We start from the raw sequence: 749,410 nt of genomic DNA, 5'->3' as shown, positions 1-749,410 counted from the left end.
ATTCCTTTGAGTTTCAGCCTTGCGGCCGTACTCCCCAGGCGGAGTGCTTAATGCGTTAGCTGCAGCACTAAAGGGCGGAAACCCTCTAACACTTAGCACTCATCGTTTACGGCGTGGACTACCAGGGTATCTAATCCTGTTTGCTCCCCACGCTTTCGCGCCTCAGTGTCAGTTACAGACCAGAAAGTCGCCTTCGCCACTGGTGTTCCTCCAAATCTCTACGCATTTCACCGCTACACTTGGAATTCCACTTTCCTCTTCTGCACTCAAGTTCCCCAGTTTCCAATGACCCTCCACGGTTGAGCCGTGGGCTTTCACATCAGACTTAAGGAACCACCTGCGCGCGCTTTACGCCCAATAATTCCGGACAACGCTTGCCACCTACGTATTACCGCGGCTGCTGGCACGTAGTTAGCCGTGGCTTTCTGGTTAGGTACCGTCAAGGTACCAGCAGTTACTCTGGTACTTGTTCTTCCCTAACAACAGAACTTTACGACCCGAAGGCCTTCTTCGTTCACGCGGCGTTGCTCCGTCAGACTTTCGTCCATTGCGGAAGATTCCCTACTGCTGCCTCCCGTAGGAGTCTGGGCCGTGTCTCAGTCCCAGTGTGGCCGATCACCCTCTCAGGTCGGCTACGCATCGTCGCCTTGGTGAGCCATTACCTCACCAACTAGCTAATGCGCCGCGGGCCCATCTATAAGTGACAGCGTAAACCGTCTTTCCATCTTCTCTCATGCGAGAAAAGAACGTATCCGGTATTAGCTCCGGTTTCCCGAAGTTATCCCAGTCTTATAGGCAGGTTGCCCACGTGTTACTCACCCGTCCGCCGCTAATCTCAGGGAGCAAGCTCCCATCGATTCGCTCGACTTGCATGTATTAGGCACGCCGCCAGCGTTCGTCCTGAGCCAGGATCAAACTCTCCGAAGAAATGTTTGACTTGCTCATTTGCTTTTTTGATAGTGTGTGCTCACTTAAAATTTAACGTTGGCGCTTTGTTCTGTTCAGTTTTCAAAGAGCGATTTATCGTCGTTACTTCGTAAGCGACTTTAATAATATATCATCTATATTATTTCTTGTCAACGACTTTATTCTTTCGCTGTCGACTTAGTTATTATATCTAGTATCAGGAATAAAAGCAATAGTTATTTTAAAATAAATAATATACATCCATTCATAGATTTCAAATACTATGATTTACCCCTGATCAAGAAGAAAAAGCTTACATTTCAAGAGTGGAATTCTTCTTTAAACATTATAGTATTTCTTCTATATATGATTCACGATTAATCCCTAAATTGATAATTTGCCCACTATCCATCACCTTTACGACCGGTCTTGTTTGCGAGCCGGCATCAATGAAAATGATTTCAGCGATGAATCCATTGTTCAGTTTGACCCGGCTTCCTATGGAAAAATTAGTGAGCTTGATAACAAGGTTTTAACTACCGCAATATCAAATTTACCAAAGTCATCATGGAAGATCATTTCCAATACCTTAAACGGTGACTGTTTCTTTCTATATGCCCTTTCGGAAGTCATGGCGTGAAATACATCTGCAACAGCAATGATTTTTGTAAATAAGTTCATGGGCTTTGTTTTCAATCTTTTGGGATAACCCGTTCCATCTAACCTTCCATGATGCTCTAGAACGGCTACCTTCACACTATCCTTAATGATGGAACTATCCTTTATCATCTTGTAGCTGAAAATGGGATGGGCATGTATCTCCTTATAATAATCTGCCGTCAGGCTTTCCCTTTTATTTAATAAACTTGGTGGCAGTTTTGCCATCCCGCAATCTGCCAGACATCCGCCAATTGCAGCTTGATAGACATCAGCCCTATTGCATTTCATTTTAAATGCAATAGGGCTGATGTCTATCAATCCAATGGAAATAGCATGATGAAATACATATTCTTCTTTATTTGCAATAGTGGTGCAGCATCAAAATGTTTTCTGGTTCCTCTAAAGCCTTGTCCATAAGGGGGATTAGGAAATCACTTCGAAACAAACGAGTCTTTTTACCCAAACCCGAACACTCTGATATCACTTTGAAACCGAGCTAATGCAAAAAAGACCCAGCTTTATTGCTGGGTCTACAGTTTTTTTACGGTTTATACAAATTGAGCGTTGCCTACGGATACTCCCGCTTTCTCATTGTTTTAAAAATAATCAAAGGGAATTTCAAAAGGGGTTCGGAATTTTAATTCCGAACCCCTTTTTCAGGAAAAGATTATTCTTCCGTATCTTTTTCAGTTTCTTCATTTTCTTCATTTACAGTAGGTTCAGGATCAGAATCCGGATCTAGAGTTGTTACAGCCTCTATATCCATGTCTTTTTCTTCTTCTTCTTCCCTTCCTACGATGGCCACCGTAGAAACATATTCATTATCTGCGGATTCGAGTCGGATGAGCTTAACACCCTGTGTATTACGGCCCGTTTTAGAAATGCCTTCGACTTCCATTCGGATCAATACACCAGCTGCTGTTATCAGCATCAAATCTTCATCTTCACCCGTAACTGTTTTCACGGCTATAAGTTCACCATTTTTCTCAGTGACATTACATGTTTTTATTCCTTTGCCTCCACGGCTTTGAATACGGTATTCTTCCGCAGAGGTCCTTTTTCCATAACCGTTTTTCGTAACGATCAGGACTTCTTCATCATCTTCAAGAATTTCCATTCCGACAACTTCATCATTCGTCCCTAAGGAAATCCCTTTTACTCCTGCTGCAGTACGTCCCATTGTCCGTACATCCGTCTCAGGGAAACGAATCATCATTCCGGACTTCGTTCCAATTATGATCTGTTTCTCTCCATTCGTAAGTCGGACAGAGATCAATTCATCATCTTCACGTAAACCTAGGGCAATTAAACCGTTATTACGGATATTTGCAAAAGACGATAAAGGTGTACGCTTTGATATACCATGTCTGGTCGTGAAGAATAAATACCAATCGTCCGCAAATTCCTTCACAGGTATGATTGCGTTGACCCACTCGCCTTTATCGACTTCCAACAGGTTGATAAGCGGCAATCCTTTTGCCGTCCTGCCATATTCAGGTATTTCATATCCTTTTGAACGATAGACTTTACCTTTGTTGGTGAAGAATAATAGAGTGTCATGAGTCGAAGTGGTTAACAAGTGACCGACAAAGTCATCTGTATTCGTTCCCATACCCTGTATTCCGCGCCCCCCGCGTTTTTGACTGCGGTATGTGGTTGCAGGCAAGCGTTTAATATAACCGTTATGCGTAAGTGTCACGATTATATTTTCCTCTGGTATTAAATCTTCATCTTCCAGGCTTTCAAAGCCGGCTAATGTGATTTCAGTTCTCCGTTTATCATCAAAACGTTCTTTAATTTCAAGAAGCTCTTCACGGATAATTTCAAGAACCTTTTCCTCATCAGCAAGAATCGCTTTATATTCTGCAATTATAGCCATTAATGCCTGATATTCATCTTCGATTTTTTCACGTTCCAGACCTGTCAAGCGCTGTAAACGCATATCCAGGATAGCTTGCGCCTGTTTTTCGGAAAGTGAGAATTGTGTCATTAAGCCTTCACGGGCAATATCTGTCGTTTGGGAACTGCGGATCAACGAAATGACTGCATCCAAATTATCAAGTGCAATACGCAAACCTTCTAAAATATGGGCACGTGCCTCCGCTTTCCGCAGTTCAAATTCAGTCCTGCGCCGTATGACTACCTGCTGATGCTCCAAGTAGTAGCGCAGGCATTGTTTTAAATTCAGCACCTTTGGCTGACCGTCCACCAAAGCAAGCAGATTGATTCCGAAGGTGGTCTGCATCGCGGTATGCTTATACAGGTTGTTTAAAAGGACATTCGCATTAACATCCTTTCGAAGCTCCATGACAATACGCATGCCATTGCGATCCGATTCATCCCGTAAGTCGGTGATGCCTTCGATTTTCTTATCTCGGGCAAGTTCTGCAATTTTTTCAATCAATCTTGCTTTATTCACTTGATAAGGGATTTCCTTAACAAGGATTACCTGTTTACCATTCGGTTTCTCTTCAATCTCGACTTTCGCCCGTTGAATGATTGACCCTTTACCGGTTTCATAGGCCTTTCTGATTCCGCTTCTCCCTAAAATCAAACCGGCTGTCGGAAAGTCCGGACCAGGAATATATTCCATCAACTCTGGAATTGTAATTTCAGGATTCTTGCTTAAAGCCAATACGCCGTCAATTACCTCACCTAATTGATGGGGCGGAATATTGGTTGCCATTCCTACCGCTATTCCTGATGAACCATTCACCAACAAGTTCGGGAAACGGGCAGGCATGACGGCTGGTTCTCTTTCTGAACCATCGTAGTTATCCTGGAAATTGACCGTATCTTTATTTAAGTCCCGGAGTAACTCCATCGAGATTTTCGACATTCTCGCTTCGGTGTACCTCATTGCGGCAGCTTGGTCACCATCGACCGAACCGAAATTCCCATGTCCATCCACAAGCATATAGCGATAGTTAAAAGGTTGCGCCATCCGTACCATCGTTTCATATACTGCCGAATCACCATGCGGGTGATATTTACCGATAACTTCCCCGACAATACGGGCTGATTTCTTAAATGGTTTATCCGAAGTCATTCCAAGATCGTTCATTGCATAAAGAATTCTTCGGTGTACCGGTTTCAAACCGTCCCTTACATCAGGCAAAGCCCGCGACACGATAACGCTCATCGCATAATCCAAAAACGATGTCCGCATCTCGGTACTTATATTTATTTCTTTAACACCTGATCTTTCATTTTCTGACATGGAGCCAACCTCCTATTAAAAGCTTATATCTCATTTAAGTTTAACTGTTCGTGCACTATGTAAAGAACAGGATGTAAAAAGCATCCTGTCAAAAATCAGATATCAAGATTTTTTACATAAATTGCATTTTCTTCAATGAAGTTACGTCGCGGTTCCACCTTGTCGCCCATCAGCATCTCGAAAGTTTCATCAGCCTCGGCGGCATCTTTCAAACTGACTTGAAGCAGCGTTCTCGTTTCTGGGTTCATGGTCGTTTCCCACAATTGCTCCGGATTCATTTCCCCCAGCCCTTTATAACGCTGCAGGTTAGGCTTTGGAGTACTTGGCAAACTTGCCATGATTTCTTCAAGCTCGCGGTCATTATAAGCATAATCCACTTTTTTCCCTTGCTGAATCTTGAAAAGTGGCGGCTGAGCAATATATATATATCCATACTCGATGATTTTTCGCATATACCGGTAGAAGAATGTCAACATCAGTGTTCTGATATGGGCACCATCCACATCCGCATCGGTCATGATAACTATTTTATGGTATCTAGCTTTTTCAGTATTGAATTCATCACCAATCCCTGTACCAAGTGCTGTGATGATCGTACCTATTTCTTCATTATGCAGGATTCTGTCCAAACGCGCTTTTTCAACATTAAGGATTTTACCCCTTAGCGGCAAGATAGCTTGGAAATGGCGGTCCCGCCCTTGTTTTGCCGATCCTCCCGCAGAGTTTCCTTCAACGATGTATAATTCGCTGATACTCGGGTCCTTAGAAGAACAATCTGCCAATTTACCTGGTAGATTGGATACTTCCAAAGCACTTTTCCTCCGGGTCAATTCACGTGCTTTCTTCGCTGCCAATCGGGCTCTCGCTGCCATTTGCCCTTTATCTACAATTTTTCGGGCCACGGCAGGATTTTCGTATAAGAAGGCATCAAGTCGTTCCGAAAGAATGGAATCAGTAACCGTTCTTACCTCAGAGTTTCCGAGTTTGGTTTTCGTCTGACCTTCAAATTGTGGATCAGGATGCTTAATCGAAATGATTGCCGTTAAGCCTTCCCGGACATCTTCACCTGAGAAATTGGCATCAGCTTCTTTTAAAAGACCATTTTTCCGTGCATAATCATTGATGACACGGGTCAAAGCAGTCTTGAATCCTGATTCATGTGTACCGCCTTCATAGGTATGGATATTATTAGCAAAAGAAAAGACATTACTGATATAACTGTCATTATATTGCAAAGCCAATTCAACGGAAATTCCATCTTTCTCGCCTTCCATGAAAATCGGTTCCTCATGCAATACCTCTTTAGAACGGTTCAAATGCTCAACATAAGATTTGATACCGCCCTCATAGTGGAACTCCCTGATTTTTTCTTCTTCTTCACGTTTATCTTCAATGATCAGCTTCAACCCTTTATTCAGGAATGCAAGCTCACGGATTCGTGTGGCTAATGTATCGAAGTCATATTCCAGGGTATCCGTGAAGATTTCACCATCAGGAATGAAGTGTACAGTCGTTCCGGTATGATCGGTTTCCCCGATGATTTTCAAATCTTCTTTTGGGATACCGCGGTTAAATTGCTGATAATGGATTTTACCTTCACGATGAACGTAAACTTCCAATACCGTGGATAAGGCATTAACTACTGATGCCCCCACACCATGCAGACCGCCGGAGACCTTATAACCTCCGCCGCCAAATTTACCGCCCGCATGAAGGACCGTCATGATTACTTCTACAGCTGGGCGTCCCATTTTTTCATGGATCCCCACAGGAATTCCCCGACCATTATCGACTACGGTTATGCTATTGTCTTCTTCGATCGTCACTTTGATTTCCGTACAGAAACCGGCTAGTGCCTCATCAATACTATTATCGACAATTTCCCAAACAAGATGGTGAAGTCCTTTTGCAGAGGTAGTGCCGATATACATCCCCGGACGTTTACGAACTGCTTCTAAGCCTTCTAAAACCTGTATCTGATTCTCATCGTATGCCTGAGCTTGTACTTCTTTTTGTTCCATTGTCATACGTATCACCTACACTTTTCTTTTGGCATTATCAATTTTAAGGAGTAATTATAACGTTTAGCTACAATTCAAAGAATATCTATATCATCGATTAAGAGCGATGGCTGCAGTGAACGCTTTTTCAAAGTGGACGACGCAAGCGGTGAATAATATACCTGTTTGTCCGTCACTACAATCGATTTAACCGAGTTTTTTGCTAAATGGGAAGTTACATCAGATTTTTTCTCCAAAAATTCACTCATGATTGGAGAGGCCTGGAGCAGCTTCTTATCTAAAATGGCTATGACATCGTCCGTTTTCACAAGAATGTCTTCACCAATATGGAGATACATACATTCACCTCATCATTTAACCTTTTTTATACTTCCTTGACTAACATAAAAGGTGGACGCTTCTCTTAGGGTTTGATGATCGATTCCATCAACGGAGGGTGTCGTCACGAATGTTTGCACTTTCCCTTGTATCGTATTCAGTAAATGGGATTGACGGAAATCGTCAAGTTCCGATAACACATCATCCAATAATAAAATGGGATACTCGCCGATTTCTTCATGGATCAGCTCAATTTCGGCAAGTTTCAAAGACAGGGCCGTTGTGCGCTGTTGTCCTTGTGAACCGTATGTCTGGACATCACGGTCATTCACAAAAAAAACCAGGTCGTCACGATGAGGACCTACCAGTGTTACACCCCGTTCAATTTCCCTTGTTTTTATTTTATCAAATTTTTCTGTGTATACTTCTATCATTTTCGTCAAATCCATAGATTCTGATACATCAAGCGACGGTTTATATTGGATTTTCAATACTTCTAGATTTCTGGAGATCCCCGAATGAATCGGCTCTGCCCATTGCTGGAGCTTTAAAAGAAACTCGTATCTTCTTTCGACAATTTTCGCTGCATACTGAATAAATTGGTCGGTCAGCACGTCAAGCATCGTCGTATCCGTTTGTTTCCGGGTCTGCAGAAGCTTTAAGTAATGATTTCTTTGTTGAAGTATTTTATGATATTGGCTCATATCATGAAGGTATACGGGAGAAACCTGGCCAATTTCCATATCTATAAAACGGCGTCTGACTAGAGGACTTCCCTTTACAAGGTTTAGATCCTCAGGCGCAAACATGACCACATTCATATTTCCGACATATTGACTCAACTTTCTTTGTTCAATATGGTTGCACTTCGCCTTTTTCCCTTTTTTTGAAATGGTCAGCTCAAGTGGTATTGAGGTATTTCTCTTTCTAACTCTTCCCTCTATTTTAGCATACTCTTCATCCCAGCGAATAAGTTCTTTATCATTTGAGGTGCGATGAGATTTTGCCATTGCTAAAACGAAAATCGATTCCATGACGTTTGTTTTTCCTTGAGCATTTTCGCCGAGGATTACATTGACTTTATTCTCAAAAGTCAGATTCAATTCGGTATAGTTGCGGTAATTTTTCAAACTTATATTTTCAATATACATATTCCGCTCTTCCCTTATGTTTTAGCTTGTAATTGTGTAGGTGCCAAATCCAGGAATCTCTATTTTATCACCTGATCTTAATTTTCTGCCTCTTCTCACGTCTAATTCGCCATTAATGTAAACCTCGTATTCACTTAAGAACCATTTCGCCATTCCGCCGCTTTGGATTAAATCGGCCAATTTCAGGAATTGTCCAAGCGTAATATATTCAGTATTGATTTTTATGGAGTCCATTTCATGCCTCACTCATTTCTAAGTAGTCTTTAATATTTCATTTTACTAAATTAATCCCATTAAGACAAAGTATAGCTTTTTCAGTTCTTATTTTTAGCGATTAAGCGTTCCGTACAGCATTTAAAAAACGCCAAAAACCCTTTGGAAATCTATCTATATAAAAAAATTAAAGACCTGCTACACAAGCCTTTAATTTTTTTGAAATATTATTTTAGCTTAGTAAGTTCTTACCGGGAGAATTAATTGCAGCATGGAATCGTCATGTAGCGGACGAATGACAAACGGACGCATTGCACCTGTGAAATTAATCTTTATATCGGAACCTTCCAATGCCTTTAGAGCATCCATTACAAATTTGGCACTGAATGAGATCTTCAGGTCTTCACCTTCAATGGCTTCTGCCTGAACTTCCTCAATTACTTTACCAATTTCAGGAGTATTGGAAGAGACTTCGATTATACGGCCTTCCAGGGTTGTCAATTTAACGACATTATTTCTTCCTTCTCTGGCCAATAAAGAAGCCCTGTCGATCGCTTGAAGGAAATCCTTGGTGTGAACAGTCACATCGGTTTTGCTATCTGATGGAATCAATCGTGATGTATCGGGATAATTGCCTTCAAGAAGTCTTGAGAAGAATAATAAATTTTCAGCTTTGAAAAGTACTTGGTTTTCGGTAATGACGATTTCAATGAGTTCGTTTGTATCATCAAGGATTTTACTTAACTCATTCAGACTTTTACCTGGGATGACAACGCTATAGGTCCCGTTAATTTTATTTTCTATTTTGGCTGTTCTCATTGCAAGCCTATGACTATCTGTTGCAATACAGGTCAATTCGTCATCTTGAACCTTCAAGTTTACACCTGTTAAGATAGGGCGTGTTTCTGACGTGGACACTGCAAAGCCAGTTTGGCGGATAAGGGTCTTTAAAAGGTCCGTTGGAAGTTTGAAAATATTTTCTTCTGCAATGATCGGAAGATGCGGATATTCCTCAGGATCCAGTCCATTTAGATTAAATTCAGCTTTTCCCGAGCGAATAATCGTTTGAAAGTTATTCTCCACTTCAATTTCTACAGTATCCATCGGCAGCTTTTTGACAATTTCACTGAAAAAACGGGCATTCAGGACAATACCGCCGCTGCTTTTAACTTCAACAATCTCATCACCGTCAACCTCAGCGGGAATGAATGATTGGATGGAAATATCTGAATCACTGCCTGTTAGAGTGACCCCCTCACTAGTAACGCTTATCTTTATCCCTGTTAGGATCGGAATTGTCGTTCTTGATGTGACTGCTTTCATTACTTCTTGGACACTATGAACTAATCGATCTCTTTGGATTATAAATCTCATGTTTCATCCTCCAATTTTTTTATTGCCGAATAGGCATATTTATTAATAATTTTTATTAAAAAAGATAGTAGTAATAGTAGTAGGTCCTGTTGATATGTGGATAAGTCCACTCAACCTAAGGAAAAACAGTCTATCCACATGTGGACAGACTGTGTGTAAGTAGTCGCCAGTTATTCACATTATCCAGAATCCATTATACCCTCAGCTGGTCCTGGATTTCTTTAACCTGACGTTGAAGCTGGGTGTCCGTTTGCATGAGTTTAGAGATTTTTTCATGCGCATGGATGACGGTCGTATGATCGCGGCCTCCAAATTCATCACCTATCTTGGGCAGGGAAGAGTCCGTCAATTCCCTGGAAAGATACATGGCAATCTGTCTTGGAAAGGCCACGGATTTAGTCCGTTTTTTCGCCTTGAAATCCTCAAGTTTGACACTATAATGTTCACCGACCGTCTTCTGGATTTCCAAGATGGTGATTATTTTAGGTTTTGAGCTAGGAATGATGTCTTTTAATGCTTCAGCTGCCAAATCGGCATTTATATCTTTATTGATCAATGAAGAATAAGCGACGACACGAATAAGTGCACCCTCAAGCTCACGAATATTGGAATCGATTTGGTTGGCTATATAGAGCATGACTTCGTTCGGGATATCAAGACCCTCAGCTTTTGCCTTTTTACGCAATATGGCAATCCGCGTTTCCAGATCAGGCGGCGTGATATCCGTGATCAAGCCCCACTCAAACCTTGAACGGAGGCGATCCTCTAGTGTAGGTATCTCTTTTGGCGGGCGGTCACTCGAGATGACGATCTGTTTGCTTTCTTCATGCAGCGCATTGAATGTATGGAAAAACTCTTCTTGAGTTTGTTCTTTTCCCGCAAGAAATTGAATATCATCAATTAATAAAACATCCACGCTTCGGTATCTATCACGGAATTCCCCAGCTTTATTGTCCCGGATCGAGTTGATGAATTCATTCGTGAACTTTTCAGACGATAAATAAACGACCTTCGCATTCGGATTATGCTCTAGAACATAATGCCCGATTGCATGCATTAAATGAGTTTTTCCAAGGCCGACGCCCCCGTATATGAATAAGGGATTATAGGCTTTGGCCGGAGCTTCTGCGACAGCGAGAGACGCGGCATGGGCAAAACGATTGCCGGAGCCGATGACAAATGTATCGAATGTATTTTTCGCATTAAGCATATGCTGTGGAAATGCAGCATGCTCTTTATCCTGTTTTTTTATCTTTTTAGGCTGAACAGGAACGGCAAAATCATCATCTTCTTGATTGGGGGGAATGATGAATTTTGCTTCCAATTCCTCACCAGTAAGTTCAAACAATACATCGGAAATAAGGTGGGAATAGCGTTCTTCAAGCCAATCCCTGGCAAATTCATTGGGAGCGGTGACTGTTAATGTATCACCTTGCAGTAAATAAGCCTTGGTTGATTTAAGCCAAGTTTCAAAGCTTGGCTTACTGATTTTCTTTTCGATTTTTCCGAGCGCCTGGTTCCAGAGGCTATCGATGTTATCCAAACTTATCCCTCCTTTGCAAAAAAAATTTTAATCATTTTATTTAAATGTATAGGCACAAATAAACTCATCGATTGCCGTCTTCATATTAATTTTGACAGCAAAGGTTCGGTGAGCTGTATTAAGGAATTTTTGTGTTGTGTAATGTGAAGTGCCCAAAACTATATCTTGCGCTGTACAACCTTTGTACAGACTACATCTGGTGAGCCAGTGTAGATTTGAATGTTAATTCATCAACAGGTATTTTAAGAAATATATAATAAAGAAGAAAAAAGGGTTTTCGACAATATCCACCATCTGTGGACAGATTAATATACACAGGTCGGATAAACTATCCACAAGTTATTCACAGTCTGTGGATAAACGTTACCTGTTGATAAAGTTATTCAGAGTGAAAACACAAATATAATATCAGAAATTCAGGCGTCTTGCAATGGGTTAGAAAACTTTATCCACAACTTACCGAGCTTGTGGGAAAAACTTTTCCACAGGCCATTGTTATGTGCAAAAGTCTCTAAAATGGGATGTGGATAGAAAAAAACATGTCGAATTTTATCCACAGACGGTGATTATAGGCTCGAATTAATTTGATATGAACCAGGTGTTCAAGCGGAAGACCTCCATGGGGAAAGATCGAAAGTGATTCAGGTTCATTCTTATAATTTGTCGAATGTTGTGTCGGAAAGGAGGATACTTGCGAATTTCATATTCGTGCTAAAGGATAAAATGATGGAAATTTCCCTTTCCCCAAAAATTTCTATATCAGTTCGGGGCAAAATCATTTACAATAGGCTAGGTAGTAAAAAAAGGCCTACTGGACATTGAGCATTAAAAAAAGAAATTTTTTATGGATGAGGTTGACAAGTAGAAACCTCCATCTATATAATTGTAAAGACTGTCTTTAACTGTTATTCCTCAGGGAGGTGTCATATAATGAAAAGAACTTATCAACCGAATAACCGCAAACATAGTAAAGTTCACGGTTTCCGTGCACGTATGAGCACGAAAAACGGACGTAGAGTAATCGCTGCACGTCGCCGTAAGGGCAGAAAAGTATTATCTGCATAGACCACTGAAAAGTCTCAGTGGTCTTTTTTCGCAAAATAAGGGATTTACTGAGACTCAATTCATGTAATGAAGGTGTAAAAATGAAAAAAAAGTTAAGGATTAAGAAAGAGGATGAATTTCAGCTTGTGTTTAAAAAAGGTGAATCTTCTGCTAATCGGCAATTCGTTGTCTATGTCCTTGAAAAGCCGGGTCAGGATCATTTTAGGATCGGCCTTTCTGTCAGTAAAAAAATCGGGAACGCCGTTGTAAGGAACCAAATCAAAAGATACATACGGCAAGCGTTTTTGGAATTGAAAGAAGATATAGAAGAGGGTAAGGATTATATTGTGATTGCTCGAAAACCAGCGGCGGAGATGGACTTTTTCCAGGTGAAAAGCAGCTTGATACATGTCCTGAAGCGTTCTAAATCACTAAACTTTAAAATGAAAAAACAATAAAGTCCCCTTAATATCGAATAAGCACTCCTCGTATCATATGGTTACTTGAGTAAGATGACATAGAAAATTCCGATTGTAACTGTGGTAAAAGTGGATTACTTTTCCTTGAAATCTTCTAATAAACAGTTCACAATTGTTTCAAAAAAGATTGATTGCAGTTAGGAGGAAATTACGGTTGAAAAAACGAATATTACTCATTATTGGACTAGCCTCGATAATGATGCTGTTGGCAGGGTGTACGGAAATTAAAGAACCTATTACTGCGGATAGTGAAGGTTTTTGGAATTCATACATTGTCTATCCATTATCAGCCCTGATCATCTGGCTTTCTGAAGCATTCGGCGAGAACTATGGTTTGGGAATCATCGGCGTTACACTAATCATTCGCCTGGCATTACTTCCATTAATGATCAAACAGGTGAAAAGCTCGAAAGCCATGCAGGCCATTCAGCCTGAAATGAAAGAACTTCAAGCTAAATACAGCTCAAAAGATGCTGCCACACAACAAAAACTACAGCAAGAAACAATGGCTCTATTTTCGAAATATAATGTGAATCCATTGGCGGGATGTTTGCCGATATTGGTGCAAATGCCGATTTTGATCGGATTTTACCATGCAATCAGCCGTACGGAAGAAATTGCTTTACATAGTTTTCTTTGGTTTGATTTAGGTTCCCCGGATCCTTATTATATTTTACCGGTCGTTGCAGGTATCACGACTTTCATCCAGCAAAAGATGTCCATGGTTGGAATGAACTCCAACCCACAAATGGCTGCACAAATGACGATGATGCTTTACATCATGCCAATCATGATTGTTGTATTTGCTATTAATTTCCCCGCTGCTCTTTCTCTTTACTGGGTAGTTGGTAACATCTTTGGGATCGTGCAAACATATTTCATCAAAGGTCCGGATCTTAGAAAAGCAGCTGCGGAAAACGCGGGAGGGGCAAAGAAAAAGTGAAAAAAGTGACTGCTACAGGACAATCTGTCGAAGAAGCAGTAAATTTAGCTTTAGCTCAATTGAACAGCACGAAGGATCGCGTGGAAATTGAAGTAGAAGATGAAGGCAAAAAAGGGTTTTTTGGTTTATTTGGTGCAAGGAAGGCAATCGTCCATGTTACATTGCCTCCGGATCCCATTGAAGAGACACTTGGATTTTTGAAGAATGTCTGCGTCGAAATGGAAGTCAATGCACAAATAGATGTCACCCGTAAAGGTAAGAACGTAACATTCCATTTATCAGGTGATAAAATTGCATTATTGATTGGAAAAAGGGGTCAAACACTAAATTCACTTCAGTATTTAGCACAGCTGGTAGCTAATCGATATTCGAAGCAGTTTTTGAATATTACCGTAGATGCAGAAGATTATCGAAGCCGCCGCAATGACACCTTAATCCAATTGGCTGAAAGAATGGCAAATAAAGCCACGAAAACAGGTAAAGCTGTTTCATTGGAGCCGATGCCATCCTATGAACGTAAGGTCATCCATAATGCTCTCCTGGATTATCCAAAAATAAAAACAACCTCAAGTGGGACGGAGCCATATCGTCACTTGGTCATTACTCCACTTAAATGAACCTTCTGCTTTTAAGCAGGGGTTCTTTTTTTTAGCCATTGTATGTCGAATATTTTTTTTGCGAATTTTCCATTCAACAATAAGTGACAAACTTTTTATATTTTCTTGATCCGTAAAGGGGATGGAAGAAAATGAAGCGGGCGATATTTGTTATTCACATGTGGATAAGTTAAAATGGTTGTTACAGAATATGGATTAATGGCGTGTGGATAACTCTTGGAAGGAAGGAGTATCTACTTTTTTTCATGAATATACTGTGGTATTGTAGTAATTTAGGGATTCGACGATTTTATTATCAGAAAAAAATAGAACCATCAATATATAAGAGGTGAAAGCATGGAATTCGATACAATCACCGCTATCTCTACTCCCTTAGGGGAAGGGGCAATCGCCATCGTTAGAATCAGCGGTGATGAGGCCATAGAAATAGCCGATAGGATCTTTAAAGGACCAGGTGGAAAAGGATTGCTTGAAGTGAAATCACATACGATTCATTATGGCCACCTTATCCAGCCTAAAACAGGTGAAATCATAGAGGAAGTCATGGTTTCGGTCATGATGGGTCCAAAGACATTTACAAGGGAAGATGTAGTTGAAATAAATTGTCACGGTGGAATCGTTTCGGTCAATCGGGTACTGCAGCTTATTCTCTCACAAGGTGCTCGTTTAGCGGAACCTGGTGAATTTACGAAACGGGCCTTTTTGAATGGCAGGATCGATCTTTCCCAAGCTGAGGCCGTTATGGATTTAATCCGTGCCAAAACGGATAAAGCCATGAATGTTGCATTAGGTCAAATGGAAGGCCGGCTTTCGAAATTAATCCAAAATCTGCGTCAGGAAATTTTACAGACCCTCGCTCAAGTCGAGGTAAATATAGATTATCCGGAATATGATGATGTCGAAGAAATGACGCATCGTTTATTTTTGGAAAAAGGCAGTTATGTGAAGAATGAAATAGAGAAACTGCTTCATACGGCCCAACAGGGGAAAATCCTTCGGGATGGGCTTGCGACCGTTATCATAGGTCGTCCTAATGTCGGAAAATCTTCATTGCTTAACAGCTTAGTTCATGAAAACAAAGCGATCGTCACTGATATTCCAGGTACAACACGTGATGTTATTGAAGAGTATGTCAATGTTCGCGGTGTACCGCTTAAACTTGTCGATACAGCAGGAATTCGCGAAACGGAAGATATCGTTGAACGAATTGGAGTTGAACGGTCTCGTGCAGTATTAAAAGAAGCGGATTTAATATTGCTTGTATTGAACTATTCCGATGATTTCACTACTGAAGATGAGAAACTATTCCAAGCGGTTGAAGGAATGGATGTTATCGTTATCATCAATAAAACAGACCTTCCACAAAAAATCGATATGGCAAAGGTTAAGGAAAAGGCGACATCCCATAAAGTTGTTACGACTTCATTACTGGAAGATCGAGGGGTCGATGAATTGGAAGAAGCGATCGCTTCTTTATTTTTCGAAGGTTCTTTAGAAACGGGAGACCTGACCTATGTTTCCAATGCAAGGCATATAGCTTTGCTGGGACAGGCATTACAGGCAATCGAAGATGCAATTGATGCTATTGAAATGGGTACACCGGTTGATTTGGTTCAAATCGATTTCACGAAAGCATGGGAGTTACTTGGAGAAATCATTGGCGAAAGCGTTCAGGATAATTTGATCAACCAATTGTTCTCTCAATTTTGTTTAGGAAAATAATCGTAAAAGGAGGAAAAGGATATGCAATACGAAGCAGGTAGCTATGATGTCATTGTTATTGGTGCCGGGCATGCTGGCAGTGAAGCAGGCCTTGCAGCTGCAAGAGTCGGAGCTAAAACGTTGATGATCACCATTAACTTGGATATGGTCGCCTTTATGCCATGCAATCCCTCCGTCGGCGGGCCGGCAAAAGGGATAGTCGTTAGGGAAATTGACGCTTTAGGCGGGGAAATGGGAAGAAATATCGACAAGACCCATATTCAAATGAGGATGCTCAATACGGCAAAAGGTCCGGCCGTTCGTGCTCTGCGGGCGCAGGCAGATAAATTTCTTTATCAGCAAGAAATGAAAAAGACGATAGAAGACCAAGAAAATTTGACATTGATTCAAGGAATGGTAGAGGAATTAATTGTTGAAAACGACGTATGTACGGGTGTCATCACTAAAACAGGTGCAGTGTACCGTGCGAAAACTGTCGTAATCACGACGGGAACATATTTACGCGGTGAAATCATTTTAGGGGAACTGAAATATTCAAGCGGCCCTAATAATCAGCAGCCTTCCATCAGGCTTTCCGAACACTTGGAGCAGTTAGGATTTGATTTGGTCCGTTTTAAAACAGGAACTCCTCCACGTGTGAATAGTTCTTCTATAGACTACAGCAAAACGGAAATTCAGCCTGGCGATGAAGTGCCTCGTGCCTTTTCTTATGAAACAACAAAGTTCATAACGGATCAATTGCCATGCTGGTTAACGTATACGAATGAGGGTACACATCAGCTCATTGATGAGAATCTACACCGTTCACCAATGTATTCCGGAATGATTAAAGGAACCGGACCGCGTTATTGTCCATCTATAGAAGATAAAGTCGTTCGTTTTAATGATAAACCACGGCATCAAATCTTCTTGGAACCTGAAGGTCGCAATACAAAGGAAGTTTATGTGCAAGGTTTATCCACCAGTCTGCCTGAAGATGTGCAAGTGAAAATCCTGCAAACAATTCCGGGACTTGAAAAAGCGGAAATGATGCGTGCTGGATATGCAATTGAATATGATGCCATCGTTCCTACGCAGCTATGGCCTACACTTGAAACGAAGAAAATCAAAAATCTATATACTGCTGGCCAAATTAACGGGACATCCGGCTATGAAGAAGCAGCAGGACAAGGATTGATGGCCGGTATTAATGCAGGATTGAATGCAATGGGTAAGGAAGAACTGATTTTAAGCCGTTCGGATGCCTATATTGGTGTTCTCATTGATGACCTTGTAACGAAAGGCACGAATGAACCATACCGATTGCTGACTTCACGTGCAGAATATCGTTTATTATTGCGTCATGATAATGCCGATCTACGCTTAACGGAAATTGGATTCAATATCGGAATGATCAAAGAAGAACGCTACAAACGTTTCCTTATGAAAAAAGAAGCGGTTGAAATGGAAAAGGAACGATTGAAATCAAACTTCATCAAACCGACCAAAGAGGTGCAAGAAGTCATTACTGCAAGTGGCGGCAGTGAGTTAAAGGATGGAATCCGTGCATCCGATTTATTGAAAAGGCCTGAAATGGATTATTCCCATATTCAGAAGTTGGCGCCAAGTGATGTCGAACTGAGTGAAGAAGTGACGGAACAGGTCGAAATCCAGATCAAGTATGAAGGATATATCGAAAAATCCTTGCAGCAAGTCGATCGCCTGAAAAAAATGGAGAACAAAAAGATTCCAGAGAATATCGATTATGATGCAATTTCTGGTCTTGCAACGGAAGCACGTCAAAAATTAAAGCAGGTCCACCCGCTATCAGTAGCTCAGGCTTCAAGAATTTCCGGTGTGAATCCCGCTGATGTTTCCATTCTGCTTGTTTATTTGGAACAAGGTAAGATTGCCAGAGTGTCTCAGTAACGGAAATACCCGAAAAGGATTGAAAAAATATGAATATTGAACAGTTCCAACAAGCACTGCTGGAGAAAGGGATCGAGCTTTCTCCTCAACAGCTTGATCAGTTTGACACATATTATCGATTATTGGTGGAATGGAACGAAAAGATGAACTTAACAGCCATCACAGATAAAGAAGAAGTTTATCTTAAGCATTTTTATGATTCAATCAGTGCAGCCTTCTATTTTGACTTTAACGAATCCTATCGAATTTGCGATGTTGGGGCTGGAGCTGGATTTCCGAGTATTCCATTGAAGATTTGTTTCCCTGATATCCACGTCTCGATTGTGGATTCCTTGAATAAGCGAATTTCTTTTTTGAATCACCTTGCGGATTCATTGCAATTAAAGGGAGTATCTTTTTATCATGACCGGGCGGAAACCTTCGCCCAAAAACCCGAGCATCGCGAATCCTATGATATTGTCATGGCGAGGGCGGTAGCCAGGATGTCGGTTTTAAGTGAACTATGTTTGCCGCTTGTTAAACTGGATGGGACGTTCATTGCCATGAAAGCGGCTAGTGCACAAGATGAAATGGACACAGGGAAGAAGGCCATTTTTACATTAGGCGGAGAAATCGAAGAAATTCATCCTTTCACATTGCCAGAGGAAAATAGTGAAAGAAACATCATTACTGTAAAAAAAGTGAAGAAGACTCCTAAAAAATACCCAAGAAAACCAGGGACACCGAATAAGCAGCCTATTGAATAACCTCTGTACGATGAGTATGATTTCATAGTAAGAGCAGAGGATTCAGATATATATGGCTGGTACTTGCCCTTATTTTCTTTTACTATAAATGTATGACCTTATTATTTTCACTTAATACTGCATTTGCCAACAAGAAGGCATTTTCGGTACAGGTTAAGATGTTTGCCCTTAGCTGGCTGATTCAGGGAAATAATTTTGGGAATGCCGGCCGATATTTATAAAAACTGGCCGTCGACCCTCATTATTGCCTTGATGGTGCCAGTCGACATGTTTTTTACAGTGAAGGGCCATATGTATAACCATGTCGGGAAATGTATGCAGGACTTGTCCTTTAAATAGAGAATATGTTATTTGGGAGTTTTAAAAGGTGGTGTAGGAAGATGAAGCATCCTTTTTCGCGGTTCTTTGGGTTTGGCGAAAAAGAAGAAGAGCAACTAGAGATGGAGACACCTAGCAATAATAATGAAGAAATAAGAAAAATTTCCATTTCTGACATTGTGCCTAATCGATTTCAACCAAGGACCGTTTTTAATGACGATAAAATTGCCGAATTGGCTCAAACGATCCATACACATGGGATCATTCAACCAATTGTAGTAAGGGCTTATGGTCAGGGAAAATATGAAATCATTGCAGGTGAGCGTCGTTTCCGGGCCATGCAAAAGCTTGGCTGGGAATTGGCACCTGCTATAATCAAAGATTTCACCGATACAGAAACGGCTTCGGTTGCGCTGATAGAAAACCTTCAGCGTGAAGAACTGACACCGATTGAAGAAGCTTTGGCTTACGGAAAACTATTGGAGCTGCATAGTTTAACCCAAGAAGCCCTGGCACAAAGACTGGGAATCGGTCAATCTACCGTGGCGAATAAGCTGCGGCTGCTTAAGCTGCCGCAGGAGGTTCAGGATGCACTTCTTCAAAAGCAAATTACGGAACGCCATGCCCGCTCGTTGATACCGTTAAAGAGTCCTGAAAAGCAGTTAAAACTGCTTTTGGAAATCATCGAAAAAGGGTTAAACGTCAAGCAGACCGAAGAGCAGGTCGTCAAGCTCTTAACGGGTACTGTGCAGAAGCCGAAACCTAAGCGAAAAGCGTTTAGTAAAGACATGAGGATTGCCGTGAATACCATCCGCCAATCACTCAGTATGGTTACAGACAATGGAATAAATCTGGATGCAGAGGAAGAAGAATTCGAGGAGTATTATCAGTTCACGATTAAAATACCCAAGAAAAAAACTTGATTCCCCATCCTTAGCCCGCTTGGTAGTCTCCGATTACCAAGCTTTTTTTATTTTCTCTCCAAAACTGGCATTTTCCACTTTTAAAACATTCAACTTTTCCTGGATTTTTACTGCTTTTAGATGTATTTCAAATTTTAAGAGGAATTTCAGAAAACGATTTCTTCCAGTAACATTCATGATAAAATAGAAAGAAATAATTGGATTCACGGTAAAAATCAATAGATATAGCGTCATGAAGATAGTTGAAAGCGGGTGAATTCGTGGGTAAGATTCTCGCCATTGCCAATCAAAAGGGCGGTGTTGGAAAAACGACAACTTCTGTCAGTTTAAGTGCTTGTCTTGCATACATTGGACAGAAAGTCTTAATGGTCGATATTGACCCGCAGGGAAATGCGACAAGCGGTGCAGGTATTGACAAAGCAGATGTGGAACAATGTATTTATGATGTATTGGTTGATGATGTTGAGGCCAGTACCGTTATCATGGAAACAAAGGTAGAAAACCTATATGCTATACCTGCGACAATTCAACTTGCGGGTGCAGAAATTGAACTTGTTCCAACCATCTCAAGGGAAGTCCGATTAAAAAGGGCGTTAGAAGAGGTGCAAAGCCAGTATGATTACATTGTGATTGACTGCCCTCCATCATTGGGTTTGCTGACGCTTAATGCCTTAACGGCCGCCGATGCTGTTTTGATCCCGGTACAATGTGAATATTATGCATTGGAGGGTTTGAGTCAACTATTGAATACGGTCCGCCTCGTCCAAAAGCATTTGAACCATGATTTGAAAATCGAGGGTGTGCTATTGACGATGTTGGACGCAAGAACAAATTTAGGTCTCCAGGTCATAGAAGAAGTCAAAAAATACTTTCAGGATAAAGTCTACCAAACCATCATTCCCCGCAATGTCCGTTTGAGTGAAGCACCGAGCCATGGAGAACCGATAATTATATATGATCCAAAGTCACGAGGGGCGGAGGTCTATCTAGAATTGGCAAAGGAAGTGGTATCAAATGGCTAAAGGGCTTGGCAAAGGACTTAACGCACTACTTTTCAACAGTGGGGAGATCAGTAAAGATGAAATCGTGCGCGAAATCAAATTAAGGGAATTAAGGCCAAATCCTTATCAGCCCCGAAAGAGCTTTCGGCTAGAAGCTATAGAGGAATTAAAGCAATCCATCATGGAGCATGGGATATTACAGCCGATTATTGCCCGGAAAAGTATTAAGGGATATGAAATCGTGGCTGGGGAAAGGCGTTATCGTGCTGCCAAGGAAGCTGGCTTAGAGACAGTTCCAGTCGTTGTGAGGGAATTGAGTGAACAGCAGATGATGGAACTGGCCATTTTGGAAAACCTGCAACGGGAAGATTTGAATCCGATCGAGGAGGCTGCCGCTTATCAAACGCTTCTTGAAAAATTGGAATTCACCCAGGAGCAGCTGGCCAACCGGCTGGGAAAAAGCCGACCCCATATTGCCAACCATGTTAGATTACTATCTTTGCCTGAAGGAATTAGGAGATATATCTCCGATGGGGAAATTTCCATGGGACATGGCCGGGCATTGCTGGGTTTAAAGAAAAAAGAGATGCTCAAGCCGGTAGCGGATAAAATCCTCAAGGAAGGTATGAATGTCAGACAGCTAGAGCAGTATATACATCAATTGAATGATACCGTTTCACGTGAAACCAAACCTAAGAAACAAGAGAAAAAAGATATCTTCATAAAGCAAAGGGAGACAAGTCTGCGTGAAAGACTAGGAACGAGCGTAACGATAAAACAAAGCAAGAAAAAAGGAAAAATAGAAATAGAATTCTTTTCAAAAGAAGATTTAGAGAGAATTTTGAACTTGATCGATCAAGAGAACCTTTCCTCTTAGATCCCCTTATGAAAAGATCATGAAGACTTATGCAGAAAATTAGGTGGATGAGATGGTATTATTAGGGGCTTTGGTGAATGGTGCCTGCATTTTAATCGGCTCGATTTTAGGAAGGTTTTTACAACGTATACCTGAAAAGATTAAAGAAACGGTCATGAGCGGTATCGGTTTAGCCGTGATGGTTTTAGGTTTGCAGATGGGGTTTAAAAGTGATAATTTCCTTGTTGTCATTTTAAGTATTGTCGGCGGGGCGGTCCTCGGTGAATGGATGAATCTTGAGGGCAGGCTTAATTCTTTAGGCAATTGGATTGAACGCAGGATGAAAGCGAAGGAAGGAACCTCGATATCTCAGGGGTTTGTAACGGCTACGCTCATATTTGGGATTGGGGCGATGGCCATTATCGGTGCCCTGGATAGCGGTATCCGGAATGATCATGACGTTTTGATAACAAAAGCGATAATCGATGGATTCACAGCACTTGTCCTCGCCAGCACGCTAGGCATAGGGGTACTTTTTTCAGCATTTCCGATCATTCTTTATGAGGGATTCCTGGCGGTTTTTTCAAGGCAGATCAATACGATGATCCCATCTGCATTAATGGATTCCTTCATATTGGAAATGACGGCAACTGGTGGAGTCATGATTTTGGCGATTGGTTTGAATATTATCGGTGTCACCAAAATCAGGGTGGCGAATCTGCTTCCGGGCATAATGGTCACTGCCATTCTGGTTACTTTCATGTATTATGTATAAAAAAGAAGGAAGGGGCTGGCCCCTTCCTTCTTTTTTATGAAAAAACCGATCAAAGGGTTTTTTCTTGCTTGAATGACCATGTGAAAGGAGTGATGGAAGGTTTTATTGGATAATGATTTTGTGCTTCATAAATCCCCTCGGCAATTGTTTTGGCCATTTTTAGCACAAGATTAAGACGCGTGTTCTGCAAGACCATGAACTCCATGAATCCACTTACATTCACGATTCCTGTAATATGGGCATTTCCGACGGAAGGAAGATCTTTATTGACCCCGGCACCCGGCTTAACTGGTCCCTGGCCGATCTGAACGATGCCGACGCTTTTCATTTTCCCCAAGCAAGCATCGATTCCGACTATAAAGGCATTGGCATGCAGCTTTTTAATTTCATTTAATTTTTCCTGTAAATTCATCGCATGTATAGGGTCATCCAGAGTACCATAAACATGGAATGAAGAAGAACTGCTTTCAGCCTTTTCACTAAGCAGAGTGCCGACAAGTGGTCCGAGTGAATCGCCTGTGGAACGGTCTGTGCCTATGCAGACGATGACGATTGGTTGAAGCTTTCCTGTTGGGAGGAGGTTGATTAATTCCTGGGAAATTTGTTTGGATGCATCCGTATCTTCATGCAGGATGCGACTTAATCTATTTTTATTATTATTAAATAGACTAGAATTCAGATTCATCGGCTCAACTCCTTTACTTTATTTGGTATTACAGTATACGGATAAAAAGAGGAAAATATACGGTATTTAACATGATGGGTGAGGGAATTTTTTGCAAAACATGCAAACAGGTGAAGGGGATATGAATCGACGTTATCCTCTACCAATTGCTTTCATCTATACTTTCTAGTAAATAATCATTTGAATGTTCGGGAAAAAATTTCTAAATTCTATTAACTATATACCCATAATTTTTTTGTACAGAAACCATTATTTATTGATAAAATAGAAAAAATCTCTCTATTTCATGGTTACCTCCATGCATGGAGGGTAGAGGAATACGTCGAAGATATAATAGTTTTGCTGTTATTTGCATTAGGCAGGAGGAAAATATGGATCGCATTTATGATAACGTTGCAAAAGAGATATTGGATGAAAAGATATGGCTGCTGATGGGCGAGGGCATTATTAAAATCTTCCTTGTTCTGCTGTTATCGCGTATTATTATTACAATAGGAAAGACTATTCTGAATAAATTTTTCAAAGCACGTTTAAGAAGTCCCATTCGTGTAACGGAACGCAGGGAAGCGACACTCATTAAATTGCTGGAAAATATCATTACCTATGTCATCAATTTCATTGCCTTGTTGATGATTCTGGAGATTCTTGGTCTTCATGTAATGCCATTACTCGCTGGTGCCGGTGTTCTCGGTTTGGCCATTGGATTTGGCGCACAAAGTTTGGTCAAGGATATAATTACCGGGTTTTTCGTTATCTTTGAAGATCAGTTCTCGGTTGGGGATTATATTAAAATCAATACTTTTGAAGGGGAAGTCATTGAAATCGGGCTTCGTACGACGAAAATTAAAAGCGGTGCAGGTGAATTGCACTTCATACCCAACGGCAGCATCATCCAGGTTACGAATTATTCCATTTTAAATAGTGTGGCAATAGTTGATGTGACCATACCTAACGATGGATCGACCGAGCGTGCTGAGAAGGTGCTGATTGATCTTTTAAACAGTATGGAAGGCAAATACGAAGCCTTGATCAAAGCTCCTGAATTTTTGGGAATTGAAAAAATCAGTCCTGAAGAAATCGTCTTTCGGATTAAAGCGGAAACAAAGCCGATGCATCACATTGAAATCAGTAGGATATTAAGAAAAGAAATAAGTGCTGCGCTTGATGCAAGTGGGATTAAATCTACGTACAATGGCAGCGAGTCATAGGAATTGGGGGCCCATGATTATGGAAGAAAAGGAATTTGCACTTAAGGATATTGTGGAAATGAAGAAACCACATCCCTGTGGAGTGAATAAGTGGAGAATTATACGGCTCGGAATGGATATCCGGATAAAATGTGAAGGATGCGGTCATAGCGTGATGCTGCCTCGACGTGAATTCGCGAAGAAAATGAAAAAAGTTCTGCAAAAGCATGAGGGGTGATCATGCTTTTTTTTTTGGGGAGTGAAAGTAGTCCGGCGTTTCTCATGATTTACTTGTCTTTTTAGGAAGCGAAATCTATAATTGGGAAAGGTTTAGGTAATTGGATGGTCTTTATAGAAGATCAGTCCTTTTCCCATTTGTACGAATCATCTTGAAGGAGTGAAATATAAATGGCTTTAACAGCTGGTATAGTCGGTTTGCCTAACGTAGGTAAATCCACTTTATTTAATGCAATAACTCAGGCAGGTGCGGAATCTGCCAACTATCCTTTCTGTACGATCGACCCGAATGTAGGGATTGTGGAAGTGCCAGATCACCGTCTGCAAAAATTGACTGAATTGGTAAAACCGAAAAAAACGGTTCCGACAGCATTTGAATTCACTGATATCGCCGGGATCGTAAAAGGAGCAAGTAAAGGAGAAGGATTAGGTAATAAATTCCTTTCTCATATACGTCAAGTGGATGCAATTTGTCAAGTCGTCCGTTGCTTTGCAGACGATAACATTACCCATGTTTCCGGAAAAGTAAATCCAATCGATGATATCGAGGTCATCAATCTTGAATTGATCCTTGCCGATTTGGAATCTGTTGTCAAACGCATCGACCGTGTCGGAAAAATGGCCAAGCAAAAAGATAAAGCCGCTGTAGCAGAACATGAAATCCTTGTGGCTTTAAAAGAAGCATTGGAAGATGAAAAGCCTGCACGTTCCGTCGAGTTTACCGAAGAACAGCAAAAAATTGTGAAGGGCATGCATTTACTTACAGCTAAGCCGACGCTTTACGTGGCGAACGTGAGCGAAGATGAAGTGGCGAATGCTGACGATAATGAATATGTACAGCAAGTTCGTGAATATGCCGCTAAGGAAAATGCCGAAGTAATCGTGATTTGTGCCAAAATCGAAGAAGAAATTGCAGAGCTTGAAGGTGAAGAAAAGGAAATGTTCCTATCTGAACTTGGCATCGAGGAGTCAGGTCTAGATCAGTTGATCCGTGCTTCTTATAATCTGCTTGGATTGGCAACATACTTTACAGCTGGTGTACAGGAAGTGCGGGCTTGGACATTCCGCAAAGGAATGAAAGCCCCTCAATGTGCCGGCGTCATTCACACGGACTTCGAACGCGGTTTCATCCGTGCCGAAACGGTATCTTATACCGATTTACTTGAAGCGGGCAGTCATGGTGCCGCAAAAGAAGCGGGTAAAGTTCGTTTGGAAGGAAAAGAATACATCGTTAACGATGGCGATGTCATCCATTTCCGTTTCAACGTATAAGAATCAAAGACCCTACCATTCCATATGTAGGGTCTTTTTTTAAGACTTAAACCATTAGATTACATTTAATTGTAATAAGTCGAACCGTTCGTTGCAAAGCCTCTTTAACTATGCTATAATTTTATCTTGTGAGTAATTATAAATAATTGCTCCTTGCCCAATTGGGCCGCTTAGACCAAAAGGAGGTGACAGTGATGAGAAAATACGAAATTATGTATATCATCCGTCCAAACATTGAGGAAGAAGCTAAAAAAGCTTTAGTTGAACGTTTCAACACAATCCTTTCTGATAATGGTGCGGAAGTAGAAGCAAAAGAATGGGGTAAACGCCGTCTTGCATATGAAATCAATGATTTCCGTGATGGTTACTACATGCTTCTTAAAGTTAACGCTGAAAGTGCTGCGATTCAAGAATTCGATCGTCTAGCTAAAATCAGTGAAGACATTATTCGCCACATGGCTACTAGAGAAGAAGTATAATTCGATATTTAATATAAATTCTAATCTTGTTTCACATGAAACAAGCTTGAAACCTAGGGGTTGATTCTGATGATGAATCGCGTAGTTTTGGTAGGACGCTTAACTAAAGATCCTGAATTACGATATACACCTAATGGAGTTCCCGTAGCTACCTTTACTTTAGCTGTGAACCGTAGTTTTACGAATCAGCAAGGTGAACGTGAAGCGGATTTCATTAACTGTGTAGTTTGGCGTAAACCGGCAGAAAATGTAGCTAACTTCTTGAAAAAGGGCAGTTTAGCTGGCGTGGATGGACGTGTCCAAACACGTAATTATGAAGGACAAGACGGCAAACGCGTATATGTGACGGAGATTCTGGCTGAGAGCGTTCAATTCCTTGAACCACGAAGCAGTTCAGCGGGTGAAAGAAATGAAGGCGGTTCTTACGGTGGGGGTCAAAGAAGTTATGGCAATAATAACGGAAATGACAACAATTCGTATGGACAAAATCCTAATCAGAATCAACGGAGCAATAACAACTACACTCGTGTAGATGATGATCCATTTGCAAATGACGGTAAGACAATCGACATTTCAGATGACGATCTTCCATTTTAAACAGCCGTTTGAAATGAAAATTCAAAATGCAGGGAGGGAAATTTATTATGGCAATGGGTGGACGTAAAGGACGCGGTAAGCGTAAAAAGGTTTGTTATTTCACATCTAACGGAATCACTAAAATTGATTACAAAGATGTAGATCTTCTTAAAAAATTCGTCTCAGAACGCGGTAAAATTTTACCACGTCGTGTAACTGGCACAAGCGCTAAATATCAACGTAAATTAACGATTGCTATTAAACGCTCACGTACTATGGCATTACTACCATATGTATCTGGTGAATAATAAATTGGCACATTGAGGAGCAATCCTTAATGTGCCTTTTTTAATAAGTTGTCACTTATGCCTGTAAACCGCTGAATGGCGTTTTTTTTATTTCAGAAGAAATTTATCCGGGTGTTTTCCTCAGAAAAAAAAATCATATCCCAAAAAAGACTGTGATGTTTGAAATATCCTGGCCGTAACGGATACAATATAAAGATGGAGATAAGACATCGATCATAACAGGGGGTGAAATAAAGATGAATAGCGGGAGACGAATTGCCGAGGGCGGAGCACTTCTGGCACTATATTGCATTTTATTGTTCATCACCATTCAAATCCCACTATTGGGTATTTTCACTACTTTCTTTTTACCCATTCCATTCATACTGGTCACAATCAAACAAAAGTTATCGTGGAGCCTTGGTTACTTATTTGTAGCCTCGTTATTGTCGATCCTCATCGGGACGATATTGTCTGTTCCGCTGACCTTGCTCATGGGGGCAACGGGAATTGCGATCGGCTATTTTTTGAAAAAGGACAAACCGATGGCACCTATGTTCATAAGCGCAGTCCTTGTCTTCCTGGGAGGCATTTTATTAATATATGCAGCTTCAGTGTTGATAACGGATGTTAATTACATAGAGGAATCGATGAACATGGCCGAGGAGTCCCTTGAAAATACAATCGGCATCATGGATTCTTTTGGACAGGCACCGACGGAACAAGTCCAAAAGCGGATGTATGAATCAATCGATATGATGAACACGCTGATGCCAAGTTTGTTCGTCTTGATGTCCGTCATCATGGTTTTATTGATTTTCTTTGCAGCGCATCCCATTGTGAAGAGGTTCAGTGATAAGGCGTTAAAATGGCCTCATTTTCGGGATCTGCGACTCCCGAAAAGCCTTTTATGGTATTATTTAATTACGATGCTTCTTGCTCTTTTTGTGAATACGGACAAGAACAGTTTTGTATATATGGCCATAACGAACCTATTTTTCATACTGCAGTTCTTCATTTTATTACAAGGATATTCCCTGATATTCTATATCGCTCATGTTAAGTCATGGGTTAAGGCGATACCTGTTTTAATTGTGGTTTTTTCTTTGCTTCTGCCGATTCCGATTATAACGACGGCCGTCCGATTTTTAGGTATAATAGATTTAGGCTTTCCTTTTAGGGAGACAATCAAGAAAAAGGAATAGAAGACTTTTTTGTAAAACAGATGCTTTTAGGAGCTGAAACTATGCCATCTTATTTGAAAGAATACTCGATTAAGTCCCCATTGTATGGGGTGCTGGCCGCAGTCGTTTTACTTTTGGGCGTACTGGCTTATTATAATTGGGTTATTGCACTTGTTGGACTTTTGATTCTTGCTGGTTTATTTTATTTAACATTAAGAATGGTAGAAAAAAAGCAACGGAAGACAGAAGAGTATATAACGACTTTATCCTACCGTTTAAAGAAGGTGGGCGAGGAAGCGTTATTGGAAATGCCGATTGGGATCATGCTCTTTAATGAGGATTATTACATTGAATGGACCAATCCATTCCTGGCTTCTTGTTTTAGTGAAGACTCCTTGGCAGGAAGATCGCTATACGATGTTGCGGACTCGATAGTACCGTTAATCAAGCAAGAGATCGAGACAGAGACACTTACGCTCCACGATCGGAAATTCAAGGTGGTCCATAAGCGTGATGAAAGGCTTCTTTACTTTTTTGATGTGACGGAGCAAGTGGAAATTGAGAAATTATATGAAGATGAGCGAACGGCAATTGCGATCATTCTTCTTGATAATTATGATGATTTGACACAGGGTATGGATGATCAGCGTAAAAGCAGCATTAATAGCTTGGTTACCTCACTTCTCGATAAGTGGGCAAGGGATAATGGCGTTTTCTTTAAGCGGGTTTCCTCGGAACGATTCATCGCTGTCTTTAATGAGCATATCCTTCAGCAGCTTGAAAAGGGCAAATTCTCGATTTTGGATGAAATCAGGGAAACGACGGCCAAGCAAAATGTACCACTTACCTTGAGCATCGGGGTCGGCTCGGCCGTGTCATCCTTGCCGGAACTAGGTACGCTTGCCCAGTCCAGCTTGGATCTCGCTTTAGGGCGGGGCGGTGACCAGGTGGCCATAAAGCAAGCGAATGGAAAAGTGAAATTCTATGGCGGCAAAACCAATCCGATGGAAAAACGCACGAGAGTCCGTGCCCGTGTGATTTCCCATGCATTGAAGGATATAGTCCTTGATAGCGATAAAGTCATTGTCATGGGCCATAAAAACCCGGATATGGACGCAATCGGTTCAGCGATCGGCATCTTGAAAGTTGCCCAAATGAATGAACGTGAAGGCTATATTGTCATAAACACCCAGCAGCTCGACAGCAGTGTCCTTCGTTTAATGGAAGAGATCAAAAATAAAGAAGAGCTGTATGCCCGGTTCATAACACCTGATGATGCATTAGAAATGATTACGGATGAGACCTTGCTGGTTGTGGTCGATACCCATAAACCTTCCATGGTGATTGAAGAGCGGTTATTGAATAGAATCGATAAGGTTGTGGTCATCGACCATCATCGGCGGGGTGAGGAGTTCATCAAGAACTCATTGCTCGTCTATATGGAGCCATATGCATCTTCAACGGCAGAACTTGTGACGGAACTGCTTGAATATCAGCCGAAACGCTCAAAAATTGATATGCTGGAGTCGACGGCGCTTCTTGCAGGTATCATCGTCGATACGAAAAGCTTCACCTTAAGAACAGGATCACGTACTTTCGATGCTGCCTCTTATCTAAGGGCGCATGGAGCTGATACGGTACTTGTCCAGAAATTCTTAAAAGAAGACGTGGACACCTATATCAAACGTTCGAAGCTCATTGAAGAAGTCATCTTTTATAAAAAGGGAATTGCCATTGCCGCGGCAAAAACCGATCAGGTTCATAATCAGGTGCTCATTGCTCAGGCTGCGGACACCCTATTGACGATGGATGGCGTTGTCGCTTCCTTTGTAATGGCTAAGCGGTCTGATGATACGGTGGGCATAAGTGCGCGTTCTCTTGGTGATATCAATGTACAGGTGATCATGGAAATGCTGAATGGAGGCGGACATCTAACGAATGCCGCCACTCAACAGGTATGCTCCATTGATGAAGCCGAAAGTCGATTGAAAGCAGCTATTGATGAATATTTAGAAGGGGGATATAAAGAATGAAAGTGATATTTCTTAAAGACGTTAAAGGTAAAGGGAAAAAAGGGGAAGTTAAAAATGTTGCGGATGGTTATGCACATAATTTCCTGCTTAAACAAGGATTGGCCGTTGAAGCAAATAATTCAAACGTGAAAACTTTGGAAGCACAGAAAAATAAAGAAGAATCACTTGCAGCAGAAGAGCTGCAGCAGGCTGAAGAATTGAAAGTGCAGCTGGAGAAATTAACGGTTGAACTATCTGCCAAAGCCGGTGAGGGCGGGCGTTTATTCGGTTCCATCACGACTAAACAAATTGCATCTGAGCTTCAGAAAAAACACGGTATCAAGGTTGATAAACGTAAAATGGAGCTTGCTGAAGGCATCCGCACTTTAGGGCATACAAAGCTTCCAGTCAAGCTTCATCCTGAAGTCACTGCGACACTGACTGTGCATGTGAAAGAAATTAACTAATTTTAGCTGTTTCATATCTGTGAAAAATTGATAAAATAGAGATAGACGAAAAATGTGATTGGGCACGTTGTCCTTTCACTTTTTTCTTTTTTACTAGAAACATATAAAAGGTATCCTCTTAGAATGGGAGGTTTTAAGATATGATAGAACAATTTCAGGATAGGATTCCACCTCAAAATATAGAAGCCGAACAGGCTGTGCTTGGAGCCATTTTTCTTGAGCCCTCTTCATTGACCGTTACATCGGAAGTTTTGATTCCAGAGGATTTTTATAGAAGCTCTCATCAAAAAATCTTTAATGTGATGCTTAAATTGAATGACGAAGGAAAAGCTGTCGATTTGATTACGGTGACGGAGGAATTGGCTGCGACAAAAAACCTTGAAGAAGTTGGCGGGGTTTCTTATTTAAGTGAATTGGCCGGATCGGTGCCTACCGCGGCCAATATTGAATATTATGCCCGCATCGTCGAGGAGAAGTCATTGCTGCGCCGTTTGATCCGGACTGCGACGAACATCGCTCAGGAAGGCTACAGTCGCGAGGATGAGGTCGAGGAGCTGCTCGGTGAAGCAGAAAAAACGATCATGGAAGTGGCCCAGCGTAAGAATTCCGGGTCTTTTCAAAATATTAAGGATGTATTGGTTGCGACTTACGATAACATAGAAATTTTGACTACCCGTAAAGGGGATGTCACGGGAATACCGACAGGGTTTGCTGAACTGGATCGAATGACAGCGGGGTTCCAACGTAATGACCTCATCATAGTTGGTGCCCGTCCTTCGGTTGGTAAAACCGCTTTTGCATTGAACATCGCTCAAAACGTTGCGACCAAAACGGAGGAGAATGTAGCGATTTTCAGTCTTGAAATGGGTGCAGAGCAGCTCGTTATGCGTATGCTCTGTGCTGAAGGGAATATCAACGCCCAGAATTTACGGACAGGTTCCTTAACTGATGAGGATTGGCGTAAACTGACGATGGCGATGGGAAGCTTGTCGAATGCCGGCATTTATATCGATGATACGCCAGGTGTCAGGATTGGTGAAATCCGTTCAAAATGCCGTCGTTTGAAGCAGGAACATGGCCTTGGCATGATATTGATCGATTACCTGCAGTTAATTCAAGGCGATGGCCGTTCAGGCGACAACCGTCAGCAAGAGGTATCCGAGATTTCACGTTCACTCAAAGCGCTGGCTCGTGAACTTAAAGTGCCCGTCATCGCCCTATCCCAGCTATCGCGGGGAGTGGAGCAGCGTCAGGATAAGCGCCCGATGATGTCTGATATCCGGGAATCCGGGAGTATCGAGCAAGATGCTGATATCGTCGCCTTCTTATACCGTGATGATTATTATGATAAAGAATCCGAGAATAAAAATATCATTGAAATCATTATAGCGAAACAGCGTAATGGTCCGGTGGGCACGGTTTCGCTTGCATTCGTAAAAGAGTATAATAAATTCGTTAATCTCGAACGCCGCTTCGATGATGATTCGATGTCTCCCGGCGCATAGGGGACTGCCTGCCATTCATGCAATGGCGGGCTTTCTCTGTTTCAGGAAAAAGAAAGGCCCTAATGATAATAGAAAAAGAAATCAGAGGGTACAATAATGTTTGACAATCCTAAAAAAACCGGAAAGAAATTTCTCATATTTACGAACAAAGAATTTTTTAAAAAGTGTATTGTTCGGATTTTGTATTGACTTCCAGTTTGGATTATTGATAAAATAGGTTTGTTTGATAAGAACCGGTTAATGATCGGTATTACGTGAACCTTTGGAGGTGCTTTATTCAGATGTCATCAGTTGTAGTAGTCGGTACACAATGGGGAGACGAAGGTAAAGGTAAAATAACAGATTTTCTATCCCAGAATGCGGAAGCCATCGCTCGTTATCAAGGTGGGAATAATGCAGGGCATACAATTAAATTTAACGGCGTTACCTATAAACTGCATTTAATTCCGTCAGGGATTTTTTATAGTGATAAGATTTGTGTCATTGGAAACGGTATGGTAGTTGATCCAAAAGCTCTTGTAGAGGAGCTTGCTTATTTACATAGCCATGGGGTGAGTACGGATAATCTTCGTATCTCGAATCGTGCACATGTCATTCTTCCTTACCATATCAAATTGGATGAAGTCGAAGAAGACCGTAAAGGCGCCAACAAAATTGGAACGACTAAAAAGGGAATCGGCCCTGCATATATGGACAAAGCTGCTCGTAACGGAATCCGCATGGCAGACCTTTTGGACCGTGAAATTTTCGAGGAAAAATTGTCTCAAAATCTTGTCGAAAAAAACCGTATGTTCGAACGCTTCTATGAAACGGAAGGTTTCAAAATCGAAGATATCTTGGAAGAATACTATGAGTACGGACAACAAGTGCAGAAATATGTTTGTGATACATCCGTTGTATTGAATGACGCACTTGATGAAGGAAAACGGGTATTATTCGAAGGGGCACAAGGTGTCATGCTTGATATCGATCAAGGAACATACCCATTCGTCACTTCTTCCAACCCGGTTGCAGGTGGAGTTACAATCGGTTCGGGTGTAGGTCCTACGAAGATCAACCATGTGGTTGGAGTATGTAAAGCATACACAAGCCGTGTGGGCGATGGTCCTTTCCCTACAGAATTGCATGATGAAGTCGGTAACCAAATCCGGGAAATTGGCCGTGAATATGGTACAACTACAGGCAGACCGCGCCGTGTAGGCTGGTTTGACGCTGTTGTCGTTCGCCATGCTCGCCGTGTCAGCGGGATTACCGATTTATCATTGAACTCGATTGACGTATTATCAGGTCTTGATACGGTCAAAATTTGTGTGGCCTATGAATACAAAGGCGAAATCATTCATGAGGTACCAGCGACTTTGAAAGCGATTGGTGAATGTAAACCAGTCTATGAAGAGCTGCCAGGCTGGTCAGAAGACATCACAGGCTGCAAATCATTGGATGAGCTTCCAGAGAACGCTCGCCACTATGTAGAGCGCGTATCTCAATTGGTAGGCATTCCTTTGACCACTTTCTCTGTCGGTCCTGACCGTAACCAAACAAATGTCGTGAGAAGCCCTTGGCGTCTAGCGTAATTCATGAAAAAGGAGCTGGCTTTTTTTGCCGGCTCTTCTTTCATTTTTAAGATCGATGCATTATGTCACGTTCGGAGGTCCGGGATACCGAGTGAATGTGGATGAAAACTATAGGGAAAATAAAAAAAATAAGAAAAAAATAATTTTATTTCTAAAAACTATTGCCTAAACTATAAGAACCATGATATTATCAAAAGCGTCGTCACAATAGAACAAGCCATTAACAAGCTGCAGATGGTAAGTTAACATCCAGCAAAGAAACATTTCATTAGAACGAGCCATTAGCTCAGTTGGTAGAGCATCTGACTTTTAATCAGAGGGTCGAAGGTTCGAATCCTTCATGGCTCACCATTTTTTTCGGCCCATTGGTCAAGCGGTTAAGACACCGCCCTTTCACGGCGGTAACACGGGTTCGAATCCCGTATGGGTCACTTCTTTATATATATGCTTTACTGGTCCCGTGGTGTAGCGGTTAACATGCCTGCCTGTCACGCAGGAGATCGCGGGTTCGATTCCCGTCGGGACCGCCATTTTATTTTTATTCTAAAATAGAATATTTGGCTCAGTAGCTCAGTCGGTAGAGCAAAGGACTGAAAATCCTTGTGTCGGCGGTTCGATTCCGTCCTGAGCCATCCTTGTATAAACGCCTTTCCTTTAGGGCGTTTTTTTGTTATGTGCCCAGAGGATTCTGAATGAAATCTTGTAATAGATTGTTAACGTTTTGTAACATACCATTTTCGGCCAATTCGGGATATAACCCTCTTTTACCCTTGCTGGGCTTAGGCCCACTCCTTTTTCCGCAGTTTATTGAACTGTCCCCATTACCATATCTATTGGTACAAGTTGTCACCATTTATACAGTTCTATTACATTATGAAGTCGGTTTCTTGTTTTTTTTCTTAATATGGTAGAGTTATGAGTGATAAAAATCATTATAGAAATCAGTCATAAGTATCAGGATATTTAAATTGGACTAATAAATCTCAAATAAATTTGATTAGTTTCTTAATTGGTGACTGAGCCGTTAAGGAGGAAAATATATGTTTAGCTCAAAAGGAAAGGGAATCATCCTGTTGATGGTTTCCGTCATTTTGGTGCTTGCGGGCAATCGGGTAACTGCTGCTGGGATACCGGAAACTACAACCATACAGCATGTTTATCTTAATGATGAGTTCGTAGGCAGTGTGACGGATGAAACGGAAATCGAAAACATCGTAGCCGATAAGGTAGAAGAAGCACAGGAAGATTATCCTGACTTTACATTCGATAAGGAGACACAGCTGAAGTTCGTACCTGAAGAGGTATTCGATGAGGATGTTAAAGAGGATCAGGCTGTTAAGGGAATTCAGGATCAGTTGAATGTGAAGGCCGAGGCGTATGAAATCGACATAGATAACCAGGCGGTCGCTTATGTTGCGTCAAAGGAAGATGCAGAGGACGTTCTGGAGAAAATCACTTTATTATATGTAAATGAAGAGGAATACGCTGAATACGAATCAGGTAAAAAAGAAAGTGAAAAAGATGCCGATTCGTTAAAAGAGCCAGGAAGCAGAATTCTGGACATCGAATTTTCACTTCCCGTTACGTTTAAAGAGACAATGGTATATCCAGACGAAATCAAGAGTGTCGATAAAACCCTTTCCATGATAGAAGAAGGAAAGGAAGAAACGACGATCTATGAGGCTAAGGAAGAAGAAGATCTTGAAGCCATTGCCACTAGCCATGATATGGACCTGGATCAACTGCTGGAGCTGAATCCGGGACAGGGTGAGGATAAAGGTGTTAAAGAGGGCGAGCGTCTCTATGTGACCCAGCGTACCCCCTATGTGAACGTAATGGTAGAAAGAGAAGTATTAAAGGAAGAGAGAATTCCTTTTGAAAAGGAAGTGAAGGAGGATGACGAACTTCCAAAGGGCGAACTCATTACTGAACAAATGGGGAATGAGGGGATTCTTGCGTTCACCTATAATGTATCTGAAACAAATGGAAAGAAAATCAGTGAATCGATCGTAAAAAAAGAAGTCACGGAAGAAGCTAAAACGGAAATCACCAGAAAAGGCACCAAGGTCATACCTTCACAGGGCAGCGGTACATATTCATGGCCTGCAGATGGGGGCTATATTTCCAGTAAGCAGGGCCAGCGCTGGGGGAAACTTCATAAAGGTATCGATATTGCACGGCCAGCCACCAGGACCATAAAGGCAGCAGATCATGGGATAATCGAAACTGCCGGGAATTCCGGAGGATATGGAAATAAGATAACGATCAATCATAATAATGGGTATAAGACAGTGTATGCCCATTTGGATTCAATAGATGTAATAGCGGGACAAAAGATTGAAAAAGGCATGAAAATTGGCATGATGGGTTCAACAGGTCACTCGACCGGTGTCCACCTCCATTTTGAAATATATAAAAACGGGTCTCTCGTTAATCCGCTAAACTATATAAGTCAGTAATCGCTGGAAGTCTTCGAAAATTATTCGAAGACTTCTTCTGCTTCATTAATAGATGAGAATAATAGGAAAAAGGTGATTTAATGCCTATAAAATGATAAAGTAGAATAGAGACAATTTGCTTTCATTCCGGTGTTCAGCCCCTTTTATTGGGTATATATATGTAACTTTGCTGAAACTAGGTTGCGAAGCTTTGTGCAAGCAGAAGGAAAAGTGAATAAGGTCCCGGATAAGGACACGGTTTTTAATAGATTCAGTTCAGTTATTAAAAAGGAGATAAGTACATGGATAAAAAGATTCTGGTAGTGGATGACGAAAAGCCAATTGCTGATATATTACAATTCAATCTAAAAAAAGAAGGCTACGAGGTTTTTTGTGCTTATGATGGCAATGAAGCCCTCAAAATGGTGGAAGAACGGCAACCTGATTTGATTTTACTTGATATCATGCTGCCGCAGCGCGATGGGATGGAAGTATGCAGGGAAGTAAGGAAGAAGTATGAAACCCCGATCATCATGCTAACGGCAAAAGACTCGGAGATAGATAAGGTGTTAGGATTGGAGCTTGGTGCAGATGACTATGTGACAAAGCCATTTAGTACCCGGGAAATAATTGCCCGCGTTAAGGCGAACCTTAGACGTCAGCAAGCTGTTCCGGTTCCCGATCAAGAAAATGAACCGAAGGAAATTACGATAGGCACGCTCACTATCCATCCGGATGCCTATGTGGTATCCAAGCGTGGCGATACGATAGAATTGACGCATCGTGAATTTGAGTTGCTTCATTACTTAGCGAAGCACATCGGTCAGGTCATGACAAGGGAGCACTTATTACAAACCGTGTGGGGCTATGATTATTTTGGTGATGTGCGGACGGTCGATGTAACGGTCAGACGTCTTCGTGAGAAGATTGAAGACAATCCAAGCCATCCTGGCTGGATTGTAACTAGAAGAGGGGTCGGTTATTACCTGCGTAACCCTGAACAGGAGTAGTTTCTATGAAAAAGGTTGGTTTTTTCCGCTCAATTCATTTTAAATTTGTTCTGATTTATGTATTGCTCATTTTCGTGGCGATGCAAATAATCGGGGTATATTTTGTTGGGGAATTGGAAGAAAATCTTGTCGGGAACTTTACGAAATCAATAAAAGGTCACGTTAACCTGCTTACCTACAGTATTGGTGAAGAAATGGAAAAAGAGAGGGGAGAGGAAGATCCAACCCTCGAAGAAGCGATTGATGCGATATTGAAAGACCGGGATAATTCATCGAATGATATTTCGGAAGTACGTGTCATTGACACCCGCAGCAGACGCGTGATCGGAACTTCAGCCCCAGGTAACCAGGATATTGTAGGGAAGAAGACGACAGAGGTCCTCATTAAGAATACGCTCACTTTTGGAAAAGAAGATAGTGATGTATTTCGCGATAAGAAAACAGGCAGGCGGCTCTGGGTCCTTTCGACACCCGTTGAAGCAAATGGGGAGGTCATTGGCGCCGTCTATGTAATAGCCGAGATGGAGAATGTCTTTGAGCAGATGGATGAAATCAATAGCATCTTCATGACGGGTACGGCCATCGCTTTGGTCATTACGGCCATCTTGGGGATCCTGCTCGCACGAACGATCACCAGACCCATGTCTGATATGAGAAAACAGGCCCTGGTGATGGCAAAAGGGAATTTTTCCAGAAAAGTCAGGGTATATGGCGATGATGAAATTGGCCAGCTTGCCGTCACTTTCAATAATTTGACCAAAAAACTCCAAGAGTCGCAATCAAGCACAGAAGGAGAGCGGCGTAAGCTTTCATCTGTCCTTGCCAATATGACGGATGGCGTAATTTCAACGGACAGGCGCGGTCGGGTGAACTTGATTAATGAACCGGCGGCACAATTATTGAATGTTTCGAGTGAAACCGTCATGAACCAACCGATCATTGAGGTTTTGGGTCTTGAAGAAGAATATAAATTTGAGGATTTACTGGAAGAGCGAGAGTCCATTATCCTTGATTACAGCAAAAAAAATCGGCCTTTCATTTTGAGGGGGAATTTTTCGGTCATTCAAAAGGAAACGGGATTCGTTAATGGTTTGATCACTGTTTTGCATGATATAACAGAGCAGGAAAAAATCGAGAGTGAACGCAGGGAATTCGTTGCCAATGTATCACATGAACTGCGAACTCCGCTAACGACGATGAGAAGTTACCTGGAGGCATTGGCTGAAGGTGCATGGAAGGACGAGGAAATCGCTCCATCGTTTTTAAGTGTGACCCAAAATGAAACGGAGCGAATGATCAGGCTTGTTAATGATCTGTTACAGCTTTCGAAAATGGACAGTAAAGATTACAGGCTTAAAACCGGCTGGGTGAATTTTAATAAATTCTACGACCACATCATCGATCGTTTTGAAATGTCGAAAAATGATGACATCACGTTTAAGCGTGATTTGCCGAAGGAAGCTTATTTTGTGGATATTGATGAAGATAAAATCACCCAAGTTCTCTATAATGTAATCTCCAACTCATTAAAGTACTCACCTGAAGGGGGTCAAGTGACTTTCCGCGTCAGGGCATCTGATGGCTTTATCATTGTGAGCATTACAGATCAAGGCGTGGGTATCCCGAAAAACGTCATTGATAAAATATTCGACCGCTTCTACCGTGTGGATAAAGCAAGGGCCCGTAACTTAGGCGGGACAGGGCTTGGTTTAGCGATTGCAAAAGAGATGGTCGTGGCGCATGGCGGGAAAATATGGGCGGAAAGTGTGGATGGAAAAGGAACTACCGTGTTCTTTACACTTCCTTACGAACAGGAAGAAGAGGATGATTGGTCATGAATTTTGAACGTGCAAAAAGTATCATACTGATTATTTTGGTTGGGACAAGCATATTTTTGACATGGAGCATTTGGACGTACGAGCCTGAGTATGATCCATTTGAACAATCGTCGGAATTTATAAAGATTAAAAGCGATGTCCAGATTGTCAGTGATGTCATTAAACCAGTCAGTATCCTTTTCCATGGCAATGGGCAGCATTTCCAGAGTTCCAGCCCGGCAGAAATCAATGAAATGGAAAATGAATTTTTACAATGGCGTTTCAGAGGTTTAAAAGAGGTATCCGTAAAAAGGCTGCAAAGGAAATTTGACGATTTTGTCCATGAAGATGGGTCGATTGAAATCGTATTCTCCGATGATATCCCCATCTCTCTTTATAAAACGGTATTGAATATAAGGGATAAGGAAGTGCCTGAATTTTCGTTTGATCGAATCATCATTAAACAAAAGGATATCAGCGGTAATGAATCTGCCGTTTATTTTGTTTCCTACGATCAAGAGGAGATTTATCAAGGTTTGGTCGATTCTAAAAAGCTAAGGAATTTCATGGATTCATTTTATAGGGGTTCCTATGATAAGCATCCTGAATACATTGCCGAAACGATAAACAGCAAAAGGACGCTGTTCGTCCCGGAAAACCCAGTGGAAATCAACAAACTTGAATATTATATTGACTATTTGGATATTGGAAACTTGAAAAATGCGTTATTTAGTTTTCCGAAGTTCGTTCGCCAGGAATCGGTTTCGGTCGGTGAGGAATATACGGATGGAACAAGACTTATGACGGTCAATAAAGAGAATTACTTAATTTCTTATATCAATCCGGCACAAAAGAGAAAGTTATTTGACAGTTCCAGTGACCTTTTGCAAAAAAGCATCGATTTCATCAATGATCATGCCGGTTGGGAAAATAACAATTACCGCTTTGCCTATATGTCGGAGAATGAACAACGAGTGGTATTCCGCTTATTCGTAAATGGTTATCCGACCTTCAATGAATCTGGAATGACAGAAATCGAGCAAATTTGGGGGAAAGAAGAAATTTATAGCTATGACCGCCCATACTTTTCACTTGACTCAGTCCTCCCGTCAGAAGGATCGCCAAAGACTTTACAAAGCGGCAAAGAAGTAATTAATCAGCTGAAATCGAAAGATAATATCGATTTCAAAAGCGTGGAGGACATCTCGATTGGCTATAAACTGAATAAATCCCTGGATTCCAAACTTGTAACTCTAGTTACACTCGAGCCCACTTGGTATTATTGTATCGGCGATAAATGGTTTATTGTGCCTTTTGATGAAGATACGGGAGGCGATCAAAGTGGATTGGAATAATACAAAGTCGATTTTCATCATGGTTTTCTTCGTTTTGAATATTTTTCTTCTTTATCAATTCCTGGAAAAGATTAATGACTCCCAATATGAAAGTTTCACGGAGTCATCAACGGAAGAACTGTTGAAAGAAGATGAGATTTCAATAGAAACCCCACTTCCGAAACAAAAGTCGGATCAATTCCTGATTGCCCAAAGCAAGACTTTCGAGAAGAAAGATATACAGTACCTGAAAAATCAAAAAGCAAAAATCATCGATGATAAGAAGCTTGTGGGTACATTTAAGATACCGGTTGGCATGAAAGCGGAAATTAATGCTGCAGACCTTGATATATTCCTGAAGGAGTATATATTAAAAGGAAATGAGTATCATTTTTGGAGCTATGATGAAATAAGCCAGACCATCACCTGCTATCAAGTGGCAGATAAAAAGATGTTTTATAATAATAGTAAAGGGAAGGTCACTTTATATCTGAACAAGAAGGGTGAAATCGTTTCCTATGAACAGATGTATTTAGAGGGGATCAAAAAATTCAATAAACCTAAAGTATTGACATCTGCTTTAAATGCTATCGGAGCATTGTATCAGAATGGTGATATTGATCCCAAAAGCGACGTCACGAATGTAAAATTGGGGTATTACAATTCGCTGCAGACGACATCTGTGTCACATTTACTTGTGCCAACATGGTGGGTGGTCATTGATGACGAAACGGATCTCTTCGTGAATGCTTTTGATGGAGAGGTCATTGAATTGAATACAGAAGAAAAAATACTGGAGTGAGTATAGATGACAATGCATTTTAGTGTTCTCGCAAGCGGGAGTACAGGAAATGCCTTTTTCGTGGAAACGGAGGATCAATCATTCCTCGTCGATGCCGGCTTAAGCGGTAAAGCCCTGGAAGCATTGTTTCAGGATATAGGCCGTGATATGTCGAAGCTATCCGGTATCCTTGTTACCCATGAACACAGCGACCATATTAAAGGTCTTGGCGTGGTTGCCAGAAAACATAAACTCCCGATATATGCGAATGCAAAAACATGGAATGCCATGGAGCGAACGATCGGTGAAATTGCAACCGAACAAAAATTCACATTTGAAATGGAACAGGTCAAAACGTTCGGCAGCCTTGATATAGAATCTTTCGGCGTTTCACATGATGCGGCAGAGCCAATGTTTTACGTCTTTCATCATGAAGATAAGAAACTTGTGGTCATTACCGATACAGGGTACGTAAGCGATCGGATGAAAGGAATCATCTCAAATGCCGATGCTTATGTATTCGAAAGTAACCATGATGTGTCCATGCTGAGGATGGGGAAATATCCATGGAGCATCAAGCGCCGGATTTTAAGTGATGTCGGACATGTTTGTAATGAAGACGCTGCCCTTGCAATGAGCGAAGTGGCCGGTGATAAGACCAAGCGGATTTACTTGGCCCACTTAAGCCTTGATAACAATATGAAGGATCTAGCAAGAATGTCGGTGGAACAGACGTTAAAGACAAAGGGGATCATCGTGGGTGAACAATTTTCCTTATATGATACTGATCCGAAAAGACCAACGGAACTTGTTACATTATAAATGAAAGGAATGGATAAGGGATACCTTGTTCATTCCTTTTTTTATTTTTAAAAATTTCGATTCGTAAGTTACGAATCGGATTAAAAGGGGTATCGTTTGGTTAGAACTGTATAGGTAAAAGGAAAATGGCTGATACTAGTCAATTTTATGTTGCCCCTTAAATTAAATTAAGCATGCATTTTTTTAGAAAAAATTCGGTAATTGAGTATAATTGAGGGAGGATACCAAACAATAGAATTGCTATAATACATTCCTAAAATGAGAGGATGAGGCGGTCTTGGGTTATTATGATCAGAATGATGAGAACCAAAATAAACGAAAAAAAAGCCATACGAGCTATTTTCTAGCAGGCTTGGGGGGCGCCATCATCGGGGCCTTACTTATTTTATTAGCCTTTCCGGGAAGCGGACTGTTAAATAACGATGAAAACGAAATAACAACGGAAAAATCAACGGAGAGAAAGACCACGGAGCAGTCCCAGCAAAACCTTACTCTTGATGTAACAAGTGCCGTCACCAATGCCGTTGATAAAGCCAGCGACGCAGTGGTCGGCATCACTAACATTCAGGAAACGAACTTCTGGGGTCCAGGGAGCAACGCCGAGGACAGTTCGGCAGAAGCCGGCACAGGATCTGGAGTCGTCTACAAGAAAGATGGGGGCAAGGCCTATATCGTCACGAATAATCACGTCATTGAAGGAGCTAATGAACTTGAAGTGACATTAAGTGATGGCACTAAATTGCCAGCTGAACTACAAGGCAGTGACCCATGGACAGATTTAGCCGTCATTGTCGTTAATGGTGAAAAAATCAAAACCATAGCTGAATTCGGAAACTCCGGCAAATTGAAACCTGGTGAGCCCGTCATTGCCATTGGTAATCCATTAGGCCTTCAATTCTCCGGGTCGATCACACAAGGGATCATCTCCGGTTTGGAGCGCACGATAGAAGTGGATATCAATGAGGACGGACAAGTGGATTGGAATGCAGAGGTCATCCAGACCGATGCGGCGATTAATCCAGGTAACAGCGGAGGGGCACTCGTTAATATGTCAGGGCAGGTCATCGGAATAAATTCGATGAAGATTGCAGAAAATGCAGTGGAAGGAATCGGTCTTTCCATTCCGATCGATTCAGTGATCCCGATTATTAATGATATAGAGGAATTTGGTGAAGTGAAACGTGCTTTCTTGGGTGTTAACCTGGCATCTGTAGAAGAAATTTCCCAATATCATCAACAAAATACATTAAAGCTGCCAAGGAAAGTTACTTCTGGCGTTGCGATAACAGGCGTTCAAAGCAATTCTCCAGCATCCAAAGCAGGATTGAAGGAATTTGACGTCGTAGTTGGAATGGATAACGAAAAAATCCATGATGTCGTGGAATTAAGAAAATACCTTTACAATGAAAAACAAGTCGGTGATAAAGTAAAAATCATTTATTACCGTGACGGAAAGAAAGAAACAACGGAAGTCACGCTTTCAAGCAGCGAAATTTAAAGCACAAAAGGACAGGGGGCAGAAAATGCCTCCTGTCCTTTCTATTTCCTTGCGCTTTTCTTATTTTTTGTTACGATTACCTGTGGATATATACTGAAATTAAAGATCTCAAGTGACTTGTGGATAATTGGGAATGGAAGTACTGGGAATAATGAATGGGAAAGGAGATATGAAAGATGAAATTATATTGCTGTCAGGAACATGTGGACATGGCGCTGGATGAAGTGGTATACGAATGTGAAACCTATCCTGTTTTAACGCTTGTTCCCGAAGAAAATCAGTTATCAACAACCTGTGAATATTGTCGAAACGTGGCAATATATCTAGTAGGGAACTAATATTCCCATACAAGATGTGGATAGATTTTGTGGATATGTGGATAACTTTTGTGGATAACATGTTTGTAACCTGTTCTTAACCTGTTCTTAACATTTTCCGAAGATTAAAGCGGCGGGTGGAATGGTTTAGATCCAAGCATTTGGTAGTACGAATAATCAAGATAATTGTTCGGATTGGAACTAAGTCCAGCCGAATTCTTCAATAATGAAAGTTACCGTTGCCGCTTTCAGGGGCAGCGGTTTTTATTATAAAAGCATTAAAAATTGGAAAGGATATGCTTGTTTTGCTTATAGGTCACTGTAAGGTATGATAATAGGTAGGCAAATCCAACAATTGATAGTAAAAACATAATGAAAGCTAGAGGATATATATGAAAATAACGATTATTACTGTTGGCAAGCTAAAGGAAAAATACTTAAAGCAAGGAATTGCTGAATATACAAAAAGGTTAAGCGCCTATGCTAATATAGAACTTGTGGAAGTACCGGATGAAAAGGCTCCGGAGAACCTGAGTACAGCGGACATGGACATTGTAAAGCAAAAGGAGGGTGAACGAATCCTGGCCAAAGTCAGCCCGGACACCTACGTAATAACGCTTGAGATCAATGGAAAACAGCTTACTTCAGAACAGCTGGCCACTCATATGGATCAGCTCGCCACCTATGGAAAGAGCAAAATTGCCTTTATTATTGGCGGGTCGCTTGGACTTGGCACAGAGGTGTTATCAAGAAGCGATTATGCCCTTTCCTTCTCGAAAATGACCTTTCCGCATCAATTAATGAAATTGGTTCTTGTGGAGCAAATATATCGGGCTTTTCGGATAAATAGAAATGAACCATATCATAAATGATAGAGACTGATTCCGGGGGAGTTCCCCTTAATGTAATGGGTTAAAGTATTAAATCTTACTGTAATGAAAAGAGGGTAACGAATGAATAAAGCGTCCATTTATGGTTTAACATTCGAACAATTGACAGCGTGGCTTTCGGACCATGGCCATAAAAAATTCAGAGCTTCCCAAGTCTGGGAGTGGCTTTATAGAACACGTGTGACGAGTTTCTCTGAAATGACGGATGTTAATAAAGAGTGCATAAAATTACTTGAAGAGCACTTTGTCATCCAGACTTTGACTGAGCACGTAAAGCAAGAAGCAGCGGATGGTACGATCAAGTTTCTGTTTAAATTACAGGATGGCAACCTTATCGAAACGGTTATGATGAGACATAAATACGGAATTTCGGTCTGTGTCACCACCCAAGTGGGCTGTAATATTGGCTGCAGTTTCTGTGCCAGTGGATTATTGGCCAAAAGCCGTGATTTATCCAGCGGGGAGATAGTGGAACAAATCATGAACGTTCAACTGCATCTGGATAAATTGGAACAAGGTGAGGTTGTAAGCCATGTTGTTGTAATGGGCATTGGCGAACCTTTCGATAACTTTGAAAATATGTTAGACTTTTTGAAAGTGCTTATGGACCATAAGGGTCTTGCTATCGCGGGCAGGCGCATTACTGTTTCGACAAGCGGCCTTGCCCATAAGATCTATGAATTCACCGATACTCAATTACAGGTGAATCTGGCCATCTCATTGCATGCGCCGAATAATGAGCTCAGGACACAAATCATGAAGATAAACCGAGGCATCCCCATAGAAAAATTGATGAAATCTCTTGATTATTATTTAGAGAAAACGAATAGGAGAATTACGATCGAATATATCCTATTGAAAGATGTCAATGACCATCAAGAAGAAGCCGAGCAACTTGCCGATCTACTTGATGACAAAAAACATCGTCTCTATGTCAACCTGATCCCATATAATCCAGTAGATGAGCATAGCCAATACCAAAGAAGTGATAAAGAGTCCGTTCTCTCGTTTTATGATACGCTGAAAAAGAGAGGCATCAATTGTAAAATCCGCCAAGAACATGGAACGGATATTGATGCGGCTTGCGGTCAGCTTAGAAGTAAACAAATCAAAAAAGCCGAAGCTAAGTAAATTCATTAAGAAAAAACAAAAAGAGGACGCATATTTTGCGGCCTCTTTTTTGTATGATTTCATTATTTAGCTATTTCCTTTACCGAGGCGACTTCATACGTTGTAAGCTCGCTGCCTAGAATTGGAGATTCTTTTTTTGCTTCGCCGGAACCTGATTCAGGCCGTTTATGTGCAGCTTTGAATGCATCGCTATTTCTCCAAGCCGTAAAGTTATCAAGGTTTTCCCAGTACATATTAACGCTCAGTTCATCGTGATCCGTCAAATTCTGCGTTAATAATACTTCAACTTTTACGAAGCCTTCCATCGTATCAAGTGGTCCTGGTGCAGTAAATCCTGGGGCCATGACTGCACCCATCCCTTTTTTGACTCTGATTCTATTCGTTACGATTATCATAAATGAGTCCTCCTTTTGTCCATCGGTTTGGAATATACGCCCTTTATTTCCGCAATTTCATACATATTTTAGCATATTGGAAGAAGCAGGGTCCATTTTGATTAACTTCAATCATGGGGCCCTGAAGACATTGTTTCAATGAAGACGGACGTTTCATTATATAGAAATAGAACAATTGAATTTGGATATTACAAGGTTTATCGATGCATATCGCGTATAATAGAACTCTGTATAAGGAAATTACGATTATGGGAACAATAAAGCAACATACTAAACAACAAAAGAGGCTGTTATATGAATGAATTGAATTTTACTGATTATACATTAAGCGATGAAATTGTTAGGGCATTAGAAAGCTTGGGATATCAACGTCCAACCGAAGTACAGCGTGAAGTGATTCCAGTGGCGCTGAAAAAGCGGGATCTTGTCGTTAAATCGCAAACAGGAAGCGGCAAGACCGCTTCATTCGGCATACCGATCTGCGAAATGGTCGATTGGGAAGAGAATAAGCCTCAGGCGCTTATTTTAACACCGACACGTGAGCTCGCCGTGCAGGTAAAAGAGGATATTACGAATATTGGCAGATTTAAGAGGATAAAGGCTACTGCCGTTTATGGAAAGCATCCATTCGCACTGCAAAAAGCGGAATTGAAACAAAAAAGCCATGTAGTCGTCGGAACCCCGGGGCGTGTTCTGGATCATATCGAGAAAGGGACATTCGCCTTGGAACGCTTAACTCATTTAGTTATTGATGAAGCGGATGAAATGCTGAATATGGGCTTCATCGAACAAGTAGAAGCCATTATTAAGGAGCTTCCGAAAGATAGAGTAACCATGCTGTTCTCTGCCACATTACCTGAGAGTATAAAAAAACTATGCAAGCAATATATGAAAGATCCTTTGGATATTGAAATCAAAGCAAAGGGTTTAACGACGGAGAAAATTGAACATGCCCTTATAGAAGTGAAAGAAGATGATAAGTTTTCCCTGCTTAGAGACGTAACCATCACGGAAAACCCCGATAGCTGCATCATTTTTTGCCGGACGAAAGATAGGGTGGATCAAGTATGTGAACAGCTGCTGGAACTGGAATATCCGTGTGATATGATTCACGGCGGCATGCTTCAGGAGGATCGCCTTGCAGTGATGAATGAATTCAGAAGAGGTGAATTCCGCTATTTGGTTGCAACAGATGTTGCTGCCCGTGGAATTGACATCGACAATATAACCCATGTAATTAACTATGACCTGCCATTGGAAAAGGAAAGTTACGTACATCGAACGGGAAGAACGGGCCGTGCCGGTAAAAAAGGAAAAGCCATTACTTTTGTGACGCCGTACGAAGACAAATTCCTTACCGAGATCCAAGAATATATCGGTTTTGAAATCCCTAAGATGACTGCTCCATCTAAAGAGGAAGTTTCCGATAAAAAAATGGAATTCGAAGCCAAACTGGAAGCCCGTCCAAAAATCAAAAAAGATAAAAGTGAACAATTGAATAAACAAATCATGAAGCTGTATTTTAATGGCGGCAAGAAAAAGAAACTCAGGGCCGTGGATTTTGTCGGAACCATCGCAAAGATTGATGGAGTGAATGCCGAGGACATCGGGATCATTACGATCCAGGATAATGTTTCTTATGTGGAAATATTGAATGAAAAGGGACCGCTTGTCTTGAAAGTGATGAAAAATACGAAAGTGAAAGGCAAGCTTTTGAAGGTTTCAGAGGCCTTTAAGAACTAAAGATGTCGAATGAAAGAAGCGGGAAGACCGAAAATCGGTCTTCCCGCTTCTTTTTTATATGACTTGGGACAGGAACTTTTCGACCCATACACAGATGATTCGACCCAACTAGGGAAAATTCGACCTATTCACAGATGATCCGTCCTCACTGAAATAGTAGATTTTTTGTTTATGAGGAGGTTAAGATTCTTTCTCCAAATTCTGTTTAACCGTCAAAACAGAGTGGTATATGAGGAAGGATAATGCAATTATTTCGAAACAATAAATACATCTGTTTGTAGAAAAAAGGGATTTATCCAATTTTAAAACAAAGTTGATTGGAACGTAAGGTGCGGGACTCCTGCGGGAAAAGCGAGTCCAGGGGAGAGCCCGCAGGCGCAAAGGCGCCGAGGAGGCACACGGACCGCCCGCGGAAAGCGAGTGCCTGAAGTGGAAGTCAACGATCCTGTAGACAATAAACAACACAATTTAATCTGAATTCTTAGACATGGAGGGATTGAGTGGGATGACGAAAGCAAATGAAAGCGGAAGAATCGATGAGCAAAGTAAGCAGCGGCAGCTGGATCAATATCGAGTGGACGATAATGGGAAAAAGATGACGACTAACCAGGGTTTGCGAGTTTCTGAGGATGAGCATTCTTTGAAAGCGGGAACCCGTGGTCCAACTTTGATGGAGGATTTTCATTTTCGTGAAAAAATGACTCATTTTGACCATGAGCGTATTCCTGAGCGGATTGTCCATGCGCGTGGATCAGGGGCACATGGATATTTTCAGGTATATGAACCGATGACCGAATATACAAAAGCCAAGTTTCTTCAAGACCCTTCAGTGAAGACACCAGTATTCGTTCGTTACTCCACTGTGGCGGGTTCCCGCGGGTCGGCAGACTCAGTCCGAGATGTAAGGGGATTTTCCACAAAGTTTTATACGGAGGAAGGAAACTATGATTTGGTCGGAAATAATATTCCGGTATTTTTTATCCAGGATGCCATTAAGTTCCCTGATTTAATTCATGCGGTTAAACCGGAGCCTCATAACGAAATACCTCAGGCGGCATCTGCCCATGATACGTTTTGGGATTTCGTCGCCAACAATGAAGAAACGGCACATATGGTCATGTGGCACCTATCTGATAGGGCCATACCTAGAAGCTTCCGGATGATGGAAGGGTTTGGTGTCCATACATTCCGTTTTGTAAATGAACAAGGCGTGGCCCACTTCGTTAAATTCCATTGGAAGCCTGTACTGGGAGTAAAATCCCTTGTCTGGGATGAGGCACAGAAAATTGCAGGGAAGAATCCCGATTTTCACCGCCAAGATCTATGGGAAGCGATAGATACCGGGAATTATCCTGAATTTGAATTTGGCGTCCAAATGATTAAGGAGGAAGATGAATTCAAATTCGACTTTGATATCCTTGATCCTACTAAACTATGGCCGGAAGAACAAATCCCGGTTAAAATAATCGGAAAAATGGTTTTGAACCAAAATACGGATAACTTTTTTGCAGAGACGGAACAGATAGCTTTCCATCCGGGGCATGTTGTACCGGGTATTGATTTTTCAAATGATCCGCTGCTTCAGGGACGTTTATTCTCATACACCGATACCCAGCTATCCAGATTGGGAGGACCGAACTTCCATGAGCTACCGATTAATAGGACGGTTGCCCCCGTTCATAATAATCAGCGCGATGGCATGCACCGGATGTCAATAAATCCAGGGCCGGTCAGCTACCACAAAAATTCCCTTGCAGGCAACTCTCCTGAACCTGCTGCGGAAGGGGAAGGCGGCTATGCACATTATCAGGAGAAGGTCGATGGCAGGAAGGTCCGGCAGCGCAGTGAAAGCTTCAAGGATCATTACAGCCAGGCTAAACTATTTTGGAATAGCATGACGGAAGTGGAGAAGGAGCATATTATTCAGGCTTTCCACTTTGAAGTGGGAAAAGTGAAAAGTAAGGATGTTCAGCAGCAAATTGTCGAGATGTTCAGCAATGTGGATGTTGAACTGGCCAAAACGATCGCCATGGGAGTGGGCGTGAATCCTCCAGCCAACAAAAGTGAGGTTCAAATGGACTTGGCTTCTCCGGCTTTAAGCCAGGAGCAAATGAAAGTGAACACGGCCGCAACAAGAAAAGTGGCTATCTTGGCTGCAGATGGTTTCAACGGTTCAGAGGTTAATCAAGTCTTGGAATCATTTAAATCGGCAGGTATAACGGCTGAATTCATCAGTCATAATCGTGGAGTGGTTACAAGTTCTGAAGGGCAGCAGGTCGAGGTGAACCAGACATTCCTGACAGCCGATTCGGTACTTTTCGATGCTGTATATGTGGCAGGGGGGCAGGGGAGTGTCGATGCTTTAATGGCATCCAAGGAACCCATTTACTTTGTTGATGAAGCCTACAATCATTTCAAAGCGATTGGTGTGGGAAAAGAAGGGGCCGAGATCTTATCGAAGGCAGGCATCATTTCCAATGATCCAGCTTCAGGCATTGTAGCTGTTACGGATAAAAATAGCGGTTCTGCCTTTATCGAGGCAATTGCCAAGCACCGTCACTGGAAACGCGCTTAATATCTATTGAAAACCCCCAGACTTGAAGTCTGGGGGTTTATTCAATAGATATTTCGTATCAAGCTATATTGCTTTTTCTTCAAAAAGTGATGCAATGCCAACGATCACCTTAGTGGCCAATATCATATTATCAACGGAAATAAATTCATATTTTCCATGAAAGTTCTCCCCGCCCGTAAAGATGTTGGGTGTTGGCAGGCCCATATACGATAATTGAGATCCGTCCGTACCACCGCGTATTGGCGAGATTTGCGGTTTTATATCAAGTTTTTCCATTGCTTCATGGGCGATATCCACGATTTCCTTCACGGGCTCAATTTTTTCCTTCATGTTGAAGTATTGGTCGTGTAATTCGAGCTGGATTCGGTTTTGCCCATATTTTTCTTTTAAATCCTCGATTACTTTTGTTATATATTCCTTGCGTTCATTGAATTTTTGGCGGTCGAAATCCCTGATGATGTAAGAAAGTTTGGTCTCTTCCACATCACCATGAAAGGAAAGCAGATGATAAAAGCCTTCGTAACCCTCCGTATATTCCGGTGCTTCTGCCGCTGGGAGCCCATTATGGAATTCCATGGCGATTTTTGCTGAATTTACCATTTTTCCTTTAGCCGTTCCAGGATGAATATTCGTCCCTTTGATCAGGATTTTGGCCGATGCTGCATTGAAGCTCTCATATTCAAGTTCTCCAAGCGGGCCACCGTCCACGGTGTAGGCAAATTGGGCATCAAAGGCATCTACATCAAACTTATGGGGTCCCCTGCCGATTTCCTCATCGGGAGTAAAGGCAACACGGATTTTTCCATGCTTGATTTCCGGATGCTGGATCAAATAATCCATGGCAGTCATGATTTCGGCAATTCCAGCCTTATTATCTGCACCCAACAGGGTTGTCCCATCCGTTGTAATCAAGGTATGCCCTATATAGTTCTTAAGCGAAGGAAAATCATCAGGTGAAAGAATGACATCCAATTTTTCATGTAAAGTAAGATCTTTACCATCATAGTTGTCAACGATTTGCGGTTTTACATCTTTTCCGGTGAAATCCGTTGCTGTATCGACATGGGCCAAGAAACCGATTGTCGGGACATCCTTATTTGAATTGGCTGGCAAGGTTGCCATGACATAGCCGTTCTGATCCATTGTCACTTCCTTCATCCCAATGGATTGAAGTTCCTTGACCAATGCATTTGCCAATGTCAGCTGTCCGGGTGTAGAGGGGCATGAGGGATTTTCCTCATTTGATTGGGTATCCACTTTCACATAAGAAGTGAATCTTTCAATGATTTCATTTTTCACTTTTCCTTCAACTCCTTTCTCCCTTATCTTACCATGATTAATTAAAATGGAAAAATTATCTTTATTTCAAATCTTCAAGGGCGGTGTCACCAGCAAAGAACGGCATATCTGAAAGCGACATGCCGTTCTTTGCCATCCCTTTTTAGAGTGGATTATTCAAGGCCCATACGGAAACGCTTTTCCCATGAACGGGGAAGGTAGCGAAACCATCATCTTCAATGGTAATGTGGTCATCTTTATGACAAGTTAAATCAATCCAGATTTCACCAGCACGATGTTCACCGACGAACATCCTTTTTTCACTGTTGTGATCTCCATTGGAGATAATGACGGCACACCCCGAGCCTTCTAGTTCATCAACTCCGTGCCGGACCCATCCTATCGTATTTGGATCATCAAAGTAGTCGGTCTGTTCTCCGTAAGCTTTTTCATACCTGGCATATAGTAGGCGATCCAGGATATCCTTTTTCCCAGGCACGGGAGAAGGTCCGCCGATTCCATAATAGTCCCCGTAAAAGACACACGGATAACCGCAAAGTCTAAGCAGGGTAAGTGCATATGCCGATGGTTTGAACCAGTCCTTTACCCAAGATTCCAGTGATTCATGAGGCTGGGAGTCATGGTTGTCGACAAAAGTGACGGCCTGTGCCGGATTGGTTTGGACGAGGGTATCATCAAAGATGGTTGAGAGGTCGAAGTCTGCTCCTGCTTTTGAGGCCTCATGAAATTTATAATGCAGGGAAACATCGAACAAGTTGAGGTCATGATTGGTTTGCTCCAAGTAAGTTTGACAAGCTTTAACATCCGCCTTCCAAAATTCGCCGACCATGAAGAAATGTTCCTTTGTATATGGAATGAGTTCTTGGAGAAATTCATTGATGAATTCATAATCGATATGCTTAACGGCGTCCAAACGAAAACCATCACACTTTAACGTATCAACCATCCATTTTCCCCAGCTAATCATTTCCTGACGAACTTCCGGCAGGCTGTAATCGATGTTGGCAAACATTAAATAATCATAGTTTCCGAATTCATCGATGACATGCGGATTCCAGTGCTTATTTTCGCCTGTGATTCGAAATACACCCATTTTGTCGTTTTCGGCATCATAGTCTGTACCATTAAAATGAGTATGGTTCCACTTAAAGTCAGAGTATTTATTTTTACGGCCCGGAAAATCGAATTTTGTCCAGCCTTCCATTTCAAATGGTTCTGAGATATCTTCCATCCGGTTGTTTGGATTGACTTCAATCACTTCAAATTTTTCGGTTCCATCAGCTCCTGCTTTATGGTTCATGACTAAATCAATATAAACGCAAAGTCCGTAGTTATGGCAAGTGGCTATTGCTTGCAGCAATTCATCTTTGGTCCCGTATTTGGTACGAACTGTTCCTTTTTGGTCAAATTCGCCCAAATCGTAACCGTCATATATTCCATATCCATTATCCCCAACGGATTGCCCTTTGGTAACTGGCGGAAGCCAAACGCAGTCAATTCCTATATCCTTTAACTTGGAGGCTGCGTATTTCAATCTGTCCCAATGAGAACCATCTGCCTCAAGATGCCACTCAAAAAATTGCATCATCGTATGATTTCTTTTCATCCGTTTCCCCCCTGACACCGACCCGATTTTAAAAAAAGTGAAACTAATGCAATCGGATAAAGTAATAATGGAATTCTTTACCCACTAAAATCAAATGATAAACAAGTGAATAACCCTCTTGATTGAGGTTCATTTACCTCTCTATTTTACTATTTTATACCAAATAAGGGTATTTTATATTGATTAGCAGTTAAAAATTAATCAAATGTGGAGGAATAACCCGAAAAAGGCTATACGCCAATTCAAAAAAGGCATCCCGAATTTTGGGATACCTCAATTTTTCGTAAGTCTACTATCCTTTTTTACCTCTTCGTTTAAAGAAGTGGGCGAAAGCCATTGCACCGATTAATAAGAGTAGGAGCACGGAAGATAGAATGATCGTATCTTTGGAGGAGCTGCTGTTGCCTGCCCCCTTTTGGCTCATGTTCCCGTCTATACCAGGAGGTGCACCATTCCCGCCGCGGTCCATGTCAGGGGGCTGCATGGCAGCCCCATTTTCGCCGCCGCCCATGTTTGGTTGCTGCTCATGGCCTGCATTTGCATCATCGCCGATAGTAGGAGCCCCGCCGCCCATACTGCTTTCTGTCTCGGCCTCCACAACCAGGTCTCCAGAAAGCTGCGCCAAGATCGATTCAGCACGTTGGACAGCGAAGTCAACCAAAGTTTCCTTGCCTGACGTTGCTTCTGTATACTCGTCCATTGTATAAAACTTGGTCGGGTCCTTTTTCACATAAGGTGTGATTAATGTTGAAATTTCAGTGGTCATTGCTGTCATATTTTCTTCAGCGAAAAAATCTGTGGCAATGTCATTTAGATAATCATAATATTTTTCACGGTACTCGTCGTTGGAAAGCAGGGCATTCAATAAAGGGCGCTCTTCAAGGGCCGTACCTGAAACAGGCTCGGTAATGCTGAAGTTGATATTACTTTCATTCATGAAATTTGAACTCATATCCATCATTCCGCCACCGTTCATATTCGGTGCCCCTCCAAGGACTTCCTTGTCATCCTGCTTAGTGTCATCGTCGTTACCCTCAACCGCCGTTCCATCATTTTGGTCAGCGGTTTCTTGGTCAGATGCGCCGGCCCGTCGCCCGCCGCCTCCGGAATAACCGCCAAATGACATATTATAGTCCCAAGGCAATATCGAAAAGACTCCGTTCTCTTCATATAGGTAGTAGTTGTGCTTTTTATCTCCCTGATAGTGATCGAGGTTGACAAGGGCAGTATTGGCTGCGAAATAGCGCAGCATTTCATCGACATCCAGGACTTCCTCCAGATTTCCACCATTATTGATGCTATCAAGCAATTTGATCATGGCGGATTGGTCCGAATTATCGTTTGTTTTCAAGTTTAATCCCGTGTAGTCACCAATGTCTTCGCTGATCCACTTTAAATCGCTTCCCGTACCATCCGGATAATAGAGATCGCCTGTGCCATCAGTGAAGTTGGTGTTTAGAAAGGTTTCTTCTATAGCTTCCACCCCTAGATAAAGGCCCCATTCCTTTCCGTTGATGGTCACGTACATATAGGAATGTCCGGGAGTCGCTATGCCCATCTTGTCCATTAATTCATAGGAAAGGTATTCTCTCATATAAGTTGGGTCACTGTAATTATTGTTAAGGGCCAACTTTTTCAGGCCGTGTAAATCTTGATCTTCCTGATAATAATCAAAGTCTATCTTCCAGCTGTAACGATCGGAATCTCCCATTTGAACAACGGAATTCAAGGAAAGGTTTCCCTTGGTGCGAAATCCCACATTTTTAACCGTCTCCCCATCTATCGTCACATCGGCATTAACGATTTCCTTTTCAGAGGGGTTATCCAGGATGGAATCCAAATCCTCATCAGCCAATGTTATATCAACGGTTGTCACCTTACTTTGGTCAAATACAGATTCTGTATAAGTGTTCCCTTTAGTGGCTTTTTCAACTTGAAGATTGGGAAGGAAGAACAGCACTGCTATAAAAATCATTATCAATAATCCAATGGTCGCTGCAACATATCTTGTTTTTAACATGCCAGGGCTCCTTCCTCAGGTAGTCTATATAGAGGGGTGGGCATGGATATTCATGTCCGCCATCTCTCTTAAGCTGTGAAGTTGCCATCATAACTTAACATGATGGCTGAGTGAACGCTGTTCATGTCCTTGACTTGATTAATGAATTCCGCATCATTATCCTTTAACCGAATTTCATATGTCACTTCGAGGTTATTATCGGCAATGACTGATTTCGATTTGACGGAATGCCTTTTCACCCTATTGGATATCATTTCTTCCAACGTTTTTTCAATGGATGCATCTGAATATTTAACGATTAATAAAAATGGATTTTCAACTGTGATCCGGTTGGCAAATATGAGCATCACAATACCTATTAAAATGGCACCGATGATAACCAGTGGAATTAAGCCTGCCCCGCATAAAATCCCGGAGGCTGCTGCCCAGAATAGGAAGACCAAGTCCATGGGATCTTTGATAGGCGTTCTGAACCGTACGATGGAGAGGGCACCGACCATACCAAGGGAGATAACGATATTAGTTGATATGCCCATGATGATCAAAGCAGTGGCCATTGTCATGATGATCAGGGAAATATTGAAGTTATGTGAGTACATCACGCCGGAAAAGGTCTTCTTATAAATGACGTAAATGAACAATCCGATGGCAAATGCCAACAGTAATCCAATTAGGGAGTCAATGATTGAAAAGCTCTCGGTCTTGTCCAAAAAGCTTGATTTGAAAATATCATTAAAAGTGGTGCTAGTTGTCGTCGTATCCATTTACTATTCCTCCAAATATTATGTGTTTGCTGCAATCAGCCGTATCTTCTGCTTAATTGGTATTTTGAAAAAGCTGTTTTTCTAGTATCGATGATGGATAACAATTGTTTGATGATATCCGGAAGAAATTCGTCGAACTTTATTTCCAGGATGACACAATCTGGGTCTAAAGCATCAACCATGATTAATTCGGGATTCAGGAAGTCCGTATCCCTATAGCTCGTTTTCACATTACTGTCAAAGGTGACCCGCACATTTCCATATTCATAGATGAATACCTCCCTTTCATAGTCAACGACGGTTGTCGGCTTGATTTGGAAAAGGGTCATTTGAACATATAAGTCCCTAAGGATATCCCTTGAATCCCCGGACATCCAATGTATATCCCCTGAACGAATCCGTTCGTATTCTCTAGCAGAAAGCCTGCACTTCTGTTTATAGGTAAGGTTATTCCGCTTACTCTTCTTTTCTAGATTGATGAAATCGGTATCAAGATCATAAAGTCTAGCCCGGAACTTATCCCTGTGATAAAATCCCTCTGTTTTTTGCCGCAGGATTTTATTGTCAAAGTTATCGAAATAGACACTTCGAATTAAATATTTCCCATCCAGCCCATGCGGATCAAGCCTCATGAAGTTTTGCAGGTTTTTTCTTAATAAATGACAATCAGCTTTGGTGATTGCATGTTTGAGTTCCCGCCTTCCCTTTAAACCATTCATTGTTGTTCCTCCTTTTCCTTGATTTTTGACTGCATTCAGCTTATAAACAGAATCTTAATAAAACCTTAACAACAATTTTATGTTCAATAGATTAATAGAGAGTAGGCCCCAGTTTTAACCTTTTCTTAATTTTATTGGAATTTACTAGAAGAAAAATGAGTGAATTTACTCATTGAGAATAATTATCATTATCATTAGAATAGGTTACACGATAATGATAATTATTCTCAATTAATTCAATACATGGAGGTTCACTATGATAACGAACACGCTTACGAAAAATGACCAACTACTGGAACAACAAAATACAAGGGAATCAAATGCCCGATCTTATCCTAGAAGATTACCCATGGCGATCGATCAGGCGGAGGGAATTTACCTGACAGACATGGATGGAAAACGATATATTGATTTTCTTGCCGGGGCTGGAACATTAGCACTCGGACACAATCATCCGGCAGTGCTTGAAGCGATGGAAAAAGTTATTAAGGATAAACGTCCTTTACATACATTGGACTTTACGACGCCGATCAAAGAACAATTCGTCGATGAAATTTTTGAATGCCTGCCAGAGGAATTCAGAAAAAATGCAAAAATTCAATTCTGCGGCCCTACTGGCGGAGATGCCATCGAGGCAGCACTTAAACTAGTTAAGACAGCGACAGGCAACAGAAGCATTTTATCTTTCCAGGGAGCTTACCATGGGGCAACGCATGCAACGATGTCAATCAGCGGCAATACAAAACCAAAGGAAAAAATCCAAGGGTTAATGCCAGATGTGCAATTCCTTCCGTATCCCTATCAATATCGCTGTCCCTTCGGAGTAGGGGGAGAAGAAAGCCATAAAATCAGCAGCCAGTATATCGAAAATCTATTGAATGATCCCGAATCAGGATTATTGGCACCTGCAGGGATGATTTTGGAGGCAGTACAAGGCGAGGGAGGTTCCATACCAGCTCCAATTCCATGGCTTAAGGAAATCAGAAGAATAACGAAAGAGAAGGGCATTCCACTTATTATCGACGAAGTTCAATCAGGTATCGGCCGTACAGGGAAGATGTTTGCCTTTGAACATGCAGGAATCGTCCCGGACGTTCTTGTCCTATCCAAAGCAATAGGCGGAAGTCTTCCATTATCGGTGGTGATTTATAACAAAGAGCTGGACCTATGGTCACCAGGTGCACATATCGGTACGTTCCGCGGAAATCAAATGGCGATGGCAGCAGGAACAGCGACTTTAAAATTCATGAAAGAGACGAATCTTGTGGAGCATGCCGCTAAAATGGGAGAACTCTTAAAGGATATTCTTAAAGATTTGCAAAAAGATATTAAGCAGATCGGCGATGTCAGGGGCCGGGGATTAATGGTCGGAGTAGAAATGATCAATCATGAAGAACCGCAAAATGCGAATGGAAGCCATCCTGCTGATTCGCAACTTGCCAGTGCCATTCAACAGGAATGTTTTCAAAGAGGGTTGATTCTGGAAGTTGGCGGCAGACATGGAAGTGTAGTGAGGTTCTTGCCTCCATTGATCGTAACTGAATCCCAGCTTCGCGAGGCCACTGCAATTTTTGAACAAGCTGTTCGTGCAGCTGTTGCAAGAGGGTGAATGATCAATGATCAAAACGATAAATAAAACGGACTTTGCTTATTCCCGGATGTTCTTGAATAACGAAGAAGGCTTCAATAACTACAGCCAGTCATTGAAAATCATTGAAAAAAAGCTGACCAACTTTTTAAAAGGGAATCATTCACCATACTCTGGGAAAAAACCGTATGAAATCGAAGCAAGATTAAGCGGGCGGTCCCCCGCTTCCCTAAAAGGGGAGACACTGGAAGCAGTGGCGGATGAGCTGGCAGAGTTTGTTATTAACGACAGCATCAATGTACACAGCCCTGCTTGTATCGGACATTTGCATTGCCCGACATTAATACCTGCCGTTGCTGCCGAAATGGTTATCGGTACGTTGAATCAATCCATGGATTCATGGGACCAAAGCTCGTCGGCAACCTTCGTTGAAGAGCGTTTAATAGATTGGCTTTGCAGCCAGGTAGGGTTACCGGAACAAGCGGATGGGATTTTCACAAGCGGTGGAACCCAATCTAATTATATGGGCCTGCTATTGGCTAGGGACGCATATTGTAAGAAATTCTGGGGTGTTGACGTACAACAGCATGGCTTGCCGGTCGAGGCGAGTAAATTGCGGATCTTATGCTCAGAGGCTGCCCACTTTACGGTTCGGAAGTCAGCGGCACAGCTGGGGCTTGGAGAACAGGCTGTAATCACGATCAAAACGGATGCAAATCACCGTTTGTCCATAGACGAATTAAATCATCAATTGCTGCTTTTGGAGAAACAGGGATTACTGCCATTTGCCATCGTTGCAACTTGCGGAACAACGGATTTTGGTTCAATCGATCCATTACATGAGTTGTCCGAAGCTGCAAGGAAGAATGGGATATGGCTGCATGTGGACGCTGCATATGGAGGCGCGATGATTTTAAGTAAGGATTACAAAGACTTAATCAGCGGTATTGAACGGGCCGACTCGATTACGGTTGATTTTCACAAATTATTCTATCAACCCATCAGCTGTGGTGCTTTTCTTGTCTCTGACAGCAACTCATTTCAATATATCCAGCATCACGCAGATTACTTGAATCCACAGGAAGATGAAGCGGAGGGCATGGTTCACTTAGTCAATAAATCGGTTCAAACGACGAGAAGGTTCGACGCACTGAAGCTCTGGATGTCATTGAAGGTCGTTGGACTGGATACCTTTGCCGAAATGATCGATTATACTTGTCACCTTGCACGTGAGGTGGCTGTGAAGATCGATAAAGAGGAAGGATTCACAGTATTGAATAAAGCCCCTGAATTGAATGCGGTTGTATTCCGTTATAATCCCGAAGGAGAAAGCGATCAGTTAGTCAATCTATTAAATAAACAGATTCAGCAGGAATTACTGAAAAGCGGACGGGCATTTTTAGCAAAAACACGTTTTGAAGGACAGGTATATTTAAAAATGACACTATTGAACCCAATGACAAGGCTTGAACACATAGAGGACATTTTAGACGAAATACGAGTATTAGGTGAAATGTTCAAGATGATGGAGGAATGAAGATGAATGGTAAGCAAATAGCTGAAAGGGCGACGATGCAAAGCTTTCTGAATTGCTATTTCCGGGAAACCGGAAATTGCAGGTTAGAAGAAACGAAAAACTGGCCGAATTTGGAGGGGTCCATTCCGGATTCATTAATGGTCAGTAAGCTCACATCCCAAGACATTGCATTGCTTGTTCCGCTTAAATATTGGTCGGAAACGGGGCGTCATATTTTCCACTTCCCGGTTTACTATCAAACGGGATCCAAACAAGTGCATGAATTAGATTACGTGACAATGGTCTCAATTGTTTCTAAAGAATTATTGAATGAGCAGGGCCGGACGGATAGTGAAGATGAATTGATGCTGCGTGTCATCCTAAGCAGCCAAAATATTCAACGGTATGTCGAAGCCAGGACCGAAGACGCTGATGCCCTTCAAAGTCCCGATTTCACCTATATCGAAGCAGAACAGTCGCTTTTATTCGGGCACCTGTTCCATCCGACACCGAAAAGCAAGCAAGGCATTTCGGAAAAAGATGAATGGATCTATTCACCCGAATTAAAAGGGCAGTTTCAGCTCCACTACTTCCTGGCAGATCCTTCGATTGTCATCCAGGATTCCAGTGAAGACCGATCGGCAAGTGAGATCATCAAACAGGAATTAGCCGGTGACTTGGAGATATCCAGTGAATTCCGTCGAACGTATTGCCAAGAGGAAAGCCGATATACCATCATCCCGGCACACCCGCTCCAGGCAAAAGCCCTTATCGAAAAAGAAGAGTTCAAAAAGCTAATCGAGCAAGGGACACTAGTTTATGCAGGGCCGCTCGGGAAAAAATTCACGGCCACTTCTTCATTTAGAACGGTATATAGTCCCACATCAAGATATATGTACAAATTTTCCGTTCCGGTTAAAATCACGAATTCCTTACGTGCTAATCTGCAAAAAGAATTAGATCGCGGTGTCGAAATTGCAAAATTAATGGATTCTAAAGTGGGAGACGATCTAAAAGAACGGCACCCCTCCTTCCGTATCATCAAGGATCCTGCTTACTTAACGATCAAAACGACCGAGCAAGAATCGGGATTCGATGTTGATATCCGGGAAAATCCTTTTTATGAAAACGATAAACAAGCAAGCCTGATTGCCGGCTTATGTCAGGATAATGCTTATGGTGCACCATCAAGGCTTGGAGCGATCATCCGCAAATTATCAGCTGAAGAAGACCGCAGTACCGAAGAAGTAAGTAAGGATTGGTTCAAAACCTATCTGTCCATGACATTGAAACCGATGCTTTGGCTATTTGAAGAGTATGGAATCGTTTTGGAAGCCCATCAACAAAATTCCATCATTCAACTTCAAGATGGGTATCCAGCCGCTTTTTATTATCGTGATAATCAAGGGTATTACTATTGTGAGTCCAAAGTGGACAGGCTGCAGAAGATCATGCCGGAACTAAGTGAAAAAAGCTTCACGATTTGTTCTGATGAAGTCGCTGAAGAAAGACTGCAATACTATTTCTTTTTTAATCACTTATTAGGCTTAATCAATAATTTTGGAACAGAAGGATTAGTATCAGAGAACAAACTTTTACAGCTCGTTCAGGAACAACTGGAAACATGCAGCAGGGATAGCGAAGATGAAGGGGTGAATCGAGTTGTCTCAAAGTTGCTTCATGCCGGGGAATTATCTTGTAAGGCTAATTTACTGACACGATTCCATGATATGGATGAGCTTGTCGGTTCACTTGAGACACAATCCGTTTATACAACGATTGATAATCCGTTCGCGCAGGGGGTTATGGCCGTCCATGAAAAATAGTTATGAAGAAATGCTCAAGGACTGCAATAAACAGCTTTCATTTGTCAAAGTTGAATTTGAGAGGGATTTGGATACACTGCATGAATGGATGCATGAAGATCATGTGATACCCTACTGGAATTTGAATTTCACAAAAGAAAAATTCGCTGTTCATTTAAAAAAGGCATTGGCTGATACACACCAAACACTCTATTTAGGCTGTTTGGACTCCATTCCCATGAGCTATTGGGAATCGTATTGGGTAAAAGGCGATATCATCGAAGATTATTATGAATCCGAAGAGGGAGATCAAGGCATTCACTTACTCATTGGTGATCCGGATTACCTGGGAAAAGGACTGGCTTTGCCGTTTTTACGGGCAATGGTGAAATTCCAACTACTGACTTCAACAACAAACAAAGTGATGGCTGAACCGGATATCAGGAATGCAAAGATGATTCATTTATTCGAAAAATGCGGGTTTACCCCAATTAAAGAGATAGAACTCCCTGACAAAACAGCATTGCTTATGTCATGCACACGGGGGAATTTCGAGAGGAAGTGGAACTATGGAGAAGCAACAATCTATCTATGACCTGGTAGGGATAGGGATTGGTCCATTTAACCTTGGACTTGCGGCCCTTTTGGAGAAAACCCCGGAGTTGAATGCCGTCTTTTTTGAGAAAAAGGGGGAATTTAATTGGCATGAAGGGATGCTGCTGGAAGGGACAACGCTGCAAGTGCCGTTCTTTGCCGATCTGGTTAGCATGGCAGATGTGACAAGCCCATATAGCTACCTGAATTATTTACAGCAGCATGATCGGCTTTATCATTTCTACTTCCTGGAAAAATTCCTGATTCCACGAAAAGAATATAACGACTATTGCCGCTGGGCTGCCCATCAACTTGATAGCTGCCGTTTCGGCAAAGCGGTGGAGGCGGTTGAATATATAGGAGATCAAGGTGAACCCTGCTATCAAATCAGTGTAAGGGATGTACAAACACAAAAGATCGAAGTCTATTATAGCCGCCATGTAGTCATGGGAATTGGCAGTTCCCCGACTGTTCCATCGGCCTTTCAGCCCTATATGGGAGAGAGCATCCTGCATTCGGCCGATTATTTACGGAATAAAGAAAACGTCTTAAAGAAAAAATCCGTAACGGTAGTCGGATCTGGACAGAGTGCAGCCGAGGTCTTTCTGGATTTGCTTAATGAGCAGGAGGAATATGGCTACCAGCTAAACTGGTATACAAGATCCAAGGGATTTTTCCCTATGGAATATTCAAAACTCGGGTTGGAATACTTCACTCCAGATTACCTTGATTTCTTTTATCGGCTGCCGCAGGAAAAGAAGGATGAAATCCTGCCGAAACAGGATTTATTGTATAAAGGGATTAGCGCTACCACCATTGCAGCAATTTTTGACAAGATGTATGAGAAATCGATTGGAAATGCCGAACTTGCCATTGAACTTCGGGCCATGACGGAAGTTGCGGCAGTTACACCCGCCGAAAATGGCTGGCAATTGAAATGCCGACAGTGGGTTGAAGATAGCGAATTTGATGTGGACACAGAGGCGATTGTGTTTGGGACGGGATATAAATCAACCCTTCCGGCATTCCTTGAAACGATGGAAGACCATTTAGTCCGCGATGACTTGGGGCGTCTTGCAATAACGAAAGACTATAAGGTAGGGACGGCCATCTCTACACCGAATCACCTATTTATTCAAAATGGCGAGATACATACACATGGTGTGGGTGCTCCGGATCTAGGCCTGGGGGCATTCCGAAACTCGATTATCATCAATCAATTGGCAGGTAAAGAAGTTTATCCATCGAAGCCAAAGGGTGCATTTCAGTCATTCCGTGTAAAAACACCCGTCATGGCTTACTAAGAAAAGGGAAGGGAGAATTATATGCAGTTCATAAATGAAGTGGAACAGGCAGTTTCAGAAAAAAATTGGTCGATAGTAAACCAAAACCTGCTGGCCAAGATGATTTCTGAGTATATGTATGAAGATATGATCCATCCAGCTGTCCTGAACGAAAACGCAGCAGGAAATCTATATGAGTTAAAGATAAATGAGGGGAAATCTTATCGATTTTTAGCGTCGCCCCGTCTTTTTGACAGCTATGAAGTACAGGCCGAGTCGATCCAGGTATGTGAAACGGAAGGTTTTACACAGGCTAAAGATGCTATTCAATTCATTTTGGACATCCAGCCATTAATTGGGATGACTGCAGAAACAACAGGACATTTAATCAAAGAATTCCATCATACGCTGCTTGCGGATCTCCAACTGCTATCAAAACCTGAACAAGATGCGGATGATTTAGTCGAACTGGATTATGCATTACTTGAAGGCGAAATGAGCGGTCACCCTTGGATTGCTTATAACAAGGGAAGAATCGGTTTCGGTTATGATGATTATTTGAAGTTCGCCCCAGAAAACCAGAAGGAAGTTCAGTTATCCTGGATTGCCGTCCATAAAACCAGGGGTGAGTTCAATTCAGTCGAAACGTTATCCTATAAGCAATTGATGGAGAATGAACTGGATGGGGAAACCCAAAAATCATTTGCAAAGACATTGACAGAAAAAGGGCTGAACGCAGAAAACTATTACTACCTCCCAGTTCATGAATGGCAGTGGAAGAATGTAATCATCCAGAACTTTACCGATGACTTGGCTAAAGGGCTGATCGTAGCTTTGGGAAATGGTCCTGATAAATATTTGCCGCAACAATCCATCCGGACATTTGTTAATGTATCGAATAAGGATAAACACCACGTCAAGCTGCCGATGAGCATTTTAAATACGCTAGTATACCGTGGATTGCCAGCTGAACGCACGGTCATTGCCCCAAAAATCACAACGTATATAAAGAATATTTATGAAAATGATTCATTCTTGAAAGAACAATGCAAAGTAGTGCTTCCTGGTGAAGTGGCCAGTTTAAATGTTGATCACCCGTATTATTCCAAGCTAGAGAATGTACCGTATCAATATTTGGAGATGCTGGGGGGGATTTGGAGAGAAAGCATTTACAGTTATATGGAAGAAGGAGAAAAGCCCATTACGCTTGCGTCCCTTTTACATGCCGACAGCAAAGGTAAACCATATGTGGAAAGTCTTATTGAAAAATCGGGATTGACTGCAGAAGCCTGGACAGCTCAATTATTTGACGTCATCCTATCACCATTACTGCATTTCATCTATCAATATGGATTGGTCTTCTCGCCGCATGGTCAAAATACCATTTTAGTTTTGAAGGATTACAAACCTCACCGTTTGGCCATCAAGGATTTTGTAGATGATGTAAACGTAAGTGATCAGCCGCTTCCTGAATTAAGCAGCCTGCCTGATGATTTAAGGAAAGTACTAAGAAGTGAGACTCCGGAGGGGCTGGTTCAATTCATTTTCACGGGACTATTCATCTGTCATTTCCGATACTTGTCAACACTTCTGATGAAGAGGTCCCTTTTGGATGAGAATGCTTTTTGGGAAGGCGTCGCTCGAACAATCCTTACACATCAGAAAAAATTCCCTATGTTACAGGATCGTTTCGATACGTTCAATTTCTTTGCGCCAAAATTAACAAAGCTCTGCCTGAATAGAAATCGGATGCTTCAATATGGGTATAGCGATGGTGAAGACCGTCCGCATGCATCTGAGTTTGGGCATGTGAATAATGCCCTTTATGAAAAGTTATCTGCAAAAACGCTATAAAGTTAAACTGGCTCAGACTTTTGAGCCAGTTTTCTTATGGTTTTACAATTTGACCGTTGATTTCCGCTCCAATCAACTTAGTTTTAACGGTAAGGTAGAACTGATGTTGTCTACAGTCTTTTATGATTTAAATAGATTAAATCTTGAGGTAATGTGGGTGTTAAACCTATAAAAGGGAAAATCAAAGAGACGAAATGTACGCATAAAAGACGGATTGTGTTATCCTCTTTGGGTCAAATTCACTAAAAATTATCTTTGAGATAGGGCTTGCCGTTCATTTAAATTGGTGATAAGCTATGTGTAAACGGTTACACAAAAGCGTAGAGGGTGATATTTTGGCAACTATTCGGGATGTGGCAAAGGAAGCTGGAGTTTCTGTGGCAACGGTTTCCAGAGTTATGAATGGCAGTGGTTATGCACATGAGGACACAAAAAAGGTGGTCATGGCAGCTGTTGAAAAATTAAATTATAAACCGAATGAAGTGGCAAGATCCCTCTACAATCGTAAATCCAAATTGGTTGGTTTGATTTTGCCGGACATTACGAATCCCTTCTTCCCAGAAATGGCAAGAGGTGTCGAGGATTATCTGCAGCAGTTTGGTTATCGGTTGATTTTTGGAAATAGTGATGAAAAGCGAGATAAAGAAATAGAATATATTGACACTTTCCTGCAAAACAATGTAGTGGGCATGATTGCTTCAACTAGTGAAGAAGCCAATGAGAATTTCGATAATCTGGATATTCCAGTTGTCCTTCTCGACCGTACAGCAGAGAAATTACCAGCTGTTTATTCCGATCAAAGGACAGGCGGTAAGCTGGCAGCACGCGTATTGCTGGATAGAGGCAGTACGAATATCGTCCTCATTAGGGGGCCAGTGGAAATAAAGCCTGTATATGAACGGTATATGGCAGCATTGGAAGAATTGAAACAAGCAAAAGTGAACGTGCAAGTCATGGATTCATCCCTGACTCTTCAGGGCGGCCAAACATGCGTCAAGCAGCTTTTCGAGCAATATCCGGAAACGGATGGAATCATTGCTTGTAATGATATTGTTGCAGCCGCCGCACTTCAAGAGATTTTAAAACGGGGAATACGGATACCGGAAGACATACAATTGATCGGCTATGATGATATCTCCTTCACAGCGTTATTGCACCCACCGTTATCGACCATTCGGCAGCCAGCCTATGAGATGGGGGCACATGCGGCGGAAATGCTAATTAAAAGGATCAATCAAGAAAAAATGGAAGTAACACATAAAAAGCTCCCTGTTTCTTTTGTGGAGAGACAAACAACGAGAAGGAAGGCGGAGAAGACATGATTAGAATTGCAGTAGTGGGAAGCTCGTCTATGGACTTAGTGGTGACATCAGCTAAACGGCCAATGGCGGGGGAAACGGTTTTAGGAGAGTCCTTTATCACGGTTCCTGGAGGAAAGGGAGCCAATCAGGCTGTTGCAGCGGCACGTCTTGGTGCAGAAGTGTCAATGGTTGGATGTGTGGGAGATGATGTCTATGGAGAGATCATCTTAGAAAATCTGAAAAAGAATCATGTAAACACGCAGTATGTGGAACCGGTTACAGGTTCTGCTTCCGGGACAGCACACATTACCCTTTCGGAAGGTGATAACAGCATTATAGTCGTAAAAGGTGCAAATGATTTCATTACTCCTGAATATGTAGAAAAGGCGAAAAAGGTGATAGAGGAATCGGATATCGTGATGGTTCAGCAGGAAATACCTGAGGAAACTGTGGAGTATCTGGCTGACTTGTGCAACATGCTTCAAAAGAGATTACTATTGAATCCAGCTCCCGCCCGCAAGCTAAGCGAGGCTGTCATTCAACAGGCATCCTTCCTTACTCCGAATGAACATGAATTCGAGATACTATTCGATGGGAGAGATAGAACGGAAGTCTTGACTGAGTATCCAAATAAATTATTCATTACCGAAGGAAAAAATGGCGTCCGTTACTTTGATGGACATGAAGAAAAGATTGTTCCAAGCTTTGAAGTGGAAGCGGTGGATACAACAGGTGCAGGGGATACATTCAATGCTGCCTTTGCGGTGGCTGTTGCAGAAGGAAAAAGTTTTGGCGAAAGTTTGTTGTTCGCGAACCGGGCAGCTTCCATTTCCGTGACGAAATTAGGCGCTCAAGGCGGCATGCCGCAAAGGGTAGAGGTCGAGAGGGGCTTTGAAGCATGAAACGTCAAGGAATCATCAATAGTTCAATAGCCAAGGTCCTGGTTGACCTTGGTCATACCGATTATATTGTCGTAGGTGATGCCGGGCTGCCGGTGCCGCCCGGAGTTTGCAAGATAGATTTGGCATTGACCCCTGGGACGCCATCATTTCAAGATGTCGTCCGGGCGGTTCACGAAGATATGGTTGTTGAAAAAGTTATCGCTGCCACAGAAGTGAAGGTTAAAAACCCGGAACAACATCAATACATGGAGCAGCAATTCGGAGCAGCGATTGAATATGTTTCCCATGAGGATTTTAAAAGGCTGACAAGTAACGCGAAAGCCATTATCCGGACCGGGGAGACGACGCCATATTCAAATTGCATATTGCAGTCTGGAGTATTCTTTTAAAGAAATGAGATGATGAGCATGCAAATCGAAATGCACAATATTTATAAAGCATTTGGTCAAAACAAGGTATTGGAAGGTGTTCATTTTTCTTTAGAGGCTGGGGAAGTGCATGCACTAATGGGGGAAAATGGAGCGGGGAAATCAACCTTGATGAACATTTTGACCGGGCTGCATAAACAAGATCAAGGAACGATCGAGATTAACGGTAAAGAAACCTCCTTCAAGGATTCAAAGGAAGCCGAAGAGGCGGGAATGGCCTTTATCCGTCAGGAATTGAATATTTGGCCCGAAATGACCGTGCTGGAGAATCTATTTATCGGCAGGGAAATGGTGAATGCCTTCGGTGTCCTGAAGACGAAACAAATGAAAGCGCGTGCAAAAGAGATTTTTAAAACACTTAATATTTCCCTTCCTTTTGATAAGGAAGCCGGATTCTGTTCTGTCGGTGAACAGCAAATGATTGAAATTGCCAAGGCGCTCATGACGGATGCCGAAGTCATCATCATGGACGAGCCAACGGCCGCTTTGACTGATAGGGAAATAGAGAAGCTCTTTGAAGTGATGAGGGGGCTTACCAAAAAGGGTGTATCGCTTGTTTATATTTCTCACCGAATGGAAGAAATATTCGCCATTTGTGACAGGATCACCGTAATGCGTGACGGAAAGACAGTCGATACGAAAAGAATTGCAGATACAAATTTCGATGAAGTCGTTCAGAAAATGGTCGGGCGGGAGCTGGAGGACCGTTTTCCTCATCGTGAAGCGAATCCTGGCGACATAGTCCTTGATGTGAAAGGTTTAACCAGAAAGGGGCTTTTTGAAGATATCCATTTCGCGGTTCGGCAAGGTGAGATTGTCGGTGTAGCCGGATTAATGGGAGCAGGCAGAACGGAAATAATGCGCGCCCTTTTTGGTGTCGACCAAATAGACAGCGGTGAAATCACCATTGAAGGCAAGAAAGTTTCCATACGAAAACCAACGGATGCAGTTCGACACGGCCTGGCTTTCATTACGGAAAATCGTAAAGAAGAGGGATTGATCCTCGACTTTTCTGTAAGGGAAAATATCGGCTTGCCGAATCTCAAGAGTTTTGCTCCTAGCGGTATCGTGAAAACGGAAGATGAGATGAACTTTGCCGAAATGATGATTAAGCGCCTTCACGTGAAGACATCTTCTACTGAAACGATCATCGGCAACCTATCCGGAGGAAATCAACAGAAGGTGGTAATCGCCAAATGGATCGGCACTTCCCCTAAAGTTTTAATTATGGATGAACCGACCCGGGGCATAGATGTTGGTGCAAAACGTGAAATTTACGAATTGATGAATGAATTGACGGAACGAGGCATCGCCATCATCATGGTTTCCTCGGAACTTCCGGAAATCATTGGAATGAGCGATAGAATCCTTGTGGTTCACGAAGGTGGGATTGCTGGGGAATTGTTAAAGCAGGAAGCGACGCAAGAAAAAATAATGGCATTGGCGACAGGAGGGAACTAGGATGAAACTTGAGGCTACAGGGAAAAGCGGGATTTGGCAAAAATTTGGTCCGTTACTCGCCCTGGTACTTTTATTTATCGTAATAACCGTTTTAAATCCATCATTCATGGAACCGAATAATATTTTGAATTTATTGCGTCAAACCTCCATCAATGCACTTATTGCATTTGGAATGACCTTTATCATATTGACAGGCGGCATCGACTTGTCCGTCGGTTCCATTTTAGCTCTATCCAGCGCACTCATGGCTGGTATGATGGTCTCGGGATTAGATCCGATCTTGGCCATATTGGTGGGCATTCTACTAGGTGCAATAATGGGTGTAATCAATGGGATTCTCGTTTCAAAGGGTAAGATGGCCCCTTTCATCGTGACACTGGCCACCATGACGATTTTCCGGGGATTAACGCTTGTGTACACGGATGGAAAGCCGATTACTGGAATTGGCGATTCCGTTATGTTTCAGATGCTTGGGAGAGGTTACTTCCTGGGCGTGCCGGTACCGGCCGTTGTGATGATCATCGCTTTCATGATCCTATGGTTCCTGCTTCATAAAACATCCTTTGGCCGTAAAACATATGCCATCGGCGGAAATGAAAGGGCTTCCCGGATTTCGGGGATTAAAGTTGACCGGGTCAAGGTGGCCATATATGGTCTGGCTGGTACGATGGCGGCAATCGCCGGTGCCATTTTAACATCGCGTCTGAATTCGGCACAGCCGACGGCAGGACAATCCTATGAAATGGATGCCATCGCAGCCGTGGTGCTGGGCGGAACGAGCCTTTCAGGCGGTAAAGGGCGGTTGTTCGGTACGCTGGTGGGTGTCCTGATCATCGGTACCTTGAATAACGGCATGAACTTACTTGGTGTATCCTCCTTCTACCAGCAAGTGGTAAAAGGTGCAGTTATATTAATCGCGGTCTTACTTGACCGTAAAAAATCATAAGAAGAGGTGTAATCAATGAAAAAAATAGTAACGATCATCATGGTTCTTTCTTTAATGGTCTTGGCTGCCTGTTCAATGGATTCTGGTCTAACAGATGATAAAAAGGAAAAGAAAGACTCGATGAAAGACGTGAAAGTCGGGGTCAGCATCTCTACTTTAAACAACCCATTCTTCGTTTCCTTAAAAGATGGTATTGAAAAAGAGGCAAAAGAAAAGGGCATGAAAGTCACAGTTGTTGACGCCCAGGATGATACGGCAAAGCAAATCAGCGGAATTGAAGATTTAATCCTTCAAAAGGTTGATGTCCTTCTTGTGAATCCAACTGACTCTGCGGCAATATCTTCAGCCGTTAAAGATGCAAATGATGCGGGCATTCCCGTTATCACGATTGACCGCTCTTCAGACGAAGGCGACATTGAAACGTTCATCGCTTCCGATAATGTGGCTGGCGGGGAAATGGCTGCAGAATATCTAGTTAAAGAGCTTGGCGAAAAAGCGAAAGTAGTGGAACTTGAAGGGGTATCCGGAGCATCAGCAACTCGTGAACGCGGGAAAGGTTTCCATAATATTGCGGACAAGCAGTTAGAGGTCCTGACAAGTCAAACGGCGGAATTCGACCGGACAAAAGGGCTTAACGTAATGGAAAATATCCTGCAAGGCAATAAAGACATCCAAGCGGTATTCGCCCATAATGATGAAATGGCACTAGGAGCCATTGAAGCAATCAAGGCGGCAGGCAAAGACATCATCGTCGTTGGCTTTGACGGAAATGATGATGCTTTGAAAGCAGTTGAAAACGGTGAACTAAAAGCAACAATCGCCCAACAACCGGCACTTATCGGTGAAGAAGCGGTTAATGCGGCTGAAAAGATCTTAAAAGGCGACAAAGTGGATGACACAATATCCGTTCCATTGAAATTGGTCACCAAAGAGTGATTGTCTCCCAAACAAAAAGAGTGCCGGAAATCTTCCGGCACTCTTTTTGTAGTGTTTTGATCTCATTGATGTGATTTTAGTGTGGATATTCAGCTTGAAATGATATCAATAAGAGGGAGATAGAAAAGTGAGTTCATTTTTTTAGGCGGCCCCGTGTCGGAACCGCCCATTACATCTATTGATTGCTAGAGTACACCTTGAGTCAGCATCGCATCCGCCACTTTAAGGAATCCGGCAATATTGGCCCCGACAACTAAATTGCCAGGCGCACCATATGCTTCGGCGGCCTCTATGCTGTTTTTATAGATATTTTTCATGATCTCATGCAGCTTGGCATCGACTTCTTCGAAAGTCCAAGGCATCCTGGCACTGTTTTGGGCCATTTCGAGTGCAGACACGGCTACGCCGCCTGCATTGGCTGCTTTTGCTGGTCCAAAAAGGATGCCGTTATTAAGGAATACATCAATGGCCTCAAGGGTTGAAGGCATATTAGCGCCCTCACCGACTGCCTTCACATTATTTTTGACCAGTAATTTTGCTGCTTCTTCATCGATTTCATTTTGTGTGGCACAAGGCAGGGCGATGTCGCATGGTACAGACCAGATGCCGTAGCTTCCTTCATGGTATACAGCCTCCGGGTGCGCATCGACATACTCGCTTAAACGTTTTCGTTCCACTTCTTTTAGACGTCTAACTGTATCAAGATTCAGGCCATTTTCATCATATATGTAGCCATTGGAGTCGCTGCATGCAACAACTTTAGCGCCTAGCTGTGTAGCTTTTTCAATGGCATAAATGGATACATTGCCAGACCCTGAGATAACGACAGTGCTGCCATGGAATTGTAACCCTTTGTCTTTTAGCATTTCTTCGACAAAGTAAACCGTTCCATATCCAGTCGCCTCTGTACGGGCCAAGCTTCCGCCGTAACTTATGCCTTTACCGGTTAAAACACCGGCATGGTAGCTGCCTTGCATCTTTTTATACTGACCGAACAAGTAACCGATCTCCCTTGCACCGACTCCGATATCACCAGCCGGTACGTCTGTATCAGGGCCGATATAACGAGATAGTTCCGACATGAAGCTTTGGCAAAAACGCATGATTTCCGCATCCGATTTTCCTTTTGGATCGAAGTCCGACCCGCCTTTACCCCCACCGATCGGCTGGCCAGTAAGCGAGTTTTTAAAGATTTGCTCGAAACCAAGAAACTTTATGATGCTGGAATTGACAGTGGGGTGGAAACGGAGACCGCCTTTGAATGGTCCGATTGCACTGTTGAATTGCACACGAAAACCACGGTTGACTTGAACATTTCCCAGGTCATCAACCCAAGAGACACGGAAGGTGATCATTCTTTCGGGTTCTACCAGCCTCTCCAATATCCCGCTTTTCATATATTCTGGATGTTTTGCAAAAACCGGGACCAATGAAAGGAATATCTCCTTTACGGCTTGATGGAATTCACTTTCGTGAGGATTACGTTCCTTTACCTGTGCGTATACTTGACTTACGAACTCTCTGGCAACCTGCAATTCCTCATGTTCGACTTCCTGTGAAGTGGTCATTGTTTTCTCTCCTTTAGTTAAAGTCATAAAATATTAAATAGGGTAAGTCTATCGGTTTTTATATGATACTTTCATGATATAATTTAAAAATGAAACGAACAATCTGAATATTAGATAAATAACATGCTGTTTTGATATGAAAGAGGGAGCTTAGATTGGAATTAAGGCAAATTGAATATTTCATTGAAGTGGCAAAGCGTGAACATATGACGGAAGCAGCAGTGGATTTGCATGTTGCCCAGTCTGCTGTCAGTCGCCAAATATACAATTTAGAAGAAGAGCTGGGTGTGCCCTTATTTATCAGGGAAGGCCGAAAGATTAGATTGACGCCTATAGGCCATACATTTTTATCTCATATGGAACAAGCTATGGATATAATCAATCGTGCCAAGCGTGAGATGGCCGAAAGTCTGGATCCGGAAAAAGGGACAATCCGCATTGGGTTTCCCAGCAGTTTGGCTTCTTATGTATTGCCAAGGGTCATTTCCGACTTCAGGGAAAGTTACCCCCAGGCGAAATTTACATTGAAACAAGGTTCCTATCGCTACCTGATAGATTCTGTGATTAAAGGAAACATTAACATGGCCTTGATTGGCCCCCTGCCGGTGAATGAAAAGAAAATTAAAGGGGAAACGCTGTTTATTGAGAACTTAGTTGCCCTTCTGCCAGAAAGCCATCCTTTGGCCCTGAAGAAATCACTATCCTTGAATGAGCTTCAAGGAAATCCGTTCATCTTATCTCCAAAGGGTTATGTTTTAAGGGATCTCGTTATGAAAGCTTGCAAATTGCATGGTTTTGAACCGGAGGTGGCATTTGAAGGGAAAGATACTGATGCCATAAAAGGCCTGGTGGCGGCAGGTCTGGGTATAACTTTGATACCTGAGATTTCCTTGATTGATAGCTTGCCGCGTTTTACGGTTAAACTGCCGCTGGAGAATCCATCTGTAACCAGGGCTGTAGGGGTCATCGTTCCGACTGATAGGGAACTGATGCCAACGGAGAAATTGTTTTACCAATACTTGAAGGACACTTTTGCCAAATTGGAAGGATTTCAAAAATAGGATGATATCTATTAGAAAAGGCATAAATACAATGAGAGAATCCTTAATCGGGTTCTTTTTTTTGTCGCAAATGTACCTAAGTATTCCATGTAGGCATCCTTAAAAGGGGATAACTTATTTTGAGATAATGAGTTATTGATTTTTATTGAACAGTAATGTGTTAAACCTTTATTTTTGAAAGCGCTTTTATTTTTTTAGAATAAAAATATCACTTACATTATCAGAAAATTCATGTTATTATACGAACAGACATTAACAGACATTCAGGTAGTGGTACGATATACTTAATAGGCTTTTTAAATGAAGACCTTTATTTTTTTTTTTGATTTTCCTAAATTGAATATTCAGATAATTAACGAGGAGTGGAGATAAAGTGAGCAGGAAAGAATACATCAGCGATCGAATGTACAAGGCATCAACAGGGATAGCCAACGCTGTTTTGGTTACATTAGGGATCGGGTTATTGTTTGAATCCATAGGGGGATATTTAGGTTGGGAGGTCTTTCTGGCAATAGGCGGGGCCGCGAAGGTCTTGCTGGCACCAGCTTTAGGAGCAGGAATCGCCTATCAGCTAGGAGGAAATTCATTAATTATCTTTAGCGCCATGGCTTCAAGTGCTGTTGGAGGTGCTGCCATTCACAAAACGGCTGAGGGTGCCTTCACGATTGTTACGGGCCAGCCGCTAAGTGCTGTCTTGGCAGCGGTGATTGCAACATATATAGGTAAGCGCATAATCGGCAAAACGAAGTTGGACATCATGGCCATCCCAATGGGTGCCGTTCTTGTCGGTGGAGTTTCGGGATATGGCCTAGCTCTTGTCACCACTCCGCTCCTAACATGGATAAGCAGTCAAACTACCGCTGCGGTCGAGGGTTCCCCATTAATCGGTTCCATGGTCATAGCCTTGGTATGGAGCATTTTATTGATGACACCGGCGTCTTCCGCCGCATTGGCGATCGCCCTGCAATTAGATCCCGTTTCCAGTGCTGCGGCCCTAATCGGATGTACGGTTCAGTTTGTCGGGTTCACTGTCATGTCTTATAAAGATAATGATATGGGCGGGTTTCTGGCACAGATGGTCGTTACGCCAAAAGTTCAATTTCCTAACCTGATCAAAAAACCATTATATGTAGTTCCGCCTTTTGTGGCGGCAATCATCTGTGCGCCTATCGCTACCTTGGCATTCGATTTTCAAGTGCCGTATGAGCTTGGAGGCATGGGGTTAAGTTCAATGATTGCCCCGATTGCGATCATAACCGGTCAGGGGCTATACACGTTCTTGGTTTATGTGGCAGTGGGGATGGTATTGCCAGCTGTGATCACGCTTGCCTTACATCGCGTATTGAAGATGATGGGTAAAGTTAAGCCAGGCGATCTTCATTTAGAAGTTTCATAATCAAAGTTTTCTTGGAAACCAGCCAGGTTAAGGAACCGGGCTGGTTTTTATTTATAAGGGGATTAGGGTAAAATGGGGAGGAAAGCATTTGCAAAGATAGGATGATATAGATGGGAAAAGAAATCGATATAAAAGTGAAAGCTAAGTTCGTGAGTAAAATCAGCAAGGGTTTTCCCTTGATTGTTAAAGAGTCGATAGCCAATCTTAATGACCTTCAGGAAGAGGGATCCTTGGTGCGCTTGGTGGATGAGAACAACCGCTTTCTGGCAAAAGGATATTATGGCATACAGAATAAGGGCTATGGCTGGATATTGACCCGGAGAGAGAATGAAAAGATCGATCAATCCTTCTTTAACGGAAAAATCCAGGCTGCATATGAATTCCGAAAGTCTTTTTTTGAAGATGGGGAGACTACAGCTTTCCGCTTGTTTAATGGGGAAGGTGATGGAATTGGCGGTTTAATCATTGATCATTATGATGGTCACTATGTCATTAGCTGGTATAGCAAAGGAATATATTCCTTTAAGGACTACATCCTTAAGGCATTGCAGGAAACGGTCGAGGTCAAATCGATTTATCAGAAGAAACGCTTTGATACAAAGGGGCAGTACGTGGAAGAAGACGATTTTGTCATGGGCGAACAGCCGGAATTTCCGCTTCTTGTAAAGGAAAATGGAGTCCATTTTGCTGTTTATCTGAATGATGGGGCAATGGTCGGTGTCTTCCTTGATCAACGCGATGTCAGAAGGAAAATCCGCGATGAATACGCAAAAGGGAAAACGGTGTTGAATATGTTCTCCTATACGGGGGCATTCTCCGTGTTTGCCGCTTTAGGCGGTGCTGTTAAAACAACGAGTGTCGACCTGGCGAATAGAAGTTTACCAAAGACGATCGAGCAGTTCAGTGTGAATGGCATAGATCCTGAAGCTCACAATATCGTGGTGATGGATGTTTTCAAGTATTTTAAATATGCGGTGAAGAAAGCCTTGAAATTTGAAATGGTCATCCTTGATCCGCCTAGCTTTGCCAAATCGAAGAAGTTTACTTTCAGTGCCGGAAAAGACTATACGAATCTACTGAAGGATACCATTTCCATTACGGAAGACAATGGGGTCATTATCGCCTCAACTAATTGCAGTACGTTCGACATGAAAAAATTCAAGAACTTCATTGATGTTGCTTTCAAGGAAATGAATGGAAAGTACGAGATCATGGAACAATTCTCATTGCCGGCTGATTTTAAAACAATTCCTGAGTATAAGGAAGGGAATTATTTAAAAGTAGTCTTCATTAAGAAAATTAAAGGATAAGAAAAGGCGTCCACAGTTCAAGCAGAACTGTGAATGCCTTTTTTATAATGAAAATGTTTCATGTGGAACGATTGGACATTAGATTCACTGGATAGGCCGTTCACTTTTCAAACCTTTCGATACATGAAAGGTAGGTTTCCTGAGAATGCTGTTAGCGATGCAAAACTGGGCTGTATAGTAGGTAAGCATGATCAGTGGACCTGAAAAGGCAACATCATCGATAAATTTGTTCCAAGATAAAATGGAGTCTGAAATCATGAAGAGGACCCCGCCGATGATTGCGGCGGCATTTCCGGTCATAAATGCTGCCCAGCCCATAAGGGAGATGACCGTTACATAGCAGATCACAGGGATGATTAGGTTATGTTCACCTTTTTCGATTAATGAATGTACAATTTCACGGCTAATCCAAGTGGAGTAAATGCTAATCGGAACAATCGTCGCAAATCGGAGCCATGAAAAGTTCCATTGTCCAAAGAATGCCGAAATATAGAAAAGGTGGCCGATCAAGAAGGCGGAAAGCCCGATGACGAACCAAATCAACAAACCATCTCCAAGCATGCAAAAGAATAAACCAAAAAGGATTAAGGATTGGTAACGACCCCGTCTTCCCACATTAGTGCGGGCGTAGAGCAAAATCAATAACATGGGGAGTACCTTGAACAGTATTTTGATGATCAAAGGCTCCTCCGGTATAAGAAAAATATAGTATAGTCCCGTGATAAGGATTGCCCCAGGTAAGCATTTCATTAACATTCCATTCCCTCCTTCAATCTTTAATTCTATGCAAGGGGATGGAACCCCTTGTCAATGAAAGAACTGTTTGAAAGAAAGTCGTGAAAATGAAAAAACTGACCCCTGTTTTAACCAGGAGCCAGTCAGTCATAAGAATCATACGGCTGATTTTTCTTTAACGAAAGCTTGTTTTAACCAGTTTTTTCCCTCAACAAGCCTTGTGACAAGCATGGCACAAACCGTGTTTCCTGTTGAGTTAAGCAATGTAGCGGGAGCATCGATGATCGTGGAGATAACGGCAATGATAGGCAGGACTTCCACAGGGAAGCCGAATACGCTAAGAATCAACATTTCCCCAATCATGCCGCCCCCAGGAATGGCACCCATAACAGCTCCTACCAAAAAGGCAACAGCTAGTATACTTAAAATGCTTGAAATGCTTGTCATATCCTTTCCAAATAAGCTGAATAGGAAAACGATTTTCAATACACCGCCGAATACCGAACCATCTTTATGAGTGTTGGCTCCGAGTGGGATGACAGTCTCCGCTATATCCTTAGGCACGCCCATTTTCTTGACTGATTCCAGGTTGACTGGAATGGATGCTGCACTTGAACAAGTTGCGATGGCTGTAATGGATGGTGTCAGGGCATTTTTCCAAAATAGTTTAACTCCATCTTTCCCGCCGGCAATAAAGGCATACAAAGTGAAGAAGCCGAAATAATAAATCAAGGCCAAGACTAGATAAAGAATGAAAGTGCGAGCATATCCTTCTAAAATCTGCGGCCCAAGCTGCCCGATAATCGCCGCAAAATAAGCACCAAGTCCAATTGGCGCATAGTACATGACGATTTTGACGACCTTCATCATGACAGCTGTACCTGCTGTCAAAAACTCAGTAATCGGTCTTGCTTTCTCACCGACCAGTGCAGTGGAAAGTCCAATTAATACGGAGAAAACGATAAGCTGAAGCATATTGCTTCTGGAAAACAGTTCTGGAAAGTCGGAAACGGTTACAGTGCTGACCAGTTGACTGAAGAAGGAAACTTCTTCGATGGTCTCTTCAGGGGAACTGTTTTCCATCAGTTCTTTAATGGCTGTCGTATCTGTACCCTCCAACGGATTGACGATGGTTGTCCCAATAAATCCAATGACGGCAGCTAAAGCAGCCGTTGTCAGGAAAACGAGAACGATACTTCCCATAATTTTTCCGAGACGCTTCATTCCGCTCATATTGGCAATCGCTGAAGCAATGCTGAAAAATACCAATGGCACGATGATCGTGAACATCAGATTTAAGAATAAGTCCCCTAGCGGCTGTATGATCGAGGTTTTCTCCCCGAAAACCACGCCCGCTATCCCACCGATAATGATGGCAGTGAGCAGTATTAAAGAGGATCGATAGTTTTTGATAAAGCTCTTCATTTAAATTCAGTCCTTTCAGGATGAAGATATCAATAAAAATATACTTCATTATCAACTCTAAAATCGGGTTTGACAATATTTTTTTATAGGAAGGAATGTTAAAGGAATAAATGCAATAAATAATAATGGGGAATGGATGGTGAAAATATCGAGAAGGAGGGATAGAATGGCATTTGTTGAGGTGGAAGAAGGCGTTCGGTTGTTTTATGAGGAAAAGGGCCAGGGGAGACCGATTATCTTTATCCATGGTGTGTGGATGAGCAGCCGGTTCTTTAAAAGGCAGCTGCCGTACTTTTCAGAAAAATATAGAACGATATTGCTTGATTTAAGAAGTCATGGCCAGTCAAATCATGTACATTATGGAAATACGGTATCCGTTTATGCAAAAGATCTTCATGCGTTCATAGGTGAACTGGGATTAAAGGATGTCATACTTGTAGGCTGGTCGATGGGGGCATTTGTCGTTTGGGATTATCTTAAGCAATTCGGTGAGGGAAATATTCATTCAACTGTGATCGTGGATGAATTGGCCTCTGATTTTAAGTGGCCCGATTTTCATATCGGTGCATTTGATATGGAAACGTTGATTGCCTTCATGACAGAAATTCAAACGAATCGTACCCCATTTTTGCAAAAATTCCTTACTTCCATGTTCAACAATGAATTATCTGCAGAGGATGCAGGCTGGATGCTTGGGGAAGTGACCAAAATGCCGGAATCCATTGCTGGCAGCATTCTATTTGACCAATCGATTGTGGACTATCGTTCCTTCTTGCCGGCAATCAATGTACCCACACTTCTCTGTTTTGGAAGACATGAAAAAGTCATTCCTGTAGCAGCTGGAGAACATTTGCATGAAAACATTCCGAATTCCAAACTAGTAATCTTTGAAGATAGTTGCCATTGTCCGTTCATGGAAGAAAGCGAGTTGTTTAATGAAACCGTGAATGGCTTCATTCAAAAGGGTGTATAGTCGTACAGGATAGGGAAAAGGGATGCAGGGTTCGTGCCCGCATTCCTTTTATTCATGGTTATAAATCAAATTTTTCTGTTAACTAAACGGTTTCGGCAAGAAATAAGGGGAATACTGGTACTAAGGACGTCATTGGTGCAGGGTTAATGGAATTGTTAAATTAAATGGGTAATATTTTTATATCCTTTTCACAGGAATTGGGCTATTATGAGGTGGATTTAAGTTGGTGTGATCGTTTATCTGTTATTGAGAGAAACTCATGCAGGAAGTGATGGTGAGGATAAAATGGATGATCGTTTACCATACAATGAAATTATAGATGTATGTTTACTTGCGGGAAAAATCATGCTTCAGAACGGAGCGGAAACATCAAGGGTGGAAGATACGATGGTTAGGATCGCTGCAGCGTTTGGGTGCGGTGAATCACACAGTTTTTCGACCCCTACTGGAATTATTTTTTCGCTGGATGGCATGCACCCAGCGTCAAAATTGATCCGGGTTTCCCAACGATCTACAGATTTACATAAGGTGACGCTGGTTAATAGTATATCCCGAAGCATTTCCAGCAAGGAAATGACACCGGAGGAAGCATATTTACGGTTAAAACAAATCGAAAAGGCCGGGATGGGGTATCCAATGTGGGTGCAGGTCTTTGCTGCATTTATAGCGAGCGGCTGCTTTTTAATCATGTTCCAAGGACAGTGGAGTGATTTCATCTGGTCCTGTATAGCTGGAGCAATGGGGTTCTCATGCCTGCTTTATTTGCACTGGTTACTGGAAGTCCGTTTTTTTGCTGAGTTCATCGCCTCTTTAGTCGTAGGATTAGTAGCTTTGCTCTTTGTCCAGATTGGTGTTGGAAGTCATTTGGATACGATAATCATTGGAGCGGTGATGCCGCTTGTGCCAGGGCTGTTAATTACGAATGCAGCCAGGGATTTAATTGCAGGGCATTTGGTTTCGGGTCTATCCAAGGGTGCGGATGCAGGTTTGACTGCTTTAGCCATTGGGGCAGGAATATCGGCCGCGTTTGTTTTCTTATGATTTTAGGGGAGGAAGAATGATGGTTGCACAGCTTATTACAAGTTTCATTGCCTCAGCCGCCTTTGGAGTCATCTTCAATGTACCAAAAAATTCATTGTTTCAATGTGGTTTCGTAGGGATGTTGGGGTGGATCTTATACTTTGCTCTGGTTGAAAATGAGATAAACAGCATCATTGCAACATTAGCGTCTGCATTTATCGTTGCGGTCATCAGCCAGTATTTTGCTAAAAGGTATAAAAGGCCGATCACGATTTTCAATGTATCGGGAATCATCCCCCTCGTGCCTGGAGGTTTGTCGTATGATGCGATGAAGCATTTTGTCGGAAATGATTTTTATGTCGCCGTTCAGCTGGCAGCCAAGGTTTTCATGCTGGCTGGTGCCATTGCGATGGGGCTGATCTTTGCCGAAGTCATGAACCAGTTAGTAACTAAGTACAATAGAAGGAAGGTAAGATTGAGAAGTTAGCGGGAATCTTCCTGATGAATATGTTCTGAAAAAAGAGAAAGGAGAGCAGGCCGAAGCCTGCTCTCCTTTCTCTTTTTAATATTTTAAAATAATAATGAATCTAGTTTATATAGGATCTTTCATCCCAGTGTTGGCAGTAACCAAAATTTCGTCGAATTTTTTGGCCTCAGCTTTTTTGCTTGACAGAAGTGTTCCGGCGATGGCTGCGATAAAACCAATCGGGATGGAGATGATGCCTGGGTTGGCAAGTGGGAATAATGGTTCCCCAACGAATATTGCCGCTCCCTCCACTGGTGACCAGACATTGGGACTTAGGAATACAAGCAATAAAGAACTGACCAGTCCAACTAACATGCCCGTTACAGCCCCAGCCGTGTTAAAACGCTTCCAGAATACCGTGAAGACAATGATGGGCAGATTGGCACTGGCAGCGACGGCAAAGGCAAGTGAAACAAGGAAGGCGACATTCATGTTTTGGGCAAATAAGGCCAGGATGATGGAAAGGATGGATACTCCGATGGATGCCCAACGGGCAGCAACGACTTGTTCTTTGTCGGTGGCTTGACCTTTCCGGATGATGTGGCCATAGAAGTCATGGGCAAAAGCAGATGCTGCCGATAGAACGAGACCTGCGACAACCGCTAAAATGGTAGCGAAAGCAACTGCAGAGACAAAGGCGAACAGGAAGTCGCCCCCAATGGCTTCGGCAAGCAGCGGAGCAGCCATATTTCCGGCCGCATTCGCGGCTATTATTTTGTCGTAACCGACAAAGGCTGCCGCTCCAAAGCCGAGGAAAATGGTCATTATATAAAAGATGCCAATGATCCAAGTGGCATATACTACTGACTTTCGGGCTGTGATGGCGTCTTTCACCGTAAAGAAACGGATAAGAATGTGAGGTAGTCCAGCCGTACCGAGTACAAGCGCTAAATTAAGGGATAAAGTATCCAAAGGATCCTTAAATTTGTTACCGGGGTTAAGGAAATCCCCGCCCAAAGGAGTGGCTGTTTTCATCTGCCTGAACATCTCGATCACGCTAAAGTCAAATTTCGCCAACACGATGATGGAGATGATGAATGTTCCTGCCATCAATAAAACGGCTTTAACGATTTGGACCCAACTGGTGGCCGTCATACCGCCGAAAACGACGTATACGGTCATTAAAACACCTACAATGATGACGGAGTAAAGATAATCAATTCCAAGTAAGAGCTTTATAAGGGCACCTGCACCGACTAATTGGGCGATCATATAAAAGGTTGAAATCGAAATGGTGTTAAGGGCAGCAACCCCGCGTACTTTCTTTTCATTGAAACGGGCAGCGATCATATCCGCCAATGTATACTTGCCAAGGTTACGAAGCGGTTCGGCCACAATATAAAGAACGACCAGATACGCAACCAGAAAACCTATGCTATAGAAAAAACCGTCAAATCCAGAGAGTGCGACCATGCCGGCTATTCCCAAAAATGAGGCGGCGGACATATAATCTCCCGCAATGGCCCAGCCATTCTGCCAGCCAGTGAGGCTGCTGTCAGCCGTATAAAAGTCCGCGGTCGTTTTGGTGCGCCGTGAAGCAAAATAGGTAATGACCAATGTTAGTCCGACAATGATAAGAAATAATATAAAAGCAAGAATATTCATTGTGAATTCACCTTTTATCCTTTCGCTTCTTTAACGATTTTTTCTACTAATTTGTCAAATGTCGCCGCTTTTCTGGAATAGAGGATGCATAATGTCCAGGTCATGATAAATTGGGCGAAGGCAAAAATCCAGGCCCAGCTGATTGCCCCGAAAGCATAGGAGTTAAGAACTTTAGAATAGGAAGTTAGTATGGGTAGGGTGAAATAAAAGACCATGAAAAAGATAGATAGCGGGACGATGAAGTTGCGTTTTTTCCTTAAGAGTTCTTGAAAAGATTGTGATTGGACGATCTTGGTGTAGTCCGTGGAAGCGCTTACCTCGGTTTCCTTAGCGATTGAATCGTTTGATGCCAAGTTGGTTCCCCCTTCATCATTATTGATTTTGTTTTCGTTACCATTTTCCGATAACAGTATCAGTATATATTTTTCAGAATATATTGTAAATTCAAATGCTGGAATTAAAGTTTTTTTCGTTCGACATAGTTTTTTCTTTTTACGCACAAGCAAAACCATTAAGGAAAAGTTAAGCTTCTTTCACGATACTGGTTTCAACGAAGGAAACCTGAAAGGAGAAAAGTGATGAAAAAGTTGATAACGATAGGTACCGTTTTAGTGCTGGCGATTGGGGGGAGCGTTTGGTTTTTCATGAAGGACAATGCTGAGCCTGCCATTGCGAAATCGGTGACGGCTACAGTAGAAAAGGGAGATCTTGAAGTTCAAATAAGCGGTTCCGGATCGGTCGCCGCAATCAATAGTGAGGACATTACATCTTCCATAACGGGTGAAGTGGACGAAGTTCTGGTAGAGAAGAATGAATTGGTTGAGAAAGGTGATGAACTTATTACCTTCACGGATGGAAGTGACCCGATAACGGCCCCATTCGATGGTACCGTTACAACAATGGATGTTGAAGAAGGTGATCGTGTATCAAGCAGTGAAGTGTTGGCACATGTTACGGATTATAAAAAATTGAAAACCACGATCAGTGTTGATGAATTGGATGTTCCAAGTGTTAAAAAAGGACAAACGGTTGAAATTAAAGCCAGTGCTTTTGAAGATGAAACGTTTACGGGGGAAGTGACCAGTGTAGCAAAGGAAGGTACATATGAGAATGGAGTTTCTTCATTCGATGTCACTATCAAAATTGACAAACCCGGCGATATAAAAATTGGGATGTCGACTGAGGTGAGCATTTTGACGACTAGTGTAAAGGATGCTTTATATGTTCCGATTGAAGCAGTCCAAATCGACGGGGAAGAGAAATATGTGAATATACAACAATCCGATACAACTGAAGGAGCTGCCAGTACAAAGAAAGTGGTTGAGACTGGAATCAGCAACGATAGGTATATTGAAATAACTTCAGGGCTTGAAGAGGGACAGTTTGTTTCCTTGCCTATCACCATCAATGAAAGCTCCACTGGCAGCGGCGTCGAAGGAATGAGGGGAGGCCAAGGAGGCGAGGTAAGAATGCAGAGCGGCAGCGGAATGCCAAGCGGCGGGATGCCAAACGGTGGCGGAATGCCGAGTGGAAAGGGAGGTCAGTAAAATGGCGAAACCCATCATAAAAATTAAGAACATGTCCAAGTCTTATGAATTAGGCGGTGAAACGGTCAAGGCACTTCAGGATGTCTGTCTTACAATCGATAAAGGCGATTTCATTTCGATCATCGGTCCTTCTGGGTCAGGGAAATCGACGTTCATGAATATGATTGGCTGCCTTGACAAGCCTGACATAGGTGAATATCTTCTTGATGGTAAAGAAGTGGAGAAGATGAAGGATAATGAGTTAGCTGCCATCCGTAATATTAAAATAGGATTCATCTTTCAAAATTTCAACCTGTTGGCAAAACTGACAGCATTGGAGAATGTCGAACTTCCCCTGGTTTATAGAGGGGCAGGCGTGAGGGAAAGAAGAGAAGTGGCCAATGCGTGCCTTGATATGGTGGGCCTTGGTGACCGGAAGAATCATCTGCCTACCCAACTGTCGGGTGGACAGCAGCAAAGAGTTGCGATTGCAAGGGCACTTGCCGGTAATCCTCCCGTTTTATTGGCGGATGAGCCGACGGGGGCGCTTGATAGTAAAACGAGTAAAGAAGTGCTGCAGATGCTGAAAGAATTGAACGGAAAGGGACAAACAATCATTCTTATAACCCATGACTTGGAAGTGGCTAAGGAAGCGACTCGTGTCGTCCGGATACAGGATGGTCAGCTATTTGAAAACGGAGGTGATTGGATTGAACCTGAGCGAATCAATGAAGATGGCTATACGCAGTATCAAAACCAATAAAGTCAGAGCATTTTTAACCATGCTTGGGATCATAATTGGAGTTGCCTCCGTAATCGTCCTGGTTTCGATTGGGAAGGGTTCCTCACAGTCCGTTCAGGATGAGATCAATAGCCTGGGAACGAACCTGATAACGGTAAGTGTCACGGATACCGACTCCGTGGAGCTGACGGATGATACAATTGAACAGTTTAAAGAGCTGAGCGGGATATCGGAAGTGGCGCCTGTGGTCACTGGACGCGTTTATGCCAAGAACGGAGAAGCTACGGTGCAGGTTTCAATGACCGGTGCAACTTCATCCTACTTATCAGTTAGGGATCTAGAGCTCAGTCAAGGCCGGTTTTTGACGGATATGGAAACGGAATTACGCTCCAAGGTCGTTGTCCTGGGGTCGGATACAGCCACCACGCTTTTTGAAAATCAAAAAGCCGTGGACCAGAACGTGCTTATCGGCGGTGTTTCCTATCGCGTGATCGGTGTCCTGAAATCGGTAGGCACCTCAATGGGATCGAGCGGGGATGATGTCATCATTGCACCTATCACCACTGTCGAAAGGGCTACAGGCAGCACGACAATCGGAACCGTCTATTTAAAAGCGGAGAACGAGAATATCATGGATAGGGCAATGTACCAGGTACAAGGTGCGATGACCACATCATTCCCAGAACAGAGTGATAACTACTCGGTTTCCAATCAAGAAGATCTGATGGATACAATGAGCTCTGTATCGGACACGTTCACACTCATGCTTGGCGGTATTGCCAGTATTTCGTTACTGGTAGGCGGAATCGGGATCATGAATATCATGTTGGTTTCCGTCTCGGAGAGGACAAAGGAAATCGGGATTAGAAAAGCAATTGGGGCAAATCGGAAATCGATTCTTCTTCAGTTTTTAATTGAAGCGATGGTCCTGAGCTGCTTTGGGGGACTGTTGGGAGTTGGAATTGGCTTGGGAATCGCAAAATTGATTTCAGCTTTTTCAAGTTTAACGATTAGTTATTCATGGACGGTGACATTGTTTGCCTTTTTATTCTCCATTTTAATCGGGATAATGTTTGGTGTATTTCCTGCCAATAAGGCATCCAAATTAAATCCAATCCAGGCACTGCGTCACGAATGAACATACCATTTTGAAAGAAAGCAGGCATTAAAAGCCCGCTTTCTTTTGCATATGAAAAAGGATAAAATCAACATATATCACAATTGAGGCGGTTGGGAGGTACCCTGAATGAAGGTTTTGGTGGTAGAAGATAATGTTTCATTATTAGAGTCGATCCGACAGATTTTGACGGATGAATATGAAGTCGATACAGCGGATAATGGGGAAGATGGGCTATTCATGGCTCAACAAAGTATTTACGATATCATCATTTTGGATGTAATGCTTCCGGGAATCGATGGATTTGAAATCGTACGGAAAATCAGGGAAGCAAAAATAGATACAAGTGTCTTGTTTTTGACGGCAAAAGATGCACTTGAGGATCGTGTCAAAGGGTTGGAAATGGGTGGCGATGATTATTTGGTCAAGCCGTTTCAGGCACCGGAACTTAAGGCCAGGATTCGTGCCCTGCTTCGAAGGAGTGGCATTATTTCGCTAGAACAGCATGTGAAATACCGTAATATTGAACTGTTGGAAAAAGAAAAGGATATTTTGGTTGATGGAAAGGTCATTAAAATGACCTTGAAACAGTTTGAATTACTGGAATACCTGATTCAAAATAATGGGAAAATATTGACCCGTGAGCAGATTTTCGACCGCATTTGGGGGTTTGATTCAGATACGACGATTGCCATTGTGGAAGTGTTCATCCATCACCTTAGAAAAAAATTGGAACCTTTCAATTATCATAAAGATATTCAAACCGTTCGGGGTATTGGTTATATGCTAAAACAACCATAAGGGGATCATTATGTTCCAAAAAACAAGGCTTCAACTAACAATATTGAATTCTATCGTCTTTATTGTCTTAATAGCCATATTAAGCAGAACGATTTATTTCTATACGGAAGACCAGATCTATAAGGATGTCAATGATTCACTTATAAAGGATTACCGGGATTTCAATAATGGCGGCATGCCAGGCGGACGTCCGCAAGGTGAGTTTCTCTTAGGACCGGGGCCAAGCGTCATCGTTTGGGGACCGGATGATACGATCATTGAGCCAAGACTGAGTGTAGATAATTTTTTTAAGGTCAATGAACAAAAATTTTTCCCTAAAACTTTTGATGACATTGAAGAAATATCAGTGAATGGATACACGTATCGGGCCCTTTCCACCCAGGTCGATACGGGGTATGGACAGATGGCCGTACAATTCATCAGGAATGTGGATACAGAAAAGGAAATGCTCGATCGCTTGCTGCTCATATTGTTTGTTGGTGGAGGAATTGGAAGTCTCGTGGCGGTGGGCGCTGGCTATCTTCTGGCAGGACGGGCCTTGATCCCGGTCAAGAAATCCTGGGATCAGCAGCAGCAGTTTGTCTCGGATGCTTCGCATGAAATTCGAACGCCGCTTGCTGTTATTCAATCGCGGGCTGATTTGCTGTTTCAATCACCTAACGCGACAATCGAGGAAAAAGCCGTTGATATATCCATCATTTCGAAAGAAGTCCGCCGATTGAATAAGCTTGTTAACGGACTTTTAACCTTGACCAGAACCGATTCGAATCAAATGGAGGTTAAGAAATCGAACTTTTTCCTTGATGACCTACTTATGGATATCGTGGAACAGTATACGGATATAGCATCTTTTCAAGAGAAATCAATCATTAGCCATGCTCCCGGACAGGTAGTGTTTCATGGGGATAAAGAGAGAATTCATCAGCTATTGGTGATCTTGGTGGATAATGCCATGAAATTCACCGAGGAAGGCGGGGAAATTTCCCTATCCTGCATCAAGAATGCTTCATCCATCATACTTACTGTAGAAGATAATGGAATAGGCATTCCACAGGAAGAACTCCCCTTGATTTTTAACCGTTTTTACCAAGTGGAGCAATCCCGTTCGGCAAATGAAGGCTCTGGCTTAGGACTATCCATAGCCAAATGGATTGTAAACACACATCAAGGGAACATCAAGGTTACAAGTGAGCAGAATGAACGGACCCGTTTTGAAATCACTTTTCCGAGAAATCAAAGGAAAAACTAGCTGCCAGCCAATATGAAAAAGACCCTTACTTTCTTCCTTGCTGCTTAAGGAAAAATTAAGGGTCTTTTTAGATAATCATCTTATAAATACATTTATTTTCGGAGGAGAATCATTGATGAAAAGACTTGGTAGGTTACACTTTTTGGTTGGAATATTGGTTTCGGTCCTCTTAATGGTCCAAGCAGTCATCGGGATCATGATGTATGTGGATGGCAGCGGCAATGAGCCAATGAATCGACAGGCGGTGATGGGTCAGCCTGCCGACCGCAGCAATACAACAGATTCGGATGATACGGAAAAATCGGCTAATAGCAGTACGGCGACAGATGATTCATCGACGGAAACGGCAACTAATGATGCGCAGGGCACTCCACAAGGGGGGCCTAATGGTTCCGGGACTCCAGGAGAAATGCCAAGCGGCGGCGGTTTCCAAGGCAGAGACTCTTTTGCTGGGAAATTCATCGACTTTTATCAAGGGGCAGGTGGCTTGGCCGCATCCATCATCATCTTTGTAATTGGAGGGGCAGGATTAGCGACAACGGTGATTACAAGAAAAACAGCTGCCTGAATAGTGGATATTATTTGAGGCAAGAGAAGGTTCCTTTCGAAGGGGAGCCTTCTTTTTTTATTCACGGAACCCATTATTGTCACTAATTGTTATTTTAAAAAGGGAAATAATAATTGCACTAAAAAAAATATTAGTTTAATATAGACTTCTGGAGAGGTACGTACATGTATTTTGGATGAAAGAGAAAACGTTTGCATAAATTATTTGAGGGTATCCTACTATTAATGCACGAACCTTAAATTCACCCTTAGTGGAGGCAGAATATATGAAATTTCTGATTGCAATTTTAGGACTGCTTATCGTTTTTGGACTAGCTATCTTAGTCAGCAGTGACCGGAAGAAAGTTAAAATTAAACCGATCATCCTCATGGTGGTCATTCAGCTTGTTTTAACTTATTTATTATTAAACACGAAGTTTGGCTTAGTGATCATCAATTCAATTGCCGATGGTTTCGGAAAACTTTTGGAATGGGCAAATGAAGGGATCACCTTTGTATTTGGCGGGATTGTAAACGAAGGAGCATCGCCCTTCTTTTTAAATGTCCTTCTTCCTATCGTATTCATCTCCGCATTAATCGGGATTTTACAGCACTTCAAGATCCTTCCGTTCATCATGAAGTGGATTGGATTCGTTCTAAGTAAGGTGAATGGGATGGGTAAATTGGAATCTTACAATGCGGTTGCATCAGCAATAGTAGGCCAATCCGAGGTTTTCATAACCTTGAAAAAACAACTCGGTGCCATTCCGCCATCTCGGATGTATACGCTTTGTGCATCAGCCATGTCAACTGTATCGATGTCGATTGTCGGTGCTTATATGACAATGATTGAACCAAAGTACGTTGTGACGGCCATTGTTATTAACATGTTTGGTGGATTTATCATCGCATCCATTATCAACCCTTATACAGTAACGGATGCAGAGGATATTCTCCCTGTTGAAGAAGGGGCAGAGAAGCAGTCTTTCTTCGAAATGCTTGGGGAATATATAATGGATGGGTTCAAGGTTGCCATCACTGTAGCGGCGATGTTAATTGGTTTCGTTGCTTTAATCGCCGGGATCAACAGTATATTCGACATGATTTTCGGTATCAGCTTCCAAGACATCATGGGGTATATCTTTGCACCGTTTGCGTTTATCATGGGTATACCGATTTCAGAAACCGTGACTGCTGGCGGAATCATGGCGACGAAACTGGTAACCAATGAATTCGTTGCCATGCTGAGCTTAGGGGAAGCATCAGCTGCCTTGAGCGAAAGGACGATAGGGATCGTTTCGGTTTTCTTGGTTTCCTTCGCCAATTTCTCATCAATTGGTATCATTGCCGGTGCAGTCAAAGGACTTCATGAAAAACAGGGGAATGTTGTAGCCCGTTTTGGTTTGAAGCTGCTATATGGTGCGACTCTTGTCAGCATCCTATCAGCGATCATTGTAAGTGTGATACTTTAAATAACGGATTTAACATAAAAGGGCACTTGGGTTTACTCCTAAGTGCCTCTTTTATGTTTGTTACGCAAAGGTAGAATTTTTGAATTTGAAGGTGCTTGGCTTGCTGGTATATAATACATAAAATGACAGGCGTGAAAGGGGAGTTTTAGGATGACGATGGATGGAAAAGAAACAGCTATCTTTGCAGGAGGCTGCTTTTGGTGCATGGTTGCTCCCTTTGATGAAATGGATGGTATCATTTCAGTGACATCAGGTTATACAGGCGGTGAATTTGCCGCTCCAAGTTATAAACAAGTGATTACCGGTGCGACTGATCATGTCGAAGCGGTTCAAGTGGTATTCGACCCATCAATCATTTCCTATAAAACGTTATTAGAGATATTCTGGCAGCAAATCGATCCTACGGATGACGATGGACAGTTCTCGGATAGGGGAAAGCAATACAAGGCAGCCATTTTCTATCTTAATGAACGTCAGAAACGGGAAGCAGAACAATCGAAGGAAGATTTAATGATGAGCGGGCGGTTTAAGAAACCTATTGTTACGGGTATTCTACCCTCGGGGCAATTTTACGCCGCTGAGGAGTATCATCAAGAATTCTATCGGAAAAATCAATTTCGCTATGCATTGTACCGTAAAGGCTCAGGCCGGGATGCTTTCATTAAAGAAAATTGGCCTAAGGATCATGCACACCTTAGAAAGACCTTAACGGAGAGCCAGTTTCATGTCACCCAGGAAAATGGCACGGAGCCGCCTTTCGATAATGCCTATTGGGATCACTTTGAAGAAGGCATTTATGTGGATGTCGTTTCCGGGGAGCCCCTATTCAGTTCGCGGGATAAATATAATAGCGGTTGTGGGTGGCCAAGCTTCACGAAGCCCATCATGTCGGCAAGCGTCAATGAAAAAATGGACCTCAGCCACCGAATGACCCGGACCGAGGTGCGCAGCAGGGATGCCGATTCACACCTTGGACATGTTTTTCCCGATGGCCCAAGTCCTAAAGGCACGAGATATTGCATAAACTCTGCGGCCCTTCGATTCATCCCCAGAAATGAAATGGAGAAAGCGGGATATGGAGATTTATTAATACTATTCAAAATGAAATAACTAGGGAGATAGGGGAACACAAATGGATAAAATAGATGAAAATTTATATCGATATATTCTTGATAACTCGCCGAAGATTACGGAAAATTGGCTGGCTTTAAGGGAAAAGCAGTCTGGGTCCATCTATTCAATAGATTCTAATGAGGAAATCGAAAAGCTGCTTAGGGAACAGAATACTTTGACTATCAAGACAGTGACAAGTGCTCTACTTGAAGATAAAACTGCTTTTATTGAAACGATGGAGGAGTGGGCCACACTTGTCGCGAAGAGCAGGGTTGAATCGGACACCCCCATTTACGAAGTGTTGGAAGCGCTTAATAAGGTGCGTGAAACATATTGGGCATTCATCACTGATTATATGCTCATGGATACGAAGATAACGAAAGAAATAATCATCCGGTGGAGCCGGCTTATTAATCATGCCTTCGATCAATTGAACCGTGAGTTCACCGAGCAGTATTACCTTTTGACAAAACAACGTTTGTCAGCTCAACAGGAGCTGATTAATGAACTGGGCGCACCTGTCATTCCCATTGTTGATGCCATTGCGGTATTGCCGTTAATCGGTGAAATCGATACCTATCGGGCAAAGGAAATTTTGAATGGGACTCCAAGCAAATGCATTAGTAAAAATATCACCCACTTATTCATCGATTTATCGGGAGTCTCCCTTTTGGATACGATGGTTGCCCAACAAATCTATCAATTGATAAGTACCCTGAACCTGTTAGGCATTCAATCGACCATTTCCGGGATTCGACCTGAAGTGGCCCAGACATCGATTCAGTTAGGTCTTGATTTTAGTCAGGTTTCGACACATAGTACTCTTAAACAAGCCCTTTCCAAGCAAGGGATCAAGCTATACGAGAAAAAATGATATAAGGGTGCAGTAAATGAAAAAAACCAGATCCGCTAGGAATCTGGTTCTTTTTCGTGATTCTATAACTTGAATGAACTTTTCAACCCGACGATTTGGTTGAAGACCAAGTGATCGGCCGCAGTAAGTTTTGAATCAACATTATAATAGCCATGCCTGAAGAATTGGAATTTATCCTGAGGTTTAGCATCTTTCATGTTAGGCTCGACAAATCCTTGTAGAATTTCGATAGAATCAGGGTTTACCCGGTCCAGGAATGATTTTTCTTCCTCTTCATCATTTTCCTTATCCAAGATTAACGGCTGAAAGTTGCGGAATTCTGCTGAAACCGCTTGTGAAGCTTCGACCCAGTGCAATGTACCTTTTACTTTACGGCCAGTGAAGCCCGATCCGCTTTTCGTTTCAATATCGTATGTGCAGCGAAGTTCAATGACATTACCGGCGTCGTCCTTTATCACTTCTTCACATTTAATGAAATAAGCATGTTTCAAACGGACTTCATTGCCCGGGAAAAGTCGGAAATACTTTTTCGGCGGGTTTTCCATGAAATCGTCCTGTTCGATATATATTTCACGTGAAAACGGGATTTGGCGTGTACCCATTTCCGGTACTTCCGGATTGACCTCAGCATCCAGCCACTCTATCTCGCCTTCAGGATAGTTGGTGATGACCACTTTAAGGGGGTTCAGGATGGCCATAGTCCGTGGAGCCTTCAGCTTTAAGTCTTCCCGCACGAAATGATCAAGCATTTGAGAGTCTACGATACCGCTTGTTTTGGCGACACCTATCTCTTGGCAGAATGCACGAATCGCTTCGGGTGTATACCCGCGTCTCCGCAAGCCTGAAACGGTAGGCATCCGAGGGTCGTCCCAGCCGTCCACGAAGCCCTCATCGACAAGCTGCTTCAGTTTTCGCTTGCTCATTACTGTATTGGTCAGGTTAAGACGGCCAAATTCATATTGCTTTGGTTTGCTTTCCATTTCACAATTCTCAACGATCCAGTCATAAAGAGGGCGTTGATCTTCGAACTCAAGCGTACAAATGGAGTGCGTGACTCCCTCGATGGCATCTTCAATCGGGTGGGCAAAGGCATACATTGGGTAGATGCACCATTTGTTGCCGGTATTATGGTGTTCAGTATGGGAGATACGGTATATGACGGGATCACGCAAATTAATGTTGGGTGAGCTCATATCGATTTTTGCACGCAATACTTTTGCGCCGTTTTCAAATTCGCCGCTGCGCATCTTTTCAAATAGTTCAAGGTTTTCCTCAACGGTTCTATTGCGGTAGGGGCTGTCTTTCCCTGGTTCTGTCAGCGTTCCGCGATATTCACGGATTTGGTCGGCATTAAGGTCGTCCACATATGCCAGTCCTTTGTTGATGAGCAGCACAGCTCTTTTATACATTTCATCAAAATAGTCGGAAGCGAAGAAAAGGTTATCCCAGTCGTAGCCGAGCCATTTTACATCTTCCTTAATGGAGTTTACAAACTCAATATCCTCTTTCAATGGATTCGTATCATCGAAACGAAGGTTGGTTTTCCCATTGAAATCATCAGCCACCCCAAAATTCAAAATGATGGATTTGGCATGCCCGATATGTAAATATCCGTTCGGCTCAGGAGGGAAGCGGGTGATGACATGATCATGTTTTCCGGACTCTAGGTCATCTTTTATAATATTTTTAATAAAATTCGAAGAGTTATTTTCCAACTGAATTCGACCTCTTTCATTTATATACTTCTTTTAATTTTACCTGTATATATACCATAAATACAGATATTTTTCCATGTTCGAGCCGGAATCACGGTTTATCTGAAACAATTCATCAAGTATTTAGTTTGTACAATCCGAGCGGAAATATCCCTGAAACTTTAATCATGTAATTTAGGTAACGACCTAACTGGACATTAAAGAAACAAATTAAACCTTTTTCATCTAAAAAAAGCAATACAGGGATTCACGCCTGTATTGCTTATAATCGCGCTAGCAGACAGGACTTAGAATTAAAATTAAAAGACTGTCGTTTGCAAAAATTCTTTTGTACGTTCTTCTTTTGGATGGGTGAAGAATTCTTTTGGCGGTCCGCTTTCGACAACCCTCCCATTATGCATGAAGACAATCCAATCCCCGACCTCACGTGCAAAGCTCATTTCATGTGTAACGACTACCATTGTCATCCCTTCCAAGGCAAGCTCCTTCATCGTGGCAAGAACTTCACCGACAAGTTCGGGATCCAGAGCCGAGGTGGGCTCATCAAAGAGCAGGATATCAGGTTTCATGGCAAGGGCGCGGGCGATGGCAACACGCTGTTTCTGCCCGCCTGAGAGCTTGCTTGGATAGACATCCGCTTTATCCGATAAACCGACTTTGGCAAGCAATGCCTTTGCTTCTTCAATCGCTTGGGCCTTAGGGACTTTTTTGACGTGTGTCGGTGCTTCGATCACATTTTCCAGTACGGTCATATGAGGAAAGAGGTAGAAATGCTGAAATACCATTCCGACTTTCTCGCGGATTTTATTAATATCATGGGTACCAGGATTGATTTCCGTTCCTTCAATGAGGATTTGGCCGCTGTCTTTCTTCTCTAAATAATTCAAACAGCGGAGCAGGGTGCTTTTTCCGGAACCGCTTGGTCCGATCAGACAGACAACATCGCTATCGAGTACCTTCATATCGATATCTTTAAGTACATGCAGGTTTCCATACGATTTATTTAAATTCCTAATGCGAATCATTTCTTTTTGTTCCATTTCAATTCCCCCTATCGATCACTAATGGACAGTTTCTTTTCGAATAAATTGACGATAATGGTCAGGAAAGCCACTAGAATCAAGTAGTAGACGGCTACAATCAATAAATAAGTCATTTCATCGAAATTATTCGAGCCCAACGTAGTGGCTACATTAAACAGCTCATTCATGGATATGAAGGCCGCCAGTGATGAATCCTTCAGTCCGATGATGAATTGGTTGCCAAGCGGCGGCAATGCGCGGCGGAAGGCTTGAGGCAAGATGATTCTCCTTAAGGTGAGCGAATTGCTCATGCCAAGGGAGCGTCCGGCCTCCATTTGGCCTTTGTCGATGGATTGAATCGTACCACGTAAAATCTCTGAGATATAAGCTCCATTATGGAAAGCCAGGGCAAGTGACGCCGCCCAGAAGTCCGGCAGCAAGAAGAGATTGCTGATACCGAAATAGAGTATGAATATCTGTACGATTAAAGGCGTTCCCCGTACCAGGAATACATATGTATCTGAAATCCATGCAAGAATTTTTATATTGGATATTTTTAAAAGTGCAAATAGCAAACCGATGACGATACCCACCAATATGGAGACTACCGTCAGTTCCAATGTGAGGAGCATGGCCCGGATGAATACGTCCGAGGAGCTAAATAATGTATCAAAAAAATGTGAAAAACTTGGCAATGTAATGACTCCCTTTCTATCAATCTTTATTCAGGCTTAGTTGTGATGTCTTCACCAAAATACTTTTTGCTGATTTCAGCAAGCGTTCCATCTTCACGGAGGTTTTCAAGAGCTTCGTTGATGCGTGCAAGCAGCTGAGGGTTGTCGTCAGGCAGTACGATGGCCTGCTCGCTCCGTTCGATCAATTGCCTTCCTTCGATGTCGAAACCTTCCTTGGTCGCTTCCTTACCGGTTACGAAGTCGGTGATGACGGCATCATGACGCCCTCCGCTCAATGCCTTCAGGGCGGTGATATCACTGTCATAGGTTTTTACATTGGTTGTATATTTTTCTGCCGTCGTTGCGTACGTGGAGCCTTTAGAAGCCGCAACTTCCTTACCCTTTAAATCTTCAACCGTTTTAATATCACTATCCGGGCGGACGAAAATTTGAGGACCTGAATAGTAATAAGGGGTCGAGAAGGCAACATGTTTACTTCTTTGTTCATTGATTGTATGACTGGCAACCGCAGCATCTGCCCGACCGGTTTTAACACCTTCCACGATACCTTTGAACTTTATCCGTTTAGGCACAGGTTCTAGGTCGAGTTCCTTTGCAATTGCATCGCCAACTTCAATATCGAATCCGGTCACGGTCATGTCATCATTGACATAACTGAATGGCTTGAATTCACCTGAAGCAGCGAAAACAAACTGGTCATCATTGATCAGCTTACTCCCGTCCTCCAGCTGGTCCTTTTCGGCACAGCCGGACAGAAGACCAAGAACAACCAGAATGGATACAATGAATGTAACGGATGATTTCATGATAATTTCATTTCCCCCTTTTAAAAAAACTAATAGAATGGTCTATACCCTTATGAGGCAGTGAATAACCTTATTAACTATGGAAAATAAAACTGAAACCAAAAAGGTTATCCAGAACATACCGACATTTCATCCAATAATCCCCCTTCACTATGGGTTCTCGGCCTTTGCCTTCATTTCCTTCCAAATTACCTGTAATTTCCTGAAAAAATGACAAAAATTATTTAATAGGAGAAGAATTTTAGGATAGATTGAGCTCTAGAGATAAATTTGAAACAATTCAGGCTGATGATTTATCTATCGAAAATCTAATGAATGGGATGGGATAAAACTGTGGAGTATTTTAGGCAATGTTGATTTTGTCTATCAACAAAATCCCGAATTGGTTGACTGACTTTAATTTTGCCCATGAATTGAAGTATAATATAGCAAAATAGAAGAAGGGCAGTTGGGAAAATGGTGAGCAACTTTGTGCAAGAGCAGTTACAGGAATTTCGCGAAAGAAATCAAGATAGAGGCCGTTTAATTATAAAATGTCCGGACCAGCCGGGAATTGTTTCGACAGTTACGGCTTTTCTTAAAGAATATGATGCAAATATTGTTGAATTGAGTCAGTATTCGATGAATCCTGAGGGCGGTACCTTTTTCACCAGGATCGAGTTCGATTGTCCAGGATTGAATGACAAGGCAGCGGATATGCAACTGGCATTCCAGGAAGTTTCGACAGTATTCTCGATGCAATGGACATTTAATCATGTGAGTGATCTGAAGAGGACGGCAATCTTCGTTTCGAAGGAACCTCATTGCCTTCTGGAATTGCTATGGGAGTGGCAAAGCGGGGATTTATTGGCTGATATTGCGCTGGTCATCAGCAATCATGAAGATACGAGGGAAATTGTCGAATCGATGGGCATCCCGTTTTATTACATTCCTGCCAATAAGGATATACGTAAGGAAGTGGAGACTAAACAGCTTGGACTTCTGGAAGAATTCAAAGTGGACCTTATTGTTTTAGCCAGGTATATGCAGATATTGACGCCGGATTTCGTAGCGGCCCATCCGAACAGGATCATCAATATCCATCATTCATTTTTACCTGCCTTCATTGGAGCACGGCCTTATGAACGAGCTTATGACAGAGGTGTTAAGCTGATTGGGGCGACTTCCCATTATGTGACGAATGATTTGGATGAAGGTCCAATCATCGAGCAGGATATCGAACGGGTGGACCATCGTGATTCTGCCGGGGATATGAAGAAAATCGGTCGTTCAGCTGAACGCAGGGTGCTGGCACGTGCCGTTAAATGGCATTTGGAGGACCGCGTCATTGTTCATGAAAATAAAACGGTAGTCTTTTAAAATGAAAAACCCCCTTTGGATTGCCAAGGGGGTTACGTTTGCGACAAAAGGAGGTTCGGATTGCTCCCATCCTAGAACCATGATTTTAGTGGAATACTGAATGATCCTGCATGTTTTTTAACTGGATTATAGGAATGAAACCCTTACTAGATTGAAGAAATTTGCGACACTCCTGCCGAATAACTGGCTAGCCGAGACCCCGGAGACGCTTGCCGGCGAGGAGGCTTGGCAGACAGTCGGCGGAAAGGGAGCGGATTTCTGAAATCATGAACCTTTTTAAACGAATTGAAAGTAAATTAGTTCTTCTCTAATTTGTCCACAGTCTGAATCCCCCTTTAGGTTGCCAAGGGGGATTTTTAGGATGGAATTTAGTGAGTGCTAGTACGTGTATTCCACCCTTACCGAGGCAGTTATGTTCAATTCACCAGGCTGAATCGGGGTAGTCGCCATTTTTGAAAGGGTACTTGTTTGAAAAAGCATTGGAGTTGCCGTTTCAGATAGTTCTTCAACCCTATTAGGGACTGGGTTCAATGAGATTCCTAGCGTTCGGGCCATGGAGAGTGCTTTTTCGTATGCATTTTTTAAAGCTAGAGAAAGTGCCTGGTTATAGTATGCATCTGGATTGGATAAAGAGAAGCGGATGCTGGTGATTGAATTGGCGCCGCTTCTGACGGCCGTATCGATTATGCTGCCTATTTTCTCGATGTCGGTCGTCTGGGCTTGTATGATGTGCTGGACTTTGTAGTTCTTGAACAATTCCTTTCCGTCAATATAATCATATTGTGGATCGATCCTGTAATCACTCGTTTTCAATTGCTCTTCGGGAATGCCTGCGGATTTAAGTGATGCGATGACATTTGCGATTGCTTGGGAATTGGCTTGCTGGGCCTTTTGCGGGTCCTCATCCTCTGTTATGACTCCAAGGGTGATCGTGGCTTGATCCGGAGCAGCAGATAGCGTCTCTGAGCCGGAAACTTTCAATATATGTTCATCGTTGCGGTAATAATCCCTAACGGGGGCATTGTATTCTTGATTCATTTTGACACCAGCCTTTTTATAGAGATAATCTCACCCCTATTGTACGAATTATGAATGGGAAACATGATTGAAATATCCACCTTTGTCATTAATTCATCGAACAATCACAAAAAAACACTCGGCCTGGACCGAGTGCACATCACTTATGAATGACTTGAACCCTGCCCACCTGGCCATCAGTCAATCTTACTTTAATTCCATGAGGGTGGGTGCTGGAGTTGGTTAAAATATCCTTTACAGTGCCGCTTGTCAGTTTTCCGGTGCGTTGATCTGCTTTAAGTACAATGTCCACAGAGGCACCTGGGGTAATATCTTTCCGGTTTTTACCGTTCATGTTCGATTCATTCCTTTTCAGAGTTATTTGCAGCCATTCAACCATGCAGTAACTTCAGTATAAGGAAAACGGCGGGCCCAGTCGACTATTAGATAAAATCACAAATTGGCAGTCAGCGAATTTTCTTCAATGGTTCGACAGCAGGGCCATTCAACACTTCACCAGCGATGGAGTAGCGGGAGCCATGGCATGGGCAATCCCAAGTACGGTCTCCGCTATTCCAGGCAACTTCACACCCCATGTGTGTACATGTGGAATCAACAATATGAAGCTGGCCATCATGGTCACGGTAACACCCAGCTTTGTCTCCATCCACCTTCACGATTGCTCCTTCATCAATTCCTATGTCTTCCGGCGTTTTATGATTGACAGCCAATTTGCCTTTGATGAGATGCTTCGCCACATCAGCATTATCTTGGAGAATATTCTTCACGCCTTTTAAACGGGCAGGATCATACAATTCCGCATACCGGTTATCTTTTTGCAAAATCCGGTCAGTTAAGATCCTGGCGGCAATCGATCCATTCGTCATTCCCCATTTCGCATAGCCGGTAGCTATCAGGACGTTTTGTTGGTTGGATGTCACTGGACCGACGAAGGGGATATTATCCGGTGTCACGATATCCTGTGCCGACCAGCGGTAGGGAATGTCTTTTACATCAAAATACTGGGCACTGAAGTCCTTCAGTGCTTCATAATGCTCGATCGTCGAGATTCCCTGGCCTGTTTTATGGCCATCTCCGCCAACAAGTATAAGTTTTTCCCCATTGTCCAATTCCGTATAGCGAAGGGAGCGGCTAGGGCTGTCTGCACTGTAATACATCCCGCCTGGATACTCCTGTTCAGTCCTGATGCCAAGCACATAGGACCTACTTACATGAACACGGGCAAAGTATAAGCCCTTTTCATCATTGAAAGGGAAGTGGGAGGCCACGATAACCTGATTGCTTTTGATGGAATGTCCCGTATCCGTCAGAACGGTTGGTGGATCGCCGTCTTCAATCTTCATTGCCGTTGTCCGTTCATAGATTGTGCCTCCTGCATCGATAATTGTCGAAATGAGGGACGTTAAATATTTTAATGGGTGAAACTGTGCTTGATCTTTCATTATCACAGCAGCTTTACATGGAATGGAGAAAGGGATATTCTCCGCATAATCCCCCCGAATGCCAAGTTTTTGATAGGCTCTCAGTTCTTTTTGGATTTTGCTTATATATTCGTCCGTATTTGCGTACACATAGGCATCCTGTGCAGTCAAATTACATTCAATGGAATGTTCTTCTACCAACTCTTTAATCAGCTTCATTCCATCTGTATTGGCTTCATAATAAAGCTTGGCATTCTCTTCGCCATGGTCAGTGATCAACTGGTCGTAAATCAGGCCATGCTGGGCCGTGATTTTTGCTGTAGTGTGTCCCGTCGTTCCGGTAAGGATTTGGCCTGTTTCAATCAGTGTGACTTTAACACCTTGTTTAGCAAGTAGATAAGCAGATGTGATTCCGGTAATTCCGCCGCCTACTATTAAGACATCAGTGGTTATGTCTGTATCTAGTTTAGAAAAAGAAGGGAATGTCAACGCACTGCGCCAATAAGGTTCAGGAAATCGGGGAAGGTCTGTATTTTTTTCAGTCATTTGAATACCTCCATACAGTTCATTAGTGAATCGTCCATTTATTACCATACCCAAATCCGCTATTTATACGCTTATTTTTGTAAGAAGAAAGACTAAAAAAAATACATTATTTGGTTTGTTTGCAATTTTGTATACATGTAAACAAAAATAGTTAGTTTGTAAGCAAATATGTATACATGTTTACAAACACGTACACATGGCTATATATAAGGTGTATACATATTTGTTCCTAATGTATACAAAAATGAATACAATTCGACAAATGAAAATAAAGCTACAGCTAATGAAGCATCGACTAATATAGAAATCTCTTCTATCGAGAGTGCTCCACCTAATTTTTTTCTATGAAAAAGGGGGGATGTTTTTAGATGAGTTCTAGAATCGCAGCAGTAGATGTAGGAAATGATGTTAAAACTATTTTTGGAAGGCTAGAGCTTACAACAATATATACCAAATGTCATTGCAAAAGACATGAAGATCGGCCAGTCATAGGAATCGAAGAACTCGATGTAAAAAAAACTTGGAAGGGATACATGTTAGAGTCCATTCACCAGCCTTGCAAGACAATAATGCCATTAATCGTGTCGGAAATTTAGCGACAAAAAGTTAACCCAACAGAACTAGATTTGGGGAGCAGTAAATCAGAGGAGGAACAAACATTAGTATTTGCGTATACGCATCTTGTACATTCAATAGAATGTTCTTCTATCAATCCTTTGATAGCTCCGTTCCTTCAGTGTTGGCCTCATATAGTATAGTCTGGCCTATTCCTCACTGTGATCAGTAATAAATTGGTCGTAAATCAAGCCGTGCTGGACCGTGATTTTTGCGGTTGTGTGCCTGTTGTTCCATTAAGGGTCTAATCTGCCTCAATGAATGCGTCTTTCACACCTTGCTTGGCTAATAGATAAGCTGAAGTGATACCCGTAATTCCGCCACCAACAATTAAGACATCAGTTGTTATATCTGTTTCTAGCTTAGAAAACGAAGGAAGGATAAAGTGCTGAGCCAATATGGCTACGGATATTGAGGAAGTTCTGTATTTTTTCGGTGATTTTAATATCTTCATACGTTTCATTAGTGGCTTGTCTAATTTATTACAATGACCAAATTCTCCTTTTTTACACTTTCTTTTATATGAAGAAGATTATTAAAAGTTAGTTTTTTTGTTTGTTTGCAATATTGTATGCATGTAAACAAAAATAGTTGGTTTGTACACAAAAAAGTAAACACGTTTACAAATGAGTACACATGGCTATATATAACGTGTGTACATATTTGTTCCTAATGTGTACACAAATGAATACAATTCGACAAATAAAGCTACAACTTATGAAGCATTGACTAATATAGAAACCTTTTCTATGCTTAATAGAGTGCTCCACCTAAATTTTTTATGAAAAAGGGGATGTTTTTAGATGAGTTCTAGAATCGCAGCAATAGACGTAGGAAATGATGCAATTAAAGCTATTTTTGGAAAGCTAGAGTCTGAACTATATATACCAAATGTCATTGCAAAAGACATTGAAGATCGTCCGGTCATAGGAATCGAAGAACTCGATGAAAAAAACCCATTGGAAGGGTTACATATTAGAGTCCATTCACCAGCCTTGCAAGACAATAATGCCATTTATCGTGTCGGAAATTTAGCGACAAAAAGTGATAACCCAACAGAACTAGATTTGGGGAGCAGTAAATCAGAGGAAGACCAAACATTAGTCATGCTTTTTGCGGCTATTGCATTGGATGCTGCCAAGCAAGGGAATAATGATAAGTTCAAAAAAGTAAATAACGTTGTCGAAGCGAATTATACGCTTGGAACAGGTCTACCTCTTCGGGAAGTTAAGGAAGGGAAAGATGTTGGGTACCGTTCGAAGCTACTGGGATCCGTTCACCAAGTAGAATTTTTAATTACACCTAAATACCAAGGTATTAAGGTTAATATCAAATTTGATGAAGTGAAAGTCTATCCAGAGGGCTTCGCCGCATACATTAATTTAGTCATGGACAATGATTTGAATATCATTAACCGTGAATTAATAGATAGAAGAATTCTCATTCAAGATATTGGCGGACTATCGACAGATATCGCGGTCATTAAAAACCGTAAAGTTGACGATGATAAGGCGCAAGGATTCAATCTAGGAGTAGCTGAGGCCCTAGAATCTATTCGTGAAGAAATCAGAAAAAAACACGGTGTCGAGCTGGATAGCAGACGAGATGTCGTTGAAATCATCACGAAGAAAAACGATCGTAACCATATTATGGTTCGCGGAAGCCGGACAAGCGTCCATGATATCGTTGACCGGATTTTAGGAGAACTTGCGAAAAAGCAATATCGCCATCTGCGCAACGTATGGCAGAAAAACTCGCAAACGGAAATCTGCTATTTTGTTGGCGGAGGTTCGATTGTCTTGAAAGATTACCTGAAAACGCTCAATCAGAATTTTGATGGCTACAATATCGACTTTTTTGAAGATGAACGGGAAAGCGTTTGGATGATGGCCAACGCCTATTATAAATTGATTTCGGATTTTAATCGCCGGAATTCAAAGGAACAGCAGCAATCCCACCAAAAGAAGAAAGAACAAAGATCAGGTGCTGTTAAATAGGTGAGAGAATGAAAAAAACAGCTTCTTCTGAAATCAAAAGAGGACAAGCCATCACTTTTCGTATCCCTTCAGATGTATCAGATTATACGTTAAGGCAGCTGCAGAAATTGAAAGAAACGGAAAGAAGGAATTTTTCCAGTAAAATTGCCGAGTATGTTCTCGATGGAATCGGACAATCGACCCATCAGGAACGGGAAATGATTGCCCTGCCCATGCCGAACAAGCTTAGCAAATCTCAGCGTGACTGGCTCAAGCATTCCCACTCAGAAGCTATGCTTGGAACGATTATGTACCATCTTTTATCCGATCCTTTACGCGCAACAGCCTTGCTAGCCTCATTAGACAGCAATGTAATTAATGAGGAGATTTATTTGCAGGATGAGCCCGAGGAACAGGATAATGAAGTGGTGCAGGCAGAAATATCTAAGAAAGATTTGGATGACTTTGATTGGAGTTTGGAAAAAACCACACAACAAGTGGAGGAACCAGAACCTGAAGAGGAAAATCTTGACGATCTCCTGGGTGATTTTCTTGATCAAATGAACCAATGAACATATAGGAGGATATCCGGCGACAAGTTGGATATCCTCCTTTTTCTTTGTGGGGGCTAAAAAAAGAGGAACCACAAGGGATTCCTCTTAAGATGATCAAGCCAGGAAAATCAGTTGGTAAAGGAATAAAACGGCAAACATGTACACGAACGGATGCACTTCACGGAATTTGCCTCTTGCCATTTTTAAAATGGGGTAGGCGATGAATCCGAGTGCTATCCCGTTGGCGATGCTTGATGTCAAAGGCATGGCGACAATGACCAAAAAGGCTGGAAATGATTCATCAAAGTGTGTCCAGTCAATTTCATTAATGCTCTTAATCATCATGCTTCCGACGATGATCAAGCTAGGTGCCGTGATTGCCGCTACATTTGAGACAGCTCCTATCAGCGGGCTGAAGAAGGCGGTGATTAGGAATAGGATGGCCACCACCAAAGCGGTTAAACCTGTCTTGCCCCCCGCTCCTACACCAGCTGATGATTCAACCGAGGCAGCGGTCGGGCTTGTACCGAACATGGCGCCGACAGTAGTGCCGACGGAATCTGCAAAGAAGGCACTGCCGGATTTTTCAAGCTTATTCTCCTTCAGCAATCCAGCTTGACGGACAATTCCCAATAAAGCACCGGTCGTATCGAAAAGCATGACAAGCAAAATGGAGAAGACGACGCCATATAGCCCGTAGTTAATGACATCGGCGATAGATGTGATGGGATTGGCGACTATAATCCCTTCAGGTAAGGAAGGAGTGGAAACCAAACCGCTAATTTCCAATTGTCCTGTAAAGAAAGCGATTATGGCAGTCACGATCATTCCGATGAATATCGCTCCCTGCACATTGCGAACGATCAGTACGATCGTTATGACCAAACCAACCAATGTAAGCGCCACGCTGGGATCCCTGAAGCTTCCAAGGGTAACCAGGTTGGATTCATGCTGTGTGACGACACCTGACAAACGCAGTCCGATGAAGGTGATGAAAAGCCCGATTCCGGCACTGATAGCATGCTTCAGGTTATTAGGGATGGCCTCGATCAATTTTGAGCGGAAAGAGGTTAGGGATAAAAGGATAAAGATGATACCGGTAACAAAGACTGCAGAGAAAGCAACTGTGTATGAGATATCATGGGTTCCCAATACCGAGTATGCAAAATAAGCATTCAAGCCCATTGCCGGTGCTATGACAATTGGGTAATTGGCTAAAAGGGCCATGCATAGGGTACCGACTATTATTGCGATTATGGTTGCTGTGAATGCCTGGTCGAATGGAACACCGGCATCAGAAAGGATCATGGGGTTTACAACGATGATATAAGCCAGTGTTAAAAAGGTTGTAAGCCCCGCAAGTACTTCTGTCTTAATATTTGAATTCCGTTCTTTTAATTTAAACATGCGGTCACTCCTTTTTTCTATGCAAAAAATCCTTGCAAAAATCTACAAGGAGGAGATGCTTACCCTTTTTCAAGTAAGTAGCTCGATGATAATAAATCTTATAAATTATATTAGAAAAATAACTAAAGTACAATAGCACGAAAAATTTTAAGGTACAGGTTTTCTCGAAAATAGATAATGATATACTAACAAATAGCTTAGACTAAGGATAATGACATGAAGTGAACGAACCTGTTACCATTAAAGTGGATTTATCAGTCAATTAAATGAAGAAATTCAGAAAGTAGGCCCATACATGACAGAATTCATCGACCTTGGCGTCAGCCCGGCGATTAATAAGATATTAAAGCAAATAGGAATATCCGCCCCTACCCCGATTCAGGAGAAATCGATACCAGATATCCTTGCTGGAAGGGATGTCATCGCGAAGGCGCAGACGGGAACGGGGAAGACTTTGGCCTTTTTGCTGCCAATCCTGGAAAAAGTCGATCCCGCCGCATCCCACATACAATCATTGATCGTAACGCCAACCAGGGAATTGGCTTTGCAAATCACTGCTGAATTGAAAAAATTCGCTAATGAAATCGAAGGGCTTCAAGTGCTTGCAGTTTATGGCGGACAGGATGTCGAGCAGCAAATGAAAAAGCTGACAAGAAACATCTCCGTGGTGGTAGCCACGCCAGGCAGGTTATTAGATCATTTACGAAGAGGCACCATCGATCTCTCACAAACTGGAACACTTGTGCTTGATGAAGCTGATCAAATGCTTCATATTGGGTTTTTACCAGAAGTGGAAGAGATCATGGGACAGCTTCCAGAGGAGCGCCAAACGCTGCTCTTTTCAGCGACGATGCCTGAACAGGTGCATCAATTGGCTAAACGCTACATGACTAAACCATTAACAGCAGCTGTGAAGGCTGAGCAAGTAACGGTCGAGAAAATCAGGCAGCTTGTCATCGAGACGACCGATCGTGCCAAACAATCTTCATTAATCAACATGATCAAAGAAGAACAGCCATACCTTGCAATCATATTTTGCCGTACAAAACGTCGCGTTTCGGTATTGAATGATGCCCTGAAGGCAGCTGGATTCAATTCTGAAGAGCTTCATGGTGACCTTTCACAGGCAAAGCGGGAACGTGTCATGAAAAACTTCAGAGACGCAAAACTTCAATATTTAGTGGCGACGGATGTTGCTGCACGAGGGCTTGATGTAGAAGGCGTGACCCATGTGTTTAATTACGATGTTCCCGAGGATGCAGAAAGTTACATCCACCGAATCGGCCGGACGGGCCGCGCGGGTGAGAATGGCTTGGCTGTCACCTTCATAGCAACGAAGGATCTTCAGCTTTTAAGCGATATTGAAAAAGGGATCTCCATGAAAATCGAAAGAAGGACGATTGAGGGAGTGAAAATGTTCCAACCCGATGAGGTGAGGCAAAAAAGGAAGCGTCATGATGACACTTCTGATGAGGGTACCCGCCGACCGCGTTCGGGAGGGGGAAGGAAACATCGGGAACGGATCGATACGAGAGGACCGAATCGAGGCAGTCACCGTTCTGTAAACCAAGCGGACAATCGTGAAGTCGAGAGGGAGAAACCACGTGGAGGCCGGATGGAAACCAGCCGCGGACCCAAACGTGATGATTCACGGGGAGTCCGTTCGGAAACCAGCCGCGGGCCAAGGCGAGAGAATCCGCGAAGTGGCCGCTCGGAAGACAGCCGTGGACCAAAGCGTGACAATCCACGAGGAGGTCAAAGAGACAGCCGTAGATCAACTAGTACACAAGGGGCGAGTAATCGCAGAGGTGGATCTGGCAGCAGCCCCAATAGAGGGAGAAACCGGTAAAAGGGGGAGACGGGAGTGAACAAGCCTTGGTTGGCAGAATATCCAGTTTCTCTGGAGCTGGCAGGGAAATTGATCATGCTGCAGTTTCCGGAAATTGAGTTGAAAGAGATCAAGCAACTTGGGGAGGGTTTCGATAATACGGTCATACAAATCAATGGGCAATTTGTATTCCGTTTTCCCCGCCGCCCTATTGCAGTTACGTTGATTCAAGTGGAAAATCAGCTTTTGCCTTCCATTGCAGGCACTTTTCCGCTTGCTATCCCTGAACCCATTTTTTTTGGGAAACCAAGCACTTTGTATCCTTATCCTTTTACCGGTTATAAAATGGTGAAGGGACACTTGCCTGTAGAAGGAACAAAAGCAAATAAGTTTGAATCGGCAAAAAGATTTGCCCGCTTTTTAAAGGTTCTTCACAGTTTCCCTGTCGAAAGGGCTATGTGTTTGGGTGTGCAGCCTGATGGGATGATGAGGCTTGATGTTCCCTATCGAAAGAAATCACTTATGGAAAATATCTCGAATCTAATAAAGCTAGGATACTTTGAACAGGCGCATGCAGTGAAGGATTTTGTTGAAACCTTAGGTGAATTGGATGTTCCGCACCCGATTTCACTCGTTCACGGAGATATTCATATCCGGAATGTTTTACTTGATGACGAAGGCGTTCTCGCAGGTGTCATTGATTGGGGAGATGTCCATATCGGGAATCCAGCCATTGATTTCTCTTTTTTATACAGTTATTTCCCAAAAGAGGTGCGCAGGGCTTTTTTCGAAATCTATGGTGAAATCGAAAAGGAAACAGAGAGCCTAGCCCGGTTCAGAGCGATATATATGCTTGTTACATTACTCGTTTATGGCATAGATCGCCACGATGAAGAGCTGATTGCCATTACGAGTACCGGTTTGGAATTTGTTATGGAAGAATAATTGTCATGCTCTTTTGATGTTTAGGAGGTACATATGAAGGCAAGTTATTATCAAATAATCACATTAATGGCGAACATATTGGATCACGCTAATATTCCCTACCAATATACAGGTCGATCTGCTCTTTTCGTACAAGGAGTGGATATCGATGAATATAAGAAAATCGACATGGATGTACAATGGGATGTCTTTAATGAGGCTTTGGATCTTTTTTCCGAATACGCGCCAACAAAGCCTGAAAGAAGTCCTGAGACTGCATTCTTTCTAATGGATGTCGAGGAGATATCTGTCACTGTTCGCTGCCGGTTTAACACGACCATTAAAACGGACCCTTATCGTTTATCCATAAAGATGGGGGATATGGAGGTTTGGTGCAGGTCGTTATACAGTTATTTATACGAAGAAGAAATGAGAAAGTTCAGTGCCGAGATTCATGCTTACTTATCAGCCGAGCAGAAGGGGTTCACAGCGGAAAATGAACAGGCCTGGAACCAGAATAATTATTTAGCGCTTGTCAATCGTTATGGAGATCCCGTTGAATTGGCATCAAAAATCAAACAAAACCCAAAATGGAGACTGCACCCTTTTTATAAATATATGGGGGAAATATCCGGCAAAAAAATCACTCATTTGATGGGATCGAACGGTGTTAAGGCAGTTGCACTGGCCATATTGGGAGCAGAAGTGAAAGTCGTTGATTTTTCCCAGGAAAACGCAATGTTTGCAAATGAGCTGGCAAGTGGCGCCAATGTCTCCATCGAGTATATCGTTTCGGATGTCCTTTCGCTATCATCCGAGCATGAATCAGGGAATCAGGATTTGGTTTTAATGGAGCTCGGTGTCCTTCATTACTTAATAGATCTGCAGCCGTTATTTGAAAAAATTAAAAAGATGCTGAAACCCGGAGGCCGATTCGTACTGCATGAATTTCATCCGATTTCAACAAAGCTCATTACTTCAAATGGTAAAAAACATAAAATGACAGGCAACTATTTCGCTCCGGCAATCGAAAACAATGAGGTCGCATTTTCGAAGCATTTGCCGGATGAGGAAAAAGGGAGCCTTTCAAGAGTTGTACAGCGTAAGTGGACAATCGGGGAACTTATAACGTCAATAGGTCAATCAGGACTCGTTATTAAAGTGCTCGAGGAAGAACCGAATCATAAAATCCATGATATTGGGCTTCCGAAAACATATACCTTGGTGGCGGAACGAGTTTAAGCTGCATGATGAGGAAATGAAAGCTGACTGAAGGAGCCTTTTCAGTCAGCTTTTTTATTTATTCCTTAATAAAGGGGATGCCGCTTCTGCGACATCCCCGAAAAAAATTAATTTTGTGCCGACCATTCCTCTACATCCCATACTTTGGTTACCCAATCTTCATAAAAATCAGGTTCATGGCATACGAGGACAATCGTTCCTTTATACTCTTTCAATGCTCGTTTCAGTTCTTCTTTTGCAACGACATCCAAATGGTTCGTCGGTTCATCGAATAACAGCCAATTGCTTTCGGTAAGCATGAGTTTACATAGGCGCACTTTAGCTTGTTCTCCACCGCTTAAATGGCTCATCGGACGTGTAATGTGCTCGTTTTTCAAACCGACACGGGCAAGAATAGCACGTACCTGCGGTTGGTCCAGATGCGGAAATGCATTCCATACTTCATCGATCGGCGTCGTATCGCCTGCTTTCACTTCTTGTTCAAAATACGAAGAAAAAAGGAAATCGCCAAGTGATCTTTTACCGCCTAGAGGATCGATTTTACCCAAAATCGTTTTTAATAGAGTGGATTTACCAACTCCGTTACAGCCGACCACGGCAATTTTTTCTCCCCGCTCGATGGTCATGGACAACTTCGGAAGCAATGGGCGGTCATATCCGATTTCCAGATCTTCACCTTCAAAGACATAACGGCTGCTCGCACGTGACTCTTTAAAGTCAAAGGTAGGTTTCATTGCAGTTTCCGGACGATCGATGCGTTCCATGCGATTCAATTGTTTTTGACGGCTCTTTGCCCGTCCGGTCGTTGAATAGCGTGCTTTATTCTTTGCAATGAAATCTTCCTGCTTTTTAATGAATTCGCGCTGTTTTTCATAGGCGTTAATATGTTGGTTTTTATTCAATTCAGCCAGCTCAAGGAACTTTTCATAAGTTGCCGTATAACGGGTCAATTTAGAAAATTCAAGATGGAAGATGACGTCGACGACGCCGTTCATGAACTCGGTATCATGCGAAATCAATAGAAATGCATGTGGATATTCCTTTAAGTAGCTGCTCAGCCAGCGGATATGCTCCACATCCAAGTAGTTCGTCGGTTCATCAAGAAGCAGTACTTCAGGCTGTTCCAAAAGTAGCTTGGCTAGTAAAACCTTTGTCCGTTGTCCGCCGCTTAAGGCAGAGACATCACGGTCCAAACCGATTGCATCCAACCCTAAACCGCGGGCCGCTTCTTCAATTTTAATATCCAGATTGTAAAAACCGCCGGCTTCCAGCCTGTCCTGGATTTCACCCATTTGTTCCAAGAGTTCTTCAAGTTCCTCCGGAGTGGCCGTACCCATTTTCTCTGTAACTTCATTCAGTGCTTTTTCCTGCTCGAATAAAGGCAAGTAGGCATCCCGTAAGACGTCGCGAATCGATTTACCTTTTGATAGTATAGTATGTTGATCAAGATAGCCATATTCGACACCAGGTGTCCATTCGACCCGGCCATCATCATGGATGAGTTGTCCTGTAATGATATTCATCATCGTTGACTTCCCGACACCGTTCGCCCCGACCAGGCCAACATGTTCACCGGCCATCAGGCGGAAGGAAACATCCTTGAATAAGGTACGGTCACCAAAGCTGTGTGCTAATTTATCTATAGAAAGTAAGCTCATTTATATTGAACCTCCCAATTAATTTGAAAAAATCCCTACGTTTCATCATACTAAAATCTGCACGGGAATGCTATCTAATCTATTAATTTACATATATGTGGGTACGGGAAATCCTTAAAGTGAGCCAATCGATCCAATGCCATGGTGCATTATCGCCCTGTCATAAATTATATGAGATAATAGAGGAACCAGTTTAAAAGCGAAAGGATGTTATTATGAGTAAAACAGTCGTACTGGCCGAGAAACCCTCGGTCGGCAGAGATATAGCAAAAGTGCTGAATTGTGGGAAAAAGGGGAATGGCTTTTTTGAAGGCGATCAGTATATTGTCACTTGGGCACTGGGTCATTTGGTTACCCATGCAGATCCGGAATCTTATGATGAAAAATATAAAACGTGGCGCCTTGAGGACCTGCCCATGCTGCCGCCTACTTTGAAATTGGTCGTGATCAAGCAATCAGGCAAACAGTTTCAATCGGTTAAAACACAATTGAATCGCAATGATGTCAAGGATGTCATCATTGCAACGGATGCAGGCCGTGAGGGGGAACTTGTTGCACGCTGGATTCTCGAAAAAGCGAATGTGAAGAAGCCGGTCAAGCGGCTTTGGATTTCCTCTGTAACGGATAAAGCGATCAAAGATGGATTTAAAAATCTGAAGGATGGCAAGGAGTATGAAAACCTATTTGCCTCTGCTGTCGCAAGGGCGGAAGCGGACTGGATCGTTGGGATGAACGCGACACGTGCCCTAACGACCAAGCACAATGCCCAGTTATCCTGCGGGAGGGTCCAAACGCCGACACTTGCGATGATTGCAAAAAAAGAAGAGGAAATAAAACAATTCCAGCCTAAGAAATATTATGGCGTTTCGGCAGTTGCAGAACCCAATTTGCGCCTCGTCTGGCAAGATGCCCAATCAAAAGATATCCGTACATTTGATAAAAACAAGGCAGAAAAGGTTCTGGCAGCCGTTAAGGGGAAAAGTGCAGAAGTGGTTGAAGTGAACAAGTCCCATAAGAAAAGTTTTGCCCCTTCTTTATATGATTTAACAGAACTCCAACGGGACGCCAATAAGAAATTCGGCTATTCGGCGAAAGAGACGTTATCAATCATGCAGCGATTATATGAAAGCCATAAGGTCTTGACTTATCCAAGGACGGATTCACGCTTTTTATCAACGGATTTGGTTGATACGCTAAAAGAAAGATTACAGGCTGTAAGCATTAAACCATATGCCCAGTATGCATCGAGGATCCTGCGCAGCCCGATTAAAACCAATAAATCGTTCGTGGATGATAGCAAAGTTTCTGATCACCATGCAATCATCCCCACCGAGCAAACGCCGCTGCCGGGAAAACTGAGCGACAAAGAATCGAAAATCTATGATTTGGTCGTTAAAAGGTTCCTTGCTGTATTGATGCCGCCTTTTGAATATGAACAAACGACCATCACCGCAAAAATGGGGCAGGAGACGTTCATGGCAAAAGGGAAGGTCGTCCTGAAGTCAGGCTGGAAGGAAGTTTATGATCACCAATTCGATGAGGAAGAAGCTAAAGATGGCCTTGCTGAACAACTGCTTCCGAACGTTCAAAAAGGTGACAGTTTAACCATTTCGACTGTGAAACAAACAGAGGGTGAAACGAAACCGCCAGAACCATTCAATGAGGGGTCTCTTCTTTCGGCAATGGAGAATCCTGCTCGTTTCATGGCAGGGGAAAGTAAAGAGCTCATCAAGACCCTTGGTGAAACTGGCGGGATTGGAACTGTTGCAACACGTGCGGATGTCATTGAAAAACTGTTCAATAGCTTCCTGATCGAGAAGAGAGGAAAGGGCCTTCATGTCACCTCGAAAGGAAAACAACTTCTTCAATTGGCACCTGAAGATTTGCGTTCTCCAGCTTTGACAGCTCAATGGGAGCAAAAGTTAACGGCGATAGCAAAAGGAAAGCTGCCAAAACAGGCTTTCATCGGCGATATGCGCTCCTACGCCAAAAATATCGTCCATGAAATCAAAAATAGTGACCAAAAATTCAAGCATGATAACGTATCAGGAACGAAATGTCCTGATTGCGGCAAGCTGATGCTGGAAGTGAATAGCAAAAAGGGAAAAATGCTAGTCTGCCAAGATCGTGAATGCGGGCATAAAAAAAGTGTTTCACGTGTAACAAATGCCAGATGTCCCCAATGTCATAAAAAGATGGAAATGCGCGGTCAAGGAGAAGCACAGACATTCACCTGTAAATGCGGTTTTCACGAAAAACTATCTTCTTACAATAAACGAAGAGGGCAAAATAAAAATCAAAAAGTATCCAAAAATGAAGTATCCAATTATATGAAAAAGCAAAATAAAGAAGAGCCGATCAATACTGCATTGGCAGATGCCTTGGCGAAACTGAAATTCGATAAATAAAAGAAAAAGGATGGAGCAATCGCTCCATCCTTTTTCGGTATATTCCTGCTTCGACTAAATTTCATTCAGTACGGTGCCATGTAATTCATATTCAAGTGTTTTGTCAGTGTGTGTGTGTTTATCCGAATCTACTCGTTTGAGCGTACTGAATGGCTTCTGATCACCCGGACTGAAAATTGCTTCATCATTCTCTGGATTCCATAGGCTGTAAATACTCATGATCGTATCCTCCTCCTTTGGATGAGAAGACTAGTAATTCCCATGTTTGATTATCATCCAACTCTTCAATTGACTCTAACGCTGATCACCGGGACTAAACACCGCTGCGTCATTCTCTTTGTTCCATTGGCTTCTGATTGTACTCATCATGCACTATCATCTCCTTTGGTGAGAATGTCTTACAGTATTTGTATACCCGGATTGGACAGGTTAAAACATATATTATAAAAAAACATGATTATATCCAGAAATCAGTATTTTTTTGATATTTATATGGCTTGATGAACCATTGGTTACTTAAAGCCTTGTGGTTCTGCATAAATACCCATTTGGGTATCTTAACTTGGAAACTTCGGATTTCCTATAGCGATTACCATTTATCTATTCCTACGGTTTGAAAAGAAAATAGAAAAATTAGTCCTTGATAGTCATTTGTAAAATGAAGGCCCCCGATTACATTGCCACTTAGATGTAACTCATCTACCCCGGTGTCAAGCACTGATACAACTACATTTTTTCCCGTAATATTTTGATCCCACTTTTGATCAGCTCCAATTTGAATAATATTAGGTAGATATATATCTTCTTTAAAGCCCGCCTTTTTATTTACTGAATATAAGGCAACCATATTATTCATGCGAATCCCTGCTTCATATATAAAGGGTAATAAATCATGGGAATTACAACCCAAAAAAACGCATGAATAATTCATACGCCAATAATAAAAAGATGGAGAAGGGGACATATATCAAAAGAAAAAACGGTAGTTTTTAATGACTACCGTTTTTTCATTTCACTTTCTTTTCTTTTCTAAAAAATAAAAGGGTACTTAAGGCAATAAGTAAAATCAATCCCCCTAGAGCAGCAGGGATCATACCAAATCTGTCGTTTAAATAAATAAAGGTAAATACGGGAAACACAAAAACCAAAACCATTTTTAAAACATACACATTTTTTGTCATAATATCCCTCCTAATACAGACTATCACAATTTATGTTTAACCCACTGTCCTATTTTGGACATTCTGGTGACTAAATAAAATCTAGGAGGGTGCCGAACATGTTTAAATTAGGGAAGCCGAAGAGTAAATTCGGAAGGTATATAGATCAACATGAAATTTCACAACAAGAACTTGTAGAAGAGAGCAAAGTTAATAAAGCAACAATTAGTCGGATTTGCCAGGGAGATGCTTTTCAACCATCAATGAAGAATGCAGGGAAGCTGATTAAAACATTGAGAAAACTTACTGGGGAACACGTCGACTACGATGACTTTTGGAATATGTAAATAATAATACTCTTCAAATAGAAAGCACTCAGTTTGTAGTACACCAATCAAATTAATAACATAGGTTTGTGAGTTTAGGTAAGACTTTGATCGAAGTCACTTATATAATTTATTTATAGTGAAAATGACCTATTTTTTATATATTACATGTCTAACATGTGTTACTATGTTCGGGTTTAGAAAAATATTCAAGGAGTGTTAAAATTGAAAAAAACATGAAAAAAATGTATATTGTCATGTTAATCTCAATAATAGGGATTACTGGACTATTTACATTTACACCAAGTGCATCAGCAGCATCAGGTTGTTCTGATATTTCAACTGGAAGTGAATTTCAAAGAACTTTCAAAGTATGTGGAAAAGATTCCGGATCCGATGTTGTAGGAACAATAACGTTATCTGGCTATCAATCTATTAGTAAAACCTATTGGAAAATGGATCTACAAAGATCTGTTAATGGAAGTTATACAACAATCGGAACAAGGACAGGTTACATAGATTTTGGAAGCCCTTCAAGTAGAACGTTCACAGGCGTAGCTGAAAAGAATGCGAAAACTAGAATTAAGGTAACGTTTTATACTAGTTCGTCTTATTCAACAGTAAGCGGTACTGTTTATTCAGGATACTGGTATAGATAACATCACGATGTCATTGTCGATTACAAACACAAAAAAGCTCTCTCCTCAAAGGTTAGTGCTTTTTTGTGAATTATTAGATTATACAGCTCAAAAGAAGTTGATGTCCTTCAAAATAAAAGACACCCAATGAATGGATGCCTTTTTTATATGTTCAAGGAGTTTAAGCCTCTTTTTTATTCAAATCAAATTGTTCCTGAATTCTTATTAATTCTTTCGGTATTACATAAACATAATCCAAAATAATTCTTGTGAATCGGATTAAATCATTAATTATGTGGATATCGAATTCTACATTCTCTTCATGAGCAGCTGCATTTCCCAAGTCTCTAATTAAATGTGATACTTTATCCAAAACTTTAGGAATTATTGCCTTGTCTGATAAATCAACTAACTTTTTATATAATGTTTTCCCCTCAGCTTTCTGATCATAGCAAAGCATTTCTAAAGTTCTCCTTAGCCCAATGGCACACATTACTCTATCTACATTTTTAGTTTTAAGCGCTGATTCAAATGCACCCTTTATCCTTTCAGGAACGTACTTCAAGTCTCCTGTTTGTATTGGGTAGAGAATATTCTCTGTTTCAATAACCCGTCCTTTATGGTCCTTTATCCCATCAAATGATTCTATAGATTTAAGAGTAACCTTTGAACACACAGGACATTTATATAATGTATACGAGGTATCATATACTGCCCAAGGAACTTCCTCATTATATTCTGGGTGGAAAGTGTATTCAAATTCTTGGTCATTGTGTTTTGCAACAATTTGCATAATGGTTTCGTTTCCACAATGAAGACAAAGAAACGGTTTGGGTGAGTAATTAGTATTTGTCATTTAGTTCTCCCTTTATGTCGATAAATTAGAAATTCGACAAAGGGAGAGAAATTCCTTTAAAATTAAAGCACCCATGACCGGGCGCTTTAATTAATGAAATACTCATTTTCGGCAAAATAAACTGTTATATAAAACATTTGAAATCATATAAAACAGAAAACCCCTTAATATATAAGGGGTTTTTACTGTCTGTATTAGCGTCCCAGATAGGAATCGAACCTACGACCTACAGCTTAGGAGGCTGTCGCTCTATCCTGCTGAGCTACTGGGACATATATTAAAGTCGACGACTTATTTATTATATTTCTTATAGGCAAACTTTTCAAGCTAATAGCACATACTTATGAAAAAAAATCCTCATAAATGTTTAGCGCATCGCTAAGCTCGCGTTTTTCCTCTTTTTTCATCAAATGGAATACTTTATTGTTCATTGGTTTTCTGGTACTATTATACTATAAAAAAATCAGGAGAATGATAGGGGAAAAATATAGAGTTTTAAAGGATGGCGGCATTGCTGGGGATTTTGATTTTACCTGGAAGCACACAAGGGGTTTTAGAGGGGATAGGCAAAAAGACGGCTGCACCGATTGCGGAAGATGACATTGAAGTGGCCGAAGCGGCTGAGAATGGGACCGGGCAGGATCCGGAGGGACAAATCGATACGGGAGACTGGATAACGGCCGAGTCCCCGGTCCAGCTTCCGATATTGATGTGTCACAGCATTTCCCAAGGTAATGGCCTTCGGGTTCCAAGGGAGGAATTTCGATCACAAATGGCTTGGCTTCGGGAGAATGGTTACTATACATTATCCCCTGAAGAAGCATTCCTCGTTTTAACCGAGAATCGGATGCCAAGTGAGAAGTGCGTCTGGCTTACTTTTGATGATGGCTATACAGATAACTACACGGAGGCTTTCCCGATATTAAAAGAAAATGATATGAAAGCAACTGTCTTCATGATCGGGAAGTCCATAGATAAAGGTCATCACCTGACTGAAAATCAAATGTTGGAGATGAGCAGGGATGGGATTTCAATCGAAAGCCATACCATCAACCATTTGGAGCTGACCCGCATGACGGCAGAGCAGCAAGAAGCGGAAATGGTTCAGTCGAAGGTGCTGTTCGACCGTATCCTCGACCAGGACACGACAGTGCTTTCCTATCCGGTTGGCCGGTATAACGAAGAGAGTCTCAAGCTGTCAGAAGAAGCTGGATACAAAATGGCAGTCACTACCGAACCTGGGGGAGCTTCAAGCGACCAAGGGATGCATGCTCTGCATAGAGTTCGGATTTCACCGGGGTTATCGATCAATGGGTTTGCGTCGCTGATTGAACATGCTTCAAAGCATTGAAGGCGGAAGGGTCATTTCGCACTTGTTCAGAAAAATCATATAATAATCGATTCTTACATGGTGTATAATGAAGGCAGTGAAAATTATATACATATGAACGATTTGGTGTCTTAATGACTTAAAAGGGAAGTTGGTGAAATGCCAACGCGGTCCCGCCACTGTATATGGGAGCTGACGGCTGTGTACCACTGTATGAGATATGGGAAGGTGCCGTTGACGATGACCATGAGCCAGGAGACCTGCCAGAATTCGTACACCTGTAACCTACGCGGATGGGAAGGTGTGTGGCAGACCCTAAGATAGAGTCCGTATTGATATTGTTGCCATGCAAGCATCTTCCGTTTAACGGGAGATGCTTTTTGTTTTGGGGGCATCTTCCAGGATTGGTTTTCTCTGTTAGGTATGAAGAAATTAAATAAAAAGATTGTGGGGAATGAAAATGAAGAAGATTTTTGGTCTGATACTGTTAATGTTACTGACTGCAGGCATGATGGTTGGCTGCGGTGGTGCTGCTGATGAAGGAAAAGAAAAGGAGCAAACGAATCATGCTCAACACGAAGCTTTCCCGATTACGATTAAAGATGCAAGTGGGGAAAAAGTAACGATAGAAAAACAACCGAAGAAAATAGTTTCGTTGATACCAAGTAATACGGAAGTGGTCTTTGCACTTGGTTTGGGTAAAAAGGTCGTTGGTGTTTCCGACAATGATAATTACCCGGAGGAAACGAAAGAAATTCAAAAAGTTGGCGGAATGGAAATGAACACGGAGCTGATTGTCTCGATGAAGCCTGACCTTGTTCTTGCGCATGCATCAAGTGCCCATAATTCGAATGAGGGTTTACAGCAGCTTAAGGATGCTGGAATAGATGTCCTCGTAGTCAATGATGCACAAAGCTTTGACCAAGTCTATGATTCTATTGAAATGATTGGACAGGCAACGGGTGAACATGACAAGGCAAACGAAATCGTTGCGGGTATGAAAACGAAGCTAAAGGATATCGAGGAAAAAGCCAAATCCGTAAAGGAAGAGGATAGGAAGACCGTTTTAGTGGAAGTTTCGCCTTCACCGGAAATATACACACCGGGAAAAAATACTTTCATGAATGAGATGCTTACTATTATTTCAGCGGATAATGCTGCTGCCGACTTGGACGGTTGGGCAAAGATTGATGAAGAGTCGATGATTGCTGCAAATCCTGATGTCATCATTACAACGTATGGTTATTATACGAAAGATGCAGTAAGTGAAGTGAAGGGCCGAAAAGGATGGCAAGACGTAAATGCTGTTAAGAATGGCCAAGTCTTTGATGTCCATTCTGACTTGGTGACCCGTTCCGGTCCACGCTTGATAGAGGGAGTAGAGGAACTTGCCAAATCAGTCTATCCGAATCAATTTAACAACTAAATGGGCGTTTGCTTATTTGATTGCGTTGTTCATTTTGTTATTCGCAATGACGATAGGCATTTCCTTTGGTTCGGTGCCAGTACCGATTCCCGTACTTATACAAATAATCGGCAAGGAGATTTTACACTTGCCGATTTCTGCCGATCCGGATTTGATGCTAACGAATATCGTGATGAACATCCGCTTGCCGCGGGTGCTGCTCGCTGGTTTGGTTGGGGCATCACTTGCGATTGCGGGTGCGGCTTTTCAGGGACTGCTCCGGAACCCGCTCGCTGATCCTTACACATTAGGTATTTCATCAGGAGCATCGGTCGGAGCCGTTTTGACAATATTCTTGAATATATCACTGCCATTCATCGGTTTATATACCCTTCCGGCATTGAGTATCTTATGTTCAGTGCTCACGATGCTCTGCGTACTGACTTTTGCAAAAAAAATGGATCGATCGATGAAAGTGGAAACGATCATTTTAACGGGAATCATTTTCAGCTCGTTTTTAAGTGCCTTCATTTCATTGATGATTGCGCTGACGGGTGATGAATTAAGACAAATCATCGGCTGGCTGATGGGAAGCGTCTCAATGCGCGGATGGAATTATATCGTAATCATTTTGCCGTTTTTTATCATTGGTTCGTTGACCTTGATCATGAATACAAGTGAATTGAATGCGATGACTTTCGGGGAAGACCGGGCAAAACACTTAGGTGTGAATGTCAAGCGGCGGAAAATGTGGATCTTGATAGCCGGTTCGACATTGACAGGGGCAGCCGTTGCCGTTTCAGGGGCGATTGGTTTTGTAGGATTGGTCATTCCTCATTTTGTCCGAAAGATTTGGGGACCTGACCATAAACATTTGCTTCCGTTGTCATTGTTGATAGGAGGCGGATTCTTGATATTGGCCGATTTTGTAGCACGAACGATCATTGCCCCATCGGAACTGCCGATCGGGGTGATCACCTCACTTATCGGGGCACCTGCATTTGCGCTGATTTTATTAAAGAGACGGAGAGAAGGGTAAAACGGATGCTTGAAGTAAAAGGGTTAACAGGTGGATATCACAACAAAGCTGTTTTGGACTCTGTCTCTTTTGATGTACATAAGGGGGAATTATTCGGGATTCTTGGTCCTAATGGCAGCGGGAAAACGACGCTTTTAAGTATGCTTAGCGGGGTGCTCGATTATAAAGGCGGAAGCGTACGGATAAGCGGCAGGGATTTGAAGGATTATTCGTCAAAGCAACTTGCACAGGTCATTGCCGTGCTCCCTCAGCATTCCTCATTAGCTTTCTCCTATACAGTAAAAGAGACGGTCTCACTTGGGCGATATGCCCATCAATCAGGTTGGTTCCATAGTTGGTCCGCAGAAGATGAATCGATTGTCCAGCGGGTGATGGAACAAACGGGAGTAGCTGATTTTCAGGATCTTCATTTTGATCGATTATCAGGAGGGGAAAGACAGAGGGTCCTGCTGGCACAGGCCCTTGCCCAAGAGCCGGAAATCCTTTTTTTGGATGAACCTACGAACCATTTGGATCTTTCCTATCAAAAAGATCTTCTTGATCTAATGAGGAAAATGGCAAAAGAGCAGAAGTTGACCGTTATTTCAATTTTTCATGATTTGAATTTGGCTGGATTATATTGTGATCGGCTTATGCTGCTTGAGAAAGGGCGGATTCAGGTTGTTGATGTGCCGAATGAAGTGCTTCAACAGGAACGGATTCAGGGTGTATATCATACGACAATCGAAAAACACCCACATCCCGCCCTTCCGAAACCGCAAATGTTCATCGTTCCGGAAAAGCATGGCCAGGATACTATCCCGTTGGAAATTGATGATTCTTATTTGACAGTCGGATTTGAGATGATTCAATTGAAGTCTCCGATCCCGCTTAGAACGATGTCTTCTGGAGTGACTGGTTCGGGGACGGGCTGGCATAAGTATTTTGTGAATAGGCACGTCCATCATGGTTATGATTGCGAGGATCATCATGTTGAAATGGCCGACTATTTAACAACTCATGGTTTTGAGCCACAGGAAACGGTAGGGATGATGACAGCTGTCTTTCTCGATACGGTCGCAAGCAAGCTATTAAGAGCTGAAGATTTCTCGGTTTTTATCATTGTGACGGCCGGTGTAGGGAATGCCATCGACGCTTCATTAGCTGACCGGCATTCTTGGAGTTCCGCACCAGGAACGATAAATACATGGATATTCGTAAATGGGCATTTGGCAGAAGAGGCATATATCCACAGTATAGTGACTGCGACCGAGGCAAAAGTAAAAGCGCTTCATGATTTGCATGTCATGGATAAGGTGACAAATACTTGTGCAACAGGAACATCGACAGACAGCATGTTGATTGCGGCAACTCAAAGAGGGGCAAAGCTTCAATATGCAGGCACCATCACTCCGTTAGGGAAGCTGATCAGTCGCGGTGTATATGATTGTACAGTGGAAGCCTTAACGAATAATCGGAAACGGATTGAGGAATTATGATTTATCATCATCTTTTTGCGGTTACGCTGGCGTTCTTCCTTGATTTATTAATTGGAGATCCGCCAAGTTGGCCGCATCCAGTCAAATGGATAGGAACGATGATTAGCAAGTTGGATCTGGCATTAAATAAAGGGGAATATAAGAAACGGAAAGGGCTCTTCATGTTGATCATCGTCCTATCGGCGGTGTTATTGATTACAGTTCTTACCGTTTATTTGGCTTATCTAATCCATCCGCTTGCAGGTATCCTATGGGAAGCTTTTGTCATTTCCACAACGATAGCTCAGAAGGGCTTGAAGCAAGCTGGGATGGATGTTTGCCTTCCGCTTAATGAACGGGATTTCCCTGAAGCGAGGGTAAAGCTTTCCTATATCGTTGGCCGTGATACGGCTGAGCTTGATGAACCAGAAATCGTCAGGGGCACCGTGGAAACCGTAGCGGAAAATACCAGTGATGGGATTACAGCGCCATTATTTTGGGCAGCTATCGGCGGTGCGCCGCTCGCGATGGTGTACAGGGCGATTAATACCTGCGATTCCATGGTAGGGTACAAGAATGATAAATATGGGCAATTCGGCTGGGCTTCAGCCAAGCTCGATGATATCGTCAACTGGATACCCAGCCGCCTCACCGGCTTCCTGATGTTGCTGAGCTCGAAATCCGGCTATCATGGCTTCGGCGTCAGGTGGAAGATATTATTCAATGACGCAAAAAAACATCCAAGCCCGAATAGCGGGTGGTGTGAAGCAGGCGTTGCGGCCATTTTGGGAATCCAGCTTGGAGGCCGGAACATGTACAAAGGAATTGTTTCCGACCGTGCGAGGATGGGAGTTCCGCTTGTTCGATTGGAAGCAAAACATATACCACAAACGATTACCATCATGCATCGGTCATCTTTTCTATTTCTGCTGATGCTATGGCTAGGGGGACTTATTCTTGACATTACCTTCTCATGGCTCTAATCCTCATTATCTTTATGAAGCGCTGGAAATCGAAATGCCTGAATCGGTTCTCGACTTCAGTGCTAACATCAACCCATTGGGTCCGCCTTTACGCATAAAGGAACAGTGGTCTGGGTTTTTCGAAGGGATCCTTCAATATCCAGATCCGCATGCCATTGAACTGACAAAATCAATTGCAAAAAAAGAAGCACTTCCTGAGCAATCCGTTTTGATGGGGAACGGTGGTGCTGAAATCATCATGCTGGTAGCGAACGGATTAGCCAATCAAAGGGTGCTGATCATACAGCCGGCATTTGCGGAATATGCTGAAGCTTGTTTGGCAGCAGGCTGTAAGGTCGATTTTCACCAGCTTGATGCTCCTGGGTGGCAATTGGACCTGGAACGATTGATTCCGCGATTACCCGAATATGATGCCATTTTCTTATGTACGCCTAATAATCCGACGGGAGTTTCATTTAAGCGGGATACAGTTAGGGAATTGATCATTGAATGCCAAAAAGCGAATTGCCTGGTTGTCCTGGATGAGGCTTTTTATGATTTCACGGAGGATGCCTTTAGTTATGCTTGTTTAATCAATGCATTTCCACATTTACTCATACTAAGATCAATGACTAAAATCTTTGCGATCCCCGGTTTGAGACTAGGCTATTTGCTTGCGTCACCTGACATCATAAAACGGGTAAGAAATTATAAACCGCATTGGAGCGTCAACCATGTGGCACTTGAAGTAGGGAAAATCTGTCTTGCAGAAGATGCCTATATGAGAAAAACAAGAGACTATATTGTATGGCAAAAGCAAAAACTATTCCGATTTTATGAGAAGCAGGGGTTGGATGTCTCCGATAGCACAGTTAATTTTTATTTGGTGAAAGATGAATCTTTATCCCTTTTCCCCTTTTTGCTGAAAAAAGGAATCGTACCGCGCCATACCTATAATTTTCCGGGTTTGGATGGAAGGTGGCTTCGGTTTGCAGTGAAGAGTGAACATGATAACGAAGCACTGATGGAGGGGGTAAGACAGTGGAGAAAGCAAGGCTCTGTTTTATAAGCGGGGGTGTCCGTTCTGGAAAAAGCAGCTTTGCGGAAAGAAAAGCCCTGGAGTATGCACTCCAGATGGATGGGAACTTGCATTACCTCGCCTGTGGCCGAGTCAGTGACGCTGAGATGGGTGAACGCATCCTTAGGCACCGGAAAGATAGGGAAAGCAGCCCGATTGCGTGGAAGACCTCCGAATACGCAACGGATATTACAAGAATAGGGGCGGATATTGATCAGGATTCCATAATTCTGCTTGATTGTCTGACAACCCTGCTTGATAACGAACTATTTGGCCCTGGCCTTCCGCTTGAAGAAGAATTCTTAAATAGCGTTTTTTCAAAAATAATAACCGGAATCAATGAGATAAAAAAACAATCCAATTGTTTAATTGTCGTGAGCAATGAATTGGTGCAGGAACCGATTTTCCAGGATGATTTCCTTCATATATACGGAAAAACACTGGGGTTGCTTCATCAAACGATCGTCGGGCTGGCCGATGAAGCCTATCTAGTGGAAGCGGGAATTCCATTGCGGAAGAAAGGGGGCATGCAGGAATGAGCGGAGTGATCGGATTTTTAATTAACCTGCAGTTCTTTACGGTCTTTCCAATAAAGAAGCAGCTTCCGATGGAGAAGAAATATATTCACCGTGCCATTCAAACCTTTCCATTAGTAGGTCTTTTGCTAGGCTTGATATTGGGCGGCGTTTTGTATGCACTTGTGGAATGGACCCCATTGTCATCGCTTTCGATTGCCTTTTTCCTTTGGTTTTTGACCATGGCATTAACGGGAGGCTTGCATCTCGATGGCTGGATCGATGCAAGTGATGCTTTTTTTTCCTATCAGGATAAAGAGCGGCGATTGGAAATCATGAAGGATTCCAGGACAGGTGCATTCGGTGTCATCTCCGTCATAGTCCTATTGGCCGCCCGGTTTCTATTTATCTATGAAATTGTTGAAAGGGTAAATGAATGGACATACTTCTTGATCATTGCCCTTCCGCTCTTAAGCAAATGTGTGATGGGTTATTTACTCATCCGGATGCCGCTCGCTAAAAAAGAGGGGCTAGGTGCTTTTTTTCAAAGTGCAGTGATGAAAAGCAGTTTGCCCATTTATTGGCTGTACCTCCTTGTAAGTCTGGCGTTTGCCTGGATCATCGATTTTAAGCTTGTCCCCTTATTTTTCATCATGTGTCTGGCTGCCGTGTTTTTCCTGGTATATATGAAACGTAAAATCCTCAGTTGGTTCGGTGGGATAACGGGGGATGTACTGGGGGCATCCGTGGAAGGGGTTGAGCTTTGGTTATGGCTGATATTGTGGCTATTACACTACTTCGCCATGGGCTGACAGTAGCTAATGAACGAAAGGCCTATTTAGGCTGGACGGATTCTCCATTAAGTACCGAAGGAGAAAAGGAAATACTGGACTTAAGGGGCTCGTACCCACAGTATGAAAAAATTTTCAGCAGTGATTTGTCCCGATGTGTGGAAACTGCACGCCTGCTGTTTCCAGATGCAGTTCCGATCAAAAACCCTTTGTTCCGTGAGATGAACTTCGGCAGTTGGGAAGGGCGGACGTATCATGAGTTGAAGACAGATGGAGATTATCTTAATTGGCTGGAACGTCCCATGGAGGCACTGGTGCCTGGGGGTGAAAGTTATCCGGCATTTTCCGAACGTGTGAATAATGGCTGGAAACAATTGATTGCCTGTAAGGAGAACCGATTTGCCCTAATGACGCATGGAGGGGTAATTCGTGATTTATTGGTCCGCTATGCCCCGAAGGAAAAGTCTTTTTTTGATTGGGGAATTTCCCATGGCAGGGGATATGAGCTGATATGGGAAGACCGGAACAGCTTAAGGAGGGGAGAACGCTGCACTTTGTTACAGGAGGCGCCTATAATGGGAAAACTAAGTGGGTAAAGCAATTGTATGGTTTGGAAAATGATGTCCTTTGGTTATCCGGTTATCGACAAGAACAGCCGGAATTGATTGATTTCCAAGGCAGGGCAGTTGTATTGCAAGGTTTGGATGCATGGATTCAGCAAGATGCAGAAAAGATGGATTCAGATTCGATTCGAAGAAGATGGAAGGAAATCATGGCTGATTGGCGAATATGGGAGAATGAAAGGGATGAACACAGCTGCATTGTGATCGGTTCTGATATTTCCAAGGGAATTGTCCCGATTGAAGCAAGAGACCGCAGATGGCGCGATGCCTGCGGATGGGTCTATCAAGATGTAGCATCCATATCAAAGCGCGTTGATATCATCTGGTATGGAATTAACCAGCGAATAAAGTAGAGGAGGTAATTGGGATGAAAATCTATACACGTACAGGGGATAAGGGACAAACCAGCGTAATCGGAGGTCGGCTTGACAAGGATGACATTCGTGTTGAATCTTATGGAACGGTGGATGAAGTGAATAGCTATATCGGTCTTGCGGTGACAGAATTGGATCCTGCGATATTTACGGATGTACTGGCCGATCTAGAAAAAATCCAGCATGAGTTGTTTGACTGCGGAGGAGATTTGGCAACCGTTTCCGAGAAAGCCCCGCAAAAGCTGACGGATGAGACCATTACCTATTTGGAAGAACGGATAGATGCCTTCATACTTGAAGCGCCGGAACTGGAAAAGTTTATCCTGCCTGGCGGCTCAAAAGCGGCTGCAACGATTCACATTGCCCGAACCGTGACAAGAAGGGCAGAACGGCTGGTCGTTTCATTGATCAAGTCGGGTGCGGCCGTTTCACCATTATCACTTCAATATTTAAATCGTTTGTCGGATTACTTCTTTGCTGTTGCACGTGTGATCAATTTCCGTCTTGGTGTAAAAGATGTGGAATATATCCGCAGCGCAAATGTGTTCCGAGGAGGGAAAAGAAAGGAAAAAGAGTAAACATGGATGTAAGAAAAATTAGTGCAATTGCTATATTCATCGCCTTATCGGCGGTAGGGGCAATGATTAAAATCCCTTCACCGATCGGAAGCATCGCTTTGGATAGTTTTCCGGCCCTTTTGGCGGCTGTCATACTTGGCCCGGTATCGGGGGCTATAGTTGCTGGGCTTGGTCATATCATTTCAGCGTTCATCGGCGGCATGACACTTGGGCCATTCCACTTTTTGATCATGGTCGAAATGGCTGTCCTGACATGGATGTTTAGCATTTTATATATAAACGGAAAAAAAGTAGGCGCATTTTTCCTCTTTTTTATCAGTAATGCCTTCGTTTTGGCCCTGCCTTTCGCATTTCTGATCAGCCCTGGCTTTTACACGTTATTGGTTCCGGGCTTAACGGTGGCGACGGCGGTAAATGTAGTATTGGCAGTCCTTTTATTGCCGCGCTTGGAACCTGTTTTGAAAAAAATCATTTTTAAAGATGGATTAGCAGAATGAGTGATTCATTGATTTTGCCATTTTCCGAATCAGATTCATTGATCGTCTCAAGTGACAATAGCGGCGGGATCGGGCTGAAGGAAAAAGATCTTGTCCATGTCCCTTATGAGGTCGTTGGATATTATTCCTTTCGGGTTGCCGTCATGGAATGCCTGGGCGTCGGCGGAAGACCCGTATCCGTCGTTCTAAATAATTTCTGCGGTGATGAAGCCTGGGAGGACTTGACCATGGGTGTCAGGAAGGGGCTGAATGAATTGGGAATGGAGGACCTTCCCATTACTGGCAGCACAGAAAGTAACATGCCGCTTCTTCAGTCAGCACTTGGTCTTATGGTGATTGGTAAACGAGTGAATGAACGTGTTAAAAAGCAACAGCCCTTACGGAAAATCGCTCTGATCGGCAGGCCACTCGTTGGAGAGGAAGTTATGGAACAGCAAGAGTGGGTCGCACCATTATCTTTATATAAAAGCTTATGTGAAATGGAAGGTGTTCAGGCACTTCCAGTCGGCTCAAAAGGGATAGCGTATGAATGGGGACATCTGGATCAAAGTGGTGAAGGTGTTTCTCTGCCTATAAGTGATAAAGTCGATATTGAAAAATCATCAGGACCATCCACCTGCTTCCTCATTGCCTATCCTGAACAACTGGAGGAAGAAATCAAGCAAAGATCCGGTCCTCTTTTTATTGGCGGTTGATCGGTCCATGACTGAATCAGGCATCGAGTTTAGTTCATGATGAACGGGTTCGATGCTTTTTTCATTGAGATCTTACCTTGATGGATCCCTTTCCTATTTAGAGTGAATGCTTGAATAAGATGTTTGGTTTATTTGGATAGGTGGGCTTGTTGCCCGATTTTATCATGCCAAAGTAAAATGAAACCCATTTATTGCATTACTGCTCGCTTCCGCCATTTTATGGATCACCACAGGTATGGATATTCGGGATGTTGCAGATGCTGTTCAGACAGGGGTAGGTAATACTCTTGGTAATGTTGATCTGAGCTTTGGTGAAGATTCAACATGGAATGATGGGTTGATTTCATTGGAAAACCAATCATTGCGCCTCATGGTTTCATACTTTACATTAGGTTGCGCTAGAGGTTTTAATAAAGGGGAGCAAAACCCGCTGCCTCCATCATCTTGATTATTGGAGCGGGCGGTGCATTTAAAAATGTATTGAGCTGCCTGCCGATCATATCTGCTGTCCTGGCGTTATAGTAAATTGCCGGTCCTTACTCCATCACATGTGAATGGGGCAGATTTTGGATGGTCAGCAGTCGCACAGGCGATAAGGTCTTGAACGGTTATGGAAATGATTATATCAGTCGTTTCACTTATCCTAATCTTACTATTGAATTCAATTGTTTAAGAGAAAGGAGCATGATGTATATATGAAACATTCAGGTTATATGATGGGGATCGATATTGGCACGACGAGTACGAAAGTTGTTCTTTTTTCAAAAGGGGGGGAGGTTGTCCAATCTTGTTCGAGGGGATATCCTCTGCACAGTCCAACTCCTTCCGTGGCGGAACAAGATCCCGAAGAAATTTATAAAGCGGTCATCATTGCTATAGGCGAGGTCATGATTGCAAGCGGAATAGAAAAGCAAGAACTGGGCTTGATATCGTTCAGTTCGGCGATGCATAGCTTGATCACCATGGGTAAGGACGGCAACCCGCTTACGAATAGCATTACATGGGCGGATAATCGAAGTGTTGCCTATGCGAGGAAACTGAAGGCTTCGGAACAGGGGATGCAATTGTATCACAGGACCGGAACGCCTGTTCACCCGATGTCCCCAATCACGAAAGTAATGTGGTTAAGAAATGAGCACCCCGGGATTTTTAACGAAACGGACAAATTTATAGGAATTAAAGAATACATCATCTATAAATTTTTCAATGAGTATGTAATGGATTATTCACTCGCTTCTGCAACGGGCATGTTCAACATGAATGAACTGAAGTGGGATGAAGAGGCACTCACCATTGCTGGAATTGGGGCTGATAAGCTGCCGATGCTTGTCCCTACAACGCATATCCTCTCAGGCTTAAGTGAGGAATTAGCTGCAAAAATGAACATTCATGCTGGTACACCGTTTGTAATTGGAGCGAGTGATGGCGTGCTTGCCAACTTAGGTCAAAACGCAATCAAGCCAGGCGTTCTGGCAGTGACAATCGGAACGAGCGGTGCGGTAAGAACCGTCAGTGACAGGCCGCTTACCGATCCCAAAGGCCGGACATTCTGCTATGCCCTTACTGAGAATCATTGGGTAATCGGCGGACCGGTCAACAATGGGGGAATCACCTTCCGATGGGCACGCGATCAATTGGGCCGTGTGGAAATCGAAAAAGCGAAGGCTTCGGGACAGGACTCCTATGAGATTCTGACGGATATGGCTTCTAATATTGCACCTGGTTCTGATGGGTTGATATTCCATCCGTATATGGCAGGGGAACGGGCACCATTATGGAGTGCCGATGCAAGGGGCTCCTTCTTTGGACTGGCGCTTCATCACACTCGTGACCATATGGTCCGGGCAGTACTGGAGGGTGTAATGTATAACCTGTACAGTGTCCTTATAGCCGTAAAGGAATTGACTGGTGCTCCCGAGAAGATTCATGCAAGCGGCGGATTTGTCCGTTCGAAGCTCTGGCGCCAAATCATGGCTGATATATTCAATCAAAACGTGACAATTCCAGAAAGCTTTGAGAGTTCGAGCTTAGGTGCCGCCGTTCTTGGATTATATGCTTTAGGCGAAATCGAAAGCCTTGATGAGGTTGAGGGTATGGTTGGTGAAACGAATGAACTTGTCCCGATCAAAGAGAATGTTAAAGTGTATGAAGAATTGATGTCGATTTATTTATCCGTAAGCAGGCAATTGGAAGGCGACTACAAGAGGATAGCGGATTTCCAAAGACGCCATTTAGAATGACTCTTAGGATGAATGAGCACTGTGCTTCAATTTGTCGAAAAGGGAGCGGACTTCAGAAAAAAACTGGAACTTTTTTTAATAAAAACTGAGGAAAACAGACTTTTCCTCGAATTTGTCTATAGTCTAAAAGCACAGATGCATAAGCACTGTGCTTTTCTTTTTGCCTGGTAATTAAAATGGTAAGATGGAAGAAAACGATAAGGGGAATTTTCTTATAGGAGCCAGTAAAACGAATGCAATGCGAATTCTTGATAACAAACGTATAGAGTATGGCATGATGAGTTATGATGCCCGCGATGGAAAAATTGATGGGATCACTGTTGCGGATAAGATTGGAAAAGCGCCAGAAACCGTTTTTAAAACGCTTGTCACCCATAACGGACCCCAGCAGCTTTACGTATTTGTCATTCCTGTAGCCACCGAACTAGACTTGAAAAAAGCAGCGAAGGCCGCAGGTGCAAAAAAAATTGAAATGCTTGCGGTTAAAGATCTGCAAAAATACACAGGGTACATTCGGGGAGGCTGTTCCCCGATCGGAATGAAAAAACAATACCCGACCTTTATCGATGAAAGTGCAGCAAACCTGACTGAAATCATCGTAAGTGGAGGGAAAATCGGTACACAGATCGTTTTAAAACCGTCAGAATTCCTGGAAGTCACACAAGCGGAATCTGCAGCCTTAATAAAATAAATTGTTTACCTTTAGGTATTCACCTATTAGGCCCTTTTTTCATACGCTGTCTTGAAGATCACATCTTTATTGTGAGGGAGAGTGTGAAAGTGACAGGAAGAGTGATGAATTATTTTGCTGGAGGCAATACGGCTAAAGGTTTTTATAGTTTATATGATTCAAATTTAAAAGGTCTGGAAAGATTATTCATATTAAAAGGCGGACCTGGTTCCGGTAAATCGACCATTATGAAAAAAATCGGCCAAGAATGGCTGGATAAAGACTATGACATCGAGTATTTACATTGTTCGTCCGATAATGATTCCATTGATGGAGTAATCATACCGGCTTTGAAAATCGGTATCGTGGATGGGACTGCGCCGCATGTGATTGAGCCGAAGGCACCAGGGGCGATTGAGGAATATGTGAATCTTGGGGCTGCCTGGGATTCCCAGCAGCTGGCTTCTGAAAGAGCGGCCATCATAAAGTTGACGAATGCGAGAAGCAAGAGTTTCGAGAAAGCATATGCCCTATTCGCTGAAGCATTAAAGATACATGATGAATGGGAAGACATTTACAAGTCAAATATTGATTTTGCAAAATTGAATGGGTTGACCAATAAATTGATTGAAAGCTTTTATAGAGATATCGTCCTTAATAAGAAGTCGGATGTTCGTCACCGATTCTTAGGTGCAGCTACACCAACGGGTGCAGTTGATTTCATCCCCAATATTACTGAGGGAATACAAAAACGGTACTTTTTAAAGGGTCGTCCAGGTTCCGGGAAATCAACGATGCTGAAGAAGATTGCAAAGGCTGCGGAGCAAAGGGGCTTTGATGTGGAAATATATCATTGTGGCTTCGATCCGCATAGCTTGGACATGGTAATCGTCCGGGAGGTGGGGATCGCCATTTTTGACAGCACATCGCCTCATGAATATTTCCCGAGTTGTGGGGGGGACGAAATCATTGATATATATAAAACGGCCATTTTGCCAGGAACAGATGAAATATATGCAGATCAATTAAAGGATGTTTCCACCAGGTATCGGACGAAAATGAATGAAGCGACAGCAAATCTGGCTAAGGCAAAAGAGCTGCATGACGAACTCGAAAAGATTTATGTGAAAGCAATGGATTTTACAGCCATCGATGATATTCAAAAGGACATCAATGAACAGATTAATGAACGGGCACAAGATGCCGATAGAAAAACGATTCTACATTAAGAAAATAAACTGCGCCTACCTTAATTAGGTGCAGTTTATTTATATACAAAAAAGGATTTTTTAACCCCTGAAGCCACAACAAGAATATATACGGGTTTGTTAAACGTGTTTATCCACGCCCTTTCGGTTAAAATAGGGATTATATTGAAAAAAGGGGCCGATTGAATTGATAAAGACGATTGCGATTGATATGGACGGAACATTGCTAAACAAAATGCAAAAGGTCAGTGAGGAAAATAAACAAGCAATCCTGAGGGCGCAAAGCGAGGGAGTGGAAGTGATCATTGCTACTGGAAGATCTTATGTGGAAGCAAGGTTCGCTTTAGATGAAGCAGGCATCGTTTGCCCTGTCATCTGTGTAAATGGTGCGGCCCTCTTCACGGAGGAAGGGGAGATTGCCGCTTCCAATCCAATGTCAGCAGCCACTGCTAAAATGGTTGCTGGATTCCTCGAAGAACAAGGGATTTATTTCGAAATATATACGAGTCAGGGGATTTATTCCAAAGACTATGAAAACGCAATATCTGTTTTGGTTGATGTATTCGTTACAGCCAATCCCGACATTGACCCTGAGGGTATGCGAAAATTTGCAGAGCAGCGTTTACAGCTGGGACAGGTAACTTCCATTTCCGATTATTCCGAGTTATTCAGCCGCTCGAATGAGGAATATTATAAAATTCTCAGCTTCTCAAAGGATTTAAGTTTATTAAATCAAATTGCTTCGAAATTGGAAGGACAAGGAGTTACAGTCACTTCATCAGGACGTGAAAATGTAGAAATCATGAGTGAAACGGCTCAAAAAGGTACGGCGCTTGAAACATATGTGAATGGAAAATCCGGCTCGATGCAGGAAACCATGGCTATTGGAGATAATTATAATGATGTATCCATGTTTGAACGGGTTGGTTTGTCTGTCGCAATGGGAAATGCTCCGCTCGAAATTAAAAATATGTGTGATGAAGTAACAGGCAAGAATGATGAATCAGGCGTCGCGGAGGCCATTTTAAAGGTACTTAAACAGTCAGCCTATTAAACTCAAGAATCAAAGGGGGAAAAGACTTTGAAAAAATTGCTCTTATTTTTCCTTATGGCTACATTGTTTTTAACTGGTTGCAACATGAATGATGACGAAAGCAAAAACCAGCCGAATCCTGACAAAGAAGTGACAGGCACTTTAGGGGAAAATCCGGATGTGTTGGTAACGAACCTGCAGGCCCCGTGGTCGATTCAGAAGAATGGGGACACAATGTATGTGTCAGAGCGGACCGGAACCATCGTCGAATGGGACAAGGATAAGATGACACGGCAAAAGGTCAATCTTAAAAAGACATTGTCAGCTAAAGCGGAAGCTGGATTGCTTGGATTTTTGCTAGCTCCCGACTTCTCTAAGAGCGGGCAAGCTTTCGCCTATTATACTTATGAAGAGGGCGGGAATTCCATCAATCGCATCGTCATTTTAGAAAAAAATGATGATATATGGCAGGAGATGGAGACCTTAATCGACGGAATACCAAGCGGGGACTTCCACCATGGCGGCAGGATCAAGATTGGACCGGATGATAAGCTATATGCAACAACAGGTGATGCAAGAAAGTCTGAAATCGCACAGGACATAGAATCTTTAGGCGGAAAAATTCTGCGCTTGAACCTGGATGGCACCATTCCTAAAGATAATCCTTTCGGGAATTCATATGTCTATTCATACGGTCACCGCAATCCACAAGGTCTGGCTTGGGATGAAGCAGGACAGTTGTATGAAAGTGAGCACGGAGATTCGGCCCACGATGAATTAAATAAAATTGACGCCGGTAAGAACTATGGCTGGCCAGAGATACAGGGCGATGAGCAAAAACCGGATATGATAAAACCATTGATTCATTCCGGTGAAAATACATGGGCTCCTTCAGGCATGGCCTATTTTGACGGAAAGCTTTATTTTGCAGCCTTAAGGGGCGAAGCGCTAAAGAGTTACGATGTAAAGAGCGGAAAACTGACCAATATCATAACGGGCTCAGGAAGGATACGTGATGTATTCGTTGATGAAGAATTCATATATTTCATAAGCAACAATACGGACGGCAGAGGAAATCCTGATGAAAAGGATGATAAGCTATATCGTTTGCCGCTATCTCGGTTAAATATGCCTTGATGTTATCAATGAGCTGAAAAGAAGCATATATTTGGGAAACCTCGCCAATAGCGGGGTTTCCTTTTTGTGTATGGCACCAAATTCACGAGTAAAAGCGCGAAATTGACTAGTAACGCCCAAACTCACGAGTAAAAGCATGAAAATCACGAGTAAAAGCGTGAAACTCACGAGTCAAAGCGTGAAATTCACGAGTAACGCCCAAACTCAAGAGTAAAAGCATGAAACTCACGAGAAAAGGTGTGAAACTCACGAGTAAAAGCATGAAATTGACTAGTAAAAGTGTGAAATTCACGAGTAAAAGTGTGAAACTCACGAGTAAAAGCATGAAAATCACGAGTAAAAGCATGAAATTGACGAGTAAAAGTGTGAAACTCACGGGTAACGCCTAAATTCACGAGTAAAAGCGTGAAATTCACGAGTAACGCCCAAAGAGTAAAAGCATGAAACTCACGAGTAAAAGCGCGAATCTCTTGAAAAGGGATTTTTTTGTCTCGGAAGTGGTGGAGAAGCTGAGGATACAGTGTCCCTACGATTGTTTTCGTTCTTCCTGAGGGCTAGACATTTTTAATGAATAGGTGTATAGTTACCTAGGTAACTACTTTACAGGAGGAATACCTTTGTCCTTTCAAAATGGTTTTTTTCATCATAACTTACAATTTTCAAGGTCATTTACGAAAAAGTTAAATGAACAATTGGCCAAGGTTGATCTTTATCATTCCCAATGGTCGATTGTATATTATCTGAGTCAGTTTGGCTGTTCTACGCTTGTTGAAATAAGCACTTATTTAGATGTGGAGAAACCGACGGTAACCAGGACGGTAAACCGGCTGGAAGAGCTTGAGTTGATTGAACAAGTTCCAGGAAAAGATAAACGGGAACGGAGAATACAGTTAACGGAGTCAGGTTTAAGGACTTATCAAGAGGCCAAAAAGGTAGTTGAGGAATTTGAACTTCAATTAATGAGCGGTTTGGCTGAAGAAGACCGGGAGGCAACGTTACGAACGTTGACTTTCCTGAAGGAAAAATTAAAACAATAGTAAGGAAGAAGGATTGAAATGAATCACAAACCGAAATTGTGGACGAAAGACTTTCTGATTGTTTCGTCTGCGAACTTTTTTCTATTTTTAACTTTTTATGTCCTGATGGTGACATTGACCATTTATACGATGGATAATTTTCATGCTTCGCAAGCACAAGCAGGGCTTGCTTCAAGTATTTTTGTTCTTGGGGCTGTGCTTGTCAGGCCGATTGCAGGGAAAAAAATTGACAAGATTGGCCGCAGAAAGATGTTGCTTGGCTCGTTGGTTCTATTCCTGATCGCATCCATCGGCTATTTCCTGGTGAATAGTTTATCCCTCTTATTGATCGATCGGCTTATTCACGGTTTTGCTTTTGGACTTGCCACTACGGCAACTGGAACGATTGCTGCAGATATCATTCCGAATGAAAGGCGCGGTGAAGGTACAGGTTACTTTGCCATGAGTACAAACTTGGCAATGGCATTCGGACCGTTCATTGGCTTGCTGATTACACAGCATTTCAGTTATTCCATCATTTTCTATGCAGCCTCCTTATTTGCCGCATTTTCTTTAGTTGCATCATTATTCATGAATGTGCCTGAAGGGGATAAGGGCGGAGCTTCGCCACAAAAAGGATTTAAGATCAGCGACTATTTTGAAAAAAGGGCACTGCCCATTTCCATTTTTATCGGGTTTGCCGGATTTACCTATTCGAGCATCTTGTCCTATTTAACGTCTTTTGCAAAGGAAATGGATTTAATGGATGCGGCGAGCTTTTTCTTTGTCGTTTTTGCCGTTTTCCTTTTGGCGTCCCGTCCGTTTACGGGGCGGATGTTTGATGTGAAGGGGGAAAATGCAGTTATTTACCCATCGCTCTTACTATTTGCCGTCGGAATGGTCATTCTGAGCCAATCCCATCATGGTATTACGCTTCTGATTGCCGGCGCCTTTATCGGAGTGGGGTATGGTACGTTCCAATCAAGCAGTCAAGCGATTTCCATCAAGGAAGCCCCATCAAATCGAATGGGATTAGCCACATCCACGTTTTTTACAATGTATGACTTCGGTATTGGTGTGGGCCCATTCCTATTGGGATTCCTTATTCCATTTACAGGGTTCAAAGGGTTATTCATAGGAATGTCGGTTTTTGCATTCGTACTTATTGGCATTTATTACTTGGCACATGGAAAAAAAGCCTCGGCAAGAGTGAAAATGCAGCATGAGGAACGCTTGTCTGCCTAAATTTTTTCAATAGGATTGTATAAAAAGAAGAATTTTGGGGATGCTTATATTATGATTGATTTTCCAAAGTATCCCCCTTTTCACCGCCTGTAATCCACAGGCGTTTTTTTAATGCCTAAACAACAAAGAAAACCGCCTTATTGGCGGTTTCCTTAAAATTTATAGGTCCATAATCTTTCTTTGCGGATCCAGTCTAGGAAATCTGCATCCTGATTTTCGAATTTCTCTTTCCAATCGATAACCATTGCTTCCGTTTGCGAACGGTGGGCAGTGAATGTGGCTACCTTTTTTTCTTCGACGGCAGTGATATCATGGACGATGTCGGGCTGCCCCAATTCGTCAATGCAGTTATTCGAGAAGGCGACACAATGAAGTTTAGGTCTCTCTTTATCTTCCATTCTTTCCACGGCCCGAACTACAGCCCGTGCTGTCGCTTCATGGTCCGGATGGACACTGTATCCTGGGTAAAACGTAATGATCAATGAAGGATTCAATTCATTGATGGCATCGGTAAATAATGAAGTCAGCTTTTCATCATCTTCGAATTCAATTGTCTTATCACGCAATCCAAGCATGCGTAAATCTTGGATGCCAATCGCATTTGCTGCATCGATTAATTCCTTTTTCCGAATTTTGGGAAGCGATTCCCTTGTTGCGAATGGAGGGTTTCCTAAATTACGTCCCATTTCTCCTAAAGTTAAGCATAAATAGGTGACAGGAGTGCCCGCTTCTCTATGAAGGGCAAGCGTTCCGGAGACCGAGAAGGCTTCATCATCTGGGTGTGGGAATATAACTAATACATGGCGTTCTTTTTCCAAGGTATATTTCTCCTTCCGTTCTACTTACAGTAAGTATGTTTATCGGTGAATGGGAGTTTTCATCGGAATCATCATATGATATATATGAAGCAAGTTGTCATCATTCAAAGGGAGTGGGACTGAGCTGCATGGAGACAGCAAGCTTTCCGGAAAAATCAAGGCCTGCCAATAGCAATCTCCCCTGTTCATCCATTTCGAAGTGGTTAACGCCTTCTGCATATACCCAGCCAATATTGAGCTTCAAGCCGACGCGATAGGGTCCATCCCCAACTATCTTGCCATGTTCAAACTGTATAAATGCGTTACGAATATAAGCACCTGCCGAGAAGAAAGCTTCATCTACATGAGTGGCATAGGCGCCATTTGTCGTTTCAAGGTGAAGATATACATCTTGTCCGGCGAAAGAATCAATGGCATTTTGCACCTCTGTACGGTCTATTGGTTTCATTCGATAATTTCCTCCTTAACTGGGCGGCTAGATAAGCTTTTCCTTCTTTCTATTTTACTAAATAAAAACAAAAAAAGCGAAAAAGGCCGCTCGATGAATTTGAGCGGCCATTAAACTTGATGTTTTATTTTTGTGTTTTTTCAGCGATTCCATATTTATGGTATGCACCATGATTGACAGGTCCGACATAGTCATTCATCTTCCAAGAATGGCGAACTGCCTCGGTGATGAAGTCTTTAGCAATGAGGATAGCCTCACGCGGGCTTTTCCCTTCAGCCAATTGAGCTGCAATGGCTGCTGAAGATGAACAGCCGGCACCATGTGTATTGGTCGTTTCGATTTTTTCCGATTCAAGGATTTCAAATTCAGTTCCATCATATAAAAGGTCGATGGCTTTATCATGATCCAGCTTATTACCGCCTTTGATCAAGACATATTTTGCACCAAGTGCATGAATCTTTTCAGCTGCAGCCCTCATATCATCAATCGTCTTGATAGGAGCAGTTCCCGCTAACTGAGCGGCCTCGAACAGGTTAGGCGTGACTACAGTTGCACGTGGAACAAGCAGTTCGCGCAGAGCTACAGCCGTTTCAGGGTGCAATACTTCATCTTCACCTTTACATACCATAACTGGATCGATTACGACTTTGTCCAGCTTCAACTCATCTATTTTACGGGCAACAAGTTCAATGATTTCCACTGATCCAAGCATTCCCGTTTTCATGGCATCAATGCCGATTGATAGAATCGTTTCGATTTGGGCTTCCAGGACTTCGACCGGTGTAGGGAATACGTTATGGGCCCAGCCATTCTTCGGATCCATCGTTACGATTGTCGTTAAAGCGGACATACCGTAAACGCCGAATTCTTGGAATGTCTTTAAATCTGCTTGAAGACCCGCGCCGCCGCTCGAATCAGATCCGGCAACTGTCATAGCTCTTTTCATAGTCATTATGTGACCTCCTCAGGAGAATTAGATATCGATATTATCAGCATACCAGTTAATATCCTATTTTTAGAATATACCAAAATTTCTTTTATGTAAAACTTAGTTTTCAGCCTAATATGAGTGTCTTTTCGAAGGAAGGGCAATCGCCTCGCATAAGTCATTTTTCGAACCTGTAATTAAAGAAATTGGATGGATGTGCAGCATGCACTTTTAGCTTTGGACCCTACTTCCATCTTTTGATGGACAAAGCAAAGGTTGTGAAAGTGTCATTATTTTCAAAGTTGATTTAAAATATTTAAATATAGTGGAGACACATTAGTATAGCTTTTCCGTTCGATGCTGGATTAAACCCAAAAAAGGGAGGTTGATTTCTATGGAATGGACCATGTTGCTTTTAGCTGGCGGGAAATCAAGCCGTATGGGAGTGAATAAGGCACTTTTGACCGTAGGCGGCGTTGTGAACATTTCAAGAGTGGCATCCGAATTGAAAAAGGTGTCAGAAAACATTATGGTCATTACGAATACATTTGAAGAATATCATTTTCTGCAACTTCCGCTCATTCCGGATTTACATAAAGATCAAGGACCTCTTGGCGGATTGCATGCAGGGCTGACCTCATCGAAAACGGAGCTTCAGTTCCTTGTAGCGTGCGATATGCCGTTTGTGAGTGCAGATGCCATAAAGGATATCATTGCCCATTATGAACCTGGATTCGATGCTGTCATTCCAGAAATAAATGGCAGGCTCCAGCCGCTTTTTGCTGTTTACCATAAAAGGTGTCTTCCTGTACTGACGGAGTGTTTATTAAAACATGAATTAAAAATGAGTCTATTCTTGGAAAAAATCTCGGTGAAAGTCATGAAAGAAACCGACTTTACGTTATATCGCGAGAATCCTGAACATTTTCACTACCTTTTTTTCAATATGAATACGAGGGAAGATTATCAAGAGGCAGATTATATTGATCAAACTGAATTATATATAAAGGATGGTAGACATGAATTATAATATTTCAAAAGAGCCGATTGTCATCCAGGAAGTGATTGATAAAGTAGTCAGTCGAAATGCAGGTGCCGTCACGACCTTTATTGGTACGGTGAGGGAAATGACGAAAGGAAAAAAGACTCTCTTCTTAGTATACGAAGCGTATGAACCGATGGCCATCAAGAAATTGGAGCAAATCGGATCTGAGATCAAGGAGCGTTGGCCTGATGCAGAAACGGCGATCACCCATCGTGTAGGTAAACTTGAAATCACGGATATCGCAGTGGTTATTGCCGTTAGTACGCCCCACCGAAATGATGCATATGAGGCGAACAGGTATGCGATCGAAAGAATTAAAGAAATCGTCCCGATTTGGAAAAAAGAACACTGGGAAGATGGGGAGACATGGGTAGGAAACCAGTTGGAAACCGTTCCATATCCATCAGGGAAACCGGAAGAGGGGGATATTGATGATTAATGTACTTTTATTTGCCCAATTGAAAGATGAGCTAGGCAAAGAGACTGTTTCAATAGAAGGAAATGGAATGAGTGTTGCCCAGCTAAAAGGAAAGATGAAGGTGGATTTTCAATTGGAAGGTCTTGAAACCGTGATGACAGCGGTCAATGAGGAATTTGCCGATGATGACACGATTTTATCTGATGGAGATACAGTTGCTTTCATTCCGCCAGTAAGTGGAGGGTGAAGCGTCCGGAAGGGAGGGATCACGGTGAAAGAGCGATATTCAAGGCAGACTTTATTCGCCCCCGTTGGTGAAGGGGGCCAATTGAAAATTATGAAGAAGCATGTCTTGCTTCTTGGTGCAGGGGCTTTGGGATCTGCTAATGCCGAGGCCCTTACTCGTGCAGGAGTAGGGAAGCTTACCATTGTCGACAGGGATTATGTCGAGACCAGTAATTTACAGCGCCAACAAATGTATACGGAACGGGATGTCGAGGAGAAACTGCCAAAAGCAGAGGCGGCAAAGCGTCATTTATTGGATATCAACCATGAAGTTGAAGTGAATGCCATCATCATGGACGCAACTGCCCAGAATCTCGAACAGCTGCTTGGTGATGTTGATTTGATATTGGATGCAACCGACAATTTTGAGACACGGATGATTATTAATGATTTATCACAAAAGCTTCATATACCGTGGATTTATGGGGCATGTGTGGGGAGCGTGGGCATGACTTTGACGATCCTTCCCGGGCAGACTCCATGTTTGCACTGTTTGCTTAAAGCGATCCCGATACAAGGAATGACCTGTGACACAGGAGGGATCATATCACCAGCTGTTACGATGGTCGTGGCACACCAAACTGCCGAGGCTTTGAAAATCCTTGTTGAAGATTGGGAATCGGTGCGGCCTGCACTTGTTTCTTTTGATCTGTGGAGAAATCAATACCAAACCGTTAAATTGACAAAAGCGAAAAAGAAAGATTGTCTCTCATGCGGAGAGCAGAGGACATACCCCTTTTTAACAATGGAAAATGCAACGAAAACGGCTGTTCTTTGCGGGAGGGACACTGTACAGGTAAGACCGCCAAAACCTCTGGAACTGCAACTCGAAAAATTAGCCAAAGATCTGGACGGCAGCGGTTATTTGGTGAAATTCAATCCATTTCTTCTCTCCTGTGAAAAAGCTGGGGAACGTATCGTCATTTTCAAGGATGGCCGGGCGTTGATCCACGGTACGAAGGATATGGTCCATGCAAAGGCCGCGTACCAAAGCATCCTGGGATAATGATCATAAAAAAACGAGGCCCCAAGTTTTGGGGCCTCGTTTTTTATGAATCCATATAGGGTAATGGGGTATGGGTTTTAGTGTGTGACCCCGTCTTTATTATCTTGTTTGGAAGCAACGATGACTACTTTTCCTTCGTCAAGAACTTCCTCGTAACGTTCTGCCTCCATATCACTAAGGCCAAGGTTGCTCATTCGATTACGAAGTTCATCTCCGCGAGATTTAAAGAGATTTCCGACGGTATCAAGGAAACCTTGTTCCTTCATGCCTACACCTTCTGTATTTGTATTCTCGGTAAGGTGTTTAGAACGGGTTTTATCATGGGCAAACAAATATACATCATCTTTCGTATAACCTGATATAACTAATTCATCGATTTTTTCCTTTGCTTGTAAACCGTTTTCTACTACATGTACTTGATACATATAAACTCCTCCTTGAATTTCATTAAGGTTCTCTTGGAAATAGGTAAATGGAATCTTGCTTATTACAGTTTCTGATTGGCTATAGTAGTATATAACCTCATTTGGGCCCTGTTAAACATTTATCTCAAAGAATATTTAGTAAGTGGTGAAGCGGAATACCTTCTGTATGCGGTAGGTCAAGTATTTGAAGACAGGCAATTTCTTTTGGTATTCACTGTAATCCACCGTGTATGTTCCGTTTTGATTTGTCCAGAGTCTATGGAAATAGCTGTCGACATCCTTGGAAACGTCCGCATCATTTGGAGCATGGATTTCAACATTCGCTTCAAGGTTATAGTCATCTAGATTTCGTGAAGTATAATTAGCCGATCCTCCAAGAATGACCGTTTCATCAGCCTTTTGGATCATCATCAATTTTGTATGGAACTGTTCTTTATCTGTTTTATACCAGCGGATCGAGATGTTTTCATCCCCCAGTTTTTCGAATTCGGCGGCAACCGGAAGATTGGGCAGCCCGATTTTTTCACTTCCGAATGCGTTTTGATTCGGATCCAATATCATTTCAATCTTCACACCCCGTTTAGCTGCATCCGTTAATGCCTCGACAACCTCGCGATCGGCAATGTAGAACATGGCAAGATGGATCTTGTCACCATTTTCAGCATCCTTAATTGCCTTTAGGACATGTTTATTGATTTTTCCTTCCGTTAGCAGTTGTACCGATATCTGCCCTTTATCTGCTGATTTCTCCTTGAACTCAGGAAATGACTTTGGACCTCCCGAGAATTTCGAAGCGGCTTCTTCGGCTTTAACGAAATCGCCGATGATATTCCCGTCCATCTGGAAGGCAATATTGGAATGGAAGCCACTTGCGTCATGAGGATTGGCAGATGAGATGATGGCCGTTTTTTCAGTCGCGACCACTTTTCTGTGATTGGCTTTGATATTCATCAGTCTAAGATAAGAACGCAAGGTGACCTTTGGTGCGCTTTTAGCCATTGGATTGACAATCCAGCCTTTCCCGCTTTCACCGAACCATTGGAAAAAGGTCCGATACACACTTGAATAGAGAGGATTCGGATCCCGGAGGCGGTCTAAGTTGGTAACAATGACATCAATTCCATTTTTCTTCATCGTTTCCAATGCCTCTAACTGGTAGGCATTATAGGAAGTATTCACTTCATCAGTAATGAATATAATCTGGAGGTCAGGTTTCTTTTTCTTCTGTTCAACCAGATTATCCTTCAGCGTCTCGGTTAACTTCGGGAAGTTTATCTTTTCATCATAAAAAGCATTAAACAAAAACATATCGATTACGATATAAGAATCAGCCTCTTCTATGGCTTGATTTATGGTTTGGAAAATTCGCTGTTCATGTTGCAGATTCCCTTGTTCATCGTGATAGGAAAGGTCATAGATGAAATCGATATCCTCGACATGATGAACCTTCCCTTCATAAGAAATGCCATCGGGAAGTGGCTTGTAGCTGTTATAGGCAATGACGATTGCAATGACGATCAAAATGCTGACAAGCAGATAAAATCGTTTTCTTTTGTACCACTTTTTCATAGGAAAGCCTCCAACATGGTTAAATTGCTTGCTAACTTTCTATTTTCCCCGTTTTGGGGTATATAGAAACATAAATCGTAATCTATGGAAAAAGGCAAGGCGATGAAGTTTGATATAATATAGTTTCAAAAAGCGGAGAGGGGCTGTGGCAAATGGAAAAGCAGTTTTTAACAAATGATTGGTGGCCTCTATTGAAAGAGGAATTCAAAAAAGAATATTACCAGGAGCTATGGGGATTTATAAAGCAAGAGTACAGTCAGCAAGTCATTCATCCGGATCAGGACGATATTTTCAACGCGCTTCATTATACTCCTTTTGAAGATGTAAAGGTTGTCATCCTTGGACAGGACCCTTACCATGGCCAGGGTCAGGCGCATGGCCTTAGTTTTTCAGTCAAGCCGGAGGTTCGCATCCCGCCCTCTTTAAGAAATATCTTTAAAGAGTTACACACCGATCTTGGCTATGAGGTTCCGGATAATGGTTACCTGGTCGAATGGGCAAAACAGGGAGTGCTTCTATTGAATACCGTCTTGACTGTCCGTGAGGGAGAGGCGCACTCACACCGCGGAAAAGGATGGGAAATCTTTACGAATCAAGTTATTCGCCTAATGAATGAGCGTTCGAAACCGGTTGTATTCATCCTGTGGGGGAAACCCGCTCAAACCAAAATCCCTTTGATTGATGAAGCCCGCCATAAAATCATTAAGTCCGTACATCCAAGTCCGCTGTCGGCGTCCCGTGGTTTCTTTGGCACCAAACCATTTTCCAAAACAAATCAATTGCTGATGGAAATGGGGGAATCTCCAATTGATTGGAAAATCCCAAACCGATGATATCAGCAAGAAAACGAAACGGGTGAATTGTATGGCGTGCCGTCATTTCTATATAACTTGGGATCTCAGTTTTCCAAAAGGCTGCCGTGCTTTTCAATTCAAAACATCAAACCAGCCTTCTCTTGATGTCTTTCATTCTTCAGGGGAGCCATGCTTGAAATTTCAAGCCAAGCCAATTAAAAGGTAGGAAATATGCAAGGTGTTTTCTTCTCTGATTTTTGCTATGCTAGTTATGATAGTTTTGACCTGTATATAGACGAGGTGGTAAATTTGGAAATTTCATCAAGACAAATGTTAGATAAAATCGAAGAGCTTGTTTTAAAAGCGAAACAGGTAAATTCAGAGGATAAGGTGCAAGGGTATGTAATGGCCATAAAATCCCTTTGTGAAGTGATGGTTGATGAAAAAGCTTCGAACATCAGCATACAGAAGCCAATCACATTGACCCAGCCCGTCATGTCGGCTACACCGAATGTAGAACCGGTTAAAATGGATGAGGCCAATGGGGAGTCCTTGTTCGATTTTTAAATTAGGGAAGGGGAGCGAAATAATTGAAACTATTCATCATTTTAGGTGCATTGAATGGGTTTATTGCTGTGGCACTTGGTGCATTCGGTGCCCACGGACTGGAAGGAAAAATTCCTGATAAATATTTGGAAACTTGGCAAACCGCTGTTCAATATCAAATGTTCCATGCGGTGGGTTTATTGGTACTCGGTTTATTGGCTGGGAAAATTTCCAGTCCGCTGATCAACTGGTCCGGCTGGCTTATGCTAATAGGAATTATCCTGTTTTCCGGAAGCCTATTCATTCTAAGCGTTACCCAAATCAAAGTCCTTGGTGCCATCACACCGCTTGGCGGAGTTTCTTTCTTGGTTGCTTGGGTCTTAATGATCATTGCTGCGTATAAATACTTGTAAGGTCAGCTGAGGCTGTAGACAAATTCGAAGAAATCGAGTTTGCCTGCAGTTTTTTTATGGATTGTACAATTTGGACGTACATTACCGCTGTAGGCACTTGCTTATCCAGAGGCGGGCCCGCACCTTTTTCTCCAATCAACTTTGTTGTTACATATAGATAGAAACCCTACCTGATGAGTTGATGGTGGAATGTTTTCCGAACCTCTTTTGTCTACAAACTGAGCTGATCTTTTTAGGTCAGCTTTTTTTGGAGAAAAGTCATCCCAATATAAGAAGAGCCTCAAAATCAAATGGATTCTGAGGCTCTTTTCTTTATTGGATTTTTTACCTTGGCGAATAGGTGGTAAGCCCAGCGCCTCCAAATGGATAGTCATATTCGATTTCTTCATCAAACGTTATATAATCTAAGTATACCATCGGGATTAAGTATCGTTTTCCCGTTTGAGGATCGCTTATGATTAGATGATCGCGTCCTGCAGCCTCGATGATTCCTTTGAAGATCATGGCATTCCATTCCTGGTTGTTTTCAAACGTGGTATAAACAGTGGCTAACTTCCCTTTATTCAAACGCAAGATGTTCTCGATATACGACGCTTCGACCGGAAGCATCCCAGGTATCTGTGGTCCGGAAGGGGGTTGACCCATCGTCACCGGCATTTGTTGTGGCGTGCCTGCCATAGTGGGCTGTTGTGGCTGGTATGATGGCTGTTGGTATCCTTGCTGCGGGTAACCTTGCTGTTGGTATCCTTGCTGCGGGTTAGGATTCTGCTGCCTTAGTTCAGGCTCGTTATTCTCATAGGGATAATAGGGGCTTCCTCCGTACGGGTAATTACCATAAGGATTATTTTGTGACATTGCATTCCCTCCTGAATTCAAGGTTTAGTTGATACTGTGGAATTTGGACAATCCGAGAGTGTGGACTGGGAGAAACAGTGCGATTTATAGCGACCGGTAGTATTGTGTATGTTCTGGACAATCCCCGGGTGGCTTAAAAAACCACAATGAATGTTAAGCGATGCATAACGGCTGCTGCCGTTCATGATATAAGCCATATCCTCTTGCCGGCTAATGAATAGAAGTAACGTTCCTTCACCTCGCTGGAGTCAGGAATTGCCTTGATCAATTTTCCTGAAGCTGAATGGGACTGTGAAAAAATAAATTCATCACTATTGAAAATGTATGGGATGTGGATTGGATTTATTCCTCAGCCGGGGAAAAATAAAAAGGAGCGGACGCAAAAAAAGCTTCCGGAAACCGGAAGCCATTCGTCTTAAACGTATAGGAATGAAGATACATTTTCTTCAGGCAGGATATTTCCCACAAAGAAAGAACCAAATGCAGCGTAACGTGCACTCACTTCATCAAAACGCATTTCATAGATTAATTTTTTGAACTGAAGGACATCATCTGCGAATAGAGTCACGCCCCATTCATAATCGTCAAATCCGACAGAACCCGAAATGATTTGTTTTACTTTACCGGCATAACTGCGGCCAATCAAGCCGTGGGAACGCATTAAGCCTTTGCGCTCTTCCATGGAAAGCATATACCAGTTATCATCGCCATCACGACGCTTGTCCATAGGGTAGAAGCATACATGTTTCGCTTTTGGCAGTATTGGATACAGTCTGGAACGAACATGAGGGTTCTGGTATGGGTCCTCACCATCTCCGCTAGCTAAGTAATTGCTTAATTCCACGACGGAAACGTATGAATAAGCGGGAATTGTATATTCGGCAAGCTTCGTTTTGTTGAATTCATTTTCGATTGCATTCAATTCTTCCATGGTTGGGCGGGCAAACATAAGCATGAAGTCCGCTTTCTGACCAACGATGGAATATAGGGCATGGCTGCCTTCATTGTCGCTTTGTGTCATATTCCATTTATCCAGTAAACCTTGGAATTCCGAGATGGCCAATTGGCGTTCGTCACTTGATAACGTTTTCCAAGAAGCCCAGTCGATCAGGCGGAAATCATGTAAACAATACCAGCCGTCCAATGTTTGTGCTGCTTCACTCATTACAATCACTCCTAAGTCTTATTATAACTTTAATATAGCATAGTTTCAGTATAAGGAAATTTATATCAACCCGCAAACACCATCACTGTTTTTCGGTGTTTCTGAAATTTTCAAATTTGCGGATGGCTGGAATTTACCTGGCTGCTGGAGTATTCTTAAAAGAAGACGACAATGGATTTTACCGGATGGTTAAATATAGAAAAAATGGGGGAAACGTATCTAAAGAGGAGGAAGAGCCAATGAGTGATTTATTTGAAATATTGGAATCGAAAATTATGGGGCATAATTTAAAGATCGTTTTTCCGGAAGGGTTGGATGAACGGATTTTGGGAGCTGCAGGCAGGCTTGCCCAAGCTAAACTGGTGACACCGGTATTGATCGGGGATATCGGATTGATACAAGAGAAGGCAAAAGACTTAAAAATCTCCCTTGATGCAATCGAAATATATGACCCGAAGAATTATATCATGATGGATGAAATGGTTGAAGCGTTCGTGAAGGTCCGTGATGGTAAAGCGACCGATCTGCAAGCACGTGAAATCTTAACGGATGAGAACTATTTTGGAACCATGCTCGTCCATATGAAACTGGCACATGGAATGGTTAGTGGCGCAACGCATTCGACTGCCGATACGGTTCGTCCAGCCTTAAAGATCATTAAAACAAAGCCGGGCGTCCAAAAAACCTCGGGAGTGTTCATCATGGTCCGGGAGGAAGAGAAATATGTATTCGCGGATTGTGCAATCAATATAAACCCCAGTTCCCAGGACCTGGCTGAAATTGCTATAGAAAGTGCGAAGACTGCATTAATGTTCGATATCGAACCGCGTGTGGCGATGCTGAGCTTTTCGACAAAGGGATCGGCAACATCCCCCGAGACCTTAAAAGTGGTTGATGCGGTCGATTTGGCAAAAGAAATGGACCCTGAAGTCATTCTTGATGGGGAATTTCAGTTTGACGCGGCCTTCGTTCCTTCTGTGGCAAGGAAAAAAGCACCGGATTCCCTTATTCAGGGGGATGCGAATGTTTTTATTTTCCCAAGTCTCGAAGCAGGGAACATTAGCTATAAGATGGTCCAGCGCTTGGGTGGCTTCGAAGCGGTCGGTCCGATCCTTCAGGGGCTGAATCGTCCGGTGAATGACCTTTCGAGGGGATGCAGTGAAGAGGATGTGTATAAACTGGCTGTCATTACAGCGGCACAGGGGTTTGTGGCGCAGTATCAATAGGCAGCTTGAGGATTAAATGTAGAGGGAGATTCGTATGGGTGAGACAGATTCATTATTAATGCAGCAAGAGTGGAGGGTTATTGATCAATCTTCCGTTGGACCTCAGTTTCCTGCTCTGGAGTCCTTTGCGATGGATGATACATTTTGCGCTTCCGTTGGGTCAGGTAAATCAGCGGCCGTAGCCAGGGCGTGGGTACACCACCGAACCATCGTCATGGGTATACAGGATACGAAGTTGCCTTTTCTTAAAAAGGGTTTGGACCATTTGGAAGAACATGGTTTCCGGGCCATCGTGAGGAATTCGGGAGGGCTGGCAGTCGTCCTGGATGAGGGGGTCCTTAATTTTTCGCTCATTTTTCCTGAAAACGAGCAGAAAATTGAAATCAATCGTGGATATGATGCGATGTGGAAGCTTGTCCAATTGATGTTTTCCGATTTCCCAGTCAAGCTGGAGGCGCGGGAAATCGTCGGTTCCTATTGTCCTGGCAGTTATGATTTAAGTATAAATGGGCAAAAGTTTGCGGGTATATCCCAACGCAGGATCCGCAATGGCGTAGCGGTGCAAATCTATTTGTGTGTTAATGGAAGCGGGTCTGAACGTGCCAGTCTCGTGAAGGGTTTTTATGATGCAGCTAAAGGAAATGCAGAAACCAAATTCGCTTATCCTGATATCGTCCCTTCGGTAATGGCGTCCCTAACCGAATTGTTGGGTGTGCAATTGAGTGTTCAAGACGTGATGCTCAGATTCCTTCAAGTATTGAAGGAACATAGCGAAAAGATATTCTCTGACACACTTTCCGCTGAGGAATGGCCGCTGTATGAGGCGTACTTGACGAGAGTGGTCGAACGCAATGATAAAGTATTCGATGCATTAAAGGATTGATATGAAAGAGGTCGTTCCATTAAGTCAGGAATGGCTTCTTTCATTTAATACGACTTTAGCATTCACTGAAACTGTAAAAGGACTGTATGATAGGCGGAGATAGTATTCCTTCTTTCTTGAAACAATGAAAAAAAGAGCCTTGTTGGCTCCCTTTTTCGGATAAATAGGGGTGAAACGGCCTCTGGCATGTGGTTGATCTATATAACAGAACCCCACATTATCTTATTACTCGGCCATTTTTTCCAAATTGCCATTCCGGTCCATCTTGAACTTAGTTGCCGGACGTTCCTCTTCCTCTAACAAGACCAGCTTTCTTGCTCGATTCATGATATTCATCAAAGTTTCATAATCTTCCTGCATCAACCCGCTGTTTTGTTCTAGGTGGCTGATTTTATTCTCCAAATCTTCGTTTCGCTTTTTCAGCCCTTTAATTTCAAGCTTCAATCTTTCATTTTCGGTTTTTAATACTTCGGCTTGAAGCATGCGGCCGTTCATGGATTCCAAATAGGCGATGACGGCATCAAGGCTCATGGCCGTTTCCAAAGTAACTGGTGTGTGCTGTGCCTTAGGAGCGAGGGATTCTGCCACAACGAATTCCTCTGCTGCTTCATAATTGGTAGTATCGACTTCGGATTTCAACTCTAGTTCCTCTTCTTGTACATGGGGAACCATTATGTCGGAAATCGTTGGGGACGGCGGTGTATAAAGAAGCCGTTTTTTTCCTCCTTGATCTTTTCCAAGGATCCTTTGCCGCTGCTTACGCTGTTTCTTGGCAAGGGATAGCGCTTTATCATAATTATGGCGGACGACTGCATTCCAGCGGAATCCGCATGCTGCAGAGGTGCGATTCAACTTATCTCCTACCTCTTCAAAAGCATTAAGCTGAGTGCTGCCTTCCCGTACATGGCGCAATACCGTTTCTGCCAAAAGCAAATCATCTTCTTCTGTCCAGGCGTCTTGACGAACCTTCATTTCTACATACTCCCTTTCTGGTAACTTTTAAAATAAATAACTATATAAAATATCGTGTGGCAGTGATTTATGGAGTGTTCTACTAGCATTTTGGACAAAATATGGATTTTTTATACAAAAAGGTTAAAAGGATACTAGTTTTTTGATTAATTACATCATTTTTCACATCATTCAGCCCTCTTGATATTCATAAGTAGAAACGGTAAAATACCCTTTAGTCATATAAATGGATGAAATACAGTTTGTCATGGAAAGGATGGTGACCGGAGGATGTCCAATGAATTCAGAGTGTGCGATGACTGCTTGGCGGTAAACATAAAAACTTTGATCCCGCGTCTTGAAAAGCTTGATCCCGACGCGAAAATTGAAGTGGGCTGCCAATCCTACTGCGGTCCTGGCAGAAAGAAGTCTTTTGCCTTTGTCAATAACCGTCCGGTTGCTGCACCGACAGAAGACGAGTTACTAGATAAAATCAATAAAAAACTAAAGTAGGATCCATGATATATAGGTAGAGTGGATTATTTCTTAATGATATATGGAACCAGTAATCATCACCCAGATTCGACACACTGCGGTGATTTTTTATTTCCTTATTTTCGAGACAAAACCAGACTGAAACTTCCGCTTTCTTACAAAATGCCCCCTCTTACTAGCAAGGTGGAAGTTAGGGTTTTTTGTCAAAACACGCTATAATGAGTGCATCGAGATTATGAAAAAGAGGGTAGTTCATGGGATATTCCGGCGAAAAATTACAAGAAGAAAAAGTATTCAAGGATCCGGTGCACCGATATATACATGTTCGTGACCGGGTTATATGGGATTTAATAGGGACGAAGGAATTCCAGCGGCTTCGTAGGATCAAACAGCTGGGAACGACTTATTTAACCTTTCATGGTGCGGAACATAGTCGGCTTAGCCATTCGCTTGGAGTATACGAGATTGTCCGGAGAATCGTGGATGATGTTTTCGAGGGCAGACCGGAATGGAAACCAGAGGAGCGGTTACTATCCTTGTGCTCAGCCCTCCTGCATGATTTGGGTCATGGTCCTTTCTCTCATTCTTTTGAAAAAGTGTTTGATCTGGATCATGAGCAATTCACGCAGCAGATTATCGTCGGCGATACGGAAGTGAATAAGATCCTCCTTAGAGTTGGACGTGATTTTCCAAAAAAAGTGGCAGAAGTCATCGCGAAAACCTATAAAGGCAAATTAGTAGTCAGCCTGATTTCAAGTCAGATCGATGCTGATAGAATGGACTATTTACAGCGTGATGCTTATTTCACTGGCGTGAGTTATGGACATTTCGATATGGAAAGGCTTTTGCGTGTGATGAGGCCAAGGGAAGAACATGCCGTCATAAAGCAGAGCGGGATGCATGCGGTTGAGGATTATATCATGAGTCGCTACCAAATGTATTGGCAGGTTTATTTCCATCCAGTTACGAGAAGTGCGGAGGTCATACTTACCAAGATCCTACATAGGGCGAAACATTTATATGAATCCGGTTATGAGTTTGCTCAAGAACCGCACCATTTTTATTCATTGTTCAAGGGAGAAGTGACTTTAACGGACTATTTGAAAATGGATGAATCGGTGATGCTCTATTATTTCGAAGCATGGGAAGAGGAAAACGATGCGATTTTAAAAGATTTATGCACTCGCTTCGTTAACCGTAAACTATTTAAATATGTGGAATTCCATCCGTCGAACAGTCAAATGAACAGATTGATGGAATTAAGGACGCTATTCAAGAAGGCAGGCATCGATCCCGATTATTATCTTGTCGTCGATTCCTCATCAGATCTGCCGTATGATTTTTACCGGCCAGGTGAGGAAGAGGAGAGACTTCCGATTCACTTGCTTAAAAATAATGGCGAAATTCGTGAATTATCACGTGAATCCGAAATTGTCGATGCAATTTCAGGGAAAAGAAGAACGGATCATAAGTTGTATTATCCAGCGGATTTATTGCGTGATGAATCTACGAAGAAAAATATTAAAAAACAGATCCGCAAGCTTTTGGAGCTATCGGATTAAAGTGGTACATTTTTGGTGAGGAGTGACGAGCCTTGTTTAAGGATCATGCAAACATTATCAATGCAATTTCTACTGCCGGTGAAATCTCGGGTCGGAAAAAATTACAAAAAATCGTTTATATCGCGAAGAAGCTGTCCTTCCCATTTCATGAAAAGTTTCAGTTTCACTTTTATGGACCGTATTCGGAGGAGTTGACCTTACGGATTGAAGAGCTCTGCGAAATGGGCTACTTGAATGAAGTAAGGGAAAAAAAAGCAGGCTATTATCAATATTGTTATTCGATAACGGATGCCGGCCAGGATTTCCTATCCATACAGGAAGTGGAGATGCCGGCACTTGAGGCATGCTTACAGGATATGAACGAACAGAATGCCAGGTTTTTGGAGCTGGTTTCAACGGTGCTATACTTCGACACGCTTGAAAAAGAGGAAGTCACCGAGAAAATTTTTACGCTGAAAAGCAAACAAAAATATACCCTTGAAGAAATTGATGAGGCATATGAATATATTGAGCAGTTAAAAACAAAAGCTAAGCCGAATTGATGGCTTAGCTTTTCCCCATTATGTAAATCTTATAGATCGCTTTTACGGACACCGGCTACTGCTAAATGATTTTTTGACATTTCTTCAATGAAAATCGTCACGGCTTCAGCTGGTGCTCCAGTTGTTTCCGTCACGGCTGCAGTCACCTTTTCGACTAAAGCCCTTTTTTGTTCGTCTGTACGGCCTTCAAGCATTTTGACTGTTACATATGGCATCTCTTTTCCCCCCCTTCCTCTCTTATCTTGTAGTGTTTCACAATGGAAAAAGAATTGCAAGACACGGAAGTCAGAGTTTTTTCACTTCTTGAGTTTTTGATGTATACTAACGGTAATAAACATTGGGGGAGAAGCTATCGATGGAATTCATTGATCAAATAGAACGGTTTTTGGTTTATCCTTTGGAAAAGCTTCCATATGTCATTGTGTCACTGTTGATCGCATTTACGGTTCATGAATTTTCCCATGCTTATGTGGCCTATAAGTTCGGTGACCCGACTGCCAAGAATGAAGGAAGAGTCACATTGAATCCGATTTCTCATTTGGATCCGATCGGAACTCTGTTGATATTAATAGCCGGATTTGGTTGGGCGAGACCTGTTCCGGTCAATCGTTTTCATTTCAAGAATCCAAAATTGGCAGGAGTGCTCGTCTCTTTTGCCGGTCCGTTCAGTAATTTGCTTGTTGCAATTTTGGGGTACTTGATTTTTTACGGATTGATTGCCGCAGGCGTTGGACCTGATTTACCGTTTTTCGTCGAGCCTTTCTTAAGTATACTCATAAATTTAAATGTCCTTTTATTTGTATTTAATCTGTTACCGCTGCCGCCTCTCGATGGTTATAGGATCGTTCAGGATCTTGTTTCCGCAGACTTGCGGGCAAAAATGACCCAGTATGAACAATATGGTTCCCTTATTTTTTTGATCCTGATCATCACACCGCTGAGTCAATATACAATTAGACCGGTTTTGGATACTGGTACCAAGTTTGTGGGAGACACCTTGAGTCAATTTTTTTCACTTTTGTTTTTTTAACCAATAATAAGGAATGACAAACGATAGGGGGATATGAACATGGAAGAACAACCAAAGAAAAAGGTAGGCTTCAATATTATAAAAAACGACCCAACAGAAGGTCATGGCGGATATGGGGCAGGGGTATTGACGCTCGATAATATTTCCCCGGTCATCATCGATGTGGATGCGGGTGAAGCAGAGGTCGATATCGGAGCGATGCATGCAAGGAGTGCAGTGGAAAAAGGGATCAAGTTTTTAAAGACTAAAGAGGAAGTCCCGAATGCCAAACCTTACTGGCTTGTTTGGGTGACCATTGAAGCCACTCAAAATGGTCCGCACTATGCAGGTGTGACAGCATGTGAAATGATGGTCGACAGGTCAATTAGACGCGGTTACAAATCGCTCCCGGAGCATGTTAACCGGATGGATAAATCGCTAAAACGAAAAATCATCGTTGAGGACATGGACGATAAATCAAAACGTGTGCTTGCAGACTTCCTGAAAAATCATGATGCGGGAATGTGGGAGCGTTCTTCAGATCAGCTGAAGGAGTCATTGACGGTTTGAATCTCGTTTGATGGATGAAATGTTAAGTTTAGTGAAAAATGCACTTGTAGGAAAGCGATAAAATCAGTAAACTTAAAGACAGCAGTTTAGTCACTGTGGAACTAGGACAGAAAAACCCCCGAAGCCGCTGCAGGCTTCGGGGGTTTTTCGTTATCCCCAAGGTTTTAAGACTTTCTTGTACCACGGGGCCTTTTTATGTTCTTCTTCTTTTGGGGCATGTTTCGGATTCTCACCCTTAAAGTGCTCGGCACAGTATTCGACAGGCTCGGTTCCTTTAACATAATAAGTCATTCTTGAGACGGGACAATCCTTTGTGGCCAATTTTCCGCTTACGGGATTCACGTTTACCCCGATTACGTTTTCGGTTTCCTTAAATGATTTTGCCGGTTTACCTTTTAGCCCCTTTTCCATATAGGAAGCCCAGATTTTCTTTGCATAGCCTTTTTCAGCAGGGATCTCAATCTTTTTGCCTTGGTCATATCCAGTCCATACTCCTGCTACAAGCTCCGGTGTATAACCGATCATCCAGCTATCCGTCGGGGTGGATCCTGATTTTCCGGCATATGGGCGGGTCAGCCGGGAACTGATGGTGCTGCCGGTCACTTTCGTATAGCCATTTAACGTTTCATCGAAAACACCTGTAAGCATCTGGGTCATGACAAATGCCTTGTCCTTATCCAGAATCTGTTCCGGTTTCTCCTTTTCATCAAAAATCACTTCACCTTTTTGATTTTCCACCTTTTTGATAAACACGGGTTCAACCTTCTTGCCGCCGTTAGCCAGAATGCTGTATGCGTTCACCATTTCAATCGCCCTAACACCTGACGTACCGAGTGCCAGGGAAGGGACCGCATCCATCTTTGCCGTGATTCCGAATCGACGCGCCGTATCGACCAATGACTGTTCCCCAAGGAACAAATGTGTTTTTACGGCGAAGATATTATCGGAAAGAGCAATGGCCTGAGCCATCGTGATTTCGCCTTCCGCATATTGATGGTTGTAATTATGCGGTGTGTAAGATGAGTGACCATCATCGAAAGAAAATGTAGTTGTCTCGCTTTTCAAGGTGGTGGACGGTGTGAAACCATTCTCCAGCGCTGAATAGTATAGCAATGGCTTCATGGTTGAACCAGGCTGGCGAACGGCCTGTGTGGCCCGATTGAATGGAGACTCGGAATAATCTTTACCGCCGACCAGCGCACGGACCTCCCCGGTATCCGGATCCATTGCCACTATCGAGGCTTGAATGCCTGAAGACTTGGGTATGGTATTGGAAAGGACCTCTTCAGCAGCATCCTGCTGGGTTTCGTCCAGTGTCGTATACACCTTAAGGCCGCCGAGCTCGATCGTCCGGTCATCTAAATGAAGCTGGGATTTTAAAGCCTGCTTGACGGCATCCTGGAAATAAGGAGCGGTCTTCTTGGTGACCGTTCCGTGTTCCCCTTTTAATGTAAGGGATGTTCGCAGCGCTTCCGCGATATCCTTTTCTGAAACGTAGTTTTTGCTTTTCATGGATTGCAGGACAACTTTCTGCCTTGATTTCGCTTTTTCAAAGTTATCCAATGGAGAATAGTTTGACGGCCCTTTTGGTATTCCGGCCAGCATGCTCGCTTCAGGAAGAGTCAAATCCTTGGCATCCTTGCCAAAGTAATATTGACTTGCAGCTTGGGCTCCATATGCACCATGGCCATAGTAAATCGTATTTAAATAGCCTTCTAGAATTTCCTTTTTGGAGTAGTTCATTTCTAAACGTATCGTATAAAAGGCCTCATTAAGTTTACGCGACCACGTTTTGTCATGCCCAAGAAACAGGTTCCGGGCATACTGCTGGGTAATGGTGCTTGCACCCTGGACCTTGGACATTGCCTTAATATCGGCAAGGATGGCACCGCCGATCCGCTTTATATCAAATCCATAATGAGTGTAAAATTGGCGGTCCTCAACGGCGACAGTCGCTTTGATGAGCTGTGGTGAAATCGACTCCATTCCGGCCCAATAACGCTTCTGGCCATTATCTGTTTCACCGATCACATTTCCATCATCACTGTAATAGAGAGTGGACTGCGGCACGACCAAAGGAGGCGGACCTAATATTTTTGCATAAATCAGTAAAGAGAGAAGCAATACAAAGAGTATTGTCAGCCAGATTGTGGCAAGGATGATGAAGGCCCGTACATATTTAGTTGTCCTTTTAAATCGTTCGCTTGGAATCAATTCCATTGCTTTCACCTCTCTTATCAGGTAAGAATCTAGTATCTATTACTATTATGGAAAAAAAAGAAAATTTTAAACATAAGAACTGCATTTAAGAAATTTATCTTGCAATTCTGCTAGATTCGTCTATAATTTTTCTAGCTAATGACTATACCGATTTTGGGGAACCTATAAGGTGACTGACAATATGAAATGGAAAAGGAGCGTTAATAAATGAGCATTTGGTTTACTGAAAAACAAACAGAGAACTTTGGTATTACGATGAAAGTGAATCGTACTTTACATACGGAGCAAACTGAGTTTCAAAAGCTTGATATGATTGAAACGGAAGAGTGGGGCAATATGCTATTGCTGGATGACATGGTAATGACTTCACAGCGCGATGAATTCGTTTACCATGAAATGGTAGCCCATGTTCCTTTATTTACCCATCCTAATCCAGAAAACGTTTTGGTTGTAGGTGGAGGGGACGGAGGAGTTATCCGTGAAATCCTTAAACACCCAAGCGTAAAAAAAGCTACATTGGTGGATATCGATGGGAAAGTCATCGAATACTCAAAGAAATACCTGCCGGAAATTGCTGGCATGCTTGAAGATCCGCGTGTAGACGTACAAGTTGGGGATGGCTTCATGCACATCGCCAAAAGTGAAAATGAATATGACGTGATCATGGTTGACTCAACTGAACCTGTCGGACCTGCTGTCAATTTATTCACAAAAGGTTTTTATGCCGGGATTTCCAAGGCTTTGAAAGAAGACGGGATTTTTGTGGCACAATCCGACAACCCTTGGTTTAAAGCGGACTTAATTCGCGATGTACAACGTGATGTGAAAGAGATATTCCCAATCACGAGCCTGTATTTAGCGAATATCCCGACGTATCCAAGCGGCCTTTGGGCGTTCACGATCGGATCGAAAAAATATAATCCATTAGAAGTGACTGAAGATCGTTTCCATGAAATGGAAACGAAATATTATACAAAAGAACTTCATAAAGCAGCATTCGTTCTGCCTAAATTCGTTCAAGATTTAGTGAAATAAGGGAGGCATGGACCATGAAATTCGATGAAGCCTATTCAGGCAATGTATTCATTAAAAGCCACCCTGTTTTTGAGGAATCTGAAGCTGTGCTATACGGCATGCCGATGGACTGGACGGTAAGTTTCCGTCCGGGTTCCCGCTTCGGCCCTACCCGGATTCGTGAAGTTTCGATTGGTTTGGAAGAGTACAGCCCGTATTTAGATCGTGAATTAGAGGAAGTTAAATTCTTTGATGCCGGGGATATTCCATTACCATTCGGCAATCCGCAGCGCAGTATCGATATGATTGAAAACTTTGTCGACAGCTTGTTGGATGCAGGTAAGTTCCCAATGGGTATGGGAGGGGAACATCTTGTCACATGGCCTGTCATCAAAGCCATGTTCAAAAAGTATCCCGATATGGCCATCATCCATATGGATGCCCATACAGATTTACGTGAGGATTATGAGGGAGAGCCGCTTTCCCATGCGTCCATCATCCGTAAATCCGCAGAACTTATCGGCCCGAAAAATGTATACTCTTTCGGCATTCGTTCAGGTTTGAAGGAAGAGTTCCAATGGGCAAGAGAAAATGGCATGCACATCTCTAAATTTGAAGTTCTTGAACCTTTGAAAGAAGTATTGCCGCAGTTAGCTGGCCGTCCTGTATATGTGACGATCGACATCGATGTTCTTGACCCTGCGCACGCGCCGGGTACAGGCACCGTAGATTGTGGAGGCATCACTTCCAAAGAGCTTTTAGCTTCGATTCATGAGATAGCACGGTCTGAAATTAATGTGGTCGGCTGCGATTTAGTAGAAGTGGCACCGATCTATGATCCATCCGAGCAAACTGCGAATACGGCGAGCAAGCTGATTCGCGAAATGATTCTAGGATGGGTTCAAAAAGGTTAATGATGGAAGACATGACTGTTCCTGTTTTTGTAGCGGGAATGGTCTTTTTTTATCCATGGATAAGAATTAATGGCTCTTTTTGAATAATTCCGCCCAATGAGTCATTATTGCGTTAATATCAAATGGATTGCAACAACATGATTTCGACAGTTTATCCTCACACTTTTGGATTAACACATTATTTTCCGCTCCAAGTTGAAACTTCCTTGAAGAATATTTATACTTATAAAGTTAAGAACGACATGATGAAGGAAGTGTAGCTTTGACTCTTCATGATATAGATAAGCATGCTATTAAAGTGACTTTACAGACAAAAATCAAGCACGGTTCAGAAACGGAAACGTATGAGCTGGTCACATTTGGTACAAAAATGTATAAAGGTGCAGATTTATATTTGCAATATAAAGAGGAAAATGAAACCGGTCAAACACAAACGACCATCAAACACAAACCGGATGAAACGATCCTGCTTAGAAATGGTGCCATTAAAATGAGGCAGCTTTTCCGCCTGCAGGAAGCGACAAATGGGCATTACGAAAGTATATATGGCAGGTTAGGATTACGGACGACCGCGAAGAAGATCCATCATCAATGGGATGAGCAGGCCAAGCAAGGGAAACTTGTCCTTAAATATACGTTACATATGCAGGGAAGCGAACCTGGTCAATATGAGATGACGATTTCCTACAAGGAGGAAGCATAACGCATGAATATAGTAAAAGAGGTACAGGAAAAACTGAAAGAAGAGATTAAAGCGGCAGTCATTAAAGCTGGTTTAGCAACGGAAGAGCAAATTCCAAATGTTGTATTGGAACTGCCAAGAGATAAGACACACGGAGATTATTCCACGAATATGGCCATGCAATTAACGAAGATTGCAAAGAAAGCGCCAAAGGTGATAGCAGAGGCAATCATCGAAAACTTTGACAACTCAAAAGCATCCATCGAAAAAATTGAAATAGCAGGACCGGGTTTCATCAACTTCTACATGAATAATGCTTATTTGACAGAATTGGTTCCTGTCATTTTGAAAGTGGATGAAGCATATGGGGAAAGTGACTTTGGTAAAGGCGAAAAAATCCAAGTGGAGTTCGTTTCCGCAAACCCGACCGGTGATCTCCATCTTGGTCATGCCCGTGGTGCAGCAGTAGGTGATACGTTATGTAATATCCTCTCTAAAGCCGGTTACGATGTTTCACGTGAATACTATATCAATGATGCCGGAAATCAAATCAATAATTTGGCCATTTCCATAGAAGCCCGTTATTTCCAGGCACTTGGCCTCGAAAAGGATATGCCTGAGGGCGGTTATCATGGCGAAGATATCATTGGCATCGGTAAGACACTTGCAAGTGAGTATGGGGATAAATATGTAAATGTCGATGAGAAGGAACGTTTTGAATTTTTCCGTGAGTACGGCTTGAAATATGAAATGGAAAAACTGAAAACGGACTTGGGTAATTTCCGTGTCGGATTTGATGTATGGTACTCCGAAACATCCCTTTATCAAGACGGTAAAATTGATGAAGCACTTAAAGTGTTGAGGGAAAGGGGCCATGTTTACGAGGAAGATGGGGCTACATGGTTCCGCTCTACGGAATTAGGCGATGATAAAGACCGGGTGCTTATTAAGCAGGATGGGTCTTACACATATTTGACACCGGATATTGCCTATCACCGTAATAAATTGGAGCGCGGCTTTGAAACGCTGATCAATATCTGGGGTGCAGACCACCACGGGTATATACCGCGCATGAAAGCGGCGATCGAAGCATTAGGGTACAACCGCGAGCAGCTTGAAGTGGAAATCATCCAGCTTGTTCACCTGTACAAGGATGGCGAGAAAATGAAGATGAGTAAACGTACCGGTAAAGCAGTTACGATGCGTGACCTGATTGATGAAGTGGGTCTGGATGCAACACGTTATTTCTTTGCAATGAGAAGTGCGGATACTCATATGGATTTCGATTTGGATCTTGCAGTATCACAGTCCAATGAAAACCCGGTTTATTATGCACAGTATGCCCACGCCCGTATTTCCAGCATTTTACGCCAAGGTGTGGAACAAGGGATCAGCTATGAAGGAGTCAATGATTTCTCTGCCCTATCTACTGAAAAAGAAGTGGAGCTTTTGAAGAAATTAGGAGAATTCCCGCAGGCAATAGCGGAAGCAGCCGAAAAACGGATGCCTCACCGTATGACGAACTATATATTCGACCTGGCCTCTACATTCCACAGTTTCTACAATGCAGATAAGGTTCTGGATGTGGAAGAAATGGAAAGAAGTAAGGCGCGTCTTGGACTGGTCAAATCCGTCCAAATTACGTTAAAGAATGCATTGGCCATCATCGGGGTTTCGGCACCGGAAAAAATGTAATGGAAAAAGCGGCTGTTTCGAGCGAAACAGCCGTTTTTTTAGGTTATTTAGCACTCAATGGCTCCGCCGCTCACCCTTTTTACACCTCGAATCTTAGCCATATCTTCAATCAGCTGTAACATTGCCCGATCCTTCATCTTGGCCTCGATCATGAAATCCGCGTCCTGTCCAAGATCCTTAAGCACTTTAAAAAGGGGCATGATGAAGTCCAAATCGATATAATCTGCATGCGAGCGAAATTCACCTGCCGATTTTGGGGATGAAATATGGACCTTTGGTACCGCCCCTGCTTGATTCCAAGTGGTGAACACCTCGGTGAGCAGCTCGTTAAGCGGCTCATCCGAAAGGTTTGCGAGATGATGGTGATAATCGAATACAAGCGGGATGCCCTCCCTTTTACATACGCCGAGGGTTTCAGATGCTGTATAGGTTTTATCATCATTCTCCAAAGTCATTCTTTCCTTGATGTGCATAGGCAGCGATTTAAGGTTGTCATGAACCCTTACAAGGGCGGACTCTTTATCACCATAGGCCCCACCGACATGGATATTGATGAAAGAGGTGTCCGCAATGCCCATTGCATCAAGCATTTTATAATGGAACTCCATATCTTTCACTGCATTTTGTGTGATCTCGGGCTTAGGGCTGGTGAACAGCGTAAACTGATTGGGATGAAAGCTGAGCCTCATCTTTTGTGCAGTGGCCCAATCGCCAAGCTGTTTCCACTCTTTCTTAAAAGGAGTAACGAAATCCCATTCTATCTCGGGATGTGTGGCTAAAGGAACAATGGAACTGGACATCCGGTATACTTCTATTTGGTGTGCCGTGTTATATTGAAGGACCCTTAAGGTATTTTCAATGTTCTGCCTTGTCACATCCAGGAGCTTTTCCATTCCTTTTTCTGCGCCAAGTGTGCTATATCGCTTGAAAGTAAGTGTCTTAGCCGGAGAAGCCTCCCATAAACAGGTGGCATTGGATACGAACCCAAATCTTATTTTCATTATATTTTTCTCCTTGAGCAAAGGGTTGTCAAAGAAAAGGAGAAAGGATGGAAGCCAGCGATTCTTTTGCTGAACGGACTACATTCATACTGGAAAGTGCGTCCCCGTTCAGCGGCTTGGATTCGGCCAGGTCCACTGCCAATTCCTTTTCTACATCTTTTATAAATGTCCGGTCAAATACGATGCAGTTCATTTCACTATTTAAAAAACAACTGCGTTTATCAAAATTAGCCGTACCGATATCACACATTATATCATCGATCAATATCACTTTAGAATGGTAGAACCCTCTTTGAAATTGCATGATTTCCGCCCCGTCTTTTATTAGTACCCGAAAATAGGGAAAAGAAGCTTCCTTTACAAGGGCGTGGTCTGAAATTTCAGGTACGATGACCGTGACGGAAACATTGCGTGCAAGGGCATCCCTTAATTCCTGAAATAAAGTTTCACTGGGAATGAAGTATGGAGTCCCGATAATGATTTTTTTAGTCGCTTGACGAATCATGTGTGTCAGTGACTGTTCAAGATCACTGCCATTCGTGACGACAAACTGATGGGCCTGCGTCCCGGGAGTCAATGTCGGAAAATAGGCAGGCGTTCCTCTGTAATCCTCGTTTGTATCATAGAACCAATCCGAGAGGAAGGCTTCCTGAAGGTCCTTTACACCTTCCCCGGTCATTTTTAAATGGTAATCCCTCCATGGGTTCAGCTTCTCCCCTTGGTTTATATACTCCTTACCGATATTAAAGCCGCCAAGATAGCCGATTTTTCCATCTATCACCGAGATCTTACGGTGATTTCTTTTTTGTATGGTATAGAAAAGGAAGGGGAGTTTCGGTTTAAAGCTGAAAGAAAAATGAACGCCGCTTTCAGTCAGCTCCTGAATGGTTTGGCGGGACATCTTTTTACTCCCTATCCAATCGACTAAAAGCCGCACTTCCACGCCCTCTTCCGCTTTTGACTGCAGTAACTTCAAAAAGTCCTTGCTGAATTTATCATTTTTTACTATATAAAAAAGGATATGGATGGAATCCTGAGCTTGCCTGACTTCCTTGATATAATCTTCAAACAGGATTTTCCCTGATGTGAATACAGTCATTTCGCTATTCCGAGGCGGATATTTAATGTTGGTTGCGTGCTTCAAATAACGCTTATGCCCTACCCTAAGATCAACCCAGCACCAAGAGAAGATCAATAAAAATATAGAGGCAATCGTAGTGATTATCTTCAAAAAAAATCCCCCCTAAATGATTATATTTAGTTTGGCTCTAATTCCCTGTCAGTAACCATTAAAAAGGGGGAAAGGGTCTTCATTTTTTTTGAATGCAGAAGGGTAATGCATGGATTTGTCGAATTATATAATTAAGGGGCAGAAAAATTAAATGGTTTTTAAAAGAAAAAAGTTGACTGAATGCTCATTCATTATATAATGGAATTAATCAAATTTCAGAAAAATGCCAAATTTCCCATAATGGTACCTGGCATTTTGCAATTTACTAAAGAGGGGGAAAGACTGCATGGAAATGAATGGTTTACTGTGGATCAACTTAGTTGCATTCCTGCTTGTAACCGCTTACGCCGCCGGTTTGTTTGTCTATTTGATAAAGACTCGTATTGCTTATATAAAACTTGGCAAAAAAGTGGAATTCGATAACCGTGTGAAAGACCGTCTTGTCAAAATAGGGATTTATGTATTTGGACAGAAGAAACTCTTTAAAGATAAAAAGAGCGGGATCATTCATGCCTTGTTATTTTATGGTTTCATATTAGTGCAATTTGGCGCACTTGATTTTTTCGTTAAAGGCTTAAGGCCGGGGTGGCATTTACCGTTCGGCCCTGTTTATCCGGCCTTTACTTTCTTCCAGGAAATTGTGACGCTTACCGTTCTTGTTGCAATCCTATGGGCGGCATACCGCCGTTATGTCGAAAAGCTCGTTCGCTTGAAAAGGGATTTCAAAGCAGGTTTGGTTGTCATCTTCATTACCGGTATCATGATCACCGTATTACTGGGGAATGGTATGGGAATGATCTGGCATGGACACGATGCAACCTGGTCAGAGCCAGTCGCATCGAGCATCGCATTTCTATTCGGCTGGATGGGGACAACAGCGGCAACCGTCGTTTTTTATGTAGCTTGGTGGCTGCATTTACTGATCATATTATCTTTCCTTGTTTATATCCCGCAATCTAAGCACGCTCATTTGATTGCCGGTCCGATAAATGTATTCCTTAATCGCCTGGACAATCCGGGGAAATTGAAACCGGTTGATTTGGAAGAAGAGATTCTCGACAAAGAAGGCAATCAATATTACGGTGCCAAATATATCGAGGACTTGACGCAATATCAAATGGTGGACCTCTATGCCTGTGTGGAGTGCGGTCGCTGTACGAATATGTGCCCGGCTACAGGTACCGGGAAAATGCTGTCCCCGATGGATATCATAATCAAGATGCGTGACCATTTAACAAATACAGGCGCTGCCGTTACAACGAAGCAGCCATGGGTTCCATCTTTTGTTTTTGGAAATACGAAGGGAAATAAGATCGCTTTGGCTGGTGCCGCGCAGGGGGCGCAGGAATCAGCTGCAGCAACAGAAGCATACAGTCCGAGCCTGATTGGCGAAGTCATTACGGAAGAAGAACTTTGGGCTTGCACCACATGCCGGAACTGTGAAGATCAATGCCCGGTAATGAATGAACATGTCGACAAAATCATTGATATGCGCCGTTATCTAGTGCTTACTGAGGGCAGACTTGATCCCGATGCACAGCGTGCCATGACCAATATCGAGCGTCAAGGGAACCCGTGGGGATTGAATCGTAAAGAGAGAGAAGATTGGCGAAGCCTTCGGGAAGATGTCAGCGTCCCAACCGTGAAGGAATTAAAAAAGGCAGACGAAGAATTCGAGTATTTATTTTGGGTGGGGTCAATGGGGTCGTACGATAACCGAAGCCAGAAGATTGCCCTTTCCTTTGCTAAATTATTGAATGAAGCGGGCGTCACATTTGCAATTCTCGGAAATAAGGAGAAAAACTCAGGGGATACTCCACGTCGATTGGGTAATGAGTTTGTTTTTCAGGAACTTGCCATGAAAAATATAGAAGAATTCCAGAAGAATGAAATAACGAAAATCGTGACGATCGATCCGCATGCATACAATATCTTTAAGAATGAATATCCGGATTTTGGCTTGGAAGCGGAAGTGTATCACCATACTGAGCTGTTGGCAAAACTTGTCAGTGAAGGCAGGCTGGTACCGCAGTATCCGGTGAATGAGACGATTACATTCCACGATTCCTGTTACTTGGGAAGGTACAATGAGGTTTACAGCCCGCCGCGTGAAATCTTACAATCCATTGATGGAGTGAAACTTATTGAGATGGAGCGTAACCGTGAGAAGGGTATGTGCTGCGGGGCTGGAGGCGGTTTGATGTGGATGGAAGAAGAAACTGGAAACCGCATTAATGTGGCCCGTACCGAACAAGCGCTGGCCGTCAGTCCAACAGTGATCAGCTCAGGATGTCCTTATTGCCTGACCATGCTATCTGATGGGACGAAAGCAAAAGAAGTTGAGGAAAATGTTAAAACGTATGATGTAGCTGAACTACTCGAAAAAGCGGTCATTGGGGAAAATAAATCGATTGCCTCATAATTTTAAATGGAATAGCCTGCTTCCTCTAAATGAGATTCAAATGGGAGCAGGCAATATTTTCAATATTTATAAACTAAATATTTTCATTTTTGAGAAAAATGTGTAATATAATATAATATTAAGCGCTTACAACACTATTTTTTTAACTCCAAATTGAGCGAGCGTTCAATCAATGTTACTTATAGGGGGAAATAATGATGGCGAAAACAGTGATTATTAGCGGTGTGAGAACACCTTTTGGTAAATTCGGCGGTGGTCTTAGCAGTTTGACGGCATCACAACTTGGTGGAATAGCAATCAAAGAGGCACTTGTTCGGGCAGGGATTGAAGGAAGCCAAGTGGACGAGGTCATCATGGGGAATGTGCTTCAAGCAGGCCAAGGCCAAATACCGTCCCGCCAGGCAGCCCGTCATGCTGGATTGCCTTGGGAAGTGAAAACGGAAACCATTAATAAAGTATGCGCATCAGGACTTCGCAGTGTCACATTGGCTGATCAGATCATTCGCTTAGGTGAAGAAGAAATCATTGTTGCCGGCGGAATGGAATCGATGAGCAATGCACCTTATATCCTTCCGAAAGCAAGGTGGGGCCTAAGGATGGGTGATGGGGAACTGAAGGATACGATGATATCGGATGGACTTAGCTGCAGTTTTACGGGCGTCCATATGGGGACTTACGGTAACAGTACAGCCGAGGATCTTGAAATCACCCGTGAGGCACAAGATAACTGGGCTTATGAGAGTCACCAAAAAGCGATAAAAGCAATCGATGGCGGAATTCTTGCAGAAGAAATCATTTCCGTACAGGTGCCGGTCCGAAAAGGCGAACCAATTACCATCGAACATGATGAAGCCCCAAGAAAAGATACATCTGCCGGAAAGTTGGCTAAACTAGGTCCAGCTTTCAATAATGAGGGGACCATCACGGCTGGTAATGCACCCGGTGTCAATGACGGGGCAGGTGCACTCGTATTGATGAGTGAGGAACGTGCTGAAAAAGAAGGGAAAACGCCTTTTGCCTATATTTTAGCTCATGCAGAAGTGGCAGTGGAAGCAAGGGACTTCCCTAAAACGCCAGGTCTGGTCATAAATGAACTTCTGAAGAAGACAGGTAAATCGATAGAGGAAATTGATTTATTTGAAGTGAATGAAGCATTTGCTGCGGTTGCATTGGCCAGCGGGAAAATTGCCAACATCGAGGCGGGAAAAGTGAATGTAAACGGAGGGGCTGTAGCATTAGGTCACCCGATCGGGGCAAGTGGTGCCCGCATCATCATTACGCTGATGCATGAACTGAAACGCCGCGGAGGGGGATTGGGCATCGCAGCGATCTGCAGTGGCGGCGGTCAGGGAGATGCCATTTTAATAGAAGTGCCTAAGCAAGGATAATAGTTTCATAGATAAATGAGGAGGGATATTCCCATGGGCATTCAAAAAGTGATGGTCATTGGTGCGGGACAGATGGGATCTGGCATTGCCCAGGTCTGTGCAATGAGCGGTTATGAAGTTCTTTTACACGATTTAAAAGATGAGTATGTAGAAAAGGGTTTAGGGACTATTGCCAAAAACCTATCGCGGCAGGTTGAAAAAGGGAAAATGGAATCCGAGGAGAAGGATGCAATCCTTTCCCGGCTTACTTCCTCAACGAATTTGAAAAATGCAGCTGCAGTAGATTTGGTGATTGAAGCGGCAGTGGAAAACATGGAAATAAAAACAAGAATATTCGCCGAGTTGGATGAAATCACGCCCCGGCACGTCATTCTTGCATCCAATACTTCTTCGCTACCGATTACCGAGATAGCCGCTGCCACGAAAAGGCCGGAAAAGGTAATTGGCATGCACTTTATGAACCCGGTTCCAGTCATGAAGCTGGTTGAGGTCATCCGCGGCCTTGCTACAGCGGATGAAGTTTATCAAGAGGTTGAAAAGATGGCTGAATCCTTGAATAAGGTACCGGTGGAAGTCAATGATTTTCCAGGTTTTGTAGCGAATCGGATCTTGATGCCGATGATCAATGAGGCCATCTATACACTTTATGAGGGCGTCGCTACTAAAGAAGCGATCGATGACGTAATGAAACTGGGCATGAACCATCCGATGGGCCCGCTTACGCTAGCTGACTTCATCGGCCTGGATACATGCTTGTATATAATGGAAACCCTTCACCAAGGACTGGGAGACGATAAATACCGACCGTGTCCGCTGTTAAGGAAATATGTAAAGGCTGGGTGGTTAGGCAAGAAATCAGGACGGGGCTTTTATGAATATAACTAATCATAGAAAGATGTGCAGCCAGGGGGGATGAAGGATGGATTTCAAGTTTACCGAAGAACATGAAATGATGCGGAAAATGGTAAGCGCTTTTGCGGAGAAAGAGATCACTCCTCATATCGAGGCAATGGAAACAGGCGTGTTTCCAAAAACGATTCTTCAAAAAATGGGTGAGCTTGGTTTGATGGGAATTCCGATTTCAGAAGAATACGGTGGCGCGGGTATGGACTTCATGTCTTATATCATTGCCATCAATGAGATTTCCAAAGTAAGTCCCACTCTCGGTGTCATACTGTCCGTTCATACATCTGTTGGCACAAATCCAATCGTTTATTTTGGAACGGAAGAGCAGAAGCGAAAGTATGTGCCTAAGTTAGCCGCTGGTAAAAATTTAGGGGCCTTTTGTTTGACTGAGCAAAGCTCAGGTTCTGATGCTGCGAGTTTGAAATCGAAGGCAGTGGCAGTAAAGGAAGGCGGACAATATCGAATAAATGGGTCCAAGGTTTTTATCACCAATGGCGGGGAAGCGGATGTGTTCATTGTTTTTGCCTCGACCGACCCTCAAAAGGGAAGCAAGGGAATCTCTGCTTTTGTCGTGGAAAAAGGGACGCCAGGTTTAATCATCGGAAAAGACGAACGTAAAATGGGCCTTCATGGCTCGAGCACCGTGCAGGTAACATTCGAGGATATGAAAGTCCCTGCAGCCAATCTCCTTGGCAAAGAAGGTGAAGGCTTTAAGATCGCCATGGCCAACTTGGATGCTGGAAGGATCGGGATTGCCGCTCAAGCGCTGGGAATTGCTGAGGGTGCCATGGAACATGCTGTCCGATATGCAAAAAGCAGGGAGCAATTCGGAAAACCCATTGCAGAACAGCAAGGGATTGGTTTCAAACTGGCCGAAATGGCAACGGGCATAGAAGCTTCGAGGCTACTCGTCTATCGGGCGGCATATTTACGCTCGCAGGGGTTGAATTGCGGTAAAGAGGCTGCAATGGCTAAGCTATTCGCTTCGAGGACGGCCGTTGAGGTGGCGATAGAAGCAGTCCAGGTGTTCGGAGGCTATGGATATACAACGGATTATCCGGTCGAACGATATTTCAGGGATGCGAAGGTAACTGAAATTTATGAGGGTACAAGCGAAATACAGAGAATGGTCATCAGTAAAAATCTATAATTACGAGATATTTAGGAGGCATTGTCATGCAATTTAAACTAACGGAAGAACATGAAATGATCAGGAAAATGGTGCGCGACTTTGCCCAGAATGAAGTGGCTCCGACTGCTGCCGAGAGGGATGAAGAAGAACGATTCGACCGTGAAATCTTCGATAAAATGGCTGAACTTGGATTGACAGGGATTCCGTGGCCTGAGGAATACGGCGGAATCGGAAGTGATTACTTAGCGTATTGCATAGCGATTGAGGAACTTTCCCGCGTTTGCGCTTCTACTGGGGTGACATTATCAGCCCATACTTCACTCGCAGGATGGCCAATATATAAGTTTGGCACTGAAGAACAAAAACAAAAATACCTTCGCCCGATGGCACAGGGTGAAAAAATCGGTGCATATGGCCTGACTGAGCCTAGCTCAGGCTCAGACGCTGGCGGGATGAGAACGACTGCAAAGCTTGTGGGTGATGAATATGTTATCAGCGGTTCCAAAATCTTCATTACGAACGGCGGGATTGCGGATACATATGTCGTCTTTGCCTTGACAGATCCTGAATCGAAGCAAAAAGGAACGAGTGCTTTTATCATTGAAAAGGACTTCCCGGGCTTCAGTGTTGGTAAAAAAGAGAAGAAGCTTGGAATCCGTTCATCACCGACTACGGAAATCATCTTTGATGAGTGCCGTGTTCCTAAAGAAAATCTCCTTGGAAAAGAAGGGGAAGGCTTTAAAATCGCGATGATGACGCTTGATGGCGGCCGTAATGGAATTGCAGCCCAGGCTGTAGGGATAGCCCAAGGTGCATTGGATGCCGCGGTTGATTATGCAAAAGAGCGCGTCCAATTCGGCAAGCCAATTTCTGCACAGCAAGGAATCGGTTTTAAATTGGCGGATATGGCAACGGGTGTCGAGGCTTCAAGGCTATTAACCTATCAGGCTGCCTGGTTGGAATCAGTGGGCCTTCCTTATGGGAAAGAGTCGGCCATGTCCAAACTCTTTGCTGGAGATACAGCAATGAAAGTGACGACGGAGGCCGTGCAGGTTTTCGGGGGCTATGGATATACAAAAGATTATCCAGTGGAGCGGTATATGCGCGATGCGAAAATAACCCAGATTTACGAAGGTACACAGGAAATTCAAAAGCTGGTCATCTCACGGATGGTTACTAAATAGGGTTGAAACTGCGGTTTTCCGATGAGGCTCTGCCTTTACCGGAATTCCCTTTTCAATTTCTTCAGAATGTCTTTGATTAATGAATAATGGGCTTTCAAAAGGAGTTTGGAAATGGAAAAAAGAGAGGTTCTTGCATCTGTAAAGGATGAGCGGCTGGTTGAAAAAAGGCGTAAGCAAATGATTAAAGGAGCTGTAACCCTTTTTAAAGAAAAGGGATTTCATCGTACGACTACCAGGGAAATTGCCAAAGCTGCAGGCTTTAGCATCGGCACATTATATGAGTATATCCGGACCAAGGAAGATATATTATATCTCGTTTGTGACTTTATCTATGATGAAGTCCAGGAAAAGCTTCAGAAGGAAATAGAACAGAGTGATGGGACACTTGAAAGCTTGAAGCTGACGATCGCCTATTTTTATAAAGTGATGGATGATATGCAGGACGAAGTGCTTGTCATGTATCAGGAAGTGAAGGCCCTGACGAAAGATGCTTTACCATATGTTCTGAATAAAGAACTTCGGATGGTGGGCATGTTCGAAAAAGTGATAACGAAATGTGTTGAGAATGGGGAGCTATCATTAACGGAAAAACAAATAAGCCTTGTTTCACATAACATTTTCGTACAGGGACAGATGTGGAGTTTTAGAAGATGGGCTTTGCATAAACAGTACACGCTTCAAGAGTATGTTGAACTGCAGACGCAATTATTGATTCAAAATGTATCGGGTTCCAAAGTGCACTGATATAAATAAGTTTCAATAAGGGGGAGCTACATGAGTACAGTTGAGGTGTATAAACCGAAGAACCATATTAGATTCGTTACAGCTTCGAGTTTATTTGATGGACATGATGCATCCATCAATATAATGAGGAGAATCCTTCAGTCCAGCGGGGCGGAAGTTATTCACCTAGGTCATAATCGTTCGGTGGAAGAAATCGTGAATGCGGCCATCCAGGAAGATGTCCAAGGCATAGCCATGTCATCTTACCAAGGCGGACATGTGGAATATTTTAAATATATGTATGACCTGCTGATGGAAAAGGGAGCCGGGCACATTCGGATTTTTGCCGGCGGTGGCGGGGTCATCATCCCTAGGGAAATTAAAGAACTCCATGATTATGGAATTGCCCGTATCTTTTCGCCTGATGAAGGGAGGGAATATGGGCTTCAAGGAATGATAAACGTTTTGATGGAGGAGTGTGATTTCTCGACAGTCAAACCATCTTTACAGGAACGTTTTGATGAATTGATTGCCGGGGGAACGAATGCCATTGCCCAATTCATTACCTTTGCCGAAAATAGACTCGATGTTTCACAGGAATCAGCGGCAGCGGTGGAGAGTCTTTTTGAGCAGATCAAGACTTCCGAAAAGAAGGTTCCTGTTCTGGGAATCACGGGGACTGGCGGAGCTGGAAAAAGTTCATTGACTGATGAATTGATACGAAGGTTCATTAACGAAATTCCGGATGAGAGAGTCGCCATTCTATCTGTAGACCCGACCAAACAGAAAACGGGCGGTGCCCTTCTTGGTGACAGGATCAGAATGAACTCGATCTTTTCAGATCGTGTTTATATGCGGAGCCTAGCCACGCGCCATTCAAAAAGTGAGCTGTCTTTGGCGATAAAGGATGCCATTTCCGTCGTGAAGGCAGCAGGCTTCGATTTAATCATCGTTGAAACGAGCGGGATCGGTCAGGGTGATGCAGAAATTGCCGAAATATGCGATGTTTCCATGTATGTGATGACGAGTGAATTCGGTGCTCCTTCGCAACTTGAAAAAATCGATATGATTGATTATGCAGACTTGATAGTCATTAACAAATACGAGCGCAAAGGTTCCGAGGATGCAAAAAACCAAGTTCAAAAGCAATACCAAAGAAGCCGTACGCTTTTTGATCAAGATCCATCTGAAATGCCAGTATACGGTACAATCGCTTCCCAATTCAATGACCCAGGCACCAATGCATTATTTGCCGCACTGATTGAAAAGCTTAATGAAAAATCAGGAACGGCTTGGAGTACGGCCTTTTCGAAAGAAGCGGATGTTTACAAACAAAATGTCATCATTCCCACTGACCGCCGGTATTATTTACGTGAAATCAGTGATACGGTCAGATCGTATCATAAGCGTGCCGCTGAACAAGTGCGTATTGCCCGGAGGCTTTTCCAGCTTGAAGGAGCCATTGATGCAGTTAAGGAACATGATAACGATGGCGATATGGTGGCTTCTTTAGAAAAACTGAAAAAGGAAACCGCTTCGAATTTATCACCTGAATCTAAAAAAATCCTTTCTGGATGGATGGATTTAAAAGAAAAGTATGCAGGAGAGCAGTTTGTAACGAAAGTCAGGGATAAAGAAATCGTCACAAAGCTGAAAACGAAAAGTTTATCAGGTTTAATGATCCCGAGAGTATCACTGCCGAAATATGTGGATTATGGAGAGATTTTGGGATGGGTATTCCGTGAGAACGTTCCGGGCTTCTTTCCTTACACAGCGGGAGTTTTTCCGTTCAAGCGTGAAGGGGAAGACCCGAAGCGGCAATTTGCCGGTGAAGGATCGCCCGACCGTACCAACAGGCGTTTTCATTATTTATCAAAGGATGATACTGCTAAACGGCTTAGCACGGCTTTCGACTCTGTAACTTTATATGGCGAGGACCCTGATCACCGGCCTGATATCTATGGAAAGGTAGGGGAAAGCGGAGTCAGCATCTGCACGTTGGATGACATGAAAAAGCTGTATGCAGGTTTTGATCTTTGCCACCCCTCAACCTCTGTATCCATGACCATCAATGGACCGGCACCAATCATTTTGGCCATGTATATGAATACGGCAGTCGATCAGCAGATTCAACGGAAAGAAGAAGAGCTAGGCCGTCCCCTTACAGATGCCGAAGCTGAAGAAGTGCAAGCTTATACGCTTCAGACGGTACGCGGTACTGTTCAGGCGGATATTCTGAAAGAGGACCAAGGCCAGAATACATGCATCTTCTCTACGGAATTTGCTTTAAGGTTAATGGGCGACATTCAAGCCTATTTCATCGATCGCAAAGTCAGGAACTATTACTCTGTATCCATTTCTGGCTATCACATTGCAGAAGCGGGTGCCAACCCAATTTCACAGCTGGCTTTTACATTAGCGAATGGCTTTACTTACATCGAATATTATTTAAGCCGCGGAATGAATATTGATGACTTTGCCCCGAATTTGTCGTTCTTCTTCTCAAATGGGCTCGACCCGGAATATACGGTGATCGGGAGGGTGGCAAGAAGGATCTGGGCGACAGTCATGCGGGATAAATATGGTGCGAACGACCGCAGCCAGAAGCTCAAATATCATATACAGACCTCCGGGCGCTCGCTTCATGCCCAAGAAATTGATTTTAATGATATCAGAACGACACTTCAAGCTTTAATGGCACTGCAGGACAACTGTAATTCCCTGCATACTAATGCGTATGATGAAGCCATCACGACGCCTACTGAAGAATCCGTTCGCCGGGCAATGGCCATCCAAATGATCATTACGAAGGAACATGGTCTCTCAAAAAATGAAAACCCGATGCAAGGTGCCTTCATCGTGGAGGAATTGACGGATCTGGTCGAAGAGGCCGTCCTGCAGGAGTTCGATCGCATCAATGATCGAGGCGGTGTGCTGGGTGCAATGGAGACGCAGTATCAGCGCGGGAAAATCCAGGATGAATCGATGCATTACGAAATGAAAAAGCATACGGGAGAATTGCCGATCATCGGTGTCAATACGTATATGAATCCAAATCCTCCTTCCGAAGAAGCGGTGAACAGCATGGAAATTGCCCGTGCAACCAAGGAAGAAAAGGAAGGGCAAATCATAAATCTCCGGGCATTCCAGGAAAGAAATAAGGAGTTCACGGATGAAGCGTTAACTAAACTGAAATTGGCAGCCATGAATGGGGAAAATATCTTTGCTGAGCTCATGAACTGCGTGAGGGTGGCCAGTCTGGGTCAGATAACGAGGGCGTTATATGATGTCGGCGGTCAATACCGAAGAAATATGTAAACTAAAGAAGGGGGCTCCGAACGTTTAGGGGCCCTTTTTTTAAATAATTCCCGTCTTTTTTAACAAAATGAAGATTTTACCTTATAATTATTTGGAAAAGGGGCAAAAATGAAGAATCAGCCCTATTGGAGTTGAGAAAATGAACCTGAAAATGATTGGGTTGATCATAGGTTACATTCTTGCCATCATTTTTTTATTTGAGCTGTATGAGCATCAACTGGGTGCCATTTCTTTTTTTATCCTGACTGTTGTCTTTTTTACGGCAGCCTATCGTCAGAAATCGAAAAAGAAAAAAAAGGAATGATCTTTAGCTTTTGGTTTCCTGTGAATGATAGACAATAAGGTAAATCTGTGAAAGTATCATATAGAACTAGCATAAACCCATTTAGATTGTTTATAATGGAGTATATGTCTAGCAGGAATTGTCGTTATTTTATCGAACTACTGTTTTAGATTATTTTTTTATGTGAAAAAACACGGAATTCAGTGTTTGAATAGAGAAGGGAAGTGCGGAATTTGAGTTTAAAACAATACTCAAAAGAGCAATTATTGGAAATGTCCTTAATAGAGATGGCATATGATTTGTTAGTTGAAAGAAATGAACCGATTCCATTTAAAGACTTAATTAGTGAATTAGCTTCGCTGCACCATTTATCCAAAGCGGAAGTGGAAAAGAAAATTGCCCAATTCTATACGGATTTAAATGTGGATGGCCGTTTCACTTCACTTGGAGACAACCGCTGGGGATTGAAAACTTGGTACCCGGTTGACCAAATCGAGGAAGAAGTCGTACATGTTGTAAAACCTAAAAAGAAAAAGAAAGCCAAAAAGGCTGCTGTCGTCATCGATGATTTCGATGAACTTGAAGACGAAGACCTTGACTTTGAAGAAGATATCGATGATCTGGACGAGGATGAAGATGACGACGATGATGATATTCTAGGTACTCCAGTCATCGACGAAGTGCTTTTGGATGATGACGTGGATGATGACGACGATCTGGAAGAAGAAATAATCGAAGATGATGCATTTGTCCTGGAAGATGATGAGGACGAAGATGAAGACGAAGATGACTTGGATGACTTGAATGAAGAGGATGAGAAATAAATAATCGCCCTTGACTTTTTAAGGCGAAATTTGTAGAATCATTTTTGGGCTCCTTAAAAAAGGACACAATGATTAAATTATATCGCTCCCTTACTTTTTTGTAAGCGGAGCGTTTTTGTTTTTAATGATGGAATGAATAAATGACATCATTTTTTTATTTTTAAAAATGATTTCTCGTAGAATTGTAAAAACTATAGAGAACATATTTATGTTAACTGTCATTTAAGGAAATTTATTCTTGTTCATGTATCCTGCATGACTCTCACTAAAGACCTTTAAGTGATTAATGGTTTGTACTGGTTACGGTTTTTAGCTTTTAACCGCCCTTTTGGCGGAAGATTTGATTCAGGTTCCGATCTAATGATGGGAAGAACTGAATTGGAAGAAATCATTCTATTAGGAGGATATAAGATGACAAAATATATTTTTGTGACAGGTGGAGTAGTTTCTTCCTTGGGAAAAGGGATTACGGCCGCTTCTTTAGGAAGATTATTAAAAAATAGGGGATTGAATGTTACGATCCAGAAGTTTGACCCTTATATCAACTTGGATCCTGGTACGATGAGTCCATATCAACATGGTGAAGTGTTTGTAACGGATGATGGTGCTGAAACGGATTTGGATTTGGGGCACTATGAGCGTTTCATCGATATCAACCTTGGTAAACACAGCAATGTGACTACAGGCAGAATTTATTCAACCGTCCTGAGAAAAGAACGCCGCGGCGATTATCTAGGTGGAACGGTTCAAGTCATTCCCCATATCACGAATGAAATTAAAGAACGGGTTTTCCGTTCAGGCAATGAAACGAATGCCGACATAGTCATCACTGAAATTGGCGGTACTGTAGGGGATATCGAGTCTCTTCCATTCCTTGAAGCGATTCGCCAAATCAAGAGTGATATCGGCATCAATAATGTTATGTATATCCACTGTACATTGGTTCCTTACATCAAAGCTGCAGGTGAAATGAAAACAAAACCGACACAGCATAGTGTAAAAGAATTACGCAGTCTTGGCATTCAGCCAAATATCATCGTTGCACGTACAGAAAGCCCGATTTCACAAGATATGAAGGATAAAATCGCTTTATTCTGCGATATCGATAAAAATTCTGTTATCGAATGTCTTGATGCGGATACACTTTACTCGATCCCTCTAGCGCTTCAAGCACAAAATATGGACCAAATCGTTTGTGATCACTTGCAATTGGACTGTGGCGAAGCGGATATGGAAGATTGGAAGGAACTAGTCAAAAAGGTTACTTCTTTATCAAAGAAAACGAAAATCGCCTTAGTCGGAAAATATGTTGAATTGCAAGATGCTTATCTTTCTGTAGTGGAAGCACTTAAGCATGCTGGTTACGCATTTGATGCAGATGTTGAAATCGACTGGGTGAATTCCGAAGATGTAACTAAAGAAAATGTTGCAGAACTTCTTCAAGATGCAGATGGAATCCTTGTACCTGGAGGTTTTGGAGATCGTGGAATCGAAGGGAAAATTGCAGCGACTGAATTTGCCCGCACGACAAAAAAACCTTTCTTCGGAATTTGCTTAGGCATGCAGTTGGCGTCCATTGAGTATGCACGCAACGTCCTGGGATTGCCAGAAGCACATTCAGCTGAAATTAAGGAGGATACTCCTGATCCAATCATCGATCTTCTTCCTGAGCAGAAGGATGTAGAAGATTTGGGCGGAACACTGCGTCTTGGTCTGTATCCATGTAAGCTTATCGAAGGTACTAAAGCATACGAAGCTTATAATGACGAGGTTGTTTATGAACGTCACCGTCACCGTTATGAATTCAATAACCACTACCGTCAAGCTATGGAAGAGGCAGGATTCGTGTTCTCCGGTACAAGTCCAGATGGCCGTCTAGTCGAAATCATTGAACTGAAAGATCATCCTTGGTTTGTGGCTTCCCAATTCCATCCGGAATTCACGTCACGTCCTAACCGTCCACAGCCGCTATTCCGCGACTTTGTCGGTATGTCATTAAAGAACGGCGAAAATCGTTAATAAACAAAAAAACAGCCCCTGTGGCTGTTTCAGACTGTAGGCAAACTTGAAGAAAATCGAGTTTGCCTACAGTTTTTTTTGTGGTTTGTACTTTGGGAGGTTGATGGCCACTCCAAGCACCTCTTAGACGCGCTTTCCCGCATGAGTCCCGCACACCCGCTCCAATCAAGTTTGTTTTAACATTTAGAGAGTGGTCAGTGGGTTCGGGAACATCATTTGATGAAAGATATATTTTTCCGAACCTTTTTTAGATGAATTCATCATTCTTCATCTTCATATTCTTTTATGATTTCTTCAAGAGTGAATTTAATTCCATGATAAGCGAAAAGAGCGGTAAGGAGGGTAGGGTACCCATATCGATTTCCGGTTTCATCGGGAATCAATCCCCGTTGGATGCGTAAATCAATATGTACGTCAGCCAACTCCAAAAGAGAATCTTCTTCGGAAGGGACGGATGTAGAAACCGCAACAAATGGGATATCCTTTTCCTTGAGTTGTCTTGCCAGCATCAATGCTTCTGAATCGTCCGAATGGCGGCTGAATATAAGAAATCGATCTTCCTTGGAAATTGTTTCACTTAAATCATAGCTTTTTGCCTTAGGAAAGGGTTCTTCCCCATTCAATGCCTCGGCAGTGACGCCCTGCATTTCACCAAAACCGTGAATGAACACAGAACCGTCCCCAACCACAGCCTGAGCCAGCAGGCGTCCGGCATCCTCCATTTCAAAGGCTTCATTTTCAATCATTTTTTTAAATAAACCGCTTATCTGTGTCGAGAAAATTTTTAACATGATCAGGGACTCCTTTAAAAAATAATATACTTATTATAAAGGACTTTCCTTTGCATTGACAGGTTTCAGGGTTTTTGGTCCAAAGGGCTGAATTGACTAAATCGGTCGAAAAAACAAAAAAATTAAAATTCCTTTTAGCCATACAGCAGGAATTTTGTTACAATTATCGAATATGAACATAGATATCATGAATGAATAAATGCGTTGCTCAAGTAATTTAACGCAATCTATGTAACTACCCTTTTTCGGGTAATAGGCCGAATAGGCTAATATATTTAATGGATGAATCGGGAAGGGGAGAGGTGATAAAATGCCAGGGAAAATATTGATTGTTGATGATCAATTCGGGATTCGTATTTTATTGAACGAGGTGTTACATAAAGAAGGGTATGAAACATTTCAAGCAGCTAATGGCATTCAAGCCTTGGAAGTGCTAAATAATCATTCACCCGATCTTGTATTGCTGGATATGAAAATTCCGGGAATGGATGGCATTGAGATCTTGAAAAGGATGAAAGTCGTCGATCCGGACATCCGGGTCATAATCATGACGGCATATGGTGAACTTGATATGATTCAAGAAGCAAAGGATTTAGGGGCAATGACACACTTTGCAAAGCCGTTTGATATTGATGATATTAGAAAAGCCGTTCGTGAATACTTGCCGATTCAATCGAGTTAACGGTCTTGAAAATTTAATATTATTGACGGGGAAATTGCCGCGGCTATCTTTTTTTAGATGGGCCGTGTTTTTTTGGAATAAAATTTGAGACATGGTACAGTTGTAATTGTTGCTGTTTTTTTGATGTATTGATATGCTAAAAGAGGAGAGATATTCTGATTTATAAAGCGTATGCTACTTTGGTTTTAGGGAATATCTAGAAAGAATTAACTTTAAAAATAAACATCCACTAGTAGGAGGAAATCAAATGCCTTTAGTTTCTATGAAAGATATGCTGAATAAAGCCCTTGATGAAAAATATGCAGTAGGTCAATTCAATATCAATAACCTTGAATGGACTCAAGCTATCCTAGCTGCTGCTGAACAAGAAAAATCTCCAGTCATCCTTGGTGTTTCCGAAGGTGCTGCCCGTCATATGGGTGGTTTTAAAACAACTGTCATGATGGTTCAAGGTTTGTTGGAAGACATGAAAATCACTGTTCCTGTGGCCATTCACCTTGACCATGGTTCAAGTTATGATAAATGTAAGGAAGCCATCGAAGCGGGATTCACTTCAGTAATGATCGATGCTTCACATCATCCAATTGAAGAAAATATCGAAACAACCAAGAAGGTTGTCGAATTCGCTCATGCACGGAATGTTTCGGTTGAAGCGGAAGTGGGCACGGTTGGCGGACAAGAAGATGATATAATCGCTGATGGAGTCGTATATGCAGACCCTCAAGAATGTGAACAGTTGGTTAAAGAAACGAATGTCGACTGTTTTGCTCCAGCTTTGGGATCCGTTCACGGACCATACAAAGGTGAACCTAACCTAGGCTATAAAGAAATGGAAGAAGTACGGGATTTAACGAACAAACCTCTTGTTCTTCATGGCGGTACAGGCATCCCTACGAAAGATATCCAAAAAGCGATTTCTCTTGGAACATCAAAAATCAATGTGAATACGGAAAATCAAATTGTGTTCACAAAAGCGGTTCGTGAAATCCTGAATAACGATTCTGAAGTGTACGATCCTCGTAAATACATGGTTCCTGGCCGTGAAGCTATCAAAGAAACGGTCATCGGCAAAATTCGTGAATTCGGTTCAAACGGCAAAGCATAATTTCAAAAGGGTTCCATCCCTTTAAATGTAAGGCAATATTCCCATTGGGGGGCTCCCCCCTAATGGTTTCTTTTAGATGCAGGCTTAATCCGATCTCTATTTTTCGAACAATTAGAATTCAATAGAGAAATAAAAAATCGATTACATACGGAGGATATTTTATGAAATTCTTTATAGATACAGCAAATATGGAAGAAATCAAACAAGCGCACGAACTTGGCGTACTAGCAGGTGTTACGACTAACCCATCACTTGTTGCCAGGGAAAAGGGAGTTTCTTTCCATGACCGGCTAAAAGAAATCACAAGCCTTGTTAAGGAATCCGTTTCTGCTGAAGTCATTGCGCTTGATTTTGAAGGAATGATGGCAGAAGCCAAGGAGCTTGTTGCGATTGCACCTAATATCACGATCAAAGTGCCAATGACTCCAGATGGCTTGAAGGCTGTTTCAGCACTTACAAAACAAGGTGTCAAAACAAATGTCACGCTTATTTTCAGTGCCAACCAAGCATTATTGGCAGCTAGGGCAGGAGCAACTTATGTATCGCCATTTTTAGGACGCTTGGACGATATCGGCCAAAATGGTTTGGATTTAATTTCGGATATTGCTGACATATTTGCAATCCATGATATCAATGCTGAGATCATTGCAGCTTCCATCCGCCATCCGATGCATATTACAGAAGCGGCTCTTAAAGGAGCACATATTGCAACGATCCCTTATAAAGTTTTAATGCAATTATTCCACCACCCATTAACGGATAAAGGGATTGAAGCTTTCTTGAATGATTGGAATTCACGTACAGAAGCATAATGCCTTGCCGCTAAGTCGCTATAGATTGCACTGTTTTAATAAAATTAACATAAATTAGAAATTTTTATCTTTTTTTACATGAATTTTCTACTTTTGTGTAAACTAAAGAACTAGATAGTAAATGTTGTCGGATTATGCAATTTTCTTGTGGTAAAATATTACTTTTTGGAAGTAGCTTCTAAGTGCTTAGCGTGGAAGGGAGTATATTATGGAAAAACTTAAAATTGCCGGTGGCTATCCTCTAAAGGGAAGCATTCGTGTCAGCGGAGCAAAAAATAGTGCGGTTGCCCTTATTCCGGCAACAATTTTAGCGGACTCTCCCGTAACGATTGAAGGCCTGCCGGATATCTCGGATGTACAGATGCTGAAAGAGTTAATGGAGGAAATCGGCGGTGAGGTGTCCTTTGATGAAGGGCAGATGACAGTCAACCCCAGCAGGATGATTTCAATGCCTCTTCCGAATGGCAGGGTCAAGAAGTTACGTGCTTCGTATTATTTAATGGGGGCAATGCTTGGTAAATTCAAAAAGGCAGTGATCGGCTTGCCTGGAGGCTGCCATTTGGGACCCCGTCCGATAGATCAGCATATTAAGGGGTTCGAAGCACTTGGCGCACAAGTGACGAATGAACAAGGAGCCATTTACCTTAGGGCGGACGAGCTCCGGGGAGCACGCATATATTTGGATGTCGTTAGTGTAGGGGCAACGATCAACATCATGCTTGCCGCTGTTTTGGCCAAAGGCCGCACTGTGATTGAAAACGCTGCGAAAGAACCGGAAATCATCGATGTCGCCACATTGTTGACCAATATGGGAGCAAAAATCAAGGGTGCTGGAACGGATATCATTCGTATTGATGGTGTGGAAAGTTTGCATGGTTGCAAGCATACGATCATACCGGATCGGATTGAAGCCGGTACTTTCATGATTTTAGCCGCTGCTGTCGGTGAAGGGATTCTGATCGATAATGTCATTCCCCAGCATTTGGAGTCATTGACTTCCAAATTAAGGGAAATGGGGATTAATATTGAAGCGGGTGATGACCAGATATTTGTCTCACCGGGAGAAAATTATAAATCCGTTGATATCAAGACGTTGGTTTACCCTGGATTCCCAACAGATCTTCAGCAACCTTTCACTTCCCTTTTAACAAAAGCAAGCGGTTCTAGCATGGTGACCGATACGATATACGGGGCACGATTTAAGCATATTGATGAACTGCGACGCATGAATGCGAAGATCAAAGTCGAGGGCAGAGCAGGCATCGTCGATGGTCCTGTCCAACTTCACGGGGCAAAAGTGAAGGCAAGCGATTTACGTGCCGGAGCAGCTCTGGTAATTGCCGGTTTAATGGCTGAAGGGATTACAGAAGTGACCGGGCTTGAACATATAGATCGCGGATATAGCCATCTTGTTGAAAAACTTTCAGGTTTGGGAGCGACGATTTGGCGTGAAGAAATGACGCAAGAAGAAGTGGAGCAGCTTAAAAGCTGATCCCTTTTCTTGTTACCTCATTGTGTTACTATATATGATATAATGTGTTATACTAATATATAAATAAATCATGCTAGTGTACATGAGGGGGAACCGGAAATGGAAAGAAGTTTATCGATGGAGCTAGTCCGCGTAACAGAGGCGGCGGCCCTAAATTCAGCTCGTTGGATGGGAAGAGGAAAGAAAGACGAAGCGGATGATGCAGCTACAACTGCGATGCGGGATGTTTTCAATACCATTCCCATGCAAGGAACGGTTGTAATCGGTGAAGGGGAAATGGATGAGGCGCCAATGCTTTATATTGGCGAAAAACTTGGCACTGGTCTTGGGCCGCTAGTGGATGTTGCGGTTGATCCATTAGAAGGAACGAACATCGTTGCATCTGGCGGCTGGAATGCATTGGCTGTATTGGCGATAGCCGATAAGGGGAACTTGCTTCATGCCCCGGATATGTATATGGATAAAATAGCTGTCGGACCCGAGGCGGTTGGTCAGATTGATATCAATGCTTCCGTGTTGGACAACCTGAAAGCGGTAGCCAAGGCAAAAAATAAAGATATCCAAGACGTGGTTGCAACAGTATTGAACCGCGATCGTCATTCGAAGATCATTCATGAACTTCGTGAGGCAGGGGCACGTATCAAATTGATCAACGATGGAGATGTCGCAGGAGCGATAAATACGGCCTTCGATCTTACCGGTGTTGACATCTTATTCGGATCTGGCGGAGCTCCAGAGGGAGTCATTGCAGCCGTTGCCTTGAAATGCCTTGGAGGGGAAATTCAAGGTAAGCTCGTTCCTCATACTGATGAAGAAGTGGAACGGTGTGGGAAAATGGGCCTTGAATTAGGAAAAGTCCTCAGAATGGAAGATCTTGTTCGCGGAGATGACGCAATTTTTGCTGCAACAGGTGTGACTGACGGAGAACTTTTACGCGGTGTACAATTTAAAGGGCATTACGGCGAAACGCAATCCGTAGTCATGCGTGCTAAATCTGGTACCGTTCGATTCATTGATGGGCGTCACAGTCTTAAGATTAAACCGAATGGTTTGATTGACTGATAGCGTTTTTTAGAAAAATCACTTTTAAAAAGCGAGCGGTTTCATCGCTCGCTTTCTCTTTAAAAAAATTTAAGTTGAATAATTAAAATAAAAAAAGTAAAATAAAGCTTGGTCTACTATTAATAATTTAAAATCTGCCCTTTCACTCCAAACTTCAAGAAGCCTTCAAATAATTTTCTTCTTTACATGTAAAAATGTATCATCCTTTCTAAGAAAACTCTGGTCGGGTACATGGATTGCGGTTTTTCTTCCATCTAACAAACCAATTCTTTTTCAGTATGGGTGAAAACGTTTAATTAATAAAAGTGTGGTGTCATAATGAATTTAACTATTTCTAATTTAGAAAACATGAAACTTAAGGATCTCTATGAGCACGCTCGTGAATATAAAGTTTCCTATTACAGCAAACTTTCCAAAAAGGAACTTATTTTCGCTATCCTGAAAGCGCAAGCTGAGCAGGATGGTCTCCTATTCATGGAGGGCGTTTTAGAGATCATCCCTTCCGAGGGCTTCGGTTTCCTGCGTCCAATTAATTATTCTCCAAGCTCGGAGGATATTTATATTTCGGCTTCACAGATCCGCAGATTCGATTTGCGAAATGGAGATAAAGTGTCCGGTAAGGTAAGGCCTCCAAAAGAAAACGAGCGCTATTATGGATTGCTGCATGTTGAAGCGGTCAATGGCGATAATCCGGAATCAGCTAAAGAGCGTGTCCACTTTCCAGGTTTAACACCGCTGTATCCTAACAGGCAAATTAAACTGGAAACGACACCGAAGAACTTATCGACCAGGATTATGGATGTCCTGGCACCGGTCGGTTTCGGACAGCGTGGTCTGATTGTTGCACCGCCAAAAGCCGGTAAAACGATGCTCATCAAGGAAATTGCCAATGCGATAACCACAAACCATCCCGAATCGGAATTGATTGTACTGTTGATCGATGAACGCCCGGAAGAAGTGACAGACATTGAACGTTCCGTCGCAGGAGACGTGGTAAGTTCAACTTTCGATGAAGTGCCGGAAAACCATATCAAGGTGGCTGAGCTGGTGTTAGAACGAGCCATGCGACTTGTGGAGCATAAACGGGATGTCATCATTTTAATGGACAGCATCACTCGCCTAGCCCGTGCTTACAACCTTGTCATTCCGCCGAGCGGGCGTACACTATCAGGGGGGATTGACCCTGCTGCATTCCATCGTCCGAAACGCTTTTTCGGTGCGGCGAGGAATATCGAGGAAGGCGGCAGCCTGACGATCCTTGCTACAGCCTTGGTAGATACTGGTTCAAGAATGGACGATGTCATTTATGAAGAATTTAAAGGTACGGGCAATATGGAGCTGCATCTAGATCGTGCCCTTGCCGAAAGACGGATCTTCCCGGCAATCGATATTCGTCGCTCAGGTACACGTAAAGAAGAATTGCTAATTCCGAAAGATCGCCTGGATAAACTATGGGCCATTAGGAAAACGATGTCAGATTCGCCTGATTTCTCGGAGAAATTCCTTCGCCGTCTAAAACAGACAAAAGGCAATGAAGAATTTTTCAGTAAGCTGGATGAAGAGATGTCAGAAATGAAAAAGGGTCCAGCGAGCGTAAAACGTTCTTAAACCCTGTAAGAAACAAACAGTTGCACAACTAGTTTTAAGTTGTTATAATGAGTTCATGTGTTTTTACAATAAATGTGAGGGTGCTTTTCCCTCAACTTGAAGTATATAACTCTGTTTCGAATGATTCAGGGCATAAGGAGCTGAAAAGAATGAAAACTGGAATTCATCCAAATTATAAGCTTTCAAAAGTAATTTGCTCTTGCGGAAACACTTTTGAAACTGGTTCAGTTAAAGAAGAGATCAAAGTTGAGACTTGTTCAGAGTGCCATCCATTCTATACTGGTCGTCAAAAATTCGCTGAAGCTGGCGGACGTGTTGATCGTTTCAACAAAAAATACGGTATTAAATAAGCCGGACTTTTTAAAAAACAGGCAAGTATTTTTCTTGCCTGTTTTTTCTTTTCCATAAACAAGTAAGAATTTATACAAAGCCAGGTCGACTTCAATTATGGCCAATGGATCGACAGGTGGAAGGGAGTAGCTGTTTCCATGTATGTAATGAAACAAACAGGCTGGATCGAGCTTATTTGCGGAAGCATGTTTTCAGGTAAATCTGAAGAATTGATTAAACGAGTCAGCCGTGCTCAATTTGCTAAAGAGCAGATAGCTGTATTTAAACCAGCTATTGATAATCGCTATGCGGAAGAGGCTGTCGTATCACACAATGGCTCTTCTGTGATGGCAAAACCGATTGCCCATTCAACGGATATTTTTAAGTATTTGGACAAGCCCCTGGATATCATTGCAATAGATGAAGTGCAATTTTTTGATCATGAAATTATCGGGGTTGCCCAGCATCTTGCGGACAGCGGTTATCGAGTGATTATGGCTGGACTCGATCAAGATTTCAGAGGTGAACCATTCGGTCCTATGCCTGTTCTATTATCGCTTGCAGAATCGGTGACTAAGCTGCAGGCAGTGTGTGAAGTATGCGGATCACCTGCGAGCAGGACACAGCGCTTGATAGATGGAGAGCCGGCCTCCTATGATGAGCCGATCATCCTTGTGGGTGCATCGGAATCGTACGAGCCCCGCTGCCGCCATCATCACGAAGTTCCGGGTAAGCAGGCTGTCGGGATTAAAGAACATATTTGAATGATGGTGCCCTATGATCCAATGAGATCACTGGGTGCTTTTTTTATGCGGAAAAGTGGAAAAGACTATCGAGTTATTAGGTGGCCTGACCAATACATGGAAGGGAAATAAAAGATAAATATTGCCCCATTTTGGGTAGGCTAACGAGGAAATGTTCTTCTTAACCAGTCAAAATGGAGGGAAAAAATATGAAATCAAAACTGCTTATTATGACGGCCTTTTTGCTTGCTTCACTAACGGCATGCGGTCAAAATGACAATGCAATAAATAATGATTCGGAATATGGGGATCAATCCCGGGATGGCAGGGTTGGCAATGGTTTAAATCAAGTATCCAATAATGATTGGGATAATGAAGCGGAACGACCATCAGATCAGGTTCTCAACACACCGCATCATACATCCAATAATTCTCCATCCATGGGGCAGCAAATTGATGAAATCCGCGGGGTGATCGAATCGGAAACTGATTATGAGGCCGGTTCCGTTTGGTTTAATGGAAATACCATACACGTTACGGTCCATGATAAAGGCAAAATCAAGACCGAAAAAGAAAGAAATAAGGAAATGCAGCGAATACAAGGCATGATAAACAGGGTTGTGCCTCAATATAATGTAGATGTCGAATTAAACAAGTAACGGCACGACATTTTTGAATCTCTTTGACGTTGATTATTCACCTATACTATAATTAACCTAGAAGTGAACTGAGCTGGGGCACTGAGCTACTTATTTATAGTAATAAAAGATGGATTACTTCCAATTCGTTTCAGATGTTTTGGAAAATTTATGAGGTGAATAATTTGTTTGATCGTTTGCAAGCAGTAGAAGATAGATATGAAAGATTGAATGAACTATTAAGTGACCCGGAGATCATTAATGACTCCAAGAAGCTAAGGGAATATTCCAAGGAGCAATCCAGCATTCAAGAGACCGCATCGACTTATAAAGAATATAAAGCGGTTCGTGAGCAACTTCAGGAAGCGAAGGCGATGCTGGAGGAGAAACTTGATGCGGAAATGCGTGAAATGGTAAAAGAAGAGATCAATGAACTTGATGAGACCATACAAGGACTTGAGGATAAGCTGAAAATATTGCTTATTCCGAAAGACCCCAACGATGATAAAAACGTAATCATGGAGATCCGCGGAGCGGCTGGCGGAGATGAGGCGGCCTTATTTGCAGGCAGTCTATACCGGATGTATAGCCGTTTTGCCGAGGTGCAGGGCTGGCGGACTGAAGTAATTGAAGCTAATCCTACTGGTCTTGGCGGCTACAAGGAAATCATATTCATGATTAATGGCAATGGCGCTTATTCAAAGTTGAAATTCGAAAATGGAGCTCATCGCGTTCAGCGAGTACCTGAAACGGAATCAGGCGGGCGGATTCATACATCCACAGCCACGGTTGCCGTTTTACCTGAAGCTGAGGAAGTGGAAGTTGAAATCCATGATAAGGATATTCGTGTCGATACCTTTGCATCAAGCGGTCCTGGAGGGCAAAGTGTCAATACGACAATGTCAGCGGTGCGCTTGACTCATATTCCGACTAATACGGTTGTATCCTGTCAAGATGAAAAATCACAAATCAAGAACAAAGAAAAAGCAATGAAGGTTTTGCGTGCCAGGGTGTTCGATAAAATCAATCGCGAAATACAGGCGGAATATGATCAAAATAGGAAGCTGGCCGTTGGAACGGGCGATCGATCTGAAAGGATTCGCACTTATAACTTCCCGCAAAACCGCGTTACCGACCACCGCATTGGTTTAACGATTCAAAAACTGGATCAAATCATGGAAGGTAAACTGGATGAAGTCGTTGATGCATTAATCATGGAAGACCAATCTTCAAGGCTGGAAAATGCAGATGAGTAATTCTGCCGTGAAAGTGTTTGAAGCCCTTAAATGGGCTTCTTCTTTTTTAAAGGAAAATGATCGTGATGCCAATGCTGGGGAAATCCTGTTACAGCACTTTTTAAAACAAACTCGCTCCCAAATGCTGGCCAACCTCCATGATGAGCTTAGTGATGCGGATTTTGGGCAATTTAAGGACGCTATTGAGCTGCATGCTGAGGGGACGCCCATCCAATATATAATCGGCAGTGAAGAATTTTATGGACGGACCTTTTTTGTGAATGAAGAAGTGCTCATACCGAGACCGGAAACAGAAGAATTGATTTATTATACATTACGTAAACTCCCGGCCATTTTTATGGAGGGACAGAAGCTCCGTTTAGCTGATATTGGGACTGGCAGCGGCGCAATTGCCATAACGATGAAACTTGAAAAATCAAACCTGATGGTGACGGCCACGGACATAGCGGAACCATCGCTTGAGGTGGCGAGGAAAAATGCCGAATCACTTGGTGCCGAAGTGGAGTTCATGCAAGGTGATTTGCTTTCGCCGTTCATGAATATGAACGAGAAGGTGGACATTCTTTTATCAAATCCGCCATATATACCAGAAGATGATCATAAATCCATGTCAGTGGTCGTGACTGGTCATGAACCACATCGTGCGTTGTTTGCCGGTATCGATGGACTGGATTTTTACCGCCGCTTTATGGAACAGTTACCTTTGGTCATGAAGGTGCCTGGACTGATCGGTTTTGAAGTGGGTGCAGGACAGGGTGCGGCGGTTGCCGATTTATTGAAGCGAACCTTTCCTGCCGCGGAAGTATCCATCATAAATGACATTAATGAAAAAGATCGAATGGTCTTTGCTGAATTAAAATGATCCGTCTCCCTTATGTGAGACGGTTTTTTTTTTTTGGACAACACCCTCATTAATCCTTTGGAATCTATATTTCCAGCTATCAACTTTTTTTGTTTTTACTAGTTTAAGATAGCTGGAAAATGGTGAGACTAATTCATGTGAGGGGGCGAAGGCGATGAAAACTAAACATTTAGCCATTATTTATCTATTAATCTTAACTATAGGAACGATCGTAAGTATATATATGCCTAAAGCGGAGATGGTCGGTGCAGAAGATACGAAGGTAATCCCGGATGAGGCGATTCGGCTGCGGATACTCGCCAATAGTGATGCAGAAGAGGATCAAGCGGTTAAACGGCTGATTAGGGATCAGGTAAATGAAGATATCACAAAGTGGGTCGCTGAGCTTACTTCTTTGGATGAAGCGAGGGATGTGATCACCTCGCATCTGCCGGATATCCAGGCGACGGCTGAGGCGGTAATAAAGGAACAAGGTTTGGAGCAGTCGGTGAAAGTGGATTTTGGACAAGCTGAATTTCCGACAAAACTGTACGGGCAGTATTTATATCCGGCAGGGGAATATGAAGCAGTGATTATCACGCTTGGTGAAGGGGACGGCGCTAATTGGTGGTGTGTGTTATTTCCCCCATTGTGTTTCTTGGATTTTTCAAATGGGACGGCTGTAAGTCAAAGTCCGATTGTCGAGGATGAAGGGGAAGGGTCATTGACTTCGGAAGGAAAGGCGTATGCTGCAACGAATGAAGAGAGTGAACCTGTTGCGGAGGAAGTGGTTGAAGAAGAAGGGCTGGCTGAAAAGGAAAAAGGGCCGGAAGAAGTAGTTGAAGAAGAGGTAATCGTGGAGAGCGTAAAAGAGGAAGCACCGGAAGTAACGGTAAAAGAAGAGGTTGTAGAGCCAGAGGTAAAAGAAGAAGTGGCGGTAGTGAAAGATAAGGAACAGGTGACAGAGGAAGTCATTGAAGGGAAAGTTGAAGAAAACAAGGTTGAACTTGCGGCATCCAATGAAAAAGGTCAACAATTATATGAAGGGGAAAAGGAGCCCGAGGTGGAAGTGAAGTCCTTGTTTGCAGAAATCTTCAATAATCTATTTTAAGGAGGGGGCTGAGTCCCTCTTCTTTAAATTCAGATAATTTTAAAAACTTATCCACAGGGTTATTAACAAAAAATCAAAAAAGTCTGTCATTAATTATTAATATCCACAAACTTATCCACGGATTCGATGTGGTTATCCCCAATTTGTGGATAACACTTGAATTATGTGTATACTTCTTTTATACTTTCAAAGTATCTTTTAAGCGGAATTCGTACGTTAAGTTGAAAATACCGTTCATATTAAAGCGATTATATAAAATAAGAAATGTTAAAAGGCGATGGTGTTCAAAATGAAAACGAAAATTTGGTCAGTGGATAAAAATGTGGATAATTTACAAAGTTATCCCCAGATTACACAATCAGCTGAATTATTAAAGGCTAATCAAGTGGTTGCTTTTCCTACGGAGACCGTTTATGGACTCGGCGCGAATGCCAAAAATGACGAGGCGGTCAAAAAAGTGTTCGAAGCAAAGGGGCGTCCGAGTGATAATCCTTTAATCGTTCATATAGCCTCGGATGACCAGTTGTCAGGTATTGTAGAAGAGATTCCGGAACAGGCCCGGAAGCTAATGGCAGAATTTTGGCCGGGTCCTTTGACTTTGATCATGAAACGAAAACCGGGCCAGCTATCGAATCTTGTGACAGCTGGATTGGACACGGTGGCTGTCAGGATGCCGGATCACCAGGTTGCCCTTGGCCTTATTCGTGCGAGTGATTTGCCCATTGCGGCTCCAAGTGCAAATACTTCCGGTAAACCAAGCCCCACTTCAGCAAAACATGTTGAAGATGACTTGATGGGCCGGATTGCAGGTATAGTCGATGGCGGGAATACAGGTGTGGGCGTGGAATCCACAGTACTGGATTGCACTGTGGAAGTCCCAGTTATTTTAAGGCCTGGCGGGGTGACCCTGGAACAGCTGGAAGCGGTAATAGGGGAAGTCAGGCAAGATGTCGCTTTGAAGAATCAGGAAACGGCGCCAAAAGCCCCGGGCATGAAATATACCCACTATGCACCGAAGGCCCCTCTATTTTTAGTCAAGGGCAATCAAGCTTTCCTTCAGAAGCTTGTGGATGAAAAAAGAAGTGACGGGTTAAAGGTGGGCATCATTACGGCTTATGAACATCAACAGGATTATAAGGCGGATTATGTGGTTGTCCCAGGTTCATTAGCCGATTTACATACAGTTGCGACAGGCTTATATGATGCCTTAAGACAGTTTGACGAGCTGGAGGTCGATGTCATTTTTAGTGAAATGTTTCCTGACCATGGAATAGGGGCTGCGGTCATGAACCGGCTTGAGAAGGCTGCAGGTCATCAAATCATCAAGCAACATGTGTAATAAGGACTGATTTATCCTTCTATTTCTTTTCGGACATGCATAACATGTAGTAGGCACGTCCGAGGGGGATTGGAATGAATACATTTGCTGGAGAAATCATCACCTTATTGCTAATGGCCTTCGCTTTGGGAATGGATGCCTTTTCAGTGGGCCTTGGAATGGGAATGTTTAAGCTAAGGTTGAGGCAAATTCTGTTTATAGGTTTGACAGTAGGCATTTTTCATATTTGGATGCCCTTGCTTGGAATGGGGGCAGGCCGTTTCATTTCAGAAAAATTCGGGACCTTCGCTACATACGCCGGCGGTCTCTTGTTGATCATTCTTGGTATACAGATGTTTATTCCTGGTAAAAAGGATGGAGCTGGTGCCATGCAAAATAAGATGCTGGCTCCTGTCGGGAAAGGTTTAATCATTTTTGCTTTAGGGGTAAGCCTGGATAGCTTCTCGGTAGGGTTGACTCTGGGGATTTACGGTGCCAAAACGATTTTAACCGTTCTTTGTTTTGGGTTTGCCGCCACTCTATTAACGTGGGCGGGGCTTTTACTGGGTAGAAAAATGCAGGGTTTGCTTGGCGTGTATAGTGAGATTCTAGGCGGAAGCATCCTGTGTGCGTTTGGATTGAAATTATTGTTCTCTTTTTGATCCGCCTGAATTCATATCATTCCTTCCTCAACTGTTCCGATTAACGGGGCGGTTTTTATTTTTCTTCGGCCACAATGACAGTGATTTTTTGACTATAATAAACGGGCGATAGCTTATAATGAATAAAAAGGAGGCGTTAAAATGATCCGAGTATTATTTGTATGTACAGGTAACACATGCCGAAGCCCGATGGCAGAAGCGATATTGAAAAACAAGAATATTGCGGGTGTTGAAGTGAAGTCCGCAGGCGTGTATGCTTCGACAGGTCAGGATGCTTCGATGCATGCTAAAAATGTATTGGTTGAAAATGACATAGTGCATAATCATCATTCAACGCCTTTATCCGCGAAGGAAATGGAGTGGGCAACTCATATCTTCACCATGACGGAAGGGCATAAATCGGCCATTACCCGTTCATACCCCCAAATGATCGATAAGACCTTTACTTTAAAAGAATTCATTCTCGGCGATAAATATGATAGAGACATAATGGATCCGTTCGGCGGTTCTGAAGGCATTTATCGGGAAACGTTCAGGGAGCTGCAGGAATTGATAGATGAATTAGTCAAAAGGCTTAAAAATTGAACTGGGGTACATAATGTGGTCGCTGGAGTAAAAGATATTACTAAGCTTGGTATAGGATCAAGGCGGCCCCAAGAAGTGGCTGCTATTGCAGAATAAGCATCTGCTGGAGCGGAAGAAGTGACGGCTGTCACAAACGAACAAGGGATAGTCATGGGAAATGTCGGAAAATCGGCAATGGAACTTAAAGTGAAAGCGGAAAAGTTGAACAGGACCATTACCCGCTAGCAGGAAACCAGAGTTGGTTTCCTGCTTCTTTGCGGGGAAGTGATGGACATCCTTTATCTTTTCATAATTTTGTGACACAATAAAATCAAATGAAAAAGCTAGAGGAGGATTATGATGAAAGTTGCGATTGCTTCGGATCATGGTGGTATACATATCCGTGAAGAAATAAAGAATTTATTGAATGAGTTACAGATTCCATTTGAGGACTTTGGCTGTGAATGCAGTACGTCGGTCGATTATCCTGATTATGCCTTGCCGGTTGCTGAAAAAGTGGCACGGGGTGAGTTCGATCGGGGCATTTTAATCTGTGGAACTGGAATCGGAATGAGCATTGCTGCCAATAAGGTCAAAGGAATACGATGTGCATTGGTTCATGATGTCTATAGTGCGAAATTGACCCGTCAGCATAATGATACCAATATGTTAGCGATGGGGGAACGTGTCATTGGTCCGGGTCTTGCCAGGGAAATTGCCCAAACATGGCTGACTTCGGAATTTGAGGGCGGGCGCCATCAAAACAGGATCGGTAAGATTGCGGAGTACGAAGGTAAGCACAGCTAATTCTTATGGTTTTTGGAGAGTTCCGATAGCAAGTTTTCTTATTGAAAGGATGCGTTTTCATGACAAGTTATGCTACATTTTCAAATGAGCTTGAGATATGGGAAAACCAGTTTCGGGAACTTTTATATGAGTTCCAAGAACAGACGGCTTTAAAAGAGAAACAGCTACTGGTTATCGGCTGCAGTACAAGTGAAGTGATCGGGAAAAGGATCGGTACTGACGGGACGCTCGATGTTGCTGGGATGATTTTTTCCGTTGTGAGGGATTTTCAAGGAAAAACGGGTGTTCAGGTTGCATTTCAATGTTGTGAGCATCTAAACAGGGCCTTGGTTTTACAAAGGGAAACCGCGATTCGTTTTGGTTATGAAGAAGTTTCGGTCGTTCCTGTAAGAACAGCTGGGGGATCGATGGCGACGTACGCCTATCAGCAATGGAAAGATGCAGTCGTCGTTGAACATATCAAAGCGGATGCGGGGATAGATATTGGAGACACATTCATTGGTATGCATTTGAAGCATGTTGCGGTTCCGATCCGCTCTGCCATTAAAGAAATAGGACATGCACATGTGACCATGGCAAAAACCCGTCCGAAACTGATTGGCGGGGAGCGTGCAGTTTATCGGGACCTCTCTGAAAACAAGAGTTGTACTTAATGGGTAAGTAAGACAGCATTTCTCGGATGGGGAATGCTGTTTTTTAATTGAGGCGGGCAAAATCGTAAAGCTCAAGGTATGGCTTAGAAGAAAAAACTTTCTTTAATAGTGCTAATAGAATGGTGATTTCGCTCATGGAATATAGGGTGAAAGAGCTATTTATCACAATTTCGATGTTAAATACGAACATTTTTAAATGAAAAAACATTTAATGTTCGATAAAATTAGACTATCACTTCTAAATTAGACATGTTAAAATGGAGTAGAATTTTCTAATAATTATTGGTAAGGCTTTTTCATGCTTTTTGAAGGCATGTTGCACATAAATACTAAAAAGCGAATCACGCACAATTTGAGGAGGAATTACGGAATGAATCGTTTAGCAAAGCAAGATGAGCAAGTGTTTAACGCAATTCAACTGGAATTAGGGCGTCAAAGAAGTAAAATTGAGCTTATTGCTTCTGAAAACTTCGTGAGTGAAGCTGTCATGGAAGCGCAAGGGTCGGTCTTGACTAATAAGTATGCAGAAGGATACCCTGGAAAACGTTACTATGGCGGATGTGAGTATGTAGACATCGTTGAAGATCTAGCACGTGAGCGTGCGAAAGAAATTTTCGGAGGCGAGTATGTGAACGTACAGCCTCACTCTGGAGCACAAGCCAATATGGCCGTTTACTTTACAGTGCTTCAAACTGGCGACACAGTGCTTGGGATGAACCTTTCGCATGGTGGTCACTTAACACATGGAAGTCCAGTAAACTTCAGTGGTGTTAACTACAATTTTGTTGAATATGGTGTAGACGAAAAAGATCACCGTATCGATTACAATGATGTATTGGAAAAAGCGCGTCAACACAAACCTAAATTGATCGTAGCGGGTGCAAGTGCATATCCACGGGAAATCGACTTCAAGCGATTCCGTGAAATTGCGGATGAAGTCGGGGCATATTTAATGGTCGACATGGCGCATATTGCAGGTTTAGTTGCGGCTGGATTACATCAAAGTCCAATTCCTTATGCTGACTTTGTAACGACAACTACTCATAAAACACTTCGCGGACCACGCGGTGGGATGATCATCTGTAAAGAGGAATTCGGTAAGAAGATCGATAAATCCATCTTTCCTGGAATTCAAGGCGGTCCTTTGATGCATGTTATATCAGCTAAGGCTGTTGCATTCGGCGAAGCGCTTCAAGATGATTTTAAAGTATATGCCAAACAAATCATCGACAATGCTAAACGTTTGGGTGAAGGTTTGAAGAAAGAAGGGTTCACTCTTGTTTCTGATGGAACGGACAATCACTTGATTCTTCTGGATGTGCGCTCTACAGGATTAACGGGAAAAATCGCAGAGCATGTTTTGGATGAAATCGGTATTACCGTGAACAAAAATGCGATTCCTTATGACCCGGAAAAACCTTTCGTTACCAGCGGTATACGTATTGGGACTGCGGCAGTGACATCACGTGGCTTCGGATTGGAAGACATGGATGAAATAGCTGCTATCATCGGACTTGTATTGAAAAATAATGAAGACGCAGCTAAGCTTGAAGAAGCAAAACAGCGTGTTGAATCATTAGCGAACAAATTTGAATTATATCCTTCATTGTAATATAGGAGCCGCTCCCTTTAAAGGGAGCGGTTTTTTTGCATTTATGGAAGGTCAGTGTGTTAGAAGAATCCGAATAGTGAAAATAGGTCTGACATCTAAACCTTTATTGAAGATTGAAACATTTTTCTGTAAAATAGGTTGAAGTGAATTTTAAAAGACACGAAAATTTTTCTATTCGATTAGGGAAATCATAAAAAAGCGCAAAACTAAGCAATGGAATTGGAGAGATGCCAAATGGGAAAAGTTTATGTTTTCGATCACCCGTTAATTCAACACAAATTAGCCTATATACGTGATATAAATACAGGAACAAAAGAATTCCGTGAACTAGTGGATGAAGTTGCATCATTGATGGCATTTGAAATCACGAGGGATATGCCGCTGGAAGAAGTGGAAATCCAAACGCCTGTAAGCACAGCGAAAGTGAAAATGCTTTCTGGTAAAAAAGTGGGGATCGTCCCGATTTTACGTGCAGGCATAGGGATGGTGGACGGAATCATTAAGCTGATTCCTGCTGCAAAGGTTGGACATGTTGGACTTTACCGTGATCCTGAAACATTGAAACCGGTTGAATATTATGCGAAGATGCCAAGTGACTTGGCAGAAAGGGAATGCATTGTCGTTGACCCGATGCTAGCCACTGGCGGATCAGCCATCGAAGCGATCCATTCCATTAAAAAGCGCGGTGCGGTCAATATTAAATTCATGTGTTTGATTGCAGCTCCAGAAGGTGTAGAAGCTTTAAAAGAAGCTCATCCTGATGTTGATATCTATATTGCGGGTCTTGACGAAAAACTGAATGAACATGGTTATATCGTTCCAGGTCTTGGAGACGCAGGAGATCGTTTATTCGGCACAAAATAAGGAAAGAAACTGAGGTGTCACGAATGAACAAACCGATTAAAGTCATGACCATTTTCGGGACGAGACCAGAAGCTGTCAAAATGGCTCCCTTAGTACTCGAATTTCAAAAACACCCAGAATATTTCAAGCCGATCGTTGCTGTTACTGCTCAGCATCGCCAAATGTTAGATCAAGTTCTCGAACTATTTTCCATACAGCCGGACTATGACTTGGACATAATGAAGGAAAGGCAAACGCTTGCTGACATTACAACAAGAGCATTAAATGGTCTTGATTCCGTAATGAAGGAAGCTAAACCAGATATTGTTCTCGTTCATGGTGATACAACCACAACGTTTGTCGCCAGTCTGGCAGCTTTTTATAATCAAATTGTCATTGGGCATGTAGAAGCGGGGCTGCGCACATGGAATAAGTATTCCCCCTATCCCGAAGAGATGAATCGACAGCTTACGGGTACGATGGCGGATTTGCATTTTGCGCCGACTTCGAAAGCCGAGGAGAATCTGCTGAACGAAAACAAGAAGGATAATATCTTCGTGACGGGAAATACGGCAACGGATGCTTTAAAAACGACTGTAAGGCCGACATATTCCCATCCGGTTTTAAATGGCCTTGGAGAAGACAGGCTCATTTTGCTTACCGCCCATCGGAGGGAAAATCTAGGGGAACCCATGAGGAATATCTTCAGGGCCGTTAAGAGAATCATTGTTGAGCATGATGATGTTCAAGTGGTATATCCTGTTCATTTAAATCCGCTTGTTCAAGAATTGGCAAACGAAGTTCTCGGGGACGATCCGCGGGTTCATTTGATCGAACCGCTGGATGTATTGGATTTCCATAACTTCGCTTCTAGAGCCTATCTGATTTTGACTGATTCTGGAGGAATCCAGGAAGAGGCACCGTCACTTGGTGTACCCGTCCTGGTTTTAAGGGATACGACCGAACGTCCTGAGGGGATTGCGGCCGGAACCTTAAGATTGGCTGGTACTGATGAACAAACCATATATGATTTGGCACATGAATTGCTCACCGATCAAGAGGTGCACGAAAAAATGTCCAAAGCTTCAAATCCATATGGGGACGGAAATGCTTCGGTCCGCATAGCTGAAGCGATCCGGTACTATTTTAAGCAAGTGAATATGCCGCCAACTAGATTTGAACCATAAAAAAGGAAAAGCTATGCGCTTTTCCTTTTTTTTATTTGCATACTCCAAGGTTGTTGAGAAAAGATAACTGCTAAGGGGATGATTATGTTGGGAAAGAAAACGTTCATAGTGTTTGTTTTCCTTTTTATATTTATTTATCAAAATGAAAAGGGCTTCGCAAAAGTCATTTTGCCGCCTTTACCAAAACTATCTGAATCTAAGGAAGTAACGGTTGTTGTCACGATGGATAAGGCGTTTAATCGAAAAAAGATCGAAAAACTGCTTGAAAAATATCCATCTCTTCAATTACGGAATGTTTATTCGGTTGCCCTGGATGGATTTTCCCTTCACGGGAAAATGAAAGAAATAGAACAACTTAAAAAGGAGGGGGGAATTCAGGCCGTAACGGAAATATCCGTTTATCAAGCCGTGTTGGATGAAAGTGTCCCATACATAGGAGGAGACAGGGTCAGGGGTTTCTTTGATAAGGAGAATCACCGGATCACCGGGAAAGGGATAAAGGTAGGGATAATCGATACTGGCATCGATTATACACATCCCGATTTGCAACGAGCTTATAAAGGAGGTAAGGATCTGGTTGACGGTGATGCAGATCCGATGGAAACCAAAAATCAAGGCGACCTGGATACATTGCATGGCACTCATGTGGCAGGCATCATTGCAGCCAATGGAAAACTGAAAGGCGTCGCACCTGAAGCGGAGATTTACGCTTATCGAGCTTTGGGGCCAGGCGGTTCTGGAGATACAGATCAAGTATTGACGGCCATTGAGACAGCCATGAAGGATAAGGTGGATGTATTGAACCTCTCTCTAGGCAATAACGTCAATGGTCCTGATTTACCCATCTCCCTTGCGTTGAATAAGGCTGTGGAAAGCGGCATCGTTGCCGTGACATCAAACGGGAATTCCGGTCCGGCTGTATGGACCGTCGGTTCACCCGGTACAGCGGAAAAAGCGATTTCCGTTGGGGCCTCGACTCCCCCCTTAAGGGTTCCGTATTTGATTTACGGACTTGGATCAAAAAAGCATCAATCGCATTTAACCTTGTTTCAAGGCTCTAAAAAATGGAACCTGACGTTTTCCGAGGATGTCATATATGGGGGACTGGGTAATGAAAAGGACCTGAAGAATGTTCGGGATAAGATTGTATTGATGGAACGTGGTACACTTACCTTCCAGCAGAAAGTATCCAATGCAGAAAAGGCAGGTGCCAAGGGGGTAATTGTTTTTAATAATACGAGCGGGAGCTTTACTGGAAGCTTGGAAAAAGAAATGAACATCCCAGCTGCTTCTATTAATAGAAGAGATGGATTGCAGCTCAAGCAAATCATGGAGCAGGGGCAGAGCAAAACCGTTCAATTTGTTTATAAGAACGAGCAGGATAGGCTCGCGGATTTTAGCTCCAGGGGACCGGTAACCGTATCATGGGGAATAAAGCCTGACGTATTGGCACCGGGAGTGGAAATTGAAAGCACCATTCCTAAAGGATATATGTCCCTGGATGGAACAAGTATGTCCGCACCGCATGTTGCAGGTGCATGCGCCTTAATCCTGCAAAAACACCCGGAATGGACTCCTGACCAAGTGAAATCTGCATTGATGAGCACTTCCAAGCCATTGAGGAAAACAGCGTATCAATTGTATCACACATATGAACAGGGAGCTGGACGCATCCAGGTCGACGAAGCTTTAAAAGCGGACACGCTCTTGAATCCAAGCTCATTGTCCTTTGGGATGTATACAAAAAAAGAGGGAATTGAAGAGCATCATGAAACGATAGTCATAGAAAATACCGGAACGGAAATGAGGAAGTACTCATTCATGGTCCCATTAAAAGAGACGGGGCTTACTTGGGAATTGCCGAAGTCCCTAACTTTGAAACCGAAGGAAAAGAAACGGATAAAAGTCGGATTGCAGGTCAACCCAGCCGAGCTTAAAAAGGGAGTCTTTGATGGATACCTCATTATAATGGAAGGAACCAAAAGAATATCCCTTCCTTATTTATATGTAAAAGAAGAGCCTGATTATCCAAGGATAATGGGATTTGATTTTGGTCAAGGGGACCAGGAAGGCACATATCGATACGAAATGTATCTTCCGCGCGGGGCTGAAGAATTCGGTATTGCCCTTTATGAGGAAGATAGCTTGAAATTCGCTGGATATTTGGATTGGTCCAGATCGGCTCCTTCCGGTTTGATCAAAAAAGATGTATTGAAAGAGGACTTGCCGCCTAAAGGAATATATAAGGCGATAATCTTTGCAAGAAGGGGCGGAAGGGAAGATCGGATAGAAAAGACGTTACTTATCGAGTGAAGAGAGGACAATAAGTAAAATAAAATGGATGTCAATAGTATAAAAAAGATAATTTGTGAACAATTCGTTAATAATTACAAACCTGTGACAAATTTCACTAACCACTCATTGACAATGATTCTAGCCTATTGTATGCTAACAAAGGATGTAAAATGAGAGGGTTTTCAGGAGCCCGGCATGCAGATTTTTACAGCATGAAATGTTTTCTATCCTCCACCAAATTCAACCGCGAGGATGCAACTTGCGTCAAATGATCGCCGTCTAAAATGGCTATGACTTTGATGTCAGCGATTCTTTCTCAAATAGTCGGATCAGTTTTGTTCGGTATCTTCTTTTACTCGTCAGAACCTAAGATTCGAACCGCTGCTATTAGTAATTGGCCTTCTTTGTGGACTTGCTAGGTTTACAAGCAATGCTTCATTCAGTACGAAAATATTTCTCAGGAGATTAAATGAAAAATGCCAGAAATGAAAATCATGTTCAACAGGCAGAGTAAATATATAATTTTTCTTCTGGCGGTTTATGTTGTTGGATGGGGACTTACGAGTTATCAAGCCGTTTTTGCTGGGCTTATACTGGGTACGAGTTTGAGTTTATACAATTTATGGCTGATCAATCAGAAAATGAAAAAGTTCAGTCAGGCGCTCGATGAAGGAAAGAAAACGAAATCTCTTGGGACGATGACACGAATGGCATCCGCAGGTCTAGCGGTACTCATTGCATTGGAATTTCCGGAGCATTTTCATCTGATAAGTGTTGTATGGGGATTAATGACAGCTTATATTGTCATTTTTATAGATTTTTTCATCCAATTAATACGTCGATAGCGGGGAAGAGAGGTGAATATAGTTGAATCATGAAGCACCCTTACAAGAATTTATGGGTCTTACCTTTAACTTGAGTAACGTCCTAATGATTACAGTTGCCAGTCTAGTTGTGTTCATACTTGCTGTGCTTGGTACACGTAAGCTTGCCATGAAGCCAACCGGCATGCAGAATTTCATGGAATGGATTATGGATTTCGTTAAGGGTATTATTAATAGTAACATGGACTGGAGAACAGGTGGTCAGTTTCAACTGCTTGGTATGACTTTGCTAATGTACATTTTTGTGTCCAATATGCTAGGTCTTCCGTTTGCAATTAGTTACGATGGAGTGCTTTGGTGGAAATCACCAACAGCCGACCCAGTTATCACATTGACTCTTGCAGTCATGGTTTTAGGTTTAACGCATTATTATGCTATAAAAATGAAAGGCGCCAAGGGTTACTTTAAAGCTTATAAAAACCCAATGACACTTGTAGAGGAATTTACAAACTCCTTGACACTTGGTCTGCGTCTATATGGTAACATTTATGCTGGTGAAGTTTTGCTGAGTCTATTAGCGGGCACCCTGGCATTTAGTGGAGCTGCCGGATTTATTGGTGCAATTGTGCCTACATTAGTATGGCAAGGCTATAGTATTTTCGTCGGTAGTATCCAAGCGTTTATCTTTGTCACGTTAACAATGGTTTATCTGTCTCATAAAGTCAGTGACGACCATTAATTATAAGTTCATTTAGAACTAAAAAAATAATAAATTTTGATACAATCTAAGGAGGATATTTATAATGACAGGTTCAGTAGGTCTTCTTGCAGCAGCAATTGCAATTGGTTTAGCAGCACTAGGTGCAGGTATTGGTAATGGTCTTATCGTTTCAAGAACAGTAGAAGGTATCGCTCGTCAACCAGAAGCTCGCGGTATGCTTCAAACAACAATGTTCATCGGGGTAGGTTTAGTTGAGGCGATGCCTATCATCGCGGTAGTAATTGCGTTTATGGTATATGGTGGTTAATAGAACCTTCAAAAAGTTCAAAAATGGCGAAGTTCGTTCCATGTGAACCTTCGCCTTTCCTTTATGTCCACAATCCTGTTTTTATACAGTTTAAGAGCATAGTTTTCTAAAGTTCATATAATGAACGCTTTAAGAAGTGAAACTCGTGAAGGGAGTGAACCAAGCGTGTTAACAAGCAGCTTTGTACTTGGGTCAACGTCTCATGGCTTTAATGGCGGAGACATGTTATACCAATTAGTAATGTTTATCATTTTGTTAGCGTTGCTGAAGAAATTTGCATGGGGTCCTCTAATGGGCATCATGACTCAACGTGAAGAACATGTTGCAAATGAAATTCAAGCAGCTGAAGCTAGCAGACAAGAAGCACTTAAATATTTAGAAGAACAACGTGAAATCGTAAAACAATCTCGCACTGAAGCGGGACAACTTATAGAAAACGCAAAACTTCAAGGTGAAGCACAGCGTGAAGAGATCGTGAATCAAGCACGTCTTGAAGCTGAACGCGTCAAAGAAACAGCTAAGCGTGAAATCGTACAGGAAAAAGAAAAAGCCATTACGGCATTACGCGAGCAAGTGGCATCTTTATCCGTACTTATTGCTTCTAAAGTAATTGAAAAAGAACTATCCGAAGCAGATCAAGAGCAATTGATTAATGACTACATTCAAGAGGCAGGAGAAGGGAAATGAGCGATATAACAGTAGCAAAGCGTTATGCCGTTGCCCTTTTCCAAATTGCGAAAGAGCAAAATCTCATTAACCAACTTGAAGAAGAGCTTCGCATAGTGAATGAAGTTTTTACAAAAGATGATGAGCTATTAAGCTTCCTGGCTCATCCTAAAATGACTAAAGATGCAAAAGGCGCTTTGATTGCAAATGCATTTGCAAGCCTTTCTTCTTCCGTTCAAAACACTGTGATGCTGATGGTGGAGCGTCATCGTACAGATGAAGTGACAGCAATGGCACAAGAGTTCATTGAACTTGCGAATGAAGAAAACTCAGTAGCTGATGCAACGGTCTATACAGTACGTCCATTGACTGAAACGGAAGTGGAAGCTGTGTCTTCATCTTTTGCAGCAAAAATCGGCAAAAGAAATTTACGCATCACTAATATTACGGATAGCAATATCCTTGGCGGCATCAAATTACAAATCGGTAACCGCATTTATGACGGGACGATTAGCGGTAAGTTAGATCGCCTTAGCAAACAACTATTAGGTTAATATTCACAGATAGGGGTGAAATTCATGAGCATCAAAGCTGAAGAAATCAGTGCGCTGATTAAAAAGCAGATTGAAAACTATCAGTCGGAAATTAAAGTAAGCGATGTTGGTACGGTTATCACTGTTGGTGATGGTATCGCACGCGTTCATGGTTTAGATAATGCAATGTCTGGGGAGCTCTTAGAATTTTCCAATGGGTCAATGGGATTAGCACAAAACCTAGAGCAAAATAACGTAGGTGTTGTTATTCTTGGACCATTCAGAGACATTAAAGAAGGCAGTGAAGTACGCCGTACTGGCCGTATCATGGAAGTGCCAGTTGGAGAAGAATTAATCGGACGTGTCGTGAATCCGCTTGGGCAACCATTAGATGGCCTTGGCCCGATCGCTACGACAAAAACTCGTCCAATAGAAAGCCCTGCAACAGGTGTAATGGACCGTAAATCAGTACATGAACCTTTACAAACAGGTATTAAAGCAATCGATGCATTGGTTCCAATCGGTCGTGGACAACGTGAGTTAATCATCGGTGACCGTCAAACTGGTAAAACATCAGTTGCAATCGATACAATTCTTAACCAAGCTGACCAAGATATGATCTGTATCTATGTCGCTATCGGTCAAAAAGAATCAACGGTTCGTGGAACTGTTGAAACACTACGTAAAAATGGTGCTTTGGATTACACAATCGTTGTATCTGCATCAGCTTCTCAACCAGCACCACTTTTATACCTAGCTCCATATGCTGGTGTGACTATGGGTGAAGAGTTCATGTTCGCCGGCAAGCACGTTCTTGTGGTTTATGATGATCTTTCTAAACAAGCATCTGCATACCGTGAACTTTCCTTGCTACTTCGCCGTCCTCCAGGTCGTGAAGCATTCCCAGGGGATGTATTCTACTTGCACTCCCGTTTACTTGAGCGTGCAGCAAAATTGAATGACACTTTAGGTGCCGGTTCAATCACTGCGCTTCCATTTGTTGAAACACAAGCAGGCGACATCTCTGCTTACATTCCAACAAACGTAATTTCCATCACAGATGGACAAATCTTCTTACAATCCGATTTGTTCTTCTCAGGTGTACGTCCTGCGATTAACGCTGGTCTATCCGTATCCCGTGTTGGTGGATCTGCACAAATTAAAGCGATGAAAAAAGTTGCCGGTACATTACGTCTTGACTTGGCTTCATACCGTGAATTGGAAGCATTCTCTCAATTCGGTTCTGACCTTGATGCTGCTACACAAGCAAAACTTAACCGTGGTGCTCGTACAGTTGAAGTCCTTAAGCAAGATCTAAACAAACCGATCAAAGTAGAAAAACAAGTCATGATTTTCTATGCATTGACTAAAGGTCATTTAGATGATATTCCAGTATCGGATATCCTTCGTTTTGAAGAAGAGTACTATGTGTTCCTAGATCGTTCTCATCCGGAATTATTAGATCACATTCGCACAACAAAAGGTCTTCCTGAAGACGCTGCTATCGTTGCTGCAATTAACGAATTCAAAAAGAACTTCGTTATTTCCGAATAATAAGGTCTAACTAATTTATAAAGGGTGGTGAGAATGAATGGCCTCTTTACGCGATATTAAGTCTCGGATTACTTCAACGAAAAAGACGAGTCAAATTACAAAAGCGATGCAGATGGTATCTGCTTCTAAAATGAACCGTGCGGAAGCTAATGCTAAAGCATATGTTCCATATATGGAAAAAATTCAAGAAGTGGTATCCAGTATTGCGAACGGAAGCACGGATGCATCGCATCCAATGCTTACTTCACGTCCAGTTAAGAAAACCGGTTACTTGGTAATCACATCGGACCGTGGATTGGCTGGGGCATACAATAGTAGTATACTTCGCCACGTTCATAAAACCATTCTTGAACGCCATAAATCCAATGATGAGTTCGTCATTATCGCAATCGGAAGGGTTGGCCGTGATTTCTTTGTCAGCCGTAACATGAACGTAGAGCTTGAAGTAATTGGGGTTCCTGATCAGCCGTCTTTCGCTGACATTAGCTCCCTTGCAAAATCGACAGTGAATTTATATCTGAATGAGCTGTGTGATGAGCTTTATATGTACTATAACCATTATGTCAGCCCAATCCAGCAGGAGGTAACGGAAAAGCAAGTCCTTCCGTTAGCTGACTTCAATACTTCCAATGCAACATTGACTTCTTATGAATTTGAACCGAATGCAGAAGAAATCCTTGAGGTATTACTGCCTCAATACGCAGAAAGTTTGATTTATGGTGCTTTATTAGATGGTAAAGCAAGTGAGCACTCTGCACGTATGACTGCAATGAAAAATGCGACCGATAATGCAAAAGAGTTGATCGACTCACTTTCATTACAATATAACCGTGCACGTCAGGCAGCGATCACTCAAGAAATTACAGAGATTGTCGGCGGTGCAGCAGCTTTAGAATAAAATCATTAAAGGAGCGGTCGGCCCGGACGAAGCTTGGCCGTTCCATAAACTCGATAGTCGTTATAAGCAACGTTAGGAGGGAAAACGATGAATATAGGACGCGTTACTCAAGTTATGGGTCCGGTTGTTGACGTGAAATTCGAAGACGGACAACTTCCTAAGATCTATAACGCGTTAAGAATCGAAAATACAGCGTCTGGTACAGGACTAACTCTTGAAGTGGCCCTTCAACTAGGTGATAATACAGTTCGTACTGTAGCAATGTCTTCCACTGATGGTTTAACCCGTGGTGCAGAGACTGTTGATACAGGAGCTCCAATTTCAGTACCTGTAGGTGAAGTTACTCTAGGTCGTGTTTTCAACGTATTAGGGGAAAACATTGACCTATTCGAACCACTTACAGCAGAGGTGCGTCGTGATCCAATTCACAGACAAGCACCAACATTCGAGGAATTATCAACATCTGTTGAAATCCTTGAAACAGGTATTAAAGTAGTAGATTTACTTGCTCCTTACATCAAAGGTGGTAAAATCGGTCTCTTCGGTGGAGCCGGTGTTGGTAAAACTGTACTTATCCAAGAACTTATCAATAACATCGCACAAGAGCACGGCGGTATCTCGGTATTCGCTGGTGTAGGTGAGCGTACTCGTGAAGGTAATGACCTTTTCTACGAGATGACTGATTCTGGTGTTATTAAGAAAACAGCGATGGTATTCGGACAAATGAACGAGCCGCCAGGTGCACGTATGCGTGTTGCCCTAAGCGGTTTGACAATGGCTGAATATTTCCGTGACGAACAAGGACAAGACGTTCTTTTCTTCATCGATAACATCTTCCGTTTCACACAAGCAGGTTCTGAGGTTTCCGCCCTACTAGGACGTATGCCTTCAGCGGTTGGTTACCAACCAACTCTTGCTACTGAAATGGGTCAATTGCAAGAACGTATCACTTCAACAAATAAAGGTTCAGTTACATCCATTCAAGCGATCTATGTACCTGCCGATGACTATACGGATCCGGCTCCAGCTACAACTTTCGCTCACTTGGATGCAACAACTAACCTTGAGCGTAAACTTTCTGAAATGGGTATCTACCCTGCAGTTGATCCATTGGCGTCTTCTTCTCGTGCCCTTAGCCCAGAAATCGTTGGGGCTGAGCACTATAAAGTGGCTCGTCAAGTGCAATCGACTTTACAGAAATATAAAGAACTTCAAGATATTATTGCCATCTTGGGTATGGACGAATTAAGCGAAGACGAAAAAGTAATCGTTCAACGTGCTCGTAGAATTCAAAACTTCTTGTCACAAAACTTCCACGTGGCTGAACAATTCACTGGTCAAAAGGGATCTTATGTACCAGTTAAAGAAACAGTCCAAGGATTCAAAGATATCCTAGCTGGAAAATATGACGAACTTCCAGAAGATGCTTTCCGTCTAGTTGGCCGCATCGAAGAAGTTGTTGCTAAAGCAAAAGAAATGGCTTAATTAAAGGGACCTAGGAGGGAATGAAATGAAGACCATTAAAGTCAATGTTGTTACTCCCGATGGCCCAGTATATGATGCAGAAGTTGAAATGGTAAGCACTAAAGCTAAAAGCGGTGAGCTGGGAATCATGGCTGGACACGTTCCAACTGTAGCCCCGCTTACCATTGGTGCTGTCCGTCTTAAAAATGGAAGCAACACAGACTATGTAGCTGTAAATGGTGGCTTCTTAGAAGTTCGCCCTGATGTGGTAACCATTTTAGCTCAATCTGCTGAAAGAGCTGAAACTATCGATCTTGCACGTGCTCAAGCAGCAAAAGCCCGTGCTGAACAAAGATTGCAGAACAATGATGGATCAAATGATGCCAAAAGAGCTAATTTAGCGCTTAAACGTGCCATTAACCGAATCCAAATTGCAGAAATGCGATAACTTTAATTGTTGAAAACACCTGATCAAGCCATTCGTGGTAAGATCAGGTGTTTTTTTATCCTGAAGGTTTTTGAGGATCATTGACATGGAATATCGGAATTAGGAAAAAAAGGTCGAATTATAGGGTAAAGTATTTTCCATTTTAAACCCTAACTCGTCGACATGTTTTTATCCTAATGTTATAATGTATACGCTTACATTTATTGCTTCATACCCCCTCCTATCACGTAGCTTCTAAAAGATTGTTACCCTGCATAATATTTTATTACAGTATCCAAAAAGAAGACAGGCAAATTTAACTTCTATCCAGTTAACATGATTTATCCATAAAGGGAGATGAACATGGGACAGCTGCATATTTACCAAAATAATTATTTAATTGTATTTGTTTTCCTTTGTCTCGGTATTTTATTACCTGTGATCGCTTTATTTCTTGGTAGACTGCTAAGGCCTTATAAACCGACAGATATGAAATATACGACTTATGAAAGCGGAATCGATCCTTTTCAGGATTCAAGGGTTCAATTCAATGTCAGGTATTATCTATTCGGATTGATGTTCGTCATATTTGATGTAGAAACGGTTTTTCTTTACCCATGGGCGGTTGCCTATGATGAACTCGGACTGTTTGCATTGATTGAAATGCTGTTTTTTGTCGTGATCCTTATGCTAGGACTAATCTATGCTTGGAAAAAGAAGGTGTTAAAGTGGAATTGAAGTTGGATGAACTTACCCCTAAAGAAATGGAAGAAATGCGCCACAGTATTTTCTTATCCACACTTGAACAAATAAAAGGCTGGGCTAGAAGTAACTCACTCTGGCCAATGACTTTCGGTTTGGCATGTTGTGCAATTGAAATGATGGGTGTCGGCTCCTCTCATTATGATTTGGACCGATTTGGTTCTTTTTTTCGGACATCCCCCAGACAATCGGATGTCATGATTGTTTCAGGAACGGTAACGAAAAAAATGGCTCCAATAATAAGTAGATTATACGAACAAATGCCAGAACCGAAATGGGTTATTGCAATGGGCTCCTGTGCAACTGCTGGCGGGCCTTATGTTCACTCTTACTCAGTGGTCAAAGGGGTAGATCAAATTGTACCTGTCGATGTATATATACCGGGTTGTCCCCCAAACCCAGCTGCACTTATTTACGGGATCAATAAATTAAAAGAAAAAATCCGTTATGAGGCGAAAACCGGAAAGCGGGTGATATAGATGAGTGAAAAGGAAGACTTAGCGAAGCAAAAGGCAGAGGCCGCGGCCAAGGCAAAGGCCGTAGCACTGGCCCGAAAACAGGCGAAAGAAGAAGCGGCAGAAAAGCCGGAAGGTGAAATGGATATAGCGAAGGAAAAGGCGGCCGCCGCGGCCAAGGCGAAGGCAGCCGCATTGGCCAAAAAACAGGCGAAAGAAGAAGCGGCAGAAAAGCCGGAAGGTGAAATGGATATAGCGAAGCAAAAAGCAGAGGCAGCGGCCAAGGCGAAGGCAGCCGCATTGGCCCGGAAACAGGCGAAAGAAGAAACGGCAGAAAAGCCGGAAGGTGAAATGGATATAGCGAAGGAAAAGGCGGCGGCAGCGGCCAAGGCGAAGGCAGCGGCATTGGCCCGGAAACAGGCGAAAGCAGAAGCGGCAGAAAAGCCGGAAGGCGAAATGGATGCAGCGAAGCAAAAGGCGGCGGCAGCGGCAAAGGCGAAAGCAGCGGCATTGGCCCGAAAACAGGCGAAAGCAGAAGCGGCAGAAAAGCCGGAAGGCGAAATGGATGCAGCGAAGGAAAAGGCGGCGGCAGCGGCAAAGGCGAAAGCAGCGGCATTGGCCCGAAAACAAGCGAAAGCAGAAGCGGCAGAAAAGCCGGAGAGTGAATTGGATATAGCGAACGAAAAGGCGGCGGCAGCGGCCAAGGCGAAGGCAGCAGCCGCTGCCAAAGCGAAAGCGGCTGCTGCTGCGAAGAACAGGGCTGCTGTACAGGAAAGCGAGGAAGTTGACACCCCTAGCGAAATTTCCCCAAATCAGTCGAAACTTGATCAAATTGTTTCTGCTATTGAAAGCCATGTAGGACAAGGGGCATTATTAGAGAACTATATTAATAGACTATCAAAAGATGTACCCACTTTAGTGGCCAATCCGGATACATATTTTTCAATAGCCAAATTTCTGCGGTACGATGAACAGCTTGATTTTTCGTATTTATCGGAACTTCATGGTACGGATTTTGAATCCCATATGGAAATCTATGTACATTTACACTCATTCAAAATGAACCAATCAGTTGCCTTGAAGGTGAAGCTTGATAGGGATACTCCCGTTATCCCATCATTGGTCCCATTATGGTCAGGTGCCAATTGGCCAGAATGTGAGGCGTATGATTTATTGGGCATTAACTTTTATGAACACCCTGATTTAAAGCGGATTTTACTTGGGGAAGATTGGAAAGGGTATCCCCTTAGAAAAGATTATGAGCCTTATGATGTGGAGGTATAAGCCCTATGTTAAGGACGGAAGAAATGCTTCTCAATGTCGGGCCGCAGCATCCGAGTACACATGGTGTTTTTCGGCTTGTCATCAAGATTGACGGTGAGATTATCAAAGAGGCTACACCTGTCATTGGGTATCTGCATCGCGGTACGGAAAAACTAGCGGAAAATCTGCAATATACACAAATAATCCCATATACCGACCGGCTCGATTATCTGGCGGCAATGACAAATAATTATGTGCTTTGCCATGCTGTTGAGACGATGATGGGGGTGGAGATCCCTGAAAGGGCAGAATATTTGCGGGTCATCGCAATGGAATTGGGCAGAGTTGCAAGCCACCTCGTCTGGTGGGGTACATACTTGCTGGATATAGGTGCGACGAGTCCTTTCCTTTACGCATTCCGAGAACGTGAAATGATCGTTAATTTATTGACTGAATTGTCAGGGGCACGCCTAACATTCAATTATATGCGTGTCGGAGGTGTGAAATGGGATGCTCCTGAAGACTGGATTGCGAAGGTTGCCGAGTTTGTCCCTTATATGAGGGAGCAGCTTGCCGGTTACCATGAGCTTGTGACAGGGAATGAAATCTTTGTTAATCGGGTTAAAGGGGTGGGCATCTATACGAAGGAAGAAGCCTTGCAGTATTCGCTTAGCGGTGCCAACTTAAGGTGTACAGGTGTGAAGTGGGATTTACGGAAAAATGAACCATATTCCATTTATGACAGGTTCACATTCGATGTTCCTACAAGGGAAGAGGGTGATGCCTTTTCACGCTATCATTGTAGAATGGAAGAAATCGAAGAGTCACTGAAAATCATCGAGCAGGCGGTTGAGCAATTTCCAGAAGGGCCGGTCCTTGCTAAGGTCCCTAAAATAATAAAGGTTCCTAAGGGTGAGGCATTTGTCCGAATTGAATCACCAAGAGGGGAAATAGGCTGTTATATCGCGAGTGAAGGGAAAAAGGAGCCATACCGCTTGAAATTTCGCAGACCTTCGTTTTATAATCTGCAAATTCTTCCGAAATTATTGGAGGGGGAAAATATGGCGAACTTGATAACGATTTTAGGTGCAATCGATATCGTGTTAGGGGAGGTGGATGGATAAATGATCAAGGATCTTCTCCACTCCGCTCCAAGCCTACTGAATTTTGGCATTTTTTTTGGTTTGGCAGTCCTGCTCCTGTTTGTCGTATTAGGGTTTGTAACCTATGGAATCCTTTCAGAGCGTAAAATCATGGGATTCATGCAGATGCGTGTCGGCCCAAACCAAATTGGAGGGAAATGGGGTCTCTTGCAGACCGTTGCTGATGTTTTGAAACTTCTGATCAAGGAAGATACGATACCCAAGAAAGCTGATAAGCCGTTATATATTTTAGCTCCGGTAATTGCTTTTGCTCCCGCTTTCATGGTCCTTGCCACCTTGCCGTTCACCGATGCCTTCCAATTTGCTGATATAGGTGTCGGACTGCTTTATTATATGGCGATTTCCGGCATATCTACCATCGGCATCGTCACTGCAGGTTGGGCATCCAATAATAAGTATTCTTTGATTGGCGGAATGAGGGCAGCCGCGCAAATGATATCTTATGAGATCCCTTTGGTGATGTCGCTAGTGGGCATCGTCCTCATAACAGGCAGTTTAAACTTGAATGATATAGTTGCAGCCCAGGAAAAGGTTTGGTTCATTTTTCTTCAGCCGGTTGCGTTCATCGTGTTTTTCATTGCATCGGTTGCCGAGTTGAACAGGGTTCCTTTTGACCTTCCGGAAGCGGAATCCGAACTTGTTGCAGGCTATCATGTTGAATACTCTGGATTTCGCTGGGCCTTCTTTATGTTATCCGAATATGTGTATATGTTTGCAATGGCAACGCTAACCACTGTATTATTTTTAGGAGGATGGAATTCTATTCCGTTTTTGGATTTTATTCCGGCGGCCATCTGGTTTGGTCTGAAGTTCAGTGCCGTATTCTATATATTGGTCTGGATCCGTGTAACCTTTCCTCGTATAAGGGCTGATCAATTGATGGAATTCGGATGGAAAGTGCTGCTCCCGGTTGCATTGGCAAATATATTTTTGACGGCACTAATAAAAGAATTGCTTAACCTTTTTTAGAAACTTAAGCTGGTCGGAAAGCGAGGGATTTATATGCTTGGTTTAGCAAAAGGTTTAACCTATACATTAAAGAACTTGACGAGGAAAAAAGTGACCTATGACTACCCGAATGAGCCGCTTCCGCTCCCTGACCGATTTCGCGGAATCCAAAAATTCTATCCTGAAAAGTGTATAGTATGCAATCAATGCGTGACGATTTGTCCAACGGATTGTATTCAATTAACTGGTAAGAAACATCCGGACCCGTCGAAAAAAGGGAAAATCATCGATACGTATGACATCAATTTCGAGATTTGCATTTTATGTGATTTATGTACGGAGGTCTGCCCTACAGAAGCGATCGTGATGACGAATCAATTCGAGCTGGCCGAGTATAGCCGTGATCATCTATTTAAAAACCTGGAGTGGCTGGATGAAAATGATGAAAATATCCGGAAGGTGAATAAAGTATGAGTTTGTCGGGTGAATTAATTGCCTTTATTGGTTTGGCACTTGTCGCGATAGTTGGCGGGGTGTTGCTGATTACCTTAACAAAAGTGGTGCACATGGTTATCGCACTTGTTTTTACTTTCTTGGGCATTGCAGGCATTTATATGTTGCTTTCGGCAGAGTTTGTCGCCATTGTCCAAATCCTTATTTATTCAGGGGCAATTACGATCGTGATGCTATTCGGGATTATGCTGACAAAACACCAGGAAAATGATGCACCGGCTAAAGGGGGCTGGGGGAATTTCTCCTTGCTGGCAGCGATTGCAGGATTTGCCGTAGCGGTGTATCTTGGGATTTATAATCTGGATATACCTGTACAGCCAACGGCGTTGCATGAGGAAAATACAAAGCAAATAGGAATCGAACTTTTTTCAAAATATGTAATTCCATTTGAAGTGATGTCGGTACTCCTGCTTGTTGCTTTAGTCGGTGCCATCGTATTGGCTAAAAAAGATGATGAGGAGGGAGATCGATCATGACGGGAGTCCCTTTGTCGGCTTACCTTGTATTGGCACTCGTTTTGTTTTGTATAGGGCTGTATGGTGCCTTGACGAAAAGAAATGCGGTCATTGTTTTGATTTCAATCGAGCTGATGCTGAACGCTGCAAATATCAATTTAGTGGCCTTCAGTAAATTCGGGGTAACGCCATCCATAACGGGTCAAGTTTTTTCCTTATTCACGATTACGATCGCTGCAGCCGAGGCGGCTGTAGGGCTGGCCATACTAATGTCCCTTTATCGCAATCGTAAGACGGTCAATGTCGATGAAATGGAAATGATGAAGAATTGAAGGTTTATATAATTGAAGAAGGGGATTTGATACGATGATGGAGCACGCATGGCTCATACCGATCTTTCCACTCGTCACGTTTCTGGTTCTGCTTCTATCAGGCGGGCGGTTGCGGGAACGAGGGGCTTTTATAGGAATAATATGTACAGTGGCTTCGTTCGTTTTATCGTTGCTTGTCCTGATCGAGCGATTTAAAGAACCTACTTATAATATATCGATAGATTGGCTTTCCTTCGGAGGGACGCAACTTTCAGCTGGATTCGAAATCAATCAGCTCAATGCCTTGATGCTTGTGGTCGTTTCCCTTGTCAGCCTGCTTGTCCAGATATATTCGAAGGGGTATATGAAGGGTGAAGTGCGATTCTCCATTTTTTATGCTTATCTGGGCTTCTTCACCTTTGCCATGCTTGGACTAGTCATGGCACCCAATTTATTACAACTTTATATCTTCTGGGAATTGGTCGGGGTGGGGTCTTTCCTGCTCATTGGTTTTTACTTTTATAAATTGGAAGCTAAGGCTGCGGCGAAGAAGGCATTCATCATGACCAGGATTGGGGATGTAGGGCTATTAATCGGCATCATTCTTCTATTCTGGGAAACAGGCAGCTTTGAATATGGCGAGATCTTTAAAGCCGTTCAGTCGGGCGTGATATCAAGTGAAAAACTGACATTAATCGCTATTTTGATTTTTATCGGTGCGGTTGGGAAGTCTGGACAATTTCCACTTCACACATGGCTTCCGGATGCAATGGAAGGCCCGACTCCGGTTTCCGCATTGATACACGCAGCAACCATGGTTGCTGCAGGGGTATACCTGGTGGCGGCCATGTTTCCGTTATTCATGGCTAGTTCTGCTGCGATGCAGGTAGTGGCCATAACAGGTGGGATTACAGCCATATTTGCCGCAAGCATTGCCATAGTGCAAAAGGATGTTAAGCGTGTATTGGCCTATTCGACCATCTCTCAGCTTGGTTTTATGATGCTTGCTTTGGGTACTTCGGGATATGTGGCCGGGGTGTTTCATTTAATGACCCATGCCTTTTTTAAAGCTTTGCTGTTTTTGGCAGCAGGCAGTGTTATTCACGCTATACATACACAGGATATGGAAAAAATGGGCGGATTATGGCGTAAGTTGAATTGGACCGGTCCGCTGTTCTTGACTGGCACGTTGGCGATATCGGGGTTTCCGTTGCTCTCGGGCTTTTTCAGTAAAGATGAAATTCTAATGGCAGCTTGGGAGAATGGTAGTTATATATTGTTTGGTCTAGCGGTGGTTACCTCCTTTTTAACTGCGTTTTATATGTTCCGGCTGTTTTTCATGATGTTTGCAGGCGATTCACGCAGTCAAGCAGAACAGGTCAAGGAATCACCTTTCATCATGCTAATTCCCATGCTTGCATTGGCTTTGCTTGCTGTAATCGGTGGGTATATCCAAACACCGTGGTTTGGAACTTTTCTTGGGGAGTGGCTTGTGGAGGGAAATGAAGCTCTTCTAGGCGCCAGCCATAGTGAGGGGCCCGTTTGGATAATGTTGATGGCCGTGCTTGTGTCGCTGGCCGGGATTTACCTTGCTTATATGATATACGTTAAAAAGAAGTTATCTCGGGAATGGCTTGTCAAAGAAAACTCCGAGGTATATAGGATTTTGGAAAATAAGTATTACATTGATGAGATTTATCATTTTACTGCAGGCTATGCAATCAAAGGCTTTAGTATATTCCTATCTTATATTGAAAGGTTCATTGTCGGTGGCCTTGTTTCCACTGTAACAAGTTCAATAGAAGGATTGGGGAAAATAGGGTCTAAACTGCAAACGGGACAGGTACAGCAATATGGCATGATAGCCTTTCTGGGACTTGCGGTACTGTTGGTGATTTTTGCAGTAACTGGGGGGTATCTAAGATGAATGTCTATTTGCTCTCGCTTTTAGTGTTTTCACCGCTGCTGGGCATCGTGATGGTTGCCCTCATGCCGAAAAAAGAGGAAAGGACGATTAAACAATTTGGTTTTTTCGGAACACTGCCTCCCCTTTTCCTATCATTCTTTCTTTGCAGCCAATATTATTCGGATGTGGCCCTATCCATATTTGACATTAAGTTGAATTGGATCAGGTTTGGAAATTTGGAGATGTATGATCCCAAGCTCTTCACGGTTGATTTTGAGTTGGGGCTGGATGGCTTAAGTCTCATCTTCATATTACTGACAACAATCATTTCATCACTGGCCGCAATCGCATCCATTTATATAAAAAAAGAATGGAAAGGGTATTATTTATTATTTTTGATCCTGGAGATGGGAATGCTCGGTGTCTTCACGGCAGAAAATTTGATCCTTTTTTTCATCTTTTTCGAAATGACTTTGATTTCTGCTTTCTTTTTAATTGGCAGATGGGGCTTTCTGGAGAGGGAGAAAGCTTCTTATAGTTTTCTGATCTATAATGGCATTGGTTCGGCTGTTTTATTGGTGGCCATTTTGATTTTGTTTGCCAGGACAGGTACGACCAACATTGCAGCATTGACACAGATGATGACAATGGGCGGCGTTTCGCTTTTTGCACCCATATCCGGTTCGATGAAATATGGTTTATGTCTTGCATTTCTCGTGGCATTTGCGATAAAGCTGCCGGTCTTTCCCTTTCATAGCTGGATGGTGCGGGTCCATGCAGAAGCACCCCCATCCATAGTCATGATACATGCCGGTGTCTTATTGAAAATTGGGGCGTACGGAATCATCCGGTTTGGAATGGGGATATTTCCTGAACAATATAAAAGCTTGGCCTTTACCATTGTCCTATTTGGGGTCCTCAGTTTTTTATATGGTGCTTTTCTGGCATTGGTACAAACGGATTTCAAGCTTGTTTTAGCCTACTCATCAATCTCGCATATGGGTATCGTCATGATGGGGCTGGGAGCCTTGAATGAAGCGGGCATTCAGGGAGCTATTTTTCAAGTCATCTCACACGGGCTAATTGCTGCTTTGTTGTTTTTCTTGGTGGGAGTGTTGTATGAACGTACAGGAACCACGATGCTTCCTAAGCTTGGAGGGCTGGCCAAGTCGATGCCGATTTTTTCAGGGTTTATGTTAGCTTGCGGAATGGCTTCACTCGGTTTGCCTGGCATGTCCGGCTTCATCAGTGAATTCATGGTATTTCTTGGCTTATTCAAGAGTCAGCCGATGCTTGCGGCAATAGGGGTGATCGGGCTGGTATTAACCGCTGTTTATGTACTGAGGGCGGTCATGCTTATGACTTTCGGGAAAAATGATAGCTTGATAGAAAAAGAGAAATGGGACATAAGGGGCTGGGAGTTTTTTCCGGCGTTGGTTCTTCTCAGTTTGATAATATCTGTTGGGGTATACCCAAATTTGTTAGGCGGGCCTCTTCAAGGAACGATTGAAGCCATGATGCTTGCTCTAGGGGGGCGATGAAGGATGGATTGGAACACGATGCTTTCTTATGATTGGGGAGCGATGATGCCTGAATTCATCATTCTTGGAACGACCATGATTCTTTCGATACTGGATTTATTCTGGCCGAAGCACTTTAATCGGAGAAAACTGGCATGGCTCGCGCTAACCGGAATCATTTTGGCATGTTTGTCACTGATTAGCCTGCTATCCTTTGAGACAGTCAGTATCTTATCCGATACGTTTCGTTTAGATTCATTTGCAAAAGCTTTTAAGCTGCTACTCTTATTCGGAGCGGCCCTGATCATCCTTCTGGCTGAAGGATATGAACCGAAAGAGGGGCTGCGGGAGCACCGGGGGGAATTTTATTATCTGTTCCTGACCGCTTTGCTTGGAGCGATGGTCATGTCCTCAAGCGGTGATTTGATCACGCTGTTCGTTGGACTGGAACTTCTTTCACTTTCATCTTATATATTAGTCGGAATGCGCAAGCATGATCGGAAGTCCAACGAAGCGTCCATGAAGTATGTGATAAACGGAGGCATTTCCACAGCAATCACTTTATTCGGGATGAGCTATTTATATGGAGTGACCGGTTCCGTCAATCTAGGCGAAATGAGCAGGACGATGGCTGCGATGACGGACGGGCAGCTGCAATACATCATGGGGCTCGCTTTCTTCATGGTATTTGTCGGTGTATCCTTCAAGATAGCTGCCGCACCGTTTCATATGTGGGCGCCGGATGTCTATGAAGGGGCACCGACACCGGTCGCAGCCTTCTTGAGCGTAATTTCGAAAATGGCGGGTTTCGTCATCATCCTGCGCCTTTTTCTTTCGTTGTTCCTAACAGCTTCCGGTGATACGTTCGGGGCGCTCGATTTTTTGGATAAAAATAATATTTATATAGCTTCATTGGCGGGGCTGACGATCATCATTGGAAATGTGGTTGCGTTAAGGCAGCAAAATTTAAAACGAATGTTTGCCTATTCAAGCATCGCCCATGCGGGTTACCTGCTTGTGGCGGTGGCAACATTGGGCGGGGGATATTTCCTCCTGGATACTGTCTGGTTTTACCTAACGGCTTATGTATTAATGAATATCGGTGTATTTGCAGTCATTCAGCTGCTTTCCAGTCAAAGTGGGTCCGAAGATATCAGCATTCTTGCAGGACTGGGGAGGAAATCCCCGTATCTTGCCATGGCATTCACCGTATTCATCCTGTCGCTTGCTGGAATTCCCGGGACGACAGGTTTCATAGGCAAGCTCAATATTTTTCTTGGGACATTCATAACGGAGCCTGGACATTTCGTCCTTGCGGGAATCATGATTGCAGGTACCATTGTGTCCTATGTGTATTATTTCGGATTATTGGTGCAGGTCTTTTTCCGACCGATTCATTCAGAGAAGGTCATTAAAATCCGTCCGGGTCTTTACGCCGTGTTGATCATATGCGTAATAGGCACCATACTTTTCGGGGTGGCGCCCAATATTGCCTTTGATTTTATTCATGATCAATTTGGTGATTTTACAGACTTTATTTCGAGTAAATGATATAATGCCTGTATCAGAGGCTTGTTCCATTGGATCAAGCCTCTATTTACAGTTTTAAAAAGATATTTTGCAATTCTTCCTTTTTAATTCCAAATATGAAGGGGTTTTGTGTTAGAATAGAATTCGGGTGTCTTTTAGGAGGTATGTACATGTTTTCAGCAATGGGACAGCAGGCTTTAACAGGAATAATTGCACACTTGTTTTTCATTGCAGTTACCTGGTGGGCTTTACAGGCATTACATTTTGATAAAATGTTAAGATCCAATTCGGTCATCAAGGCCAGGGTATTATATATTTTATTAACGGTTGCCATCGGTTCAGTTGTAAGTAATTTCTTCCTCGACTACCTGGGATTTGCAAACCAACTTCCGTATATGTTTAGTAATGACTGATATGCTGTAAGACTTTTCTTATAGCAAAATATGATTCTACTCTTGCATTCGCTATTGCTTCCTTCAAGTTTAAGGGGAAGGTGTCACCAATTGTCGGAAAAATCGAAGTATGATCTCTCTCCTTATGGAAAGAATGTGTAAAAGGGGAGGGATTTAACATGTATTTTTTAAATAAAAAAATGTTAACATACATAGTATTTCTCGGTTTGATGGTGATTTTAATTGGGAATAGTACGATTGTGGCAGAAAGTAAACCAGATATAGTTAAAATGGTGGGACTGTTACAGGAAGATAAAGATTTAGACATAGGGGATTGGTCTGTACTCACTAGAGAAATAAATAAAGAGATTACAACTAAACAAGAGTTTGAAAGCGAAGTTACAGCTTTAAAACGAAAATACCCTCAATTTCAATGGCACCGGAAAGATGATGCTTCCGGCTGGAAGGCTGAGGCGTTAACTTACAATGTCGATTCAGGTCTGACCGAGTCTATCAAAATAATGACAACGGAAGAGAAATTTGATAAAGTTACCTATGTTATTTACGAAGTGAAGGGGAAAAAGTGGAAGAAAGCCAATAATGCCTTTTTTACCGCTACGTTCCAAAACAGGGTGAATGACCTATTTATAGGAACTCCTTCAATTTTTTCTTGTATTAAAGGGTCTATCAATGATAATATGGATTCGGTTTTAAACTCTAAAACTGAAGACCTGTTAGATATGTTCCAAGCAAGGGAAATTGAGAGTGTGCACGAAACAAACTTTACATCTATATCTGCACATTCAACTTTGTTTAAACAACCTTTGACAAAAGAAAAATTAAATTTGCAGTTTGGGCTACGGACAGAAGGATTGGGTGACCGAACGAACTTTGTAGTTGGCACACCAATCATAACGTTTGAATATTAATATAGAGAAAATGGACGCGGAGGGGAATACTTTTGGAAAAAATCATCGTCCGCGGCGGAAAAAGGCTTAGCGGGACAGTTAAAGTAGAAGGTGCTAAAAACGCCGTTTTGCCAGTTATCGCTGCAACATTATTAGCAAGTGATGGGAAAAGTATCATTAAAGATGTTCCTACGCTCTCCGATGTATATACAATCAATGAAGTATTGCGCAACTTAAATGCAGATGTTGCCTTTCATGACAATCAAGTAACTGTAGATGCATCAAGAGAGTTATTAGAAGAAGCACCATTTGAATATGTACGTAAAATGAGAGCTTCCGTTTTAGTGATGGGCTCATTACTGGCAAGGAATGGCCGGGCCCGCGTTGCTCTTCCTGGTGGCTGTGCCATCGGATCACGTCCTATCGACCAGCATTTAAAGGGCTTTGAAGCGATGGGAGCAAAAGTGAAGGTCGGCAATGGTTTCATTGATGCCGAGGTAGAAGGCAGACTTAAGGGTGCAAGAGTGTATCTTGACTTCCCAAGTGTTGGTGCCACCGAAAACATCATGATGGCTGCTACGCTTGCTGAAGGTATTACGATTCTTGAAAATGTGGCCAAAGAGCCTGAAATTGTAGATCTTGCGAATCTCCTTAATAAAATGGGTGCCAAAGTCAGAGGTGCCGGTACTGGTACGATGAGAATCGAAGGTGTCGATAAATTATATGGCACTGAACATACGATTATACCTGACCGTATCGAAGCTGGTACATTCATGACAGCGGCCGCTCTTACTGGCGGCAATGTTCTTGTTCAAGGAGCTGTACCTGAACACCTTACTTCCCTTATTGCTAAAATGGAGGAAATGGGCGTTAAAATTCTTGAAGAAGAAGATGGATTACGCGTTATCGGTCCAAAAACCTTGAAGGCCATTGACATCAAAACAATGCCGCATCCTGGTTTCCCGACTGATATGCAATCGCAAATGATGGCATTATTACTGCGTGCTGAAGGAACAAGTATGATTACGGAGACCGTTTTCGAAAACCGTTTCATGCATGTTGAAGAATTCCGTCGCATGAATGCCAATATAAAAATAGAAGGCCGTTCCGTTATCGTTAATGGTCCAACTAACATTCAAGGTGCTGAAGTAGCTGCAACAGATTTACGTGCCGCGGCAGCGCTCATCCTGACTGGATTGGTTGCAGATGGCATTACACGTGTTACAGAATTGAAGCATCTTGACAGAGGTTACGTGAATTTCCATGGTAAATTGGCATCTCTAGGTGCTGATGTGGAACGTATTAACGAAGATGTGCCTGCTGAAACAAAAAAAATTGCAGATTTAAACGCATAAGTAGCTTATAAAACCATTCACGTTCGAGTCTCCGAACCGTGAATGGTTTTTTTTATCATGTTCCGGATTCTTGGTCGACAGTTAAATAGTTGTCGTTTTTCTATTCATAAATGCTTGTCCTTCGACATACATTTGTTATGTAAAGATACCTGCTGGATACGATTATACGGCAGAGAAAACAAGTGTAGGGAGGCTCAGGAATTTGAAAGCAATCAAACCGATGGTCGTACTATTCATAGCAGTAGCATTCGTAATTATCATGATTCCGGCAGTGCTTGTGCTTCCATTTTCAAATGATAAGACAAGTGGGCAGTTGACCGAGCAATTGGAAAGTAAAGGCAAGAATGAGGGCAAAGAGGTAGCAGCAAATGAAATGAGTTCCGTAGAAGTTGCCGTTTACCGCACATCTGCAAAAAAGATTGAAAAACTGCCGATTGAATCGTACTTGAGTGGTGTGGTTGCAGCTGAAATGCCAGCAGATTTTGAAGAAGAAGCGCTGAAAGCACAAGCGTTGACGGCGAGAACCTATATTGTCAATCAGCTCATAAGCGAAAGTCGATTAGGCTTGCCGGATGGTGCCGATGTAAGCGATACGGTCATGCACCAAGTTTATAAGAATAATGATGAGCTGAAAAAACAGTGGGGCTCTGATTATAAATGGAAAATGCAAAAAATTAACAAGGCCATAAAAGAAACGGCGGGTCAAATCTTAACCTATGAAGGAAAACCGATTACTGCCACTTTTTTTTCGACAAGCAATGGCTATACGGAGAATTCCGAGGACTATTGGCAAGCTGAATTTCCCTATTTAAAAAGTGTATCCAGTCCATGGGATAAAGAAGAATCACCAAAGTTTTATAATAAAGTAGTAGTCGACTCTGCAGATTTTGAAAATAAATTGGGTGTAAGTCTTTCTTCGGGAGCATCCATAGGAACTGTCATTGAAAGAACATCAGGTAATCGCGTAGGTGTAGTGGATATCGGAGGAAAGAAAATGACAGGAAAACAGATTCGTGAGAAGCTCGGGCTGACATCTTCCGATTTTGACTGGGAGCGTCAAGGCAACCAGATTGTGATCACGACAAAAGGATCTGGACACGGAGTTGGAATGAGCCAATACGGTGCTAACGGCATGGCCAGGGAAGGGAAAACCTATGAAGACATCGTGAAATATTATTATAAAGGCGTCAAAGTCCAGTCTTCAAGTAAGTGGCTGAATACGATGACGGCAAAAAAATGAGAGATGGGAATTCCCATCTCTCATTTCTTTTCGTTTAATTTTTCTATCAAGGTCAAAAAGCCCCGTTTACGCTTGAAATAATGATATTGGACATGAAAATAAACTGCAGCTACTCCAATGATATCTTTAATGACATCTATTAAGCTAGAGGAGCGGTACGGGACGAAAGATTGATGGTATTCATCAATCACTCCATAAAGGCAAGCTAGAAGGGCAGCCAACAGGCTTAAACCAGGTCTCAGTTTTTGGTGTGCAGCAAGTGCCGAAACAAATAATATATACAAAAGGGCAAATTCGACCAGATGAAGTGCCTCTTTGATAAATCGGTCAAATGAGGATGAGGGAAGATCAAGAATCATATCATCGGGGTTGCTCGACATTATCCAAACGGCAATCATATATAGAAAAGGCAATGACGTTAACACAAGTTTAAAAGCTTTTTTCATGATTTAAACATCCTTCAACAGTAAGATACCAAACATTTTACCATTCTACGAATAAAATCGGTTTCATTTCCACAAAATAAATCCAAAAAAAATTTTTTCCTGAATGTATATAATTTTAACAAAATGTTCAGAATGATTGCTGAGGTGATTAATATGAGAGAGGAAGAAAAGAAATCAACTTCCACAATCCGACGTATACTAAAACAACGTTGGGCATTATCAGCAATCTATATCGCAAGTGCAGCCATAATCTTAGCCGCGGCCTTCTTATTACAAAATAGTTTTGATGATTCAGCTAAAGATGGCAAAGAGGAATCGGCTGAAACAGGAAAAAACTATGGTGAGCCTTCTGTAGAGGTTAATAGCAATCTTGAGACAATCAAGATGCCTGTAGCCGATGCAGACAAATCGGTTATCAAGAAACAGTTTTATGATGTGAATGCGGATGAAAAGGCACAAGAAGAAGCATTGGTTTTCTACAACAATAGATATGAGCAAAACAAAGGTATAGACATTGCAATGGAAGATGGAAAGTCTTTCGATGTAAAAGCTTCCTTAAGTGGAAATGTAACGAAAGTCCAAGACGATGCGTTACTTGGAAATTTAGTTGAAGTAGAGCATGAAGATGGCGTCGTTACTCGTTATCAATCTGTTAAAGACATTAAGGTTGCAGTCGGTGACAAAGTGAAACAAGGACAAGCAATAGCTACAGCCGGAAAAAGCCAAATCAATGAAGAGGCTGGCGTACATGTCCACTTCGAAATCAGAAAAGATAACATTGCGTTAAACCCACTTGATTTTGTTGATAAACAAGCTTCTGCGATCCAATCTGCAACTGATGCCGAAGCTGATAAAGAAGAAACACCTGCAGTCGAAGGATCTGAAGCTGACAAAGAAGAAACGCCTGCAGTCGAAGGGTCTGAAGCTGACAAAGAAACACCTGCAGTCGAAGGATCTGAAGCTGACAAAGAAGAAACGCCTGCAGTTGACGAAACTGACGAGAGCACTGATTTAGAGAGTGGCACTGATGAGGAAGGCTCTGTCCCTGGTGAAGATACAACTGAAGAAAGCGATTCCTTAAAAGATTCGTTAAATCAATCTAATTAAGATTAAGATTTTTAATAAAATCAAAACAAAAACCTAGAGCGTTACGAATGACAACAACTGAAAATTTGGTAAAAGGAGGCCGTTCACTTAGAACGGCTTCTTTTTTTCTTTCGTGGAAATATTGGCCAATATGCTGAAACCTTTGAATTTCTGACAAATTTCTCGGGAAATAATATACGTTTAATGAAAATAAACAGATGAAAATCAGAAATATATCCAAACCTCCTGTCCCATTAGGCATATATTCTTAACCAAGCTAATAAGATGTTATAAACCATGCAAAGAGAGTGTTTGAGGTGAGGAATCGTTTATTACAAATTATCTAATAGGTGAATAATTCTATCTTTCATTGTTTATAGGGCAGCGGTATTCGATTCGAAAAATACGAATCTCATTTCACACTTCTCACATCCAATTTGGGGAGGTCGAGTGGTGTGCACGATTACATCAAAGAAAGAACTATCAAGATAGGAAAGTATATCGTGGAAACTAGAAAAACAGTCCGCGTCATTGCAAAAGAGTTCGGAGTCTCTAAAAGCACAGTGCATAAAGACTTAACTGAGAGGCTGCCAGAAATTAATCCTGATTTGGCTAACGAAGTGAAGGATATATTGGATTATCATAAATCCATTCGTCACCTTAGAGGTGGAGAAGCGACAAAATTAAAATACAAACGTTCTGAAAGAGAAGAAGAAATCGTTAAATGATACTTGAATCATTCCGGCAATTGGGAAGTAATCGGGCTATCGGGGAATGAATAAGGGGACATGAAAGTGAGTGTCAGCTTTTTCTTAACCTTGATTGCGGTTCCATGCCGGAATTTTTTTTATGGGAAAATACGGTAAGGTAGTACATTGGGCATTGATTTTTTTTACATATTGTCAAAATAGGAAATAATAGTCTGTATTAGTGTTTATTTATAATTCATACTTACTTGTGTCAATGCAATATGGTAAAATAAACAATTAGGACAGAAGTAGGTTATATGTGAGGATATTCAAGGAGGATTTAAGAAATGTTTGCTAGAGATATTGGGATAGATCTTGGAACAGCCAATGTTCTTATACATGTCAAAGGTAAAGGAATTGTGTTAAATGAGCCTTCGGTAGTGGCGATTGATAAGAATACGAACCGTGTTCTTGCCGTCGGGGAAGAAGCTCGAAAAATGGTAGGCCGTACTCCAGGAAACATCATCGCAATCCGTCCTTTAAAAGACGGTGTCATTGCAGATTTCGATGTAACAGAATCGATGCTTAAGCATTTTATCAATACATTGAATGTGAAAGGCTTCCTTTCAAAGCCTAGAATTTTAATTTGCTGCCCGACCAACATAACAAGTGTCGAACAAAAGGCGATTAAAGAAGCTGCCGAAAAAAGCGGCGGGAAGAAAGTATACCTTGAAGAAGAGCCGAAAGTGGCTGCTATCGGTGCCGGTATGGATATTTTTCAGCCAAGCGGCAATATGGTCGTGGACATTGGCGGGGGTACAACGGATATTGCCGTTCTTTCAATGGGGGATATCGTTACATCTTCATCCATTAAAATGGCCGGTGACAAATTCGATAATGAAATATTACATTATATCAAGCGGAAGTATAAGCTCCTGATTGGTGAACGTACAGCGGAGAACATTAAAATCCAGGTTGCAACCGTCTTCCCTGGATCTCGTAATGAAGTCATCGATATCCGTGGGCGTGATATGGTATCGGGATTGCCTAGAACCATTTCGGTCAATTCTGAAGAAATTGAGGAGGCTCTTCGCGAGCAGGTTTCCATCATTGTACAAGCTGCAAAAAGCGTACTTGAGCGGACGCCGCCAGAACTTTCTGCTGATATCATCGACCGCGGCGTCATTTTAACCGGCGGGGGAGCCTTGCTTCACGGGATTGATTTACTTCTTGCTGAAGAACTTAAGGTCCCGGTGCTCGTTGCCGAGCAGCCGATGGATTGTGTAGCAATCGGAACCGGTATCATGCTTGATAATATGGATAAATTGCCACGGCACAAATTCAACTAAAAAGCGGGTGGAAATCCGCATCATAAGATAGGGGTCTAAGGTTCAGACAAACGTGAGGCATAGTGAAAGTGCGTGCAGTTCCAGTACTGATGAGCAATAGGCCCTCTTCTTTTAGTCGAGAATTTGACACCATTCCTTTAAATTTGACCTAGCCTACGATATGACAAATTCTTCTGCCTAATGCTTCGCCTTTTCCTTAAGATACTGAAGTTCATGACCGATAAGATAGATATGAGATATTGAACGGATAAGTTATGTAGATTGGGGAGTGAAGAAGATGTTAAGAGGTTTTTATACGGCTGCTTCCGGGATGCTTGCACAGCAAAGGCGCACGGAATTACTCACAAACAATATGTCCAATGCGAATACAACAGGGTATAAAGCTGATCAATTGAGTGTAAGGTCTTTTCCTGAAATGCTCATAAGCAGCATGGGTGGTGAAACGGTTCCCACGGAGAGCAAATTGAGCATGTCTAACTTTTTCCAGGTTGGGGGGCTCAGTACGGGTGTTTACGTACAGGAGGCGAATCCTTTATTTACACAGGGCACATTGGAGGAAACCCAGCTTAATACGGATATTTCCCTTGTTGATGAAAACCTACCGATCAATGAGGAAACGGGTCGGCAAGGCTCGGTGTTTTTTACTGTCCAGGATGGCGATGGTGCTATCCGTTATACGCGTAACGGCAGTTTCACCCTGGATGGGCAAGGTTATCTGACTGCGCCGTCCGGTCATTATGTATTGAACGAAAATAATGAAAAGATCCAGCTTGATAGCGATCGATTCACAGTAGTGGAAAACGGTGTTATTTTAGAAGGAAATGTTCAAACCGCACGTTTGGGGATCGGTTATTCGGATGATCCGTCATTACAGCTCATGAAAGATGGCGAAGGCCTATATAAGGCTGTGAATGATGGGGATTTACCTAGCGCATACGCGGCTGCGGATGTCAGTTTTTCCACTGAGCAGGGCTTTCTGGAAGGCTCCAATGTTGACCAATCGAGAACGATGACAGAAATGATGTCGGCATACCGCTCTTTTGAAGCGAGTCAGAAGGTGCTTCAAGCCTATGATAAAAGTTTGGATAAAGCGGTCAATGAAGTTGGCAGGCTTTAATTGAGCAGTAGGTGAAATTCGGAAATTTGAACTGCAAGGGGAAAAACCATGAACCGGACGATGATGACGGCGACGAATACGCTGAACCAGCTTCAAAGTAAAATCGATCAAATAAGTAATGATATCGCGAATGTGGACACGACAGCCTACAAAAAGACCCAAACGAGCTTCAATGACTTATTGACACAGAGTTTCAATAATCAACCGAGTGAGACAAAGGAAAAAGGAAGGTTGACCGCACCTCGCATCCGGCAGGGAACAGGTGCTATGATAAGCCAATCTCAATTGGTGCTTTCACAGGGTGCCTTAAAGACGACGGACCGCAACCTTGATGCCGCATTCACCCGGGATGACCAATTCTTCACCGTAAGCGTTCAGGACGATAATGGGGTCAATACAAGGCTTACAAGGGATGGTGCCTTTTATTTATCCCCCAATGCTAACGACCAAATGATGCTTGTCACCTCTGCTGGACATAAAGTACTTGATGAAAATGGTGAACCGATCCTCATAGAGGGAAATATTAAAGACATTAAGATTTTGGAAAATGGCTTATTGATAGTGGATACGGAAGAAAATGGCGAAAAGAGTTTTGGGCTCGGAATAGTCTCGGTAAAGAAACTGCAATTTCTTGACCGGCTAGGCGGGAATTTACTTGGCCTGCCCAAAAACTTCACTGCCTTGGGTGTTACGGAAGACGATATCATGACTGCATTAACAGGGGATTCCCGCAACCAGGCAGCAGTCCGTCAAGGTACTCTGGAGTCCTCAAATGTCGATCTTTCCAAAGAAATGACGGATTTAATCAATGTTCAGCGCTCTTACCAATTTCAATCCCGGGCGGTAACGATGGCTGATCAAATGAGCGGATTAGTCAATGGAATCCGTTAAGGTAACTGGTAAATAAAATGTCTCCCTGCGGAATTAGAGCAAATCGGTTATAATGAATTCATAACAAGAGAAATCATTCGTGCCGACCATTTTGCATAGCTGCTGAATTTCTGGCGTATCGGGGAAATCAGTCGGCGAGTTTTCTTAAAAGGAGCTTTCACATTCTATATGGAACAAAATCGTGTAATGAGACAACAAATTGAAGAAGAGATAAAGGAAGTTGAGGCGAAACCGAATCGTAGGATCAAGGTCCGTCTTTTGCCAATTTGGCTTCGTTTACTCATTGTTATCGGATTGATTTTCATTGCTGTATTATCCGGGGCACTATTAGGATATAGTGTGATTGGCGGAGGACATGCAATGGATGTTTTCCAAAAATCCACATGGACCCATATTTTTGATATAGTGAACAAGGGCGCGTAGTTCCATGTTTTTTGAAGTAGTTGCTGTCGTTAACGGATTTATATTTCATGGCAACTACGCCTCTGTCTAGATGACAGGGGCGAGTTTACGTTATGTTTGAAATATTTAAGTCATAGGAGGAACAAGTATGCTTGATATCACACAAATAAAGGAAATTATTCCGCATCGTTACCCATTCTTATTAGTCGATCGGATCATAGAAATTGATGAAGGGAAAAGAGCGGTTGGATTGAAGAATGTCTCGGCAAATGAAGAATTCTTTAATGGCCATTTCCCCGATTATCCAGTTATGCCTGGAGTTTTAATTGTAGAGGCCTTAGCGCAGGTTGGCGCTGTAGCCGTCTTGAAACAAGAAGAATATAAAGGCCGGCTTGCATTTTTCGCTGGGATTGATAATTGCCGCTTTAAAAAGCAAGTTAAACCAGGTGATCAGCTGCGTCTGGAAGTGGAAATAGTGCGTATGAGAGGGTCAATGGGTAAAGGGAAAGCGGTGGCAACGGTTGATGGGGAAACAGCATGTGAGGCCGATATCATGTTTGCCTTTGGTGACAAATAAGATTCTTTTCCCGTGATGGGAATGGAATGTTTTAACTATTTTTCAAAAAGTGGTTTAAGGAATCGTGAAGCGGTGTATATAAAAAGCACTGCATTGCTTTTTTAAAGCAAGAGCGGTTTTTAGATCTTTCTATTCTCCCTTTGAATGCCGGACATTATTATGTCCGGTATTTTTTAATGTTTAATTCCAAAAAGCAGATTTTCTTTTTAAATTTAAAATAGGACGCAAGTTATTTTCACATTCGGGCAAAATACCTAATGATAAAGAAAGAAGGGAGGTTGCCAAAAATGATGAAGAAAATTTTTGCACTACTTGGGGGATCTTTATTATCTATTATGTTCCTTGCTGGATGTGGAACGGATAATGATGACAACAACAATCCCGCACCAGAAGAAGATAACAACATCATAGAAGATGATAACAATGGCGTGAATGATAACAACGGTACAGATGATAACAATGGTACGGATGATAACGGCATGAACGGTAATGATGATGGATTGCTTGAAAACGACGATAATAACGTCGATAATGATGCCGATGACTTGATTGAAGACCCTGATAAAAATGACGACAAAAATAAGTAATTAGCACAGAATGAGAAAGACTGCTTAGGCAAAAGAGGATTAATATCCTTATCCGTCTAAGTCAGTCTTTTTTATGTGCATTCGATTAGGGGATGGAAATTAAGGGAAGGTTTTTTATTTATTAGTTGCTAATTTAGGCTTTGAGCGGATTTTTTGCTTGAACTCTTTTATAAGTTCATCGCCGACGAGACCCTTTTGGACCAAATCTTCTAGAAGGAGTTCTGCATATTTGCTCCGTGTTTTTTGGATATGACCAACGAATAAAAGGCTATAGTGATTGCCCACTTTTCTTATTGTACGTAAGACAGTTTGAAACAAAGCCGGTTCATTGTCCTTTTTGGTAATGACTGCCTGGATATACACCTCTCCATCTATATCGGGAAGTGAGGGTTCAAGCTCTTTGAAATGTTTTTCTTCGACAAAGGCTTCCAGTAACCATGATCTAGCGTCGTTTTCTTTATTTATAATCAATCCATCTGTTAATGCAATATCAATCAAGTTTAAATTTTCAGTAACAATTTGCAACGAGATCAATTTGAATGATTTCATCTAATTCCTCCGTTTCTTGCAAGAAAGAGCGGCGATTACCTCTCTTAAACGTAAATTTTGAAAGGGTACATATCGATTAATCCTTTTAAAGGTAATTATATCATACTAAAAAAAAGTCCCTTAATGAAATGAAAACCCAACATTTGTCTAAATTATGAAGGATGGAATAAAAATTTGCAAAATATTTAATTTTGTTAACTATTCGTTTTTTACCTGATTTTAATCACTAAAAAATGTTTTTGCACCAATCCAAACGTTTTTTTATAAAGAAAAATGGTGTAATAAGAACATTTCCTCCATTTTTTAATCGATGGAAGAAAGCGTATGATTAAAGCAATTAAAGAGGAAGGAGTGAAAAAATGATTAATCAAGTTACCCTCGTCGGCAGGCTTACGAAGGATCCAGAATTAAGATACACACCCGATGGCAAGGCTGTTTCGAATATCACATTAGCAGTCAACCGGAACTTCCGTAATACTGTCGGTAACTATGAGGCAGACTTTGTACAGTGTATCATATGGAAAAAGTCGGCTGAAAATACTGCTCAATATTGTAAAAAAGGAGCCATAATCGGTATAACTGGCAGAATACAAACAAGAAGATACGAAAATCAGGAGGGTAAATATGTATATGTAACTGAAGTGGTCGCCGAGAGGGTTCAATTCATCGGAACTAAACAACATGATGGTAAGCCCAAAGATTTTGAACATATTGGTTTATAGTGTTACGTGAAGGTTGGGCATGCAAGCTTGCTTAACAATGTTTTTAAGAAAAGGTAGAGTTAAATTTGAAACACAAAAAAGTATTTATATGACCATAATGAATAACCAGTGCATAGAATTACAGGAATATTTTATGAAACTCGGCAGTAGTAGATAGAATTACTTTTCATCCATTCATTCCCCAAAGCTAATATAGCTTCTTCTCCGCTGGAAACCCCGATTTACCCTCAAAAAAATCGAGTTATATGATTTCCTCCTTGTAAAGACTGCAAATAAGCAGTCTTTTTTTTGTGCCAAAATGTGTGTAAATAGAAAAAAATAAAAAATAATTCTGTTAAATTAGAATTTTTAGAAAATATATTGTAATATTTTAATTTTGATGCAATAATAAACCCAATAATATAATGGAAAATAAGTTATATATAGGAAGTGATTTGATGGACGAACCAATTATTAAGGTTAATGGGCTTCGAACCAGTTTTCGTACGGACGATGGGGTAATCCCTGTCGTGAATTCAATCGATTTTCATGTCAATCCTGGTGAGGTTTTAGGGATTGTAGGAGAATCGGGATGCGGAAAAAGCGTAACTTCTCTGTCCATCATGGGTTTGGTTTCTTCACCGGCTGGTAAGGTGGAGGGGGAAATCCTTTTTAAAGGAGAAAACATCGCAAATGCCTCTGAAGCGAAAATGAGAAAAATTCGCGGGAATGATATAGCGATGATATTTCAGGAACCGATGACAAGCTTGAATCCCGTATTCACTATTGGCGAGCAGTTGGTCGAGACGCTTCGGATACATAAAAAATGGAATAAAAAGCAGGCACGAAATAGAGCTGTGGAAATGTTGAAGCTGGTTGGGCTTGGCCGTGCCGAGGAATTGCTCAAAGAGTATCCGCATCAGCTTTCTGGCGGAATGAGACAAAGGGTCATGATAGCGATGGCCATGATTTGTGAGCCTAAACTCCTTATAGCCGATGAACCGACAACGGCATTGGATGTGACGATCCAGGCACAAATCCTGGAGTTAATGAAGAATTTAAATAAAGAAACAGACACGGCAATCATGATGATTACCCATGATCTTGGGGTAGTGGCGCAAATGTGTGAACGTGTCATTGTCATGTATGCCGGCAAGGTGATTGAGGAAGGAAATGTGCAAACGATTTTCCAAAACCCTAAGCATCCTTATACGGTTGGTTTACTTCAGTCGATTCCCGATATGCGAATAAAGAAAGAGCGCCTTTACTCGATACCGGGTAATGTGCCAAAGCCTGGGACAAGCAACCTCGGGTGCCAGTTTGCACCCCGCTGCTCCCATGCCATGGAGCAATGTATGAATGAGACCCCGTCTCTATTGGAATTCGATGAGGGCCAGCATGTTCGCTGCTGGCTGTATGAAGATGGGAAAGGAGCTTCCTTGCATGAATCAAACATTGGTTAAGGTAGAAAACCTAAAGAAGCATTTTCCGATAAAAGGAGGGGTTCTGGGAAAGACCATTGGCGAGGTTAAGGCAGTCGATGGTTTGTCTTTTTCCATTTATAAAGGGGAAACCTTGGGACTTGTCGGTGAAAGCGGTTGCGGAAAGTCTACGACGGGAAGGTTATTGCTTCGATTGCTTGAGCCGAGCGAGGGCAATGTTTATTTCGAAGGAAAGGACCTGACAGCTTTATCTTCCAGTGAAATGAGAAAGATGCGCCGTGAAATGCAGATGGTCTTCCAGGACCCATTCGCCTCCCTCAATCCCAGGCATACTATTGAAAAAATTTTGGAAGAACCGCTCATCGTCCACGGGGTTAAAGATAAAAAAGCCCGAAAGGCCCGTGTACAGGAACTTCTTAAGGTCGTTGGCCTAAGCAGTTACCATGCTAAAAGGTATCCGCATCAATTCAGCGGGGGCCAGCGGCAGCGTATTGGCATCGCGAGGGCACTTGCAGTCAACCCCAAACTGATCATTGCCGATGAGCCGGTATCTGCACTGGATGTGTCGATTCAAGCCCAGGTCTTGAATCTGTTGCAGGATTTGCAGGAAGATTTTGATTTGACCTACTTGTTCATTGCTCATGATCTTGGAGTGGTAAGGCATATCTCCGACCGTGTCGGTGTCATGTATCTTGGACATATTGTTGAATTGACGGAAAGTGAAGGGCTTTATGAAAATCCGCTTCACCCATATACGCAGGCTTTATTATCGGCCGTGCCCATTCCGGATGTGGAATATAAGGGGGATAGGGTAATCCTGCAGGGAGATGTTCCAAGCCCATCAAACCCGCCCAGCGGCTGTCCATTCCATACGAGATGTCCGAAGGCGATGGCAGAATGCAATACGGACAAGCCAATCCTGACTGAACATAAACCTGGTCACTACGTTGCTTGTCATTTATACAATTGACACGACGTATACATAAATTCGCAAATAATAAGGGGGAAGAATATGAAGAAAACATTGGCATTGTTGCTGACTGGTATCCTGGCTCTTTCGCTAGCGCTTGCGGGATGCTCCTCGTCTACATCAAAAGAGAAAGATGATGGTAAAGGGGGATCTAGTGAAGCGAAGGGCGGCGTATTGATATACGGTAAAGGCGGAGATGCTGTCGGTCTTGACCCAGCAATCGTAACCGATGGGGAATCATTCATCGTCACTCAGCAGATTTTTGAAACGCTTGTGAAATATGGGGAAGATGATACGGAAATCAAATCGGGTCTTGCAAAGTCATGGGAAGTGTCAGATGACGCGAAAACATACACATTCAAATTGGAAACCGGAATCAAGTTCCATGATGGTACGGATTTCAATGCAGATGCGGTCGTAAAAAACTTTCAACGATGGGCACAAAGTAAGGATGAAGGGAAATTTGCGTACTATGCCTCCATGTTCGGAGGATTTGAAGGTGATGAGGGTCATGTTATCAAAGAAGTAAAAGCGATCGATGCCAGCACGGTGGAATTCACTTTGAACCGTCCGCAGGCGCCGTTCCTGAAAAACCTTGCCATGCCTACATTTGCCATAGCCAGTCCTGATGGAATTGAAAAAGAGGGTGACGACTTCACTAAAAACCCATCTGGTACAGGTCCTTTCAAGTTCAAATCATGGAAACCTGGCGATACGATTGAAGTGGTGAAAAACGATGATTATTGGCAAGATGGACTGCCTAAACTTGATGGAGTCACGTTTAAGGTCATTAAAGATAACTCTGCACGTTTAAATGCTGCAATCAAGGGTGAAATAGACCTGATGGACGGGTTGAACCCAAGTGATATCAGTAAGGTTACAGGAGATGAAAAACTGCAAATATTCGAACGTGCATCCATGAACGTCGGGTACTTTGCTTTCAATGTTGAGAAAGCACCATTCGACAAGAAAGAAGTGCGACAAGCCATCTCGCATTTGATCAACAAAAAGGAAATCATTGATAATTTTTATGAAGGCACAGCAGAGCCTGCCAAGAATCCTATGCCTCCATCCGTTTCTGGCTACAATGACAAAATTGAAGACTATGATTACGATGTAGAAAAAGCGAAAGAACTGCTGAAAAAAGCTGGACTTGAAGACGGATTTAAAATGGATCTATGGGCAATGCCGGTACCGCGTCCATATATGCCGGATGGTCAAAAAGTGGCTGAAGCCATTCAAGCAAGCCTAAAACAAGTCGGCATCGAAGCGAATATCGTTTCGTACGAATGGGCTGCATATTTAGAGAAAGTGCAGGCTGGTGAAGCCCAATCCTTCATGATGGGCTGGACAGGCGATAATGGAGATGCGGATAACTTCCTTTATACATTATTGGATAAAGATAATATCGGCTCCAACAACTATGCCCGTTACGCAAACGATGAAGTCCATGAATTGCTGATCGAAGCCCAGTCCACGGCAGATGAAGCCAAGCGTAATGAGTTGTATGGAAAAGCCCAGGAAATCATCCATGATGAAGCTCCATGGGTTCCGCTTGTACACTCTTTACCGCAGTTAGCCGGATCTAAGACGGTCAAAGGGTTTGTTCCACATCCAACTGGTTCACAATCCCTTGTTAATGTTTCTCTAGAAAATTAACCGTACGAACCGGGTAGTATGGAGTCTTGCATGCTTCCCGGTTTTGTTATGGAATGCATTTCAAAATGATCGAGGGCGCTTCGAAGGCCCCTTATTTAAAAGGCGGGTGATTGTTTTGTTTTCCTATACCGTACGACGTTTAGGATCTCTCATTCCGGTGTTACTCGGAATGGCGTTTATTGTGTTCATGATGATACGGGCGATTCCTGGAAATCCAGCACAGGTGATTTTAGGGCAGCAAGCAACGGAAGAGGCAGTCGCTGCGATGACAAAGGAACTTGGCCTGGATAAACCTTGGTTCATTCAATTTTGGGATTACTTATCAGGCCTGTTAAAGGGGGACCTGGGAGTTTCGTTAAAAACGAATAGTCCGGTTTCTGAAGAAATTGGACCATACTTAATGGCCACGATAGAATTGGCCTTGATCGCGATGATCATCGCCGTGATCATAGGCGTGAATGCAGGGATAGTATCAGCTTGGTTTCAAAACTCATGGTTTGATTATGTCGCCATGGTGATTGCGTTGATTGGTTTGTCCATGCCTATTTTCTGGCTGGGATTAATGGAGCAATACATCATTTCAATTCAGTGGGATTTACTTCCGACGACAGGGCGGGACAATATCAGGGATCCCGTTGAGGCCATAACCGGCCTTTATTTGATAGATACACTCATGGCTGGCAGGGTTGATCAGTTTTTCGAGGTGATCAAGCATCTCATTTTGCCAGGGTTAGCGCTTGCTACCATTCCGATGGCGATTATTGCAAGGATGACACGTTCGTCCATGCTGGAAGTCATGAGATCGGATTTCATTCGTACGGCTCGTGCTAAAGGAATGAAAATGTTTTGGGTTGTTTACAAGCATTCCTTTAAGAATGCCTTGATTCCAGTGGTGACGGTTATCGGTCTGCAGACAGGATTACTTTTAGGCGGCGCCATATTAACGGAAAACATTTTTGGATGGCCAGGTATCGGTACATATATTTATGATGCAATCCTATCTCGGGATTATCCGGTGATACAGTCCGGAATTCTCGTCATCGCCTTTTTGTTTGTCATGATTAATCTAGTTGTGGACTTGTTGTACGCAGCGATCGATCCTAGGATTAAGTATAAATAGGGAGGGAAACTCATGCCTGAAATAGCAACGAATACTCCGCCAATCCTTCCTCCAAAAGAGGCAGAGGAAAAAGTCATCTCTCCCTGGAAGGAAGGCTGGAAAAGCTTTAGGAAAAACAAGGTAGCGATCGTGGGTCTGGGGATTGTTTCATTTTTCATCTTAATCGCCATCTTCGCGCCCGTTATAGCACCTTATTCATTTGATGGGCAAAAGCTAAGTGATAAACATTTGGCCCCGTCTGCGGAGCATTGGTTCGGAACGGATGAATTTGGCCGGGATATTTTGAGCAGGGTCATTTATGGCTCGCGCATTTCAATAGGGGTCGGCTTCTTATCTGTTGCCGGATCTGTTGTGGTTGGGTCTTTTTTGGGGATCATTGCCGGTTATTACGGCAGGTGGATAGATACGATCATATCGAGGATCTTTGATATTATTCTGGCCTTTCCTAGTATCTTGCTTGCCATTGCTGTCGTTGCCGTTTTGGGGCCCTCCCTTCGCAACGCACTTATTGCCATCGCCATCGTCAATGTCCCGATATTCGGCCGGCTTTTACGGTCACGGGTCTTAACGGTGAAAGAAGAGGAATATGTAACGGCTGCAAAGGCAATTGGAATGGGTGATGGCCGCATTCTCCTTCACCACGTCCTTCCGAATAGCCTTGCACCGATTATCGTTCAAGGTACCTTGGCGATTGCAACTGCCATCATTGAGTGTGCAGCGCTCGGCTTTCTCGGTCTCGGTGCACAGCCGCCAGCACCAGAGTGGGGAAAAATGCTCGCCGATTCCAGGGCGTTCATCATTCAAGCACCATGGACGGTTCTCTTCCCTGGGCTTGCGATCATGCTTACGGTACTCGGCTTTAACCTAATGGGGGATGGACTGCGCGATGCCTTGGATCCAAGAATGAAAAACTAGAAGTAAAAGGGTGATGTTAGTTTAACATCACCATCTTTTTGCCGTTTATCTTGTAAATCTAGCAAAATATGAAAAATAATAAAAAAATCCTAGTTCTAAATAGGAAAATAGTGACTATTACCCCTTAAAATCACCCCAAAAGTTGTGATACTTTTATACTCAGTAAGAATATTCCAAAAATTGCTTATTTTAGAGGAGGAAAGTTCATTGATCAAACGTAGCTTGTCCATTCTAGCAATCTTTCTATTAGTATTTACTGCAAGCGTTTCCGCAGCCAAGCTCCCAGATCCCCCGACAGGCTCGGGCGGTGCAGGTAAGAAGAATCAGGAGAGTATTATAAAGCTGAAGAAAAATGACTTGGGGAAGAAATACAAAAGCAATGAGAAGGTCAGGGTCATCGTAGAGATGAAGGAAGCCCCGGCAATAGAAACCGCTTCGAAAGAAGGGAAGCTTTTTAAACAATTATCGAAAAATAAGAAACAACAATTAAAGTCTGAAAAGCTAGCTACTCAGAAGAAATTGAAAAAAAAGGTGAAAGAGAAAAAAATAGCTTTCAAGGAACTTGAAAGTTTTACGACAGTCGTCAATGGATTCAGCGGTGAACTTCAGTATGGTGAGATCAAAAAGGTGGAAGCCATGCCTGAAGTTGCTGAAGTACATATAGCGAATGAATATGAACGTCCTGCAGAAAAACCCGAAATGCTATATAGCAAAGAGCTTGTCCAAGCCCAGGAAGCATGGCGGGAATATGGATATAAAGGGGAAGGGATGGTCGTCGGGATTATTGATACTGGAATCGACCCATCTCACCGTGATATGGTCCTGAACGACGAGAATAAGGCTGAACTGACTGAAAGTGAAATCAGCGCGATGAAGGAATCCAGCCATCTATTAGGCAATTACTATACGGCCAAGGTTCCTTATGGATACAATTACATGGATGAAAATGAAGAAATCCTTGACCTTGGTGAAGAGGCCTCCATGCATGGAATGCATGTGGCAGGTACGGCCGGAGCCAATGGAGATGAAGAGAATGGCGGCATTAAAGGCGTTGCTCCTGAAGCCCAGCTGCTTGCATTAAAGGTCTTCGGAAATGATCCCGACATGCAGACAACATGGGGCGATATATATATTAAGGCGATTGACGATGCCATCATTCTTGGGGCGGATGTGCTGAATATGAGCCTTGGCTCCACTGCAGGCTTTGTATCGGCAGAAGATCCGGAGCAGCAGGCTGTATCCAGAGCTGTTGATAATGGGATCCTCATGTCGATTTCAGCAGGAAACTCGGCACACTTTGGAAATGGATTTGCCAACCCATCAGCCTCGAACCCGGATATTGGCGTTTCAGGTTCACCTGGACTTGCTTACGATTCTGTACAAGTGGCATCGATAGAGAATAACTATATGGATTTGGATGCAGCGACTTATGAAATAAACGGTCAAGCAGGAAAAGCTCCGTTCATGTCGGCTTCAAGCGTACATCCCAATGCCTTGAAGGATAAAACACATGAATTGGTGGCTGCTGGTCTTGGGACGCCAGAGGAGCTTTCCAAAGTGGATGTTAAAGGCAAGTTCGCCCTCATCGAGCGCGGCACGCTTTCTTTTATAGAAAAGGCGCAAAATGCCCAGGCAGCAGGAGCGACAGGAGTCATAATTTACAATAATGCTGACGGATATATTTCCATGGCTACAGATCCAAGCATAACCATTCCCCAGCTGTTCATGTTGAAATCGGATGGTGCAAAGCTGAAAGCGGCCTTAGCGGATGGGGAAAAGGTGACGATTACCTTTAATGGTGATAAAACAAAAGCTGTAAATCCAGAAGCGGGGAAAATGAGCTCATTCAGTTCATGGGGAGTCGCGCCGAACTTGGATTTCAAACCGGAAATCACCGCTCCGGGCGGACAAATTTATTCAACGATGAACAATGATGAATATGGAATGATGAGCGGTACTTCAATGGCGGCGCCGCATGTTTCCGGCGGCTCGGCACTGGTTCTTGAAAGAGTGGATAAAGACTTTAAATTAGAAGGATCGGCCCGGGCTAATTTAGCGAAGAACCTAATGATGAATACATCAAAACCATTAACGGATCAGGGGGTCGTCAATAAAGCCCTTGACTGGAAAAACCCTTATTCGCCTCGCAGGCAGGGAGCCGGGGTCATGCAGCTGCAATCCGCATTGTCCACACCTGCTGTCGTGACCGAGGCATTCACGAAAGAATCGAAGGTTGCCATGAAGGAGGTCGGCAATAAGTTCGCCTTTACTTTAAAGGTTGAAAACTTCAGCAACAAAGCAGTCAAGTATGATGTAAAAGGAAATATCCAAACAGACTATGCAATCCAGGGACAGCTGGGCTATACCGCTAACGAGCTGGAAGCACAGGAAATTAAGAACGCTTCGATTAAAATCAATAATAAAAATACAAATAAGATTACCGTTCCTGCAAAAAAATCGATTACATTCGAAGTGAAAGTGGACATATCCGATGCAAAGGTACTTGGAGATGACCTTCAGACTCTTGTAGATATTGACAAGGTGTTTCCAAACGGCTATTTTGTTGAAGGGTTCATTTCATTGAAGGATCCAGCCGATACGAATCCGGAACTGAATGTACCGTATGTAGGATTTAAAGGGGAGTGGGACAAAGCCCCAATCCTGGATGGCACTAAATATGACAAAGAATCTTTCTATGGCATGGCAGGAGGAGTATCTACAGCAGGTGAAGATTTCACGTATCTTGGCTATGACCCTGCGGGGAAAACATTCAATGGCAAAAATATCGCGATTTCCCCAAATGGCGATGGTGCACAGGATGACTTCGTGCCTGTCCTATCATTCTTAAGGAATGCGAAAAAGGTAGAGTACAATATATTGAATGGTGATAACAATTCAGTCCGGAAACTTCGCACAGAGAATAATGTACGCAAGGACTATTATGATGGCGGACTAGGGACCGCATACACGCTGGATCCGGCCCGTAAATGGGACGGTAAAATCAATAATGCACTCGCTAAGGATGGGGTCTATTATTTTGAAATCAAAGCGATGATAGATTACGAGGGTGCAAAATGGCAGACGGTTAAAATGCCAATCAAAATCGATACGGTAAAGCCGACGGTCAAGATTTCGAAAAAAGGTAATGTATTAACCATCCAAGGTAAGGATAATTTGAATGGTTCAGGGCTTGCTTATTACGATGTACAAGTCGATGGAGCATCCATCATGGAAGAGCCGCTCCCGGCGAATGCTAAACAATTCACCCTGCCTGATGTAAAAGGGGAAAAGGTTCAGGTTGTGGCAATCGACTATGCAGGTAATGAGAAAACGGCTGAAACCGAATTGGCCGGTGATTCGGCTCCAATCGATAATCATGCACCAGCTGTAAAGATCAAGAGTCCTGAAGCCTTGAGCGTGAACAATAAAAATAAAATCAAAATAACAGGAGAAATTGAAGAAGCGTCGGAAATAAAGGAATTTAAAATCGACAATAAAACGGTACCTGCAACGTATAACAAAACGAATAAAAAATATGAATTCTCATATGAAAAGAAATTCGAAGATGGTGTCCAAAGCTTCACGGTTAAAGCAACCGATAAATGGGATAACACGGTTTCCTTTAAAAGGACGATAATGGTCGATGCAACAAAGCCAGGTTTAAAAGTTAAAGGCGTACCGGAAACTGTGGGGTTCAAAGGCAAGAATCCAAAAGTGGACGTGACGGTAGAAGATAATTTCGATGAAATCCGCCTTTACCTGAACGGAAGTGAAATATTCTATCATGAATTCAAGGAACCATACAAAATGCGTTCCTATAAGAAAAAGATAGAGGATTTGGAACTGCCGCTTAAGACTGGCAACAACAAGATTGAATTTAAGGTGACCGATCTTGCAGGAAATGAATCGAAGAAATCCTTTAACATCAATAAAGCAAAAAAATAAACGTAAGGCAGCCCTCTTATCCAAGAGGGTTGTTTTTTGTGGACATAATTGATTTTACCTGCATCTTTTGAGGGTTAGTACAATGCTAACGTTGATTGGAATGTATAGGATAGGGCACTCGCCTTCCGCGTGAGGTCCGGGAAGCCTTCTCGGCGCTCCTTTGCGCCTGTGGGGTCTCCCTTTCACACTCTATTCCCGTAGGAGTAAACTTTAAGAAAACTCGCTTTTCCTTATACAAGATGGGGTTAGGAATGGACCCTCCGAGATTATAAAAAGAAATCTTGGTTATCCTTCATGAATTTTTACCTTTTTATAAGGAATGAAACCTCATTAAATTGAAGAAATTTGCGACACTCCTGCCGAATAACTGGCTAGCCGAGACCCCACAGACGCTTGCGTCGAGGAGGCTTGGCAGACAGTCGGCGGAAAGGGAGCGGATTTCTGAAATAAGCCGGAACGTTTTCAAAGAAAAAAACTGTAGGCATACTCGCTTTCTTCAACTACAGTATGGGCCCTCTTATCCAAGTGGGCTGCTTTTGCGCACTAAGATTTCCTGATTTTGAATTCTTTCGTGCTGATTTTGGAAATGGTTTGCTTCGTTTTCACCGTGCTAATATGGAAATCTATTAGTGAGGAAGTATTTTCATTATCTGGCAGGTAAATGGTATAGGGGAAAAGAATTAGGTATAAAGAACCTAATAAAAGGAGGGTATCCATGAATTATAAGAAGAAATCCAGCAATAAAGTAAGTAGTTTTGGAATTACAGTGAAATTCGAAAGGAGAGGAAGCGAAAGGTCATATCTTACAAAACCGAGTTTCTTTGATGCACTTCAGCACGTCCATTCTCCCTTTGAAAAGGATCCCCGCTCAGATTCACCCTATCAGGATTTTCCTCTATGTCAGGAGGTAACCCTTTCTTTTTTTGAAAGAGGTGCTAAAACATCTATTAATTATGACCCCCACCAAGAAAAAATCATCATTGAGGAAAGTTCAGAGACTTATCAGGCGAATAAGGGGGAGGCGCTTACTGCAATCCTAGATCATATCATGATCAATCATGGCTATCACCATTCTTTTTTCATCATTCAGCAAAAAGAGCGGAACGTGAAAATTAAAGCTGCCAATAAGTGATATGGATGGAGCTGCCACGGCAGCTCCATTAATGTTTCGCCATGATGAGCGTTTCCTATCCTTGGAGATGTCAAACCAACCGCCGAATGATCTTTGAAAGGGTTTGGATGCCATAAGCTAATTGTTCCTCCGTTGCGTATGAATATGATAGCCGTATATGTGTATGGTTATTTGGTTCGTATATGTATCCCGGATTAAGAAGTATGTTTTCCTTTATCGCTTGCTTGAAAAGGTTTGGATTCACGATGGGTTTACATAATTTTAGCCATATATAAAATCCGCCTTGAGGTATTTGCCATTCGGCCAGTCCCTTAAAATATTGATTGAGAAGAGTTAATGTAAAATCCCTGCGTTCCATCAGTTCTTGCCTTAGCCATTCTAAATGCTTTGAATATTGACCAGTTGCTAACCATTCTGCCACAAGGTGTTGGGAAAGTGCACTGGAACCGTAATCCATTTGCATTTTAATGTCCGCTAAACGTTCAATCACAGTTATGGGGCCAGCAATCCAGCCGATGCGCAATCCTGGGCTTAAAGTTTTGGACATGCTGCCAATGTGCAATACAAGGCCATCTGCATCAAGGGATTTTAATGGCGGCGGCGGTTCCGAATCAAACCACAAATCACTATATACGTCATCTTCAATAATCGGGATCTGTTCTTTTTTGCATAGTGATAGAAGGTTAAGTCTTTCTTCTTTTGACCATGTAGTATTCGTTGGATTGTTAAACGTTGGGACAGTATAAAACAGTGACGCTTTCTTCCTCCCATTGATGCGCTTCATTTGTGTCGGGATACTTTCATGTCCTTGTTTTGATAAACCTACTAAATGCATGCCCGCAGATTGAAAAGGGTGGACGGAATTTAAATAGGAAGGGGACTCATGTAAAATCATCGATCCCTTTTGAAGTAAACCAACTGAAATCAACTGGAGTGCCTGGAGCCCGCCAGAAACGACCATGAGGGAGCTGGGACTTGCGTTGATCCCTTTTGTTTCTAAATAAACACTTATACATTGGCGAAGTCTCTTGTCACCCTTGGGTTCGGAATATCCTAATGAGTGCGCATCAAAGAAAGTGGATCGCAACGTCTTTTCGATTTGCTTTGTAGGCAACAGAGCTGGAGATAATTCACCTGTGCCTAATCTGATGATGGCAGTGTCCGTTTCATACTGATTAATATCCTGAATCGTTTTTAAATTAGGTTCATGAAGGCCATTCCGGACGTAGTTTTTCCAGTCGGGCTGTTTGCTGGAGACGAGCACATTCCATGTATTATTGGAAACGAAAGTGCCAGACCCAAGCTTAGTTTCCAATAATCCGTCTGCAATCAACTCATCTATGGCTGTGATGATAGTACTTCGGTTTACGCAAAATGAGTCGGCCAATGAGCGTTGAGATGGAAGCTTAGTGTCAACTGGCCATTCCCCCCGTGTAATTTGTTGTTTGATCCAATCTACTATTTGTTGGTGAAGTGATTGCGCGGAAGACCGGTTTGGTCTCCATTCGATAAACATACGAAAACCACTCCTTTCATGTTCTATATTCTTTTAAATTGGTTGGTTTGAAGACCAACCAATTGGAGGGTCAATTCCTTTGTTTTACTCAGTATACTGAATATGAGGGAAGGGGGTATTCATATGGGGCCATTTTTTCATGGATTATTATTGGCATTCGGGCTGATACTTCCATTGGGAGTGCAAAATGTTTTCATTTTTAATCAAGGAGCAATCCAACCTACAATAAAAAAAGCATTGCCAGCAACGATCACGGCTGCAATTTGCGATACGGTGCTCATTCTGTTAGCTATTTTAGGTGTTTCGTTGATTGTCATGCAATACGATTGGTTGCGACTTACATTAATCATAATCGGCGTTATATTTTTATTGTATATGGGCTTTCAGATTTGGTTTGCCAAATCAAACTCACAGTCAGGTGTCCAATCCATGCAGATGTCGACAAAAAAACAAATTGTATTTGCTCTATCCGTATCATTACTGAATCCGCATGCAATCCTGGATACGATAGGTGTAATCGGTTCGAGCTCACTTGTTTATTCAGGAAAAGATAAAATGATTTTCACCATGACGTGCATCTTTGTGTCATGGTGCTGGTTCCACGGATTATGTCTTGCGGGACGATTGCTGAAAAAGGTTGATACATCTGGAAAATTCCTTGGAATATTAAATAAAATATCTGCAATCATCATTTGGATCACAGCCCTCTATATGGTGAAGTCGCTATTTTGAATCAATAAACGTTTTCGAACCAAACGATGCCATGTATAACAGGACGCCTATGTAAAAAAAAGGGGAATGCATTGCACATAACCCTGTCAAGTAGACAATAAAAAAAGAGTATTTTTTAAGCTGCGGCCTTTTCTCGATATTCAATTGGGGAAAGGCCGTTAAATTTCTCTTGAAAGCGAGCCGTATTGTAAAACTCTATATACTCTTGAATAGCTAGATAAGCTTGCTCTGCATTTTTTGGACATTTTAAATATAACTTTTCTGTTTTTAAATGTGAGAAGAAGCTTTCTATACACGCGTTGTCGTGACAATTGCCACGACGAGAGTGGCTTCCTCGAATGCCGAGTTCCTTCACCTGATTTTCATATGATTTCGTCGTATATTGGAATCCTTGATCTGAGTGTAGGAGAGCCCCTTTGCTAAACGGCTTGTCCCTTAGCTGGTTTAGCGTATTATGAACCAATTCAAGATCATTTCGTGTAGAAACTTCCCATGCAACAATTTCATTATTATACAAATCTAAAACGGCAGAAAGGTAGGCAAACGTGTCTCCAATCCGTACATAGGTTATATCTGTTACTAACTTATGAAACCTCATCTCTGCGTAGAATTCACGATTTAAGACATTATGAAATACAACTGACCCTCTTCGACCGTAGAAAGGGCGTTTCTTCCGAATGACAGATTGGACCCCCAACTCTCTCATCAATCGACGAACACGCTTGTGGTTTACAACGATTCCTTCTCTGGACAAAGCTCCAGTCATCCGTTTATATCCGTAGTAGGGGTGTAGCTTATGGATGGCTAAAATATGTTCTTTTATCCATAGATTTTTCTCAAGTCGCAAAGAACGAGCAGAATGTGTCTTCCGCCATTTGTAGTATCCAGCCTTTGAAACTTCAGCGATTTTTAATAGCCACGAAAGTGGGTGCGTTTTCCTCAATCCATCGATTATTTGAAACCTTTCGGTTTTCAGGACCATTCCTTCCCATGTAGATTTGGATTGCGCTTTTTTAAATAATCCACCTGCGCTTTTAGATAGGCATTTTCCTCTTCGACACTAGAAAAATTCTTACGGTTCCATACACCACGTTGATCTTCAAAAGACTCGTTATTCTGCACTTTCTTCACCCAACTCGCTATCTGTGCATCACTTTTAATACCAAAACGCTCACGAATCTGGCGATATGACCAACCTTCCTCCACCTTCAGACGAACTACTTCTCTCTTTAATTCTTCTGTATATGCTTGAAACGTTTGCCCCTTTTTTGCCATACAAAAAATCCCCTCCAGATTGACAGTTAAGAACATTTTATCATGTTCTCTTTTTTCTCTGTCTACCTGAAGGGGATAATACCACATATCTATATGCATTCCCCTTTTTTTGTCCTCAATCATCTTCATATGTGAAATCAGGTTATTGAAGAGCGACCAAGTCCTTGATTTCCTCTGTGGAAAGTTCGGTGATCCAGTTATCACTGCTGATGATTTCGTCGTTCAAGGCTTGCTTTTTATCAAGCATCTGGTCGATTTTTTCTTCCAGGGTCCCTGTGCAGATTAGCTTATGAACGTGAACGAAACGCTGTTGACCAATTCGGTAAGCACGGTCGGTGGCTTGATTTTCAACAGCTGGGTTCCACCAGCGATCATAGTGAATCACGTGGTTTGCTTCTGTAAGATTAAGACCCGTGCCGCCTGCTTTCAATGAGAGTATGAAAATAGGGAATTCCCCATCTTGGAATCGGGTGATCATTTCATCACGCTGCTTCTTGTTCGCACTCCCATTCAGGAATGGCACTTCAAAGCCATATCGTTTTTCCAGCAATTCTTTAATCATATTGCCCATCCCGATATATTGTGTGAAAATGAGACAGCTTTCATCCTGTTCGCGGACCGCATCGATAAGCTCGGTCAGCTTCTCGAGTTTGCCTGATCGGTTAGGTGCCTTCATGATGTTTTCCTTTTCCGTCTCTTTTAAGTAAAGAGCTGGATGGTTGCAAAGTTGCTTTAGCTTATTCAGCATCTGGAGGATGATTCCTTTTCTTTCAAAGGCAGACAGTTGTTCGATATCAGTGAATGTATCTTTAATCAGTTGTTCATACAACGATGCTTGCTCGGTGGTAAGCGGTACGAATTCCTTTTGTTCTTGCTTATCCGGAAGATTAAGAGCGACTTCTTTATCGCGTTTTGTACGGCGAAGCAAAAATGGCTGTATCAAACGCTGTAATTCCTTGATTTTATCCTTCTGTTCATCACGCTCAATGGTCGCCACATATTTCTCCTGAAACTGACCTAGCGTTCCGAGATAACCTTTGTTGATGAAGTCGAAAATCGCCCATAGCTCACTTAAACGGTTTTCCATCGGCGTACCCGATAAGGCGATATGATGTCTGCCATTTAGCTTTCGCACCGCCTTGGATTGCTTCGTTTGGGCATTCTTGATGTTTTGTGCTTCATCAAGGATAACGCTGCTCCAATGGATCGAGGTCAGTTCAGCCACATCTTGGTGTGTCAGTCCATATGATGTTAAGACAATATCATGATCGGATGCCAGTTTAGTAAATGCTTCACCTTTAGCACGATTCGATCCATAGTGAAGGTGAACTTTAAGTGAAGGTGCGAATTTTTCCAATTCCTTTTGCCAGTTGCCAAGGACCGATGTCGGGCAGACGATTAGCGCCGATTGAACAGAGACGGATTCGGGGGCAGTGGCAATGGCCTCAGCCTCATCACTGCTCTCTGTGCCGCTATCCTCTTCGACGATGATCGGTTCACTCTTTTGTTCGTCCCTGGGCGCAGTGGGCAGCTCTTCACCAGCTCCTTCTTTGCCTTTCACATGAAGCAGGTAGGCAATCATCTGGACTGTTTTTCCAAGTCCCATATCGTCGGCTAGACAAGCACCAAAACCATGCTCCCTTAAAAAAAGGAGCCAGCTCATGCCCAGTTTTTGATAAGGGCGTAAATCTCCTTGAAGTGCATTAGGGACGGGCAGGACGGATATGTTCTTGGTTTCCCTGAGCCTTCCCACCATTTTACGGAGCTCCTGGTTCAATTCAAACTGAATCCGAAGCATTTCATCGTTTTCAGAATCGTCATCGCCATCTTCATTTATGCCATTCAACAGTTCCTGCTGCAGCAAGTCAGTCAGTTGGATGCCTTTTTCATTGGCTGTTTCCATCAGCTCCTGAATTTGTTTAATGAAAGCTGGGTCAAGCTTGACCCATTGGCCGCGGATGAAGACAAGCCGCCTTTTTTCATTGACGAGCTCCTCGAACTCCGCCTCAGTGAGCTCTTTGCCATTTAATGAGAATCGCCAATCAAAGTCCATCAAAGCTTTTAACCCTACATAAGACGGGCCGCGATTCGATTGGCTCTTCACTTTCGCCTTGACCTTCAATGAGGATTCCTTCAAGGCAAGCCACCACGATGGAAGGAGAATTTCGACGCCAAGAAACAGGAGTTTTTCGCTTGCATCGGTCAAGAACTCCCATGCGTCCGTTTCTGAAATCTCCCTTTTCAGACGGCCATTCTCCCCAAGCCATGGCACGACGAGTTGCCAGCGTTTCGTGGCACGCACCACATCACTTGCATACTTGTTCCAGCCGCGCGGCAGTTTTTTTCCTGTATATGTTTCAATGATATTCTCATCCCTTTTGGAACGAAGGGTAACATCGAGTATCCAAGGCCCATTACCCTCAGGTGGCTCAGTTAAACGGAGACCTATAGTGAATGGTTTTGGGTCGGGCAGGGTACCGAGCCATTCCTGCCAGCTATCTTTGTCAAAAAAGGCCTGTAATTCTTCGGGGGAAAGTCGAGTATCCTTTAATGCCCCGACGGCTTCACTCCATTTATGCTGCATGGGTGAATAGTTTTTTAAATACATGTTAGCGGCACCGTTATACCACTTTTCGATAAAAGTTCGGTTGGTTTCCGGTTCAGGTGAAGGAAGATCCAAAGATATTTCTTCTTCCCAAAAGGACGGGACGAATTCCTCTTCCACTTCTTCAGGCAGTTTCCAGCCGATGGAGTCCAATTGAAGATTAGTGAAATCCGGTACGGGGATTCCAGCTTCTATGGATTCATGAAGAACGGGCGCTGCTGACAGGCAAAGGGAGGATATTTCGGACCATTCCCATTCTATGAAGGAGTTAAAGCTTTCCCTCGCAAAAAAGTTGAGAAGTCCCCAAGCGTCAAGAATGAATACTTGATTTCCATCCACTATATCCGTAGTCATTTTAGTTCCATAAAAGCTTGCGTCATCCCAGTTGAATAACAGCCTGCGAATATGATTCGTGGTGAGGAAGGTATTCTCTTCATTGACGACACCAAGGGCGTAAGTTCCGTTTTCGAGAGCGGCTATTTTGATTTTTAATTTCCCTGGATTAAACATCGATAAGCTTACCCCTTTTTAGTTCTTCTTGGAAAGCGCGAAGCCGTTTGGTCGAATCTGCTACATAAAGTATATACCGTTCGAATACGTCTTCCTTTTTGCTCTTTTTATAGATGGTGCGCATCCTTTTCAAATAACGGACAGCTTGCTTATAAGCAGGCCGGTTTTTCAAAGAAACTTTTTCCTGGACCGCATGATAATAAAGGGGCAGGATTAGTTCCGGTTCTTTTGATACCACTTCTTTAATGGATTCACTGCTGATTAAGTCAATGCTGATTTCCGAGTAAATATGCATCTCCACCCATTTTTTGTATTGTCCTTGTTCAAAAAGGAAATTTGCATAGTTCCAATAGCTGTGCGGAAGGGTGGCCCTGTAAAATTTCTCAAGCAAATCGGTCCGTTTTAATTTATAACAGCAACTGTTAATTAAAGTCGTAAAGGTCCGGACGAAATCTACCCGTTTATAATAATCGGATAGACCGGCAAGGAATTCCTGGACATTATTATTGATGAATTCAATGAAAGGGATGGCCCGTGCCCGGTTTTCAGATTCAGCCAGGAGATTCAGCCAATAAAAAATGTATGGACAGGCATCCTTCTTCAATTCATGGAGAAGCTCAATCGCTTGTTTATCATGGTTTTCCAAAAGGGATAGGTGAATGGCTGCGAGGATATAGGACGTCCTCTCAGTGGTGCCCATATACTTCTCGGGAAGTTCTTTATTGATTCGTTCAAGTTCCTCTTTACGCCATGAGGAGTTGGAGAATAAGTAGCTCCATATCTCCCGGTACAGGTCGATCTTTTCATATTCGAGGCCTTCACCTCCATCCAGCAGTCTAGCTACATCTTCCTTGATGCTGAAAACGAAGGGATCAAAGGCGAAAGGCCGCGCTTGCCTGCTTAGCGGCTGTACCGTTTCATGCAGCTCTTCTGCCAGGTCGACGGCAAGTGCATAAAAGACCCTGATCGTTTGCGTCTCACTTTTATGCAGCTGAATCATTCTCAGTGTCTGCTGCATTGTGCAAAATTGCGTAACGAAATGATAAAGCAACTTCCATTCCCTTTCCATTGGAGCTTTTGAGCTAAGGCGTTTAAAGTAAGTTTGTATATGATTTTCAATCATGTAAGTAGCCTCGCCTATATGGGGCTCGACATGTTCCGCAAAGGCATCATTCACGAATTGCTTCCATGATGGATAGCTTTTATCTAAGGTGATGGATCTCCCGGCCGCCTGTTTAAGTAATTCACTTGCCGGTTTCACCTGCTGCAGTGCTTGGGCGGCTGAGGCGTTTTTAGGTGCTTTCCAATCGCCCAGCCATTCGGAAACACTAGCGTGTTCGGAATATGCAGAAAAGAAAACGGCCATTTGATGCCGGCAAATGAACCTTGAATCACATGTACAGCTTCCATCTTGTGGGGAGAGCAGATTCAGCCTGGCCTTAAATCGTGTCTCTTCCTGTACCTCAGCCGCAATCGTATCCACCGCTTCTTCTTTAATATCAACGAGCCCCTGACGGTATAACTGGAGCCCTTGATTCACCACATCCGAATCTTCCGGATCCCCGGCCTCCAAAAATTCCGCCAGCCGCTCCCCAACTAACAACAACTCCCGCTCCATACTCTCCTCCTTCAGGGACCAGCCCTAGTTATATATTTTTGTATGATCATGAACCATCAGTTCTTAACTTTTCGTAATCCCGTCTCGGCTTTGTGTATATATGATCGAATGCCGGAACATGGCCGTTCTCTTTACGTTCTATTCGATTTAATCACTGCTTCTTGCCGTTATATTCATAAATACCCTGTAAAAGTCAATATCGTCAAAAATCCGCTTGAATATAAGCGGTTCGGATATAAACAGGAATAACCGGCATTCACGATGAACATGCAAGGAATCCTTCATCCTCATTAGCTTCACAAAACTAAGTGATGAGGGGCCGGAACCCTTTTTTAATGTGCGTTTTTTGAAGCATCTCTTTATTATACTTCATTTTGGCTTGGAATTTAAAATGTAGAATAGAGGTTTTGAAAATGATGAGTGTGAGATTATACATATTCTTGTTAATGGGAAGAGCCATTCCCGCAGGAATGGCTCTAAAATATGAAATTAGTTAATTTTCATTTCATTCTTCCAACTGTCCAACTTTTTGTTGATGAATGTAACAAAGGTATGATTTTTTTGTAAATTGAATAGAAACGCTGACTTTTCCAAGTACTCTTTTGCCTCTTCAAAGTTACCTACTAGTTCAAAATTATACCCTAAATGGTAATGTAAATCCGCTAAAGCATATAATTGGTCATGTTCGAGGCACCACTTTATGGCATCTTGGCAGCAGGCAATGGACTCTTCGTATCGGACCAGGCGTGTTAACACTCTGCCGAAATTATAGGATAGACGTGTCTTAAGCGTTTTATCCGTCAAAAAGGGCAGGGCTTTTAAGTGATCTAAAGCTTTCCGTAACAAGGCGAATGCATTTTCGTACTGTTCTTCGGCTACATACATTACACCAAGGCTGCTTAAGATTTCAAGCTCCCGTTCCGAATAAATTTTGTCTGTCGTATGGGTAATGGCTATGGCCTGATTAATGAAATCGATGGCTTTATCTAAATCTTTATTTTTTTCATATTCGTATATTCCCTTGTGCCAAAGAATCAATTGATGATTCTTTTTATTCTGAAGAAAGAGGGGACTGTTTTCCTCAGCCTTTACAATTTGCTGCATTTCCTCATAATTTCGGGTTCTTCTGGCTATTTTTAATTGATAAATCACTTCTTCCACGTAATCCAGCCTAGGGGTCATTCCAATATCGAAAAAATAGTTTACATCAACGCCTAAACGTTGGGAAATTAAATAGAGAGTGGATGCGTATGGATAGACATCGCCCTTTTCAATCTTACTGATCTGTGCTTGTGTACAAATACCGGTTGCCAACTCTTCCTGGGAAAGCCCGATTTGTTTACGTAGTTCTTTGATCTTTTGTCCAACTGCAAAAAAATCCATTTTGATTCTCCTTAAAATATGCCTAGAGTTATATTTTGTTATGAAAAATCGGTGAAAGCGGTATGTACAGGTCCTGAACGGTTTAAATAGATTCTTTAGTCGAAATATATGGTTTTAAGAAGTGTGGTTAAATATAACTATAGAATTTATTTCTATTTTAACCAATATTTTTTTAAAAGAAAAGGAGGAATGACCTATGAAAAAAAGTACTAAAGCATTAGTCGTATCTTTTCTTATCATCGCTGCTTTTGTTATTGTCCCAAGCGAATTACCAGGCCTTTACGCAGAACTTCCAGGTTTATATAAATAAGTAAATGAAGCTTACTATAACTGATTCAAGCATCTTCAATTGAAGATGTTTTTTTATTATCATTTTTGGTTGATTATTCTTTTGCGCATATTCCTGTAGTTATAATTATCTATGAATGGGGAGTGTAAGGTTCATTTGGTAGGCGTGGAAGAAACGTGAGGGTAGTTTGTAACGCCTATTTCCTTTTAATGATTTTGTTATAGTGTAAATAACAAAATGGAGAGAGGTGTAAGGTTAATGATTGATATTAATATGAAAGTTCAACCCTCTTTTTACGATGATGAATGTGCCATTGTGTTTTCTTTTTATTTTGATAAGGCAACAAGGAATATTGGCGAAGCTGTGGTGTACACATGCCAAAAATCAGATGAAAAAGAATACAGCCAAGATCATATAGATACAGATGTACAAGAAAAAATCGCCTATATTAAAGAGTTTTCCATTGCGGATGAATATCAGGCAACCTCAATGAAGAAAATTAAACACTTTTTGAATGTAATCGGTATCAAAAAATGTGTGAAGCACAACCTTCAGGGAAATGAAATCGCATTTTAAACGATAAAAACTCATGACATCCCATATGTCATGAGTTTTTACCATTTAAATGAGAGTTTTGAGCATTCATTTTCTTTTTGATGAAATCGCTCAATTGTTTCCTTTCACTTGGTTTAGCGTTATTTGTTCTTTCAAAAAATTTAAAGTGTTGTTTATTTCTATCGGATTTCATGATGTCTCTCCTTTGCATTTTTTATTTACCCATTTTTTTTTAATTAAAACGTGATTTCCTCATAAAGGGAATAATGAACAAAAAGATAACGTAATTATTCCTAGAGTTATATTTTCATCTGTCTATCCCTGCATATAAGGATTAATTAGATGATAATAAGTGGTAAAGCCTAAATATGGAGGAATTTCGTGTTTTATCATACTTTAAAAAAATGCTAAAATGGTCCGAATATCGGATTTTTCATTAGAAACATCAGTTTCTAGTACCCTAAAGTGAAGAGGGTTGAAGAACTCTTTTCGATGGCCCCCGAGCACTTGCTGCTTGGGGGATCTTTTTGTTTTTTTGGATAATTTGTCCACTTTATTTCTATATTATGTTTCGTTTTGTTTGTATATACATGGGTAAATATAAGAAATAAGATGAATTAAACCTGTGTTTATAGCAGTTTAATCGGAGGAATATATTTTATGGATGTGAAAGTGAAGAATGATCCCACGAAGCGAACTTTCCAGCAGTTCATTTTTCCCTTTACACTTGAAGGAAAAATGATTGAAAAGTTTGTTGAAAAATTGCTTGAGGACAATTTCGTTTTTTTGAACTTGAAAGATATGGAACAACAAAATCAATTTTACGGCGGCCATAAAGTTTCACACCGTAAATTGGAAAAGTACTTCATGCCATACATCGAGCCGATTTTATTTCCGGGTCATGCAAAACAGAAGGAAGGCTTGCGGCGTTTCACGAAAAAATTGGATATTGATTGTACCTTCGAATCACCCTATCTAAATACCCCATTTATTATTAACTCTATAGATATCTTCATATGCCCATTTCATATCGGCATGATGAATCTTCGTGTTACTTTACCTGAAGGGCTTTCACATAATGATGTGCTCTATTTTGGTGATACATTTAGAATCCTCGAACCGATTGCTGATGATGAAGAAAAAACGAAAGTTGGCTGCCGGGAAAATCAGTATGAACAAGTGAAGGATTTCATCTTCAATGAACTGTTGCCGCCTATTGAGGAATATATGGATGAAGAACAAGCGGATCCGACCTATTTTGGGAGTTTGCCCTTTTTCATTGATGAAAGAATGTATGTGATCAGTTATACGGCATTCCCTGATAATCGTGATATTTCTAAAAATGATTTATTCCGGATCAGTGAGCTGAACGGGTATGACAATGATGGTGAGCCATATATAGGCGCATTAAACCCTGATTATATAGAAAAGTATTATCAAGAAAGGGTATATGACAGGTGGGGCAAGGAAACCTATTATGTAACTAGCATGTATCATTTCGCGTGTGTCACGAAAGCGACAGGTAAACTGGAACAAGAACTGGCAAGCGAAATGTACGGCCAGCATTTTTATACATTGTTGCTTTTCTTCTATTATAAGATCGTACTGCTTAAATTGGCTCATGAACATTCCCAGATTGATGTGGAAAAAGATCAATCGGATACAGAACAGCTGATTTTCATGATCACTCAGTTTTCTGCAAAGTACTTATTCACTGAAGTGAATAGTACGGCAATCGGTAAAGAGCTTTTCAAAAAAACGGATGAAACCTTCAGGATTGCCCCTCTCTACAGTGAAGTGAAGGAAACACTTTCCTACCTTTATCAAAATCAGGATAAACTGTCTGGGAAAAGAAGTAATTATCTTTTGCAGATACTAACGATTTATACGGTGATCTCCGGGATATTCGGAATGAATCTATATATTGAAGATTGGAAAGGGAAATTGCCATGGAAAGCGTATATGGATTACAGCTTATACGAATGGGTAGCTGTCATTGTAACGACAAGCGGACTCATCATTTCGGCCATCCTCGGCTTCATCTTCCTGAAAAAATGGCTGCAAGAGAAAAAAAGCCGAAAAAAAAGAATGCTTTAAAGTAAAGTCCTGTACGCGATGTACGGGACTTTTGTTTTAGAAAAAACATGGTTAATTAGAAATGTGAAGAAATTCAGCATGCAAAATCCCCCATTTCCCTAATATTTTGCTAAACTATAGGTATATCATTCTAACTATTCTTTAGGAGGAAATCATGAAGAAACTAGCTTTATTTTCCAGCTTATTGTTGATGAGCGTATTGTTCCTGGCCGCTTGCTCGGATGAGCCAAGTCCGGAAGAGCGCTTTGCGGCATACACAAAGCTTTGGAATAAACAAGATTTTGCGAAGATGTACGAGTATCTGTCACCTGAGACAAGGAAAGAAATCAGTGCGGATGAATTTGAGAAGCGTTATGAAAAAATCTATACGGGCATTGAAGCCGACCAATTAAAGGTGGACTATAAACAGCCAAAAGAAGAAAAAGATCATAAAGATGGAGAAAAGGTAAGCCTTGCATATACCGTTGATATGTCCACTATGGCGGGCGCTGTCAGCTCTGAACATAAAGCGACACTTGTCAAGGAAGGGGAAGGCGAGGAAGAAAATTGGTACATCAAGTGGGATGAGAGCTACATATTCCCTCAATTGGAAGCTGGTGAGAAGGTATCGGTTGAAACGTATCCAGCCATTCGCGGGGAAATTGTCGATCGAAATGAACGCGGCCTCGCCATGAATGGAACGGTGGCAGAAGTGGGAATCGTGCCAGAGAAAATGGCCAACGAATCCGAAACGGTTAAAAAGGTCGCTGGAATCCTCAACATGTCCACTGACGAAGTGAATCAGAAATTAAAACAAACATGGGTAAAGCCAAGCTATTTCGTGCCCATCAAGAAAATGTCAAATGATAATAGCGCAACTTTGGAAAAGCTATTGAGCATTGCCGGGGTATCTGTCAATAATACGGAAGAGCGCATATATCCGTATAAAGAGGCCACTGCCCATCTAATCGGATATGTCGGTGAGGCATCGGCCGAGGATCTGGAGAAATTGAAAGGAAAAGGATATACCGCAAGTGATGTTATTGGCAAGCGAGGTCTTGAGGAAGTGTTGGAAGCGCGGCTTAAAGGCAAACCTGGCGGTAAAATCTTCATTAAAACCGAAGATGGCGAAGAAAAGGTGATTGCTGAAAAGCCTGCTGAAGAGGGAGAAACAATTACATTGACCATCGACGCCGAGCTTCAAAAGGATATTTTCAAGCAATATAAGAACGAAGTTGGATCGGCATCGGCAATTGATCCGAAGACAGGCGAAACGCTTGCGCTAGTTTCAAGTCCGTCATTCGATCCTAATAAATATATTTTCGGAATAACGAAAGCAGAACAAAAAGCGCTTGAAGAAGACCCGAAAAAACCACTTCTGAACCGTTTCAGTTCGACGTATGCACCTGGTTCAACCATTAAGGCCCTCACTGCGTCGATCGCCTTGAAAAATGGTGTGGATCCGAAAGGGTCGATCAATATCCAAGGGAAAACGTGGGCCAAATCGACATGGAAAGATCATTCCATTACAAGGGTTTCGGACCCTGGTGTTCCGATCGATATGGAAAAGGCATTAATTTATTCAGATAACATTTACTTTGCCCAAAAAGCTCTCGGGCTTGGAAAGGAAAAATTCACGAATGGACTCAAGGCTTTCGGATTTGATGAGTCTTTGAATTATGATTATCCGATCAAAGCATCGAGCATCGGCAAGATCGACAGTGAGGGGAGATTGGCAGATGCTGGATATGGTCAAGCGCAAGTTCAAATGAGCACGCTCCACCTCGCCATGACCTATTCAGCCTTCTTGAATGAAGGAAACATTCCTGCACCTTTCTTAATAACAGGAGATAAAATAGAAAAGAAAATATGGAAAGAAAATGCGATATCTGCAGACCAGGCGAATCAGGTCACCAAGATGCTGACACAAGTAGTGGAGCATCCTAAGGGAAGCGGACATGGAATAGCTGATCTTGGCATCAAAATCGCTGCCAAAACGGGAACTGCTGAAATCAAGGCATCCAAAAACGCGGACGGAACAGAAAACGGCTGGTTTGTTGCCATGGACACAGAAGACCCGGAACTTCTCATGGCATGGATGACGGAAGATGTAAAAGGACGAGGCGGCAGCCATGTCGTTGTCGATCAAATGAAACCGGTGTTGAAGAAGTATTTGAAGTAAAGAAAAAAGTCACCCACCTTAAACTGGGCAAGCATTTAACATTAAAAAGCAGGACATTGGCTTCTTCCATGTCCTGCTTTATTTTGGTTGTGGATTCTAATTTGTGGCGGCAATGAAGCTGGATTTGAAGGAGAATGAGTCGTGCATACAGAATGTAAAAAGGGAGTTCAATAACTTGCTAGTATACTAGGGACGTCCTGAAATCATGATGTTTACAGAGTGACATCATACATGCCGTTATGTTACCACATGCCGATGGATTGAATAGGATTAATTCAAAAATCCTTGAAAGATGAATAGAATGGGAATGAGGATGAAAAGGAATGAAAAGATTAAAGTATTTGTTTATCGCTTTCTTTATCACATTTTTTGCATTTCCTTCTCATGAAGCGACGGCAGCAGAAGAAAATTCAACGATGGAAGTGAAACTGAAGAATTATTTGGGCAATAGAACCAGCGCCGAAATAACGGCAACTGGTGACTACCGTACATCAGGGGGAGAGATATTCATAAAGGCGGGGGAAAATCTAACTTTGAAAGTGGAGTCGGCTAAACTTGCCGTATACAAAGGATCTAAGAAAAAGGGATCTTATGCTTCTTTTAAGGTAATACCAGTTAAACCTGATTCTTCATTATCCATAAACGGCCGTCCGTATCAAGGCTCATTTTCATTTAAAGCGGAGGACGGTTACATCCGGCCGATCAATACTGTTTATATGGAAGATTATCTAAAGGGCGTCGTCCCGCTGGAGATGCCTGCACTATGGCATGCCGAAGCCTTAAAAGCACAGGCGATTGCCGCCCGGACCTATGCACTTCGCCATCAATCCACAATAATTGATGATACGGTTTCTTACCAAGTATATGGCGGGGCTGCCGGTCACTATCGAACTAATTCAGCCATTGAGCAGACGAAGGGCATGGTAATCAAGCATGATGGCGAAATAATCGAAGCGTTCTTTTCCTCAAGCAATGGAGGGATGACCGAATCGAATTCAAATGTTTGGTCAAGTGGCAACCCCCTTGCATATTTATCTATAAAAGAAGATTTCTATGATCCGAAAACCAGTTGGGAGATAACGCTGGACAAGCAGCAAATCGACCTTTCAAAAATGGACTTATCTAAACCGGAAGAATGGTGGACAAGTGTAGAGGAAAAAGATAAAACGGTTGTGCCGAAGCTTAAGGCTTGGCTGAAGAATAATGGATATGCGCAGAAAGATATTAAAATAACGGAGATTCCCTTGTTAACATTTTCAGATGAGAAAACGGGAGGCCGTGTAACGAAAGGCTCCATCCAATTGAATTTCTATGTAAGGGATCTCGTTGATGACGGGGGAAAGCTTTTGCCGCAAACGGTTAAGCTTACTAATGTATCAGCTTCCAAAATCAGGGGCATGGTGGGGCAAGAGGTGATGAAAAGCTATCTGGTTGACCATTCATCCTCCGATCACCCCAAAATTTCTATTAAAGGATCAGGATATGGGCATGGTGTCGGGCTAAGTCAGTTTGGGGCGAAAAACAGAGCGGAAGCAGGACACTCCTATCTAGATATTTTGGGATTTTATTATCCTGACACAACTATAGAAAGGGAATATGGACCAGGCGCTGGATTTAAAACGGATCTTGTCGCTAAGGCAGAACCGAATCCAGTAAGCATGGAAGCGCAAACGGATCATGTCAATGATGAGGTTGGAATCACATACTCCCTAAAAGAAGATACTGTGGTAACACTTACGATTAAAGATGGTAAAGGGAAATCTATAGCTACCCCAGTCCGTGACCAAACAATGAAAAAGGGTACCCATTCAGCAATCTGGAACACAACAGCGGTGAGTAACGGTACATATGAAGCAGAAATATCAGCAATGGACCGCAACGGGAATGAAGGTTTGGCAACAATGCCGATTAAGATCAGTAAAGATACGTCGGCACCGAAAATCACCGAAGTCAAAACATCGGGTGACTATAGTACCGAGCAAGCGAACATAACATATATAATTAATGAAAACGCCAATGTAACAGTGGAAATTAAGAACAGTAAAGGGAAGGTTGTCGGTATCCTTTCTGAAAGGCCGTTCAGTAAAGGCAGGCAATCCGCAACATGGGATTTCAAAAATATGTCCAGCGGCATATTTACGGTGACAATCTCAGCTAAGGATAAGAGTGACAATCAGAAAACCATTTCTACGAAAATCTCGATAAGGAAGACGACGGGAATAGTGACAGCAAGCGAATTATATATTAAAGAAAATAGAAATGCATCTTCTGAAACGGTTGGGAATCTATACAGGGACCAATCTGTAACGATCCTGGCTCAACAAGATGAGTGGTACAAAGTGAAAAAGGGAAGCCAAATTGGGTATGTATTAAAAAAACATATAAAAAAATGAATGAGCAGGACGTCAATAATGACGTCCTTTTTTGCTCTATTTTATTATGGCATCAAGACTCTTCATCAAATTCACGAGTAAATGCTGCAAATTCACGAGTAAAAGGCGAAAACTCACGAGTATACGCACTAAATTCACGAGTAATGTATGGATTCACGAGTAAATACTGCAAACTCGCGAGTAAAATGGATTAATTCACGAGTAAAAGTCGGAAACTCACGAGTATACGCACCAAATTCACGAGTAAAGCACGGATTCACGAGTAAATGCTGCAAACTCGCGAGTAAAATGCATTAATTCACGAGTAAAAGGCGGATTCGCGAGTAAATGCACCAAATTCACGAGTAAAAGGCGTAAACTCACGAGTATACGCACTAAATTCACGAGTAAATGCTGCAAACTCGCGAGTAAAATGCAATAATTCACGAATAAAAGGCGGAAACTCACGAGTAAATGCTGCAAATTCACGAGTAAAAGGCGAAAACTCACGAGTAAATGCACTAAACTCAAGAGTAAAGGATGGATTCACGAGAGTAAATGCCTCAAACTAGCGAGTAATGCCCCAAACTTCGTCATAACTTGAGTTATCTGACCTCAATAAAAATGACATTCGATTCGATGTAATGCAGTTAATGAGTAATCTTAAAAGAGGAATGAATGCATTCATTCCTCTTTTGTTTTATGCTGACCGGGTGTGAACGGAACGCCGGCGGCTTTTGTGATGATTTTTGAGATATCGGTATTTTCAATGACTCCATCAAAGGCTTCACTGCCTGGACCGGAGGCGAAAACGGGAATCATATTGGCTGTGTGTCCTCCTGTGGAACTGGCCGCCCGTATGCTTCGATCAGCTACGCCCGCCTTATGGTGCCTGGCGATGGTGCTACCGATTTCCCAATCGATTTGATGCTTTGGATAGACAAGCGTTTTATTCTTTTTTACGTTATCGATGAATTGATCGACTTCTTGATCCGTAAGGGATATATGTGCATACTTCTTGAATGTGGAAACGACACTTTCTGGATTGATTTCATTATTTTTATCGAATGTAAGCTGTTTGGACATATATTCAGATGAAACCCTGATTTTTTTCAATGCCGTGATATCCATTGTTTCAGAAGCGGAGGTCCCCATTGTTTCGTGGTCTGCAAGTACAACGATCAACGTATCATTTCGATTTTTTGACCAATCTACAACCTCTTTTACGGTTTGGTCAAATTCGATGGTTTCTTTCCATATTCCAGTGATGTCGGCTGCATGCTCCATATGGTCAATACGCGCACCTTCGGCCATCAAGAAGAATCCCTTATCACCCCGGGATAAAATATCCAATGCTTTGGATGTCATTTCGGGGAGGGATGGCTCTTGGGAATGTAATACTTCTTTATCCAGTTTAAAATTCATATAGGTAGGGTGAAATAATCCTAAAAGTTTTGCCGGATTATTAATGGAACTAAGTTCTTCTTTAGTCGTCGTAATCCCATAGCCAGCTTGTTTAAATTTGGCGATTAAATCCTCGCCATTCTGCTTATCCGCCTCGAAATAGCTGGCACCACCGCCAAGAGTGACGTCAATCCTGTTATCAAAGAGCTGCCTCGCGATATTTGCGCCACCTGTCCAGCGGTTAGGCACACTTGCACCAAAGGCAGCGGGTGTGGCATCGACAACCATATTGGTTGAGATGATCCCGACTTTTTTGCCATTGTTCTGAAAGGCATCCAATACACTATCCACCTCGGAACCATTGGCATCGACACCGATTGATTCATTGTTGGTTTTTATACCAGTGGCAATCGCCGACCCTCCTGCCGCCGAGTCAGTGACGTAATTATTGGCGGAATAGGTGCGCATCAGGGCGACATGCTCCAGTTTTTCCATATGTAGTACACCTGTCTTTCCATATTCCAATTGCCGGGCAATTTCTATTGCTCCTAGCCCCATGCCGTCGCCAATCAGCAATATGACATTCTTGGGGGTGTTTCTAGTTTCTGCTTGAACAGGGGAGCTCATGCTAATAAAGAAAATTATAAGAACGAATAATCCAAAGCGATGCGGCTGTACGAGTTTATATCTGGATGTCTTATTCATCTGAAATCCTCCATTGGGTGAAAGTCTTCCTATTATTTGTTTAAATCGATAAAAAAACCCCTCCCTGATATTAAGGATGAGCTAATCTTTTTAGCATGGTTAGCGGCATCGAGTCGGTTTTTGTATAATTTGTCTTTCAAAAAAATAAAGAATTTCTATATAATTACAATATGAAGGCGATAATTTATAAACAGTAAATACATAACTGATATAATTTCACTAAAAGTCAATTGAATTAATAGGAGAGAAAACCCTATGCTATCCAGTATGAAAAAGTTCTTCAAAGAAGGTTCTAAAGACTTGAAGAGAATTTATAAGTTGGTAGAAGAAGTGAATCGGCTAGAGGGTAAATATGAAAAATACTCAGATCTGGAATTAAGCGGAATGAAGAATAGATTTAAAAGCATTTTGGATGCTGGTGATAATATTTTGGATATACAAGCCGAAGCATTTGCGGTCGTGAGGGAGGCTTCCAAGCGAGTATTGAATCTTAGGCACCATGATGTTCAGCTTGCAGGCGGTTTTGTCCTGAGTGAAGGGGGCATTGCCCAAATGAATACGGGCGAGGGGAAGACGCTTGTCTCTACATTGCCTAGTTATTTACATGCACTGTTCGGTAACGGTGTCCATATTATTACGGCCAATGAATATTTGGCCAAACGTGATAAAGAGTTAATGGGACAAATTCATGAATTTCTAGGTTTGACGGTCGGTTTGAACATTTCCCAAATGGGACCTTCCTCGAAGCGTGAAGCATATGCGGCAGATATCACGTATGGGACGGCAACAGAGTTCGGTTTTGATTATTTGCGTGATAATCTGGTTTTTCGAAGGGAAGACAAGGTTCAAAGAGGACACCGATTTGCCATTGTCGATGAGGTTGACAGCATCTTGATTGATGAAGCGAGGACACCATTAATCATTGCGGGCAGGGCAAACGACGGAACCGAGCTTCACCAGATCACGTCGCAAATCATGAAGACATTTATAGAAAAGGATGATTACGAGATTTCCATCGAGTCAAGGTCCGCCTTCTTCACGGATCAAGGTGCTTCCAAGATTGAAGAGGCCTTTGGCATCGACAATCTGTATGGAATGGAGCATCAAGAGTTATTACATAATGTTACACAGGCGCTGAAAGCGCAGGCAATCATGAAATTGGATGTGGACTACATTGTCTTCGATGGAAAGATTGCAATCATCGATAAATTCACAGGCAGGGTGATGGAAGGGCGAAGCTTCAGTGACGGGCTACATCAAGCCATTGAGGCAAAGGAGGGATTGGAGATTTCCGAAGAGAATGAAACACAGGCTATGATTTCCGTCCAAAATTATTTTCGATTATATCATTCAATGTCTGGGATGACAGGGAGTGCCATGCCATCAAAGTCTGAATTCCAGGAAATATATCAGCTCCCCGTCATTGAAATTCCAACTAATGAGCCTATTATTCGAGTGGATGAGATTGATTTGCTTTATAAAGATGAAACAAGCAAAATCAACAAAATCGTCACGGAAGTAAAAAGGATCCATGATGGAGGCAGACCTATCCTGATCGGGACGACCTCCATTGAGCAATCTGATAAAATTTCGGTTCAACTGGATAATCGAAAAATTAAACATCAAATCCTTAATGCGAAGACGGAAGAGGATGAAGCGGAGATCATTGCGAAGGCCGGGCAAAAAAAACAAGTGATGCTGGCTACGAACATGGCTGGGAGAGGAACGGATATATTACTTGGGAATGATGTCAAGGAATTGGGCGGCCTTCATATTATCGGGACGGAGCGACACGAAAGCCGTCGGATCGATATGCAGTTAAGAGGACGTTCCGGGCGGCAGGGTGATCCTGGTTCAACACAATTCATCATTTCTTTGGAAGATGATTTGTTTAATTACTATGATGAAGAAGAAATGGGACGTTATATCAAGAAAATCAAAACGGATGAAAATGGGTTGGTGCTGGGCCCTGCACCCGATAAATTCGTTAAAATGGTTCAGGAAACGGTAGAGCAGATGCATCAATCAAGCCGATATCACTTATTGAAGTTGGAACATGCATTAAATGAGCAGAGTAAAATCATCTATGCAATGAGAGATCGGATTCTTGATATGGAGCCTGAACGGATGTCGGCCATTTTACTTGACTACATCGTAAAATACATTACTCGGCTCACAGTGAAATATGACTGTGAACATATAGCGGAGCCTGACTCCTCTGCCTTAATTGAAGAGCTAACCTTTGTTTTGCTGTCGTTAGGTTGGCAGGAAAGTGATTTGAAGGATATAGAAGGCCAAATTGGAGGAAGGGTGTTGGAGGCTTTAGCTGAATGGGAATCGAGACTGGTGATCTTTCAAGACGATGCAGAATGGGGAAACCAGTTGCGCGCTTTCATGCTACAGCACATCGATACAAATTGGATGAACCATTTAGATGAAATGAACAGTTTGAAGGAAGGCATTGGTTTAAGTGAATATGGTCAGCAGGACCCATATGCGTTGTTTGAAAAAGCAGCTCTCAGTCAATTCAACCTTCTATTAAGTAAAATTGAGGCGGAGATAAGCATCCGTTTTATGGAATATATGAAAAGCAATCAGCAAGATGCAGCTTCTTTGGAGGGGGAGGAACGATGAGTTTATTTGGAAAAAGGGATAATGCAGCTTCAGATGTACCTAAGTTAGCAAATCATGATGACACCGTTCATACTGTCCTGATGTTTCACAGGGGGTGGGATATTTCCAAGCAAGAGGAATATGTATATAAATTCCACCATCAAAGGCTGCCTGCATTAAAACCGAACCAAATTTCAATATCCGGCATCAAGCTGACTAGGGTGGAAGATGATGTCATCATAGAGGCTTTTCTGCGAAGTTCAATAGAGAAAGCTGTCAGTTTTGATATCGTGGATTTACTGTTAGTTGATGGAGATGGAAAATTCCTCGCAAAAAAGACATTCGATCTTGCAGAGCTTGGTGAGCTTCCAGCACTTTCATGCATGCCATGGCGTTTCTTGTTCGAGGAAGGGGATATGTTGGCGGAATCGATTCCTGATGAAGGTTGGAAGATTGCTTTTGAATGGAAGAGAAAGTAGAAAAACAACTGCATGAGTCTAGCGGCAATCGGCAGCTTTTTGCCGGAGTGCCAAAGCAAAGCCCTCATCCTTTTAGTGATGAAGGTTTTTTGTTTATAAGGGAAGTCAGTAGCACCAAATATTTATGCCATTTTCTGTGTGCAATTTCTCATAAATGGCAACGCTAAGTAATATTTATAAGTAATCTTCCGCAATCTAGCCTAACCAAGGCTTGGAAATATTGAAGAGGAAAGTGGCAGGAGCATGAAGAATAACTGTAATCAACGCTTGAAGGAGAGGCTATTTGAGTTATTGTCATTCTTAATCGTGGCCATACTTTTCATTTATACGAATGATAGGATGGGTAACGATCTTTCTATTGGGATCATTACGATAATCATCGGTGTTGCCGGTTTTATTGTTTATCTGAAGGAATGGATATCGAATCGAATCATAAAGGGCATCATTTTTTCAGTTTTCCTTCTTTCAATCATGGTCTTTTTCCTTGGGGACATCTGGTTTTATCGTTATTATTCGACACCTATAACATCCTATATGTGGATGCAAAAAAGCAATCTGAATGGGCTAGGTGAAAGTATATTCAGTATGATGGAAATCAAGGATGCAATCTTTCTTCTGGCAGGCATTCCAATTGCTGAATCTTTTGTGAAGAAAAAATACCCCCTCAAGCATATGGCACTTGTGCCGGCCGTAATATTCCTGATGATAGCAGGATTAAAACCGGTCAAGAATATCTTTATCGACAAAGTCGATATAACCCGTCGTTATGAGGCAAATACCTTTTTGCGAAACTGGGGTCCTATCGGTCATCACGCATTGGATGCGTATGCCTATTTTAATGACTCGGGAAGGGATGAAATGTCTTCGGAAGAAAAGAAGGCCGTTTCTGATTACTTCAATAAAAAGAAAAGAAAGGAAAATGCCCATTCAGGATCCTTGGAGGGGAAGAATCTCATTATCATCCAGGTGGAATCTTTACAGGCGTTTCCGCTCTTTCAAACCAGTGCCGGGCAGGAGGTCACGCCATTCATGAATGAACTGGCGAAAGGGGGATTGTATTTCCCGCATGTATATCCGCAGACGGTATTTGGAAATTCATCTGATGGAGAGCTTATCGTGAATACCGGACTATTTCCTTTAAAGCAAGGTGCGACCTTTTTTCGGTTCCCTTATAATGATTTTCCTGGTCTTGCCAAGGAATTAAAGAAGTCGGATTATCAAAGTTTTGCTTTCCACGGAGATGAAGAAGACTTTTGGAATAGGCAGCATGCATATCCCTCGCTAGGTTTTGATGACTATCTTTCCATAGAGGATATGAAGCAGGATGAGATGATTTCGATGGGCTTGGGAGACCGCAGTTTCTTTAATCAAAGCTATGATTTCTTAAAAGATAAACAAAACCCCTATTACGCTTTTTTCGTTACTTTGACCAGCCATGTACCTTTTTCGCTGCCGAAGGAACAGATAACAATAAAGCCTGAAGTTGGAAAAGAAAATAGTTACCTGACTAAATATTTCGAAGCCATTCATTATACAGATTCAGCTATCGGGGATTTCGTTAAGAAGTTGAAGGATGACGGGAAATTGAAAGACAGCGTAATTGTCATTTACGGAGATCATGATGGGCTATTCTTAAAAGATAAACACGAGGTTGAAGCGTATTACGGTAGTAAAATTAGCGATGAAGAGTGGATCGAAAAATATATGCCCATTCCCGTGATCATTTATCAGGAGGATATGGAAGGAAGAACGATAGATAAGGTGGCGGGCCAAATCGATATTCTGCCCACTCTATATGATCTGTTCAATATAAAGAGTTCTTCATACTTTGGAGAGAGCATGCTGGATGGGGAAGAGGGTGATGCCTTGATATTAAAAGGGGATTATGGTTCTCAAATGAAAATAAATGGGGAAGGCAAGGTCGAAGGATTTTCACCAAAAGATCAAAAGGAGATTGATCTGAGTGATCAGGTGATACGTTCCGATTACTTTAAAAAAATTGAGAAAGAAGTAAAAAAAGAGGATGACCGATAAAAGTCATCCTCCTTCCATTATAATCCCAAATGTGCTTTAACACGATTTTGGGCTGCAAGCTTTGTATCTTCTGGAACGATGTTGTACCAAACGCCATCTACCCGTTGATTGTCACCTTCAAGTGTATATTGTTCAATATTTTTGAGGGATGATTTGTAGTTATTTTGAATGCTCAACATTTGATTGAAACTTAAATTGGTTTCCACATTTTTACCTAAAGCTTCGAATATATCGTCATAATTGGTAAGTGTTGATAGGCTTGCCCCTTTTTTCATGACAGCTTGGATAACTTGGCGTTGCCGCATTTGCCGTCCATAATCCCCGCGGGGATCTTCTTTACGGATTCGGGAATAGATCAAGGCCTCTTTACCATTTAAGTCGATTGTACCTTTGTTGAAGGTATATCCTTTATAGGCAAGGTCCATATCATTATCGACTTTGACACCACCAACGGCATTCACAATATCCTGAAAGCCTTCCATATTCATTTTGACGTAATAGTCAATCGGGATATCCAAATAGGATTCCACTGTATTTATCGACATGGCCACTCCGCCATATGCATAGGCATGGTTCATTTTATCATTTATACCTTTACCGACGATCTCTGTACGCGTATCTCTCGGTAAACTCAATAACTCAATCGACTCTTTTTTAGGATTAACGGTCATGACAATCATCGTATCTGATCGACCTGAGTCATTTTTTCTTTCATCCACACCAAGAATCAGTAATGAAAATGGATCTTGGCTTTTGAACTTGATGTCCTCTACACGTTTATCCGTTTTATGGGCTGTGCCCTGCATAGTGCTGATCGCACCGGCTAATGATTGATATACTGAAGCGCCATAAACACCTGCGCCAATGATAAGGATAAGAAGGGTGAAGCCGATTATTTTAAACGTTTTGCGTTTCTTTTTCTTTTTTTTATGTTCGGATCTCATTTAATATTCCTCCCTTAACCATCCCACAAAATGGAAGGTGTGAAAAAGTACCTAGTCGGTATTTTTAACTATACCTTTTTTTTGTCAAAATTAGAATAGTTTCTTTTTGTAGGTAGAGTGCATATTTACCTTTTTTCATTCAAAAAAACGAAGGATTCTGAATTCCTTCGTTTGCACAGCATTCAATTGTTTTCCCAAATTGTATAGAAGAGTTAAAGAAGTTATGATTCTTTCCATAAATTTGCCAGACTTTAAGAGAAAGTCTGGCAAGTAAATCTTATAAACTTCTATAACCCATGATTTTACTTTTGAAATAAGAGTTTGAAGTGGTACTGATCGTTACTCCCTTACTTGATGAGGCATGAATGAATTCCCCGCCGCCCAAGTAAATTCCCATATGGCTTATGACTGATTTATTGGAACCCGTTGCAAAGAAGATAAGATCGCCGCTTTTCGGTGAAGTAACTTTTTTGCCCATATCATAATAGGTGGATGATGAAAGCCTTGGAACATCATACCCAGCCTTCTTGAACGTATAGTAGATGAATCCGCTGCAATCGAATCCTGATGGGGAGGAACCCGCCCACGAATAAGGTGTGCCGATCAATTTCTTTGCTTCGGAAACGAGCTTGGCCACTTTGTTTCCTGAACTTGGGGCTTCCACTTTTCCACCATCGTTTTTATCTGCAGGGGCAGTGCTTGCCGATTTACTTAATTTCAGTTTTTGCCCCACTCTGATTAAATCGGACTTTAACGAGTTGATTGATTTAAGCTGGGCTACAGTCAAGTTTGTTTTTCTGGAAATATTGGAAAGAGTATCACCTTTTACCACAATGTATGTAGACGAATTGGCTGGGGTCTGTGTACCACTGGATGGTTTGGAGCTGCCGGGTAAATCAATGGTAGTGGTGGTGGTTGATTTGGATACGATAAGTTTGGCGCCTGCATAAATTCTATCGGATTTTAAGTTATTCATTTTCATCAATTCAGCAAGTGTAAGGTTATGCTTGTTTGCTATCCTGGTTAAGGTATCACCTGAAACAATGGTATATGTGGTTTTCTTTGTTGTTTTCATGGAAACTGAAGAAGCATTTGATGTTGTTTTGGAGATGGGTGTAATTAATTTTTGATTGATTCTCAAGAAGTCTGATTTTAAGTTATTAAGCTGTTTTAAGTCTTTTACCGTCGTATTATGCTTCTGGGCAATTTTACTTAGGTTATCACCGCTTTTGACTGTATATGTACCGGCAAGGGCAGGAGAAACAAAAGTCGAAGATAAAATGGCTAATGTCGAAAATGCGACAACACTTTTTTTCACGGTTTTCCACCTCAAATATGTCTTTTTCCCTATTCTAACAAAATAAATGGGTTTAAACATATTACATTTTTGTTACAAGGGGAAAATAGTAGTATTTTACTGGTTTATATTGGTGGCGATTGAGTATTGTAATCTACAATATTTTCTATATTGTGAGTCTTTTTTCACATTTTGGAGTTTCGCCTTTCTCTTTGTCATTTGCTGTAAAAATGCACCTTTTTTTGGGATATGCATTCCCGCTCAGTGTTTATGGAAAAATAGAAAACCCACTTCGTTTTACGAAGTGGGTGGTTTTATTTAAAAAGGAAATCAACTAAATTCCTGCTTGATTTTCCCGTGGAGTATTCATTCCATTTTTGGTTAAAGGAAGCGATCTTCATTAATGAATGATCGGCGGTACGGATTTTCCTCAAGAGCTCTTCTGTGGTGGATACCACGGGTCCGGGCATGGAAGAAGAGTAATCCTCCCAGAATCCCCGTTCCTGCACATACTTTTCTAAGTCATATGCAAAGAATATCATGGGTCTTCCCAAAAAAGAGAATTCAAATGGAATCGATGAGTAATCGGTTATTAAAAGATCCGTACTGATCAGCAGTTGATTAACGTGAAAGTCACTATTGACAGGGAAAATGAATCCCGGGAATTTATCTTGTAAATCATGCTCTGCTTTTACAGCTGGATGCAGCTTTAGTAATAACGCATAATTTTCGCCCTTAAGTTCCTTGTAGAGCAATTCCAAATCAAGAGCAATCTTTCCGTTGTTCAAGCCGTCATTACGAAATGTAGGGGCATATAACATGATTTTCTTATGCTCAAGTTCTGGGTACTTGGCCAGCAAAGCATTACGGGCAGTCCTTTTTGATTCATCATTAAAAAAGAAATCGGTCCGAGGTATCCCGGTCCTTAGGATATGGGATGCCGGCAGTTGGAAACTTTCTTGATAAATCTCGGCCATTCTCTCTGAACCTGCCGTAACATAATCGAATTTATCATATACCTCAAAAAATCTTTTCCTTGCACCGGCTGAACGGTTTTTAATGGAAGGGTCTTTTGCTCCGAATTGCTTTACGGCACCGGCCGCATGCCACACTTGCACGCATGTCACTTGCTTTTTGAATGAAATGGCTGAAAGAAAGCCAAAATAATTATCGATGATAATCCATTTTGAAGTAGCCAGATGATAAATCGATCGGATCATGGCACTGATATTTTTTGATTCAAACGGAAGGACGATGGTTTCCCCATCGTCCTTAACTTGTATAGAGCTGCTTGATTTCATTAAAAATACTTTTTGAACGGAAATGTCCTGCTTGTCCATTTCATCTGCGATATATTGGCAATTGTCCCCGAATGATGTGACAAAGGTCGTTTTGTCATATAAAGGGAAAAGTTTAAAGATAGAGAATAAAACTTTGAAACAAAAAAGATAAACCCCTATCGCGAATTCTTTAGCCATTAGTAACTTGTAGAAGGTCATCTTTAATTTGGGAAGTAGAAATGCCGATTGTCCTTGGAAGGTAGACCACTTCACAAACTTCGGATAATTCATCGAATTGGCCTTTCCAGTCATCACCCATTACAAAGATATCCACACCTTCACGAACGATGTCTTCCTTCTTTTGTTCCCAATTGTCTTCAGGTATGACTTCATCCACATAACGAATTGATTCCAGGATCATTTTTCGGTTTTCAAAGCTGTGATAAGCTTTTTTATCTTTTAAAGCATTGAATTCATCCGTAGAAATGGCAACGATCAGATAATCCCCTAAATCTTTAGCACGTTTTAATAGATTGATATGACCCCAATGAAGCAAATCAAAGGTTCCGTAAGTGATTACTTTTTTCATTTTTATTCCTCCTTTAAGACTCTTGAACTGTTATTCAATCAAATTAATATATATTTGGTCTATTAGAATATGAAATGGAACAATAAAACAGGCAACCAGCATTTTAATTCTGCTAGTTGTATTCCTATATATTTAGGCAATGGCATTCTCTAACTAATTATAACTTAATAGCTTTACAAATAAACCACAATTTTTTTACAAATAAACCACAATTTTTTACATTGATGATTCTTGTAAATATTAATTTTTAAGTTAAAATTAAATGTTGACTAATTTGTATGGCACTAAAGGGCATAATAAAGTGTCTATAATTAATGTAAGGATTTATACTAAATGATATTTAAAAATAATTTCCCTCACATTAATGAATGAAGAAAGATTTCATCATTCTTGCTGCAATCAGAAAAGCCACTCACAATTTTACCACGTTTAAGAGAGAACAACTAGAGGGGCTTAATAAATCCCTGTTTTCTAATAGTGAAAGGTAAAGGACAGAGGATGGTATCTATCGGCCATAAATCTATCGCTTAACTTTTATGGATCCATTTAATGAGGGGAAAATATAAACGGTTGACCTGTTTTGAAAGCGTTCACTTTGATAGTAAGAAGACTTCTTTGTAATTGAAAGACATGTTTTTGCTATTCCCTTTCCATTCTGGCAACATGGAAGGACATGCATATGATTTTTGCGGTTTTTTTGTTTCAATACGACAATGAATCACCTGGTTTTTTTCTTTTTTGTTCATAAGAGGAATTGAAGGGAAAATACAGGAAATCTACCTGTCTGTTTAATGATATTGAGGAAAAACCAAAAAAAGTTTATGATTTTAAAGTACAATGAATGATTCATTTTTATTTAAATAAATAATTTGTTATAGGTGGTCTAAAATGATTAAAAAGCTTCTTGGAAAAGGGAAAGCAAAAAAAACGCCTAAAATTAAGCTGAAACAAGTTCTGACCATTGCGCAAGAAGAAAATATGCTATTGATTAAAGGAGAATTCTCAATAGAACATTATTGCGCAAAAGAACTATGGCTACATTCTAGGGAAAATGAAGATCAAAAAATAAAAATAGCTGAATCAGTGAGCTCGTCTAAATTTGATTTTAAAGTAGATATGAAAGATTTAATGAGGAAATTAGCAGATGATGAACCGACTGTTTATGACTGTTATATAAAGGTAGCCGTTCCGATTGAAAAGCTGAGTAAGAAAACAATACTTAATATCGAACATAAAGCTGAATATGTAGAAGAGAACGAACAGGTTCATATTGAATTTCCAATTCGTCTAGGGCGTTTTCAGGAGACGTACACGAACAATTTAAGTATTTTCACCTATGAAGATAAACAAAGTATATTCTCGATAACGAATAAAGGAAATATATCTCTTTACATCAATAAAACCCCTAAAATTCAGATTAAGTCTCAAATTGAAAAAATCAAAAACAATTCGAAGACCATGCAGGTTAATGGTCAAATCTTCACCAAGCATTCCGCGATCATAAAAGGTGAGGGCCTAGTTAGAGGAAGACAAAGTGGCAAAGAATATCAGGCCAATCTATCTTTTATTCATAATAAGGAAATGAATATTAAGAAATTTGGACTGAATCGTTATATATATGATTTGAAATTGGATTTAGAACAATTAGTCAGTGTGGATTTGGAAGATGATGTCTATGATATTTACATGAAATTACATTTACATGATCAGGAAGAGCCGAAAATGGTACGCGTCGGAAGACCAACCACGAGAACTAAATTATTTACAAAAAAGACCGATGTGAGCTCGAATAATGGAGTGGCCATCATCAATCCATATTATACCTTTAAAGCATCCAATTTATCTTTGGAAGTGTTTAACTTCTCTACGGAAAGTTATCGATATTTAAAAAAGATGATGGGATGGAGGCGTTTCCTGGCCCTATTTAAAAAGAAAAAGGATGTTTGGCTAATTGGTGAAAGAACTTATAAAGCCCAAGATACCGGATATCACTTTTTTAAATATATGAGGGAAAACCACCCTGAAAAAGAAGTGTATTATGTAATAGAAGAAAATTCCGTGGAAGCCAAGAACGTCGAGCCCTTTGGAAATATCCTTTATTTCAAGTCAAAGGACCATATAAAAAAGACAATGGAATCGACACGTATCATTTCATCACATCATCCGGATTATTTATATCCTTTAAGAACATCTGAATTTAAAAATCGTGTTAAGGGAGTTAAAGTATTTCTTCAACATGGTGTAATGGGCACTAAGAACATGGTTGCAAACTACGGCAAAAATGCATCCTCCGGTTTTAGTACGGATGTTTTTCTAGTTAGTTCAGACTTCGAAAAGGATATGATCGTAACGGATTTTGGATACAACGAGAAGGAAGTATTCACGACCGGACTTTCTAGGTTCGACTCACTATTTAAGGATGATGTTTTAACAAAGCGGCAATTACTGATCATTCCGACATGGCGAGATTGGATTACATCCGATGAAATATTTTTGGAAAGCGAGTATTTCGAAAGGTATCAGAACTTGGTGAATCACCCGGTTTTACATGAGTTATCTAAAAATAATGGGTTTGAAATCATTTTTTGCCTTCACCCTAATATGCAGAAATTCACGTCTTATTTTAAAGATGCCCCTGTTCGGGTGATTAGTCAGGGTGAAGTGGATGTCCAAAGGTTAATTAAGGAAAGTGCGATTATGATCACGGACTATTCAAGTGTTGCTTTCGACTTTAGTTTCCTGCATAAACCGGTTATTTACTATCAATTTGATAGAGATCGTTTCATAGGGAAAAGACCGTCACATTTGGATTTGGATAACGATCTTCCGGGTGAAATCGTTGATGAATTGGATGGATTGTTAGGTGTATTAGCCGAATACGCCAACACTGATTTTGTCATGAAGAAAAAGTATATCGATAAGGCCAACCGTTTTATTAAATATCGGGATGTCCATTCTAATTCAAGGATATTCGAAGTGATTAAACATGCAGAAAAAGATCAGAATTCACTTATTAAATTATATAACCACCCGATATCAAAACTCATTATGAATCGATTTAGGAAAAGTGAACAGTATTTCCCTGTCATGAAAAAAGTTTATAAAATCATGTCCAGGGTCATACCGGTTGACCGGAACCTTATTCTTTTTGAAAGTGGGATAGGGAAGCAATTCTCCGATAGCCCCAAATATATTTATGAAGAACTGGTCAAAAGGGATAATAAATATAAAAAAGTTTGGGTGTATAATGGTAATTTACCGATAAAAGGAAAGAATACGAAGCTGATCAAACGCCTAAGCCCGGAATATTATTATTATTTAGCCAAAGCAGGTTATTGGATAAATAATCAAAACTTCCCTACTTATTTAAGCAAAAGGAAGGAAACGACATATATTCAGACTTGGCATGGAACCCCTTTGAAAAAAATGCTGTTTGATATCGATAATATTCAAGGAAGAGACGAGGGGTACTTGAATCGGGTGCATGGTGCAACGAGAACTTGGGATTATTTAATATCACCAAGTCCATACGCATCCAAAGCCTTCAGAAGTGCTTTCAAATATGAAGGGGAAATATTGGAAACGGGATATCCGAGAAATGATTTGTTTTACAAGGAAGATGCTTCAATGGTTGCCGACTCAGTGATGGAAAAACTGAAGATACCAAAAGGAAAAAAAGTCATCTTATATGCTCCTACATTCCGGGATAATCAAACTTCGAAAAATAATAAATTCATTTTCGAGCTGAAATTTGATTTGGAAAGAATGAAGGAAGAACTAGGGGATGAATATATCCTGTTGTTAAGGATGCATGTTGTTATAAGTAATAATCTGAGCATTCCGAGCGAATTCGAGGATTTCGTGATAAATGTATCCAATTATTCAGATATCCAGGAACTTTACCTGATTTCTGATATATTGATTACGGATTATTCTTCCGTAATGTTCGATTTTGCTAATACTGCCCGGCCGATTTTGTACTACACGTATGACTTGGAAGATTACAGAGATAACATCCGCGGATTCTATATGGACTTTGAAAAGGAAGCACCAGGTCCATTTTTAAAAACGACTGAGGAGATTATCGATACTATTACCAATATTGATGAAATAAACATGCAATACAAAGAGAGATATGGTTTATTTAGAGAGAAGTATTGTGGAATAGAGGATGGTAAAGCTACACAGAGAATCGTGGATAAATTTTTTAATGATTGATTCCTTAAATAAAGGGTATTGTTGCTTTTAAGTAACTGGTAACTGGCTGCCTGATAGAAACATCTATGTTACCTCTACTTAAAAGGAGGGAATCGTATGAATTTCTTGGTACGTCAAAAGGCGAGGGAACTTTTAAAGAGCGGTAATATTTCAATAAAAAATAACCCTGTTGGCTTAAGGAATAAATTTTTAGGAAAAGAAAAAAGGGTCACTGTAGTCACGGCTGCTTATAATGCTGAAAAATTCATCAGAAAAACGATTGAATCAGTAATAAATCAGACAATGGGTATAGATCAGATTGAATATATCATTATTGACGATTGTTCGACTGATGCTACCAATAAAATCATTCAGGAGTATACAGCTAAATATAAAAATATCTGTTCAGTTACTCTTCAAGAAAATAATGGGTCACCTGGGACCCCCAGAAACATTGGAATAGAGTTGGGAACATCCAAATATATAACTTTTTTAGACGCGGATGACTGGCTTGCCCATGATGGACTGGAAAGCCTCTATAACATCCTGGAGGAAACCGGTGATGATTATGTAGTGGGCAAAACGGTAAAAGTCGAATCTGAGGCAGAGAGTGTCATCGGTGAGTTTGCTTCCATTAAAGAAAGAAGAAGCATCACCCCAATGGATGTTCCGCACTTTTTTTATCATATGGGTCCAACGGCCAGGATGATGAATCTGCCTATGATTAAAGAAAATGAAATTGGTTTTCCGAATATGAAATTCGGTGAAGATAAATGGTTCTTTACTGATGTTTTCTTTAAAGTCAGAGCAGTATCAACTACTAAAAAGCCTATTTATTATGTCAATAGGACTTCAGAAAATCCCTCTTCTTTAACACGTGTTACGAATGTGCTGGAAAAAAGAAAAGCGGATATCGACATAATAAAGTATATTCAATCCAAGGACATTGCCATCGAATTGAAAAAGGTGGCCCTTAACCGGATTTATGAGTACGATATTGTAAAAACGTTCGACAGCCAAACTTTTGTGAAATCCAAGAATAAAGAAGATTTTATAGAAATATTAAGGGAAGCTGTCGAAACTGCGAAAAACCTGTCATATGACTTTAAGGATGAATTTAAGGTGCCTGTTTATAAATTGGCTCTTGAATTATTCATGGGCGATCGCATTGAGGATTTCGTGAAGTTATTTGAATGGTTAAAGCGAGATTCCAATAAAAAGTATCATATTAAAGATGGTTTACCATATTATGAACTTCCATTTCTGGAAGACGAATATCGCTTTGTCAGGATACCGATGCTTGCCCGTGCAATGGATTCCTTTATCATGGATAATGTCTATCACCAAAGTTTTGAGATTTATGGTGATGATATAAACAACATAGATTCTGTATTGATACGTGATCGAAAAAGAATGGACAATGAAATCAATTGCGAAGTTCAAATAGACGGTAATATAGGTCAGTTTACTGTTTCTTTAGAAGAAATTGATAAATTGGAAATGTCATTATTTACAGTGTTCATTCGCTACAATGATTATCAATTGATGAATATTAAAAGGATCCTGAAAAATAAGATGACGTATAATAAGAAAAATGTGGAGTTTTATACAACAGTGGCAAATAATTTGGGACTGGCAATTAAGTCTTTGGAGTAGCTGTAGAAGTACGCCAAAAATAAGCTCTCCCTTTTATTGGGTGAGCTTATTTTTGGTTTGAAATTAGCATGGTTCAATGATCATTAATCAATAAAAAGGGAGATCGGATATGTCAAATGAAAAAGTACAAACCTCAAAGAGACCTTCCTTTCTATCGCTAGTTAAAAATAAGGCTAAAGCAATTATTTTAAGAGGATATAAAATGGCTTTTGCATTTGCTGGCACAGTGTTGCCAGTGGACCAGAAGCTTGTCATTTTTGAGAGCTTTTTGGGCAAGCAGTATAGCTGTAATCCCCGGGCGATTTATGAATACTTGCAGAGTAACCATCCTGAATATAAAATGTATTGGAGCGTAGATAAAAAGTATGCAGCTCTTTTCGAAGAGGCAGGCATTCCATATCTCGATCGTTTTTCATTCAGTTGGCTGCTCAAAATGACAAGGGCCCGTTATTGGGTGACGAACAGCAGGCTCCCGCTTTGGATTCCGAAGCCGAAGCACACGATCTATTTGCAAACGTGGCATGGTACTCCACTAAAGAAACTTGCGGCGGATATGAATGAAGTTCATATGCCTGGAACGACGACGGATAAATATAAAGAAAATTTCCATGCCGAATCAAGTAAATGGGATTATTTAATTTCACCGAATGCTTATTCAAGTGAAATCTTTGCCCGGGCCTTCAATGTCGATACCTCTAAAATTCTGGAAACAGGTTATCCTCGTAATGATATCCTTTACAACGGGAATAATCGTGATACAATCGACTCATTGAAACAGAAGTTGGGTATACCAATAGAGAAAAAGATCGTTTTATATGCCCCGACTTGGAGAGATGATGAGTTTTATAGCAAGGGAAAATATAAGTTCGAAATAAAACTGGATCTGGATCGAATGAAACGGGAATTGGGGGAGGAGTATGTCATTTTGCTCCGTCTTCATTATTTGGTTTCTGAGAACTTGGATTTATCGGCGTATCAAGGATTCGCCTATGATTTATCCAGTTACGAAGATATTAGTCATTTGTATCTTATTTCGGATTTATTAATAACCGATTATTCATCCGTATTCTTTGATTACGCAAATTTACAGCGTCCGATGCTTTTCTATGTATATGATATTGAAAATTACAGGGATAAGCTTCGCGGATTTTACTTTGATTTCGAAAAGAATGCACCAGGTTTGTTAGTCAAAACATCTGATGCGGTCATTGATAGTATCAAGACGATGAAATATGAAAATACCAATGATATCAATCATTTTCACGAGCGGTTTTGTGCACTCGAGGATGGCCAGGCTTCACGCCGTGTCGTAGAAAAAGTGTTTTTAGGAAGGTCTGTGTAATTTATGAGTTCAGCTTTGACCGTTTTAAAAGAACAAATCAAACATTTTTATTTGGTAAGGCGTTTATCTGTTTATGAGGTGAAAAGTGCCAACAGCAGTAACTACCTGGGAGTCCTATGGGAAATCATCAATCCGATGATACAGATTGCGATTTATTGGTTTGTATTTGGATTTATCATCTTAAATCGCGGGGATGATTTCCTTCCATGGCTGATGGCAGGGATCGTTGTCTGGTTCTTTGTGAACCCGGCCATAACCCAAACGTCCAAATCCGTCTATTCCCGAATGAATATGGTATCCAAGATGAGCTTTCCGATGAGTGTGATTCCATCGTATGTCATCTTTGCTAAGTTGTATCAGCATCTCATGCTGCTGGGAGTCATCATCATCCTATTAGGGTTTACAGGTTACCTCCCTACACTCTACATCTTGCAACTGCCGTATTATGTTGCAGCGACGGTCTTGCTGTTATTTTCATTGGGTTTAATCACTTCAACATTATCAACCATCATTCGTGACGTTCATAATATCATCGTGTCCTTAATGAAAGTCATGTTTTATTTAACACCAATCCTTTGGGTAATGGATGCTAAGGAACACCCTACCATAGTCAACATCATGAAGCTGAATCCACTATATTATATTGTGGAAGGGTATCGAGCTTCGTTGTTGGGGGAATCATGGTATCTGATAGCGCATTGGGAGTATACGCTTTATTTCTGGGCAGTCGTTATCATCTTGTTTATGATAGGTTCCTCGCTGCATGTCAGGTTCAGAGATCGCTTTGTTGACTTTAAGTAAACTGGAAGTGAGAAAATTTGGAAAAATCGGTAATAGTCAAAGATATAACGAAAAAATATAAATTATATAATAAAAACTCGGAAAAATTATTGGATCTCCTTTTGCCTAAAAGCTATGGGGAAGAGTACTTCGCTCTGAGGAATGTTAGTTTTGAAGCAGAAAAGGGCGATGTAATAGGTTTTGTCGGGGTCAACGGATCAGGTAAATCCACATTGTCCAATATTATTGCAGGCATTGTCCCGCCTACGGACGGAAATGTCCAAACTAATGGGAAAACGGCTTTGATTGCCGTTTCATCGGGCCTGAATAATCAGTTGACGGGCCGGGAAAACATCGAACTGAAAATGCTGATGCTCGGATTCGATAAAAATCGGATCAAAGAACTTGAGCCTGAGATCATTGAGTTTTCGGAACTTGGTAAGTTCATTGACCAACCGGTGAAATCCTACTCAAGCGGCATGAAGTCCAGGCTTGGTTTTTCCATTTCCGTGCATATCGATCCAGATATCCTGATTATTGATGAAGCCTTATCAGTCGGGGATAAAAACTTTGCTGAAAAGTGTTTAGAGAAAATGAACGAATTTAAGGCAAAGGGCAAAACGATGTTCTTTGTCAGCCATTCAATCGGTCAGATGAAGAAATTTTGCCAAAAGGCATTATGGCTTGAATATGGAGAGTTAAAGGCATACGGTGCCATGAAGGAAGTAATGCCGCAATATGAGGCATTCTTAAAAGAATATAACGCCATGTCTAAACAAGAACAGAAAAAATACCGTGAAGAGCAAATGAAAAGGCGTAGTTCCGCACTGGTATGAAAGTGAAAAGCAGACCCGGGCTTTGGGTCTGCTTTTTTTTAGTTAAGCACTTCAACATAAGCTTTCTCAAACCGCTCGGCCGCTGAAAGGTGGGAGTATTCACTTTCCATTTTACACCTTGCTTTCGAAGCTAACTTTGCTGCATATTCAGGGTCTTTAAGCAGAAGGGAGATGGCTTGTGCAAGTGCTTCTTTATTTTTTTCCTCTACTAAAAGGCCATCTTCGCCATCAATGAGAATCTCCTTTAAACCTCCGATTGCGCTTGCAATGACGGGTGAGCGGCAACTCATCGCTTCTAAAGCGGAAATGGAAGTCGCTTCTTCCACCCCGTGGGAATGAACGCTAGGGATGAGTACGATGTCCGATGCTTCATAGAGGTTATGCATTTTCTCGAACGGCACAGAACCCAGGAAAAGTACGGAAGCGGATATATTGAGACTGGCTGCGGTTTCCTCTAGCCGGCTTCGCTGTTCCCCTGTACCTGCATAGACCAAAACCGTTTCAGGATGGTTTTCCAGCACCTCCGGCAAAGCAAGGAGCGGGTAGATGACACCGTTCTTTTCCGTCATTCTTCTCGGAACGAAAAGCATCTTTTTATGTAGCGGTATTTGAAAGTCCCGGCGAGTTTGCTCCCGCTTTGCCATCTCCGGTTTAAAAGCAGACACGTCAATGAAGTTCTTGATCGTATCCGCCTCTATATGTGCCAAATGATTTATATAGTCTTTGATCCTTTGATCGACCGTCACAACTTTTGCAGCGGACTGATAAGCTTTTTTTTCTAGCTCGCGAATGATCAAATCTTCTTCACTGTCCGGAAGAAGGGCGCCCCTGCTGACTGCCTCGAATGAATAATACCCATGGACGGTTTGCACCGTTGGTATCCCGGATTCGATGGAAGCGAGCGTTGCGAAAATGTCTTGGGCATTAATGACATCATAGTTCTTTTTCAAGGCATTAATAGATGAAGCCAATAATTTTTGGCGTTGCCGATCATTGAAAAGCTGGCCGCTCCCCTGTTTTACTTTATTTAATAAAAATCCTGGAGCCTGGGCGAGCATCTTCCTCTTGAAAGCTGGTAATTGAGAAAAAGATAATATATCCACATTATGGCCCCGTGTCATTAAACCCTTTTTTAACGTAGTGATATGGCTCGATAGCCCTCCTTCATGAGGGTAGTTGAAAATGGTTGTGATTAAAATGTTCATAATGGCACTCCTTCTTCTAATGTATTACTTTGATGATCTGATCCTTTTCATCCCTTGCAGACTGCTTACTTTAAAAAGAATGGATAGTGAGAGATATAATCCGAATACCAGCAGCGTGATGATCACCAATTCCATGATGATGGGCAACGATAGGGTAAGCGGATGGATCCAGAGAGCGATTCCGTAAATGATGGCTCCGATGATGGTAAGCTTGCCGATTTCCTGAAAAACATCCCTGAAAGCAGCCTTGTCCGTTCTTCCTGTCTTCAGCCACAGGTAGCTGAAAAGGTAGAGGGATTGCAGGAGCATGGAAATCCCCGATGCTAAAGCAATTCCACCGACGCCGAGATAACGTGATAGAACCCAGCTGAGCAGCACGTTAAGCAAAACGGCAATCAGGCAGGAATACATGGCCACTTTCGTTTTCTTCAAGGCGTAAAAGGCGTTCATCAAATAATCCCTCAGTGCAAAAAACGGGAGACAAGCTGAATAAAAGAAGAATGCCCTATAAGTCATGTCGGTTGCTGAAGCATCGAAAGCCCCGCGTTGGAAAGCCAGAGTGATTAAGCTGTTTCCGCTGATTAACATGACGACCATGAACGGAATCGCTAAAAATAACAACGATTTCAACCCTTTTAAGGTTAAATTAAGGAAAGATTGATAGCCTATAAGCGCGCGCTCGACGATTGAAGGGTACAATACGGTAATCAGCGGCGTGAGGACAATGCTCAATGGCAGCCACAGCAGCCGATTCGCATAGTTCAGGGCCGATACGCTTCCAGTTTCGAGCGAAGTCGCAATAATTCGATCGACGACACTATTCAACTGGATCGCCAAAGCTGCGATAATGATTGGATAAAAGGTGAACAGTGTTTGTGCAATCTGCCTTTTATGGGGCAGGAAAGAGACGATGGGCCGGATTCCGTATTTCTTCAATGATGGGTATTGAATAAGGAACTGGCTTGCTGCACCGAACACAAACCCCCAAGCAAGTCCTTCAATCCCAAAGGGAGCAGCGAACAATACGGTGGCTGCTATAATGACCGTGTTTTGTGCAGTTGAAGTGAGTGCCGGCAGAATAAAGCGCTTATTCGCATTCAGGACCCCCGTCGCCATGTATGAAAGCGTGAAAAATAGTAAACTGGGCAGCATGATCCGGGTCAGTGACTCCGTCAGGGCAAGCTCTGAATCGGAGAAACCCGGGGCTGTCATCATGACGAGCGGCTTTATGAAAATCATGCAGGCAATGGTCAGGACTCCGGCAACCAGCATGAAGAAAGAACCTAAAACACTGATGAATTCATCAGCTTTCTTCGGGTTATCCGCTTTCTTTTCCAAGTAAATAGGAATAACGCCGGCCTGAAGACCGCTGCCGAGAGCCGTAAATAGAATGGTTGGTATGAGACTTGCCACGAAAAAAACATCCGCCATGGATGATGCCCCGAAATAGGCGGCTATGATCGATTCCCGCCCGAACCCGAGGACTTTTCCAATGGCTGCAATAATGGTGACGAGCCCGACCGATTTAATGACATTTGAAAGAGTAGGCATATTTTCAATCCTTTAAAATGATGTCCTTCTGTAAACAGAATCCCAAACAACTATAAAATATCAGCGTAAATGTTTTATCTTCGAGAATATTGTAGAAAAGTCCTGCTAATAGTGCGGCCAACATCAGGCAGATGGTGAACGCCGCAAATGTGCCTTTTCCCGATTTCAGGATTTTCCGGCAGGTGAAAAGGATGAATGCAAGAACCGCAAGGAAGCCGAGCGCACCAGTTTGGACCAGGATCTGGATATATTGATTATCGGTATACATCCTTTCACCAATTTGGTATTCCTGATAGATTGGTGAGGAAAAGGAAAGTGTGGCAGAATCCCCGAAGGTGGCTAGACCGGTGCCGATTATCGGGTGATCTTTGAAAATTTCAATTCCCTTGATTAGGACATATAACCGGCCCCATTCCGTACTTTGGTGCAGGGTCTTATCAGAGAACATTTCTGAAAAACGATTGGAGAGGGCATGTTCGTGTTCGGAAGAGGGGGTGCTGCCGATTACCACATTTTCCATGGGAATCGATGCGGATACCTCCACTTTACTTGATGCAAATAAAACTGGGTAATAAATAAGAAGCAGCCCGAGACAAAATGCTCCTACAGTATATTTGAGAAATGGTTTATTTCTAGTCCAAATTATAAAGACAAGCGCAGCGAACCCGAATGCAATCATCGTGCCCCGCGAATAGGTAAGCAGTAACGTTCCGGAAATCAGGATGGCAGCCAGAAAGACGATCCATTTATATTTTTTCAGCGACTGAAATAGAAAGAAACCAAGGAATAACTGGATGCTTAAGAATAAGGCAAATACATTAGGATTGGCTGGTGCTCCATAAATCCTCATCCGGTTTGTTGGGGAAAGATTCCACAATTCCCATGCGCGGGGAAGCAGGATCGTACGTGAAAAGATTTTCTCCACTATGCCATGCAGGCAAAGTAAGATAGTAAATATTAGGATTACCTTCAAAAAGCGAAAGATATCCTTTCTTTCTAGATTTAATTCACCGATAATGTAAAGAAGCAAGAATGTAATAAGCAATGCACGGAGTTCAAACAAGATGGGGAGGATTCCCACCCCGTTTATGAGTGCAGCACCGGCACCGATTAAACAAAACAACCAAAATGGCGCAGTGAAATGATATTTCGAAAATGGCCATTCGTTCTTTTTGAATTTTTCAATTAGCAAAGAAATGAATAAGGTGAGGATGATCAGGTCACCTGTATAAGTTAAGCCGCTATTCAGTTCCATCAATATGGGACGGGCAGGGAAATAAATGAATAGAATTAATAACAGGTTTTTTTTATTTATACCGATAAAAACGAGCATCAACGCCGTTGCTATGTAACCGGCGATAGGGTGAGGCACTGCCGATGGGATGAGCAGGCACAGAAATAGAATGGGTAACGATTGTTTTTCTATAAACTTCAATTGATTAACCACCTTTGAATCAAAAATCATGTTCTATGATGTGTATGAAAAAATTTCTTGAATAATACCCCACCCTTTAGATGTATAGTACATATGAAAGGCTGAAGTGAAATGACAGAGAAGTTTGTTGAGATACTAACCATTCCATTCATTGATAGCAATATGGATGAGTTCATGAATGGAATGATTTATCCTAGATTGATGAATCAGGAAAAAACGTTTGTCGTTACGGCAAATCCGGAAATAGTCGAGTATGCAAATGAACATCAGGATTATAAAGACATCATTATATCGGCTGATTACATCACTCCGGATGGCGTTGGTATTATTATGGCCTCTAAATGGCTAAATCAACCTTTACAAGAGCGGATTACAGGATTCGACTTGATGAATGAATTATTTCGGGTCGCTGATGAAAAAGCGTTGAAGGTTTATCTGCTTGGAGCGGAGGAAAACGTGATTGAAGCAGCGGCCCTGAAAGTGAAAGAATTATATCCGGGTCTCGAGTTGGTGGGATACAACCATGGTTACATTGATATCAAGGATGATACCCTGCCGAAGTCAATAGCGGAACTGGAACCTGACATCATATTGACTGCATTAGGGTTCCCCAGGCAGGAGAAATGGGTTTCCAGACATTATGCGTTATTCAATAAAGGGTTATTCATGGGGGTAGGGGGAAGCTTTGATGTCCTTGCGGGAAAGGTGAACCGCGCCCCGGTTTTCTGGCAAAAAATGCGTCTTGAATGGTTGTACCGACTGATCCAGCAACCTTCACGGTGGAAACGGATGCTTGCGCTGCCAAGATTCGTATTAAAGGTTAGGCGGTTAAGGAAAACGGTGCAGCGTTCCTGAACATAAGGAGTGGACTGGATGAGAATCTTGCACTTAAACGCTGGTAATGAAACCGGCGGCGGTATGTTTCATATTATGTCCTTACTGAACCAATTGAATAAAGAGGAGTGTTTGCTTGGTGTATTTGAAAATGGTGAACTATACCGGCGGGCCATGTCCTCCGGGATACAAACTGAACTTTTCAAGCAACATTCCAAATATGATCTTTCAATTTTGAAACCTTTAAGGGACTTTATCCGTCTAAATAATATAGACATCATCCATACACATGGTCCGCGGGCTAATATATATGGTGCTTTTATAAAGCGCCTCATTAAATGTCCATGGCTCCTTACTGTTCACAGTTCGCCACATCATGATTTTTTAGGGCAGGGTGTAAAAGGGAAATTGTTTACGGGCCTTCATGTAAGGTCATTTCAATATGCCGATCATATACTGGCGGTTTCCGACCGCTTTAAGCAGGACTTGATTGACCAAGGAATCCATTCGACCAAAATAACGAAGATCCTGAACGGAATTGACTTTGAAAAGGAACTGCCTTTCCCGTTTCGAAGAGAAGATTTCGGGTTCGGGAAAGATGATTTCATCATCATCATGCCTGCAAGGCTTGAACCGGTGAAAGGTCATGAATTTGCTTTAGCGGCATTAAGTGAAGTGGTATCGGAATTTCCCCATGTGAAGCTGATCCTTGCAGGGGACGGGAGCAGGAGATCCGCTCTGGAAGAGATGGTCTCGGAAAAGGGATTATCCGATCACGTGTACTTTTTAGGGTATCGTGAAGATTTAGATCGAATCTACCCGTTGGGGGACATCACATTATTGACTTCCTTAAGCGAAAGTTTTCCACTCGTTTTACTTGAAGGAGCAAGATCGGGTCTTCCGGCAATCACTAGTGATGTCGGCGGTGTACAGGAATTGATTCCCGATCGGAGCAAGGGCTGGATAACGGATATCGGCAATGTCGAACAGCTGAAACTGGCCATCTGCAATGCTTTGGAATTTAAAAAATCCGGGGACTTGACAAAGATAGGGTTGAATTTACAAAAATTTGCAAAAAACAACTTTTCTATAGAGATTTTAGCCAATAACGTATATAATGTTTATTTGAGGATGAAAAATTAAATAAGCATTTATATATAGGTTTTCTTATAGATCGTAACGGGTATTAGATTTTTAGTTGAATTGAGGTGGTTCTTGATGTTAATAGGGGCCTTGTTGGTAGCCTTTTTATTATCCATTTTTTTGACTCCTTTTGTCGGAAAGCTGGCCTTTAAATTAGGAGCTACCGATAAACCGAATGAGCGAAAAGTGCATAGTAAAATTATGCCGCGCATGGGCGGTTTAGCTATATTTTTGAGTTTTTTCATTACCTTCTTGCTCTTCTCGCCTTTCATGGATGATTTTGGGGAGCAGCTGCCCCTTCTGGTGGGAGCCCTTGTCATCATATTGATCGGGATGGCTGATGATATTTTTGAATTAAGGGCTGCACCCAAATTCCTGGGTCAGGTTTTGGCTGCCCTCATTATCGTATTATGGGGCGGTCTTGAAGTGGAATTCATCAATTTGCCGTTCTTTACCGATACACTTGAATTTGGTGTTTTCAGTATACCGATCACCATTTTGTGGATCGTCAGCATCATTAATGCAATCAACCTAATAGATGGACTGGATGGTCTTGCAGGCGGTGTCTCAACAATCGCATTAGTGACAATTGCAACTATGGCCCTTATTAAAGGGGACCTATTTGTTGCCATGGTCGCATTGATCGTGATTGGAAGCACTCTTGGCTTCTTGAAATATAACTTCCATCCGGCAAAGATTTTCATGGGAGATACAGGTGCCTTATTCTTAGGTTACATCATTGCCGTTCTGTCCCTGCTAGGGTTTAAAAACGTAACGATGATTTCATTGATCGTACCGATCATCATTTTGGGTGTTCCCATTTCGGATACATTTTTCGCGATTATCCGCAGGGTCGTCAATAAACAGCCGATTTCGGCTGCTGATAAATCACATTTACATCACTGTTTGATAAACTTGGGATTCACACATAAGCAAACTGTCTTGCTCATTTATGCTTTAGCTGCTTGCTTTGGTTTAGCGGCCATAATCTTTTCATTTGCAACGATGTGGGGGGCTTTGATCCTTGTAACGGGGCTTCTGCTGATCATAGAGATTTTTGTGGAGAAAATTGGTTTGGTCAATTCAAACTACCAGCCGTTGCTCAAGATGCTCAACTTTAAAAACAAGCCATGATCATTTTGGAATAGATTACTAGATTCGCTAGTTTTATCGGAAAGCCACCAATCGTTTGAAGTAACGGTTGGTGGCTTTTTTGTACTAGATTTTATTTACGGCCATTCTTTGTAATGCATCAAAAACCCCCCACTCAAGACGAGTGGGGGGTTCGCTTTATTCTTGTATTTGTGATTGAACTGCTTCAGTTTGATTGCCTTCAGCTGGTCCCAGGTTCAAGTGGGATTGAAGCAACAGCTTAGTGTTCGCTAATGATGTATCGTTCAGCTGATAATAATAGGTTCCGTTAATGGTGGAATCCTGTCCTTCAAGTTTGATGGTTTCAAGATTGATGCCTTTATCGGTAGTCACATATTTTATGAAACCTCTCATTTGCGAGAATTTAAGGTTCGTTGTCATATTGTCGCCGACAGCTTCCATTACGTCTGTATATTTCGTTAGTGATCCAGCAGAGGTTGCTTTGGCAATGATGGCTTTCAGGACTTCCTGCTGACGCTCGCCGCGTTGGATATCACTGTCCTTTTTACGTGTCCGTGCAAATGCTAATGCTTCTTCACCATCAACGGTCTGTAATCCTTCTTCGAGGTGGATGGCATTCTTTTTGTCATGTGAATCGATTTCATACATTTCATAAGGGACGTCGACTTCGATGCCATCCAATGAATCTACGACATCGATGAAAGCATTGAAGTTCATGCGAACATAATAATCGACAGGGACATCGAGTAACTCCTCTACGGTGTCCATCGTCGCTTTCGGTCCGCCGGCTGCATGGGCCGCGTTGATTTTCGTGGTTACGCCTTTAGCTGGCACGTACACATATGAATCACGCGGAATGCTTAATAGTTTTATAGACTTTTGATCTTTATTGAATGTGGCCAGCATTAAAGCATCCGACCGGGAATTTCCTTTTAAGTCACGGTCCTTGCTATCATCGATTCCTATGAAAAGGATCGAGAAATTATCTTCGAGCGGGTCGATTGCTGCACTTCGCTTTGCTGAAGCTTCCACAGGGTCATAGGAATCATTGAATACATTCTGGGCTTTCATATACAGGGTTGCAGCATACGTAGAAGCCCCCAGACCAAGTACCAGCAGGGGAACAAGCAATAACCAAAGCCTCTTTCGCCTTTTTTTCTTTGTTTTTTTAATTTTATAAACACGCCTAGTAGTAGACATCTTTTTCTTCTCCTTTTAAATAACGAACATCAGACATATATCGCTATTTTTCGAATCCAGCAGTTTATATTTCGTCATATATTACACCTAATTTTACAATGATTTAATAATTTCGTAAAATAAATATTTCTTTTCAATTATATTACAGCATAAAAAAGGAAAAATATGCAGGAGTATATCAGGAGAATTCCTCTTCCAAATAAAGCATTTCTTCCTCAGTGATGTGGCCTTGACCATTTGTCAGCTCTGTAATCCAAGCGGTATATGTCTCTTTTTGTGTTTCCTCCACATATACAAGGATATTGACCTGATCGAGGTATTGAATTTCCTTTATTTGGTAAATGGAAGAGCGCAATTCGTTTTCCAATTTTCCAAGCCAGGTATAGTCGACGGTTGTCGAAATGACCCGCATTAGTTTCCTAATGACGACACCAGTGGTATTTATCCCTTCTGAAGTCGCTTTGCTGTAAGCGCGAATGAGGCCGCCAGCACCAAGTTTGATGCCGCCAAAATACCGTGTGACCACAACAGCGGTGTCTTTCAGTTCTTTTTTCTTAAGCACTTCTAGGATAGGGACGCCTGCCGTTCCGCTCGGCTCCCCGTCGTCGAGGGCTTTTTGGATTTGATTTTGTTCCCCTATCATATAAGCTGAACAATTATGTGTAGCATCTTTGTGCTTTTTCTTGATTTCCTGGATAAAGGCCTGTGCGGCATCTTCGGTTTCGACCCGGGCGATGTGGGAAATAAAACGGGATTTTTCAATGACGATTTCATGGTCGCCGCGACCTGCCACCGTTAAATATTGAGTGAGCATTATTATTCCACCTTCGTGCTTCCTATTAGTTGATTTATTATAAGGCTTTGCGGAAAAAGTGGCAATCACGATTCATTTACATACTGCATGTGTAAAGAAACTTTAATATAAGATAAAGCTGTACGTGTTATAATTAATTTCATTGCCTGTTATTGTTATTAGCTGGTCATATATGCTTAAAAGAATAACATTGTAGGAAAAACATGAGTTCTGTGCCATTATCCTGGCTTTACCTTAACGTGTCCTCTCATTTCAAGGATTTTGCCATTTAATAAATGCATCTGTTTCATATGATAATCAATGAAGCGGAATATCCCATTTGATTGAAAAGGATATTTTGTATCAGGAAAATAGATATGGCTTTCTGCCTTTAATAGGCAGACTTAATGGCCGGGTTATGAGATGTATAGTAAATATGTACATTTTATGGAAATCACAAAAGGAAATTAACGTATTTTTAATCTTTTTTTGGTACAATATGTTCATGAAGGTTACTTCATACAAAAGTTTCCTGAAATTTAACCATTCATGAAAAAGGGAAAGAACTTTTTTCCATATACATAGTCTTTAAGACAATAAATTGTTTAATTCTTTTGATTTAAGTGGAGGGATCTTAATGTCCATTAAAAAGGTTGATGCTAAAGCATTGGACAAGATCTTAGAAACAATGGTGAGCACTGTTAGTGAAAGTAAGGATGAAGTCTTTGATATCGGCGAACAATGCCGAAAGGATTTCGAGACATTATCAAAAGAGCTTGATGATGTGAAAATCAGGGTTGCCATTGTGATAACCGACAGCGATGCACTGGATTCAAAAGCCAGGTTTGCTCGAAAAAGGCTTTCAGAAGTCAGTATGCACTTCAACCATTTTTCTGAAGAACAGGTGCGCGATGCTTATGAAAGGGCACATAAGCTGCAAGTCGATTTACAAATTAACCGGCAATTGGAGAAAGAGCTCCGTAATCGCCGGGATGAGCTTGAGTTAAGGTTAAGGGGTTTGCAGCAGACGATCGATAAAGCGGTGCATCTCGTCTCGCAAATATCGGTAGTGCAGAACTATTTGACACAGGATCTTAAATTTGTGGGGGAAGCCCTTCAAGAAGCGAAACGCAAACAGGACTTCGGTCTGAAAATAATCGAAGCCCAGGAGCAGGAACGTAAAAAGCTCTCACGTGAAATCCATGATGGTCCGGCGCAAATGCTGGCAAACGTCATGATGCGCTCAGACCTGATAGAACGAGTGCAGCGGGAGAGAGGTCCTGATGAAGCGTTAGTGGAAATCCGCAGTTTAAAGGTCATGGTAAGGAATGCTTTATATGAAGTGCGAAGAATCATCTATGACCTTCGACCTATGGCGCTTGATGATTTAGGACTTGTTCCTACCCTCAGAAAGTACCTGCAAACGACCGAAGACTATAATAATGGCGTAAATCTGAATTTCGTCAACCTTGGGCAGGTCAAAAGGCTCCCTTCCGATATGGAGGTCGCATTATTCAGGCTGGTTCAAGAGGCTGTACAAAATTCATTGAAGCACGCGGACCCAAAACAGATTCAAGTTAAACTGTCCATTTCCAAGGAGATGGTGACCGTCGTCGTTAAAGATGATGGAAAGGGGTTTGACTCTTCGATTCAAAAAGAAGGTTCATTTGGCTTGGTGGGAATGAGAGAAAGGATCGAGCTGCTGGAAGGTGAAATGACGATTGATTCACAACCGGGGGCAGGCACTTTGGTATTTATCCAAATTCCCTACCATTTAAATAATAGAGAATAGACATATTAATTTAGAAACTAGGAGGAAGAAGCCGTTGAAGACTAGTATCGTCATAATCGATGACCATCAGCTTTTCCGTGAAGGCGTAAAGCGCATATTAGATTTTGAATCATCCTTTGATGTTGTTGCCGAGGGTGATGACGGAAGCGAAGCTATGGATCTTGTTGAAACACATAAACCTGATGTTGTTATCATGGATATCAACATGCCGAACATGAATGGGGTCGAAGCTACAAAAATGCTCGTGAGCCGTTATCCTGAAACAAAAGTCATCATCCTTTCCATCCATGATGATGAAAACTACGTGCAGCACGCATTGAAAACAGGAGCACAAGGTTATCTGTTGAAAGAGATGGACGCAGACGCGTTGATCGATGCTGTGCGTGTAGTCGCTGAAGGCGGCTCATACCTTCATCCGAAGGTCACCCATAACTTAGTTAAAGAATATCGCCGCTTAGCAGCTGAAGAGGGTGCTGATCGTGATTCCGTACATACGATAGAAATCAGGAGGCCGCTTCACCTATTGACTCGACGCGAATGTGAAGTGCTTCAGCTTTTAGCTGACGGGAAAAGCAACCGGGCCATCGGCGAAACTCTATATATCAGTGAAAAAACAGTCAAGAACCATGTGAGTAACATTCTTCAGAAGATGAATGTGAATGACCGTACACAAGCGGTTGTCCTAGCTATTAAAAACGGCTGGGTAGAAGTTAAGTAATTAAAGCGTTCGATAAGTCCGGCTCTTCAGATTCCGCAATGCGTGCTGAAGGGCTGGATTTTTTTTGATGTGATTACATTCAAATTTTTGGTAATTCAAAAAGCTATTTAATGCAAATAAAGGCATTTTCAGATAGAATGTTGAATATGATACGAAGTAAATTTTTATAAGGATGGTACTATTATGAAAACCGCAGTCGTAACAGATAGCACTGCATATATACCAAAGGAAATGCGTGATCGTTTACATATACATATGATGCCGCTTAATGTCATTTTTTCCAATGAAGCTTACCGGGAGGAAATTGATATTACTGCGGATGAGTTTTATGAGGAAGTAAAGAGGCAGGAGAAATTACCGACCACTTCACAGCCCCCAATCGGGAAGTTTGTCGAGAAGTTCGAGGAACTCCAAAAAGAATATGATGATGTTATTTCCATTCATTTATCGAGCGGCATCAGCGGAACGTATCAAGGAGCGGTATCTGCAGGTGAAATGGTCGAGGGAATCAGGGTTCATGCCTTTGATTCGGAAATCAGCTGCATGGTACAGGGGTTTTACGTGATCGAGGCGGCAAAGATGGCACTTGATGGCAAAGGTGCAGAAGAAATCATGGCCAGGCTTGAAGAAATGAAACCATCGGTCAAGGCATGCTTCATGGCAGATGACCTCTCCCATCTCCAGCGCGGCGGCCGCTTAAGCAGTGCCCAAGCTTTGATCGGCAGTCTGCTTCAAGTGAAGCCGGTGCTCCATTTTGTTGATAAAGTCATCGTCCCATTCGAAAAAATCCGTACAAGGAAAAAAGCGATGAAACGGATTGCTGATTTACTTGGAGAAGACGCGGCTAGCGGCGAGAAATATAAAGCCGTCATCATTCATGCAAAACGGGAAAGTGAAGCTAAAGAGTGGAAAGCGGAACTTGAAGCCCGGTTCCCGAATGTCGAATTCGACATCAGCTACTTCGGTCCAGTAATCGGAACGCATCTGGGCGAAGGCTCGATGGGGATGGGCTGGTATAAAATTTAAGCTGTGACGCCTTTACTAAGTGAAAGGCGTTTTTTTTATGAACAAAAAGGAATCCGGGAGTTAAAAGCGAATGATAAGGGGGAGTGTAATTTATCAAGAAATGGAGGTTGCAGTTTGAAAAAAATGAGTATTTCCCCGCCTTATTCCCCTGAACTTCAGAACCATCTCACCGGTAAACATCTTTTGGACTTCGAAATCCCCTTCTCCCAAGAAATCCTCACAGAGCACCTCAAGAATGGGTATGTCTCGGAAACTTGCGGCGTGCAATCCGGGAACGGCAGTTATCACTGTGTACGCTGCGGTAACGAAGATCAAACCTTGTTTTATACTTTCCCTTGCAAGATTTGCAATCAAGATTGCACTTACTGCCGCTCATGCATCATGATGGGACGGGTCAGTGAATGTGCAAAGCTTTATAGGTGGACAGGTCCCGGCATTCAATATACGATTCCTGACAATGTGATGAGGTGGACAGGCACTTTATCGGCAGGTCAACAGAATGCGTCCGACTGTGTCGTTGAAGCCGTAAACGGAAAAGATGAATTCCTGGTATGGGCTGTATGCGGGGCAGGGAAGACAGAGGTATTATTTCCAGCGATTGAGGCAGCCTTGCTTGCCGGGAAACGGATTTGTTTGGCAACACCGCGGACCGATGTCGTTCTCGAACTCTCCCCAAGGTTAAAAAAAGCTTTTCCTGCCATTGAAGTCACGACCCTCCATGCCGGCAGTGAAGATCGACATGGTTTTTCGCCACTGACCGTTTCCACGACCCATCAGCTTTTCCGTTTTATTGAAGCTTTCGATGTCATCATCGTTGATGAAGTCGATGCGTTTCCTTACTCAATGGATGATTCGCTGGATTATGCGGTTAATAAATCGAAAAAGGTATCCGCGGCAACCATCTACTTGACCGCCACACCTTCGAAGAGGATGCAGCGGCTATACCGAAGCGGCAAATTGAAAGCCTTCATAATCCCGGCCCGTTATCATCGCCAGCCAATCCCCGTTCCTGAAATGAAGTGGAGCGGCAATTGGCAAAAACTATTCCTTCAACAAAAGATTCCATCGAAAATCAACGCATGGGTAAGTGAGCGCCTTAACCAGAATATCCCCTTCCTATTGTTTTTTCCAAGCATCAGAGTGATGGAGCAAGTCCTTCCGCTGTTTCAAAGGCTGTCCCCTGAATTATCGATTGTCCACTCCCGGCACCCTGATCGAAAGGAAAAAGTAATGGCCTTAAGGAATGGACTCGTTCCGGGATTACTGACCACGACCATCCTGGAACGGGGCGTGACAATCGAGCGGTTGGAAGTAGCCGTGATCGGTGCTGAACATGAAGTGTTTTCTGATAGTGCTCTCGTTCAGATTGCCGGCAGGGTAGGGAGAAGCTTTGCGAACCCTTCCGGGACGGTCACCTTTTTTCATTACGGTAAAAGTGAAGCGATGGCCGAGGCGGTCCACCATATACAAATGATGAATAAAAATGCCATGAAAAGGGGGCTGCTGGATGAATAGATGTCTAGTTTGTGATGAAGGAATGAAGCAAGACTTGACATGGAGGAGCCTGCTTAAACAGGCCGAGGCAAGGGCAATCTGTGAAGGATGTGAGGGGAAACTTAATAGGATAACCGGAGAAACATGTACAATGTGCTCAAGGGAGCTGGGAGGGGATCATATGACAGGTGGCCTTTGTCTCGATTGTTCAAGATGGGAAAGGAATAGGGAATGGGGAGGCTATTTGTCGAAGAACATAGCGCTATTTCATTATAATGAATACTTAAAAGACCTGATTGCTAAATATAAGTACCGGGGTGATTATGCGTTAGCTGAGGTTTTCGTCCCTTTTTTGAAAGAAAGGTTAAAGGACATGGAGTTTGACCTGGTAACGGCCATCCCGCTTAGCGATGAACGGCTTAAGGAGCGGGGATTCAACCAGGGACAGGCTTTGGCAGATCTAGTTGGACTTCATACGGTTGAGACCTTGACAAGAATCCATACCGAAAAACAATCAAAAAAATCTCGTCAAGAGAGAATGTCATTACCGCAGGTTTTTCAGGTCATGCAATCTGATTTGCTGGAGCATAAATCCATTTTGATCATCGATGACATTTACACAACAGGAACAACTCTCAGGCATGCAGCAAAGGCATTGATAACGGCTGGGGCCAAAGAAGTATCATCCATCACCCTGGCTAGGTGAAAAAGCTTATTTTAATAAAAGTTCCTAAAGTATCGCCGGGATTATTCGATATATACAGTACTGAAGAATAATCGCCGTGATGGTGAAGGAGGGGCCTCGATGGATGTATTCAACTGTCCAAACTGTAATTCGTTATTCGTTATGATAAAGTTCCGTGATGTGTGCGATGCCTGTTATAAAGAAGAAGAAGCCCAATATGATAAAGTGTATGCATATATTCGCAAGAAAACAAATAGAACGGCGTCCATGATGCAGGTGGTTATGGAAACCGGCGTTGAAGAAAGGTTAATTATTAAATTTATTAGAACCGGAAAGCTGAGAATTTCACAGTTTCCCAATCTCGGAATTCCTTGTGGAAAGTGCGGCGCCAACATCAAGAGCGGAAGGTTATGCGACAAATGCGGCGATTCGCTGCGTACGGATTTGCAGGCATTCGAAAATGAAGAAAAGCGCCTGACTGAAATTCAAGGAAATGATAAAAAAAATACGTACTACATGAAGGATGAGCAAAAAGGGTAATTCATGGAAACATGATGCCGTTTTTGTTAAAATATTCGATATTGAGAACAATATTCGACAATGGGTGTCGAAGGAAAGATTACAGCAAACAATTAATGAAATCCGTTCCTTGTCGATAATAAAGATAGGGAGAATAACACAATCCAGAGCCATTTTCATGTGTTAAGGAATCGAAACATAATGGGATTTATTAAATCGACCGAAGGAGAGGATCTGGAATATGAAAATCAATAACGTCGGTATGACGGGTGTTAACCCTTATAATCTTCAAACCAATAAAACGGGGAATATCAAAGAATCCAAGGTCAAATCCTCGGATAAAGTTGAAATTTCTTCATCGGCAAAAGAAATGCAGCAATCATCTCCGATTCTTGCTGCAAGACAAGCAAAAGTGGATGAACTGAAAATCCAGGTTGAAAAAGGTAATTATAAATTGAATGCACAAGCAACGGCTAAGGGTCTCATCGATTTTTACCGGAAATGAATTTTCCATGAAAAAGAAGCTTGAATGAAGTGGACGGAGCCAGTTTCCGTCCTTCATTTATGAGCGGAGGAGGCAGCGAAATGACTGCACGGAACATCATCGGATCGCTTGAAAAATTGATCAAGCTGCATAAAAGCTTCAATCAATTGGCGATAAGAAAAACGGCCATTTTGAAAGTAAATGATACCGAGGCGATTACTGCCCTGCTGATTTCGGAACAAAAGCATATTAAAGCGATCAGTCAGACGGATAAGGAGAGAGAAAGGGCAGTCGAGGAGTTTCTTGCAGCCAATGGAACGGCGGGACAGCCTGCCACCATCCAGACCGTGACGGAACTGACAGGACCAGAAGAAACGGAAGTCCTTGAAATGCTAAAAGCGGCATTGATCGATGAAGTGGCAAAGCTGAAGGAGCGGAACGGTTTAAATCAGCAATTGATCTATCAGTCCCTTCAATTCATCAATGTCTCTTTGGATATGCTGAGACCTCAGCACCAGAACCTGAATTATGGGGATTCGATTGGGAAAACGACGAAAATCGGCATGGGAATGTTCGATTCCAAAGCATAAGAAACAGAAAAAAGATGGAGGTGCGAGCAATTGATTTCAACCTTTATGGGTCTTGAGACCGCCAAACGCGGATTATCCGCCTCTCAAGGGGCCTTGTATACAACAGGAAATAACGTGGCCAATGCCAATACTTTAGGATATTCAAGGCAGCGGGTCAACCTGGTCCAGACGTCGGGCTTTCCTACTGTCGGTTTGAACAGCCCGCGCGTTGCCGGCCAAATCGGGACAGGGGTTGCAGCTGAAACGGTTCAACGGATCCGGGACAGTTTCCTGGACGCACAATACAGGACACAAAGTAATAAAATCGGTTATTACGGGGCCATGAGCGAATCCCTGACGAAAATGGAAGGCGTCATGAATGAACCGACCGACAGCGGGTTGGCCGCCACGATGGAGAAGTTCTGGAATTCGCTGCAGGGGCTGACGGCGAATACGGAAAACTCCGGGGCGCGTGAAGTCGCTGCCTCGACGGGCGTCATGGTCGCGGAAACCCTAAACTACTACTATAACTCGCTAACGAACGTTCAAACGGATATCGGAAATCAAATAAACGTCAAAGCGAACGAAATCAATACGCTCATCAGCAGTATTGATCAGCTTAACCAACAGATCAGCAAAGTGGAGCCGCATGGTTATATCCCCAATGACCTTTATGATAAACGTGATGTGCTCGTGGACAATCTCTCACAGCTTGTCAGCATTAAAGTGAATAACGTCATTCCGACGGATTACGGCAGAGCCAGCGATGTAGCCACAGGGCTATACAACATCGAATTGATGCAAGAAGACGGTTCGTCTTTTGTGCCGCCCATCAATCTGGTCAGTGTTAACCAAACCGGGATGGTGGGAACTTCGAAAGTTGAAGTTAGCCATGATAAAACGACAGGCATGGTGGACGGATTGAAGTTTGGTTCGAAAACATTGACCGATTACAATTTCTCGGGGGAACTGTCCGGTTTGATCAAAAGCTTCGGCTATAAGAAGGCTGATGGCACGACCGGCGGCGCTTATCCTGATATGCTGAAAAAGCTCGATAATATGACGGCCGCTTTCGTGAATGAGTTCAATGCCATCCATAAACAAGGGTATGCCTTAGGTGATGGCAACACTTCAACTTTGAACTTCTTTGAACTTGAACCTGGTAAGAGTGCCGCCCAAAGCATCAAGGTGAATGGTGAAATCGTTAAGGATCCCACAAAAATTGCCGCAGGCGGAAAAAGCGGAGGGGCATCCGGGGATAATGAAAATGCCAAACTCCTGGCTGACCTGAAAAAGAAGGCGTTCAGTGAATACTCGACTAAAGACCAAAACTCTGACGAATTGACGGGAAGCTTCGACACCTATTATTCCGGTATCATCGGAAAGCTTGGTGTGGATTCCCAAAGCGCCCAAAAGAACCTTTCCAACTCTGTCGTCCTTGCTGCATCGGTTAACCAAAATAGGGATTCCATCAGTTCCGTATCCCTTGATGAAGAAATGACGGACATGATCAAATTCCAGCAGGCATACAACGCATCTGCAAGGATGATGACGATGATGGATGAAATGCTGGACAAAATCATAAACGGAATGGGTACAGCAGGCCGATGATAGGAGGGGACGAATATGCGGGTAACGCAATCGATGCTAACCAATAATATGCTGAGCAATTTAAGCAGCAGTTACGAAAAGATGTCCAAGCTGCAAGAACAGGTCTCTTCTCAAAAGAAGTTCTCCAAGCCATCCGATAACCCTGTTGCGGCCATGATGGGAATGGGGTACCGGACAAACCTCAATCAAATAGGGCAGTATCAAAGTAACATTGCCGAAGCGACCAATTGGATCGACAGCACGGATGATGCCATTACTGAAAGTGTTTCCGCCATGCAGCGGATTCGTGAATTAACCGTTCAAGGCAGCAATGGCACGTATGAAGGGGAACAACTGAAAACCATTACAGAAGAAATTAAACAATTAAAAGAACATCTCATAACTCTTGGCGACACACAGATTGGCGGGAAGTATATTTTCAACGGCCAGGATACGAATGTGAGACCATCGTCCGTTAAAGATGGCAATGGAAATACCGTGTATGGCACAGGGGACATAAACCTTGAAGTGTTTTCCGGGATATCCCTTAAAATCAATACGGACGGTTCCAAGATTTTTGGTGATGCACTAGCTGCCGGCGGAAGCATCGACCAGACAATCGAGGCACTGGAAAACGGCGGCGACGTGACTGGCACGCTGGAAGGGCTTGACGCAACGATAAATACCTTCTTAGGCATGCAGGCACAGGTTGGCGCAAGGCAAAATCGGATTGAGCTGATGACGGACCGTCTCAAGCAGCAGGAGGTATTTGCCACTGAAATCCTTTCGAAAAATGAGGATGTCGATATCGAAAAGGCGATCATGGATTTGACGACCCAGGAAAGTGTCCATAGTGCGGCATTAAGTATCGGCGCAAAAATCATGCAGCCGAGTTTATTGGATTTTCTTCGCTAAGCTATTCTTAAATGGATAGCTTTTTTCTATAAGGAGTGTTGATGATGCAGATTCCGCAAATTAGATTGCAAACCAACCCAATGAAGATTGGATTGAATATAGAGCAACCTGTACAGCAAATCGAACAGAAGGCGGCTGTCCAATCCATTCAACAGCCGCAAGCGATCCTGGAGATTCAAACGACCCCAGGCAAGCTGACGATCGATCAGTCACAAGCAAGGGAAGACATGGATTTGAAAAGCCTCTCAAGAAGAGTCGATGAATTTGCGCAGCAGGGATATCAAGATTGGCTGGCGGGTATGGCAAGACGTGCGCAGCAGGGGACGGAGCTGAGGCATATTGAAAAAGGCGGTAATGCACTCGCTGAACAGGCCAGGCAAAACAGCAAAGGACCTGAGAAGCAGTTCAATCTCGGCTGGATTCCCTCTCCATTCAGCGTGAAGCTTGGCTACCAGCCAGCGGAAGTGAAGATTGAAGCAACCGCCCAAAAACCGATCATTGATGCTCAAATCAATAGGGTGAACCATACATACACACAAGGCAGTGTGAATGTCGAAATTCTACAAAAAAATGCGCTGGATATAGATTTCATCAATTTATATGCGGATGAGAAAGGAAAGTGAAAACATAGATGATCCTACAAACAAAATTTCATGGCGAACTCGAATTGGCAGAGAAAGAGATTTATTTATTTGAAAGCGGGATACCAGGATTTTTAGAAGAAAAAAAGTTTTGCTTACTAGCTTTGGATGACACACCCTTTTTCGTCCTGCAATCGATAGAAACAAAAGAGCTTGCCTTCATTGTGACCGATCCTTTTAAAGTGTTTCATGATTACGAAGTGAAGCTTACGGATGAGGTGTTATCTTCTTTACAAATAGAAACGGAACGGGAAGTCATCACTTTCGTCATCTTGACGATCCAGGACCCCTTCAATGAAACGACGGCGAATCTCCAGGCCCCAATCATCATAAACGGCCCTAAAAAAGTCGGAAAGCAATTCATCATGAACGCTAGTGAATACCGTACAAAGCACAAACTGTTTGAACCTCCAGCAGAACAGGAGGGGAAATGATGCTCGTATTGACCAGAAAACCGAATGAAGCGATCATGATTGGCGATGATATCGAAATTACGATCGTGTCCATTGAAGGGGATCAGATCAAACTCGGTATCAATGCCCCGAAAAACGTCGATATCCATAGGAAGGAAATCTATCTTTCCATTCAGCAGGAAAATAGAAAAGCCTCCAAAACAGAAACTAATTTTCTGGAAGGCATAAATGAGTATTTCAAGAAAAAATCGTAAAATCCGCTAAATATGTTTCCAAGCAGGTCGATATTAAGTATACAACGATGAGCAGTAAATAGGCGGCCGACTTATTCACAGCCCATCGTAAACAACCACATGGACGTGGGGACTTAAGACTCAAGGAGGAAACAAAAATGATCATCAATCACAATATCTCAGCTCTAAACACGCACCGTCAATTATCAAGTGCAACGAATGCACAATCAAAATCAATGGAGAAACTGGCTTCAGGCATGCGCATCAACCGTGCAGGCGATGACGCTGCCGGTCTTGCAATCTCTGAAAAAATGCGTGGACAAATCCGCGGATTGGATCAAGCTTCCCGTAACTCACAAGATGCTATCTCTTTAATCCAAACTGCTGAAGGTGCATTAAACGAAACGACTGACATCCTTCAACGCATGCGTGAACTTGCTACACAAGCAGCAACGGACACAAATACAACAAACGACCGTGGAGAAATCCAAAAAGAAATGGATTCATTAACATCTGAAATCAACCGTATCGGTAATACTACTGAATTCAATACGCAGAAATTATTGAATGGTTCTAAGGATTCAGCAACTGTAGCTCAAGCTGCAGTACCAGCTTCTCCTGCTAAGGCCGGAAGCGTAACATCAACAGGTACATTAAGTACAAATATAGGTGACACAGTAGTAGTAGATGGCAAAACCTTTACAGTTGCCGCAGCTAATGATGCCGCTGCTGGAGAGTTCACTGATCTTGATGGATTAATTGCTGCTATTGGTGCAGATGCTGAATTAAGCGCTAAGTACACTGCAACTAAAGATGGCGGACAACTTAAACTAGAACAAAAGCCTGGAACTGAATCTGCAACTGCAGCAACTATCACTGGAACTGGCGGTCTATCTGTAGATGCTGCTGAAACTGTAGTGGGATCTGCTGAAGTAAAAGCTAAAGAAGCTGTTGAAGCTGGTTCAGGACTTCAATTCCAAATCGGTGCTAACGAAAACCAAAGCCTGACACTTGAAATTGGTGATATGCGTGCAAGTGCCCTTAAATTAACGGGAATTGGTGATGGCTTTACAGCTAAGGCTAATGTGAGCAATGGTACAGATTCTACAGGCGTTGAAAAAGGTCTGGATGTTTCTAATGCTAAAAACGCATCAGCTGCTATCACAAAAATCCAAACTGCAATTGATACTGTATCAGCTGAACGGTCTAAACTAGGTGCTAACCAAAACCGTTTAGAGCATACGATCAACAACTTAGGTACTTCTTCTGAAAACCTGACAGCTGCTGAATCACGTGTTCGCGATACTGATATGGCTAAAACTATGATGGAGCAAACTAAAAACTCTATCTTGGCGCAAGCATCTCAAGCAATGCTAGCTCAAGCCAATCAGCAACCGCAGGGCGTTCTTCAGTTACTTCGTTAATTGAATAGTTAGCCTAACAAGAAGGGTCTGACACTTGTGTCAGGCTCTTTTTTTGTACTGATTGAAGGGTGTAAGGAACACTGCGATGTAGAAAAAAAGAGATTACTGCCCCTTAAAAAGGAAGGGAACATTCGTTTATGTCACCAAGGAACCCTATGGCTACAACCCTAATAGAGTATGATGGTACTGCAAAATACATAGATGAAGACGTCTGGTGAAACAGCTATCAATCACCGATTCCTATTATGTTCGCTGATTCATTTGAATAAAAAGGGAAGTCCTAAACAAGATTGTAGGTAAAAAGCTTTCTATCTAAATATTAAAACAAAGTTGATTGGAACGGAAGGTACGAGACTCCTGCGGGAGATACGTGTCCAAGGAAGACCCCGCAGGCGCAAATGCGCCGAGGAGGCTCCCGGACCGCCCGCGGAAAGCGAGTGCCTGGAGAGGAAATCAACGGTCACAGTATAAAATCCTCAAAACGTGTGGGCAATCGGGTTTCCATCTTAGATTTCATGGAGATCTGATAGGGACGGAAGGTACGAGACTCCTGCGGGAATACGCGTCCAAGGGAGACCCCGCAGGCGCAAAGCGCCGAGGAGGCTCCCCGGACCGCCGCGGAAAGCGCCTGGAGAGGAAATCAACGGTCACAGTATAAAATCCTCAAAACGTGTGGGCAATCGGGTTTCCATCCTAGATTTCATGGAGATCTGATTGGAACGGAAGGTACGAGACTCCTGCGGGAATACGCGTCCAAGGGAGACCCCGCAGGCGCAAAGCGCCGAGGAGGCTCCCCGGACCGCCCGCGGAAAGCAAGTGCCTGGAGTGGAAGTCAACGGTCACAGTATAAAATCCTCAAAACGTGTGGGCAATCGGGTTTCCATCTTAGATTTCATGGAGATCTGATTGGAACGGAAGGTACGAGACTCCTGCGGGAATACGCGTCCACGGGAGACCCCGCAGGCGCAAAGCGCCGAGGAGGCTCCCCGGACCGCCCGCGGAAAGCGAGTGCCTGGAGAGGAAATCAACGGTCAAATTTTAAACCTAAAACAACTGTTGACTCCAAATATTTTTCTGGAGTTTTTTTATAGACTCTCTAGTCTGAAGTTGAAACCAAACTCAAACCTTCGCACTAAATATAAAACTCTAAGAACCGATATAAAAAGTAAAGAAATCATATTGGGGGCCATTTAGATGCTGGAGAGTTTGTCCACGAATATTCTTTCCTCACAACTTAGAACAGCAATCTCGGAAGGAATCAGTTCTTATTATCAGCGTGAAATGAATACACTTGCCTATTCGGAACAAAGAGTGGAATCTACTGTTGAGCCTTCACAAGAAAAGGTGCGGGAAATGGTGGATAGTTTGAACACCTTCCTGAATCCGACACATACGGCCGTTCGTTTTGAATATCATGAGAAGCTGAATGAGTACTATGTCAAGGTAGTGGATGACGTGACGGATGAGACGATCAGGGAAATTCCCCCGAAGAAGTTATTGGATTTCTATGCGGCAATGACAGAGTTTGTCGGCATAATGGTGGATGAAAAAATATAAGCGGGTGATCAATTTTGGTACGAATCAGTGGTTTAGCAAGCGGGATGGACATTGATGAATTAGTTAAGAGCATGATGCAGGCAGAACGGGTGCCGTTGGATAAACTGACACAGAAAAAGCAGTATTCCGAGTGGCAGCGGGATGATTACCGTTCGATGAATACAGCTTTATCAGAATTGGATACGCTTATTCGTGATGGTATTGGAAAGCAGTCTTCCTTCATTAAAAAGAAGGTGACGGTATCGAATCCAGATGCTGTATCAGTGAAAAATGTGAATTCGACCAGTGATTTTTCCGGGAATATAAAAGTGAATGGACTTGCCAAGGCGGCAACCATGACAAGTACGGAAAAATCAGCTGTTACCGACCCCAAAAAGAAACTATCGGAATTGGGTATCACGACTCCCCAAGATATTACGATACTGACCATCAATAAGGATGGCGGTTTTGATACGGAAGTAAAAGATGGAGCAACAGTGGAAAAACCGTATACACTTACCCTTAATGCGGACGATACGTTAGAAAGTGTCATAAATAAAATTAATGCTAACTCGGGAGTGACTCTATTTTTCGATGAGACGTACCAGAAATTTTCCATCACTGCTAAAAATACCGGTGATGCAAAAGATCGGCCTGAAATTGAGTTAGGGGGTACTGGAGATTTCTTCAATGTGCTAAAAATGAGCAGTAACAATGAAGGGGCTGGCGGCTCAAAAGGGGAAAATGCGTCCATTGTTTATAATGGACTGGAAATTTCCCGGCCTTCGAATACGTTTCAGATTAATGGAGCGGAAATAACGGTAAAGCAAAAAACGACGGATACAGTCACATTCTCATCAACAGCTGATGTCGATGCTATCCTGGACACGATCACTCAGTTTGTGAATAAATACAATGAAGCCATTAAAAAGGTTCAAGATAAAACGGGTGAAGCGAAATATCGCTCCTTTACCCCGCTTACCTCTGAGCAAAAAAAGGCAATGACAGAGGATGAAGTGAAGCTGTGGGAAGAAAAAGCGAAGAGCGGAACGTTAAAAAGCGATTCGACCTTAAAAAGTCTCCTGACCACAATGAGGTCATCCCTATACACTTCGGTGGATGGAATCACTGGAAAAAACAATCTCAGCAGTTTGGGAATCACCACCACCAAGAATTATTTGGAAGGCGGTAAATTAACGATTGATGAGGACAAGCTCCGGGCAGCCATTAGTGAGGATCCGAATGCGATCTATGATATGTTCATGGCCAATGGGGCGGAAAAGAGCGACAAAGGACTCGCACGCCGGTTAAGGGATGATATAGAATCATCCATGAAGGCGATTACTGAAAAAGCCGGGAAGGCCGGATATGTTAATAACAATTTTACAATCGGAAAATTGGTTGATGGACTGGATAAGAAGATTTCAACATTTGAAGCCAAGTTAACGAAATTGGAATCGCGCTATTACAACCAGTTCACGGCGATGGAAAAAGCGATTCAAAAGGCAAACAGCCAAAGTGCATCGTTAGCTTCTTATTTTAGTTAAGGTATGTCGGAAAGGAAGTTCAATATGGCAATGAATAATCCATATCAATCGTATCAGCAAAATTCAGTCAATACAGCATCACCGGGAGAGCTTACATTAATGCTTTATAATGGCTGTTTGAAGTTCATCATGCTTGGGAAGAAAGCCATTGAAGCAGGAAATATCGAGGTGAAGAATACGAACATCATCAAGGCGCAAACTATTATCCGTGAATTGATGGTGACGCTGAATATGGATGCGGATGTATCCAAAGATATGATGAGTCTGTATGATTTCATGAACCGGCGTCTGATCGAAGCGAATCTGAAAAATGACGTTTCTGCTTTGGAAGAAGTGGAAGGACTTGTTACGGAGTTCCGGAATACGTGGAAGGAAGTAATCCAGATCAACCGGAAAAAACAATTCACCCAAAGCGGTCAAGTGTAATGGTGACTAGAGCCTTTCATGATTTGACTGCTGAATTACTTGCCGTACTGGAAGATCGCACGATTACAGAGCGTGATGTTAAAATAGAAAGGGTTACAAAGCTGATTGATCAGCGGGATGGACTCCTTTCTCAAATCAAACCTCCTTTTACTGCTGAAGAGCAGCAGCTGGGACGTGCAGTCCTGTTGCTCAACCAACAGGTCGATCACTTGCTGAAGCTCCAAAAGCAGGAGATAAAGCGAGATATCCAGGAAATGAATAAGAAGAAAAAATCTTCCAATAAATACACGAATCCGTATGAAAGTCTATCAGTGGATGGCGTGTTCTATGATAAAAGAAATTGATTTCCTTACCTTTTGGAGTCCAAACGGTTTTTATGTTAAATATTTTTAAATTTTCTGTAAATAAAATAGGCTTAATTTTTTCTTTCTAGCATAGCATTTGATATAATGAAGCTAGGGCAGACATCAACCCTTTTCAAACCTTCCGACAATTGTTTCATTATTTCGACATATTTCATGATGTGTTTCTAAAAGGAACCGGAGGGGTATTGTAGAATCTAACTGTATAGTCTTAATTTAAGGAGGACTCACTTTATGAATTACAACGTACGCGGTGAAAACATTGAGGTAACTCCAGCAATTCGAGAATACGTCGAAAAGAAAATTGGCAAGTTAGAACGATATTTTAACAATACACCAGATGCAAATGTGTTAGTCAATTTAAAAGTGAACAATAATACATCAAAGGTCGAAGTGACGATTCCCATGCAGAATTTGGTTCTTCGCGCTGAAGAGGAAAATGCGGATATGTATGCTGCCATTGACTTGATCAATGATAAGCTTGAACGCCAAATTCGTAAACATAAAACGAAGGTCAATCGGAAGTTCCGAAACAATCTATCGACTACACCCGATGCATTCGCCTTCAATACGGAAGCTGACGAAGTGGTGGATGAATTCGAAGACGATAATGATATTGAAGTGGTCCGCAATAAACGCTTTGATTTAAAGCCAATGGACAGTGAAGAAGCGATTTTACAAATGAATATGCTTGGTCACAGTTTCTTCGTTTACACGAATGCGGATACTAATACAACAAACGTAGTGTACCGCCGAAAAGATGGACGCTATGGATTGATTGAACCTAGTTAATTATAATTCTAAGATTAAAAGCACAGCCCAGCCTCTGGGTTGTGCTTTTTTGCATGTTGATAGAATCCGTTTGAAACGTAAAAAATGATTGCTTCTTTTGTTCTCTAAAACACACGAAAGTTCACTTAAGAGAGCACTATTTGTTCTTCATTAAGATAAATAGTTAATTTTACCTATCCAAATACCCCTATCTTTTGCACTACACTATACTCGAATTGTTAGTTCTTTAAAAAGAACAACCAGTGTAGAAAACAATTTGATCAAGTTGCAGAGGGGGTTGGATTATTTGTATCGAAAGAATTGCCATACATGCCATAGGGCTTCTTTTAGCAGTGCGGAATATGGAAAGTGGCTTTGCCCGACCTGCGGTGAGGATTTAACTGCGCAAAAAGCCCACGATGCACATACAATCGAGAGAATCAATACACCCCAACGAAATTTTAAGCAGAGTAATATTTACTATTATACAAGAAAACGAAATTGAATTAGTCTATGAAAAATCACCTGAACTTAAAATTTTCTTAATATTGTAATATTTTGTCGGATGAAAGTTTTTGCATTTATGTGGATTACCGACATAAAATAGCAATATATGGAGTACGTATCCGTTATAATATGATTATAGGTAATGTATTTGGTAATAAATACCACGACAAAGGCAAACTCCTTGAAAAATGAGGGCGCAAAGGCACAGGTCTAAGGTCCTTGTGACTATGATGGCTGGTCTGCCTGAAATACAAGAGTATTTTAGGAGGTAGAAGAGGTGGCTAATGTGGAAATGGATCAAGAGTGGGTGAAATTGATTTCTGAAGCAAGAAGCTTGGGTTTCAAAAAAGAGGAAATCATTGCTTTTTTAAAACGGGAAAGTCTTGAGGCAACATTTGAGGAGAACGATGGAAAATAGGTTCCGAACAAATTCAAGAACATCCCTATAAACAGTGGTTCGATTCATTAACTGTTTATAGGGTTTATTCTTCCTTGGGATTCTTGAGAGTTTAGCTTATTCAAACTGTATTCTTCAGGCTTATGTAGGTAAACTAGTGCACTACCACTCTACTCTTCTTTATCTTTTCTCCATTTATTAAACTCGATGAATTCCCTGAATTGTTGTTTTGAGACACCCGAATTCATGGCTTCCTCAACGATTTTCATCCAGTCATTGTCCAAGGTTTCCTTATTTGGTGCATCGTAAAGCAGGGCATCAACAGGGATGTTAAGTACGGAGGAGATTTTTTCAAGAAATTGAATAGAAGGATTCGTTTGTAAGTTCCGCTCGAGCGAACTTAAATAAGACTTTGCAACACCTGCTTTATCGGCAAGTTCAGTCATCGACATTTTCTTTTCTTCTCGCAGTTTTTTTACACGTTCACCAATCATCAATACCACCTCGAAACATGTTCTATTTATCTTCCGCTAATAAGTTTCGGCAGCCCACCTTATCATTCAAAACATGACGCCTGTAAGGTTGGATTACCTTGACATGCTATCTCTAGAGAGGACACAGCATCTAGTGATGGAAGGTTGTGGATAATTCACATTTGCATATGGAATAGTGGGGAGTTTGCAACATATTTTTTATACTTCCTTCTATTTTAACAGTTTTACTCCTCATTTATCCATTGTTTTTCGCAAGAATTGCATTCAGGTCTATACCAGGGAAGTGACATGAAGTTGTACCTCTATGACAGAAGTGGTAAAATTAAGCGTGCATTAGTAATAATAGAAGGTGTGTTTCTTCTTACTTATATGAATTTTGTCATTGAACGATCATTACCATAATAGAGGAGCGTTATTGAATGCTTAATATATTAAATAAAGTTTTTGATCCGAATAAGCGAGAAATCAAACGTTTAGAAAAAATCGCCGATCAGGTCGAAGCGCTGGCTGATGAGACTGCTGCGCTATCGGATGAACAGTTGCGTTCCAAAACGGATGAGTTTAAAGAGCGTTATCAAAATGGGGAAACCGTTGATGATTTGCTTGTAGAGGCTTTTGCGGTTGCGCGTGAAGGGGCAAAGCGTGCTCTGGGCTTATATCCTTACCGTGTTCAGATCATGGGTGGGGCATCCCTTCATGATGGAAATATCTCCGAGATGAAAACAGGGGAAGGTAAAACCTTAACATCCACGATGCCGGTTTATTTAAACGCGCTTACCGGTAAAGGTGTACATGTCGTTACTGTCAATGAATACTTGGCACACCGTGATGCCACCGAAATGGGTGTATTGTATGATTTCCTCGGTTTGACCGTCGGGTTGAATTTGAACAGTCATTCTAAAGAAGAAAAGCAGGCAGCGTATAATGCCGACATTACGTACAGTACGAATAATGAGTTAGGTTTTGATTATCTTCGTGACAATATGGTGTTATATAAAGAACAAATGGTACAGCGTCCGCTGCACTTCGCTGTCATCGATGAGGTCGATTCGATTTTGATTGATGAGGCGAGAACGCCATTGATCATTTCCGGTTCGGCACAGAAATCGGCTCAGCTTTATATCCAGGCCAATGCGTTTGTTAGAACCTTAAAGAAAGATACGGACTACACATATGATGAGAAGACAAAAGGTGTTCAGCTGACGGAAGATGGGATGAATCGAGCTGAAAAAGCGTTTAATATCGATAATTTATTCGATATTAGTCACGTTACTTTGAATCATCATATCAATCAGGCTTTAAAGGCTCATGTTTCCATGCATTTGGATGTGGATTATGTCGTCCAGGAAGGCGAGATAGTCATCGTTGACCAATTCACTGGCCGTTTAATGAAAGGCCGCCGTTACAGTGAAGGTCTCCACCAGGCGATCGAAGCGAAAGAAGGACTTGAAATCCAAAATGAAAGCATGACTCTTGCGACGATTACATTCCAGAACTATTTCAGGATGTATGAAAAGCTTTCAGGTATGACCGGTACAGCCAAAACGGAAGAAGAGGAATTCCGCAATATTTATAATATGAATGTCATAGCGATCCCGACAAACAGGAATATCATCAGGGATGACAGGGCAGATCTCATATATGCGACAACTGATGGGAAATTCAAGGCTGTTGTGGAAGACATCGCCGAACGTTATACAAAGGGTCAGCCTGTGCTTGTCGGTACGGTTGCCATCGAAACATCTGAGGTCATTTCTGCCTATTTATCCAAAAAAGGAATCCCTCACGATGTTTTGAATGCCAAGAACCATGAGCGTGAAGCGGAAATCATTGCGAATGCAGGTAATCAAGGCTCAGTAACGATCGCTACGAACATGGCAGGGCGCGGTACGGATATCAAGCTTGGTGAAGGTGTCAAGGAGCTTGGGGGCCTTGCTGTCATCGGCACGGAACGTCATGAAAGCAGGCGTATAGATAACCAGCTGCGTGGCCGGTCCGGCCGTCAGGGAGATCCAGGGGTCACTCAATTCTATTTATCAATGGAAGATGAATTGATGCGCCGCTTCGGTTCGGATAACATGAAAAACATGATGGCACGCCTAGGTATGGATGATTCCCAGCCAATTCAAAGTAAAATGGTGACAAGGGCCGTTGAATCCGCACAGAAACGGGTCGAAGGCAATAACTTCGATTCACGTAAGCAATTACTGCAGTATGATGATGTTCTCCGTCAACAACGGGAAATTATCTATAAACAGCGTTTCGATGTCATGGAAAGTGAAAACTTACGTGAAATCGTCGAAACGATGATCACGGCATCCATCCAGCGAAATGTTGTCGCGTTTGCACCAATGGGCGATGAGGAAGGCTGGAATTTACAAGGCCTTGTCGATTACCTGAATGGTAACCTATTCAATGAAGGTTCAATCACTGTGGCTGATTTGGAAGGGAAAAACGAATCGGAATTGGTTGAGTTCATTTTAGCCAAAGTGAAAGAAGGCTATGACCAAAAAGAAGAAGAGCTATCTGAAGAACAAATGCGTGAATTCGAAAAAGTAATCGTTCTTCGTGCAGTCGATAGTAAGTGGATGGACCATATTGATGCAATGGAGCAACTGCGCCAAGGGATCCACCTTCGTGCTTATGGCCAGATCGATCCTTTACGTGAATATCAATCTGAAGGTTTTGCGATGTTTGAAGCCATGATTGCTTCAATGGAAGATGAAGTCGCGAAATACATCATGAAGGCTGAAATTCGCAACAATTTGGAACGCACGGAAGTCATAAAAGGACAAGCGGTCAATCCGAAGGAAGAAGACGGGGGAAAAGTTAAAAAAGCCCCTGCCCGTAAAAAGGAAGACGTTGGCAGAAACGCGTTATGCCCATGCGGCAGCGGTAAAAAATATAAGAATTGCCATGGCAATTTAGGCTAAAGTTAGGTGTATAATGAAGATGAGACGGTTAAGTCCAAGGCTAGCCGCCTCTTTTCATGTTTAGTTTGCATATAGTTTGAAGAGGTTTATTTGTAATGAAGGGAATCCCTCTTCAGGGATTTTTTTTAACATACTTAATGAGGTGAAGAGAAATGGAATTAGCAGAAATAAGAAATGAACTTGAACGGACAGCGCAACGATTAACGGACTTTAGGGGGTCTCTTTGACTTAGATGAAAAAGAGGCACGAATCGCACAGCTGGAAAATGAGATGACACATCCCGATTTTTGGAATGATCAGCAAAAAGCACAAACTGTCATCAATGAAACGAATGCTTTGAAAGAACAAGTCAATCAATTGTCCGACCTGAATGAATCATATGAAAATCTGGATTTGACATATGAATTAGTGAAAGAGGAGAATGATCAAGAACTTTTAGCGGAGCTGGAAGAAGAAATCACGGTTCTTGCACAAAAGATGAATGACTTTGAACTTCAACTTTTATTAAGTGAAGAATATGACTCGAAAAATGCCATTCTTGAACTGCATCCCGGTGCAGGCGGTACGGAGTCCCAGGATTGGGGTTCCATGCTGTTGCGCATGTATACAAGATGGGGTGAAAAAAGAGGCTTTAAAGTGGAAACCCTTGATTACCTTCCAGGTGATGAAGCTGGGATCAAGAGTGTCACTTTAATTTTCAAAGGCCATAACGCCTATGGTTATTTGAAAGCGGAAAAAGGGGTACACCGTCTTGTCCGTATTTCTCCTTTCGATTCCTCAGGACGACGCCACACTTCATTCGTTTCATGTGAAGTCATGCCGGAATTCGATGAGACGATCAATATAGAAGTACGTACGGAAGATTTGAAAATTGATACGTACCGGGCAAGTGGTGCAGGTGGTCAGCATATCAATACAACGGACTCAGCGGTCCGGATCACCCATTTACCTACGAACACCGTGGTAACGTGCCAAAACGAGAGATCTCAAATCAAAAACAAGGCCCAGGCCATGAATATGCTGAAAGCCAAATTGTATCAACGTGAAATTGAACAGCAACAAGCGGAATTGGATGAAATCCGCGGGGAGCAAAAGGAAATTGGCTGGGGAAGCCAAATTCGTTCTTATGTTTTCCATCCGTATTCCATGGTTAAAGATCACCGTACCAGTGCAGAGACCGGAAACTTGGGAGCTGTCATGGATGGGGATATCGATATGTTCATTGATGCGTACTTGCGCTCAAAATTATAAGATCAGCCAGTCGGACCGGTCTCTCCGGTCCGGCTTTTTTTATGATTTCCTATTTAACGAATCTTCTGGCTGACATTTACAGGATTATAAAGGGATGCTCTACCTCGTTCGGCCAATACTAGATATAATGATGGTTCGAGGAGACTTATGCAAAATGAAGAGAAGATACCGGGAGCAGAGGCACCCTTTCATTCAAAAGTTAACGGAGTATGGATTGGTGATTGTCGGTTCGTCCATAATTGCCATTGGTTTTAATGTGTTTTTACTGCCTAACCAGGTCGCATCCGGAGGGGTCAGCGGGATTAGCACGATTCTCGATTCAACTCTCGGTTGGGAGCCGGCTTATGTTCTTTGGGGTTTAATATCCCTTTGTTCATCGCGGGGCTTATTGTCCTCGGAAGGCATTTCGGAGCCAAAAGCCTGATTGGAACCTTGTTTCTGCCTTTAGTGGTATTTCTGACAAAGGATTGGGAGGCATGGACGAATGATGCATTGCTTGGTTCTATTTGCGGGGGGATGATGGTCGGGCTTGGGCTGGGGATCGTCTTTCGCGGCAAGGGTTCCACAGGGGGGACCGATTTGGCGGCACAGATTTTCCATAAGTATACCCATCTGTCATTGGGGACCTGTGTGGCTGTCATTGATGGAATCATCGTTTTAAGTGCTGCCATCGTTTTTGATATTGAAAAAGGCCTTTATGCATTGATTGGACTATATGTGACAAGCAAGACGATCGACCTCGTCCAGATTGGATTGAACCGTTCGAAGATGTCACTGATCATCACGAATAAAGAAATGGAAGTAAGGGATGCTATCATACATGAGCTGGACCGGGGTGTAACAGGCATCTCCGGGTATGGCGGCTATACGGATGATACTCGACCAATTTTGATGTGCGTAATAGACAAGTCGGAATTCACCAAATTGAAACAATTGGTGAAACTCGTTGACCCTAAAGCGTTTGTAATTGTAATGGACGCATCGGAGGTACTTGGGGAGGGTTTTAAACTGGATTGAAATTGGTATAATGTTCTTGTGCTGGTATAAATCAGAGGGGGTAAGTTCAATGAAAATGAAGTGGTTAGCTTTAGTTCTGGGTACTTCTTTGGCCTTGGCTGCATGCGGTGGGAACGATGATGCTGCAGATAAAGAGCCTGCAAGTGAAAATAACGAAACGACTACGGCAGGTGCCGGTGATGCCGCAAAAATTTATGAAAACAAATGTTCAAGCTGCCATGCAGTGAATCTTGAAGGCGGCGTGGGACCGAACTTGACGAAGGTAGGCTCCAAGCTATCAAAAGAAGACATTGAAAAAGTCATTGCCAATGGTCAAGGCGGAATGCCAAAAGGTATAATCAAGGGCAAGGAAGCGAGCATGGTCGCTGAATGGCTTGCTGAACATAAATAATGATTAATGAACGTTCTGCTTAGCGGGACGTTTCATTTAGCCTCCATTAAACCCTCGAAACAACTCACGATCAACCCCTTATCAAGCAATCAAAATCCTGGAATTATTACATAGATGTTGATATATGTCTAACTGAAATGAAACTGTAATATTTTTTATGCTTAATTTGACAAAATATGATGTTATAATGTTTCTGTGCTCAAGTAAGAGAGATTCCTGTCAGATTTCAGTGAAAATTGTCGAAAAGCTGTAGATACATAGTGATAATCCAAGCAAATTAGGTGGTTTTAGAATGATAGAAATGATAGATGTGAAAAAGACATATCCAAATGGCGTAATTGCCATTAATGGTATCAATGTGAAAATAAAGCCAGGCGAATTCGTTTATGTAGTGGGTCCGAGCGGTGCCGGAAAATCGACCTTCATCAAAATGATGTATAGGGAAGAAAAGCCTACAAGCGGTAATATCTTGGTCAATGGAGTAAGCCTGCCAAGTATCCGCAATTCGAAAGTTCCTCTATTCCGCCGTAATATCGGTATGGTATTCCAAGATTTTAAACTCCTTCAAACATTCACTGCATATGAAAATGTTGCTTTTGCCATGGAAGTTATTGAAAAGGAACCAGAAGAAATCAAAAAGAGAGTCATGGAAGTTCTTGATCTGGTTGGCATTAAACATAAAGCGAGAATGCTTCCTTCCGAGTTATCTGGTGGGGAACAGCAAAGGGTTGCAATAGCCCGTTCGATCGTCAATGATCCCAAGGTAGTCATAGCCGACGAGCCTACAGGTAATCTTGATCCCGAAACATCATGGGAAATCATGAACATATTCGAAGAAATTAATAAACGCGGAACTACACTGGTCATGGCCACACATAATAGGGACATCGTCAACAATATTAAACGACGTGTCATTGCCATTGAAAGTGGAAAAATAGTTCGCGATGAACATCGAGGTGATTACGGATATGAAATTTAGAACATTGCTCCGTCACTTCCGTGAAAGTTTTAAAAATATTGGCCGTAATGGATGGATGACGTTTGCTTCAGTCAGTGCAGTAACGGTCACTCTAACTTTGGTTGGCGTCTTTTTAGTGCTCATGATGAATTTAAATCATATCGCGGGAAATGTGGAGAAAGATGTCGAAGTTCGTGCACATATTGATAATGCGGCGAATGATGACGATATAAAAGCTATAGGTAAGCAAATTACGGAGATAAACGGCATCGAATCAGTGATTTTCTCTCCAAAGGATGAAGAGCTTACTAATTTAATAGATGATTTAGGAGATAATGGTGAGGCTTTTAAACCATTTGAACAGGATAACCCATTAAGGGACGTTTATGTTATCAAAACGAAATCTCCGCAAGATGTCATCAAGGTGGCAAAAAAGATCGAAGGTATGGAATATATCCAAAGTGTTAAATATGGACAAGGCTACGTCGAGAAACTATTCAGCTTTGTTAATATTGCTAGAAACATAGGGATCGTTCTTATTGTAGGATTACTATTTACTGCAATGTTCCTGATTTCGAATACGATTAAAATTACCATTGTAGCCAGAAGAAAAGAAATTGAGATCATGAGATTGGTAGGAGCGACGAATACATTCATCCGTTGGCCATTCTTCTTGGAAGGACTTTGGCTGGGAGTCCTCGGTTCCATCATTCCGATAGGACTGATTGCAGTACTCTACTATAATCTTTATAAATATGCAGCACCGCAGATTACGTTCAAATTCATAGATTTCTTGCCTGCAAATCCGTTTATTTATCAAGTATCGGCCATCCTCATCGTAATTGGTGCGGTTATCGGAATATGGGGCAGCTTGATGTCCGTCAGGAAGTTCTTGAAAGTATAAAAGTGTATCTTTACTCGAAAGCCAAAAGTAGCCAGACATAAATAGAGAGACGTTACAAGGCTAGGATGTAACGGGTTGAAAGGGGAAATGAAACGTGAAAAAAAATATCATTGCCATGAATGCCTCCATCATGATCGGGTTGGGAAGCATTCTAGCGGCACCTTCGGTTTATGCTGAGTCTATTTCGGATTTAGAAAAACAGAAAGAATCCATCCAGGAAAAACGTTCAGGTGTTGAATCGAATATTTCCGACACGGAAAAGAAAATCGATAGCCTGCAGGATAAGCAAATGACAGCAGAAGACCAAATCGCTGCCATTGAAGCGAAAATCGCAGAGTCCGCAAAAAAAATCGATGCTAAAAATGCTGAAATTACACAAACGAAAAAAGAAATCGAGGCATTGAAAGAAGAGATTAAAATATTAAAAGAGCGAATCGCCAAACGTAATGAAGTATTGAAGGAAAGGGCACTTTCTTTCCAGGAGACTGGCGGGGACGTGAACTACCTTGAAGTATTATTCGGATCATCCAGTTTTGGGGATTTAGTTGACCGTGTCGGAGCTGTAGCGACAATCGCTGAAGCCGACCGCGATATTTTAAAGCAGCATGAGCTGGATAAAAAGGATCTGGAAGAAAAGCAAAAAGCTGTTGAAACGAAGCTTGCCAGTTTAGAAGTGGCAAAAGCTGAACTATTGGAAATTCAAAAGCAACAAAAACAGCAGAAGCAAGAAAAGGATGCATTGGTTAAAAAATTAAAGCAACAAACCGAAAAGCATGAACATGAGAAGATGGGTCTAGAGGAAGAAAAAGCGAATCTTGCCGCTCAAGAAAAAGCCATCAAATCAGCCATCAGCTTGGAACATCAACGTCTTGCCGAATTGGAAGCAGCTCGTAAAAAAGCGGCAGCCGAAGCGAAAAAACGTGCAGAGCAAGAAGCGGCACAAGCGGCTGCACAAGCAGCATCACAAGCAGCATCACAAGCATCTGAATCAAAAAAACAATCCACTTCTTCAGGATATAGTGCAAAAAGCAACAGTTCATCATCATCTTCACCGGCTTCGTCTAATGTAAGTCAAGCGCCAGCCGTATCATCGGGTACTTTCACTAGACCTAGTGCAGGATATGTATCTTCAACAATGGGTGAACGTTGGAATAAACAGCATGCCGGCATCGATATCGCTGCTAGCGGAACGGTTCCAATTGTAGCTGCAGCCGACGGAGTCGTAAGCCGTTCTTACTTCTCAAGTTCATACGGTAACGTCATCTTCGTTACCCATTCGATCGGCGGTCAGCAATGGACTACTGTGTATGCACACTTAAGTTCTAGACAAGCAAGCGAAGGTGCTGTAGTTGCCAAAGGTCAACAAATTGGCATCATGGGTAACACAGGACATTCATATGGTCAGCATTTACACTTTGAACTACATAAAGGACCATGGAATTATAGCAAGTCAAATGCTGTTAATCCATTAAACTATATACCTAATTAATACCCAATATATCAAATGAAAAACAGACCAGGATAAATTCCTGGTCTGTTTTTTTATGTGGTTTTCTATAAGCATATTCTTTCCATTACGCTCATATAGTGAAATACATATCAGGTCAGAAATGGGGATAAATATGGTCAAAAAATGGGTGCTTCCTCTAGTAATCATCATGTCACTTGCCATTGGAGCAGTCGGGGGCATATATTGGACAAGCCTTCCGGCCAAGAATGAAGCAAAGGATGAAAGCCAAGAAATACCGAAGGATAAGGAATGGGCAAAAGTGGAACAAGCTTACGGCTTGATCGTAAGTCAGTATGTAGAACAGGTGGACGGCTCCAACCTGGTGGAGGGTGCCATCCAAGGCATGCTGTCAGCGCTGAAAGATCCTTATTCCGTATATATGGACAAGGAGACCGCTAAGCAATTCAATGAAACCCTGGACTCCTCTTTTGAAGGGATCGGGACTGAAATCGGAATGGAAGATGGTAAGGTCATAATTGTTTCTCCTTACAAAGACTCGCCTGCTGAAAAAGCTGGATTAAAGCCGAAAGATCAAATCCTCAAGGTGAATGGTGAAAGTGTAGAAGGGTTGGATCTGTATGAAACACGCCTGAAAATCCGCGGCGAAAAAGGGTCACCCGTCAAAATGGAAATAAAGCGGGCAGGGATTGATAATCCACTTGAATTCAATATGGTGCGTGCCGAAATTCCATTGGATACCGTATTTTCATCAATTAAGGAAGTCGGCGGAGAACAAATCGGTTATATCGAGTTGACCACATTCTCGGAAAATACTGCAAGTGATTTCAAAAAGCAGATGAAGAAGCTGGAAAAGACGGGAATCAAGGGCTTGGTCATAGATGTACGCGGCAATCCAGGCGGCCTTCTTTCCAGTGTGGAAACGATTCTTGGCGAGTTCATCACAAAAGACAAGCCCTATTTGCAAATTGCAGAAAGAACGGGGGAAACACAATCGTTTTTCACAAGTCTAAAGAAAGCAAAAAGTTATCCCATTGCCGTCTTGACGGATAAAGGCAGCGCCTCAGCCTCGGAAATCCTGGCTGGCGCCATGCAAGAGGCGGGAGGCTATCCATTGGTTGGCGAGAAGACCTTCGGGAAAGGCACAGTACAGCAAGCTGTACCAATGGGTGATGGCAGTAAGATTAAACTTACGTTATATAAGTGGCTGACTCCATCAGGGAACTGGATCCACAAAAAAGGGATCGAACCGACGATCAAAGTCAAACAACCGGAGTATTTTGATGCCCATCAGCTGGCCATTGAGAAGGTGTTGGAGCGGGATATGAATGATGAACAAATCCAGTATGCCCAAAGCATTCTGAAAGGACTCGGATTTGAACCGGGGCGTGAGGATGGATATTTTGATTGGAGTACAGAAATCGCAGTAAAGGCATTCCAGAAACAATTCGGCCTGGATGTGACCGGTAAGCTGGATGCTAAAACCGCAGCGCAACTGGAATCCGCCATTCTGGAAAAGATCCAGGATGAAGATAATGATATTCAGTTACGCACGGCTTTGAATTATTTAGTGAAGTAAACTTGTTGGCATCGTTCCCCTTGGAGCGGTGCCTCTTTTGCATTTAATCGTTCCTTGCCTGCTAACTTGAGATAAACCTAATTTTTCTGCAATTAATAGGCATGGAGGCTACATTTTTGATAGAATAGGAGGTAACTGACCAGAACGAAATATGACAAAATTTTGATTACTTTTGAGGATGGTGGAAAGAAATTGACAACGGATTGGCTGATTGCATGCTTAATGGGATTAGGGAAACTTTTCCTTCACCCCTTGCTTTATGTTTCGATTGCCTATTGCTTATTCATCGGCTATCTTCGCGTTAAACGGGAACGACATGATTTTACTACGAAGATCTACAGTTTTTCCATGGAGCTGCGTTCCATGCTGCCTCAAGGATTGATAGGGGGATTGATCCTTTCCTTCCTCACGCTGGCAACCGGACTCGCCATTCCTTTGGCGGCAATGCCCATCATGGCAGTGGTTACGGTATTGGCCATGCTATCCATGAAAAAGAGGTTTGTTTCCCCTGTTTATACAATGGGGCTCACATTCTTTATCCTGTTCTTTTTATATGATAGAGATATCGAGCTGACGTTATTTCAGGATGCCCTTAATCAACTGGATCGGTCCGTTTATCCGACACTTGTTATTTTAATGGGGTTATTACTGATTGCTGAAGGGTTTTTGATTGTTGCTAATGGAAGTAAAAAGGTCTCTCCTCACTTGGAGGTATCCAAGAGGGGGCAGCCGATAGGTGTGTATGTTTCACAGAGAGTCTGGCTAATTCCCATGTTCGTTATGATTCCTGGAGGACAACTTCCAGCGCCTTTCGAATGGTATCCGGTTTTTACAATAGGGGACATGTCCCTGTCGCCGATCGTACTGCCCATTTTAATCGGCTTTAAGCAAAAAGTTCATGGGACGCTCCCTGAACTGGCCATTAAGGCGCAAGGCAAAAAGGTAGGGGCATTGGGAATTGTGATTACGGTATTGGCGACAGTTGGTTACTGGTACCCTCCATTGGCAATCATAACGGTTGTCTTGGCAATCCTTGGCCGTGAATTCCTGCATCATTCCCAAAAGGCAATGGATCGAAAGCTTCCTTTTTATTTTTCGAAAAGTAAGCTGGGTGTCCAGATCTTAGGCGTTATCCCTCAATCTCCGGCAGATAAAATGGGGTTGCAAAAAGGCGAGGTCATTTCGAAAATAAATGGGGTCGTCGTCAGGGAAGAAGAAGAGTTATACAGGGCGCTACAAATAAACCGGGCACATTGCAAGCTCGAGGTCATCGATAATAATGAACAGATTCGTTTTGTGCAAAGAGCTCTATTTGACGGGGAGCATTACGAACTGGGCCTCTTGTTCGTTGACGATCAATTGAAGGAAAGCGGACAAGTGGGTTAATGACATAAAATAAAAAGGCCTTTCTCGAATTATATCGGGAAAGGCCTTTTTCAATGGAAACGTGTTATTACTTTTCAAGCATGATTTTTTCTATATCTTCCAGCATTTTATTGGCTGCAATTACTCCGCCAGCTGTATTCCATGTTGCGTCGCTAACCTCATGGGCATTTCCGTTTTTGACTGCATCAAGGTTTTTCCAAAGTGGATCATTCGTCCATTCTTTTGCTGTGCTTAGGGCTTGTTTGTCGCCTTCAGGAGCGTAAGTGAAGTAGAAGAGAATATCTCCATCCATTTTAGGGATGACTTCTTTTCCAACCTCAATGGCAAGGTTGCCTAATTTATTATCTGCAGTGAAAAGTTCCTTCTGTTGTTCTGCACGTTTAAATCCTAATTGATCGAAAATCACTCCAGAGAATGAATCTGTGTAATAAATACGAGTAGTTCCAGCCATGAAACGAACAATGGAAACTTCTTGATTTACTTTATCACCCAATTTAGCTTTAAGATCTTCAGTGTTTTTATCGAATTCCGCAATTACATCGTTACCTTTTTCTTCAAGGTTCAAGGCTTTTGCATATAGTTTAAAGTTTTCTTTCCAATCTCCTCTTAGCGTTTCCGAGAAAACGGTAGGGGCGATTGCATTTAATTTATCATAAACAGCTTCTTGGCGTATCTTGCTTCCGATAATCAAGTCAGGCTTCAGTGATGCGATTTTCTCTAAGTTAACTTCATGTTCAACACCAACAACTTCGACCCCATCCATATCATCTTTAATATGGTCGTACCAAGGGTCACCAAGCCATGATTGAACGGCACCAACAGGTTTAATTCCTAAAGCGATCAATGCTTCAGTACCTTCATTTGTTAAAACGACGACTCTTTTAGGCGTTTCTTTCAACTCGGCAGTGCCCATGGCATGCTCAACTTTGTAGCTTTTCTCATCTTTCTTGTCTTCAGCTTTATTTCCATCGGCCTTTTCATCCGAATTCCCGCAAGCTGCTAGAAGGAAGACTGCAAATATTGTAAAAATGGTTAATAAAGACTTAAATCTAAACATCTATGTATCCCTCCCAATTTGTCAGCAAATGATAATCATTCGCACTTAACAGCATCATCATAAAATGAATATACTTTTCTGTCAATATATAATTGAAAATGATTCTCAAATTCGTTGACATAATCCTGTTAACGCCAGTACAATTGAATTAAATACTGATATATAAACGTGATTGGAAAGGTAACTGGATATGTTATTAAAAAATTCATGGCAGAAATGGATGGGGCTGTTTATTACCATTCTTTTGCTGCTATTTTTACTGTGCTCAAGCATTGTATACGGTTATACGGATACAACATGGAAAATGGCCATCGATGCTTTTACCGATTTCAATGGGACGAATGAACACATTGTCATTCAATCAGTCAGACTTCCGCGTGCCCTGATCGCTTCGGCCATCGGTGCAAGTTTAGCCATCTCCGGGGTTTTGATGCAAACGCTAACTAAAAACCCCCTCGCCTCTCCAGATATATTCGGGGTCAACGCCGGGGCGGGATTGGCGGTGGTCACTGGTGTCACCGTTTTTGGGGTAAGCAATCTTCAAGTATTCACATGGCTGTCATTCCTAGGGGCCGCCATCGCCGCGATAAGCATATTTATGATTGGAAGCATGGGACGCGGCGGCTTGACACCGATGAAGCTGACATTGGCAGGTGCAGCCATGACGGCGATGGTAGCCTCCCTTACACAAGGTCTTCTTGTTTCTAATGAGGCTCTTTTAGAGCAAGTCCTATTCTGGCTTGCCGGATCCGTTTCCGGTAGAAGTCTGGACAATTTAGTTGCCGTCCTGCCTTATCTTGTCGTAGGCTGGGCCCTTGCCTTGATCATGTCCGGTAAAATGAATGTGTTATCCATGGGTGAAGATGTTGCAAAAGGTCTTGGACTGAATATAGCATTCCTTAAACTGGTCCTGGGGCTGGCAATCATCCTGCTCTCTGGCGGATCAGTAGCGGTTGCGGGTCCGATTGGCTTTATAGGAATCGTCGTTCCGCATCTTACCCGTTCTATAGTTGGCATCGATCATCGCTGGTTGATTCCCTTCTCTGGACTTTTCGGGGCGGTGCTTTTGATTGCAGCCGATGTCATATCCAGGTATATCCTGATGCCTCGAGAAGTTCCGGTTGGAGTCATGACAGCCATTATCGGGACCCCATTCTTTATTTATATAGCTAGAAAGGGGTTCAGCGGTCGATGAAGTCATATAAGAGCTTTCGTTTGTTTAATGAAAAAATATCATTCTTGATGGATAAAAAAGCCATGATCGTGATTTTCATATTATTTTTAGTCACTTCACTAGTGTTTGTAGTCAGTACTGGAGTGGGTGAAATGAATATAAATCCGCTAAGTGTTCTCCAGGTCTTCATCGGAGGGGGGACGGAGAGTGACCGGCTTATTATCCAATCTTTCCGCCTGCCTAGAATAATTGTTGCCCTGTTGGTAGGGATGGGCCTTGCTGTAGCTGGGGGAATCCTTCAAGGGATGATTCGAAATCCACTTGCTTCGCCAGATATCTTGGGGATAACGGGAGGAGCGACTGTAGCGGTCGTTGGATTCTTGGCCATTTTTAGCGATAAGAACCATTCATTAACGGTGAGCATCAATTGGCTGCCGTTAGCTGCCTTCATTGGGGCGACAGTCGTGGCCTTACTCGTTTATTCATTAGCCTGGAAAAATGGGGTTCCCCCGATCAGGCTTGTGTTGATCGGGATTGGGGTGATGGCTTTAATGAAGGCGCTCACTACGATGATGATGATTCTTGGCCCCGTCTATCAAGCGAGCCAGGCAAACCTTTGGATCACCGGGTCAGTGTCCACCTCCACCTGGAATAATATCGCTGTACTGGCACCATGGACGATTCTATTCCTGTTAATCGCCTTCCTGTATGCCAGGAATATTAATTTACAGGAGCTGGGGGATGACCTGGCAACGGGACTTGGGGGACATGTCCAAAAACAGCGGTTTACATTATTGATGATCAGTACGGCCTTGATTGGCGGTTCCACAGCTTTTGCTGGGGGAATAGGATTTGTGGGATTAATGGCACCGCACATGGCCAGAAGGCTGGTTGGTTCTAGTTTTGGAGTGTTACTGCCCACCTCGGCCTTGCTTGGCGGCATCCTGGTTATGGTGGCGGATTTGATTGGACGGACCTTATTCTCACCTTTGGAAATACCGGCTGGTGTCTTCACAGCGAGCATCGGGGCACCTTACTTCATTTATTTACTATATAAAACGAGGAATTCGTAATTCCGGTACATGCAAAAAAAAAGCAGCCATCCTAGGGATGGCTGCTTCTTTATTTCTTTAAGCTTCTTTAGCTGCTTCGATTTCGATGGTAAGCGTGATTTGATCGCCGATCAGTACGCCGCCTGTTTCTAATGCCGCGTTATATGTTAGACCATAATCACTGCGTTTGACTTTCCCTTTTCCGCTGAAGCCTGCTTTTTCATTTCCCCATGGATCTTTCCCTTGGCCTTCAAAGGTGATGTTGAAAGTTTCTTCTTGTGTGACTCCGTTAAGAGTCACATTTCCAGTTACATCGTATTCATCTTCATCCGTTTTCACGATTTTTGTTGATTTGAATGTTAATGTAGGGTTTTTTTCTACATCAAAGAAGTCAGCGGAACGCAAGTGATTGTCCCTGTCTGCATTGCGTGTGTCGATACTCGCCACATCAACGGTAAAATCAATCTCTGCAGTCGTTAGATCCGATGGGTTTGCTAGAATGCTTGCCTCGAACTTATTAAAACTTCCTTTTACTTTAGCGATCATCATATGTTTTACGGAAAATTCAATAGCGCTGTGAGTCGGGTCGACTATCCATTTTGTATTTGTCATATTTATTCCTCCTGATTATTAATCTTGAATTTATATATCTTTAATTTGAGATATCTTAACTTAATGTAATTATAAGAGCTGAAAGCAATAGTGTCAACTGAAAGTTTTCCTAAATTTTGAAAAGATGAAAAACCCTGTGCATTTATGGGGCACAAGGTCTTCAGACTGTAGACAAACTTGATGAAAATCTAGTTTATCTCAGTTTTTATGAAGGTTTATAAAACTCGAAGAATGATGATTTCAACTCCAGGCACTCGCTTTCCGCGGGCGGTCCGGAAGCCTCCTCGCCGCGCTTTTCCCGCAGGAGTCTCGCACCTTCCGTTACAATCGGCTTTGTTTTGAAATTTTAGGTAAAAACCCTTTTGTCTACAAACTCAAACCCTATGCATTTATGGGGCACAGGGTTTTTAATGAAGAAGGGTAAAGCGGACAACTTTATTAATTGGCCTGTTCTTTCTCTTCTTGGTTGGTCACTTTCCCCGGCCAAAAGGCACGGCGGCCAAGGAGGGAGGTGATTGCAGGAACAAGGAACGGGCGCACAATGAATGTGTCCATTAACACACCAAGGGCGGTAATGAGCCCGAATTGGACCAATACTTGAATCGGAAGTGTGGCTAGAACGGAAAAAGTGGCTGCCAAGATTATTCCGGCGGAGGTTATGACACCGCTAGTTTCGGCAACGCCCTTTCTGATGGCCTGCTTGATTGGCATCGTTTCTTTCTTACGCCAAATGCTTGAAACCATGAAAATGTTATAATCTTCTCCAAGTGCGACAAGGAATACGAAAGAATAAAGTGGAATTGTCCCCTCTATCGCATCGACACCCATGAAATAGTGCAGGATTATCCAACCTAAGCCCATAGCTGCAAAGAATGAGAGAATGACTGTCCCCATTAAATACACCATGGCTGTCACAGATCGCAAGTAAGCTAAAAGGAGCAAGGAAATCAGGACGATGATGATCGGGATGATCATGAATTCATCGGATTTGACGGTATCCCTTTTATCGAATTGAGTCGCAGTCTGCCCGCCAACCCAAACCTTTTCATCAACGGAAGATATATTGGCGGCCTTCAATTCTTTCTCCGCCATTGTGCGGATTTCCGGAATGGAATCTATGGCCTCGATATCATATGGGTTGATGTTGAATGTGACCTCATAGGATTGCAGATCTTTATTCGATTTACTTGTGACTGGATCGGCAACAGTTTCAACAATATCCATCCCTTTTAATGCCGGTGCTAAATCAATTTCTTCACCATCCGTATCGACAACCACTGTCGCCGGTGCCAGTTCGCCCGGTGAGTACGAGTCGGAAATGACAGAATAGCCTTCACGGGAGTTCATATCTTCAGGGAAGGAAGAGAGAATATCATATGAATATTTTATTTGTGAAGAATATCCAGCTAAAACACTGAAGATGATCAGGCATGTAAGAATGACCGTCCATGGCTTGGTTGTGACGATATGGCCAATCCAGTTACCGATGTGGCCTTCTTTATGCTTTTTGACGGCTTTTCCCTTTTTCTTGGCCCATGCTTCTTCCATTTCAGGTGTACGCGGGACGATTGGGAAGAAGGAAGCCCTTCCGAATACAGAAAGCAATGCCGGTACAAGTGTTAAAGCTGCCACCATCATGATTAAAATCGACAAGCTGAATGGTACAGCGAAACGGTGGTAGGCTCCGTATTTGGCTACAAGCAAAGTTAGCAGGGAGATAACGATCGTTAGCCCGCTCATCGCAATGGCGCCTGATGAATCTTTAAATGCGGCGATCATGGCTTTCCGTTTGCTTTCATGATTCCTTAATTCACTTCTATAGTGAGAAATTAAAAATAGACAATAATCCGTCCCGGCACCGAATAATAATACGGTCATGATTGAAATGGCCTGTGAATCGACTGTAATCCAACCATGATCTGCCATGAAGCCAAGGATCGGGCTTGTGACAATATAGGAGAAGCCTACTCCGATTAAAGGAATTATGGCTAAAAGCGGAGAGCGGTAAATGAGTAATAATACGACAAGTACAAGTATTACTGTCGCTAAAAGCAATTTGAAATCAGCACCTGAAAATAAACCCGTTGCATCGACTGATATCCCTACAGGGCCTGTCACTCGAAGGGATAATTCATCTGAATCGGTCGGGACATTGAATGGGTCCGTTCCAATGCGCTCCGTTACTGCTTCATTAATGCTTTCAAGATTTTTTTCGAGAATTTCAGTCTCGGTATTTTCTTTAAAGAAAAGCGGCTGTACGAAAGTCGTTCCATCTTCTGAAACCGATCCTTTAAGAGCAGGCAACGGAATTTCATGAAGCGGCGGTAAGAAAGATTGCTGTGTCAATGGATTATCTGTCAGTTCCTTGGAAAGATACTGGATTTCAGCCAAGTCGGCCTCTGTCAGTCCACCTTCCCGATGCCATGTAAGCAGGGCAGGTATTCCAGAGGAATTTGGAAACTCTTCTTTAATAAGTTCATCAGCCACGACAGAAGGCGAGTCTTCAGGCAAGTCTGAGGCATTATTTGCTGTTCGATCATTAACGGCAGGCAATGTAAAGGTTAATGCGATTGCTGCAATTATCCATGCGGCAATGACAACCCAACGACTGGTTTTTCCGGTCATCATCCTGCCAAGTCTTCCTATTATTGATTCGTCCAATGAAGGCACCCCGCTTTTTAAATTTTTTATCCTCATTTCATTATAGTGGTGTGATGTTGACTTATACAAAAATGGGTATGCTCACTCCGACTACTAAATGCTTCAAGTCGTTAATGGCATGAAAATAGGCTCATCTATATATAGGGGAAAAGTACTTATTTACCTAATTTCAATTAAATTTTGAAGATTGAAGAGTTAAATATAGGGAATGGGGGAAAGTATAGTAGTATTGTGGCTTTTATTAACAAAGGAGGGATTTTTTTGTCTGATAAATCCAAAAAAACAAATGATGAAACGAATGAAACATTAACGAACAGGCAAGGACACCCGGTAACGAATAACCAGAGTCTGAGAACTGTAGGGAACAGAGGTCCTAGTACACTTGAGAACTATGATTTTTTGGAAAAGATCAGCCACTTCGATAGGGAGCGCATCCCTGAACGGGTTGTACATGCCCGCGGTGCAGGTGCGCATGGTTATTTCGTTCCGACCGGTAAAGCGGGGGACGAGCCGATTTCAAAATATACGAGAGCGAAGGTTTTTCAGGAAGAAGGTAAAAAAACCCCGGTATTCGTGAGATTTTCATCTGTTATTCATGGAGGGACGTCCCCGGAAACGTTACGTGACCCAAGGGGATTTGCCGTTAAATTTTATACGGAAGATGGAAACTGGGATCTTGTAGGCAATAACCTGAAAATTTTCTTTATCCGTGATGCCATGAAATTCCCGGATTTGATTCATGCCTTCAAACCGGATCCGGTCACGAATATTCAGGACGGCAGGAGGATTTTCGATTTTTGCTCAAGTTCGCCTGAAACATTCCATATGGTTACCTTTGTGTTTTCCCCATGGGGCATCCCAGCTAACTACCGCATGATGCAAGGATCAGGGGTCAATACTTATAAATGGGTGAATGAGGAAGGGAAAGCAGTGCTCGTCAAGTATCATTGGGAACCGAAACAAGGGATCAAGAACCTGACGCAGCAAGAGGCCAATGAAATTCAAGCTACGAATTTCAATCATGCCACACAGGATCTATATGAAGCGATTGAACGCGGGGACTATCCTGAATGGGATCTCAACGTACAGATCATGAGTGATGATGATCATCCTGAGTTGGATTTCGATCCGCTGGATGATACGAAGATCTGGCCGAAAGATGAGTTCCCATGGCTGCATGTCGGTACGATGGTATTGAATAAAAACCCTGAAGACTATTTCACTGAAGTCGAACAGGCTGCATTCGGTACCGGTGTCCTAGTTGATGGACTGGATTTTTCTGATGACAAGATGTTACAGGGACGTACATTCTCTTATTCCGATACACAGCGTCACCGTGTTGGCGCGAATTATTTGCAACTGCCGATCAATGCTCCAAAGAAACGAACTGCCACGAATCAGACTGGCGGACAGATGCAATATGAAGTTGGCAGAGGCAGCCAAAGCCCCCACATCAACTACGAACCATCCACTGTTGGCGGCTTGAAGGAAGCCAATCAAACGGGTAAAGAGTATACACCTATGGTGGAAGGGAAACTTGTCCGTGAGACAATCGATCGCCAAAACAATACGAAACAGGCCGGGGAAACGTTCCGGGAATTCGAGGATTGGGAAAAAGACGATTTAATTTCCAATTTAGTGGCGGCATTGGCTCCTGCCGACAAGCGCATTCAGGAAAAAATGATAGCACTTGCCGAAGAGGCCGATGAAGAGTATGGCCGCAGGTTGAAAGAGGGACTGTCCGCGGCATCTGAACATACGGAATCTTCAAAACCACTGGGTGGGACGGATAACCCTGAGGACGCCGTTAGAAAAGGGCATGAAGCGGATCCATATTGATTGAACTGAAAAGAAGCAAACTTCCTTATAAAGGGGTTTGCCTCTTTTTTTTATTGGGCATAATTGATGGATGTGTGATACTCTTCCAAGGATGCCTTGAAAATCAAGCAGGAAATTGATTGGCAAAAAACTTCATAATCATTTAAACTGAAACTACTCTATTTTTCTCTTATAAAGGAGATGAAAAAATGATTAAAATTCTTTCTGCCCTTTTCCTTCCTTGTCTACTTGTCATGCTATTTTCAAGAGTCACCTATAACAATGTCGTAGGCCTTGTTTTAACTGTTGCCTTGATTACAGCTTCCGCATATAAAGGTTATACGCATACAAACTTATTGATCATCGTCGATGCCTTATCCCTGACAGTGGGTTTTTGGTTATCAAAAAGAATGATGAAACGTACATCTAAGAGCGCCTGACATCAAAGGTGCTTTTTTTGTACTCAAACTTGTCATTCCCCTCAACACATCATGAAGTTCATTAAAACAAAAAAACGAATGGATGTTCGCTTATTGCTGGTTTGTTTTCAGGCTATTGTGGTAGAATGTGTATATATGCTTTATTAAGCCGGAATAAATAGAAGGGATATAGGCATGTCCCGTTTTCATATAAAAATATTTCAATAGGAGGCCATGCTTGGTGAAGGATAAGTTTGAGTTAGTCTCAAAATACTCTCCTCAAGGAGATCAGCCGGCAGCAATTGAAATGCTGGTCGAAGGGATTAAGGAAGGCAAGGAAATGCAGACGCTATTGGGGGCAACGGGTACAGGAAAAACGTTCACCGTTTCCAATGTGATCCAAAAGATCAATAAACCGACTCTTGTCATTGCCCACAATAAAACGTTGGCAGGGCAGCTTTACAGTGAGTTCAAAGAGTTCTTCCCTAATAATGCGGTCGAATACTTCGTTAGCTATTATGATTACTACCAGCCAGAGGCTTATGTTCCATCCACGGATACATTCATCGAAAAAGATGCAAGCATCAATGATGAAATCGATAAACTGCGTCACTCGGCCACATCATCTTTGTTCGAAAGGAAAGATGTCATCATCATTGCCAGTGTTTCGTGCATATATGGACTCGGTTCTCCTGAAGAGTACCGGGAGATGGTCGTTTCCCTCCGAACAGGCATGGAAATAGACCGGAATGCCTTGCTGCACAGACTCGTGGACATTCAATATGAGAGGAATGATATTGCTTTCCAACGGGGGACCTTCCGCGTTCGCGGCGACGTCGTCGAAATTTTCCCGGCCTCCCGTGATGAACATTGTGTACGGGTCGAGTTTTTCGGGGATGAGATTGACCGTATCCGTGAAGTCGATGCCCTGACCGGTGAAATTACCGGTGAACGGGAACATATTGCCATTTTCCCGGCTTCCCACTTCGTAACCCGCGAAGAGAAAATGCGGATAGCCATTCAAAATATCGAAACGGAACTGGAAGAGAGACTGAAGGAATTAAGGGAAGATGAAAAGCTTCTTGAAGCACAGCGCTTGGAGCAGCGGACCCGCTATGATTTGGAAATGATGCGGGAAATGGGCTTTTGTTCAGGGATAGAGAACTATTCCCGCCATTTAACCCTTCGTCCCTCAGGTGCGACACCATACACTTTAATGGACTACTTTCCAGAGGACTTCCTATTGGTCGTGGATGAATCACATGTAACCCTTTCGCAAATCCGCGGAATGTTCAATGGAGATCAGGCGCGAAAGCAAGTGCTCGTCGACCATGGCTTCCGTCTGCCGTCTGCGAAAGATAACCGCCCGCTAAGATTTGAAGAATTTGAAAAAAAGGTCCATCAATCCATATTCGTTTCGGCAACTCCGGGACCATATGAACTCGAACATACGCCAGAAATGGTTCAGCAAATCATCCGTCCTACCGGATTGCTGGATCCGACGGTAGAAGTGCGGCCGATTGAAGGGCAGATAGATGACCTGATCGGTGAAATACAGGAGCGCGTCAAAAAGAACGAGCGTGTGCTCATAACGACCTTGACGAAAAAGATGTCTGAAGATTTAACTGATTATTTAAAGGAAATCGGCATCAAGGTCCAATATCTTCATTCGGAAGTGAAGACCTTGGAAAGGATAGAAATCATCCGGGAACTCCGAATGGGCAAATATGATGTACTCGTTGGAATCAACCTTTTACGGGAAGGCCTGGATATTCCGGAAGTGTCGTTGGTGACCATTCTGGATGCCGATAAGGAAGGGTTCCTTCGCTCGGAACGTTCGCTTATTCAAACGATGGGCCGTGCAGCCCGTAATGCCAACGGCCATGTCATCATGTATGCAGACCGCATCACGAATTCGATGGAACTTGCCATCAATGAAACGAGGCGGCGCCGTGAAATCCAGGAGAAGTATAATGAAGAGCATGGAATAATGCCTCAAACCATTCAAAAGGATATCCGTGACTCCATAAGGGCGACGCATGTAGCCGAAGAAGGCGAAGAGTATAAGGAAGATCTTGCACCAAGCCTTGCTAAGCTCCCTAAAAAAGAGCGTTTAAAAGTGATGGCAAGCATGGAAAAAGAAATGAAGGAAGCGGCAAAGGCACTGGACTTCGAGCGAGCTGCCGAGCTGCGTGATTTATTACTAGAGTTAAAAGCGGAAGGGTGACGAAACATGGCAATGGATAAAATTGTGATAAAAGGCGCCAGGGCCAACAATTTAAAGAATATTGATATCACGATACCGAGAGACAAACTTGTTGTGCTGACCGGATTATCCGGATCTGGAAAGTCTTCCTTGGCTTTTGATACGATTTATGCAGAAGGGCAAAGACGTTATGTAGAATCACTGTCCGCTTATGCTCGTCAATTCTTAGGCCAAGTGGATAAACCGGATGTCGATGCGATCGAAGGTTTGTCACCAGCCATTTCCATAGACCAGAAAACGACCAGTCGGAATCCTCGTTCAACCGTAGGGACTGTTACGGAGATCTATGATTATTTAAGGCTGTTATTTGCACGGGTCGGCAGGCCGACCTGTCCGATCCATAATATTGAAATCACCTCACAAACGATCGAACAAATGGTGGACCGCATTCTTGATTACCCTGAGAGAACCAAGCTTCAGGTATTGGCACCGCTCGTCTCAGGCAGAAAAGGGACACATGCGAAAGTTTTGGAGGATGTTAAGAAACAAGGTTATGTCCGCATTCGTGTGAACGGGGAAATGCATGATCTCAGTGAGGAAATCACTCTCGAAAAAAATAAGAAACATTCGATTGAAGTCATCATTGACCGGATCGTCATTAAAGAGGGGATCATGGCCAGGCTTGCAGATTCATTGGAAAGTGCTTTGCAGCTTGGCGAAGGCAAAGTCATCATTGACGTAATGGGTGAGGAAGAGCTGCTTTTCAGTGAACATCATGCTTGTCCATACTGCGGATTTTCGATTGAAGAGTTAGAGCCGAGGATGTTTTCCTTCAATAGCCCGTTCGGGGCCTGCCCGGATTGTGATGGCTTGGGGGCGAGGCTTGAGGTGGACCGTGATCTGGTCATCCCGAATAACGAATTAAGCCTCCGTCAACATGCGATTGCGCCATGGGAGCCGACGAGTTCTCAATATTATCCTCAGCTCCTTGAAGCGGTGGCCAACCATTATGGAATAGATATGGATGTGCCCGTTAAAGATTTACCGGAAGAGAAGATGGATAAGGTCTTGCTTGGTTCAGGTAAAGATAAGATATATTTCCGTTATAAAAATGATTTTGGAAGAGTGCAAGAAGGATATATTCCTTTTGAAGGAGTTTTAAGAAACATCGAAAGGCGCTTCAAGGAGACGAGTTCAGACTATATTCGTGAGCAAATGCAGAAATACATGTCAGAACATCACTGTCCAACCTGTAAGGGTCATCGATTGAAGAAAGAGAGTCTTTCCGTGCTCATTCAAGGGGTCCATATAAGTCAAACGACAGCTTTATCAGTGGAAGATGCGTTGGTATTTTTCGATGAGCTTGATTTGACTGAAAAGGAAGCGGCAATTGCGAGATTGATTTTACGTGAAATTCGTGAGCGGCTCGGTTTCCTGGCCAATGTAGGTTTGGAATATTTGACGTTGAGCAGGGCAGCGGGAACATTATCCGGCGGTGAAGCGCAGCGTATAAGATTGGCGACGCAGATCGGTTCCCGTTTAACGGGAGTCCTCTATATTTTGGATGAACCTTCAATAGGGCTGCATCAGAGGGATAACGATCGATTGATCGAAACATTGAAGAATATGCGAGAAATCGGGAACACCCTGATTGTTGTCGAGCATGATGAAGATACGATGATTGCTGCGGATTATTTAATCGATGTTGGTCCAGGAGCTGGAGCGCATGGAGGAGAAATAGTGGCCGCTGGTACTCCGGAAGAGGTCATGAATGATCCTAAATCCTTAACGGGTCAATATTTGGCAGGGAAGAAATTCATTCCATTGCCATTGGAACGCCGGAAAAATGATGGCCGTGTCATTGAGATAAAAGGTGCCAAGGAAAATAATCTGAAAAACGTTAATGTCAAATTCCCGCTTGGGGTCTTCACAGCCGTTACAGGAGTCTCCGGTTCAGGGAAAAGTACTTTAGTGAATGAGATCCTCCATAAATCTTTGGCTCAAAAGCTGAATCGGGCAAAAGCCAGACCAGGCGATTTCCGCGAGATTAAGGGAGTTGAGCATTTAGATAAGGTCATTGATATTGACCAATCACCAATTGGCAGGACCCCACGATCGAATCCAGCTACCTATACGGGTGTATTCGATGATGTTCGTGACGTATTTGCCTCGACTAATGAAGCGAAGATACGCGGTTATAAAAAGGGCAGGTTCAGTTTCAATGTGAAGGGCGGCCGCTGTGAAGCATGCCGTGGTGATGGCATTATCAAGATTGAAATGCATTTTCTCCCAGACGTATATGTCCCATGTGAAATCTGTCATGGTAAGCGTTATAACCGGGAAACACTTGAAGTGAAATATAAAGGGAAAAACATATCCGACATCCTCGATATGACAGTCGAGGAAGGCGTTAGTTTCTTTGAAAATATCCCAAAAATCAAACGGAAGCTACAAACGATTTATGACGTTGGTTTGGGTTACATCAAGCTTGGACAGCCTGCCACGACTTTATCAGGCGGTGAAGCGCAAAGGGTGAAACTCGCTTCTGAATTGCATCGCCGTTCCACTGGGCGCTCATTTTATATCTTGGATGAACCGACGACCGGACTTCATGTCCACGATATAGCAAGGCTGCTCCAGGTGCTGCAGCGGCTGGTTGACAATGGGGATACAGTTTTGGTGATCGAGCATAATCTGGATGTCATCAAGACGGCGGACCATATTATTGACCTGGGACCGGAAGGCGGAGATAAGGGCGGTACGATCGTCACTTATGGAACACCTGAAAAAATATGTGAAGTTTCTGAATCGTATACGGGAAAATACTTAAAACCTGTACTTACCCGTGATCAAATTCGTATGGAAAATTGGATTGAAGAAAAAGAAACAGAGCATGAACATGCTTAAAAGAACAAGCCATCAGGCTTGTTTCAGTTTGTAGACAAAAGGGGTTCGGAATTAAAAAATTCTGAACCCCTTTTGAAATTCCCTTTGAATTTTCGCCTAAAGTTTAGAGATTGGGGCTCTACGAGCCCACTATGTTAGGCCATTTTTGGACCTTGCCATGTCCAATTGGCCATCTTCTTTAAATTAATGGCAGCGAAAGTAAGCATCGCCTGCATCGACAATTTTTTAAGTCCCCTTAAAGTAGTCCAACGCATACCATGCTTTTCTTTTGCATCTGCGAATACACGCTCAATCGTTTCTTTACGTTTTGCATATATAGGTTTTACATCTTGATGATGACGCAGATGATCTGCTTCTTCCACATGTGTTTGCCAGATATGCCGTGTCACCACTTTTTGACAGTCTTTGCTTTCTGTACACCGAGATAAAAATGAGCATGTTGTACAAATTTGTTTTGGCGATTTGTACTCGCGATAGCCCTCTTTATTTGTTGTTGAGTACTTTAAAGTTTCGCCCGAAGGGCAAAGGTAACAATCAAAATGTTCATCGTATACATAGTCCTGTTTGCGGAAAAATCCTTCTTTGGTGCGAGGACGTGTATAAGGTAAAGCCGGTATGATTTCTTTGTTAAATAGGTAGCTTGTAATCGCTGGTGTTTTATAAGCTGCATCTGCGGCAACGGCTTCCGGTTTTCCAACTTTCTCAATCACTTGTTCAACTAGTGGCTCTAAGATCTGACTGTCATGTGTATTTCCAGGTGTTACAATCGTTCCCAATACAAAACCGTTGCGGTCTGCGGCCGCGTGGAATGAATAGGCAAACTGTTTTGTTCGTTCATCTTTCACATAGTAGCCACTCTCAGAATCCGTTGTACTTTCTTTAATCTCTTTGGTCTCTTCTTTATCAAATTTATCTGGTGGAAAAGGCTTTTTTCCATGGTTTTCACGATCTTGATTGATTTCTTCTTGAAGACGTCCTTGATACGCTCGTGTTTCTTTACGAACGATTTTCTTTTCAAATTTCCGTTTATTCGCACTGGCTTTCACATGTGTGGAATCCACGAAAACGTGTTCAGCACTTATTAACTTTTTATTAGCAGCTGTCATTAAAATGCGATAGAAAATCTGTTCAAACAGATCTGTATCTTTGAAGCGTCGCTCATAATTTTTCCCGAACGTAGAGAAATGAGGTACTTTATCATGGAAACCATAGCCTAAGAACCAACGGTAAGCCATATTGGTTTCAACTTCTTCAATCGTTTTACGCATGGAACGAATACCGAAGGTATATTGAATGAAAGTCAGTTTAACTAAAATAACTGGATCAATACTTGGGCGTCCTACCTCTGAATACATATCTTTCACCAAGTCATAAATGAAAGTGAAGTCAATGGCAGCCTCCATTTTACGAACCAAATGGTTCGGTGGCACCAATTGATCTAAAGTAATCATTTCAAGTTGATCTCGCTGAATAGAATCATGTTTAGAAAGCATCCTCATCACCTCAAGTTTTAATACTTCTATTTTAAAACAAACATGACTCCAGGCAAAAGTGTTCTATCTAAAAGGTAAGACAAAGTTGATTGGAACGGAAGGTACGAGACTCCTGCGGGAAAAGCGCGTCTAGGGGAGACCCCGCAGGCGAAAGCCGAGGAGGCTCCCCGACCGCCCGCGGAAAGCGAGTGCCTGGAGTGGAAATCAACGTCCAAATTGTACAAGCCATAAAAATAGACAAACTCGATTTTCATCGAGTTTGTCTACAGTCTGGAACAAGCCATCAGGCTTGTTTTTTTGTAGAAAAATGACGGTGTGCATTTAATCAATCATTTGATTAAAGAATGGGAAAACAAGATATTTCCGGGGAAATCAAACATCTTCCTTTTCGGAAATTGTCATTTTCGTTTGTCGAATGATGGGAAAAACGGTATTTATGAAACTTTTTAGATATCTAGGCGTATGTATGAATAAAATGATAGAAGAAAGCGAGGAATGTTCATGCAGGAGGAAAGAAAGAGAATTTTAGAAATGATTCAGGATGGAAAGTTATCAGCGGAAGAAGCCATGGGCCTATTGGAAGAATTAGATAAAGCCAGTCAGGAAAGTGAAGCTAAAGAGCAGAAATTGCAAAATGAATTATCGACGGTAGTCGTGGATAAGAAAAGCGAAGGAAGCAATCAGGATACGTTTAAGAAGAATATCCAGTCATCGAAAGAAAAGATTATGGATTTCGTTGAAAGTGCTTTTAAGAAAATCAAAGAAACGGATCTTGATTTCAATTTCGGGAAATCTGTGGAGGTCAGTCATATTTTCCAGCATGATCAAGATTTCCTGAATGTAGTTGATGTAGATATAGCGAATGGGAAAATGAAAATCGCCGCATGGGACCATGATGATGTCCGGGTGGAATGCCAAGCTAAGGTATACCGTGTGGAAGATATAGAAGAAGCCAGGAAAAACTTTTTGGAAGAAGTCGATTTCACGATTGAAAATGGAAAATTGAAGTTCATGGTTCGTGAAAAATCCATAAAGGTTGATACGACCATGTACATTCCAAGAAAAGAATATGAGGACATTCATGTAAGGATGTTCAATGGCGCAATCACGGCTGAATCATTGAAATCAGAGAACTTTAAAGCGAAAACGGCGAATGGTGCCATTCATATCATGCAGGGTACGGGTGATTCCTGTGAGCTTGAAACTGGTAACGGGATGATCACCATTTCAGATACAAATTTTAATGACTTGGAAGCCGAGACCCTGAATGGAGCGATTAATGCCGATGGGTACTTCAAGAAATTGGATGTTCAAACGTTCAATGGTGAAGTCATCTGTACGAATTCAGGGATGGATTGCGATTCGATCCATGCTAAGTCAGTCACTGGAAAAGTCCAGCTGACCCTGCCTCCAGGTAAGGCGATCGAAGGAGAGTTGAAATCCAATTTAGGAAGCTTTAATGTAACTTTGGAAGGGATGACCATCATCGAAGAGAAAAGTGATGTGGTTCAGAAGGTCCTTAAGTTCAAGACAGTTAAAGAAGAGGTTCCTGTGCTTCATGTTTTTGCAGAAACGAAGACTGCAGCAATAACGGTTTCCTGAAAAGGGAAAGTTCACTGGCGGCGCAAAATGCATGCAAACTCTCTGAAAATGAGTTTGCCTGCATTTTTTTTTGGATTGTACAATTTGGATGTTGATTTCCGCTCCAGCCACTCGCTTATCCAGAGGCGGTCGTGGAGTCTCCTCGGCTTGCGCCTGTGGGGTCTCCCCTAGACGCGCTTTGCCCGCAGGAGTCTCGTACCTTCCTCTCCAATCAAATTTGTTATTAAATTTAGATAGAAACCATATTTAAGGAGTTGAAGGTTTTGCGTTGGAGTTGGTTCAGGAACATTATTCTCCCTCTTTTGTCTACTAAGAGAGCCCGCCAATATAAACTGCCGGGCTTGCTTTTATTTTGGTGTAAGGATTCATGTATGTCCCTCTCCTCTCTTTACTGGTTATGGGGCCATCCCGCTGCCATCATCCGTGCGGAGTGAATAAAAAAACGATAAATCGATAATGCATTGTTTGGTTATTAACAGAAAAATGCTAAAATAGAAAAAGTATCTCAAAAAATAGCATCGCTCCAAAAGGAGGAAAGATATATGGCAAAAGTCCGTACAAAGGATATAGTAGAAGCGTTCGGTCTAGAACTTATCAGTGGGGAAGAAGGAATTAACCGACCGATCGTCACGAGTGATTTATCTCGTCCCGGACTTGAAATAGCCGGTTTTTTTGATTATTATCCCGCAGATCGAGTACAGCTGTTAGGTATGACGGAGATGTCCTTTTTTAATCGGTTGAATGAACCGGATCGAATACAGAGGATGGAAGAGTTGTGCCGGGACTTTACTCCAGGCATCATCATTACGCGTGGTCAGGAAGTGCCGTTAGAATTGATCGAAGCTTCTGAGCGGGAATCCGTTCCTGTGATGAGATCCAATATGAAGACGACAAGGTTATACAGCCGTCTGACAAATTTCCTTGAAAGCAGGTTGGCACCAACCACTGCCGTTCATGGTGTATTGGTGGATATCTATGGTTTAGGTGTGTTGATCACCGGTAAAAGCGGAGTCGGTAAAAGTGAGACAGCCCTGGAATTAGTGAAACGGGGTCATCGCCTCGTAGCCGATGACTGTGTCGAAATCAGGCAGGAAGATCAAGATACGCTAGTCGGGAATGCCCCGGATTTAATTGAACATCTTCTTGAAATTAGGGGATTGGGAATCATAAATGTAATGACACTTTTTGGAGCTGGTGCAGTCCGCAGCAATAAAAAGATCTCAATCGTCATCAATCTGGAACTATGGGAAAAAAATAAGCAGTATGACCGGGTTGGCCTTGATGAAGAGAAAATGAAAATCATCGATACGGAAGTGACGAAAATTACCGTACCTGTCCGTCCAGGGCGAAATTTAGCTGTTATCATTGAAGTGGCAGCCATGAATTACCGCCTGAAACGAATGGGAGTAAATGCTGCAGAACAGTTTTCAGATCGCTTGAACCATGCCATTGCAGATCCGGAACATGATGAATTTTAAAAGGTTATAGGAAAAGAGGGGACAAAATGGAACAAGGAATACAGCCGCTGAATCCGATAGCGATTGATCTAGGTCCCATTCAGGTACATTGGTATGGGCTAATCATCGGTTTCGGTGTGTTATTGGGTCTTATTATCGCATTAAGGGAGTCGGAGCGAAGAGGTCTTGATAAGGAAATATTTACTGATTTGATTTTGTTTGCTGTCCCGATCGCGATCATTAGTGCCCGTATTTATTATGTGATCTTCCAATGGGAGTACTATTCACAAAACCCGGGGGATATCATAAAAATATGGAATGGCGGAATTGCCATACATGGTGCGTTGATCGGATCGGTGCTGACTGCAATCGTTTTTGCAAAGGTCAAGAAGGTCTCATTTTGGAAGCTGGTGGATATTGCTGCACCGAGCTTATTGTTGGGGCAGGCGATTGGCCGTTGGGGTAATTTCATGAATCAGGAAGCGCATGGGGGAGAAGTAACACGGTCATTCCTTGAAAATATGCATTTGCCTGAATTCATCATAAATCAAATGTACATAAACGGTACGTATTATCACCCAACCTTCTTGTATGAATCGATTTGGAATATCCTCGGAGTCATAATTCTCTTAAGTTTACGGAAAGTGAACTTGCGCAGGGGGGAACTGTTTTTAACCTATGTAATATGGTATTCCATCGGACGTTATTTCATCGAAGGATTGCGGACGGACAGTTTGATGCTGACGGAGTCACTGCGTATCGCACAAGTGATTTCGATAGTGTTGATAGCTGTAGCCATTGCTTTAGTGGTCTATAGAAGGGTCCGCGGGCATGCAGACAAAAGATATTTAGATGCATAGGTAATATGTGAAAAGGGAGAGGGCATAGTGATAGTGGATTCGGTTAAAAAGGGACTTCTTTCAGGCTTGAATACAACCTGGTCTTTGGGGAAAGTGATATTTCCGGTTACTCTGATCGTCACTGTGCTTCAATATACGCCTGTATTGCCGTTCATCATCAACTTGATAGCGCCTTTGATGAATCTCATCGGTCTTCCAGGGGATGCTGCAATTCCGCTTGTATTAGGGAATTTCCTGAATTTATACGCAGCGATTGCAGGCATATTAACGCTTGATTTGACTGTGAAAGAAGTTTTTATCATCGCTATGATGCTATCTTTTTCACATAATTTATTGATCGAGTCAGGTGTGGCGATGAAAACCGGTGTCAAGCTGTGGGTCATCCTAACAGTACGGATCGGGCTTGCGCTTTTGTCCGCTGTCGTCATCAATCTTGTTTGGCAGGGCGGATCTGAAATGGCCCAAGGAACGGCTATCGGGCAGGCTGCAGAGATTAACGGAACGGGAGCAATCCTTTTCCATGGGGTCATCCAGGCCCTTTCAGGCATTGGCCAGCTGGCGGTCATCGTTATTCCGCTCATGGTTGCGGTTCAAATCATGAAGGATTTAAAGTGGCTGGAAGCCTTCTCGAAAGCCGTTGCCCCTTTCATGAAGGTCCTGGGGATGAAGCCGAATGCTTCCATGCCTTTCGTTACAGGCCTGACTCTCGGTTTGGCATATGGTGCAGGCGTGATGATTCAAGCGGCTAAAGAGGATAATGTTTCGAAGAAGGATATGACGATTGCATTCATCTTTTTAGTTGCCTGCCATGCTGTTGTAGAAGACACACTGATTTTTATTCCGCTGGGGATTCCGGTCTTGCCGTTGTTACTTATTCGGCTGCTCACTGCCATTGTTTTAACGATGGTCGTTGCGTATATATGGAATCGGACTGATAGGGTACAGAGAAAGGAAGCTGTATATGAACAGTAACATAACTACATTATTATTTGATCTTGATGGTACGTTGATCAATACAAATGAATTGATCATCGCCTCTTTTACAGAAACTTTAAACCACTTTTGTCCTGGAAAGTACAATCGGGAAGATATCATTCCATTTATCGGACCGACTTTGGTCGATACGTTTTCTTCCATCGATCCAAAACGTGTGGATGAAATGATCGCATACTATCGGGAGCATAATTGGAGGAACCATGATTTGCTTGTCACACAATTTGACGGGGTGTTCGAAACCGTTCAAACGCTGAAGCAGAGCGGTTATAAATTGGCAGTCGTAACGACAAAGAAGCGCGATGTCGTCGAAAAGGGCCTGCGTTTAAGCAATCTGGATCAGTTCTTTGAAGTGGTGGTCACACTGGATGAGGTGGAAAAGGCAAAGCCGGACCCAGAGCCTTTGGTAAAAGCTTTACATCAGCTCGGTTCGGTTCCTGAAGAAGCGATCATGATTGGCGACAGTTATCATGATATCATGGGCGGGAAAAATACAGGTACAAAAACGGCAGGGGTCTCCTGGTCCATTAAAGGCCGTGAATTACTGGAAAGCTATCACCCTGATTATATGCTTGAGCAGATGGCGGATTTATTGAGTATCGTTGAGGTTGAAAAACTCACGGAGGCTAGAAAAAAATGAGACGCACGTCCCGCTATCCAGTTGAAGGGGCCAATTCACTATGGCATGTATATAAGACCGTTCCATTCTGGAAAGTCGTCAAGAATTTTGTGGTGATACAGCTAGCGCGTTACACGCCTTTTCTGGGCATGAAGAATTGGCTATACAGGACTTTTTTACATATGAAGGTCGGGAAGCATACTTCGTTTGCCTTGATGGTCATGCCGGATGTGATGTTTCCGGAAAAAATAACGGTCGGAATAAATACTGTCATTGGCTATAATACGACGATCCTTGCTCATGAATATTTGATTCATGAATATCGTTTAGGAGAAGTGGTCATTGGCGATGAAGTATTGATTGGCGCGAATTCGACCATTCTTCCAGGACTTTCAATTGGTAATGGGGCGATTGTCTCTGCGGGGACGCTTGTCCATAAGGATGTTCCGGAGGGAGCTTTCGTTGGCGGGAATCCAATGAAAATCATATATACCAAAGAGGAAATGCTTGAGAGAGAGCAGCAAACCTCCTTATGAAAAAAGGGACTTGCCCCTATATGCGGCAGGTCCTTTTTTAATGGCATTTTGGGTATAACGGAGTCAGTTCATTCTTTAGACGCTCTATCACTTCGTTGATTGATACATTTTCCTGGTTCACCGTCGCTTCATACGTTTCTTTTAAAATTTGAAAAAACCTTTCCTGTGCCTGTTTTTCCATATTGAGCTTGTCCTCCTATCATCTAGTAAAGATTTATGAAGAGGGAGCTGAACGACTTCAGCCCCGCATCTCATTTATCTATTCCGATTTCAATAAATCGGCAACCAATACGTACCGTTCCGGTGCACTACCAATATATGAAAACGGGTAGCAGGTTGTTACTGTAAGTGTGGCTTTAGGCTTGGGAACGATCACGGTACGGTCATCTGCATCGACGATACGGACCTTCCTCACTTTATATGTAAACGTACCTGCTTCTGTCTTGGCAATCAGCAAGTCACCCTCGCCGACTTCACCTAGATCTCTGAAAATTGTATCTCGATGACCGGATAAAACGGAATTATCCTTTTCACCGGGAAGGACGGACCACGCATAATGGCCGACGCCCTTTTCGAGCTCATCTTCGTACGTTCCGTGATAAATCGGGAGTGTTGCTTCGATTTTTGGAATATATAGCTCACCCATCAAATCACCGGTTTCCGGTCGTTCTTCATATAGTTCAATGCCATCAGGATTATCTGCTTTCGTCTTCGGTTCGGGGAGCTTAGCCGTTGCTTCCGTCGTGTCAGAATTATTCCATTTATATAGGGCATAGCCTTTTAACAGCGTATAAGCGTTTGTCGTTGTAAAATAAAAACCTAAGGTCAAAAAGCATACAGCAGTGATAAGCAACGATTTTTTCTTATGCCTGGATTGCCTTTTTTTGCTCATCTTAATTAGTGAGTCTCGCTTTTCTAATTAATCCGAAAGCGATACCCATCAACACTAAACCGAATAAAGCACCGAATAAATAATTACCTGCCGTTTTAGGAAGCACTCCGCCTTTTTCCGTTTTATGCTCAGGTTTTGCCGGTTTCTTCTTTTCTTTTTTTACCTCAGCCACTTTAGAAATGACCTCAGTGGACTGTTTCATGTCATTGCCGGTTTCTTTCACTAAATCGGAACCGATCATTTCACCGGTCAATGTAAAATCGAGCAGGAACTTGCCGTTTAAATCATAAATGGAAACTAGTAAACTAGCATTCGTCAATTCCTTAAGCTGGAATAATGCATCAAGGGAAAGGTTTGTCTTGGCACCATCCTGAATTAAAGCGAATTTGAATTGAATTTGCAGCAAGCTTTGAAGATCATTATATATCGAAAGCAATTCTGCCACTTGTTCTGCAGATAATTCATCAATTGTTTCAAAATACTCTAGTTGATTCATCCTATCGGAGATCGCCATTAAACGAGATTCAAAAGAAGGGTCTTCGACGATAGGCAAAAGGTGGTTCATGAATCTGTCGAGCTCTTCGTCCGTAAGGCCGATCTCAGTAAAGAGACCATCCATTAAATCGCTGATCTCTTCTTCATCATATTCCATCTCTTCCTCATCATAATTCATTTCTAAATCGATGATATCCTCAATGTCGTAAATGAAATGGAAGGTATCGATGATGGAATCCCCCTCTTCCAGTTCGCCGTATTCCATTAGTAATTCAGTAAGTTCAGCTTCTGTCATTTCATATTGTTTAAGTAGATTCTGTAAGGTCTCAGGAGTGACGGCAGGTCCTAATGTTTCACGCAACTCTTCTGCCGATTTCAATTCATTCAATGTTAAGTCGTAATAGGATAAATACTCTTCCAATTCTTCTTGCGTCATTCTAACTTCAGAAAGGTATGCATTAAGCTCATCCTGGTTGATCTTAGTTGCCGCAAAACCCTTCGTTCCGCTTGAACCCAGTGAAAAAAGAACGATAAGTGCCACAAAAAACGAAAAATATTTCTTCATTCCCATATCCCCCTAAATTTCTCTAATATTGCCAAACCCCTATGTATTATAAAACAGCTAAACCAAAAGGTACACATTAATAACAATGAATGGCTAAAGATAGGAGGAATTGTCTGGGGAAAAGGGCTTAAACCGATCGTGAAGAATATTCAAGACCGACGTGGTATGGAAGGAATGGGATTAGGCATATTTTCCTTGACGTGAGGTGGGGGCGGGGGTAAACTATTAATAACTTCAACCTGCTACCATATTAGCGAACTAAAGTAATTTAATAGATTATTGCGATTATTTATATGATTATGTCATTTAATTTGATACTATTTTTATATGTTATCCGAAAATTGGATTTAAGCGTGAAAACCTTGGAAAGATAAAGGGATAAACAAAATAGGGAATGGGTGCATCGGTTTTTGCCTAAGGCGGACCGATTGGATATAGATAGTAATCAATATTGCAAAAGGATGTGCAGTCGTGACAAAGCCATTTATGTTTGAAAAACCATTAGGCATGAGAGATACATTGCCGGTGCTGTATGAAACGAAAGTGTCGGCCAGAAATAAAATGAGTGATGAAATCAAGAAGTGGGGCTATCAATTTATTGAAACGCCAGCTTTGGAATATTATGAAACAATTGGCGAGGCTTCAGCAATATTGGATCAACAGTTGTTTAAACTTCTTGATTCCCAGGGGCATACGCTCGTACTTCGTCCCGAGATGACAGCGCCCATTGCACGGGTCGCAGCATCCAAGCTGCTAAAACAGCAAATTCCGCTTCGCCTGGCCTATTCCGCGAATGTATACCGGGCACAGCAGCGTGAAGGAGGCAGGCCGGCAGAATTCGAACAGATTGGCATTGAATGTATCGGAAATAAGTCAATAAGTGCCGATGCTGAAATGATTGCCCTGCTTGCGGATGCTCTAAAGGCTGCAGGGCTTCAGGAATTTAAAATTTCCATTGGACATATCGGATTTCTGCAAGAGTTTTTCTTGAGTATTCTAGGTACGGAGGAAAGGGCCTCTATATTAAGGAAGTTTTTGTATGAAAAAAATTATGTTGGTTATCGCGAGCATGTTAAATCACTGCCGCTTTCATCCATTGATAAACAACGGCTTATCGAATTTACCTCCTTACGTGGCAGTGAAGGAACCGTGGAAAAGGCGCTAGGGTTGGTTGAAAATAATAAAGGGCAAGATTCTTTGGCTGAACTGAAGGAATTGTCTGCGCAGCTAAAAGAATTTGACGTTGAACAATATGTGAGCTTCGACCTAACATTGGTCAGTCATATGAGTTATTACACGGGAACTTTATTTGAAGTGTATGCCGGACAAGTCGGTTCTCCAATCGGCAATGGTGGCCGGTATGATAATCTGCTTGAGAAGTTCGGCTGGAATGCTTCGGCCACAGGTTTTGCAATCCGGGTGGATCGTCTTGCAGAAGCTCTTGGGGAGCCGATTCAGCCTGTCGCGCCAGAATGTATTTTATTCAGTCCCGAACGAAGATTGGAAGCGATCGGTTTTGCAAGGGAAAAACGCTCCGTAGGGAAATTGGTAACGATTCAGGATATTACAGTCGTCCAAAATGTCGATGCTTTTACACGGACATTTTCTGAAGTTTATTTATTCGTGGGGAACGGGGGGAATGGAAAAGATGAATAATAGCTTTTTAACGATTGCCATGCCGAAAGGGAGAATATTTGAAGAAGCGGCAGAGCTATTAAGAAGGGCCGGTTTTCGTCTCCCTCCCGAGTTTGATGATTCCCGGAAATTGATCCTTGAGGTGGAAGAAGAGAATCTGCGGTTCATTTTAGCTAAACCGATGGATGTCGTAACCTATGTGGAACACGGCGTCGCTGACATTGGAATTGCAGGGAAGGATGTCATGCTTGAGGAAGAACGTGATGTCTATGAGTTACTTGATTTGAAAATCAGTGCCTGCTACTTGGCTGTAGCTGGACTGCCAGGTACGAAAATAAGTGACATCGCCCCCAAAATAGCCAGTAAATACCCGAATGTTGCTTCCAGTTATTTTCGCGAGCAGGGGGAGCAAGTCGAGATTATAAAGTTGAATGGGTCTATTGAGTTAGCACCGTTAATTGGTTTAGCTGAACGAATCGTCGATATCGTTTCAACCGGGCGGACATTGAAGGAAAACGGTCTTGTGGAATATGCGAAAATCGCCAATGTGACTTCGAGGCTGGTAGCAAACCCTGTCAGCTATCGAATTAAAGAAGCAAGGATTACCGAAATCGTGGAACGGCTAGCAGAAATTATTGAATAGTAAAGAATCGCTAATGAGGTGAAGGTATGAAAATAGAACGGTTTGCTGAAGGGATTTCCCTGAAACGCTCGGTTGAAGCAGGTACTGCCGATCAAAGAAAAGCGGTTCAGGATATTATTTATGATGTCAGGAAAAGCGGAAACGCGGCTTTACATACCTATACCGAACGTTTCGATGGTGTCAGTCCAGGGGAATTGCTTGTATCGGAGCTGGAAATGGAAGAAGCGACAGCGGCATTGACTGCTGAGCAGCTTGAGATTATTCAAGAAGCTGCGAATAATATCCGAATGTTTCACGAGAAACAAATTCGAAATTCATGGTTTACGACTGATGATACGGGAACGATGCTAGGACAAAAATTGACACCTCTTGATGCTGTAGGTGTTTATGTACCTGGAGGCACAGCGGCCTATCCTTCGTCAGTATTGATGAATGCACTGCCTGCGAAGGCCGCGGGGGTGGAACGGATCGTTATGGTATCTCCTCCAGGGAAAGATGGGAAATTATCGCCAGCGGTTTTGGCAGCCGCTAAAATTGCCGGAGTTAAGGAAATCTATAAAGTTGGCGGGGCCCAGGCCATAGCTGCCCTCGCTTATGGGACGGAAACAATTAAGAAAGTGGATAAAATAGTGGGTCCGGGAAATATATATGTGGCGTTAGCGAAGCGCGAAGTATTCGGGGATGTCGCCATTGATATGATAGCAGGTCCAAGTGAAATAGCGGTATTGGCGGACGAAACGGCCATCGCTGCAGAAGTAGCGGCAGACTTGTTATCACAGGCGGAGCATGATGCCCGGGCTTGCAGTGTTTTGGTCACGACTTCTACGTCTCTTGCAGAAGAAGTGGCTGAAGAAGTGACCAAGCAGGTGGCGTTGCTTCCACGTCATGATATTGCTGCAGCCTCGATAAGGGATTATGGAAGAATCGTTGTATGCGGGAATATGGCAGAAGCTGTTGAAGCGATTAATGAACTTGCACCGGAACATTTGGAAATTGTGACCACAGATGCACTTGAAATCATGGCTAAAATCCGCCATGCCGGTGCAATCTTCATTGGCCGCTATAGCTCGGAGCCCGTCGGGGATTACTTTGCAGGCCCCAATCATGTGTTGCCTACCAATGGAACCGCCCGTTTTTCCAGCCCGCTGAATGTGGATGATTTCCAAAAGAAATCGAGCATCATCATGTATAGTGAAAAAGCCTTCCGCAAAAATGCAGAAAAAATCGCAGCATTTGCCCGAATGGAAGGATTGGAGGCCCATGCCCGTGCCATCGAATCACGTGGTGTGAATGAATCGGGAAAAGGTCCTGAATGATTAAATAAGTGAAATCAGTGATATAAAAACTTTAGACATGCTTTTACATCTTAGGAAAAGGGGTCGTACCCCGTTGAGGAGGAGCTGTAATGGAACGTTTTGCTAGTGTGGAGCGAAAGACGAATGAGACGGAAATAAGTTTGAAATTTGATGTGGATGGGGAAGGTAATTCCTCCATTAAGACCGGCGTTCCGTTTATGACGCATATGCTGGATTTGTTCACGAAACACGGGAAGTTTGATTTGACAGTAGATGCAAATGGGGATACGGACGTGGATGATCACCATACAACTGAAGATATTGGCATTTGCTTGGGTCAGACGTTATTGGAGGCCCTTGGAGACAAGCGCGGGATAAAGCGTTACGGAAATGCTTTCGTACCTATGGATGAAGCACTCGCCCAGGTTGTCATCGATTTAAGCAATCGTCCGCATCTTGAGTTCCGGGCTGAGTTTCCTTCGCAAAAGGTCGGTACTTTCGATACTGAACTGGTGCACGAGTTTCTTTGGAAATTCGCACTTGAAGCCAGGATGAACCTTCATGTAGTCGTTCATTACGGTCACAACACACATCATATGATCGAAGCAATATTCAAAGCGCTTGGACGTGCATTGGATGAAGCTACGACAATCGATCCACGTGTCAAAGGCATCCCTTCGACGAAAGGAATGTTGTAAATGATCGGGATCGTCGATTATGGCATGGGGAATTTATTTTCTGTAAGTAAAGGGCTTGAGCGCCTTGGTGCCGATTCATTCATTTCCGATGACCCAAAAGAACTTTCAAAGGCGAAAGGGATCATACTTCCCGGCGTTGGCTCTTTCAGGGATGCCATGAGTCTCTTGGAAAAACAAAAGCTGGATGAATTTCTGCGGGGATATGTAGCGGATGGGGGGTATCTATTAGGCATCTGCCTTGGTATGCAGCTTCTCTTTGATGAAAGTGAGGAAAATGGACCGGCAAAAGGATTATCCCTCATCCCGGGAAAAGTCGTTCGTTTTAAGGGAGTGGATACGAATGACCAGGTTTATAAAGTGCCGCACATGGGCTGGAATCGACTTGAATTCAAACACGCATCACCAGTGAATGAGGGGCTGGAAGAGGAACATGTTTATTTCGTCCATTCATACTACGTCGATACAGATGAATCATTCGTTACCGCTTCGGCGACGTATGATGTGGAAGTGCCGGCGATCGTTGGTAAAGGGAATGTATTCGGCATGCAGTTCCATCCGGAAAAAAGCGGGAATATGGGTATGTCACTCTTGAGAAATTATCTGTCATTAGTAGAAGGGAAGGAAGAAGCATGAGCAACTTTACTATTTACCCGGCGATTGATATGCGCGGAGGCAAATGCGTCCGCTTAATCCAGGGAGATTACAATCAGGAAACCGTTTATGGTGATTCCCCCTTCGATATGGCTAAAAGCTTTGCGGACCAAGGAGCCGGTTGGATACATATGGTCGACCTTGACGGAGCTAAAGAGGGAGTAAGAATCAATGATTCATACGTAATTAAAGCGGCAAGTGAGTTAGGCGCCCGCATTCAAATCGGCGGCGGAATCCGAACGGAACGGGATATAGCCCATTATCTGGATAATGGAGTGGAACGTGTCATTCTAGGCAGCTCGGCCGTTTCAGACCCTGATTTCACTAAAGATATGATTAGGAAATATGGAAGCCATATCGCTATCGGGATCGATGCGAAGGATGGCAAGGTTGCCACTCATGGCTGGCTTCAAACGTCTGGAACCCTTGCGGTAGATCTTGGCAAACTACTGGCCGATGCTGGTGCCGAGACCTTTATCGTGACTGATATCGCGACGGATGGCATGCTTTCAGGGCCGAATGTGAAAGGTATATTGGCCATGGCGGAGGCAACTGGTAAAAACGTGATTGCTTCAGGAGGGATTAGTTCACTCGAAGACCTTATCACCCTCAAGGAGTATGAAGCCCAAGGAATTGCAGGGGCTATCATTGGCAAGGCACTTTATACCAACCGCTTTACTGTAGAAGATGCACTAGAAAAGGTGCGTGGTTAAATGCTCACTAAACGAATTATTCCATGTCTCGATGTAAAAGATGGGCGTGTAGTCAAGGGCATACAATTTGTTTCCCTTAGGGATGCTGGAGATCCGGTCGAACTTGCAGCCTTTTACGACCAAGAAGGTGCCGATGAGCTTGTCTTCCTGGATATTTCCGCATCACATGAAGGCAGGGAAACGATCGTCGACGTCGTTCAAGCGGTAGCGGGCAGCTTGGCAATCCCGTTCACGGTGGGCGGCGGCATTAATTCATTGGCGGATATGAAGAAGATCCTGCGGGCCGGTGCCGATAAAGTATCCTTAAATACAGCAGCCATCCTCCGTCCTGATTTAATTAATGAAGGTGCTGATTATTTTGGTTCCCAATGTATCGTGGTTGCCATAGACGCCCGATATGATGAAGGGCTTGGGTCTTGGCGCGTATATACCCACGGCGGCCGGAAACCGACTGAATGGGAAGTGACCGAGTGGGCGAAGGAAGCCGTATCCCGCGGTGCTGGGGAAATTTTATTGACAAGCATGGATTGTGACGGCGAGAAACAAGGGTTTAATATCGCTTTGACAAAAACGGTATCTGAAGCCGTTTCAGTTCCGGTCATCGCCTCTGGCGGGGCAGGCAACGCTGAACATTTCCAGGAAGCCTTCCAAGAAGGTAAAGCCGACGCAGCATTGGCGGCATCTATTTTTCATTATAAAGAAACATCCGTTAAAGAAGTCAAAGCGTTTCTCAAACAACAAGGAGTGGTTGTACGATGAATCTTGAAACTATTAAATACGATGAAAAAGGTTTGGTACCGGCAATTATTCAAGATGCAGGAACAGGCGAAGTGCTGACACTTGCTTACATGAATCAAGAATCTCTGCAATTGTCGATTGAAAAAGGGGAAACGGTTTTCTTCAGCCGTTCGCGCAATGAATTATGGCATAAAGGAGCAACCAGCGGCAATATCCAGAAAATCACCGAAATGAAGTATGACTGCGATCAAGATGCATTGGTCGTTCGGGTCGTTCCTGCAGGTCCTGCGTGCCATACAGGGGCAACAAGCTGTTTTAGCGAAACGATTTACCAAAATGGTGAAGCCGGACAACACGTGAAGGCGGATGTGACTTTCTTGACGGAATTGGAAAGATTGATTGAAAAAAGAAAGTCGGAAATGCCTGAAGGTTCATATACGACCTACCTATTCGATAAGGGCGTGGATAAGATCCTGAAGAAAGTCGGTGAAGAAGCGGCAGAAGTGATCATTGCTGCTAAGAACCGTGATGCAGAGGAACTTTCGATGGAAAGTGCCGATCTCCTCTATCACTTATTCGTTCTTCTTCAAGAGCAGGAGCTGCCTTTCCAAGCGGTGCTTGATGTATTGAAGGCTAGACATGCCGATAAGGACGAACCGAAAGAAACCGAATGAATGTGATTGCCCTCCGTCAATAGGAGGGCTTTTGTGTGTATTTGCGATGGCGAGCAGCGATCTTGAATCCCCATATGACAAGGAAAATGCTTCGATTTTTCTTGAAGAAAGCTTGATGATTCCCGTTTTCCATTTTCTTGAATTGTTCGGCAAATTTTCTCCAATATGTTATAATACTATGGTTAATCAACTTGTAGATGGAGGATTACATGAGTAAAGACTCTAAATTTGGCCAACAGGCAAAAATTCTAACCTTTCACCCAACAGGTGAGTATTATTTCACCAAGGGTTTAAAAGCTTATCATAGACGGGAATTACCTAAATCAAAGAAATACCTGGAACGTGCGCTGGAACTTGAACCTGCTGAACCGATGATAGCTTGTCAATTGGCAATCACTTGCTCGGAAATCGGTGAATATAATTATTCAAACAACCTTTTGGAAAACATCTTGGATGTGATGGATCCCTATATGTCGGAATGTCATTACTTCCTGGCGAATAATTATGCCCACTTAGGCATGTTCAAGGAGGCTTATCGTCACGCCAGTGCTTATCTTGATAAAGAAGAAGACGGGGAGTTCAGCGATGACGCAGAGGATCTGCTTGAATTGATAACTTTTGAGTCGGATGAGTCAGAAGAAAATCCCTTTAAGCATGATGGGCTCATTACCAAACAGGAACAAGCCCGTGAGTACCTGGAATCAGGCAATTTCCCGAAGGCGATCGAAGTGCTGAAAGAAACGATTGCCGAGTACGAGGATTACTGGTCCGCTTATAATAACCTGGCACTTGCCTATTTCTATCTTGGTCAAGTGAATGAAGCTTTTGCGACACTTGATGAGGTACTGGAAAAAAGTCCGGGAAACCTGCATGCGCTTTGTAACCTTGTTGTATTTCATCATTATCAACAGGATGAGGCAAAGGTTGAAGAGCTCATACAGATGCTGGAGAAAATTAGGCCGATGCTATCCGAACATCGTTTCAAGCTTGGAGCGACCTTCGCTCTGATCGGAAATTATGATTCTGCATATAATTGGCTTAAAGGACTTCAAAAGCAAGGGTTCGAAGGAGATGGAACCTTCTACTATTGGCTTACCATTTCCGCTTACCACTTAGGCCACGAACAGGCTGCTAAAAAGGCATGGAAAAAGGTCGTGGAAATGAACCCGGAAAAGGAAGGCATGGAGCCTTGGGGAGATATGAATGCAACTTCAGATGGTTTTGAACATCATTTTCCTTCTATTATAAAAAGGCTGGAAAGTGAATTCATCGAAGAAAGGCTTTTTGCCATTTTCCTTCTGAAACATTCGGTTCATAAACAGAAGCTATTGAAAAACCAGGTCCTCAACCTAAACCAGAATTTCACTGACTTGGAACGTGATTATGCCGAACTTGTTCAAGGTCCTGCTAAAGATCGCCAATTAACACCGATTGATTTTGCCGATCGCACAGCTGAGTTATTATATCAGCATTTCCAACCGATACAATTAAATGAAGCCGGGCTCTATTTAATGTGGTTTTCCGTTTTCATCGAAGCGGTGAAATCCGAGCAGAAGCTAAATAATCCTGCAGGATGGGCATCTGCGGTGGAGTACGTGTGGATTCAGCTTAAAAGTGAGAAGGCGAGCAAACAGGCAATCGCAGACAAACATTTCATTTCGGTGTCCACCTTATCGAAGTACGTGAAGTTGGTTCAAAACTTAATCGGATGAGCAGATATTTGGACGAAAAATTATTTGTTATATAGGATAATAGGTAGGGAACACTAACCGTAGTGAAGGTTCCATTTGTAATGGAATATGGAGGAGTGAAAACATGTCTGAAAAAATTTATGACGTTGTTATTATTGGAGCTGGTCCTGCAGGGATGACGGCGGCTGTCTATACATCACGTGCGAACCTTTCAACATTGATGTTAGAACGCGGAGTACCAGGCGGGCAAATGGCCAATACGGAGGAAGTTGAAAATTATCCTGGGTTCGACACTATACTCGGACCTGAACTTTCAACGAAAATGTTTGACCATGCAAAGAAATTCGGTGCGGAGTATGCCTATGGGGATGTTAAGGAAATCATCGACGGTGAAGAGTATAAAACGATCAAAGCCGGTTCAAAGGAATTCAAAGCACGTTCAATCATCATTTCATCTGGTGCCGAATACAAGAAAATCGGCGTTCCTGGCGAAAAAGAATTGGGCGGCCGCGGTGTATCGTATTGTGCAGTTTGTGATGGTGCATTCTTCAAGCAAAAAGAACTGTTCGTTATCGGCGGCGGAGACTCTGCTGTTGAAGAGGGTGTGTACTTAACCCGCTTTGCTTCAAAAGTGACGATCGTTCACAGACGTGACGAACTTCGTGCTCAAAAGATTCTTCAAGATCGTGCATTTGCCAATGAGAAAATTAACTTCATCTGGAATCACACTTTGAAGGAAATCAATGAAAAAGGCGGCAAGGTCGGCGGTGTCACACTAGTTTCCACTGAAAACGGAGAAGAGACAGTGATGGACGCAGACGGTGTATTCATTTATATCGGAATGCTTCCGCTAACGAAACCATTTGAAAACTTGGGCATCTTGAACTCAACAGGCTATATTGAAACGAATGATCGGATGGAAACACGTGTACCTGGTATTTTTGCTGCAGGTGATGTTCGTGAAAAAACATTGCGCCAAATCGTTACAGCTACAGGCGATGGAAGCATTGCCGCCCAATCCGCTCAGCATTTTGTTGAGGAACTTCAAGAAAAATTGCAGCCAAAGGCTTGATATCACAAGAATATACAATCGTAATTCCGTTTTAACGATGTTGTAACACGCGTGAAATAATGATTCGGTATAGTAGGGGATAGAAGTTGACCCCCTTTAATTATAAACGTTTAAGGACACAGAATAAGTTTCTGTGTCTTTTTTTTGTTTTCCTGCTTTGAGACTATATCTTTAGTTCCAATTTTTAGGATGTTCCCGAGCGGTTTTTAATGTGAAGTAAGCCTTTCCTTTGCATTTAGGAAGCGAAAGTGGAGAAGAATAGGAGTTAAGCAGGATAAAGGCTTACCTATGTGATTCCTTGCGAATGAAGATTCCCCCAATGCAGGAAGTTTACTTTATTGTTTGCTCATTTTAAAAATAGTATAATGATAAGATATACTAAACATATATATATCTTTCATAATGGTAAGAAGATGAAAAATACAACTTGTTTGAACTATTAGCATTTGTAAATCGCCAAATGGATATCTAGCGGCGGTTTAAGGATATAAACTGAATCTCTTCAACACGGGGGGTGAAGGTTTCTATAGTCGAGCAGAGCCAATCGAGGTGAAGAACGTGCAACGTGTCACAAACTGTGTATTGATCAGAGATAATCAAATCCTCTTATTGAAAAAGCCTAGACGCGGATGGTGGGTAGCTCCCGGCGGCAAGATGGAACCTGGGGAGTCTGTACGCGATGCTTGCATTAGGGAATATCGCGAAGAAACGGGCGTTTATTTAAAAAACCCTTCCATCAAAGGTATTTTCACCTTCATCATGAAGGACGGAGATAAAGTTTTATCAGAATGGATGATGTTCACTTTCTTTGCAACGGATTCCGATGGTGTAAATGTGGATGTTTGTGAAGAAGGGGAACTTAGCTGGCATCCGGTTGAAGATGTTAAAAAGCTGATGATGGCTGAAGGTGATTTTCACATCCTGGATTATATGGTTCATGGCAGTGGGATCATCTATGGAACCTTTACCTATACGCCAGAGTTCAAGCTGCTTTCTTACCGGTTGGATCCAGGTTAATTTTTAGATATAAAAAAGATTGCTATACATGGGGGCGGAGAAACTATGAGTACAGGGCAGATGAGTGAAACGCAATTGGTCATCATTACCGGTATGTCCGGAGCAGGCAAGACAGTGGCGGTTCAAAGTTTTGAAGACCTCGGCTTTTTTTGCGTCGATAATTTGCCGCCCACGCTGTTGCCAAAGTTTTTGGAGTTAATGAAGGACTCCGGGAATAAGATGAATAAAGTGGCTCTTGTCATGGATTTAAGGGGAAGGGAATTTTTTGATTCCTTATTTCTTGCACTGGATAATTTAACGGATGCAGCTGCAGTATCACCAAGAATCCTTTTTCTTGAAGCGGATGATGATTCCTTGGTACGCAGATATAAGGAAACGAGAAGGACCCATCCCCTTGCTCCATTAGGTCGGCCATTGGAAGGCATTAAAATGGAACGGGAACTTTTGGACGAATTGAAGGGAAGGGCCCAGCTGATCTTTAATACTTCCCAACTGAAGCCGCGCGAATTGAGGGAGAAAATCGCTTCGGAGTTTTCTGCCGATAAAAGTGTCGGTTTTACAGTCAATGTCATGTCGTTCGGGTTCAAGCATGGTCTGCCCATAGATGCCGACCTTGTGTTTGATGTACGGTTCCTGCCAAATCCATATTATATTGATCATATGAGGCCAAGGACTGGTTTGGAACAGGAAGTGTCGAGTTACGTTTTAAAATGGAGTGAGACGCAAAAATTCTTGGAAAAAGTGACCGATCTGCTCGCTTTCATGCTTCCATATTATAAACGTGAAGGGAAAGCACAGCTTGTTGTTGCGATTGGGTGTACAGGCGGTCAGCACCGTTCTGTAGCTTTGACGGAGTATATTTCAAACCACTTCAAAAAGGATTACAGGGTTCAAGTATCACATCGCGATATCGAAAAAAGTAAGGGGAAAGCAGATGTTAGATAAAAAGAAACAGCCTAAGGTTGTGATCATCGGAGGGGGAACCGGCCTTCCTGTTTTGTTGAGAGGGTTAAAGAAGCATCCGGTGGATATAACGGCAATCGTAACGGTTGCTGATGATGGTGGAAGTTCAGGCCGCCTTCGCGAGGATATGGATATTCCCGCTCCGGGTGATATTCGTAACGTGCTGGCTGCGTTATCGGATGTAGAGCCCCTTGTTGAACAAATGTTTCAGCATCGCTTTCAGAGTAAAAATGAGTTGTCAGGGCATTCGCTTGGGAATTTGATACTGGCGGCAATGACTTCGCTGACCGGGGATTTCGTCCATGCGATCCAGGAAATGAGTAAATTCCTTAATGTCCGCGGTAAAGTGCTTCCGGCTGCCAACCAAAGTGTGGTTCTCCATGCAGAGATGGATGACGAAACGATTGTTACAGGAGAATCCAAGATTCCCTTCTCAGGAAAGAAAATAAAAAAAGTATTCCTGTCTCCTCGTCATATAAAGCCGCTTAGTGAAACTCTCCAGGAAATCAAGCAGGCAGATCTTATAGTCATAGGTCCAGGAAGCCTATATACTAGCATTCTGCCTAACTTACTTGTCCCTGGTTTAGGAGAAGAGGTAGCCCGTTCCAAGGCTAAGAAGGTGTACATTTGCAATTTGATGACACAAGCCGGCGAGACTCTGGATTATAGCGCGAGTGATCATATAAAAGCGATATATGACCATATGGGAAATGCATATATTGACAGGATACTTGTTAATAATGAGGAAATACCAACCGAGATTCAGCAGCGCTATCAAGCTGAATATGCAAAACCGGTCATGTATGATGTGGAAAGCTTAAAAATGATGGGTCTTGAAATCATACAAGAACGCATTTTCAGCTATGAAGGGAATGTAATACGCCATGATACGAAAAAAGTGGCGGATTTGCTTTATAATATGCTTGTAAATGAAACAAAAAGCCACATAGTACCGTAGATATAAGCGGGGACGGTTTTTTGATTGATAAAAATAGATTACCTGCGTTCGATTGGGGGTGAAATGGATGTCTTTTGCTTCAGAAACAAAAAAAGAGCTTACAACATTAGAGGGGAAGGATTGCTGCGGTAAAGCGGAATTGTGTGCGCTTATCCGGATGAACGGATCCCTTTCATTTTCTAATCGGAAGCTTGTTGTGGATATTCAAACTGAGAATGCTGCGATTGCCAGAAGGATTTATACGCTGCTGAAAAAAAGTTATGAGGTCCAGGTCGAGCTGTTGGTCCGTAAAAAGATGAAGCTTAAAAAGAACAATGTATATATTGTCAGGATGTCATCCGGAGGGCAGCGGGTTTTAACCGATTTGGAAATTTTAGGCGATGGCTTTGAAATTCTCCATGATATATCCGATACTATTGTTGGGAAGAAATGCTGTAAGCGTTCTTATCTAAGAGGTGCATTTCTTGCAGGGGGTTCGGTTAACAATCCGGAAACGTCTTCCTATCACCTTGAGATTTTCTCACTTTATAAAGAGCACAATGATGCCCTTTGTGAGCTAATGAATAAGTTTGGCTTGAAGGCCAAGACACTTGAACGCAAGAAGGGGTACATCATTTATTTGAAAGAAGCCGAAAAGATTGCCGAGTTTTTAAGTATAGTTGGCGCCCATTCAGCTTTATTAAGGTTCGAGGATGTACGGATTGTCCGTGATATGCGTAATTCAGTGAATCGGCTTGTGAATTGTGAAACAGCCAATTTGAACAAAACGATCGGGGCATCATTGCGCCAGGTTGAAAATATCCATTATATCGAGGATACGGTAGGACTTGGCATTTTACCGGATAAGCTTCGGGAAATTGCGGAGCTTAGGATAGCGTTTCAGGATATAACCTTAAAGGAACTTGGGGAAATGGTATCCGGGGGAACCATCAGTAAGTCCGGGATTAATCACCGATTGCGAAAGATTGATGAAATAGCTGACAGGCTCCGTGGGGGAGAGGCTATTGCTGCGAAAAAATAAAGCTAACAGGGGAGATCAAGATGGTGGAGAAACAAGTTGAGGTAAAATTGAAAACGGGTTTGCAAGCTCGGCCGGCGGCTCTTTTTGTACAAGAAGCTAACCGCTTTCATTCAGATGTTTTTCTTGAAAAAGAAGGAAAGAAAGTGAATGCAAAAAGTATAATGGGATTAATGAGCCTAGCCATCAGTTCTGGCGTGTGCGTGAAGTTAATCGTCGAAGGACGCGATGAAAAAGAAGCGTTAGAAGCATTGGAAGAGTTCGTTCAGCAAGAGGGTTAAAAAAGGGGGTGCCTAAATGTGCATCCTTTTCTTTTATCATGAAAAAAAGGCTCCGGAAGTCGCTTATGGCGATCTCCGGAGCCTTTCTTTTGTTGCAGGATTACTTAGAGTTTTTATCATCAAGAACGCTGCGCGTGATGACTTTGTCAATCAAGCCATATTCAAGAGCTCTTTCGGAAGTCATGAAGTTATCACGTTCCGTATCTCTTTGAAGGACTTCGATAGGTTGTCCCGTACGTTCTGCCAAGATTTGGTTCAGCTTATCTTTCAAGTGAAGGATACGGCGGGCAGCAATTTCAATTTCCGTAGCTTGACCTTGAGCTCCTCCAAGTGGTTGGTGAATCATGACTTCACTGTTTGGCAACGCATAACGTTTGCCTTTTTCGCCAGCGGCCAATAGGAAAGCACCCATGGAAGCGGCCATACCGATGCATACTGTCGATACATTAGGTTTGATATATTGCATAGTATCGTAAATGGCCATACCGGAAGTGATGCTTCCGCCAGGGCTGTTGATGTATAGAGTGATATCTTTTTCAGGATTTTCCGCTTCTAAAAATAGTAATTGAGCAACAATGGAGTTGGAAACATTATCGTCAATTGCACTTCCTAGCATAATGATCCGGTCTTTTAATAAACGGGAGTAAATATCGTAGGCACGCTCCCCACGACTTGTTTGTTCGATAACTGTAGGAATTAAATTCATGTTCATTTCCTCCTTCGATTAAGAGAATCATTTAAATTCTTTATGTATGTATGATACACTTTTTGGTCAATTTAGGTCAAACAAAACAAACCCTATTATGGATAATTTGTTCGACAATTTTCTGGCTAAGGCTCCTTCCTGATAGATTATTTTATATATTATGCCGCACAGGGATGAATTTCCACATTACCCATAATACCCAAATGATAAAGTTTTAAACCTGATAACCCTTGCAAAGGAGGGGATTCTATCATATAATGAAGTCTGTTGAAAAAATATTTTCTATTACGCCCTCGTAGTGCAACGGATAGAACGCAAGCCTCCGAAGCTTGAAATGCAGGTTCGATTCCTGCCGAGGGCATTACCAATCTTCTGCTTAATAAAGTGGGGGATTTTTTATTTGTCATTTTTAGGAGAGTTGAAATTTTTGCTGAATTTGCTCGTTTTCCGTAATATTCCATCGAATCCTGTAATGTCGGTCCTGTCTTGAAAATATTCGCCCACACTATTGAAAAATGGTGATTTTTCAATAAAAGTAGTTGTTAAATTTGCGTTTCTAACATATAGTATTTAAAACAAATAAACTATTCAGAAAAAAATCGTAAGCGTTTTCATGGGTTTTTGTGTAGAATTTTCTCCTGATAATGTAAAATGGAGTGGGGGAGGGATGAATCGATGAGTATGAATATGAAAGCAGGACTTTTTCAACAGCAAACATTAAAGATGGCAATGACCCAGGAGCTCATGCAAGCTATTACATTGCTGCAATACTCCTCGCAGGAGCTATCGGCTTTTTTAGAAAATAAAATGGTGGAGAACCCATTACTGTCCATAGATCAGCCAACATCTTCTTTATTTCAGCCAACTTTTGACCGCAAAAAAGGTAAACGGACTCTTAAAAATACGTATGATGCCAACTATTGGATTGAACAGATCAGTGAAGATACCATATCGCTTGAACAGCATATCATGTCCCAGGTGAATCACCAGCAGTTTTCCGGTGAGCAGCAAAAGGCAATGCTTCTATTAATTCATAATCTTGATGAAAACGGTTACTTAAGGACTCAGCTGGATGATATATGCATCCCAGGCATATCTCCGGCCGTTTTGGAAGAGAGTCTCTCGATTTTACAGGAACTTGAACCGCATGGTATTGGAGCGAGGAATCTTCAAGAGTGCCTTTTGCTTCAAGTGAAAGCAGAAGGGGAGAATCTTCTGGCAGAATCGATCATAGAAAACCATTTCCTCGATTTTGCTGAAAAGCGCTGGAAAGACCTAAGTAAGAAAATCGGTGTTACTCTGAAGGAGATTCAAGAAGTCTTTGATTATGTCCAGACGTTGAACCCGCGTCCGGCATCACTCTTTTTTCAGGAAAAACCTTCTTATATAGTGCCGGATGTAGTCGTGGAAGTTCGGGATGGCATGCTGCTTGTCGGGAATTATGATGGTAACACACCCAATCTTAATGTGGATAAAGGATATTTAAACCGAATGAAGAGCCATAAGGATCAGGGAGTTCAGCGGTTTATCCAGGATAAGTGGCAGGAATACCAATGGATCTCCAGAGGAATCCAACAGAGAAAAGAAACGATATTGAAGGTTATTCAGTGCATCGTCGAAAAACAGCCGGCGTGCTTTCATCATGGCCTGAACTATTTGAAGCCGATGACGATGAAAGAAATCGCAGACGAACTTGGCATACATGAGTCCACAGTAAGCCGGGCGGTTAAAGGGAAGTACGTACAGACACCATTTGGCACGATAGAGATGCGGATATTTTTCACTACTTCTTTACAGTCGGTCGGCCTTGATGAGGATATGTCGGGCATGCAGGCGAAAAAGAGCCTCCAGGCAGCCATCAATGGGGAAAATAAACAAAAGCCGCTTTCGGATCAAGACTTGGCGGAACGGCTGAAAGAAGAGCATGGAATTATCCTGGCACGCCGAACCGTTGCCAAGTACCGGGAACAATTAGGGATCCCTTCTTCATCTAAACGAAAAAGATATGATTGAAAAGGATGAGTGGTTTTGGAATCGAATGCGTTTGTTTTATATAGTAGGGATAAATGCCCGTTATGTGATAAAGCCAAGCAGGTACTCGAAGAAGTGAAAGTGGAGTCAGGCATAGGCTATAAGGAAATCGATATCCATACCGATGATGATTTGCTTGGGAGATTCGGGCTGATAATCCCTGTCGTTGAATGGAAAGATGAAATCGTTCAGTTCGGAAACGTTGATAAATCAGCTCTAAATAGGCTTTTGGAAAAATAATTTTTCAAATCATTTGAAGAAACATTCCGTTCCTGCTAGAATAAAATATGTAGCAGGAATATTTTTTTGTTTTAAGTGGGACAGAAAATGACTACGCGGGACGTTAAATGTCCAACTTAACTTTTTAGGAGTTTTAAATATGCGTACATTACTCGAGGTACAAAGAAAATTATTGCCCGATTTCCTTATGGTTATGCAAAAAAGATATGATATCCTGCGTTATATCAAAATGATGCAGCCGGTTGGAAGGCGCAGTCTGTCCGTGAGCCTTAATTTGACAGAGCGGACGCTTAGAGGCGAGGTTGATTTTCTGAAAAGTCAGAACCTGGTTAACATCTTCAGCTCTGGCATGACGCTGACTGATGAAGGGATTGAAATCCTGGATAAGTTAGAAGGAATAATGCGTGAAGTAATGGGTATAGACATAATGGAAAAGCAATTGCAGGATTTGTTACAAGTGGATGAAGTCATAATTGTCTCAGGAAATTGTGATGAAACCCCATGGGTGAAAAAAGAATTGGGCAAAGCTTGTGCAAACCGTATGAAACGAGAATGGAACTCAAAGAATATCATTGCGGTTACTGGCGGATCGACAATGGCCGAAGTGGCTAATTCGTTGTCACCTGATGAAGCATCCAGGAAATTGACATTTGTCCCAGCCCGCGGGGGAATTGGTGAAGCGGTGCAGAATCAGGCCAATACGATTGTCGAAAAAATGGCACAGAAGGCTCAAGCCTCATACAGAGTGTTATATGTACCCGATCAATTAAGCGGTGAGGTTTATGCATCATTTCAGAAGGAACCTGCAATTAAAGAAGTGATTTCCCAAATCAAGTCTGCCGATATGATCATTCATGGAATCGGTGATGCCATGGCGATGGCAGAGAGAAGAAATTCTTCGCCAGAAATGTTAAAGAAGCTGTTAGATGGAAATGCTGTAGGAGAGGCATTCGGTTATTATTACGATGAAAACGGCAAAGTTGTTCATAAAGTTTTGACAGTCGGCATCCAGTTAGATGATCTTAGCCCTGAAAAGCGAGTGATAACTGTGGCAGGTGGCAAAACTAAAGCAAAGGCTATCCGTTCCTACATGAAAGGCGCACCTTCATCAACCGTTTTGATCACGGATGAAGCTGCGGCACAAGAGTTAATTCAGGGGAATTACACCCCTTAATATATTTGCGAACTTAAAAGGAGGAATTTTTCATGGCAGTAAAAGTTGGTATTAATGGTTTTGGACGTATTGGACGTAATGTATTTCGTGCAGCATTGAGTAATCCTGGGGTAGAGATCGTTGCTATTAACGACTTAACGGATGCTAATATGTTAGCGCACCTTCTTCAATACGATACAATTCATGGATCTCTTAATGAAAAAGTAGCAGTTGATGGGGATTACCTTGTTGTTGATGGTCACAAAGTAAAAGTATTGGCTGAACGTGATCCTGCACAATTAGCATGGGGTGAACTGGGAGTAGAAGTAGTTGTGGAATCTACAGGACGTTTCACAAAACGTGCGGATGCAGCTAAGCATTTAGAAGCTGGCGCGAAAAAAGTAATCATCTCTGCTCCTGCATCTGATGAAGATATCACGATCGTCATGGGTGTAAACGAAGACAAATATGATGCAGCAAACCACCATGTAATCTCTAATGCTTCTTGTACAACGAACTGCTTAGCTCCATTTGCTAAAGTGCTTCATGAACAATTCGGAATCAAACGCGGTATGATGACTACTGTTCACTCTTATACAAATGATCAGCAAATCCTTGATTTGCCTCATAAAGATTACCGTCGTGCACGTGCAGCTGCCGAGAATATCATTCCTACAACAACTGGGGCAGCAAAAGCTGTTGCACTTGTCCTTCCTGAACTTAAAGGGAAATTGAATGGTATGGCAATGCGCGTACCTACTCCAAACGTGTCTGTTGTCGACCTTGTTGCAGAACTTGAAAAAGACACAACAGTTGAAGAAGTTAATGCAGCATTCAAAAAGGCTTCTGAAGGTGAATTAAAAGGAATCCTTGAGTACAGCGAACTTCCGCTAGTATCAACTGACTATAACGGTAACCCATCATCATCTACAATCGATGCCCTTTCCACAATGGTAATGGAAGGAAACATGGTTAAAGTATTATCTTGGTATGATAATGAAACAGGATATTCAAGCCGTGTTGTTGATTTGATCGACTATTTGGCTAAAAAAGGATTGTAATTAGAATAATAAAAAACCTCACCAAGGTGAGGTTTTTTTTATCACAGCCCTAAAAAAACTTGGCAGAAGATGATATTATTAGTAAGTCATTAATCAGTCAAGCGTTTACATTTCTTGTTTTTGGATAATTTCCTGGAAACCGACTATAATGAAAAAGAGAAAAGGGGAGTTGGGAAATTTACCCTCTCCCTTTTTGGCTAAAAGAATCAAAAATATGATAACAATATCTAAGGAGGTTCTTGGATTATGAATAAAAAGTCGATTAAAGATATTGAATTAAAGGGGAAACGCGTATTTTGCCGTGTTGATTTCAACGTGCCGATGCAGGACGGAAAGATTTCGGATGATACGAGAATCAAGGCTGCACTGCCGACGATTTCCTATTTGACAGAACAAGGCGCAAAAGTCATCTTAGCCAGCCATCTTGGGCGTCCTAAAGGACAAGTCGTAGAAGAATTGCGTTTAGCACCTGTTGCGGAAAGACTAAGCGAACTTAGCGGCAAAGATGTGCAAAAGGCAGAAGAAGCATACGGCGAGACCGTTCAATCCATCATTGATAACATGCAAAATGGCGAGATCCTGTTGTTGGAAAACGTTCGTTTCTATCCAGGAGAAGAGAAGAACGATCAAGAATTGGCGAAGTCATTTGCAGCACTGGCTGATGTTTATGTTAACGATGCATTCGGAGCTGCGCACCGTGCACATGCTTCAACTGAAGGAATAGCTCACCATCTCCCAGCCGTTGCTGGATTGCTGATGGAAAAAGAGCTTTCTGTACTTGGAAAAGCCCTATCCAACCCAGAACGTCCTTTTACAGCTATAATTGGCGGAGCAAAAGTAAAGGATAAGATAGGCGTTATCGAAAACCTTTTGGAAAAAGTCGATCACTTGATCATTGGTGGTGGATTGGGTTACACATTCATTAAAGCGCAAGGTCATGAAATCGGTAATTCTTTATTGGAAGAAGACAAAATAGAATTGGCCAAATCTTTCATCGAAAGTGCAAAAGAAAAAGGCGTAAAACTTCATTTGCCTATCGATGCAGTCATAACTGCTGAATTTTCACCTGATGCAGAGACGGATAATGTCGATATCGATGCTATTCCAAATGATAAAATGGCTCTTGATATCGGACCAAAAACAAGTGAATTATTTGCGGATGTAATCAAAAGTTCCAAGCTTGTCATTTGGAATGGACCAATGGGTGTATTCGAGTTCGATAAATTTGCGAATGGAACGAGAACCGTTGCTCAAGCCTTGGCGGAAGCAAATGATACGTACAGCATTGTTGGCGGAGGGGATTCGGCCGCAGCTGCAGAAAAGTTTGGCCTGGCAGAAAAGATGTCCCATATTTCAACTGGCGGCGGTGCATCTCTTGAGTTCATGGAAGGCAAAGAGTTGCCTGGCGTTGTAGCCTTGAACGATAAATAAGATTAAACCGTTACATATTTAAACATTAGAAGGGATGAGAAACCAAATGCGTAAACCGATTATTGCAGGAAACTGGAAAATGAATAAAACACTATCTGAAGCGACTGCCTTTTTAGAAGAAGTGAGCAATTTGATTCCGAAGCAAGATGTAATCGATACGGTTGTATGTGCTCCAGCTTTATTTTTGGATCAGCTCGTTCAAGCAGCGAAAGGAACCGATGTGAAAATCGGGGCACAGAACATGCACTTTGAAGAAAGCGGTGCTTTCACAGGAGAAATCAGCCCAATCGCATTGGCTGATCTTGGGGTATCCTACGTTATACTTGGTCATTCTGAACGCAGGGAAATGTTCAACGAAACGGATGAAGCCGTTAATAAAAAAGCTCATGCCGCTTTTGCCCACCAGTTGACCCCGATCGTTTGCTGCGGTGAAACACTTGAGCAAAGGGAAGCTGGTGAAACGAATGATTTCGTAGGCAGCCAGATTGAAAAGGGCCTAGCAGGATTATCTGACGATCAATTGAAACAAGCCGTTATTGCTTATGAGCCGATTTGGGCGATTGGAACAGGAAAATCGTCATCTGCTCAAGATGCTAATGAAGTTTGTGCGCATATCCGCTCAGTTGTTGCCGACAAATTTTCAAATGAAGCAGCTGCAGCCATCCGCATTCAGTACGGTGGCAGTGTAAAACCTGAGAATATTAAAGAGTACATGGCACAACCTGATATAGACGGTGCGTTGGTTGGCGGTGCTAGCTTGAAATCCGATTCATTTTTACAATTGCTGGAGGCTGGTCACTATGAGTAAGTCGCCTGTGGCACTTATCATCTTAGACGGTTTTGGCTGCCGTAACGAAGAAAAGGGTAATGCTGTTTTTCATGCGAAAAAACCGAACTTCGACCGTTATTGGGATCAGTATCCGCATTCCCATTTAACTGCAAGCGGAGAAGCGGTCGGCTTGCCTGCCGGTCAAATGGGGAACTCGGAAGTGGGCCATTTGAATATCGGGGCAGGACGGATCGTTTATCAAAGCCTGACCCGTGTGAACCTGGCAATCCGTGAAGGTGAGTTTGCACAAAACCCAACTTTGGTCGATGCCATGAGCCATACCAAGAAAAAAGGCACGGACCTACATCTTTTCGGTCTTCTTTCAGATGGCGGGGTGCATAGTCATATTGATCATATGTATGCCCTTTTGAAATTGGCCGCTAAAGAAGGAGTTAAAAATGTATATGTACATGCATTTTTAGATGGCCGTGATGTCGGACCGAAAACGGCACAGGGTTATATTAAGGAAGCGGAAGCGAAAATGAAGGAAATCGGTGTTGGTCAGTTTGCGACCATATCCGGAAGATATTATTCGATGGACCGTGATAAGCGCTGGGAACGTGTGGAGAAATCCTACCGTTCGATGGTGTATGGTGATGGCCCTGCTTACTCTTCTGCGATGGAATGTGTCGAGGATTCGTACGAACATGGAATTTTCGACGAGTTCGTGATACCTTCAGTCATAACGGCGGAAGACGGTAAACCGGTGGCAACGATTAAAGATGATGATGCCGTAATCTTTTATAACTTCCGTCCAGACCGGGCGATCCAGATTTCCAATACGTTCACGAATGAGGATTTTCGCTCATTTGACCGCGGTCCTGGACATCCGAAGCATCTCCATTTTGTCTGCTTGACACATTTTTCAGAAACAGTTGACGGATATGTTGCATTTAATCCGACAAATCTTGATAATACATTAGGGGAAGTACTTTCCCAAAACCAGCTTACCCAGCTTCGCATCGCTGAAACCGAAAAATATCCGCATGTGACGTTTTTCATGAGCGGCGGACGTGAAGAGAAGTTTCCTGGTGAAGAGAGGATTTTAATAAATTCTCCGAAAGTCGCTACATATGATTTACAACCGGAAATGAGTGCTTATGAAGTGACGGATGCATTGGTGGAACAAATTGAGGCTGACCGCTTTGATGCCATTCTCTTGAATTTTGCCAACCCGGACATGGTTGGTCATTCAGGGATGCTTGAGCCTACCATTAAAGCGATTGAAACAGTGGATGAATGCCTAGGCAGGATTGTCGATTTAATCGTCTCAAAAGGCGGTACAGCGATCATCACCGCTGACCATGGGAATGCTGACGAAGTGGTAACGCTAGAAGGCAACCCGATGACAGCCCATACTACGAATCCCGTTCCTGTCATTATCACTAAAAATCAGGTAACATTAAGAACAGGTGGTATCTTAGGCGATTTAGCTCCAACGATGCTTGATTTGCTTGGAGTCGAAAAACCTGTTGAAATGACAGGGAAATCCCTATTATCTAAATAAAATTTTGAATAGGAAAAGGAGAGATTTATAATGCCGTACATCGAACATGTATATGCACGCGAAGTGCTAGATTCACGTGGTAACCCAACAATAGAAGTAGAAATCCAAACAGAGTCCGGATACTTCGGACGTGCAATCGTACCATCAGGTGCTTCAACAGGAGAACACGAAGCGGTTGAGCTTCGTGACGGGGATAAATCTCGCTACCTGGGTAAAGGGGTACAAAAAGCAGTCGATAATGTAAATGATATCATTGCTGAAGCTGTCATCGGTTTGGATGTAACGAACCAAGCAGGCCTTGACCTTACTATGATTGAATTGGATGGCACTGAAAACAAAGGAAACTTGGGAGCTAATGCAATCCTTGGCGTCTCAATGGCTGCTGCCCATGCCGCTGCGGAATTTTCTGGATTACCATTGTATCGTTACCTTGGTGGGTTCAATGCGAAACAACTTCCGACTCCAATGATGAATATCATTAACGGCGGATCACATGCCGATAACAATGTTGACTTCCAGGAATTCATGATCCTTCCTGTAGGAGCTCCTAGCTTCAAAGAAGCAGTTCGTATGGGTGCAGAAGTATTCCATGCCTTGAAATCTGTCCTTTCTGCCAAAGGCTTGAATACGGCAGTCGGCGATGAAGGCGGCTTTGCGCCAAACCTTGGTTCAAACCGTGAAGCGCTTCAAGTCATCATCGAGGCAATTGAAAAAGCTGGCTACAAAGCAGGCGAAGATATCTACCTTGGCATGGACGTGGCTTCATCTGAATTCTATAACAAAGAAACAGGCAAATATGATCTTGCAGGCGAAGGCCGCAATGGTGTTACATCCGAAGAAATGGTTGCTTTCTATGAAGAGCTAGTGAATGAATTCCCTATTATCTCCATCGAAGACGGCCTGGATGAAAATGACTGGGATGGCCACAAGCTTCTAACGGAACGCATCGGTTCTAAAGTTCAGCTTGTTGGTGACGATCTTTTCGTAACGAACACGAAAAAATTGGCTGAAGGCATCGAAAAAGGCATCGGTAACTCCATCCTGATCAAAGTGAACCAAATTGGTACACTGACTGAAACGTTTGATGCAATCGAAATGGCTAAACGCGCAGGCTACACTGCAGTCGTTTCCCACCGTTCAGGTGAAACGGAAGATGCAACGATCGCTGATATCGCCGTTGCAACAAACGCAGGACAAATCAAAACCGGTTCCATGTCCCGTACGGACCGTATCGCTAAATACAACCAACTTCTTCGCATCGAAGACCAGCTTGGTGACTTGGCTGTATATGGCGGCTTGAAATCTTTCTATAACTTGAAGAAGTAATTATCAAGCATAAAATACGTCCGAATTTTGTCATACAAGGCACTCTTGGACACTTTGAGTTATGTAGTACATCAACTCGAACTTAGCAATACAAATGTTTAGTATCAACCCCTGATTTATAAGTGAGTGAAATCGCTTATGAATTGGGGGTTTTTGCGTGCTAATACAGGACTTGTTGAAAGAGTTTTCATTTGACTTACAAATTAAAAATTATTCCAAGCGAACTATCGAGACCTACAATTAAAAAATGGTATGGCCCATTGGATATTGATATTTGCTAAAGATATTGACGATAGGGTCAACTTGTTAAAAGAGGAATTGGGGATTGGATATCCAAAAAAAGGCAATCATCCAAACTCCAAGGAGTTTATAAAAAAACACAAGGAAATCCACGCATACTATGGCATTCGCTTTAAATATAATGCTTACTGTGCTTATTTAACGAAAACTGAAAGTAAAGTTCGTGAAAGCCTAGAGCTGCCTAAAACTCAAGATGATGCAAAACTTGTGTTCGATATTGTGGCTAGAAAATATAATTTGCAATTAGCAGAAAGGCGACAAATCACGGTTTCGGTAAAGTGGACAGAGCAATACATCAAGCAAAGATAGATGGAAAGTATGTCCCACAAGCCAAGCTTGTTTATGATTACATGGTAGATGGTCATGAGCTGGATGTTAAAAATACAGACGAAAAATCTTATATGCCAAACTTTTAGACCGTTCCAATAGGAATGGTCTTTTTTGGATTGACAGCATAATTTTGGTACTTCATACTTCTATAGCAATAGATGTAACGGAATATTTAGTTAATTAGGAGGACGAAAGCCATGAAACCAGAAATCTTATCAACAGCCATCGAAACGCTAACAGGATTGTTTTTCCGTAACAATAATGAAGGAACTGACTTTCTTGCCAAACGCACATTGGACCATTATATAAATGACCTTGATTTGCTTGGTTATATCAACTCTGTAGCTGTGGAAATTGATAAACAGCGAGAGTGGGCTCTCATTCCCAAGCTACGATTATTTGACAGCAAGAGCGCTGATGAAATCGAAGTTGCTCTAGGTGGGTTGGGATATACCGATGCTGAAATTATTGCCAGTGACATAGTATTTGAGGAGTGGAAAAAATCTCAAAAGCACTGCCAATGATTTTAAAAGGAGGAATACCGATGTGGGGACGATACCTTTGGAAACTCCGATTGTTATTGACCATTCCATATTTGTTATTTGCGATATTAATGTTTTCGCCCATTGGCAACGATAAAGAGTATGGTTATTATTGGATGGCGTTTGTGGTCTATGCGATTGTTTCCAATATCATCCTTCATAAAATGGAAAAGAAAGAAAAGATGGAAAAGGAATGAATTTAAGGAGGTAAGCATTTTACCTCCTTTGCCAATTTCATAAATGGGAGGTGGATATTATGGGGCTCAAGAACATTTACAAAAAATCATTGTCTATGGCTCTGGTACGGGCTGGACATGACATTCATCATACTATGCCCAATCGAAACAAAAAAAAATACCAAGTGTTTGTTTTCATCCATACCGATGAATTAATAATACTGGAGTTAACCAAACGGGAGGTGAGACAATGACTGAACGTTTTTCTATCGCTATTATAATCTCCTGTGTAGCTGTAGTAATGGGCATACTGATTGATTTAGGAATGCTGTATATTGCATTTATACTTCTTGTAATTTGTTTATTGGCTGTTCTTCCCGTCAAGTTGTTTCGTGATTGGTTTTGGAGTGACTAAAATATGCTGGTTGTACATCAATTGAATATGAAAATTCAAAAATTGGGAGGTATGTCACCAATGAAAAAATACATAAATATAGTTGGAGCATTGGGCTTAATCGTTTTGATTATGGCAATGCCATTTTTCTACACAACCATTTTTTTGGGTAGTTTTATCTTGGACCCAACACCGCATACGAATCCTCAGCCTGGCCATGAAGACCACAATGCAACAAAAATTTGGGAGGGTATGTCAAAAGAGGAATATCAGATAATTAAATACGTAGAAGAACATAAATATAAATATGAAAATGAAGAACCTGCATTCAACCCAGATGAATCATCAAGTTTCAACCTAGTTGCAGTTGAAAATAAAAACGATAAATATTGAAGGACCCCGCCAATTATGCGGAGTCCTTTTTTCGTTGCTTAAATATGCAATGCTCCAAAATTAGGTTTCGTTCTTTCAGTCGTTGAAATCCATTTACCCAATTACTTTGGGATTCTGCTTCTGACGAGAAGATGGATTCTGCACAGTAATTTCTTTTCACCTCCCATACAATGTGAGAATACACATTGTATGGGAGGTTTTTTGCTTATAAAGTTAGCCGTCCATTCACTGATTCCGCCTTGGTTCAGGGCTGATAAAAGGATTTAATCAAACGTTTGATTAATAAAAAAAGGTGCCGCTCCGGGCACCTTTTTTTAATTATCCGATACAGCTTCCACTGGTACGGCATTATAGTATTCTTCTAATGTAATCTTCGCTTCAAAGATTTCAGTTGCGGCATCGACACCAACATAGCGGATATGCCATGGTTCGTATTTATAACCTGTGATGTTTTCCTTGCCTTCAGGGTAGCGGATGATAAATCCGTATTCATGTGCATGTTCAGCAAGCCAGGCGGCTTCTTTAGTATCACCGAAGCAGTCTTGGGCAGCACATGCCCCATCGTGAGTCGTGACATCAATCGCGAGTCCCGTTTCATGCTCGCTTGTCCCAGGCATTGCACTGTAGGTTTTCGCTTTTTCTTCCCCGTCCTTAGCCACATAGTTATTAAAGACCTCGATCTGTCTTTGGTGAGAGCGATAAGCGGAAACTCCGGCAAAGTGCATATTGTCTTTTTCGGCAGCTTGGAACATTAATTCAAGAGCCTTTCCCGCTTCTTCTCGCATCATTCTTTTTTCGATTTTATCTTCAAAGATGAAATCCACATTTGGGTAGATAAGGTCAGCAGGTTTGTAATCTTCAGGCAGGCTGTATTGTTTATTGACAAGTACAGGTATGCTTTCCGGATGGGCCAACGTCTGAAGGCCAGCCTGTCCGGGTTTAGCCGCTTCATCAACCTCCACCTGGCGCTGGGCCGATTCTTTTGAATCATTATTCTTGTCGGTCTCAGTCTCTTTCTCAGTCTCCTGGGAGCTCTGCTGTTCTTCTTTTTGCTCTTTTTCATGCTCGCTGGTCAGGTCGGATGAACAGCCAGCCATCAGAATGAAAGATGATAGAGCGGTTGCTGCAAATATAGGTTTTAACATATGAAAGGCCCCTTGCTTTTAATATAAGATTTCCAATAAAAGTAGTTTTGAAAAATTATCGTGATAAGTAATCCCTAGTTAATTCACTTTGATATTTATCAAGAAATAAGCCAATCCAGACGACCATCAATAAAAATGGATAATCGTTACGGATTGCGGTTTCCACGACGGGATCAGACCAAAAGCTCGAAAGGAAACCAGATGACATCCTGATTGTCTCGAATGTGACAAGGGCGTGAAGCGATAACCAAAGAATCGTAAGGGTATTGGTCCCGAACCCAATGACCGCCGCTATGACGCTCAGCAAGGCGGCTGCTGCCCCGATCAGGAGGACATTGAAGCTTGATTGGAAAAAGTCGATACCGCTATTGGAAAGTCCATTATAAATGATAGCAGTAAAATAAACGGTTGTAGTGATATATGCAGCAAATAATAAGTATCGATTTCCGTGATACTTTGCCAGCAGCAATAAAAGCGGTGATAGGATGATTAATAGGACGCTGATGAAATTGCTTCCGCCTGTCCATAAAGAATAGCCGGCAACCGCCGAGAATAGGATGGTCAGGAGATCAAGAATCCGTAGTATGGACTTAAACATGTTGACACCTCTTTCTCTATTTATGCAAATTATCTCAAACTTTGATTCAAAAAGAAATAAATGACTATGGGTTTTTAGGAATTCTTACCATCATAGTATAACAAAGATTGTGGATATTTATTGGGTGTGGTAAAGTTAAAGTAATTGTTTATTGGTTCTTCAGGAGGTGTAATTGCATGCATGCATTTCTCATAACGCTTTTAGTGATTGTCAGTATAGCCCTCATTGTGACGGTATTGCTTCAATCAGGTAAGAGTGCAGGTTTATCAGGTGCGATTGCCGGCGGTGCTGAGCAGTTATTCGGAAAGCAAAAGGCACGCGGTTTGGACCTGGTTTTACATCGTGCGACAATAGTATTGGCGATTCTATTCTTTGCTTTAACTTTACTTGTTGCATACTTTGATGTGTAATGGATCAAAAATGAGTCTAGCTAAATAGCTAGGCTTTTTTCTTTGCACAATAGTTGCATGAATAGATATAGTGATTTTAGTACTTAATTATAGGATAGGGATTTTTAAAAATTCTATTTACTGATAAAGGAGTTTAAGGTCATGAAAATCAAGCTGCAGCAGCCCTTTACTTTTGAAGGCGGAAAAAGGGCTGTCTTACTTTTACATGGATTCACGGGGAATTCAGCGGATGTACGGATGCTGGGCCGTTACTTGGAGAAACAGGGGTACACCTGCCATGCCCCGCACTATGAAGGGCATGGCGTTCCCCCAGAGGAGCTGGTGAAAACAGGTCCGGAAGATTGGTGGAAAGATGTCATGATGGGCTACGATTTCCTGAAAAGCAAAGGCCATGAAGAAATTGCTGTTGCCGGACTCTCATTAGGAGGCGTATTTTCTCTTAAATTAGGTTACACTGTACCTATAAAGGGTATCGTATCAATGTGTGCGCCTATGTATATCAAAAGTGAAGAAATGATGTTTAAAGGAGTATTGGAGTACGCCAGAGAATTTAAGAAGTATGAAGGAAAAACTCAAGAGCAAATAGAGCTTGAAATGGACCTCCTTGCCGATAAACCGATGAATACATTGAAAGCCCTTCAGGAATTGATAACGGATGTACGGGAGCACGTCGATCTTATTTACGCTCCGACATTTGTCGTGCAGGGCCGGCATGATGATGTTATCAATCCAAAAAGTGCCGATATTATTATTGATTCCATTGAATCACCGGTCAAAAAAATCAAGTGGTATGAAGAATCCGGTCATGTCATAACCCTTGATAAAGAAAAAGACGAGCTGCATGAAGATGTATTGGAATTTTTAGAAAGTCTGGATTGGTCCGAATAACAAAAATATACCCTGAATAGGAGGGTTTTCATGGAAGATAACATTCAAGAACATATTAATAAGCTTCTGACATACATGACGGATGAAGCGTATAAGCCGTTAACGGTACAAGAACTGGAAGAGGCTTTGAAAATCGAAGACTCGGCAGATTTCAAGAATTTCGTTAAGGCTTTAGTAAAGATGGAAGAAAAGGGATTGGTGGTCAGAACGAGGAGCAATCGTTACGGCCTGCCGCAAAAAATGAATTTGTTCCGCGGTAAATTAACGGGGCACGCAAAGGGGTTTGCCTTTGTCACACCTGAAGACAACCCGGGAATGGATGATATTTTCATTCCGCCAAATGAAACGGGCACAGCTATGCATGGAGATGTCGTCATGGTACGGGTATCTTCGGAAACATCGGGCTCAAGGCAAGAAGGCACGGTCATCAGAATACTTGAACGCGGAATTACACAAGTGGTCGGTACATACTCCGAAAGTAAAAGTTTTGGTTTCGTCATCCCTGATGATAAAAAGATCGCAAACGATATCTTCATTCCACAGCATGCTTCACATGGAGCGGTAGAGGGACATAAGGTTGTCGTCAAGCTTACATCTTATCCTGAAGGACGCATAAGTGCCGAAGGTGAAGTCATTGAGATTCTTGGCCATAAAAATGATCCTGGTGTGGATATTCTTTCCGTGATCCATAAGTATGGTTTGCCGATGGAGTTCCCGGATGACGTCATGGAGCAGGCCAATGCCGTTTCCGATACCATTCAGGAAAGTGAAATTGGCAACCGCAGGGACTTGCGTAATGATGTTTTGGTCACGATTGATGGAGCGGATGCAAAGGATCTGGATGATGCCGTCACTGTTTCCAAGCTTGAAAATGGCAATTACAAGCTGGGCGTTCATATTGCTGATGTCAGTCATTACGTGAAGGAAGGCTCTCCAATCGATAAGGAAGCCCTGGAAAGAGGGACGAGCGTGTATTTGGTGGACAGGGTCATCCCGATGATCCCGCATCGTTTATCGAATGGCATTTGTTCCTTGAACCCACAAGTCGATCGTTTTACACTCTCATGTGAAATGGAAATCACGCCGGATGGCAAAGTCGTCAACCATGATATTTTTGAAAGTGTCATTAAAACGACGGAACGTATGACATATGGCAATGTGAACAAAATCCTTGTCGATAAAGATGAAGAACAGCTTGAACGCTATGAAGCGTTGGTGCCGATGTTCCAGGACATGGAAAAGCTAGCGGCCATCCTTCGCAAGAACCGGATGAACCGCGGTGCGATCGACTTTGATTTCAATGAAGCGAGAGTAATCGTTGATGAAGAGGGCCATCCGACTGATGTGGTTTTACGTGAAAGGTCGGTTGCGGAAAAGCTGATTGAAGAGTTCATGCTTGCTGCTAATGAAACCGTTGCTGAGCATTTCCACCGTCTTGACGTGCCGTTCATTTATCGTATTCATGAAGATCCCAAGCCGGAAAAACTGCAGCGTTTCTTTGAATTCATTACGAACTTCGGATACATTGTAAGGGGATCGGCCAATGACGTCCATCCTAAGGCGTTACAGGAAATCATTGAGGCGGTTGCCGGTAAACCGGAAGAAACGGTCATATCCACCGTCATGCTTCGTTCCATGCAACAGGCGAAATATGATCCGGAGAGCTTAGGCCACTTTGGTTTATCTGCTGAGTTTTATACACATTTCACATCGCCGATTCGCCGTTACCCGGATTTGATCGTGCACAGGTTGATCAGGACCTACTTGGTGGAAGGTAAAATGGATGAAGCTACGAAGGAGAAATGGAATGCCAATTTACCTGAGATTGCCGATCATACATCGAAACGTGAACGTCGCTCAGTCGATGCCGAGCGGGAAACGGATGATCTGAAAAAAGCGGAATACATGCTGGATAAAATCGGCGAAGAATATACCGGGATCATTGGTTCAGTCACGAATTTCGGGATGTTCGTCGAGTTGCCGAACACGATTGAAGGACTTGTCCATGTCAGCTTCATGACGGATGATTATTATCGCTTCGATGAGCGTCAGCTAGCAATGATCGGGGAACGTACCGGTAATGTATTCCGGATTGGCGATGAAATCGACGTTCGTGTTTCCAACGTCAATAAAGAGGAACGCGCCATCGATTTTGAAATTATCGGCATGAAGGTAAGCCGTCCGCGTCCATCCGGCGAGAAGAAAATATTCAAAGCCAATTCAGGTGAACGCAAACGCGGCCGAGGCGGCAATGGAGGACGTAATGAAGGAAAAGGCGGCGGCCGTAATGGGGATTCGCCTTCTACTGGAAGAAAACCGAAAAAGAAGAAAAAATTCTTTGAAAATGCGCCAGCTGCCAAGCGCAAGAGAAAACCTAAAAAGAGATAAAGATTGAGGCGGGGGGATGATTCTTTCATCCTCTTGCCGCGATTGGATGTAAAAGGGGAGAGTTAGATGCCAAAAGGCTCAGGTAAACAACTAGCACAAAATAAAAAAGCATATCATGATTTCTTTATTGAACAAACGTTTGAAGCGGGAATCGTTTTAAAAGGGACCGAAATCAAAGCAATCCGTGCGGCCCGAGTGAATTTGAAGGATGCCTTCGCTAAAATAGAAAATGGCGAAATTTATCTTCATAATATGCACGTCAGCCCTTATGAGCAGGGAAACCAGTTTAACCATGACCCGTTGCGGACACGGAAACTTCTTTTGCATAAAAAAGAAATCAGTAAACTGATCGGTGTGACAAAGGAAACAGGTTACACCATTGTCCCGTTGAAAATGTATTTAAAGAATGGCTTTGCCAAAGTTTTAATCGGACTGGGTAAAGGGAAGAAACAATATGACAAGCGTGATGACCTGAAGAAGAAGGAAGCGAAGCGTGATATTGAACGTGCTTTCCGTGAACGTCAGAAGATGTAGAACTGCCAAGACCTTACAATTGATTTTTTGAACCAATCTGTTATAATTAATCCTGTACCGATGACAATTGAATATCAGCCAACTTGCTGACTATTCTTCTCTCGTACGCTCCATTTATATCATGGGGACGTTACGGATTCGACAGGGATAGTTCGAGCTTAAGTTGCGAGTCGAGGGGATCGGCCTCGTTAAAACGTCAACGCCTATAACTGGCAAACAAAACAACAACCTAGCTTTCGCTGCTTAATAACAGTCGATAGCTGTTCCTCCCTCCATGGCCCACGTGGTAGGGTAAGGGACTCACTCTAAGTGGGATACGCCGGAATCCACCGTCTGAGGATGAAGGAAGAGACCAATCAGACTAGCTGCTCTGCCGCCTGTCGATAGGCTAATGAGTTCGCGAAATGCGAATATATCGACTACACTCGTAGAAGCTTAAGTGCCGTTATGTCTGGACGTGGGTTCGACTCCCACCGTCTCCACCAATACATATATTGGTGGTTTTTTATTTGTTTTTTTTTCGTCGTTTTTGTCGAAAAATCGATAAATCGTATAATTCGCAGATATATCAGGATTTTTCGTTGATATATCTCCAATTTCGAAGATATATTCCCGATTTCGCAGATAAACTGTACAATTTCCATCATTTGCTGTAGAATCCTTTTGAAGAAAATAGGATTGGAGCGATGAAATTGATTGTAAAAAAACGAAAAGTTCCTCTTGCCGTCCGCAAATTACGTGCATTAGCGTGCAGGCTTCCTCCGAATCACCCTAAAGTTCCCATAATCATGAACGATCTCAAAAAAAGGGAAGCGGGCTATAAAGGGGAATGTTCCATTGATTTTCCATTAAGCTTTCTTGAACCGAAAAGCTATTTCATCTTCCACGATTTAAGGCTTCAGGATCAATCCCGATTTTTTCAACTGGATACCTTATTAATCTCCAAGAAATATGCGCTTATCATTGAAGTGAAGAACATTGCAGGGTCGATCTATTTTGATCCGCATTTCAATCAGCTCATTCGAACGATAGAAGGAAAAGAAACGGCCTTTCCAGATCCCGTCACACAAGTCAGCCGACAGGAATCACAATTGACCAATTGGTTCTTGAAAAACGGTTTTCCCTCACTGCCCATCCTTTCATTGATTGTCATCAGTAATCCCCAAACAATCATCCGTACAGCTCTTGAAAACCATGAACTCCACTATAAAGTTATCCATCGCGATGCACTTCCCGCTAAAATTAATCAAATGGAGCATTCCATAACAGAATCCAGTTTTAGTGAGAAAAATTTGAAGAAAGCAATTCGCGTAATGAATAATCACCACATCGATGCGGACTTTTCTATTCTGGAACGATACAATCTTACCGAAAAGGACCTAATTAAAGGAGTGATTTGTGAGAATTGTAAGGGCAATAAATTATTTAGAAGGCATGGCACATGGCTTTGCAATCAATGCCAACTCTCCAGTAAAAAAGCACATATCCCGGCTTTACGAGATTATTATTATCTATTAGGCTCGACCATAACGAATCGGCAGTTGAGGAACTTTTTAAACATTTCCTCTTCATCCAGTGCAACGAGGATCTTGCAATCATTGAATCTGACAAGCAGTGGTGCGAATAAGGGGAGGGTGTACAGCCTGTATTTTGATGAGTGATTTCTGGGTGATCTTGCTCTGTAAAGCCATGTGATAATAACTCATAATACCTAGACTTTAAATTCGGGGCCATATTATCATGTAATTTAAAAAATGCATGCTTCAATAAAAACAATTCGTAGCCTAATTTCTTAATTTTCTCTTCTTGATTCATTAAATATCCACTCCAATGCAACGCTGCGCGTTCAGCAGTTTTGCAGCAACTAAGCCCTATGATAAAAAAAGACTCAAAAGAAGCTTCTCTTGAGTCTTTGTTCCGTTTCTATTCTTTTAATTCCCTGCCCATTCCCTTGAGAAAGTGAACGCCAAAGCCGATTGCCCGGTTTATGTCTGGATCATTCAATGTTTTCATTAATTCCAGAACGCCGATCTTCTTTTCGGCCTGAAGGAATTTGTTTCCTTCATCGATTCCTGCAAGTGCACTGTTCAGCAGTTTCGTGGATTGTGCAGCATCGGCGTTCATCAAGGCTCCTGTTGCACCCATAAGGGTATTGATCAGGTTTGTTACAGGTTGCCTTGTGATTTGTTGAAGTGCGATTTTAGCAATTTGTTCTTTTCCTTGAAGCATGGAGGTCGCGGCTTCGAATACTCCCGAGTCATTCAGTTCATTGACGATTTTAAACATATTGTTCAAGGCATCTTCATTATCGGTGATCAGCGTTTTCAGTTCTTCCAGTTTTTGTAGCTTTATTTCTTCCTCAGTAATGGAATTATGGATTTCCGTTATAGGAGCTGCCATGATCTTCACCCTCCTTGTTTATTTATCCGTTAAGTGAACATACCCTGGACGGGCCCATTTACGTTCAACCTCGACACCATTTTGAGGATGACGTTTTTTGTTCCGTGGATTGGTACCCGGTAATGGAATGTCTCCGTTTGCGCTTAATACTTCCATGCGGACCATCGTCTGTTTGTAAGCAGGCGTGCTTGTACGGCGATCATAGATGGGACCGGTCAGGAAGTTAATGGCAGAGTCTTTATCGACGGAGTTCATCGGTAAAAATAGCTCATTATTTTTAACACGGTCTGTGATCAATGCTTTTAACTTAACGGCCCCGAATGGAGACACTAAGCGAACGAGTCCGCCATCACTGACTTTGCGTTCTTTGGCAAGTTCTGGTGAAACCTCGACGAAAATATCAGGTACTTTCGATTGGATTCCATTGGATTTGTTCGTCATATTGCCTTCATGGAAATGCTCCAGCATGCGTCCATTATTGATATGAAGGTCATATTCTTCCGGGAATTTATGAGGTTCCACCCAGTCAGCCAGTGCAAAGCGCGCTTTTTTATCAGGGAAGTTGAAGCCATCCACATAAAGAAGCGGCGTGCTTGATCCATCATGGCTCCCCCAGAGGAAGCTGTTCCATCCTTCCAGCACTTCGTAATTCGCTTGGCTGAATATCGGTGACAGGCTTGCCATTTCGTCATAGATTTCACTAGGGTGAGAGTAGTTCCAATTCGCACCTAAGCGGTTGGCGATCTCTTGGGTGATTTCCCAGTCCGCTTTAGAATCTCCCATAGTGGGAAGGGCTTTATATAATCGCTGTACACGGCGCTCCGTATTGGTGAACGTTCCGTCTTTTTCAAGAGATGGAGCTCCGGGCAATACCACGTCGGCATATTGGGCTGTCCTTGAAAGGAAAATATCCTGGACAACAAAGAAGTCCAATCCGGATAACACTTTATCAACATGGTTGGCATCCGCGTCAACAAGTGCCATATCTTCACCTACAAGATACATCGCCTTCATGTCGCCTTTTTCTATCGCTTTAAGCATTTCAATATTGTTCAAGCCTGGTTGGCCATCGATTTTCACTCCATAAGCTTTTTCGAATTTAGCACGTGCCACGTCATCGGTAACATGCTGATATCCTGGAAGCCATGTTGGAAGTGTACCCATATCGCAAGCGCCCTGTACATTGTTATGGCCGCGAAGCGGATAGGCTCCCGCTCCTGGACGACGGTAGTTACCCGTAGCCAATAGCAGGTTGGAAATTGCCGCCGAAGTATCGGAAGCACCGGTGTTTTGTGTAACGCCCATTCCCCAAAGAATGCATGTTCCGTCTGCATCGCGAATGGTCTCAGCTATTTGGATCAATGTTTCTCTTGAAATGCCTGAGTGTGTTTCTGCATATTCCAGGGTATATTTTTCAAGTACTTCTTTATAATCGTCGAAGAAGTTAACATTTTCATTGATGAATTCTTGATCATGCCAGCCGTGATCGATCATATATTTTGTAACCGCCATCAACCAAACTTGATCCGTTCCTTGTTTTGGGCTGATATGGATGTCGGAACGTTCGGCCATTTCGTTTTTACGGATGTCAGCTACAATCAGTTTTTGTCCGTGAAGCTTATGTGCCCGTTTAACGCGAGTCGCCAGTACGGGATGGCCTTCTGCCGGGTTGGCACCAACGATGATGACAAGTCCTGCTGCGGCGATATCCTTGATCGTACCAGCATCTCCGCCCATGCCAACTGTACGGAACAGTCCGTCTGTTGCCGGAGATTGACAGTAACGCGAGCAGTTGTCGACGTTATTCGTTTCGAACATTTGCCGTGCCAGTTTTTGAATGACATAGTTTTCTTCATTCGTAATCTTGGATGAGGAAATGAAGCCTACTGAATTTCCGCCGTATTGCTGTTTGATCGAAGCCAGTCTGGACGCAACCAAATCAAGTGCTTCATCCCAGCTTGATTCAACGAATCTTCCGTTTTTCCGAATCAGGGGCTTTGTCAAACGTTCTTCCGAGTTTACGAAGTCCCAACCGAATTTCCCTTTGACACATGTGGATATCGCATTGACGGGTGCTTCATGAGTAGGTTGGACTTTAAGGATTTTACGGCCTTTTGTCCAGACTTCGAATGTGCATCCAACCCCACAGAACGTACAGACCGTTTTTGTCTTCTTTGTCCGTGTCTCTCGCATTGCCGCTTCAATCTCCGAAATGGCAAAAATCCCGCTGTATCCAGGCTCCACTTCTTTGACAAGGTCTATCATTGGTTCCAGCATATCGTTTTTCAAGCCTGACATGAAACCAGCTTCGCCAAGCATCGATTTTTCCATTAATGCATTACATGGACAAATCGTTACACACTGTCCACAGCCTACACAAGATGAGTTATTGATTTCCGTTCCTTCATCCCAGATTACCCGAGGGCGTTCTGCTTCCCAGTCGATGGACAGCGTCTCGTTGACCTGAAGGTTTTGGCACACTTCAACACATTGCCCGCATGCGATGCATTGATTGGCATCATAGCGGTAAAATGGATGGGACATATCGACGGCACCCAATTCCACTTTCGGTGTATAAGGATATTTTTGGTGTTCAATTTCCATTAATTCTGCTGTGTTATGTAGTTTGCAATTTCCGTTATTATTATCACATACAGTACAGTATAAAGAATGGTTTTCCAGTATCCGGTCCATGGCCTCGGTTTGGGCTTCTTTTGCCTTGCTTGAGTCCAAGGCTATATCCATGCCGCTCACTGCTTTTGTCGAACATGACCGGACGAGTTTCCCATTAACTTCGACGATGCATGTGTCGCATGTTTGGATCGGATCCACCTCGGGAACATAACAAATCTGTGGGTGAGCCATCTCATTTTGGTTGATGACCTCCAGTATTGTCGCACCTTCATTAGCGGTATAAGCCTTCCCGTTGATTGTGATGGTGATGTTTGAAACGCTCATTATATTTCCCCCTTTTATAGCCAAAAAGACGCAAAAAAACCACCATGATTACACCTCCGTCTCTGAACGGAAATGTAGGTCATGGTGGAATAGTTTAATAGCAAAGCTTGCCAATATACCAATCCATACCATAATGGATAATTTTAAAAAAGATAGGACACAACAGTACACTATCATGCTCCCAACTTTCATCATTGATATTATACCTTTTATTATGAAAAGAAACAATCCTGGAAAGAGGGTATCATTCCCAAATCCCTTTCGTTTTTCTTCGCGTTGATTTATGATAAGAAAATTGAGAACTTAATTTTTCTTGAAATGGAGTGACGCAACGGTGTCAAAAGTTATCCATGAATTCAATGATATGATTCGTAAGCTGCGCAAGGAACTATTCGGTAAAGGACCAGAACGCATACACACGGTTTTCGTGGAAAATATGGCCGTTTCTACGTTATATGGGAATTTGACTCCTACGGAAATGTTCATATCAAGATCGGAGGAAGGAAGGGATATGGTCCATTCTGCACGAACCAAAATGGTTCAGGATGTGTATTCGGAGAGTCCTCCTGATGGAATGGAAGATCTGGTTGGAGCTAAACTGCTCCATTTGTTTTCGGACATCAAAATCAAAGAGAATATAGCGATTTCCGTATTCGTATTTGATAAGAATATAGCGGACAAACTCAACGGGCATTGACCATGCTCCTACATATTGGTCAATTGGCTCCTGGATAGTAAAAGGAGTGGGAACATGAAAGCGATTGAAATCAAGAGGGACATCATCCGGATAACCAAAGGTAACATCGAGCGGACGGAAGATGCGATCGTAACGGAGCATCCCGTTACTGTCAAAATAAATGGCCAGGAATTCGTCACGATGGTTTGTACACCTGAATACATCGAGGATATGGTGATTGGTTATTTGGCTTCGGAAGGAATCATCAAAAAATATGATGAGATAAAAGAAATCTGGGTCCAGGAAAAAGAAGGCTTTGTTCATGTGAAGACGGATAAAGTGAATCCCTACTTCCAGGACTTTCAAAATAAGCGGTATATTACATCATGCTGCGGAATGAGCAGACAAGGTTTCGTCTTTGTAAATGATGCATTGACTGCCAAGAAAATGGATGATGTTTCGGTGAAACTGACTCCTGATGACTGCTTCCGCTTGATGAAGGATTTACAAAATTCTGCTGTCACCTTCCAGAACACGGGCGGAGTCCACAATGCCGCTTTATGTGATGCCAATGGCCTCGTATTAAGCAGGATGGACATCGGAAGGCATAATGCCTTGGACAAAATATACGGGCATTGCTTGAAAAATGGCATTTCGATGGAAGGGAAGGCTATCGTGTTCAGCGGCCGGATTTCATCGGAAATTCTCTTGAAAGTGGCGAAAATCGGCTGTGAACTGATACTCTCGAAATCCGCTCCAACCGAATTGGCTTTGGAGTTGGCTGAAGGATTGGGAATCACGACGGTCGGGTTCATTCGCAATGATTCACTGAATATCTACACATGTCCTGAAAGAATTCTATTGAATGACTGAGCATCCTTCGCTGGAAGGATGCTTATCGGAAAGTCCTGCCGGTTTGGCCTGGGCTTTTTTGTCTTTGTAAAAGGATATATCCAACAGGCCATTTATGGTACAGTTTTTATAAAACATTCAAGGGAATTCGTATCGGGGGAAGGGTTATGAACGAAAGGGATTGGCATATTTTAAAGGTGTTGCATGAACACAGGAATATTACTAAAACGGCGCAAAGTTTATATATCTCGCAACCTTCTTTAACGAAACGGATTCAACAAATGGAGAAGGAATTCAATCTGAAGATTGTGGAGCGGGGAACTAGGGGAGTGCAGTTCACCCCTCAAGGTGAATATTTGGCCATCTGTGCAGATGAGATGCTGATCAGGCTCCGGCAGATAAAAGAGACAGCATCCAATATGGGTCAGGAGATCAGTGGAACATTACGGCTGGGTGTTTCCAACTATATTACGCTGCATAAGTTGCCAGGCCTGCTGAAAATATTTCGTGAGCGATTTCCTAAAGTGGATTTCCATGTGACAACTGGCTGGAGTAAAGAAGTGCTGGACCTCATTTATAAGGAAGAAGTGCATGTCGGGATTGTTCGGGGGGACTATCAATGGTCAGGATCAAGGCATCATCTTTTTGAGGAAACCATTTGTATTGCTTCCAAGGAAGAAATCGATGTCCGGAACCTGCCTTTCCTGCCGAGGATCGATTATGGGACAGATGCCCTTTTGAAAACAATGATCGATAATTGGTGGAGAGACAATTTTTCCGGACCTCCTTTGGTGGGTATGGAAGTGGACAAAGGGGATACATGCAAGGAAATGGTCAGGAATGGCCTGGGATATGGCATCCTCCCCAGTGTTTTATTGGAGAAAGACCAAAACCTCCGTCAAATGGACCTTAAGGACAAGCAAGGTAATCCCCTTATCAGGAATACGTGGATGTTATATCATGGAAAGTCGCTGGAATTAAAACTGGTCAAAGAGTTTGTCGAATTTGTCAAAGGCGTCGATTTCATGAGGGATATTTAACGGGAAGCGCAGAAATGCTTTTTTATCATTCCTTTTTTGAATGGATAACGATAATTTATTGGTATTTTAATTATGGTCATCCCGGCATTATGATAGATGGGAGATGTAAATCATCAGGAATTTGCCTAAGGAATGGAGAGGAAGTCAAGTGAGTGTCCTGTTTCTGATCGTATTGAATGTCATTGTACCGGTTTTTTTCCTTATAGGGGCGGGGGCCATTCTGCATCGTAAATTCAAGTTGGATATGAATACGCTGTCTAAATTGAATCACTTCCTGCTCATGCCCGCCATTAGCTTTGTCAATATCTATCAAAGCAAATTGGGCGGGGGGATGATCGTCCAGATATTCAGCTTCCTTGCTCTTCAAGCAGTAAGTCTCATCATCGTGAGTACAGTGGTAGCAAAACTAGCCAGGTTTGATCAAAGTCTTTCGGCCACGTTTAAAAATAGTGTAGTCCTGAATAACTCGGCCAATTTCGGGTTACCTGTCAGTCAGATGGTTTTTAATGGAAACCCCCTTGGCCTGTCGATCCAAGTCATCGTGATCATTTTTCAAAACCTGTTGACCTATACCTATGGATTGATGAATTCTGTTTCCGTCCATACAAAAAGTGCGAAGGGTGCCATTCGCGAGTTCTTGAAGAACCCCGTCATTTATGCTTTATTGCTTGGTTTAATATTACATTCCGTTTCTTTCGAAATCCCTCTGTTCTTATGGACCCCGATTGATAATATCGCGAGTGCCTTCATAGCCATTGCATTGATTACATTAGGTGCACAGAGTGCCTATTTGAAAATAACGCATTTCCCGCTTCCGCTTATCCTTAGCTTGGCGGGGCGTTTAATACTCTCACCATCCATCGCCTTCCTGATCATTCTCATGCTGGGCTTGGAAGGGACTGTCGCCCAAGGGTTGTTTATCGCAAGCTCATTTCCCACATCCAGAAACAGCGCATTATTCGCTTTGGAATATGACAACCATCCGGAGTATGCGGCACAGGCGGTTTTGATGTCGACTTTATTCAGCAGCATAACGGTAACGATGGTCGTGTATCTATCAAAAATACTATTCTAGCAGGGCTGCTCAAAAGTTTGTCTGCAGTTTGAAGTATTTGTAAAATCGAACCGCGCTTTCCGCGGCGTTCTTTACGCCTGCGGGGTCTCCCTTGGACACGCTTTTACCGCAGGAGTCTCAATCACTTTATTTCATTTAGATAGAACCCCTTTTGTCTGCAAACTGGGACTGCTCTGAAGGAGCAGTCTTTTCCCCTTTTCCTGCGATAAAACTTTATGAACAATATGAAGGTTTTGGAATTTATGCATTTTAGTTGGGCAATCATTGAAAGCGAAGATATTTTTGTAGAATTAAGAAAACGCTTTCAAAAGGGGGATTACTATGTTTTCTCGTAAAAAGATATCAGCGGTACTATTGGCAGGTTCGTTAGCATTAAGTTTAGGTGCATGCAGCAGTTCGGGGACATCAGGAGAAAAGAAAGAAGATACAGGTTATCCGAAAAAAGCGATAACGGTCGTTGCTCCTTCGGGTGCAGGCGGGGGATGGGATTTAACGGCCCGTTCATTTACAAAGGTCTTGGGTGAGACGAAATTGGTGAACCAGCCATTGACCGTAGAAAACAAACCCGGCGGCGGGGGCGCTGTCTTCATGGCGGATTATGCAACACAGCAAGCGGATAATAATGACATGCTGTTCGTTAATTCACCGCCTGTCATCATCAATAACCTTAAAAAAGAAGGCAACAGTCCTTATGGATATAAAAATACGACTCCTTTGGCGCAGCTGACAAAGGATTATGGGGCGATAGTGGTAAAGGCGGATTCTGAATTCAAGGATTTGAAATCAGTGCTTGAAGCGGTGAAGAAAGATCCGCGTAAGCTGACCTTTGCAGGGGGATCGGCACCGGGATCCATGGATCATTTGATTTCCATTCTTCCAGCCTATGAATATGGCTTGAATCCAACCGAACTTAAATACGTTTCTTACGACGGTGGCGGGGAAGCGATTACGGCATTGCTTGGCGGAAATGCGGATGTGATCGGAACGGATGCATCCAGTGTCAGGGAATTTTTAAAAGCAGGAAAGATTAGAGTGTTGGCCGTAACCTCGAATGAACGTTTAGGTGGGGATCTTAAAGACATACCGACAGCAAAGGAACAAGGGGTCGATGCTGAATTCACGATTTGGAGAGGCGTTTTTGGACCTCAGAATATGTCTGGTGAAGCGAAAACCTTTTGGGACGGAACCATTGAGAAGCTAGTTGAAACTTCTGAATGGAAAAAGGAAGTGGAAGTGCAGGGATGGGAACAAGAATATAAAAATAGTGAAGAATTCAGCAAGTTTTTAGTAGAACAGGAGAAACAGGTGCAGCAATTATTGAAAGCTTTAGGCATGGAAAAATAATCGGGAAGAAGGGGGTGCTTTCACCTTCTTCTTATTTTCTGAAATGGGGGGATTGTGATGGATGTTAAATTTGATCGCTTTGCTTCTGCAGCCTTTCTGGCTGTCGGAGTGCTGTTTATGATAGGAAGCAGGAAACTGGCCAGTTCTTCTTATGGAAGTTCGGTAGGACCGGACATTTTCCCTTTTGTATTGGGGCTCGTTCTTTCTCTTTTAAGTATTCGCCTGTTCTATGAGGCATTTCGGGGCAAGGGGCAGGAATCACGTAAGGAAAAGCTGCAATATAAGCCTTTTATCATCATTCTGCTCTCCACCTTGATTTATGTTTTGACGTTGGAAACGATAGGATATGTCATTACGACCTTTCTGTTTTTGTTTGTTTGCTTTCAAACGATGGAACGGAATAAGTGGGTGACATCGCTGATCATTTCCGCAGGTTTTTCCGGAATCATCTATTATTTATTCGTGAATGTGTTAAAGGGAACACTGCCGGGTTGGCCAATCTGGTTTTCATAAAAGGAAGGGGGATGTGAAGTGGGCACTTTTGATTATTTAATGCATGGATTTGAAACGGCACTAACTTGGTATAACATACTATTTGCATTTGTCGGAGTATTGATCGGTACGGCGGTCGGCGTTTTGCCGGGGATCGGGCCGATGAGCGGTGTGGCTCTTTTAATTCCGGTAACCGCTTCAATTACAGGTGGACTTCCTCCAGAGCAAGCGGCAACAAGCGCCATTATATTACTTGCAGGTGTTTATTATGGAGCGATGTATGGAGGATCGACAACTTCAATCCTATTGAATACACCTGGCGAATCTTCTTCTGTCGTCACCACATTGGATGGCTACCAAATGGCCAAGAAGGGAAGAGCCGGGAGTGCTTTATCCATTTCGGCGATCGGTTCCTTCGTCGGAGGGATCGTCACCCTTATCGCCATGATTGCCTTGGCTCAGCCATTATCGACGATTGCCATTAAATTCGGTCCGGCGGAGTATTTTTCACTCATGCTTCTAGGGTTGGCGGCAGTCAGCGGCCTTGCGGGAAAATCCGTAACCAAGGCACTGATCATGACGGTTTGCGGTTTGTTGATCGGGACGATAGGCATTGATAATGTTTCCGGGATCGCCCGTTTTACATTCGACATTCCTTGGCTGTATCAAGGGGTCGAATTCCTGACGATCGCTGTTGGTCTATTCGCCCTTGGGGAAGTATTCAAGACAATCTTGGAAAAGGACGAGGATGATGGGGAAATTGCAAAGATCAATAATTTGATTCCTTCCAAAGAAGAATTCAAGGAATCTGCGGGGCCGATTGCGAGGGGATCGCTCTTAGGTTTCTTTGTAGGAATCCTGCCGGGTGCAGGGGCCACTCTTGCTTCCTTCTTCTCATACCTTATGGAAAAACGGATTTCAAAAAAACCTGGTAGATTCGGTACAGGGGCGATCGCTGGTGTGGCTGGTCCTGAAACGGCCAATAACGCGGCTTCTGGCGGAGCGATGATACCATTATTGACGCTGGGAATTCCGGGTTCCGGTACGACGGCGATTTTAATGGGGGCGCTCATGATGTACAATGTTCAGCCAGGTCCATTATTATTCGAGGACCATCCCCAGGTGGCTTGGGGACTTATCGCCAGTATGTTCATCGGGAATCTGATGCTCCTCATCCTTAATCTCCCGCTCGTTAAGGTGTTTGCGAAAATCATTGAAACGCCAAAGAAATATTTGATTCCGATCATTATCGCGATTTCCATTTTTGGTGTTTACGCGGTACAAGTATCGACTTATGATTTAATGCTATTACTAGGGTGCGGGGTCTTGGGATACTTCTTAAGTAAAAATGATTATCCAATCGCCCCGTTGGTATTAGGCCTGGTTTTAGGGCCGATGATAGAAAACAATATGCGCAGGGCACTGACGATATCCGATGGGGATTACAGTTTGTTTTTCACTCGGCCGCTTTCGCTGACCTTCCTGATTGTAACGGCATTATGGCTGCTCATTCCGGTTTTACTTAAGAAGAGAGGGAAGGATGTTGTCATCAATATTGAAGGTTAATCGATATTTTCTGAATGTTGCGAAATAACCCCTTTTTTAAAGGGGTTATTTTTTATATGATGTAAGTAGAGGTGATTGAATGCGTTTACACACCAAGTTGATGCTGGGCATCTGTACGTTAATCATCTTAATGGGTGGAATCTTTGAAGTTATTTTCATAAATATCCTGGAAAATAACCTGAAGCAGGAAACAGGGGAAAAAGCATTGTCAGTTGCCCAGACCATTTCTTTGCTGCCTGAAATTAAACAAGCTTTTCGAACGGATCATCCTTCTGTAATCATCCAGCCCATCGCGGAAAGAATTCGCAGGCAGATCGATGCGGAATTCATAGTAATAGGAGATGAGAATGAAACACGGCTGTCCCATCCAAATCCCGACTTGATCGGAAAGAAAATGGTTGGGGGAGATAACGCCGAGGTTTGGGATGGGAAATCCATCATCACGGAGTCCACTGGCACATTGGGACCTTCCATAAGGGGGAAATCCCCGATAATCGCCAATGAAAAGGTCATTGGTGTCGTCTCCGTTGGCTACCTACAGGATGATATTGAAAAAGAAGTGTCCAGTATACAAAGAAAGATCGTCTTGATCATCTCTTTTATATTAATCGGCGGTTTGTTGGTGGCCTTTTTCATTTCATTCAATATAAAAAAGGCGATATTGGGTCTGGAGCCGAAAGAGATCGCCTGGATGTTTCAAGAGAAGCATGCCATTTTGGAATCCATTCATGAAGGCATCATTGCCATTGATGTTCATGGGAAAATCACGGTCGTCAATGAAACGGCGCATAAAATCCTTCATATTCCTAAAGACGTCATGCTTCGCGGACAAAAAATCGAAGAAGTCATAACGCATACACATTTACTTGATGTAGTAAGCACGGCACGGGCCGAATATGATCAGGAATTCATGATTGACGGTGAAGTTTTTTTGGCAAGCCGGATCCCCATTTTGAATGGACAGGGGGAAATCATCGGTGCCGTTGCAAGTTTGAGAAATAAATCGGAGCTATCCAATCTCCTTCAAGAACTGTCACATGTAAAGGCGTATGCAGAAGGGCTTAGGGCCCAGACACATGAATATTCCAATCGGCTTTATACACTGCTGGGCTTGATTCAACTTGGTTCATATAAAGAAGCGATGGATTTCATATCGAAGGAAGTCGATGTGACCCAGGGCTTCCTTCACTTTCTGATGAAGGAAGTGCCCGATCCGATCATTGCGGGGTTCATCTTAGGGAAGGTAAGTTTAGCCAGCGAACTGAAAATTGATTTTACCATCGATAGAGAAAGCAGTTTTAAAGATATTCCGTCCGAAATAGATCGGGATTTATTAGTGACGATCATCGGCAATCTCATCAATAATGCCTTCGAAGCTGTACGGGAAAACGAAAGGGAGGAAAAAAGGGTATCGTTGTTCGTCACGGACTTGGGTAAAGAGTTGATCATAGAGGTAGAAGATAATGGAAAAGGGATGAGCTCAGAGGTTACCGAACTGATTTTCCGGAACGGTTTTACGACGAAAAGCCATCAAACCAATTCAGGTATAGGTTTGAGCCTTGTTCAGGAAGCAATTGATGGTTTAGGGGGTTATATCACTTTTTCGACGAAAGAAGGGGAATATACGATCTTTACCGTAGCTATACCAAAAGACAGAGGGGGATTAAATGATGGGCCATCGCGCTATAGAAGTTCTGATCGTCGAGGATGACCTGCGGATTGCCGAGATACAAAAGCTATTCATCGAAAAGCTTGAGGGGTTTCAAACGATCGGGATCGCTTCAAGCTATGACGAGGCTAAAAGCTTCATTGAAATCATGCAGCCGGATCTATTGCTGCTCGATATGTATTTTCCGGATATGAATGGGCTCGATATCCTGAAAGAAATCAAGCAGCAAAGCAAACAAATGGATGTCATCATGATAACGGCGGCTAAAGAAATCGAAAAAGTCCAGGAAGCCATCAAGATCGGCATATTTGATTATATAATCAAGCCTGTTGCATTTGAACGTTTCAAGCAGTCGTTACACAGGTATCAAGAGTATCACATTAAACTGTCTGAATTGGAAAAGGGCAATTTTCCCGTAACGCAGCAACAGGTGGACAAGCTTTTGCGAAAGGAAATGAAAGAAAAAGAGAGGGAACAAACTTCACTGCCAAAAGGAATCGATCGGATGACTTTGGAGAAGGTGATGGTTGTGTTGGGGAAATCTTCCCCGGGGTTAACTGCGGAAATAGTGGCGAAGGAAATCGGGGTGAGCAGGACAACGGCAAGGCGGTATCTGGAGCACTTGATGTCAGAGGAAAAAATTGATGCCGATTTAACATATGGCACGGTAGGACGACCTGAACGGGTTTATGCCATCAAGATATAATGGGTTCGCCAAAGGCGGATCTTTTTTTATTTGATCGCATAAATGCAGGCGATTTCTTGGAATCGGATTGATGGGAAATTCACGTTTTTTTGCAGTTTAAAAATGATGAATGAGGAAAAAATACGTGTGAAAAGTTTTGATGCAGACAAGTATATGACAAGTGTCATGGCAGGTATTTGACGTTTATGACTATAGAAAGTCGATTATTAATCCTATACTTAAAGCAGAGATGCCGACATATTTTTTCGAATTAATGCATTCAAACACTCCATATATTTTAAGAGGAGGAAACCATGAGTAACCATAATCAAAGACAATTGAGAAAAGATATTGCCCCTTTTGAAAAATCCAGTACTAAATCAAGCGTGAAACAGCTCATAAATACATTTCCGCCATTTTTCCTGTTATGGTTTTTAGCTTATCAAAGCTTAACCATTTCATACTGGCTGACACTTGCATTGGCCGTCCTTGCTTCTGGATTCGTAGTCAGGATTTTCATCATTTTCCATGATTGCTGCCATCAATCGTTTTTCAAAAGCAGGAAAGCGAATAGCGTCCTGGGTACAATCAGTGGGATCGTTACATTATTTCCGTATGAGCAATGGAAGCATAGCCACTCCATACATCATGCAACAAGCAGTAATTTAAACAAACGCGGTACAGGGGATATTTGGATCATGACCGTTGATGAATATATCGCCGCTTCATTCTGGGGGCGTCTTGCTTACCGTTTATATAGAAATCCGATCGTCATGTTTGGATTGGGTCCATTTTATCTATTTCTTGTATCCAACCGTCTGAATAAAAAGGGCGCTAAAAAGAAAGAACGGATGAATACGTATTTGACAAATGCTGCAATCGTGGCAATTTATGGTCTTTTATGCTTGGCTATCGGATGGCAGGCATTCCTGATGATTCAGGTACCGATGCTTTTTGTAACGGGATCACTGGGCATCTGGCTGTTTTATGTACAGCATCAGTTCGAAGATTCTTATTTTGAAGAGGAATCTGAATGGGATTACGTGAAGGCTGCCATTGATGGAAGTTCTTATTATAAACTTCCAAAGGTTTTGCAATGGGTAACCGGTAATATCGGTTTCCACCACGTGCATCACCTTAGTCCAAGAGTGCCAAACTATAACTTGGAAAAAGTCCATGATTCCACCCTGCCATTGCAGCAGGCAACGACAATCACCCTTAGTTCAAGTTTAAAATCGCTTCGCTTTCGCCTTTATGATGGGGAAAACAAGACGTTTGTAAGTTTTAAAGAGATTAAGGAACGTCTAAATGAAACAAAGTCTAAGATGGAAACCAATAATAAACGTCCAAGTCTGCAAGAAAAATAAATAGTTCATCAAAAAACCATTCGATTCCCATTGGATGGTTTTTTGATGAAACTCCTTAGTATATACTAGGGTAAAAAGAAATAGAGGCGGCGCCATGCAAAGTTGGTATCATATCTTTCCGAAAAACACAGGGCTGAGCCCTTATGTCTGGATCATTTTTTGTATCCTTCCTTTTTATTTCATCTTCAAATCCTCTTCGATGTTGGAGATAGTCTTTGGAATCGTCATGATCATTTTGTTTTTCATATCATATGGTCTCTCATTCGTTTCGAAGGGATGGCCCGTATACGTGTGGACGGCGATACAAATAATCATTTCCATATCGATGACCATATTTTTCAGCTACATTTACTTTTCACTCTTTTTGGCATTCTTTATTGGGAATGTTCAAAATAAGGTTGGCTTTTTCGTATTATATTCAATCCAGCTATTGGCAACCATCGTGTCTGTCAATATTGGCTTCATCATGAAAGACCCTACCTTCTTTTCGCAATTTCCCTTTATGCTCATTTGTGTCGTAGGCGTGATCCTTCTCCCTTTCAACACGTATAATCGGAACAAACGGGGTATGCTGGAAGAACAATTGGAGGACGCCCATAAACGAATATCAGAGCTTGGCAAAATGGAAGAACGTCAGCGGATTGCCCGTGACTTACATGATACACTTGGACAAAAGCTGTCTTTGATTGGCTTGAAAAGTGACCTTGCAGGGAAATTGATCGATTTGAATCCGGAGACAGCCAAGAAGGAAATCAAGGATATTCGTCAAACGGCGAGGACGGCACTCAAGGAAGTACGTGAAATGGTGTCGGAAATGCGTGGGGCGAAGCTAAGCGATGAAATCATCCGGGTCAAGCAAATATTGAAAGCCGCAGAGATAGAATTCAATTTGGAAGGCACCACGGAATTGAGAGATACCCCATTGCTTGTTGAAACGGTTTTGAGCATGTGCTTGAAGGAAGCTGTGACCAATATCGTCAAGCATAGCGGTGCGGACTGCTGTAATATCGTCATCGAAGAATTACAAACAGGGGTGACGATCACAGTACAGGATAATGGAGTGGGACTTTCACATCGATCAGAGTATATTAAAGGAAATGGACTTCAAGGAATGAAAGAAAGGCTCGAATTCGTTAATGGCAGCCTGGATATTAGATCAACAGATGGAACGACACTGTATATAAGGGTTCCGAATGCTATAAAAAATAATGGATAGGTGGGATTAACCTTGATTCGAATCGTAATTGCCGAAGATCAGCGGATGCTGCTTGGTGCGCTAGGTTCCATCCTTGATTTGGAAAGTGACATGGAAGTTGTCGGAAAAGCGAGCAATGGGGAAGAAGCAATGAATCTCGTCAATCAATTAAAACCGGATATCTGCATAACCGATATTGAAATGCCAGTTAAAACCGGGCTTGATGTAGCGGAGGAGATCAAGGATCAGGGCCACCAATGCAAAGTCATCATTTTGACCACCTTTGCACGTCCTGGGTATTTTGAAAGAGCAAGAAAGGCCGAGGTAGGCGGATATCTTCTCAAGGATAGCCCTAGTGAGGAACTGGCGAACTCGATCCGTGTCATCATGGATGGGCGGCGCATTTATGCTCCCGAGCTGGTGGATATGGCTTTCGAAGAAGAAAACCCTTTGACTGAAAGAGAGAGCCAGGTGCTTAAATTGATCGCAGATGGTAAGACCACAAAGGAAATCGCAAGCCAGCTTTATCTGACCAATGGAACGGTCCGTAATTATATATCAGTCATCCTTGATAAATTGGATGTAAGCAACCGCGTTGAAGCGATCGTAAGATTCAAGGAAAAGGGCTGGTCAAAAGATTGAACAAAGCGTAAATCCCTGGAGGTTTTGCAAATCAAAAAAGCACAGTGTCAGGATTGAAATATGGTATATTAATTTCTATTACATAAGGAAAGAGGATGACCATTATGCAAAAGGCTACATTTGCTGGAGGCTGTTTCTGGTGCATGGTGACACCATTTGAAGAACAACCGGGGATTGGGGGAATCATATCCGGTTATACGGGAGGACATGTTGAAAACCCGACTTACGAGGAAGTGAAGACGGGAACTACGGGGCATTATGAAGTCGTGGAAATCACTTTCGATCCTCAGTTATTTCCTTATGAAAGATTGCTGGAATTATATTGGCAGCAAATCGATCCAACCGACGATGGCGGTCAATTCCATGACAGAGGAAGCCAATATCGGACGGCCATCTTCTATCATGATGAAGCTCAAGAAAAACTGGCCCTTGAAGCGAAAGAAAAGGTAGCAGCCAGCGGGAAGTTCCAAAAACCAATCGTAACGGAAATCCTTCCGGCCCAAACCTTTTACCCTGCCGAAGAATACCATCAAGGCTATCATAAAAAAAACAAAGATGATTATAAAGCGGACCGTGCGAAATCGGGACGCGATGAATTCATTGGCCAGCATTGGAACGGTGAATGAAATGGATCGGGTGTGTTATCACATCCGGTTCTTTTTATTGTCCTTTTAAAGGTACAAAAATTAAATTCATTATTTTATGCGGAGGGGTCAATTTCTCATGATATTTTCATATTTCTTCAGTACACTAAGGGGTAGGTGGTGATGATCATGAATAAGAGAATTTTAATAATAGAAGATGAAGAAAAAATAGCGAGGGTCCTTCAGCTGGAACTTAATCATGAGGGTTATCAAACAGAATCGGCTTTTACGGGAAAGGCAGGTCTGGAAAGGGCGGAAGCCGAAGAGTGGGATTTAATCTTATTGGATGTAATGCTGCCCGAGTTGAATGGCATAGAGGTACTAAGGCGTTACCGGAAAAAGAATGGATCGACACCGGTCATCCTTCTGACCGCAAGGGATGCTGTGCCAGACAAGGTGAACGGCCTGGACCATGGCGCGAATGATTATGTAACGAAGCCGTTTGAAATTGAAGAGCTGCTGGCACGGATCCGTGCTTGTTTTCGTACCCATGTAAGGGAGAGTCAATCAGAAGGGGAAGCGGATGAATTAAAGATCCATGATCTGAAGCTGAACCTTGGTACTAGGGACATTCACAGGCAAGGCAATAGGATTGAGCTGACTTCACGTGAATTCGATTTGCTGGTTTATCTTTTGCAAAATAAAAATCAAGTACTTTCAAGGGAGCAAATCCTCACACATGTATGGGGATATGACTTTGCAGGGGATACGAATGTGGTTGATGTGTATATCCGTTATTTGCGCAAAAAGATAGATTATCCCTTTGAGCTGCAGCTCATCCATACTTACCGCGGGGTGGGTTACAGCCTGAAGGAGCCCGTATGAAGATTCGGACGAAAATCCAATCGTATTCCAGTCTTTTTTTAAGCGTCATGCTCATATTGTTGAGTATCATCGTTTTAATCGCCTTCCTTTGGATATCGTTAGAGAGGGAACGGGATCTGCTTGAAGATCAAGCTTCATTAATCGAAGAAAATATCCTGACGAAAGATTTGATTTCCGGTGATTCCGATTTAATGGAGCCGTATATCCCGGACGATGGAATGGTGCGGATATTCGACATGGATGGAAGGCTGGTAAAATCATTTACGGATGAAGAGGACCTCAAGGGGCTTGCGGTTAAATCCATTAACGAGAAAGGATATGATTTTGCCAAAGCTGACGGTGAATATGTATTGACCTACCGTTATCCTTATCCTGATGAGGGGAAGAAACTGGGGATGATCGAGGTCACACAGCCGCAGGATACCCTTCTTGATAATTTATCGACGCTTGCCCTCGTTTTGGGCGGTGCATCCCTTTTTGTCATTCTGTTATCGATACTTGCCGGTAAGTGGCTGGCCAACCTGATCCTCAAACCGATATCGGTCATGAGCGGAACGATGAAGGATATTGAGAAAAGCGGGGAATTCAAACGGATACCGCTATCGGATCAATCAAAGGACGAGCTGCAGGTGATGGGAGCGGCATTCAACAGGATGATGGAAAGGCTGGAGCGGAATTATAACCAACAGCAGCAATTCCTTTCAGATGCCTCACATGAATTGAAAACACCGATTACGGTAATCGAAAGCTACTCCTCTCTATTGAAACGCTGGGGAATGAAGGATCAGGCTATTCAGGAAGAGGCAGTGGAGGCAATCCATCATGAAGCCGTCCGGATGAAAAAGCTGACGGAACATCTTCTGCAGTCAGCTTCCCAAACGGAACCTTCAGAAGATGTGGAAGGAAAAATAGAACTCATTTCGTTTTGTGAAGGGATTGCCCAAACATTCAGAAGGACGGGAAATCGTGAAATAACGATAGAGTCAGAGTTTAAGGAAATCTATGCAATGACCATTTCCAGTAAGCTTGAACAGGTAATTGTCATCCTATTGGACAATGCAATGAAATATAGTGAATCAAGTATACAGATCATGATAAAACGGCAGGATAATGAAATTGTCATCGGTGTGAAAGATCACGGCGGAGGGATATCACCAGAACATCTCCCACATGTATTTGACCGTTTTTATCGCGTTGATTCATCAAGGGCAAGGAAAACGGGAGGCAATGGGCTCGGGCTATCCATTGCCCGGACGCTTGTAGAGTCATTCGACGGTAAATTGGAGATTCAAAGCGAGGTGGGAGAGGGAACGTTGGTGACTCTTACTCTTTCTCATCAAATTCTAATCTAACGCTCATGTTCATTTCATGAAGGGTGCTTATTATAAAGGTAACAACTTAAAGGAGGAATCATTCATGAAAAAACAGTGGAGTACGATTAAAGAAGGTATCATTCAAAGGAAAAAGGTAATCATGACAGTGTCCATAGCGTCTGTATTGCTTTTCGGCGGTGCTGCTGGAACGGCGGTATATGCAGTCAATAAGGGGAACCTATCCGAGGATGAGGCTGTCAAAATGATTTCAGAAAAACTAGGCGGGGAAGTTACTCAATTTGAAAAGGATTGGGACCAGCCGATGACCTATGAGATGACCGTAAAAACGAAAGAAGGCTATCAGGACGTTGACGTTGATGCTGAAAAAGGAGAGATTCTTTCTCAGGAGATGGAAGACGGTGATGATGAGGATATGAGCACACAACAAGCCGTGGAAACTGCAAAAGTCAGCAGTGATCAAGCTGAAAAGATTGCCTTGAAAGCGGTGGATGGTCAAGTAACGGATATGGAGCTGGATTCAGAGAATGGCACCCTTGTGTACGAGCTGGAAATAAAACAAGGACTAAAGGAATATGATGTGGTGGTGGATGCCACCACGGGAAAAGTATTGAAAAACCAATTGGATGATTAATCATATGTCATGTCGATAGTAATCCATGATATAAGGAGATTGAAGTGTATGAAAGGATTTGCCGGGTGGCAGATCCTTTTTTTATTTGCCAAGCCAGTGGGGAAGTGAAGCTCCCGCTTCCTTAACGATCATATTAGTTCCTGGCTTCAGCATTGTTGAAAGATGGGCTGTTTATATATATAAGAAGGAATTGAAAAGAAGAATCGCGAATAGGGGCATTAAGGAATCATATACAATGGAGGAATGTTTATGGGGAATTTGGAAAGGGCCCTGTACTTAAGGGAAAAGAAAGAATTCGAAAAATCCAATCGTTTATTGATGGATCTGGCAAAACAAAACCCTGGCGATGCAGTCATACAGTATCAGTGTGCCTGGAGTTTGGATATTCTCGGACTTGAGGTAACGGCGGTCCCCTATTATGAAGCGGCACTCGAATTAGGTTTGCCGGAGGACGATGCAAAAGGGGCCTACCTCGGGTTGGGGAGCACATATCGCACAATAGGGGAATATGAAAAATCAAGATGGACATTTGAATCCGGGCTGGCGAAGTTTCCTGGGGATAAGGCTTTATTGGTATTCAGGGCCATGGCATTTTATAATTTGGGCCAACATGATCTTGCGATGGAATCTCTTTTGAAGATCATTGCCGAAACGTCGAGGGATCGAGAAATACAATCTTATGCTAAGGCGATAGAATTTTATAGTGATAAACTGGATAAAGTTTTCACATAATCGTAATCATCCCCAAACTATCCACAAAACCTGTATAAACAAGTCATTTTTACATAGCAGAAATGAATGAATCAACAAATTTGATGGGAAAATTCTTGCTTTTGCCACTTTTACGGATAAATGAATGTGGATAACCTCGGATTGTGGATAACTTTCCGGTGTTATTCACTACTTTTCCACAGATAATCCACATATTCACTTTTAATATGAAAAAACACTGGCGATTAAGTCTCCAGGAATTTTTTATTGTAATGACTTAAGGCTAAAAGGGGATAAATATAACGATAGCTATGATAATGGATATACAAAAAATCTGCCATTCCCTGGCCTGCAGGATAATCATTGGTCCAGCTTTCTTGTTGACCTGCACGGATGAGATAGGCAATGCCTTTTTCAATCTCGGCTGTCGGCTTTTCTGATGCCGATATCAACGCATCCACAGCCCAGGCTGTATGTGTCAGTGTGCTAGTTCCGAGGGGGATATATCGTTGCTTGATATCACTGTAACAAGATTCACCCCAGCCGCCATCTTCATTTTGAATTTTCTTCAACCAAGTTAAGGCTTTTTGGATGGATGGATGTCCAGTGGCTTGCCCTGCTGCCTTCATGCCGGTCAGTGCAGACCAAGTGCCATATAGATAGCAGATGCCCCAGCGCCCATACCAGGAGCCATCACGCTTCTGGTCTTCCAATAGCCAATCCACCGCTCTTTTACTGACTTCTTCCGGCTTTTTCATATTTGTATAGTTCCCCAGGAATTCCAGCGTCCTTCCTGTCAGATCAGCGGTGGAAGGGTCGGTCAGGAGATATTTAGAACCCTCTATTGGAAGAAGCTGCAGCCATTTATGGTCGTTATTCCGTTCGAAGGCTGGAAATCCACCGTCATCATTTTGCATGGAGATCGTGAAGGCGACACCGCGCTGCCAGCTGTCCCAATTATCCGGTTTCGCTTGCAATTGCTTAGCCAGCGCCCGCAGTGAGGCGGTCGTATCATCGACATCCGGATTCATGGTATTCAAATCCGAGAACCCCCAGCCGCCAGGAATTGCGTCAGGATTATGGATCAGCCAATCTCCATACATATAATGCTGGCGTGACAGCAAGTACTGATTGGCCGCCTTGACCGCTTTGTCTTTGAAAGGCATTCCCGCTTCTTGAAGGGCGTAGCTTATTAAGGAGGTATTCCAAACATGGGGCGTCGTGAACTGGATATGTGTATGTCCCTCAATGGAGCAGGCCATCCCCTTCAGACCGGCAATGGCCTTTAGAATCACTGGATCTCTTTTCGAATATCCAATTGAAAGGAGGGCAAAGATCATGAAAAAGGTGGAGCCGAAATAATTGTACAGTGTCCCGTCTGGTTCCAGCCTGTCGAGCATGAACCTTTTCGTTGAATCCAGGGCCAAGGAATGCAAATAATCCGGATATCCAATCAAGGTTTTGACGCCTGTTTGAAGTTTGGAGAAGAAGGAACGATATTCTTCGGTACGGTATTCTTCCCACACTTGCTCTTCGGAACTGTCCTCCCTTGTTTGAAATAAATCTTTTAAACTTGGCGTGTCCGGGGTCGTGATCTGAAACTTTTTATGGCCAAGCAATAGCAATGGAATCATGTTGACCCGCCCATATACGGAAAGATCATAAATGCTGACGAAAAAGGTCGGAGGCAGTAAGACCACTTCGAGAGGAATGGGGAATAGGCGCGGCCATTGATATTGTCCGGTGACGGTAAGCATCATTTTCGTTAACATTTTGGCCTGTTTGATGCCGCCCTTGGAAAGAATGAATTGTTTGGCTTTCCTCATATGGGGATGATTCTTATTGCGGAGTCCGCTAAAAAGAAGGCCATAGTAAGCCTCGATCGTAACCGTAACATTGCCGTCCTTCTCATCTTGGAAAAGTTTCCATGACCCGTTTTCCGTTTGCTTGCTTTCGATTCTTTTTACTAAAGCCTCTATAAGAGGGGTATCTTCCATATCTAGAATTTTCAATAATATGATCATATAGGCATCTGCTGTTATCCCGGTGTCAAAGGGATAATTCCACGAACCATCAGCGGATTGGTCTTGTTTCAAGCGATGAACAAGGCGATTGATTTCCGATTGTACATGTTGGTTCAATGTCTTTCCTCCTCAAAAAACACATTTTCCGTTTATATGTATATTCAAAACTTGTCGTTGCATTCAAGAAATCATGTCAGGCGCATCGTCCCACATGAATAGAGGAGGGGTGGAACTAAAAACGCTTTGGCAATGAAAGCTGCCAAAGCGTCATTTAGATCCCATGCATCATTTAACTGGTAAGGAAGATGACCGCATATAGCGGTAAATCGGCAGTTCTTTTCCTTTGGCAGCCGGGATGAAATTGAATGTCACGTAGCTGTCTATGCCTTCAGGTTCGAGGGCAAGGGAGATGAAGTTGGCATCAGGCTGAGCCATGTCGAAAACATAGCTTCCTTTTGGGAAATCCCGAGTTTTTGAAGTGACGTTGGTCGTGGCTTCCCTTGTGGAATGTCCGCTTTCCAGTTCAGCGGAAACTTTTATATCATTGACCCTATAGCTTTCAACAGCTACCTTCATGGGTTTTTTTAATCTTTTCACTTCTACTCCCAATAGCTGAAGTTTTTCAGCGATATTTTTATATTCGGGCGGAAGGATATAGGCTGTCGGACGATCTCTGACAAGGGTAGGGTAGGCATCGGTTGAATCCAGCCAATCGATGGAGGCATCGACCATTTTCGCTTTCGCTAAATCGACTACCGTCAATTTTTGATCCTTAACCAATTTATTTTCGCTGGTGATGACGATTTTATCGTTATCATTTGCTCTTCGCCCTTTTTGCACGATTTCCGTATCTGCCTGTTTAACGGCCTTTTTAACTTTACTTGCCTGTTCGGCTGTCGTTTTGATGAAGGCTGCCTGTGCTGTAGCTTGTGCAAAAACACGTCGTTTAAAATCGGTACGGCCGATATTGATTCCCCTTGTTTCGATTAAATAGGTCATAGTATTTTTCAAACCAAAGGCGTTTCGGCCAATCCGGGCTTCGGTGCTTCCTTCTGTGGCGGTAAGGACCCCATCATCAGAAGTGGCCAGTGTATAGTAATCGTGATAGGAAAGCTTTTCTTTTTCCAATGTTTTAAAAACATTGGGTAAAAGCAGTTGATCGGATGCTTTTCGAAGCTGTTCGGGAATATTTAAATTCTTGGCTGAGGAGATGAGTAAATCATAGGAAGCGATCGATCCATTTGCTCCGACCTTTTTCAGGGGGGCGGGATTCACTGTATATTCATGTACATCCAGAATGACTTCCGGTTCATAATCATCGATTGATTGATGAATCGTCTGTACTTCAGGATATTCCACTTTTAAGTAGTCCCTATTCGCATCCATGTCATTTGCGGTAAATCGTTTGAAATAATAAGAGCCATCGGGATTGACCCGTGGAACGATGGCAACATTGACTTTATCGAGGACATCACCAAGCTTGCCTTCAGCCAGCCATTGTGCAAGGACTAATGTTGATTCACCAGATGCGGGTTCATTGCCATGGATCTGGCCTTGAATCCAAATCAATGGTTTATGGGAACCCTTAATCGGTCTTTTTGAATCCTTGCTGAAAAGAAGCATCGGGATGTCGCGTCCTTCTGTGGATTTACCTATCGTCTTGACCTGGATGTTCTTGTTTTTATGGGCGAGGGACTTGATATGATCGAACATTTCTTCCTGGCTCGTAAAGGCGATCTTGTTTTGTTTAAAGGCAGGGGTCTTGAAAGAAACATTAGGGTCAGGGAAAAGGTGGGAGAGGTTATCTGGTTGAATGTAGCTTGGACCATTTCCATAATAAGGGGTGAATTCTTCGGCTTCGGCTAAGGGGCCAGGCAATCCAGTGACGAGACCTAGTGTTACGACTGATACAATGGTAGGAATGATTTTTTTCATGGACGTCCTCCTGTCTATCTTTTTCCATAAATTATCATATATTAAACTATTTATACAGTGAAAACATATGAAATAGTGAAAAACAGGAAGTAACGACTAGATTAATGATTCCATGGTAAAATTCGCAATCCTTTTAATAGATGTTCATCACCTGTATTCTGTATAATTACAGGTGGAAAGTCAAAATGATACAGATCAAGCTATTTGCTTGGCCCGTATCATTTCAATTCATCATATAACTTATTTAAAAGATCCTGTGAATCTTCGCCGCTCATTATCTGGCCGTTCACTTTCGCATAGGGGGTTTTCTTACAAAGTTTACACTCACTCAAACATTCATATTCCTTATATTGAATCCTTGGATTCTCTAAGAACTTACCATAATCGGCAATTGTTTGTTCATTAAGGAAGCGGTCAAGATTATTTTGGCAAAATTCAATTTGGATTTTCGCCTTTTTTGAGAACACTTTGGATAACAAGTTTTTCATCATATCGCTTCTTTCATTGGAAGAGTAAATATTTGTTATTTTGATTTTATCACTTCCTGAAACGAAATGCATGGTTGATTCATCCGAATCCATTACAATTTGACTATCGGGAGAATATCAAGTATTTCCCTTGTATATATTGACACATGTCCAAGAAATGATAGAATAAGAATGGATGATAATGAATCTCATTATCACGAATGGAATATCCTTGTAACTATAGCAACTTAATGAGTCCCATTTCAATAGGTGACTTAATGATAGTCTTTATTCAAATATATTTAATTAAAAATATTATCGCTGTATTAAAGTGAGATAGGAAGAGTAGGAAATGTAGATGAAGATAAGATATTTAGTCATGGCGTTAATTGTTCTATCATTTACGTCATTATTCATTGGTGTAAAAGATATTACCCCCCTGGATTTATTGAATCTCAGTGATGATAAAGTGCAAATCATGCTGCAAAGCCGTTTCCCCAGAATGGTGACCATAGTCATTGCCGGTATTGTGATGAGTATAAGCGGTCTGATCATGCAGCAATTGAGCCGCAATAAATTTGTATCCCCGACGACTGCCGGTACCATGGACTCTGCAAGGCTGGGACTTCTTCTTGCCATTATCATTTTTCCATCGGCAGCACTTATTGAGAAAATGGCATTCGCTTTCATATTCGCTTTGGCAGGTACATTCTTGTTCATGAAAATTCTTGATCAAGTGAAATATAAGGATACGATCTTCATTCCATTGGTTGGTTTGATGTTTGGTAATATCGTAGGATCGATCTCGACTTTCTTTGCCTATAAATATGATTTGATTCAAAGCCTCAACACATGGATGAATGGTGATTTCTCGATGATCATGTCGGGAAGGTACGAGCTTATATATCTAAGTATCCCGCTAGTCATTCTCGCATACTTCTTTGCCAATAAATTCACTGTGGCAGGGATGGGTGAGGAGTTTGCTATCAATCTAGGACTCAATTATAAGCTTATAGTCAATTTTGGATTGATCATCGTGGCATTATCCTCCACTGTCGTTTTGTTAACGGTGGGAACGATTCCTTTCATAGGATTGATCGTACCGAATATTGTATCCCTTTACCTTGGTGACAATTTGAAAAAGAGTCTTTCTCATACAGCATTGCTAGGGGCAGTCTTCCTATTGATCTGCGATATTCTGGGCAGGATCCTCATATATCCATTTGAAATCCCGATCGGACTCGTGGTTGGTGTGATAGGAAGCGCCGTATTTATCTATCTGATACTGAGGAGAAAGGCATATGAATAATAAAAGTAGGATCATTATATTGGCTGTTCTTGCAGCTGCTTTAACGGCAGGTTATATCTTTTGGGACCTTGGCCCGAATTGGGACTATGCACTGCCGAGAAGGGTCATAAAAATCATCGCCATCATCGTGGTTGGCTGTGCAATTGCTTTTTCAACAGTAATTTTCCAGACGGTCACGAATAATAAAATCCTGACGCCAAGCATTTTAGGGTTGGACTCCATGTATATGCTGATTCAAACGGGAGTGATTTTCATCTTCGGTTCAACGCATATCATGATCATGAATAAAAATCTCAATTTCCTGATTACACTTGCGGCCATGCTCATTTTTGCAAGCCTGCTGTTCAAGTTCATGTTCAAGAAAAACCGCAATATTTACTTCCTATTGCTGATCGGTATCATCTTCGGAACCTTATTCGGCAGCATGTCTTCATTCATGCAGGTATTGATTGACCCGAATGAATTCCAAATCATTCAAAATAAAATGTTCGCCAGCTTCAATAATGTCAACACGGACCTGTTAACGTTAGCCATTATCCTCATGATTGCGGCAATGATATATTTCATGAGATTTCTGAAGTATTTAGATGTCATGTCCCTAGGGAGGGATCAAGCCATAAACTTGGGTGTGGATTATGATTTTGTCACGAAGAGGGTTTTAATCGTCGTTACGGTTTTAATTTCCATTTCGACTGCCTTGATCGGTCCGATCACGTTCCTTGGATTGCTTGTTGCAAATGTGGCTTATCAATTCATTAAGTCCTATCAGCATAAACATATCCTCCCGGGTGCAATGCTGATCAGTGTGATTGCCTTGGTCGGCGGCCAATTCATTGTAGAGAGGATCTTCACGTTTTCCACGACCTTAAGTGTCATCATCAACTTTGTCGGCGGTGTCTATTTCATCTATCTTCTATTAAAGGAGAATAAATCATGGTAGAAGTGAAAAATTTATTCAAAAAATATAATAATAAAACGGTTGTCGAGGATGTTTCCATCGAAATAATGAAAGGGAAAATCACATCCTTCATCGGTCCCAATGGAGCGGGTAAAAGTACCGTCCTTTCGATGATCAGCCGTCTCATTACCCGGGATTCAGGAGAAGTCCTTATCGAGGGTAAGGATATGGGGAAATTCAATAGCAATGAACTTGCGAAAAAGATTGCCATCTTAAAGCAGGCTAACCACATCAATATCCGTTTAACGATTCGTGAACTGGTCGCCTTTGGCCGTTTTCCTTATTCACAAGGTAAGCTGACGAAAGAGGATTGGAAATACGTCGATGAAGCGATTGAATATATGGAACTTGCTGACATGCAGGATAAGTTTCTTGACCAGCTTAGCGGCGGCCAGCAACAGCGGGCCTTCATTGCCATGGTCATTGCTCAGAACACGGAGTATGTGCTTCTTGATGAACCCCTGAACAATCTTGATATGAAGCATTCCGTCCAAATCATGAAGGTATTGAGGAGATTGGCCGATGAATTGGGGAAAACGGTCATCATCGTCATTCATGACATTAATTTTGCATCCTGTTATTCCGACTACATCGTCGCATTGAAGGATGGCAAGGTTGTTCATAATGGACCTACCGAACAAGTCATCAATTCCAATGTATTAAAGGAAATTTATGATATGGATATTGAAATCCAAAGTATCAATGACAATAAGATCTGTGTGTACTTCACATAAGGCAATTCCAAAATTGGTTTTAAATTACTTCAGTATTCATAGCCGTCCAGAAGTCACACTATACGCTTCTTAGCAGTTAAGAGTTGGCGGGCGCCCAAGACTTTAGCCGCCTCCTGTTTCATCTGGCAGGAAAAGTGTTGAAGTGAACTCTGTGATGGTGAGGATTCAATATGTAATTTTAAATAAAAAAATTTTTCGAGGTGACCATAATGATTAAGAAATTATCCTTACTGCTTTTGGTTGCAATGCTGGCTGTAGTGGCTGTAGCTTGTGGATCAGATAAGGAAAAAGAAGAATCAAGCACGAAAAAAGAAAGTGCTAAAAGTGAAGGAATTACGGTTAAGCACCAACTAGGCGAAACGAAAGTGAAAACAAACCCTGAAAAAGTCGTTGTATTCGATATGGGGGCTCTTGATACTCTTGATAAATTAGGTGTGGAAGTAGCAGCTGTCCCTCATGATGGACTTCCGAAATACCTTTCTAAATATGAAGGTACAACTGAGAATGCCGGTGGATTAAAAGAGCCTGACTTCGAGAAAATCAACGAAATTGCTCCAGACTTAATCCTTATTTCTGGCCGTCAATCTGAAGCCTATAAAGAATTAAGCAAAATTGCCCCTACTGTTTTTGTGGGTGTGGATACAACAAAGTATATGGAATCGTTTGAAGAAAACGTGACACTTTTGGGTAAAATCTTCGATAAAAAAGACGAAGCAGCTAAAGAATTGGCAAGTGTTGAAGAAAACATTAACGCTTTGAAAGAAAAAGCCCCGACTGACAAGACTGGTTTAATCGTTCTTGCCAGCGGCGGAAAAGTAAGTGCTTACGGACCGGATTCAAGATTTGGAATCATCCATGATGTATTCGGAGTACCTGCAGTGGATGATAAATTGGAAGTATCGACACATGGTCAAAGTATTTCTTTCGAATACATTGCTGAAAAAAATCCTGACTACCTATTCGTTGTAGATAGAGATGCGGTTGCCGGTGATGGAGCTGCAGCAAAAGAAACGATTGAAAATGACATTGTAAAAAATACAAAGGCATTTAAAGAAGGTAACATCATTTATCTAGACCCTAACTACTGGTACTTATCAGGCGGCGGTTTAGAATCTGTTGACGCTATGGTTAAAGAAGTTTCAGAAGGCATCAAGTAATATAAATATGATTAAAGATAATCCTGTCCTCGATCGAGGGGCAGGATTTTTTATTTTTTATAATAAACCTGGATGAAACAAATATACTAACAAAGGGGAAGAAAAGAATTCCTGCAAAACACAGGTAAGCTTATAATAAGGCGCCCACAACCCAATCAAGGGGAGTGGGAAAGGACAAGGTCTATATTCCGCCTGTTGCTGCCGCTATGGCTTATATGGGCTGCAATCGTAAGAATATGACCCTCCAGCCAAAATGGAAAATTCAGTTTCTTCCTATTATATTGTCTTTTGCATCCTTTCCGGTTTTGAAATCGTAATTTATGTTAAATTTGGGAAATTTCATCTATTATGGATGATAAAAATAATATGATCTCCACTTCAAATTATCGGGGAGAATTCGGTGGATTAATATTTTTCAGGAAAAATTATTTGAAAAAAGCTGAATAAAAAAGCCGGAGGGGAATGATGTCGATACTTCGTGTAATCCATTTGTTATTTTATGGGATTTAATGGTGGCAGGACGCAATATTGAACGGGTCAAACTTTTACAGGCACGGGGTTTCAAAAGTGCGGATGAGAAAAGCATCCATGTAACCGGCAATCCATTTTCAAATGTCGAATTATCGGGAAAAAAATCCTGGGATATAACCATAGCTTTCAATAATTGAAGGTTTATATCTTTACATATTTTGTAATGTGCTGGTTTTTTTATAAAGACTCGTTTATAATGGTAAAAGCCTGAAGGACGTTAAAATATTTAGTGACTGTCATCCGCAGTCACACCAAAAAATTACGGTAATATTTATTGGATTAAGACATGTACTTCCTATATATTTGTTATAGGTGCGCTGAACATTCGAGACGGGCGAAACTCTGTTATTTTTTCAAAGGCTTGTTCATAAGCTAAAGAAGTATTCTGGATATAAGAGTTATGGATGTGACAAAAGGTGGTTTTCACAATCTTGACTATCCAAGTGAAAGAATGCTATTATAAGGTTTCTGATTTTCCGTCTTTTGTAAGTTTGTAAAAATTTATATAAATAAACCACTAGATTAATAGAGGTGAAAGCATGAATAATTTTCTTAAAAAAAGCCGGCATTTATTTGCAGATAACATACTAGGCTTTTTCTTTATTGCGGTAGTCTTGTTTTGGATAAAAACTTATATTGGATATCGAATTGAATTTAACTTAGGTCTTGAAAATGGCCTGCAACAGTTCTTACTGTTTATAAATCCGATTAGTTCAGCCATTTTATTCTTTGGCTTGGCACTATTGGCTAGAGGCAAAAAATCGTTTAAATGGATCATCAGGTTGAACCTATTGATGTCCTTATGGTTATTCTTCAATATTGTATATTACCGGTCATTTACCGATTTCATTACATTGCCAACCTTGACGCAAGTGCAAAATGCCGGGGATTTGGGACCGAGTATTTTAGAATTATTTAAAGGCCATGATGTATTTTATTTCCTTGATACGATACTTTTGATCGTGTTGTACAGATTCAAAGACTTTAAAGCGGAAGACTTCAAAGTCAAACGCCGTACAGTTGGAATGGTTTACCTAGCGGGACTAGCAATTTTTGCCATCAATTTGGGACTTGCTGAAAAGGATCGCCCGCAATTGTTATCAAGAACATTCGACCGGAACTATATCGTCAAATACTTGGGCATGTTCAACTATACGGTTTATGACGCCGTTCAGAATACTAAAACATACGCCCAGCGTGCGACTGCAAACAGCACGGATATCGCCGAAGTCGTCAACTATACGAAGGCAACAAGCGCTGAGCCGAATCCTAAGTATTTTGGGGCAGCCAAAGGCAAGAATGTCATCTACCTACATTTGGAATCGATGCAGAATTTCCTTATCGATTATAAGTTGAATGGGGAAGAAGTAACTCCATTTTTGAACTCACTTGCACATGATAAATCAGATTTCATGCACTTTGATAATTTCTTCCATCAAGTAGGCCAAGGGAAAACGGCGGATGCCGAATTCATGCTTGAAAATTCCCTGTTCGGCTTACCACAGGGGGCAGCATTCACAAACCGTTCCCAAAATACGTATCAAGCAGCACCAGCTATTTTAGGACAACAAGGATACACATCTGCTGTGTTCCATGGTAATTACAAATCCTTCTGGAACCGGGATAATATGTATAAGTCTCTTGGTTTTAATCAGTTCTTCGATGCAAACCATTATAATATGGAAAATAAAGAGGAAGTACTAAGTTATGGATTAATGGATAAGCCGTTCTTTAAGGAATCGATTCCAATGTTAGAAACGCTTAAACAGCCTTTCTATACAAAATTCATAACGGTATCCCATCATTTCCCATATGCGATGGACCAGGAAAAAGCAACAATCGGCAAGCATACGACAGGTGATGCTTCCGTTGATAGTTACTTCCAAACTGCACGCTATGCCGATGAGGCGCTTAAAGAGTTTTTCGATTATCTGAAGGAATCCGGTCTATATGATAACTCGGTAATCGTTATGTATGGTGATCATTATGGTATTTCCGAAAACCATAAAGAAGCCATGTCAAAAGTTCTTGGCGAGGATGTTGGCGCATTTGAGAATGCCCAATTGCAACGTGTACCATTATTGATCCATGTTCCAGGTGTTGAAGGCGGGGAAATGCACCAATACGGAGGACAGATTGACCTTCTCCCGACTTTATTGCATCTGTTAGGAATTGAATCTAAAGATTATGTACAATTCGGTTCCGATTTATTGTCAAAAGATCATAATGAAGTGGTACCTTTCAGGAATGGTGATTTTGTAACACCGGAGGTCACTTCCATTAAAGGGAAATACTACGATACTAAAACGGGAGAATTGGTCGAGGAAAATGATGCCATCCTCAATTATAAAACGAGAGCTGAAACGATGCTCAATTTATCCGACCAAGTAGTGAACGGCGACTTACTCCGTTTCTATACTCCAAACGGCTTTAAACCGATTGATCCTGCTGATTATGATTACACATATGATGAAGAAGGTTCTAAGGAAGAAAAGACCGATAAATAAGGCTAATGAAAGAACAGGCAGGAAGCAATCGCTTCCTGCCTGTTTTTTTATGCGTCATCCTTTATTGGTCATCATGGCAATATACTTTCTGATTTCATCAGGCTTCCCGGCATATTTTTCAGCACGCTGTTCGTCTTTGGTGATTTTATCCTTTGCTTTGACCAGGATTTCTTCACCCTTATCTTTGGGCACGACCACGACTCCATCTATGTCCCCTATGATGATGTCCCCTGGATATACGGTGACACCTCCACAGGATATGGGCACATTGGTTTCGCCTACACCTGCCTTGCCGCTAGAGGCAACCGTCGTCCCTTTGCTGAAAACAGGGAAATTCAATTGTTTAATGGCTTCAAGGTCGCGAATGACCCCATCGACTACGAGGCCGCCAATTTCCATGGTCTGCATCATGCCGACAACAAAGTCTCCTGCTATAGCCCGGTATGTATCACCCTTGCTGTCAACGACAATTATATCCCCAGGCTTGGCTTCACCGATTGCTTTTAACACGGCAGAATTATCACCGACGGGGATCTGTACGGTCAAAGCCCGTCCGGCCATCCGGAATTCTTCCTTTAAGGGTTTTATTGCCGAATCCAGATTGCTCAACCCATCCATTGCATCTGAAATCGCCGTGGTGGGCAAATTCCTGAACTGTTGAATAAGATTATCCATGACTATGATTCCTCCTTAAAAGTTAATGAATATAGCCTAATTATACACAAACTTCGTAATTTTCTGATAGTTTTCAGCTTGATAAAATGGTAAGTGGTGTTCTGTCTGTTAGGCCGGTTCATAACCGAACTGCGAATTTTTAAGAAATAAACCGCCCATTTTTTCATTTTTAATAGGATGTGCTTGAAGGAGTGATGACTATGCCATGGCAACAAAAAATTAGCTATTTAATAGGTCAGCCTGTTGGGATTTCATTAACGAATGGACAAGGGACGTCAGGTGTTTTGTGTGGTACTTCAGGTTATAGATAAACTCGATGAAAATCGAATTTGTCTAAAGTTTTTTTACGGTTTGTACAATTTGAAAGTTACTCCTCCGGTAGCCTCTCTGCGGCTTCTGGGCCTGTGGGTTCTTTTTTCTGGACGCGCATTTCCGCAGGAGTCTCGCACACCTGCTCCAATTGTTTAACTCTTAGGTAGAACCCTTTTGCCTACATTCTTCATTGTTTGTTTATAACTTAAGGTGATTGCTCAACCCTTCCATTGCATCTGAAATCGCCGTGGTGGGCAAAATTCTGAACTGTTGAGTAAACTAATAGTTTTCCGTTTGATAGTATGGTAAATGAGTGTAATCAATATCTGAAGGGGGAGGGAAGCTCAGCTGTCACAAGGGGGTTGAAGTCCAATTCCGTTTTAATCAAACGATTGATTAAACTGTATAGATCATCGCTATGAAGATTGAAATCCTGCATAGATACAGTCCTAGCAATAGTAATGGTCGGGTCTCCATGGCAGTTTGATCCGTACAGGAACATTCTTCCGAAGCAAGGGTAGAATGCTGGTGCATATCCTCGGTATTTTTTACTGATCTGGATGGGGGTGTCAGCGAAGAAATCCATAACACAGCCAGTGTGCAGGGATACTTACAATCTTCAAAGCAGGAGCAGAATCAAGACGGATGTTGCCAATGTAAGCCAAAGGGGGCTGAAAACTTCTGGATGAATGATTAAAAAAATGATTCCTGCAATCGTGGCGGCCTGCTGTATGGTCATATGTCTAATGAAGTGGATTCCAGCTTTAAAACAGGCTTTAAGAAGAGGCATTTGATTCATTTTCATTCCTCCTTTTACTTTCAATAATATGACCAGGCATAAAAGAAAATACATGGGGATTCGTTTTCTGCTCAATTATTACGGGTATAGTAAAGGTAAAATAAAAGGAGGAATCTAGGTGATCATTGTATATATTAGTCTTGCCCTCTTTATCGGATCGATTATGTATTTAGCGTTTTTTGCTTTTAAAACATTTAAGGATACCAAACCGACAATTGAAAATGTGAATCAAACCGTTACACGCATCCAGGCCAAAACGGATCAGATTAAATCGGAAACGGACCAACTCGCCATGACCCAGCAAGAAATCACTGAAGATGTTGAATATAAAAAAGAGGCTGTCCAATATACGGTTGAGGCGGCTAAAGAAATACCTGAACCCTTTAAGAATATTTGGTTTTCAATAAAAGGTGACAAGTGGAAGCTTAGAAACAGAAGCGATGCATAAGTGTTTGACCGATCTGAAATGTACATGATATAGTATGGAAATACTATGTTTCTAGGGTTCCTCGGTTGAATGTTACCGGAATGGTCCAAGAGAAACGCGCAGTAATCTGCGTACACGGAGGGAAAAAAGCCCGGGAGGTTATGAAAGATGACCTCCCGGGCTTTTTCTGTAATTGGAGGCGGAAAAGATGGCATGGATTCAATTGGTGATTGCAGGATTATTTGAAGTGGTATGGGCGACAAGTCTAAAGTATACCGAGGGTTTTACGAAATTATTACCTTCTATCATAACGATTGCTGGCATGGTTATTAGTTTTTATTTTTTGTCATCGGCGATAAAAACTCTGCCTATGGGAACAGCGTATGCAATCTGGACTGGAATAGGGGCTCTTGGGGCATTTCTGGTAGGCATCATCGTTTTTAACGAGCCTAAGGATGCGATGCGATTGGTATTCGCCGGTTTTATTTTGGTTGGAATTATCGGCTTGAAGGTCACTTCTTCTGAATAATCTGCCCACTCCTCGCAAATAGTAATGTTAAATGATTTTTGAGGAGTGAAGAATATGAACTATAAAGCGATAGTATCAAGTGCAATGATGGCTTTAGTGATTACAGGTTGTGCAACGAATGATAACGAAGATGCCAGTGAAAATCTTGGCCTGAATCGTACTCATCAGGATAATTTGGATAATCCGATGAATGTAGGCGACACAAGGCAAAATGTTAATAATGTCAATAATGATAATAATATCAATAATGATAATAATGATAATGGCGTAAACGGTATGAGGGTCTCAGAGGATATCTCAAATCGAGTCGAAGCTTTGAAGGAAGTAAGTAACGCAAATGTCATCGTGACTGAAAATAATGCCTATGTAGGCGCAGTATTAAAAGACGGCGGGGAAAAGGATATCTCGAATGACCTTAAAGAAAGGGTTGCTGATGCAGTAAGGGCAGCAGATCCATCTGTAGACCAAGTTTATGTGTCGGCAAATCCGGACTTTGTTCAAAGAATGGATGGGTATGCGAATGATATCGAGAATGGAAAACCCGTTGAAGGATTTGCTGAAGAGTTCCGTGAACTTGTAACACGGATCTTTCCAAGTCCAAGATAATTGGAAAATTAAGAAGTAAAGACCTATCCGGTGGATTCCGGATAGGTCTTTTCCTATTTTAAAGATGTGGAACATGACTAACTTTAAATAGGGTGGTTACAATAATCGAATGAACGAAAAACTTTGTATTGGGGGTGGGATGGTGAGGTTTTTTAAGGACAAGAGGGAAACGGATTCAGCATCCTTTCAGGTTACTTCCAAGGATTTTCAGGAACTCCTTAAAAAGTTTAAAGCATCTAATGATTTTCTTACCTTCCAATTCCCGAATGATGATGGCTATATCATCTCCTACTTCAATTCACTGGTCAGTGTTCAACAGCTCCACGAACAAGTATTGGCGGTCATGTCGAATCAACCAAAGAAGGTCCTTAAGCAACTAAAAGGCGATATTCCGATGGAAGATATGAAATTGACGGCTGATTTAAAAGACATTCAAAGATTGGTTTTGGACGGATCGATCATGATTCAATACAAGCAAGATGATGAAATGTGTTTGCTCATTCCGTGTGTTCACAGTGTGAAAAGGCAAATTTCAACACCTGAGTCGGAGTATACGGTCGTTGGATCCAAGGAGGCGTTTGTTGAATCGCTTGATTCGAATTTGAATCTGATCCGTAACAGATTGCCCACTCCTGAATTGCAGTCCAAGGAATTTAGGGTCGGGAGCATCTCGCAAACAAGGATAGCGGTACTCTACATAGATGGGGTGGTAAATCAACAGATCATCAAGACGGTCATACAGAGAATAGAAGATATAGAATATGATACGATCGTCGATATTTCGTTCGTAAGCCAGATGATCACGGATAATCGGAATTCGATGTTCCCGCAATTGATTGATACGGAGCGGCCTGATCATCTGGCCAGTGTATTATCGGAAGGGAAAATAGGGATCATGCTGGATGGATCTCCTCATGCATTGGTTGGTCCCAATACCATCATTTCATTCTTCTCGTCATTTGAAGATTATTTTCAAATTTGGAATCTCGGTACTTCATTCCGTTTGATTCGGCTTTTCGCCGTGCTGTTTTCCGTTTTGTCATCACCTCTGTATGTGGCCGTTTTAACCTATCATTATCAAGTGATCCCAACGGATTTGCTGCCAATCTTAATATCATCCAGGGGAGTGATCCCTTTTCCGCCGATCTTGGAAGCGATCGTGCTGGAAGGCACGATCGAATTGCTGAGGGAAGCGGCGGTCAGGCTGCCTGCCAAGGTTGGCTCGACCATCGGCATTGTTGGCGGTATAGTCATCGGTTCAGCCGCTGTGGAAGCGGGATTTGTCAGTAATGTCTTGTTGATGCTTGTCGCTTTGGCTGCCTTGGCTTCATTTACGGTGCCGATTTACCAAATCAGCAATACGATTCGCCTTATCCGCTTTCCCTTTCTAATTGCTGCCCAGTTATACGGGCTGTTTGGAATAGCTTTATGCAGTGCATTCATTTTAAGTCATTTATTGAAATTGACTTCGCTTGGCAGTCCTTATTTAGACCCGCTTTACCCGTTAAGAATTCATGACTTTAAAGATAGTCTGATTCGCCTCCCTTTTTCAAAGCAGAAAAAACGCCCGCAGTTTCTGCGGACGGAAAATCCACTAAGGATAAGGAAAGAGGCGGAAAAACGAAACACCCGTAATGATATCGATGAATAAGGAAGTAGAAAGCGGTGAGAAGGAATGGAAGTCAAACCAAATGAAACAAAACAAATATCTCCATTTTTTGTTTTTTTCCTCATGCCCGGCATGCAGATTGGAGTAGGGATATTGGGGTTTGAACGGATCATAGCGAAAGAGGCTGGCCAAGACGCATGGATATCGGTCCTGATATCAGGGTTGATCATAAATGTTCTGCTTTGGATGTGTTTCAAGCTTTTGGGCAGGGGCCCCCAAACACTTGATTTGGTTGCCATCCACAAGGATTTGTTTGGTAAATGGGTCGGAAATGCTTTCAATATATTATTCATCCTCTACTTCATAATGATTTCCATCATTCTTATCAGGACTTATTTAGAAGTCATTCAGGTTTGGATGTTCCCAGGTGTCAATGTCCTGATGCTGATAACCATCATTCTAATTCTCGTATATCGCTTTGTGGAGGGAGGTTTCAGGGTCATTACCGGTTTTTGCATAATCGGCCTTATGATCGGATCGCCATTATTCCTTTTGAATTATTTCCCTTTGAAGTACGCCCACTTTGAAAATTTGGGTCCTTTTCTTGATCATTCCTTTTTGGAAATCATGAAGGCCTGTAAGAAGATGACCCTGAATTACCTTGGTTTTGAATTAATCCTCATTTATTATCCTTTCATTAAAAATCGTGAAAAATCTCAAAAGTGGGCCCACTTAGGGGCGTTGTTCACTATGGTGATCTATGTAGTATCCATACTTGTTACATTAGCCTACTATCATCAAGATCAGCTGAAAGATGTAATTTGGGCAACTTTGACGTTATGGAAAATTGTAGACCTTCCATTCATTGAAAGGTTCGAATACATAGGGATTTCCGTTTGGCTGTTCATGGTGCTGCCGAATGTTTGCCTAGGGGTTTGGGCAGCAAGCAGGACAGCGAAAAGAGTATTCGGATTTAGACAAAAAAAGATGTTGGTTCTCATTCTGATCATCATTTTGGCTTCCTGCATTTTTTTGGATAACCGCTATAGAATCGATAAGTTTAACACGATCAGTTCGCAAATTGGTTTTTATATCGTTTATTTGTATCTTCCTCTCTTATTCATATGGCAGTCGATCGTCTATAAATTCAGGGGGCATAAATCATGAAAATCAAACTTCTCTTGATAACATTAGCAAGCTTTTTGATGACGGCGTGCGGCGTGGAAAAGCAAATATTAGAAGATATATTAATTGCTGAAGTCGTAGGTTATGATGATGCCGGAGACAAGAAAATCAAAGGAACGGTCGTTGTCAGCGTTCCTCAGCCTGGGGAGGAAGCAGATCTGGGTAAAGAAGTATATGAAGCGGACTCCCATGATATAAAGGCGGCCCGCCAGCAGGAAAATGCAAAAACACCATACCCGATTGTCGGCGGGAGACTGACAGTCACTCTATATGGTGAAGAATTGGCAAGTAAGGGATTGAATGATTATGTCGATACATATAGGCGTGACCCAATGGTGGGAAGGGATTTGTATTTAGCGGTCGTTCATGGCAAAGCGGAGGATGTAGTTAAAATGGAGCCGAAGTTGATTAAAACGCCAGGGGTTCAAGTGAAGGAGCTGATCGAACAGAATATAAGGACTAATTTGCCTGATGTAGATCTTCACAGGTATTTATATGCGTGTCATGGTAAAGGGATCGATCCGGTCTTGCCCTTATTGGAAACAACAGGAGACCAAATACGGGTAAGGGGGATCGCCTTGTTTAAAACGGATCGTTATATTGGTAAATATATACCTTATGAAGACGGCTTTTTATATAAGGTCCTTAGTGAAAATTTTAAGCTGGGGAGTTATGAAATTAAATGGAAGGAAAATGACTTTACCGATATCAATAACGTGGAGTCACGTGTCCATTATCATATTTCGAATGCCAATCAAGACCCAAAGGTCAGGATTGAAGTGAAAATGAAAGCGAGTCTGCTAGAGGTCCAAGGCTACGACTTGGGCAAAGCGGTCGACCTGAATAAAATAGAGGCCAGGGCCGAGCAGGTCATTGGCAAAAAATTAAATGAGATGGTAACCATGTTTCAGGAGAACCATATAGATCCGCTTGCACTCGGTGATCATGCTAAAAGTAAAACAAGAAATTTTGATCAAAAACATTGGGAGGAGACATATCCCGATATTCCAATCGAGGTCGATCTGGATATTGAAATGATTCAAACGGGAATAGCTGAATAAAAGTAGAATATTCTGGAGTTTTCCCCTTTATAATAGGGTATTGGTGTAAGGATTGTGTCAATGCGGCTAAAAAAGGGGGAAAAGCATGGACAAAGCATGGTGGAAAGAGGCAGTTGTGTATCAAGTGTATCCAAGGAGTTTTATGGATAGTGATGGCGATGGTATTGGTGATATAAACGGGATTTTGATGAAGCTAGATTATTTACAAGAGCTGGGTGTGAACGTGATATGGCTATCCCCAGTTTATCAATCTCCCAATGATGACAATGGGTACGATATCAGTGATTATAAAGCAATCATGACTGAATTCGGGACCATGGCCGATTTCGATAGGTTGTTGAAGGCCGTTCATGAACGTGGAATGAAGATCATGATGGATCTGGTGGTCAATCATTCTTCAGATGAACATCCATGGTTCGAGGAATCCCGTTCCTCAAAAGACAATCCGAAACGTGATTACTATATTTGGAAACCTGGCAGGAATGGGAAAGAGCCAAATAATTGGGAGTCGATTTTTAAAGGTTCAGCATGGGCATATGATGAAAGAACCGATGAATATTATTTACATTTATTCAGCAGGAAACAACCGGATTTAAACTGGGAGAACCCTAAGCTCCGTGAAGAAGTTTACAGCATCATGACTTGGTGGCTGGATAAGGGTGTCGATGGCTTCCGGATGGATGTCATCAACTTCCTTTCAAAAGATCAAAGCTATTCAGATGGAGCCGTTCATCATGAGAAGCAGTATGGTGATGGAAGCCCCTTTTTCCTGAATGGACCGCGCATACATGAGTTTCTGCAGGAAATCAATCAACGGGCACTTTCTGGGCATGACGTGATTACGGTTGGGGAAATGCCAGGCGTCACACCGGAGGAAGCGCAATTGTTCACAGGTAAAGATCGTGGTGAGCTACATATGGTCTTTCAATTCGAACATATGGATTTGGGGAGGGGACCAGAAGGGAAATGGAGTAACGATAAATGGAAGCTAACCGATTTAAAGCGAATCCTCTCTAAGTGGCAGACTGGTTTGGAGGGGGATGGCTGGAACAGTTTATACTGGAACAACCATGATCAGCCCCGGGTTGTCTCAAGGTTTGGTAATGATGGAAAGTATCGTATTGAAAGCGCAAAGATGCTTGCCGCTTGTCTTCATATGCTGCAAGGTACACCTTATATATATCAAGGGGAAGAGCTGGGAATGACCAATGTTGCATTTGAAAATATCGATGAATACCGGGATATCGAAACATTGAATTCATATGACGAACTCGTCCATTCTCATGGCTGGTCAAAAGAGCGGATGATGTCAGCCATCCACGCCCGCAGCCGGGATAATGCGAGGACACCTATTCAGTGGAATGACTCCCGGAACGCAGGATTCACGAAAGGGACCCCTTGGATTAAGGTTAATCCCAATTATCCCGAGATTAATGCAGAAAAGGCTTACAATGATCCGAATTCCATTTTTCATTTTTATAAAAAGCTTATCCAACTGCGCAAGGAACATGATATCGTCGTTTATGGCCGTTTTGAACTGCTGTTGCCGGATGATGAACGAATATTTGCCTACACGAGATCGTTTGAGGAAGAAAAGCTGTTGGTGCTGTGCAACTTTAAAGAAGAGCAGGCCTCTTATACTTTGCCTGAAGAGCTGCATGCATATTCTGCCACAAAGCTGATCGGCAATTATGATCAGGAGGAAGAAGGAATCTCCAGCAAACCCCTGCAACCATATGAATGCCGTGTTTATCATTTGAAATGAAAAAAGGACCTGTTCTTCTCCGGTTAGGGAAGAACAGGTCCTTTGCGTATTATTTTGATTTAAGGTCACATTCCTCAAGCGGAATGATTTTCGTTTTATGCTTAATTTTATAGCCGAACCATAGAACGAAAAATAGAATCAAGCCAATGTAGGAAACGAACATTGAATTCCAGTCGATCCCATCGCTGCTGAAAGCCTGATAGCCTTGTCCGATGATAATGATAATACAAAGGACAAGTGCGAATATAGGTCCGAATGGGAAGCCTTTTGCCCGGAATGGTAAAGCATTCATATCAAGGCCTTGAGCGGCGTAAGCTTTGCGGAACCGATAATGGGCAATCGCAATCCCTACCCAGGTGACGAATCCTGCCATGCCTGAAGCGTTCAATAACCAGATATAAACGACGCCATCCCCGAAAAATGAAGCTAAGAATGCAACGCAGCCAACTAAAGAAGTCACGATAAGTGCATTCACGGGCACTCCTCTTTTATCTAACTTACCTAGGAATTTCGGTGCTTTCCCATCACGTGCCAAGTCCCATAACATACGGGTTGAAGCGTACATGCCAGAGTTACCGGCAGAGAGTACGGATGATAAAATGATCGCGTTCATGATGGATGCAGCAAATGCAAGGCCGGCCCGTTCAAATACAAGCGTGAATGGACTTACGGCAACATCTTGACTCAATAAACGTGAATCCGTAAACGGAATGATCATTCCAATAACGAAAATTGCAAGGATATAGAACAAGAGGATGCGCCAGAAAACGGATCTGATCGCTTTTGGGATATTTTTTTCTGGATCTTCACTTTCACCAGCAGTCACTCCAAGCAATTCCGTTCCTTGGAAAGAAAAGCCGGCAGCCATGAATACGCCTAGAATCGTGAAGAACCCTCCGTTAAAGGGACCTTCGCCCATTGTGAAATTGGAAAAACCGATTGGGTCATTCCCACCCATGATTCCGAGAATGATCAGAACACCCGTAATCAAGAAAATGACGACTGTCACGACCTTGATCATGGCAAACCAGAATTCTGTTTCCCCGAAACCTTTAACTGACATGTAATTGATAAGAAACATAGTGATTAACGCAATGGCACTCCAGATAAATGAAGGGCTATCCGGGAACCAGAACTTCATAATTAAGACAACGGCTGCCAATTCGGCGGCAATGGTGATTGCCCAGTTATACCAGTAGTTCCAACCAATCGCAAAACCGAAGGACGGATCGACGAATTTGGATGCATAGACACGGAACGAACCGGCCACTGGCATGAACGCTGCCATTTCTGCAAGACTTGTCATTAAGTAATAAACCATGATGCCGATGACCGCGTATGCCACCAAGGCACCGCCGGGACCGGCTGAATGAATGGCACCGCCACTTGCTAAAAATAAACCTGTTCCTATCGTTCCACCTAATGAAATCATCATTAAATGACGCGCTTTCAGGCTCCTTTTCAATTCAGTAGGGCTTGAAGGTGATTGTGAATTTGACAATTGATGTTACACTCCTTTTTATTGGAAGGGAACGAAAAATAAAAAAACAGCAGTCGAAAAAGATCGACGGCTGTTTATAATAAACCCGTTTATCCTTCCGAAGATAGCTCCCCACGCTTTTAAAAAAAACGTGACAGTGGTGTTCCTATTCGGTTACACCGCCAGCAAGAATATACATGGAATATACCCTAACTTCGGCAACTTATCCTTTCAAACGGAGTCTTTAATTTTCCAGAATCTCGTCCGTTTTACTTTTATAAGCTGCAGCCTCTAACTCATCGGTAAATGAGGAAGTATTCAATTTTCTAAAATCGTTGGCGTCAGTTTGTAGGTGACAGGTGACGTCGGACGATTTTACTCATGAAATTCATGCAATCGCTAATAGATTGCTAGTAATTGAGTAAACTTTACTATATCAAAATTATAAAATAACTTCTGGGATATCGCAATGATTATTTTATGTGGTTATTTTTTCCTAGTTAATGAATGAAGGCAGGAAGGAAGAATCAAGTGACGATATACTAAAATATAGCACATCCTGATAACTAAACGGTTTTCCGTTTTATTAGGGCATAGTCCAGTTTTACATGTTTGACCTCTTCAGGATTCTCAAAGAGATCCACTGCCATTTTCCCGATCCATTCCAGCGGTAAGGAAATGGTCGTGATGTCGAGCATTTCGCCAAGGCTATCATTATTGAAGCCGAGAATGGCCACATCTTCCGGTACCCTTATACCCGATTTCCTAGCGGTAAGAATGAAGCCCGCCGCCGTGTCATCATTCGTGATGATGATGGCTTCAGGTTTATCCATCATCGAATTCCATTCCTGAAACAATTGTTCACCGTCTTTGATGTGATAACTGCCTTCAAACAGCCATGCTTCATTGTTTATCAGTTGATGTTTACTCATGATATCGTTAAAGGCCTTTGTACGATGGGAACTATTTCTGCTCTTTTTACGGCCGAGGCTGTATCCGATTTTCTTATATCCTTTAGCAATCACGTACTCAAGGGCACAGGAGAAAGCTGCATAATGATCAATGCTGATGGATGAGAATTCAGCCTGGGCGGTATCTTCACATAAAATAATCGGTCCGTATTTTTGATAATCCAAGAGGATTTTCATTTCCGAAATCCTTGAACAAACGATAATGCCATCGAGCTGCTTCATTTGCAGCATATTAAAAGCCTGGATCTCTTTCTCCCTGTCATAATTTGTTTGAAAGATGACGATATGACAGCCAATTGCATTTGCCTGTTTTGTGATTCCGTTAACGATTGCCCCGTAATATGGGTGATTGTTGAAGGGGATGATGACGCCGATAAGGTTGGTTTTCCCTTTTGAAAGATGAATGGCGTTGATGTTTCTCGTATAATTCAAACGATTGATCGCTTCTAAGACGCTCTTTCTTTTATCGGGGCTTACATATGGATGATCATTCAATACACGAGACACTGTTGAGACAGATACACCAGCACATTGAGCTATTTCTTTAATATTTGTCATGGTATCACCGTTTTTCTTTTTTTATATTGTACAGTATGAAACCCATTTCAGGGCAAGGGAACAGTGTGGGACTGCTGAAGATTTCTTCAAATAAGGTCTTGTTATGGTATTGGTTTCATCCTTTAAGATTGGTCTAAGTCTTAGAGGAGGAGGAAATCATGATGTTCCAAACTTTAATCACCTTGTTTGTGCTTTGCGGAATCGAATTGGGATTTGCGTACTTGGCCATTTCCTTGAAACAGGAGAAATGAGTGGCAATGCCCGTCAAGAAGTCCGCGGCTTTATGCGCGGAAACCGCGTTTACTCGTGAATTTCACGTCGTCCAGAAATAGCTCCTCTAGTTATGTTCACCAGTAAAACTCCACAATATAAATATAATTTCATCATACGGAATGACTGACTGTCAGGAAGCTGCCTAGTGGAGCTTCCTGACAGTTTTTGCTGTATGTAAAAGTCATTTGCCTTTTTGAAATGTTTAAAAATAGTTGCACTTTTTTTGTATATTTGTGTATAGTATAAAATAAGTTGTGTAGAGGAAACTTTTTAGCATTTACGACAATGTAAAAAAATTTACACTTAGTTTTGCACATGGCAAACTATTTTAGAAAGATGAAAAAGGGAGGGAATATGGATGGGTTTTCTTAAATCTATTGGAGGCGTGCTTGCTGCATTGCTGGTTTTAACGGGGTGCGGCAATGATACGGCCGAAAGCGATAATGGCAATGGCAAGCTGGATGTCGTTACAACAACGGGAATGATTGGGGATTTGGTTGAGAATATCGGCGGTAAACATGTCGAGGTCTCAAGTTTAATGGGACCGGGAGTCGACCCCCATCTATATAAAGCGACGCAGGGTGATGTGAAGACACTGGATTCGGCTGATATGATTTTTTATAACGGATTGCATCTTGAAGGGAAAATGACGGATATATTTGAAATGATGAGCAAGGATAAACCGACGATTGCCGTAACGGAAGACTTCAAGGAGAACCAACTTCGCAAAGTGGGTGCAACGGAGCATGATCCCCACGTTTGGTTTGATGTAAAGCTTTGGATCGTTGCGGCGGAGGCAGTTAAGAAAGAATTGATTGCCAAGGACCCGGACCATGAAGCGGAGTATCGTGAAAATTATGAGGAGTACGTTCTGCAATTGGAGGAACTTGATAAATATGTCCATGAGGAAATCAATAAAGTGCCTGAAGATCAACGGGTGCTCGTTACGGCACATGATGCTTTTGGATACTACGGGCAGTCATATGGCCTGGACGTAAGAGGGCTCCAGGGGATCAATACATTATCGGAATATGGATCAAAAGATGTGACGGATATGCGGAACTATCTTGTGGAGAACAAAATAAAAGCGATTTTCATAGAGTCAAGCGTACCGAGGAAGGCTATCGAGGCTGTCATTCAAGGAGCAGGTAAGCAGGGCCATAAAGTGGAAATCGGCGGTGAATTGTTCTCGGATGCCATGGGTGAAAGAGGGACGGAAGAAGGAACGTATATCGGAATGGTCCGTCATAATACGGACACCATCGTCCGTGCTTTGAAATAGGGGGGAGAAACTATGAATCAAGCAGCTTTGAAGGTCGAGAATTTAACGATTGCTTATCATAAGAAGCCGGTTGTCGAAGATGTCTCATTTGAGGTGCCGGAAGGGAATTTAATCGGAATCATAGGCCCCAATGGAGCAGGGAAGTCCACTTTGATAAAGGGGATACTCGAATTGATCCCAAAAATATCGGGGCACATTACGATAAAGGGCTCTACTTATAAATCGATGAGGAAGAGTATCGGCTATGTACCACAGCGGGAGTCAGTGGATTGGGATTTTCCGACCAACGCACTTGATGTCGTGATGATGGGCAGATATGGTCATCTTGGATGGCTGAGGCGACCTGGGAAGTCCGAAAGGCAGAAGGGGATGGAGTGCCTGGAGAAGGTGGGGATGGCTGAATACGCAAACCGCCAGATCAGCCAGCTATCAGGCGGACAGCAGCAACGGATATTCCTGGCCCGTGCATTGGCACAGGAAGCGGATATTTATTTTATGGATGAACCGTTCGTAGGGGTGGATGCCGCAACAGAGAAAGCGATCATACAATTGCTGATGGAATTGAAGGAAAAAGGCAAAACCGTTCTGGTTGTGCACCATGACCTATCCACCGTGAAGGAATATTTCGACTGGACGATGTTATTGAATAAGAAGGTGATGAAAATAGGTCCGACAGATGAAGTGTTCATTCCCGAATACCTACAGGCAACATATGGAGGCCGCCTAGCGATACTATCAGACACAAAGTCCGGCCTTTTATTAAAATGAGGTGTACACGATGAATATAATGGACATTATCACCGATCCAAATACAAGGTGGATATTGCTTGGCACGATGTTCCTCGGATTAAGCAGCGGGGTCATCGGCAGCTTTGCCTACCTCAGAAAGCAGTCTTTGCTTGGCGACACGCTCGCACATGCAGCGTTACCCGGTATCTGTGTCGCCTTCATGTTAACTGGAGTGAAATCCACTTCCTACTTTTTGATAGGTGCCGCCCTGGCTGGCTTAGTCGCTGTCTTCTTGATCAGTGTGCTTACGAGATACAGTAAGATCAAGCAGGATGCGGCCTTGGGAATCGTCTTATCCTCTTTCTTTGGTTTCGGAATTGTGATGCTTACGCAAATCCAGCAGAGCGAGTATGGAAACCAAAGCGGATTGGATACCTTTTTATTCGGACAGACGGCGTCAATGGTCATGTCCGATGTATATATGATGATGACGGTTTCCTTTATTCTCATTTTCACTTGTACCGTATTTTTTAAAGAATTCAAATTACTGTCCTTTGATCCCGGGTTTGCTAAGGGGATGGGATTGCCGGTTGTTTTTCTGGATTATTTCATCATGATGCTGATCGTGGCAGCTGTAGTGATCGGTATCCAGGCAGTAGGCGTCGTATTGATGGCATCTTTACTGATAACACCTGCGGTATCCGCGAGATATTGGACGGAGCGCCTGCATATCATGGTCATCCTGTCTGGTATATTCGGAATGTTGAGCGGTGTGTCTGGAACGTTGATCAGTACCTCTGTCAATGATTTGCCGACAGGACCGTTAATTGTCTTATCCGCGACGGTATGGTTTTTCTTTTCCATGCTTTTTGCACCTAAACGCGGAGTGCTTTCATCTATATGGAGAAGGGTTTCGACGAAAAAGAAATATTCTCTCGAAAAGGATAGAAGGAAAGGGAGCCACTCATCATGAATGATTTTTGGATTATCTTAGTCGGAGCATTAGTGGCGGGTTCTTGTAGTGTATTAGGGTGTTTTTTGATAGTCAGGAAAATGACGTTGATTGGGGATGCAATCAGTCATTCCGTTTTGCCGGGAATCGTATTGGCATTTTTAATAACCGGAACCCGGGATTCGGTTCCAATGCTGATCGGGGCTGCTGCGCTCGGCTTGCTTACCGTATTCTTGATCCAGCTTTTCCAATCGTCGGGCGTTCAATCCGACGCTGCGATCGGGATTGTATTCACTTCCCTCTTTGCAACGGGGATCGTACTTGTGAGCTTGTACACGCAACAAATAGATTTTGACCTGGAACATGTCCTTTATGGGGAAATAGCCTATACTCCGTGGAACACGATGACAATCGCTGGAATCGAGGCTGGACCAAAAGCTGTTTGGATAGTCGGCAGTTGTTTTATCCTGAACCTCTTACTGATTTTCCTTTTCTTCAAACAGTTTAAACTCGTTTCATTTGATCCATCACTTGCTGCCGCGATGGGAATTCCTGTACTGTTCTTTCATTACTTATTGATGAGCCTCATTTCACTGACAACTGTTGCTTCTTTTGATAGTGTAGGTTCCATTTTAGTAGTTGGGATGCTCATCATACCTGCGGCAACGGCCTATCTGCTGTCAGACCGTTTAAGCCGCATGATATTGGTCAGTATCGGGGTTGGGGTGCTAAGTTCCGTCATCGGCTACTATTCAGCCACCATTTTGGATGCCTCGATATCAGGTTGCATGGTGGGTTCGGCCGCCATATTATTCGGATTGGCCTTTCTCTTCTCCCCTGGCAATGGATTGGTCAGCCTATTGCTGAAACGGAGAAAATCAAAGGAATCACATGCATAGCTCTCCATGCCTGCAGGCTTCATGGAAATAACTCCATGAGGCCTGTAAACTATTCTTCGATATAGTTGTGATTTTATTTGTTTAAAGTATAATGAATAAGTGTATTTATAGAGTATCGCAGGAGCCTTTTTAAGGGAGAGTTTAGTATGGAAGAACAAAATAAATTTTCATCTCGAATAGATTTTTCTTTGGTCACAATATTGCTGTTATTATGCGTTGGAAGTTGCCTGGCAATCTATAGTGCCCAAACGACTGGACAGTACGCTGAAAACTTCTTAATAAAACAAATTTTTTGGTATATAGTGGGGATTGGAATCGTATTAGGGTTCATCACACTGGATTCGGACCAGTTGAAAAAAATCTCATGGTACGCTTATGGCTTCGGATTATTTTTACTTTTTTTGCTGATCATTATGCCGGAAAGCATCGTTCCTGTCCGGAATGGTGCGAAAAGTTGGTTCATCATTCCGGGAATCGGTTCGATTCAGCCATCGGAATTCATGAAGGTTTTCCTGATCCTGGCTTTAGCGAATGTCATATCGAACCATCATCTCAAAAACACGCTGAAAACGATTCAAACGGATATCTGGCTGCTTATTAAAATCGGTCTTGTGACCGGTGCCCCTTTATTGTTAATCATGCAACAGCCGGATTTGGGCACCTCGCTTGTCATCATGTCAATCATGCTCGGAATGATTTTCATATCAGGGGTAACATGGAAGATCCTGCTGCCGATCGTTTCGGGAGGAATTGTCGTCGCGTCCACGGTCCTGTACTTTGTACTTTGGAAGCCGGAAATCCTGGAAAAATACCTAGGGGTAAAATCTTATCAATTCGGCCGTATCTATTCTTGGCTGGATCCATATAATTATGCCAGCTCCGAAGGGTATCACTTAACCAAATCCTTACTGGCCATAGGCTCCGGCCAGACTACAGGCAAGGGAATCGGTTCAAGGGAAGTGTATTTGCCCGAGAGTCATTCGGATTTCATTTTCAGCATCATCGGTGAAGAATTCGGCTTCATCGGATCAAGCATCATCATTTCCTTGTTTTTCCTATTGATTTACCACATAACAAAAACGGGAATGGACACGAAAAATAACTTCTATACATATATCTGTGTGGGCGTTATAAGCATGTTGACGTTCCACGTTTTTCAAAATATCGGCATGACTGTAGGCCTTTTGCCGATTACGGGGATTCCGCTTCCATTTGTCAGTTATGGAGGAAGCTCGCTCATGGGGAACATGATGGCGATGGGCTTAATATTCAGCATTCGGTATCACTATAAGAAGTATATGTTTTCTACGGATATCTAATAATAAAGCCGGCCCCCGATGGGCCGGCTTTATTTGTAGCAAAAAACAAAAGGAGCAGAATCCACCCCCCTGAATGTTTGTTTATTGAATGTTCGTTCCAGATGGAAATTGATTTTTATAACCGGAAAATTGTTGATACGATTGGCCTAAGCTGGTAGCTTGCGCCTTTTCTAAACTATACCAGCCTTTTTCGAACATAAGGTTATAGAGTTCACGCTGCATCTCCTGATTTTCTTTGGAAATGGAGAAAATGTCTTGGAATAATGCTTGATTGCTCATTTCATGCAGGGCAACGGAAAGGGAGTTACAAAAGTACTTTTCAGTTGTGAGCATATCATTTATAAAATCCCTGTCATTCATTTGCGGTGTTTTTGCCACGGGAGATTCAGGGTTTTGGACTTTGTTTTCATTGGGCATCAAGAACCCTCCTTTATTGATATTGTTGTTGACTCTGGTTTTGGTCCGGGTTCAAATGTTTCAAAATGGTATCGTAATGGCGTTGATGCATGAGTCCGCACCGATTTAACGCATCAATGATTTGCGGGTCCTTACATTGTGTGGCAAAAAAATGTGCTTTTTTAACCGCATTCAGATTCCATGCAAGCATATCGGTTAAGTATAAGCTATCTTTCACCGAAACCATTTCCGGTGGCTGTTTCATGAAGCCGGTCGACTGCTGTTGGCTATTAAACGAATTTTGCTGTTCCATCATTCTACCTCCTTATGTGTTCTTTAATCGGGCTTAATTTTCCCTTCATGAAATTTTTTATTCTTGATTCTAAATATCTGAAAAATGAATTAAATGTTAAAATAATAGGTGCATCTATTTTCCAAAATGATTTGGAGGGGAATGCAGATGGAAAGGATTTTGAAAAATCTGTTCCTTTTTTTATCAAAGAATAAAGCTATGACACAGGCAGCGAAAAAATACGGGCTGCGGTTTGGTGCATCTCGCTTCGTGGCAGGAGAATCCTTGGATATGGCATGTGATGTGATTGCTGACCTTAACCGGAAGGGGCTTGCTGTCACCATTGATTATTTGGGTGAATTCATTGAAGATGAACAAGAAGCAGGGAAGATGGCAGAAGAGTGCATTGAAGCCATCCGGATGATTGGCACAAATGAACTCGATTCACAGTTATCCCTGAAGCTGACCTCGATGGGCTTGGATGTGTCCGAACAAGTCGTAATGAATAACATGCGGAGAATCTTGGATGAAGCTAGAGACCATCGTGTTTTCGTGACGCTTGATATGGAAGATTTTCCGCGCTGCCAGCCGACTTTGGATGTATTCAAAACCTTGAAGTCTGAATATAATGAATTGGGGACTGTCATTCAAGCTTATCTGTATCGGACTGAGAGGGATATTGAAGAGCTGGATGCATACCATCCGAATTTAAGACTTGTTAAAGGGGCTTATAAAGAACCAAGGGAAGTGGCTTTTCCCGAAAAAAAAGATGTGGATGAGAATTTCAAGAAAATCATCAAGAAGCATATGCAAAATGGAAATTACACAGCCGTTGCCACACATGATGATAGTATCATTGATTATACGAGGGACTTGGTCAAAGATCAGGGAATATCCCGGGATTCATTTGAATTTCAAATGTTATATGGAATCCGCACTGAAAAGCAGCTTGAACTTGCTAAAGAAGGATATAAGGTAAGGGTGTATGTTCCTTATGGTACGGATTGGTATGGATATTTCATGCGCCGCCTTGCGGAGAGGCCGGCCAATATTGCTTTCGTTTTAAAAGGCCTATTCAAGAAATAGGAAGCGAGAGCCGCCCTGGAAAAGGGACGGCTGCTCAAATCAAGAAGGATTATCTTTTGAACTGATTGTTTTGGCTGTTCACTTTATTGATTCCATGTTGACGTTCAGCGCCAGGGCCGGCATTGCCTTTAACACTTGCTGCGCTCACGGCTGCTTTAGAAGGATTATCTTTACGCTTCATTATATAAGTCACCTCCTGCCCGGTTATTTTTTACTGAACGGAGGAGAAATAACCGGAAGAACGCGGAGAAAAAAATATATTTTTTCCTGTTTAATCATTGCGGAATTTCCAAATATATTCTATATTAGTAATAAGAAAAAATATTCAAAATTTTTTTGAATTAAAAATGAATGAACATTCATTCAATAAATTGTGTAAGGGGGATATAAACTTGGTTCGACAAATACGAAAGGCTGCTGTTCTAGGGTCAGGAGTTATGGGATCAGGGATTGCTGCACACCTTGCTAACATCGGCATTCCGACTTTATTATTGGATATTGTACCTCGTGAACTCACTGAGGATGAAAAGAAAAAGGGACTGACATTAGATAATAAACAAGTGCGTAACCGCATCAGCCAAACGGCGATTACGAAACTTTTAAAACAGAAACCAGCTCCGCTTTCGGCTAAGGGAAACATCGCGTTGATCGAGGCTGGAAACCTGGAAGATGATATAAGTCGTTTAAAGGATGTCGATTGGATCATCGAAGTGGTCGTTGAGAAGCTTGAGGTTAAGCAAAGTGTGTTCGCCCAGGTTGATCAGCATCGTAAACCAGGAAGCATCGTTTCTTCGAATACATCCGGAATTTCAATCGAAGCGATGGCAGAAGGACGTTCGGAGGACTTTCAAAAGCACTTTCTGGGAACTCACTTCTTCAATCCGCCGCGTTATCTTAAATTGTTGGAGATCATCCCTACTAAGGCAACTTCATCAGAAGTGCTCGAATATATGAAGCGATTTGGCGAAGATGTACTTGGAAAAGGTGTTGTCGAAGCCAAGGATACCCCCAACTTCATCGCAAACCGCATTGGAACTTATGGTTTATTGGTCACTTTGCGGGAAATGCAAAAAGGCGGATACAGTGTCGGTGAGGTCGATTCGGTTACAGGTCCGTTGATTGGAAGGGCAACTAGCGCCACTTTCCGGACACTTGATGTCGTTGGATTGGATACCTTTGCACATGTTGCCAGAAACGTTTATGACCAGGTGGACGGAGAAGAAAAAGAAGTTTTCAAGATACCTGATTTCATGAATGAAATGCTTAAGAATGGGTGGCTTGGAAGCAAGTCAGGACAGGGATTCTTCTTGAAAAAAGGCAAGGAAATCCTTGAACTGAATCCTGAAACCCTTGAATATGCCGCACGAAAAAGATTAAAAACGCCTTCCATCGAAATGGCTAAACAGGCCAAGGGCTTGGATAATAAAATGAAAGCGCTTGTTTATAGCGAAGACCGTGCCGGCCAATTACTATGGAATGTCCTGAATCCGGCGCTTGTGTATTCTGCCCAGCTGCTTGGGGACATCGCGGATGACATCGTGGCGATCGATCAAGCGATGAAATGGGGATTTGGATGGTCCACAGGCCCATTTGAAACCTGGGATGCGATAGGTGTAGAAAAATCGGCAGCCCGAATGGAAGCGGAAGGCATAACCGTCCCGCAATGGGTGAAGGATATGCTCGCTAAAGGCATCAAGTCATTCTATAAAGAAGAAAATGGCATAGTTCACTATTATGATAATGGTGAATATAAAGAGCTTGTCGAAAATCCTAAAGTGATCAATCTTAAAGCGATCAAGAAGCAAAAAGGCGTAATCAAGAAAAACAGTGGTGCAAGCTTGATCGATATCGGCGATGGAGTGGCTCTGCTTGAATTCACTTCGCCGAATAATGCAATCGGTCTGGATATCATACAAATGATCAATGCCGCGGTTGACGAAGCGGAAGCGAATTTTAAAGGCCTGGTCATCGGAAACCAAGGAAAGAATTTCTGTGTCGGCGCTAATATTGCAATGATGCTGATGGAAGCGCAGGATGACAATATTTTTGAACTCGATATGGTCATCAGCCAATTCCAACAGGCGATGCTTAAAATTAAGTACAGTGCAGTTCCTGTAGTGGTTGCCCCGTTTAATATGACACTAGGCGGGGGTGCTGAAGTGTCCCTTCCGGCAGCGCGCATCCAGGCAACGACTGAAACGTATATGGGACTAGTGGAACCTGGTGTCGGCTTGATCCCAGGCGGCGGCGGGACTAAAGAACTTTATGTGAAGACGTTGAGGAATATGCCGAAGGGCGTTGACTTCGACTTACAGAAAGTGGCCAACCAAGTATTTGAAACGGTCGCCATGGCAAAAGTTTCGACCTCAGCCGAGGAAGCGAGGGGGAATAATTTCCTTAATTCAGCTGATGGAATAAGCGTGAATGCGGATCATCAGCTATATGATGCGAAACAGGCGGTACTATCCATGCATGAACAAGGCTATACCGCTCCAGCCCGCACAAAGATCCCTGTCGTAGGTGAAACTGGATATGCCGCACTGCTATTAGGGGCGGAATCCATGCGCCTTTCAGGATTCTTATCAGAACATGACCTTGTCATAGCCAAAGAGCTGGCATACGTCCTGGCAGGAGGAAAACTCCCATTTGGCACGGAAGTTGATGAACAGTATATCTTGAACCTGGAAAAACAGGCATTCCTAAAACTGATTTCGACTCCGAAATCCCAGGCAAGGATGCAGCACATGCTCGTTAAAGGTAAACCACTCCGTAATTGATGAATAGATGAAGAGATGGCCAAAACGAGATCGATAGATTGATAGCTTAAAAATGAGTAAGGGGGATCCTCATGAAAGAAGCGGTAATAGTAGCTGGAGCAAGGACTCCGGTAGGAAGAGCGAAAAAAGGTTCTCTTGCTAGTGTACGCCCTGATGATTTAGGGGCTCTTGTCGTAAAGGAAACGTTAAAGCGTGCAGGGAATTATGAAGGAACGATAGATGACCTGATTATCGGTTGTGCAATGCCTGAAGCGGAACAAGGATTGAACATGGCGCGTAACATTGGAGCATTGGCAGGATTGCCTTATACAGTACCGGCCATAACGATTAATCGTTACTGTTCAAGCGGTCTGCAAAGTATTGCATATGGAGCGGAAAGGATCATGCTCGGCCAAAGTGATACAGTCATTGCAGGCGGAGCGGAATCCATGAGCCTTTTGCCAATGATGGGCCATGTAACACGTCCGAACGCGAGACTTGCGGAAACGGCACCGGAATATTATATGGGTATGGGTCACACTGCTGAAGCAGTTGCAAAAAAATACGGCATTTCCCGTGACGATCAAGATGCATTTTCTGTTAGAAGTCATCAGAAGGCGGCTAAGGCCATTGCAGAAGGAAAGTTTTCCGATGAAATCGTACCGGTTGACGTTACCCTTCGTTCAGTGGGACCAGATCTTAAGTTAAAGGAAAAATCATTTACTTTTACACAGGATGAGGGCGTTCGTCCAGGAACGACTGCTGAAGTGCTGAAAAAACTAAGACCTGCATTCTCCGTTACAGGATCCGTAACAGCAGGGAATTCATCACAGACGAGTGATGGTGCAGCCGCGGTCATGGTCATGGACGGGGAAAAGGCTTCTTCCTTGGGGATGAAACCGATGGGTAAGTTCCGTTCCTTTGCTGTAGCAGGAGTACCGCCTGAAATTATGGGCATCGGACCGATTGCAGCCATACCTAAAGCTTTGAAGCTAGCGGGTCTTGAATTATCGGATATTGGTTTATTTGAATTGAATGAAGCCTTTGCTTCCCAATCCATTCAAATCATTCGTGAGCTTGGATTGAATGAAGAGATTGTCAATGTAAATGGAGGAGCCATCGCTTTAGGCCATCCACTTGGATGTTCGGGAGCAAAATTGACATTAAGCCTGCTTCATGAAATGAAGCGCAGAAACCAACAGTTCGGAGTCGTGACAATGTGTATCGGCGGCGGGATGGGTGCTGCCGGAGTGTTTGAATTAATGGCGTAATCCGACCCCTTCCGGAAGCTGTCATGCTTCTGGCGGGATCACTATCTTAAACACATAGGAGGAAATAACATGTCCAATCAAACTACAGATAACCTCATTAAAGGCGGGGCCTTTTTAATAGAAGATATTACGTATGATCAAGTGTTTACACCGGAAGATTATTCTGATGAGCACAAAATGATTGCCAAAACTTCCGAGGAATTCGTAGTGAATGAAATTCTGCCGCAGGTTGAACATTTAGAAAACCATGAGTTTGACCGTTCCGTTAAATTATTGAAGCATGCAGGTGAAATCGGTTTACTTGGTGCTGATGTTCCTGAGGAATACAGCGGATTGGGTCTTGATAAAATCAGTTCGGCATTGATTACGGAAAAAATGGCACTTGCAGGCGGCTTCGGAATTACGCATGGTGCACATGTAGGTATCGGCTCTTTGCCAATCGTATTATTCGGGAATGAAGACCAAAAGAAAAAATACCTTCCTTTACTGGCAACGGGTGAGAAGATTGCTGCGTATGCCTTAACGGAACCAAGCTCAGGTTCTGATGCCTTGGGAGCAAAAACGACAGCGAAATTGAATGCAGAAGGAACACACTATATTTTAAATGGTGAAAAACAATGGATTACAAATGCAGGTTTTGCAGATGTCTTCTGTGTATACGCCAAAATCGACGGTGAACAATTCTCCGCTTTCATTGTGGAACGTGATTATAAAGGCGTATCAACTGGGGCAGAAGAAAAGAAAATGGGGATCAAAAGCTCATCTACACGCACTTTAATCCTCGAAGATGTTCATGTACCAGTCGAAAACCTTTTGGGTGTAGCCGGAAAAGGGCATGTCATCGCTTTCAATATCCTGAATATCGGCCGCTATAAATTAGGCGTCGGTGCTGTCGGCGGATCTAAACGTGCCCTTGAGATTACAGCTGCTTATACGAATCAACGTCAACAGTTCAAAACGAAAATTTCCGATTTTAACTTGACGAAAGAAAAACTTGCAACAATGGCAGCGAAAATTTATGCGGCAGAAAGCTCTGTATATCGTACGGTTGGACTTTATGATCAAAGACAAAGCAAATTGACGGATGAGCAAGTGAAAGATGGGAAATCAATGGCGGCTGCAATCGCTGAATATGCCATTGAATGTTCATTGAATAAATTCTTTGCTTCCGAAGTATTGGATTACGTTACGGACGAAGGCGTACAGCTTCATGGCGGTTATGGTTTCATGCAGGAGTATGAAATTGAAAAAGCATATCGCGATTCCCGTATTAACCGGATCTTTGAAGGTACAAATGAAATCAATAGATTGCTTGTCCCGGGAACATTCCTGAAGAAAGCACTTAAAGGGGAATTGCCGCTGCTTCAAAAAGCTCAAGGCCTGCAAGAGGAATTGATGATGATGATGCCGGAAGAACCTGGCGATGAGCCACTGGCACAAGAAAAAATGCTTGTTAGGAATGCTAAGAAAATCGGTATTCTGGCAGCTGGGCTTGCGGCACAGAAATACGGCAAAAATCTTGATCAAGAACAAGAAATCCTCTCCAACATTGCTGATATCACATCCCTTGCCTATGCAGCTGAATCCGTGGTATTGCGTACGGAAAAAGCAATTGCAGCTACAGGTCTGGAGAAGAACAAACAAAAAGTGCTATACACTGAAATCTTCGTTCAGGAAGCTTTCAATGAAATAGAACAGCATGCTAAGGAAACGTTAATTGCGGTGGAAACAGGCGATACTCTTCGCATCATGCTTTCGTCGCTCCGTAAGCTGACTAGACACACTCCGATCAATGTCATTGCGAAAAAACGCGAAGCATCCGTCAAAGTAATCGAAACGGAAAAATATGCTCTTTAAGCAATGAGTCAGAATCCGTAAAGGGAATGCCCATAAAGGCATTCCCTTTATTTCCTTTGATGAAATCGCATTGGAAATTCAAAAGACATTTCGTTGTATTGCGTGGTAAAAACGGGTATTCTATTGATAGGTGGTGAAATGATGGGCTTAACATTATATTGGTACCCAAAATGCGGTACATGCCGTAATGCGAAGAAGTGGCTGGATAATCATGAACTGCAATATGAAGCGATCCATATAGCGGATAATCCCCCTTCGCGGACTGAAATAGAACAATTATATAAAAACAGCAATTTGGAGTTGAAGAAGTTTTTCAATACTAGCGGTCAAAAATATCGGGAGCTGGGCTTAAAGGATAAGCTGAAAGAGGCTTCTGAAGCAGAGATGCTTGATATATTGTCCACAGATGGCATGCTTCTGAAAAGGCCGATTGTTACGGATGGCACCAAAGTGACGGTAGGTTTCAAAGAAGAGCAATTCGAACAGGTTTGGAACTGAAATTTCACAAAATATTTGGTTAATTCCTTACTTAAACAAACAATCTACCTTATAATGGAATAGATAAAATAAGATGTACATATGGAGGGTTAATTATGACAACAACACCAAAAGAACTTCGTTACACTAAAGAACATGAATGGGTCAAAACGGAAGATGGAACAGTGCGCATTGGAATTACGGCATTCGCACAGTCCGAGCTTGGGGACATCGTATTCGTTGAGCTTCCGGAAATCGGCGATGAATTGAAAGCGAACGAACCATTTGGAAGTGTTGAATCCGTTAAGACCGTTTCTGAGCTTTATGCACCTATCAGTGGCAAGGTTGTTGAAGTGAACGAAGATTTAAGTGACAACCCTGAATATGTAAATGAGTCTCCTTATGAAAAGGCTTGGATGGTCGTGCTTGAACCATCTAATAGCAGTGATATTGAAAACTTGATGAGCGCTGAAGAGTATGAGAGTTTAATCAACGGTTAAAAAGAAAGGAGAGGGGGGACTGAAAAGGCCTGCTCTCTTTTTCATTTGTACAGTGGGTGAGTTGCGCACATAATTCGTGAGATGGAGTGATGACATGGAGTGGGGCGAATTCGATAAAGTGATCATTGTAGAAGGCAGTTCCGATAGAAGAAAAGTTGCCTCCGTTTTAAATGAAGATGTGGAAATAAGATGTACGAATGGGACCATATCATTAACTAAGCTGGATGAATTAGTGGATGAATTGATGGACCGTGATGTTTATCTCCTTTTTGACGCAGATGAATCAGGAGAAAAGCTGCGGAAGCAGTTCCGAAGGGAAATGCCGGAAGCGAACCACCTATATATTAATAAAATGTACAAAGAAGTGGAGAGCTCACCCGAACATCATATCGCAACTGTGCTCCTATCTGCCAATATGAATGTGAAAATGAAATTTTTAAGTCAAAGGGTGAACGACTAATTGATGCAGGAATGGAAAGAAGAAGAGTGTAAGCTTGCTGTTGAAAATGGGGAAACCTTTTGCTTATATTTATATACACCTTTATGCGGCACCTGTCAGGTGGCCTCCAAGATGCTGACGATATCCTTGGAGCTTTTTCCGGGATTGAAGGCAGGCAAAATGAATATGAACTATGTCCAAGCAATTGCCGAATCATATGAAATCGAAAGTGTTCCTTGCTTATTGCTTTTCAAAGAAGGGCAGCTGCACCAAAAAATATATGCCTTTCAATCCGTTCCTTATTTGTACGGATTGCTTAAGGAAATCAGCTAGGAAACCAATCAGGACCGCGGTTGGTTTTCTTTGTTGCTGACATTTGAATGAGAGAAGGGAATAAACAAAGAATATTCTAACAATTCATTGACTGATTTAATCTAAAATGCTATATTTTGAAATAAGTATGGCAGAATTTAATAGTTCTTATCAAGAGTGGCGGAGGGACTGGCCCGACGAAGCCCGGCAACCGGTATAAATTTTTATATACGGTGCTAATTCCAGCAGAGTGTTGGCTCTGGTAGATGAGGTGTGTTCTGGAAACCTCTTCTTAGAAGTGGTTTTTTTGTTTATAAAAAAGCCGGATTTCATATAATTCCAACTAAATCCATAGAAAAAGGTGAATTCATATGTCAGAGAAAAAGTTGCGCTTCGAAACATTGAGTGTTCATGGCGGTCTGCAAGCTGATGAAACAGGTGCCCGTGCCGTTCCTATCTACCAAAGCAATGCATACTTGTTCAAAGACACCGACCATGCAGCGAATTTATTTGGCCTAAAGGAGAATGGCTATATATATACACGGCTTCATAATCCCACGGTCAGTGTTTTTGAGGAAAGGATGGCCTTATTGGAAGGCGGTATCGGCGGATTGGCAACGGCAAGCGGAATGGCCGCCATCTCACTTTCAATCCTGAATATCGCCGCTGCAGGGGATGAGATTGTTTCTGCCTCTACATTATATGGCGGTACGTATAACCTTTTTGAAAACACTCTTCCTAAATATGGGATCAAAGTGAAGTTCGTTTCTCCCGATGATCCCGAAAACTTCAAAAGGGCGATTACGCCAAGAACTAAAGCCATTTTTGCTGAAACGATCGGAAATCCAAGTTTGAGGGTACTTGATATTGAAGCGGTAGCGGAAATCGCCCATGAAGCCGGCATACCTTTAATCATTGATAATACCTTCGCGACACCGTATCTTTGCAGACCAATTGACTTTGGAGCGGATATTGTCATCCATTCCGCTACAAAATGGCTTCTTGGAAATGGAACCACGCTAGGCGGTGTCATAGTGGATGGAGGGAAATTCGATTGGAACTCGCCAAACTACCCAGGCTTCACGGAGCCTGACCCAAGTTACGACGGTCTGGTATACGCAGAGGCAGTTGGACCTGCCGCATTCATAACGAAAGCCCGAGTTCAGTTACTCCGTGATTTGGGCCCTGCGCTAAGTGCCCAAAGTGCATTCCAGTTTACGCTTGGACTTGAAACGCTGCATGTAAGGATGAAAGAGCATCTATCAAACACCAAGTCTGTCATAAACTATTTAAAAAACCATCCAGCCGTGACCTGGGTTTCACATCCTGGTGATGAGGATCATCCCGATAAAGCCCTTGCGGATAAATATTTGCCAAAGGGAGCTGGATCTGTCGTGACATTTGGGATTCAAGGTAATCGCGAAGCTGGGGCAAAACTTATCAATTCGGTGGAATTATGGTCCCATGTGGCGAATGTAGGGGATGCGAAGAGCTTGATCATCCACCCAGCCAGTACAACCCATCAACAATTGAATGAGGCGGGTCTTGAGAAAGCGGGTGTAAGTGCCGATCAAGTCCGATTATCGATTGGGATTGAAAATGTAGAGGACTTAATAGAAGATTTGGAGCAGGCAATTGAAAAGGCGACGAACATCGTCTCCTTGACTTCCAAATCGGTTTAAGTAAAGTTCCTGTTCATTCTTGTACTAGAAATAATATACATTGCGCTCTTTTTTTATCTATGATAAAATTTCAGCATACTAAAGAACTTAATGATATTTAAATATTCTATATATTAGCTCTTATCAAGAGAGGTGGAGGGATGTGCCCGATGAAACCCGGCAACCGACAAGGAGATTTCCTTGGAAAGGTGCCAATTCACACAAAGTTTAATCACTTTGGAAGATGAGAGGAAGGCCTGTTTCTTCACCTGCCTTTCTGCTCATGCAGAAAGGTTTTTTCTATTTATTAATGGAGAAAACTTTTACATGATAGGAGAAACAGACTAATAATGTAGAGAAATCAACTAAGTTCATAGGTTTTATTGGATAAAAGAGGTGAGGGTTAATGATTACATTGACGAAAGTCAGTAAGCTGTTCCGAACAGGAAAAGGAAACAGTGAGACGATAAAGGCTGTAAATAATGTGAATGTTGAAATAAATAAAGGCGAGATTTTCGGGATCATCGGTTACAGTGGAGCGGGGAAAAGTACTTTGATCAGAATGCTCAATGGATTGGAAACACCTACAGAGGGATCCGTCGTGGTGGCTGAAAAGGAAATTTCAAAAATTAAAGGGGCTCAGCTCCGTAAGGCCCGTCAAGAAATCAGCATGATTTTCCAACATTTCAATCTATTATGGTCAAGGACCGTTCAGGAGAATATATCTTTTCCATTGGAAATTGCAGGAGTTTCTAAACCTGAACGCACCAAGCGTGTGAACGAATTGATCAAGTTAGTCGGACTTGAAGGCAGGGAAAAGGCCTATCCTTCGCAATTAAGCGGAGGGCAAAAGCAAAGGGTGGGAATAGCCAGGGCACTGGCAAATGACCCTAAAGTGCTGCTGTGTGATGAAGCGACTTCTGCTTTGGATCCGCAGACTACCGACTCCATACTCGAATTGCTTGTTGACATCAATCAGCGTTTGGGATTGACGATCGTCTTGATTACGCATGAAATGCATGTAATACGTAAAATCTGCCATCGTGTCGCCGTGATGGAAAGCGGGCAGGTTGTTGAACAGGGTCCTGTCCTGGATGTCTTCAAGAATCCTAAAGAACAAATGACGAAGCGTTTCGTGCAACAGGTAACGGAACCGGAAGAAACGAAAGAAACGATGGACCATTTGCTCGAACGCTATCCAGCAGGCAAAGTGATTCAATTGACCTTTGTAGGCGATCATGCAGAAAGCCCATTGATCACCAAACTTGTACGTAACTTCGAGTTGGATGTCAATATCGTTCAAGGTAAGATATCCCAAACAAGAAGCGGTTCATATGGCACATTGTTTATCCATCTAGATGGCAAAGAGGATGAAATGCTCCGCGCAATCGAATTCATTAAAGCACAGCAGGTAGGCGTGGAGGTGATTACTCATGCTTGAAGAATTATTGCCGAATGTTGATTGGGAAGACATCATTGAAGCTACGAAAGAAACGCTTTACATGACAAGCGTCTCTGTAGTGGCAACCTTTTTTATAGGCATAATACTAGGATTGATCCTTTTCCTGACAGGAAAGGGTAATATGTGGCAAAACCAGGCAGTCAACGGAGTCATGAGTGCTATCGTCAATATATTCCGTTCGATTCCATTTCTTATTTTGATCGTGCTGCTCATTCCTTTCACTAAAGCGCTTGTCGGTTCCATGATCGGTGAGAACGCTGCACTGCCGGCACTTATTATCGGTGCGGCCCCATTTTATGCGCGTATGGTTGAAATCGGCCTTCGTGAAATCGATAAAGGTGTAATTGAAGCCGCTAAATCGATGGGGGCAAAAACGAGCACGATCATTTGGAAGGTCCTTCTTCCAGAGTCGATGCCTGCCCTTATTTCCGGGATTACGGTAACATCGATTGCCTTGGTTGGATATACCGCGATGGCCGGGGTCATCGGCGCAGGCGGGCTTGGTAATCTAGCCTATTTGGACGGCTATCAAAGAAATCAAAATGACGTTACGCTTGTAGCGACGATCGTTATTCTAATTATCGTCTTCATAATTCAGATTATTGGAGATGTGATTACATCTAAATTGGACAAAAGATAAAGGGAGATGAATAGGATGAAAAAGTTTTTAGGATTTGCATTAATCTTAGTGTTATCTATCGCTTTGGCTGCTTGTGGAAGTGAAAAGGATAAAAGCGGCAGCGATACGGAAAAAGAATCTAAGAAAATAGTTGTAGGGGCATCCAATGTTCCTCATGCAGAAATCCTTGAGGAAGCCAAACCGCTTCTTGAAGAAAAAGGAATCGAATTGGAAATCGAAACATTCCAGGACTATATTTTACCGAATAAGGCGCTGAATGATAAGGAATTGGATGCTAACTACTTTCAACACATTCCATATTTAGAGGGGCAAATTAAAGAAAATGGATATGACTTCGTCAATGCTGGCGGAATCCATATCGAGCCGATTGCTCTATATTCACAAAAATATAAAAGCATTGATAAACTTCCGGAAGGTGCAACAATCATTATGAGCAGCTCTGTTGCTGATCATGGACGCGCTTTATCCCTTTTGGAAAAGAATGGCCTGATCACCTTGAAAGAAGGCATCGATAAAACGACGGCTACAACGAAAGACATCGTAGAAAATAAGAAAAACCTTAAATTCGATGCAGATTATGAAGCGGCCCTGCTTCCTAAGATTTATGAGAGCGGTGAAGGCGATGCAGTCTTGATCAACTCCAACTATGCAATTGACGCCGGTTTGAACCCGCTTGAAGATTCGATTGCGATTGAAGATTCCGAATCACCTTATGTGAATGTCATTGCCGTAAACAAAGGTGACGAAAATAAAGAAGCAATCAAAGCGCTTGTAGAAGTATTGCATTCTAAAGAAATTCAAGATTTCATTCTTAAAGAATACAAAGGTGCAGTTGTACCTGCGGATAAATAATTCGAGAATGGCGGCCTGATTTAATTCAGGTCGCAGTTTAAAAAGGTTTCGGGATGGTCTCATTCCGAAACCTTTTTGTTTTTATAATGGATTTGAATCGATAATAGCTATTGAGTGCCGATGGGCATAGATAACAACCAAAACGCTCATATTAAACATAAGCATGGTTGCGGAATCTGCGTCAACAGCTTCAGGTTTTACAGCTTTCTTAATCACTTGTTCAATCAGAGGCTCTTAATACGAGTATTTCCGGGTATTACTATCGTCCCAGCACAAAACCGTTACGGTCTGCTGGCGCATAAATAAATAAATAAATAAATAAGCGAGCTGGTTTGTCCGTTCAGCTTTCACATAGTGCGTCGCTTCTGATTTTTAGTTTGTCTACAGTTTTTTAGATTTTTAGGTTTTCAAAATTTGAACGTTACTTTCCACTTCAGGCACTCGCTTTCCGCGGGCGGTCCGCCCTCGGCGCTTTTGCGCCTGCGGTCCGCCCTCGGCGCTTTTGCGCCTGCGGGGTCTCCCTTGGCTCGCTTTTCCCGCAGGAGTCTCGAACACCCGCTCCAATCCACTAAGACTAAACAATCAGATAGAATCACTTTCACCTACATTCTGTATTCCGTTCAATGCTGGTTAGGATTTCCATAATAAAGTGCCTCACTTCTCTAAGTTCGGATAATGATGATCCAGGTTGTTTCGGTCTGCGGCTTAATTTAATTCCTTTTATGTTTAATCAGGAAAGGAAAGGGTATAGAGATAATGAAGGAAAAAAATGATACACAAATTTGAAAGGATGGTTCACTATCAATACTCTGGATCTAAATGTAACAAGCGAAATGGAAAAGGCGATGCAGTCTTCACATGGGATTGGCTACAGTGAGTACAGTAGAAACTTAGACCTCCGTATCGAGGTTGAGAAAGAACGGGATAGGGAACATGTAAAGTGCAACAAAATGGTCCAGGACCTACAACGCAAAATTCACGGCTAAGCATATAAAAGTAGTTCTTTAAAAGATCGGTCTGTAGAGGTAAAATGGAAAGTGGTCCATAAAATAAGGGTTTCCTTATTGGATAAACTTACATAATACCTGACAGTCCGATTTTTTTCTTTTTAAAGCGGAACGTTCATACCTTGCAATCGAATTCTTTGAACATATAGTAATAAGGACGAAGATTTGCCGAATAATAAGATAATTTTAACAAAAGCTAAAATAAGTATGAATATGCAGTAAACAGGCCATATCTGTTAGTATTGTATGAATTGGACAGGTTTTTAACATGGCAGAAGTGGAAACCCCTATCTATTTAGTTGATTCCAAATTGGATTTGTTATAAAATTGGAATGAGAATAAAGTGAGAATGCTTTTACGCAAATTATAGTAATGAAAGTAATCTTTACTTTCTGGTAATAAAATTGGAATTAGTTCACGGAGGTATTATTATGTCAGCTTCTACATTAACGGTTAAAGATCTTCACGTATCAATTGAAGGCAAAGAGATTTTAAAAGGGGTAAACCTTGAAGTCAAAGGTGGAGAAATCCATGCGATCATGGGACCAAATGGAACTGGTAAATCCACTTTATCATCAGCAATCATGGGTCACCCTAAATATGAGGTAACTAGCGGAAGCATCACATTCGATGGTGAAGATGTATTGGAGATGGAAGTAGACGAGCGCGCTCGTGTCGGTCTATTCCTAGCTATGCAATATCCAAGTGAAATCAGCGGTGTTACAAACGCAGACTTCTTACGTTCTTCCATTAACGCACGCCGTGAAGAAGGCGATGAAATTTCATTGATGAAATTCATCCGTCAAATGGACCAAAAAATGGAATTCCTTGAAATGGATGAAGATATGGCGCAACGCTATTTGAATGAAGGTTTCTCAGGCGGAGAGAAAAAACGCAACGAGATTCTTCAATTAATGATGATCCAACCTAAAATTGCAATCTTGGATGAGATTGATTCAGGTCTAGATATCGATGCACTTAAAGTCGTTTCAAAAGGAATCAACGAAATGCGCGGAGAAGACTTTGGATGCTTGATCATCACTCACTACCAACGTCTATTAAATTACATCACTCCTGATTTTGTACATGTAATGATGCAAGGGCGTGTCGTAAAATCAGGCGGTCCTGAACTTGCTGCCCGCTTGGAAGCGGAAGGTTATGACTGGATTAAACAAGAATTGGGCATTGAAGACGAAACTGTTGGCGAAGAAGCGTAAGTAGGAGGATTTGCAATGACTACAGAAACGAAATTACCGTTTGAACAAGAGGATATAAGCTCCTATTCAACTAAAAATAATGATCCAGCTTGGCTATCCGAGCTTCGGATTCAAGCGTTTTCTGAATTAGAAAAGCTCCCGATGCCAAAGCCGGATAAAACGAAAATCGATAAATGGAATTTCACTTCTTTCCAAACTCATACGGTTGAGAGTGAAGCTTTTGCCTCTTTAGAGGAGCTTCCGGAAGAAATTAAGTCCATCATTGAAGAAAATGAAAACTTATACATCCAACGCAATAATACGCCGGCACATATCAATCTGTCAGCAAATGTGAAAGAACAAGGCGTCATTTTTACGGATATTTTATCAGCGGCTCGTGATCATGCTGAGCTCGTGCAAAAATATTTCATGAAAGACGGCGTTAAAATAGATGAGCATCGTTTAACAGCACTTCATGCTGCATTGGTTAATGGGGGAGCATTCCTTTATGTTCCGAAAAATGTAGAAATCAAAGAGCCGATTCAATCGGTATTCCTTTTGGATAATCCAGATACTACACTTTTCAACCACGTCTTGATCGTAGCTGAAGATAATAGCTCTGTAACATATGTAGAGAACTATTTCTCAACCGTTGAGTCTAACGAAGGTGTTGCCAACATCGTAACTGAAGTATTTGCAAATGCGAATGCCAAAGTCCAATATGGTGCGGTCGATACCCTTTCAAAAGGCTTCACGACATATGTTAACCGCCGTGGAGTGGCAGGACGTGACGCACGCATTGAGTGGGCGCTTGGCCTGATGAACGACGGAAATACGATTTCAGATAATACAACATATCTAATGGGCGATGGCTCCCACGGTGATACAAAAACCGTTGTAGTCGGGCGCGGGGAACAAAAGCAGAACTTCACGACTGCCATCATTCATTATGGCAAACGCTCTGAGGGTTATATCCTTAAGCACGGTGTCATGAAAGAATCAGCATCCTCCATTTTTAATGGAATTGGGAAAATAGAGTATGGTGCTACAAAGGCCAATGCCGAACAAGAGTCACGCGTATTGATGTTAAGTGAAAAAGCACGCGGAGACGCCAATCCGATCCTCTTGATCGATGAAGATGATGTAACGGCTGGTCATGCTGCTTCCGTCGGCCGTGTCGATCCGCTTCAACTGTATTATTTAATGAGCCGTGGTATTACAAAGAAAGAAGCAGAAAGACTTGTCATTCACGGATTCTTGGCCCCTGTTGTTAACGAGCTTCCAATTGAGGGAGTCAAAAAACAATTAGTAGCGGTCATTGAAAGGAAAGTACAGTAATGAACCCATACGAAATTCGTAAGCTTTTTCCAATATTAGATCAAGAAGTCAATGGTCAGCCATTAGTATATTTAGATAGTGCTGCAACCTCTCAAAAACCGGCTGCAGTGATTGAAGCGATTGAGCAATATTACCGCGGCTACAACTCGAATGTTCACCGCGGGGTGCATACACTAGGAACAAAAGCTACGGATGCGTATGAAGGTGCTCGTGAAAAGGTACGTAAATTCATTAATGCTTCTTCTACAGAAGAAATCATCTTTACCAGAGGCACAACGACTGCTTTGAATACTGTAGCAAGAAGTTACGGTGGCGCAAATATTAAAGAGGGTGACGAAATCGTCATCTCTTACATGGAGCATCACAGTAATATCATTCCGTGGCAGCAGCTTGCCAAAGAAAAAGGCGCTGTATTGAAGTATATTCCGCTTCAGGAGGATGGCACGATTTCCGTTGACGATGCGAGGGCTACAATTACGGAAGCAACGAAAATCGTGTCCATCATGCAGGTTTCGAATGTGCTTGGCGTTATCAATCCTGTGAAGGAAATCGCCCAAATTGCCCATGATCACAATGCTGTAATGGTAGTCGACGGGGCACAAAGCACGCCGCATCTAAAAGTGGATGTCCGTGATTTGGATTGTGATTTCTTTGCCTTCTCAGGTCATAAAATGGTCGGTCCAACAGGCATCGGCGCATTATATGGCAAGAAAGATCTTCTAGAAAAAATGGAACCGATCGAATTCGGCGGAGAGATGATTGATTTTGTAGGTTTGTATGAGTCTACATGGAAAGAACTCCCGTGGAAATTCGAAGGCGGTACCCCAATCATCGCCGGCGCCATCGGCATGGGGGCTGCCATTGATTTCTTGGAAGAAATCGGTTTGGATAATATTGAACGGCATGAACATAAGCTTGCCGCTTATGCAATGGAAAAAATGTCAGCAGTTGAAGGGCTGACCATTTACGGTCCTAAAGATGCAGAAAAACGTGCTGGTGTAATTACCTTCAATATTGATGACGTACATCCACATGATGTCGCTACCGTTCTTGATGCAGATGGAATTGCTGTCCGTGCCGGTCACCACTGCGCACAGCCATTAATGAAATGGCTTGACGTATCAGCGACAGCAAGAGCAAGTTTCTATCTATATAACACGGAAGAAGATATTGATAAGCTTGTGTCCGGGCTTGTTAAAACGAAGGAGTATTTCAGTAATGTCTTTTGATAACCTTGATACACTTTACCGTCAAGTCATTATGGATCACTATAAGAAACCTCGTAATAAGGGCATGCTAGAAGATGGAAGCATGACAATCGATATGAATAATCCAACTTGCGGCGATCGGATTCGTTTAACGATGAAGATTGAAGATGGCAAGGTCAGCGATGTTAAATTCGATGGTGATGGTTGTTCGATATCCATGAGTTCGGCTTCCATGATGACGCAAGCCATTAAGGGCAAAGACGTTGATACTGCCCTAGCGATGTCCGAGACTTTTTCCTTAATGATTCAGGGAAAAGAATACGACGATGAGATGGACCTTGGGGATATTGAAGCCCTTCAGGGTGTTTCTAAATTTCCTGCCCGAATCAAGTGTGCTACCCTAGCTTGGAAAGCCATGGAAAAGGGATTGAAGGAATAATTAAATTAAAATGAGCTGTTGTAATTCAGCCATTTGAAATGGAGGAATACGAGCTATGGCAAAGAAAATGCCTGATATCGGCGATTATAAATATGGCTTTGCGGATAAAGATGTTTCCATCTTCCGTTCAAAGCGTGGTCTGACAAAAGAAATCGTGGAAGAGATTTCTCGAATGAAGGATGAACCGCAATGGATGCTTGATTTCCGTTTGAAATCATTGGAGCATTTTTACAACATGCCAATGCCTCAATGGGGCGGCGACATGCAGAGCCTGAACTTTGATGAAATCACATACTATGTTAAGCCATCAGAGAAATCAGAGAAGTCTTGGGATGAAGTTCCTGATGAAATCAAACAGACTTTTGATAAATTGGGAATTCCTGAAGCCGAACAAAAATACCTTGCCGGTGTATCTGCCCAATATGAATCTGAAGTGGTTTACCATAGCATGAAAGAAGAATTGGAAGACTTGGGTATCGTGTTTAAAGATACGGACTCAGCACTTCGTGAAAATGAAGATATCTTCCGTGAGCATTTCGGGAAAACGATCCCGCCTACTGACAATAAATTCTCTGCATTGAACTCGGCAGTTTGGTCAGGTGGATCATTCATCTATGTACCAAAAGGCGTTAAAGTGGATACTCCGCTTCAAGCTTATTTCCGGATCAACTCTGAAAACATGGGGCAATTCGAACGTACGCTAATCATTGTTGATGAAGGCGCATCCGTTCACTATGTAGAAGGTTGTACAGCTCCTGTTTATACAACTAACTCCCTTCATAGTGCGGTTGTTGAAATTGTCATCAAGAAAGATGCTTACTGCCGTTATACGACGATCCAAAACTGGGCAAACAACGTGTTTAACCTGGTTACGAAACGTGCGGTTTGTGACGCTAATGCAACAATGGAATGGATTGATGGTAACATCGGTTCCAAATTGACAATGAAATATCCTGCTGTCATCTTAAAAGGTGAAGGCGCTCGCGGTATGACATTATCGATTGCCATTGCAGGAAAAGGCCAACACCAAGACGCTGGAGCGAAAATGATTCACCTAGCGCCAAATACATCTTCAACGATTGTATCAAAATCAATTTCTAAACAGGGCGGTAAAGTAACATACCGTGGTATCGTTCATTTTGGACGTAAAGCGGATGGAGCCCGTTCCAACATTGAATGTGATACATTAATCATGGATAATCAGTCTACATCTGATACGATCCCTTACAATGAAATCTTGAATGATAACATTTCCCTTGAACACGAAGCGAAGGTTTCCAAAGTATCTGAAGAACAATTGTTCTACTTGATGAGCCGCGGAATTTCTGAGCAAGAAGCAACGGAAATGATCGTAATGGGCTTCATCGAACCATTTACAAAAGAACTTCCAATGGAATATGCGGTTGAAATGAACCGTCTGATCAAGTTCGAAATGGAAGGCTCCATCGGATAATGACCGACTGGCCTGCCTGTAAGGCGATTTAGAATAACCATTCATACAAAAGCCTGCCGGGTCTGACTGGCAGGCTTTTTGTTTTGATATTTGGCACCCTTATACCAAAGATTAGATATGGCTCAATAAGGGTAAAAAATAATAAACGGAGAAGTCAGGAAATGGTCCTGTCCCAAAGGAGTGATGATGCAGATGATTTATGTTGGTGTAACCGGTTGGGGTGATCATGATAGTTTATATGGCGGTGTGTCCCAACGTGATAAACTCAAAGAGTACGGGGCTCATTTTCCCATTGTGGAGGTGGATGCCTCATTCTATGCAGTCCAGCCAAAGAGGAACAGTGAAAAGTGGGTATCCGAGACGCCAGCATCCTTCCAGTTTGTCGTTAAAGCCTACCAAGGGATGACAGGACATCAACGTGGGGAAATCCCATTTGAAAGTAAGAAGGAGATGTTCAAGGCGTTTTGCGACTCACTGGAAGCATATCGGAAGTCCGGCAAGCTCGCGATGGTCTTATTTCAGTTTCCGCCATGGTTTGATTGTAAACGTGAAAATGTGAATTACCTGCGATGGTGCAAAGCTGAAATGGGCGATATCCCAGTTGCCATAGAGTTCCGGAATCAAAGCTGGTACAGGCCCAACGTAGTCCAGCAAACTTTGGATTTTATCGAAAAGGAAGGCTGGATCCATACTGTATGCGATGAGCCGCAGGCTGGAGAGGGATCCATTCCTGTCGTTCTGCATGCCACCGATAAAGATAAAACCCTGGTGCGCTTTCATGGCCGTAACCTGCATGGTTGGCAAAGGCCTGCTTCGGGGGATGATTGGCGTGAGGTCAGGTACCTATATCGATATAATCATCAGGAATTGACTGAATGGGTGGAGAAAATCAGGATATTGGAAAAGGAATCCAAGGAGTTATATGTCCTGTTCAATAATAACTCAGGCGGGGATGCCGCTGATAATGCCAAACAAATGATTGAGTTGCTCGGTATAGAATATGAAGGGCTGGCTCCTAAGCAGCTTGGTTTGTTTTAAGAGGAATTATATAATGAATAATGAAATGATGTGACAAGCTAGTAGAGGCATATCCTCACAAACAGGTAAAGGCGGATTTTTTCATGGTATGGTTAGTATTAGTGGGTATTGGATTATTAGCGGGATCAATCGGCGCTCTTGTCGGTCTGGGCGGGGGCATCATCATCGTGCCTTCCCTTTTATATTTAGGTACATCTACAAATATTATCGATGAGCTGACTCCACAGGTCGCCGTTGGTGTTTCAACCGTAATCATGATTTTTACCGGCCTATCTTCCACTCTATCTTATTTAAAACATAAGGTGGTGGATTATAAGGCCGGCTTAATCTTTTTTATTGGCAGTGCACCTGGTGGAATAATGGGGGCCTATGTGAATAAAAACCTTAACGCCGAAGCTTTTTCATTGTACTTTGGAATTTTCATGGTTTTCATGGCCATCGTGTTATTAGTGAAAAATCGTTTGAAGCCCATGCTTTTCAAGCCTGGAAAAGGGAAAATAGTGAAAACGTATAAAACCGAAAATGGACATTCATTTTCCTATGGTTACCACCCCCTGTTAGCTGTATTGATTTCTTTTGTCGTGGGATTCAGCTCCGGGTTATTTGGAATTGGCGGCGGAGCCTTAATGGTACCCGTCATGATGCTTCTTTTCTTCTTCCCTCCGCATATGGCTGTAGCGACTTCGATGTTCATGGTATTTCTATCTTCCATCACTAATTCGATTACGCATATTTCCCTTGGAAATGTAAATTGGCCATATGCTTTTGCCCTGATTCCAGGTGCGTGGTTCGGTGCTAAATTGGGTGCATTCATAAATACGCGCCTAAAGAGTGCGTCGCTGGAAAATATGTTGAAAATAGTGCTGATAATCATTGGTTTACGTCTTATATACCAAGGCATTACAGGATAAACGAGGAGGAAAAATGATGTCAGAAATCATTCATTTATATCACACCAATGATCTCCATAGTCATTTTGAGAATTGGCCTCGTATTGATAAGTTTCTTAAAGAAAGAAGACAACTTCATCAAGAAACGGGAGAAGAAGCGATCATACTGGATATAGGCGATCATGTGGACCGCTGGCATCCATATACAGAAGGTACGTTGGGTAAAGGAAATATTGAACTGCTTAATGAAGCGGGCTACCAATATGTGACCATCGGCAATAATGAAGGGATCACTTTACCTCATGATGCGTTGGACTCCTTATATGATCATGCAAGGTTCAAGGTCTTGGCAGCCAATATTTATTACGGTGATAATGAAAGGCCGGAATGGGCGCTTCCATTTTGGATACATACAACGGTAAAAGGCACCAAAATCGCGATGATAGGTTTGACAGCCTTTTTTCAAAAGTTTTATTCTGCGATGGGCTGGGAAATAACGGAACCATTCATGGAGTTAAAGGCACAGCTTGAAAGGGTCAAAACAGAGGCGGATGTAATCATTATCCTTTCCCACCTGGGCATCCATGATGATGAGAGGATGGCAAGGGACTTTCCGGAGATTGACATTATACTTGGCGCGCATACCCACCACATCCTCCACCAAGGTAAATTGATCAATGACACACTCCTTTGCGGGGCAGGGAAATATGGTTTTTTTGTTGGACAGGTGGAAATGACCGTCAATCAGGAAAAGAAAATTAGCCAGAAGAGAGCCATTCTTTATGATACCAATGATTTTTTGGAATTGGAGAATGAACGGTCATGGATTGAAGAGATATACCAGGCCGGAGGGAAAACGCTAAAACAGGTTGCTGTGGACTTACCGATTGCACTGGATAATGATTGGTTCAAACGAAGTCCTTTGACGGAAATCCTTGGGGAGGCCCTAAGGGAGTGGAGTCAGGCGGATTGTTCCTTTTTGAATGCAGGTCTTCTCCTCGAAGGGCTTCCGAAGGGACCTGTCACAAAAGGGGATATTCACAGAATCTGCCCACATCCGATCAATCCTTGCGTCGTTGAAGTCGATGGGAATGAATTAAAGGAAATCTTAATGCAATCAAGAAATGAAGAGTGGCCTCATATTCAGGTGAAAGGTTTCGGTTTCCGCGGAAAAATCATGGGAGTCATGCATTATGATCAAATTGAATTTAACGAAATGGAGAATGGAATCGTAAAAGGGATCCTTATAAAAGGAGAGAAACTGCAGGCGGATAAGTCCTATAAATTGGCAATACCTGATATGTTCACGTTCGGGCACTTCTTTCCAAGTATCCATCGCTCCAATCGCAAGGAATACTTACTGCCGGAATTCTTACGGGATATCCTTTTATGGAAGCTGAAAAAAATATACACTAACCCCTGATACGAAATCACGGTTTTGCCCTTTTTTTCATAAAGTATGGGGAAGGAAGGGGCGAAACCAATTGATTAACATGATCCCAATAATTCTTGATAATCATACATTCCTAGCCATTTCTGTCCGACTGCCGAAAACGAATTTGCTTGCTGTCGCGTCTGAAAAAGGGTATATAATGTGCGGTGCGTTGGATGTTGGACTGCTGAACGATAAATTGAGAGATCGTAAAATCCTTGCAGGGAGGGCCACAGGAGTTAAATCGATTGAAGAGTTATTGGAAGCGCCGCTTGAATCAGTTACCTGGGAGGCTGTGGAAAAGGGCATACATCCAGGAATGATTGGTAAAGAGGCATTAATCAAAATGATTTGAAAAGGCGGGCTTTCTTTCTTCCGGAGGGGGCCTTATTTTTTTATCAAAGTAAATGCTGATATTTTTTCAATAAATATGTTCTAACAGATTCATTTATCAAAATATGTTCCGATAAAGCTTATAAAGGAAAGAATCGGTTTGAATTACAAATATTATGGGGAAACGGAGTACAAGTATGAGGCTAGCTATTACAAAGTCCCTAAGCCCTGGAGCAAGGCTCGGTAAAAACATCTATAATGAGCGGGGCCATATCCTATTGTGCGAGGGTCTTACATTAACGCAAAAGATGATCAATCGACTGGTTTCCCTTAATATTCCCTTTGTTTACATTCAAGATTCCAGGACGTATGACATTATTCCGAAGCCCCCAGTTTCCGGGAAACTTAGAAGAGAAGCCATTAATACGATTGAAACCACTTTCCTGGACATGAAAAATAAAATGAACCTGGATGGATCAATCACGATAGAGCAGGCTAACGTCAAATTAACTCAAATAGTCCGGAACATCATGGGCGAGCTGAAAAGGAATAAAGAGCTAATGACTTTATTGGCCGACGTTTATACATACGATGACTATATCTTCACACATTCCTTCAATGTGACCTTATATACCTTGGCGATCGGGTTGGAATTGAATATCAAAAATAAGAATCTCGAAATTCTTGGGCTTGGAGCGATTTTACATGATGTCGGCAAAATGCTCGTGCCTTTGGAAGTCCTCCGGAAACCCGGTAAGCTGACGGAAAAGGAGTTTGAACAAATCCAAAAACATGCCGATTACGGATTTCATCTAATTAAAAATGTTCATACCGTTTCACTTTTAGTTGCGAATTGTGCCTATCAGCATCATGAAAGGTTAGATGGATCTGGATATCCCCGTGGGATAAAAGGGGATGAAATCCATTATTTCGGCAAGATCATTGCCGTTGCCGATGTGTTTGATGCCGTTACTTCCAATCGGGTTTACCGTAAGGCCATGCTGCCGAATCAGGGATTGGAAGTCCTTTATGCCGGAGTCGGGAAAAAGTTCGACAATACGATCATCGAGGCTTTCCGGAGGGCGGTTGCCATTTATCCCAATGGTCTTTCCGTCGAATTGAATGATGGGAGGAAAGGGGTAGTATCCTCTCAAAATGAAGGGATAGGAGACCGCTCCATGATAAGGATACTTGAAGAAGATGGCGAGCAGATAAAAGAGCCCTACGAAGTGGACTTGAATAAAAACCTGCATTTGCTCATCATGAAATGTCTCGATATACAAGAACCAGCCTAACCTCAAGGATAAGCTGGTTTTTTCATTCCTTGTTTTCCTTCATGATGGCAGGTGCAACCGAACCATTTCCGTTACTGAAATAACTTGGAACATCACCTTCGATCAGCAGGCTTCCGACTGTCACTTCCTGACTCACCTTTGTCTCCTTTGTGAAAGAGGGGATGACGATTTGAATATTGACATCAAAGTCCACAATCAATTCATAATAAACATTATTGATGCCTGCGTTTGTCAGTTTTGTCCTCAAATCCGATTCAACATTCCCGATGACTGACATTTTCACTGGGATTTCAGGTCCGTAATTGGAAAGGAGGTTATTCCCGGTTACGACACCAAATGGTATATAATACACCACACTTTTATATTGTTCATCATTTATTTTGGCTGAACCTGTTTTAAAAGGGTTTCCCTGTTTGATGCCAAGCTTCTTTTGAATATCCTTCGTGATGTTAGCCCGCAATTCACTATATATGACTGGATTGAAGCTATAGGAAGAACTGGAGTCATCACCACCCTTGGTGTTGGTGATGATTTTGTTCATGTCAACCTTGGCTATATTCTCATCAACCGATTCATGAATCGTTTCGGTTGCAATCCGTTTGATTTCATATTCCGCTACACTCATGATCACGGGTTCGATCGATTTGTCCACGTACCAAAGAGTCATGATGCTTGATATGATGAACAGGATAAATGAATAGAGAAATACTTTTCGGGTGGGAAGAGGCCCCTTTTTTCGGAATTTCTTCGTTCGAAATCTTTTTCGGAACACGCTTTAGCCCCCTTTACTAATAACTATGCATCAAGTTCAGGGGTTTATGTTCGAATCAAAAAAAAGCAGCGTAAAATTCACGCCGCTCACTATTTCTTTTTGGCCAGATCTTTCCTTTCCCACAATTTTAAATAGGGGTAAGGGTCAAAGCTCCATTCTGTGATTCCGTTGTCTTTGTACATTCCGTAATGAAGGTGAGGAGGGAATTTTCCGGAAGTTCCTGGAGGGCCATAGCCTGTACTGCCGACACCCCCGATGACTTGTCCGGGCTCAACGATTTGTCCGACTTTCAACCCTTTGGCGAAGCCGCTTAAATGGGCAAAGTAATGATAGGTATTATTTAAATCCCGTATCCCGATCCTCCAACCTCCAAATTTATTCCAGCCTTTCATTTCAATGATTCCATAGCTCGTGGAACGAACGGGAAGGCTATAATCCGCAAAAATATCAGTGCCTTCATGGATTCTCCTTCCGCCCCATCCGCGAGCGCTTCCCCATGTATTCAAGTACGTATAATGAGTCCGTACTGGAACCGGGAAGGCCTTTTCATGCAGGTCCAACCGGCCGTATTTCTTATAAATCTCGGCATTGCCGATAATGATGCTGACGGCTTTATCGCGTTTATAATAATCCCACAAGCCGATCCGGATATTATCTTCATCTGCACCATATGCCTGGAGATGCTTCGAAAAAGCATACAATCGATCGGTATCATTAGTGATATCCGCTTTGCCATCACCATTGCCATCCTGGCCCAACCCATCAAAAAATGTGATCGTAAGCGGGTTCACATCGTTTAAGTCAGGATTGAGAGCTCCGCTCCATTTTGAAGGCTCGATGTGGATGCCTATAAAACCTTTTGACGGCTCTAAATCCCTTCGTGCAGCCCTTAGGCTGTGCTCATATTGATCTGCTCCAGCAAGGTAATACCACGGGATTTGGAGGGCAGCCTCCATATTTTTATATAGTGCCATTCTCCCGGCATAAACATCAGGGGCATCGGCAGCATTGGCGACTTGGCCTGGTGCCAAGATAAACAAACAAGTTATCGTTAGAAGGAATAATTTTTTCAACGGGGCAGGCTCCTTTCATGATATTCTCCGTTATTAAAAGACATCAGTCCATCCATCTTTTATAGTTTTGCTGATTTGGCAATAAACATGAAAAATAAATAATGGGAAACCAACTATAACTTGTATAAATGCTTTTTTATTGTTAAAGTAGGGTGTGTTAATTTCTATAGAATGGAGTGGCATTTTCATGTCTTCTACAAATAAAGAAATTCTTCGAAAACCAGATTGGTTGAAAATAAAGCTTAATACTAACGAAAATTACCTCGGTTTAAAAAATATGATGCGCGAGAAAAATCTTCATACTGTCTGTGAAGAGGCAAAATGTCCGAATATTCACGAATGCTGGGCAGTGAGAAGGACGGCTACTTTCATGATTCTAGGTGAAATCTGTACAAGGGCTTGCCGTTTCTGTGCAGTAACAACCGGACGTCCGAATGAATTGGACTGGGCTGAGCCGGAGCGTGTTGCCGATTCCGTTGTTTTGATGAATTTAAAGCATGTCGTCATTACAGCTGTTGCCCGTGATGATTTAAAGGATGGAGGCGCTGAAGTTTTCGCTGAAACGGTCCGTGCCATCCGCCGCAAAAATCCATTTACATCAATTGAAGTATTGCCGTCTGATATGGGCGGGGTGTTTGAAAATATCAAGACTTTGATGGATGCTAAACCGGATATCCTGAACCATAATATAGAGACTGTCAGAAGTTTATCGGACCGTGTACGGGCTCAGGCCAAGTATGATCGTTCATTGGAGCTTTTAAGAAGAGCCAAGGAACTGTATCCGGAAATACCGACTAAGTCCAGTTTAATGGTAGGTCTGGGTGAAACGCGGGAGGAAATCCTTGAGACCATGGATGACCTAAGGGCCAATAATGTGGATATCATGACGATCGGTCAGTATTTGCAGCCGACTAAAAAGCATTTAAAAGTGCTGAAATACTACACGCCTGAAGAATTTGCCGAACTGAAAGAACGTGCATTGGAAAAAGGATTCAGCCATTGTGAATCAGGTCCGCTTGTCCGTTCATCTTACCATGCGGATGAACAGGTTAATGCTGCGGCAAAACATAAGCAAAACAAAGGTGAAGAATTATTGAAATAGAGTGAAATAAAGGACCGAAAAAATTCGGTCCTTTTGTATTCAACGGTTATCCATTTTTTGATGGATGTTATCATGATGATCTCTTTTATCGTTGACCATTTCACCGTTTTCATTTTCTTCGCCACTCATTTTGTATCCTTGAGGCGACTTCAGCATTCTCTTGATGGTTTGTTCAATCGTATAGTCAATCCCTCTGCTGCCGGATTTCACTGTAGCGAAATTCTCGACATCCTGGGCAAGGTTTTGATAATCATCACTGACATAGACATGATAGTAGCGAGGCACGACGGACATGGCAGTCCGTTTAACTTGGTCTGCGGTTTCCGTCCGATCCTTGTTATTGGTATCATATACGACAAGAACTTCCTCATCAGTAACGAGGGTAGCGGCATCATTGACATTTGGAATCTGAACACTCAGTTTAGAAATGACATCAGAAAGTTGTTCACGGTCAATGGAAGCCGCTTTGTTTGAAATGTTACGGCCGTCAATGGTTGCACTATTTGTGCGGGTAAAACCGAAATCATCACTTTTATTGTCATTATTACGATAATCCTCATCATAATATTGAGTTGGATTATTTACGTTTGTTGGGTTACCGGCATTGTTTTTTGCACCTAGCCCCTGATCTTCTTCTTTATCAGCACATCCGGTTAGTGCAATAATCGAGCTTAAACCTATCGTTATTATCGTTTTTTTCATCAATAACACCCCCATAACTTTAGGATGAACATATTTCTCTATTTTTCGCTTAGTAATTGATGGGGAATCAGTTATAATTTAAAGAAGGAATGTATATATGAGAGGTGAAAACAATGATTAACATCAATAACATGACCTATGAAATAATCGAGGATGAAAGGGAAGGCTATAACGAAGAAGCCTTTAAAGCCAGATACAGCGAGATTTTAACGAAGTATGATTATATAGTGGGGGATTGGGGTTATGGGCAATTGAGGCTGCGTGGATTTTTTGATGATTCCAATCAGAAAGCGACCTTTGATACGAAAATAAGCACGCTTAGTGAATATTTATATGAATACTGTAATTTTGGCTGCCCTTATTTCGTCGTGAAGAAAATAAAGAAATAAAAAGGCCAGAATTCACTCTGGCCTTCCATGTTAAGAGTTACCATATCCTTTATATGGAGGCTGTTCGTCTTTTTCTGAATCATCATGTGTCGGATGAGCCCCAGGATATTGTCGAGGTATACCCTCATGTAACGATTTATTTTCATAATTAAAGGCACTTTGATATCGTTGCCCTTCCTGCCACGGGGTATTTTTATTCTGAACGGGTTCATCTTTTGCTATGGCTGATCCAAAAGGTCCTTCGGGAAATTCTTCAGGAATTAAATAATCCCTCTGTTTTTCGACATTGGAAAAATCGTGGTATTCTTCTTTGTCCAAGATAATCCCCCCTCATATAATCGTCTTACACTCAGTAGGTTTCCCGTTTAAGCTAAAAAACTTCAGCACTCAGACGATTTCCATTAAAAAGTGACGAAGTTCTTCGGCTTCCGCTTCCGACAATTGAAAGGCATGCTCAAGATAGCCTTCCTCTTCCAAATCATCAGGCCCAATAATCGCGAATCGGTTACTCTGCATATTTAAAACAAGCTTCTTTCCATAGAAACGATCGGTTGCCGTAATGGCCAGATCGAATCTTGATTCCTCTCCCATGAAGCTTATGAACCGGGTTTTTGAATCAACGACGTCATTGTATAAATAAAAGCGATCTTCCATAGTATCATTCCCTTCGTATCTTCACATTTATATTTCCATCATAACAAAGTGACTTCAATAGGGGAACATACATTTTTCGGGGCTACAGGCTGAAGAACTTCATCGATTAAATGAAAATGGCAAGAATATAAATGGAATCGGGGAGTGTACGTCTGCAAATGCACCCCCGTAGAAAAGGCAATGTGTGGTTGAAGGAATTGAGGGTAAGGGAGAAGCTATGGTATTATCAAGGAATAAGGTTGGTTCGGTACAGCGTTTTTGACTATGCCGCTCATTCAACCAATGATTCCCTATATCATCTTAGATCAGAAAGGATCTGGAAAAAATGTACTTTGTAGACCGCCAAAAGATTGAACAAATATTAGGTTTTCTTGAAAAGCAGCTTGGACTTTTCGAGGGGCAGGATAATTGGGATGGAGACCATTCGGAACTTATCGCTGAAAGGCTTATACAAACTTCCATCGATTCCGTGTTGGATGTAGGAAATGCGGTAATTGATGGTTTCATTATGCGTGATCCAGGAAGTTATGAGGATATTATCGATATCCTTCAAGATGAAAAAGTGATTTCAGAAGAAAAAGCGATGCAATTCAAAAAGGTTTTGCCATTAAGGAAAATGCTGGTACAAGACTTCATTGAAGTGGATCACAAAGAACTGCATGCCGTATTTTCGGAAAATATCGAGGCATTCAAGCAATTCCCTGATTTGGTGAGGAACTATTTAACGAATGAATTGGGACCTGTTTCAGCTTTTAAAAACTAGCAGCGTTAGGAAGGCGAATTTCAAATGAAGTCGTATAAAGGATATTTAATTGACTTAGATGGCACCATGTATCGCGGAACGGAACAAATTGCGGAAGCGGCAGGGTTTATTAATGACTTAAGGAAAAGGGATATCCCTTATTTGTTCGTCACCAATAATTCATCCCGGACTCCGGCACAGGTAGCGGATAAATTGAGAAGCATCGGCATATCGACGGAGGATGACCAGGTTTTCACGACAAGCATGGCCACTGCCAATTACATAGCTGAACAAAAGAAAGGTGCATCGGTCTATGTGGTGGGTGAAGAAGGCATCATCGAGGCTCTTAAGGAAAAGGGAATGAAGCTTGTGGAAGAGCATCCCGATTATCTGGTCATGGGCATCGACCGCGGCGTCAATTATGAAAAGTTGTCAAAAGCCTGTCTTGCTGTAAGAAATGGCGCTGTTTTCATTTCGACCAATGGTGATATTGCCATTCCTACCGAGCAAGGCCTTTTGCCGGGGAATGGTTCCTTGACCTCCGTTGTTTCCGTTTCGACCCAGGTACAGCCGATTTTCATTGGCAAGCCAGAATCCGTCATAGTGGAGCAAGCCCTAAGAGTATTGGGGGTTCCTAAAGAAGAGACAATCATGGTTGGAGATAACTATGATACGGATATCCTTGCCGGCATTAATGCTGGGATCGATACACTGCTTGTACATACTGGCGTAACGACAAAAGAACGTTTAAAGCAATATAAGGAGCAGCCTACGCATGTGGTGGACACCCTTGACTTATGGCGCTTTGAATGAAAAAAACCAGGTCTGCGAATTGAAATGTACCCTTTGTAAAGGACAGTTTAAAAAAAGCCTAGGCAGCTTGAAAAAGATGATTTCTGTATTGAACAGGAGTCATCTTTTTTAAATTCCATTGGTATCTGTAGTGATTGTAATACGTCATATATTGCTTAATTTCTTTTTTTAATTCATCTAAAGTTGAACATGCTTTAATAGAGGCTTCATCTTTAAAATGGCCAAAAAAAGATTCTTGAGGTGCATTATCCCAGCAGTTCCCGCGCCTTGACATCGACTGGCCTAATCCCAGTTTTTTTACTAATTTCTGAAAGTCCGGATGGGTATAATGAGTTCCCTGATCAGAGTGGATAAAGGCATTCTTTGCTTTGTGAAATCTTCGATTTTTCTTTAACTTGAGGAGGGTTTCCGTAGCCAGGTCCATGGTAATGCGATCTGATACATGGTAAGCCACAATTTCATTGGTCGAAGCATCCTTAATCGTTGATAGATAAGCTTTCTTTCCTTGGCCATAGAACAAATATGTGATATCTGTCAGTAGTATTTTACCTGGAACTTCCTGTTTGAATTCCCTCTTCAAAAGATTCGGCACCACACGGTGCTCGTGAGTGGCTTTCATCATTCGTCTGTACGGATTTGCCTTCCGAATAGGGCATATAATGCTGTACTTCTTCATGATTCGCCGGATACGCTTCAAATTATAGACAACATTAAATTGACCCGCCAAAGTCATTTTGATCTGACGAGCCCCTTTCTTACGATTTTTGAAATGGAATGCTTTTATGATGATTTCTTTCACTACCTCATCCTTTTCATCTTTTCGAATTCTTTTTTCCTGTGATTTCACTGAGAAGTAATTATAATAACCACTTCTTGAAACACCGACTATTTTACAAAGGTATTTCACCATATGTTTTAGTTGATATTTTTCAATCACGGAGCGAATTAGGATATATTTTTGGAAAGGAGGAAGAACTACTTCTTCATCCCCCTTTCTGCAAAACGAATCTTTTTTAACAGTTCGTTTTCTGCCTTTAGTAAGTTGATTTGTGCTTCTAAGCGAGCATTTTTCTCCTCTAGGGTAAGTTTTCTTTCCTTTTGGCGCCCTGAATTTCCTGCTCTAGTGTCACATAAACCAATAATCCCGTTCTTCTCGTAAACTGCTTGCCATCTCTTACTCGCTGATTTAATTCTTTCCGTCCCCAAAACCTCTACATCAAACCCAAATTCTTCAAATATTTGCCTTACGAACTTGCCTTTCTGTTTTTCCGCTATAAATATATGCTTAAATTCATCAGTATAAGTAATTCCTTTTGAACTTACAGATTTAACATAATTATTAGATGATAGTAGTTTGATTTCTTTCTCTGTAAAAAGCTTTTTACTCATAACCTTCTCCAGTCCCATGTTGTGTTTTCTCGTTGTGTTTCTTAATTATACAAAAAAGTACCCTATAGGAGACTTTTTTAGGTGTCTACTCTATAGGGTACAGTTTAAATGCAGCCCTGGTTTTTTTCATGTCGTGAATATCATTCGTTTATTATTCCGCATTTTCGGTTCTATGGGCAAGCCTGCTTGAAGCGGCAGCGGCAATTGCCCCAACGATATCATCTAAAAAGGTGTTCACCTTACCTGTGCTTTTATCATTTAAATATTTTAAGATACCCGGCTTTTGTTTATCGATGAAACCATAATTGGTAAAGCCGATGGACCCATAAACATTCACAATTGAAAAAGCCAATATTTCATCGACCCCATATAGGCCTTCATCTATTTCAATGATGCTCAGCAAAGGCTCCTCGAGCAGTTTTTTCTCAGCAAGAATATCCAACTGTATGCCGGTAAGGATGGCATTTTGGACCTCGCGTTTTGAAAGGACCCGTTCGACATTGTGAAGGCAATCTGACATTTGGAGGTTTTCATGGTAGCCGGATTGTAAATACATGACAAGCTCAGCGATATCCTCCAATTTCACTCCTCGTTCAATTAGCCATTTCCGAGCCGTTTTTTCAGACATTGATTGTTCAATATTAGCCATTTCATCACCCATTTCTCTATATTTTAAAGGGATATTTCTAATGCAGGTAGTTTGATTTGATTAAACTGAAAACCTATGGAAGATGTTTTGATTGGAATTTCTAAATAAGGTTTCGATAATCATTCAGAAAACGGGTTATTCCACATATATATAAGTATATGATGTCCAATATTTCTATTATATCCATTTGATGAAGGAGGCCATTCCATGATAGAAGAAATCATTTTTAATAATTATGGCATACAGGTGGAGCTTGAAGAAGCCAATGTCAGGTTTCCAAGCTTCCGTTCAGGAAATATGGTGTACAGTATCGTTCCTATTGAAAATATGGAGCAGGAGGAATTAGTGGAACGGTATAAAATGTCTCAACATCTGATTTCACAAGGTGATCGTCACGTATCCGCCTTTGTCCTTGCCAATCATGGAAGTTATGTTTCGGAAGCGGATGAACAATTATTCATCCTTCTCGCCAATCAGGCATTGGAAGGTCCGAGAAATTTCAACCCGGGGAGACGTCTGGCAAGATTCCATCAGCGTGGTCGAACGATTAATGAAACGATTCGAACATGTTCAAGGATCGGTAAATGGAAAGAGCTCTGGGAACAAAGGATCGATCAGTTAGAAAAGATTTGGCGGGATAAGCTCAACGCCCATCCTGATAACCAGTTTGAAAAATTATTTATAGAAACCTTTCCCTATTATATGGTCCTGGGTGAAAATGCGATTCAATATTTAGTCGACACGGAAATAGATGATACCCCGCAAATTGTCGATAGCGGAACGGTATGTTATGAACGTTTTTTACATGATACCTGGAAAAGCAATAAGTGGATGAAAAATCCGTTCGATTGGGTATTCGACCACGGAACCAGGGATGTCGCGGAATGGGTGAGGGAACATTATTTTCAAAATGTGCATACCCATCAGCGGGGCATTGGCCATTTCTTTCACGAATATCAGTCCATAGAACCCTTCTCCAGTTTTTCAGCCCGGTTGTTATATTCGAGGATGCTGTTTCCCATTCATTATTTTGAAACGGTGGAAGAGTATTTTTCAAAAACGACGGAATCAAGGTCGAATGAATTGGAGGATAAAATAGCTTCGATCACGAAATCCTCCCAACAATATGAGTTCTTCCTCAAACATTTTTATGAATTGGCAGAGGTCCCTGCCAAGCAATATGATTTGCCTAAAATTGACTGGATTTAGATAAAAACGGGAAAGAAATATGATTCATTCTTACTTACTATGTTATGATGATAACAAGATTTTTTAGAATAATTAGATATTTAATCAATGCGGAAGGATGGGATCATGAAAAGATTGATGATGGCCGCCCTTATAGCCTTTTTAATCATCCAAACGGCGAATCTTGCGAAAGCTGAATCGAAAACAAGTTGCGAATCGACTCAATTCAAGATTGTCATGAAGTCTGAAGCGGATGTGAAAGAAAAGGCGTCGGCTGCCAGTAAAACGTTAAATACGTATAAGAAAAATAAAGAATTATCGGCAAAGGGGAGAACTGGAAACTGGTATAAAATCTGTCACGCAAATAAGGCCGCATATATCAATATGGCAGATGTAAAAGAGGTTTTCAGTGCTGATGAAAAAGCTCTTCTGAAGAAATTCGATAGGAGGAAAGGCGTTAACCAAGTTGTATCGGCGACAGGTAAATCGATGAGTGATACGAAGGTCACGATCCAAACTTATGAGAAGAAACAAGGGGAATGGCGCCGGGCATTGAAGAAGATGGAGGGTGTCATTGGGAAGAACGGCTTCACGAAGAGCAAAAAAGAGGGGGATGGGAAATCCCCGGTTGGAATTTATTCCTTTGGTACGGCCTTTGGGAGCGAAACGAAGCCGGCCGGAATGAAAATGAGTTATAAGAAAACGACCAAATATGACTACTGGATTGATGATCAGACATCCAGGGATTATAACAAGTGGAAAACCTATAAAGGAAATCCTTCGGTTAAATGGAAGTCTTTTGAAAGGATGAATCATGAACTCTATAGGTATGGAGCGGTCATCAATTATAATACGGATCCCATCATAAAAGGAAAAGGCAGTGCAATCTTTCTCCATATATGGAGAGGGGATACAAAACCGACGGCGGGATGTACAGCCACGGCCGAAAGGAATGTCCTCAGTTTATTGAAGTGGATGGATCCCGTACAAAAGCCGCATATTGTAATGGGTACAAATGATTCATTGAAGAGCGTTAAGTAATAATCATAATAATCATCAAAATGGTTTTCCCATAAAAAAATTAACGTTACCCGTTCTTACTCGTTCAAGGGATGGACGAAAAAAGTTCGTGCATCCACCTTTTCTAACTATTGATAATTATGTGAATTAAACTTATAATGTCTACTATACAAATACAAATGTTTTCTACAGGCAAACAGTTTTTAAGGGGGAACCAAAATATGAAAGCCATCTCGATCGGTTTATTAGGGTTAGGTACAGTCGGATCAGGAGTCGTACAAATCATTGAAAGCCACCAGGACAAGCTCATGCATCAAGTGGGCTGTTCCATATCCATTAAGAAGATACTAGTGAAAGACACGACGAAGGAGCGGCTTGTCGCGGTCGAAAAAGGAATGTTAACGGACAATCCTGAGGATATCCTTTCGAATCCCGAGATTGATGTTGTAATAGAAGTGATGGGCGGAATTGAAGAAACACGCGGCTATCTAATAGAAGCGATAAAAAATAAAAAGCATATCGTTACGGCCAACAAAGACCTAATGGCTTTACATGGACCGGAACTGTTGGAATTGGCCACCGATAATCAATGTGATTTGTTCTATGAAGCAAGTGTTGCAGGGGGAATTCCGATTTTACGCGGTCTTGTCGATGGGTTATCTTCTGACCGCATCACGAAAATGATGGGAATCGTCAATGGAACGACAAACTTCATTTTAACGAAAATGAGCAAGGAAGGCAGAGCTTATGATGACGTATTGAAGGAAGCCCAGGAGCTGGGATTTGCTGAAGCCGATCCGACAGCCGATGTAGGCGGATTGGATGCGGCCCGTAAAATGGCGATCCTATCAACACTCGGGTTCTCAATGAACATTGGCTTGAATGATGTTGAGGTACAGGGCATTACCGAGATATCCGAAGAGGATTTGAGATATAGCAAGAAGCTTGGTTATACAATGAAATTGATCGGGGTCGCTTCCAGGGCAGGGGATAGGGTCGACGTAAGTGTCCAGCCTGCACTTCTTCCGGAAGCACATCCGTTGGCATCGGTAAATAATGAGTATAATGCTGTATACGTTTATGGGGAAGCCGTAGGGGAAACGATGTTTTACGGACCGGGGGCTGGCAGTCTTCCTACTGCGACTGCAGTCGTTTCGGATATGGTGACGGTCATCAAGAATATGAGGCTGGGCGTAAATGGCCGCAGTGCCGTTGCACCCCAGTACCCGAAACAATTAAAAGATGCCACTGAGATTTTCGCTAAATTCTTCATTCGGTTACATGTTCAGGATGAAGTTGGCGTTTTAGCCAAAATCACGAATTTATTTGCCGAGCACGGGGTAGGATTCGATAAAATCCTTCAATTGCCTCTGGATGAAAAGGAATCTTCCGAAATTGTATTAGTTACGCATACTGCCACAAAGGCTGCATTTGAGCAAATAATACAGAAATTAAATGATTACAATATGGTAAGAGAAGTGAAAAGCACATATAGAGTTGAAGGAGAGGACATCAAATGAGCTGGCAAGGACTTATAAGCACGTATAAAGATTTTTTACCCGTCAATGAAAACACGCCTGCACTAACCCTTTTGGAGGGCAATACACCTTTAATCAGACTGAATCGATTATCCGAAGAGTGGGGAATCGACTTACATGTAAAATATGAAGGGGCAAATCCAACTGGGTCATTTAAGGACCGCGGAATGGTCATGGCCGTCGCCAAAGCGATAGAAGAGGGCAGCGACACGATCATCTGCGCTTCCACAGGGAATACATCAGCAGCTGCAGCAGCTTATGCGGCCCGTGCCAACCTGCGTTGTATCGTCGTCATCCCGGAAGGTAAAATAGCGATGGGCAAGCTTGCCCAAGCCGTTATGTATGGAGCGGAAATCATCTCGATCGAAGGGAACTTCGACCAAGCTTTAAAAATCGTCCGTTCACTTAGTGAGAGTTCACCGATAACTCTTGTGAATTCGGTCAACCCATACCGGATTGAAGGGCAGAAGACAGCAGCTTTCGAAATTTGTGATTCTCTTGGCTCCGCACCGGATATTTTGGCGCTGCCAGTCGGGAATGCAGGGAATATAACGGCTTACTGGAAAGGCTTTAAGGAATATAACGAAGCGAAACAAACGGGCCTTCCTGAAATGAGAGGGTTCGAAGCTGAAGGATCGGCTGCAATTGTCCGGGACAGCATTATTGAAAATCCAGAAACGATTGCAACGGCCATCAGGATTGGAAATCCTGCAAGTTGGAAGTTTGCTGTGGAAGCGGCTAATGAATCCAAAGGCAAAATTGATGAGGTGACAGACGAAGAAATTCTGGAAGCCTATCATTTCCTTGCTAAAAAAGAAGGGGTATTTGCAGAGCCGGCATCATGTGCTTCCATTGCAGGTATCTATAAACAATTAAAAAGCGGTGAAATCAAAAAAGGAAGTAAGATTGTTGCTGTATTGACTGGAAATGGATTGAAGGATCCGAATGTGGCAGTCAATACAAGTACGATTCAACCTACATTGCTGCCAATGGATGAAGAAGTCATTTTAGAACATCTGCAGGGTGTGAAACAGGCATGAGTGCAGAATCAGAGATGTTCTTGATCCGTGTACCAGCAAGTACGGCCAACCTAGGCCCAGGATTCGATTCCATCGGCTTGGCGTTAGGGCTTTACTTGGAAATACACGGATCTTCATCAGATCATTGGGAAGTCGTCCCGCTTTCAGAGGAAATGTCTGTTTTTCCAAGGGATGATCGTAATTATATCGTCCAAATTGCCAAGGAAACGGCGGCTTCCTATGGAAAGGAACTATCCCCATGCCGGCTTTTCGTCTCTAGCGAAATTCCACTGGCGCGGGGGCTTGGAAGCAGTGCCTCTGCCATTGTGGCGGGAATTGAATTGGCGAACATCGTTGGTGAGCTTCATTTATCAAATGAGGAGAAGAATAGGCATGCTTCCCTCTTTGAAGGGCATCCCGATAATGCGGGGGCATCTGTGTATGGTGGATTGGTTGTGGGCCTTCATACGGAGGAAAGAACGGATGTCGTGTCGTTTCCAATCGAGGGAGTTAAGGTGATCGCTGTCATTCCCAATTTTGAATTGCTTACTGAGGATTCAAGAAATGTCCTTCCGAATTCGCTTTCCTATAAAGATGCGATAAGCGGGAGCGCAGCCGCAAATGTAATGCTTGCAGGAGTTCTATCGAAAGATTGGAAACTTGTTGGTGAAATGATGCAAAGTGATCGTTTCCATCAGCCATATCGAGCGGAGTTGGTCCCCCATTTAGCGCTTATAGAAGAAGTTGTCCTAAATGAAGGCGGATTTGGTGCGGCACTAAGCGGAGCGGGTCCAACTGTTTTATGCTTGGCATCTCAAGAAAAAAGTGAAGGTTTGCTCACTGGATTGAAGAATAGATTTCCGGAATTCCTTGTGAAGGAATTGGAAATCGATAATGATGGAAGTTATACGGCAATCCTTTCTGAACAGGAAAAAAAGGAATTGAAGTTTTTGAAATCATGAGCCGTGTTCATTTGCCGTCCATATAAAAAAGCTGACCCGTGTCAAGCCGTATCAATTCATTTGATAGGGCAAAAGCCGAGTCAGCTTTATTTTTATTACAGTCCGCAAAAAGATTCCGGCCTGCATGAAAAAAGGTTGAACGTGTATAGATGAAGTGATCCTTCATCCATACGCTGCATGTTATTTAAAGGGCTATTAGAAAACTTGTTCAACTTCCACTACACCAGGAACTTCTTCAAGTAGGGCACGCTCAATCCCAGCTTTTAGCGTAATGGTCGAACTAGGACAGCTTCCGCAAGCTCCTAGTAATCGTAATTTTACAATCCCATCTTCTACGTCAACTAGTTCACAGTCACCGCCATCACGAAGAAGAAACGGACGAAGCTTATCTAGGACTTCTTGAACTTGAACTTCCATTGTTTGTTCAGACATTGCAATCGACTCCTTTCCTAATCATATTATAATGCGAAGGTAATAAAAAATCCAACTGTAACTTTGCGGAAATATAATCTATATTATTCTGGTATGATGGAAACAGGTGAAGTTTTAAACATTATTCAAATGAAGCAACTATAATAAACTGAAGGAGGAAGAGTATGGTAAGGAAAGATATTGAGATAGAAGTGTATGGAGCGGAGCAAATTTGCGCGAGTTGTGTGAATCTCCCCTCTTCGAAAGATACCTGCGAGTGGCTTGAAGCCGCTTTAACGAGAAAGTTTCCTGAGCAGCCATTTAAAATATCCTATATAGATATGTATAACCCACCAGAAACATTGAAGCAAAAGAGCTTTGCCGAGAAGATGATCGAGGAAGATTTATTTTATCCACTGGTCCTCATCGAAGGTGAAATCATTGCGGAAGGAAATGTCCGTCTCAAAAAAGTGGTGGAAACGATGGAGAAATATGGATACTCGGTGCGAGTATGATATATAATGGAAGAAATAAGAAAAACTGACCCATGAATGGGCTGCATGCAGCTCATTGGGCCAGTTTATGAATCAACCGTTATGGTATTTATACATCCAGAGAATGCCTGATTTCATTAGGCGTGCCACTCTGCCGGTGATTGGGCGATTTGCAACAAGACCAAAACCTTGTTTCTTCCCAAGGGAACCTAATGTTCCTTTTAATTTCATGGTAGGGAAGCTTTCCGGAAGTGGTTCATTTGCCCATTTCTTCACAAGGACTTGGACGATTTGCTCAGCTTGGGACTCCGCTAATTGAGCACTAGGTGCATGAGGAAGGCTCGCGCAGTCGCCGACTACAAAGATGCTGTCATCATTAGGAAGGAAATGCTGAGGAGTCAGAACGGCTCTTCCTTGACGGTCTTTTTCAATATCCATATCGCGGATGATCTTGCTTGGCTGAATTCCAGCTGTCCATACGATGACGTCGCTTTGAACGGCTTCGTCGCCATTATAAAGAAGATTTGGTTCAACTTTCGTAATATTTGAATGATGTACGATTTCGATGGTATGTTTATCGAACCATGATTCGACAAAAGTACTTAATCTTTCTGGGAAAGCAGATAGAATATGCGGTCCACGGTCAAATAGCTTAACGTTTAAATCTGAACGGCTTTCAATCAATTCACTTGCAAGCTCAACACCGCTCAGTCCGCCACCAACGATAGAAACGGTTGCACCGGCACCTAAATTATTCAAAGCAGAATATGTGCGGCGTGATTTATCGATTGTTTGGATACTGTAAGTGTGTATGTCTGCACCAGGAATATCGTGGTATTTATCTTCGCAGCCAAGGCCAATGACTAAATCATCATAAACGACAGGATCTTGATTTTCTATAATGACCTGTTTATTTTCCATATCGATGGAAAGTACTTCTCCGTATACGTTCTTCAAGCGAGGATGTTCAGGAAATGCAACACGGATGTGCTGATCTGGAATGGTACCTGCTGCTAAAGCATAATATTCCGTTTTTAAGCAGTGATAAGGATTACGGTCGATAAGCGTGATGCTCACATTTTCAGGAAGCTGATTAGGCAGCAATCTTTGCAACATGCGCATACCACCATACCCGCCACCAAGTATGACTAGATTCTTCATATGATTTTTTCCCCTTTATTTGATCTCTTGAAAAATTTGATTAGCACTTAACTATAGGATTCCCCCAAATGGTCCCCTTAAAAGTTTAATTAAATATATATACCCCAATTTGTAGTAAGAATAAAAAATTAGATAATTTTCTTTTTTTACGTACCCCGACAAAAGTATAACGAATATAAAAGGAAATCACAACCGATATCTTGAAATAGGCTTATTTTTTATGCGTAAATATTGACTGTTAATGGGAAAAGTAATAAGATGGGTTGTTAGTAACTGTGAGGTGAAACAATGTACCCGATTATTGAATTTTGCGTAAGCAATCTAGCCAGTGGGGCTCAGGAGGCCCTAGAAAGATTGGAGCGGGATCCGAATTTGGATATCATAGAATATGGTTGCCTGGGATATTGCGGCAGATGCTCCAGTAACTTATATGCACTTGTAAACGGTGAAGTGGTTTTTGGTGACACAACGGATGAATTGGTAGATAAAATATATAAGTACATTGATGAATTTGAAATGTCTTAATCATCAACGGCGGATAAAGGCTGTTCCTGGAAGGGACAGCCCCCTTTTTTATCAGTGCTGCAGCAAAGGGTGGGTTGTTTCCTAGGTCCGTTTGAGTTCCTGAAAGCGGTCCCTGGCCATCTGGATGATGGAGGCTTCCCGGGCATTTTTTTGTCTTTCGAACACGAATGAAAAATACTTGATGGCTGCCTTTTCTTTGCCTATCCTTCTTGAGATTTCTCCAGCGAGATAAAGGATCCGGGCTTCGGATGCCTGGGTGCTGCTGAAGTCCCCTGTTGAATACGATGCTTCATATTCCTATAGGGCGAACTTCAAAAATCTTTCTTATTGTTCCTTGTTTTGTTTGATCCTATATAACGAGGCTATCCGTAAACAGATTCTAGCAAGGATTATATGTTTTTCCTTTTTTAAAGCTCCGCAATAACTCGCCAGCTTGTATGTATTGATCGCGTCTTTAATGGATCTTTCCTTGCTAAAATGATGGGGAACCCACTGGGAGCTGAATTTTTCCAAAATGATTTCCATTGTAGTGGGGGGAAGTACCGCGAAAAATCCTCGGAATAAGAAAAGCCGCAGTGAGGGCACACAAAAATATTATAGTAAAGTGGGTTTACGGTTGAATCAGCATGAACGGGACAAAAGTCCGTGTTGTATTTAGCAACCTTTACAAAACGTGACTGTACCTTTTTAGTGGTCGACTTTGGTTTGCATAAAAGGCATTCCATGCTTTTGTCATATAGAGGATGTATACTTTCGATGGTGATTACCCCCTTATTGTAAATTAGGATCGGGTTCAACGGATTAGTCCATTATACCTATCCCTATTATTATAGACGAATGTTAGTTGGTAAAATAGGTGGGGGAATATGAATTTTTCCAAGCTGGAAAATTGAGCGCGGGAATTTCTTTGGTATATACTATAAAGAGAAATGGTTCTATCTCACATATTCAGAAGAAGGAGGGATTTATTGTGAGTGATGTTGTTCAAATAACGGAAGCTGCCGCTTTTCAGATAAAAGAAATGATGAAACATAATGGTGAAGAGGGTTCCTTTTTAAGAGTGGCCGTTAAAGGCGGAGGCTGCAGTGGATTATCCTACGGAATGGGCTTTGAACAAGAGCCCGGAGAAAAAGATAGCCAGCTGGAACAGTTTGAAATTAAGATCCTTGTCAATGCCGAGGATGCAGATATATTGAATGGAACGGTAATTGATTATAAACAAACGATGATGGGTGGAGGCTTTACGATCGAAAACCCAAATGCCATCGCTTCATGCGGTTGCGGGTCTTCCTTCAAAACGGCAAAAAACGCCGGCACGCCGGAGAACTGCTAAGTAAACTCCAATACTTCGGAAAAAGGGGGCACTTTAATAAGTGCCTCCTTTAGTTTGTTTTGACAAAAGGGATTCAGGATGGTCTCATCCTAACACGAGACTAGATTATCATTACGTTTTTTATTGTAAACCTTATTGGATTTCTGAAATCAACTACAACGTTTTTTAGAAAAAACAGTAGGCAAACATGCTTTTCTTTGAATGTTTCTACAGTCTAGTCCAGGTGGGAATTTAACAACTGCCCCTTTTTCATGCTGGCTTACATATTGTTCAGGGCCTCCTTGATTGGGAGGGTGCCGCTGAATATCTCGAATGTTTTATTGAACGTTTTTTCCTCTGTGACAGATTGGGCAAGAACGGAGGCGACATCGGCGACTTTCTCATCCGCAAAGATTTTTCCGATCGCTTGTTCATTTGTCAAAGCAACCGGCCGGACTATCGTGTATGTCAGCCCGCTTGCTTTTAAATGTTCATCGGCATCATGTTTTGCTTCAAGATAATGGCGCATTTCTTCTTGGGCTTGTTCCGGATTATCAGAACCGACAGAGCTTAACATGACAAAACGTTCGATCCCTTTCTTTTTGGCGGCATCAACCAGTTTAATGGCTCCATTCTTATCCACAGCTGTTGTTTTATCCGGCCCTGTTTTGGGTCCAGGTCCGGCGGCAAAAATGATGGCTTCCATGTTATCCACTGCTTTATCCACATTTCCCTCTAAATCTGCAAGGATTGGATGCCCGCCGAGTTCTTTTATCGTTTGAGCCTGTTCCTCTTTCCTGATCATCCCGTATACGGTCATTTGCGGATTTTTTGATAATTCCCAATGATCTGCTTTCCGGTCGTTCCGTTGGCCCCTGCAATTAAAATATTCATGGATGCATTCCCCCTTTATAGCTTCTTCTACTCTTTACCCATAGAATGAAAAGGGTAAGCACTGTGGATAACTAATTGAAAAAACTTATCCACAATCATCGAATTGGGGACAAAAAAAACCGGCCATGAAAGCCGGTTTTTGCGTAATATAATTAAAACATGGAAGAACTGTGCATCGGCTGAACTTTTGCTTTTGGGTCAATATATTGTTTGGCGTGATTGACGGCAGTGGGTGCCTCACCAAACCCACTGGCAATCAATTTTACTTTGCCATCATAGGTTGCAATATCGCCTGCTGCATAAATCCCCGGGATATTCGTTTCCATTCTGGAATTCACCAAAATGCTGTTCTTCTGGATATCAAGTCCCCATTCCTTAATGGGACCAAGAGAAGAAACGAAGCCGTAATTGACGATGACTGCATCTACATCCATGGTCTCTGTATCGTCACCATTTGTATCCTTGATGACAATTGTATGGATACGTCCGTCTGTACCAATCAACTCTGCAGGTATGTATGGAGTCTTTATTTCCACTTTTGAATTTTTAAGTGTTTCTACACTATGTTCGTGGGCACGGAACTTATCTCTTCTGTGAATGATGCTCACTTTCTCGGCAATCGGCTCCAGCATTAAGGCCCAGTCCACTGCTGAATCCCCACCGCCGAAGACCACCACTTTTTTGCCGGCAAAATGATTGAGGTCATCGATGAAATAGTGAAGGTTGCCGTTTTCATATTTTTTTGCATCCTCAATTTCGATGCGGCGGGGTTGGAAAGCCCCATTTCCAGCTGTGATGATAATCGTTTTGGAGTAATGGATTTCTTTATCAGTCGTTAACTTGAAAACTCCATCGGCTTGCTTTTCCACTTCTTGAACGGCTTGCTCCAGGACGACATCCTGTTCGAACTTTGCCATTTGTTCTTTCAAATTATTCACTAGCTCCTGAGCTCGCACTTTGGGGAAACCAGCGATATCATAGATGTATTTCTCAGGATAAAGGGCCGACAATTGTCCGCCTAATTGTGGCAGGCTCTCGATGATTTTTACGGATGCCTGTCTCATCCCTCCATAAAATGCAGTGAATAATCCAACCGGGCCTCCGCCAATGATTGTAATATCATAAACTTTTTCATTAACTTCCAACGTTATCCCTCCGATATACTAGGTTTGCTGAAATTTATTCTCTTATTTTAACATAGATGATCTTTTAAAAAACGGAGAAAGTTAGAAAAGTGAGAAAGTTTTGACTACATTTGTGCGGTTTCGTGATGAATGTTTTGTATCCGCTTTCAAATCTAGGTGAAATTACCCTTTGCCAATGTTGAGCATATCGTATAAATATGGTCGCAATTGAGTGAAAAGTAATGTTTTTCGGCTATATTTCAACCCGAAAAAGTTCGGTTTGTTACTTGAAAAAGGTAAGGAAAAAGACTAAAATTTACTTAGATATCATTTGGTGAATTTTTTATGAATTTTTTATGACATTTATGAAGTGTTACGTGAAATACGTCACAAATGTATAAGAGTGCTTTTTATAATGGAAATTATAAAGATAGACAATATATTTTAGTTATGGAAAGCATCACAAGAAAATATCGTAAAGGTGGAAGAATACTTTTGAAAAAGCCAACAATCGTTGTTTTAGGAGCAGGTTATGGTGGATTGATGACTGTTACTCGCTTACAGAAGGCATTAGGTCAAAATGAAGCAGAAATCGTATTAGTTAACAAAAATGATTACCACTATGAAACAACATGGCTGCATGAAGCATCCGCTGGAACGCTTCATCATGATCGTGTGCGCTATCCAATCAAAAGTGTCATTAACAGCAAAGTTAAATTCATCCAGGATTCCGTTTTGGAAGTGAAAACGGAGAACAAAAAAGTCATCCTTGAAAACGGCGAAATTTCTTATGATTATTTAGTGATTGGTCTTGGACCTGAATCGGAAACATTCGGAATCCAGGGGCTAAAAGAATATGCTTTCTCTATCTCTAACGTGAACACGGCACGTAAAATCCGTGACCATATCCAATTGCAATTCGCGACGTACAGTACTGAGGTCGAAAAGAATGAAGACCGCTTGACGATCGTTGTTGGAGGAGCAGGATTTACGGGTATCGAATTCCTTGGCGAATTGGCTAACCGTGTCCCTGAACTTTGTAAAGAATACGACATCGATTTCCAAAAGGTCCGCATGTACTGTGTGGAGGCAGCCCCAGCCGTCCTCCCTGGCTTCGATCCGGAATTGGTGGATTATGCAGTATCTTACCTTGAGAAAAAAGGTGTGGAATTCAAAATCGGCACACCGATCAAGGGGGCGACTCCTGAAGGCATCATCGTGGCAAAAGGTGAAGATGAAGTGGAAGAAATCAAAGCGGGCACCGTTGTATGGGCAGCTGGCGTACGTGGAAACTCCGTGATAGAGGCTTCCGGTTTTGAAGCTATGCGCGGACGTATTAAAGTGAATCTTGACATGCGGGCACCGGGGCATGACGATATCTTCATCGTAGGGGATTGCGCTTTGATCATCAACGAGGAAATTAATCGTCCATATCCACCTACTGCACAAATAGCGATGCAGCAAGGTGAGGTCATTGCGAAGAACCTGACTAAATTGGTTCGTAACGAAAGCGACCTGGAAACGTTCACTTTCGAAAACAAAGGAACGGTATGTTCACTCGGTGAAGATAATGCGATTGGTGTTGTCTTCGGCAAAAAAGTTACAGGTAAGACTGCATCATTCATGAAGAAAATGGTTGATAACAGGGCATTGTTAATGATTGGCGGAGCCTCACTTGTTGCTAAAAAGGGTAAATTCAACGTCCTTTAATTTTTTTCGATAGATCAAAAATGGCCATTTGGGGATTGTCCCTGAATGGCTTTTTCATTGGCAACCCATCCATCGATGAGTGTGTCATAGCGGAGTATGCAATTTTTTTGTGTGGAATATAATGGGGATGACGAAGTTTGATCAAGGAAATTATCTTTGGCATCATCTAATGTAGGGGAAGTGGGTTTTGGTGGAACGTTGCAAAAATGTTTGGTTGGCAGTGTCCGGCCTTGTGATATCCGATAAAGGTGAGTGGCTTGTCGTGAACAAAAGGTATGGCGGATTGAAAGGGCAATGGTCGCTTCCGGCAGGTTTTGTCAAAAATGATGAAACCGTCGATGAAGCTGTCGTAAGGGAAGTGTTGGAGGAGACGGGCATTCATACAGAAATCGAAGGCATCGTAGGAGTTAGAAGCGGAGTCATCAAAGGGGATATAAGTGATAATATGTTGATATTTTTACTTAAACCGCTCAGTTTTAAAGTAAATGCTCAATTGGATGAATTATATGAAGCTAAATTTCATCACCCTGATTTACTCATGAAGGAGGGGAAGCAATCGTTACTATTGGAACAGCTTTTAGCTTTTAAAAAGGAAAGAATGCAGACGATGCTTGACGGGTTGAATCCGGGAGATCAATTTGGATATACATCATATAAACTATTCTTGTAATTTGGGTAATTATCTTTTCTTCGGTATTATTTGGTATAAGTCGTTGACGCAGCAATTATGTTTTCAGTAAACTAAAGGTGTCGCTTTTAAGGAGGGTCAAGAATAACATGCCATTGCCTGTTTTAATTATCTCAATACTCTTATTTTTCATATTGTTTTTCGGAATTGGCTTTTTGCTGAATATGCTCTTCCGTTCTTCGTGGATCATGGTCTTCTTATTTCCAATCGTCTTCATCATCATTGTCAATGAAACAAAGCTAATAGAATATTTTAGGAATCCGGGAATATCTTTTTCCAATCTTGGTACGAACCTTACATCCCTGCATACGGCAGACATCATTATTTTATCAAGCGGCCTGCTTGGCGCGGTTTTAGCTGGTGTGGTGATCAGGATTCTGAGGAATAAAGGATATCAAATGTTTTAATAAGGGAAGGGCCGTCATTTATGGACGGTCCTTTTTGTTTTCGCATACTTTGTTGCTATTTACTAAGTAGTGCGGTGTGGATGGTTTCCCCTCCAGATGCTCGCTTTCCGCTGGGCGGACGGTGAGCCTCCTCGGCGTAAACGCCTGTGGGGTCTCACCTGTCCCGCTGCTCCCGCAGGAGTCTCGCACTTCAGCTCCAATCAACCTTAAATAGTTTCGTTTTAATAACAACAATCTTTACGAAAAGAGCCTTTTTTGTAAGAATAATTGGTTCTTTCCAGGCTTTATGAATACTTTCACTCCGTAAAGGGAACAAATATCCTTGTGAGAGGAGTGGAATTGATACATATGAAGATTGTAAAGGCATTATTTTTGAGGGTTGCTATTATCATATTATTTATCTTGGCCATCGAATCGACCTTGAATCATGTTTTTGGGGCTGTGCCTGAAGATCATCCTTTTGAAGAAGCGATGAGACAACATCGAATGCTTGGTCTCGAATATAAAGCGATTCATAGTGGAGGGCAAGTGGCAACGCTAATGGCATCGGCATCCGCGAGCAATGGTCCCACGACGATAGCGGAGGCAATCGAGCTCTCGAAATATCCGAAGCATGAAGTTTTGGCTACAGGATATACAGCAGGGTATGAATCAACCGGAAAGTACCCGGAAAGCCCATCCTATGGTATCACGTATTCAGGGGTGAAGGTGAAAAGGGATCTGTTTTCCACCATTGCCGCCGATCTTGCCATATTCCCTCTCGGAACCATCCTTTGGATTCCGGGCTATGGATATGGGGTTGTAGCGGACAAGGGTGGTGCGATCAAAGGGAATCACCTGGACCTATACTACGAAACGGTACAGGATGTGTACGAGAACTGGGGAAAGAAAACCCTTGAAGTATATGTTGTCCAAAAAGGGAACGGCGAGTTATCCGAACAACAGTTAAGCAGGTTGAATGAAACCAAGATCAAGCAGGTATTCAAGCCGAAAATCGCTGAGAAAACATTGAATGAGAATGTAGCTTCCTTTGCTTTTTAAAAAGGAAAGTGAAAGGCTGCCTCAATTGAGGCAGCCTTTTCTGTTTCATTTAGGACGCCCTTAGGGCATGCCTTTGTAGGCTTCAGGATGCAGAGTCTTTGCCAATATGGACAGCCCATCCAGTAAACGCGGGGAAGGCCGGCAGAATAAAGGTTCTTCCATGATGTGAATATGGTTATTCCGGACGGCCTTCATATCAGTCCACCCTTGCCGTTTCTTGACAAGCGCCGGGTTTACTTTTCGTAAAGGGACACCGACCCAAGCTAAGCAAATATGGTCGGGATCCTTTTTTTGGACCTCTTCGGAAGTAACTTGAATGCTTGCCATGTCGATATCTTCGAAAAGGTTATATCCTCCCGCAAGCGTACTGATCTCGGATAACCAATTAACTCCCCCGGGGCTGAATAAGGGATTGGGCCACCATTCCCAATACAGGGACGGCTTTGTTTCGATTTTGTCTGCGATGTTTTTATATTGAAGGATGGCATCACGGAATTTGGCAGCCTGTTCCTCTGCTTTTTCCTTAAGATCCATCGCCTTGCCCAAGGTCAGTAAATCTTTTGCGATATCTTCAAGAGATTGCGGGTTGAAGATGATATGGGGGATGTTCCGTTCCTTTAGCCCCTCAATGTTTTTTTCCATGCCCGGTACACTCAGTGAAGCCAGCACCAAATCGGGTTTTAGTGATTCCACATGATCGATATCGATCGATAAGTCGGGCCCCACTTTAGGAAGATGCTGTATGGTTTCAGGCCAATCAGAGTAGTCATCGATGGCGATCAGCCGATCTTCGATTCCTAGATATGTGCATAGTTCCGTATTGCTGGGGCAAAGAGAGATTATTTTCAAATTGAACACCTACCCTTGAAAGATGAAAAAGTGAAGTGCCAATGCAATGAATACTCCGGTCAAGGCTCCGAAAAATACCTCGATTGGCTTATGGCCCAACAGTTCCTTTAATTGCTGCTGTTTCTGTTTATCTGCTTTTTTCTGCCAGTTCTTTGCTTGCTCGACAAAGGTATTGAAGTCGGTAACGAGCTGGTTCAAGACGGCTGCCTGTTCTCCTGCCTGCCGTCTCACTCCTGTCGCGTCGAACATCGTGATGATTGCAAAGATCGCGGCAACGGCAAATACAGGGGAATCCATTCCGGTTTCGATCCCTACCGCTACGGTCAGGGCTGACACGGCCGCAGAGTGGGAGCTTGGCATACCGCCTGTGGAGTTAATGAGTGACCAGTTGACTTTACGAAATGCTATGAAGTGGATGGGCACTTTAATGAATTGAGCAAAGAAAATGGCAATCAATGCTGCGATTAAAGGGAAGTTGAGTAATAATTCCAAGAGTATCAGCCTTCTTTCTAGTTATAAGTAAAGATGAAATCCATATATGGGTAAATTACATCCTGTTCGGAATAAGGCCCTTATTATTAGTTCCATTAAGTCCTGTCTATTCCCTGCTGGTAATAGTATAATTATGATCTTTCTTATACTATTACTCTAAAGTCACCCATTCTAAACAATATACCTTGTTATTATTATTTTCGCGGACCTTATTCGAAAATTTTTGAAGATTTCGTTATAATGAATGTAATAGAATGGAGGAGGTAGCAGAATGTTCACAGTAAAAAATTCCTTAAATATAGATTTGATTGATGAATGCCTGATTCTAGGCGTATTTGACAGACCCGTAAAGTATACAGGGATAGGAAAAGAAGCGGATGAACGATTGGATGGCCAGCTGACAGAGTTAGTGAAAGCCGGGGAAATCTCTTCCAAGAAAAAATCAGTGGTCAAAATACATACATTAGGTAAATTAAGCGTAAAGAGATTGATTTTTGTAGGATTGGGCAAGGAAAAGGAGCTATCTTTTGAAACGCTCCGCGAAGCGTTGGGAAAAGCGCGTAAGACGATTAATGAATCCAAGATTACGACACTTTCGATCGCGTTGGATACATTCACGACTGAAAATCTGGATGCATTGGACGCAGCGCACGCTTGTTCCGAGGCTTTTGAACTTGCTTCCTATAAGTTTGACGGATACAAGCAAAAATCGAACCAGGTCGAAAAAAGCCTTGAATCGATTACGGTTTACAGTGAATTTGATCAAGAAGAGGTCGGTGCCGCGCTTCATGTAGGGAGGATTTTCGGAAGGGCGACGAACTCAGCGAGAACTTTGGTCAATACACCAGGCAATTTGCTGACTTCCACGGATTTGGCGAATTATTCATCTGCCTTGGGCGAACGTTATGGTTTTGAAGTGGAGATCCTCGAGAAGGAAGACATGCTCAAGTTGGGAATGGGCGCACTCCTTGCTGTCAATAAAGGTTCGGTCGAGCCTCCGAAAATGATCGTCCTGAAGTATCAAGGTAAGGATGAATGGAAGGATGTTATCGGGTTGGTCGGTAAAGGGATCACATTCGATACGGGTGGATACTCATTGAAAACGAAGGCTGGTATCGTTGGAATGAAGACGGATATGGGCGGTGCGGCAGCCGTTTTAGGTGCAATGGAAATCATCGGCGAATTGGGACCCGACCAAAATGTCGTGGCGGTCATTCCTTCCACCGATAACATGATCAGCGGCGATGCATTCAAGCCCGATGACGTGATCACTGCCATGAGCGGCAAGACGATAGAGGTATTGAACACGGATGCGGAAGGCCGTCTGGTTTTGGCGGATGCCATGACTTACGCTAAACATCATGGTGCTGACTATCTTATTGACGTTGCCACATTAACGGGTGGTGTCATAACGGCGCTAGGCATGGATATGACGGGTGCAATGACAAATGACACGGAGTTCTATGAACAAGTGGTCAAAGCCTCAGAGGAGGCAGGGGAGCCCATTTGGAGATTGCCGATTACGGAAAAGGATAAAGAGCGGGTACGCAATAGTAAAATGGCGGATTTGAATAATTCACCTGGAGGGGCGGGACATGCGATCATGGGCGGCGCCTTCATCGGTGAATTTGCCGAAGACACTCCGTGGGTCCATCTGGATATTGCCGGAACTTCCACAACCTCGAGCAACTCAGAATTGTGCACATCGGGGGCTACCGGTGTCATGGCACGCACGCTTGCACTATTGGTTGAAACCTTTGAAACGAAGACTAGATGAACCCAAATATCCGAAGCCGAAAATAGGCTTCGGTTTTTTTACAAAAAAGGTGTTGGATGGTCGTTATGCATCCCTCCATTTCAAGCTGACGATGATATGGCAATTTTCTTCCCCTTCTTTAGGATAGAAATCAAAACGGATCCCATCGGGGTTATACGTGATATCAGGTTCGTTCTTAATTCCTATCTTTCGGATCATATCGATCACGACATTTTTTTGCGATGCTTGGGCAGCAGTCATCAACCGGTTCGAGAAAGGCTTGGATGTGGCTATGGTATCCATGACTTTTTTAACATCAAGCATCAAAGATTGCGAGGTCTTTGCCGATTTGACTAGCAGATCTGGATTGGGTGCCGAGTAGGGACGCAATGGCCGATTCCTGGCGTGAGGCGGAAATAAGATAGGATCATATAAAAAATAAGGGAAATCCTCCAAAAGGTTTCCTTCCTTTCCTTAGGTCTGTCTATAGACAGGTTTTCGTTATACGTTAAAATATGTATAAAGGCCAGCCGATATGATAGTGGTTTGTGAATGACCTTTTTCTGCAAAAAAACTTCTTGAAAATTATGATCAAAGACACACTATTATTTGTAAACTGCTTCATTGACAGGTATAGTGTATAGTAATATACTTACTTACCTAAAGTAAGGAGAAGACACACTATAAATTATAAAATAGGTGATGTTAACATGAAAATAACCCAGGAAACAAAAGACCTTTTAATAGATAAAATGAATATCATCAAAACCCCCGGTAAAGCTGATATATGCCTTGTGGGACCTGTGAACCTGCCGGTTGAACAAGGAGATTTCTCAACGGTTTTCCAATGGTATACATGGCTTCAGCTTGAAGGCGCGGATAATGACAAGGATACGGTGCTTGATTCGCTTTCGGAAGCGAACCTCGCTTTTGGACAGCAATCCTCCGTATTGGTTTATGGTGATTTTAAAAAGTCGGAGGATGCACTTGTCCGGATGCATAGCATCTGCCACACAGGTGATATCTTCGGCAGTAAACGCTGTGATTGCGGCTACCAGCTCCACCAATCGATGAAGATGATAGCCGAGCATGGGTGCGGGGCCATTTTTTACCTTGCGGACCATGAAGGAAGAGGGATTGGCCTGTTTTCCAAATCCCTTGCCTATTTGCTTCAGCAGGAAGGTTATGACACGGTCGAGGCGAATGAGGCTTTAGGATTCGAAGACGATACGCGATCTTACGAGGGAGCCATTCGCGTATTGAGGGAACTGCGTAAGGATCCGGTGACTTTAATCACGAACAACCCCAAAAAGCTGGATGCCCTCATGAAGCATGGACTTGCGGCAAAGGACCATATTCCGCTTTGGGGCGGTTTGACGGAGGATAATAGTTTCTATCTCGATACAAAGGTTAAGAAGTCTGGACATATTCCCAAAAAGAAGCCAACTTTGATTGTATAAGGAGAGCTATAGAATGAATGATGATCAATATTACATGAAGCTGGCACTGGATTTGGCAGCCAGTGCTAAAGGAAAGACGAATCCAAATCCAGTGGTCGGGGCAGTCATAGTGAAAGACGGTGTGATAGCCGGGACAGGGATTCACCGTAAAGCGGGTGAACCGCATGCGGAAGTACATGCTTTCAAAATGGCGGGTGAGTATGCAGAAGGTGCAACGCTTTATGTGACTCTTGAGCCTTGTTCCCATTATGGAAAGACGCCTCCTTGTGCAAATTTGGTGAGAGAATCAGGTGTCCGGCGAGTGGTGGTTGCGACTCAAGATCCGAATCCGGAAGTGGCCGGCAGAGGGATATCTATCATAAAGGATGCAGGCATTGAAGTCGAAGTCGGCGTCCTGGAAAAGGAAGCTCAAAGGCTGAATGAGCGTTTCATTCACAATATGCTGACGGATCGTCCATTTGTCATATCGAAGTATGCGATGACACTCGATGGAAAACTTGCAACCCACACAGGCCATTCAAAGTGGATAACAGGAGAAGACTCACGTCATTCCGTTCATTTGCTTCGTGATGAGGTGGATGCCATCCTAGTTGGTATCGGGACTGTGTTGGCCGATGATCCATCACTGACGACCAGACTTCCGGAGGGCGGAGGGAAAAATCCGATCCGGATCATTTTAGACAGTGAATTACGGGTTCCATTGGATGCCAAAGTTGTACAAGTATCAGATGCGAAGACCTTGATCGTAACGCAGGAAAATGCACCTGCGGATAAAATGGACCTTTTACGTGAAAAAGGGATTGAATTCATTTTCGTCCCCAAAAACGAGACTGGACTGAATCTAAAGGCATTAATGGAAGAGCTGTATAAAAAGGGGATTACGGATGTCTTGCTGGAAGGCGGAAGCGAAGTGAATGCCTCATTCCTTAGGGAAGGGCTCATCGATAAATACTTGATTTATATAGCCCCTAAACTATTGGGCGGTAGAAACTCACTAACACCGTATACTGGCATGAATGTGGATACGATGGATGAAGCGATGGATGTTTCCTTCTCTGGCGTGGAAACGTTTGGTGAGGACATACGCATCACGGCTTATCCTAAATAAAAATAGACAACAGGTGAAGAGGCATGAAGGTTAAATCAGATGTATGCATAGTCGGTTCAGGTCCTGGAGGTGCCCTGCTGGCTTACCTATTGGCCAAGCAGGACATTTCAGTCGTATTGCTTGAAAGGCATCCTGAATTTTCAAGGGAGTTCAGGGGCGAGTTCTTGAACGATGAAGGAGAGGGCATTCTTAAAAAGCACGGTTTATTCAATAGTGTGGAAAAACTTGGCTTGCTTAGGATGGAACAAATTGAATATTGGCATGACGGCCAAATATTCAAAACCATTTTCCCAGAATGGCCTGTCGATCATGTTGGGATACATGTCCCTCAAAACCATCTGCTTACAGCCATATTGAATGAGGCCGAAAAGCTGGATTCCTTTCAATTGATGATGAATACAAGGGTTACCGGCTTGATGCAGAATGAAATGGGCCGTTTTACGGGTGTCAAGGCCCGTAATGGCGGGAATGATCTTGAAGTGCAAAGTCCATTGATAATCGGAGCGGACGGCAGGTTTTCCATCGTTCGAAAAAAAGCGGGAATACCAGTCGAGATTAAAGATCATGGCTATGATTTACTGTGGGCAAAAATTCCTGCTCCGGAGGGGTGGAGGCCTTCGATCAAGATGGCATTGGTCAATGGCTCCCAGGTTGCCATCTTCACCCAGGCCGGAGGTTTCATCCAAATTGGCTGGAATATAGAGCATGGTTCATTTCCCCATTTGCGAAAACAGCATTTTGAACCGTTCATTGAAGATTTGCTTCTTGCCTTTCCTGAATTAAAAAAGGTTGTGTGTGAAAATATCCGCTCTTGGCAGGACTTCATTTTATTGGATGTTTACAGCAGCTATTGTGAAACGTGGACAAAGGATGGCGTTGCTTTATTAGGTGATGCAGCCCATACGATGACGCCTACAGGTGCGTTCGGACTCAATTGTGCCATGAAGGATGCTGATATATTGGCCGAGCTTATTTCTGGATGCATCCTGCAGGGGGATACTGGCTTCCTTGGACTTAAAATGGCTGAGCCAAAAAGAAAAGCCGAGATTGAAAGATTACAGGCCGTTCAGGTGGACAAGGAGATGTCCTTCGCATCAAAGTTTGCCGCCGCTTATGTTTGAATAGGAGTGAAGGATATGAAATTCGGTTTTGATATTGACGATACCCTTATTAACTTGAGGGAGTTCGCGTTCCATCTTTATAATGAAAAGCTTAATACGAACATAGAGTTAACGAAATTCAGGGCTTTAAAGACGTTGGAGATCCATGAAGCTTTCGGACTTGATAAAGAGGCTGGGGGCAAGATGTGGAACAGCCTGGCCGATGAAGTGTATTATTCATCCTGTCCAGCCTTCGAGGGCGCAGTGGAAACGCTGCAGGAGCTTGAACGCGATGGCCATGAAATCTATTACATCACCGCCAGAAAAGCGGAACATGGTGAACGGACGAAAAAATGGCTGATCGAAAACGGCTTTCCGGTTAAGGATGACCATTTTTACTGCGGGATGAAGGATCATGAAAAAATTGATACGATCCGCAAATTGGAATTGGATTATTATTTTGATGATAAACCGGCGGTGCTGGAAACGTTATTGGATATTCCAACGAAAGTGTATGCAATGGATAACTCCTATAACAGGGAATTGGATATTCCTAGACTGACAAGCTGGTTTGAATTAAAAGAAATCCTCTCCAAATAATACATTTACATGATTGACGGATGACTTGATAGACTTGGGTCATCCTTTTTTTGTATACTAATATGAATAACGGTTCATTTTTTGCAAAAAAAACAAGAGAGTCGGGGGTAATGGGATGGAGAGAAATATTGAAAAGTCATTGATAGGCACGCTGGGGATTGAAATGAAAGAAGTCGGCGAGGGGAAAGTCATTGCGACGATGCCTGTGGATGAACGTACTAGGCAGCCGTATGGTTTATTGCATGGTGGAGCGTCCGTTGCGCTTGCGGAATCCGTTGCAAGCTTTGGAGGGATGATGCTGGTAGATAGTACAAAACAAGCTGTCGTCGGCCTTGAAATCAATGCCAATCATGTTAGAGGCGTCCGTTCAGGTGTTGTTACCGCAGAGGGGAACATCATCCATCGCGGGAAGACGACGATGGTGTGGGACGTGAAGATCCGTGATGAAGAGGATCATCTTATCTGCATTTCACGCTGTACATTGGCCGTTATCGACTTACCGAAGTCAAAGTGAATCAAAAGAACAACGTAAATTGGCGCAATGATTCTACATTATCCGGTTTACGTATAATATCGCAGTAGACTATTGTATGAAAAGAGGTTTTTTTTATGCTGGTGGGTCATATACAAGAAATCACCCGTCATCCTGTAAAATCATTCACTGGTGAACAGGTACAGAAAACGAAGGTGATGGATTATGGACTATATGGAGATCGCAGCCATGCCTTTAAAGGCAAAAATGGGAAGTTCCTGACGATAACCCAGGTCCCGGAAATGGTCCGTTATCAAGCTGCTTTTTCTGGCGAGGAAGCACTTGACCAATATCCGGAAATCCAAGTGAAGACACCTTCAGGAAACGTTTTGACATGGGGAGAGGGAGCCTTTCAGGAGGAAATGGAACGGTTGTTGAAACAGGAGGCAGAACCAGTTGTTTATCATCCTGCACATATTCCGTTAGGTGCGATTGAAGAAGAAAACATCCTGCTTGTCAGTGATGCCTCGATTGGCGAATTGACTAAGCTTTGGGGAAAAGAACTGGATGGCAGGAGATTCAGGCAAAATTTGATTATATCCTTAGTGAATAAAACCCCCTGTTTAGAAGAGCAATGGTTCGGAAAAAGGATTCTAATCGGAAATGAAGTGGAATTGGAGATCAAAAGGCATTGTGAGCGCTGTATGATCATAACTGTCGATCCAAGCGATTCACATAGAGATCCATCACTGCTGAAAACTGTCGTCAAGGAAAGGGAAAATCATTTTGGCGTATATGCCTCGGTCATGCAAACAGGTGAAATCAGAGTGGGCGACCAAGTATTTTTAAAAGATTGAAACAGAAAAGAGCTGCTCCTGTAATCAGGGCAGCTCTTTTGCGATGGCAGGGATCACCGGGTTTTCTTTAAATCATCCTGGACACTCCGATCCCACATTTTTACGCCAGTATGATAAGCCGAGCGCATGATTAAATGTCCGGCAACAGGACTGGTCATGAAGATGAAGATGATCGCGAGCACGACCCGGAAATCGAAATGGCTATGTTTATAATAAAAATATAACAAGGTGCCGATCAGGATGAACATGATTCCAAGTGTCGAGCTTTTTGAGGCAGCGTGATTTCTTGTATAGACGTCGGGCAGCCGGATGATGCCGAAAGCCGAGACTAAAAAGAGAAAGACTCCCATTAATAGGAATAGGGCCGATAGGATTTCAACGATTGCGGTCATCTTCGATTATCTCCCCTTTCTCAAGGAATTTGGCGAAAGCGACCGTACCGATGAAAGATAGGATTCCGAGCAGAAGAATGGCTTCCAGATATGCACTTGTATCCATGACAATGGAGGCAAGTGCAACGATTGCGATAAGATTTATTCCCATTGCATCGAGTGCGATGACCCGATCCGGCACGGAAGGCCCTTTGATTAAACGGTATAAGAATCCAATCATGGAAAGCGAAACACCGAGCAACGCAATTTTAAGCATTAGATCGAACATTATTTGCCCACCTCCATAATCGCTTTTTCAAATGTATTTTTAATGCTGTCAACAGCCTCTTCCTTGTCGGCAATATCCATCGCGTGGATATAAAGAATCCGATTATCTTCCGATACCTCAACGACTAATGTTCCTGGTGTAAGTGTAATTAAATTCGATAGTATCGTAATTTCCCAATCCTTGGTCAGCACGGTTTCAAATGCGAATATGCCAGGCCTCATATCCAGGCTCGGTTTAAGCACGGCCTTAAGGACGCTAATGTTGGAAAGTATGAGTTCCCTTGCGAATATGAGCAGCAATAGAACGACGGCATTCACCCTTTTCAAGTAAAAACGATCATTGAAAAAATGACGGAAGACGAACATGATGCCGAGCCCCAATATATATCCGATGATAAAAGTGCTCCCGTTAAACTCATTTTTTAAAAACATCCAGATAAACGCAAGGAACACATTCAGTAAAATTTGGAATGACATCAGGCACTACTCCTTTAAAACCGCTTTGTTATAGATTTCGGGATTCATTAATGAATCTACAGCTTGTGTAATGTATGGGTAAACCGATTCTGTCCCTATTCCGAATAAAACGGAAATGATGACGAGGAGGACTGCCGGAACCAACATTTTATTAACCTTTCCATTAGTTAAGGCATAATCAGCTTTTGGAGTTCCCCAAAAGCCATGCATGAATATTTTCATGACGGAATACAGGACCATCAAGCTTGATATTAAGACAACGGCCATTCCCAAGTATGCCCCTTTTTCTGCAGCTCCCTGAAGAATAAGGAGCTTGCCGGCAAAACCGCTGAACGGCGGGATTCCAGCCAAAGATATGGCCGCTATGAAGAAGGTCCATGCAACGGCAGGGTATTGCTTGATCAAACCGCCCATGTCCCGTAAATCATCCGATCCGCTGATTTTGATCATGATGCCAACCAGCAGGAAGAGTGCAGCCTTGATCAGCATGTCATGAATGATATATAGAATGGAACCCGATAAGGCCTGTTCATTCATGACGGAGATGCCGAATAGAATAACCCCGACGGCGATGATGATATTGTAAATGATGATTTTTTTTACATCCCAATAAGCTATAGCACCAATGACACCGATGATGATGGTCAAGATTGCAAGTATCGCAAGGAATGTATGGGTGAAATCCTGGTCATGATAAAACAGCAGTGTATAGGTCCGGAAAATGGAATAGATCCCGACCTTTGTCAGCAATGCCCCGAATAGAGCCATCACTGGAATGGGCGGAGCGTAATAAGACCCAGGCAGCCATTGGAAAAGCGGGAAAATGGCTCCCTTCAAACCGAAGACGATCAGAAAGCCAATCGCTATCACCGAGATGATTCCGGGCTGGTTGACTTCCGTTATCCTTTGGCTGATGTCCGCCATGTTCAATGTTCCTACGACTGAATAAAGATACGCCACCATGATGACGAAAAAGGAAGAGGATAGTACATTGACGATGATATACTTTAATGATTCCCTCAGCTGGATTTTCGTACCTCCCAGTACAAGCAGCACGTAGGAAGCCATCAGCATGACTTCGAAGAATACGAATAGATTGAAAAGATCCCCCGTTAGGAAGGCACCGTTTACCCCGATCAGTAAAAATTGGAATACAGGATAGTAATAATGTCTTTCCCGTTCTTCCCCTATGGAGTAAAACGAATAAAGCAGTATGGCCAATCCAATGATATTCGTGGTCAGTACGAGCAGCGAAGAAAGCATATCTGCGACGATCACGATCCCGAATGGCGCATCCCAGCTACCGACGCCTAAAGTCAAGATCCCTTGAGTACGGACCGTAAACACTAGATAAAGGGAAATTACAATTCCGATAAAAGAGGAAAAAAGCGATATCCCTCTTTGCAGCTTGATTTTTTTTGCAAAGAAAATGAGCAGGATGCCTGTGAAAAGCGGCCATAAAACAGGCATGAAAGTAAGATTATTCATTCGTTTCCGTACCTCTCATTTCTTCCATGTCATCCGTACCGAGTTCCTGGTAGGTCCGATAAGCAAGTACCAGCAGAAATGATGTGACTCCAAAACTGATGACGATCGCCGTCAAGATAAGCGCTTGCGGAAGCGGATCGACATAGGATGCAGCTTCATCACTCAGCAATGGGACGGAACCGCCTTTCAAACCGCCCATCGTCAAAATCAAAAGGTGGGCGCCGTGACTGAGCAGCCCAGTACCGATTATGATTCTTAAAATGCTTTTGGAAAGCATTAAATAGGTCGCACACATAAATAGTATTCCAATGACAAATGCCATTAAAAGTTCCATTATTCACTCTCCCCTATCGTTTGAATAATGGTCATCGTTACACCAACAACCACAAGATAAACACCCAGATCAAAAAGTACCGCGGTATGAAGCGAGATGTGCCCAAGAAGCGGTAAATCAACATATTGATAAACATGTGTCATGAGGGGCACCCCGAACACCAGCCCACCGGCCACGGTCAGGCTTGATATGAACAGGCCTGAACCGATCATTAACTTATAGTCAATCGGCAAAATGCCGGTGACGGTTTTAATGTCGAAAGCGAGCAACAGCAGGACTATGGCGGCTGAAGTCATTAAACCGCCGACAAACCCGCCGCCTGGCGAATAATGCCCGCCTAAAAAGATGGCCACTGCAAACAGCAAGATAACAAAGGCGGCGACTTTCGTAACCGTTTGGAGAATCAGGTCATTTTGCTTCATGATTTATCTTTCCCCCCTGTCAAACGCAATTTGATCATCGCGAATATTCCGAGCGCAGCGATGGAAAGGACAGTGATTTCAAACATCGTATCAAGTCCGCGGAAGTCAACGAGAATGACATTTACGACGTTTTTCCCGCCTGCTTCCTTATAAGCATTTTCAAGATAGTAACTGGATATGGAATCAAATAGTTTATTGCTATGTGCCGATAAGGCAATCAATGTGACGATGACTCCTACACCAATGGATATCATGGCATTATTCAACTTGAACGTCATCCGTTCTTCCTTTCTGCTTGCCATTAACGGAAGGTGGAAGAAACAGAGCAAAAACAGCGATACCGAAATCGTTTCGATGACTAGTTGAGTCAAGGCTAAATCCGGTGCCCGCAGCAAAACGAAAAATAGGGAAATCGTATAACCGACTGCTCCTAAGATGATAATGGAAGTTAAACGGGATCTTGCAAACAGAATGGCGACCGAGCCAATCACGATGATTCCGGCTAATACCAATTCATATATGCCGATCGGGGCAAAATCCCCTGCATCCAATTTAAATGCATCCTTCCAATAGAGCGTAAAGCCCAAGGAAAGAATGAAGAAAAGGAAGATTGAAAGCAGATATGTCCGAATCGAACCTGTCATTAATACTTTCATGACGAAGGAAGCTGAACGTTCGAGCCCTCTTACCCCGTTATCATACAAAGTATTCAGGGAGATGCGTTCAGGAATCCACTGAGTGACTTTCTGCCACTTCGGAAGCGTTTTATATAATAGAAATCCAAAAGCTATGATGCCGATGGTCATCCATACTTCAGGTTTGAATCCATGCCAGAAGGCGATATGGACTTGGAAATCCGGTCCAGCCAAGCTTGGCTGGATGCCGGCTACCGCAGGTTTAATGATGGATGAAGACAGCAAGTTTGGAAAAATACCGAAAACGATGACCAACGAAGCAAGGATGATCGGGGATATCAGCATCCCGACCGGTGCCTCGTGGGGCTTTTTTTCCAAAAGTTGTAACTGAAGTTTGCCTGTAAAGGGTTTGAGCACGACAATCATGCTGTAAATAAAAGTGAATACACTGGCTACCCATGCAACCACAGGAAACAGGACCCCCCATGTCTCCATATTGAAGATATTCAATTCCAATACATTCACCATGCTGGCCAGGAACATTTCCTTGCTCAAAAAACCATTGAAGGGCGGAAGTCCAGCCATTGAAAAAGCACCTATCACAGCGACGGTGAAAGTGATCGGCATCAACTGCATCAATCCGCCAAGCTTTCTGATATCACGCGTACCGGTTTCATGATCAATGATGCCTGCAACCATGAATAGGCTCCCTTTAAAGGTCGCATGATTAATCAAGTGGAATACTGCTGCAACCGTGGCTGCCAAGTATATATTTTCCCCCAACGTTTCATAGTGGAGTGCCGCAGCACCAAGTCCTAAAAGCGACATGATCAATCCGAGCTGACTGATGGTGGAAAAAGCGAGAATCCCCTTCAAATCAGTCTGCTTGATTGCAGAGAATGAGCCCCAGAACAGGGTGATCAATCCGGCGATCGAAACGAGCCAGAACCATAATCCTGATTCTGCAAAAACAGGGCTTAATCGGGCAACCAAATAAATGCCAGCCTTGACCATTGTGGCGGAATGAAGGTAAGCACTGACCGGAGTAGGGGCTTCCATCGCGTCAGGAAGCCAGATATGGAACGGGAACTGTGCGGATTTAGTGAACGCGCCAAGCAGCACAAGCAAAAGTGCAGGAACGAAGAGCGAGTGGTCCATAAGTTCCCCGCTTTGGGCAATCAATTCACGTATGCTGAATGTGTTCCCCATAATGGAAAGGAGAATGATGCCTCCAAGCATGCTTAAGCCTCCAAGCACAGTGATCAGCAGCGATTTCTGCGCCCCATAACGTGAACGCTCCCTCTCATTCCAATATCCTATCAATAGAAAAGATGATAAACTCGTGAATTCCCAAAACGAATAAAGGACTATTAGATTATCGGAAAGGACGACACCAAGCATCGCCCCCATGAAAAGCAAAAGGAAGACGTAAAATTGGTTCAGCTTTTCTTTCTCCTTCGATAAATAGAAAATTGAATAAAGAACGACGAGTGAACCAATACCTGTAATGAGCAAGGCAAATAAAAGCCCTAGTCCATCGACATAGAAATCAACATCTATTCCGAGAGAAGGAATCCATGTTGCGCTTTCCATGACGATATCCCCTTGTTTGGTCAAGGAAATGAACCTTGAAAAATAGGTGAAAAGGAGAATCGGTAAAATCAATACAAACCATCCTGTGTGGATTTGTCGAAATAGTTTGTACAATATCGGTACAATAAGTGCTAATAGAAACGGTGATAATACCGCCCAATGAAGTAAAGACATAAACTCCCCCCTTTTTTTAAAAACGAAGTCAGTCGTCTTATTATGCTTTTTTCACGCAATCCTAGACGTTAGGAAATCTTCGTTGAATATGTATTTTTTTATCGAATGCTTGCCTCGCTTAAAAGTATAACGCAATTTATGTGGGTTTGCATGGCTTTAAAAACGGTGAAGGCCAACTTGAATGATGTTTTATATATAGGTAGAAAAGGAGGGGGAACCGTCCTGAAAAATTTATTAAAAAAGTTTTTCAACGGTGAATGAGTAGAGTATCCATTGTGAAATCGTGGATTATCTTGCATAATATAGGATAAAAGACACATGGATGGAGAAATCATGAAAAACACGTATTTATTTAGCTATTTACCAATCATTTCAATCCTATTATTCAGCCTCTCCTTTGCCATTTATGGGGAAATGCAAATGCTCAAGTTATTTGGGAATTTGGGAATCTACCAAGGGATGCTGGAATTCTTTTCTGAAGCCGGCATCAAGCTGGCGCTGCTGATCGTATTGCTCCTTTTATTCTTCATGGTTTTTGCTGCATTGAAGCTGATCTCCGATACGATATTGGAGCTGTCTTTATTATTCTTTTCCAAGGATTCGGAGGGTAAAGCCCTGAACAGTGTAAGAAAGGGGTCTGTCATTTATGTGATTGGCGGTGCCTGTTCATTGTTCAGCGTTCAATTCATCTTCGGGCTTGGGTCGATCTATATCGCGACGAATGTCGTGGCTTTAATTTATTTTGTCAATAAGTTGAGCCCGAGCCTGAATTTGTCGAGGTTAGTGGGATTGGTCTTCTTTCCAATCTTCGTTTGGACGGCACTGATTTCAATAGTCGCTTATGCGGGATTGAAGCTCTATAACAGCGTCATTGCAAGTCTTCCCATATAGCGAAAAAGAAGGTGCCATTGCGGCACCTTACAGAATGTAGACAATAATGAGTTGCCTACAGTTTTTTTGAGGAAATGTAAGAAGGTTGATTTCCACTCCAGGCACTGCTTTCCGCGGGCGGTCCGCCCTCGGCGCCAGCGCCTGCGGGGTCTCCCTTTGACGCGCTTTTCCCGCAGGAGTCTCGAACACCCGCTCCAATCAACTTTGTTTTAACATTTAGATGGAACTTCTTTTGTCGACAACAGGAAGGTGCCATCAGACTGTAGACAAACTCGATAATATCAAAGCAAGCGGCTAGCATTGTCTTGGCTAGCTGGTTATTCGCCAGGAGTGTCGCGAATTTTTTCAATCTATTGAGGTTTCATCCCCTGTAAAACAAATCATGGAGTAGACCATGTCTTGTTTTAAAATCATGGTAATAATTCCATGATCAAATCGTGTCAGGGATTGAGACCATTCCGAACCTCATTTTATTGACAAACTAAGAAGGTGCCATTGCGGCACCTTCTTTTTTCACTCGGCAGTCTGGCTGATATCTTTCCAAATCAATAGATGGGGTGAATGTGAATAAATGGATTGTAGATTGGATGGCTTGTCCCTTCCAATCCAAACCCCTGTTGTATAGTTTGCTGTCAGACCGACAAACCACATGTCTTTGACATCATTGGTCGTACCGGTTTTACCGCCGACATAATCTGTAGGAAAGTAGGCTTTGCGTGCTGTTCCGGATAGGGTTGTTTCATGGAGCAGCTGCCGCATCTTGGCTACGGTGCGTTTGTTCCATATCTCCTTGGAGCGGTCTTTCCATTTATAAAGGACTTTACCTTCTTGGTCGGTGACTTTTGTAATGACACGCGCTGGCTGATAGTTTCCGTCATGGAAGGAAGTATAGGCATTTGTGAGTTCAAGGGGACTCATGCCATATTCGAATCCGCCTATTGCCGAACTCGTATGGTGGTCTTTTTTGCTCACCTTTTTAAAGTCGAAAGCATCCAGGTACTTGAAACTCGTTTCCATCCCCGTCTTTTCAAAGAGTCTTATGGCGGGTGTGTTATAGGACTGAGCGAAGGCAGTTCTAAGTTTGACCATCCCATAGCTGTTGCCGCTATAATTCTTTGGACAATAGCTATTGCTGCAATAGCTTGCTCCGCTTACGAGCTGATTGATGTCAGCATCCGTTTCTTCTAAATAGGGAGCATAATCGAGAAGCGGCTTAATCGCTGACCCTGGCTGCCTATAGCTTTGGTATGCACGGTTGAAAGAATTTTTTTTATAATCTTTTCCCCCAATCAAAGAGACAAGCTCGTGCGTATGATGCTGTATAACCACTAAAGCTCCCTCGATATCATTGACACCGATTTTTGATTGTACAGCAGTCTTTGATTGTGTTTGCAGTTTAGTATCGAGTGCGGTATGGATGGTTACACCGGAATTCAAAAGCTTTTTGACCTTTTTATCCAACTCGGCTTCCGCGTTCTTAAGTATAGCGACATCTGTGCTTTGCAGAGATTTGTCGAGACCCTCGGAGGATGCCACCAGGTTTTTCAATTCCTGATGAACATATGTCACGTAATCGGGATGTAAGTCGACCGGGGTGGACAAGTCTAATTTAATCGTACTTTTGATAAGCTTTTCGTACTCGGCCTGTTCTAAAGCACCATTGGCAACCATTTGTTCCAGCATTCTCTCCTGACGCTTTTTCGTCGCATCGAAATGTTCAAGGGGATTATAGTATTCCGGATTATTAGGGATTGCGGCAAGGAAGGCAAGTTCCGCCTTGGTTAACTCTTCAGTCGGTTTACTGAAATAATATTGGGAAGCAGCTTCGATTCCATAAGCTCCATTACTGAAATAGATGGCATTCAAATACAGCTCCATGATTTCCGGTTTTGATTTTTTTCGCTCTATCTGATAGGCATAAATGAGTTCGCTGAGTTTTCGGTTATATGTCCTATCATGTGATAGATAAACATTCCTGGCCAGTTGCTGGGTAATGGTACTGCCGCCTTGTTCGATTGTTTTATTTTGTGAATTGATAAGAAGCGCCCTGCTTATGCCGGATAGGTCGATTCCTGCATGATCATAAAATTTCTGGTCCTCTGTAACGATGAACAGATTTTCCAGGAAAAGGGGGATGTCTTCAAGTTTTAAGTAAGTCCGTTTCTCACCAGTGGAAATTTCACTGATGACCTTTCCATTTGCGGCCTTCATGTAACTATTCTGAGCCAGTTCTATCGATTCAACAGGAATCCGCTCGTCGAGTACATGATAGGGAGATTGCGCTAAGGACCACTCCTGATGGGAAAGGAAAATGAAAAGGATCAATACGGGAACTAAGAGGGAAATCGTGATATAGCCAAGATACGTGCGCATAGTTCAACTTCCTAACTAATATATTTTTAGTATGTCCTTGGAATGAAGGAATGAAAAAATGGTACTTTTGGCTCATTCATCCATCATAATCCAAAAGAGGTAGACAATAAAGAGTTTTGGGTAAATTAGGTATGACGGCGAGCGCGGTATCCGAATGGCAAAGAAATAACTTTCTAAATCTTCTGTTATAATAATCTCGTGAGAAAAAACCATGTTTGTTTATATGTTGATGTCAGGAATATGAAGGGGGTCATAAAAATGGAGGAACAACAGCAATATGTATTCATAGATTTTGAATTTACGATGCCGGAAGGAAAAGCCAATCCAACGGGGTTTTATCCGGAAATCATTGAGGTTGGTTTAGTCACCGTCATTAATGAGACCATTGAGGAACAATTCTCATCTTTTGTTAACCCATTGAAATTTCCAGTTTTAACGGGAAGATGCAAGAAGTTCTTGAACATTACCCAGGATCAGGTGGACCGGGGGATTTCATTTGAAGAGCTGGTTGCGTTATTGAAGAAAATAGATGAACAGCACCCGACGACGATTGTTACTTGGGGAAATATGGACATGAAGGTGCTTCGCCAGAATTGTCAGAAGGCAGGATTGGATTTCCCTTTTTCAGGTAAGGAAAATGATCTATGCCTGGAGTATAAACGCTTTTTCGGGGATCAAAATCAAACCGGACTTTGGAAAGCTGTACAGGCCTATGGCAAAGAAGGGACAGGCAAGCATCATAGGGCGCTCGATGATGCGATTACGACATATAATATCTTTAAGTTAGTGGAGAAAGATAAAAGTTATATGAAAAATCATGAACCGACGACAATTGGCGACCGCATTGATTTATCAAAGGTATTGAATCATTTAGCGTTATAAAAGCCAAATCATATACTACTGATTTGGCTTTTAAGCTTTATTTGAAATAATCCGCCGCTAGATCTTCAAGCAACTGTAAGCTTTTATCATTCCACTCTGTTTGGGCTTCGCTTAAAGTGCCTTTCATTTTATCAACAGCTTCTCTTAAGGATTCCTTATACTCCGGAATCTCCTCATCGAAAGTCTTTACCATATTTTTTGGTACATTGGTTTGTTCCCGGAATGCAAGAGCACGCCGCTGATGGAACATGGACACTTCCGTTTGCTTCGGGTTATGAAGATCTCCTTGCATGGGGTGCTTCAAAACAGCCAACACTTTAACAAGATATGCAGCAGGTCTGATATCGGTGACTTCCCCGATGTATTTTCCAGTTTTATATATGGCGGTAACCTTATCGCCGATTTTAAAATCCTGTTCTGACATTTCCCTACCACCTTTCTTTTAACTTCCTTCATGATACATAAGAACAACGATTTTTTACAGCGAATTTGTTCAATTTCGTAAAGATGCTTTTTTTATGAAAATCGTGTAAAGTGTACAAATGAAGATGGAAAATGGTGTTTCATGCCATTTTATTTTAAAAAGAAAGAGGTTATGTACAATGACAAACTTTCCGCAATTAACAAGTGAAGTTTTGGAAAATGAAAAAGCGGTCATCATGCAAACGACGATGGGCGATATTAAAATTAAACTATTCCCTGAACTGGCTCCAAAGACAGTGGAGAATTTCTTGACACATGCTGAAAACGGTTATTACGAAGGAATCATCTTCCACCGTGTCATCAAGGATTTCATGCTTCAAGGCGGAGATCCTACAGGGACTGGAATGGGTGGAGAAAGTATTTGGGGAGCTCCATTTGAGGACGAGTTCTCCATGCAATTATTCAATTTGCGCGGAGCTCTTTCCATGGCTAATGCAGGCCCGGGAACAAACGGCAGCCAATTCTTCGTCGTACAAGCCCAGCACGTGGACAGCAGGATGGGTGAGCAAATGAAGCAAGCCGGTTATCCGGAAGAAATCATCAGTGCTTATATGGAACAAGGAGGCACACCATGGCTGGATCATAAACACTCTGTTTTTGGACAAGTGGTCGAAGGCATGGACGTTGTTGATACGATTGCTAACGTAGAGACAGTTGCGGGAGACAAGCCAGCAGTGGACGTTGTCATTAAAGGGATCACCATTTTATAAATAAAAGATAAGCGAGGGGCTCAGTGCCTCTCGTTTTTTATGTTTTAGTGGATTAGGCCCACTAGTGGATTGTTCTGGTAATTGATATAATGAGAGAATGCAGTTTAATTCCCTATCAGGAAGGATGTAACGGATGGACTTTCTCAATCATGCTTTACTAGGTTTGTTTCTTTACTTTCCGGAAGACAAGACTGAATATATCTCGGCTGGTATAACTTGCTTCATTTTTTTAGTGGCGGCCGTTTTTACGATGAGGGCGATTATAAGATATTCAAAGAAGGAAGAATTGAAAACGAAGCAATTCGAAGATGAGGTCACCAGAAGGAACCAGCGTATAAAGGATGATACCATTTCCTGATCCCGGAAGGATGCCTGCATCGCGAGCCCCGTTTTTTGATATTGATTATCTGAATATGAATGGTATTATGTTTTGTTAGAAGGTCGTAAAGAATTAAATGTTCCCTTCTTAGCATAAGCATTTTATACTATAAGCATAGAGATAGAAACTTTGGGGGCGTAATTGGTTATGCAAATCGTAGCTAAAAGAATGATTGCGGCAGATACGGTCAAGGACTTTTTCATTCAGCACTGGGAGACGACTCAAGTCGTTTTTTCAAGAGGCTTGTTTCATTATGCGGAACTTGAGGGTTTTGGGGTGATGGACGAGAATGGAAAAATCACGGGATTGGGAACATACAAATTATCCGACCATGTATGTCAGATCATCTCTTTGAACAGTGAGCATGAGAATCAAGGTGTGGGCTCATCATTGCTTTATGTGATGGAAAATATCGCTAAGGAAAAAAAGTGCCATACTATTAAAGCGATTACAACGAACGATAATCTACAGGCGTTGAAGTTTTTTCAAAAGCGTGGTTATGTCATTTCGGAAATCGTTAAAAATGCCGTGGAAGAATCACGGAAAATCAAGCCGGAAATACCATTTTACAGTTTTGATGGAATTCCGATCCGAGACGAGATCATACTGGAGAAATGCTTATAATAAGGTGAAATTCACCTGGATATTGATAGGGGGAATGGTTATGTTTAAGAAAATGGCGGCTGATGCCCTTGGTCTTAGTGATATTGGAAGTGTGATTAGTCCTGCAGATTATGACAAGGTGGATGCAGATGATTATATCATGCATGAAGATGGGGAAAAAATTTATTTCCTGATTAAATCGAAAACCGATGAGTACTGTTTCACGAATCAAGCGTTCATACATTTGGACGGCACAAGTGCGATTAGCAAAAAGCGAACACTTACAAGATATAGCTACAGCCAGTATACGATTTCCAATGCCACGCTTGAAACCGCAGGGACAGTGGATTTGGATGCAGAAATTAAATTTTCGATCGGTGCAAAGACTTTCTCCATTGATGTCCATAAGAAATTCATTGAAGAATTAAAAGACTTGTTCAAATCACTCGTGAAAATATCGGAAATTTGCCATGAGAATGAATTTGCCCTTCAATATGCCCAGCAAAGCGTAAACCTTGCTTCTTCCACTTTGAACCAGGTTCGAACTGATGGAAGCCAAATGGCTGCAAGTTTCAAGGAAATTAATTCGGCCGCTTTCGAATGGTTGATGGAGAGCCGGAAAAAGTACCATGTGAAAGATTTTGGCTTTGTTTTTGAGAAATATATCAATAATTAAAAAAGAAGGCGAACACAGAATGCTGTGTCCGCCTTCTTTTTTAATTATTCAAATCACTCAATCCCGGGCTATGCTCATTTGGCATATCCGGCATTTCAGGGACCGGGAATCCTTTTGGCGGCTCGGTAACAGCAAGGTTTCCGCCATTTCGGCTCGGTGTCTCCCCTTGGAAAATCTGGCTGATCCGTGTTTGATCCATCCTGAAATTGAATTGGGCATTATGGTAGCCTAAATCCACATATTTGCGGCATTCAGGATATTTATTCAAATCATAATTAGGGACAGGGAAGATTTTCCCCCAGTCGACCCCAAGCGTTTCCAATGCCTTGGCAAATGCATTTTGGTGGGCATTGTCGCGAACCATTAAAAATGCCAGTGTTTCACGCATTGTTTTATTGGAACTCATTTCATAAATCCTGGACTTTTGCAGGACTCCCGTAGATTCAAGCATGACATTATTCAAAAGGTTGGCCACAAGATTACCGTGATCATAAACCCATGATCCGTTCCATGGATTGCCGCCAGCATCAACGGGCAGGGATGCTTTCGCACCGATGATGAAATGGTGAGGGTTTGCGCCGCCTTTGATGACTTCATCCAATGGAGCGTCATCGATACCGGAATCTCCAGGCATATCCCCGCCAGCATCATTCAGCAGCTGATTGATGGTAGATTGGACAAGTTCAACGTGGCTCAATTCCTCCAAGAAAACTCCACGAATTAAATCACGATATTGTTTTGCCTTGCCACGGAAGTTGGCGCTTTGGAAAGAATATTGCATCATCGTCCGCATTTCACCGAATTGCCCTCCAAGCGTTTCCTGGAGCACTTTTGCAGCATTTGGATCAGGCTTATCGGGAACGATCATATTGATTAAGTCTTCTTTATAGAAATACAAATGGAAGCCCTCCTTAAAATTAATATTTCTAAGTTAGCTTCTGTTATCTGAATTAATTTATTCCTAAGGTAAAAAGTACCTTTATGGAATGACGGGAAGAGAGAAATACTAGAGGGAAGAACGATTTTGAAAGGATGTTGCACATGCTATCCAATCAGCAGCTAAAAGAATTTCAACAGCAATTGCAGCAAACGAAGCAAGAGTTGGAAGAACGATTAAGTGATTCAGGCAACCACGATTTAAGAAGAAGCATGGAGGATTCGACTGGTGAGTTATCGAGTTACGATAATCATCCCGGAGATGAAGGAACCGAGCTATATGAACGGGAAAAGGATTTGGCCCTTACCGAGCATGATCGGGATGAAATAAGGGATATTGAACGAGCACTTTCTGCCATCGAGGCAGGTGAGTATGGCAAATGCGAGGTTTGTTCAAAGGAAATACCTCTTGAACGTTTGAAAGCAATCCCTACAACGACTTATTGTGTCGAGCATACTCCCTCACAGGAAACTTCGGACAATCGGCCGGTGGAAGAGGAAGTGCTCGGACCCCCATTCGGGAGGTTTGATTATGATGACCGGCATGAATCGGTTGCCTACGATGCGGAAGATTCTTGGCAGGATGTTGCCAGTTATGGAACATCTGAATCGCCTTCCGATTTCGTAAATCCGCCAAACGATTACGAAGATATGTATGTCGAGTCCGAAGAAAATGTCGGCTATGTCGAAAATTATGAAAATTTCGTTGGTGTGGATATGTACGGGAAAGAGGTAACGGTTTATCCAAACTCCCAATATGAAGAATTGAAGGAAGAACTTTTTGAAGAAAATATTCAAACCCCGTTTGGGGATTTGCCCCGATATGAGCATGATCCTTATGTGGATGAAGAAAAAGATTAAAATGAAGAACCAGGATTCTAAGCCTGGTTCTTTTTTCATTTAAGAAAAAGCCAATTTCAACCGGTTTAGCCCATCCATCATGACGCTGCGTGAACAACCGAGATTCATTCGGACGAAACCTTCTCCGCCAGGTCCGTATTTAGAACCAGGCTCCAATGCGAGCTTCCCTTGATGGATCAGTCGATCCTTTATTTCCTTGTCGTTCAATCCAAGGTCACGGCAGTCAATCCATAAAAGGTAAGAGGCTTCCGGATGCATGACATGCAGTGAAGGGATTTCGGCTGCAATGAATTCCTCTGCCACTTTTATATTCTCCTCAATGTAGCCTATCATGTCTTCAAGCCATTCCAAGCCCTCCCGATACGCGGCTTCCATTGCTGTTAAGGCAAAGATGTTAAGACCATGGAAGGCCAGTTTCGTTTGCGCCATTTGCAGTTGCTTCTGCAATCTTTCATTACTGGTGATCAGGAATGAGGCCTGAAGGCCGGCAATATTGAATGTTTTGCTTGGCGCCATCAATGTAACGGTCCTATCCGCTAATTTTTCTGAAAGGGAGCCAATCGGATAATGCTTGGATGTTGTATGGAATAAGTCAGCGTGTATCTCATCACTGACGATGACTACATCATATTTTTCACATAGCTCCCCGATCCGTAGGAGTTCATCCTTTGTCCAAACGCGTCCGCCAGGGTTATGCGGACTGCAAAAAAGGAATAGTTTCACTCCGCTTTTCAGCTTGTCCTCAAAATCGTTGAAATCAATCTCGAAGCGGTCCTTTTCTATGATAAGGGGACTATTGACCACTTCCCGGTCATTATTTTTGATCATATCAAAAAATGGGGTATAGACGGGAGATTGTAACAGTATTTTATCGCCCGGGTTCGTGAATGCCTGGATCGTTGTACCGATTGCGGAAACGACGCCGGAGCTGAATGAAATCCACTTCTTATCGATTTGCCAGGAGTGACGGTCTTTAAGCCAGCTTTGAATTTCAGTGAAGACCGTTTCAGAAGGGACGGTATAGCCGAAAATCGGATGATTCAAGCGTTCCATCAATGCCTTTTGAATGCCCTTAGGAGATGGGAAGTCCATATCGGCAACCCACATTGGCAGAACATCCTCGCGCCCATATAAGGATGTGAGGGAGTTTTTATCCCATTTTGCAGACCCTGAATTTTCCCTGCTGATTTGTTCTTCAAAAATTGATTTGTTCAAAATATCCACCACCGAATAAAAATTTGTCGTCTTCGCGAAAAGCCTGTTGTTATGATACTATGATATCATGTTCTTTGAAAATATTGAGCAGGTGATAAATTAGATGGATACACAGCAAATGAATTTAGCGTTGGTTGCCGTTTTACAAGAATGGGACCCTTTCAAGATAGGTTGGGATCTATATGAGCCGGAAATTGCAGATACGGTCGTAGCAATCCGGGATATAGATGACCCGAAGGAACTGGCGGAAAAAATAAAATCCATTTACGAGTTCGCATTCGATGAATCCATTCAGATGGAAAAGTGCCTGGACGTTGCACGAAAGCTGCTCATCATAAAAAATGATGCCAGCTGTTCGATATAAAGTTGAAAAAGGTGTACCCGGAAATCAGGGGCACCTTTTTTACGTAGTTTTTTGCTCTTACCCATAGTTTGTTCAGTTAACTGATGGTTTGTGCAGTATACTCGTGAAATTCAGTGATTTACTCGTGAGATTCGTCGATTTACTGGTGAAATTCAGTGATTTACTCGTGAGTTTCGGTGATTTACTCGTGAATTTCAGTGATTTACTCGTGAGTTTCGGTGATTTACTCGTGAGTTTCGGTTATTTACTCGTGAATTGTGTGCTTTTACTCGCGAATTACAGCATCGTGAGTTTACGTTGGGGTGGCTACTCCAATAAACCCCTTAATTAGTTGATACACTTCTTCAGGTTTCTCCTCTGGAAGAAGGTGCCCGGAATCCTCAATGACAACAAGCTCGGAATTAGGCAGGTCTTCATGGAGCCTTTCGCCGATATTCAATGGCACCACTCGATCATGTCTTCCCCAAATAAGCAGGCATGGTGTATGAATATCACTAAGGTCCTCCTTCAGCAAATCGATTTCCTTATCTCGAAGCATTCTTCCCAATGCCCGGAAAATATCATGCTTCTTTATGAATGGCCCTAGATATCCCTGCCGCATTTCATCGTCAATCATCGCCGGGTCATGGACGACATTTTTCAAGTTCTTTTCGATACCTGATTTTTGAAGATACCGTTTTATCCCGTATGAAAAGAAAGGCAGGTAACTGACCATCTTCATTTTTTCCGAATAGCCGGGCTGATAGCCTGAGCCGGCAAGCAGAATGGCATGGTCGACAAGATCAGGATATGACTTGATGAGCTGCAGGGAAATCTGTCCGCCCATGGAATGGCCGATGATACTGAATTTCCTGATGCCTTTTCCCTCCAGGAACATAACGACGGATTTAGCGATGTTTCGGAATGAATATGTATATCGATAATCTTTTCCGCTTTGCCCGAATGGCGGGAGGTCTATGGAGATCACATTGTATTCCTTGATTAAATGGGGGACTAATTTACGGAAACTGAAGCTCGATGACAAAAATCCGTGAAGCAGGACAAGGGTGGGGAGAGAATCATCGATTCGGTCATATTCAAAATAGATTTCGATATTCCCTACCCGTTCGAGACCTTTGATTGTATGACTTTCCATATAAGCTCCTCCTCCGTTATTGTTCCATGATAAAAACCCATGTTACCCTGAATATTCCAAAAAAGGTCCTATAATACTGTTGCATAACAGTAATTGTAATAATAACAATGAAAAAACACAATTACTATAACAGGTCACCAGCCAATTTTGATATAATAGTGTAAGTTTATCCTGACAGCATAGGACTTATTAAATTATATTGTCATATAGGATTTTTAAAAAGTCTAATAAGGTAATTCGTGAGACTATCTGCCAGCCAAACCATCACAGCAAATTAGTGAATTCCAAAAGGGGGGTTTTCCAATGCACTTGAATGAAGAGGAATTGGAAGTCTTGAGAATCATTGAAAATAACAGCCGGATTGATCTGAAGGATTTGGCTAAAATGACCGATCAATCAGATTCGGACATTGAAATAACATTGAAGAAACTGGAAGATATGCGGGTCATTGTACGTTACTTAACAGTCATTAACTGGGCTAAAGTGGATGAATACCATGGTGTCACAGCGATGATCGATGTAAAGGTCACTCCAAAACGCGGCGTCGGTTTCGATGATGTTGCAAAAAGGATTTACAAATTCAAGGAAGTCGAGTCCGTTTATTTAATGTCTGGGGCTTATGATCTTTCAGTCATTGTCGAAGGGCGTTCGATGAACGAAGTGGCAAGCTTTGTTTCGGAAAAACTTTCGACACTGGATTCTGTCATTTCTACGACGACTCACTTCATAATGAAAAAATACAAGCATGATGGCACCATTTTTGATCAAACTGAAGAAGATAAGCGGATAGTGGTGTCACCATGATTAAAACGAGTTATGTTTCAAAAACGATTGCAGAGCTTAAGCCATCAGGCATCCGCCGCTTTTTCGACTTGGCTGCCAATTTGGAAGGGGTCGTCTCGCTTGGTGTAGGTGAACCGGATTTCGTTACATCTTGGGCGGTAAGGGAAGCGGCGATCAACTCCCTGGAGGAAGGATATACCTCATATACGGCCAATGCCGGATTATTTGAATTAAGGTCGGAAATCAGCCGGTATATGGAGAAGCAGTTCCATGTTTCGTATAGACCGGATGATCAAATCATTGTCACGGTCGGAGCAAGCCAGGCCCTCGATATTGCCCTGAGGACCATCTTGAATCCAGGTGAAGAAGTCATTGTCGTCGAACCTTGTTTCGTCGCCTATGCACCGCTTGTGACCATGGCAGGGGGAATACCGGTCACGGTCCAAACATCCAAGGAAGAAGACTTTAAGCTGACTCCCCAACAACTCGAAGCGGCGATCACGCCTAAAACCAAGGCCGTTTTAATCTGTTCACCGAATAACCCGACGGGAACCCAGCTTGGGCAGGAAGAATTAGTGATGCTTGCTGACATCGTTAAAAAGCATGACTTGCTGGTCATTTCCGATGAAGTCTATGCCGAACTTGCTTATGATGAGGAATTCACTTCTTTTGCTGCCGTTGACGGCATGCTTGAGCGGACAATTGTCATCAATGGGTTTTCGAAAGGGTTTGCGATGACTGGATGGCGTCTTGGGTTCGTTTGTGCACCTAAGGAAATTTCCGAAGCGATGCTTAAGCTTCACCAATATGCGATGATGTGCGCGCCGACCGTTGCCCAGCATGCTGCATTGGAGGCTTTAAAGAACGGGATGCAGGATGTGGAAGAAATGCGTCGGAGTTATCGGAGAAGACGAAATTATATCGTGAAATCATTTAACGAAATGGGTCTGGATTGCCATAATCCCGGCGGGGCTTTTTATGCTTTTCCATCAATCGAAAGAACGGGGATGACTTCGATGGAATTTGCTGAAAAACTTTTGACGGAAGAACTTGTTGCGGTTGTACCGGGAGATGTGTTCGGGGAAAGCGGTGAAGGTCATATCCGCTGTTCTTATGCATCCTCCATGGAACAGCTTCAGGAGGCGCTCAGAAGGATGGAACGTTTCATGAAGAACCATTGCCAATAAAAGCAAAAAAATAGGGATCCGGCCATTAGCTGCCGGATCCCTTTCCATAGGGGGAATTAGAAAAAAGAGTTAATCTAATGGATTAACATAGAAAGTGTTAATCATAGTATATCCAGTACCCAGAAAAAAAATACACATACTATGACCCATTTTTTGAATTAAGCTTGTGTATTATATAAAGTATGCATAACTTTCAGAATTTGTTCTTCGCTAAAGTCCTTGGCTGTTCTTAAAAGGAGCTCCGCTTTTTTGGTTCCGATTTCTTCAATCAATTTTTTTATGTCCTCGTCGATACCAGCGGCGTTACCGGTCTGGGCATCCTTCAGGAATTCTGAAGCCGGAATGTCAAGAACGGTGGAAAGCCGTAAAATGGTTTGTGTATCAGGAACCGATTCACCCGATTCATACTTTTCGATTTTCTTCGTGCCGATTCGTAATTTTAAAGCCAGTTCCTGCTGAGTTAGGTTGTGATCTTCTCGGTATTGACGGATATTCTTCGCGATATTTGACATGGTCAGACACTCCTTTTTCAGGAAATATATTTTTATTATGTAATTATTTTACCATATTATTACTTAAGTGAAGGAACGGAATATGTAGGTTTTGTGAAAAAAATGCCGCATCGGGATTAACGAAACGGCACGTTGATTGTTAAATGAGATTAGTTGACTTAAGGAATACGAGTATGATCATGATCGGCACGATGTAGCGAATCAGGAAGTGCCAAAGTTTAAAAAGTGATCGGCCGGGATCAGCCCCAGTTTCGAACTCCTTTTGTACCTCGATCCTTTTCATTTGATATCCGATGAAAAGGGATATGAACAAGGCGCCGACTGGCAGCGCGATATTGCTTGTCAGATAATCAGCGAAATCGAATATGGATAAATTGAAAATCTTCACATCCGAAAGCACCCCAAAGGATAATGCGCTTGGAATTCCAATCAGGAAAACGGTGATACCAGCAATCCAAGAAGCCTTCTTCCGTTTTGCGGAATCCCCCTTGATCATGGCTGCAACGACGATTTCGAGAATGGAGAATGCCGTCGTAAGGGTGGCAAATAATAATAATATGAAGAAAATGAACATGAAGATCCCGCCAAGCGCCATTTCATTGAAGACGGCAGGCAACACGACAAATACCAATCCAGGACCGCTTGAAGGGCTGAAACCCAGTGCGAAAACAGCCGGGAAAATGACCAAACCTGCCAGCAAGGAAATGAAGATATTCAGTCCAACTACCGAAAAGGCCGATTTTGTAATATCTTCTTTTTTACTTAAATAGGATGCGTAGGTTACCATTACGGAAACACCGACACTTAGTGCAAAGAAGGATTGGCCGAGTGCCAATAGGATCGTTTCCCCTGTTAATGCGGAAAAGTCCGGTTTCAAGAAGAATTTAACACCTTCCATCGCTCCATCCAGAGTCAAGGATCGGATAAGAAGGATGATGAAAAGAATGAACAATGAAGGCATCATATATTTATTAGCCTTTTCAATTCCCTTGGAAACGCCGCCTTGCACGACCCAAATGGTAAAGACCATGAATAATAACTGAGCGATGACCGTTTCATAAGGATTACTGATTATCGTATTGAAGAAGTTCCCATATTCCTCTTGCGTCAAGTTTGAGAGGGAACCTGTAAAGCTCCTTGCTAAATAGGAGATGATCCAGCCTCCAACAACACTGAAGAAGGAAAGAAGAATGATTGAAGCTACGACACCGCCATATCCAATCAATGCCCAAGGCTTTCCAGGGGCGATATGTTTATATGCGCTAATGGCATCTTTCTGTGCATTGCGGCCAATCGTGAATTCCGCTATTAATATCGGTGCCCCGATAAGCAGGGTGAATATAATGAAGAGCAGGAAGAAGACCCCACCGCCATTTTCCCCAGTCATATACGGGAGCTTCCAGATGGCGCCCAATCCAATAGCGGATCCCGCGGCTGCCAGGATGAACCCAAGTTTTGAAGTCCATTGATCTTGTTTTGACATGATGGAAAAACTCCTTTAGATGTAAAGAATATCTAGCTGTATATTTTTTTAAAACATTTTCTCATCTTACTATGATTAGGGGCAATTGGATAGGTTTAATATTACAATCTTTAGAAAAATGAATAAATATCTTAAGGGAAATAGAGGTTATTTGCAAATTTTTAGGTTAAGTTATATACAAAGATCTTATAATATTTATTATTTCCAAAAAACAAACATTTTTAATGAGTAAAATCCCAAAAAGTATGGTATACTTAACTTTGATTATTTTCCAATTATGTGATATAATTTTTTATTGCGTGAAAAGACGAAAAAATATATATAAAATAGGAGTGTTACCATGTCTGAAAAATTCGAAATTGGTGCGGTAGTTGCTGGTAAAGTTACTGGTATTCAACCATACGGTGCATTTGTTGCTCTAGATGAATCAACTCAAGGTTTAGTTCATATTTCTGAAATCACTCACGGCTTCGTTAAAGATATCAACGAACATTTAAAAGTGGGCGATGAAGTGAAAGTTAAAGTTCTTTCCATCGATTCAGCTGCTGGAAAAATCGGCTTATCGATCCGCGCTACAGAAGAAGCTCCTGAGCGTACTGAAGCTCCGAAAAAAGCTCCGAAAAAACGCCAAGCATCTGTTAAAGCGACATCTCACATCGAATCTACTGAAGGTTTCAACACATTGAAAGACAAACTTCAAGAGTGGATTGAACAATCTCAACGCGAAGACTTAATCAAAAAATAATTTTTTAGAACCGGCAGATCCTCGATCAGCCGGTTTTTTTTGTCCAGGGGGCATATGAATGAAATAAAGCCGGGTCATGTGTTTATCCATGGTCCGGCTTTATTTTATAGAACATAACATTGTCCATGATCAAGATCTCAACGAGTCGGTTTGGTTTCAGGCTCCCTGGAAATTTCAGGACTTGGTTTAAAGAGAAGACCAAGATTAATGAGACCGGCAATTCCAACCAATCCATAAACGATACGGGCCATTCCAGCATCTTGCCCTCCGAAAATCGAAGCGACCAAGTCAAATTGGAAAAACCCTATTAATCCCCAATTGATTGCCCCGATTATTGTAAGAACAAGTGCAATTCTTTGTATTCCACTCATTGTACAGCCTCCTTTTTTTGAAAAAATCAGTTCTTTACTTATCATGCATTTTCAGCATGTAAATATACATCCACTCAAAAGTTCCGGGCGGATATTTTGTATTTAAATGGAACATTGGTCATAATGAATAAAAGAAAAACTAGCACTTGGCCCTGTCATTCATTCGAAAACGGAGTCCATGTGGCATTAAAGGAGAGATACCATTGGAAAATTTCACATATAAAAATCCTACTAAAATAATTTTCGGGAAAGGTCAGCTTGAAAGCTTAAAAACTGAAATTCCCGCCTATGGCGATAAAGTTTTACTTGTATATGGCGGGGGAAGCATAAAGAAAAATGGCTTATATGAAAAAGTGATCAATGCCTTGAAAGAGATCGATGCAGAGGTGCACGAACTTTCCGGAGTTGAACCGAACCCACGCATCTCAACAGTCCGGAAGGGTGTTGACCTTTGTAAAGAACATGGGATCGACTTTGTCCTTGCGGTTGGAGGGGGAAGCGTTATAGACGCTACAAAGGCCATCGTTGCAGGTGCTAAATATGAGGGGGATCCATGGGATCTTGTCATTAAGAAGGCACCAGTCGAAGAGGCCCTTCCATTCGGAACGGTGCTGACTTTAGCTGCAACAGGCTCTGAGGCGAATTCGGGATCTGTCATAACAAACTGGGAAACGAAAGAGAAATATGGATGGGGAAGTCCATTGGTATTTCCGCAATTCTCCATTTTGGACCCTGAAAATACTTTTTCAGTACCAAAAGACCAGACGGTATACGGAATGGTCGATATGATGTCACATGTATTCGAAACGTACTTCCACCCGGAAACGCATGCACCGCTGCAAGACCGTTTTTGTGAATCGCTGTTATCGACGGTGATTGAAACGGCACCTAAACTATTGGAAGACCTGGAGGATTATGAGCATCGGGCCACTATCCTGTATGCCGGAAACCTAGCCTTGAATGGGTCGCTTGGGGTTGGTTACAGCGGTGATTGGGCAACGCATAACATTGAACATGCCGTTTCAGCTGTTTATGATATCCCGCATGCTGGAGGATTGGCCATCTTATTCCCAAATTGGATGAAGCATGTGCTCCATGAAAATGTCGCACGCTTTAAAAAAGTTGCAGTCCGTGTATTCCATGTAGATCCGGAAGGTAAAACGGATGAGGAAGCGGCCCTTGAAGGCATTGAAAGACTTAGGTCATTTTGGAGCAGCTTAGGGGCGCCGACCAATCTTTCGGATTATGGCATCGATGACTCACAATTGGAAGTCATGGCTGATAAAGCGATGAGCAGAGGGGAATTTGGACGATTCAAAGTCCTCAACCGTGAAGATGTCCTTGCCATTTTACGGGCTTCCTTATAAACAAGTGATATGATCCGCTCTCCCGCCCTTGCCAGGTGGGAGATTGCTTTATATGCATAATTCGTTATTTACTTGATCGATTTCTTGATTATGAGAATTACATCAGATAAAGTGAAAGGGAAACTAAAGAATTCAAGGAGGAATTTGAATGGCCCATATTCGTTTCGATTATTCAAAAGCCCTGCCGTTTTTCGGGGAGCATGAAATTACCTATCTACAGGATGCTGTAAAAGTGGCACACCATTCCCTGCATGAGCAGACAGGGGCAGGCAATGAATATCTTGGCTGGCTTGATTTACCCGCCAATTATGATAAAGAAGAGTTCTCAAGAATCAAAAAAGCGGCCGCGAAAATAAAAGAAGATTCAGAAGTGCTGCTGGTTATCGGAATCGGTGGATCATATCTGGGAGCACGGGCAGCAGTTGAGATGCTTCAACATAGTTTTTATAACATTCTACCTTCGGATAAAAGGAAAGCACCGCAAATTTTATTTGTCGGTAATAATATAAGCTCTACATATATGCAGGATGTGATGGACCTATTGGAAAATAGGGATTTCTCGATCAACGTCATCTCTAAATCCGGTACGACCACGGAGCCTGCACTGGCCTTCAGGATTTTCAGGAAACTGCTTGAACAAAAATACGGCGTTGAAGAAGCTAAGAGCCGCATTTATGCTACGACTGATAAAGAGAAGGGCGCATTAAAAACGGTAGCAACGGAGGAAGGCTTCCAAACTTTCGTCATTCCTGATGATGTTGGCGGACGTTACTCGGTCTTAACGGCTGTAGGGCTGCTTCCGATTGCTGTCAGCGGGGCGGATATCGATCAAATCATGGAGGGAGCCGAGCGTGCCAGGGCCGACTTCAGTTCTTCCGAGCTAGGGGAGAATCAGGCATACCAATATGCGGCGGTTCGGAATATCCTTTACAATAAAGGGAAAACGATTGAAATGCTGATAAACTATGAGCCTGGACTTCAATACTTCTCTGAGTGGTGGAAACAGTTATTTGGAGAAAGTGAAGGAAAGGATCAAAAAGGGATATTCCCTTCATCGGCTAACTTCTCGACTGACCTGCATTCATTAGGGCAGTATGTCCAGGAAGGACGGCGTGATCTTTTTGAAACGGTCATCAAAGTGGATAAGGCCCGTCATGAAATCGTGATTGAAGAAGCGGCCAATGACTTGGACGGCCTGAATTACCTAGCAGGTGAAACGGTGCAATTCGTCAATAATAAAGCATTTGAGGGTACGCTGTTAGCCCATACGGACGGTGGCGTTCCCAACCTGATCGTAACGGTTCCTCAGCTCGATGCTTATACTTTTGGATACCTTGTATATTTCTTCGAGAAAGCTTGTGCAATGAGCGGTTACTTACTGGGTGTAAATCCATTTGATCAGCCTGGAGTGGAAGCCTATAAGGTGAACATGTTTGCTCTTTTAGGCAAGCCGGGTTATGAAAAGAAAAAAGCGGAGCTCGAACAGCGCTTATAATATAAAAGGCATCAAGCTGGAATAACATCCGGCTTGATGCCTTTTTTTGTTAAAGAAGGAAACGGCGGCTTGGAAGCCAAGTTCCTTATGCCTTTCGAGGGGACAATAGAGTCATTCCAGGTTTTTTTTTAGGCGCTTTGGTTAAGCTAATAGAAAATTAGCGAAAGAGGTTTTATACAATGATTAAAATTTCTTCTCAGTTGGAAGGGAAAACATTCGGGTTGTTTGATCTGGAGACAAAGTTAAAACCGGAAGGATATGCGATAGGCGGAGGATGGGATTATGACCACGGGTCTTTTGATTATAAGATTGATGACAGTGATGGCTACCAATTCTTGCGGGTCCCTTTCAAGGCTGTTGATGGTTCACTCGATCAGGACGGGGTAATGGTCGAACTCTTACAACCGTTTTTGTTATCTCATAAGTACGAGGACGGGATTGACGATGAAGGAAATATCGGAAACCTCTCCGCTTCCTTCAATCAGTTTGCCGAGCCTGAAAATCCGGATGCCGAATTTCCGGAAAACTATATCTCATTAGGAAAAACGCTTGTCCGGGATCTGGAAAAGCTTTTATTACATTAATCATCAATGATGAGTAGAGTGTCATCACGATGGATGACTACATCTCCGGGGGGCTTGATTAAGGTCTTGCCTCCTGAAATGATGCCGACCAATAAAATGTCTTGATCGAATAGCTTAACGTTCAGCTGTTTGAACGTCAATTCCACCCAGTCATCCTGGATGGGCAGCTGTTTGAGGCTCAATCCATCCCGCTCATTTTGTTCCCTGGCTTCCGTTATGATCCCCTTCGATAAGCAATCCTGCATATATTCACTCGCGAATTTATTCGTTTCGACTATGCCGTCCGCCCCAGCCCGTAACGCATTTTCCTTTTGTTCATGCGTCAAAATTTCCACAAGGCAATACACATGCGGATTCAGCCCTTTGACGGCCAGTAACGTTAAAATCGAGAACATATCCGTTTGCAGCTCGTCCTGCTTAAGGTCAGCCGTAATAAGGACGCGTATGGCTTGTTTAATATTGGCTTTCTGCAAAACGGAATCCAAGGTAGCTTTTCCTTGGATAAAGTGGATATTCGTTCGTGGAAGCGGGTGCTTTTGCAGTGTATCATCGATAAGGACAATGGATTGATGGTGCTTGCGCTCATGAATGTTTTGGATGATTCTCTTGGAACGGCCATTCCAGCCCACAATGATAATATGTCCGCCGCCGCCGAATACTTTCTTTCCTGTTAGAAATTGCTGTTCATTGGATATGGAAATTTTAGCGATGTACGCAAAATAAGAAGTAATCAGGCCGGCCCCTGACAAAATGAGGACCATCCCAATGATTTTGCCAAGATTGGTCACGGGAGTGAAGTCTCCATAGCCGACCGTTGACATCGTCACGATTGCCCACCAGATGCCATCAAGTAAGGTGGGGAATCTCTCCGGCTCCACAATGTGGATCAAGACCCCGAATGAAAGTAAAAATAATGCGATGATGGAAAGCAATCTGATGAAACGCGGAAATCTGGGAACGGTACTGATGTATGGACCGATTCTAATCATTTTTTCACACCCTTTGAGCTGTTCCTTATAGTATGGTCAAAAAAGGCATGGCTCATAAGGGTCCGGACTGACAAACTTTGAATGATGAATATTGGCATATTGCCTGATCGAATTTCGATAAATGATAAAAGCCCTCCGGAAGATGTCGGAAGGCTTTTAGTGCTGAGTCACGTATCCTGAATGGACTTCATGCTCGATGTTTGATTATATGCCCATTTCAGCTTCGGTATTCCTATATCTTTTGTTAAACCCTTCTCCGTACGTTGAAGTTATCACTGATGAGCAGCCAGTTTTGGGGGAAGGCTAAGCCGAGCTTCCAATAACTCATTCCCCTTAAGTTCAATTCTTTGAGTAAATCGAATTTTGCCTGAATCGATCTGGCATCTTCAAACCACACCTCATGCTGCCTATCCTCAATATCGGTATAATTGAAGTGAGGGGCCTGTGCGGTTTCGTCATACTCGATGGAAACATCATTGTCCGCCGCAATTTGGATGGCCTGCTGCGGACTCACGGCCCTGGCAGTGGATCCCTGTACAAAAGGCAGGGTCCAATCATAGCCATATAGGTTTTGCCCCATCAGGATCTTGTTGGAAGGAATATCGGTGACGGCATATTCGAGGACATCCCGAACAGGTCCGATAGGTGACACTGCCATTGGCGGTCCGCCGCTATATCCCCATTCATATGTCATGATGATGACGAAGTCGACGATTTCACCATGTGCTTTATAGTCATGGGCCTCATACCAACGGCCTTTTTGCTCAGCACTTGTTTTAGGGGCCAGTGCCGTGGAAATGAACCATCCTTCCTTCTTGAAGCGATCCCTGGCTTTTCGGAGAAATTGATTATAGGCTTCTCTGTCGGCCGGCCGTAAATACTCAAAGTCAAAGTGGATATCCCGGAAACCATATTTCTTTGCCGTTGTAACGATATTGTTCAGGAACTTATTCTGAACGGAAGTATTCGTTAAGATGATTCGCCCGAGCTCATCGCTGAATTGGTCATTCTCCTGATTTGTGATCACCATCATCAGGACATTTTTATTTTCCCTGGCGATGGCAGGGAAGTCATTGAGCAATGGCTCTTTTAATGAGCCGTCTCGCTGCGCCTGGAAGCTGAAAGGGGCTAAGTAGGTTAAATAGGGCGCAGCTTCCCTGGCGGCCGTCTCAAGGGCCGGTGCAACCGTCGTGCCCCTCGGCTCGACATAGCCGTTGAATTCGGCAGTCCTTTTCCTCCGTGCCGGAATATAAAGCCGGTATCCAACGGATAGGATTTGATTTTCGGAAATGCCATTTATATTTGCCAATTCTTGAACAGGGACATCAACCCTTTGGGAAATGGAATAAAGACTATCACCTGGTTGAACGAAATAATAACTGCCGACGATTGGAATGACAAGGGCCTGCCCCGAAACAAGATTATTTGGGTTAGGGATCTTATTTGATTCAACGAGCCTGTCGACGGTTACGCTGTACGTCTGGGCGATGCCATATAACGTCTGGCCTGGCCTAACCACATGTATTTGCAATTCTTTTCCCTCCTACTGAAAGTTTCCTAACAGTTTATGAGCATAAAAAGAATTTCATGATAAAGAGCTTAGGATCGAGAGAAACGCAAACAAAAAAATACAATAAATTGGCAATAATAATTTAAGCTTAAAATGCTAATTAATATTAGTAGGAGGTGAAAACACATGGCAAACAACAATAACAGCAATCAACTTCTAGTATCTGGTGCAGAACAAGCTCTACAACAAATGAAAAATGAAATCGCTAGTGAATTTGGTGTAAACCTAGGTGCTGACACTACTTCTCGCGCTAACGGATCTGTTGGTGGGGAAATCACAAAACGTTTGGTTCAAATGGCTGAACAACAACTAGGCGGTTCAAACTTTTCTCGTTAATTAATTGAATAAATATGGATTTGAAAGAGAAGGAGCATTGCTCCTTCTCTTTCGCATGGTTTAGCCATGTGACTGCCAAGCTTTTAAAATCTTGATTGCCCTTTCAGGGAAATCGGTCATGATGACGTCGACTCCCAACTCTGCCAGCCTGACGATGTCGGTTTCATCATTGGCGACCCAAGGCCGGATTTTATATCCAAGTTTTTTCGCTTTTTCTTTAACCGCAGGAGTCAGGCTGTTTTTATCTGGATGAAAACCCGATTCTTTTTTATCACGTAAGATTTCTTCGAAGTTTTCAGGAAGCCCCTCGAACAATAATGCCCGTTCAAGATCTGGGGCAAGCATCTTCACTTTTTCAATGGATTGATGGTTGAAGGAAGAGAGGATCACCCGGTTTTCCATTCCATATTGACGAATTGAATCAATGATCTTCTGTTCGATTCCTTCATAAGCGAGTTTATCCGTCTTGATTTCGACATTCATCAATAAAGCATTTCCCTTAGCCCAGTCGAATACATCCACTAAAAAAGGAATCCGCTCCCCAAGGAATTCATTGGAAAATTTGCTGCCGGCATCAGCCGTTTTCAGTTTTTGTGCCGAATGATCTTTTACATAACCGGTAAGGGTGGTCGTTCGATCAAGTGTTTCGTCATGGATGATGACCAGTTCCCCGTCAGAACTGAGGTGGACATCGAACTCGATCCCCTCGGCCCCGATTTCTGCCGCCTTTTGAAAGGCTGCCATGGTATTTTCAGGATGCGTCCCCTTGGACCCTCTATGGGCGAAAATCAGTATGTTTTGCAAAATCATCACTTCCCCTTTAAACTTTATCTTGAACCCTATCATACATGTACGCTTGAATTGTTTCAGCAATGTTTAATAGACAATATTTTAAACAACGAGTAAAATACATATGATATTTCCATAAATAGGTGTTCGAAATATGAGGTGAATAAAATGAATATGTGGGAAATTTTTGTTGCAGTCATCCTTGGTCTTGTAGAAGGATTAACTGAATTTGCTCCTGTATCGTCAACAGGGCATATGATTATCGTTGATGATTTATGGCTGAATTCGAAAGAACTTTTCGGGAGTGAAGTGGCCAATGCCTTCAAGGTGGTCATCCAGCTTGGATCGATACTCGCCGTTGTCGTGCTCTTCTGGGGGCGATTCATGGACTTGCTTGGTTTAAGGAAGCTGAAAGGCACATCCGCTGTGAACGGCCAAAAGCTTAACCTATTGCAGATCATTGTCGGATTGTTGCCGGCGGGCGTTTTAGGTCTATTATTCGAAGATTATATTGATGATCATTTATTTACGATGAAGACGGTTATCGTCGGATTGTTCCTTGGCGCGTTTTTGATGATTGCTGCGGATAAATTCCGTCCAAAGCTGACTGCAGAGACGGTTGACCAAATCACTTATAAACAAGCCTTTGGTGTAGGGTTAATTCAATGTTTGTCACTATGGCCGGGATTTTCCCGTTCAGGTTCAACGATATCAGGCGGTGTGCTATTAGGGATGAGCTACCGGGCTGCTTCCGATTTCACGTTCATCATGGCAGTGCCGATCATGGCTGGTGCCAGTTTGTTGAAAATCGTGAAGTACTGGGATAGCTTCACGCCTGAAGTTCTGCCATTCTTTATTGCAGGTTTCATCAGCGCATTTATCTTTGCGTTATTCTGTATCCGCTTTTTCTTGATTTTAATCAATAAAGTTAAATTGACTCCTTTTGCCATTTACCGGATCGTCTTGGCGGTTGTGCTTCTATTCATTATTTGGTAATACGAAATGAAGCTTGAAAGAGGAGATGGACCACCCCGTTGATTCGGGGTGGTTTTTTTGTGTGTCCGAAAATAAGCGGGATTCCCATAAAATTCTTTACGAATGATAATTGAGTTTCGGTGTTTTTAATTCGTTATTATTGAGTAAAAATACAATAAATCTTTTTATAACAAAAAAATATTCGGTTTTTAGTGCAGTTCCAGTCATAATTAGTAAAAAAAATATAAATGAAATAAAGCTGCCTGAGCGTAATGATACCAACGTGTTTGGGTATTTTCCGGAATATTCAAATGATTACATAAACTATTTCCATATAATTTATATGATATAATTTTAGTATAAATAAAGTACATGTGTACACCTGGGGAGGACAACATGGGAAATGACCAATTGAAGAAAACGATTGGCTTTTGGGTAGGAACATCTATTGTAGTTGGTACAGTTATCGGTTCTGGTATTTTCATGAGACCTGGTGACGTGCTTGAATTGAGCGGTAATTCAACCATGGCCTTGTTAGCTTGGCTGATAGGCGGTCTCATTACCCTTGCAAGCGGGTTGACGATTGCGGAAGTGAGTACACGAATTCCTAAAACGGGCGGCTTATATGTCTATATGGAAGAAGTGTACGGTAAAGCATGGGGATTCCTATGCGGCTGGGTTCAGACATTGGTATACGGACCTGCAGTCATGGGCGCCCTCAGTTTATACTTCGGGTTATTGGTTGCAGGAATATTTAAGATCGCTTCAAGCTACTCTTTGGCGATAGGGATTCTTACGATTGTATTCATAGCAGGCATGAATTTGCTGGGGACAAAATACGGCGGTATCATCCAAACCTTATCGACCGTTGCTAAATTGATTCCGATCATTTTCATATCGGTGTTCGGTATCGCTCAAGGTGATATGCCTGTATTCAATATCGATAGCGAAAGTTCAATGAAAATCAGTATGGCCGGTGCGATTTTGGCTACGCTCTGGGCATATGATGGCTGGATGAATGTCGGCTTCATGGCAGGGGAAATGAAAAATCCGCAGAAAACGCTGCCGCGGGCAATCATAACGGGATTGGTCGTGGTCATGGTCGCTTACTTGGGTGTGAATCTTGCCATGCTTCATGTATTGGGTGCGGAGGGAGTCATAGCCCATGGTACGAATGCAGCGAATGTTGCAGCAACGCTTTTATTCGGAGAGTTGGGCGGGAAATTGATATCGATCGGAATTGCGATTTCTATCTTCGGTTGCTTGAACGGAAAGCTTTTGACCTTTCCGCGCATTACCTTGGCGATGGCGACTGATAAAATGATGCCAGGCCATAAACAAATCGGAAAAATATCGCCAAAGTTCAAAACGCCTATAAATGCCACGTTATTGCAAGTGATCATTGCAATCATCATGATGGTTGCAACAGACCCTGACAAACTTACCAATATGGCTGTATTCTCTGTCTTCTGCTTTTATGGATTAGCCTTCTTTGCGGTCTTCATCTTACGCAGAAAAGATCCGGATGCAAAAACGTATAAAGTGCCGTTTTACCCATTCATCCCCATTGTGGCGATTGCTGGTGCAATATATATTGTTTTAAGCACATTAATCCAAACACCTTTAAATGCCTTGTACTCAGTGATCATCCTCATTATCGGTATGCCAGTGTACTGGCTCCTTAAGAAAAATGAGCGGGATGGTAAACGTTCAAATTAATGAAAAAACCTTCACTGCATGCAGTGAAGGTTTCAGTTTGTAGACAAAAGGGGTTCGGAATTAAAAAATTCTGAACCCCTTTTGAAATTCCCTTTGAATTTTCGCCTAAAGTTTAGAGATTGGGGCTCTACGAGCCCACTATGTTAGGCCATTTTTGGACCTTGCCATGTCCAATTGGCCATCTTCTTTAAATTAATGGCAGCGAAAGTAAGCATCGCCTGCATCGACAATTTTTTAAGTCCCCTTAAAGTAGTCCAACGCATACCATGCTTTTCTTTTGCATCTGCGAATACACGCTCAATCGTTTCTTTACGTTTTGCATATATAGGTTTTACATCTTGATGATGACGCAGATGATCTGCTTCTTCCACATGTGTTTGCCAGATATGCCGTGTCACCACTTTTTGACAGTCTTTGCTTTCTGTACACCGAGATAAAAATGAGCATGTTGTACAAATTTGTTTTGGCGATTTGTACTCGCGATAGCCCTCTTTATTTGTTGTTGAGTACTTTAAAGTTTCGCCCGAAGGGCAAAGGTAACAATCAAAATGTTCATCGTATACATAGTCCTGTTTGCGGAAAAATCCTTCTTTGGTGCGAGGACGTGTATAAGGTAAAGCCGGTATGATTTCTTTGTTAAATAGGTAGCTTGTAATCGCTGGTGTTTTATAAGCTGCATCTGCGGCAACGGCTTCCGGTTTTCCAACTTTCTCAATCACTTGTTCAACTAGTGGCTCTAAGATCTGACTGTCATGTGTATTTCCAGGTGTTACAATCGTTCCCAATACAAAACCGTTGCGGTCTGCGGCCGCGTGGAATGAATAGGCAAACTGTTTTGTTCGTTCATCTTTCACATAGTAGCCACTCTCAGAATCCGTTGTACTTTCTTTAATCTCTTTGGTCTCTTCTTTATCAAATTTATCTGGTGGAAAAGGCTTTTTTCCATGGTTTTCACGATCTTGATTGATTTCTTCTTGAAGACGTCCTTGATACGCTCGTGTTTCTTTACGAACGATTTTCTTTTCAAATTTCCGTTTATTCGCACTGGCTTTCACATGTGTGGAATCCACGAAAACGTGTTCAGCACTTATTAACTTTTTATTAGCAGCTGTCATTAAAATGCGATAGAAAATCTGTTCAAACAGATCTGTATCTTTGAAGCGTCGCTCATAATTTTTCCCGAACGTAGAGAAATGAGGTACTTTATCATGGAAACCATAGCCTAAGAACCAACGGTAAGCCATATTGGTTTCAACTTCTTCAATCGTTTTACGCATGGAACGAATACCGAAGGTATATTGAATGAAAGTCAGTTTAACTAAAATAACTGGATCAATACTTGGGCGTCCTACCTCTGAATACATATCTTTCACCAAGTCATAAATGAAAGTGAAGTCAATGGCAGCCTCCATTTTACGAACCAAATGGTTCGGTGGCACCAATTGATCTAAAGTAATCATTTCAAGTTGATCTCGCTGAATAGAATCATGTTTAGAAAGCATCCTCATCACCTCAAGTTTTAATACTTCTATTTTAAAACAAACATGACTCCAGGCAAAAGTGTTCTATCTAAAAGGTAAGACAAAGTTGATTGGAACGGAAGGTACGAGACTCCTGCGGGAAAAGCGCGTCTAGGGGAGACCCCGCAGGCGAAAGCCGAGGAGGCTCCCCGACCGCCCGCGGAAAGCGAGTGCCTGGAGTGGAAATCAACGTCCAAATTGTACAAGCCATAAAAATAGACAAACTCGATTTTCATCGAGTTTGTCTACAGTCTGAAACCTTCACTGCATGCAGTGAAGGTTTTTTTAGTTGCTGGAATGAAATTTTCCCGTTTGACAAAAGTGGTGAAATAGACAACTCGGGAAGTTCGTATTAACATAGGGGGAAAGTTAAATAGTGAAGGGTCTGAACAAAAGTGAATTATATCGAGCCTGCTGGTAAATCATTCAGGAAAACGATCTTGGCTTTATTTCTTGGTAGCTTTGTAACGTTTGCGGATCTGTATAGTACCCAACCGGTCATTCCGGTTTTCGCCAAGCAATTCGGAGTCTCTCCTGCAATGGCAAGCCTTACATTATCTTTCGCAACTGGAATGCTTGCACTCTGTTTATTGCTTGTTTCTTTTTTCTCAGAAAATATCGATAGGAAAAAAATAATGGGGACGGCGCTCACTCTGTCTGCATTGTTATCCATATGTGTCAGCTTCATCCAGGATGATCTATACATCCTGATTGCAATACGGGCGATTCAAGGTGCGGTGCTTGCAGGTTTCCCGGCCATTGCGATGGCCTATATCAATGAAGAGTTTCATCCGAAAAGCCTTGGCTATGTGATGGGGATCTATGTGAGCGGTTCGAGTATCGGCGGATTGGCTGGCAGGCTGATTGTCGGGGTGCTGACCGACCATTTCTCATGGAACATAGCGATTGGAAGCCTTGGAGCTTTAAGTTTGATCATCAGTCTGGCTTTTTGGTGGATGCTTCCGCCTTCGCAGCATGCTGTCCGCGTACGGGTCTCATTATCAAGGATCAAAACATCCCTTATCAATAACTTAAGGAATAACAGACTAGTACTTCTATTCGGCATGGCCTTCCTATTAATGGGCTCGTTCGTTACCGTTTATAACTTTGTGGGTATTCCTTTAATGGGACCGCCATATCATTTATCACAGACATTGATTGGCTTCATATTCATAATCTATCTTGTGGGGACGTTTAGTTCAACATGGATGGGGAAGCTTGCCGATCAATATAGTCGGAGGGTTGTACTTCTTATCGGCATCGCAATCATGCTGATGGGCGCCCTGTTAACCTTATTGGACCCGCTTTTGCTGAAAATAATGGGGCTTGCCCTGTTTACATTTGGCTTTTTTGGAGCTCATTCCATTGCGAGCAGCTGGGTCGGCAGTTTGGCAGATAAGAGTGAAAAGGCACAAGCATCCGCACTATATCTCCTGTTTTACTATGCAGGATCAAGTATAGTGGGGGCATCTGGCGGTTTATTCCTGATGAAGTTCGGCTGGGGAGGGGTCATCTCGGCTGTATCCATTCTGATCCTCCTTGCTGCCGCTTGTGCGATGATGGTTGAAAAAGTGAAAATCATTAAATAAAATGATCTTTTCTATCATGTTTTTCCGGAATCCTGAATATAATCTAGTGAAAATGGATATTGAATAATAGATTGATAAGAGAAGAGGGTATTAGATAGAGTGAAACGAAAAGCAGTAATTCTCATTGGGTTAATAGCCGTTTTAATTATATTATTCGTTGTATACTTAACAAGTCCTGGCAGATTGCAAAAGGTGCAGATTGTTGAAAAATACTATCCGCATTTCTCCGATGGCAAGGCAGTCGGTTTTAAGACGAACGAAGTCATTGATGTGACGGAAACCGAAGAGGGATCCAATTGCGCAATGAAATTCGACAATGGGAAAACGTTTGAAATTGATTGTGACCGTTATTTAACATACAAAATTGATGAAACAGTCTATATTACTACTGAAGGGAACCATGTTGAGGAGATCCGGAGAAAAAGGTAGTGGCTTATCGATTTTTAATGACGAAAGAGCTGGGTTTGCTTAATGAACAGCTCAGCTCTTTTATTTGATCCCATTCAAAAAACCCAGGCCATTTTGGACTGGGCTTTTTCATTTTTTATCTTTGCCTTTACTTTTATCCTTTTTATTACGCCGAAGTACATTCAAGATTCTGCGGCTGTTATTTTTACTGTTTATGAGCTCGACTAAATCGCTCATGTTTTCAGATTCGAAGTCTTGTTGATCTTTTTTCATGTTCATCCCTCCAAGTCATATATCATAATACCCTTATCAAGAAAAGGGTAAACGTCTATTAGCATATTGGTAATAGAAGGATTTTATATCCTTACCCCTCGATTATTTGCTAAAATATGATAAAAGCCCTGTATGGGAGGTCCATATGGAAGAATTAAGAATGATTGGCGAAAAAATTGAAAAATTTAAATATATCTTAGTGGAGCATATCGAGTTGTTTGAAGAAGAGGAACCGCTCTATGATTTAGAAACCAGTAAAGAGGTACGGTCAAAACTTATTCAAATTCATGCAGATGCCTTGATTCATGGAAAGGCACAAGCGATGGAAAGCATGAAAATAACGGGTATGGAAATAGGTAAGCGCATCGTGGATATGGGCATTCCTTTAGATAAGAATATTGAGGAAGCGCAGCTTGTGCGTAACCTTTTCTGGAGTTTCATTGAAGAAGAGGTGAGCAACCGATATTACTCCATTGAAATTCTGTTAAAGGCAAGCTCAATAATTGATGCAATCCTGGACCAGTTCATACACTGTGTGAGTATCAGTTACGTGAATCATTATAAAGAAATGGCGAGAATGGCAAACGATTCGTTGCAGAAGATAAAAGAAAACCAAGAAGTCATGGAAGAATTGTCCACCCCGATTGTTCAGACCGTATTAAAGGATGTGCTGCTCTTACCTTTGATCGGACGCATTGACGATTGGAGAATGGAGTCGATTCAATCGACGGTGCTGCAAAAATGTGCAGATCTGCATGCGGAAGTATTGATCATGGATTTCTCGGGAATTACCTTTACGAAGGAAAGCGATATGCTCTCCCTGCTGGATCAATTAGTGGGGGCATTGGCCTTGATGGGAACGGAAACGATGTTTGTCGGTTTTACCCCTGATGTCGTGAAAGAGATCGTCAAACTTGATTTTGCAAATCAGGTAAAAGCCTTTCTATCGTTCAGGCAGGCCCTTGAATATCTGTTTAATCAAAGAGGGCTGGCTCTTCAGCCAGTATGATGGAGGTATCCTTTTTTAGGGTATCTTTTTTTCTATGTCAGGCTAACATTCCTGCTGCTCCCATATTTAATCGCCCATCGATATTTCTCCATGTTATAGTGAAGTGACGTGGACGGACATGTTGTTTTTGATTTAAATTAAATAGGACATGCTAAGCGTGTAAGGAAGGTGGTTGAATAGTGTTTTTCAAGAAAAATGAAGAACCTGAACATTACGAAAAATGGTATTGTGTAGGAATCATGACGGATAATGGGCTGGAGGATGAAGAATATGATGTTCTATCCAAACGCATCCTCGACTCGGTCCAAAATGTCTCGGTCATATCGGACTTGGTAAGGGTGGAATGGGATCGGGACAAATTGCGAGCCTTGAATGAACGTTTTGGGGACCCCTCATTTGCCGACCCATGGTTTATCATTAATGAATTCATACCAGAGGATATAAAAAAGGAAAGAAAACTTCTGGAGAAAACTCATAAATGGAAGAGGATCTTTGGTCTCCTTTCCCCGATAGAATATATGGAAGCCGAGACGAAGGCGGCCCATGACTTTGATAAAGCTCTCTTTTATACAGACGATGCAGATAAAGTGATTGAATACATTATTGCAAATAGCTAACATTCCCTGCCACATCGATACATTGTATCGGTGTTTTTGCATTTGATTTACTGTTTATCGGAGTAATTTCACGGTAAAAATTCGACCTTGAGCGAGTTGATTCGACCTTGTGTGTAATAATTCGACGTTGCTCGATATAATCCGTACTTGCACCTTTCTTCCTTCTTGAAATAAAAAGAGAGAATGTGAGGAGGGTGGTAGGAAAGATGGAGTTAAACGCGGAATATCTTAAATAGAAAGAAAGAGAGTTTTAAGGGGAGAGGAAGATGAATCGATGGAAGTTGCCGTACCTCAGCAAAAGCCAAAACGGAAGTGGAGAAAGCGGGCGCTATGGAGTTTTGGAATCCTGATCATACTTTCGCTGTCAGTCTTGATTGCCGCAAATGTATTTCTTTCAAGATCCTTGCCGGAAACAAAGGGGGAAATATCGCTTCCAGGTCTTTTGAAACCGGTTACGGTGGTGAGGGATTCAAGTGGGGTCCCGCATATCAGCGCAGCGAGTGAGCATGATTTGTATTTAGCCCAAGGATATATCCAAGCCCAGGACCGTTTATTTCAAATGGATTTAAGCAGGCGTCAGGCGTCAGGTAGATTGAGTGAAGTGATTGGTGAGAAAACCGTCAAAAATGATAAGTATTTCCGCACACTTGGTTTGAGGAGGGCGGCCGAAGCCTCTTATGCTGCATATTCAAGTGACGGAAAAGAAGCCTTGGATATGTTTGCCGAGGGTGTAAATCTTTATATCGATGAATTGAAGGAGAATGGGAAATGGCCGGCGGAGTTCACTCTGCTTGGATACGAACCGGAGCCTTGGACACCCGTCGATTCGCTGACCATCGGTAAATATATGGCCTTTGATTTAGGAGGGAACTGGGAAGATCAGGCGTTTAGGCAGTATTTGCTGCAAACGTTCCCCAAGGAAAAGGCATATGATTTATTTCCTGATTATCCAAAGAACGCTCCATATATCATCAGCAAGGAAGAACTGGATATTGAAAAAAGTTTTGCAGGGGCCGTTATTCCTTATGAATTCAACGGCAGCAATAACTGGGTCGTTTCAGGCAAGAAAACGCAATCCGGTCAGCCGTTATTGGCGGATGATCCCCATCTGGGATTGGCTACACCGTCGGTTTGGTATCAAATGCATTTGGAGGCCCCGTCAGTCAATGTGAGCGGTGTTATTTTTGCCGGGATTCCGGGAATCATACTAGGTCATAACGAAAAGGTCGCTTGGGGTGTGACCAATACCGGTCCGGATGTTCAGGATCTGTATATTGAGAGGAGAAACCCGGAAAACGAGAAAGAATTCTCCTACAAAGGTAAATGGGAAAAAGCTGAAATCTTGGACGAACCCATCAAGGTGAAGGATGGGAAAACACTTGACTATCAAGTGACGGTTACCCGCCATGGACCCGTTGTCTCCGAGTTTGCCGGAAAAAGCGGAAAAGATACCGTGCTTGCCTTAAGGTGGACGGCACTTGATCCATCTGCCGAGCTTGAAGCGGTACTGAATATGAATAAGGCGGGAAGCTGGAAAGAATTCGAAAAGGCCCTCTTGAAATTCGAAACGCCGGCACAGAATTTCGTCTTTGCCTCAGCCGATGGGACCATTGCATACAAGGCGAATGGGAAAATCCCAATCCGGAAAAAAGGTGATAGTATGCTGCCTGTACCTGGATGGACGGATGAATTTGAGTGGAAAGGCTATATTCCCTTTGATGAACTTCCAAAAACGGTGAATCCAAAAGAGGGATTCATTTCGACAGCGAATAATAAAGTCATATCAGATGATTACCCTTACCATATCAGCAATAACTGGGCACAGCCATACCGCCAGATGAGGATACAGGAGTTTTTAAAGGCGAATAAAAAGCTTACGGCCGAGGATATGCAAAGCCTGCAGATGGATAAAGTGAATTTGCAAGCTAAGGAGTTTGTTCCTCGATTCGTGGAGGTATTGAAAGGTCCATCTGGGAAACAGGAAGCCCAGGCACTGACGATTCTGAAGAAATGGAATCATATCGATTCCGCTGATGAAGCGGCACCGATGATTTTTAATGTCTGGATGCGAAATATAGGGGATGTTCTGCTAAAAGAAGAAATACCGGAAGAAACCCTCAACCTTTTTAATGGAAGGCGTTCGGCCGTTGATGAACTGCTAAGGCGGGCACTGGATGGTAAGCCGGGCCCTTGGATTGAAGATGCAGGCGGACTTGAGCAGGTGCTTGCCAAGTCGTTACAGGTGACGTTAACGGAACTGGCAGAATCACAAGGTGACGATATAGCAGATTGGGAATGGGGAGACTATCATCAGGTCAGGTTTAACCACCCGCTATCAAGTGTTGCCCCGTTACATTATTTATTTAACGGCGGCGGCATTCCGGTAGGCGGCAGCAGTGTCACCGTACAGGCGGCGGCATTTTTAGATGATGGAACCGTTAATCACGGTGGCTCCTGGCGATTCGTCATCGACCTAGCGGACATGAATCAAGGATATCACCTTGTTGGTCCGGGTCAATCAGGTAACGTTAAAAGTGAGTGGTATCACGATCAGCTTGATGATTGGGCAGAGGGTACTTATCACAAAACCACGATGGACGATCCAAAAGGGGATAAGCTGACATTGAAACCATCATACTGAGATTCAAAAAAAGTACCAAGTCCAGCATCTTTCTCTGGACTTGGTACTTTTTCATTGTTTTTGCTTAGTCAGGAATTCTGCAAGGAACTCCTCAAAATTTGGGGCTTCGATTGCTGCGATTTTTTCATATGATTCAATGATCTTGAGTTTAATTTCTTGTTCCAGATCATTCCGGTCTTGATAGTTCGTGTTTTTTAATGATTTTTTTATTTTAGGATTCAAAGAGTCGATTAGGTCCAACAATTCTTCTTTTGACAGTTTTTTATCCACAATGGCTTTTCTCCTTTCTAACATATACCTCATCCATATAGTGCTTTCGAAGTTTTTTTAGAGCTTGTTTACGGATGCTTGAGATATTCTGTGGCGACTCCTGGAAATAGGCAGCGATTTCCTTGTTGGATAGGCCGTAGGAAAAGATCATGGTCAGCACCAGGCTTTGTTTGGCTGTTAACTTCTTCAAGGCTTTTATCATCTCTTCATCACTTATGTGTGAAGCGAGTTCATTCGATTCCCCCATCTTTTCAAGTTGAACATCCAAGGTGCCGATTCGATCGATCAATCCGCCAGTATCCCTTGGTGTCGCATCAAGTACCATTCGATAGCGTTCCCGCTGCTTCCGTGCCCTTTTATCAAAATCAACAGAGAAAAAGTAAATTAAGGAGCACATGTATTTGTATACTTTAGCCCGGTAATAGAAAATTTTGAAAGTCTCGTTGAGATGATCGATGTTGTGGGAAGAAGGGGAATCAAGAGTTTCAGTGAAAATCTTTAGATGCTCTGGGTTCTGTAAGAATAATTGAATGATCGGTTGTGCAAAGAAAGATGAGTACTGTTGCTGCAGAAACTCCAATGAATGAGAAAAAAAATGAGAAGTTAATTGGTTCATTGTTATCCCTCCTTTTATTAATAAAGTGATAGACAAGGGGAATAAATCAATTATATAGGAACATTCGTTCTTTTTTCCATAAATCAATAGTGCTAGATTGATTTTTTTTGACAAGTTTCACTTTAGATATCAGATACAAGAAAAGGGGTGAAGAGGATGATGATTGAGGATGCTACTATGTGGGTTTCATTAGTTAGCGAATTTGGCTATCCATTCGTCGTTTCTATGTTTTTGCTCTTCCGCTTCGGTAAACAATTAAAAGAACTGACAACGGACGTAGAGAACTTAAAAAAGTCCGCTCATAAAACGAAAAAACGATAACCTCAGGACGTAAGTGCCGGATGGTAAACACCGAATTTCGGATTCTATTCTAAAAAGGGTCCGGAATTCGGGTATAAAGAAATGGGTACTATCTGAATTCAAGATTTTGTTAAATCCCTCCCTTAACCTAAAATAAAATAATGATAAACCATTATTTGGAATATAGCACAAAATAGGTAAAAAATAATCGTCATTTGGAATCATTTTACTGCTATAATTCATCCGTCAATGGAATTAGATAGGAAATCCTCCCCTCGTAGGATTTTAGTTTTATGGATTAAAGTGAAAATACTTTTAAAAAAACAACATTCATCAATAAACTTATGCGGCACCCAAGTAAATGGGTGCTGCTTTTCTTATTTTTTGGTAATAAACTGATAATATGGAAAAGGGGTGGCAAATTTGAAGAATGAACAGCTGGAAGATATTCGGATCCTGCAGCAAGAATGTGAACGGGAAGGTTTTACGTTAAAACTGAATTGGGAAACGCTTCGCAGTCGAAATGGTGTTAATAAGAATGATTTTCTCCACTATGATGGATTGAAGCTTGTTGGTTTTCTTGGTCTTTACGATTTTGGAAACAAAGCGGAGATGTGCGGGATGGTGCACCCTGACTACCGGAGGCAAGGCATTTTTACTAAGCTGCTGGAAGAGGCGATAAGGAGTGCCGTGGAGCGCAACTATAAGGTGATTCTCTTGAACTCACCTGCTCAATCCCACTCAGGGACAGAATTTTTGAAACAGCTCCCATGTGAGTTTGCTTTCTCAGAGTTTCAAATGAAGTGGTCCGAAACGGAGCTTGGTGATTATGATGATGCAGTCGTTCGCCCTTCACGGAGAGATGATGAGGAAACGGAAATTCAGCTGGATATTCAATGTTTCCATTTTACGAAACAAGAGGCGAAGGATTATTATCAGCGCATCCTATATGAGGATACTCTGAAAACCATGATGATTGAAAAGGGCGGCCGCGCAGTCGGTAAGATCCGGGTTGATCACTCAGGCCGGGAAGCGTGGATTTATGGATTTTCCATTTTGCCAAAATACCAGGGAAAAGGACTTGGAAGAAAGGCATTGAAAAAGGTTGTAGCCGAACAAGGCCAGCTGGGATATGAAATTTTTCTCGAGGTCGAGGCGACTAATGAGCATGCGTTAAGACTCTATGAATCTTGTGGCTTCAAAACGATTCAAAGACAGGATTATTATCAATACAAAGGCTGAAGGGGATTTGACGACAAAGAGTGTTAGGGGGCTGGGATGGATGTTGACATTATTCAATTATAACTGGCAGGTGAGAAGGGAATGGTTCAAGTGGTGCCGATCCTTACCGAATGAGGAGCTGAAACGGCAGCGTACGGGAGGGCTGGGCAATATATTGCGGACACTTGCCCATATTATCGATGTCGAATGCAGCTGGATCAGGGCCATACAAGGGAGGCCTGATGTCGCGATCGATTTGGACGCTTATGATACGATCGGAAAAGTGGAGGATTTATCTAACCAATATCACTCAGAGGTCATGGACTATTTGAACTCGCATGCAATTGAAGAAGAGAATGGAATGGTTCAGCCATCCTGGATGGATGGGACATATGAAAAAGGCAGGATACTGCGCCATCTCATAGCGCACGAAATTCACCATATAGGTCAGCTGTCCATCTGGTCGAGGGAGATGGACATCGAACCGGTATCCGCCAGTTTAATAGATCGGGATATATAGGTTCGCCGTTTTCAAAGGGTTTCCCTGAAAAAAGAGCGTAAGGAACGATCTTTAAAATCCATACGATGTTAGCAGGCTGGTTCATTTTCATGGGCCAGCTTTCTCTATCAGGGGACATTATCCCTAAGGATTCAAAGGGACTCTATGATGATTCATTTACATGATTGAAGGTATATCGAGCTAGGCGCTTTGGATGGGAATGAGTAAAAAGTACCATTTATTCAAAATTCGTAATATTACGGTAAATTTTGGCGATAATTCGACAAAATCATGATATATTATTCTAGCATTTTACAAAACTAGAAGGGTTGTGAAGTATGTCGTACAAGATTCATGTTAAGAAGATGCTCGCCCCGATTCTTGCTGTGAGTTTGATTACAGCGCCATTTACCGTACCGGGGGAGGCATCCGCCAAAGAGTCTAATAAGAAACCGGCCACGACTGAACCATTTATCATTTCAGCTCCTACTGTTCATTACTCAAAAGGCACCAAAGCGACTGTAACGGTCACACCGAAAAAGGGGAACAAAGGAAATGAAACCGTTGTCTTTCAATTAATGAATGGGACGAAGGTCATTTCACAATCAGCCGTTGAGGCGGATATTAAATCGGCCCAAAAGTTCTCGGCGTACTTCAACTCGTACAAATCGGGTTATTGGGTTAACGTATCGGTTGTCTCCAATTATAACGGCCATACGAGTGACTTCGGCAAAAGCCTGGCAGCCTCCGTTTCGGATGCCCCATTTGAACTAAGGGTCATGGAAACGACTGATATACACACTAATCTGGTGAGCTATGATTATTATAAGGATGCCGTATCGGACTCCGTCGGCTTTTCCCGCACGGCATCTTTAATCAAACAGGCACGAAAAGAAGTGAAAAATAGCGTTTTAGTGGATAACGGCGACCTTATTCAAGGGACCCCCCTAGGTACGTACAAAGCAAAAATAGTGCCACTGAAAAAGGGTGAAGTCCATCCCGTTTATAAAGCGATGAACTTGCTTGACTATGATGTGGCCACATTCGGCAATCATGAATTCAATTATGGTTTATCTTATTTGGACGAGGCCATCAACGATGCGAACTTCCCTTACGTCAATGCCAATGTTTATAAAAAGGATAAAGACAATAATCCAAAGAATGATAAAAATAAATATGCTCCTTATAAAATCGTCACGAAGAAAGTGAAGGACATCAATGGAAAAGAAAAATCAGTAAAAATAGGATACATTGGATTTGCCCCTCCGCAAATCATGGATTGGGATAAAGCGAATCTAGACGGTAAGGTCATGACAAAGGAAATCGTCACGACTGCAAAAAAATATGTACCTGAAATGAAGAAAAAAGGCGCGGATGTCATCGTGGCCCTCACGCATTCCGGGTTTAATGGCGATACCAAGAATACCGAGGATGTCATCTATTCATTAAGCAAGGTATCCGGCATCGATGCCATCACGTTCTCACACACACATAAAGTCTTCCCGGCACAAGATGAGGCTTCTTTAGACAGCCTATTCAAAGATAGCCAAGGAAAAGTCCTTGAAGGCGTGGATAATAAAAAGGGTACCATCAATGGTGTACCAGCCGTTCAAGCAGGATATGGCGGCAGTAATCTCGGGATCATCGATCTTGATATCCAAAATATCAAGGGAAAATGGAAAGTCGTCAATTCCGATTCATCAACACGGGCAATCAACGACAAAATAACAGGAAAAAAAGCGGCTGAAGATGCAGCTGTCGTCAAAGCCGTGAAGAAGGATCACGAAGGAACGATCAAGTATGTTAACACGCCAATCGGAACGACTACAGCTCCAATTCATAGTTATTTCGCCCTTGTTCAAGACGATCCTTCCGTACAGGTCGTGACGAGCGCACAGAAATGGTATGTAGAAAAATACATTCAAAGCAACCGCCCTGAATACAAAGACTTGCCCATCCTCTCTGTAGGAGCCCCATTCAAAGCGGGTCGCAATGGCGTCGAGGAATTCACGGAAATCAAGGAAGGCGGACTGACCATTCGCAGCGCCGGTGATTTATATTTATACGATAATACCTTGAAGGCAATCAAGATCAAAGGGTCCGTGGTTAAAGAGTGGCTTGAGATGTCTGCCGGGAAATATAATACGATCGATCCTGCCAAGTCTGAGGAACAGGAGCTGCTTAATGGAAAGTTTGCCGTCTATAATTTCGATGTGATTGACGGTGTCACGTACCAAATCGATGTCACCAAGGCTCCGCGCTATGATGAAAAAGGGATAAAAGTGTCGGATTCAAGCAGGATTGCAGATTTGAAATATAATGGTGAACCAGTGGACCCGAATCAAGATTTCATCGTCGTGACGAATAATTACCGTGCTTCGGGCGGGGGGAACTTCCCGGGAGTCAAGGGCAGCGAATATGTGGTTGACTCTGCGGATGAAAATCGCCAGATCTTGATGGATTACATCACACAAGAGGGTGAGATCAATCCAACCGCTGATAATAACTGGTCGATAGCCCCGATTTCAGGCAAGGTGAACGTTACTTTCACCTCATCGCCAAAAGGTGCGGAATATTTAAAGGAAGACAGCCCGATTTCCTATACAGGCAAAAAGGATGATAAAGGCTTTGGCATTTACAAATACAATTTGGGCAAAGAAAACGTTAAGGTGCAACTGCTCGGGATCAATGATCTTCACGGCCAGCTTGATACCACCTCCGATTTCGGCGGCATCAAACAAGGGCGTGCCGATTATTTAGCCGCACACTTGAAGCAGCGGAAAGCTGAAAACCCTGAAAATACACTTTTACTTTCGGCAGGGGATGCTGTTGGGGCAAGTGCACCCGTTTCTTCTTTGATCCAGGATAAACCGACGCTTCAGTTTTTGAATAATATGAAATTCGATGTCGGGACTGTCGGTAACCATGAGTTCGACAAAGGGGTAGAAACCTTGATGGCTCAGATCAATGGCGGAAAGTCGCCAACATCCGATGTGGTATTCGATAAATTGAACTTTCCATATATAGTGGCCAATGTCGTATATAAAGACACGAAAAAACCGATTCTGGACCCTTACGTCATAAAAAAGGTCGGCGGGGTTGATATTGGGTTCATAGGTGTAGTCACGAATGCCACATCTCAAAAAGTAAGTCCGGATGGCATTAAGAATGTGGAATTCATAGAACAGGCACCTGCCGTAAATAAGGCGGTAAATGAGTTGAAAGGTAAAGGCGTCAAATCGATCGTGATCATCTCACATGACCCAGGCACGGAAAAGGAAGGGGTCATCACAGGCGAAGTGGCTGATCTTGCTAATGCCGTGGATGATGAAGTGGATGTGATCTTAGCAGGAGATAATCATGCAAAGGTCAATAACTATGTCGATAATAAATTGATCGTACAAGCTTACTCTTATGGAACGGCTTTTGAAGATGTGGATTTGGAAATCGATCCAAGCACAAAGGATATTGTTAAAAAGTCAGCTGAGATTGTTACGGTTACACAAGATGGCATCACACCGGATGCCGGGACGACGAAATTCATCAACGACTACCTGGACATGTTCCCCGAGCTGAAAGCTCCGCTTGGGACAACGGATGAGAAAATTTTAAGAAACAATGCCTATACGCAGGAAACGGGCCTTGGGAATTTAATTGCCGATTCAATGAAGGCCGATTTGAACTCCGATTTTGCCTTCATGAATCCAGGCGGAATCCGTGCAGATATTCCCAAGGGGGAAGTCACTTTTTCCGATTTAGCTAAAATCCAGCCGTTCGGAAACGTATTGGTTAAGCTGGAACTGACTGGAGCGGAAGTGAAAACGCTGCTCCAACAGCAATGGATCGTGGAAGGATCTCCGAAAACTTTGCAAATTTCTGGACTGAGCTATACAGCCGACTTCAGTAAGCCTGTCACGGAACGTGTCACCTTATTGAAGAAAGCGGACGGAACACCGATCAAGGATACCGAAACATACACGGTGGCCGTCAATGATTTCATGGCAAGCGGCGGTGATAACTATACCGTCCTGAAAGGAAAAGAACGTGTGTTTGGACATGCAGACCTGGAAGCATTCGTTAACTATGTGAAAGAAACCTTTAAAGGCGGAAAGATCACGGCAGAAATTGAAGGCAGAATTACGAATATCAATAATTAGTTGGGTTTACTCGTGAAAATTGAGCAATTGCTCGTGAGTTTAGCGGGTTTACTCGTAAAATTGGGCATTTACTCGTGAGTTTAGCGGGTTTACTCGTGAAAATTGAGCAATTACTCGTGAGTTCAGAGGGTTTACTCGTAAAATTGGGCATTTACTCGTGAGTTTAGCAGGTTTACTCGTAAAATTGGGCATTTGCTCGTGAGTTTAGCAGGTTTACTCGTGAAATTGGGCATTTGCTCGTGAGTTTAGCAGGTTTACTCGTGAAATTGGGCATTTACTCGTGAGTTTAGCGGGTTTACTCGTGAAAATAGCACATTTACTCGTGAGTTTAGCAGATTTACTCGTGAAAAATGCACATTTACTCGTGAGTTTTCAACTTTTACTCGTGAAACTCAAAAAGGGAGCGCTCCTTAATATAAGGTGCGCTCTTTTTTGTGATTAATTGTTTCTGAAGCTAAACCTGATGTACGGTCTATTTTATAAAACTCGAATGCCGTCAATGTAATCAAGGTCAGCAGTGCAGCCATTTCAATAAAGGCTGTTCCGCGCAAGCCCCATTTGAAGAATAAAAAAGACCATAAGAAATTCAACCCTAGTTGAGTATCATAGAGGAGTTCAGCGGACTTCGATTCTTTTTCTTTGGATGCAATGCGATATTTCGCTATTCCCATAATCGTATAAAGGCTGGTCCAAGCAACGGGGAAAGTCCAGGAAGGAGGAGCAAAAGCAGGTTTCTTGAGTTTGTCATAAATTCCTTTTGAATCTCCTTGTGGCGAATATCCCCACAAGTGAACCACCAACGACAGGTACCAATACACTTTTAGCCAATTTTCCGTAGTTCATAATGCAATCCTCTTCTTTCTTCATTATTTGTATGTTCTTATACCTTTACCTTCGCACCTGAAAATAAAACATCCCCTTTATTCAAGAAGTGTAACTTTCTTCCAAACTTTACGTCGGTACTAGTAAGAAAAGGGGGGAATAGCGATGAACCATAAAACAATGATGCTCATGTTCAGTTTGTTCCTTTTACTTGCTGGATGCAGCAGTAACGAAAAAGATGATTCAGCATCGGAATCACAGGATGAAAAGGCGGAAAGTAAAATGGACGCTTCCATTTCCGGGAATAAGGTGCAGGAAGAAGCAGCGGAAAAGGAAGGGATGACGGATGAAAGAAAGGTCATCCATCAGGCCCAGCTTGAGTTGAAGGTGAAGAACCTTGAAAAGGCACAAATGAAGATTGAGAATAAGGTGGCTGAATATGGCGGATATGTTGTTGAGTCCAATGTATACAGGGAAGATGAAGAACTGGTGGAAGGAACGATCACTGTTCGGGTCCCTGAAGCCCATTTTCAGGATTTTCTAACCGATAGCGAGGGCGAGGCTTCAGAAGTGGTCGGAAGGAATGTGACAGGACAGGATGTAACGGAGCAATATGTGGATTTAAAAGCAAGGTTAAAGTCAAAGAGGGCAGTGGAGGAAAGGTTGCTTGCATTCATGAAGGATGCTGAGAAGACGGAAGATCTGCTGAAAATATCAGCCGATCTTGCCGTGGTGCAAGAAGAAATAGAGCAGCTGACCGGGCAAATCAAGTATCTTGAAAACCAGACTTCGTATTCGACCGTCACCATCACGTTATCACAGGATAGGATAGTTGTGCCGGGCATTGATAATAAGGAATTGAATACATGGGAGAGGACGAAGAAACAACTTGCAACGAGTGCGAATCTATTACTTAAAGCGGGTTCAGGAATCATTGTTTTTATAATAGGAAACTTGCCGATCCTCATTATTTTAGGAGGAGCTGGTGCGGTGGTCCATTGGGTGATCAAAAAGAAGGGGTAAAAGGTGAAGGAATGAAATAGAGGGTGCCAATTAGACTGGGCACCCTCTGCTATTTATCTTTTCCGTTTATGCAAGCCGGTCACATAATACAGGGCTACCAACAGTAGGATCCAAATCGGACCAACGATTAGAGCGATTCTTGTATCTGCTGAAAAACCGAGTACTATCATTACAAATACCAAAAAGGCTAAAGTGAAATAAGAAGTGAATGGGAAAAGAGGCATTTTGTAAGATAAGCCTTGTTTTTCTCCCTGACTCATTTTTCGTCTAGACATAATCTGTGTGACAAGTATCGTTCCCCATGTCCAGAGGGCGCCGAATGTAGCGACACTTGTGACGTAAGTGAAAACTTTATCGGCTTCCATGTAGTTAAGGTAAACGCCGAAAAGAAGTACGATAGCCGAAACGATAATGGCAACGCCAGGAACGCCTGACTTTGTTGTACGTTCGAAACTTTTTGGTGATTCACCTTGCTGTGCCAGGTTGAATAACATTCTTCCTGTACTGAAGATCCCGCTGTTACAAGATGAAAGGGCTGCTGTCAGTACGACAAACTGAATGATTCCGGCTGCGCCTGGTATACCGATTTTATCAAACATCATAACGAATGGGCTGTTTTCTCCATTCATTTCATCCCATGGAGTGATCGATAAAATGACCGTCAGAGCTAAAACGTAAAAAAGTAAAATCCGATAAAAAACGGTATCGATGGCTCTTTTTAAAGATTTTTCAGGGTTTTTAACTTCACCTGCGGTTACACCGAGCATTTCAATTCCCAAATAGGCGAACATGACCATTTGGAACGAGAGGATGACTCCAGAAATCCCATTAGGGAAAAATCCGCCATTTTCAACAAGGTTGCCGAAACCTACCGCGATTCCGCCGTTCCCCAAACCAAAAATGATCATTCCGAAGCCAAGGACAATCATCAGGATGATCGTTACGATTTTAATAAGGGCGAACCAGAACTCCAATTCACCGTAAGCCTTTACAGCAAGAAAGTTAATCGTTGTCATGATGGCAAGTGCGGCTAATGCCCAAGCCCATTGCGGAGTATCAGGGAACCAAAATTGCATGTAGATTCCGACTGCCGTAATTTCAGCCATACAGGTGGCGATCCAAACGAACCAGTAATTCCATCCGGTTATATATCCGGCTAGAGGACCGACAAATTCGCTTGCGTAACGGCTGAAGGAGCCTGCGACTGGATTTTTTATTGCCATTTCACCTAGTGCACGCATGATAAGATAGATCATAAGTCCGCCAATGGCATAAGAAATGATGATTGCTGGACCGGCTAATTTAATCGCAGATGCCGAGCCGAGAAATAAACCGACTCCAATGGCTGCGCCAAGAGACATTAATGCGATATGTCTTTCTTCCAAACCTCTATGTAGTTGAGATTCTTTGGAGTTTTGCATAATTTTCCCCTTTTCTATGTTGGAGTTTAATTTTCTCTATCTAGCATTTTATCACTAGTAGAGGTGAATACATATTATTTATTGATTTTTCACATAATATTACAATTAAATAATATATTTTAATAGTTAGAATGTAAAGAAAAATATGAAAACGCTTACTAAGAAAGTGTTCCTAAGGTTTTTAATCGTAATATAATCTTTCGAAACTAATTATAATGCTATACAAACAAAATATAATTATGTGATTTTTCTAAAAATTTAGACATTTAAAAGTGAAAAAAAGCTGTCCGAAGATAAGCAACAGCTTGATTCGTTTCATCATTGCCAGATGGCGGAGGCCCATTCAGGATGATCAATGAAAGGGTTGCGATTATGCTGATATTGATTATAAATGATCTCATTTCGGTTACGCTCGAAGGCATCTACAGGATCCTGTTCATTCCACTCCAGTAAGACAGCCAATTTACCATGATAAGGGGCTGTACCATTATTCACTTGATTATTCAGCTCTAAATTGACTTCCCCTGCATCACCCTCGTAACGAACCGCCATATAAAACAGCATCCGGGCGACATCACCTTTGACGCTATCGCGAGGTTCCCACGAATCAGAATCATAGTAATTTCCTGTCGCCTCGGTATGTTCAGTACCTCCATTATCAAAGTCCAGGTTGTTTCTTGTACTGTTGACGGAGGCATCAGTAGGCCGAAGGTGATGCAGGTCGGTGCCGGGTCCTAAAGTGGTACCAAAATCACCATGTGATTTTGCCCATACATGCTCACGATTCCAATCATTAACACCTGATCCGTTCAGCGTTTTTCCTTGGGAACGCCCTGTATAAAGTAGAATGACATTATTGGCGTTATTCGGGTCCTCATCGGTTATCCGTAAAGCTTCCCAGACATTTGAATACGATATTTCCTTATGGTCATCGATGATTTCATGGAGGGCTTTCTTTAATGACGCCCCTGATTTGCCGCTGGCTGAATCATAGTATGAGCCAACCCCCGGTGTCTCCTGTTCTGGTGAATCATTCCCTGAAAACATGGCAGATACATCTTTTAAGCCTGGATGGGTGAAATAGGCACTCAGTGTACCGGTGATGGTGACTTTTTTCCCTTTTATTGCAGGATTTGTTTTTAACCCAAATTCTGAGCGGAAGGAGGATGGAATCTGAACATAAACCATATTGGCAATGTTTGTTTCCGATGAGCTGTCTGCAAGTGCTATGGCATAATCATTCGGATAGCTGCTCGTAATGACGGTATTGACTGACGTGGGCTGTCCTACCACATATCCACTGACCGTTTTAATCGTGCTGTCTTGATTCGTAATGGCTTGGGAAACGGAGTAAGGAGATGACGAGCTGCCATCGCCAGCTGTGGCTAGTGATGGAGTGATGAAAAGAGCGGGAATAAGGAAAGCGAGCACGAGTACAATGGACAGGGCAAATCTTGATTCATGTTTTGTGAACATGTGATTCCTCCATAATTCGATTCATACCCATTTCCAGAGATATTGGCATGTATATGTAAAGTTATGGATATTAGCCGCTTTTTCCTTCTGGATTGTCAAAAATGAGAGAAAACAGCTAGAGATGCTTAGCGGAATTTAGTGAAATAGCCCGGGAAATATCGAAGGCTGTCATGGAAATGACATGAAAAACCGTCAGCATGCTACTGACGGTTTTTTTTACTCTGTTTTATAAGAAGACTTTGAATGAAACTCAATAACAATGATCCGATTAAAGCCCCCCAAAAAGAATCTATTACAAAGCCACTGACAACATAGGAAGTGATTTGGAATGTGAAGGCATTGATAATGAAAGAAAACAACCCGAACGTCAGGATGGTGATCGGCAATGTGATAAGTTGGAGGATGGGTCTAACCAGCAAGTTCATGATCGATAATATAAAAACCGCCAGCAAGGCAGTTCCGTAAGATTTGATCGTGATGGAGTCGAGAAGCCAGTCAATAACGAGCAATACCAGCCCGTTGATAAGAAAACGCATGATTATGTTCATGAAAAACTCCTCCTGAAGTCACTTTCTACAAGTCATTATACTAAAATTTGATGAATTTCAGTTATATGTTTGCAGAATTGTCACAAAAAAAGAGGATACGATATGCATTCCCCAGAATGGAAAGAACCCTTTTAAGGGTCATAAAAGAGTTCTTCTTTAAAAAACAGTCCAGTTGATTGGAACGGAAGGTGCGAGACTCCTGCGGGAAAAGCGCGTACGGGAGACCCCACAGGCGCTTGCGCCGAGGAGGCTCCCGGACCGCCCGCGGAAAGCGAGTGCCTGTAGTGGAAATCAACGTTTCTTTTTACAAACCCTCAAAAAGGACGTTTCAGCTAGTTTTCTTCAATCCGTTGCGGATTGAAGAAAACAGTAAAAAACCATGAAGGATAACTTGGTTTTTTTTATAAAATTATGGTTGGCGATAAGGCCAGTCCGAACCCCAAATGTCTACAAAATGGGATTCATTAGGTTCTCTTTAGTTGTTGGCAATGATCTTTTCGAATTCACTTAATTCCAAAGTGTTTTTTAATTTGGGATTGGTGTTTAAGGAAAGAAGGGCACTTTCAATAAGAAAGGTTCGCGGTTCAACGTTTTGTAATAATTCCTCTTGGATAAAGTGAATCAATTTTAAGTTTTTAACCCGTTCCGCTTCATCATCTTGGCAAAGCCTCAAGATCATCTTTTTTAGGTCATTTGCAGAGTGCAGGAGTGCTGTATGAAAATCCTGCTGGTTATGGAAGCACTCAGGCAGCCATTGCTTGATGAGATCGGGTTCCAAAAGCTGTGCATTTGACTTGCTGACATCTTCGAAAATCGATTTAATCCTATCGACACAATAACGGATAATTTCAGTAGGGTTGAACTCGGGCTCTTTAGCCAAGGCATTAAAATGAATCGTTTGATGCATCATTCCCGAGTAAAGAATGGCACAGTCCAAAATATAAGGTTTTTTATCAGCACCGAAAATGTCCAGAAACCGTTTTGATAACCAATGGATATGCTGGAATTTAGCATGTGTTATGAAGTTCTTAAGTTCGCTATCATTTGAAATCATTACTTCTTCATATAAGAAAAAGATTTTGTTGTTTTTGTTTGAGTGCATTTGTAATTCTGATTGTTTGATGAATATTTCAATATCTGCAAGGTTTTGCCCAATCAGCAATTCATTCCGCTCTTTTTCGAATTTTTCTTGCGAAGTTAGGAAGACTGCCTTAAGCAATTCGCTTTTAGAAGAAAAATAGTTATAAAATGTTCCTTTTGAAATGCCGCTATAATCTAAAATATCCTGAATGGAAGTTGCTTGGTAACCCTTTTCAATAAATAATTGGTGCGCATATTTAACTACCAGTTGTTTGCGCTCATTCATATATATCACCCTTACTCTTATTGGACGGTCATTTTAACGTAATAGTATCTTATTTTCTATATGAACACAAACCGGTATGTTTACAAATTCTCTAGCAAAATAAGGGGGATGGCCATTTGTTTCAGCGGATTCAGGAAGGGTTCTGCTGAAAGATAGGGTTCACAAAAGCAATGAAAAATTCAGTTTCTATGCATCCGGCTATTCGCCATTCTGTAAATAAAGGCTGACGAAGTGAACAAAGTCACAGGAGAACACTTCGGTTTGTTATAAGATGAATAGAAGAAAAGGGTGAAGTAGCGCAAAGTATCTATGATTATTCGTTAACCATTCTCGATTGCTATCCCATTGGTAGGAGAAATGATAAAATCACTCGTCATGAAGGAAAATCGCCTATAAGGGTCGTATACCATTATTAGGAATGTAATTATGTGAATAGGCTGTTCCATCAGCGTTTGTACCTTTTGAACTATCCATATTATGGATGTGTTTGGAGTTATATCAGCAGCGAGTGAATAATGAATTGATTATTATATTAAAATTATTATAAATAAGTATTGATTTTTTTCTGAGAAGCTTTATCATTATATACATAAATAATAATGAAAAGGTGGTTCAATTATGTCGAATAAGAAAAACCTTACTACAAGCTGGGGAGCCCCAGTTGGAGACAATCAAAACTCTATCACTGCCGGCGAACGCGGCCCTGTGCTCATTCAAGATGTACACTTATTGGAAAAGCTAGCTCACTTCAACCGTGAACGTGTCCCTGAACGTGTGGTTCATGCGAAGGGTGCCGGTGCATACGGTACTTTCGAAGTAACGAACGACCTTTCTCAGTACACGAAAGCTAAGCTTTTCAATGGTGTGGGCAAGAAGACAGATCTTTTTATCCGTTTCTCCACAGTTGCAGGTGAATTGGGTTCTGCAGATACAGTCCGTGACCCGCGTGGATTTGCCGTTAAATTCTACACCGAAGAAGGAAACTACGATATCGTCGGTAATAATACACCAGTATTCTTTATTCGCGATGCGATTAAATTCCCCGACTTCATCCATACACAAAAGAGAGATCCTAAAACACATTTGAAAAACCCTACGGCTGTTTGGGATTTCTGGTCACATTCACCGGAATCTCTGCACCAAGTGACGATCCTGATGTCCGATCGGGGCATTCCTGCTACACTTCGTCATACACATGGTTTCGGTAGCCACACATTTAAATGGGTGAATGCTGAAGGAAAAGGCGTTTGGGTGAAATACCACTTCAAAACAGAACAGGGCATCAAAAACCTTGATGTGGATCTTGCTGCAAAACTAGCAGGTGAAAACCCTGATTACCATACGGAAGATCTTTTCAATGCGATTGAAAAAGGGGACTTCCCTGCCTGGAAATTATATGTTCAAATCATGCCTCTGGAAGATGCGGATACATACCGTTTCGATCCATTCGATGTGACGAAGGTATGGTCTCAAAAAGATTATCCGCTGATTGAGCTTGGCCGTATGGAATTGAACAGAAATCCTGAAAACTACTTTGCTGAAGTAGAGCAAGCCACATTCTCACCGGGAACATTCGTACCGGGAATTGAGGCTTCCCCGGACAAGATGCTTCAAGGTCGTCTATTCGCATACGGAGATGCACACCGTTACCGTGTGGGCTCGAATCATAACCAGCTTCCGGTTAACCGTCCGAAAGTGGAAGCGAACAATTATCAGCGTGACGGCTTCATGCGTGCAGATGACAATGGCAAGGGATCTGTTTATTATGAGCCGAATAGTTTTGGCGGCCCTGCCGAATCAGAGGAAAATAAAGTCACTCCTTTCGAGGTGACCGGGAAAGCTGCACAAGTTGGTCATAATAGTGATGATCACTACACTCAAGCAGGCGACTTATACCGTCTATTGAGTGCCGAAGAGAAAACGCGCCTTGTTGACACGATCGTGGGCGCAATGAAACCTGTGGAATTAGAGGAAATCAAGCTTCGTCAAATTGGTCATTTTTATAAAGCCGATCCGGAATACGGAACGCGCATAGCCGAAGGTTTAGGTTTATCTGTACCGCAAGAAGTGTAAAATATGAAACTCCCAATCTAGTAAATGCAAACAGGCATCCATTCATGAATGGATGCCTGTTTTGTGTACACAGGACGCCGTTTTTAAATGACACCCGACAAGTTCGGTAAGAATATTTAGTTATAAATGTCTTCAGGGAAAGTCTTGCAGTCAGATTAATTGGGGGCCAGTCAAGATTAACAGTAAAGGGTGGTATTAATGACCAGTAAAAAGGTTCGGGTGTTAGTGGGCAGTCCAATTTACCAAAAACCACATATTTTACAAAAGTTCTCTGCTTTCACTCAAACGGTTGGATGCGGAGGGGAAGGAACTTGCCTATTTCTTCATTGATGACAATGAAGATGAGCGATCAAGCAAGATGCTCGAAGATTTCAGTCAGGAGCAGAACAATGTCAAATTACTGGCATCCAATCAAAGCGATATTTATGTGTGTAATGGCACTACCCATTATGAAAATCTGGTATGGAAGGTCGCGGATTTCAAAAAGATGAAGCCGTGATTATTGATGACGGCAGCACGGACAATTCCGCAGAGGTTTGTTTAGAGGTTTTGAATGGGATGCCGGTGCGTATCATCAGGAATGCTATCTCCAAGTTCTCCAATGAAATTGAACTTCGTAAAATGCAATGGAAAGAGACGGTGAAGTCAAATCCCGAGTGGATATTAAATCTTGACGCCGATGAAGTGTTTAAAAATAGATTCAAAGAGGAAGTCAGGCAGCTGATAAGCGATCAAGAAGTGGATGTATATTGCTTCCGGTTATATGACTTTTGGAATGAAACCCATTACAGGGAGGATGAACACTGGTTCGCTCACCAGTATTGCCGGCCGTTCCTGGTCAGATATCGGGAGGGGTTTGAATGCAAATGGAACGATAGGCCGCAGCATTGCGGTAGATTTGCAGAAAATGTCTTTGAATTGCCTCACAAGTTATCCGACATACGATTGAAGCATCTGGGCTGGGTCAAAAAAGAAGATCGGATGGCGAAATTCAAAAGATATCGGGAATTAGACCCTGATGGTACGTATGGAAGTAATGAGCAATATCAAAGCATTCTGGATGAAAAACCCAATTTGATTTGTTTTGAGGTGTGACTTTTGCTTTGGCAATAATTGAATCGAATCTGCATACATTTGGTTAAGAGGAGGTGCAGTATGGACGTTTTTGTGCGGCAAAATGATTCCTTGTGGTATTATAGCCAATTATTCAAGGTGAATTACCAACTTATCATTGATTCCAATAGTGGGATTGATCCACTTGCACTTATGATTGGCCAACAAATCAAAATACCTGGCTTTACGACGACCGGCTATAGTATAAAGCAAGGTGATTCGTTATGGGCAATTGCCAGGTCACGCAATCTTTCATTGGATGCCTTATTTTTAGTTAATCCCAATCTCAACCCGAATGCCTTGCAATCCGGTCAGACAATTTCTGTGCCATTAAGGATTACGTGGAGGCTCATTCAAGGAAATCGGGAATATGATTATGGGACGATGATGACCGATGTTAGACGTTTGAAAACAATCTATCCATTTATAAAAACCTCCCCCATCGGGGACTCCGTGCTTGAAAGGGATATCCCCGAAGTTCTGATTGGAAATGGCAACAAACGAGTTCACTATAATGGTTCCTTTCATGCGAATGAGTGGATAACGACGCCTGTGATCATGACCTTTTTAAATGATTATTTACTCGCAATCACGAATCAGGCTGACATCCGCGGTCTAGATATGTTTCCCTTTTATCAACAGACGATGCTGTCGATCGTCCCAATGGTGAATCCGGACGGAGTGGAGTTGGTTTTGAAAGGACCGCCTGCAGATGAGTCTTTGAGAGGACGGCTCATCGAATGGAATAATGGCAGCGAAGACTTCTCTGGCTGGAAAGCCAATATCAATGGTGTGGATCTGAATGATCAATTTCCCGCCGAATGGGAACTGGAGCAAGCCCGTAATAATGTAACGGAGCCAGGTCCGGCTAATTATCCAGGGGAAGGGCCGCTTACACAGCCAGAGGCCATTGCAATGTCAGAGTTGACAAAAAAACGTGATTTTGACAAAGTCCTTGCGTTCCACACCCAAGGAGAGGTGATTTTTTGGGGGTTTGAAGGTTTGGAACCACCCGAGTCGGAAACGATAGTCAATGAGTTTGCGAGGGTCAGTGGATATGAGCCTGTCAAATCCGCCAATAGTTATGCAGGGTATAAGGATTGGTTCATTCAGGATTGGCGCAGGCCGGGATTTACCGTGGAGCTGGGCAAAGGAACGAATCCCCTTCCCATATCACAGTTCGATGAGATTTATCAGAAGTCGCTTGGGATTTTCTTGGCAGGGTTATATATGTGAAATCTGACCAAATGAAAAAGCTCAACTCCGTTTCCATGGGGTAGAGCTTTTTAGTCTTATAAACTATCAGACTTGAAACGATGAGGGCTGCTGCAAAAAATAAGTAAAGTTATGCTTTACTTATCGATTGCATGATTAACTCGCTTTTTAGCTTGAAATGAACGGACATTTTCCATGCCCCGGTGATTTTGCAGCCCCTACCAAAAGGAAATCTAATAGTATTACGGTAAAGAAGTTTACCTTCCTTAGCGCTAGTATTGGCCCCACCTACGCCAGATACTGTGACGGCCACGCATGCCATCCAACCTAATTTCATTATAATAGAAAGCGCTTACATTTTCAAAAGTAATCGTATTGCAAATTTCGACATTCGTATAAGTGTCCCTTACCAGTAGGTGGAGAATGGGCATATTACTGATAAGGGCCCTATAAGATTCAGGTTAATCTGCAATGAATTCCTGTAGCTTTTGCCTTAGGCCACCATTGCCGAATTTAATGAACTTTGTCTTTCCGGCTTCCTGTTCCGAGGTAGAAGCGAAATCCAAAAAGGCTAAAAGGTTGATCCGGCGGTGAAGAATATGGACAATGCCGTATTCATAGAACCAATGATCGATCGTGTTGTAAACCCCTCTATTCAGTCGATATTTCTGCTGGCACCAGTGGAAAAATAGTCTGTCAGGAAGATTAAGGTACTCCATGTCTTCTAAGCCCCCATTTTTCTTCTCATTCATGACAGGGGAAATGGTCCTTAGCAATTCCTTTTGCATAGTAAACTCCTCCCTCATTGATAAAAACGAAAAAACCCCCTATTCCTGTTGAATAGAGAGCCTCCAGTAGACTAGTCAGCTTATATATATTCCTTATATAAAAGCAGTATAAAGTGTATTAATCCTATTTGTCAAGTTGGTATTTGATAACGGGAAATAAATATATTCATTTCCTGTTTTCAGTGTGATTTTAAATGAAAATACGAATAAATATTTATGTTTATTCGTTTATAGTTCGTATATAATGTTTTTGAGGAATTAAGGAGGAGAGACTGAATGTATAAATCGAAAAAGATTTTATTATTGGGCTCGGGTGAATTGGGGAAAGAGGTCATACTTGAAGCTCAGCGACTTGGTGTGGAGACCGTTGCTGTAGACCGCTATGAACATGCCCCTGCCATGCAAGTCGCTCATCGCAGTTATGTGATCGATATGCTGGATGCGGAACAACTAAGGGGAGTTGTAGAGAAAGAACAACCCGATTTGATTGTACCGGAGATAGAAGCCATCGCCACATCCGAATTAGTCAAGTTGGAAGAGGAAGGCTTTCAAATCATTCCGACAGCAAGAGCCGCTAAATTGACGATGGATCGTGAAGGGATCCGGAGGCTGGCTTCTGAAACGCTGGAGATTCCGACAGCAGCCTACAAATTCGCAAACACCTATGAAGAATTTGTCCAAGCTGCCAAGGAAGTTGGGTTTCCCAATGTCGTCAAACCTCTGATGAGTTCTTCAGGTAAAGGGCAAAGTGTGTGCCACACGGAAGGTGACCTGGAGGATTGCTGGAAAATCGCGATGGAAGGCGGCCGGGTTCAAAATGGACGGGTGATCATTGAAGAATTTATCCGTTTTGATTCGGAAATCACGCTGCTTACTGTCCGGACCGTAAATGGTACCATGTTTTGTGCTCCCATCGGTCACATTCAGCAGGGCGGGGATTATATTGAATCCTGGCAGCCGCATAATATGACAGAAGCACAAATAATGGAAGCGAAAAGAATTGCCCATGCCATTACGGATGAACTTGGCGGGTACGGATTATTCGGGGTAGAGCTTTTCCTCTCAGGGGATAAAGTCTATTTCAGTGAAGTTTCCCCACGTCCGCACGATACGGGGCTAGTGACATTGGTGACTCAGAATTTGTCCGAGTTTGCCCTTCATATTCGGGCGATTCTAGGATTCCCCATCCCGGAAATCAAGCTGATCAGTCCGGGTGCCAGCCGTCCATTAAAAGCGCAAGATGAGTTATCGGAATATTCAATAGTCGGTGTTGAACAGGCCTTGGCTTTACCTAATACACAAGTGCGTCTTTTCGGAAAACCTGTTACAAAGGCAGGTAGAAGGGTTGCGGTCGCCCTGTCGTCTGCCGATTCCATCGAGGTGGCGAGAGTGAATGCGGCCCGTGCTTTGGAATGTTTAGTTGTAGAGAAAGAATAGTGAAAAAAGCGCTCTTTGAATGGAGCGCTTCAGCTTGCCGACAAGAGGGAGCGGATTTCTTAAATCAAATGGAACATGATCTTCACTCCAGGTACTCGCTTTCCGCGGGCGGTCCGGAAGCCTCCTCGGCGCCATTTGCGCCTGTGGGGTCTCCCTTGGACACGTTTTTCCCGCAGGAGTCTCGTACCTTCCATTCCAATCAACTGGAATGGTTTTTAAAGTAAAACGTAGGCTGGTCTCATCCCGAACGGTTTAAGAATAGTTTGTGCTTCATGATTTTCCTGCCGAATAACTGGCTAGCCGAAACTCCGCTAGATGCTTGCGAAAGGAGGTTTGACAGTCAGTCGGCGAAAAAAAGCGGATTTTCGAAAAAAATGTAACGTTTCTCAAAGATGACTTTGTCTGCTGTTCTACTCTAAAGCATCCTTATTCGGATGCTTTATTTTTTTTCTCCATTAATAGCACATTAAACTCCTAAAAACCACCCGATTTGAAGACGTTGAATGGCCTGTAATATACCCCAGCTACTGATGATTTCCCTGAATAACCAATTCCGCATGCTGTCTTTACTTTGTCTTAACAATTATCCTGTCGCTTTTTTACATAGCCTTGACATTGAGTTCATTTTCTTCACCTATAGTTAAATTAAATAGATAACATTACGGGAGGTCATTCATTTGAATCGCACTTGGAGGAAAAAGGTCTTACCCATCACGCTCGTTTCTGCATTGGCATTTGGAAGTTTATCATGGTCTGGTGCGGATCGTGTTTCGGCAAAGGGGAACCCAAATAAAGAACCGGAAATCAAGAACGTTATTTTCCTGATCGGTGACGGCATGGGTGTTTCCTATACCTCCGCTTACCGGTATTTAAAAGATAATCCTGGTACGAAGGTGGCAGAGCGGACAGAGTTTGATAAATACTTGGTTGGCCAGCAGATGACTTACCCAGAAGACTCTGCACAAAATATAACGGATTCAGCTTCAGCCGCTACGGCAATGTCTGCAGGAGTGAAGACTTATAACGCTGCCATTGCAGTGGATAATGATAAATCCGAAGTCAAAACCGTATTGGAAGCAGCAAAGGAAAAAGGAAAAGCGACGGGATTGGTTGCCACTTCGGAAATCACACATGCTACGCCTGCATCTTTTGGCGCCCATGATGAAAATCGGAAAAACATGAATTCAATCGCAGACGATTATTATAACGAATTAATCAAAGGCAAACATAAAATTGACGTCCTATTGGGCGGTGGGAAGTCCAATTTTGTCCGGCCTGATGTCAATTTGGCGAAAGCCTTCGAAAAAGATGGTTACAGTTATGTGACGGATAAAAATCAAATGTTTAAGGACAAAAATGAACAGGTCCTTGGTTTATTCGCTTCTGAAGGACTTCCGAAAATGATTGACCGCCCAAGTGAAACGCCTTCTTTGGCAGACATGACAAGTTCGGCGATCCAGCGCTTGAATAAAGATAAAGATGGATTCTTCCTTATGGTCGAGGGAAGCCAGGTCGATTGGGCAGGACATGATAATGATATCGTAGGTGCAATGAGTGAAATGGAAGACTTTGAAAAAGCATACAAAGCGGCCATGGAATTTGCGAAGAAAGACAAACATACCTTAGTGGTGGCTACGGCGGATCACTCTACAGGAGGATTCTCGATCGGAGCAAAAGGAATATATAACTGGTACGGTGAGCCAATCAAGGCAGCCAAACGCACTCCTGACTTCATGGCGGATGCCATCGTCAAAGGCGCTGATGTTGAAAAGACGTTAAAGCAGTATATTAACCAAAATGTAGTGAAGCTAACTGACGGTGAAATCAAAACGGTAACTGAAGCTGCCAAATCAAAAAATGTGACGAATGTCGATAATGCCATCGAATCCATATTCGATGACCGTACCAATACTGCCTGGACTACTGGGGGACATACGGGTGAAGATGTTCCGGTCTACGCATACGGGCCATATAAAGAACGTTTTGCCGGGCAAGTCGATAACACGGATCAAGCCAAAATCATTTTTGAGCTATTAAAGAAATAATGACTTCAGGGAGGGATTCAATGAACAGACTGATGATCGGTGCCCTGTTATTAACGGCATTTGGTGCTCTTAATACCCAACCAGCTTACGAAGAAGAAACAACAGCTAAAGAAAAAACAGAGGAAATTGCACGACCACTGGAAAAAAAGGATGTCTATGTTCCGAATCCGCAGCTTCCTGATGATATAAACTTGAACCAAATCGGTCAGAATGTTTCCGATGCCAAAGGCGAATTAACTTTGAAGGCCTATAAAAAAGTGAATGAAACGTTGAATGTTGGCCCGATCGAGGTTAAAGTCAAGGAAATGAAAGTGATGCATGCCACTCCGGATTACAGCATGATCGATTTCTTCCACGGCTATACGCATGATGAAGATTTCGATATCGTAAAAGTGAACGTGGAAATCAAAAACAATTCGGATAAAAAAATTAAGTTTTCGCCAGTTGCTTTCCTTGAAACGGACAGAGGAGAACATCTGACATGGGAAGATGAGATCTATTTGGAAGAACTTACTGGTGAAATAGAAGGAAACGGTTCAAAAAGCGGAAACATTGGTTTCATTCTAAATGATGGAAACATAAAAGGCATATCCGTCATGTCAAGTGATGCGGTGGATGACGAAGGGAAAGTCCTTGCAAAAGGCAAGTCAGCTGAATTCGCTTTTTAAAGAATATGTATAAATGGCTTGGAAAAATAAAATACTAGAACAAGTGATGGGGATTACTATCACTGAACGGAATATCCAAATCCTAATGATGAGGTGACACAGAATGAGCTATAAAGATCAATTAGATCCACATTCTCAAAAGTTTCACCATAATTGGACAAGACCTAAGCGTTCAAAATCTCAAGTTAATGGCCACACGCAAGAATCACAAACAAACATTATACTAAGAAGCAATGCAAAGGCTCACAGGTGGTAACGGATATTTCCGATAAAGAAGGAGGCTCCCAGCGAGTCTTCTTCTTTATATTTAGAATCATCTTAAACCAATCAAGGCATACATGGCTTTTCATTCATAATTATGATACCATTTACCTTTAAGATTGAAGTGATTGGCTTGGCGTGAAACCGTATTTTGATTCCGATTGAAAGTTTCACTTTATACAAATAGAGGACGTGAATAGTAATGATTAAAATTGAAATCCCTGCAGCGGATATAAGCATCAAACAAAGAAAGCAAGTTATAGAAGGAGACGAAGCTGTCATTCCTGAAATTTACGGGTTTATCGATTTTCATTTGATTCCCCGTGATAAAGGCGGCATCATCTTGTTTTACAATGAGAATGATGAACTGATTTTTGTCGGTAAAGCCCGTAAATTAAGACCAAGGGTCAAGAAGCACTTTGAGGATAATGTTTCTCCGATTAAAGAGCATCGTAATGAAGTCAAGAAAATTGACATTCTTTTAGTCGAAGACGCTATGGAACGTGAAATCTATGAAACGTATATGATCAATAAGCTTCATGCTAAATACAACGTCGATAAAGTGTTCTATAAATAAGAAACACCTATGAAAAGCTGACTGCATATGCACTCAGCTTTTTTGTGTTTATATATGTACAGAAATAATTTCGTACATTTACAGCAGCTACATGTTAGGTTAACAATGTTGGTTTATATTTAGAGTATTCCAATACATTCTCAGGAGGAAGCTATTGAAGAAAATACTTTGTAAAAAGGTGTTAGTTATCTCGATCGGGACAGTGATTGCCTTTGGGAATTTAACGTGGTCCGTATCACAAGCTTCTAAACTGGCGAAACAGAGAGAGATTGAAACTTTTGAACAAAAGACAGTAACATCTTCAGGGTGGGAAATGGCGGAATAAGCACAATGGCCAATAATTTTTTTCTCGATTTGCAACAAAGAAAAAGAAAAATGTATTGGATAATGAAACTTTGTTAATGATCAGCTGCTTGTAAATATAGAAGTACATTAAAATGATAAAGCTGCAATGGAGGTTCCATACACATGATGTAATGTGTGATTGGGCTTCCATTTAATTTTTTTGGTTTAATGTCAGCCCCTTTCATTTATCCGTGTGTCGGAGCAAGCGTGGAGAAGTATTCGGAGGAAATTTTGAAAAAAACTTGCAAATAGTAATGATTACGTTTTATTATTAGAGAGTGTTTTACATGGGTGATGGCTTCGGTTTTTAAATCGTAATGATTTTGATTTACTTGCAGTAAAGAAATCAGGTAAAGGAGTGGTAAGGGATGGAGATGAAGAAAATTCCGGTTACGGTACTGAGTGGATACCTTGGTGCGGGAAAGACGACGCTTTTGAATCATATTCTTGAAAATCGGGATGATCTGAAGGTTGCCGTCATCGTTAATGATATGAGTGAAATCAATATTGATGCTTCGCTGGTCAAACAGGGAGGGTTTACCCGGACGGATGAAAAACTGGTGGAAATGCAGAATGGCTGCATTTGCTGTACGCTTCGTGAGGATTTGATGATTGAAGTGGAGAAATTGGCGAAACAAGGGGACATCGATTATATCGTGATTGAATCGACTGGGATAAGCGAACCGGTACCTGTAGCCCAAACCTTCTCCTATGTTGATGAAAGCATGGGAATTGATTTATCGGAATCTTGCCGGCTTGATACGATGGTCACCGTTGTTGATGGGTATAATTTTTGGCAAGACTTCACTTCCGGAGAAACGCTTATTGACAGGATGCAGGCATCTGATGCTGCGGATGGCAGGGAAGTGGTCGATCTACTAATAGATCAGATAGAGTTCGCCAATGTCATCCTGTTAAATAAAATCGATCTGATGGATGCTGATGCCGTTGCGGAATTGAAGGCGGTTCTTCATAAAGTGAATGCCGATGCGAGAATTATCGAAACAAACCATTCCAAGGTGCCGCTAAAGGATGTATTGAATACACATTTATTTGATTTTGAAGAGGCAAGCCAAGGAGCGGGCTGGATAAAGGAATTGAATGAAGAGCATATCCCGGAGACCTTGGAGTATGGGATTTCTTCCTTCGTTTACAGGAGGGGGGTACCCTTTCATCCCGAACGGCTGATGGAGTGGTTGGAAAACTGGCCCGTACAAGTGGTGAGGGCGAAGGGATTCCTTTGGCTGGCATCGAGAAATGATACGGCAGGCTTGCTTTCACAGGCAGGACCGTCATTGACTTTACAAGCAGCCGGTAAATGGATTGCAGCTTACCCTGAAGAAGAACAGCGCCAAATTTTAAAGGAAGCACCTGAATTATTGGAACGGTGGAATGCGGTATACGGTGACAGGATGACGGAGCTTGTGATGATTGGCATTCAAATGGATCAACAGGAAATCGAAACTGAATTAGATCAATGCTTATTGACGGAAATGGAGATGCAGCAGGATTGGTCTCTTTATGAAGATCGATTGCCTGCATTTACGGAAATCGTTCATTAAAAAACTTTAGGAGGAAATAAAAATGAGAGTAAACATTACGTTAGCATGCACAGAGTCAGGGGACCGAAATTATATTACAACGAAAAACAAGCGGAATAACCCGGACAGGATCGAATTGAAAAAGTACTGCCCGCGATTGAAGAAACACACGCTTCACCGTGAAACGAAGTAGTTTTAAGGTTTAAATCGTAATGATTATGTTTTATCGAAGAGAATGGATGTAAAAGGAGGGAAGTTCATGTTGGAATGGATCATTGTTGGCGGAGGCATTCAAGGTATGACGATGGCTGCATTTTTACTTAAGTCAGGAAAAACGACGGTGGACCAGCCGGCGATTGTCGATAGAAATGAAGAACCATTGGCAAGATGGAAGCAGTGTACGGAAGTCATTTCAATGCCATATTTACGTTCTCCATCCGTACACCATCTGGATGTGAATCCCTTCAGCCTGCAGAAATATGTGGAGAAGGCAGACTGGAAAAATAACTTTTACGGCCAATATAAGCGGCCATCCCTACAATCTTTCAATGAACATTGTGTTCACTTGGCTGATGATTTAACCATTAAGCAGGCATGGGTGCAAGGGGAAGTCATCTCTGCATGCAAAACGGGACAGGGCTGGGAAATCCAATTGCAAAACAAGCGACGGCTTGAGGGGCAAAAACTTGTGATTTCAATTGGTATTGGCGAACAGCCTTATTGGCCTGAATGGGCACGGCAATTCAAACAAGAGCATGGGGGTCCCGTTTACCACATATTCGATGAAAATATTCCGGAGCTGACACAATTACAAGGACCCATCACGATCATTGGGGGCGGCATATCTTCTGTCCATCTCGCTTTAAAGCTGAGTAATATCTATCCACATGATGTGACGGTCCTGAAGCGGCATCCTTTTAGAATTCATGATTTCGACAGTGATCCCGGTTGGTTGGGGCCGAAAAAACAGCGACCTTTCCGTGCTATATCCAGCTTTCAAAAAAGACGCGAGACCATTATCCAGGCCCGTAATAAGGGATCCATCCCACCTGACTTACATAAAGCGCTGATGAATCAGGTTAAACAGGGATTATTGCGTGTCATGGATGTTGAGGTGAAAAGCGCTGTGTGGAAGGATGGGCATATCAGCCTCAGGGATAAAAACGAAAAGGTCATTCAACAAACAGGGACGATTCTTTTAGCGACCGGCTTTAAGTCAACATTGCCAGGGAAGGATTGGCTGACGCCAGTCATCCGGTCGCATGATTTACGCTGCGCGGAATGTGGTTATCCAATTGTATCGCAGTCGTTGCAGTGGGGACCTGGCTTATATGTCACGGGTGCACTGGCTGAACTTGAAATGGGACCGATATCCAGGAATATATCGGGAGCAAGACAGGCAGCGGAACGAATTGTGAATAGTTTATAGATTTTTCATACATTCAAGATCTTAAAAAAGGAGAATATAAATGGCGAAAAAATCCAAGGTGATAAAAGCGCAAAAACAGTTGGCAATGGTCGAAAAGTATGCAGAACTTAGAAAGGAATTGAAGGAGAAAGGGGATTATGCCGCATTGGCCAAACTCCCTCGTGATTCCTCGCCGACAAGGGTTCACAATCGTTGTGGAGTAACGGGGAGGCCCCGTGGATATATGCGCAAATTCAACATGTCGCGTATCGTTTTTAGGGAACTTGCTCATAAAGGGCAACTGCCGGGTGTCAAAAAGTCAAGCTGGTGAAGCGGGGAGTTCTAGATCATTCATAAGAAAAGGAGCCCTTGTTAAAGAAGGGCTCCTCAGTTTGTAGACAAAAGGGGTTCGGAATTAAAAAATTCTGAACCCCTTTTGAAATTCCCTTTGAATTTTCGCCTAAAGTTTAGAGATTGGGGCTCTACGAGCCCACTATGTTAGGCCATTTTTGGACCTTGCCATGTCCAATTGGCCATCTTCTTTAAATTAATGGCAGCGAAAGTAAGCATCGCCTGCATCGACAATTTTTTAAGTCCCCTTAAAGTAGTCCAACGCATACCATGCTTTTCTTTTGCATCTGCGAATACACGCTCAATCGTTTCTTTACGTTTTGCATATATAGGTTTTACATCTTGATGATGACGCAGATGATCTGCTTCTTCCACATGTGTTTGCCAGATATGCCGTGTCACCACTTTTTGACAGTCTTTGCTTTCTGTACACCGAGATAAAAATGAGCATGTTGTACAAATTTGTTTTGGCGATTTGTACTCGCGATAGCCCTCTTTATTTGTTGTTGAGTACTTTAAAGTTTCGCCCGAAGGGCAAAGGTAACAATCAAAATGTTCATCGTATACATAGTCCTGTTTGCGGAAAAATCCTTCTTTGGTGCGAGGACGTGTATAAGGTAAAGCCGGTATGATTTCTTTGTTAAATAGGTAGCTTGTAATCGCTGGTGTTTTATAAGCTGCATCTGCGGCAACGGCTTCCGGTTTTCCAACTTTCTCAATCACTTGTTCAACTAGTGGCTCTAAGATCTGACTGTCATGTGTATTTCCAGGTGTTACAATCGTTCCCAATACAAAACCGTTGCGGTCTGCGGCCGCGTGGAATGAATAGGCAAACTGTTTTGTTCGTTCATCTTTCACATAGTAGCCACTCTCAGAATCCGTTGTACTTTCTTTAATCTCTTTGGTCTCTTCTTTATCAAATTTATCTGGTGGAAAAGGCTTTTTTCCATGGTTTTCACGATCTTGATTGATTTCTTCTTGAAGACGTCCTTGATACGCTCGTGTTTCTTTACGAACGATTTTCTTTTCAAATTTCCGTTTATTCGCACTGGCTTTCACATGTGTGGAATCCACGAAAACGTGTTCAGCACTTATTAACTTTTTATTAGCAGCTGTCATTAAAATGCGATAGAAAATCTGTTCAAACAGATCTGTATCTTTGAAGCGTCGCTCATAATTTTTCCCGAACGTAGAGAAATGAGGTACTTTATCATGGAAACCATAGCCTAAGAACCAACGGTAAGCCATATTGGTTTCAACTTCTTCAATCGTTTTACGCATGGAACGAATACCGAAGGTATATTGAATGAAAGTCAGTTTAACTAAAATAACTGGATCAATACTTGGGCGTCCTACCTCTGAATACATATCTTTCACCAAGTCATAAATGAAAGTGAAGTCAATGGCAGCCTCCATTTTACGAACCAAATGGTTCGGTGGCACCAATTGATCTAAAGTAATCATTTCAAGTTGATCTCGCTGAATAGAATCATGTTTAGAAAGCATCCTCATCACCTCAAGTTTTAATACTTCTATTTTAAAACAAACATGACTCCAGGCAAAAGTGTTCTATCTAAAAGGTAAGACAAAGTTGATTGGAACGGAAGGTACGAGACTCCTGCGGGAAAAGCGCGTCTAGGGGAGACCCCGCAGGCGAAAGCCGAGGAGGCTCCCCGACCGCCCGCGGAAAGCGAGTGCCTGGAGTGGAAATCAACGTCCAAATTGTACAAGCCATAAAAATAGACAAACTCGATTTTCATCGAGTTTGTCTACAGTCTGAGGAGCCCTTGTTAAAGAAGGTCTCCTCAGTTTGGCGACAAAAGGGGATGGAGTCCGAATAAAGGGCAGTGTAGTGCTTGTTTATACGGACGAAACCTCATTAGATTGAAGAAAATTGCGACACTCCTGCCGAAAAACTGGCTAGCCGAGAACCCACAGCCGCTTGCGGTGAGGAGGCTTGGCAGACAGTCGGCGGAAAGGGAGCGGATTTCTGAAATCAACTGGGACAATAATTAATTTGTTTACAGTCTGAGGAGCCCTTGTTAAAAACAAGGGCTCCTTCCCATTCAATAGTGTTGCTTACTTGACTGCCTTTAATGCTTGTTCGGATATATAAAAGTCTTTTCCGTTGTAAACGGTAATCGCATTAATTTCTTTTTGTTTAGTGGATTTAGGAGTCTTGCTGATAACGATATTCTTATTTGCAGGCAACTCCACTTTTTGCTGCCCCTTTTTCGCTACGAAAACCGGGTTATTCGGGTCTGTAACATCAATGCGGGTTGAATATCCTTTTTTCTCAAAGGAATCTTTAGCATTCATGTATAGTTTGTTCGATAATTTTTGTAAATCAAAGCCCATGAATTCGGCCATTTTTTTAGCGAGGTCTGTATTCTCCACTAATCCAGTCGGTTTTGAAGGGCCATAAGAATACAGGAATACGTCTTCACCTGTATGACCGCCAGTTGTAAAGCCAATGTTGGCACGGTTAGCAAGCAGCTTTGTCATTTCAGCACCTACGTTTTTAGTAGAGGTAAGTTTTGCTGTTTCTTCAGAAGTCAGATTATCCAGTCCATACAGTGCTGCAACTTCTTTCAGATTGGAATGATCTGGTTTTAGTTTACTTAAGGCCCCTTCAACAGTCATCTTCGCTTTCTTTAATGGATCGATATAAGCTGATACGGGTGTTTCCGGGTAGGAGGAGTTCGTGTTTACGTTACCCATTGTAATTCCGCTGTTCCCGTGGTCCGTTACAGCAATGACCATCGTGTTTCCGTCATTTTTTGCAAACGTAAGGGCTTCGTTCACGGCATCATCAAAAGCTAAAGTATCACTAATCATTCCGATCGTGTCGTTTCCGTGAGCAGCCCAGTCAATCTTGCTTCCTTCAACAAATAAGAAGAAGCCATCTTTATCTTTTTTCAAGGTTTTAAGGGCTTTATTGGTCATTTCAGCTAAAGTGGGTTCACTTGGCTTTGTTGTTTTACGATCTAAATCATATGCCAGGGCGCTTGGTGCAAAGCTTCCCCAAATTTTATTCGATTTGGAGTTTAACAGCTCGTCACGGGTTTCAACAAAATCATATTTGTCATCATCGAGCACTTCCAAAAGGTTTTCTCCATCAATTCTTGCATTTTTTGTTTTACCTGGTAAAAGGGATTCCTTGCCCCCTCCCAAAACGACGTCAATTCCCTGATAAACCTGCTGTTCCGCAATATCACCATAATTGCTTCGATGTGTCACGTGAGCGGAGAAGCCTGCGGGTGTAGCATGCTGGATTTCAGATGTAGAAATGATGCCAGTAGCCTTTCCAGCTTGTTTTGCACCCTCCAAAACGTTAGCGACTGGTTTATGGGCATTTTTCGGATTAACCGGATCGAGCCCTGGAGAATTAACGATGGTTGGCAGGACACCGACAAATTTATCATTTGATTTATTTCCTGTCGCAAGCGCTGTTGCTGCAGGAGCTGAGTCGGTAATGGCCGATTCAGCCGAATATGTACGCATGCCGCCAGACAGCATTTCGTCCATGGCTAGATTATCGCCTTTATACCACCTTGAAAGGGTTGTGGCTCCTGTGCTTGTTCCATCCATCACCATCATGATGACGTTGGTTGGTTCTTTTTTCTTGTCTTTAGCCTGGACATCTTCCTTCATTGTTGAAATACCAAGTGATGATATGGCCACCGCACCAGCTAAAGTAATTCCTGCTACCTTTTTGCTCATTTTCCCCAAAATGCATACCTCCAAAAATATGATTACTTTTAGGATAAATACAGTATATTAAGAAATTACTTCAAGTAAGTTAAGAAAGGTTTTTTATCTGTAAATTTTGTTTGAAGAATAGAGAGAACGAAAAAAAAGCAGAAGTCTATAAGACTCTGCCTTTTTAGGATGGTTTTTACCTTTGGAAAAATTCAATCCACTCTTTTTCCGGTCCATATACGTAGAAATAGCGATAACCATTCGGAAGGGTGACGATCTCTTCATCAATCAGTTCGGTGTTATCCAAGCTTTTGATCCGGTCATATTCTTCTTCGATATCATCCACGGTAATGGCAAAATGGTGGATCGTTGCTTCGGAGGGAAGTGTGTCGCTATATCCCTGAATCAATTCTATTTCTGTTTCGTCCGACTCTTCGTAACCGAGGAATGCCAGTTCGATCACTCCATTAGTATGAGTCATGCGTGCCTTTAATTTTAAATCCAGCACATCTTGATAAAAGGCGATGGATTTTTCAAGATCTTTTACAACAACGCCAATGTGATCGACCCTTTTTACAGCCAAGAAATCTTCCTCCTTCATTAAATCCGTATGCAACTTGCTAATAGTAGTATATATAAGATTATTCGGAATTAAATTACTTTTTTATAGCCGTTTTTAGATAATTTTTAAAATGATGTTAATAAAGGGAAAGTATTGGTGAATAATGAAAAATGACAAATGGCTTATGGGATAATACTTTTCTTCCATAGTATCTCTTGATAGATTATTTTCTTGGAAAGAAATGTATTCATCATTTTCCAGGGCAAAAATTTGTTTCTAAATGGAATAGTCGATATACTATGGAAACAACTCCATTATTAATGGATAGGAGAGGAGAGGTAGTATGGGAAAAATTCGTGAAGGTGAAGTTTTCACTCTTACTGATGACAGTGATGAAGGCCATGAAGTTGAGGTTTTAGGTTCATTGGATGTAGAAGGAACGGAATATGTTGCAGTAGGCTTGCTTGAAGATATTGAAGAGGATACGGATGAAGATATCGATATTTTCTTTTTCAGGGTCGAAGGCGAAGGTGAACTGCTCGATATCGAATCGGATGAAGAATTCGAAAAGGTATCATTGGCGTTTGAAGCGGCATTTGAAGCGAAAGAATGACAAGATAAAAGACGGCACAATGTGCCGTCTCAGTTTGTAGACAAAAGGGGTTCGGAATTAAAAAATTCTGAATCCCTTTTGAAATTCCCTTTGAATTTTCGCCTGAAGTTTAGAGATTGGGGCTCTACGAGCCCACTATGTTAGGCCATTTTTGGACCTTGCCATGTCCAATTGGCCATCTTCTTTAAATTAATGGCAGCGAAAGTAAGCATCGCCTGCATCGACAATTTTTTAAGTCCCCTTAAAGTAGTCCAACGCATACCATGCTTTTCTTTTGCATCTGCGAATACACGCTCAATCGTTTCTTTACGTTTTGCATATATAGGTTTTACATCTTGATGATGACGCAGATGATCTGCTTCTTCCACATGTGTTTGCCAGATATGCCGTGTCACCACTTTTTGACAGTCTTTGCTTTCTGTACACCGAGATAAAAATGAGCATGTTGTACAAATTTGTTTTGGCGATTTGTACTCGCGATAGCCCTCTTTATTTGTTGTTGAGTACTTTAAAGTTTCGCCCGAAGGGCAAAGGTAACAATCAAAATGTTCATCGTATACATAGTCCTGTTTGCGGAAAAATCCTTCTTTGGTGCGAGGACGTGTATAAGGTAAAGCCGGTATGATTTCTTTGTTAAATAGGTAGCTTGTAATCGCTGGTGTTTTATAAGCTGCATCTGCGGCAACGGCTTCCGGTTTTCCAACTTTCTCAATCACTTGTTCAACTAGTGGCTCTAAGATCTGACTGTCATGTGTATTTCCAGGTGTTACAATCGTTCCCAATACAAAACCGTTGCGGTCTGCGGCCGCGTGGAATGAATAGGCAAACTGTTTTGTTCGTTCATCTTTCACATAGTAGCCACTCTCAGAATCCGTTGTACTTTCTTTAATCTCTTTGGTCTCTTCTTTATCAAATTTATCTGGTGGAAAAGGCTTTTTTCCATGGTTTTCACGATCTTGATTGATTTCTTCTTGAAGACGTCCTTGATACGCTCGTGTTTCTTTACGAACGATTTTCTTTTCAAATTTCCGTTTATTCGCACTGGCTTTCACATGTGTGGAATCCACGAAAACGTGTTCAGCACTTATTAACTTTTTATTAGCAGCTGTCATTAAAATGCGATAGAAAATCTGTTCAAACAGATCTGTATCTTTGAAGCGTCGCTCATAATTTTTCCCGAACGTAGAGAAATGAGGTACTTTATCATGGAAACCATAGCCTAAGAACCAACGGTAAGCCATATTGGTTTCAACTTCTTCAATCGTTTTACGCATGGAACGAATACCGAAGGTATATTGAATGAAAGTCAGTTTAACTAAAATAACTGGATCAATACTTGGGCGTCCTACCTCTGAATACATATCTTTCACCAAGTCATAAATGAAAGTGAAGTCAATGGCAGCCTCCATTTTACGAACCAAATGGTTCGGTGGCACCAATTGATCTAAAGTAATCATTTCAAGTTGATCTCGCTGAATAGAATCATGTTTAGAAAGCATCCTCATCACCTCAAGTTTTAATACTTCTATTTTAAAACAAACATGACTCCAGGCAAAAGTGTTCTATCTAAAAGGTAAGACAAAGTTGATTGGAACGGAAGGTACGAGACTCCTGCGGGAAAAGCGCGTCTAGGGGAGACCCCGCAGGCGAAAGCCGAGGAGGCTCCCCGACCGCCCGCGGAAAGCGAGTGCCTGGAGTGGAAATCAACGTCCAAATTGTACAAGCCATAAAAATAGACAAACTCGATTTTCATCGAGTTTGTCTACAGTCTGAGACGGCACAATGTGCCGTCTTTTTTATATGTATAAGGAAAGTATCGGCCCCGCCTTCGCCAAATACCATGATAGCCACGCGTGCTATCCAGCCTTACTTAAGTATAGGGTTGTATTATTGATAGGACGTGTACTCCATATGAAGGTTTTGTTAATAAACGGAGTATTTTTCCATATCAAAGGCATAGGATTAAAAAGTGGAGGTGATGGGATGGCCGTTGTAAAGCACACTGATGCCGATATTGCCTTATTGGCTAGATTGCTTAGGGCGGAAGGCGAGGGTGAAGGTGATCAAGGCATGCTGATGATCGGTAATGTAGGGGTCAATCGGATTAGGTCGAATTGTTCCGATTTCAAAGGGTTGAGGACGATTCCAGACATGATTTATCAGGAGCATGCCTTTGAGGCTGTACAGAAGGGGTATTTTTATCAGCGGGCAAGAGACAGGGAAAAGAGGCTTGCACGCCGCAGCGTAAGCGGCGAAAGGCTATGGCCTTCGAAATTTAGCCTATGGTACTTCAGGCCACCGGGAGATTGCCCGGCAACCTGGTATAATCAGCCCCTTGTTGGGCGTTTCAAGCTCCATTGCTTTTATGAACCAACAGGTACAGAATGTCCCAATATTTATAATACATTTTAAGGAAATGGCTGAACCTTATGGGGGTTTGGCCTCTTTGTGCATCAATCCTTAACTTGGAAAAAACATATGATAAAACTGGCAAATGATTTACTGATACTGTAAAATTGAGACTGTAAATTTCCGGATAAGAAAGGAATAAAAAATTGATGAGTAAAAGGCTTATTGATTATGGACAAGGGCAAATGGGAGAACAGCCGGAGGATAGTACCGAGAAATTCAAGTCTTTCATGGAGAACAACCCGGACGCCATTTCCATTGTTGATCTGGAAGGAAAGACCCTTCAGGTGAACGCAGCTTTTGAAGAGTTTTTCGGATGGACGAATGAGGAGCTCATTGGCATGCCGTTTCCAATTATTCCTGATTTCTTGAAGGAGTCAGTCAATGAATTGCATGACCAAATTAAGGCAGGGGTACAAAAGAAAGGCTTTGAAACGGTCAGGTTAAGGAAGGATGGCCAGTTAATAGATGTAAGCATCTCCCTGTTTAATATCCGCGATAATGAAAATGAGCCGTGCGCATTGGTTTTCGTTTATCGGGATATTACGAATCAAAAACTTGCTGAAGCTGCCTTGAAGGAAAGTGAACAAAGGTATCGCAGTTTAGTGGAGGTGTCACCTGAAGCGATTTTTGTACATCGCAATGGGATCATCGAGTATATGAATCCCATGGGGGCAAAAATGCTTGGGATGGATAGTGTGGAAGATATTATCGGTAAATCGGTTTTTCAGTTCGTCCAACTGGAGTCCCGGGAAAGTGTACAAAGAAGAATCGAAATCATGAGGGACGATCATCAGGCGGTTGGTTTACTGGAACAAAAGTTCATTCGGCTTGACGGACAAGAATTTTATGGAGAAACACTCGGTCTTCCGATTATTTATAAAGGGCAACCAGCAATACAGGTATTCTGTAGGGATATTACGGAGCGTAAAAAGACCGAAGAGCTGCTCTGTAAATCCAATATGTTATCGGCGGTAGGACAGATGGCTGCAGGCATCGCACATGAAATAAGAAATCCATTAACTACGGTCAAAGGGTTTTTGCAATTATTAAGGGAAGACCCTGAGCAAAAGGACTATCTTGAAATGACGGTCAGCGAAGTTAAAAAAATCGAAATCCTGGCCAATGAGTTTTTAAGTTTAGCAGAGCCTGAAGCGAAGGTTTGTGAACTCATTCAGCTTAACGAGATATTGGACAGTGTGATTACGTTAGCCGAGTTTCAAGCGATATTGAATGATGTCGAAATCATCAAGGAATATAATACGGATTCGGCATCTGTCTTTGGCGAACCGAATCAGTTAAAACAAGTATTCACGAATGTCGTCAATAATGCGATAGAAGCCATGCCGAATGGCGGCAAACTTCATATACAGTTAAACCATGAAGGTGAATCTGCGATGATCCGGTTCATTGATCAAGGCTGCGGAATCTCAAATGAGCGCATGAAGCATCTAGGGCAGCCTTTTTATAGTACATCTGAAAAAGGAACAGGGTTTGGGCTCATGGTCAGCACCAAAATCATCCATGAGCATAATGGGGAAATTCATTTCAGCAGCGAAGTGGGAGAAGGGACGATTGTCGATATCAGTCTCCCTATCTATGAAAGTTCACAATGAAAAGTGACGAGAAGCAATGCTCTCGTCACTTTTTGGTTCATAGTTTAACGATCGTCCTGCCTCTTGCTTCCCCTTTTAATAGGGTAGGAAGGACGTCAGGCAATTCCTTAAGTGTAATTTCCTGTTGAACGAGCTGTTCCAAATCCTCTAGTTTAAAGTCGGTGGCAAGGCGGTGCCAAACTTTCAATCTTGTATCCATCGGGCAATTGACCGAATCGATCCCAAGTAGATTAACACCTCTTAGGATGAATGGAAAGACGGTGGCAGGAAGGCTTGTCCCAGCTGTCAATCCGCTTACCGCCACAGCTCCGCCATACTTGATTTGGCTAAGGACCGAAGCTAACGGTTCACCGCCGACGGGATCTACCGCCCCGCTCCACTTCTGTTTGCCCAGAGCCCGAAGCTTGCCATCATATACATCTTCACGGGATACAATGGTCGACGCACCGATTGCCTTCAAATATCCATGTTCCGATTCCTTTCCAGTACTCGCCTCAACGGAATAGCCAAGTTTGGAAAGGATCGAGACGGCAAAACTGCCGACCCCGCCAGTTGCACCAGTGACAAGAACGCTCCCTTGCTCAGGTGTGAGGTTATTTTCTTCCAGCCGCAGTACCGATAGTGCTGCAGTGAAACCGGCCGTTCCGATGATCATCGCCTCTTTCATTGTTAGGCCATCAGGAAGCGGGACGATCCACTCGGCAGGAACACGGGCAAATTGACTATAGCCCCCTGATTGGGAAACGCCAATTCCGTAGGAGGTCGCAATGACTTCGTCTCCTTCTTTAAAGCGGGAATCCTCAGATGAAACGACAACACCAGCCATATCAATTCCAGGAACGATCGGATAGCTGCTGACAATGTTTCCATTTGGAATGGCTGCAAGGCTATCTTTATAGTTCACACCGGAATAATGAACACGGATGAGCACTTCGCCTTGAGGTAGATCATCAAGTGATAGCTGCTGAATGTTAACGGTGAATTGATCATCTTGCTTATTCACGACTAATGCATCAAATTGCTGTATCATGGTTCGTTCCCCCTTATAATAATGAATCTATCCCATTATAAAAGAAAAAATAGAGGAATGTATAATGATACAATTCGAAATAAGTAGCGCTTCCTTTTCTTTCTGCTACTAAAAATGGTACTATTAGATTTGATTCAATTCATATTAAAGGAGATGTTTAACATGGCTAAAAAAGGATACATACTTATGGAAAATGGAGAAAAAATCGAATTCGACCTTTTCCCGAACGAAGCACCTAACACAGTGGCTAACTTCGAAAACTTGGCAAACACAGGATTTTATAATGGCGTAGTCTTTCACCGTGTAATCCCTGGTTTCGTAAGCCAAGGCGGAGATCCAACAGGTACAGGCGCAGGCGGAAGCGGCACACAAATCAAATGTGAAACAGAAGGAAACCCTCATAAACATGAGGCAGGAAGCCTATCTATGGCACATGCTGGAAAAGACACAGGCTCAAGCCAATTCTTTATCGTGCATGAACCACAACCGCATCTTAACGGTGTTCACACAGTATTCGGTAAAGTGACTTCTGGACTTGAAACAGCCAAAGCCATGAAAAATGGCGACAAAATGGAAAAAGTCGAAGTTTTTGACGCTGAATGATGGAAGCGAAAAGAGGGGGCATTATGCTCCCTCTTTCTTTTTGCACTGTTCATGAGCGAAGACAGGGAAATATAGAGTCATTTTGGCGTCATGCTTTCAGTGAAACGATATTTGACCTCTGTCAAGGTTTCTGAAATATCCCATAATCTTTTCGACGTTTCTTCATTATATAAGGTGTCGATGATCTCGTCTTTTCTGGGAAAGCCTTTTCTGCTCTTCTTTCCATCGGGTCCGATATACTCCCCGCCTGTCAATGCAGGTTCCGTTGCGGCATAAAGGGTAGGCAATGCCCCCATACTTGCCGGCTGGGTGATGGTTTTGGAAAGAAAGTGCACGAATCTATTTATGGGTTTGCCAGAACCGCGTGACATGAGATTAGTATGGGAAAGGCCCGGATGACAGGCAACACTGATTGGGGTTGCGCCATGCTGGTTGAATTTATTCTGTAATTCGCGGGCGAAGAGTAGATTGGCCAGCTTGCTTTGCCCATAGTATTTCATTGGTTTGTAACCGTTTTCACCATTTAGATTTTCGAAGTCTATATATCCATTGATGGCGGCCAAGCTGCTCAATGTGACCACACGCGATTTTGGCGTAGAAAGGATACGCGGAAGAAGGAGGCCGGTCAAAGCAAAATGACCGAGGTGATTGCTGCCGAATTGCAGCTCGAAGCCATCCTTCGTCCTACTGTACGGCGGAATCATCACACCTGCGTTATTGATGAGGACGGAGAGAGATTCATAGTTTTCCTGAAAGGAAGCGGCAAAATGCCGAATGCTGCTCAAATCACTTAAATCCAGCTCCATCACACGTACATTTGCCTTTGGATGGACCGATAAGATTCTATCGACCGCCTTTTCACCCTTTGAAGCATTCCGGACCGCAAGGATGATCTCTGCCCCCTTACCGGCCAGAGCAAAAGCCGTTTCGAAGCCAAGCCCGCTATTTGCACCAGTAATCACAATGGTTTGCCCCGATACATCTGCCATTTCTTCGCCATTCCACTTTCCAACCATCCAATCACACCTTTCCACACAGTCTTTACCTATCATATACCCAAATAATTCCTATATGTCAAATTCTGTGCGGGGAACGTTGTGCTGTCGTCTATTTTTTTAAAAGATTAGCCGCCCATTATATAATCCAATATATTTTTCATGATCAGAATGACGGTTACGATGATAAATAATACTCTTACATATGCCACTCCCTTCTTAATGGCAAATTTAGAACCGGCCAACGCTCCTGCTATCATGGAGATCCCCATTGGAATTCCATAGGAAAAGTTGACGGTATCAAGGAATATGAACATGATCAGTGCCGCCAAATTACTTCCGAAGTTCAAAAATTTGGCATTTCCTGCAGAGTTCAAAAAATCAAAGCCAATCATTAAAAAGGCAAACAAAATGAAGGATCCCGTTCCAGCGCCGAAAAAGCCATCATAAAAACCAATGGCAAATATAGCGAACGCAAATAGTCCAGCCTTTTGCCATGTGAGTGTATGGTAAGTCGATTTCTGGCCCCAGTCCTTTTTAAAAAAGGTATAGATGGCAATAGCTATTAATAAAACCAAGATCATTGGCTTTAATAATTCAGGCGAGACGAAATTGACAACCCAAGCTCCTAGCAGGGAACTTATGAAAATCAATGGGAAAAGTTTTGAAACCAATTTGAAATCAACCTTACCTGAGCGAATGAATGCAATGGTGCTTGTTAAGGACCCCATGGAACTTGCTAACTTATTCGTAGCGATCGCTGCTGACGGGGAAAGTCCTGAAAATAATAAAGCGGGTATCGAAATCAGGCCGCCGCCGCCGACCACGGAATCAATGAATGCTGCCAAAAATCCGAAAAACATCAGCAGCAAAAGTGTTGAAATTTGTATATCTTCCATCCAAGAAGCCTCCGTATCAGTGGTATTATGGCTGAAATGCTTGTTTTGCTGGAGCCATAATCCACGCGTTCATATTAGTCACTATTTAGATAGTAACTAATATGAACCGTCCTGTAAATAAGAATATTTGAGCCATACTGTTTGAAATCGAATAGATTTCGATAAGAGATTTGGTATGATAGGCATATAACTTACCAAAGCACTAGGAGGTACTATGCAAGATATCATTCAAAAACTACAGTCTCTCGGGTTTAGTCAATATGAAGCAAAGGCTTATGTTTCTTTGGTTCGCCAAGGCCCAACCAGTGCCTATCAAGTAAGCAAGGAGTCAGGAATTCCAAGGGCCCGCATCTATGAAATATTAAATGGACTGCAAGAAGAAGGAATCGTCTTAAAAGAGGAAATCAATGACTCGATAAAATATTCACCGCTGCCAGTCGATGTTTTTTTGGAATCGGTTCAGTCAAAATGGAACAATACCTATCAATCCATCAGCCATACATTAAAGCAATTCGAGAAAAACGAACCGATGTCCGACAATCGTGTAATGACGCTTAAAGGTGAAGGGCACATCCTATCCTTCTGCCGTACCTTGATTCAAAAAGCCGAGAAAAGGGTGGTGGTTTCCCTATGGGACGAGATGTATGGAAAACTTGAACAAGAGCTAATAGGGGCCGCTGCGCATTGCACGCTCAAGGGGATTGCATTTCAGGTTGAAAACCCATTATCGGGTATAGATATACATCGCCAAACAAGCTATGTGGAAAATATCGGGGAAAACAAATGGTTCATCTTATCCATTGATGGCAAGGAGACGATTTACGGCCCTTCGCCCGAAACGAGAGAAACGGCGTTCTACACAGATGATCCCATTCATATCAATTTTCTCGAAAATTACATTTGGCATGATATCCTCGTTAACCGCTTGGTTAAAAAGGATGAAGAAGATGCCGAGAAATGGATTTCAAGTGAAAGAGACCGTTTTTTTTCCCTATAAGATTTGAAAAAAAGCTGATAACCCCATATGCAGGGGATATCAGCTTTTTTATTTTTGTACCAGAGTCATTCGGATAAAAGGGTTTTAGGAAATTTAATGGCCGTGGGCAAGCTGGATTTATCTCGATAAGACCTGTAAGACACAATCGTATGATTATGCGCTTGAACATCCAACTGGAGAACCTGTGAGCTTTTCATTTCCAAATAGTACGTAACGTCTTCCATTTGTAAATGATAAAAGGAAAAAGGTATCCCTAAAAGGTCTTTCCTGATTAGTTTTGTTTCGGGCTGATTGATGATATGCTCACTCAATTCCGCTATCGTAACAGAAGTTGTTCCTGTAATGGCTGTTATTTTTTCTTTTGCATAATCGACTGCATGACCGAAAGTGACGGCAATGTTCTTCAAGATTCCGTTCATGGGTGCATCTCCTTTGGAATTAGGCTATGTATGTAGTATTAGACGCGGCTAATGGTTTATGCAAAAAAATCCGCAATGATGATATAGAATCGTTACTTTATGAACATGATTAAGAAGTGTGCAACAAAATCAATAAAAGGGCAAACAAGAAAGGACAGAAGGTCAAAATATGAGGAATAAAAAAATATTTATGGGCCTGCTTTTCATCGCAATCCTCGCTTTTTCAGCCGTGTTCATTCAGTTGAATATGGATGTCGATTCCAGAGCGGAAAAAGGGAAAGACGACGATGCAGCTAATCATGAGAGAATAGAGAAATTACTGAATAAAATGACGCTTGAAGAAAAAATCGGACAGCTTATGATGGTCGGTTTCAAGGGGACTGAAAAGAGCGATGAAATTACGGAGCTCATCGAACAAAAACATATAGGAGGCGTCATTTATTTTGACCGGAATATGAAATCACCTAAACAAGTGGCCAGGTTATCCAACTCGCTTCAGCAAACGGCCAATCAAAGTGCACATTCGCTTCCGTTGATGGTGGCCATCGATCAGGAAGGCGGGGACATCATCAGGATGAAGGAAAGGGTATCGCCCCTCCCTGCGCAACAGGATCTTGGAAAAAATGCCTCTATTGAAGACATGTACAAGGTGGCCAAATTGAATGGGACAGAACTGGGCACCATGGGGATTAACATTAATTTTGCCCCTGTACTTGATCTATCGAAAACGGATAAACGTTCATTGGGGCAAGATCCGGAAAAGGTCTATCAATACGGAAAGAAAGCCATTCAAGGCTTGAATGATGTATCGATAACTGGTGCATTGAAGCACTTTCCCGGAAACGGACGCAGCGAAATCGATCCGCATGTCGAAACATCTTCCGTGGAGGCAAACCAACTTGATCTGGAAAATTCGGATATCTATCCCTTCAAGCAAATCATAAGTGAAATGGATAACCAAAAGTTTTTCGTGATGGTGACCCACATTAAATATCCAGCCTATGATAAAGAAAAACCAGCAAGCCTTTCTAAAATCATCATAGAAGACCTGCTTCGGGGGAAACTCAAATATGAGGGACTTGTCGTTACCGACGATTTGGAAATGGGGGCTGTGAACAAGTATTTCTCCTATGATGAGATGGGGAAGCAGGCAATCCTCGCAGGAGCCGACTTATTACTTGTCTGTCATGAATATTCCCATGAGCTTGAGGTATATAACGGTTTACTGCAAGCAGTAAAAGCAGGGGAAGTTCCAATGGATAGAATTAACGAGTCAGTGAAAAGAGTGCTGACATATAAACTTAACAACATGAAGCAAACGAAAGCTGACCCGGATCAAGCGGAAAAAGTCGTGAAAAATCCCGAAAGCATAAAGTACATCGAAAGCCTGAGCGAGGATGAATAAAAGCGAAACCGCTCTCTCGAAAGGATGCTTTGTTTAAATCAGCTGATAGAGGGAACACTATATAGGACTAACTTGAAGGAGGAAACTACATGCCATCAAACAAAATGCTTGGAACCGTCCTGATAGGAGCAGCCGCATTTTTAATGCGCAATAAGAAAACCCGTGAAAAAACCATGAGTCAAATAAGATCTCTAGCCACCCCAGAAACCATTGACAAGGTGAAGAGCCAATTCCAATCAATAACCAAAACAAAATCAAGTAACCCATCCGTACGTTAAGGTGAATTGACCCCATTAAGTTAATCTTAATGGGGTCAAACTGTAAACAAAATAGAGAAGAACCAGTTTTTTTAAAAAGTTCCCGCTGATTGAAGAAATCCGCTCCCTTTCCGCCGACTGTCTGCCAAGCCTCCTCGACGCAAGCGTCTTTGGGGTCTCGTCTAGCCAGTTATTCGGCAGGAGTGTCGCAAATTTCTTCAATTTAGAGAGGGTTCCATTCGTATAATCAACAGATAATCAAGTTTAAAATCATGGTTCGGGGTGCGAGCATTCCGAAATCCAAATACCCCTTTAAGTTTTTCTTATTGGGGCTTTTTTATTGCTTAATATTCTCATAGTAAACAACTAAAACGATTTAAAATCACCGTGAAATCTTCAAGCAGGTGAAAGGAAAAATGAAAAGCACTCGTTTCTTTCGAAGGCCATGGACAGGCATTCAAAAGTACAAGTGCTTTCATGAAGGATCAATGATCATTCAGCTTCATCTTCGCCGTCATTTTCTTTATTGAACCAAAGCGGATCCTCATTATCGACTTCACCATTATAATTAATCAGGATTTCCTCTCCTGCTTTTATGTCGGTGTAAGCAAAGAAATCAAACGTATGATTCTTGAAGTTTATGTCATACGTAGCGTTGGGTGTATAAGAATGATTAAACAGCATGCCATAGCCTAAAAGCATGGCAGTATGGTTAATTCCATATTCAAACGCATAATCAGCCAGCAATGTCTTCTCAATGAAAACATGCTCCTCGTTCGGATATGCAATGACAGGTGCCTCATGCAAAAGCTCACCTTTTTTAATATCTCGTGTTGCGAATACGCCTCTATTGAACTCGCCATCACTGAGTGTGGAAGTTTTAACTTCAATCATGTTCGTCACCTACTTGTTCTATTCAATATAGTCCAGATCATCTAAGCTTGACAGTTAATAAGAAGAAAAGCAACTATTTTACGGAATTAATCATTTTTAGTAAACGACTCAGTTTGTTTTTATTGAGGCCCCGCCTGTACCGTAGGACGGAATTCTTCACATCAAGGACGAAAAAAGGGAACGAACGGCCGAAATGATCCTCGCAAGGTAGACCGATACGAAAAAACACCTCCGCTAAAAGGGAAGCTAGGGAGGTGTTTGATATATGGGTAAATCTGTTAATTCACACCGACAGCTGTAAAGGCATTTTTGACAGCCGTGACTTCTGCACTGCTTGAACCGTATAAATCAGAGGCCGATTGTATGACGGCCGCTCTGGCTTGTGAAAAAGTAGACGACGAAGTTAAATATGTTGTGTTTGCCCGATAAAAGATGGTTCCTAGTTTATCGATGCCGATTCCGGAAACACTCACGCCATGGTGGGTTCCGCCTGCAGAGATTAAATAAGCTGCCTTATTAATAATTCCGCTGTTCGTGTGGACTCCGCCATTATCACCCGTTCCTGTATAACGGTTCGAATAATGGTCAGGGTCCCCATTCAATGTTGGATTAGCCATCGAGCGGAGTGCATCACCGGAAATGTTAGGTGTGTAAATATCTTCCCCGACCAAATAATCGGCTTTGGCACTTTGATTCTTAAATTCTACGACAGTGCCAAAAATATCAGATATCGCTTCATTCAAAGCACCGGATTCATATTGATAGGTAAGGTTCGATTCCGAGGAAGTGACGGCATGCGTCAATTCATGCGCAACGACATCGAGCCCGCCGGACAATGGGATGAACGTCGTGCCATCTCCATCACCGTAAACCATTTGGGTGCCATCCCAAAAAGCATTATTGTATCTTGAGCCATAATGGACGGTTGATTTCAGGATGGTTCCATTACCATCATAGGAGTTCCGGCCAAATGTGGATTTGTAATAATCATAGGTTTTACCCGCATAATAATGGGCATCCACCGCAGCTTTATCGGCAGAAGCAGTAAAAGCATTTGTTGTGTTGGAAAAGAGTGTACCAGGCAATCTTGAACGGTTATTGGCGTTATACGTGTAGATGCCTTTACCGCGTGTATTGTCTTGTAAGTAGTATTGACCGTTGGATAAGGTAGTGTTCAGCGACACCGTATTGTTTAAGACGCCAGTGCCCGTTCCGACGGAGTTGGTCCCCGTCACTTCATCCAATGTATTATATTTATTCAGGATTTTACCCGTTTTGACTGAAATGAAATAATTATGATTTCCTGGTTCCGGACTTAAGAATTTCAAATTGACTTTATATACATAATCGGCCTTGCCTTCATTTGCGTATACATATAGGTCGGATTCAGGTGATTGCTCGTAGGCAGGTGTGAACCCCAGATCCGCTTCAGCTATCTTGATAGCTTCGGATTCACTGATGCCTTTTTTAGCCTTTTTCCCTAATTTCGTGTTTAGATTGGCTTCAACCGTACCGGACACGACGGTCAATACACCTTTAGCGTCAATCAATACGGCTTGTGTGGAATTCCATACTGGTACGCCTTTATAGGTTTGTTGCAATTTAAGGACGGTATTGCCCAGTTCATCCTTGCTTTCTTTCTCGATCGTGAAGGAGTCCTTCGCCTTTTGCTTTTCTAGCTTGTAAGACTTTTTGTTTTGATCAAAAAAGGTAAGAATGATATCTTCTGCCGTTTGCTTTGAGGGGTCCGTAAGCTTCCCAGACTTGTATTCTAGCGAATCCCTATGCTTATTGTACTTTTCAACACTTAACACATTTTTTGCCGCTAAAGCTTCTTGATGGGGAATAGCAGAAAATAATAGACCGATTGATAGTGCAGTTCCTAAAAATACCTTACCTTTCATAACATTCAACTCCTTCATGAGAATACCTCATTTTTACATCGTTTCATAATTATTATCAAATGGAGAAAACTCGCAAAAAATATGACATTTAAAGGAATAAAATGGAGAAAAATGGATTTTAATAGAAATATTCTTTGAATATATTCTTTTAGTAATATTTGGAATGTATTTAAATTAAACCAAATGAATAAATGTGCAAAAAAACATGGCATAATGTGCAAAAAAACATGGCGTAAAGTGCAAAGAAATTTGTCTATTGAAGGCATTTTTTTGGATAATCTGTTGAATATTGCGCTTTGTAAACTTGGCATGAAAATTGCATATATTCAGAAAAGGAATTCGAATTGTAAATTAGGTCTATTTGAGAGTCTATGAAATAGGAAAATTTATTAAATGATTTCCCCATATATGAAAGCGCTTATATAGAAAGGGATGAAAAATTATGATACCAAAACAAGAAAATGACATCTTGCATCCTCCAAAGCAAGAAGAACAAGGGTTAAAGCGCGGTTTGAAATCCCGCCATTTAACGATGATTTCCATTGGCGGGGCTATTGGTACCGGGCTGTTCCTCAGCAGCGGGGCAGCCATTCATACAGCTGGGCCAGGCGGGGCATTACTTGCTTATGCCTTAGTTGGGGCAATGGTGTACTTTGTGATGACGAGCTTAGGGGAATTGGCAGCCTTTATGCCGACAAGCGGCTCTTTCAGTACCTATGGATCGAAATTCGTCGATCCGGCATTTGGTTTTGCCTTGGGATGGACGTATTGGTTCAATTGGTCGATGACGATAGCTGCAGAGTTGGCAGCCTCGACAATGATCATGAAATTCTGGTTTCCGAATAGTCCATCATTGTTATGGAGTTCATCATTCTTGGTGCTCATTTTCCTATTGAACTATTTATCCGTTAAAGGATATGGTGAAGGGGAATACTGGTTTTCCTTCATAAAAGTAACCGCCATCGTTATTTTTATTATCGTCGGGCTGCTAATGATCGTCGGCATTATGGGCGGCGAAGCCGTAGGATTTAAAAACTTCACCGTCGATGACGCTCCTTTCCCGGGCGGGTTCATGGGTGTCTTCATCGTTTTCATAGCGGCTGGCTTTTCTTTTCAAGGTACCGAAATTGTCGGTGTGGCTGCCGGGGAAAGTGAAGATCCTGCACGGAATATACCGAAGGCCATTAAAAGTGTCTTCTGGAGGATCTTGCTCTTTTACGTATTGGCAATCTTCGTAATTGGACTGCTTATCCCTTATACGAACTCGAGTTTGCAAGGTGATAACGTCATGGTAAGCCCATTCACGCTCATTTTTGAAAAAGCTGGAGTGGCCTTTGCCGCTTCGCTTATGAATGCCGTCATTTTAACAGCGGTATTATCTGCTGGTAACTCTAGTCTATATGCATCTACGCGCATGTTATATTCAATGGCAAAAGATGGGCAAGCACCGCGTATTTTTGCAAAACTTAATAAACGCGGCGTACCGGTTGCAGGCATGATTTTGACATGCTCCATCGGCATGCTGGCCTTTTTAGCCTCCATATTCGGCGATGGTAAAGTGTATATTTGGTTAATGAATGCCATTGGAATTACAGGATTCATCTTTTGGCTCGGCATTTCCATCAGCCATTACCGTTTCCGGAAAGCGTTCATCGCTCAAGGCCATTCATTGGAAAAGCTGCCATATAAGGCATTATGGTTCCCGATCGGACCGATCTTTGCCATTTTAATCGGCATGATCGTCATCCTGTCCCAAAATATCCAAGCCTTTTTCTCAGACCATATCGATTGGGGCAGTGTTGTAGCTGCATACCTGGGAATCCCGCTTTTCCTTGGTCTATGGCTTGGCTATAAATTTGTAAGAAAAACTAAATTCGTTAAACTTGATGAAGTCGAATTTGACTTTGACAAAAAATATGAATGAACAAGCTTAAAGTAAAAGCAGCCGGACAATGCAGTTTTAAATTGTCCGGCTTTTACTTGTTTTCTATAGGCTCATTATAAAAAGCCAGGAAGCTGATTCCTGGCTTTTTATTTTTATTAAATGGAAATTTATACAAATGTTATGGGAGGTGTTATATGATAATCGTAAACTCGGCTTTATTGCATGTACAGAACGACTGGAGGGCTTTTACTATTTTCAAGGGAAAGGGAAGGTGCACGGCTGATGACCTTATTGACTCATTTAAAAGTATTGGACTTTTCAACGTTACTGCCAGGCCCATTTGCCACTTTGATGCTAGCGGATTTAGGAGCGGATGTTTTGAAGGTGGAGAGGCCGGGGACAAAGGATTCATGGGGTGTAAACCAATATCTTAACAGATCGAAGAAGTCGATCACATTGGATTTAAAGCAATCCGAGTCTATCGAATCCGTAAGAAACCTAGTGACGGAATACGATATCGTCATTGAACAATTCCGTCCAGGTGTCATGGAACGTCTGGGACTGGGGTATGAGGCATTAAAATCGATCAACCCGAAGCTGATATACTGTTCCATCACGGGCTACGGCCAGACTGGCCCCTATAAAGACCGACCGGGACATGATATCAATTATATTTCGATTGCTGGCTTATCAGGATATTCCGGTACGAAAAAGGACGGCCCGGCAAAAAACGGAACCCAAATAGCAGATCTTGCCGGAGGCTCACTGCATGCTGTCATCGGAATATTATCTGCAGTCATTCACAGGGAAAGAACAGGATTCGGCCAAGCCATCGACATCAGCATGACCGACTGCAGTTTTGCCTTGAATGCCATATCCGCACCTCGGAATTTACAAAGGGGCCTTGAACTTGAACCAGAAAAACTGATGCTGAACGGAGGGTCTTTTTATGACTTTTACGAAACGAAAGATGGACGCTATTTTTCGGTAGGCAGCCTTGAGCCCCCTTTTCGAAAAGCATTATGTGAAGCGATCGGTGCACCCGAATTATATGAGCTGAGCATGAAAAGCGATGAAGAAAGCGGAATCAGGTTTAAAACGGCCGTCCGGCTGGCTTTCCGCGAGAGAGATTTTCATGAATGGCAGGAGATATTCGCTGAATTCGAGGCCTGCGCAGAACCAGTGCTGACTTTCACCGAAGCGGCCGAGCATCCCCAATTGAAGGGGAGGGGAATGATCGTCGAGGTACCTGACGGAAAAGGGAATGTCCAGAGGCAAATCGCCTGCCCGATCAAAACATCGGTTTTCACCCCTGAATATAAACATGCAGGCTTGGAGCCAGGACAAAACAACGCAGAAATCCTTCGCACCCCCAATCGCTAAATAAAAATGTAAAGGCTATCACTTTTCCGGTTTTTTTGGAAGGTGATAGCCTGTTTTTTTTTGAATGCCGGAAAAAGCAGGGGGAGGGTCGATATGATCGTTCGAAGTTCGAAGTGAAGCGGGAGGAGAACAATTATCCTCTTATCATTTGTGGAAAGCAACATATTCCCACTGTGAAAATTTACTAGTTATAACCAGTGTGGGCAGGGTATCAGAGTAGCATCCTGGTAAGGAAATCGCTGGTAAGGAGGGTTAGTTAAATATGTTTGGTCTCTCTGATATCATTAAATTTCTATTTTCCTTTTTTTTGATCATGCCGATCGTTACACTGATACATTTGAGCGGGCATATTTTCTTTGTTACGATCTTTGGGGGATCAGAAAAGAAGATCTTGATCGGGTGTGGGAATAAGCTTTTCGCCTTTCGGAACATAGAAGTGAGGAAATATTATTTTTGGAATGGTACTTGTGAGTTCAAGGGATTGAAACATGATAATCGATTGACGAATACCCTGATCTATTTAGGGGGGGCCATCTTCAATTTGATCAGCATGCTGATCATATATAGCTTAGTGTATCAGAATATCCTGGACAGCTCGGTAATCTGGTATCAATTTATCTATTTTTCTTTTTATATTATGTTTTTCTCCCTGTTTCCGATGTATTTCTCGGACGGATCGCCTAGTGATGGGAAGGCTGCGGAATTAGCCTTGAGGAATAAGCTGGAAGATAGGGTGACGGATGATATATTCATGAAGAAAATGGAGGATGAAGATGATAGCTGCAAGTAAAAAGGGAACGTGCAGATGGCCGTTCTTTTTTTTGCCTTTCCTTAGTACGCAATTACTGAAAAAAGGCATCTGTATACATCCTAAAAGGTTGTATCAGATGCCCGATGAATTAATGGTTAAAATGGATATTCGCGATAGTGAGTTTGAAGGGAAATCCATTTCGTAACAGTGAATTCTTCGACAATCCATGGGCTTCCGAATCTGCCTAAACCACTCATTTTGTTCCCGCCGAATGGTATGTTCGTTCCATCATTAACGGTTTGATCATTGATGTGTGTCATTCCGCTGTCGATTTGTAACCCTAAGCGTTCGCCCTTTTCCAGATCAGAAGTGAAGATAGCCGAACTTAAACCATAAATGGTGTCATTGGCGATATCAATGGCTTCTTCATCCGTTTCTGTTCGAATGATGGACACGACAGGAGAAAACATTTCTGTTTGTGCGATTTTATCCGAGTTCTGTACATCCCGGAAAATAGTTGGTGTCAGCACATTGCTAATGCGTTTTCCCTCAAGTGCAACATTGACCCCGGCAGCTTTAGTTTCCTCGATGATTTGTTGTACTTTTTCTAATTGACGCTCGTTGACAAGTGGTCCAATGATTGTTTTAGGATCTAATTGGTCACCAAATGGAAGAGCTTTTGCACGTTCAACGAATTTTGCAGTAAAGTCTTCGTAAAGGTCTTTATGCACGATTATGCGGTTAATGCACATGCAAATCTGTCCTTGGTGAATGTACTTCCCGAAGATTGCAGCATCAACGGCACGGTCCACATCTGCATCAGATAATACAATGAAAGGATTATTACCGCCGAGCTCCAGCGCAACTCGTTTTAGGTTTTTCCCTGCAATGGCCCCGATGTGCTGTCCTACAGGAGTAGAGCCTGTGAAGCTGATTAATTTAGGAATCGGGTTTGTCAGCATGCCATCACCGATTTCTTCCAGGTCAGTAAGGATCATATTAAAGACCCCTTTTGGAAGACCGGCATATTCAAATGCTGCAGCGATGATGATTCCTCCAGTAAATCCAACTTGAACGTCCGGTTTATGAACGACTGCATTTCCTAATGCAATGGCTGGTGCGATGGTTCTCATTGACAAGTTCATCGGAAAGTTAAACGGAGATATTGAAGAGATAACTCCTAGTGGCAGACGATGTATATGATTGACTTTATGCTCTATAGCTGACGGAACTTCATGCATTTGATATATTTCATCCACCATGTTAGTAGATTCTCCGACTATTTCCATAGTAAGCTGAAATTCAACGTTTGCTTTAATAAGCGATCCACCTGTTTCACGGGAAATCATTTCAACGATTTCATTCCGGTTTTCCTGCAGGAATTCACCAACTTTAAGCAGGACCTGACGACGTTTTTCGGCTGATGTTTTTGCCCAACCTTTTTGAGCATTCTTTGCTATTTCAAATGATTCTTCGAGCTGTTTTGATGTAGCCAAGCTCACATTTGAAATCACGGCATTATTGTATGGGTTTAAAATATTATATCTGCGTTGACTTAAGCCTTCCATCCATTCCCCATTGATGAAGCTTTTGTTTAAATCCTTGAATTTCTCCATTTTGAACACCCCTTTATGTTGTAAACAAATATATTTTACTGCTGTTTGTATCATATTTAAAATATCTATATAATTAAGTTTATATACGATATACATATATATCAGAGGTGCCAATATGGATATTAGACAATTACGATATTTTCTCATTCTTGCAGAAGAAGGCCAGGTTTCCCGTGCAGCCAAAAAGTTGAATATGTCACAGCCGCCATTAAGCCAGCAGCTCCGCCTTATGGAAGAAGAATTAGGGACTACTTTACTTGAGCGAAAAAGGAACGGTAAAAGTATGGAGTTGACCGAAGCTGGGAGGGTACTTTACGAGAAGGCTAAGGATATGCTGCAATATTTCGAGGACTCCTTGCTCGAAGTGAAGGAAACGGGTGAGGGAATTAAAGGTACACTTTCAGTAGGTTCCGTACTTGCGTATATGTCTTATTTACCTGATAAAATTAATAGTTTCAAGAAAAAATATCCTTCCGTTTCCTTTAAAATATTCGCAGGAGATCCATATGAAATAAGTAATTATTTGGAGAATCAGGATATCGAACTTGCCATTGTTCATTTACCTGTCGAGATGAAGGGTCTTTCCAGTTTGAACTTAGGACAAGTGCCGAATGTTTTTGTTGTACCTGAGGATTGGGACAGCTTCACTTCGAAGGATAGGGTTCATTTAAAGGATATTGAAAACATCCCATTGCTTTTAGTGCATAGGGAAAAAGGACCAGGGATTTACGAGGAAATTATCGAGGAATTTAAAAAGCGGGAAATACAGCTAAATATTTTATGCGAATGCCATGATGTAAATGTTCTGCTTTCTCTGGTTGCAGCTGGAGTTGGGGCGAGTATTGTTCCGAAATCAGCTGTTTCACCCCATATTTTAAAAGGAGTGAAAGTGCTGGATATTATCGATTCTTCAATTCAATCGAATATAGCCTTGGTTTTTAGACAAGATCGTTATCTTTCCAAAACGGCAAAACATTTTATTGAGTTGTTTTGAAGAAAAGCTAGGCCTTCCTAATGCCTAGCTTTTACTTTACATTTAAGGATGAATCATTCCCATACTTCTTTTGCTAAATCAACGACGAATTTCAGTTTTTCCCATTGCTGTGCTTCGGTTAGCTTGTTGCCGTGATGTGTGGAGGCGAAGCCGCATTGGGGGCTTAAGCATAATTGTTCGAGCGGAACGAAGTGTGAGGCTTCTTTAATGCGTGCCTTAACAGCTTCCTTGTCCTCGATTTCCCCATTTTTTGAAGTGACGACACCCAGTACGACCCGTGCACCGCCATTTGGAATGTATTTCAAGGGTTTGAAATCCCCTGAGCGTTGATCATCATATTCCAAGAAGAATCCATCCACTTTTTCTTTTGCCAATAAAGTTGGGGCGATACGGGCATAGCTTCCTTCAAACGCCCATGTCGACTGGTAGTTTCCGCGACATAGGTGGGTAGTGACGATAAGGTCTTCTGGTTTGCCTTCCAATGCGCCATTAATGACCCGAAGTGCAAGATCAATTAATTGTTCCCTCGTATATTTTCCATCCTTGAACTGGAAATCCGGAGCTGAAAGTCTGGCAATATATACATCATCCAATTGAAGATAACGCACACCTGCTTCATAAAAGGCTTTCAAAGCATGCTGATAGGCTTTGATGATATCATTTGCATAGTCTTCGATATCAGGGTAGACGTCTTCATTATGAATGCCTGCAGCAAATAATTGATTCGGACTGGGAATGGTTTGCTTGGCAACGGCACGTCCGTTCACGATTTTATTCAATTCAATGAAATCACGAATGAAGGGATGTTCAGGGTTGAATGAAACCTTCCCGGTATTGCGAACATTATATCTCTCTGTTTCGGCACCATCGAATGTGAGGCCTTTTTCAGTTACATATCCCTCGATGCCATTTAAATGTTCGAGGAAGTCAAAGTGCCACCATGTTCGTCTGAACTCACCGTCCGTAACGGACTCTAAACCAACTTCAATTTGTTTATCGACGATCCGTTTGATTTCTTCGGTTTCAATTTCACGAAGCCGCTCAGCTGAAATGGTACCTTCCTTAAAGTCCTTTCTGGCAATATGTAAACGTTCCGGTCTTAATAAACTTCCGACGTGGTCCGCCCTGAATGGTGCTTTCGTTAATGTGATTGACATGTTGATTCCTTCTTTCCTTTTAAAAATAAAAAACCTCTTCTTAAAAATAAGAAGAGGTGTTGGCAATAAAGCTATATACTCTTCTTATCTTCAAGTTTTTACACTCCTGGAATTAGCACAGTACAAGATCAGTCTGTTGCTGAGGCATCAAAGGGCCAGTCCCTCCACCTCTCTGGATAAGAGTTGTCTATTAAATTAACTATGACTATACAGGTAGTTTTTATGAAGGTCAAGGGGTGGAGGTGGAATATTTCGAATATACCGTTTATTAACCCGGGCTGAAATGTTAACGGCATCAGGGAATCCGGCATATGCTTTGAGTGTGGAGGGGATGCAAGGATGAGTCCATTCAAAAATGGCATACCGTTTACGGTAACTGAAGCCATGATAGAGAGAATCATAAAAATGAAATCATCTGGTCAGGATATTAAAGTCGAGATTACGCCAAGGCATATTGTGCTTTCCGGTACGATGGAAGTGAAAAAAATGATGTTTAAGAAAAACGTGGCTTTCCGGATTACATTAAAACCGGTTCATGTGGAAAAAAGAACGATTTCATTCGAATTAGTGGAAATGGAACCCATTGACAGGAATTTCATCAACCAAAGGATATTTAACAGACCGCCATTTTTTGAATATGAAAAAAGAGCAATCAAAATGAATGTTAATGCTTGGAGCATCGTGAGGAAAATTCCGATTGGCACAATTAAATCGTATGAACTCGCCGAAGGTGCATTGAAAATGAAACTTTCTATATGATTTAAGGGGATATTTTACATATATCCTTAGCCGTAACCTATAAAGGGTTTGCCAGGTATGATAGTGTTAAGATGACATGGTTCATGAAAAAATGTGTTTGATAAATCAAGCTCTTTAAAATATACTAAATGACTTGAAGTTTTGAGTTTTTCTGGGAATGAGGAGGATAATGATGGATCAGAAGATTTTGCCTGCTTCAGCAAGCATGAAGGATTTCGAAAGATTTCTAGAAAGTTCCTATGAAATAGGTGTGTTTCTTGATTTGCATATCTCACAATTGAAAAATGTAAGTATGATGGCAAAGCAGCATAATAAGAAAATGATTTATCATGTCGATTTGATCCATGGCATAAGAAGTGATGAGTACGCGACGGAATTCATTTGTCAGGAATATAACCCCTATGGGCTGATTTCGACTAAATCAAGCGTTATATTGAAGGCGAAGCAAAAGGGGGTCATTGCCATCCAGCGAATCTTTTTAATAGACTCACATGCGCTTGAGAAAAGTTATAAGCTGGTGCAGAAAACAAAGCCGGATTATATCGAAGTATTGCCGGGCGCCATGCCATGGATGATAAAAGAAGTGAAGGAACGATTGCAGACACCGATTTTTGCAGGCGGCCTCATACGTACTTCGGATGAAGTCCTGAATGCCCTTGATGCAGGGGCATCGTCAATCACCACTTCAAAAACGGAATTATGGGATATCGTCTAATAGGGAAAAATTGAAAAAAATTACAGAAAAATAGATTAATTTCTCACAAATTATTGACAGCGTTTTCATAACCTAGTATATTTTACAGTACAAGTTAATATATGTGACGGAGACTAGGAGATTCACAACAGATCTATTCATAATTTTTTTATGAAGATAGTTCTGCTGTGGATCTCCTTTTATTTGTTGGCAAGGTTTAAAAAATTATCAGGGGAGGGTTTTATCATGACTCCATTTTGGGGAGAAGTGTTAGGCACGATGATTTTAGTTTTATTCGGAGCAGGTATTGGGGCAGGTTCATCCTTAAAGGGTTCCTATGCAAAAGATGCCGGCTGGATCGTTATCACGATTGCATGGGGATTGGCTGTTACCATGGGTGTTTTTGCAGTGGGGTCCATAAGCGGGGCGCATTTAAACCCGGCGGTCACAGTTGGGTTTGCCATTATTGGAGAATTTCCATGGAGTGATGTGCCCGGTTACATCGTTGCCCAGATGATTGGCGCGATACTCGGCGCAACTCTAGTATTCCTGCACTATTTGCCACACTGGAAAGCTACGGATGATCCAGGGGCGAAGCTTGGTGTGTTCGCGACTTCACCTGCAATCCCGCACACATTTTCAAATCTACTAAGTGAGATGATTGGAACTTTCATCCTTATTCTTGGTCTATTATTTATAGGGGCCAATGATTTTACAGAGGGTCTAAACCCATTCGCAGTAGGGTTATTGATTGTCGTGATCGGGATGTCACTTGGGGGAACGACAGGATACGCCATTAACCCGGCCCGCGACCTGGGGCCGCGCATCGCTCACTTTTTGCTGCCGATACCTGGTAAAGGCAATTCCAACTGGGGCTATTCATGGATTCCGGTCGTTGGACCGATTGTAGGGGGTTCACTTGGTGCCGTTTGTTATAAAGCATTTTTTATGGGGGAAATAACGGCAGGATTTTGGTCTGTTATGGGTGCAAGCCTGGTACTATTGATAGTAGCCTATGCTTTTGGTAAAAAACAGTCAAATGAAATGGATAGCAGAAATATCGCTAGTTAATTAAAAGGGGGCATACACAATGGAAAAATACATTTTATCATTAGATCAAGGAACAACAAGTTCTAGGGCGATTTTATTTAATGAAAAGGGGGAAATCGTCCATTCCTCCCAAAAGGAATTCACACAGCATTTCCCTAAACCAGGCTGGGTCGAGCATAACGCCAATGAGATTTGGGGATCGATCCTGGCGGTGATTGCCGGTGTACTATCTGAATCCGGTGTAAAACCAGAGCAAATTGCCGGTATCGGGATCACCAATCAGCGTGAAACGGCAGTCGTTTGGGATAAGGAAACAGGTACACCTGTCTATAATGCGATTGTATGGCAGTCCAGGCAAACAAGTGGAATCTGTGATGAGTTGAAGGAAAAGGGACTTAATGATTTATTCCGGGATAAAACGGGATTGTTGATAGATGCCTATTTTTCCGGAACGAAAGTGAAATGGATCCTCGATAATGTGGAAGGGGCAAGGCAAAAGGCAGATGAAGGCAAGCTGTTATTCGGTACCATCGATACTTGGCTGATCTGGAAGCTATCAGGAGGCAAGGCTCATGTAACGGACTATTCCAATGCATCCCGGACATTGATGTACAATATCCATGAACTGAAATGGGATGAAGAACTGCTTGAGATATTGACTGTACCAAAGTCGATGCTGCCGGAAGTGAGGCCTTCCTCAGAGGAATATGCACGTACGATCGACTATCATTTCTTCGGCCAATCGATTCCGATCGCCGGGGCAGCCGGTGATCAGCAGGCAGCATTATTCGGCCAAGCCTGCTTTAATGAAGGAATGGCTAAAAATACGTATGGAACAGGCTGTTTCATGCTCATGAATACAGGAACCAAGGCTGTCAGCTCCGAACACGGACTATTGACGACCCTTGCTTGGGGCTTGAATGGGAAGGTCGAATATGCACTTGAAGGCAGTATATTCGTAGCTGGCTCCGCCATCCAATGGCTCCGCGATGGCCTGCGGATGCTGCATGATGCCAAGGACAGCGAGGCCTATGCAAAACGGGTGGAAAGTACGGATGGAGTATATGTGGTACCAGCTTTCGTAGGACTTGGAACTCCATATTGGGACAGCGAAGTGCGGGGAGCCGTTTTTGGTTTGACGCGCGGCACATCAAAAGAACATTTCATTCGTGCCACACTTGAATCACTTGCGTATCAAACGAAGGATGTCCTTGATGCAATGGAGGCAGATTCAGGAATCGAGCTGCAAACATTAAGAGTGGATGGCGGGGCAGTCAAGAATGACTTCTTGATGCAATTCCAGGGCGACTTATTACGTGTGCCCGTCGAGAGGCCGACCATAAACGAAACCACTGCATTAGGTGCTGCATACTTAGCAGGCCTTGCTGTCGGGTATTGGAAGGATCAAGAAGAAATCTCCCGGCAATGGGCGGTGGATAAAACCTTTGAACCATCCATGGAAGAGCAAGAAAGTGAAAAATTATATGAAGGCTGGAAGAAAGCCGTACATGCCGCTATGGCGTTTAAATAAAAAACAACATGTATCCTTTCTCAAATGAGCTGGAGTATGCTATAATGAAATCAAGTTAATAACTCGGCCGGAGAACAGGAGAGACCATGAATGCGTTATCGTTAATTCGATAATGTGCATTTATGGTCTCTTTTTTTGTTTTTAACGGCAGATTAGGGATATTAATATCTATATAACTTATGCGAACAAATGAACCAATTGAATATAATGACCGAATTCACGAGTAAATCGTGTGAATTCACGAGTAAACCGTGCGAATTCACGAGTAAAAGTGCAGAATTCACGAGTAAATCATACGAATTCACGAGTAAAAGTGCAGAATTCACGAGTGAACAGCGCCAATTCATACAAAAAACAATAGAATGCAATACTTAAAGGAGGAGTCAGGCATGAGGTTTTCAAATATATATCGGGAAGAAACGGTCGAAACTCTGAAAAAAGAGAAATATGATGTGGTTGTCATTGGTGGGGGAATTACCGGTGCAGGGATCGCCCTGGATGCAACGACCCGTGGAATGAAAGTGGCTTTGGTTGAAATGCAGGACTTTGCAGCAGGTACTTCAAGCCGCTCGACAAAACTTGTTCATGGCGGGTTGCGGTATTTGAAGCAATTTGAAATAAAAATGGTTGCCGAGGTTGGTAAAGAGCGAGAAATCGTTTATGAAAATGGGCCGCATGTGACCACGCCGGAATGGATGCTGTTACCGATGCACAAAGGAGGAACCTTCGGGAAATTCAGTACCTCCATTGGACTTCGGGTATATGATTTCCTTGCGGGTGTTAAAAAAGCCGAACGCAGGAAAATGCTTTCGGCAGATGAAACACTAAAGCGGGAGCCTCTCGTTAAGAAAGAGGGACTGAAGGGCGGAGGCTACTATGTTGAATACCGGACAGATGATGCACGTCTTACTATTGAAGTCATGAAGGCGGCTGTCGATAAAGGTGCAACACCGATAAATTATACAAAAGTAGATAAATTGTTATATGAAAATGGAAAGGTGAACGGCGTCCAAGTTGCCGATTTACTTTCAGGTGATTCTTTTGAAATATACGCAGACAAAGTTATTAATGCAGCAGGTCCGTGGGTGGATTCCATTCGTGAGAAGGACCAATCGAAAAAAGGGAAGACGCTGAAGTTATCCAAGGGTGTTCACGTGGTCATCGACCAATCGAAATTCCCGTTGAAGCAGGCGCTTTATTTTGATACGCCTGATGGCCGGATGATTTTTGCCATCCCGAGAGCCGGTAAAGCTTATGTAGGGACTACGGATACTTTTTATGATGGTGATCCTGCAGTGCCGACCGTTACTTCCGAAGACCGTGCCTATCTATTAAAGTCCATACATTATATGTTTCCAGAAGTGAACATTACGGATGATGATATCGAATCCAGCTGGGCTGGGGTAAGGCCGTTGATTCTTGAAGAAGGGAAAGATCCTTCTGAGATATCAAGGAAAGATGAAATCTGGGAGTCCGATTCTGGCCTTATCACGATTGCGGGTGGGAAATTGACCGGTTATCGCAAAATGGCAAAAACGACGGTCGACCTTTTGGCAGGGAAGCTTGCCCAGCAATCCAATAAAACTTACCCAGCCAGCACCACTAAAAGAATGCCGATTTCCGGAGGGGATGTCGGGGGATCAAGCAACTTCTCCGATTATATCAAGCAACATATTCAAAGGGGAGTTGACTCAGGACTCACTGTTAAGGACTCCGAAGAGATATTGGCCATGTACGGGTCCAACGCACCTGTGTTATTCGATTTCGCAAAACGCGAAGGAGACGGAGGAGCAAGCAGTGACCTTCCAAAGAAATTGTTCGTACAGCTGAAATACGCACTAGATCATGAAATGGCCGCAACTCCAGTGGACTTCTTCTTCCGCAGGACCGGGACCCTGTTATTCGATATCGATTTAGTCCAAGCGCATAAACGTGCAGTGATCGATTATATGGCTGTGTATTTCGGATGGATGGAATCAACAAAAATGGAGAGAACCAATCAATTGGAACAGGAAATACTAGGTGCAATCAGCGTATCTTGACCTATATGCAAAAACATGACGCCGGCGGAATCGCTGGCGTTTTTTTTGAATTCGGAATGTGATTATTGGGACATTTGCAAGTGGAAAAATAAAAATGTCCATGTTAGGTTTCCTGACGTAAAAACTATTGTTTAATCCATTAAGATGAAATATAATCAATAAAAGATAAGTTTGAATTTTCTAAATTCGATTAAAGGGGGAGCTTGATTGTCTGATTTTATTACGGCTTTAAATGGGGTTTTATGGAGTACGCCAGTCATTTATATTTTATTGGGAGTAGGTTTATTATTCTCTATTTTAACCCGGTTTCTGCAAGTGAGGCATATTAAGGAAATGGTCGTTTTGATGTTCCAAGGCAAAAGTTCGGAAGCGGGCGTTTCCTCATTCCAGGCTTTATCCATAGCCCTTTCGGGTCGGGTCGGTACAGGTAACATTGCAGGAGTGGCGACGGCCATCGCTTTTGGCGGTCCTGGTGCTGTTTTTTGGATGTGGGCAATTGCCTTCATTGGAGCATCAAGTGCATTTGTGGAATCCACTTTAGCTCAAATATATAAAGTCAAACAAGACGGTCAATATCGAGGGGGCCCTGCCTATTATATTGAAAAAGGAATGGGCGTGAAGTGGTTTGCTGTCCTTTTTGCGTTCGCTGCCCTTATAGCCATGGCTGTACTGATGCCTGGTGTTCAGGCCAATTCAATCGCTGCCGGTATGGAGAATGCATTTGGAATTCAACCTGCAATCACGGGTATAGCTGTCATTCTATTACTTGGTTTCATTATATTCGGCGGTGTAAAAAGGATAGCTAATGCTGCACAAATAATCGTTCCATTCATGGCCCTGGGCTATATATTGCTATCCGTTGTCATCGTCCTAATGAACATTACAGAATTACCAGGTGTCATTTCATTAATATTCAGAAGTGCCTTCGGGATGGATTCTGCATTTGGCGGGCTAATCGGGATGGCGATAGCTTGGGGAGTGAAACGCGGCGTTTATTCGAATGAGGCGGGACAAGGCACAGGTCCTCACCCGGCTGCCGCCGCAGAAGTATCGCACCCGGCAAAACAGGGCCTTGTCCAAGCATTCTCGGTTTATATCGACACATTGTTCGTTTGCTCCGCTACGGCCTTCATGATTTTATTTACAGGCATGTATAATACACAAGCGGAAAATGGTTCATATATCGTCAATAATTTGGGAGAAGTAACACCTGGTCCAGGGTATACACAAGCGGCAATCGATAGTGTAATCCCAGGTTTTGGTGCTGGCTTTATTGCAATAGCCCTTTTCTTCTTCGCCTTTACGACGATCATGGCCTACTATTATATTGCAGAAACCAATATTGCCTATTTAATGCGTAAGCGGAACAGTAAGTGGGCCATGCTGGCATTGAAACTTATCATACTTGCGGCAAGTTTCTATGGAACCATTCGTACTGCAGAGATGGCTTGGGCATTAGGTGATGCTGGATTAGGAATTATGGTATGGCTCAATGTCATTGCCATTTTAATTCTGGCTAAACCGGCGCTCATTACGTTAAAGGATTACGAAAAGCAAAAGAAAGCAGGAATCGATCCGGTTTTCAATCCAAAAGCTTTAGGCATAAAAAACGCCGATTTTTGGGAGCGTGAATACACCGGCGACAAGGAAAACGTTTCTTGAGGGAAAATGCCCTTGAATTCTTTTAATAGAAGAAGATACATGAAAAACCAGCTCAAGTTATTTACGAGCTGGTTTTTCATGGTGTTGATAACCAGGGGGGATGATATGTTAGCGAAACTAGCCCAAGAAATTGCGAACATAACCAGTGAAGTAATCGGCCATGATGTGCTTACTACGGATAAAGACGGAATGGTGCTTGGTTCAAGCGATAAATCGAGAATCGGCAAAGTGGAAGAACCATTGAAACGTTAGGTCTCAGCAAACTATCGAAAGAGGAAATCATGGAGTTCATTCGTACTGGGACGCATAAAGTTCCGTATAAGGTGAGTACAGTAAAATCGTAACAAAACGAAACTCTAAACCTTTTGAAAATAGGTGAAACATGTATAAGGAGAGAGGAATACGGCAGACCTAGCCGCGTTTTCTTCTCTCCTTAGCTTATTGAATCTCCCGAACTCAAAAACCGGACGCTCTTTAAGATCTCTGTTTTATAAGCTGTAAATCGATGTATAGTTGCATTCTCGAATGAAAGTCATCAAAATCGATTGAGGTGAGATCGGTTATTTGATTCAATCTATATTTCAATGTGTTGGTATGAATGTATAGCTGTTCAGCTGTCGGTTTGATCCGGCAATTGTTAAACAGATATATTTCCAGTGTTTGAAGGAGTTTGGTTTGGCTTTCCTGGTCCTTCTTTTGAAGAATCGCTAAATCCATATTGATATAATTCGTTTTAATATGATGATTGGAGATCATATCGAGGTAACGGAAAATCCCGAGCTTGCTATATTGGAAAGGAAGCTGTTCAGGTTTACCGATGAACTTCGCTGCATTGATTACTTCCAGGGCTTCGAGGTAGGATTTTCTTAATTGAAGAATCGAAGAATATTCATTTCCGATTCCAGGGAATACCTTTTTGTCATTGAATTGGGATAGAACCGTATTCGTTAAATCATTGGCGCTTTCAGAAAGGAGTTCTTTCCCTTTTCCGTTGCTGCCAATCAAGACGATGATCTTCAATTGGTTAGTGAATACATGGGAAAAATGATTCAATGCATTGGCGAATAGACTGACTGTATCCGTTAATTCATCGAAATGTTCCGCATCGGATTGAGCGATTGTAAAGACATTTACAAGGAAAGTTTCCGGAATGAGGAGATTCATATTGGCAGCTTCCCATTTTATTTGGTTTTCCGTTTGATAGACTTCATCTATGACCTTTTGATAAAACTCATTTTTTTCTTCATCTTTTTTTATGTTTATCTGTTTTTTCTGATAAAGGAGCTTGCCGATATGATGGGAAACTTCATGTAAAAATTCCAAATCGGAATCAGTCATCATTTCCGTTTCTTGGACCCAAATGAATCCGAAGACCTGTCCTTTGTGAACGGCGCTCACAACGACTCTTTGATTTAATCCGATTTCCTCAATTTGTTTCACCCTAAATGGATGATCCACCGTTTTAAGCTGTTCGACAATGCCCTCATCCATGAATTTCTCCAAAATTGGAATCGGCCAATGCTTTGTGAAGATGGTTTGCCGATTGGCTTGGTCGAAGTGTTCGATATAATATGAACTATATGCCAGCAATAAAAATTGGTCATTTTCGATGACGACTGGTTTTTTTAAATAAGTGCTGACCATATCCGTTATATCGTTGATGTTTGTAAGAGTCAGGATTTTTTCTAATGACATATATGGCCCCCTGTTATTTTTTGAAGTGTATGACAACTTAGTTTAATAATACTTTTAAACGGATGGCGTGTATAGGGGCAAGCACAAAGAAGGAACGGTATATGAAAAAATACCGTTCCTTTTAGGGGATTTATTATTGTTTTAATATTCTTTCGAATTCTTCAAATTGATCTTCTACTTCTTTTGATGGTTTCGCTGTAAGAAGACTGACCACGATGATGGCGATCAAGCTTCCGCCAAAACCAGGAATCATTTCATAAAGCGTATCTGATAATCCTGCCATGGACCAGAAAATTACAGTACCGGCACCGACTATCATCCCTGCTAAAGCACCCCACTTTGTCATGCGTTTCCAGCACAGACTAAGCAGAATCAATGGACCGAATGCAGAACCGAATCCTGCCCATGCATATCCGACAAGTCCAAGAATCGTGTCATTCTGCTCCCAAGATAGGATGAGCGCGATAATGGATATGATCAGCACGGATAATCTGCCGAGAAAGACAAGCTCTTTATCAGAAGCTGAACGCCGGAAGAAGGTTTTGTAAATATCCTCCGTTAAAGAACTGGCTGTTACTAAAAGCTGTGAAGCTATCGTACTCATAACGGCTGCAAGTATTGCAGAAATCAAGAAGCCGGTAATGAATGGGTGAAATAATATTTCTCCTAAAACCATGAAGACGGTTTCAGGATCATCTAATTTCAGGTCGTTTTGAGAAAAATAAGTGATTCCGATGAACCCTGTCAGCATGGCACCGATACTGGCGAAAATCATCCAGCCCATCCCGATATTTCGAGCCTTCTTAATTTCCTTAATAGAACTGATTGCCATAAAGCGGACAATGATATGAGGCTGTCCGAAGTATCCCAGTCCCCATGCAAACAATGAGATGATTCCTAAAAAGCTCGTTCCAGTGAAAATATTCAATAGAGCTGGATCAATGGAGCGTGCCGTGTCGATGGAAGGACCGAAACCTCCCACGTGGAATAGGGTGACAATTGGTACAAGGATCAAGGCGACGAACATGATGATTCCTTGAACGAAGTCCGTCCAGCTAACTGCCAGGAATCCGCCGAACAAGGTATATGCCACAACAACTCCTGTTAAGATCCATAAGCCTGTATGGTATTCCAGGCCGAATGTACTCCGGAATAGGACCCCGCCGGATACCATTCCTGATGAAACGTAAAAGGTGAAGAATACCAGGATAACCAAAGCCGAAATGAACCTTAGGATTCTTGAACCCTCACCAAAACGATTTTCCAGGAAAGCGGGGATCGTGATGGAGTTACTGGCGACTTCCGTATAGGTTCTCAATCTTGGTGCAACATAAAGCCAGTTCGCATAGGCACCCAGTGTCAGGCCAAATACGATCCACATTGAACTTAATCCTGTTGCAAACATGGCACCAGGCAGCCCCATTAAAAGCCAACCGCTCATATCCGCAGCCCCGGCACTTAATGCAGTGACTGCTGCACCAAGACCCCGGTCGCCAAGCATGTAGTCATTTAGATTAGAGGTCCTTTTGTAGGCGAAATATCCGATTAGCAACATGCCAGCCATGTAAATGCTGATTGAAATTATTAATGCGTAATCCATAAAAGACTCCCTTCAGGTTGAAATTTATAATTTTTTGTTTTAAAAGAGGAAGCAACCTATTTGTCACTTCCTCCATTTAACCTCATTTTGGTTTTCGTATCCAGTATGGAAGATACGAAAACCATAGGGGTTTCAAATCATCTTCAAATTGCTTGATCGAATAACATTATCAGTACGTTTCTGATGTTGTTTTGGCTTGCATATGAAGCTGCAAGTAGTCCGGTCCGCCTGCCTTGGAATCGGTTCCTGACATGTTGAACCCGCCGAATGGCTGATAGCCTACGATTGCACCAGTACAGCCGCGGTTGAAATACAAGTTCCCTACATGGAATTCTTCGCGTGCTTTTTCCATGTTAAGGCGATTTGTCGTAATGACAGCCCCAGTCAAACCATATTCAGTGTTATTGGCAATCTCAAGAGCTTCGTTAAAGTCCTTCGCTTTAGTGAAGGCAACGACTGGTCCGAAGATTTCTTCTTGCATCAAGCGGGCTTGCGGATCTACATCAGCAACGATTGTCGGTTGAACGAAGTAGCCTTTAGAGCTATCTCCTTCTCCTCCAGTCATAATGCGTCCTTCTTGGTTCCCGATTTCAATATAGCTCATGATTTTGTCAAAAGCTGCTTGATCGATAACCGGTCCCATGAAATGATTTTCTACAGGATTACCAACTGTAAGTTGTTTTGTTAACTCTACAGCGCGATCTAAAACTTGATCGTATACATCTTCTACGATGACAGCACGGGAGCAAGCAGAACATTTTTGTCCCGAGAATCCAAATGCAGATTTCACGATCGATTGAGCGGCCAATTCAAGATCTGCCTCTTTGTCGACGACCATCGTATCTTTTCCGCCCATTTCAGCAATGACACGCTTCAGCCAAATTTGGCCTTCGTTCACTTCAGAAGCACGTTTGTAAATGCGCAGACCTACATCACGTGAACCTGTGAAGGAAATGAAACGTGTTTTTGGATGATCGACCAGGTAGTCGCCCACTTCGGCTCCGCTTCCTGGAACGAAATTCAACACACCTGCTGGAAGGCCGGCTTCAAGCATCACTTCAACGAATTTCGCAGCAACAATAGGAGTAGTCGAAGCTGGTTTCAATAGGATTGTGTTACCAGTAACGATAGCGGCAACAGCTGTACCTGCCATGATGGCAAATGGGAAGTTCCAAGGAGAAATGATGATGCCTACCCCTAATGGAATGTAATCATAGCGGTTAAATTCTCCCGGACGGCTTTGAACAGGCACACCATCTTTAAGCGTCAGCATTTGACGGGCGTAGAATTCAAGGAAATCGATCGCTTCCGCTGTATCAGCATCAGCCTCATTCCAAGGTTTTCCCGCTTCTTTCGTCAATAACGCAGAGAATTCATGCTTGCGTCTGCGAATGATGGCTGCCGCTTTGAATAAAACGTCAGCGCGGATTTCCGGCTTCACTTTTTTCCAGCTTTCAAAAGCGGTAACAGCTTCCTGCATGGCTTTTTCAGCAAGATCCCTATTAGCTTTCGATACGCGGCCGATGATTTCTTGCTTATCTGCAGGGTTATATGAAACGATTTTCTCATCAGTCGTCACTTGCTCTGCCCCGATATAAAGAGGGTAGTCTTGGCCTAAGTAGCCCTCAACAGTTTGAAGTGCTTCCTGATATGCTTTTTTGTTTTCCTCGTTTTTAAAATCAACAAATGGTTCGTGTTTATATGAAATCATTGATAATCACACCTTTTAATAGATTTTTTGTAACAATTAATAATGTTGAAAGTATATTTAGCTTCTGACCATCCCTTTGAAGGCAAAGGCAATATTGGATGGCCTTTCTGCAAGCCTTCTCATGAAGTATCCATACCAATCCAGACCGTATGGTACATAGACGCGCATTTTGTAACCTTGCTTGACCAATTCGTATTGAGTCTTGTTCCTCATGCCATAAAGCATTTGGAATTCGAATTGTGTATTTGGGATGTCATATTTCTTGGCTAGCTCTTTTGTATATTCGATGATTTTGTCATCATGTGAGGCAATGGCCGTATAATTTCCGTTAAGAAGACTTTGCTTAATCAACTTTTTATAGTTTTCGTCTACATCATCCTTTTCGGGAAAAGCCACCTCTGGAGATTCCTTATAGGCACCCTTTACAAGACGCAGGAATGGCTTATATTGGCCAAGGTCCTCCAGATCTTTCTCTGTGCGGAATAAATATGCTTGTAGAACAGTACTTATGCAGTTGTATTTTTCTTTGAACTGTCTAAAGATATCGATTGTTGCCTGACAGCGAACTTCATCTTCCATATCGATCGTGACCATGACTTTATGTTTTTCGGCTGTATCAAGAATTTTCGTCATATTCTCAATCACTAGTTTATGATCGATATCAAGACCCAAAGAAGTCATTTTCAGAGAAACCTGTGAATCAAGTTTTTCCCTGCTGATCATTTCGATGGTTTCGATGCATTCTGCCGTCCGTTCCAGAGTCACTTCCTTGGAATCAACGAATTCCCCAAGATGGTCGACTGTAACCGACAAGCCGCTATTATTAAGTTGTTTAATGAATTTAATGGAACTTTGGAAATCGGTTCCCCCAATGATCTTTCCAGCAGCAAAATTTCCTCCGCTTTTTTTAGCAATATTATTAAGCAGGTTATTCTTAGATAAAAATAAGAAAAAGTCCCTTGTAATGGCTTCCATATAAAGCGCACCCCCTAAGAAGATGTATTTCTTAAATTAAGCTTAAGGTTTTTCGACAATATTCTCAATGTTCTCAAAAAACAATAATTCTGTCATTTGTTTGTCGGTTTTGGACAAATGAAAAGGTTTACATTTCTGCAGTTGTAACGAAGGTTTATCTTTTGACTTAAAGAGAAACGCTAGAGTAAAGCCTTTATTAGTGATTAGGACTTCTATGGATGCGTTTAAAAGTGGCAGCTCGACCATAATCATCCAATACGTTATAATGAACCTTATTTAACAGAATCGGTCAATGTTCGAAGAAAAAACGATAAATGGAGCTTTCATACGTAAAATCGGTGAAAAACCGTAAAAATAAGTGCATCGGCAAGCCGGGGAGGATAATGAATGGATGCTGTACTTGAAGAACTTAGAGAAACATCGGGATTGATAGTAGGATTAATAATGGCCCTGGTAATTATGGGGCTGATCGGTTATGCGCTTACGAATGTACATGAATCCATCGTGTCACCTGTGGTTCAGTTCATAAAGAAAATGGTCGGTCGAAAATAGCTCAAGCGGAATACATGACCTTTTGTCCCTAATCGATAACTGGCCCTTGTTAATGAAACCCCTGCAAGGTTTGTCTAAAAGGGACAAAGAGCCCCAAATATATACATATCACCCGTGAATGAAGAAAATCCCCCGCTCCTAATGGAAGTGGGGGATTTTTATTCAGGGGATGTCGTTGAATCTGATATGAACTTTTTCACCTGGAATTTGAAAAGATGAGGCCGTTGGAATGAAGGTTATTTCTGAAAGTAAAGCTTGGATTTTAGGAGCCTGGATAGGAGAGTATGAACAAGAATTGAATAATACATTTAGGCCCGGCCATAAGCGAGGGCCTTTTTGTTTACAAATTAAAGTAGTCATCTGCCTTAGCTCCTGCATCTATACTTCGAACCGCCTTCATGATTTTCTTTAAAACCCCGGCTGACGGCACATACTTGGGATCACTGCAAACTCTGCTTATCGTATTGCGTGAAATTCCTGACGCACTTACAAACTCCTCTTGTGTATATCCGTGTTTATCGATTAATTTACCGACCTTGCTTCGCGCTTTTCTCTTCCCGAATCTAAACATTTGATAACCTCCTAGAATGATTTACTAGCAGTCTCGTCCAGCTTTCACAAAAATATACACATAGTTTCGCAAATGTTTGGGATGCAAAATTGAAAAGCGGTTCCCGGGTTGGTTGTATGATGAAGTTTCAATTAATTTGAATTTATTTCCATTTAAATTATAATACTAAATAGACAGCGAACACAGACTGAATAATGTAAGTGAATGGCTAATTCATATGTACCTTAGGAGGAAATCATGGGAAGAATAGTTCATTTCGAAATTCATGTGAATGACATGGAACGGGCAAAGACGTTTTATGGAGAGGTGTTCGGATGGTCATTTCAAGACTGGAGTGATTATGCAGGGATGCCTTACTTTGGAGCAGTGACTGGCAATGAGAATGAACATGGTATCGATGGTGCTTTGATGCAGCGTCCTAGTGCTCCGCCGGAAACACACCAAGCGTTAAATGCATTTGCGTGTACCATTGGCGTGGGAAATTACGATTTAACGGAAGCTAAAATCATTGAGAATGGCGGCAAGCTCGCAATGCCCAAATTTGCCCTGCCCGGAATGGCTTGGCAAGGATACTATATCGATCCCGAAGGCAATACTTTTGGAATTCATCAACCCGATGTGAATGCAAAATAGAGTGGATAATAGGTGAATTGAAACATGGAATCACGAGACACGGAAGCGATGCTTGATATTATACGCAATATCTGTCTTGCACTGCCGGAAGCTAATGAACATATTGATGGTTTCGGTCACAATACTTTTAAAATCAATGGAAAATCCTTCGTGATTACTGGTGAAAGCGAGGAAGGATTCAGCTTGTCGTTCAAGTCAGATCGAGAAACTCAAGAATTATTGCTGCAGAAAGAGAAATATTTCAAAACCCCATATATAGGTCGTCACGGTTGGGTTTCCATTCAAAATCCGGATAGGGAAGACTGGGATGAATTGACCTATCTAATTCAAGAAGGCTATTTACGTGCGGCACCGAAGCGTATGGTAAAGAAATGGAATGAGTTGAATAAAAAGTGAAGAAAGGCGGACGATCTGCCTTTCTTTATTTTTTACGTGTAAGAAGGACTCCGGAATTTGGAAAATATAAAGAGGGGGATTGTTGTCTCTCATCAGAAGAACGTTTAAAATTAATAGTAGGTTATGATTTGTATCTTAAAATAAGCAGCTAACTTTAAAGATTGCGAGAATCAATCAAGATTTGGTTGAAGGAAAGGTGTTTGGTTGAAGTGAAAGTTGAATCTTTTTTTTCTGAGAACATTAAAGCGGCACTTAAGAATGATCCGCCCGGTGCATGGATGCCAGATCTGCCAGATGGTTGTATTCGCTTGAGTTCAGGCTATCCTGATCCTGCTCTCGTTCCTGCTGAGGAGCTCAAGGTAGCTGTAGCCAGACTTCTTGATGAGGAGCAGGATTTGCCGCTCCATTATCTCGGAAGTCCGCGAATTCCAAGACTAAAGCAGCAAATCCAGAAAAGGTTGGAAGAGCGTGGAATTTGCGTTTTGGAAGAACAGCTTTTGATTACATCAGGAGCTTGCCAGGGGATTGATCTTATTGCCCGCGTTCTTCTTGATGATAAAGCGGTTGTAGCGGTAGAGTCTCCCACCTACATGGAGGCTTTGGAGGTTTTTCAAAACTATACGAAACGGATTATTAGTATACCTATAGATGAACAGGGACTCCAAACATACCGATTAAAGGAAATGCTGGATGAAAGGAAACGCACAGGTCAAACCCTCCCGCGTTTTGTATATACAATCCCAACTTTTCAAAATCCAACTGGAACGACTATGACAATTGAGCGCCGGAAGCATTTATTGGAGCTTTCCATCGAGTATGATTTCCTCATTCTGGAGGATGATGCATACGGGGAATTATCCTTCGATAAAAATCCGGTCCCGATAAAATCTATTGATACATGCGGGCGAGTCCTCCAAGTCGGGTCATTATCCAAGGTTGTTGCGCCAGGAATGAGGATTGGATGGATAGCGGGAGAAAGTGAATTCATCAAGGCTTTTGAGTGGTTTAAAAAAGATTTAGACCATCCATTTGCTCAAAGTTCAATGGCTGTATACTTAGAAAACACCGATTTTGAGAAACGGCTCGACCTTCTAAAAGATACGTATCGTTCTAAATGCACTGCGTTAATCCATTCTATGGAACAATTCCTTCCAGAATCCGTTTCCTGGTATGTTCCAGATGGCGGTTACTTTGTATGGGTGAGAATTCCAGGAGTGGATACATCGCAGTTATTATCACAGGCTCTGGCTGAGGGTGTTTCATATGTTCCAGGGAAATACTTTTTCTTGGATCAAAACGATGGAGCCGAGTTTCTCCGGCTCTCGTTCAGTTTTGCCAATGAGAAAGAAATGATCGAGGGAATACGAAGACTAGGACAGCTTATCGCATCTAGTTTGTCCTGAAGGATTGTTAGTTTGTTAATCTATAAGTTATTTCGCTGTTTTTTTACGCCTACTTCCTTAAAGGGGGTAGGTTTTTTATTCTTTATATCGAGTTAATAAGCAAAATATTTTCTTCCGACCATGAGAGAGGAAAAGGCTCATACATTACGTTTAAAAAAGCATGAAAATTTTATCGCAGTGATTGAAGAAATATTAGGGGGCAGTGGTGGACAAATTGACAAAAAGAAAAAACCCTTGATATATCAAGGGTTTTCGGAAATGGAGCATAGCGGGATCGAACCGCTGACCTCTACGCTGCCAGCGTAGCGCTCTCCCAGCTGAGCTAATGCCCCGAAATGAGGTACAATAATTATTTTATCGGATTTTGGTGAAAAGTCAATATAAAATATGAGATTTTTGCAAAAATGATAAAAAACCCGTTTGAGTGTAGTCAAACGGATCAGACTATAGACGCGATGAATCACGTAAACCTACAGCTTTTTTGTTTATACGATTGGGATGTAAAAGACCTGCCGCAAAAGATTTCATGTTAATCCATCTCTGGGTTTATTTTTTCATTTATCACGTGCTTCATCAGATTCCAGTATTTAAGCTTATATTTTTTTACTCATCCTGAATTATATCCGTGATGGTGTATGTTTTAACATCAACACGGGCAATGGAGAGATCACGGTTTAATACATAAGCCTGATCCCTATCCTGGCTAAAGACGATTGCTTGCCTTGGTTCTTTGAACCCCCCCGATTGTTTTAACTATGCGGTGATCAGCGACATTTATCACGTCAATCGTATGATCAGCTTTGTTGCTTGCGAAAAGGAGTTTATCATCAGGCGATAGAGCAGCGCCATATGGCTCGCATCCCACTTTGATTTCACCCTTTATATTACCGTCTAGCGTATCAATTGCGGAAATGCTGTTGCGTCCGCTGTTGGCGGCATATAATGTTTTTCCATCAGCGGTAATCGAGATTCCGCGTATACTGGAGAACCCAGTTATTTCACGAATGATTTTTTTGGTGGTGGCATCAACGATAGACACTTTATCTCCTTGAAAGTTCGTGACAAAGATATATTTTCCGTCCGAAGAGACTTTGATGCCCTGCCTTGGTTGGGCGAAACCGGTAATGACGTCAATCGGTTTTCGTTTTTCCAGATCCACGACCGTGACTGAATTGTGTGCTTGATTGTTCACATACAATGTCTTGCCATCCGGGCTGACAGCAGTCCCAAATGCACCCGGACCAACGACAACTTCATCTTTCAAGGTGAAATTTTTTAAGCTGTAAAAACGAATCGTACCGAGCGTACTGTCAGAGACGACAAACTCTGAGCCGCCATCAATAAACACGATGTTTCTCGGTGAACCGAAGCCGTCGATCTTTTTACGCAACTTGCCTTTGGTAAGATCATAGACCAGGATGGATTGTTCACGGCTATCCGAGACAATCGCTATTTGTTCATCCGGACTTACGGCGAGGGAATTGTTGGTGATGTGGGTGTCAAAGCCTGTCGCCAACTCTGGGCTTTTACTTTTAATAGAAGAAGCACCTATTATATTTGGTATGAAAAACACAAATAGTAAGGGTATAATCCATATACTTTTTACCTTCATTTTTTTTAACATCACTCACCTCGGGAAATTATTTTCTTGATAATTTTTTATATCCCTGTCAATATCATGCTGGTTGTCCTGACCACCTTCCTTTAAAATTTTTAATCAAGCCGGAGTTCTTCCTTTCACTATATATAAACGTATAGAGCAGGATATCGGTTTGGTCATTTTGCAAATTTATAATAAATGTATAGAGTGGACCCCATAGATGAATAAGGCCGCAGTGAAGTAACGTAACACCAGACTTCCTCACTGACAGGTGGATGATAGTAAATGTCCATATATAGGTGTTAGATTCTGATGCTGGAGATAAAAACTGATGATTGTGGAAGTTTCGATTGGTTTATGCAGGCAAGACTTAGCCGTTAATTGATGCCTAAATGGACTTGCCAAGGGGTCAAAAATGGTTTAACAGAGTGGACTCGTATAGGTATGGAGGAAAGTTAAGGAGAATTTCAAAAGGGGTTCGGAATGTTTAATTCCCAACCCTTTTATCTAGTGAACCGTTTGAGTGCAGTCAAACGGCCCTTTTATTATACATTTTCGATTTCCACCCGTGCAATTTCCTTAAGATTGGAGACGGTGTAATACACTTCCGATGTTCTGACTTTGTGATCGACCAGAACTTTAAGGGTCAAAAGGTGGTTGTCATTTGCCACATCTTTGATTCTGAGATTTTTGATGAATATTTTTTCTTCTTTGATTTTTTTCAGTACGATTGCAATGTCATCTTTATTTTGTACGACCAGCTGCAGGAAGATTTCTTTTTGCCGTAACTTCATCGGTCCGAGCCAGGTGACGATTGCGGGCACCAATTCCACACTAATGATCAATAAGATGACGCCGGCTATGGCCTCGAGAAAAAAACCAGCTCCAACGGCAATCCCGATTCCCGCCGCTCCCCAGATGATGGCGGCTGTCGTTAAACCGGATATGCTGTTGTTGTCACGCCGGAGAATGACGCCAGCACCTATAAAACCGACGCCGGAAACGATCTGGGCCGCAAGACGCAAGGGATCCATTGTGATATTAACGTCGTCGCTACCCGGGAATTTATAAGCGGATTCCATGGAAACGATCGTTAATAAACAGCTGACGATTGAAATGACCAGGCTTGTTTTTAATCCAACGGGTTTTCGTTTCATTTCTCGCTCTAGGCCGATAATTAGTCCAAGGAGAGCAGAAATCCCCAATTTGATAAGGATTTGCAGTTCCGATTGAGGGTCGAATGTCCATTCCATTTTGTTTCACCACTTCCGAATTATTATCGAAGAATAAAATCGTCTGTTGCCATATACCCGTTTTTCAAAAAAAACTACCCTAATAATTTTAACATAGTAGAATAGAGTTCTATGTAACGTAATTCCGTTGAAAGGAGGAATCTAAGTGCAAATGCCAAAAGTGAATCCCTATGTAGCGTTGGCGATCGGTGTGGCATCCGTATCTTTTTCGGCCATCCTTGTTAAACTGGCGACCGCTCCATCGGGTGTTATCGCCTTTTACCGATTATTATTTACCGTCCTTCTTATGTTGCCGGTTTTCATGGTGAAATACCGTCATGAACTTAAATTCATTGAAAAAAAGGATTGGCTGTATTCGATTGCGGCAGGAGTGTTTTTGGCTTTTCATTTTATTTTATGGTTTGAATCGCTTAATTACACATCGGTCGCAAGTTCAACCGTCCTTGTAACCCTCCAGCCTTTATTCGCTTTTGCCGGAGCCTACCTGTTTTTTAAAGAAAGATTTTCAATGAAGGCAATATTGAGCGGCATCATTGCGATAGCAGGCAGCCTTGTCATTAGCTGGGGTGATTTGAGAATCAGCGGCATGGCGCTTTGGGGAGATATTCTTTCTCTTATCGCATGTGCGCTCGTAACCGGATATTTACTGTTTGGTCAAAATGTCCGAAAACGCATCTCTTCTATAACATATACATTTGTCGTGTATGCAATCAGCGCCGTCGCCTTGTTTTTCTATGTGATCTTCAAGGGAGAGGCATTGGCGCCTTATCCTGCTTCCGATTGGATCTATTTCGTTTTGCTTGCCATTTTCCCGACTTTATTAGGACATTCTTTATTCAATTGGTCACTAAAATGGTTAAGCACATCGACGCTTTCGATGGGAATATTGCTTGAACCGGTGGGAGCGACAATTCTGGCTTATTTCATATTAGATGAACCGATACTCTGGACGCAGGTCCTTGGAGGTACCATCATATTGGGTGGTTTGATGATGTTCTTAAAGGATGAAAAGAAAAGCAAGGAACATAAAGAGGCGCAAGTCTCCGTATAAAAGCAGTAAGTCTCCCGACTTACTGCTTTTAGCTAATATGGGTGAAACAAATAGGTGATCCGTGTGAAAATCAAAGCGAAAGTAAAGCTGAATAAAAACGTCGTACCATTCACCTTGCCTTTTTCTCTGCTGAACTTGATGGCTTCATAAAAAGCGGTACTGAATAAGTAAAGGGCCATACTGTAAGAAATGAGTAATCCGATTAATGGCAGATTCATTGCTTCACCTCATGGAAAAAAGATATCTATATATGACTATTTGTGTTTCTTTGGAAATATGCTTCGTTTATTCATAAAACATGGGCATGGCCTGGATGTCAGGGGAGAGGTGTGATAAAGAATATATAGAGGGAAATAGGTGAAAATGTTTTTTTTGAAAAAGTTTTAAAAAACGTATTGCAAACATTTTTAGTACATGGTATATTATTTCTTGTCGCTAAGACAGCAACTTAAACAGCTAACAAGTTGTTAAAAAGAATTTAAAAAAGTTGTTGACGAAACGTGACGGAATGTGTTACATTATAGAGGTCGCTTCTGAGAGAGACGACATCGAAATTGCTCTTTGAAAACTGAACAAAACAAAGCGCCAACGTTAAATTTTAAGTGAGCACACACTATCAAAAAGCAAATGAGCAAGTCAAACATTTCTTCGGAGAGTTTGATCCTGGCTCAGGACGAACGCTGGCGGCGTGCCTAATACATGCAAGTCGAGCGAATCGATGGGAGCTTGCTCCCTGAGATTAGCGGCGGACGGGTGAGTAACACGTGGGCAACCTGCCTATAAGACTGGGATAACTTCGGGAAACCGGAGCTAATACCGGATACGTTCTTTTCTCGCATGAGAGAAGATGGAAAGACGGTTTACGCTGTCACTTATAGATGGGCCCGCGGCGCATTAGCTAGTTGGTGAGGTAATGGCTCACCAAGGCGACGATGCGTAGCCGACCTGAGAGGGTGATCGGCCACACTGGGACTGAGACACGGCCCAGACTCCTACGGGAGGCAGCAGTAGGGAATCTTCCGCAATGGACGAAAGTCTGACGGAGCAACGCCGCGTGAACGAAGAAGGCCTTCGGGTCGTAAAGTTCTGTTGTTAGGGAAGAACAAGTACCAGAGTAACTGCTGGTACCTTGACGGTACCTAACCAGAAAGCCACGGCTAACTACGTGCCAGCAGCCGCGGTAATACGTAGGTGGCAAGCGTTGTCCGGAATTATTGGGCGTAAAGCGCGCGCAGGTGGTTCCTTAAGTCTGATGTGAAAGCCCACGGCTCAACCGTGGAGGGTCATTGGAAACTGGGGAACTTGAGTGCAGAAGAGGAAAGTGGAATTCCAAGTGTAGCGGTGAAATGCGTAGAGATTTGGAGGAACACCAGTGGCGAAGGCGACTTTCTGGTCTGTAACTGACACTGAGGCGCGAAAGCGTGGGGAGCAAACAGGATTAGATACCCTGGTAGTCCACGCCGTAAACGATGAGTGCTAAGTGTTAGAGGGTTTCCGCCCTTTAGTGCTGCAGCTAACGCATTAAGCACTCCGCCTGGGGAGTACGGCCGCAAGGCTGAAACTCAAAGGAATTGACGGGGGCCCGCACAAGCGGTGGAGCATGTGGTTTAATTCGAAGCAACGCGAAGAACCTTACCAGGTCTTGACATCCTCTGACAACCCTAGAGATAGGGCTTTCCCCTTCGGGGGACAGAGTGACAGGTGGTGCATGGTTGTCGTCAGCTCGTGTCGTGAGATGTTGGGTTAAGTCCCGCAACGAGCGCAACCCTTGATCTTAGTTGCCAGCATTCAGTTGGGCACTCTAAGGTGACTGCCGGTGACAAACCGGAGGAAGGTGGGGATGACGTCAAATCATCATGCCCCTTATGACCTGGGCTACACACGTGCTACAATGGATGGTACAAAGGGCTGCAAACCTGCGAAGGTAAGCGAATCCCATAAAGCCATTCTCAGTTCGGATTGCAGGCTGCAACTCGCCTGCATGAAGCCGGAATCGCTAGTAATCGCGGATCAGCATGCCGCGGTGAATACGTTCCCGGGCCTTGTACACACCGCCCGTCACACCACGAGAGTTTGTAACACCCGAAGTCGGTGAGGTAACCTTCATGGAGCCAGCCGCCTAAGGTGGGACAGATGATTGGGGTGAAGTCGTAACAAGGTAGCCGTATCGGAAGGTGCGGCTGGATCACCTCCTTTCTAAGGATAATTACGAGAGCGCTTTTGTTTTGTTCAGTTTTGAATGAGTAATTCATTCAAATAGGAAAGACAGTCATCACGATGTGATGGATTCTTTCTGCTTTGTTCCTTGAAAACTAGATAATAGATAGAAGGCAATTAATTTTTTTCAAAGCATCTGTAAGATCTTTTTTAACGGTTAAGTTAGAAAGGGCGCACGGTGGATGCCTTGGCACTAGGAGCCGATGAAGGACGGGACTAACACCGATATGCTTCGGGGAGCTGTAAGTAAGCTTTGATCCGGAGATTTCCGAATGGGGAAACCCACTGTTCGTAATGGAACAGTATCTTTACCTGAATACATAGGGTACTGAAGGCAGACCCGGGGAACTGAAACATCTAAGTACCCGGAGGAAGAGAAAGCAAACGCGATTTCCTGAGTAGCGGCGAGCGAAACGGAATTAGCCCAAACCAAGAGGCTTGCCTCTTGGGGTTGTAGGACACTCAACATGGAGTTACAAAGGAACGGGGTAAATGAAGCGACCTGGAAAGGTCCGTCGAAGAAGGTAAAAACCCTGTAGTTGAAACTTCGTTCCCTCCTGAGTGGATCCTGAGTACGGCGGGACACGAGAAATCCCGTCGGAAGCAGGGAGGACCATCTCCCAAGGCTAAATACTCCCTAGTGACCGATAGTGAACCAGTACCGTGAGGGAAAGGTGAAAAGCACCCCGGAAGGGGAGTGAAATAGATCCTGAAACCGTGTGCCTACAAGTAGTCAAAGCCCGTTAATGGGTAATGGCGTGCCTTTTGTAGAATGAACCGGCGAGTTACGATTTCATGCGAGGTTAAGTTGATGAGACGGAGCCGCAGCGAAAGCGAGTCTGAATAGGGCGAATGAGTATGAGGTCGTAGACCCGAAACCAGGTGATCTACCCATGTCCAGGGTGAAGTTCAGGTAACACTGAATGGAGGCCCGAACCCACGCACGTTGAAAAGTGCGGGGATGAGGTGTGGGTAGCGGAGAAATTCCAATCGAACCTGGAGATAGCTGGTTCTCTCCGAAATAGCTTTAGGGCTAGCCTCAAGATGAGAGTATTGGAGGTAGAGCACTGATTGGACTAGGGGCCCCCAACGGGTTACCGAATTCAGTCAAACTCCGAATGCCAAATACTTATTCTTGGGAGTCAGACTGCGAGTGATAAGATCCGTAGTCGAAAGGGAAACAGCCCAGACCACCAGCTAAGGTCCCAAAGTATACGTTAAGTGGAAAAGGATGTGGAGTTGCTTAGACAACCAGGATGTTGGCTTAGAAGCAGCCACCATTTAAAGAGTGCGTAATAGCTCACTGGTCGAGTGACTCCGCGCCGAAAATGTACCGGGGCTAAACGTATCACCGAAGCTGTGGATTGACACCGTATGGTGTCGATGGTAGGAGAGCGTTCTAAGGGCGTTGAAGTCAGACCGGAAGGACTGGTGGAGCGCTTAGAAGTGAGAATGCCGGTATGAGTAGCGAAAGAAGGGTGAGAATCCCTTCCACCGAATGCCTAAGGTTTCCTGAGGAAGGCTCGTCCGCTCAGGGTTAGTCGGGACCTAAGCCGAGGCCGAAAGGCGTAGGCGATGGACAACAGGTTGATATTCCTGTACCACCTATACATCGTTTGAACGATGGGGGGACGCAGAAGGATAGGGTAAGCGCGCTGTTGGATATGCGCGTCCAAGCAGTTAGGCCGGAAACGAGGCAAATCCCGTTTCCATTAAGGCGGAGCTGTGATGGCGAGGGAAATATAGTACCGAAGTTCCTGATTCCACGCTGCCAAGAAAAGCCTCTAGTGAGATGTAAGGTGCCCGTACCGCAAACCGACACAGGTAGGCGAGGAGAGAATCCTAAGGTGTGCGAGAGAACTCTCGTTAAGGAACTCGGCAAAATGACCCCGTAACTTCGGGAGAAGGGGTGCTTTTTAGGGTGAATAGCCCAGAAAAGCCGCAGTGAATAGGCCCAGGCGACTGTTTAGCAAAAACACAGGTCTCTGCGAAGCCGCAAGGCGAAGTATAGGGGCTGACACCTGCCCGGTGCTGGAAGGTTAAGGGGAGAGGTTAGCGCAAGCGAAGCTTTGAACCGAAGCCCCAGTAAACGGCGGCCGTAACTATAACGGTCCTAAGGTAGCGAAATTCCTTGTCGGGTAAGTTCCGACCCGCACGAAAGGTGTAACGATCTGGGCACTGTCTCAACGAGAGACTCGGTGAAATTATAGTACCTGTGAAGATGCAGGTTACCCGCGACAGGACGGAAAGACCCCGTGGAGCTTTACTGCAGCCTGATATTGAATTTTGGTACAGCTTGTACAGGATAGGTAGGAGCCTGAGAAGCCGGAGCGCCAGCTTCGGTGGAGGCGTTGGTGGGATACTACCCTGGCTGTATTGAAATTCTAACCCGCGCCCCTTATCGGGGTGGGAGACAGTGTCAGGTGGGCAGTTTGACTGGGGCGGTCGCCTCCTAAAGAGTAACGGAGGCGCCCAAAGGTTCCCTCAGAATGGTTGGAAATCATTCGTAGAGTGTAAAGGCACAAGGGAGCTTGACTGCGAGACCTACAAGTCGAGCAGGGACGAAAGTCGGGCTTAGTGATCCGGTGGTTCCGCATGGAAGGGCCATCGCTCAACGGATAAAAGCTACCCCGGGGATAACAGGCTTATCTCCCCCAAGAGTCCACATCGACGGGGAGGTTTGGCACCTCGATGTCGGCTCATCGCATCCTGGGGCTGTAGTCGGTCCCAAGGGTTGGGCTGTTCGCCCATTAAAGCGGTACGCGAGCTGGGTTCAGAACGTCGTGAGACAGTTCGGTCCCTATCCGTCGCGGGCGCAGGAAATTTGAGAGGAGCTGTCCTTAGTACGAGAGGACCGGGATGGACGCACCGCTGGTGTACCAGTTGTCTTGCCAAAGGCATAGCTGGGTAGCTACGTGCGGACGGGATAAGTGCTGAAAGCATCTAAGCATGAAGCCCCCCTCAAGATGAGATTTCCCATGGCGCAAGCTAGTAAGATCCCTGAAAGATGATCAGGTTGATAGGTCAGAGGTGGAAGCATGGTGACATGTGGAGCTGACTGATACTAATAGATCGAGGACTTAACCAACGCTTTTTAAAAAATGAAATACCTTCTTATTATCTAGTTTTGAAGGAATGAAAATTTCTTCTTGCATTTTCTCAAAAAGACGTTATAATAATATATGTCTTGAAAAAATGTTAACATTGTTTGGTGACGATAGCGAAGAGGTCACACCCGTTCCCATTCCGAACACGGCAGTTAAGCTCTTCAGCGCCGATGGTAGTTGGGGGTTTCCCCCTGTGAGAGTAGGACGTCGCCAAGCAGGTTTCATATGGAGGATTAGCTCAGCTGGGAGAGCATCTGCCTTACAAGCAGAGGGTCGGCGGTTCGATCCCGTCATCCTCCACCATTTTACACCTGCCGGTGTAGCTCAACTGGTAGAGCAACTGACTTGTAATCAGTAGGTTGGGGGTTCAAGTCCTCTTGCCGGCACCATTTTTTAAGATAGTACAAGCACGAGCCATTAGCTCAGTTGGTAGAGCATCTGACTTTTAATCAGAGGGTCGAAGGTTCGAATCCTTCATGGCTCACCATTTATATGCGGGTGTGGCGGAATTGGCAGACGCACCAGACTTAGGATCTGGCGCCGCAAGGCGTGGGGGTTCAAGTCCCTTCACCCGCATCTTTCATGCGGAAGTAGTTCAGTGGTAGAATACAACCTTGCCAAGGTTGGGGTCGCGGGTTCGAATCCCGTCTTCCGCTCCACTTTTCGTATGTGCCGGGGTGGCGGAACTGGCAGACGCACAGGACTTAAAATCCTGCGGTAGGTGACTACCGTACCGGTTCGATTCCGGTCCTCGGCACCATCATAAATATGCGCCCGTAGCTCAATTGGATAGAGCATCTGACTACGAATCAGAAGGTTGTAGGTTCGACTCCCGCCGGGCGCACCATGTTTTTATTGCGGGAAGTAGCTCAGCTTGGTAGAGCACTTGGTTTGGGACCAAGGGGTCGCAGGTTCGAATCCTGTCTTCCCGACCACGTGATTTTTAATGAATGGGGCCTTAGCTCAGCTGGGAGAGCGCCTGCCTTGCACGCAGGAGGTCAGCGGTTCGATCCCGCTAGGCTCCACCATTTTTCAATCAGAAACTTATATTATATTGGCGGTGTAGCTCAGCTGGCTAGAGCGTACGGTTCATACCCGTGAGGTCGGGGGTTCGATCCCCTCCGCCGCTACCAATAAATATAAGGACCTTTAGCTCAGCTGGTTAGAGCAGACGGCTCATAACCGTCCGGTCGTAGGTTCGAGTCCTACAAGGTCCACCATATTCATTTTTTTAAGCCGTGGAGGTATACCCAAGTTCGGCTGAAGGGATCGGTCTTGAAAACCGACAGGGGAGTCAAATCCCGCGGGGGTTCGAATCCCTCTACCTCCTCCATTTTTTCTAAAAGCAGCAAGTTGTTTTAAAACAACCTTACATAAAGGATGCGGACGAAACAATATTCACGAAAGCTTGATGCTAATCGTTTCATTATTACCGTCGCGGGGTGGAGCAGTCCGGTAGCTCGTCGGGCTCATAACCCGAAGGTCGCAGGTTCAAATCCTGTCCCCGCAATTATTAGGTCCCGTGGTGTAGCGGTTAACATGCCTGCCTGTCACGCAGGAGATCGCGGGTTCGATTCCCGTCGGGACCGCCATTATTTAAATTGAATACATATGTGGCTCAGTAGCTCAGTCGGTAGAGCAAAGGACTGAAAATCCTTGTGTCGGCGGTTCGATTCCGTCCTGAGCCACCATATCTTACAAAATTACGGCGATTGTGGCGAAGTGGTTAACGCACCTGATTGTGGTTCAGGCATTCGTGGGTTCGATTCCCATCAGTCGCCCCATTTCGCGGGTGTAGTTTAGTGGTAAAACCTCAGCCTTCCAAGCTGATGATGAGGGTTCGATTCCCTTCACCCGCTCCAAATATGGGCCTATAGCTCAGCTGGTTAGAGCGCACGCCTGATAAGCGTGAGGTCGATGGTTCGAGTCCATTTAGGCCCACCATATTCATATTGTTCCGCAGTAGCTCAGTGGTAGAGCATTCGGCTGTTAACCGAACGGTCGTAGGTTCGAGTCCTACCTGCGGAGCCATGGGGAAGTACTCAAGAGGCTGAAGAGGCGCCCCTGCTAAGGGTGTAGGTCGCGCGAGCGGCGCGAGGGTTCAAATCCCTCCTTCTCCGCCAGTTGGCCCGTTGGTCAAGCGGTTAAGACACCGCCCTTTCACGGCGGTAACACGGGTTCGAATCCCGTACGGGTCATAACAAAAAGGGAAGCATACATTCATGTATGCTTCTTTTTTTCATTTGTTTTCCTTGATATAACCATCTTTTTGTTTATAGGGAATGTCTCCAAGTTGGGATTCTATATTTTCTTCTTTCAAGGTATCTTCATATTCCTTTTGCTTTTTGTTCGGTATATCCACTCTCGTTTTTCCTTCGATATCATTTGCGGCATATCCTTCATAGTCTTCAGGAAATCCATCCGTTTCATCCTCGTTTTTATAAAGATCATTGTAATTGTCATGATCCCCGGTATAATCAGATGGCGTTTCTGATGTACCGAATTTGGCCACTTCACCAAAGCTATCTTCTTTAGCCGCCATTTCGACTCCATGACGATTTTCAAAATGATCACCCTTGGATGGAATCAGTATATCCTCTTCCACTGGCCTGTCTTGTGAAAGCGTTCGTTCTGGGGCATGCTCGACACAGTAGAGGGTGCTTGGGATCGCTTCAAGCCTCTCGATGGGGATTTCCTTATTGCAGGTTTTACAATGGCCATACGCCCCTTCTTCCATGGCTTTCAAAGCTTCATCTATTTTCTCGATTTCGGATTGTGCATGCTCATCGAGTGCTTGATTCCGTTCCATCTCGAATAATTCGGTCCCTAGGTCTGCAGGATGATTATCATAGGATGATAATTCACCTACGGATTCCGTCTGGCTTTTATCCAGAACGGATTGTTCATCATTTTGAATTCTATTACATAGCTCATTTTTTTCCTGAAGCAGTTCTTTTTTGAATTTTTGCGTTTGTTGTTTCGTTGCCATATCCAATTCACTCCTTCTAAAGTCCAAATCTCTTTTTATATTGGTAAGGTGGTTGTATTATCTATTACCCGAATCGGAGTATAGGAAAACAATATGGAACGGAAGATAGAAAAAAGGACTGAGCGGATGGGCTCAGTCCCCGGAGATTATATAAGATAGCTGATGAATAATCCAATGGCCATGAGTAAGCCAAAGAAGGTGTTCGTTTGGGCAGTGGCTTTCATTGCCGGCACCATCGTGATCGGCTGTGTTTTACCCACGAAGCCTTTTATTGCGGCCATGGCCTTCGGTATGCTAAGGAAGGCAAGGAGAATCCAAGCCGTAACGCTTCCGGTAAGAACGAGTCCAACAAGCCATAGATAAGAGAAAGCGAACATGATTGCCATGAATGTCAGGGCGTTTTTCCTGCCCATCACGACTGGCATCGTTTTGCGGCCATGTGCCTTATCCCCATCATGATCACGGAGGTTATTGGATAGGTTGATCAGCCCTACCAGTATCCCACTTGGAATGGCAATTAAGATGGCTGTTGAAGAAACATCACCGGTTTGAATGAAAAAGGCGATCAGGATTATCAAAAAGCCCATGAACAATCCAGAAAAAAGTTCCCCGAACGGTGTATATGAAATGGGCAGGGGACCGCCTGTATAAAGATAGCCGACAAGCATGCAAACGAGGCCTACTGCAGCTAGCCACCAAGACGATGCGGCACAGATATAGATTCCAATGATCAAGGCGATGGCATACATGCCAAGGGCCAAGTTCATGATTAGTCTGGGGGTCATCCCATGACGGACGATCCCGCCGCCGATGCCTACGGATTCCTCCGTATCCAGGCCTCTCTTGAAATCATAGTATTCATTGAATAAATTGGTTGCAGCTTGAATCAGGATACTTGCAATCATCATGGCAGCGAATAGTAACCAATTCACTCCATCTTCCAAAAGTGCAATCATAGTTCCAAGTAAGACTGGGACAAAAGCTGCGGTTAGTGTATGTGGACGAATTAACTCCCACCAAATCTTCCAGGTCCGTTTAAGGGGAAGTCCGTCGTATTCTGTTTGCATTATTTCTCTCCTCAAAATCATTATTGGTTCTCTCGAAATTATAACAAATATTGAAATGTTGCACAAAAGGTTATCCTAATAAATGCAGGAAAAGTGGTTAAGGGTGATAATTGAAATTCATGGGTGATGCATTTCCAAAATCAAGGGTATTTCTCTACATTCGCTAAGATTCATATAATAAGGAAAAAAGCAGGGAAGAATCGTTCGGTAAAGGGGCGTTTTATTGACATGAGGTTCAAGGGAGGTGTATCTTTAAATAGGTTAAATAGCTTTTAAAATGTACATTTGGGGGGATTTTTTTGGCTATCTCAGAGGAAACTGAACAGTTTCAGGGACTGGCTTCAGCTATACAAAAGGCGAAGGACTTGAATGATCAAGTTCTATTCAGTCATATTAAGAAGATTAAATGCAACAACCCCCTTTCATTTTATCAAGCTGGAAGAGAACGGTATGCGGGTGAACGCTTTTTCTGGGAGGACCCTGCAAAGGAAATAACCATCACCGGTTTAGGCAATGTTAAGAAACTCAAAGCGGCATCAAATGCCGAACGTTATAGAGAAGTCGAAAAGAGCTGGATCAAACTGCAGAATGATGCTGTCAAAACAGGAGTGACCGATATAGAAGCGACAGGTCCTTTACTGTATGGGGGCTTTTCTTTTGATTATGAAACTGACAGTACGCTCCTTTGGAATCAGTTCGGGGACAACCTGTTTTATATACCTGCCTTCATGCTTTCAATAGTGGGGAAACAAGCTTACTTAACGACAAACTTACTTTGTTCGCCTGATGATTCAGAAAAACTCTTCATAGATATGATAAATGAACGGGAAGCTTTCCTCTTCGAAAGCTTGGATGGCAATGAATTGGGTGCAAATTCCCTTGTTATGCAGAGGGAAGTCGAACCTGAGGAATGGAAGAGGACGGTCGCAGAGGCTGTTCAGGAAATCAAGACGACAGATCTCGACAAGATTGTTTTGGCAAGGGAGCTTCGACTTGGTTTTGAACGTTCCATCGATTCAGGGAAAGTGCTTGAACAATTGATTGCTGAGCAGCCATTGAGTTATATTTTCAGTTTGGAGGCTGGTGGTGACTGTTTTGTCGGTGCCACTCCCGAACGTTTGATTAAGAAACAGGGAAATGAAGTTTTTTCTACCTGTCTTGCCGGATCGATGCGGCGAGGGAAAGATGAGCAAGAAGATGTTTGTCTTGGTGAAGAATTGCTTCATGACCAAAAGAATTTACAAGAGCATCAATATGTCGTGTCGATGATATCCAATGCTTTTGATTCTGTATGCGAAAAGGTGATGGTCCCGGCCGGACCGACACTTATGAAAAACCGTCATATCCAGCATTTGTACACACCGGTTCGCGGTATATCCAAGGAAGGTGTCACGATTTTTGAATTCGTCGAGAACCTCCATCCCACACCTGCCATGGGAGGACTTCCAAAAGAAAAGGCTGTTGTCCGAATTCGGGAATTGGAAGGTCTGGAACGCGGATTTTATGCGGGTCCTTTAGGCTGGGTGGATACGTATGGGAACGGGGAATTCGCTGTAGGGATACGTTCTGCCCTGATACAGAACAATGAGGCATCGCTCTTTGCCGGATGCGGAGTAGTGGAAGAATCGACACCCGAAAGTGAATTCCGGGAAACGGGGATTAAATTCAATCCGATGTTAAGTGCTTTAGGAGGAAATCTTAATGAATGACCGAGATGCATTGACAGCGTATGCTGCTTCATTCGTCGATGAGCTGGCACAAAATGAGGTGAAGCATGTGGTGGTGAGCCCAGGTTCACGATCCACGCCCCTGGCTTTGCTGCTAGTGGAACATCCTGATATCGAAATTCATATTAATGTGGATGAGCGTTCGGCTGCTTTTTTTGCCCTTGGTTTGGCTAAGGCCTTAAAAGAACCTGTCGGACTTCTTTGTACGTCCGGTACAGCCGCTGCAAACTATTATCCAGCCGTCATCGAGGCTTTCTATTCAAGAGTGCCGCTTATTGTACTTACCGCTGACCGTCCGCATGAATTGCGTGATGTCGGAGCCCCGCAGGCGATCGATCAAATACACCTCTACGGAAGACATGTAAAATGGTTTGTCGAAATGGCACTTCCTGAAAGCACGGATGGGATGATGCGGTATGCCAGAACGGTCGGTGCAAGGGCAGTGGCTACAGCGGCCGCTGAACCGGCAGGGCCTGTACATTTGAATTTCCCGCTTCGAGAACCATTGATTCCGGACCTGGACCAAGCAAAGGAGTACCGGCAAAATAAAAGGAAGCCTGCAGTGTTGATTGACAGTGGAGAACGGTCATTGTCCGCATCACAATTAGAAGCGGTTGCAACTACATTGTCAAAAGCTAAGCAAGGTATCATTGTATGTGGCGAATTACCGCATCCAGAGATGAAGGAAGCCATTGTCGCATTAGCGAAAAAACTTGCTTTTCCGGTACTGGCTGATCCCCTTTCACAGTTAAGGAGCGGAAGTCATGATAAAGCCGTCATCATTGATGCGTACGATACGTTTCTGCGCGATGAAACGGCAAAAGCGGCGTTCAGGCCGGAAGTGATCTTGCGATTCGGGGCAATGCCTGTTTCTAAACCGTTATTGTTATTCATGAAAAAACAAAAACAGGCGATTACTTTGGTCGTCGATGGCGGAGCAGGCTGGCGCGAACCAGCCGGTTTGGCAACTAATATGGTTTACAGCGAAGAGAAAGATTTTTGTCTGCGAATAGCTGAAGGCATTACTTCTTCCCCTGATGATGAATGGCTTCGCTTATGGCAAACCGTCAACGGAGCGACGAAGGATGCCTTAGCCTCCGTCAGGGATGAAGCGGAGTTAAGCGAAGGCAAGCTGTTCGCCTTGCTTGCTGATATGATGCCATTGGAGTCGACGTTATTTGTCGGGAATAGTATGCCTATACGTGATTTGGATACTTTCTTTTTGAATAATGAAAAAGGAATCCAAACCATTGCCAATCGCGGGGCGAATGGCATCGATGGTGTCGTTTCCACTGCACTTGGCGTGAGCACGGTATCGAAAAATACAGTGCTGGCAATCGGGGATTTAAGCTTTTTCCATGATATGAATGGCTTGCTTGCAGCAAAACTTCAAAAACAAAATATCACGATTTTGCTGGTTAATAATGATGGCGGCGGCATTTTTTCCTTCTTGCCGCAGGCAAATGAGAGGGAACATTTCGAAACGCTATTCGGCACGCCTCATGGGCTTGATTTTTCACATACTGCCCAGCTTTATGGCGGTAAATACAACAAGGTGCAAAATTGGGATGAGTTCGAGAAGGTATTTACAGAGTCGTTCGAAATTCAAGGTCTGAAAATCATCGAAGTACCGACAGAAAGAGAGTCCAATCTACAAAAGCATCGAAATTTGTGGAGCTTTGTTTCCCAGGAAATAAAAATGGTGTTAGACAGGGAAATATCATGAATATTGTCAGCAAGGATGTCAATTATGCTGTTGAAATAACGGGAAATGGAGATCCTCTTGTACTATTGCATGGATTTACGGGAAATCGGGATACATGGAAATTTCTCATCCCGCTACTGAGTGACAGGTATACGCTGATCATGGTCGACATCATCGGACATGGCATGTCTGCGACACCAGCCGATCATCGAAGGTATGAGCTGGAAAATGTGGCTGAGGATATCAAGTATATTTTGGATGTGTTACATTTCCCGAAAGCCCATATCCTTGGATACTCGATGGGCGGAAGGCTCGGATTGGGATTTGCCTGTTTGTATCCTGAATATGTTGATACATTGATACTGGAGAGTGCTTCACCAGGTCTTTTAACAGAAGAGGAACGGGAAATCAGAAGGGGAAATGATCGGAAGCTTGCCGAACGGATTCTTGCAAATGGCATGGAAGCGTTTGTGGATCAATGGGAAAACATCCCGCTGTTTGAAAGCCAAAAACGGTTGTCGGCCAAAACCAGGTCGGCCATTCGGGAGCAGCGGCTGGCAAATGACCCTGCCGGCCTTTCCAATAGCCTTCTCGGCATGGGGACCGGCAGCCAGGCTTCTTACTGGGAACAACTGCAAACCCTTGATTTCCCGGTACTCCTTGTAACCGGTGAACTTGACCATAAGTTTTGTCGAATAGCGGACTCGATGAAAAAAAAGCTGAAGCGCGCCGAATGGAAAATAATAAATGATGCGGGACATGCGATTCATGTGGAAGTTGGAGAAAAGTTTGGTAAAATAATAAGTGAGTTTTTAAAGCGAAATAGAAGGAGGAATTAAGGTGACGATTCAATGGGAAACAATACGTGAATATGATGAGATTTTGTATGAAAAATATAACGGGATTGCGAAAGTGTCCATCAATCGACCGCATGTACATAATGCATTCACGCCAAAAACGACTGCTGAGATGATTGATGCATTCGCGAGGGCGCGTGATGATTCCAGCATTGGTGTCATTATTTTAACAGGTGTAGGCGGCAAAGCATTCTGTTCAGGCGGAGACCAAAAAGTCCGCGGAAATGGCGGATATGTGGGTGAAGATAACATTCCGCGTCTAAATGTTCTTGATTTGCAGCGTTTGATCCGCGTCATTCCAAAACCGGTTGTAGCCATGGTGGCAGGATATGCAATTGGCGGAGGTAATGTCTTGAACGTGGTATGTGACTTGACGATTGCTGCTGACAATGCAATTTTCGGACAAACTGGACCGAATGTAGGAAGCTTTGATGCTGGTTATGGTTCTGGCTACCTTGCACGTATCGTGGGTCATAAAAAGGCACGTGAAATCTGGTACCTATGCCGTCAATACAATGCACAGGAAGCATTGGATATGGGATTGGTCAACACGGTCGTGCCATTAGACCAATTAGAAGCGGAAACGGTTAAATGGTGTGAAGAAATGCTTGAGAAGAGCCCGACTGCACTTCGTTTCTTGAAAGCGGCAATGAACGCTGATACGGATGGCCTTGCAGGTCTTCAGCAATTGGCTGGTGACGCTACACTTTTATACTATACAACAGAAGAAGCAAAAGAAGGCCGCGATGCATTCAAAGAAAAACGCACTCCGGACTTTGGGCAATTCCCTCGTTTCCCTTAATGAAACGCGTGAATCGATGAGACTGACAGCTTGGCGGAAAATCGCCGGGCTGTTTTCTATATCAAAAAGGAAGAGGGGAAGCAGCAATGGCAGAAGAAAAGTTGCCGAACTGGCTGAAAAATCGGGCGCATCTTTCACCGGATCGTCCGGCAATTGAGTTTGAAGGTCATACGTATAGCTTTCTTGAACTGTATACTTTATCGGAGAAGATGGCTGGAAGGCTTTCAAGCATTGGTCTGGGCGCTGGCGATTCATGTGCGGTTTTGCTCCGTAACCATATTGATGGTGTTGTCGTTATCCATGCATTATTTCATCTCGGTGTGAAGATTGTGATGCTGAATAATAAGCTAACGGCAAAAGAGCTGTCCTGGCAGATCAAGGACAGCAAAACAGCCTATCTGGTTTCGGAAGGGTCCTTCTCCGGCAAACTAGCTGATATTGGTGAGATTCTCCCAGATTTGAAGCTTCACTTAATGGAAGAATTGCCGGAGGAGGGCACAGCAGGGGTACTTCAAGAGTTTTACCTTGAGGATACCGCTACGATCATGTATACATCTGGTACGACAGGAAATCCAAAAGGGGTCATCCAAACATTCGGCAACCATTGGTGGAGTGCCGTTGGGTCTGTTCTGAACCTTGGATTGCATGAAGAGGATTCTTGGTATTGTGCGGTTCCGATCTTTCATATTAGCGGTTTATCCATCTTGATGAAAAATGTGATTTATGGCATGAAAGTCGTTTTGGCGGAACGTTTCGATGAACGGGAAGCAAACCGGAGCATCCAGGAAAATGGCGTGACGATCATTTCGGTCGTGACGGCGATGCTGAATAGGATGGTGCAGGATATGAAGGGAACAAGCTATCCCAAAACCTTCCGCTGTTTCCTGTTGGGCGGCGGCCCTGCACCCGTCCATTTGCTTGAGGTATGTAAGGAGAAAGGGATTCCCGTCTATCAAACATATGGGATGACCGAAACGTCTTCACAGATTGTGACGCTGGCACCGGAATATAGCATGGCAAAAATCGGCTCTGCGGGAAAGCCTTTGTTTCCTTCGCAGTTACGGATTGAGAAAGACGGCACGATGTGTGAACCGGGTGCAGTGGGGGAAATCGTGGTTTCAGGTCCGAATGTGACGAAAGGCTATTTTAATCGGATGGATGCTACACAGCAGGCCATTACCGATGGGTGGCTTTATACTGGGGACCTTGGTTATCTCGATGAGGAAGGTTTTTTATATGTGCTTGACCGACGCTCGGATTTAATCATTTCCGGCGGTGAAAATGTCTACCCGGCCGAGATTGAAAATGTCCTTAGTACGCACCCCGATGTATTCGAAGCGGGAGTGACGGGGACAGAAGATGAAAAATGGGGACAGGTCCCGCTTGCTTTTGTTGTCCTGCATCAAGGTGCAGAGCTAGGTGAGAGTGAACTGCTCGAATATTGCAAGGAGTATTTGGCATCCTATAAGCTTCCCCGGAACGTGATATTTTGTAAGGAGCTTCCCCGGAATGGAGCAAGCAAGCTTCTTAGACGGGAACTGAAGAAGGAGATGGGGGAATGGCGATGAAGTTATCCTCCATTTCCCTAAAGCTCATTAAGGCCCCTTTAAAGCGGCCATTCAAGACGCATCTCGGAACGGTAAGCGACCGGGAAGTGATAATTGTCGAAGCCATGGATGAAGACGGATTGGTTGGATACGGGGAAGCTGTGCCTTTTACAAGTCCTTGGTATACCGAGGAAACGACCAAAACATGCTTTCATATGTTGGATGACTTCTTAATCCCGCTGACATTGGCCAGTCAGATCGGGCATCCTGATGAACTGCCGAACTTATGGAGCGGAATCAGGCGGAATGCAATGGCGAAGTCGGCTTTAGAGCAGGCAATCCTCGATTTGTATGCGAAGCAGAAAGGAGTCTACCTTGGACGGCTGTTTGGCGGCGAGCGAAGTGAAGTGGCCGCTGGCGTAGTCATTGCATCGAATGATATAGAAGATGCAATGCGCCAGATCGAGGATTTTTCCGGTTCCGGTTATCAGCGATATAAAATAAAAATAAATCCTCAAAATGATTTGGATTTTTTAGCGGAAATCCGTCGGGCCTATCCCGATATCCCGCTAATGGCAGATGCCAATTCAGCGTACACTCTTGATGACATCCCGCATCTGCAGAAGCTTGATGACTTTAAGCTGATGATGATTGAGCAGCCGCTGGGGCATGACGACATTGTGGAACATTCATTTTTGCAGAAACAGCTGCAGACACCCATTTGCCTTGATGAAAGCATAAATTCATTTCATGATGCAAAAAGTGCACTGTCGCTCCAGAGCTGTGGGGTCATCAACATTAAGATGGCTAAAGTCGGCGGCTGGATGGAAGCGGTAAGAATCCATGATCTATGCCTGGGAAATGATGTGCCCGTTTGGTGCGGCGGTATGATTGAGTTTGGCATTTCACGTGCACATAATATTGCACTTGCCTCATTAAAAGGGTTCACGATTCCCGGGGATATATCATCTTCATCCCGTTATTGGGATGGAGATATAATCGATCCTGAAGTCATCGTCGAAAATGGCATGATCCAAGTTCCCGATAAAGCTGGAATCGGTTTTGCCATCAATGAAAAGCGGCTAAAGGAATTGACTACATATAGTAAACTGTACAAATGAAACATCAAAGGAGGTGCACGCCCACCTCTTTTGATCAAATATTGATCCCATCTCCTTTTACTCCCACGATCTATGTAACTTACCCAATTAGTACTTTATTGGACGGAAACCCCACCCTTTTGGAACATGATTTTAATAGGATACTAACAGTCGGAGGAAAGTACGGCTGATTGAAATAAACCTGAACATTTTTTATTTGTCTGCAGATTTATTGGAAAAACCATTTAAATGGCCCGATAAACCATAATTTTTTCGGAAATGGGGCTTTGTCTATTTTTCCTTTATTGGATTATTTTGTATAATGAATGAAAAGAAGGGCAATCAAAGGGAAAAGGAGGGGAGAGTGTATGAAAAAACCGTACCTAATTGCGGAAATTCTACTAAGAAGGGGCATGCCTGACTATGTCATAAAAGAAGTGACGGCTTTGAAGGAGTGCGAGCTGTTTCTTTTGAAGAGAAAGTGGGGCCTCTATGACCGGAAGACAGGTGCGTAAAGAATAAAAGTAAAAAGGGAACCGTTCGAGCCGGTCCCCATGCGTTTAAGGTTTTTTTAGCCGGTACCTATTGACTGGACGGCCTATGCTGCCATATTGTACGTCAAGCTGAAGGACTTCTTCGCCATGCAAGTATTCAAGATAGCGCCTAGCTGTAACTCTGGCGATTCCAATTCCATCAGCCACTTCTTCTGCCGATAGTGACCCAGGCTGGGTCTTTATGAACTTCGTCACTTGCTCAAGAGTCGCGCCATTCAATCCTTTCGGAACATCATATTTCGGACGCGCTTCAGAATGTGTCTTATTTTGAAAGAGGATTCGGTCGAGCTGATTTTGGGAAATTTGATGATCAGGTTCAACCTCCATCCGAAAAGCATAATATTGTTCCAGCGTATGTTTTAGCCTATCGAATTTAAATGGCTTGATTAAATAGTCAAAAGCCCCGTTCTGTATCATTTTTCGAATCGTTTTCTGATCATTTGCCGCTGAAATGATGATGACATCCACATCAATTTGCTCTTTTCTAATTTGATAAAGTGTATCAACCCCGTTTAAAGATGGCATGAAGATGTCCAAAATGACCAGGTCGGGTTTAGACTGCCTGATTTTTTCCAGACCTTCAAGCCCATTTGAAGCTGTATCAACGACTTTAAAGGCAGGCAGGCGCTCGATGAACTGTTTGTTGACCTCTTGGACCATTGGATCATCTTCAATTAAAAGTACACGAATTTCGTTAGTCATTTTGGTTCTCCTCTATATCATGCATCGGAAAAGAAAGAAAAAAGCTTGTTCCCTCATTAGGGCGTGTCGTGAATTTCATTTCGCCGTTCGCTTTTTTTACAATTTGGTCTATTAAATAAAGACCAATTCCTGATCCTTCCGCACCTTTTGTTGTAAAACCATACTCGAATATATCTTTATGAATGTCCTCGGGAATGCCGGGTCCATTATCCTCAAGCACGATTTGACAATGACGTTCATCCTGGTAGATGGATAGATAAACCTGTTTGGTTTCCTCTGAGCAATGCTTTAGCGCTGCGAATGAGTTTTCGATCAGGTTTCCGATTATCAAAACAAAATCGTGATGGTCCAAACCAGCGGGGAAGCGGTCCAATTTTGTGTGTTTGTCCATGATGAGCTCGATCCCGAGTTCCCGTCCCAAGGAGATCTTACTTAATATCAGCCCCACTAAATTATCATCGTGAATGTGCTTCGTCAAAAACCTGGTCAATTCCTCTTGTTCTTCCGTGATCTGAAAAATGTAATGCAGCGCTTCGTCAAGATTACCTAGCTGGATCAATCCTGCTATCGTATGAAGTTTGTTCATATGTTCATGGTTTTGAACGCGCAGGGCTTCAACGAATACTTTGACACTGGTCAACTCTTCAGCTAGCTTCGTCACATCGGTGCGATCCTGGAAAATGGCCACGGCACCGATCGTTTTATCCGCAATCTTTATCGGTACCCGGTTGCTTACAATATTCCTGTTTTGAACGGAGATTTCCTGATTGAAGATGGGAGATGTCCGATCGAGCACTTCCGGGAGACGGGTATCATGTATGATATCATTGATATCCTTGCCTATGACCGCACCTTCGATCTTGAATATCTGCTTAGCCTTTTCATTGAAAATCGTGATGGCCTGATTATTATCTATGGCGATGACCCCTTCATGCATGGCATTGAAAGCGGCTGTCCTTTCAACCAACATCCGTGAAATTTCATGGGGTTCCAGTTGGAAGGTTTCTTTTTTTATCCTTTTTGCCATGAGCCAAGAGCCGCAAACACCGAATAGAAGGGTTAGGACCAGGATAATCGCGATTTCGCCTTTCAGGTCCTTTATTAATTCCGGTATCGTAGGCAAGATATTCCCGACCAGCACGACGCCGATTTGCTCTCTATCTCCATCGAGGATCGGGACAAAGGCGCGGATTGAAATGCCAAGTTCGCCAGCAGCCTTTGAAAGGTATTCGTGTTCAGCGAACGCAGCGCTTTCATCACTGCTGCTAGACGGGGTCCCCAATTGACTGAACACCGGGTGGGAATAGCGTATATGCTGATTGTTGAGTACAACTATATAATCCGCTTGATGGATTTTCCTTAAGTTTTCAATAATCGGATTAAGCTGCGTCCATCCTTCAGGCTCACGGACCAATTTCTGTACTTCAGGGAGTTCGGCAATGGTATGGGCTGTGATCATGGATCGTTTGCCGATTTCATCTTCCCTGACCGAAACGATATTTCCGAATATAAAAATCCCGCCTATTAGTATCGAAAAAGCGACGATTACGAATGATAGCAGGGTGATTTTAATTTGAATGGGCATATGAAAGGATTTATCCATTGGTTTTCCTCCATTACTTCTATACTTAATAGTAACAGAATTTCTATCACTTTTCGCTATTTTTCGCGCAGTGTATTACGACAGTAAAAAGCTGTGATAGAATAGTGATAATGTGAAGTGAGCGGTGAGGAGTTGTCGGTATGCGTGCATTATGGGGGTATTTCTTATTAATTGGCTTGGGGCTGTTGATAGCCGTGTATATATCGTTTCAATCATTCTTTACAAGCTTCGGTTTCAATTTGCCGAAGGATGAGGAGCAGGTCGGGATGAAGGATCAAATCGTGATTAAGTTCAGTCATGTCGTTGCCGAAAATACACCTAAAGGGCTAGCTGCGAACCGATTTGCCCAACTTGTCGATGAATATACAGACCATCGTGTCAAAATAGAAGTTTATCCTAATCAGTCATTATATAGTGATCAGGAAGAAATTGAGGCATTACAAGAAAACAAGGTGCAGATGATTGCACCGACTGCATCTAAAATTACGAGCATATCAAAGAAATGGATGCTATTGGACCTCCCTTACGTCTTTCCAACGGATGCGGCCTTGCAGGAAGCGTTGAATGGGGAAGTGGGGGAAGAGCTGCTTAAGCAGCTGAATAGCATTGATATCGAAGGACTCGCATTTTGGTCGAATAACTATAAACAGATTACAAGCAGTAAACCGGTACGGCATCCAAGTGACTTTGCAGGAAAGCATTTCAGAATCATGCCAAGTGCAGTCCTGGAAAGCCAATTCAAGCAGTTTGGGGCTTCAACTTCTGTCCTGGAGTTTAATGAAACGTTCAAAAGCCTTGAAATCAAAGAAACGGACAGCCAGGAAAATACGATTTCGAATATCTATTCCAAGAAATTATATGAGGTGCAAAAGTATTTAACGATCAGTGATCATGGCTATTTAGGGTATGTAGTCATGATAAACGAGCAGTTTTGGAACAAACTCCCGTTGGATATTCAGCAGCAAATCCAACAGGCGATGGATGATACAACGAAATGGCTATGGATCAAATCAAATGAATTAAACCAGGAACAGCTAAGGGAAATCCAGCAAAAATCGAATATTGACATCTATACACTGTCAGAAGAGGAAAAGAAAGAATGGATGGATGAGATGACCGTCATCTATCCGGAATTCGAATCCACGATTGGAACCGAATTGATGACGAAAATGGAAAAAATCCGTGAGAAGTATTTAAAGGAATAACTAACGTAAGGGAATCCTATTAAAAGGGGTTCCCTTCTTCTTTATCGTTCCCGATGGAATTAATCTTCTGGATTTTGTAAAAAATCAATCATCTCTTTATAATCATATGTTTTTAAAACCAAACCATTTTCATCAAACACGATGAATGCAGGTTCTTTCTGTAATTCAAGTTTTGGATATTGCTCATTCATTGACTTGTAAGATGCTTCATTTCTAATTGGGCCCACATTGGTTATATTGTTCTCTTCCAGTAAATCAAATGTAATTTCTTTACCAACGGCTTGGAGCGAATACGTATGACCCTCACTAGGCAAAAGATTCGAATGAATTCTAGCGTAATCATCTTTTTCATCCGTGCAAGCAACTAGCATCGATAGGAGTAGAAACGTTATACTTCCATTTATGACCTTTTTCATATTTTCCCCTCTCTAAGCTTACATTTGGACATTCCATAAATTGTAATATTTTAAGCTTATCATAGTTGCTTAAGAACAGGAGGCTATCATGCTTTGTCAGGAATCGAAACTCCCACTCAATTAAGCTGATAAAAGAGGTACAAAAAAGAAGCGGATCCAAAGGGAGCCGCTTCTTTCTCATCTATTGCAAGGCAGTTTGCAGTGTCTTGATGTTTTTTTCCATTAAACTGAAGTAATCTTCGCCAGCTTCGATATCTTTATCCGTCAACACGGAAAGGTTATGGAGTTCAAGTGATTTCGCTCCCATTTCCTTTTGGATGATTTCGGTAAGTTTAGAACTGATATTCTGCTCAAAGATGACGTAGTTCAAGTCTTCTTTTTCAGCCATGGTTACGATTTTCCCCAGTTCCTTTTGAGAAGGTTCGTTTGAAGAAGTTAGTCCTGTGACACCAATTTGTTCCAATCCGTAGCGCTCCTCCCAATATCCATATGCAGCATGGGAAACGATGATCTTATTGGTACGGCCCGACTCGATCGTCGTCGCGAATTTTCCATCAAGTGCCTCAAGCTTTTCGGAAAGCTCATTGAAGTGGCTGTTGAAATATTCTTCCTGTTCCGGCATTTTTTTTGTTAATTCGTCCTTGATGGTTTTAGCCATGTCAATGGAATAGACGGGATCTAACCACAAATGAGGATTAACGCCCCCATGGTCATGGCCGTCTTCTTCTTCATGTGCATGTTCCTCTTCATGTGCATGCTCCTCTTCATCAAGATGAACCGTTTCGCCCACCGCAATTGTGCTGACGCCTTCTTTGCTTAGAATTGGTTCAGCCTTGGTTACAAAGCCTTCAAGATTATAGCCAATATAGAAAAACAGGTCTGACTCAGCCATTTTCACAATATCTTTTTGAGAGGGTTCGAATGAGTGTTCATCCGTTCCTGGAGGATAAACCGTCTCGACATTCACGTACTCCCCGCCAATGGCCTCAGTGAAGTATTGTAAAGGGTAAACCGTCGTATATATATCCAAGGCATCCTTGGTTTCTTTATTACTCGATTCTCCCTTTGAGTTGCCGCAGGCTGACAGAAATACCGCAGTAACAAGGAAAAGGGAGAGCAATGCTCGAATTTTCATATGATATGCTCCTTTATAATTCGTATTGATTACGATTTGGATTTTATATGGTAAAAACGAAATGATTACGATTTGACTTCTGTATGATACAAAAGATTGCAAAGGAAAGCAAGGTTTTTTTTCTATTGGTCCTCACTTTTTTCTTTTTTTTCGGGAACAAGGTCAATGCCCCCTGGATGAAACGGATGACATTTAAGAATCCGGATGAGTGCTAACCAGCTTCCTTTTATAGGTCCGAAACGATTTACCGCTTCCAAACCATAATGGGAACAAGTTGGATAAAAACGGCAGGTGGGCGGTTTTAATGGAGAGATGGCAACTTGGTAAAAACGGATGATTCCCATTACTATTTTTTTCAACACGATGCTTTCAGCTCTTTTCGAGTAAATTGACTACCCTCCATTATAGCATATTTTCTAAATTTCCAAAAAGGGTAAAAAAGGAATGAGCCTATTGGTAATCCGATTGATATAATAAGAATTAATTTTAAAGGATGAAATATATTGTTATTCAAGGTAAAATAGAGATGACATACAATTAAGGAGTGAATTAAATGCCTTCAGTTGAAAGCTTTGAATTAGATCATAACGCTGTTAAAGCCCCATATGTTAGACATTGCGGTGTCCATAAGGTAGGAACAGACGGTGTTGTTAATAAATTTGATATCCGTTTTTGCCAGCCGAATAAACAAGCGATGAAGCCGGACACGATCCATACCCTGGAACATTTGCTTGCATTCAATATCCGTAAGCATTCCGAGCGCTTCGATCACTTTGATATTATCGACATTTCGCCAATGGGATGTCAAACAGGATATTACCTTGTGGTCAGCGGCGAGCCGACAGTGACGGAAATCATCGATGTTCTTGAAGACACATTCAAGGATGCTGTTACAATTACCGAAATTCCTGCTGCAAACGAAAAACAATGCGGCCAAGCAAAATTGCATGATCTTGAAGGAGCTAAGAAATTAATGAATTTCTGGCTTGCACAAGATAAAGAAGATCTTCATAAAGTTTTCGGTTAATAAAAAAGTTCCTGTCCATTTGTGACAGGAACTTTTTTCATTTTTCGGGTTCTTCTTTTTTTCCCTCATCCTCTGGCAAAGGTTTGACCGGATCCACTGTATGCTTGTAGCTGTAACCTTTTCCGATTGTTAAGACCGATAGTGCCAATACAATCAGAATCACAATAATGGAGATAACTAAAACCGTAATCATACTTTACAGCTCCTAACGTTCACAATTTAGATTCATTTTAGCATAAGAACCGAGTCGGATAATGTTTCAATTTTCGAATAGAGGGAATTATAAAGGTATAACCAACTTACGGAGGTAGATATTTATGGCTCAGAAAAAATTAGGAACTTTAGTGAATAAGGAAATTGCAAACTTCAGTGTTCTTTATACGAAAATTCATAATTACCATTGGTTCGTGAATGGACCGCACTTCTTTGAACTGCACCAAAAATTGGAAGAGTTATATAAAGAAGTGACATCCAACTATGACGAATTGGCTGAAAGACTATTGGCCATTGGTGAAAAGCCGGTTGCTACCCTTAAAGAGTACATGGAATTAACGACGATCGAAGAAGCGACAGGTAATGAAAATACAGAAGATATGGTCCAAAGCGTCATCAGTGATTTTGAAAAGCTTTCCGAAGAGTTCCTGGAAATCATCGAAGTTGCCGAACAAGAAGATCCGGTTACGGCCGATATGCTGACAGGCATGAAGAAAAGCTTAAACAAACATGCTTGGATGCTGCGTGCGTATTTAGGACATTAAGATTTAGGAAAAGCCCTGCTTCGGCAGGGTTTTTTTATGGTTAAACCTATAAAAAAGGCATCCATCAAAAGAGGGACACCTGACATGGTATGTATTTAATGAATGTTCCTAGGCGGAAAATGTGTAGGTTTCGTGTCGCTCATACTATTTTGAGCAAACTTCCCTTTTAACGTTTCAATAATGTAAAGGCCCATTAAATTGGTTAGTTCCTGATCATCCATCTCTTGAAGCAATTCGAAAATTTCCTTGCGGTCAAGCTGTTCCAGAACCGCAAACGTAAGCATATCAATATCCTCTTCATCACCAGTCATCTTATCACGGTACATATTGTATAATTCTTCAATTAACTTCAAAACTTTCACCTCACATTTATTAGAAATCCGTTATCTCTTTATATGTAGGTTATCAAAAAAACCTCTGGGTGCATATAAAAATCTTAAGGGATGCTTGGGCTTATTATATGTTTTACCCTTTGAAAGATACTTTAATCTATTATTTAACATCTTTGTCCTTCTGTAAACAAAATTTTCCATTGTATGAAGTGGGGAAATACGTGAAAAATAAGCGTAGGATATATGGAAAGGGTGGATGAATGTGTCTGAAGACAGGAAAAAATATTACATTTGGCTTCCGAATGGACAGATAACACAAGATAGGGAAAGTTCTCCATGGAACTTCGAAATCGAGGCGACAGATAATGAAATCATCAAATTACGTGAATTATTTGATTACAATTATTCAATAGGGGAAGAAAATTTTTACCGGGCACATGTCCCATACCTTCAATATCATTTTGACCGTGAAAATGATAAGCAGGATATCACCCTTCAAAAAATTTACGAAATGATTTACGCCCTGGGTACTGAAGAAGGAAGACGGCATATAGAAAGCATGGGGATACTACAGGCAAAACCAACAGACGATGGCCTCGAATATTGAGGGTCCATCGTTTTTTTGATGTAATGCAGATTCCCGCTGGATAGTGATTTTTTTTACCCATATAATGAAACAAGGGGCATGGCACCATTTCTTATACGGAGAGAAGGGGAAAAATGAAACGATTTCTTGATAAGAACGGATATAAGGTCGAATTCTCCGAGAATCCTGTCTTTGGAGAGCCTTGGCATGTTTTTGTGCTAAGCCGATATAAGGGCAGGTGGGTATTGACCAAACACAGAGAAAGGGGATTCGAGTTCCCTGGCGGTAAACGGGAAGCAGGGGAATCCATTGAAGAAACGGCCATACGGGAAGTGTATGAAGAAACAGGAGGCTTGGTGGGCCAGCTGCAATTTTTGGGACAATATATAGTGCATGATCCAGTGAAGCCATTCGTTAAATCAATATACTATGCCGAATTGCGTGAAATAGAGAAGAAACAAAATTACCTGGAAACGGAAGGCCCGATCTTTATGGAATCATTGCCGGATGTACTCGGTGAGGAGTTTAGCTTCATCATGAAAGATGAGATTGTACCGCTGAGCATATCGAGACTGGATGATGGCATTTTGCAAAGAAACGAGTGAATGGCAGGAACTCACGAGTAAACCGGTGGAACTCACGAGTAAATGGATGAAACTCACGAGTAAATGTCCGAAACTCACGAGTAAATGTCCGAAACTCACGAGTAAACCGCCGGAACTCACGAGTAAATGTCCGGAACTCACGAGTAAACCGGCGGAATTCACGAGTAAATCGATGAAACTCACGAGTAAAGGTCCGATTCACGGGTAAATCGTCAAAATTTACGAGTAAACTCACGAGTAAACCTGCAGGAACGTAACTAAATTCATGTTTTAACTCAGCATGAGTGAAAAACTGCCGAGGGTTATCGGCAGTTTGGTCAGTCTTTGATTAATTTTCGCTCGAGCAGTTCGACTAGTTGATACATGATTGTGGCAAAGACGGCAATGATCATCAAGGCAAGCATTACGAGGGTGAAGTTGAAGACTTGAAAGCCATAAATGATTAGGTAGCCGAGTCCTTTGGCCGAAACAAGGAATTCCCCTACGATGACGCCGACCCAGGAGAGGCCGACATTCACTTTCAATGTCGAGATGATCGTTGGGAAGGATGCGGGTAATATGGCTTCCCGAAAAGCTTGTGTTCTTGTGGCGCCAAAAGTTTGGAGTACTTTCAGGTAGTTCGGGTCCACTTCGCGAAATGCGGTGTAGACGACGATGGTGGTGATGATGATGGAGATGATCGCCCCCATCGAGATGATGGATGGAAATCCAGGGCCGAATGCTACGATGATGATGGGGCCGAGTGCCACTTTCGGCATCGCATTTAAAATGACGAGATAAGGGTCAAGTGTTTTGGATAATCTTGGCGACCACCAAAGCAGGGATGCCAGGATCGTTCCAAGCAGTGTCCCTATGATAAAGCCGAGAACGGTCTCGAATAGCGTCACTCCGGAATGGGATAGCAGGGTTCCATCACCCAATTTCTGTATGAAAAGATGCCACACTTTAGTCGGGGAGCTGAAGATGAGCGGATCGATCAGTTCCTTCCTGGATAAAAATTCCCAACTGCTGAAAAAAACGATGAAAATCAGGATCTGATAAAAGCGAATGAGCCTGTTTTCTTTTTTTAATGAGGTTTTATATTGGTTATGAAGCTGTTCAATATTCAAGGCTCTCAAGCTCCTTCCAGATCGTTTGGAACAGCATCGGATACTGCGGATGGTTGCGTGCATGGAAAGGCGTGAGTTCACGCAATTCATCGGGCACCTTGAAGGTTTTGTGCACGCTTCCCGGGTTCGCGGAAAACAGAAAGATGCGGTCACTCATTGCAATGGCTTCACCGATATCATGGGTGACGAGGACGGCTGTCTTTCCGAAGGATTTCAGGGTTTCAAAAACAAGGTCTTCCAGCTTCAACTTGGTTTGGTAATCAAGAGCTGAAAACGGTTCATCAAGCAAAAGGATTTTTGGATCCACTGCAAGTGTCCGTGCCAGTGCAGCCCTTTGCCTCATTCCTCCCGATAGTTCGCGCGGATATAATTTTCCGGTGTCTCCCAATCCAACGTCACTTAAAAGTTTAAGCGTTTTTATTTTCTCGAGTCCTTCATCTTTTTTTATCAGTTTCAATCCTAATAATATATTTTCTTCTATCGTCTTCCATGGAAATAGATAATCCTGCTGCAGCATATAGCCGATTGAAAGGTCGCTGTTGGCTTTCAGCGGTTTGTTTTCGAGCAGGATCTTTCCTGAAGTGGGCGGAAAGAGCCCGGCGATGATGGAAAGCAGGGTGGTTTTTCCGCAGCCGCTCGGACCTAGAAAAGAGACGAATTCACCTTTTTCAATGTCGAGGGAAATGTCCGCAAGTGCGGTCGCTGCCGTCTGATTTGAAAAATAAGTATGGTGAATGTCTTGGATTTTTAAAAAGCTCATCGGACATCCTCCTTACCTTTTGCTATGTTATTTTGTGACTTCTTCAGCAAAGTCGGTATTGACCAGCTCTTCATGGCTAATACGTGTTGGAAGCTCGCCTGCTTCATCCATGATGTTTTGCAGATTGTTCCATTCTTCTTCGTCAAGAATGGGGTCGGTGGCAAAGGTTCCTTGTTCTTTGTAGCGGTTGATAACAGTTTCCATCGTCTCGAGATTTGTATCTTCAAAATACGGCTGAATGACTTCGGCAATTTCGGCAGCATCGTTTTCCTGAACCCAATCTTGTGCTTTCTTCAAGGCCCTCGTGAATTTTTCGACAGTCTCTTTGTCTTCTTTCAAATAGCTTTCTTTGGCCATATAAACTGTATATGGAAGATGACCGGACTCGGTGCCGAAAGAAGCGACGATAAAGCCTTTTCCTTCTTTTTCAAACACACTGGCCGTTGGTTCGAACAGTTGAACGAAATCGCCGGTTCCGGAAGCGAAGGCAGTTGCGACATTCGCAAAATCAATGTTCTGGATGAGGTTCAAATCTTTTTTCGGGTCTATGTTATGTTTTTTCAATACGAACTCGCCGGCCATCTGCGGCATCCCGCCCTTGCGCTGGCCAAGGAATGTAGAGTTTTTCAGCATATCCCAATTGAAGTTGTCAATTTTTTCACGTGAAACAAGGAACGTTCCATCCGTCTGTGTTAATTGAGCGAAGTTGATGACGGGGTCATTCGAGCCTTGTGCCTGAACGTAAATCGATGTTTCGGAGCCAACGAGAGCAATATCCGCGCCATCGGAAAGAAGCGTGGTCATCGTCTTGTCGCCGCCTGCAGTCGTTTTCAAATCAATGCTGAGGCCCTCATCTTTAAAAAAACCTTTTTCGATCGCCACATATTGCGGTGTATAGAAAAGGGAGCGGGTTACTTCGGCAACCCTGACCTTCGTTGTTTCCTGTTCTTTGTTGCCGCATGCGCCAAGCGGGATCACCAGCACGCACAGAAGTAAAAATACGACACCTGCTTTACACCATTTTTTCAAAATTCCTTCCTCCTTGATATATGGGTATTTTGCCTACATTATCGTATGAACGGATGAAAAAAATGTGAATGCCTCTCAGGGGATAAAAACAAGCGGATGTTTTACAATAAGAATAAAGAGAAAGGAGAGTGGAACTTGGAGAACGGAACGATTATTTCAAAACAGCGGTTTCCATCACCGCATCCACGAATCCATCTTTATTCAGTTACGTACATATCACAAGGCCTGAAGGTAAAGGGTTTGCTGGCTGAACCGGTTGATGGCGAAATACATGACGCCTTCTTATATTTACGCGGCGGGATTAAAAATGTCGGGAAGGTGAGGCCTGCAAGGATCGTGCAGTATGCTGTAGAAGGTTTCATCGTTTTTGCTCCTTTTTACCGTGGAAATCAAGGCGGGGAGGGAGATGAGGATTTTGGAGGCGAAGATCGATTCGATGCGATATCAGGATTCAATCTTCTTGAACGGCATCCCCGAGTGAACAAGGATCACATTCATATCCTCGGGTTTTCCCGTGGCGGCATCATGGCCCTTTGGACTGGGATATATTGCAGGAACGCAGCGTCGATCGTCACATGGGGAGGTGTGTCGGATATGTTTTTAACATATGTCGAACGGGTCGATATGCGTCGGATGATGAAGCGTGTCATCGGCGGAACACCTAAAAAATGCCCGGATCAATATGAATACCGTACTCCATTGTTTGCGATTGAAGATTTGAATGTACCCGTCCTGATCATACACGGTGAAAAAGATGACAATGTCGCCATAGAACACGCATACCGGCTGGAAAAAAGGTTGAAAATGCATGACAAAGAGGTCGAAAGTTGGTATTTCCCTCAATTCACGCATTACTTCCCGCCTGCCGTGAACAGAAAAGTAGTCGAAGATTTAACATCTTGGATGAAAAGTAAAACCGAATAATGATAGAATGAAGGATATACTAAGTATATTGGCAAGAGGAGGAGATACACATGGGCATGCCTATGGAGCTAAATACCATGATCGTTACAAAAGGGAACGAAACCCGTGAAGAAGAAAACACTTTTCGGCTGGCGAAAGCTGGTTACAGGTTATACCCTATCGATATTCCAATCGATGTCCGCAAAACGATCCAATCTGATTCAAGCGGAACAGCCGTTATCCAAAAAATTGAATGGACCAGTGAAAAGACCATCATTACGTACCAACTGCTATCACTGAATTCAACTAACTAAATAGACAAGCGCTTGCCGGGAATCGCCTTCGCTGCAAGCGCTTTTTTTGTTTTTGCAGAATTCGACAGATGCGCGGATAATTCGGCCTGTGGGGAAAAAATTCGACCCAAGCAAAACGGGATTCTATCAGCGTAGAATCCCTGGTGGATATTCAATCTTCGAAATGATTGACACGAAAAGAGTGGTAAAATGGTGTAAAGTGCATGAGGCGGGGTGGTTTGATGATTTTGGTGAGTTCTTGTTTAGCGGGCCTTGAGGTAAGATACAATGGTACTCACAGCTTGGATGATGGAATTATGGCATTGATGAGGGAGAAAAAGGCTATAGCTGTTTGTCCTGAGTTGCTTGGCGGTTTTTCGACCCCGAGGGAACCTGCTGAGATAGTTGGCGGTGAAGGTGGGGATGTCCTTGATGGAAAAGCGAAGATCATCGAAAAGTCGGGCAGGGATGTAACGGAACTGTACATAAAGGGAGCGAATCTTACGTTATTGAAAGCCCGGGAGGTAGGGGCGACGTTAGTCGTTTTAAAAGAAAACAGTCCATCCTGCGGGAGTGCCACGATTTATAATGGGGAATTCAAGGGGAAGAAGAAGGTCGGGAATGGAGTGACCGCGGCTTTGCTTAGGAGGCATGGGTTCACGGTCATTTCAGAAGAAAGGTTATTCGATTACCTGGGTGAAAAATGAGTAATGGCATTAGATTTTGAAAGAAGGGGAATACATGGAGGATATCAATCTCTATACTTTGCTATTTTTAGTACTTGCGGGTTTTATTGCCGCATTCATCGATTCCGTAGTGGGCGGGGGAGGGTTAATTTCCATTCCTGCTTTATTGTTCACGGGGATATCGCCTTCAGCGGCACTTGCCACTAACAAGCTGGCGGGTACCATGGGGTCTTTAACGAGTACGATTTCATTCATTCGGGCTGGAAAAGTGGATTTCAAATTCGTCATCAAGCTGTTTCCGATCACCGTGATTGGAGCGGCGTTAGGAGCATACGTTGTACATTTCGTTTCAGCAGAGATATTGAAGCCCCTCATTTTGATCTTGCTGGTCATTGTCGCGTTTTATACGTTGGTAAAAAAGGATTGGGGTAAAGATGCAAAGTATAAAGGGCTGACAAGGAAGAAAATGATTCTCTTGATAGTCATAATATTTGCGATTGGTTTTTATGATGGTTTTCTTGGACCAGGCACAGGTTCCTTTTTATTATTTTCATTTCTGATCATTGGGTTTGATTTTGTCCAGGCTGCCGGGAATGCAAGAATATTGAATTTTGGAAGCAATATTGCCGCACTTATCATTTTTTTATCTATGGGGACCGTCAATTTTGCCTATGGAATCCCGATGGGTCTTGCAATGGTCGCGGGAGCATTGGCAGGAACGAACTTCGCCATTAAGAAAGGTGCTTCCTATGTCCGTATATTATTCATTTGCGTCACGATTTTATTGATTGGGAAAAATATCCTTAATTATTTTCATATTTTTTGATGGAGTGTTCAGCGAATGAATGCCTATTAAAAATGGCCGGGGAGACAAGGCGTATTTTCGGCCATTTTTAAACAAGGTCATTCGCTTCTTCAGGTGTTGGGAAATCAGCTTCCCCGTAGATTTGCAGTTGACCATGAAATACTTCTGTATAAAAGGCCAATGGGTCTATAGCTGTCCATCAAAAATTAAATAGAGGGTAACTTGATTTTTCATACTAATCCTCCTGTTTCGTGTTGACTATCCATTCGACAGAATTAAATTTTCTTATCAAAACAAGCTTCGCAGATGAAACTTCCTTCATTTTTTAAATATGCTTTTATTTTCAGTCATCCCTTTACGCTTCGGATAACGCATTTTCACAAGAACGACTTCGTCCCCCTTAATTTCTTTACCACATTTAACACAATTGGGATCTTTCCCGAACACCTCCAAGGTAATACGATTGACTTCAATGAAACTTTAAATCTCCCCAAACTATCACATATGTATTTTACATTTACAAAGCTAAATTGGACTTTGCTTTAATCCTTCGCTAAATGAAAATGAAAGCAGCCGTTTCATAATCTGGCTGAATAGAAAAAGCCTGCCGCTTACGTGACAGGCTTTTCTCTCTATTTTATTTTTTATAATGGAAGGGGTGATTTCACTTCGCAATGCGTTAATAGGATATCGACAATCCGCTTTGAAGCGAATCCATCTCCATATGGGTTGGAAGCTGTCGCCATTTTTTTATAGGTTTCTTCATTTGTAAGTAATTCTGAGGCTAATTGATAAATTCGTTCTTCCTCGATTCCTGCCAATAAAAGGGTACCGGCCTCGATTCCTTCCGGACGTTCTGTTGTATCGCGTAACACAAGGACAGGAACTCCAAGTGAGGGAGCTTCTTCTTGCACCCCTCCGGAATCTGTCAATATGAGATGGGCGTGCGCCGCAAAGTTATGGAAATCAAGCACCTCAAGCGGCTCTATTAAGTGAAGCCTTTCCGTTTCACCGAAAATCCGGTAAGCAATTTCACGGACAACCGGGTTTTTATGAAGCGGGAAAACAACTTGGATATCCGTGTAATCTTCAAGCAGCCGTTTGACGGAACGGAATATCTCTTCCATTGGTTTTCCGATATTTTCCCGTCTGTGCGCTGTCATCAATAACATGCGATCTCCATTCAAACCAGATAGAATCGGATGTTCATAGTCTTTACGTACTGTTGTTTTCAAAGCATCGATAGCCGTATTGCCAGTAATATGGATACAATCACTCTTTTTATTTTCCAAAATTAGATTCTCTGCCGCCTGATTTGTAGGGGCAAAGTGCAAATCAGCCATGACGCCTGTCAGCTGCCTATTCATCTCTTCAGGATATGGAGAATACTTATTACCAGTCCGCAGACCAGCTTCAACGTGACCAATCTGTATCTTATTATAGAAAGCTGCCAGGCTGGCGATGAAAGTTGTCGTTGTATCCCCATGTACGAGGACGATATCCGGTTTTATATCTTTCATGAGCGAACTCAATTTTTCAAGCCCTCGAGTTGTAATCTCTTCTAATGTTTGTCTATCCTTCATCATATCCAAATCGTGATCTGGATTTATTTGAAAACATTGCAAGACTTGGTCGAGCATTTCCCTATGCTGGGCGGTGACCACCACGATGGTTTCTATTTCTTCTGGATGCTTTTTCAGTTCCAAAACGACTGGTGCCATTTTGATAGCCTCTGGTCTTGTACCAAATACGGTCATGACCTTAATACGTTGTTTAGGCATGCTCATTTCCTCCCCTTCTGAATGTCTCCCCCATTATAACGGGAAGTTCAGGGGAAATATAAAAACGAAACAATTATTAACAGAATTTTTACAATATTAATAATGACTTTATACTTCTTTAACCTTAAGTTAATATCTGGCATTTACAATATAAAGCAGGAAGTAAGCTAAGCAGAATAGAGGTGATAGGCGAATATGAAAAGCGTCCTGATGATCGTGCAAAACTTTTATCCGGAAATCGGAAGTGCGGGAAATAGAATGAAAAATATATATCTCCATTTGAAAAGAAACGGATTCGAGGTAACGGTCATCACATTGAAGCCGAGTTATCCTAATCAAAGTTTATATCAAGATACAAAGTTTTGGGATGAAGATAGCATTGAAGAAGATGTCATCAGGATTAAGCCGGACAAAGTGAAGAGGTATACAAGCAATATGGGGAAGCGGTTGCTTCATTATCTTGAAGCGATGTGGCTTTTCATCTATACAATCATCCGTCTCGAAAAAAAATATGATTATGTGTTTGCCACGACCCCGCCGATCTTCCCTACATTGGCAGCATTGATCGCCAAGAAAAAGATGAAGGCGAAACTCATTACCGATGTCAGGGATTTATGGCCGGAATCGTTGATAGGTGTAGGCGTATTTAATAATAAGTGGGTTTTGAAAATCGCTTTCTTCCTGGAAAGGAAGCTATATAGGCATTCAGATTTTATTATCATCAATAGTCCCGGTTTCAGGGATTATATCGTTGCAAAGGGAGTCAAGGAAGAGGCCATCCAATTCATCCCCAATTCGCTTACAGCGGATGAGCTGACGTTAAAGAACTTGCTTACACCCATATCGGAAAAGGTAATCAAGGTCGTTTATGCGGGGAATATCGGACTGGCCCAGGACTTGAAAAAACTGATAGCCGTCGCTGAAAAGCTAAGGGAACATAAACAAATCGAGTTCTCGATGATTGGATATGGATACCGGATATCCGAAGTGGAGAAGGAGATAAGCTCTAGAGGGCTGACTAATATTAAGATGATTAATGCGATGAATCGAAGAGTGACTCTTCATGAAGTTTCAACGTCTCATATTGCCTATGTGAGCTTGGTTGAAAAAGAAGTCTTCAACAAGGTCCTGCCCGGTAAAATCATCGATTATATGTGTGTCGGAAAACCAATTGTCGGTGATGTGGACGGCAGGGCCAAGAAGATGCTCATGGAGGCGAAATGCGGGTTGGTGGCAGAGAGCAGAAATGTTGATGAAATCTGTCAGCATATATTGACAATGGCCTCAGATCCGGCCCTTCGTGAAGAACTGGGAGAAAACGGTCATCGGTATGCTAAACAACATTTTCAGTGGTCTAAAAATATTAAAGGTCTCATCAACGTGATGGAAGCGTCAGGCTGAAAAATCCGGAAGTGGAGGACAACATGGCGAAGAAAGTATGTATGTTCGTGTGGAATCACTTTACGAACGATGCGAGGGTTCTAAGAGAATGCACAGCACTTACAGAAGCGGGTTATGAAGTCGATTTAATTGCCATTCATAACTGGAAAATCGAAGGTTTGGCCAAAAAGGAGAAACACCAAAATGGTTTCTCGGTCACTAGGGTGAATAACCGCTGGGAGGCGCTTAATAAGATTCTCAGGATCGTAGGCAAATTGAAGAAAAAGAAGTTTGAAATCGTTCTATTTGCCTTATTGATCTGGAATACGCTGTGGAATTTGAACTTGATCAACGGCTGGGTGGGATCGGGAATACTGTTCGGTGCATTTGCACTCCTTGCGCTGGGCACCCTGTTCATCACTAAAACGAAGCTGCCGACACTATTAACGAGGAGCTACATTTTTGGTCAAATGATCTATCATGGCCGGAAAAGGAAATATGATTTCTATCATTCAAATGACTTGAATACGCTCATGCAGGGAGCGATCAGCAGTAAATGGCTGAGAAGGAAAAAGCTGATTTATGACTCGCATGAAGTACAAACGAGCAGAACGGGATATAATAGCCGAATTTACGGGATGATGGAGAAATTCCTATTAATGTTCGTCGATGAAATGATTGCTGAAAACCATACGAGAGCTAAGTATAACGAAGACTTATATGGTCTGTATCCCAAGGTGGTCCATAACTATCCGATTCCAACCAATCCGGAGGAAAGTACGGCCGTGAATTTGCATGAGCTGCTCGATTTGCCAGAGAATGAACCGATATTGTTATACCAAGGCGGCGTTCAAATGGGAAGAGGGTTAGAGCAATTGGTTGATGCTGTACCGATGATCGAGGGCGGAACGGTAGTTTTTATCGGGGATGGAAGGATCAAGGATGAATTAATGAAGAAAGTAAGCGACATGAATCTGGAGCATCGTGTGAAGTTCCTGCCGAAGGTTCCGGTCGACGAGCTGCTCCATTATACAAAAAATGCGTATTTAGGTTTTCAGATATTGAATAATGTCTGCTTTAATCACTACTCCGCTTCTTCAAATAAATTGTTTGAATACATGATGAGCGGTGTGCCAGTGGTTGCCTGCAGCTTTCCTGAAATTCAAAAGGTTGTCGATACGGAAAAAATCGGTGTGTGTGTCGATTCGCATGATCCAAAATCAATTGCAGAAGGTGTCAATTACTTATTGAAGCACCCTGAAAAAAGGGCGGAAATGAGCCAAAACTGCCTGAAGGCGCGACAAAAATACAATTGGAAACAAGAGAAGGAAATCTTTATCGAAATCTATCAAACAGCCTAACAAATTTGAGTGCAGCAGAAAAATAGATAGGAGTGGTTTATATGAAACTTTGTACAATCGGACTTGGTTATATCGGACTTCCAACTTCTTTAATGTTTGCGAAATACGGTGTCGATGTTGTCGGCGTGGATATCCATCCTGAAATTATTTCCAATTTGAATAGCGGCAGGCTCCATATCGAAGAACCTGGATTGGATGAGGTATTAGAAGAAGTGATTGCTTCCAATAAGTTCCGAGCTGCGTTAAGCCCGGAACATGCGGATGTTTTCATCATCGCGGTGCCTACACCAAATAAAAAGGACATGCACCAATCCTGTGATTTAACACATGTCATGGATGCAACCTCAAACATTCTTCCTTTTATCAAAAAAGGGAATGTCATCATTATCGAATCGACGATAGCGCCAAGAAGCATGGATGATCATATTAAACCGATGATCGAGAGGACGGGCCTTACCATCGGAAAAGACATTTTCCTCGTACATTGTCCGGAACGCGTTTTACCTGGAAGGATTCTTGAAGAGTTGGTTCATAATAACCGTATCGTCGGGGGCATCACCGAAACATGCTCATATAAAGGAAGTCTTGTTTACAAAACCTTCGTTCAAGGGGAGATCATTCAGACCGATGCGAAAACGGCTGAAATGTCCAAACTGATGGAAAACACCTTCAGGGATGTCAATATCGCCCTTGCGAATGAGCTGACGAAAATCTGTTTCGAGCTGGACATCAATGTTTTGGATGTCATATCGATGGCAAACAAACACCCTCGTGTCAATATACACCAACCAGGACCAGGAGTTGGCGGCCATTGTTTAGCGGTCGATCCGTATTTCGTCGTTGCAAAGGCACCGGAGTATGCGAGAATCATTAAATTGGCCCGTGATACCAACGTATCGATGCCTTATTACATCGTTAATTCCGTAAGGATGATGCTAGAGGGGATCCGGAAGCCAAAAGTAGCTGTTTTCGGTCTAGCATACAAAGGAAATGTAGATGATATTCGTGAAAGTCCCGCCATTGATGTCGTCAATATCTTGATGGGAATGGAAAACATGGATGTAGCCTTGCATGACCCGCATGTCAAATCTGGAAAGATGCCAGTCGTATCAGTGGAAGACGCTGTAAATGATGCCGACTTGATACTTATCCTGACTGACCATGATGAATTTAAACAGATGGATTATGATAAGCTATCGAATCTCATGAGCAATAAATTGATTCTGGATACACGCAATTGCATTGATGCAACTAAAACAGATGTCCCGGTGGCCAACCTGGGTAATATATATCAATACAAAACGGTGTCCATGAAAAAAGACAGGAATAAAGCGATCATCTAAAAATTTGGACAACATCGATAACGGAATAACGATTAAGGGGGCACTGACTATCACAGTGCCCCTTTTTCCAATGAAAAAAAGGACCATGCAAGAAAGTGGTCCTTTCAGAACGTGGAAACGATCCAGTTGGTTTCAGATCCGCTTCCTGTACGTCAAGCCTCCTCACCGCAAGCATCCTAGCAGAGTCTCGGCTAGCCAATTATTCGAGCGCAGCCGTCATATTTCGGGTTATAAGGCAGTATTCGAGCGCAGCCGCCGTGTTTCGTGCTGCAAGGGGTGAGAATTCGAGCGCAGCCGCCGTATTTCGGGCTTGCAAGGCAGTGAATTCGTCAGCAGATGGCATATTTCGAGCTGTATGGCAGTGAATTCGACAGTAGACGTGTATTCGGGTAAGGAGTAATTTCGACCACAGATGGCGTATTTCGAGCTGTATGGCAGTGAATTCGACAGTAGACTTGTATTCCGGGTGCAAGGCAGTAAATTCGAGCGCAGCCGCCATATTTCGGGCTGTATGGCAGTAAGTTCGAGCGAAGATGCCGTATTTCGGGCTAATGGTAGTTACTTCGACCGTAGCCGCCGTATTTCGGGTTACTTGGTACTTCTTCGACAGTAGATGAGGTATTTCCCCTTCCATGGCACTTAATAAAGTAATCCATAATCATGGTTCGGGATGTGACATTTCTTGCCGACAAACTGAAAGGACCAAGCAAGAGCTTGGTCCTTTTGTGTACAATTTATTAAGCTGTCGGGCCGCCAAGTTCTTCGATTTCACTTGGAACGCTTTTGAATTTCTTGAAGTTTGCACGGAATTGTGCGGCAAGGTCTGTTGCTGCTTCTTTATAAGCGGCAGGATCTGCCCAAGTCTTGATTGGTTGAAGCACTTCATCAGGAACACCAGGAACATGAAGCGGGATATCCAAACCGAAGATATCATCTTTGATCGTTTCGATGTTCGCTAATTCACCTTCAAGCGCCGCTTGTACCATTGCACGGGTGTAAGCAAGTTTCATACGGCTTCCAGTTCCGTATGCACCGCCAGTCCATCCTGTGTTGACAAGATATACCTTTGCATTGTGCTCGTCAATTTTATCACCAAGCATCTCAGCATAGCGTGTAGCTGGAAGCGGTAAGAATGGTGAACCGAAGCAAGTGGAGAATGTAGCTTCCGGAGAAGTTACGCCTCTTTCAGTACCAGCCAATTTACTAGTGTATCCGCTTAGGAAGTGGAACATTGCCTGTTCTTTGGAAAGCTTGCTGATTGGAGGCAGAACGCCTGAAGCATCAGCTGTTAAGAAAATGATTGTATTTGGATGTCCTGCAATACTTGGGTTCACGATGTTATCGATCGCTTGCATTTGGTAAGCAGCACGAGTGTTTTCAGTCAATGAACTGTCATCATAGTTCGCTACACGCGTATCCGGATCGACAACAACATTTTCCAATACAGCACCAAAACGGATTGCATCGAAAATTTGCGGTTCTTTTTCACGTGAAAGGTTGATCGTTTTCGCATAGCAGCCGCCTTCGATGTTGAATACGCCGTTAGAAGACCAGCCGTGCTCGTCATCGCCAATCAATTTACGGCTAGTGTCTGCTGATAAAGTTGTTTTGCCTGTACCGGACAGTCCGAAGAATAAAGCGACGTCCCCTTCACGTCCTACGTTAGCAGAGCAATGCATTGGAAGGATTCCAGCCTCTGGAAGTAAGTAGTTCATGATCGAGAAGATCGATTTTTTCATTTCTCCTGCATATTCCGTTCCGCCGATCAGGATCGTACGGCGTTCAAAAGAAACGATGATGAACGTTTCGGATGTAGTTCCGTCCACTTCTGGGTCCGCTTTGAAGTTAGGTGCAGAAAGGATCGTGAATTCAGCTTCGTGACCTCTCAGTTCCTCTTCGTTTGGACGGATGAACAAAGTATGGGCGAAAAGGTTATGCCAAGCATATTCATTAACAACACGGATGGGAAGACGTGATGATTCGTCTGCACCAGCGAAACCTTTAAAAACAAAAATCTCTTCTTTTGCTTTTAGGTAGTCAACTACTTTATTATATAGTTTATTGAACACATCTTCGGAAATCGGTCGGTTCACGGGACCCCAATCGATTTTATCTTTAACTGATGCTTCTTCCACGATATATTTATCTTTAGGTGAACGACCGGTATATTTGCCAGTTTCAGCTTTTACCGCGCCGGTTGATGTTAAAACGCCTTCATTTCTGCTAAGTACTTTTTCGACCAATTGAGGAACTGATAGTTGAGTTTGCACATTGTTTCCTGTTAATAATTGGTGTAACTCATTAGAAACATCTACAGAATTCATATATGAGGTACCTTCCTTTGTTTGAGTTTTTAGATTACAATTAGTATAACACATTCATTTAATTAGTCTATACTATTTCTTTTAATTTGTGATTATTTTCAGCTAGCCGCATTAATCATTTTAATCCGGCAGGAACCGAGTCAGGATAATCGCATATACTTTCATGAAGAAAAATTTATTTAAATAGGAAGTTAGTAAGCAATATATGTCTAATGGGAAAGTCAGGATGTCGTTCCTTTTCGATGTTCAATACTTTATTATTAATGGCAATTTACAACATTTCTATTCGTATTTTGCGTTGTAAACCCCTCTAGGACGTTGTATCAACATGTTTTTTCAAATGAACGCCATTCTGGGTGGAAATGTTCTTTTTAGAAAAGCATTGACAAATTCCAGCCAGATACGATAATATCTTAAATTGTACGGATTCTCTTATCCCGAGTTGGTGGAGGGACAGGCCCTTTGAAACCCAGCAACCTGCCATATTGAACTTGACTCCAAGATCGATCGCCGAAAATAAAGCGAAGGTCTTCAAGGAATAGTGGTGATGGTGCTAACCTGAGCAAGGTAAAAAACCCTTGAACGATAAGAGTGAAAGGATAGAAGACAGAATTTTAAACCTTTCCTCATTTGCCAGGGAAGGTTTTTGTGTTTTTTATAAGTAATTCTGTGTCTATAGTTGAAACTAATGAGGGAAACGAGTTCCGTAAAAATCAGGCTTATGCCTACAACATACTAACTTCCAAGGAGGAAATATGATGTCAAAGAAACGTCTATTTACTTCTGAATCTGTTACAGAGGGCCATCCGGACAAAATTTGTGATCAGATTTCAGATTCCATTTTAGATGCTATCCTAGCTAAGGATGCAAATGCACGTGTTGCGTGTGAAACTAGTGTAACTACAGGTCTTGTACTTGTTGCTGGTGAAATTACAACGTCCGCTTACGTGGATATCCCGCGTATCGTTCGTGATACGGTTAAAGGAATTGGCTACACACGTGCGAAATACGGTTTCGATGCTGAAACTTGTGCCGTTTTGAGTTCCATTGATGAGCAGTCTGCCGATATCGCAGCTGGTGTCGATAAAGCATTGGAAGCTCGTGAAGGAAACATGTCAGATGAAGAAATCGATGCAATCGGTGCAGGGGACCAAGGTCTTATGTTCGGATTCGCTTGTAATGAAACAGAAGAGCTTATGCCGCTTCCGATTTCATTGGCGCATAAACTTTCATTCCGCTTGACTCAAGTTCGTAAAGATGAAACTCTTGCTTACCTACGCCCTGATGGTAAAACACAGGTAACCGTGGAATATGATGAGAATAACCGTCCTGTACGTGTAGATACAATCGTCATCTCTACACAGCATGATGCAGAAATTACGCTTGAACAAATTCAAGCCGATCTAAAAGAACATGTGATCAAAGCTGTCGTTCCAGCCGAGTTGATCGATGCAGATACTAAGTACTTCATCAACCCGACTGGCCGTTTCGTAATCGGCGGACCTCAAGGGGATGCTGGTCTTACTGGACGTAAAATCATCGTTGATACTTACGGCGGATACGCTCGTCACGGCGGCGGTGCATTCTCTGGTAAGGATGCAACTAAAGTTGACCGTTCTGCTGCATACGCTGCACGTTACGTTGCGAAAAACATCGTGGCAGCAGGCCTTGCCGACAAAGCGGAAGTTCAATTGGCATACGCAATTGGTGTGGCAGAGCCTGTATCGATCTCTATTGATACGTTCGGAACTGGTACAGTTAGCGAAGAAGTCCTTGTTGACCTAGTTCGCGCAAACTTCGACCTTCGTCCAGCTGGTATAATCAAAATGCTTGACCTTCGTCGCCCAATCTACAAACAAACAGCTGCATACGGACACTTCGGCCGTACAGATGTCGATCTTCCATGGGAACGCACGGACAAAGCAGAAACATTAAAAGCACAAGCGTAATTCATATAAAAAAAGGTGTCCCGCTATTAGCGGGGCACCTTTTTTATGGATTAACTTAGCCGTCTGCGGGAATAATTCAAGAAATCCCAAAGAAATTCAACTTTAAGGGCCATACTCGTGAGTTAGAGCAATATACTCGTGAATTTGGAGCAAATACTCGTGAGTTTGGAGCAAATACTCGTGAGTTTCAGCAATTTACTCGTGAATTTGGAGAAATACTCGTGAGTTTCAGAATTTACTCGGAAGTTGGTGCAATGCTGAGTTTCAGTATTTACTCGTGAGTTTGGAGCAAATACTCGTAATTTTCAGTCAAGTGCTCGTGCATTACTTTATTCGTTCCGCCGTTTTATAGTATTGGCCTTTTTCGGCGTATTCGCGTACGATGCGTTCCATATCCTGTCGATCTTCTTCGTTGATTTCGCGGATGACTTTAGCTGGACGTCCGAATGCCAACATGTTCGGTGGAATGACTTTGCCTTGGGGAACGAGACTGCCGGCACCGATGAAAGCCCCTTCGCCGATTTCGGCTTCATCAAGTACGATCGATCCCATGCCGATTAAAGCTCCTTTGCGGATTTTACAGCTATGTAATATGACCTGATGGCCAATGGTTACTTCATCCTCGATGATCAATGGATTATTTGGGCTTTGGTGCAGGATGCTGTTATCCTGTATACTGACTTTTTTTCCGATGATGGTTGGGGATACATCACCGCGAATGACGGAATTGAACCAGATTGATGTTTCGTCGCCAATTTTGACATCACCTGTGACGACAGCATTTTCAGCAATATAAGCGCTTTCAGCAATTTCAGGTTCTTTGCCTTTATACGGATAAATAATCATTTTCAATCATTTCCTTTCCGAAGTGAATGTTTTTATGTATTATTTTAATATACCGTATGCAAATACACTTGGCTATTTATAATAGCAATGTACAACTTGTTAGATTTCTTTTTTGTCGAAAATCACGAATATGGTTATAATTTATATATATTATTTCAACTATCATGGATCGTACACAACAAGTGAAAATGAAAGGGGGATTTCGAATGTGGAAATGGGAGACAGAAGGAGACGCAAAGGGCGTCATTGTCATCATTCATGGGGCAATGGAACATCATGGACGTTATAAGTGGGTAACACAAATGTGGCTTTCAGCTGGATACCATGTCGTCATGGGCGACCTTCCTGGGCAGGGTATGACTACTCGCGCCTACCGGGGACATATCGATTCCTTTGATGAGTATTTGGACGAAGTGAAAAGCTGGATAGAAGAGGCTTATGAATATTCGTTGCCGGTCTTTTTACTTGGACACAGCATGGGCGGTTTGATTTCGATACGCCTTCTTCAGGAAGAGGAATGGGACATTGCAGGAGTGATTCTTTCTTCTCCTTGCTTGGGCCTCGTGACGAAGCCGCGGAAGTTCCTTACAATGCTCTCGCATGGTTTGAACATCGTTATGCCTCAGTTCAGGGTGGATTCCGGATTGACACCTGAAATGGCGACGAGAAGTGCGGAAATTCGTGAATCCGATAGAAACGATACATTATATATCACAAAGGTTTCGGTTCGCTGGTATCGCGAGCTTGCACAGGCTATGAAGGATGCTTTTGAAGAGATTCCTGAATTTCAGGATGTGCCGCTTTTGGTGATGCAGGGCGGAGATGACCGAATCGTGAACAAGAAGGCGGTTCGTGAGTGGTTCAATTATAATTTGGCCAGTGAAAAGCAATATAAGGAATGGCCGAAGCTTTATCATGAAATCTTCAATGAACCAGAGCGTGATGATGTATTTCAATATGCGCTGAGTTTTGTTGAAAACCGTTTAAAGATATTAGGGTATGTCGTTTGATCCGTACATACTTCAGGATAAATGAAATGATCTGACCCAATAAAGTTAGACATATAATTTAAGCAGCTTCTAAGACCTGAGTTCGGTATTCTATCGGACTCAGGTCTTTTAATTTTACCTTCATTCGTTTGTGGTTATAGTAATGAATATAATCATCTAATTCCTTTTCAAAGTGCTCCATACTTTCAAACTCTTGGAGATAAAGCAATTCAGACTTTAACAAGCCAAAAAAGTTTTCCATGACTGCGTTATCTAAACAATTTCCCTTACGGGACATGCTTTGTATAATGCGGGAATCTTTTAAGGTTTTTTGATACTTCTTCATTTGATAATGCCACCCTTGATCCGAATGGAGGATGACCGTATCTTCTGGTTTTAGGTGTTTAATCGCCTCATCTAACATATCTCCAACAAGTTTATAAACAGGCCGTTTCATCACTTTGTAGGCAATAATTTCACCATTACATAAATCAAGGATAGGGGATAAGTAACGTTTCTCCCCAAATAAATGAAATTCCGTTACGTCTGTTACCCATTTTTGATTCATTTTCTCGGCTTGAAAATCACGTTGTAAAATATGGGGGGCAATTCGACCAACACGCCCCTTATACGAACGATACTTTTTCATACGGACTAAACATTTTACGCCCATTTCATTCATGAGGCGGTTGATGGTCTTTGGATTGTGAGAAAACCCATATTTTTTTAACTCTTTTGTGATACGACGATAACCGTAACGTCCTTTATGTTCATGATAGATAGACTGAATAGTGGCTTTTACCTTCGAATACTTATCTTCTCGATTCAAGCGTTTTTCCCAATAATAGTACGTGCTACGTGGAATATCAGCGACTTTAATTAAGGCCACAACCTCATAAATGGACTTTAGTTCATAAATTACTTGCGCTTTGATTTTGGTTGTAATTTTTCCTGCATTTGAACTAAAGTATTTAACTTTTTTAAATACGCATTCTCCATTTCCAGTTGTTTAATTCGTTCTTCAAGCTCTTTAACCGAACCTTCAATTTGTTTGGATGGATTGATATCTTTTTTCATGGATGGTCTCCCCTTTTTCTTAGAAATTAGGGCATCTAATCCATAGGCATTAACATTTATTCTCCACGTCCGAATTAGCGCTGGAGATGAAATATTAAACCTTGCGGCTGCGTCGTAAGAAGATATACCCGTTTCATTCATATAATTAAGTACATCCATTTTAAACTCCGTAGAATAACTTGTATAGGATTTCTTAAATCCATCGGCTCCTTGAATTTGGTATAAACGAACCCATCCTTGAATCATTTGATAAGAAACTTCAAATATTTTCTGAAGATCCATATAGCTGTGCTTTCCTTCAAGGTAAAGTCGTACAATGAATATTTTCTGTTGGGCAGAAAAATTAGCCATAAAAAACACCCCGTAAATGTTAGTTTGGTGTCTAACATTTACGGGGCAGTTCATTAGACTTCGGCAGCTTTTTTGGATCAGCCTGCGTTTTTAAGCAATTCGTTCGACTTGATGACCGGTGCCCAGAAAGTAACCGGATACATAAATTGGTTCAAATGAGTAAGTTCCTTTTTGTTGGATAATGCAGTGGATAGGAGATAAATGGATTTGAAGGTCAAGTCATTGGCGAATAGGTCCAAAAGCGTCGCTTTCATATTCATGATCGCTTCATGGTTTTGGGTGGAAATCATTAAATCGAGCTGTGGCAGGAACTTATCAAAATGATGGTCAAATTGTTTGAGGTCCTCCATGGTTTTTTGTTCTTCTGTCAACGAGTTGAGCGAGTTGACAAAATCCCCGTATTGCTCACTTGAATCCCTTTTGATTTTTTCAGTCAATATATCCGTCAGTAATGAAGTAGGCAAATGTTCCATTTTCTGCACCCTCTTATCTATTTTCTATCATTATAATCATTATAGACGAAAAATTCAAAAAGTTATGATTGGTAATTCTGCTGCCTGCGAGCTGGGATGGAAAAAACACCGTTCGTATAGAACGGTGTCGGATTTATCATCTCTTTTCAATCGCGACAATGAATGGCGGATTGTTTGCTTGGTTGATGAACCCGTATCTCAGGATATGGGCTTTCTGTTGAGGGAAGTTCTCTACATAATCCATCAATGCATCCCGTTCTGCCGATCCCCCTGGATGACCATGGTATATGACGAGGATGATGATGCCTTCAGGCGCCAGCAGTTCGAACAGCTGTTCAATGGCTGATATCGTCGTCTCGGCTTGGGTGATGATTGATTTGTCTCCGCCAGGTAGGTAGCCCAGGTTGAAGATGGCACCTGTGACCTTTCCGGAATGTTCTTTCCTGATATATTTGCTTAAATGTTCATGCCCAGCGTGAATGAGGGTACAGCGCTCTTGTAAATTCTCGGCGTTCAGTTTTGCCGCTGTGGCTTCGATCGCTTCTTTCTGAATATCAAAACTATAGACATGTCCGTCTGCACCTGTAAGTCCTGCAAGAAAGACGGTATCAAAGCCATTGCCCATCGTGCCATCTATGGTTATATCCCCGGGGCGGACCGCTTTTTCCAGCAGAATCCTGGCAAAAGGCAAAATTCGATCTAGCTTCATGATTGTACCTCCATGTGATGATTTTTCCCCTGCCAGCTGTTGCGGCGTTTCAGTTCGGCGTCAATGGCATTCAGGACATCCCATTTATTTACGCTCCACATTGAACCGATCATCAAATCGATCGGACCGTCCCCCGTAATGCGATGAACGATCATTTCTGGAGGGATTATTTCCAGCTGGTCACATACAAGGCTGACATAATCGTCACGGTCAAGAAACTCGAGCAGGCCCTTTTCATATTGTTTGACCATCGGTGTCCCTTTTAATAGATGAAGTAAATGGATCTTTATCCCCTGCACATCGAGTTTGGCGACTTCACGGGCTGTTTCCATCATCATGCCGTAATCTTCCTGAGGAAGGCCATTGATGATATGGGAGCAGACGCGGATGCCATGTTTGCGCAGTTTATCGACACCTTCTTTGTAGCAATCGAAGTCATGGGCGCGGTTGATCATCGTTGCGGTCTTTTCATGGACCGTCTGAAGACCCAACTCGACCCAAAGGTAAGTGCGTTCGTTCAAATCCGCTAAATACTCGACTACATCATCTGGAAGGCAATCCGGGCGTGTCGCGATGGAGAGTCCGACGACACCTTCCTGGGTCAATACACTTTCATATTTCTCGCGAAGCTCTGCCACGGGTGCATGTGTATTCGTGAATGCTTGGAAATAGGCCATATATTTTCCATCTTTCCATTTATGGTGCATCCGTTCGCTGATTTTCTTAAACTGGACGTCCAAGGGTTCAACCCTGCTGCCAGCGAAGTCACCAGAGCCTGAGGCACTGCAGAAGGTACAGCCGCCATGTGCGACGGTGCCATCACGGTTCGGACAGTCAAAACCGCCATCCAGGGCAACTTTAAAGACCTTGTGTCCAAAATGTTCTCTCAGGTGGTAATTCCATGTATGATATCGTTTGTTGTCCGTTGCATATATAAACGGGTTTGCTTGATTCAAATCAGCAACCTCCTAAATAAAATAAAGCGCAACATATATTATACAACATTCTCGCAGCTAGGTCTTTTTTTGAAAAATAAGCGTATACTGTATACTTGAAGGCTAAATATTTTGCTGCTATTTCCAGTTTATCTTTGAATGACTATATCCAATCGGGAGCTGATGGACATGACCGGTCAAGTTGAAGAAGCGATCAAACAAATGAAAAAGAAATTAGCCGAAAATAATCAGGTGATCGAAGTAAATGAAGATGGGTTCACATACAAAGCCACTTGCACCTTCAATTCACCTGCTTCGGATGAACAAATTCATTCCTTTGAAAAGAAAACCGGACTGCTTCTGCCTGATGATTATAAGGAGTTTTTAAAAATAACCAATGGATGCCGTCTGTTCGATAATGTGGAATCAGGCGGGGAAAACGATTTATACAGCTTGGATGATATTATTAATTACACATATGAAAATTCCTACGAGGGATGCTATAAAGTGGCCTGCATTTATCAAGATAATATTGTGATCGATGGGGAAGCCGTCGCCAAAGGCGATAAGGAGTATTTAATGGTAAAAGGCCATATCGATGATTTTGAAGAAGGCGAGAAGCTCCATATGGGCTTTGCCGAATGGATCGAGCAGTTCATTTCCCATCAAGGTGAGAAGTTTTGGGATAAAGGTTGATTGCTCAAAAAAAAATGATAATCCTCCCGTTATTTGCTCAAACTAGAAAAGATGATTCCGAATCATCCAAATGAGACGCGAAGGAGAGGGTTTGAAATGGCAACCAGACAATCCGTCGATCATTTTTTAGAGCAATGTGAAGGGGCTCTCCATTTTGCAGAGTTTGAATTTAACGAGGCCTCACGGCAGGAGCATTATGATGATGAACAATTTCAAAATTCGCAAAGGTATATCGAAGAGGCTTTGACGGATATGGAACGATTGTATGCCAGTTCGAATGACCAGCAACGGGAAATGCTTTCGCGGATGAAGCAGCAGTTGAACGAATTGAGGAATGAAATGATTTTACTGCGACATTAAATGAGCGGGGGAGCTATGAATGAATAGCTCCCTTTTTTGCACGAATTTTCCTGAATTCGCATATATAATGAAAAACCTGTCGATAATGTTTATGTACGGCTATTGCAATTATCGGTGAAATTGACTAGAATGAAATAAAATCAATATTCTCATAAAGACTATGATGAGGAATAGTAGCGGTTTAAACCAGTAAAGAGAGTTGACGGATGGTGCAAGTCAACCTGGGACGGTCGCGAACTCGCCTTGGAGTCCCGGGTGTGAATGAATAAGTAATGCCTGGCGTTTTAATCCATGTTACGGATGTTTTAAGCTGGGCGGATTTTAGCTATCGCCAATGTGGGTGGTACCGCGGGAAGATATACATAATCCTCTCGTCCCTATTTTGGGATGAGGGGTTTTTTATTGTTTTTTATACGGAAATTAGGAGGAAATCATATGAGTTTTGACCATAGAAGCATAGAAACGAAATGGCAAAAGTATTGGGAAGGCAATAAGACATTCAAAACGGGTGAAGAAAGCGGCAAACGCAAATTCTACGCGCTGGATATGTTCCCATATCCTTCAGGGGCTGGTCTTCATGTGGGGCACCCAGAAGGTTATACGGCAAGCGACATCCTGGCACGGATGAAACGGGCACAGGGGTATAATGTATTGCATCCGATCGGCTGGGACGCTTTTGGACTTCCGGCAGAGCAATATGCGATCGATACGGGAAATGATCCAGCTGAATTCACGGAGCACAACATCAATACGTTCCGCCGCCAAATCAAAGCCCTTGGTTTTTCTTATGATTGGGATCGTGAAATAAACACGACAGATCCCGACTATTACAAATGGACGCAATGGATCTTCTTGAAATTATATGAAAAGGGCCTTGCCTATATTGATGAAGTGGCCGTTAACTGGTGTCCTGCACTTGGTACGGTATTGGCGAATGAAGAAGTAATCGATGGGAAAAGTGAGCGTGGAGGCCATCCTGTTGAGCGCCGCCCAATGAAACAGTGGATGCTTCGCATCACGGCGTATGCTGATCGTTTAATCGACGATCTGAATGATGTGGATTGGCCGGAAAACATCAAGGATATGCAGCGTAACTGGATTGGCCGTTCCGAGGGAGCGGAGGTTACATTCAATATCGATGGCTTTGATGAAACATTCACGGTGTTCACGACTCGTCCGGATACGTTATTCGGTGCAACATATGCCGTATTGGCACCTGAACATCCGTTTGTCGATAAAATTACGACAGCTGATCAAAGTGCGGCAGTTGAGGCCTATTTAGATGAAGTGAAACATAAAAGCGACTTGGAAAGAACAGACTTGGCAAAGGATAAATCAGGCGTGTTCACGGGGGCTTATGCGATTAACCCGGTAAACGGCGAAAAAATGCCGATCTGGATTGCCGATTATGTGTTGATCAGCTACGGAACAGGAGCAATCATGGCCGTTCCTGCCCATGATGAGCGAGATTATGAATTCGCAGTAAAGTTCGACTTGCCGATCAAGGAAGTCGTAGCTGGCGGAGATGTGACAAGTGAAGCATATACAGGCGATGGACTTCATGTGAATTCGGAATTCCTTGATGGGTTGAATAAGGAAGAAGCCATTTCGACCATGATCAAATGGCTGGAAGAAAAAGAAATCGGCACGAAAAAAATAACATACCGCCTTCGCGACTGGTTATTCAGCCGTCAGCGTTACTGGGGTGAACCGATTCCAATCATCCATTGGGAAGACGGCACGATGTCTCCAGTGAAGGAAGAAGAACTTCCATTGATTTTACCGAAAACTACGGACATTAAGCCTTCGGGTACAGGTGAATCACCACTTGCGAACATATCGGAATGGGTGAATGTAACGGATGAAAACGGACGAAAAGGACGCCGTGAGACGAACACGATGCCACAGTGGGCAGGAAGCAGCTGGTACTTCCTTCGTTATATCGATCCGGATAACAAAGAAGCACTTGCCGATCCGGAAAAATTAAAAGAATGGATGCCGGTCGACATTTATATTGGCGGCGCTGAGCATGCGGTGCTTCACTTGCTTTACGCTCGTTTCTGGCATAAATTCCTGTACGATATCGGTGTCGTGCCAACGAAGGAACCGTTCCAGAACCTATTTAACCAAGGAATGATCCTTGGTGAGAATAATGAAAAAATGAGTAAATCCAAAGGGAACGTCGTGAATCCGGATGATATCGTGGAAAGCCATGGTGCCGATACACTTCGCATGTACGAAATGTTCATGGGGCCATTGGATGCTTCGATTGCCTGGTCCACAAACGGATTGGACGGTTCTCGCAGATTCCTTGACCGTATCTGGCGTTTATTAGTCAACGATGACGGGACGATCACAGATAAGATGACAGAGACGGATGACACGGGCAAGCTCGAAAAAGTCTATCATCAAACGGTTAAAAAAGTGACCGAGAACTATGAGGAATTGAAATTCAATACGGCGATTTCACAATTGATGGTATTCATTAATGATGCTTATAAAGCGGATTCGCTTCCTAAGGTGTATATCGAAGGCTTCGTAAAGCTGCTTGCACCAGTTGCACCTCATATCGCCGAGGAGCTTTGGTCTAAACTGGGCCATTCCGAGAGCATCACGTACGGAACATGGCCGGCTTTCGACGAAGCGAAGTTAGTGGATAACGAAGTCGAAATCGTCATCCAAATCAACGGAAAAGTCAAAGCGAAATTAATGGTGCCGACTGACACTACGAGAGAAAAACTGGAAGAAATCGCGATGGGTGATGATTCCATCAAAGAACAAATCGATGGGAAAACCGTTCGTAAAGTGATTTCCGTACCAGGTAAATTAGTCAATATCGTCGCAAACTAAATAAAAATGATTGGAAGCTGTCCCGCATATTTTTACTGCTGGGACAGCTTTTTTTCGTGGCATTGGCTGACCATGGGAAAAAGGTCATGTTAGGATACTCACCGATTTGACTCTATTAGCATCCAATCTGCCAAATGGACATCTACTATCGTCATGAGAGGAAATCGGAACGCAAATATCTTGCTTAATTGGTTCGTGCGAATCATTTTTCAGCTCTATGGCCAAATAAATCAAGCATTTGACATAAAAAAGGGAAAAAATTGGTTGATAAAATTTTACAGTGTGATAGTTTGGTATAGTACTGTTATTTTTTAACCAATTATTGGAGGGAAAACCGTGAAATTTAAGAATGTGAGTCGAATTACGGCGTGTGCACTAATTTTTGCACTGATTTTCAGCTTGATGGTTCCACTGAATTCTCAAGCAGCAGCTGCAGCACCCGTTGAAAATGTAAAAACGATTAAAAATGGGGACACTCTGGACGGAAAGTTTGAAAAACCGGATGTTCAATGGTACCAAATCAGTCCCACAACAGAAGAAGTACAAAAGTTCTCCCATATTGAGTTCGAAGTCAATTCGGACAAAATCTTGAATATCTCCGTATATCAAGATAAAGAAAAAGCAGAAAAAGATGAGAGCAATTATATTGTCTCTTCTTATCCTGATGAAAAAGCTGTAGTCGATTTCCCATATGCTTGGGAAGGCACATATTATGTTAAAGTTGAATATTTCGGCGATACGGATGATGAGGGAAATCCCATTCCGGATGCGGAAAATGTAGCTGAATACTCCATCAATGCGCATTCAGTGACATTGCCGCCATCTGCCGGGGACGAAGGGGAGGAGCTTGAATCTTGCCCGGTTGAAGTGAGTGTAAACGATAAGAAAACGGGAGAATCCATGTTGAAAACACTCCGCGTGTTTAGAGATGAAGTTCTCACGAAGTCATCTGAGGGACGTACCCTTTCCTCTTTATACTATAAAGCTTCGCCATTCCTGGCCCTCCATCTGGCTGGTAATAAAACGGCAAGGGAAGCCGTTTATAATCACTTAGTCGAGATTAAGCCCCTTATCGAGGATCTTAATGAAAATGGAGCAAGCAGTACGGCAGTCATTAGCAACAAGCAGCAAGAAGCGATCAAGGCCTTATTCAAAAAGTCGGCAGATGTTGCTCCGGCCGGATTGAAAAAGGATATGGACGCCATTGCAAAGAAAATCAATCTTGATAAGCTTGCAGGTGAGAGGATCGTCGATATCGCAAGCAAAGCGGGAATCGAACTTCCTGCTTCGAAAAATGTAAAGAACAAATATATCGTCAAACTTAAACCAGGGAAGTCATTAAGCGCTGTCCAATCCAAGATAAGCGGAAAAGGATATGGAACATTATCGGCACCTAAGCAACAAGAGGTTCTGTATGATGATATGTATGTCGTCGAGTTAAAGAACCAAGCTAAAATGAGCACAGCAGCTCTTTCCGGTATCGAAAAACTTCCAGAAGTGGAATATATCGAAGCGGTAAAAACGTACAAAGCACTTTCTGCCGACATTCAATCACCGTATCAATGGTCTTTGAATAACGCCGGCGGGGAAGAAGGCGTAAAGGGAGCGGACATCGATAACGAAAAACTGCAGAACCTTATTAAGAAACGTAATTTAAAAGATACGTTGGTAGCGGTTATCGACACAGGTGTCGATGATTCACTTGCGGATCTACAGAGTGTCGTTGAAATGGAGTCAGGTAAGAATTTCATCGATAAGAAAGAAAAAGCAATCGATGACAATGGCCATGGTACACATGTATCCGGAATCATCGCTGCCAAAGCAGATAACGGTTATTCCATGCAAGGAATCAATCCGGCAGCTAAAATCATGCCTGTGAAGGTCTTGGACTCTTCAGGATTTGGAGACAATGAGAAAATTGCACTAGGCATTAAATATGCCGTGGATCATGGTGCAAAGGTCATAAACCTTAGCTTGGGCGGAGAATATAGCAGGACGATCGAATATGCCTTGAAACATGCCGCTGCCAAGAATGTAATGGTTGTCGTGGCAAGCGGTAATGATGGGATGGAAGGTCTTTCTTATCCTGCATCATCAAAATACGCCATATCCGTCGGTGCAACCAATGCCCTTGATTTAGTATCCGATTATTCCAATTATGGATCGAAGTTGGACATGGTCGCACCAGGGACAGCCATCCCAAGCCTTGTGCCTAACGGGAATGTTACTTACATGGATGGTACATCAATGGCAGCTCCCCATGTTGCGGCAGCTACAGCCTTATTATTATCCGGAAACCCTGGGTTGAAAGTGAATGAAGTAAGGGAAATCCTTCATGAGACATCGGAATATGTCGCTTTTGAAGAAGAAGATAATGTAGACCCTTATGAGGACTATGTACCGGAAGATGGCGAAATCATCATACCGGAAGAAGAACTTCCTGTCGGAAAAGATTTAGTCTCTGGATACGGAAGATTGAATGCGTACAGTGCACTTAGTGCAGTGGACTTGAATGCTAAAGTCAATCTTGTGATGGATACGCAAACAAAACTGACTGGTTCAGCTAAAAAAGGGTCAGTGATCGAAGTGAAAAGCGGAAGCAAAACGCTCGGTAAAGGAACGGCGTCAGCCAACGGAACGTTCAGCGTTACGATTCCGGTCCAAAAAGCTGCGCAGCTGCTTACTGTGAATATCTCTGATTCTTCCAAACTAGCAGTATCTTCAATCAAAGTATTCGTGAATAAGGGTGCAACCCCTAACAAGCCAACTGTCAAAGCTTTAAGTGACAAAGATACGTATGTAACGGGTCAATCGCAAGCGGACATGAAAATCTCGATCAAAAATAGTGCAAAAAAAGTGATTGGTTCAGGTAACACGGACAGCAAAGGGAATTTCAAAGTGAAAATCAGCAAGCAAAAGGCCGGAACTAAACTTTCAGTCACGGCTACAGACTTAGCAAAACGTGAAAGCAAGGCGGCAAGCGTCACGGTTCTTGATAAAACCGCCCCAGATGCACCGAAAGTGAAAGAAGTAAGCGATAAAGCTACTTCAGTAACTGGTAAAGCGGAAATCGGTTCAACCGTTACCGTGAAGCACAGCAATAAAAACATCGGAACGGCAAAAGCTGATAGTAAGGGGAACTTCTCCATTAAAATCAGCAAGAAAAAAGCTGGCTCCGCATTATACGTCTCAGCAAAAGACAAAGCGGGCAATACAGGAAAAGCAGCAAAAGTAACGGTTAAAGATAAAACCGCTCCAGGTACACCTAAAGTGAATGAAGTAAACGATAAAGCAACAAAAGTAACTGGTAAAGCGGAAATAGGTTCAACCGTTACCGTGAAGTACAGCAATAAAAACATCGGAACGGCAAAAGCTGATAGTAAGGGGAACTTCTCCGTCAAAATCAGCAAGAAAAAAGCAGGGTCCGCATTATACGTCTCAGCAAAAGACAAAGCGGGCAATACAGGGAAAGCAACAAAAGTAACCGTAAAGAAAGCTAAATAGCAACAGGGGAAGGCCGTTTAACTACATGTTAAACGGCCTTTTTTTGTTAAGATGTCCTTTAGTTGTGTAGATGCCAGTTTCCCAGTCCCAACAGCCGATTTGTTGTAGCTTAAGATAAGATGATAAGGATGAGATGTTTGATATCTTAATTAAAATGGGTGAGGATTCCGACATTTTTGTGCGACTATTTTTGACTTGCCAATGGTCATTTAAAGTCTTGATTTATAAAAAACCACTATTAGGAAACACAGTATAATTAAGGTTATATTTATATTTTTTTACAAAATAGTTCTTTTTTATCATAAAAAATTGGCAATGTAGGTATAAAGTTGTATTATTAACCTGTAAAGTAAATTTTCAGGAGGGGATAATATGAAAAAAGTAAGAGTAATAGCATTAGGGACTATTTTAGCTTGCTCAATTGGGTTAGGAACGCTTTCAGTTGAAGCTGGAAATGACAATTTGGGATATTCATTTACGATTAAGAAAGAGCAAGCTAACTCGTACACAGGTACAGAGTATCGCCAAACGACTACGGAACGGAATACATGGAAAGTGAGAATGTATAAATCTACAGAAGGAACTAATACTTTAACTACTTATTGGTTAGAAAAAAGCAATGGTACAAATGTATCCCCTGCAGTGAAAGTTAAAGCTGGTAGCGGCGGTGAAAATAGTGGGCGCAACCATTATATTAAAGGCAATTCAGGAGCTAATGCCGCTAATGTAAGATTAACAGCAGAAAATAATAATTATAGTTCTAACAGCTATTCGGTAAAAGGGTACTGGGATGAGGAGACGGGGAGAATATTACCTTCACAATATAATACTTATTACACCACTGAGTATAATAAATAAAATAATGATGATCATTGTGAAGCCATCTTGGATGGCTCTTTATTCAAGATGGTTTTATAAAGGGAGAAAAAATGAATAGTTATTATTATAGATTAACAAAATATAGAAAAACAAAGTTCATAGTGTTATGTATATTGGCAATTGTAATTATTGATATCTTTATTCTGATGGGGAATTTTTCATCAACACTGTATTCATCAGAATCGTTAGCACCCCATTTAGCCACTTTTTTAGCGGGAAGTTCATTAGGCCATATGATGCAAATAATCCTAATATGGTTTTTGCCCATTTTTCTATTAATTATGTGTGCTGATAGTTATATCCAAGACTACAGAACAGGCTACCGATATATCGTAGCGACTAAAAAAGGGCGATTCTCTTATTATAAGACCATGTTATTCGGAAATATGTCATTTTCCTTTTTAGTCATTGTTTGTTGCTTGTTATTCAACATGTTTATTACATACTTGGTGTTTATGAATGGTGAATTTGACCAGGGTTTGTCACCAGACCTGTTCCCTGAAAATCCTTTATATATCCTTGTTAATTCAATGCCTACTATTAGTAATGTCATTTATATAATCATTTTTGGTTTTTTCACTAGTTTATGCGCAGGGATGGCTACCGTCCTTAGTTGGTGTTTTACTGATATGAAGTATACGTATCCATTAAGCTTTGTTATTTGGTTCTCGCAAATTTTGGGATTACATCATTCATTAGCATTGATTATCCAACCTTTTAACGAAGTGAACTTAGAAGATTTCATTTTCATTTTCTTTAAATCTACAATCCTTTTTTTAGCGATAATCACGATTGGGTTCATTTATAAGGTGAAAAGTGATGAAGTCTAATCAAAAAAAAGTATATTTATCCATGCTGTTTTTACTTTTATTTGGATGTTTATGGATGATCTATAATATTCATTATCTAAAAATAAAGCAAGCGGACCCATCGTATCCATTAATCATTGATGTAAGTGGAAGTGTAGATGGCTATCTCTCAATTAAAAATTTGCTGGTGACTTATATTATTCCCTTATTATTATTTTATCGTTTTTTTATTGAAGATGAGCATCCACAAACAATTGTTAGATTAAAATCAAGAATGCATTTATACCGGAGAAGGACAATCCAAGTTTTTAAAAGTTCATTTATATATTCATTTTGCATTTTAACGATTAATTTTGCAGGTGTTTTCATATTCGATAGATTTCATTTTCTCTCCTCGAATTATTGGAACATATGCCTTCTTAATCTAGCTCTGTTAACATGTATTTATTTCTCGGCTGGAATGCTTTATTACTTCATTTTTGATTTTTCCAATTCAATCATAGCGATGGCAGGGACCTTTTGTATATGTTTTCTCTTATATTTGTTGAATAGTTATCTGAATGTTCCTTGGACACCAGCCAGTGCATTAAATATTATAGATCCTTTTCTAAGCAGCGGAATATCAGGGCATCAGTCATTGATCATGATTGGAAAAGAATTATTGCTATCTATTGTAATGATATTAATTGGGCAATTTGCCATCGAGAAAAAAGATTTCATTATTGAGGTATCAAATGACTAAACGAATCTTCTTAACCATGTTGTTGGTAATCAGTTTGCAAATTTTTTTATTTAATCATTTTGATGGCTCTAAAGCCGATCTTACAGGATTTCTGATCGTTAGCGGAGTTCCGATTAATAATGAATTTGTTTTATTGGGAACATGGTATATGTTCTTTTCCGGATTGAGTTTTTTATCATTAGGATATTTGCGGCAGTATATTTCCGGTTATGGGGTATACCTGATGATCAGGGAAAAAAGCAGGGTGAAACTTGGCATTAGCAGAATCATTAAGTTAATGATCCTTATATCAGGATTATCTTTGATCCAAGTTCTTGCCTCTATCATATTCGCTTATCTAACTAATGAGGATCATGCCTTTTTTTATCATGATCTTCAATCATTTATTTGTATTACAGGTCTATATATTATGACCAATTTTGTCCTTATTTTTATTCAAATGGCACTCGAGCTTTACCTAACGGAACAAGTATCTTTATTGGTGATAAATGTTTATGTGCTTTTTTCAGTTACTTTAGGGGGAGTTATTTTATCAGTACAAAAGCTGACGTGGATATTATATTTTTTAATTCCCAATTTCGGAATGTATGTAAGGGTGGATTTACCTGAATCAGCTGGATTATCGCCGGTCATTGCTTATATGATTTTAACCGTAATATCAATCATTATATGTGCTATATCATATACACGATTAAAGAAAATGGATTTAACCTAATTGAGGTGCACAATGACAAAAATACGAATTAGCTCTTTAAATAAACAGATGAAGAAAAAGTCTCTCTTACATGATATTAATTATGAGTTTAGCGGCGGAAAAATATATGGTTTATATGGAAGGAATGGCTCAGGTAAAACAATGCTGCTTAGAGCGATTGCAGGATTAATCATGCCGAGCTCCGGAGAAATTTCGATAGATGAAAAAATACTTCATAAGGATATCTCATTTCCTTCTAATATTAGTGTCATTATTGAAAACACTTCCCTGCTGCACCAGTACGATGCCTATACAAATCTAAAAATATTATCAAAAATCAGGAAAATCGCCACTGATGGGGATATTACATTGGCTATAAAAAAAGTCGGTCTTGATCCCGATTCAAAAATGAAGGTAGGAAAGTTTTCGTTAGGAATGAAACAACGTTTAAGTGTCGCCCAAGCTATATTTGAAAAACCGGATATTTTATTATTGGATGAACCAACAAATGCAATCGATGAAGAAGGTGTACTTCAAGTTTATCAAATCTTGAAAGAAGAAAAGGAGCGCGGCGCACTCATCATTTTGACAAGCCATCATAAACAGGATTTAGAAGCATTAGCAGATGAATATATAAAGATGGATAATGGAGGAATCGTACTTGACTCTAAATAAAAGAATGGCAGCGTTAAGCTTACTAGTATTAGTAGGCGGATTCCTTATATATAAATTGTACTTTGCTTCTTCATCCGATAGTGAAGATGCCAGAAATGCTGAAAATAATACTGCTTCCTATAAGGTGTTACAATCACAAAAAATCATTGTCGGTAAAGATATCGATCCAGGCTATTATGATATTAAAGCCCTCGATAATGAAGCGGAATTTTTTGGTGACAAAATGCATAAAAATGATATTTTTCATGCGGTGCCTTTTCATATGAATGGTAATATCTCGCTTAAAGGGAAAATTGAATTCAGGCCATCTACATTTAAAAATGCAGCGAAAATTGGTCAAAAAATCATCCTTAAAGATCCTGGTCATTATGTGGTAGGTACAGAAATACAAGCAGGGAATTATGTACTATCAAGGACAAATGACAAAATCCGAGTGTTTGTCGATATAAAGGATGAAACGGAAACCGAAAGTTTGCAAACGATTCAATTGGAAATCGACGAAAAAGTGAAAAAACCAATCGAAATCGAACTGAAAAAAGGCTATAACGTGTATATCGATAAAGCAGGAAAAGATGGATATATATCAAATAAGGGTGATCTGATCTTGGAGAGAAATAATGAGGATACTGAGTAATTTAAGGAAATTAATATTTATTTACTCCCGAAATGATAAGGAATCAAGCGCAAAAGCGGATTCCTTATTTCAAATGTATATACCGAGGGCGGGATTTTCGAGGGTCCATATATCCGCCGGTTATTTGATGTCCGAGAGAGCTCGCAATGACTACTGCTGCAAAGAGGAGGATGATTTTCTTCAAATTAATGATCTTCTTTCGGTTTTATTATTTTTAAAGATTACACCCAAATACCTCTTCCTTCAACCCCTTTTTTAAATCTAGAAAATTTACTTCCATCCTATAACTTGGACTTACTCATCTCAAATGAGCAAAATCGGTCATCCAATGGTTTTTTCATCATCAACCATTAGATGACAAACCTTTTTTGACTCTTCAAATGCCTCATTTACTTTCTCGAATTCATAGAGTTTAACGTTCAACTTTTGCAATAGTATCGTGTTAAAACAAACTTGCCCCTGCATTTGTCAGCTCATTTAGTAAATTCACTTCTTAGAAGGTAGACCACATCGTATTCCTTCAACTCGTCCATATGGCTATCACTATCGTCATGAAAATCAGTGGAAAGTGAATGTATGCCTTCCTGATTGCTTGAATAACAAATGCTCGCCAATACTGGCTTGTTATCTTTCTTTATAACGATTTTATCTGGACTGCCCGATACGCTGGCATCCTTCTTTTCGATTTTTTCAGGATAAGTAAACGTATCCGTACCATCATCGTTTTGAATGCTGACGTTGAACATCGATCGTTTTTGATCATCATCCGTTTTCGATGTCGTAAAGATGATTGTCCCATTCTTTTCAATCCCCGTTGTCATGCGTCCCATTTCAGGTTCGACAAGTTTGCCAAATTCATATTTTTCGACCCAGACGGACATCTCCTTGTATGTATCATCAACACTGAAATCGATAAGAAAGGAATGTTCACTTGAATTCTCGAGGATGGCTTTCTCCCTTGCTGTCAGCTCTGGAACTGAAAGGTTATTCTCGGATTTTTGATCATCGGCCTTACAAGCAACTAAAGAAAAGGAGAGCAGGGATAGGATGATGGATAAATAGATCTTTTTCATGATTTTCACCCCTTGAATACTAATAACCTAATTAAATCCAATTCTTATATATTATAACATTATAATGAAAAACGGAATCGGAACGCGGCAAAAAAGGCAAGCGATCGGTATGCTTGCCTTTTTTCGCATTTAGAAAGGTTGGGAAAGAGCCTTATTGGCAACATCGACGTCATTTTGAAGCAATTGGTTCAAATCGTAAGCAGGATAGAGGTTTCTTTCATAAAGGTAGTTGAATATCTTGGCATGGGTATCGATGGCTCCATTTAAATGTTTCTTAAATACCTTTCGAAGGGAAGGGGTGGCTGTTTCCGTAATCGCCATTGCGTAATTTTTGATCGATGATTTGGCAAAGCCCAGCAATTCCCCGGCAGCGGCGGCCGATGCGTCATCCCTTGATACATCGTCGTCCCTGCCCGTTTTAGGCGTCAACGGGTAAAATTGCAGCAGCTCCATGATGTTTTGGGTAAGGGTGTCGATCGTTTGCTTATATATCGTTTTTAGAATGGGGTCTTTTATTTTTGGATAGGCTTTTTTAAATTTCATAAGGGCATTGGACTGGGCGGCGACCAACTCATGAAGCTCGAGTGTTTCATGCCAAGCAAGATGTGAATGGGTGGGTTGCATGTAAATTCCTCCTGAACGAATAATCTTGATACATTATTCGTTCAGTGGGCTATAGGTAAGTTGTCTAGTGAAATATTTATGGGAAGATCTGTCCCATCTTCAATTTCCATTAACAGTTTTGAAGGCCATGTTTTATTGATATTGTTCGAGAACAGAGAAGAACTTTTTGGCAAATTGGTAAAATAGTTTTTCTGATGGAGCCAAGTCCCTGTTTTTAGGAGTGATGATGCCGACCGTCCGTTTGACTTCGGGTGTATCGATCGGGATCTTGACAGTGAGTCTTGGAATGACTTCATAAAAGGTACTGTCAGGGAGCAGACTGACTCCGATTCCGGCAGAAACGAGCCCTTTTATGGAATCCATGTCTTCACCTTCCGAGGCGATGTTCGGTGTGAAACCGGCTGCTTTGCACGCTTCGAGAGCGATAGTGTGAAAGATATATCCTTTTGGAAACAAGACGAAGGGATCATTTCTTAAATCACTTAGGCGCACACTCTTCCTATCGGCCAATGGGTGAGTGATTGGCAGTAAGGCGGATATGTTTTCCGTGAATAGGATATGACCCTCGATATCTGGATCGTTTGTCGGGATCGGTCCAAGGAAGGCTAATCCGATTTCGCGATTTTTGACAGCTTCCTTTAAAGAGGAATAAGATCCCTGTCTTAAGTGGAAGCCGATATTCGGCTGCTCATCTTTAAAAGCGGAAATGACGGTAGGCAGTAAATGGGTGGAGAGGCTGGTCGGGAACCCGATTTTAATGCTTCCGTGTTCAGGGTCCAAAAACTCCTCAATTTGATATTTGGCATATTCAATCGCCTGTATCGCCGTTTTGGCATGAATCAAGAAAATTTTACCAATTGGGGTTAACTGGATATTCCGGCCGACTTTCTCGAATAAAAGTACGCCAAGCTCATCTTCCAGTCTGGAGATTTGCCGGCTGATTGCTGATTGTGCGATATGCAGGTGTTCTGCGGCTTCTGAGACATGTTCCCTCTCGGCGACTTCAACAAAATAACGTAATTGTCGTAGTTCCATTTATTCATCCTCCTGCCATTCATCTCAAATTGAGATGGATTCTACTAGAATTATATATTGTTTATATCGATTTGAAAACCTAGAATAAATGTAAGTGACATAACGGTGTAAGAATACGATGGGGGCGATTAATATGACATACAATCAAATACCAAAAGCACAAGGGCTCTACCATCCTGAATTTGAACATGATGCATGTGGGATCGGTTTATACGCTCATTTAAAAGGGCTTGCTACACATGACATCGTCAAACAAGGACTGAATATGCTGTGCCAATTAGATCATCGCGGCGGACAAGGCAGCGATCCCCTTACAGGAGATGGCGCAGGATTAATGGTACAGATTCCTGATGAATATTTCAGGCTGGCATGCCCGGAAATGAATTTGCCGGCAAAAGGACGCTATGGTGTAGGCATGCTCTTTTTCTCTAACGATGATGATGAACGGAATAAAATCGAAGCTCGTTTGAATGCATTTATCGAACAAGAGGGCCAAACGTTATTAGGCTGGAGAACGGTTCCTGTTGATGCAACGAAAATCGGGGAGGTCGGCAAGGAGACATGTCCGACGATCCGCCAAGTATTCATCGGGGCAAGCGTAGAGATGACCGATGATTTAGCTTTTGAGCGTAAATTGTTCGTTATCAGAAAACAAGCTGAAAACTGGGCCCGGGAACGCGGCAATCGTTTTTATTTTGCCAGCCTTTCAAGTGCTACGATCGTATACAAAGGATTGTTGACGCCAGAGCAGGTGGATGCTTTTTATCTTGATCTCCAACAGGAGTCTTTCGTTTCCGCTTTCGCTTTAGTGCATTCCCGCTTCAGTACGAATACTTTTCCTAGCTGGGAACGGGCACATCCAAACCGTTACCTGATCCATAATGGTGAAATCAATACGCTTAGAGGTAATGTGAATTGGATGAAAGCGCGTGAGCAGCAGTTTGTTTCGGAAGCATTCGGGGATGACCTGCAAAAGGTCCTGCCTATTCTGGATATAGACGGCAGTGATTCCTCGATTCTTGATAATGCACTTGAATTCTTCGTGCTTGCCGGGCGTAAACCGGCACATGCGGCGATGATGCTCATTCCTGAACCGTGGACGGAAAATCCGCATATGACGAAGGAAAAGAAAGCATTTTACGAATATCATAGCATGCTCATGGAGCCATGGGATGGACCGACGGCCATATCCTTTACGAATGGCAAGCAAATCGGTGCCATCCTTGATCGAAATGGTTTAAGGCCGGCAAGGTATTATGTAACAAAAGATGATTACATCATTTTCTCCTCTGAAGTCGGCGTGATCGATGTGGAGCCGGAGAATGTATTATATAAAGATCGTTTAAGCCCAGGCAGAATGCTTTTAATAGATTTAGAGGAAGGCCGTATTGTTTCCGATGAAGAGATCAAGTCGGAAATGGCACAGGAAAATCCATACCAGCAATGGCTGGACGAACAGCTTGTTCAATTAAGTGACGAAGAACCTGTCCTCGAAGGGGAGCCTTTGAGTGATTTATTATTCAGGCAAAAAGCGTTCGGATACACGTATGAAGATGTCCAAAAGTATTTACTGCCGGTCATTAACGAAGGCAAAGATCCACTGGGCAGCATGGGCAATGACATTCCGTTAGCGGTCTTATCAGATCGCCCGCAATCGCTTTTCAACTATTTCAAACAATCTTTTGCACAGGTAACCAACCCGCCGATCGATTCGCTGCGTGAACAGATCGTCACGTCAACGATGACATTTCTCGGTGCGGAAGGAGATTTGCTGAAGCCGGATGAAACGAACAGCCGCCGCATTCAATTGGATTCACCTGTTTTGACGCCAGGTCAAATGCAGCAGTTGAAAGAAAATGCCTATCCTGAATTCAGGAGCAAAGTCATTCACACTTTATTTTCAGAAGATTTAGAGAGTGAACTCGATCGCATCTGCCGTGAAGCGGAACAAGCGATCGCTGATGGTGTCAGCCTTTTGATATTATCTGACAAGGATATGAGCAAAGAAAAAGCTGCGATTCCTTCCCTGCTGGCTTCGAGCGCCCTTCATCAAGAGCTGATCCGCCATGGTAACCGTACGAAGGTGAGCATTATCGTTGAATCGGGGGAAGCAAGGGAAGTCCATCATTATGCATCCCTAATCGGGTATGGCGTGGATGCGATTTACCCATATCTTGCTTATGAAACATATAAGCAGGCGGTATTGGAAGGCAGTTTGGCCACCAGCTACGAAGAAACGGTAAGGAAATATGTAAGCTCTGTGACAGAAGGCATCGTAAAAGTGATGTCGAAAATGGGGATTTCAACGATTCAAAGTTATCGCGGCGCACAAATTTTCGAAGCGGTCGGAATCGGTGCTGATGTGATCGAACGCTATTTCAGCGGTACGGCATCGCAGCTTAGTGGGATCGATTTGGTAACGATCGCAGATGAAGCGTTGATTCGCCATAGGAAAGCTGCAGCCGATTCCCTTGATGAAACACTTGAAAGCGGAAGTGACTTTCAATGGAGAAAAACAGGGGAACATCATGCTTTCAATCCTAAAACGATCCATACATTGCAATGGGCGTGCCGGAAAGGCGATTATAATTTATTTAAGCAATATTCAAACTTGGCGAATGAAGAGAGACTCGGGTTTTTACGGAATTTATTCTCGTTCGATCAAAAACGCCAAAGCATTTCAATAGATGAAGTGGAATCCGTGGAATCCATCGTCAGCCGATTCAAAACGGGTGCGATGTCATTCGGTTCATTGAGTCAGGAAGCACATGAAACATTAGCGATCGCGATGAACCGTATAGGCGGAAAAAGCAATAGCGGTGAAGGCGGGGAGCACCCTAGCCGTTACCAACTGGATGAAAACGGCGATAATCGCCGCAGCGGCATTAAACAAATTGCGTCCGGCCGTTTTGGAGTGAAAAGCCATTACCTTGTTAATGCCGATGAACTTCAAATCAAAATGGCGCAAGGTGCTAAGCCGGGTGAAGGCGGCCAGCTGCCCGGAAACAAAGTATATCCTTGGGTTGCAGAGGTCCGCGGTTCCACACCGGGTGTCGGCCTGATTTCACCGCCTCCGCATCACGATATTTATTCGATTGAAGATTTGGCACAGCTGATCCATGATTTGAAAAATGCGAACCGTGATGCCAGGATCAGCGTCAAGCTTGTGTCAAAAGCAGGTGTAGGCACGATCGCAGCCGGCGTGGCCAAAGGAGCCGCAGATGTCATCGTTATCAGCGGGTATGATGGCGGTACGGGTGCATCACCAAAAACGAGTATCAAACATACTGGTCTTCCTTGGGAGCTGGGTCTTGCCGAAGCACACCAAACACTGATGCTGAATGGCTTGCGCAGCCGTGTTGTCCTTGAAACGGATGGGAAGTTAATGACGGGACGCGATGTGGTCATGGCAGCTATCCTTGGAGCGGAAGAATTCGGCTTTGCTACAGCACCGCTTGTGGTCCTAGGCTGTGTCATGATGCGTGCTTGCCATTTGGATACATGTCCTGTCGGGGTAGCTACCCAAAACCCTGAACTTCGCAGCAAATTCACTGGAGATGCGGATCATGTCGTGAATTTCATGCGCTTCATCGCTGAGGAAGTCCGGGAAACGATGGCTGAGCTTGGCTTTAGAACACTTGAAGAGATGGTAGGCCGCACTGATGTTTTACAAGTGAGCGAGCGGGCGCAAAACCATTGGAAAGCGAAGCATCTGGACTTGACGACACTTCTTTTCCAACCGGAGGGGATTCGTACGTATCAACTTCCTCAAAACCATAAAATAGAAGAATCTTTGGATATCCGTGAGATTTTACCTGTTGTGGAGCCTGCTTTAAATGACCAAACCCAGGTGGATGTCAGCTTCCCGATTACCAACGTGAACCGTGTGGTCGGAACGATTGTCGGCAGTGAAGTATCCAAACGCTACGGTGAGGAAGGGTTGCCTGAAGATACGATCACACTTCGTTTTACAGGATCGGCGGGCCAGAGCTTTGGTGCGTTCATTCCAAAAGGGATGTCGATGTATTTGACTGGTGATGTGAATGACTATGTTGGGAAAGGCTTATCTGGCGGGAAGATCATTGTCACGGCACCTTCTGGCAATCAGATCGAGGCCGGGGACAATGTAATTGCCGGAAATATCGCCTTATATGGTGCAACAAGCGGCGAGGCCTACATTAATGGCCGTGCGGGAGAACGATTTGCCGTACGGAACAGTGGAGTCAATGTCGTCGTTGAAGGGATAGGAGACCATGGCTGTGAGTATATGACAGGCGGACGCGTGGTCATTCTGGGTGACGTCGGCAAAAACTTTGCGGCAGGCATGTCAGGCGGCATCGCTTATGTACTTGCTGATGATGCAGAAGAATTCAAGGCATTATGCAATGGTGAAATGATAGAATTCGAAACGCTTGATGATATGGGTGATGCCAACGAGGTAAAAGAAATGCTTTACAGCCACCTTCATTATACAGAAAGTGCCAAAGCATCGTATGTACTGGAGAACTGGGAGGATTTCGCCAAGAAATTCGTAAAAGTCATTCCGAAAGATTACAAACGGATGATCAAAAGCATCAATGAGCAGAAGCGTGCAGGGCTAACGGATGAAGAAGCGATCATGAGTGCATTCCAAGCAAATGCCGTTCAAGATAAAAAAATCACTAAACAAGCTGTGATGCAGTAAGAAAGGGGAGAGAAAGATGGGAAAAGCAACAGGATTTATGGATTATCCGCGAGAAAAACCAAAAGACCGGAATCCTCTCACTCGTTTAAACGACTGGAGAGAGTATACAGCTCCTTTCTCTGATGAAAAGTTAAGTACACAGGGAGCGCGGTGTATGGACTGCGCCACCCCTTTCTGCCATATGGGCATGGAATTGAACCGAGTCACTACGGGCTGTCCGATTCATAATCTTATTCCGGAGTGGAATGATTTGGTGTACCGCGGCAGATGGAAAGAAGCATTGGACCGTTTATCGAAAACGAATAATTTCCCTGAATTCACCGGGCGCGTCTGCCCGGCCCCATGTGAAGGGTCTTGTACGGTAGCGATAAGCGATCCTGCCGTTACCATCAAGAACATAGAACGGACCATCATCGATAAAGGATTTGAAAATGGCTGGATAACGCCTCGCATCCCTGAAAGCAGGACCGGCAAGAAAATTGCCATCATCGGTTCAGGCCCGGCAGGATTGGCGAGTGCCGACCTGTTGAATCAAGCAGGTCATTCGGTCACGGTTTATGAGCGCTCAGACCGTGCAGGCGGGCTGTTGACATACGGAATCCCGAACATGAAACTTGAAAAGGATATCGTTGCACGCCGAATCAAATTATTGACCCAGGAAGGCATCGATTTCATTACCAATACAGAAGTAGGCAAAGATATAACAGCCGAAGAACTGAAAGATCAGTATGATGCAGTCATCCTTTGCACAGGTGCCCAAAAGCAGCGTGACCTGGTAATTGAAGGACGCGGGGCATCAGGCATTCACCTTGCAATGGATTACTTGACTACATCGACTAAAAGCCTGCTGGATTCCAATTTTGAAGACGGCAAGTTTATAGACACGAAGGGGAAGGACGTCATCGTAATCGGCGGCGGGGATACAGGAGCTGACTGTGTCGCAACTGCCCTTCGCCAGGGATGTAAGAGCGTCGTACAATTCGGGAAGCATCCGATCCTTCCGACAGCCCGTACATCTGATAATATGTGGCCAGCCTACCCGAATGTCTTTTCCCTTGATTATGCGTATGAAGAAGCGGAAGCGAAATTTGGTGCAGATCCGCGTCAATATTCAATCCAAACAAAAAAAATCGTCGCCGATGAAAATGGCAACGTTAAAGAACTGCACACAATCTCCATGGAAAAAATCAAAGGCGATGACGGAATGTACATTTTCAGGGAAGTTCCTGGAACTGAAAAAGTATGGCCTGCACAATTCGTTTTCATCGCAATCGGATTTGAAGGAACGGAAATGCCGCTCTTAACTCAATTTGGCGTAGAAACAGTCAATCAAAAAATTGATGCCGTCTATGGCGAATACAGAACGAATGTCGAAGGGGTTTTCGCTGCCGGAGATGCAAGAAGAGGGCAAAGCCTCATCGTTTGGGCAATCAATGAAGGCCGAGAAGTGGCAAGAGAAGTGGACCGCTACTTGATGGGCGCAACCGTATTGCCTTAATTTCAAAAAAGAAGTGCCATTATGGCGCTTCTTTTTTTTTTCTGTGGTGGGAAATATGTGCCCGAGAGTATATGCCCCGAATTCTCGAGTAAAACGCCGAACTCACGAGTAAAATGCAGAAACTCACGAGTAAATGTACAAAACTCACGAGTAAAGCTCATAACTAACAATATTCCGGCTTAAATATACAAGGAATTCACAACAAGTGGTCGGTAATCATTAAAATGCAACGGAAAAAACACGCTTAGGGGAATTCCTATGCGTGTAAGTGTATTATTTCAAACTAGATGGCAAGTATTGTTCACAGATGATGATATCATCGTCTTTTAGAACATAAGGATGTGTTTCCAGCAGGATGGTTTTCAGGTAGTCTGGCATCCTCTCACCTTTGTACGCACAAATTAATGGAAATGACAGCACATTTACAGCTTTGTCTACTGTTCTCTCAAACTCCTCTATGATATGCAGGGGCTCTTCCAAGGTTGCCCATTCCACATGTGCCCATGATCGGAAAGAGATTTTATTTTCGACATAGGGATGTACCGTTTTATTAAAGTATTCTTCGATTGCAGGAGGATGATAACTGCCGCTTGAGCAATAGAAATCGAAGTTGTTCACAAAGTGAAGGAGCTCCATTTGATCTTTCGTTAACCGAGTGCTTAGTTCTTTATGAATAAGGGGGTAAATACGGTCATTTTCAACAAGAATGACGTAATCTCCCGCCATGATGCCATCTTGGATATAACTTAAAACTTGTTTAATGTAATTTTCCATTTCATTATAGGAATACAGCACATGAATATTTTTTTGGTCTTCGAACAACTGATTCATTTTGCTTTTCAATATATCAATCCTTCTTTCATGTATCGCTTCCATTATACTAGAATTCGATAGGCAGGAAAAAATGAGAATTTTTAACAAGGACAAAAAGCAATCCTTCTCCATTGAAGGATTGCTTTTCCGTTTTATTTCAGCCGTTCGATCAGGTCGGTCATTTTATCCAAAGTGGTTATGTTCTGGTTGCATTTCATGCTGTCCAGACAAATATAATTCCCTTTTTTAATGAATGTCCCTTGGACGGTTCCTTTTGTTTCAGACATGAACATCCCTACTTCTTCAAAGCGGCTGCATATGGCACAGATCCCTTTTTTGTTGGCAGGTTTAATGGTTCCATGCAATCCGGTGAGTTTATGATGATGGGGGGCAATGATGAATTTCTTTCCGGATCCGACATCATCCCATCCCAGGTATGAAATCTCTCTCAAATCGATGTTTTCCAACAAAGGGGTCTTTAATTTCTTTGCTTTAGGAAATAGTTTTTTTATCGTTTTTTCGGTTACTTCTTTAAATGGGATCACAAATGGCTTCACCTGTAAGAGAAAGGCTTCGGCTTGTGCGGGATCTTTGATGGTATCCACTGGGTCCAGCAGTTGTTTTTGCTCTTCGCTCAAGTCACTGAATAAGCTTAGTACCCTTTCTTTGGCGACTGTTTTCAGGGTGTTGATCACATCCTTATCGTTGGCAGTCGCGTGTCCATTTATGAGAATTTGTGTTTGGGATTTTATGAAGTTATACTGCTCGCTCCTGATAAAAGGTTCCATTTTCTTCACTCCTGTTTCTGCAAGTGTACCGTTTCTCTTTACTTTACATAAATTGCATCTGCTTTAAAAGGGGGAAAACGATTAAGAAACATACTCGGCATACAAATAGCACTGATATCATTATCAGTGCTACCCGTGTAAACCTATTTAGAATAAACGATTTTCTTGATGGTTTCCGCGGAGAGAAAATGTTCCTCGGCTAATTGATGGATGGAATGCCCGTCTTTGAATGCGTATTTTATAGAGGCATTTCGGTCATCGATCAATTCCCGTGATCCCGAACGGGTTCCCCATTTGTGATGGGCTTTTTCGGGTTTAGGGATATATATGGTTTCACCTTGCACATACTTTTGAATTTCAACGATCAGCTTTTCAGGTAAAACGGCCGTCGCTTTTACATACTTCATTTCTGCCAGCCCCTTATTCTTTATTAAGAATGAAATAAGGTGCAAAGCCGAATATTAGAAATGATAAGGCGGGCGATTAAATTTAGCTTAATTCAACCCCATGCAAAGTATCGCCTCCAATACTAGGCTTTGCATGAGACGCTGCAGAAGGTGGCATTAACATTCGTATTGCCATCTTTACACCTCCCCTTTGTGTTTCTGAAGAACACGTGTTGTTTTTATTATAAAATAGATTAGGGTGTGTTGCCAAACTTTTTCCAATGTAAAAGCTGAATCGGCGGGCTGATTGTTTGATAATGTTCTGAGTCCATGAAATAATTTGGGGGGAAACCAAACTAACCATTATGGGAGCTGACTTTATGAAAGTATTCGTAGTTGGGGCAAATGGGCAGATCGGTAAACATCTTGTAGATTTATTAAAAGACAGCCCGGATCATAGTGTACGGGCGATGGTTCGCAAAGAAGAACAAAGTGAGCATTTAAAGAAAAATGGAATTGAATCCGCAGTCGTCAGTTTAACTGGATCAGTGGATGAGATTGCGAATGCGGCAAAAGGCTGCGATGCCATCGTATTCACAGCAGGGTCCGGAGGTAGCACCGGTGCTGATCAAACGCTGTTGATTGATCTGGATGGTGCAGTCAAAACGATTGAAGCGGCAGAAAACCTGGGAATCGACCGATTCATCATGGTAAGTGCTTTTCAGGCCAATAATCGTGAAAACTGGAATGAAGCCATCAAACCGTATTATGTGGCCAAGCACTATGCGGATAGGGCATTGTTACAAAGCGATTTAAATTATACGATCATTCGGCCCGGCGGTCTGGTTAATGAACCGGGAACGGGCAAAGTGACCGCCGCCGAGGAATTGGAAAGAGGCTCGATTGCCCGTGAAGATGTGGCTCGAACGATTCTTGCTTCATTGACCGATGAAAATACCTATAAGCGTTCATTTGATTTAATCTCCGGCGATACTGCAATCGCGGAAGCCTTGAGGGAAATTTAACGTAAAACAGGGGCAGAGCCACTCAGGGGGAGTGGACTCTGCTTATTTAATTCCTTCGATATGCTTGATGACCTTCGCTGGGTTTCCACCGACAACAACGCCTTCAGGAACATCCTTTGTTACGACGGCCCCTGAGGCGACGACGGAATGACTCCCTATTGTAACGCCAGGATTGATGATGGCCCTTCCGCCAATCCATACATGATCACCTATCGTAACCGGTTTTCCGTATTCCACTCCAGAACTGCGTTCAAAGGGATCCAGCGGATGTGTAGCTGTATAGATATGCACTCCGGGAGCCAACATGCAGTCCCTGCCAATTTTCACTTCACAAACATCCAAAATGACACAATCAAAATTAGCATAAAAGTTTTCCCCGACAGAAATATTGTATCCATAGTCACAACGGAGGGTGGGTTCAATATATACATTTAGTCCAGTGGAACCTAAAAGCCGTTTCAGCAATGCAGTCCGTTCATCTCCTTCGCTTTCCGTTGTCTGATTGTATAACCGGGTCAACCTTCTGGCATTTTCCCTATCTCTGATTAATTCCGGATCAGCGGCGATGTAAGGTTTCCCGCTCACCATCTTTTCTTTTTCAGTATTCATGTGTGCGCCTCCTGTTTCTTTTTTTATATAGTTTGGAAAAAAATATCTGAATATTAAAACATTTTTCCCGCAAAATAAATTGCAGTACTTTTTACTCAAATTTTCTGTTGAATCTAAATACCTCTCTAGTTTTCTTAAAAAGAAGTAAGAAAAGAAAGATTTTTCCGAATAATGAATGAAATAGCTTTGACAAACGTTCCGCCGGATTTTATAGTAAGAAGAGTTATGGATGATTCATAGTTTCTGAAGGTCCATTTTAACAGATAAGTAGAATGGTTCGAAGTTATGTCATTTTTTTCGGAAATTGTGGACAACTTTTTCCTTCGTTAAGATAATCACAAAACAATGGGGGGCTCTATATGTCACAGAAAGCACCGCTGTCTTTTGTCATTGTAACAGGATTAATGCTTTTTGCTTTATTTTTTGGTGCAGGAAACTTAATTTTCCCTGCCATGCTCGGTCAATCCGCGGGGACCAATTTATGGTCGGCCAGTTTAGGGTTCATCATTACTGGTGTTGGACTGCCATTCATTACAATATTGGCCTTTGGTTTTTCAGGCAAAAATGATGTTCAATCGCTTGCAAGCAGGGCACACCCGTTATTCGGGATCATTTTCACAGTCGTTCTTTATTTATCTTTGGGACCGCTGTTCGCGCTTCCCAGAACGGGGAGTGTATCCTACGAAATAGGGATTAAACCTTTCCTATCTAATGATGTCGGTTTTTTACCATTGCTGATATTCACGATCATATACTTTGGGATTGCCTGTTTATTATCCATCAATCCATCAAAAATGCTCGATATCGTCGGAAAAATATTAACACCTTTATTATTGATTTTCATCGGGATCCTCATTGTGGTCGCAATTATTAATCCAATGGGTGAAATCCAACCGCCAGTGGCAGATTATTCAGATAATTCTTTCTTCAAGGGATTTAAAGAAGGATATTTGACCATGGATACGCTGGCCGGATTTGCATTTGGGATCATCGTCATCAATGCGATCAAAGATAGAGGGATAACATCAAGAAAAGAAGTGTTGGGCTTCTGTCTGAAAGCCGGCTTAATAGCTGCCACCTTGTTGGTGATCGTTTATGCGTCTATAACTTATGTAGGTGCAACAAGTGTGGAAAAACTCGGTCAACTGGGTAATGGCGGGGACGTTTTGGCTCAAGCCTCGAACCACTTTTTCGGATCGGCTGGTGCCGTGTTGTTAGGGTTGATTGTGATCGCTGCTTGCCTGACTACAAGCATAGGTTTGATAACGGCTTGTGCTACGTATTTCAATAAAATACTGCCTGCCGTATCGTATAAATCATGTGTCGTCATCTTCTCCGTTTTCAGTGCGGCAGTTGCCAATGTAGGTTTGACCAAGCTGATTTCCATTACAGTGCCTGTGTTAACGGCGCTTTATCCCGTGGCGATCGTTTTGATTGTTCTTACTTTCTTCCATTCCTTATTCAAAGGGAAATCGGAGGTATATTTAGGAAGCTTATTGTTAACGGCCATCATCAGCATAATGGATGGATTAGTGGCATCAGGCATTAAATTGGATGCCGTTTCGGACCTTTTCACTCAATACCTTCCACTATATAGTGTTGGGGTGGGCTGGGTGATTCCCGCCATCATCGGCGGTGTATTGGGCTATATGGTATACCTATTGAAAGGTGATCCCAAGGAAGCCTATTAAGGGATATCAGAATGAATCCCTAATAACGTTGATTTCCACTCCAGGCACTCGCTTTCCGCGGGCGGTCCGGGAGCCTCCTCGGCGCTCTTTGCGCCTGTGGGGTCTCCCGGACCGCGCTTTTCCGCAGGAGTCTCGTACCTTCCGTTCCAATCAACTGGATTGTCTTTAAAGAAAAAACTGTAGTCGGTTTCATCTTTAAGCTTGATTAAGACAGGGTTACACTTTCGGTTTTTTATTGTTTTTATGAACTCTTATTGGATTGAAGAAATTGGCATCGGAGTAAGGGAGCGGATTTCAGAATGAAAAACTGCAGGGGAAACTCGCTTTATTCCGAGTTTGTCTACAGTCGGGGAGCTGTCTTGATGACAGCTCCTTTTCTTAGTGTTTGTTTTTAATGGGAAAGAGCCTTAAAATGTTCAGAAAGGGGTGTAGGAACATAATGATCAATCGATTACCAACAGAAATAGCAAATATATTACAAACAAGCAAAAAGAATCCTGCTCAATTTGAGGAATTGATCAGGAGCGGCGGATATCTGCCTCCCGAGATGGAGTTGATGGTGGATGCCATCACGGCCTTGAGCATGGGGAAGAATATCCTTTTGAAGGGTCCGACAGGGGCTGGAAAGACAAAGTTTGCCGAGACTTTATCGAACTTATTCAATCAGCCGATGTTCAGCGTCAACTGCTCAGTCGACTTGGATGCAGAAAGCTTATTGGGCTTCAAGACGCTGGCTTACAAAGAGGAAAAACAAGTGATAGAATTCGTACCTGGACCAGTGACCAATTCGATGATTCACGGTCACTTCTTATATATAGATGAAATCAACATGGCAAAACCGGAAACTCTGCCGCTTATCAATGGTGTGCTTGATTACAGAAGGACGATAACGAATCCGTTCACGAATGAAGTGATAACGGCAAAAGAAGGCTTTAATGTGATTGCTGCAATCAACGAAGGGTATGTTGGGACAGTACCGCTGAATGAAGCGCTAAAAAATAGGTTTGTCGTCATTGAAGTTCCTTATATCGAAGGGGAGCAGTTAAAGCAATTGATAGAAACCAATACAAAGCTGAAGGATCCAAGAAGTATTGATTTGTTCGTTAAACTGTCGAGTGATTTGATAAATGCCGTGAATCAAGGGAAGGTGGCTGAAGATGCGGCGTCGATCAGGGCTTTGCTTGATGCTTGCGATCTGAGTGTGTTGATCCCGCCGAAACGGGCGATTCTTCGTTCCATTGTGGATAAGTTGGACGAGGAAAGGGAGCGTGAGTTCGTGAAGAACTTGGCTGACACATTATTCTAACTAGGAGAATGCCTCATGAAGTATATCCGGTTCAATGATTCAATAATAGATACGGCACTTTTTTTACAGCTTCAGGATCTCTCGACTGTTTTATCCGGCATTCCTGAGCTGGAATTCGAATACAATTATGGCTCCTTCATTGATCTGATCGAGAATAAGGTCACTGCCAGCCACTTTTGGGAAAATGGCAATAAGGAAGTGAAGGAAGCAGGGCTGAAAACGGACGTGCTTCTTAGAACGATAGGCACGCTGCATCATACAACAATCCAGAGCATGAAGGAGTACCAGGACAGCATCGGGGAAAGTTCGCTTCCGAAGTTTGCAGCCCAATTATTCGCTTTGCTGGAAGATTTGCGATTGGAAGAATTGGTGAAGAAAGAAAGACCAGGCACGAAGAAATGGTTTTCGGTAAGGGGGGCTTACCTTAAACAATATTTCGAAAGCCAATTGGCGACGAATGTCACCAGAAGTTTTGCACTGGATGAATTATATTGCCTCATATATTTACTGCTTCAATCTGACAGGCCGGATCCGATTTTTCCGAGAGCTAATGAAAGGCAGCTGGAAGAACTGGAGAAACTCAAACCGTTCATCCATGCGGTCTTTGATGCCACTAAAACCAGTGATATCACGAGAATTTGTGAGCAAATCGTTTTCCGTGTGAACGATGGGTACGAAGATACTATGAATGAATATTTCATTTTCCCCATTGCAAGTGTGGAAAAGTATAAAGCAAATACCTTATTTGATGAACTGACTAGAAATGATGAACTGTTGAACGATGATACAGATGATGCAGACGAAGAAAAAAGTGAGTTCATTGATGAAAAATTCTCGACTTGGCATCGGGAGAACAAGAACAGCGAAAGTAATTCGACGTTTCTCCAATTTGAGTTGGAGCAGGGAACGAAAACAAGCCTGATGGGCGGAGGTGCCCGGGAAGCAGAAGATGCCGACCAAGCACTGGCTTCGATCCAGGGTTCATCAGGGGAAAGTCAACAAAAGGAATACAATCAGCAAGAAACGCTGGAGAAGAAACAAACCAATATGGGCAAAAGCGGTGAACATCCATTTGGTGAAGAAAATAAAGACGTCGTTCAGGTAATCAAAGAAGCCAAAGTACCAACACTTACGGAAGAGAAACGCTACCGAGAGTTTGTTGCGGATATCGAACCGTTCAAGAGGAAACTCTCCAGTACCATTGAAAAGACGCTGGAAAATAAAAAGAACGCACCAAGAAAAGATTTGGTTTTTGGCCGTTTATCAAAGAAATTACTGCCGCTTGTATTTGAAGAAAATCCAAGGGTCTTTTATAAAAAGAACCAGGATTCTAATGAAATGGATGCCGTATTCACATTGCTTATCGATTGCTCGGCTTCCATGCATAACAAAATGGATGAAACGAAACGGGGGGTCGTCCTGTTTCATGAAGTGCTGAAGAAATTAAGGATCCCCCACTCGATCGTGGGTTTCTGGGAAGATGCCAATGAAGTGAGGGAAGGATATCAGCCGAACTACTTCCATGTGATCCAGTCCCATTCCGATTCTCTTTATCTAAACTCAGGAGCTAAAATCATGCAGCTTGAGCCAGAGGAAGACAACCGCGACGGATACAGTATCAGGGTTGCCACAATGGAATTGGAGAAAAGGCGCGAAAAAAACCGTTTCTTGCTCGTATTTTCCGATGGTGAGCCGGCGGCAAGCGATTATGATCAAAATGGCATTGTCGATACACACCTTGCTGTTTCGGAAGCCAGGAAAAAGGGCATCGAAGTCATCGGCCTGTTTTTAGCGGATGGAGGTATCGATGAGAGTGAAGAGATGACGATGAAAAACATCTATGGCAAAGAACGCCTGATGATTCCGAGTGTAGCTGAATTGCCAGAGCAATTTACACCGCTGTTAAAAAAATTGCTGCTGAAATCCATTTAAGAAATATATAGATAAAAACACAGTAGGATTCAAGTTTTGGATCTTACTGTTTTTTTTGGCTTTGTCAACTATTGGTGGAAACTTAAAATGAACTCCGAATGGGATTTCTTTTGTCGTGATTGGGGTAAACCATAGATGAGGAAGTGATCATTTTGATGAATGTACTTTTTATGCTGCTTTATTTTATAATCATTGTTCTTGTAATTGAAATATCGGTAACCTTGATGAAATTGACTGGATTAAAAAGCACAGTGGCAAGATTTCAGGTTATTTCCATGCTGACGGGCACTGGTTTTACAACTGACGAGTCAAAATCCATTATCGATCATCCCATTCGAAGGAAAATAAGCATGTTCTTAATTTTATTTGGTGCATTCTCGCTTGCTGTCATCATTTCATCGATCAGTACATTGCTTACAGATGATCTGCGTTTGATGGAGTTAAGCATCATTATTGGAATCCTGCTGGTTTTAACCGTTTTGGTGAAGGTTCCATTCCTGAATAATAGATTATCGAATAAGATGAAAAGTGAAATGTACAATCATTATGAATTATGGGAACACCCGATAGAAGAGGTCTTATTTTTAGAAGATGAAGACGTGGTCATGGAAATCGATATTTATGAGGACTCGGAGTTCATCGATGTCAAAGCCTTTGATGTCATTTCACATGGAGCCGACATCAATATTTTATTTATTGAAAGCGGAGAGGTGAAAATCAGAAAAGAGCTATACGAGTATAAAATCAAATTAGGGGATAATCTCTTTTTATATGGAAATAAAAAAGAGATAGAAGAAACATTCTCAAAAGAAATCGAAGAGATGAAGAAGAAAAGTGCATCAGACTGAAAAGATCCCAGCCTATATTATGGCTGGGATCTTTTGAAGATTGTCTTCATTAGTGTTTTTTATTCGGTAATTTCTGAGCGGGATTCCCATTACCTTGACGGCGCATATTGCCTTCTTCCTTTTTTTGCTGCTCTTGAATGCTTTCAACAAACTCCTTTGAACTTTTCATGGAATGTACCTCCTCCGTTATTTTCTTTTTTACTATAACCAGAAGAGGTGGAATTCATGAGTATGGGAGATAAAGGGCGACTCTAGGCAGATGGTAAAGGGAGAAAGGTGGTAAAATATGGACTGGAAGGATGTTTATTAAATCCTATCATGAAAAGAAAGAAGGGAAATGAGTGGAAAATCGGTTGGATGGAAAAGTTGCCTTGGTTACAGGTTCATCAAGAGGTATTGGTCGTGCTATAGCGGAACAGCTTGCTGATTTGGGTGCAAAAGTGGTGATCAACTATTCAGGCAGTTCTCAAAAGGCATATGAAGCGGTTGAAGGTATAAAGAAGAACGGCGGGGATGCGGTAGCTATCCAAGCAGATATTAGCCAAGTTTCCCAAATTATAAATCTCTTCGAAGAAACGCTCCAAGCGTTCGGGAAAATCAATATTTTAGTGAACAATGCGGGACTGATGATAAATAAACCACTTTCCGAAGCAACGGAAGAAGACTTTGATAAACAGTTTGCAGTGAACGCCAAGGGGACATTCTTTGCTTGCCAACAAGCTTTGAAAAATATGGAGACGGAAGGCAGGATCGTCAATATTTCAACCTCCGTAATAGGCCAGATGTTTCCTTCGTATAGTATGTATGCCGGTACAAAAGGGGCAGTTGAACAGTTCACAAGACATTTGGCAAAAGAGTTCGGCCCAAAAGGGATTACGATCAATGCAATTGCTCCAGGACCGGTTAACACAGAGCTGTTTAATGTAGGGAAATCGGAGCAGCAAATCGAAGGGATGAAAAAAATGAATGCCTTCGGACGTTTAGGTGAAACGGATGATATTGCCAATGTAGTTTCGTTTTTAGTAAGTGAACAAGCGCAGTGGGTTACGGGTCAGACGATTAGGGTCAATGGCGGATTCATTTAATTTAATTGCTTGTAATTCAACTAAAGCAACGTAATAATCCAACGTTGCTTTAGTATTTTGTAATATCTTTAATTTGAATTTAACCATTCCAGTGAATTGTTTGAGCGATGATCAAGAAAGCGCCCGATAAGATGAACCAGATAAAAAACAAGGGCAGGTAAAAGCGAACCCATTTTTGCCAGGCGACTCCTGCTAAGGCAAGGGTGGCCATGAAATAGCCAGATGTTGGATATAATATATTACCGATCCCGTCTGCCAGCTGAAAAGCTAACACGGCTGTTTGTCTTGTAACACCGATGATGTCGGCCAATGGAGCCATGATGGGCATGGTAACTAAGGCCTGACCGCTGCCGGAGGGAATTAAAAGACTACATAACATTTGTACAATGAACATGCCAAGAGCGCTAAATACAGCGGGGAAGTCGCCGACAAGATTACCTAGACTATGAACGATCGTGTCCATCACTTGACCATCCTCCATAACAACAGCGACAGCTCTTGCAACACCCACAATCATGGCACCAACCAAAACTTCTCGAAATCCGTCATTAAATCCTTCGCAAATTTCCGATAAGTTTAACCCGGCAACTAAACCGACAACGATTCCCATTATAATGAAGAGACCTGCCATTTCCAACATAAACCAACCTTTTGCTAAAACGCCATATACGAGTAGGAACAAGAAACCGACCGTTAAAATTAATGCAATTTTCTGTTTCTTATTCACCTTATATATTTCAGATCCAGGCTTATTTAAGTATAGCGTCCGTTTGGCTTGATCCTCATCAAATACAAAACTACACTTTGGATTATTTTTAACCTTTTTAGCATACCGCATAATGTAAGCCATCCCTGCAGTAACAAAAATGATAAAAGCGATAATCCTTAGCTCGATACCGGAATATAGGGGAAGACCTGCGATTTTTTGACCTAGCCCGGTGTTAATGGGGTTAAGAAAGCCTGTCATGAACCCAGCGGTAGTTGCGACTAAAGCTACAGATACGGCAACCATGGAATCAAATCCTAAGGCAATCATTAGGGGGAGGATGACAGGTACATACACTAAACTTAATTCCTGTGTTCCAATCAAACTGCAAATAATAGCAAATACTACTGTGAGGATAGGAATTAACATCATGCTTTTTGTAGAAAATCGCCTTGCTAATCTATCCACTCCTATTTCAATAAGTCCTGTTTTCCGTAGTACTGAAAATATTCCTCCGATGATGAATGTGAAAAAAACGATCTCCCCTGCAGCTACCAAGCCTTTTGGTATAGCTGTCATGAAGTCTACTGGAGTAATAGGTGTTTGTTCAACGAGTCGATAGGAATTTGGATCAATCGTCAATCGATCCTCAGGACCTGGAATTCGCTCATAAACACCAGCAGGAACGAAATAAGTTGCGAGTGCTGCAAGGAAGATAAATACGAATAATATGACATAAATATGAGGCATATTAACCTTCTTTTTTTTGAATTTAGTCACTTCATCGATACTGAGAATTTTTTTCGAATCATTTTCTAATGCCATTATTTTTCCCCCTTCATCTTTAGTTTATTAGCATGCTTGTGCAGATGTTATGTTAAGTGACATCTTATGTATCTATTTATTACATATTAATTTAATGATTATGGATTGTCATTGTTCATATTCACTAAAAATAATTTGATAAATTAGATAATATGAATAATTCGAAAATATTAGGAGATGGAAAATAATTTGTTGAACAGAAATACAAATTAGATAAAAGGGCTAATTTAGGGATGTTTTTTTATAGGGGAATACTATTTAAATATCGCTATCTAATGTTAGAATACATTACATTAGAATATTTTGAATATTGACAAAAATAGGGGCGATATCTATAATAATCAATAATAATATCCATGAATAAACGTTTATTGGGGTTTTGCCTATGGAACGGACAATGACCGTCCGGGATTTATGTGCGTTGCATACTCAGTTATTGGACAGTGATATTCAAATTCTTGAAAACCTATCAACGAATTTACCGTTGATAGCCGATTTGAATAAAGCGAATGTGTTTATTGATTGTCCGGTGCGTGAAGGGAAGCATGCCATTGTCGTTGCAGAGGCATGCGGACATTCCGTGAAATCGGTTTACGATCATCCGGTTGTCGGGAAATTTGCTTATGAGGCATTCGAACCGGCCGTATTTTATGTATTGCGCACAGGAAAGGACATGTTCGTGAATCGGGCATTGACTCAAGAGGGAGCGATTGTCCAGCAAAGTGTCGTTCCAATCAAGGGGGAATGCAATCGGGTCATCGCCGTTTTGATCATGGAAAAGGTGATTCATGAAGAACCTGTATCTTTCAATCAGTTTGATAGGCAAGATCAACAAAATTCCTTAGTTCCTGAATTTATCGAAGAGTCCATTTTCCTGATTAATAACCAAAACCGACTTGTTTATACGAATCCTGCTGCCATTAATTTAGTATCGGAAATATGTTTGACGGAATGTGTTTTAGGTGAATCGATTTTCGATTACTTTCCTGGCTTTGCGGATGTTCTTGCTTCAAAAGAGGACATTTTGATGAAGGAAATGAACATTGGTAAAAAGATTATCCAACTAAAGAAGTTCCATTTGGGCAACAAGAATTCCAATGAAACGTTCATCATCATCCGGGACCTGACTGAACTGCGGGATAAAGAGAGGGAGCTGATCAGCAAGTCAGTAGCGATTCGTGAAATTCATCATAGGGTGAAGAATAATTTGCAGACAGTGGCCAGTTTGCTTCGGCTGCAAATGAGGTTAGGAGCCCCTGAAGAAAGCAAGCCCCATTTATTGGTCAGTTTGAACCGGGTTTTAAGCATATCGTCGGTTTATGAAATCATTTTGGCAAGCAGTCAGGTCGATCATGTGGATCTGCTGGAGCTTATTAGAAAAATAGGCGATATGATCGTTCATACGGAGGGGCAAGCCCGACAATGCCTAAGAATTGAATATAGTGGTGAGCTTCATCATTCGATTGATTCCGACATTGGCATTTCGGTCGCGCTGGTGGTGAATGAGCTCATTCATAATTGTGTGAAACATGCTTTCAAGGAAGGGACGGAAGGGAACATAACCGTATGCTTGCAAAAGGATGGCCCTGAATTGGAACTTCAAGTAAGAGATGATGGCATCGGATATTCACCTGCAGTGAAACCTTCTTTGGGGCTGGATATCATCCGCATGACGGTGGAAAATGATTTGGATGGGGAGTTTTCGGTTCAGCGGATTAAAGAAGGTACCCTGGCTTCTGTAAGATTTCCATACAAGAGGTAGGTGGGAGAAGTGGTCAAGAGGATTTTGGTCGTGGAGGATGAATCGATTGTTCTGCTTGATATAACGATCATGCTCAAGGATGCAGGCTTCGATGTGGTTGGACATGCCCGTAATGGGGAGAAGGCGATTGAATTGGCACATGCACTGCAGCCGGATCTCGTTTTGATGGATATCAAAATGCCGAAAATGAATGGGCTTAAGGCTAGCGATGTGATATCCAATACCTTTCAGATTCCTGTCCTGCTTTTAACTGCATTCAGCCAGCGTGAATATATCGACGAGGCGAAGCGAGCGAACATCGTCGGATATCTTGTAAAGCCAATTACGGAGGCCAATCTGATTCCGGCAGTGGAGATAGCTTTGCTGCAAGCAGCCAATACAAAGAAGTATCAGGAACGAAATGCTCAATTGGATGAAACGCTCACAAATCGCAAAGTCATTGAAAAGGCAAAAGGAATCATCATGAAAAGGAAGAATGTTACCGAAGAAATCGCTTACAATAAGCTGAGAAGGCTTAGTATGGATAAGCAGCTTTCCATGGAGACGGTGGCACGTCGAATCATTGCAAATGATCAAAAACAAGTAAATAGATGAAGCAATGGCGCTTTGATGGACCAAATTGGTTGTAGGCAGGCATTTCTGCCGAAAAACCTAAGTTTGGGCTATAAGAGGCGTCTTTTTTTATACCTTTTTTTAAGTCGATAGGCCAAATCAAATCGGAATTCAGGGGGAATATGTATGGAGATGGTAGGTAAATTCGTTATTTATATCATTATGGTGTGTGCCGTTGTCGGTGCTATTGCATCGATTAAAGACAGTGAGCAGGGCTTGGGGAAACAGTTCATGGAAGGTTTGCATACCGTTGGCCATATATTTATCCCGGCAGCTGGAATCATGGCCTCGATCCCTTATTTATCTTGGTTCATCAATACAGTATGCGGCCCGGTTTTCGCTGCGATCGGTGCAGATCCAGCCCTCGCCGCAACAACGATTTTGGCGACGGATATGGGGGGTTACCAATTAGCGGCCGAGCTGAAGGAATCCTATGAAGGCTGGATCATGGCGATGATTGTCGGCTTTATGTCCGGGGCAACGATTGTATTCTCGATTCCAATGGGGCTTGCGATGCTGGAGAAGCGTGATCATAAATACATGGCACTTGGTGTCATGTCAGGAATCCTGACGATTCCGATTGGCGCTTTTATCTCAAGCGCGCTGGTGGTGGCGACGAATTCGAAAATCCGCGAAGTGATTTCCACGAATGCGGATTCTACATACGAATTCGCGTTGAGCTATTTGAAAATTGCCCTGAACCTTTCCCCGCTTCTTATTTTTGTGGTCTTGCTCGCGTTAGGTCTTTATTTCCTGCCGGATTTGATGATCAAAGGTTTCATGTGGTTTGGAAAAATATTGGATGCTGCGATTAAACTTGTACTCGTGTTTTCGATCGTGGAAATTTTCACAGGATTGTTTTCCAAAGTATTTGGTGCTTGGGGTTTCCATCCGATCATGGCCGATAAGGCAGACCAATTCCGTGCCCTGGAAACGGCGGGGTATATCGGGATAATGCTGGCAGGTGCATTTCCAATGATTTACCTGATTCAAAAATATGCAGGCAAGCCATTGGAAGCGATGGGCGGGAAAATCGGGTTGAGCAAAGCCGGGAGTGCAGGAATATTAGCCACGGTAGCCAATATATTAGCAATGTTCAAGCTTGTTAAAGAAATGCCGCCGAAGGATAAGGTCATAAACATTTCCTTCGCTGTGTGTGCGGCCTTCCTATTGGGTGATCATTTATCATTCGCAGCCAACTTTCAGCCTTCCTTAATATTACCGATCATTGTCGGTAAGCTATCTGCCGGAGCGATTGGAATCGGTCTTGCTTACTGGCTGTCCGTTCCGAAAGCTTTGGAATTAGAAGAAAAGGATCGTGCAGCAGGAGTTATCGGCATAAATGAATATAAAACGAAAAACGAGGAAGAAAACAGCAATGAAATCCAAGTGGTGTAAAACTGGGGTGTGATTTTAATGAATGAACAGGTGGAACGAATCATCAGTGCAGGAATTGATATTGGCACCAGTACGACGAAGCTTGTTATCAGCGAGCTTTCGCTTAGGAATGTGGCGGGTGGCGGACAGGTGCCAAAAATCGAAATTACCGATAAGGAAATTCTGTATCGAAGTCCCATTTTCAGGACCCCGCTTGTATCCGAGACGGTAATTGACATACCTGCTGTTCAAAGAATGGTGGAAAGTGAATACCAAAAAGCAGGAATCACGATCGAAAGCATACAAACAGGGGCTGTCATCATCACTGGGGAAACGGCAACCAAACAAAATGCAGAAGAAATGGTGTACCGGTTATCTAAAGCGGCGGGGGAATTCCTTGTAGCGGCAGCCGGTCCGGATTTGGAGGGGATCATTGCCGCCAAGGGGTCCGGCGCCTATCAGCATTCCATCAAGACAAGAAAGACTGTAGCGAACATAGACATTGGCGGGGGGACCGCGAATATTGCCGTATACCGTTCAGGCATGCTTTGCGGAACCTGCACACTGCATATAGGAGGCCGTTTGGTGGAGTGGGAAGGAGCTAGGGTGAGGGTTGCTCCTTCAATAGGAAAATGGCTGAAATCAAAAGGGCACTCTCCTTTGAATGGTGAAGGGGCAATCATCGCAAATGAAATGGCGAAGGTGCTTTCGAGGTTTTTGGCTGGCTCCTTCACAAAAGAAGATGAACTCCTATTAGTTGGGAAGGAGCCATCTTGGACAGGACGAATAGACGTGTTGATGTTCTCGGGCGGTGTCAGTGATTGCATCTATCATGAAGAACGGAAGGACGAAAGCTTCCGGGATATCGGCATGATGCTTGCCGCCTCTATCAAAGAAAGTGAAGAATTGGCTGCATGGGAGTGGGAACATCCCGTTGAAACGGTTCGGGCGACTGTACTTGGAGCAGGCGCACATACAACTGAAATCAGCGGAGCAACCATCGAAGTGAATGATTCTCATCTGCCAGTCCGTAATATTCCAGTCTATCGGGTCGATTTTCATGGCGTGCTTGATGATGTAACCGCGAAAATGGCACAAGCTGTTCAGCATGCGATCACAATATATGACGCTTTGCAGGAGGGGCTGAATTTTGCCTTTTATTTAACGAATTTACCTTATCAATCATTTCGGGACATTCACCGGCTCGCAGTCGCTTTTACCGAGGCACTGAAGCAAAAACCGAATCGGCAGCAGCCTCTGATCATTGTCATGGATAGTGATTACGGAAAGGCACTTGGTCAAACCATTCTAGCGAATCAACCAGATTTGCCGGTCATCTGCATTGATCAGACAGAAGTGGAACATGGTGATTATTTAGATATAGGAAGGCTGCTGCGGACAGGGGTCGTTCCGGTTGTAGTAAAAACGCTAACCTTCCACAGTTAGGAAAAGGAGGATCATACGATGAAATTATCCACTCAATATTTTGGGGAAATCCATCAATTCAAATCGTTGAAAGAAGTCCTGGCCAAAGCGAATGAAGAGAAATCAGGAGATAGGCTTGCGGGAATTGCAGCACATTCCGTTCAAGAACGGATTGCTGCGAAAGCGGTGCTTAGCGAATTGACTTTGGCGGACATCAGGAACTATCCCCTGCTCTCCCCGGAAGAGGATGAGGTGTCGCGGATCATAGACGGTCTAATCAATGGAACCATCTATCAATCTGTGAAGAATTGGAGCGTTGCCGAACTGCGTGAATATATTTTGAGTGACGAAACGACAGGCGAGGACTTAAAGCGATTAAGCAGGGGCTTGAATAGTGAAATGATTGCAGCGGCAGCCAAGTTGATGTCGAACCTCGACCTTATCCATGCAGCCAATAAAATCGAAGTGCTCACCAAGAATAATAGCACGATCGGATACAAAGGAACGATTGCTTCGCGCCTTCAGCCTAACCACCCGACAGACAATGTCGATGGCATGCTGGCTTCTTTAAAAGAAGGCCTCTCCTATGGAATCGGGGATGCACTCATTGGAATCAACCCTGTCGATGATTCGGTCGAAAGCGTAAAGCGGCTGCTTCATGCAACACAGGATGTCATCCAGAAATGGAACATCCCGACCCAAAATTGTGTGCTTGCGCATGTGACCACGCAAATGAAGGCCGTTCAGCAGGGGGCGCCTGCTGATATGATCTTTCAAAGCATAGCCGGAACGGAAACGGCCAATCGCTCTTTTGGAATTAACGTACAATTGCTCGAAGAAGCCAATGAGATCGCAAAGGCCTATGGCACCGGCACAGGCCCGCAGCATCTTTATTTTGAAACGGGGCAAGGCTCCGAGTTATCGGCCGAAGCGCATTTCGGTATCGATCAGGTGACGCTTGAAGCCAGGAACTATGGATTTGCCCGTTATTTTGACCCGTACATTGTCAATACGGTCGTCGGATTCATCGGACCTGAATATCTATATAACAGCAAGCAGGTCATCCGGGCCGGGTTAGAAGATCATTTCATGGGGAAAATGCATGGACTGCCGATGGGGGTGGATATTTGCTATACGAATCATATGAAGGCGGATCAAAATGATATCGAGGACTTGGGTGTACTTTTAACGGCGGCTGGTGTGAATTTCATCATCGCAACTCCGATGGGGGATGACTGCATGTTAAACTATCAGTCTTTGAGTTATCACGATATAGCGACTTTGAGACAAACGATGGATAAGCGGCCTGCCCCATTATATGAAGCATGGCTGGAGAAGATGGGGATTATGGAGAACGGAAAATTAACGAAGCGTGCCGGTGATCCAACTATATTTAACCATTAGGAGTGGATGATATGGGAATGAATAATAAGGATGATTTGGATGCCATGATAGCGAAAACCCCTGCGAGGATAGGGGTAGGCAGGTCAGGGACCCGGCCGAAAACGGATTCTTGGCTGAAATTCCGTTTTGACCATGCCGCGGCCGTCGATGCTGTATATGGTGAAGTCAGTGATTTTCTTTTGAAGCGCTTGGATTTATTCAAGGTGAAAACGAAGGCCGATGATAAGGAAGTCTATTTACGGCGTCCGGATTATGGCAGGAAGCTTTCGGATGAAGCAAAGAGGGTCATAGAAGCCAAATGCATAAAGGCCCCAACGGTCCAAATCATCATTTCCGATGGCTTAAGTGCCAAGGCGATCGAAGAAAATGTCGAGGACGTCTATTTATCTTTCAAACAATCTTTGGCAGTGGCAGGTCTGGATACGGGTACACCTTTTTATATTGAAAAGGGCCGGGTTGCCGTGATGGATGATATCGGTGAAATCCTTGGACCTGAGGTCATTGTCCTGTTGATCGGTGAACGCCCCGGTCTTGTCAGTGCTGAATCATTGAGCGCTTACATTTGCTATAAACCACGTTTGGGCACCATTGAAGCGGAGAGGATGGTCATTTCCAACATCCATAAAGGAGGGATCCCCCCTGTTGAAGCTGGAGCGCATCTAGGCACGGTCATTCAAAAGATCCTCAAATACCAAGCGAGCGGCATGTCCCTCGTGAAGAAGGAACATGCAGAAGAAAAACGTGAAAAACTCGGTTGAACCCCTAGTGTCTAAAAAAGGAAGTTCGGAGGGTCTCATTCCTGACGATCATTAAGACTAGGTCGTTGATTTCCGAAATCGACTGGAATACTTTTAAAATAAAAAAACTGCAGGCACTAGCTTTATTTGCCTGCAGTCAGGGGGGAGCGGATCGCTCCCCTATTTACTTGTCCCTAAATTCCATAACCCAAACGGGTTGTAGAAGGGATGGTCTTCTTCATATCTAAAGTCCTGAAGGCCCGTCAATATAAAGTCGGGTGCATCTTGCTGAATGCTAAAGGTTTCGCCATTCTTAAAGAGAGGCCGTTCACCTACATGGTAATAATTGAATGTGTTAAGCAGGGCAGCCGCCTCTTTCGGACTCATTGTGTTAAGTGTCACGGCATCCGGGAGACCAAAGGCTTTCATTCCGAAAGAACAATAATAGTCTTCCTCTCCGATGATCGTGACAAAATGGGCATATACCGAGAGAATATCCGGGCTATGATGTAGATGCTGCCAATCTTCCTTTGAATGGGCAATTCCAGCCGTTTCTATTTTCACTGCCATTCCGCCTGCCTTGAGGATCGCTGCCCCGGCATCGATCAAATCGATAACAGTTCCGGTATCGGATACATCGGCTATTATATAAACGGTAAAGGTATGGCCATTGATTTCCTCTAATGCATTCTCTGAAAAGGCGTCTTTACTGGCGTAAGAAAAGCTCTCTTTTAAAGTGGGTTCATAATCATGGATCTCCGCCTGAAACGTAATGTTCTTATCACTGTTATGAAAAACATTCCTGGCTAACAGATACCCTTCGCTTTGGGAAGCGACCGTTTGAATCAATTCTGTCCGGTCCTTCCATTTACCGGGTATCCCGATGATGATTTGGTTGTCCTTCATGGATCATCTCTCCTTTCCGATCACTTCATACTATACCACTACTGATGTTTTCCATAGCATTTCATGAAAAATGGCGCAAAGTACCGATAAATGCCAGTGAGGGATGTGCAGGACTTTTTCAAAATTATACAATTGATGTATAATATAATCTAGTAAACGTATAGCCTATCTTCAAAGGAATTCCCCTTGTGGGTTTTCTCATAGGGCCGTATCTTAATTATCTATTCGTATATATCAATGATGAAAGAGAGTGGAATATAATGGGTCGTAAGTGGAATAACATTAAAGAAAAAAAAGCGTCAAAAGATGCTAATACTAGTCGGATTTATGCTAAGTTCGGACGGGAAATATATGTAGTGGCAAAACAAGGCGAACCAGATCCAGAATCCAATCAGGCATTAAGGGTCGTACTTGAGCGTGCGAAAACGTACAATGTTCCAAGAGCGATCATTGACCGTGCGATTGAAAAAGCCAAAGGCGGTTCGGAAGAAAACTATGACGAACTTCGTTATGAAGGATTCGGTCCCAATGGTTCAATGGTCATCGTGGATGCATTGACAAACAACGTGAACCGGACGGCTTCCGATGTACGTGCCGCATTCGGGAAAAATGGCGGGAATATGGGTGTCAGCGGATCTGTTGCTTATATGTTCGATGCAACGGCTGTCATCGGGATTGAAGGTAAAACGGCTGATGATGTTCTTGAACTGTTAATGGAAGCGGATGTTGATGTTGATGTACGTGACATCATTGAAGAAGAAGAAAGTGTCATCGTTTATGCCGAGCCTGAACAATTCCATGCTGTACAACAAGCATTCAAGGATGCAGGAATCAGCGATTTTACAGTGGCAGAGCTGACGATGCTTGCACAAAATGACTTAACCCTTCCGGAAGATGCACAAGCACAATTCGAAAAAATGATTGATGCATTGGAAGATCTGGAAGATGTTCAACAAGTTTATCATAATGTAGATCTTGGGTGAATGATGAAATGAGCAGGCCTTTGCTATATGATCAAAGGTCTGCTTATTTCATTTAAAAGGAAAGAGCCTGTTCCGAATCACGAAACAGGCTCTTTCCTTTTGATTATTCACTTATGGTGATTCCGGAAAGTTCACGGTCTTTCTTTACCTTTTCCAATTCGGAAATAGTGACAAGTTGATAACCTTGGTCATGCAGTTGTTTAATGATTTTTCCTGCAGCCTGGGCGCTAGTTTGATAGATATCATGCATTAATATGACTCTGCCATCTTTGGCTTTGCTCATCACTTTGTTTACGATTTTCTTTTCATTGCGTTCTTTCCAATCCTCTGGATCGACATCCCAAAGGGAGACTTTCATATCCTCCATGAATTCCCGAACATTATGGTTAATCGCTCCATATGGGGGACGGACGAGATTCGGCTCAGTACCTGTAGCTTTTTTTACAGCGTCTTGGGTCTTTTCGATTTGATCTTCGATTTTGTTCTTGCTTAAGCGCGTCAGCTGCGGATGATCCCATGAATGGTTGCCGATCTCATTTCCTTCCTGCAGCATTTTTTGCAGAACTTCCGGATAATGCTGTACGCGGCTTCCAAGTACGAAAAACGTCGCGTGACCATCAAATTTTTTCAGGTCTTCCAGAATGGACATGGTATGACTTGGATGCGGCCCGTCATCGAACGTCAAGGCAATGACCTTTTTAGAAGGGTCGATCCATTCATTTTGCACGGGCAGTTTGGCGACGATATGTTTCGGCTGCCATTCCTTTACACGATCCTCATTCAAATCTTGACTTTGATATGAATCTAGCAAACTATCTTTAAAAAGATCCTTCTTGATGGCTATTGTATGGGTCTTGGTTGAATCATCAGTCTTAACGTAGAAAATGAGCGTATTTTTAAAGACTGAAAAAGAATTGAAGTTGGCTGCCTTCAGTTTGTTTTCCTTTTTAATGAGACTGTTTGAAATGCCTTCTTCTTCCTTCTGCGTTAACTCTTCAAAAACAATATCGGATAAAACGGATAAATAATCAGTATCCGTGGCAAAGATGTCTTCTATAGAGAGCTTTTGCTGAGATGGAATATCATAAGTGAAGATCTGGGTTCCAGACTGCTTCTTTCCTTCCACTTGCTCATATTTATCGAAGGAAATCGTAATGGTCTGTTGGCTGAAATGGAGGATCGTATAGGTGAGGTTAAGCTCGGAAGCTTTTCCGTCGGATGCTTTCCATTTCTTTTCATAATCCTTAATTTCTTTCTTTATGTAGGCTTCTAGCTGCTTGTCGATATTTTCTAAATGCAGAACAGGCCTGCTTGCTGAATACCCGCCTTTCGTATTATCTTTCACATACGTTTGAATATCGGCTTCTGGGTAATTTTTATCAGTTGTATAGGCCGAAACGGTTCTCTTCTTATCAAAAGCAAGGCTTTTAATGGCTAACCCCAGCGTTCCTACAGCAGCTGTTAGACATAATAGAAAAATAAAGACTTTTTTATAATTTAATTTCCTCATGATGCACTCCACCTCGATAATCATTCTACTATATAGACGCGCCAAAAGCCTTAAAAGTTTGTAAAAAATTTCATTTTTTTATATTTATATTTTTCCTTGCTCATTTTCAAACTTTTATGGCTGCACCAACGTCTATTCTTTGTACCTAGGATACGTAATTTAAATGTAAGGAGCTCTAACATGTAATGAAAAACCCAGATATGAATCAATTAATCGCGGCCCGGATAACCGAAAGGCAAGAGAATTTGTACAGACTTGCTTTTTACTATGTCAAAAACCAAGAGGATGCCCTGGATATCGTGCAGGAATCAATCAGGAAAGCGCTAGCCTCCAGCAGCAAAATCAAAGACGCCGCTTCTATAGATAGTTGGTTATATAAGATCATCGTCCGAACGGCACTGGATGTTTTGCGGAAGAATAAGAAACTGACCGTCGCCGATGATGAAACAATAGAATACTTGCGCCGCGGTGAGGAGGATCACTATCCTGACCTGGATTTGCAAAAGGCCCTGGAAGGACTTTCAGTCAAGTACAAAACGGTAGTCGTCCTCCGTTTCTTTGAGGACCTGAAGCTGGACGAGATAGCGGAAGTGCTGGAAGAAAACGTAAGCACGATTAAAACGAGATTATATAAAGCGCTGCAACTATTGCGGATCAACATGACTGAACGGGAGGAAACGAAAAGATGGAAAAAAAATTAAAAGATCTGCGGGAAGAATATCTTAAAATACCGATACCAAAGGAATTAAATGATGTCGTTCAAGCAGCCTTGAATGAAAAGCCAAGGAAGAAGCCGAGGGTTGGCAGGAATATCCTCGTGTCAGCGGCTGCAGCGCTCCTGATTCTGACAGCTTCCGTAAACATCAGTCCGGCAGCGGCGAAAGCCATGAGTGATATACCGATAGTCGAGAAGGTCATCAAAGTGATTACCTTCGTCGAATGGAAAGAAGAAGCGAATAATTCTTCGGCAGTAATCAAAACGCCTGTAATATCCGGTCTCGAGAATAAACAGCTCGAAGATAGCTTGAATGATAAATACTTATCGGAAAGCAAGCAGCTTTATAAGGAATTCACGGATTCCATGTCAAAACTGAAGGAAGGGGAAAAGGGCAATATCTCGGTGGAAAGCGGATATGTGATATTGACGGATAATGAAACGATATTATCCGTACAGCGTTATACGGATACGATTCAGGCGTCCAGTTCTACAGAAAGTCAATTCGATACAGTCGACAAGAAAAACGAAGTGCTGTTAACGCTAAATAGCTTATTTAAAAATGATCGCTATCTTCAGGTGATCAGCGAGAACATCAAGGAACAGATGAAGCGGCAGATGGCTGAAGACCCGGAAAAGATATATTGGGTGGAAGATGATGATTTTACTGCTTTTAAAGGCATCGATGAAAACCAAAACTTTTATATAAATGAAGATGGCAAGCTAGTCATCGCCTTTAACAGCTATGAAGCTGCGCCGGGGTACATGGGGGCCGTCGAGTTCATCATCCCGACAAAGGTGCTGTCAGACCTTCTTGTTGGCGATCAATATATCCATTAAAACGGCCCTATTGTAATTCTTATGACGGGCGGAAGGTTTTTAAAACGGCACAAAAAAGACGAACCACGTTACTTACTTACAGTAACCTTGGTTCGTCTCTTTTTTGTTCGAATTTCATCTGGTCCAGTTCCAGCCTCATTTTTTCCGTCTCCATAAGGAAGTTTTCATGTTTAAGTTTTTCAAGCTCCAGTTCAACTTGCAGCATCTTGTGTTTGGTTTTTGACTGTTTTTCGAAATGGCTTGTCAGTATGGCGATTATAGGGATGGAAAAAATCATCACCACGGTTATGATCCCGAACATTATGGTGCCTCCTCTTTTTTTATATCTATTATACGGTGAATAGAACGGTTGTGGTGGGGTTATTTCAAAACTTTCCATTTACTATACTCATTAATAAGTGCATGGCAACCAAAGTGATATTAAACGTAATACCATGGGGAAAGTTAGGGCAATATATCATTGATGACCGCTTTCTATTAGATTATATGGACTGTTTTTTAGTGCGAAATCCGGACTTTTGCTTGCATGGTGGAAAGTCACTTCTATTTATATTGAAATTAATTATTTAAATATACTAAATATTTGTTTACAATAGTGAAAATTAAAGTTATTATACAATAATAAAAGGAGGGCTAGGTATGGCAACGATAAATAAACAGAAAATTGTGGATAGTGTACCTCAAAAAGGTTTTTTTGGAAACCCTAAAGGATTATTCACCCTTTTCTTTACTGAGTTCTGGGAGCGTTTCTCCTATTATGGCATGAAGGCCATTCTTGTTTACTATATGTATTACGAAGTTTCTAAAGGGGGACTAGGCCTTGATGAAACGACGGCCCTTGCCCTTGTATCCATCTATGGATCTTTAGTATATATGTCAGGTATTATTGGCGGATGGCTCGCCGATAGGATTTTCGGGACTTCAAAAGCCGTATTTTACGGTGGTATCTTGATCATGCTCGGGCATATTGTCCTTGCTGTACCAGGCAGTCTTTCCATGTTCTTTGTTTCCATGGTACTCATTGTTCTGGGTACTGGTTTATTAAAACCGAATGTTTCCAGCATTGTTGGGGAAATTTACGCAGAAAATGATGAACGCCGGGATTCCGGTTTCAGTATATTCTATATGGGTATCAACATGGGTGCATTCCTTTCGCCGTTTGTTGTCGGTACAGTCGGAATGGACTACAGCTTCCATCTTGGATTTGGACTTGCAGCAATTGGTATGTTGATTGGACTCATCGTCTTTGTTACAACAAAGAAAAAGAACCTGGGCTTGGCTGGAACTCTTCCTGCTAATCCATTATCACAGAATGAAAAGAAAAAAGTATTCACTAAATTGGGGATAGCCGCACTTATCATAGCTGCCATCATCGGCATCACTGCTTCTGCAGGCATCTTAACAATTGAAACTTTTATTAATCTTGTAGGTATTCTAGGAATCGTAATTCCGACCCTTTATTTCATTTTCATGTATCGCAGCCCGAAAACGACTTCTGTTGAACGTTCACGCTTGATTGCCTATATTCCTTTGTTTATAGCAGCTGTCATGTTCTGGGCGATTCAAGAGCAAGGTGCTACAATATTGGCAAGCTATGCAGACAAACGGACACAGTTGAACTTTGCAGGATTGGAAATAAACCCGGCATGGTTCCAATCTTTGAACCCTTTGTTCATCATTACCCTTGCACCAGTATTCGCATGGTTATGGATTAAATTAGGAAAGCGTCAGCCGACCATTCCTCAAAAATTCTCAATAGGTCTACTGTTCGCCGGTTTATCATTCCTGGTGATCCTGCTTCCTGTTTATTTCGGTGGATCAGACGCATTAGTCAATCCGCTATGGCTAGTACTTAGCTATTTCCTTGTAGTGCTTGGAGAACTTTGTTTATCTCCTGTCGGACTTTCAGCAACTACAAAATTGGCTCCAGCCGCATTCTCGGCACAAACGATGAGTCTATGGTTCCTGGCAAGTGCAGCAGCACAAGCACTGAACGCACAAATCGTCAGATTCTACACACCTCAAACCGAAATGGCCTATTTTGGAGTGATCGGTGTTGCTTCTATAGTCCTTGGACTGGCTCTGATGGCCTTATCACCAAAGATTCAAGGTTACATGAAAGGCATTCGCTAACCCATTAAAAAAGATGACCTCCGAAATAACGGGGTCATCTTTTTTTCGTTTTTCGTGCCCTCGAAAATTCTCGAATGGGTGCTATATCGATTTTTATTTGAGGTCGTGATTCAAACCTTTAACTTTTTTTTAATAGGATCCACAGTGAACACTAAGACAAAAAATAAAATAATCTTGGGAATGGGCTCGATATCGAAGATAAAAAAATACAATATCCTAAAATGAAATATATCGAAAATAGAATACCTAAGTACAATTTATTTTTCATTTGAACCCTCCTAATATCTTGCTATGGAACGAGCTGAGTATCCATTCCAATTCCGCTTAACGCAATGGTCTTGCTTAGCTTTTTTTCCAGCTGCAGCGGCATTATTCCATTTAGAAGTTGAAATACCTAGTCCTATTGCGAAAACACCCATACCTGTACCTATATACTTATTAAACCAACCAACAGCAAGAGTTAATCCATTAACTTTGTTAGAAAATGAAGACATTTGAGCAGCTGCTTGAACATTTGGTACAATCATACTGAAAAATAAAGAAATACCCAAAAGAATAATTAATGCAGGGTTTACGAACATCTTATACCTTTTTATCATTACCTCCTCACTATATATCTAGTGATTCCGTAATAAACTAATTTTCAACTTGATAGATTCCAAAAGAGAGAAGTGGAATTTCAGAAATGATACGGTTACCATAAAGAACTAAGCGAATATGAAAAAAAAGAGCATCCTTTATAGGATTGCTCTTTTTTCCGGTTGTAAGAACCTTTTCCTCTTTTGTTTTTAACAATACGGGTGGAGGGGTCAAACGCCCAGCGCATTCGGCTATTTGCCATTTCACCAATGGTTTTCTTATTGGTTTTATTTGTTTTAGTCATTGAATATATTCCTGCTTTCATAGTATTTGAACTGAATTTTAGCTTTGTACACCTTTGTTTTTGCTCGCAATAATTGAAGCCGCAATTGCAAAGGGAAGTAAAAAGAAAGCCAATATTCCATATCCAGCTCCTTCAAACCCTCTGATGTTCACAAAACCGATGTAAAACAAAATAATTGAAGTTATAAAGGTTAATATGCCTGGTAAAAGCCTAACAAATAAAGATAAATGTAATTTCCTAAACCACCACGCTAAAAGTATTACTAGCATTCCAGGGACGCAAGCAACCAGGAGGGGGACTCCCAACATCATTTTGTAACCTCCTCAAATTCATTAAGTGAATAATACCATAATAAGTAAATTTCCTCTTGTATATTAGAATGAAAAGACTGCCGGCAGTGGCCATTTTCTTGGATGCGTGCGTGAAGAAAACAAAAGTCGAACGTAAAGGTGAGGTAAATTAAAATTTTAATATTGTTGGATAGGGGTTCTATCTAAATTCTAAAACCAAGTTGATTGGAACAGGTGTACGAGACCCCTGCGGGAAAAGCGCGCCTAAGGGAAACCACGCAGGCGCAAGGCGCCGAGGAGGCTTCCCGACCGCCCGCGGAAAGCGAGTGCATGGAGTGGAAATCAACGCTCATTGTACAAGCCCTAATAAAACTGTAGAACAAAAGGGGTTTACCTAAAATTACAAAACAAAGTTGATTGGAGTGAAAGGTACGAGACCCCTGTGGGAAAAGCGCGCCTAAGGGAGACCCCGCAGGCGCATACCGCCGAGGAGGCTTTCCGACCGCCCGCGGAAAGTGAGTACATGGAGTGGAAATCAACGTTCTTTGTACAAGTTCCAATATACTGTAGACAAAAAGGGTTTACCTAAAATTTCAAAACAAAGTTGATTGGAACGAAAGGGACGAGACTCCTGCGGGAAAAGCGCGTCAAGGGGAGACCCCGCAGGCGCAAGGCGCCGAGGAGGCTCCCCGACCGCCCGCGGAAAGCGAGTACCTGAAGCGGAAATCAACATCCAAATCGTACAAGCGATTAGAAAAGCTGGGGCAAAATGGGGGTCCACCTCTGTCCTTTATTTCACTTAATTTCTTTCTAGGATTCAACATCTGCCTCTTCATGAATAGCCAAAGATGTGTGATATCTTCGGTATAATTCATATGTTAATGAAGCTAAGAAAGGAAAGGACCGGATGAGCGCTACTCTTCCGGTTCTTTGTGTATCAGTTTGCTGCTGGGATCAATCCTTTATGAATGGAGACTTCCTGAATGGCATGGTAGACGGTTTCGACCATGAAATCGAGTTCCTTTTCTGACATGGAAAGGATCGGCATCATCGTGATGACTGGACCAAGTTCCCGGATGATCAGGCCATTTTCCCGTGCTGTATGGATGATTCCGGAAACGACATTCTCTTGGAGGGTGAACGTTTCTTTTGTTTGGCGGTCTTTAACGATTTCCACTCCAATCATGAAGCCGCGCTGGCGGATATCGCCGACTATCGGAAGTTCGTATAGCGCTTGCAGTCTTTGTGATAGGTATTTTGATTTTTTCTGGATGTCTTTAATGAGATTGCGGCTTTCCATTAGCTCAATATTCTTCAGGGCCAGGGCACAGGCAAGCTGATTTCCTGTATAGGTGTGACCATGATAGAAGGTTTTATGTTCTTCCCGTTCTCCCAAGAAGGATTGAAAGATCTGCTCGTTCATGATGGTGGCGGCGAGTGGCATATATCCCCCAGTGATCCCTTTACCCATACACATGATATCGGGTACGACGTCTTCCTGTTCGCAGGCAAACATCGTACCGGTGCGACCGAACCCTACAGCCACCTCATCACAAATTAAGAGGATATTGTACTTTTTGCATAATTGCCCGACCTCTTTCAAAAAGCCAAGGGGATGGGTAATGATACCTGCTGCTCCCTGCACGAGCGGCTCAATGATCAATCCTGCAATTTCCTCGGATTGTTTCTGCAGTAACTTCTCCAGTTCCTTCAAGCAATGGTTTTTCACGGCTTCTGGATCTCCATATTCAGTCATGTGATAGGCATATGGTGAAGGGGCTGAAATCCGTTGAAATAAGAGGGGCTTAAAGATTCTATGGAATAGATCCATTCCGCCCACACTCACGGCACCGACAGTATCACCGTGGTATGCTTCGTCAAGGGAGACGAATTTGTTTTTATTCCGATGCTTGACGGGATCGATATTCTGCCAATATTGATAAGCGACTTTAAGGGCGATTTCCACAGCGGCTGATCCCGTGTCGGAGTAAAAGACTTTCGATAAAGAACCAGGAGTGATCTCTGCCAGTTTTTTCGCCAGTAAGATCGATGGTACATTCGCAGATCCGAGCAGCGTCGAGTGCGCGACTTTATTCACTTGCTCAATTAGGGCGCCATTTAATTCCGGCTCGTTATGCCCGTGCACATTCACCCATAATGAAGCATAACCATCGAGGTAGCGTTTGCCATCCACATCAATCAGGTAGCTGCCTTCGCCGCGTTCGATGATAAGCGGTTTACTTTCCCGATACGTTTTCATTTGTGTGAACGGATGCCATACATATTCCTTATCCCATTGTTCTAAATCTTGACTGTTCATGCTTCGAACACCTCTTTCAGTTGTTGGGTATATTCTTGATCACCAAGCAAATCAAGGATGCAGATCCTCAAGTCTTTTCTAACATCGGCCAGTGTTGGGATGCAGGCGAGGCCATTCAGCCCAGTCAGTTTTTCAATGGTTTCGATATTGTCTTGATGAATCCGATCTTCTGGCCGGTAATGATTATACAAAATGGTTTTCACGTTTATATCATGGACTTGAGCATAAGAATGGGTCGTCACGACATCATGAATCGCCCCTAAACCGCTTGTGGATACGAAGAGGACAGGCATCCCGCAATCCCTTATGAAATCCGCCGTCATATAGAAACCTTCCGTTCGTTCAATAAGCGGCACAGCCAATCCTCCAGCGCCCTCGACTAATACGATGTCATACATTTCCTCAAGTTCATGAACCCTTTCCACGACTTTCTTCTCATCGATGAGACTGCCGGTTAATTTAATCGCCAAATGTGGGGAGGTTTCGGGTTCCAGTGTGTAAAACCCCGATTCCTTCACACCGAGTTCCTGCTCAAACCAAGATATATCTGGGTATGTATGATTTTCCTCATTGATTCCAGTTTGAAATGGTTTGAATATCGTGACGCTTTTTCCCAATGTTTGAAGAGACAGATAGAGTGCACTCGTGACGATGGTCTTTCCAATATCCGTGCCAGTTCCGGTTATAAAGTAGGCTTGGCCCATGGATGATTCAGCTCCTTTACGTTTATATATCTTGCAATGCGCGGGCGTACTTGCTGAATGATGACAGCACATAGAATGCATAGCATTAAATCACCGGGTACAGGTAACAAGAAGCCGTAAAGAATCGTTTGGTTGATGGAAAGCGGCGTTTCCACAATCCACTTCATCGCACCATACAGCCAGATGCAGCCGAAAAGGTAAACGGTCAGCAAAGTGGCGGCATTAGCAAAGAATATGGAACGAATCGTGGCGAGGGAAAACCGGTTGATCAGCCATCCATTTACATAGGCTCCCAGTATATATCCGAGCAAATAGCCGAAAGTGGGTTTGAATATATAGCCGAATCCCCCGCCTTCAGCAAACACGGGCACCCCGATAAGTCCGATCAAGACGTAGCATAACTGACTGAGCATTCCAAGCCGGGGCCCCAACAATGCGCCTGCCAAATAGACTGCCAGAATTTGCAGCGTGAATGGTATGTAAGGGATAGGTATCTTAATAAAGGCGCCAATGGCAGTTAACGCGGTAAAAAGGGCCACATAAGAAATCGTCCTTGCTTTCAAGTTTTTAACCCCCTTTTTTGAAAGTGCTGGCAGAATGCCCACTATTAGTTTGCCTGATTCCTATTTTATATGTCAACTAATTTGTTATTTGGTTAACATATAAAATGCCAGTTTTCTTAGGATTTATAGGACAACTAGGAAAATATTGAAAAAAGGCCATTGAATAATATTTTGTTTGTATGTTATTATTCTAACGATATGTTAACTTAATATATTTTAGGTTAACAAATATTATCACTCCATTGATACTGCTAAATGTTAATTGCCCATTGAGGCTGATGGTGCACATGCAACCGGTTGGTTGGAGGGAAAAGTGGTTTAGGTAAACTCGCGGCTGGAGCAGCAGGTTGCAGGAAGCGGGTCTATTACTGGATATCTTCCGTTTTATGTGCGGAGAACCGGAACAGGATATGTTCCTTTTCAAGGAATGGCGATTCGGCACACAATAAAAGAAAAGAGGGATAGGTTTGGAAACATTGGTAAGGGATTGGAAGATGTTAGCGGAGAACGTTATCAAAGGATATAAAGTGACGGAGGAAGAGGCATTATCCATCGTCCAAGCCCCAGACGAAGAGGTTTTGGAAATTCTGAATGCAGCCTATCTCATACGTAAACATCATTATGGGAAAAAGGTAAAATTGAATATGATCATCAATACGAAATCAGGATTATGTCCCGAGGATTGCGGCTACTGCTCGCAGTCGATCGTGTCGGAAGCCCCAATCGATAAATATGCTTGGCTGACTAAAGAAAAGATTGTCGAGGGAGCGCAAGAATCCATTCGCCGGAAAGCGGGTACTTATTGCATCGTTGCTTCTGGCCGTCGTCCGACCAACAGGGAAATCGATCATGTCATTGATGCAGTAAAAGAAATCCGCGAAACAACGGATCTTAAAATCTGCTGCTGTTTAGGTTTCCTGAATGAGGAACATGCCGGTAAACTAGCGGAAGCAGGCGTTCATCGCTATAACCACAACTTGAATACATCACAGGAAAACTACAGTAAAATTACATCGACACATACATATGAAGACCGGGTAGATACAGTGGAAGCTGTGAAAGAAGCCGGAATGTCCCCATGCTCTGGAGCCATTTTCGGAATGGGCGAATCTGAGGCGGAAGCGGTGGAAATCGCTCTATCCTTACGCAGCCTTGATGCAGATTCCATTCCTTGTAATTTTCTCAATGCAATTGACGGAACGCCGCTTGAGGGAACTTCCGAGCTGACCCCCACTAAATGCCTGAAATTGATTTCGATGATGAGATTCGTTAATCCAAGTAAGGAAATCCGCCTGGCCGGCGGCCGGGAGGTCAATCTCCGTTCCATGCAGCCCATGGCACTTTATGCAGCCAATTCCATCTTCGTTGGCGACTATTTAACGACAGCTGGTCAAGAACCCACAGCGGACTGGGGAATCATCGAAGACCTGGGATTTGAAATTGAAGAATGTGCCCTTTAATTGATAAAGAAGATTATTGAGAGAAACTAAAAAAACACCCTTAGGGTGTTTTTTTTCAGTTTGTCGACTAAAGGGGTGGTTTGGTCCCACCCCGAACCATAATCTTAAACATAACTAGTTTATCCTTCAGAGTTTTTTACAGTAATCCTTAAAGGATGGAAGAAATTTGCGGGACTCCTGCCGAATAACTGGGTAGCCGAGCCCCCGCAAGCGCTTATGCCAAGGAGGCTCGGCAGGCAGTCGGCGGAAAGGGAGCGGATTTCCGAAAGTGGGTATGTGTAATGATTTCCACTCCAGGCACTCGCTTTCCGCGGGCGGTCCAGGGAGCCTCCTCGGCGTTCGCCTGCGGGGTCTCCCTTGGCCACGCTTTTCCCGCAGGAGTCTCGTACCTTACGTTCCAATCAGCTGGAACTTCTTTTTTTAGAGATATTGTAGGAAACTGGCTCTTCTTCTCCAATTCGTCTACAGTCTGGCGGTCCATCAATTTTCCGGCAAAAGGAGTTTCGAATGCTCTCGCCCCGAACCATAATTTTAAACAAGACTAGTTTATCCTTCATGTTTTTTTACAGTACCCCTTAATGGATGGAAGAAATGAGCGACACTCCTGCCGAATAACTGGGTAGCCAAGACTCCACAGCCGCCTACGGTGAAGAGGCTTGGCAGACAGTCGGCGGAAAGGGAGCGGATTTCTGGAATCAACTGGAATGTAATTTCAAGAAAAAACTGTAAGCTTGGACACATCCCGAAGCAAGTTTATGATAGGGGATCCTTCATGTTTTTACAGTAATCCTTAAAGGATGGAAGAAATTAGCGACACTCCTGCCGAATAACTGGCTAGTCGAGACCCCATAGGCGCTTGCTTTGATGCGGCTTGGCAGACAGTCGGCGGAAAGGGAGCGGATTTCTGGAATCAACTGCAACATCTTTTAAATAAAAAAATGCAGACATTGCTGTAATAGAACTAATGTCCTTCAACCTTTACAAAAATAAAAAAATAATGATAAGTGAAAATAATGAAAAAAAAATGCTAAATTGTAAGGAGAGGTTTTATAATGAATTACCTGAATACAATAACATTTGCTGCATTGTAGTAAATGATTATGATATAGGGAAAGGATCAGTATTGGTAATATCAATAATGAGAGGATAGTTTTGTGTGATGCATATATGGCTGATTAGTTTTATTATTTTATTATTGCTATTAATATTTTATACTATTATCCCAACGGTGCTTATTCGTGTATGCAGCCTGGGAATAACCAAAAAAATCAATTCGAATAATGGGATTGCGCTAACTTTCGATGATGGCCCAAACCCTGAATATACGATAAAATTACTTGATCTTTTAAAGGAATATGAGATAAAGGCCACATTTTTTGTTGTGGGCAGTAAAGTGAAAAGTAATCCTGGGATTATTAAAAGAATGCATGAAGAGGGACATACGATAGGTATCCATCATTTTCATCATGTTTCAAGTTGGGTCCTATCACCAATTCATCTGCGAAAACAGTTGGAAATGACTGAAAAGGCGATAACGGAATGCACGAATGAAAAGGTGGTTTATTATAGACCGCCATGGGGCCATTTCAATATCTTCACCCCACTTTTCAGTAAGAAATATAAAGTAATTATGTGGTCCGGCATCTTCGGGGATTGGAAAGTCGAAAATTGCAAAAGTACTCTGCTTGATCAGCTTCGAAGCACTTCGACAGAAGGTTCCATCCTGTTGCTTCATGACTGTGGCGAAACCTTGGGTGCGGATAAAGAGGCGCCAGGCTATATGATTGAAATGTTGAAAATTTACCTGCAGGAGAGTAAGGAAAAAGGAACACACTTTATTTCTTTAAAAGACTTATAACTAATTCTGGGGGTATTATGGATATAGATACGCTTTTACATTTTATTGATTCATATGGATACCTGATCATTTTTCTTTTTTTATTCTTCGGCATCGTGGGCGTGCCTGCTCCAGAAGAATCACTTCTATTTCTTATTGGGGTGCTGGTTGTCCAAGGTAAGCTCTCTATGGGTTTAGCTATGCTGTGTGCAATTCTCGGCGCCTTTATCGGAATGCTTGCAGCTTATGCATGCGGAAAATATGTGGGGTATCCATTTATAAATAAATATGGAAGATTCATTGGGATTACGGCTGAACGCTGGGAGAAAGCAAAGAAAAACTATACGGATAATGCACGAAAAACCTTAGTATTGGGATTTTACATTCCGGGGATGAGGCAAATAAGTCCATATTTTGCAGGAATCTCTTCTATACCCTTTCGGAAATACTTCCTCTTTTCCCTATTAGGCACTATAATATGGACCGTCCCTTTTATAGTGGCCGGTTATTATGTCGGGGATGCTTTTAATGTTAATCCCAAATATGTTCCATATTTAGGTGTTGTATTTTTAGTTATTTTTGTCCTATATGTTACTATCAAATACATTAAAAAGAGAAAACAAAGATCCAAAAGTTGAGTCGGCTCCTTATTATAAAACGTCGGAAATAAAAAATCGATTTAAGGAATGTGTTCAACGATATTGTAAGAGGAAGATATCATGAACTATATATTTTGTATTTTCAGAATGATTTCTTAGGAGATGACACATATGAAGAAGATTTTGTTTTTACCTCTCTTTCGAATGCAGTCGGGACATCATCAAGTTGCAGAGGCATTGATGGATATGTTAAAAAAGCATTCAAATGGGATTACTTATAAAAAAATCGATCTAATCAGTTATACCAATACCTCTCTAGAAAAATTCATTGCAAATAGTTATCTGACATGGATCCGTTATGCTCCGGAAACCTATAATCTTGCCTATAAGAACCTGTTTTATGTTCACTCGCCAAAGGAAAGTGTATGTAAATGGTATCAGCAATTATTCATGAATAAGATGGAACGATTGATAGCGGAAGAAAAGCCTGATTTAATTGTGTGTACACACGGTTTCCCTTCATATCTTTTGAGTCAGTTAAAGATGAAAGGGAAGTGCAGCACACCGGTAATAAACGTGTACACGGACTTTTTTATTAATAATGTGTGGGGAAGCGAAGGGATAGATGCCCATTTTCTTCCTAGTCAAGAAGTGAAAGAAAAGCTGATGAGTAAGCGTCAAATACCAAAACAAACGATGATGGTCACTGGCATTCCCGTGCACGAGGAAATCACAAAAAATTCCCGTGTCCAAAGAAACTCAGAACGGCCAAAAATTTTGATATCCGGAGGAAATAGCGGTCTGGGGGGGATTTTGAACTTAGGTGATGAGTTAAAGAATTCAACCGACTTTGATTATTTAGTTCTTTGCGGAAATAACAACAAGCTTTATGAAGAAATCAATACATGGAACTTACCTCATATCAAACCATTGCCCTATATCTCATCAAGGTCTGAAATGAATAAGCTATATGAAGAAGTGGACGCAATCGTTACGAAACCGGGCGGTGTCACGATCAGTGAATCATTGCGAAAAAAGCTTCCGATTTTTGTTCATTCCAGACTTCCGGGGCAGGAGGAAATCAATCTGCAGTATCTAAAACAGCAAGGCCTTGTATTTAAACTTAATCAGAAAACGCCTTTTGAAAAACAATTGCTGAGTATATTGAAGGATCAGAGTAAAATGAAAAAATGGAACACATCCATAGAGTCCTATCATAAGGAAATAGAGTTGGAGAAACCTGAGGGAATAGTGGAGGTCATGAAATTGATCCTTAATCTTAATCAAAATGGTACGCCTTCCTATCTAGCCCGACAGCCCAAACTTCTTTATAGCTAAATGCTTGGTGTTCCCGCTGGTGAACCTAAAAGGAAGAATGAATACGGAAGGCTGCTGAATTAGCAGCCATCCTATAATGAAAGGCCGGAAGGAAGAGTGACTTTGAAAAAAACATATCTTATGATTTTTTTGATGATGATGCTTGTGATGGCGGGGGCAGGGTGTTCAAGTGGTGAAACGGAAATGAAGGCGCAATCCGGAGGAAAAGTGGAATTGACGGTTTCCGCAGCTGTAAGTTTGCAAGATGCCTTGAATGATATAAAGAAGTCTTTTGAAAAAGAGAATGCAAATGTGGAAGTTCATTATAACTTTGGAGCCTCTGGAGCTCTTCAGCAACAGATATCCCAAGGTGCACCTGTTGACCTGTTTTTCTCAGCAGCAGAAGATAAATTTGATAAATTAGTAGAGGAAGATCTTATTGAAGAGAAGAATGGAATCGATTTAGTCGGCAATGACCTGGTGCTGGTGGTGCCAAAGGCTTCCAAAAAGGAAATCGGATCGTTGGAAGACCTCACAAAGGCCGCTAAAATTTCGATTGGGACTCCAGAGTCTGTACCGGCAGGGCAATATGCGAAACAAACTTTGGAAAACATGAACCTTTTCAAAGAGATGGAAGATCGATTGGTATATGCCAAGGATGTCCGGCAAGTGCTTACATATGTGGAAACGGGAAATGTGGACGCAGGTCTCGTTTATAAAACGGATGCGCTCAACTCATCAAAAGTTGAAATCATTGCAGCAGCCCAGGGAGATTTACATGATCCGATCATATATCCCGTGGGAATGATCAATAACCTGGATCATGCCAAGGAAGCCAAGCTATTCTATGACTATCTCCAAACGGAAGCCTCCATGAAAATCTTTGAAAAATACGGATTTAAGAATTTGAAATAACCGCCAATCCGGTGGCCTCAGTTTGTAGACAAAAGGGGTTCGGAAAATATATTTCATCAAATGAAGTTCCCAAGCTAACACCCTCAACTCATCAGGTATGGTTTCTAACTAAATGTTATAACAAAGTTGATTGGAGAGAAAGGTGCGAGACTCCTGCGGGAAAAGCGTGTCTAGGGAGACCCCGCAGGCGCAAGCCGAGGAGGCTCCCTGACCGCCCGCGGAAAGCGAGTGCCTGTAGCGGAAATCGACGTTCATTGTACAAGCCATAAAAAAATGTAGGCAAACTCGATTTGTTCGAATTTGTCTACAAACTCCAACCACCAATCTGGTGGTCTTTTTTTTATTCATCCCAGTAATATTAGGTATATTTCCCTTTATATTGAAACTTCTTCTCGCTTTACACGTAAGAATAAGGACATGCATGCATTCGTCTTTCAATCGCTGCGTAAAGAGGTTTTTGTGACAAAAGAAGGACAGCAAATTACTGTCCTTTGGTTTGACTGCGAATGGTACCATTCTTTTTGAACACGATGTAAAACAATTTAATAGGCAGGTATCCTATAACCCCGCCGAGAGTATTCAGGATCAAATCATCGGTATCAAAACTTCCTAATTCAAATAAAAGCTGAAGAATCTCATAGGTGAAACTAAGACAGAATGTTGCAATCAAGATCGATTTTAGTTGGGAAAACCTTTTTGACAGTAAGGGAAGCATCAAGCCGAACGGTACAAAGCCGATGATATTCCGCGCTATATTTTCAATCCGGATCAATGGGTTAACATCCGCTAAGAACAGGTAATGGGCAATGGTTTTAAAAGGGATGAAGTTATGGGACCCCCAATAGCGGCCATGGGAAAAACTTATATGACCATTCATTTCGGTTATCGAGAAGGTTTTAAATAAAATGAGTTTTGTAAGGATTAATAGATACAGAACCATAAATAACGTTAATACTATTTTCATAAATATTTTCAAGATACAACTCCAATATTAAAGTGGGAAATATTTATCATTTTATCATCAATGGTATATGATGAGTTTAATGTAATAATTTACTATATTTTAGTTCGAATTACCAAGGAGGGGTAAACAGTGGAGGAAGCAATAATTGATTTTGTCATTGCGGTCATATTAATTATTGGTTTCGCATACGGTCTCATTAGGCAATTTAGACATTGTGTCAGTATCAGGAAGGGAAATAAGTCGGAGTATGTACATTACAAGAGGGCATTGATTGGAAACTATCTGGTTTGCCTATCCTATTCAGGGTTTCTATTTTCTTATATTTTGAATTCATTATTGGGATCCCAAATTATACAGGCTTCATTTATTACAAGCGATAATACGAGTTTTTGCAGTTTCAGTTTTCTTGCCATTCTATTAATCGCCAAATTTGGGATTATTCCTAAGGAAAATGAACAAGTCGGATTACAAGAATACATAGTTGAGAAAGAGGAAATATGAAGAAAATTTCGCTTATCATATTAATCGCATGTATTTCGATCACCTTTCTATTAAATGTTGCCATGCCTGAACTTGCTGGCAAAATGAAACATAATATAAGTTCCATGAATATCCTTTATTCATACAGTGTCACAAAAACATTCTCGGATCAAACCCATGATACGATCGAAATGGCATCCGTTCCTTCAGGGAAAACAGAGACCAGGGTTGCCGATTTCCGAAGTGATGTCAAGCTTGAAGGCACGCAGCTGAATATTAAAAGTGTAGTGAAAGAGCACTTGAATAAACCTCAAGTGTATAAAACTAAAGAAAAGTTAACCGGGCCCGAAAAAGGGTTTTCATACCGGACATATCATCTTACCAAAAATTATGATAAAGGAAGATATACAGTCATCCGAACGAATAAAATAACGGGAAAAGAAAAGGTGTATGCCGGAACTTACTATGAGCCGAGCAGCCAAGATCCGTTCGTAAAATGGTCACGTGATGAAAAATGATGGCTGACTATACGATTTCATGTAAAGTTGAGTGATTATATGGAAAAAACAGTGAAGATCGAGGAATATAACCCTGATTGGGTCGGTGAATTTCAACAGGAAAAAGCGAGGATAATGGAGGTTTTAAAGAACGATTCCCTTTGTGTCGAGCATATTGGAAGTACATCCGTCATGGGGTTGGGGGCAAAACCGATTTTGGACATCATGGCTGGCGTCCAACATTTAGCTGAAGTTGACATGTTCATTGAACCATTGAAATCGATTGGGTATGAATTTGTCCCGCATAAGGAGTTTCCTGAAAGGCGTTTCTTTAGAAAAGGCCAATGGAGAGCGGGGACACACCATTTGCATATCTATAGATTCGGAAGTGAACAGTGGAAGGATCAACTTTCATTCAGGGACTATTTAAGAAGCCATCCTGACGTACGGAAACAATACCAGCAATTAAAAATGTCCTTAGCAGAAAAGCATCCTGCAGATATAGTGGGGTACACAAAAGCGAAAGCGCCATTTATCTTAAATGTCATGGAATCAGCAAAAGGCGGTTGACTTCCAAGGTGAAGTTTTGAATTACTTGAAAAATGGTAACGGCAGTGGTTTAAACTGCCGTTTTTGTATGACAATTAGCATGAACTTCGAACGATGAGTTCGGGGGCAAACCGATAAGTAATGTACGGGGCCTGATCCGAATTGGTTATCCGATTCAATAGTAACTCAGCTGTTTTAATTCCCATTTGCTGTATGGGCTGTCCAATTGTCGTGATGGATGGTTCATAAAACTCCGTATAAGCGACATCATCAATGCTGACAATCGCCACTTCCCCGGGAATCGAGATTTTTTGCTTTTTTAAATAGCTAAGGATTTCACGTAATACTAAATCATTTCCTGCCACAATGGCTGTCGGTGGTTTTTCTGCATCGAATATCCGGGCCAGTTTTTCTTGAATTTGGTTTCTGGGTAAAGAATGAATATCATCCTCCCTTACTTCCAATTTATGAGATGCCATCGCTTTTTTAAATCCTTCGATCCTCTCCAGCCTTGGTGTGATCGGGATATCAATCGGTAAGGTTAAAAATGCAATGTTTTCGTGTCCTTTTTCAGCCAGCATGGAAACGGCTAAAAAGATTGCAGCATGATTATCTAAAAGAACGGAATCGGAAGTTACGCCATCAACTAATCGATCGACGAATACCATTGGAATGGAATGATCGATCAAGTAATTATAGACTTTAAAATCATTTCCAACCGGAAAGATGATGATTCCATCCACTTGAGTAGAAACGAGCAAATCAAGGTATTCTTTTTCTTTCTCTGGATCATCGGCAGAGTCACATATGAATACTTTCATGCCGTGATGCTGAAGCTGTTCTTCTACGGTACGAATGATTTCAGTGGATAAAGTATGTAAAATATTAGCTACGAGTATGCCAATGACCTTTGTTTTTTTCACTTTTAAATTCCGGGCATTATCATTGGGACGAAAGTCAAGTTCTTGGATGACTTGCTCGATTCTGTCCTTTGTTTCAGCACTCATATAACGAAAACGCTGGTTAATATATTGAGAAACCGTACTTTTGGAAACACCGGCCTTCTCAGCAACATCTGATATGGTAGTTTTCTTTTTTTTCATGATGTTCTCCTAAAGGATATTATTTCTTGAACTAGAACGGGATACCTTCATCATAACAAAGGAGCATGATGATTCCAACGCCAGTTAGCAAAGAAACAGGAGGAAAGAGGCATTCCGCAGCGAAGGGGCATGAAACCAACTATTTTGAAAGATCAAAATGTGGCTTCCATACAAAAAGCGAAGTAAAACAAATGAAATGTAAGCGTTATCCAAAAAGCAACTGGGGTTATTATCCCGGCTGCTTTTTTGTGATGCATGCACATTGGTGTTAAAATAAGGAAACAGTAAAAAAGGAATGTAAACGCGAATTCCTATCAAGGAGGCTTCATGAGAAAGGTAGAGGTCGTACCATATAAGAAAGAATGGTCCAAGCTATTTCATGATGAATGCCAAAAATTAGAGGATATTTTCGGGCCTGAAATGTTGAATGTATACCATATTGGCAGTACGGCCATTCCGGCCATCCATGCCAAGCCTGTAATAGATATTTTGGCAGTGGTGAAAGATGTGGAATGTGTCGCTGACTTTAATAAAGAGATGGAAGAGATGGGGTATGATTTCAAGGGGGAGAACGGAATCGCTGGCCGACGTTTTTTTCGTAAAGGCGGGGATGAGAGGACGCACCATATTCACATGTTTCAAAAAGGACATGAAGAAATTGCCCGACACCTCGCTTTTCGGGATTATTTGCGGGCACACCCTGATGAAGCACAAGAGTATAGTAGGCTGAAGCAGCGCTTGGCAGCGGAATTTCCAATTGATATCAATGGTTATGTAAACGGGAAAAATGATTTTATCAAAAAGGTCGATGAAAAAGCGAAACATTGGGCGAAGCGTGAGGATCATCATGCTAATGAAGTGGATTAAATGCCAAGTGAATGAGGAAAACAAGCGTTCATTTTCAAAAGCACAAGAGGGATGGGGACAGTTGCGCCATTGTGCTGGCTTCATCGGTCAAATCGGAGGGTGGAATAGAAATGAACCCTGTGAAGCAGGCATTCTCTCCGTTTGGAAAGATCTCCTTTGTCATCAACGTTTCATGCAGCATCAGCATGATGAAATTTTCGCCAAGAGTGACCAGGGAAGTACGTATACAAATATTTCTGTCGATATATTCGAGAGCATATCCAATATAGGAACAACGGACATTACGGGTTTTGTTGATAAGGGAAAATTACTTCGAGTGGCTGAATGTTCTGTTGAAAATGTTAAACGAGCCCGTTTTGAGCAGGTGCTAAAAGAGGCAGGGAACAGGGGGATGATACCGGGCATGCTGTCAGGCGCATTCGGTAAAAGGCAAGACGGCAGATATCTGGCCTCATCATTATGGGATAATGAAGATTTACATCAACGGTTTGCGGATAAGGAATTGCCTGCACTGATAAACGAATCGGGAGTGAAAGATTCGACCCAGCGCATTTCAGTAAGTTTAATTGAATTGCATCCAAAGTGGGCGGTCATTTAGTAATAAACATTATCAATCTATCAATTTGAACAATCAATGGCGTATTGGATTGTTGCAGTCTTAATGGAATGGCTCTAAGAACATATTCTGCAGAAGGGTGATAACAAATGAAACTAGATTATGATTCACAGTATATCAGGGGCATCTACCTCAATAGAGACCGAATATCTTCGTATGACCATTTCCCTCTTGATCTTCCGGTTATCAAGCACCTTCAGTAAGTTGCTTTTCATCCCAGTGTTACCTATGTCATCGGGGAAAATGGAATGGGGAAGTCCACCTTGCTTGAAGGGATTGCGATTGCGTATGGCTTCAATCCAGAAGGAGGAACGTTGAATTTCAATTTTTCCAATTATGATTCACATTCCAATTTGGACGAATACCTCCGTTTGAAAAAAGGCGTATACAAACCGAAGGATCATTTTTTCTTTAGGGCGGAAACCTTTTATAATTTAGCTACGAATATAGAGGAATTGGACAGGGAGTCATCGTTTGGGTCGAAAATCATCGATTCCTTCGGTGGAAAATCGCTGCACCAGCAATCTCATGGGGAATCGTTTTTTTCTGCTTTTGTAAAACGATTTCAAGGCGATGGATTGTATATCCTCGATGAGCCTGAAGCTGCTTTGTCCCCATTGAGACAAATATCGATGCTGGCCAGGATAAATGAGCTTGTTCAACAAGGATCCCAATTCATCATTTCCACCCATTCCCCGATCATCATGGCCTATCCGGATGCTAAAATCCTCCAAATTTCCGATGAGGGAATGGGTGAGGTGACGTTAGAGGAGTCCAATCACTATTTGTTAATGAAACAGTTTTTTGAAGATAAAGATCGGCTGCTTCATCATCTATTTCAATGAGATTTTAGCATCTCCTTGAAAGGCAACTAAGGAAAAACCCCGTCTGCACTGCGCATACGGGGTTTTCATTTTTTTGGAATTCCTTGTTGACAGCTTAGGTGTATTACGGGTATAGTACATCTATAAGGTGTATGAACCACTTAGTACATACACGCATATCAGGCTTTTTTTAATAAATAGGGGGTGGTTTTAATGAACGTAAATACCCGGGAACCGGTATATCTGCAAGTCGTTAGGCATTTCAAAGAACAAATAGCCATTGGTAATTTCGTGGCGGGGCAGGAAATTCCCTCACGAAGAGAACTGGCGGCTTCACTCAATATAAATCCCAATACCGCTCAAAAAGCGTATAAAGAAATGGAGGAACAGGGCTTGATTCATACAGAACGAAATTTCCCCAGTCAAATCACAACGAATGAAACGATTTTACAGGCTGTAAGGCAGGAATTGATTTTGGCGGCCGTCGATACATTTGTCGATGCGATTCGTCCGATTAATGTACCGGTTGATGAACTGCTTCGTGTGGTTAAAGAAAAATACTCGGAAGAAATAAGGGAGGAGGAAGAACAATGATAGAAGTAAAAAAGATCTCCAAGAATTATGGACGGAAAAAGATCTTGGATGATGTTTCATTTACAGCCAATAAAGGGGAAGTCACTTGTCTGATCGGGATAAATGGTGTCGGTAAAACGACTACACTCAAAGCGATCATGGGCTTGACGCCATATAAAGGTGAAATCCTTATCGATGATCAAAAGATGACAAAGGACAGTTATGAAAAAATCACCTTCATTCCGGACGCACCAACCATGCTTCCGCAAATGACCATTAAACAGGCCATGGTTTTCATGTCGGATTTCTATACGTCCTGGAATCCGGAAAGAGCTAACCAATTAATGGGTTTTTTCAAGCTTAAAGAGGAGAATCGCATTTCGGAATTGTCAAAAGGGAATACAGCTAAGCTCAACCTGATGCTTGGTTTGTCCCTTGACGTCGATTATGTACTGATGGACGAACCATTTTCGGGAATCGATATGTTTAGCCGCGAGCAAATTGCCGATGTCTTTGCGAGCCACCTGATTGAAGATAGAGGAGTCATCATCACGACCCATGAAATCGGTGATATTGAACATTTGATCGATAAGGTCATTTTATTGGATAACGGTACAGTGCTTAAAGAGTTCAATACAGAAGAAATGCGGGAAGAGGAAGGAAAGTCGGTAGTCGATGTAATGAGAGAGGTGTATCAATCATGATGCGATATATAAAACTAGTGAACTTTGAAATCAACCGTTTCAGTAAAATCTATCTTAGCTTATTGTTGATCACCTTGGTTTCGCAATTTGCGGGAGTGATCATCGTAACGAAGAGCCTTCTTAAAGATGCCAGGGATATCATGAAAGAAGAAAGACTATCTGAAGCCGCTTATATTACCAATTATGGAGGCATTGATTTTAACCATATTGCCAATACCCTCTTGTTTGTAGGACCGATAGCGCTGAGTGCGGTTGCCCTTATTTTTTACATTTTCCTTATTTGGTATCGTGATTGGTTTGGAAAGAATACGTTCATTTATCGTCTATTGATGTTACCGACATCCAGATTATCGATCTACCTTTCAAAAGCTACGGCCATCTTCCTGATGGTATTAGGGTTGATTGCTTTCCAAATCATCATTTTACCTATGGAAAATGCCCTATTTAATTCGAATGTGCCGGAAGCGCTCTTGAATGAAATGTCAATTTCTACTATCACGATAGCCAATCCGATTTTATCATTGATCATTCCAAGCACGTTCACGCAATTCCTGCTTTCTTATGGCATCGGTCTTATGATCATGTCGATATTATTCACGGCGATCATGTTTGAAAGAAGTTTCCGCATAAAAGGAATCATAATGGGCTTGTTATATTGCGGAATCGCTGCGGTGTTGTTTTTAGCTCCATTTTTCGTAATGGAGTTTGGGAATTTCTATTTTTATCCTAATGAATTATTTGGCCTGCTGCTCGCATTAGGAATCATTTTGACAGGATTATCGGTTTGGCTTGGTGCTTGGTTATTGAAAAATCGCGTTACCGTATAACAACTTTAAAGGAGAGTGAACAAGGTGAAACGTTATTTATGCAGCATCATTATTGGAATGGTTGTCATCTTAAGCATCGGGACCTATTATGTCAAAGTAGCTTCCTCCGCTTCCAGCCTTCCAAAGTATACGTTCAAGACACTGGAAGGGAGCGATAAAGAGCTTGATCCGGTGATCATAAATGCTTCGCTTCAAAATGGCAGTAATTTTTATGAACCATTAACAATTGAATCCAATACAACGACATATGCCAGCGAAAGGTCTTACTTGGAGAACTTAACTGGAAGACAAGGTCATGAAATTGAAAGATTGGTAAAAGAACATCGTTCATTTATGCGTGGCAGAGATTCCATTAGTTCTTTATATGAAGACGATGATTTCCTCGCTTACGCTCGGGTGAATAGCGAATATACAAAGAGTGGGAATATGGAAGCGGAGTTTGATATCGGTTTACTGGAGAAGAAGGACGAAGAGGAAACTTCATTCCAAATTGAACTTCCGAATCAAGGGAGAATCATGAATGCTGATGTCAGGGATGTGCAGTTGGTCCATTCAAAACTACAGGTTTTAACGATGAATGATGTGAATTCCAACAATGAGAAGCAGACAAAAGAAGTTCATCTGTATACGATCGATGTAGCCAATAAAAAAGTCTTGAGCGATAAAACCCTTGTATCTGAAACCTTTACTGACCCAGAACAAGTTGATTTTGAGATGCCAATCGATCTTGCTCCCTCACAGCCAAATAACATGGTATTCATTTCGTTAATTAAAGGGGTAAATCATGAGGATGGCTTTGAGGAAAAACTAAAGGAAAGCAAGCTTTTATCTTATAATTATGAAACGGAAAAATTAGAAACGGTTAAAAAAGGATCACTTAGCCTGGAAATGGCTAGATCAGGATATACAGACGGAAAAAACCTTTATACAGTTGAAATGAAATCAGGTAAATATCGCATTAAAACGTTTGACCTCAGCAGTCAATCGTTAACGAATGACACCGAGCTGGATATAGCTGCTAATAAAGAAGAGCAATATACCGCTGCCTTTAAGAACGGGCGTGTGTACTTCCTATTGAACGGAATGAATCAAGTGGGGAAAACAAACAAGCCTGCCAAACTTCTGATTGCAGATATAAAGACTGGAAAGACTTTATATAAAGGTGAAACAATCATAAATAAAAAGAACAGCAAAAGTTTTGAACTTTATATCGATGACCTGGAAATAAAATAAGGACCAACTAAGCTTTTGAATAAAAAGGGATATCCTCCAATGGGATATCCCTTTTTCATTTAAATGGAAGCCAAGTTCGTTCTGGCTGTACGTTCCTTCTTGCCGTGCAAGAAGTAGTAAAGGACGGAGGTTAAGATGACCACAACGCCCAAGATGACATAAAGTGTGCTGTAACCTGTTACCGGAATGATGAATCCCAGAATATAAGGGCCGAAGCCAAGTCCTGCATCAAGCATGATAAAGAAGGTGGATGTTGCCATCCCCATTCGGTGAGGCGGTGTCAGTTTAACGGCAATCGCCTGCGAGCTTGATTGCATATTACCGAATCCGAGGCCAATGAGGAAACCAGCTGCCAGTAAAGTGAAACTATTGGTTGTCATACTTAGAAGCAGCAAGCCGACTCCGAAAATAATGAAAGCCGGATACATAATGAAGTTCGATCCTTTCCGGTCCATCAATGGTCCTGAGAAAGGACGTGATAACAATACGGCTACTGCGTACACTACAAAGAAGAAGCTTGCCGTATTGACCAGATTGATTTCAATGGCATAGAAACTGATGAAAGAAAGGACACTGGAATAACAGAAAGCCAATAACAGAGTGATGATGGAAATGGGCAGTGCCTTAGGTTCAATGAAATTGGAAAGCTTGAATCCTTTGCTTTCCGTAACTTTTGCCGTCACTTTCAATGCCGGGACATACAGGAAGAATGCTGTAATAAGGGAGAGCACACCTAAAGCCAGGCAGAAACTGAAAATGACTTGGAAGCTTGTATTTTGAGCCATGAACAGACCGATGAAAGGACCGATAGCCGTCGCAAGTGTTGCGCTCATGCTGTAATAGCCGATGCCTTCACCCTTTCGTGTCGGCGGAATGATCTGCGCGACGATCGTACCTGTCGCAGTACTTGCCATCCCCATTGCCATCCCATGGATCAGGCGGTTAACAAGCAGGAAGCCGATTCCAAGGTCCACAAAATAGAGAAGTGTTGTCAAAGTGAAAAAGATCAAACCTATGAATAATGTTTTCTTGCGGCCGATTGAATCAATGAAACGGCCGATGAACAGACGTCCGATCAACGTCCCGATAATAAAAATTCCCGATATGAGTCCGGCTTCGCTTGTAGAAGCATCCAATTCATTAACAGCATAGATGGCAAGTGTCACCATCAGTAAATAAAAGATTAATGTTATGAAAAAATTGATGGACGAAACGATGACAAAGTCCTTCGTCCACAGTCTGGTTCTGGATTGATCCATGTTATTATCTCCTTACTTTATAATGTTATTTCTAATTTCGCCCATGATGCGTATGGCAGCGAGTTGTTCCTCTTCCGTGATCCCTTTCAAGATTTCCTGTTCATATTGATCGATTGTCACGCGGACTTCGCTGTAGACCTTTTTGCCAAGCTCCGTAAGCCGCATCCTTTTCTCGCGTTTATCTTTGCTTGGCACATGCTCGACATACCCCAGCTCTTCCAAGCGGGCAATGGTCCTCGTAATCGTGGGTTTCTCCACGCTTTGGTAATTGGCAAGCTCTACAAGCGTCGCCGAACCATAATTGTTCAAGTAATACAAAATGGACCATTGCGCCCTGTGTAAATCATGCTTATTCAGCTGGATATTAAGATTATTTTCAAACGGCCGGTACAGCAGCAATAATTGCTGAAAGAATTTTTGGAAAGTCTTTATCAGAAACACCTCTTATCAATATATAGTTATCGTGAGTAATCGTTACCCTGAGTAACTATAATAACAAGATAAATCCATTCTGTCCACTCGGATTTGTATTGTTTAGTTAAATCAGGTTTTTAGTTAAAATGAATGGGAATATAGGAATAGGAGATGATGTGAAGCATGAATAAATCTATGATCGCGTTAATTGCCGCAGCAACAATGCTAACTGCTTGCAATAATGACAAAGCGGATGAAAACAGGGGGAAGTCTGTCCAAACAACCGAAGAAAATCAAACCCAAACTGAAAATGAACAACAAAAACAACCCTCGAAAACAGAAACTCAAACAAGTCCTAAACATGAGAAGTGGTCTTCTCTGCCCGAATATGACAAAATCATCGAGCAAATCGGCAACGAAGACTATACTTTCAATAAGGAAACGGATAACGATGGTAAGCGAGTATTCCTTATTGAATTGAACGGTGAAAAACAATATAAAACCGTTTTCGTCAAAAATACCAATCGCCTGAAAATTATCAAAATAAATGGCGGCGGAGAGATTTATAACGGAATCATAAAATAAGTGGATCTGCGCACGTTGGTTTTTGATAAAGGGGGCGGGGAAATGGCTGCATTACCTCTCGGAGGGGGAGTGGCCGGTCCGGCAACAAGTTGGCGAGATCGCCAGAAAGTTAAAGGGTTCCATCCTTTATGCCGACAAGCATCCTTTTGCCGGCGAGAAGGATCATTATGCGGTATATTTCGAAGATCCCGATCGGATGAAGGTCGAACTCGTGGCCCCTTAGCGATAGTTGGCATAGCTATAATGGCGGTTATGTCCATCTTTCCCTTTCTCAGGTTCGGGTTCTGGGTCAAGTGAAAAGGCCTCGATCAATATAAATGCACCGAAAACTTGGGTCCAGCTGCCTAGTAAAAGAATATGTTCTCCCAACCGTACTTTTTCATTTAAAATGAAAATATTTCCCACGGATTCCAAAAATGAACCGGCTGAAATGAGGCCATTTCCCTTGATCTCAAAAGAGCGTGAAATGGTCTCCTCAGTCAGCGATGCCCCGAATGCTTCAATAGCTGCGCCCAGGCCTTGGATTCCACTGCCGATTGCATCGGTTCTAATGCCCTCCTCCACTGAACCACTCAACTGCATACCTATTCCAACTGCATCTGCGATATTGCCAATGGCCTCAAGCCAAGAACCGAATATGAAATAGGTTTCCGTACGTTCATTTTCCGGATTCAGCATTTTCGAACGGCCGATTGCTTGCAGCGAATTTCCAACGGCTTCAATGCCATTCCCTTTGAGGACGAGATCTTTTCCGAGGTCAGTGCTCGTTAAAGTTTGCCGGGTTTGCCCGATTGCACCTACAAGTGTACCGATGCCGAGTAACCATGCTCCTGAAATAAGGAGGTCATCTCCATGAGTGATCATATCTCAAACGCTCCTTAAAAGTGGTTAGATTATATTATTCAGGAAACAGTGTTTGTTTACATATTGCTTTATCACTTAGGGCTCCTGTTGAAAATCACCCATTTATTGGTATAATGACAGCTGGAGGAGATTTCTGATAGGCGGAATGATAGCGATAATGGCTGCAGCTCTATATTATTACCGGATACCAAGAGGATTCAATACGTTCATGAATTAAGCAAGCTGCCGATGAGGCAGCTTTTTTTGTGCAAAATGTTGACACAAAATAACGAAAAATAATAGTCATTTTCGCGAAATTCTTAGATTGAACTTCACTGTAATGTAGTTTATAGTTAAGTCGAAATTTAGTGGACCAGTTGCTATATTACCGGCGATGAAACCCTATCGATTGGATAATCCAGTGATTGAGGAATAAAGCGAAAAGGTGATAATATGTCAGGCAAAATCAAAATTGAACAGCCAAAGATCCCCCAAGACCTAACACAAGCGAACTTTCAGGAAATATATTATCAAGATGAGCCTTATCTTGAGTCCCGTATCATAACCAACTGCACGATCGATAGAGAAAAAATGGACAAAATCGTATTATCCCAGATTGTTTTTAAAAATGTGACATTCAGTGATGTATCATTCAGGAATATCGAGCTGACGGATGTCATCTTTGATCATTGCGATTTAACGAATGCCGATTTCATGGGCGGCTCGATTCATCGTGTGGAATTCAAAGAGTCCAAACTTTTAGGCATTAACCTGTCTGACGCAAGCTTAGGGAATGTCTTCTTTGAGAATTGCAACCTGAATTTAAGTGCCTTTGGTTATTCCAGTTTAAAGCAAGTGAGGTTCGATCATTGCTCATTGGAAAGTGCTGACTATTATGAGTGTAAATTCATTAAAGTGAAGTTCGAAACATGCAGATTAAATGAAGTGAACTTTTCCCGGACACCGCTCAAGGGAATTGATATTAGCAGTTCTACATTTCAAAGGATTACCGTATCCCCGGAAGATTTAAAAGGCTGCGAAGTTTCCCCGGACCAAGCGATAGTCTTTGCAGCCATGCTTGGACTGAAAATTAAAGAGTGAACCTTTCAATAAGGCTGAAACGAGGGACCACCGAATTTGGCGGTCCTTTTTGAGTTATTTGTAGTGAAAATAGGCACAGTGAATAGAATTATATAGATTTTGAAAAGTACGGAATCTTTGCACAAATGCAGTATTGCTTTACAATATTTGTTAAGTGGAAGGGAGATTGGTCGTTGAATATCTATAAGGTCACTTTGTATAGTCATGCCTGGAATGAAATGCGGAATTTCTATGTTGATGTGTTAGGATTTGAGCTACTATCGCAAACGGTTGATGGTTTTGAAATTAAGGCAGGTGAAAGTGTACTTGAAATCAAAAAATATCATCACAAAGAAAAGCCTTTTTACCATTTTGCCATGAACATTCCGACCAATTTATTTGCTTCGGCAAAAGCATGGGCGAAATCAAAAGTGGAATTGACCAGGGAAGAGGATGATGACGAAGTTTATTTCAGCTTTTTAGACGCACAGTCTTTTTATTTTTTAGACCCTTCAGGCAACATTGTCGAGTTCATATCGAGATATTCCGTATCGCCCAAATCCGGGGCTGAGTCTTTTTCGGCTCAAAGTGTCCTGTGCATCAGTGAAATAAACATTACGACAGATGAAGTCAGGACTTTGGGAAATCGGTTGATCAGCAATGGTGTGCCTGTAAGGAATGGTGAAACGATAAGAGAAGATGGATTGAATTTCATGGGTGAACATGAAGCAGGTTCGTTTTTACTTTTAGGTCCAAGGAAACGGCGTTGGATTTTCTCGGATAAAGAGTCGGAAACCTTTCCGCTTTCGCTAGTCATAAATCAGCATCTGGAAATTTCATTGGATGGCGAAGGATGTATGGAATTGAAAAAGGTGGAATGATGTAGATTTATATTTTGGCAATCAAGCAGAAGCGGGGCTGCCTCTCATTGATGCATTTCCAAACCAGCATCTATTCTCTTCAATGATGCCAGTCTTCTGCTTACAAATATCGATTAGCTGTATATATTTATATTTATATTATTACTTAATAAAATCTCTAAAATTATCAATATAGAAAGCCTCATAACCGCAATTTGGGCATACAGATGCTTTAGGGTTTGAAGAAACACTATTGAAAAGTCCTTTCTTTTGGCTAATCTTAATTCCATTCATTCCGCCTTGTACATTTACTTTGCAATCATCTATCATTTCAGTTTGGCACTGATTACAAATTTTTCTCATTAAAAAACACTCCTTTTTCATTTAAAAACAACTTAAGTAGAAACACTCACAATTCGATTTATTTTAACATAAATATCCAAAATTCATTATGACATTTTGAATTATATAACCCAAGGAGCAAAGCCATGAAAAAAAGAAGTTTATTGATAGCGGTGGGCGTGATCGTTTTTGGGATCATTGCCTCGATAGCATTTGTTTCTCAAACCAAAAAGAAAGAGATTGCCGGTAAAAGGGCATTTCCCCAGCATACAGTCTATCAAGCGGGGACGATAAAACCTGACAATCTGTCACAGGAGGAAATGGATGCTGCCGTGGCGAATTTTTATGAAACCTGGAAAAATGAATACCTTAAGCAGCCTGCCCATAAAAATGATGAATATTATATTTTTTACAATGATAAAGGATATGCTGAGCCCAAGAATGCAGTGACCGTTTCTGAAGCGCATGGTTATGGGATGATGATAACGGCAATCATGGCAGGCAGCCAGGATAAGCAGTACTTCGATGGGCTTTACCGTTTTTATAAAGCGCATGGAAGTGATAATGACCCTACATTAATGGCATGGCAGCAAGTAAAGGATAAATCGGGTAAAATCATCAATACGCCAGGGGATGCCGATTCAGCAACTGATGGCGATATGGATATCGCCTATTCGTTATTATTGGCTCACCGCCAGTGGGGAAGTGAAGGGGAAATCGACTATCTTGCGAGTGCAAAGGACATCTTGGATGCGATCATGTCGAATGAAATAAATCGGTCGCAGTCCCTTGTTAAACTAGGGGACTGGGCGGAAGATGAAGATGACGTATACGGACAATCGACTCGCTCCTCTGACCTTCTTCTTAATCATTTTAAGACATTTGAGGCGGCGACTGGTAATGATGAATGGATAGTTGTAAGAGATAAGGCGTATAAGGTCATTCAATCTATTTATAAGGAGAAAAGCGGCAATACGGGCTCATCCCGGACTTCATTGTACAATCCAAGGGAGAATATCACCCGGCAGAAGCGGGCTTTTTAGAAGGGGAGAATGACGGCAATTATAGCTGGAACAGCAGCAGGACCCCTTGGCGCTATACGCTCGATTACTTACTGACTGGTGATGAAAGAGCGCTGCCGCAATTAAAGAAGATGAATGATTGGATTAAAGCGGAAACGGATGGCAACCCTGAAAATATCCAATCCGGTTATACGCTAAGCGGAAAAGCCGTGGAAGAAGGTAATAGTACAAGCTTCGTCGCTCCATTCATGGTGAGTGCCATGGTTGATTCCTCCAACCAGCAATGGATTAATCGCTTATGGAATCGGACGATACAGGAACAAGATGATGATGACTATTTTGCCAATACGATAAAATTACAGACAATGATTGTGGCTTCAGGTAACTGGTGGGCGCCATGATTCAATGGAAGAAACTAAGTAAAGGTGAAAAGGAGTTTGATGAGAATGATGAAGGTCACACCTTTCTTGATGTTCGAAGGGTATGCGGAGGAAGCGATGAATTATTACACATCTTTAATCGAAGGATCGAAAATAACCAGCATTGTTCGGTATGGTGCAAATGAATCTGGTACAAAAGGAAGTGTCATGCAGGCTACCTTTACCTTGAAGGATCAGGAATTTATGTGCATCGATAGCAATGTTAAGCATCAATTTACATTTACACCATCGTTTTCAATATTCCTTACATGTGATAGTGAAGAGGAAATTGACAGGCTTTATTCGAGCTTAACTGATGGCGGACAAGTGATGATGCCATTGGGTGACTATTTCTTTAGTAAGAAGTTCGGCTGGGTATCCGATAAGTTTGGTGTTTCCTGGCAGCTTACTCTCCCAATATGAATGAAATGAAAAGGCCACTGGATAGTGGCTTTTTTCAGTTTGTTGACCAATGGGGATTCGTAAGTGGGGATTCATGGAGAAAGAAGCCAGTCTGTTTCGTCATTCATGGAGGACCCGGGGGCGAGCACATTGGATTTAAACCGTTCCTGACGCCGTTTTCGGCTGCCCTTCTTCTGATCGCCACATCGCCGAAAAGATTCCTGACAGTGAATTGATCATTTTTGAAAAAAGCTGTCACAATCTTTTCATTGATGAAAATTGGAATTCATTTTCGAGGATTTCTTCTTTCTTAAACGAGAGATTTGGACACAAAGAAAAGCGGGCATAGAGCAAAGCATAACCGGGCAAGAGTTAGATGTTTGTACTGTGAAGGAATTAATTATATATTAATCCATAAGTACATTAATTCATGGATTAAAGTATGATGATAAGAAAAGCCCGGAGGAGACAATCATGAAAAATATCAATACAGAACAAGAATATCGTGAACAAATCAACCAAGAGGGACTGACGGTCGGGATTTTTACGACTACATGGTGCCCGGACTGCAAACGTTTAGATATGTTCATCGATGAGATCACTCAAGAACATCAAGACAAACAGTGGTTTACAATCGATCGTGACGAGTTCCCTGAGATTTCCGAAGAGCAAACGGTAATGGGAATTCCATCACTTTTAGTATTTAAAAATGGGGAAAAGGTTGCGCACCTGCACAGTGCAAATGCTAAAACTCCAGAGGCGGTCAATGAATTTCTAAATGACCTATAAAAGAAAAGGTGAACCCCAGGGTGCTGTAATGAGGGTTCATCTTTTTTTAAGGAATTTTTTCTAGAAATGACTTGATTTCTAAGGTGAAACGGGTTTTAATTATAGATACCGAATATCCATTATGGATATACGATATCCACATACATGCTAAAAGAGGTGAAATGATTTGCAATTAACAAAAGGGGTCGAGCAAGCTATATGCATCATCGTTATACTCTCTACCCAGGATAAAAATGTCCCGCTTTCGTCAAATGAGATCAGCAGGCGATTAGAGGTGTCTCCTTCTTATTTGAAAAAAATCATAAGGAAATTGGTCGTAAAGCAGATAATCACTTCCGTTCCTGGTAATAACGGCGGCCTTACTCTTGCCAAAAGTGTAGATAAGATTAAAAACCTTGAAATTATTGAGGCGATGGAAGGTCCCATTTCGATGTTTCCGGATACAGGACTTATAGAAAAAGCGTTTAAAGATGGAGAGTATGCAGAGAAGGGAATGGACGTCCTTCGTCGGATGTTTTCCCGGGCGGATCAACTTTTAATAGAGTTCTTTTCCAGCCAAACAGTGGCGGATTTGCTTAAAGAAAGCTTTGGCACCACGGACATCCCGACTCTTAATTGGAATACCGCGTCTTTGAGTGATGTACTGCGTGAAAAGAAAGGTGAAAAGAAGTGAATATGCTTAAACAAGAATGGAAGCTTTTCCTTACGAATCGAAAATTGGTCGGTGTCGCAATCGTTTTACTGTTCGTCCCGATTATTTATGGGGGGTTATTCCTTAGTTCCGCTTGGAATCCATACGGAAATACAGGCAAATTGCCTGTTGCGGTCGTGAATAAGGATGTAAAGGCGGAATATGAGGGGAAAACCTTAACAGTCGGTAATGAGCTAGTCGAGCAATTAAAGGACAATGATGATTTAGAATGGCATTTCGTAACGGAAAAAGCGGCGAAAAAAGGGTTCGATGATGGTACATATTATATGGTCGTCACCATTCCGGAGGACTTTTCAAAAAATGCTTCTACCGTCATGGATGATGAGCCTAAAAAAATGAATCTGACGTATGATGTGAATCCTGGACGCAGTTTCGTTTCTGAAACGGTCGGGAAACAGGCAACGAATAATTTGAAAACGGAAATTGCCGAAAGTGTCACAAAAGAATATGCGGAAGCGATCTTCTCCCAACTGGATGAAATCGGGGAAGGATTCGGCGATGCGGCAGATGGTGCATCAAAGCTGGATGACGGTGCAAAAAAACTGCATGATGGAAACAAAGAAGTGACGGAAAATCTGACTAAGTTAGCTTCGAGCACATTAACTTTTAAAGATGGAGCGAATAAACTCCAAATTGGCGTTGGCGAGTTTTTGGAAGGAGCCAACAAGCTTGAAAGTGGCGCGTCGGAATTGAATAAGGGTATTTCACAATATACCTCCGGTGTCGGTCAGTTGCAAAAGGGTGCGAACGAACTCGCATCAGGCACAGGGGAATTAACTAATAATAGTGAAGCACTTATACAAGGTTCTTCCCAGCTTTCCACTGGGCTGGCCAAAGTGGTTCCAGGAGCGCAAACTTTAAATACTGGATTGGTACAAGCGCAAACAGGCAGTGCGAATTTGAATGATGGGTTGAATCAATTATCACAAAATGCAAGCCAGCTGACGGATCAATCGACAGGAATTCCAAAATTGGCAGCAGGTCAGCAGAGTTTAAATGAGGGAATCAATAAACTGGCAGGAGGAAGCCAGGCGCTAAATGACGGCCTGAAAAAAATGGATGGCCAATTGCCCGCAGAAGAACAGCTGAATCAGCTTAAGCAAGGACTGACAAGCATTCAAAGCGGTGTAAATCAATTGCAAGAAGCGGTTCCAGCAGGAAGCAGCGCGTCCGGTACCGTATCCGGCATTACCGAAGACCTCAATAACAGTCAAGCGGCGTTAACGGAACTTCAATCAACGATTGCGAATAATGGTCAGAGCACGATCAATGCCGTTCAAAACACGGAAGCCTTCAAAAGCATGACCAGTGAACAGCAATCAGAAGTAATCGGAGCCATTCAAAATGAACTTCAAAGCCAGGCGGAGGCACAAAAACGAATCGCATCGACTCTTGCTGCAAGTGTTTCAGACTTATCAACACAATTAACGGATAAGGTAATGCCTGTATTGAATGGATTAGGCCAGCTTCCGGAACAAGTGGCCAATTTAAATAATGCGGTGAATAAAGTCAATCCAAACGCCGTTTCAGCGTTAAACGGATATACGGCAATAAGGAACGCACTGGAAGAACAATTGATTCCTGGTGCGACCCAATTAAATGGCGGCTTGAATGAAGCTGTAGAAGGCAGCAATCAATTAACGGCGGCAACGCAAAGTTTAAATGAACGGACACCAGAATTAGTGAAGGGGATCAACCAGTTAGCACAAGGCGGTTCCTCGTTAAATAATGGCCTTTCAAAACTAACTGAGGGATCTGGTCAGTTGGTTGATGGAGTTTCACAACTGCAAGCAGGTTCATCCTCCTTTGGGAATGGTCTTGAGAAGTACGCATTCGGTGTTAGCCAAGTTGGCGAAGGGGCAAGTAAACTGGCTAATGGGGCCAATCAACTGGATGCCAACTCAGTGGCCTTGAACGAGGGCTCATCAGCACTTGTTAAAGGCACTGAACAATTGGCAGGCAATCTGCCTACTTTGAGCAATGGGGTCATCCAGCTTGCTGATGGCGCGGGTAAGATCAATGAAGGTTCATCAGCCCTTGCTGAAGGTTCAGGTAAATTGGGTGAGGGAATCTCCTCACTTCAAGTTGGAACGGTCGAGCTTTCGGAAAAACTCAGTGAGGGTGCAGATGAAATTAGTGAAAATAAAACAACCGATGATAATTACAGCATGATTGCTGAACCGACACAGGTCAAAGAACAAAAAAGCAGTGACGTGCCGAATTATGGTCATGCACTGGCTCCTTATGTATTGTCTCTTGGGTTATTTGTTGGAGCCATTGCCTTCAATATGGGATTCCCGACAGGCTTGCCTTCAACTAGGCCTACATCAGGAGTGGCATGGTGGTTCAGTAAATTTACGGTCCTATTCATCCAAGCGACGCTTTCTGCATTAGTGTTGGATGCGATCATGATTTGGGGAATGGATTTACAGGTCGAGAATATGGGGCAATTCATTGGGGTTTCCATCCTGACTTCCCTTACGTTCATGTTCATCGTTACCTTCTTGACCGTAGGATTTGGAAATCCAGGTCGTTTATTGGCGATGATATTCCTTGTATTACAGCTAGGTGCAAGCGGAGGAATGTTCCCTGTGGAACTGACCAATAACTTCTTCAGTCATGTTCACCCGTTCATTCCGATGACATACTCTGTCATGGGCTTCCGCCAGGCGATGAGTACGAGCCTTGGAGCGGATGCATTGACAGCAAGTATAGTGTTCCTTACTGGATGCATCATTGTCTTTAATCTGCTGCTATTGCTAACGATGGTCATCAAGAAGCGAAAAGCACATAATATTGAGATGAATGCATAAACAAAAACCCCCGGTGCAATGCGCCGGGGGTTTTCTCATTATGATGGTTCATTCGTGTCCTTTTCTTTTTCGATGACTTTCAATCCATTTTCCCCTGAATTTTCAATCACATGTTTAAGGATGGATAATTTGTTATCCCAGAATTGATCGTAAAAAGAGAGCCACTGTTTCAATTCCGCTAAAGGTTCCGGCTGAAGCCGAAAGCGTTTCTCTCTTCCTACCTTCCGGCCACTGACCAATTCAGCTTCAGAAAGAATATGAAGATGCTTGGCAATTGCCGTGCGGCTCATGGAAAAGTGAGAAGTGATTTCTGAAATGGGTAAATCCCCTTCAGCAAGCAATTGCAGGACCTTTCGGCGGGTTGGGTCGGCGATAGCCTGAAATACATCATGTTTTTCTGATGCAGACACTTAGCCCTCAACAGCCTTTTTAAGACCTTGATTAACGATTTGTTCCCAGCCATGATTCATTCTATCGCGAATCACTGAGCTTTTTTCGTTCGGTTTCGTAAGAATCGTATCAGGCTCTTTCCAGCCGCCATGAATAAGGGTGAACTCCGTTTTGCCATCCACTTCTTTTAAAAGGAAGGAAATGAACCAACCGTCCGTATCCCAACTGAATGAAAGGCGATGAGGAGCATCTAACTCCGTTACCTTACAAGGAGATGGGCCGAAGGGTGATTGCACATGGAACTCATGTCCCACTTTCGGTTGAAAATCATTTGGCATGAACCATGAAGCTATGCCCTCTGCAGTGGAAACTGTATCCCAAACTTTTTGGATAGGTGCTTCAAGAATAACCGTCTTCTTGATATCCTGTAATGTATTTTCCATACTGATTCTCCTTTGTAATTGAGAATATGAAACCAATTGGTTTTGCTTTGTTGATTATATAAAACCTTTTGGTTTCATGTCAATAATTTGTTTCAAGCGATTCCTTTTTATTCATTGCAGGAGGCTTAATTTCCCAACTCTTCGATTTGTTTTGCCAATCCCGTTATATTATCGATTGATTTCATTATCTCTGAATCTTCCAATGCCTTAGGATCAATTTGGCCCTTTTCAATATTATTCAGATATAATTCAATTCCATCTGAAAGCTGTTGATTTGAGCTGACGATCTTCTCATGGATGCCTTCAGCGATTTTGGGTGGTTCAGTTGCATTGAATTCTTCAATCTCCGTTTTCATCAATTCCAGTTCTTTTTCAAGATTTGCTCTTGTTTCGGCATTCGTGATGGCGTCCTGTGACATGGCGGGAACCTCATTGGCAAAATCCTGAACGGTATTTACATACTCCGTCGCATCATCTGCATACTCCAATGATGAATTGACTTCTTCTAATGCTGAACATCCGCTTAATGTAAGGATGGACAGCAGAGCAATGGTCATTATTTTTTTCATATGTGCCTCCAATGTGATTTTTTATAGTAAGGATCAGATGGGCAGAAATCTTTTTTTATAAATTGCTGCAATGGAATTCAGTATGAAGCTGGGAATCTTCTTCGGAAAAAACGACTTCGAATAGAAAAGGTGAAAAGCACTTTTCAAGTCGTGCCACTGATTGCAGGATTTCACTTGCTTAAACCTTGCAACGTCAATGATCTTCACCTTTTTTTCAGAAGTGATGAAGATGTTTCGCAAGTGGATATCCGAAGGATTCAATCCCTCTTTCCTTGCCAATTGCAGCGCATGGTCTATCTCCGCAATGTTTTCTTCCGTAATCGGGATCCCCAATGTTAAACATTCAAAAAGAGTGTAGCCTTCAATGTGATCTATAACCAGGTAATTTACCCCCGCATCATAAAGGGTTGGATAGTATTCGATGGATTGGACGGTTTTGTATATTTCAGCTTCAACTTTAGCTGTGTGAGTATGATCCGGGAAAAACACTTTTAGTGCCTTTTTGGTGGAATGTATTCGGAAAACATATGCGCTTCGGCCTTTTCCGATCAGTGATAAAGATGGGTCGGCATCGAGCAATACATGCTTTTTATCATCGGAAATCTTAACGCTTTGAGCTAATTCATTATAGTTCTGCATACTTTTCACCTCTATTGTGCAATTTTTCGAATCAAAAAAGACGGTATAACCGATTATTGGTCATACCGTCTTAAATTAAAAGACCTCACCAAATAATCGGCAAGGTCTTGCAAACAACTAAAATCAGTTGCCAATAAAGCCGAGGATTCAATCCTGTACTGACGACTTTATTGTATAGCTACTCCCCTTAACAGAAGGATTGTTATAAGTTATATACAGTAATTATATAGGTTATTGCCTCGATCCGTCAAATATAAGGATCGTGTGCCTACCCTTTATATATATTCGATTCAGGCAGAAAGATGCTCGTCTCATTAGCAATAATTTGAGTGGCGAGTAATTATATCAATATACTTAATGGTCATCATTTGCCTGTCGCATAAGCTTCATTGCAGATGTTTCTATATAATTACTTAAATGTCTATTATTTTACTATTGTGTTACAATCGCTTTTATCTCCCTATAGATCTAAAGGAATATGTTATATTTTAGACGAATGAGCATATTTGCCTATATTACCATACTAATTTTAACCGATATTTAAATAAATGTTAAAAATATAATTCTTTAGTAGGGAGAATGAGATGAAGAAATTAATTATACCAACTTTCTGTTTTGCAGTGTTGTCTACAGTTGCTTTCGAAGAAAAAATATCTGCAGCTCCACTACATGCCGAACAGGCCAATATTGAAGACGTCATGTTTGTGCAGGTGAATTCCGGATCGCTCAATATGAGAAAAAACGGGGCGGAAGGTGCGAGCATAGTCGCAAAGCTCGCAAATGGCACACAAGTGACGGTGTATTCGGAATCCAAAGGCTGGGCGAAGATCAAAGCCAATGGAAAAGAAGGATATGTCAGTACCAAGTATTTATCGGCAACGAAGCCAGGGACTTTAACGAAAACTGCAGTGACCATTAAAACGACAACGAAATATGTGAATGTGAGCACAGGTTCACTTAATATGCGAAAAAGCGGGAGTGATAGTGCCAGCATAGTCGCAAAGCTGACAAGGGGCACACAGGTGACGGTGTATTCGGAATCCAAAGGCTGGGCTAAGGTCAAGGCCAATGGAAAAGAAGGATATGTCAGCACGAAGTATCTATCGGCAACGAAGCCTGGAACAGTGACCAAAGCTGCGGCAACGGTTAAAACGATAACGAAATATGTGAATGTGAGCACAGGTTCACTTAATATGCGAAAAAGCGGGAGTGATAGTGCCAGCATAGTCGCAAAGCTGACAAGAGGCACACAGGTAACGGTCTATTCGGAATCCAAAGGCTGGGCGAAAATCAAAGCCAATGGAAAGGATGGATATGTCAGCACGAAGTATCTATCGGCCACGAAGCCTGGAACAGTGACCAAAGCTGCGGCAACGGGTAAAACGACAACGAAATATGTGAATGTGAGCACGGGATCACTCAATATGCGAAAAAGTGGAAAAGCTACCGCAAGCATAGTGGCCATCCTTTCAAAAGGGACGAAAGTGACGGTGTACTCGGAATCAAATGGCTGGGCGAAAATCAAAGCCAATGGAAAGGATGGATATGTCAACACCAAATATCTGTCTGCTTCTAAGCCGGGATCGGGATCAACGGCAGCCACACCTGTAAAAACGACGACGAAATATGTAAACGTGAGCACGGGATCACTCAATATGCGAAAAAGTGGAAAAGCTACCGCAAGCATAGTCGCCATCCTTTCAAAAGGAACGAAAGTGACGGTGTATTCGGAATCCAATGGCTGGGCGAAAGTCAAAGCCAATGGAAAGGACGGATATGTCAGCACGAAATATCTATCTGCTACAAAGCCAGGAACGGGATCAACGGCAGTCACGCCTGAAAAAACGACGACGAAATATGTAAACGTGAGCTCTGGAACGCTCAATATGAGAAAAAGCGGATCGGAAAGCGCGAGCATAGTCGCAAAGCTGTCAAAAGGAACGAAAGTGACGGTGTATTCGGAATCCAAAGGCTGGGCGAAGATCAAAGCCAATGGAAAAGACGGCCATGTCAGTACCAAATATCTATCGACATCAAAACCAGGAACGGGATCAGTCACGCCTGAAAAAACGACGACGAAATATGTAAACGTAAGCTCTGGAACGCTCAATATGAGAAAAAGCGGATCGGAAAGCGCGAGCATAGTCGCAAAGCTGTCAAAAGGAACGGAAGTGACGGTCTATTCGGAATCCAAAGGCTGGGCGAAAATCAAGGCAAATGGGAAGGATGGGTATGTCAGTACTGACTATCTAACGACGATAAAGCCTGGAACGAACTCCAAACCATCCATATCTGAAAAAACGACAACCAAATATGTAAATGTCAGCTCGGGTTCACTGAATATGCGGAATAAGCCGTCGGATAGTGCTTCCGTCATTGTGAAACTGGCAAGGGGTGTAGAGGTGGAAGTCATCTCGGAATCAAATGGCTGGTCAAAAATTAAAGCGTATGGCGGAGAAGGTTATGTCAGTACGAAATATCTATCAGCAACGAAGCCAGGTTCTGTACCGGGACTGAATCCAGATGGAGAAGCAAACACATTATTTAAATATGTAAATGTAAGTGATGGCTCGAGTCTGAATATGCGGTCTGCGGCATCGGCTACCGCTTCAATTATAGCCAAGCTTGTAAATAATACGGCCGTAACGGTGTATTCAGAGTCTAATGGCTGGTCAAGAGTCACGGCCAATGGAAAAACCGGATATGTCAGTACGCAATATTTAACGGCCAAAGCACCGGAAGGTCCGGGAAGCTCGAATGGATCGGTAATCAGGATCGATAAAGAGTATAATCTTACGATGGAAAAGATGGTTGAAGTTCAAATGGCCGTAAACGGGCAGACGGATAAGAAGTATAAAACCTACATACGTGAAGATGGATTAACTTTAATCAATTCAACAAAAGGCACCGTTAGAGGAACTGGATGGCGTGTCAGGGGCGGAGCTGGATCGAATTATTGGGCAGTCGGTCCTGTAAGCAATAATCAATCATTGACTATTAAATCAAAAGTAAGGGGCTCTGACGGATACTATTGGTATGAGGTGGACTATAACAAGACATGGGTAAATGCCAGTCCCGAAGATATGGAATATAATCTTAACCCAAATAATTTCGTGAATGATCCAGTCCGTTCATTCCAATTCGTCAAGCTCTCCCAAGTCACTAACATGAACGTTTCTGAGGTGAATAATAGAATCCTTTCAGGCAAAGGGATACTGCAAGGCAAAGCGGCAACCTTCACTGCGGCAGGGGAAAAATACGGGGTCAATGAAATCTACCTGATTTCACATGCTTTGCTGGAGACCGGGAATGGCACTTCACCATTAGCGACTGGCGTAAAGGTGAACGGGAAAACGGTCTATAATATGTATGGAGTCGGGGCGTTTGACGGAACGGCGCTAAGCAGCGGCGCTCAATACGCCTATAATGCAGGCTGGTTCACCCCGGAAGCGGCCATCATAGGCGGTGCTGAATTCATCGCCAAAGGATATATCTCTGCTGGACAGGACACGCTTTATAAAATGAGGTGGAACCCTACAGCTGCAGAGAAATATGGATATGCATCACACCAGTATGCGACTGATATTGGCTGGGCAACAAAACAAGTGAAGCAGATTTATAATTTATATAGTTTATTAGATTCGTATAAATTGACGATTGAGGTTCCTAAGTATAAATAAAGGAACAGGAAAAAACACATGAGTCCGGCTCATGTGTTTTTTTTGCTACTCAGTTTTATCCTTTTCCAGAATCCCCTTGACGACATCCTCGATCGTCACCACTCCCAACGCCTTTTCCAAGGCAAGTTCAGCAACTGAAAAGATGGGCTCTATTGTATCTTGTATATTTCTTCCAACAGTGCATGCTGGATTAGGATTTTCATGAATTCCAAATAATTCTTTATCGGAGACAACGTTGACAGCGTGATAAACATCGAGCAAAGTGATATCCGACAATTCCTTGGCCAATGTCGCTCCGGCGATACCCGGCCGAACATTCACTAAACCTGCATTCTTCAGCATGCCAGTGATTTTTCTGATTAAGGCTGGGTTGGTGTTTACACTTTTGGCAATAAAATCGGAAGTGTTAACGCCTTCTTTGTTTATTTCTAAAAGAGATAATATATGGATTCCTACGGAAAAGCGGGTACTGATGGACATCTCTTTTTTCTCTCCTTTAAAATCTCTATTCCTATATAGTATAAATTATTTAACATGTAATTCAAGTGGTTACAAGTTATAATGACCTGCAAGAATAATATTTATCCATTAACCGTTTCCTTGTCAAGTCACGCCGTTGCTGCAAAGGCAAAAATAAAAGGTATGTGTAATTGACAAACAAGCATGGTGAAACTTATATTATAACGTGTAAATGAATCAGTTACAGGTGAAAGGTGCAGGAAGGGGGAACTGAAATCGGCCGCCATGGCTGGATAAGAAATATCGACACAACTACAAGTGATGGAGGTATATGATGGCTAATAAAAAAAAGGGTAATCAAAAACAATCTTCAGCATTCACGTTTTGGATCATCGGGTTAATCGCTGTAATCATTATTGGCTTTATATTTTTAGCAAATGGGAAAAAAGACGAAGATACAGCCGTTAATGAAATCGATTATAAATCACAACCTTATTTGGGAGAAAAATCGGCTCCTGTCCAAATAGTGGAATTTGGGGATTATAAATGTCCAGTCTGTAAGACATTCGAGGAGCAATTCTTCCCTTCTATACAAAGTGAATTGATTGATACAGGAAAAGCGCAATTTTATTTCATGAATTATTCGTTCATTAACGTCGATTCAACCAGATCCGCTAAATTCGCGGAAAGTGTTTATCAGGAATTAGGCAATGAGACTTTTTGGGAATTTCATGAGCTTTTGTTCGATAAGCAGCCAGCTGACCTGAAATATGAAAAGCAAGATGTCTTTACGGACAAATTCTTAGAAGAAACATTGAAAGAAATCGCAAATGACAAAGAAGTTAAAAAAGTCGTTACCTCTTTTAAAGCCAAAAAGTCCGAGGACCAATGGAACAAGGATATGGAGTTGGCCGACGAATTAGGTGTTACTGGAACACCTTCCTTATTCGTCAATGGCAAGAAGTTTGAAGGAAATACAATCGATGATTTAGTGAAAATGGTTGATGATGCAGCGAAGGAGAAATAGTGATGAACAAGCCACTATTACTTTCTTGGATCCTGTCCATCATCGCCACTGCCGGAAGTCTCTACTTTAGTGAGATTCTCCATTATGTACCCTGCACCTTTTGTTGGTACCAAAGGATCCTGATGTACCCGCTCGTCATCTTATTGGGCCGGGCCTTTTATGAACAGGACCTGAAAATCTATCGATACATCCTCCCATTATCGATTTTGGGCATGGCGGTGTCAGGGTATCACTATAGTCTGCAAAAAATTCCAGCACTACAGCATTTCGAAATGTGCCAAAGCGGGGTTCCCTGCTCAGGTGAGTATATAAATTGGCTAGGATTCATCACGATCCCGTTTTTGTCCTTCATCGCCTTTACGCTCATCACAATCTGCATGGCACTGCTAATGAAAAAGAAAATCAGCATGTAATCAAGCGCACCATTCTAAAAGGAATGGTGCGTTTTTATATATATCGGATGAAAAATCAGGATATAACATCAAAAATCGGACTATATCGACGAAAATCAGCAATATATCATCAAAAATCGGATTATATCGGCGAAAAACAGGATATATCATCGAAAATCGGATTATATCTGCGAAAAACAGCAATATATCAGCGAAATCTGAATTATATCGACGAAACACCTCTAAATAATAAAGTTTGACAAAACGTTAACTTGTAACTTATATTGTTACATGTAAGTAATTTAGTTACAACTAATATTTCAAAACAATATATAGGAGGAATGTAAAATGAAAATCGGTATTATTGGTGCGAGCGGAAAAGCTGGAAGTCTGATTTTAAAGGAAGCATTGACTAGGGGACATGAAGTTACGGCCATTGTCAGGGATGAAGCTAAAGTCCAAATTCAAGGAGCTTCCGTACTGGAAAAAGACGTATTCGATTTGAAAGCAGAAGATATTAAAGAATTCGATGTTGTAGTGAATGCGTTTGGCGCTGCTCCGGGGAAAGAACATCTGCATGTGGATGCAGGAAAAAACTTGATTGAAGCAATGAAAGGGGCTCCACAAACGAAACTGATCGTTGTTGGAGGAGCTGGAAGTCTTTTTGTTGACGAAGCAAAAACGATCCGTGTCCTGGATACGCCTGATTTTCCTAAAGAATATTTTGCAACAGCGTATAATCAATCCAAGAACCTTGGAGATCTGCAAAACTCCACTGATATCCAATGGACGTTCATCAGTCCTTCCGCCTTCTTTGATCCGGAAGGAAATAGAACAGGTGGGTATAAACTGGGTAAAGACAACCTTCTTGTAAACTCAAAGGGCGAAAGCTATGTAAGTTATGCCGATTTTGCCCTTGCAGTACTTGATGAAATTGAAAATCCGCAGCACATCAACCAGCGCTTTACCGTTGTTGCCGAAGCTGAATAATTTAGTGACGTCTCTCCTCTGGGGTGACGTTTTTTTACGATAGAAACTTCTGAATCGGCGCAGACTCGCCAAGGAAGACCGTTGATGTATATTTCATCGCTGATGAGGATAAAAGAGCCGACGGTGGGCACCGATAGGGAAGAAGCCGAGTAATAGAAATTGAAGCAGGTGAGATGATCAATAATTGATAAGTCTTTAGATCTATTAGCTGTGAGTAAGAAAATAAGGCCTTTTCCTTAAGAATCGGGGAAAGGCCTTAAATATTTTGGTTGCGCTTACAAATGAAGGAATTTTTTCTGTTAATATATTTACAAAAAACGAGTCTATGTTACTATGAAAAGGATGATTCAGAAAAAATTGGGGAGTTTTGTTGATTTATCCTAATATGAAGGAGTTACAAAGAATGAAAAAAGTTAAAAAGGCCATTATACCTGCAGCGGGATTGGGAACCAGATTCTTGCCCGCAACGAAGGCTATGCCTAAAGAAATGCTGCCAATAGTCGATAAACCAACTATACAATATATTATAGAAGAAGCCGTGAAAGCGGGTATTGAAGATATAATCATTGTCACAGGAAAGAATAAACGAGCGATAGAAGATCATTTTGATAATGCGTACGAACTAGAGAATAACTTGATTGAAAAAGGGAAATTCGATTTATTGGAGAAGGTGAGATACCCATCCAATTTGGCTAATATCCATTACATTAGGCAAAAAGAACCGAGAGGCCTCGGACATGCTGTTTGGTGTGCACGTAACTTTATTGGTGATGAGCCATTTGCCGTCCTTTTAGGCGATGATATCGTGGAAAGCGATGTGCCCTCCCTGCGTCAATTGATCAACGAATATGATGCGACAGGTTCGTCCATCATTGGTGTGCAGCCGGTGAATGAGAGTGAAACACATAGATATGGCATCATCGACCCGCTTACGCAAGAGGGCAGGAGATACGAAGTGAACCGTTTCGTCGAAAAACCAAAACAAGGAACGGCACCATCCAACTTAGCCATAATGGGAAGATACATACTGACTCCGGAAATATTCGACTTCCTGGCCAAGCAGGAAACAGGGGCTGGCGGTGAAATCCAGTTAACGGATGCCATCCAAAAACTGAATGAAATCCAAAGTGTCTTCGCTTATGATTTTGAAGGAAAACGCTATGATGTCGGAGTTGTCGATGGCTTTGTGAAAACGACAATTGAATTTGCCCTGCAACGTCCCGATTTAAGAGACGACATTTTAAAAGTAATGGAAAATATCCTCGAAATGCACAAGGCAGTGGATAAGTGATCTTTTAATCTAATAGAGTAATTAGTTTAGAAAAAATCTCCAACTATTGATCATTCATAGTTGTTATTTTTGGTTACTGAAATGCAAACATAATTTTGAATGGTGAATATAAATCCATAAAAGGGGATGCCTATTTAGTGAATAAGAAGGTAATAAAAAGAAAAGTCGATTTCCTTAAACAACCTATCGTTAATTTCCTATTAAAGGAAAATCATCAGCGTGTAAATAGATATGCAAAGTATTATGAGAAATTAAGCATTCAAAAAAACACCATTCTATATGAGAGCCGTGATGGAAACAGTATGACCGACAGTCCATACGCGATGTTTAAATATATGCTGGAAAATCAGGACTACCAAGATTTTATGCACATTTGGTCAATCCAGGATTTCAGTGTCCTCTCAGGTGTAATGGCGAAGTATAAGGATATGCCGAATGTTCAATTTGTTCAACGTAATTCAAAGGAATATTTAAAGTGGTTGGCAACAAGTGAGTATTTAATCAATAATTCCACATTCCAGTCTTTCTTCATCCCTAAAAGCGATCAGATTTACATCAATACCTGGCATGGTACGCCCCTTAAGAATATGGGCTTTGATATACCCGGTAACCCTTCGGTCTCTCAAAACGTTGTCAGGAACTTCTTGAGTGCAGATTTCATTTTGAGCCCTAATGCCCATACTACCAACATATTTACACATAGCTATAAGTTAAATGGATTGTATAAAGGTGAAATAATAGAAGAAGGATATCCGAGGATCGATTTGACTCTGAATACGAATCCGGGGGAGTATAAGGATTATTTAAGGACCCTGGGTTTGAATATCAGTGATGCTAAGGAAAATATTTTATATGCCCCGACTTGGAAGGGGACGAACCTTGCCAAGGTGGATAATGATCTTCTTCAAATCATTGCTGATATTCATTATTTACAAAGTCAAATCGGTGAACAATATAACCTATTAATTAAGGTGCATCCATTTCTATATAAAGAAGCGGCCAAGCATTCGGAAATCAAGGATCGGCTAATACCAGACCATGTGGATACAAATGAATTGCTTGCTGCAGTCGATTTGCTTATCACGGATTATTCCAGCATTTTCTTTGATTACCTTGTTACCGATAAGCCCATTCTATTTTACACTTGGGATACGGACGTTTATGCAGAGCAAAGGGGACAATATCTCCAAAATGACGAACTTCCGGGACCCATGCTTTTTAACTCAAAAGAATTGGCGCTAGCCATTAAAGATATTAAAGATGTGGAATTGAGATATTCCGATAAATATAAAAAAATGCAGGAAAAGTTCACGAACCATGAGGATGGAAAAGTAACAGAGAGAATAGTCAAAAATATATTCAATAAGTCTACGAAACAACTAAACACAATTACCGGGCTGGATTCGGCAAAGGAAAAAATATTAATTTATCCGGGCGGTTTGAGGGATAACGGGATTACATCTTCTTTCCTTAACTTAATGAATAATATTGATTATGATAAATATGATGTCAGCTGTTTCACGGCCACTCCTCACTCATACGAGGTTTTGAAAAATATGGGCAAGGTTAATAAGAATGTGCGTTTTCTATTCAAACCTGGCTTGCCTGTTTATAACATATTGGAAGTCTATAAAGATAAATTCATCCATAACAGAGGGGAAAGAGGTTTCTTAGGGAAGAAGCTTTACCCGGAAAATGCCTATATTAGAGAGCATGCACGTTTATTCGGCAAAACAAAGTTTGATTTTGTTATCGATTTTAGCGGTTATAGCCATTATTGGGCTAAATATCTGCTGGCGGCGGATGCAAAAAAGAAAGTTTGTTATATGCATAATGATTTGCTTTCTGATAGTGAACGCATCATTAACGGAAAGAGACCTCACCGGATTAATCTAAGAGGGATTTTTTCGGTATACAATCGATTTGATAAACTGGTAAGCGTGTCTGAGGGAACGATGGAATTAAACCGAAATAATCTATTGGAGTATGCAGACTTCGATAAATTTGATTATGTAATGAATTCCATCAACCCAGATAAAATCCTTCAATTCGAGTCAAATGAGCCTGAAGGTAGTGAAAATGATGAAAAGGCGATGATCACAGAAAACTTCAAAGCGAGGGCGATTTTAAGGGATGTCAAGGATAATCCTGTTTGGAATACCCTTCCGGGACTTTCGAATGCCGCTCAATTTCCATTGGAAGAACGATTTGAAGGTGCTGAAATCGTGATTTCGAGGAAAGCCTATGCTGATCAAAAGACTTTTTATAAATTCAGTCATGACAATCAAATAATAGGCTGGATTAGTGAAGAAGCTGTGGAGCTTCTGCCAGACAGCATTATTTATGAAAAAGAAGTGGATAAAATTGCAAGGTTAGTAAGACCACGATCGAACTATATTTGGTCCTTGCCGTATAAAGTTGAAGGAACGTACAAAGTTTCCGGCAGTCATGATTTTAAAGGGATCATTGTAAAAGTCGATAGGGAAGCAAAAACCCAGCATTCGATTTATAGCAGAATATCAGTAAAAGACAAGATCATAGGCTGGATAGATAATTCTGCTTTATCCGTGCTTGAACATTGTACAATCAATGAAGACATGAGCTATAATGACAAGCTGCAAATCATGATGAAAAGAAAATATATAATATCGAGAAACTATAAAAACAATAAAAAGTTCATCGATAAGATCGAGAATAGAACGCTGAAGGAAATAAACACCGGTAATCAGAAGTACGGTAAAATAACCAACCCGGAAGATCATACAATCTGGACGAAGGCATATCCGAACTACAAGGCTAAAAGAGTGAGCAAGGCAATCGATTTTGAAGGGCAAATCGTCAGAATCATCAAGTATAATAGAACAAACAAAGGCGGATATTACCTTTTCGAAATCGATAATAAGAAAATAGGCTGGTTAAATACGGGGGCATTCGAAATCATAGAAGAGCCAATCCTGTTAAAAGAACGGGAAGTGCGCGGCACTGCCGAAATTAACTTAGGCGATTATCATATATGGGATAAGCCTTATGGGCTACAAGATGCCATGGTCTTGGAAAATGGGCCAACCTTTAATGGCCGGATCGTTGAATTCGATAAAGAAGCGGTAACTCAACTTGGTACGTATGCCCATATATCATTGGATGGGGTATCTATAGGCTGGATCGATAAACAGGCGTTAATCGTACAAGAGGTCCTTGGGTTGGAAGTGAATGATCAATTCGTTCCATATCCTGATAAAAATGATTTTAACTTTGTCAATATGGGAAGGTTATCACCTGAAAAAGGGCAAGATAATTTGATTCGTGCATTCGCAGGCTTTCATGGGAAACACAAAAATAGTAAACTGTATATTTTAGGACAAGGACCTTTAAAGGAAGATTTGCAGGCAATCATTGATGAACTGGACTTAAATCATTCCATTCATCTTTTGGGTCAGCTTGAAAATCCATTTTCGTTCATGGAAAAATGTGATTGCTTCGTTCTTTCCTCACATTATGAAGGCCAGCCTATGGTATTATTGGAGGCAATGACCTTAGGAATGAAAATCATGGCTACTGATATAGTGGCTAACCGGACCGTTTTGGAAAACGGTAAATATGGTTTGCTTGTCGAAAATAGCATAGATGGACTGGAAAAGGGCTTATCTACCATGGTTAGTGATGATAATCCTAAACTAGCGAAGTTTGATTACACCCAATATAATGGATTGGCCATGGAAACCTTCAATAAATGCTTATAAAACGAGGGAGGTCCTTATAATCAGACCTCCCACTAATGACATATGCGAGATTTAAAGATTCATTCAAGCTTAAAGTAAAAGGGGTAATACTATATGATTTTGGTCGTTGGCGGTGCAGGATATATTGGAAGTCATCTTGTAAAAGAGTTAGTGAAAACTGAAGAGGTTGTCATTCTGGATAATCTCTCAACTGGATTTCGTTCGCTGGTTGATTCGAAGGCCACCTTGGTGGAAGGGAATTTAGGGGACGAAGCGGTCTTGAATGAAATTTTCCTTAAGTATCCGATTAAAGCGGTCATGCACTTTGCCGCTAATAGCTTGGTCGGGGAGTCTGTTCAAGATCCTTATAAATACTATGATAATAATGTAGGTGCAACTCTTACATTATTGAATACCATGCTCAAGCATGATGTTAAGAATTTCATTTTTTCATCAACGGCAGCTACGTACGGGATACCAAATGTGGATATGATTGATGAAGATCAGCCAACGAATCCGATTAACCCATATGGCCGCTCGAAATTGATGGTGGAACAGATCTTAGGGGACTTTGCAAAGGCATATGGACTTCATTATGTCGTCTTGCGTTACTTCAATGCGGCTGGAGCACATGCGTCAGCAGAAATCGGTGAAAGCCATGATCCGGAAACACACCTGATTCCAATCATTTTACAGCATTTATTAGGTCAACGTGAGAAGATTTCCGTGTTTGGTACGGACTATGACACAGAAGATGGCACATGCATTCGTGATTATATCCATGTAACGGATTTAGCCCAAGCTCATATAATCGCGCTTCAAGCCCTATTATCCGGGAAGAAAGATACGGCCATCTACAACCTTGGGAATGGAAAAGGATTTTCGGTTAAGGATGTAATCGACACTTGCGAAAAAGTCACAGGAGTTAAACCGACAGTTGAGTATGCAGACCGTCGCCCTGGAGATCCAGCCCGCCTGGTTGCTTCGGCCAATAAGATATATGAAGAACTTGGTTGGAAAGCATCGATAAATTTGGAAGAAATCATTGAAAGTGCGTGGAAATGGCATAAATCTCAAATGAATTAATGGTCCCTTGGGACTCGATAGTCATTTCAGGCTGTAGACAAACTCGAAGGAAAACGAGTTTGCCTGCAGTTTTTTTATTTGAAGAAGTTGCAGGTGATTGGAACGTAGGTACGAGACTCCTGCGAGAAAAGTGTGGCCGAGTAATTGTATAATAGTCAGAAAATAAAATCAATGGTTGTTTCACTTACTATAGGACGAAAAAGGGATATGGATAGAGATATAGAATTACTATTAAATAGAAGCACCATTCATTTAATAGGAGATGTTAGATTTGAAAACGGTAAGGGTTTTTCATTACGATGCGTTCAGCAGTAAACCGAATAAAGGAAATCCGGCAGGTGTGGTTTTAGATGCGGATGGACTGACCGAAAAGGAAATGCAGGATATAGCGATGAAGGTGGGGTTCAATGAAACCTCTTTTCCAATGGATTCCGATATTGCCGATCTTAGAATCCGTTATTTTACACCGGGACACGAAATGAATCTTTGCGGACACGCGACAATGGCTACCATCCATGCACTGAAGACCAGGGGATTATTGGATAAAGATGAGCTGATGATTGAAACAGGAGCGGGAATATTGCCAATCAAGATCCATACGACGGCGGGTCCTGATATATATATTACGATGAAGCAGGCCGCGCCGCAGTTTGAAGCGTTTAACGGAGATAAAGGTGGCTTAGCCAGTTCCCTCGGCCTTGATATAGAAGATCTGGAAAGTGAATTACCTATTGTTTATGGAAGTACAGGTTTATGGACTTTACTGGTTCCGGTAAAAGAAAGAAGTTCATTTAAAAGGATGAAGGCCAACAATAGCCTGTTTCCGCAATTATTAAAGGAAATGCCAAGAGCTTCCGTTCATCCCTTTTGCCTGGAAACGTACGATAGTGATGCCCATATGCATGCCCGGCATTTTTCCTCGCCCTATTCAGGTACGCTTGAAGACCCGGTTACAGGAACGGCTTCAGGTGTGATGGGCGCTTATTATGCAAAATACATAAAGGATGATCTTGAAGATGAGGTGCATTTGTTAATCGAACAGGGGCATGAAATCGGAAAGGATGGCAGAGTTCGCGTTACAGCTACCAAGAACGATGGCACATATGATATTGAAATCACCGGCAATGCTGTCTACGTTAAAGAATTTGAAGTGGAAGTCTAAAGGTTCATACTGAGATATAAGTCTGAAAAAGTATATGGAAAAAACCCTGTGCTAAGACGTTACGTGTCTTAGCACAGGGTTCTTGTAAATCTGAAAAACGGGGTGGATGCGACAATCGCTGTCCTTTAGATGAGGGTCACGCCGCTAAGATCAACCTTTGCTCCATGTAAAAAGTTGTAAGTGAGTTTATCCATCGAAGCTCCAGTAAAGTCGATTTTCTTTAAATCGGACATCCGAAATTGAACATTGATGAGGGTGGTATCGCGGAATGATGCCTTTCTCAATGAAGAGCCTTCGAAAATGGTTTGTTTGAAAGTTTCCCCATTGAATATAAGACCAGATAAATTACAGCTTTTAAAATGGGTTTTATTATAAATGCTGTTCTTGAAAGTTACGCCTTTTAAATTGGCACTTTTAAATAAGGTGCCAGTTAAATTGGCGTTTTCGAAGATGCAATGATCTAAGTTACTGTTTTTAAATGTGCTGTTCGTCAGGTCGGAATGACTGAAGTCAGAACGGCTTAAATCGCAGGAATTGAACTTCCCATCATGGACCGAAACCGAGCGGAAGTCGGAATCCAATAAGCGATGCCTGGAATAGTCCATGCTTATCGCCTGCTCAAGTACATTGTATTGTAAGTTGAGGGATTCCATGAGCTCTGATACCTCCCCAATCGAATCAACAGTCTGCTGGAACGCTTCCTGTTCACTGGCACCATTCCTTCTATGGTCATCGTATTTTTCCAGTAAGTTTTGCAGCAGTTCTTCTTCCAATTCCGTTGCTGTTTTTGCACTTTTGTACGGGGCAAAAATGCCATGAACATGTGCATTCAGTTTTTCAATCAAATTTCATCTTCCCTTCTTAGAGAAGGCGCTCAAGTATTCGCTTGGCCTGCTCCCAGTCATTTTTATTTTGGATATATGTGTTTTCCCCGATTGTGGTGATTTTGTAATATTTCCTTCTTCCGCCTTGTGTGGCATCTCCCCAATAAGAGATGATGCATCCATCCTTTTCCAGCCGTTTCAGGCTGGAATACATCGTCGCTTCCTTAATTTCATATTGCTCATTGGAATTCGTATATATCAGTTTGCTGATTTCATAACCATATTTATCGCCACTTTGCAGGAGTTTTAGAATCATCGTATCTACATGTCCGCGAAGCAAGTCAGAGGATAGTTGTCGTTGAACCAAATCCTCACCTCCTTTGGTATATCTTATAGTATATTACTATGACAGTCAATGTAGTTTGGTTACTATGGATCATACAGATTTGGAGGGTTTATGAAAAGAAACATGCCAATTTTAGTGAATTACTGCATCGCATATACTTTTTAATTGTACTAATTTTCCAGAGATAATAACCGCTTGGAAGGAATTTATCATGTTTCATGGAAGATGTATGTAAGGGGGTGGGGATGTTGAATAATTCGTGGAATAAAGTGATTTATAAATTTTGGTCGCCGGTTTATGACAAAATCTTCAACTCTCATCTCTTTTTAGATGCCAGGAAAAGACTGTTTGAAGAGCTGGATTTTCATGATCATGCAAAGGTCCTGTTTGTGGGAGTAGGTACGGGGGCCGATTTGGAGTTGATCAAAAACCTTGACCTTGAGATAACGGCAATAGACCTGTCGGCGGATATGCTAAAAAAAGCGATGGGGAAATTTGATGATGCATCGATCAGTTTCCTCGAGATGGATGCACAGCACATGGAATTCGCTAATGAATCGTTTGACTATGTAGTGGGAAGTTTGGTTCTTTCCGTCGTTTCTGATGCCAATGAATGTCTTCGGGAAATGATCAGGGTTTTAAAAGGCGAGGGGAAAATAATACTATTCGATAAGTTTATTTCTAAAGATGAACGGCTTTCAGTGCCCAAAAAGCTTCTGAGGCCGATTATTCGATTTTTAGGAACGGATATTGGCTTGAGGTTTGAAGACTTGTTCAGTGGACATGAGAAGAATATGGAAATTGAAGAAGATCGGCCGATCATGCTGAATGGAATGTATAGAAAGATAATCATCAGTAAACGGTTGTGAGGACATCAGGATACCACATAGAGCTGAGTTTTATTTTTTTGAAGCTAAACCGGATACGCTGTAAAGAACATGTAATATTTGACATGCATGTATAAAACCCATGTCTTCCCTAACATGGTTAATGAGCTGATCATCCGGTTATTGAGTAAGAATGGATCATATCATCAGAAGGCAGTTTGCATGCATCATTGATACCTTTAAATTCCAGTGAGCATTATATAACAACAAGGTCCACTGGTGTCTGAACGTCATATGTAACGCATTTTTGATGCGACTGTTACAGAGGCACTGGGCGAAATGAGTATAATTAAATGGTGGGATAAAAATGGAAGAGGTGATGGTTTTGTCGGAGACGATTACAACCTATGAAGATCTGTTGAACATGCTGGACTCATTATTGCGTGAACCAACTGGATTCTGGAATGGTTTTTATGAAGATCGCACAAAAGGGGTTCCCTTTTTCGGAAATTTCCCTGATGAGAATTTGGTTTCATATATTGATGGTGGGTTAATTGGGCCAGGGAAGGTTCTTGAGCTTGGATGCGGACCTGGCAGAAATGCCATTTACCTTGTTCAAAAGGGCTGTTCCGTTGATGCGGTGGACCTTTCGAAGGAAGCCCTTGAATGGGGAAAAGAACGGGCAGGAGATAAAAATGTCCAAGTGAACTTCATTCAAGGGAATATATTTGATTTGGATATTGCAAAAGGACAATATGACTTCGTATATGATTCAGGTTGTTTTCACCATATTGCTCCACATCGAAGGATGAAATATTTGGAGATGGTGAAAAAGGCGTTAAGGCCTAAGGGGTTGTATTCGATCACTTGTTTTGTCGAAGGCGGCATATTGGGTGGTTCAGATATTTCAGATTGGGAAGTATATAGGCAAAGAAGCCTTAAAGGCGGTTTAGGTTTTACCGAAGAAAAACTCAGAATGATCTTCAAGGAATTCGAAGTGGTGGAAATACGGAAAATGAAGAAAATGGAACAATCGGATGAAACCTTTGGGGTGCAAGGTTTATGGACGGCTTTATTTAGGAAATGAGAAGGCGAAATGGTTTTAAACGGAGGATCTGGGATCAGGTCCTTTTTTGTGTGGGAATTGTTAACAAAAAATAAAAATGGTAAACTATAACAAAACTATGAAGTTTTAGGAACGCAGATTTACCAGAATGATAGATGAAGGCTTTTGCTGATCTTTTTTTAAAAAACATGGTTTCAAAAACAGCTGGGAAGGTATATGGAAAGAGGGGGCCATCAGGCATCAGAGAGCATAAGGTTTTAAGTATGGAAGTTGTCTTCGATGCTTGCTTTGTTGATAATATTTCAATTCCCTGACAATGCCGTTTTCAGCGCTAGATTTATCGATTGCTTTTTATAAAAACTAAATAGGAGGAGTTTATGCACGTAAATAAAGAATTATATTCCTTTTTATTGGGTGTGGCAGCACAATTGACTGAGGATTGGTACGCATCATTGAATAAGAGTGATATTGCGGGTGTATATAGCTCAACCGATCCCAAAGTGATTAAAAAACTTAAGCAGCAAAATAATGAATTCCATTTACGTTTCTTTCAGGTTTTTGATACAGAGGAGAGGGAATTCTTTAAGCAGCTTGGTGATTGGATTGAAGAAATCGGTCAGGATGAGCAGCATTTAAACACACCCATTTATTTTATATTGAGGGAGTTTTTCCGTACGCAAGAGCAATACCTGGATTATATTGACCGGTTTGTGAAATTGCATGGAGATCAATATACACAGGAGGAAATAAACTCCTGGTATCGGATAGTGGTGAAGGTATTCAGTGAAGTGATGGAGAGGTTTACGGAAGCGAATCATAGGTATGCCAATAAAATCATGAAAGCCCAACAGGCAACGATCGATGAATTGAGCACACCCATCATTTCCCTTAAAGATAACACGGCATTGCTTCCCCTGATAGGCGATATTGACACGACGAGGGGCATGTCCTTGCTTGAAAACACCTTACAAAAGTGCGCTGAAAAAAATGTCACCAGACTTTTCATTGACCTATCCGGCGTTCATGCAATAGATAGCGGATCCGCACACAAGCTGTCTCAATTGATTGAATCCTTGCATTTGATCGGAATTCAAACAACCCTTTCAGGACTTCGGCCGGAAATAGCCATGACTGCCGTTAAGCTTCAACTTCCTTTTGATAAAGTGACGATAAAGTCCACTCTTGCCCAAGCGATCAGTACGATAAAATAATACATACATATCCAGGGCACGGGCATGTTCGTTATAAATTTCATCGAGAAGACCTCCATATGGCGGTCTTCTCGTATGTATTAGCCTCAAAATAGGAGCAAGGGCCGGAACCTGCCGGATTTTATTCAATATTGGCAAAGACGGCCAGATCTTCTTTATTGCCAACCACTAAAAGCATATCTTTTTCATGGATATCCTGATCCGGTGACGGTGCTATGATAATTTCTCCATTACTCACGATGGCAATGACGCTGATATTATATTTTGCCCGTAAATCAAGCTCCCTGAGGCTTTTTCCCTTCATGCTCATGGGGAGGATGATTTCCTCGATATTGTATTCTTTAGAAAGCTCTATATAGTTCAGCATGTTAGGGGAAAGGAGCTGATTCGCGACCCGTTCCCCCATATCCCTCTCAGGATAGATGACCCAGTCGGCACCGACTTTTGTGAGCACCTGACCGTGATTTTTATTAAGTGCTTTGGCAATGACCTTTTTGATCCCAAGCTCTTTTAAAAGCAAGGTAGTTAAAATGCTCGATTGCATGTCATTTCCGATGGCTACGATGACACAATCGAAATTACGGATTCCGATTGCTTTCAATGTCTCTTCTTCGGTCGTATCCGCCATGACTGCATGGGTAACGTTCAGTTCCGCATTCTCGACTCTTTCCTCGTTCACATCAATACCCAAAACCTCTTGGCCTGCCGTATATAATCTATGGGCCACACTGGTTCCAAATCTGCCTAAACCTATCACGGCGTATTGTCGTTTTCCCATCTTTTACACTCCTTCATTGATTATTAACCAATCATGATTTTCCCTTTTGGACGTCGGAACGGATCTGGCTTGCGCCTCATGGCGATAGCAAAGGCCAAAGTCAAAGGGCCAACACGGCCTGCAAACATCGTGAAAATGATGAGCAGCCGGCCAACCGGTGATAATTCTGGGGTCAAACCCATTGAAAGCCCCACGGTGGCAAAAGCTGAAGTGGCTTCGAACAAAATCATCAAAAAGTCAGTTCCGCTTTCAGTGATTGTCAGCAGAATGGAGATGATTGAAACCATGAATACACCAATGAACGTAACGGATAATGCTTTAAAGATCGTTTCACTCACGATGCGGTGGCGGAACAAGACCACATCACCCTTTCCCTTGATCTGTGACCAAACCGTTCCGACAAGCGTGGCCAATGTAGTCGTTTTAATCCCGCCGCCAGTCGATCCGGGTGAAGCCCCAACGAACATCAAGAAGATGATGAGCAGTAATGTAGGCTGGGTCAAATCAGGGATATTCAACGTATTGGAGCCTGCCGTCCTTGGTGAAACCGATTGAAATAAAGACGATAACGTTTTACCCATGAAAGATAAAGGCTGCAATGTCTTGGCGTTACCGAACTCGAATAAAAAGATTAAAATTGCACCTGTGATTGTAAGGATCAAGCTAGTCATCAGAACCACCTTCGTATGTACGGATAAACGATGGGTGTCACGATATTCGTATAGTTCATTCATCACGATAAAGCCTATCCCGCCAAACGTGATGAGGAAGACGACGGTAAGGGTTACGAAGGGATCGGATACATATGGGGTCAAGCTCCTGAATTCACCCATTAAATCAAAGCCGGCATTATTGAAATTCGAGATGGAATGAAAAACCCCGTAATAGATCGCTTTGCCGGTTGGCATGTCAAAAGAAAAGCGAATCGATAAGATAAGGGCACCCACACCTTCAATGATGGCCGTGAAAATTAAAAGCCGTTTCACTAATCTGACTACACCCGCCATGGATAGATTATTTAAGGACTCCTGCAAGAGTAACCTGCCTTTTAAGGAAATCTTTTTGCCTAGAAGGAAAAAGAAAAACGTCGCAAATGACATGAACCCTAATCCGCCTATCTGAATCAGTGTTAAGATGACCAACTCACCAAAAGTGGTGAAAGTCGATCCCGTATCCACTACGACAAGCCCTGTTACACAAGTAGCGGATGTTGCGGTGAATAAAGCATCCAGAAAAGAAAGACCATTCCCACTTTCAGTGGAAATCGGCAGGGTCAATAAATAGGACCCGATAAGTATCAGGATGACAAAGCCGAGTACAAGTATTTTTGGCGGATCTAACAAATTTTTTGCTTTTATCAAATTGATCATCCCTACTGTATGACTTTTAATCAACCATCTGCTTTTCGAATCTTTTTAAAAGCATAATAAAAAGACCTGCGAAAACATCGTATAGCTGTATTGCCACAAAAAGCGTGCAAAAAAAGCTTCCGAAATAGGCGGTCTTATGACCTCCTTCGCTTTAGCCGACGAAGTTAGCTGACGGGTAGGATGGCGAAAGAGCTGATCTCATCCCTTCTGCAAGGCAGAATTAACCCCAAATGATTGGGTCCTCCGTACTCATTTACCATGAGTTTTGGCCGAAATGCATTAAATTGATAAACGTATTCTACTCCCATCATTTAGCAGTTGTAAACCCCTAAATCATAAAAATATATTTCTTTAACAAAACTGAAAATTTACGTTTTATTTACATTTAGAAAACGTATTGACAAATATTAGTTAGCACATTATGATAGGTTCGATTAATCCAATTATGATAACCGGCATCGATGTACTTTATTCAATAATTTCAAGCAGAACATGCTATTGCCAATCAAAATTTGTAGTAGATATATTATGTTTCTTTTGTAAAAGATAAAGAAAAAAGCAGTACATTATTAGTTAAATTCAATACATTTTATTAAAAAGGCGGGCAATTATGGAGAAGACGTTCAATAGATATGTTATTAATGCTACAGGCAAGGGTGGCCAAACATATTTAACACAATGCCAGGATAAAGATGCACTAAGGAAATGGATAGCCGATCATGAGGATCAAATCATCATGAATGAATTAAGGATAACGGATAAGAAAAAGAATCCGTTTTTAAAATTGTTTTCCCCAAGGTAAATCAACTGATTCCAACATTCATTTGCGGTATTCAATTATTGTAATTCCCTGTGTTCTATCCAGGAACGCTGAGCGAAAAATCCATATCTTGTTTGCTTTTAAACTCATTTATTTTGAATGAGTTTTTTTGCGTTATATACAGTTTCGGTCCGAAAATGTTAAAATTTAGTAATACCAATATGGACGTAGAGAAGAGAAAAGTAAAATGAAATGATCACTTTCCGAGAGCAGCCGAGGATTGTTGGGGATGTATGGTGACACATGAAGGTGGCATCAAATTGATCCGTCCCGAGACGGATTGCTTGGGGACGGGGTTTTATATGTACGGACAAAGGGGGAGAAGCGATGACATTAAGAAATGCATTGGTATCCTGGAAATACCCTTCCATTCTTTTGTGCGGAATAGGTATCTCCAACTTCGGTTCTTGGGTTTATTTCATTGCCCTTAATTTAATCGTTCTGGATATGACTGATTCAGCCTTGGCGGTAGCTGGACTTTATATCGTTAAACCGATGGCTGCCATATTTACGAATGTGTGGGCAGGGAGCGTGATCGACCGGATAAATAAGCGGAACCTGATGGCGGCACTTGACCTATTTCGCACGGTATTCATAGTCTTGCTGCCTTTGACTTCTTCTATTTGGGTCATGTATTCCCTTGTCTTCGTGATCAATATGGCAGGGGCCATGTTCGGAACAGCATCTAGGTCATATATAACAAAATTAATACCCATTGAACAGAGGAAACGATTTAATTCATTACGAAGCTTAATGGATTCTGGAGCTTTTTTGATTGGACCGGCGCTAGCGGGTATCCTTTTCTTGATCGGTACGCCCGTTTTAGCGATTTATATTAACGCGGCTGCCTTATTGTTATCCGGTATCATCACTCTATTCATGCCTAATCTTGAAAAGGATCATCGCCTTGAACAATCCAATCATTACCTGTCTTGGGCCATCATGAAAAAGGATTGGGGCATCGTTCTGGACTTCAGCCGGAAATCTTCCTATATCATGCTCATTTATTTCTTATTCAGCTGCATGGTGGTGATGGAAACGGCCATCGATTCCCAAGA

The 749,410-nt window shown here is 42.4% G+C and carries 703 protein-coding genes, 28 tRNA genes, 4 rRNA genes, 1 other RNA gene, 8 pseudogenes, 9 riboswitches and 1 other annotated feature (2 of these 754 only partly in view); of the genes and pseudogenes, 534 read left to right on the top strand and 210 right to left on the bottom strand.

Features of this window, described 5'->3' with window-relative positions; all coding sequences use genetic code 11:
- The 9 genes from MHB45_RS24575 to dnaA form a co-directional block, all read right to left on the bottom strand.
- Window positions 1-927 (bottom strand): 16S ribosomal RNA (locus MHB45_RS24575) (it extends 624 nt beyond the left edge of the window).
- A gap of 477 nt (window positions 928-1,404) precedes the next feature.
- Entirely contained in the window at window positions 1,405-1,854 is a 450-nt protein-coding gene (locus MHB45_RS24570; RefSeq protein ID WP_142398533.1) for an HD-GYP domain-containing protein, read from the bottom strand.
- Window positions 1,855-2,233: 379 nt separating this feature from the next.
- Window positions 2,234-4,786, bottom strand: a complete 2,553-nt coding sequence (gyrA, locus tag MHB45_RS24565; protein WP_048687939.1) for a DNA gyrase subunit A — start codon at window positions 4,784-4,786, stop codon at window positions 2,234-2,236.
- Between the two features lie 95 nt (window positions 4,787-4,881).
- Window positions 4,882-6,807 (bottom strand): DNA topoisomerase (ATP-hydrolyzing) subunit B, encoded by a 1,926-nt coding sequence (gene gyrB / locus MHB45_RS24560; protein ID WP_034316251.1) that lies wholly within the window; start codon window positions 6,805-6,807, stop codon window positions 4,882-4,884.
- Between the two features lie 74 nt (window positions 6,808-6,881).
- On the bottom strand, window positions 6,882-7,145 hold the full coding sequence (gene remB, locus MHB45_RS24555; protein WP_034316197.1) for an extracellular matrix regulator RemB: 264 nt from the start codon (window positions 7,143-7,145) through the stop codon (window positions 6,882-6,884).
- A 12-nt stretch (window positions 7,146-7,157) separates the two neighbouring features.
- Window positions 7,158-8,276 (bottom strand): DNA replication/repair protein RecF, encoded by a 1,119-nt coding sequence (recF, locus tag MHB45_RS24550; RefSeq protein WP_048687943.1) that lies wholly within the window; start codon window positions 8,274-8,276, stop codon window positions 7,158-7,160.
- 21 nt (window positions 8,277-8,297) lie between these two features.
- Window positions 8,298-8,510: a S4 domain-containing protein YaaA gene (gene yaaA, locus MHB45_RS24545; RefSeq protein WP_034316192.1), complete on the bottom strand. Its 213-nt coding sequence runs from the start codon at window positions 8,508-8,510 to the stop codon at window positions 8,298-8,300.
- 216 nt (window positions 8,511-8,726) lie between these two features.
- The gene (gene dnaN / locus MHB45_RS24540; RefSeq protein ID WP_054398443.1) at window positions 8,727-9,863 is read right to left on the bottom strand and encodes a DNA polymerase III subunit beta; all 1,137 of its coding nucleotides are present in this window, start codon (window positions 9,861-9,863) and stop codon (window positions 8,727-8,729) included.
- Between the two features lie 193 nt (window positions 9,864-10,056).
- Window positions 10,057-11,406 carry a chromosomal replication initiator protein DnaA gene (dnaA, locus tag MHB45_RS24535; RefSeq protein WP_034316187.1) on the bottom strand — a complete coding sequence of 450 codons (1,350 nt, stop codon included), beginning with the start codon at window positions 11,404-11,406 and terminating at the stop codon, window positions 10,057-10,059.
- Between the two features lie 930 nt (window positions 11,407-12,336).
- On the opposite strand from dnaA, the gene rpmH reads away from it, so the two are divergent.
- From rpmH to MHB45_RS24480, 11 genes are all read left to right on the top strand, one after another.
- Window positions 12,337-12,471, top strand: coding sequence for a 50S ribosomal protein L34 (gene rpmH / locus MHB45_RS24530; RefSeq protein ID WP_034316183.1), 135 nt, complete (start codon window positions 12,337-12,339; stop codon window positions 12,469-12,471).
- Window positions 12,472-12,551: 80 nt separating this feature from the next.
- The gene (gene rnpA, locus MHB45_RS24525) at window positions 12,552-12,908 is read left to right on the top strand and encodes a ribonuclease P protein component (protein ID WP_048687950.1); all 357 of its coding nucleotides are present in this window, start codon (window positions 12,552-12,554) and stop codon (window positions 12,906-12,908) included.
- Between the two features lie 175 nt (window positions 12,909-13,083).
- Window positions 13,084-13,872: a YidC family membrane integrase SpoIIIJ gene (spoIIIJ, locus tag MHB45_RS24520; protein WP_048687953.1), complete on the top strand. Its 789-nt coding sequence runs from the start codon at window positions 13,084-13,086 to the stop codon at window positions 13,870-13,872.
- The gene (gene jag / locus MHB45_RS24515) at window positions 13,869-14,489 is read left to right on the top strand and encodes an RNA-binding cell elongation regulator Jag/EloR (protein WP_048687956.1); all 621 of its coding nucleotides are present in this window, start codon (window positions 13,869-13,871) and stop codon (window positions 14,487-14,489) included. Before spoIIIJ ends, jag begins: the two co-directional genes overlap by 4 nt.
- A 336-nt stretch (window positions 14,490-14,825) precedes the next feature.
- The gene (mnmE, locus tag MHB45_RS24510; protein ID WP_048687958.1) at window positions 14,826-16,211 is read left to right on the top strand and encodes a tRNA uridine-5-carboxymethylaminomethyl(34) synthesis GTPase MnmE; all 1,386 of its coding nucleotides are present in this window, start codon (window positions 14,826-14,828) and stop codon (window positions 16,209-16,211) included.
- Between the two features lie 21 nt (window positions 16,212-16,232).
- The gene (mnmG, locus tag MHB45_RS24505; RefSeq protein ID WP_034316172.1) at window positions 16,233-18,119 is read left to right on the top strand and encodes a tRNA uridine-5-carboxymethylaminomethyl(34) synthesis enzyme MnmG; all 1,887 of its coding nucleotides are present in this window, start codon (window positions 16,233-16,235) and stop codon (window positions 18,117-18,119) included.
- A 29-nt stretch (window positions 18,120-18,148) separates the two neighbouring features.
- Window positions 18,149-18,865: a 16S rRNA (guanine(527)-N(7))-methyltransferase RsmG gene (rsmG, locus tag MHB45_RS24500; protein ID WP_034316171.1), complete on the top strand. Its 717-nt coding sequence runs from the start codon at window positions 18,149-18,151 to the stop codon at window positions 18,863-18,865.
- Between the two features lie 380 nt (window positions 18,866-19,245).
- Window positions 19,246-20,106 carry a nucleoid occlusion protein gene (gene noc / locus MHB45_RS24495; RefSeq protein WP_034316169.1) on the top strand — a complete coding sequence of 287 codons (861 nt, stop codon included), beginning with the start codon at window positions 19,246-19,248 and terminating at the stop codon, window positions 20,104-20,106.
- A 260-nt stretch (window positions 20,107-20,366) separates the two neighbouring features.
- Window positions 20,367-21,128, top strand: coding sequence for a ParA family protein (locus tag MHB45_RS24490; protein ID WP_034316249.1), 762 nt, complete (start codon window positions 20,367-20,369; stop codon window positions 21,126-21,128).
- Window positions 21,121-21,984 carry a ParB/RepB/Spo0J family partition protein gene (locus MHB45_RS24485; protein WP_048687966.1) on the top strand — a complete coding sequence of 288 codons (864 nt, stop codon included), beginning with the start codon at window positions 21,121-21,123 and terminating at the stop codon, window positions 21,982-21,984. Before MHB45_RS24490 ends, MHB45_RS24485 begins: the two co-directional genes overlap by 8 nt.
- A gap of 52 nt (window positions 21,985-22,036) precedes the next feature.
- Window positions 22,037-22,738 (top strand): DUF554 domain-containing protein, encoded by a 702-nt coding sequence (locus MHB45_RS24480; protein WP_072272172.1) that lies wholly within the window; start codon window positions 22,037-22,039, stop codon window positions 22,736-22,738.
- A 49-nt stretch (window positions 22,739-22,787) separates the two neighbouring features.
- Here MHB45_RS24480 and yyaC read toward each other — a convergent pair whose 3' ends face one another.
- Entirely contained in the window at window positions 22,788-23,423 is a 636-nt protein-coding gene (yyaC, locus tag MHB45_RS24475; protein ID WP_048687971.1) for a spore protease YyaC, read from the bottom strand.
- 371 nt (window positions 23,424-23,794) lie between these two features.
- Here yyaC and MHB45_RS24470 point away from each other — a divergent pair, with 371 nt between their 5' ends.
- The 25 genes from MHB45_RS24470 to rlmN all read left to right on the top strand — a co-directional run bounded on the left by MHB45_RS24470 (window position 23,795) and on the right by rlmN (window position 46,241).
- The gene (locus tag MHB45_RS24470) at window positions 23,795-24,631 is read left to right on the top strand and encodes a mechanosensitive ion channel family protein (protein WP_048687973.1); all 837 of its coding nucleotides are present in this window, start codon (window positions 23,795-23,797) and stop codon (window positions 24,629-24,631) included.
- A 19-nt stretch (window positions 24,632-24,650) separates the two neighbouring features.
- A complete protein-coding gene (locus MHB45_RS24465) occupies window positions 24,651-24,848 on the top strand; it encodes a DUF951 domain-containing protein (RefSeq protein ID WP_048687975.1) in 198 nt (65 codons plus the stop codon).
- A gap of 170 nt (window positions 24,849-25,018) precedes the next feature.
- A complete protein-coding gene (gene ychF / locus MHB45_RS24460; protein WP_034316156.1) occupies window positions 25,019-26,119 on the top strand; it encodes a redox-regulated ATPase YchF in 1,101 nt (366 codons plus the stop codon).
- A 194-nt stretch (window positions 26,120-26,313) separates the two neighbouring features.
- The gene (gene rpsF, locus MHB45_RS24455) at window positions 26,314-26,598 is read left to right on the top strand and encodes a 30S ribosomal protein S6 (RefSeq protein ID WP_034316153.1); all 285 of its coding nucleotides are present in this window, start codon (window positions 26,314-26,316) and stop codon (window positions 26,596-26,598) included.
- 69 nt (window positions 26,599-26,667) lie between these two features.
- Window positions 26,668-27,195, top strand: a complete 528-nt coding sequence (gene ssb, locus MHB45_RS24450; RefSeq protein ID WP_034316149.1) for a single-stranded DNA-binding protein — start codon at window positions 26,668-26,670, stop codon at window positions 27,193-27,195.
- 47 nt (window positions 27,196-27,242) lie between these two features.
- Window positions 27,243-27,482, top strand: coding sequence for a 30S ribosomal protein S18 (gene rpsR / locus MHB45_RS24445; protein WP_034316147.1), 240 nt, complete (start codon window positions 27,243-27,245; stop codon window positions 27,480-27,482).
- Between the two features lie 236 nt (window positions 27,483-27,718).
- The gene (locus tag MHB45_RS24440; protein WP_048687977.1) at window positions 27,719-28,666 is read left to right on the top strand and encodes a YybS family protein; all 948 of its coding nucleotides are present in this window, start codon (window positions 27,719-27,721) and stop codon (window positions 28,664-28,666) included.
- 41 nt (window positions 28,667-28,707) lie between these two features.
- Entirely contained in the window at window positions 28,708-30,678 is a 1,971-nt protein-coding gene (locus MHB45_RS24435; protein ID WP_034316142.1) for a DHH family phosphoesterase, read from the top strand.
- Window positions 30,675-31,124, top strand: coding sequence for a 50S ribosomal protein L9 (gene rplI / locus MHB45_RS24430; RefSeq protein WP_034316140.1), 450 nt, complete (start codon window positions 30,675-30,677; stop codon window positions 31,122-31,124). Before MHB45_RS24435 ends, rplI begins: the two co-directional genes overlap by 4 nt.
- A 140-nt stretch (window positions 31,125-31,264) precedes the next feature.
- The gene (gene dnaB, locus MHB45_RS24425; RefSeq protein WP_034316139.1) at window positions 31,265-32,629 is read left to right on the top strand and encodes a replicative DNA helicase; all 1,365 of its coding nucleotides are present in this window, start codon (window positions 31,265-31,267) and stop codon (window positions 32,627-32,629) included.
- A 281-nt stretch (window positions 32,630-32,910) separates the two neighbouring features.
- Complete coding sequence (locus MHB45_RS24420; RefSeq protein ID WP_034316136.1) at window positions 32,911-34,203, top strand: adenylosuccinate synthase; 1,293 nt, start codon at window positions 32,911-32,913, stop codon at window positions 34,201-34,203.
- 275 nt (window positions 34,204-34,478) lie between these two features.
- Window positions 34,479-34,554, top strand: a tRNA-Lys gene (locus MHB45_RS24415).
- Between the two features lie 8 nt (window positions 34,555-34,562).
- Window positions 34,563-34,634: transfer RNA gene (locus tag MHB45_RS24410), tRNA-Glu, on the top strand.
- Between the two features lie 23 nt (window positions 34,635-34,657).
- Window positions 34,658-34,733 (top strand) — tRNA-Asp (locus MHB45_RS24405).
- Between the two features lie 29 nt (window positions 34,734-34,762).
- A tRNA-Phe gene (locus tag MHB45_RS24400) sits at window positions 34,763-34,835 on the top strand.
- Between the two features lie 408 nt (window positions 34,836-35,243).
- The gene (locus tag MHB45_RS24395; protein WP_072272174.1) at window positions 35,244-36,662 is read left to right on the top strand and encodes a peptidoglycan DD-metalloendopeptidase family protein; all 1,419 of its coding nucleotides are present in this window, start codon (window positions 35,244-35,246) and stop codon (window positions 36,660-36,662) included.
- 281 nt (window positions 36,663-36,943) lie between these two features.
- Complete coding sequence (yycF, locus tag MHB45_RS24390) at window positions 36,944-37,651, top strand: response regulator YycF (RefSeq protein WP_034316131.1); 708 nt, start codon at window positions 36,944-36,946, stop codon at window positions 37,649-37,651.
- A gap of 5 nt (window positions 37,652-37,656) precedes the next feature.
- Window positions 37,657-39,489 (top strand): cell wall metabolism sensor histidine kinase WalK, encoded by a 1,833-nt coding sequence (gene walK / locus MHB45_RS24385; RefSeq protein ID WP_048685611.1) that lies wholly within the window; start codon window positions 37,657-37,659, stop codon window positions 39,487-39,489.
- On the top strand, window positions 39,486-40,823 hold the full coding sequence (locus MHB45_RS24380; RefSeq protein ID WP_340908130.1) for a YycH family regulatory protein: 1,338 nt from the start codon (window positions 39,486-39,488) through the stop codon (window positions 40,821-40,823). The genes walK and MHB45_RS24380 overlap by 4 nt, the downstream gene beginning before the upstream one ends.
- Window positions 40,810-41,604: a two-component system regulatory protein YycI gene (locus tag MHB45_RS24375; protein ID WP_048685613.1), complete on the top strand. Its 795-nt coding sequence runs from the start codon at window positions 40,810-40,812 to the stop codon at window positions 41,602-41,604. The genes MHB45_RS24380 and MHB45_RS24375 overlap by 14 nt, the downstream gene beginning before the upstream one ends.
- Window positions 41,605-41,610: 6 nt before the next feature.
- Window positions 41,611-42,405 carry an MBL fold metallo-hydrolase gene (locus tag MHB45_RS24370; RefSeq protein WP_340908129.1) on the top strand — a complete coding sequence of 265 codons (795 nt, stop codon included), beginning with the start codon at window positions 41,611-41,613 and terminating at the stop codon, window positions 42,403-42,405.
- 277 nt (window positions 42,406-42,682) lie between these two features.
- Complete coding sequence (locus tag MHB45_RS24365) at window positions 42,683-43,903, top strand: S1C family serine protease (RefSeq protein ID WP_340908128.1); 1,221 nt, start codon at window positions 42,683-42,685, stop codon at window positions 43,901-43,903.
- A gap of 176 nt (window positions 43,904-44,079) precedes the next feature.
- Window positions 44,080-44,241, top strand: coding sequence for a CxxH/CxxC protein (locus tag MHB45_RS24360; protein WP_065310847.1), 162 nt, complete (start codon window positions 44,080-44,082; stop codon window positions 44,239-44,241).
- Window positions 44,242-44,612: 371 nt separating this feature from the next.
- Window positions 44,613-45,092 (top strand): 23S rRNA (pseudouridine(1915)-N(3))-methyltransferase RlmH, encoded by a 480-nt coding sequence (rlmH, locus tag MHB45_RS24355; RefSeq protein ID WP_034316119.1) that lies wholly within the window; start codon window positions 44,613-44,615, stop codon window positions 45,090-45,092.
- A gap of 81 nt (window positions 45,093-45,173) precedes the next feature.
- Window positions 45,174-46,241, top strand: a complete 1,068-nt coding sequence (gene rlmN / locus MHB45_RS24350) for a 23S rRNA (adenine(2503)-C(2))-methyltransferase RlmN (RefSeq protein ID WP_340908127.1) — start codon at window positions 45,174-45,176, stop codon at window positions 46,239-46,241.
- 62 nt (window positions 46,242-46,303) lie between these two features.
- On the opposite strand, the gene MHB45_RS24345 is transcribed toward rlmN, so the two are convergent.
- Window positions 46,304-46,636 carry a heme oxygenase gene (locus MHB45_RS24345; protein ID WP_048685616.1) on the bottom strand — a complete coding sequence of 111 codons (333 nt, stop codon included), beginning with the start codon at window positions 46,634-46,636 and terminating at the stop codon, window positions 46,304-46,306.
- 294 nt (window positions 46,637-46,930) lie between these two features.
- Between MHB45_RS24345 and MHB45_RS24340 the strand changes: the two genes are divergently transcribed.
- Together MHB45_RS24340 and MHB45_RS24335 are read left to right on the top strand one after the other, a co-directional pair.
- The gene (locus MHB45_RS24340) at window positions 46,931-48,379 is read left to right on the top strand and encodes a DEAD/DEAH box helicase (RefSeq protein ID WP_340908126.1); all 1,449 of its coding nucleotides are present in this window, start codon (window positions 46,931-46,933) and stop codon (window positions 48,377-48,379) included.
- A gap of 505 nt (window positions 48,380-48,884) precedes the next feature.
- Window positions 48,885-50,954: a catalase gene (locus MHB45_RS24335; RefSeq protein WP_048685619.1), complete on the top strand. Its 2,070-nt coding sequence runs from the start codon at window positions 48,885-48,887 to the stop codon at window positions 50,952-50,954.
- Between the two features lie 63 nt (window positions 50,955-51,017).
- Here the strand turns inward: MHB45_RS24335 and pepT are convergent, their stop codons facing one another.
- The 5 genes from pepT to MHB45_RS24310 all read right to left on the bottom strand — a co-directional run bounded on the left by pepT (window position 51,018) and on the right by MHB45_RS24310 (window position 57,362).
- A complete protein-coding gene (gene pepT, locus MHB45_RS24330) occupies window positions 51,018-52,253 on the bottom strand; it encodes a peptidase T (protein WP_340908125.1) in 1,236 nt (411 codons plus the stop codon).
- A gap of 142 nt (window positions 52,254-52,395) precedes the next feature.
- Window positions 52,396-53,859, bottom strand: a complete 1,464-nt coding sequence (locus MHB45_RS24325) for an alpha-amylase (protein WP_340908124.1) — start codon at window positions 53,857-53,859, stop codon at window positions 52,396-52,398.
- Window positions 53,860-54,151: 292 nt separating this feature from the next.
- A complete protein-coding gene (locus MHB45_RS24320; RefSeq protein ID WP_048685625.1) occupies window positions 54,152-55,879 on the bottom strand; it encodes a CotH kinase family protein in 1,728 nt (575 codons plus the stop codon).
- Between the two features lie 68 nt (window positions 55,880-55,947).
- Window positions 55,948-56,643 carry a DUF4956 domain-containing protein gene (locus MHB45_RS24315; protein WP_340908123.1) on the bottom strand — a complete coding sequence of 232 codons (696 nt, stop codon included), beginning with the start codon at window positions 56,641-56,643 and terminating at the stop codon, window positions 55,948-55,950.
- A 35-nt stretch (window positions 56,644-56,678) separates the two neighbouring features.
- On the bottom strand, window positions 56,679-57,362 hold the full coding sequence (locus tag MHB45_RS24310; protein ID WP_048685629.1) for a polyphosphate polymerase domain-containing protein: 684 nt from the start codon (window positions 57,360-57,362) through the stop codon (window positions 56,679-56,681).
- Window positions 57,363-57,618: 256 nt separating this feature from the next.
- Here MHB45_RS24310 and MHB45_RS24305 point away from each other — a divergent pair, with 256 nt between their 5' ends.
- The 12 genes from MHB45_RS24305 to rbsB all read left to right on the top strand — a co-directional run bounded on the left by MHB45_RS24305 (window position 57,619) and on the right by rbsB (window position 71,976).
- Window positions 57,619-58,971, top strand: a complete 1,353-nt coding sequence (locus MHB45_RS24305; protein ID WP_048685631.1) for an aspartate aminotransferase family protein — start codon at window positions 57,619-57,621, stop codon at window positions 58,969-58,971.
- Between the two features lie 7 nt (window positions 58,972-58,978).
- Complete coding sequence (locus MHB45_RS24300; protein ID WP_340908122.1) at window positions 58,979-60,487, top strand: pyridoxal phosphate-dependent decarboxylase family protein; 1,509 nt, start codon at window positions 58,979-58,981, stop codon at window positions 60,485-60,487.
- Window positions 60,488-60,489: 2 nt separating this feature from the next.
- Complete coding sequence (locus MHB45_RS24295) at window positions 60,490-62,292, top strand: IucA/IucC family protein (protein WP_161922053.1); 1,803 nt, start codon at window positions 60,490-60,492, stop codon at window positions 62,290-62,292.
- Window positions 62,282-62,866 (top strand): GNAT family N-acetyltransferase, encoded by a 585-nt coding sequence (locus tag MHB45_RS24290; RefSeq protein WP_048685635.1) that lies wholly within the window; start codon window positions 62,282-62,284, stop codon window positions 62,864-62,866. Before MHB45_RS24295 ends, MHB45_RS24290 begins: the two co-directional genes overlap by 11 nt.
- A complete protein-coding gene (locus MHB45_RS24285) occupies window positions 62,841-64,169 on the top strand; it encodes a lysine N(6)-hydroxylase/L-ornithine N(5)-oxygenase family protein (RefSeq protein ID WP_048685636.1) in 1,329 nt (442 codons plus the stop codon). The genes MHB45_RS24290 and MHB45_RS24285 overlap by 26 nt, the downstream gene beginning before the upstream one ends.
- 21 nt (window positions 64,170-64,190) lie before the next feature.
- Window positions 64,191-66,002, top strand: coding sequence for an IucA/IucC family protein (locus tag MHB45_RS24280; RefSeq protein ID WP_072272183.1), 1,812 nt, complete (start codon window positions 64,191-64,193; stop codon window positions 66,000-66,002).
- Between the two features lie 335 nt (window positions 66,003-66,337).
- On the top strand, window positions 66,338-67,324 hold the full coding sequence (locus MHB45_RS24275; RefSeq protein WP_048685640.1) for a LacI family DNA-binding transcriptional regulator: 987 nt from the start codon (window positions 66,338-66,340) through the stop codon (window positions 67,322-67,324).
- Window positions 67,321-68,205: a ribokinase gene (gene rbsK, locus MHB45_RS24270; protein WP_063595563.1), complete on the top strand. Its 885-nt coding sequence runs from the start codon at window positions 67,321-67,323 to the stop codon at window positions 68,203-68,205. Before MHB45_RS24275 ends, rbsK begins: the two co-directional genes overlap by 4 nt.
- A complete protein-coding gene (rbsD, locus tag MHB45_RS24265; RefSeq protein ID WP_034316088.1) occupies window positions 68,202-68,594 on the top strand; it encodes a D-ribose pyranase in 393 nt (130 codons plus the stop codon). Before rbsK ends, rbsD begins: the two co-directional genes overlap by 4 nt.
- 18 nt (window positions 68,595-68,612) lie before the next feature.
- The gene (locus tag MHB45_RS24260) at window positions 68,613-70,094 is read left to right on the top strand and encodes a sugar ABC transporter ATP-binding protein (RefSeq protein ID WP_048685643.1); all 1,482 of its coding nucleotides are present in this window, start codon (window positions 68,613-68,615) and stop codon (window positions 70,092-70,094) included.
- 1 nt (window position 70,095) lies between these two features.
- On the top strand, window positions 70,096-71,040 hold the full coding sequence (locus MHB45_RS24255; RefSeq protein ID WP_034316083.1) for an ABC transporter permease: 945 nt from the start codon (window positions 70,096-70,098) through the stop codon (window positions 71,038-71,040).
- Window positions 71,041-71,055: 15 nt separating this feature from the next.
- Window positions 71,056-71,976, top strand: a complete 921-nt coding sequence (gene rbsB / locus MHB45_RS24250) for a ribose ABC transporter substrate-binding protein RbsB (protein WP_048685645.1) — start codon at window positions 71,056-71,058, stop codon at window positions 71,974-71,976.
- Window positions 71,977-72,161: 185 nt separating this feature from the next.
- Here rbsB and gdhA read toward each other — a convergent pair whose 3' ends face one another.
- The gene (gene gdhA, locus MHB45_RS24245) at window positions 72,162-73,544 is read right to left on the bottom strand and encodes an NADP-specific glutamate dehydrogenase (protein WP_053536971.1); all 1,383 of its coding nucleotides are present in this window, start codon (window positions 73,542-73,544) and stop codon (window positions 72,162-72,164) included.
- A gap of 155 nt (window positions 73,545-73,699) precedes the next feature.
- Here gdhA and MHB45_RS24240 point away from each other — a divergent pair, with 155 nt between their 5' ends.
- The 3 genes from MHB45_RS24240 to MHB45_RS24230 all read left to right on the top strand — a co-directional run bounded on the left by MHB45_RS24240 (window position 73,700) and on the right by MHB45_RS24230 (window position 77,311).
- Window positions 73,700-74,605, top strand: a complete 906-nt coding sequence (locus MHB45_RS24240) for a LysR family transcriptional regulator (protein WP_048685649.1) — start codon at window positions 73,700-73,702, stop codon at window positions 74,603-74,605.
- 403 nt (window positions 74,606-75,008) lie between these two features.
- Window positions 75,009-76,001 carry a PTS transporter subunit IIC gene (locus MHB45_RS24235; protein ID WP_048685684.1) on the top strand — a complete coding sequence of 331 codons (993 nt, stop codon included), beginning with the start codon at window positions 75,009-75,011 and terminating at the stop codon, window positions 75,999-76,001.
- A 110-nt stretch (window positions 76,002-76,111) separates the two neighbouring features.
- Window positions 76,112-77,311: a class I SAM-dependent rRNA methyltransferase gene (locus tag MHB45_RS24230; protein ID WP_340908121.1), complete on the top strand. Its 1,200-nt coding sequence runs from the start codon at window positions 76,112-76,114 to the stop codon at window positions 77,309-77,311.
- Window positions 77,312-77,395: 84 nt separating this feature from the next.
- Here MHB45_RS24230 and MHB45_RS24225 read toward each other — a convergent pair whose 3' ends face one another.
- Both MHB45_RS24225 and MHB45_RS24220 read right to left on the bottom strand, forming a co-directional pair.
- Window positions 77,396-78,067, bottom strand: a complete 672-nt coding sequence (locus MHB45_RS24225) for a lysoplasmalogenase (RefSeq protein WP_161922054.1) — start codon at window positions 78,065-78,067, stop codon at window positions 77,396-77,398.
- A gap of 135 nt (window positions 78,068-78,202) precedes the next feature.
- Window positions 78,203-79,471, bottom strand: coding sequence for a dicarboxylate/amino acid:cation symporter (locus tag MHB45_RS24220; RefSeq protein WP_048685655.1), 1,269 nt, complete (start codon window positions 79,469-79,471; stop codon window positions 78,203-78,205).
- 166 nt (window positions 79,472-79,637) lie between these two features.
- Here MHB45_RS24220 and MHB45_RS24215 point away from each other — a divergent pair, with 166 nt between their 5' ends.
- The 3 genes from MHB45_RS24215 to MHB45_RS24205 all read left to right on the top strand — a co-directional run bounded on the left by MHB45_RS24215 (window position 79,638) and on the right by MHB45_RS24205 (window position 81,951).
- Window positions 79,638-80,444, top strand: coding sequence for an alpha/beta fold hydrolase (locus MHB45_RS24215; protein WP_048685656.1), 807 nt, complete (start codon window positions 79,638-79,640; stop codon window positions 80,442-80,444).
- A 285-nt stretch (window positions 80,445-80,729) separates the two neighbouring features.
- Window positions 80,730-81,485, top strand: coding sequence for a threonine/serine exporter family protein (locus MHB45_RS24210; protein ID WP_048685686.1), 756 nt, complete (start codon window positions 80,730-80,732; stop codon window positions 81,483-81,485).
- 16 nt (window positions 81,486-81,501) lie between these two features.
- Window positions 81,502-81,951, top strand: coding sequence for a threonine/serine exporter family protein (locus tag MHB45_RS24205; RefSeq protein WP_176702809.1), 450 nt, complete (start codon window positions 81,502-81,504; stop codon window positions 81,949-81,951).
- A 105-nt stretch (window positions 81,952-82,056) separates the two neighbouring features.
- Here MHB45_RS24205 and MHB45_RS24200 read toward each other — a convergent pair whose 3' ends face one another.
- Both MHB45_RS24200 and MHB45_RS24195 read right to left on the bottom strand, forming a co-directional pair.
- Window positions 82,057-83,595 carry a solute symporter family protein gene (locus tag MHB45_RS24200; RefSeq protein ID WP_260088788.1) on the bottom strand — a complete coding sequence of 513 codons (1,539 nt, stop codon included), beginning with the start codon at window positions 83,593-83,595 and terminating at the stop codon, window positions 82,057-82,059.
- A 14-nt stretch (window positions 83,596-83,609) separates the two neighbouring features.
- The gene (locus MHB45_RS24195; RefSeq protein ID WP_373689814.1) at window positions 83,610-83,930 is read right to left on the bottom strand and encodes a DUF485 domain-containing protein; all 321 of its coding nucleotides are present in this window, start codon (window positions 83,928-83,930) and stop codon (window positions 83,610-83,612) included.
- Between the two features lie 243 nt (window positions 83,931-84,173).
- Between MHB45_RS24195 and MHB45_RS24190 the strand changes: the two genes are divergently transcribed.
- The 9 genes from MHB45_RS24190 (at window position 84,174) to MHB45_RS24150 (ending at window position 93,035) form a co-directional block, all read left to right on the top strand.
- The gene (locus tag MHB45_RS24190; RefSeq protein WP_048685662.1) at window positions 84,174-85,142 is read left to right on the top strand and encodes an efflux RND transporter periplasmic adaptor subunit; all 969 of its coding nucleotides are present in this window, start codon (window positions 84,174-84,176) and stop codon (window positions 85,140-85,142) included.
- A 1-nt stretch (window position 85,143) separates the two neighbouring features.
- Entirely contained in the window at window positions 85,144-85,884 is a 741-nt protein-coding gene (locus MHB45_RS24185) for an ABC transporter ATP-binding protein (protein ID WP_048685665.1), read from the top strand.
- A complete protein-coding gene (locus tag MHB45_RS24180) occupies window positions 85,832-87,001 on the top strand; it encodes an ABC transporter permease (protein WP_284706186.1) in 1,170 nt (389 codons plus the stop codon). The genes MHB45_RS24185 and MHB45_RS24180 overlap by 53 nt, the downstream gene beginning before the upstream one ends.
- A gap of 108 nt (window positions 87,002-87,109) precedes the next feature.
- Window positions 87,110-87,781, top strand: coding sequence for a response regulator transcription factor (locus tag MHB45_RS24175; RefSeq protein ID WP_048685667.1), 672 nt, complete (start codon window positions 87,110-87,112; stop codon window positions 87,779-87,781).
- Window positions 87,782-87,791: 10 nt separating this feature from the next.
- A complete protein-coding gene (locus MHB45_RS24170) occupies window positions 87,792-89,030 on the top strand; it encodes a sensor histidine kinase (RefSeq protein WP_048685669.1) in 1,239 nt (412 codons plus the stop codon).
- 115 nt (window positions 89,031-89,145) lie between these two features.
- Window positions 89,146-89,598, top strand: a complete 453-nt coding sequence (locus MHB45_RS24165; protein WP_048685671.1) for a hypothetical protein — start codon at window positions 89,146-89,148, stop codon at window positions 89,596-89,598.
- Window positions 89,599-89,863: 265 nt separating this feature from the next.
- Entirely contained in the window at window positions 89,864-91,048 is a 1,185-nt protein-coding gene (locus tag MHB45_RS24160; protein ID WP_048685673.1) for a NupC/NupG family nucleoside CNT transporter, read from the top strand.
- A gap of 150 nt (window positions 91,049-91,198) precedes the next feature.
- Entirely contained in the window at window positions 91,199-92,158 is a 960-nt protein-coding gene (msrB, locus tag MHB45_RS24155; RefSeq protein WP_048685675.1) for a peptide-methionine (R)-S-oxide reductase MsrB, read from the top strand.
- 22 nt (window positions 92,159-92,180) lie between these two features.
- Window positions 92,181-93,035: an STAS domain-containing protein gene (locus MHB45_RS24150; RefSeq protein ID WP_072272186.1), complete on the top strand. Its 855-nt coding sequence runs from the start codon at window positions 92,181-92,183 to the stop codon at window positions 93,033-93,035.
- Between the two features lie 62 nt (window positions 93,036-93,097).
- On the opposite strand, the gene MHB45_RS24145 is transcribed toward MHB45_RS24150, so the two are convergent.
- From MHB45_RS24145 to MHB45_RS24130, 4 genes are all read right to left on the bottom strand, one after another.
- A complete protein-coding gene (locus MHB45_RS24145) occupies window positions 93,098-94,750 on the bottom strand; it encodes a glutamine--tRNA ligase/YqeY domain fusion protein (RefSeq protein ID WP_048685677.1) in 1,653 nt (550 codons plus the stop codon).
- Between the two features lie 299 nt (window positions 94,751-95,049).
- The gene (locus MHB45_RS24140; RefSeq protein ID WP_048685679.1) at window positions 95,050-95,790 is read right to left on the bottom strand and encodes an amino acid ABC transporter ATP-binding protein; all 741 of its coding nucleotides are present in this window, start codon (window positions 95,788-95,790) and stop codon (window positions 95,050-95,052) included.
- An 11-nt stretch (window positions 95,791-95,801) separates the two neighbouring features.
- Window positions 95,802-96,467 (bottom strand): amino acid ABC transporter permease, encoded by a 666-nt coding sequence (locus MHB45_RS24135; RefSeq protein WP_048685680.1) that lies wholly within the window; start codon window positions 96,465-96,467, stop codon window positions 95,802-95,804.
- A 26-nt stretch (window positions 96,468-96,493) separates the two neighbouring features.
- Window positions 96,494-97,273, bottom strand: coding sequence for a transporter substrate-binding domain-containing protein (locus MHB45_RS24130; protein ID WP_072272187.1), 780 nt, complete (start codon window positions 97,271-97,273; stop codon window positions 96,494-96,496).
- A 459-nt stretch (window positions 97,274-97,732) separates the two neighbouring features.
- Between MHB45_RS24130 and purU the strand changes: the two genes are divergently transcribed.
- Window positions 97,733-98,632 (top strand): formyltetrahydrofolate deformylase, encoded by a 900-nt coding sequence (gene purU / locus MHB45_RS24125; RefSeq protein ID WP_048685691.1) that lies wholly within the window; start codon window positions 97,733-97,735, stop codon window positions 98,630-98,632.
- 378 nt (window positions 98,633-99,010) lie between these two features.
- Here the strand turns inward: purU and MHB45_RS24120 are convergent, their stop codons facing one another.
- The 3 genes from MHB45_RS24120 to MHB45_RS24110 all read right to left on the bottom strand — a co-directional run bounded on the left by MHB45_RS24120 (window position 99,011) and on the right by MHB45_RS24110 (window position 101,637).
- Window positions 99,011-99,670 carry an SIMPL domain-containing protein gene (locus MHB45_RS24120; protein WP_048680521.1) on the bottom strand — a complete coding sequence of 220 codons (660 nt, stop codon included), beginning with the start codon at window positions 99,668-99,670 and terminating at the stop codon, window positions 99,011-99,013.
- Between the two features lie 139 nt (window positions 99,671-99,809).
- Window positions 99,810-100,004: a YwbE family protein gene (locus MHB45_RS24115; RefSeq protein WP_034316239.1), complete on the bottom strand. Its 195-nt coding sequence runs from the start codon at window positions 100,002-100,004 to the stop codon at window positions 99,810-99,812.
- 112 nt (window positions 100,005-100,116) lie between these two features.
- Window positions 100,117-101,637, bottom strand: coding sequence for an FAD-dependent oxidoreductase (locus MHB45_RS24110; protein WP_072272188.1), 1,521 nt, complete (start codon window positions 101,635-101,637; stop codon window positions 100,117-100,119).
- 368 nt (window positions 101,638-102,005) lie between these two features.
- Between MHB45_RS24110 and MHB45_RS24105 the strand changes: the two are divergent.
- Window positions 102,006-102,320 (top strand): annotated as a pseudogene (locus MHB45_RS24105) (ParM/StbA family protein); the annotation flags it as partial.
- Between the two features lie 176 nt (window positions 102,321-102,496).
- On the opposite strand, the gene MHB45_RS24100 reads toward MHB45_RS24105, so the two are convergent.
- Entirely contained in the window at window positions 102,497-102,706 is a 210-nt protein-coding gene (locus MHB45_RS24100; RefSeq protein WP_373689813.1) for an FAD-dependent monooxygenase, read from the bottom strand.
- 349 nt (window positions 102,707-103,055) lie between these two features.
- Between MHB45_RS24100 and MHB45_RS24095 the strand changes: the two genes are divergently transcribed.
- Together MHB45_RS24095 and MHB45_RS24090 are read left to right on the top strand one after the other, a co-directional pair.
- Window positions 103,056-104,249: a ParM/StbA family protein gene (locus MHB45_RS24095; protein ID WP_048680510.1), complete on the top strand. Its 1,194-nt coding sequence runs from the start codon at window positions 103,056-103,058 to the stop codon at window positions 104,247-104,249.
- A gap of 8 nt (window positions 104,250-104,257) precedes the next feature.
- Window positions 104,258-104,800: a hypothetical protein gene (locus tag MHB45_RS24090; RefSeq protein WP_048680506.1), complete on the top strand. Its 543-nt coding sequence runs from the start codon at window positions 104,258-104,260 to the stop codon at window positions 104,798-104,800.
- A gap of 96 nt (window positions 104,801-104,896) precedes the next feature.
- On the opposite strand, the gene MHB45_RS24085 is transcribed toward MHB45_RS24090, so the two are convergent.
- Window positions 104,897-106,189 (bottom strand): NCS2 family permease, encoded by a 1,293-nt coding sequence (locus tag MHB45_RS24085; RefSeq protein ID WP_048680503.1) that lies wholly within the window; start codon window positions 106,187-106,189, stop codon window positions 104,897-104,899.
- 295 nt (window positions 106,190-106,484) lie between these two features.
- On the opposite strand from MHB45_RS24085, the gene MHB45_RS24080 reads away from it, so the two are divergent.
- From MHB45_RS24080 to MHB45_RS24070, 3 genes are read left to right on the top strand one after another with little or no spacing between them, the layout of a single operon-like run.
- Entirely contained in the window at window positions 106,485-108,038 is a 1,554-nt protein-coding gene (locus MHB45_RS24080) for a DEAD/DEAH box helicase (RefSeq protein WP_072272189.1), read from the top strand.
- Between the two features lie 15 nt (window positions 108,039-108,053).
- Window positions 108,054-108,962: a phosphotransferase gene (locus MHB45_RS24075; RefSeq protein WP_161922058.1), complete on the top strand. Its 909-nt coding sequence runs from the start codon at window positions 108,054-108,056 to the stop codon at window positions 108,960-108,962.
- A 33-nt stretch (window positions 108,963-108,995) separates the two neighbouring features.
- The gene (locus MHB45_RS24070) at window positions 108,996-110,183 is read left to right on the top strand and encodes a class I SAM-dependent methyltransferase (RefSeq protein WP_226990424.1); all 1,188 of its coding nucleotides are present in this window, start codon (window positions 108,996-108,998) and stop codon (window positions 110,181-110,183) included.
- A 107-nt stretch (window positions 110,184-110,290) separates the two neighbouring features.
- Here MHB45_RS24070 and MHB45_RS24065 read toward each other — a convergent pair whose 3' ends face one another.
- A complete protein-coding gene (locus MHB45_RS24065) occupies window positions 110,291-111,841 on the bottom strand; it encodes an ABC-F family ATP-binding cassette domain-containing protein (protein ID WP_161922060.1) in 1,551 nt (516 codons plus the stop codon).
- A 215-nt stretch (window positions 111,842-112,056) separates the two neighbouring features.
- Here MHB45_RS24065 and MHB45_RS24060 point away from each other — a divergent pair, with 215 nt between their 5' ends.
- Window positions 112,057-114,249 carry a DNA topoisomerase III gene (locus MHB45_RS24060; protein WP_161922061.1) on the top strand — a complete coding sequence of 731 codons (2,193 nt, stop codon included), beginning with the start codon at window positions 112,057-112,059 and terminating at the stop codon, window positions 114,247-114,249.
- A gap of 54 nt (window positions 114,250-114,303) precedes the next feature.
- Here MHB45_RS24060 and MHB45_RS24055 read toward each other — a convergent pair whose 3' ends face one another.
- Complete coding sequence (locus MHB45_RS24055; protein ID WP_153246099.1) at window positions 114,304-114,468, bottom strand: hypothetical protein; 165 nt, start codon at window positions 114,466-114,468, stop codon at window positions 114,304-114,306.
- 321 nt (window positions 114,469-114,789) lie between these two features.
- On the opposite strand from MHB45_RS24055, the pseudogene MHB45_RS24050 reads away from it, so the two are divergent.
- A pseudogene (locus MHB45_RS24050) lies at window positions 114,790-114,906 on the top strand (YvrJ family protein).
- A 350-nt stretch (window positions 114,907-115,256) separates the two neighbouring features.
- On the opposite strand, the gene MHB45_RS24045 reads toward MHB45_RS24050, so the two are convergent.
- Window positions 115,257-115,430, bottom strand: a complete 174-nt coding sequence (locus MHB45_RS24045) for a hypothetical protein (RefSeq protein ID WP_153246098.1) — start codon at window positions 115,428-115,430, stop codon at window positions 115,257-115,259.
- Between the two features lie 98 nt (window positions 115,431-115,528).
- Here MHB45_RS24045 and MHB45_RS24040 point away from each other — a divergent pair, with 98 nt between their 5' ends.
- A complete protein-coding gene (locus tag MHB45_RS24040) occupies window positions 115,529-115,756 on the top strand; it encodes a helix-turn-helix domain-containing protein (RefSeq protein ID WP_048680485.1) in 228 nt (75 codons plus the stop codon).
- Between the two features lie 215 nt (window positions 115,757-115,971).
- Complete coding sequence (locus tag MHB45_RS24035) at window positions 115,972-116,394, top strand: hypothetical protein (RefSeq protein ID WP_142398476.1); 423 nt, start codon at window positions 115,972-115,974, stop codon at window positions 116,392-116,394.
- 160 nt (window positions 116,395-116,554) lie between these two features.
- Here MHB45_RS24035 and MHB45_RS24030 read toward each other — a convergent pair whose 3' ends face one another.
- On the bottom strand, window positions 116,555-117,229 hold the full coding sequence (locus tag MHB45_RS24030; protein WP_161922062.1) for a DUF4145 domain-containing protein: 675 nt from the start codon (window positions 117,227-117,229) through the stop codon (window positions 116,555-116,557).
- A 198-nt stretch (window positions 117,230-117,427) separates the two neighbouring features.
- Window positions 117,428-117,501 (bottom strand) — tRNA-Arg (locus MHB45_RS24025).
- Window positions 117,502-117,731: 230 nt separating this feature from the next.
- Between MHB45_RS24025 and MHB45_RS24020 the strand changes: the two genes are divergently transcribed.
- The 20 genes from MHB45_RS24020 (at window position 117,732) to MHB45_RS23930 (ending at window position 134,861) form a co-directional block, all read left to right on the top strand.
- Window positions 117,732-118,580: a polysaccharide deacetylase family protein gene (locus MHB45_RS24020; RefSeq protein ID WP_161922063.1), complete on the top strand. Its 849-nt coding sequence runs from the start codon at window positions 117,732-117,734 to the stop codon at window positions 118,578-118,580.
- Between the two features lie 86 nt (window positions 118,581-118,666).
- A riboswitch (cobalamin riboswitch) is annotated at window positions 118,667-118,841 on the top strand.
- Window positions 118,842-119,013: 172 nt separating this feature from the next.
- Window positions 119,014-119,985 carry an ABC transporter substrate-binding protein gene (locus MHB45_RS24015; RefSeq protein WP_253350156.1) on the top strand — a complete coding sequence of 324 codons (972 nt, stop codon included), beginning with the start codon at window positions 119,014-119,016 and terminating at the stop codon, window positions 119,983-119,985.
- On the top strand, window positions 119,948-121,003 hold the full coding sequence (locus MHB45_RS24010; RefSeq protein WP_048688571.1) for a FecCD family ABC transporter permease: 1,056 nt from the start codon (window positions 119,948-119,950) through the stop codon (window positions 121,001-121,003). Before MHB45_RS24015 ends, MHB45_RS24010 begins: the two co-directional genes overlap by 38 nt.
- Window positions 121,004-121,008: 5 nt before the next feature.
- Window positions 121,009-122,481 (top strand): heme ABC transporter ATP-binding protein, encoded by a 1,473-nt coding sequence (locus tag MHB45_RS24005; protein WP_202186241.1) that lies wholly within the window; start codon window positions 121,009-121,011, stop codon window positions 122,479-122,481.
- Entirely contained in the window at window positions 122,478-123,443 is a 966-nt protein-coding gene (cbiB, locus tag MHB45_RS24000; protein WP_340908120.1) for an adenosylcobinamide-phosphate synthase CbiB, read from the top strand. The genes MHB45_RS24005 and cbiB overlap by 4 nt, the downstream gene beginning before the upstream one ends.
- A complete protein-coding gene (gene cobD / locus MHB45_RS23995; protein WP_338566839.1) occupies window positions 123,418-124,491 on the top strand; it encodes a threonine-phosphate decarboxylase CobD in 1,074 nt (357 codons plus the stop codon). Before cbiB ends, cobD begins: the two co-directional genes overlap by 26 nt.
- Complete coding sequence (locus MHB45_RS23990) at window positions 124,464-125,039, top strand: bifunctional adenosylcobinamide kinase/adenosylcobinamide-phosphate guanylyltransferase (protein ID WP_048688561.1); 576 nt, start codon at window positions 124,464-124,466, stop codon at window positions 125,037-125,039. Before cobD ends, MHB45_RS23990 begins: the two co-directional genes overlap by 28 nt.
- Window positions 125,036-125,827, top strand: a complete 792-nt coding sequence (cobS, locus tag MHB45_RS23985; RefSeq protein WP_048688558.1) for an adenosylcobinamide-GDP ribazoletransferase — start codon at window positions 125,036-125,038, stop codon at window positions 125,825-125,827. Before MHB45_RS23990 ends, cobS begins: the two co-directional genes overlap by 4 nt.
- Entirely contained in the window at window positions 125,785-126,402 is a 618-nt protein-coding gene (locus MHB45_RS23980) for a histidine phosphatase family protein (RefSeq protein WP_048688555.1), read from the top strand. Before cobS ends, MHB45_RS23980 begins: the two co-directional genes overlap by 43 nt.
- Window positions 126,318-126,782 carry a bifunctional adenosylcobinamide kinase/adenosylcobinamide-phosphate guanylyltransferase gene (locus MHB45_RS23975; RefSeq protein WP_226990541.1) on the top strand — a complete coding sequence of 155 codons (465 nt, stop codon included), beginning with the start codon at window positions 126,318-126,320 and terminating at the stop codon, window positions 126,780-126,782. Before MHB45_RS23980 ends, MHB45_RS23975 begins: the two co-directional genes overlap by 85 nt.
- A 14-nt stretch (window positions 126,783-126,796) precedes the next feature.
- Window positions 126,797-127,381, top strand: coding sequence for a cob(I)yrinic acid a,c-diamide adenosyltransferase (locus tag MHB45_RS23970; RefSeq protein ID WP_048688549.1), 585 nt, complete (start codon window positions 126,797-126,799; stop codon window positions 127,379-127,381).
- Between the two features lie 2 nt (window positions 127,382-127,383).
- On the top strand, window positions 127,384-127,878 hold the full coding sequence (locus MHB45_RS23965) for an ECF transporter S component (protein WP_048688544.1): 495 nt from the start codon (window positions 127,384-127,386) through the stop codon (window positions 127,876-127,878).
- Entirely contained in the window at window positions 127,875-128,573 is a 699-nt protein-coding gene (locus tag MHB45_RS23960) for a hypothetical protein (RefSeq protein ID WP_072272211.1), read from the top strand. Before MHB45_RS23965 ends, MHB45_RS23960 begins: the two co-directional genes overlap by 4 nt.
- Before the next feature lie 190 nt (window positions 128,574-128,763).
- A complete protein-coding gene (locus tag MHB45_RS23955) occupies window positions 128,764-129,021 on the top strand; it encodes a GntT/GntP/DsdX family permease (RefSeq protein WP_142953040.1) in 258 nt (85 codons plus the stop codon).
- Complete coding sequence (locus MHB45_RS28395) at window positions 129,018-129,095, top strand: hypothetical protein (protein WP_375541190.1); 78 nt, start codon at window positions 129,018-129,020, stop codon at window positions 129,093-129,095. The genes MHB45_RS23955 and MHB45_RS28395 overlap by 4 nt, the downstream gene beginning before the upstream one ends.
- Window positions 129,096-129,268: 173 nt before the next feature.
- Window positions 129,269-130,813 carry a gluconokinase gene (gene gntK, locus MHB45_RS23950; RefSeq protein ID WP_072272213.1) on the top strand — a complete coding sequence of 515 codons (1,545 nt, stop codon included), beginning with the start codon at window positions 129,269-129,271 and terminating at the stop codon, window positions 130,811-130,813.
- A gap of 214 nt (window positions 130,814-131,027) precedes the next feature.
- Window positions 131,028-131,504, top strand: coding sequence for a Cys-tRNA(Pro) deacylase (ybaK, locus tag MHB45_RS23945; RefSeq protein ID WP_034315977.1), 477 nt, complete (start codon window positions 131,028-131,030; stop codon window positions 131,502-131,504).
- A gap of 89 nt (window positions 131,505-131,593) precedes the next feature.
- Window positions 131,594-132,712, top strand: coding sequence for a PRK06851 family protein (locus tag MHB45_RS23940; protein ID WP_161922066.1), 1,119 nt, complete (start codon window positions 131,594-131,596; stop codon window positions 132,710-132,712).
- Between the two features lie 166 nt (window positions 132,713-132,878).
- Window positions 132,879-133,745, top strand: coding sequence for a Cof-type HAD-IIB family hydrolase (locus MHB45_RS23935; RefSeq protein ID WP_048688530.1), 867 nt, complete (start codon window positions 132,879-132,881; stop codon window positions 133,743-133,745).
- 27 nt (window positions 133,746-133,772) lie between these two features.
- Window positions 133,773-134,861, top strand: a complete 1,089-nt coding sequence (locus MHB45_RS23930) for a PQQ-dependent sugar dehydrogenase (RefSeq protein ID WP_048688527.1) — start codon at window positions 133,773-133,775, stop codon at window positions 134,859-134,861.
- A 106-nt stretch (window positions 134,862-134,967) separates the two neighbouring features.
- Here MHB45_RS23930 and MHB45_RS23925 read toward each other — a convergent pair whose 3' ends face one another.
- Window positions 134,968-135,237 (bottom strand): hypothetical protein, encoded by a 270-nt coding sequence (locus MHB45_RS23925; RefSeq protein ID WP_338566831.1) that lies wholly within the window; start codon window positions 135,235-135,237, stop codon window positions 134,968-134,970.
- Window positions 135,238-135,478: 241 nt separating this feature from the next.
- Between MHB45_RS23925 and MHB45_RS23920 the strand changes: the two genes are divergently transcribed.
- Both MHB45_RS23920 and MHB45_RS23915 read left to right on the top strand, forming a co-directional pair.
- Entirely contained in the window at window positions 135,479-135,898 is a 420-nt protein-coding gene (locus tag MHB45_RS23920; protein ID WP_048683621.1) for a MarR family winged helix-turn-helix transcriptional regulator, read from the top strand.
- An 18-nt stretch (window positions 135,899-135,916) separates the two neighbouring features.
- Entirely contained in the window at window positions 135,917-137,122 is a 1,206-nt protein-coding gene (locus MHB45_RS23915) for an MFS transporter (protein WP_063595686.1), read from the top strand.
- 152 nt (window positions 137,123-137,274) lie between these two features.
- On the opposite strand, the gene bshB2 is transcribed toward MHB45_RS23915, so the two are convergent.
- The 3 genes from bshB2 to pdxK form a co-directional block, all read right to left on the bottom strand.
- Window positions 137,275-137,940, bottom strand: a complete 666-nt coding sequence (gene bshB2 / locus MHB45_RS23910) for a bacillithiol biosynthesis deacetylase BshB2 (RefSeq protein WP_048683614.1) — start codon at window positions 137,938-137,940, stop codon at window positions 137,275-137,277.
- A gap of 100 nt (window positions 137,941-138,040) precedes the next feature.
- Window positions 138,041-138,388, bottom strand: coding sequence for a YojF family protein (locus MHB45_RS23905; protein ID WP_072272216.1), 348 nt, complete (start codon window positions 138,386-138,388; stop codon window positions 138,041-138,043).
- A 124-nt stretch (window positions 138,389-138,512) separates the two neighbouring features.
- On the bottom strand, window positions 138,513-139,340 hold the full coding sequence (pdxK, locus tag MHB45_RS23900) for a pyridoxine/pyridoxal/pyridoxamine kinase (RefSeq protein ID WP_176702811.1): 828 nt from the start codon (window positions 139,338-139,340) through the stop codon (window positions 138,513-138,515).
- 370 nt (window positions 139,341-139,710) lie between these two features.
- Between pdxK and mobA the strand changes: the two genes are divergently transcribed.
- The 4 genes from mobA to MHB45_RS23880 are packed head-to-tail and all read left to right on the top strand — an operon-like array spanning window position 139,711 to window position 142,070.
- Window positions 139,711-140,346, top strand: a complete 636-nt coding sequence (gene mobA, locus MHB45_RS23895) for a molybdenum cofactor guanylyltransferase (RefSeq protein WP_048683609.1) — start codon at window positions 139,711-139,713, stop codon at window positions 140,344-140,346.
- Window positions 140,336-140,800 (top strand): molybdenum cofactor biosynthesis protein MoaE, encoded by a 465-nt coding sequence (locus MHB45_RS23890; protein WP_048683606.1) that lies wholly within the window; start codon window positions 140,336-140,338, stop codon window positions 140,798-140,800. Before mobA ends, MHB45_RS23890 begins: the two co-directional genes overlap by 11 nt.
- Window positions 140,793-141,026: a molybdopterin converting factor subunit 1 gene (moaD, locus tag MHB45_RS23885; RefSeq protein WP_034315925.1), complete on the top strand. Its 234-nt coding sequence runs from the start codon at window positions 140,793-140,795 to the stop codon at window positions 141,024-141,026. Before MHB45_RS23890 ends, moaD begins: the two co-directional genes overlap by 8 nt.
- 24 nt (window positions 141,027-141,050) lie before the next feature.
- Window positions 141,051-142,070: a MoeB/ThiF family adenylyltransferase gene (locus MHB45_RS23880; protein ID WP_048683603.1), complete on the top strand. Its 1,020-nt coding sequence runs from the start codon at window positions 141,051-141,053 to the stop codon at window positions 142,068-142,070.
- Between the two features lie 77 nt (window positions 142,071-142,147).
- On the opposite strand, the gene MHB45_RS23875 is transcribed toward MHB45_RS23880, so the two are convergent.
- Both MHB45_RS23875 and MHB45_RS23870 read right to left on the bottom strand, forming a co-directional pair.
- On the bottom strand, window positions 142,148-142,495 hold the full coding sequence (locus tag MHB45_RS23875; RefSeq protein ID WP_048683600.1) for a general stress protein: 348 nt from the start codon (window positions 142,493-142,495) through the stop codon (window positions 142,148-142,150).
- A 135-nt stretch (window positions 142,496-142,630) separates the two neighbouring features.
- Window positions 142,631-144,064, bottom strand: coding sequence for a phospholipase D family protein (locus tag MHB45_RS23870; protein ID WP_340908119.1), 1,434 nt, complete (start codon window positions 144,062-144,064; stop codon window positions 142,631-142,633).
- Between the two features lie 152 nt (window positions 144,065-144,216).
- On the opposite strand from MHB45_RS23870, the gene MHB45_RS23865 reads away from it, so the two are divergent.
- From MHB45_RS23865 to MHB45_RS23855, 3 genes are all read left to right on the top strand, one after another.
- A complete protein-coding gene (locus MHB45_RS23865) occupies window positions 144,217-144,897 on the top strand; it encodes a uracil-DNA glycosylase (RefSeq protein WP_048683594.1) in 681 nt (226 codons plus the stop codon).
- A gap of 270 nt (window positions 144,898-145,167) precedes the next feature.
- The gene (locus MHB45_RS23860; protein WP_048683586.1) at window positions 145,168-145,425 is read left to right on the top strand and encodes a YwdI family protein; all 258 of its coding nucleotides are present in this window, start codon (window positions 145,168-145,170) and stop codon (window positions 145,423-145,425) included.
- 23 nt (window positions 145,426-145,448) lie between these two features.
- Window positions 145,449-145,817 carry a DUF423 domain-containing protein gene (locus tag MHB45_RS23855; protein ID WP_048683583.1) on the top strand — a complete coding sequence of 123 codons (369 nt, stop codon included), beginning with the start codon at window positions 145,449-145,451 and terminating at the stop codon, window positions 145,815-145,817.
- 324 nt (window positions 145,818-146,141) lie between these two features.
- Here MHB45_RS23855 and gerQ read toward each other — a convergent pair whose 3' ends face one another.
- Complete coding sequence (gene gerQ / locus MHB45_RS23850; protein WP_048683581.1) at window positions 146,142-146,672, bottom strand: spore coat protein GerQ; 531 nt, start codon at window positions 146,670-146,672, stop codon at window positions 146,142-146,144.
- 415 nt (window positions 146,673-147,087) lie between these two features.
- Complete coding sequence (gene hemQ, locus MHB45_RS23845; RefSeq protein ID WP_048683578.1) at window positions 147,088-147,837, bottom strand: hydrogen peroxide-dependent heme synthase; 750 nt, start codon at window positions 147,835-147,837, stop codon at window positions 147,088-147,090.
- Window positions 147,838-148,076: 239 nt separating this feature from the next.
- Here hemQ and pta point away from each other — a divergent pair, with 239 nt between their 5' ends.
- The gene (gene pta, locus MHB45_RS23840; RefSeq protein WP_048683577.1) at window positions 148,077-149,063 is read left to right on the top strand and encodes a phosphate acetyltransferase; all 987 of its coding nucleotides are present in this window, start codon (window positions 148,077-148,079) and stop codon (window positions 149,061-149,063) included.
- 34 nt (window positions 149,064-149,097) lie between these two features.
- Entirely contained in the window at window positions 149,098-149,946 is an 849-nt protein-coding gene (locus tag MHB45_RS23835) for a lipoate--protein ligase family protein (RefSeq protein WP_048683573.1), read from the top strand.
- A 225-nt stretch (window positions 149,947-150,171) separates the two neighbouring features.
- Here the strand turns inward: MHB45_RS23835 and MHB45_RS23830 are convergent, their stop codons facing one another.
- Window positions 150,172-150,918: an RsfA family transcriptional regulator gene (locus tag MHB45_RS23830; RefSeq protein WP_048683569.1), complete on the bottom strand. Its 747-nt coding sequence runs from the start codon at window positions 150,916-150,918 to the stop codon at window positions 150,172-150,174.
- 270 nt (window positions 150,919-151,188) lie between these two features.
- Between MHB45_RS23830 and MHB45_RS23825 the strand changes: the two genes are divergently transcribed.
- The 3 genes from MHB45_RS23825 (at window position 151,189) to MHB45_RS23815 (ending at window position 153,496) form a co-directional block, all read left to right on the top strand.
- Entirely contained in the window at window positions 151,189-151,410 is a 222-nt protein-coding gene (locus tag MHB45_RS23825; protein ID WP_048683566.1) for a DUF1450 domain-containing protein, read from the top strand.
- A gap of 236 nt (window positions 151,411-151,646) precedes the next feature.
- A complete protein-coding gene (locus tag MHB45_RS23820; RefSeq protein ID WP_161922070.1) occupies window positions 151,647-152,954 on the top strand; it encodes an HD domain-containing protein in 1,308 nt (435 codons plus the stop codon).
- A gap of 32 nt (window positions 152,955-152,986) precedes the next feature.
- A complete protein-coding gene (locus tag MHB45_RS23815) occupies window positions 152,987-153,496 on the top strand; it encodes a YwgA family protein (RefSeq protein WP_034315899.1) in 510 nt (169 codons plus the stop codon).
- A 29-nt stretch (window positions 153,497-153,525) separates the two neighbouring features.
- Here MHB45_RS23815 and MHB45_RS23810 read toward each other — a convergent pair whose 3' ends face one another.
- Window positions 153,526-153,711, bottom strand: a complete 186-nt coding sequence (locus tag MHB45_RS23810; protein ID WP_048683562.1) for a 2-hydroxymuconate tautomerase — start codon at window positions 153,709-153,711, stop codon at window positions 153,526-153,528.
- 158 nt (window positions 153,712-153,869) lie between these two features.
- Between MHB45_RS23810 and MHB45_RS23805 the strand changes: the two genes are divergently transcribed.
- Together MHB45_RS23805 and MHB45_RS23800 are read left to right on the top strand one after the other, a co-directional pair.
- The gene (locus tag MHB45_RS23805) at window positions 153,870-154,526 is read left to right on the top strand and encodes a site-2 protease family protein (RefSeq protein ID WP_048683633.1); all 657 of its coding nucleotides are present in this window, start codon (window positions 153,870-153,872) and stop codon (window positions 154,524-154,526) included.
- A 39-nt stretch (window positions 154,527-154,565) separates the two neighbouring features.
- On the top strand, window positions 154,566-155,075 hold the full coding sequence (locus tag MHB45_RS23800) for a YwhD family protein (protein WP_063589657.1): 510 nt from the start codon (window positions 154,566-154,568) through the stop codon (window positions 155,073-155,075).
- A gap of 150 nt (window positions 155,076-155,225) precedes the next feature.
- Here the strand turns inward: MHB45_RS23800 and MHB45_RS23795 are convergent, their stop codons facing one another.
- Entirely contained in the window at window positions 155,226-157,295 is a 2,070-nt protein-coding gene (locus tag MHB45_RS23795) for a transglycosylase domain-containing protein (RefSeq protein WP_048683558.1), read from the bottom strand.
- Window positions 157,296-157,502: 207 nt separating this feature from the next.
- Between MHB45_RS23795 and speE the strand changes: the two genes are divergently transcribed.
- From speE to argS, 4 genes are all read left to right on the top strand, one after another.
- A complete protein-coding gene (speE, locus tag MHB45_RS23790; RefSeq protein ID WP_034315891.1) occupies window positions 157,503-158,330 on the top strand; it encodes a spermidine synthase in 828 nt (275 codons plus the stop codon).
- Window positions 158,331-158,344: 14 nt separating this feature from the next.
- On the top strand, window positions 158,345-159,223 hold the full coding sequence (gene speB, locus MHB45_RS23785; protein WP_048683555.1) for an agmatinase: 879 nt from the start codon (window positions 158,345-158,347) through the stop codon (window positions 159,221-159,223).
- Between the two features lie 262 nt (window positions 159,224-159,485).
- Window positions 159,486-159,926, top strand: coding sequence for a DUF1934 domain-containing protein (locus MHB45_RS23780; RefSeq protein ID WP_048683553.1), 441 nt, complete (start codon window positions 159,486-159,488; stop codon window positions 159,924-159,926).
- A gap of 3 nt (window positions 159,927-159,929) precedes the next feature.
- A complete protein-coding gene (argS, locus tag MHB45_RS23775; RefSeq protein ID WP_048683550.1) occupies window positions 159,930-161,600 on the top strand; it encodes an arginine--tRNA ligase in 1,671 nt (556 codons plus the stop codon).
- 47 nt (window positions 161,601-161,647) lie between these two features.
- Here the strand turns inward: argS and uvsE are convergent, their stop codons facing one another.
- Window positions 161,648-162,601 carry a UV DNA damage repair endonuclease UvsE gene (gene uvsE, locus MHB45_RS23770; RefSeq protein ID WP_253350151.1) on the bottom strand — a complete coding sequence of 318 codons (954 nt, stop codon included), beginning with the start codon at window positions 162,599-162,601 and terminating at the stop codon, window positions 161,648-161,650.
- A gap of 28 nt (window positions 162,602-162,629) precedes the next feature.
- On the bottom strand, window positions 162,630-163,832 hold the full coding sequence (gene cls / locus MHB45_RS23765; protein WP_260088776.1) for a cardiolipin synthase: 1,203 nt from the start codon (window positions 163,830-163,832) through the stop codon (window positions 162,630-162,632).
- A 292-nt stretch (window positions 163,833-164,124) separates the two neighbouring features.
- On the opposite strand from cls, the gene MHB45_RS23760 reads away from it, so the two are divergent.
- The 10 genes from MHB45_RS23760 to MHB45_RS23715 all read left to right on the top strand — a co-directional run bounded on the left by MHB45_RS23760 (window position 164,125) and on the right by MHB45_RS23715 (window position 178,031).
- Entirely contained in the window at window positions 164,125-166,254 is a 2,130-nt protein-coding gene (locus tag MHB45_RS23760; protein WP_048683627.1) for a heterodisulfide reductase-related iron-sulfur binding cluster, read from the top strand.
- Window positions 166,255-166,451: 197 nt separating this feature from the next.
- Window positions 166,452-167,642, top strand: coding sequence for an acetyl-CoA C-acetyltransferase (locus MHB45_RS23755; RefSeq protein WP_340908118.1), 1,191 nt, complete (start codon window positions 166,452-166,454; stop codon window positions 167,640-167,642).
- Window positions 167,643-167,675: 33 nt separating this feature from the next.
- Entirely contained in the window at window positions 167,676-168,527 is an 852-nt protein-coding gene (locus tag MHB45_RS23750; protein ID WP_048683542.1) for a 3-hydroxybutyryl-CoA dehydrogenase, read from the top strand.
- A gap of 34 nt (window positions 168,528-168,561) precedes the next feature.
- Window positions 168,562-169,698 (top strand): acyl-CoA dehydrogenase, encoded by a 1,137-nt coding sequence (locus tag MHB45_RS23745; RefSeq protein ID WP_048683539.1) that lies wholly within the window; start codon window positions 168,562-168,564, stop codon window positions 169,696-169,698.
- 26 nt (window positions 169,699-169,724) lie between these two features.
- Window positions 169,725-170,864, top strand: coding sequence for an acyl-CoA dehydrogenase (locus MHB45_RS23740; RefSeq protein ID WP_048683536.1), 1,140 nt, complete (start codon window positions 169,725-169,727; stop codon window positions 170,862-170,864).
- 111 nt (window positions 170,865-170,975) lie between these two features.
- A complete protein-coding gene (locus MHB45_RS23735) occupies window positions 170,976-171,608 on the top strand; it encodes a TetR/AcrR family transcriptional regulator (RefSeq protein ID WP_161922071.1) in 633 nt (210 codons plus the stop codon).
- A gap of 30 nt (window positions 171,609-171,638) precedes the next feature.
- A complete protein-coding gene (gene icmF / locus MHB45_RS23730; RefSeq protein ID WP_161922072.1) occupies window positions 171,639-174,905 on the top strand; it encodes a fused isobutyryl-CoA mutase/GTPase IcmF in 3,267 nt (1,088 codons plus the stop codon).
- Between the two features lie 139 nt (window positions 174,906-175,044).
- Entirely contained in the window at window positions 175,045-175,209 is a 165-nt protein-coding gene (locus tag MHB45_RS23725) for a hypothetical protein (RefSeq protein WP_153246117.1), read from the top strand.
- A 212-nt stretch (window positions 175,210-175,421) separates the two neighbouring features.
- On the top strand, window positions 175,422-176,012 hold the full coding sequence (rpoE, locus tag MHB45_RS23720; protein ID WP_048683530.1) for a DNA-directed RNA polymerase subunit delta: 591 nt from the start codon (window positions 175,422-175,424) through the stop codon (window positions 176,010-176,012).
- 411 nt (window positions 176,013-176,423) lie between these two features.
- A complete protein-coding gene (locus tag MHB45_RS23715; RefSeq protein ID WP_048683527.1) occupies window positions 176,424-178,031 on the top strand; it encodes a CTP synthase in 1,608 nt (535 codons plus the stop codon).
- 260 nt (window positions 178,032-178,291) lie between these two features.
- On the opposite strand, the gene MHB45_RS23710 is transcribed toward MHB45_RS23715, so the two are convergent.
- On the bottom strand, window positions 178,292-178,822 hold the full coding sequence (locus MHB45_RS23710; protein WP_048683523.1) for a DUF2529 domain-containing protein: 531 nt from the start codon (window positions 178,820-178,822) through the stop codon (window positions 178,292-178,294).
- Window positions 178,823-179,132: 310 nt separating this feature from the next.
- Here MHB45_RS23710 and MHB45_RS23705 point away from each other — a divergent pair, with 310 nt between their 5' ends.
- From MHB45_RS23705 to spoIID, 45 genes are all read left to right on the top strand, one after another.
- Window positions 179,133-179,504: a response regulator gene (locus MHB45_RS23705; RefSeq protein ID WP_034315860.1), complete on the top strand. Its 372-nt coding sequence runs from the start codon at window positions 179,133-179,135 to the stop codon at window positions 179,502-179,504.
- A gap of 247 nt (window positions 179,505-179,751) precedes the next feature.
- Complete coding sequence (locus MHB45_RS23700; RefSeq protein ID WP_048683519.1) at window positions 179,752-180,609, top strand: class II fructose-bisphosphate aldolase; 858 nt, start codon at window positions 179,752-179,754, stop codon at window positions 180,607-180,609.
- 161 nt (window positions 180,610-180,770) lie between these two features.
- A complete protein-coding gene (fsa, locus tag MHB45_RS23695) occupies window positions 180,771-181,421 on the top strand; it encodes a fructose-6-phosphate aldolase (RefSeq protein ID WP_034315855.1) in 651 nt (216 codons plus the stop codon).
- Between the two features lie 208 nt (window positions 181,422-181,629).
- Complete coding sequence (locus MHB45_RS23690; RefSeq protein ID WP_048683515.1) at window positions 181,630-182,913, top strand: UDP-N-acetylglucosamine 1-carboxyvinyltransferase; 1,284 nt, start codon at window positions 181,630-181,632, stop codon at window positions 182,911-182,913.
- 99 nt (window positions 182,914-183,012) lie between these two features.
- Window positions 183,013-183,975, top strand: coding sequence for a class II fructose-bisphosphatase (glpX, locus tag MHB45_RS23685; protein ID WP_034315852.1), 963 nt, complete (start codon window positions 183,013-183,015; stop codon window positions 183,973-183,975).
- Between the two features lie 318 nt (window positions 183,976-184,293).
- A complete protein-coding gene (gene rho / locus MHB45_RS23680; RefSeq protein WP_034315849.1) occupies window positions 184,294-185,583 on the top strand; it encodes a transcription termination factor Rho in 1,290 nt (429 codons plus the stop codon).
- 149 nt (window positions 185,584-185,732) lie between these two features.
- Entirely contained in the window at window positions 185,733-185,933 is a 201-nt protein-coding gene (gene rpmE / locus MHB45_RS23675) for a 50S ribosomal protein L31 (RefSeq protein ID WP_034315847.1), read from the top strand.
- A 138-nt stretch (window positions 185,934-186,071) separates the two neighbouring features.
- The gene (locus MHB45_RS23670) at window positions 186,072-186,677 is read left to right on the top strand and encodes a thymidine kinase (protein ID WP_034315845.1); all 606 of its coding nucleotides are present in this window, start codon (window positions 186,072-186,074) and stop codon (window positions 186,675-186,677) included.
- A 188-nt stretch (window positions 186,678-186,865) separates the two neighbouring features.
- Entirely contained in the window at window positions 186,866-187,315 is a 450-nt protein-coding gene (locus MHB45_RS23665) for a hypothetical protein (RefSeq protein WP_048683510.1), read from the top strand.
- Between the two features lie 164 nt (window positions 187,316-187,479).
- Window positions 187,480-188,550 (top strand): peptide chain release factor 1, encoded by a 1,071-nt coding sequence (gene prfA, locus MHB45_RS23660; RefSeq protein ID WP_048683507.1) that lies wholly within the window; start codon window positions 187,480-187,482, stop codon window positions 188,548-188,550.
- Window positions 188,543-189,412, top strand: coding sequence for a peptide chain release factor N(5)-glutamine methyltransferase (prmC, locus tag MHB45_RS23655; protein ID WP_207117660.1), 870 nt, complete (start codon window positions 188,543-188,545; stop codon window positions 189,410-189,412). Before prfA ends, prmC begins: the two co-directional genes overlap by 8 nt.
- A gap of 154 nt (window positions 189,413-189,566) precedes the next feature.
- Window positions 189,567-190,502: a stage II sporulation protein R gene (gene spoIIR / locus MHB45_RS23650; RefSeq protein WP_065421169.1), complete on the top strand. Its 936-nt coding sequence runs from the start codon at window positions 189,567-189,569 to the stop codon at window positions 190,500-190,502.
- A gap of 289 nt (window positions 190,503-190,791) precedes the next feature.
- Window positions 190,792-191,841, top strand: a complete 1,050-nt coding sequence (locus MHB45_RS23645; RefSeq protein ID WP_048685872.1) for an L-threonylcarbamoyladenylate synthase — start codon at window positions 190,792-190,794, stop codon at window positions 191,839-191,841.
- A 74-nt stretch (window positions 191,842-191,915) separates the two neighbouring features.
- The gene (locus MHB45_RS23640; RefSeq protein ID WP_048685870.1) at window positions 191,916-192,482 is read left to right on the top strand and encodes a manganese efflux pump MntP; all 567 of its coding nucleotides are present in this window, start codon (window positions 191,916-191,918) and stop codon (window positions 192,480-192,482) included.
- Between the two features lie 141 nt (window positions 192,483-192,623).
- A complete protein-coding gene (locus tag MHB45_RS23635; protein WP_048685867.1) occupies window positions 192,624-193,067 on the top strand; it encodes a low molecular weight protein arginine phosphatase in 444 nt (147 codons plus the stop codon).
- Between the two features lie 339 nt (window positions 193,068-193,406).
- Window positions 193,407-193,853 (top strand): ribose 5-phosphate isomerase B, encoded by a 447-nt coding sequence (gene rpiB, locus MHB45_RS23630; RefSeq protein WP_034315832.1) that lies wholly within the window; start codon window positions 193,407-193,409, stop codon window positions 193,851-193,853.
- Between the two features lie 59 nt (window positions 193,854-193,912).
- Window positions 193,913-194,506 (top strand): TIGR01440 family protein, encoded by a 594-nt coding sequence (locus MHB45_RS23625; RefSeq protein WP_048685865.1) that lies wholly within the window; start codon window positions 193,913-193,915, stop codon window positions 194,504-194,506.
- A gap of 370 nt (window positions 194,507-194,876) precedes the next feature.
- Window positions 194,877-196,118 (top strand): serine hydroxymethyltransferase, encoded by a 1,242-nt coding sequence (gene glyA / locus MHB45_RS23620; protein WP_048685863.1) that lies wholly within the window; start codon window positions 194,877-194,879, stop codon window positions 196,116-196,118.
- A gap of 234 nt (window positions 196,119-196,352) precedes the next feature.
- Complete coding sequence (upp, locus tag MHB45_RS23615; RefSeq protein ID WP_034315825.1) at window positions 196,353-196,982, top strand: uracil phosphoribosyltransferase; 630 nt, start codon at window positions 196,353-196,355, stop codon at window positions 196,980-196,982.
- Between the two features lie 23 nt (window positions 196,983-197,005).
- Window positions 197,006-198,148 carry a non-hydrolyzing UDP-N-acetylglucosamine 2-epimerase gene (gene wecB, locus MHB45_RS23610; protein WP_048685862.1) on the top strand — a complete coding sequence of 381 codons (1,143 nt, stop codon included), beginning with the start codon at window positions 197,006-197,008 and terminating at the stop codon, window positions 198,146-198,148.
- A gap of 87 nt (window positions 198,149-198,235) precedes the next feature.
- Entirely contained in the window at window positions 198,236-200,461 is a 2,226-nt protein-coding gene (locus tag MHB45_RS23605) for a S8 family serine peptidase (RefSeq protein WP_311199164.1), read from the top strand.
- 458 nt (window positions 200,462-200,919) lie between these two features.
- Window positions 200,920-201,288 carry an ATP synthase subunit I gene (locus MHB45_RS23600; protein WP_048685860.1) on the top strand — a complete coding sequence of 123 codons (369 nt, stop codon included), beginning with the start codon at window positions 200,920-200,922 and terminating at the stop codon, window positions 201,286-201,288.
- A gap of 22 nt (window positions 201,289-201,310) precedes the next feature.
- Window positions 201,311-202,006 carry a F0F1 ATP synthase subunit A gene (atpB, locus tag MHB45_RS23595; protein WP_048685858.1) on the top strand — a complete coding sequence of 232 codons (696 nt, stop codon included), beginning with the start codon at window positions 201,311-201,313 and terminating at the stop codon, window positions 202,004-202,006.
- A 64-nt stretch (window positions 202,007-202,070) separates the two neighbouring features.
- The gene (atpE, locus tag MHB45_RS23590; RefSeq protein WP_048685857.1) at window positions 202,071-202,295 is read left to right on the top strand and encodes a F0F1 ATP synthase subunit C; all 225 of its coding nucleotides are present in this window, start codon (window positions 202,071-202,073) and stop codon (window positions 202,293-202,295) included.
- Window positions 202,296-202,460: 165 nt separating this feature from the next.
- Window positions 202,461-202,982 (top strand): F0F1 ATP synthase subunit B, encoded by a 522-nt coding sequence (atpF, locus tag MHB45_RS23585; RefSeq protein ID WP_048685855.1) that lies wholly within the window; start codon window positions 202,461-202,463, stop codon window positions 202,980-202,982.
- Window positions 202,979-203,515: a F0F1 ATP synthase subunit delta gene (locus MHB45_RS23580; RefSeq protein ID WP_072272231.1), complete on the top strand. Its 537-nt coding sequence runs from the start codon at window positions 202,979-202,981 to the stop codon at window positions 203,513-203,515. Before atpF ends, MHB45_RS23580 begins: the two co-directional genes overlap by 4 nt.
- A gap of 24 nt (window positions 203,516-203,539) precedes the next feature.
- A complete protein-coding gene (gene atpA, locus MHB45_RS23575; protein ID WP_048685849.1) occupies window positions 203,540-205,048 on the top strand; it encodes a F0F1 ATP synthase subunit alpha in 1,509 nt (502 codons plus the stop codon).
- 37 nt (window positions 205,049-205,085) lie between these two features.
- On the top strand, window positions 205,086-205,946 hold the full coding sequence (locus tag MHB45_RS23570; RefSeq protein WP_340908117.1) for a F0F1 ATP synthase subunit gamma: 861 nt from the start codon (window positions 205,086-205,088) through the stop codon (window positions 205,944-205,946).
- Window positions 205,947-206,033: 87 nt separating this feature from the next.
- A complete protein-coding gene (gene atpD, locus MHB45_RS23565) occupies window positions 206,034-207,431 on the top strand; it encodes a F0F1 ATP synthase subunit beta (protein WP_048685843.1) in 1,398 nt (465 codons plus the stop codon).
- 25 nt (window positions 207,432-207,456) lie between these two features.
- A complete protein-coding gene (locus MHB45_RS23560) occupies window positions 207,457-207,858 on the top strand; it encodes a F0F1 ATP synthase subunit epsilon (RefSeq protein WP_048685840.1) in 402 nt (133 codons plus the stop codon).
- A 342-nt stretch (window positions 207,859-208,200) separates the two neighbouring features.
- Entirely contained in the window at window positions 208,201-208,575 is a 375-nt protein-coding gene (locus MHB45_RS23555; RefSeq protein ID WP_048685838.1) for an NADH-quinone oxidoreductase subunit A, read from the top strand.
- A gap of 26 nt (window positions 208,576-208,601) precedes the next feature.
- Complete coding sequence (locus MHB45_RS23550) at window positions 208,602-209,078, top strand: NuoB/complex I 20 kDa subunit family protein (protein WP_170946902.1); 477 nt, start codon at window positions 208,602-208,604, stop codon at window positions 209,076-209,078.
- The gene (locus MHB45_RS23545) at window positions 209,079-210,338 is read left to right on the top strand and encodes an NADH-quinone oxidoreductase subunit C (protein ID WP_072272232.1); all 1,260 of its coding nucleotides are present in this window, start codon (window positions 209,079-209,081) and stop codon (window positions 210,336-210,338) included. It abuts the gene before it with no gap.
- 5 nt (window positions 210,339-210,343) lie between these two features.
- On the top strand, window positions 210,344-211,441 hold the full coding sequence (locus tag MHB45_RS23540) for an NADH-quinone oxidoreductase subunit D (RefSeq protein WP_048685832.1): 1,098 nt from the start codon (window positions 210,344-210,346) through the stop codon (window positions 211,439-211,441).
- Window positions 211,442-212,449: an NADH-quinone oxidoreductase subunit NuoH gene (gene nuoH, locus MHB45_RS23535; protein WP_048685830.1), complete on the top strand. Its 1,008-nt coding sequence runs from the start codon at window positions 211,442-211,444 to the stop codon at window positions 212,447-212,449.
- A 33-nt stretch (window positions 212,450-212,482) separates the two neighbouring features.
- The gene (gene nuoI / locus MHB45_RS23530) at window positions 212,483-212,902 is read left to right on the top strand and encodes an NADH-quinone oxidoreductase subunit NuoI (protein ID WP_048685828.1); all 420 of its coding nucleotides are present in this window, start codon (window positions 212,483-212,485) and stop codon (window positions 212,900-212,902) included.
- The gene (locus MHB45_RS23525; RefSeq protein ID WP_048685826.1) at window positions 212,899-213,417 is read left to right on the top strand and encodes an NADH-quinone oxidoreductase subunit J; all 519 of its coding nucleotides are present in this window, start codon (window positions 212,899-212,901) and stop codon (window positions 213,415-213,417) included. Before nuoI ends, MHB45_RS23525 begins: the two co-directional genes overlap by 4 nt.
- Entirely contained in the window at window positions 213,414-213,728 is a 315-nt protein-coding gene (gene nuoK / locus MHB45_RS23520; RefSeq protein ID WP_034315785.1) for an NADH-quinone oxidoreductase subunit NuoK, read from the top strand. The genes MHB45_RS23525 and nuoK overlap by 4 nt, the downstream gene beginning before the upstream one ends.
- A gap of 34 nt (window positions 213,729-213,762) precedes the next feature.
- The gene (nuoL, locus tag MHB45_RS23515) at window positions 213,763-215,634 is read left to right on the top strand and encodes an NADH-quinone oxidoreductase subunit L (protein WP_072272233.1); all 1,872 of its coding nucleotides are present in this window, start codon (window positions 213,763-213,765) and stop codon (window positions 215,632-215,634) included.
- Window positions 215,631-217,154, top strand: a complete 1,524-nt coding sequence (locus MHB45_RS23510; RefSeq protein ID WP_072272234.1) for a complex I subunit 4 family protein — start codon at window positions 215,631-215,633, stop codon at window positions 217,152-217,154. Before nuoL ends, MHB45_RS23510 begins: the two co-directional genes overlap by 4 nt.
- A gap of 3 nt (window positions 217,155-217,157) precedes the next feature.
- Window positions 217,158-218,684 (top strand): NADH-quinone oxidoreductase subunit NuoN, encoded by a 1,527-nt coding sequence (gene nuoN / locus MHB45_RS23505; RefSeq protein ID WP_340908116.1) that lies wholly within the window; start codon window positions 217,158-217,160, stop codon window positions 218,682-218,684.
- 149 nt (window positions 218,685-218,833) lie between these two features.
- The gene (locus MHB45_RS23500; RefSeq protein WP_034315776.1) at window positions 218,834-219,076 is read left to right on the top strand and encodes a DUF1146 family protein; all 243 of its coding nucleotides are present in this window, start codon (window positions 218,834-218,836) and stop codon (window positions 219,074-219,076) included.
- A gap of 158 nt (window positions 219,077-219,234) precedes the next feature.
- Window positions 219,235-219,984: a YwmB family TATA-box binding protein gene (locus MHB45_RS23495; protein WP_048685820.1), complete on the top strand. Its 750-nt coding sequence runs from the start codon at window positions 219,235-219,237 to the stop codon at window positions 219,982-219,984.
- A 32-nt stretch (window positions 219,985-220,016) separates the two neighbouring features.
- Complete coding sequence (gene murA / locus MHB45_RS23490; protein ID WP_034315774.1) at window positions 220,017-221,318, top strand: UDP-N-acetylglucosamine 1-carboxyvinyltransferase; 1,302 nt, start codon at window positions 220,017-220,019, stop codon at window positions 221,316-221,318.
- Window positions 221,319-221,520: 202 nt separating this feature from the next.
- Complete coding sequence (gene spoIID, locus MHB45_RS23485) at window positions 221,521-222,558, top strand: stage II sporulation protein D (RefSeq protein WP_237766575.1); 1,038 nt, start codon at window positions 221,521-221,523, stop codon at window positions 222,556-222,558.
- Between the two features lie 20 nt (window positions 222,559-222,578).
- Here spoIID and MHB45_RS23480 read toward each other — a convergent pair whose 3' ends face one another.
- A complete protein-coding gene (locus tag MHB45_RS23480; protein WP_048685818.1) occupies window positions 222,579-223,004 on the bottom strand; it encodes a VanZ family protein in 426 nt (141 codons plus the stop codon).
- 153 nt (window positions 223,005-223,157) lie between these two features.
- Between MHB45_RS23480 and MHB45_RS23475 the strand changes: the two genes are divergently transcribed.
- From MHB45_RS23475 to MHB45_RS23440, 8 genes are all read left to right on the top strand, one after another.
- Complete coding sequence (locus tag MHB45_RS23475) at window positions 223,158-224,111, top strand: peptidoglycan DD-metalloendopeptidase family protein (protein WP_253350145.1); 954 nt, start codon at window positions 223,158-223,160, stop codon at window positions 224,109-224,111.
- Between the two features lie 434 nt (window positions 224,112-224,545).
- Window positions 224,546-224,818 carry a sporulation transcriptional regulator SpoIIID gene (gene spoIIID, locus MHB45_RS23470; protein WP_034315767.1) on the top strand — a complete coding sequence of 91 codons (273 nt, stop codon included), beginning with the start codon at window positions 224,546-224,548 and terminating at the stop codon, window positions 224,816-224,818.
- Window positions 224,819-225,126: 308 nt separating this feature from the next.
- Window positions 225,127-226,128: a rod shape-determining protein gene (locus MHB45_RS23465; RefSeq protein WP_048685812.1), complete on the top strand. Its 1,002-nt coding sequence runs from the start codon at window positions 225,127-225,129 to the stop codon at window positions 226,126-226,128.
- Between the two features lie 277 nt (window positions 226,129-226,405).
- Window positions 226,406-227,245 (top strand): flagellar hook-basal body protein, encoded by an 840-nt coding sequence (locus MHB45_RS23460; protein WP_048685810.1) that lies wholly within the window; start codon window positions 226,406-226,408, stop codon window positions 227,243-227,245.
- Between the two features lie 48 nt (window positions 227,246-227,293).
- Window positions 227,294-228,136: a flagellar hook-basal body protein gene (locus tag MHB45_RS23455; RefSeq protein WP_072272237.1), complete on the top strand. Its 843-nt coding sequence runs from the start codon at window positions 227,294-227,296 to the stop codon at window positions 228,134-228,136.
- A 168-nt stretch (window positions 228,137-228,304) separates the two neighbouring features.
- Complete coding sequence (locus tag MHB45_RS23450; RefSeq protein WP_053087418.1) at window positions 228,305-228,559, top strand: DNA-directed RNA polymerase subunit beta; 255 nt, start codon at window positions 228,305-228,307, stop codon at window positions 228,557-228,559.
- 127 nt (window positions 228,560-228,686) lie between these two features.
- Window positions 228,687-229,115, top strand: coding sequence for a 3-hydroxyacyl-ACP dehydratase FabZ (gene fabZ, locus MHB45_RS23445; protein WP_034315755.1), 429 nt, complete (start codon window positions 228,687-228,689; stop codon window positions 229,113-229,115).
- Window positions 229,116-229,402: 287 nt separating this feature from the next.
- The gene (locus tag MHB45_RS23440; protein ID WP_048685804.1) at window positions 229,403-229,702 is read left to right on the top strand and encodes a hypothetical protein; all 300 of its coding nucleotides are present in this window, start codon (window positions 229,403-229,405) and stop codon (window positions 229,700-229,702) included.
- A 114-nt stretch (window positions 229,703-229,816) separates the two neighbouring features.
- On the opposite strand, the gene MHB45_RS23435 is transcribed toward MHB45_RS23440, so the two are convergent.
- Window positions 229,817-230,251, bottom strand: a complete 435-nt coding sequence (locus MHB45_RS23435) for a YwpF family protein (protein WP_034315749.1) — start codon at window positions 230,249-230,251, stop codon at window positions 229,817-229,819.
- Window positions 230,252-230,610: 359 nt separating this feature from the next.
- Here MHB45_RS23435 and ssb (MHB45_RS23430) point away from each other — a divergent pair, with 359 nt between their 5' ends.
- The 8 genes from ssb (MHB45_RS23430) to MHB45_RS23395 all read left to right on the top strand — a co-directional run bounded on the left by ssb (MHB45_RS23430) (window position 230,611) and on the right by MHB45_RS23395 (window position 242,135).
- Complete coding sequence (ssb, locus tag MHB45_RS23430) at window positions 230,611-230,973, top strand: single-stranded DNA-binding protein (protein ID WP_048685802.1); 363 nt, start codon at window positions 230,611-230,613, stop codon at window positions 230,971-230,973.
- 437 nt (window positions 230,974-231,410) lie between these two features.
- A complete protein-coding gene (locus MHB45_RS23425; RefSeq protein ID WP_152908346.1) occupies window positions 231,411-232,415 on the top strand; it encodes an ABC transporter ATP-binding protein in 1,005 nt (334 codons plus the stop codon).
- Window positions 232,396-233,364, top strand: a complete 969-nt coding sequence (locus tag MHB45_RS23420) for an ABC transporter ATP-binding protein (protein WP_057278171.1) — start codon at window positions 232,396-232,398, stop codon at window positions 233,362-233,364. Before MHB45_RS23425 ends, MHB45_RS23420 begins: the two co-directional genes overlap by 20 nt.
- Before the next feature lie 42 nt (window positions 233,365-233,406).
- Window positions 233,407-235,023 carry an ABC transporter substrate-binding protein gene (locus MHB45_RS23415; RefSeq protein ID WP_072272238.1) on the top strand — a complete coding sequence of 539 codons (1,617 nt, stop codon included), beginning with the start codon at window positions 233,407-233,409 and terminating at the stop codon, window positions 235,021-235,023.
- A gap of 115 nt (window positions 235,024-235,138) precedes the next feature.
- A complete protein-coding gene (locus MHB45_RS23410) occupies window positions 235,139-236,143 on the top strand; it encodes an ABC transporter permease (protein ID WP_072273716.1) in 1,005 nt (334 codons plus the stop codon).
- Between the two features lie 12 nt (window positions 236,144-236,155).
- The gene (locus MHB45_RS23405) at window positions 236,156-237,058 is read left to right on the top strand and encodes an ABC transporter permease (RefSeq protein WP_048685793.1); all 903 of its coding nucleotides are present in this window, start codon (window positions 236,156-236,158) and stop codon (window positions 237,056-237,058) included.
- A 207-nt stretch (window positions 237,059-237,265) separates the two neighbouring features.
- On the top strand, window positions 237,266-241,003 hold the full coding sequence (locus tag MHB45_RS23400) for a S8 family serine peptidase (RefSeq protein ID WP_253350143.1): 3,738 nt from the start codon (window positions 237,266-237,268) through the stop codon (window positions 241,001-241,003).
- A gap of 715 nt (window positions 241,004-241,718) precedes the next feature.
- Entirely contained in the window at window positions 241,719-242,135 is a 417-nt protein-coding gene (locus MHB45_RS23395) for a hypothetical protein (protein WP_048681449.1), read from the top strand.
- A 70-nt stretch (window positions 242,136-242,205) separates the two neighbouring features.
- Here MHB45_RS23395 and MHB45_RS23390 read toward each other — a convergent pair whose 3' ends face one another.
- Complete coding sequence (locus tag MHB45_RS23390; protein ID WP_253350141.1) at window positions 242,206-243,651, bottom strand: aminotransferase-like domain-containing protein; 1,446 nt, start codon at window positions 243,649-243,651, stop codon at window positions 242,206-242,208.
- 123 nt (window positions 243,652-243,774) lie between these two features.
- Between MHB45_RS23390 and MHB45_RS23385 the strand changes: the two genes are divergently transcribed.
- Window positions 243,775-244,383 (top strand): LysE/ArgO family amino acid transporter, encoded by a 609-nt coding sequence (locus MHB45_RS23385; RefSeq protein WP_048681456.1) that lies wholly within the window; start codon window positions 243,775-243,777, stop codon window positions 244,381-244,383.
- 115 nt (window positions 244,384-244,498) lie between these two features.
- On the opposite strand, the gene MHB45_RS23380 is transcribed toward MHB45_RS23385, so the two are convergent.
- From MHB45_RS23380 to MHB45_RS23365, 4 genes are all read right to left on the bottom strand, one after another.
- Window positions 244,499-245,658, bottom strand: a protein-coding gene (locus tag MHB45_RS23380) for an IS3 family transposase (RefSeq protein WP_142953046.1) whose coding sequence is annotated in 2 segments (ribosomal slippage) — window positions 244,499-245,400 and window positions 245,400-245,658 — 1,161 coding nt in all. Because the reading frame shifts where the segments join, the coding sequence is not laid out codon by codon here.
- 142 nt (window positions 245,659-245,800) lie between these two features.
- The gene (locus MHB45_RS23375) at window positions 245,801-248,773 is read right to left on the bottom strand and encodes a DEAD/DEAH box helicase (RefSeq protein ID WP_048681460.1); all 2,973 of its coding nucleotides are present in this window, start codon (window positions 248,771-248,773) and stop codon (window positions 245,801-245,803) included.
- Window positions 248,766-250,391, bottom strand: a complete 1,626-nt coding sequence (locus tag MHB45_RS23370; RefSeq protein ID WP_048681461.1) for a hypothetical protein — start codon at window positions 250,389-250,391, stop codon at window positions 248,766-248,768. Before MHB45_RS23370 ends, MHB45_RS23375 begins: the two co-directional genes overlap by 8 nt.
- 489 nt (window positions 250,392-250,880) lie before the next feature.
- On the bottom strand, window positions 250,881-251,774 hold the full coding sequence (locus MHB45_RS23365; protein ID WP_048681463.1) for a helix-turn-helix domain-containing protein: 894 nt from the start codon (window positions 251,772-251,774) through the stop codon (window positions 250,881-250,883).
- Window positions 251,775-252,321: 547 nt separating this feature from the next.
- Here MHB45_RS23365 and MHB45_RS23360 point away from each other — a divergent pair.
- A complete protein-coding gene (locus MHB45_RS23360) occupies window positions 252,322-252,639 on the top strand; it encodes a hypothetical protein (RefSeq protein ID WP_034315725.1) in 318 nt (105 codons plus the stop codon).
- Between the two features lie 28 nt (window positions 252,640-252,667).
- On the opposite strand, the gene MHB45_RS23355 is transcribed toward MHB45_RS23360, so the two are convergent.
- Entirely contained in the window at window positions 252,668-252,811 is a 144-nt protein-coding gene (locus tag MHB45_RS23355; RefSeq protein ID WP_153246105.1) for a hypothetical protein, read from the bottom strand.
- Between the two features lie 467 nt (window positions 252,812-253,278).
- Here MHB45_RS23355 and MHB45_RS23350 point away from each other — a divergent pair, with 467 nt between their 5' ends.
- From MHB45_RS23350 to MHB45_RS23340, 3 genes are all read left to right on the top strand, one after another.
- The gene (locus tag MHB45_RS23350; RefSeq protein WP_048681468.1) at window positions 253,279-254,715 is read left to right on the top strand and encodes a hypothetical protein; all 1,437 of its coding nucleotides are present in this window, start codon (window positions 253,279-253,281) and stop codon (window positions 254,713-254,715) included.
- Between the two features lie 154 nt (window positions 254,716-254,869).
- Window positions 254,870-256,876, top strand: a complete 2,007-nt coding sequence (locus MHB45_RS23345) for a penicillin-binding transpeptidase domain-containing protein (RefSeq protein WP_048681470.1) — start codon at window positions 254,870-254,872, stop codon at window positions 256,874-256,876.
- Between the two features lie 323 nt (window positions 256,877-257,199).
- Window positions 257,200-259,269, top strand: a complete 2,070-nt coding sequence (locus MHB45_RS23340; protein ID WP_323066471.1) for a SpoIID/LytB domain-containing protein — start codon at window positions 257,200-257,202, stop codon at window positions 259,267-259,269.
- Between the two features lie 298 nt (window positions 259,270-259,567).
- On the opposite strand, the gene MHB45_RS23335 is transcribed toward MHB45_RS23340, so the two are convergent.
- Entirely contained in the window at window positions 259,568-259,798 is a 231-nt protein-coding gene (locus tag MHB45_RS23335) for a hypothetical protein (RefSeq protein WP_142398480.1), read from the bottom strand.
- A 134-nt stretch (window positions 259,799-259,932) separates the two neighbouring features.
- The gene (locus MHB45_RS23330) at window positions 259,933-261,357 is read right to left on the bottom strand and encodes an alkaline phosphatase (RefSeq protein WP_081088486.1); all 1,425 of its coding nucleotides are present in this window, start codon (window positions 261,355-261,357) and stop codon (window positions 259,933-259,935) included.
- Window positions 261,358-261,612: 255 nt separating this feature from the next.
- Here MHB45_RS23330 and secA (MHB45_RS23325) point away from each other — a divergent pair, with 255 nt between their 5' ends.
- From secA (MHB45_RS23325) to MHB45_RS23310, 4 genes are all read left to right on the top strand, one after another.
- Window positions 261,613-263,991 carry a preprotein translocase subunit SecA gene (gene secA, locus MHB45_RS23325; RefSeq protein ID WP_323066472.1) on the top strand — a complete coding sequence of 793 codons (2,379 nt, stop codon included), beginning with the start codon at window positions 261,613-261,615 and terminating at the stop codon, window positions 263,989-263,991.
- Window positions 263,988-264,449, top strand: coding sequence for an SLAP domain-containing protein (locus MHB45_RS23320; protein ID WP_048687877.1), 462 nt, complete (start codon window positions 263,988-263,990; stop codon window positions 264,447-264,449). The genes secA (MHB45_RS23325) and MHB45_RS23320 overlap by 4 nt, the downstream gene beginning before the upstream one ends.
- Entirely contained in the window at window positions 264,434-264,616 is a 183-nt protein-coding gene (locus tag MHB45_RS23315) for a hypothetical protein (RefSeq protein ID WP_142398479.1), read from the top strand. Before MHB45_RS23320 ends, MHB45_RS23315 begins: the two co-directional genes overlap by 16 nt.
- Before the next feature lie 76 nt (window positions 264,617-264,692).
- Complete coding sequence (locus tag MHB45_RS23310; RefSeq protein WP_072272245.1) at window positions 264,693-266,483, top strand: LTA synthase family protein; 1,791 nt, start codon at window positions 264,693-264,695, stop codon at window positions 266,481-266,483.
- A 17-nt stretch (window positions 266,484-266,500) separates the two neighbouring features.
- Here the strand turns inward: MHB45_RS23310 and MHB45_RS23305 are convergent, their stop codons facing one another.
- From MHB45_RS23305 to tagD, 4 genes are all read right to left on the bottom strand, one after another.
- The gene (locus tag MHB45_RS23305) at window positions 266,501-267,427 is read right to left on the bottom strand and encodes an LCP family glycopolymer transferase (RefSeq protein WP_048687829.1); all 927 of its coding nucleotides are present in this window, start codon (window positions 267,425-267,427) and stop codon (window positions 266,501-266,503) included.
- A 277-nt stretch (window positions 267,428-267,704) separates the two neighbouring features.
- Window positions 267,705-268,745 carry a C40 family peptidase gene (locus MHB45_RS23300; RefSeq protein ID WP_340908115.1) on the bottom strand — a complete coding sequence of 347 codons (1,041 nt, stop codon included), beginning with the start codon at window positions 268,743-268,745 and terminating at the stop codon, window positions 267,705-267,707.
- Window positions 268,746-269,038: 293 nt separating this feature from the next.
- On the bottom strand, window positions 269,039-270,202 hold the full coding sequence (locus tag MHB45_RS23295; RefSeq protein WP_048687833.1) for a CDP-glycerol glycerophosphotransferase family protein: 1,164 nt from the start codon (window positions 270,200-270,202) through the stop codon (window positions 269,039-269,041).
- Window positions 270,195-270,593: a glycerol-3-phosphate cytidylyltransferase gene (gene tagD / locus MHB45_RS23290; protein WP_034315711.1), complete on the bottom strand. Its 399-nt coding sequence runs from the start codon at window positions 270,591-270,593 to the stop codon at window positions 270,195-270,197. Before tagD ends, MHB45_RS23295 begins: the two co-directional genes overlap by 8 nt.
- Window positions 270,594-271,481: 888 nt before the next feature.
- Here tagD and MHB45_RS23285 point away from each other — a divergent pair.
- From MHB45_RS23285 to tagH, 5 genes and pseudogenes are all read left to right on the top strand, one after another.
- Window positions 271,482-274,811: a CDP-glycerol glycerophosphotransferase family protein gene (locus tag MHB45_RS23285; RefSeq protein ID WP_161922085.1), complete on the top strand. Its 3,330-nt coding sequence runs from the start codon at window positions 271,482-271,484 to the stop codon at window positions 274,809-274,811.
- Window positions 274,812-274,907: 96 nt separating this feature from the next.
- Window positions 274,908-276,446: a glycosyltransferase family 2 protein gene (locus MHB45_RS23280; protein ID WP_072272246.1), complete on the top strand. Its 1,539-nt coding sequence runs from the start codon at window positions 274,908-274,910 to the stop codon at window positions 276,444-276,446.
- Window positions 276,447-276,582: 136 nt separating this feature from the next.
- A pseudogene (locus tag MHB45_RS23275) lies at window positions 276,583-277,788 on the top strand (CDP-glycerol glycerophosphotransferase family protein); the annotation flags it as partial.
- 3 nt (window positions 277,789-277,791) lie between these two features.
- Window positions 277,792-278,589, top strand: a complete 798-nt coding sequence (locus MHB45_RS23270; RefSeq protein WP_034315708.1) for an ABC transporter permease — start codon at window positions 277,792-277,794, stop codon at window positions 278,587-278,589.
- A 17-nt stretch (window positions 278,590-278,606) separates the two neighbouring features.
- Window positions 278,607-279,404 carry a teichoic acids export ABC transporter ATP-binding subunit TagH gene (gene tagH / locus MHB45_RS23265; protein ID WP_034315705.1) on the top strand — a complete coding sequence of 266 codons (798 nt, stop codon included), beginning with the start codon at window positions 278,607-278,609 and terminating at the stop codon, window positions 279,402-279,404.
- A gap of 38 nt (window positions 279,405-279,442) precedes the next feature.
- Here tagH and MHB45_RS23260 read toward each other — a convergent pair whose 3' ends face one another.
- From MHB45_RS23260 to MHB45_RS23250, 3 genes are read right to left on the bottom strand one after another with little or no spacing between them, the layout of a single operon-like run.
- Window positions 279,443-280,609, bottom strand: coding sequence for a glycosyltransferase (locus tag MHB45_RS23260; RefSeq protein ID WP_161922086.1), 1,167 nt, complete (start codon window positions 280,607-280,609; stop codon window positions 279,443-279,445).
- A gap of 24 nt (window positions 280,610-280,633) precedes the next feature.
- Window positions 280,634-282,160, bottom strand: a complete 1,527-nt coding sequence (murJ, locus tag MHB45_RS23255; protein ID WP_048687841.1) for a murein biosynthesis integral membrane protein MurJ — start codon at window positions 282,158-282,160, stop codon at window positions 280,634-280,636.
- Between the two features lie 4 nt (window positions 282,161-282,164).
- On the bottom strand, window positions 282,165-283,595 hold the full coding sequence (locus tag MHB45_RS23250; protein ID WP_323066690.1) for an O-antigen ligase family protein: 1,431 nt from the start codon (window positions 283,593-283,595) through the stop codon (window positions 282,165-282,167).
- Window positions 283,596-283,706: 111 nt separating this feature from the next.
- On the opposite strand from MHB45_RS23250, the gene MHB45_RS23245 reads away from it, so the two are divergent.
- From MHB45_RS23245 to MHB45_RS23235, 3 genes are all read left to right on the top strand, one after another.
- Window positions 283,707-284,450 carry a WecB/TagA/CpsF family glycosyltransferase gene (locus MHB45_RS23245; protein WP_048687845.1) on the top strand — a complete coding sequence of 248 codons (744 nt, stop codon included), beginning with the start codon at window positions 283,707-283,709 and terminating at the stop codon, window positions 284,448-284,450.
- Window positions 284,451-284,468: 18 nt separating this feature from the next.
- A complete protein-coding gene (locus MHB45_RS23240; RefSeq protein WP_048687846.1) occupies window positions 284,469-285,572 on the top strand; it encodes a glycosyltransferase family 4 protein in 1,104 nt (367 codons plus the stop codon).
- A 75-nt stretch (window positions 285,573-285,647) separates the two neighbouring features.
- Window positions 285,648-286,706 carry a glycosyltransferase family 4 protein gene (locus MHB45_RS23235; protein ID WP_048687848.1) on the top strand — a complete coding sequence of 353 codons (1,059 nt, stop codon included), beginning with the start codon at window positions 285,648-285,650 and terminating at the stop codon, window positions 286,704-286,706.
- Window positions 286,707-286,862: 156 nt separating this feature from the next.
- On the opposite strand, the gene MHB45_RS23230 is transcribed toward MHB45_RS23235, so the two are convergent.
- Both MHB45_RS23230 and MHB45_RS23225 read right to left on the bottom strand, forming a co-directional pair.
- On the bottom strand, window positions 286,863-287,885 hold the full coding sequence (locus MHB45_RS23230) for an LCP family protein (RefSeq protein WP_048687852.1): 1,023 nt from the start codon (window positions 287,883-287,885) through the stop codon (window positions 286,863-286,865).
- A gap of 178 nt (window positions 287,886-288,063) precedes the next feature.
- Complete coding sequence (locus MHB45_RS23225) at window positions 288,064-288,699, bottom strand: YigZ family protein (protein WP_048687853.1); 636 nt, start codon at window positions 288,697-288,699, stop codon at window positions 288,064-288,066.
- A 616-nt stretch (window positions 288,700-289,315) separates the two neighbouring features.
- On the opposite strand from MHB45_RS23225, the gene MHB45_RS23220 reads away from it, so the two are divergent.
- The 20 genes from MHB45_RS23220 to sinI all read left to right on the top strand — a co-directional run bounded on the left by MHB45_RS23220 (window position 289,316) and on the right by sinI (window position 306,748).
- Entirely contained in the window at window positions 289,316-290,470 is a 1,155-nt protein-coding gene (locus tag MHB45_RS23220; protein WP_161922088.1) for a histidine kinase, read from the top strand.
- 34 nt (window positions 290,471-290,504) lie between these two features.
- Entirely contained in the window at window positions 290,505-291,188 is a 684-nt protein-coding gene (locus MHB45_RS23215) for a response regulator (protein ID WP_048687855.1), read from the top strand.
- A gap of 183 nt (window positions 291,189-291,371) precedes the next feature.
- Window positions 291,372-292,214 (top strand): DegV family protein, encoded by an 843-nt coding sequence (locus MHB45_RS23210; protein ID WP_338566777.1) that lies wholly within the window; start codon window positions 291,372-291,374, stop codon window positions 292,212-292,214.
- Window positions 292,215-292,337: 123 nt separating this feature from the next.
- Complete coding sequence (locus MHB45_RS23205; RefSeq protein ID WP_048687879.1) at window positions 292,338-293,729, top strand: DEAD/DEAH box helicase; 1,392 nt, start codon at window positions 292,338-292,340, stop codon at window positions 293,727-293,729.
- A complete protein-coding gene (locus tag MHB45_RS23200; protein ID WP_048687859.1) occupies window positions 293,722-294,414 on the top strand; it encodes a ComF family protein in 693 nt (230 codons plus the stop codon). Before MHB45_RS23205 ends, MHB45_RS23200 begins: the two co-directional genes overlap by 8 nt.
- Window positions 294,415-294,513: 99 nt before the next feature.
- Window positions 294,514-294,933, top strand: a complete 420-nt coding sequence (locus MHB45_RS23195; RefSeq protein WP_048687860.1) for a TIGR03826 family flagellar region protein — start codon at window positions 294,514-294,516, stop codon at window positions 294,931-294,933.
- 220 nt (window positions 294,934-295,153) lie between these two features.
- Window positions 295,154-295,417 carry a flagellar biosynthesis anti-sigma factor FlgM gene (gene flgM / locus MHB45_RS23190; RefSeq protein ID WP_048687862.1) on the top strand — a complete coding sequence of 88 codons (264 nt, stop codon included), beginning with the start codon at window positions 295,154-295,156 and terminating at the stop codon, window positions 295,415-295,417.
- 80 nt (window positions 295,418-295,497) lie between these two features.
- Complete coding sequence (locus MHB45_RS23185; RefSeq protein ID WP_048687863.1) at window positions 295,498-295,986, top strand: flagellar protein FlgN; 489 nt, start codon at window positions 295,498-295,500, stop codon at window positions 295,984-295,986.
- A gap of 30 nt (window positions 295,987-296,016) precedes the next feature.
- Window positions 296,017-297,576 carry a flagellar hook-associated protein FlgK gene (gene flgK / locus MHB45_RS23180; RefSeq protein WP_072272251.1) on the top strand — a complete coding sequence of 520 codons (1,560 nt, stop codon included), beginning with the start codon at window positions 296,017-296,019 and terminating at the stop codon, window positions 297,574-297,576.
- 15 nt (window positions 297,577-297,591) lie between these two features.
- Window positions 297,592-298,470: a flagellar hook-associated protein FlgL gene (gene flgL / locus MHB45_RS23175; protein WP_048687867.1), complete on the top strand. Its 879-nt coding sequence runs from the start codon at window positions 297,592-297,594 to the stop codon at window positions 298,468-298,470.
- Window positions 298,471-298,514: 44 nt separating this feature from the next.
- Window positions 298,515-299,093, top strand: coding sequence for a DUF6470 family protein (locus tag MHB45_RS23170; RefSeq protein WP_072272253.1), 579 nt, complete (start codon window positions 298,515-298,517; stop codon window positions 299,091-299,093).
- An 8-nt stretch (window positions 299,094-299,101) separates the two neighbouring features.
- Window positions 299,102-299,545 (top strand): flagellar assembly protein FliW, encoded by a 444-nt coding sequence (gene fliW, locus MHB45_RS23165; protein ID WP_340908114.1) that lies wholly within the window; start codon window positions 299,102-299,104, stop codon window positions 299,543-299,545.
- Complete coding sequence (csrA, locus tag MHB45_RS23160) at window positions 299,545-299,778, top strand: carbon storage regulator CsrA (protein ID WP_048687872.1); 234 nt, start codon at window positions 299,545-299,547, stop codon at window positions 299,776-299,778. The genes fliW and csrA overlap by 1 nt, the downstream gene beginning before the upstream one ends.
- Window positions 299,779-299,915: 137 nt before the next feature.
- Window positions 299,916-301,181, top strand: a complete 1,266-nt coding sequence (locus tag MHB45_RS23155) for a flagellin N-terminal helical domain-containing protein (protein ID WP_161922089.1) — start codon at window positions 299,916-299,918, stop codon at window positions 301,179-301,181.
- A gap of 1,194 nt (window positions 301,182-302,375) precedes the next feature.
- Window positions 302,376-302,738 (top strand): flagellar protein FlaG, encoded by a 363-nt coding sequence (gene flaG, locus MHB45_RS23150; RefSeq protein ID WP_053087395.1) that lies wholly within the window; start codon window positions 302,376-302,378, stop codon window positions 302,736-302,738.
- A 14-nt stretch (window positions 302,739-302,752) separates the two neighbouring features.
- On the top strand, window positions 302,753-304,264 hold the full coding sequence (locus MHB45_RS23145; protein ID WP_081088490.1) for a flagellar hook-associated protein 2: 1,512 nt from the start codon (window positions 302,753-302,755) through the stop codon (window positions 304,262-304,264).
- A 24-nt stretch (window positions 304,265-304,288) separates the two neighbouring features.
- Window positions 304,289-304,690 carry a flagellar export chaperone FliS gene (gene fliS / locus MHB45_RS23140; protein WP_048684011.1) on the top strand — a complete coding sequence of 134 codons (402 nt, stop codon included), beginning with the start codon at window positions 304,289-304,291 and terminating at the stop codon, window positions 304,688-304,690.
- Window positions 304,690-305,034, top strand: coding sequence for a hypothetical protein (locus MHB45_RS23135; RefSeq protein WP_048684015.1), 345 nt, complete (start codon window positions 304,690-304,692; stop codon window positions 305,032-305,034). Before fliS ends, MHB45_RS23135 begins: the two co-directional genes overlap by 1 nt.
- A gap of 252 nt (window positions 305,035-305,286) precedes the next feature.
- The gene (hpf, locus tag MHB45_RS23130) at window positions 305,287-305,844 is read left to right on the top strand and encodes a ribosome hibernation-promoting factor, HPF/YfiA family (RefSeq protein ID WP_048684017.1); all 558 of its coding nucleotides are present in this window, start codon (window positions 305,287-305,289) and stop codon (window positions 305,842-305,844) included.
- Between the two features lie 647 nt (window positions 305,845-306,491).
- Window positions 306,492-306,577, top strand: a riboswitch (cyclic di-GMP riboswitch).
- Between the two features lie 30 nt (window positions 306,578-306,607).
- Window positions 306,608-306,748, top strand: coding sequence for a DNA-binding anti-repressor SinI (sinI, locus tag MHB45_RS23125; RefSeq protein ID WP_081088491.1), 141 nt, complete (start codon window positions 306,608-306,610; stop codon window positions 306,746-306,748).
- Between the two features lie 149 nt (window positions 306,749-306,897).
- Here sinI and MHB45_RS23120 read toward each other — a convergent pair whose 3' ends face one another.
- Window positions 306,898-307,221 (bottom strand): helix-turn-helix domain-containing protein, encoded by a 324-nt coding sequence (locus MHB45_RS23120; protein WP_048684020.1) that lies wholly within the window; start codon window positions 307,219-307,221, stop codon window positions 306,898-306,900.
- Window positions 307,222-307,640: 419 nt separating this feature from the next.
- On the opposite strand from MHB45_RS23120, the gene secA (MHB45_RS23115) reads away from it, so the two are divergent.
- The 9 genes and pseudogenes from secA (MHB45_RS23115) (at window position 307,641) to MHB45_RS23075 (ending at window position 319,108) form a co-directional block, all read left to right on the top strand.
- Window positions 307,641-310,154 carry a preprotein translocase subunit SecA gene (gene secA, locus MHB45_RS23115; protein WP_048684024.1) on the top strand — a complete coding sequence of 838 codons (2,514 nt, stop codon included), beginning with the start codon at window positions 307,641-307,643 and terminating at the stop codon, window positions 310,152-310,154.
- A 152-nt stretch (window positions 310,155-310,306) separates the two neighbouring features.
- A protein-coding gene (gene prfB, locus MHB45_RS23110; RefSeq protein WP_223255851.1) for a peptide chain release factor 2 occupies window positions 310,307-311,405 on the top strand; the annotation gives its coding sequence in 2 pieces (ribosomal slippage) (window positions 310,307-310,369 and window positions 310,371-311,405; 1,098 coding nt in all).
- 154 nt (window positions 311,406-311,559) lie between these two features.
- Window positions 311,560-312,422: pseudogene (locus tag MHB45_RS23105) on the top strand (YitT family protein).
- Window positions 312,423-312,471: 49 nt separating this feature from the next.
- Window positions 312,472-312,813, top strand: coding sequence for a cytochrome c551 (gene cccB, locus MHB45_RS23100; RefSeq protein ID WP_048684058.1), 342 nt, complete (start codon window positions 312,472-312,474; stop codon window positions 312,811-312,813).
- Window positions 312,814-313,105: 292 nt separating this feature from the next.
- The gene (gene ftsE / locus MHB45_RS23095; protein WP_034309898.1) at window positions 313,106-313,792 is read left to right on the top strand and encodes a cell division ATP-binding protein FtsE; all 687 of its coding nucleotides are present in this window, start codon (window positions 313,106-313,108) and stop codon (window positions 313,790-313,792) included.
- A complete protein-coding gene (ftsX, locus tag MHB45_RS23090) occupies window positions 313,782-314,675 on the top strand; it encodes a permease-like cell division protein FtsX (protein ID WP_034309901.1) in 894 nt (297 codons plus the stop codon). Before ftsE ends, ftsX begins: the two co-directional genes overlap by 11 nt.
- A 94-nt stretch (window positions 314,676-314,769) precedes the next feature.
- Window positions 314,770-316,164 carry a murein hydrolase activator EnvC family protein gene (locus MHB45_RS23085; RefSeq protein WP_053087396.1) on the top strand — a complete coding sequence of 465 codons (1,395 nt, stop codon included), beginning with the start codon at window positions 314,770-314,772 and terminating at the stop codon, window positions 316,162-316,164.
- A gap of 133 nt (window positions 316,165-316,297) precedes the next feature.
- Window positions 316,298-317,722, top strand: coding sequence for a S41 family peptidase (locus tag MHB45_RS23080; RefSeq protein ID WP_072272257.1), 1,425 nt, complete (start codon window positions 316,298-316,300; stop codon window positions 317,720-317,722).
- Between the two features lie 192 nt (window positions 317,723-317,914).
- On the top strand, window positions 317,915-319,108 hold the full coding sequence (locus MHB45_RS23075; protein WP_338566763.1) for a PDZ domain-containing protein: 1,194 nt from the start codon (window positions 317,915-317,917) through the stop codon (window positions 319,106-319,108).
- A gap of 67 nt (window positions 319,109-319,175) precedes the next feature.
- On the opposite strand, the gene MHB45_RS23070 is transcribed toward MHB45_RS23075, so the two are convergent.
- Window positions 319,176-320,165: an ABC transporter substrate-binding protein gene (locus tag MHB45_RS23070; RefSeq protein WP_161922094.1), complete on the bottom strand. Its 990-nt coding sequence runs from the start codon at window positions 320,163-320,165 to the stop codon at window positions 319,176-319,178.
- A gap of 190 nt (window positions 320,166-320,355) precedes the next feature.
- Between MHB45_RS23070 and MHB45_RS23065 the strand changes: the two genes are divergently transcribed.
- Both MHB45_RS23065 and MHB45_RS23060 read left to right on the top strand, forming a co-directional pair.
- The gene (locus MHB45_RS23065) at window positions 320,356-321,360 is read left to right on the top strand and encodes a FecCD family ABC transporter permease (protein ID WP_338566760.1); all 1,005 of its coding nucleotides are present in this window, start codon (window positions 320,356-320,358) and stop codon (window positions 321,358-321,360) included.
- Entirely contained in the window at window positions 321,357-322,412 is a 1,056-nt protein-coding gene (locus MHB45_RS23060) for a FecCD family ABC transporter permease (RefSeq protein ID WP_048684072.1), read from the top strand. Before MHB45_RS23065 ends, MHB45_RS23060 begins: the two co-directional genes overlap by 4 nt.
- A gap of 57 nt (window positions 322,413-322,469) precedes the next feature.
- On the opposite strand, the gene MHB45_RS23055 is transcribed toward MHB45_RS23060, so the two are convergent.
- Together MHB45_RS23055 and MHB45_RS23050 are read right to left on the bottom strand one after the other, a co-directional pair.
- A complete protein-coding gene (locus MHB45_RS23055) occupies window positions 322,470-323,003 on the bottom strand; it encodes a YceI family protein (protein WP_048684074.1) in 534 nt (177 codons plus the stop codon).
- A 438-nt stretch (window positions 323,004-323,441) separates the two neighbouring features.
- A complete protein-coding gene (locus tag MHB45_RS23050; protein ID WP_161922818.1) occupies window positions 323,442-325,700 on the bottom strand; it encodes an MMPL family transporter in 2,259 nt (752 codons plus the stop codon).
- Between the two features lie 219 nt (window positions 325,701-325,919).
- On the opposite strand from MHB45_RS23050, the gene MHB45_RS23045 reads away from it, so the two are divergent.
- The 4 genes from MHB45_RS23045 to uvrA all read left to right on the top strand — a co-directional run bounded on the left by MHB45_RS23045 (window position 325,920) and on the right by uvrA (window position 333,014).
- Window positions 325,920-327,503: a catalase gene (locus MHB45_RS23045; protein WP_105718808.1), complete on the top strand. Its 1,584-nt coding sequence runs from the start codon at window positions 325,920-325,922 to the stop codon at window positions 327,501-327,503.
- Between the two features lie 188 nt (window positions 327,504-327,691).
- Window positions 327,692-327,922 carry a CsbA family protein gene (locus MHB45_RS23040; protein ID WP_034309928.1) on the top strand — a complete coding sequence of 77 codons (231 nt, stop codon included), beginning with the start codon at window positions 327,692-327,694 and terminating at the stop codon, window positions 327,920-327,922.
- A 220-nt stretch (window positions 327,923-328,142) separates the two neighbouring features.
- Window positions 328,143-330,128 carry an excinuclease ABC subunit UvrB gene (gene uvrB, locus MHB45_RS23035; protein WP_048684098.1) on the top strand — a complete coding sequence of 662 codons (1,986 nt, stop codon included), beginning with the start codon at window positions 328,143-328,145 and terminating at the stop codon, window positions 330,126-330,128.
- A 6-nt stretch (window positions 330,129-330,134) separates the two neighbouring features.
- Complete coding sequence (gene uvrA, locus MHB45_RS23030) at window positions 330,135-333,014, top strand: excinuclease ABC subunit UvrA (protein WP_048684084.1); 2,880 nt, start codon at window positions 330,135-330,137, stop codon at window positions 333,012-333,014.
- 134 nt (window positions 333,015-333,148) lie between these two features.
- Here the strand turns inward: uvrA and MHB45_RS23025 are convergent, their stop codons facing one another.
- On the bottom strand, window positions 333,149-334,507 hold the full coding sequence (locus MHB45_RS23025) for an IS1182 family transposase (RefSeq protein WP_072272405.1): 1,359 nt from the start codon (window positions 334,505-334,507) through the stop codon (window positions 333,149-333,151).
- Between the two features lie 501 nt (window positions 334,508-335,008).
- Here MHB45_RS23025 and MHB45_RS23020 point away from each other — a divergent pair.
- The 6 genes from MHB45_RS23020 (at window position 335,009) to MHB45_RS22995 (ending at window position 340,574) form a co-directional block, all read left to right on the top strand.
- Window positions 335,009-336,109 (top strand): DUF4097 family beta strand repeat-containing protein, encoded by a 1,101-nt coding sequence (locus MHB45_RS23020; protein WP_072273722.1) that lies wholly within the window; start codon window positions 335,009-335,011, stop codon window positions 336,107-336,109.
- Between the two features lie 542 nt (window positions 336,110-336,651).
- Window positions 336,652-337,587 carry an HPr(Ser) kinase/phosphatase gene (gene hprK / locus MHB45_RS23015; RefSeq protein WP_048687982.1) on the top strand — a complete coding sequence of 312 codons (936 nt, stop codon included), beginning with the start codon at window positions 336,652-336,654 and terminating at the stop codon, window positions 337,585-337,587.
- A gap of 26 nt (window positions 337,588-337,613) precedes the next feature.
- Window positions 337,614-338,426, top strand: a complete 813-nt coding sequence (gene lgt, locus MHB45_RS23010; RefSeq protein ID WP_034309934.1) for a prolipoprotein diacylglyceryl transferase — start codon at window positions 337,614-337,616, stop codon at window positions 338,424-338,426.
- Window positions 338,427-338,453: 27 nt separating this feature from the next.
- The gene (locus MHB45_RS23005) at window positions 338,454-339,398 is read left to right on the top strand and encodes a nucleoside recognition domain-containing protein (protein WP_340908113.1); all 945 of its coding nucleotides are present in this window, start codon (window positions 338,454-338,456) and stop codon (window positions 339,396-339,398) included.
- Window positions 339,388-340,059 (top strand): pyrophosphatase PpaX, encoded by a 672-nt coding sequence (gene ppaX / locus MHB45_RS23000; protein WP_048687991.1) that lies wholly within the window; start codon window positions 339,388-339,390, stop codon window positions 340,057-340,059. Before MHB45_RS23005 ends, ppaX begins: the two co-directional genes overlap by 11 nt.
- Window positions 340,056-340,574 (top strand): acyltransferase, encoded by a 519-nt coding sequence (locus tag MHB45_RS22995; protein WP_048687993.1) that lies wholly within the window; start codon window positions 340,056-340,058, stop codon window positions 340,572-340,574. Before ppaX ends, MHB45_RS22995 begins: the two co-directional genes overlap by 4 nt.
- Window positions 340,575-340,611: 37 nt before the next feature.
- Here MHB45_RS22995 and MHB45_RS22990 read toward each other — a convergent pair whose 3' ends face one another.
- The 3 genes from MHB45_RS22990 to MHB45_RS22980 all read right to left on the bottom strand — a co-directional run bounded on the left by MHB45_RS22990 (window position 340,612) and on the right by MHB45_RS22980 (window position 342,526).
- Window positions 340,612-340,755: a hypothetical protein gene (locus MHB45_RS22990; protein WP_153246169.1), complete on the bottom strand. Its 144-nt coding sequence runs from the start codon at window positions 340,753-340,755 to the stop codon at window positions 340,612-340,614.
- A 78-nt stretch (window positions 340,756-340,833) separates the two neighbouring features.
- Window positions 340,834-341,466, bottom strand: a complete 633-nt coding sequence (locus MHB45_RS22985; protein WP_176702812.1) for a class D sortase — start codon at window positions 341,464-341,466, stop codon at window positions 340,834-340,836.
- Between the two features lies 1 nt (window position 341,467).
- Window positions 341,468-342,526, bottom strand: a complete 1,059-nt coding sequence (locus tag MHB45_RS22980; RefSeq protein ID WP_048687997.1) for a processed acidic surface protein — start codon at window positions 342,524-342,526, stop codon at window positions 341,468-341,470.
- 471 nt (window positions 342,527-342,997) lie between these two features.
- Between MHB45_RS22980 and MHB45_RS22975 the strand changes: the two genes are divergently transcribed.
- From MHB45_RS22975 to MHB45_RS22905, 15 genes are all read left to right on the top strand, one after another.
- Window positions 342,998-344,182: an ATP phosphoribosyltransferase regulatory subunit gene (locus MHB45_RS22975; RefSeq protein WP_072272263.1), complete on the top strand. Its 1,185-nt coding sequence runs from the start codon at window positions 342,998-343,000 to the stop codon at window positions 344,180-344,182.
- Window positions 344,175-344,804 (top strand): ATP phosphoribosyltransferase, encoded by a 630-nt coding sequence (gene hisG, locus MHB45_RS22970; protein ID WP_034311625.1) that lies wholly within the window; start codon window positions 344,175-344,177, stop codon window positions 344,802-344,804. The genes MHB45_RS22975 and hisG overlap by 8 nt, the downstream gene beginning before the upstream one ends.
- A gap of 26 nt (window positions 344,805-344,830) precedes the next feature.
- Entirely contained in the window at window positions 344,831-346,120 is a 1,290-nt protein-coding gene (hisD, locus tag MHB45_RS22965) for a histidinol dehydrogenase (RefSeq protein WP_048688002.1), read from the top strand.
- A gap of 89 nt (window positions 346,121-346,209) precedes the next feature.
- Window positions 346,210-346,797, top strand: coding sequence for an imidazoleglycerol-phosphate dehydratase HisB (hisB, locus tag MHB45_RS22960; RefSeq protein WP_048688005.1), 588 nt, complete (start codon window positions 346,210-346,212; stop codon window positions 346,795-346,797).
- On the top strand, window positions 346,798-347,430 hold the full coding sequence (gene hisH / locus MHB45_RS22955; RefSeq protein WP_048688008.1) for an imidazole glycerol phosphate synthase subunit HisH: 633 nt from the start codon (window positions 346,798-346,800) through the stop codon (window positions 347,428-347,430).
- Window positions 347,427-348,161 carry a 1-(5-phosphoribosyl)-5-[(5-phosphoribosylamino)methylideneamino]imidazole-4-carboxamide isomerase gene (hisA, locus tag MHB45_RS22950; RefSeq protein ID WP_048688010.1) on the top strand — a complete coding sequence of 245 codons (735 nt, stop codon included), beginning with the start codon at window positions 347,427-347,429 and terminating at the stop codon, window positions 348,159-348,161. Before hisH ends, hisA begins: the two co-directional genes overlap by 4 nt.
- Window positions 348,162-348,920 (top strand): imidazole glycerol phosphate synthase subunit HisF, encoded by a 759-nt coding sequence (gene hisF / locus MHB45_RS22945; protein ID WP_063595784.1) that lies wholly within the window; start codon window positions 348,162-348,164, stop codon window positions 348,918-348,920.
- Window positions 348,917-349,573 carry a bifunctional phosphoribosyl-AMP cyclohydrolase/phosphoribosyl-ATP diphosphatase HisIE gene (gene hisIE / locus MHB45_RS22940; protein ID WP_048688014.1) on the top strand — a complete coding sequence of 219 codons (657 nt, stop codon included), beginning with the start codon at window positions 348,917-348,919 and terminating at the stop codon, window positions 349,571-349,573. The genes hisF and hisIE overlap by 4 nt, the downstream gene beginning before the upstream one ends.
- Window positions 349,574-349,782: 209 nt before the next feature.
- Window positions 349,783-351,285, top strand: a complete 1,503-nt coding sequence (locus MHB45_RS22935; protein ID WP_048688018.1) for a tetratricopeptide repeat protein — start codon at window positions 349,783-349,785, stop codon at window positions 351,283-351,285.
- Window positions 351,286-351,388: 103 nt separating this feature from the next.
- The gene (gene trxB / locus MHB45_RS22930) at window positions 351,389-352,336 is read left to right on the top strand and encodes a thioredoxin-disulfide reductase (RefSeq protein WP_034309960.1); all 948 of its coding nucleotides are present in this window, start codon (window positions 351,389-351,391) and stop codon (window positions 352,334-352,336) included.
- A 558-nt stretch (window positions 352,337-352,894) separates the two neighbouring features.
- A complete protein-coding gene (locus MHB45_RS22925; RefSeq protein WP_034309963.1) occupies window positions 352,895-353,353 on the top strand; it encodes an NUDIX hydrolase in 459 nt (152 codons plus the stop codon).
- A 45-nt stretch (window positions 353,354-353,398) separates the two neighbouring features.
- A complete protein-coding gene (gene rapZ / locus MHB45_RS22920; protein ID WP_048688021.1) occupies window positions 353,399-354,298 on the top strand; it encodes an RNase adapter RapZ in 900 nt (299 codons plus the stop codon).
- Window positions 354,288-355,274: a gluconeogenesis factor YvcK family protein gene (locus MHB45_RS22915; RefSeq protein WP_048688023.1), complete on the top strand. Its 987-nt coding sequence runs from the start codon at window positions 354,288-354,290 to the stop codon at window positions 355,272-355,274. Before rapZ ends, MHB45_RS22915 begins: the two co-directional genes overlap by 11 nt.
- Before the next feature lie 67 nt (window positions 355,275-355,341).
- The gene (gene whiA, locus MHB45_RS22910; RefSeq protein ID WP_048688026.1) at window positions 355,342-356,295 is read left to right on the top strand and encodes a DNA-binding protein WhiA; all 954 of its coding nucleotides are present in this window, start codon (window positions 355,342-355,344) and stop codon (window positions 356,293-356,295) included.
- A 20-nt stretch (window positions 356,296-356,315) separates the two neighbouring features.
- Window positions 356,316-356,573 carry an HPr family phosphocarrier protein gene (locus MHB45_RS22905; protein ID WP_072272264.1) on the top strand — a complete coding sequence of 86 codons (258 nt, stop codon included), beginning with the start codon at window positions 356,316-356,318 and terminating at the stop codon, window positions 356,571-356,573.
- A 100-nt stretch (window positions 356,574-356,673) separates the two neighbouring features.
- On the opposite strand, the gene clpP is transcribed toward MHB45_RS22905, so the two are convergent.
- Window positions 356,674-357,279 (bottom strand): ATP-dependent Clp endopeptidase proteolytic subunit ClpP, encoded by a 606-nt coding sequence (gene clpP / locus MHB45_RS22900; protein ID WP_034309977.1) that lies wholly within the window; start codon window positions 357,277-357,279, stop codon window positions 356,674-356,676.
- 289 nt (window positions 357,280-357,568) lie between these two features.
- Here clpP and MHB45_RS22895 point away from each other — a divergent pair.
- From MHB45_RS22895 to MHB45_RS22830, 14 genes are all read left to right on the top strand, one after another.
- Window positions 357,569-357,640 (top strand) — tRNA-Arg (locus MHB45_RS22895).
- Window positions 357,641-357,954: 314 nt separating this feature from the next.
- Entirely contained in the window at window positions 357,955-359,292 is a 1,338-nt protein-coding gene (gene rpoN / locus MHB45_RS22890; RefSeq protein ID WP_309076871.1) for an RNA polymerase factor sigma-54, read from the top strand.
- Window positions 359,293-359,301: 9 nt separating this feature from the next.
- Complete coding sequence (locus MHB45_RS22885; RefSeq protein ID WP_397330421.1) at window positions 359,302-359,550, top strand: glutaredoxin family protein; 249 nt, start codon at window positions 359,302-359,304, stop codon at window positions 359,548-359,550.
- Window positions 359,551-359,689: 139 nt separating this feature from the next.
- Entirely contained in the window at window positions 359,690-360,724 is a 1,035-nt protein-coding gene (locus tag MHB45_RS22880) for a sugar-binding transcriptional regulator (protein ID WP_048688036.1), read from the top strand.
- Window positions 360,725-360,756: 32 nt separating this feature from the next.
- Complete coding sequence (gene gap / locus MHB45_RS22875; RefSeq protein ID WP_034309982.1) at window positions 360,757-361,764, top strand: type I glyceraldehyde-3-phosphate dehydrogenase; 1,008 nt, start codon at window positions 360,757-360,759, stop codon at window positions 361,762-361,764.
- A 246-nt stretch (window positions 361,765-362,010) separates the two neighbouring features.
- On the top strand, window positions 362,011-363,195 hold the full coding sequence (locus tag MHB45_RS22870; protein WP_048688039.1) for a phosphoglycerate kinase: 1,185 nt from the start codon (window positions 362,011-362,013) through the stop codon (window positions 363,193-363,195).
- 46 nt (window positions 363,196-363,241) lie between these two features.
- Window positions 363,242-364,003 (top strand): triose-phosphate isomerase, encoded by a 762-nt coding sequence (gene tpiA, locus MHB45_RS22865; RefSeq protein WP_048688041.1) that lies wholly within the window; start codon window positions 363,242-363,244, stop codon window positions 364,001-364,003.
- Window positions 363,996-365,531 carry a 2,3-bisphosphoglycerate-independent phosphoglycerate mutase gene (gene gpmI, locus MHB45_RS22860; protein ID WP_048688044.1) on the top strand — a complete coding sequence of 512 codons (1,536 nt, stop codon included), beginning with the start codon at window positions 363,996-363,998 and terminating at the stop codon, window positions 365,529-365,531. Before tpiA ends, gpmI begins: the two co-directional genes overlap by 8 nt.
- Window positions 365,532-365,561: 30 nt before the next feature.
- Window positions 365,562-366,857, top strand: coding sequence for a phosphopyruvate hydratase (gene eno, locus MHB45_RS22855; protein WP_034309992.1), 1,296 nt, complete (start codon window positions 365,562-365,564; stop codon window positions 366,855-366,857).
- Between the two features lie 303 nt (window positions 366,858-367,160).
- Entirely contained in the window at window positions 367,161-367,466 is a 306-nt protein-coding gene (locus MHB45_RS22850) for a hypothetical protein (protein WP_142398485.1), read from the top strand.
- A 218-nt stretch (window positions 367,467-367,684) separates the two neighbouring features.
- Window positions 367,685-368,011 (top strand): hypothetical protein, encoded by a 327-nt coding sequence (locus MHB45_RS22845; protein ID WP_072272266.1) that lies wholly within the window; start codon window positions 367,685-367,687, stop codon window positions 368,009-368,011.
- A 20-nt stretch (window positions 368,012-368,031) separates the two neighbouring features.
- Complete coding sequence (locus tag MHB45_RS22840; protein ID WP_048688057.1) at window positions 368,032-368,226, top strand: hypothetical protein; 195 nt, start codon at window positions 368,032-368,034, stop codon at window positions 368,224-368,226.
- A gap of 229 nt (window positions 368,227-368,455) precedes the next feature.
- Window positions 368,456-368,620 carry a hypothetical protein gene (locus MHB45_RS22835; protein WP_153246170.1) on the top strand — a complete coding sequence of 55 codons (165 nt, stop codon included), beginning with the start codon at window positions 368,456-368,458 and terminating at the stop codon, window positions 368,618-368,620.
- Window positions 368,621-368,680: 60 nt separating this feature from the next.
- On the top strand, window positions 368,681-368,992 hold the full coding sequence (locus tag MHB45_RS22830; protein ID WP_142398484.1) for a hypothetical protein: 312 nt from the start codon (window positions 368,681-368,683) through the stop codon (window positions 368,990-368,992).
- A 314-nt stretch (window positions 368,993-369,306) separates the two neighbouring features.
- Here the strand turns inward: MHB45_RS22830 and MHB45_RS22825 are convergent, their stop codons facing one another.
- Together MHB45_RS22825 and MHB45_RS22820 are read right to left on the bottom strand one after the other, a co-directional pair.
- Window positions 369,307-370,137: a M15 family metallopeptidase gene (locus tag MHB45_RS22825; RefSeq protein ID WP_048688066.1), complete on the bottom strand. Its 831-nt coding sequence runs from the start codon at window positions 370,135-370,137 to the stop codon at window positions 369,307-369,309.
- A 55-nt stretch (window positions 370,138-370,192) separates the two neighbouring features.
- Window positions 370,193-370,735 carry a hypothetical protein gene (locus MHB45_RS22820; protein WP_048688068.1) on the bottom strand — a complete coding sequence of 181 codons (543 nt, stop codon included), beginning with the start codon at window positions 370,733-370,735 and terminating at the stop codon, window positions 370,193-370,195.
- A 176-nt stretch (window positions 370,736-370,911) separates the two neighbouring features.
- Between MHB45_RS22820 and secG the strand changes: the two genes are divergently transcribed.
- From secG to MHB45_RS22790, 6 genes are all read left to right on the top strand, one after another.
- Window positions 370,912-371,145 carry a preprotein translocase subunit SecG gene (secG, locus tag MHB45_RS22815; protein ID WP_034309999.1) on the top strand — a complete coding sequence of 78 codons (234 nt, stop codon included), beginning with the start codon at window positions 370,912-370,914 and terminating at the stop codon, window positions 371,143-371,145.
- Window positions 371,146-371,286: 141 nt separating this feature from the next.
- A complete protein-coding gene (locus MHB45_RS22810; RefSeq protein WP_048688071.1) occupies window positions 371,287-372,033 on the top strand; it encodes an alpha/beta hydrolase in 747 nt (248 codons plus the stop codon).
- 30 nt (window positions 372,034-372,063) lie between these two features.
- Entirely contained in the window at window positions 372,064-374,421 is a 2,358-nt protein-coding gene (gene rnr, locus MHB45_RS22805) for a ribonuclease R (protein WP_048688073.1), read from the top strand.
- Between the two features lie 66 nt (window positions 374,422-374,487).
- The gene (gene smpB / locus MHB45_RS22800) at window positions 374,488-374,955 is read left to right on the top strand and encodes an SsrA-binding protein SmpB (RefSeq protein ID WP_048688075.1); all 468 of its coding nucleotides are present in this window, start codon (window positions 374,488-374,490) and stop codon (window positions 374,953-374,955) included.
- A gap of 123 nt (window positions 374,956-375,078) precedes the next feature.
- Window positions 375,079-375,440: a transfer-messenger RNA gene (gene ssrA, locus MHB45_RS22795) on the top strand.
- A 201-nt stretch (window positions 375,441-375,641) separates the two neighbouring features.
- Window positions 375,642-376,616 carry a nuclease-related domain-containing protein gene (locus MHB45_RS22790; protein ID WP_237766576.1) on the top strand — a complete coding sequence of 325 codons (975 nt, stop codon included), beginning with the start codon at window positions 375,642-375,644 and terminating at the stop codon, window positions 376,614-376,616.
- Between the two features lie 262 nt (window positions 376,617-376,878).
- On the opposite strand, the gene MHB45_RS22785 is transcribed toward MHB45_RS22790, so the two are convergent.
- Complete coding sequence (locus MHB45_RS22785; protein WP_048688078.1) at window positions 376,879-377,355, bottom strand: DUF1641 domain-containing protein; 477 nt, start codon at window positions 377,353-377,355, stop codon at window positions 376,879-376,881.
- Between the two features lie 18 nt (window positions 377,356-377,373).
- A complete protein-coding gene (gene fdhF / locus MHB45_RS22780; RefSeq protein WP_340908112.1) occupies window positions 377,374-380,313 on the bottom strand; it encodes a formate dehydrogenase subunit alpha in 2,940 nt (979 codons plus the stop codon).
- Window positions 380,314-380,647: 334 nt separating this feature from the next.
- On the opposite strand from fdhF, the gene MHB45_RS22775 reads away from it, so the two are divergent.
- The 17 genes from MHB45_RS22775 (at window position 380,648) to MHB45_RS22695 (ending at window position 397,082) form a co-directional block, all read left to right on the top strand.
- Window positions 380,648-381,010, top strand: a complete 363-nt coding sequence (locus MHB45_RS22775; RefSeq protein ID WP_048688083.1) for a DUF2294 domain-containing protein — start codon at window positions 380,648-380,650, stop codon at window positions 381,008-381,010.
- Between the two features lie 54 nt (window positions 381,011-381,064).
- A complete protein-coding gene (fdhD, locus tag MHB45_RS22770) occupies window positions 381,065-381,862 on the top strand; it encodes a formate dehydrogenase accessory sulfurtransferase FdhD (protein WP_048688085.1) in 798 nt (265 codons plus the stop codon).
- A 146-nt stretch (window positions 381,863-382,008) separates the two neighbouring features.
- On the top strand, window positions 382,009-382,881 hold the full coding sequence (locus MHB45_RS22765) for a LysR family transcriptional regulator (RefSeq protein ID WP_048688088.1): 873 nt from the start codon (window positions 382,009-382,011) through the stop codon (window positions 382,879-382,881).
- Window positions 382,882-383,029: 148 nt separating this feature from the next.
- Window positions 383,030-383,956 carry an AEC family transporter gene (locus MHB45_RS22760; RefSeq protein WP_034310023.1) on the top strand — a complete coding sequence of 309 codons (927 nt, stop codon included), beginning with the start codon at window positions 383,030-383,032 and terminating at the stop codon, window positions 383,954-383,956.
- A 321-nt stretch (window positions 383,957-384,277) separates the two neighbouring features.
- Window positions 384,278-385,300, top strand: a complete 1,023-nt coding sequence (locus MHB45_RS22755) for a tripartite tricarboxylate transporter substrate binding protein (RefSeq protein WP_034310025.1) — start codon at window positions 384,278-384,280, stop codon at window positions 385,298-385,300.
- A gap of 57 nt (window positions 385,301-385,357) precedes the next feature.
- Complete coding sequence (locus MHB45_RS22750; RefSeq protein WP_048688092.1) at window positions 385,358-385,813, top strand: tripartite tricarboxylate transporter TctB family protein; 456 nt, start codon at window positions 385,358-385,360, stop codon at window positions 385,811-385,813.
- Window positions 385,814-385,831: 18 nt separating this feature from the next.
- Entirely contained in the window at window positions 385,832-387,358 is a 1,527-nt protein-coding gene (locus MHB45_RS22745; RefSeq protein WP_202186168.1) for a tripartite tricarboxylate transporter permease, read from the top strand.
- A gap of 79 nt (window positions 387,359-387,437) precedes the next feature.
- Window positions 387,438-389,069 carry an ATP-binding protein gene (locus MHB45_RS22740; protein ID WP_048688096.1) on the top strand — a complete coding sequence of 544 codons (1,632 nt, stop codon included), beginning with the start codon at window positions 387,438-387,440 and terminating at the stop codon, window positions 389,067-389,069.
- Window positions 389,026-389,733 carry a response regulator gene (locus tag MHB45_RS22735; protein WP_072272272.1) on the top strand — a complete coding sequence of 236 codons (708 nt, stop codon included), beginning with the start codon at window positions 389,026-389,028 and terminating at the stop codon, window positions 389,731-389,733. Before MHB45_RS22740 ends, MHB45_RS22735 begins: the two co-directional genes overlap by 44 nt.
- Window positions 389,734-390,026: 293 nt before the next feature.
- The gene (locus MHB45_RS22730) at window positions 390,027-391,079 is read left to right on the top strand and encodes a fatty acid desaturase (protein WP_340908111.1); all 1,053 of its coding nucleotides are present in this window, start codon (window positions 390,027-390,029) and stop codon (window positions 391,077-391,079) included.
- A gap of 94 nt (window positions 391,080-391,173) precedes the next feature.
- Window positions 391,174-392,295 (top strand): sensor histidine kinase, encoded by a 1,122-nt coding sequence (locus MHB45_RS22725; RefSeq protein WP_048688106.1) that lies wholly within the window; start codon window positions 391,174-391,176, stop codon window positions 392,293-392,295.
- A gap of 12 nt (window positions 392,296-392,307) precedes the next feature.
- Complete coding sequence (locus MHB45_RS22720) at window positions 392,308-392,916, top strand: response regulator transcription factor (protein WP_034310044.1); 609 nt, start codon at window positions 392,308-392,310, stop codon at window positions 392,914-392,916.
- A gap of 104 nt (window positions 392,917-393,020) precedes the next feature.
- On the top strand, window positions 393,021-393,542 hold the full coding sequence (gene msrA, locus MHB45_RS22715) for a peptide-methionine (S)-S-oxide reductase MsrA (protein ID WP_048688109.1): 522 nt from the start codon (window positions 393,021-393,023) through the stop codon (window positions 393,540-393,542).
- Window positions 393,543-393,689: 147 nt separating this feature from the next.
- Window positions 393,690-394,385 carry a response regulator transcription factor gene (locus tag MHB45_RS22710; RefSeq protein ID WP_048688273.1) on the top strand — a complete coding sequence of 232 codons (696 nt, stop codon included), beginning with the start codon at window positions 393,690-393,692 and terminating at the stop codon, window positions 394,383-394,385.
- A complete protein-coding gene (locus tag MHB45_RS22705) occupies window positions 394,382-395,737 on the top strand; it encodes a sensor histidine kinase (RefSeq protein WP_048688112.1) in 1,356 nt (451 codons plus the stop codon). The genes MHB45_RS22710 and MHB45_RS22705 overlap by 4 nt, the downstream gene beginning before the upstream one ends.
- Window positions 395,738-395,801: 64 nt before the next feature.
- Window positions 395,802-396,350: a PepSY domain-containing protein gene (locus tag MHB45_RS22700; RefSeq protein ID WP_048688116.1), complete on the top strand. Its 549-nt coding sequence runs from the start codon at window positions 395,802-395,804 to the stop codon at window positions 396,348-396,350.
- A gap of 249 nt (window positions 396,351-396,599) precedes the next feature.
- The gene (locus MHB45_RS22695; RefSeq protein WP_176702813.1) at window positions 396,600-397,082 is read left to right on the top strand and encodes a tetratricopeptide repeat protein; all 483 of its coding nucleotides are present in this window, start codon (window positions 396,600-396,602) and stop codon (window positions 397,080-397,082) included.
- Between the two features lie 224 nt (window positions 397,083-397,306).
- Here the strand turns inward: MHB45_RS22695 and shc are convergent, their stop codons facing one another.
- The 3 genes from shc to MHB45_RS22680 all read right to left on the bottom strand — a co-directional run bounded on the left by shc (window position 397,307) and on the right by MHB45_RS22680 (window position 401,580).
- Entirely contained in the window at window positions 397,307-399,202 is a 1,896-nt protein-coding gene (gene shc, locus MHB45_RS22690; RefSeq protein ID WP_340908110.1) for a squalene--hopene cyclase, read from the bottom strand.
- Between the two features lie 168 nt (window positions 399,203-399,370).
- Complete coding sequence (locus MHB45_RS22685; RefSeq protein WP_340908109.1) at window positions 399,371-401,020, bottom strand: M14 family metallopeptidase; 1,650 nt, start codon at window positions 401,018-401,020, stop codon at window positions 399,371-399,373.
- A gap of 218 nt (window positions 401,021-401,238) precedes the next feature.
- Window positions 401,239-401,580 carry a DUF1450 domain-containing protein gene (locus MHB45_RS22680; protein ID WP_226990537.1) on the bottom strand — a complete coding sequence of 114 codons (342 nt, stop codon included), beginning with the start codon at window positions 401,578-401,580 and terminating at the stop codon, window positions 401,239-401,241.
- A gap of 265 nt (window positions 401,581-401,845) precedes the next feature.
- Here MHB45_RS22680 and MHB45_RS22675 point away from each other — a divergent pair, with 265 nt between their 5' ends.
- From MHB45_RS22675 to MHB45_RS22655, 5 genes are all read left to right on the top strand, one after another.
- Window positions 401,846-402,796, top strand: a complete 951-nt coding sequence (locus MHB45_RS22675; RefSeq protein ID WP_048688135.1) for an ABC transporter permease — start codon at window positions 401,846-401,848, stop codon at window positions 402,794-402,796.
- Complete coding sequence (locus tag MHB45_RS22670) at window positions 402,789-403,736, top strand: iron chelate uptake ABC transporter family permease subunit (RefSeq protein WP_048688138.1); 948 nt, start codon at window positions 402,789-402,791, stop codon at window positions 403,734-403,736. The genes MHB45_RS22675 and MHB45_RS22670 overlap by 8 nt, the downstream gene beginning before the upstream one ends.
- Entirely contained in the window at window positions 403,730-404,488 is a 759-nt protein-coding gene (locus MHB45_RS22665) for an iron ABC transporter ATP-binding protein (protein ID WP_034310071.1), read from the top strand. Before MHB45_RS22670 ends, MHB45_RS22665 begins: the two co-directional genes overlap by 7 nt.
- Window positions 404,489-404,700: 212 nt before the next feature.
- Window positions 404,701-405,645 carry a siderophore ABC transporter substrate-binding protein gene (locus MHB45_RS22660; RefSeq protein ID WP_424765123.1) on the top strand — a complete coding sequence of 315 codons (945 nt, stop codon included), beginning with the start codon at window positions 404,701-404,703 and terminating at the stop codon, window positions 405,643-405,645.
- A 1,070-nt stretch (window positions 405,646-406,715) separates the two neighbouring features.
- Window positions 406,716-408,683: an LTA synthase family protein gene (locus tag MHB45_RS22655; RefSeq protein ID WP_048688142.1), complete on the top strand. Its 1,968-nt coding sequence runs from the start codon at window positions 406,716-406,718 to the stop codon at window positions 408,681-408,683.
- A gap of 54 nt (window positions 408,684-408,737) precedes the next feature.
- Here the strand turns inward: MHB45_RS22655 and MHB45_RS22650 are convergent, their stop codons facing one another.
- Together MHB45_RS22650 and MHB45_RS22645 are read right to left on the bottom strand one after the other, a co-directional pair.
- A complete protein-coding gene (locus tag MHB45_RS22650) occupies window positions 408,738-409,358 on the bottom strand; it encodes an RraA family protein (RefSeq protein ID WP_161922100.1) in 621 nt (206 codons plus the stop codon).
- 931 nt (window positions 409,359-410,289) lie between these two features.
- Window positions 410,290-410,469, bottom strand: a complete 180-nt coding sequence (locus MHB45_RS22645) for a hypothetical protein (RefSeq protein ID WP_034310080.1) — start codon at window positions 410,467-410,469, stop codon at window positions 410,290-410,292.
- 118 nt (window positions 410,470-410,587) lie between these two features.
- On the opposite strand from MHB45_RS22645, the gene MHB45_RS22640 reads away from it, so the two are divergent.
- From MHB45_RS22640 to MHB45_RS22610, 7 genes are all read left to right on the top strand, one after another.
- Window positions 410,588-410,917 (top strand): DUF948 domain-containing protein, encoded by a 330-nt coding sequence (locus MHB45_RS22640; RefSeq protein WP_161922102.1) that lies wholly within the window; start codon window positions 410,588-410,590, stop codon window positions 410,915-410,917.
- Window positions 410,918-410,957: 40 nt separating this feature from the next.
- A riboswitch (guanidine-I (ykkC/yxkD leader) is annotated at window positions 410,958-411,056 on the top strand.
- A gap of 48 nt (window positions 411,057-411,104) precedes the next feature.
- Complete coding sequence (sugE, locus tag MHB45_RS22635) at window positions 411,105-411,425, top strand: quaternary ammonium compound efflux SMR transporter SugE (protein WP_072272280.1); 321 nt, start codon at window positions 411,105-411,107, stop codon at window positions 411,423-411,425.
- A 54-nt stretch (window positions 411,426-411,479) separates the two neighbouring features.
- Window positions 411,480-412,031: a YhcN/YlaJ family sporulation lipoprotein gene (locus MHB45_RS22630; protein ID WP_048688153.1), complete on the top strand. Its 552-nt coding sequence runs from the start codon at window positions 411,480-411,482 to the stop codon at window positions 412,029-412,031.
- A gap of 139 nt (window positions 412,032-412,170) precedes the next feature.
- Window positions 412,171-413,682 (top strand): spore germination protein, encoded by a 1,512-nt coding sequence (locus tag MHB45_RS22625; RefSeq protein ID WP_072272281.1) that lies wholly within the window; start codon window positions 412,171-412,173, stop codon window positions 413,680-413,682.
- 24 nt (window positions 413,683-413,706) lie between these two features.
- Window positions 413,707-414,807 (top strand): GerAB/ArcD/ProY family transporter, encoded by a 1,101-nt coding sequence (locus MHB45_RS22620; protein WP_048688158.1) that lies wholly within the window; start codon window positions 413,707-413,709, stop codon window positions 414,805-414,807.
- Entirely contained in the window at window positions 414,804-415,886 is a 1,083-nt protein-coding gene (locus MHB45_RS22615; RefSeq protein ID WP_072272282.1) for a Ger(x)C family spore germination protein, read from the top strand. Before MHB45_RS22620 ends, MHB45_RS22615 begins: the two co-directional genes overlap by 4 nt.
- 85 nt (window positions 415,887-415,971) lie before the next feature.
- A complete protein-coding gene (locus tag MHB45_RS22610) occupies window positions 415,972-417,651 on the top strand; it encodes a glycoside hydrolase family 13 protein (RefSeq protein ID WP_072272283.1) in 1,680 nt (559 codons plus the stop codon).
- Window positions 417,652-417,700: 49 nt separating this feature from the next.
- On the opposite strand, the gene MHB45_RS22605 is transcribed toward MHB45_RS22610, so the two are convergent.
- On the bottom strand, window positions 417,701-419,152 hold the full coding sequence (locus MHB45_RS22605) for an amino acid permease (RefSeq protein ID WP_048688168.1): 1,452 nt from the start codon (window positions 419,150-419,152) through the stop codon (window positions 417,701-417,703).
- Window positions 419,153-419,248: 96 nt separating this feature from the next.
- A riboswitch (Lysine riboswitch) is annotated at window positions 419,249-419,433 on the bottom strand.
- Between the two features lie 264 nt (window positions 419,434-419,697).
- Complete coding sequence (locus tag MHB45_RS22600; protein ID WP_048688169.1) at window positions 419,698-420,660, bottom strand: LacI family DNA-binding transcriptional regulator; 963 nt, start codon at window positions 420,658-420,660, stop codon at window positions 419,698-419,700.
- A 631-nt stretch (window positions 420,661-421,291) separates the two neighbouring features.
- Between MHB45_RS22600 and MHB45_RS22595 the strand changes: the two genes are divergently transcribed.
- The 5 genes from MHB45_RS22595 to MHB45_RS22575 all read left to right on the top strand — a co-directional run bounded on the left by MHB45_RS22595 (window position 421,292) and on the right by MHB45_RS22575 (window position 426,114).
- The gene (locus MHB45_RS22595) at window positions 421,292-422,215 is read left to right on the top strand and encodes a metal ABC transporter solute-binding protein, Zn/Mn family (protein ID WP_048688172.1); all 924 of its coding nucleotides are present in this window, start codon (window positions 421,292-421,294) and stop codon (window positions 422,213-422,215) included.
- 12 nt (window positions 422,216-422,227) lie between these two features.
- Window positions 422,228-422,983, top strand: coding sequence for a metal ABC transporter ATP-binding protein (locus MHB45_RS22590; RefSeq protein WP_048688176.1), 756 nt, complete (start codon window positions 422,228-422,230; stop codon window positions 422,981-422,983).
- Between the two features lie 10 nt (window positions 422,984-422,993).
- Window positions 422,994-423,917 (top strand): metal ABC transporter permease, encoded by a 924-nt coding sequence (locus MHB45_RS22585; RefSeq protein ID WP_048688180.1) that lies wholly within the window; start codon window positions 422,994-422,996, stop codon window positions 423,915-423,917.
- The gene (locus tag MHB45_RS22580; RefSeq protein WP_048688183.1) at window positions 423,914-424,795 is read left to right on the top strand and encodes a metal ABC transporter permease; all 882 of its coding nucleotides are present in this window, start codon (window positions 423,914-423,916) and stop codon (window positions 424,793-424,795) included. The genes MHB45_RS22585 and MHB45_RS22580 overlap by 4 nt, the downstream gene beginning before the upstream one ends.
- A 146-nt stretch (window positions 424,796-424,941) precedes the next feature.
- Window positions 424,942-426,114: an FtsW/RodA/SpoVE family cell cycle protein gene (locus MHB45_RS22575; RefSeq protein ID WP_048688186.1), complete on the top strand. Its 1,173-nt coding sequence runs from the start codon at window positions 424,942-424,944 to the stop codon at window positions 426,112-426,114.
- An 81-nt stretch (window positions 426,115-426,195) separates the two neighbouring features.
- On the opposite strand, the gene MHB45_RS22570 is transcribed toward MHB45_RS22575, so the two are convergent.
- Together MHB45_RS22570 and MHB45_RS22565 are read right to left on the bottom strand one after the other, a co-directional pair.
- Window positions 426,196-426,531, bottom strand: a complete 336-nt coding sequence (locus MHB45_RS22570) for a spore coat protein (RefSeq protein ID WP_048688189.1) — start codon at window positions 426,529-426,531, stop codon at window positions 426,196-426,198.
- Between the two features lie 13 nt (window positions 426,532-426,544).
- Window positions 426,545-426,823: a hypothetical protein gene (locus MHB45_RS22565; RefSeq protein WP_034310108.1), complete on the bottom strand. Its 279-nt coding sequence runs from the start codon at window positions 426,821-426,823 to the stop codon at window positions 426,545-426,547.
- Window positions 426,824-426,970: 147 nt separating this feature from the next.
- On the opposite strand from MHB45_RS22565, the gene MHB45_RS22560 reads away from it, so the two are divergent.
- Entirely contained in the window at window positions 426,971-427,888 is a 918-nt protein-coding gene (locus MHB45_RS22560; protein ID WP_048688192.1) for a proline dehydrogenase family protein, read from the top strand.
- Window positions 427,889-427,937: 49 nt separating this feature from the next.
- Here MHB45_RS22560 and MHB45_RS22555 read toward each other — a convergent pair whose 3' ends face one another.
- Complete coding sequence (locus MHB45_RS22555; RefSeq protein WP_072273724.1) at window positions 427,938-428,072, bottom strand: YuzL family protein; 135 nt, start codon at window positions 428,070-428,072, stop codon at window positions 427,938-427,940.
- Window positions 428,073-428,280: 208 nt separating this feature from the next.
- Between MHB45_RS22555 and MHB45_RS22550 the strand changes: the two genes are divergently transcribed.
- From MHB45_RS22550 to MHB45_RS22450, 21 genes are all read left to right on the top strand, one after another.
- Window positions 428,281-430,665, top strand: a complete 2,385-nt coding sequence (locus MHB45_RS22550; RefSeq protein ID WP_072272285.1) for a 3-hydroxyacyl-CoA dehydrogenase/enoyl-CoA hydratase family protein — start codon at window positions 428,281-428,283, stop codon at window positions 430,663-430,665.
- A gap of 71 nt (window positions 430,666-430,736) precedes the next feature.
- On the top strand, window positions 430,737-431,915 hold the full coding sequence (locus MHB45_RS22545) for an acetyl-CoA C-acetyltransferase (RefSeq protein WP_048688201.1): 1,179 nt from the start codon (window positions 430,737-430,739) through the stop codon (window positions 431,913-431,915).
- Window positions 431,916-431,984: 69 nt separating this feature from the next.
- The gene (locus tag MHB45_RS22540) at window positions 431,985-433,772 is read left to right on the top strand and encodes an acyl-CoA dehydrogenase family protein (RefSeq protein ID WP_053536760.1); all 1,788 of its coding nucleotides are present in this window, start codon (window positions 431,985-431,987) and stop codon (window positions 433,770-433,772) included.
- Window positions 433,773-433,913: 141 nt separating this feature from the next.
- Window positions 433,914-434,270, top strand: coding sequence for an arsenate reductase family protein (locus tag MHB45_RS22535; protein WP_034310119.1), 357 nt, complete (start codon window positions 433,914-433,916; stop codon window positions 434,268-434,270).
- A 95-nt stretch (window positions 434,271-434,365) separates the two neighbouring features.
- On the top strand, window positions 434,366-434,749 hold the full coding sequence (gene gcvH, locus MHB45_RS22530; RefSeq protein ID WP_034310122.1) for a glycine cleavage system protein GcvH: 384 nt from the start codon (window positions 434,366-434,368) through the stop codon (window positions 434,747-434,749).
- A gap of 94 nt (window positions 434,750-434,843) precedes the next feature.
- Complete coding sequence (locus MHB45_RS22525) at window positions 434,844-435,209, top strand: toprim domain-containing protein (protein ID WP_048688210.1); 366 nt, start codon at window positions 434,844-434,846, stop codon at window positions 435,207-435,209.
- Window positions 435,210-435,212: 3 nt separating this feature from the next.
- On the top strand, window positions 435,213-435,521 hold the full coding sequence (locus MHB45_RS22520; RefSeq protein ID WP_072273725.1) for a thioredoxin family protein: 309 nt from the start codon (window positions 435,213-435,215) through the stop codon (window positions 435,519-435,521).
- A gap of 144 nt (window positions 435,522-435,665) precedes the next feature.
- Window positions 435,666-435,773: riboswitch (SAM riboswitch) on the top strand.
- Window positions 435,774-435,871: 98 nt separating this feature from the next.
- Window positions 435,872-437,182, top strand: coding sequence for an O-acetylhomoserine aminocarboxypropyltransferase/cysteine synthase family protein (locus tag MHB45_RS22515; RefSeq protein WP_176702814.1), 1,311 nt, complete (start codon window positions 435,872-435,874; stop codon window positions 437,180-437,182).
- 117 nt (window positions 437,183-437,299) lie between these two features.
- A riboswitch (SAM riboswitch) is annotated at window positions 437,300-437,412 on the top strand.
- A 155-nt stretch (window positions 437,413-437,567) separates the two neighbouring features.
- On the top strand, window positions 437,568-438,602 hold the full coding sequence (locus MHB45_RS22510; protein WP_048688213.1) for a methionine ABC transporter ATP-binding protein: 1,035 nt from the start codon (window positions 437,568-437,570) through the stop codon (window positions 438,600-438,602).
- Entirely contained in the window at window positions 438,595-439,263 is a 669-nt protein-coding gene (locus MHB45_RS22505) for a methionine ABC transporter permease (RefSeq protein WP_048688217.1), read from the top strand. The genes MHB45_RS22510 and MHB45_RS22505 overlap by 8 nt, the downstream gene beginning before the upstream one ends.
- A gap of 15 nt (window positions 439,264-439,278) precedes the next feature.
- A complete protein-coding gene (locus MHB45_RS22500; RefSeq protein ID WP_048688220.1) occupies window positions 439,279-440,115 on the top strand; it encodes a MetQ/NlpA family ABC transporter substrate-binding protein in 837 nt (278 codons plus the stop codon).
- Window positions 440,116-441,553: 1,438 nt separating this feature from the next.
- Window positions 441,554-442,339 (top strand): Fe-S cluster assembly ATPase SufC, encoded by a 786-nt coding sequence (sufC, locus tag MHB45_RS22495; protein ID WP_034310141.1) that lies wholly within the window; start codon window positions 441,554-441,556, stop codon window positions 442,337-442,339.
- A gap of 15 nt (window positions 442,340-442,354) precedes the next feature.
- Entirely contained in the window at window positions 442,355-443,656 is a 1,302-nt protein-coding gene (sufD, locus tag MHB45_RS22490) for a Fe-S cluster assembly protein SufD (RefSeq protein WP_034310144.1), read from the top strand.
- Window positions 443,656-444,885 carry a cysteine desulfurase gene (locus MHB45_RS22485; RefSeq protein ID WP_048688225.1) on the top strand — a complete coding sequence of 410 codons (1,230 nt, stop codon included), beginning with the start codon at window positions 443,656-443,658 and terminating at the stop codon, window positions 444,883-444,885. The genes sufD and MHB45_RS22485 overlap by 1 nt, the downstream gene beginning before the upstream one ends.
- Window positions 444,875-445,303, top strand: a complete 429-nt coding sequence (sufU, locus tag MHB45_RS22480; RefSeq protein ID WP_034310148.1) for a Fe-S cluster assembly sulfur transfer protein SufU — start codon at window positions 444,875-444,877, stop codon at window positions 445,301-445,303. Before MHB45_RS22485 ends, sufU begins: the two co-directional genes overlap by 11 nt.
- 55 nt (window positions 445,304-445,358) lie before the next feature.
- A complete protein-coding gene (gene sufB / locus MHB45_RS22475) occupies window positions 445,359-446,756 on the top strand; it encodes a Fe-S cluster assembly protein SufB (RefSeq protein WP_034310152.1) in 1,398 nt (465 codons plus the stop codon).
- Between the two features lie 192 nt (window positions 446,757-446,948).
- Entirely contained in the window at window positions 446,949-447,794 is an 846-nt protein-coding gene (locus MHB45_RS22470) for a DUF72 domain-containing protein (protein WP_048688228.1), read from the top strand.
- Window positions 447,795-447,877: 83 nt separating this feature from the next.
- Window positions 447,878-448,705: a sulfite exporter TauE/SafE family protein gene (locus MHB45_RS22465; RefSeq protein WP_048688231.1), complete on the top strand. Its 828-nt coding sequence runs from the start codon at window positions 447,878-447,880 to the stop codon at window positions 448,703-448,705.
- 16 nt (window positions 448,706-448,721) lie between these two features.
- Window positions 448,722-450,107 (top strand): bifunctional metallophosphatase/5'-nucleotidase, encoded by a 1,386-nt coding sequence (locus tag MHB45_RS22460; RefSeq protein WP_048688234.1) that lies wholly within the window; start codon window positions 448,722-448,724, stop codon window positions 450,105-450,107.
- Window positions 450,108-450,168: 61 nt separating this feature from the next.
- Entirely contained in the window at window positions 450,169-450,471 is a 303-nt protein-coding gene (locus MHB45_RS22455) for a YunC family protein (protein WP_034310161.1), read from the top strand.
- A 175-nt stretch (window positions 450,472-450,646) separates the two neighbouring features.
- On the top strand, window positions 450,647-451,744 hold the full coding sequence (locus MHB45_RS22450) for an HD-GYP domain-containing protein (RefSeq protein ID WP_048688238.1): 1,098 nt from the start codon (window positions 450,647-450,649) through the stop codon (window positions 451,742-451,744).
- Between the two features lie 22 nt (window positions 451,745-451,766).
- On the opposite strand, the gene yunB is transcribed toward MHB45_RS22450, so the two are convergent.
- Both yunB and MHB45_RS22440 read right to left on the bottom strand, forming a co-directional pair.
- Complete coding sequence (gene yunB, locus MHB45_RS22445; RefSeq protein WP_048688241.1) at window positions 451,767-452,516, bottom strand: sporulation protein YunB; 750 nt, start codon at window positions 452,514-452,516, stop codon at window positions 451,767-451,769.
- Between the two features lie 89 nt (window positions 452,517-452,605).
- Entirely contained in the window at window positions 452,606-453,589 is a 984-nt protein-coding gene (locus MHB45_RS22440; RefSeq protein ID WP_048688244.1) for a M23 family metallopeptidase, read from the bottom strand.
- Between the two features lie 187 nt (window positions 453,590-453,776).
- On the opposite strand from MHB45_RS22440, the gene lipA reads away from it, so the two are divergent.
- Window positions 453,777-454,691, top strand: a complete 915-nt coding sequence (gene lipA, locus MHB45_RS22435) for a lipoyl synthase (protein WP_048688246.1) — start codon at window positions 453,777-453,779, stop codon at window positions 454,689-454,691.
- Between the two features lie 39 nt (window positions 454,692-454,730).
- On the opposite strand, the gene MHB45_RS22430 is transcribed toward lipA, so the two are convergent.
- Window positions 454,731-455,393, bottom strand: a complete 663-nt coding sequence (locus tag MHB45_RS22430) for a YhcN/YlaJ family sporulation lipoprotein (protein WP_048688249.1) — start codon at window positions 455,391-455,393, stop codon at window positions 454,731-454,733.
- A gap of 113 nt (window positions 455,394-455,506) precedes the next feature.
- Between MHB45_RS22430 and MHB45_RS22425 the strand changes: the two genes are divergently transcribed.
- Window positions 455,507-455,782 carry a YutD family protein gene (locus tag MHB45_RS22425; RefSeq protein WP_034310177.1) on the top strand — a complete coding sequence of 92 codons (276 nt, stop codon included), beginning with the start codon at window positions 455,507-455,509 and terminating at the stop codon, window positions 455,780-455,782.
- A gap of 30 nt (window positions 455,783-455,812) precedes the next feature.
- On the opposite strand, the gene MHB45_RS22420 is transcribed toward MHB45_RS22425, so the two are convergent.
- Together MHB45_RS22420 and MHB45_RS22415 are read right to left on the bottom strand one after the other, a co-directional pair.
- On the bottom strand, window positions 455,813-456,100 hold the full coding sequence (locus MHB45_RS22420; RefSeq protein WP_134782572.1) for a cytosolic protein: 288 nt from the start codon (window positions 456,098-456,100) through the stop codon (window positions 455,813-455,815).
- 69 nt (window positions 456,101-456,169) lie between these two features.
- A complete protein-coding gene (locus tag MHB45_RS22415) occupies window positions 456,170-456,436 on the bottom strand; it encodes a DUF3055 domain-containing protein (protein ID WP_034310182.1) in 267 nt (88 codons plus the stop codon).
- A gap of 325 nt (window positions 456,437-456,761) precedes the next feature.
- Between MHB45_RS22415 and MHB45_RS22410 the strand changes: the two genes are divergently transcribed.
- Window positions 456,762-457,199 carry a DUF86 domain-containing protein gene (locus MHB45_RS22410; RefSeq protein ID WP_048688255.1) on the top strand — a complete coding sequence of 146 codons (438 nt, stop codon included), beginning with the start codon at window positions 456,762-456,764 and terminating at the stop codon, window positions 457,197-457,199.
- A gap of 24 nt (window positions 457,200-457,223) precedes the next feature.
- Window positions 457,224-457,991 carry a TIGR01457 family HAD-type hydrolase gene (locus MHB45_RS22405; RefSeq protein ID WP_048688258.1) on the top strand — a complete coding sequence of 256 codons (768 nt, stop codon included), beginning with the start codon at window positions 457,224-457,226 and terminating at the stop codon, window positions 457,989-457,991.
- A 58-nt stretch (window positions 457,992-458,049) separates the two neighbouring features.
- On the opposite strand, the gene MHB45_RS22400 is transcribed toward MHB45_RS22405, so the two are convergent.
- Together MHB45_RS22400 and MHB45_RS22395 are read right to left on the bottom strand one after the other, a co-directional pair.
- A protein-coding gene (locus MHB45_RS22400) for an IS3 family transposase (RefSeq protein WP_226990452.1) occupies window positions 458,050-459,380 on the bottom strand; the annotation gives its coding sequence in 2 pieces (ribosomal slippage) (window positions 458,050-459,008 and window positions 459,008-459,380; 1,332 coding nt in all).
- 151 nt (window positions 459,381-459,531) lie between these two features.
- A complete protein-coding gene (locus MHB45_RS22395) occupies window positions 459,532-460,029 on the bottom strand; it encodes a phosphatidylglycerophosphatase A family protein (protein ID WP_034311650.1) in 498 nt (165 codons plus the stop codon).
- A 207-nt stretch (window positions 460,030-460,236) separates the two neighbouring features.
- On the opposite strand from MHB45_RS22395, the gene yutH reads away from it, so the two are divergent.
- The 5 genes from yutH to thrB all read left to right on the top strand — a co-directional run bounded on the left by yutH (window position 460,237) and on the right by thrB (window position 465,756).
- Window positions 460,237-461,238, top strand: coding sequence for a spore coat putative kinase YutH (yutH, locus tag MHB45_RS22390; RefSeq protein ID WP_048687329.1), 1,002 nt, complete (start codon window positions 460,237-460,239; stop codon window positions 461,236-461,238).
- Window positions 461,239-461,343: 105 nt separating this feature from the next.
- Entirely contained in the window at window positions 461,344-462,258 is a 915-nt protein-coding gene (locus tag MHB45_RS22385; protein ID WP_226990518.1) for a L,D-transpeptidase family protein, read from the top strand.
- Between the two features lie 200 nt (window positions 462,259-462,458).
- Window positions 462,459-463,757 carry a homoserine dehydrogenase gene (locus MHB45_RS22380; RefSeq protein ID WP_048687328.1) on the top strand — a complete coding sequence of 433 codons (1,299 nt, stop codon included), beginning with the start codon at window positions 462,459-462,461 and terminating at the stop codon, window positions 463,755-463,757.
- Window positions 463,754-464,815: a threonine synthase gene (gene thrC, locus MHB45_RS22375; RefSeq protein WP_048687326.1), complete on the top strand. Its 1,062-nt coding sequence runs from the start codon at window positions 463,754-463,756 to the stop codon at window positions 464,813-464,815. Before MHB45_RS22380 ends, thrC begins: the two co-directional genes overlap by 4 nt.
- Window positions 464,812-465,756: a homoserine kinase gene (gene thrB, locus MHB45_RS22370; protein ID WP_048687324.1), complete on the top strand. Its 945-nt coding sequence runs from the start codon at window positions 464,812-464,814 to the stop codon at window positions 465,754-465,756. Before thrC ends, thrB begins: the two co-directional genes overlap by 4 nt.
- A gap of 195 nt (window positions 465,757-465,951) precedes the next feature.
- Here thrB and MHB45_RS22365 read toward each other — a convergent pair whose 3' ends face one another.
- Entirely contained in the window at window positions 465,952-466,188 is a 237-nt protein-coding gene (locus tag MHB45_RS22365; protein ID WP_034310199.1) for a NifU family protein, read from the bottom strand.
- A 164-nt stretch (window positions 466,189-466,352) separates the two neighbouring features.
- On the opposite strand from MHB45_RS22365, the gene MHB45_RS22360 reads away from it, so the two are divergent.
- On the top strand, window positions 466,353-466,682 hold the full coding sequence (locus MHB45_RS22360; protein ID WP_034310202.1) for a YuzD family protein: 330 nt from the start codon (window positions 466,353-466,355) through the stop codon (window positions 466,680-466,682).
- 72 nt (window positions 466,683-466,754) lie between these two features.
- Here the strand turns inward: MHB45_RS22360 and MHB45_RS22355 are convergent, their stop codons facing one another.
- Window positions 466,755-467,822, bottom strand: coding sequence for an NAD(P)/FAD-dependent oxidoreductase (locus MHB45_RS22355; RefSeq protein WP_048687320.1), 1,068 nt, complete (start codon window positions 467,820-467,822; stop codon window positions 466,755-466,757).
- A gap of 288 nt (window positions 467,823-468,110) precedes the next feature.
- On the opposite strand from MHB45_RS22355, the gene MHB45_RS22350 reads away from it, so the two are divergent.
- Window positions 468,111-468,347: a YuzB family protein gene (locus MHB45_RS22350; RefSeq protein ID WP_034310204.1), complete on the top strand. Its 237-nt coding sequence runs from the start codon at window positions 468,111-468,113 to the stop codon at window positions 468,345-468,347.
- Window positions 468,348-468,428: 81 nt separating this feature from the next.
- On the opposite strand, the pseudogene MHB45_RS28390 reads toward MHB45_RS22350, so the two are convergent.
- Window positions 468,429-469,144: pseudogene (locus MHB45_RS28390) on the bottom strand (DUF2225 domain-containing protein).
- A gap of 173 nt (window positions 469,145-469,317) precedes the next feature.
- On the opposite strand from MHB45_RS28390, the gene MHB45_RS22345 reads away from it, so the two are divergent.
- Window positions 469,318-469,680, top strand: a complete 363-nt coding sequence (locus tag MHB45_RS22345) for a HesB/IscA family protein (protein WP_048687318.1) — start codon at window positions 469,318-469,320, stop codon at window positions 469,678-469,680.
- Between the two features lie 259 nt (window positions 469,681-469,939).
- Here the strand turns inward: MHB45_RS22345 and MHB45_RS22340 are convergent, their stop codons facing one another.
- On the bottom strand, window positions 469,940-470,464 hold the full coding sequence (locus MHB45_RS22340) for an SDR family oxidoreductase (RefSeq protein WP_318260454.1): 525 nt from the start codon (window positions 470,462-470,464) through the stop codon (window positions 469,940-469,942).
- A 241-nt stretch (window positions 470,465-470,705) separates the two neighbouring features.
- Window positions 470,706-471,698 carry an NAD(P)/FAD-dependent oxidoreductase gene (locus MHB45_RS22335; protein ID WP_034310210.1) on the bottom strand — a complete coding sequence of 331 codons (993 nt, stop codon included), beginning with the start codon at window positions 471,696-471,698 and terminating at the stop codon, window positions 470,706-470,708.
- Window positions 471,699-472,172: 474 nt separating this feature from the next.
- Between MHB45_RS22335 and MHB45_RS22330 the strand changes: the two genes are divergently transcribed.
- The 4 genes from MHB45_RS22330 to MHB45_RS22315 all read left to right on the top strand — a co-directional run bounded on the left by MHB45_RS22330 (window position 472,173) and on the right by MHB45_RS22315 (window position 475,523).
- Window positions 472,173-473,387, top strand: coding sequence for an NAD(P)/FAD-dependent oxidoreductase (locus MHB45_RS22330; protein ID WP_034310214.1), 1,215 nt, complete (start codon window positions 472,173-472,175; stop codon window positions 473,385-473,387).
- Between the two features lie 190 nt (window positions 473,388-473,577).
- Window positions 473,578-474,057, top strand: a complete 480-nt coding sequence (locus MHB45_RS22325) for an NUDIX domain-containing protein (protein WP_161922821.1) — start codon at window positions 473,578-473,580, stop codon at window positions 474,055-474,057.
- Window positions 474,058-474,164: 107 nt separating this feature from the next.
- Window positions 474,165-474,482: a YuiB family protein gene (locus MHB45_RS22320; protein WP_034310217.1), complete on the top strand. Its 318-nt coding sequence runs from the start codon at window positions 474,165-474,167 to the stop codon at window positions 474,480-474,482.
- Window positions 474,483-474,830: 348 nt separating this feature from the next.
- Window positions 474,831-475,523, top strand: coding sequence for a 3D domain-containing protein (locus MHB45_RS22315; RefSeq protein ID WP_048687644.1), 693 nt, complete (start codon window positions 474,831-474,833; stop codon window positions 475,521-475,523).
- Window positions 475,524-475,583: 60 nt separating this feature from the next.
- Here MHB45_RS22315 and MHB45_RS22310 read toward each other — a convergent pair whose 3' ends face one another.
- Window positions 475,584-476,372, bottom strand: a complete 789-nt coding sequence (locus tag MHB45_RS22310) for a cobalamin-binding protein (protein ID WP_338566696.1) — start codon at window positions 476,370-476,372, stop codon at window positions 475,584-475,586.
- A gap of 9 nt (window positions 476,373-476,381) precedes the next feature.
- Window positions 476,382-476,864, bottom strand: a complete 483-nt coding sequence (locus MHB45_RS22305) for a divergent PAP2 family protein (protein WP_034310222.1) — start codon at window positions 476,862-476,864, stop codon at window positions 476,382-476,384.
- A gap of 271 nt (window positions 476,865-477,135) precedes the next feature.
- Between MHB45_RS22305 and MHB45_RS22300 the strand changes: the two genes are divergently transcribed.
- Window positions 477,136-478,641 (top strand): leucyl aminopeptidase, encoded by a 1,506-nt coding sequence (locus MHB45_RS22300; RefSeq protein WP_340908107.1) that lies wholly within the window; start codon window positions 477,136-477,138, stop codon window positions 478,639-478,641.
- Window positions 478,642-478,704: 63 nt separating this feature from the next.
- On the opposite strand, the gene MHB45_RS22295 is transcribed toward MHB45_RS22300, so the two are convergent.
- Complete coding sequence (locus MHB45_RS22295) at window positions 478,705-479,076, bottom strand: hypothetical protein (protein WP_048687647.1); 372 nt, start codon at window positions 479,074-479,076, stop codon at window positions 478,705-478,707.
- Between the two features lie 254 nt (window positions 479,077-479,330).
- On the opposite strand from MHB45_RS22295, the gene MHB45_RS22290 reads away from it, so the two are divergent.
- The 6 genes from MHB45_RS22290 (at window position 479,331) to MHB45_RS22265 (ending at window position 484,217) form a co-directional block, all read left to right on the top strand.
- Window positions 479,331-480,080: a GTP cyclohydrolase II gene (locus tag MHB45_RS22290; RefSeq protein WP_048687648.1), complete on the top strand. Its 750-nt coding sequence runs from the start codon at window positions 479,331-479,333 to the stop codon at window positions 480,078-480,080.
- A 13-nt stretch (window positions 480,081-480,093) separates the two neighbouring features.
- Window positions 480,094-481,188 (top strand): bifunctional diaminohydroxyphosphoribosylaminopyrimidine deaminase/5-amino-6-(5-phosphoribosylamino)uracil reductase RibD, encoded by a 1,095-nt coding sequence (ribD, locus tag MHB45_RS22285; RefSeq protein WP_063595848.1) that lies wholly within the window; start codon window positions 480,094-480,096, stop codon window positions 481,186-481,188.
- 23 nt (window positions 481,189-481,211) lie between these two features.
- Window positions 481,212-482,309, top strand: coding sequence for an FAD-dependent monooxygenase (locus MHB45_RS22280; protein ID WP_202186173.1), 1,098 nt, complete (start codon window positions 481,212-481,214; stop codon window positions 482,307-482,309).
- A gap of 15 nt (window positions 482,310-482,324) precedes the next feature.
- Window positions 482,325-482,888 (top strand): 5' nucleotidase, NT5C type, encoded by a 564-nt coding sequence (locus MHB45_RS22275; RefSeq protein ID WP_034310235.1) that lies wholly within the window; start codon window positions 482,325-482,327, stop codon window positions 482,886-482,888.
- A gap of 115 nt (window positions 482,889-483,003) precedes the next feature.
- Window positions 483,004-483,402, top strand: coding sequence for a hotdog fold thioesterase (locus MHB45_RS22270; RefSeq protein ID WP_048687651.1), 399 nt, complete (start codon window positions 483,004-483,006; stop codon window positions 483,400-483,402).
- A 95-nt stretch (window positions 483,403-483,497) separates the two neighbouring features.
- The gene (locus MHB45_RS22265; protein ID WP_338566694.1) at window positions 483,498-484,217 is read left to right on the top strand and encodes an MOSC domain-containing protein; all 720 of its coding nucleotides are present in this window, start codon (window positions 483,498-483,500) and stop codon (window positions 484,215-484,217) included.
- 53 nt (window positions 484,218-484,270) lie between these two features.
- On the opposite strand, the gene mnhG is transcribed toward MHB45_RS22265, so the two are convergent.
- The 7 genes from mnhG to MHB45_RS22230 are packed head-to-tail and all read right to left on the bottom strand — an operon-like array spanning window position 484,271 to window position 489,999.
- Entirely contained in the window at window positions 484,271-484,609 is a 339-nt protein-coding gene (mnhG, locus tag MHB45_RS22260; protein ID WP_048687653.1) for a monovalent cation/H(+) antiporter subunit G, read from the bottom strand.
- On the bottom strand, window positions 484,593-484,865 hold the full coding sequence (locus MHB45_RS22255; protein WP_370023645.1) for a Na(+)/H(+) antiporter subunit F1: 273 nt from the start codon (window positions 484,863-484,865) through the stop codon (window positions 484,593-484,595). Before MHB45_RS22255 ends, mnhG begins: the two co-directional genes overlap by 17 nt.
- Window positions 484,866-484,876: 11 nt before the next feature.
- The gene (locus tag MHB45_RS22250; protein ID WP_063595851.1) at window positions 484,877-485,353 is read right to left on the bottom strand and encodes a Na+/H+ antiporter subunit E; all 477 of its coding nucleotides are present in this window, start codon (window positions 485,351-485,353) and stop codon (window positions 484,877-484,879) included.
- A 6-nt stretch (window positions 485,354-485,359) separates the two neighbouring features.
- The gene (locus tag MHB45_RS22245; RefSeq protein ID WP_072272292.1) at window positions 485,360-486,841 is read right to left on the bottom strand and encodes a Na+/H+ antiporter subunit D; all 1,482 of its coding nucleotides are present in this window, start codon (window positions 486,839-486,841) and stop codon (window positions 485,360-485,362) included.
- Window positions 486,834-487,175, bottom strand: a complete 342-nt coding sequence (locus MHB45_RS22240; RefSeq protein ID WP_048687657.1) for a Na(+)/H(+) antiporter subunit C — start codon at window positions 487,173-487,175, stop codon at window positions 486,834-486,836. Before MHB45_RS22240 ends, MHB45_RS22245 begins: the two co-directional genes overlap by 8 nt.
- Window positions 487,175-487,597, bottom strand: coding sequence for a Na(+)/H(+) antiporter subunit B (locus MHB45_RS22235; RefSeq protein WP_034310256.1), 423 nt, complete (start codon window positions 487,595-487,597; stop codon window positions 487,175-487,177). The genes MHB45_RS22240 and MHB45_RS22235 overlap by 1 nt, the downstream gene beginning before the upstream one ends.
- The gene (locus MHB45_RS22230) at window positions 487,594-489,999 is read right to left on the bottom strand and encodes a Na+/H+ antiporter subunit A (RefSeq protein WP_202186174.1); all 2,406 of its coding nucleotides are present in this window, start codon (window positions 489,997-489,999) and stop codon (window positions 487,594-487,596) included. The genes MHB45_RS22235 and MHB45_RS22230 overlap by 4 nt, the downstream gene beginning before the upstream one ends.
- Window positions 490,000-490,317: 318 nt before the next feature.
- Between MHB45_RS22230 and MHB45_RS22225 the strand changes: the two genes are divergently transcribed.
- Window positions 490,318-490,890: a DUF5366 family protein gene (locus MHB45_RS22225; protein WP_253350035.1), complete on the top strand. Its 573-nt coding sequence runs from the start codon at window positions 490,318-490,320 to the stop codon at window positions 490,888-490,890.
- A gap of 513 nt (window positions 490,891-491,403) precedes the next feature.
- On the opposite strand, the gene MHB45_RS22220 is transcribed toward MHB45_RS22225, so the two are convergent.
- On the bottom strand, window positions 491,404-493,263 hold the full coding sequence (locus tag MHB45_RS22220) for a transglycosylase domain-containing protein (protein ID WP_072272295.1): 1,860 nt from the start codon (window positions 493,261-493,263) through the stop codon (window positions 491,404-491,406).
- Between the two features lie 258 nt (window positions 493,264-493,521).
- Here MHB45_RS22220 and kapD point away from each other — a divergent pair, with 258 nt between their 5' ends.
- On the top strand, window positions 493,522-494,145 hold the full coding sequence (gene kapD, locus MHB45_RS22215) for a 3'-5' exonuclease KapD (RefSeq protein WP_034310264.1): 624 nt from the start codon (window positions 493,522-493,524) through the stop codon (window positions 494,143-494,145).
- A 37-nt stretch (window positions 494,146-494,182) separates the two neighbouring features.
- Here the strand turns inward: kapD and MHB45_RS22210 are convergent, their stop codons facing one another.
- Window positions 494,183-494,569, bottom strand: coding sequence for a kinase-associated lipoprotein B (locus tag MHB45_RS22210; protein ID WP_340908106.1), 387 nt, complete (start codon window positions 494,567-494,569; stop codon window positions 494,183-494,185).
- A 178-nt stretch (window positions 494,570-494,747) separates the two neighbouring features.
- Between MHB45_RS22210 and MHB45_RS22205 the strand changes: the two genes are divergently transcribed.
- From MHB45_RS22205 to MHB45_RS22190, 4 genes are all read left to right on the top strand, one after another.
- The gene (locus MHB45_RS22205) at window positions 494,748-495,338 is read left to right on the top strand and encodes a peptidylprolyl isomerase (RefSeq protein ID WP_034310270.1); all 591 of its coding nucleotides are present in this window, start codon (window positions 494,748-494,750) and stop codon (window positions 495,336-495,338) included.
- A 133-nt stretch (window positions 495,339-495,471) separates the two neighbouring features.
- Complete coding sequence (locus MHB45_RS22200) at window positions 495,472-495,696, top strand: hypothetical protein (protein WP_034310272.1); 225 nt, start codon at window positions 495,472-495,474, stop codon at window positions 495,694-495,696.
- Window positions 495,697-495,864: 168 nt separating this feature from the next.
- On the top strand, window positions 495,865-496,341 hold the full coding sequence (locus MHB45_RS22195; protein WP_048687661.1) for a GNAT family N-acetyltransferase: 477 nt from the start codon (window positions 495,865-495,867) through the stop codon (window positions 496,339-496,341).
- Between the two features lie 40 nt (window positions 496,342-496,381).
- Window positions 496,382-496,996, top strand: a complete 615-nt coding sequence (locus tag MHB45_RS22190) for a PH domain-containing protein (RefSeq protein ID WP_072272296.1) — start codon at window positions 496,382-496,384, stop codon at window positions 496,994-496,996.
- A gap of 40 nt (window positions 496,997-497,036) precedes the next feature.
- Here the strand turns inward: MHB45_RS22190 and MHB45_RS22185 are convergent, their stop codons facing one another.
- Window positions 497,037-497,894: a manganese catalase family protein gene (locus MHB45_RS22185; protein ID WP_048687663.1), complete on the bottom strand. Its 858-nt coding sequence runs from the start codon at window positions 497,892-497,894 to the stop codon at window positions 497,037-497,039.
- Window positions 497,895-498,037: 143 nt separating this feature from the next.
- On the opposite strand from MHB45_RS22185, the gene MHB45_RS22180 reads away from it, so the two are divergent.
- On the top strand, window positions 498,038-498,793 hold the full coding sequence (locus tag MHB45_RS22180; protein ID WP_048687664.1) for a TraR/DksA C4-type zinc finger protein: 756 nt from the start codon (window positions 498,038-498,040) through the stop codon (window positions 498,791-498,793).
- Between the two features lie 39 nt (window positions 498,794-498,832).
- Here the strand turns inward: MHB45_RS22180 and MHB45_RS22175 are convergent, their stop codons facing one another.
- Complete coding sequence (locus MHB45_RS22175) at window positions 498,833-500,017, bottom strand: MalY/PatB family protein (RefSeq protein ID WP_311765546.1); 1,185 nt, start codon at window positions 500,015-500,017, stop codon at window positions 498,833-498,835.
- Window positions 500,018-500,111: 94 nt separating this feature from the next.
- Here MHB45_RS22175 and MHB45_RS22170 point away from each other — a divergent pair, with 94 nt between their 5' ends.
- Window positions 500,112-500,372, top strand: a complete 261-nt coding sequence (locus MHB45_RS22170; RefSeq protein WP_048882924.1) for a DUF1871 family protein — start codon at window positions 500,112-500,114, stop codon at window positions 500,370-500,372.
- Between the two features lie 103 nt (window positions 500,373-500,475).
- Window positions 500,476-500,703 (top strand): hypothetical protein, encoded by a 228-nt coding sequence (locus MHB45_RS22165; protein ID WP_340908105.1) that lies wholly within the window; start codon window positions 500,476-500,478, stop codon window positions 500,701-500,703.
- Here MHB45_RS22165 and MHB45_RS22160 read toward each other — a convergent pair.
- Window positions 500,665-501,507: an alpha/beta fold hydrolase gene (locus MHB45_RS22160; RefSeq protein ID WP_048678023.1), complete on the bottom strand. Its 843-nt coding sequence runs from the start codon at window positions 501,505-501,507 to the stop codon at window positions 500,665-500,667. The two genes, MHB45_RS22165 and MHB45_RS22160, sit on opposite strands and share 39 nt — an antisense overlap.
- Window positions 501,508-501,810: 303 nt before the next feature.
- On the opposite strand from MHB45_RS22160, the gene MHB45_RS22155 reads away from it, so the two are divergent.
- The gene (locus tag MHB45_RS22155) at window positions 501,811-502,311 is read left to right on the top strand and encodes an Lrp/AsnC family transcriptional regulator (RefSeq protein WP_034310292.1); all 501 of its coding nucleotides are present in this window, start codon (window positions 501,811-501,813) and stop codon (window positions 502,309-502,311) included.
- Window positions 502,308-503,477: an aminotransferase gene (locus tag MHB45_RS22150; RefSeq protein WP_340908104.1), complete on the top strand. Its 1,170-nt coding sequence runs from the start codon at window positions 502,308-502,310 to the stop codon at window positions 503,475-503,477. The genes MHB45_RS22155 and MHB45_RS22150 overlap by 4 nt, the downstream gene beginning before the upstream one ends.
- A 158-nt stretch (window positions 503,478-503,635) precedes the next feature.
- Here the strand turns inward: MHB45_RS22150 and MHB45_RS22145 are convergent, their stop codons facing one another.
- Both MHB45_RS22145 and MHB45_RS22140 read right to left on the bottom strand, forming a co-directional pair.
- Window positions 503,636-503,989 (bottom strand): helix-turn-helix domain-containing protein, encoded by a 354-nt coding sequence (locus MHB45_RS22145; protein WP_048678021.1) that lies wholly within the window; start codon window positions 503,987-503,989, stop codon window positions 503,636-503,638.
- 139 nt (window positions 503,990-504,128) lie between these two features.
- On the bottom strand, window positions 504,129-505,472 hold the full coding sequence (locus tag MHB45_RS22140) for a sodium-dependent transporter (RefSeq protein ID WP_072272298.1): 1,344 nt from the start codon (window positions 505,470-505,472) through the stop codon (window positions 504,129-504,131).
- Between the two features lie 340 nt (window positions 505,473-505,812).
- Between MHB45_RS22140 and yugI the strand changes: the two genes are divergently transcribed.
- Window positions 505,813-506,217, top strand: a complete 405-nt coding sequence (yugI, locus tag MHB45_RS22135) for a S1 domain-containing post-transcriptional regulator GSP13 (RefSeq protein WP_034310304.1) — start codon at window positions 505,813-505,815, stop codon at window positions 506,215-506,217.
- A 137-nt stretch (window positions 506,218-506,354) separates the two neighbouring features.
- Here the strand turns inward: yugI and MHB45_RS22130 are convergent, their stop codons facing one another.
- Window positions 506,355-506,588, bottom strand: coding sequence for a DUF378 domain-containing protein (locus tag MHB45_RS22130; protein ID WP_034310308.1), 234 nt, complete (start codon window positions 506,586-506,588; stop codon window positions 506,355-506,357).
- 203 nt (window positions 506,589-506,791) lie between these two features.
- Here MHB45_RS22130 and MHB45_RS22125 point away from each other — a divergent pair, with 203 nt between their 5' ends.
- The 3 genes from MHB45_RS22125 (at window position 506,792) to MHB45_RS22115 (ending at window position 510,034) form a co-directional block, all read left to right on the top strand.
- Window positions 506,792-507,955 (top strand): iron-containing alcohol dehydrogenase, encoded by a 1,164-nt coding sequence (locus MHB45_RS22125; RefSeq protein ID WP_048678019.1) that lies wholly within the window; start codon window positions 506,792-506,794, stop codon window positions 507,953-507,955.
- Between the two features lie 148 nt (window positions 507,956-508,103).
- Window positions 508,104-509,450, top strand: a complete 1,347-nt coding sequence (locus tag MHB45_RS22120) for a glucose-6-phosphate isomerase (RefSeq protein WP_048678018.1) — start codon at window positions 508,104-508,106, stop codon at window positions 509,448-509,450.
- Between the two features lie 179 nt (window positions 509,451-509,629).
- Window positions 509,630-510,034 carry a YugN-like family protein gene (locus tag MHB45_RS22115; protein ID WP_048678017.1) on the top strand — a complete coding sequence of 135 codons (405 nt, stop codon included), beginning with the start codon at window positions 509,630-509,632 and terminating at the stop codon, window positions 510,032-510,034.
- Here MHB45_RS22115 and MHB45_RS22110 read toward each other — a convergent pair.
- Both MHB45_RS22110 and MHB45_RS22105 read right to left on the bottom strand, forming a co-directional pair.
- Window positions 510,031-511,023 carry a potassium channel family protein gene (locus MHB45_RS22110; protein ID WP_048678016.1) on the bottom strand — a complete coding sequence of 331 codons (993 nt, stop codon included), beginning with the start codon at window positions 511,021-511,023 and terminating at the stop codon, window positions 510,031-510,033. The two genes, MHB45_RS22115 and MHB45_RS22110, sit on opposite strands and share 4 nt — an antisense overlap.
- 244 nt (window positions 511,024-511,267) lie before the next feature.
- Window positions 511,268-512,554, bottom strand: coding sequence for a glycosyl hydrolase family 18 protein (locus tag MHB45_RS22105; RefSeq protein ID WP_048678015.1), 1,287 nt, complete (start codon window positions 512,552-512,554; stop codon window positions 511,268-511,270).
- A 165-nt stretch (window positions 512,555-512,719) separates the two neighbouring features.
- Between MHB45_RS22105 and MHB45_RS22100 the strand changes: the two genes are divergently transcribed.
- A complete protein-coding gene (locus tag MHB45_RS22100) occupies window positions 512,720-512,929 on the top strand; it encodes an alpha/beta-type small acid-soluble spore protein (RefSeq protein WP_034310322.1) in 210 nt (69 codons plus the stop codon).
- Window positions 512,930-512,989: 60 nt separating this feature from the next.
- On the opposite strand, the gene MHB45_RS22095 is transcribed toward MHB45_RS22100, so the two are convergent.
- Entirely contained in the window at window positions 512,990-513,739 is a 750-nt protein-coding gene (locus MHB45_RS22095) for a glycerophosphodiester phosphodiesterase (RefSeq protein WP_048678014.1), read from the bottom strand.
- A gap of 147 nt (window positions 513,740-513,886) precedes the next feature.
- Here MHB45_RS22095 and MHB45_RS22090 point away from each other — a divergent pair, with 147 nt between their 5' ends.
- Together MHB45_RS22090 and MHB45_RS22085 are read left to right on the top strand one after the other, a co-directional pair.
- Entirely contained in the window at window positions 513,887-514,714 is an 828-nt protein-coding gene (locus tag MHB45_RS22090) for an undecaprenyl-diphosphate phosphatase (protein ID WP_275452462.1), read from the top strand.
- 375 nt (window positions 514,715-515,089) lie between these two features.
- Entirely contained in the window at window positions 515,090-516,412 is a 1,323-nt protein-coding gene (locus tag MHB45_RS22085) for an APC family permease (RefSeq protein WP_048678013.1), read from the top strand.
- A 143-nt stretch (window positions 516,413-516,555) separates the two neighbouring features.
- Here MHB45_RS22085 and MHB45_RS22080 read toward each other — a convergent pair whose 3' ends face one another.
- Window positions 516,556-517,914: an IS1182 family transposase gene (locus MHB45_RS22080; protein ID WP_072272405.1), complete on the bottom strand. Its 1,359-nt coding sequence runs from the start codon at window positions 517,912-517,914 to the stop codon at window positions 516,556-516,558.
- A 413-nt stretch (window positions 517,915-518,327) separates the two neighbouring features.
- On the opposite strand from MHB45_RS22080, the gene MHB45_RS22075 reads away from it, so the two are divergent.
- On the top strand, window positions 518,328-519,521 hold the full coding sequence (locus tag MHB45_RS22075; protein ID WP_340908103.1) for an MFS transporter: 1,194 nt from the start codon (window positions 518,328-518,330) through the stop codon (window positions 519,519-519,521).
- A 99-nt stretch (window positions 519,522-519,620) separates the two neighbouring features.
- A complete protein-coding gene (locus tag MHB45_RS22070; protein WP_048678011.1) occupies window positions 519,621-519,950 on the top strand; it encodes a hypothetical protein in 330 nt (109 codons plus the stop codon).
- Between the two features lie 108 nt (window positions 519,951-520,058).
- Here the strand turns inward: MHB45_RS22070 and MHB45_RS22065 are convergent, their stop codons facing one another.
- The gene (locus tag MHB45_RS22065) at window positions 520,059-520,202 is read right to left on the bottom strand and encodes a hypothetical protein (RefSeq protein WP_153246076.1); all 144 of its coding nucleotides are present in this window, start codon (window positions 520,200-520,202) and stop codon (window positions 520,059-520,061) included.
- A 145-nt stretch (window positions 520,203-520,347) separates the two neighbouring features.
- Here MHB45_RS22065 and MHB45_RS22060 point away from each other — a divergent pair, with 145 nt between their 5' ends.
- The 3 genes from MHB45_RS22060 to MHB45_RS22050 all read left to right on the top strand — a co-directional run bounded on the left by MHB45_RS22060 (window position 520,348) and on the right by MHB45_RS22050 (window position 524,469).
- Entirely contained in the window at window positions 520,348-521,211 is an 864-nt protein-coding gene (locus MHB45_RS22060) for an STAS domain-containing protein (RefSeq protein ID WP_048678010.1), read from the top strand.
- Window positions 521,212-521,390: 179 nt separating this feature from the next.
- Window positions 521,391-521,828, top strand: a complete 438-nt coding sequence (locus tag MHB45_RS22055) for a hypothetical protein (protein ID WP_072272303.1) — start codon at window positions 521,391-521,393, stop codon at window positions 521,826-521,828.
- A 274-nt stretch (window positions 521,829-522,102) separates the two neighbouring features.
- On the top strand, window positions 522,103-524,469 hold the full coding sequence (locus tag MHB45_RS22050; protein ID WP_072272304.1) for a penicillin acylase family protein: 2,367 nt from the start codon (window positions 522,103-522,105) through the stop codon (window positions 524,467-524,469).
- Window positions 524,470-524,520: 51 nt separating this feature from the next.
- On the opposite strand, the gene MHB45_RS22045 is transcribed toward MHB45_RS22050, so the two are convergent.
- Both MHB45_RS22045 and MHB45_RS22040 read right to left on the bottom strand, forming a co-directional pair.
- Window positions 524,521-524,739: a hypothetical protein gene (locus tag MHB45_RS22045; protein WP_048678007.1), complete on the bottom strand. Its 219-nt coding sequence runs from the start codon at window positions 524,737-524,739 to the stop codon at window positions 524,521-524,523.
- Window positions 524,732-525,355 (bottom strand): sigma-70 family RNA polymerase sigma factor, encoded by a 624-nt coding sequence (locus MHB45_RS22040; RefSeq protein ID WP_048678006.1) that lies wholly within the window; start codon window positions 525,353-525,355, stop codon window positions 524,732-524,734. Before MHB45_RS22040 ends, MHB45_RS22045 begins: the two co-directional genes overlap by 8 nt.
- Window positions 525,356-525,511: 156 nt before the next feature.
- Here MHB45_RS22040 and MHB45_RS22035 point away from each other — a divergent pair, with 156 nt between their 5' ends.
- From MHB45_RS22035 to MHB45_RS22020, 4 genes are all read left to right on the top strand, one after another.
- Window positions 525,512-525,676 (top strand): YvrJ family protein, encoded by a 165-nt coding sequence (locus MHB45_RS22035; protein WP_081088496.1) that lies wholly within the window; start codon window positions 525,512-525,514, stop codon window positions 525,674-525,676.
- 402 nt (window positions 525,677-526,078) lie between these two features.
- Entirely contained in the window at window positions 526,079-526,897 is an 819-nt protein-coding gene (locus MHB45_RS22030) for a GNAT family N-acetyltransferase (protein ID WP_202186178.1), read from the top strand.
- Between the two features lie 40 nt (window positions 526,898-526,937).
- Window positions 526,938-527,396: a DinB family protein gene (locus MHB45_RS22025; RefSeq protein WP_202186179.1), complete on the top strand. Its 459-nt coding sequence runs from the start codon at window positions 526,938-526,940 to the stop codon at window positions 527,394-527,396.
- Between the two features lie 317 nt (window positions 527,397-527,713).
- The gene (locus MHB45_RS22020) at window positions 527,714-531,532 is read left to right on the top strand and encodes a bifunctional 2',3'-cyclic-nucleotide 2'-phosphodiesterase/3'-nucleotidase (protein WP_340908102.1); all 3,819 of its coding nucleotides are present in this window, start codon (window positions 527,714-527,716) and stop codon (window positions 531,530-531,532) included.
- Between the two features lie 410 nt (window positions 531,533-531,942).
- Here the strand turns inward: MHB45_RS22020 and MHB45_RS22015 are convergent, their stop codons facing one another.
- Entirely contained in the window at window positions 531,943-532,350 is a 408-nt protein-coding gene (locus tag MHB45_RS22015; protein ID WP_226990475.1) for a TspO/MBR family protein, read from the bottom strand.
- Window positions 532,351-532,519: 169 nt separating this feature from the next.
- Here MHB45_RS22015 and MHB45_RS22010 point away from each other — a divergent pair, with 169 nt between their 5' ends.
- A complete protein-coding gene (locus MHB45_RS22010; RefSeq protein WP_048685269.1) occupies window positions 532,520-533,377 on the top strand; it encodes a DUF4349 domain-containing protein in 858 nt (285 codons plus the stop codon).
- Window positions 533,378-533,430: 53 nt separating this feature from the next.
- Here MHB45_RS22010 and MHB45_RS22005 read toward each other — a convergent pair whose 3' ends face one another.
- The 4 genes from MHB45_RS22005 to MHB45_RS21990 form a co-directional block, all read right to left on the bottom strand.
- Window positions 533,431-534,798 (bottom strand): amino acid permease, encoded by a 1,368-nt coding sequence (locus MHB45_RS22005; protein ID WP_048685272.1) that lies wholly within the window; start codon window positions 534,796-534,798, stop codon window positions 533,431-533,433.
- A 318-nt stretch (window positions 534,799-535,116) separates the two neighbouring features.
- On the bottom strand, window positions 535,117-536,274 hold the full coding sequence (locus MHB45_RS22000) for an endonuclease (RefSeq protein WP_072272308.1): 1,158 nt from the start codon (window positions 536,272-536,274) through the stop codon (window positions 535,117-535,119).
- A gap of 200 nt (window positions 536,275-536,474) precedes the next feature.
- Window positions 536,475-536,822, bottom strand: a complete 348-nt coding sequence (locus tag MHB45_RS21995; protein WP_048685276.1) for a phage holin family protein — start codon at window positions 536,820-536,822, stop codon at window positions 536,475-536,477.
- 475 nt (window positions 536,823-537,297) lie between these two features.
- Complete coding sequence (locus MHB45_RS21990) at window positions 537,298-538,188, bottom strand: TetR/AcrR family transcriptional regulator (protein WP_048685277.1); 891 nt, start codon at window positions 538,186-538,188, stop codon at window positions 537,298-537,300.
- A gap of 618 nt (window positions 538,189-538,806) precedes the next feature.
- On the opposite strand from MHB45_RS21990, the gene katA reads away from it, so the two are divergent.
- From katA to MHB45_RS21975, 3 genes are all read left to right on the top strand, one after another.
- Window positions 538,807-540,261 (top strand): catalase KatA, encoded by a 1,455-nt coding sequence (gene katA / locus MHB45_RS21985; RefSeq protein ID WP_048685282.1) that lies wholly within the window; start codon window positions 538,807-538,809, stop codon window positions 540,259-540,261.
- Between the two features lie 462 nt (window positions 540,262-540,723).
- On the top strand, window positions 540,724-541,356 hold the full coding sequence (locus MHB45_RS21980; RefSeq protein ID WP_072272309.1) for a glycosyltransferase: 633 nt from the start codon (window positions 540,724-540,726) through the stop codon (window positions 541,354-541,356).
- 60 nt (window positions 541,357-541,416) lie between these two features.
- Window positions 541,417-542,610, top strand: coding sequence for a M14 family metallopeptidase (locus tag MHB45_RS21975; protein WP_072272310.1), 1,194 nt, complete (start codon window positions 541,417-541,419; stop codon window positions 542,608-542,610).
- A gap of 440 nt (window positions 542,611-543,050) precedes the next feature.
- On the opposite strand, the gene MHB45_RS21970 is transcribed toward MHB45_RS21975, so the two are convergent.
- Complete coding sequence (locus tag MHB45_RS21970; RefSeq protein WP_226990476.1) at window positions 543,051-543,377, bottom strand: hypothetical protein; 327 nt, start codon at window positions 543,375-543,377, stop codon at window positions 543,051-543,053.
- Window positions 543,378-543,653: 276 nt separating this feature from the next.
- Here MHB45_RS21970 and purT point away from each other — a divergent pair, with 276 nt between their 5' ends.
- From purT to rpsN, 10 genes are all read left to right on the top strand, one after another.
- Entirely contained in the window at window positions 543,654-544,814 is a 1,161-nt protein-coding gene (gene purT / locus MHB45_RS21965) for a phosphoribosylglycinamide formyltransferase 2 (RefSeq protein WP_048685295.1), read from the top strand.
- Between the two features lie 677 nt (window positions 544,815-545,491).
- On the top strand, window positions 545,492-546,859 hold the full coding sequence (locus tag MHB45_RS21960) for an alkaline phosphatase (RefSeq protein ID WP_055348219.1): 1,368 nt from the start codon (window positions 545,492-545,494) through the stop codon (window positions 546,857-546,859).
- A 20-nt stretch (window positions 546,860-546,879) separates the two neighbouring features.
- Entirely contained in the window at window positions 546,880-547,527 is a 648-nt protein-coding gene (locus tag MHB45_RS21955) for a DUF4352 domain-containing protein (RefSeq protein ID WP_048685302.1), read from the top strand.
- Window positions 547,528-547,630: 103 nt separating this feature from the next.
- Window positions 547,631-547,783: a YpzG family protein gene (locus tag MHB45_RS21950; protein WP_072272311.1), complete on the top strand. Its 153-nt coding sequence runs from the start codon at window positions 547,631-547,633 to the stop codon at window positions 547,781-547,783.
- Between the two features lie 201 nt (window positions 547,784-547,984).
- Window positions 547,985-548,365: a nucleotide excision repair endonuclease gene (locus MHB45_RS21945; protein WP_170946990.1), complete on the top strand. Its 381-nt coding sequence runs from the start codon at window positions 547,985-547,987 to the stop codon at window positions 548,363-548,365.
- 154 nt (window positions 548,366-548,519) lie between these two features.
- Window positions 548,520-548,690: a hypothetical protein gene (locus MHB45_RS21940; RefSeq protein WP_153246133.1), complete on the top strand. Its 171-nt coding sequence runs from the start codon at window positions 548,520-548,522 to the stop codon at window positions 548,688-548,690.
- A gap of 388 nt (window positions 548,691-549,078) precedes the next feature.
- Entirely contained in the window at window positions 549,079-550,272 is a 1,194-nt protein-coding gene (locus MHB45_RS21935; RefSeq protein WP_055348221.1) for a GTP-binding protein, read from the top strand.
- 22 nt (window positions 550,273-550,294) lie between these two features.
- Window positions 550,295-550,444 (top strand): 50S ribosomal protein L33, encoded by a 150-nt coding sequence (rpmG, locus tag MHB45_RS21930; protein WP_034310390.1) that lies wholly within the window; start codon window positions 550,295-550,297, stop codon window positions 550,442-550,444.
- A 66-nt stretch (window positions 550,445-550,510) separates the two neighbouring features.
- Window positions 550,511-551,680, top strand: coding sequence for an FAD/NAD(P)-binding protein (locus MHB45_RS21925; protein ID WP_072272312.1), 1,170 nt, complete (start codon window positions 550,511-550,513; stop codon window positions 551,678-551,680).
- A gap of 40 nt (window positions 551,681-551,720) precedes the next feature.
- Window positions 551,721-551,990 (top strand): 30S ribosomal protein S14, encoded by a 270-nt coding sequence (gene rpsN, locus MHB45_RS21920; protein ID WP_034310392.1) that lies wholly within the window; start codon window positions 551,721-551,723, stop codon window positions 551,988-551,990.
- A gap of 167 nt (window positions 551,991-552,157) precedes the next feature.
- On the opposite strand, the gene MHB45_RS21915 is transcribed toward rpsN, so the two are convergent.
- From MHB45_RS21915 to MHB45_RS21905, 3 genes are all read right to left on the bottom strand, one after another.
- Window positions 552,158-553,516, bottom strand: a complete 1,359-nt coding sequence (locus MHB45_RS21915; protein WP_072272405.1) for an IS1182 family transposase — start codon at window positions 553,514-553,516, stop codon at window positions 552,158-552,160.
- A 573-nt stretch (window positions 553,517-554,089) separates the two neighbouring features.
- The gene (locus MHB45_RS21910) at window positions 554,090-555,733 is read right to left on the bottom strand and encodes an alkaline phosphatase (protein WP_082162839.1); all 1,644 of its coding nucleotides are present in this window, start codon (window positions 555,731-555,733) and stop codon (window positions 554,090-554,092) included.
- Window positions 555,734-555,908: 175 nt separating this feature from the next.
- Window positions 555,909-556,313: a VOC family protein gene (locus MHB45_RS21905; RefSeq protein ID WP_048683234.1), complete on the bottom strand. Its 405-nt coding sequence runs from the start codon at window positions 556,311-556,313 to the stop codon at window positions 555,909-555,911.
- 304 nt (window positions 556,314-556,617) lie between these two features.
- Between MHB45_RS21905 and MHB45_RS21900 the strand changes: the two genes are divergently transcribed.
- Entirely contained in the window at window positions 556,618-556,887 is a 270-nt protein-coding gene (locus MHB45_RS21900; protein WP_034310405.1) for a DUF1292 domain-containing protein, read from the top strand.
- A 140-nt stretch (window positions 556,888-557,027) separates the two neighbouring features.
- On the opposite strand, the gene MHB45_RS21895 is transcribed toward MHB45_RS21900, so the two are convergent.
- The gene (locus MHB45_RS21895) at window positions 557,028-558,386 is read right to left on the bottom strand and encodes an IS1182 family transposase (protein ID WP_072272405.1); all 1,359 of its coding nucleotides are present in this window, start codon (window positions 558,384-558,386) and stop codon (window positions 557,028-557,030) included.
- A gap of 484 nt (window positions 558,387-558,870) precedes the next feature.
- Here MHB45_RS21895 and MHB45_RS21890 point away from each other — a divergent pair, with 484 nt between their 5' ends.
- Together MHB45_RS21890 and MHB45_RS21885 are read left to right on the top strand one after the other, a co-directional pair.
- Window positions 558,871-559,299 carry a cell wall hydrolase gene (locus MHB45_RS21890; protein WP_034310408.1) on the top strand — a complete coding sequence of 143 codons (429 nt, stop codon included), beginning with the start codon at window positions 558,871-558,873 and terminating at the stop codon, window positions 559,297-559,299.
- A gap of 146 nt (window positions 559,300-559,445) precedes the next feature.
- Window positions 559,446-560,912: a PAS domain-containing sensor histidine kinase gene (locus MHB45_RS21885; protein ID WP_072272313.1), complete on the top strand. Its 1,467-nt coding sequence runs from the start codon at window positions 559,446-559,448 to the stop codon at window positions 560,910-560,912.
- 37 nt (window positions 560,913-560,949) lie between these two features.
- Here the strand turns inward: MHB45_RS21885 and MHB45_RS21880 are convergent, their stop codons facing one another.
- Window positions 560,950-561,942, bottom strand: coding sequence for an NADPH:quinone oxidoreductase family protein (locus MHB45_RS21880; protein WP_048683242.1), 993 nt, complete (start codon window positions 561,940-561,942; stop codon window positions 560,950-560,952).
- A gap of 162 nt (window positions 561,943-562,104) precedes the next feature.
- Here MHB45_RS21880 and MHB45_RS21875 point away from each other — a divergent pair, with 162 nt between their 5' ends.
- Entirely contained in the window at window positions 562,105-562,545 is a 441-nt protein-coding gene (locus tag MHB45_RS21875; RefSeq protein ID WP_034310415.1) for a peptidylprolyl isomerase, read from the top strand.
- A 77-nt stretch (window positions 562,546-562,622) separates the two neighbouring features.
- Here MHB45_RS21875 and MHB45_RS21870 read toward each other — a convergent pair whose 3' ends face one another.
- Complete coding sequence (locus tag MHB45_RS21870) at window positions 562,623-563,561, bottom strand: oxidoreductase (RefSeq protein WP_072272314.1); 939 nt, start codon at window positions 563,559-563,561, stop codon at window positions 562,623-562,625.
- A 107-nt stretch (window positions 563,562-563,668) separates the two neighbouring features.
- Window positions 563,669-564,439: a TSUP family transporter gene (locus MHB45_RS21865; protein WP_340908101.1), complete on the bottom strand. Its 771-nt coding sequence runs from the start codon at window positions 564,437-564,439 to the stop codon at window positions 563,669-563,671.
- 214 nt (window positions 564,440-564,653) lie between these two features.
- Between MHB45_RS21865 and MHB45_RS21860 the strand changes: the two genes are divergently transcribed.
- Window positions 564,654-565,436: a TrmB family transcriptional regulator gene (locus tag MHB45_RS21860; RefSeq protein ID WP_034310422.1), complete on the top strand. Its 783-nt coding sequence runs from the start codon at window positions 564,654-564,656 to the stop codon at window positions 565,434-565,436.
- A 65-nt stretch (window positions 565,437-565,501) separates the two neighbouring features.
- On the opposite strand, the gene MHB45_RS21855 is transcribed toward MHB45_RS21860, so the two are convergent.
- Window positions 565,502-565,855 carry a hypothetical protein gene (locus tag MHB45_RS21855; RefSeq protein WP_048683253.1) on the bottom strand — a complete coding sequence of 118 codons (354 nt, stop codon included), beginning with the start codon at window positions 565,853-565,855 and terminating at the stop codon, window positions 565,502-565,504.
- A 169-nt stretch (window positions 565,856-566,024) separates the two neighbouring features.
- Here MHB45_RS21855 and nagZ point away from each other — a divergent pair, with 169 nt between their 5' ends.
- Window positions 566,025-567,260: a beta-N-acetylhexosaminidase gene (nagZ, locus tag MHB45_RS21850; protein WP_081088497.1), complete on the top strand. Its 1,236-nt coding sequence runs from the start codon at window positions 566,025-566,027 to the stop codon at window positions 567,258-567,260.
- A gap of 89 nt (window positions 567,261-567,349) precedes the next feature.
- Window positions 567,350-567,538 (top strand): hypothetical protein, encoded by a 189-nt coding sequence (locus MHB45_RS21845; protein WP_034310424.1) that lies wholly within the window; start codon window positions 567,350-567,352, stop codon window positions 567,536-567,538.
- Window positions 567,539-568,009: 471 nt separating this feature from the next.
- Here the strand turns inward: MHB45_RS21845 and MHB45_RS21840 are convergent, their stop codons facing one another.
- Both MHB45_RS21840 and MHB45_RS21835 read right to left on the bottom strand, forming a co-directional pair.
- Window positions 568,010-568,411, bottom strand: coding sequence for an SET domain-containing protein (locus tag MHB45_RS21840; protein ID WP_034310428.1), 402 nt, complete (start codon window positions 568,409-568,411; stop codon window positions 568,010-568,012).
- A 278-nt stretch (window positions 568,412-568,689) separates the two neighbouring features.
- The gene (locus MHB45_RS21835) at window positions 568,690-570,315 is read right to left on the bottom strand and encodes a M4 family metallopeptidase (protein ID WP_048683339.1); all 1,626 of its coding nucleotides are present in this window, start codon (window positions 570,313-570,315) and stop codon (window positions 568,690-568,692) included.
- Between the two features lie 442 nt (window positions 570,316-570,757).
- Here MHB45_RS21835 and MHB45_RS21830 point away from each other — a divergent pair, with 442 nt between their 5' ends.
- From MHB45_RS21830 to MHB45_RS21820, 3 genes are all read left to right on the top strand, one after another.
- Window positions 570,758-572,239 (top strand): amino acid permease, encoded by a 1,482-nt coding sequence (locus tag MHB45_RS21830; protein ID WP_048683255.1) that lies wholly within the window; start codon window positions 570,758-570,760, stop codon window positions 572,237-572,239.
- 243 nt (window positions 572,240-572,482) lie between these two features.
- Window positions 572,483-573,583 (top strand): CaiB/BaiF CoA transferase family protein, encoded by a 1,101-nt coding sequence (locus MHB45_RS21825; RefSeq protein WP_048683341.1) that lies wholly within the window; start codon window positions 572,483-572,485, stop codon window positions 573,581-573,583.
- 262 nt (window positions 573,584-573,845) lie between these two features.
- Window positions 573,846-574,373 carry a membrane protein gene (locus MHB45_RS21820; RefSeq protein ID WP_048683261.1) on the top strand — a complete coding sequence of 176 codons (528 nt, stop codon included), beginning with the start codon at window positions 573,846-573,848 and terminating at the stop codon, window positions 574,371-574,373.
- 116 nt (window positions 574,374-574,489) lie between these two features.
- Here MHB45_RS21820 and MHB45_RS21815 read toward each other — a convergent pair whose 3' ends face one another.
- Window positions 574,490-575,950 carry an aldehyde dehydrogenase family protein gene (locus MHB45_RS21815; protein ID WP_048683264.1) on the bottom strand — a complete coding sequence of 487 codons (1,461 nt, stop codon included), beginning with the start codon at window positions 575,948-575,950 and terminating at the stop codon, window positions 574,490-574,492.
- Between the two features lie 115 nt (window positions 575,951-576,065).
- Between MHB45_RS21815 and MHB45_RS21810 the strand changes: the two genes are divergently transcribed.
- Window positions 576,066-576,944, top strand: coding sequence for a LysR family transcriptional regulator (locus MHB45_RS21810; RefSeq protein WP_048683267.1), 879 nt, complete (start codon window positions 576,066-576,068; stop codon window positions 576,942-576,944).
- Between the two features lie 53 nt (window positions 576,945-576,997).
- Here MHB45_RS21810 and MHB45_RS21805 read toward each other — a convergent pair whose 3' ends face one another.
- Window positions 576,998-578,101, bottom strand: coding sequence for a 5-methyltetrahydropteroyltriglutamate--homocysteine S-methyltransferase (locus MHB45_RS21805; protein WP_048683270.1), 1,104 nt, complete (start codon window positions 578,099-578,101; stop codon window positions 576,998-577,000).
- An 81-nt stretch (window positions 578,102-578,182) separates the two neighbouring features.
- Window positions 578,183-578,284: riboswitch (SAM riboswitch) on the bottom strand.
- Window positions 578,285-578,440: 156 nt separating this feature from the next.
- On the opposite strand from MHB45_RS21805, the gene MHB45_RS21800 reads away from it, so the two are divergent.
- From MHB45_RS21800 to glpK, 4 genes are all read left to right on the top strand, one after another.
- Window positions 578,441-578,860 carry a hypothetical protein gene (locus tag MHB45_RS21800; RefSeq protein ID WP_048683271.1) on the top strand — a complete coding sequence of 140 codons (420 nt, stop codon included), beginning with the start codon at window positions 578,441-578,443 and terminating at the stop codon, window positions 578,858-578,860.
- Window positions 578,861-579,032: 172 nt separating this feature from the next.
- A complete protein-coding gene (locus MHB45_RS21795) occupies window positions 579,033-579,575 on the top strand; it encodes a glycerol-3-phosphate responsive antiterminator (protein ID WP_048683275.1) in 543 nt (180 codons plus the stop codon).
- A gap of 225 nt (window positions 579,576-579,800) precedes the next feature.
- Window positions 579,801-580,625, top strand: a complete 825-nt coding sequence (locus MHB45_RS21790; RefSeq protein ID WP_048683279.1) for an MIP/aquaporin family protein — start codon at window positions 579,801-579,803, stop codon at window positions 580,623-580,625.
- Between the two features lie 19 nt (window positions 580,626-580,644).
- A complete protein-coding gene (gene glpK, locus MHB45_RS21785) occupies window positions 580,645-582,135 on the top strand; it encodes a glycerol kinase GlpK (protein WP_048683285.1) in 1,491 nt (496 codons plus the stop codon).
- A 161-nt stretch (window positions 582,136-582,296) separates the two neighbouring features.
- Here glpK and MHB45_RS21780 read toward each other — a convergent pair whose 3' ends face one another.
- Window positions 582,297-582,461 (bottom strand): hypothetical protein, encoded by a 165-nt coding sequence (locus tag MHB45_RS21780; RefSeq protein ID WP_161922118.1) that lies wholly within the window; start codon window positions 582,459-582,461, stop codon window positions 582,297-582,299.
- Window positions 582,462-582,524: 63 nt separating this feature from the next.
- Between MHB45_RS21780 and MHB45_RS21775 the strand changes: the two genes are divergently transcribed.
- The 3 genes from MHB45_RS21775 (at window position 582,525) to MHB45_RS21765 (ending at window position 586,091) form a co-directional block, all read left to right on the top strand.
- On the top strand, window positions 582,525-584,177 hold the full coding sequence (locus MHB45_RS21775) for a glycerol-3-phosphate dehydrogenase/oxidase (RefSeq protein ID WP_048683287.1): 1,653 nt from the start codon (window positions 582,525-582,527) through the stop codon (window positions 584,175-584,177).
- A 207-nt stretch (window positions 584,178-584,384) separates the two neighbouring features.
- Window positions 584,385-585,839, top strand: a complete 1,455-nt coding sequence (locus tag MHB45_RS21770; protein ID WP_048683290.1) for an alanine/glycine:cation symporter family protein — start codon at window positions 584,385-584,387, stop codon at window positions 585,837-585,839.
- Between the two features lie 105 nt (window positions 585,840-585,944).
- Window positions 585,945-586,091, top strand: a complete 147-nt coding sequence (locus tag MHB45_RS21765) for a sugar diacid recognition domain-containing protein (protein ID WP_105718875.1) — start codon at window positions 585,945-585,947, stop codon at window positions 586,089-586,091.
- A 222-nt stretch (window positions 586,092-586,313) separates the two neighbouring features.
- Here the strand turns inward: MHB45_RS21765 and MHB45_RS21760 are convergent, their stop codons facing one another.
- The 4 genes from MHB45_RS21760 to MHB45_RS21745 all read right to left on the bottom strand — a co-directional run bounded on the left by MHB45_RS21760 (window position 586,314) and on the right by MHB45_RS21745 (window position 591,820).
- The gene (locus MHB45_RS21760; RefSeq protein WP_048683291.1) at window positions 586,314-587,534 is read right to left on the bottom strand and encodes a PucR family transcriptional regulator; all 1,221 of its coding nucleotides are present in this window, start codon (window positions 587,532-587,534) and stop codon (window positions 586,314-586,316) included.
- A 133-nt stretch (window positions 587,535-587,667) separates the two neighbouring features.
- Complete coding sequence (putP, locus tag MHB45_RS21755; protein ID WP_048683294.1) at window positions 587,668-589,134, bottom strand: sodium/proline symporter PutP; 1,467 nt, start codon at window positions 589,132-589,134, stop codon at window positions 587,668-587,670.
- Window positions 589,135-589,303: 169 nt separating this feature from the next.
- Window positions 589,304-590,845 (bottom strand): L-glutamate gamma-semialdehyde dehydrogenase, encoded by a 1,542-nt coding sequence (gene pruA / locus MHB45_RS21750; RefSeq protein ID WP_048683297.1) that lies wholly within the window; start codon window positions 590,843-590,845, stop codon window positions 589,304-589,306.
- 57 nt (window positions 590,846-590,902) lie between these two features.
- The gene (locus tag MHB45_RS21745) at window positions 590,903-591,820 is read right to left on the bottom strand and encodes a proline dehydrogenase family protein (RefSeq protein WP_048683301.1); all 918 of its coding nucleotides are present in this window, start codon (window positions 591,818-591,820) and stop codon (window positions 590,903-590,905) included.
- A 387-nt stretch (window positions 591,821-592,207) separates the two neighbouring features.
- On the opposite strand from MHB45_RS21745, the gene MHB45_RS21740 reads away from it, so the two are divergent.
- A complete protein-coding gene (locus MHB45_RS21740; RefSeq protein WP_153246116.1) occupies window positions 592,208-592,372 on the top strand; it encodes a hypothetical protein in 165 nt (54 codons plus the stop codon).
- A gap of 340 nt (window positions 592,373-592,712) precedes the next feature.
- Here the strand turns inward: MHB45_RS21740 and MHB45_RS21735 are convergent, their stop codons facing one another.
- Complete coding sequence (locus MHB45_RS21735) at window positions 592,713-592,943, bottom strand: helix-turn-helix domain-containing protein (protein ID WP_048683312.1); 231 nt, start codon at window positions 592,941-592,943, stop codon at window positions 592,713-592,715.
- Window positions 592,944-593,180: 237 nt separating this feature from the next.
- On the opposite strand from MHB45_RS21735, the gene MHB45_RS21730 reads away from it, so the two are divergent.
- From MHB45_RS21730 to MHB45_RS21720, 3 genes are all read left to right on the top strand, one after another.
- Window positions 593,181-593,576 (top strand): VOC family protein, encoded by a 396-nt coding sequence (locus MHB45_RS21730; RefSeq protein ID WP_048683314.1) that lies wholly within the window; start codon window positions 593,181-593,183, stop codon window positions 593,574-593,576.
- Between the two features lie 24 nt (window positions 593,577-593,600).
- The gene (locus MHB45_RS21725) at window positions 593,601-593,972 is read left to right on the top strand and encodes an MmcQ/YjbR family DNA-binding protein (RefSeq protein ID WP_048683320.1); all 372 of its coding nucleotides are present in this window, start codon (window positions 593,601-593,603) and stop codon (window positions 593,970-593,972) included.
- Between the two features lie 209 nt (window positions 593,973-594,181).
- Entirely contained in the window at window positions 594,182-595,375 is a 1,194-nt protein-coding gene (locus tag MHB45_RS21720) for an aminotransferase-like domain-containing protein (protein WP_048683344.1), read from the top strand.
- Between the two features lie 259 nt (window positions 595,376-595,634).
- On the opposite strand, the gene MHB45_RS21715 is transcribed toward MHB45_RS21720, so the two are convergent.
- From MHB45_RS21715 to MHB45_RS21705, 3 genes are all read right to left on the bottom strand, one after another.
- Window positions 595,635-595,707: transfer RNA gene (locus MHB45_RS21715), tRNA-Ala, on the bottom strand.
- 371 nt (window positions 595,708-596,078) lie between these two features.
- A complete protein-coding gene (locus MHB45_RS21710; RefSeq protein WP_226990449.1) occupies window positions 596,079-596,999 on the bottom strand; it encodes a beta-propeller fold lactonase family protein in 921 nt (306 codons plus the stop codon).
- Between the two features lie 521 nt (window positions 597,000-597,520).
- A complete protein-coding gene (locus MHB45_RS21705) occupies window positions 597,521-598,228 on the bottom strand; it encodes an MgtC/SapB family protein (protein ID WP_048683326.1) in 708 nt (235 codons plus the stop codon).
- A 151-nt stretch (window positions 598,229-598,379) separates the two neighbouring features.
- Here MHB45_RS21705 and MHB45_RS21700 point away from each other — a divergent pair, with 151 nt between their 5' ends.
- Complete coding sequence (locus tag MHB45_RS21700; RefSeq protein WP_048683347.1) at window positions 598,380-599,279, top strand: DMT family transporter; 900 nt, start codon at window positions 598,380-598,382, stop codon at window positions 599,277-599,279.
- A gap of 32 nt (window positions 599,280-599,311) precedes the next feature.
- Here the strand turns inward: MHB45_RS21700 and MHB45_RS21695 are convergent, their stop codons facing one another.
- Window positions 599,312-599,497: a hypothetical protein gene (locus tag MHB45_RS21695; RefSeq protein ID WP_034310479.1), complete on the bottom strand. Its 186-nt coding sequence runs from the start codon at window positions 599,495-599,497 to the stop codon at window positions 599,312-599,314.
- 427 nt (window positions 599,498-599,924) lie between these two features.
- Between MHB45_RS21695 and MHB45_RS21690 the strand changes: the two genes are divergently transcribed.
- The 24 genes from MHB45_RS21690 to MHB45_RS21575 all read left to right on the top strand — a co-directional run bounded on the left by MHB45_RS21690 (window position 599,925) and on the right by MHB45_RS21575 (window position 606,801).
- A 16S ribosomal RNA gene (locus MHB45_RS21690) occupies window positions 599,925-601,475 on the top strand.
- Between the two features lie 176 nt (window positions 601,476-601,651).
- Window positions 601,652-604,584 (top strand): 23S ribosomal RNA (locus MHB45_RS21685).
- 119 nt (window positions 604,585-604,703) lie between these two features.
- Window positions 604,704-604,819, top strand: a 5S ribosomal RNA gene (gene rrf / locus MHB45_RS21680).
- A gap of 11 nt (window positions 604,820-604,830) precedes the next feature.
- Window positions 604,831-604,906 (top strand) — tRNA-Val (locus MHB45_RS21675).
- Between the two features lie 10 nt (window positions 604,907-604,916).
- Window positions 604,917-604,992, top strand: a tRNA-Thr gene (locus MHB45_RS21670).
- Between the two features lie 22 nt (window positions 604,993-605,014).
- Window positions 605,015-605,090 (top strand) — tRNA-Lys (locus tag MHB45_RS21665).
- A 7-nt stretch (window positions 605,091-605,097) separates the two neighbouring features.
- Window positions 605,098-605,179 (top strand) — tRNA-Leu (locus MHB45_RS21660).
- Between the two features lie 8 nt (window positions 605,180-605,187).
- Window positions 605,188-605,262, top strand: a tRNA-Gly gene (locus MHB45_RS21655).
- A gap of 12 nt (window positions 605,263-605,274) precedes the next feature.
- Window positions 605,275-605,363, top strand: a tRNA-Leu gene (locus tag MHB45_RS21650).
- A 10-nt stretch (window positions 605,364-605,373) separates the two neighbouring features.
- Window positions 605,374-605,450 (top strand) — tRNA-Arg (locus MHB45_RS21645).
- A gap of 11 nt (window positions 605,451-605,461) precedes the next feature.
- Window positions 605,462-605,538 (top strand) — tRNA-Pro (locus MHB45_RS21640).
- A gap of 17 nt (window positions 605,539-605,555) precedes the next feature.
- Window positions 605,556-605,631, top strand: a tRNA-Ala gene (locus MHB45_RS21635).
- A 28-nt stretch (window positions 605,632-605,659) separates the two neighbouring features.
- Window positions 605,660-605,736: transfer RNA gene (locus MHB45_RS21630), tRNA-Met, on the top strand.
- A gap of 10 nt (window positions 605,737-605,746) precedes the next feature.
- Window positions 605,747-605,823, top strand: a tRNA-Ile gene (locus MHB45_RS21625).
- 20 nt (window positions 605,824-605,843) lie between these two features.
- A tRNA-Ser gene (locus MHB45_RS21620) sits at window positions 605,844-605,936 on the top strand.
- A gap of 103 nt (window positions 605,937-606,039) precedes the next feature.
- Window positions 606,040-606,113, top strand: a tRNA-Met gene (locus tag MHB45_RS21615).
- Window positions 606,114-606,119: 6 nt separating this feature from the next.
- Window positions 606,120-606,195 (top strand) — tRNA-Asp (locus MHB45_RS21610).
- Between the two features lie 23 nt (window positions 606,196-606,218).
- Window positions 606,219-606,294 (top strand) — tRNA-Phe (locus tag MHB45_RS21605).
- A gap of 17 nt (window positions 606,295-606,311) precedes the next feature.
- Window positions 606,312-606,387 (top strand) — tRNA-His (locus MHB45_RS21600).
- Between the two features lie 4 nt (window positions 606,388-606,391).
- Window positions 606,392-606,465: transfer RNA gene (locus MHB45_RS21595), tRNA-Gly, on the top strand.
- A 5-nt stretch (window positions 606,466-606,470) separates the two neighbouring features.
- A tRNA-Ile gene (locus tag MHB45_RS21590) sits at window positions 606,471-606,547 on the top strand.
- A gap of 12 nt (window positions 606,548-606,559) precedes the next feature.
- Window positions 606,560-606,634, top strand: a tRNA-Asn gene (locus MHB45_RS21585).
- 1 nt (window position 606,635) lies between these two features.
- Window positions 606,636-606,726 (top strand) — tRNA-Ser (locus MHB45_RS21580).
- Between the two features lie 3 nt (window positions 606,727-606,729).
- A tRNA-Glu gene (locus MHB45_RS21575) sits at window positions 606,730-606,801 on the top strand.
- A gap of 41 nt (window positions 606,802-606,842) precedes the next feature.
- Here MHB45_RS21575 and MHB45_RS21570 read toward each other — a convergent pair.
- Complete coding sequence (locus MHB45_RS21570) at window positions 606,843-607,592, bottom strand: TraR/DksA C4-type zinc finger protein (RefSeq protein WP_048686527.1); 750 nt, start codon at window positions 607,590-607,592, stop codon at window positions 606,843-606,845.
- A gap of 146 nt (window positions 607,593-607,738) precedes the next feature.
- Complete coding sequence (locus MHB45_RS21565; RefSeq protein WP_048686526.1) at window positions 607,739-608,659, bottom strand: 1,4-dihydroxy-2-naphthoate polyprenyltransferase; 921 nt, start codon at window positions 608,657-608,659, stop codon at window positions 607,739-607,741.
- A 299-nt stretch (window positions 608,660-608,958) separates the two neighbouring features.
- Here MHB45_RS21565 and MHB45_RS21560 point away from each other — a divergent pair, with 299 nt between their 5' ends.
- The 7 genes from MHB45_RS21560 (at window position 608,959) to MHB45_RS21530 (ending at window position 616,912) form a co-directional block, all read left to right on the top strand.
- A complete protein-coding gene (locus MHB45_RS21560) occupies window positions 608,959-610,368 on the top strand; it encodes an isochorismate synthase (RefSeq protein WP_048686524.1) in 1,410 nt (469 codons plus the stop codon).
- Entirely contained in the window at window positions 610,361-612,112 is a 1,752-nt protein-coding gene (gene menD / locus MHB45_RS21555; protein WP_340908100.1) for a 2-succinyl-5-enolpyruvyl-6-hydroxy-3-cyclohexene-1-carboxylic-acid synthase, read from the top strand. The genes MHB45_RS21560 and menD overlap by 8 nt, the downstream gene beginning before the upstream one ends.
- Window positions 612,109-612,930, top strand: a complete 822-nt coding sequence (gene menH / locus MHB45_RS21550; RefSeq protein WP_048686521.1) for a 2-succinyl-6-hydroxy-2,4-cyclohexadiene-1-carboxylate synthase — start codon at window positions 612,109-612,111, stop codon at window positions 612,928-612,930. The genes menD and menH overlap by 4 nt, the downstream gene beginning before the upstream one ends.
- A gap of 7 nt (window positions 612,931-612,937) precedes the next feature.
- Window positions 612,938-613,750: a 1,4-dihydroxy-2-naphthoyl-CoA synthase gene (menB, locus tag MHB45_RS21545; protein WP_370029151.1), complete on the top strand. Its 813-nt coding sequence runs from the start codon at window positions 612,938-612,940 to the stop codon at window positions 613,748-613,750.
- Window positions 613,751-613,836: 86 nt separating this feature from the next.
- A complete protein-coding gene (locus MHB45_RS21540; RefSeq protein ID WP_048686519.1) occupies window positions 613,837-615,318 on the top strand; it encodes an o-succinylbenzoate--CoA ligase in 1,482 nt (493 codons plus the stop codon).
- Window positions 615,315-616,418 carry an o-succinylbenzoate synthase gene (gene menC, locus MHB45_RS21535; protein WP_048686528.1) on the top strand — a complete coding sequence of 368 codons (1,104 nt, stop codon included), beginning with the start codon at window positions 615,315-615,317 and terminating at the stop codon, window positions 616,416-616,418. The genes MHB45_RS21540 and menC overlap by 4 nt, the downstream gene beginning before the upstream one ends.
- A gap of 347 nt (window positions 616,419-616,765) precedes the next feature.
- Window positions 616,766-616,912 carry a hypothetical protein gene (locus tag MHB45_RS21530; protein ID WP_153246142.1) on the top strand — a complete coding sequence of 49 codons (147 nt, stop codon included), beginning with the start codon at window positions 616,766-616,768 and terminating at the stop codon, window positions 616,910-616,912.
- 45 nt (window positions 616,913-616,957) lie between these two features.
- Here MHB45_RS21530 and MHB45_RS21525 read toward each other — a convergent pair whose 3' ends face one another.
- On the bottom strand, window positions 616,958-617,653 hold the full coding sequence (locus tag MHB45_RS21525; protein WP_048686517.1) for a response regulator: 696 nt from the start codon (window positions 617,651-617,653) through the stop codon (window positions 616,958-616,960).
- A complete protein-coding gene (locus MHB45_RS21520) occupies window positions 617,646-619,256 on the bottom strand; it encodes a sensor histidine kinase (RefSeq protein ID WP_340908099.1) in 1,611 nt (536 codons plus the stop codon). The genes MHB45_RS21525 and MHB45_RS21520 overlap by 8 nt, the downstream gene beginning before the upstream one ends.
- 140 nt (window positions 619,257-619,396) lie before the next feature.
- Between MHB45_RS21520 and MHB45_RS21515 the strand changes: the two genes are divergently transcribed.
- The gene (locus MHB45_RS21515; RefSeq protein ID WP_072273707.1) at window positions 619,397-620,461 is read left to right on the top strand and encodes a DctP family TRAP transporter solute-binding subunit; all 1,065 of its coding nucleotides are present in this window, start codon (window positions 619,397-619,399) and stop codon (window positions 620,459-620,461) included.
- 59 nt (window positions 620,462-620,520) lie between these two features.
- On the opposite strand, the gene MHB45_RS21510 is transcribed toward MHB45_RS21515, so the two are convergent.
- From MHB45_RS21510 to yidD, 3 genes are all read right to left on the bottom strand, one after another.
- Window positions 620,521-620,877 (bottom strand): hypothetical protein, encoded by a 357-nt coding sequence (locus tag MHB45_RS21510; protein WP_048686509.1) that lies wholly within the window; start codon window positions 620,875-620,877, stop codon window positions 620,521-620,523.
- A gap of 181 nt (window positions 620,878-621,058) precedes the next feature.
- Entirely contained in the window at window positions 621,059-622,012 is a 954-nt protein-coding gene (locus MHB45_RS21505) for a metal ABC transporter solute-binding protein, Zn/Mn family (protein ID WP_048686506.1), read from the bottom strand.
- 122 nt (window positions 622,013-622,134) lie between these two features.
- Window positions 622,135-622,356, bottom strand: a complete 222-nt coding sequence (yidD, locus tag MHB45_RS21500) for a membrane protein insertion efficiency factor YidD (protein ID WP_207118056.1) — start codon at window positions 622,354-622,356, stop codon at window positions 622,135-622,137.
- A 209-nt stretch (window positions 622,357-622,565) separates the two neighbouring features.
- Here yidD and MHB45_RS21495 point away from each other — a divergent pair, with 209 nt between their 5' ends.
- Entirely contained in the window at window positions 622,566-623,039 is a 474-nt protein-coding gene (locus MHB45_RS21495) for an S-ribosylhomocysteine lyase (protein ID WP_034310515.1), read from the top strand.
- 37 nt (window positions 623,040-623,076) lie between these two features.
- On the opposite strand, the gene ytzI is transcribed toward MHB45_RS21495, so the two are convergent.
- Window positions 623,077-623,232 carry a YtzI protein gene (gene ytzI / locus MHB45_RS21490; protein ID WP_034310518.1) on the bottom strand — a complete coding sequence of 52 codons (156 nt, stop codon included), beginning with the start codon at window positions 623,230-623,232 and terminating at the stop codon, window positions 623,077-623,079.
- A gap of 124 nt (window positions 623,233-623,356) precedes the next feature.
- On the opposite strand from ytzI, the gene MHB45_RS21485 reads away from it, so the two are divergent.
- Entirely contained in the window at window positions 623,357-623,797 is a 441-nt protein-coding gene (locus tag MHB45_RS21485) for a Dps family protein (RefSeq protein WP_048686502.1), read from the top strand.
- A gap of 95 nt (window positions 623,798-623,892) precedes the next feature.
- Here the strand turns inward: MHB45_RS21485 and MHB45_RS21480 are convergent, their stop codons facing one another.
- Window positions 623,893-624,159 carry a DUF6154 family protein gene (locus tag MHB45_RS21480; RefSeq protein ID WP_370020242.1) on the bottom strand — a complete coding sequence of 89 codons (267 nt, stop codon included), beginning with the start codon at window positions 624,157-624,159 and terminating at the stop codon, window positions 623,893-623,895.
- A gap of 226 nt (window positions 624,160-624,385) precedes the next feature.
- Here MHB45_RS21480 and MHB45_RS21475 point away from each other — a divergent pair, with 226 nt between their 5' ends.
- Complete coding sequence (locus MHB45_RS21475) at window positions 624,386-624,736, top strand: hypothetical protein (RefSeq protein WP_048686500.1); 351 nt, start codon at window positions 624,386-624,388, stop codon at window positions 624,734-624,736.
- A gap of 113 nt (window positions 624,737-624,849) precedes the next feature.
- Window positions 624,850-625,320: an RNA deprotection pyrophosphohydrolase gene (gene ytkD, locus MHB45_RS21470; RefSeq protein WP_048686496.1), complete on the top strand. Its 471-nt coding sequence runs from the start codon at window positions 624,850-624,852 to the stop codon at window positions 625,318-625,320.
- On the opposite strand, the gene MHB45_RS21465 is transcribed toward ytkD, so the two are convergent.
- The 4 genes from MHB45_RS21465 to MHB45_RS21450 form a co-directional block, all read right to left on the bottom strand.
- Window positions 625,250-625,555 (bottom strand): hypothetical protein, encoded by a 306-nt coding sequence (locus tag MHB45_RS21465; RefSeq protein ID WP_202187030.1) that lies wholly within the window; start codon window positions 625,553-625,555, stop codon window positions 625,250-625,252. The two genes, ytkD and MHB45_RS21465, sit on opposite strands and share 71 nt — an antisense overlap.
- Window positions 625,556-625,637: 82 nt before the next feature.
- Window positions 625,638-626,429 (bottom strand): ABC transporter permease, encoded by a 792-nt coding sequence (locus tag MHB45_RS21460; protein ID WP_222620005.1) that lies wholly within the window; start codon window positions 626,427-626,429, stop codon window positions 625,638-625,640.
- A complete protein-coding gene (locus MHB45_RS21455; RefSeq protein WP_048686490.1) occupies window positions 626,419-627,189 on the bottom strand; it encodes an ABC transporter ATP-binding protein in 771 nt (256 codons plus the stop codon). The genes MHB45_RS21460 and MHB45_RS21455 overlap by 11 nt, the downstream gene beginning before the upstream one ends.
- Before the next feature lie 27 nt (window positions 627,190-627,216).
- The gene (locus MHB45_RS21450; protein ID WP_161922122.1) at window positions 627,217-628,218 is read right to left on the bottom strand and encodes an ABC transporter substrate-binding protein; all 1,002 of its coding nucleotides are present in this window, start codon (window positions 628,216-628,218) and stop codon (window positions 627,217-627,219) included.
- A 135-nt stretch (window positions 628,219-628,353) separates the two neighbouring features.
- On the opposite strand from MHB45_RS21450, the gene MHB45_RS21445 reads away from it, so the two are divergent.
- From MHB45_RS21445 to MHB45_RS21430, 4 genes are all read left to right on the top strand, one after another.
- Entirely contained in the window at window positions 628,354-629,142 is a 789-nt protein-coding gene (locus MHB45_RS21445) for an alpha/beta hydrolase family protein (RefSeq protein ID WP_253350003.1), read from the top strand.
- A 50-nt stretch (window positions 629,143-629,192) separates the two neighbouring features.
- Window positions 629,193-629,435: a DUF2584 domain-containing protein gene (locus tag MHB45_RS21440; protein WP_048686484.1), complete on the top strand. Its 243-nt coding sequence runs from the start codon at window positions 629,193-629,195 to the stop codon at window positions 629,433-629,435.
- Window positions 629,436-629,656: 221 nt separating this feature from the next.
- On the top strand, window positions 629,657-630,121 hold the full coding sequence (locus tag MHB45_RS21435) for a DUF523 domain-containing protein (RefSeq protein WP_048686482.1): 465 nt from the start codon (window positions 629,657-629,659) through the stop codon (window positions 630,119-630,121).
- 34 nt (window positions 630,122-630,155) lie between these two features.
- The gene (locus MHB45_RS21430) at window positions 630,156-630,926 is read left to right on the top strand and encodes a TSUP family transporter (RefSeq protein ID WP_161922124.1); all 771 of its coding nucleotides are present in this window, start codon (window positions 630,156-630,158) and stop codon (window positions 630,924-630,926) included.
- Between the two features lie 254 nt (window positions 630,927-631,180).
- On the opposite strand, the pseudogene MHB45_RS21425 reads toward MHB45_RS21430, so the two are convergent.
- Together MHB45_RS21425 and wecB (MHB45_RS21420) are read right to left on the bottom strand one after the other, a co-directional pair.
- A pseudogene (locus MHB45_RS21425) lies at window positions 631,181-631,352 on the bottom strand (Fe3+ hydroxamate ABC transporter substrate-binding protein).
- 197 nt (window positions 631,353-631,549) lie between these two features.
- Entirely contained in the window at window positions 631,550-632,686 is a 1,137-nt protein-coding gene (gene wecB / locus MHB45_RS21420) for a non-hydrolyzing UDP-N-acetylglucosamine 2-epimerase (RefSeq protein ID WP_253349999.1), read from the bottom strand.
- Between the two features lie 195 nt (window positions 632,687-632,881).
- On the opposite strand from wecB (MHB45_RS21420), the gene MHB45_RS21415 reads away from it, so the two are divergent.
- From MHB45_RS21415 to MHB45_RS21405, 3 genes are read left to right on the top strand one after another with little or no spacing between them, the layout of a single operon-like run.
- On the top strand, window positions 632,882-634,087 hold the full coding sequence (locus MHB45_RS21415) for a glycosyltransferase family 4 protein (RefSeq protein WP_065421186.1): 1,206 nt from the start codon (window positions 632,882-632,884) through the stop codon (window positions 634,085-634,087).
- Between the two features lie 23 nt (window positions 634,088-634,110).
- Entirely contained in the window at window positions 634,111-635,427 is a 1,317-nt protein-coding gene (locus tag MHB45_RS21410) for a glycosyltransferase (RefSeq protein ID WP_063595929.1), read from the top strand.
- Between the two features lie 41 nt (window positions 635,428-635,468).
- Window positions 635,469-636,770, top strand: coding sequence for a nucleotide sugar dehydrogenase (locus tag MHB45_RS21405; protein WP_048686473.1), 1,302 nt, complete (start codon window positions 635,469-635,471; stop codon window positions 636,768-636,770).
- Between the two features lie 737 nt (window positions 636,771-637,507).
- On the opposite strand, the gene pckA is transcribed toward MHB45_RS21405, so the two are convergent.
- On the bottom strand, window positions 637,508-639,094 hold the full coding sequence (gene pckA / locus MHB45_RS21400; protein WP_048686469.1) for a phosphoenolpyruvate carboxykinase (ATP): 1,587 nt from the start codon (window positions 639,092-639,094) through the stop codon (window positions 637,508-637,510).
- Between the two features lie 429 nt (window positions 639,095-639,523).
- Window positions 639,524-639,686, top strand: a riboswitch (SAM riboswitch).
- Between the two features lie 163 nt (window positions 639,687-639,849).
- On the opposite strand from pckA, the gene metK reads away from it, so the two are divergent.
- Window positions 639,850-641,043 (top strand): methionine adenosyltransferase, encoded by a 1,194-nt coding sequence (metK, locus tag MHB45_RS21395; protein WP_048686467.1) that lies wholly within the window; start codon window positions 639,850-639,852, stop codon window positions 641,041-641,043.
- A gap of 324 nt (window positions 641,044-641,367) precedes the next feature.
- On the opposite strand, the gene MHB45_RS21390 is transcribed toward metK, so the two are convergent.
- On the bottom strand, window positions 641,368-641,886 hold the full coding sequence (locus MHB45_RS21390; protein WP_053537396.1) for a gamma carbonic anhydrase: 519 nt from the start codon (window positions 641,884-641,886) through the stop codon (window positions 641,368-641,370).
- Window positions 641,887-642,095: 209 nt separating this feature from the next.
- Between MHB45_RS21390 and MHB45_RS21385 the strand changes: the two genes are divergently transcribed.
- On the top strand, window positions 642,096-642,899 hold the full coding sequence (locus tag MHB45_RS21385) for an alpha/beta hydrolase (RefSeq protein WP_034310569.1): 804 nt from the start codon (window positions 642,096-642,098) through the stop codon (window positions 642,897-642,899).
- 58 nt (window positions 642,900-642,957) lie between these two features.
- Here the strand turns inward: MHB45_RS21385 and MHB45_RS21380 are convergent.
- The 4 genes from MHB45_RS21380 to MHB45_RS21365 form a co-directional block, all read right to left on the bottom strand.
- Window positions 642,958-644,306 (bottom strand): IS3 family transposase gene (locus tag MHB45_RS21380; RefSeq protein WP_114238069.1). Its coding sequence is split into 2 segments (ribosomal slippage): window positions 642,958-643,847 and window positions 643,847-644,306, totalling 1,350 coding nucleotides; the frame shifts between segments, so codons are not numbered across the junction.
- A 77-nt stretch (window positions 644,307-644,383) separates the two neighbouring features.
- A complete protein-coding gene (locus MHB45_RS21375; protein WP_048686314.1) occupies window positions 644,384-644,779 on the bottom strand; it encodes a hypothetical protein in 396 nt (131 codons plus the stop codon).
- Between the two features lie 136 nt (window positions 644,780-644,915).
- Window positions 644,916-645,488, bottom strand: a complete 573-nt coding sequence (locus MHB45_RS21370; protein ID WP_048686312.1) for a class I SAM-dependent methyltransferase — start codon at window positions 645,486-645,488, stop codon at window positions 644,916-644,918.
- Entirely contained in the window at window positions 645,485-646,444 is a 960-nt protein-coding gene (locus MHB45_RS21365; protein WP_340908098.1) for a TIGR01212 family radical SAM protein, read from the bottom strand. The genes MHB45_RS21370 and MHB45_RS21365 overlap by 4 nt, the downstream gene beginning before the upstream one ends.
- A gap of 168 nt (window positions 646,445-646,612) precedes the next feature.
- Between MHB45_RS21365 and MHB45_RS21360 the strand changes: the two genes are divergently transcribed.
- The 10 genes from MHB45_RS21360 to MHB45_RS21315 all read left to right on the top strand — a co-directional run bounded on the left by MHB45_RS21360 (window position 646,613) and on the right by MHB45_RS21315 (window position 658,266).
- Window positions 646,613-647,119, top strand: a complete 507-nt coding sequence (locus MHB45_RS21360; protein ID WP_340908097.1) for an SMI1/KNR4 family protein — start codon at window positions 646,613-646,615, stop codon at window positions 647,117-647,119.
- A gap of 96 nt (window positions 647,120-647,215) precedes the next feature.
- Window positions 647,216-647,479 carry a DUF2524 family protein gene (locus MHB45_RS21355; protein WP_034310579.1) on the top strand — a complete coding sequence of 88 codons (264 nt, stop codon included), beginning with the start codon at window positions 647,216-647,218 and terminating at the stop codon, window positions 647,477-647,479.
- Window positions 647,480-647,630: 151 nt separating this feature from the next.
- Window positions 647,631-647,861: a binding site (T-box leader), on the top strand.
- Between the two features lie 53 nt (window positions 647,862-647,914).
- Window positions 647,915-650,329 (top strand): leucine--tRNA ligase, encoded by a 2,415-nt coding sequence (gene leuS, locus MHB45_RS21350; protein ID WP_340908096.1) that lies wholly within the window; start codon window positions 647,915-647,917, stop codon window positions 650,327-650,329.
- Between the two features lie 336 nt (window positions 650,330-650,665).
- Window positions 650,666-653,833 (top strand): Ig-like domain-containing protein, encoded by a 3,168-nt coding sequence (locus MHB45_RS21345; protein WP_340908095.1) that lies wholly within the window; start codon window positions 650,666-650,668, stop codon window positions 653,831-653,833.
- Between the two features lie 372 nt (window positions 653,834-654,205).
- Complete coding sequence (locus MHB45_RS21340; protein WP_072273692.1) at window positions 654,206-654,691, top strand: DUF2712 domain-containing protein; 486 nt, start codon at window positions 654,206-654,208, stop codon at window positions 654,689-654,691.
- A gap of 71 nt (window positions 654,692-654,762) precedes the next feature.
- Window positions 654,763-655,542 carry a hypothetical protein gene (locus tag MHB45_RS21335; RefSeq protein WP_072273691.1) on the top strand — a complete coding sequence of 260 codons (780 nt, stop codon included), beginning with the start codon at window positions 654,763-654,765 and terminating at the stop codon, window positions 655,540-655,542.
- Window positions 655,532-656,263 (top strand): WxPxxD family membrane protein, encoded by a 732-nt coding sequence (locus MHB45_RS21330; RefSeq protein WP_048686299.1) that lies wholly within the window; start codon window positions 655,532-655,534, stop codon window positions 656,261-656,263. Before MHB45_RS21335 ends, MHB45_RS21330 begins: the two co-directional genes overlap by 11 nt.
- Complete coding sequence (locus tag MHB45_RS21325) at window positions 656,256-656,978, top strand: DUF2705 family protein (protein ID WP_048686297.1); 723 nt, start codon at window positions 656,256-656,258, stop codon at window positions 656,976-656,978. The genes MHB45_RS21330 and MHB45_RS21325 overlap by 8 nt, the downstream gene beginning before the upstream one ends.
- A 12-nt stretch (window positions 656,979-656,990) precedes the next feature.
- A complete protein-coding gene (locus MHB45_RS21320; RefSeq protein ID WP_072273689.1) occupies window positions 656,991-657,632 on the top strand; it encodes an ATP-binding cassette domain-containing protein in 642 nt (213 codons plus the stop codon).
- Window positions 657,619-658,266: a hypothetical protein gene (locus MHB45_RS21315; RefSeq protein WP_048686293.1), complete on the top strand. Its 648-nt coding sequence runs from the start codon at window positions 657,619-657,621 to the stop codon at window positions 658,264-658,266. The genes MHB45_RS21320 and MHB45_RS21315 overlap by 14 nt, the downstream gene beginning before the upstream one ends.
- 473 nt (window positions 658,267-658,739) lie before the next feature.
- On the opposite strand, the gene MHB45_RS21310 is transcribed toward MHB45_RS21315, so the two are convergent.
- From MHB45_RS21310 to MHB45_RS21300, 3 genes are all read right to left on the bottom strand, one after another.
- Window positions 658,740-659,339, bottom strand: coding sequence for a hypothetical protein (locus MHB45_RS21310; RefSeq protein WP_340908094.1), 600 nt, complete (start codon window positions 659,337-659,339; stop codon window positions 658,740-658,742).
- Window positions 659,340-659,468: 129 nt separating this feature from the next.
- Window positions 659,469-659,963, bottom strand: a complete 495-nt coding sequence (locus MHB45_RS21305; RefSeq protein ID WP_048686288.1) for a spore coat protein — start codon at window positions 659,961-659,963, stop codon at window positions 659,469-659,471.
- Between the two features lie 132 nt (window positions 659,964-660,095).
- Window positions 660,096-660,998, bottom strand: coding sequence for a LysR family transcriptional regulator (locus tag MHB45_RS21300; RefSeq protein WP_048686286.1), 903 nt, complete (start codon window positions 660,996-660,998; stop codon window positions 660,096-660,098).
- Between the two features lie 133 nt (window positions 660,999-661,131).
- On the opposite strand from MHB45_RS21300, the gene gltB reads away from it, so the two are divergent.
- Window positions 661,132-665,682: a glutamate synthase large subunit gene (gene gltB / locus MHB45_RS21295; protein WP_340908093.1), complete on the top strand. Its 4,551-nt coding sequence runs from the start codon at window positions 661,132-661,134 to the stop codon at window positions 665,680-665,682.
- A 16-nt stretch (window positions 665,683-665,698) separates the two neighbouring features.
- Window positions 665,699-667,180, top strand: coding sequence for a glutamate synthase small subunit (gltD, locus tag MHB45_RS21290; protein WP_340908092.1), 1,482 nt, complete (start codon window positions 665,699-665,701; stop codon window positions 667,178-667,180).
- Window positions 667,181-667,453: 273 nt separating this feature from the next.
- On the opposite strand, the gene MHB45_RS21285 is transcribed toward gltD, so the two are convergent.
- The 3 genes from MHB45_RS21285 to MHB45_RS21275 form a co-directional block, all read right to left on the bottom strand.
- Window positions 667,454-668,023 carry an MEDS domain-containing protein gene (locus MHB45_RS21285; RefSeq protein WP_048686327.1) on the bottom strand — a complete coding sequence of 190 codons (570 nt, stop codon included), beginning with the start codon at window positions 668,021-668,023 and terminating at the stop codon, window positions 667,454-667,456.
- Window positions 668,024-668,145: 122 nt separating this feature from the next.
- Window positions 668,146-668,781, bottom strand: a complete 636-nt coding sequence (locus tag MHB45_RS21280) for a FusB/FusC family EF-G-binding protein (protein WP_034310600.1) — start codon at window positions 668,779-668,781, stop codon at window positions 668,146-668,148.
- Between the two features lie 143 nt (window positions 668,782-668,924).
- Window positions 668,925-669,188 (bottom strand): CD3324 family protein, encoded by a 264-nt coding sequence (locus MHB45_RS21275; protein ID WP_034310602.1) that lies wholly within the window; start codon window positions 669,186-669,188, stop codon window positions 668,925-668,927.
- A 359-nt stretch (window positions 669,189-669,547) separates the two neighbouring features.
- Between MHB45_RS21275 and MHB45_RS21270 the strand changes: the two genes are divergently transcribed.
- Window positions 669,548-670,192: an SDR family oxidoreductase gene (locus MHB45_RS21270; protein ID WP_048686325.1), complete on the top strand. Its 645-nt coding sequence runs from the start codon at window positions 669,548-669,550 to the stop codon at window positions 670,190-670,192.
- Window positions 670,193-670,234: 42 nt separating this feature from the next.
- Here the strand turns inward: MHB45_RS21270 and MHB45_RS21265 are convergent, their stop codons facing one another.
- Window positions 670,235-670,801, bottom strand: a complete 567-nt coding sequence (locus tag MHB45_RS21265; RefSeq protein WP_161922128.1) for a maltose acetyltransferase domain-containing protein — start codon at window positions 670,799-670,801, stop codon at window positions 670,235-670,237.
- 359 nt (window positions 670,802-671,160) lie between these two features.
- On the opposite strand from MHB45_RS21265, the gene brnQ reads away from it, so the two are divergent.
- From brnQ to MHB45_RS21245, 4 genes are all read left to right on the top strand, one after another.
- Window positions 671,161-672,492, top strand: coding sequence for a branched-chain amino acid transport system II carrier protein (brnQ, locus tag MHB45_RS21260; protein WP_161922129.1), 1,332 nt, complete (start codon window positions 671,161-671,163; stop codon window positions 672,490-672,492).
- Window positions 672,493-672,931: 439 nt separating this feature from the next.
- Entirely contained in the window at window positions 672,932-673,798 is an 867-nt protein-coding gene (locus MHB45_RS21255; protein WP_082162866.1) for an ATP-binding protein, read from the top strand.
- Between the two features lie 15 nt (window positions 673,799-673,813).
- A complete protein-coding gene (locus tag MHB45_RS21250; protein WP_048686278.1) occupies window positions 673,814-675,730 on the top strand; it encodes a vWA domain-containing protein in 1,917 nt (638 codons plus the stop codon).
- A gap of 155 nt (window positions 675,731-675,885) precedes the next feature.
- On the top strand, window positions 675,886-676,578 hold the full coding sequence (locus MHB45_RS21245) for a hypothetical protein (RefSeq protein ID WP_048686322.1): 693 nt from the start codon (window positions 675,886-675,888) through the stop codon (window positions 676,576-676,578).
- A 49-nt stretch (window positions 676,579-676,627) separates the two neighbouring features.
- On the opposite strand, the gene MHB45_RS21240 is transcribed toward MHB45_RS21245, so the two are convergent.
- Window positions 676,628-676,747, bottom strand: a complete 120-nt coding sequence (locus tag MHB45_RS21240; RefSeq protein ID WP_048686276.1) for a DUF4023 family protein — start codon at window positions 676,745-676,747, stop codon at window positions 676,628-676,630.
- 172 nt (window positions 676,748-676,919) lie between these two features.
- On the opposite strand from MHB45_RS21240, the gene MHB45_RS21235 reads away from it, so the two are divergent.
- Complete coding sequence (locus MHB45_RS21235; RefSeq protein ID WP_048686273.1) at window positions 676,920-677,663, top strand: SDR family oxidoreductase; 744 nt, start codon at window positions 676,920-676,922, stop codon at window positions 677,661-677,663.
- Window positions 677,664-677,742: 79 nt separating this feature from the next.
- On the opposite strand, the gene MHB45_RS21230 is transcribed toward MHB45_RS21235, so the two are convergent.
- The gene (locus tag MHB45_RS21230) at window positions 677,743-679,194 is read right to left on the bottom strand and encodes a YfcC family protein (RefSeq protein WP_072273685.1); all 1,452 of its coding nucleotides are present in this window, start codon (window positions 679,192-679,194) and stop codon (window positions 677,743-677,745) included.
- 385 nt (window positions 679,195-679,579) lie between these two features.
- Between MHB45_RS21230 and MHB45_RS21225 the strand changes: the two genes are divergently transcribed.
- The 6 genes from MHB45_RS21225 to eutC all read left to right on the top strand — a co-directional run bounded on the left by MHB45_RS21225 (window position 679,580) and on the right by eutC (window position 686,532).
- Window positions 679,580-680,956, top strand: coding sequence for a histidine kinase N-terminal domain-containing protein (locus tag MHB45_RS21225; RefSeq protein ID WP_161922130.1), 1,377 nt, complete (start codon window positions 679,580-679,582; stop codon window positions 680,954-680,956).
- Window positions 680,957-680,965: 9 nt separating this feature from the next.
- Entirely contained in the window at window positions 680,966-681,550 is a 585-nt protein-coding gene (locus MHB45_RS21220; RefSeq protein ID WP_048686321.1) for an ANTAR domain-containing response regulator, read from the top strand.
- A gap of 144 nt (window positions 681,551-681,694) precedes the next feature.
- Window positions 681,695-682,966 (top strand): ethanolamine utilization protein EutH, encoded by a 1,272-nt coding sequence (gene eutH / locus MHB45_RS21215; protein ID WP_072273683.1) that lies wholly within the window; start codon window positions 681,695-681,697, stop codon window positions 682,964-682,966.
- 18 nt (window positions 682,967-682,984) lie between these two features.
- Window positions 682,985-684,391 carry an ethanolamine ammonia-lyase reactivating factor EutA gene (locus MHB45_RS21210; RefSeq protein ID WP_072273682.1) on the top strand — a complete coding sequence of 469 codons (1,407 nt, stop codon included), beginning with the start codon at window positions 682,985-682,987 and terminating at the stop codon, window positions 684,389-684,391.
- Between the two features lie 18 nt (window positions 684,392-684,409).
- On the top strand, window positions 684,410-685,774 hold the full coding sequence (locus MHB45_RS21205) for an ethanolamine ammonia-lyase subunit EutB (protein ID WP_048686266.1): 1,365 nt from the start codon (window positions 684,410-684,412) through the stop codon (window positions 685,772-685,774).
- A gap of 11 nt (window positions 685,775-685,785) precedes the next feature.
- Window positions 685,786-686,532 carry an ethanolamine ammonia-lyase subunit EutC gene (eutC, locus tag MHB45_RS21200; protein WP_373689769.1) on the top strand — a complete coding sequence of 249 codons (747 nt, stop codon included), beginning with the start codon at window positions 685,786-685,788 and terminating at the stop codon, window positions 686,530-686,532.
- 159 nt (window positions 686,533-686,691) lie between these two features.
- Here the strand turns inward: eutC and MHB45_RS21195 are convergent, their stop codons facing one another.
- On the bottom strand, window positions 686,692-687,417 hold the full coding sequence (locus MHB45_RS21195; protein ID WP_161922131.1) for a DUF4261 domain-containing protein: 726 nt from the start codon (window positions 687,415-687,417) through the stop codon (window positions 686,692-686,694).
- 260 nt (window positions 687,418-687,677) lie between these two features.
- On the opposite strand from MHB45_RS21195, the gene MHB45_RS21190 reads away from it, so the two are divergent.
- A complete protein-coding gene (locus MHB45_RS21190; RefSeq protein WP_340908091.1) occupies window positions 687,678-688,400 on the top strand; it encodes a YebC/PmpR family DNA-binding transcriptional regulator in 723 nt (240 codons plus the stop codon).
- Between the two features lie 103 nt (window positions 688,401-688,503).
- Here the strand turns inward: MHB45_RS21190 and MHB45_RS21185 are convergent, their stop codons facing one another.
- Window positions 688,504-689,910: a polysaccharide deacetylase family protein gene (locus MHB45_RS21185; protein WP_340908090.1), complete on the bottom strand. Its 1,407-nt coding sequence runs from the start codon at window positions 689,908-689,910 to the stop codon at window positions 688,504-688,506.
- A 185-nt stretch (window positions 689,911-690,095) separates the two neighbouring features.
- Between MHB45_RS21185 and MHB45_RS21180 the strand changes: the two genes are divergently transcribed.
- Together MHB45_RS21180 and MHB45_RS21175 are read left to right on the top strand one after the other, a co-directional pair.
- Window positions 690,096-690,611 carry a sigma-70 family RNA polymerase sigma factor gene (locus tag MHB45_RS21180; RefSeq protein WP_048686258.1) on the top strand — a complete coding sequence of 172 codons (516 nt, stop codon included), beginning with the start codon at window positions 690,096-690,098 and terminating at the stop codon, window positions 690,609-690,611.
- Entirely contained in the window at window positions 690,596-691,465 is an 870-nt protein-coding gene (locus MHB45_RS21175) for a DUF3298 and DUF4163 domain-containing protein (protein WP_048686256.1), read from the top strand. The genes MHB45_RS21180 and MHB45_RS21175 overlap by 16 nt, the downstream gene beginning before the upstream one ends.
- 76 nt (window positions 691,466-691,541) lie before the next feature.
- On the opposite strand, the gene MHB45_RS21170 is transcribed toward MHB45_RS21175, so the two are convergent.
- Entirely contained in the window at window positions 691,542-691,766 is a 225-nt protein-coding gene (locus MHB45_RS21170; protein ID WP_034310640.1) for a hypothetical protein, read from the bottom strand.
- A gap of 338 nt (window positions 691,767-692,104) precedes the next feature.
- Here MHB45_RS21170 and MHB45_RS21165 point away from each other — a divergent pair, with 338 nt between their 5' ends.
- Window positions 692,105-693,598 (top strand): peptide MFS transporter, encoded by a 1,494-nt coding sequence (locus MHB45_RS21165; protein ID WP_048686254.1) that lies wholly within the window; start codon window positions 692,105-692,107, stop codon window positions 693,596-693,598.
- Between the two features lie 278 nt (window positions 693,599-693,876).
- On the opposite strand, the gene MHB45_RS21160 is transcribed toward MHB45_RS21165, so the two are convergent.
- From MHB45_RS21160 to MHB45_RS21135, 6 genes are all read right to left on the bottom strand, one after another.
- Window positions 693,877-694,197 (bottom strand): hypothetical protein, encoded by a 321-nt coding sequence (locus tag MHB45_RS21160; RefSeq protein WP_048686252.1) that lies wholly within the window; start codon window positions 694,195-694,197, stop codon window positions 693,877-693,879.
- Window positions 694,198-694,292: 95 nt separating this feature from the next.
- Complete coding sequence (locus tag MHB45_RS21155) at window positions 694,293-694,481, bottom strand: hypothetical protein (RefSeq protein ID WP_072273676.1); 189 nt, start codon at window positions 694,479-694,481, stop codon at window positions 694,293-694,295.
- Between the two features lie 38 nt (window positions 694,482-694,519).
- Window positions 694,520-694,792 (bottom strand): YesK family protein, encoded by a 273-nt coding sequence (locus MHB45_RS21150; RefSeq protein WP_048686247.1) that lies wholly within the window; start codon window positions 694,790-694,792, stop codon window positions 694,520-694,522.
- Between the two features lie 916 nt (window positions 694,793-695,708).
- Window positions 695,709-697,091: an adenosylmethionine--8-amino-7-oxononanoate transaminase gene (bioA, locus tag MHB45_RS21145; RefSeq protein ID WP_253349987.1), complete on the bottom strand. Its 1,383-nt coding sequence runs from the start codon at window positions 697,089-697,091 to the stop codon at window positions 695,709-695,711.
- Window positions 697,088-697,795 (bottom strand): dethiobiotin synthase, encoded by a 708-nt coding sequence (gene bioD, locus MHB45_RS21140; RefSeq protein WP_063595969.1) that lies wholly within the window; start codon window positions 697,793-697,795, stop codon window positions 697,088-697,090. Before bioD ends, bioA begins: the two co-directional genes overlap by 4 nt.
- Window positions 697,774-698,358, bottom strand: a complete 585-nt coding sequence (locus MHB45_RS21135) for a biotin transporter BioY (RefSeq protein WP_048686239.1) — start codon at window positions 698,356-698,358, stop codon at window positions 697,774-697,776. Before MHB45_RS21135 ends, bioD begins: the two co-directional genes overlap by 22 nt.
- Window positions 698,359-698,852: 494 nt before the next feature.
- On the opposite strand from MHB45_RS21135, the gene bioB reads away from it, so the two are divergent.
- The 5 genes from bioB to modA all read left to right on the top strand — a co-directional run bounded on the left by bioB (window position 698,853) and on the right by modA (window position 704,486).
- Window positions 698,853-699,818, top strand: coding sequence for a biotin synthase BioB (gene bioB, locus MHB45_RS21130; protein ID WP_048686316.1), 966 nt, complete (start codon window positions 698,853-698,855; stop codon window positions 699,816-699,818).
- A 1,159-nt stretch (window positions 699,819-700,977) separates the two neighbouring features.
- Entirely contained in the window at window positions 700,978-701,676 is a 699-nt protein-coding gene (locus MHB45_RS21125; RefSeq protein WP_048686618.1) for a polysaccharide deacetylase family protein, read from the top strand.
- 17 nt (window positions 701,677-701,693) lie between these two features.
- Complete coding sequence (locus tag MHB45_RS21120; protein WP_048686620.1) at window positions 701,694-702,293, top strand: DedA family protein; 600 nt, start codon at window positions 701,694-701,696, stop codon at window positions 702,291-702,293.
- A 132-nt stretch (window positions 702,294-702,425) separates the two neighbouring features.
- The gene (locus MHB45_RS21115; RefSeq protein ID WP_048686622.1) at window positions 702,426-703,592 is read left to right on the top strand and encodes an MGDG synthase family glycosyltransferase; all 1,167 of its coding nucleotides are present in this window, start codon (window positions 702,426-702,428) and stop codon (window positions 703,590-703,592) included.
- A gap of 102 nt (window positions 703,593-703,694) precedes the next feature.
- Window positions 703,695-704,486, top strand: coding sequence for a molybdate ABC transporter substrate-binding protein (modA, locus tag MHB45_RS21110; RefSeq protein ID WP_048686624.1), 792 nt, complete (start codon window positions 703,695-703,697; stop codon window positions 704,484-704,486).
- 481 nt (window positions 704,487-704,967) lie between these two features.
- On the opposite strand, the gene MHB45_RS21105 is transcribed toward modA, so the two are convergent.
- Entirely contained in the window at window positions 704,968-705,462 is a 495-nt protein-coding gene (locus MHB45_RS21105; RefSeq protein WP_048686626.1) for a VanZ family protein, read from the bottom strand.
- Window positions 705,463-705,579: 117 nt separating this feature from the next.
- Here MHB45_RS21105 and MHB45_RS21100 point away from each other — a divergent pair, with 117 nt between their 5' ends.
- Genes MHB45_RS21100 through MHB45_RS21090 form a run of 3 tightly spaced genes read left to right on the top strand, consistent with a single transcriptional unit; the run spans window position 705,580 to window position 706,997 of the window.
- Window positions 705,580-705,951, top strand: coding sequence for a hypothetical protein (locus MHB45_RS21100; RefSeq protein ID WP_207117706.1), 372 nt, complete (start codon window positions 705,580-705,582; stop codon window positions 705,949-705,951).
- Window positions 705,948-706,448 carry a hypothetical protein gene (locus tag MHB45_RS21095; RefSeq protein WP_048686628.1) on the top strand — a complete coding sequence of 167 codons (501 nt, stop codon included), beginning with the start codon at window positions 705,948-705,950 and terminating at the stop codon, window positions 706,446-706,448. Before MHB45_RS21100 ends, MHB45_RS21095 begins: the two co-directional genes overlap by 4 nt.
- A gap of 39 nt (window positions 706,449-706,487) precedes the next feature.
- Window positions 706,488-706,997, top strand: coding sequence for a GrpB family protein (locus MHB45_RS21090; protein WP_048686630.1), 510 nt, complete (start codon window positions 706,488-706,490; stop codon window positions 706,995-706,997).
- A gap of 74 nt (window positions 706,998-707,071) precedes the next feature.
- On the opposite strand, the gene MHB45_RS21085 is transcribed toward MHB45_RS21090, so the two are convergent.
- Window positions 707,072-708,079: a LacI family DNA-binding transcriptional regulator gene (locus MHB45_RS21085; RefSeq protein ID WP_048686632.1), complete on the bottom strand. Its 1,008-nt coding sequence runs from the start codon at window positions 708,077-708,079 to the stop codon at window positions 707,072-707,074.
- Between the two features lie 327 nt (window positions 708,080-708,406).
- On the opposite strand from MHB45_RS21085, the gene MHB45_RS21080 reads away from it, so the two are divergent.
- The 7 genes and pseudogenes from MHB45_RS21080 (at window position 708,407) to MHB45_RS21050 (ending at window position 713,723) form a co-directional block, all read left to right on the top strand.
- Complete coding sequence (locus MHB45_RS21080; RefSeq protein ID WP_048686636.1) at window positions 708,407-708,946, top strand: GrpB family protein; 540 nt, start codon at window positions 708,407-708,409, stop codon at window positions 708,944-708,946.
- On the top strand, window positions 708,933-709,544 hold the full coding sequence (locus MHB45_RS21075) for a YdbC family protein (protein ID WP_340908089.1): 612 nt from the start codon (window positions 708,933-708,935) through the stop codon (window positions 709,542-709,544). The genes MHB45_RS21080 and MHB45_RS21075 overlap by 14 nt, the downstream gene beginning before the upstream one ends.
- 107 nt (window positions 709,545-709,651) lie before the next feature.
- Window positions 709,652-710,407 (top strand): annotated as a pseudogene (locus tag MHB45_RS21070) (AAA family ATPase).
- Window positions 710,408-710,599: 192 nt separating this feature from the next.
- Window positions 710,600-710,980: a GntR family transcriptional regulator gene (locus MHB45_RS21065; protein WP_048686641.1), complete on the top strand. Its 381-nt coding sequence runs from the start codon at window positions 710,600-710,602 to the stop codon at window positions 710,978-710,980.
- Entirely contained in the window at window positions 710,977-711,663 is a 687-nt protein-coding gene (locus tag MHB45_RS21060) for an ABC transporter ATP-binding protein (RefSeq protein ID WP_034310708.1), read from the top strand. The genes MHB45_RS21065 and MHB45_RS21060 overlap by 4 nt, the downstream gene beginning before the upstream one ends.
- Window positions 711,660-712,490 (top strand): hypothetical protein, encoded by an 831-nt coding sequence (locus tag MHB45_RS21055; RefSeq protein ID WP_048686643.1) that lies wholly within the window; start codon window positions 711,660-711,662, stop codon window positions 712,488-712,490. The genes MHB45_RS21060 and MHB45_RS21055 overlap by 4 nt, the downstream gene beginning before the upstream one ends.
- Window positions 712,491-712,514: 24 nt before the next feature.
- Window positions 712,515-713,723 (top strand): hypothetical protein, encoded by a 1,209-nt coding sequence (locus tag MHB45_RS21050; protein WP_048686645.1) that lies wholly within the window; start codon window positions 712,515-712,517, stop codon window positions 713,721-713,723.
- A 59-nt stretch (window positions 713,724-713,782) separates the two neighbouring features.
- Here MHB45_RS21050 and MHB45_RS21045 read toward each other — a convergent pair whose 3' ends face one another.
- Window positions 713,783-714,982 (bottom strand): MFS transporter, encoded by a 1,200-nt coding sequence (locus MHB45_RS21045; RefSeq protein WP_323066519.1) that lies wholly within the window; start codon window positions 714,980-714,982, stop codon window positions 713,783-713,785.
- Between the two features lie 12 nt (window positions 714,983-714,994).
- A complete protein-coding gene (locus MHB45_RS21040) occupies window positions 714,995-715,414 on the bottom strand; it encodes a MarR family winged helix-turn-helix transcriptional regulator (protein WP_048686687.1) in 420 nt (139 codons plus the stop codon).
- Between the two features lie 165 nt (window positions 715,415-715,579).
- Between MHB45_RS21040 and MHB45_RS21035 the strand changes: the two genes are divergently transcribed.
- Together MHB45_RS21035 and MHB45_RS28385 are read left to right on the top strand one after the other, a co-directional pair.
- A complete protein-coding gene (locus MHB45_RS21035; protein ID WP_048686650.1) occupies window positions 715,580-715,981 on the top strand; it encodes a hypothetical protein in 402 nt (133 codons plus the stop codon).
- A gap of 79 nt (window positions 715,982-716,060) precedes the next feature.
- A pseudogene (locus MHB45_RS28385) lies at window positions 716,061-716,204 on the top strand (VOC family protein); the annotation flags it as partial.
- On the opposite strand, the gene MHB45_RS21030 reads toward MHB45_RS28385, so the two are convergent.
- The gene (locus MHB45_RS21030) at window positions 716,201-716,845 is read right to left on the bottom strand and encodes a DUF6944 family repetitive protein (protein ID WP_048686654.1); all 645 of its coding nucleotides are present in this window, start codon (window positions 716,843-716,845) and stop codon (window positions 716,201-716,203) included. The pseudogene MHB45_RS28385 and the gene MHB45_RS21030 overlap by 4 nt on opposite strands.
- A 432-nt stretch (window positions 716,846-717,277) precedes the next feature.
- Between MHB45_RS21030 and MHB45_RS21025 the strand changes: the two genes are divergently transcribed.
- Both MHB45_RS21025 and MHB45_RS21020 read left to right on the top strand, forming a co-directional pair.
- A complete protein-coding gene (locus tag MHB45_RS21025) occupies window positions 717,278-717,925 on the top strand; it encodes a pentapeptide repeat-containing protein (RefSeq protein ID WP_048686658.1) in 648 nt (215 codons plus the stop codon).
- A gap of 173 nt (window positions 717,926-718,098) precedes the next feature.
- On the top strand, window positions 718,099-718,785 hold the full coding sequence (locus MHB45_RS21020; RefSeq protein ID WP_048686661.1) for a VOC family protein: 687 nt from the start codon (window positions 718,099-718,101) through the stop codon (window positions 718,783-718,785).
- 141 nt (window positions 718,786-718,926) lie between these two features.
- Here the strand turns inward: MHB45_RS21020 and MHB45_RS21015 are convergent, their stop codons facing one another.
- Window positions 718,927-719,127: a nucleic acid-binding protein gene (locus MHB45_RS21015; protein ID WP_161922141.1), complete on the bottom strand. Its 201-nt coding sequence runs from the start codon at window positions 719,125-719,127 to the stop codon at window positions 718,927-718,929.
- 125 nt (window positions 719,128-719,252) lie between these two features.
- Here MHB45_RS21015 and MHB45_RS21010 point away from each other — a divergent pair, with 125 nt between their 5' ends.
- From MHB45_RS21010 to MHB45_RS20985, 6 genes are all read left to right on the top strand, one after another.
- Window positions 719,253-720,149, top strand: a complete 897-nt coding sequence (locus tag MHB45_RS21010) for a glycosyl hydrolase family 8 (RefSeq protein ID WP_340908088.1) — start codon at window positions 719,253-719,255, stop codon at window positions 720,147-720,149.
- Between the two features lie 110 nt (window positions 720,150-720,259).
- Complete coding sequence (locus MHB45_RS21005) at window positions 720,260-720,529, top strand: hypothetical protein (protein WP_340908087.1); 270 nt, start codon at window positions 720,260-720,262, stop codon at window positions 720,527-720,529.
- A gap of 45 nt (window positions 720,530-720,574) precedes the next feature.
- Window positions 720,575-720,970 carry a VOC family protein gene (locus tag MHB45_RS21000; protein WP_161922143.1) on the top strand — a complete coding sequence of 132 codons (396 nt, stop codon included), beginning with the start codon at window positions 720,575-720,577 and terminating at the stop codon, window positions 720,968-720,970.
- A 405-nt stretch (window positions 720,971-721,375) separates the two neighbouring features.
- Window positions 721,376-721,738, top strand: coding sequence for a thioredoxin family protein (locus MHB45_RS20995; protein ID WP_373689809.1), 363 nt, complete (start codon window positions 721,376-721,378; stop codon window positions 721,736-721,738).
- Between the two features lie 166 nt (window positions 721,739-721,904).
- Window positions 721,905-722,411 (top strand): RrF2 family transcriptional regulator, encoded by a 507-nt coding sequence (locus tag MHB45_RS20990; protein WP_034310735.1) that lies wholly within the window; start codon window positions 721,905-721,907, stop codon window positions 722,409-722,411.
- A gap of 2 nt (window positions 722,412-722,413) precedes the next feature.
- Window positions 722,414-725,263, top strand: coding sequence for a YhgE/Pip domain-containing protein (locus tag MHB45_RS20985; RefSeq protein WP_340908165.1), 2,850 nt, complete (start codon window positions 722,414-722,416; stop codon window positions 725,261-725,263).
- Between the two features lie 38 nt (window positions 725,264-725,301).
- Here MHB45_RS20985 and MHB45_RS20980 read toward each other — a convergent pair whose 3' ends face one another.
- From MHB45_RS20980 to MHB45_RS20965, 4 genes are all read right to left on the bottom strand, one after another.
- On the bottom strand, window positions 725,302-725,673 hold the full coding sequence (locus MHB45_RS20980) for an ArsR/SmtB family transcription factor (RefSeq protein ID WP_048686677.1): 372 nt from the start codon (window positions 725,671-725,673) through the stop codon (window positions 725,302-725,304).
- Complete coding sequence (locus MHB45_RS20975; protein WP_095391274.1) at window positions 725,674-726,102, bottom strand: SRPBCC family protein; 429 nt, start codon at window positions 726,100-726,102, stop codon at window positions 725,674-725,676. It abuts the gene before it with no gap.
- Window positions 726,103-726,221: 119 nt separating this feature from the next.
- Complete coding sequence (locus tag MHB45_RS20970) at window positions 726,222-726,665, bottom strand: DUF6376 family protein (protein WP_034310742.1); 444 nt, start codon at window positions 726,663-726,665, stop codon at window positions 726,222-726,224.
- Window positions 726,666-726,698: 33 nt separating this feature from the next.
- On the bottom strand, window positions 726,699-727,304 hold the full coding sequence (locus MHB45_RS20965; protein ID WP_340908086.1) for a protein kinase family protein: 606 nt from the start codon (window positions 727,302-727,304) through the stop codon (window positions 726,699-726,701).
- Between the two features lie 584 nt (window positions 727,305-727,888).
- Between MHB45_RS20965 and MHB45_RS20960 the strand changes: the two genes are divergently transcribed.
- Complete coding sequence (locus MHB45_RS20960; RefSeq protein WP_235443530.1) at window positions 727,889-730,984, top strand: SH3 domain-containing protein; 3,096 nt, start codon at window positions 727,889-727,891, stop codon at window positions 730,982-730,984.
- A gap of 45 nt (window positions 730,985-731,029) precedes the next feature.
- Here the strand turns inward: MHB45_RS20960 and MHB45_RS20955 are convergent, their stop codons facing one another.
- The gene (locus tag MHB45_RS20955) at window positions 731,030-731,464 is read right to left on the bottom strand and encodes an Rrf2 family transcriptional regulator (protein ID WP_048690112.1); all 435 of its coding nucleotides are present in this window, start codon (window positions 731,462-731,464) and stop codon (window positions 731,030-731,032) included.
- Window positions 731,465-731,777: 313 nt separating this feature from the next.
- On the opposite strand from MHB45_RS20955, the gene MHB45_RS20950 reads away from it, so the two are divergent.
- The 7 genes from MHB45_RS20950 to MHB45_RS20920 all read left to right on the top strand — a co-directional run bounded on the left by MHB45_RS20950 (window position 731,778) and on the right by MHB45_RS20920 (window position 741,110).
- Window positions 731,778-732,470 (top strand): DsbA family protein, encoded by a 693-nt coding sequence (locus MHB45_RS20950; protein ID WP_048690110.1) that lies wholly within the window; start codon window positions 731,778-731,780, stop codon window positions 732,468-732,470.
- A gap of 2 nt (window positions 732,471-732,472) precedes the next feature.
- Window positions 732,473-732,883, top strand: coding sequence for a disulfide oxidoreductase (locus tag MHB45_RS20945; RefSeq protein ID WP_048690108.1), 411 nt, complete (start codon window positions 732,473-732,475; stop codon window positions 732,881-732,883).
- A gap of 327 nt (window positions 732,884-733,210) precedes the next feature.
- On the top strand, window positions 733,211-733,852 hold the full coding sequence (locus MHB45_RS20940; protein ID WP_048690105.1) for an NAD(P)-dependent oxidoreductase: 642 nt from the start codon (window positions 733,211-733,213) through the stop codon (window positions 733,850-733,852).
- Window positions 733,853-734,255: 403 nt separating this feature from the next.
- Complete coding sequence (gene galU / locus MHB45_RS20935) at window positions 734,256-735,143, top strand: UTP--glucose-1-phosphate uridylyltransferase GalU (RefSeq protein WP_048690103.1); 888 nt, start codon at window positions 734,256-734,258, stop codon at window positions 735,141-735,143.
- A gap of 137 nt (window positions 735,144-735,280) precedes the next feature.
- Window positions 735,281-738,883: a CDP-glycerol glycerophosphotransferase family protein gene (locus MHB45_RS20930; protein WP_340908085.1), complete on the top strand. Its 3,603-nt coding sequence runs from the start codon at window positions 735,281-735,283 to the stop codon at window positions 738,881-738,883.
- Between the two features lie 93 nt (window positions 738,884-738,976).
- A complete protein-coding gene (gene galE / locus MHB45_RS20925) occupies window positions 738,977-739,948 on the top strand; it encodes a UDP-glucose 4-epimerase GalE (RefSeq protein ID WP_048690098.1) in 972 nt (323 codons plus the stop codon).
- A 271-nt stretch (window positions 739,949-740,219) separates the two neighbouring features.
- Complete coding sequence (locus MHB45_RS20920) at window positions 740,220-741,110, top strand: PhzF family phenazine biosynthesis protein (RefSeq protein WP_161922148.1); 891 nt, start codon at window positions 740,220-740,222, stop codon at window positions 741,108-741,110.
- 125 nt (window positions 741,111-741,235) lie between these two features.
- On the opposite strand, the gene MHB45_RS20915 is transcribed toward MHB45_RS20920, so the two are convergent.
- Entirely contained in the window at window positions 741,236-741,955 is a 720-nt protein-coding gene (locus MHB45_RS20915; RefSeq protein ID WP_340908084.1) for a pentapeptide repeat-containing protein, read from the bottom strand.
- Between the two features lie 16 nt (window positions 741,956-741,971).
- Window positions 741,972-742,250: a PadR family transcriptional regulator gene (locus MHB45_RS20910; RefSeq protein ID WP_373689808.1), complete on the bottom strand. Its 279-nt coding sequence runs from the start codon at window positions 742,248-742,250 to the stop codon at window positions 741,972-741,974.
- A 278-nt stretch (window positions 742,251-742,528) separates the two neighbouring features.
- Between MHB45_RS20910 and MHB45_RS20905 the strand changes: the two genes are divergently transcribed.
- From MHB45_RS20905 to MHB45_RS20895, 3 genes are all read left to right on the top strand, one after another.
- Window positions 742,529-743,149 carry a class I SAM-dependent methyltransferase gene (locus MHB45_RS20905; protein ID WP_340908083.1) on the top strand — a complete coding sequence of 207 codons (621 nt, stop codon included), beginning with the start codon at window positions 742,529-742,531 and terminating at the stop codon, window positions 743,147-743,149.
- Between the two features lie 343 nt (window positions 743,150-743,492).
- Entirely contained in the window at window positions 743,493-744,194 is a 702-nt protein-coding gene (locus tag MHB45_RS20900) for a class I SAM-dependent methyltransferase (protein ID WP_161922828.1), read from the top strand.
- Window positions 744,195-744,550: 356 nt separating this feature from the next.
- Complete coding sequence (locus tag MHB45_RS20895; RefSeq protein ID WP_048690085.1) at window positions 744,551-745,384, top strand: STAS domain-containing protein; 834 nt, start codon at window positions 744,551-744,553, stop codon at window positions 745,382-745,384.
- Between the two features lie 121 nt (window positions 745,385-745,505).
- Here the strand turns inward: MHB45_RS20895 and MHB45_RS20890 are convergent, their stop codons facing one another.
- Together MHB45_RS20890 and MHB45_RS20885 are read right to left on the bottom strand one after the other, a co-directional pair.
- On the bottom strand, window positions 745,506-746,162 hold the full coding sequence (locus MHB45_RS20890) for a potassium channel family protein (RefSeq protein ID WP_034310793.1): 657 nt from the start codon (window positions 746,160-746,162) through the stop codon (window positions 745,506-745,508).
- A gap of 23 nt (window positions 746,163-746,185) precedes the next feature.
- Window positions 746,186-747,523 carry a TrkH family potassium uptake protein gene (locus tag MHB45_RS20885; protein ID WP_048690082.1) on the bottom strand — a complete coding sequence of 446 codons (1,338 nt, stop codon included), beginning with the start codon at window positions 747,521-747,523 and terminating at the stop codon, window positions 746,186-746,188.
- Window positions 747,524-747,670: 147 nt separating this feature from the next.
- Window positions 747,671-747,813, bottom strand: a riboswitch (cyclic di-AMP (ydaO/yuaA leader).
- 329 nt (window positions 747,814-748,142) lie between these two features.
- Between MHB45_RS20885 and MHB45_RS20880 the strand changes: the two genes are divergently transcribed.
- Window positions 748,143-748,334: a hypothetical protein gene (locus tag MHB45_RS20880; RefSeq protein WP_034310797.1), complete on the top strand. Its 192-nt coding sequence runs from the start codon at window positions 748,143-748,145 to the stop codon at window positions 748,332-748,334.
- 345 nt (window positions 748,335-748,679) lie between these two features.
- Window positions 748,680-749,410, top strand: partial view of an MFS transporter gene (locus MHB45_RS20875; RefSeq protein WP_048690078.1) — the 5' portion only. It continues 529 nt past the right edge of the window; the window shows 731 of its 1,260 coding nt (coding positions 1-731); the start codon lies at window positions 748,680-748,682; the stop codon falls past the right edge of the window.

Origin of the sequence: Peribacillus sp. FSL K6-5616 (assembly GCF_038008245.1) — a bacterium.
In the GTDB taxonomy this organism is placed as follows: domain Bacteria; phylum Bacillota; class Bacilli; order Bacillales; family DSM-1321; genus Peribacillus; species Peribacillus frigoritolerans.
This window is presented reverse-complemented; position numbering and strand designations above follow the sequence as displayed.

Excerpts from the sequence above, each read along its gene's own strand:
- moaD (WP_034315925.1), top strand. The coding sequence starts at position 140,793 with ATGATTAATGTACTTTTATTTGCCCAATTGAAAGATGAGCTAGGCAAA.
- MHB45_RS21030 (WP_048686654.1), bottom strand. The coding sequence starts at position 716,845 with ATGATCACTCATGGAGATGACCTCCTTATTTCAGGAGCATGGTTACTC.
- purT (WP_048685295.1), top strand. The coding sequence starts at position 543,654 with ATGTATAAATCGAAAAAGATTTTATTATTGGGCTCGGGTGAATTGGGG.
- MHB45_RS22680 (WP_226990537.1), bottom strand. The coding sequence starts at position 401,580 with ATGCATTTCGTTTCAGGAAGTGATAAAATCAAAATAACAAATATTTAC.
- atpA (WP_048685849.1), top strand. The coding sequence starts at position 203,540 with ATGAGCATCAAAGCTGAAGAAATCAGTGCGCTGATTAAAAAGCAGATT.
- MHB45_RS23960 (WP_072272211.1), top strand. The coding sequence starts at position 127,875 with ATGAGTGATTCATTGATTTTGCCATTTTCCGAATCAGATTCATTGATC.
- MHB45_RS22675 (WP_048688135.1), top strand. The coding sequence starts at position 401,846 with ATGAAGATAAGATATTTAGTCATGGCGTTAATTGTTCTATCATTTACG.
- MHB45_RS23725 (WP_153246117.1), top strand. The coding sequence starts at position 175,045 with ATGAACCTGAAAATGATTGGGTTGATCATAGGTTACATTCTTGCCATC.
- MHB45_RS22360 (WP_034310202.1), top strand. The coding sequence starts at position 466,353 with ATGGTAAGGAAAGATATTGAGATAGAAGTGTATGGAGCGGAGCAAATT.
- MHB45_RS21895 (WP_072272405.1), bottom strand. The coding sequence starts at position 558,386 with ATGCTTTCTAAACATGATTCTATTCAGCGAGATCAACTTGAAATGATT.
- MHB45_RS24340 (WP_340908126.1), top strand. The coding sequence starts at position 46,931 with ATGAATGAATTGAATTTTACTGATTATACATTAAGCGATGAAATTGTT.
- secA (WP_323066472.1), top strand. The coding sequence starts at position 261,613 with ATGCTATCCAGTATGAAAAAGTTCTTCAAAGAAGGTTCTAAAGACTTG.
- MHB45_RS22990 (WP_153246169.1), bottom strand. The coding sequence starts at position 340,755 with ATGGAAAAACAGGCACAGGAAAGGTTTTTTCAAATTTTAAAAGAAACG.
- MHB45_RS23635 (WP_048685867.1), top strand. The coding sequence starts at position 192,624 with ATGATCCGAGTATTATTTGTATGTACAGGTAACACATGCCGAAGCCCG.
- MHB45_RS23540 (WP_048685832.1), top strand. The coding sequence starts at position 210,344 with ATGTTAAGGACGGAAGAAATGCTTCTCAATGTCGGGCCGCAGCATCCG.
- MHB45_RS23185 (WP_048687863.1), top strand. The coding sequence starts at position 295,498 with ATGACTGCACGGAACATCATCGGATCGCTTGAAAAATTGATCAAGCTG.
- MHB45_RS21340 (WP_072273692.1), top strand. The coding sequence starts at position 654,206 with ATGAAAAAAGTAAGAGTAATAGCATTAGGGACTATTTTAGCTTGCTCA.
- MHB45_RS23495 (WP_048685820.1), top strand. The coding sequence starts at position 219,235 with ATGTATTTTTTAAATAAAAAAATGTTAACATACATAGTATTTCTCGGT.
- MHB45_RS22665 (WP_034310071.1), top strand. The coding sequence starts at position 403,730 with ATGGTAGAAGTGAAAAATTTATTCAAAAAATATAATAATAAAACGGTT.
- rpsF (WP_034316153.1), top strand. The coding sequence starts at position 26,314 with ATGAGAAAATACGAAATTATGTATATCATCCGTCCAAACATTGAGGAA.
- MHB45_RS23020 (WP_072273722.1), top strand. The coding sequence starts at position 335,009 with ATGCAGGAGGAAAGAAAGAGAATTTTAGAAATGATTCAGGATGGAAAG.
- MHB45_RS21280 (WP_034310600.1), bottom strand. The coding sequence starts at position 668,781 with ATGGAACCTTTTATCAGGAGCGAGCAGTATAACTTCATAAAATCCCAA.
- MHB45_RS24035 (WP_142398476.1), top strand. The coding sequence starts at position 115,972 with ATGAAAAAAATGTATATTGTCATGTTAATCTCAATAATAGGGATTACT.
- MHB45_RS21275 (WP_034310602.1), bottom strand. The coding sequence starts at position 669,188 with ATGAAGTATGTAAAAGCGACGGCCGTTTTACCTGAAAAGCTGATCGTT.
- MHB45_RS22340 (WP_318260454.1), bottom strand. The coding sequence starts at position 470,464 with ATGATCAGGAAAGAGGAACAGGCTCAAACGATAAAAGAACTCGGCGGG.
- MHB45_RS22365 (WP_034310199.1), bottom strand. The coding sequence starts at position 466,188 with ATGTCTGAACAAACAATGGAAGTTCAAGTTCAAGAAGTCCTAGATAAG.
- rpiB (WP_034315832.1), top strand. The coding sequence starts at position 193,407 with ATGAAAGTTGCGATTGCTTCGGATCATGGTGGTATACATATCCGTGAA.
- MHB45_RS24090 (WP_048680506.1), top strand. The coding sequence starts at position 104,258 with ATGAAAAAAACAGCTTCTTCTGAAATCAAAAGAGGACAAGCCATCACT.
- MHB45_RS21485 (WP_048686502.1), top strand. The coding sequence starts at position 623,357 with ATGGCTCAGAAAAAATTAGGAACTTTAGTGAATAAGGAAATTGCAAAC.
- MHB45_RS21035 (WP_048686650.1), top strand. The coding sequence starts at position 715,580 with ATGAATAAATCTATGATCGCGTTAATTGCCGCAGCAACAATGCTAACT.
- MHB45_RS24055 (WP_153246099.1), bottom strand. The coding sequence starts at position 114,468 with ATGAGTATTTACAGCCTATGGAATCCAGAGAATGATGAAGCAATTTTC.
- argS (WP_048683550.1), top strand. The coding sequence starts at position 159,930 with ATGAATATAGTAAAAGAGGTACAGGAAAAACTGAAAGAAGAGATTAAA.
- atpD (WP_048685843.1), top strand. The coding sequence starts at position 206,034 with ATGAATATAGGACGCGTTACTCAAGTTATGGGTCCGGTTGTTGACGTG.
- ychF (WP_034316156.1), top strand. The coding sequence starts at position 25,019 with ATGGCTTTAACAGCTGGTATAGTCGGTTTGCCTAACGTAGGTAAATCC.
- MHB45_RS22825 (WP_048688066.1), bottom strand. The coding sequence starts at position 370,137 with ATGTTAAAACCTATATTTGCAGCAACCGCTCTATCATCTTTCATTCTG.
- MHB45_RS23320 (WP_048687877.1), top strand. The coding sequence starts at position 263,988 with ATGAGTTTATTTGGAAAAAGGGATAATGCAGCTTCAGATGTACCTAAG.
- MHB45_RS23425 (WP_152908346.1), top strand. The coding sequence starts at position 231,411 with ATGGACGAACCAATTATTAAGGTTAATGGGCTTCGAACCAGTTTTCGT.
- MHB45_RS21300 (WP_048686286.1), bottom strand. The coding sequence starts at position 660,998 with ATGGAACTACGACAATTACGTTATTTTGTTGAAGTCGCCGAGAGGGAA.
- MHB45_RS21745 (WP_048683301.1), bottom strand. The coding sequence starts at position 591,820 with ATGGAAGCCATTACAAGGGACTTTTTCTTATTTTTATCTAAGAATAAC.
- MHB45_RS23810 (WP_048683562.1), bottom strand. The coding sequence starts at position 153,711 with ATGCCATATGTAACAGTCAAAATGCTTGAAGGCCGTACAGACGAACAA.
- yycF (WP_034316131.1), top strand. The coding sequence starts at position 36,944 with ATGGATAAAAAGATTCTGGTAGTGGATGACGAAAAGCCAATTGCTGAT.
- MHB45_RS24260 (WP_048685643.1), top strand. The coding sequence starts at position 68,613 with ATGCAAATCGAAATGCACAATATTTATAAAGCATTTGGTCAAAACAAG.
- ftsX (WP_034309901.1), top strand. The coding sequence starts at position 313,782 with ATGAAATTTAGAACATTGCTCCGTCACTTCCGTGAAAGTTTTAAAAAT.
- MHB45_RS23025 (WP_072272405.1), bottom strand. The coding sequence starts at position 334,507 with ATGCTTTCTAAACATGATTCTATTCAGCGAGATCAACTTGAAATGATT.
- MHB45_RS21915 (WP_072272405.1), bottom strand. The coding sequence starts at position 553,516 with ATGCTTTCTAAACATGATTCTATTCAGCGAGATCAACTTGAAATGATT.
- ytkD (WP_048686496.1), top strand. The coding sequence starts at position 624,850 with ATGAAACGATTTCTTGATAAGAACGGATATAAGGTCGAATTCTCCGAG.
- gap (WP_034309982.1), top strand. The coding sequence starts at position 360,757 with ATGGCAGTAAAAGTTGGTATTAATGGTTTTGGACGTATTGGACGTAAT.
- MHB45_RS24335 (WP_048685619.1), top strand. The coding sequence starts at position 48,885 with ATGACGAAAGCAAATGAAAGCGGAAGAATCGATGAGCAAAGTAAGCAG.
- MHB45_RS23210 (WP_338566777.1), top strand. The coding sequence starts at position 291,372 with ATGAAAACCGCAGTCGTAACAGATAGCACTGCATATATACCAAAGGAA.
- MHB45_RS22385 (WP_226990518.1), top strand. The coding sequence starts at position 461,344 with ATGAAAAGATTGATGATGGCCGCCCTTATAGCCTTTTTAATCATCCAA.
- MHB45_RS22580 (WP_048688183.1), top strand. The coding sequence starts at position 423,914 with ATGAATGATTTTTGGATTATCTTAGTCGGAGCATTAGTGGCGGGTTCT.
- rbsB (WP_048685645.1), top strand. The coding sequence starts at position 71,056 with ATGAAAAAAATAGTAACGATCATCATGGTTCTTTCTTTAATGGTCTTG.
- MHB45_RS20965 (WP_340908086.1), bottom strand. The coding sequence starts at position 727,304 with ATGCAGAACTATAATGAATTAGCTCAAAGCGTTAAGATTTCCGATGAT.
- MHB45_RS21415 (WP_065421186.1), top strand. The coding sequence starts at position 632,882 with ATGAAAAGCGTCCTGATGATCGTGCAAAACTTTTATCCGGAAATCGGA.
- MHB45_RS22980 (WP_048687997.1), bottom strand. The coding sequence starts at position 342,526 with ATGAAGAAATATTTTTCGTTTTTTGTGGCACTTATCGTTCTTTTTTCA.
- MHB45_RS24140 (WP_048685679.1), bottom strand. The coding sequence starts at position 95,790 with ATGGAACAAAAAGAAATGATTCGCATTAGGAATTTAAATAAATCGTAT.
- MHB45_RS21910 (WP_082162839.1), bottom strand. The coding sequence starts at position 555,733 with ATGAGCAAAAAGGTAGCAGGAATTACTTTAGCTGGTGCGGTGGCCATA.
- flaG (WP_053087395.1), top strand. The coding sequence starts at position 302,376 with ATGCTGGAGAGTTTGTCCACGAATATTCTTTCCTCACAACTTAGAACA.
- rapZ (WP_048688021.1), top strand. The coding sequence starts at position 353,399 with ATGAGTACAGGGCAGATGAGTGAAACGCAATTGGTCATCATTACCGGT.
- MHB45_RS23525 (WP_048685826.1), top strand. The coding sequence starts at position 212,899 with ATGAGTTTGTCGGGTGAATTAATTGCCTTTATTGGTTTGGCACTTGTC.
- MHB45_RS21790 (WP_048683279.1), top strand. The coding sequence starts at position 579,801 with ATGACTCCATTTTGGGGAGAAGTGTTAGGCACGATGATTTTAGTTTTA.
- MHB45_RS24200 (WP_260088788.1), bottom strand. The coding sequence starts at position 83,595 with ATGAATATTCTTGCTTTTATATTATTTCTTATCATTGTCGGACTAACA.
- MHB45_RS23395 (WP_048681449.1), top strand. The coding sequence starts at position 241,719 with ATGAATTATAAGAAGAAATCCAGCAATAAAGTAAGTAGTTTTGGAATT.
- MHB45_RS21810 (WP_048683267.1), top strand. The coding sequence starts at position 576,066 with ATGGATATTAGACAATTACGATATTTTCTCATTCTTGCAGAAGAAGGC.
- MHB45_RS23645 (WP_048685872.1), top strand. The coding sequence starts at position 190,792 with ATGAAAACGAAAATTTGGTCAGTGGATAAAAATGTGGATAATTTACAA.
- MHB45_RS23170 (WP_072272253.1), top strand. The coding sequence starts at position 298,515 with ATGCAGATTCCGCAAATTAGATTGCAAACCAACCCAATGAAGATTGGA.
- MHB45_RS21230 (WP_072273685.1), bottom strand. The coding sequence starts at position 679,194 with ATGGCATTAGAAAATGATTCGAAAAAAATTCTCAGTATCGATGAAGTG.
- MHB45_RS21830 (WP_048683255.1), top strand. The coding sequence starts at position 570,758 with ATGATACCAAAACAAGAAAATGACATCTTGCATCCTCCAAAGCAAGAA.
- MHB45_RS21170 (WP_034310640.1), bottom strand. The coding sequence starts at position 691,766 with ATGTTCGGGATCATAACCGTGGTGATGATTTTTTCCATCCCTATAATC.
- MHB45_RS24205 (WP_176702809.1), top strand. The coding sequence starts at position 81,502 with ATGATGGTTGCACAGCTTATTACAAGTTTCATTGCCTCAGCCGCCTTT.
- fabZ (WP_034315755.1), top strand. The coding sequence starts at position 228,687 with ATGCTTGATATCACACAAATAAAGGAAATTATTCCGCATCGTTACCCA.
- MHB45_RS23385 (WP_048681456.1), top strand. The coding sequence starts at position 243,775 with ATGGGGCCATTTTTTCATGGATTATTATTGGCATTCGGGCTGATACTT.
- MHB45_RS22705 (WP_048688112.1), top strand. The coding sequence starts at position 394,382 with ATGAAGATTCGGACGAAAATCCAATCGTATTCCAGTCTTTTTTTAAGC.
- MHB45_RS21700 (WP_048683347.1), top strand. The coding sequence starts at position 598,380 with ATGCCAAAAGTGAATCCCTATGTAGCGTTGGCGATCGGTGTGGCATCC.
- MHB45_RS21120 (WP_048686620.1), top strand. The coding sequence starts at position 701,694 with ATGGATATAGATACGCTTTTACATTTTATTGATTCATATGGATACCTG.
- gltD (WP_340908092.1), top strand. The coding sequence starts at position 665,699 with ATGGGAAAAGCAACAGGATTTATGGATTATCCGCGAGAAAAACCAAAA.
- MHB45_RS22155 (WP_034310292.1), top strand. The coding sequence starts at position 501,811 with ATGCACTTGAATGAAGAGGAATTGGAAGTCTTGAGAATCATTGAAAAT.
- MHB45_RS23305 (WP_048687829.1), bottom strand. The coding sequence starts at position 267,427 with ATGAGATCCGAACATAAAAAAAAGAAAAAGAAACGCAAAACGTTTAAA.
- MHB45_RS24100 (WP_373689813.1), bottom strand. The coding sequence starts at position 102,706 with ATGAAGATATTAAAATCACCGAAAAAATACAGAACTTCCTCAATATCC.
- MHB45_RS24300 (WP_340908122.1), top strand. The coding sequence starts at position 58,979 with ATGATCAAAACGATAAATAAAACGGACTTTGCTTATTCCCGGATGTTC.
- MHB45_RS21840 (WP_034310428.1), bottom strand. The coding sequence starts at position 568,411 with ATGATTGAAGTTAAAACTTCCACACTCAGTGATGGCGAGTTCAATAGA.
- MHB45_RS24065 (WP_161922060.1), bottom strand. The coding sequence starts at position 111,841 with ATGAGCTTACTTTCTATAGATAAATTAGCACACAGCTTTGGTGACCGT.
- MHB45_RS23500 (WP_034315776.1), top strand. The coding sequence starts at position 218,834 with ATGTTTTCAGCAATGGGACAGCAGGCTTTAACAGGAATAATTGCACAC.
- MHB45_RS23820 (WP_161922070.1), top strand. The coding sequence starts at position 151,647 with ATGGGATATTCCGGCGAAAAATTACAAGAAGAAAAAGTATTCAAGGAT.
- MHB45_RS22380 (WP_048687328.1), top strand. The coding sequence starts at position 462,459 with ATGAAAGCCATCTCGATCGGTTTATTAGGGTTAGGTACAGTCGGATCA.
- MHB45_RS21440 (WP_048686484.1), top strand. The coding sequence starts at position 629,193 with ATGGGCATGCCTATGGAGCTAAATACCATGATCGTTACAAAAGGGAAC.
- MHB45_RS20940 (WP_048690105.1), top strand. The coding sequence starts at position 733,211 with ATGAAAATCGGTATTATTGGTGCGAGCGGAAAAGCTGGAAGTCTGATT.
- pckA (WP_048686469.1), bottom strand. The coding sequence starts at position 639,094 with ATGAATTCTGTAGATGTTTCTAATGAGTTACACCAATTATTAACAGGA.
- MHB45_RS22010 (WP_048685269.1), top strand. The coding sequence starts at position 532,520 with ATGAACCATAAAACAATGATGCTCATGTTCAGTTTGTTCCTTTTACTT.
- speE (WP_034315891.1), top strand. The coding sequence starts at position 157,503 with ATGAGCATTTGGTTTACTGAAAAACAAACAGAGAACTTTGGTATTACG.
- menD (WP_340908100.1), top strand. The coding sequence starts at position 610,361 with ATGAATGACCGAGATGCATTGACAGCGTATGCTGCTTCATTCGTCGAT.
- ssb (WP_048685802.1), top strand. The coding sequence starts at position 230,611 with ATGATTAATCAAGTTACCCTCGTCGGCAGGCTTACGAAGGATCCAGAA.
- smpB (WP_048688075.1), top strand. The coding sequence starts at position 374,488 with ATGCCAAAAGGCTCAGGTAAACAACTAGCACAAAATAAAAAAGCATAT.
- MHB45_RS20950 (WP_048690110.1), top strand. The coding sequence starts at position 731,778 with ATGGCTAATAAAAAAAAGGGTAATCAAAAACAATCTTCAGCATTCACG.
- gerQ (WP_048683581.1), bottom strand. The coding sequence starts at position 146,672 with ATGTCACAAAATAATCCTTATGGTAATTACCCGTACGGAGGAAGCCCC.
- MHB45_RS23465 (WP_048685812.1), top strand. The coding sequence starts at position 225,127 with ATGTTTGCTAGAGATATTGGGATAGATCTTGGAACAGCCAATGTTCTT.
- dnaB (WP_034316139.1), top strand. The coding sequence starts at position 31,265 with ATGATAGAACAATTTCAGGATAGGATTCCACCTCAAAATATAGAAGCC.
- MHB45_RS21795 (WP_048683275.1), top strand. The coding sequence starts at position 579,033 with ATGGATCAGAAGATTTTGCCTGCTTCAGCAAGCATGAAGGATTTCGAA.
- MHB45_RS22065 (WP_153246076.1), bottom strand. The coding sequence starts at position 520,202 with ATGAAAAAAGATCAACAAGACTTCGAATCTGAAAACATGAGCGATTTA.
- MHB45_RS23370 (WP_048681461.1), bottom strand. The coding sequence starts at position 250,391 with ATGGAGCGGGAGTTGTTGTTAGTTGGGGAGCGGCTGGCGGAATTTTTG.
- MHB45_RS21150 (WP_048686247.1), bottom strand. The coding sequence starts at position 694,792 with ATGATGTTGGGAGTCCCCCTCCTGGTTGCTTGCGTCCCTGGAATGCTA.
- MHB45_RS22315 (WP_048687644.1), top strand. The coding sequence starts at position 474,831 with ATGAAGATTGTAAAGGCATTATTTTTGAGGGTTGCTATTATCATATTA.
- MHB45_RS23355 (WP_153246105.1), bottom strand. The coding sequence starts at position 252,811 with ATGAAATCCGATAGAAATAAACAACACTTTAAATTTTTTGAAAGAACA.
- MHB45_RS20880 (WP_034310797.1), top strand. The coding sequence starts at position 748,143 with ATGGAGAAGACGTTCAATAGATATGTTATTAATGCTACAGGCAAGGGT.
- MHB45_RS21160 (WP_048686252.1), bottom strand. The coding sequence starts at position 694,197 with ATGATAAAAAGGTATAAGATGTTCGTAAACCCTGCATTAATTATTCTT.
- MHB45_RS21225 (WP_161922130.1), top strand. The coding sequence starts at position 679,580 with ATGGAACGGACAATGACCGTCCGGGATTTATGTGCGTTGCATACTCAG.
- MHB45_RS21855 (WP_048683253.1), bottom strand. The coding sequence starts at position 565,855 with ATGAACGGAATCTTGAAGAACATTGCCGTCACTTTCGGTCATGCAGTC.
- MHB45_RS23440 (WP_048685804.1), top strand. The coding sequence starts at position 229,403 with ATGATGAAGAAAATTTTTGCACTACTTGGGGGATCTTTATTATCTATT.
- MHB45_RS24115 (WP_034316239.1), bottom strand. The coding sequence starts at position 100,004 with ATGAACGGTAAAAACCGGAAAGATATTACCCCAGGTGCCTCTGTGGAC.
- MHB45_RS24030 (WP_161922062.1), bottom strand. The coding sequence starts at position 117,229 with ATGACAAATACTAATTACTCACCCAAACCGTTTCTTTGTCTTCATTGT.
- mnmG (WP_034316172.1), top strand. The coding sequence starts at position 16,233 with ATGCAATACGAAGCAGGTAGCTATGATGTCATTGTTATTGGTGCCGGG.
- MHB45_RS24005 (WP_202186241.1), top strand. The coding sequence starts at position 121,009 with ATGCTTGAAGTAAAAGGGTTAACAGGTGGATATCACAACAAAGCTGTT.
- MHB45_RS23375 (WP_048681460.1), bottom strand. The coding sequence starts at position 248,773 with ATGTTTAATCCAGGGAAATTAAAAATCAAAATAGCCGCTCTCGAAAAC.
- tagD (WP_034315711.1), bottom strand. The coding sequence starts at position 270,593 with ATGAAAAAAGTAATCACTTACGGAACCTTTGATTTGCTTCATTGGGGT.
- MHB45_RS22005 (WP_048685272.1), bottom strand. The coding sequence starts at position 534,798 with ATGCAAAACTCCAAAGAATCTCAACTACATAGAGGTTTGGAAGAAAGA.
- hpf (WP_048684017.1), top strand. The coding sequence starts at position 305,287 with ATGAATTACAACGTACGCGGTGAAAACATTGAGGTAACTCCAGCAATT.
- MHB45_RS23865 (WP_048683594.1), top strand. The coding sequence starts at position 144,217 with ATGGAAAAGCAGTTTTTAACAAATGATTGGTGGCCTCTATTGAAAGAG.
- MHB45_RS21505 (WP_048686506.1), bottom strand. The coding sequence starts at position 622,012 with ATGAAAATTCGAGCATTGCTCTCCCTTTTCCTTGTTACTGCGGTATTT.
- MHB45_RS21255 (WP_082162866.1), top strand. The coding sequence starts at position 672,932 with ATGATCAATCGATTACCAACAGAAATAGCAAATATATTACAAACAAGC.
- MHB45_RS21475 (WP_048686500.1), top strand. The coding sequence starts at position 624,386 with ATGAATGTGTCTGAAGACAGGAAAAAATATTACATTTGGCTTCCGAAT.
- MHB45_RS23905 (WP_072272216.1), bottom strand. The coding sequence starts at position 138,388 with ATGAAACCAATAGACCGTACAGAGGTGCAAAATGCCATTGATTCTTTC.
- sufU (WP_034310148.1), top strand. The coding sequence starts at position 444,875 with ATGTCTTTTGATAACCTTGATACACTTTACCGTCAAGTCATTATGGAT.
- hisB (WP_048688005.1), top strand. The coding sequence starts at position 346,210 with ATGGAACGTTTTGCTAGTGTGGAGCGAAAGACGAATGAGACGGAAATA.
- brnQ (WP_161922129.1), top strand. The coding sequence starts at position 671,161 with ATGTCACAGAAAGCACCGCTGTCTTTTGTCATTGTAACAGGATTAATG.
- MHB45_RS22935 (WP_048688018.1), top strand. The coding sequence starts at position 349,783 with ATGAGTAAAGACTCTAAATTTGGCCAACAGGCAAAAATTCTAACCTTT.
- MHB45_RS21455 (WP_048686490.1), bottom strand. The coding sequence starts at position 627,189 with ATGAGCTTTTTAAAAATCCAAGACATTCACCATACTTATTTTTCAAAT.
- MHB45_RS24165 (WP_048685671.1), top strand. The coding sequence starts at position 89,146 with ATGAAAAGACTTGGTAGGTTACACTTTTTGGTTGGAATATTGGTTTCG.
- cccB (WP_048684058.1), top strand. The coding sequence starts at position 312,472 with ATGAAAATGAAGTGGTTAGCTTTAGTTCTGGGTACTTCTTTGGCCTTG.
- MHB45_RS24160 (WP_048685673.1), top strand. The coding sequence starts at position 89,864 with ATGAAATTTCTGATTGCAATTTTAGGACTGCTTATCGTTTTTGGACTA.
- MHB45_RS22100 (WP_034310322.1), top strand. The coding sequence starts at position 512,720 with ATGGCAAACAACAATAACAGCAATCAACTTCTAGTATCTGGTGCAGAA.
- ppaX (WP_048687991.1), top strand. The coding sequence starts at position 339,388 with ATGAACAGTAACATAACTACATTATTATTTGATCTTGATGGTACGTTG.
- MHB45_RS23415 (WP_072272238.1), top strand. The coding sequence starts at position 233,407 with ATGAAGAAAACATTGGCATTGTTGCTGACTGGTATCCTGGCTCTTTCG.
- MHB45_RS21495 (WP_034310515.1), top strand. The coding sequence starts at position 622,566 with ATGCCTTCAGTTGAAAGCTTTGAATTAGATCATAACGCTGTTAAAGCC.
- MHB45_RS23975 (WP_226990541.1), top strand. The coding sequence starts at position 126,318 with ATGGGAAGACCGGAACAGCTTAAGGAGGGGAGAACGCTGCACTTTGTT.
- MHB45_RS21195 (WP_161922131.1), bottom strand. The coding sequence starts at position 687,417 with ATGAAGGACAACCAAATCATCATCGGGATACCCGGTAAATGGAAGGAC.
- MHB45_RS20985 (WP_340908165.1), top strand. The coding sequence starts at position 722,414 with ATGCTTAAACAAGAATGGAAGCTTTTCCTTACGAATCGAAAATTGGTC.
- MHB45_RS23460 (WP_048685810.1), top strand. The coding sequence starts at position 226,406 with ATGTTAAGAGGTTTTTATACGGCTGCTTCCGGGATGCTTGCACAGCAA.
- MHB45_RS22040 (WP_048678006.1), bottom strand. The coding sequence starts at position 525,355 with ATGAACCAATTAACTTCTCATTTTTTTTCTCATTCATTGGAGTTTCTG.
- pta (WP_048683577.1), top strand. The coding sequence starts at position 148,077 with ATGAGTGATTTATTTGAAATATTGGAATCGAAAATTATGGGGCATAAT.
- nagZ (WP_081088497.1), top strand. The coding sequence starts at position 566,025 with ATGAGGAATAAAAAAATATTTATGGGCCTGCTTTTCATCGCAATCCTC.
- MHB45_RS21055 (WP_048686643.1), top strand. The coding sequence starts at position 711,660 with ATGATGCGATATATAAAACTAGTGAACTTTGAAATCAACCGTTTCAGT.
- MHB45_RS24310 (WP_048685629.1), bottom strand. The coding sequence starts at position 57,362 with ATGAATGGTTTAAAGGGAAGGCGGGAACTCAAACATGCAATCACCAAA.
- MHB45_RS24435 (WP_034316142.1), top strand. The coding sequence starts at position 28,708 with ATGCCATCTTATTTGAAAGAATACTCGATTAAGTCCCCATTGTATGGG.
- MHB45_RS23760 (WP_048683627.1), top strand. The coding sequence starts at position 164,125 with ATGAATGGTTTACTGTGGATCAACTTAGTTGCATTCCTGCTTGTAACC.
- MHB45_RS24110 (WP_072272188.1), bottom strand. The coding sequence starts at position 101,637 with ATGACTGAAAAAAATACAGACCTTCCCCGATTTCCTGAACCTTATTGG.
- flgL (WP_048687867.1), top strand. The coding sequence starts at position 297,592 with ATGCGGGTAACGCAATCGATGCTAACCAATAATATGCTGAGCAATTTA.
- MHB45_RS21360 (WP_340908097.1), top strand. The coding sequence starts at position 646,613 with ATGACCGGTCAAGTTGAAGAAGCGATCAAACAAATGAAAAAGAAATTA.
- hisF (WP_063595784.1), top strand. The coding sequence starts at position 348,162 with ATGCTCACTAAACGAATTATTCCATGTCTCGATGTAAAAGATGGGCGT.
- MHB45_RS24225 (WP_161922054.1), bottom strand. The coding sequence starts at position 78,067 with ATGTTAATGAAATGCTTACCTGGGGCAATCCTTATCACGGGACTATAC.
- MHB45_RS21095 (WP_048686628.1), top strand. The coding sequence starts at position 705,948 with ATGAAGAAAATTTCGCTTATCATATTAATCGCATGTATTTCGATCACC.
- MHB45_RS23690 (WP_048683515.1), top strand. The coding sequence starts at position 181,630 with ATGGAAAAACTTAAAATTGCCGGTGGCTATCCTCTAAAGGGAAGCATT.
- MHB45_RS23050 (WP_161922818.1), bottom strand. The coding sequence starts at position 325,700 with ATGAGGATAAAAAATTTAAAAAGCGGGGTGCCTTCATTGGACGAATCA.
- MHB45_RS23875 (WP_048683600.1), bottom strand. The coding sequence starts at position 142,495 with ATGTATCAAGTACATGTAGTAGAAAACGGTTTACAAGCAAAGGAAAAA.
- MHB45_RS22465 (WP_048688231.1), top strand. The coding sequence starts at position 447,878 with ATGGTATGGTTAGTATTAGTGGGTATTGGATTATTAGCGGGATCAATC.
- MHB45_RS24280 (WP_072272183.1), top strand. The coding sequence starts at position 64,191 with ATGCAGTTCATAAATGAAGTGGAACAGGCAGTTTCAGAAAAAAATTGG.
- MHB45_RS22650 (WP_161922100.1), bottom strand. The coding sequence starts at position 409,358 with ATGGATAATCTTATTCAACAGTTCAGGAATTTGCCCACCACGGCGATT.
- MHB45_RS22570 (WP_048688189.1), bottom strand. The coding sequence starts at position 426,531 with ATGCCCAATGAAAACAAAGTCCAAAACCCTGAATCTCCCGTGGCAAAA.
- MHB45_RS23225 (WP_048687853.1), bottom strand. The coding sequence starts at position 288,699 with ATGCTCACTCAATATTTAACGGTGGCAGGTCGCGGCGACCATGAAATC.
- MHB45_RS21375 (WP_048686314.1), bottom strand. The coding sequence starts at position 644,779 with ATGGAACATTTGCCTACTTCATTACTGACGGATATATTGACTGAAAAA.
- rpoN (WP_309076871.1), top strand. The coding sequence starts at position 357,955 with ATGAGTATGAATATGAAAGCAGGACTTTTTCAACAGCAAACATTAAAG.
- sufD (WP_034310144.1), top strand. The coding sequence starts at position 442,355 with ATGACTACAGAAACGAAATTACCGTTTGAACAAGAGGATATAAGCTCC.
- MHB45_RS22405 (WP_048688258.1), top strand. The coding sequence starts at position 457,224 with ATGAAGTCGTATAAAGGATATTTAATTGACTTAGATGGCACCATGTAT.
- MHB45_RS23510 (WP_072272234.1), top strand. The coding sequence starts at position 215,631 with ATGAATGTCTATTTGCTCTCGCTTTTAGTGTTTTCACCGCTGCTGGGC.
- MHB45_RS22035 (WP_081088496.1), top strand. The coding sequence starts at position 525,512 with ATGATGATTGAGGATGCTACTATGTGGGTTTCATTAGTTAGCGAATTT.
- MHB45_RS22270 (WP_048687651.1), top strand. The coding sequence starts at position 483,004 with ATGGAGAGAAATATTGAAAAGTCATTGATAGGCACGCTGGGGATTGAA.
- fliW (WP_340908114.1), top strand. The coding sequence starts at position 299,102 with ATGATCCTACAAACAAAATTTCATGGCGAACTCGAATTGGCAGAGAAA.
- MHB45_RS21870 (WP_072272314.1), bottom strand. The coding sequence starts at position 563,561 with ATGGTTGGAAAGTGGAATGGCGAAGAAATGGCAGATGTATCGGGGCAA.
- flgM (WP_048687862.1), top strand. The coding sequence starts at position 295,154 with ATGAAAATCAATAACGTCGGTATGACGGGTGTTAACCCTTATAATCTT.
- MHB45_RS23060 (WP_048684072.1), top strand. The coding sequence starts at position 321,357 with ATGAAGTCATATAAGAGCTTTCGTTTGTTTAATGAAAAAATATCATTC.
- secG (WP_034309999.1), top strand. The coding sequence starts at position 370,912 with ATGCATGCATTTCTCATAACGCTTTTAGTGATTGTCAGTATAGCCCTC.
- MHB45_RS21165 (WP_048686254.1), top strand. The coding sequence starts at position 692,105 with ATGGCAACGATAAATAAACAGAAAATTGTGGATAGTGTACCTCAAAAA.
- walK (WP_048685611.1), top strand. The coding sequence starts at position 37,657 with ATGAAAAAGGTTGGTTTTTTCCGCTCAATTCATTTTAAATTTGTTCTG.
- MHB45_RS23315 (WP_142398479.1), top strand. The coding sequence starts at position 264,434 with ATGGAAGAGAAAGTAGAAAAACAACTGCATGAGTCTAGCGGCAATCGG.
- nuoH (WP_048685830.1), top strand. The coding sequence starts at position 211,442 with ATGATCAAGGATCTTCTCCACTCCGCTCCAAGCCTACTGAATTTTGGC.
- MHB45_RS24190 (WP_048685662.1), top strand. The coding sequence starts at position 84,174 with ATGAAAAAGTTGATAACGATAGGTACCGTTTTAGTGCTGGCGATTGGG.
- yugI (WP_034310304.1), top strand. The coding sequence starts at position 505,813 with ATGTCTGAAAAATTCGAAATTGGTGCGGTAGTTGCTGGTAAAGTTACT.
- MHB45_RS23710 (WP_048683523.1), bottom strand. The coding sequence starts at position 178,822 with ATGTTAAAAATTTTCTCGACACAGATAAGCGGTTTATTTAAAAAAATG.
- MHB45_RS21730 (WP_048683314.1), top strand. The coding sequence starts at position 593,181 with ATGGGAAGAATAGTTCATTTCGAAATTCATGTGAATGACATGGAACGG.
- MHB45_RS22615 (WP_072272282.1), top strand. The coding sequence starts at position 414,804 with ATGAAAATCAAACTTCTCTTGATAACATTAGCAAGCTTTTTGATGACG.
- menH (WP_048686521.1), top strand. The coding sequence starts at position 612,109 with ATGAATATTGTCAGCAAGGATGTCAATTATGCTGTTGAAATAACGGGA.
- MHB45_RS22300 (WP_340908107.1), top strand. The coding sequence starts at position 477,136 with ATGTTCACAGTAAAAAATTCCTTAAATATAGATTTGATTGATGAATGC.
- MHB45_RS23745 (WP_048683539.1), top strand. The coding sequence starts at position 168,562 with ATGGATTTCAAGTTTACCGAAGAACATGAAATGATGCGGAAAATGGTA.
- secA (WP_048684024.1), top strand. The coding sequence starts at position 307,641 with ATGCTTAATATATTAAATAAAGTTTTTGATCCGAATAAGCGAGAAATC.
- MHB45_RS21370 (WP_048686312.1), bottom strand. The coding sequence starts at position 645,488 with ATGAAGCTAGATCGAATTTTGCCTTTTGCCAGGATTCTGCTGGAAAAA.
- tpiA (WP_048688041.1), top strand. The coding sequence starts at position 363,242 with ATGCGTAAACCGATTATTGCAGGAAACTGGAAAATGAATAAAACACTA.
- MHB45_RS21325 (WP_048686297.1), top strand. The coding sequence starts at position 656,256 with ATGACTAAACGAATCTTCTTAACCATGTTGTTGGTAATCAGTTTGCAA.
- MHB45_RS22245 (WP_072272292.1), bottom strand. The coding sequence starts at position 486,841 with ATGAATAATCTTACTTTCATGCCTGTTTTATGGCCGCTTTTCACAGGC.
- MHB45_RS22510 (WP_048688213.1), top strand. The coding sequence starts at position 437,568 with ATGATTACATTGACGAAAGTCAGTAAGCTGTTCCGAACAGGAAAAGGA.
- MHB45_RS24360 (WP_065310847.1), top strand. The coding sequence starts at position 44,080 with ATGAAATTATATTGCTGTCAGGAACATGTGGACATGGCGCTGGATGAA.
- cobS (WP_048688558.1), top strand. The coding sequence starts at position 125,036 with ATGAGCGGAGTGATCGGATTTTTAATTAACCTGCAGTTCTTTACGGTC.
- MHB45_RS22195 (WP_048687661.1), top strand. The coding sequence starts at position 495,865 with ATGCAAATCGTAGCTAAAAGAATGATTGCGGCAGATACGGTCAAGGAC.
- eutC (WP_373689769.1), top strand. The coding sequence starts at position 685,786 with ATGGGAATGAATAATAAGGATGATTTGGATGCCATGATAGCGAAAACC.
- MHB45_RS23665 (WP_048683510.1), top strand. The coding sequence starts at position 186,866 with ATGAAATCAAAACTGCTTATTATGACGGCCTTTTTGCTTGCTTCACTA.
- MHB45_RS22115 (WP_048678017.1), top strand. The coding sequence starts at position 509,630 with ATGATTAAAATTTCTTCTCAGTTGGAAGGGAAAACATTCGGGTTGTTT.
- mobA (WP_048683609.1), top strand. The coding sequence starts at position 139,711 with ATGGAATGGACCATGTTGCTTTTAGCTGGCGGGAAATCAAGCCGTATG.
- nuoK (WP_034315785.1), top strand. The coding sequence starts at position 213,414 with ATGACGGGAGTCCCTTTGTCGGCTTACCTTGTATTGGCACTCGTTTTG.
- MHB45_RS23080 (WP_072272257.1), top strand. The coding sequence starts at position 316,298 with ATGGTCAAAAAATGGGTGCTTCCTCTAGTAATCATCATGTCACTTGCC.
- MHB45_RS23890 (WP_048683606.1), top strand. The coding sequence starts at position 140,336 with ATGAATTATAATATTTCAAAAGAGCCGATTGTCATCCAGGAAGTGATT.
- wecB (WP_253349999.1), bottom strand. The coding sequence starts at position 632,686 with ATGCCTAAACAACGTATTAAGGTCATGACCGTATTTGGTACAAGACCA.
- MHB45_RS22585 (WP_048688180.1), top strand. The coding sequence starts at position 422,994 with ATGAATATAATGGACATTATCACCGATCCAAATACAAGGTGGATATTG.
- MHB45_RS22755 (WP_034310025.1), top strand. The coding sequence starts at position 384,278 with ATGTTTTCTCGTAAAAAGATATCAGCGGTACTATTGGCAGGTTCGTTA.
- MHB45_RS24170 (WP_048685669.1), top strand. The coding sequence starts at position 87,792 with ATGTTCCAAAAAACAAGGCTTCAACTAACAATATTGAATTCTATCGTC.
- MHB45_RS23705 (WP_034315860.1), top strand. The coding sequence starts at position 179,133 with ATGCCAGGGAAAATATTGATTGTTGATGATCAATTCGGGATTCGTATT.
- MHB45_RS23735 (WP_161922071.1), top strand. The coding sequence starts at position 170,976 with ATGGAAAAAAGAGAGGTTCTTGCATCTGTAAAGGATGAGCGGCTGGTT.
- MHB45_RS21825 (WP_048683341.1), top strand. The coding sequence starts at position 572,483 with ATGACCTTATTGACTCATTTAAAAGTATTGGACTTTTCAACGTTACTG.
- MHB45_RS23220 (WP_161922088.1), top strand. The coding sequence starts at position 289,316 with ATGTCCATTAAAAAGGTTGATGCTAAAGCATTGGACAAGATCTTAGAA.
- MHB45_RS23980 (WP_048688555.1), top strand. The coding sequence starts at position 125,785 with ATGGCTGATATTGTGGCTATTACACTACTTCGCCATGGGCTGACAGTA.
- MHB45_RS21530 (WP_153246142.1), top strand. The coding sequence starts at position 616,766 with ATGAAAAAACCGTACCTAATTGCGGAAATTCTACTAAGAAGGGGCATG.
- rlmN (WP_340908127.1), top strand. The coding sequence starts at position 45,174 with ATGAATAAAGCGTCCATTTATGGTTTAACATTCGAACAATTGACAGCG.
- rho (WP_034315849.1), top strand. The coding sequence starts at position 184,294 with ATGAATTTAACTATTTCTAATTTAGAAAACATGAAACTTAAGGATCTC.
- MHB45_RS22220 (WP_072272295.1), bottom strand. The coding sequence starts at position 493,263 with ATGCGCACGTATCTTGGCTATATCACGATTTCCCTCTTAGTTCCCGTA.
- MHB45_RS21835 (WP_048683339.1), bottom strand. The coding sequence starts at position 570,315 with ATGAAAGGTAAGGTATTTTTAGGAACTGCACTATCAATCGGTCTATTA.
- MHB45_RS22290 (WP_048687648.1), top strand. The coding sequence starts at position 479,331 with ATGAAAATAACCCAGGAAACAAAAGACCTTTTAATAGATAAAATGAAT.
- MHB45_RS24345 (WP_048685616.1), bottom strand. The coding sequence starts at position 46,636 with ATGATAATCGTAACGAATAGAATCAGAGTCAAAAAAGGGATGGGTGCA.
- MHB45_RS22050 (WP_072272304.1), top strand. The coding sequence starts at position 522,103 with ATGGAAGTTGCCGTACCTCAGCAAAAGCCAAAACGGAAGTGGAGAAAG.
- MHB45_RS22880 (WP_048688036.1), top strand. The coding sequence starts at position 359,690 with ATGCGTACATTACTCGAGGTACAAAGAAAATTATTGCCCGATTTCCTT.
- MHB45_RS22410 (WP_048688255.1), top strand. The coding sequence starts at position 456,762 with ATGTACTTTGTAGACCGCCAAAAGATTGAACAAATATTAGGTTTTCTT.
- MHB45_RS23065 (WP_338566760.1), top strand. The coding sequence starts at position 320,356 with ATGTTATTAAAAAATTCATGGCAGAAATGGATGGGGCTGTTTATTACC.
- gltB (WP_340908093.1), top strand. The coding sequence starts at position 661,132 with ATGACATACAATCAAATACCAAAAGCACAAGGGCTCTACCATCCTGAA.
- MHB45_RS22565 (WP_034310108.1), bottom strand. The coding sequence starts at position 426,823 with ATGGAACAGCAAAATTCGTTTAATAGCCAACAGCAGTCGACCGGCTTC.
- MHB45_RS21000 (WP_161922143.1), top strand. The coding sequence starts at position 720,575 with ATGATGAAGGTCACACCTTTCTTGATGTTCGAAGGGTATGCGGAGGAA.
- MHB45_RS24150 (WP_072272186.1), top strand. The coding sequence starts at position 92,181 with ATGGATAAAATAGATGAAAATTTATATCGATATATTCTTGATAACTCG.
- MHB45_RS23795 (WP_048683558.1), bottom strand. The coding sequence starts at position 157,295 with ATGGAATTGATTCCAAGCGAACGATTTAAAAGGACAACTAAATATGTA.
- putP (WP_048683294.1), bottom strand. The coding sequence starts at position 589,134 with ATGGATTACGCATTAATAATTTCAATCAGCATTTACATGGCTGGCATG.
- prmC (WP_207117660.1), top strand. The coding sequence starts at position 188,543 with ATGAGTAATTCTGCCGTGAAAGTGTTTGAAGCCCTTAAATGGGCTTCT.
- menC (WP_048686528.1), top strand. The coding sequence starts at position 615,315 with ATGAAGTTATCCTCCATTTCCCTAAAGCTCATTAAGGCCCCTTTAAAG.
- MHB45_RS21320 (WP_072273689.1), top strand. The coding sequence starts at position 656,991 with ATGACAAAAATACGAATTAGCTCTTTAAATAAACAGATGAAGAAAAAG.
- MHB45_RS24080 (WP_072272189.1), top strand. The coding sequence starts at position 106,485 with ATGACAGAATTCATCGACCTTGGCGTCAGCCCGGCGATTAATAAGATA.
- MHB45_RS23365 (WP_048681463.1), bottom strand. The coding sequence starts at position 251,774 with ATGGATTTTTTTGCAGTTGGACAAAAGATCAAAGAACTACGTAAACAA.
- MHB45_RS22540 (WP_053536760.1), top strand. The coding sequence starts at position 431,985 with ATGTCCAATCAAACTACAGATAACCTCATTAAAGGCGGGGCCTTTTTA.
- yutH (WP_048687329.1), top strand. The coding sequence starts at position 460,237 with ATGATAGAAGAAATCATTTTTAATAATTATGGCATACAGGTGGAGCTT.
- lipA (WP_048688246.1), top strand. The coding sequence starts at position 453,777 with ATGTCTTCTACAAATAAAGAAATTCTTCGAAAACCAGATTGGTTGAAA.
- MHB45_RS23455 (WP_072272237.1), top strand. The coding sequence starts at position 227,294 with ATGAACCGGACGATGATGACGGCGACGAATACGCTGAACCAGCTTCAA.
- MHB45_RS23360 (WP_034315725.1), top strand. The coding sequence starts at position 252,322 with ATGATTGATATTAATATGAAAGTTCAACCCTCTTTTTACGATGATGAA.
- MHB45_RS24235 (WP_048685684.1), top strand. The coding sequence starts at position 75,009 with ATGTACAAGGCATCAACAGGGATAGCCAACGCTGTTTTGGTTACATTA.
- MHB45_RS22590 (WP_048688176.1), top strand. The coding sequence starts at position 422,228 with ATGAATCAAGCAGCTTTGAAGGTCGAGAATTTAACGATTGCTTATCAT.
- MHB45_RS24370 (WP_340908129.1), top strand. The coding sequence starts at position 41,611 with ATGACAATGCATTTTAGTGTTCTCGCAAGCGGGAGTACAGGAAATGCC.
- MHB45_RS23435 (WP_034315749.1), bottom strand. The coding sequence starts at position 230,251 with ATGAAATCATTCAAATTGATCTCGTTGCAAATTGTTACTGAAAATTTA.
- MHB45_RS22145 (WP_048678021.1), bottom strand. The coding sequence starts at position 503,989 with ATGTCAAATATCGCGAAGAATATCCGTCAATACCGAGAAGATCACAAC.
- MHB45_RS24215 (WP_048685656.1), top strand. The coding sequence starts at position 79,638 with ATGGCATTTGTTGAGGTGGAAGAAGGCGTTCGGTTGTTTTATGAGGAA.
- MHB45_RS21845 (WP_034310424.1), top strand. The coding sequence starts at position 567,350 with ATGCCATCAAACAAAATGCTTGGAACCGTCCTGATAGGAGCAGCCGCA.
- rbsD (WP_034316088.1), top strand. The coding sequence starts at position 68,202 with ATGAAACGTCAAGGAATCATCAATAGTTCAATAGCCAAGGTCCTGGTT.
- MHB45_RS21710 (WP_226990449.1), bottom strand. The coding sequence starts at position 596,999 with ATGTTAAAAAAAATGAAGGTAAAAAGTATATGGATTATACCCTTACTA.
- MHB45_RS22500 (WP_048688220.1), top strand. The coding sequence starts at position 439,279 with ATGAAAAAGTTTTTAGGATTTGCATTAATCTTAGTGTTATCTATCGCT.
- MHB45_RS24440 (WP_048687977.1), top strand. The coding sequence starts at position 27,719 with ATGAATAGCGGGAGACGAATTGCCGAGGGCGGAGCACTTCTGGCACTA.
- MHB45_RS21065 (WP_048686641.1), top strand. The coding sequence starts at position 710,600 with ATGAACGTAAATACCCGGGAACCGGTATATCTGCAAGTCGTTAGGCAT.
- MHB45_RS21265 (WP_161922128.1), bottom strand. The coding sequence starts at position 670,801 with ATGAATACTGAAAAAGAAAAGATGGTGAGCGGGAAACCTTACATCGCC.
- MHB45_RS21775 (WP_048683287.1), top strand. The coding sequence starts at position 582,525 with ATGAGGTTTTCAAATATATATCGGGAAGAAACGGTCGAAACTCTGAAA.
- MHB45_RS24480 (WP_072272172.1), top strand. The coding sequence starts at position 22,037 with ATGGTATTATTAGGGGCTTTGGTGAATGGTGCCTGCATTTTAATCGGC.
- MHB45_RS22830 (WP_142398484.1), top strand. The coding sequence starts at position 368,681 with ATGAAAAAATACATAAATATAGTTGGAGCATTGGGCTTAATCGTTTTG.
- MHB45_RS22160 (WP_048678023.1), bottom strand. The coding sequence starts at position 501,507 with ATGGAAAGTCATACAATCAAAGGTCTCGAACGGGTAGGGAATATCGAA.
- MHB45_RS21060 (WP_034310708.1), top strand. The coding sequence starts at position 710,977 with ATGATAGAAGTAAAAAAGATCTCCAAGAATTATGGACGGAAAAAGATC.
- MHB45_RS20955 (WP_048690112.1), bottom strand. The coding sequence starts at position 731,464 with ATGTCCATCAGTACCCGCTTTTCCGTAGGAATCCATATATTATCTCTT.
- MHB45_RS22000 (WP_072272308.1), bottom strand. The coding sequence starts at position 536,274 with ATGTTCACAAAACATGAATCAAGATTTGCCCTGTCCATTGTACTCGTG.
- MHB45_RS22355 (WP_048687320.1), bottom strand. The coding sequence starts at position 467,822 with ATGAAGAATCTAGTCATACTTGGTGGCGGGTATGGTGGTATGCGCATG.
- rpmH (WP_034316183.1), top strand. The coding sequence starts at position 12,337 with ATGAAAAGAACTTATCAACCGAATAACCGCAAACATAGTAAAGTTCAC.
- MHB45_RS24060 (WP_161922061.1), top strand. The coding sequence starts at position 112,057 with ATGAGTAAAACAGTCGTACTGGCCGAGAAACCCTCGGTCGGCAGAGAT.
- icmF (WP_161922072.1), top strand. The coding sequence starts at position 171,639 with ATGAGTACAGTTGAGGTGTATAAACCGAAGAACCATATTAGATTCGTT.
- glyA (WP_048685863.1), top strand. The coding sequence starts at position 194,877 with ATGAATCGTTTAGCAAAGCAAGATGAGCAAGTGTTTAACGCAATTCAA.
- MHB45_RS21430 (WP_161922124.1), top strand. The coding sequence starts at position 630,156 with ATGGAGGATATCAATCTCTATACTTTGCTATTTTTAGTACTTGCGGGT.
- sufC (WP_034310141.1), top strand. The coding sequence starts at position 441,554 with ATGTCAGCTTCTACATTAACGGTTAAAGATCTTCACGTATCAATTGAA.
- MHB45_RS22870 (WP_048688039.1), top strand. The coding sequence starts at position 362,011 with ATGAATAAAAAGTCGATTAAAGATATTGAATTAAAGGGGAAACGCGTA.
- MHB45_RS22700 (WP_048688116.1), top strand. The coding sequence starts at position 395,802 with ATGAAAAAACAGTGGAGTACGATTAAAGAAGGTATCATTCAAAGGAAA.
- rpmE (WP_034315847.1), top strand. The coding sequence starts at position 185,733 with ATGAAAACTGGAATTCATCCAAATTATAAGCTTTCAAAAGTAATTTGC.
- MHB45_RS21695 (WP_034310479.1), bottom strand. The coding sequence starts at position 599,497 with ATGAATCTGCCATTAATCGGATTACTCATTTCTTACAGTATGGCCCTT.
- MHB45_RS21515 (WP_072273707.1), top strand. The coding sequence starts at position 619,397 with ATGCGTGCATTATGGGGGTATTTCTTATTAATTGGCTTGGGGCTGTTG.
- MHB45_RS24045 (WP_153246098.1), bottom strand. The coding sequence starts at position 115,430 with ATGACAAAAAATGTGTATGTTTTAAAAATGGTTTTGGTTTTTGTGTTT.
- MHB45_RS20970 (WP_034310742.1), bottom strand. The coding sequence starts at position 726,665 with ATGAAAAAAATAATGACCATTGCTCTGCTGTCCATCCTTACATTAAGC.
- MHB45_RS23295 (WP_048687833.1), bottom strand. The coding sequence starts at position 270,202 with ATGGCTAAAGAATTCGCGATAGGGGTTTATCTTTTTTGTTTCAAAGTT.
- MHB45_RS23345 (WP_048681470.1), top strand. The coding sequence starts at position 254,870 with ATGAAGAAACTAGCTTTATTTTCCAGCTTATTGTTGATGAGCGTATTG.
- MHB45_RS24015 (WP_253350156.1), top strand. The coding sequence starts at position 119,014 with ATGAAAATGAAGAAGATTTTTGGTCTGATACTGTTAATGTTACTGACT.
- MHB45_RS21025 (WP_048686658.1), top strand. The coding sequence starts at position 717,278 with ATGTCAGGCAAAATCAAAATTGAACAGCCAAAGATCCCCCAAGACCTA.
- MHB45_RS22025 (WP_202186179.1), top strand. The coding sequence starts at position 526,938 with ATGTTGACATTATTCAATTATAACTGGCAGGTGAGAAGGGAATGGTTC.
- MHB45_RS22460 (WP_048688234.1), top strand. The coding sequence starts at position 448,722 with ATGTCAGAAATCATTCATTTATATCACACCAATGATCTCCATAGTCAT.
- hisH (WP_048688008.1), top strand. The coding sequence starts at position 346,798 with ATGATCGGGATCGTCGATTATGGCATGGGGAATTTATTTTCTGTAAGT.
- MHB45_RS23310 (WP_072272245.1), top strand. The coding sequence starts at position 264,693 with ATGAAGAATAACTGTAATCAACGCTTGAAGGAGAGGCTATTTGAGTTA.
- glpX (WP_034315852.1), top strand. The coding sequence starts at position 183,013 with ATGGAAAGAAGTTTATCGATGGAGCTAGTCCGCGTAACAGAGGCGGCG.
- MHB45_RS23740 (WP_048683536.1), top strand. The coding sequence starts at position 169,725 with ATGCAATTTAAACTAACGGAAGAACATGAAATGATCAGGAAAATGGTG.
- MHB45_RS24420 (WP_034316136.1), top strand. The coding sequence starts at position 32,911 with ATGTCATCAGTTGTAGTAGTCGGTACACAATGGGGAGACGAAGGTAAA.
- MHB45_RS21080 (WP_048686636.1), top strand. The coding sequence starts at position 708,407 with ATGAGAAAGGTAGAGGTCGTACCATATAAGAAAGAATGGTCCAAGCTA.
- MHB45_RS21115 (WP_048686622.1), top strand. The coding sequence starts at position 702,426 with ATGAAGAAGATTTTGTTTTTACCTCTCTTTCGAATGCAGTCGGGACAT.
- galU (WP_048690103.1), top strand. The coding sequence starts at position 734,256 with ATGAAAAAAGTTAAAAAGGCCATTATACCTGCAGCGGGATTGGGAACC.
- mnmE (WP_048687958.1), top strand. The coding sequence starts at position 14,826 with ATGGAATTCGATACAATCACCGCTATCTCTACTCCCTTAGGGGAAGGG.
- MHB45_RS21510 (WP_048686509.1), bottom strand. The coding sequence starts at position 620,877 with ATGAAAAAGGTCATAAATGGAAGTATAACGTTTCTACTCCTATCGATG.
- MHB45_RS23350 (WP_048681468.1), top strand. The coding sequence starts at position 253,279 with ATGGATGTGAAAGTGAAGAATGATCCCACGAAGCGAACTTTCCAGCAG.
- remB (WP_034316197.1), bottom strand. The coding sequence starts at position 7,145 with ATGTATCTCCATATTGGTGAAGACATTCTTGTGAAAACGGACGATGTC.
- MHB45_RS23545 (WP_072272232.1), top strand. The coding sequence starts at position 209,079 with ATGAGTGAAAAGGAAGACTTAGCGAAGCAAAAGGCAGAGGCCGCGGCC.
- kapD (WP_034310264.1), top strand. The coding sequence starts at position 493,522 with ATGGAGGAACAACAGCAATATGTATTCATAGATTTTGAATTTACGATG.
- MHB45_RS22710 (WP_048688273.1), top strand. The coding sequence starts at position 393,690 with ATGAATAAGAGAATTTTAATAATAGAAGATGAAGAAAAAATAGCGAGG.
- MHB45_RS21905 (WP_048683234.1), bottom strand. The coding sequence starts at position 556,313 with ATGAAGGAGGAAGATTTCTTGGCTGTAAAAAGGGTCGATCACATTGGC.
- MHB45_RS23550 (WP_170946902.1), top strand. The coding sequence starts at position 208,602 with ATGGAAGAAATGCGCCACAGTATTTTCTTATCCACACTTGAACAAATA.
- MHB45_RS22685 (WP_340908109.1), bottom strand. The coding sequence starts at position 401,020 with ATGAAAAAAATCATTCCTACCATTGTATCAGTCGTAACACTAGGTCTC.
- spoIIR (WP_065421169.1), top strand. The coding sequence starts at position 189,567 with ATGAAAACTAAACATTTAGCCATTATTTATCTATTAATCTTAACTATA.
- MHB45_RS22320 (WP_034310217.1), top strand. The coding sequence starts at position 474,165 with ATGCCATTGCCTGTTTTAATTATCTCAATACTCTTATTTTTCATATTG.
- speB (WP_048683555.1), top strand. The coding sequence starts at position 158,345 with ATGAAATTCGATGAAGCCTATTCAGGCAATGTATTCATTAAAAGCCAC.
- MHB45_RS22505 (WP_048688217.1), top strand. The coding sequence starts at position 438,595 with ATGCTTGAAGAATTATTGCCGAATGTTGATTGGGAAGACATCATTGAA.
- MHB45_RS24220 (WP_048685655.1), bottom strand. The coding sequence starts at position 79,471 with ATGAAGAGCTTTATCAAAAACTATCGATCCTCTTTAATACTGCTCACT.
- MHB45_RS20960 (WP_235443530.1), top strand. The coding sequence starts at position 727,889 with ATGAAGAAATTAATTATACCAACTTTCTGTTTTGCAGTGTTGTCTACA.
- mnhG (WP_048687653.1), bottom strand. The coding sequence starts at position 484,609 with ATGACCGCAATCGTTGAAATCCTATCGGCCCTATTCCTATTAATGGGA.
- bioD (WP_063595969.1), bottom strand. The coding sequence starts at position 697,795 with ATGGGCCAAGCCTACTTTATAACCGGAACTGGCACGGATATTGGAAAG.
- MHB45_RS21075 (WP_340908089.1), top strand. The coding sequence starts at position 708,933 with ATGAAGTGGATTAAATGCCAAGTGAATGAGGAAAACAAGCGTTCATTT.
- recF (WP_048687943.1), bottom strand. The coding sequence starts at position 8,276 with ATGTATATTGAAAATATAAGTTTGAAAAATTACCGCAACTATACCGAA.
- MHB45_RS22450 (WP_048688238.1), top strand. The coding sequence starts at position 450,647 with ATGAGGCTAGCTATTACAAAGTCCCTAAGCCCTGGAGCAAGGCTCGGT.
- MHB45_RS24085 (WP_048680503.1), bottom strand. The coding sequence starts at position 106,189 with ATGTTTAAATTAAAAGAACGGAATTCAAATATTAAGACAGAAGTACTT.
- MHB45_RS21890 (WP_034310408.1), top strand. The coding sequence starts at position 558,871 with ATGGCCGTTGTAAAGCACACTGATGCCGATATTGCCTTATTGGCTAGA.
- MHB45_RS23755 (WP_340908118.1), top strand. The coding sequence starts at position 166,452 with ATGGCGAAAACAGTGATTATTAGCGGTGTGAGAACACCTTTTGGTAAA.
- MHB45_RS23825 (WP_048683566.1), top strand. The coding sequence starts at position 151,189 with ATGTCCAATGAATTCAGAGTGTGCGATGACTGCTTGGCGGTAAACATA.
- whiA (WP_048688026.1), top strand. The coding sequence starts at position 355,342 with ATGTCTTTTGCTTCAGAAACAAAAAAAGAGCTTACAACATTAGAGGGG.
- MHB45_RS21010 (WP_340908088.1), top strand. The coding sequence starts at position 719,253 with ATGAAAAAAAGAAGTTTATTGATAGCGGTGGGCGTGATCGTTTTTGGG.
- MHB45_RS24570 (WP_142398533.1), bottom strand. The coding sequence starts at position 1,854 with ATGAAATGCAATAGGGCTGATGTCTATCAAGCTGCAATTGGCGGATGT.
- MHB45_RS24095 (WP_048680510.1), top strand. The coding sequence starts at position 103,056 with ATGAGTTCTAGAATCGCAGCAATAGACGTAGGAAATGATGCAATTAAA.
- MHB45_RS21405 (WP_048686473.1), top strand. The coding sequence starts at position 635,469 with ATGAAACTTTGTACAATCGGACTTGGTTATATCGGACTTCCAACTTCT.
- fsa (WP_034315855.1), top strand. The coding sequence starts at position 180,771 with ATGAAATTCTTTATAGATACAGCAAATATGGAAGAAATCAAACAAGCG.
- fliS (WP_048684011.1), top strand. The coding sequence starts at position 304,289 with ATGGCAATGAATAATCCATATCAATCGTATCAGCAAAATTCAGTCAAT.
- MHB45_RS21355 (WP_034310579.1), top strand. The coding sequence starts at position 647,216 with ATGGCAACCAGACAATCCGTCGATCATTTTTTAGAGCAATGTGAAGGG.
- leuS (WP_340908096.1), top strand. The coding sequence starts at position 647,915 with ATGAGTTTTGACCATAGAAGCATAGAAACGAAATGGCAAAAGTATTGG.
- MHB45_RS24175 (WP_048685667.1), top strand. The coding sequence starts at position 87,110 with ATGAAGGTTTTGGTGGTAGAAGATAATGTTTCATTATTAGAGTCGATC.
- MHB45_RS21950 (WP_072272311.1), top strand. The coding sequence starts at position 547,631 with ATGAGCTATAAAGATCAATTAGATCCACATTCTCAAAAGTTTCACCAT.
- MHB45_RS24380 (WP_340908130.1), top strand. The coding sequence starts at position 39,486 with ATGAATTTTGAACGTGCAAAAAGTATCATACTGATTATTTTGGTTGGG.
- MHB45_RS22790 (WP_237766576.1), top strand. The coding sequence starts at position 375,642 with ATGAAATTGATTGTAAAAAAACGAAAAGTTCCTCTTGCCGTCCGCAAA.
- MHB45_RS23915 (WP_063595686.1), top strand. The coding sequence starts at position 135,917 with ATGAATCACAAACCGAAATTGTGGACGAAAGACTTTCTGATTGTTTCG.
- rpsR (WP_034316147.1), top strand. The coding sequence starts at position 27,243 with ATGGCAATGGGTGGACGTAAAGGACGCGGTAAGCGTAAAAAGGTTTGT.
- gyrB (WP_034316251.1), bottom strand. The coding sequence starts at position 6,807 with ATGGAACAAAAAGAAGTACAAGCTCAGGCATACGATGAGAATCAGATA.
- MHB45_RS22610 (WP_072272283.1), top strand. The coding sequence starts at position 415,972 with ATGGACAAAGCATGGTGGAAAGAGGCAGTTGTGTATCAAGTGTATCCA.
- MHB45_RS22140 (WP_072272298.1), bottom strand. The coding sequence starts at position 505,472 with ATGTCAAAACAAGATCAATGGACTTCAAAACTTGGGTTCATCCTGGCA.
- yyaC (WP_048687971.1), bottom strand. The coding sequence starts at position 23,423 with ATGAATCTGAATTCTAGTCTATTTAATAATAATAAAAATAGATTAAGT.
- MHB45_RS22235 (WP_034310256.1), bottom strand. The coding sequence starts at position 487,597 with ATGAAGCAAAATGACCTGATTCTCCAAACGGTTACGAAAGTCGCCGCC.
- MHB45_RS22725 (WP_048688106.1), top strand. The coding sequence starts at position 391,174 with ATGCAAAGTTGGTATCATATCTTTCCGAAAAACACAGGGCTGAGCCCT.
- MHB45_RS21335 (WP_072273691.1), top strand. The coding sequence starts at position 654,763 with ATGAATAGTTATTATTATAGATTAACAAAATATAGAAAAACAAAGTTC.
- MHB45_RS21190 (WP_340908091.1), top strand. The coding sequence starts at position 687,678 with ATGGGTCGTAAGTGGAATAACATTAAAGAAAAAAAAGCGTCAAAAGAT.
- nuoN (WP_340908116.1), top strand. The coding sequence starts at position 217,158 with ATGGATTGGAACACGATGCTTTCTTATGATTGGGGAGCGATGATGCCT.
- upp (WP_034315825.1), top strand. The coding sequence starts at position 196,353 with ATGGGAAAAGTTTATGTTTTCGATCACCCGTTAATTCAACACAAATTA.
- MHB45_RS22415 (WP_034310182.1), bottom strand. The coding sequence starts at position 456,436 with ATGGAAGATCGCTTTTATTTATACAATGACGTCGTTGATTCAAAAACC.
- MHB45_RS22730 (WP_340908111.1), top strand. The coding sequence starts at position 390,027 with ATGAGTAACCATAATCAAAGACAATTGAGAAAAGATATTGCCCCTTTT.
- katA (WP_048685282.1), top strand. The coding sequence starts at position 538,807 with ATGTCGAATAAGAAAAACCTTACTACAAGCTGGGGAGCCCCAGTTGGA.
- sugE (WP_072272280.1), top strand. The coding sequence starts at position 411,105 with ATGGCATGGATTCAATTGGTGATTGCAGGATTATTTGAAGTGGTATGG.
- MHB45_RS21240 (WP_048686276.1), bottom strand. The coding sequence starts at position 676,747 with ATGAAAAGTTCAAAGGAGTTTGTTGAAAGCATTCAAGAGCAGCAAAAA.
- MHB45_RS23240 (WP_048687846.1), top strand. The coding sequence starts at position 284,469 with ATGAGAATCTTGCACTTAAACGCTGGTAATGAAACCGGCGGCGGTATG.
- MHB45_RS22670 (WP_048688138.1), top strand. The coding sequence starts at position 402,789 with ATGAATAATAAAAGTAGGATCATTATATTGGCTGTTCTTGCAGCTGCT.
- MHB45_RS22250 (WP_063595851.1), bottom strand. The coding sequence starts at position 485,353 with ATGTCATTCCAAATTTTACTGAATGTGTTCCTTGCGTTTATCTGGATG.
- MHB45_RS22080 (WP_072272405.1), bottom strand. The coding sequence starts at position 517,914 with ATGCTTTCTAAACATGATTCTATTCAGCGAGATCAACTTGAAATGATT.
- MHB45_RS22150 (WP_340908104.1), top strand. The coding sequence starts at position 502,308 with ATGATTAAAACGAGTTATGTTTCAAAAACGATTGCAGAGCTTAAGCCA.
- thrC (WP_048687326.1), top strand. The coding sequence starts at position 463,754 with ATGAGCTGGCAAGGACTTATAAGCACGTATAAAGATTTTTTACCCGTC.
- eutH (WP_072273683.1), top strand. The coding sequence starts at position 681,695 with ATGGAGATGGTAGGTAAATTCGTTATTTATATCATTATGGTGTGTGCC.
- hisG (WP_034311625.1), top strand. The coding sequence starts at position 344,175 with ATGAATAATAGCTTTTTAACGATTGCCATGCCGAAAGGGAGAATATTT.
- gdhA (WP_053536971.1), bottom strand. The coding sequence starts at position 73,544 with ATGACCACTTCACAGGAAGTCGAACATGAGGAATTGCAGGTTGCCAGA.
- MHB45_RS22740 (WP_048688096.1), top strand. The coding sequence starts at position 387,438 with ATGCGTTTACACACCAAGTTGATGCTGGGCATCTGTACGTTAATCATC.
- galE (WP_048690098.1), top strand. The coding sequence starts at position 738,977 with ATGATTTTGGTCGTTGGCGGTGCAGGATATATTGGAAGTCATCTTGTA.
- MHB45_RS24470 (WP_048687973.1), top strand. The coding sequence starts at position 23,795 with ATGGATCGCATTTATGATAACGTTGCAAAAGAGATATTGGATGAAAAG.
- MHB45_RS22120 (WP_048678018.1), top strand. The coding sequence starts at position 508,104 with ATGGCCCATATTCGTTTCGATTATTCAAAAGCCCTGCCGTTTTTCGGG.
- MHB45_RS21245 (WP_048686322.1), top strand. The coding sequence starts at position 675,886 with ATGAATGTACTTTTTATGCTGCTTTATTTTATAATCATTGTTCTTGTA.
- MHB45_RS21525 (WP_048686517.1), bottom strand. The coding sequence starts at position 617,653 with ATGACTAACGAAATTCGTGTACTTTTAATTGAAGATGATCCAATGGTC.
- thrB (WP_048687324.1), top strand. The coding sequence starts at position 464,812 with ATGAGTGCAGAATCAGAGATGTTCTTGATCCGTGTACCAGCAAGTACG.
- MHB45_RS21995 (WP_048685276.1), bottom strand. The coding sequence starts at position 536,822 with ATGAACATAATCATGCGTTTTCTTATCAACGGGCTGGTATTGCTCGTT.
- MHB45_RS23830 (WP_048683569.1), bottom strand. The coding sequence starts at position 150,918 with ATGAAGGTTCGTCAAGACGCCTGGACAGAAGAAGATGATTTGCTTTTG.
- MHB45_RS21210 (WP_072273682.1), top strand. The coding sequence starts at position 682,985 with ATGAATGAACAGGTGGAACGAATCATCAGTGCAGGAATTGATATTGGC.
- pdxK (WP_176702811.1), bottom strand. The coding sequence starts at position 139,340 with ATGACTATGAAAAGAGCTATGACAGTTGCCGGATCTGATTCGAGCGGC.
- MHB45_RS22575 (WP_048688186.1), top strand. The coding sequence starts at position 424,942 with ATGGAAGAACAAAATAAATTTTCATCTCGAATAGATTTTTCTTTGGTC.
- MHB45_RS22835 (WP_153246170.1), top strand. The coding sequence starts at position 368,456 with ATGACTGAACGTTTTTCTATCGCTATTATAATCTCCTGTGTAGCTGTA.
- MHB45_RS21180 (WP_048686258.1), top strand. The coding sequence starts at position 690,096 with ATGAAAAACCCAGATATGAATCAATTAATCGCGGCCCGGATAACCGAA.
- MHB45_RS23205 (WP_048687879.1), top strand. The coding sequence starts at position 292,338 with ATGAGTATTTCCCCGCCTTATTCCCCTGAACTTCAGAACCATCTCACC.
- ytzI (WP_034310518.1), bottom strand. The coding sequence starts at position 623,232 with ATGATTACGGTTTTAGTTATCTCCATTATTGTGATTCTGATTGTATTG.
- ftsE (WP_034309898.1), top strand. The coding sequence starts at position 313,106 with ATGATAGAAATGATAGATGTGAAAAAGACATATCCAAATGGCGTAATT.
- MHB45_RS22425 (WP_034310177.1), top strand. The coding sequence starts at position 455,507 with ATGATTAACATCAATAACATGACCTATGAAATAATCGAGGATGAAAGG.
- MHB45_RS22470 (WP_048688228.1), top strand. The coding sequence starts at position 446,949 with ATGATTTATGTTGGTGTAACCGGTTGGGGTGATCATGATAGTTTATAT.
- MHB45_RS20910 (WP_373689808.1), bottom strand. The coding sequence starts at position 742,250 with ATGATTCTAAAACTCCTGCAAAGTGGCGATAAATATGGTTATGAAATC.
- MHB45_RS23800 (WP_063589657.1), top strand. The coding sequence starts at position 154,566 with ATGGAAGAACAACCAAAGAAAAAGGTAGGCTTCAATATTATAAAAAAC.
- MHB45_RS22200 (WP_034310272.1), top strand. The coding sequence starts at position 495,472 with ATGGACTTTCTCAATCATGCTTTACTAGGTTTGTTTCTTTACTTTCCG.
- MHB45_RS21885 (WP_072272313.1), top strand. The coding sequence starts at position 559,446 with ATGAGTAAAAGGCTTATTGATTATGGACAAGGGCAAATGGGAGAACAG.
- MHB45_RS24465 (WP_048687975.1), top strand. The coding sequence starts at position 24,651 with ATGGAAGAAAAGGAATTTGCACTTAAGGATATTGTGGAAATGAAGAAA.
- MHB45_RS22810 (WP_048688071.1), top strand. The coding sequence starts at position 371,287 with ATGAAAATCAAGCTGCAGCAGCCCTTTACTTTTGAAGGCGGAAAAAGG.
- MHB45_RS24185 (WP_048685665.1), top strand. The coding sequence starts at position 85,144 with ATGGCGAAACCCATCATAAAAATTAAGAACATGTCCAAGTCTTATGAA.
- MHB45_RS23640 (WP_048685870.1), top strand. The coding sequence starts at position 191,916 with ATGAATACATTTGCTGGAGAAATCATCACCTTATTGCTAATGGCCTTC.
- MHB45_RS22525 (WP_048688210.1), top strand. The coding sequence starts at position 434,844 with ATGGAGTGGGGCGAATTCGATAAAGTGATCATTGTAGAAGGCAGTTCC.
- MHB45_RS21520 (WP_340908099.1), bottom strand. The coding sequence starts at position 619,256 with ATGGATAAATCCTTTCATATGCCCATTCAAATTAAAATCACCCTGCTA.
- MHB45_RS23475 (WP_253350145.1), top strand. The coding sequence starts at position 223,158 with ATGAGAGAGGAAGAAAAGAAATCAACTTCCACAATCCGACGTATACTA.
- MHB45_RS22230 (WP_202186174.1), bottom strand. The coding sequence starts at position 489,999 with ATGTCTTTACTTCATTGGGCGGTATTATCACCGTTTCTATTAGCACTT.
- bioA (WP_253349987.1), bottom strand. The coding sequence starts at position 697,091 with ATGAACAGTCAAGATTTAGAACAATGGGATAAGGAATATGTATGGCAT.
- MHB45_RS21975 (WP_072272310.1), top strand. The coding sequence starts at position 541,417 with ATGGACGTTTTTGTGCGGCAAAATGATTCCTTGTGGTATTATAGCCAA.
- MHB45_RS22090 (WP_275452462.1), top strand. The coding sequence starts at position 513,887 with ATGAATATGTGGGAAATTTTTGTTGCAGTCATCCTTGGTCTTGTAGAA.
- lgt (WP_034309934.1), top strand. The coding sequence starts at position 337,614 with ATGGAACAAGGAATACAGCCGCTGAATCCGATAGCGATTGATCTAGGT.
- MHB45_RS22785 (WP_048688078.1), bottom strand. The coding sequence starts at position 377,355 with ATGGCAGCTCCTATAACGGAAATCCATAATTCCATTACTGAGGAAGAA.
- nuoI (WP_048685828.1), top strand. The coding sequence starts at position 212,483 with ATGCTTGGTTTAGCAAAAGGTTTAACCTATACATTAAAGAACTTGACG.
- MHB45_RS24320 (WP_048685625.1), bottom strand. The coding sequence starts at position 55,879 with ATGTTAAAAACAAGATATGTTGCAGCGACCATTGGATTATTGATAATG.
- MHB45_RS23570 (WP_340908117.1), top strand. The coding sequence starts at position 205,086 with ATGGCCTCTTTACGCGATATTAAGTCTCGGATTACTTCAACGAAAAAG.
- MHB45_RS21925 (WP_072272312.1), top strand. The coding sequence starts at position 550,511 with ATGTTGGAATGGATCATTGTTGGCGGAGGCATTCAAGGTATGACGATG.
- MHB45_RS23285 (WP_161922085.1), top strand. The coding sequence starts at position 271,482 with ATGATTAAAAAGCTTCTTGGAAAAGGGAAAGCAAAAAAAACGCCTAAA.
- trxB (WP_034309960.1), top strand. The coding sequence starts at position 351,389 with ATGTCTGAAAAAATTTATGACGTTGTTATTATTGGAGCTGGTCCTGCA.
- MHB45_RS21735 (WP_048683312.1), bottom strand. The coding sequence starts at position 592,943 with ATGTTTAGATTCGGGAAGAGAAAAGCGCGAAGCAAGGTCGGTAAATTA.
- hemQ (WP_048683578.1), bottom strand. The coding sequence starts at position 147,837 with ATGAGTGAAGCAGCACAAACATTGGACGGCTGGTATTGTTTACATGAT.
- MHB45_RS23600 (WP_048685860.1), top strand. The coding sequence starts at position 200,920 with ATGCCAGAAATGAAAATCATGTTCAACAGGCAGAGTAAATATATAATT.
- dnaN (WP_054398443.1), bottom strand. The coding sequence starts at position 9,863 with ATGAGATTTATAATCCAAAGAGATCGATTAGTTCATAGTGTCCAAGAA.
- MHB45_RS21980 (WP_072272309.1), top strand. The coding sequence starts at position 540,724 with ATGGAAGGTCGCGGATTTCAAAAAGATGAAGCCGTGATTATTGATGAC.
- uvrA (WP_048684084.1), top strand. The coding sequence starts at position 330,135 with ATGGCAATGGATAAAATTGTGATAAAAGGCGCCAGGGCCAACAATTTA.
- MHB45_RS21125 (WP_048686618.1), top strand. The coding sequence starts at position 700,978 with ATGCATATATGGCTGATTAGTTTTATTATTTTATTATTGCTATTAATA.
- MHB45_RS22520 (WP_072273725.1), top strand. The coding sequence starts at position 435,213 with ATGCAGGAATGGAAAGAAGAAGAGTGTAAGCTTGCTGTTGAAAATGGG.
- MHB45_RS23040 (WP_034309928.1), top strand. The coding sequence starts at position 327,692 with ATGATTAAAATTCTTTCTGCCCTTTTCCTTCCTTGTCTACTTGTCATG.
- MHB45_RS22240 (WP_048687657.1), bottom strand. The coding sequence starts at position 487,175 with ATGGAACTTTTAATGGCATTTGTCATTGGAATACTATTTATGTGTGCG.
- sufB (WP_034310152.1), top strand. The coding sequence starts at position 445,359 with ATGGCAAAGAAAATGCCTGATATCGGCGATTATAAATATGGCTTTGCG.
- MHB45_RS23580 (WP_072272231.1), top strand. The coding sequence starts at position 202,979 with ATGAGCGATATAACAGTAGCAAAGCGTTATGCCGTTGCCCTTTTCCAA.
- MHB45_RS24070 (WP_226990424.1), top strand. The coding sequence starts at position 108,996 with ATGAAGGCAAGTTATTATCAAATAATCACATTAATGGCGAACATATTG.
- MHB45_RS21815 (WP_048683264.1), bottom strand. The coding sequence starts at position 575,950 with ATGGAGAAATTCAAGGATTTAAACAAAAGCTTCATCAATGGGGAATGG.
- fdhD (WP_048688085.1), top strand. The coding sequence starts at position 381,065 with ATGAAAGCGATTGAAATCAAGAGGGACATCATCCGGATAACCAAAGGT.
- MHB45_RS24130 (WP_072272187.1), bottom strand. The coding sequence starts at position 97,273 with ATGAAATCATCCGTTACATTCATTGTATCCATTCTGGTTGTTCTTGGT.
- MHB45_RS22625 (WP_072272281.1), top strand. The coding sequence starts at position 412,171 with ATGGTGAGGTTTTTTAAGGACAAGAGGGAAACGGATTCAGCATCCTTT.
- MHB45_RS22095 (WP_048678014.1), bottom strand. The coding sequence starts at position 513,739 with ATGATTTTGCAAAACATACTGATTTTCGCCCATAGAGGGTCCAAGGGG.
- MHB45_RS22265 (WP_338566694.1), top strand. The coding sequence starts at position 483,498 with ATGCTGGTGGGTCATATACAAGAAATCACCCGTCATCCTGTAAAATCA.
- MHB45_RS24120 (WP_048680521.1), bottom strand. The coding sequence starts at position 99,670 with ATGAATCAAGAATACAATGCCCCCGTTAGGGATTATTACCGCAACGAT.
- murJ (WP_048687841.1), bottom strand. The coding sequence starts at position 282,160 with ATGCCTACTCTTTCAAATGTCATTAAATCGGTCGGGCTCGTCACCATT.
- MHB45_RS22350 (WP_034310204.1), top strand. The coding sequence starts at position 468,111 with ATGTACCCGATTATTGAATTTTGCGTAAGCAATCTAGCCAGTGGGGCT.
- wecB (WP_048685862.1), top strand. The coding sequence starts at position 197,006 with ATGAACAAACCGATTAAAGTCATGACCATTTTCGGGACGAGACCAGAA.
- MHB45_RS22695 (WP_176702813.1), top strand. The coding sequence starts at position 396,600 with ATGGGGAATTTGGAAAGGGCCCTGTACTTAAGGGAAAAGAAAGAATTC.
- MHB45_RS24285 (WP_048685636.1), top strand. The coding sequence starts at position 62,841 with ATGGAGAAGCAACAATCTATCTATGACCTGGTAGGGATAGGGATTGGT.
- MHB45_RS23750 (WP_048683542.1), top strand. The coding sequence starts at position 167,676 with ATGGGCATTCAAAAAGTGATGGTCATTGGTGCGGGACAGATGGGATCT.
- MHB45_RS24315 (WP_340908123.1), bottom strand. The coding sequence starts at position 56,643 with ATGGATACGACGACAACTAGCACCACTTTTAATGATATTTTCAAATCA.
- MHB45_RS22255 (WP_370023645.1), bottom strand. The coding sequence starts at position 484,865 with ATGCTTAAAATTGCGTTGCTCGGTGTTTCGCTTTCCATGATTGGATTC.
- hisA (WP_048688010.1), top strand. The coding sequence starts at position 347,427 with ATGAGCAACTTTACTATTTACCCGGCGATTGATATGCGCGGAGGCAAA.
- MHB45_RS23270 (WP_034315708.1), top strand. The coding sequence starts at position 277,792 with ATGAGTTCAGCTTTGACCGTTTTAAAAGAACAAATCAAACATTTTTAT.
- metK (WP_048686467.1), top strand. The coding sequence starts at position 639,850 with ATGATGTCAAAGAAACGTCTATTTACTTCTGAATCTGTTACAGAGGGC.
- rlmH (WP_034316119.1), top strand. The coding sequence starts at position 44,613 with ATGAAAATAACGATTATTACTGTTGGCAAGCTAAAGGAAAAATACTTA.
- MHB45_RS21155 (WP_072273676.1), bottom strand. The coding sequence starts at position 694,481 with ATGACTAAAACAAATAAAACCAATAAGAAAACCATTGGTGAAATGGCA.
- MHB45_RS22280 (WP_202186173.1), top strand. The coding sequence starts at position 481,212 with ATGAAGGTTAAATCAGATGTATGCATAGTCGGTTCAGGTCCTGGAGGT.
- MHB45_RS22205 (WP_034310270.1), top strand. The coding sequence starts at position 494,748 with ATGACAAACTTTCCGCAATTAACAAGTGAAGTTTTGGAAAATGAAAAA.
- rpmG (WP_034310390.1), top strand. The coding sequence starts at position 550,295 with ATGAGAGTAAACATTACGTTAGCATGCACAGAGTCAGGGGACCGAAAT.
- MHB45_RS21045 (WP_323066519.1), bottom strand. The coding sequence starts at position 714,982 with ATGGATCAATCCAGAACCAGACTGTGGACGAAGGACTTTGTCATCGTT.
- cbiB (WP_340908120.1), top strand. The coding sequence starts at position 122,478 with ATGATTTATCATCATCTTTTTGCGGTTACGCTGGCGTTCTTCCTTGAT.
- MHB45_RS22430 (WP_048688249.1), bottom strand. The coding sequence starts at position 455,393 with ATGAAAAAAACGATAATAACGATAGGTTTAAGCTCGATTATTGCACTA.
- MHB45_RS23405 (WP_048685793.1), top strand. The coding sequence starts at position 236,156 with ATGCCTGAAATAGCAACGAATACTCCGCCAATCCTTCCTCCAAAAGAG.
- hisIE (WP_048688014.1), top strand. The coding sequence starts at position 348,917 with ATGAATCTTGAAACTATTAAATACGATGAAAAAGGTTTGGTACCGGCA.
- MHB45_RS22130 (WP_034310308.1), bottom strand. The coding sequence starts at position 506,588 with ATGAGTGGAATACAAAGAATTGCACTTGTTCTTACAATAATCGGGGCA.
- rpsN (WP_034310392.1), top strand. The coding sequence starts at position 551,721 with ATGGCGAAAAAATCCAAGGTGATAAAAGCGCAAAAACAGTTGGCAATG.
- MHB45_RS23055 (WP_048684074.1), bottom strand. The coding sequence starts at position 323,003 with ATGACAAATACAAAATGGATAGTCGACCCGACTCACAGCGCTATTGAA.
- MHB45_RS22620 (WP_048688158.1), top strand. The coding sequence starts at position 413,707 with ATGGAAGTCAAACCAAATGAAACAAAACAAATATCTCCATTTTTTGTT.
- MHB45_RS22750 (WP_048688092.1), top strand. The coding sequence starts at position 385,358 with ATGGATGTTAAATTTGATCGCTTTGCTTCTGCAGCCTTTCTGGCTGTC.
- uvsE (WP_253350151.1), bottom strand. The coding sequence starts at position 162,601 with ATGAAAATAAGATTTGGGTTCGTATCCAATGCCACCTGTTTATGGGAG.
- MHB45_RS23670 (WP_034315845.1), top strand. The coding sequence starts at position 186,072 with ATGTATGTAATGAAACAAACAGGCTGGATCGAGCTTATTTGCGGAAGC.
- nuoL (WP_072272233.1), top strand. The coding sequence starts at position 213,763 with ATGATGGAGCACGCATGGCTCATACCGATCTTTCCACTCGTCACGTTT.
- MHB45_RS22645 (WP_034310080.1), bottom strand. The coding sequence starts at position 410,469 with ATGAATCAAATGCCTCTTCTTAAAGCCTGTTTTAAAGCTGGAATCCAC.
- MHB45_RS22485 (WP_048688225.1), top strand. The coding sequence starts at position 443,656 with ATGAACCCATACGAAATTCGTAAGCTTTTTCCAATATTAGATCAAGAA.
- MHB45_RS21760 (WP_048683291.1), bottom strand. The coding sequence starts at position 587,534 with ATGTCATTAGAAAAAATCCTGACTCTTACAAACATCAACGATATAACG.
- MHB45_RS22085 (WP_048678013.1), top strand. The coding sequence starts at position 515,090 with ATGGGAAATGACCAATTGAAGAAAACGATTGGCTTTTGGGTAGGAACA.
- yidD (WP_207118056.1), bottom strand. The coding sequence starts at position 622,356 with ATGGGAATCATCCGTTTTTACCAAGTTGCCATCTCTCCATTAAAACCG.
- MHB45_RS23155 (WP_161922089.1), top strand. The coding sequence starts at position 299,916 with ATGATCATCAATCACAATATCTCAGCTCTAAACACGCACCGTCAATTA.
- MHB45_RS24305 (WP_048685631.1), top strand. The coding sequence starts at position 57,619 with ATGATAACGAACACGCTTACGAAAAATGACCAACTACTGGAACAACAA.
- MHB45_RS21385 (WP_034310569.1), top strand. The coding sequence starts at position 642,096 with ATGTGGAAATGGGAGACAGAAGGAGACGCAAAGGGCGTCATTGTCATC.
- MHB45_RS22735 (WP_072272272.1), top strand. The coding sequence starts at position 389,026 with ATGATGGGCCATCGCGCTATAGAAGTTCTGATCGTCGAGGATGACCTG.
- MHB45_RS21725 (WP_048683320.1), top strand. The coding sequence starts at position 593,601 with ATGGAATCACGAGACACGGAAGCGATGCTTGATATTATACGCAATATC.
- MHB45_RS21805 (WP_048683270.1), bottom strand. The coding sequence starts at position 578,101 with ATGTCAATCACATTAACGAAAGCACCATTCAGGGCGGACCACGTCGGA.
- MHB45_RS23135 (WP_048684015.1), top strand. The coding sequence starts at position 304,690 with ATGGTGACTAGAGCCTTTCATGATTTGACTGCTGAATTACTTGCCGTA.
- MHB45_RS22395 (WP_034311650.1), bottom strand. The coding sequence starts at position 460,029 with ATGGCTAATATTGAACAATCAATGTCTGAAAAAACGGCTCGGAAATGG.
- MHB45_RS23965 (WP_048688544.1), top strand. The coding sequence starts at position 127,384 with ATGGATGTAAGAAAAATTAGTGCAATTGCTATATTCATCGCCTTATCG.
- MHB45_RS22190 (WP_072272296.1), top strand. The coding sequence starts at position 496,382 with ATGTTTAAGAAAATGGCGGCTGATGCCCTTGGTCTTAGTGATATTGGA.
- MHB45_RS23420 (WP_057278171.1), top strand. The coding sequence starts at position 232,396 with ATGAATCAAACATTGGTTAAGGTAGAAAACCTAAAGAAGCATTTTCCG.
- rplI (WP_034316140.1), top strand. The coding sequence starts at position 30,675 with ATGAAAGTGATATTTCTTAAAGACGTTAAAGGTAAAGGGAAAAAAGGG.
- fdhF (WP_340908112.1), bottom strand. The coding sequence starts at position 380,313 with ATGAGCGTTTCAAACATCACCATCACAATCAACGGGAAGGCTTATACC.
- MHB45_RS23070 (WP_161922094.1), bottom strand. The coding sequence starts at position 320,165 with ATGTTTAGATTTAAGTCTTTATTAACCATTTTTACAATATTTGCAGTC.
- MHB45_RS21330 (WP_048686299.1), top strand. The coding sequence starts at position 655,532 with ATGAAGTCTAATCAAAAAAAAGTATATTTATCCATGCTGTTTTTACTT.
- MHB45_RS21090 (WP_048686630.1), top strand. The coding sequence starts at position 706,488 with ATGGAAAAAACAGTGAAGATCGAGGAATATAACCCTGATTGGGTCGGT.
- yaaA (WP_034316192.1), bottom strand. The coding sequence starts at position 8,510 with ATGGACTCCATAAAAATCAATACTGAATATATTACGCTTGGACAATTC.
- MHB45_RS21250 (WP_048686278.1), top strand. The coding sequence starts at position 673,814 with ATGAAGTATATCCGGTTCAATGATTCAATAATAGATACGGCACTTTTT.
- MHB45_RS21565 (WP_048686526.1), bottom strand. The coding sequence starts at position 608,659 with ATGCAAACAGAATACGACGGACTTCCCCTTAAACGGACCTGGAAGATT.
- MHB45_RS22820 (WP_048688068.1), bottom strand. The coding sequence starts at position 370,735 with ATGTTTAAGTCCATACTACGGATTCTTGATCTCCTGACCATCCTATTC.
- MHB45_RS20895 (WP_048690085.1), top strand. The coding sequence starts at position 744,551 with ATGCACGTAAATAAAGAATTATATTCCTTTTTATTGGGTGTGGCAGCA.
- MHB45_RS21865 (WP_340908101.1), bottom strand. The coding sequence starts at position 564,439 with ATGGAAGATATACAAATTTCAACACTTTTGCTGCTGATGTTTTTCGGA.
- bioB (WP_048686316.1), top strand. The coding sequence starts at position 698,853 with ATGTTAGCGGAGAACGTTATCAAAGGATATAAAGTGACGGAGGAAGAG.
- MHB45_RS22060 (WP_048678010.1), top strand. The coding sequence starts at position 520,348 with ATGGAAGAATTAAGAATGATTGGCGAAAAAATTGAAAAATTTAAATAT.
- MHB45_RS21185 (WP_340908090.1), bottom strand. The coding sequence starts at position 689,910 with ATGAGGAAATTAAATTATAAAAAAGTCTTTATTTTTCTATTATGTCTA.
- MHB45_RS22600 (WP_048688169.1), bottom strand. The coding sequence starts at position 420,660 with ATGACAAATATTAAAGAAATAGCTCAATGTGCTGGTGTATCTGTCTCA.
- MHB45_RS21570 (WP_048686527.1), bottom strand. The coding sequence starts at position 607,592 with ATGGCAACGAAACAACAAACGCAAAAATTCAAAAAAGAACTGCTTCAG.
- MHB45_RS22535 (WP_034310119.1), top strand. The coding sequence starts at position 433,914 with ATGGGCTTAACATTATATTGGTACCCAAAATGCGGTACATGCCGTAAT.
- pruA (WP_048683297.1), bottom strand. The coding sequence starts at position 590,845 with ATGATTTCATATAAACACGAACCATTTGTTGATTTTAAAAACGAGGAA.
- MHB45_RS23200 (WP_048687859.1), top strand. The coding sequence starts at position 293,722 with ATGAATAGATGTCTAGTTTGTGATGAAGGAATGAAGCAAGACTTGACA.
- MHB45_RS23970 (WP_048688549.1), top strand. The coding sequence starts at position 126,797 with ATGAAAATCTATACACGTACAGGGGATAAGGGACAAACCAGCGTAATC.
- MHB45_RS22210 (WP_340908106.1), bottom strand. The coding sequence starts at position 494,569 with ATGTCAGAACAGGATTTTAAAATCGGCGATAAGGTTACCGCCATATAT.
- MHB45_RS21900 (WP_034310405.1), top strand. The coding sequence starts at position 556,618 with ATGGGAAAAATTCGTGAAGGTGAAGTTTTCACTCTTACTGATGACAGT.
- MHB45_RS22655 (WP_048688142.1), top strand. The coding sequence starts at position 406,716 with ATGAATAATTTTCTTAAAAAAAGCCGGCATTTATTTGCAGATAACATA.
- MHB45_RS22995 (WP_048687993.1), top strand. The coding sequence starts at position 340,056 with ATGAGACGCACGTCCCGCTATCCAGTTGAAGGGGCCAATTCACTATGG.
- gpmI (WP_048688044.1), top strand. The coding sequence starts at position 363,996 with ATGAGTAAGTCGCCTGTGGCACTTATCATCTTAGACGGTTTTGGCTGC.
- MHB45_RS23560 (WP_048685840.1), top strand. The coding sequence starts at position 207,457 with ATGAAGACCATTAAAGTCAATGTTGTTACTCCCGATGGCCCAGTATAT.
- MHB45_RS24295 (WP_161922053.1), top strand. The coding sequence starts at position 60,490 with ATGAATGGTAAGCAAATAGCTGAAAGGGCGACGATGCAAAGCTTTCTG.
- gcvH (WP_034310122.1), top strand. The coding sequence starts at position 434,366 with ATGACAACAACACCAAAAGAACTTCGTTACACTAAAGAACATGAATGG.
- glpK (WP_048683285.1), top strand. The coding sequence starts at position 580,645 with ATGGAAAAATACATTTTATCATTAGATCAAGGAACAACAAGTTCTAGG.
- MHB45_RS23450 (WP_053087418.1), top strand. The coding sequence starts at position 228,305 with ATGGAACAAAATCGTGTAATGAGACAACAAATTGAAGAAGAGATAAAG.
- MHB45_RS21005 (WP_340908087.1), top strand. The coding sequence starts at position 720,260 with ATGAATGATTGGATTAAAGCGGAAACGGATGGCAACCCTGAAAATATC.
- MHB45_RS23340 (WP_323066471.1), top strand. The coding sequence starts at position 257,200 with ATGAAAAGATTAAAGTATTTGTTTATCGCTTTCTTTATCACATTTTTT.
- msrB (WP_048685675.1), top strand. The coding sequence starts at position 91,199 with ATGACGATGGATGGAAAAGAAACAGCTATCTTTGCAGGAGGCTGCTTT.
- MHB45_RS24020 (WP_161922063.1), top strand. The coding sequence starts at position 117,732 with ATGGCGGCATTGCTGGGGATTTTGATTTTACCTGGAAGCACACAAGGG.
- MHB45_RS22170 (WP_048882924.1), top strand. The coding sequence starts at position 500,112 with ATGGATACACAGCAAATGAATTTAGCGTTGGTTGCCGTTTTACAAGAA.
- MHB45_RS21085 (WP_048686632.1), bottom strand. The coding sequence starts at position 708,079 with ATGAAAAAAAAGAAAACTACCATATCAGATGTTGCTGAGAAGGCCGGT.
- clpP (WP_034309977.1), bottom strand. The coding sequence starts at position 357,279 with ATGAATTTAATTCCTACAGTTATCGAACAAACAAGTCGTGGGGAGCGT.
- MHB45_RS23625 (WP_048685865.1), top strand. The coding sequence starts at position 193,913 with ATGACAAGTTATGCTACATTTTCAAATGAGCTTGAGATATGGGAAAAC.
- MHB45_RS21310 (WP_340908094.1), bottom strand. The coding sequence starts at position 659,339 with ATGAAAAAGATCTATTTATCCATCATCCTATCCCTGCTCTCCTTTTCT.
- MHB45_RS22180 (WP_048687664.1), top strand. The coding sequence starts at position 498,038 with ATGCTATCCAATCAGCAGCTAAAAGAATTTCAACAGCAATTGCAGCAA.
- MHB45_RS21015 (WP_161922141.1), bottom strand. The coding sequence starts at position 719,127 with ATGAGAAAAATTTGTAATCAGTGCCAAACTGAAATGATAGATGATTGC.
- MHB45_RS22545 (WP_048688201.1), top strand. The coding sequence starts at position 430,737 with ATGAAAGAAGCGGTAATAGTAGCTGGAGCAAGGACTCCGGTAGGAAGA.
- ribD (WP_063595848.1), top strand. The coding sequence starts at position 480,094 with ATGAATGATGATCAATATTACATGAAGCTGGCACTGGATTTGGCAGCC.
- msrA (WP_048688109.1), top strand. The coding sequence starts at position 393,021 with ATGCAAAAGGCTACATTTGCTGGAGGCTGTTTCTGGTGCATGGTGACA.
- MHB45_RS22595 (WP_048688172.1), top strand. The coding sequence starts at position 421,292 with ATGGGTTTTCTTAAATCTATTGGAGGCGTGCTTGCTGCATTGCTGGTT.
- MHB45_RS22020 (WP_340908102.1), top strand. The coding sequence starts at position 527,714 with ATGTCGTACAAGATTCATGTTAAGAAGATGCTCGCCCCGATTCTTGCT.
- MHB45_RS22515 (WP_176702814.1), top strand. The coding sequence starts at position 435,872 with ATGTCAGAGAAAAAGTTGCGCTTCGAAACATTGAGTGTTCATGGCGGT.
- eno (WP_034309992.1), top strand. The coding sequence starts at position 365,562 with ATGCCGTACATCGAACATGTATATGCACGCGAAGTGCTAGATTCACGT.
- MHB45_RS23235 (WP_048687848.1), top strand. The coding sequence starts at position 285,648 with ATGTTAATAGGGGCCTTGTTGGTAGCCTTTTTATTATCCATTTTTTTG.
- MHB45_RS23245 (WP_048687845.1), top strand. The coding sequence starts at position 283,707 with ATGACAGAGAAGTTTGTTGAGATACTAACCATTCCATTCATTGATAGC.
- MHB45_RS21740 (WP_153246116.1), top strand. The coding sequence starts at position 592,208 with ATGGATGCTGTACTTGAAGAACTTAGAGAAACATCGGGATTGATAGTA.
- MHB45_RS24255 (WP_034316083.1), top strand. The coding sequence starts at position 70,096 with ATGAAACTTGAGGCTACAGGGAAAAGCGGGATTTGGCAAAAATTTGGT.
- MHB45_RS22905 (WP_072272264.1), top strand. The coding sequence starts at position 356,316 with ATGGTGGAGAAACAAGTTGAGGTAAAATTGAAAACGGGTTTGCAAGCT.
- noc (WP_034316169.1), top strand. The coding sequence starts at position 19,246 with ATGAAGCATCCTTTTTCGCGGTTCTTTGGGTTTGGCGAAAAAGAAGAA.
- MHB45_RS21540 (WP_048686519.1), top strand. The coding sequence starts at position 613,837 with ATGGCAGAAGAAAAGTTGCCGAACTGGCTGAAAAATCGGGCGCATCTT.
- rbsK (WP_063595563.1), top strand. The coding sequence starts at position 67,321 with ATGATTAGAATTGCAGTAGTGGGAAGCTCGTCTATGGACTTAGTGGTG.
- MHB45_RS21875 (WP_034310415.1), top strand. The coding sequence starts at position 562,105 with ATGGCTAAAAAAGGATACATACTTATGGAAAATGGAGAAAAAATCGAA.
- MHB45_RS21175 (WP_048686256.1), top strand. The coding sequence starts at position 690,596 with ATGGAAAAAAAATTAAAAGATCTGCGGGAAGAATATCTTAAAATACCG.
- rsmG (WP_034316171.1), top strand. The coding sequence starts at position 18,149 with ATGAATATTGAACAGTTCCAACAAGCACTGCTGGAGAAAGGGATCGAG.
- MHB45_RS23390 (WP_253350141.1), bottom strand. The coding sequence starts at position 243,651 with ATGTTTATCGAATGGAGACCAAACCGGTCTTCCGCGCAATCACTTCAC.
- MHB45_RS23230 (WP_048687852.1), bottom strand. The coding sequence starts at position 287,885 with ATGTCTACTACTAGGCGTGTTTATAAAATTAAAAAAACAAAGAAAAAA.
- rnpA (WP_048687950.1), top strand. The coding sequence starts at position 12,552 with ATGAAAAAAAAGTTAAGGATTAAGAAAGAGGATGAATTTCAGCTTGTG.
- MHB45_RS23280 (WP_072272246.1), top strand. The coding sequence starts at position 274,908 with ATGAATTTCTTGGTACGTCAAAAGGCGAGGGAACTTTTAAAGAGCGGT.
- MHB45_RS23330 (WP_081088486.1), bottom strand. The coding sequence starts at position 261,357 with ATGAATAAGACATCCAGATATAAACTCGTACAGCCGCATCGCTTTGGA.
- MHB45_RS21410 (WP_063595929.1), top strand. The coding sequence starts at position 634,111 with ATGGCGAAGAAAGTATGTATGTTCGTGTGGAATCACTTTACGAACGAT.
- MHB45_RS23480 (WP_048685818.1), bottom strand. The coding sequence starts at position 223,004 with ATGAAAAAAGCTTTTAAACTTGTGTTAACGTCATTGCCTTTTCTATAT.
- MHB45_RS21970 (WP_226990476.1), bottom strand. The coding sequence starts at position 543,377 with ATGCAAAAGGAATTGCTAAGGACCATTTCCCCTGTCATGAATGAGAAG.
- MHB45_RS23835 (WP_048683573.1), top strand. The coding sequence starts at position 149,098 with ATGGGTGAGACAGATTCATTATTAATGCAGCAAGAGTGGAGGGTTATT.
- MHB45_RS22560 (WP_048688192.1), top strand. The coding sequence starts at position 426,971 with ATGGAAAGGATTTTGAAAAATCTGTTCCTTTTTTTATCAAAGAATAAA.
- MHB45_RS21205 (WP_048686266.1), top strand. The coding sequence starts at position 684,410 with ATGAAATTATCCACTCAATATTTTGGGGAAATCCATCAATTCAAATCG.
- MHB45_RS21435 (WP_048686482.1), top strand. The coding sequence starts at position 629,657 with ATGATTTTGGTGAGTTCTTGTTTAGCGGGCCTTGAGGTAAGATACAAT.
- MHB45_RS23700 (WP_048683519.1), top strand. The coding sequence starts at position 179,752 with ATGCCTTTAGTTTCTATGAAAGATATGCTGAATAAAGCCCTTGATGAA.
- MHB45_RS22630 (WP_048688153.1), top strand. The coding sequence starts at position 411,480 with ATGAACTATAAAGCGATAGTATCAAGTGCAATGATGGCTTTAGTGATT.
- MHB45_RS22840 (WP_048688057.1), top strand. The coding sequence starts at position 368,032 with ATGTGGGGACGATACCTTTGGAAACTCCGATTGTTATTGACCATTCCA.
- MHB45_RS23120 (WP_048684020.1), bottom strand. The coding sequence starts at position 307,221 with ATGATTGGTGAACGTGTAAAAAAACTGCGAGAAGAAAAGAAAATGTCG.
- hisD (WP_048688002.1), top strand. The coding sequence starts at position 344,831 with ATGAAAATAGAACGGTTTGCTGAAGGGATTTCCCTGAAACGCTCGGTT.
- atpE (WP_048685857.1), top strand. The coding sequence starts at position 202,071 with ATGACAGGTTCAGTAGGTCTTCTTGCAGCAGCAATTGCAATTGGTTTA.
- MHB45_RS22275 (WP_034310235.1), top strand. The coding sequence starts at position 482,325 with ATGAAATTCGGTTTTGATATTGACGATACCCTTATTAACTTGAGGGAG.
- gntK (WP_072272213.1), top strand. The coding sequence starts at position 129,269 with ATGAAACATTCAGGTTATATGATGGGGATCGATATTGGCACGACGAGT.
- rnr (WP_048688073.1), top strand. The coding sequence starts at position 372,064 with ATGGAAGATAACATTCAAGAACATATTAATAAGCTTCTGACATACATG.
- MHB45_RS21800 (WP_048683271.1), top strand. The coding sequence starts at position 578,441 with ATGAGTCCATTCAAAAATGGCATACCGTTTACGGTAACTGAAGCCATG.
- MHB45_RS22845 (WP_072272266.1), top strand. The coding sequence starts at position 367,685 with ATGAAACCAGAAATCTTATCAACAGCCATCGAAACGCTAACAGGATTG.
- MHB45_RS20945 (WP_048690108.1), top strand. The coding sequence starts at position 732,473 with ATGAACAAGCCACTATTACTTTCTTGGATCCTGTCCATCATCGCCACT.
- ssb (WP_034316149.1), top strand. The coding sequence starts at position 26,668 with ATGATGAATCGCGTAGTTTTGGTAGGACGCTTAACTAAAGATCCTGAA.
- MHB45_RS23870 (WP_340908119.1), bottom strand. The coding sequence starts at position 144,064 with ATGAAAAAGTGGTACAAAAGAAAACGATTTTATCTGCTTGTCAGCATT.
- MHB45_RS24040 (WP_048680485.1), top strand. The coding sequence starts at position 115,529 with ATGTTTAAATTAGGGAAGCCGAAGAGTAAATTCGGAAGGTATATAGAT.
- MHB45_RS20890 (WP_034310793.1), bottom strand. The coding sequence starts at position 746,162 with ATGGGAAAACGACAATACGCCGTGATAGGTTTAGGCAGATTTGGAACC.
- MHB45_RS21935 (WP_055348221.1), top strand. The coding sequence starts at position 549,079 with ATGGAGATGAAGAAAATTCCGGTTACGGTACTGAGTGGATACCTTGGT.
- MHB45_RS24325 (WP_340908124.1), bottom strand. The coding sequence starts at position 53,859 with ATGAAAAGAAATCATACGATGATGCAATTTTTTGAGTGGCATCTTGAG.
- MHB45_RS21765 (WP_105718875.1), top strand. The coding sequence starts at position 585,945 with ATGTTAGCGAAACTAGCCCAAGAAATTGCGAACATAACCAGTGAAGTA.
- gyrA (WP_048687939.1), bottom strand. The coding sequence starts at position 4,786 with ATGTCAGAAAATGAAAGATCAGGTGTTAAAGAAATAAATATAAGTACC.
- MHB45_RS21860 (WP_034310422.1), top strand. The coding sequence starts at position 564,654 with ATGCAAGATATCATTCAAAAACTACAGTCTCTCGGGTTTAGTCAATAT.
- MHB45_RS24485 (WP_048687966.1), top strand. The coding sequence starts at position 21,121 with ATGGCTAAAGGGCTTGGCAAAGGACTTAACGCACTACTTTTCAACAGT.
- csrA (WP_048687872.1), top strand. The coding sequence starts at position 299,545 with ATGCTCGTATTGACCAGAAAACCGAATGAAGCGATCATGATTGGCGAT.
- MHB45_RS24290 (WP_048685635.1), top strand. The coding sequence starts at position 62,282 with ATGAAAAATAGTTATGAAGAAATGCTCAAGGACTGCAATAAACAGCTT.
- MHB45_RS23260 (WP_161922086.1), bottom strand. The coding sequence starts at position 280,609 with ATGAACATTTTAATCACAACCATTTTCAACTACCCTCATGAAGGAGGG.
- MHB45_RS24210 (WP_048685686.1), top strand. The coding sequence starts at position 80,730 with ATGGATGATCGTTTACCATACAATGAAATTATAGATGTATGTTTACTT.
- MHB45_RS23195 (WP_048687860.1), top strand. The coding sequence starts at position 294,514 with ATGGATGTATTCAACTGTCCAAACTGTAATTCGTTATTCGTTATGATA.
- MHB45_RS22110 (WP_048678016.1), bottom strand. The coding sequence starts at position 511,023 with ATGATTAGAATCGGTCCATACATCAGTACCGTTCCCAGATTTCCGCGT.
- MHB45_RS21705 (WP_048683326.1), bottom strand. The coding sequence starts at position 598,228 with ATGGAATGGACATTCGACCCTCAATCGGAACTGCAAATCCTTATCAAA.
- MHB45_RS21820 (WP_048683261.1), top strand. The coding sequence starts at position 573,846 with ATGTTTGGTCTCTCTGATATCATTAAATTTCTATTTTCCTTTTTTTTG.
- MHB45_RS21305 (WP_048686288.1), bottom strand. The coding sequence starts at position 659,963 with ATGCAACCCACCCATTCACATCTTGCTTGGCATGAAACACTCGAGCTT.
- MHB45_RS24230 (WP_340908121.1), top strand. The coding sequence starts at position 76,112 with ATGGGAAAAGAAATCGATATAAAAGTGAAAGCTAAGTTCGTGAGTAAA.
- MHB45_RS21880 (WP_048683242.1), bottom strand. The coding sequence starts at position 561,942 with ATGATACAGCAATTTGATGCATTAGTCGTGAATAAGCAAGATGATCAA.
- MHB45_RS22765 (WP_048688088.1), top strand. The coding sequence starts at position 382,009 with ATGAACGAAAGGGATTGGCATATTTTAAAGGTGTTGCATGAACACAGG.
- MHB45_RS22985 (WP_176702812.1), bottom strand. The coding sequence starts at position 341,466 with ATGAGCAAAAAAAGGCAATCCAGGCATAAGAAAAAATCGTTGCTTATC.
- MHB45_RS21270 (WP_048686325.1), top strand. The coding sequence starts at position 669,548 with ATGAAAGTATTCGTAGTTGGGGCAAATGGGCAGATCGGTAAACATCTT.
- hprK (WP_048687982.1), top strand. The coding sequence starts at position 336,652 with ATGGCAAAAGTCCGTACAAAGGATATAGTAGAAGCGTTCGGTCTAGAA.
- MHB45_RS21990 (WP_048685277.1), bottom strand. The coding sequence starts at position 538,188 with ATGAATGAGCGCAAACAACTGGTAGTTAAATATGCGCACCAATTATTT.
- MHB45_RS21955 (WP_048685302.1), top strand. The coding sequence starts at position 546,880 with ATGAACAGACTGATGATCGGTGCCCTGTTATTAACGGCATTTGGTGCT.
- MHB45_RS22915 (WP_048688023.1), top strand. The coding sequence starts at position 354,288 with ATGTTAGATAAAAAGAAACAGCCTAAGGTTGTGATCATCGGAGGGGGA.
- MHB45_RS23555 (WP_048685838.1), top strand. The coding sequence starts at position 208,201 with ATGGGACAGCTGCATATTTACCAAAATAATTATTTAATTGTATTTGTT.
- MHB45_RS22225 (WP_253350035.1), top strand. The coding sequence starts at position 490,318 with ATGGATGGAGAAATCATGAAAAACACGTATTTATTTAGCTATTTACCA.
- MHB45_RS23715 (WP_048683527.1), top strand. The coding sequence starts at position 176,424 with ATGACAAAATATATTTTTGTGACAGGTGGAGTAGTTTCTTCCTTGGGA.
- MHB45_RS24395 (WP_072272174.1), top strand. The coding sequence starts at position 35,244 with ATGTTTAGCTCAAAAGGAAAGGGAATCATCCTGTTGATGGTTTCCGTC.